The organism is Nitratiruptor sp. YY08-26 (genome assembly GCF_016593215.1).
In the GTDB taxonomy this organism is placed as follows: Bacteria; Campylobacterota; Campylobacteria; order Campylobacterales; family Nitratiruptoraceae; genus Nitratiruptor; species Nitratiruptor tergarcus.
The window spans coordinates 283302-1206047 of the sequence record NZ_AP023063.1; the positions used below are offsets into that span (position 1 = coordinate 283302).

The following is a 922746-nucleotide window of genomic DNA, read 5'->3' on the forward strand; positions in this document are numbered from 1 at the left end:
TTGAAGAGACTATTAAAGAAAAAGTTGTTGAAGTTGTAGAAGAGACCATTGTAGATGAAAAAACAGGAAAAGAGAAAAAGGTACAGAAAAAGATTACAAAAGAGGTTCCAAAAAAAGTAAAGAAAAAGATTGAGTATCAGGTGAGTAAACTCTATGAAATGATTGATGCACCTGAAGATCTTATGGAAAAACTTAAAAAAGTACTTGCTAAAAAGGAAAAGGCTGCGCTCATTCTTGGCGAGGATCTCTACACTCATCCGAGGGCAGAGAATATAGCGAAGCTGGCTGGGATAATAGAGAGATTTACAGATTTTCAAGTGATGCTTATACCACCAAAGACAAATAGCTTGGGAGTAGCTTTAATATGTGATCTTGATGATGAGGCAGGGGAGTATACAATAGGCTATAACATAAAAGGCGATTTTACATTGAGTGCTTTGGGAGATGGGGATCTTGATATGCCAGCACTCAATCAACAAGAGGGTACATTTACAAATATCGATAAGCGAGTAGTACCAATAAATGTTGCATTGCCATATGAGGGGTATGTACTTAATGATATAGCGCGAGCTTTGGGAGTGAGTGATAAAGAGTATACAATAGAGTTTACTCAGGAGCTTCCGCAAGAAAAAGGGTATCAAGAAGTAGCATTTGATGACTTGCCAAATGAGTTTTTGAATGATGGGACAGAGCAAAGAGGATATGTATTAAAGATACAAAAAGTGAATCTATCAAGAAAAAATGCAGAGTCAATAGAGGAGTTGCCAGAATTTAATGGCACAGTAATCTATAGATGTGAACCTGTTTTACAGTTTAGCCCTTTTACGAACAAAGCGCATCAGTTGCAAGAACACGGAAAGTTGTATGCAAGTGAAACATTTTTGGATGAATTTGACCTGAAAGAGGGTGATAAAGTTAATATTCAAAAAGATGATATTACCATAACAGTAGAAGTAGCATTGGATGATAAAATTGGATCTGGTGCATATATCGGGACTTTTGATAAGAGTATAGATATTGCGCCTTTATTTAAAGGCTATAGATTTACAGAAGTAAAACTGCAAAAGGTGTAAGATGGAAGGGGCATTTGTAATCGAGACAATAATCAAGATCTTGATTGTTTTAGGACTCTTTTCGGCATTAGCCGGTTTTGGTACCTATGTAGAGCGTAAGGTACTTGCATTTATGCAGCGAAGATTGGGACCTATGCATGTTGGTCCGTATGGTCTTTTGCAGGTATTGGCTGACGGTATCAAACTTTTTACTAAAGAGGACTTTATTCCACAGGGTGCTGTAAAACCGATTTTTATGATTGCACCTGTTATAACAGCTGCTACTGCGTTTATTGCTATGGCAGCAATACCTATGTTTCCAGAATTTACTGTTGGTGGTTATACAGTTAAACCAATTATTTCTGATATAAATGTAGGTTTGCTCTTTGTCTTGGGTGTAATGGCAACAGGCCTTTATGGTCCGCTACTAGCAGGTATGGCTTCTCAGAACAAATGGGGAATACTTGGTGCTGCAAGGACTGCTATTCAGTTTTTGAGTTATGAAGTTGTAACAGGTTTATCTGTCCTTGCACCAGTGATGATAGTTGGATCTCTTTCTTTGATTGATTTTAATAATTATCAAACAGGAGGAGTGAGCAATTGGCTTATCTGGAAGCAGCCAATAGCATTTATTCTCTTTTTGATTGCTGGATTTGCTGAGACCAACAGAACACCTTTTGACTTACTTGAGCATGAAGCAGAAGTGATTTCAGGTTATGCCACAGAGTATAGTGGAATGCGTTGGGGGATGTTTTTTATAGGTGAATATGCAAATATGTTCACGCTTGGATTTCTTGCTAGCCTTATATTCTTAGGAGGATTTAACGATCTTTGGTTTATCCCAGGCGCAATTGCGATTTTATTGAAAGTATTTTTTATATTCTTCTTTTTCTTATGGACGAGAGCTTCTTGGCCACATGTAAGACCAGATCAACTGATGTGGCTATGTTGGAAAGTATTGATGCCTTTGGCTGTTGTAAATGTGGTCATCACTGGTATAGTGATGATGTTTTAAGGGGGAAGTGATGAGTGGATTAGAGCAGTTTAAAGATAGAAATGTTTCGCAAAACTACTATAAAGTCAAAATTGAGCCATATCCAAAAACTGGTTGGGAAAAGTTCAAACGAGTAGTTAAAAGAAGTATAAAATTAGAGCTCTTTGTAGGTTTGAAAATCACATTAATGGAGATGTTGCGATTTAATATCCATACGATTCAATATCCCAAAGAAAAATTACCAATAGGTCCACGCTATAGAGCAGTCCATAAGCTATTGCGACTGCTTGAGAGTGGGACTGAGCGCTGTATTGGATGCGGATTGTGTGAGAAGATCTGTATTGCAAACTGTATTAGAATCGATACAAAAGTAGACGAATTTGGAAGAAAAATTCCTACTGAATATACAATCAATTTTGGACGTTGCATCTTTTGTGGGTATTGCGCAGAAGTGTGCCCAGAGCTTGCAATTGTCCATGGACAAGATTATGAAAATGCAAGTGAACAGCGTGCTCATTTTGCATTAAAAGAGGATATGCTTACACCTCTTGATAAACTTAAAGAACAAAAAGAGTACCCTGGATTTGGTGCGCCTACGCCGGCTGCAGATAAACTTATCAAAAAAACGCCATTAGCGTATTAAAAAGGTATAGAGATGGTTGAAGCAATTGCATTTTATCTTTTTGCAGCGTTGACAATAGTGATGTTTACAATTACTGTCATGACAAAAAATGCTCTCTATGCACTCAGCTCTTTGGCAGCAGGAATGATATTTATATCTGCTTTTTTCTTCTTGCTAGATGCTGATTTTCTTGGAGTTGTACAAATAATTGTTTATAGTGGTGCAGTAATGGCACTTTATGCCTTTGCAATGATGTTTTTTGATACCACGAAAGATGTTAAAGAGAAAAATCCATCTAAAAAGATTGTTTTCTTTCTCAGTGGTATGATTGCTCTATTGCTTGTTATTATTCTCTTAACTCCAATAATATCTGATAAAGTGCAAGCTTTACATCCTATAAGCGATGAGGTAGGCAACGCTGAAGCTGTTGGTATTGTGCTTTTTACAAAGTATCTTGTGCCATTTGAAGTTGCTGCAGTTATGCTCTTAGTTGCAATGATTGCAGGAATTATACTTGCGAGCAAAAGAATGGATGAGAGTATTACACTTAAAATAGATCAAGAGATTGAACAAGATGAAAAGGTTGCTCAATGATTACGCTCACTCACTATTTAGTATTAGCTGCTATACTGTTTTGTATAGCCCTAGTAGGTATATTGCGTAGAAAAAATCTCCTTATGCTTTTTTTTGCTACAGAGATTGCGCTCAATGCCGTAAACATTGCATTGGCTGCTTTTTCTAAATATTATGGGGATTTAACAGGACAGCTTTTTGCCTTTTTTATAATTGCTATTGCGGCAAGTGAAGTAGCAGTAGGACTTGGGCTTTTGATTATCTGGTATAAGCGAAGAAATACGCTTGATCTTGATAGCCTACAATCAATGCATGGATAGGGGACAGGTATGGAGAAATTAGTTTTAACAGCACTCTTTGCGCCGCTTGTTGGCTCTTTGTTTGCAGCAATTTTTGGTGCAAAACCAAAAAAACTTATAACAGGGATAGTGACATCTGGACTGCTTTTTGTCTCACTCATCAGTTCACTCATTCTTCTTGGCCATTTGAGTGAAACAGATGAAGTTATTCATGTAAAACTCTTTGACTGGATAACTGTAGGTTCTCTCAATATTCCTTTTGGTTTTGTAGCGGATCACGTATCGGTCATTATGATGGTGACTGTTACAACAGTATCTGCTCTTGTGCATGTATATTCAATCGGCTATATGGAGCACGACAAAGGTTTTAATCGTTTTTTTAGTTATCTCAGTGCTTTCGTTTTTTCTATGATGGTACTAGTTATGAGTGATAACTTTGCAGGCCTCTTTATTGGCTGGGAAGGTGTTGGACTTTGCTCATGGCTCCTTATCGGATTTTGGTATCACAAGAAAGATGAGTCACGTGATGTCAATCCTTCTATCAGTCCATCGTGGGCTGCGAATGAAGCGTTTATTATGAATAGGATTGCAGATCTTGGTATGCTTATTGGCCTTTTTCTCATTTATTGGAATGTTGGCTCATTGCAATATGATGTAGTATTTGCTCATGTTGATTTGTTTAATGTATCAGTAATTACTCTTATGGGTATCTTCCTCTTTATAGGTGCAATGGGAAAATCTGCCCAATTCCCACTTCATACATGGCTCGCTGATGCTATGGAAGGTCCTACACCAGTCTCTGCACTTATCCATGCTGCTACAATGGTTACAGCGGGTGTCTATCTTGTTGTCCGTGCATTTCCGATATATTCTCAGATACCAGATGTTGGTCTTTTTATCGCAAGTCTCGGCGCTTTTGTAGCAGTATTTGCCGCATCAATGGCATTGGTCAATACAGATCTTAAAAGAATTATTGCATACTCTACACTCTCACAACTTGGCTATATGTTTGTTGCAGCTGGTCTGGGCGCGTACTGGATAGCACTCTTTCACCTTATGACACATGCTTTTTTCAAAGCTTTGCTCTTTTTGGGTGCTGGTAATGTTATGCACGCAATGGATGATGAGCTTAATATCTTTAAAATGGGTGGTCTCCATAAAGTAATGAAATGGACTGCTATATTAATGATAATAGCTTCATTGGCATTAGCAGGTATCTATCCTTTTGCCGGATTCTTTTCAAAAGATAAAATTTTAGAGGTTGCTTTTGATTCACACCACTATATCTTATGGTTTATGCTGTGGTTGGGTGCTGGTATGACAGCATTTTATAGTTTCCGCCTCATTATGCTTGTGTTTTTTGGAGAAGAGCGCTATAAAAAATATGGCTTTCATCCACATGAAGCGCACTGGTATATGTTAGCAGCTATGACACCCCTTGCGATTTTAGCAGTAATTGCTGGCTTTTTTGAAGAGTCTTTTGAAGAGTTTGTTACTAAACTTTTGCCTGAGTACCACTTTCATGTTCATGGTATAGTTACAGTTGCACTCATTGGTGTGACAACTCTCATTGCATTAAGTGGTATTGCTTTTGCTATATATAAATATAGCCATGGTGGATTTAGTGAAAAATGGAAAGAAAATCCGCTATACAAGCTTCTTTATAATCAATACTATATTCCAATTATTTATGAAAAAGTTTTTACACAACCTTATAAAGAGCTCAGTCAAATAGCTTGGAAGCAGCTCGATTTACGTATAGTTGATGCAACAGTCGATTTTATTGCAGCAGTGATATATAAAACAGGTTTTGCAGGCCGTGTTATTCAAAGTGGTAATCTATCCAAAATGCTTCGTTGGATGGTAATAGGTCTGCTTGTGTTGTTGGTATTAGTAATTATTTATAGCCCGGTAAGGTAAGGAGAGAGTTTATGGATCATATTTTATCATTACTGATATTTTTCCCGGCTCTTGCAGGAATGCTGGGATTTGTAGTGAAAAGAGACAATATTAAAGTGTATGGGATTACTGTAGCAGCCATTGAGTTTCTCCTTTCACTTGTTTTATGGTTAAGTTTTGATTACTCTAATGGCGGCTTTCAATTTGCAGAGAGCATACCGCTTGTGCCAGATTATGGAATTAACTACCAATTAGGAGTTGATGGAATCTCACTATTTCTTATTGTTCTTTCAACTTTCATTACGTTGGTAGGGCTTATCTCACTTACAATTGAAAAGAACCTTAAAAATTTAATAATCTCCCTCCTCTTTCTTGAGATGACTATGGTGGGAGTATTTGTTGCACTTGATGCAGTTGTATTTTATGTTTTTTGGGAACTCTCTCTCGTACCAATGCTTTATATCATAGGTTATTGGGGAAGTGAACTGCGTGTGTATGCAGCTATTAAATTTTTCCTCTATACTTTCTTTGGTTCATTAATCATGCTTGTTGGTATGCTTTTTATGGCATATCTCTACTATCTGGCCACTGGCACTATTAGTTTTTCTATTCCAGAGTGGCATAGACTCATTTTGCCATACAATTATCAAATTTGGCTCTTCTTGGCATTTTTCCTTGGAATGGCTATCAAAGTGCCAATGTTTCCATTCCATACTTGGCTTCCATACGCCCATGGACAAGCTCCAACAATAGGTTCAGTAATTTTGGCAGCTGTGCTTTTGAAAATGGGTACTTATGGATTTGTACGATTTTCACTACCACTCTTTCCAGATGCCTCAGTTGCGCTAATTCCAGTGGTTGCATTTTTAGCGATTGTTATGGTTATTTATACAGCAATGGTTGCCTATGCTCAAGAAGATATGAAACAGGTTATTGCATATAGTTCGATTTCTCATATGGGTGTAATTGTTCTTGGTACATTTGCTATGAATGTTGAGGGTATTGCAGGTTCAATATTTCTCATGATCAGTCACGGAATAGTAAGTGGCGCTCTGTTTATGCTCGTAGGAAACATCTATGACAGACGGCATACAAAACTTCTTACTGAATTTGGAGGACTTGCTTCTGTTATGCCAAAATATGCAACTATTTTTGGAATTGTATTGATGGCATCTGTTGGCTTGCCACTTACAATTGGATTCGTTGGTGAATTTTTAAGTCTTATGGGTGTATATAAAATTTCTACTGCTTATGCTTTGCTGGGAGGTACAGGGATTATATTAGGTGCAGCATATATGTTGAGACTTTATAAAATGGCTTTTTTCGGCCCTCTTACAAATGAAAAAAATAGAAATCTCCCAGATCTGAACTGGAAGGAGTTGACATCGCTCGTATCATTAGTGGTTGTTATTGTATGGCTTGGGGTTAATCCAAATCCAGTGTTAAAGCCGATTAATAAAAGTGTAGAAAATATGCTACAACTCATGGAGAAGAAGGCCATAACAAAAGAGGCAAAAGATATTCTTTCTCACAATAAAGTTGAATTGGAGGCAAAATAATGGAGCCCATTACTGTAAGTTTGGAATCTCTCTATCTCCCATCGCTCTTTCCAATGCTTATTGCGATAGCTGGAGGATTGACGATACTCATAGTAGATCTTATCAAAGAAAATCTCCATAAATCGCTCTATGTCATGATAGCAGAGCTTTTTTTAGCACTTGATCTGGGAGCAGTAATAGGACTGCAAATAAATACAAGAGGTTTTTTTGATGTAATGTTTGTCGATGGAATAGCAATTCTATCACAAATAATTATAGTGGTAGCCTCTATGCTTTTTATTCCACTTGCTCTTACATCAAAACGTTTTCATGAGTTTAGTTTGCCTGAATTCTTTGCTCTCTTTTTATTTATGGTTTCAGGTTTTCAATTTATGGTTGCATCTGATAACTTGATTTTAATCTTTGTTGGTTTAGAGACTGCAAGTCTTTCACTCTATACTCTCATTGCATTGCATAACAGAGAAAAATCATTTGAAGCTGCAATTAAATATTTTACTATGGGTGCGTTAGCTGCAGGGTTTTATGCATTTGGAGCGGCCCTGTTTTATGGACTTACTGGGAGTGTTGAGATCTATAAAATTGCTGAGGTGCTGAGTACTAGAGGTTATGAGCCTATTTGGGTTGTTTTGACTGCAGTATCATTTATGATTGCGGCATTAGGTTTTAAGCTCTCTATGGTACCGTTTCATACATGGACGCCAGATGTCTATGAGGGAGCAAGTGCAGCACTTGCAGGGTATATGTCGGTAGTGCCAAAGATTGCCGGTTTTGTTGTTGCAATGAGACTTTTTGAGTTTCTTATCCATAGCGATGTAACATGGGTGAGAGATATTCTCTATCTTGCTGTTGTTGTTACTATGACTTTTGCAAATATTGTTGCACTTGTACAAAAAGATGTAAAACGTATGCTTGCTTATAGCTCAATTAGTCATGCTGGTTTTGTAATGGCTGCAATCATGATAGGTACAACGCAAGCAAACAGTGGTCTCTTTTTGTATTGGATTCTCTTTTTGTTTACAAACCTCGGTGCATTTACAATGCTTTGGATTTCTCGCCACAAGAAAAATATATGGGATACGAGATTTGATCATCCGTATGAAAAATTTTCTGGTCTTGTACAGATAATGCCAGTTGCAGCTACAATAATGGCAATTTTTATGTTAAGTCTTGCGGGTGTTCCACCTTTTAGCCTCTTTTGGGGTAAACTCTATATCATGGGTGCAGCAGTAAATGCAGGATACATAATTTTAGCAATTATTATGGCTATCAATAGTGCTATCAGTGCATACTACTATTTAAAACTTATTGTTTATATGTTTATGAGAGATCCTATTGACGGAAAGCAAGTTATTTACTTTAAAAATACTTCTCTTTCACTCAAAACTATTGTAGGTATCTCTGCGACATTTACTATACTCTCTTCATTTTTTATCTCGCCTATTCTTGGCTATATTACACAAATTGTAAGAGTTAGCGGCTTTTAAGCTAACTCTTCTTCTAACTTCTTTTTTAGATTATCCAGAGGAAGAGATAATTTATCCGCAAATTGTGTTTTATTGAATGTTTGTTGCCTCTTTGCTAGCTGACTTGTATGAACATTAATACTATGTACCAATTCTTCAATTGATTTAATTTTTCCATCGAGGTATGCAAGTGTCTCTTTGATCCCTATTGCTTTCATAGGATTTGGTGCTCTTGTGTATTTTTTTTCAAGATAACAAATTTCATCAATGAGTCCCAATCGAAGCATAGCTTCTGTTCGTGTAGCTATGCGTTTGCGTAAAATATCTCTTTGTATTATTATTTCATATATTTTTACATCTGCAATTTTTTGCGGGGGATGTTGTAAAAAATATTCAGTTGGTTTCATCCCTGTTGCAAAGTAAATTTGTAGTCCCTTGAGGATTCGATACCTATCTCTTTGTGTTATTTTCTTTGCATAAGCAGGATCAATATTTTGCAAAAACTGGTATGCATCTGCTATATCAGTAAGCATTTTTTCACATTTTTCTGTAGTTGCTTTATCGCATTCTGGCAATGGCGAAAGCCCAGTGATGAGTGTTTTGAGATAAAAACTACTTCCTCCAACTATAATGAGATTTTTGCTCTCTTTTTCACATGTTTGTTTAGCTTCCATGTAAATTCTTAAAAATTGCTCTACATTAAAATGCTTATCTACGCTGCATACATCAATCCCGAAATGCTTGATCTTCCTTAGTTCCTCTTTTGAAGGTTTTGCAGAAACAATATCTATTTCCTGATAAATAGAGAGACTATCTACTGAAAGTATATTTGCATTAAATTTGCTTGCTAGCTCTATTGCAAGTGAGCTTTTACCACTAGCGGTAGGTCCAATAATTGCTATCTCTTTCATAAAGAAATTATACTAGTTTTTGTATAATTGCAAAACTTTTACAAGAGGTAGTAAATGAACAAATTGCGTAAGATTCTTTCCGATTTTAATGAATTTGTTATGTTTAAGCACACAATATTTAGCCTTCCATTTATTTTTATTGCAATGATTGTGGCAGCTGATGGCTGGTTTGGTTGGAGACTCTTTTTCTTAGGCCTCTTAGCAGCAGTTTTTGCAAGAAATTTTGCAATGGGTGTGAATCGCTACCTCGATCGTGACATTGACAGACTCAATCCACGCACTGCAAATAGGCCAAGTGTTGATGGAAGAATACCAGAGAAGGTACAAATTCTTTTTATTGTGGCTAATGCAATAGGATTTATCATTACTGCTTTTTTTATCAATACACTTGCCTTCGTACTCTCTCCACTCTTTTTACTCATTTTAGGTGGATACAGCTACTTTAAGCGTTTTAGCGAGTTGGCACACTTAGTTTTAGGTGTAGCTCTTGGTCTTGCTCCAATTGCTGGTGTTATAGCTGTAAAAGGGGCAATTACGCTTTGGAGTATATTTTTATCACTTGGTGTTATCTTTTGGGTTGCTGGATTTGATCTTCTCTACTCTTTGCAAGATATGGAGTTTGACAAGCAAAAGGGACTCTATTCTATCCCATCACGCTATGGAGCTGCATGTACACTCTTTATTGCAAAAATTTTTCATGCCCTTACAATTCTCTTTTGGCTATTTTTTGTTATAGAAGCTCACCTTGGCTTTTTTGCATACAGTGCAGTAGTAGTAGCAGCTGGTATGCTCACTTATGAACATAAAATTGTAGATAAAGATTTTACAAAAATAGATAGAGCTTTTTTTACCGTCAATGGCTATTTAGGTATCATCTTTTTACTTTTTATTATTGTGGATGAAATTTTCTAAATCTTCTAAAATTGCAAGCACCTCTTCATCACTCACATCGTACCAGTTGCGATATGCATCTGCAACAGCATAAAATGGTGATGGAGTGTAGAGAGCAATTACTTCATCTGCAATCTCTTGCAAATACGATACAATTTGGGGAGAGGCTGTAGGTACAGCTACGACTATTTTTTTCGGTGAGAGCTTTTTAAGCATAGAAATAGCAGCAATCATAGTCGATCCCATAGCGATACCATCGTCAACCAAAATTACAATTTTATCTTTTATATTTTTGAGTTTTCTTCCACCGCGCAAAACTGTGATGCGGTGCTGAATCTCTCTTGCTTGACGTGCAATTTCTCTTTCTATATCCTTTTGCGTAACGCCATCAAGAGCATATTCGTTAATATAGACTGTCCCATCTTCACAAAGAGCTCCATAGCCACTCTCAGTGGTATAAGGATATTGCAGCTTTCTGCACATTATAAGATCAAAATCACTATGGAGATACTTTGCAACTTCAGCTCCCACTTCTACGCCACCTCTTGGAATTGCCAAGACAATCACATCGTCTCTGTTTTTATATTTTTCGAGTGTAAGGGCTAGCTTTCTACCGGCATCTTTTCTGTCATAAAACATACTCTTCTCCATTTGCATTTTTTTTATTATATGATATAATTCCACAAAATTTGCGCCCGTAGCTCAGCTGGATAGAGCATCAGATTGCGGTTCTGAAGGCCCCAGGTTCGAATCCTGGCGGGCGCGCCACTAATACCTCCTAAAAACTTGCACAAAATCCTCAAGCTCTGTATAATTGCCAAAAAAGAACGAGGAAAAGATGCAGCGCTATCCTACAAAAAAGATCTACGTTGGTGATGTAGCAGTTGGAGGAGATGCTCCAATTTCTGTACAATCAATGACCTTTAGTCGTACAGCTGATGTAGAAGCAACAGTAGAGCAGATAAAAAGACTGCACTTTGCAGGGGCTGATATTGTTCGTGTAGCGGTTCCAGAAGAAGAGGATGCAAAAGCCCTCAAAGAGATTAAGCGACGAATCTCCTTGCCTCTTGTAGCAGATATCCATTTTAACTATCGCCTTGCTCTCATTGCAGCAGAAGTAGTAGACTGCATTCGTATTAACCCCGGCAATATTGGAAGTAAAGAGCGCATTAAAGAGGTTGTAAAAGCCTGTAAAGAGAGAAATATTCCTATACGCATAGGAGTTAATGCAGGAAGCCTTGAAAAAGAGATAGAAGCAAAGTATGGTGCTACAAGTGAGGCTATGGTGCAAAGTGCTCTCTATCATATCAAACTTCTAGAAGATCTCGATTTTACAGATATTAAAGTAAGCATGAAAGCGAGTGATGTAGAGCGCACAGTCGAAGCATATAGAAAATTGCGCCCACTTGTGCCATACCCTTTTCATCTTGGTGTTACAGAGGCTGGAACAGTCTTTCATGCGACTATTAAATCAGCTATTGGGATAGGAGCCTTACTTCTTGATGGTATAGGTGATACTATACGCGTATCGATTACAGGAGAGCTAGAAAAAGAGATAGAGGTTGGTCGAGCTATCATAAAAGATGCAGGGAGATCAAAAGAGGGTATCAATATCATTAGCTGTCCTACATGCGGTCGCATAGAAGCAGATCTTGTTAAAGCAGTTGCAGAAGTAGAGAAACGCATTAAACATATCAAAAAGCCACTTAATGTATCAGTAATGGGGTGTGTGGTCAATGCTATTGGAGAGGCTAAGCATGCAGACGTTGCAATAGCCTATGGAAAAGGCAGCGGTCTTATTATGGTAAAGGGAGAGGTTGTGGCAAAACTTCCTGAAGAAAAACTGGTAGAGAGGTTTATTCAGGAAGTAGAAAAAGCAGCAAAAGAGTAATGAGAATTTAACTTTTTTGAAGTATAATGAAATAAAAAAGAGGTAGCATTGGAAGCACATCTATATAATCTCAATATAGAGCGAGCGGTTTTGAGCTCTATTCTCTTTGATCCAAGAATCTTTGAAGAGGTAGCATCAGTATTACAGCCGAAAGATTTTTATCACCCTTTTCATCAAAAGCTCTTTGAAGCGATGTTAGCTCTAGCAAATGAGGATCAACCCCTTGATGAAGAGTTTCTCAAAGAGAAGTTGGAGCTACAAAAGAGTTTTGATGAAGCTGCATTTTTAGATATTTTAGCTGCAAATCCCCTCTCAAACACCGCCTCTTATGTAAAAGAGATCAAAGAGAAAGCTTTAAAGCGAGAACTTGTACATCTCACTACTGACATAAAAAAAGTTACAGTTGAGCAAGATCTTCCTGTAGCTGATGTGATTGATGAAATACAGTCAAAACTTTATAAAATTACTACAGAAACAAGCTCACAAGATTTCAAAAGCTCCGATGAGGTAATGTATGATACTCTCCAACATCTTTTAAGAATGAAAGAGAAGGGTAACTCCATTCTCATTGGTCTTGATACAGGTTTTCATGATCTTAACATAAAGACAGCGGGATTTAATCCAGGGGATCTTATCATCATAGCAGCCCGTCCTTCGATGGGAAAAACTGCGTTTGCTCTCAATTTAGCCCAAGCTGTGCTGGATCAAAATAAAGGAGTGGTAATATTTTCGCTTGAGATGCCAGCAGAGCAGTTGATGCTGAGGATGCTCAGTGCTAAAGCTTCAATCCCACTGCAAAGACTGCGTGTTGCAAATCTCAACGATATTGAGTGGAATGAGATTAGTAGATTGAGTGATTACTATGAGAAAAAGAAGCTTTTTATAGATGATGAAGGTAATCTCAATGTACATCAATTAAGAGCAAAGCTGCGAAAACTCAAATCCCAACATCCTGAGATTGAGCTAGCAATTATTGACTATATGCAGCTCATGAGCGGAAGTGGAACTAAAGATAGGCATCTAGAAATTAGTGAAATTAGTAGAAGTCTCAAACTCCTTGCAAGAGAATTACAAATTCCAATTATTGCCCTTTCACAGCTGAATCGTTCTCTTGAGAGCCGCGTTGATAAACGGCCAATGTTGAGTGATTTAAGAGAGTCTGGTGCTATTGAGCAAGATGCAGATGTGATTTTGTTTGTGTATCGTGATGATGTGTATAAAATCAAAGAGGCAAAGCAGAAGATGAAAGAGGCGCAAGCAAGAGGTGAGCTATTAGATATTAAAATAGAAGAAAAAAGGGTAGAAGAGGCTGAAATCATTATAGGGAAGCAGCGAAATGGCCCTACAGGGGTAGTGAAACTATGGTTCCATAAAGATTACGTCAAATTTGCCGAGGAGGCTGCTGAGACAATTAGAGAGTATGACACAAGAGAAAGTACTATAGAAATTCCAGACAATATCGTTTGATGCTTGCATCTGCCCCTCTCTTTTCCAATATCTCTCAGCGTCTCATTGCCTTTTTCCTTATATTTTTACTTTTTTGCTTCAATCTTTTTTGGGAGTATCGCCAGTACAATGAGATTTTTTCCAAAAAACGCTATTTTACACCTGCTACTGTGAAAAACCAGTATACAAAAGGCAAAAAGCAGGTGCTCAAACTGCAAAGTTTGGATGGATTTACATTTTATACGACAAGTTATGAAAAGTTGTGCGATTTGCGCGATAGAAAAGTGAAAGTTCTACTTTTTCCCTCTAAAAAGCGTGTCTCATTTATACAGTTTCTTCACAATTTTTATATTCCAGCATATATTATGGCTGTTTTGCCAAAAGATACCTTTTTAAAGCTAAAAGATTTTATAGTTCAGCAGCATAGCTCAAAAATAGCAAAAGAGATTTTTGGAGCACTCTTTTTAGCTACAGCTCTTGATTACAATACTAGGCAAAAACTCTCCTCTTTTGGTATAAGTCATCTTGTAGCAATTAGCGGTTTTCATATTGGTTTTCTTGTTGCCATTATAGTGACAATTTTTCTCTTTTTATTTCGCAGTATATGGCAACGATTTTTGCCTCATCGCAATATCTACACTTTTGCTACACTCTTAGCGCTCTTTGTTGCTGGTGGCTACTTTTTGCTTCTAGGCAATCTTCCATCAGTAACTCGAGCATTAATTATGGCGATCGTGGGATTTATTCTTTTTGATAGGCATATAAAACTTCTTAGTTTTGAGACGCTGTTTTGGATTGTGCTCATTGTCCTAGCACTTTTTCCAAGGTTTCTTTTTAGCTACGGTTTTTGGCTCTCTGTGAGTGGAGTTTATATGATATATCTCTTTTTGTATCATGTGAAAATTCGTTCACCTTTACTACTTTTTATAGCACTCAATTTTTGGGTATTTTGGTTTATGTTGCCTCTAAGTTTAGCTATTTTTGGGCAGTTTTCTCCTTTGCAGCTCCTCTCGCCACTTCTTAGTATGGCTTTTGCAGTTTTCTATCCTTTGGCTCTATTGTTGCATATAATCGGTATTGGCGGAAGTTTGGATTGGATGCTATATTTTTTAGAGAGTGATGTTACATCTTTTAGAGTTGATGTACCATTATGGCAAACTGCACTCTTTCTTCTTTTGACACTACTATCAATTTATAGGCGTGCATTTATCTGGGGAGCTGCTTTGAGTGTGGGGCTGATTCTTGTTTATCAGATAGCATAGTTTGAGTCCATAGAGAAAAATAATCCAAGAGATATAGATCCACAAAAAGAAAAAGAGGATTGCACTAAAAGATCCATAAATTGTCGCGTATGTTTTATTGTGTATGACATAGTAGACAAAGAGATTTTTACTGATATCCCAGATAAGTGAAGCTATAAATGAAGATACAAAAGCTGCCTTAAAACTAATAAGAGCAGTAGATGAGATTTTATATGTAAGAAAGAAGATTATCCAGATAATAAGATAGGGAAAGATTGTTAAAAAATCGATCCAACTAGTATAGCTGGTACTATTAAGCAGCGCTTGGAGTTTGCTAGAGAGAAAAAATGAAAGGGCTAATCCAATAGGGGCTAATGTCATGAGTGTCCAGTAAATTGTCAAAGAGCTCCAAAAACCGCGTGGTTTGGATTTGAATATTTTATTTACAATATATTCGTAGTTTTGAAAAAACATAATTGAGGCAAAGAGAATAAAGACAAATCCTATAAAGCCTAGCTTTGAGCTGTTTTGCAAAAAAGTATCGATATGTTGGGTAATTGCTTCTTGCTGTGTTGGGATGAGGCTAGAGAAAATAAACTCTTTGATTTTTCCGTAGTGTTTTTCAAAACTAGGCAAACGTATAAAGATAGAAAATGAAACAAGCAGGAGTGGAATAATGGAAAAAATGGTATGGAAACTCAAAGAGGAGGCGTACATTGTGATATCAGGATCGTAAAGTGATTGAAAAAATTTTTTGCTTTTTTGAATCATGAAGTTCCCTTTTTACTGCGGGCAGAATGCTTTAATTGAGAGAGTGCTAGAAGCACTCTCATATTGGCTATAGTCCCATCTTACCAGGATTGAGAATATTGTTGGGATCAAATGCCTCTTTGATGCGGCGAAAGAGACCCAGCTCAGCTTCGCTAAAGGCCATCTTCATAAAAGGAGCTTTGCTCAGTCCTATACCGTGCTCTCCGCTTAAAGTACCTCCAATATCAATAGTCATTTGAAATATCTCTTCAATCGCTTTATAGCCAATCTCCACTTGCTTAGGATCGCTTCCATCAACCATGACATTAGTATGCACGTTACCATCACCAGTGTGACCAAAACATGGAATTTTTACATTATACTTTTTACTAATTTTTTCAACCTCTTCAAGATAGCGGGGAAGCTCGCTTCTTGGTACCGTTACATCTTCGTTTATTTTTTTACTTCCATAGATAGTGATACTTTGGCTCGCATTGCGCCTTGCAAACCAGATATCAGCTGCCTCTTTCTCATCTTTTGCTATGCGAAATTCAGTTGCGCCATTCTCTTTGAAAAATTTTTCAAGCAGTCCTATTTGGTAGTCGATCTCCTCTTCCACGTTTCCGTCGATATCACTGATAAGGATTGCTCCAGCTTCTACTGGCAAGCCTTTGTGAAACTTCTCTTCAACTGCACGGATTGTGAGATTATCCAAAAATTCCATAGCAACAGGGTTTGCGCCACCTGCTAAAGATTTATAGACGGCATTCATCGCTGCAGTAACTGTAGGAAAAACGCCCATGACAGTTTTAGTAAGTTTTGGTTTGGAAAGGAGTTTGAGGGTAATTTCGGTAATAACTGCCAATGTCCCTTCACTAGCAATGAGAATACCAGGAATGTTGTAGCCTGCTACATCTTTGATAGTTCTTTTACCAGCTCTTATAATATCCCCATTTGGCAAAACGGCACGCAGTGCCATAACATAATCTTTGGTGATACCGTATTTTGCTGCGCGCATACCTCCAGCGTTTTCAGCTACGTTGCCTCCAAGAGTTGAGTAGTCTTGGCTTGCAGGATCTGGTGGGTAGAAGAGTCCATGCTTTTCTACTTCCCGCTGGAGATCTTTATTGATGACGCCAGGTTGCACTACTGCTACCATATTTTTGGTATCAATCTCTAAAATTTTATTCATATACTTTTCAACTGCTAGCACAATACCACCACCTACAGGAAGAGCCCCGCCTGTAAAACCGCTGCCAGCGCCTCTTGGCACTACTGGAATCTTATGCTCATTACAGTAGCGCAAAATTTTACTTACATCTTCCTCATCTTTTGGGAAAACTACAACATCAGGCTCAAAATGCTCTCGCGTAGCATCATAGGAGTAGGCAAGTCTATGGGGTTTATCTGCTTTCACATTTTCTTGACCTATAAGATTTTGCAGTGCCTTGATATGTTTTTTCATCTCTTCTCCAACAGTTTTTTATAGTAGCTGTAGTAGTTGTCAATCTCTTTTGTTCCAAAAAAATCGAATATTGATGTCTCTATCTCCTTAATTCTTGAGTAAAAAGGGAGTTTGACTTTTTTACTACGGCTATATAGAGGTAATGCATCTATTTTTTCAAAGCTATAGCAATCAACTATTGCTACTTCATCTTTAAGAGCCAAATAAATTTTTGCGAGGGCATATTTATTGCAAAAATTTTTAAAATCTTCATAACTTGGTGCTGGATGTTTGGCTTTTGAGAGTTCTGTTGCAAAGAGATCTGGATGGAGAATCTCCTCCTGCACCTCTTTTGCTATTTGCTGGTAGGTAGTAAGATTAGGTGCGATAATAGTAGCTCTATCGTAGAGGTATCCTAGTATCACTTCATCACTAGAAGCTGGCAGTGTTTTTGGTTTAGGAAGAGCCTCTTGTGCTAGTGCATCAAAGACTTCAAAACGGATCTGATTACTCTTTTCAAGAATAGCGCGTGCAACTATACTTGCATGACTTTTATCATAGTGGTGAACAACAATCCCACTCGTGCCCGTTGGAAGTGCCACAGGCTCAATGATACCTCGATTTTTCTCTACTTTGACAAGTGTAGTGGTTTGTGCATATAAAACAAGAGCTGTAAAAGCAAAAAAAAGTATACGTATCAAAAGAGATCTCCTTTTATGAATTTGTATAATAATACCAAACTTTTATAAAATCTAGCTAGCAATTGCAACTAAAGTATCTCTATATTAAGCCTTTTTTAGATAAAATTAAACCCTTTTTACACCATCATAAGGGATTTTTTTGCGATGAGGATTTTGCTGGCATTGCTCATAGCATTGATACTGCAAGCAGATACTGTACAAGAGGCAATTTGGCAAAAGGGCGAGACTCTTTTGAGTTTTTTTGCCAAGCATGGGATCGATGCGAGCTTGTACTACAATCTTGATAGAGAAGATAAAGAGCTAGCAGATGAGATCCATGCTGGCGTAAAATATTTTGTAGTAAATGATACCAATAGCAGTGCCATTAAACATCTTCTCATTCCAATAAATGAAGAGTTGCAGATCCATATCTACAAAGATGATACCGGCTATAAGTTGGAGTTTTTGCCAATTTTCTATCAAAATTTTCGTGATAGATTCAGTCTTGCAATTCAGAGCAATCCCTATAGCGAGATCCTTAAAGCAACAAAAAATCTGCGTTTAGCGCACGAATTTGTTGCAGCTTTTAAAAATAGTCTCGATTTTACTCACTCGATTCGCAAAAATGATGCTCTGGCTATTATCTATGAGCAAAAAGTGCGATTAGGGGAGCTCTTTGGGATGCCTGTGATTAAGGCTGCTTTAGTAGAGACAAGAGGAAAGAAAAACTATGTTTTTAATTACAATGGAAGATATTATGACCAAAATGGTAAAGAGCTTGAGAGCTTTTTACTCAAGCGTCCTGTGCGCCATGCACGTATAACTTCACGTTTTACGCTTCGTAGATGGCATCCAATACTACATCGCTATAGAGCGCATCTTGGTGTGGATTTTGGAGCAAGGCGGGGAACTCCTGTGATGGCTGCTGGCAGTGGAAGAGTAGTATTTGCTGGGCGTAAGGGTGGATATGGCAATGTAATCATTATTGCCCATAGAGATGGGTATAAAACACTCTATGCTCATCTATCAAAATTTCGCAGGAATATTCGTGCTGGAAAATATGTAAAGCAAGGACAGATTATTGGATATGTGGGAAGTACGGGGCTGAGTACTGGACCACATCTGCACTTTGGGCTCTATAAAAATGGTAGAGCTATAAATCCTCTCAAAGTGGTACGTATCACCAAAAGTAGGCTAAGTGGCGAAGAGCTGAGGAAATTTAAAAAGATTGTCAATAGATATAAAGAGGAGCTCAATGAGCTTGTACAAAAAAGAGAGAAACCAAAAATTTTAGAAGTGCTTAAAAGTATAGAAGGAGGGGATAATGCAAAAGGATGAGGTACTAAAAATTCGACATATTTTAGAAACAGAGCTCAAAAGCGGTGAAATTACTCTCCACCCTTCTGAAATAGCAGCATTTCTCAAATATCTCTATAGTGAGAATAAAGAGGAGTTTTTTGCGATTTTACGCAAACTTCCAGAAGAGGTGCTTGGTGAAGTACTCTTAGAGCTTCCAGAATCGATTAAAGATGAAGCTATCGAGCAGCTTTCAGTCAAAAAGCTCGCAAAAGCGGTAGAAGAGCTTGATAGTGATGATGCGGTGGATTTAGTTAAAGATATTGAAGATATAGATAGTGATTTAGAGCAAAAAGTCTTACAAAATATCGATAAAGAGTATAAAGAAGAGATTGAGACTCTCAGCTCTTATGATGAATCTACCGCCGGTGCATATATGCAAACGGAGGTATTTAAAGCTTATGTAGATGAAAAGGTAAAAGATGCAATTGAGAGACTCAGAAAGCTTAAGGCTGAGGGTGAAGTGTCAAATATTCACCAAGTATATGTAGTTGACAAAGATGAGAAACTCAAAGCAATTATTCCTTTAGAAGATCTTATTCTTTACGATTTTAATGCCAAATTTGCAGACATTATTCATGAAAAAAAGTATGAACCTATTACTGTGCATGTAAATGAACCCGTGGCTGAATTTATTAAGAAGTTTGAAGATTATGACTTGGCTGTTGTGGCAGTAGTTGATGATGAAGGAAGATTGCTAGGGCGTATCACATCGGATGATGTTATAGATTTGATCGAAGAGCAAGCAACAGAGCAGATCTACAACCTTGCAGGTCTTGAAGAGGAAGCAGAAGAGGAAGAGGATATTAAAGAGGTAACAAAAAAGAGAGCTTGGTGGCTTCTAATAAACCTAGGTACTGCGATACTTGCCTCTTTTGTGATCGGGCTTTTTGATGAGACGATCCAAAAATATGTAGCTCTTGCAGTATTGATGCCAATAGTAGCTTCTATGGGAGGGAATGCTGGAACGCAAACACTCACAGTAGTTGTACGTAAACTTGCCCTTGGGGAGATTGACTGGCAAAACGCAAAAAAGGCGCTTATGAAGGAGACGTTAGTTTCATTGTTAAATGGACTCATTTTTGCTGTTATTATGGGAGCGATTGCATGGATATGGTTTGGTAATCATCTTTTAGGTGTTGTCATTGCTCTTGCAATGATTATCAATCTTTTGGCAGCTGGATTTTTTGGTGCAGTTATTCCGCTGTTTCTCAAAAAAGTTGGGCAAGATCCTGCAGTGGGGAGTAGTGTATTACTGACAACTGTCACAGATGTTGTGGGATTTTTTGCATTTTTGGGACTTGCAAAAGTTATGTTGGTACACTAAGATGATAAAAGAGATTAGAGTTTTAAAAGATCCAAAATATATAGAGCCAGTAGAAATTATTTATGAGCAAAATACAAAGACAAAGCGGTGGGAAGCAGTAAAAGCACATGATAGTGTAGCTGTATTGCTCTATCATCCACAAAAAGATGTATTTGTGCTTGTCAAGCAGTTTCGGCCGGCTCTTTATATGCAGCACGGCTTTGAGTTTAGTTATGAATTGTGTGCTGGTATAGTAGATAAAGAGAAAAGCTTGGAGCAGATAGCTATTGAAGAGGTAGAAGAAGAGACTGGCTACCAGGTAGAAAAAATTGAAAAAATTACTTCATTTTTTACTTCAGTAGGCTTTGCTGGATCGAAGCAGACTCTCTACTACGCAGAAGTGACTACACAGATAGCAGATGGTGGTGGTATAGATGATGAGGTGATAGAGGTAGTCTATCTTCCCGTAGCAAAAGCGCGAGAATTTATGTATGATGAGAGCAAGCCAAAGACGCCAGGTCTTCTTTTTGCTCTTTGTTGGTGGTTTGAACGAAACTCTCAATAGGCCTAGACATATTTATAGAGCTCACTGGAGCGATTTACCATAAGCTTGGAAAAGTTATCTACATAATCCCAAAATGCTTGCTTGAGTTCTTTTGGAATATCAAGCTCTTCAAGTGTCTCCATCATAGTTCCTAGCCATTCGATTCTGGCTTTTTCATCAATTGAAAAATTTTTGTGAAATTCGATCATGTATTCATTGAGGTCTTTGTCACTTGCACCTTCATAAAGCTTTGGCCCTCCACAAATAGCTATGAAAAAGAGTGTATTTTTCTCTTTGACTTTTGCAAACTCCTCCTCATCTTGTGGGAAAAAGTGGGCAATTTCACTCTCATAAATCTTATCATAGAAGCTATACATAAAATCTTTCATCCCATCTACTCCACCAACTGCTTCAAAAAACTCATAAGGTGGATTTTTATATGTTACTTTTTCATTTTCTCTTATTGGACTTATTTTCAATACTACTCCTTTGGCAAAATCTTTGTAATAGACACTCATAGGCTTCAATCCTACGATCGCGTAAAAATGGCCAGATATCACGTACCTCTTTTGTACGGTTAATATCAATTTCGCATATTAACGCTTGTTCACTTTTGTTATCTCCTCGTATGATAAACTCTCCTTGTGGACCACACACAAAGCTATTGCCCCAAAATCGAATGCCTTTGAGACATCCACTCAGATCCTCTTCAAATCCTACACGGTTGACACTAATAAGTGGCAATCCATTTGCAATAGCATGAGAGCGCTGAATAGTTATCCAAGCATCTAGTTGGCGATTTTTTTCATCTTCACTATCTTCATCGAACCATCCAATAGCTGTTGGGTAGATAAGGATCTCTGCACCTTTGAGTGCCATTATCCTTGCAGCCTCAGGATACCATTGATCCCAACAAACCAGTACCCCCAATCTTCCAACTGAAGTGTCAATTGGCTCAAATCCAAGATCTCCAGGAGTAAAATAAAATTTCTCATAAAATCCGGGATCATCTGGAATATGCATTTTGCGATATATCCCCGCTATTTTTCCTTTATCAAAAACCACTGCAGTATTATGGTAAAGTCCTGGAGCTCTCTTTTCAAAAAGACTTGTGACCAGTACAATACTTTTTTCTTCACTGACCCATCGCCAAAACTCTACATCGGCAGCAAACTCTTCTGCTAAAGCAAAGTTTTGTGTATCTTCACTTTGACAAAAATATGGTCCTTGATGAAGCTCTTGGAGCACGACAAGCTCTGCATCACTAGCTGTATCAATGAGTTCTAAACTTTTTTTGATAGTACCCTCTTTCGTTTTATGAAAACGTTGTTGTATCAAGGCCACTTTCACTGTTTTATCCTTATGAATGTTAGTATAAAAAGAACTCCAGCAATAATTATAATCGAGGCAGTTGCTGAAATATTGAGGGATGAGGCTACAAAGAGACCTATGCACATGATGATAAAGCTAATTATACCAGCTACAATCATCATAGATATAAAGTTTTTTGTATACTTTTCTGCAATATAGGGTGGAATACTAAACAGTGCTATTACTAGAATAAGCCCAATGGATCGTATACTCATCACAACTGTGAGGGCAATGAGTATGAGAGTGAGAGTGTGTATGAGTTTGACATTGAGTCCGCGTGTAAGTGCAAACTCTTTATCGTATGCAACTGCAAGGATATGGTGATAAAAAATACTCAAATATAGTAGTAACACTAGATCTACCCCAGCCATAAAAAAGAGATCGCTTTTTGGAATGAGGAGAATATTACCAAATAAAAAAGCAAGCAGATCTACATTGTAACCAGGAGTAAGATCAATAAAAATAATGCCTATACTCATTCCTACAGCCCATAAAACTCCAATTAAAATATCTGTGCGGCGGTTTTCTTTGTAGGTTATATAGGCAAGCAGCAGCGCCAAAGCAACTGCAAAGAGTGTCGCTCCCAGAACTACTCCAATACCAAGATAAATAGCCATACCGACGCCACCATAGCTACCATGAGCGATACTTGCGGCTAAGTAGTTGTAGCGGTTGATGAGCATAATGGAGCCTATTATTGCAATGGAGATTGCAAGAAGAGCAGCTGCAAGAAAAGAGTTTGCAAAGAAAGTAAGGGTCTCAATCATGTTCACACGCCTTTTTAAGCTCTTCAAAAAGCTCCATTTCACAAAAGTGGCCTTCTCTTTTTTGGATATTGAGCTTGAGATTATCATGGATATAGAGTGTGCGATTGATGTAGAGTACCCGGTCTACACCTTCGAGCAAAATATTGACATCATGGCTTACAACAAGTCTTGTAATGGATAGATTTCGCAAAATTTCATAAATCTCTTTTTGTGCTTCAATATCTACTGCTGCAGTTGGTTCATCGAGGATTAAAATTTTTGGTTTTGTAATAAGAGCGCGTGCAAGGAGCACCCGCTGTCTCTGTCCGCCTGAGAGGGTGCCTATCTTTTTATGAAGCAGATGGGCAATATTGAGTTTTTGAGCAATTTCATCCAATAGTGTAAGGTCATTTTTATCAAAACGAAACTTCTTTGCACTCAGTCTTCCTTGCAAGATGATTTCCTTTGCTTGCAAGGGCATATCGAGATTGAAGTTTGTCTGTTGTGGTAGATAGCCAATGAGGTTTTTTGCTTGAGATGGCTCCTTTCCATAAATGGAGATTTTGCCTTTTTGAGGTTGCAAGAGCCCTAGGAGGAGCTTGAGAAAAGTTGTCTTCCCACCACCATTTGGCCCAATAATTGCAATATAATCTTTATCATGGATTGTGAGGTTAATATTTTCTAAGACATACTCTTTGTCATAAGCAAAGTAGAGTCCATCTACCTCAATCGCCGGCAATTGCACGCGCTACCTTTAGTATATTGCTCTCCCAATCATATGCAAGGGGATCGATGACTTTTACCTGAGCGCCAATCTTTTGTGCTAGAAATTGGGCGCTTTTTTTTGGAAATTGTGGCTCGATAAAGATTGTCTTAATGCCAAGTGCTTTTGCCTTTTTGGCTAATTGTATGAGATCTTGCATTTTTGGCTCTTTTCCCTCTTTTTCGATTGCAAGTTGTTTTAAACCATAACTTCTAGCAAAGTAGCCAAAAGAGGGGTGATAGACTAAAAAAGCTTTTGATTTTTTTTGCAAAAGCAAAGAATAGATTTTGGAATCAATCTCTATAGTTTTTTGGGCAAATTTTTGATAGTTTGTGAGAAAGAATTCCTTTTTATTAGGCTCAAGTTTTAGAAGTTCATCAAGCATTGCTCTAGCAATAAGGGGTACGAGATTTGGTGCTAACCATATATGGGGATCGAGACTCTTTTCATGCTCATGGTGTTCATCATGTTCATGGTGGTGATGATGTGCTAGGGGATAGTGGCGGATATATTTGCCAGAGTCTATGAAACGAAGCTTGGGATTTGCAGCTTCTATGCGTTCTCTCCATGCCTTTTCAAAAGGAACACCAATTGTAAAATAGCATTTTACTTTTTTGATTTTTTTTATTTGAGAGGGCTTGAGAGAATATGTGGCAGGGCTTGCCCCTGGGGATATAAGTACTTCTATATCAAAACTATCCTTTGCAATCTGCTCTAAAAAATATTTTTGCGGTAAGATTGAGACAAGTATCGTATCTTTGGCAAAAAGAAGCGTAGTGAAAAAGATAAAAAGCAAAAAGCGCACATATACTCCTTTAAAATATATTCATACAGCTACAATGAATCGAGCCGTGCTGGCGAATAAGCACTGAGGCATCAAGCCCAATGATATCTCGTGATGGGAAAAGTTTTTGAAAAATTTTCAGAACCTCTTCGTCATTTGGATCATTATATGTTGGCACTATTACTGCACCATTTATTATAACAAAGTTGGCGTAGCTTGCTGGAAGTCTTTCATTTTCAAAATATTTAGCTGAGACGAATGGCAAAGGGACTAACTCAAATCCAAAGCTTTGCAGCTCTTTTTCCATCAATTTTAATTCTTTATAGTGAATATCATTTTTATCATCACAGGTGATACAGGCTATTTTATTGGGGGATACAAAGCGCGCTAGCATATCGATATGGCTATCTGTATCATCACCTTCCAAAAAACCGTGACCTAGCCACAAAATCTTTTTGAGTCCGAAGAAGTTTTTTAAGTTTGCTTCAACTTCATCTTTTGATAGATGAGGATTTCTATTGGCTTCGAGAAGACATCTTGAGGTAGTGAGTAAAACTCCCTCTCCGTTACTATCGATACTGCCACCTTCTAATACAAAACCAATCTTTTTGGTATGAAAAATTTTTCTGTTGAGCTGATTATCGTAGTTTGCTGGAAATTTCAGCCCCCAGCCGTTGAATGTAAAATCAAGAAGTTTTGGTGTGTTGTTGTCAAAAACAGTAATAGGTCCGTAGTCTCGTACCCATGTATCGTTTGTCTGGGCTTTGAGGATTTTAATATTATGCTTTGTTGGAGGAAGAGTGAGATCTTCCTGTGTGATTAAATAGACATCTTGATAGTGAGCTACAATAGAAATAAACTCGTTGTAAAACTCTCTTACTTCATCTAAATATGGCAGCCAATCACCCTTTTCGTGAGGATAAGCAAGCAAGAGCGCCTTTTGCTCTTCCCACTCTGCAGGCAGTCTCATAACACACCTTTTTAATATGTTATGGTAGCAAAGTTTTATGATATTAAAAATCGAGAGGAGATTTGATACTGTTTTGACTAAGATTTCTTACAATATGTGTATAAATCATAGTGGTAGATATATCTTTATGGCCTAAAAGTTCTTGAATTGTTCTTATATCAAATCCAGCTTGAAGCAAATGGGTAGCATAAGAGTGTCTAAAAGTGTGTGCTGATACTTTTTTTGGAATTTTAGCTCTGTTTACAGCAGATTTAATATTTCTTCCAAAAGTAGTAGGTAATATATGAAATCGTATCATTTTGCCGCTTCTTGGGTCTTTTGAGATTTTTTTCATAGGAAAAAGATATTGCCATTTAAACTCTTTGTGGGCATTTGGATATTTCCTCTCAAGCCCATGCGGAAGATTGACATATCCAAATCCTTTGCTTAAATCTTCTTGGTGAATTTTTTCTATCTGTTTTACTTGGATATATAAATCATCTTTTATTTTTTGAGGAAGTGGTAGAATCCTATCTTTTTGACTTTTACTATCCCAAATATAGACATTATCAAATCCAAAGTCTATATCTTTGATTCTAAGTCTCAAAAGCTCATTCATCCTAAGCCCACAGCCATACATCAGCTCTAACATTAGTTTATATATCCCAGTCATATTGAAAATGATTTGCCTAACTTCATCTTTAGTCAAAACTACCGGCATATGCTCTTTTCTTTTAGCTCTTAGTGCTTGAATATTCCAATCTTTTGTATCAATCCCTAAAACCTCTTTATACAAAAATAAAATTGCATTAAAAGCTTGATTTTGTGTAGTAGGTGAAACATTTTTATTAACCGCAAGATGAGTTAGAAATTCTTCTATTTCAATTTTTCCCATATCTTTTGGATGTTTTTTATTATGAAATAGAATATACTCTTTATTCCAATATATATAACTCTTTTCAGTAGCTCTACTATAACCTTTAAATATAATTTTCTCTTTTAGAATATCAAGTAATTTCTTTCTTTTTTGCAATTTATAACCTTCTATCTATATAATATATAAATATATTATTATCACAATTTTCATAGATAAATCTACTTAAAAAGATATAATATCATAAATATTGATAGTAAAAGTATAATTATAATCAAATCTGTGTACATTTAAGGTTTTTGGGGTACAATGGTGTTATTGAATAAATAGTTGGGCAGATATAAGGATAGTTTATGGGTTTATCAGAACATCTGAAAAAAATAAGAGATGGGCTTCGAGAAGGTAGGTTTAATTCTGAAGCAGCAGTTTCTCAAGGCATTCTGTTACCTACTTTATATGAATTAGGATGGCCTATCTTTGATACTTCAATTGTAATTCCAGAATATACAGTCGAAGGTCGTAGAGTCGATTATGCTCTTTGTCATCCGAGAAATAAGCCTTATGTTTTTATTGAAGTAAAAAAGATAGGATTATCTGATGGCGCCGATAAGCAGTTATTTGAATATGCATTCCATCTCGGTGTTCCGATTGCAATTCTTACTGATGGGCAAGAATGGAGTTTCTATCTTCCTGGAGAACAGGGGCGGTATGATGAACGGAGAGTCTATAAACTTGATATATTAGAGAGAGATATTGAAGAAGCTGAAAGACGATTACAATCCTATTTGAGTTATCAACATGTATGTTCTGGTAAAGCACTAGAATCAGCACGCTCTGACTATAAGAATGTTTCCCGAATTAGAACCATAGAATCTACTCTACCTAAAGCATGGGAAGCACTGCTGAAAGATCACGATTCATTATTGTTGGATCTTCTCGCGGAAAAAGTGGAAGATCTTTGTGGGTATAAGCCTGATTTAGATTTATGCGGCCAATTTATAAATAATCAAATTCAAAGTGGCGCTAATATTATCCAACCAGAATTTACTAAAAAACCTTCTAAACCTAAAGAACCAACGTATAAAGCTTCAAATCGAAAAGGTAAATTTTCTATTATATACCGTGGAAAAGAAATAGAAGCTCGATCTGCACGTGATGTAATGATCAAAATATTTGAAATTCTATACAAGGAAGATAGCAGTTTTCTTGAAAGATTTGCTTCTCGAAAACACGGCAAAAAAAGACGATACCTATCTCGTGACAAATACGAATTATATCCTGGTAGACCAGATTTAGCAGATGAGCATTCAGTTGAGATAGTTTCTGGATGGTGGCTTGGCACAAATTACAGTCGCAAAAACATTCAGGATATTATAAATCTTGCTTTAGAAGTTGCTGGTGCACAAAAAAGTATAAGAGTAAATGTATTGTAAGCATTTGCCCAACAATTGGCTCAACTTGACCGCAGGGGCTTTGGGTTTTTTCAAGTTTTGAAGTCCGCACCAAGTTTTATTGGTTAGTCAAAGTCAGTGCCCCGCAATCCTGCGGCAAGTTAGCCAAAACGTTGTCTCGGACGCTTCGCTTACCGAGACAACAAGCGGGAGGAGCAGACATCTATATTAGAAAACTTCTTTTCAAATCCAAATGCCGTTCGCCCGCAGGGACCGTCATAATTTTGTGTCACCGATAGTCAGGAATTATATCACAACTCTAGAGCCTTATCCAATCTACCTTCAAAGTAGATAGCCAATTGAGAGATGGTAAGGCTCCAATTCTGAATGGGCATTGTCCACTTTTTCTGGGCATTTTTTCGTTTCACTTCGTTTAACATCACTGCAAGCAGAAGAATTCTCATATAAAGCAATTTCAATAGACTGTTTTCATTGGGGAGAGAACCCTTTGTTTTAGTTAGTTTTCTGAACTGACGATGCACGGACTCAATAATATTGGTAGTATAGATGATGCGTCTGATCTCCTGGGGATACTTGAAATAGTAAGAGAGGTTTTCCCACTTGTTCCTCCAGGATTGAATGACAATAGGGTATTTGTCTCTCCATTTCTCCTCAAGCCGATCGAGTTCCAGTTCTGCAGCCTCTTGGGAGATCGCCTGATAGACCTGTTTAAGATCCTTCATGAATTCCTTCTGATTCTTGGAAGCTACATATTTGAGTGAATTTCTAATCTGATGTATGATACATAACTGTACTTCTGTTTGCGGGAAAGTGGTGTTTATGGCTTCAGGGAAGCCTTTTAAACCGTCAACTGAAGTAATCAGAATATCTTCCACCCCTCTGTTGCGCAGATCGGTAAGAACCTGCAGCCAGAAGTTTGCACCTTCATTCTCTGAAAGATATAATCCAAGTATCTCTTTTCTGCCATTAAGACTGACACCAATATCGTATAGATAGCTTTAGAGACATAACGACTGTTCTCTTTGATCTTATAGTGTATGGCATCGAGCTAGACAAAAGGATAGACGCTTTCATGAGGGCGCTGTTGCCACTCTTTCAGTAGCGGAATGACTTTATCTGTCACTGCGCTGATGGTAGCCTTGGAAAAATGTATTCCATAAAAATCTTCTATATGTTCAGATATCTGTGCATAACTATTCCCCAATGCGTACAGGGCGAGGATCTTTTGTTCTATCTGATGGCTCATATGGGTCTGGTGTTTTTTAACCAGTTGGGGTTCAAAGGTACCGTTACGGTCTCTGGGAACTTCAAGATCGAACTCACCTACAGAACTTTTCATACGTTTGGAGGATTTACCGTTCTTTCGATTGCGGATCTCTTTGGAAAGATGAGATTCCAGTTCTGCCTCAAGAGCAGCTTCTGTCAGTTGTTTGATAAGTGGAGCAAGTACTCCATCTTTGCCATCTATTTTTGCTCCAGCCTTGATGGCCTCAAGAGCTTCATTTAAGTCGAAGTTTTCCATATTGTGTCTCTCCTTTAGATTATTTAATTCTATCGGATTGACACAAAATTTCTAATGCTCCCCACCCGCGCCCCCGTTAAATGAGGATGAAATAAAAAAGGCATATATTGAAACAGCTTTTTTCATTAGAAAATTTTTTACTGATATATGACTATGAGAATAGAAGAGGGATATTTGTAATGACCCCTCCCTTTCTGCACACCTAAGCCACTAAATGAAACACTTCAGCAGGAGTTTTGTATTGCAGCGCTGAATGTTTTCGTTTTAGATTATAGAAATCTATCCATTCTCCAATAATTTTATTAGCCTCCTTGAGTGATTTAAAGTTGTAGTGCCAAATACACTCTTCCTTGATAGTGCGGAAAAATCTCTCAATCATATCGTTTATCCTCGGCTTCGCCTGCGGGGTTGTCGCTTCGCTCGGACGCTCTGGAGTATAAGGAGTGATGAACTCTTGGGTAAAATTGTAGTCTTTGACTGTCTTGGTAAAGGATTTGCTGGTAAAAACTAGGCCATTGTCGCTTCGTAATACAATGGGCTCTTTCAATCTTTGGAGTCTTCCAAAACGGTAGATTAGACCTTCTTGCAAAGCTGCCTCTGTTGTGTTTGCTTTACCACTTTTTGAGAGTTTCCATCCAACGATTTCACGGGTACAAGTATCAATCACGCAAGCTGAAGTACTCCAGCCATCATTCCCACTGTAGATACGGGTCATATCGATAGCCCATCTTTGATTGGGATAGTGTGAACGTGAAGGCATCATTTTGGCTCTTGGCCTATGCCCTTTGGAATGCTTTCTTACCTGCCAACTATTGAGTTGCAGAATGAGCTGCACTACTTTTTTTTTCATCCCAAGTAGCAAAGCTGTCAAGTGCAACCTAAAAATGTACCAAGATGCGAAGTGAAAATGTACCACTTTGAAACTAAAAATTGTTATCGAGTCCAGTAAGGACACCAGCTTTTCTTTTTTGCTTAAGCCTGTAGCTTTCACCTTGGATATTGAGTATATGGCTATGGTGAATAAGCCTATCAAGTATTGCTGTAGTTAACGCTTCATCATTGTTGAGCACCTCCTTGAATTTTGTAAAAGATAGATTGCTTGTAATGATAATTGATCCTATTTCATACCGTTTATTGATAACCTGGAAAAAGAGATTGGCCTGGTTTTCATTGAGCTTGATATAGCCAAATTCATCGATAATCAAGAGTTTTACCGTATTGATAACCTTTTTGAAATAGTGCTGCAACCTGTTGGTCTGCTGCGCAATCTCAAGTTGTAAAAGCAGATCTGCTGCAGTGATGAATTTTGTTTTTATTCTTGCTTGTGTAGCAAGATATCCCAAAGCTATGGCCATGTGGGTTTTCCCAACACCGCTTGGTCCAATAAGCAGGATATTTTCGGCATTCTCTATAAATCTTAAAGTAGAAAGTTCATTAATAATATTTCTATCTACCGCAGAAGATGAGAAATCAAACATCTCTATGGTCTTTACTTTTGGAAAGCCTGCCATTTTTAGTGTTGTTGCTTTTGAACGCTCTATCTTCTTTTGATGTTCATATCTAAAAAGCTCAAGCAAAAAGTGGCTGTATGAAAGATTCTTTTTAGCTGCTTCTTGCGCTATGGATGAAAAGCTCTCTTTAATGGCAGGAAGTTTAAAAAGCGCAGCATACTCTTGTATCTGTTCATTTATACTGTGTATCTCTTTATGCATGGCAAACTCCCAAAAGCGCATCATACTCCTCTAAAGAACTCTTAGCTGTATTATGTATGTTTATGCTGTTTTTATACTTTTTATTTGACAAGGAAAGCTTTTTATCTATGCAATTGTCATATTCTTTTTTGTTATGCAAGCTTTTTGGCTTGGCTGAAATTATTAGCGGCAGCAGAACTTTTTGCTCTTTTATAAAGAGCTCTTTTGGTTTTTGCTTCGTTGTTGCGTGCACTCTATTATGAACAATTTCAAGCCACTGAAATATCTGGCTGTTAAGAAGCTTTGTATCTATAACAAGCGAAGAGTTTTTGAGTCTTGCTTTCAAAGGAATATAGAAGTTTCCTTTCATATAGCCTATAACTCTCTCTACCTTCCCTTTTGTTTTTGCCCTGTAGGGTTTACAAAGTTTTGGAATAAATCCATACTCTTTGGAAAAATCCAAAAACCTCTCATTAAATCTGTGTTTTGCATTCCCGTAAGCGTTATGCTCTATCACCACGCTTTTGAGGTTGTCGTAAAGAATGGTTCTAGGCACTCCCCCAAAGAAGGCGAAAGCCTTTTTATGACAATCTATAAAACTATCAAAGCGCATATTGTCTGTAAAGCAGATAAATGCGTATCTGCTATAGCCCAAAATCATCGCAAAGGCATAAATGGGATTCTTCCCTCTTCGTATCACCGTCCAGTCAGCTTGCGCCTGCTCGCCCGGATCTGTCTCAAATCGCACTACCTCTTCCTCTTTTACGCTCATATGCTCTTTATAAAGCCCGCTCATAAACGCCTGCAATATTCTTATCTTCCCCTCATACCCTTTTGCTGTAATCTCCCGGTATATTACCGTTGAAGGAATTTTATCCGGCAACCCTTGAGTTATTCTCTTTTTTATATACTCTTTGTATGGATCGAGCTTCGATTTGTAAACTCTCGGTTTTCTTGGCAGAAGCTTATCCTCTTTGAGTCTTTTGGATACGGTTCTTCTATCAAGTCCCGTCATCCTTGCAATAGCTCTTATGCTGTATCCTTGTCTGTAAAGTGTATGTACCATCACAAACTCCTCGTATGTAATCACTATTGCCTCCAAATATTTTTGGAAGCGATTATATTCTCTTATATTTCCTCATCTCATGGATGGTACATTTTCATCTTGCGTCTGTGGTGTATTTTAACATTGCAGGTGACACAAAGCTAAACGACGATAGCCATACGTTGGAAACTTCTCTATTTTCTCTTTGACTTTTTGGACACGCTCTTCGTCTAGTTTCCGTTTTCTCTTAGTGGATTTATAATACTCCTGCGAGGAATATTAAATACCTTACAGAGTTTTGTGATGCTGATTGGGTGGCCTTCATTTCTCATTTCACTGTGTACTTGCATCACTTCTTCTCTTTTCCTACAGAAGCGTCGTACTTTTTTAATGTAATATTCTCTAATGTCAGCTCTTCAATAACCGCCTTCATATCTTTTATCTTCTCTTCATATATGGCAGCTATATCTTTGGATCTGGCTCTTAGCTGATTCTTCATGCCTCTTCTGGCATCTTCCATCCACTCCTCTATTGCTCCAGGCGCTAAATCATACTTTCTCACAACTTCAGATACTGTAGTTTTCCCTTGAAAAACATCCATCACAATGGAAGTTTTCTTTTTTGCTGTAAATCTTTTTATCTCTTCTTGGTTTTTATTTAATTTCTCCATTTTTGGCCTTTTATTCTTTCCTTATTTAATATTTTGTGTAGTTGGGCTGGTGGGGGTCGGTATAATTTCCATTTATCCAAACAATGAGAGCAAAAAGCAAGTTTAATTTAGTATTTGAATAATTTCATGGAAATGAGTTGTTCACGGTTAATTAAGTACTGTGTAAACGACTAAAAACTTTTTAGAAAACTAAACTTGGTATCATCCATTTTTTGGCTATTACGAAAGAGGAGTTTTTTGTCATAATAGCTTATAATAGATATTATATGTAGCATGCAATACGTATGTTATAATACATAAAAACTTGTATATATGGAGAGAATATGACTGTGAGGAAAAATTTTTTATTAGATGAAATCATAGCGAAACATTTGGAAGAGATTGCAAAAAAAGAAAAAACGACGCAATCGGAAGTAATTAGAAAACTTATAAAAGAAAAATATCAAGAATATCTAAAAGAGGAAAAACTAAAAGCTTTTCAATCTATTATGCAAGTTGAACCTGGAAGTTTAGTTGGAAAAACTATTCAATCTGTAAAAGAGGAGATGGGTAATAATATATGAAAATATTTTTAGACGCTAATATTATTTTAGATATTTTGGATATTAAAAGAGAATTTCATGAATATAGTGTAAAAACGTATGAATATTTAATTTTAAATCATCAAATTTTTACATCTTGTGATTTAATTACTACAATATATTATATTAATGCAAAAATTGATAAAGAAAAGGCAATATTGAACATTCAAAAAATTATAAAAACACTAACATTGATTGAATTTTCAAATGAAGATGTAGAAAAGGCGTGTGATTTGATGTTAAGAAATAAGGATTTTAAAGATTTAGAAGATACACTTCAATATATAATGGCAAAAAAACAAAATTGTAATATGATCATATCAAATGATGAAAATTTTGTTAGTAAAGATATAGAGATTTTAAATAGTAAAGAATTTTTTAATAGATTTATCAAAGAGTAGATATGGCATACATAAAACTCAATAAAAACGCCTTTTTTCACAATTTAGACCTTATTACCAAAAAAGCGGGTGGTAATGAAAAGGTCGCCATTGTTTTAAAGGACAATGCCTATGGGCATGGGCTTTTGGAGATTGCCAAATTAGCAAGTGAGTATGGTATCAAAAGAGCGGTGGTGAGAAATATCGCCGAAGCTAAAGAAATAGAAAATCTTTTTGACTACATTCTCATTTTGGCTGATACTCCACAGCAAAAAGAGAAATTTTATTATACTATCAATAGCATAGAAGATCTCAAAAGATTTCCCACTGGCTCCAATATTGAGTTCAAAGTCGATACAGGAATGCATAGAAACGGCATTATGCCAGATGAATTGGAAGAGGCTTTTAAAATTATTATAAAAAGATCTCTCAATCTCAAGGGGATTTTTACTCACTTTCGCAGTGCAGATGAGTTAAGTAGCGAGCTTTTTTGGCAAGAGAGAAATTTTGATGAGGTAAAAAAGAGAAGTTTAGAGCTTGTTGAAAGGTATGGATTACCAAAGCCGCTTTTTCACTCTTGTAACTCCGCAGCACTTTTTCGAAAGCAAAGAATAGAGGATGATTTTGCTAGAGTTGGAATAGCTGCGTATGGCTATTTGGAAACTGATGAGATTTTTAAATCTCCTCCATTAAAACCGGTTTTGTCTCTTTGGGCAAAGAGGCTCTCTTCAAGAGTGCTCAAAAAAGGGCAAAGAGTAGGGTATGGAGGAGTATTTGAGGCTGATCGGGATATGGTGGTTTCCACTTACGATATTGGCTATGGAGATGGGATCTTTCGGTCTCAAAAGAGTATCGTAGATGGTAAGATTTTAGGGCGTGTGAGTATGGATAATATCATCGTAGAGGGCAAGCAAGATGAGATCTGTGTTTTTGATGATGTAAAAAGAGTAGCTCAAGAGATTGGTACAATCAGCTACGAAGTCCTCGTAAAACTCTCTGCTGCTTTGCCAAGAGTTTTTGCAAATTAATTTTTTGTTATCTACTTAACACCCACTTAATAAACAATCGTTATAGTAGCAGTATGAAAAGAAGAATACTGCTTCTTGAAGATGATCAGCTGCTACGAGAGACGATTGTAGATTTTTTAGAAGATCGCTATACTATTATAGCTGTAGCAAATGGTCTTGAAGCTTTAGAAGCACATTTCAATGAAACCTTTGACCTCTACCTCATTGATATTAATGTTCCCCAGCTCAATGGGATCGATTTTTTGCAATATCTTCGCGAAAAAGAGGATAGAGTGCCTGCAATATTTATCTCTTCATATAACGATTTAGAAACTATCAAAAAAAGTTTTCGAGTTGGAGCAGATGATTATCTCAAAAAGCCTTTTGCAATTGAAGAGCTTGATTGCCGCATAGAAGCGGTGTTACGGCGCTATTATGCAAAGTCTCATACTGTAGAGATAGGCAATAGATGTCAATACGATCTCTTTCAAAGAGTTCTTCTTTGTAATGGAGAAGCAATCTACCTTCCTTCCAAAGTAATGCGGCTCCTTGAACTTCTTATTCGCAATGCCAATCGGTGTACTACAAATGAAGAGATAATTGAAGCTCTTTGGCACCCTAGCGAGGAGTATAGCATTGGGAGTATACGTATTTATCTCAATACCCTCAGAAAATATCTTGGAAAAGAGAGTATCAAAAATGTCAAAGGAGAGGGTTATATTCTCATACTTAATAGATAATTAATTCATAGATTTTATCATTTTCCAACATTCAAATATAAGGAGTATAGCATGGAATGTTGGAAAAAGGTCATAGTTATGAGTATAAGTGCATTTACGTTATTGAATGCGCAGCCGTTGGATATAGATGCGTATAAAAATGCCTTATATAACTATTTGCAGTCACATCAGCTCAAGATAAACGGCAAATTTTACAAGTATGATTTTGAACATGATGGCAAAATCGATGCCAACGATTGGCTCTATGTTGCTTCCAACGAAGAGTCCTATCGACTTATGGGTAATACTCCTTCTTCTAAAGATCCCTTTGGTTGGCAAAAAGTTACTATAAATCCACAAGGAGCTCCTGATGGCTATTTTATCTATCTTAAAGATTTTTCACTAGATAAAGAAGAGCAAGGAACGGATGCATTTTCTTGGGTATATGTAAGCAATAACAAAGTCTATAAGCTTATGGGGGCTACACAAGATCACCAATTTCGCTATCTTGATCTAAATGGTGATGGTAGTGCGGATCCTTTAGATATTACTTACACGATTGAAGAAGATGTGATAACATTTTCAAGTAAGTCGCAAAATACAAAAGAGCTACTCTTTTATGGCTTAACCAATCATAGAGTACTTGCAGGACTGAAGAGTGTTACACTCTTTGATCCTAAAAACCCTTCACAAGCAATCTATACCAACGCAGATACTACAGATGTAAGACGACCTGAAGTAACTACCAAAATGGATAATTTTAATCCAGCAACATTGAAATATGAAGGGTTGCATCGCAAATATGTGCATTTTGTATCTGGTGGATATGCATATAGAGCCGATCTTCAAACTGGCGTGGTGGTTAAGCAGGCTCCTTTTGCTTTAGATACATCTCGTCAATTGCGTTATACAAAGATTTCCTATCTTGGCACAAATGTATTTTTGATAGCAAAAGATGCAAACAAAACTCACCAATATCTAATAGCTCCTTGGAGTGATAAAGAGCACTTGCCTGCTATTTTTGATGGTAAGAGACTCGTTGATGTAACTTATCCATCTTATGGTGCAGCGATAGATGGTTATATGGTAACGGCTGGAAAATCTTTGCAAAAATGTGATATAGAACTAAAGCAGTGTCAAGAGATTCTTACCTTTACAAAATCTGCTAGCCTACTTGGCAATATATTAAGTACTACAAAAGCTGTTTTTAATGTTGATAATCAAGCGGTTATTGTGGATAAAGCCAAAGGAAATGTTGAGGATTTGCAATTGCAGCTTCCTTCTCGCATTGGGCATACAACACCATATGCTTATAATGACAACCATATCTATTTTCTTCAAGATGGTAAGCTGTACGATTTTGATTTAGCTATGCGTAAGCAAAATATACTTTCTGATGGCATAGAGAGTGGGAGTTTTCGTGCATTTACAGATAAAATGGTTATTGTTGCAGATGATGATAATATGTATGCAGTGGCAAAAGATGGATCAACGCCTCAAGCCCTTCATCTTTCTCAAATAGCTAAAACTAAAGGGCATAAATACGACTTTTCAATTGCCACAAAAGATCATTATCTTTACAACCTCTTTTGGGTAGAACCAGAGACAGGACGTATACATTTTCGTGCATGTGTGCTTGATGATGCTATGCACAATAGCTGTAAAGAGGATAGCTTTTGGGCATCTACCATTGTAGCAAATCCAAATGGAGTATTGACCTCTTCAAGTAACTATCCTTATACTGCATTAAAATTTATTCGTATTGACAATGCAGATAATTATGGTGGTGGAGATGTAAAAGCGATTGATCAAGCCTCTCCTCTTGGTGATGGTATTCTTCTAGGAAAAGTAGCTGATTATAATTTTCAAACATTTATAAACTCTGGCTATAAAAATGAAAATATTCCAAGTGGTGGTTATATTGTGCTCAATGCAAAAAATGATGCTAACTACAAAGGAGAGAGCTTTTTAGTCAATATTAATGAGGCTAACTCTTTGCAGAATATCACCCACGAACCAGAGCCGCTTGATAGTGAGATTAACCGTGGCCGCAGCCACTGCCATGGACGCTACTGCTCTATTTGTCACAGTTTTGCAGGAGGAAAGATTTATGCAGATTGGAACACTTCGGCTCATAAGCCAGTAGATCTTACACCAACAACAGTTGGTAAATATACGATACGTTTTATGTTTGATAATGGTCAGACATTAAGAGCAGTAATTAAAAAAGGAATGGGAGAGAATTTCAATACAAAGTTGCAAAACCTTGCTGGCAAAAATTTTACCGCTCAAGTAGTTGATCTTAATGGCACCGTGCACAACAGTTCTGGTGAATATACACACCAAGGAGCGGCATATTTTAACTGTAACTACTGTCACTCTCGCCATGGAGGACGAAACGGTGCACCAGGACCGATCACTATAAAACCTATTGGAGAGTAGTATGCAAAAGGGGTTTTTGATATTGCTCTTTTCTTTGATACTTTTTGCTCGGGAGATTCCTCAAGATCTCCTGCAAAAGCTGCATTTGCAAGGTGCAAAAATTGGTGTAGTAGACTTTTTTGCCTCCTGGTGCCACTCCTGTAGGTTTGAGATACCTCGTATTATGGATGTTGCTCATAAAAATAAAGATGTAAAATTCGTTGGCGTAGCTATAGATGATAATCCATCAGATGCAAAAAGATTTGTAAATAGGCTTGGTATCGATATGCCAGTGGTATATGATAAGGAGCATACTATCGTTAGTTGGTTTAATCCGGTAGGCGTACCGGCACTCTATATCCTTAAAGATGGCAAGATAGTTGGAAATATTATAGGTGCACATGAAGACATTGGTGAGCTTTTAACTCAAAAAATAGAGAGCTTGCGATGAGGTGGATAGTTTTGGCTGCACTGCTTTTTTTGCAAGGTTGCAGTGTAAAAGAGGTGAAACCTTGGCAAAAAGGAACACTGGCAAAAGAGTCAATGCAACAGGGAGCTTGTGCGAAACGATTTAGCAAATTTTTGCACCATATCTACTTTTCAAAAGAGGCAAGTAAAGGTGGCGGAGGTATTGGGGGAGGAGGTTGTGGATGCAACTAAGAGTTTCACTCGTCTTATCTCTTTTGCTAAGTGCTGCTGTGGCAGAGGATAGTGTAAGCATTCACTATCTTTACTATGATGAAGATAGTGGGCGCACCACAGTAAAAACTCCATCATTGCAAATAAGCAAAGATTTTGGGCTTGATTATAGTGTGGATTTTTCATACTCATACGATACCCTCTCAGGGGCAAGTCCTACCTTTTATGATGCAGCAAGCGGAGCATCTGCGAAAGCTCCTGAAGGAGTTGTTTATAGTGATGCGGTGCGTTATGATAATGTGCCTTATAGCGATAATAGAAGAGCCTATGGATTACAACTGACAAGAAGGATGCCTCAAAGCAGAGATGAGCTAAATATTGGATTAAACTATTCAAAAGAGCGAGACTATATTGCAAAAGAGGTAACAATTAGTTTTATGCATTACTTGGATAGCTATAAAAATAGCTCTCTTACCTATGGTTTTGCTTATCAGCACAATACACCAAAGGTTGCTTGCTCTTTCAATCCAAAAGAGTGTGACAGTGTAAGTGGTGCAAGTGGAGTTGTTAATAAGCGTATGGAGTCATATCAAATTTCTTTTGGATATTCGCAGATTATAGATAGTAAAAGTGAATATAAACTATCTCTCTTTGGTATATTTGAAAATGGGTATCTCTCAAACCCCTATATGAAGGTGGTGCGTGACAATAACGGTTTTTCAGCGCAAATTGTCCCGGAAAATAAACCTCCTACGCGTAATGCTATAGGAGTAGATGTGGAGTATAAAAAGGCGTGGCAAAATGATATGTTTACAAAGCTCTATTACCGGTTTTATCATGATGATTGGGATATAGATTCACATACAGTTAATATAGAAATGACAAAAGATATGCAAAAGTTTTCTTATGGAGGAGGGGTGCGCTGGTATCGGCAGTCTAGAGCCTTTTTTTATAGTGGAACAAAAGACTATTTTACTAATCAAATCTATGCATCAAGTGATCGCAGAATGGACTCTTTTGCAAGTAGCGGATTTTATTTGTGTCTGCGCTACAGGCAAAATGATAAGATAGAGTGGAGTGTTGATGGAGGATGGTATAATCAGCCAAAGTTCTACCATAGTAGCTATTTTGGTATAGGAGTGAAGTATCGCTACTAAGCAGATTTTTCGCTTTGCGGCTATGAATACGCCCTGTGAATTGATTTTGTATGCTCCAGCAAATGTGGCACAGCAGGTAGCACAAGAGATATTTTCGCAAACAAAAAAGCTTGAAAAGAGGTATAACTTCTTTGATCCAAACTCTTGGCTTTTTGCTGTTAATGCGAGAAAAGTGCAAACAGTCGATGAGGAGAGTTACCAAATTTTAGAGCAGGCAAAGAGATTTTATGAAAAAACAGGCGGTATTTTTGATGTAAGTACAGGAGCTTTGAAAGAGTGTTTGCAATATAAAAGTTTGGCGCAAATAGAGGAGTGTATAGCCAAAAGAAAATCTTTTTGTGGTTGGGAACATATTCAATTACAAAAGAGAAAAATCACTTTTGATAACCCTTATACCAAGATTGATCTTGGTGGTTTTGTCAAAGAGTATGCGGTAGATAGCGCAAAAAGAGTTTTAAAGCGCCACAAAGTAAATGGTATTATAAATTTCGGAGGCGATATTTTTGCAGTTGGTACAAAGCCGGATGGATCTGCTTTTCGTATTGGAATCAAGAATCCCAAAGATCCATCAAAATTTGCTATATTTGTAGAGTTGCAAGATATGGCAATAGCCACATCTGGAAATTATGAGCGCTTTGTTGAAAAAGAGGGGTGTAAAATTTCACATATTGTTGGTGCAAAGGAAAAAGTAGCCTCAGTAAGCGTAGTAGCTCCTACTTGCCTTGAGAGTGGAGTATATGCTACGGCATTGCATATCAAAAGTTGTTTAGAGCAGCCTTATAAAACAATTTTTATCTATAATTAGTGCATAAAATTCCATCAATTCCCGCTTTTATGACCTCTTCTATTAAGCGGCAATCTGTTTTTGCAATTACTTTAGTATCAAAAAGATAATTTTCTGCTACTTTTTGCACCTCTTTTGCCAAAGGGAGGTTACAAAGTAAAAATTTTGCTTCCAGAGCATTTGCATAGACTGCTTCAGTGGTAGAAGAGATCCACACTGCACAAGTGATGTTGTTGTCTTGGCAGTAGTGCAAAAGATCGAAATCAAACGCAAAAGCTACAATTGCATTGGCTGGAATTTGTGCGATCTCTTCTTTGCTTTTGATTGTGATAATCGGTGGACTAGGTATTTTGGGATGACCAAAGATTATCACTCTTTTACTCCTGCGCATTTTTTGGAGCAGTAGTATTTACCATCTTTGATTATTGCCTCTTTGCTACTAAAATATGTACCACACTTATCACACTCGACCATCACATCTGTCTCTTTATCTGGCAGTGGCTTTTTTTTGATAAAGAAGTAGTAGACTCCTCCAATAATAGCTGCTAAAAGTAAAATTTTAAATAACATCTTTTCCCTTTAAAAAAAGATAGCGGCGTTTGCCATTTTGTTTAATCTGATAATTTTTCAAATCATCTAACTCTTTGAAAACCTCTTCGCCTTTATAAAAGAGTATCGTTGTCTCTTTATTGATAAAATCTTTTGCCAATTGTAGCAGATCTTTTGTTGGCATCACAGCTCGTGATGTAATGAGATCTACTTTTGTTGGCGCAATCTCTTCTATGCGAGAGGGTATAACTGTGACATTGTCTAGCTTTAATGCTGTTTTGATGTAGTGCAAAAAGGATGCACGTTTTTTTCGCGGCTCAACCAAGATCCAATGAGTCTGTGGCATGGCAATTGCAAGCACAAGTCCAGGAAATCCTGCCCCTGTGCCAATATCGAGAGCTTTTTGGGGTGTGGAGTCTAAGAACTGCAAAGGATAGAGGGAGTCGTCAATATTTTTTTGTACCTCTTGTGGAGTTTTTGCTCCCGTGAGATTATGAATGGTATTCCACTCAAGCAATTTTTGTGAAAAGAGCTCCAACTTATCTTGCAAATTGTTCCTTTATACAAGCTTTTTATAATTATAGCGTGCAATGTACCGGCCGTTGCCAAGCTTTTAGCGAAATTATAGGAGATGCCCCATCTTCTCTTTTTTAATCTGAAGATATTTTTCATTGTGAGGGTTGGGTGTTACTTTGATAGGTATGCGCTCAATAATTTCCACATCTTTAAGGCTTTCGATCTTTTTTGGATTGTTGGTAAGGAGCTTTATCTTTTTGATGCCGTAAAAGTCGAGAATGAACTCTACCATCTCATAGGTGCGCTCATCTGCACTAAAACCTAACTGATGGTTTGCTTCAATTGTATCATAGCCTCTATCTTGGAGCGCATAGGCGTTTACTTTATTGAGAAGCCCGATATTGCGCCCCTCTTGGCGAAGATATATCACCATACCACCATGCTTTGCGATGTAGTTGAGGGCAAACTCTAACTGCTCGCCGCAATCGCACTTTTTACTGCCGAGGGTATCTCCTGTAAGACACTCTGAATGTACCCGCACTACCGGTACATCGCCGAGAGGCTCTTTCATAATCACAAGATGCTCTTTGCACCCTTGGGCAAAACACTGTATTGTGAAATCACCATATTTTGTTGGGAGACTGGCTTTTTCGCTTACCTTTATATCCATTTAGCCTACTTTTGGTAAAATGTAATGAAATTATATCAAAAGAACTTATATACAAAGGAAATGCAAATGTTTAAAAGATTTAGAAGGCTTCGCATCAATCCAGTATTGCGCGATCTTGTGCAAGAGATAAGGCTCGATATCAACGATTTTATCTATCCTCTTTTTGTAAGAAACGGTGAGGGCGTAAAAAATGAGATAGCTTCTATGCCAGGAGTCTATCAGATGAGTATTGATGAGATCCTCAAAGAGTGTGAAGAGCTCAAATCTTTGGGGCTTAGAGCAATTATTCTCTTTGGTATCCCAGATACAAAAGATAGTGTAGGGAGTGAAGCGCTCTGTGAGCATGGTATTATAGCAAGAGCTGTAAGAGCAATTAAGAAAACACATCCTGATATGTTTGTGGTGACAGATCTCTGTTTTTGTGAATATACCGATCATGGGCACTGTGGTGTGCTCGATCCAAAGTTGCAAACGGTAGATAATGATGCAACGCTCACTCTTTTAGCTGAGCAGGCAATTGTCCATGCAAAAGCGGGAGCCGATATGATAGCTCCAAGTGGTATGATGGATGGGATGATTACAGCTATTCGTGCTGGACTTGATGAAGCTGGTTTTAGCCATATTCCTATTATGAGTTATTCTACAAAGTTTGCCAGCTCATACTATGGGCCGTTTCGCGATGTGGCTGAGTCTGCTCCTAGCTTTGGAGATAGAAGAAGTTATCAAATGAATCCTGCAAATAGACGAGAAGCGATTTTAGAAAGTATCGAAGATGAAACAGAAGGAGCAGATATTTTGATGGTAAAGCCAGCTCTTGCCTATCTTGATATTGTGCGTGATATTAGAGAAGCGAGTATGCTTCCTTTAGCGGTTTATAATGTTAGTGGCGAGTACTCGATGCTCAAAATGGCAGCGCGTGCTGGTGTGATCGATTATGAACGGGTGATGATGGAGACGCTTCTGGGCTTTAAGAGGGCTGGTGCAGATATCATTATTACCTATCATGCCAAAGAGGCAGCAAAACTGCTATAATAACTGTTTCTATTTTGCTAAAAGGATGGCCTTTGAGACACTTTTTGACACTCAAAGATTTTACGAAAGAAGAGATTTTAGAAATTATTACATTAGCCGAGCAGATAAAAACAGAGACAAAACGCAAAGAGTTTGTGCCATATCTTGAAAACCAGACTCTTGCAATGATTTTTGAAAAGAGCTCTACACGTACGCGAGTAAGTTTTGAGGTGGGGATCTATCAGCTTGGAGGTATTGGTCTTTTTTTGAGTAAAAACGATTTGCAGCTAGGGCGTGGCGAGCCTATGAAAGATACCGCGCGGGTAGTGAGCCGTATGTGTGATATGGTGATGATCCGCACCTTCGAGCAAGCAAAACTTGAAGAGTTTGCGGCCTATAGCAAAGTGCCTGTTATTAATGGTCTCACAAATGAGTACCATCCTGTGCAACTCATGGCTGACTATTTGACTATGAGAGAGTTTGGAAAAGCCGAAAATCCCGTAGTTGCATACGTGGGCGATGGGAACAATATGGCGCACTCATGGCTGATGCTTGCAAGTAAACTTGGATTTACACTCCGTATCGCAACGCCAAAAGGGTATGAACCAGCAAAAAATGTGGTAGAAGATGCATTGCGTTTTGCCAAAGAGAGTGGAGCGAAGATAGAATTTACAAACGATCCCAAAGAGGCTGTTGTAAATGCTGATGTTGTAACCACTGATACTTGGATTAGTATGGGGCAAGAGGATGAGAAAGAAAAGAGACTCAAAGATTTTCAAGGATATATGGTAGACAAGCAGATGATGGCATTAGCAAAATCTGATGCAATCTTTTTGCACTGTCTCCCTGCATATAGGGGTTATGAAGTGAGTGAAGAGATTTTTGAAGCACATGCTGAAGAGATTTTTACAGAGGCGGAAAACAGGCTCCATGCCCAAAAGGGTGTTATGGTATGGCTTGATCGCAAAAGGAGAGGATAAATGGATCCGGTAAAAATAACGGGTGAAAATCTGCTGAGTCAGATAAATAAGATGGCAGGACAACTTGGTATTGAAAATCCTGCAAACGTAACAGTAGTTAAACTTGAAGATACAGAAGACCCTAACAAAAAAACACTTGAGTTGATACAAGGAAGTTGGGAGAACAATGCACCATGGTTTGTTATTGGCAAAGAGAATAAAGTCTTTGTACTCTCAAGTCTTGAAGCGATGCTGCATCTTATAAAATCCCTCAACGAAGCAAAGTATGAAAATTTCAATCTTAAACTAGAAAAAGCGATCTTAGAAAATCTACCAATAGATTTTAATGATGTGTGGGTGGTAGCAATGAATGAGATCCAAAAGCGTCTCGCTGAGTCAAAAAACAAAAATCTCCTTGATATCGATATCAAAAAGCTTGTACAAGATATCAAGAAAAACCATCCAAATCTCTTTATGCGACTTAAAGATTTCCAATTTCCACCAATGCAAGGATAATAATGATAGATTTTGAGAAATTCGTCAAATACTCTCGTCCAGGTCCCCGCTATACAAGCTATCCCACTGCTGTGGAGTTTAGTGAAGATTTTACTTATGAAGAGTATATACAAAGCCTAGAAAATCAAGACTCACAAAAACCTCTTTCACTCTATTTTCACCTGCCATTTTGCCGCAGTGCTTGCTACTTTTGTGGTTGCAATGTGGTGTTTACATCAAAAGAGGAGAAAAAAGATCGCTATATAGAGTATCTCAAAAAAGAGCTACAAATATTGCAGCGTCATCTCGATACATCAAGAGAGGTTATTCAGCTCCATTTTGGAGGGGGAACGCCTACCTTTTTTTCACCACAGCAACTCCAAATCATTATCGAAGAGATAAAAAAGGTATTCCCTCGCTGGAGCAAAGAGGCTGAGGTAAGCTGCGAAATAGATCCGAGATTCCTCAGCGAAGAGCATATGCGAACCCTTGCAGAAGGGGGATTTAATAGAGTCAGCTTTGGTGTGCAAGATTTTAATGAAAAAGTACAGCAAGCAGTACATAGAATGCAAAGTTTTGAGGTAACAAAAAACGCAGTAGATCTTGCTCGAAAATATGGTATGCAAAGCGTCAATATCGATCTCATCTATGGGCTTCCTTATCAAACTCTTGAGAGTTTCAAAGAGACACTTGCAAAGACTTTGCAACTTGATCCCGATAGACTTGCGGTTTTTAACTATGCACATGTACCCTGGCTCAAAAAGACAATGCGCAAAATTGATGAGACCACACTCCCAACTCCTGAAGTAAAGCTTGCCATCCTCAAATATACAATCGACTTTTTTACAACGCATGGGTATAAGATGATTGGGATGGATCACTTTGCAAAACCTGAAGATGAGCTCTTTCAAGCAATTGAAAAAGGAGAGCTTCATCGAAACTTCCAAGGTTACACCACAAAAGGGGGAGCAGATTTAATAGGAATAGGGCTTACTAGTATTGGTGAGGGTGAAGACTACTATGCACAAAATTATAAAGAGATGCAGCTCTATGAAGAAGCGGTTGATAGTGGAAAGCTTCCTTACCATAGAGGGGTGAAACTCACATTTGATGATAGAGTACGCAAAGCTGTTATTATGGAGCTCATGGCAAACTTCAAGCTTGATATTCCTCGCATAGAAAAAGAGTTTAATATCGATTTTCAAGAGTACTTTGCTGATGCTTTGCAAGAGCTTAAAGAGTTTGAAGAGCAAGAGCTTGTAAAAGTGAGTGACAAAGCAATTGAAGTAAGTCCAACGGGAACGCTACTCATACGCAATATCGTTATGCCTTTTGATGCTTATATGAAAAAGCATGGCGAAGGCAAGAAGGTTTTTAGCAAGACAGTATGAAACTTCTCGTCTTTACTACCCAAAGGGAGCTGCGTCAATATGCTGCTAAGCATCCGCAGCGCCTTTTGCCAAAGCTGCTGACAATCGGTGATTTCCTTGATAGAGCGATACTGAGTGAGTATGTATTTGTTCAAGAGGAGCTACGCAGTTACTATTTTTACCAGGCATGTAAGGATGTTGAATTAGAAAAACTGGGTATTGAGAAGAGTTTTGAGAAGTTTTTGCATGAAGGGGATCTGCTTTACGCTTTTTTAAAAGAGATGTTTTTAGAAAGAGTTGATTTTGATTCGCTTCAAAGCAGTGATACCTATGCAGAATATAGTGAGCATCTTGAGATCCTCCAAGAGATCCGCAGTAACTATAAAAATATTTTGCACTCACAGGGGCTAACAGATATTATTGTGCTTGATGAATACCGGATAAATAATGATTATTTCAATGAGTTTGAAGAGATAGAGATACATCTTAGTGGCTATCTCACCCGTTTTGATAGAGAGGTTTTAGCAAAAATTACAACTCCTTGGCGTATTGAGTTCTTGGTAAGTCCATTTAATCTTCCTTTGGCTAAAAAGATGTTTGCTATTCAAAAGCCAGGAAGATACACTATTACAAAAGAGAGTGTAATACACTCTTCGAAAGAGCTTCCAAAGTTAGCAAAGATCGAATACTCTGCATTTAGTGAGCGCATTGAGCAGTGTAACTATGTTTTTGCAAAGATTGAAGAGTTTGTACGCAGTGGTATCAAGCCAGAAAATATTGTTGTCATTTTACCACAGGCTGATTTTAAGGAGTTTTTAGAGAGTTTTGATAGATTGAAAAACCTCAATTTCAGTATGGGAGAGAGCTTCATCTACTCTCCACTCTATCGAAAGCTTGAAGCACTCTATCGATATATCTATCTTTATGAAGAGGAGTATGGTGCAAAACTTACGGATGAAGATATTGAGGAGTTTAAAAAGATAAGCTCCTGGAGCGAACTGCAAAGCTATCTTTTTGCAAAAGCTAGTGATAAAGAGAAACGAATCATTGAAGAGGATCTCTTCCGTTTTGATAGATTTATGCAAAAGATCGATATCTCTTTGGAGTTTGTTGTAAAGCTGCTGCTCCAAAGACTACAAACTTTGAGCTTTGATGATATACGAGGGGGAAAAGTTACTGTTATGGAGGTATTGGAGAGCAGAGGAACGCAGTTTGATGGAGTAATTATCGTTGATTTCAATGAAGAGTTTGTCCCGCAAATTTCCCAAGAGGATCTTTTTCTCAACACAGCTACACGAAAACATGCCAAACTGCCTACAACTGCAGAGAAAAAGTCGTTGCAAAAGCACTACTACTATAGATTGCTTATGGGTGCAAAGAGAGCTGCGGTAAGTTTTGTCAAAAGTGATGTGAGTGATGCAAGCAGATTTTTATGGGAGCTGCCTTTTATAAAAGAGGAAGAGCCTCCTTTGCGCTTTGCACATGTGCTTTACCGCCAAACAAGACAGCCCTCAGTATTTGAAATAGTAGAGGATTTTGCACCACCAACCAAGCTCTCTCCCACAATGCTAGAAATTCTTTTAAAATGTCCCTTGCGCTACTATCTTCACTATCATAAAAATATAAAAGCTCCACAAGTGGGGTATCGAGGCATATCTATTCACAGTGCAATAGAAGAAGCTATCAAACGATCTCCAAAAAATGCAGAGGAGTATTTTGCATTCATTTGGCAAGAGCTTGTACGAGGAGTCTCGCAGTACGAGAGATATAGGCTCACTACCGAGTGGTATAAACCTCTCCAAAAATTTGCCCAAGAGGATTTTATTCACTTGCAAGGTGAAGTGGAGACAGAGGTGCAAAAAAGTAGAGTATTGGAGGGCGTAGAGCTTTTTGCTAGAGCAGATCGGGTTGTAAAAAAGGATGATGGAGTCTATATATTTGATTATAAAACAAACAAAACCTCAAACTATCTCAATGATTACAATAAAGATGCTGCAAAGCTTCAAGCGGAGTTTTATGCCTATATTTGGCAAACAGAGAGAGTCTACTTTTGGGATCTGCGCAATACGAAACTTCAACGCTTTGATACTGCGCACAGCGAAGAGAAACTCAAAAATGCTCTTGAAAAGATCTGCACCCAAACAGTAAAGAGCCAAGAGAGAGATGTATGCCGCTACTGTCCCTATAAATTTGGCTGCAAGGGTGAAGTATGAGAGAGTTATTGGCACTAAAAGCTAGTGCAGGAACAGGGAAGACCTATGCCTTGGCTTTGCGCTATCTCGCACGGCTTTTTCAGGGATCTTCACCCTATGATGTGCTAGCAATTACATTTACTAATAAAGCAGCCAACGAGATGCGAGAGCGTGTGGCAGAGTTTTTAAAAAACATGGATGAAGAGCTTCTTTGTAATCTCTCCAAAGTAGCTGGCATTACGCAAGAGGAGCTACTAAAAAGAAGAGAAAAAGTTTTGCAAAAGTTTATGCATGAAGATCTTTTGATCATGACGATTGATGCTTTTGTGCAAAAGATTTTACGCAAATTTGCCTACTATGGAGGAGTTGCGACCAATTTTGAAATAACAGAAAAGATTGATCTTTTTGAAGAGTTTATTGAATCGATGGATGAGAATGAATTAAAAGAGTTCATCTCTTTTACTCTATGGTATGGCGGTAAACTGGAGCAGTTTTTTTCATTACTTTATGAAAAAGATAAAGAGTTACCATTACAAGCTCCTAAGCCTTTGCAGGACAATACACAAAAAGTACTGCAGCTTTACCACAAAATAGCTGCGCATGTGCAAGAGTTTGGAAGTGATGCAAAAAAGAGGCTTTTTAAGCAGGTAGAGAGTATCGATGAATTTGTAAAAACCTCTAACGGTATTCGTTCGTGGCTCAAAGAAGATAGTTGCAAGATTCCAGGAGTAAAAAAGTGTGAAGAGATTGAAACAGTTTTTCAAGATCTCAAAAGGGAGCTCAGAGACTATTTTGCCTATAAAGAGTCTCAATTCCTCGCGCAACTCTTTCATTTTTATTGGCGTTTTCGCGTTATGCGCTTATCATTTATCAAAAAAGAGAACATCCTCTCTTTTACCGATATTAAGCATATTACTTATGATCTTTTGCAGCATTCATTGCAAAAAGATTTTCTCTATTTTCGTCTTGATAGCCGTTTAGCACATATTATGATTGATGAATTTCAAGATACTTCTGTGGAGGATTGGGAAATATTTGAACCTCTTGTAGATGAGATAGCTGCGGGAGAGGGAGCTAAAGATTTTCGCAGTTTTTTCTATGTGGGAGATACGAAACAGTCTATTTATGGATTTCGTGGTGGGATGCCAGAGCTTTTTGATTATGTAGCGCAGCGCTACAGTATGGATATAGAAGAGCTTGATGTCAATTATCGCTCAAAAAAAGAGATTGTAGCCTATGTAAATGAGGAGTTCGGACTTCATCAAAAATGGAAAAAAGATGGTGGCTATGTAGAGGTGTGTGAAAGTGAAGATATACTCCAAGCACTCAAAGAAAAACTTCAGATGCTTTTTGATGCAGGAGTTGCGAGTAAAGATATTGCCATCTTGGTGCCTACAAATAAGGATATTTTAAAAGTAGCAGATTTTATAGAAGAAACCTTTGGGATACGTCCTCTTACAAGCACATCGAAACTCATTATTCACCAACCATTTGCAAGAGCGGTTATTGAAGCTATCAAGTACCTTGCTAATAATGAAAACACTCTTGCTCACTTTCATTTTTGCGCAGTAGCTGGAGTGAGTGATATTGAGCAGATGGAGCTTGATAAGCCAGTACATCTTATTCGCAAAATCTGTGATCGCTACGGGTTATGGGATGCATCGACTGTAGCATTGATGCAAGAGGCTTTGGTGTATAAAGATATTGAAGAGTTTTTGCTTGGTATTGAAGACTCAACCACACAGATGCCAAATAGCAGTAGTGGGATGGAGGTTTTGACAATCCATAAATCAAAAGGGCTCGATTTTGCCCACACTATTGTGCTTGATGTCATAGGTATAGATAGACCAAGAAGCGAGAGTGTTATATTTGAGTATGATGGGGTGAAGTTGCAAGGACTGCGGTTACGCCAACAAGGAAGAGAGTATTTTGATGAGGAGTATGCAAAAGTTTTAGAAAAGGTGCAAGAAAAAGAGAAAGCAGAGCTGCGCAATGTGGCCTATGTTGCGCTTACGCGGGCAGTCAATTCACTCATTGTACTAAAAAAACCAAAAAGCAGACGTTTTGGATTTTTGCATACTACTAAAAGAGGTACAATCGAGGTAGCATCATCTTCGCAAGACCCTTTAGAAGTAGAGCCTTTTGCATATCCACTCCAGTTTTTTGGCAAGCAGGAGTTTTTAGAAGAGCAAGAGTATAAGCCAAACGACTATGAAGCAATATACAAAGGAGAGGCTTATCATAAAAGTTTTGAGATCGGGTGTGACTATGTCAAGAGTAGGTATGCACTTTTTCATGAGCTAGATGATTTGGAAAAGCGAGTAAAAGAAGCAAGAGAGAAGATTGAAAAATTGTTTAAAGGAGATTTTTACAAAGAGATCCCCTTTGTGCATGGAGAGAGGCTTGGTATAATTGATCTCTTGATTGAAGATGAAGATAGCTTTATTATTATCGATTATAAAAGCACTAAACCAGCAGATGAGAGCGCCTATATAAAGCAGGTTACATTTTATAAAGATGCGGTAGCTGCGATTACTAGTAAAAAGGTGCAAGGATTTCTCTACTATATCGATGAAAATATTCTCAAAAAGGTATAAAGTGTTTGAGTTTACTAAAGTAAGTCAGGATTGTATCAAGTGCGGAAAGTGTATTCCTACGTGTACCATCCACCAAGTAAATCCAGATGAAGTAACAAGTCCCAGGGGCTTTATTGAGCTTTTGGGCGATTATGAAAAAGGGCAGCTAGAGCTTGATAAGACCGCAAAAGATATCTTTGAGAGCTGCTTTTTGTGTACAAACTGTGTCGATGTATGCCCTAACTCTTTGCCAACAGATATGGTAATAGAAGAGGTGCGCGCTGATATCGCTAAAAAATATGGAATTGCATGGTATAAAAGAGCCTTTTTTTGGCTATTGCGCCACCGCACGATGATGGATATTTTTAGTAAACTTGGATTTGTCTTTAAAAGCTGTGCTTTAGCTCCTGATCCAAAAGGACGGGGGCTTTTGGCGAAATTTAATCTTCCGATGCTTAAAAAAGGGCGCTTATTGCCTTCAATGAAGAGTGTGAGTTTTCTTAATAAGTATCCAGAGCATCTCAATGAAGGGGAGAAGAAAAAAGTAGCAATATTCATTGGGTGCTTAGCAAACTATAACTATACTGAAATTGGAGATAGCCTTGTTGATATTCTCAAAGCTTTAGATTATGAGATCTTTATCCCCAAAAAGCAGCTTTGCTGTGGTGCTCCAGCATATTTTACTGGAGATTTTGATACAGTACGGTATCTTACAAAAAACAATATTGAGTATTTTGAGAGTTTTATAGATGAAGTGGAAGCAATAATAGTTCCAGAAGCTACTTGTAGTGCAATGATCAAACACGATTGGGAGGTTTACTTTCGCAATAGAGGTGAAGAGGAGTGGGCTAAGAGGGCAGCAAAACTTAATGAAAAAATCTTTCTTGCTACGCAATGGCTCTATGAGCAAACGCCACTTTTGCAAATTTTACAAGAGCGTGGGAAGAAGCTGCCAACAAGTGTGACATATCACGATCCATGCCATGCGCGCAAAGTGCAAGGTATCTGGAAGGAACCAAGAGCACTTTTGGCACAAAACTTTACTATCAAAGAGATGGAAGATCCTAACCGCTGCTGCGGCTTTGGAGGTGTGACTATACAGTCTGAGAAGTATCACTTAGCCGAGGCTGCAGGAAAGCCAAAAGCTGTTATGATAGAGCAAAGTGGAGCAGATGTTGTAGCTGCAGAGTGTAGTGCCTGTCGCGTACAACTAAGTAATGCATTAGTACAAGCTAGAAGTGATGTGATTTTTAAAAATCCAATTGAGCTCATAGCCGAAGCTTTAAAAGAGGATTAAATTACAACTATATATAATTATTGCTGTAAAAAACAAAAAGGAAGTGATAATGAAAAAAGTGTTTGTCATAGCAGGAATTTTAACGGGACTGCTCTTTGCAGGAGTAAGTGGTGAAGGGCATCATGCAGAACATAAGCATTGGGGATATAGTGGAAGCGAAGGACCAAAGCACTGGGGTGAAATAGATCCCAAATTTCGTATGTGTAAATTTGGTGTTAATCAATCACCAGTAGATATGACAAGATTTATTGAAGCTAAGCTTCCAAAGCTTCAAATTATCTATGCAGGCATTAGCCAAAATGTAGTGAACAATGGGCATACTATAAAAGTGACAACACAAGGGAAAAATGAAGTAGTGGTAGATGGAATACCTTTTGTACTTTTGCAGTACCATTTCCATACTCCAAGTGAAAATATGATAAATGGAAAGCATTTTCCAATGGAGGCGCATTTTGTACACAAAAGTAAAGAGGGGGAGTATCTTGTTATTGCTTTGATGTTTAAAGAAGGGGAGAAAAATAGAGCTTTAGAAAAAGTCTTAACTTATCTTGATCCAAAAGTAGGACATAAGCAGCCGCTTAAAGAGATGTTCAATCCTGGTGATTTTTTTCCAAAAAAGCTTGATTACTACCGCTATGATGGATCTTTTACTACCCCTCCATGTACAGAAGGTGTACGCTGGATAGTACTCAAAAATTCAGTTGAAGCATCAAAAGAGCAGATTGCGAAAATGCACAAAATCATGGGAAGCAATAATCGTCCTACGCAGCCACTTCATGCTAGAGTCATTCTCAAATAGTTTTCATAATTTATCTTAAATTTTTGTCCAACCTTTTCGATAATGGTAAAAAACGAAAAAGGTTGGACAATGAAACAGATATCCTCATTACAGAAGATCCAATATGCAAATATAATATCTATTGTTCTGTTTTCTATTTCGTTGGGTTTTGAAGTTTACAAAAATGGATTTAATGCCATTTTTGCACTCAATATTGTCAATTTTATCTGTGCAATTATCATATTTTTAAGTGTGATGAATATTCGTAAATCCCTCGATACCATATCCTTGGTTTTACAAAAAGCCAAAGGAGGGATATTCAAATATGATGTGAGCATCAATGATACAGGAACACTCAAAAATATGTTTGAAAATCTTATGGGATTTATGCATCAGGTGGAAGGCTTCTTGACAGATGTTAATGGTGTATTGAAAAGCTTAGAGCAGAAGCATTTTACGAAACTTGATGAAAAAAAATATCAAGGAATATTCAAAAGTATTGCTAAATCAATTAATACCTCTGTAGATAATATGATGGTAAAAGAGAAATTTGTCGAAAAGGAGAAGCTCAATTCCAAAGTTGGGCAGCTTGGAGGAGGAGTTGCTGGAGGTTTAGCGATTATTAAACAAGATCTTTTGGGGTCAATCGATAAGGTGAAAGATATTGTGGAAAACAGTAACGAGATATCAAGTAATTCAAAAGAGGTTTCATATGCACTTGATGAGATTGTAACAAAGCTTAACAATCTCATTGATATGGTAAAAGAGTCACATACTGTTATAGAAAAGCTCAATCAAAAGACGGAAAATGTTAATAATATTATTAAACTCATTGATGATATTGCAGATCAGACCAATCTCCTTGCACTCAATGCTGCTATAGAAGCAGCCCGCGCTGGAGAAATGGGTAAAGGTTTTACGGTCGTTGCTGAAGAGGTACGCAAATTAGCAGAAAAGACCCAGCAATCTACTGATGAGGTGCGAGGTGTACTTAGTGAGTTGCAAGTAGAGAGTCAAAATAGTATGAATAATTCTGCAAAAATGGAGCGTATTGCTAATGAGTCTGCTGTTGTGCTTGGAAAATTTCGTACATCCATTGATGAGTTTACCGAAAATGCTCTCAAAACAACCACGCTGGCGAATTTAATACAAAATATCCTGACAATTACGAAGTTCAAGCTAGATCACATCATTTATAAAAATAAAGTAGTATATCGCAACTTCTTTAGTGCACAAATTGAGACTCCATATACAGATGAGCATCATTGCGATTTTGGTAAATGGTATTATGGTGAGGGTAAAAAACTCTATGGTATTTTAGACGTCTATAAACAGATAGAAAAACCGCATAAGACTATTCATGACTACTCAAAACGTATTATAGATCTTGTGCAAAAACCAGATTTTGAAGAGTATCTTATTGAGCATCAAGATCAGATTTATAAAGAGTTTCAAGAGCTTGAAACTACTTCAGAGACACTTTTCAAACTGCTCGATAAATTGTTGGAGAGTTATGAGCAAAGAGTGATGAGCGAAGAAGAGATACAGCAAGCTGCTGCCTAAATATTTTTCGCTATAATTCCTTGAATTTTCATTCAAGGTAGTAGATGGAGTTTTGGCAGCATATTTACGAGCACTTCGATCCTGTAGCATTTCATATTTTTGGTTTTCCTGTTCATTGGTACGGGATCATGTATGTGCTTGCACTCCTCACAGCACTTTTCTTTGCTGAGTGGCTTGTAAAGCATGATCGTCTCTCTTTTTCCAAAAAAGGGCTTGATATCTATTTTATCTGGGTTGAAGTGGGAGTGATTTTAGGTGCAAGACTTGGCTTTATTCTCTTTTACGATCCTCATACATCGTACTACCTTACACATCCCTGGCAAATTTTCAATCCATTTCTCAACGGTCATTTTGTAGGAATTAGAGGATTTAGCTACCATGGGGCAATAATAGGGTTTTTACTAGGAACATATTTCTATGCAAAAAAGTATCACAAAAACTTTTGGCAACTTCTTGACTTGGCTGCAGTTTCTGTTCCTGTAGGATATATTTTTGGCAGAATTGGCAACTTTTTAAACCAAGAGCTTGTAGGACGTGCAACTGATGTGCCTTGGGGTATCTATATAGGAGATGTTTTGCGGCACCCTTCACAGCTCTATGAAGCGTTTTTTGAAGGTTTTGTACTTTTTGTTATTCTTTTTTGGTATAGAAAATATAAACACTTCGATGGAGAGCTGATAGCGCTGTATGGATTTTTCTATGGACTCTTTCGATTTTTAATAGAGTTTTTCAGGGAGCCCGATATGCAGCTTGGATTTATCTGTTGTGGCTGGATGACAATGGGACAACTGCTGTGCCTTGCGATGATGGGTGCAGCCATAATTCTTTATATCTATTTGAGGAGGAGAGGTGAAGTTACTCAAACAAGTTTCTAGTTATGCTATGGTGGGAGGATTGGGTGCTCTGCTGGTTTTGGGACTTACGGGGTGTGAAGAGAAGCAGCAGCATAAAGAGACTAACGCTTTTAGCGAAGCTGCAAAGAAGCAGGGGGCTTTTGTTGTTATTGAAGAGACAGCTCCTGGGCAATACAAGATAGCTGAAGAGTATCCAAGCAGTACAACGCGAGTGATATTGCGTGAACTCAATGGCAAAGAGCGAATCTTAAGTAAAGAGGAGCTTGATAAGCTCATTGCTGCTGAAGCAAAAAAAATTGAAGCAAACCAAAGTCCTCTTGTTAATCCAGAGATTCATAGTGGGATGAGCTTAGGAGAGGTGATATTGGCAAGTGCTGCAGGAGCTATTATTGGAAGCTGGCTTGGAAACAAACTTTTTAACAATCCCACTTATCAGCAAAGAAGACATCAGACTTTTAAAAATCCAAGTGCCTACCAAAGAAGCGTGAAAAGTTTTCAAAAGGCGCAGACACCTAAAAAGAGTTCTAATGTAAAAAGTGGCTTTTTTAAAAAGTCTGCTCCATCTACAAAACGATCATTTTTTGGATTTGGAGGTTAAGAAGATGAATGATACACATATGATAGGTCTTTATGCTACATTTCTTTTCATGATCATTCTTGCTCTTATGCCCTATGTTGTTATTAAATATATGAAAAAGCGTGGTAGAGATAGTGAAGTTAAAAAAGATTAAGCCTCTTGATAAAGGGTATCTAGAAAGCATTGGTTTTGTCTGGCATACTGATAGTGACGGGAGTGATTATGTAGCTGATGAGGTGCTTGTAATCACCGAGGAAGAGGCAAAGCAGTATGCCGATGCGGCAAATGAGCTTTATGATATGTTTGTTGAAGCTGGGGAATATGTAATAAAAAACAATCTTTTTTTTGAGCTTGGTATTCCTTTTAATCTCGTTGATATTATTAAACAGAGCTGGGAAGAAGATGCTCACTGGCATCTGTATGGAAGGTTTGATTTTGCAGGTGGTATAGATGGTAAACCTATTAAGCTCCTTGAATTTAACGCAGATACACCGACATCTTTGTTTGAGACTGCAATCTTGCAATGGGCAATGCTTAAATATAACCAACTTGAAGAAGCAAAGCAGTTTAATTTTATCTATGAGGCTTTGCGTGACAATTTTAAACGACTTGTAACACTGCAAGAGGATGTAGGCCAGTTTGAAGAGCTCTATCAGGGTTGGAAGATTCTTTTTAGCTCTATTCGAGGAAGTTTAGAGGATGAAAACACTACAAGACTTCTTGAAGTTATTGCAGCTGAAGCAGGATTTGCTACGTACTTTTGCTATGCAGATGAGGTCGGCTTTTCAGAGGATGGGATTTTTTGTCAAGACAACAGGTATGAATATTGGTTTAAGCTTATTCCTTGGGAAAATATCGCTATTGAAGAGCCAGAATTAGCGCTTCTCCTTACACAAATCCTCAAGCACCACAAAGCAATCATTCTTAATCCTGCCTATACGCTTCTTTTTCAAAGCAAAGGAATGCTTAAAATCCTTTGGGATCTCTTTCCCAATCACCCTTTACTGCTTGAGACATCTTTTGAGCCTTTACAAGATCGTTCCTATGTAGAGAAAAAATGTTTTGGAAGAGAGGGAGCAAACACTACAATTTATGATGCCAATGGAAATATAGTGGCCAAACGAGATGGAGAGTATGAAAGCTTCCCACCTATCTATCAAGAGTATGTAGAACTTCCTGAAGATAAGCTTGGAAGAAAGTATCAGGCAGGTGTATTTTTTGCTTATGAAGCTTGTGGTTTGGGCTTTCGAAGAGGTGGTAAAATTATCGATAATATGAGTAAATTTGTAGCTCATATGGTAGAAAATTGATGCATATTATAATTTGATAATTCTTCCATAATTAATAAGTTTGATAAAAATTTATAAAATTATAAGCTTTATAAATTTACAATTAATTTATATATTATATATTAATTGGTTATGAAAGGAAATGATATGAGTAGATGGCTAATTGTAGGATTACTGTTTGTTGCTCAAATAGTCATGGCTGGTAGCTGGGCAAACTTTTATGGGAAAAAAGGTGTAAGCGAATATGCTGCATTCATCTATCCTCGTAACAACGGTGAAATTTTGATAGGGCATGAAAATGTCATATTGAATGTGGATGCACATGGCCAAATACTCCTGCAAAAAAGACTGCGTGTGGAAAATCATGATTTGGACGTTAGAAGCATAGTGGAAGATAGTGATGGAAATTTTGTTTTGGGGGGTAAAAGAGGAGGTTATCTTGTGCTTGTAAAATATGATTCAAATGGAAACGAGATATGGAAAACAGGTTATCAGAGTGGAGATACATATCCTAACAAAATTATTCAAGATAGCGATGGTAATTATGTAGTAGTAGGTGGGACACAGGATGGAGCTACAGAGTTATTGGTATTGAAGGTAGACAAAGATGGAAATAAGTTGTGGTCTAAAAGGGAACAGTATCAACGTTATGTCACTGTTGGAACAGACATAGTGGAAAGTGACAATGGAGAATATGTGGTATGTGGGTATTATGAAGATAATCAAGGTAAATACAAAGGTATGATAGTTCGTTTTACAAAAGATGGCAACATAGATAAAAAATTCTTCATAGATTTTGGAAACGATTGTGATGTATTTTGCAGAGCGATAACGAAACTCCATGACGGTTCTTTAGCGATAGTTGGATCGGTATCTGTTAATTGTATAGATGATATATTTTTCTTGAAACTTCAAGGGGATTCACTGCAAATAGCAAATGCAAAGATTTATGGCAAAGATAATAGTGATAGTGGATTAGCGATATTTGCGGCAGACGATTATATTCTCATTGGTGGGACAACGAACGAATATTGTAATGGTTGTGATGATGATCAAATCTGGTTGGCAAAACTCTCCAGCGATGGCTCTATCCTATCACAAAAATATGTTTTTATCGAAAAGGGTTCACATCTCACTGGGATAGGGCAAGGTAGCAATGGTGAAATCATCGTTGGAGGTGGAGGATACAACGAAACAGATAATGATATTTTATTGATGAAACTCACCAGCGATTTGGAGATAGATGATCCAAATTGTGATATCATCCGCGATATCGATCTCACTGAGCGAATAGAAAATCCAACTTTGAATAATGTTGATTTCAATGAATATACTACATTGCCTCAAATTACCATTGGAAAAATTGAGCTTTTCAACAGTGACGATGAGGTTTTTCACATTTGTAAAGAGACGATTGCCCCCCGTGTAACAGTGCCCTTGAGTCCTTTTAGTAAATTAATTTTGATAGTTGGTATACTCTTTTTTGTGATGAAATTTTTTAAAGAAGAGCAAAAAGTATAGGCTCAATCTTTTTTGGCAAGTTTTGGATAGAGGTTAAGTACACTTATCATAAGTGTAATAACTGCAGGTCCTATAATCATGCCCCAAAAGCCATAGCTAGAGAGCCCTGCAATAATTGAGAAGAATATAAGAAGCTCATTGACGCGTGTGTGCTCCTCTTCACTCATGATATCATCAATATATTTGATAATGATAGGTTTTATAAATGTATCTGCAATGATAGATATAACTATGATGGAGTAGAGTGCCAACACTATAGCTCCAGAGGTATTGCCACTAAAATAGAGATCTATACTCACAGGTAGCCACATCAGCATCCCACCAACTACCGGTATCAAAGATGAAAACCCATAGAGGATCCCAAAAAGAAGACCATTGTATCCATAAATATAGGCAATAATTCCAAAAAGTGCTCCTTCAAAAATAGCAGTAGCAATGATTGAATTGAATACGACCCCCATTACGCCCGTAAGGTTTTCAAAGATGGTAATGCTGTCTTCAGAACGCAATGGGATAATGCGTTGAAAATATTGGAGCAGATCTTTTCCATAGAGATTTGCAAAAAAGTAAAAAATCAGTATCAAAAGCGTATCTTTTATAAAATTTGCACTTTTTGCTCCCAAAAATGTAGCAGTAGAGATGAGCCAATTGATAATTTTATTGACATCAAGTTGTGCTGTATACTCATGCATATTAATAGAGGAGAGCCAGTTTTGGGAGGCAATAGTTGACTCTATCATTTTTTTCATTTCTGCAACTGTTTGTTTGAGGTGAGTAAAGTCGATTTGTGCTACAAAAGTAGCAGCATTTGTAATGATGTAGATAAGTGGTGCAAAAAAGAGCACACCAAGTATTATAGTGCTTAAAAGTGCTGGTAAGATTCTCCCTGGAAATTTTAACAGCAAATAGCGATGTATTTTGTACGTAGCGAGCGCAAGAAGAGTGGCTATGGTAATATTGCCAATAAAGGGTGAGAAGACTTTAAAAAGATAGTAGCCTATGACAACAATTAAAATTCCAAGAAAATGGATAGGTTTCATATATTCCACCTAAAAAAGTGTTGATTGGATATTTGGTGAGAGCTTAAGTAGCTCATAGGTTTTGAGAGTTGCTACTCTTCCTCTTGCAGTACGCTCGATAAAACCATTGGCTAGCAAAAATGGTTCAATCACATCTTCAATAGTGCCTTCATCTTCGCTCAAAGCTGCTGCAATAGTACTAAGACCCAAAGGTTTGCCTTTTGCTTCTGCAAGCAGCTTAAGAAGGCGCAGATCCAATTCATCAAATCCACGCTCATCTACTCCCAAAGCTTCCAGTGCTTCAAGTGTACGGTTATGGAGGATTTTCTCTTCATCGGCTACATCTGCAAAATCTCTTACACGTTTGAGGAGGCGCAGGGCTATTCGAGGGGTACCCCGGCTACGTTTTGCTATCTCAACTGCAGCATGCTCTTCGATACTTTTGCCAAGTTTTTTTGCAGCATTATCAATGATACGAGAGAGCTCTTCGGGAGTATAAAACTCTAAGCGAAAATGCATCCCAAAACGATCGCGCAAAGGAGAGCTAAGCATTCCTGCACGTGTTGTTGCACCTATGAGAGTAAAACGAGGTAGATCGATTTTGATAGTCTGTGCTGCAGGTCCACTTCCAATAATAATGTCGAGTCTAAAATCTTCCATAGCTGGATAGAGGATCTCTTCAATTGCTGGCGAGAGTCTATGAATTTCATCAATAAAGAGGATATCTCCCTCTTCAAGATTGGTAAGGATTGCTGCCAAGTCACCACTCTTTTCAATCATTGGGGCAGCTGTGATTTTAATATTGCTTTGCATCTGGCTTGCTATGATATTAGCAAGTGTGGTTTTACCGAGTCCAGGCGGACCAAAAAAGAGGATATGATCGAGGCTTTCACCTCTTTTCTTTGCTGCTTCAATAAAAACTTTGAGATTTTTTTTGATCTTTTCTTGACCAATATATTCATTCCACGTAGCGGGTCGCAGTCTGTTTTCAAAGCTTGATTCTTCACTAAATTTTTCTACTTCTATTATACGTTCCATCAGTAGCTATAATCCTTTGTAGGAAACCTACCGTTTTTGACCTCTTGCGCATACGCCGCTACAGCCTCTTTGACAAGTTTTGCCCCATCGAGGTAGCGCTTGACAAATTTTGGCTTGAAATCTTCAAAAAATCCTAACATATCACTCCATACAAGTACTTGTCCATCTACATCTTTTCCAGCTCCTATACCAATGACAGGAACTTCTACACTCGCAGTGATATCTTTGGCAATGTCAGCTTTAACGCCCTCTAAAATAATGGCAAATACTCCTGCATCTTCGAGTGCTTTTGCATCTTCTATGAGTTTATCTTTATTGTTTGCTACTTTGTATCCGCCTGCTCCTCGCACATGCTGTGGCAAGAGACCGATATGTCCCATAACTGCAATACCATTTTTGGTAAGATGGGAGATGATATGGCACTTTTCTTTACCGCCTTCAAGTTTTACTGCATCTGCACAGCTCTCTTGATAGACTCTTATAGCATTTTTGAGCGCATCTTTTTTGTTCGTATAGCTGCCATAAGGCATATCAAATACAATAAAACTTTCAAGCGCGCCTGCACATACAGCATTAGTATGGTAAAGCATCTGCTCCATTGAAGCAGAGAGGGTATCTGGTTTGGCAGCGAAAGTCATATTGAGACTATCGCCTACTAAGATCATATCTACTAGAGGTGAAAAAAGCTTTGCAAAAAGAGCATCGTATGCAGTAATCATGACGAGTTTTTCACTATTTTTAGCGGCTTTGATAGTATCAATTGTGTGCTTTTTTGCCATATCCTCCCCTTTATAAACTAAGTTCATTTTATCAAAAAAAGTGTATAATTACAATCAAAAAGCAAAGGATTGCAGTGAAGAGACTCGTAGGCTACATAACAAGTGGATATCCCGATAAGAATTTTACTATCGATCTCATTTTGGCCATGAAAGAAAAAGGGCTTGATAGTGTGGAACTGGGTATTCCTTTTAGCGACCCTGTCGCCGATGGTCCTGTGATCGAAGAGGCAAATATGAGGGCATTGCAAAAGGGGTTTAAATTTGCTGATGTACTTGATATTACACGCGCTGTAGCCGACGAGGTGGATACATTGTGGATGGGCTATTTCAATCCTTTTTACCATAGAGGTGTGCAAAAGAGTATAGATGAAGCAAAAGAGTTGGGAACAAGTGGTTTTATTATTCCAGATCTTCCTTATGAAGAGGCGATTGCATATAAACCACTCTTTGATGAAAAGGGTATTGCACTTATTGACTTTGTTGCACCAACAGATACGAAAGAGCGTATTGAACTTATCTGCAAAGATGCGAGGAAATTTATCTATCTTGTTGCATATGCTGGGATAACTGGCGCGCAAAAGAGTGAAGATCTCTCTCAAATAATTGCATGGATCCGAGAGACTACCAAAACTCCAGTTTATATAGGGTTTGGCGTGAATGAAAAGACAGCAAAAGAGAAAGCAAAAGATGTAGATGGGGTTATTGTTGGAAGTGCTTTTGTAAAAATTTTACTAGATGAAGCCTTGACAAACAGCCAAAAAATTGCTAAAATAGCCGAGCTTTCAGGAAAGATTAAGGAATTAATCAACTCCTAGGCTGGTTGCCCCATAGTATGGGGGTGACATGGCTTCGACGGGAGCAGTCGGTCATAGGCTGCGTGCCGGCTTGAGGAACGCCGTAAAAACTCCTCAAAAAAATAGACGCAAACAATACAGATTACAGACCGGCTTACGCAGTAGCAGCGTAAGTTAAGAAACTTACGGTCCCTCGCACCTATCCCTGCCCTCTGGGATAGGATTTTGCGGGGTCACCCACTAGAGGGCTTGGATAAGCGGTTGCCTAGCCGCTTATCGACACTTTGAGGCTGGACTACTGCAGGTTTCGGGCGCTGAGCCTGTAATAGTCGAGATCAATCAGCGCTGCTACGCACGTAGAGGCTTATGGTCGGTTGTTTCCGGACTCGGGTTCGATTCCCGACACCTCCACCAGAATGTATCGAATCTACACATACTATCCAAATCTCCCTTCATTAACATACTTTTAACAAAATTTTTGCTATTATTTACTTCAAGGAAGTGTAACTCTTTTGAGTCGCTACTTCTGTAATGGTGCTGCAGATTTTGGTGTTGGGTTGCTTCCCAATGCCAAATCTCACTATTTGTCTCTCTTATAACTCTCCACTAACAGTTATATAGTTATAATCTTGTATACCCTACCAAAGAAGGATCTTCCATGAGACATTTATGGTTACTGTTTGTGCTGGTTTTTTCGCTTTTTGCTGAATTTCATCCTTCAAGTTTACAAGATAGAAGTTTTAATCTTTCTGGGAAATTCAAATATTTTGCTTTTTATCCAGAAACTTCTCAAAATAGTGCCTATAACTGGGTTTATGAGACACCCAGAGGAAACTGCTATAGATTGCATGGTGTAACGCCAAGCCAAACTAATGTTTTTGGCTGGAAAAAGATAAATCTCTCTTGCGATACCCCATCAGTGTGGTTTTTTTACTATACTGGAGATCTAGATAATGATGGGGATACGCGGTTTGATTTTATAATGATATCTGCAAATCCACAAAATAGAAGAGTCTATAAGTTGCTGCCGGTAGAGCCAGGAGAGTTTTTTCGCTATGAAGATTTAGGATTTTTTAATTACACGCTTTTGTCTAATTCAATATATTTCTCTCAAGGCTTTATAAAATACCTAGAGTTAAAACGCAATCACGAATATAGAAATCTTCCAAAGTTTCAGGTATTTACTCACTACCAAGAGGCAAAAGATGCAGGGTTTGATTATCCTATCGATTTTACAAGTTACAAGCTGCTTTTGTATAAAATAGTGCAAATAAGCGGTTCAAATCGCATTATTTTTGAGGATCCACAATTTTTTGGTGGTGTGATAAAGATCCCAGTAAAAATTATACAACCCGAGATTGGCACTGCCGACATGGCATACTACATAGCTGCTTTTGCAGTGAGTAAAGATACACAAAAAGTGGTCTTTGATTATGGCAACAGAGAAGATGTAGCTTTGATGCAGCAAATAACTTCTTGTGATGATGAACCGCAAGCACCAGTATGTGGACTTAAACAGATTGAATGCATTACAGCACCTTGTGAACCGCTACAACAGACATATCCCAACTACTGTGCACTCAAAGCAGATTCACAAGCTCGTTTTTTGCATAGTGGATCATGTGAAAATATCAAAGAGACAAACAGAACAAAACTTGCAACATCTATCTATCAATTTGGCATGCATCTAACACAAAAGCTTTACGATGGGCAAAATCTTTTTATCTCTCCCTTTAGTATTATAGGGGTGTTGGATATGCTCTATTATGGAGTTCGTGATGAGAGTCGCATGCAAATAAGAAAAGCTTTAGGCTATCCATCAAATCTTGCCATTGGCGCTTCGTATGAAAAGCTGCAAAAGCAGTTGCAGGTTCGTGATGCTACATTGGCTATTGCAAATGCTGCATGGGTAGAGCAAAAATTTCATCTTTATAAAAGTTATCGCTATTTGATAGAGGATCTCTTTGATACTTCCATCTATAGTGCAAACTTTTTAGAAAAAAGCGAAGAGATACGCCAAGAGATAAACCAGTGGGTGGAAGAGAATACGCATGAGAAGATCAAAGACCTCTTACCGCAAGGCTCAGTACAACAAGATACAAGAATGGTGCTTGTTAATGCCCTTTATTTCTATGGCAAATGGCAAAAGGAGTTCAATAAAACAAAAACAGCAAAGGAGCCTTTTTATGTGGCTCCTGGTGAAAGCATTCAGGTTAATATGATGAATATGAAGGGTGATTTTAATGTTAGTGAAATGGATGGATTTCGTGCGCTAGAGTTGCCCTATAAAAATGCAGAGCTGAGCATGTGGCTCTTTTTACCACATGAAGATTTTAATATCCAAGGTCTTTTAGATAATCTTGCAAATACATCTTTACAGCAGATTAATAGTACAAAAAGAGAGATGTTTGATGTACTGTTTAAAATGCCAAAATTTAAACTCACTTGGGGGACAAAAAATATTGTTGAAGAGTTGCAAGCATTGGGTATTGTAGATATTTTTGATCCTGTACGTGCTGACCTCTCTTTGCTTGGCAAGCCTATCAATCCAAATGCAAATCTTTTTGTAAGCGGCATCTTTCACAAAACTTTCATTGAAGTAACAGAAGAGGGAAGTGAAGCCGCAGCAGCCACAGCCGCTACTATAGTAGAGACCTCAGCGCAGATTCCACCTGTTTATACTTTCTATTGCGACAGCCCTTTTGTCTTTATGATAGTGCACAATAAAACCCTTACACCTCTTTTTATGGGTGTAGTGAGCAGGCCTTAGGCCTGTTTCCATATAAGCTGCAGATTAATTCTGATTTCGCTCTTGCGTGGTTTGATGTAGAACTCTTTGAGTGAATAGTTTTGCAGCGTATATTTTTCTTCAAGCTTATCTAATTCTTTTTCAAGTTCTTCTTGAAGCGTTCCTATCTCCTCTTCTAGATCTTTTATACGCTCTTCTACTATCTTTATGTCATCATACTCACTGTATGCCCGTTTTGCTTTAGAGAGTGTTGAGCCAGCTTTAGAGATGGTTGAGCTTTTTACTCTTTTGCGCCCAAAGAGAGAATCAAGCAGTGTCATACCAAGGGATATGATAGTATCTGTTGTTTTATTTTTTGCCTCCTCTTTCTCTTTTTGCAGCTTTTCATAGAGGCGATCAAGCTTTTGATGGAGGCGTTTGAGTTTACTATCGTAGCGTTTTTGGATCTTTTCTCTCTCTTGTTCTTGTAAATCGCGTAAAAGTGCTCTTGCTCTTGTTTGGAAATCTTCAAGGGATTCATTCAGATGCGATTCGATACCGAGTTTGGGTATTTTGTAAAGAGTAAGGCGTTTTTTGAGATAGAGCTCATCGCGCAATCTTTTTTTAAGAGCTGTCCACCCATTTTTTCGTAAAAGATCAGATGGAAGATCAGCATACATGGCATTTGATGGTGCCTGCATGCTCAACTCTTTTGCATTACATGGCTCTGCATCTGCAAGACTGATATTTTCTGCCTCAAACTCATAGCAAAGCTCTTGCGTTATATCGATACCTCTTGGAGCATTGTAGTAGTGGAGTGTTGCTTGTGTACGTATAAAGGGTAAAAAGTTAAAAGATGCTACACCTGGATTATAGATCTCAAAGAGTTGTGTAACTCCTTGAGGTACCAAGGGTTTGGGAGACGACAGAGAAGGGGTATGAGTGATTTTTTGTTTTTGCTGTTGCGTGGTTCTGTCTGTTTGCTTTTTTTTAGGAGCCATTAGTTTTGCTACGTCCTCTTTGCTCAGTGGCCCTTTGAGGTAGCTGAGCACCCATCTAGTTTTAAATATCTCAAGATTTTCTTTGTGAATACTGCGTAGCAAAAACGTACGTTTTGGGAGATTGACTAAAATATTTTCAATTGTGCGTTTATCAAGAGCTTTGGGCCTGTTTTTTAAAAGTCCATCAATGACGCGGGCAATATCCTGTTTTGTTTGCAATCTTCCCAAAAACCATGTACCGATATTTGCCAAACCCTTATAGTCGATATCTACTGGGTTTTGAGTAGAGAGAACTGCTCCTATACCAAAAGCACGTGCCTGTTTGAGAAGAAGCAGCATCGGCTCTTTTGATGGAGGATTGGCGTTTGGTGGAAAGTAGCCAAAAATCTCATCCATATAGAGAAGCGCTCGAAGAACAGATGTTCCACTTTGCGTACGCATCCAGGATATGAGTTTATTGAGCAAGAAAGTGACAAAAAACATACGCTCATTATCATTTAAGTGCGCAATGTACATAATGCTAAGCCGCGGTTTTCCCTCATTAGTGTAGAGGAGTTTTGCAATATCAAGGGGCTCACCAACTATCCAGTTGCTAAAGGAGGGGCTACAGATGAGGTTGTTGAGATCCAAAGCAAGTTGTGTGCGCTCCCGTACTGGATAAAATCCCTCGAGAGGTAAGACTCCTATCTTTTTAAAAGGAGGATTGATGATATTGGCGATAAGCTCTTCAAGAGTTATGCTTTTGCCTTTTTTCCAGTAAAAATCGAGAATATTGCATAGAAGTATAAATTCATTTGAAGCTTTTTCTTGATTTTTGCCAAGGAGTGCGAGGAGTGAGCTGGCACTTGATGAGAGGAGATAGCTATAGCTATCAATATCATCACGTATCTCTTTGCTTGGTGCATCAAAAGAGGAGAGAATTGAGAGTTGTACACCTGCGTTACTGCCTGGCGTATATATTGTAAAGTCAGCAGCGTTTTTCAATCGCTTTATGCGCGATATGTCTTGGTAAAAGCTCTCTATCCCCTCTTTCCACATTGAAGAAATTTTTGCAGCATATTCTTCAATGCCTAAGCCCTGCTTTTGTGCCTCAAGTGGGTCTACCCATGGCGCAAACTCTTCAGCAGAGAGGTTTTCAAAAGTTAAGAGCAGATTGCCCATATCACCTTTTGGATCTATTATGAGAGCCGGGATCTTATCGATAGCAGCCTCTTCAAGCAAACCGATACCAAGGCCGGTTTTGCCGCTGCCTGTCATTCCGATGATAGCGGCATGGGTAGTTAAGTCTTTGCTTTTTATTAGCTCTAATAGTCCTGTCTCTTCCCCTTTTTGATCTACTTGCTTACCAAGGTAAAAAAGACTTAGTTTTTCAAAAAGCTCTTGCATTAGATATAGAGGGACTCTTTATTAAATTTTTTAACAAGAAAATAGTAAAAAAGTGCACGATACTTATTGCGATTAGAGCTTCCCATCTTTTTGCAAACCTCTTTGATGGCTTTATCAAGCTCTTCATCGTTTTTATCAAGACCTAGTTTCATTTTTAGAAAATTTTTGCGTACCCGTTCAAGCTCACTCTCACTTGAGCAAGAGACTGTTTCAGAATCTTTTTTATAGATTGAAGGGCCAAGACTTCTTGTGATCTTTTCAAGAAGCTCTTCATCAAAATTTGGCTCAATCTCTTTCATCTTCTCTTTATAAAGAGCTATCTTTTCTTCAAGCTTATTCATCTGCGCTCCTTTCGCTATTTTTATTAATTATACTTGCACGAATCTTTCCTCAAGCTTAAGTTATGCTAAAATTGTAAAATGAATAACTTAAAAGATCTCACTATCTGTCCTCGATGTCAAACGCTCCATAAGAAGCTGCCATTAAGCAAAAAAGAAGAGGCACACTGTGCAAACTGCAATGCAAGACTTTATAAAAATTATACAGATCTTCCCCAAAGAGCTTTAGCATTGAGCTTAGCTGCACTTATTTTTTTTGCTATAGCCACTACTTTTCCTATTATCCAGATCGATTTTGCAGGGAGTTTTTCTTCTGTTAATCTTTTAGATGCAATTTGGCAACTGCTCCATGAAGGATACATTTTTATGGCACTTTTTGCTTTTTTAGTGCTTTTTCTCTTTCCTTTGCTGCTTATGGGAACTCTATTTATATTTTCATTATTATTAGTGATGAAAAAAAGAGTTTTTGCTAAATGGGTTTTGCAGTTTATGACGCTATTGAGCCGTTGGAGTATGCTTGATATCTTCTTTGTCTCTATTCTCGTTGCTATGGTAAAAATCTATGAGTATGCACATATCCATTTTGGACTGGCTTTTTGGGCAATGGCGCTTTTTGTACTGCTTGAGATTTATCTCACACGCTATATTACAATAGAGCAGTACTGGGATAAGTGGGAAGAGGTATGAAATATATTCGTTGCCCTTTTTGTGGTGCTGTGAATGAAGATGTGCCAAAATGTAGAAGGTGTGATCAAACTATTTTTTTACAGCGCAAAGCTTCACTCCATAAAGCTTTAGCACTGCTCATTGCAGCAATTGCATTTTACATTCCAGCCAATATCTATCCAATTTTGCAGACAAGTAAGTTTTCCAATACCTATGGGAGCACTATTATTGAAGGTGTGATACAGATGTTTCAAGCAGGAGACTATCCTGTAGCGCTCATTATTCTTATAGCATCAGTCATTATTCCTCTTACAAAATTTGTTGTGCTTTTGTATATTATCTATGCACTTTGGAAGGTTGATTGCAAAAGTGTACGCCAAAAGATTTTTCTCTATCATCTCATTGAAATTACAGGGCCTTGGTCATTGATAGATGTGTTTGTGGTTATTATTTTGGTTGCTTTGATACATTTTAAGAATATAGCTATAATACCAGGAGTTGGAGCTACATCTTTTGCGATAATGGTGGTGTTAACGATACTCAGTGCCTCATCAATTGATGAGAGGCTTATTGGAGAGGAATGTGAAAAAAGATGAAATTGTTGAAGTAAAAATTAAAAAAAGTGAAATCAATTTTGTTGTATGGATCATTCCTGTCATAGCTCTCCTTATTGGTGGGTGGATGATCTATCGCTACTATGCTAAGCTTGGTCCTGAGGTCGTAATATATTTTAAAAATAGTGGGGGGTTGGAACCAAAGCAGTCTTTTGTGAAGTTTCGCGATGTAAAAGTGGGAGTAGTTGAGAGGATAGAGATTCTCAAACAAAAAGAGGGAGTGGCAGTATATGCCCGTATGAATAAAGATGTTACTCCTTTTTTAAATGAGAAGGCGCGATTTTGGATAGTAAAACCAGAGATTGCTATTGGAAAAGTACGGGGACTGGATGCTTTAGTGAGTGGCTCTTACATCCAGATGGCGAGTGAGGTTGGAGGAAAAAAGAAGGTGGAATTTCAAGGTTTGGATGAAGCTCCTTTAGATATTGTCTTGCAAGAAGGACGTAACTTTTGGCTCAAATCCTCATCTTCATATACATTGACTCCTGGACTTCCTGTCTATTTTAAAGATCTTGAAGTAGGAAGTATTAAAAAAGTAGAGCTTGATAAGAGTGGAGAGTTTGTCAATATCTATATTTTTGTTAAAAAGCCGTATGATAGCTTTATCAACTCCTCTACAAAATTTTGGAATATCAGAGGTGTCGATATCAATCTTGCTGCTAATGGTATTAATCTTAATATTGGTACTCTATCACAACTGCTCATTGGAGGGGTGGAGTTTTTTACTCCTGTTGCCAAGCTGCGTGAAAAGATAGATTTGCACCATCCTTTATGGCTCTATCCAAGTAAAGAGAGCGCACTCCATAAGAAGTTAGGAGTCTCTCAAACTGATTATCGCAATTTTCTTCTACGTTTTAACAAAGGGATAGGTTATTTGCAAAAAGGTGCTCCTGTAAAATTTAGGGGCTTTGAAATAGGGAGCGTCAAAGATATAAAAGCCTCTGTGAAGGGAGGAGAGATAGATTCAGAAGTCATAGCCTCTATCGATGTAGCAGCATTTAAGAAGACTTCCAAAGAGGGCATTGAACCTTTTGAAGAGGCTGTCAAAAATGGTCTTAAAGCAAGACTGGAACAATCAAACATTTTAACAAAAACGCTCTTTGTTAATCTCGTATTCGATAAAAAGCCAGGTGCTTTGCATCAGATAGACACAAATCTCTATCTCTTACCAACTCTGCCTGTAGAGCAAAATAGTCTCATAGTGCAGATTCAATCTCTACTTACAAAACTTGAAAAACTCCCAATAGAGCGTAGTATAAATGCATTTTCAAATCTTTTAGAAAAAAATAGTGAGCCTCTTCGTCAGACTCTTCTCTCTTTGCATAGGAGTTCTGACGCAGTGACAAAACTGTTAGATGCAAATGAAACCAAAGCGTTGCCAAAAGAGCTTCACATACTTCTTAAAGATTTACAACATACACTTAAATCGTATGAAACCCTAGCAAAAAGCTACTCCAATAACTCCTTATTTAAAAAGCAGCTTACAAAAACTCTTGAAGATATTGATAGAGCTAGTAAGGCGCTGCGAAAAGTACTGCTGAAATTAGATAAAAAGCCAAATGCTTTGATTTTTGGAGATTAGATGCGTTTTGTATGGCTTATTGCACTTTTAATGATGGGATGTGCGCAAAAAGTCTACCATCAGCCATATATTGAAACAACTGCACATTACCATACTAAAATTTTTATTGGCGTAGCAGATGTGGAACTGCCAGATTATCTGCTTATTGATAAAATTCTAGTGCAGGAAGAGAGTGAGAGATTTATTGATTTTGCCTTAGCTGGCGAGCCAGATGAACTTTTGACAAAGAGACTCATTGCATATTTGCGCAGTTACTTAGGGAATGAAAATGTATTGCACTACCCTTGGGAAGGGGATAAGGTACCACGTTGTATTGTCAAACTACATGTAGATGCGATTTATATACATGCAGATCAGCTCGTCATTGAGGGATACTATTTCGATAAAAAATTTGTAGTAAAAAAAGATCTTCAAGAAAATATCCAGCAGACTTTTGATAGCGCATTGCAAAACCTCTATGCGATGGTAGCAAAAGATGTTGCAAAGCGATGTCTACATAAAAAAATAGATGCAAATTAGAGTGGTAAATAGATTTTGTCAAGTAGCTCTTTATATTCAGCTTCTACATCGCTATCAATGGTAATACCTCCACCACTTTTATAAAGAAGTCCTTTTGGGCTCTTTTCAATAAAACGTATCATAACTGCGCTATCGAGACTCTTCCCATCAAAATAGCCAAAAACTCCTGTATAAAATCCTCTTGCATATTGCTCTGCTTTTTCAATGATATGGCATGTAGAGATTTTAGGAGTACCTGTGATACTTCCAGCTGGAAGGATAGCATCAAAGATCTCTCCTAAGTGTTTTTGCCAGTGGGGCTCAAGTTTTCCTTCAATTTCGCTCGATACTTGTAAAAGCTCTTTGTCTCCTGCACGGATTTTATCTACATAGCGAAAGCGTTTTACACGCACCTCTTTGGCAATCCTATTAAGATCGTTGCGTAAAAGATCTACTACCATTGTATGCTCTGCCATCTCTTTTATATTTGATAGAATTTTTTGCTTGGCATTTGGCAAATTTGCATCAATTGTGCCTTTCATTGGATAGGTGCTTATGCAATTATCCTCGATTTTCACAAAGCGTTCAGGGGAGAAGCAGATGAAGCTATCTTGGAAGTAGAGTTTGAATTTAGCCTTTGTGGCATAGAAAATCTCTAGTAGTGTGCTATCAGTAGCGATTTTAGTAGGGAAGGTGAGGTTGAGGAGGTAGGTGTTTCCCTTTTTTATCTCCTCTTGCACATAGGTAAATGCTTTGTGATACTTTGCAAAAGAGATGGGCTCTTTTTTTAAGATTTTAGGATAGCGCTTAGGGGGAAGTGTGTAGTTGCAAAAGCTGGGGACTTTAAAATAGATATTTTGCAACTCTGCTAGGGGCTTGGCAAAAACATTTTCCTTTTTATAGTCAATAACAAACAAAAAAGGGATATTTTTGCTCGCATAATAGGAGAGTCTATCCATGTATCAGTTTTACCAAAATCGCCATCCTCACTACTACTCCATTTCTTACCTGCTCAAGTACTTTGCATCGAGGATCTGCAAGAACTTCGTCGCTTATATCAATATTTCTGTGAACTGGTCCTGGATGGAGGATAAGAATATCGCGATCGCCAATGAGATCTTTTGTGATACAAAAATCGCTCCCATAATCACGCAGTGAAGCATAGATTGGATACTTATGTCGCTCTGTTTGTGTACGCAGGCTCATAATAGCATCTACTTCATCTATGACCTCTTGGAGACTACTTGAAGTGCGAAGAGATGTAGGAGGTAAAAAGTGTGGAGGCGCAACCAATATCACCTCCATACCAAAACGAGTAAGCAGCTCTATATTGGAGTTGGCTACACGGGAGTTTTTAATATCTCCCACAATTGCTATCTTTTTCCCTTGCACATTGCCTAGATGTTGTTTGAGTGTGAAAAGATCGAGAAGGGCTTGTGTGGGATGGGCGTGTGCCCCATCTCCTCCATTGATGAGTGAGCAGCTTACATGGCGAGCAAGGAGAGCGGGAGCTCCTGCATGCTTATGGCGTACTACTATAGCATTTGGCCCCATAGCATCAAGATTTGCTGCAGTATCAAAGAGAGTTTCTCCCTTTTTTGTGCTGCTACGAGTCACATCAAGATTGACAACTTGTGCTCCAAGATTTTTAGCAGCTACTTCAAAACTGCTTCTTGTACGGGTAGAGTTTTCAAAAAATATGGTTATAATGAGTTTATCTTGCAAGAGTTTTTCATAAGGGGGTTGTAAAAATTGTGTAGCAAGATTGAAAATATCTTCAATCTCTTCTTTCTTGAGATCTTTGGTAGTAATTAGATGTTTGCTCATTTCACAATCGCCTCACATTTATTTGATATATTATACAAAAAGTTATCTAAAGGAGCGAGCATGAAAAAAATAGCGCTACTACTAAGCATGGCTCTTGTAGGAGCTTTGTATGCTGAAGTGATAACCTTTACAAAAAGAGTACCAGTATATAAAAGCGTAGAGGTAAGCCGTCATGTGACACGCAGAGTTCCTTATGAGGAGTGTTGGGAAGAGGAAGTTCCCGTATATGAAAATAGTGATGATGAGACTGTAGGAGCGATTATTGGTGGAGCTGCTGGGGGTGTCCTTGGCCATCAAATAGGTGGGGGAAGTGGAAAAACAGCAGCCACTGTAGGAGGAGCTATTATAGGTACATTAATTGGTAAAAATCTTGCAAATAAAGGTTCGCATCGCGACTATAGAATAGTAAGAAGGTGTCGTACTCGCTATAAAGAGACCGGTGAGCGCATTATAGAGTATAAAAACTATGCTAAGGTGATGGGACATCAAATTGTACGCTATAGCGATAAACCGCTACACCATATACGAGTGCGTGTAACGGTGGAGTATTGATTGCAGATCAAGAGGTACTTCATCGAAGTAGTCTTTATAAAAAGGATATGTTACTTCATAAAAACTCTCTTTGTCTTCAAAGAGATTTATAAACCATTGATGAGGTATGGCTCTTTTGCGCAGTGCCTCTAGACTTAAAAGTGTCTGATTGATGCAGCCAAGCTTAGAGGGTGTGACAAGTAAAGCGGGGATATGTAACTTTTGAATGAGGTCAATCATAAAAAAATTTTTTTCAATAGGTACCATCAATCCCCCTGCACCCTCAATGAAAAGAATATCACAATGTGCATAGATTTTTTCTATTTTCTCTTCAATGAGATCTAAATCTATGCGCTCTCCTTTTTTAGCTACATAGGGGGCTGCAGGTAGTTTAAATCTGTATGGCACAATATCATCTATGGTTAAATTCTTTAAGTTTGGATTTATTTCTTGACTTTTTCTTAAAAGTTTGCTACCATCTTCAGGACTGCGCGTAACCCCCGTTTCTATAGGTTTGAAAGCTGCGGCTCTAAAACCGAACTCTTTTGATAATTGTAAGAGTTTGAGAAGAGTATAGGTTTTGCCTACACCTGTATCGGTAGCGGTGATAAAAATTTTCATCCAGCTCCTTTTGATGCTTTTGCTTTTAAGAAAATTATACTAAAATAAAAGTAGTCGAGAAATAGAAGAAAAGAGGGGATGGTGGCCACAAAGGTTGAATCGCAAGAGAGTACGGCTCTGCAAGAGCCAAAACTGTATAAAGTATTCTTATTAAATGATGATTATACAACTATGGATTTTGTTGTGGATGTACTTTGTGAAGTTTTTCATAAAAGCTATGAAGAAGCAGTCAATATTATGCTAAAAATACATAAAGAGGGCAAAGGCCTGTGCGGTGTCTATACATACGAAATAGCCGAGACAAAGGTAGATCAAGTGCACCGCCTGGCACGCGCCCATGAGTTTCCGCTTAAAGCGGTTATGGAGGAAGAATAATGATAAGTAATCAACTCAATACAATTTTTAAAGAAGCAGTGCGATTTGCTAAGAGGCATCGACATGAATATCTTACTGTTGAGCATGTTTTTTTAGCACTCCTCAATAGTCGCGAAGGTGAAGCGATTCTCAAAGAGGCTGGTGCAGATGTTATTACACTCAAGAAAAAACTCATCCAGCATCTTGAAAATACGCTGAAACCTTTACCAGAAAATGTGGTACGTGAGCCTTTTGAGACTGTAGCACTTTCGCGTGTCATAGAAAATATGATACGCCATATTCAGAGTGCTGAGAAAAAAGAGGCTACTGTAGGAGATCTCTTAGCAGCTCTTTTTGATGAAGAGCATAGCTATAGTGTCTATCTTCTCAAAGAGCAGGGTATTAGTAAACTCGATATTTTAGAGATCATCTCTCATCATCCAGAGATTTCTGAACCGAAAAAAGAGACTAAAAAAGATGAAGATTCATATTTAGCGAAGTTTACGCTTGATCTCATAGAAGAGGCCAAAGAGGGTAAAATCGATCCTGTCATTGGGCGTGAAAAAGAGATTGAGCGCGTTATGCAGATCCTTTGCCGTCGCAAGAAAAATAATCCTTTGCTTGTAGGTGAGCCAGGAGTTGGTAAAACCGCTATTGCCGAGGGGCTTGCTCTAAAGATTGCAGAGGATAGCGTGCCAGATATTCTCCAAGGCTCAAAACTCTATTCGCTTGATATGGGAGCACTGCTTGCAGGGACAAAATATCGAGGAGATTTTGAAAAAAGGCTCAAAGGAGTGGTAGAGGAGCTTAAAGCTATTCCTAAAGCTATTCTTTTTATTGATGAGATCCATACTATTGTAGGAGCTGGTGCGACACAAGGTGGTAGCATGGATGCATCGAATATGCTTAAACCTGCCCTTGCAAGTGGTGCAATTCGATGTATCGGTGCTACAACCTATAGTGAGTTTCGCAACTTTTTAGAAAAAGATAGAGCATTGAGCCGCCGTTTTGCCAAAGTGGATGTGAAAGAACCAGATCTTGAAACAACCTTTAAGATCCTCAAAGGGCTTAAAGATAAATATGAAAAACATCATAAAGTCAAATACCATATCAATGCTTTGCGCAGCGCAGTGGAGCTGAGCGATAAATATATTAATGATAGGCAGCTTCCGGATAAAGCTATCGATTTAATTGATGAGGTAGGTGCAAGTTTTCATCTCCGCAAAAAAAGAAGAAGCGTTGTGACAGTCAACGATATTGAAGATACGATAGCCAAAATGATGGGACTGCCGCCACAAAGAGTTACAAGCGATGATCTAGAGATTTTGAAAAATCTTGAAGAGAGGCTCAAAGCGCGTGTTCTTGGACAAGAAGAGGCGGTTGATTCAGTGGCAATGGCAATTAAGAGAAGTCGTGCTGGGCTCAATCCTCCAAATAAACCAATAGGATCTTTTCTTTTTGTAGGACCTACAGGGGTAGGAAAAACAGAGCTTGCAAAAGAGCTTGCCCGCACACTTGGAGTGCATTTTGAGCGATTTGATATGAGTGAATATATGGAAAAACATGCTGTATCACGCCTTATTGGTGCACCTCCAGGCTATGTAGGATATGAAGAGGGAGGTCTCTTAACTGAAGCGATTCGTAAGCATCCTTATACAGTGTTGCTACTTGATGAGATAGAAAAAGCACATCCAGATCTCATCAATATTTTGCTGCAGGTTATGGATAATGCGACTTTGACAGATAATAATGGAAACATTGCTGATTTTAAACATGTAATACTTATTATGACATCAAATGTAGGTGCTACTGAAGCAAATATTATGGGATTTAAAAAAGAGTCGGTGAGTAAATTTGATGAAGCGTTGAAACAGTACTTTACACCAGAGTTTCGTAACCGCCTCGATGCAATTATTCGCTTTAAACCACTTAGTATTGAAATTGTGGAAGGAATTGTAGATAAGTTTATAGATGAACTCAATATGCAGCTTGATAACAAAGGTATTTTGCTTACACTCACAAAGAGTGCGCGTCAGTATCTCGCTAAAAAAGGATATAGTGAGGAGCTCGGTGCAAGGCCTCTTGCAAGAGTAATAGCACAAGAGATAAAAACGCCACTTACAAATGAGATTCTCTTTGGAAAACTCAGACATGGTGGTAAGGTAAAAGTTGATGCGAAAAAAGAGCAGATAGTTTTTGATATTCGATGAGTGGCATCTTTATTCCAAGACTAAGTCTTTATAGTTATAATTTTCCAGATCCTCGTTATGCAAGCCGCGAAGGGATTGTCGCCTATGGCGGCGATCTCAACCCCAATAGATTGCTTAACGCATATAAACGGGGAATCTTTCCATGGTATAACGAAGGAGATCCTATTCTTTGGTGGTCACCAGATCCAAGACTCCTTCTCTATCCAACTGATATAAAAATCTCCCGATCGTTGCGCAAAAGTCTAAAAAAATTCACTGTCAAAATCGATACTGATTTCAAAGCAGTAATTGAGAGTTGCAAAGAACTGCGCCAAGAGAAGGGTACTTGGATTTTACCGGAAGTAGTTGAGGCCTTTTGTGAGTTGCACGAGATGGGTTTTGCTCACTCTATAGAAGTGTACCAAGAACAAACACTTGTAGGTGGGCTCTATGGACTAAGTATGGGTGCTGCTTTTTTTGGTGAGAGCATGTTTAGTAAAGTGAGCGATGCAAGTAAAGTGGCTCTTGTGCATCTTTGCAAATTAGCTGAGGAGTTTAAATTTGATTTCATCGATTGTCAGGTGCCTAGCGATCATCTCAAACGCCTTGGTGCTGTTGAAATCGCTAGAGATCAGTTTTTAGATGAATTAGAAAGAGCAATGCAAAAGAGTAGTAAAGTTGGAAAATGGACAAGGGAGGAGCATGTACTTACCTGAAATAGAGTTCTCATTGTGGGCAGATTTTATTGAAAGATCTTTTTTGGAGCAAGAGTTTCCAAAACTCCTTCATGAAGAGATTGTTAATGGTGCTACGAGTAATCCTGCAATTTTCAAAGAGGCAATTTTAAAATCTCCTGCATATAAAGAGCAACTATCTGAGCTTACTGGGCTTTCACCAAAAGAGAAGTATGAGGCCCTAGCTATAGCAGATATCCAAAAGGCTGCTGATATTTTAAAGCCTCTGTATGAAAAGGGTGATGATGGTTTTGTAAGTATAGAGGTAGATCCTAGACTTGCAAATGATGCGAAAGGAACTGTTGAAGAGGCGTTGCGACTACTGCAAAGAATTGATCGCAAAAATGTAATGATAAAAGTGCCTGTAACACCAGCTGGATGTGCGGCTATTGAAGAGCTTGTTGGAGAGGGTGTCAATGTGAATGCTACGCTCATCTTTTCACCCAATCAAGCTGATGAGTGCCTTGATGCTATGGAAGCAGGTTTTAAAAAGAACCAATCAAGCCATACGGTGCTTAGCATCTTTGTGAGCCGCTTTGATCGCAAACTCGATCCTCTCATGCAGGCTAAAGGATTGCCTACTGGCAAAGTTGGCATTATGAATGCAGCAAAGATTTACAATATGATAAAAAAACGCAACCTCCCAAATACAAAAGCTCTTTTTGCAAGTACAGGCGTTAAAGGAGGAGAGTATCCTCCACACTACTATATCAGTGAGCTTGTAGCTCCAAAAGCTGTAAATACTGCTCCAATCCATACAATTGAAGCTTTTGTACGTGATGGAGATAAGAGTGTTAAACTTCCACTTCCACAAGATGAGATTGATAAATTTTTTGCACTTTTAAAAGCTAATGAGATTGATATGAAGAAAGTCTATCATGAACTGCTCCAAGAGGGGTTGCAGGCTTTTGTTGATGCCTTTGAAGAGATTTTAAAAGAGTTGCAATGTTAGGTTTTGATCCGGTAACGCATGATTATCGGATGATTGCAAAATTGAAACAATATTTGCAAACACTTATTCAGTATGGCGGGAGCGATTTGCATATTAAAGCAAATGCTCCTGTGTATGCACGCATAGAGGGTGATATTATACCTATGACTAAAGAATCAATGAGTGCAGAAGATGTTAAGCTTTTGGCAAAAGAGCTTTTGCGCACTCGCTATGAAGAGTTGATTAAAAATAAAGATGTAGATCTCATATTTAGTTTGAATGAAGAGTATCGCTTTAGAGCGAATATATTTTTTCAAATAGATGGGGTTTCTGCAGTCTTTCGTGTTATTCCTACACAGATCAAATCGATTGATGAGCTTGGACTTCCAGAATCTGTGAAGAAAATAACGGAACTCAAACGAGGTTTAGTACTTGTTACAGGTATTACAGGAAGCGGGAAATCGACCACTATGGCAGCGATTCTTGATGCCATTAACAATATAAGAGCAGAACATATTGTAACTATTGAAGACCCTGTAGAGTTTGTGCATAAAAATAAAAACTGTATTATTAATCAAAGAAGTCTTGGCCAAGATACCCCTTCATATGCACGAGCACTACGTGCAGCACTTAGGGAAGATCCTGATATTATTGTAGTTGGTGAAATGCGAGACCTTGAGACAATAGAGATGGCACTCCACGCTGCAGAGACAGGACATCTTGTGCTCTCTACTCTCCATACACTCGATGCGAAAGATACTATTAATAGAATTGTGAGTGTATTTCCTGTTGAAGAGCAAAACCGTATTCGTCTCATCCTCTCTTCAGTTTTAGAAGCTATTCTTTCGCAAAGACTTGTCAAAACAGTAGATGGGAAAAGAACAGCAGCTTTAGAGATTTTATTTAAAACAGAGCGCATAGCCTCTATGATTGCAGAAGAGCAAGACATGGATATTCGTGATGCTATAGAAGAGGGAAAAATATACGGTATGCAGTCATTTAATCAAGCCCTTGCAAATCTCTATGCAAGAGGTATTATAAGTAAAGAAGAGGCTCTCCTTCACGCTTCATCAAAATCGAATCTCAATCTTATAATAGATCATATTGATAAGTCTCAAGATGAGTTCGTTGGTAGAGATAGTGATATAATAGATCTCAAAATTAAGTAAATAAAAAACTTTTTTCGCTATAATTAGCTCCCATTAAATTTTAAGTAAGGAAGTGCAATGTTAGAAGGCATTATTAGAGAGAGTACCGGGAAAAAAGCTACTAAAGCTTTACGACGGGATGGTTATCTAATTGCCAATATATATGGAAAAGATTTTCCAAATATTCATGCGGCATTTAAAAAAGGTGATTTCATCCGTACTGTTCGCCATAAAGAGACTTTGGCTTTTCCAGTAAAAGTTGGTGATAAAGAGTTGCACGTAGTTGTGCAAGACTATCAAAAAGATCCAGTAACATACGATCTTTTACATGTTGACTTGATGGTTGCACAACCTGGCGTTGTGACATACTATATGGTACCTATCAAAACCGTAGGAACTCCAATAGGACTCAAAAACAAAGGTGTTTTGGTTACTTCAAAAAGACGTATCAAAGTAAAAGGTGCTATAGAAAACATTCCTGATAGCATTACTCTTGATGTCAGTAATCTTGATGTAGGTGATGCAATTTTGATTCGCGATATTGAGCTTCCTGAAGGTGTAACACATATGACACCAGATAGAGTTGCTGTAGTTGGAGTTGTTAAAGCCAAGTAATGCACCTCATCGTAGGTCTGGGTAATCCTGGAAGTGAGTATGCACGCACCAGGCATAATGTAGGTTTTATGGTGGTGGATGAGCTTATCCACCGCCTTGAACCAGTGAAAATTAATAAAGCCTCTTTCAAAGGCGAACTTTTCCGCCATAAAGATATTTTTCTCCTCAAACCTCTTACATTTATGAATCGCAGTGGTGAAAGTGTAGCTGCAGTGAAAAATTTTTACAAAATAGCATTAGATAATATCATAGTGATTCATGATGATCTTGATTTAGGACTTGGAGCTTTACGTTTTAAAAAGGGTGGCAGTAGCGGTGGCCATAATGGCTTGAAGTCTCTTGATAGCTCTATCGGACAGGATTATCTTCGCATCCGATTTGGAATTGGAAGACCCTCTTCTAAAGAGGAAGTTATAAAATATGTATTGAGTAATTTTACTTCAAAAGAGTTAGAGTGCATACGTCCATCTTTGCAAAAAGCTGCCGATGCTGCATTGGCATTAACAAAAGAGGATTTAGACTCTGTTCGCAGCCGCTATAGCCAAAAACCTCTCAAGTGCGACTAAACTTTTTTTGCTACAATCTCAATAAACGGTAACAAAGAGGTTTGATGGCCAAGAGATATCTTGTTTTTTTATATAGTAAATACTTTTTTTTGATCCTCTTTTCTTTGACACTCTTCTTTGTAGGACTCGACTTTTTACAAGTATTTAAAAAACTTCCAAATTCTGCCAATTTACAAGTGCTCTATCTTACCTATAAGGCTATGAATGGCATCGATATTCTCTTTCCCATTTCATTAGTATTTGCAATGATAAGCCTCAAGATTTCACTGATTCGCTCCAATGAGCTTGTTGCTTTCTATGCTCTTGGCATTGGCAAAAAAGCAATAATTTTCCCTCTATTTATTACAGCAGTTGCATTGACTATGGTTTATCTTATTTTACATCTTACATCCTTTACCTATGCAGATGAATATGCTAATAACATCAAAAAATATAACTCTGTTATGAATACAACGAAAAACCTCTTTTTTAAATACAATAACTCCTATGTCTATTTTAAAAGACTTCTACCTTTAGATCGCAGCGCAGAAGGTGTACGAGTTTTTGAAGTAAACGGTACAAATATCAAAAAAATTGTATTAGCAGATCATGCAGATTTCAAACAAAACTATTGGCATATCACAAAGGCATCGGTGATAGAGAGGCTAAAAGAGAGGATTAGCATTAAAGAGACCTCCCTCGATACCCTTGTGGGGTATAAACCAAAAATACTTGATTCTGTGTATGAGGGTAAGACCAATATATCGCTGTTGGATGCAATCTATGCTTTAAAGCTTTTTCAAAGTCAAAAAATTGATATTAGTAAACTCAAAGCTGTAATACTTTTTCATCTTTTTTATCCTTTCTTTGCTCCATTACTCATGATAGTGATATTCTACTTTGTTCCGGTGAGTGCTCGCATTGCCAATCTCAATCTCTTTAGTTTTGGTGCAATTTTATCGACACTTGTGGTATGGGGAGTGTTATATAGTTTTGTTAAACTAGCCTTTGCAGGATCTTTACAGCCAGAAATCGCTATAGTAGCACCAATACTTATACTCGCTCTTATTGCTTTCTATTTTTATAAGAAATTCTAAAAAATTTTGCTAATATTGGGGCAAAAAAGGATCTGGATGGATTATAAGGCGCTTGCCCAAAAGTATGGTACACCTCTGTATGTATACGATTTTGATGAGGTTTCCCGCAACTATAACAAGATAAAAACTGCTTTCAAAGCAAGAAAATCGATTATTGCATACGCGGTTAAGGCAAACTCCAATTTAAGTCTTTTAAAGCATTTAGCAAATCTTGGCAGTGGTGCTGATTGTGTAAGCATTGGTGAAATTAAAAGAGCACTTCTTGCTGGTATACCAAACTATAAGATCATCTTTAGTGGTGTTGGAAAACGTGATGATGAGATAGCCGAGGCTCTAGAAAAAGATATACTTTTTATAAATATAGAAAGTGAAGCAGAGCTGTTTAGAGTAGAAGAGATTGCTGCAAAACTTGGTAAACAGGCACGCATTAGTGTGAGGGTAAATCCTAATATTGATCCGCTCACTCACCCTTATATCTCTACAGGTTTGAGTGAAAATAAATTCGGTGTTGCAATAGATACTGCTAAAAAACTCTATCTCAAAGCTAAAAACTCTCCCTATCTCAATCCTGTAGGTATCCATTTTCATATTGGAAGCCAATTGACTGAACTAGCACCTATTAAAGAAGCTAGTGCGATTGTAGCTGATCTTACAAGAGCGCTGCAAAAAATAGATATTGATATAAAGTTTTTTGATGTTGGTGGAGGTCTTGGGATACGCTACAAAGATGAAAAGACCATTGAGCCTTATGACTATGCGCAAGCAATACTTGCTACTTTAAGTGGCACAGATATGACGATTATTTGTGAGCCTGGGAGATTTATAGTAGGAAATGCGGGAGTCTTTTTGACAAGTGTGCTCTATGAGAAAGAGACTGGCTCTAAGCGCTTTATTATTGTAGATGGTGGAATGAATGATCTTTTACGTCCTAGTCTTTATAACGCTTACCATGAGGTAGAAGTTGTAGGAAAGAGTGAAAATGCGAGTTTGGCTGATGTTGTGGGGCCAGTGTGTGAAAGTGGAGATTTTTTTGCAAAAGATCGCTTACTCCCAAAAACTGAGCATGGAGATATTGTAGTAGTTAAGAGTGCGGGAGCCTATGGATTTGTTATGAGCAGCAACTACAACACGCGCCCTCGTCCAGCTGAAGTGGCTATTGAAGGGGAAGAGGATAGACTCATACGTGAGCGAGAGAGTTTTGAGTACTTAATAGAGAAAGAAGTAAGGTTTATGGTGTGAAGCTCTTTATCGATGTACAGGGCACGTTGATTGATGATGAAAAGAAACTCCCTATCAAGGGAGCGATAGACTTTATTGATTTGCTCAATAAAAAGGAGATTCCTTATATTATTATTACTAACAATACAAAAAGAGGTGATTTTCTAGAGTATCTTCGCTCCCTTGGCTTTGCAATTAAAAAAGATGCATATATAGATCCTTTGATGGTGCTCCAAGAGGTTTTGCAAGCAAAAAAAGTTGCTGCCTATGGAGTAGAGGGATTTTTGGATGTATTGAAGGCAAAAGGATATATTTTAGAATATGAAGCACCAGAAGCTGTAGTTTTGAGTGTCAAAGATAATTATACATTTGATGAGTTTGCGCAAATAGATGAGTTTTTGCTGCGCGGTGCAGCACTGTATGGAATGCATCAAACATCGATCTATGCAAAAGGAAATAAGCGCTACCCAGGTGTAGGAGCACTTTTAGAAATGTTTCACTTTGCCACGGGAGCCAAGTATAGTGTAGTTGGAAAACCGAGCAAACTCTTTTTTCAAAAAGCGCTCCAAAGAATTGGTGCAAAAGATTTTTCAGAGATTACAATTATTAGTGATGATGTACAAGGAGATCTCCTAGGAGCCCACCAGCTTGGAATGCGTACTGTTTTTGTATTGAGTGGGAAATTTAAAAATGCTGAGGAGATTTTGCCAAAACTCGATTTCAAGCCAGATTTTATTTGCAAAGATATTGGCGAGGCAGCACTATGTTTAGGAGTGGATCATGGATGAGAAATTACAAAAACTGCGCGAAGAGATCGATAGCATAGATGATGCGATTTTAGAGCTTTTAAATAAACGTATGGAAGTAGTCAAGAAAGTAGGAGAGCTAAAAAACAGAACAAACGCTCCTATATATCGGCCAGAGAGGGAGATTGCTATCCTCAATAGACTCAAAGAAAAAAACAGAGGTCCTCTCAATGATAAAGCAATTGAAGCGATCTTTTTGGAGATATTTGCTGTTTCACGCAATTTGGAGCGCCCTGAGCGTGTAGCCTATCTGGGACCTGAGGGAAGTTTTACCCACCAGGCTGCAGAGTCTCGCTTTGGTGCTATGAGTGAATATTTGCCGACCCACTCTATTGCTGCAGTCTTTAAATCTGTCGAAGCGCAGAGGGCTAAATATGGAGTAGTGCCGATAGAAAACTCTATCGATGGTGTTGTAGGAGAGACGCTCGATCTCCTTGGCAAAAGTGATTTAAAAATCGTAGCAGAAGTCTATATGCCCATTCATCACTCTTTTGCTTCACTCGAAGAGGATCTCAAAAAAATTAAAAAGATCTACTCCAAAGATATTGCCTTTGGCCAATGTAGAAACTTTTTGCAAGAGCACTTTTTAGAAGATGTAGAGCAGATTCCTGTGGAATCTACTGCAAAAGCTGCCATGCTTGCAGCAAAAGAGCCAGGGAGTGCAGCAATATGCTCCAATATTGCTGCAAAGCTTTATAATTTACCTATTCTTTTTGAAAATATTGAAGATGTGCATACAAATATGACACGCTTTATTGTGCTCAGTAATTTTAAAAATCAAAGAAGTGGGTTTGACAAGACTTCAATTTTGGCAAAACTCCATGATAAGCCTGGAGCACTGGTGAGATTTTTGGAAGATTTTGATGCAGCAAAAATCAATCTGACAAAAATCGAGTCACGTCCTGCTGAAGATAAAGATTTTAACTACTGGTTCTATATTGATTTTGATGGCCATGTTGATGATGAGAATGTGCAAGAGGTCTTTGCAAAACACAAAAAAGAGATTAAATGGCTGGGCAGCTATGCAAAAGGAGAGCCCAAATGAGATTTAATGAAAATTTACAAAGACTCAAAACCTATGAAGCGGGGAAACCAATAGAGCTCGTAGTACGAGAGTATGGAATAGATGAAAAGGATATTATTAAGCTGGCATCAAATGAAAATCCCTACGGAACCAGTCCAAAAGTAGTTAAAAAGGTGCAAGAGAATGCGCATAAAATGTATCTCTATCCTGATGATAGTATGTTTGAGCTCAAAGCCACTTTGGCTAAGCGATTTGGTGCGAGCGAAGAGGAGATTATCATTGGAGCTGGTAGCGATCAGGTATTAGAGTTTTGCGCAAGGGCGGTACTCAATGAACATACGAGTGTACTTATGAGTAAAATTACTTTTGCAATGTATGAGATATATGCATTGCAGCAAGGATCAAAGATTATTCGTAGCTCCTGCTACCGCCATGATTTGGATGAGTTTTACGATTTATACCAAAAACATAATCCATCAATCGTGCATATATGCACTCCCAACAATCCTACAGGAGATGCAATTGATAGAGAGTATCTTTACTCCTTTTTAGAAAAGGTAAAAGATCCTTTAGTAGTTGTAGATGGGGCATATATGGAGTATGCCGCCTATAAAGATCCTAAAAAGCTTATATCCCCACGTGAGCTAATAGCAAAGTATCCCAATGCTATCTATCTTGGTACATTTTCCAAAGCCTATGGACTTGGAGGTATGCGTGTAGGATATGGGATTGCGCAAAAAGAGATTATCCAGCAGCTTTATAAACTGCGCCCACCTTTTAATATTACTACGCTCTCCCTCCTAGCAGCGACCGAGGCACTTAAAGATGAGGAATTTGTGCAAAGGGCAATTGAGAAAAACTTTTCTCAAATGGATCGTTTTATCCATTTTGCGATGCAAAATGAACTTGAATTTATTGATAGCTATACAAACTTTATTACATATCTCTTACCCCAAAGTATCAATGCTAAAGATTTAGCCAATGCCTTGTTGCGTCGCGGTATTATTGTAAGAGATCTCAGTAGCTATGGTATGAATGCACTGCGCATCACCATAGGGACACCAGAGCAAAACAGTATCTTTTTTGAAAAATGTAAAGAGGTATTTGATGAATATAAAAGATAAAAGCATCGAAGAACTCGAAGAGGTAGCATCTTCCATTCGCAAGCGTATCTTAGAGGTAGTAAGCAAAAATGGGGGGCATCTGAGCTCCACATTGGGTGCAGTGGAGCTTATTATTGCGATGCACTATGTTTTTGATGTAAATAAAGATCCCTTCATTTTTGATGTGAGCCATCAAGCTTATGCTCATAAACTTCTTACTGATAGATGGGAGAGGTTTGATACACTCCGCCAGTTTGGAGGAATTAGTGGATATACAAAACCAAGCGAGAGCCCTTATGATTACTATGTAGCAGGGCACAGCTCCACATCTATCTCTTTGGCTGTAGGTGCAGCAAAAGCGATTGCGCTCAAAGGAGAAGATCGAATTCCTGTAGTGCTCATTGGTGATGGAGCAATGAGTGCAGGAATGGTTTACGAAGCGCTTAACGAGTTAGGAGATCGTAAATATCCAGTAGTTATTATTCTCAATGATAATGAGATGAGTATTGCCAAGCCTATAGGTGCTATCAGTAAATATCTAAGTCGCAAGATGGCAAGCCCTTTTTATCAGCATATGAAGAAACGTACAGAGCAGCTCTTACAGCATCTGCCAGAGTCAGCAACATATATTGCAAAGCGGTTTGAAGAGTCGTTAAAACTTATAACTCCAGGAATTTTGTTTGAAGAGTTGGGGCTTGATTATATAGGTCCAATCGATGGACACGATCTTAAACTTCTTATAGAAACTCTCACCATTGCCAAAGAGATGCAAAAACCGGTTATTATTCATGCCCAAACAGTAAAGGGAAAAGGGTATAAAATTGCAGAAGGGTACTTTGAGCATTGGCATGGTGTAGGGCCTTTTGATCTTGAAACTGGAGAGTCTCTTAAAAGGAGCATCAAGCCAAGCGCCACTTCGATCTTTAGTAAAAAACTTTTAGAACTGGCACGCCAAGATGAAAAAATCGTAGGTGTGACTGCTGCAATGCCAAGCGGAACAGGGCTGAAACCTTTGCTTGAAGAGTTTCCAGATCGCTTTTGGGATGTAGGGATTGCAGAGCAGCATGCAGTCACATCTATGGGTCCTTTAGCAAAAGAGGGTTTTAAGCCCTTTGTAGCTATCTACTCAACCTTTTTACAGCGAGGATATGATCAAGTAATTCACGATATTGCCTTGATGGATCTGCCTGTAGCTTTTGCAATCGATAGAGCCGGAATAGTTGGAGAAGATGGAGAGACGCATCAAGGAGCTTTTGATATAAGCTACTTACGACCTATACCAAATCTCCATCTCTTTGCTCCACGGGATGCTAAGACACTTGAATATGCTATAGAATTTGCCAGGGATTTTCAAAGACCCTGCGCTTTTCGCTATCCACGAGGTAGTTTTATTCTTGATTGTGATACCTTTGAGGCTACATCTTTTGTTCTTGGCAAAGGTGAACTTTTGATTGAAAAAGAGAGTGATATTCTCTTGGTAGGGTATGGCAATGGTGTAGGAAGAGCCTATGAGACATTAAAACTGCTCGATTTTGATGCATCTTTGCTCGATTTACGCTTTGTCAAGCCTTTAGATGAAGAGCTTTTAATGAATTTGGCACAGCGCTATAAAAAATGGTTTGTTTTTAGTGATGGTGCAAAACTTGGTGGAGTAGCTAGTGCAATTTTAGAACTTTTTGCGCAAAAAAATATAGAAGATGTAGTAGTAGTCTCATTTGAGTTTGAGGATAAGTTTATTCCTCATGGAAAAGTAGGTGATGTTGAAGAGGCTTTGGGACTTACGCCAAAACATTTGGCGCAAAAGATTAAGCAGAAAACGGGCTAAAAAGCCCGTGAAGTGTTAGAGTTCGTCTGCGTGTTTTGCAAGATACTCTGCAACACCTTCAGGAGTTGGTTTCATCGCTTCTTTACCTTTTTCCCACTCTGCTGGACATACTTCGCCATGCTCGTTTGCAAACTCCATAGCATCTACCATGCGAATCATCTCATCGATGTTTCTTCCAAGTGGAAGGTCATTGATAACGCAGTGGCGGATAGTACCATCTTTATCGATTAAGAAGCTTCCTCTTAGAGCAACTCCTGCTTCTTCAAGCAATACATCATAATCTTTTGCGATCTGCTTTGTAAGATCTGCAACAAGTGGATAGCGGATATTACCAATACCACCTTTTTCAACAGGAGTATTTTTCCATGCAAGGTGTGTATAGTGGCTATCTACTGAGCATCCAATTACATTGATGCCTCTTTTTTTGAATTCATCGAGTCTGTGATCGAAAGCAATAATTTCACTCGGACATACGAATGTAAAATCGAGTGGATAGAAAAAGAGTACCGCTCCCTTTTCACCAATATTTTCATAGAGGTTAAAGTTTTCATTGATAGTGTTATCAGGCATAACTGCTGGTGCAGTAAAATCTGGTGCTTTTTTTGTTACAAGCATCTTTTCTCCTTTTGGATAATTTTTTTCTTTTGAAAAACATTGTAATGATAGCAACTTTTAGCTAAATATTTATTAAAAAAAAAGTGTTGCAATAAAAATTTAGTTGCACTCTTTAATGTAAAAAAATTGCTTCCCATAGTGATAGATGCAACATTTCCAATTTTGGATATAATTTGCAAAAAATAAAAAGGGATGCTATGGCAAGAGATTACTTATTTACTTCTGAATCGGTAACGGAAGGACATCCAGATAAAATGGCCGATCAGATAAGTGATGCCATCTTAGACTATATTATCCAAAGAGATCCACATGCACGTGTTGCTTGTGAGACGCTTCTAAGTAATGGGTTTGCAATCATTGCAGGCGAGCTCAAAACTCATACGTATGCACCTATGCAAGATATAGTAAGAGAAGTGATTCGTGAAATTGGTTATACAGATGCACTCTATGGATTTGATTATAGGAGTGCTGGAGTGCTCAATGCAGTGGGAGAGCAGTCTCCAGATATCAATCAAGGTGTTGATAAAGCAAGTGGGGAAATAGGCGCAGGTGATCAAGGACTTATGTTTGGATATGCTTGTACAGAGACTGATGTATTGATGCCACTGCCAATCACAATGGCACATAGACTTACCTATGAATTAGCACGCGCAAGAAAAGATGGTGTTTTGCCATTTTTACGTCCGGATGGCAAAGCACAGGTAACAGTACGCTATGAAAATGGTAAGCCAAAAGAGATCAAAACCATTGTTATCTCTACACAACACGATCCAGATGTAAGTTACAACAGGCTCAAAGATGCAGTTATAGAGGAAATAGTCTACAAGGTAATACCAAAAGAGCTCATCGCGGATGACATTGTCTATCATATCAATCCAACAGGAAGGTTTGTTATAGGTGGTCCGCAAGGGGATGCAGGTCTTACTGGCCGCAAAATCATTGTTGATACCTATGGGGGAAGCTGTCCACATGGAGGTGGAGCGTTTAGTGGTAAAGATCCTACAAAAGTGGATCGCAGTGGTGCCTATGCTGCAAGGTATGTTGCAAAGAATCTTGTAGCAAGTGGAGTATGCGAGAGAGTTACGATCCAGATTGCTTATGCAATAGGTGTAGTAGAACCTGTTTCTATAATGGTTGATACACACGGCACAGGTAAAATTGCGGATGAAAAAATTGAAGAGTGTGTTAAAGAGCTGTTTGACCTTACACCAAAAGGGATTATAGAGACGTTAGATCTTCTTCGACCAATTTATAGAAAAACTGCAGCATATGGTCATTTTGGCAGGGAGTTACCGGAATTTACATGGGAAATGACAAATAAGGCTGAAGAGATAGCAGAGTTTTTGAGAATAAGCAAAGTTTAAATTTGTTTTGTTATAGTTTGATTGACATTAAACCCAAAGAAGGAGCAAAACATGGCGGTTAAAATTACTGATATCTGCATCAACTGTGGAGCATGTATTGATGAATGTCCAGTTGAAGCAATTGTTGATGATGAAGATAATCCAACAGGAGAAGAGATCTATTATGTATATCCAGATAAATGTGTTGAGTGTGTAGGATATCATGATACTCCTGCATGTGCAGAAGCTTGCCCTACTGAGGGATGTATCGTTTGGGATGTATGCCTTGAAGGCGCAACATGTAGAGATGATGTGCCAGCTGAAGCGAGAGAAAATCATCAGCCTGTAATAGAATAACTTTTTTGGGGCTCTTGCCCCAATTAAGCCTCCTTTTTAATATTTTCTTATGCTTTCTTTGCTATAATCACCCTCTAAAATTCTGAAAACTCTGTAGGAGCACAAATGGAAAGAACACTTTCTATTATCAAACCGGATGCTGTAGCAAAAAATGTTGTTGGCAAGATAATCGATAGATTTGAAACAAATGGACTAAGAATAGCTGCAATGAAAAAAATTAAACTTACAAAAGAGGATGCAGCTAAATTTTATGAAGTACACAAAGAGCGCCCTTTTTTCAATGATCTTGTTGAGTATATGACAAGTGGCCCTGTTGTAGTAATGGTACTAGAGGGTGAAAATGCTGTTGCAAAAAACAGAGAGCTTATGGGTGCTACTAATCCGAAAGAGGCTGCTCCTGGAACAATTCGTGCCGATTTTGCTGAGAGCATTGAAGCAAATGCTGTTCATGGAAGTGACAGTTTGGAAAATGCCCAAAAAGAGATTGCATTTTTCTTTGCACAGAGGGAGATCCTTTAATTGAGAATTGCCTTTAAAAAAATCGGATTCTCAAAAAAAGATGTAGAGGTTACGAAAGACACTCTTACACTCCGTGGAAAATTAGAAAAGAAGAAAGAACTCGTTGATTTCCTTGGTGTCTTGCAAGGAAAGCAAGAGGTAGAGTGTAGTAGATGTGGAGAGAATTTTTTTGTTACAATAGACGAAGAGATTTTTCTTAAATTTAGTGATGGTATCTATGAGGGCTTCGATGAAGAAGCCGATGTAATTGAATTTTATGATGGTTCAATTGATCTTGACGAAGTCATAAATGCAGAAAGCGAGTCGATAAAACTCGACTATCATATCTGTAAAAAGTGTATACAACAAACCGAAGGAGAAGAAAATGGCAGTACCTAAGAGACGTGTAAGCAAAACAAGAGCAGCGAAAAGAAGAACACACTATAAAATTAAACTAGTAAGACCAGTAAAAGATAAAGATGGCACATGGAAAATGCCACACCATGTAAATCCTACAACAGGCGAATATAAAAGCTAAGCATGATTAAGATTGCTGTCGATGCTATGGGAGGGGATTTCGGTCCTTATCCTATAGTAGAGGGAACGCTGTTGGCTCTCAAAGAGCATAAAGATTTCAAAGCCATACTTGTTGGTAAAAAAGAGAAAATTCTTCCACATATCCCCAAAAAATATTCCAATAGAGTAGAGATTGTAGAAGCCAGTGATGTAATTGGTATGGATGAGCCAGCTACTGAAGCGCTTAAACGTAAAGAGAGCTCTATATATAAAGCTATTGAGTTAGTCCGAACACAGCAAGCAGATGGAGTTGTATCGGCAGGCCACAGTGGAGCGACCATGAGTTTAGCGACACTCCGTATAGGGAGATTGAAAAACATTAGCCGTCCAGCTATTGCAACACTTATGCCTACATATAAAAATAAAAAAACGCTTGTTTTGGATGTTGGTGCCAATGTTGATTGTAAGCCGGAACATCTTTTTGAGTTTGGGGTCATGGGAGAAGCGTATGCAAGAGCTGTTCTAAAAAATAGCGAACCAAAAGTTGGTCTCCTTTCTAATGGTGAAGAAGATACCAAAGGTAATGAACTTACAAAAGCAGCATTTTCACTACTCCGTTCTCTACCTACTTTTACAGGCAATGTAGAAGGCAATAATATTTTTGATGGCAGTGTTGATGTTGTTGTTTGTGACGGATTTACTGGGAATATTTTGCTCAAAACCAGTGAGGGTGTTGCAGACGCAATAAGTAAGCTTATAAAAAAAAATATAAAAAAGAGTCCAGTGAGCATGGCTGGGGCACTAATGATGAAAAAAGTTTTTCGTATGCTCAAAAAAGAGATTGATTATAGTGAGTATGGTGGCGCACCTTTGATTGGCGTAAAAGGGTGTGCAATAATAAGTCATGGAAAGAGTACACCTAAAGCTATCAAAAACGCTATCAATCAAGCTATTAATTATATTCGATCTGATATTAATAGTTATATAGAAAAACGGCTCGAAGAGGTAAAATAAAGGATAGAAATTGTATGCAGCACTGCGCTCTATCGGGGCTTACATTCCAAAAAATGTTTTGACTAACCATGATTTAGAAAAAATGGTTGATACAAGTGATGAATGGATTACAAAGCGTACAGGCATCAAAACGCGTTATATTGCTGATAAAGATGAATCTACAAGCGATCTTGGTGTAAATGCAGCTCGTAATGCTTTAGAACGTGCTGGCATGCAAGCTACTGATGTAGATATGATTGTTTGTGCAACAATTTCTCCAGACTACTTTTGTATGCCTTCTACCGCTTGCATGATTGCAAAAAAACTAGAAATTGCTAATATTCCGGCTTTTGATATCAGCGCAGCTTGCAGTGGATTTATATATGCATTAGCCACTGCAAAAGCTTTTATAGAAAGTGGTATGGCAAAAAATGTTTTAATTATTGGCGCAGAGAAATTGAGTGCTATAGTTGATTATACAGATCGTACAACATGTATCCTTTTTGGAGATGGTGCAGGTGCTGCTATTGTAAGTGCTACAGAAAACAAAGATGAAGCAATCAAAGACATTAATATTGCAGCTGATGGGAAATATTATGACTATCTTATAACGCCAGGGTGTGGTACAAATAGGCCTTGTAGCGAAGAGGTTTTGAAAGAAAGAGAGTGCTACATCAAAATGAAAGGCAACGAAACTTTTAAAGTTGCTGTGAAAACTCTCACTAATGATGTTGTAGATATTTTGAAAAAAAATGGTATTAAAAGCGAAGAGATCGATTTTTTTGTCCCACATCAAGCAAATTATCGTATTCTCAATGCAGTTGCTAATGCTTTGGGACTTTCTCAAGAACAGATAGTTATGACTGTAAGTAAATATGGGAATACCTCTTCAGCTTCTATTCCAATGGCGATAAATGAAATATATGAACAAGGGCTTTTAAAAAGTGGAGATTTGATGCTGCTTGATGCATTTGGTGGCGGTTTTACATGGGGTAGTGCCCTTGTACCTTTTGCAGGCAACTAACTTCTCTTGACAAGCACCACAAGATTAAAATATAATTCCGGCTCCGAACGCGAGAGAGGTCTTTGGGAAGAGCAGAGCGAGAGGGGGAAGTTGAGGGGCTCTTGACAAAGAGTTGAAAGTTTGGCATAATTTCAGTCCTCAAAAAAGAGGGGGTTGAGAGAAATCTTAAGAGAGATTTCGAAGAGCTCTTGACAAAAATCAAGAGATTGAGTAAAATAACGCCCCTTGAAAAAGAGTTCGAATCACTTATCTTGAGTGAAGATGAGTGAGAGAGTTCTTGTGAATTTAAGATCTTTGACAACTAGACAGAGACGAGTCCTTTGAGTTTTAAAAGAGGATTTTAAAACTTCATAAATAGATATTTATGGAGAGTTTGATCCTGGCTCAGAGTGAACGCTGGCGGCGTGCTTAACACATGCAAGTCGAGCGAGAACGGCTCTATCCTTCGGGATAGAGTGTCAGCTAAGCGGCGCACGGGTGAGTAACACGTAGCTAACCTGCCCCATAGTGGGGGATAACAGCCCGAAAGGGCTGCTAATACCCTATACTCCTTCCATGCGAAAGTATGGTTGTGGAAAGCGTTAGCGCTATGGGATGGGGCTGCGGCCTATCAGCTAGTTGGTAGGGTAAAGGCCTACCAAGGCAATGACGGGTAGCTGGTCTGAGAGGATGGTCAGCCACACTGGAACTGAGACACGGTCCAGACTCCTACGGGAGGCAGCAGTGGGGAATATTGCACAATGGGGGAAACCCTGATGCAGCAACGCCGCGTGGAGGATGACGCCCTTCGGGGTGTAAACTCCTTTTGACAGGGAAGAAGATGACGGTACCTGTCGAATAAGCACCGGCTAACTCCGTGCCAGCAGCCGCGGTAATACGGAGGGTGCAAGCGTTACTCGGAATCACTGGGCGTAAAGGGCGCGTAGGCGGTCTGCTAAGTTGGATGTGAAAGCCCACAGCTTAACTGTGGAACTGCGTCCAAAACTGGTAGACTAGAGTCCGGAAGAGGCAGGTGGAATTGGTGGTGTAGGGGTAAAATCCGTAGAGATCACCAGGAATACCCATTGCGAAGGCGACCTGCTGGGACGGTACTGACGCTGAGGCGCGAAAGCGTGGGGAGCAAACAGGATTAGATACCCTGGTAGTCCACGCCCTAAACGATGGATGCTAGTCGTTGGGGTGCTAGTCACCTCAGTGATGCAGCTAACGCAATAAGCATCCCGCCTGGGGAGTACGGCCGCAAGGCTAAAACTCAAAGGAATAGACGGGGACCCGCACAAGCGGTGGAGCATGTGGTTTAATTCGAAGATACGCGAAGAACCTTACCTGGGCTTGACATCCCGAGAACCCTCTAGAGATAGAGGGGTGCCCCCTTTTGGGGGAGCTCGGTGACAGGTGCTGCACGGCTGTCGTCAGCTCGTGTCGTGAGATGTTGGGTTAAGTCCCGCAACGAGCGCAACCCTCGTCCTTAGTTGCCAGCACTTCGGGTGGGCACTCTAAGGAGACTGCCCGGGTAACCGGGAGGAAGGTGAGGATGACGTCAAGTCATCATGGCCCTTATGCCCAGGGCGACACACGTGCTACAATGGCGCGTACAGAGAGAGGCAATACCGCGAGGTGGAGCAAATCTCTAAAGCGCGTCCCAGTTCGGATTGCAGTCTGCAACTCGACTGCATGAAGTCGGAATCGCTAGTAATCGCGGATCAGCCATGCCGCGGTGAATACGTTCCCGGGTCTTGTACTCACCGCCCGTCACACCATGGGAGTTGAGCTCACCCGAAGCCGGGGGACCGACCCGTAAGGGGGGACCCCTGTCGACGGTGGGCTCAGCGACTGGGGTGAAGTCGTAACAAGGTAACCGTAGGAGAACCTGCGGTTGGATCACCTCCTTTCTAGAGTGATGATCCAAAGATTCGTTTCTTTGGATGGAAGAGTCAATAAGTACTCACACTTATTGGCTCAGGGGGCTCGTTCTCTGTCTAGTTGTGAGAGATCAAAGATGTTCTTTGAAAAAAAGGAAAAGTGGAGTCAGTAAGAGCTAAGAGGAGCCCTTATCAGGGGCGGAGCTTTAATAATGGGCCTGTAGCTCAGGTGGTTAGAGCGCACCCCTGATAAGGGTGAGGTCAGAGGTTCAAGTCCTCTCAGGCCCACCATGTTGAGAGAGTCTTGCATAAACTCTTTCACTCACGTACTACAAGGTACGCTACGTAAAAGAGTATGCACAATTCACTACTCAACAATGATATGGGGTCTTAGCTCAGCTGGGAGAGCGCCTGCCTTGCACGCAGGAGGTCACCGGTTCGATCCCGGTAGACTCCACCAAGATGGAAATTGGACATGAGACATTTGACATTGGAAATGAGAGTAAAGAAAAAGTATCTTATCTCCAATGTCCAATTACCAATGTCCAATGTCAAAGTCTAAATAAAATCTTCGGTGGAAGATTTTATTTAGACTTTAGGTCTATGTTATTTGACAACTCATTGTTCGTAGTAAAAGAGGTAAAAACAATAGGCAAGCTGTTTTACTTGACTAAGGTAGTTGAGTAAGGCGGCGGTGCGTCTTAGAAGTAGGTGTAAGCTACAAAGGGCGTACGGTGGATGCCTAGGGTGATGGAGGCGATGAAGGACGTGCTAGGCTGCGAAAAGCCTCGGGGAGCTGCCAAGAAGCGTTGATCCGGGGATTTCCGAATGGGGCAACCCGGCCAGTAGTAATACTGGTCACCTGACTATGTCAGGGGCGAACCCGGGGAAGTGAAACATCTCAGTACCCGGAGGAAAAGAAATCAACCGAGATTCTCCTAGTAGCGGCGAGCGAACGGGGAGTAGCCCGTCTCTGTGTAGCCTACATTATAGTCGAATTACCTGGAAAGGTAAGCCATAGAAGGTGATAGCCCTGTAGACGAAATAGTGTAGGTGGGACTAGGCAGAGACCTTGCGAGTAGGTCGGGACACGTGTTATCCTGACTGAAGATGGGGGGACCACCCTCCAAGGCTAAATACTACCATCACACCGATAGTGCACAAGTACCGTGAGGGAAAGGTGAAAAGAACCCCAGTGAGGGGAGTGAAATAGAACCTGAAACCGTATGCCTACAATCATTCGGAGCCCTATGAGCTTCGGCTCAGGGTGACGGACTGCCTTTTGCATAATGAGCCTGCGAGTTGTGGTCAGTGGCGAGGTTAAGCACACGCGAAGCCGTAGCGAAAGCGAGTCTGAATAGGGCGATTGAGTCACTGGTTGCAGACCCGAAGCCGGGTGATCTATCCATGGCCAGGCTGAAGTGGGGGTAAGACCCCATGGAGGGCCGAACCAGTGGAGGTTGAAAACTCCTTGGATGAGCTGTGGATAGGGGTGAAAGGCCAAACAAACTCGGTGATAGCTGGTTCTCTGCGAAATATATTTAGGTATAGCCTCAGGAAGTAGCTACAGGGGGTAGAGCACTGATAGGGCTAGGGCTGCTCACCGCGGTACCAAACCCTGTCAAACTCCGAATACCTGTAGTGGAATCCTGGGAGTCAGGCGTAGGGTGATAAAATCCTATGTCGAGAGGGGAACAACCCAGACTGCCGACTAAGGTCCCGAAGTTGTGACTAAGTGGAAAACGATGTGGGGCTGCTTAGACAACCAGGAGGTTGGCTTAGAAGCAGCCATCCTTTAAAGAAAGCGTAACAGCTCACTGGTCTAGCGGCCCTGCGCGGAAAATATAACGGGGCTAAGTCACACACCGAAGTCGCAGGTGCATACTGGTGTATGCGCGGTAGCAGAGCGTTCCAGTCAGCGTTGAAGCTGTACCGGTAAGGAGCAGTGGAGCGGCTGGAAGTGAGCATGCAGGCATGAGTAGCGATAAAAGTGGTGAGAATCCACTTCGCCGAAAACCCAAGGTTTCCTACGCGATGCTCGTCAACGTAGGGTTAGTCGGGTCCTAAGCCGAGTCCGAGAGGGGTAGGCGATGGGAAATCGGTTAATATTCCGATACCTACTTACTACAAGGCGATGGAGGGACGCTTAGGGCTAGCCGGGGTCCGTGATGGAATACGGGCTCGAAGGGTGTAGGCTGCTAGGTAGGCAAATCCGCCTAGCGTGAGGCCGAGACCTGACAGGCCCCCAAAGCCCTTCGGGGCGGCGGGGGAACCGGTAATGCCGTCGAGCCGAGAAAAGCTTCTAAGCCGTTTAAGTAGTAAGTAGCCCGTACCGTAAACCGACACAGGTGGGTGAGATGAGTATTCTAAGGCGCGCGGAAGAACCCTGGTCAAGGAACTCTGCAAACTGGCACCGTATCTTCGGTATAAGGTGTGCCCGTAGTAGGTGAAGGCCCATGCGGCTGGAGCCGAGGCGGGTCGCAGCGAAGCGCTCCATCCGACTGTTTATCAAAAACACAGCACTATGCTAACTCGTAAGAGGATGTATATGGTGTGACGCCTGCCCGGTGCCGGAAGGTTAAGGGGATCGCTTAGCCCTTTTGGGCGAAGGCGTGAACCGAAGCCCCGGTAAACGGCGGCCGTAACTATAACGGTCCTAAGGTAGCGAAATTCCTTGTCGGTTAAATACCGACCTGCATGAATGGCGTAACGAGATGGGGGCTGTCTCGACCAGGGATCCGGTGAAATTGTAGTGGAGGTGAAAATTCCTCCTACCCGCGGAAAGACGGAAAGACCCCGTGGACCTTTACTACAGCTTGGTACTGCCATCGGGATGAGGATGTGCAGGATAGGTGGGAGGCTGAGAAGCCAGGGCGCCAGCTCTGGTGGAGCCGTCCTTGAGATACCACCCTTCCTCATTCTGGTGGCTAACTCGCCACAGTTATCCTGTGGGAGGACAATGCCTGGCGGGTAGTTTGACTGGGGCGGTCGCCTCCTAAAGAGTAACGGAGGCTTACAAAGGTTGGCTCAAAGCGGTTGGAAATCGCTTGGAGAGTATAAAGGCATAAGCCAGCCTGACTGTGAGAGAGACAACTCGAGCAGAGACGAAAGTCGGTCTTAGTGATCCGGTGGTTCTGAGTGGAAGGGCCATCGCTCAAAGGATAAAAGGTACCCCGGGGATAACAGGCTGATCTCCCCCAAGAGCTCACATCGACGGGGAGGTTTGGCACCTCGATGTCGGCTCATCGCATCCTGGGGCTGGAGCAGGTCCCAAGGGTATGGCTGTTCGCCATTTAAAGCGGTACGCGAGCTGGGTTCAGAACGTCGTGAGACAGTTCGGTCCCTATCTTCCGTGGGCGTAGGAAGGCTGAGGAGAGCTGACCCTAGTACGAGAGGACCGGGTTGGACGTGCCACTGGTGTACCAGTTGTCCTGCCAAGGGCACCGCTGGGTAGCTATGCACGGAACGGATAACCGCTGAAGGCATCTAAGCGGGAAGCCGACTCCAAGATGAGCCTTCCCTGAAGGACGGTGGAAGACTACCACCTTGATAGGCTGGGTGTGTAAGCGCAGCAATGCGTTTAGCTGACCAGTACTAATAGTCCGTTTGGCTTACACATTTAATTATGCACCGCCGCCTTACTGAGCTACCACTCTTTTGCTACGAACAATGAGTGATCTTTCAAACAAAACTTGTCAAAAGACAAGAGAAGAGAGTCTTTTAACTCTAAAAGCCTCTCTTCTCTTGTCCTGGTGCCTATAGAGCGGAGGAAACGCCCAGTCCCATTTCGAACCTGGAAGCTAAGCTCCGCATCGCTGATGATACTGCAGCCTTCGGCTGTGGAAAAGTAGGTCGGCGCCAGGCCAAGATTTTTTCCTTCGATTACTTCTTCAATTAATACCTCACATAGTTACAAAATCTAAGAAATTAACTCTTCTATAATACATTTTTAAATTCTTTATAATTATAATTGTTTACCATATTATCTACCTTTTTGGAGTACAATGTTGCAGATAAAAATTTTTCCACCAAGAAAAGTATTTTCTCCACTCTATTCTAAAAAAAGCATAACAAAATCTGCTCTACATAATTTCGATGACATATTGAAAAGATATCTTGATAATCTTTACGAGCAGATGAAAATGCAGCAAACAGAGCCTGTTATGGTTTCATCTGTTTTGAAGCTTTTTTTTGACTCAATGCATTACGATGCGCAAAGTTTTTCTCAAAAAGGACAAAGTGGTATAGATTTTGCCTTAATGCATGATGGTAAGCCTGCAGTAATTATAGAAGCTAAAAGACCGGACTCTTCCGCCAACATATCACAAAGTGATCCAAATAAAAAAGCTCTCCATGAAGCAATACTCTATTTTATGCGTGAACGTGACCAAGATAATTATAATCTTTATCACATTATTATTACAAATTTTTACCAATGGTATATATTTGATGCTAAAGAGTTTGATAAACTCTTTTGGCAAAACAAAGAGATAAGAAAAATCTATGAAAATATAAAAAATCCTTCCACATTGATTGATAAGACCAAAGAGTTTTACAAACTGCTGCAAAATGAGCTTTCCAAGCAAGATATAACAATAGAAGCAGCTTATGTAGATTTGCAAAAACCGATGAGTGAAAGCCAAAAGGCTGCACTTTATAAGCTTTTCTCAAAAGAGTATCTTTTTAAAACATTTAATCCCAATGATGCGAATAAACTTGATAGAGGTTTTTATAATGAGTTGCTCTACATTTTGGGACTAGAAGAGAAAAAAGTAGGCGGTAAAAAGATCATTGATAGAGCCACAACTCCTCATATGGCTTCTTTGTATGAGAATATTGCAAGGAATTTGGAATATACAGGATATAGGGCAGATTTTGAAATTGTATTGCAACTCTTAATTATCTGGATGAATCGTATTTTATTTATGAAGCTTTTTGAGGCGCAGCTGCTTCAATGGAATAGTGGTGAAGAACGTTATAAGTTTTTACATATTCAGACTATAAAAGATTTTGATGTATTGAAGATATTCTTTTTTGATATTCTTGCAAGACCACAGCACAAAAGAGTTCACAAAGAGTATGAGCATATTCCTTATCTCAATTCCTCACTTTTTGAGATATCACCAGTTGAGAAGGAATTTATAGATATTTCAAATCTTGAAGATAACTGCGAGCTACCCTATTACTCCAAAACGGTTTTGCGTGATGAGAATGGGAAACGGCGCAAAGGCAGTTGCAATGTGCTGCAGTATCTCTTCGAGTTTCTCGATGCTTATGATTTTTCCAGTGAAGGTAAGGAAGAGATTACTAAAGATAATAAGACTCTCATAAATGCTGCAGTATTAGGACTTATTTTTGAAAAACTCAATGGATATAAAGAGGGAAGCTACTATACACCAAGTTTTGTGACAATGTATATGGCAAGAGAGACGATTGAAAGAGCAATTATAAAAAAGTTCAATACGCTCAAAGGGTGGAAGTGTAAAACTCTTGCCGATCTTGATGAAAAGATTGAAGATAAAAAAGAAGCAAATGAGATTATAAATTCACTTACAATTTGTGATCCAGCAGTTGGAAGCGGACACTTTCTCGTTTCTGCACTCAATACCATCCTTGCAATAAAAAGCGAACTTCGCCTTTTATATGATGTGCAGGGCAAACGCATCAAGGACTATACTTTGGAAGTGGAAAATGATGAATTAATTATTAGAGATGATGAAGGCGAGATATTTGAGTATCGACGTGGTTCTCAAGAGGGATATCGAATACAAAGAGCAATATTTGAAGAGAAAAAGAGAATTATTGAAAACTCTCTTTTTGGCGCCGATATCAATCCCAATGCAGCACATATTGCAAGACTTCGACTTTGGATCGAGCTGCTTAAACATAGCTACTATGATGAAAATGGACAGCTTGTAACGATGCCAAACATAGATATCAATATAAAAGTTGGCAACTCTTTGGTGAGCAGATATGGGCTCCATGATGAGATAACAATACCCAATATCCAGTATGAGATCGAGAAGTACAAAAAGCTTATACGTGAATATAAAGATGGGATATTTGAGGGGACAAAAGAGCAGATGCAAGAGTCCATTGAGAGGCTCAAAGAGATGTTTGGCCAGACACTCCAAGAGCAATGGAAACAAAAACAGACGTACAAAAAGAAGCTCAAAGAGTATGTGCAAGATTATGGTTTTGATGGGTTACGTGATGAGATGATGCTTGATGCCATTCAGTTTGGTTATGGAAGGCAGGGAATATTATTTATGAAAGAAAATGATGATGCCAAAAAGCAAAAGAGACTTTTGCAAGAGATAGAAGAGAACTATCAACAGATAGAAGAGATTCGCTCGGGACGTGTATATGAAAATGCTTTTGAATGGCGCTTTGAGTTTCCAGAAGTACTGGATGAAGAGGGGAATTTTGTAGGATTTGATGTAATTCTTGCCAATCCACCATATATTTTAGAAGATGAAAATAAAGAAGCCTTTAATGGTCTACATTTTACAGAGTGTTATCAAGGAAAAACAGATATTTGGCATATTTTTACATGTCGTGCTATTGATATAACAAAAGATAATGGCTATATTAGTTTTATTGCAAAAAACCAATGGCTTGAGAGTAGCGCAGCATCGAAAATGCGAAGAAAAATATATGATAAAACTGAAATAGTATCTCTTATAGATTTTGGACCTAATATGATTTTTGAAGAAGCTAGTCAGCAAACAATGATCTTTTTACTACAAAAACATACTGTACCAAAACATTCAATTCATTTTATAAAATTTACAAAAAAATTACCTTTAGAAAAAATTTCCTCAATACTATTGGCAGGTTTGCAAAAGAGTGTGGAAGAAGGTGTGATAGTAGGAGAAAAAGAGATACCAAGCTCTATGAGTGAGCGGGAGAATTTGAAATTTTCTTCACAAAAGAATGAAGAGATTCTTAAGAAAATAGAAAGGCGTGCAAATTTTCGTTTTAATCCTAAAAAGGAGATAATTCAAGGAATCATTGGAGGGCCTGATGAGGCATTTATCGTAGATACGGAGATGTTAGAGAGATTTACGGATGATGAGAAAAAATATTTGCGCAATTTTCATACAAATACACAAAGGTATTATACACCACCGAGTAAAAAATATATTATTTATCTTAGTGCAAAAAATTTTAAAGGAACAATCGATAACTATCCTAACATAAAAGCTTTTTTTGAAAAGAACAAAGAACTATTAAGGAAAAAGAAGCAAAAATATAAAACTCCTCACAAACCATATTTTTTCTTGCATAGAGAGAGATGAATCTTTTTTTATAAAAGGTCCTAAAATTGTGTTTGCAGCTCATACCCGAGGAAGGAGTTTTTCTTATGCTGAAGAGCCTTTTTATGGTTCAAGAAATCTCTTTTTTATAAAATCAAACCGAGTTGATCTTAAATTTCTCACTGCTTTGCTCAATTCTAAACTTTTCTATTTTTATATGCATGAGAGGCTTAAGCATAATGGAGATCTCCTTCAGATAGATAAAAACCAATTTATGAAGATACCTCTTTATGTGCCAAAAAATACGAGTGAATTTGATGCGATTGTGGATGCCATTATCCACAAGAAAAAAGCAGGAGAAGATACAAAAGAGCTTGAAGATAAAATCGATGCAATGATTTATGATCTTTATAATCTTACGCAAGAGGAAAAAGAGCTTATAGAAAAAAGTGTAATACAGTGAGAGCAATTCTCCTCTGTCGCTAACTTTTTTATACTACAATTGCAAAAAAATTTCTGGGGACGGGTATGCGAACTATTATAGAAAATATCAAAAATGAAGTTAAAAAGGTTGTTGTCGGGCAAGAGGGGATGATCGATGGGCTGCTTATTGGCCTCATGTGTGATGGGCATATCCTGCTCGAAGGTGTGCCAGGACTTGCAAAGACAACCACCGTCAATGCCCTTGCAAAAACACTTGGATTACAGTTTAAAAGGGTGCAGTTTACTCCAGATTTACTGCCAAGCGATATTATAGGTACAGAAATTTATGATCCTGCAAAAAATGAGTTTAAAATCAAGCATGGTCCAGTCTTTACCAATCTTTTGCTGGCAGACGAGATCAACAGAGCACCAGCTAAAGTGCAATCAGCCTTGCTTGAAGTGATGCAAGAGCGTCAAGTGACAATTGGGGATGAGACATTTATGATAGATAGACCATTTTTAGTTATGGCTACGCAAAACCCTGTAGAGCAAGAAGGTGCTTATAACCTGCCTGAAGCACAGCTCGATCGCTTTATGATGAAGCTTATTGTTGGTTACAACACAAAAGAAGAGGAACTTGAGATTGCAAGACGCGTAGCAAACAATGCATTTGGCAAAATTGAGACAGTTGCAACAAAAGAGGATCTTGAAAAACTTAAAGAAGAGGTGAGAGAAGTTCACATCGATGAAGAGGTGGAAGAGTATATAATCGATCTCATCTTTGCTACAAGAGAGCCTAAAAATTACGGTTTGGCTGAAATTGCAAAATACATTGCTTTTGGAGCAAGTCCACGTGCTAGTATCGATATGTTTAAAGCCACAAAGGCGCTTGCATATATGCGCGGAAAAGATCATGTAACGCCACTTGAGATTGCATATTTAGCAAAAGATGTTTTGCGCCACAGAATTATTCTGAGCTATGAGGCTGAAGCAGAAGATATCAAAGCAGATTTTATCATTAATAAAGTCTTAGAGGCAGTGCCCATTCCATGACGCAAAAAAATATCAAAAAGCTTCTTATAAAAGCAAAAAAGCAGGTTTTTAGTGAAATTCCTGGCAATAATCCCTCACTCTTTAAAGGGGAGGGGTTTGATTTTGTAGAGCTTAGAGAGTATCAGCCAGGAGATGATGTTAAAAAAATAGATTGGCTTGTTACTGCAAAACTGCAAAAGCCTTATATAAAGCTCTATCGTGAAGAGCGAGAGCTTAATGTAGTAGTAGCTTTTATGCTAAACGGAAGTATGTTTTTTGGAACAAAGAGATTTAAACAAGAGCTTGCTGCCGAAATTGGTGCGATACTCGGGTTTGCTGCAATTAAAAACCAAGATAATTTCTCCTATATTCTCTTTGCAGATAAAGAGTATGGCAGTATACGTCCTACAAAACATATTAATGCAGTGCAAAAGTGTGCAGAATCTGTGGCGAAGTTTGTGACACTTGGAAAGAGTGCTAATTTTTCTCAGCTTACACAGAGGCTTTTTAAAATAAGAAGAAAATCTATTGTTTTTATAGTAAGCGATTTTTTTGGAGAGTATGATTTTAAGGTTTTGGCTAAAAAACATGAAGTAGTCGCAATTGTAGTACGCGATCGTTTTGAAGAGGATCCGACACCTATTGGCTTTATGAATCTTATAGATCCTGAGACAAAAAAGAGTTTTATTGTAGACTTTGAAGGATCTACATTGAAAAACTATAAAAAAGAGATCAAAAAAGCTGATAGCAAGATGTATGAACATTTTAAGCAAAGTGGTGTACGTTTTACAAAAATTTACACTCACGAAGAGCCATTTATCAAACTTTTAAAACTGTTTGGACAAAAGTAATGGAGCAGCTAAGAGATATAAAACCGCTTGTAGCAATTCCTGATTATAGTTTCTATTTGTATATTGGGTTTATTGTGTTTGTTACTACATTAGCAGCGGTGCTGGTCTATTTTATTATAAAACTTTTAAGTAGAAAGAAAATTGATAAGCGCAAAGAGATTTTGGAGCGATTACGCAGCCTTGATTTGAATGATCCTAAAAGAGTGGCTTATGAAATTACAAAGTATGGAAAATATATTATTCGCGATGAGTCAAATATGCGGCTCTATGAGGATTTAGTGAGAAAACTTACAAAGTATAAATATAAAAAAGAGGTTCCTCCATTGAGTAGTGATATAAAAAAAGAGATAAAACTATTTTTGCGAGTGCATGATGAGTGAGTTTGCGTTTGAGCGGCCATGGGTTTTGTGGCTCATTATATTAGTCATACTATGTTTTATAAAGTGTAGAGCAAAAGAGAGTGCCCTACTTTTTCCACATTTATCAATTTTAAAAAAAGCGGCTGACAAGAAGAGCTTTTTACCAGAATTTCTCAAAGCGGTGGCTATTTTTGGTCTCATTTTCTCTCTAGCAGGTCCGATGGCGATTGATAAAAGTGTAGAGCTCAAAAAAAAGGGATATGATATTGTCTTGGCACTCGATGCGAGCGGCTCGATGCGCGAAAAGGGGTTTGATGAGAATAATCCTTTTAAAACAAAGTTTGAAGTAGTTAAAGAGCTTGTAAAAGATTTCATAAAAAAAAGAGTGAATGACAATATCGGAGTAGTAATATTTGGATCTTTTAGCTATATCGCTTCACCACTTTCGTTCAATAAGGATGTTGTCAACAAGATTCTTGATTATCTTGATATTGGCATAGCTGGTCAAAAAACAGCTATTAGTGATGCGCTTATTGAGAGTATTTCGATGCTTAAAGACTCTAAAGCAAAATCAAAAGTTATTATTTTACTTACTGATGGTATAGATACTGCAAGTAAAACTCCTATAAGTGTGGCTATGAAAATGGCAAAGAAGTATCATATTAAGATCTATACTATCGGAATTGGCCAAAGACGAGGAATTGATGAGAGGCTGCTTTCATGGATAGCTGAGGAGAGCGGTGGGGAGTACTTCTTTGCACGCACAGCAAAAGATTTGCATAAGGTCTATGCTACTATAGATAAACTTGAAAAGAGTGAGATTAGAGGTAAAGAGTTTGTTAAAAAAGCAGAACTCTATCCCTATGTGCTCTTTGTAGCTATTTTAGCTCTTCTTGGGTATATCTATATCTATAGCAAGCGAGGATTTTGATGAAGTTTTTGGATTTTGCTTTCATTCCCTATATGCTTGTGCCATCATTGATACTTCTCTATCTTGTTTTGACCAATAAGAGTTTGATTGATAGGATCTTTGATAATGAAGTTTTAGCAAAGCTAAAAATTGAGCAGGGATTATCAAAACAACTACGAACTATACTCCTGTTTGGAGCACTTTTTCTCATGATTTTGGCGATGGCTCGCCCTGTGTATCAAAAAGGAATTGTTGAAGTGGAGAGCTATCGAGGAGATGTAGTTATTGCGCTTGATATCTCTCGTTCAATGAAAGCTAAAGACTACTATCCCGATAGACTTACCTTTGCAAAGAAAAAGATTGAAGAGTTTATAGATAAAGCGCAAAATTTAGCAATTGGAATTTTAGCTTTTGCGAGCAACGCTTACATTGTCTCTCCTATTACTGATGATAAGCATTCACTTAAATATCTTCTCAAAAAATTAGATACAGATCTTCTCTCCCTGCGCGGCACCAATATCCTCTCAGCTTTAATGAGCGCAAATCTTCTTTATGGAAACAAAGAGCCAAAGCAGTTGATACTTGTAACAGATGGAGGAGATAAAAAGGATTTTACTGAAGAGATAAAGTATGCAAAAGATCATGGATTTAAGATAATCGTTCTTGCAGTAGCAACAAAAAAAGGTGCGCCCATTGAAGAGAAGGGAGAGTATCTCAAAGATAGAGAGGGTAATATTGTAATAACCAAGCTTAATCCCGATATTGCTAAGTTGGCAAATGAGACGGATGGTCTTTTTATACAAGCAAGACTCGATCAAAAAGATATTGAGCAAATTTTAGCAAATCTTGGTGGTATCAAAAAGGAAAAAGAGGTAGAAAAGGTGGTAGATCAAGTGGAGTTTTATCCCTATTTTCTAACTGTTGCCTTTATCTTTTTGTTTTTGGCATTTTTTGATCTTCCTTCAACAAAGGCACTTTATCTTTTACCGTTGCTGCTGGTTTTTGATGCACATGCGGGTTTGACTGATTTTAAAATTATCAAAGAGGCTAAAGAAGCGTATAGTAGGGGGAACTATGAGAGTGCAGTAGAAGAGTTTCGTAAAATTACTGCTATCAAAAAGAGCCCTCAAAGCTACTATGATTTGGCAAATGCACTCTATAAAAGCGGAAAATATAAAGAGGCTATACGTTATTACAACAAAGTTCAAACTGATGATAAGGAATTAGAGTTTCGCAAACTCCATAATCTAGGCAATAGCTACTTTAAGCTGCAAAATTATAAAAAAGCGATAGAGATGTATGAGAAGGCATTGAAGATAAAAGAGGATAAAGATACACAATTTAATCTAGAACTAGCTAAAAAGATGCTCAAGAAACAGCAGCAAAAGCAAAAAAACAATCAGAAGCAAAAAAATAACGAAAAGCAGCAAAAGAAGCAGAACCAAAAAGGGCAAAAGAGCAATAAGCAAAATAAAAAGCAGCAAAAAAAGCAGAAGCAAAACCAGCAACAAAGTGGAGAAAAAGGGGAGCAAAAGGAGCAGCAAAATCAGCCTATAAGCAACAGAGAGGAGAAAAAATGGCTCAAAATGATACAAAAAAACAGTACTCCAACACTCTTGTACAAAGCTCCGATAAAAATCAAAAAAGAGGCAGGCAATGAGAATCCTTGGTAGTTTAGTACTTGTAGTAGCTACTCTTTTGGCAGGAAGTTTTAAAGTCTATTTAGAGCAAAATCCAATTTACCAGGGCGAACCTGCTAAGCTTGTCATGGAAGCAAGTGGAGATGAGATTGAGCTGCCAAAAATTGAGAAGATAGGTCCCTATCCAGTGAGTGGTGTGAGTAAAAGTGAGAGCGTTGTTAATGTAAATGGAAATTTAACAGTTAAAAAATCGCAGATAGTTGTCTTTTATCCAGATACTAATGTAACGATTCCCTCATTTACAGCAAAAGTAGATGGGGAGGAGATTAAAAGCGATCCTCTTGAACTTGTTGTAAAAAAGGCGAAAAAAAATAGTAACATCTTTTTTACGCTCAAACTCAACAAAAAAGAGGCGTATGTAGGTGAGCCAATTATTGCTGAATTGGAGCTCAAAATCCGGCGAACACTTAATATTATCGATTATCAATTTCAGATGCCAAAATTTGATAACTTTTGGGTAAAAGAGCTCAAATCCAGCAATAAATATCTTGAAGAGCATGGTGAGTATCTCATTAAACGTATCAAGTTTTTACTCCTTCCGCAAAGGAGTGGTGTGCTCCATATTGCTCCTGGAGTATTTAAATATGCAATTCCTGACAATAATGCCAATATGTTTGGTTTTGTTGTAACTGCACCGCGCTGGTACAGTACAGTTTCCAATGGCGCGAGTGTGATTGTCAAGCCTTTGCCACAAAATGTGGATTTGGTAGGCGATTTTACTATGCAAGTGCAAGTAGATAAGAAAAGAGTAAAGCCTAATGAACCGGTAAATTTGTATGTGAAGATTGAAGGTATTGGTAATTTAGAAAATTTTGATGGGATAGATCTCAATATTAGTGATGTAACAATATATGCAGACAAGCCAAAAATCAAGGAGCGCTATACCGAGCAGGGATTGCAAAGTAGCTTTGAGCAAAAATTCTCTATCATTGCCGATCATAGCTATACAATCCCTGCAATACGTCTGCGCTATTTTAGTCTTAAGCAAAAGAGTATACAAACTCTCCAAAGTGATCCTATTAATATTGAAGTAGTAGGAGGGCGTCAAGTCGCAGCAAACTTACTGCAGCAATCACCAACGCAGCCACAGCAGCAAACAAAACAGCTACTAACTCAATCAACAGCTGCTAAAAAAAGTGGCTTTGATTGGATAAGTTTTATTTATGGAGTTATTGCTGGCATTGTGGTGATGCTTGGGATCTATTTTGCAATGCGCTTGAAAAAGCAACAAGATATTTGGAAGTTTGAAAAGAGTGATAAAAGAGAGCTTCTTAAAAAGCTATTACCATATGTAGCCCAAAGTAAAGAGGCAGCGAGTCTTGCGCAAGCACTCTATGAAGAGATTTATGAGGGCAAAAAACATCGTATAACAAGAAAAGAGGTGGAGAAGGTCTTAAAAGATCTGGTGTAGCGTTGTGGCGTTTTGCATCCACTTTTTGAGTTCTTCCCACTCCTCATTTTCTATGAGCTCTTTTGCATAGCGTAGCTCTTTTTTAAAATCTTCCAAAGAGGTGAGAAGATTTTCTTTGTTCTGTTTAAAGATATCACTCCACATTGTAGGGCTACTTTTTGCAAGGCGGCTCATGTCGCGAAATCCTCCTGCCGCTAGAATAAGGATACTTTTTGGATCTTCTTGTTTTAAAACTGAATTAGCAAGTGCATAGCTAATAGCGTGTGGCAGGTGGCTGATATAGGCTGCATGGAGATCGTGCTCTTTAGCATCCATATAGACTATCTGCATTCCAATGGCAACAAAGATATTTTCTGCGCGCTCTTTATGGAGAGGATCATTTTGCTCAGTATTGCAAAGAACTACGATTTTATCGTAATAGAGTCCCTCTACTGCTGCCATGGGTCCAGAGTATTCGGTTCCTGTCATAGGATGGGCTGCAATGAAGTTTTTGCGTATTGTAGTAGGGCAGGATTTGACAATTTTCTCTTTTGTGCTACCTAGATCAATAATAGTAGTTGCTGGAGGAATATCTTGGAGATTGTGCAAAGCATCAATAATCCCTTCTACCGGGATTGCCAAAAATATTATGTCACACTCTTTGAGTTTGTCAAACTCTACAATCTCATCAACAAGTCCAAGTTCCAAAGCCTCTTTCTTGTGACGAGGATTGCGATCATAGCCTACTATCTTACTTGCAAGATTTTGTTTTCTCAAGTCGAGTGCCAAAGACCCTCCCATGAGACCCAGGCCGACTATTCCCACCTTCATACAGTTCCTTGTTTTGAAGTTTTATATTATAGCAAGGGGGGCTTTTAATGAATATTAATCAAAATATTGGTAAACTTAATACCAAATACTTTAACTAGGGCGTAATATGAAAAAAAGGTATCTGGCTCTATTGCTGCTAGCCTCATTTGCAAAGGCAAAAACTATAAAAGAGATAAAATTTGATGGGCTTTTGCATCTTTCGCCAACCATTGCAAAAGAGATGGTGGGACTCCATCCTGGCGAGCAGCTTGATATGCAAAAAATAGATGAAGCTATAAAGAAATTTTATGCCCAGGGATATTTTAAAGATATCTGGGTGGAAGAGGAAAATGGCAAAGTAATCTTTCATTTTGTAGAGAAGCCCCTCATAGCTGCGATAGAGGTTTTAGGGTATCTTGAGAATAAAAAAGAGGAACTTGATGATATTTTGGGACTTAAAAAAGGTGATATCTATGATGATGCAGCAATAGAAAAGGCCAAAGAGCATATTAAACAAAAAGCACGCTCACAAGGCTTTTTTGATACGGTTGTAGAAGTAGATACTGAAAAAGTAGGTGAACATAGTGTCAAAGTGACTTTCATTGTTAATAAAGGTGAAAAAATCACTATTGAAGATCTTACGCTTTGTGGAGCGAAAACGTTTGATAAAGATGATATCGAAGATGTAGTTGCCAATAGAGAGCGCAATAAATACCTTGGATGGATGATAGGATTTAATAGTGGTGAACTTAAACTCGATCAACTTGAACTTGATGCAGCACGTATCAAAAATCTTTACCTTACAAAAGGGTATCTCGATGCCCAAGTAAGTGATCCATTTTTGCGCGTTGATTTTGATAACTATAAAGCGAAGCTACGCTACCATGTCCAAGAGGGGAAAAAATATAGTGTAGCCAGCGTGGATATAAAACTTCTAGAGCCTATTATCAAAAAAGAGCAGCTTTTGGAGGATTTGCGTTTAGCACATGGAAAAGTTTTTAACATTGAAAAAATGCGTAAAGATATTGAAACCATTAAAAGAAAAATTGCTGATTTAGGATACGCATTTGTACGCATTGCCCCAGATTTTCAAAAAGATGAGAAAAACCATACAGTCAAAATCCGCTATATTATTAACCCAGGAGAAAAGGTTTATATTAAAGATGTGATTATTTCTGGCAATCAAAGAACGCTTGATAGAGTTATTAGACGTGAGGTCTATTTAGCACCGGGAGATGTATATAACTATACTGATTTAATCGAGTCTAAAAATGCACTGCGCAGAACCGGCTTTTTTTCTGATGTAAAGATCGAAGAGAGACGTGTTGGACCAAATGAGATGAATCTTCTTGTACGTGTCAAGGAGATGCCTACCGGTAATATCATGGTTGGTGGTGGATATAGTTCCTATGAGGGATTTTTGATTAATGCCAGTATCAATGATAAAAACATATTTGGTAGTGGAATTGATGGAAACTTTCAAATTGACTACTCATCAAAATCCCTCCGCTTCAATCTTGGTATAACAAATCCACGGGTTTTTGATAGTGACTACAGTCTAGGGCTCAATCTCTATAATACAAAATTTGAATACTATGACTATACGCAAGAGAGGAAAGGCGGAAGCCTCAGTGTTGGAAAACGTTTTACAAGACATTTGTCAGGATCTCTTACCTATGCATATGAAAAAAACAAATTGAGTGATGTGCAGTTTGATAACATCTACTTCCAAGAGGGTACTTATACTAAAAGTGCTTTTATTCCGCGCGTAGTTTTTGATAATACCGATGATTACTATTTACCACGCTCAGGCATGAATATCTCAGGCTCTATTGAGTATGCGGGTGTTGGTGGAGATGAAAAATATACGAAATTTTTCTTGCATGGTGGATACTACTATGGGCTTGAAGAACTCATAGATTATGATCTCATTTTACGTGCTAAAGGGCGTGTTGGATATATTGTAGATAATGGTAATTTGCCAGTTTTTGAAAAATTCTATCTTGGTGGAATAAGGACTTTACGCGGATACGAGACAGCTTCTCTATCTCCAAAAGATAGTCAAGGAAGGCTTATTGGCGGTAAAGAGATGTTCTCTGCATCATTGGAAGCAAGTATTCCTATGATTAAAAACTCAAATATGCGTTTAACATTCTTTGTCGATTATGGTGGAATTGGTGAAGATAGTTTTAGTGAAATTACAAGAGCAGGAGCTGGTGCGGCAATTGAGTGGTTTTCGCCAATGGGACCAATTCAATTGGTATTTGTCCATGCGCTTAACGATAAAGAGGGTGATAGAGTTTCTAACTTTGAATTTAGCGTAGGAACACGTTTTTAAGAGCTTACAAATTTTAGTGCAAAACTTTGCGGTTTTTGCAAAGATTTTGCCTCTTCACGCGCGAGATAGAGTGGCTTGCTGCTTGTAATAGTGAGTACATTATTGGCAAATGAGGCTTCAAAATCTGGACAACTATGATCCTTATTGAGTGATTCAGCAAGTGAGAGAATGAAACTCATCCAGGCTAGTATAGAAGATTTTGGCATAAGTTGTGCAAAAGGTTTTATCACATCTTTATTTGGGAGTTTCTTCTTATGAAATCTCACTAGCATTGCGATTGTTACAATCTCTTGGTGAGTGAGATCGTACTCTAAATCGTTAAGGCAGATGTAGCTGCTATGTTTATGATGCTCATAAAAATCTATTTTAATGCCGATATTGAGAAGTTTTGCAGCATAGAGGAGAATTTTTTCGTGCTCTCTTTTGGGATCAAATTGCTCGTAAAGCATATTGTATAACTTCTTAGTAAATTTATAGTGGCATTTTGCTGCTTTTTCATCGATGCAAAACCTATCAAGAAGACTTCGAAGACTTGGTTGGAAGTTTGCAGGGAATTTATAGTTGCTATTGCGTAAAAGATCGTATAAAAATAACCCTTCGCGTACGCCAACGCCACTTGTAATTATCTTTTTTGCTCCAATATGATTGACGATCTCACGAAAAATAAGACTGCCCTCTTTGATGGTATCATAGCGATCTTTCTTGATAGAGAATTTTTTTAGTTTCAAAACAGGAGTTTCGATTATTTTATCTATAAATTTTTTCTCTTGAGAGTATTCATAGGTAAATCCGTGGAGTTTATCGAGGGGATAAGCAGTTTTTTTCATGATAGCTTGTGAAAGAGCACGAATCGTTCCACCAATGCCAATAGCGCAATTATTTTTGAAATCTTGTGGAATTTTTTGCATCTCTTCATGGATGTAGACAAGAGCCTCTTTTATATTTTTTTCTTTATCAAAAAAAAGCTCTTTGAGGCGAACAGTGCCAAGATTGAGGGATACACTTTGTATGACCTCTTTATTGCGGATGAGTGCTAGCTCAGTAGATCCTCCACCAATATCGATAGTAATACCATCACGTATCGGCAATAGATTTGCTGCAGCGATGGCTCCTAGTTTTGCTTCGGTATCTCCGTCGATAATCTTGATGTTGATGCCTGTCTCTTTTTTGACAAGATTTTTGAACTCTTTGCCGTTTGGAGCATCCCGAACAGCGGAAGTAGCTACGCAAAGGATCTTTTTGGCTTTGAAAGCAAGTGCTATGTTTTTGAACTCTTTTAATGCATGAAGAGCCCTTTGCATAGGCACTTCTTGGAGCCATCCCTCGTGCTCATATGCACCTTCACTGATACGAACGCGACTTTTTGTTTCATTGAGAAGGAAAAAGCCAAAACGGCTTGTACGCTCGATGAGAATCATGCGAGCGGAGTTGGAGCCAATATCGATGATGGCGGTACGTTTTGCCATCAATCCTCTTCGTTAACTATCTGATCGTATTTATATTTGAGTTCAGCAATTGTCTCTACATTGTCTGGATCAGGTACTATGCAATCTACTGGGCATACCGCAATACATGCAGGCTCATCATAAAATCCAACACACTCTGTACATCTATCAGGATCAATGATATAAATTGGATCTCCCTCTTCAATAGCACCTGTTGGACACTCTTCTCTACATGCATCACATGCGATGCACTCTTCAGTTATCATCAAAGACATTCGTCCCCCTCTTTCAGTAATTTAGAGAGATTTATACAGAAGAAATGCTTAAAATAACTTTAAACTAACAGAGCGGACATGCCAGCTGTTTGGGGATAAAGAGAGTTGCGATAGCGCCCTTTTTATCTTTCCTATTGGTGATGGTGATAGTTGCTCCCATTGCATCTGCAGCACTTTTGGCTAAAAAGAGTCCTAATCCTACACCGCCCTGTTTTCCTTTACGTTTGAATGGTGCAAAGAGATCAATTGATGTATCTATCCCCGGTCCTTCATCGATAACTTCTATTTTTATACCTTTGGCTGTAGGGTAGCTTCTCAATGTTATGGTGCCATTTTCTTTTGTAAATTTAATAGCATTTTGCACAAAGTTTTGAATGATATGATTGAGAAGGGTTGGTTGAATTGTTGTGATATAAGTTTGGGGTTTGAGCTCTACTACAAACTTTTTCCCTTCGCTCTCTGCCAAAAGAGCATAGTTTTTACTCTTTTCTTTGAGATACTCAATGAGATCAAGTTTGACAGGAGGTTCGAACTGATCCCCTTCTTGACGACCTATTTTTAGTATGCTCTCAATCATTTTATTCATCTCATTTATTGTTTTTATGTTGAGTTTAATTGTCTCAATATACTCTTCGGGGGTTCTCTTTTTAATCAGTGTCACTTCATTTTTGAGTTTCATAACTGCTAAAGGGGTTTTGAGCTCATGTGCAATCCCTATAAAAAGCTCTTTTTGATACTTTATAAATGTCTGTATGCGATTGATGAGCATATTGATTGCCTGACCCAAAGGTTGAAACTCTTCTGGGAGATCTTTAATTTTTATAGGTTTGAGCATATGCTCATTCATTGTTGAGAGCTTTTTATTGAGATTGGTGATATATGTTGTAAGATAGCTAGCAAGAATTGCAGCATAGAGTATAATAAATGCAAAGGCTAAGGCATTGGTAAAAAGAATGATTTTATATATTTTATGTAGCATAGTATGAATGTTTGTTATATCTTTTTCTACTTTTAAAAAAGTCTGTTCTTTGAAGTTGTAGGGATAGAAAAGTACAAGAAAATATTTTCCATTTGTGTTAAATTCTTGAAATGTACTATCATTGATGAATTGCGGTTTTGGAATAACTGTAACAGATATATTGAGAGTCTTTTTGAGATAGAAATTATCTATCTTCTCTCCAATATGATAGTTTGTAACAGTCGTAGCTATGAATTGCGCTTGACGAAGGAGTTGCTCTTGTACCTCTTCATAGAGTGATTGCTTGATGAAGCTATATAAAAATGTTGAAAAGAGGGCGATGAGAATGGCCGAAGCCACTACTAATCGCCATAGAAGCTTGACCCTTAAGCTTTTCGTGGATAGCAAAAGCGGTAGCCTCTACGTCTAACAGTCTCGATTGTTTGGATGCCTAGAGGTTTGTCAAGCTTTTGTCGGATCTGATTGATTGCAACTTCAATGACATTTGGTGTGACAAGCTCTGGCTCTTCCCAGATTGCATCGAGTAACTGCTCTTTGGAGACAATTTGGTCTTTATGGCGTGCTAAGTGTGTCAGTACCTCAAAAGGTTTACCTTTGAGCTCAATCTCTTTATCTTTATAGAGGATTTTCTCCTCCTCAGGATTGATAATGAGCTCTTTGATTTCAATAATACTGCTACCGCCAAAGCGAAGGCGTGCTTCTATTCTAGCAACTAAAACATCAAAATCAAATGGCTTGCGTATATAGTCGTCTGCACCTGCACGCAAAGCCTCTATTTCGCTCTCTTTATCGTCGCGAGCACTCAGCACTATGACGATAGTTTTTGGATTGTCCTGTTTTACTTGTGAGACAAGTTCTAGTCCACTGCCATCAGGTAGCATCCAGTCAACAAGTATGAGATCGTAGTTTCTAATATCGAGATAGTATTGTGCATCTTTGAGACTTTCACTAATATCGCTTTGATAACCGAACTCTTTGAGTCCTTCTGCAAGCGTTTTATTGAGGGTTACCTCATCTTCTACTATCAAAATTCTCATTCACCGCCCCTTAGTCTATTTTAAGAATCCGGCAAAATTATAACACAATTTCAACTAGATTTAAACAAATTTTTAGCTTTTTTTAAAAAAATTTTTATTCAAATTTAAGAAAAAGCGATACGCTGGGAGTTGCGTTATGCAGAATTTGCGGTTTTTTTATGGCGATTGAGAGGTTTTTTATCTGGGGAAAAGACTCTTTTAGAAGATTTGCACATGAAATGAGTGCATCTTCAAGAAGCTCGAATTGCTCTTTTTGCATATGCTTTTTAATAAGATCTGCTACCTTTGCATAATCAACAAAACCTTGTGCATATTCATAGGTAAGCCAAAGATCGACGATGATCTTTTGCTGCATTTCACGCTCTTGTGGCAAGATACCTATAATTGCATAGAATTCAAGATCGCGCAAATCGATGCGAAACTCCATCAAGTTGCCACCTTGCCCTCTTTGCCTTGGATGAGACGTACGATATTGGGAAGATGCTTATAGACTATGATAAATGCCAAAAGGAGTAAAGGTGCATGGGATTTAACATAGGGAAGCTCGGGGTGGATAATAAAACTTGCAATTATCACTGCAATAAGTCCGCTCAGTGAAGCTAAAGAGGATATCTTTGTTGTTTTAGCTACAACTGCCCAGACTACAATGCCAATGAGCGTCTCTATAGGCAACAATACCAGCAAAACACCCATGCCAGTAGCAACGCCTTTGCCCCCTTCAAAGCGCAAAAAGATGCTATAGCAGTGACCAAGCACTGTCATAATCCCAACCATCCACCAAACTGCAGGAGGAAAACCTAAAAATTTTGCAATGAGAACTAATACAGTACCTTTGAGTGCATCAAAAACTACAGTAGCGATTGCCAGTTTTTTAGCAAGTTTTTCATCTTTTTGCTTGACTACACGCAATACATTTGTAGCCCCAATACTATGCGAACCACTCTTTTTGATATCTACTTTAGCAAAAATCTTTGCTAATATATAGCCAAAAGGTATGCCTCCAATCAAATATGCAGCAATATAAAAAAGCACATTTGGATTCGTTAAAAAATCCATTCACTCCCTTTGTGACAAAAATTTTTAATCAATTTTAGCTAAAATTACATAACGTTAGCCTAAAGGAGTCTTATTGAGTAGTATCGAAGCGTTGAAAAAGAGTATTGAAGAGCTAAAGAACGAACTCTCTGTCACAATTGTGGCGCACTACTATCAAAAAGATGAGGTATATGAGATTGCAGATATTACTGGTGATAGTTTAGAACTTGCAAAGAGGGCAAAAGAGAGCGATAGCGAGTGGGTCCTCTTTTGTGGTGTAGGATTTATGGGGCAAAGTGTCAAGATATTGGCTCCTCAAAAAAGAGTTGCAATGCCAAAAATTGCATGTTGTGCAATGGCACGAATGATAGATAGTACCTACTTTGATGAGTCGGTAGAGGCAATGGTAGAAGCTGGCATACCAAAAGAGGATATTTTACCTATAACATATATTAATAGTGGTGCTGAGGTAAAAGCAAAAGTAGGACAGATGGGCGGTGCTGTGTGTACGAGCAGTAGTGCTGTGAGCATTATCCAAAAGGCTATGGAGAGCAAAAAGAAGATTTTATTTGTACCTGATCGCTGCTTAGGGCAAAATGTTGCGCGAAAAATGGGGCTTAAAAGTGCTGTCATAGGGATTGATAAGCCGCAAGAGATAGCCCAAGCCGATATTATCTGCTATAACGGTTTTTGCTCAGTGCATCAGCTCTTTACCCTCAAAGATGTCGAGTTTTTTAGAAAAAAGTATCCTGGTATTAAAATAGCGGTGCATCCAGAGTGCGATCCAAGTGTGTGTGAAGTAGCCGATTTTGTTGGATCTACAAGCCAGATTATCAAATATGTACAATCTTTGCCTCTTGAGCAAAAAGTTGCAGTAGGCACGGAGTATAATCTTGTGCATAGACTGAGGTCAAAAAATACCTATGTCCTCTCATCTACAAAGCCAGAGTGTCCTACAATGAATGAGACGACTCTCGAAGATGTTTATAATACTCTTCTTGAGATCCAAAAAGGCAATCCTATAAATGAGATCCATGTAGATGAAGAGACAATTCATTGGGCAAAAGTGGCTCTTGAGAGAATGTTTGCGTATCTGGAGGCGTAATGGGAATAGAGGAGTTTGCAAAAGTTGTACTTGCTGAAGATATAGGAAGAGGCGATCTCTTTGAAAGAGTAGGGGAGTCACGACAGGCTGCTGCAAAAATTGTCGCAAAGAGTGAGGGTGTTTTAGCTGGGCAGCCTTATGCCGATGCAATTGCCACACAGCTTGGACTCAAGGTTTCATGGCAAAAAAATGATGGCGATGCATTTAGAGAGGGTGACATAATCGCTTATGTGTATGGAGAATCGATTGCTCTGTTAAAAGCTGAGCGTAGTCTTCTCAATACTATTTTGCATGCCTCTGGTATTGCAATAAAAGCGAGAGAGTTTGTGAGGCTCAGTGGTGGAAAAATCAAGGTTTTGGATACGAGAAAGACAAGGCCTGGGCTAAGGGTATTTGAAAAGTATGCAGCAAGAATAGGTGGAGTAATAAATCATAGAATGGGTCTAGATGACTGTTTGATGCTTAAAGATACCCACTTAGCTACAATAGAAGATCTTGGCTCCTTTGTGCAAAAAGCGCGCAAAGCGATTCCATTTACAGCAAAAATTGAGATAGAGTGTGAAAGTTTTGCAAGAGCAAAAGAGGCTATGGAAGCGGGAGCCGATATTATCATGTGTGATAATATGGAAATTGAAGAGATCAAAAAAGTTGTGGAGCTGCGTAACGAGCATTTTTCTCATGTTTTGATTGAAGCAAGTGGCAACATCACTCCTGCAAATATCAAAGAATATATCGATACTGGTATAGATGCTATAAGTAGTGGGAGTATTGTCCATCAAGCAGTATGGCCAGATATCTCTATGAAGATTGAGTTATGAAAGAGGCGTGGAAGAGAATAGAAGAAGCAACATATATCACTCTTCTTACCCATGTCAATCCAGATGCTGATACACTCGGTAGCGCTCTTGGGATGTATCATATCTTGCGTAAAATGGGAAAAAAACCGACAGTTGTGAATGTCACACCACTTCCTTACAATCTTGATTTTTTACCAGGATTTAAGGGTATAAAAAAGAGTTTACCACCTAAATCTGAGCTTCTTATAAGTTTTGATTGTGGGAGTTTTGATAGGCTGGGCATATCCAAAATGGAACTGCCTCTTATTAATTTCGATCATCACCGTACAAACACGCTGTATGGAGATTTTAATATTATCGATCCTAAAGCTGCTGCAACCTCTCAAGTGGTATATAAGTTTTTACAAGAGTGCGGTGTACAAATTTCGCAAGAGAGTGCACTTTGTTTTTATACTGCTTTAGTGGATGATACTGGCTTTTTCAAGTACGATAGTGTCAATGCAGATGTTTTTGCTTTTGCAAAAGAGCTCTGTGACATGGGGGTAGTTCCAGAGTTTGTAGCAAATCAGCTTACTATGCGAGAGCCTCTAGCGAAGCTTCGTTTACTTCCTCTTGTACTAGAAACGTTAACGTTAAGACTTAATGCAAAAGTTGCGATTTTATATCTTACCCAACAGATGCTCAAAACCACAGGAGCAACAAAAGAGATGGCTGATGATGCTTTGAATATGGCTAGAAGCCTTGTAACAGTTGAAGTGGCGATGCTTTTGCGCGAAGAGGAAAATGGTAATATCAAGGTATCGCTACGATCGAAAAATTTTATTGATGTTGGAAAAATTGCCCTCGTTTTTGGAGGGGGTGGCCACAAACGGGCTGCGGGGTTTACATCACCTTTAAACGATTTTAAAAAAGTAGAAGAAAAGATTTTAGACATATTAGTAAAGGAGTTAGATATTGAGAAGAAGTAAAAAGGGTTTATATCTTTTTATAGCAGTAGTGGCAATTATGGGGGGAGTGGCATATTTTATTTCTACATCAAAAGCATTTGAGAGAGAAAAACCAACGATTGCAATTTCCGATAAGATCTATTGGAACCTTAAAAAACCTATTCAAATAAAGCTTACAGATAATGAAGCTATTAAAGAGTATACAGTTGTCATAAGTAATGGAGAGCAAAAGAAAACACTTGAAAAGCAGATCCTTAACACTCCTAAAAAAGAGGTAGAACTCCAGCTTAAAGCACCTGCAGACATGGAGTTTCCTTCCAAAAAGGCTGAGCTTGAGATAGAGGTACGTGATAGAAGTTATTGGAACTATTTTTTGGGTAATAGTGCTAAGAAGAGTGTTAAAATTTATATTGATACAAAAAGACCTGAACTTACTCTCATTTCCAACTCCTATGCTATTTTAAAAGGTGGAAGTGCGCTTGTAGTTTTTGGATGTAAAGATGAAAATCTTAAAGAGTTTTATATTCAAACCAATTTTGGCAAAAAATTTTATGCTGAGCCTTTTTATAAAAAAGGTTACTACGCTGCACTCATTGCCTGGCCTTTATGGAAAAAGAGTTTTCGTGCTGATATTGTGGCATACGATAAAGCTGGCAATAGAGCAAAGATACATATACCCCTTTATTTAAAAAATAGGCGATACAAAAAGAGTATCATTCATCTTAAAAAGAGCTTTTTGGAAGGAAAAGTCTCAATTTTAGCAGAAGATTATCCGCAAACAGAAGGTATGGATCTCATAGAGAAATTTAAATTTGTCAATGAAACACTACGTGAGCAAAATGAGAAACTTATTCATACTCTCACATCTAAAGTGCCGCAAAAATTGTTGCAAAAATTTGTTTTAAAGCCATTCTACCCATTGAAAAATGCAGCACCAGTGGCTAGTTTTGGTACACATAGATACTACTATTATCATGGAAAGTTGGTCAGTGAGTCTTACCATCTTGGGCTTGATCTAGCAAGTATAAAAAGAGCTTCCATTAAGGCGAGTAATGCTGGAGATGTGGTTTTTGCAGACTATAACGGCATATATGGCAATATGCCAATCATATCTCATGGATTAGGGCTTTATACCCTTTATGGACACTGCTCAAGCATTTTAGTAAAAAAAGGCGAGCATGTACCAAGAGGCAAAACGATAGCTAAAACAGGAAATACTGGTCTGGCTTTAGGAGATCATCTCCACTTTGGTGTCTTGGTGCAAGGTATAGAGGTGCATCCTTCAGAATGGATGGATAAAAAATGGATTAAAGTTAACATTTCTGATATATTGCGTGATGCCAAAAAGATAATAGACACCACCAGATAATTTTGCTAAAATGGTAGTAAGATAAAGGATGGAGATGCAAGAGACTACAATCAAAAAAGCGGTAGAATTAGTCGGTATCGGGCTACATAGAGGAGTTCCTGTCAAAATGCGCTTAGAGCCTCTTGGCGCAGGAGAAGGAATTATATTTTATAGAAAAGATAAAAATCTCTATATTTCTCTCCATCCAGATAGCGTTGTCGATACAAAAATGGCTACTGTAATTGGAAAGAGGGATGTGAGTATCTCTACTATTGAGCATCTCATGAGTGCAGTATATAGCTATGGGATCGACAATCTCCTCATTATTTTGGATAATGATGAGGTTCCTATAATGGATGGAAGCGCAATGAGCTACTGCATGCTGCTTGATGAGGCTGGAATTGCTACACTCAACGCTTCTAAAAAAGTTTTAAAAATTACAAAAGAGATTGAGGTGAGAGAAGAAAATAAGTATGTGAAACTCAAACCTTCAAACTCTATGATTTTTGATTTTACCATCGATTTTTCTCATCCTGTAATTGGTAAAGAGTATTTACGATTTGAATTTAGCAAAAAAGCGTATCTTCAAGAGATTGCAAAAGCAAGAACATTTGGGTTTTTAAAAGAGGTGCAGTATCTGCGTAGTATTGGATTGGCACGAGGCGGAAGCTTGGAAAATGCTATTGTGCTTGATGAAAACAGAGTACTCAATCCAGAAGGTCTGCGCTATCCAGATGAGTTTGTAAGACATAAAGTTTTAGATGCAATAGGTGATCTCTCTTTGCTTGGTTGTCCGATTATGGGCGAGTATGAGGCGTATGCAGGAAGTCATGCACTCAACCACGCTTTGACAAAACAACTTCTTGCAAATCCTGATGCTTATGAAATAGTTGAAGCAAAAGGTACAAACGAAGAAGGATTTGTACTTGGGGCTGCCTACGCAAAAGAGTAATGTAGATATTGTCGTAGTTGGCCTCTCTTCACCACTCCTCGTTGGAGTTTATCAAGATGGTAAGCTCACAGAAACTATAGTCAAAGAGGAAAAAACTAGCGATATTTTGCCGCAAATTTTTAAAGATCTCTTGCAACGCTATACCATCAAGAGTGTCTACTTTGCAAGAGGCCCTGGAAGTTTTATGGCTATTAAACTTGTTTATATTTTCTTAAAGACTCTCCAAATTGCTCGCAATATTAGACTCTTTGGTTGTAGTGGATTTGCATTTAACAATCACCAGCCAATAAAAGCTGTAGGAAACCTCTATTTTGTAGAAGAAAATGGTAAAATTGTGACAAAAAAAATAGAGGGTGAAGTGGAAAGCAGTTTTCAATTGCCGCAAAATTTGCAAGATTTAGCGTGTAGTGAAGAAGAGACAAGTCCACTTTATGTTATCCCTGCGGTAAAGGCGTAGTATTGTTTATAAGTGTACCAGCAACAAGTGCAAATTTAGGGCCGGGATTTGATACACTGGGTGTAGCATTGGATTTGCGTAATGAAGTGAGTATAAAAAGAAGTAGATTTTTTAGTATCTCTATAAAGGGGGAGGGTTCAAAGAGTTTTCGCCTCAAAGGTAATAATATTTTTATCTCTATTTTTAATGAGCACTACCGTAATCTAGTAGATAAAAAAGAGAAATTTCGCTTTACTTTTTATAATAAAATACCTCTTTCACGGGGGCTTGGAAGTAGCTCAGCAGTTATTGTAAGTGCAATAGCTGCAGCTTATGCAATGGCTGGTATTCCTCTATCTTCTCAAAGATTGTTGAGTTTGGCTTTGAGCTATGAGCCACATCCCGATAATATAACTCCTGCTGTTATGGGAGGCTTCAATGCTGCTGTTGTTGAAAACAGTAGAGTGTATAGTATAAAAAAAGAGATGCCTCAAGATCTCAAAGCTGTTATTGTTATACCAAATAGGCCTATTTCCACTTCCCATTCACGCACCAAATTGCCCCGTAAGCTCTCTTTGAGTGATGCAGTTTTTAATATCTCTCATAGCTCTCTTCTTACTGCGGCTATATTTAATGAGGAGTGGGATCTGCTACGTATCGCCTCCAAAGACAAACTCCACCAAGATATCCGTATGCGTGCAATGCCAGAACTCTTTGAAGTACAAAAGCTAGCGTTGCAAAATGGGGCTTTGATGAGTACGCTCTCAGGCAGTGGTTCTACATTTTTCAATATGGTATATGCAGAAGATGCAAAACCTCTTGCATACAAATTGCAAAATAGATTTTCCAAATTTGCTATTAAAATTTTGGATTTTGACAATCAAGGGATCATAATAGAGGAGTGAGAATACTCCATCTATTTCTTTACGCATATTTTTTTGATATAATTAGTCCCAATGTCAAAGCCGATAAGAATGTGCATCAATTGTAGACAACGATTTTATCAAGACGAGCTCAGCAGACTTCGCTGTGAGGAGAAGAAGATATATGCCTATGGCGGAGTTGGCAGAAGCTTTTATATATGCAAATCCTGCCTAGAGGATAAAAACCTCTCTAAAAATCTCGCTCGAATCTGTAAAACAGATCCTGCCTCGGCTTTGAAAATGTTAAAGGAGATTATTGATAATGGATAAAGTGCGAATCCATGAGATAGCCAGTGAATTAGGCCTCAAAAGTAAAGATGTTTTAGATAAAGCCAAAGAGATGGGGCTTAAGGTACGCGGAGTACAAAGTACTGTAACCTTTGAGGAGGCTGAAAAACTTACTGAATATATTATGAGTGGTGCTCCAGTACAATCTGAAGAAAAAGCCCCTGTAACACCACAAAAAGAGCAACCAAAGCCAAAGCCCCAACCACAAGAGGAAAAAGCAAAAGTATCAAAAGAAGAGAAACCTCAAGAGGTTGCAGCTCCAGAGGCCAAGGAAGAAGAGAGTAAACCTAAAAAGCAAAAAGAAGAAACAGAAGAGAAAAAAGAGTCTCTTACTCCCCCTTCATTGAAAAAACGTCGGGGATTGGTAATTGTCAAGAAAAAACGAAAACCAGAGCCTGAAGTAAAAGAGGAGCAAAAAGAGCAAAAAAAAGAGCAGCCACAAGAGAGTGAAGGTCTTGAGCTAAAAAGAAAAGCGAAAAAAGCGAAAAAAGCTCCTGCTCCTGCAAAAAAACAGGAAGGCAAGAAAATAGAAATACTCGAAGATAGAGATTTGAGCGATGTGAGTTTGGAGTTGGAAGAAGAAGTTGTTGTACTGCCAGATTTTAGTGAAGAGCTCAACAAGGTAGAAGAGGAGCAAAAACAGACTAAAAAAACGCCGAGTAAGCAGGTAAAAGTCGCACGCAAAAGTTTTAATGTTGAGCAGACGGGAATAAGTAGATCTAAAAAGAAAAAGCGTAAGAAAAAAGAGACAAAGAGCGAGGGAGAAGTTAAAGTCGTTGAAATTCCAGAAGAGGTAAGAGTATACGAATTTGCTGAAAAGGCTGGCAAAAGTGTAGCAGATGTTATAAAAGTTCTTTTTAATCTTGGTATGATGGCTACAAAAAATGACTTTTTAGATAAAGAGACAATAGAGATCTTAGCAGAAGAGTTTGGGCTTGAAATTAAAGTCAAAGATGTACTTGAAGAACTCGATTATGTAAGTGCGTATGATGCGATTGAAGATAACTATTTAGAAGAGAGACCTCCTGTTATTACTATCATGGGACACGTGGATCACGGGAAGACCTCTTTGCTCGATTTTATCAGGCATTCGAAGATTGCTGAACGTGAGGCTGGCGGTATTACCCAGCATATTGGTGCATATATGATCCAAAAAGATGGCAAAAAGATTACATTTATAGATACACCTGGGCACGAAGCTTTTACCGAGATGCGTGCACGGGGAGCACAGGCTACAGACATTGCTATTATCGTTGTAGCTGCAGATGATGGCGTTAAACCTCAAACAGTAGAGGCTGTCAATCATGCTAAAAATGCAGATATCCCAATGATTGTAGCAGTCAATAAGATTGACAAACCAGATGCAAATCCTGATCTTGTAAAATCACAAATGGCAGAGCTTGGCATTACTCCTAGTGAGTGGGGTGGAGAGTATGAGTTTGTGAATGTCAGTGCAAAAACTGGTGAAGGTGTAGATGAACTCCTTGATACTATATTACTCCAAGCTGAGCTCATGGAGCTCAAGGCTAATCCAAAGCGTGAAGCAAAAGCTATTGTCATTGAGAGCTCTTTGGAAAAAGGGCGTGGACCGGTAGCGACAGTTATTGTGAAAAATGGAACATTGAAAGTTGGCGATCATGTGGTATGCGGTGTGGCATATGGGCGTGTAAGAGCGATTATTGATGATTTAGGGAAAATGGTAAAAATGAGAACCCCAAGTGAGCCAGGTATGGTGGTAGGACTTGATAAAGTACCGCCTGCAGGGGAAATTATGATAGCTGTCAAAGATGCTGAGACAGCAAGAATGTATGCAGAGCGCAGAGCAGAGTATGAAAGACAAAAAGAGCTCTCCAAAACTACAAAAGTAACACTTGAAGAGCTTAGCCAACTTGTCAAAGAGGGACAGCTCAAAAAGCTACCTGTTATTATTAAAGCTGATACGCAAGGAAGTTTGGAGGCTATTAAAGGAAGTCTTGATAAACTCAAAAACGAAGAGGTAAAAGTCGATGTTATTCACTCAGGAGTAGGGGCTATTAGTGAGAGTGATGTAACGTTAGCAGATGCGAGTGAAAATGCTGTGATACTTGGCTTTAATGTAAGACCTACTGGAAGTGTAAAAGAGAAAGCAAAGCAGCTTGGTGTCACTATTAAAACATATTCCATTATTTACGATCTACTTGATGATGTCAAAGCATTACTAAGCGGTATGCTCTCACCTGTGATTCGCGAAGAGTCTATTGGACAAGCAGAAGTAAGAGAGACTTTTAATGTACCAAAAGTAGGTACAGTTGCAGGATGTTTGGTCACAGATGGAATAATTGAGAGAAATGCAAAAGCGCGAGTAATTCGAGATGGCGTTGTTATTTATGATAGTAAGATTAGTTCACTCAAACGTTTTAAAGAGGATGTAAAAGAGGTGAGCAAAGGGTATGAGTGCGGTATGATGATAGAGAATTTCAATGATATCAAGCCAGGCGATGTTATTGAAGCCTATAAAGAGATCGAGGAAGCAGCAACGCTGTAGGAGTAAATGTGAAACCAAGTGAAATAAAAAGAAAGCGCCAAGCATCGCTACTGCGAGAGCTTATTAGTGAAGCAGTTGGGCAGTTAGATGATGAGCGGTTGCATGGTATTACTGTGACAGAAGTTGATGTAAAAAAGGGTGGATACGATGCAGATGTCTATATAGATAAATCATTTTATTCACCTGAGGAGCAAAAAGAGATTCTCAAAGCCCTTAAAAAAGCAGCACCTCTTTTGCAAAGTTACTGCTTAGAGATGAGTGGTTGGTTTAAATGCCCAAAATTCCATTTTAAATTTGATGAGCTTCTAGAACAGCAGAAGAAAATCGAAGATCTCTTTGCAAAGATAAAGGAAGAGAAGTGAGTCTTGAGCAAGATATAAAAAATATCGTAGAATCATGTGGAGCAAAACTCTATGATATTGAGACAGTAAGCGAGAGGGGCAAGACGATTTACCGGGTAACAATTACAGATAAAGAGGGTGTGAGCCTTGATAAATGTGTCCAGATCTCGCAACTCATTTCTCCACTGCTCGATGTTCATCCTCCAGTACAGGGTGATTACAATCTTGAGGTAAGCTCTCCGGGAATTGAGAGAAAACTCAAAAAGCTTTCTCATTTTGAAAATTCTATTGGAGAGAAGGTACGTATCACTACAATTGATGGAGAAGTTTACGAAGGAGAACTTGTAGGGGTAGAAGACAAAAAGATTATGCTACAAACCTCTCAAGGCAAAATAAGTATTGATTTTGATAATATCTCCAGTGCAAAGACCTATTTTGAATGGTAAATTTCGATAACTTCTACATGCAGGCAGCACTCGATGAAGCCTGGAAATTTCAAGGATTAACATACCCTAATCCTGCCGTGGGTGCAGTAGTTGTCAAAGATGGGAGGCTTCTTAGCATTGCAGCACACCAACAAGCAGGTGCTCCCCATGCTGAAGTGTTGGCTATCAAAGATGCCTACTACGCTTTGACAAAAGATGAGGAGATACTTCCTATAAATGAGTCTTTGCATCTCCACAACTACTTATTAAAAAATGCAGGCGAGCTCTTTAGAGACGCTACGATGTATGTAACGCTAGAGCCCTGCTTTCACTATGGAAAAACTCCTCCTTGCTCACTATTGATTAAAAATCTTGGATTTAAAAGAATTGTTATTGCAATTTTAGATCCAAACAAAAAGGCTACAGGTGGTGCACGCTATCTCAAAGAGAGTGGTTTGGAGGTAGTGGTAGGTGTTAAAGAGCAAGAAGCAAAAGATCTTCTTGAGCCTTTTATTCGCTGGAGTAAAAGTAGATTCATCTTTTTTAAATTTGCCCAAACAATCAATGGAAATTTAACAGCTGGAACTATTAGTAATATTCAATCACGTGAGATAGTGCACCAGTTGCGTAATAAAATAGACCTCCTTGTGATAGGGGGAAATACCGTGAGAAAAGATAGGCCTATTTTGGATAGCCGCCTTGTTCAAGGACGTGCTCCTGATGTTCTTATCTACTCTAAAAAAACAGAGTTTGATGCAAAGATTCCTCTTTTTAAAGTTCCAAAGAGAGAAGTATTTATAGAAGATAGTTTGGAAAGAGTAAAAGAGTATAAATTCATTATGGTAGAAGGGGGCGAAGGGATGCTTAAAGCCACAAGAGCGCTAGTAGATTGGTATATGATCTTCATTGCTCCCAAATCTTTGGAAAAACCAAATTATGCTTTTAATAAGAAGTTACGTTTTTTACATACACAAAACATAGGGGATGATCTCCTTATATGGAGTAAGAATGGATAAGCAGAAAAAAATAGTTTCAATGTTTGACGATATTGCAAAAAGTTATGATATTGCAAATAGGATTCTTAGTTTTGGCAGTGATATTGTATGGCGCAAGAGAGCCTGCAAGAGGGCATTTGAGATCTATAATAATGATAGCATAGAGCGTATTGTAGATGTGGCGTGTGGGACTGGCGATATGCTTGGGTTTTGGGAGCAGACGGCTCGCAAAAAAGGGATTGGTGTAGATGATTTTGTTGGAGTAGATCCTTCTGAGGGAATGCTTGAAGTAGCAAAAGAGAAGTTTCCACACTTTTCCTACGTAGTTGCATTTGCACAAGAACTTCCTCTCCCAAATGAGGCAGCGGAATTTGTCAGTATCACCTATGGTATTAGAAATGTGGTAGAGCGCAAAGAGGCAATTGATGAGTTTTATCGCATTTTAAAGCCGGGGGGAGTGCTTGTTATCTTAGAATTTACCAAACGGCGCAAGCAAAATCTCATGGATAACATTGTCGAGTTTTATATGAAAAATATCTTACCAAGGGTAGGAGGCATGGTATCAGGAAACAAAGATGCCTATGAGTATCTTCCAAACTCCATTGATAGCTTTTTGACTACAGAACAGCTTATTGAAGAGCTGGAAGCTGCAGGGTTTGCTATGGAGTATGTGAAAGCCTTCTCTTTTGGGATCTCTACACTCTTTATTGCTAAAAAAGTATAAGCTCCATGCAGGTTTTAACTGTTTCCCAGCTTAATGAGCAGATAAAATCGCTTTTAGAGTCTCACTTTCTTGAAGTGTATGTAGAAGGAGAAGTGAGCAGACCTACATACCATACCAGCGGACACCTCTACTTTAGTCTCAAAGATGAAAAAAGCGTCATTCGTTGTGTTATGTTTCGTAGTGATCTGCGCAGTGTACCTTTTAGGGTAGAGGAGGGGCAAAAGCTCATCCTCAAAGGCCGCATCGGAATCTACACACCAAGAGGAGAGTATCAACTCTATGCAAAAGAGCTACATCCAGCAGGTGTAGGGTCGTTACAGATAGCTTTCGAGCAACTCAAAAAAAAGCTTGAAGCAAAGGACTATTTTGCAAAGCAACGCCCAATTCCAGATTTTGTAAAAACTATTGCAATCGTTACCTCTGCTACTGGTGCAGCGTTGCAAGATATGCTCCGCATTATTGATAAACGCTGGCCTTTAGTGAAGGTATATATCGTAAATTCCTTGGTACAGGGGAAAGAGGCAGCACAAGATCTTGCTCACTCCATCGAGATAGCAGACTCTCTTGGGGCCGATGTTATGATAGTAGGACGGGGTGGGGGAAGTATTGAAGATCTGTGGTGCTTCAATGAAGAGATAGTTGCTGAAGCAATTTACAAAGCAAAAACTCCCGTTGTCTCTGCAGTAGGGCATGAGATCGATTATGTTATTAGTGATTTTGTTGCAGATCTGCGTGCTCCAACGCCTAGTGCAGCCATTGAGAGGATTTTGCCAGACAAAGAGGAGATTCTACTCTATCTTGATACACTTATAGATAGGATGCACAAACGTATGCAAAGCATTGTAGGACTCAAAGAGCAAGAACTTCGCCATATACAGCAGTCCATGGCACAACTCTCTCCTCATAGAAGACTAGAGCTTTATAGGCAACAAATTGTAAATCTTAGCCAGGGTTTTTCACAGGCTCTGCGCATAAGTTTACAAACCAAAGAGCAAGAGATCCCTAGACTCTTGCAAGCATTGCACAATAGTTTAGCAATGCAATTGCAGGCAAAAACAAATGAGTTAATACTGTTACAGCAAAAGATGGAGATGGCATATAGAGCAAAGGAGCTACCAAAAGGGAGTGCACAAGTAGTAAAGAATGGCAAACCTGTTATGCTATCTGATCTTAAGATAGGTGATGAGGTGCAGCTTCAAGATCTTCACTATCGCGTAGGTGTAAAAGTTGAGAGCAAGGATGCGCTATAAACTCTTTGTTTATGGTACACTCAAAAAAGGACTATGCAATCATTTCTATTTACATGGAGCAACCTTTTTGGGCGAGGCAACAACATTGCAAGCTTATCCCCTCATTGCTCCAAAGAGATGGTATCCTTATCTAATTGATAAGCCAGGTAAGGGAAAGCGCATTAGAGGAGAGCTCTATCTCTTAGAGCTAGCAACACTCAAGCAGATTGATAGACTCGAGGAGCATCCACGCTACTATAAAAGAAAAGTTATCAAAATTTTAGTAAATGGAAAGAGGCAAGAGGCTTTTACTTACTTCTATGCCTCTTTTATACCCTATTGGGAGTTTACTTTTTTAGAAGAGTTTCCCTCCAAAGAGGAGTGAGAGAAGTTTGCTACTTGTCTCACTTGTGACGCGTTTGAGCATTTTTTCAAATTCGCTTGGCTTTTTCCATACAGCTTTTTTTACATTTGCTAATTTTTCTACTGCTTTTTTCGCTTCATACTGTGTGCCAACTGCATCAATGAGGCCAACCTCTTTAGCTCCATAGGCGGTAAATATATGTGCATCCGCCCACTCAGAAGTTTTATTGAGATCAAGCCCTCTTGCTTTTGCTACATCTGTAGTGAACATCTTGTATGTATTAGAAATTACCTTTTTTAACTCCTCCTTTTCAAGCTCACTCCATTTGCGAAAAGGTGTGCCTACCTCTTTATATTTTCCAGCTTTCACAACTTGAGGCTCTATACCGATTTTATCAAGAAGCTTTTGCAGATTAGGTGCTTCAAAAATAACACCAATAGATCCGATAGTGCTTCCAGGATTTGCTATGATTTTATTTGCCCAGATGCTTGCATAGTAGCTTCCACTTGCCATTGTACCTACTGCATAGGCTACTACAGGTTTTTTTTCTCGTAGTCTCTTAATTGCATAACTAATTTCAACTGATGGTGCAACTGCACCTCCTGGAGAGTTGACTACAAAAAGCACACCTTTAATATTCTCATCTTGTGCCTCTTCAATCTGTTCTAAGACTGTTTTTGCATCTAAAATTGCACCATCAAGTGAGATCTCCATGAGATTTGGTTGAGAGATCTGCTCTTTTTGCATCACTCCAAAAAGCAGCAGTACAATGAGCAAAAAGATGATTGCTTTGAAATACTTTTGAATGAAATCAAGTGTAGCCGTAATAGGTAAAAAGAGTATTTTTAGAGGGTTTGTTTTGTTGTTAGAGTTCTGTTCCATCTATGAATACCTTTCGAGGAAGTTGTGTATGCAAAATAATATGCAAATATATCTCTTCACGAGCTCGTAAATCATCTGGAATATCGACAATTTGAAAATTTGCTGGTAGGCCTGGAGCGATTTTACCACCAGGAAATCCAAGAACTTCATGGCTAAAATCAGTAGATTTTACTATAAGATCTTTTGCAAAAGTGACTGCATTCTTATGGGAATGCATAAAAAGAGCTGCACGCATCTCCTCATACATATTGAGTGAATAATTAGAACTTAGCCCATCTGTAGCGAGAGTATAAGGATTGTGCAGCGTATCGATATCGAGTACTCCATTGCCAAGGAGTCTGTTAGAGATAGGGCAGTGGATAATAGTAGCATCAAAATCTTTAATGAGTTCGCGCTCTTTGTCTGTTGTATGGATCATATGCACAAAAAGTGTGCGCAAATTTTGGAAAAGCTGTAAAAATCGCATTGGCTCATTTGCTGGTGTGCTTTGGCCTAAAAGCTCTTTGAAAAATTTTTTGAATGGACCAGTAGCATGATCAAGCCACTCTCTCTCAGCACGGCTTTCAGCGTAGTGTACACTGACAAATGCATTGTCACGTCTTGCTATTTCCAAAGCTTTTTTTGCCAAGATATAGTGCACAGAGTAGGGAGAGTGAATAGCGATGCCCGCTTTGAATGTAGGTGATTCAAGTTTTTTGCTCCGCGTGTAGCGCTCAATAAATGAGGTATACATTACATCTGCAGCTGCTGGATTGGAGCCTATTATTTCATTAAAAAAGTGTACTCTAAGTGGTGAGGTGGCACACAGTTCCATCTCTTCACCATAGCTGCTAATTTCGCCTATTGTGCTTGTACCGGAGTGCAAAATCTGTTTTATTGCTTCTTCTAAACAATTTTCCTCGCAGCGAGGAAGAAGATCTTCTCTATGCTCAATGACGCTATAGAGCCAAACGAGAAAATCCCCATAACTCAGCGTTGCTCTATTTGCACTAAACTCCAAATGCACATGGGGATTGGCAAAAGTAGGGAGGAGTGCGGCATTTCCGTAGTCATGAATCTCTGCATTGGGAAACTGTACGCGCAGTTTTTCTAAAGGAGCAATCGCTATAATCTCTTTATCATAGGCAATAGCCATATCTTGCTCTATAGTATGTGGAGTGAGGAGATATTTCGCATAAGCTATTTGCAATAAAAACTCCTTTAGCTAAAAGTTGTTATAATCATAACCAAAATTTTAACAAAAGGATATTTGTATGAAAGTAATGGTGATCCAAGGTCCAAATCTTAATATGTTGGGTATTAGAGAGCAGCAGATTTATGGTCCAATGAAACTTGAAGAGATCCATACGCAGATGAAGGCTTTTGCTGATGCAAATGGTATGGATATTGAGTTTTTCCAATCAAATCTTGAAGGTGAAATTGTTGATAAAATTCAAGAGTGTTTAGGTGATGCAGATGGTATCATTATCAATGCAGGAGCATATACTCACACCTCTATTGCTATTCGTGATGCAATTGCAGCAGTACAGCTTCCTACAATCGAAGTACATCTTAGCAATGTCTATCGAAGAGAAGAGTTTCGTCAAAAGAGTATGATAGCTCCTGTTTGTGCTGGAGTGATTACCGGTTTTGGTCCATTTAGTTACCACCTTGCTATGGTAGCAATGAATCAAATTTTTCAAGAGATTAAAGCGATAAAAGCGCAACAGCAAGCACAGCAACAAGCACAACAGCAGTCCTAAGGAGGAGATCCTTTTGGACTGTATATATAAAGATGAAAATGCTGTCTACTATGAGGTAGGTTTTAGTTGTGATAATGAGCTGCTTTTGTGTCTTGGAAGTGAAAAGTTTTTTATCACAGATGCACGCTATATGATCGAAGCACAAGAGCATATTAAAAATGCTGCCGTTATAGAAGCGCGCGATCTCTACAAAGCTGCCCGGGAAATTCTTCGCAAAAGTGCATGCAAAAAACTCTTTTATGATCCCAATGAGTTTAACTGTGCACAACTGGAGAGTTTGCGCAAACTCCCCCTCCACCTTACTCCCAAGCCCAATCTCTCTTGGCAAAAGCGTATTATAAAAAGTGAAGAGGAGATAGCTCTTATCCAAAAATCTGCACAGCTCAATGCTTTGGCATTTGATGCATTTGCAAAGACTCTACAAAAAAGTGAAGGTAAAAAAGAGAAGTTCCTCCACTGGGAAGCCAAGACAGTTTTAACTTATCATGGAGAATATGATCTAAGTTTCGATCCTATTGTTGCAATTAATGAGAATGCTGCCAAACCCCATGCTTTACCAAGTGACAAGGTACTGCACAGAGGGGATTTGATTCTTTTTGATGCTGGTATCAAATATAAGCGCTACTGCTCTGATCGTACACGTACAAGTTATTATGAAGAGAATATAACTTTTGAAAAAGTTCAGAAGTTTTCTAACCCTAAAATCCAAAAAGCTTACGATATAGTAAGAAAAGCGCAAGAAAAAGCGATAAGTGCCGCTAGAAGCGGAATGAGAGCAAAAGATCTTGATAAAATTGCTAGAGAAATTATCGATAGAAGTGAATTTAAGGGATATTTTGTTCACTCATTGGGGCATGGAGTAGGATTAGATATTCATGAGATGCCTTTTATCAATGCGCGTAATGAGCAGATTTTAGAAGATGGTATGGTCTTTACTATAGAGCCAGGTATCTATATTCCAGGGGAGTTTGGTATACGTATTGAAGATATGGTGGTACTGCGCAATGGACGAGCAGAGGTTTTATAGTTGAGAAAGAGTATCAGTGAAGATTTGCAGCTCTTTTTTACCGGAGGATTTCCTGCTGTATTACAGACAAAATGCTATAATAATTTTGCTATTTTAGGTATTGGTGGTAATATTGGCAATGTGAAAAGAAGATTCAAAAAGCTTCTGCTTTTTCTCCAATCTAATCCTAAAATCAGACCAATTGCAACAGCTCCAATTCTTAAAAATCCACCTTTTGGGTATATTGAACAAGCCGATTTTTATAACTCTATCATTGCAGTAGATACTACATTTTCTCCACAAGAGCTCCTTCGTTATGCTTTATATATTGAAAAACGTTTTAAAAGGGAGCGTACTTTTAAAAATGCTCCCCGTACACTTGATGTAGATATTATCTTTTTTGAAGACAAAATAGTAAACAAAAAAGATCTCTTCATTCCTCATCCCTTTTGGAGCGAGCGTGAATCGGTTATAATTCCTCTAAAATTTTTGTTGGAGTTTGGATGAGGTTTGTAACGATTACCAGTGGCAAAGGGGGTGTTGGTAAAAGTACTTTGGCTGCTAATATATCCTATCTTTTATCGATTTATGGATATAAAACAGCAATTTTTGATGCAGATGTGGGTTTAGCCAACCAAGATATAATATTCAATGTAAAACCGCAAAATACAATTTTAGATGTTTTAAAAGGTGATGCAAATTTTGAAGATATAGTTGTGCAGCTCAATAACAACCTCTATCTTATACCAGGTGAGAATGGGGAGGAGATCTTTCAGTACAAAAATAGTGATATTTTGGAGAAGTTTTTTGCTGGAGTAGAGAAATTTAACGATTTTGATTTTTTAATAATTGATACTGGAGCTGGGATAGGAGAGTATGTACAAAGCTTTATTAAAGCAGCTACAGATACGATAGTTGTGACCATTCCAGATCCTTCAGCTATAATGGATGCTTATTCTATGATAAAATATACTCTCAAAGTAAAAAGTGAAATTTATCTTGTTGTTAATCGTACTAAAAGTGCAAAAGAGGCGCATGAGATTTTTGTAAAGTTAGAGAGTGTGGCAAAAAAGCACATCGATCCCAATGCACACATAGAGTTTTTGGGATATGTGGAAAAGAGCAACTTAATCGAAGAGGCATCAAAAAGACGCGAGATTGTTGTGCAATCTTATGCTTCATCGATTCCAGCAATTGAAATTGCCAATATAGTCAAAAAACTGACAAACTCTTTGACAAAAGATGGAGAACATATCAAAGAGACACCAAATATTGCTATATTTTTTAAAAGGCTTTTGCAACAAATTTGAGGAGAAAGGGTGAAAAAGGTACTACTAGCTATGAGTGGGGGAGTGGATAGCTCCTTTACTGCTACTTTGCTACAAAAAGAGGGTTATGAGGTTGTTGGGGTATATTTTAAGTTTCATCCCCATGAAGAGTATCATGAAAAAAATATTCAAAATATAAAGCAGGTAGCTAAACTGCTAGAGATTGAATACTATATAGAAGATCGTATGCAGGAGTTTCAAGAGCGCGTATATAAGCCCTTCGTTGATGGCTATATTGCAGGACTTACGCCAAATCCTTGTGCACTGTGCAATCGCGTTATGAAATTTACTGAGCTCATTGCTTTTGCAGATAAGCTGGGAATAGAGCATGTAGCTACAGGACACTATGCAATTACCGATGGAAAATTTATCTATGAAGGAGTAGATAAAACAAAAGATCAGAGCTATTTTCTTTTTAATCTCAAAAGAGAGTTTTTACCACGTATCCTCTTTCCTTTGGGTAAACGCCTCAAAGAGGATGTGAAAAAAGAGGCTCTGCAAATCCCACTTTTGCGTTCTATTGCAGAGCAAAAAGAGAGTAGCGAGATCTGCTTTGTACAAAACAGCTACATAGATGTACTCAAAGAGCATACGCAAGTAGATATGCCAGGTGTAGTAGTTAATAAGCGCGGTAAAGTGATAGGTGAGCATAAAGGGTATATGCACTATACTATAGGAAAGCGTAAAGGATTTCGCATCCATGGTGCCCACGAGCCACACTATGTAGTAGATATGATTCCCCAAAAAAATATTATAGTTGTTGGTAAAAAAGAGGATCTTGCCAAGAAACGCATTGTTTTGCGTGGGCTCAATATGTTTATAGATAAAAAAGAGTTTGATTGTTTTATAAAAGTGCGATACCGCACCCATAAAGTTCCCTGTCATGTCAAAATAGATGAGAATGTAGCTTTAGTAGAATTAGAAGAGCCTGTCTATGGAGTAGCAAAAGGGCAGGCCGGGGTCTTTTATGAGGGAGAAAAAGTCATAGGTGGCGGATGGATAGTTTAGCTATAATTACAACAAAAAGTTATGGGAGAGATAATGCGAGGTTATAAAGTCTTTTCTGGTACTGCACATCCGGAATTTGCTGCACAAATGGTGCAATATTTAGGCGTTCCCCTTTCACAGGCGACTGTGAGTAGATTTAGTGATGGTGAGATCAATGTACAGATAAAAGAGTCTGTACGTGGACGTGATGTATTTATCGTGCAACCTACTGGAGCGCCAGCAAATGATAATTTGATGGAACTACTTATAATGACTGACGCCCTGCGCAGATCGAGTGCAGCTTCTATCACTGCTGTTGTGCCATATTTTGGTTATGCAAGACAGGATAGAAAAGCAGCGCCGAGAGTTCCCATCACAGCAAAGCTTATTGCAAATATGATGGAAAAAGCTGGTATTACACGCGTTATTACAATGGATCTCCATGCAGGGCAGATTCAAGGTTTTTTTGATATTCCTGTGGACAACCTCTATGGTTCTATTATTTTCAAAGAGTATGTCAGAAGTAAAAATCTCAATAGTCCTGTAGTTGCGAGTCCAGATATTGGCGGTGTTGCAAGAGCTAGATATTTTGCCGAGAAGCTTGGATATGATATGGTCATTGTTGATAAAAGACGTGAAAAAGCAAATGAGTCTGAAGTTATGAATATCATAGGCAATGTGGAAGGAAAAGATGTAATTATTGTTGATGATATGATTGATACTGCAGGCACAATAGTCAAAGCAGCAAAAGCGCTTAAAGAAAAAGGAGCTACTTCTGTTATGGCCTGCTGTACACACCCTGTGCTCAGTGGCCCAGCATATGAGAGAATTGAAGAGGGAGAGCTTGATGAGTTGGTAGTGACAAATACTCTTCCTCTTAAAAGAGAGTCTAGCAAAATTAAGGTGCTCTCAGTGGCAAATCTCTTTGGTGAAGTTATTAGAAGAGTTTACTATAATGAGAGCGTAAATAGTCTCTTTCATTAAAAAAGGTTACTATGGAAAATATTAGAAACTTCTCCATCATTGCACATATCGATCACGGAAAAAGTACACTTGCCGATAGGCTTATCCAGACCTGTGGAGCGATTGAAGATCGCAAGATGAGTGAGCAGGTGATGGATACGATGGATATAGAAAAAGAGCGGGGTATTACTATTAAAGCCCAAAGTGTGCGGCTTCGTTACAAGGCAAAAGATGGCAAAGAGTATATTCTCAATCTCATCGATACGCCTGGACACGTGGATTTTAGCTACGAAGTGAGTAGATCTTTGGCTTCAAGTGAGGGAGCACTCCTTGTAGTGGATGCAAGCCAGGGAGTAGAAGCACAAACAATTGCCAATGTCTATATCGCTTTGGAAAACGATCTTGAGCTTATTCCTGTCATTAATAAAATTGACCTGCCAGCGGCGGAGCCTGATAGAGTCAAAGAGGATATTGAAAATACTATTGGTCTTGATTGTACAGATGCAATTGAAGTGAGTGCAAAGACAGGGATTGGCATAGAAGAGCTTCTTGAAGCTATTGTAGAGCGTATTCCAGCTCCAAAGGGAGATCCAAAAGCACCCATAAAAGCGCTCATCTATGATAGTTGGTTTGATAGTTATTTGGGAGCTCTTGCACTGGTGCGCGTCTTTGATGGGGAGATTAAAAAAGGACAAGAGGTGCTTGTCATGGGTACAGGCAAGCAACATGAGGTATTAGATCTCATGTATCCTCATCCCCTCTCTCCCCAAAAAACAGATGCTATAAAAACCGGTGAGATTGGCATTGTTGTTATGGGACTTAAAAACATCGGTGATGTGCAGGTTGGAGATACTATTACAGATGCTAAAAACCCTACAGCTGAGCCTATTGAAGGGTTTGAAGAGGCAAAACCCTTTGTCTTTGCTGGACTATACCCAATCGATACCGATAGATTTGAAGATTTGCGTGAAGCGCTTGATAAACTCAAACTCAATGATGCAGCCATTACCTATGAGCCGGAGACTTCAGCAGCTCTTGGATTTGGCTTTCGCGTAGGATTTTTGGGGCTGCTTCATATGGAGGTAGTCAAAGAGCGATTAGAGCGAGAGTTTGGTTTAGAACTCATTGCAACTGCTCCTACTGTTACATATAGAGTCAAAAAGACAGATGGTACAGAAATCGCTATTCAAAACCCCAGTGAGCTTCCACCTCCCCAAGAGATCGATACAATCTATGAGCCCTATGTGAAAGCGACCATCATTACTCCAACAGAGTTTTTGGGTAATGTGCTTAACCTCCTCAGTGAGAAGCGAGGTGTGCAGCAAAAGATGGATTATATCACTGAAGATCGTGTGATGCTTGAGTATGAGATCCCGATGAATGAGATTGTTATGGATTTTTATGATAAGCTCAAAACTGTTACGAAAGGGTATGCGAGTTTTGATTATGAACCAAGTGGCTACAAGGAGGGGGATCTTGTAAAACTTGATATTCGCGTATCAGGCGAAGTAGTAGATGCTCTATCTATTATTGTTCCAAGGGATAAAGCACAATACAAAGGACGAGAGCTTGTCAAAAAGATGAAAGAACTCGTGCCAAGGCAGCTCTTTGAAGTAGCTATTCAAGCAAGTATTGGTAATAAGATAATTGCGAGAGAGACTGTGAGCGCAATGCGCAAAAATGTTACTGCAAAATGTTATGGTGGTGATATTACACGTAAACGAAAGCTTCTTGAAAAGCAAAAAGCTGGGAAGAAACGTATGAAAGCAATAGGTAAAGTGCAACTTCCACAAGAAGCCTTTTTGAGTGTCTTGAAGATTGATTAATGCGCCTCTTCGCTTTTGTAGCACTGCTCCTCCTTGGATGTAGTTACAAAAGCGTGGAGCTCTCCCCGCAAGTGACTCCTGTTTCCAATACATCTTTGCACATTGTAATTGAAGAGCAGATTACTCCTCTACTTGGGTATATTGTCGATAAAAACAAAAAAATACCTATCAAAATCGATAAAAGTATTGGAGCGCTTCTTAAAGCAAAACTTTCTCAAACAAAAAACAAAAAGCTTGCGACATACGCTATTCATTTGAAAATTCAAAAAGTGCGTATTGTATATTTTCCTCAAAAAAGTGGAAATAATCTTTTTGGTAAACTGCTGCTTGAAGTAAAACTATCTCAAAAAAATAGACTGTTTATTAAAAAAATTGCTATTAATAGGGCGCTCCATATTATGCCAATAGATTATGAGAAAAAAATTGAGCAACTCTTATATTCTATGATAGAAGAGGCTGCAGAACTCATTGAGGAGATAGTGTGAGATGTTTAGTGTGTGAGAGATTCTCGCTTTTACATATTTGTAAAAAGTGCCAAAAAGAGCTGTTGCAACCAATTCTGAGAAAAAGAGAGCTAATTGACAACTTTTTTGTGTATAGCTTTTACGATTATTCTGAGATAGAAGAGCTCTTATATACAAAATATCACTATATTGGAAGTTATATTTATAAGATCTTAGCTAACAACTCTTTACGTAAATTTGCTATAGAGTTTCATTTGGATGCAGGAATTGTTGCAATCGATGATAAAATCTCTCAGCATGGCTATTCCCATACAGCAATTTTAGCTCACAGTATGAAGAGCAAAAATCTTCAACTATGTCGTAATACCTTATGGGCAAGTAACAGTGTAAGCTATGCAGGTAAATCTCTTGCATTTCGCCTCAGTAATCCTAGAAATTTTATTTACAAGGGCAAAAAAGAAGATATTATTTTAGTTGATGATGTAGTTACAACTGGTACTACTCTCAAAGAAGCTTACAGTGTAGTAAAAAGAGCAGGTGCAAACCCGCTCTTTGCTTTAGTTTTAGCTGATGCGAAGAGATGATTATTTTTCTACGCCCAAAATATAGTAGGTCTCTTTGTTTTCAACTTTTTGAAGCTTAACATTATATTTGTCTGCCCATTTGGATATCTCGTTTTTTGCTACTTCGATTGCTGAAGGCTCAGTGGCTTCAATTTTTATTTTGAAGTAGGGATGGGAGTTTGACATTGCAACAAAACCACCATAGTTTTTGAGATGATCATTGAGTGCAACAATATGCTTTTGTATCTGCTCAAAACCAGGAGTAGCTTTTTGAATAGCTTCTAGTTGGCGAATGTTGCTATCATCTGGGTGATAGCCAAGTTGTGTCAAAAGACCTTCAGTGGATAACTGCATAAAAACTCCTTTCATGATTATATGGGATATCTTAGTTAAAAAAAGCTTAGAAGAGAATAGATTTTTTTCTATTGGGAGAAATTCGTATAAGTAATACACTCATATATTTTCACAAAAAATAAAAAATCAAATCTGTACTATGTCCAATAATAAATGATTCCCGAGGTTACCATGTTGATTTTTTATTAGAGTGTTTGACCAACAACAAAAGAAATATTTGTGTCATATAAGTTTGTAAAAATTTTTTACTTTGAATTCATACAGCTTATAACATAGTAAAAGTATTTTTATTTCTGGAAATAGAACAATTCATAGAACAGTTTATTTTAAAATTCTTACTTTCAAGCCTTTCTTATCATCTATCAATTATAATTTGATAAATTTATATTAATATTAGATAGAGAATTATGAAAAATTTGTATGCTATTCAAAGCTATATTGAATCTGTCGCAAAACGTTATGCTACTGGTATTTCTACCGAACATAGTTACAGAGTGGATTTACAAAATCTTATTGCTCATTTCTGTCCCGATCTCACAATCACAAACGAACCTAAGCGTCAAGCTTGTGGGGCTCCCGATTTTATCGTTACAAAAAAGAGTATCCCAGTTGGATACATAGAAGCCAAGGATATTGGCAAAGATCTTGACGATAAAAGTTTGCAGGAGCAATTTGATCGATATCGCCAATCTTTGGATAATCTTATAATCACAGACTATTTACAATTTCGCTTTTATCGACTTGGAGAGGAGAAGGCTCGCGTCAATATAGGAGATATTGAAAACAAAAAAATAGTACCTATTAAAGAAAACTTAGAAAAATTTGCTACTTTGATACGAAACTTTTGCATATATCGGGGCCAAACGATAAAATCCTCTAAAAAGCTCTCTGAAATGATGGCGATCAAAGCGAGGCTTCTTGCTAATGTGATTGCCAGTGCACTTCAAAGCGATGAAAAAACCGAAGCCAACTCCACACTCAAAGAGCAGCTTGAAGCTTTTCGTAAAATACTCATCCACGATATCGGACCAAAAGAGTTCGCTGATATCTATGCCCAGACAATCGCTTATGGAATGTTTGCCGCCAGACTTCACGATCCTACTTTGGAGGATTTTAGCCGTCAAGAAGCCGCCGAGCTCATTCCAAAATCGAACCCCTTTTTGCGCTCCCTTTTTGGATATATTGCTGGTCCCGATATAGATGACCGTATTCGCTGGATTGTAGATGATCTAGCTGATATTTTCAGAGCAACTGATGTAAAATCACTTCTTAAAGGATTTGGAACAGCAACGGCGCAGACCGATCCGATGCTGCACTTCTATGAAACTTTTCTCGGCCATTATGACAAGAAGCTTAAAAAGAGTAGAGGTGTCTGGTACACTCCTGAGCCTGTGGTAGGCTTTATCGTTCGATCGGTAGATCATCTGCTCAAGAGCAAATTCAATCTCTCCGATGGCCTTGTCGACACTAGTAAAATCACAATCAAAATCAAATCCTCTCAGGGTGGAGACAGACGTTATGCTGATGGGTACAAACGGATAGAAAAGGAGATACATAAAGTACAGATACTCGATCCGGCAGCCGGAACAGGTACCTTTCTTGCAGATATCCTCAAGCAAATTTATCGAAATTTTGAAGGGATGCAGGGTATTTGGAGCGAATATGTAAAAGATCATCTCATTCCCCGTCTCAATGGCTTTGAGATACTGATGGCCTCTTATGCGATGGCACATTTAAAGATGGAGCTTTTGTTAAGTGAAACGGGCTATAATGCCGAAAGCTACCAGCGATTGCGTATTTTTTTGACCAACTCTCTCGAAGCCTACCATCCAGATACTGGAACGCTTTTTGCCACTTGGCTGGCAAGAGAAGCTGAGGAAGCCAACAAGGTTAAGCGGGATACACCTGTAATGGTAGTATTAGGCAATCCTCCCTATTCAGGGCATTCGGCCAATAAAGGCGAATGGATCGCTAAACTGCTCGAAGATTACAAGCAAGAGCCTGGAGGTGGCAGACTACGAGAGAAAAATCCTAAATGGCTCAATGATGACTATGTAAAATTTATCCGTTATGGTCAGTACTACATTGAGCGTAACGGAGAAGGGATCTTAGCATACATTAATCCTCATGGCTATCTTGACAATCCAACCTTTCGTGGGATGCGCTACAATCTATTGCAAACCTTCGATGAGATCTATGTCCTCGATCTCCATGGGAATGCTAATAAGAAAGAGCGGGCTCCCGACGGCGGAAAAGATGAAAACGTCTTTGACATCAAACAGGGCGTAAGTATCAATATCTTCGTTAAAATGGGCAAAAAGCCCAAAGGAAAATTGGCGAAAGTCTATCACCACGAACTCTATGGGCTTCGCAAAAGCAAATACGACTATCTCGACTCCCATAGCGTCGCCTCGGTAGATTATACGGAGCTAAAACCAAAAGCTCCTCAGTATTACTTCATGCCCAAAGATGAAGAGGCGATGGCGAAGTATCAGCTGGGATTTGCACTCAATGAACTGTTTCCAGTCAATTCTGTGGGCATTGTTACATCAAGAGATAGCCTTGTAATAGCAGAGAACAAAAAAGAGCTTATTGAGAAAATAAAAACCTTTTTCGAGCATGATGAAAACTATCTGAAGAATATATTGAAGCTAAAAGAGAATAAAAGCTGGAAAATTGCTGAAGTGAAAAAACGAGCGTCTTTCAATGAAAAGTTTATTTACCCTATATCTTATCGGCCATTTGATGATAGATATATCTACTATGATACAGAAAATTTCATTGAACGAGGTCGTGAAAAAGTAATGCGCCATATGCTGGTCGGAGAGAATATAGGGCTTCTTATTAGCAGACAAGGAGAAGAGGCAAATCGAGAGTTTTATGATACTGTAAGTGTTACTTCAAAAATTGTTGATTTGAATTATTTTAGAAGAGGGGGAGTAATATTGTTACCAATTTATAGATATCCTGAAGAATCCTCCTTAAGCAAACAACGCTCACCAAACCTCAACAAGGAAATTCTCTCAAACATAGAAAAAAGCCTCGGACTTCATTTTGTACCCGAAAAGAGTGAAGAGCCAAACACCTTCGCCCCAATCGATTTGCTTGACTACATATACGCTGTGCTTCATAGCCCCAGCTATCGCCAAAAATACGCAGAATTTCTTAAATCCGATTTTCCAAGAGTGCCATATCCAGACAATAAAAAACTATTTTGGAGACTAGTAGAGCTTGGCAGCAGATTGCGACAAATACATCTGCTCGAATCCAAAGAGCTCTCTCCTCCTATTATTACATATCCTATCGATGGAAACTGTCAAGTGCAACCTAAAAATGTACCAAGATGCGAAGTGAAAATGTACCACTTTGAAACTAAAAATTGTTATCGAGTCCAGTAATAAGGACACCAGCTTTTCTTTTTTGCTTAAGCCTGTAGCTTTCACCTTGGATATTGAGTATATGGCTATGGTGAATAAGCCTATCAAGTATTGCTGTAGTTAACGCTTCATCATTGTTGAGCACCTCCTTGAATTTTGTAAAAGATAGATTGCTTGTAATGATAATTGATCCTATTTCATACCGTTTATTGATAACCTGGAAAAAGAGATTGGCCTGGTTTTCATTGAGCTTGATATAGCCAAATTCATCGATAATCAAGAGTTTTACCGTATTGATAACCTTTTTGAAATAGTGCTGCAACCTGTTGGTCTGCTGCGCAATCTCAAGTTGTAAAAGCAGATCTGCTGCAGTGATGAATTTTGTTTTTATTCTTGCTTGTGTAGCAAGATATCCCAAAGCTATGGCCATGTGGGTTTTCCCAACACCGCTTGGTCCAATAAGCAGGATATTTTCGGCATTCTCTATAAATCTTAAAGTAGAAAGTTCATTAATAATATTTCTATCTACCGCAGAAGATGAGAAATCAAACATCTCTATGGTCTTTACTTTTGGAAAGCCTGCCATTTTCAGTGTTGTTGCTTTTGAACGCTCTATCTTCTTTTGATGTTCATATCTAAAAAGCTCAAGCAAAAAGTGGCTGTATGAAAGATTCTTTTTAGCTGCTTCTTGCGCTATGGATGAAAAGCTCTCTTTAATGGCAGGAAGTTTAAAAAGCGCAGCATACTCTTGTATCTGTTCATTTATACTGTGTATCTCTTTATGCATGGCAAACTCCCAAAAGCGCATCATACTCCTCTAAAGAACTCTTAGCTGTATTATGTATGTTTATGCTGTTTTTATACTTTTTATTTGACAAGGAAAGCTTTTTATCTATGCAATTGTCATATTCTTTTTTGTTATGCAAGCTTTTTGGCTTGGCTAAAATTATTAGCGGCAGCAGAACTTTTTGCTCTTTTATAAAGAGCTCTTTTGGTTTTTGCTTCGTTGTTGCGTGCACTCTATTATGAACAATTTCAAGCCACTGAAATATCTGGCTGTTAAGAAGCTTTGTATCTATAACAAGCGAAGAGTTTTTGAGTCTTGCTTTCAAAGGAATATAGAAGTTTCCTTTCATATAGCCTATAACTCTCTCTACCTTCCCTTTTGTTTTTGCCCTGTAGGGTTTACAAAGTTTTGGAATAAATCCATACTCTTTGGAAAAATCCAAAAACCTCTCATTAAATCTGTGTTTTGCATTCCCGTAAGCGTTATGCTCTATCACCACGCTTTTGAGGTTGTCGTAAAGAATGGTTCTAGGCACTCCCCCAAAGAAGGCGAAAGCCTTTTTATGACAATCTATAAAACTATCAAAGCGCATATTGTCTGTAAAGCAGATAAATGCGTATCTGCTATAGCCCAAAATCATCGCAAAGGCATAAATGGGATTCTTCCCTCTTCTCTTCGTATCACCGTCCAGTCAGCTTGCGCCTGCTCGCCCGGATCTGTCTCAAATCGCACTACCTCTTCCTCTTTTACGCTCATATGCTCTTTATAAAGCCCGCTCATAAACGCCTGCAATATTCTTATCTTCCCCTCATACCCTTTTGCTGTAATCTCCCGGTATATTACCGTTGAAGGAATTTTATCCGGCAACCCTTGAGCTATTCTCTTTTTTATATACTCTTTGTATGGATCGAGCTTCGATTTGTAAACTCTCGGTTTTCTTGGCAGAAGCTTATCCTCTTTGAGTCTTTTGGATACGGTTCTTCTATCAAGTCCCGTCATCCTTGCAATAGCTCTTATGCTGTATCCTTGTCTGTAAAGTGTATGTACCATCACAAACTCCTCGTATGTAATCACTATTGCCTCCAAATATTTTTGGAAGCGATTATATTCTCTTATATTTCCTCATCTCATGGATGGTACATTTTCATCTTGCGTCTGTGGTGTATTTTAACATTGCAGGTGACAGAAACAACACCATCACTAGAAAAATTGTTAAAAAGGATTTCGAGATCACAGACAAAGAGAAAGGCATCGGGCGTATCTGGATAAATGACACTCAATACTTTGGTCAAATACCCCTTAAAGCCTGGGAGTTTTATATCGGAGGCTATCAGCCTGCCCAGAAGTGGCTCAAAGACCGCCATGGTAGAACGCTTCGGTTTGAAGATATCCGCCACTATCAAAAGATCGTCAAAGCCCTTATACTAACCGATGAAATAATGCAAGAGATCGATGCTACTGAGTTTGCAAAATTATTATAAATTTTATTTTTTCATTTGAGATAAAATCAAATAGAATGATTTTTGAATAGAAATATATAAGATACAGAGTATAACAATTAATTTTGTGACGGATGTTTATAAAAATGGAGATTAATAAGAAATAAGTGGCTCCGGATGCAGGATTCGAACCTGCGACCAACCGGTTAACAGCCGGTTGCTCTACCGCTGAGCTAATCCGGAATATCGAAGTTTAGAAGCTTCGCGTTTGATTTGTGAGTAGAATTATAAGCAAAAAATTTTTGCTTGTCAAGAGTTTGTATAAGTCCAATACATATGGCACTCATTATAATTTTCAAGGAGGTATTGTACCGGAGATTTAAAATTAAGAGAAGAGTGTGGTATTTTGGTATTGTAATATCGATAAGCCACTGGGCTTTAGTTGTTTGCATAATTTTTCTGATATGTTCAAATGTACCTTATCAACTATCGATAATACAACGTTACGAACGGTCTCATAAAACTTATTTTTATTGTATATTTGCCAAATTAACAACAAAAATCAAAAGTATTTCAATAACTAAACATTTCAACTAAAGTATCTGCAATCTCTTTTGCTTTTGTTTGGTCAACTTTCCCAACTTTTTTCACAAGTCTACTTTTATCAACTGTTCTTATTTGATCTAATAACACTAACCCTTCTTTATTTTGGAATTTTATTTTTGGCCGGAAAATGAATTCAAATCCTTTGCTAGTTAGGGGAGCTATTATAACGGTTCTTAAAACATTTATTTCATCTGGCGAAACTATAATACAAGGTCTTGTTTTTTGAATTTCAAAACCAACGGTTGGATCAAGTTTTACAAGATAAATCTCAAATCTTGAGACTTTCATTACCATTCCCAATCTTCAAATGTTTCATTTAAAAACTCTTCTACAATACCTTTATCTTTTTTATCTTTGTTTTTGGCTAAAACCTCTTCAATATTCTCTTTCCAGTTTAATCTATTTTTTTGTTTAATAGGTTTTAATAGCAGTCCCTCTTTTGTTACTACAAATTCTATTTCTGCATTTTCTAGATTTGCTTGTTTAATAATTGGTTGGGGTATTCTAATTCCTTTTGAATTACCTATTTTGATCAATGTAGCCATATTTTTCTCCTTATTCTGAATATAATCATATCAGCAGCTATTTGGTAATTATATTGTAATTACTTATTTCTGTCAATCTTTTGTATAAGTCCAATTCATTTGGCACTCATTATGATTTATTTTCAAGAAGATATTGTATCGGAGATTTAAGATTAAGTGAATGACAGGGTATTTTATATAATAATCGATAAAGTGTCCATGAATAGTCCTATCGAATCACTCATTGTGTGCATTCATCTCAGGTTTTTTATCTACTTCTTCTAAAGCTCTCTTTCATCAAAAAAATTGGTCTTCTCTTGAATAGATATTTTTAAAAGAACTTTTGAATTTATCCCGGCAGTCCGTCTGCTCGTGGAGTAATTAACCATTTAAAATATCGTATCATATAAATAACAAAAGGCAGTGTCCAAATAACTGCAGAGAGTTCGTAGAGTATTTGAGAATGCTCGGGGTAAAAGGCAACAGCTGTCCTAAGCAGTGCCGCGATAACGATAGAGATTGTTCCCAAACAGATAAAATTGTCTCTTGTTTTAGCAATATCTCTTCCAGTATGAACAATCGTAACAACAATCATAACCACATAAAACGAAAGTGTCCAAGCGCCGGTTGTAAGCATATGCAGAAGATCTCCGTTAAAAAGTTTCATTCCACTTAGGTAGTTATAGCCAATAAGTCCGTAACCAACTGCAATCAAAACTGGAACGAGCTCTAATGAGAAAATGAGCTTTTTAAATAAAATATTTGTCTCTTCATAATTGATAAAATCATTCAAAATTGCCAAAGCTGCACTTGCTGTGCCTAAAGCCACCCAGCCTAATGCTCTGTTTTGCGGAAAGAAAAATTCAAGTGCGCTAAAAAGAGCAATCATAAAAATTGTTAAGTTATATGCCGGAGGTCTTGCAAAAAAGATCTCTTCATATCCTTCATGCTCTAAAATCTCATTGACAGCTTCTGTGTTTACTCTGCGAATCGCAAGAATAATAAGAATTAAAAATAGGCCAAGGCTGAGCTTTAAAACATCTAAAGGATCTGTTTTTACAACTCCTGCAACACTTAAAAAAAACCAAATTTGTGCAACTTGCACAGCTATAAAGGTATAGGCGATGCTGACGTGGCGTTTAGCAGGGTCTTTGAAGATTGGCTTGATAACCAAAAGGGTAAGCCAGGCAAAGAGGATTATGTTAATAATCGCTGCCGGATATACTCCAAGAACTCCCATCAGCCAAAAGGCAATTCTACCTACTATCCAAAATCCAAAAAGAGCGGCTAACTCTTTTCCAACAATTGGAACGGTTCCTGGAAAAAGTTCAGGTGCTCCTGTTAAAATAAAGGCAGCCATTCCTAAAAATCCTACTCCAAAAAGCATCTCGTAGATATGCCAGCTCATGCCATCACCAATAAATGGTAAAGCAATATAACCATTGTAATAAAGCACCCAAAGAAGAATTGAAAGAATCATATAAGGAGGCATCAGCAAAAAGGCTGGGCGAAAACCGTAGGCAAGATAGGTAGGAAAAGCTCCTTTGGGATAGGATTCATAATGTTTTGTAGCTGCCATATTTACTCCAGTTCAAACGTTTCTATAATATAAGGATCTTGTAACAGCTTTGCAGTTTCGCTGTAAACATAGCTATCGTCTCTTTTGCTTTGTGGAATATCAATTGAGAAAGTTTTAACGATTCTGCCGGGATCTGGCTCAAGTACAAAAATCTTATCGCTCAGTTTCACTGCTTCCATTAAGTCGTGTGTTATGAAAAAAATAGTAATTGCTTTTTTGTCAATTAATTCAATCAAATGGTTTTGTAGCTCTCTTTTGAGACCAATATCCAAAGCAGAAAAGGGCTCATCTAAAAAAAGAAGCTCTGGCTTTGTGACAAGGGCTCTAGCGAATGAGACTCTTTGACTCATTCCACCACTTAGCTCTTTTGGAAACTTTTCAAAATCATCCTCTTCTAAATCAAATTTCAAAGCAATCTCTTTTGCTCTTTTGATACGCTCTTTTTTAGAAACTCCTTGAGCTTTGAGACCAAAAGCGATATTATCAAGTACATTTTTCCATGGAAGCAGTCTTGCATCTTGAAAGGCGATTGCCTGGGTTTTAAAGCTATTTTCAATCGTTCCTTCCTGTCTATCCAGTAGACCCGCACATAGCCTAAGAAGCGTTGTTTTTCCTCCACCACTTGGCCCTACAACTGAGACAACTTCTCCTTCATCTATTTCAAAACTGATATCCTCAAGGATTGTTTTATATCCAAAAGAGAATGTTAGATGCTCTACCTTCAATCGCGCCATTTTTCTACTTCTTTTTTAATAGGTTCTAAAAAGATATACTCCACAATCATTAAAAGAGCAATCATAATGACAACAAGTGCAAGAGCTGTTTTGGTATCAAGCTGACTTCTAGCCATCGCCAAAGCCGCGCCGATTCCATCGCTTGTAGCCAAAAGCTCTGCCATTACAACGATCTTCCAAGCCATTCCAAGAGCGCTTACCCAAGCTGGAAAGATGTAAGAGAAGATGTGGGGCAGATAAATATCGGTAAATTTCATCAACTTTGGCACTTTAAAAGTATCTGCCATCTCTTCAAATTTATCTTCTAAGGTTCTTGTTCCTTGCAAAGCTCCGATAAAGACTATTGGCATGGATGCTACAAATACAGTAAATTCAACCGTCATATCTCCCATACCAAACCAAATCATCGCCAAAACGATCCAGGCAATCGGAGGCATTCCCATCAAAATGGTAATAATTGGACGGCTTGCAACGGAGGCTGTAATAAAAAAACCGGCAATTAAGCCAAGGAGCGTTCCAATTGAAAGAGAGAGTCCAAATCCAACAATGACTCTATTAATCGTAATAGAAAGATTGTCTAAAAACTCTTTGTCTTGAAACAGCTCTAAAACACTTTGAAAGCTTTGCAAAGGGGAGGGCAAAATCATATCCCCATAAATTTGATTGCCCACATCCCAGGCTGCAATAAAGAGAAAAATAGCAGCTATGGAGCCCCAGCCGCTCCATAAAAATTTGGGAAAATCTTTGATAATTTTTTTAAGAGCATCCATCAGTAGTAAAACTCCTCATCAGGAAGTTTTCCGCCTATGATTTTTGGACTTTGCTCTTTTAGTTTTTCAAAGAAAAATTCAATATCTTTTTTTGCTTCTTTTGCTTTAACAACTTCCATTTTTACATGGCTAATGGAGTCTGCCACAGCCTCTGGTGTAAACATTTTTACATATTTTACAACAAGTTTTCCTGCCTCTTTTGGATGGCTTTTATACCACTGCATAGCTTCAATGTATGCTTTTTCAAAAGCTTCAACGATTTTTTTGTTTTCTCTCATTTTTCCTACAACTGCCATACCGGCTTGTGGGATTTTAGGTTTTGTATGAAAAGCTTTTGCCCACTCTTGTTGCAAATCAATCCCTCTATAAAGCTCTGGAGCAACGATACTTATAGGAAAAGAGTGTGTTTTTCTAAGTACCATCGATGTTGCAGGCTCTGGCAGGAGGGCATTGTCTTGTCGTCTCATGATAAGCTGGCTAGCTGCATCCATTGGATTGGATACATAGATAAGATGAATATCTTTAGAGCTTAATTTCTTCTGTTTCATAATGGCTCTAAGAACAATATCCGGCATATCGCCTCTCCAAGGAACAAGAAGCGATTTTCCCTTTAGCTTTTCAAGGGTATTTATATTTTTATCTCTAACTAAAATATGCAAAATCCCCCAAATGGAAACATTTAAGAGCTGAATTGGTTGCTTTTTGTTATACAAAATTGAGGCCACGTTCGTTGGCACTGCTACAAAATCTACCTCTTTATTGATAATCATCGCTCTTAGCTGATCAGGGTTTTTCCAAAGGCGAAACTCGATCTTTTTTGCATACTTTTTCAATGCGCCGCTTTCAATTATATGAAAGATTGGATGTGAGACATTTGCAGATGGTCCTGCTATGACGATTTTTTCAAGTTTCTCTGATGCTATTGAAAATGTCAAGAACATCAAAAGCAGCAGTAATAGTTTTTTCATGCCAATCCTTTAGATTATGATTATGATAATAGATTTCAAAATTATATATAATTAAGTTGATTATAACCTTAAAATATTTTGCTAAAAATTTACTCTTAAGCCTGCATAGATATAAGTTCCAACAGTTGAGCCTAGAACATCATCTACATCTTCATCAAAAAGATTGTTTACTCCACCAAAAAGTTCATAATTTTGAGCAAATTTATAAGATGCCGTAAGATCTACCAATGTATAAGGATTAGTTGTCAATTCAACTTTTCCTTTTGGTGTCATTTTTGTATAGTGCTGTTCTCCTGTATAGGTTGCTATTATGTTCATATTAAAGTTTTTAGAAAAAATGTAATCAAACTTTAAAGCAACAACTCTATCTGGATTAAATTCCAAATCTTTCCCAGTTCTTTTGTCTTTTGTTCTTAATTCATTCCAAGTAAGTTCAGAATTTAATCCATTTCCAAAATTGTAATCAAGAGTTAGTTCTAACCCTTTTGTTTCAGCATCACTTATATTAACAAAAGTGTAAGTGCCAGGTTTGCTCCCTGCAACTTTTTGTATGCGATCATCAATTTTATTAAGGAAAAAAGCTATTTCATAACTAAAGCGCTCTTTTGCCCCACTTGCACTAATCTCATAAGAGTTGGTAAATTCTGGCTTTAGATTGTATCCGACAACTTCTGCTCCTTGAATGAGTCCCATTGGGGTTTGTTTGTTGATATAGAGCTCTCTGATATCAGGAGTTCTGTAGCCTTGTGCGAAATTTACTCTTAGGTTAAATAGTTTTGAAAAATTTTTTACTGCTCCTAATCTAAAGGTAGCTTTATTGTCTGCGTTGCTTATAGCATCATATCTTGCTCCAGCAATTACATTAAGAGTATCGCTAACTTCCCACTCATCTTGTAAATAGATGGCTTTATAATCAACCTCTTTTTTCCCCATATTTGGAGTAGAATCAAAAACGGTTGCCTCTCTTTCTTCGTCTCTATATTCAGTTCCAAAAGTTAAAAGATGTGCATCATTTAGAGCATAATTGCCCAAAAGCTCATAAGAAGTAATGTCAACATTAGCATTCATTCCGTTTGCAGCAGATTCAGCCTCGCTGTTATAACCAAAATCTTTCCAATGCTTCATAGTTGTAGTATTTCTTTTCTCATAGTAGTTATTGTAAATCTTTAATTTTAGAGAAAGATCATCACTTGCACTCCACTTTAAATACCCAGAAATATTTCTTCTTGTATTATGATCTTTTGAATTTACTGGTACATTGAATGCTGGAATTGGTTTTCCTTGATTATTTTTATATCCTGATGGATGAAAATATCCGATATATGTTCCCCATCTTTTTTCATCCATATATGAAAAAGCCAAACCTGTGTTTAATGTATCCGAAATTTCATATCCAAATTTAGTTCCTATGTTAAAAACATCAGCTTTTTCACGATAAGTTACATCTGTAGCGTAAGTGTCTTTAGCTTTACCAGCAAATTTAGGATGTTGAGAGGGTGGAACTTTTTCATTTGGATTTCCAGGTTTAGGAACTAAAACATGAGCTATTTCTCTTTGAGTATAAGGTGTTGAGTGGGAAGCATCTACATAAAAACTATATTTTAATTTATCCTTTTTTCCTCTCATATTAAAATAGGCATTACTGTTTCTTCCCTTGCCTTTTGTATTTGAACCGCTTTGAATACCCATAGAGCCTTGGAATTTATCTTTTGGCTGTTTGGTGATAATATTGATAACCCCTCCAACAGCATCTGCGCCATACAGAGTGCTCATTGGTCCTTTTACAATCTCAATTCGCTCAATAATTGAAGCTGGAATTCGATCAAGATCGTAAGGATTTTTAACTTCTCCTGCTATTCTTTGGCCATCTATTAAAAAAAGTGTTCCAGTTGCGCCCATTCCTCTAATTGAAATAGAGGATTTTGATTTGCTTGAAGCCGAAGGAAACGTTCCATACTGTCTTATTAGTCCAGGAGTTTTTGATATAACATCACCTAATGTAGAAGCACCCATTTTTTCTATTGTCTTTTCGTCAATTACAATAACTGAAGCGCTTACACCTTCTATATTTTTTTCTGTTTTGGTTGCTGTTGTGACAGTCACTTCACCCAAATTTATATCTTCAGCCTGTAAAAGCATTGTTGCTAGAGCTACAGAGAATCCGATGTTCTTAATTTTCATTTTCATATCTTCCTCCCAATCTTTAAAATATGTATGCAAACCATTGATTTAAAGCCCTCATTATATTTTTCTCATCAAGAGAAAATATGAGATAGCTATAAACTATTATTGTTGTAAATAGTAATAGCAGCAAATTTATTATCTTTTCAGGTAAATAGCTGCCATGTGTTTGCATTTCATCTTTCTTGTGCATCATTTTTTTCTCCTTGTAAAATAATTGCATTTTGTCTATCGCAAAATTTACATATTGCATAAATCACTATTCCATTAGGTTTATTTTCAGATGAACACTCAGGTTTGTTTTTTAGTTCTTCAAAATGTATAATTTCTCCACATATATAGCAAACTTCATATTTATACATTTTTATTGTAAAAACTTTTCTATTTTCGATAGTGACACTTTTTATAATTTGACACTCCATTAAAACTCTTAAGGAACGGTAGATAGTATTGAGTGTAGGTTTTCTTATAGGAAACTCTTCAATACGTGCAAGAATCTCTTCGGCTGTTAAAGGTTGTGAAGAGTTATTTAATATTTCAATAATTGCTTCTTTAATCTTTTTCCCTTTTAATCCTCTCTTTTTAAGACAGGTATCTATGTCCATCGCCTTCCTTTATGATAACGACTATCAAAATCGTATATAAATAGATGTTAAAGAGAACTTAAAACGATAATCGTTATCATTTTAAGTTGTAACTAAGGATACCTTGTGTAAACTTTTTTGAAAATAAATTTCATTATCGAGTTGTAATTTGAAAAAGAAGGAGTGGTTAATGAAATTTCTATTGCAAATATTTAAAAAGTTAAATAGATGGATACATATGCATTCAAAAATTCACAGTATCTATTTTATTACTGAATATAAAAAACGATTTTCGTAAAATTAGGTAGATATTGGAAGTCTCCAAGAATATAAAATTTATAATATTTATCGTAGTATTACTCATTCATGGGGTTTTTCTATTTTCCAAAACTACGCTTTTATCAAAAAAGGAGAAAAAAACAGAGATTCAACAACTAAAGCTATATAAAATTACTATCCAAAAGCCAAGGTATAAATCTATAAGAAATATTCAATATAAACAAAGTACTCAATTATCTCCCAAACCAAAAATCAAACCAAAACCAAAGCTAAAACCTAAACCTAAATCTAAGCCAAGACCAAAGCTAAGCCATAAATATAAACATACACCAAAACCTAAGTCCCAAAAAAAGCTTATACGAAAGCAAAAAATTAAGCCTAAACCTCAATCAAACTCTAAGCCTCAACTATCTAAAAAGCGAAAATCTAACGAACATCAAAAAATGATAAAAAACATTCAAAAGAATGAAAATAGAGTACCAAAAACAGAACCAAAACGAGATAATACCATTTTGAAAAATAGAGTAAAAGCAAACTATATGAGTTTAGTAAAAGCTAAAATTGAAGCAAAAAAATATTATCCTAAAATTGCAAAAAGGCTAAAACAGCAAGGCGTAGTGGTTGTAAGTTTTACAATATTAGCAGATGGGAGGATAACCAATGTAAATATCCTCAAACCATCAAAATATAAAAGACTAAATAATGGAGCAATCAAGACATTGCAAAAAATTGGAAAGTTTAAGCCTATACCAAAAGAGCTCGGCGTAGATCATTTAGATATCGTTGTTCCTATTAAATATGTAATAAAATGAAAGGAAGAGTATGCATTTGATGGATTATATAGAAAAAGGTGGCGTGATAGTATATATTTTAATCGCCCTCAATATCATAGGATACACAATTATGTTTCTAAAGTTTATCCAGATTCTTATAGCAAAACGGAAAAAATCCGTGATTTTGCAAGAAGTTATTGATTACATTCAAGCTAAAAAAATCCCGCTTCATGATGAGCATATCGTGATGGAGCTTATCAAAGATGAGATTGCCAAAAGGCTTTACTATCTTGAAAGAGGATTAGGAACAATTAAAATAATTGCCTCTATTGCACCTTTGCTTGGACTGCTTGGAACGGTTATCGGGGTCTTGCTTGCTTTTGAAGCAATATCTAAAAGTGGATTGGGCGATCCATCAACATTTGCCGGTGGTATATCTATGGCTCTTATAACCACAGTAGCTGGACTTATTGTAGCCATTCCCCATGTTGTGGGATATAACTATCTTGTTAGCATGCTTGATGGATTGGAAGTTGCTATTACAAGTGATATCTTGCCATCTCTTTATAAAAAAGAGTTGCTATGAAGCGAAGAGAGCAGATAACTCCCGATATGACGCCGCTTATTGATGTAGTTTTTTTGTTATTGGTATTTTTTCTAGTTAGCACCGTTTTTAAAAAAGATGAGTTGGCACTACTGCTTAATTTGCCAAGTAGTAAATCATCAGCTAAAACAATAGAAAAAGAGAAAATCACAATTGAGCTATCTTCAACTGAGCTTGCATTAGGAGGTAAAAAAGTCTCTTTTAAAGAGCTGGATGGGTCTCTTGCAAGGGTAGCAGATAAAAAACAGCCGGTTTTTGTGAGAATTGATAAAGATGTCCGTTATGAGAGGATTGTGAAATTATTAGATATTTTAAAAAAGTATGAACTCAACAATATTGCTCTTGTCAATGAAGCAAAATAAAATGCTATACCATCGTTCTTAAGTATAAAAGAACTATTCATAAATTGATAATCATTATCATATTAAGTCTGGGTTAAGCATTTTTTTCTTAAACTTTTAATGAAAATGAATCTCATTATTAAAACATAGAGAGGAACACTATGGGAGTATTAGTAATAGGTGCAGATAAAGTTCAACAAATAAAATCTACTCTTTTTGAAGTTGGTGCAACGAAAGTGATTCATTTTGACTGTAGAAAGAAAAATTTTTATAAAAGAAAAATTCCAAGTAATATTGATATGGTTGTTTTTATAACAGATTATCTCTCGCACAACAAAATGGAAGTTTTTAAAAAAGAGGCACAAAAGAGAAAAATTCCTACAGTATATAGTAAACATAGTAAAAATGATTTAAAAAGCAAAATAGAAAAATTTAGTAAAATCTTAAAATGATATCAATTATCATTTTAAGAATTAATCAAGATTATGTGAATTAAAATTTCAGATATAAAATTTTTGAAAGGAAGGAAGATGAAAAAAATTGTACTTAGTGCAACCACTATAATGATGTTAGGTGTTACGATATATGCAGATGAAGGGAGCTCTTTAAAAAATGAATTTATAAAAACTGTTAACGGATATATCAGACTTGGATATCAATATGACGATGACTCAAATAGTGATATGTCTTTAGGTGGAAAACTTCATGTTGAAACAAACTCTTTTAAAGGAGTAAGTGCGGGAGCTAGTTTTTATACAACAAATGTTGTTGGGCATATCAATGATGGGGCTGAAGGATTTGGCTTTTTTGATGCAGACAATAAATCCTACTCAATTTTGGGAGAAGCCTATATTTTAGGGGAGTTTGGTAATACTACATTAAAAGTTGGACGACAAGAGATTGATACGCCGTTTGCCGATACGGATGATATTGGAATGGTTCCAAATACCTTTGAAGCGGCTCTTTTAATCAATAAAGATCTGCCTGATACTACAATTATTATAGGGCAGGTGCAACGATGGGCTGGTGTTGATGCGCCCAATCCTTCAAGCTTTGAAGATTTAAATGGTGATGATGGAGTACAGGTTGCAAGTATTACGTATGAAGGAATTGAAGGATTGGCTCTTTCAGCGTGGTATTACTACCTAAACAACTTTACGATTGACAAGATTTTCTATGCTGATGCAAATTATGAGGGTGAAGCAAACGGGGTTTCATATGCAATAGGATTGCAGTATGCGTATCAAAACTACAAAAGTGCAGACTCAGCTTCTATTTATGGTGTAAGTGCTAGTGCAGGATATAAAGGCTTTACATTGGGAGTTGCTTACAATAAAAGCAATGACAATGCAGCGGATAATGGTTTTGGTGGAGGTCCATTTTTTACTTCAGCCGAAGTATTGACTCTAGCTGAGGGGGGAGTAGATGCAGATGCTTGGTATGTAAATGCTGAACTTGATTTAGGCTCTTTTGGAGTGGATGGACTAACTTTTGGTGCAGGGTATTTAAATTTAACAGATAAAAACAATGTTGATTCAACGGAGTTTGATGGCTATATCAGCTATGCGTTCAATGATAATTTAAGTTTAGATCTCATTTATAGTGATGTTGATGATGATATTAATAAAGATAATTTTACCAATACAAGGATTTTTGTCAATTACTCTTTCTAAGGCATCTTTTAGATGCCTTAGGCAGCCCTCAAGTGCCAGTTTCATTCTTACTCCTTTTTTGAGGGCTACTTAAGGCATTTTTGCCAAAACAATCAAAAGGATAGACATGTTAAAAAAAGAGCTTTATGAGAGACTCAATGAGCAGATGATGCTGGAGTTTGAATCGGCAAATATCTACAAAGCGATGAGCGCTTGGTGCAAGGCAAAAGGGTTTGAAGGGTCAGCTCGATTTTTAAATCAACATGCAGCTGAAGAGATGGAGCATATGGAAAGACTCTTTCAATATATCAACGAAACAGGCGCGCAAGCCATTATAACCGATATGAAAGCGCCTGAAAATGAGTTTTCTTCATTGCAAGAAGTTTTTGAAAAAACATATAAGCATGAGCAGTTTATCACACAAAAAATCTTTGATTTAGTAGATTTTACTTTACAGTTAAAAGATTATTCTACATTTAACTTTTTACAGTGGTATACCGCAGAGCAACATGAAGAAGAGGCTCTCTTTAAAGGAATTTTAGATAAGTTTGAGATTATTGGCACAGAAGGTAGAGGTCTTTTTATGATTGATAAAGAGATAGGCAATATTGCAAATAGTAGAGATTAATCTAAAAAGGAGAGAAGATGAAAAAAATAGCAATGGGAATAGTTGTAAGCTTAGCTCTTGCAGGGAATCTTTTTGCAAATGCTGAAATAGATAAAGTAAAAGAGTTTGAGCTTGAGCATGCTACAAAGCTGTATAATGAGGCAAAAAAGCTTAAAGATATTGCGGATGACTATTATGAAGATATAAAGACTTTTCATTTCAATTATGACAAAGCCTGGAAGCAAAACAAAAAAGATCTTACAAAAGATATAGAACAGATGAAAAGGGCGTGGCTTGAAGCATCAAGCAACTATGAGATTATTGAAGGACTTGTTGCTGGTATGCCACAAACTGCAAAATATGACCTTATTTTAGATGCTGGAATTCCTGCAAGCGAAGGCAATGAAGATGTAGCGCCTTTTGATTTGAAGTGCCCATATAAATGCAAATTCAACACAAAAAGACCTGGAAACTTTTTTCACTATCTGCTTGAGCCAACCCTTTGGGGAACGCATGAAGGCTATGTCGCTAAAAAAGTGGATCTAAATGGTGATGGACAAATTACAAAAGGAGAAGCTCTTCCAAATGCAAAATGGCTTAAATGCGTAGCGGATAATTTTGAAAAGTATACAAAAGAGTTAAAAGACAAAGTAAAGAATCTTAAAATGAATCTCACCGATGTATTTACGGCTGAGCTTACAATGATTCCGACAATGGGCGATTATTTTGAGGATTGGAAAAACAGTAGAATCCTTGGTAAATCTGAAGCCTTTGTGGCACTTTCAAGAATTTTTGATATTAAAGGAATCAGTGGCGGGCTTAAAGTTGCATATGAAGCAGCAATTCATCCAAAACTTAAAAAAGTCGATCCAAAACTAGATAGTCAAATTAGACTTGCTTTTTATGATTTGGTCTCATTTGTAGATGACATTTATATGAAAGAGCAATCCGGGCATATTTTTAAACCAGAAGATGCTGATGCTTATGCATCCCAGGCTCAAGATATGGCAGATAGATTAAGCGCACTTATGGCAAAAGCGGCTAAGAAATTGCATATCAAGCCAAATGTGTAATGAAAAACTATGCTTTATATACCATTGCCATTGCGGTGGTAATGCTTGTAAGCGGATTTGTCTACTACTTTGCGGCACCACTTAATTGGAGTGCCGCAGAGACTATTTTAAATATTCATTTGTGGCTGGGTGTGCTTTTTGTTTTCTATCTGCTCTATACTCTTCCAAAACATATCAAAACCTCAAAATTGCGGGCTAACAGTTCAAGTTTTATAAAGCTTTCATATTTTATGCTGGCACTTTTAATAGTTCTTTTTGTGAGCGGTTTAGCCCATTTTATTCCGTATCTAAGCTATTTTTTCAAACCACTCTATTACCGCTTTGAAACCTATGATTTTATATCCAATATTCACTTGATTATAGCAGTTTTTTTTACTCTGCTTTTTGTTTTGCATCTATCTTTTAAACACAAGGACAATAGATGAAAAAATATAAAAAGATTATTCTTTTTTCTTTTATCTTTTCTCTTTTAGGTGTAGGTATAATCTACATACTTACACCTAAAAAAGAGTATAAAGGAGTAGATGTTAAAGATATTCTTTTTTACTCAACTCCTTGGGGAACAGATCAGCCATTTTTTCCGGGGCATTTGGCAACTGCCGATGGAAAGATGGGAAATCCAAAAGCAATTCCAAGCTCTTCAGCCTGCGTGAAATGTCACAAAAAAGAGTTTGAGGAGTGGGTACCATCTTTGCATAGTATCAGTGGTAGAGATTTGATTTATGATAACTCCATTGAGGCAAATGTGCAAATTAAAAAAAGGCATCACGGAAGAGAACTTTCACGATTTTGTGATAGTTGTCACAATCCTATGGAAGTTGCAATGGGGCGCAATAACCCAATAATAAGTGTAGAGCCAAGCGATGTGCAAACAGAAGGTTTGGCGTGTGTCTTTTGCCATACAGCTACCAAGGCAGATCCACAAACTGGTAATGGAGCAGTTACATTTGATCTAAATAAAGCGTATGATAATTTAAGTGGCTCAGCCATCCTAGCAAGTCCAAGAGACCATGCAAGGGCTTTTGGAAGTGCAAAAACAAATGAGCTTTTAAGAAGTTCAGCGTTTTGCGGAGCATGCCATAATGAACGATATTATCCTCCAGTAACTCCTTCAACAAAAGTGCTAAAAGCACAAAGCACCTATGATGAGTGGAAAAACAGCTGGTATGCAAAAAATAATATTACATGCCAAGATTGCCATATGAATTATAAACCGGTTGAGTTTATTTCCAATTTGCAAAAAGGAATCATAAAAAAACCAAAAAAATATTCACACAATTTTTGGGGAGGAAATCATGTATTACAAGATACGAGTTTAAAAGAGAAGCTTTTATTTATAAGAGGTGGAGTATTGCCAGGAGTGAGTGTAAAAAAATATTTTGAATTAATGGATAAACAGCGACCAACAACAGAAAAGTTTTTAAAAGCAGCAGCAAAAGTAGAGATTATCTCTCAAAAACAGATTGGCAATGAGCTTGAAGTCAAAGTAAAGGTAAGTAATGTAGGAGCTGGGCATAACCTGCCAACAGGAGTAATAGATCAAAAACATATCTGGTTGCAGTTAAAAGCTATTGATGACAATAACAGCACAATTTTTAATAGTGGTGAGAGTGATAGAGAAAAAGATGTTGTCATTTGGGCAGAGAGATTTTTGGATAAAAAAGGCAATATTATAATGGATCACCTAACTTTTAAAACAGCCGATATTATTCTTACACGACCACCAATTCCACCAAAAAGTTCACAGACAATTACCTATAAAATTCCATTGAATGGAAAAAAAATAAAAAAACTTGAGGCAAAACTTTGGTATAAGATTGCCTATGAGGAGCTGGTTATAAAATCGCTTCATAGAAACATTCCTATACCAAAATTTTTAATGGCGCAAGATAGCAAGGAGATATAGATGAAAAGAGTTTTTCTCCTTGCTTTATGTATTCAGATTCTTTTTGGTATGGAGCTTTGGAAGCAACGATACTATTTAGATAAAGAGCTGTTTCACAAACAGATGGCAATTTTACAGCATCAAAATTTTTTGGATGAAAAGTTTGATTTTTTTCAAAGTACAGCACAAAAACTTAATCTTTTAAGAGAATTGAAAGCTATAAAGAGTGCCAAAAGTTTAGAAGCATTTTTAAAAGCAAAAGCAAAGCTCATTGTAAAACTTGAATCAAGAGCTTATGATAAAAAGATGTTCGATCTAATTGATATGCTTGATTTTGATGAAGATGTAAAGAAAGAGATTTTATTTGCTAAAAAGATCAAAAAGCTTTTTATCGCACTTGAAAAATCGGATTTGAAAGTAAACCAAAAACCACTTGAAAAACTTTTTTTCATAAAAGAGTATTTTACTGTGCTTGATAAAAATATCGATATAAACAAGCTTGAAAAGGCGATAAAAGAGAAAAACAAAGAGGCTTTTAAAAAGGCACTTGTCTCCTTGCAAAAAGAGATTTTGCTTCTTAAATCAAAAAAGCTCTCACCTAAAGAGTTTCAAGCAAATGTAAAGTCATTCATTAGATACAATAAACTGACAGCATTTGATTACTCAAATGGCATAGATGATGAAGGCAATATAAAAAATAATTTAGAATATACTGAAGCTGTTATTTTTAGTGCAAGAGCAAAAGAAAAAATTTTGACTCTATCTTCTAATATAAATCCAGAAGATTTTCAAAAACTGCTTGCAATTTATGAAAAAATTATTTCTAATATTGAAAAAAAGAAGAATAAAAAAGAGGTTAAAACGCTAACAAAAGAGGCTAAAAAAATTGTGCTCACTGCCACAGGACTTAAAGATATAAAAGAGACTCCAAAAGAGATAGTCTCTCACATAAACAGTAGTTTAAATGCAATGCTAAAAATGGCAAAAGAGAATAATTTTAAACAGGCTGATTTTTTTAGACTTGAAGCATACAGCTTTTTTGATCCAGATATTGAGGTGCGATTAAAACCAAGAGATCCGGCTTTGGCTACTGAAATTGAAGGGCTTTTTTGGGATGGCTTTGGTGGTATAAAAGGATTGGGATATGAGCTTGCGCATAAAGATATAAAGAATTTGCCAAAAACTATAGCAATATTGAAAGAAAAGTTACAACAAGCTCAAATTGAGCTAGAATCAAAACTTTCCTATGCCAATTCTATGCTTCAATCGATGATGATTATTATTCGAGAAGGTCTTGAGGCTGTTTTAGTTTTGGCAGTTTTACTTGTGCTTTTTAATAGTAAAAAAGATAAAATCTTTCTTTTTGGTGGCGTAACTTTAGGAGTTTTTGCTTCAATTGCAACCTATTACATAGCAAAAGAGATTATTAGTATTTCAACTTCAAATCGTGAACTTATAGAAGGCGGTAGTGCTTTGCTTGCGGCAATTATGCTTATATTTGTGACTGCTTGGATATTTCATAATACCTATGTAAAAGGGTGGGTTGCTTATGCAAAAGAACTGAGCGAAAAATCTATAAAAATAGGAAGTGTTGTTACTCTGCTTTTTATAGGATTTTTGGTAGTGTATCGTGAAGGTTTTGAAACGGTGCTTTTTTATGAAGCTTTAGCACAAGACTCTTATCCTCAGGCGGTATGGATAGGATTTGTAATTGGTTTGGCAGTTATTATTGTTGTAGCTGTATTACTAATAAAGGGTATAAAAAAACTGCCGATTAATCTCTTTTTTAAAGTAACTGGATTTTTGTTATCTATCCTTTCAGTCATTTTTGTAGGTGCAGGGATAAGAGGATTGCAAACGGCAAATATTATAAGTGCTACTCCATCAATCTTTTTGCCAAACTGGCAGTTTTTAAGGGATTATTTTGGATACTCTCCAACAATTGAGACAGCGACCGCTCAAATTGGCGTAGCTTTACTTTTATTGGGATTATATCTGCTAAATCGATATAAAAAGCCAAGCCGTTTATGAGACGGCTTTGGCTCTTTTAAAAAAAGAGAATGAATATGGCACAATGCGTAAAATCTCACAATTTTGGTGGTAGATAGATTTGTAGCGGTAAAAGTAGTTTTGTTTTGGAAGAACGATATAGTGCTCTACATTTTTCTCCATTATTTGTATCTCTTTTTCTATAGTAGTTTTATTAAAATTGGATTTCCATAGAGGATGGATTCTTACTTTTCTTTTGCCATTATCAATATAGATAAATGGAGGTTGTATTGAGACAAATTTTTTAGGATTTTTCTTTAAAATTCTTTTATAGACAATGTATAAAAATACTTTATCTAAATTTATTAAAAATTGAAAATTTGTTTGCATTAAAAATAGCAATGCAGTTTCCCAAAAGGGTAGAAGTGAGACAATTTTTTGCATAAAAATTTGAGCTATGTTTTGGTTTGTAAAATCATACTCTTGTAAATTAAAGCGAAAACTTTTTGGCATTGTAAAATTGATTATTTCAAAAAAGAGCCTTCTTCTTTCACTTATACTTTCAAAGTAACAGGTCTTAGGGAGAATCTCATAAATTCTCCCATTTTTTATGATAAATCCAGCTAGTCGCATTGCAACTCCTACTTTATATAGGGCTTAATTTCTTCAAGCCATCTATCGACTCTTTGTTCGGTAAGATCATCTTGATTATCTTCATCCAAAACTAATCCACAAAAAACTCCTGGCTCAATCTCAGCTTTACTTTCATCATACTCATACCCATCGGTTGAGGTAAAACCTACGATATTGGCTCCTTTGTTTTTAAGTTTTTCATACAAAATTCCCAAAGCATTGACAAAATATTCTCCATACTCCTCTTGATCTCCCAAGCCAAAAAGAGCGATATTTTTATTTTTTAAGTCCAAAGATTCAATAAGTGGCATAGCTCCTTCAAGCTCATCAGGCAATTCTCCCTCGCCCCAAGTAGAAGTTCCCATAATCAAAAAATCAGCCTCTTCAAAATCATCTTTTGTTGCGTTTGCAATATCGACAACATCTACATTTTCACCAATTTTTTGGGCAATTTGGTTTGCTATATTTTCTGTATTTCCCGTTTGTGTTGCATAGATAATTTTTGTCATAATCGGATCCTTTATATAGTTAATTTTGCTTCATAAGGTAAAAGATTGTAATACCAATCCATACCTATATACTCTTCTATCTTTCTTTCATCAAGATAGATTTTTAATCCCTCATCTGCAATATATTCAACATCTTCAAGAAACTCATCAGGAATTTCCAAAATATCCAATGCATACTCAAACCCTAATTCATGAAACAAAAAATCCTCTTCTACATACCCGTCAGTAAATTCTGTAATAATAAACTCACTAGGATAGTTCATAGCATCTCCTCCTTATGAAAAAATATATTTATCATTTAAAAAAAGCAAAATATAGTCATAGCATTTTTTATTTCTTAATGATCTTGCAAAATCTAATGCGTGATATTGTGGTTCTACCCAAAGAGAGATTTTGTTTTTAAGCAGAAATTTGCAGTTTTCCAAGTTGTTAAAATAGATAGCATAAAAAAGAGCATTTCTCTGTTTATAATCTCTATTGTTAAGTGTGGTTATATCGAAATTGTATTGGCATATCATTTCATTCATAGAAGCTAACTCTAATATTGAACTTATATCCGGCTTTAAAACTTTTTCAAAAAAAGCTGTTGGTACTGTCATGATTTTCTCCTTATTTTTATTTTTGAGTATTTAGCTTTTAAAAATATAATGCAAGCATCAGTGAGAATTTTTTTTGCCTGTTTGCTTTTGATTCCTGTGGTCATGATGGCCCCTTTTTATTGAATATGAAAATCATTATTAAAATAATAAGGTGCTTTACCTTATATAATTCTTATAATGATAATAACTATCATTTTAAATTGCTTGGAAGTTGAAAAAATTGTTTAAAAAGGCATGAAAGTAATAGAAATTGGATCTAGATTACAATTTCCAAAAATGTTACATTCCCAACCTTTTTTTCTTGAAGTTGGTGAATTTGTAGGAGTTTATCTACTAAATCTTTTGTAGCTTTATCAAAAAGCGTATCAACATCTTCTTTTGTAAGGGGTCTATGAGCAAGAAGATCGATAAGTTCTTGTTTGTTTAGATGAAGATTGTAACTGTGCTCTTTTTTCCTTGAAACGATAGTAACTGGAAGATTTTTAATCTTTTTTGATAGTTCAAAAAGTTTTTCATAGCTTACTGGCTCTACTTTATATGCTGGTGGGCGGTCGATTGTGCCAATATCGATGCGATCGGGATTTATTTGTTGGAGTACTTTATTGAGTGCTTCAAACTCTTGTGGTTTATCATTGATGCCTTGGACCACTAAAACCTCAATAACAAAAAAGCTTTTATAGATTTTTCGAAACTCAATCATTCCTTTGATAATATTTTCTATTTCAATACCCTTTAAAGGACGATCGAGACGTTTGAATGTGCGTTGATTGGCACTATCTAAAGAGAGTTTGACAATATCAAACTTTGTAAGTGTCTGCTGGATAGATGACTCATTGATACGGCTTGCATTGGAGAGGATAAGAAGCTTTTTATTCTTTTTGATTTTATTGAGCTTATCGACAAGTGTATCGAGGTAGGGATAGAGAGTTGGCTCACCGTTTGCTGTTACAGTAATTACATCAACATTGCTAAACTCTTGCAAAGCTTCTTGTGTCTCTTTGATAACTTCTTCCACACGAGGTGGATTGAGAGTAGTATCTATAGGCTTAGCAGGTTTAAGTTCACAATAGAGGCAATCAAAATTGCAAGATTTTTGCAATGGCGATAAATCAATTCCAAGAGAGAGTCCAAATCTCCTGGAATTTATAGGACCAAAAATAATGCTCATCTGCGTGTTAAATCGTGAACGAGTTCTACGAGATATTTGGCATTCTCTACGGGAAGATCTGGCAACATTCCATGGCCAAGGTTGAAGATATGACCAGGTTTTGCTCCCATTACTTCAATAATCTTTTCTACTCCCTCTTTGGTAGCTTCTTTGGAGTAGAGTCTAGTTGGCTCCATGTTGCCTTGTAAGACATATTTATCACCAAGTTTTTCTTTTGCAAGCTCTATCGGCGTTCCCCAGTCAACGCCAAAAACATCAAATCTGCCATAAATCTTATCTAAATAGCCTGCAATGCCTTTTGGAAAGAGAATCACAGGGATATGTGGATAGCGCTCTTTGAGAAATTCTGCAATATCAACCATATAGTCCCAGCCAAACTCAAAATATTTCTCTTTTTCCAGTGCACTTGCCCAGCTATCAAAGATCTGCACTGCATTCACGCCGGCTTCAATCTGCTTTACAAGATATGCTTTGACAGCTTCAGTAATTTTAATCATCAGTGCATGCATAAATTCTGGATCTGTATAGATAAGCTTTTTGATGGTTGCATAGGTTTTTGAGCCGCTTCCTTCTACCATGTATGTCGCTAATGTCCAAGGAGCACCGCTAAAACCGATGAGAGCTTTATCTTTTGGGAGTTTTTCTCTTACGATTTTAATCGTATCATACACGTAGGTAAGTCTCTCTTCTGGATAGTCGTAGAGACGTTCAAGATCTTCCATTGTACGTACAGGATCGCTAAAAACAGGTCCTTCACCTTTTTCAAAGCGAAGATCCATTCCCATCTCAAGGGGGATTACTAAAATATCACTAAATAAAATTGCCGCATCCACATCCAAAATCTCAACCGGTTGCAAAGTTACTTCAGCAGCCATTGCTGGATTTTTACAAAGTGTCAAAAAATCTCCAGCTTTGTTGCGTACCTCCATATATTCTGGCAGATAGCGCCCTGCTTGGCGCATCATCCAGATGGGAGTGTAGGGGGTTTTTTTACGAAAACATGCATCAATGAAAACCATGAATAATCCTTAATGTTGTTCTGCACCTTTATGCATAAAGTAAAGAGCTAATCCTAATGCAAGAATAGAGAGAGCAAAATAGAGCATCTCCAATGCTCCATGATACTCCATATTGATAACTCGCTTGAAAAAGCTTACAATGAGAACCATAACTATTACTTTTGCAAGCTTATCTTTGAGTTGATCGAGGCTTTTTATCTTTAATATTCCGCTTGATTCACTACTTTCAGCAGGATCAATTTTTGAGATAAAAAGCTCATACAACCCAAAACTAAAAAGAAGCATCACTACTGCAATGAGATAGAGATCAACTGCACCAATAATTTCACCCACTATCTTTTCATGAAAATTTGGCGGGTGGTGTGCACTGCTCAGTGCGTCATAAGTATAATGAGCAACATGATAAATATCAATGCTTGCCACTACAAAGAGTATAAGCGCTCCAAGCATTCCAAATATGACAGCGAGGAGGATAAAGAGTCTACCCTCCCACAAAAGCCATTCAAATGCGTTTTCTAAATACTTCATGCACTCTCCATCTCTATCCACTTCAAAGCAATTCTCACTGCATTTGTTGCTGCACCGACTCTGAGGTTATCAGCTACTACCCACATATGCAATACATTATCACGATAGACATCTTTGCGAATACGTCCAACGTATGTTTCATTTTTGTCTACGACAGTTATTGGCATAGGATAGATACTCTTTTGCGGCTCATCCATAACTACAATGTTTTTGCCATTGTAGAGGGCTTCGCGGGCAGCTTCAGGTGTGATATCTTTTTCACACCATACAGTTACAGCTTCGCTATGACCACGCAGCACTGGCACACGCACACATGTAGCGCTCACTTCAATGTTTTTATGCATAATTTTCTTGGTCTCGTTGACCATTTTCATCTCTTCTTTTGTATAGCCGTTATCGAGAAATTTATCTATTTGCGGGATAACATTAAGTGCTATTTGGTGAGGAAATTTTTTCTTCTCGCTCTCATCAAGTTTGAAATTGAAAAAATCTTTCATCTGATTGACCATTTCATCCATTGCACTTTTACCAGCTCCACTCGTTGCTTGGTATGTTGCCACATCCACTCTTGTAATTCCAAAAGCATCATCCAAAGGTTTAAGTGCTTGTACCATCTGAATGGTTGAGCAGTTTGGATTTGCAATGATACCTTTTGTTTTCCATGCTGCGATGTCTTCGGGGTTTACTTCAGGAACCACTAAAGGTACTTCTGGATCCATACGAAAATGGCTTGTATTATCTATGACCACTGCACCAGCTTCAGCTGCATGGGGAGCGTAATGTGCAGAGACGCTGCCACCCGCACTAAAGAGTGCAATTTCCACATCCTCTTTTTCAAAAATATCTTCTGTAAGCTCTTGTACCGTGTATTCTTTGCCTTTGTACTCTATACTACTCCCAGCACTACGCTTGCTAGCTAGAGGTACAAGCTTTGCTACTGGAAAATCAACCTCTTCCATGACGCGCAGCATCTCTTCGCCCACTGCACCTGTGACACCTACTACTGCAACATTAAATTTCCTCAATTTCTTCCTCCTCTTCCTCTTTTGGACATTTTGCAATGCTAATCACTTTATCGCCTTTTTCGAGGCGTACAATCATCACACCACTGGTATTGCGGCCAGCCTTTCTAATGCTCTCCATATCGATACGAATCATCTTGCCACTTGAGGTGAGTACCATGAGATCCTTATTTGCTTCTACTGTGACTACACCTACAACATCACCTGTTTTTGGTGTAAGCTTCATAGCAATCACACCCTTGCCACCACGGCTCTGTTCACGATATTCACTCGCCTCGGTTCTCTTTCCAATACCTCTTTCACTCACAGTCAAGAGTTCTTGCTCTTCACTGCGAATAGTTTCTGCTCCAACGACACAATCGCCTTCATACTTGAAGCGAATACTTGTGACACCTCTTGCACTTCGTCCCATTTCACGTACATCATTTACTGGAAAGCGGATGCACATCCCTTTTTTGGTAATAATAAAGAGCCATTTTGTCTCGGGCTTGACAATTTTTGCGGTAACAAGCTCATCATCGTCATCAAGAGTAATAGCTCGTACACCTTTGCTTCTAATATTGCTAAATTCAGCTAAGTTTGTTCGCTTGACAATACCGTTTTTGGTAAAAAATGCTAGTGATTTATCCTGGCTAAAATCTGTTGTTGGGATAATTGCCATGATTTTCTCATCAGGCTCAAGTTGTAAGAGGTTTACAACCGCTTTGCCTTTAGCTGTACGACCAGCTTCTGGGATCTTGTAGACTTTAAGCCAGTAGAGTTGCCCACGATCAGTAACAAACATGAGTGTATCGTGAGTATTGGAGATGAAAAAGTCTTCAATAAAATCATCTTCATAGGTTGTTATAGCTGTTTTTCCTTTGCCACCTCGCTTTTGTTTCTCATACTGCTTTAGTGGTACGCGTTTGATATAGCCGCGATGTGTAATAGTTACGACCATTGGCTCATTAGGAATTAAATCTTCGATGTCAATTTCATTGTAGTCTTCGACAATTTCTGTAAGGCGAGGCGTAGAGAATTTCTCTTTGACTTCAATGAGTTCTTCTTTGATAATCTCATTGAGCTTCTCTTCACTGCGCAAAATGCTTTGCAAATATGCTATGCGCTCCATAAGCTCTTTGTATTCATTTTCAAGCTTTTCTCGCTCAAGCCCTGTGAGGCGTTGGAGTTTCATATCTAAAATAGCATTTGCTTGGATCTCGGTGAGATCGAATTTCTCTACCAAATTTATACGTGCTGTTGGCGTATCTTCACTGGCTTTAATCGTTGCGATTACTTCATCGATATTATCGAGAGCTTTGAGAAGGCCTTCGAGGATATGGGCTCTAGCTTTTGCTTTTTCAAGCTCATAAATAGTGCGGCGAATAACAATAGTGCGACGGTGATTGAGGAAAAGGTGTAAAAGCTCCAAAAGTGTGAAAACTTTTGGCTCTTTATTGACAATTGCAAGTAAAATGATCCCAAATGTCACTTCCATCTGTGTGGATTTGAAAAGGTTATTGAGTACAATTTCACTCATTACATCTTTTTTAAGCTCAATCACTACGCGAATGCCCTCTCTATCACTCTCATCGCGTATTTCACTGATACCTTCAATCTGTTTTTCTTTTACAAGTTGAGCGATTTGCTCTATGAGGCGTGCTTTGTTGACTTGATAAGGAAGCTCATCAATAACAATTACTTCGCGAGATTTGAGTTTTTCGATATGTGTCTTTGCACGCACTTTAATGCGGCCACGACCAGTTTTGTAGGAGTTGAGAATTCCTTGCTTTCCAAAAATGATGCCGCCAGTTGGGAAGTCTGGACCTTGGAGTACCTCCATAATTTCTGCGAGCTCTGCTTGGGGATTATCTAAAATGACCAAAAGGGCATCGACAAGCTCATCGAGCCTATGGGGAGGGATGTTTGTTGCCATACCCACTGCAATACCGCTTGAGCCGTTGAGCAAAAGATTTGGCACGCGAGTAGGAAGCACGTCAGGCTCAGAGAGTGTATCATCATAGTTTGGTACAAAATCGACTGTATCTTTGTCAATATCGCGTAAGAGCTCTTCAGCAAGGCTTGTCATGCGCGCTTCTGTATAACGCATCGCTGCGGGGCTATCACCATCGATGGAACCAAAGTTTCCCTGACCATCAACAAGTGGCAGTCGCATAGAAAAAGGCTGTGCCATTCGTACAAGTGCTTCATAGACTGCGCTATCGCCATGAGGATGGTATTTACCTATTACATCTCCCACGATCCTTGCACTCTTTTTGTATGCTGCGCGGCTTGTGAGACCAAGTTCATTCATAGCATAGAGGATACGTCTATGAACCGGTTTGAGGCCATCTCTTGCATCAGGTAGAGCACGGCCTATGATGACGCTCATAGAGTAGTCAAGGTAGCTACTCTTGACCGATTCTTCTATATCGATCTCTTGAATGTCTTGATTATTTTCGAACAGATCCGCCATATTTTCCTCTATAAAAAATTTTGGATATTATAGCTTTTTTACAATAATAAAGGAATTAAAATGGATATTAATAAAAAAGTATTGCTTCTTGCACTTGCTAAGAAAAAAGAGGATGAGAGTTTCAAAGATATTCTTTTGATGTTAGAAAATTCACATCTTTTTACACTCAAAGAGGGTAAAAGACTTTTAAAGGAGTTGAAGCAAGAGCAGTATGTAAATGATGAGAGTTTAACTTTCAAAGGTTTTGCTTTGGCAAAAGATATTGAGGAGAAGTTTAAGTTGTAGGATATGCTATTTTTAGAGAGATTGAAAATCTTTTAAAAATTTTGAATAAGCTTTTTTAATTTTTATATGTAAGTTCACAGGTTAACAAATTTAAATTTGTTCTGCTTGGTTTTTATCATAAAGTAAACTTATATTATATATTTTCGCTTCGATACAGAAAGTAAACAGCTGCCTTATATTAAGTTTTCGATTTATCTTTATGCTCGGCTTTTTTAGGCTCGCATGGCGAAGCGTTTATGTTTTATGTGAGTGAAGCGAGCATTGTCACATCTTGTTGCCCAAAAATCCCCTTAAAATTGGCTCTAATAGGCAAATAACCCATAAAATGAGACTTTTTAAAAACTTTTCTTTTTAAAACAACAGAGTTTTCAAATATCCAAAAAAGTTCTAACATCATTTTTAAGTGTAGTTAGGAAAAAAGCTTTGTTTGTAATTACTATTCTTATGATTATTAAAGACTAATTTTTTTACAATAAAAAAAACAAAAAGAGGAGTTTTTTATGAAAAAGATTGAGGCAATAATTAAGCCTTTTAAACTAGAAGATGTGAAAGAGGCATTAACAGAGATTGGAATTACCGGAATGACTATTACAGAGGTCAAGGGATATGGTCGTCAGCAAGGGCATACTGAGCTTTATAGAGGGGCAGAGTATGTAGTGGATTTTTTGCCAAAAGTAAAAATAGAAGTTGTAGTTCCAGCTAGTAATGTAGAGCAAGTTATTAAAGCTATTGTAGAGAGTGCAAGAACTGGAAAAATTGGAGATGGAAAAGTTTTTGTAAGCGATATAGAAAAAGTAATTCGTATTAGAACTGGTGAAGAAGACGAAGAGGCTATTTAAAGATGGAAAAAATAGTAGTCGCAGATAATGTTTGGATATTGGTTTCTACTGCATTAGTACTTCTTATGAGTGTTCCAGCGTTAGCGCTCTTTTATGGTGGACTTACCAAAGTTAAAAGTATACTCAATACCATTATGATGGTGATGGTGGCATTTGGGATAGTGAGTTTGGTATGGATTGTATATGGCTATTCATTGGTTTTTGCACCAGATATTGGTGGTTTTATTGGGAATTTACAATATTTTTTCCTCAACTCTATCAAACCTAGTGATGCAGCACCTGCAGCACCAAATCTCTACCATTACCTTTTTGTCTTTTTTCAGATGACGTTTGCAGCAATTGCAACGGCACTTATGGCTGGAGCATTTGTGGAGAGAATGAAATTTGGTGCGTGGATGCTCATTTCTCTTCTTTGGTCAACTATTGTCTATTTTCCAGTAGCTCACTGGATCTGGGGTGGTGGATGGCTAAGTAAAATAGGTGTACTTGATTTTGCAGGAGGAATAGTACTGCATGAGACAAGTGGACTTGCCGCATTAGTAGGAGCGATCCTTCTTGGTAAGCGTAAAGAGCCATTTATGCTTCCTTCATCTTTACCTCTTGTGGCTATTGGTACAGGACTTCTTTGGTTTGGTTGGTTTGGATTTAACGGTGGAAGCGCGTTAGCGATGAATGCACAAGCAGTGAGTGCAGCATTTGTGACAACTCTTGCAGCAATTGTTGGAGGAATAGTTTGGATGGTGCTAGAGTGGATCAAGTTTAAAAAGCCTACAAGCCTTGGTCTTTTTACTGGGATAATCGCAGGACTTGCTACAATAACTCCAGCTTCTGGTTTTGTTGATGTTTTTGGTGGGATAGTTATTGGTGTTGCTGCAGCGGTTATCTGTTTTTGGGCAGTAGTATATCTCAAAAATAGATTCAAATATGACGATAGTCTTGATGTTTTTGGTGTGCATGGTGTAGGTGGAATGCTAGGTGCTATCTTGCTTGGAATCTTTGCTAAAGAAGATATTAGTGGTGCAAGTGGACTAATGTATGGCGGTGGAGCTGGACTTTTGGGCAAAGAGTTACTAGCGCTGTTAGTTGTTGGTATCTATACTATAATTTTGAGTTATGTAATATTCAAAATTGTTGATAAAACAGTTGGACTTCGTGTAAGCCGTGATGATGAGATAGAGGGACTCGATGAAGCAATTCATGGAGAAAAAGCCTATATCAAAGAGCATTGATAAGAGGTTTTGCCTCTTATCGTTGTAGTGCAACTTTTTCAAAGTTTTTAAGTCCACTGAGTAGATAGATATAAGCTTTTTGATTGAAAATCTCTGCCTTTATAGCTGCTTTTTTCGCTTTTGCTGCTGCAAGATCTGCGATGGAACGACTCAGCTCATCTGCACTTGTAAGCTGATTATCAAATCTTCCCTGGGTTAGTTTGTAGTACTCTTTTTGTGCTTTGACCTGAGCCTGTGCACTTTTGAGTTTTTGCTGGAGCACAGCAAGTTTAACAAAAGCATTGTTAATATTTGTAGCGATTTTCTTTTTATATTCAGCTATTTGCAAGGCGGTTGCTGCTTTTTTAATTTTGGCAGCTTCTACCGTTCGCGTATCACTTAGTCCTGAGAACAGATTCCACTGAAAAACTGCTCCTGCATAGCTTTGATCTGCATTTGTAAATCCATCGCCATTGAGGGCTATACTATCTCCATGCTTTTTGAGTGCTGCAATGAGCGCAATTTTAGGATAATAGGAGCTTTTAGCTAGAATAATATCCTCTTCATTGATTCTTAAACTCTTTTGCAAAGCTTTTAGATCTTCTCTTTGTTGCATAGCAGTTTGAAGAATATGTGCTTTTTGCGGCTCTGGAAACGATACAAGACCATCGATGGTAGAGATTTTTGTATTGAGTATATGGGAAATATCATTATAAAGTGCAGTGATTTGTCCCTTCGTTTGTGTTATATCTGCTGCAATTCCATACTTTTTGGCTTCGAGATTATAAAGTTCACTTGGAGCTAGCAGCCCTTTATCATGGAAACCTTTCGCTTTTTTATAAGCCAGTTCTATCGCTTCATGTGCTTTTTGCAAAGCTTGCAGTTTTTGCTTTAATGCAAAGATTGAACTATAAAGCATAGTTATTTGCATATAGAGATTTCTTTTGAGATCATCTTTTTTGAGCTTTGCTTTTTGATACTCTAGTTTGGCTTTGTGGATAGCAGCTGTAATTGCAAAACCGCTAAAGAGTGGATAAGTGAGTCGCAGTTCTCCTTGCCACTGCTCTTTTTTGCCCATAGGAAGACCCGTTACAGGCATTTGAGGCATATGCAAATACATCGTTGGAGTCTCTTGGAGATGAATAGCTTGTAAAGATGCATCAAGTGATGGTAGATTTTTACCTTGAGCCGCCTCAGCTATTTTCTTTGAAGCAATAGTTAGCTTTTGTGCCTGCTGGAAAAGCAATGAATTATCTATTTTTTGCAACATCTGTGTATAGTTTTGTGCAAAAAGGGGTAAGAGAAGAGACAAGAGGGCTAAGATTTTTTTCATTGGTTCTCCTTTGGTTTTATCAAAAAGAGTAAAAGTACAAAAATCGTACCAAAAACTCCCCAGTAGCCTGCATGCATGAATGTATTGTAAAAGCCATAATTAAAGCTCATAAACTCTTCAAAACTACCAAATATGATCTTTATTTGCTCCCAGCTTATACCGAGAAGATTTTGTAGTTTATGAAGAAAATAGTTAAGATATTCATAATTTTGTAGTTCATTCATACGCAAAAAATGCATATTTTTAAAATATTCCATATTGTTTGTTGCAAGAGCTGTACCAAAACTGCCTCCCACGAAACGAAAGTAGTCCATAAGTACAATGGCAAGTTCACCTTTATGTGGTGGCGCGCTTTGCATTACCATAACAGTCACAGGAGCGAAGAAGAGTCCCATGCCAATACCAAAAGGGATGGTTAAAAGCATTGCCTGGTGCATTGGGGTATAGTAGTTGAGTTTTGGTAGCAAAAGTACAGAAGTGGCGACATAGACAAATGCTGCCAGTGCAACCGTTTTTTTTGCTCCAATTTTATCTGCAAGCATACCTGCAAGTGGAGAGAAGATTCCTATGAAAACTGCAAATGCAAAAACGGCAATACCAGCATTGAGAGTTGGAAGCATTTTAATTCGCTCATAATAGACAGGTAGCAGATAAAAATATTGATACATAGAAAAGCCGAGGATGAAAAAGTAAATCATCATGCCGTTAAAAAAGTCGGGATTTTTAAACAAAGAGAAATCTATAAGCCTATATTTAGAGTTAAACTCCACAAGAGCGTAGAGCAAAAAGCCAATAATGGTGCAAAAAAGAAGCACTCCTATAAAAGAGCTGTTAAACCATCCAAACTGCTGTCCCTTAGAGAGCATGACAAGTAGTGAGACTGTTGCAAAGCTAAGAAGTATGAAGCTAATAAAATTAAATCGCAGTTTTTCAAAGAGGCGCTCTTTTGGTAAGAAGATGATACCGGAGATAAGAAGTAAAATACCTACTGGGACATTGATGAAAAACACCATACGCCAGTTATAAAATTCAGTCAAATATCCTCCCACTGTCGGGCCAAGGGCTGGAGCAAAACTGACTCCTAATGCAAAGATCCCCATAGCCAAACCCTTTTGATGGGGTGGAAAGTAGCTAAAAATCATGATATGACTTGTGACCATGATAAAAGCTTCGCCTACACCTTGGATAATACGAAAAATGATCATCTCTTCAAGAGTGTTTGCAATACCACATGCGAGGGAGGCTGCACCAAAAAGAGCTACACCTGATAAAAAAATGGCTTTTGAGCCGTATGTTTTAATGAGCCATTCGGTAATAAGCAGGCCAATAGCCGCCGCTATCATATAGCTTGTAATAATCCACTGTACCCCATACATATCTGTGGCGAGGGGACCTGTGAGTTTTGGGACGATGACATCTACAACAGTAGTATCTAAAATTGCCATAAATGCCCCTACCATCACAATGATAGAGAAGATTGCACGCTCTGTGGGGGTTATATCCCAAGGATTGTTGTCATTGGACATTGGATATTGGACATTAGGCATTGGAATTTCCTGTTTTTGAGATAAAACTGTTTAATTTTTTACCCAATATTTCCAATTCCTTAATAAACCACTCATACTCTTTCTTTTTAATAAGACTTCTTTGATATAAAAGATATATCCAATGCTTGCTCTCCCACAGACTCCCTCTTGCATTATAAAAAAATTTTATTTTATTTTTATAATGAAATCCACCAAATCCCTCAGATATATTTGCACCAATTGAATCTATTGAAGCTAAAACCTGTTTCCCTATAGAAAATTTTAAATCAAGTGGCAATCTGGTATAAATTTCCCAAATTTCTTTACTTAAACGGATAGATTTTTTATAAATATCTAAATTCTTAAGCTTTTGTTCCATAAATTTTTCCAATGTCCAATGTCTAATGTCCAATGTCTAATGTCCAATGTCTCTTCTTATTGCCACAGAGGCACCCATACCTGCTCTAAGCCCTTCAATACTATCAAGTTTTATTCTCACTTTAAATCTTTGGTCAAGCTTGGTAAATTCCCCACTTGCTATATCCCTGGGCACCAAGCTAAAAGTGGAGGCAGATGTAGGAGCAATTGACTCTACTATCCCATGGTATGTTTTGTTTGGAACTGCATCGACATTTATTGTAACACGATTTCCAGACTTTACTCCGTGCATCTTCTTTTCTGAAAGCAGTACTTCGCAATAGAGCTTTTTAGGATCAGTAACAGCATAGACAGGGCTTCCTTTTTTAACTATTTCTGGAGTATCGAAGAATTTCTTAGCAATGATTCCATCAAAAGGAGCATAGAGCTTTGTATAGGATAGTTTGAGGTTGAGCTCGCCGATTGCACTTTTTAATGCAGCTTTCTCTTTTTCCAGTGACTCAATCTCTTTGGAGAGCTCTAAGATAGACTTTTCTTGGTTTTTTGCTATTTTGGCTCTATCTTGTAATTCTTTTTGTTTGATAAGGAGTGCAGCTATTGCTTTTTGCATCGCTTTTAGCTCTTTTTGCATCGCTATTGTTTGCGTGTGGATATTTTCATACTTCTCTTTTGCGATGAGTCGCTTTTGAAGAAGATTTTTAAAGCGTTTTTCATCTTTTTGGAGTTTAATAAGTTTAACTCTATTTGCTTCCAACAGAGATTTTTTTGCCTCGATCTCTTTTTGCAAAGCTTTGATCTTCTGGTTTGCTATTTCACTTTGCAAAATAAGATTTTTTTTGAGTCTCTCTCGTTTTAGCTGTAAAGCCTCTATTTTTTTTATCAAAGCCTCCTTTTTATGCTCTAATTTCTCTTTTGCTTTGCGAAAGTCTGTATCATCTACTATAGCCAAGAGTTCACCTTTTTTTATAGGCTGGTGCTCTGTTTTGGTCATTTTTGTTACTTTGCCGCCTACTTTAAAACTAAGCATCACAAGTTCATCACTTTTGATAAAGGCTGCGTCGCTTACAGCATTGACTTTTCTATAGTGGAGATAGTCAAATCCAAGATATCCAAATAAAATAATAAGGAGAATAATAACTACTGAGCCTATTTTTTTGCTCATATCTACCCCTGTGAATGAGATTCACAAAAATGATATATAATTTTTCATTAAGAGTAGCTGAGTTATAATGGTTGCAAAGAAGAGGTAATGATGAAAGAGACTATCAAGCAAAAGATCATAGAGACAAAAAAAGAGATTTTACTTGAAGCGATCTCCAATCTTTTTGAGGAACAAGGGTTCGCAGATCTTAAAATGCAAGATATAGCTAAACATTTAGGTATATCTGTAGGGGCGATCTATAAGATTTTTACCTCGAAAGATGATCTTATTTTGGCCTATATTCAGTTTCAAATAGAAAAATTTTATACAATGTTACAAGAAAAAACAAATAATATAGATGATTCGCTTCAATGTTTGCAACTCTACGTTAATCTCAAGTTTGAGGTGTTCAAGCAAAAAAGAAAAGCATTAGAAGATCCATTATTAGGAGATCCTCTTTTCTTTTTAAAGATGGGCAAAAAGCAATATACACTTATTGAGCCGATTCATATGCTATTGGCTTCATGGTTTCAAAAACTTCACTCGCAAAGACCTCTTCAAGAACAGGACTTTTTGAAATTAGCATATCTTTTTAACTCTTATACAAACGGATATGTTGAATACTGGATCGTTCATGATAAAGATCTGAACCCTTCACAAGTAGTGGAGCTCTTTTTGCAAGGCGTGGGAAAATGAAAAAGAAGAAGATCTCTTTAGTTCTTGGAAGTGGAGGTGCAAGAGGATATGCTCATATTGGAGCTATAGAGGAGATTGAAAAGCATTTTGAAATAATAGCAATTAGTGGTGCATCCATGGGAGCTCTTATCGGTGGGCTCTATGCGGCTGGGAAACTGGATGAATATAAAGAGTGGGTTTTGGGACTTGATGCTTTTGATGTAATGAAGTTACTTGATTTCTCTTTTGATAAAAGAGGGCTTGTTGGCGGAGAGCGCGTCAAAAGAAAACTTCGCCAAATTTTGGGAAATGTCAATATAGAGGATCTCCCTTATAGCTATACTGCTGTTGCTACAGATCTCAAAAAACATAGAGAAGTATGGTTTCAAAAAGGAGATCTACTTGAAGCCATAAGAGCTTCTATTGCTATTCCATCTTTTTTTACCCCCGTCGAAAAGGATGGAATGCTTTTGGTAGATGGAGGTGTTTTGAACCCTTTGCCAGTTGCTCCTACTATGTCAAGCCCTAGTGATTTGACAATAGCTGTGTCGTTGCTTGGAGAGGGTGAGTCTTTATCTGTTCGGATACCTGATGAAATTATTCAAAGAGAGTCAAGGCTTGAGACTATAGCAAAAGATGTGATGGAAAAAACTAGGAAAATATTTGAAGATAAACAAGATGAGTATCATCTCTTTGATATTGTAGATATGGCTATTGAGACAATGCAAAAAACCCTCTCAAATTATAGGCTGGGTGGATATCCTCCTGATATTCTTATAGAGATTCCTCAAAGCATTGCTGGAACACTCGATTTTCATAAAGCGTACGAAATTATAGAGATAGGAAGAGAAGAGACCAAAAAAATGTTAAGAAAAATAAAAAAATCTTAAAAGGAGAGAAAAATGGAAAAATTTGGACCAATGGATCTTGTAAAGTTTGGTATTGGAAGTATGTTGTTAGCAAAAGAGCAAGCAGAAAAGTTTATTGATGAAGCTGTAAAAAAAGGGGAAATGAGTAAGGAAGAGGCGAAAAAGAGAATGGAAGAGTTAAAAAAGGAGGCTGAGAAAAATCAAAAGGCTTTTGAGAAAATGATAAAAGATGAAGTACATAAGGCTCTCAAAGAGTTTGGTATCGCTACAAAAGAGGATATAAGAGAACTGAAAAAAGAGATTGATGAACTTAAAGCACTCTTGCAAAAAGAGAGTTGATGTTTGATAGTATCAAACAGCTTGAGAGACTTAAAACCATAGCACTCATTTTGACTAAAAATGGTTTTGATGATCTTGTAAGTGCTATGGGATTGCAAAGGTATATCTCTTCTTATAAACAAAGAAGGGTGATCCATCTTAGCCGTAGTGAACGTATAAGAAAGACGGTAGAGGAACTAGGTCCTACATTTATAAAAATGGCGCAGATTCTCTCTACCCGTCCAGATCTTATTCCCCTTGAACTTGCCAACGAGTTTTCCAAGCTTCAAGATCGCGTTGAGGCTATGCCTTTTGACAAAATAGAGCCGGTATTTATAGAGGAGTTTGGAAAAAGTGTTGACCAGATTTTTGTTGGAGAACTTACACTTCTTGCTTCTGCCTCTTTGGGTCAGGTTTATAGAGGAAGACTCCATAGTGGGGAAGAGGTAGCTATAAAAGTTTTAAAGCCAGGAATTGAGGATATTATTGCTGCTGATATTGCCATTATGAAAAAAATTGCTACTTTGATAGAGGATAAACTATATAAATATGGTATAGATTCGCCTTTGGCAATTATTGAAGAGTTTGAAAAAAGCATTAAAAAGGAGCTAGATTTTACAAAAGAGGCTCTCAATCTCAAGAGATTTGCCAAAAATTTTGCAAATGATGAGCGAATCATCGTTCCGAAGTTGTATGGAGAGTTTTCGACAAAAAAAGTTTTAACGATGGATTATATTGAGGGCATCAAGGTATCTGAAATTGAAAAATTAAAAAATGCAGGCATAGATCCAAAAATTGTTGCTAAAAATGGTTTTGAGCTTTTATGTAAGCAGATATTTGTATACCGTTTTTTTCATGCAGATCCTCATCCTGGTAATATTTTTGTACTAGAAGATGGAAGAATCGCTTTTATTGATTTTGGGATGATGGGGAGTATCGGACAAAAAGATAGGCGCTATTTTGTAGATATGATCTATTATGTTGTAAAAGAGGAGGAGGAAAAAGCTGCCTTAGCCATATTGAAACTTGCAAAAGTTAAAAATGAGCATCTCGATGAAGATGCTTTTGCTAAAGAGATGGGTGATGTTATCCGCACATATTTTTATGGCTCTTTAAAAGATATCGATATCCGATCGCTTTTAAATGATGTGGTAACTCTCATGAGTCGATACAGAGTCTATTTTAGAGAAAACAACTACCTTCTTGTCAAAGCGCTTATTACTATTGAAGGAGTTGGAAAAGCTTTAGATCCTGAATTCAATGCTGCGCAAGAGATAAAACCTTTTATTATGAGTTTTTATAAAGAGTATTTTTCCCTTAATGCCTTTTTGTCAAAAGCCTCTGAAATGCCAAAAGAGGTGGGAGACTTTTTCAAAGAGTTTCCTGATGACATAAAAGCAATTATAGATAAAATGAAAAATGGACAATTAAAAATAGAGTTTGAACATGTTGGGCTTGAAAAGATGGAAGAGAGTATTGAAAAATCTGCTAATCGCCTCTCTTTGGCAATTGTGGTCTCTTCTATCCTGATAGGTTCGGCTTTATTACTCGTGGCCAATACTCCTCCACTCATTTATGGGATTCCTATTTTTGGACTTGCTGGTTTTCTTATAGCAGTAGTTATGGGAGGAGTTTTAATCTATTCGATATACAAAAAAGGGAGATTATGAAAATAGTTCAAAAATATTGGGTAGGCTTTTTTGCGCTTGCACTTTTCATTTTGGCTGCTGTGCTTATCTATATAAAACTCCATCCAAAAAAGCTGCCACCAAACTTAATCGAAGGAGTAGGGAGATTTGATGGCGATCTTGTCAATCTTAATACAAAATATCCTGGAAGAGTTGCAAAGATCTTTTTCAATGATGGAGATGCGATCAAAAAAGATGATGTGGTTGCTGTTTTAGAAAGCAAGGAGTTTACAAAGCAAAAAGAGGCAATCCAAAAGCAGATAGAAGCTAAACAAGAAGAGCTCAAAGCTAAAGAGATAGAACTTAACATAAATGAGACAAAAATCCCACAAATTCTTGCAAAAGCGACCTCTGCTCTCAAAGCCAAGCAAAAGCAGCTTCAAGAGATTCAAAGCGCTATAGCCTCTCAAGAAGATGTTGTAGCACAAGATAGAAAAGACTATCTGCGTATCAAAGATCTCTATAAAAAAAGGCTCATTCAAAAACATAAATTAGAAGAGATTACACTCAAATACAAAACAGATAGAAATAAGCTTCAAGCACTCAAAGCCAAAAAAGCACAACTCCTCCAAGCCATAGCTATCGCTAGGAGCGATGTAGCAGATGCCAAGGCTGCACAAAAGGGTCTTGATGCTTTGCGTGAGGGTGTAGCAGCACTCAAAAAAGGGATAGAAGCACTCAAAGCAAAAAAAGGACAGATTGAAGCAGTCATCGCAGAGCTTACTCTCAAAAGTCCACTCAATGGATATGTAGTGGAAAAGATTGCAAATAGTGGGGAGGTTCTAGGTGCTGGTATGCCAGTAGCAACCCTTATCGATCCAAAAACACTCTATCTCAAAATATATGTCGATACATTATCCAATGGTAAAATCAAACTGCACAATAAGGCAGTGATATTTTTGGATGCATATCCTAATAAGCCAATTGCGGCTGAGGTAGTACGCATAGCACAAAAAGCAGAGTTTACTCCCAAAGAGGTGGCTGTAAGAAGCGATAGGATCCAAAGAGTTTATGCGGTACATCTCAAACCTCTCAAACCAGATCCTTTGCTCAAACTAGGCCTCCCAGCTACTGGCGTCATATCTATTGATGGTAAGGGACTTCCAAAAAGTCTTCATGAGATACTACAGATTTAGGCATTGGATATTAGATATTGGACATTGGAGGAGAAAATTGTGAAAAATAAATTTGATGATTTAGAAGAATCAAAAACCTCAAATGTCGAATGTCAAATGTCCAATATCCACAAAATAGACAGAAATGTTGTGGTTCTTGGCTGGGTGAGTTTTTTTACCGATATGGCCACAGCTATGATAAATCCAATTTTGCCAATCTTTGTTGTCGTTATTCTTCATGAAGGAGTAGATAAGCTTGGAATCATTGTAGCAGTTGCTACCTTTGTCTCATATGCCTTGCGTCTACTCTCTGGCTTCATTAGCGATCGCTATGGAATTGTCAAGCCTTTGGTTGTGAGTGGATATGCGCTCTCAGCTTTGAGTAAACCTCTCATAGGTCTTTCTCATAGTTACAAAAGTGTAGCAGCTTTACGGGGATTGGAACGTTTAGGTAAAGCGCTACGTAGTGCGCCAAAAGATGTTTTGATAGCTAGTTTCAGCAAAAAAAAGAGTACAGGTAAAACCTTTGGTTTTCATAAGACGCTTGATATCGCAGGAGAACTTACAGGAACGCTTCTTGCCTTTTTCCTTCTGTGGAAGCTTGGAGAGAGTGAGGAGGTTTTTCGCTCCATTTTTTTCTTTACCATAATTCCTGGATTCATAGGTCTCATCTTAGTAATATTTTTTGTCAAAGATGTACCTAAAAAGCCTGGGTCTAAAAACTTTCGCCTCACTGTAAAAGATAAGAGAGTCATTGAGATGCTTTTTTTTTATTTTCTCTTTGTCTTTTTCATGTGGAGTGATGCATTTTTGACGATGCAAGCAAAGAGTGTCGGCATTGCAGTGATGGTTATTCCTCTTCTTTTTGCTATATCTACAGGCACCCAGACACTTACTAGCTATCTTTTAGGAGTTTTTATTGACCGTATTGGAGCACTCAAAATTATGGCTTTTGGATTTTTGAGTGGAATTATTTCACTCTTGCTACTCTTTTTGCAAAAGCCTCTCTTTACTTGGATAGCTTTTGCATTTTTTGGACTCTTTACCGTAGCAACTCTCAATGCTACAAGAGTCTATATCGCTATGCAAAGTGATAATAAAGGTTCAGTCTATGGGGTGTTCTATGCAGGAGTCGCTCTCTTTGGAGCGCTTGGTGCTTATGTGTGTGGACTGCTTTGGGAGCACTTTGGTATGTATACAGCTCTTGTTTTTTCACTTATTGGAACTACTGCACTGTTAATGCTATTTGCAGGAAAAAATTATGGCGCTTTTAGAGGTTAGGGATGTCACAGTCCACTACAAAAAGCGCATAGGTATCGCACATGCAAGCCTTGAAGCTCAAAGAGGAGAGATTGTAGGATTTATCGGAGCAGACGGGGCTGGCAAGAGTTCGCTCATGCATGCTATTGCTGGAGTGATACCTTTCGAAGGGGAAGTAAGCTTTGGTGGTATTACTTACCACTCACCCAAAGAGGCTGAAAGAATCAAAAAAGATATAGGACTCATGCCACAAGGCCTAGGACTCGTGCTCTATGATACACTGAGTGTTGGTGAGCATCTCGATTTTTTTGCTGATATTAGAGCCTTAAAAAAAGATGATAAATTTTACGCCTATCGCCAAAGACTCCTTGAAATGGCGGGTCTTGCAGAGTTTACTGATAGGCTTGCTGGGAATTTAAGTGGTGGTATGCGCCAAAAGCTCTCACTTATTTGCACCCTTTTGCATCGCCCAAAGCTACTACTGCTTGATGAGCCTACAACTGGAGTCGATCCCTTAAGCCGTCTTGAGCTTTGGGAGATTCTCGATGATATCCGCAAAGAGGAAGGAACTGTCGCTCTAGTAAGCACAGCCTATATGCAAGAGGCGCAAAAAATGGATAAGGTACTGCTCTTTGAAGAGGGTAGCATCATTGCAGGTGGCAAGGCAGAAGAGTTGGTGGATTCAATTAAAGAGTATGTCTGTGAGCCAACGGAGTGTCAAGAGTGCTTTACAATTCATGGAAAAACCTATTCGCTTCAACTCTTGCCAGCAAAGCACAAAGAAGCAACTTTAGAAGATATATTCTTTGTAAGCGGCTTGCAGCACAATAAAATCCCTCCAAAGATAGAGATAACTGAGCGTAAAGTGGCAATTGATCTTCCAGAAATAGTGATGGAGGCACGAGGTCTGACGAAGCGATTTGGTGATTTTGTAGCAGATGATCATATCGATATGGTGCTCAGGCGTGGTGAGATTTTGGGACTGCTTGGAGCAAATGGCGCTGGCAAGACAACATTTATCAAGATGCTCTTGGGACTTTACCCAATTGATGAAGGAGAGCTTTATCTCTTAGGAAAACCCATTAAAAGCGGACAGGATAGACAAGATCTCAAGGCAAAAATCGGCTATGTATCACAGCGCTTTGCCCTGTATAATGATCTTACAGTGCGCGAAAACCTTATCTACTTTGCCAATATGCACCAAATACCTCCTCTTGAAGCGCTTGAACGCATAGAGCGCTATGCCCATGAACTGGGATTTGAGGAGTATATGGATGATTTTCCAACCTCTTTGCCTCTTGGAGTCAACCAGCGCTTTTCGGTAGCAGCTGCACTTTTGCATGAGCCTGTGGTGCTTTTTTTGGATGAGCCAACAAGTGGAGTAGATGCCATTGCAAGAGCGCAGTTTTGGGAGCTTTTGAAGCAGCTAAAACAAAAGTGGGGCATTTCGATTCTCATTACCACACACTATATGAGTGAAGCGGAGTTTTGTGATAGAGTCGTAGTGCTTAAGCGTGGGAAAAAGATCGTTGATGATACTATTGATAATCTATACAAAAAGCATCCTGAAGCTAAAAGCTTTGAGGATATTTTCCTTTACTACTACAAGGTAAACAGATGAAAATTAGGACTGTGCAAGCCTATATCAAAAAAGAGTTTATTGAACTTGTCAGAACAAAGCTCATCTTTTTAGTCTATCTTATTCCAACGATGATTTTGATTCTTTTTGGCTATGGCATTCGCCTAGAAGTCACCCATGCAAGAGTACTTCTTATCGATAATGATGCGAACAAGCTCTCAGCTGAACTGATAGGAAAATTTGAGCACTCCAAATATTTCACACCTACACTCTCTCATATGAGTGAGCAAAAGGCACTGCGCCTCATGAAGCAGGCAAAAATTGATGCGATTGTGATCATCCCAAGCTCTTTTGAAAAACGCTTGCTTCATGGTCAAAGAAGTGAGATGGGAATTTTTGTAGATGGCTCTTTTCCTATGCGAGCGCTAACCATTCAAAGCTATATAGAAGGAACTATCCTCAAAGCTGCTCAAGATATTGGAGCAAAGATGGGGCTAAAGCCAAAAATTGCGATCAATCAGCGCACTCTTTTTAACCAGGCAATGCGCGATGAGGATGCCATCGTTCCAGGTCTCATAGGACTTGTGCTCTTAGTAGCTCCAGCGCTTCTCTCAGCCCTTTTAATTGTCAAAGAGAAAGAAAAAGGTACCATCTTTAACTTCTACGCTTCACCTCTTTCAAAGTCAGAATTTTTGGCAGCAAAACTGATACCAGTTTTTTTGCTCCACTCTATCAATATCTTTATTCTTTTCATTTTGGCACTCTATATATTTGAAGTTCCCTTTAGAGGAAGTTTCTTTCTTTATTGGGTAGCAAGTGAACTCTATGTGTTCATAAGCCTCTCAATAGGACTTCTCATCTCCATCATTACAAAGCGTCAGATTGTAGCTGTGGTGCTTACTGTTATTGTGACAGTGATTCCTGGATTTTTATATTCAGGGATCTTAATGCCAATATCATCGATGAAAGGGGAATCTTATATCGAAGCGCATCTCTTTCCAGTAATGTATTACAATCATATCGTTTATGATGCATTTCTCATAGGACAAGGATTCGCATCGCAAAAAAATATCCTCTATCTTGCTATATTAGTAGGTTTTTTCCTTCTCTATTTTCTAATAGGTACACTGCTACTAAAAAAGGAGATGCGATGATACGCTCCTTTATCGTTACTTTTCTCAAAGAGATACTTACCTTTTTGCGCCTTCCCCTCTTGGTTTTGGCCGTGCTCTATTTCTATACTCTTGATGTTTATATTGCAGGGGCTGGTATAGCAGTGAAGCCAAGAAATGTGACAATCGGATATGTAGACTATACTGGAGGTGGAGTGAGTCAAAAGATCCTTTCACACTTTCATGCCCCAGAGTTTAAAAAACCAAAAGCCTTTTTGGATGAGCAAAGCCTTCGCAAAGCGATCTTCAATAAAGACATCATGGTTGGTATCATTTTTGATAGAGAATTTGCCACAAATTACGCTCAAGGTAAAAAAGCAACTATCAATGTACTTTTAGACTCCACTGCAGCTGCACAAAGCTTTATTACACTTAGTTACTTGCAAAATATTATCTTAGATTTTCAAAAACTTCGTCTGCCTGTTGAGCTCAAAACCCATAAACTTTTTAATCAAAATGCAGATACACATATGTTTATCTCTTTAGCTGAACTGCTCTCTGTGATAACACTTCTGAGTGTTATTCTCACAGCGATGGTTTTTGTGAAAGAGAAAGAGGATGGCACATGGGATCTCATGCTCTTGATGCCAGTGGATGCAAAGGTGATAATACTTGCAAAAAGTCTCTCACAGGTATTTATCAATCTTTTAGGGACGATCATTTCTGTTGGGTTTGTGATCCTTTGGGCATTTGACACTCCAATAAACGGCTCTTTCTGGGCTTTTGTACTGCTTAGTTTTTTCTATATTCTCAGTAGCGCTGGAATCGGGCTCTTCATAGCTGCCGTAGCAAGAGATATCATGCAAGTAGCACAGCTCTCAATACTTATAATGATGCCAATTATATTTTTAAGTGGTGCCTGGACACCCATTTATGCGATGCATCCAATCTTACAAAAGCTCTCACTCTTTTCACCTCTTCGCTACTATATAGAAGGAACGGAGAGTATATTCTTCCGTGGCACACCATTTGTAGATCTGTGGCCATATTTTGCTGGAGTTACACTCTTGGGCATTATGCTTTACTATTATGGATTTAAAAAAATAGGTAAACTCTTTTAGTACTACTTTGTTATAATTGGGTAAAAAGTAGGAGTAAAATGGCAAAGAGCATTTTTCGTGAATATGATATTCGAGGAATATTTGAAAAAGAGCTCAATGAAGCAACGACAAAGAAAATTGGCTACTTTTTGGCGCAAAAAGTGCCAGGTGAGTATATTGCAGTAGGGTATGATGCACGCATACACTCGCCAACACTCTTTCAATGGCTTACAAGTAGCATTAATGCAGCAGGCAAACATGTACTTGGCATGGGCATGGTACCAACGGGAGTTAACTACTTTAGTAATTTTCAAACATTTGAGATAGATGGCATAAAGGTAACTCCTAGTGCTTCAGTGATGATTACAGGATCGCATAATCCCCCTGAGTATAACGGCTTTAAGATTACAGTTGATAAAAAGCCCTTCTTTGGAGCAGATATCTATGCACTTGGAGAGGAGGTACTAGCGAGTGATATAGTAATAGCAGATGATGAGAAATACTATCCAATTGATGCAAAAGGGCGCTATATTGCATATATGCTAGAAAATTTTTCACATTTGAGAGATTTTGAGCAAACGATAGCGATAGATTGTGGTAATGGCGTAGCTGGCATTGTTGCTGAGCCGATTCTCAAAGGGCTTGATATCTCTTACGAAGGCCTCTATTGCAGACCAGACGGAACATTTCCAAATCACCATCCAGATCCAAGTGAAGAGGAAAATCTCAAAGATTTGCAAAAAACAATGAAAGAGAAAGCTATAGATTTGGGCTTTGCTTTTGATGGGGATGCAGATCGCATTGCAGTACTAACACAACAGCACAATTTCAAAGGAGATGAACTTGCGATCATCTTTGCTAAACAACTTGATAATCCTACAGTCATTGGTGAAGTAAAGTGCTCACAGGTGATGTATGATGAGATAAATAAAATTGGCAAAGCGATAATGTATAAAACTGGCCATAGCAATCTTAAAGTCAAAATTGCCCAAACTAATGCTGATTTTGCAGCGGAGGTGAGTGGGCATCTCTTTTTTAATGATCGCTATTTTGGATATGATGATGCAATATATGCGATGCTAAGAGTAATAGAACTTGTAGCCAATGGCATAGATCTTGATAAAGAGGTAGCTGCACTTCCAAAGGTCTGTAACACACCAGAAATTAAGATCAATACCAGCGAAGAGGCAAAGTTTGCCATTATAGAGAGACTCAAAGAGGCTTTTGCTACGCTACCAGATGATTTTCCTCATATTAAAGAGATAATTGATGTAGATGGTGTGCGCATTGTGTTTGATGAAGGATGGGCGCTGGTACGAGCTTCCAATACTACGCCTGTACTTGTGACGCGCTTTGAAGCAAAAAGTCCTGGACTTGCTAAGCTTTATCAACAAAAAACAATAGAACTTCTTAGAAAGGTAGCACATGCAATTGACGCTCCACTCTCCACTTGATATGCATCTACATCTGCGTGATGGACAGATGCTCCAAACTGTTGCACCCTTGAGTGCCAAAAGCTTTGCAGGTGCTCTAGTGATGCCAAATCTCGTACCACCTGTAACAACTAAAGAGATGGTACAAAGCTACAAAAAACGTATCAAAGAGGCAATAGGTGATGAGGTTTTTGAGCCATATATGACACTTTTTTTTAGACAAGAGTATGATTATGCCTTTTTAGCTGATGTAAAAGATTTAATTTTAGCTATCAAGCTCTATCCAGCAGGAATTACTACAAATAGCGAAGGGGGAGTTGATAATTTTAGTGTTGAGGCTCTAGCTCCTACGCTTGAAGCTATGAGTGAGCTTAAAATCCCACTTTGTGTGCATGGTGAGACAAATGGCTTTGTGATGGATAGAGAAGCAGAGTTTATTCCCATTTATGAGCGCATAGCTAAAAGATTTCCAGATCTTACAATTATTATGGAGCATATTACTACAAAAAATGCAGTGGAAGCTTTGATGAAGTATGAAAACCTCTATGCCACTATCACGCTTCATCACCTCTATATTACTCTTGATGATGTAGCAGGCGGACTTTTGCGGCCTCATCTATTTTGTAAACCAATTGCTAAAAGACCAGAAGATCGCATGGCCTTGCGCAAAGTAGCACTTATGGCACATGAGAAGGTGATGTTTGGAAGTGACAGCGCTCCCCATCCAAGAGATAAAAAGGAAGCCCCCGGATGTGCTGCCGGAGTCTTTACTGCTCCAGTTGCGCTGCCAGCTCTAGCCCAGCTCTTTGAAGCAGCAGAAGTGCTGGAGAACTTGCAAAAATTTGTGAGTGATAATGCGCGCGCTATTTACGGTATAGAGCCACCAAAAAAAGAGGTAGAGCTGGTTAAAGAGCCATTTGAAGTTCCACAAAGCTACAATGATGTAGTGCCGATGTTTACAGGAGAGAGTCTAGCGTGGAGGATAGCGGGTGGCATATAGAGTTTTGCTGCTTGAAGATGATGAACTCTTTGGGGAGACAGTAGAGGAGTTTTTACAAGAGGAGGGGTATAGGGTTGATTGGGCAGTGAATGCAAAAGAGGCTTTAGAATTTTGCTATCACACCAAATATGATCTCTATCTTTTTGATGTGAAACTCGAAGGAATGGATGGCTTTACTCTTTTAGAAGAGCTGCGCAAGAGTGATGATGAGACGCCAGCTATTTTTATTACAAGTAAAAATCAAAAAGAGGACATCAAAGAGGGGTTTTTGCGTGGGGCTGATGACTATATAACAAAGCCTATAGACTTGGATGAGCTCTCTCTTCGCATAAAGGCTTTGCTGCGCAGAAGCTATGGTGCAGAAAAAATTGCAATAGATCAATATATTTTTGATATCAAACAGATGGTACTTAAAAAAGGAGAAAAGGTTATTGAGCTCAATCCAAAAGAGATGAAGCTTTTGGAGCTTTTTGTAAAAAATCGCAAAAAAATTGTTACAAAAGAGCGTATTTATGAGTATCTTTGGAAACCAGATGAAGTGGTAAGTGATGGGGCTTTGCGTGTCTATGTGAATACACTCAAGAAGATTTTTGGCAAAGATGCTATTACAAATGTAAGAGGCGTGGGATATAAGTTTGAAAAGTAAAGATATTTTTGCTTTTACACTTTTGTATGGAGTCTCTATTTTTCTGCTTCTTTTCGTAGGATATTTATGGATCGATAATATTGGTTGGAACTATTTATGGATTTTAGGTGTAATAATAACGCTTTTGGTTATTTTATTAGGATATCTCTTTGCAAAATATGCTTTTTCTCCATTGGTAGAGCAAAATAGTGAGCTTGATAATCTGCTCAAAGATACTTTGCATGAGCTTAACATTCCAGTAGCTACCATTAAAGCCAATGTAGCGATGCTCAAAAAATCCTGTCCCCATGAAAAATCGCAAAAGAGGCTTGAGCGCATAGCAAAAGCGAGTGATCAGCTCTTAGCACTCTATAAAGAGGTAGATTTTTTTATAAAAAAAGAGATAGACAAAGATACAAGAGAGCGCTTTGATGTAGCTGAAGTTGTAAAAGATCGTGTAGAATTTTTTAAAGAGTTGTTACAAAAAAAAAGAATCTACACAGATTTGCAGCCTTTGCAGGTCAATCTTCCAAAAATTGGATTTATAAAAAGCTTTGATAATATTTTATCTAATGCGATAAAGTATACGCCAAAAGATGGATTGATTAAAATCATTGTCAAAGATGCAAAACTTGTGATAGAAGATAATGGCATTGGCATGAGCGATGCAGATCTCTTGAGAGTTTTTGATAGATACTATCGCGCAACAGACAAAAACGAAGGATATGGGATAGGGCTCAATATTGTGAAAAGATTTTGTGATGAAGAGAATATCAGAATTTCAATTGATGCAAAAAAAGGGGAGGGGACGAAAGTAACCCTTGATCTCGCAAAGGTAAAAGTATGAACCATTTAAAAGAGTTTATTGACTATGGGATAATTGGCTTTTTGCTCTTTATGAGTTTTTTGAGTGTTTGGTTTTTTATTGAAAGACTACTCTATTATAGAAGCGTGAAACCTGAAAAATTTAGTAATAAAGAGGAGTTGGAAGTTAAACTTACCGATTATCTTTCTTTAATTGCTACCATTGCTTCCTCAGCTCCCTATATTGGCCTCCTTGGGACGGTGCTTGGAATTATGCTTACTTTCTATACAATGGGACAGCATGGCATTGTCAATACAAAAGAGATTATGATTGGACTTGCTCTTGCTCTCAAAGCTACTGCAATGGGCTTAGTAGTAGCAATTCCCGCAACGATGATGTATAACTTTTTGATAAGACGTGTTGAGGTCTTGCTTGCACGATGGGATATAGTTCATGCAGCTGAAAAAATTTGACCAGATAAATGTTATCCCCTTTATCGATATTATGTTGGTGCTATTGGTGATAGTACTAACAACTGCTACGTTTATTGCCAAAGGTGCTATTCCTCTTGATCTTCCAAAGGCAGGTTCAGCAAAGAGTCTGCCAGTAAAAAAAATAGAGCTCTCCATTACAAAAGATGGCAGGATCTTTTACTTTAAAGAACCTGTAACTTTAGCAATACTTAAGAATAAACTCCTCTCTCTTAATAAAAAGAGCAACATCCTCATTCGTACTGATAAAAATGCAAAGTTTGAAGTCTTTATTGAGGTTTTGGATCTTTTAAAAACACAAGGTTTTACAAATATTGCGGTAGAAACGGTTAAATGAAGCGATCTTTTTTTATAACACTGGCTCTCTACGTGGCTCTTTTTGCTCTTATTTCTCAATTTAATTTCTCTATGCCAAAAGAGTCGCCAAAAAGAGTGGTTATAAGTGATATAAAGATAAAAAAAAACTGTACCTGCAAAAAATGCACCTGTAAAAATTGTAAGATGCAAAAAGCAATAAAGAAGCCTCCTAAAAAGAAAGCGCAATTTCCCAAAAAAGAGGTTCTCAAGCAAAAACCAAATATAAAGCCAAAAAATAAGCCACGTAAAACGATAAAAAAGCCACTAAAAAAACCAAAAAAGCTATCAAAACCTAAAAAAACTATAAAAAAACCTCAAAAAATAACAAAAAAACATAGTAAGCCAAAACAGAAACCTTTGCCAAAAAAAGTGGTTGTAAAAAAGATTCCAAAAAAGAGTGTAAAAATGATTGAGAAAAAGGTGGTAAATACAACTTCTGTGCAAAAAACACTACCACAAAACAGAAAAAAGAGTAGCACCCAAAAGCCTCACTCTCAGCCTTCTGGTAAACCCTCTTATGCACAGCAGTTTACCACTCGTTTTGCAAGTAAGATCCGCTTGGCTATCCAAAAACATAAATACTATCCAAGAGTAGCAAGACGAACAAAAAAAGAGGGCGTTGTACGTGTATGTTTTGAGCTTACTCCCCAAAAAGAGATAGAAAATATTGCGATTTTGCAATCGAGTGGTCATAAAATTTTAGATAAAGCTGCTATAAAAACCATAAAAAAAGCTCGCCGTGACTTTCCTATGCCAAAACAGCGCGTCAAAATTGTAGTTCCCATTGAATATAAATTAAGATAAATTTAACACTTCTGCTCTATAATCAAAACAAAGGGGGATATATGAGAAAACTACTGCTTCCAATGTTTTTTGTTCTTGCACTCTTTGCTTTTGATAAGTCGATGCCACATCCAGAACTTCATCAAAAATGGTGCAGTGTGTGTGGTATGAATCTTGCAAAATTTTATAAAACAAATCACCTCGTTGTACTTAAAGATGGCAAGCAGATGCAGCTATGCTCTATGCACTGCTTAGCGCAAATCTATCCACATATAAAAGATAAGATTGCAAAAATAATGGTAGTCGATGCAAAAAGTGGTAAGTTTATACCAGTGCAAAATGCTTACTATGTAGTAGGCAGCAGTGTACCTGGGACGATGAGCATGCAAAGTAAAATTGCCTTTAGCTCTATAGATAATGCTAAAGCATTTCAAAAAAAATATGGCGGAAAAATCATGCGCTTTGATGAGGCTTTTGCTCTACAGCGAAAAATGTTTGCAAAAGAGCAAACAAGAATTGCTCATAAGCAGCGTAAAATGGCAATGATGGGTAAAATTCTTTATAAAAAGCACTGCAAAGAAGTTAATGGGGAGTTTGCTTCGTTAGCCAAACTTAAAGAGCATATTGTAAAAAACCATCTTTGTAATCTCCAAGGTAAAAAACTGCAAGCAGTGGCGCTCTATCTGTGGCAAAAACAGCATAAAAAACATATTCATGTACCAAAAGATGCAAAATGTCCTGTATGTGGAATGTTTGTAGCAAAACATCCTCGGTGGGCTACGATGATTGTTGATGAAGAGGGGAGAAAGCTCTACTTTGATGGTGTCAAAGATATGATGAAATATCTCCAAAATCATAAGTTTAAGCGAGCCTATGTGAGTGACTACTACAGTGGAGAAGCGGTAGATGCTACAAAAGCTTACTATGTTTTAGGCAGTGATGTGTATGGACCTATGGGTAAAGAGTTGATTCCATTTAAATCTTTGCAAGATGCAAAGAGCTTTTTGCATGATCATAAAGGAAAGAAAATTTTACGGTTCTCACAAATAGATAAAGAGGTGTTACAAGAACTTGAATAGATATCTCTATCTTTTTGCTTTTTTTATTCTTTTTGTTTTACTCTGGGGAGGGGGGACTGCTTGGATGATTCACAAGCAGTATGGCAATGTACAGCAAAAAAGAGCAGTAGTGCACCTCTTGCAGCTTCCAGATCTTGCAATGAGTACTGAAGCGCACTGCATTCGCCACAGATCTCTTACAAATCTTTTTGAGGTTTTTGGATATGGACCTTCGCTTTTGCCCTATTTTCCAAGCACTTTTATCTATGCGCCTCCACCCTATCTCAATGCAAAGGATCAAATTCAATGAAAATGCTCGCCTTTGCGCTAGCATCATTGCGCCGAAGAGTATGGAAAAATGTGAGTCTTTTTATAATTTTTAGTCTGCTCATTTTTACCGTTATGAGTGTTTTTTTGATTGCGGCTTCACTCAAAAAGGAGCTCTTTATTACTCTTGATGCATTACCTGATATTTATGTACAAAAGGTAGCAGCCGGAAGACTTGTGCCAATAGCAATGCAAAGAGTTGAAGAAATTGAAAACATCAGTGGTATAGCCTGGGCAATGCCACGTGTGTGGGGGTATTACTACTACGCACCTGCTGGAGTCAATTTTAGCGTAGTGGGGATCGATTTTGATGATGTAAGCTATAAAGAGAGTTTCAATGAAGCTATTGCTAACACAGAAGCAGAGGGTAATTTTATGGTAGTAGGAGAGGGGGTAAAGAGAGTTTTGCAAAGCCACTACTATAAAAATTTTTTCAACTTTATCACTCCTCAAGGCGATTTTATCAAGGTTAAACTTGCAGGCACTTTTCCGGCACAAAGTGCACTTGAGGCGAGTGATACGATTTTACTACCGATGCAGCTAGCAAGAAAAATCTTTGCACTTTCAAAAAATGAGGCTACAGATATTGTTGTAAAACTCCAAAATCCAAAGGAGATGCGCACCATTGCTGCAAAACTGCGCACCCTGTATCCCGATACCCGTGTTATTACAAAAGAGGATCTGCGAACAAGCTATCAAAATCTCTTTGATTATAAGAGTGGACTCTTTTTAGCCCTCTTTATAGGAGCACTTTTTGCCTTTTTTATTTTAGTTTTTGAAAAAGCTAGCAGTGTAGGAAAAGAGCAGATTAAAGAGATCGGCATTCTCAAAGCCTTAGGGTGGCGTATAGAGGATGTTTTGTTTTTGAAGTTATTAGAGAGTTTGATTGTTATTGGCAGCTCCTATTTGGTAGGAGTGATTGGGAGCTACTTCTTTGTTTTTGCTTTGCAAGCGCCTCTTTTGCGCAATCTCTTTAACGGCTTTTCAGCTCTCAAACCCCAAGCAGATCTCATGGTGGTGTATGAGCCCTCCATTGCAGTGAGCATTTTTTTGATTCTTGTGCCTCTCTATTTAGCTGCAACGATTGTTCCAAGCTGGCGCGCTGCGGTAATTGATCCAGAAGAGGCGATACGATGAGTGCTATTATTTCTTTGGAAAAAGTGAGTAAAATCTACAATCTCGGTACTGCAAAAGAGGTTGTGGCTTTAAAAGATGTGAGTTTGCAAATAAAAAGGAGCTCTCTTGTGCTTCTTATGGGGCCAAGTGGGAGTGGCAAAAGTACGCTCCTTTCACTCATTGCAGCACTCACAAGACCAACAAGTGGAAAAGTGGTAGTAGATGGGCAAACTATCTCAAAACTTCCAGATAGATTTGCAGCTGCATACAGAAGAGAAAAAATAGGTTTTATTTTCCAAAAATTTAATCTCTTAGAGGATCTTACTGTTTTTGAAAATGTAATAGTCCCATTAATTCCTACTCCAACTCCGCTAAAAGAGCTTGAACAGATGGCTCATGCAGTGATGGAGCGTTTTGCAATTGCGCATAAAAAGGATATGGTAGTAAGGAAGCTAAGCGGAGGTGAGCAGCAGCGTTGTGCCATTGCAAGAGCACTCATAGACAATCCTCCCATCATTTTAGCAGATGAACCCACAGCAAATCTCGATAGTGCTCTTACTGAGCAGTTTTTGCAGATTTTAGGTCAGTTAAAGCAAGAGGGCAAGACGATAGTAATTGCCACACACGATCCCAGATTTGCCGATTTAGAAATTGTAGATGAGATTTATGAAGTGAGAGAGGGCAATGTTTTTCTCTCCTGAGGTTTTTATCAATCTCTTCTTAGATTCGTTGCTTTTTTTCTTTTTGAGTATTGCGTGGATAGTTAGTATAAAGATCTCTTTGTGGTTTGATTATAATGCCGATACGCCAAGACAGTATGCACTGCTGCGTCAAAGTTATTTGGCCGCTACGATTATTAAGTTTGCTCTCTTTTTTAAAATCATTCTTCTCTTTTATTTCATATACACTCTTGATAAACTCTCCAATATTATCCCTGGCGCAATGTGCGCTGCTGGTGTGATTACAGCAAACTCTTATGGTGTGTGGCTCTTTGCAGTGAAAATTTTCAATATCTACCTCTTTGGTATCTGGCTTGTTATCAACGCACTTGATATGAAAACCATCGATTACGCATATACAAAGCTCAAATTTCGCTTATTTGTGCTGCTCTATCTTTTTATTGTAGCTGAACTATTGCTTGAATATGCCTATTTTCATGCCCTTGATGTGAATAAGATCGTAAGTTGCTGTGGAGTGCTCTTTAATCCAGTAGGGCAGAGTGCATTAGGGATTTTGTCACATATTCCGCTAAAACTGCTTCTATGGCTCTTTTATGGTAATCTTGTTCTGTTAGTAGTTTTTTATAAGAGGATCTATGTTTTTGCATTTTTGAGTGTAACATTTATTTTCATTGCTATTTTGGCGATTATCTTCTTTTTCTCCCCTTACATCTATGAATTACCTACGCATCACTGTCCCTTTTGTATTTTGCAAAAGGAGTACTTTTATATAGGTTATATCCTTTATACATTGCTCTTTTTAGGGACATTTTTAGGTATCGCAGCAGGGGTCAAGAAGGCATTAGGAGTTGTCTCTTCAGTAAAATTAGCGCTTCTTTTTGATATAGTTTTTACATTGATACTTACATACTATGTCATAAGTTACTATCTCAAAAATGGAGTGTGGCTCTTGTAGGAGGAGAGATGAAGAGAGTTTTTTTATTACTATTACTTCTTTTTTTTGTGGGATGTGAGAAGATTGAAGTCTATAAAAAAAGCGAAGATGGCAAGCCAGTAACCTTTAAACCAGGTGAAGTGCAGTGTGTAGAGTGTACCATGCAGCTTGAAACGAAACTCCATAGCGCCCAAGCTATTATGCCAAATGGTAGAGTCTATTTTTTTGATGATCCAGGATGCTTGGCAAAGTGGTATCTCAAGCAAAAAGAGAAAAACAGAATTAAACTTTGGATATATACCGACGATACCCACCGCTATATCGATGCACGCAAAGCGTGGTATAAGCTAGGAGATAAGACTCCTATGAATTACGGTTTTGGTGCTTATGAGAAAAAGGTAGCTGGTGCAGTGGGATTTGAAGAGTTTTTGGCAATGATGGCAAGAGGAGAGAATATGACAAATCCTGCTATTAGAAAACGATTTTTGGAGCAAAAATGAAAAAGATAATATTACTTTTTACATTGGTTATCTTTGGCTTTGGTATTGAGATAGGAAGTGTGGTGCCACAAGTGGTGCTTAGTAAAAAAGATGGGGGACTAGTGAGTGGTGGTGCATTTGATCTCTCATCCCTTCGGGGTAAAGTCTACCTCCTTGTGTATAGCGATCCTGACAAGAGAGATCTCAATGAAGAGTTTTTTGAAAAAGTCAAAGCAAAAAATTTTGATAGAAGTAAGTATGGTTCAGTTGCAATTATCAATATGGCAGCTACTTGGATGCCAAACTTTTTGCTCAATGCAATTTTAAAAAAGAAGCAAAAGAAGTTTCCACAAACTATTTATGTAAAAGATAATAGAAAAGTTTTAGTGAAAAAGTGGGGATTAGCAGATCAAAATCAAGATATTGTGATAATTGATAAAGAGGGGAGAGTGGTTTTTTATAAAGCTGGAAAGCTCTCTCCAAAAGAGCAAGAGAGAGCTCTTGAAATTCTTACAGAAAAGATCCAAAATGATTGAAAAGGCGCTCAACCAAAAGCCTTTTGGTGTTATAGCGCATAGAGGTGGAGGATTAGAAGTTCCTGAAAATACTATTAAAGGCATAAAACATGCTATTCGTATCAAAGCTGATATTGTAGAGGTAGATATTCGCAGCACGAAAGATGGTGAGCTGATACTCTTGCATGATAGTGATTTTGAGAGGGTGGCTGGTGTGGCAAAAGAGGCTAAAGAGCTAGAATTTGCATATATCAAAGAAAACATCCTCATTGAAGATAGTGAACCAGTAGCCACTTTGGCTGAAGCGCTTGAGAGTGCAAAAGGCAAAATTGCTATGTTTTTGGAGATTAAAGAGCCAGATACCTGTCAAAAGGTAGTAGAGCTTGTACAAGAGTATCAGGTGCAGCAAGATGTATGTATTATAAGCTTTTATGAAGAGGTAGTAAGTGAAGTAAAACGTCTTGATAGCACTATTACTACGGGTCTTGTATATAACTATCCTCCAGGCAAAATTCCAGATGCAAAGCAGCTTGGATGTACTCTTGTCTTGCCTCACTATCGCATAGCTACAGCTAAAGCCAACAGATTTGCACATAATATTCATCTCAAAGTAGGGGTGTGGACAGTCAATGAAGAGGATCTCGCCATTGCCATGTATGAAAGAGGTGCAGATCTTATAGCAAGCGATTATCCAAAAATGCTATTGAAACTACGCAAAAGGCTCCTCGAGGGTGGTGTTATAGAAAAAGAGAAAATAGCATTTCTCATTGAAGAGGTAGATGATATTTTACTTCGCAAAGTAGTGCTTGGAAGAGGACACTTTCTCATTGAAAGAGATCCACGAAAAGACAATACCTATCATACTCTCAAAGAGAAATACAACAATAATTTTTACATATTTGATGAGTATAAAGAAGAAAAGCTAACAAATGAAGTGGTTTTGGTGCAAAAAGTTAAAAGATCGAAAGTAGATGAGATAATAAAAAAGTTTGGGTGAGGGGAGGGATTAGAATCCCATTCCTCCCATACCACCCATTCCTCCCATGTCAGGAGCTGGAGCTGCTGGTTTTTCCTCTTTGATTTCACTAACAGTTGCTTCAGTTGTAAGGAGCAAGCTTGCAACTGATACAGCATTTTGCAATGCTACACGCTCAACTTTTGCTGGGTCAACGATACCAGCTTCAAACATATCTACATATTCACCAGTTGCAGCGTTGAAACCGATATTTTCATTTTCATTATTTTCAACATTGTTTGCTACAACGCCTGGATCAAATCCTGCGTTTTCAGCAATTTGTTTAAGTGGTGCTTTGATGGCTCTAAGAATTATTTCAGCCCCTATTTTCTCATCGCCTTCAAGCTCAAGACTTACTTTGTTTGCTGCTCTAACAAGTGCTGTACCACCACCAATAACAATACCTTCTTCTACAGCAGCTTTAGTTGCGCTAAGAGCGTCATCAACTCTATCTTTTTTCTCTTTCATTTCAGTTTCAGTTGCAGCACCTACTTTAATAACTGCTACACCACCAGCAAGTTTTGCAAGACGCTCTTGAAGTTTTTCTTTATCATATTCGCTTGTTGTTACTTCAATTTGCGCTTTGATCTCTTTAATGCGCGCTTCAACTGCAGCTTTGTCACCTTTACCATCTACGATAGTAGTGTTTTCTTTATCTACTACAACTCTTGAAGCGCGTCCAAGATCTTCAAGTGTTGCACTCTCTAACGTACGTCCAAGCTCTTCGCTAATGACTTGGCCACCAGTGAGGATTGCGATATCTTGCAACATCGCTTTTCTTCTATCACCAAATCCAGGAGCTTTTACAGCACATACATTGAGTGTGCCTCTGAGTTTATTTACTACAAGTGTTGCAAGTGCTTCACCCTCTACATCTTCAGCGATGATGAGAAGTGGTTTGTTTCCTGTTTGTACAATTTTTTCCAAAATTGGAAGAAGATCTTTCATATTGCTGATTTTCTTATCATAAAGGAGGATATATGGATCTTCAAGTACAGCTTCCATCTTTTCAGTATCTGTTACAAAGTATGGGCTAAGGTATCCTCTATCAAACTGCATACCTTCAACTACTTCAAGCTCATCTTGGAGTGATTTACCCTCTTCAACAGTTATAACACCATCTTTACCAACTTTATCCATAGCTTCAGCGATGAGTTCACCAATTTTTGGATCGTTGTTAGCTGAAATTGTTGCAACTTGTGCGATCTCTTTTTTATCTTTTACTTCGCGAGAGATTTTTTTGAGCTCAGCCACAATCGCTTCAGCTGCTTTATCCATACCTCTTTTTACTTCGATTGGATTTGCACCGGCTGTGATGTTTCTCAAACCTTCTTTAAAGATATTGTATGCAAGAACTGTTGCAGTAGTTGTACCGTCACCAGCCTCATCAGCAGTTTTGCTTGCAACTTCTTTTACAAGCTGCGCACCCATATTTTCAACAGTGTTAGGAAGCTCAATCTCTTTTGCAACACTTACACCATCTTTTGTAATACTTGGGCTTCCAAAAGATTTTTGAATAAGTACATTGCGACCGCGAGGTCCCATTGTTACTTTAACAGCATCTGCTAATTTTTTAACACCTTCGAAAAGTTCTCCTCGAGCAATATCACTAAAATGAATCTCTTTTGCTGCCATCTATCACCTCCTTCTTATTCCAAAATTCCAAGAATATCGTCAGTTTGTAAAATGAGATACTCTTTTCCTTCTAGTGTTATATCTGTTCCGCTATATTTAGCAAAAACAACTCTATCTCCGACTTTAATATGTCCCTCTTCTTCTACTTCTGGACCAATTGCTAAAACGTTTCCTTCAAGAGGTTTCTCTTTTGCATTATCTGGGATAATGATTCCTGATGGAGTTTTTTCAGGCTCTTCTACTCTTTCTACTAATACTCTGTTTCCAAGTGGTTTGAAATTCATCGCACCCTCCTTTTTCTTTGTCAGTCTGTCATTTTCAGTGCCAAAATTTTATAGCAATAAAACTTAAAATAAGCTTAAATTAAACTATGAATATCATTAAATTTGAGTATGTAGCACTTAAAAAATCTTCTAACACAATATTTTTGATACAATAAACCTCTCTTTGCTTTATTGAGCAATAATTAATGTATAATAGTTGTATATCGAAGAAGGGGCGAGCAATGAAAAAGCTACTACTGTTTATAATATTCATCATATCGATACTCCTAGGAGCAACTTATTGGGTACTCTTTACAGCAAGCGGTAACAATTTTTTGCGTCCAATTGTAGAAACAAATCTCAATAAAAAACTTCCTGTCAAAGCTTCACTCAAAAAATTTCGTATCTTTCCACTGGATATTGAGTTGCAAGTGGGGAAAAGTACTCTTATCAAAGCTGCGGGCAAACTTGATCCGTTTGCGCAAAGTTTTGCTATCCATTATGATGTACATATTGCAAAACTTGAAGATCTCCAAGCCCTTACAGGGCAAAAACTACGTGGTCCCCTTGTTACAAGCGGAGAAGTAAAAGGTGATAAAAAGAGGACTGATATTACTGGGAAAACTCGCGTAGTAGGTTCTGCTACGCAGTACCATGTTGTATTAGAAGAATTTGAGCCTGCTTTAGTAGATGCAAAGATTCGTCAAGCAAAGTTAGAAAAGATTCTCTATATGCTCTATCAGCCTCACTATGCAGATGCTTTGATAGATGCAGATATTCATCTCACAAATCTTGAACCAGAGCATTTAGCAGGTAATATTGTTTCTCAGATCAAATCTGGAAAGACAGATGCGAAAGTGTTGCAACAAAATTTTGGGATTGAGCAAGCCCGCATTACCTTCAATGCTTCGCATAAAAGTAGTATCAAAAATGGCATAGTCCTTAGTGATGTAGATCTCTTTACAAATATTGGAGATGTTCATACAAAAGGAGCAAAATTTGTTATTAAGAGTGGCACAGTTGATGCAGATTATGTTGTAAAAGTTCCAGATCTTGGCAAACTCTACTTTTTGACAAAGCAAAAAATGCGAGGAAAAATAACGCTCAATGGAAAAATTAAAAAGGATAAAAATCTCTTAGTAACCCTTCATAGCAATACCCTTGGCGGAAAAATAGATGGCAAACTTTTAAATAATAAAGTAGAAGCATTTTTAAAAGGTATCCAAGTAGTGAAACTTACCCATATGCTCTACTATCCTAAAATCTTTGACTCTTCAATGGATGCGAATATGCATTATAACCTTGTAACCAAAAAAGGAAAACTCCACGCCCAGGCACATGATGGCAGGATTTTGCCAAATAAGATGAGTTTTATGCTCAAACAGATGGCAAACTTCGATATAACTAGAGAGATATATAAACTTACAGAAATCAATAGTACTATTAATGATAAGGTAGTTATTGCAAATCTTGATATGCAAAGTAGACTGACACATATCAGTGCTCAAAATGCAAAAATTGATCTTGATAAGCAAAAAGTAGATGCAAAACTGCGTATTGAGATTCAAAAGAGACCTGTATATGTAAAACTGCAAGGAGATCTGCAAAATCCTGATATCAAAATCGATGTAAAAGAGTTTATAAAAGGCAGAGTAAAAAAAGAGCTAAAAAAGAGACTGCAGGATAAACTGTTGAAAAAGAACCTTCCACCAGCAGCAAAAGGATTATTGAATCTTTTTTGATTTGTAATGAAAGAATGTAATTATTGACATAAAAGCGAAATTGAAGTATAATTTCACTCGCTTTGGCTGGGTAGCTCAGCTGGTGAGAGCGCTGGTCTCATAAGCCGGAGGTCGGGAGTTCAAGTCTCCCCCCAGCTACCATAACTCTTCAAATACTCCTTTTCCGATCTCTATCTGCATTCGTATTAAATATTGAATTATTAATTCATTTTATTTTACTATTTGTCTCTCATTTTTTTACATAATAATTTACATTAATCTCATAGTTGTACTTCAAAATGTTATACAATAATAAAAAGTGTGGGAGAAAATCATGATAGCCAAAGCTGCTAATATCATAAAAGATGCAGAGTATCTCCTCATCACAGCTGGAGCTGGAATGGGAGTTGATAGTGGGCTTCCTGATTTTAGAGGAGTTGAAGGGTTTTGGAGAGCCTATCCAGTAGCAAAAAGGCTTGGACTGCGGTTTGAAGAGCTGGCAAATCCTAGATGGTTTGAAGAAGAACCTCATCTTGCATGGGCTTTTTATGGGCATAGACTCCATCTCTATCGTGACACCACTCCTCATAGTGGATTTGCGAAACTTCTAGCAATTGCTAAAAGCAAAAAAGACTATTTTGTTCTTACTTCCAATGTAGATGGGCAGTTTCAAAAAGCCGGATTTGATGAAGAAAAGATCGATGAGGTACATGGAAGTATTCACTATATGCAGTGTAGTGTTCCTTGCAATCAGGTTATTTGGAGTGCTGAAAATGTAGAGATAGTTATCGATGAAGAGCGTTTTTTAGCCAAAGATCCATTACCAAGATGTTCACAATGCCAAGCTATAGCAAGACCAAATATTTTGATGTTTGGCGATTGGAAGTGGATAGAGTCTCGTGAGCAGGAACAGCGCAAACGGTTTGAAGCTTTTTTGCAAAAAATAGATGGAAAGCTTGCTATTTTAGAATTTGGTGCAGGTGCTGCTGTACCAACAATTCGGATAATGGGAGAGCAGATTGCAAGAAGCTTTCATGCTCCTCTCATACGTATCAATCCAAGAGAGAGTGAGGGGGCAGATATCTCTTTGGCGATGGGAGCAAAAGAAGCAATGGAAAAGATAGAGCAGTATCTATGACAACAGATTCAAAACTCTTAGCAACTATTATTTCAAATAATATTGCCAGCAGTGACATTGCACTTGATGAAGTTGAGCATATAGTCTTGCATTATATTCGGCTTTACAATAGGCTCTATCAAAAGAGTATAGATGAAAAGAAGTTTTGCAAAGAGGTAATGGAGACTTTAAGACAAAAAATATTATCATAAAACAAAAAAGGATTTGATATGCAGCGTCCATATCTTGAGAGAGTGCCAGATAAAAAGGGATATTTTGGAAAATATGGTGGAGCTTTCATTCCTCCTGAGCTTGAAAAGGCTTTTGAAGAGATAAATGATGCGTATGAAAAACTTTCTAAAAGTTTTGAGTATCTCGATGAGCTAAGAAGAATCAGAAAGCATTTTCAGGGGCGACCAACTCCAGTCTATTACTGCCATAGATTAAGCGAATATATTGGCGGCGGGCAGATTTACCTCAAAAGAGAGGATCTCAATCATACAGGAGCACATAAACTGAACCACTGTATGGCTGAAGCGTTGCTTGCAAAATATCTTGGCAAAAAGAAGATTATGGCAGAAACTGGTGCAGGACAGCATGGTGTAGCATTGGCTACAGCAGCTGCATATTTTGGGCTTGAATGTGAGATTCATATGGGTGAAGTTGATATGGAAAAAGAGCGGCCAAATGTTGTGCGTATGCAAATTTTAGGAGCCAAAGTAGTTCCTGTAAAACATGGTCTTAGAACACTCAAAGAGGCAGTCGATAGCTGCTTTGAGAGCTACCTCAAACAAGCTGATATTGCTATGTACGCAATTGGTTCTGTTGTTGGGCCTCACCCTTTTCCAAAAATGGTACGCGATTTTCAATCTGTTGTGGGATTTGAGGCAAAAGAGCAGTTTTATGAGATGACGGGGAGACTCCCAGATGCTTGCGCTGCTGTGGTAGGTGGTGGAAGTAATGCCATGGGGCTTTTTAGTGCATTTATTGAAGATCCTGTTGAGCTTTATGCGGTAGAGCCTTTGGGAAAAGGGGAGAAACTTGGTGAACATGCGGCCTCTTTGACGTATGGGGAAGAGGGGATTTTACATGGGTTTAACTCTATTATGCTCAAAGACGAAAAAGGTAACCCCGCACCTGTGCACTCCATTGGAAGTGGAGTCGATTATCCATCTGTAGGACCAGAGCATGCTTATCTCAAAGAGATTGGAAGAACGAAAGTAAAAACTATTAGCGATGATGAAGCAATTGATGCTTTTTATAAACTCTCAAGACTTGAAGGAATTATTCCTGCTCTTGAATCTGCCCATGCTGTAGCCTATGCGATGAAGCATGCAAAAGAGCATAAAGATGAAGCAATTTTAGTGAATTTAAGTGGACGTGGGGATAAAGATATCGATTTTGTCGTTGAAAACTATCCCATTCCAGATGCTATCTAATGTGTAACGTGTTTAGCTAAAAATTTACTCAGAGCATTTGCAAAGGCCTGTTTATCTTTTGGACCAAAAGATGCAGGCCCTTTCGTTTTTTCTCCAGTATCTCGTATCGTTTGCATGAGATTGCGCAGAGCAAGATAGTGTTTGATATTCTCAGGATCGTAGAGTATTCCTCTGTGATCTAATGCCCAAGCCCCTTTTGCAACTACTTTATCAGCTAGAGGAATATCTGCTGTAATGACGAGATCTTCTGGCTCTATCTGCTCAATGATCCATAGATCTGCTTTATCAATACCTTGGTCTACAATAATTGACTGGATAAAGGGTGAAGATCCGATAGATACAGGCTTATTAGAAACAATATATGTGGGAATTTTGTATCTTGTTATTGCTTTGAGTAAAAGAGGTTTGAGCATATTAGGGAGTGCATCAGCATCGATAAAGAGTCGCATTCTAAGTCTTTTTGTATAATTATAGTAAAAAAGTAGCAATAGGAAAAACCTGAAAAACTAGCAGTCCTCATCGATGCAGACAATGCACAGCCTTCTATTATCGATGCGTTTTTGGCAGAGATCGCAAAATATGGTACATCCTATGTGAAAAGAATATATGGTGATTGGACAAGTCCAAAACTCAAAGTCTGGAAGGAGGTACTGCTTACCTACTCTATTTTGCCTATACAACAGTTTGGTTATACTACAGGCAAAAATGCTACAGATAGTACCATGATTATTGATGCTATGGATCTTCTCTATTCAGGAAATTTTGATGGTTTTTGTATCGTAAGTAGTGATAGTGACTTTACAAAGCTCGCATCAAGAATCAGAGAGTCTGGTTTGATAGTATATGGATTTGGGGAAAAGAAGACTCCACTACCGTTTGTCTCAGCCTATGACAAGTTTATCTATACAGAGATTTTAAGAGCCGACGAGCAGAGTGAAGAGAACCAAAAGAGATGGAGTACGCAAGAGCTCAGGCGTGATAAAAAACTAATACGTCTTTTGCAAGAGGCTACTGATGCGACAAGTGATGAGAGTGGTTGGGTACATCTAGGGGCATTGGGAAACTATATTGCTAAGCAGTCTCCTCAGTTTGATCCAAGAAATTATAGATATAAAAAACTTAGTGAATTGGTCAAAGCTACAGGACTTTTTGAAATAGATGAGCGTAAAAGCTTCAACGGACCAAAAGCAATTTATGTAAGAAATAAGAAAAAATAGCTATGGCAAAAAGATTGCCGTTCTTTTGCAAAAAGAGTCGAGTATTAGGTATTTTGCTTATAATAGCTGCTCATTGCTGTCAAGTGCAACCTAAAAATGTACCAAGATGCGAAGTGAAAATGTACCACTTTGAAACTAAAAATTGTTATCGAGTCCAGTAAGGACACCAGCTTTTCTTTTTTGCTTAAGCCTGTAGCTTTCACCTTGGATATTGAGTATATGGCTATGGTGAATAAGCCTATCAAGTATTGCTGTAGTTAACGCTTCATCATTGTTGAGCACCTCCTTGAATTTTGTAAAAGATAGATTGCTTGTAATGATAATTGATCCTATTTCATACCGTTTATTGATAACCTGGAAAAAGAGATTGGCCTGGTTTTCATTGAGCTTGATATAGCCAAATTCATCGATAATCAAGAGTTTTACCGTATTGATAACCTTTTTGAAATAGTGCTGCAACCTGTTGGTCTGCTGCGCAATCTCAAGTTGTAAAAGCAGATCTGCTGCAGTGATGAATTTTGTTTTTATTCTTGCTTGTGTAGCAAGATATCCCAAAGCTATGGCCATGTGGGTTTTCCCAACACCGCTTGGTCCAATAAGCAGGATATTTTCGGCATTCTCTATAAATCTTAAAGTAGAAAGTTCATTAATAATATTTCTATCTACCGCAGAAGATGAGAAATCAAACATCTCTATGGTCTTTACTTTTGGAAAGCCTGCCATTTTTAGTGTTGTTGCTTTTGAACGCTCTATCTTCTTTTGATGTTCATATCTAAAAAGCTCAAGCAAAAAGTGGCTGTATGAAAGATTCTTTTTAGCTGCTTCTTGCGCTATGGATGAAAAGCTCTCTTTAATGGCAGGAAGTTTAAAAAGCGCAGCATACTCTTGTATCTGTTCATTTATACTGTGTATCTCTTTATGCATGGCAAACTCCCAAAAGCGCATCATACTCCTCTAAAGAACTCTTAGCTGTATTATGTATGTTTATGCTGTTTTTATACTTTTTATTTGACAAGGAAAGCTTTTTATCTATGCAATTGTCATATTCTTTTTTGTTATGCAAGCTTTTTGGCTTGGCTGAAATTATTAGCGGCAGCAGAACTTTTTGCTCTTTTATAAAGAGCTCTTTTGGTTTTTGCTTCGTTGTTGCGTGCACTCTATTATGAACAATTTCAAGCCACTGAAATATCTGGCTGTTAAGAAGCTTTGTATCTATAACAAGCGAAGAGTTTTTGAGTCTTGCTTTCAAAGGAATATAGAAGTTTCCTTTCATATAGCCTATAACTCTCTCTACCTTCCCTTTTGTTTTTGCCCTGTAGGGTTTACAAAGTTTTGGAATAAATCCATACTCTTTGGAAAAATCCAAAAACCTCTCATTAAATCTGTGTTTTGCATTCCCGTAAGCGTTATGCTCTATCACCACGCTTTTGAGGTTGTCGTAAAGAATGGTTCTAGGCACTCCCCCAAAGAAGGCGAAAGCCTTTTTATGACAATCTATAAAACTATCAAAGCGCATATTGTCTGTAAAGCAGATAAATGCGTATCTGCTATAGCCTAAAATCATCGCAAAGGCATAAATGGGATTCTTCCCTCTTCGTATCACCGTCCAGTCAGCTTGCGCCTGCTCGCCCGGATCTGTCTCAAATCGCACTACCTCTTCCTCTTTTACGCTCATATGCTCTTTATAAAGCCCGCTCATAAACGCCTGCAATATTCTTATCTTCCCCTCATACCCTTTTGCTGTAATCTCCCGGTATATTACCGTTGAAGGAATTTTATCCGGCAACCCTTGAGTTATTCTCTTTTTTATATACTCTTTGTATGGATCGAGCTTCGATTTGTAAACTCTCGGTTTTCTTGGCAGAAGCTTATCCTCTTTGAGTCTTTTGGATACGGTTCTTCTATCAAGTCCCGTCATCCTTGCAATAGCTCTTATGCTGTATCCTTGTCTGTAAAGTGTATGTACCATCACAAACTCCTCGTATGTAATCACTATTGCCTCCAAATATTTTTGGAAGCGATTATATTCTCTTATATTTCCTCATCTCATGGATGGTACATTTTCATCTTGCGTCTGTGGTGTATTTTAACATTGCAGGTGACACATTGCTTTCTTTGATGGCAAATATCAAATTATATTTATAGTTATGTTTGCTCTTTTAGAAGCGTTTCTCATTTCTTTTGCCTCTAAACAATAAGATTTTAGGCAATGACTAGTGTAATGGTTACTATAGCTTAAAATATTTGGAGTTTTTTAGTAAATTAGCCGCTACTGATATTTTATTTACTCTGCCAACAAACTTGATAAAAAAGCCTTTTTTTATACATTGTATTGATAATGTCAAGTATTGTTCGCAATTTTCTTCCCAGTGAAAAAAATATTTTATTGCATATCAAGCAGCTTTTTGTAGCTGTACCTCGTAAATTTCCATTACCTGCTGAAGCTTGTCAGGTTGTATATAGCTTCTTTCAATTTCCCAGTCCTCAGTATATTCCATCAGATATGTGGCAATGAGTCTAAGATAGGATTCTCTTGATGGAAATATGGAGACAACTTTAGATCTTCTTCTGATTTCCTTGTTTATCCTCTCAAGTACATTGGTCGAACTAATTCTCCTTTTATCAATTTGTGGAAAGTGATAAAATTGCAGTGAATCCTCCAGACCATTTTGAAGTGTTTCAATTGCTTCAGGAAACTTTTTACCAAATTCCTCAATAATCATCTGTGCAATTACCTGTGCATCTTTTTTATTCTCTTGCAGCCAAACAGTTTTTAGTTTTGCTGCAAATTTCTCTTTTGCCCTATGGGGAACATATGCCAGAATATTTCTCATGAAATGCACTTTGCATCTTTGCCAGGATGCACTAAGAAATGTTTCTTTAAAAGCTTTTTGAATGCCTAAATGCGCATCACTGATAAGCAATGCTATTTTTTGCAAACCTCTTGCTTGAAGCTTGTTAAAAAAGTTTTTCCAACTTTCTACGCTTTCATTGATAAAAGGCTCTATTGCCAATATTTCTCTTTTTCCTTCTAAATTTACACCATAAGCTATCATAATAGCAGTAGAAACAACTTTACCTTCATAATCTCTTACTTTCTCATACAAAGCATCAACCCATACGAATGGATACTCCTTTTGCAGCGGACGATTACGAAACTCTTTAACTTGCTCATCTAGCCCTTTATTGATTTGTGAAACCTGCGAAGCACTGATATTCTCAATTCCTAACTCTTTTGCCAACCGCTCTATCTTTCTTGTCGAGACTCCATTGACATAGGCTTCTTTTACCATTGCAATTAATGCCTGCTCACTTCTTTTTCTCTCTGTGATGAAAAAAGGAATATAGCCTCCTTTTCTGATCTTTGGAACCATCTTCTGCTTGCAGTGATGTGAACGTAGTGAAACGAAAATATACAGTGCCAAGTCTTGTATCAAACCTCCTTGGACGATATCCACTGAAATAGCTTTTCCTATCACTATTATGTTCCCCCTTTTAGCTCCAACTTTCATCTCGGACTCTATTTGCATCAGCTGCTCCATCATCCATTTCAGCATTGCAAGCAGTGGATCCTCTTCAAGCACAAATTGTGTCATTATCTCTTTAAATATTTTTAGCTCTTTTTTGCTATTATTGCTCTTAGATTGGTTTCCTCCTGTTTGTTTGATTCTCACTGGGAAGTCTATCCAACTCTCTTCTCTCTTTTCAATTCTCGAAATCTTGAAAAGCCCCCTAAAAAGTCTTCAAGCTAAATTGCGAACGTTAGTGTACACTATCTTGTATTGCAGCTTTGGTGTAAAGATAGATGACTCCGCTTTTTGATCTTTGGAATCATTAGTGTCATTATTGCTCTTGTTTTTTTCATATTTTTTGATCAGCCAACAGGATATGCGATTATCTTATGTGAAGTGATTGGGGCTTTTGGAGTTGTATTAGTAGCATCAGCGACAGGGAAAATATCTTAGATTTTAATTATTTATGTTTTATATAAAAGAGCGGGTAAAACCCCCGCTTTTATCTTGATTTTCTATATCCAAAGAAGCCTAGTAAAGTTATTAAAACAAGATAACCAAAAGGTCCAAAAAGAGGTACAGCTACAGTGGAAACAGATTTACATATTGTATATATATTTATATCTGGATCACTAATTGTTGCATCTGAATCAGACACATGGTTTACATCTAAATCTACGGAATCTTGAACTATATTGTTAGTTTGTGCAGTTGTTGGATATTTTTCTGCATGAGAAGTTTGTATAATTTCGCAATCATTTACATTTCCATCTTGATCAAGATTTAGTACGAATCCATCAGGTCTTCCTTCTTCTGACATTGCGGGACCTGTTCTTCCAGCAGCACCATATCCATTATCTGTTTTTATGATAGAGTTGATCTCATCTTCATTATCTCCACCATATCTTTTTTGCCAAATTATGTCTCCTTCTTCATTCAGCTTCATTATCCATGCATCTCCACCTTCTATCATTGTAGAGTTTATTTTTCCTGCTGCAAGATATCCATCATCTGTTTTTATAATAGAATTGATTCTATCCTTCTTGTCCCCACCATATCTATATTGCCAAACTATATTTCCATTTTCATCCAATTTTATTATCCATGCATCATAGTCTTCTCCTGCTCCAAAGGACTCAGTATATCCAGCAGCAACATATCCATCATCAGTTTTTGTGATAGAAGTGATCCAATCATCCTCATCTCCACCATATCTTTTTTGCCAAGCTATAGTTCCATTTTCATTTAATTTTATTATCCATGCATCAGCACTGTTAGCTCCAAAAGACCTTGTATAACCAGCAGCAACATATCCATTATTCGTTTTTATAATAGAATAGATCCCATCATAATTACCCCCACCATATCTTTTTTGCCAAGCTATAGTTCCATTTTCATTTATCTTTATTATCCATCCGTCGTCATTGCCGGATGTACTTCCAGCAGCAACATATCCATCAACTGTTTTTATGATAGATTTGATAGAGTGACCATCCGTATATATTTTTTGCCAAACAATATCTCCATATTCATCTATCTTTATTATCCATCCATCAGGCTCATCTACTGCAAAGTGTATCATCCCAGCAGCAACATATCCATCATCTGTTTTTATGATAGAATTGAACCCAAAACCGGGATTTGGAGTTCCACTATAACTTTTTTGCCAATCTATGCTTCCTTCTTCGTTTAGCTTCATTATCCATGCATTATTTCCTGCCCTTCCAGCAGTAATATATCCGTTATCTATTTTTATGATAGAATTGAACTCATCATAACTATCCAGACCATATGCTTTTATCCAATGATCTGCTTTTGCAGGTTTTGCTATAAAAAATAGAGATGCCACTAAACTAAAAAAGATCATTTTCATAAGATCTCTTTTCATTTCCTCTCCTTTTTCATTCATTTTCTATAAATATTATCAAATAACGACTTGATTAAATATTAATCAAGTTTTATTAGAAATGTATCTATGTCAATTAATTCTGTGTGATATTTTCGATACCTAACTAAGTTATCTAAAAAGAGTAGTAGAGAACTCTTTTTCTGCATATTTAAGGTACTAAGAAACATTTCAAGTTATATTTCATAGCAAGGTAACCAAAGTACTTGGTGTTACATCTTCTTTTTGTCTTTTCTGACGTAACGACTATTATTTTTTCTCTTTATAAGGATATATTATTTTAAATTTTCCTGTTTTTTTATCAAGTGGAATATCTTCTACTTTTTGTGCTGTAACTTTAACAATATTTTCCAATGATAAAAATTTAAGAATATTTTTTAATTCTTTGATAACATGCTCTTTTACTCTATTTTCATTAGACCCTTTTTCAACAGTAAAAAGCATATGTAAATGAAAAGGTTCAATTTGATGAAGTTGTATCTTTTCTATTCTTGGAACAAAAAACTCTTCTATTTCTACACCATGGAGCTTTTAGATTGTGTATTTTTAGCAAATACAGGGAATACTAAAAATTTGAATTCCACCTTTTAAAAAGCGGGAAAAACCCCCACTTTTATCTTGATTTTCTATATCCAAAGAAACCTAGTAAAGTTATTAAGACAAGATAACCAAAAGGTCCAAAAAGAGGTACAGCTACAGTGGCAACAGATTTACATATTGTATATATACTTATATTAGTTTCATGAGGTGTTACAAGTGTATCAACTGGATTTGCATCTGTATCAACTGGAACAATTGCTGTATCTACAGGTTGTACAGTTGTGTCTTCTATCTCTGCATAAGAAGTTTTTATGATTTCACAATTATTTACATATCCATCTTGATCAAGATTAAGAACAAATCCATCACCACTTCCTGCTCCAAAAGATGTACTTCCAGCGGCGATATATCCATTATCTGTTTTTATAATAGAATTGATGCAATCAGAACTATCCCCACCATAACTTTTTTGCCAAATTATATTTCCATTGTCATCCAATTTCATTATCCATGCATCTTGATTTCCTGTTCCAAAAGAATATGTAATTCCAGCAGCGATATATCCATTATCTATTTTTACGATGGAATTGATCCAATAACCATTACTTCCACCATAACTTTTTTGCCAGGCAATAGTTCCATCTTCATTTATCTTCATTATCCATCCATCACCACTACTATCTCCAGCAGCAATATATCCATTATCTATTTTTACGATGGAATTGATCCTATCATTATTACTTCCACCATAACTTTTTTGCCAAGCAATAGTTCCATCTTCATTTATCTTCATTATCCATCCATCACTACTACTATCTCCAGCAGCAATATATCCATCATCTATTTTTACGATGGAATGGATAAAATCATCCTTCCCTTCTCCATAACTTTTTTGCCAAGCAATAGTTCCATCTTCATTTATCTTCATTATCCATGCATCAGCATATCCTGCCTCAAAAGAAAAAGAATATGTATATCCAGCAGCGATATATCCATTATCTGTTTTTATGATAGAATTGATGCAATCAGAACTATCCCCACCATAACTTTTTTGCCAAATTATATTTCCATTTTCATCAAATTTCACTATCCATGCATTATCTCTTTTCCTTCCAGCAGCGATATATCCGTTATCTGTTTTTATGATAGAGTTGAACTCATCAGAATCATCCTCACCATAACTTTTTTGCCAAATTATATTTCCATTGTCATCCAATTTCATTATCCATGCATTACCTCCTACCCTTCCAGCAGCAATATATCCGTTATCTGTTTTTATGATAGAGTTGAACTCATCAGAACTATCCAGACCATATGCTTTTATCCAATGATCTGCTTTTGCAGGTTTTGCTATAAAAAATAGAGATGCCACTAAACCAAAAAAGATCATTTTCATAAGATCTCTTTTCATGATATTTTCCTTTTTCATGATTATAAATTTCTATATTTAAATAATATTGAATAAAAACTTAATAATGATTTAACTTAGTTGAAAATAAGGAATTATTGATGAAAAAATAGAATATATTTTTATTCTTGTTTCATTATTGAATTTATTCAAATTTTTGCTACTTTTGCATTAAGAAGTATAAAAATTCTCTAAGTTGATTATCCAAGATCTCATAGATGGTTTTAAAAGAAGGATTATCTAAAAAGGATCATTGAGAACGGTTTTATTTCTGGTGTGTGCTCATTTTTGAAATATTTAGCTGGTTAAGCAAAGTGTTAGGATAGATAAATATGAGGGAATAGCGAAGAGTGTATAAAAATTATCCTTACATTAAAGTTTAGTAGAATTATAACAATAGCTCTGCAAAAGTAACTGATACTTTTTAATTTGAGTCGTTGAAAAGCCAGATTTACGGGGTTTTTTGAAGTCGTGGCGGACAGGGAGGGAGTGTACGACTATCTTGATATTACGGTATCTCCTGCACTGCTGTCAGCCAAATTGCAAGCAAACGGGTCAAAATTTCTATCTATTTTCAGGTGCTCTTGAGGCATATATTTTGCATAGGTTCGTATTGTTTCATCTATGCTTTTATGCCCAACTGTTTGGCTTATATCAAGGATCGGTACTCCAGCTCGAATCATTTGCGTCACAAACGTGTGGCGAGTGTTATAGAATCTCCTATACTCAAATCCGCACTTCTCAAGTAGTGGCTTCCAAAATTGTGCAAGCTTCTTTGTGTCCAAAAATGGTCTATTTGTATGCGGATTGAAAAATACACTCATGCTCTTTGCTTCCTGACACAACTGAAACTGGTCTTGCAGATAGGGTAGGAGTGGCTTTAGGATCGGCACCTTACGAATGGAGCTTTTTGTTTTTGGCGTGTCTACTTTGCCTTTTTTGATACGCTTGTTTATATTTATGGTAAGATTATGGAAATCTATATCGCTCCATTGCAAGGCTATTATCTCTCCATGCCTTGCACCAGTATAGAAAGCCACCGCAAGATAGTTTTTGAACCAGCCGTCTGCATTATTCAACAACGTTTCAACTTCCTCTTTGCTAAACGGCATCATCTCTATCGGCGTATGTCTTGGCAGTTTGATCGCAACTGCTGGATTTGTGGATATATGCTCATAGTCAATTGCTATATCAAAAATCGCTTTGATGCAGTTGATCAAAGTTCGCACCCGCTTTGGTGATACGACTTGCAGTTTTTTATCCACAAATTCTTTGATCTCTCCTCTTGAGATCGCATCAATCTTTTTCTTTCCAAATACTGGCAGCAACTGGTGTAGATAGATATTGTGCCATTCCATGTAGCTTTTGAGGTTCTCTTTTGAGCGCAGCCATATATCGCCATAGTACTCAAACGGCTTTGCTTTTGGCTTGTTGTATTCGCCAGTGACAAGCTTTGCCTCAAAAGCAGGAATAACCTCTTTTTTGAGCAGTTTTCTATTGGCTGGAGTGTCTGTCAGTCCAGTGGATTTTTGCCTCTTTTTGCCATCGACAATGAATTGTAAATAGAGCTTGTTTCCTCTTTTAAAAATGGAAACCATAGTGGCTATCCTTTCTTGTCAGCCACTCTGAGGGTGGCTACATTATGCCAAAATTTTGTTAAGGATTTCTTGAGCGGTTGTGGAGATGTTTTTACATGTGATCCATTCAGTCATTTTTTGTACGTCCCAGCGATAGCTTTTTGTGCCTGGCGGTTTAAAGAAGTGCTCGCCTTCAAAAAAGAGTATGCCTATATTTTTACGCAAATAGTCTGGGTGATAGCCAAGATATTCTGCCATCTTTTTTGTAGACATGAAGCGTTGCATTGGTTATCCTTTCTTGTAGTGTTAAAGGTATCGATTTCGAAGCGTTTAGTGTCTACCCTTATTATGTACGGAATAAGGGTAGAGTTATAATGCCGATTTTATAGGGATTTTAGATGTGTATCACAACTGTGTATATAGTTACATACACCTAAAAGTGATTTTTATGGTAGCGGGGAAAATCCCGCCATGGTTTAAGCGTGCTTAATTGTGTGGTTGTGGGTGGATGGTTTTTAGGTTGTTGAAATCTTCAAGGATTTCTAAATACTGTTCAGCAAGTTCTTCAATACAATCTCTTATATAAAAGAGTCTTTTGTCCTGAAAATCGCAAAAATCGTCCAATGCCATAGCCAAAATTTGCAGTTTTGCATTAATAAGCTCGAATTTTATGCTATAATACTTCCAGCTTTCGTATGTGATGGAGCCGTTCATGAGGCGACTCCTTCACGCTCTTTGAAGTCTTCCACTATCTTTTCACCGAGTTTGATTTGTCCTTTGCCAGTGATATAGGTAGTGAAGACTTCTTTTGTGCCTTTTGTGGTTGCTATGGTTCGTGCTACTCTTTCAAAATATCCTGCATCGATCCATTTTTGATATGGCTCATTGTTTTTCATCAGATAGCCATTTTCTCTTAACCAGTTAAAGGCTCTCTTTTCTCCAATAGTTACATTATTTTCTTTGCTTAGTGCTTTAACCCATTCTCTTATAAGAATAGAATTTACGCTTTGCTCAACGCTTTTTGCAAAAGATACATAAGGTTTATTGGCTTCAAGCTCTTTTTGTGCTTTTAATCTTGCTTCTCTTTCTTTTTTGAGGCTTTGCAATGCTTCGATGAATAGATCGGGATTGTTGAGCAACTCATCTTTTGCATATACTCCATGTTTTCTAATTGATGGTAACACATCATGAGTTACCCATCGTTTGAATTTTTTGGCTTCTGGCTTTTGTGACCATAGAATTGCAGAGTATAAACCACTTTCGGTTAGCAATACTGCATCATATCTAACCCCTTCAATTTTTGGTAAGACTTGATTTTTCCCCATCCTACTCTTTAATAAATCTTTAAGCTTTACCTTCTCATCGTCATCTAATCTCTCAATCATTGCATGAGTATTGGCATAACCAAGTAAAGTGCTAATATCATTAGCAACAAAATATGGCTCACCATTAATAAGCCCACCACGTATCTCAAAATCTGCATTTTTAAAAATTTGCAAATCCATAATTGCCTCCTTTGAGTTTTTCAAGCATTAAATCCTAATAATTTGGAATTATCTGCTTGATTGATGTAATATTATCGTAAATATTTAGATTGTGTCAAGAGAATTTGAAGTAAAAATCCGAATCATTCAGATTTTAGAGATTTTGCAATGCGGATTATTTCATCAAGTTTTTTATCTTGATCTTTTAATTTTGATTCTAATTTCATAAGCCTAAAAAGTTCCAAAGCCCATTTTGGTGTTTTTGTTTTACCTTTTGCCCAATTACTAATAGTGTCAGCAGATACTCCTATCCTCTCCGCCAGCTCCTTTTGAGTAATCCCTAATTCTTTGCATGCTCTTTTCACTGGATTAGCATATTCCTCTATAATTTTGCTTATATGAAATACTGCTGTCATATATTCAGGTTCTTTTTGATATTTTTTATAAACAGTTTCTAAATCTTCATGTGATTTTATGTTATGCATAGTTCTTGTTATTGTATGAAATGGCGTAATGTCAACGAAAGATAGCAATACATTAATAGACTCTTGATCAAAAGGAATGCCCCACTTATCTTCAACTCTATGTAAAGCTATTGCAGTAAGAGCCTTTAATGTTGAATCCTCAAGGTATGTATTGGATTCTTTAATCTTATTGTATATCTGTCTAATTCTTTCTATATCCATATTATCCCTTTTAATTTGTATTGTTTCTAATAAATTTCCTATTCTGCTAAACTATTTACCTTTATTCTACCCCAACCACACTATAAACACACTTAGTTTTTATTCCACTTCTTCAGCCTCTCCAAATGCTTCCTCTTCCTCTCAAGTTTTTCTTTCACAACTCTAATCAGCTCATCCGTGTGGCTGTTTTGCACTTCGTGCCATACAAGATGATGGAGGCGCATTTTGAGTAGCACCATATCTGTTTTTGTTTTTTGTATCAACTGGTCTGGAGTGGTTCCTTGGATTCGGCAGTACTCATCCAAGCCGATGCCGTAGATTTCATCAAGAGAAACCATCACATCACCCCTGCTACATCATATGCCATTTTCGTCATCCTTTCCCATGCTTCGACTGGTATTTCAGTCTTTTCAAGCAAATCATAGATATAGTCTATGTTTGCCTCTCTCGTCCATTGCAAGGACTCATGGAGCGGTTTGTTTCGCTCTTTGAATCTCGCATGCCAAAGCGTGATGGCGAGACTTTCGAGATTGACTTTTTCAAAAGATGCCATCTCAAACTTTCTTAGCAATTCATATTTGTAGTATTCAATCTTCTCTTTTGCGGAGTATGGCAATTTGTCATATTCTGTTTTTGTGCGCTCTATGAGCCTTTTGAAGTTGCGCTTGATTCTTTTATCAAGCTTGTAGTCATCTGTAGCCTTATATGCGCCATCGTCCATGAATGTTGACGGATCGTTCGTAATTTCAAATAAAGCCACACAAAGCGTCAGATACGCCCAGTCTCGCAGGGCTCCCTTTGGAAGCTTAGGCTGTGGCTTGCTCTGCTTTAGCAATGGCTTCGGCTGGACTCTTGCCAAAATACTCATGCCATCTCTCCTTCAAAATTGAAGCTTTGTTTCCATCGTCATCGATGATGTGTACATATTTCCCATCCACACTGTGGACTAGCACTTGTTTACATCCTTCGCTTGCGTATTTCTTTCTGAACCAGATTTCACCTTTTTTAGGCATGTTATGCTCCTTTTGCTTCTTCTTGACTAAATGCAAATAGCCCCTGTTCAAAACGATCGCTTGCAGGTTTGAGGTATTCAAGCAAAACTGGAATTTTCTTTCCATCATCAAATACTGCCTCTCCATAATTACTTATATGTGGGCTGATGTAGACCAATTTGCACTTCTTATTGTGATATTTTTTGTACAGGTAGCTATTCAAAAAGTTTGAAGTGTTGTATTTGTAGTAGCCTCCAACATTCAGATCCATGATACTCTCCCCATTACGCTCCTTCTTTCAATTTCGGTATGTACTCGCCAAGAACATCATCAAGCGTGATTGTCTCACTTTCAAGCTCTTTCAAAGCCTCCGCTCTTCCTTGCTGATATGCAGCCTTTAGTGCTGCCTCAAAGGTATCAAGATCAATAAGCTTCATTCCTTTTCTGTGTGGTTTGACTTGCTCGACTTGCTTCATCGCTTCTTCAAAAGTCTCTGTTTCTTTGGGTTGATTCTTTTCTTTGAGTGCCTTCAAGTTTTCATCTCTTTTTTGTTTATACTCTTCAACGCTCTCATCTACCACATTCCCATTCCCATCACTTTTGAGTCTGCCTTGTGACAAGTATGTAGTCACAGTTGCTACGCTTACTCCAAGCTCTTTTGCTGCCTCTTGTTTTGTCATGTCATCTCCTTCTATTGATGGCGTTACATCCATTGGTGTGAAACTGCCTCGCTTCATTTGTGTCGCAGGTACACCTCTTTCTTTGCAGGCTTTGACATAGCTTTGATACCAAGTAGGGCAGGTATCGCATTCTTTGCGCAGTACGCAATGGTCGTATACTTCGCACTCCATCATCTCGCCTTTTTTGATATTCTTGCGGTGACAATATTTCGCTTGAGTGGTATTTCCTTCATCCTGCCCGTTGCAAAATCAAACACTTTTACTTTCTCGCCTTTTCGTTTTCTCACGCGAAAGCTTGCAAAACCTATGATTCGTATATCTTTTCCATTCTGGAGATGTTCGCTGATTTTGTCCAGGATGGAAGTCGCTATATCTTTGATAGCCTTTTTGGTCATTCCTTTGTATTCTTGTGATAGTTCGTTAGCTATTTCATTGAGTAGTTGGGTTTTGGTTATCATTGCTTCGCTCCTTGAAGTCTTTGCAGCTATCATCTGCATATTTACTTACATCGCGCAACCTGCAGATATAGATATTATTCTTCTCACTTATCTCCATAATATGTTTGCAGTTTTTGCATATTTTTTCCGATTCTTGCTCAAATGGATAGTCTATATCTGGCGGAAGTCCATTGCTGTTGTTCATCATTTACCTCCTCTCTTATATTTTTCATAATATTTTTTCAATACTTCTTCAGTTTCATCCTTTAGCTTATATTTCCTACTAAATTTCTTGAATTCATCATAAAAAAGGAATGGAGATTTCACATTTTTTTTCAAAAACGATATGAACTCATCTACTTTTTCAGTTAAAAAGTTATCTGTTATATCGCTTACATACTCTTTAAGCCCATATTCTTCTACTAATCTTCTACTTTTGGTTAAATCTCCATTCACTAATCCTTGAAAAGCTGCAAAAGCTTTCATATACTCCTCGTCAAGGGTGGATAAGTCCACATTTAACACTAATGTATTTTGAGCTATTTGGGTTAAGTTATACAGAAATGTAAATATGTTTTTAATTCCATGCGGTGAGACACTTAAAGCAAGCGAACATGCAAAATTGTGATACATTTCACATGCTGGTCTATCTTTTTCATCAGCTATATGCTCTGCTATAAAACAATTTAATGCAGCGATATAAAGTATTGAAGTTTTGAATTGAGCATATGATATTTTTTTTGTATTCATTGCTCCATTTCCTTATAACATCTCTCGAATGTCTCTTTTGATAAAAACATCGTATCTTTGGTATGTAATCCTATGAGCTTGATATATTTATTATCAACGCTTACGACTTTGACTTCCTTGTCAAAGCCGTAGATGTTGTCTTTCAGTCGGTAGGTTTTCCCTTTTTTGACAGTCATTATTGTTCCTTCACAAATACACCATCTTTGCTCATATAGCCTTTGCGGTCTTTGATTTCCTCATACGCAGCCTTGACGCACTCCTCCAGCTCCAATCCAAGCTGTGCTGCCATGATTGTAAGCACTACAACTGTATCTCCAAATGCGTCAATCGTGTCCGCTTTCTTGCCTTTTTGAATAGCGACTGACAACTCTCCAAGCTCCTCGATGAGTTTCATCATTTGGGCTTGTGGTGTTGAATTATCTATAAGTCCTCTATCGTCCGCCCAGCTTCTAATGAGTTTGAATGTCATGTCGGTGTTCATTTTTCTGGTCTCCCTTTCTATCAATTTTTCCAAATAGTGCTGCATCTTTTTGAGATCCTCAATACCATTTTTGTCTTTGTATCTGAGCAGATACTTGAGGATGTTGCCCTCGTAGAAGTCGAGGTTGTATTCATCCACTATGTGCCATACCTGGATTTTATGCTTGATGTAGTGGTTGCCGCCGATTTGTTTTTGTTTCATTTGTTGCCTTATCAGAATGGAATTTCATCATCGTCTATACCCACCTCTGGTATATTTGCTTGACTGTTGCTTGATTTTTGGTCATCTTTTTGGCTCTCAACCTCGTTTTTGTGGGATTTATTTGCTTGACCGTTGCTTGATCCAAGCATCTGCATGCTCTCTACTTGCACGGAATGTTTGGATCTTTTCTGTCCGTTTTTATCTGTCCACTGCTCTTGCACTAATCGACCCTCGATTAGGACTTGTTTGCCTTTGCCAAGATATTGATTGGCAACTTCGGCGGATCGTCCAAAGAAGGTGATGTCTATGAAGCAGACTTCCTCTTTTTGCTCGCCTGATTGTGTTTTGTAGCGTCTGTTGGTAGCGATAGCGGTTTTTGCTACTGCCGTGCCTGATGGTGTGTAGCGCAGTTCTATCTCTCGGACGATGTTGCCGAGGAGGATGATTTTGTTGAAGCTCATATTGCTTCCTCGGCTTCAACGCTCAAGATAAGCTCTTGAAATTTGCCTTCATCCTGCAGATACTCTTGAGGATTTTCTATACCATCTGCAAGTTTCAATGCTTTGCTTCGTGCGATTTTTTTATCTATTAACTTTTTGACAAGCTCTTTTTTGTAGTCGGGTTCTTGAGGCTTTGCTTCAATAGGCTCTTTTTGTTTAGGCAGTTCTATTTTTTTATCAAGCGGGCTATCGTTTTGTTTTGTTTCTACAGCTTCAACATCGATTGGAGGCTCCTTGAATACTTCATCTTCTTTGACTGCCATATCCATAATTTGCTCTTGGATAGGTAGCCTTGTAATCACATATTTAAGAGCTTTTGCCTTGTACATCTCTTCTGCCCATTCAAGCCAAATATATTGGAGCTGCCCCTCTTTTTGGTTTTGGCTCTTTAGTCGCAGTTTTTCAAGCTTTTTAAATGGCACAAATTCACTAAATTCATTTCCTTCTTTGTCTTGCGCATATACAATAACGCCTTGTAAATGCTTGTATACCCATGTGCCATCCTCTTCGTTTCTGTTTTCATAATCTGGCTCAAATTCGATAATGTCGTGCAGCCCTGCAAATTTCATGTTGAAATAATCCACGTCATAAACCGCTACCGCTCTAAATTTCCATCCATTACGATAGCCAAGGCTGATCCATCCTTTGTAGCCTATTTGAAGCTGTGCTTTTGTACCATATTTGGTTTTAAATGGGACGACATAGGCTTGACCAAAGAGTGGATTTGGATTGAGTCCTGCTTGCACGATCTCAAACGCTGTTTTTAGCACGCTTTCTACATCCACATCTTTTAGATTTGGATTAAGTGCAAGTTGTTTTAGGGTGGTTGCGTAGGCGCTTACTTTACTTTTGTCGTTTTGTAGTAGAGTTTTTAACTGAGGCATAAAACTTTTTACAAGTTGTGCTGCCTGTTGTTCTCTTGGTTGGATTTGTGTTGCCATGTTTTCTCCTTTAATTGTATTTAAGGATAGAGTTATCCCATTTGATTTGCTTCTCTTTGTCTTTTTGACTTTTAGTAGCTATATCTTTTGCAGTTGGTAGAAGTTTGTAGATACGTTCAAGGAAAATGTCTACATTTTTTATCCTTTCATCAAATTCACTTGCTATAAATCTCAAAGTTTCGGCTCTTCCTTTAAGTTCCGCTTTTAATCTTCCAAATGATCCTGCAAGGTCGAGTATCTCATTGTGAAGTGCTGGGTTAAGTTTTTGTTCTTCTTTGCATAGAGCAAGCTGCCAGCGTAATCTTTCAATCTCTTTGTTTTTGCGGGCAATTATGCCTTTATAGCCACTTATCCTTGTGGACATATTGTCTGAAGCTGGGCAGTTGGTGGGCGGTGCAACTGATACTTGCACATTGCCTTTCTTAATTTCAGTCAAAAGCTTTGCTGTGAATTTCCTAAACTCTTTGGCTCTTTCGGATTTGATGAAAAAGCCAAGCATGTGAACGCCTTCGAGTGTCCACATAAGCTTTTTTGTTCCTTTTTCACTTTTCATGATGATGTAATGTATATTTTCAACTAACTCATCATTATGTAACTGCAAGTGCCTTCTAATAGTTGCATCACTCACACCATATCCTAATGCCACATAATGAGTAGACAATAGACTATTGTCTTCTACTTGAATGGTGACATCTTGAAATTTGATAATTTTCATAATTACCCCTTTAAAATATGATTGAAAATCAAACAATCAATAAAATTATATGATTTATAATCATAGATGTCAAGGGGCAATATGATTGTGGATTATTTTTTAGATATTTATATATGATTGATGGTCACATTATGCCGTTCAAAAATTGAACGGCTATTTTTTTGCTTCATCGATAAGTTTAAATGCAGTTTGAAATTTTTGAAGTTTATCTTCACAGGCTTTTTTTTCTAATAAGCATTCCATAAACTTTTTAGCCCATTCTGGTATATTTCCTTTGCTACTCCACTGTGCTGGAGTCCCTTCATTTACTCCTATCCTCTCCGCCAACTCTTTTTGCGTAATTCCAAGCTCTTTACATACCTTCTTGACTATGTTTTCTTCACCCATCTCTATGCCTTTTAATTTTTATTAATTTTCACCTAATTTTACAATTTTTTAATAAAATCGCTCCTTGTATCTATCAATATTGTGGTAGCTGTATCGGCTTGAAAAGTGAGCCAAGATCGAGTCCGTGAAGTAGGATCGAGTTATATCTGTCGAGTATATTGTTTGCCTCGATCCTTCCGATCTCGATATCTTCGTGATTGAGGCGAATACCTCGTACCCATAGGTCGTCCGTATTCGCAAAAACGATCAATACCTCTTTGATTTCGATCCTTTTGAGCTCCAACACCATCTTGTAGAAGCCAAGCTGTCTATGATATTTTCTATCTTTGATAGCTTTGGCCAAAAGGTAGTCGTTGTTAAGATTGATGTTTGAGATGGTTTTAAGATCAATCAAAAGCCCGTCATTCGTTAAAAAATCAGGACGACATTTGACTTTGATGTGTTCGTTCCAGTTTGTAAAGTGGCTTTCTTCAGCAACTCCATCGAATGGCTCTATCAGCTTTCTTGCCCGATCAGCTATCTCTTTTGCTTTTTCAAAGTCATCTTTTGATACAATTTTTCTATTGCCTACATTTTGGAGCCACTCCGCCTTGGCCTCCTTGTAGGCTTTTGTGTTCTTGTTCAGATGGCATCCCTCGAAGTCCTCCACCGCATACTCTTCGTCAAACTTTTCAGGTTCGAGAGTGAGCGAGTGGACGAGGGTGCCAAACTCCATTGCCTTGCTTTTCTTTTGCGGTCTGATGCCAAGACTGAATAGATACGGGTTCGTATCGAGATAGTCGAGATCAGAGCTGCTGATAGCATCTACCGCTCTGTATTCTTCGTTTGTCATCTCTCCACCTTTCTATATTTCCCATAGCCGTATGGCTCGTAGATATCCACATCTTTGCTCTTTTTCGAGCGAGCGAAAAACTCAGCTATATAGATAGTTACGCCTGCCACAATCAAAAACAAGGTTGCGAACAAAGTGCTCAAGATAAGTGCAGTTGTTGTATCCATGACATATCCTTTCACCAATTTCCTAAGATTTTCTTCGTTTTAGAGTCGATCCAAAATACACCGAAGAGATAGCAAATTGCGTATTTACGTTTCCTTTTGATTTTGAGTGCCATTAATTCCCCTTTATCTCCAATTAAGGTGTATCGCTTTATAATTGAAATAGCCCTTTGGGCTAAGTTCGAAAATGAACGAGCCAGCTTGTGTATGGAATGCGCCCAAGTTCCATGCGTCCGTTAAGCCTCGTAGGAGTTTCTCCTGCGGGGCTTTTTTTTTGGCGTGTTACTTGTGTAGCGGGAATGGGTGGGAACCCTGCAAAAAGGAGGACGCATGGAACACATAAGTTGGCTCGCAACTTTTGCCTATCTTATGTTGGCTGTGGGCTATATACTGCTTGCGGTTACGCATTAGATAGGAAACGGTGGCGGAGATTGGGCGCTCCGCTGCCCTCCTTACCATTCCATCCAAAAATTTCTTGAAGTAAACGAATGCTCAAAGAATGTGTGCTTCACTTCCCTTGCTTCACTTATCCTGTTTTGTTTTTCAAGCCTCACCATCTCTTCTCTAAGAAGAGCGTCAAAATCTTTCGCCTTTTTGCCTTCCTTAGCGCCTCGTTTGAGAGCTGCTCGTTGGGCTTTGGATAGTCGTATTTTCCATGATTTATCCTTTCATATAGTTTTAACCCCTCCCCAGCCCCCGCAAAAACTTACATGTAAAAAAGCTCGAGCATATTGGTATTGCATGCGGGGGCAGGGCAGAGGTTATCCGCTGTCGTGGCTCGGCTACCAGCGGTTATAAAGCCCCTTCCAGCAATCTCTGCTGGTGCTCTCCTGCCAAAGGGGCTGAGTTGTGATAGGACTCAGAGCTTTGGTGTTGCTCTGTTAGAATTGTAAGATATACTTACTTATCTAAAGCTTAATTATGTAAGTATATCTTACATATTACATAAAATATGGTAAAATTCATAAGTCTTGTAAAAAGGAGAACATAATGTTTGAGCATTTGCCGACGCAAAACCCAGCAGGATATGTTAAAAAAGAGAAGGCATGGATATATTTATGTAAAACCCCAAAAGGATATAAAATAGGTAAGACATTGTATTTAAAGGAGCGAATGAAAGGCTTGCAAAAAGAACACGGAGATATAGATGTTTTGCATTATATTGAAGTAAAAAGAAATATTTCTGAAGATATAGAATATGCTTGTCATAGATATTTTTTAGAAAAACAGAATGGATATAAATACGAATATTTTGATTTGAGTGAATCTGATATTGAAGAGTTTAAAAAGCCAGATTTTCTATATAGGATGCAGAAAAAAATAGAAGAGATGAAAATAAATCAAATCAAATTCGAAATTAGAAAGCTAAGAAAACAGAAACGAAGGATAGATGCTGCAAAAGAAAAATTAGCAGAAATGGAAAACAAATACAACGAAGAAAAAGAACGAATTCTTGAAAAAATAAAAAGTATCGACGAGTTTTACTCATTGATTATAGATTTAAAATTATAAAAAATGAATGTAATTATATTTTGGATAAACTGTATACATCATTAAAAAGGAATGAAAATGATCGAAAAAGAGATTTTGGAGAAACTCAAAGAAGCTGGATCGGATTTTGAAAGAATAATGATTGAGTTATTGGGGTAATGATTTGATTAGACTATCTATAATTCTTATCCTATTGTCATCCCTTCACGCCAAACACCTCCACAAAGAGAAATATTATCAAAGAGTATTCTGTACCAAAGTCCACGGTCAGATGGAATACCGCCTGCCTGACCGCTCTCGTGTGGATTGTTTAACATCAAACTATGCTTTTGAGGTGGACTTTGGAAGAAAAGCTTTTGAAAGCGTGGGACAAGCATTGTATTATGCGATGATGACGGGCAAAAAACCTGGAATTGTCTTGATCCAGGAAACGAGGCGGGATAATAGATATATAGGCAAGATAAAGAGGTTAGCTAAAAAATATGGAATTGCGGTGTTTGTGATAAACAGGAAGTTTGAGGTGAGGAAAATTAAATAATTCACCCCCTCAATATCCTTAAAACCACTTTCCCAAGAATCGCAAAAAATACTTGATTATCATCCATATCAAGTTCAATAGGCGGGTAGGTTGGATTGATAGATACTATTCTGATTTTTGAACCTCCCACAAACTGGATCTGTTTGACCATCAGTTGATTATCGTAATTAATCACATATATATCATCAATTTTTTCTAATGGTTCATCCCAATTAAATCGATACATGATCACAATATCGCCATTTTTTACATATGGCTCCATAGAATTGCCTCTAACTTTTAGGCCTTTGAGTCTTTCTGGTGGATATTCTGGTAATAGTTTCTCTTTGTCTATGAGTAATGTATCAATCACTTCTGTTTCAAACGGTTCAATCCCATGTCCAGCCGATACTTCGTGGTTAAGCAGTGGCACTTCAATAGTTTCTGATATTGCAGGGTATTGGGATTTGAGAAACGAGAGTGCATCAGGGTCTTTGTCTTGAATGGCTTTTTTGATGATGTCTAGTGTTTTGGATTTGTCGAAGAGAAATTGTTCTGGTATGTCGAGTATCTCCGATAATTTTTTAACATTTTCATAGGTGGGGGGATTTTTTTCTAATTCATAATTTGTGATAGCTACCCTGCTTACTCCAAGTATTTTTGCTAATTCTTCTTGGCTTAATCCTTTTTTTTCTCTGGCTCTTCTAATTATCTCTCCGTATCCCATTTCAATACCTTTAAAATTTAAGTAATACTAACAAAAGTATAGAAAGATATACTTACATAATTAAGAGAAATATAAGTAAGTATATCTTACAATCAAACCATGAATACTTTTCAACTTGAATACGGAACCATTACTAATATTGCAAAAAAATGTCATGTAACTCATTCTGCTGTAAGCCAATGGTTTAACGGAGACTCTAGACCATCTCTGAAAAACATCATTATTCTTAGAGATGAGTTTGGAATCCCAGTCGAAGCCTGGCTCGATATTAAGTCCTACTTAAATCATAACAGCTCAAGCGATACAACCTCAAGAATAAACGAGGCAAAAAATCAACCAAAGGTCACATCATGATTGACGATATTTTTGGATATGACGAACTCCCCAACATCAAAATCTACAAAACTGCTCAGGCTGTTATCAAAGACTACATGGATAGAGAACGCAAAAAGATCGAGTGGGTAGCAGAGAAACTGGGAACTACAAAAGGCTACCTCTATGCTCAGCTTGAGCCAAATAGAACAGATAAGCCATTAAGTGTTGATCGTGTGATGGCTATTACAGAGCTGACAGGCGATACTCGTATCATCGAAGCGATGGCCAAAGAGTTTGGCTACACCCTTTGCAAGCCAGAAACAAATCCTCAAAAATCAGATGATCCAGTTATTGCAGTCACACTACAGGCATTTAGCCTTGAGGAAGCGCAAGGCAGCCTTGCGAAAACTATCAAAGAGGCAATAGCTGATGGCATATTGGATGAGGCAGAAAAAAGCCAAATCAATGATATCGCCCATCAGCTCAGAAAGTTGGCGGCCGAATTACAGGAGAGCTTGAAATGACACTACCAACCCCACAACAAGACAGGCTCATAGACATCAAAGAGGTTTCATATTTGATAGGAATGGCAAAACCGACCATCTATAGATATATTCGTGATGGCAAATTCCCAAAACCTATAAAGATAGGGATTAGAGCTTCACGTTGGAGTTATCAAGCAGTCATGAACTGGATAGAGCAGCAAAAGGATAATCAATGAGAAATAGTTTTGTTTTACAAAATGACCCTCCCGAAGGGGGTCAAGAAGGGGGTTATGATACCCCTTGCCAAGGGGGTGAAAAATGAGACAAGCATTTAATTTTTATGCCCACTATGATGAGATTTTGCAAGGATTGACGGATATTGAACTTGCAAAGATTATACGGGCTATCCTTGATGTGCAGTTTTTTAGAAAGCACATAGACTCGATCACCTTCGAGGACAGACTCCTCAATATCGCATGGATTGGTATTAAACATTCAATCAAATCACAACTTGAAGGGTATTGCGCAAAACATAACATCGACTATGATGCACTTTTTAATAAAGACTCCGAAAAAACGGGTATTTCCACCCCTCCCAAAGGGGGTAGGCAAGGGGCTACCGAAGGGGGTGAAAACAATTGTAAACACCCCCTCCCTAAGGGGGGTAAAAATTTTTCAAACCCCCCTTGCCAACAAGAACAAGAGCAAGAGAAAGAACAAGGGAAAGAGAAAGAGCAAGAGAAAGGGGGAGAGTGTGAGAGGGGGAAAACATCGCAGGATGAACCTGCGACGCTCGACGCAGAAGTTGTCCCTCAAAAATCTTCGCCCTATAAGCAGGATGCAACAGAAGTGGCAAATTATCTTGCCAAAAGAATCGTTGCATACAACCCAAAAGCAAAACCAAAGCCTAAAGGCTGGATAAAGGATATCGAACTGGCCATGCGGGTAGATGGCCGCAGCAAGGATGAATTGCTGCGGTGTATCGACTGGATCTACGAGACAAAAGAGGGAAATTTTTGGATTCCAAATATCCTAAGCGGAAAGAAACTACGGGAGAAATTCGACACGATGCAGTTGCAAGCCAAAAGAAGCGCGAAAAAAGAGCCAATTGCCGTACTCAACGAACTACAAGCGGAAGGATGGATGTGATGCTACAAGATGGAGACAAAAAAATATTTGCAGCTACGATGATTGCTATGGGTAAAAGTTTTGGAGTCGATATCGACAAGGATGTGATCAAGCTCTACTGGGAGGTTTTGCAAGACGAGTTTGAAGATATGGGCGAGTTTAAAAAAGCAGCAGCAAAGCTCCTCAAATCCTGGAGCTACTCCTACATGCCAAAGCCAGCGCATTTTATCCAAGCTTTGCAGAATGAAACCGACTTGGAGCTCATCGCAAACAAAGCGTATACGACCGCAAAAGCTGCAGCTATTCAAATCGGCGTGTACGAAAATATTGAGTTTAATGACCATTTCATTGCTGAGACCATTATCACACTTTTTGGTAGCTGGAAAGAGTTTCATGATAGTGTTGCCTATTTTGACTCAGACGATACCTGGATCAAAAAAGACTTCATCACTACATACAAGCGTATCGCAAAAGCTGGAAATGTGAGAGGCACAAAGCTTGTAGGCTATCTCAAGAGTGACTTCAAAGAACCAAAGCTGATCCATTGCGATTATATCCCGCCAAGAGTGAGGCAGGAGCAGCAAAAACAGATCGCATCAAGCGTGCTCAAAAAAATCCCAAACAAGAGAGTAGTGAATGGCTAAGGCGAAGCGAGAAAAGAAGCACGTGTTTAGCGACAAGCGATATTTTGCCGATTGTACAGGATGTGGGATGCGGTATGAGAATGAGAAGAGAGAGAATACGCTCAGACGATGTTGCGCTTGCGGTACCTATCTGACGTGGAATGATGCGAAAGAGCTACGAACGATTGAGGGAGTGAGATGAACAAAGTTAAAAAAGATTTGAAAGCTTTTTTAGATGAAAATTTTGAAATTAGTGCGTTTGCGGATGGAGACAGGCTTGCACGGGCAGTTGCTGTAATTGATTTCTTGATGAATAAAAGAATTGTGCATTGTACAGATATTTTTTACCATTTGTTAGGCAGAGTAGGATTGTTTACAAAAAGGGAAAAGATATCTGCTTGCTGGATGCGGCGCAAATATCTTGAATTAGAGCAAGAATATGCAGGTTTTTATATTGCTAAATATAGCGGTATTATTGAAGGCATAGTTTGCCCATATTTTAATAAAAAATACTCACAAAAAAAGTTTGATTGTAAAAATTTTAGAGAGTTTTACAAAGAATATATTCAATTTGCCATAGAAATAAGAGAAATTGCTATTGATAGAATTAGAGAATTTAAATACACAAAAAAGCTTTCTAACAAAGCATATGAAATACAACTAGATCCATTTCGTGACCACTTAGATGAGTACTGTATCAAAGAAGGCATAAGTATGTATGGAGTATCAAGATGAACAAGATTCTTGGCAAAATCAAAAGAAGCTACAAACCAAACGAACATGATGAGCAGTCAAAAGTAGTTGAATTTTGCAGGTGGAACAACATCCCGATATTTGCTATTCCAAACGGTGCGTGGATTCCAATCAAAAACCACGTCATGCGATCAAAGTACATCAACAAGCTTAAACGAGAAGGAATGAGTCCTGGTGTACCGGATCTATGTATCCCTGTGCCAAACGGCGAGTTTCACGGGCTCTACATCGAGATGAAGGTGAAGGGTGGTTTTTTGAGAGAGGAGCAGAAAAAGTGGATCAAGGAGTTGAACAGGCAAGGATACAAAGCAATTGTTTGTTATTCGGCTGATGAGGCGATGCAGATAATAGAAGATTACATGAAAGACATGTAATGCACTATGAGGAAGATGTTGTTAATTTTAAGATTTTCACTGAAAATATCAAAAAATTTTTTGGGGTTGATTTGGCGAGTGCTGTAAACATAGCACTTGAATATATGCCATTCAATAGATCATTAGATGATGATGAAATAGCCTACATACTTAACATAAGCAAGTATAGCGTACGTAGTATAGCAGCCAGAGCAATGAATAAAATAGAGAAGGAGCTAAATGACGTTTATGGATTTTTTGGAGAGTCTCTTTGACAAAAATATACCAAAAGAAGATAAGGTAAAAATGCTATGTGAACGATATGGAGGCACGAAGCAAACGATACCACAATCCGTTCCAAGCAGGATGAGGAGAAAGCAGGTATATAGAGACTATATGAAAATTAATCCGCAAACTGGCAACATCCAAAATACGTATGCATATCTTGCAAAAAAATATGGTGTCTCTTTTACAACGATAAGAGATGATATCGCGAAAGAGAGGAAGAGACATGCAGGAAATGAAGATACTTGTTGATAGAAATAAAATCTATATAAACACAAAAACATTTGCAATCTTGAAAGGTATTACACAACGGACGGTACAAAGATACATAAAAAGTGGTGAGATAGATTCGATTGAACTAAAGGGCGGAAATTGGATAGAGCTCAAAAAAGCGTGCGAATGGGAAAAGCATAAAATAGAGCAGGATGGTGAAGAAGAACTAGACATAAAACTTGAGGATGCGAAACTTAAAAAAGCAAGGCGTGAAAAAATTGAAAAAGAACTTGCGATACTAAATAAACAGCATAGACCAATAGATGAGCTTGATGAAGCACAGGCGAATTTCATAAAAACATTCATATCAATAATTGATGCAAAAACTTATGATCTTGATGAGAATAATAGATTGAAGGTGCAGCGCTGGATAGCGTCTGCAATAGACAAAGCGAGGGAAGTGTTTGAGCAGTATGCCTAAATTAATAATTGGGCAACGAACGCTAAATGCCCTGTATTACAAAGCCAAAATACCTATGGATGAATGGGCTGAAGAGTTTTATACATTAGAGAGTAAATCAGCTATCGGTGGTGGAAAATTCAGCTTTGAATATGCACCGCATTTGAAAAAACCATTGGAAATTTTCAGTAGAGATGTTGTCAAAAACATGACTCTTTGGTTTGGATCGCAAGGTGGCAAAACAACTGTTACATTTATTTTTGTAAATTGGATTATAGATAGAGCGCCAAATGATATAGGGTTTTACCTTCCAAATGATAATTTGGTGAAATCGACAGCTGATGACAGGATAAGACCGTCTATCGAAAGAACTGTTAATAAAGACTCATTAATATTAAGAAAAGAAGAGAAAAAAGCAAAAGACAATATGACGCGCATCCCTTTTCTTGGTGGCACACTGTATGTTTTGGGGGCTGCATCTACTACTAACAGGAAATCAAGACCGTTCAAATATATCATTATGGATGAGATAGCGGATTTTAAGCATGAATGGGTTGAAGAGATTGAAGAGCGTGCGAAAACTTTTGAGCAATTTGGAGCGAAAATACTCAAAACATCTACTTCGAACCATGCAAATGACGCAATTGCAACAGCCTATAAATTATCTGATGCAAAATATGAATATTTTGTGAAGTGCCCATATTGCAAAGAAGAACATATTGACGATTTTATTCAAAATATCGTTTATCCGAAACCAGACGAGATTATTTATACTTCAAACGATGAAGAGCACAGGTTGGCGGAATATTTATCAAAAGCCTCGAAAGATGCAAGATATCAATGCCCACATTGTAAAAAATTATGGAATAATGATGATAAAAATAAGGCAATAGACAATGGTGGATTTAAGCTTGTCTCAGGCGTTGAAAATGCAAGCAGAGTAGGATTTAGGGTATCGAGTTTTATTAGCAAATTGGTTACAATCGAGCAAATGGCTTTTCGATATCTGAAAGTCAAAGATAACGAGGAATTGCTTAAAAAATTTTATTCTGGATGGCTTGCAAAAAATTACATTCCAAAAGAAAAAGGCACAAGCAAAGATAAAATATGGGAACTCAAATGCGATTTGGGAGAGTTTGAATTACCGAAAGATACTGTTGCTTTATATATGGGCGTGGATGTGCAAAAAGATTGGTATGCTTATGTGATTATGGCGTTTGATAAAGACCTAAATGGATATATTATAGGTTATGGAAGGGCTGAAGATGAATATACAATTGAGCAACTTATAAGACATGAATACAACGGCATATTTCTTGATGCTGTAGGAATAGACGACGGTTATCAAACAACTGAAGTCCATGAATTTTGCTATTTACAGAATATGGAACTTGGAGAGAATTTTGTATGTGCCACGAGAGGTAGCGCAAGACCGCTTTCAAAATTATTTGTCGTAACTACAGTTGATGTTGATATGGATGGTAGAAGGCTTGCAGGAGGCGTTAAAAGATACACAATCAATACCACGCAAATAAAAGATGACTTGCAGGCAATGATAGATAGGGGCTTAAACAATGAGCCAAAAAGGCTTTACATTCATAAAGACATGGATGATGTCATTGCAGATTCATTAACCAGTGAGTATAAGCCAGAAGGTGAGAATAAATGGATACCAAAGACTTCGCACCCAAATAACCACTGGTGGGATGCTGCAAATATCTGCTTGTTCCTCGCAAGAAGAGATAAAATCAATCTACTCAAAACGCAATCGAGAAGCGATGGGCGAATAAAATCAACGCCAACAAAACGAAGGAATCAGGCTGATTGGTTGGATCGATATTAGATTTGCCAAGCCATACTAACACTTTTCGGCTAAACAGTGCAATCTGCTTTTTAAAAATAAAATTTGTTCGACGATACTAACACTTTCTCGCATTTGTAGTGTCTGCAAATATTTTTAACGTTTCTTAAGCTTAGTTAAGATAATTAGTAAAAAAAATCAATTACAATTTATTTAACTTTTTTATGCCTTCAAAAGTGCCATAAAATCGAACTCTTGGCTACATAATAAAAAACTTAATTGAAAGTTTCTTTGGTTTCAGGCTTCGAGTTTCTTTTTTGTTTTATAATTGCAGAGTAAACAAAAAATATAGGAGGTGAAAAATGAAAAAGTTTCAAATAAATAAAATTTGGGGACATAAACTTGAGTCCCCAATAATTGTATACCAAGATTTGGAAAACTGGTGTGTGGATACGCCATTTAATGGCGTGGAATGCGGGATGGATTATGAAGTAATAGATGCAAAAATCCATTCCCAACTTTCTAAAGAGAGTTGGGAATGGATCATGTGTCTACTTGGGATGGGAGTTTATGCCGCTGACGTTCAGGATTACGACGTTAGCGGCGATGTTCTTATTCCACTTAATTACAGATGGGGCACTATTGCCTCATTTGTAATTAAAAATGCTATAGGTGGAGACCTATGGTCGCGGTTGAAAGAAAGACCGCGACCGTGTGTTGAGCCTAGCACTTTTGTTAGGTATTACGTAATAGAGGATTGGAGTATCGAAAAGAATTTTAGTAGCTGGGAACTACCCCAGAGAGAAAGGCTGAAGCTCATAAAAAAAGAGATAAAGTCACGCTTATTTGCGTGACCCTTTTTTTTGTTTAAAAAAGGAGACATTATGAAAGTTCTTTTTCTATACAAAACAGCAGAGATCGAAGGGGAATTTTGGTGGGATGAGGAAAACGATGTATTGGATGGTTATTTTCTCCACCCAATGACTGGCAACCATTGCCAAGAAATAGAACAGTGTTTCTATGGATGGAGTGAACAAAACCAAGAATATCAAAAAGACTGGGACGCGCTTGTAGATCGATATTACAATAGTGGGCTTGATTGGAGTGAGTGGGTAGACAATGAAAATGACAGAGTTCTCGTTGTCGATTTTGAAAAAAATGAAATATATTACAAAAAGGAAGAAGGATGACTCATCTTATTTTATTATTATTTGTTTTGTGGTTTTTAGGTGTGATATAGGCGGGGCAATTATGCCCCTTGTAATATTCTTTGCTTTTGTGCTTCAAATTCTTCTTTACTCAAAATTCCATCTTTATACATTTTGGCCAATTTTTCAAGTGCGTTAGCAATTTTTATTGCATCCTCTTTTTCCTTTTCTGGGTTCATTGTCAAAAGTTTGTGTATTTTGTTAGCCAGGGCAGGCATATTTGTAGAGATGATTAGTTTTTTAGGTGTGGTAGTTACGTTTATTTTTGATGTGTTGTTGCTTGCTTTTATGGTGTATTCATCCTCTTGAATTTGTAGCCCGTTGTCTTTTGCATAGTGTCTTACAGCATCTTTTATCATCTCAAACTTATCAGGGTCTGTTACGTCTATTTGTATGTTCTCGTCTGTTTGTTGTATTTCTATATTATTGTTATTACTTTCTTCATTATTATCTTTGATGATGATGATCGCATCTGGCTTAGCTTTGCCAGCAATTAGCAGCATTAGCATTCCAACAATTGGAGAAAAAAGAAAAGATATGAGAAAGTACACAAAAAAAGATCGTCCGTTACCTTTTGCCCAAAATCCCACCAAAATAGCCAAAATCAAATAGGCTGCTATTACTTCAATGCCCATTTTATCCCCCTTTTCTTCTTATTGTAGCTATTTTTTTACAAATTCCAAAATTTCCAATTTAAGATTAAGCGATTTGTAAGCGTTTTGTAACTTAACCGTGAAAAGTCCCGATTTTGCGGAGTTTCGAGCAATAGGTTCTTTCTGTGAAAAGCGGGCATAGGGGGTCGGCGTCGCCCCAACCTCTCTCGATTATTCAATTTTTTTTATCAATGTCGCTATTTTGTTCATATTTTCTACATTATTTCTACAAAAAGTGACAACTTGCGACAAAAAATGGTGCTAATCTCGTCATTTTAACAGCTAAACTTAAAAAAACTAAGCGTAAAAGGTCAATTTTGGCTCTTAAAACTATCAGGGAAGAAATCGAATCGACTAAAGCTGCAATCGAGAAGATAAAAAATTCGCAAGAATATCAAGTGGGCAGCCAAAGGGTTAGATACGCAATGCTCAAAGAGTATGTCGACGAACTTGAAAGGTTGAAAGGACTTATAAGAACCGAAAGCGATCTTGACCTTGATGAAATCACGCTTGAATTGAAACACAGAAGGGGTGGTAATCGTGCTCAAGTCACTTTCCGCTAATTTTTACGAAGGTGGAAGATATACTCTTGCAAACAATGACTTCCAAAATGCTTCCAATGCTCCTTTTGAAGAATTGGCTACTACTGATCGCGATACTATGCGTGCAAGAGCAAGATGGCTTTTTGCAAACAACCCAATTATTGCAAATATTGATAAGTCTATTATTAACAACACAATTGGACAAGGCATTTCTGTTCAACCTGCAACAAGTAATGAAGATTTCAATAAAGAGGTTGAAGATAAGTGGCTTGAATGGTGTGAAAAAGAGAATTGCGATATTACAAACAGATTTAATTTTAACACTATGCAACGAATGATATTGGGGCAACGAATGACTGATGGAGAGATCGGCATTCAGTTAGTGATCAGAAGTAAGAGAGAATTTCCTTTAACCCTTCAATTTATTGAAGCTGACTATTTTGATAAGACATTCATCATAGGAAGCGATACGGTAGTTGAAGGGGTAGAGCTTGATAAATATGGTATGCCTATACGCTATCACTTTAGGGATCGTGTTGGCAAGCCTTTCAGTATTAAAGCTAAAAATTTTATCAACTATTTCTTACCAGAAAATAGATTCACTCAATATAGAGGCATCAGTGAATATAAGCAGACAATAATTGATCTGAAAAACTTTGCAGCATTCAATGAAGCGACTATCAAGTCTGCAAGGGCAAGAGCCAATATTGCATATGTAATTGAGACTGAAAATGGGTTGCCAAAGAAGATGTCATCAGGCGACCAACAACTGGAAGAGATCAACGGAGTGTTCGTCGAGTATTTGAAGAGTGGTGAACGATTAAAAGTGATTGATCCTACATCATCAGGCACCGGGTATAAAGACTTCGTTGAACATACGATAAGGCTCATAGCTGCTGCAAGAAATGTAAGCTACGAACTTGCGTTTAGAGATTTTACCAATACAAACTTTTCAAGCGCCCGTGCTTCTTTATTGCAGGATCAAAAAGTATTTAAAGAGAATCAAGAATCGATTATCGATTATGTCATAAAACCAATATATAGATTGTTTATAAAGACAACGGCCATGAGCAGTAGATTTGAACGATTAGATGCTACAGATTTTTGGAAATCTCCATCGAAATATTACAAGGCGAATTTTATTGTGCCTGAAGTTGTCTATGTAGATCCATTGAAGGAGATCAATGCAAAAGCAAAAGAAGTAGAACTTGGAGTGACAACATTGACTGAAATTGCAAAATCAAAAGGAAAAGATTTTGCGGATATCGTAAGACAAAGAGTTGAGGAACAAAGATTGATGAAGGAAGCTGGGATTGATAATGAAAGCGAATAGAGTTTTTAAATATTTGACAACGAACGAATTTGCAATTTTGAAAGACAAATATGAACTAATGCTGAGCATCGCATCGGATGGCGCGCAAATATCACAAGAAGAAATTGATAGATTCTCTAGCTCGAACAATACAGTGAGGATTGAAGATGGCGTAGGGATTGTAACCATTGAAGGACCTTTGGTAAAAAAAGGGAATATGTTTACAAAAGTAAGCGGACTTACTTCATATCAACAACTTGCAAATGACTTTAAGCAACTTGAAGAAACCAAAGAAGTCCATACCATTGTGGCGCATATTACGTCTCCTGGCGGTGAGGTAGCTGGAGTATCTGCACTTGGAGATGTTATCGCTTCAATTGATAAAAAGACTGTTGCTTACATCGATGATTTAGGGGCGAGTGCTGCATACTGGCTTGCGTCTCAATTTGATGAGATTTATGCAAATGAAACTGCTCTTATTGGGTCAATAGGGGTAATAGCAGCATACTCGAAAGATGATTCAACAGTAAAAGTAGTTAGTTCAAATGCTCCATACAAATATGTCGATCCAGAAACAGATGAAGGCTATAAAAAGATACAGGAACGTCTTACAAGCATTGAGAGCATTTTTATAGACAAGGTAGCCAAAGGTCGTGGAGTCGACAGAGATATCGTGTTGTCTAATTTTGGGCAAGGCGATGTACTGATTGCGTCAAAAGCCCTTGAAGTAGGAATGATTGATGGAATTAAGCCTTTTGGCGAATTAATCCAAAACATAAAAGGAGAAAAAATGAAAAATATCAAACAGTTGGCGCAAGACCCTAATGCGAATGCAGAGGCTCTTGCAAAATTCTTTTCCGAAAATGGCATTCCAAATCCATATGAATTGAGTGCAAAGCTTAATGAGGTTGAGAAAACTCTTTCAGAAAGTAAAGAGAAAATTGAGGAATTGACTGCCGAAAACAAGAAACTAAAAGCAAATAGCGATAAAGCTCTTATTGCTGCATTTTGTGGGGCAAATAGAGAGTATGTGACTTTCGCAGAGGAGAAAAGATTTCTTGAGGAAGGAAAAACTTTTGCAGAAGTTCAAGCATACGCAATGAAAAAAGCAGAACAGGAAAGCACACCTCATGATACACATACTGGCAAAGAAGGCGATGGTGATGCTGTAACTGCGGCATTTGAAGAAGCAATCAAAAAAATTAATGCAAGGAGATAATAAATGGCTGAAACATTTACTTATGACAACTTGATAGTTGGCGGAGATGTTGTAACTGATGGTGCCGTGCTTGAAGCAGGGCAGAATCTTAAACGAGGTGCAGTTCTTGGGAAAGTGGATGCCACTGGCGAACTCAAGCTCTCAGATGATGCAGCAACAGATGGTAGCCAAAGTGTCTATGCAATCTTAAATGAAGATTGTGATGCAAGTGGGGGTGCAAAAAGATGCGCGATTATTATAGCTGGAGAGGTGAATGCTAATAGTCTCATTTTTGGTGGAAATCATACCGCTGCGAGCACAAAAGACGCATTCAGGGATCTTGGAATCTATCTTAAAGAAGGAGAATAACAATGTCAGTTAGTCTATTTGATACACGGACATTAACACAGACAGTTAATGAGATCAAACCTGCACATACGTTTATTACAGATACTTTCTTTGGAAGCAGGATAGTAAGTGATAGTGAATATCTCGATGTTGAAATTTATAAAGGGAAAAGAAAGGCTGCCCCATTCGTTTCCCCAAGAGTTGAGGGCAAGCTTATTCAAAGTGAAGGCAAGACTGTTAGTACATACAAGCCTGCATATATAAAACAAAAATACGTAACCGAAGCAGATGCTGCATTCAAAAGCAATGGAGTTTTTTATGCTGATAACAGAAGTCCAATGCAAAGAGTAGCAGAAAAGATCGCATTGGAGCTTGCAGAAGGTCGAAGCTATATCGACAGAAGAATCGAAATGATGGCGATTGAAGCAATAACAACAGGTAGGGTTATAGTGCAAGGTGATGGAATTGACGAAGTTGTCGATTTTGGCATGAAGCCAACCCATTTAAAAACCCTATCCGGAACAGATTTATGGACAGATTCAGGAAAAGACGGTGCAGCGATTCTCAAAGATTTAAGAAATTGGAAGCGAGAAATTGTTAAAGATTCTGGGGTGAATCCAACTCATATTATTCTTGGAGAAAGCGTTATTGATGTTTTCATGGACAAAGTTGGAACATATCTTGATACGAGAAAGATTGATCTTGGGATTATCGCCCCATCTCAATTACCTAATGGCGTTGTCTATTATGGGACATTAAAAGAAGTTGGGATTGATGTGTACGGGTATGAAGAGTGGCACTTCGATGGAACTGATGAAACACCATTGATGCCAGTTGATAAAGTTTTACTTGGTTCATCTAGTGCGAAAACAAGACTTGCATTTGGTGCAATTAGAGACTTGGGTGCGCTTATGGCCACTGAGATATTTGTCAAATCTTGGGAACAGCAAGATCCAAGTGTGCGATTTGTACTGATGCAATCAGCGCCTTTGCCTATTCCTACTCAAATCGATGCGTTTATGTGCAACAAGGTGATCTGATGAGAATCAGGTTCAAAGCTGTAGTCGTTCACAATGGCAAAGAATACCATGGTGGCAATACAGCTGATTTGGATACAAAGTCAGCAAAGCGATTGATTGAGCTTGGAGTAGCTGAGCAAGCAAAAGCTACGAAAGTGAGAAATGAGCTTAAAAACGCAAATAAAGAATGATTTCGAGTCGATCTATTCAAATAATGACGAGTTCTCATCGGTAGTCACGTATCGCAAGCCCGATGGGAGCGTCATTAGTATTAATGCGGTAGTGGAGATGCCAAGCTATGGCGAAACCAATATCACATCAAGGGTGGAAACTGATTCAACAATTGTCTATGCGTTTTTGGATTTTGAGCCAGATAAAGATGACACTGTCGAGATAGATGGCAAATTGTATCGAATATCTGCATTTTCAAAAACCTTGGCTGGATATCAGCTTAAATTATCTGATAATAGGCCAAATTACCATCATACACAAGGACGTTTCAGATGATAATGCATGATGCGAGTGTACTGTTGCAACAGCTTGGCAAAAAATCTCCAATAGCTGCAAAGTATGCGCTGCAAAAAGCTGCCGCAAAGCTGCAGAAAAGCATCAAGCAAGAGATAACGTCATACCAATCAAAAAGTCATGATTGGGGCTTCAAAAGAAAAAATGGGCATTTGAGATTGACAAAGGGAAGCGAATCAAAACCTTTTTATTCGAGACGTTCAAAAAACAGTGGCAAAGAGCTGCACGGCTTGGATAGATTCGTTTATTTCAGACTTTATCCAATGACAAACAAAGCCCTAGTTGGCTTCATGAATACACCAAGTTTCACTGCTTACGACTTTAAAAATGGACAGATGCGATCAATAGGACGGGTCAAGGGAACGAAAACAAAAGAGATTGGACAAAGGATGGAGTATGGAGATGAAATAACTCCAAGCAAAAAACAAAGATGGCTATTTTTGTTTAGCGGATTACATGCTCCAAAAATGATCAAAAGAAAAGCGCACCCTGTTATCAGGCCGGCATACAGAAAGAACAGAAATGAAGTGATGTCAACCATTGAGAAAGTGTTTATTGAGGAGATCGGGGCAGCAAAATGATAAGCAATAAAGAAATTACCGAATTTATTGCAAACGAGATAGATGCTAATCAGGGATATTTTATTGATAAATATAATAGACCGTTATTGATCATGATAGGTGTAGATGTAAATAATCCACCAGAAGAAGCGGATATGCCTTTGATGATCATTGAACCGACTATAAAGAATATAGGTGACAATGCAAGTGATTTTGACTATGAAATCGTACTGCATTATGCGATTGAAGGCGACAACAACCCAATAAAAAACGGAAACATTGTTGTGTATAGCGGAATATACGATATAGAGGACGATGGCAATTATCTAGTTGAACTTCTTAGGGGTAGTTTTCAGTGTAAAACTAACCTTGAGATGTTTGACATCGACTTTTACCACAATGAGATAAACGCTTTTCCAGTTTACTCTGGGACGATAGTTGTGGGGTTTTCAGTGCCAAATATCATAGGCGATCAAAAAATTACATTTCAATAAGGAGTGAATTATGGCTAATCCGTTAATAGAGAAGGTTGTGATTGATTGGGAATCTGTACCAGGGGAAGATCCGACATCACCGAAGCCGATATATCTAAATACTGTAGAATCAGGCTTGGTTGTTAACAGACAAAACAAAACAGATAATGTAATCAGTGGCGACATTGACGGTGGCGGCGAGTTGTATGGAACCATCAACGAGGTGTCTGGAGGGCTTACAGCGCCAATGTATTTTGAGCAGATTGGAGTATTGTTGAAAGCGATACTTGGCAATCCTACAACAGCCGAATATGGGGCTCCATGGACCGCTGGCATGTCGATAAATAGTGGTGATTATGCGATAGTAAGCACATCAAGCACCCTAATGATCAAGTATATATCAGATGGAACAACAGACAGCACAAATGAGCCAGATCTTTCTTCCGCAAATGTAGGCGATACAGGCACAGACGGAACTGCTACATATGTGGTTGTTGAAAAATTATATAGCCACATTTTTGGATCAACTGTATGTACTCCATCGTTTTGTGTGCAAAACACATTAAAAGACGATTGCGGTAGTGGTTCAAAGATTATTGAAAGATACAATGGCTGTAAAGCAAAATCTGCAAATCTCTCTATTGCGCCAGATGGTGATTTTAACATCAGTATTGATATTGTTGGTATGAAGTTTAGAGATTCTATTACTGATGGGATAACCGAACTTGACGAAACAAACAAGATTCAATTACCAGCAACCAGAATCAAAAATGCCTTTGCTTCGCTTAATATCGATGGAAGCACATACAAGCTTGCGAAAGATTTCTCTTTGACCATTGACAGGGGAACAGAGGCTGAATATACATTGGGGACTGGTGCAAATGCAGGGCTTGTGTCTGACAAACAAGTAATTGTAAATGGAAGTATGTCGAGCCTATTTGATACCAGCGTGTATACAAAAGCAAAAAATGAAAGTACCGTATCATTTGACATCACAATCACAGATGGTGACAACTCTCTTACATTCACAGTGGCGGAGGCGAAATTTAGTTTTAAAACTGAATCTAAAAAAGTAGGAGAAAAATATCCATTAAATCTTGACTGGAGTGCATTTAAACAATCTGCTGCTGAAAAAATCAAAGTTGAATTAATCAATACTGTATCAAATTATTAAAAAGGAGTGTAAATGAACGAAATACTTATTAAACAATCTGGCGGATTAACTTTTAAAGAAAAAAATGAATTAAAAAAGTCAGGGATTGATTTTAAATCCCTTACCGATATCGATGTGCAAGATGATGCTATTGCTGTCCTTCTTGAACTTAGAGGAATAGGGGTTGATGAAGTAGAGGAACTTCCATATGGAGAGCTCCTTCAGTGGCTCAATGAAATATTTAAAAATACTTTTGAGATTAAAAGCGAGTCTAAAAAAAAGTAAGAAAATATCTTGAATGGCAGTTTGACAAAGATATTCAAAGCTACATAAAAATAGCTCAGGAAATAGGCGAAACGCTACCCGAGGAGGTTCTGCCTCCAAAACTGCCAGAATCAGTTCAAGAAATTGTAGATTTTTTCCATAAAATCAATACACAATGGCGAATAGCACCTATGGGTGGTGTCATTGGACTTGATTATATGGCAGTGATTGAAATTGCAAGGATATACGAATTTGAATTGACAACTTTTGCGATGGATGTGATCAGAGAGATGGAGCGATTCTACATAGAAAGGCAAAATAATGGCAGTCGGTAGCGTTATTGTAAAACTTGAAGCAAAAGACAATTTAACTCCAGACCTCAAAAAAGCCCTCCAATCTGTAAAAGAACTTGAAAACGAAGCTGCAAAACTTGAATCCAAAATAAAAGAGCTCCAAGTAAATAAAAAGGGTTTTGCAAAAGGTGCAATAGAGAGTGACATTGCAGAAGTCAAAAAGCTTCAAAATGAACTCAAAAAACTTCAAGAACTATATGCAAAACAAAAGGGCAAAGACGCCCAATTAACAAAATCGGAGATACGAAGAAAAGAGCTCCAAATTGAATCGCTTATCACAAAAGAGATAGAAAAACAAAAGCGACTGTTGAGCGAGAAAGCAAGAGAGGCACAAATTGCAGCAAACAAGCTATGGATTGAATACAGAAAAAGGCAGCAAGGTACAGAAATTATCAAAAAAGAGACAAAGGCCATTAAAGAAGGCAATGCATCAAGAAAAAAGGAAGATGCAATAAGGAGGTCTTTGTCGACATCAATCGTACGGCACATCAGGCAGGTGGAATCCATGATTGTTGGATATTACCTGGTTACAAAAGCTATTAGAAGCACGATAGGTGTTGGCATTGAATTAAATAAAACGATTCAGGATTCAACGATAGGTATTGCAGCGCTTATAGCCTCTAATACTGAGGGGGTAGATGTATTCAAAAAATTCTCTGCTGCAACAGCTATGGCTGAATCTACAGTGTTAAAACTAAAAAAAGCATCAGTCGAGACAGCTGCGACTTTTCCACAATTGACAGAGATTTATCAACAGGCCATCGGTGGGGCGCTCTCCGCTGGAAAAGCTATGGGCGAAACTGTAGAGGAAGTTTCAGACCATACTATTGAGTTAGCAAAGAGAATGAGCAATTTCGCTGCTGCTATCGGTATGCCTATGAATCAAGTTAATGAGGAGATACGATCAATAATTGAAGGAACAATTGATCAAAATTCTCGTATTGCGAAAATGCTCCACATTACGAATAAAGAAATAAACAAAGCGAAACAGTCGGTCGGCGGGTTGTATAAATTTTTAATGGATAAATTTAAAGCTGTAAAAGCTATGGAAGGCGTCCATACCTTTACGAAAGGAATGGCAAGATTAAAAGACGCCATAGATACAGTCCGCATTGAAGCAACAAAACCAATATTCGATGATTTGGTTGATGCGATATACAGTGTGTCAGAAGAGGTAACAAGCAAAGCCGAAGAATGGGGAAGAGATTTTAGAGATCTTTATTTTACGCTTAAAGCAGCATTTGTCTATATAAAAAATGAATTGCCAGATATATCAAAAAACCTCAATGAGTTAATAAAAAATATCAAAAGTTTTCATGAATGGATTATAGGCGCAATTGTAAAAACTGGCGAATTTTTAAATGAGATATTTGGTGTAGAAAACAAAGTCACTCAGCGCGTAATGAACAAAAGTATCAGCGAATTGAAAAAGCAAATCGAAAAAGAGAAGGAGATTATAGCCGAGATAAAAGAAGGAGGTTTTTGGAGTGGCTTTAAATATGGTGATGGTGCATTAAAAATTCACGAAATGAATTTAAAGAGGCTTGAAAGACAGTTGAAAAGACTGTCTGCAACAGCTTCTGATACGGACAAGAACATTACAACAGTTAGTAGATCAATTCAGAGCATGGCCGAAGCATATAAGACTGTCTATGCTCTTGGTACTGCAAAGTTTGACAACATGCAGCAAATCAATAAGGTATTCGATACATATAAGAAAATTTATAAGAATTTCCCAGAAATCATCAAATTACTTGATGAAATGAAGAAAAAAGCAATTGAATCATTAAAAGCTGGAAGCAATGGACTGAGGCTCATCAAAAAAGATCAATCTGAAATAATAAAACAATTAAAAGAATTGCTAAATTCAAGAAGCAGCAATCCTTATAAAAAACTAAAAGCCCAATATGACAAGCTGATAAAGCAATATGGCAGTTTTGCGGGGGCTAAAAAATTAATAGATGAATGGTACGCAAAAGAGAAGGAAAAAATAGACAAGCAGATTTTTGCCAAAGAGAGCGAAGCACAATTAAAAGCTCTTAATGAGAGGCAAGGCGCGTATCTTTCATATTTAGAAGCAATAGGTAAAAATGAAGAGGCATTTTGGTTGAAAGAGGGTGAAAAGATAAATGAATTGATAAAGAAAGGATTGGACCAATCAAGAGCCTTAGAAGTTTTGAATGCTGACTACAAAAAATTCCTTGAAAGTGCAAAGAAAGAGACCAAAAAAACCGCACAATATATTGAAACCACCTTCGACAAAGTCTCAACAAATATATATGATAGCTTCAATAACAACTTCTTTGACGCTATCACTGGCAAATTTCATGATTTCAAAGATTTTCTCAAAAATCTCTTCAACGATATTTTGAACTCAATCATCAATCCTTTTGCAAAAGCCTTGAGCGCCTCATTTGCGGGGATGTTCACCAACGCGTTTGCTGGTGCGTTTGGTCTGCCACAAGTCTCTATGAATGGCGTATCTCTTGCAAAAGAACTTACAGCAGCTGGCTGGAAAGCGCTAGGAGATGGCGTCTATCAGAACGCAGCGGGGCAAAAGATTGTGACAACTGGCGGGCAGCTGCAAGCGTTTGATGCGAGTGGATCTCCTATATCGCTTGCAAGTGTTGCTTCGCTTCCTTCCACAATCAAAACTGGTGCGATGATGATGAGTGGCAGCCTCGCATATCCCTTCTACTCGGCTGGTAGCAGTCTCTATGCAGCAGGCTATCAAAATCTCGGAATGGCCTCAATTGGTGCTGGCAACTGGATTACAGGAGCTGGTACAAGCGGGCTTTCGACTGCTGGGCAGATAGGCTATTATGGCGGTGGCGCTGCGATTGGTGGTCTTGGCGGATATGCTCTTGGCAAACTTCTTGATATGCTTTTTGGAGCAGACACAAAAGCGGGCAGCTACGGCGCAATTGGCGGTGTAATTGGAAGTATCGCAGGTCCTATTGGTGCAGCTATCGGCGCAGCTCTTGGCTCTGCAATCGGTGGTATGTTTGGAAGCTGGAAAGTCAAAGAGACAGGGCTTGGCATCACTTCACCAGTGAGCGCTGTGGATTGGAGCGGTCTACGTGCGTATACGATGAATGAGAAAAAGAGCTGGTTTCATGCAAAAAAGAATGCAATATTCGATGAGCTTGATTCCTATACAAAATTTGCTATTGGCCAAAAGATAGCGGAGCTTGAGAGCATCATAGATGAATCAGTAGGAGATATCACAAAAAGCGATCTTGTGCTTGGAATAGGCAAGTTTGAAAACACAAAAGATCGCAATGAGTTTGACGAGTATCTATCAAAAAAATTCCTTGCAAAGATGCTTGGCATTTCTGAGAGCATAGACAAGATAGCCAAGGGAGCAGCTAAAGAGGGGCTCAAAGTCAATCTCATGAGCACCAATCAAAGCTGGAGCAATGATGTCTTACTCTTGGTAAAGCACTATGCAAAGAGCCGTCAAGGTTTCATCGACAAAGCCCTCAAAGACGGTCTCATATCGGCTACAGACAAAGCAAACTATGAGCACCTACAAGAGGTTTATGAAGCGTGGAAGAGCTACGCAGAATCGCAAGAAAAAGATGTATCAAACGCAATCGTTGAGGCGTACTCACAAGTATTGAAAAATAAGCGCTCTCATTCTGTATGGCTTGCTGAGTTTCTTGGAGACACTATCAAAGCTGCAAAACTGAAATTGGAATATGCAGAAAAAGACTTGCAACGCATCAAAGAAATTACAGGTGTTGCCGAACTTGACTACAAAAACTTCAACGAGTATTACGAGCAGGTGCTTGCATCTAGCCCAACGCCAGAGACGCTCGAAGCATGGAATCAAGCAAAAGAGGTGGTGGAGCAGGCAGCTGAGGCGCAAAGAGACTATACAGCTGCTATTCAAAAAACAAATCAAAATATTGCTGATTTCATCCGCGATGCTGGACAAATTTCAGGTATCAATGTTGACTATGCGAACACATATGAAGGGACTCCAGCCACTCTTGCCGGACAATCCTTGGCAGCACTTGGAAAAGAATATGGGATTGATTTCAGCGCCAGCGATATCGCCGAAAAAATACAAAAAGATTTTGGTGGCAGTGTGGCGAAGTATGTAGCTCAAATATTCGATCCAAGCAGCAAGTTCATTTATAAAGATGAGGACGGCAAATACTATATCGATTGGAATGGCAAAAAAGTACCATTAGCAGCAGTAGAGAATGCGCTCAATCCAGCACTTAATCTTGAAAAGAAAAATAATAAGTTGTCTTCTGAAACTGACAACAATGATTCAACTCTTGCAGGGCTATTCCCGTCAGGTGGGGGATTGTCTTCATATGCAGTTTCATCGCAATCATATGTTGGTTACGTCTCACCCGGATATGATTCAGATACCGGCAAAAAGATCTCATTCGATGCAGATGCATATGCAAAAAAATTTGAATTGCAAGCAAAACAGTATCTCCAAACACCGCTTGAATACGCAAAAACAAAAGTTGATTTTTGGAATAGCAAAATAGACGAAATACAAGAAAAACTTGGCGTATCTGGTGTAACGCTTGAGAATTATGCTGAAAAACTTTCAAAAGCAAATATCACAACACAAGAGCAAGCGGATTTGTGGAAAGAGCTTGGAAATAGCCTAATAAATGCAAAAGAAGCTACAAAACAATTTGAAAAAGCAAATAAAGAGTACATTGACTCAATAAATAAAGCGATGCTGGAACTAGAAAAGCAAAAACATACATACTGGCAAAGTGTTGAAAATGCATTAAACAGTTTTGATGGATTGAAACAAAAGGCCTTGAAGCAGCAGGCCGATTTTTCTCGCAAATTCATATCTGCAAACAATACAACCTACAAAACTGTTACGAAAAATACAAAAGAGTATCTCAACTCTCTCAAGAGCGCTTCAAACTCTCTTGGCAGCATGATAGATCGCTTGCAAAAAGATTTAGGTGGAGCTACATACACCGAGGGGCAATTTTTTGAGACTCTTGCAAAAGCCAAAGATGCCTTTGCCAAAAAGCAGTATGGAGAGTATGCGAAATATGTGCAAAGTTTGAGCAGGTATGTAGACTTCTTGGACAAAAAGCAATATGCGAGCGCAGCTGAGAAGAGATATGAAAAGGCTGTGGTGCTCAACGAGCTACGAAGCCTCAAATCTCCTACAGACCTCATGCTTGAGCAGCTATCGCAAATCAATTCCAATACCGCATCATCTGCTTCAAATACAAACGCTATGCAAGAGAAGCTCTACAAACTCACTGAGGTGCAACTTGGAGGGCTCAAGTTTGAAGAGATTGTTGCCAATGGTATCGTGCAAGGTATCAAGACAGACAATCTCGCTATGGTGATTGGCCAAAATTCCGAGCAAGTGACAGCTCAGCTTGAGGGAATGAACGCATATTGGCAAAAGGTACCGCTCAAAAATGGCAAATGGGAGATCCTTGCAGACTTCGATCAAGATGGTATATACGATCTTGCTGCAGGCATTGATGCCAGCGGACGCATCACCAGCATCGATACAGATATGGCAAATACATATAAGACTATCGAGCAAAGTTTTGGCGATGTAAAGCTGAGTGAAGTATTCAGCCAAGACACACTCACGTCTCTATACGGAGACAATTGGCACATTGCGCTTGGCGATACGCTCAAGAGTACAAAGAATATCATTGAGCAGCTTGGAGGCAAGATAGAAAAACTGAGCGACAAAGATTTTCTTGTGGATATAGATCAAGATGGTGTATGGGACTTCAATCTCGTATTCGACAAAACAGGCCATCTACAAAAAATTGATGAAAATACCGCAAATATTGGTAAAAACCTTGCCCAAGAGCTCAAAAGAGCAATTGCGAAAGTCAATCCCAAATGGGCAGAAAAGATCGATCCATCTAGCGATTGGTACGCAAAACACCCTTTGGCAACAAAAATAAGTACTCAAATGTATCAAGCGATAGGAGACTATATCACCTATATAACCAGTGCGAAAGGTAACAATCTTCACAACAAAAACTGGTGGAAAAGTGCATATCAAAAAGCAAAAGCCGCAAAAGAGGCGGCAAGAAAATTGGTTGAGTTGGGGTATGGGAACTATGGGACTGGATTGAAGGGAGAAAAATATCACAATACCGAATCTCTTGCAAATAGCGATATCCTCGAAATAATAAAGAGAAAGGCGAAAAAGTATGGCATAGAGCTCTATGCTACAGGCGGATATACGGGAGATGGTGGCAAATACGATTTTGCGGGGCTTGTGCATAGAGGAGAGTATGTATTGCCACAAGAGATGGAGAGCATTTTTCCTCTCATGGAGACAATGCGTACGGGAGGAAGAGTGGAGCTTCATATCGGCTTGAATGAAGTGGTGCGAGAACTACGAGCATTGCGGGCTGAAAATGAAAAGCTGCGCGAGGAGTTGACGCAAGTGCGACGGCATACGAGAGACACGGCTGAGAATACGAAACCGCTCGCAAAAGACGATATCTGGGAAAGTAGAGGTATAGCCTGATGTACTATGTTGTCCCACAGACGAAGGAAATATCCACTACATACAACGGCAAAACCTACAAGAGGCTCGTTTACAAGCCATTTAAAAGCGCCAGTGGCATCATAGATGAAAATTATCCTGAGTGGGATAGCACCACTACCTACAATCAGGGCGAGTACGTGATCTACTGGAATAGGATCTATCGCAGTGCAGCTGACGGCAATCAAGGGAACTTTCCTTTGGAGCATCCCGATATGTGGGTGGACTACGGCTTTGTCAACAGCTATCGGATGTTTAGCATTGATGAAGGAATTGGAGCGGTGACAAAGGGGAGCGATGTGGTGCTGGAGTTCGATTTTGTCACGGCAGATACTATTGCTCTCATTGGCGCAAAATGGAATAAGGTGATCATCGAGCAGGTAGACAATGATGAAGCCCCTATCACTGGAGAATCTCTTGGGCAGGGAGATGGTGCGACAACCAAATTTGCGACACAAAAAAAGCCCGTCTATATGTATAGTGAAACCGTCTATATTGATGGGACGCAGCAGATGAGAGACCAAGATTACGCGATAGACTATTTTAGCGGGGAGATTACCTTTGCAAATGCGCCTGCATCTGGAGCAAACATCACTATCGACTACACCCCAACGCTCAAAACAATGGAGATCACTGGTAGAGATTATGGTGCAACGAGTTTCTACGAGTACTTCTACAGCGCATGGGCGGACAAGACGCGCCTCATCATCAACGATTTCACCCGTTTGATTGTGGACGGCCTGGTATGGACACCTAACTCTACACTGCGCCTCACTTTCACGGGCGATGTGGAGATAGGGGCTTTTGTCATGGGATTGCAAGAGGATCTTGGAGCGACGCTCTACGGCTCATCTATGCAGATTCAAGACAAAAGCAAAGTGATGATAGACGAGTTCACAGGAGCCAGAAAAATCGTGCGCTACGGCAAGGTACGCGTCCTCAAAGCGCTTGTGTACAACGATATGGGGGATTTTTCAGAGGTTGCCCGCAAAATCAACGCGATTACGGGCAAAAATGTGCTCTGGATACCAAGCGAGGAGGATCGCTTTGCCGAAATGAGCAACATCGCCTATATTTCAGATGCCGATTTGCCAATAGACAATCCAAAAGCTTTGAAAGCGAGCATGAACCTCATAGGAGTAATCGAATGATAAATCTGCCGACTTTGACAAGATTTAGTGGCGCCGTTCCTGATAGAGCGAATATGAATAGAGAAGAGTTCGCGATGGCGACCTACTACTATCTGCGCTATATCAATGATGAATTTGTCCCCGATGCGCGAAATCTTGTAAGCGAGATGAACAGCCAGCTCAATAGCTTTGCAAGCCAGATGAATAACATCAAAAGCGATACGCAAGCACTCAAGGACGATACTGCAGCAATCAAGCAGCAAACCGCTGCGCTAAGAGATGATACGCAGACGCTGCATGACCAGACACAAGAGTATCGCAACGATGCGCAAAATTTCAAAACGCAAGCCGGCCAATACAAAGAGTTGGCGAAAAACTATGCCAATGCAGATAGTGATGTAGAAGTAGAGCCAGGCTACTACAGCGCAAAACACTGGGCGCTCAAGGCGCAAAATCTTGCAAACGATACCGCTGCGATCTTGCCAGATGGCGCTATCAACGATAGTGCAATCTCCTCAAACGCCACATGGAGCAGCCAGAAGATAGATAGCGTTTTGGCCAAAATAGATCTCTCCAATGTGGCTGCAAGCGCGCTTCTTGGAAAAATACTCGATGTGGATGGCGATGGGAGCGGATTAGATGCGGATATGCTCGATGGCATGCAGCCATCATCTGCAAACAGTGCCAATACAATCGTGCAACGTGATGCAAATGGAAACTTCAGCGCTGGCACCATCACAGCTTCGCTCAATGGCAACGCCTCAACTGCGACAAAACTCAAAACCACTCGTACCATTGCCTTGAGTGGGGATGTGAGCGGATCTGCAAGTTTCGATGGGAGTGGCAACGTAACCATCTCTACCACTGTGATAAGCAACGCATCCCACAACCATGATGATAGATACTATACAAAATCGCAAAGTGATGACAGATATTTAGGAAAAAGTGCAAAGGCAGTAGATAGCGATAAGCTTGATGGTAAAGATTCCTCACATTTTTACAGAGTAGTTTCAACTGCATCTGCAAATGTTGGAGTTGATGGTGAGAGCCATTGGATAACTGTTGCTGAAGCTCCAGATTCAAGAAGGCATGGTATTGTGATTGTATCTGACCAAGATAGTAGTGACCACTCATTTATTGAAATAGATTGGATGCGAAGTTATGCTGATACAAATTTTACCGTACTGAATGTTGGCGGACATGGAAATAGGATTTTAGGTGTTAGGGTGCTTTACGACACGAGTGATAACACCTATAAGAAAAAATATCTTCAAATTAAAGTTAATAGACAATCAACTTATTATGTAGCAGTTATGGCTCATTACAATAATAGCGGTTGGAACACCATCAATGCGGTAACACCAGTTGTAGAAGATAGTAAAAGTGGGTATGCAGTCTGGGGAAATGTAATAGAAAATCTTGATATAGCATCTATTGGTACACAACAAGGGATTGTCTGTGGTGGCACACTAAAAACAGGTGGTGGTGCTTATATAGGAAGTGAAGTTGTAGCAAATAGGATTGAATGTGGATATGACCACAATGTAAGCAATTCAATAGGTTGCTCTAATTGGTTCAGAAGCTCTGGTAGCACTGGTTGGTATAACGCCACTTATGGCGGTGGGATTTATATGACAGATTCCACTTGGGTTCGTACATATAATAATAAATCTTTTTATAGTGCAAATGTTATTCGTGCTGATGGTGGATTTCAAGTAGATGGAAAGTGGATTGCTTCAAGTGATGGGAATACTTTATATGAAAACAATACGCCAATCCGTGATAAGTATCATCACAAAATAGTTGCTCAAGTTGTAACCTCAAATATTACTGCAAGCTCATTTCATAGATATTTGGTAGATACAAGTGGTGGTACAAAGACAATTACTTTACCATCATCTCCAGCTAATTATGATGAGATATATTTTGTTGATTTGAAAGGGACATTTGACAGTACTCATTTAACGATTGCAAGAAATGGAAAAAATATCATGGGATTAGCTGAAGATTTGATAGCTGATACTAAAAATGTTTCATTTGGGTTGATTTATTACAACGGAGATTGGAGATTAATATGACGAAAAAGGAGTATAAATGAGCACATTGTCAAGTTTTGGTGGAACAGATATTAATAAAATTTTAAGCACAAAATGGATGTTAGAAAAAAATTTTACATCAAGTGGAACATTTACTGTCACTAAAACAGGAATATATTTAATAATTTTACAGGGTGCTGGAGGTAGTGGAGCTGGGTACAATGATGGTGCAACTTGTCAAGGGGGTGGTGCAGGAGGAACTGTAATTAAAAGTATGAAACTTATTGAAGGTGATTCTTATAATATTACTATTGGTGCTGGAGGGAATAGATCTAAAGGTGTAGGAAATTCTGGCGGAAATTCAAGTTTCGGTGACATATTAATTGCTTATGGTGGCGGAGGAGGGGGTATAAATAATACAGTAGGTATTGGTGGTTCAGGTGATGGAGGATATGTAATAAAAGGCGCAGATGGCGGAGAATCGAATTCTAAAGGAGAATCAATGAAAATGGCATTGCCCATTAATGTTTATACAGACTATATTAAACCTTCTATTATAAGACAAGGAGGTACAGGTAATGGTGGCGGAGGAGGAGGTGCGAGTATGTTTGCAGATGGTGGTATAGGAGATTATCAAAAAAGTGAAACTTATAAAAAAGGGTCATTAGGTTCAGGAGGTGGTGGCGAACGTAGTAGTAGTTATTATAGTGGCTATGGGGGAAATGGTATTTGTGTAATTTTACGAGGAGTTGAATTATGATAGAAAGATATAAAAATACAAAAACAAAAAATGTGATAATAGCTACTGCTGATTTTATAGAAAATTTACCTGACGCAGATGACTGGGAAAAAGATATTATTACTCCTGCCACAAAAACTTTTGACGAAATAAAACAAGAAAAATTAAAAGAAATCAAAAATAAGTTTCAACAATTTATTAATTCAATTAAATCACAATATGCTCCTTATGAGATTGAGTCATTTCAAGACCAACGTGAAGAATGGAGAGAATGGGTAAAAGACAATTCAACACCAACTCCTATCGTTGATGCACTTGCTCAAGCGAGAGGAATTGATAGAGTTGAATTATTAAACAGAATCGGGCAAAAAGTAGTACAGATAATTTCCATACAAGGTTTACAAAACAAACTTGAAGATCAAGTCAATGCTGCTCAAACCATCGATGAAGTTGAAGCGATTGATGTTGATGCAGTTTTGGGAGGGCTGCAAGAATGATCCGCCAAATATTCCTTCTCTCAATAGCCCTCATCGGTGTAGCAACGCTCTCACCTTTTGCGTTTTTGGCAAATCTTCTACGCAAGAGCTATTTTGGTCAAAGCATTGCCGACTATCTCCACACGATAGCCGTGGGGCTCGATCAGCTTGGCGGGAGTATCATCTACTCGCAAGAGGACTACACTATTAGTTCCTATACGCATCTGCTTTGTATGCGTGGCAATTGCTATGCATGCAGGTTTGAGCGATTTATCGACCTTCTTTTTGGCAAAGGTCATTGCAAGAGAAGCTATGAACGAGAAAAAAGAGAATTTCAAAACTATATCAAGGAGACACTATGAGGCTGCTACTGCGAGGTATTGGCATAGGTATATTGGTGTTGGGGCTTGCGTACAAAAGTCTCTTTGGATCGATTGAGCCGAGTCTCAACGAAAATGCCACGATTGATGCCATCAAAAACAGAGTCTGGACTGTGGATGGCTACTTTGTACACTACGATAAAGGTGCGTTTGATTGGTTCTATCTCTCAGCCAAAACAAAAAGAATCTACAAGCTCGAAGGGATGGACGAAGAGGGATATTTCGTTTGGAGCGATGTGAACACGTCGAATTGCCACATCATCAAAGCCACAGACTACAACACATATATTCTCATCGATTGTCCTACAAAGGTATATCTCAAATGAATGAACATATCGGGTTAGTCAAAGCGATTCTTTTTGCGATATATATGGCGATAGGTTCTGCGCTCTCCTACCTCGGACTCAATCATGAGATGATAGGGCTTTTTGTAGCTCTTTTGGTTGTGGACTATATCACAGGTCTTGCAAAAGCCCGCAGACTCAATATCTCTATCACCTCACAACGGATGAAGTACGGAATAGTGAGCAAGTTTGTATTGCTTCTCATCCCCATAGCAGTAGCAATTGCAGCAAAGATAGTTGGTGTGGACTATGACAAGATTCTCTATATCGGCATCAATATTTTGGCGCTCTCGGAACTCTACTCAATCCTTGGCAATATCTACTCTATACGCACACGCCAGGAACTGCCCGAGTATGATGCAGTAGCAGCGATAGGTCACAGGGTGAGAAAGTTTCTTTTGAAGTTGGAGGGCGATGATGTGGAGTAGCCTTTTGCGATGGTTCTTGAGCAGAGTTAATATCAAGCTCACATTTGGCGCGGTCATTGCGATTGCGTTGGTAGGTTTCGTCTACGTTTGGCACTATCGCCCTTTGACTGCTCAAAAAAACGAGATAGCAAAACAAAGAGAAGAATTGCTGCAAAAAAAGAAGATACTCGAAGATCTCATCAAAAAACTTGAAGCGCTCAAGGATGAGCAGGCTGCAAAGATATTTGAAGAGAAATACAAAGCACTCAAAAAGGAGCTCAATGCCACACAATATGACAAGAGTGATATCGATCTCTCTCCTGGCGCTCATACTCTTGTTCTGCCTTGATGGTTGTAGCTGCAAAGAGCGCGTGAGAACCGTCTATATCAAGCCTACATGCCCAAAATTGCAGACAAAAGAGGTGAATGTGAGCAAGAGAAAGCCATTGATATTGCGATATGAGGTGATAGATGGAGATTGAAAAAATCAAAAAACAGGCAATGCGTGGCAAAAAGGTAGTGCTCAAGACAAGTGATTTTGAAAAGATAGTGAGAGAGCTTGAGAAGTGCAGGAGCGAGAAAGATGCGCTCAAAGAGGCGCTGGACTACCTCAATGCGCAAATAGAAGAGTACAATGAAAAATTTGCAAAGGAAGATGATGGCTGATTTCAATCATGCATTTGAAGTACTGCAGCATCTAGAGTGGTCAAATTGTGAGGATGCCTTGCGCTGGAATGATGGCGAGAATGGCTGGACGTTCATGGGGATATACCAGGTAGCACATCCAAAAAGTCAAATATGGAAAGAGTTAGCAAAGTATCAAGAGATAGAAAAAGATCCAAAAAAGCTCTCGCAATTGCTATGCCACAACGCTCAAGCTTTGCAAGAGGTGAAGAATATCTACAGACAAAAATATTGGAATAGGGCGAAGCTGTATGATGTGAAGAACCAAAAAATAGCTGAGGAGATTTTTGTATTTGGAGTCAATACAGGGATTGAGAGAGCTATCAAAAAGGCTCAAGAGCTGATTGGGGTCAAAGTAGATGGAATTGTGGGACCAAAAACTTTGGAAGCGTTGAATAGTTTTGATGTGGATCTTTTTGATGTGGGGTATGACTTTGAGGAACTCAAGTATTACAAGGAGCTTGTGAGGTCAAATCCAAAAAGATTTGCGAAGTATGAAGACGGATGGGTGAATCGGGCAAAGGCGGTTTAGCCCTTATATGCCCATTTGTATCCGCCAGCAGTTTTTCTTATCCCTCTGCATACTCTTGAAATACTTGAATTTGAAATACCTGTTTTCTCTTCTGCTTCATATGTGCTATCATACTCATGTATGACTTTTCCATCTGGTGATATTTGTAATACTCTTTTGCGTTTCTTTTTGAAATATTTCTTTTTATTGTTTTTCAGATCTTTGAAAAAATTTTCTCTATTCTCCTTCCATGTGACAAGCTGTATGTTATCAAACGAATACCCTTTCTCGTTGTTTATTCTATCAATCGATGGTCTGAGATCACTAACAAAACCAGACTGCACCCAGTCATGATAAAGTTTATAAAATTTAGCTTGATTAAATATCCACTCTTTAAGTTCATTTCTTGAGTAAGATGGCATTGGGTGACCTCGTACTTTTGATTTTCTTCTTTGTTGATAGTATATATCTGAAATAAGGCCATGAGAAGTACATTTAAAAGGTAATTTGATTGGTTTCTTCATGATGAATCCTTTGAAAGCAATAAGATTGTGAACGAGATTCACAAAGAAAGAATTGAATTTCAAAATTGCAAGCTGAAATGCAAGTCAAAACCCTCAAAAGTGGCTGACAATTTTTATTTTGAGTCGTTAGAAAGCCCGATTTTACGGGGGTTTTAGGGGTCATGGCGGACAGGGAGGGATTCGAACCCTCGGTACCCGCAATGGGTACGCCTCCTTAGCAGGGAGGTGGTTTCAGCCAGCTCACCCACCTGTCCTTGTGGAGTTGGCATTATAGAAAAAATTCACAATTTTGTCAATATTTTTTGGACAACCTCTTTTGGATTTTTAGCTTTATAGATAGGACGACCAACTACAATGATGTCACTATGGTTTTTTTTTGCCATAGTGATGTCTGCAACTCGCTTTTGATCTCCTGCATCTTCGCCAAAGGGACGAATGCCAGGAGTGAGAGTAATAAAATTATGAGCAGTAATCTGCTTTATTTTTTTGCTCTCATATACACTGCAAACTACACCATCTAATCCTGCTTCAAAAGCATCTTTTGCAAATTGCGTTGCCTTTCCATCGATAGAAGCATTATAGATAGTGCGAAACTGCTCTTCATTAAAAGATGTAAGCACTGTGACTGCAAGCACAAGAGGCCTCTTTGAAAACTGTTCCAATCGTTGCATAACTGTTTGCATAGCTTCTTTGCCAGCGCTTGCATGAATATTAAACATTTCAACGCCAATTTTTGCAAGTTCTTCGGCTGCATCTGCCATTGTATTGGGGATATCGTAGAGTTTGAGATCAGCAAAGATTTTAAACTCAGGATTTATTGCTTTGAGTTCTTGGATGAACTCTTTGCCATCACGGATATAGCTGCGCAGTCCTACTTTTAGCCAGATAGGGAACTCTTTGATTTCTTTTGCAAGGGTGAGATTTTGCTCACGCAAGGGGAGATCGAGTGCTACACAAAGCTCCATTATGTGCCTTTTTTGCTAAAATTATACAAAAAAAGGGTGTAGTTGGAAAAAGACCTCGCAAGACTCCATGAGATCCTCAACGACAAAAAGCGACTCTTAACCGAGATCTATTTTGAGCTGCAACGCTTCTTTGAGCAAAAGTATGGAAGCAACACTGTTGTTTTGATGGAGATAGGATCATTTTTTGAAGTGTATGAGGTCAATAATGATGAGCTAAAAATCGGTAAAGCCAAAGAGATTGCAGAGTTTCTCAATATCCAGCTCACGCGCAAAAACAAATCAATCATCGAAAACTCTATAGCCAATCCTTTAATGGCAGGAGTGCCAAACTTTGCGCTTGATCGCTATCTTAGCCGTCTTGTACAGAGTAAAAAATATACAATCGTTCTTGTGCGCCAAAAGGGTGCACCCCCAAATGTTAAGCGCTATATTGCCAATATTATCTCTCCCGGTACCAATTTTGACTATCAGGCTGAGCCAAATGAGAACTTCATTGTCTCACTCATTATTGGTCAAAATAGAGGAAGTTACTATGCTGGTTATGCAGCTGTAGATGTCACTACCGGTAAATGCTATGTCAACCAACTCTACTCCACAAAAGATGATAAAACTTTTGCACTTGATGAGATTTTTACACTTTTGCAAACCTATCAAACAAATGAAATCGTTATTACTTATGATGGGAATGTAGATCAAGAATTTGTGCAAAACTATCTTGAAATTGAGCACTACACCTACAATATCAATCGCTTGCGACTCAAAATTGATTATCAAAACTCTCTCTTTGCTTCGATTTTTTCGATCAACTCCATTCTCTCACCTATAGAGTATCTCGATCTTGAGCGCTATCCCTACAGCAGTGAAGCATTGGCAATTTTAATAGATTTCATCATTGAGCATGATCCTGCTTTAGTGCAAAAGCTCATGCGTCCAATATTTTTGGGCAATAAACGCTATGTCTATCTTGGCAATAATGCTTTAGAGCAGCTCAATATCATTTCACGCGATCCTGAAGAGATGACACTACTCAAACTCATAGATCAAACCTCCACACCAATTGGAAAGAGGCTACTTAAAGAGCGTCTGCTCAATCCTATTCAAGATGCAAATGAGCTGCAAAGACGCTATGATCTCATAGGAACATTTCTAGAGCGGTATGAAAAGTTTGAAAAACTTCTCAAACAAGTTTATGATATAGAACGCATTTTGCGCCGTATAAAGCTAAAAAAGCTCCATCCTTTTGAGATAAACTATCTGCACGCTTCGCTCTATGCAATAGAAAAAATATACAAAGATCTTGAAGAGACCCTCCAAGATCTTGCGCAGTTTGATTTTACGGAGTTGCATAGCTTTCGCACAGAGTTAGAGCATATTTTCAATCTTGAAGAGACTGCAAAGTTTCGCCGCGACCAAATTGAAGCAAATATTTTCAATGAAGGTATCAATGTTTTTATCGATCGCATTGAAGAGCAGATTGCGCATATTTTTGCAAAGCTTGAGCACTTCACGCAGCATGTAAAAAGTTTTTTTGATAAAGATGAATCTTTTGTAACGCTAGGCTGGTTAGAGAGTGAAGGGTTTTTTATTAACCTTACAAAAAATCGCTATAAGCTTATTGAAGAAAAACTCCTTAATAGTTTTGTCTCAGTAGATGGGAAGCACTACTTTTTTAAAGATTTTCATATTAAGCGATTGAAAAATAGCGTTAAACTTACAAATAGCTATATTGATAACCTCTCGCAAGAGTATATTGCACTACAAGCAAAGCTTATTGCTCTTGTTAAAAAGAGTTATGAAGAGGCTCTTGAAGAGATAGAGCTGCGCTACAGTGCACTGCTTGAGCGCCTCATTAGCTATATAGGAGAGCTTGACTTTGCAATTAGTGGGGCAAAGGTTGCAAAACTCTATAACTATGCAAGACCAACGATTACCGAAGAGCAAAAGCTAGAGTTCATCGCCTTGCGCCATCCAATCATAGAATCACGGGAAGAAAATGGTATCTATGTTCCAAATGATCTTTTGCTAGGCGAGCCTTCAAGTGAGCACGAGCATATCACCACCTTGGCAAGTGGTGGCAAAGAGGTAAAAGGCTTGCTTCTTTATGGAATAAACTCAAGTGGCAAGAGCTCTCTTATGAAGAGTGTTGGGATTGCAGTTGTGATGGCACAGGCTGGCTTTTTTGTACCAGCAGCTGCTATGCGCTTTAGTTTGGTAGATAAGATTTTCACAAGAATAGTCTCAAAAGATAATCTCTACAAAGGTCTTTCTACTTTTGCTATAGAGATGTTGGAACTCAAAAACATTTTCAACCGCGCAACTGCAAACTCTTTAGTACTTGGTGATGAGATAAGCCATGGAACAGAGACCTACTCAGCACTCTCCATAGTAAGTGCAGCGATTAAGCGGCTTAGTGAAATTGGAAGCTACTTTATCTTTGCTACACATCTGCACCAACTCACCTCCATAAAAGCTATTGCAGAGCTTTCAAATATTGTCTTTTTGCACCTTGGTGTGTACTATGATGAGGAGAAAGATAGGCTTGTGTATGATAGGAAGCTACAAATTGGAAGTGGAAGCACTATGTATGGGCTAGAGTTTGCAAAAGCGCTTCATGTGGATAGGAAATTTTTAGAGTATGCATATAGTATTCGCAAAAATCTCACAGGCGAAAAAAGTGAAGCAGAGCTTTTGAAGCAAAAAAGGAAGAGCCGCTATAATAAGAAGGTATACTTAACAAAGTGTGCTATTTGCAATGCACCGGTAGAGGAAGTACACCACATTGCCCCAAAGGCAAAAGCAAAAGCCGGTTTTATCGATCATTTCAAAGCAAATCACAAATATAATCTCATCCCCCTTTGTGCAAAACACCATAAAATGGTGCATGAAGGTAAAATTATAATTAGCGGATTTGTGATGACACAAGAGGGGTTGAAACTCCATTTTCATGAGATAGAAGGAGGGTAGATGTTACAAAAAGCAGTAGCACTTTTTGAAGCTGATAAATTTGATGAAGCGTTGCCACTTTTTAAAGAGTTGGCTAAAAATGGTGATGGTGAAGCGATGTACTATCTTGGAATGATGTACTATGAAGGGTGGGGAGTAGAAAAAGATCAAAACAAGGCGGTTGAGTGGTGGAAAAAAGCAAATCGTAGAGGAAATCTTGATGCAAAATATATGCTCCAAACTATCTGCTCTACTTCTAGTGTCTTTGCAAGAGAGTAACTATGTATATGTTTATAGTTGTGACAATTTTGATAGCTTTGAGTGTGCTAGCTTATTACCTCTATATCAAACATAAAGGGGAGCATCTCTCAAAGCTGCAGCAAGGCATCTGCCCAGAGTGTGAAGAGCCTGCAATTTATGTAAAAAACTCCAAAAAGGGAGGATGTAGCGGCACTTCCAATGTAATTTATAAATGTGATGCGTGCGGGTATGAAGAGGATTTTAATCTTGGTGGTGGGAGTTGCAGCAGTGGGAGTTGTGGATTGTAAGGATAAGAGAGATCTCTTATCCTTGAACAATTTGAATAATTTTTTCTACAACGCTTGGATCTTCAAGAGTAGAAGTATCTTGCTTGATCTCTTCGCCTTTGGCAATGCTTCTGAGGATTCTTCGCATGATCTTACCGCTTCTTGTTTTCGGAAGTCCCGGAACGAACGCTATCTCGTCACATTTTGCCAAAGGTCCGATATCCTTGGTGATTACTTCATTGATCTCTTTGATAAGCTCCATCTCGTCAGCAATACCTTCATCATCTTTGAGTACCACAAATGCAAAAACACTTTCGCCTTTTACCTCATGTGGCTTTCCAACCACTGCACACTCTGCCACTCGCGGATGGTGACCAATGGCTGCTTCGATTTCAGCAGTTCCTAAGCGGTGACCACTGACGTTGATAACATCATCCATACGTCCTGTGATCCAGATATATCCCTCTTCATCATAGATTGCTCCATCGCCACTAAAATAGACTGGCTTTCCATCTTTTTTACATGTACCAAAGTAACTTTTGACAAATCTATCTGGATCTCCCCAGATAGTTCGAATCATACTAGGCCAAGGTTTTGTGATACAGAGATACCCTTTTTCGTTTGGCTCTTTTTTGTTGCCATCAGTATCGATAATTTCAGCAAAGATTCCTGGAAGAGGGAATGTTGCAGATCCCGGTTTGATGGGAGTAGCTCCAGGAAGGGGACTAATCATGTGACCGCCAGTTTCAGTCTGCCACCATGTATCAACGATTGGGCACTGGCTGCGTCCTACTTTTTCAAAATACCACATCCAAGCATCTGGATTGATAGGCTCTCCCACAGTTCCTAAAATGTAGAGGCTGCTTAGATCATACTTGTCCGGTTCATCTGCACCAAGTTTGTGAAGGAGTCTAATGGCCGTTGGAGCGGTGTAGAACTGATTGACCTGATACTCTTCGATCATTCTCCACCATCTACCAGCATCCGGATAGACTGGAACCCCTTCATACATCATAGTAGTTGCTCCAGCTGCCAAAGGTCCATAGACGATGTAGGTGTGTCCTGTAATCCAGCCAACATCTGCTGTACACCAGTAGGTATCTGTATCTTTGATATCAAATACCCACTCCATAGTGAGCTGAGCCCAAAGGATATATCCGGCTTGTGAGTGTTGTACCCCTTTTGGTTTGCCAGTACTTCCTGAAGTATAGAGCAAAAAGAGTGGATCTTCGCTATCCATGATTTCTGGTTCGCAGCGTGCTGGCATATCTTTAATAAGCTCATTATAGTCATAGTCTCTATGGTCATGCCATTTGATCTCTTCGTTGTTTCTTCTAACAACCAAAACTGCTTCTACGCTTTCGCAATCCTTTGCCAGCGCTACATCCACAACGGGTTTGAGCATATAAGGCTTACCACGTCTATAAGCACCATCAGCAGTGATGACAAGTTTTGCCTGAGCATCTTGGATTCTATCTCTTAAAGCTTCAGCACTAAATCCACCAAAAACCACTGAATGAATTGCCCCAATACGTGCACATGCAAGCATTGCAAAAGCAGCTTCCGGGATCATTGGCATATAGATAACGACTCTATCACCTTTTTTAATCCCAAATTTGCTTTTCAGTAGATTTGCAAAGCGGTTGACTTCATAGTAGAGATCAAGATAGGTGATAACTCTTTTATCTCCTGGCTCACCTTCCCAAATGATTGCAGCTTTGTTCTTTTTCGTTTCTAAGTGTCTATCGATACACTGCTCAGTAACATTGAGTTTTCCGCCAATAAACCATTTATAAAATGGTGCTTCACTCTCATCGAGCACTTTTGTATAAGGCTCACGCCAGTTAATCTTCTCTTTTGCCAGTCTATCCCAAAACCTTTCATAGTCACTCTCAGCCTCTTTTACCATCTGCCAATACTGATCCATTGAGTTGATTCTAGCTCGCTCCTTAATCCTTGGTGTGGGGTCAAAAACGGGTGTTTGTTCCATGTTTACTCCTTTTTGTAAGTTTAAGATAAATCATTGCACTCATTATAGTGTCACTCAAAGCGTTGTGTGCTTTGAATTTAGGTAAATTTAAACTTTTAAGTATTGTATCAAACTTCAAATCGATAAACCCTTGTGGGATCGCTTTTTGTTTATAGTCGTAGTAGAGTCCTGAAACCTCTATCTGTTTATTGGGAAGACAAAATCCAAAAAACTTTTTTGTATATTTGCTGATCATCTTTACATCAAACTCCACATAATACCCAGCTAAAGGGCGATTTTTGATGAAGTATAAAACCCTCTCAATCGCCTCTTTTGGATCCATTGCGTTTTGTAGATCGCAGGCTCTCAAGTGGTGAATTTTAATACTTTGGGCACTTATATCTTGTTTTGGTTTAAGTTCAAGATAGAGTGCACGGGATAATAAAATTTTATTCTTTTTCACAGGTAAACAGGCGATAGATAAAATCTCATCCTTTTTTGGATCAAGTCCCGTTGTTTCACAGTCAATAAATACTACTTCATCGCCATTGTATGGCTCAAAAAGAAACCTAAACTCACCTCTATATAGCCACTTTTGCCAAAACATCAGCTCACCATTGATAGTTTATAGTGGTATGATAAAAACTCTTTAAATTTTTCTATTGTTTTAAAGCTCTCTTTCAATATATCTCGCTCTAGTTTATTGAGTGTTGTAACATCGATGCTATTGGTAGCATCTAATCCTTTTTGTATATTATGCAGTGAAGCTCTGAGTCTAAAGGAGTTGAGTGTCTCATAGCTTTCAATGAGATTGGTAACAAAGCTCTTTTCCAAAATGCCAAGATTGCTGATCTCTTTTAGTCGCTCAACTGTATTTGTATTGTGGATATGGTATTGCAGTGCTAAGATTCTAGCTCCATGAACTACTGCAAAAATACCACCCTTTTTGAGATCAATTGTATGTGCTTTGCGAAAAAAACCAAACATATTGAGTGGATTTTCAAACTGCATAACAGGTCGCGCCATTTGCGCTAAAAATCCTGCATTGTCGCTTACTTGATTAAAAATTATCTTTTTGAGATTTTCAAGTAGCTCATGGTTTCCATAGACTGCTTTAGCATCGAGAAAAATGCTCATATACATCAAATGGGTCTCATTTGGATCTTCGATCCAGTTAAGTATAGTCTCTTCCCACTCTTTGAAAGTTTTATTCCATAGCGGAGTATTGAGCATAATATTGCCTTTGCAGCGTGGATAGCCAAGAAGCTCCAAAGCCGCTATAAACTCTTTGGCTTTCTTGAGTGTAATTTCTTTGTCTGCCGGATCATTTACTATAAAAGCGTTGTCTTGATCAGTTCGAAGAAGCTGCTCACCTCTTCCTTGGCTGCCAAGAAGCAAAAATGTACCATCTATGCCAAATGAAAGATCATAGACCTTTTTATACACTTTTTCATTAAGTTCGCTTACAAGTTTTGCTAAATAGCGTGTTTTAATGCCTTTGTGGTACAAAATATCTACCATTTGGATAAACTTATTTGTAACATTTTTGAGATCTTCGATAGAGTCTGCCTGTTCGATTTTACGTGCCAAAAGATAGGATTGGTTGGAAAAGAAGCTTAAAAGATCTCCAATTTCAATACTTCCTATTGTGAGATTTTCTTTTTTGACAATGAGGTGTTTGATATTTTTACTCGTCATGAGCAAAAGGGCGTTGAATAAAAAATCGTTATACTCTATGGTGACAGCAGGAAAAGTTGCAATTGATTCTATTGGTGCGTTAAAATCGATTGCATTAAGAATCACTTTTTTAAGATCACTTGAAGTGACAACTCCTTCGAGATTCCCTTTTTGCACAAGCAGAAGGTGTTGCATATTTTTCACTGCATCTTTAATGGGAGTGGAAGCGTCCACTTTGCAAAGAGGTGTAAGAGGAATATCTTCTAGTTTGGCTGAGAGGAGTTCACCTACTTGTGAAAGACTTCTTTGCTCTTTGAGTTTATCAATTTTTTGAGAAATTGTTTGAAAAAAATATTGTTTGAATGTACTGTTTTTGTGAAAAACTTCTAAAAAGCTCTCTTTATCGATCTCATACAAAAGCGTCTCTTCCAATGCCACAAAGTGTGCATCTTTTTTCCCAAGTAGCGCTTGAATATCAAAAAAATCTTTTTCATGATAGATTTCGACTCTATCATCTTGGATCTCTTGAACACTTCCTTTGAAAATAATAAAAAATCTATTGAGTACAATCTCCTTGCCCTTTTGATAGTAGCCAATATCGGTATGTGCTACCAACTGGTCAATTTCTTCAGGAGTAAGAATGTCAAAAGGGCAAATTGTGCTCAAAAAATTTTTTATTTCATCCATTGCTATCCTTTTTGCAGCCGCAAAAAGCGGCTGAAATTAATGAGATGACGCACCTTCTGCACCAATACCTGTTTGTGCTCTAATAAATTGCGCTTCAAATTTTTCTCTCTCTTCTTGTGCTTCTGGGGAGTTGTCGATTTTACTGAAAAACCAGATACCAATAAATGCTATTGTCACACTAAAAAGAGCTGGATATTTATATGGAAAGATTGGCTCAGGGTTGCCAAGAACACTAACCCACACAGTAGGTCCTAAAATCACTAATACAATAGCAGTAACAAGTCCAAGAAGACCTCCTCGAAATGCTCCTTTTGTTGTAAGACCTTTCCAATACATTGATAAGAAAAGAACTGGAAAGTTGGCACTTGCCGCAATTGCAAATGCAAGACCCACCATGAAAGCGATGTTTTGTTTTTCAAATGCAATTCCTAGCAAAATTGCCAAAATTCCTATAGCAAGTGTAGCGATTTTGGAGACTTTCATCTCTGTAATCTCATCTACCTGTCCTTTTTTAAAAACACTAGCATAGAGGTCGTGACTAATAGCTGAAGCTCCTGCAAGTGTCAGACCTGATACAACTGCCAAAATAGTAGCAAAAGCAACTGCAGAGATAAATCCTAAGAAGAAGTTGCCGCCGACTGCATGTGCTAGATGAATAGCCGCCATGTTGTTGCCACCAAAGATTTTGCCATTTGGACCCAAATATTCTGGATTTGTCATGACAAAGACAATCGCACCAAAACCGATAATGAATGTGAGCATATAGAAGTATCCAATAAATCCGGTTGCATAAAAAACCGATTTGCGTGCCTCTTTTGCATCGGCAACAGTGAAGAAACGCATTAAAATATGTGGCAGACCAGCAAGTCCAAACATCAAAGCCATACCAAGTGAGATTGCAGAGATTGGATCTTTGACTAATCCCCCCGGAGACATGATTTTTAAGCCATCAGGATGGGTAGCAACCGCTTTTTTGAAAAGCTCTTCCAAACTAAATCCAAAATGTGCCATAACTGCCAATGCCATAAAAGTAGCACCAGCTAACAAAAGCACTGCTTTAATGATTTGTACCCAAGTAGTTGCTAACATTCCACCAAATGTAACATATAATATCATCAAAACTCCAACAATAATGACAGCAAAAGCGTAGTCAAGTCCAAAAAGCACTTGGATCAGTTTTCCTGATCCAACCATCTGTGCAATGAGGTATAAAAGCACTGTTGCAATAGATCCAAAGGCTGCCAATGTTCTTGTAGGACCTGGTTTTAGGCGAAAAGAGACAACATCTGCAAATGTGTATTTACCAAGGTTTCTAAGTTTTTCTGCTATCAAAAATAGCACAATAGGCCAGCCAACCAAAAATCCAATAGAGTAGATTAGTCCATCATATCCTTTGAGATACACAAGCCCCGAAATCCCCAAAAAGGAGGCAGCACTCATATAATCTCCTGCCATCGCAAGACCGTTTTGAAAACCGGTAATACCCCCGCCTGCAGTATAGAAATCTTTAGCTGTGCGTGTTCTCTTAGCTGCCCAGTAGGTGATAAAGAGTGTCAACGCTACAAAGAGTAAAAACATAACCACAGCAGAGACGTTGAAATCTCTTTTACCGCTTACCTCTGCTGCACCTGCTGCAAATGCCGAGAGAGAAAATATAAATGGAAGTAGCCACTTTTTCATAACAGCTCCTTAATTGACTCTTTAAGTTCTTTTGTGATAGTGTCAAACTCTTTGTTTGCTTTATTGACGTAAATTCCTGTTAGGATAAACGCAAAAACAATAATTCCTATCCCGATAGGAATACCGATTGTAGTGATGCTTCCTTCACTGAGAGGTTTTCCTAGGAGTGAAGGATCAAAAGCAATGGTGAGAATAAAAGCGTAGTAGACTATGAGCATAACAATTGCCATAGTCCAAGAAAACTTCTCACGTTTTTCTACAAGCTCCCAAAGTCTGGGATTGGATTTGAGTTTTTCTAAAACTTCTGTTTTCATACCTGCTCCTTAAAAGTTGTAATTGATGATGAAACGAAATTCGTTCCAGCCAAGATCATTGCCATCACTCTTTTCAAGAAATTTTCTTGGGAAATTGCCTCGAAATCGAAGTTGAAGGTTTTTTACAGCTTTGGGATAGTAGATAAAATCAAATCCAGCTTCTGTTGCAGTCCAGCTGTGCGCATAAGCTGTTGAATCAGTTGCCAAAGAGTTGTTTTTACCTACATCAAATGAGGTGTAGTAAAAGGCAGTTTTGAGATTGACTCCGTAATTATTCCACTTATATGCAGCTGCAACTTTCCAAGCATCGGTATCGGCAAAGAATTGATGTCTTGTCACCATACCTTGTGTAAATGCTGGCATTCCTCCCCAAGGAGTAATAATTCCACCATTGAGTGCTGCATTGGTGCTATCATCTGTGGTAGAGTAGGCTGCATATGCACTGAGTGCACCATATACTAAACCAGCCTTGATTGCAAAGTAGTTGCTATCTACTTTACCAGCAAGCTCATCGCCAACTTCCTGTTCATTGATATATTGTGCTGCGATAAAAGGTTTAATGCTACCTTGAAGTGGTATTTTATAGTCAGCTTGGATATAGAGTGCATTGAGAATGTCATGTGCATAGTAGTCCCAGACTTGAAGGCTAAGGTTTTGTATTCCTTTATAAATAATTGCTGCTGCAGTGACTCCATCTGTATCTTGTCCAATTGCGTAGCGACCCATATCCAAAAAGTGTCCTACTACACCTGTTTGCGTAGGATTGAGATATCCTGCCCCATATCCTGCTGTAAGAGCCAAAGCAGGTAGTGTTGGGATACGATACTGATTGTAAAATGTTCCAGGCGCTTCTTTTGTCACATGCGCTGCTACAAGCGTAGTGTCTGGTAAATCGGTATTTGTTAATACATAGGCTTCAAAGAGGCTTGGAATCATTCTTGCATCATCAGCTGCTGCAAGAGGAGTATTGAGTTTTTGCCTTCCTGCTTTGAATGTGGTTTTGCCAATTTTGTATTTGAGATAAGCCTCTCCTACAAAAGCGTATCCCTCACCCTTATCGCCAAGAATGGAAGTATTGAGTTTGCCACTTGAAAATGAGTGATTGAGTCCAAAGTCACTGTCACTGTAGAGCCCGACTCCTAAACTCATTCCCTTAAAAGAAGCAGTTTCATATTGAAGATCAAGACCTGTTGCAAAAGCGCTAATATCTTTTTTGGAAATGCTTCCTTGCCAGTGTCTATCTATATAGAAGAGACGTATATGGCCTTTGAAGTTGCCATTTGTGAAGGCTTCTTGTAGTGTTGTAGCCTCACTAGCATAGCTAAGAGTAAGCAGTGAGCTTGCAACAAATGAGAGTGCAATTTTTTTCATATCTGCTCCTTGAGAAGTAGTTCAAACTATATTGTAAGGAGCAAACGTAGCATAAGCGTAGCAAAATTTACGAGATAATGATAGGTTGGGATTTTAAATTTCTAATATTATAATAGAAATAGGACTTCACAAAGTAAGAAATAAAATTTGCGTAAGGAGGTATCACTTTGAACCAGAAATATTGTTTACACTTAAAGACTAATTTAACGATATGAAAATTCATTTTGCAGAAAAACAACTTGAAATAAAAAAAGAAGAAATTGAAATAAAAGATAAATTAAATTTCTTGCAACAAAAAGAGCAGATTAAAATCTATAGAAATTTTATAACTTTTAAAAATTTCACAGGGATTTTTGAAGTAAATGGTGAAAAATATCTTATTATCCCAGAAAAATTAATTGAGCATTTTGGATTAATAGATGAGACTAAAGAACCTGTACCTAATTTCGAAGATAAATATTATAAACAGTTTGAAAAATTCTTGAAATACATCCTAAAAGAGCTTTCTAAAGAAAACTTATTTTATACATTAAGCTTATCTCATTTTTCAGTAGAAGAAAGTCATCCGAATGAAAGCAAAATTTTCAAACTGCTTTTACTTTTGGAAAAGAAAGAAGAGTTAATTAGTTCTTTACATTTGATTTTGTCGAATCCACACAGAAAATTATTTGAATATGAAACTTATAAAAATCTAAATGAAGTAAGCTGTATAGATCCGGATGTAATTGTCAATATAGCTCAAAGTCCAGAAAGATTATACGAAACTGAAAACGGAATAATTGAATATGAAAGCAGAAATTATTCTCCAACTACGGTTTTACAATATGAAACAGAAGAAACTTTTGACACAATAGAAAATAGATTTATTAAACACTTTTTAAAAGAATTAGAGTTTGTGTTATCCACAGATTTAAAGGAGTTTATGTTTTTATCAGAACTACGAGAACTAAAAAACGACATAGAATATGCACTTCTATCAGATATATTTTCAGATGTTGGAGAGCTGAACTATTTTCCTTCAAATTCACAGGTGTTAATGAAAAGATCAGGATACAGAGAAGTTTTCCAGATTTATAGATTATTGCATTTATCATTTGTTTCAAAAATCTTTGAAGATTTAGACATGGCATTTTCTTTAAAAGATATGGCAACTTTATGGGAGTATTATGTTTTAACTACGATCTTAAAAGAATTTAAAGACAATTTTGGAGGTTATGAAGTTGAAATCAATTTTGAAGAAAAGATAGAACAAGGAACTATTTATGAGTATGCAAAATTTAAGTTTAATAATGGATTAATTTTGCAATATCAACCAACCAAATGGAGTTATTCGAATCTTAAATTTAGACCGGATATCTATATAGAGTATAAAGAACATAGATGTATTTTTGATGCTAAATTTAGATTTTTTAAAGATAATAAAAAAGATATTTTACAAAATATGCATTATTATAAAGATGGAATAAAAGCACAGTTTGCTATTGCTGTTTGTTTAGGAAAAAAGAACAAAGAAGGAAAATTTTGGAAAGTAAACAAAGATAAAAAACTAATAAATTCTTTTTTTGAATTTATAAAAGAAAATAAAGAAAAATTAGAAGGTATTGGGTATTTAGATTTAAAGTTAGAGATGAAATAATAAGCTGAAGGATAGAATATGAGCAGAATTGCATTAGGTGGAGCTGTTGAAAAAGAACTATCCATTAATGAAATGATAAAAGAAATCGATGAATTTTTAAATAAAAATAAAAAAATATCTCTTTGGTGGAGTTATCCAATAAAACATTGTAAAGAGGATTATGAGAAAGAAAAGCCTTTTTGGTTTTATTTATATCAAGATAAAAGTTTAAAAGCAAGATATAGAGTTATAGATTTTAAAACAAAAGAAGGTGATGAAGGAATAGAATGTCCACAAGAATGGGAGAAATATTTATTAAATAAAACGTGGGCAAAGAAAAAAAGATTATCTGGAAAAAGAAGTGAAATCTTTAAAACTTGGTTCTTAATTGATAAAATCGAAAAATTAGAAAATGAAATATCAATAGATGATTTAATAAGTTTTTGTAACCAACCTGTTAGTACAAATAGATTAGTAGGTAGTTTTTTATATATTTATGAACCTCTCTTTTCAAAAAATAATATGAAACAATTAATAAAAAAATTTATAAAAGAATCTATTGAAAAAAATATTTTAGGAACCAAAAATTATAAAACCTATTATGAAGGATTAGAAACTAAAGTTAGTTTTGGACAAGGACAACAAGCTGATATATCTTGGATGGCATTCTTAAGATTTAATCAGACAGTATCGAAAGGAATATATCCCGTAATTTTATTTAATAGAAAAGATTGCTTAGTTTTAGCTTATGGCGTATCTGAAACAGAAAATTCAGAAATAAAGTGGCCAGATGAAATAATTAATAATTATAAACAAATCAAAGAAACAACTTGTGAATGCAATTTATCAAAAATAAAAGAAAAATATCCTAATTCTTATTTGAAAAAATGTTATAAATTAGAAGATGGTAAATTAAAAGAAGAACAATTAGAAGATGTGTTGAATAATTTAGATGAAATAATAAAATCATACATTGCTACGTTTTCATCAAAACCACCTTCACCAACAAATGAAATAAATTGCTTTGAAAATTCAAATCTAAAGCTTGACCCTTATATTAAAAACTCTTTTTATAACTCTTTGAAAACAAAAGGTTTTGTAATACTTGCAGGGCTTTCTGGAACAGGAAAAACAAAAATATTCGAAGAGTTTGTGAACTGTTTTCCAAATGCAGAAAATAATTTATTCTTCCCCATTCGCCCTGATTTTAAAGATACAAAATCACTACTCGGATTTTATAACCCACTAAAAAATCAATACCATTCTACGCATTTATTAGATTTTATTGTAGAAGCTTCGAAGAATTATTTAGAAAAAGGTAAAAATGCAGACCCTTTTTTTGTATTATTTGATGAGATGAATTTGGCAAGAGTTGAGTATTATTTTGCAGACTTTTTGTCAGTATTAGAAGTTAAAAGATTTGATAATGAAGATGAAACGCAGAGAAATCATAGTTTTCAAAAATTTTTAGTTACTTTGGGAAAAAATACTTCCTCTTTAAATGAAGAAAACTATAACTTTACATCTCAAAGTATAAAGCTTCATAATGAAGATATAAATGACACTCCAAAAGAGTTGTTTTTACCACCAAACCTTTATTTCGTTGGAACTGTAAATATTGATGAAACTACCCACATGTTTTCTCCAAAAGTTTTAGATAGAGCATTTACAATAGAGTTTGACGTTGGAAGTTTTGAGGATTATTTAGAATTTTTAAAAGAAAATTTTGATAATAAAAACTCAGTTACAATCGGAAATCTCAAAGAAGATTTTATAAATAATGGCGAATTTGCTGTTGTTGACAAGCAAAAGATAAGAGAGTTTTTGGAAAGAGAAGAAAATAAAAAATATTTAGAAATTCTAGAAAAAATTAATTATACTTTGGGGAAATATAACCTTCACTTTGGATATCGTGTCTTTGATGAAATTATAATGTTTTTATATAACTCTCAAAATTCACAATTTAAATTTGATAACCCAGAGGAAGCTTTTGATTTAGCTGTAAAAATGAAAGTGCTGCCAAAATTCCATGGAACTAGGCAAAAGTTAGAAAAACCAATTATTAGTTTATTAAAACAATTCGAAATCGAGAGTCCTGAAGAAAAAATCAAAGAAGGAATCCCGCAAATAAAAGAAATTCGTTATAAACATACAGTCCAAAAATTATTAGAAATGCTTTATAAATTGAAAACACAAGGATTTGCAAGTTTTATGTAATTTGTTAATGGAGTATAAGAAATCGTTCATAAGCTTTTGTCATTGAATATCTAATATCTCAAACTATTTATCTATTTTGTATCCAAGTCCTCGTACATTAATAATAAAATCTTCCTTGAGCTGTTTTTTGAGTCTACTGATTTCTGCTCTAATTGTGGGATTATCCACAAACTCCTCTGTATATACATATTCGCGAAACATATCGTAATTGACCACGATGCCTCTATTTTTTGCTAAGAGTTCGATGATTTGCTGCTGTCTTTTGGTAAGGGTTACAGGGGTATTATTGAAAAAGAGCGTTTTTTGCTCAAAAGAGTAGCTGTAGCTTTTTGAAAGAACGACATGGGATTTATCTTGGATGGCAAGCTTTTCTATGCGAAGCTCCAACTCTTTGAGATGAAAGGGCTTTTTGATGTAGTCCTTGCATCCAAGTTCAAAACCTTTTGTAATATCTTCAATATCTGTGAGAGAAGAGATGAAAATAACTGGAGTATAGCGCTTATGTTCTTTCAAAAGCTCCATCAATGTAAATCCATCGATATTGGGAACGTTGATATCAAGAATGAGTAGATCAAAGGAGTTTTGTTGTATGAGCTCGAATGCCTTCTCTCCATCATATGCAGTTGTGACCTGGTGGCCGATCTTTTCAAGGTAGCGCTCTATCGAATCGCACAAAATTATCTCATCTTCCATCAAAAGTATTTTCATTGTCTCTTCCAAATATAGCGAAATATATTGTATTTTCCATCATTATCTACTTCATCTACTTCGATGGTGCAACCGTTTTTATCGCAGATCTCTTTAACAAGCGCTAAGCCTAGTCCAAATCCACCTTTGGCTCTATCTTCTCTGTAAAACTGCTTAAAGATAGCCTCTTTATCTTCTATTTTTTTTGACTTAGTCCAAAACTCGAGTACTATTGTATCTTTTTTATAGAGTTTAATAGTAATAGCTGTATTGATATGGGAGTATTTGATAGCATTGGAGAGATTATTGTCTATGATGCGTTGCAATTCTATCTCATTGATAAAAAGAGTGATATTTGGCTCTATTTCGGTAATCAGACGCAAATGGTTACCTTTGGCAACTTCAGTAAAAAACTCCACTCGTTGCTCTAAAAATGATGAGACATCAATGAAGCCCTTTTTATATTCGACTCTATCTTTTTTCAGTAGATATGCCAGATCATTATAGATATTGTGGATGATTTTGATACCAGATTCAATATTGGTAAGCTCTTGGTTTTTGATGTTTTCCATTTTTAAAAGATCGATATTTGTAAGAATGATGCTTAAAGGTGTATTGATCTCATGAATGGCAGTTTTTAAGAAACGATCTTGATCGTGAAGGAGCTTTTCTGTAAACTCTTTACTTCTTTTAAGCTCTTCGTTTTGCTGGTTGAGTTTTTGTGTCTTTTGTAAGACTTTGAGTTCAAGTGTTCTATTGAGCTCTTGCAGCTTTTTTGTTCTATCTTTGATGATTTTTATCATTTTATTGGTATAGCCTGCTATCTCTTTAAATTCATTAAATAAAAGATCTTGGGCATAGATATAGGTTCCATGGTTAGCGGCATCCTGTGTTCGTATCTTGATCTTTTGCAGAGAGCGCTCAATGAGATTGGAGGTGTAGCGTAAAATTACGAATGTAGCAAAAAAGAGCATAAAAGTGAGTGTGAGAATGTTGATGATGTACTTTACCATTTTGTCTCGGTAGGCTAGCTTTTTTTGGCGAATCATCTTTTCAATTTCATCAAGATATACACCGGAACCTACCATCCAATTAAATGGTTTATATGCTTTTGCATAGCTTATCTTTGGAGCAAGAGTATTTGTGGTTGGTTTGTTCCAGTAGTACTGAACAAATCCCCCATCAGGCTTTTTTGAGACTTCAATAAGCTCTTTTATCACTTTTTTCCCAGTAGGATCAGTAAAGTTGATGAGATTTTTACCTTTATTTTGTTTTAAAATTGGATCTGCAACATTTATTCCGTCAAATGTATAGATAAATATATATCCTGTGCCATCTCTTTCGTTTCTCATATACTCTATAGCATCGATTATCTCCTTTTGGAGTTGTGCGAGGGGTTTGTTTGGAGCTTCATGATGTTTGTAAGATATATAGCGAAGGGCGCGAAGCGTCTCTTTTTTGACGAGCTCTTTTTGCTTTTTGATGAAATTTTTTTCAAAAAGAGCAATCTCCTTTTTAAATTCATTGTACTCTTCATATACAATCAATGCAGTAAAAAGTGTAACAAAAAGAATAAAAAGACCAAGTGTAAAGAGCTTTATACTTTTAAAACTGATCCTCTTAATCATTTATGCAAAGTTCGCTCAATATCTTTTAAATCACTCCAAAAATCCTCTTTGGACCAGTAGCCAATGATACGTTTAATAACCTTTTCTTTTTGAATGACGTAAATTGTTGGTACATATCTTGGATAGAGTTCATCAGGATAGTCGCTAGTGTCGCGATCAAGTTTGACAGCTATGAAATATTTCTTGATAAAATCGATGATTTTTGGATCTTTAAGTGTTGTAGTTTTCATTTTATGACACCACTGACAGGGGGGATTGAGTCGTTCAATAAAGACAAAAAGAGGTTTGTTGGTTGCAAGTGATTCTTGGTATGCTTTATTGAAATCTGTATACCAATTGATAGAGGCAAAAAGTGTAAGAGATGCTAATATAAGTATCAATATTTTTCTCATTTTTTTCCTTTGTAGCTAAGATTGTAATTAGGGTTCATGTTACAATAAAAAGTGTAATAGATATTACTTAAAAAGATATTAAAAAGAAAAAATGTTATATTTAATTTTTAAAAACTTTTTGCTCCCTATGGAGAAAGTAAAAGCGAAGAAATTGTTGAAAAGAGGAGTTTGGATGATTTATGAAAATGAGTATATCACTATTGAAAGCGAGCCTAGTGAAGTGCTATGGCTTAAAATCTTTGCAAAGCAAAAGTGCAAAGAGATGAGCGAGTGTAATGAGAAGACCAAAGAGGCAATCTACAAAGCTTTGGAGATTATAGAAAAAGAGATGATAGATTATTTCAAACCAGATAAGATTAACATTGCCTCTTTTGGCAACTATGTGCCGCAAGTCCACTGGCACATACAGGCAAGATTTGAAAATGACAGCTTCTTTCCAGAGCCTCTTTGGGGCAAGAAGCAGCGAGAAGGTAATGTGCAGTTGCCTTCGACGGCAGAGTTTGTCAAAAGAGTAAGAGCAAAACTTGATGCAATCTAAAGTTGGAAAGTGTCCAAAGTGCGGTAAGGCTGTTGTAGATAGAGGAAGCTTTTATGGGTGCGCTGGATTTGTAAAAGGGTGTGACTTTAGCATCGGCAAAAGCTCCCTGTCTCATCTTGGACACCCAACTATCACTCCCAAAAAGATGCGAGCACTATTGAAGGGTTCAGCCCAACTCTCTTTTAGAATGAGTAGTGGCATTGAGCGTCTCTTTTGGGTGGAGCTTATACAAAAGGATGGGAAGTATTTAGCGCAAGTTGACTTTGAAGCAGGAGTTGCAGTAGAATCACTTGGGAGTTGCCCAGTGTGCGGGGCAGATGTAGTGGAGTATCCTCTAAGTTACGGATGTAGCAGATGGGAAGAGGGATGTGAATTTGCTATTTTCAAAGATGCTATTAAGCGATTTGGCGGAAAAGCTTTAACCAAAAAGCAGGCAAAAGAGCTACTGCAAAAAGGGCAAATCGAGGTCAAAATCCGAGGATTTGATAAAAAGATGAAAAAAGTGAATCTCTTGCTTGATAGTGAGTATAGATGCAAAGTAGATTTTGAATAAAAAAAAACAACCTCCAATAAGCCTAAAGGCTTATTGGTTGGGACATGTACCCCATACTGGCTGGAGATCATCTCTTCCTTCAAATGCTGCACCTGTATCAAAATTGGCTGGTTTTTGCTTTATTCTTCTCACGCACCAGTTGTGGATGTTTTGATTGAAGCTTATGGCATTATCAAACATGCGTCTCATCTCTGTTACATTAGATGTATTCCAGTTCCCAATTGGCTGATTGAAGCTAGTGGCATTACCAAACATATCATACATATCCGTTACATTGGATGTGTCCCAACCACCGATTGGTTGGTTGAAGCTTGTGGCATATTCAAACATATAACTCATATTCGTCACATTGGATGTATTCCAATTGCCAATTGGCTGATTAAATTTCACAGCATTATAAAACATACTACCCATGCTCGTCACATTTGACGTATCCCATTTTCCAATTGGCTGATTGAAGTTTGTAGCACTTGCAAACATCCCATACATATTTGTCACATTAGAAGTATCCCAATACCTAATAGGCTGATTGAAACTTTCAGCATAAAAAAACATCAATCTCATATTTCTTACATTGGATGTATTCCAGTCTCCTATGGGCTGATCGAAACTTGTAGCATGGTAAAACATCTTGCCCATATTCATCACATTTGATGTGTCCCATTTTCCTATAGGCTGATTAAAGCTTCTTGCATTATAAAATAGATTATACATATTCGTCACATTGGATGTGCAAATATGCTCATAATCGTCATTCTTTGGATCCAAATTTCTTAGCATTGTATTGTCTACAACTTTATAGGTAACACCATTGATTTTAAATGTATCACCGGCAGAGAGGGCATCACATTTTATTGTCTTGATATTTGCAAGATTGACAGAAATTTCCTGATTTGGTGCACTAATATGCAAAATAGTATTAGTTTGTATATTAGATTGTGGACGTGTTGAATCAAGATGGAGTGTATTGTTGCTGATGGATGCTCTGAAATATGGAGAAAGATTTAACCATTTGAAGTTACCATTTTGATCGAGCCCTTCTAATTTGAAAACGCTATCGGATCCTCTTGGATTGTATATCCAGTCATATGGCCCTTGACCGTAATGGATGAAGTATCCATCTATTGGGTAGTTAGTTTTTTTGTTTATTTGATTAACTATATTTTCTATATCACCAAAGAGAGTGGAAGCCAGAAGAAGTGATGTTAGGAATGTGAATTTTTTCATCGGAAATCCTTTTGAAGTTACCATTTTGATCGAGCCCTTCTAATTTGAAAACGCTATCGGATCCTCTTGGATTGTATATCCAGTCATATGGCCCTTGACCGTAATGGATGAAGTATCCATCTATTGGGTAGTTAGTTTTTTTGTTTATTTGATTAACTATATTTTCTATATCACCAAAGAGAGTGGAAGCCAGAAGAAGTGATGTTAGGAATGTGAATTTTTTCATCGGAAATCCTTATTTTAATTAATAATGACAAATTATAATAAAATTTAAACTTTAAAACAAATAAAATAGGCTCTAAATTTAAAAATAAATATAAATTTCTTAGGAGAAATTTCGATACAATGAAAGAAAAATTTTCAAGGAGGCTTAATGCCTAAATTCCCAGAGTTTACAGTTACAGAAGAAAATCTTGAAGAGCAAAAAGAGCTTGTGTTAAAAACAATTGAAGAAAATAGAGAAAAACTTGCAAATCTTTTGACAATTCCAAAAAAGAGCTATGAAAACTTTGTAAGACCTTTGCAGCTTATGGAGGAGAAACTTGGATTTTATTTTAGTCCTATTAGTCATCTGAACTACGTCAAAAATTCGCCAAAAACACAAAAGATCTATGATGAGCTTCTGCCAGAGCTTAGCCGTTATCATACAGAACTTGGGCAAAATGGTGCGGTGTATGATGCTCTCAAAGAGATTTTTGAGTTGCAAGATCTCAGTAATGAGCAAAAAAAAGTGGTAACAGATATGCTCATAGAGTTTGAGCTGAGTGGTGTAGCATTGCCTCAAAAAGAGCAAGAGGAGCTTAAAGAGATTAATATAAAATTGAGTGAACTCTCAAGCAGTTTTGCCCAAAACCTCCTCAAAGCTACGGATGAGTATGAGATGGTTATTACTGATCCTAAAGAGATTGAAGGAATGCCGCAAAGTGAGCTAGAAGCAGCGAAAGTGGAGAACGGATGGCGCTTTACTCTCAAGCAGCCAAGCTATATTGCTTATATGACTTATGGTCCAAGCCGCGAGCGGAGGGAGGAACTCTACAAAGCCTATGTAACGAGAGCGCCAGAAAATGAAAAACTTATTAATGCTATTTTGGAATTGCGCCATAAAAAAGCAAAGCTACTAGGGTTTAAAAATTATGCCGAGCTAAGTTTAAAGACAAAGATGGCACAAAATCCAGAAGAGGTAGTGAGCTTTTTAGAAGATCTTGCCCAAAAGAGCAAACCTCAGGCACAAAAAGAGTTTGAAGAGCTGCAACAGTTTGCAAAAGAAAATGGCGCTACATATGCATTACAGCCCTATGATATTGCTTACTGGAGCGAAAAACTCAAAATTGCGAAATTGGATGTAGATGATGAAAAGTATAAACCCTATTTTGAAAAAGATGCAACTGTTAGTGGACTTTTTACTTTTTTAAATAGACTTTTCAAACTCCAATTTCAAGAGATTGATACGCCTGTTTGGCATGAGAGTGTGAAGTGCTATGAGATCTCTTTGCCACATAGGCTTGTTGGAAGACTTTATGTGGATTTGGAAGCTAGAGAAGGTAAGCGAAGCGGAGCATGGATGGATGAGTGGGTAACGCATCATAGAGATGAAAAGGGAGAGATTGTCTATCCTGTTGCCTATATTGTGGCAAATTTTGCTCCTAGTAGTGATACTGCTCCAAGTCTTCTAAGACCAGATGATGTTGTAACGCTTTTTCATGAGATGGGACATGCACTGCACCATCTCTTAAGTGAAGTAAAAGAGCCAGCTGTCAGTGGTATAGCAGGAGTTGAGTGGGATGCTGTGGAGTTTCCAAGCCAATTTTTAGAAAATTTTGCCTATGAAGAGGATGTGCTAAGTCTTTTTGCAAAGCATTATCAAACTGGTGAGCCTCTTTCAAAAGAGATGATTCAACGCCTCAAAGATGCAAAAAATTTCCAAAGCGCTATGGCAATGGTACGTCAGCTTGAATTTGGTCTTTTTGATATGAAAGTACACATGCGGTGGCCAGTGGATGTACAGCAAATACTAGATGGAGTTCGCAAAGAGGTAAGTGTAGTACCAGCGCCTTCATATAATAAATTTCAATGGGGTTTTGGTCATATTTTTGCTGGAGGATATGCAGCAGGATATTATAGCTATAAATGGGCAGAAGTTTTGAGTGCTGATGCATTTTTTATGTTTGTGGATAATGGCATTTATAATGATGAGATTGCCGAAAGTTATCTCCAAGAGATACTTTGCAAAGGAGGAAGTCGCCCAGCGTTTGAGAGTTTCAAGGCATTTGCAGGGAGAGAACCTCAAAGTGAGGCGCTTCTTAAACTTTGCGGAATAGAGGGGTAATGTCTAAAGAGGTGGTTTTTGCGAGGCAACCAATTTTAGATAGAGAAGAGAGACTGTTTGGCTTTGAACTACTTTTTCGTGGCGAAAAAAAACAATTAACAGATAGAGGTGCTACAAGTCTGGTTTTGGCAGGTTTTTTGTCCAGTAATTTTATGCCAGTGCTGCATGGAAAGCTAGGATTTATCAATATGGATGAGACACTTTTAGTAAGTGGTACAATAGAGTTTCTTCCCAAAGAATATTTTGTTATAGAGGTATTAGAAAAGGTTGAAATTTCTCGTGTGGTACAGATTTTAGAAAAACATAAAAAAGCCGGATTTCAGATTGCACTTGATGATTTTGTGGCAAACTGGAATGAATTTGATAAATACAAGAGCTTTTTTTCACTTTTTGATATTGTCAAATTCGATGCTCTTCATAAAGATTTAGATGAAAATGCTTTAGAGACGATTGCAATGAGGCTAAAGAAAAATGGTATTAAACTTTTGGCAGAAAAAATAGAGACAAAAGAGCAATATGATAGATTCAAGGAGCTAGGCTTTGACTTTTTTCAGGGTTACTATTTTATGAGGCCACAAATTGCTCGGCAAAAAATAGTGATGCCATCAAAAAATGAGATATTAGAGATATGGTCAATGAGTGAGGATGAGTTTGAAGAAATTGTTGAAAAACTTAAAATGAGTCCAGAACTCTCATTTAATATTTTAAAACTCATAAATTCATCTTATTTTAATCTACAAAAAGAAGTTGCTTCTATTGGTCAGGCGATTGCCTACCTCGGTATCAAAAATCTTAAAAAGTGGCTTTTACTCATGCTTTTTGCACATGAAGGAGGTGATTTTGATACCAATCCTTGGGTAGCTGTGGCAGTAAGTCGTGCTACATTTTTGCATAAGATGGCTTCAATATTAGAACTTGATAGCGATAAAGCATACCTTATAGGGATGTTATCAGTTTTGATGGAAGTGCTTGGAGACAATAGGGAAGAGATTTTAGCAGAGTTTCCATCCCTTGATGAAGAGATACGCAAAGCGATTGTGGCTCATGAGACACCTTATGGGTTGCTGTTACGCATAGTGCAACAACTGGAGCGAGGAGAGTTTGAAAAGATAAACAATCTTGTAGAGGATCTTGAGGTAAAGCCAGAAGAGATAGCAAAGAGCTATTCATCCTCTTTGTTCTAAGAGTCTATTATGAATCTGTGTAAAAAGTGGTGACTTTTGTGCAAGATATCCAATGAGATTATCAACTTCACTAGAGGTTCCTTTTTCAAAATCGAGTTGCATTGAAGTTTTTGCTTCAGCTGGAGATTTTTGTAAAAGCGTTATTGAACGCTCAATATCTTCTTCACTAAGAGGAATCCCTTCTTTGTTTGCTATATCTTTTATCTCTTTTAAAAGCCTTGTAAATTCGTCAAGATGGTTTTTTGCAATTTCACCAAACGTTGCATTATAAAGAGTCGTTAAAGCTGCAGTTGCTGCAATGAAAAGGTACTTTTGCCAGATAGCTCTGTCGATATCTTGAGGCATTTTAAATTTAATTCCAGCAGTTTGAAAGATGTGTGCAAGAGTCTCATTTTGCTCAGTAACTACAAGTGCTCCTTTACCTTTGAGTTCTATTGTATCTGGTGCTGCTTTGTTTGCGATAATATAGATTGCTCCTTTAAGAACTTTAGCAGTAGGAAAGAGCTGTTTTAACTGGTGATATGGCTCGATCCCATTGAGAAGGGGTACAATGATGGTATGAGTGTGGATATGTTTTTGTAGCTCCTTAGCTCTTTGTGGAAGTACAGTGCTTTTTGTAGCAAAAAAGATAATATCATATATCCCTTTTGGTTTATCGAGAATATGGGGATGATAGGTATGTCGTTTGCCATTTTCAATGAGATGGAGTTGCTGCATCGATTTTGAAAGAAGATCCACTTGAAAATGTTCACTCAGTTTTGCGGCAATATAGCCGCCAACACCTCCACCCCCAACAACCGCTATTTTCATTGTGAGAGCCTTTCTTTGAGTACCCGTTTGAGCACTTTACCCGTTGCGTTTTTTGGAAGTTCATCGACAATAAATATAGATTTTGGGATCTTATAGTTGGCAAGATGTTCACGCAAATATTTTTTTATCTCGCTCTCACTAATCTGCTCACCATCTTCGCTCTCAATATAGGCTACTGGTACTTCACCACTCTTTTCATCTTTGATTCCAATAACAGCTGCAGCTTTGACGAGTGGATGTGAAGTGAGCACCTCTTCGATCTCTCTTGGATAGATATTGATGCCTTTGGAGATAATGAGATCTTTTTTACGATCTACTATGAAGATAAAGCCATCTTCATCCATATATCCCAGATCCCCAGTTCTTAGCCATCCGTTGACAATAGTTTCAGCTGTCGCTTCTGGCCTTTTCCAGTAGCCTTGCATCACATTATCACCTTTGACGATGATTTCACCAATCTCTCCAAGCGGAAGTTCTACCATATCTTCGTCGACTATCTTCACAGTAACACCGGGAATTGCTGGGCCTACTGATTTTGGTTTTTGCTTATTAGGAAGATTCACTGCAACAACGGGGCTTGCTTCACTAAGGCCATACCCTTCAAGCAAAACACCTTTTTTAAAGCGCTTGCGAAAACGTTTGAGCGTATCTTCTGGCAGCGCTGCTGCTCCACTTACATAATATTTCACACTATTAAACCAGTGAAAATACCATGGAAGTTTTGCTTTGGATAGAGCATTGTATACATCAGGGACGCCAACAAAGACTGAGACACGCTTGAGTAAAACCTGCTTGATGATATTAGAAAAAGGCATGATAGATCTAATAATAACCACAGGGGATCCAAAATAAAGAGGCATAAGTATAGTAACGGTAAGAGTAAAAGAGTGAAACATAGGTAGATAAACGATAAACCGCTCTTTTGGTTTGATATGCAAAAGCTGCTCGATGCCTAAAATATTAGAAAAGATATTGCGGTAACTAAGCATTGCACCTTTTGGTTTGCCAGTTGTGCCAGATGTATAGATAATAACAGCAATATCGTCGATATCAACACTTTGTGTAATCTTTTCATGAGATTCAAGATTGGATAAGATTTCATTAAAAGAGATATTATTCTCATCTAATCCATTGTATTCACCTTCCCATATAATTTTTTGTACTCCGGTACGGCTAAAAATATTTTGCAGCTCTTTTGAAAAATCTGCGCTGGCAACGAGTATTTTAGCTTCGGAATCATTAAGTATAAATACAACCTCTTCTTCTTTTAAAAAATTATTCACTGGTACGGGAATGGCTCCTAGTTTTTGCGCAGCAAGGAGTGCGACAATAAATTCAATAGAGTTTGCCAAATAGAGCGCTACCTTATCGCCTCTATGAACGCCAATTAACTCTAGAAATCTTGCAAACGTGTCTACTTTGAGCAGCATACGCTCAAAGCTAATTTTTCGATCCCCTACATAGTATGCAGTAGCTTTGGGGCTTTTTTTGGCATGCTCTTTGAGAACTTCGTAAAAGCTGTTGTATTTGTAATCAAACATCTATCAATACCTATAGCAAAGAGATAGATTGAGTAGATGTGCACGCACATCACTAAATTTTCCAGCTATGCCGTTATTATTACGATCAAGTGGCGAAATAGAGCGCTCTACCTTATAGTCATAGAGATAGCTAATACCAAAAGAGAGATTTTGTGTATAGTTATAGAGTGCACCAAGAGAGAGAATGATGGCATCTGCATCTGGAAGTTCAAATCCTACACGATTTGTTGGCACTGGTGTTTCATCGTATGCAAGACCATACATAGTTGTGAGTTTTGGACTGTTTTTGTGAGTAATACCCACTCTAAAAGTATTTGTATCTTTCCAATTTTTTGCTTTTGGTTGTCCAAGTACCGCTTCTGCAAATTGATTATCGTAAAAGTTAAAATCGAGGTTTTTATATTTGCTCCAGTATGTGCGCTCATACGTAAACTCTACTCTTGTATTTTCACTCATCCAAAGTGCTGCTGCTAGAGTGAGTGTTGCTGGAAGCGGCACTGCAACATTAGCTTTGGTGAAGTAGGGAATAAGCGTTGTAAGATCTTGTGGATTTTTAGAAAGAAGATATTTGCCTAGATATCCTTTTGCAGATCCAACCTCTTGCAAGCTAATTTTTGATCGGTATGTTGCTGCAAGGGTAAATGTGGGATCAATGCGATAGGCAAGTGCTAAATTGTATCCCCATTTAAAATCGGTATCTCCATCGAGATCTTCTTTGTAAAGGTGTGGAAAATGGACACGTACTTTTCCATCACTATAAAGAGCCCTTACTCCTGCAGCTATTGCAACTTTATCTGTAATTTTATATGAAACTGAAGGGTTGATTTCTGCTATGCGGAGTGTAAACTCCTCTGCACTCCAGATTTGAGGCTGTGTTGTCCATCTTTTTGAAAGTCCTCCAGGAGTAACGATACTCAAACCAAAGCGTAGGCCCTTGTACTCTTTTCCTACCCAATGTAGATGTGGTACTAAAAATCCCTCTTTTTTACTTCTGGCATTTGCAGGCTCAAACTGTTTAGTTTGCGGAGAGTAGACCTGGCCAGTAAAAGTGATTTTTGGCAAGTAGATGCCAGTAAGACTAAATTCAAAAAAGCTATCATTTGGCATAAAACTCATATTAGCTGGGTTAAAATATGCTGCATCTGCATGATCTGCTCCAGCAACATACGCACCAGAAAGGGCTACACTTCTAGCCGACTGTTCAGGGAGTTTGTATGCTGCGCCAAAAGAGAGTACTGAAGCTGCTGCTGTGATTGCTAAAACCTTTTTCATAGCTAATCCTTAAAAAAGAAATTTATAAAATTGTAACAAAGATTAAGATAAAATCTATTTAATGTACAAAAGAGACAAAAAATTATAAAAGGTTTGCGAAGATGTTAAACATATTTGGAAAAAAGCTCAAAGAGTATGATTTAAGTAATGTAGATACGTACCAGTGGGCTCATATAAAAGTAAAAGATAAAGGAGATATCTGGATAAAACTCTTTCCTGAAGAGGTACCAAATACAGTAGCCAACTTTGCCCATTTAGCCAATAGTGGTTTTTATGATGGACTCAAATTTCACCGTGTTATTAAAGGATTTATGGCACAAGGTGGATGTCCCGAAGGAACTGGCAGAGGAGGACCAGGTTGGGCGATAAAGTGTGAATGTGACAAAAATGTACATAAACATAAAAGGGGAGCAATCTCTATGGCACATGCTGGCAAAGATACAGGAGGAAGCCAGTTTTTTATCTGTTTTGTAGATTGTCCTCATATTGATGGAGTGCATACGGTTTTTGGACAGATCCCTGAAGATGATGCCGAATCTTTTATGACTCTTGATATGATTGATCAAAACGACATTATAGAAAAGATTGAAGTAAAAGAAAAAAGATGAGTTTTTACCGCGTTGCTGCAGTGAGTCCAAAGCTCTCTCTTGGCGACATAGCTGCAAATGTTGCTACCATCAAAGAGCTCATGCATGCATACAAAGATGCTGCAGTAATAGTTTTTCCTGAGCTCTGTATTACTGGCTATACAATGGGGGATCTTTTTTTGCAGCAAGAGGTTGAAAAAGAGGTTTTGGCAGCTATTGAGGAGCTTAGAGCTGCAGCGATGAATTCAATTGTAATTGTGGGAGCACCCCTTTGGTTTCGCCAAAGGCTCTATAACTGCGCAGTTGTTTTGCAAAATGGAGAAATAAGAGGTATTGTGCCAAAGAGCTATTTACCAAACTATCGCGAATTTTATGAGATGCGCTGGTTTGTAAGTGGTAAAGATATACATGGAGAGACACTTCTTGGTGCTCCTTTTGGTATCGATCTTCTCTTTCAAAGTGGTGAACTTGTAGTAGGAGTAGAGATTTGTGAGGATTTGTGGAGCGTAATTCCCCCCTCACTCTATCAAACTGCCGCGGGGGCAAATCTCATCTGCAATCTCTCTGCAAGTGATGAGGTGGTGGGAAAATCAGCCTATCGTACAGAGCTTGTGCGCACACAGAGTGCCAGAGGAGTATGCGCCTATGTGTATGCAAGTAGTGGTGTGGGGGAGAGTAGCGCAGATGTGTGTTATAGCGGAGCTACACTCATAGCAGAAAATGGAGCGCTCTTAGCACAAGGAGAGCGGTTTTCTTTTGCTTCGCAAGGATGTACTGCCGATATTGATGTAGCAAAACTAAAATATTTGCGCGGCACTGAAACCAGTTATGCACAGAGCGAGAGAAGATCTTTTCGCATTGTTGCATGCGCAGATGTTCCTATCCAAAAAACTCCAAAACGCTATTACGATCCTCACCCTTTTGTTCCTGGTAAAAAGGCCGATAGAGATGAGCGATGTAAAGAGATCTTTTCGATTCAATCGAGTGCTCTTGCTAGGCGCATACGGCAAATTGGAGATCCTAAACTTATTATTGGCATAAGTGGAGGACTCGATTCTACATTAGCGCTTCTTGTATGTGTTGAAGCGTGTGAGAAGCTTGGAAAATCATGTAAAGATATTGTAGCAGTCTCTATGCCGGGATTTGGAACAACAGAGGGTACAAGAAAGAGTGCTAAAAAGCTAGCAACTGCACTTGGTGTTATTTTTCAAGAGATCGATATTGTAGATGCAGTGAAAAAACATTTTGCAGATATTGGTCATGATGAGAGTGTGCATGATGTAACTTTTGAAAATGCCCAAGCGCGCTATCGTACTATGGTGCTTATGGATCTTGCAAATAAGTTGGGTGGTATCGTTGTAGGAACTGGAGATTTGAGTGAGATTGCACTAGGATTTAACACATACAATGGTGATCATATGGCTATGTATAATGTAAATGCAGGTGTGCCAAAAACATTGGTCAAGTATGTGATAGCTTGGGTAGCAAGTGTGAAAAAGGATCTGAGTGAAACTCTTACTCAGATCATTGAGCGTCCTGTTTCTCCTGAGCTTTTACCAGCACAAGGGGAGAAGATAGTACAAAAAACTGAAGAGATTATAGGTCCTTATGAGTTACATGACTTTTTCTTGTATCATTTTGTCAAATATGGAGCAGAGCCAAAAAAACTTCTCATGATTGCAAAACTCGCTTTTGGTAAAAAGTACTCTGAAGAGACTATCAAAAAGTGGCTCAAAGTATTTATTAAGCGCTTCTTTGCAAACCAGTTTAAACGTGATGCTATGCCAGATGGTGTAAAAGTTGGGACAATTGCACTAAGCCCTCGTGGTGATTGGCGTATGCCAAGTGATGTAAATGTTGCTCTGTGGTTAAAGGAGTTGGAAGAGTAATGCTAGTACATATATGTTGCAGTGTGGATAGTCATTTTTTTCTTGAAAAGCTCAAAGAAAAATATCCTCAAGAGAGACTTATAGGCTTTTTTTATGATCCAAATATTCATCCTTATAGTGAGTATAAACTGCGCCTGCTAGATGTGCAAAGAAGCTGTAAAAGGTTGGGCATAGAGCTTATTGAAGGGGAGTATGATTACGAAAATTGGCTGCAGGCTGTGCGAGGTTTAGAAAATGAGCCAGAAAAGGGGGAGCGTTGTAGAGTTTGTTTTGATAGACGGCTGCATGTCAGTGCTAAGAAAGCAAAAGAGTTGGGAATTAAACGCTATACCACAACACTTCTTGTAAGTCCTCTCAAATCGCAAGAGCAGCTTAAGCAGAGCGCTATCGAGGTAGATAGTAAGCTTGGTACGGAGTTTGTTTTTGAAGATTTCCGATCCTTTGGAGGGACGCAGCTACAAAGCAGAGTAACAAAAAAGCAAAAACTCTATCGTCAAGACTATTGCGGCTGTCTCTTTGGGCTTTCACAGCAGCGTGCGCAGCAAGAGGTGATTATGGATGAGATGATTTCACCCCTTATGCGTCAGATTCTACCAGCTTCAATTGAAGAGCGCCTTGCACTCTATCAAAAACGCATAGAATTAGAAGAGCAAAATATCTCTTACACAATTGTAAGAAAAAGATTTTTGAATTATAGACTTTTGAGAGGATTCGTTCGAATAAATAAAGAGGTTGTTCCAAGCTATATTTTGAGCTATTCACATCTGCGCCGCAACTATGCAAGAGCAAGAGTTGAAGAGATTATTGAAGGTGTAGGGTATGCAAATAGAGATGAGATTCGCATTATAGATCTTAAGTATTTACGTAATTATATGAATGTGCAAAGCATGAAGGAGCTTTATTACCGAGGAATTCCTTGGGAGCTTGAGCAAAAGATAAGAGCCGATATAGATGGAGAATGGAGTTTGTCACCAATTGTAGTTTTAGATAAAATTCCAGATAAGTTTGAGATTGCTATAGATGCTGTAAGTTATAAAGATGTAAAAGAGAAATTAATAATAAAGGATAAGAATGCTTGATGTTGTAGCTATACAAAATATTTTACCTCATAGATTTCCTTTTTTACTCGTTGATAGAGTAACAGATATCCAAGAGGGAAAGAGTATTATAGCTTATAAAAATGTCAGTATATCTGAGCCAGTCTTCCAAGGGCATTTTCCAGGCCATCCTATATACCCGGGTGTTATGATAGTTGAGGGAATGGCACAGGCTGGTGGGGTGCTTGCATTTAAGAGCGCAAGCGAGTCTGAACAGGAGGCTGCAAAAGATAAAGTGGTCTATTTTATGAGTATTGATAAGTGTAAGTTTCGCAATCCCGTACGTCCAGGAGATAGATTAGAGTATCGTCTTGAAGTTCTTAAACATAGAGGAAATATCTGGGTACTTGAAGGAAAAGCTTACGTAGATGATAATCTTGTAGCTGAAGCTGAGCTTAAAGCTATGATAGTGGATAAGTGATGATACATCCAACTGCAATTGTAGAACAAGGTGCTCAGATTGGGAATAATGTGACCATTGGTCCTTATGCCTATATCTCGAAAAATGCCATTATTGAAGATAACGCAACTATTATGCAAGGAGCCATCATAGATGGTAAAACAAGAATTGGTGAAGGTACAAAGGTCTTTTATAACGCTGTAGTAGGCTCTATTCCACAAGATCTTAAATTCAAAGGCGAAGAGGTAGAGCTCATAATTGGCAAAAATAATATAATAAGAGAGTTTTGTTTTATAAATCCCGGTACTGAAGGGGGAGGGGGAAAAACGATTATAGGAGATAATAATCTTCTTATGGCATACGTGCACGTGGCACATGACTGTATAATCGGAAATAACTGTATTTTAGCAAATGCTGCTACGCTTGCTGGGCATGTGGAATTGGGAGATTTTGTTGTCATTGGAGGGATGACACCAATACACCAGTTTGTGCATATTGGTGATTATGCTATGATTGCAGGAGCTAGTGCAGTAAGCCAAGATATTCCGCCTTACTGTCTTGCTGAAGGTAATCGTGCAAAGCTGCGAGGGTTGAATCTTACAGGAATTAGACGCAGACTAGGCAGCGATGTTGTTAATGCATTAAAACAAGCATATAAAGAGCTTTTTTTGAGTGGTAGACCTTTGCAAGATGTGGCAAAAGAGCTGCTTGAAGAGTCTCACAATGAACATGTAAAAAATTTGGCACAGTTTGTGCTTACAACAAAAAGAGGGATACCATATAGAGGTGAATGATGTTAAAAAAGTGTAGTTTTTGTGGAAGTTTTGAGAGTCGTGACAATCCTTTAATAGCTGGACAAGAGAAGAGTGATGTCTATATTTGTAAAAACTGTATAGTCTCAGCATATAAAATTCTTTTTGGAGATATTAAAGAGCAGAATGAAGAGGATATCAAGCTTGATTATCTTCCCACACCAAAAGAGCTTAAAGCTATTTTAGATGAGTATGTGATAGGACAAGAGAAAGCAAAAAAAGTTTTTAGTGTTGCAGTATACAACCATTACAAACGAATTTTCAAACAAAATGAGATTGAAGAGGATGATACAGAGATTGCAAAATCAAATGTTCTTTTTATCGGTCCTACAGGGAGTGGGAAAACTCTCATGGCGCAAACAATGGCGAAGGTACTCGATGTTCCTTTAGCAATTGCAGATGCTACGAGTCTTACTGAAGCCGGATATGTGGGAGAGGATGTAGAAAATATCCTCACACGCCTCTACCATGCTGCAGATGAAGATGTGAAAAAGGCAGAAAAGGGTATTGTTTTTATTGATGAAATAGATAAAATTGCAAGACTTAGCGAAAATCGAAGCATCACACGAGATGTAAGTGGTGAAGGAGTACAGCAAGCGCTATTGAAAATTATTGAGGGGAGTGTAGTCAATATCAGTGCGAAAGGTGGCAGAAAACATCCAAATCAAGAGTTTGTTCAGATAGATACTTCAAATATTCTCTTTATTTGTGGCGGTGCATTTGATGGTTTAACTGATATTATTAAACGAAGACTTGGTGGTAATGTCCTTGGATTTGGACAAGAAAAACGTAGCAAAAGAGATGAGAGCGATCTCCTTAACTATGTAGAGCCAGATGATCTTGTCCATTATGGACTTATTCCAGAGCTCATAGGGCGTTTGCATATGATAGCTACACTCAATGAACTGAGCCGAGATGATATGGTACGCATTTTGACTGAGCCAAAAAATGCTCTTGTGAAGCAGTATAAAAAGCTTTTTGCTCTTGATGAAGTGGAGCTTACTTTTGAAAAAGAGGCTTTGGAGGCAATTGCTGATCTTGCTATCAAAAGAAAAACAGGAGCTAGAGGTCTTCGTAGTATTATGGAAGAGATTATGGTGGATATTATGTATGATCTGCCTGAATATAAAGGGTATGAGGTTATCATTACACAAGACGTGATTACCAAAAAAGCAGCACCACTGCTTGTAAAAAAACAGAAAAAGAGTGCATAAGGGCGGAGTATGATTTTTGATAAAGTTATAGGTTTTTTTTCCAATGATATGGGAATCGATCTTGGTACGGCAAATACTTTAGTGCTGAGTCGTGGCGAAGGGATCATCATCAATGAGCCCTCTGTTGTAGCAATCAAAAAAGATAAATTAGGTAGGCAGCGCATCCTTGCAGTAGGACATGAAGCAAAAGAGATGGTAGGAAAAACTCCAGGCGATATTACAGCCATTCGTCCTATGAAAGATGGTGTTATCGCAGACTTTGATATTACTGAAAAGATGATTCGTTACTTCATTGAAAAGGCTCATAAACGCAAAGCTTTCATCCGCCCGCGTATTATTATTTGTGTTCCCTATGGTTTGACACAAGTAGAGCGTAAAGCTGTCAAAGAGTCAGCCCTCAGTGCTGGAGCAAGAGAGGTTTATCTCATAGAAGAGCCTATGGCAGCGGCAATTGGTGCAGGACTTCCTGTTAAAGAGCCTCAAGGAAGTTTAGTGGTGGATATTGGAGGGGGGACAACCGAGATTGGTGTGATCTCTTTAGGTGGTCTTGTTGTGAGTAAATCTATTCGTGTAGCTGGGGATAAAATTGATAATGCTATTATAGATTATATAAAGAAAAAGTATAACCTTATTATTGGAGATAGGGTTGCTGAAGAGGTAAAAATAGAGATAGGTACTGCTATGCCTCTTGATGAGCCTCTCAAGATGACTGTAACAGGAAGGGATCAGGTTGGAGGCCTTTTAAATAGTATAACTATTACAAGTGAAGATATTTATGAAGCAATGCGAGAGCCAATTAAGGCTATTGCAGAAGCGCTCAAAGATGTTTTAGAGCAGACCCCGCCAGAACTTGCTGGTGATATCATAGAAAATGGTATCGTACTTACAGGCGGTGGTGCTCATATTCGTAATCTCGATACTTACCTTTCACAAGCAGTAAAAATCCCTGTTTATATTGCAGAAGAGCCACTTCTTGCTGTTGCAAAAGGTACTGGAAAAGTTCTTGAAGAGATAGAGATCCTCGAACAACTTGCTAATGATTAAAAGAGTAGGTTTTGTCATAGCAGCATTGCTACTGGCGCTGCTCTTTTTTGAGATTGATACACATCTGCGCAATGCAATACTTACTTCTACCAATTTTATTAAATCAACTGTAGTAAAAACTTTAGATAATATTGATGCTTTTTTTTATAAATATCTCAATCAAGCAGATAAAATAGCACAATTACAGCGAGAAAATAGAGAACTACAAAAATCGCAACTTCTTGTCGCAGATCTCCATCAACATCTCCAATCACTTATGTATGATTGTAATATTTCTCTTCCATATAAAGTAGATTTGCAGTATGTACGTGCCTTAGCATATGAAAAATTTGGAGATTTTACTGCATTATGGCTAGATACAAAACTGCAATCCCAAAATATTGCTGGGCTACTTAAAGGAGAGTATGTTGCAGGTATAGCCATTGAAAAGAATGGCAAAACACTTGCACTGCTCAATGGTAATACAAAATGTAGCTATGGAGTTATTATTGGAGAGAAAGCACAAGGTGTTGCGACTGGAAGTGGTGATAATAGATTCGTCATTGTCAAATATATTCCAAATTATGAGAACTTTCACGTAGGACAACAGGTTGTAACAAGTGGGCTTGATAAGATTTTTGTCTATGGACTGAAAGTGGGAGTTATAACCAAAATTTGGCAAGAAGGAAGCTATAAAGTAGCTAAAGTACGTACTTTTGCTAATCTATCCCATCCAAGATTTTTTTGGCTAATGAAGTTATAAAGAACTTTTCGATAAAATCAAAAACTAAAATCACAAGGGTAACAATGCCAAAAAGAGACGATATCCACACGATTCTCCTCATAGGCTCAGGTCCCATCGTTATAGGCCAAGCATGTGAATTTGACTACTCAGGAACCCAAGCAGTAAAAACTCTCAAATCTTTAGGTTATCGCGTAGTTCTAGTAAACTCCAATCCAGCAACTATTATGACTGATCCAGGCTTTGCAGATCGCACATATATCGAACCAATTACAGAAGATATTATTTATAAGATTATTCAACAAGAAAAAGTTGATGCGATCTTGCCTACAATGGGTGGGCAGACTGCTCTCAATGTTGCAATGAGTATGTATGAAAAGGGGATGTTAGAGGGAGTAAAATTTCTTGGAGCAAATCCAGAGGCTATTAAAAAGGGTGAAGATAGGCAGGCTTTCAAGGAGGCGATGCTACGGCTTGGTATGGATCTTCCAAAAAGCCGCTATGCTTATAGCCTTGAAGAGGCGATGGAAGCAGCCCGTGAAATTGGCTTTCCTCTTATTATCCGCGCTTCTTATACACTAGCTGGTGGTGGAAGTGGTGTAGCATACAATATCGATGAATTTAAAACTCTTGCAGCCAAAGGCTTAGAGGCAAGTCCTATTAGTGAGATTCTCATTGAAGAGTCGCTTCTTGGCTGGAAAGAGTATGAGATGGAGGTAATCAGAGATCGCGAAGATAACTGTATTATTGTCTGCTCCATCGAAAACCTCGATCCTATGGGCGTACATACAGGAGACTCTATTACTATAGCCCCAGCTCTCACTCTCACGGACAAAGAGTATCAACGCATGCGTGATGCCTCTTTTGCAATTTTGCGAGAGATTGGTGTGGATACTGGCGGGAGTAATGTGCAGTTCGCAGTCAATCCAAAAACTGGGCGCATGATTGTTATCGAGATGAATCCCAGAGTGAGCCGCTCAAGTGCACTTGCGAGTAAAGCTACAGGTTACCCTATAGCAAAAGTAGCGACTCTTCTAGCTGTTGGCTATACCCTTGATGAGATCGAAAATGATATTACAGGTACTGCTGCAAGTTTTGAGCCAACGATTGACTATATTGTAACAAAAATTCCACGCTTTACTTTTGAAAAGTTCCCACAAGCTGACTCTACACTTACTACATCTATGAAAAGTGTTGGCGAAGTGATGGCAATAGGACGCACTTTTAAGGAGTCAGTCCAAAAGGGGCTTTGCTCCTTAGAAACGGGACTTGCTGGATTTGAGAAGATTGAAGCAGATATCGAGACTATCAAGCATGAAATCCGCCGTCCAAATGAGAAACGCCTCCTCTATATTGCGCAAGGTTTTTGTGAAGGATTGAGTGTAGAAGAGATCCATGAACTCTCACAAATCGATCCATGGTTTTTGTATCAAATAGAAGAGATTGTACAGTTTGAAGAAAAAATAGATCTTGATATTTTGCAAAATGAAGAGATGCTGCGCAGAGCCAAAACATATGGCTTTAGCGATAAGATGATTGCAAAGCTTATCAATGAAAAAGAGCATACAGAGCTTACAGAAAATGATGTGTACAGCGCCAGAGTCTCTTTAGGAATTGAACTTGAATACAACGAAGTAGATACTTGTGCAGCAGAGTTTCCAGCCCTTACTCCTTATCTTTATAGCTCTACAAATATTACAAAACTTCCAAAGGTGCAAAAAGAGTCAAATGAAGAGAAGGTGCTCATCATCGGTGGGGGACCAAACCGCATCGGGCAGGGGATTGAGTTTGACTACTGCTGTGTGCACGCTGCTTTTGCCCTCAAAGATATGGGGATTAAATCAATTATGTACAACTGCAACCCTGAAACGGTCTCTACTGATTATGATACAAGTGATATTCTCTACTTTGAGCCTATCGATTTTGAGCATGTGCGTAGTGTCATCAAAGAAGAGAATCCAAGTGGTGTGATAGTGCACTTTGGGGGGCAGACTCCCCTCAAACTTGCCAAGCCTCTCACAGCTATTGGAGCAAAAATTGTAGGAACGAGTGCAAAAGTGATAGATTTAGCTGAAGATAGAGAGAAATTTAGTGAATTTATAGCCAAAAATGGACTCAAACAGCCTCCAAATGGAACAGCTTTTACCAAAGAAGATGCTTTGAAAATTGCAGAAGAGATTGGATATCCTGTGCTTGTGCGACCAAGCTACGTGCTAGGTGGGCGAGCAATGCGCATCGTCTATAATGAAAGTGAGCTTAAAGAGTATATGGATGAGGCAGTGAGTGTCAGCCATGAATCTCCCGTTTTAATTGATAAATTTCTTGATCACGCAATTGAACTTGATGTAGATGCTATAAGTGATGGAAAGCGTGTATATATTGGCGGAATTATGCAGCATATCGAAGAGGCTGGGATCCACTCTGGTGATAGTGCTTGCTCTTTGCCAACAGTGACGATTGACGAGAAGATTTTACTTGAAGTTGAAGAGCAGACTGCAAAAATTGCCCTTGGACTTGGCGTGAAGGGATTACTCAATATTCAATATGCAATCTATAAAGATGAGGTCTATTTGATTGAAGTAAACCCAAGAGCATCACGCACCGTGCCATTTGTGAGTAAGGCTACAGGTGTTCCGATGGCAAAAGTAGCAACGCGTGTGATGATCAAAGGTGATCTTGTAGAGGCGCTTCAATATTATGATGAATATGGAGTAGTAGATTTTAGCCAAGAAATTCTCAAACCAAAACTCAAAAATCATATAGCCGTAAAAGAGGCAGTCTTTCCATTCAACAAACTTCCTGGAGCCGATTTATTATTAGGGCCTGAGATGAAGAGTACTGGAGAGGTAATGGGGATAAGTGAAAGTTTTGGAGAGAGCTTTGCTAAATCACAGTTTGCAGCAGGTAACCGCCTGGCAACTGCTGGAAAGCTCTTTTTATCGCTGACTGACTATGATAAGCCATATGCCCCAGAAATTGCGAGACTTTATAAAGATTTAGGATTTGAGATCGTTGCTACGCGAGGAACGCATAAAATCTTAGAAGATGCTGGAATTGAGAGTACGTTGGTGCTTAAAATTAGCGAAGGGCGTCCAAATATTGAGGATATGATTAAAAATGGTGAGATTGCAATGGCAATCAATACAAGTGACAATAAAGCAAGTAAGAGTGATGCAAGAAAGATACGCGAGCAGGTGCTGCGCCATCAGATCCCTTACTTTACTACTATTTCAGCAGCAAAAGTAGCAGCTGAAGCGATTAAGAGCCTGAGAGCCAAAGAACTTACTCCAAAAGCGCTGCAAGATTACCTCAGCGAATAATGGAACCCACAAAAGTTTACCTTGCTCAAACCGACACAACTGTCGGTTTTTTGAGCCAAGATAGTGAAAAACTAGCACAAATTAAAAAACGTCCTCCCTCCAAACCATTTCTCATAGCAGTATCTTCATTGAAAAATTTACAAAAGTTTGTAAGAGTTCCCAAAAAGCACAAAAACCTCGTGAGGCGAGCGAAAAAAACTACTTTTATCTACCCGAATGGTAAAGCGGTACGTGTGATAAACAGCGGGGAGCACTATAAGTTTTTACAAAAGTTTGGTTGGTTCTATTCTACAAGTGCCAATGAGAGTGGAAAGAGATTTGAGAGAGAGTGGGCTATAAAGCGAGCCGATATCGTTGTAGAAGATTGGCGAGGGCTCTATGAGAGTGCGCCATCAAAGATTTTTAAATTGTCAAAAAAAAGAGTTGTGAAAGTTCGCTAAATACCATAATCAACTATTTTGCCTTCTAATGTGTGGAAAAATGCTTCTATAGCATCAATTTGGTTCTCATTTAACTCTAAGTCTCTTTGATATTTCCCCATAATACGAATGGCTTCTTTGAGATCTTTTACAGCTCCATTGTGAAAGTAGGGGGCAGTTTTTGTAATATTCCGTAAGATTGGAACTTTAAAATATCTTGCACTATTTTTGCCATAGTAGTGGCCAAAATTAGGAAATGGATAGGGTTCATAAGAAATATTTGTATCGAAACGTAATTCTTTGAAGTAGTATTTGCCCTCATGAAAACCAAAAACCGGATAAATTGGAGTATGGCGCTCAATGATAGGGAATTTTTGTATAATTTTCCCACCAATACTACGTCCCATATGGCATGCTTTACAACCGATGCTAATGAAAAGTTTCAAACCTTTTTGCTCTTTTGGATTCAATGCACTCAGATTACCATCGAGAAAATCATCAAACCGCCCTCGTGTGAGGAGTGTTCGTTCATAGGCTCCTATCGCTTTGGTAACACGATCAATTGTAATAGTCTCATCGCCAAAAACCTCTTTAAACATCTTGCGGTAAGATGGATTTTGTCGTACCCGTTCTACCACCTCTTTTGGCGTCATTGCCATTTCAAAAGGTGCTTGTAATGGCCCTTTGGCTTGTTCTTCGACACTTTTAGCTCTTCCATCCCAAAATTGAAACTTTTGAAGCGCTGCATTAAGTACAGTTGGAGAATTGAGATGATGAGGATTTTTTCGATTCTTATAACCGATTGCTGTTGGCCTGTTATCATCTCCACCACTATCGAGATTATGGCAGCTTGCACAGCTAATCGTTCCATCTCTAGATAGGCTTGGATCAAAAAAGAGCATTTTTCCAAGAAGAATTTTTTCTTTTGTGAGTCGATTGGATGGTGTATCAAGGAGTTTCATAAGATCATTAAAATTTTTGGGATTGGATCGAAATCCAGCTGCAATCGCTTGTTTGCGTAGCTGCTGAGAGGAAATCTCTTGACTAGAAGTTTTGAGGATAATATATGTACTCATTTTTCCGACAATATAGGGAGTTGAAAAAATAAAAAGAGGTAATACAATAAAAATTAAGACTTTTTTCATTTTTTTATTTATCTCCTTTTAGTTCTTGTTTCTATTGTAAACTTTTTTTATTCTCTTTATATTGATTCTTATCAATTCTTTAAAGGATTCTCATCCCGGTGTGGTTTCCAGCACTCATTGAAGAATTTTTGCTCATTTTCTAAGAGCGCTTTATCACATGAATCTATTATATTTTTTGCCCACTCTTCAATTTTTTTGCCAGCTTCTTCGCCAAATTTCATAAAGACTGCTCTATTGTAATCTTCACTAGTATATGTCTTTTCTCCGACGAAAGGAAATCCATTGAGTGCTTGGAGTTTAAATAGAGCAAATGTCTCTTCATCGAGATTTTCTGGGGCTTTTTTAAGCTTTTTAGTGACATATTCTCGCTCTTTTTCCCTGCGCTTTCTGTAAGAGAGGTTTTTAAATATTGCATACTTTGTAGCTTCCGCGATGCCAATTGCTTCGGCTATCTTTTCATTAAATCCTAAAGCAATTGCGCGAAACTTTTGGAGTGCTGCCATTTTGGGAAAGCGGTTGATAAACATTGCAAACTCCTTTTAAATATAATAGTATAATGGCAAAAAAATTTAAAGAGGTGCAGATTGATTAAAGAGCTGCTAAAAAAGCGGATTTTAGTCATCGATGGCGCGATGGGTACACAGCTTCAAGCAAAAGCAAAAGAGATACCGCCTGAAGCATGGCAAGGCAAAGAGGGATGCAATGAGCTTTTGAATAGGACGGCACCTGAGGTTATCAGGTCAATCCATGAAGCATATGCCAAAGTAGGTGCCGACATCATTAAAACGAACACTTTTGGCTCAATGCCCTGGGTTCTGGAAGAGTATGATTTAGCTGCTGAAGCGTATGATCTGACAAGGCGAGGGTGTGAGCTAGTCAAAGAGGTTTGCGAAGCTTATAGTACACCGGAAAAACCGCGTTTCGTAGCCTGCTCTTTGGGTCCCGGAACAAAACTGCCAAGTCTTGGGCATATCGATTATGATGCAATGTATGCAGGATACTCAGAAGCGGCACGTGGAGCTAAAGATGGAGGTGCAGATCTATTCTTACTTGAGACCTGTCAAGATCCTTTGCAGATCAAAGCGGCAATCCATGCTTGTCAAGATACAGCTCCCCAAATTCCCATTATGGTAAGTGTTACCATTGAGCAAAACGGTACGATGCTTATCGGTACCGATGCGGCAACGATTGCGACTATTTTAGAGCCATTTGACATTATCTCTTTGGGATTTAACTGCGGAACCGGTCCGGATATGGTTGAAAAGCATGTAAAAATCTTAAGTGAAGTATGGGATCGGCCAATCAGTGTGCATGCCAATGCAGGGCTTCCTCAAAACAGAGGAGGTTATACCTACTATCCTATGGGACCAAAAGAGTTTACAGAACTTGAAGCAAAATTTACTGCCATACCGGGCGTGGCTTTGCTTGGTGGATGTTGCGGAACCACACCGCAACATATCAAAGCTTTGGTAGATGCGGTTGAAGGCAAAAAGCCCCTTCCTCCAAAAGGAAGGCAGCCAAGAAGTATTGCAAGCCTCTTTGAATCAAGAACACTTCATCAAGATCCTCCTCCTTTTTTAATGGGTGAGCGAAGCAATGCAACAGGAAGCAAAGCTTTTAGAGAACTTCTTTTAAAAAGCGATTATGAAGGGACTTTGAGTGTCGCTCAGCAGCAGGTTCGAAGCGGAGCACATGGTATTGATGTAAGTGTCGGATTTGCAGGGCGCGATGAGACGAAAGATATGAAAGAAGTCATCAAGCTCTACAATGAAAAGATCCCGATTCCTCTCATGCCGGACTCCACGCAAGTTCCAGCTATAGAAATAGCTCTCAAGCATATTGGCGGACGTCCGATTATCAACTCAGCTAACCTCGAAGATGGGATAGAGAAGTTTGACAAGATCTGTTCATTGGCAAAGCGCTATGGTGCGGCATTGGTACTGTTGGCAATTGATGAAGAGGGGATGGCAAAGACAAAAGAGAAAAAATTGGCGGTTGCTGAGCGGATGTATGAAAGAGCTGTAAATCTACATGGTCTCAATCCCGGTGATCTTGTTTTTGATCTTTTAACCTTTACTGTTGGAAGTGGGGATGAGGAGTATCAAACAGCAGCTATTGAGACCATTGAAGCGATCAGGGAGCTTAGAAAGCGCCATCCGGAAGTGGGAGCCGTTTTAGGAGTATCCAATATCAGCTTTGGTCTTGAAAAGCATGCTAGAGAATACCTCAACAGCGTCTTTTTGCACCATTGTGTCCAAGCCGGTCTTACGATGGCGATTGTCAATGTCAAAAATCTCATCCCCTATCATAAGATTAGCGAAGAGGATCGCAAAGTTTGTGAGGATCTGCTCTTTAACAGGCGTGAAAATGGCGATCCACTCTTTGCCTTCATCGAACACTTCAGTAAAGCAGAAAAAAAAGAGACTGCAAGTGATGATGAACTGAGCAAACTCCCACTTGAAGAACAGATTCATAAGCTTCTCATTGACGGGGACAAAGAGCGGATGATGCCGCTGCTTGAAAAAGCAAAAGATGTGATAGATCCAGAAAAGATTATCAATGAGATATTAATTGGAGCTATGAAAGAGGTGGGAGATCTTTTTGGAAGCGGGCAGATGCAGCTGCCATTTGTGCTGCAAAGTGCAGAGGTGATGAAAGCAGCAGTAGATTATCTTAATCAGTTTTTGCCAAAAAAAGAAAAACAATCGCAAACCACTCTTATTTTAGGAACAGTGAAGGGGGATGTGCATGATGTTGGCAAAAACCTAGTGGATATTTTGCTTACCAACAATGGCTTTAAAGTCGTCAATCTTGGTATTAAAGTGGAGCTTGAAGAGTTTATCAAAGCCTATGAAGAGCATAATGCCCAAGCGATTGGAATGAGTGGACTGCTGGTTAAATCCACGCAAGTGATGTTGGAAAATCTTAAAGAGATGAAGCAAAAAGGAATTGATGCGCCTGTGCTTTTGGGTGGGGCTGCGCTGACAAAGAAGTTTGTGGATGAGTTTTGTCGTCCAGCCTATGATGGACCTATCTTTTATTGCCGTGATGCTTTTGATGGGATTGTGGCGATGAGCAGAATCGAAAAAGGAAACTTTGATACAAAGCTTGGAAGTGACAAGGATGAAGAGGAGATTGTTGAGGTTAAACCAAAAGAAGAGATAAAGATCGATCCGGCAAATATCATTTTGCCAAAACCAGCCCCTGTACCTATCCCACCATTTTGGGGTAGAAAGAGACTTGAGATTGACCCCGATATCGCCTATGAGTGGATCAACAAAAGGCTTTTATTTAAACAGCGCTGGGGATATAAATCAAAGGGTCAGAGCAAAGAGGAGTATCAAAAGCAGCTGGATGAAAAGGTGCTTCCAGCTTTCAATAGACTAAGAAAAGAGTTGAAAGATATTTTTGAGCCAACAATTCTCTATGGATATTGGCCTGCGAGAGCTGTGGATAATGAGCTCTATGTTTTTGGAGAGGAGTTTGGTTGGCAAAGAGATGAGGATGCCAATCGTGAACCGATAGAAAATATCATCGGTGATGCGATCGAGATTTTCACCTTTCCAAGGCAGTCTAAACCGCCCCACAGATGCATTGCAGACTATTTTCATCGTGATCGAATGGATGTGAGTGCTTTTACTTGTGTGAGTGCTGGAAGCAAGTTTAGTGAGTATGAGGGAGAGCTTTTTAAAGCAGGAAAATATCATGAGTATCATTTGGTGCATGGTTTAAGTGTTGAACTTGCCGAAGCGCTGGCTGAGATTGCCCATAAGCAGATACGCATAGAGCTTGGGATTTTACGCAACGAAAAGCCAGATCTACGCGATGTAAAAATGGTAGGCTATCAAGGAGCCAGATATTCACCGGGTTATCCTGCTTGTCCCGATCTTGAGCTCAACCGCCATATCTTCAATCTCTTAAAACCAGAGGAATTTGGAATTGAGCTGAGTGAAACATTTCAAATCCATCCTGAGCAGTCAACTTGTGCGATAGTGGTACATCATCCAGAGGCGAAGTATTTTAACGTTTAGAGATGATAAGTACAAAGAATTTGAAGTAATATTATAGCTATCATAATAATTGTTTATAAAAAATTTTTAGTATTAAACAAACCTACAAATCTATCTTAATCTTTCCGGTTGCGAAATTATGTACAAGTGCTTGGATGAGGTTTTGATAACTGATACCAAGCTCTTTAGCTTTAGCCTTTACTGCTGCTAAATCTGTTATGCTAAAGCGGATAGTAACAGGCTTTTTTTTGCGTAAAGATTTTGTATATTTTGCAAATTTTGCATATTTTTCTCTATCCTCTTTTTTCAATATACTTTTTGCATTTTCTATATTTTCCAAGATTTCCATCTCTTCTAAATTGTAAAAAAAGTCATTTTTTCCCATTTTCATACTCCTTTTTAAGTTTTCGACTTGGTATTATTGTTTTTAAAAAGATCTCCTTTTCATTTTCTACAAATGGAACATAACATAAATAATCATTGAGTCTTAAAATAAATATCTTTTGATTTGGATATTTATCTTTGTTCGGATGTTCTTTGATATCAATAATTTCTTTATTTTCTAAAGCATCTAAAACCATTTCAAATGAAAAACCTCGCGTAAGTTGTAAAATCTGATTTTTCTCTTCGTTCCATTTAATCTCTTTCATGTGAACTATAATAACAAAATGTACATATATAGTCAATACAAAAGTTTTAAGATATAATAATTTTTCAGTATAACGAAATAATAAAATCCAATGGAAAAAACTCTCATGCTTCTAAAATGGTTTAAGCAACATGGGCGCCACGATCTTCCCTGGCGCCAAACAGATAATCCTTACCATATCTATGTGAGCGAAATAATGCTCCAGCAGACACAAGTGGAGCGGGTGCTGCAAAAGTATAAGCCGTTTTTGCAAAAGTTTCCTACACTTCGAAGTCTGCGCAGGGCAAGTGATGAAGAGCTTTTGGCTCAGTGGAGCGGACTGGGGTATTACCGCAGAGTATTGGCTATGAAAAGAGTTGCGGAGCTTGTAGATACATTACCGAAAAATATTCAAGAATTACAAAAACTGCCAGGTATTGGCAAATATACCGCTCACGCAATTGCTTCATTTGCATATAATCAGCCTGTTCCTATGGTGGATGTGAATATCGAGAGAGTTTTGCGGCGCTTCTTTGCACTTACTGGCTCGCAAAAAGAGGTATGGCAAAAAGCTAGCGAATTTTTAGATAAAACCTCTCCCAAAGAGCACAATCTTGCACTTATGGATCTTGGAAGTCTTGTATGTGTACAGAATCCAAGGTGTGAAATTTGCCCATTGCAAAAAAGTTGCAAAGGACAAAATGAGCCACAAACCTACTGGAGCAAAGGAAAAAAAGCGTATGAAAAGCTCGATCTTCACTATGCTCTTTTTGTCAAAGATAAAAAAATTGCACTCACGTATTCCAAAGGCTCTATGTACAAAGGGATGCTCCTTTTACCTGAAGCAAAGAGAAGAGAGAAGCTCCTTGGAACTTTCAAACACAACTATACAAAATATGCAATTACCATTTACTGCTACGCTGAAGAGGTTGAGGGAGATTTTATATGGATGGATTTAGAAAAAGCGCGTAATGCCCATTTACCAACATTGGTGAAAAAGGCTCTCAAGTTTTGTGACGACTTTTCCAAGTTTTTTTGATATTCCAAACCATTAAAGCACCAAAGAGCAGTGCAATGCTTGCATAAAGAGCAGCAGCTGTAAAGTCTTTTTGCATGAGCGCCCAGAAAGTGAGTACAAGAAAAAGAGTTGTTACTATTAAACACATACTATTTCCTCAAAATTTATAATAAACCAGCTACAAGGTATAATACCAAAAAAAGGAGAGTTGCATGAAAAGAGTTGTATTTGTAGCTTTATTAGCAAGTTTTTTGTTTGGAAAGTGTGATCATTTTCAAAAAGTTGTCAAGATGGATTTTGTAAATGTGCAAAAAGGAGAGCTCCCTTTTGGCTGGATTGTGAGCTGTAGCGGTAAATCTTTTCCAGGTATTTGGGAGGTAGATGAGAAGAAAAGACTCTTTATAAAATATCCGCGAGGCAATAGAGTAGATGAGAAAAATATCTTTTTTACAAAAGATGAGTATTTTACAAATGGAGTTTGCCAAGCAAAAATTCTTAGCAAAAAAAATGCTGGAATACTTTTTCGAGCAAGAGATCGTAAAAACTACTATGCGGTAAGTATCGATTTTGAAAACAATAAACTTATTGTAGAGGAGGTTGAAAACAAAAAACCAAAACTACTTCTTGAAAAAAAGCTCTCTTTGAGCAGTAAGCCTAAAGTACTAAAAGTTGCCTATTGCGGAGATAGTGCGACTATTTTTATAGATGATAAAGAGATTGCAAAACTCACAAATCTCAAAAAAAGAGCTGGTGGAGTAGGAGTTGTAGCCTCTGGTAGCTCGCAAGCAGTTTTTGATGATATTGTCATCAAGGTAGCGCAGTGATACAGATCTACACTGGTGATGGTAAAGGTAAAACTACAGCTGCAGTTGGTTTAGCAATACGTGCAGTAGGAGCTAGAAAACGTGTGCTTTTTATGCAGTTTATGAAAGGAATGCATTCAAGTGAAATTGTGGTAATGCAAAGCTTAGGAATAGAAGTAGATAGAGAGTGGGATGGGAAATTTATCATTGATGCTCCATCTCATGAGCAAAAAGCAATGGTGCAGAGGCAGTATATACGAGCAAAGGAGGCGCTGCAAAAGAGTTACGATTTAATTGTGCTAGATGAAATCATAGTAGCAATGCATTTTAAACTGCTGCACGAAGAAGAGATAATAGAACTTATGAAAATAGCGCAGTGTGAACTAGTTCTTACTGGAAGAGGTGCTACAAAAAAGTTGATAGAGACTGCAGATCTTGTAACTGAGATGAAGAAAATCAAACACTATTTTGATGCAGGAGTAGCAGCGCGAGAAGGTTTTGAGTTTTAGTATAATTTCCTTCTATTTCAATGAAGGAGCAAAAATGGCAAAAGGGTTTAAAAGGAAGTACTTCTCTCTTGCTGCAATTGCCGCAACTGTTTCGACGGTAGTTTTGCAAGCTGAGGCTTCACAAATAGCACAGATCCAAAAAGTGATTGTAAGTGCAGATAAATCGAGTGAAGCGATAGAGGATGTGAGTGATGATATCGAAGTCATTGATGCCCAAGAGATTGAAGAGCTAGGTATAGAAAGTTTAAAAGATCTTTTGCAATACGCAGTAGGAGTGACGCAAAGTAGCAATGGTGGTCTAGGTAAAGCAAATGCAATCTATTTGCGCGGTTTAGCTAACGATAAAGTGCTTATTCTCATTGATGGAGTAAGATTTAACGATCCTTCCAATATCAGTGGTCCTTCTTCTGAGCATCTTCTTTTGCAAAATATCGAAAGGGTTGAGATTATCAAAGGTGCCCAAAGCGGGATTTGGGGTGCTGATGCTGCTGCAGGTGTTATTAATATTATTACGAAAACAAAAGCCCAAAAGAGTATTGATATAATGGGAGGTAGCTTTCGCACTACAAAAGCAGCATTCTATTTGGCAGACGCTTTGACAAATAAACTCTCCTATTCACTTGATATGAACTACTATAAAACTGATGGATTTTCTGCAATTACACCTTATCGTAAAAATCCAAAAGATTATGAGAGTGATGGTTATATCAATAGAAATGTGCGCTTTAAAGTAGAGTATAATGATGAGAGTTTTTCGCTAGATACTGGTGGCTTTTACATCAATGCGTATAACGAAGCTGATGGGTACAATCCAAAAAGCTTCGCTCCAGATCCAAACTCTCGCAATAATGATAAATTCAAATACTATGCAATTTTTCTCAATGGATCAAAAGATCTACAAAAACACCATTTTTCATTCCATTTAGATTCTACAACAACACAACGCTACTTTTTAGATACAAGTTGGGGTGTGAACTATTTTGAGGGAAAAACAAGTACAGTGGAGGTGCGAGATACTTTTCGTTACGATAATGGAAAGTTGCAGCTAGGAGGAGGAACACAAAGATATAAGAGCGATTACAGCGATACTGGAGCAAAAAGTGGAAGTATCGATTATGATGATAGCTATGTCTACTTTACAAACTTTAACCGTTTTGGATCTTTGATACTCCAAGAAAATGTTCGCTACGATGCTTATGATAAGTTTGATAACCAAGTAACAGGAAAGATTGGCGCAAAATATGCATTAGGAGGTGTGAGTCTCTTTGCCAATATTGCCAAAGCATACAATATTCCAAACCAAATCAAAATGATAAATCCATGGGGAAAAGCCAATTTTAATCTTCAGCCAGAAAAGAGTAGAAGTTACGATATTGGAATTGAAGCGTATGGAGCAAAACTGGTCTATTTTGTAGAGCATGTAAAGAATCTTATCAGCTGGTTTGATCCAGACTATAATAGTTATGGAGATGAATACTACAAAAATTTTTCTGGTACAAGTAAGTTTAAAGGTGTTGAAGCTAGCTATCGCCAAGCAGTTGGAGAAGATATTTTTGCTCAAATTGGCTTTACCTACCTCCAACCAAAAGATTCACAAGGCAACTATCTTCCTCGCAGGGCTAAAACACGCTATAGCTATGCATTGAGCTGGTATCCTACTGCAAAACATACTATCAATATCAATGGTTACTATGTAGGCAAACGCTATGATGATGCTACAAAAAGTAAGAAAACTGGTAATTACAATGTGACAAACCTCTCGCTTTCTCATCAGTTTGCAAAAAACTACAGAGGGTATGTACGAGTACAAAATATTTTCAACAGACGCTATCAAGAGGTTTATGGATATGCTGCGCAGCCACGCAGTTTTTATATAGGAATTGAGGGCAGCTTTTGAGACTGCGTCTAAAAAACTATATCTTTTATAAATATTTTAATTCATTTTTTACTGGGCTCTCAGTAGGGAGTATTTTTGTGATTTATACTCCCTTGCAGCCCTCAATATTCTCTTTTGGTGGAATTGTGCTTGCAGTTGGAATGCTTCTCATTGCAAAATTTTATGATGTGCTTCTCAATATCAGACGCTACTTTCAAATAGGCCTTTTTGTAGAACTTGTAATGCTTGGACTCATTATCATTTTTTTGCTGCACCCCTATACTTACATGACAGCACTTTTAGTATATAGTGGCTATCAGCTTACATTTATGTTTGGTGCTTATTTGGTGCGTGCCGAGACTCTTATAGTCAAAAAAGCAGTTGCATTGACGAAGGTAGATATAAGCAAACAGGTAGGTTACTTAGTAGGAATGGTTGGAAGTTTTATCTTCTATCAGATTGTTGATGCAACAAAGCAGCAGCAGGTCTATATGCTCCATTATCTGCTCTTAGTAGTGGAAGTTGTTATAATTATGCTATTTATAAAATCTTTTGAAAGGCACAAATGATTAAAAAATGTCTCTTTCCAGCAGCAGGTTATGGTACAAGATTTTTGCCAGCAACAAAAGCGATTCCAAAAGAGATGCTTCCGATTGTCAATAAACCTCTCATTCAGTATGGTGTAGAAGAGGCGATTGAAGCTGGTATGGATACGATGGCTATTGTTACGGGGCGAGGCAAGAGAGCCATTGAAGATCATTTTGATATAAGTTATGAGCTTGAGCATCAAATCAAAGGTACATCGAAAGAGTATCTTCTAAAAGATATTCGTAATTTGGTGGAAAACTACACTTTTGCCTATACAAGACAAAAAGAGATGAAAGGGCTAGGGCATGCTGTACTCGTAGGCCAGACACTTATAGGAAATGAGCCCTTTGGTGTAGTATTGGCAGATGATTTGTGTGAAGGAGAGGAAAAAGGTGTTTTATCGCAAATGGTAGATCTCTATGCAAAATATCGCACATCTATTGTAGCTGTTATGGAGGTTGAGAAGGAGCATATCAGTAAATATGGCGTTATTAGCGGTAAAGAGATTGAAGATGGAGTTTTTATGGTAAGTGATATGGTAGAAAAGCCATCTATTGATGAAGCCCCAAGCAATCTTGCTGTTATTGGCCGTTATATCTTGACACCAGATATTTTTGCAATTTTACAAGATATAAAACCAGGAGCTGGCGGAGAGATTCAACTCACAGATGCTCTAAGAGTTCAAGCAAAAAATAATATGGTGATTGCCTATAAATTTAGAGGAAAACGCTTTGATTGTGGAAGTGTGGAAGGATATGTTGCAGCTACCAACTACTTTTATCAAAAATTTACTCAAAAATAGCTACAATAAAAGAAAAAAAGGATAAAAATGAAAGTTGGAGATTTAGTAATCGTATCAAACCTTGGAGAGATGAAAGTCTACAAAGCAAATCCAAGAGATCTTGAGGCTGAAGCAGGACTCAAGCCAGAAAATATTAAGCTTGATCTTGTCAACGCTGTTGATTATGTCGAAGCTCACTGGAAACTTCAAGATATTGTTACAGATGAAGCAGGAAGATTTAAAGCTGATGCTGGCAAAATGGGAGGAAATGCAGGAGAGCGCCATGAACTTGAGAAGAAGATGGAAGAGGATGTAATAAAGGCTATTGCAGAAGATATTGCAAAAATGGTAGAACAATATAATCCTCCAAAATATTTTCTAGCACTTCCTGAGAATATCTTTTCAAGAGTTTGGCAAAGAGTGCAAGATCTACAGGCAAAATACCCAAATGTCGTGAATAAACTCTTTCGCTATGTTGAAGAGGATCTCATAAAAACAGATAAAAATGAGCTTCCTAAAATTTTTAAAGAAAAAGGCAAACACTTCTAACGAATGTTTGCCCTTCCTATGCGCGTACTAGAGATATTTCGCAAAATCGTAACGATTCCTCACTGCTCTGGCAATACTGCCAAGCTGCGCATTTTCATTGCAAATTTTGCAAGAGATTGTGGATATTGTGTGCAATCTGATAGAGCTGGTAATATTTTATGCTACAAAAATAGACGTGATATATGCCTTCAAGCACATTACGATATGGTGTGTGTTGGCAAAGCACCTGCTATAGAGCTCATCGAAAAGGATGGATATCTCTATGCACAAAACTCTTCACTAGGTGCTGATAACGGTATTGGTGTAGCAATGATGCTAGCACTTATGGAAGAGGGAAAAGAGGCAGAATTTCTCTTTACGAATGATGAAGAAATTGGACTTATCGGAGCTAAAAATCTTGAGATAGATTTACATGCAACGAAGATGATAAATCTTGATAGTGAAGAGTTTGGCAAGATTTATGTAGGCTGTGCAGGTGGAGTTGATCTTATTGCGAAAAAAGATATAAAATATATTCCTGCTACACAGCAAAATTTTTATAAAGTAACTTCCAAAAACTTTCCTGGCGGTCATAGTGGTGTGGATATTGATAAAGATATTCCTAATGCAATTAAAGAGTTTGCATTTTTTGTAGAAGATGCTGCAATTGGTGCTATAGAAGCGGGCGAGCGACGCAACTCTATTCCTGTACATTTGCAAGCTCTAATTGCTACAGATAAAAAATTAAAGAGCAATGATTTTTTCACAGTTGAGACAGTCCAAGCTTTTGAAGTAATTGATTATCTTTTAGTGCAGACTCTTTGCGCTTTTGCAAATGGAGTAAGATCGTGGGAGAAAAATTTTAATATTCCTCAAGAGAGTGTAAATCTAGCAAAAATCTCCCTGCAAGGCAGTGAGCTTACTATTGAAGTAAGCCTAAGAGCAAACTCTCAAGAAAAACTCCAGCGTCTCAAAAGTGAATATGGATGCTTTTTTCAAGATTGGAATTGCCAATGGGAAAGTGAGTATCCAGCTTGGAAACCACAAATTACACCTTTAGCAAAAGAGATAAGAGAAAAATATCTAAAGTTTAGTAAAAGTGTCGATTTTGCAGCAATTCATGCAGGGCTTGAGTGTGCTATATTTGCTCAAAAATATCCTGATATGCAGATAGTTTCTATTGGCCCAGAGATAGAAAATCCCCACTCTGTAAGAGAGCGTATAAAGATAGCAACGATAGAACCTCTTTATAAAATGTTACAAGAGCTATTATGAAAAGACTATTTTTTCTTCTTCTCATATTTGTGCTAACTGGATGTGGAAGCAGAGAATTGTCGCGTGTGTATGTGGCTGATGAGGTAGTAAACTATTTTATGCCCTACTCATCTATAGATATTTTGGTGCCACAAAGTGTAGAAGTTGTAAAGATTGAAAAAGTAGATGAAAAAAGAGCCATTGCGAAGGTTTGCTATCAATTTCGCTTCTTAACAAGCTATGAGAGTCTGGTCAACTATATCAAAAAACATCCAAACTCCCATTTTGCTAAATTTGATTTTGGTCTCGTAGCACTCTTAGGGAAAAAATTTGATAACTTTCAAAAAAATGATATTAAAAAACGTTGCGATGATGTAGTATTTGAAAAAAGATATGGTAAATGGGTCCTTACAAAGATCTAATTTGCGCTATTTTTTGATTTCTCTCTTATCTTCACTTTCACAAAGATCATACAAAAAACACTGATCGCATTTTGGATTTTTAGCTGTACAGATATAGCGCCCAAAAAGTACCATAGCTTGATGGATTGCATTGAGATCTGTTTTGAAAGCCTCTACAAGATCTTTTTCTGTAGCTTGTGGCGTTTTTGCATCACTGAGACCAAGTCTATGGGCTACGCGAAATACGTGAGTATCAACTGCCATGAGATTTTTTTTGAAGTATTCAATCATAACCACATGCGCAGTTTTTTGTCCTACACCTGGAAGTTTCACAAGCTCTTTTTCATCTTCAGGAATTTTGCCGCCATATTTTTCTTCTACCATTTGTGCCATTTTGATGAGATTTTTTGCTTTGTTGTTAAAAAATGAGCAGCTTTTAATAATCTCTTTAATTTCATCGATATCTGCATGAGCGAGTGTATGAATATCAGGATATCTCGCAAAAAGCGTAGGTGTAATCATATTGACGCGTTTATCTGTACACTGTGCAGAGAGCATAACTGCAACGAGAAGTTGGTAGAGATTTTTATATTTGAGCTCGGTATGGGCTTGGGGATAGTGCTCTAAAAGTCTTTTTTTTATCTCTTCTATCTCTTTTGGCTTTCGCAGTACCATAAGTGAGCCTTTCGTTTTTGATATAATTTTACCTAAATTTTTCTATGAGGAGATTTTATGGCCGGTCATAATAAATGGTCGAAAGTCAAACACATCAAAGCAAAAGAGGATGCAAAAAAGGGAAAAGTCTTTACCAAAGCAGTGCGTGATATCATGACTGCTGTGCGTGATGGAGGACCGAATCCCGAAACAAATGCAGCACTGCGCCTTGCAATTGAGCGAGCAAAAGCGGTCTCAATGCCTCAAGATAATATAAAAAGAGCAATCGATAAAGCGAGTGGTAACCTCCCAGGTGTAAAATATGAAGAGATTACTTATGAGGGATATGGGCCTGGTGGTGTAGCTATCATGGTAGAGTGCCTTACAGACAACAAAAATAGAACTGTAGCGGCAGTACGCCATGCATTTAGTAAGAGTGGTGGAAGTTTGGGCACAAGCGGAAGCGTTTCATGGATGTTTGAGAAAAAAGGTGTCATTACGGTCGAACGAGATGAGAATGAAGATGCAATTATGGAGGCGGCATTAGAATCGGGAGCAAATGATATTTTAGAGTTTGATGAAGTGCTTGTGATCGAGACAGATCCGGCAGATTTCAATCATGTCCTTGAAGCGGTAGAGAAAGCTGGTGCGAAAATTTTAGAAAGCAGTGTCGGACTTGTAGCTTCAAATGAAATCGATGTAGATGATGCAACAGCAGAGAAAGTAGAAAAGCTCATTGATGTGCTAGAAGAGAATGACGATGTGCAAAACGTTTACCATAATATGAAATAATTGCAGGGTAAATTATATATTACAACAAAAGGAAAGTGATGAAGAAATATTTCGTTGGTGGTTTGGTGGCATTAAGCCTTGTAGCAAGTAGTGCAGTAGCAGGCAAAGTTTTGGCCGTTGTGAATGGTAAAAAGATTACAACTGAAGATGCAGCTCCAATGCTTGCACAAAGTGGTATGAAATTTGAGCAACTCCCTCCACAAATCCAACAAAAAGTTGTGGATCAACTAGTTGAAAGAGAACTTCTCAAAGAAAAGGCTCTCAAAAGCGGTGTAGAAAAAACAAAAGAGTACAAAGAAGCTCTCAATAAACTTAAAGCCGATTTGGCTCTTGAAATCTGGATGAGAAAGCAGTTTAACTCTATAAAAGTTTCTGATAAAGAAGCGGAGGATTTTTATAAAAAAAATATCGATAAATTTAAACAGCCTGAGAGAGTACATGCAAGACACATTCTTGTAAAAAGCGAGAAAGAGGCGAAAGATATTATCAATGAGCTCAAAAAAACTCCAAAAGATAAACTCAAAGAGAAGTTTATTGAGTTAGCAAAAACCAAATCTGTTGGTCCAAGTGGTAAAAGAGGGGGCGATTTAGGATACTTCAAACAGGGACAGATGGTAAAACCTTTTAGTGATGCAGCATTTTCACTTAAGCCTGGAGAGTTTACTACACAACCTGTAAAAACACAATTTGGATACCATATTATCTATGTAGAAGATAAAAAACCAGCTTCAACAGTTCCTTTTGCACAAGTAAAAGAGAAGATTAAATCTCAGCTTAAAATGCAAAAATTTCAAAAAGTAATAAAAAGTGAGGCTGAAAAGCTTAAAAAAAGTGCGAAAATAAAGAAAAACGTCTGATAAAGGATAAGAAATGGGAGTGAGAGAGTTTCTCAAGCCTGGTGTAGTGTGGGGTGAGGATCTTTTGCGACTGTATGAGTATGCTAAAGAGCACTCTTTCGCTCTGCTAGCAATCAATGTTGTAGGTACCAACTCTATTAATGCTGTTATGGAGGCTGCACGAGAAGCAAACTCTCCAGTTATTATACAGCTGAGCAATGGGGGCGCACACTTTTGGGCAGGCAAAGGCCTTGATAATGAGGGGCAAAAAGCAGCGATTCTTGGAGCAGTTGCTGCTGCAAAACATGTTCATATCTTAGCAGAAGCTTATGGTGTGAGTGTGGTACTCCATACAGATCACGCTGCAAGAAAACTGCTTCCTTGGATTGATGGACTCTTAGCAGCAGGCGAAGAGTATTTTAAATTGCATGGTCGCCCACTTTTTAGTTCCCACATGCTAGATTTAAGTGAAGAGCCTCTTGAAGAGAATCTTGCTACGTGTGAAGAGTATCTCAAGCGTATGGCACCTCTTGGTATGCATCTTGAAATTGAGCTTGGTGTAACTGGTGGTGAGGAGGATGGAGTGGACAATACCGGTATCGAAAATGCCAAGCTCTATACCCAACCTGAAGAGGTAGCTGAAGCGTATAAGCGCCTGAGTGCAATTAGTCCATATTTTACAATTGCAGCAAGTTTTGGGAATGTGCATGGCGTCTATAAGCCTGGGCATGTGAGATTAGAGCCAATTATTTTGAAAAACTCACAAGAGTATATAAAGAAGCATTTTGGTATCAATAAAGATAAACCTGTGAGCTTTGTATTTCATGGTGGGAGTGGAAGTGAGCTTTCCAAAATCCATGAAGCAATTGACTATGGTGTTGTAAAAATGAATATTGATACTGATACGCAGTGGGCATTTTGGAGTGGTGTGAAGGGATATATCGAAAAATATCATGACTATCTTCAAAGCCAAATTGGTAACCCAGAAGGGGAAGATAAACCAAATAAGAAGTATTACGATCCAAGAAAGTGGCTCAGAGAGGGTGAAAAGAGCATGAAAGCAAGAGTCCTAAAAGCCTATGAGGATCTTCGTAGCCTCAATGTCAATTAATCAAAGGGCTTTTGCTCTTTGAAGCTTCAATCTTCTCCCATACAAAAAGTGCAGTTTGAAGGGTACTCTTTTTATCTCAAACGTGACGATCTCTTGCATCCAGATTTTAGCGGTAATAAGGCAAGAAAACTCTACTACTTTTTCAAAACTCCTTTAAAAATAAAAAAGATTATCTCCTATGGCTCTATGCAATCAAATGCTATGTACTCTTTATCAGTTTTAGCAAAAATGAAGGGTTGGCAGTTTAGCTACTATACCCGTATCAATGAAGAACTTTTGCAAAATCCTTTTGGAAATCTCAAAGCAGCTCTTGAAAATGGGATGAAAATTATAGACATTGGACATTTGACATTGGATACTGGGGAGAAGAATTTATTAAGTGAATGTAAAATTATAAATGACACTTTAATAGTACCAGAGGGGGTACGATGTAAAGAGGCTGAATATGGAGTGAAACTATTAGCTAAAGAGATAATAGAATGGGCAAACGAGAAAAATATAGAAAAACTCAATATCTTTTTACCATCAGGAACAGGTACTACAGCTTTGTATCTTCAAAAAACACTTTCTAGTGTCCGGTGTCCAATCTCCAATGTCTATACTGTTCCTTGTGTAGGAGATACAGCATATCTAAAAAAACAGTTTTTTGCTCTTGAAGCAGATGAGAAGTTTCATCCAATTATTCTTGAGCCGCCAAAGAGATACCGTTTTGGAAAACTTTACAAAGAGCTTTTTGAGATATGGTTAGAATTAGGGAAACAAACAGAAGTGGAATTTGATCTCTTGTATGATCCAATAGCCTTTAGCACAATTTTACCCAATCCCCAATGTCTCATGTCCAATGCCTTTTTATATATCCATCAAGGAGGTGTACTTGGCAATATTACAATGGAAGAGAGATACAAGAAAAAGTTTGCTACAATCTCATAATAAATTAGTAGGAGAAGGAATCTTTTATGCGAATACTCCACACAGATGATAGCAGTTTTCAAAGGCAATTTACAGCAATTTTAGAGCGTTCCGATATGGATATAGAGCAGGTTACTCCAATTGTGATGCAAATTATTGATGAGATTAAAAAAGAGGGTGATGATGCACTCTATCGTCATATAGCAAAGTTTGATGGATGGGAACCAAAGAGCAGTGAAGATTTGCGCATTGATGCAGCTTTAATGCAAAAGGCTTATGAAAATCTTGATGAGAAGCTACGTGCGGCTTTGCATTTGGCGTATGAGAGGATCAAGGCATATCATGAAAAGCAGATGCCAAAGTCTTGGATCGATTTTGAAGAGAATGGCACTATTTTAGGGCAAAAAGTCACACCAGTTGAAAGAGCTGGTCTCTATATTCCTGGAGGAAAGGCTGCGTATCCAAGTAGTCTACTTATGAATGCTATTCCAGCAATAGTAGCTGGTGTAAAAGATATAGTTGTGACTACTCCTACTCCCAACAATGAGCCAAATGAGCTCTTACTTGCTGCATGCCATCTTTGTGGAATTGAAAAAGTTTATAAAGTAGGAGGAGCGAGTGCAGTTGCAGCTCTCGCCTATGGTACGCAAACGATAGAAAAGGTAGATGTTATTACTGGCCCAGGCAATATCTTTGTAGCCACTGCAAAAAAACTTGTCTATGGTGAAGTCAATATCGATATGATTGCAGGTCCAAGTGAGATTGGAATTATTGCAGATGAGAACGCAAATCCGCAGTATGTTGCAATAGATCTTCTTAGTCAAGCAGAGCATGATGAGATGGCGAGCTCTATTCTAATAACAACTTCTGGTACTTTGGCAAAAGAAGTAAGCAGCGAAGTAGAGAAGTTTTTGCAAAATCTACAAAGAAGAGAAATTGCCCAAAAGTCTATTGATGAGAGGGGGGCTATAATAGTTACGCAATGTATGGAAGAGGCAATTGATTTGATGAACCAAATAGCTCCTGAGCATTTAGAGATTATGACGCAAAATCCTTTTACACTCTTACCAAAAATTAAAAACGCTGGAGCTATATTTTTAGGGGATAATACGCCAGAACCTATAGGAGATTATATTGCTGGGCCTAACCATACTCTGCCAACAGGCGGAACTGCACGCTTTTACTCACCACTGAGTGTTGAGCACTTTTTGAAAAAGAGCTCGATTATCAGTTTTTCTTGTCAAGCAATGCAAGATATTGGTGAAGCAGCAGCAATTTTGGCACATACTGAAGGGCTAGAAGCTCATGCAAAATCTATTGAAATACGACTAAAAAAATAGACTCTTCATCTCAAAAAAGCATAGCAAGGAGATATTTTGGAACTCAAACATATACCAGAAGTCAAAAGAGCAAGGAAATTTGAAGCTTCAGATGCTGGGAGAATTATTATAGCGCTTCTCTTTATAATTGGTGTTATGTGGTATGCATCTATGCACGCAAGCGGCATTGAGCATAGAACACTGCTTATAGTTGCAGCAATTTTTGGTGGATATATGGCAATGAATATTGGTGCCAATGATGTGGCTAATAATGTTGGTCCTGCAGTGGGAAGTGGGGCGCTCTCTTTGATGGGCGCAATTATTATAGCTGCGATTTTTGAAGCTGCAGGTGCACTTATCGCAGGAGCTGATGTTGTGGGTACAATCAGAAAAGGCATTATCGATCCTAATCTGATAGCCAATACGCAGATGTTTATTTGGATTATGCTTGCTGCACTCCTTGCTGGTGCAATATGGCTCAATCTTGCTACTGCTATGGGAGCACCAGTCTCTACCACTCACTCTATTGTAGGTGGCGTTATGGGAGGCGGAATAGCAGCAGCAGGTTTTGGAATGGTTAATTGGGTGACTATGGGTAAAATTGCCGCTTCATGGGTGATTTCTCCCGTATTGGGCGGACTCATTGCAGCTGGATTTTTGTATATTATTAAGAAAAATGTTATTTTTCAAGAAGATAAAATTGCAGCGGCAAAAAAATGGGTTCCACTCTATATTGCTACAATGAGTTGGGCGTTTGCAAGCTATTTAATCGTTAAAGGGTTCAAACATATAGTAAAAGTTCCTCTCCCCCTTGCTGTCGTAATAGGCTTTTTTATAGCTGTACCAATCTTTATGTTTGTGCGATCATATATTACAAAAAAGGCGCAAACGCTTCCCAATGAGCGAGAATCTATTAATCAACTATTTACAATTCCGCTTATTTTTAGTGCAGCACTTTTGAGCTTTGCGCATGGAGCAAATGACGTTGCAAATGCAGTGGGTCCTCTTGCAGGTATCAATGATGCTATTATGAGTGGAGAATTTGGAAAAAAGGCGCCAATCCCCCTTTGGGTTATGATGGTGGGAGCTCTTGGAATCTCCATAGGGCTAGCACTGTATGGTCCAAAACTTATTAAAAAAGTTGGAAGCGAAATTACTGAGCTTGATCAAATTAGAGCTTTTTGTATAGCTCTAGCTGCTGCTATTACTGTTATTGTAGCGTCTGCTTTGGGACTTCCTGTAAGCTCTACACATATTGCTGTTGGGGGCGTATTTGGTGTTGGATTTTTGCGTGAATATTTGATGCGATTAGAAGATCGTGCCAAAAAAGAGGAAAAAGTGTTGGAAAAAGAGTTTCAAGAGGCAAGGCTTGAGGAGGAGAGGAAAAAATTAGAAGAGTATGAAAGAGCATTGGAGGCTTTGGGGGATCCTAAAAAAGCTGATCCTTTTATCGTAAAAGCGCTCATTGAAAAAATTAATAGAGAAAAAGAGGTTATAGCTAGTCTAGAGCATGGAGAGATAAAATTAACAAAAATTGAGAAAAAGGCTATAAAGGCACTTAAAAAGTATGAGCTTGTGCAACGAAGTGCTTTAAAAATGATTGTAGCAGCATGGATTATTACTGTACCAGCTGCGGGAGTGTTGGCAGCGATGTTTTATTTTATGATTCGAGGAATTATGCTGCCAGGATGAAAATATATGATTTTGAAAAAAAAGTAGCACATACCCACTATTTCTCTCTTCCCGAAAAGCAAAGAGAGTTTATACGTAATCTAGCCTACAAGTATAGACTCTCTCATGCTGAGCTCAAGCAGATTTGTGATATAGCAGTGGATCTCTATATGTGGGCAGAGGCGAGTATTGAAGAGCTCTGGGAAGAGAGAAAAAATAAAAAAGAGGCGCTCGAGCATTTATATGAACACTATGAAACTTACAAAAAGAGTCTCAAAAACTATGAGAATTTCTCTATAGACAAAGAAAAAACGCATAAAATTCGCTTTGCGCAAATCGATAAGAAGCTTGGTTTTGGTATGTGTCCTGTGGCTAGTCCAAAGACGCGCTGCTGCAATCTTTGGACACTCGATATGGTAGAGTCTTGCGGGTATGATTGTAGCTACTGCTCGATTCAGAGCTTTTACAATGAAGATACAATTACTTTCAATACAAATCTCAAAGAAAAACTCTTAAATATAGAGCTTGATCCCAATGAGATTTACCATATTGGTACAGGGCAAAGTAGCGATAGTCTCATGTGGGGTAATCGTGGAGGGGTGCTTGATGCCCTCTTTGCTTTTGCAAAAAAAAATCCTCATGCGATACTAGAGCTCAAAACAAAAAGCGATAATGTACGCTACTTAGTAGAAAATGAGTATCCTCCAAATATCATAACCACATGGAGTCTCAATCCCCAAACAATTATCGAAAAAGAGGAGCGCCTCACTGCTTCGCTTGATGAGCGATTAGATGCTGCAAAAAAGGTGCACGATAAAGGAAGATTGGTTGGTTTTCATTTTCATCCCATGATCTACTATAAAGGGTGGCAAGAGGAGTATGGAGAGATTTTTGCAAGGCTTATAAAAGAGTTTGACCCTAATAGAGTTGCATTGGTGAGTTTAGGAACATTAACTTTTATCAAACCTGTGATTAAAAAACTGCGCCAAAGGGCAATGAAGAGTAAAATTTTGCAGATGCCACTTGTAGATGCTGCTGGTAAACTCTCCTATCCTCTCTCAATTAAAAGAGAGCTTTTTCGTTTTGCTTATGAGTCTTTAAAGCCATGGCATGGAAAAGTATTTTTTTATATGTGTATGGAGGATCACTCTTTGTGGAAAGATGTATTTGGCTATGAATATCCTACAAATGAGAGTTTTGAATTGGATATGAAATATAGCTATTTAGCAAAAATTAAGAGTTTGCAAGAGTAGCTATGGAGTGGTGGGAAAAAGAGATAGATGAGATAGCGAATGATTCTCTCCATGGAGCTACATATCTAACGAAAAAGAGCATAGAACTTGTAAAAAAAGCCTCTTTCAATGAACTTCCACTAATCCTTCCAAAACTAAAAAATGCCCAGCCATTTATGGCTTCAATATATAATTTTGCTTCTTTTATTGAAAAAAATCTAGAAAACTTTTCTTCAACTCTTTGTGATAAATGGTGGATAGAGTTTGAAAAAGCAAACGAGCTCATAGTGCAAAAAGCTGCACCACTGTTAAGAGGTAAGAGAATTTTAACACACTCTCATAGCTCTCTTGTTCATAAAGCGCTATTGGAAGCAAAAGATGTGCAAGTATTGTGTACAGAATCGAGGCCAAAAAATGAAGGCAGAGTTTTAGCACAGCAACTTTTGCAAAATGGCATCGATGTAACTCTCATTATTGATGCAGCTGCTGCAACGCTAATTAAAGAGGTGGATGCAGTAGTTTTTGGGGCTGATGGTATAGGCAGTTTTGGTTTAGTACATAAAGTGGGTAGTTTTCCCATAGCTTTGGCAGCATATGAAATGCAAGTACCTTTGATGAGCTTATGTCCAAAGCAAAAAATATGGCCATCAGACTACGCTCTTCCCAAAGAAGAGCGCAATCCACAAGAGCTCCATTTTCCAAAAGCAATCAACATCTACTTTGATATTACACCATCCAAATACATCACAAAAATCATAAATTAAATTCAAAATAAATTGAAAAATAAATCAATATAACTGAATTTAAAAAATTGTAAAGAGAAATTCTCTCTATTTGTTTCATTTTTTCAACTTATTTATTGCAAAAATCTTTCAATTTTACAATTTTTTAGTCAAAGTTAAGCAAAGAGTGTTAGACTATTAATAGCTATGAAATAGCGCATTTTCGGTATTTAGCTTGGCTTATAGTTATTAAAAGTCAAGCTTATAACACTGGTGCTTATCAGTTGAAAGGAGAAAGTATGAAGCTAGGCTTTTTGGTCGACCTTGACCTATGTATGGGGTGTAAGGGCTGCGAAGTTGCTTGTAAAGTGGAAAATAAGGTTCCACTGCATAGCTGGAGACTTCGTGTAAAGTATGTGGATGTAGGTGTATATCCTGAAACAAAAAGAACATATACGCCACTCCGCTGTAACCATTGTGAAGATGCACCATGTGAGCGTATCTGTCCAGTGAGTGCTTTGCACTATCTTGAAAACGGTATTGTCAATATCGACAAAGAGAGATGTATCGGCTGTGCAGGATGTATGATGGCATGTCCATATGGTGCGATTTATATGGATCCAGTCACAAATACTGCAGATAAATGTACATACTGTGCACATAGAATTGCAAGTGAGATGATGCCAGCATGTGTTGTAGCATGTCCGGTTGAAGCAAATATCTTTGGAGATCTTGACGATCCAACGAGTCATATTAGCCAATATATTATGCAGCATCAAAAAGATGGTGGCGTACAAGTAAGAAAACCAGAGAAAAACACTCATCCGAAACATTTTTATGTAGGTGGTGGTCAAGTACAGCTCAATCCATTGGCAGCGAAGAGAGAAGAGGGATACAATCTTTTCAATAAAATCACGCATTTAGACCATATAGGAGGTCACTAATGGTAGAACATACAGTAGCAGCAACAAATGCAATTGTAACGCTTGATGTCCCAATTCCAGAGGTGATTTGGGGATGGATGATTACACTCAATATGTGGGCAAAAAGTATTGGTACAGGTGTTGTTTTTATTGGTGCATATCTTTTAGCACGCTATAACGACAAAGTTGGAGAAGAGGTTAAGTTTTGGATGCCTCTTATTTCATTTGTCTTTTTAAATATCTTTTTGCTCTTTACACTCTTAGATCTCCATCAGCCGCTAAGAATGTGGCATATATTTGTGTATCCGCACTTTACTAGCGCTATTACAGTTGGTGCTTGGATGGCAACACTGTTTACAGGTATCATTTTTATCATGATGCTTATAGCTCTCAAAAATTTTGCTAAAAAACATGAAGACAAAATGCCAAGATTTGTACGTGAGCTTACTAAAAAGTGTGAAGTTTTGAGCGATTCACTCTATTCTCCTCTTTTAAAAGCTGCTGTAGTCCTAGCAGTACCAGTTACTATGTACACAGCTACTATCATGGGCGAAGCAACTGCAAGAGAGCTTTGGCAAACTCCAACAGAACTTGTGCAGATGATGTTAGCAGCTCTTTTAACTGGTAGTGCAGTATTTCTTATTATTGGTGGAAAATGGGGCTATGAGATAAAACGTGATTTGGCAATTATTCTTGGTGTGAGTGCATTTTTAAGTTTTACGATTTATATGGGTGAATACTATTTTGGACATATGAAAGCTGAAGAGGTTGCAGCAATTTTAGCGTATGTAAAAGAGCATGGCGCATATCATGCAATGTTCTGGGCTGGACAGTGGCTTGCATTTATTATCCCAATGATTTTAGTCTATTTTAGCCTTAAAAGCAGAAGTGCGTCACTGCTTTATTTGGCTAGCGTTTCAGCGATTGTGGGTTTGTATATCACAAAACATGTATGGCTTATTATCCCACAATTACTACCACTCAGTTAAGGAGTCGATATGAGTTTTTTAGAAAGTAGAAGAAATTTTCTCAAAGGCACAGCAGCTGCTGCAGTAGCAGGAATAGCTGTGAGCAAAGGTGTATTTGAAACTATTGCTGAAGCAAAAAGTGAAGAAGTAGGAAAATTTACCAATACACCAAAAACTATCTCTTTTTATCCTCCACTTGAAGAGTGGGATGATTTTAAAGAGCTTGATGGTGACGATTGGAAAAGAGGTGGTATAGATCGCAAAGGTGTACAAAGCGAAGATAACCCAGATGGTATCTATGTAAATGATTTTGTCATTGTCCCAACAGTATGTAGTAACTGTGAAGCTGGATGTGGTTTGACTGCGTGGGTTGATAAAAAGAGCTTAACAGTTAAAAAATATATGGGTAACCCTCTCCATACGGGAAGCCGCGGTCGCAACTGTGCAAAAGGATATGCAGTTTGGTCACAGATGTATGATCCAGATAGAGTCCCATTCCCACTTAAGCGTGCACCTGGAAGTAAAAGAGGTGAAGGAAAGTGGGTTCGCGTAACCTGGGATGATGCTATGAAAGAGATCGGCAAAAAAGTAGCCGAACTTTTAGAAAAAGGTGATGAAGTTAGTAGAAAAATGTTCATCTACCATGTCGGTCGACCAAATGAGAATGGATTTAGTGGAAAAGTGCCTCACACACTTGGTTTTGACGGATTTGACTCACATACTAACATCTGTAGTGCAGGTGCAAGACAAGGTTCAATCCAGTGGGCAAATGATGATAGGAACTCACCAGACTGGGCAAACAGCCGACTTATTTTCTTACAATCTTCTCACGCTGCAGATGCCGGACACTATTTCCAGCAAAGTGCTGGACTTATTGCGGATGCAAGAAAAAAAGGTGCAAAACTCGTTGTAATCGATCCAAGACTTTCAAACAGCGCCGGTATGGCAGATTTGTGGCTTCCAGTTTGGCCTGGAACAGAAGCTGCGTTGTATCTTTACCTAGCAAATAGAGTGCTTCATGAGAAGAAGAAAAATGGTGAAGATATGGTTGACCATGAATTTGTGAAAAACTGGGTCAACTGGAAGAAACTGATGAAAGATAAAGAATACCTAAACTTTATCAAAGAAAAAGGATACATCAGTAGGCTTCCAAAAGATGAGAGCTATGAGAGTTTCATTGAACTGCTTAAAGATATGTATAAGCCATACGATCTTGACTTTGTTGTAAAAGAGTGTAAGCTCGAGGGGCAAGAGTATAAGTTAGAGCAGCTTTGGGAAATGATCCAAGATGCTGGAGATAAAATATCAACTTATTTATGGCGAGCTGGGACTATTGGTCACCGCGGTGGTTGGATGAATACAAGAAGTGGCTTCTTGCTCCTAGCACTCACTGGTGCACTCAAAGGTGATATTGGTGGAGTAAGTTGGCACCATTGGCATGAAGTAAGTGTCAACGGTAAATTTTTCAAAGCGACAGTAGCTGGAAAAGCGCCAGAGCGTGTCGATACATGGAATGATTACTCATGGCCACCAGAGTATCCACTCTCTACATATGAGATGAGTTTCTTGCTTCCTCACCTTATTATGGATGATGAGTGGAGAGAAAAATGGAATAAACGAGGATTTAAAGTAGCGGAAAAAATAGCTGTATGGGTACCACGTATGTATAACCCAGTTTGGATCAATCCAGATGGTTTCAGATGGATAGAAGCACTGAAGCGAGAAGACAAGTTTGAATTAACATTCAACCTTTCACCAACCTGGAGTGAGACAAACTGGTATTGTGATTATGTATTGCCAACAGGGCTTTCTGGCGAAAGACATGACCAGCAATCTGCTCCTACAAAACCAGAGCAGTGGACAGCATTTAGACAACCAGCTTTAAGAGTTGCATTAGAAAAAATGGGATGGAAGCCAAAAGATCCAACGAGAGCGACTCTTGAAGCACATATTAAAGCTGGTCTTGGGGAAATTTGGGAAGAGAATGAGTTTTGGGCAAATCTCTTTGTACATTATGTTGATCCAGATGGAAAATATGGTGTAAAACAGTATTGGGCAAGTAAAGAGGATCCAAATAGAGCTATTACTATAGCAGAGCTCTATGATGCAGCATTTGCTAATTTGCCAAAACTCAAAAAAGCGGCAATTGCTGCATATCCAAACAGTAAATATCCATGCTATGAGTTTATGAGAGATAGAGGTGCATGGACAGAAGAGACTGATGTATATAAACCACAAGAAGAAGAGATTCCTTTTGATGGTGAGTATTACACTATTCATGGGAAGAAAGTACATAAAGACCATGTAGAAAAAGATGAGTATGATGTACTCTATCATGATGGAAAGCCATTTGGAATAGAAATTGATGGAAAAGTCTATCATGGGTTCCATACCCCAGATAAGAGACTCGATTTTTATGTAGATTGGCTTGCAAAAGAGTATCAGTGGCCTGAATATGCAATTCCTATCTACCCACGAGATAGGAGAGAGCGTAAAGAGATGGTGCATCTTGTAACACAAGTTCACCACGATTACATTAAAGACAAAAATCAATTTGCGCTCAATACAATTTATAGATTGCCGTACAACATCCATACACGAAGTGTTAACTCTAAACATTTGATGGAGATTAGCCAAAACCATAACCCTGTATGGATCCATACAAGTGATGCGAAGAGACTAGGAATTAAAAAAGGTGATAAAATTCGAGTACGAATCGTGGATACAGTAAGTGGGCTTGAAAGTGGATATTTTGTTGCAATGGCAATTCCAACTGAAGCTACAAGACCAGGAGTTTTAGCAAATAGTCACCACGCAGGACGATGGAAACTTAAAAATGCGGTAGAGATTCCTGGATTTGAGCATAAGCTTGGTGTCATGGGAGTTGGAGCACCTCTATATAAAATGGAGATGGATGGAAAAATTGGTAAGATGCGCGCAAAAGAGGGACTAGATAAGGGACTCAAAAAACGTGAAGATAGCTGGCAATTTAAAGAGATCAATAAAGATCTCGATAACATCTGGTGGGATGGTTTAACTGGTGCATGGCAAAATGCAGTAGCTCCAGTGCATCCAGATCCAATTGCAGGTAACCATGCGTGGCATCAGATGGTTTATATCGAAAAAGCAAAACCAGGCGATAAGTTTGGTGATGTCTATGTGAACTATGAAAACAACTTTAAAACATATCAAGCTTGGAGGGATAAACTGACTCGTCCAGTAAGTGAGAAGATGAAGTTTAGACGTCCACCTTGGATCAAACGACCTGCAACACCTCTTACATTAAGAGCATATAAAAACCCTATGTATAAAGGGTAATGTACACACAAGCCTTTTGGCTTGTGTAATATATAAATGAATAAATTTTAGCTCCCGCTACTTGTTCCTAGCTCATAATCTTGAAAATAGCGCTCTTCATCAAACAGTTTCTTCTTACCAAGAGAGTGAATATACTGGGCAATTGCCTTTATCTCATTCTCATTTAATGCTTTAGCAAAAGGTGTCATCATATCGGCTCTATTGGAATGGATAGTTCCATTTTTATATCCATGAAGTCGTTTAATTATATAAGACTCACTTTTTCCAGCGAGTTTTGGAAAACTGTTTGCACCTTCAGCTTTACTGCCGTGACATCCATAACATCCATTTTTTGTATAGAGCTGCTCACCTTGTGTTACATTACTATCCTGTGCTAATAGATAAATTGCAGTGATACTTAAAAGAAGGGCTTTTTTCATATACTCTCCTTAGTTTGAAGATCCCATAAAGTGCTTAAGGCAAAAATAAATGACACACTGTATAATAATAAACAAAATTGATAAAATCAACTTTGAAGCTAAGATAATTTTATATAAAAGGATAGTTTTTGACACATAGTAGAAATGCAATGTATGGACTTATTTCAAGAATTTTTGTTGGCGAGATGGATGATTTAACGCTTGCTACCATTGAAAAATTACCAAATTTTAAAGAACTTTTTCCTCATTACTATGAATGGAGAGAGCGTCAAAATAAGAGCCGCTATAAACTTATCAATGAAGTTCTCAACGTAGATTTCACTGACATTGCAGTACTTCATCTCATACCGTATGAGACTTTTTATACGCGTGAAGACGGAATGATAGAGAGCGGTGGAGCAAATCCTGTATTGCAGGTATATAACGATTTGGGATTCCGTGTGGATTATGAGAGGGCGCGCGTAGTGAGCCCCGATCATATTGGAGTGGAGCTAGAGTTTATGAAGCTACTTACTGAAGCGCAGCAAAAGGCTGAAGAAGAGAACGACGAAGAGGCTGTGCAATCGATAAAAGCAGAGCAAAAGAAGTTTTTGGAAAATCATCTTTTACAATTTGCTCCAATGTATTTTATCAATGTTGTAGAGCAAGCTCGTACACCATTTTATAAAGATGCTGCAAAACTTGCTTTAGAGTTTTTGCTTGAAGATTACGAGTATTTGAGTGAGGAGATTGCTTGATAAGGCTTGATGCGGCTAAGTGTGTCCGCTACTACTCAAAACTAAGTGAGTGCAATAGTTGTGAGCAGATCTGTCCTGCTGATGTAATTGAGACGCAGGAAGGGTCGCTTGCATTAAAGCAAGATGGCTGTATCGATTGTGGCGCATGTGTTGGGGTGTGTCCTACTGAAGCATTGCAACTGAGTGATTTTAATGTTACAGAGTTCTTTTTTGATTTTGTAAAATCTGATGAAAAAGTTATTTCATGTAAAAGCAACTTTGTCTGCCTTGCAGCATTAGGAGTAGAGTATCTCATAGCCCTTGGATCCGTTAAAGAGATTGTGCTTGATATTGGACACTGTGAGACATGTGAAATCAAAAAGAAGTGTTTTCCGCAAATAGAGCACAATATTGCAGAAGCCAACTATGTACTTGAGGCTATTGAGCAAAGAAGAGTGCAAGGCAAAAAACTTGGAGTGCAAAAAGAGAATATTCCAGATAGGAGAGAGTTTTTTAATATCTTTTCACTCAAAAATGTTGCTAAAACAAAAGCAAAGATTGATGAACAGCTTGAAGCTTTAGAAGATCCAACAGTTGGCCTTAATACAGAGCAGATTCGAGCCATTAGAGAAAAGAGTATTCCAAATAAGCGAAAACTCCTCTTTACTCTTCTTAAAAAAATTGAAAAACCAGCAAACTATAAGTACCTTGAAAATGAGCATTTGAGCTTTACATTAGAAAAAGAGATTGATGAGAGCTGCGATAACTGCTCTATTTGTTATCGTATATGCCCAACAGAGGCACTCAGTACCACGAGTAAAGCGTCTGCAATTTTGTTTGATCCTTTGCTTTGTGTGCGATGTCATCTTTGTCATGATGTATGTGAAAAAGGAAGCATCAAGCTAGCTGAATATTTTGATACAAAGCAGTTTTTCGAGCCAGAGGCCGAAATTTTAGCAAAATTTACAATAGCAAGATGTGAAGATTGTGGAGCATTTTTTACCTATTTTGGTGGAGAGAAAATTTGTCAAAGATGTAAAATCGAAGAGGAAGAGGCAAAACAGTTGTGGGGGATAGAATGAGACCTGAAGATATTCATGGAAAAAAACTCATAGCAGTAGCTGGGCATGATGCATTTGGCAAAGCTTTTATAAGTGTCGTAAACAAAGAGGTTGCTAACGATGGTTTAATGCTTATAGGTATTAATATCAATGAAGAGGATTTTGGATTTTTTATCCATAATCTTGCAGACTCAAAACTTGAAGTTACTATATTTATGCCAGAGTTTCAACAAAAATCTGCCCAGTTTTTCGAAATTGATGGGTATTTGCTTATGAGCAAAAAGGGCAAAAATGGATTAGAGTTTCTCACAGCACAAGAGGAGACGCTCATTGATGATAGAAAACTATTGGATTTAGTAAAAAAGATATAAAGGAAAAGAATGGATATCAATTTTGATGATATTAAAAAAGAGTTTGATGCACTCAAAGCTGTAAAAGATATAAAAGAGGAAGCGTGTGAAATCGGGTGTGAAACGGCCGAGGATGAAGAGAGTGGGTTTATAGAGACAATTCAAAAGTATATGCTAGCACCTGTACGTTGTGGAATCTATTTTAGTCGATTAGATATCAAAGTGATAGGCCTTATGATTGATGAAGATGTACAGGTACGAGAGCGTAAAAGAATGCTCAGAGACATTCTTCGTTCTATTACCTCCAAGGAAGGGTTTGCTGCTTTTATTGATGCAGTTGATGCTACAGCAAAACAAAAGATTGCTGTCTATGATGAATTGGCACAAAACTTTCCTCATAGTGCGAAAATTTTTGAAGGCAAAAAAGAGGCTTATGAGAAGTTTAGAAAAGTGTTAGATAAAATCTTGCAAGATTTTGAAGAAGTAGAGCAGGCGTAAGCCCGCTTTTACATTGTTGGAAATGGCAATACCATAGGTGTACAGCTATGCGCCTCTTTAAGTGGTATTGTAGGTTTTGCACCACTTCCAAAATCTTCAAGTTTCATAACTGTCTTTCCATTCTCTTTTGCAAGTACAATACCAAAAGGAACTTGAGAGCTTACCCAAACTTCACTGTTTTTATTTTTAAATATAGCAACTTTTATCTTTTTTCCATTTGGTAGTGTGTAAGTTGTAAATTTAATATGCGGTTTATTGGGGTTATACTCTTTAGGTGTTGTTGTATGGTATCCAGCATTTTTATCTGCATTCATCATTCCTATCATCTCTTCACTCATACACATGATACCTTGAGGTGTTTTTGTTATAAGCTTTTGGATAGCTCTATCATTTCCTACTGCACTCCAGTATTGCGTAACCATACCGTTACTCTCTATTTCTACAATATTGACTTTGAGTCCCTTATACTCGGTGGTACCGAGAAATTTGGTAGTCATTGAAAATGTACCTTCATCGGTATAGATTGTATATTTAGCCCAATCACCCTTTTTGAGCTTCATAAACCCTGTATATGGACTTGCAAAAAGTGCTAGTGCAGTAAATAGCAATATGAGCAGTTTTTTCATAATTTACTCCTCTAATGTGATTTTGTCTTACTATCGTGTGTCAATGTATCATAAATGGCGTAAGCTATACCTACTAACGCAAACAAAGCAGCAAAAATCACAATAGTATTCGTCATAGCTCCTCCAACTCGTCTATTTTATGCAAGATTTTTTTATTAACTATTACAATGCCTATCGTTGTTACAATTATAGCAATAACTGATAAAATAATTTAAATTTGATTTAAATGCTCTTGATTTTTAAAAAGCCAAGCAATAATTGATATGTCAATCGCCACTAATATTCCCAAAATAACTTTTAAGTAGCCAATAAACTCTTTAATCTTGTCAATTCTTGCCATTTTTACCTTTTAATGGTCACTTTCATTCTCATATTTTACCAGCCTATGATTCAGGAAAGAGATAACAACTCTTAAATGAACGAAACACATATGCTTTATAACTACTCTTTTTTTCCATTATAACAGATTGTGTGTAAAAACAACGTATACTAAACCTGTAGATAGTCCTGCAAGAACTCCTGCTAAAAGATCATCTGCCATAACACCAATGCCAGCGGGGAGTTTTTCAAGTTTTCCTATATATGAAGGCTTTTTGATATCAAAAAATCTAAAAAAGAGTACACTCAATAGAAGCCAAGGTAGTGTGGTACTAGGTAGGATTGAGATTGCTAACCAAATACCAGCAATCTCATCAATAACTATTGAAGGATCATCGTGTGTTTTTGTTGCTTCTTCATATTTGTTAATCTCTTTTATAGCAATAATAGTTATGAGAACAACAAGCAAAAAGAGTGTTGATTGAGGCATAAAAAGTAAAATAATCCATGCTAAAACTGCTCCAAAGATCGTTCCCCAGGTGCCGGGAGCTTTTGGAAGGAGTCCAGTATAGCATCCTGTAAGAAAACATTTTTGCATGGTTTTTCCTATGTCAAAGAAGTAGTTTGATAGAGTTTCATGAGTTCTTTATAGAAATCTTCTTCATTATGTTTGACTATGAGGCCTGGGTTTGGTATAAGGTCGGCAAAGAGTTTTTCAAGATTTTTAAATCTATTTGGAAAGAGCTCACTCAAAATTATAGCACTTATCTCTTTGCGCACTAAAACTGCAGGCGGCAAAATACCAAGCTCTAGAAGTTCTAAAATAGAGTCTGCGTGGTAGGAGATATGGTGATGTGTACCGTGAGGACAGGTGTTGGTGCTCACTAATGTTTTACACTCATTGCAGTATACAAACTCACTTACTGTTTCAATTTCAATAGTAATGCCTTTGATATTATCAAAAACACTTTTTACGCTATTTTTATCGTAATAAAGTCCTAGACCAGCGTGGTTTTTTCCTACAACCAGTTTTGTGCAACCAAAGTTTTGTGCTACGATTGCATCGAGAATCAATTCATTAAATCCAGCAAAGATATAGGTGTTTTCTAATGGTGCAATAATGACACGATTTTTTGGAAGGTAGTTACTCACAAAATACTCAAGACACTTTTTACGCAGCTCATAGGAAAATCTATCTTCAGTGTAGGGTTTGAGTAAAAAGAGTACTACAAGGTCGCTATTTTCCATAGTAAGCCGAATGAGTCTTTCATGGGCTCTATGGAGAGGTTTTGCTGCAAGCATGATAGCTGCCACATTTTTTGCTTTAAGCTCTTTTTTCTTTTTTGCGATAAGCTCTTTTGTTCTTTTCAAATCATCAAAAATAACATGAAATTTACCGCTAACAGCATATTTTCCAAGTCTTTGAAGATTCTTTTTAATACCTGGATGAGAGATATCATCTGTACCATATATATTTTTGATACGTTGTAGTGGATCAATTGTAAAAACCTCTTCGACTTCAATCTCACCTACATCTTTATCATTTTCAACAAGTGCGACTTTATCACCTTTTTTTAAAGCTTTAATAACCTCTTGATTCTTTTTTCCACTGGGTGCGAGAATGAAAGAGAAAGGAAAAGTTCTATTTTTATACTCTTTAGTGCGATCTACCTCTTGCGTCTCTTTTTCATTCATAAGTTTATCGACTGGAAAGAGAAGTCCCTCTTGCACGAGAGCTAGTGAAGCAAGCGCCTCTTTATCGATATAGATTTTATTTTTTCTTAAAGATTTCATATTTTTTCCTTTTTTCCCAAAGGCTTTTGCGAGAAATCCCCAATTTTTTTGAGAGCATAGTATCGGGAAATTTGTTTTGATAATTTATAATTATATATTTGACATACTCATCTATAGTGAGAATATCATTCCTATCAAATATTTTGTTATCGCTTTTAAGAAAGATTGTCTTAAAAGGTATCTCCTCTTCTGCAGATTCAGTAGTGGAGACAATTGCTCTTTTGTCTTTTATAATATCGAAAAACTGCTGCTTTTCGCTTTTTTTAAGTGTCTGAAAATCACTAATATAGAGGAGTTGTGTATCTTTTTCATTTTTGATTTTATTGAAGATCCCTTTTTCAGTAAGTGAGTAGAATTTAAAGGGCTCTTGTAAGAGATTAGCAAATGAGAATGCATATGCATCGGCATATTTTTGATAATTTGTTTTTATAAAGAGGGGGAGGGGTTCTTTGATGGAGATATTGTCTATTTGTAATCCTTTAAAAGAGTGAGCAATATATGCTTTGTATGCAAGATTTTCTTTTTTAAGATGTTCATGCTCTATGAGGTGATTTATTTTGCGAATAAGTTCATCCATAATAAATGGTTTAATAATGTAATCATTGGCTCCCTTTTGCAGCGGTTCAGCTACAGTATCGTGAGTAAGATGTGTAACAAGTAAAATGACGATTTTATCTTTAAAAGCGTTGAGTACAGGATAAAAATCTTGACCATTAATGTTGGTAGAGAGTAGTATGACATCATAGTTTTTATCACTCAAAGCATCTTTGATTCCAGCAGCTAGTTCACACTGAAAACCGATTTCACTCAGTTTTGCAGAGATGCTTTGAGCTAAATATATCTCATTTTCGACAATTAATACTCTCATATTTTTCTCCAATCAAAATATTTCAATGTAGCAATTGCTTGTGCAGCTATTCCCTCTTTGCGTCCTACAAATCCTAACTTCTCCGTAGTTGTGGCTTTTATATTAAGGTTATGCTGGGGCAGCTCAAGCAGTGATGCAATGGTTTGTTGCATTGCAGGTTTAAAATCGAGAAGTTTTGGTGCTTGTGCCATAATAGTAAGATCAATCTGCACGATTGTAAATCCACATTGGCGCAGAAGTATAGCAGTTTTTTGTAGCAAAACTTTTGAGTCAATATCTTTATATTCCATATTGCTATCAGGAAAAAGTTCTCCAATATCGCCAAATCCCGCAGCCCCCATAAGTGCATCAATAATAGCATGGATTGCTACATCTGCATCAGAATGCCCAGCAAGACCTTTGGTGTAGGGAACTTCTACTCCACAAAGCATCAGAGGCCTATTTTTACAAAATGCATGTACATCAAATCCCATTCCAACACGCTGCGTATTTACTGGGGGTTGTAGGCAATCAAGATAGTGAAGATCTTCTTTGTATGTAAGTTTACGCTGTTTCTCGCTTCCTAATACATACACCACATCTTTTCCAAAAGCTTTAATGGCTGAGCTCTCATCTGTAAACTCTCTCTCTTGCAAAAGAGCTTCTTGCAATGTTTTTGTGCGAGAGAGCTGTGGAGTCTGGATAAGTTTTACTTCACTTCTATCAATTGTTTCATTTTTATACACAACAGTATCTACTGCCGGTACATAGGGAGCAATGCAATCTGCTTTGCCTTTTTGTTCAAGGATTCTTTCTATCACCTCTTTTTGCACACAGACTCTTGCTATATCGCTAATAAGGACATATTCGCTTCTTACCTGCTCAAGAGCATTGCGTATTGATTCTTGTCTTGTATTTCCACCTGGTATGACCAAAGCATTACTATACTTTTCAAAAAGTGGTTTTTCTTGAGGATGGGCTGTAAGTATGATATTGTTAAATTGTGCAAAAGATGTAAATCTGTGTAACACATAGAGCCATAGAGGCTCATCGCCTATCCATAACCACTGTTTCTTTACTGGCAGTGTAAAGCGCGAAGAGGCACCAGCTCCTAGTAACATAAGTGTGATATCGGACAATATTTATCCTTTTTCCCTGAATGTTACAAAATTATACATAATAAAAGCTTTTTTTTATCTTTTTTGAGTAATATTTTGAAAAGCCAGCCTTAGCTTTAAGCTTTGAAGGAGAAAAATATGAGAAGAGAATGGGTTGAAAAGAGAAAAAATGATACTGTTAAAACACAGATGTACTATGCTAAACAGGGCATTATCACTGAAGAGATGCAATATGTAGCACAAGTTGAAGGGCTGGAGCCTGAGACAGTGCGAAAAGAGGTAGCACGTGGACGCATGATAATTCCTGCTAATGTTAATCATATCCATCAAAAACCGATGGCAATAGGAATTGCAGCAAAGTGTAAAATCAATGCAAATATTGGAAGTAGTGCATTAGCAAGCGATATCGAGGGCGAAGTTGAAAAGGTGAAAGTGTGCCAAAAATATGGTGCTGATACTATTATGGATCTCTCGACTGGTGGAGATCTTGATGCAATCAGACAAGAAGTTATCAAAAATGCAGAAGTGCCTATTGGTACAGTACCAATCTATCAAATCCTCCATGACTGCAATAATAAAATAGAAGATCTTACTATTGATAAGATGCTTGAAGTCATAGAGCGCCAGGCGCAGCAGGGTGTAAGCTACTTTACAATACATGCTGGATTTTTACTCCGCTTCATGCCACTTGTAGCAAAGAGAAAAATGGGAATAGTCTCAAGAGGTGGTAGTTTGATGGCGGCGTGGATGATGCATTACCATAAAGAAAATCCATTCTATACAGCCTTTGATGATATTTTAGATATTTGTCGCAAATATGATGTAAGCCTCTCTCTTGGAGATAGCTTGCGACCGGGATGCCTTGCTGATGCAAGCGATGATGCGCAGCTTGAAGAGCTCAAAGTTTTAGGTGAGCTCACACTCAAAGCATGGGATAAAGATGTCCAAGTGATGATCGAAGGGCCAGGGCATGTTCCAATGAATCAGATCGAGCGTAATATTAAAATAGAGCGTGACTACTGTCATGAAGCACCTTTTTATGTATTAGGCCCGCTTGTTACCGATATCGCTGCAGGATATGATCATCTTGCAAGTGCAATTGGCGCTGCAATGGCAGGCTGGTATGGAGCGAGTATGCTTTGCTATGTGACACCTAAAGAGCACCTTGGCCTTCCAAATGCCCAAGATGTGCGCGAAGGTATTGTAGCGTATAAAATAGCTGCCCATGCAGCAGATATTGCAAGAGGAAGAAAAGGTGCAAGAGACGTAGATGATGCTATGAGTGATGCGAGGTATCATTTTGATTGGAATAAGCAGTTTGAACTAGCACTCGATCCCGATCGTGCACGTGAATATCACGATGAAACACTTCCACAAGATGTTTTTAAAGAGGCTGAATTTTGCTCTATGTGTGGACCTAAATTTTGTAGTTATAAAATCACACAAACTATCCTCGAAGAGCACGGAGCATAAGCTCCGCTGCACTATATTCTGCATTTACCTCAAAAATTAATCTCTATTAAAGTTAAATAGGATAAAATTTATCCGAATTAAAAATAAAGGAGCAGTGTAATGCTAAATGAAGCAAAAGTAAAAGAGATCTTAAGCACTGTTGCGTATCCTGGTTTTACCAAAGATATCGTGACATTTGGTTTTGTCAAAGCTGTAGAAGTAAGTGGAGACAGAGTTTTTGTGGAGCTCGATATCACTTCAAGTGCTCCGGAAGTAGCACAGCAACTACGTGATGAAATCACAAAAAAGCTGCAGCTTGAAGGGGCAAAAGAGGTTGTTGTCAATATTCATCAGCCAAAAATGCCTAGAGAGACATCAAGTAGAGGAAAAAATCTCGCTCCTCAAGTAAAAAATTTTGTGATGATAAGCAGTGGTAAAGGGGGAGTTGGTAAATCGACTACTACAGTCAACCTCGCAATCGCAACTGCAATGCAAGGCAAAAAAGTAGGAATCCTTGATGCAGATATTTATGGCCCAAATATTCCTCGTATGATGGGAATTCTCGGAGCACAGCCAGAAGTTGTTGGCAATAAAGTTAAGCCTATTGAGACAAAATATGGTGTAGAAGTAATGAGTATGGGTGTGCTTATGGAAGAAGGGCAGTCACTTATCTGGCGCGGTGCAATGATTATGAAAGCGATTGAGCAGTTTTTACGCGATATTTTATGGAGTGATTTGGATGTGCTCTTTATCGATATGCCTCCAGGAACTGGTGATGCGCAGCTGACTTTAGCACAAAGTGTACCAGTGACTGCTGGAGTAACAGTTACAACGCCACAGATGGTGAGTCTTGACGATAGTAGAAGAAGTCTTGATATGTTCAAAAAACTCCATATCCCAATTGCTGGTATTGTAGAAAACATGAGTGGTTTTATCTGTCCAAATTGTAGCACTGAGAGTGATATTTTTGGCAAAGGTACAGCGCATGATGTAGCTCTTGAGTATGGTACGAGTGTATTGGGAGAGATTCCAATTGAGCCAGCAATTAGGGAAGGGGGAGATGAGGGAAAACCTGTAGTATTCTATCATCCTGAAAGTGAAACGGCAAAGCGTTATCATCAAGCTGCAAACAGACTCTGGCACTTTATCGAAAAAGTGAATGAAGAGGGAGGGGCGAGCAACGAGATGATCCAACCAACAACACCTCCAGGTGTGAGTGCATGCTCTACTGGTGGTAATACACAAAGTGGCGGCCATCAAGGTGGTGGATGCGGATGTAATCACTAAGCGAGGGAAACCTCGCTTTTGGTATAATTACCTCAAAGATGTAATAAGAGGTAATAATGCAAAAATTTTATAAAATTGCTGTGATCAACACCAAAGGAGGTGTTGGAAAAAGTACGATCAGCATGCAATTAGTGGCTCCCTTTCTCTACCAAAAATCGCAAAACCCAGTATCATTTTTTGAGCTTGATGATGAAAATGAAGATAGTATCTCTTTTGAAAAGAGCCGTTTGGTATGGCTAGAGCGTATAGGTGTTGCAGGGCAAGATCTTCGTGAAGAGTTGCGTGATATCTTGCTTCTTGAAAATAATATTGTTATGGATGTAGGTGCAAATAAGACAGCTGTATATGTTCTTGATGCACTTATAGATAGTGGTATGGTATACGCTTTGGATGCAGTTGTTATTCCGTTAATGGATGGGGAGCTTGATGCGACAAGTGCCATTCACATCTACCAAAAACTTAAAAATGCCAATAGTGAGCTTAAGACTGTTTTTGCTCTCAATCGATGGAATGAGATGCGTGAAATAGAGTCGCAATTTGATATTTTTTTAGGTGATAAGTACGGTTTTTTTGATACAAAAGGTGTTATAAACTATATCGATGAAGAGGATCGTAACTACCTTGTATTAGCAGATAGTGATGCTATTAAATACTCTCGTGCTTTTGGTATTACCCTTTGGGAGCTTGCTAATATGGAGCTTGATATAGATGAAGAGCTCAAAAGAGCGATTGATGAGGGTGCAAGCAAAGAGGAGATAAAGAGGCTTAGTTTTAAAAAATCTCTCAAAAGTGATTGTGAAAGATATAATGAGCGCATTTTACAAAAAGCATTTAAAAAGTTAGAAAAGATCTTAGACTAGATATAAGAGTTCAAAACTGTACCATACTCCTTTTGTAACTTCATTATCTTTCTTTGAGCAATTTGCGTAATAAGATTGACGTTTTGATTCTCTTCTGAAGCACTAGAAATACTTGTTTCTAAGTTGATTATCTCACTCTTTGCAGCCTCTATGAGCTTGAGCATCTGTGAAAATATAATAGTAAATCCTCCACCTTCCTCTTTGGTATGAGCAGACTCAATAAGACCATTGATGTGGATAAAGTCGAGCCTGTTAATGAGAACATTGAGCTCTTGAATGTTGTAATACATTGAACGTAGTTGACTTTTTGATTTATCCACATTTATTGCTAAGTGTTTTGCATATATTCGCAAAAGCTCAAAGAGTTCATTGATGTTATTTATTACCTCTTGCTGCTTTTCATGGCTGAGTGAGGCTTGTGAGAGGTTTTGAATCATCTCTTTGATAAAGAAGGTAATCATCTCAATAATGAGTTTAGAGGAGAGGATATTAAAGCCTATATCTTCGATATCTTTTTTTGTATTTTCTATGATTTTACTAAGTTGCAAAATCTTTCGTTCGCTTAGTTCTGCGTTTTTTCGCATTTCATGTGAGAGGGTGGAAAAAGAGACACCATCTTTTTTTATTTTATAGCTCTCTATTGAAGCATTGAGTGAAAGGAGACGGATATCTTCTGCAAGTTCATAAATAAACTTGCTTTTTTGGTTGAGTTCTTCATTGAGATTTAAAAAGAGATTTACTTTTCCAAAAATTTCATTAAAGTAGCGATTGAGACGGAAAAAGATTGTTTGAAGATTACATAAAAGATCTATAAACTCTATATTTTTTTCTTTAACTTGAGTTAAATCTGTTTGACATGAGACGTTATTTTGATTATCAAGAAGTTTCTCTCTACTTTGAATCTCTTCAAAAAATGCTTTTTTAGAAAAATTTTCATATGTTTCAAATCCTAGTTTATGTAGTTTTTCTCTCATAAAAGAGAGTGCGCTCTCCATATCGTTTTTGAGTTCAACTTCTAAAATCTCTTTGTAAAGATTAGGGATAAGATCAAATATCTTGGAAGAAGGTTTAAGGCGAATGGAGATATATTTCTCTATTTTTCCTTCCTCATTTACAACAGGATAAATTACAGCCAAGACCCAGTAGTAGCTCCCATCTTTTGCCATATTTTTTACATATCCTACAAAAGGTTTTCCCGCTTTGATAGTATCCCACACAGCTTTAAAGATAGCTCGTGGCATATCGGGATGGCGTATAATATTATGGGGTTTGCCAATAAGTTCATCTCTGTCAAACTTTGAAACTTCTTGAAAAACATCGTTTCCTGTAAGGATGATTCCTTTAGGATCTGTAATAGAAAAAAAAAGTTCATCAAGAGCAAAAGGGGATTCAATATTTTTGGGCTCAATCCCTCTTTTATTATATTTATATGTCATTTTACAGCCTTTATTCAAGCTCTTTTGCAGAGATGATTGCTACTATTTTTGTTAGTTCTCTTATTATTGCATTAGCTGTGTCTGCAAGCTCTTCAAATTTTTCAAAAACTTCATTTTTTTTGTCTTCTTTTTGGAGCCTTATTAATTCAAAAGCAATATTATGTACTTTTTTATGAAGGTCTTCGGTACCTTCAAGAAGCGCAATTGCCTCATCACCGTACGGCTTTAATGCTTTAAACGCCTCTCCAGAATAGAACCATCTACCAAAATCGCAAGATGTAAAATCTTGAAGAGAGATATTTTCATAACCTTCAAGAACTTTTGCAACATTCATAATATAGACTGAATGTGTTTTAATTGCATCAAAAAGTTTTGTGATCACCTCATCTTTTTCATTTACTTCACACTTCTCAATTCCTTCATTAATGAAATCGATTGTTGAAAAGATACGGAGTCCAGTTATATGAGCTAAATCTTGAGCCTGCTTAAGATCTTCATTAAGTTTTAAAATTTCGTCATTAAAGGTATAGATATGCTCTTTTTGTTGGTTGGTATATTGGATTTGGCGTTGAATAAGATGGGTTACACTATTACTTGTCTCTTTAATTTTACGGAAGGTTTTTAGTACATTACTTGCACCTTCTGCACTATCTTCTACAATTGTTTTTGCGTTTCCAACTACTTTTGATGTATTATCCATCTCATCCATAACTGAAATTGTTACTTCACGTATCTCACTTGCACTTTTGCTTGTTTTTTCAGCTAGTTTTCTGACCTCATCAGCTACAACTGCAAATCCACGTCCCACTTCTCCAGCTCGGGCTGCTTCGATTGCTGCGTTGAGTGCAAGGAGGTTTGTCTGCTCAGTGATTTCTAAAATGACATTGAGCACATGGTCGATACCACTGATTTTTCTTTTGAGTTCTTCTGTGGTTTTTGTAAGATTGTCCATAGCTTTAACAGACTCTAAGATATCTTGGTTTGTTTTATTTAAGATATTTTCGCCATTTTCAATTTCAGTGGTTGTATCTTTCTGTGCCTGCTCTATCTCAGAAATACTATGCATAATAGTATCAGTGATTTTGAGACTCTCTTCGCTTGTACTTGTGATTTTGTGGAACGTATCGTTAAACTTTGAAAAACGGTTTTTAAAATTATAGATTCCAGTTGCAACTAAACTTGCATTAAAAATACCTTCACTTAAATTGATACCACTTCTTATCCATTGCCTTTTTCCATTTTTCAAAATCGTCTCTTTTTCTCTTATACAAGTTTCGAGATCTTCTCTGCATTCATCTACATTTTCTAGTTTTAGCTCTTTTTTGCTCATTTTGTGCTCCTGTTACTTTTTTTTGGCCGAAAAGATTGCCTCGATTTTAGCTTTGACATTTTCTGGAGTGAAAGGTTTGACGATATAGTTATTTACACCACTTTTGAGGGCTAGTATAATATTTTCTTTTTTTGCTTCTGCTGTAACCATCATTATTGGTAAAGATTTGAGATTGGGATCTTTTCTAATCTCTTGAACAAGCTCAATGCCAGTGAGATTTGGCATATTCCAATCAGTAATAACAAAATCATATTTTTGGTTGCGAAGTTTTTGGAGTGCTACCATACCATCTTCTGCTTCATCGATATTGCTAAATCCCATCTCTTTGAGAAGGTTTTTGAGAATTCTTCGAATCATAGGTGCATCATCTACTACTAAAATTCTAATGTTTTTATCTGGTAATGCCATTTATCCTCCCTATTTTTTTATTGCATATTCATGAACTATATGTAAGAGATCTTTTGTATCAAATTTTACAAGATGTGCATCTGCATTGACAAATCTTGTTTTATCGACTGTTGCTTTATCAGATAGTGATGTATTAATAACTACAGGAATTTTTGACAATACTGGGTCTTCTTTTACTTTTTTTGTAAATGTCAGCCCATCCATTCCTGGCATCTCAATATCACTAATTATGAGTTGTATTTTGTCTGTTATATCTTTTCCCTCTTTTTGAGCTTCCTCTTTGAGTGATTCTAGGTATTTGAGTCCATCAATTCCGCTTTCTACTTCATAAACATTATGTCCATCTTGTGTAAGAATTTTACGAATAATTTTTCTTGCAACTGGACTGTCATCGAGAATCAGTATATTGTAAGATGTTTCGCTCTTTCCATATTCATCTTTATCTTCTACATTGAAAACTTTTATCATACCAAGTTCATCCAAAATACCTTCAAAATCTAATAAAAGAAGGAGTTGGTTATCTTCTATTTCTATTACCCCTACAACTTTTCCTCCCAGTTTTTCATCTACGCTAGCCGGGGGTTTTTTAATATCTGTCCACTTGATGCGGCGAATTCTTTTAGCTTCATGTACTAAAATACCTATAATCTCACGTAAAAACTCCATAACTATAGCATATTTGCTCTCTTTGTCAGCAGGAGCTTTTATTTTCATCCACTTTTCCAGATTTACGATTGGTATGACATCTTCACGGATTTTTGCTAATCCCTCTACTTCAGGCGGCATACCGGGGGAGCGAAATATATTGGTGGGGCGCTGGATTACCTCTTTGACTTTGGCGACATTGACACCTAAAACCCACTCATAAACACTCCCATCTTCGAGTTCTTCAAACATACGAAAATCTATAACTTCAAGTTCATTTGCTCCCGTCTCCAAAATTTTAGGTAGATACTCTTTTTTTCTCATGGCAGCCTCTTATTCTTCGTTTTCTTGGTCAGATTTATGAAAAAGTTTTTCAATATCAAGAAGTATGAGAAGGTTTTTATCACCTACCTCTTCATCAGTAACGACCACTCCAGTGATATATTTAGCATCAATCCCGATAGAGTTGATAGGAGCTGGGAGTATCTCTTCATCATCTATTGTTATAGCGCCTACAACTTGATCAATCATAAGTCCGATATTGCCAATAGCTGAATCGATAATAAGGATAAATTCTTGTTCCTCTTTTTTGTCGTGAGGAAGCCCCAGCATCTGCTTTACATTGACTACTGGTACAATATTGCCACGCAGATTCATCACTCCTAATATATGCTCTGGTGTTTTAGGTACTGGAGTGATATCAAGACGCTTTGTAATTTTGATAATGTTTTTGATATCAATGCCAATAAGTTCCTTATTAAGTAAAAAAGCAATAACTCGCTGCTCTTCTTTAAGATCTTCTTCTATTGTTTCACTAAGACCTAATACTTCAATGTCGTTCATTAGATGACTCCTATGAGATCGTTACGTTTATCATTGATAAGAGATTTAATGTCAAGTATCAGTACCACTTTTCCATCACCTGTAATAGTTGCTCCTGCAATACCTTCTACATCTTTAAGCATCTCTCCAAGAGGTTTAATAACAATCTCTTCTTCTCCATAGAGATTATCTACTGCAATAGCGATATTTTTTTCTCCAATGTTGATGATAATGACAAATTTGTTTTCACTGCTACTTTCTATATCAAAAAGCTCATTGAGATGAAAAAAGAGATAGACTTCGTCTCTAAGCATGAGTGATTTATAAATACCAACATCTTTGATATCTTCTGGACGGTATTTAATAATCTCAACAACGCTAAAAAGCGGTATAGCAAATATACGATTATTAACGCCCACCATAAGAGTACGTATGATAGCAACTGTAAGTGGGAGTTTCATAGTGATTTTAGTTCCCTCATCTTTTTCACTCTCTACTTCTATTGCTCCGCGCAAAGAGTGAATCACATTTGCTACCACATCCATTCCTACACCACGTCCACTCAAATCGCTTACCTTTTCCACTGTAGAAAATCCAGGCATAAAAATGAGCTCAAACGCTTCTTTATCACTCATCTGTTCTGCTTGCTCAGGTCTAATAAGCCCTTTTTCTATAGCTTTTTGTTTGATTTTATCTGGATCGATTCCACGTCCATCATCCTCAATCGATACGATGATACGATCTCCCTCTTGAAGTGCCGAGAGCAAAATAGTGCCATATTCTGGTTTACCTTTTGCGATGCGCTCTTCAGGTGGCTCAATTCCATGATCGATAGAGTTACGTACCAAGTGAATGAGCGGATCTTCAAGCTGATTGAGAATACTTCTATCGATTTCTGTATCTTCACCTTCAAGTTCAAGATTGATTTTTTTGCCAACTTTTTTTGCCAAATCTCTTACTATGCGAGGAAATTTACTAAAAATGCGTTTTACTGGCTGCATGCGCAGTTTCATTACGACTTCTTGGAGATCTGAAACACTTCTACTCATACCAGCTATTGCTTCACTAAGTTCTTCGATAACTTCTGTATCATCTTGTGTAGTGTTAAGTCTGGATGTAAGTTTGACAATACGGTTGCGATCTAAAACAAGTTCTCCCACCAGATTCATGAGTGTAGAGACTCTCTCTATATCGATCCGTATCGTCTCTCCTTCCTCTTTTTTTGCCTTTTTGACTGGTGCTTTGGGAGATGGTGCTGGAGCTTTTTGCTTCTTTTCTTCTTGAGGTGCTTCTACAACCTCGCACTTTTCTTCAATTGTTTTTTCTTCAAGCTCTTTTTTTTCTTTTACAATTTTTTGTGCAATGAGATCCTCTACATCTTTGCCTTGCTGAATGAGTTCATCAAGTTTTGCGATGAGATCCATATCTCGCTCTTCTGGTGGAAGCAGTATGAGTTCATCGAGGATCTCTATCATAGATTTATCTGGATATTGCAAGATGAGTTTTTGGATATCTGGATCTACATCTTCATGAAATACAATTTCAATCTCTTTATCTATCTGTGCTACGGATGCTTCTTGGTCTTCATTATGTGATTGAGTTGTTTCTTCTTGCGTTTGAGGTGCTGCATCTTTTACAGTCTTTTCTTGTGTTGATGTTATTTCTTTTCCTTTAAGAATATCATTAAGTTTATCCAGTATGCTTTGAATATCTTGTGTGTCTGGAATCTCATTTTGTGTTTTGAGTGTTTCGATAGAGTTTTTGATAATATCGATACCTTCCAAAATGGTATCCATCATATCTGAATTGAGCTGGAGTTCATCATTGCGAAGTTTGTCGAAAATACTTTCGATGATGTGGGCAAGATTGATGATGCTTTCTAAGCCTAAAAAACCTGCCCCACCTTTGAGGGTATGCATACCCCGAAAAATCTGGTTGAGTAACTCTTTGTTTGTAGGATCATTTTCCAACTCTATGAGCTCTTGGTCGAGATTTTCTAGGATCTCTTCAGCTTCTTGTATAAACTCATCCAGAATCTCTTGCATATCTTCTGTTATTTGTATATGCATAGATTATCCTTTTCTTTCATTGAACATTGCATCTATATCGTTTTGATCCACTTCATTTTCCCACGCAAACTCTTCAAGATATGCATTGTCTTGAGGAAGAGAAATTACAGTATCGATACGCTGCATAAAATCTTCTAGTTTTGTTAACCTTTGTGTGACAATATCTTGTATTTGCAATGTAGCGATTGCTTTGATAATGTTCTCTTTCATCTCATGATTATCGCACTGCTTTTCTAACATCTCCAGTGTCGCATAAAGAGTATTTGCACATTCTGTAATCTCGTCTTTTGCTAAATTGATATGATTTATTGCTATTGCTATTTGCTCATTATTCAATCCTGACATGCGTATCCCTTTGCAGGTGATTTTTGTGATTATCGGTAATTTCATAGGATTTTTAATAAAAAAATATTAAAATGATCCAAAAGCAAAAAAGGTTTAATTTGGCGGCTGATGACAAAAAAAGTGTAAATGGATTACAAAAAGCTGCAATACTGATTTCATCACTACCTGAAGAGGTGACGGTACATATTTTCAAAAGGCTTAAAGAGCATGAGATTGAAAAACTCATTAAAACTATATTATCTTTGGAAACCCCCTCTAAAGAGGTGCTCAAATCTGTTCTTGAAGAGGCATACGAGCATCTAAAAAATATATCGCCTGTTAAAATTGCTCCAGATCATCTCAAAAAAATCTTACAAGAGGCATTACCGCCTGAACTTTTAGAAAAACTCCTCAGCGAAACATTTGATGAGCAAGAGGGAAAAGCGATTTTTAAAGAGTTGGAAAAACTTGATGCCAAAATGGTTGCAAATCTTATCAAAGATGAGCATCCTCAAGTAATTGCACTGATATTATCACAGCTTAAACCCTCCAAAGCTGCGGAGATTTTGCAATATATTCCTAAACGCGTTGGTGTGACTAATGTACAAGAAGAGGTTATTAAACGTATTGCCTCTATAGAAAAAATCTCTTCACAAACTCTCAAAGTTGTAGCTAACACTCTTGAAGAGGAGCTTCTCACAATTGGTGCTGGTAATGAAGAGACTCTTAGTGGTATTGATGTTGCAGCAGAAATTGTGAATGCATTGCCAAAAGATCTCCAAGTAGAACTCCTTGAAGATGTACGTAAAGAGGATGAACTTTTAGCTGATAATATCGAAGAGAGAATGTTTAAATTTGAAGATATTATCAAACTTGACAACAAAGCTATTATTGAGATACTCAAAAACATTGATAAAAACGATCTCATGCTTGCACTCAAGGGTGCACCAGAAGATATACTCAATAAATTTCTTTCTAATATGTCAAAAAGAGCTGCAGAGATGTTCTTGGAGGATATGGAAGTCTTGGGACCAGTGAAAAAGAGTGATGTAGAAAAAGCGCAAAAGAAAGTTATTGAAGAGATCAAAAATCTTATCAATAAAGGTGTTATTGAATTTGGCGCCGGTGAAGAGTATGTATGATTTTATGGAAAATGTAGCTCTATTTTTGCATTTTTTAAGAATTACCAATAAATAGTTTGTAAAAATTGACGATAATCAAATATAATGTGGATATATATCAATAGAATAAGAAAATATGGTTTTATGAGGTAATTTATGAAGGTTAAGGATGTCTGAACAAGAATTTCTCTCCCAAGAGGAGATTGATGCGCTACTTGGTGGCGATGATGTAGCAGAAGAGCCACAAGAGCAATCAGATATCCGACCTTTTGATTTTAGTGAACTTGAAAGTATTAAAAAAGGTGGACTTCCTGGCTTAGAGCTCATTTATGAGCGATGGGCTAAGAGCTTTCGTGATGATATTCGTAAACTTCTTCCAAAAATAAATATGGTCTCCAAAGAGAGTATATATATTACACGCTTCAATACATTTATGTTTAAAATTCCTATGCCCTCAAGTTATACAACCTTTACAATGAAACCTTTGAAAGAGACAGCTCTTTTAGTTGTAGATTCAAGACTCGTTTTTACAATAATCAGTGTGATGTTTGGCGGACCTGCTAAACCTTTTAAAGTAGAAGGAAGAGAGTTTACAAAACTTGAGACCTATGTGATTAAAGATTTTATAGATTTGGCTCTCAAAAAACTGCAAGAAACCTTTTCTTTAGTATATAATATTGAAGTAGAGAAGAGATCAACTGAGCTCAATCCGGCTCTTGCAAAAATAACTTCAGGAAATGAGAAGGTTATTATCGCAGAGTGTCTTGTTGATATTGATGGGTATGAGGCTCCTATATATTTTTGCTATCCACAAGGAATGTTCTTGCCTATTAAAGATGTGATATATAGTGAATTCTCAGGAGAGGTAGATACTGCATGGAAAGAGAAGCTCAATGAACTTTTATTGCAAACAGATGTAGAGGTAACGTTGGAGTTAGCAAAAAAAGAGTATTTTTTGCGAGAAATCATAGGATGGGAAGTAGGTACTGAGCTAATGCTAGATGTAAGTAAAGAAGATCTAGTAAAACTCCGCATTGCAGATAAAGAGAAATTTGTATGTAGACTGGGTAAAGTTGGAGATCGTTACGCAGCACTTCTAAAAGAGGAAGTAAGTAAGGAAGAAGAGAATGAGTGAAGAGAATAAAGAACTGAGTCCAGATGAGCTCATGGCACAACAGTTTGCAGATATGGGTGATGAACAGATAGAGGAACCGGAAGCCCAAGAGAGTACGCAAGAAGGGAATGCTAATGAAAAGAGTGAAGAGTTAAGTCCAGACGAGCTTATGGCACAGCAGTTTGCTCAAATGAGTTATAATGATGAAGAGAATACAAAATCACTGGATGAGTTTGGTGAGTATGAAAAGAGTGTTGATTCGAAGCTCTCACTTTTACTGGATATTCCACTTGAAATTACTGTGGAGATTGGATCAACACAGATGCCTTTAGAGGATGTACTCAAACTCAATCCAAACAGTGTTATAGAGCTTGATAGGTATGTCAATGAGCCAATAGATCTCAAAGTAAATGGAAGAGTCATTGCAAAAGGAGAGCTCTATACAGTAAAAAATAACTTTGGTATCAAAATAACCCACATTATAAAACCAGAAGATAGACTAAAGATTTTAGAGAGGTAAAAAATGGCCCTTGATATGCAATCGATTTATATACTAGCAAGTGGTGGCTCACGTGCGATGGAGCAGCTCGACACTACCACTAACAATATTGCCAATGCTAATACGGATGGGTTTAAAAAACTCCTTATAAAAGAGATGAGTCAAAGGCTTGATGAAAATGGAGGGGATGCAAATCACCTTTTTGTTTTCCCACGGTTTCAAGAGACTCTTATTGATATGAAACAGGGTCCATTGAGGCAAACAGGGAATCCTCTTGATTTTGCTATTGAAGGAAATGGGTATTTTCTTGTGCAAAAAGGGGGAGAAAAGATACTTACACGCAGCGGCCACTTTTTCCTCAATGAAGAGGGGTATCTAGTGGATAAAAATGGCAATTTCTTGCTTGATGATAGAGATAAACCTATAAAGCTTGATTCACGCAAAAGACTAGATCTTGGTGAAGATGGGACAATCTATCAACAGGGAGAAGCAATAGCAAAACTGCAAATTAAAGGTTTTGCAAAAATTGAACCTATGGGCGATACCTATTATCTTGCAAAGGGGAGTGAGCGGCCTGCTACATATAAACTTAAACAGGGATTTTTGGAAGGAAGCAATCTCAATCCTATTGTAGAGATGACTTCACTTATTACTGCGCAAAAAAGATTTGAGATGTATAGTAACATGATAAAGAGTCTCGAGCAACTCAATCAAAAAACAAATGAAATCGGTAAAGCTTAAAAGGAGAGAAGATGATACGGGCACTATGGACATCAGCTTCGGGAATGGCTGCGCAGCAGACAAACTTGGATGTTGTTTCTCACAATATTGCAAATGTCAATACAGTTGGATTTAAACAGAGTAGAGCAAACTTTGAAGATCTTATCTATCAAAATATCAAAGATCCCGGCGTAGTAAGTGCTGATGGCAATAGAGTACCATCAGGAATCCAAGTCGGCTTGGGAGTAAAAGTCTCTGACGTGAGTAAGATCTTTTCTCAAGGAAGCCTCAAGCACACTGAAAGAGATCTCGATGTAGCGATAGAGGGGAGAGGTTTTTTTAAAATTGAGCTTCCCAATGGGGGTGAAGCATATACAAGAGCAGGCAATTTTCAAATCGACAATGAGGGATATATTGTAACAAGCGAAGGGTATAAGCTCATGCCAAATATTCAGGTAAACTCACCTGAGACTCTTGTAAGTATCTCTATTAGCCCTAATGGAAAAGTCAATGCTGTACGCAATGAGGGAGGCACACAAACTGTAGAAGAGTTAGGAGATATCAAGCTCTATCGTTTTGTGAATCCTGCAGGACTTAAAGCAATAGGACAAAACCTCTTTTTAGCTACTGAAGCTTCATCTGAAGCTGTTGAAGGAGATCCTAACACAGATGGTTTTGGAAAACTCTCTCAAGGATTTTTAGAAAGTTCCAATGTCAATATCGTTGAGGAGATGGTAAATCTTATCGTTGCTCAAAGGGCATACGAGATGAACTCAAAAGGTGTGACAACTTCAGATGAGATGCTGCGAACTGTTGCGAATCTTAAGTCGTAATCTTCTTCTCTTTTTGGGCTTAGCCCTCTTTGCTGCTGCGCAAAATCTCATAGTACTAAAAACCAGCGTTTTAGATAAATCGCCTTTAAAGCTAGCCGATATTGTTACTATTGAAGCACCATCAAATATAAAAAATCTCATTGCCTCATTGCAGATCCCTTCTCGATATCGTAGCGATGGAGTTATTACTCAAGCAGAAATAACCAAAATATTGGCAAATAGTTTGATTGATACGAAAAAAGTCAAAATAGTTGGTCAAAAAGTAGTTCTGTTTAAAAAAGCAACTCTTCTTACAAAACAGGATCTGCAAAAGCAGATAGAAGAATTTATACAAGCAAACTATCCTCATATTAGTATTAAAAGCATTGATTTGCCAAAAGTAGCAATAAAAATACCTTCTGAGGGGTATCATATTGCAATAAAGTCCACCACAGTCAGTTTCGCTCATATCTATCTACGGATAAAAATCTTTTCACAACGAAAAGTATTAAAGAGTCTGCGCGCAAGTGTAGCCATTGAGCGATTTATCAAAGCTGCAGTAGCCACCAAAAAAATTCCAAAAGGAACCGTTATTACAGATAGAGATATTACTACCAAAAAAGTGCGCCTAAAAAATTCTGCACAAAAATTTGTGTCTGCTGGTGAAGTATTAGGAGCTGTGGCAAAGAGAGATATCGGAGCAAATGTGATTATCAAAGAGTATATGATAGAGCCAAACTACGCCGTCAAAAGAAAAAGAAGTGTGAAAATCATCTATCAAAGAGATGGCATACATATTGAGCTTCTTGGTCTTGCTCTTGAGAATGGAAATGTAGGTGATATAATACGAGTCAAGAATCTCTCTTCAAATAAGGTACTACGATGCAAAGTTTTGTCCAACGGTGTAGTTGGTTTTGTCTATTAATACTCCTAAGTGGATGTGCCCAAAAGGAGCTTGTCCAAAAAGAGCCGCCAAAAATACCAGTTATGAGTGAAGTTGCTCCTAAGCCCACATATAAAGCACCAGGATCTCTTTATACAGGGTATGATAATTTCTTTAGTGATGCAAAAGCACATAATGTAGGTGATATTGTTACGATATTGGTCAATGAAAATCTCCAAGGTACTGGAACAACAGATACAAAGAGCCAAAGGAGTAACAATCTCAACCTCTCTTTTCCATCTGTGACGGTACTAGATAAAAAGCTTCCTCACAACAAATCGACTATATTTGGAATTAATCAAAAATCAACCAATGCATTTCAAGGGAAAGGCGGTACCAACAGAAGTGCTAAACTTATAGCGAAAATAACAGCACGAGTGGTAAAAGTCTATCCCAACGGTAACCTCTTTATTGTAGGTACAAAATATGTCAAAATCAATAATGATACACAATATCTCAAAATATCTGGCATAGTAAAACCTCAAGATATCAATCCTGACAACAGTATTGACTCATCAAAAATTGCAGATATGTATGTTGAATACAATGGAAAAGGATTTTTGAATACTACACAGCGTCCTGGCTGGCTTGCAAATTTCATTATGAAAATATGGCCATTTTAGTTATAATAAATTATATTAACTAGCAGGATAGAAAATTGCTCCGTTTCGTAATAGGTGTTTTACTTCTCCTTATAAATTTATCGGCAGTTGAGGTACGCATAGGGGATGAGGTAAATATTCAAGGCGTACGAGAAAACTATCTTACAGGATACGGTATTGTCGTTGGCCTTCATGGCACAGGAGATGGAACTACTACAAAATTTACACTTTTAAGCATTGCTAATATGCTCAAAAAAATGGGAATCAATATTGATCCTAAAGATGTGAAAACAAAAAATGCTGCTGCAGTGATTGTAACTGCCAAACTCCCACCTTTTGCAAAAAGCGGTATGATGGCTGATGTTACAGTATCCTCCATGGGTGATGCAAAAGATATTGGCAATGGTGTACTCATTCGTACACCTCTTTTTGGTCCAGATAAAAAAATATATGCTTTTGCTCAAGGACCAGTGTCTACAGGTGGGGGGTATAGTGAATCTAATAAAGGTGGTAAAGTAAGTAAAAATTTTACAACTACCGGAATTATTCCCAACGGCGCAATTATCGAAAAAGATCTTCCCTATAGTTTCGATTCCCAGCGATTTGTCACTTTGACACTCAAACATCCCAATTTTAAACTAGCGAAAAATATTGTTGAAGCTATCAATAACCATTTCAAGCAGACCTTAGCTTATGCTATGGATGCAGCTACTATTAGAGTATTTTTCCCTTCACCAACGATGCCAGATAAAGTCAAGTTTGTTTCTCAGATACTCGCTATGCCTGTTGAAACATCAAATGAGCCAAAAATCATTATTTATGAAAGAACAGGCACAGTTATTATGAGTGGTGATATTAAGATTGACACTCCTGTCTACATATCGCATGGCATTATTTATGTCACTGTGCAAAAAGAGCCCCTTATTTCTCAACCAAATCCACTTTCCCCTGGAAAAACGGTAAAAAGCGAGTCTGTTACAACTTCAATTAAAGAAGAAAATGGTAGAATTTTCGCAATTCGATCGCCGTCTCTCAAAGACCTTGTCAAGGCGCTTAACGATCTTGGAATTTCACCTAGAGATCTCATTGCTATAATTGAAGCAATAAAAAAAGCGGGCAAGCTTCATGCAAAAATTATAATAATGTAGGATAGAAAAATGAAAGTAGAAGCATACTGGGACATTGCGAAACTTTCACAAATAAAGAGCTCTCAAATGGCTACAAAAGCCTTTGAAGAGGAGTTTGTACATATGTTTCTCAAAGAGGTGCGCAAAACTCTCCCTCAAGGTATGCTATTAGGAAATTCATTTTCTTCAAAAATGTATCTTGATATGGTAGATATGCAATTAGCCAAGGCGATAAGTGATAGTGATGCTTTAGGTATCAAAGAGTATATAGAAGCTGCTCTAAAAGCGTATGAAAAGAATAGTAAATGATAGCTAATTTTGAGCTTTTTTTTACCAAAGTCAATGAGCACTCAGATGCTATTGTTATTGTACTTATTTTAGCCATTTTAGGCTCTATGGTACTTCCTGTACCTCCTTTTTTGCTCGATATTTTGCTCACCACAAGTATTACACTCTCACTCGTGATGCTCATGTCTGCAGTGTATGTGACAAATCCACTGCAAATTTCAGCTTTTCCATCCCTTTTACTTATTGCAACACTTTTTCGTCTTTCCCTCAACGTAGCAACGACAAGAAGAATACTTTTACATGGTCACGAAGGGCCAAGTGCAGCGGGAAAGCTTATTGAGAGCTTTGGTCAGTATGTAGTGGGTGGTAACTATGTTGTAGGAATTATTGTTTTTATTGTACTTGTTACTATTAACTTCATTGTAATTACCAAAGGTACAGAGAGAATCAGTGAAGTTGGTGCGCGCTTTACACTTGATGCAATGCCAGGAAAACAGATGGCAATTGATGCAGATCTCAATGCTGGTTTAATTGATGAAGAGGAGGCAAAAAAGAGGCGAGAAGAGATAGCTAAGGAGGCAGATTTTTATGGTGCAATGGATGGTGCGAGTAAATTTATTCGCGGTGATGCAATTGCTGGCATAATTATTACACTAATAAATATTATAGGCGGTATAGCTATTGGGATGTTGCAGCATGGTATGGATATCGCAACTGCAACGGCAAACTTTACCATTTTAACAGTTGGTGATGGACTTGTTGGACAAATTCCCTCACTTATTACTTCTACAGCAGCAGGCCTTATGGTGACACGAGCAGTATCGCAAGAAAATCTTGGTAAAGAGATCTTTTCACAGCTTACAGGCTATCCGAAAGCTTTGTATATGACTGCTGGCGCTCTTGTTGTCATGGGAGTAGTGCCTGGTATGCCATTTATTCCTTTTATGACACTGGCATCTTTGCTTGCTATTACAGCCTATATGATGCAGCTAGATCTCAAAAGAAGAGAGATGGAACAGGCCCAGCAGCAAGCAAAAGAGATTATCAAGCAAACTGAAGAAGAGACAGAAGAAGAACTTCTCGTACAGCCAGAGAGTATATCTTTTGAGATCGGTTATACACTTATCCCAATGGTGGATGAAAAGCAAGGTGGTGAGCTTGTCAAGCGTATAAAATCATTGCGAAAGCAGCTGAGTAAAGAGCTCGGTATTATTATCCCTTTAATACATATCAAAGATAATCTTGAGCTGCAATCAGGCGAATATCGTATTTTGATTCGGGGGATAGAGGTAGCTCGCGGTGAGGTCTATCCAGAAAAATATCTAGCAATCGATACTGGTAGTACGAAAGGGGAGATTGAAGGGATTGAGACGAGAGAGCCAACATTTAACCTCAAAGCCTACTGGATTGATATAAGCCAAAAAGATAGAGCCAAAATATTAGGGTATACCGTAGTAGATGTGGCAACAGTTATTATTACTCATCTCTCAGAAGTAATTAAAAACCATTCGTATGAGATCTTGGGACGCAGTGAGACAAAAGATCTTGTCGAAGCACTTGCAAAGCGTTATCCGATAGTTAAAGAGATTATTCCTGAGCAGGTCTCTTACTCTGTACTACATAGAGTGTTGCAAAATCTGCTAAGAGAAAATATTCCCATCAAAGATCTACTTACTATCATAGAGTCTCTTGCAGATAATATTACAAAAACAGCAGACACAGATATATTGACTGAACTTGTACGTGAATCATTATCGCGCCTTATTACTTCTATCTATGCCAAAGATGGTGTTTTGTATGCAATGACGTTGGGGAGTTCCAGTGAAGAGTATCTTTTTGAAAAAATCAAAGAGTATGAGGGTAATTTGCCACCTCTAGATCCTCTTATGCTTCAAAACTTTATCACACAGATAAATGCAAATTTAGAAAAGTTTATTATCAATCAGCGTACCCCTGTTTTACTCACTTCATCATCTGTAAGGCGATATGTGAGAAAGATTTTAGAGCCCTATTTGGCAAATGTAGCGGTGCTTGCATACAATGAGATTGAGCCAAAAACAAAACTCAATGTCGTAGCTAAGGTTGAATTACATGGAAATAGTTAAGTATGAAGGTTACAACCTTGATGAGCTGATACAGCAAGCAAAAAAAGAGTACGGCGATGAGGTGAAAATAATAAGCTACGAAGTGAGTGAGAAGGGATTGATTCCTTTTTTGAAAAAGAAAAAATATTCACTTTTTGTTCAAGTTCCAACACCAGAAGAGGGTTTTTTTGATATTTTGGCAAAAGAGGAGAAAAATCAAGAGGTAGATCGCTTTTTAGAGCGTATAGAGAAGATGATTGATAAAAAGATTGAACCTTTGAAAAAAGCGATAGTAAAAGGTGAAGTGAATTTTGGAGAGGTGCCTCCACATGCCAATGTTGCAGCTCCACTCAATTTTGCAGAAGAGTTCAAAGAGTTTACAGGAGATGCTTTAGAGCTTATTAAGCTTCTTATCAAAAAAGATGTAGATCCAAAAATTGCAAAACTTCTTGTTAAAGAGTCCTGTGGATTTGATATTGATGCAAATAAGTTTGATCTTAACACCTCTTTTTTTAAAGAGGCTCTTGTCAAAGCCATAGAAAAAAAGATTAAATTCAAAGGCCCCCTCAAAATCCAAAAAGGTGCCTTTAAGGTTTTTGCTTTTGTAGGTCCAACTGGTGTTGGAAAAACAACAAATCTTTTTAAAATAGCTTCTGAGCTTGTTATCAACCAAAAACTCAAAATTGCAGTTATAAGTATTGATACATTTAAAGTAGGAGCTATTCAGCAAGCACGTTCATTTTCTAATATTCTCAATATCCCTTTTTATGCAATAACTGATTCAAAAAACCTCAAAAAGACGTTGCAAAATCTTAATGGAGTCGATGTAGTGCTCATTGATACAGTGGGGCGTAGTCACTATGATTATTGGCGACTTGGTGAGATGAAAGAGATTTTAGGAAGTGGAAGCGACTTTATGGAGATATCATTAGTTATTAGCTGTAACTATAAAAACTCTGAAGCGATGGAGATTGTCAACCGCTATCGAACTTTTTTCCCTATAAGCGAGATCTTTTTTACAAAAATTGATGAGACATATAAGCCTGGAATTTTACTCAATCTTCCTATCAAAAGTAACATTCCGGTCTCATTTATTAGTACTGGGCAAAAGGTTCCAGAAGATATTCGAGTACTTAATCCTGAGAGGATTGCCAACTATATATTAGGTGAGAGTGTATGATTGATCAAGCGAGTGGTCTAAGAGAACTTGTATCCAAAAGTGATACAAAAAATAGCAAATTTATTACCATTGCTAGTGGAAAAGGGGGCGTAGGTAAGACCAATTTTGCTGTCAATTTTTCTTATATATTGGCAAATGAGTTTAAAAAGAGGGTGCTCCTTATTGATGCAGATATAGGTATGGCGAACGTGCATCTCTTTTTAGGCTTGGATAAAGGCAAGAATATTAAGCATCTTTTTACAGGTGAGAAAATAGAAAATATTATCCAACATGCTGTCGGATTTGATGTGTTGGTAGGCTTTTCGGGTATTGATGATTTTTTTGAAATGGAAGATGTCTCGATACAGACTGTGATTAATCAGCTTGAACTCGTGTCACAAAAGTATGACTATATTATTATAGACACAGGAGCTGGAATAGATGAAAAGGTTGCATCCTTTTTGCGAGCGTCGCATAAATCGTATGTGATTACTACTCCAGAACCAACTGCACTCATGGATGCGTATGCACTTATAAAGACGCTTTATAATCTCTATAAATATGACAACTTCAAAATAGTTGTCAATATGTGTAAAAACAAAGAGGAGGGGGAGCAGACATTCAATAAACTTAAAATTTCTACAAATAAATTTCTCGGAATAGATATAGAGCTGCTAGGGGTTCTTCCCTTTACAAACAATCTTCGTCAAGCAGTAAAGAGAAAAGAGCTTGTTGCAGTACTCTATCCAAAGGATGGATACACTAATAGTATAAGAAGAATATGCAAAGAGGAGCTCAAAGTCGAATCTGTAACTCATGATAAATTTTGGCAAAAACTCTTTGATTTTATGGGAAAGAATTAACGTATGAAAGTTACTGTGGAGCGAAAACAGCAGATCATACTCGATAATACCCCCTTAGTAAAAAAAGTGGCGTCAAAAATCTTTTTTAAACTGCCACGTGATGCGGGTATAGAGTTTGATGAGCTGGTAAACACAGGCATTATAGGTCTCATAAAAGCAATTGACAAATTTGATGAGAGCAAAGCCCAATTTTCCACGTATGCGTATATAAAAATCAGAGGAGAAATTTTAGATTATTTGCGCAGCCTTCACATAATGCCTCGTAGTATGCGTGAAAAGATAAAAAAAGAGAAAGAGGAGGGCAAAGATATTCCTCTTTCAAATTTAGCTATAATGATAAGTATGGATAAGGCTATTGGATCTGGCGATGATTCGATGCGCCTTATAGATGTGATGATAAGTGATGATATAGGGCCCGAAGATCAGGCGATCTCTTCCCAAGTTGGAGACTTGATTACTATGGCTATGGAGCAGCTGAGCGAGAAGGAGAAGAGAACATTGCAGATGTTCTTCTTTGAAGAGCGGGAGCCAAAAGAGATTGCGCAAACGTTGGGGATTTCCCAGTCGCGTGTATCACAGATAAAGACGCAGGCTATTAAAAAACTTAAAACTATTTTAAAAGATCTGGAGCAGACATGAACATTTTTGATCTCTTGCTCAAACAGGGTTTTGTCTCTTCACAGCAGGGTGTAGTAGTAAAAGGTGCTGCTATATCTCAAAAAGAGAGTTTTACCCAAATCCTTGGAAAAATCCTGCAACTACCCAAAAATAGGCAAGAGAGCATAAAAGCACTGCATGAAAAAAGTCCCGTTTTACGTAATATTTTTATATTATCCAATCAAAAATTTCCAACTACTCAAAATAATTTAAGTTCTCCCAACAAAATACAACTATATAATGTATTAAAAAAGTACAATGAGATTGTAAGTAATCAGCAATATGATAATGAAAAGTTCTTGCAAAGTTTTGAAAAAGAGCAAAAGCCACGCATTGTGCAAAGAGATGAGAAACGGGCTTTTATCCGTGAGGATAGTGTTGCACAAAAAATAACCCCACATACAGATGCCAATCTATTAAACAATAAAGATTTACAGCAAGATGCTTTAAAAAGATTACAGCAGTCAAATAAAGATAAGTTTTATGAAACTGGCCATGAAACTGTTGTTGTAAAAGATAAAAAGCAGTTTGAGAGTACATTTACAAATCATGCTTCTCCAACTATAGAGGTAAAATCTTATAAAAAACATATAATAAAAAGAGAAGCTGCGCTTTCTAATTCCTATAGTGAGCCTGCAGCAAAACAAACGAAAAAGCAGACTTCTGCAAAGAATCAGGAAAAGTCAAAAAAAGATCTACCTTTGCAAAATATAGAAAATCTTCAAAACTCTTTCCCAGGCAATATAATCCAAGAACAACAAAAGCCCGTTAAAGCAAAAGTAGTTGCCGAGCAAAAAAAGAGTAAAAGCCAGACTGTATCAAAGGTATTTGCAAAACAAAAAACCATCCAGTCTTCAGCAACAAATTGGAAAAGAGAAACATCTGCTAATGATGAGATGCAGTTAAATGAAATAAAAAATATACAAAAGAGTGCAGGTAATATCCAAAGCTCTATCAAAACCAATAACCTTCATGCTCTACAACTTTCTCAAAGTCAGTCAATGTTTATGGATAATAAGCGTAATTTTAGAAAAGATAAAGATCAATTGCATAATATATCGCAAAGAAACGAAAATATTCTCGAAGCATCTTATGATTTGCCCTCTATGAAAACAGCAATAAAAAGAGATTTTGATAAGAAAATATCCCTTATGTCGTCATCAAAAATAAAGATAAATAAGCTGCATACAATACATAAAGAAAAAATAGCAAATAGAATAAAGGAATCTACTATACAGCTACAGACAAGCACTGATATTGATAGAGATTTGGCAGAAGTCATCCTCCATTTAAAGCATAATAACCATGATGGAACGCAACAAACAATAAATAGAGATCTTCCAAACCATAGTGAAAAGAGAGGCGTAGAGCAGGCTATGCTACAGCAAAACTCTTCAGGAAGTTACGATAGTCAAAGTCATGATATGTTTCATGATGATAATGGTCATTTGGCGCAAGAGTTTATGCAAACTGAAGGCGAGCATGAGTTTTTTGAGCAGAGTCTGCAACAAAGAGCTGTACGTATAAAAATAGAAAACACCTATATCAATATATCTATGGCACAAAATTGTCTCAATCTTCATTTTGTATCCCAATCTCCGCTCCAGTTACAACCAGATTTGCAAGAATATGTTGAAAGTGTAATGAAAGATAGCGGATATGAAAAGTATAGAGTAAGAATAAAAGATAGAGAAAAACAGACAGAGTTCTTTTCTGAGGACAGTAGTGAACAAACAAAGAGTGCAAATGGCTCAGTGAATGTTAAGGTTTAGTCTTTTTCTTCTACTTTTTCCTCTTTTTGTAACTGCTGAAGTTAACACTGCTCAAGAAACTCTCTCTTTTTCACAAGAAGGTAATGCTACACAACAAATTTCGAAAATTTATAAAAAGGAAAAAAGAGTTTTTGAAAACGCCATGCGAGACTTTCGCTATGGATCCTATTATAGAGCATTGGATGAATTTACCTATTTGACAAAATTTCCTCAATCTCCTTATTATCTGCAATCTCTTTTTATGGTTGCTCATACCTATCTCTATATTGGAAAAAGAATCGGAGATAAGAAGTATCTCTGGTCTGCAATAAACTATCTGAATACGTACTTAGCAAAAGGTGGTAAAAAAGATAGCGAGTACTACTATCTCAAAGGAAATATTTACGAAAATCTTGGATTTTATGAAAGAGCATTTTCAAATTATAAAATAGCTTTTAAACAAGCTACTACGAAAAAAGAGAAGCTCAATATCCTCATGGGGCTCTTGCGTACAGCTGTATGGCTCAAAAGAATGGATTTAGCAACAAAATATATGCTTATTCTTACAATTGAAAATTTAGAGAAAAAGCAAAAAAAGGAGTTTGCTTTTTTGCAAGGAATGTACTACTTTGCAAAAGGCGAGTATGGAAAGGCTTTGGAGTTTTTCAAAAAAACCTATAGAGATTTTGAGAGCTATCTTATTGACAATCCCTCTTATTACTACTATGTTGCAGAAAATGCATACAGATATGGAGATCTGAAATTTGCTGAATTGCTATTTCGTAGGATCTTGAATTATGTGAAAAATAAAGAGGTATTGCAAAAAGCCCTTTTGCGCTTGGGTGATATTAAGTTTTTGCAAAAAGATTACAAAAGTAGCATCAACTACTATATTCGTCTCATAAAAAGCTTTCCGCAAACCTCTATGGCTACAGTAGCAAGACTAAAACTTCTCTATATTATCCAGCAAGATAAAAAGAGTGCTTATTACATTAAAAAATATTTTCCTGATGAGGAATTTTTACAAGACCCCTTAAGATTTATAGTAAAAACACTGGTCAAATATCGCAACAGCTATATAGGACTCTTTGCACTTGCCAACTTTGGACTTGAAGCTTTTTCTCTTGATAGTCAAAAACTCTATAAGCGATTAAGCTGGGAGCTATCTTTGGTCTCTGCAAAGCAGTTGAAGTATGAGCACAAAGAGTATTTTGCGCGGCTTTGGCAAGAGTATATCGATACAAAGCACTCTCATGCTCTATGTATGCTTTATAGTGCTAATCCGGAGTTTTTTAAGGCTATTTTTAATCTGCAAACACTTTTACGTATTGCCTCTTTTTTGCATGGATGTAAGAAAGAGTCTTTGCGCATAGCTCTTTTAGAGTATCTGTCTAAACGCTACAACACACAAGAGGTATTTTACGCATATCTTGAAGCACTCTATCAAAATAGAATGTTTGATAAAGCTTTGGAGGTTTTACAAAAAAGTAAGGTACATAGCTATAAATTTTACAAACTCTATGCAAAAATCTGCTTTATTGCACAAAAAGAGTGTCCAGGGGTCTATGAAAAAACTGTAGCTCTGTGTCCTAAAAGCGATCTTTATAGAAATATTTTTGCCAAAATAGTTTTGCTGCGCACAAACAAAGTAGATACCACATTTTTACATGATCAAAGTCTTTTGTTAGCTAAAAATTATGAACATGATGAGGTAGTGCAAAAATTTGTACAACTCTTTGCTAAAAAGCTTCTTGATAAAGAGCAGTATGAAAAGCTTATTGATCTTTTGGGACCATTAGCAAAACAGATTCAAAAAGACTGCTTCTTAAATGGCGTATTATCTCTCTCTTATGTTAGAATTGGTAAAATAGAGTATGCTAAGAAGTTGGTAGAGTCCGCAAAAGATTGCAATACAACATGGAATATATTGGCAAAACTCGCGATAGAAGATATGCTGCTGCAAGCTGCTGTGAAGGAATAGATATGTGGGATAAAATTGATAAAATTTCTCAAACTGCCTCATTTTACCTTGAAAGAACAAAAGTTATCCAATCAAATATTGCCAATGCTGATACACCAGGATATGTGCCTAAAGAACTGGTTTTTGCAAAAGAGTTAGAGCGTAGTATGGAGCTGAAAAAAGATAATCCAAAACATATTGAACCTACAAGTAATGGGAAAAAATTTAAAGAGATAGAGCTTTCAAAAATACGGGGATATGATGATAACCGTGTTGATATACAAGAAGAGCTTGCAAAGCTTGCTGAGAGTTCGATTATGTATAAATCTTTAGCAGAAAATCTCAAAAAAGAGTTTGCAAAACTTAAACTTGTCATTAGTGGGAGATAACGATGATTTTCAAAGGGCTTGAAGTTTCACAAACTGGTCTTTCTGTACAAAAATATAGAATGGACATCATTTCGAGCAACATGGCAAATAGCAATGCAGTTGATGACAAAGGCAATCCATACAGACGAAAAATCCCAGTATTTGAAGAGGTTCTTGATGCCCAAAATGGTGTGCCTCTTTCAAAAGTTGCTATTAAGGAGGTGATGGAGGATCAAACACCATATAAACTCAAATACGATCCACAGAACCCTTTAGCTGATGAGAGAGGATATGTGAAACTGCCAAATATAGATCCTATGCGAGAAATGGTTGATATGATTTCTGCAATGAGGACTTATGAAGCAAATCTTACAGCATTTAATACACAAAAAGATATGCTTCTTAAAAGCTTAGAAATTATAAAAGTGTAAGGAATAAAAAATGAAAATAGATGGTGTATCAAGTGCACTTTCTGCAAATATTGCGCAAATCCAAACATCTCAAAAGAGTGATTTTGCAGATCTTGTAGAAAAATTTGTTGCAGATATCAATGGTGATCTTCAAGCTGCTAGTAATGCACAAGCAAAACTTATACAAGGCGATGTAGATAATATGATTGAGCTTATGAGCACCATAGAAAAAGCTGATATTTCTCTCCGCCTTGCTACTGAAATTCGCAACAAGGCTATTGAAGCTTATCAAGAGATTATGCGTATGCAGGTATGAGGTGAGTAATTGGCACTAGATTTTACTACACTTCAAACAAAAGCAAAAGAGCTTTTTGAAAACCAGAATTTCCTTAAAACACTTTTTTTAGCTCTTAGTGTTATAGCTATTATTATCCTTCTCTCAGCCCTTCTCTTTCGTGATATTTCAAAAGAGCGCTACGGAGTACTCTATACCAACCTAAGTCCTGATGATGCAGGAAAAATTCTCTCTGAACTGCAGCAAGAAAATATTCCTTATGAAGTCAAAGGTGATGGATCTATTATTCTTGTACCAAAAGATAAAATTTATGATGTTCGCCTCAAGCTTGCTGCAAAAGGTATTCCCTCATCGCATGATGTAGGATTTGAGATCTTTAATGAGCCTAAAATGGGAGCTACCCATTTTCAAGAAAACATTAATTATATTCGTGCAATTGAAGGTGAATTAGCCCGTACTATCAAAAAGATTGATGCAATCAAGGAAGCAAAAGTCAACATTGCATTGCCACAAGATTCTATATTTGCGAGAGAAGAGGATGAAGCAAAAGCATCTGTTATTGTTTCACTATGGCCTGGTAAAGATTTGAGTAAAGAGCAGGTTAAAGCAATTATATTTCTCGTTTCTCATGCAGTTGCCAAACTCAAACCACAAAATATAACTGTAGTTGACAATCAAGGGCGAGTGCTCTCAGATCTCGTTGCCAATGAAAAACAAGATGAGCCTAGCGATATTGTCAATATCAAAAGAAAAATCAAACGAGAGATTGAAAAGAGCATTCAATCGATGCTAGCACGAGCTCTTGGAGCACAAAAAGTCGTAGTACGAGCAAGTGTAGATGTAGAGACCTCTAAAGTTGATAAAAAAGATGAGATATATGATCCAGATAAAGTAGCTGTTGTTAGTGAGAGAAAGATTCAAGAAAAAACAAAAGGATTTGAGAAGCAAAAAGCAGGTGCTCCAGGAACGCCGACAAATGTTCCAGCCACTATTAATCGAAAAAACAACAATCTCCTTCTAGATAAAAATAAAAAAGATGTTACTACCAATTATGATGTGACAAAATCGTACATAGTTACTAAGAAGAATGTTTTTAAAGTAAAAAAGATAAGTGTTGGGGTACTTGTAGATGGCAAATACATTAAAAAAATCGATAAAAACGGCACCGTTACAGTAGAGTATGTACCAAGAAGCAAAGAGGAGCTTGCTGCTTATGAGCGTCTTATAAAGAGTGCAATTGGGTTTGATGAGCAGCGAGGGGATAAAGTTACTGTAGTTAGTGTACCTTTTGAGACTACAAAACCGGCTGAGAGTGTAGCTGCTCCTCAAGAAAAAACTATGCAAATGTATCTTCTTATAGCAGCTATAGCATTACTGGTATTGATACTTTTTGGACTTGTTGCTACACTCTTGATGAAAAGAAGAAGAGCGAAGTTACAAGAGCTAGAAGTTAAACAAGAAGAAGCGTTGCAAGGCGCCGGGGCACAAGCAGCAGAAGCCGCAGCAGCGCTCCATGCGAAAGAAGAAGATATTTTTAATTTTGAGAAAGAGCCCCTTTATACAAGAATTTTGGAAGTTGCAGAAGAAAATCCCGATATACTTGCAGATATGATTAGCAAATGGATAAAAGAAGAGAGCAAATGAAATTAGAACTTGACGATTTTACAGCTTTTGAGCAGATGCAAGAGGCGAGTAAAGAGATCAAAGAAAAAGTTGATACATCAAATTTTGATGAAAAAATAAAGGAGATAGAGCGCTTCTATCAGCAAAAAATAGAAGAGATGGAGAAAGAGTATAAAGAGCTCATAGCCAAAGTGTCAAAGGAGAGTTATGAGCAGGGATTTAGTGATGCGGAGCAGAAATTTAATAAGATTCTTGAGGTTAAAATCCAAGAACTAAAATCTCATTTTTTACAAGAAAAAGAGCAAGAGATTGCACATCTGCAGACTAAATACCTCGATTTTGAGAAAGAGTTTGCACAAAAATACAATCTTTTTCTCCACCGTTTCACGGATATTGTACTGGATAATGTCAATGAAATACTAGAGTTTCTTTTTATTGACAAAAAAAATATGCAAACTGTTACCGAAGCCATAGAGAAACTACTGGAGGACTTTAGCAACTATATGCCACTTGATATTATTGTTTCGCCAAATATGTATGAAGATATAAAAAAGCGTTTTGAAACAGTACAAGTAAAAAAGAGTGAGGAACTAAAAGAAAACGAATTTATTATAGAGTTTCACGATTTTAAAATAGAAAATAAAATAGAAGAAAAGTTGAATGTTATAAAAGATGAAATTAAAAGAGAGACTAAAAAGCTTACCTAAGTTTATTGTCAAAGGACGTATCATAGGGGTAAGCGGCCCTATTATAGAGGCCTATTTGCCTAATGTTTCCATTGGGGATTCATGCTATTTGGAAAATGGACTAGAAGCAGAAGTAGTTGGTTTTAAAGAGGGCAAAACTTTGCTCATGGCTTATGATGATACAAGAGGTATTAAAGTTGGGAGTTTTGTTGAAGCTTCACTAGAGAGAGTGAATGTAGGTGTAGGAGAAGATCTGTTAGGCTGTGTAATAGATCCATTTGGAAATCCTCTTAATAAAGATTTTGTTCGCTATGAGAATAAATATTACCTCAAAAATGATCCGCTCAATCCCTTACTTCGTGACCGCATCAAAGAGCCTCTTGATATTGGCATACGTAGCATCAATGGATTATTAACGATTGGAAAAGGGCAAAGAGTAGGTATTTTTGCAAGTGCTGGTGTTGGAAAAAGTACCCTACTTGGTATGATTTCTCGCTATACTGAAGCGGATGTCAACGTAATTGCACTCATAGGAGAGCGAGGGAGAGAGGTAAGAGAGTTTATTGAAGATAATTTAACCGACAAAGCATTGCAAAAATCTGTAGTGGTTGCTGCAACATCCGATCAAACACCTTTGGCAAAAGTAAGAGCAGTCTATGTTGCAATTGCTATTGCTAACTATTTTTCTAATCGCAATAAAAATGTCCTTTTTCTTGTAGATTCTCTCACAAGACTTGCGATGGCGCAGCGTGAAATTGGTCTTGCCATAGGCGAGCCGCCCACCTCCAAAGGGTACACCCCTTCAGTCTTTTCACTTTTACCAAAAATCATAGAACAAGCCGGAACATTTAGTGGAAAAGGATCAATTACTGGTATTTATACTGTTCTTGTAGAGGGAGACGAGATAGCAAGTGACCCTGTAGCTGATGCAGCGGTAGGATTTTTAGACGGTCATATAGTGCTATCAAAAGAGATGGCACAAAAAAGAATCTTTCCAGCAGTGGATCCTCTAAAAAGTATTAGTCGTCTTGCTCCTCAACTTGTAAGTGATGAAGTAGCACAGATGCAGTCTACATTTATTAATCTTCTTGCAACATACAAAGATGCTGAAGATATGATCAATATGGGGCTTTATAAAAAGGGATCTTCACCAAAAATAGATTTGGCAATCAAAAATTATGACAAGCTTGAAGCATTTCTTAAGCAATCAGTCGATACTAAAAAAAATCTGCAAGAGAGCTTTTTAGAACTGCAAAAATTGATAAATTCTATTGAATCTACCTAAAATTCGTTAATTTTAAAGTTTAATTAATTTTGTTTGGGTTACAATCTTTTTTAACTAGCATTATAAAGGTGATTTATGGCGACTAGCGCTATCGACACACTTCAAGGTCTTAGTGGCAAAGAGATCAAAGTCTATGATGCAAATTATGACAACTCTCAAATAGACCAAGAAGGTTTTTTGAAAGTACTGCTTACATCATTCCAGTATCAAGATCCTTTTGAAGCGCAAGATATTACAAAATTCATAGATAATACTGTGAAGCTTCGCGAGTTAGAAGTGATGAAAAATTTTGAAGATTCTGTGAATGCTCTTAATAATAATAATACACTTTTTATGAATGCTACTAATCTAATAGGAAAAAAAGTTTTATATAAGGGTGATAACACGTATGTACTAAATGGCAAGAGTGAAGTACAATTTTCTTTGAAAAAAGATGCTAACTATGCTGTAGTATATCTGAGTAATAAAGAGGGAGAGATTGTAGCCAAAAAAGAGTATAGTGATCTTAAAGCAAATGAGAAATATGTTTTCGAGGTGAATGATGAAACGATTGAAGATGGATATTATAAAGTAAGTGTGGTTGCCCAAGAGGGTGAAGAGAGGGTGGATGCGAAAGTAAAAGCTACTGCGCTTGTTATAGGAATAGAAAAAGATGGTGCAAATATCGTAGCAATTTATGATAAAGGTACCATCGATATAGCAAATATTGAGAAAATAGGAGGCTAAAATGCTCCAGTCATTTTATACAGGAAATACGGGGTTAGGGGCAAACAGGGATTGGTTATCTGTGATTTCAGATAATATTGCCAATGTAAATACGAACGGTTACAAGCAAGAGGTTGTCAATTTTAATGATTTGGTTTCAAGCTCTCTGACAACATTTTCAGCAGGTGGAGCACCAAAAAATAGAGAGATAGGTGGTGGATCTTTTGTTGGATCAACTACAAAAGATTTTAGTCAAGGGGCATTTAAAAACACCAATCAACCACTCTCGCTTGCTCTTGATGGAGAAGGTTTTTTTATGGTACGCAGTCCCAGTGCCAAAGATCTGCAATATTATACAAGAGATGGAAATTTTAGAGTAGATGCCAACGGAGATATTATCAACCAGTCTGGATATAAATTGCAAGGATGGAAACTCGATAATAATGGAAATATGGCTGGAGCTTTAGGGGATGTGAATATTCCAAACTCTTTAGCACCTCATATGACATCTCAAGTAAGTTTTGAAGAACCAACAAATCTTGATTCAAGTGTACCTGTCCCTGCCAATGCTACTTTTAAGCCTAGCGATTCTTCTAGTTATAACTATGTTAATACTATACCAGCTTACGATAGTTTAGGTAATCAGCATATTCTCTATTTCTATTTTGTCAAAAGTGGTAGTGCAAATAATACATGGGATGTTTATTCATTCCTGGATATTCCTGATGATAACAATATTCCCCCTAAACATACTTTAACATTTGATACAAATGGAAAACTAAGTGGTGGGGCAAATGAGCAACTTTCATTTACTTTGACTAATGGAGCAACATCACCTTTGACAATAGATGTTTCTTATCAAAATATAAAGCAAGTTGCCTCCGATTTTATTTTTTACTCGCAACAAGATGGTTATGGCAAGGGTGATTTGATGAACATCTCTGTTTCAGAAGATGGTGTTGTCAAAGGTTCTTATACCAATGGCCAGGTAAAAGATATTGCAAGACTAGGTGTTGCTACATTCAAAGATAAAGAGATTCTCATAAGAAAAGGAGACAACCTCTACCTCCCTAACCAAAAAACATTTACGCCGATAATAGTACCAGGAGGAGTGATTAGTAAAATACGAAGTGGTATGCTTGAGATGAGCAATGTAGATATCTCAAAAGAGTTTATCAATCTCATTACTGCGCAACGGGCATACCAAGCCAATGCAAAAACAATCACAACAAGCGATCAGATCCTCCAAACAACAATGGATATAAAACGCTAAAATAAAGGTATTTGATGGCTGAAGAGACAAAGGAGCAGCAAGAGGAGAAGAAAGGCGGTAAAAAAAAGCTCATTCTTATCCTCCTTATACTGCTTATACTCTTAGGAGGTGGAGGAGCAGCTGCTTATAAATTTTTGGTGCTTGATAAGAAAAAAGAGGAGCAAAAAGAGAAAAAGGCCGAAAAAGTTGTTGAAGAGATTAAAAATGTAGAAGACCTTGGTGTACAGTTTGATGTAGGTACATTTATTGTAAATCTCCAAGATAAAGATGCTGACAGATACCTTAAAATTAGCATTGTACTCGATGTACAAGATGAAAAAATCAAAGCAGAGCTTGATAAGAGACTTCCACAGGTAAAAGATGCAATTACGACACTGCTTTTTACAAAAAGTTCAAGTGAACTAAGAACCGCAGAAGGAATAGAGGAGCTTAAAGAGGAGATTTTAAAGCGAGTTAATGCCATTTTACCTATTGGTGGTGTGAAAAATGTCTATTTTACTGACTTTGTCATTCAAACAGCATAATGGGTTATAATCATGGAAAATCCACAAAATCCAGGATTAGAGTTTTTACAAGATATCAATCTCAAGCTTAGTATAAATGTGGGTAGTGTAGAGAAGCTGCTCGTAGAGATACTTGCTCTCAAAGAGGGTGATGTGATAGAGCTTGATAAGAGTGTAGAAGAGTATGTGACAGTCACTCTCAACGATGCCCCCTTTGCTATTGGGGAGATTGTTATTGCAAATGAAAAATATGGCGTGAGGATAGTTGATCTTGCAGGATAGCTATGCGATAATCAAATTTCTTGCTACTTTTTCTCTTATAATAGTTTTTCTCTATGCGCTCTACTACTATTTTAATAATAACTTTCCAAAACTCTCCAGGCAAAACAGAGAGATCAAAATCAAAGAGACCAAAATTCTTGGAAGAAACAGATATATCTATTTAGTAGAGATTAAAGATGATATTATATTGCTTGCCTCTGATGAAAATGGCATAAGAGTATTGAAAGAGTGGAAGAAAGAGAGGGAAAGTGTATAGACTATTTGGAATATTTGCTTTTTTAACATTACCTCTCTTTGCTGCAGGTGTTGTGGAAGAAACTGTTGCACAGCTTAAAAATCTTGACATTTCTCTTAAGATCCTCTTTCTTATAACTATCCTCAGTCTCGCACCAGCAATTTTGATTACTGTTACCTCTTTTACACGTATTGTTATTGTACTCTCTTTGCTTCGTCATGCACTAGGTATCCCCCAGTCTCCGCCAAATCAAGTAATTATTGCATTGGCTCTCTTTTTGACATTTTTTATTATGAAACCTGTATTTATCGATATCAATACACAAGCAATTGAACCTTATATGCAAAAAAAAATTGATGATAAAACTGCACTAGATCTGGCAATTAAACCAGTAAAAAAATTTCTGCTGCAAAACACCCAAAAAAAAGATATTCAACTCTTTTTAAATATTACAAAAGAGCGGGTAACAAAGCCAGAAGATATTTCGCTTACTACCCTTATTCCTGCATTTTTAGTCAGTGAGATAAAAATCGCTTTTGAGGTTGCTTTTGTAATATTTTTACCATTTTTGGTAATAGATCTCTTGGTAGCAAGTATCTTGATGTCTATGGGGATGATGATGATACCTCCTATGATGATATCACTCCCTTTTAAGTTAATTTTGTTTATACTCTCTGATGGATGGGAACTTTTGATTAAAGCTTTAATAGAGAGTTACAAATGAATCTAGATCAAGTAATAACACTCATTGAGCAGATGCTCAAAACCTCTTTAATTGTTGGGGGACCTGTTCTTCTTACAGCATTTGGGGTGGGGATGTTGGTAAGTATTTTTCAAGCAGCCACACAGATCCAAGAGATGACACTTACATTCATTCCAAAAATTGTAGCAACTGTTATTGCTTTAATAGTGTTTGGTTCATGGATGTTTGTAGAGCTTACCGACTATTTTCGATCTATTTTTGAATCAATCCACACACTGATACAATGACACCTCTTGTCACTGTACATGATGCCATTGCGATATCACTTGTTTTTACGCGTGTTATAGCCATATTTTTGAGTTTTCCATTTTTCAATACTACAATGATCCCAACAAATGTCAAAATTTTATTAGTGGTGAGTCTTTCATTTTTTATAGTCAAAAATATCTCATTTACGTTCTCTTTGGAAGATATCACACTCTACAAAATCTTACTCATGATTCTTTTAGAGCTGCTCATAGGATTTGGTATAGGACTTTTAGTCAATTTTTTTGTATCGGCATTTTCCTATGCAGCAGAAATAATAAGCTATTTTATGGGACTAACAGTTGTTAATATGTTTGATCCAACTTATGGGCAAATTTCAGTATTGAGTAAACTCTTTTTGATGCTTTTTTATATAATTTTTTTTGCTTCTGGTGCTTATGGGTATTTTGTTTCGGCGCTTTTTATGAGTTTTTCATATATTCCATTGGGCATGATGCATATCCAGGGAGGATTTTGGCAATTTATCATACAAAATAGTTTTACAATTTTTGTTTTGGCTTTTAAACTAGCTTTTCCTTTTGCACTTATCCTCTATCTCGTTAATCTTGCTTTAGCTCTTGTGAATCGTCTCATACCCCAAATCAATGTTTTTATTGTGGGATTGCCTTTGCAGATATTTATAGGTCTTGCAGCTTTGGCGTTAGGAGCTTCTGTGATTGTCTTTACTGGAGAGCAGTATCTCAAAGATCTCATTCACAATATAATATATCTTATAAAAAGTTCAGGAAAATAGATGGCCAAAGATCCAGATAAAACCGAAAAGGCCACCCCCCGGAGGCGTGAGAAGGCGCGCGAAGAGGGGCAGGTGGCCAAGAGTATGGATATTGCTATTAGCGCCTCTTTAATAACAGTTTTTTTGACACTGCTTTTTTATATACCTTTTGCCTTTGAGAGACTCTATAAAATTTTTATCCATTTTTTCTCTGATCCATTGCACAATATCCCAGAATATAATTACGCTATTATTTATGAGATAGTAAAAGATCTTGCTATTTTACTTCTCCCTATTTTTGGTTTGCTTCTTATTATAGGCATATTTTCCAATATTGCGCAGTTTGGTTTTTTGTTTACTTTCAAACCTCTCATTCCAAAATTAGAAAAAATTGACCCTATCTCTGGCCTTAAAAGGATCTTCTCTCTCAAGACACTTTTTGAACTGTTTAAAAATCTCTTAAAACTCATAGTGGCTACAGTTGTTTCATACTACTTAGTAAGTTACTTACTTGAAGGGGTATTGCGGTTAGCTGCAACAGGAATCTATGATGATGCATATTTGATGATGAAATATACACTTATAATGATTTTGGGATTTGCGCTTCTTTCAATTCCTGTGAGTGTTATTGACTTTTTCTTTCGTAAGTACGAGTTTGAAGAGAATATTAAAATGAGTAAACAAGAGATAAAAGAGGAGCAAAAACTCTATGAAGGAAATCCACAAATAAAATCTGCCATTAGAAAGAAAATGCGTGAGATGAGCCTAACACGAATGATGGCTGAAGTTGCAAAAGCAGATGTAGTCATTACCAACCCAGAGCACTATGCCGTTGCCTTGAAATATGAAAGAGGCAAAATGCAAGCACCCAAAGTAGTGGCAAAGGGTGTAGATAGAATTGCCCTGCGCATAAAAGAAGAGGCAAGGCTTCACAATGTACCAATTGAAGAGAATCCTCCTTTAGCAAGAGCTCTTTATCAAGCGTGTGATATAGGAGATTTTGTACCAGAGAGTCTCTATCAAGCGATTGCTAAAATATTTGCTAAAATCTATAAAAAGCAGGGACTACACAGCTAGAGTAACTCTATTGCGCCCCTCTTTTTTGGATAGATACAAGGCATTATCAGCCCGTTTAATCGCTGCATCAATATTATCTTCATTTTCAGGATCAAATTGCGTCACACCCAGACTAATCGTCACTTTGCCAACTTCTTCAAATGAATGATTTTCTACAAGTTTACGAATCTTTTCTGCAAGTTTCATAGCATTTTTTATATCTGTCTCTGGAGCTAATATAATAAACTCCTCTCCACCCCAGCGAAAAGCGTAATCGTATCTTCGAATATTTTTGCGAATAATTTGTGAGATCTCTTTGAGTACCAGATCACCTATATCATGTCCATATGTATCGTTGATAAGTTTAAATTTGTCTATATCAAACATTATAATTGCAAAAGGCCTTTTGTGCCTTTTTGCTCTTTGGATCTCTTGCTCTGCAATAGAATAGAATTTGTAACGATTATAAAGCTTGGTAAGCTTATCTGTCACAGCCATCATCTCAAAGCGAGTTCTCGTCTCAAGTACGTAGTAAATGAATAGGAGTACTATTGCTATAATGATATTGCTGAGGATGACATTTTGCCAAAAGATCGTCTCGAAAATTGCTGCATTGGAGTCTGGTTTATATGATATGAGATATCCTATATGCTCTTTTCCTTTTATGGCAAGAAATGAGACTGTGTAATATGTGTCATCTATTTTTGTCAAAATAGCAAAATTTTTTCTTTTGGCTAAAGAGGAAGCGATTTTCTCTTTTATTGTACTATTAATGCGATGGATGAGCTCTTTTTGCCTACTATTTTGTAGCGACTTAGAGCTTTGTTCATAGTAAAAATCTTTGTGAAGATCGCTTTGGACAAAGAGGTAGTTGCCGTAGCTAAAGACCTTTTTATTGATAAGTGTACCATTTATGATATATTCATAATAACCTTTGAAAAGTTTTGCAAGTCTATTTTTGAATACATTGTAACTGATAGCTGCTTTATAGATTCCTACCATATTGCGTTGAAAATAGAATGGTTTTTTAAATTCAATGACCAGCTCATTTGTTGTCTCTTTTTTTTCGAAAAGTTTACTCTTTTTTCTCTTTATTGGTGCTATTTTATGCATACTCGCTACAATATTGCCAGAAGGATCATAGATAGTGAGATAGTTTATCTCATATTTTTGCAATAATCTAAATTTTTGACTCAAGACCTTTTCTATCTCTTTTCCTACTTTTGAATCTTTTTGCCACGACACAAGGAGCTGGAGAAATTTTGTATTGTGACTCAACTCATCATAAAAGAAGTTTGCAAGCATACGATAAGCATACTTAGTAGCTTGGTATTCAGAGTAGAGTTTTTCTATCTGTTGTGCAAGGTAGAGTTTTGTGCGTTCTCTTTTGTCAATACTAAAATAGTAGGTGGCAATGGCACTGAGTGTAACATACACTATAAGAAAAAAGAGGATACGTATGAAGCTATTTTTTTTCATGTTTCTTGAGTTGGGTGAGGATTTTGACTATTTTACTTAGTGACTCTGGAGCTACATAATTGAGTGCTTCGCCTGCTTTTCTTGAGTTCATATTATAAAGAATATATGCTGCAATTTTTGGATCTTCTATTTTTGAGAGTTTCTCTCCAGCATATTCTGGATCCATACCTTCAAAATCTTTTGCAAGCTTTTTGAACCTTTGAGACTCTATCTGGGCAATCTGCTTTTCTATAGTAGCATTGAGATCTTGGAGTGCCTTCTTTTGCGCTTTTATCTCTTGGAGCAGTTTTTTATTTTTGGCAATCTTTGCTTCTACAACAGTTTTAAGCTCTTGGAGCTTTTTGAGTTCTTTGGATATCTCTTTGCATTCATTAGCAAACAGCAAGCTGCTGATACTAACTATGAAAAAGAGTTTTACGTAAATGGCTCTCATCTGCTAACCTGTTTTCCTCTTGCATTTTTTTATGTTGTGCTTTGATGCGCTGTTTTTGTAGCATCTTTTCTAAAGCCTTTTTTTGGCTAAAAATCTCTTTAAGTTCTATTTTTATCTCTTCAATCTCTTCTTCTAATGCTCTCTTTTGCTGGTTAAGTTGTGTGATCTCTTTTTTGAGCTCTTTTTGTAAAGCTTTTGCATTATGTAAAGAAAAGAGAGATTCATACTCTTGTGAGTCTAGTAAATCTATCTTACTCTTTTTTTGATCTATTTTTTCTTGGAGATCTTCTATCTTTTTTTGCAGATTTGCTATTACAAATCTTTTCTTATCGATAAGAATGCTTTTTTGTTTTATAAAAAACTTGAAGCTCTTCTCTTTCATTGGCGTTTTCTTTTGAGTTGGGCATGTTTGAGCTGCTCTTTGAGCACAAATTCTAAAATCTGCTCTTTTATCTCTTTGTCAACATTATCGAAGAGGGTACGAAAGCAGATACTTTTCGGTCTTCTATCGATTTCGAGCACTTTGGAGCTTAGGTTATATGTATGTTTGTCGAGATTAAAAATAAGCTCTATATTATCACCAAACTTTACCTTTTTTAATATATCATTATCATTTTTTGCACAAAACTTTGCCCCTCCCGCACTAATATCGACAAACCTCCCTTCAAAAACGTTTTGTTCATCATTGGTATAGATAATGAAATTGAGAGGAATATCTATTTTTATGCGAGGAGTTTCCCGACGTTGCGTTCTACTTAGTTCAAATGTATGAGGAATCTTAATAATTGTTTTACCAGACTCTTTGAGGATTTCCGCTATTGGTTGCTCAAAACTATAAATCCCATCATCTTGACGGATAAAGACTATTTTAACATACTCTCCCGGGTGTGTAGAGAGCGGAAGGTCGCCATCGATTACGAGCCAATACATATATTTTTCATCTTTATCGTAGAGTGCGACATCGAGGGCTTTATTGTTTGATAGAATCATACGCCCATTTTGAAATACTTCAATATCTTTTGTTGTGATAAGAGGAATATAGGGGCTTACTACTTCAAAATCGAGTTTTTTTCTCAGACTCCTAACAAGCTCCTCATCTGGATGGGGATCTGTTTTTATATAGAGATCCATTACCTTTTCAAAAGGCGCTTTAAATTCCAATACAAGCATGGGATCGCGCTCCATCTTATGGGCATATTTCCAAAGAGTCTCTTTTTCGCGCTCATTTAGTTCACGTTCTTTGGCATATATATCAAAATAGTGCTGGATGTTTTTCTCTTTGAGTCTCTTTTGCAAAATTGTACCAATGATAAAAAAGAGAACTATTGCCAAAAAAAAGAGCACCACTATAAGTATTGTAGTAGTCTCATCTCCATGCCAATACTGCGTAGCAAGCTTGAGCGTATCAAAACGCGAGAGATTTTCTTGCACAAAGAACCTTTTTGTTTTTTTTAATTATAGTCAAAATGGAATAAATTTGTCCAAAAACTAAAAAAATCCATTTTCATGCCAATAATATGAGAGTAAAAAAAACCAAGGAGACAAAAATGGCACTCAGAGTAAACTACAACTACCAGGCGGACTTCGGACATGTAAATATGCTCAAAAATGAGCAAAAGCTCAATACGTCATTAGAGAGACTCGAGTCTGGCCTTCGCATCAACAGTGCAAAAGATGATGCAGCAGGTCTTTTTATCGCAGATCAGCTCAACCTCGTAGCAAAAGCATTAGAACAAGGCTCAAGAAATGCCAATGACGGTATCAGTGCAGCGCAGATTGCTGAATCGACTCTTGGTCAGATTTATGATAAATTGACTACAATGTATACCAAAGCTTCTCAGGCAGCCAACGATACCAATGATGCAAATGCGAGAAATGCGTTGCAACAGGATATCCTTAAGCTTGCAGATGCAATTCAAAAAATCTCTGAGACTACAGAATTCAACGGTCAAAAGCTTTTGACAGGATCTTTTGTAGGCAAAACAATCCATTTTGGACCAAGAGCAGAGCAGACTCTGTCAATGTCTATCCAAAGTTCACAAACAAGACATATTGGTGGACTTGCAGAAGTACAGGGTACATTTATAACAGGTGATGCAAATGCATTTTCTAATAGCGCACCTGGTACTGTAGGATCTGGAGATTCCATTGAGATAAATGGTACGGATATCATGTCCTGGTATAGAACCGAATATGGTACAGAAGCAGATGCATATAATTTCGCACAAGTTGTTAATAAATATATCGATGGTGTAGAAGCTGTTGCTACCAATAAAATTACTGGATCTGCATTTAATGGAACCAATTTTTTTGAAGGAACTGGACTTAGTGGTACAACTTCCGGAACTGTAGAGGAAAGTGTAGACGTAACTCTTGATTTGGCGATTACAGGATCAAAAGGTTCTCAAACTGTCTCTATTTCTAAAACTCTTACGGATGAAGATCCAAATGCAGATTTAACGATCGACGAAGTGATCAATGCAATCAATACTGCTACAGAAAAGACCGGAGTTGTAGCGAAAAATGATAATGGAAAAATTGTTTTAGAAGATATCAATGGTGGAAATATCAAAATTAAAGCAAGTGGTAAGTTACAAAATACAGCTGGGTACACTAATAGTGGCGACGAATCTGCCAAAATACATATAGAGCAGCTTGGACTTGGCATAAAAAAAGATACAAGTAACAATGAATTGACTGTCGATGCTTCTACAACAGATGAAAGTATTGATTGGCATCATGGAGGTATTGTTCAACTTCTTGCAGATGATGCCTTTACTTTTAAAGGAAGCAGTTCATCTATTTTGACTGCGTTTGGCTTAGATAGTGCATATACAACTGAGACTACAATCAATCCTGATACTACAAAATATAATCTTGATAAAATAGATGTCACCACACAAAAAGGTGCAGAAACTGCAATGAAAATTTTAAATTCTGCAATCAAAACGGTCGATAAACTTCGATCTTCACTTGGTTCAATTCAACAAAACTTGCAAACCATCATCGATAACAATGACTTTTCTGCAACGCAAACAAGAGAAGCAGAAAGCCGCATCCGCAATGTTGACTTTGCTAAAGAGATGGCAGAGTTTACAAAACAGCAAACTCTCATGCAGTCTGGCATCTCTATGCTTGCACAGGCAAAACAGCTGCCACAAATGGTATTGCAACTGCTTCGATAAGGGAACATCCCTTATCGATTCTTTAACTAAGCCTGGAGGTTTAGTTAAGGAATCAAGGAGTTAGTCATGGATGTAAAAGCGATTCAATCTACACAGGCTGCAATAGATATGCATACTGCAAATACTTATAATAAAAATAACACTATTTCTGAAAACGAGCAAAAAAAACAAGATGAGATCTTCCAAAAACTCAGCCCTTCTGCTCAACATGCTATAATACAAAAGAGTATAGATGCATTCAATGAAAAGATGAAGATGATGGACTCACAGCTGCGCATAGAGTTTGATAAAGATACAGGCATCAAGGTAGTCAAGATAGTAGACGAAAAAACAAAAGAGGTGATTCGTCAAATCCCTGACGAGGCGATGCTCAAAATTGCCAAGTATATCGATGAGTTGACGGGGCTTTTGTTTGAAAAACATATATAAAGGAACACAATGGCCGGTGAGATAAATTTTTCAGGGCTGAGTAACACCGGATTTGACTATGATGCTTATCTTAGCAAATTAGCTGAGCTTAAATCTATCAGTATACAAAATATCCAGGCACAACAAACAAAAATAGTTAGTAAGCAAACAAGTATAGTAAGTATCAAAAGTGCATTGAGCTCCCTTTCTTCTCCTTTGCAAAAATTGCAACAAGATGATACGTACCAAAATCTTGAAGCAAGTCTCAGTAATAGTAAAATTGCCAGTGTAAGTGTGGATGCAAGTAGCGCACAAACTGGCGAATATGAACTTGAGGTAGTGCAAAAAGCTAGAGCGAACTCTTATGTCGTCTCTTGGTCGCAAGATATCGATGATGCGAGTAAGACGCTTGGTGCTAATGGTCAGCTTAGCATCGAATACAAAAAAGATGGGCAAGATCAGAGCCTCACTATCGATTATAGCGACAAATCTCTCAATGACATCGTTGCACAAATCAACCAAAGCGAGGATCTTAAAGCCACAATAGTCAATACCGGCTCAAATACCAATCCTTCTTATAAACTTCTAATAACTGCGAAAAACACAGGGCTCGATAACGCAATCACAGGAGTGAGCGATAGTGATGGAGATGATACTGTAGGGTTTGATACGAGAAGCTCAGTTACCTATGAGACGCTTCAGGCACAAGATGCGCAAATCAAACTCAATGGAATGCTTTTTACTAGTGTTACGGATAGATTTGAAAATATTTTGAGTGGGGTAACGATTGAGGCAAAGGAAGCTGGAGAGAGCTCGCTCACAATCAAGAAAAACTACAATGATATAGAGAGCTCTTTGAAAAAGATCCTTGATACTTACAACACCTTAAAAGATACAATTACCAAAGAGACTGGTAAGTCTGGGGCTTTAAAGGGTGAGACGAGTCTTTTTAGTATCACAAGAGGGTTCTTTGGGCAAATATCCGAGCTTGCACGATATGGGTTTATCCAAAGTCCTGGTGATGGCGAGACAGCCAAAGGAAAACTGGAGCTTGACAGAGAAAAACTTGAAGATTTTTTGCAAAACAATGCAAATGCAGCCAAAATCATCAAAGATTTTGCCCGTAACACAGAAAACTTTGTTAGCACTTATACTGACAACCTTACCGATATGAATAACCGATACACCCAGCAAGTAGATAGATTGCAAAAAGAGATGGAGATAAAATCAAATAGGATCCATGAAGAGCTGAGTGCAATGCGCAAGAGGTTTATTAAAGTTAATGCTTACCTTTCTCAGCTCAAGTCTCTCCAGACTTCCATTGAAAACTTTGCAAAATCTTTCACACAAAATAACCAATAGAAGGAATACTCCATGCAAAACCCCTATGAAGTCTACTTGAAAAATCAAGATACAGTCAACTCCCAAGAGGAGTTGCTTCTTAAAACCTTTGAAAATATCTTAGCTAAACTCGACTTTGTCAAGATGGCAATTGAAGAGCAGCAGATTGAAGTAAAAGCGAGGGAAATTGGCAAACTTATTGATGTTTTAGAAATTATGAGAAATTCTCTCGATTTTGAACATGGCAGGGAAGTTGCAAAGAATCTCGATGCTATTTACGCTTTTTGTATCGATGAGCTGATAAAAGCAAACGCTACAAATGATCATGCATATATACAAAATGTCAAAGAGATCCTTTTACCAATAAAAGAGGGGTTTGAGCAGGTAGCAAAATGAGCGATAAACTCCTACGTACACTCAAAAAACATAAAAAAGATTTGCAAGAGGGTGCTTCTATTGATGGACTGATAGAAGAGATTGCACTTTTGCAAAAAGAAATCGAAAAATGTTCTGACAATGAACTTCAAAGTGTTAGAGAGTTAATTGAAGAGATAGTCAAACTTGTTGAGCAAGAAAAAAAAGAGATACTGCAATATATAGAAATAGAAGAGAAAAAAGAGAAAACTCTTGCAAGTTATGCGAAGAGTTTTCGTTGTTAATTACGCTGCAAAATATTTAAGCAAAGAGAGATCTTTGTTTTGATTAAAGACTGCAGTGGAGGCTTCGTAGGCAACTTTTGATTGCTCAAGTTTTGTTATTACTTCTGCTATATCTGTATCTTCAAGTGATGATATCATCTCATTGTATGAAGTTTTGAAGGTATTGTACTGCTCTTCAAATTTATCCATTGTTTTGAGCTGGTTTCCAATTTTTGCTCTTGTGCTATCGATTTTTTTCATCTCTTCATCAAAATCGTTTAGGATAGATTCATCTATCTGTGTGAGATCACCATTTTGTATAGCAGAATGAATATCATCTATAAGTTTTACAATTTTTAGCTGCTTGAGTTGATTCCCGTTACTATCAACGATAGGATTATTGTTCTCATCCACAAGAGGAACTAGTGTGCCTAACGCTTCAGCACCGTTGAATGTAGCATCTACCTCATAACCATCTCCGTACCCTTTGGATATAGGTACTTTTTGCACCTCTTCATTCCCTCCATAGATGCCATCATAGGTTTTACCATTTGTAGCTTGGACGCTTTCAAAAGCTTTGCTATCGCTCTTGGTACCTGCAAAGAGGTGTACATCACCATACTGGGTATTTGCCTGTTCAATGATATACTTTTTGAGCCCTTGGAGATAGTCATCGACAATTTGCGCATCTTCGAAATCAAGCACACCATGATTGAGGAGTCTTACGATCTCTACTCTTGCATCTTGCGCTGTTTCATAGATATTGCTAATAGCATTTTCTGCAGTCTCTTGTCTATTGCGCACATCAGTGATATTGTTTAAGAAATTATCAATCTCCTTATTTGTTTGGCGCATCTTCAAAGATTTTGCAATAGCGACCATATCTTCAGATGGTGAGAGAATGCGTTTGCCTGAAGTGAGCTGATCGGTATATTTTGCTATCTCTTTTTGTTTCGTTTTAATCTGTTGGAGAAATGTATTGTATGATTGTATATTGCTGATTCTCATCTCATCCTCTCTTTATAGCTTCTTTTGCCATTATCGGATCATTATAATATAATTTTAGCGTACAATATCCATTAGTACATCTAATAATTTATCTGTTACGTTAAGCACTCTCGCAGCGGCCTCGTATGATCGTTGCAGTTGTGTAAGATTAACAAGCTCTTCATCGAGGTTTACACCACTGATATCTTGGATCTTCTTATCTATTGCATCAATCATATTTTTGCTATCTTGTGCAAGATATTTATGAAAGTTTCTCTTGTTTGCAATATCGCTTACGATATCTTTATAATAATCATGAAATGTCTTGTTATCAAGATCGGTAATCTTCTTATACTGGAGTGCATAAAGAGATTTCATATTTTCATTGTTTGATACACTCCCGTCACTTGAGGCAGCAATATCTTTTTGCTGAAGTGCTTCATTAAAAGAGATATTAGCAATATTGATTGTAGTATTGTTGTCGGGTAAAAAAAGAGCACTACCATCTATTCCGTCAAGTGTTTTTCCCGCTTTATGTTGTGCATTGTTCTCTTTTGCAAAGCTGATAACAAAATTGTTGAGTTTTTCTATAGCTTTATCAAGAGTTTTATCGACTTCGAGTTTTGCTGCTAGTTTTCCTTTTTTAAATTCATCAGTAAGCTCCACTCCATCAATCGAAAGAACACTTTTTTGGAGAGTGAGACTATTTTGCAGTGTTGTTTGAGTGCTTGAAAAAGAGACATTAAAACTTGTATCAAACACTACTAAAGCATGCCCTTTGGCGCTGAAAATGTCTGCTGTACCGTTGCTGTTGTAACGGACTTTGATATCTATATATTGACTCAAATCTTTAATAATTTTATCCCGTTGATTGAGCAGGGTGTTTCTCTTTTCTTGGCTAGGTATCAAAGCAGAAGATGATTCCCCTAAAGCTATGTTGATTTTTGTAAGAGAATTGGTAAGGTTATTGATCTGCTCTATATCTTTTTGCATTGCTATTTGCATGTTTTGTTTTTCATCTGCAAGCATTCTGTAAGATGAAGTAAATTTTGAAACAAGGACTTTAGCACTGTTGATAAAAGACTCTCTTGCTGCCATATTGGTTGGCTCAGCTACGATATCGTTTATAGCAGAAAAGTAATCATCAAGCTCTTGTGAAAAACCGGCTCCTTGAATATCATTGAAAATCTGTTCAATATTTGCCAAGGAAGAGTTTATCTCTTCATGAAAATTGTAATTTTGATTTTCATGGATATATCTATCAAAGTAGCGCTGATCAAATATTCTATGTGCTTCGGCAAGCGTTACGCCATAATTTGAAAGCTCTGTAAATACTGCACGCTCTCTTGCATAATCTTTGTTATTGACATTGTTGATATTTTTATTGACAAGATCAATACCTTTTTGGAAGCTGTTTAATGACTGGCCATTGATGTTGAGCAGGTTAAAAAGAGCCATATCTACACCTTTTTATTGAAAAAACCCTCTTTGGATGTAGATATATTACCATCTTTTGTATATTTTGTGGGAGCATTTGCAGCGTAAATTGCATCAAAAATGTCATTGATAAATTCTATGTTGTTGACTGCAAGACTTCTATTGCGCTCTGTCCACTCATCTATGAGACGCAATTCTTGCGTAAACTGTTCCACATCCTCTTTTTCCAATGCTAAAATATCATGCAAGAGCTTCTCTTTTTGCTCTACCACTTTCATTAATTTACTTGATACATCTTTATCTTTAACACTGTTTATGAGTAGTTCATTCTCTTCTTTGAGAAGTTCGATAAAATCTTTGAGTAGCTCTTGCACATTCATGATTATTCCACCGTTACTGATTTGGCCAAGTTTCTTGGCATATCTACGTCATTGCCGAGCCTAATGGCAATTTCCATAGCCAAAAGCTGCAATACTACAGCCATCTCATAGTATTCGAGCATATAGTGATCCCATGTCTGTATACGGACAAAATCATCCGCAAGTTCAAACTCTTGTGAGCTGATTGCACAAATTGTAGAATCTCTTGCACTAAGCTCTTCTACATTGCTTTTGATTTTGTCATAGAGGAGGTTCTTTGGCATAAGTGCAATAGTAAAGAGCTCAGGGTCCGCAAGGGCTATAGGCCCATGTTTCATCTCTCCAGCTGGGTAGCCTTCTGCGTGGAGATAACTAATCTCTTTGAGCTTCAATGCTCCCTCAAGTGCTAAAGGAAAGAATATATCGCGTCCAATGAAAAAAAATCCATGACCATGGAGGTAGCGTTTTGACAGACGCCGAATACGCTCATGGAGATTCTCATCAACTTTTAGCGCATGTGGTGTATGCAGCAGCGCTTCTATCTCTTTTGCACGTGAGTTTTCATCGAGTCTATTTGTATATTGAGAGAGATAGAGAGCTAGCATCCATAGTACAATCACTTGCGTTGTAAATGCTTTGGTACTTGCAACCCCTTTTTCTATACCTGCTCGAGTAAGAATAGTGCGATCTGCAAGTCGTACAATCGATGAGTTATCTACATTGCATATAGCTAAAGTTTTAAGGCCTGCACTTTTAGCCATCTTGAGAGCTTCAAGAGTATCAGCTGTCTCACCACTTTGGCTAATAACAATAAAGAGCGTATCTGTATGTAAAACAGGATCTTTATAGCGAAACTCACTAGCTATCTCGCAAGATACAGGAAAGCGAGCAAGTTTTTCTATAAGATAGGCGCCGCTGAGTCCTGCATGGTAGCTGGTACCGCATGCACATATTTTAATTGCATTGATGTTTTGTAAAAATTCACTCTCAATCTCTTCAAACTCTATATGTGAGTTAACCACTCTTCCCATCATCGTCTCAGTAATCACATCGCTTTGCTCATAGATCTCTTTTTCCATAAAAAAGCGATATCCGCCTTTTTGTGCAAGTTCTTTGTTGATTGTGAGTGGTTGAAAATCGGGCTCGATGTGCTCTTCATTTTTAAAGAGTGTAACTTTGCCATACGCAGCTACTCCCCACTCTCCATCTTCAAGATAGTGCACCTCTTTTGCGTGTGCTATAAGGGGAGCATCACTAGAAGCAAAATAGATCTCTTTTTCATTTTTGCCAACTATAAGAGGGGAACCTTCTTTTGCAAAGAAGATCTTATCTGGTGCAGCTTTTGTTATAAGTAAAATTGCATAAGCGCCTTTGAGTGCATCGATAGTTGCTTTAAAAGCTTTGAGAGGATCATTTAACTCTTTTAAATTTTTTTCAAAAAGGTGTACGATTACTTCTGTATCAGTTTGACTGACAAATTTTGCATCGATACTTTCTTTAAGCTCTTTATAGTTTTCTATGATTCCATTATGGACAACATAACTAAACTCTCCTAAATGGGGATGTGCATTGAGTTCTGTTGGTTTGCCATGAGTTGCCCATCTTGTATGAGCGATGCCGACACCAAAGCCCTCTACTTTCATATCAGCACATTTACGGCGGAGATTTTCGAGTTTTCCTACAGCTTTGCAAATTTTAAGCTCGCTCTTTTGCAGTATTGCTAATCCTGCACTATCATATCCTCTATATTCGAGCTCTCTTAAGCCATCAAGCAAAAACTCTTTGATATTATTTTGTCCAATGTAACCAACAATTCCGCACACCAGCTACTCTCCTAGCAATTTTTTCAAGATTTCCTCAGTTCTTGTACAAAAGTTTCCATTCTTTTCTATCAAAAAGAGATCCTTCGCTCTTTTTTTTATAGTGTGTATTTTTGCTGTGGCTATATCGATACCAAATTCATCAAAAACTTTTGCTATAAAAGCGAGCAAACCTTTTTGATTGGGTGCTTCTATACCCATCATTGCATAAGTTTTTGAGTGATTACAATCGATTTTTATACCACTTTTTTCGATTATCGGACGTTTGAGGTGAATTTTTTTGCTCATATCAAAAGAATCTTCGATTACTTGTGTAATAAAGTCGATATTCTCTTCATCTTTTTCCATAAATTCTATGCGAAAAAATTTTTTATTATCAAAGAGCTTAAAAACCTCCATAGAGACTATATCGAGGTAGGAGAGTTTTCCAAGAAGATATCCCAAATTTATAGGTGTGGTTCTAATGATCTCGATACGCAAAAAGTCATCATTTTTTATTTTGTATGTATATTCATTGGTTTCATAGGCTATTTTTGATATTTCGATGATCTCTTCGGTTTTATGCTTTATAAAAAAGAGATTCGATTCTATAGATAAAATACGTTTTTGCAGCATCCTTGGCAGAGCAAGAAATGCTGCATTTTTCTTCAGTGCATTCTCTTTTTTGAGCCTTTTACTCACTTCATCTAGTATTTCGCTTCTTTGCAAAGATTCAAGTGCAAGTGTATAAAGCTCTTTGAGAAGTTTTGCATTGTATGAAGTATAGACATTGTTTCCTACACCATTAACATCAGCATATGTGAGAAGATAGAGCATATCGAGCCTCTTTTTGTTTTTGAGAGGTGCTACGAAAGAGAGAAGCACTTTTTCATTATGAAAATCTTTATTGTATGCGTTATCTGTCATATCTGTGTGGTGTTTGATAAGAATTGCGCCCGTTTCAATTAGGTCTGAAGAAAATCCCAACTTTTGTGCATAAGTCTTAAAAAGTTTAGCACCAACCTCGTGGTGCCTTTGTCGTCTGCCCTTACCACTATCATGGAGGAGTAAAACAAGTTTGAGAAGAGCTTTTTCTTCATCATTTAAATTATTCCAGAGATTTTGTAAGTGCGGATCATCCATCTCCTCCAATGCTTTGATACACATGAGCGAATGAATATCAACGGGGTATTTGTGGTATCCATCAAATTGCGGCATAAACATTACTTTTTTAAGAGGAGGTACTACATTTGCGAGGAGATTGCTTTTATGTAAAAGGCATAAGACGGGGTAGAGACTGTTTTTATAGTAGAGTTTTTTGATGGTTTTAGCAGTCGTTTTTGCTAATTGCTTGGGAGATTTTACTTTTTTTGCAAAGTGCACAAGGCTTGGATCATATTTTTTAAATTCATTCTGTACAAGAAAATCAAGAAACGATTTAAGTGCATTTTCTTGTATAAAATAGGATGCAAATCCCGTCTCTTCACATATGAAGAGTTTCTCTTTTACTCTACCACTATGGAGATTTGGAATATTTTGTGCATTAAACAGATATTTTCTTATCATCTTTTTTGTATAGATTTGAGAAAAAGTATCAATTGTATGCATAGCTTGGAGGGTTTTTGTGACGAGATTTTGCTGCTTTTTCTGTGGTGTTGTACCTTTGACATCAAGCTTTGTTGCTACATCAGGTATATATTGTAGTAAAAGTCTATCCTCTTTTTTCTTAGCTACAAGATGAAGAGCTGCACGGATACGAAAGAGCCATTCAAGTGCGACACGATACTCTTTATACTCTTCTTCATTGAAAAGTGTGCCAATGAGATTTTTTAAAGAAGTTATGCCATATATTACGTTTGCAATCCAGTAAACCAGATTTGCATCGCGCAGGCTTCCAACTCCCTCTTTTATATGTGGCTCCATCGCAAAAGGGTATTTGTGTCTGCGTTTTTTTGCCTCTTCTATTTTTGCCAAAATATACTCTTTTTGATTATATTGGCGCACCTTTGCAAGCTCATTTTCATATTTAAACCATAAATATTTGCTTCCTATCAAAAAACGCGATTCTAAGAGAGCAGTTTTGATAGTATTATCACTTTTTGCTATCTTTTGGATCTCTTTTAACTCATGAACCCTATGGCCGAGTTTGAGTTTCGTATCCCAGATAATATAGAGAATCTTTTCTATGAGAGCTTTGATATGGTACCCTTCAGTCTCTTCATATAAAATCAAAAGATCTATATCTGAATAGGGAGCGAGCTGTTCTCTTCCATAACTTCCAAGAGCAATAACTGTTATGGGAATGGCATTTGAAAGGGGAGTGTAGATTCCAAACATCTTTCGTACTGCCACTTTGTATATAGCAGTAATAATAGAGTCAATATACCTTGTATGTTTGACAAGAAAATCTTTTCCTTGAGTTTTATCGAATAGTTGATCTAATTTTTTGAAATATTCATTTATTGAGTTGCGAAGTGCTTTGGAGATAGTGAGATCGTCTGCATTTTCATTGAGAAGATCCTCAATAACATATTTTATATCCAAGTCTGCCCTTTTTTTGTATAATATTATACAAAACTTAGAAGAGGGGTAGATGGATATTCTCCAAAAACTAGAAAACGGTGAGCGGCTCGGTATTGATGAAGGTGTACAGCTCTATGATTTAGATCTTTTTACATTAGCAAAATATGCTGATAAAAAGCGAAAAGATTTGTACGGTAAGAAAAGTTTTTTTAATATCAATCGTCATATAAATCCAACAAATATCTGTAAAGACATCTGTAAGTTCTGCGCTTTTAGTGCCAACCGCAAAAATCCAAATCCTTATACTATGAGCCATGATGAAGTTTTGGCAATAGTCGAAGATGCAAGTAAGCGAGGTATCAAAGAGGTGCATATCGTCTCAGCGCATAATGACAAAGCTGGACTTGATTGGTATTTGGGGATGTTTCGCAAAATTAAAGAGCAATTTCCTCATATTCATATAAAAGCCCTCACTGCAGCTGAGGTGAATTTTTTGGCAAAAGAGTATGGTCTTGAGTTTGAAGAGATGATCGATTTGATGATTGAAAATGGTGTAGATAGTATGCCAGGAGGTGGCGCGGAAATATTTGATGAAGAGGTAAGAGAATATATCTGCAAAGGAAAAGTTACAAGCCAAGAGTGGTTGTACATTCATAGACTTTGGCACAAAAGAGGGCGTAAAAGTAATGCCACAATGCTTTTTGGCCATGTAGAAAAGAGGGAGCATCGTATAGATCATATGCTGCGACTGCGCAATCTTCAAGATGAGACGGGGGGCTTTAACTGTTTTATTCCTCTTATTTATCAAAAAGAGAACAACTACCTCAAAGTCCAAAATTTTGTAACAGGCCAGGAGTATCTCAAAACTATAGCAATTGCAAGGATCTTGCTTGATAACATTCCTCATATCAAAGCCTATTGGGCTACCTCTACGCTCAATCTTGCACTTGTTGCGCAGGAGTTTGGTGCAGATGATTTAGATGGTACAATTGAGCGCGAAGCTATTCAAAGTGCTGCAGGTGCCAAAAGCCGGAATGGTGTGCCACTAGAAGAATTTGTAGCACTTATTAAAGATAGCGGTTTTATTCCTGTCGAACGTGACAGCCTCTACAAAGAAATAAAAGTTTGGTAATGCGTTATTACAGCTACGAAGAATTTATAAGAGATCTCAAAACTCTTACAAAAAAAATAGATTTTAAGTTTGATGCAATAGTTGCAATAAGTAGAGGTGGTTTAACGATTGCCCATTTTTTGGGAGAGTATTACAATATTCGTAGTGTTTATGCAATTAGTGCAATTGGCTATGAGGATCAAAAGAAATTACCATGTGTTACTATAGGCAATATTCCAGACCTTAGTTGCCATGAACGCATTTTAATTGTAGATGAGATCGTTGATTCTGGTGAGACATTGGAGCGTGTGATTGCACAGGTAAAGGAGAAATTTCCTCATCTTACTTGCAAGTCTGCAGTGCTGTTTTATAAATCGAGTGCAAAGTTTCAGCCAGATTTTTTTGTACAATATGCCGATGAATGGATAGATTTTTTTTGGACAAGGGATTTACATGATACTTATGATAGATAATTACGATAGCTTTACATATAACATTGTGCAGTACTGCTTAGAGCTTGGAGCAAATCTCAAAGTTATTCGCAATGACGAAATGAGTGTAGAAGAGATAGAAAAACTCAATCCTGAAAAAATTATTATTTCACCAGGCCCTGCTACGCCAAATGAGGCTGGAATAAGTCTTGATGTTGTCAAAAAGTTTGCTGAGAGAAAACCTATTCTTGGGATTTGCCTTGGACATCAAACTATTGCGCAAGCTTTTGGGGGAGAGATTATTCAAGCAAAAAATATGATGCATGGAAAAACTTCGCAAATTGTAGTCAGTGACAATACAAAAATTTTTAACAAACTCCCTAAAGAGTTTCGTGCTACACGTTACCATTCTCTTGTTGTCAATCAAAACAACCTTCCATCTATTATCAAGCCAACTGCTTATAGCAAAGATGATAAAGAGATTATGGCATTGGAAGTGGCAGGAAGACCGATATATGGTGTACAATTTCATCCGGAATCAATTATGAGTGAATACGGATACGAAATACTGGATAATTTCTTGCATATATGATCTTTTATTATATTCTTTTTTACTCTTTTATTCTTCTTTATGGAACATTAAAACTTGGCATAGGTCCAGATGAGGCAAAAATTGTGTTTGCCTCATCTGGATGGCTTCATACTCTTGCAAACACTCTGTATAAAATATACCCGCATGAGCTCTTTGTGCGGTTACCAGTATTACTTATCTCTATAGCAAATGTCTATCTCATATATCTTTTGGCAAAACGTTATGTAAAAAAAGAGCAAGATGCACTGCTGGCAGCAGTTATCTACTCTCTTCTTCCAGCAGTTTTAGCAACCGGTGTAATTCTCAACAAAGCCCCTTTTTTAATCTTTTTAACAGCACTTTTACTGCTTCTTTCCCCCTTTCGTATTGGTGGGATGATTCTTGCTCTCGTTCTACTCTTTTTGGATAAGGCGTTTGCAATTTTGTTTTTAGCTATTGCTTTCTATGCACTCTATAAAAAAAGATGGAGATATGCATTTTTTTATTTTATTCTCTTTTGTGCATCTTGGCTTCTTTTTGGTTTTTCTGTAGGAGGGAAGCCCAAAAGCTATTTTCTCGATACTTTTGGAGTTTTTAGTGCAATATTTTCCCCCCTTCTTTTTCTCTATTTTTTTTATGTCATCTATAGAGTTATGATAAAAGAGTATAAAGATGTTTTATGGTTTGTGAGTGCAGTAGCATTTTTGTTTGCACTATTTCTCTCTTTCAGACAAAAAATAAACCTTTTAGATTTTGCTCCTTTTGCAGTGTTTGGAGTGATTTTGATGGTACGCACTTTTTTGCATAGTGTGCGTTCACGTCTTCCAAAATATCGCAAAAAGTTTTATTTTGCTTTTGTTATTGTTATCTCTTTTATGATTCTCAATGATGCTGCTCTTTTTTTCAATGAACTTCTTTTTGGTCATCTCAAACGCCATTTTGCAAAGCAGTATTATATAGGGAAACTCCTTGCAAAAGAGCTACATCAAAGAGGTATCTCCTGTATTACTACTTCTGATACTTCACTGTCACTGCAACTGCAGTTTTATGGTATTGGCCTTTGTAGTAATTTTAAACTTTCAAAAACTTCAGGGGAAAAAATTAATATACGCTATAACAATAGGATCCTGGCGAATTATTATGTTTCTAAAAGTAACGAATAAATAGAGATAAAATATAATTTGTAACAAAAATAAACATAAAAAGAGTGAATAAACTCTTTTGAAAAAAAATAAATGAGTATATTTTAAATTAAATGTTACAATAGCACAAATCAATAATTTTTAAGGAGAACAGATGGCTCAAAGAGCGATACGTGAATACGACGGCAAGAAGCTTTTTGCACAAAATTGGGACAAATATTTTGCTCCTCTTAAATATCCTTTCGAGTCGGTACTTGTTACAAGTGGAGAGGAACTTAAAAAGAAAGCCGAGGAGCAAGGATATGAGTGGCTCAAAAACAAACCTCTTGTTGCAAAACCAGATATGCTTTTTGGAAAAAGAGGAAAAAACAATCTTGTACTTTTTAAGGTAAATAAGCCAGGTGACGTAACACTTGAAGATGCCGCAAAATGGATCGATGAAAAAAGAAATCAAGAAACTACACTTCTTAGCGGACAAAAAGGTGTTTTGACCCATTTTATTGTTGAGCCATTTACACCGCACACAGAAGATGAAGAGTACTATATTGCAGCTACTACTCTTGATGAAAACTATGATGTGCTCTATATGAGTGCTCACGGTGGTATGGAAGTAGAAGAGAATTGGGATAAAGTGGTTGAAGTGAAAATTCCAATTAATGCAAGTGATGAAGAGATTGAAAAAATTATTAAAGAGAACATTCCAGCTGATATTCCAGAAGATAAAAAAGAGACCTATGCAAATTTTGCTGTAAATTTCTATAAATTTTTTAGAGATCTCAATTTCGCATACCTTGAAATCAACCCTGTAGTTATTGTTGGCGATAATGTCTATCTTCTTGATCTTGTTGCACGACTTGATGATACTGCAGGATTCTTGATGCGAGATAAGTGGGGCGATATTGAGTTCCCAACACCTTTTGGAATGCCAGAAAAGAGTCCAGAAGAAAAAGCGATTGCAGAAGCAGACGCAAAAAGTGGTGCTTCTTTGAAACTGACTGTACTTAATCCAGAAGGAAGAATTTGGACGCTTGTGGCAGGTGGTGGTGCTTCAGTTGTCTATGCGGATACCATTGCTGACTTGGCCGGTGGTGTAGAAGATCTTGCAAACTATGGAGAATACTCTGGCGGGCCAACTACAGATGAGACACGATTTTATACTGAGACTGTGCTTGATTTAATGACCCGAAAAAAAGACCCGCAAGGAAGAGACAAAATCTTAATTATTGGTGGTGCGATAGCGAACTTTACAGATGTTGCAAAAACATTTACAGGAATCATTCAAGCTTTTGAAAAATATGCAGATAAGATGAAAGATGTAGGTGTAAGAATCTATGTAAGACGTGGCGGTCCAAATTATGAAAAAGGTTTGAAAGATATTAAAGAGGCAGCTGAGAGATTGGGACTTCCAATCAAAGTTTTTGGACCAGAAACGCATATTACAGATATCGTTCGTATGGCAATCGAAGAAGACAAAGCAAAAGCATAAGGAGAGAATGAATGGGACTTTTTACAAGAGATACACAAGCAATTTTTTGGAATAACAACAGAAGCGCTATTCAGCGTATGCTCGATTACGATTATGTAATTAAAAGAGAAAAGCCATCTGTTGCTGCTATTGTTGCACCAACGAGCTCAAATAAATTTGATAAATTTTTCTTTGGAACTGATGAAGTAATGATTCCAATCTATAGAAGCACTGAAGAGGCAGCTGCAGCACATCCAAATGCTGATGTTTTACTAAACTTTGCTTCTTTTAGAACAGCTTACGATGTGACAATGGATGCACTTCGATTCCCTCAGTTTAAAACAATTATGATTACAGCAGAAGGTATTCCTGAGCGACTTGCACGAATTATGAATAAAACTGCAAGAGATAAAGGTGTCTTAATTATTGGTCCGGCAACTGTTGGTGCAATCACTCCGGGAGCATTTAAAGTTGCAAATATCGGTGGTACAATTGAAAACATTGTAAAAAGCAAGCTTCATAGACCGGGAAGCTGTGGTCTTGTGACTCGAAGTGGTGGTCTATTTAACGAGCTTTGTAACATTATCGCTCTTAATGCAGATGGTGTTGCAGATGGTGTTGCAATTGGTGGGGATAGATTTGTTGGATCTGTCTTTATCGATCATCTTCTTCGCATGGAGAAAGATCCAAATGTAAAATATATGCTTTTGCTTGGTGAAGTTGGGGGACGGGAAGAGTATAAAGTAATCGAAGCAGTTAAAAGCGGTAAGATCACTAAGCCTGTAATTGGATGGTGTATTGGAACAATTGCGCAGCACTTTAGCAGCGGTGTTCAGTTTGGTCACGCAGGAGCTAGTGCAAATGCAGATGAAGAGACTGCAGTTGCAAAAAACCAAGCTATGAGAGAAGCTGGTATCCATGTACCTGATAGTTTTAACGATCTTCCACATGTGATCAAAGGTGTTTATGAAGAGCTTAAAGGTAAAGGTATTATTAAAGATATAGAAGAGCCTGAAGTTCCACCAATTCCTGAAGATTACGCTAAGGCTTTGGCACAAGGAAAAATCAGAAAACCGAAAAACTTTGTTTGTACTATCAGTGATGATAGAGGAGAAGAGGCAACATATGCTGGTTATCCAATTAGTAGCGTAGCAACTCCAGATACTGGTAAAACAATTGGTGATGTTGTTAGTCTTCTATGGTTTAAAAAGGTATATCCACGATGGGCAGTTGATTTTATCGAAACAGTTATCAAAACAGTTGCAGACCATGGACCAGCGGTAAGTGGTGCGCATAATGCAAAAGTTACAGCACGTGCTGGAAAATCTGTCGTAGAGAGTCTTGTAACAGGTCTTCTTACCATTGGGCCAAGATTTGGTGGAGCGATAGACGGAGCAGCTAAATATTTTAAATATGCACACGATAATAACATGAGTCCAGCAGAATTTTTGAACTATATGAAAAAACAAGGTATTCCAATTCCTGGTATTGGACACAGAATTAAGTCTGTAAGAAATCCAGATAAGAGGGTTGAAGGACTTAAAAAATTTGCAGCTGAAAACTTTCCAGCAACGCCACTGCTTGAGTACGCTTTGGAAGTAGAGAAACTTACTACTAGTAAAAAAGACAATTTGATTCTCAATGTTGATGGAACTATTGGGATTTTGATGGTAGATATGTGGCGAGCTTTGGGATACACTGAAGAGGAGATTGATGAATTTATCGAAAGTGGTACGCTCAATTCTTTCTTTATTCTTGGTAGAACGATCGGTTTCATTGGTCACATCCTTGATGAAAAACGCCTTGGTATGCCAATGTACCGCCATCCATTTGATGATATTTTGTACGATGTACAAAAGGCTGAAGAAATTAAATAAATCTATAAAAGATCGGCAACTTTTTGCCGATCCTCTCCTTTTTTCTCCTTCATTTACTCTTATTGAAGTAATTTTTGTCATTATAGTGATTGGGATTTTAGCAGCTATGGTGCTTCCAAGATTTCAAAAAAATGATGTAGTAGATGCTGCGCATCAAATTCTCTCACATATTCGCTATACCCAACATTTAGCAATAATCGATGATAAATTTAATCCTACCAAAAGTGATTGGTACAAAGAGCTATGGCAGATACGATTTTTTAAAAAGAAAAAAGCAAGTAGTGATGGAAGTACAGCTAAATGGGGATACGCAGTATTTTCAGATAAAAACAGTGGAAGCGGTTATGATGGTAATCCCAATGCAACAACTGGCGAGGTTGCAAAAGATCCATTAACCGGAAAGCTTATTAGTGGTGGATTCACAATAAACTATACTGATAAAAGAACGTTGAAACAAGCAGCAATTGAAGAGACATACAAAATCGTTGATGTACGTTTTTCTCCAAGTTGTTCTTATAGAGGTAGTAAACGAATAGTTTTTGATAATCAAGGACGTCCGCTTATAGGAGATCCACAGAGCTATATATCTGCATATACCCAATCAAAAATATTACAGCAGCAATGCGAAATTACTTTTTGTTTTTATGATAACAGTTGCAAAGCAAATTTTAAAATTGCGATTGAACCAGAGACCGGTTTTTCATATATCTCTTCAATGTCTTTTTAAAAATTGTTACAACCACTTGACAAAACCACTAGATTAAAATATAATTGCGGCTCCAAACGCGAGCGAGGTCTTTGGGGAGACCAGAGCGAGAGGGGAAAGTTGAGTGGCTCTTGACAAAGAGCTGAAAGTTTGGCATAATTTCAGTCCTCAAAAAAGAGGGGGGGGTTGAGAGAAATCTTAAGAGAGATTTCGAAGAGCTCTTGACAAAAATCAAGAGATTGAGTAAAATAACGCCCCTTGAAAAAGAGTTCGAATCACTTATCTTGAGTGAAGATGAGTGAGAGAGTTCTTGTGAATTTAAGATCTTTGACAACTAGACAGAGACGAGTCCTTTGAGTTTTAAAAGAGGATTTTAAAACTTCATAAATAGATATTTATGGAGAGTTTGATCCTGGCTCAGAGTGAACGCTGGCGGCGTGCTTAACACATGCAAGTCGAGCGAGAACGGCTCTATCCTTCGGGATAGAGTGTCAGCTAAGCGGCGCACGGGTGAGTAACACGTAGCTAACCTGCCCCATAGTGGGGGATAACAGCCCGAAAGGGCTGCTAATACCCTATACTCCTTCCATGCGAAAGTATGGTTGTGGAAAGCGTTAGCGCTATGGGATGGGGCTGCGGCCTATCAGCTAGTTGGTAGGGTAAAGGCCTACCAAGGCAATGACGGGTAGCTGGTCTGAGAGGATGGTCAGCCACACTGGAACTGAGACACGGTCCAGACTCCTACGGGAGGCAGCAGTGGGGAATATTGCACAATGGGGGAAACCCTGATGCAGCAACGCCGCGTGGAGGATGACGCCCTTCGGGGTGTAAACTCCTTTTGACAGGGAAGAAGATGACGGTACCTGTCGAATAAGCACCGGCTAACTCCGTGCCAGCAGCCGCGGTAATACGGAGGGTGCAAGCGTTACTCGGAATCACTGGGCGTAAAGGGCGCGTAGGCGGTCTGCTAAGTTGGATGTGAAAGCCCACAGCTTAACTGTGGAACTGCGTCCAAAACTGGTAGACTAGAGTCCGGAAGAGGCAGGTGGAATTGGTGGTGTAGGGGTAAAATCCGTAGAGATCACCAGGAATACCCATTGCGAAGGCGACCTGCTGGGACGGTACTGACGCTGAGGCGCGAAAGCGTGGGGAGCAAACAGGATTAGATACCCTGGTAGTCCACGCCCTAAACGATGGATGCTAGTCGTTGGGGTGCTAGTCACCTCAGTGATGCAGCTAACGCAATAAGCATCCCGCCTGGGGAGTACGGCCGCAAGGCTAAAACTCAAAGGAATAGACGGGGACCCGCACAAGCGGTGGAGCATGTGGTTTAATTCGAAGATACGCGAAGAACCTTACCTGGGCTTGACATCCCGAGAACCCTCTAGAGATAGAGGGGTGCCCCCTTTTGGGGGAGCTCGGTGACAGGTGCTGCACGGCTGTCGTCAGCTCGTGTCGTGAGATGTTGGGTTAAGTCCCGCAACGAGCGCAACCCTCGTCCTTAGTTGCCAGCACTTCGGGTGGGCACTCTAAGGAGACTGCCCGGGTAACCGGGAGGAAGGTGAGGATGACGTCAAGTCATCATGGCCCTTATGCCCAGGGCGACACACGTGCTACAATGGCGCGTACAGAGAGAGGCAATACCGCGAGGTGGAGCAAATCTCTAAAGCGCGTCCCAGTTCGGATTGCAGTCTGCAACTCGACTGCATGAAGTCGGAATCGCTAGTAATCGCGGATCAGCCATGCCGCGGTGAATACGTTCCCGGGTCTTGTACTCACCGCCCGTCACACCATGGGAGTTGAGCTCACCCGAAGCCGGGGGACCGACCCGTAAGGGGGGACCCCTGTCGACGGTGGGCTCAGCGACTGGGGTGAAGTCGTAACAAGGTAACCGTAGGAGAACCTGCGGTTGGATCACCTCCTTTCTAGAGTGATGATCCAAAGATTCGTTTCTTTGGATGGAAGAGTCAATAAGTACTCACACTTATTGGCTCAGGGGGCTCGTTCTCTGTCTAGTTGTGAGAGATCAAAGATGTTCTTTGAAAAAAAGGAAAAGTGGAGTCAGTAAGAGCTAAGAGGAGCCCTTATCAGGGGCGGAGCTTTAATAATGGGCCTGTAGCTCAGGTGGTTAGAGCGCACCCCTGATAAGGGTGAGGTCAGAGGTTCAAGTCCTCTCAGGCCCACCATGTTGAGAGAGTCTTGCATAAACTCTTTCACTCACGTACTACAAGGTACGCTACGTAAAAGAGTATGCACAATTCACTACTCAACAATGATATGGGGTCTTAGCTCAGCTGGGAGAGCGCCTGCCTTGCACGCAGGAGGTCACCGGTTCGATCCCGGTAGACTCCACCAAGATGGAAATTGGACATGAGACATTTGACATTGGAAATGAGAGTAAAGAAAAAGTATCTTATCTCCAATGTCCAATTACCAATGTCCAATGTCAAAGTCTAAATAAAATCTTCGGTGGAAGATTTTATTTAGACTTTAGGTCTATGTTATTTGACAACTCATTGTTCGTAGTAAAAGAGGTAAAAACAATAGGCAAGCTGTTTTACTTGACTAAGGTAGTTGAGTAAGGCGGCGGTGCGTCTTAGAAGTAGGTGTAAGCTACAAAGGGCGTACGGTGGATGCCTAGGGTGATGGAGGCGATGAAGGACGTGCTAGGCTGCGAAAAGCCTCGGGGAGCTGCCAAGAAGCGTTGATCCGGGGATTTCCGAATGGGGCAACCCGGCCAGTAGTAATACTGGTCACCTGACTATGTCAGGGGCGAACCCGGGGAAGTGAAACATCTCAGTACCCGGAGGAAAAGAAATCAACCGAGATTCTCCTAGTAGCGGCGAGCGAACGGGGAGTAGCCCGTCTCTGTGTAGCCTACATTATAGTCGAATTACCTGGAAAGGTAAGCCATAGAAGGTGATAGCCCTGTAGACGAAATAGTGTAGGTGGGACTAGGCAGAGACCTTGCGAGTAGGTCGGGACACGTGTTATCCTGACTGAAGATGGGGGGACCACCCTCCAAGGCTAAATACTACCATCACACCGATAGTGCACAAGTACCGTGAGGGAAAGGTGAAAAGAACCCCAGTGAGGGGAGTGAAATAGAACCTGAAACCGTATGCCTACAATCATTCGGAGCCCTATGAGCTTCGGCTCAGGGTGACGGACTGCCTTTTGCATAATGAGCCTGCGAGTTGTGGTCAGTGGCGAGGTTAAGCACACGCGAAGCCGTAGCGAAAGCGAGTCTGAATAGGGCGATTGAGTCACTGGTTGCAGACCCGAAGCCGGGTGATCTATCCATGGCCAGGCTGAAGTGGGGGTAAGACCCCATGGAGGGCCGAACCAGTGGAGGTTGAAAACTCCTTGGATGAGCTGTGGATAGGGGTGAAAGGCCAAACAAACTCGGTGATAGCTGGTTCTCTGCGAAATATATTTAGGTATAGCCTCAGGAAGTAGCTACAGGGGGTAGAGCACTGATAGGGCTAGGGCTGCTCACCGCGGTACCAAACCCTGTCAAACTCCGAATACCTGTAGTGGAATCCTGGGAGTCAGGCGTAGGGTGATAAAATCCTATGTCGAGAGGGGAACAACCCAGACTGCCGACTAAGGTCCCGAAGTTGTGACTAAGTGGAAAACGATGTGGGGCTGCTTAGACAACCAGGAGGTTGGCTTAGAAGCAGCCATCCTTTAAAGAAAGCGTAACAGCTCACTGGTCTAGCGGCCCTGCGCGGAAAATATAACGGGGCTAAGTCACACACCGAAGTCGCAGGTGCATACTGGTGTATGCGCGGTAGCAGAGCGTTCCAGTCAGCGTTGAAGCTGTACCGGTAAGGAGCAGTGGAGCGGCTGGAAGTGAGCATGCAGGCATGAGTAGCGATAAAAGTGGTGAGAATCCACTTCGCCGAAAACCCAAGGTTTCCTACGCGATGCTCGTCAACGTAGGGTTAGTCGGGTCCTAAGCCGAGTCCGAGAGGGGTAGGCGATGGGAAATCGGTTAATATTCCGATACCTACTTACTACAAGGCGATGGAGGGACGCTTAGGGCTAGCCGGGGTCCGTGATGGAATACGGGCTCGAAGGGTGTAGGCTGCTAGGTAGGCAAATCCGCCTAGCGTGAGGCCGAGACCTGACAGGCCCCCAAAGCCCTTCGGGGCGGCGGGGGAACCGGTAATGCCGTCGAGCCGAGAAAAGCTTCTAAGCCGTTTAAGTAGTAAGTAGCCCGTACCGTAAACCGACACAGGTGGGTGAGATGAGTATTCTAAGGCGCGCGGAAGAACCCTGGTCAAGGAACTCTGCAAACTGGCACCGTATCTTCGGTATAAGGTGTGCCCGTAGTAGGTGAAGGCCCATGCGGCTGGAGCCGAGGCGGGTCGCAGCGAAGCGCTCCATCCGACTGTTTATCAAAAACACAGCACTATGCTAACTCGTAAGAGGATGTATATGGTGTGACGCCTGCCCGGTGCCGGAAGGTTAAGGGGATCGCTTAGCCCTTTTGGGCGAAGGCGTGAACCGAAGCCCCGGTAAACGGCGGCCGTAACTATAACGGTCCTAAGGTAGCGAAATTCCTTGTCGGTTAAATACCGACCTGCATGAATGGCGTAACGAGATGGGGGCTGTCTCGACCAGGGATCCGGTGAAATTGTAGTGGAGGTGAAAATTCCTCCTACCCGCGGAAAGACGGAAAGACCCCGTGGACCTTTACTACAGCTTGGTACTGCCATCGGGATGAGGATGTGCAGGATAGGTGGGAGGCTGAGAAGCCAGGGCGCCAGCTCTGGTGGAGCCGTCCTTGAGATACCACCCTTCCTCATTCTGGTGGCTAACTCGCCACAGTTATCCTGTGGGAGGACAATGCCTGGCGGGTAGTTTGACTGGGGCGGTCGCCTCCTAAAGAGTAACGGAGGCTTACAAAGGTTGGCTCAAAGCGGTTGGAAATCGCTTGGAGAGTATAAAGGCATAAGCCAGCCTGACTGTGAGAGAGACAACTCGAGCAGAGACGAAAGTCGGTCTTAGTGATCCGGTGGTTCTGAGTGGAAGGGCCATCGCTCAAAGGATAAAAGGTACCCCGGGGATAACAGGCTGATCTCCCCCAAGAGCTCACATCGACGGGGAGGTTTGGCACCTCGATGTCGGCTCATCGCATCCTGGGGCTGGAGCAGGTCCCAAGGGTATGGCTGTTCGCCATTTAAAGCGGTACGCGAGCTGGGTTCAGAACGTCGTGAGACAGTTCGGTCCCTATCTTCCGTGGGCGTAGGAAGGCTGAGGAGAGCTGACCCTAGTACGAGAGGACCGGGTTGGACGTGCCACTGGTGTACCAGTTGTCCTGCCAAGGGCACCGCTGGGTAGCTATGCACGGAACGGATAACCGCTGAAGGCATCTAAGCGGGAAGCCGACTCCAAGATGAGCCTTCCCTGAAGGACGGTGGAAGACTACCACCTTGATAGGCTGGGTGTGTAAGCGCAGCAATGCGTTTAGCTGACCAGTACTAATAGTCCGTTTGGCTTACACATTTAATTATGCACCGCCGCCTTACTGAGCTACCACTCTTTTGCTACGAACAATGAGTGATCTTTCAAACAAAACTTGTCAAAAGACAAGAGAAGAGAGTCTTTTAACTCTAAAAGCCTCTCTTCTCTTGTCCTGGTGCCTATAGAGCGGAGGAAACGCCCAGTCCCATTTCGAACCTGGAAGCTAAGCTCCGCATCGCTGATGATACTGCAGCCTTCGGCTGTGGAAAAGTAGGTCGGCGCCAGGCCAAGATTTTTTCCTTCGATTACTTCTTCAATTAATATCTCACATAATTACAAAATCTAAGAAATTAACTCTTTATAGTGCATTTCTACAGTCTACTTTACAAAATTTGTATGTTACAATTGCAAGAAAAAAAGGTGTATAATGGCAAAGCTTTGGTCAGGCCGCTTTGAAAAGAGTGCAAGTAAACTTCTTGATGAATTTAATGCAAGTCTTCCATTTGATAAAGAGCTTTATGAACAAGATATTCAAGGATCTATCGCTCATGCTAAGATGTTAGCTAAACAGGGTGTTTTGAGTGAAGAAGAGAAAGAGGCAATCATTAATGGCTTGCAAAAGATTAAAGAAGAGATAGAATCAGGTAAGTTTGTATGGGATATAGCTGATGAAGATATTCATATGGCAATTGAGAAGAGACTCACACAACTTATTGGTGATGCTGGAAAAAAGCTTCACACTGCACGTAGCCGCAATGATCAAGTTGCTCTTGATTTTAGACTTTATGTACAAAAACAAAATCAAGAATTTATAGAACTCCTTAAAGACCTTATCACTACATTTGTAAATATTGCAAAGAAAACTGATGATGTTGTGTTACCTGGTATGACCCATTTACAACATGCACAACCAATAAGTTTTGCATATCACATGTTAGCATACGCATCGATGTTTAAACGAGATATAGAGCGCTTTAAAAGCTCTTATGAGCGCAATAATTACTCTCCATTAGGATGTGCGGCACTTGCAGGAACACCTCATGATATAGATAGAGAGTATACTGCAAAAGAGTTAGGTTTTAAAGCACCTACAGTCAACTGTCTTGATACTGTTAGTGATAGAGATTTTGCACTTGAAATACTCTTTAATATTGCTACAATGATGATGCATATATCAAGACTTGCTGAAGAACTAATTTTATGGAGTAGCTATGAATTTAAATTTATTATTATTAGTGATGAATATGCTACTGGAAGTTCAATCATGCCACAAAAGAAAAACCCGGATGTTCCTGAGCTCTTACGGGGAAAAACAGGAAGAAGTTATGGAAATCTTGTAAATCTTTTGACAGTGATGAAAGGTTTGCCACTAGCATATAATAAAGATATGCAAGAAGATAAAGAGGGGGTTTTTGATAGCGTAAAACATGCAAAAATCTCTGTGGTTATTCTCAATGAAGTTTTAAAAACTATGAAGATCAACAAAGAAAATATGCTCAAAGCGGCAAAAACTGGCCATCTTACAGCAACGGATTTAGCCGATTACTTAGTTGAAAAAGTTGGTATCCCTTTTCGTGAAGCACATTTTATAACGGGCAAGGCGGTAGCACTAGCTGAACATAAAGGCAAAGATATCTCTGAACTTACCTACGAAGAGCTTAATAGTATTGATGAGAGAATTGGAAAAGATGTTTTAGAGTACCTTAATCTTATCAATTCTATGAATGCACGTAACTCCTATGGAGCAACTTCAAAAGAGCAAGTGGGAAAACAGATAGCGTACTTTGAAGAGTTTTTACGTAAAGCCTAGAGGGCTTTACATGTATTTTTTGGCCTCTTCTTCAATAGCAAGATATGGCCAACTCAGTTTTGCACCTCCAAGCATGTGAAAATGCAAATGCATCACTTCCTGTCCCCCATCTTCGCCATTATTGACTATAAGCCTGTAACCTGTTTTATCAAGTTCTAACTTTTTGGCTACCTCCTGAATAAAAGGTGTCATTTTTGCCATAAGTTCAGGTGGAGTACTTTGGAAATTTTCTACATGATGTTTTGGTATGATGAGAATATGGATAGGTGCTTTAGGATTAATATCGTGAAAAGCCAAAAACTCCTCATTTTCCATCACTTTATTCGCTGGAATTTCACCAGCAACTATTTTACAAAAGATACACATAAATTTGCCTCCCTTATCTTTTTATAATCATTATTGTATTATTATACTTCAAAAAAATTTAAAGAGGTGCTATTTGCAAGATTGGCAAACAATCATAGCGCAATGTCAGTCGCTAGATGAATTAGAAAAAATCAGGATAGAGCTTTTTGGTAAAAAGGGCTATTTTGCTAAAGAGTTTGAAAAACTTAAACATATGCCAAATGAAGAAAAACCACAAGTAGCAAAGGATCTGAATAAAGCAAAAAACTCTCTTTATTCACTTTTGCAAGCAAAGAAAGATGATCTATTGCAAAAAGCGATACAGCAAAAACTTCAGGAAGATTATGTAGATGTATCGCTCTATTCTCCTCGTAGCCTCAAAGGTGCAATGCATCCAGTAAATTATACAATGGATAAGATTATAGACTATTTTATTGCCCTCAATTATGCAATAGAAACAGGTCCATTGGTGGAAGATGATTTTCACAATTTTGAAGCACTTAATCTTCCAAAATATCATCCAGCAAGAGATATGCAAGATACATTCTATTTTAAAGATGGAAAATTGCTACGTACGCACACTTCTCCTGTGCAGATACGGACAATGCAAAATCAAAAACCACCTATTCGTATGATTAGTCCTGGAGCAGTTTTTCGCAGAGATTTTGATCTTACACATACTCCGATGTTTCATCAGGTAGAGGGATTAGTAGTCGATGAAAAGGGAGCAGTGAGCTTTGCTAATTTAAAATTTCTATTGCAAGATTTTTTGCATTATATGTTTGGTGATGTTGATGTACGCTTTCGCCCAAGTTTTTTTCCTTTTACTGAACCTAGTGCAGAAGTGGATATTAGTTGTATATTTTGTCAAGGTGAGGGGTGCCGAGTTTGTTCTCAAACTGGATGGTTAGAAGTACTAGGATGTGGGATGGTAGATCCGCATGTCTTTGAGGCTGTAGGATATGAAGATGTCAGTGGCTATGCATTTGGTTTAGGTGTAGAGAGATTTGCTATGCTTATTCATAGAATTGGTGATTTGCGTAGCCTTTTTGAAGGAGATTTGCGTCTATTGGAGCAGTTTAGATGATAGTAACAAAAAGATGGTTAAATGAATGGATAGATATTGAAGATATCTCTGTTGAAGAACTTGTAAAAACTCTTAATCGTATTGGACTAGAGGTAGCAGAAGTCAAAAATATTAATATACCTGCCAATGTAGTGGTAGGAAAGGTCTTGTCATGTCAAAAACATCCCAATGCAGATAAGCTCAATCTGTGCCAAGTCGATGTAGGAGATGAAGAGCTTCAAATTGTTTGTGGCGCAAAAAATGTAGTTGATGCTGAATATGTAGCTGTTGCTAAAGTGGGAGCTATACTACCAGGAGATTTTGCAATAAAGCCAGCAAAACTTCGTGGGGTAGAGAGTTTTGGAATGATCTGCTCGTCAAGTGAACTAGGGCTTCCAAAGATGGAAGATGGTATTATGGTGCTTGATGAGAGTATAGGTGAACTTAAACTCGGTAAAGAGTTGCAAAGCTACCCATTTTTTCAAGATACTATTATCGATATAGAACTCACTGCTAATCGAGGTGATTGTCTCAGTGTTTTAGGTATTGCAAGAGAGTTGGCTGCAGCATTGAAAAGAAGCGTAAAAGAGCCCTCTTTGGAAGAGGTACAAAATCTCCAAATGGGGATTGGAAGATTACTCAATTTTGAGCCAGCAAAAGAGATTCAATCAAATCTATTATATAAAGCTTTTGAAAAAGAGAGTTTTCATAACCCTTTTATAGTTCGTTTTCGTGTGGCTCTGTGCGGTGAATCTTTTACAAATGCGGCTGAAGAGTTTGGATATTTTGTAACTCATGCTACGGGAGTGATTACGAGACTATATGGATATAGTATTTTTAAGGATGAAGAGCCTAAAATTGTAGTCAAAGAGGATGAAAAAGGGTATGAGTGTGTTTATGGTATACAAAAGGCGAGTATTATAGGAGTATACCAGTTTGACAAATCAAAACCTACAGAAGATGAGAAAACAATTGTTTTAGAAATGAGCTATATCGATCCAGAAACTATTGCAAAAAAAATGTATGAAACCCCAATTAAAAATGATTGGAGCTATTATCGCAGTAGTAGAGGAAGTGATCCGCAACTAGAAATTGGTGCTACATATGCGAAAATGGTTTTACAAAAGTACTATAAAGATTTGAGATTTTATACCGGATCCCATGAGATTCATAAAGAATTAGAAAGGCCTGGTATCAAAATAGAGTTTCCAGCTCTCACAGCTTTGATAGGCGATGAGATAGAAAGAACAGAAATTGTAGAGATACTCAAAGCTTTGGGATTTACAATAGTAAATTTTAGTGAAGATCTCATGGTTGTAAAAGCTCCTGTTTACAGACATGATATTTTTAATCTCCAAGATGTTGCTGAAGAGATTGTAAGAATTTACGGAATTGATAATATTCATGCTAAGCCTTTAAAAGTAGAAGAAAAAAACAGAATTAATGCTGCTTATCAACGCTATCAGGAAGGTAAACAGTTACGTACACTGCTTGTTGGTGCGGGATATTTTGAAACTATAAGTTATCTCTTTACTGATAGTAAACTTTTGGAAAAACTTGGTCTGCCACGAGTCAAAGAGGAGCTTGATATTATTAATCCTATTACGAGCGAACTCAATACACTGCGCACATCACTTGTTCCAAACCTCTTAATGCAAGTGGCAAATAACTTTAAAAATGGAAGTAAGAGAGTGAAGCTTTTTGAGATAGGTTCAATATTTGATAAAGAACGCAACGAAAAGCCTGCTTTAGCTCTTATTTTTAGTGGTGCTAAAGAGCCAGATACTCTTCAAAATAGTGGCAAACCTTTAAGTGTGGATTTTGGTACATTTGCCGATGATCTTGGACATATTTTTGGCGATGTAGAGCTACATCAATGTGAGGCAACTACAAGTCTTATACATCCATATCAGTGTGCAGCTATTATAAAAAATGATCAAGAGATTGGGATTGCATATAAGCTGCATCTATCCATTCAAGAAGAGATGGAGCTGCCACCTACATATATTGCAGAAATCGATATGCAAAAACTCTCTCTTACATATCCAAAAGCAAAAGAGTTTTCTATCTACCAGATGGCTTTTCGTGATATGAGTATATTGATTGATAAGAATTTAACATTTGCACAGATTAAAGAAGTGTTGCAAGAGTCTTTACCACATGAGATCAAAAGATTCTATCCTATCGCTACATATCAGGATGAGAAGTTGGGAGACAAACTCTCTTTAACACTCCGGTTTGTGGTGCAATCAAATGAAAAAACTTTAAGCGAAGAGGAAATTGCTGCTATTATGGAAAATATATTGCAAACTCTTCAAAAGAGTTTTAATGTGGAATTGCGATGAGCAGATTGAAAATAGCGCCAAAGAAAGATAGTTTCAATATTGAAATAGCAGAAATTGCACCAGATAAGTCTATCTCCCATAGAGCAGCGATGTTTTCGCTTTTGAGTAATAAGCCTTCAAAAATTAGAAATTTTTTGAAGGCTGAAGATACCCTCAATACGCTGCAAATTGTCAAAAAGCTTGGAGCAAAGGTTGAAGAGGGTGATATTATTAAGATAGAGCCTCCAAAAAATATTGTAGAGCCTGATGATGTATTAGATTGTGGAAATAGCGGTACAGGCATGCGGCTTTACTGCGGATTTTTGGCAGGTATTGAGGGTTTTTTTGTCCTCAGCGGAGATAAGTATCTCCGTAATCGTCCAATGGCTAGGGTTGCAAAACCTTTGCGCTCAATTGGTGCGAAAATTGATGGGAGAGAAGAGGGGAATAAAGCTCCTTTAGCAATCCGAGGTAATGCTCATTTAGAATCATTTTTTTATGAGAGTCCCATAGCTTCTGCGCAAGTCAAAAGCGCTTTGATTTTAGCAGGATTGCGAGCTAAGGAAGCAAGCAGCTATTCTGAGCCAGAACTCAGCCGCGACCATACAGAAAGAATGCTGCGGGGTATGGGAGCAAATATAAAAAGTGAATATCGACATGGAAAATATTTTGTAGAGATTGAACCTTTAAAGGCTCCACTAGAACCTCTTGACATAACCATTCCATCTGATCCATCTAGTGCCTTTTTCTTTGCTGTTGCTGCTGCAATTATGCCAGGTAGCTGTGTACTACTTAAAAATATTACTCTCAATCCTACACGCATTGAAGCATTCAAAGTTTTACAAAAAATGGGTGCAAAAGTAGAGTATATGCAAAAAGAGAATATCTACGAGCCTATTGGGGACATTAGAGTATGTGGAGAAAAACTTCAAGGGGTAGAAGTAAGTGAGCATATCTCATGGCTTATTGATGAATTGCCAGCTCTTGCAATTGCGATGGCTGTAGCTGAGGGAGTAAGCAGAGTTAAAAATGCTAAAGAGCTGCGGGTAAAAGAGAGTGATCGTATAAAAAGTGTTGTAGAGAATTTGCGCAAATGTGGTATAAGCGTGGAAGAGTATGAAGATGGATATGAGATAAGAGGTGGCAAGTTACAAAAAGCTGTTATTGACAGCTATGGAGATCATCGTATTGCTATGAGTTTTGCTATTGCTGGATTATTAGTGGGAATGGAGATAGAGGATATAGAGTGTATTGCTACATCTTTTCCAAATTTTGTGGAACTGTTACAAAAAATTACCGAGGTAGAACGTGGAGATTAAATTAGCACAAAATTACGGTTTTTGTTTTGGTGTCAAAAGAGCTATTAAAATTGCTGAAGAGAGTCCCGATAGCGTAACATTTGGACCTTTGATTCATAATAAAAATGAGATAGAAAGACTCAAAAAAAATTTCAATGTAGGGCTTGTAGAAGATATAGATGAAGTAGAAGAAAATAGCAAAGTCATTGTCCGCACACACGGCATCCCCAAAGATAAACTTCAGATATTAAAAGAGAAAAATGTTGAAGTGGTCAATGCTACATGCCCTTTTGTAACAAAACCGCAAGAGATAGTAGAAAAGATGAGTGAAGAGGGGTATAGCATTGTTATTTTTGGAGATCGCAATCATCCAGAGATTAAAGGTGTTATGAGTTATGCAAAAGATCCTGTTGTTGTTTTAGATGTTGAAGAGCTTGAACCTCAATTATCAAAACTCAAAGAGAAAGTAGCAACAGTTGCGCAGACTACGAGAAAATTTGAAGAGTATGCAAAAATAGTAAATTTCTTGATGCAACACAAAAAAGAGGTGAGAGTTTTTAATACTATTTGCAATGCGACATTTGAAAACCAAAGCGCTGCAAGAGAGTTGAGTAAAGAGGCTGATGTGATGATAGTTATAGGAGGGAAAAACTCTTCTAATACCAAGCAGCTTTTTAGAATTTGTAAAGAGAATTGTCTAGATAGTTATCTCATTGAAAATAAAGAGGAGATTCAACCATCATGGTTTGAGGGGAAAAAACTTTGTGGTATAACTGCTGGTGCATCTACTCCAAACTGGATTATTGAAGAAGTTATAGAAAAGATAAAGAAAATTAAAGTATAATTAGCAAAATTTTATCAAGGGAAAAGCAAATTATGGAAAAAGAGGTAAACATGGGTATGGAAAATACAGGCGAAGACTTTGCAAAAATGCTTGAAGAGCATGAGAATAAACGTAGTGAATCAAGAGTTATAGATGGTGTAATTGTAGAGATACAAGATAATGAGAGAGTTCTGGTTGATGTTGGTGAGAAGCAAGAGGGTATTTTGAATATCAAAGAGATTCAAGATAGTGAGGGAAATCTTCTCTACCAACCTGGGGACACAATTAAGGTTATGGTGTCTGGATATAGAAATGAGCGTCCAATAATCTCACACAAAAAAGCTATTACAAAAGAGAAAGTAAAGAGTTTTATTGAAGCAAATAGAGACAATTTAGAAAATATGGTCATTGAGGGACGAATTGTTGGGAAAAATAGAGGTGGATACATCGTAGAAAACGATGAAGGCGTACAATTTTTCTTGCCAAACTCCCAAAGTTTTTTCAAAAACAAACCAGATATTGGAAGAAGAGTAAGTGCAAAAATACTCAAAATCGGCGAGAATAATGACTCGATAGTTATTTCACGCAAAAAATTTATTCAAGAGCTTGCACAAAAGAGAAAAGAGATTATTGATGAATTGATGCAAGAGGATAAGGTTGTCGAAGGTACTGTGAAAAAAATTACAAATTATGGTATGTTTGTAGAAGTTGCTCCAGGTGTAGAGGGTTTAGTACACTATAATGAAATAAGCTACAAAGGCCCTGTGAATCCTGCAAAGTATTTTAACGAAGGCGATAAAGTTAATGTAAAAGCTATCAATTATGAGAGCGATAAAAATAGACTTTCTCTCTCTATTAAAGCTACACAACCAGATCCTTGGGAAGAGATCAAAGGGGAGCTTGAACTGGGCGATGTTATCAATGTCACTATAAGTAATATTGAGCCTTACGGAGCTTTTGTTGATCTTGGCAATGATATTGAAGGACTTTTACATATTAGTGAAATGACGTGGGAGAAAAAACCTAAACATCCAAGTGAGTATGTAAAAGAGGGTGAACAGATTGATGTTGAAGTAACAGAGATTGATATAGAAAATAGAAAACTGCGAGTATCTCTTAAAAATCTCTTGCCAAAACCTTTTGAAGAGTTTTTGCAAAACTATAAAGAGGGCGATGTAGTCGAGGGAGAAATTACTTCATTAACAGATTTTGGTGCTTTCGTTAAGATTGGGGCAATTGAAGGTCTTCTTCATAATCAAGATCTTGGCTGGGAAAAAGGCTTGAAGGCAAAAGATCTTTTTAATGTGGGCGATACGACACAAGTAAAAATTGTGCGTATAGACAGAGAGAAAGAGCGCGTTTCACTTGATAGAAAATCCTTGCAAGAGAGCCCTCTAGAAAAATTTGCAAAAACACATAAAGTGGGCGACATAGTAAAAGGGACTGTTCGTGATATTAAAGATTTTGGTGTGTTCATACAGCTTGAAGATGGAGTAGATGCTCTTGTGCGTAATGAAGATCTTGCTCCATTAAAAAAAGAGGAACTCAATAAAGGTGATGAAATTGAGGGAGTAATCTCTTATCTTGATACGCAGAATAATCGTCTTCGTGTTTCAGTTAGAAGACTCCAAAAGATGAAAGAGAAAGAGGCTCTTCGAGAAATTAATCAAGAAGAGAGTACAACTCTTGGTGATATTATCAAAGAGAAACTTGATAAACAGGGATGAGAATGCACAAACGAAAGATAGTTGTATGTGATCATTTGCATAAAAAGGCTGAAGAGATTCTTGCAAAAGAGCAAGATATAGAATATGTCAACGCAGCAGATGTACCAAAAGGTGGTCCTCTTTATGAGAAGATAAAAGATGCTGATGTCATCATTACACGAAGCTCTACCCCGGTCGATAAAGAGCTTTTGGAGCATGCAAAAAATCTTAAAGCGATAGTTCGAGCAGGAGTCGGGGTAGATAATGTAGATATGGAAGAGTGTAGCAGACGCGGGATCATTGTCATGAATGTTCCTACTGCGAACACAATAGCTGCAGTAGAGCTTACTTTTGCACATATGCTCAGCTGTATGCGAGCTTTTCCTTATGCCCATAATCAATTAAAACTTGAGCGCATCTGGAAGAGAGAAGCTTGGATAGGGAATGAGCTCAAAGGTAAAAAATTAGGAATTATAGGTTTTGGTAATATTGGGAGTAGAGTGGGAAAACGCGCTTTAGCTTTTGAGATGGAAGTTATCACGTACGATCCTTATATTTCCCCAGAAAAAGCGACAAACCTCGGTGTAAAATATACAACAGATTTCAATGATATTTTAGCATGTGATATTATTACTATACACACACCAAAAACAAAAGAGACGATCAATATGATTGATCGTGAAGAGATCGCAAAGATGAAGGATGGTGTGGTGCTAATAAATTGTGCGAGAGGTGGTCTTTATAACGAAGATGCCTTGTATGAAGGGCTTAAGAGCGGAAAAATAAAATTTGCGGGAATTGATGTTTTTGCGAAAGAGCCTGCAACTGACAATAAACTTTTAGAGCTTGATAATGTTACAGTTACACCACATCTTGGTGCAAATACAGAAGAGTCACAAGAAAAGATTGCTATTGGAGCTGCAACGCAAGCACTTGAAGCAGCCAGAGGTATCAGCTATCCAAATGCTTTAAATCTTCCAATTAAAGAAGATGAGATGCCTCCTTTTGTAAAGCCATATCTGGAATTAACGCAAAAGATGGGTTTTTTGGCTGCACAAGTAAATAAGGGTGCATATAAATCTATTAAAGTCATTGCTGAAGGTGAAATTGGAGAGTATATAAAATCTCTTATTACTTTTGCGGTAGTTGGTGTACTCAAAGAGTCTTTAGGGGAGACAATCAATTATGTCAATGCAGAATTTGTGGCTAAAGAGCGAGGGATTGAGATACTTAGCAAGAAAAATCCTGAAACAAGTGGGTATAAAAATAAAGTTACAGTAAAACTCACTACTGATAGAGACATCATAGAAATAAGTGGAACGATTTTTGAAGAGAATGTGCAAAGAATCGTTGATATTAATAATTTTGCCATTGATGTAGAGCCGAAAGGGAAAATGATCCTTTTTAAAAATACCGATGTGCCAGGTGTTATTGGAGAAGTCGGTATGATTTTAGCTAAACACAATATTAATATTGCAGATTTCCGGCTAGGACGTGATAATCATGGATTGGCTTTGGCGGTGATAATTGTTGATGATGATGTAAGCAAAGATGTCCTTAAAGAACTTGCAAACCTCAAAGCTTGCCTCTCTGTCTCCTATGCAATACTATAAGCAGGGACTCCTGCTTATGTGAGTTAATATTTCACTAAGTTATAAATTTATATAATCATGTCAATAATTTTTTTCAATCTCTGGAGGGATTATGAAAAAGCTTTTGCTACTTACATTAGCCATAGGACTGCTTTTTGCTAAAGTCGAAAACCTTAAATTAGATGAAGCAATTGAAATACTCAAAAAAAACAACAGTAATATCAAAATTGCTCAATTTGAGGAAAAAATAGCAAAATTTAATACAAAAATTGCTCAAAGCTATAATTACGGATCTCTAAACCTTATTTTCAATGCATTGCGCAGTAATGACGCAGGAAATGTCTTTGGATTTAAACTCCAATCAAGAGAAGCCACTTTTAGAGATTTTGGATTTAAAGACTTTTTAGGTGGTGTCTCCCAAGCACTTAGCATGGCAAATGGTAATTTTGCTGCATTTTCACAGATGATGGCAAATCCTCAAATGCAAAATATGCTCTTAGATACTGCACCAAATGATCTCAACAACCCTGATGCAAGGAACCATTTTCAAACAAAACTACAGTATATGATACCTCTTTATACTGGAATGAAACTGACAATGTATAAAAAGATATCCAAAGAGATGGAGAGAATGAAACATCTCGAAGCTAAAAAAATTGTCAATGAGATGGTTTTTGCAACGAAGAAAACTTTTTATGATATTACTCTTGTTGAAAATTACATTAAAAATCTTGAAATACTGAAATCGAATATGGATAAACTAGAAAATATTATTAAAAATTTTAAACAAGAGGGATATGCGAAAAAGACAGATGTATTAGAAGTTCAAGCAAAAAAAGCAGAAGTTCTTAGTTATCTCAATCAAGCAAAACTCAATAGAGATCTTGCATATCAGTATTTGAGTTTTCTCATCGGTGAAGATGTTGCAAGTATTACGCATGTAAGTGAACTTGCACCTCTGCCACAAGAAGATACTCGTAATCTCGTACAAAAAGCAATTGACTATAAAAGAGCAAAGCTTGGAAAAAAGATGATGGGAATGAATGTAAGATTGCAAGAGAGTGGTTATTATCCGATGATTGGTGCATTTGGTGAGTATGGAAGCAGTGATGATAAACCTTTTAATGACTTTTTTGATAAAGATTTTTACACTGTAGGTGCGCAGCTCAAATGGAATCTCTTTAGTGGTGGAAAAACAAAAGCAGAAGTAGAGCAGGCTAAAATTAAATACCTCAAAGTCAATGAGCAGTTGAGTTTGGCAAAGAGGGGACTCGCTCTTAAAATTAATCAAATAAAAACTGCTGTTAAAAGTAAAGATTACGATATCAAAGCACAAAGCAAACAGTATGCATTGGCAAAAGAGATCTATAGAATGTATGTGGAAAAATATAAAGAGGGTTTGAGTAAAATAAGTGATGTACTCATTAAGCACTCTGAAGAGATTCAAGTACTGCTCAAACTTCTCAAAACAAAAACTGAGCGCAACGAAAAAGTTTTTGAACTAGAGAGTCTTTTGGATAAAGGAGAATAGATGAAAAAAATTGTATTTGCGATACTTTTTGCATTATCACTCTATGCAGAAGGATTGAGTCTTTCAGGAACTGTGATAAGTGATGATACCAAAATGCTTGGTACTCGCTATATGGGGTTTGTAAAAAAGGTTAATAAGCATGAGGGTGACTGGGTAAAAAAGGGTGAGGTGCTCTATGTAATTGATTCAAAAGAGATTGATTTAGCGAAATCACAAGTTGAACTTATGATTTCTCAAGCAAGACTTGCTATTGCAATGAATAACAATATGTATATGTTTGCAAAAACAAATTACGAGCGCCATAAGAGACTCTTTGCAAAAGGTATGGTCTCAAAATTTGAACTAGAACGCATGGAGCTGATGTATAAGAATACAAAAGATATGGTACAGATTGCAAAAAAACAGCTCCAAATGGCTAAAGCGAAACTTGCAGAAGTGTTGCATCAATATGAATATCTCAAAATAAAAGCGCCTAATGATGGTGTAATTATTCAAAATAATGTAAAAGAGGGACAACTTACTATTCCTGGATATCCTGGAATGATACTTACAACACTCGATAATCTTAAAGTAATGGCTGAGATTAGCGAAAGTAATCTCAAAAATATAAAGATTGGACAAAAAGTAGCTGTGTATATTCCATCTTTGGCATTTGAAGCTGAAGGGAGAGTGACATCTATCATTCCTGCAGCAAATCCTATGACGCATAAATTTAAAATAAAAGTCTCATTCAAAAATCCTAACAAAGCTACTATCATTCCTGGAATGTATGCAAAGCTAGATTTTAAATAGGGGTAGGCTATGAGTAATGAGATAAAATGCCACTATGAACCAAAAGATATTGCAGGAAAACTTGCAAAAACCTTTTTACATAACCCCTTGACTGCCCTCCTTGCTGTTTTTGTATTGGCAGTAGGATACCTATCGCTTGAGATAATGCCTCGAGAAGAGGACCCACAAATAGCAATTAGTGGCGGTACAGTTATTGTACCTATGCCTGGCGCTACACCTAAAGAGATTGAAAATGTTATCGTAAAACCTTTAGAAGAGAAGATTCGAGAGATCAGTGGAGTTGAATATATCTATGGAATAGCAAAAGAGAACGTAGGAATTGTGAATGTACAGTACTACATCGGGCAAAATAGAGAGATATCTAATCTCAAGCTTTATGACAAAGTAATGCAAAATATGAATTTACTTCCAAAAAATGCGATGCAGCCACTTGTAAAACCTTTTGATATTGATATCGATATACCTATTTTGACTTTTGCTTTTTATAAACGTGATAAAGCCTTGAGTGATGCAGAATTTTTTAAAGTCATAAAAGATATCCAGTATAAAATTAACCGCATAAAAAATGTCTCAAAAACAAATCTCAAAGGTGCGCATAAAAGGCAGTTTAATATTTTAGTTGATCTCAATAAACTAACAGGCTTTCATCTCTCTTTAGGGCAGATTATGCAAGCAGTAAGCTCTGTTGCGAAAGAGGTACCAGAGGTAAAAAATAGGACCAAAGATAAAAAAATTGTCATTTTTGGAGTACCTAATGCAATAGAGAGTATAGAAGATGTAAAAAACATCATGGTCGCTAACTATATGGGATCGCCTATATATGTAAAAGATATTGCAAAAGTAGAAGATGGTATAGATATTCAAAACTTCAAGGAAGCTGGAATCTGGACAAAAAAATTGGGTACAAAGCCTCAATATACATTAGAAGTAAGCAAACTCAAGGGAACAAATGCAGTTTTTGTTGCTAATGATGTTTTAGCACTCATGAAAGATCTCAAGCCATATCTTGAGCATAAAGGCATTGGATATGTCTTGACAAGGGATTATGGAAAACGTGCAAATGATGCGGTAAATGAGCTTGTTGACCATCTTCTTATTACCATTGCTATTATTGCTGTGATGTTAGTGTTTTTCCTTGGTTGGAAAGAGGCACTTATCGTTACCTTTACTGTACCTGCTATTTTAGCAATCACTCTTTTTATAGCCTATATCACTGGGCAGACAATTAACAGAATTACACTCTTTGCATTTTTACTCTCATTGGGACTATTGGTCGATGCTGCAATTATTGTTATAGAAAATATTCATAGACATTTACATGAGCATGATGCAGTGGATAAGGATATGGACACTATTTTAGTAGAAGCGACAGATGAGATAGGTGCACCTACAAATGTGGCAACTATTGCGATTATTATGACTATGATTCCTATGGCTTTTGTAGGTGGTATGATGGGTGAATTTATGAAGCCAATTCCACTTAATGTTCCTGTTGCACTTTTGGCTTCACTTCTCATTGCTTATATTTTTACGCCATATCTTTCCAAAAAGATGCTCAAAAAACCACACATGCATCATCACCATCACCATTTTCAAAAAGAAGAGAAACTTCCAAAAGAGTGTGATATAGATGGAGGCAAGCAGTGAAAAAGTTTGAAAAGTTCATTTACAATATATTAGAGCATAAATCGAAGAAATTCTTAGTCATCCTCCTTGTTTTGGTTGCTCTTGCTGGCTCAATTGCTATGATTCCTACAAAAATCGTGTGGGTAAAAATGTTGCCAGGAAAAAGTGCAAATACCTTTAGTGTCTATATTGATCTTCCTACAGGATCTTCAAAAGAGCAGACAAAAGAGGTAACAAAATGTGTTATAGATATTTTAAAAGATGAAAAAGAGGTAACAGATATAGAGAGCTTCATTGGTATGGGTGCACCTCTTGATTATGCTGGGCTCGTAAAGGGGAGCGCGTTTAAAAATAGTGAAAACGTTGCTGAAATTGTAGTTAATCTTACTGATAAACATGAACGTGAAGAGCGCAGCTACAATATGGTACACCGTTTGCGACCAATTATCCAAAAAAAGTGTGAGCCGCTTGTAAAGCAAACCTCCATTAAACTTATTGAGCAGCCAGCTGGCCCCCCAACTTTAGCATCAATTGTTGCAGAGATTTATACACCAAATGAGAAAACGAGAAGAGTTTTTGCCCAAAAAGTTGCAAATATTTTCAAAAACACTCCAGGACTTGTTGATGTGGATATTATGGAAGATGAGCTTTACAAAAAGTTTCATCTCAAACCAAATATCGACAAGATTCAAAAGAGCGGTCTTGCAGTAGAGCAGGTGCAAAAGATACTCTATTTGGCTTTTGAAGGAATGGGCGTTGGCGTAAAAAATAGTGAAAACTATCCTTCTCAAATAGAACTCTTTTTGCGTTTAAGTGATAGTACAAGAAGATTTGATGACAAATCTTTAGAAGCAGTGAAGAAAAAGCTTGCTTCCTTTGAGCTCATGAATCAAAAAGGGATGATGGTACCACTTACTGAAATAGTTGATATTGTTGAAGCGACAAATGAGCCTACTATTATGCATAAAAACCTCAGACGCTATACAAATGTAATTGCTGAAACAGATCTTGTCTCGCAAGTCTATCCTCTTTTGGAAGCGAGAGAGACAATAATGAAAGAGTTTGCGAAAGATTATGAGATTCAAAAGACTGATTATCTCTTTAACCTTCGCTTTATCGATAAAAAAACAGGTGAGGTAATAGATCTCAAGTGGGATGGAGAGATGAAAGTTACCCTCGATACTTTTAGAGATTTGGGGCTTGCTTTTATCGCTGCTCTCATTCTCATTTATCTGCTTATAGTTGTTTATTATAAGAGCTATACTCTCTCCAATATTGTTATGGCTGGAAGTTTCCTCTCCATTATTGGTGTGATTGTTGGACACTGGGTTGCTGATCTTGTAACACGAGATACCTTTTTCCTCACTGCAACTTCTCTTATTGGATTTATCGCTCTTATGGGGATTAGTTCACGTAACTCTATACTACTTATCGATTTTGCAAAAGCATTGATGATAGAAAAACATATTCCTAAAAGAAGAGCAATTGCTATAGCAACAGCAACGCGTGCTAGGCCCATAATGCTTACTGCAATAGCTATTATTTTAGGTTCGGCACTTTTAGCTAGCGATCCTATTTTTGGTGGACTTGGTGTTGCGCTCATTGGCGGTACAGTTGCTGCTGTTGTAGTTTCACTTCTTTTTATTCCGGTGCTTATGGATAATGCAAAAGCGATGGATTTCACTGATGAGCAGACAAGAAGTGAAGAGGAATTTAAATAGTGGATTTTGGTAAGGTCTTAATATTTATAGGAATAACCCTTATCGTTGTAGGTCTCTTTATACAATTTATCGGGCGCCTGCCCGATGATATCTATATCAAGAAAGATAATTTTACTTTCTATTTTCCTATTACTACCTCGATAGTACTGAGCATTGTTCTATCACTGCTTTTATATCTCTTTTCAAGATTTTTTCGATAAAATTGCAAAAAATTTGAGGAGTAAATATGGCATACAGTATGAATGATCTAAAAAAAGGACTACGCATAGAGCTTGGTGGAGTACCTTACAGAATTGTAGAGTATCAGCATGTGAAGCCTGGTAAAGGCGCTGCGTATGTGCGCACTAAAATTAAGTCGTTAATAGATGGAAGAGTTTTAGAAAAGACTTTTCATGCAGGTGATAAGGCTGAAAAGCCGGATTTAGAAGAAAAAGAGATGCAATATCTCTATGATGATGGTGAAAACATGCACTTTATGGACACTACTACGTATGAGCAGATTGCTCTATCTCATGATCAAGTAGGAGATGACAATATCAAATATATGAAAGATGGAATGAATGTGAAGATTCTCTTTCATAATGGTAAAGCTATCTCAGTAGAGATTCCCCAAGTAGTTGAGCTTGAAGTGACTGAAACGGCTCCAGCTTTTAAAGGTGATACTGCTACAGGTGGTCGCAAACCTGCAACACTTGAGACTGGTGCAGTAGTGCAAGTTCCTTTTCATATCCTTACTGGAGATGTTATTAAAGTTGATACGATTGAAGGGAAATATCTAGAAAAAGTAAAGTAATCCAAACATCTGTTTGGATTACTGCTGCTTCTTCTTTCTTCTAAACATTTACATTTTCAAACATTTTTCTTTTTATGTAGAAAATAGTCGTTTGCATTAGTATAAAACTTTACATTCGCAGCTTGCAGTTTTATTTCTCTTCGTATCAATATCATTGAAGTTTATCTATATTTCCCTCTTTTAAGTAGCTTCTAACGAATCAAAAAGTATAATAATCTACTTATATACAAAAAATAAGTTTAAAGTTTGTTGAAATTACTTCTAAACCGAAAGGGTTGATATGGATCTTCTAACAAGTTACAAAGATAATTGTGGATTTGGGTTACTAGCAAGCATCGACAATAAACCTTCTCATCAAAATGTCAACGATGCAATCAAATCTCTTGAGCGCATGATGCACCGTGGTGCAATTGCAGCAGATGGCAAGAGTGGAGACGGAAGTGGTCTTCTCTTTTCTATGCCACACAAATTTTTTAGAAAAATAGCCGAAAAAGAGGATTTTGTCCTTCCGCAAACCTATGCTGTTGCTATGGTGTTTTATAAAAACGAAGAAAATTTAGAAGTTTTTAAAGAGTTTTGTCTTAAAAATGATTTACGTATCTTATATATACGCAATGTACCAATTAATACCGATGCACTCGGGGAACTAGCTAAACAGACACTCCCTAATATTGTACAGATTTTTGTAGCACCAAACTCACTCATAGCTACAAAAAGATTTGATGCGCTTTTGTATCTTACACGAAGAGAAATAGAAAAGGCACTAGTTGAAGATGAAGATTTTTATATTCCAAGTTTTTCACGTACGACGATAGCCTACAAAGGCCTCGTTATGCCTACATATATTAAGACTTTCTATCCAGATTTGCAAGATGAGGATTTTGAGGCAAGTTTTGCACTTTTTCACCAAAGATTTTCAACCAACACATTACCAAAATGGAAGCTTGCACAGCCTTTTCGTATGATTGCCCATAACGGTGAGATTAATTCTGTTACTGCCAATAGATATAATGTATATGCAAAGTGTGAATCGCTAAAGAGTGAAATATTTAGTGATGAAGAGTTGCAAAAGATTCTTCCACCACTAGAACCTGAAGCGAGTGATAGTAAGAGCCTTGATAACTTTTTTGAGTTTTTAATCGTTAATGGTGTAGAATTTTTCAAAGCTGCCAGAGCCCTCATTCCTGCTCCATGGCAAAATGCTCCTCACATGGATGCAGAGCTACGAGCATTTTATGAGTATACAAGTACATGTTTTGAAGCGTGGGATGGTCCTGCAGCTGTGAGTCTTACAGATGGGCGCTACATTGGATGTGTGCTCGATCGAAATGGATTGCGTCCAGCAAAATATATTATCACAAAAGACAAACGCCTCATAATCGCAAGCGAATATGGAATTTTGGGAGTACCTGAAGAGAATATTGTAGAGCGTGGAAGATTACAAAGTGGTGAGATGATTGCGCTCGACCTTAAATATGGAGTTATTCTCAAAAATGAAGATATTAATGACTATCTCAAAAACTCTAATCCATACAGCGAATGGCTCAATGAAAATATGGTCTATTTGCAAGAGCATATCGAAACACCATTTAGCAATATTGATGAGTATAAAATTGATGATATTATCCATAAACAGCGCTACTACCATATTACGCATGAATTGATAGAGCAAGTAATTGAGCCAATGATAAAAGAGGGTAAAGAGGCCGTAGGAAGCATGGGTGATGATACACCTATGGCAGCTTTTAGCTCAAAACAGCGTAACTTTACTGACTTTTTTAAGCAAAAATTTGCTCAAGTAACCAATCCACCAATAGATCCTATTCGTGAAAAGATAGTGATGAGTCTCAATACAGGTTTTGGAGAGATTCACAATATTTTAGATGAAGATCCTGATCATGCAATAAGACTCAAAGCTGTCTCTCCAATTCTTATTAAAGAGAAAATGGATGTGTTGCTCTCTTATGGGGATCCGAAACATCCACGCTACAAAGAGTGTTTTAAAAATAGATTTTTCTCTACTGCTTTTGAAAAAGATCTCAAAGCGTCATTAGAGAATTTAACAGATGAAGTTATTAGAAGCGTAAAAGAAGAGGGTGTGCGTATTATTGTGCTTGATGATAGAGAGCTTAGCCCTCATAAGAAGACAATACCCATGGCGATGCTTATAGGGCGCTTAAATAAAAAACTCCTTGATGCAGGTGTACGCCATCTTGTTTCAATTGTTGCAATTACAGGTGAAGTACATGATTCCCATTCAGCTGCTGTAATGATTGCATATGGCGCAAGTGCTGTCTATCCTTATCTTCTCTTTGCAACTGTCTATGAAAGACTCAAAAAACAGGATTTAAGTGCCTTTGAACTAAGAAATAGATTTAAGAACGTAGTTAATGCACTTAACGGGGGATTTTTGAAAATTATGTCTAAAATGGGGATCTCTACTATTGCATCATACAGAAACTCTGCCCTCTTTGATGTTTTAGGACTAAGTGAAGAGATGGTGCAAGAGTGCTTTGCTGGAAGCCATTGCCTTGTACCTGGTCTTGATTATGAAGATATTGAAAAGAGATTGGATGATTATCATAAAAATGCGTATGAGATTGATCTTGAAAAACATATCTTTCCACTCGATTTAGGAGGATATTATAAGTATATTGATGGGAGTGAGTATCACGATTTTAATCCAAATGTAGTCAATAAGATTCATGAAGTCTCTATCACAGGTAACTGGGATGATTATAAAGAGCTAAAAAATATGATAGAGGGAAGAGAATTTAAATTCATTCGCGATTTTTTTGAGTTTCAGAGTGATAGAAAACCTGTTTCCCTTGATGAAGTAGAACCAGTTGAAAATATTTTTAAACGCTTTGATTCTGCTGCAATGAGTCTTGGCTCTATCAGTCCTGAAGCGCATGAGTGTATAGCTGAAGCAATGAACAGAATCGGCGCAAAAAGTAACTCCGGTGAGGGCGGCGAAGATGAGAGCCGTTTTGGAACAATTAAAAATTCAAAAATTAAGCAAGTAGCAAGCGGACGCTTTGGTGTTACTCCAGCCTATTTACGCAGTGCTGAAGAGATTCAGATAAAAATAGCACAAGGTGCAAAACCTGGTGAGGGTGGACAGCTTCCAGGCCATAAAGTAACAGCTCTTATTGCTAAACTTCGCCATACTATGCCGGGAGTCACACTTATTTCACCACCACCACACCACGATATCTACTCTATTGAAGATCTTGCACAGCTTATTTTTGATCTCAAGCAGGTCAATCCTGATGCAAAAGTAGCAGTAAAACTTGTCTCAACTGCTGGAGTGGGAACGATTGCAACAGGTGTTGCAAAAGCGTACGCTGATAAAATAATTATTAGTGGTGGAGATGGAGGTACAGGTGCTGCACCTCTTACATCAATCAAATTTGCAGGAAACCCATGGGAGCTTGGGCTTACAGAGGCGCACAATGCTCTTAAAGCTAATCATTTGCGAGAGTTTGTAGAGCTCCAAACTGATGGCGGGCTCAAAACTGGGCTTGATATTGTAAAAGCTGCAATAATGGGAGCAGAGAGCTACGCATTTGGTACAGGAGTGCTTACTATTATTGGATGTAAGATTTTGCGTGTGTGCCATCTCAATAGATGTACTGTGGGAATTGCAACACAAAATGAGTTTTTACGTGAACACTATGTAGGAACTGTTGAGAGACTTATTAACTATTTTACACTCATTGCTGAAGATGTACGCAAAATTTTGGCTGAGCTTGGCTATACAAAACTTGAAGATGTAATAGGGCGAACAGATTTATTGAAAGTGGTTGATAATGAGTTTGCTAAGAAGTTTGATTTTAGCTCTGTATTGATGCGTCTTGATGGAGTTGATACGTGCCAAGTGCCATCAAACGAGCCTTTTGATAGTAATGAGTTTGAAAAAGAGATCCTCAAAGAGGTCTATCCAGCTATTGAAAATCCAAAACAGAGCATTATTGTTAATAAAAAAATCTGCAATGTGAATAGAAGTTTTGGCGCACGCATTAGCGGAGAGATTGCAAAATATTATGGAGATGCAGGGCTCAAAGAGGATGCTATTCGCATTAATCTTGAAGGAGTTGCTGGACAGAGTCTTGGTGCATTTCTCATCAATGGTGTTACTATTAATGTGACAGGAGCTGCGAACGACTATGTGGGCAAAGGAATGCATGGAGGTAAAATCATAATTACCTCTAAATTTCCGCAACAACGATTTAGTCTTGCTGGAAATACCTGCCTCTATGGAGCTACAGGAGGAACGCTCTTTGTAGCTGGCGAAGTGGGTGAGAGATTTGCAGTACGTAACTCCGGTGCTCTTGCAGTAGTAGAGGGTACAGGAGATCACGCTTGTGAATATATGACAGGTGGTATTGTGGTAATACTTGGAAAAACTGGAATAAACTTTGGTGCAGGTATGACAGGGGGACTAGCATTTGTTTACGATGAAGATCATACATTTATTGAAAAAATCAACCAAGAGTTGATTGAAGCAAGACGTATAGACATAGATGAGTTTGACGAAGCGCGTCACTATCTTAAAAAACTCTTGCAATCATACTATGATGAAACAGGTAGCCAAAAAGCAAAAGAGATTTTGGATAATTTTAGAATGGAGATCAGAGATTTTTGGATGGTGCGACCGAAGGAATTAAGAAAAGTTCCTTTGAACCTAGAGGAAGGGGAATAATATGCAAAATTTTATTTTTAACGAGAGAATCGAGCCAAAAAAGAGAGCTGTTAATGAGCGTATAAAAGATTTTAGAGAGATTTATGAGATATATAATCCCAATGAGGCAGCAACACAAGCAGATCGTTGTGTGCAGTGTGGGGATCCTTATTGCCATAATGCTTGTCCACTGCACAACTTTATTCCTCATTGGCTTAAAACTGTTGCAGAAAAGGATCTAGAGCTAGCATTTAAAATTAGCAATGAATCATCACCTTTTCCAGAAATTATGGGGAGAGTATGTCCGCAAGATAGACTTTGTGAGGGTGCGTGTACCCTCAATGAGGGGTATGGTGCGATTACGATTGGTGCTATTGAGACTTTTATCAGTGAAGAGGGATTTAAGAAGGGGATGCGTCCCGATTTTTGTAGTAAAAAGACAGATAAAAAGGTAGCGATTATAGGAAGTGGCCCTGCTGGGCTTAGTTGTGCTACCTATCTTTTAAGAGCTGGGATTGAGCCACACGTTTTTGAAAGAGCTGATAGAGCTGGAGGACTTTTGACATACGGTATTCCAAACTTTAAACTCGATAAAAAGGTAATTCAGCGCCGTATTGATTGGCTCATAGAAGCTGGAATGAAACTCAATCTCAATGTAGAAGTGGGAAAAAGTTTGGAGTTTGAAGAGCTTTTAGAAAACTATGATGCGATCTTTATTGGAATAGGAGCGACGAAACCAAGACGTGCTGGTATAGAGGGAGAAAATGCTATAGGCGCTATGATGGCGATGGATTTTCTCACAAATATTCAAAGAAAAATATTTGGTGATAGTTATGATAAAGATAAAGAGGTTAAAGATAAAAGAGTTGTTGTCATAGGTGGTGGCGATACTGCAATGGATTGTGTGCGCACAAGCATTAGAGAGGGAGCTGCTAAAGCAATCTGTGCATATAGACGAGATGCAGCAAGTATGCCAGGAAGCCGCAAAGAGGTGAAAAATGCACAAGAAGAGGGTGCAGAGTTTATCTATAATGTTGCTCCAACAAAAATTCTTACAGATGAAGAGAATAAGGTAATTGGCGTAGAGTTTGTAAAAACTATCTCTACTACAAAAGATGGTAAGCGCAAGTTAGAGGTAATTAAAAATAGCGAATTTACTATCGATGCAGATGTGGTGATATTTGCTCTTGGTTTTGAAAATACCCCACTAGAGTTTTTAGCAAAACATGGTATTGAGACAAATGATTGGGGAGCAATCAAAATCAATGAAAATTATGAAACAACAAAACCTGGTGTTTATGCCGGTGGAGACTGCTATAGAGGAGCACATCTTGTAGTGACAGCGTCGTATGATGGAAGAGAAGCTGCAAAAGCAATTGCGAGAAAACTACTTGACTAAGATGGAAACACTTTTTGAAGATGTCAAAAAGGCATGCCAAGAAGTTTACCAGGCTGTACGCTTTGGTATGGATGAAAATTTCTATCACTATGCCGGTCGTGGTGCAGGAGGAGATCTCTCAAGTAATATAGATCTCTTTGCAGAAAAGATTTTTATAAAATATCTGGCTAAATATGGGAAAATTATTTCAGAAGAAGCCGGTGAGATAGGAGAAGGGGAATTTACTCTCATTATAGACCCTATTGATGGGAGTGATAATCTTCTTTCTCGTTTTCCCTACTTTGGATCTTCTATTGCTCTTATGAAAGATGGAAAAACGCTTTTTTCTTTTATTGTTAATTATGCATCAGGTGAGTTTTTTGTAAGAGATGGTAGTTTTTATAAAAAAGGCTCACTTCTTTATGAAAAATTAAAAGATGTACAGCCAAACTACCATGCAAGAGTAGGACTTTTTGAAAAAGCTTACGCTAATCCTAATATTGTACAAGGACTTAAATTTGCAGGACTTAAATTTCGTAGCCCTGGTGCTGTTGCACTCTCTTTGGCTTATGCCCGGTATGTCAAATTTGTAATTTTTATAGGAGAGATTCGCCCTTATGATGTGGTAGCGGGTTTGCATCAGTGTGAAGGCCTCTACACATATAAAAATGATACAATAATAGTAGTGAGCAAAGAGCAAGAGATTTTTGACAAAATTTATGAAATTGTCATAAAGGACTAGTATGGGTCTGAGTGATCTATTTAAAATTCGTAAATCACAGCCAAGTAAGGCTGAGCAGCCTAGCCACTGGATAAAATGCCCTAAATGTAACGCTTTGATGTATTATAAAGAGGTGCAAAACCGTTACAATGTCTGTCCAAAATGTGGCTACCATTTTCGTATCGGTGCAAAAGAGCGTATAGAGATACTTTGCGATGAGGGGACATTTGTAGAGTATGATGCCAATTTGGAGCCTGTGGATCCACTTAAATTTGTAGATAAAAAGAGTTATAAAAAGCGCATCGAAGAGGGAAAAAAGAAGACGGGACATCCAAGTTCAGTAATAAGTGGTGAATGTTTGATAGAGGGAGTTCCTACCCAAATTGCTGTTTTTGATTTTGCTTTTATGGGTGGGAGTTTAGGCTCAGTTGAAGGTGAAAAGATCGTTCGTGCTGTTAATAGAGCTATCCAAAAGCGTCAGCCTGTTGTAATTGTGAGTGCCAGTGGTGGTGCAAGAATGCAAGAAAGCACTTTTAGTCTTATGCAGATGAGTAAAACCTGTGCCGCGCTAGCAAAATTAGCCGAAGAAGGATTGCCCTACATATCGGTTCTTACAGATCCTACCATGGGAGGAGTGAGTGCCTCTTTTGCAATGATAGGAGATATTATTATGGCAGAGCCTGGAGCATTGATAGGATTTGCAGGACAGCGCGTCATTAAGCAGACAATTGGTGCAGATTTGCCAGAAGGATTTCAAAGAAGTGAGTTTTTGCTTGAACATGGACTTATCGATATGATTGTAGAGCGTCCACAGATGAAAAAGACAATTGCGGATCTCTTGCGCCTTTTGTGGCAAGAGGAGCAACAAAATGTAGAATCTCTCATAGAGCAAAGCGATGAAGAGTGATATTTATGCCCTTTGTGATGTGGCACTGCTGGATCAATTTGGTGTAGGTTTAGAGCAGTATGCCTCATTAGCTGCGATGTATGGATGTGAAATCATGCAGTATCGTGATAAAGAGGGATCTTTTGAAACTAAACATGAAAATCTCAAGCGACTACGAAAAGCGTGGGATGGTATACTCCTTATCAATGATGAAATCGCATTGGCAAGGCTTTGTGATGGAGTACATATTGGTCAAGAGGATCTTGCAAAGATAGTAGAGAATTTTGGTGCAAAAACTTTTGCAGAAGCTATTACAATTCTTCGCAAATTTATAGGTGCAAAGATTGTAGGTCTCTCTACGCACAATGAAGAAGAGATAGCAGTTGCTAATGATTTAGATCTTGATTATATAGGTCTTGGGGCATATAGAGCAAGTAATACAAAAGATGTGAGCAGTGTACTTGGCCTCAAGCTCTCTTCTTTAGCAAAACTTTCATGCCATAAAGTTGTAGCAATCGGAGGTATATATCTTTATGAGCCGATACAAGACATTTGGAAAAGAGCAGTCGGAAGAGATTTTCTTATCAAAGCTTTAAGTTATGCATAAAATAGCTCTTTACTCCATCGGAAAAAAAGATGCAAAATATTATGAGATGATCTATGAAGATCTTATAAAAAATGCCAAAAAATATGCTACTATAAAAATGGAAAATATTTTTAATAAAAAAATTAATCAAGCGCAAAAACAGCAAGCACGCCAAATTTATACACAAGTTTTAATGCCCTATTTGCAAGACTATACCATTGCACTCGATCCAAAAGGAGAGGAGCTTGATAGTTTTGCATTTGCAAAAGTTTTTGAAAAGTATGATAAACTTTCCTTTTTTATAGGTGGTGCATATGGATTTGAAGAGGATTTTTTGCATAAATGTGATAAAGTAGTGAGTCTTAGTAAATTGACGATGAGTCATAAAGTGGCAAAGATTGTGCTTTTAGAGCAGATATTTCGGGCTTTAAGTATTATACATAAACATCCATACCATAAATAGGAGCTTAAATGCGAATCAAACGCTATATCTTTTTTAGTATTATACTTATGCTAATAGTTGCTGGTATTGTCTACTCCCAAGTGGATAAAGTATATACTTTTGATGTTTTTGGTGTACCTGTTACTCTTCCTGTTGCTGTTTGGATTATCGTACCTATGTTTATTCTCTTTTTGGCATCTTTTTTTCACATGTCATACTACTCTTTTATCAACTTTATGGTGCTTAAGCGTTACCGTAAAGATTACGATACTCTCATCGATTCATTTGCAGATGCGATTATGCAAGAGCCAAAATCACATCAATATAAAACAACAGAAGCAAAAAATCTTGGTAACGTAACTGACAAATCGCATATACTCCCTGTTGATTTTAAAATAGATACAAAGGATGAACGTCTCAAAAAGCCTTTGGATTATGTAAAAGATATTACTAATGGTATCTATGTTGATATAGAGGGTTTCAAACTCTCACCTAAAAATGCACTTTTAGTGAAAAACTATGAAAATAGACTCAAAAGTGAGCCGATTTTTAGTGGAGTAATTTTGAAAAATTGCAGTGAATATCCTCAGGAGTTGTGTCAAAAAGCACTGCAAGCATATATTACTTTTAATGATATATCAAAAATCAAAGATTATGCTAAACTCTTTACTTTCGAGACACTTATGGAGCTTATTGAGCAATATGCAACTAAAGAAAAAGAGATGCTTCATGAGCAAGATATAGAGTATATTTTACAAGAGTCACAAATGCAACTAAATGAAGAAGAGTATATGCAATTGGCTAAAAAAATAAAAGATGTACTCTCTCCAGATGAGAGGCTTAAATTTTTTGGAAAACTTAAAGAAAAAGATGAAAAAAGCGAAGCAGCATACCTTTATACACTTTTGGATTTAGAGATGATAGAAAAAGCAAAAAAGTTTTTAGAAACTACAGCAGAAAATGAGTTGCTCAATTTCAAAGCCTATCTGGAACTAAAAGAGTGTGGCAAAAACTATCCATTGGAGATGTTTGCATAGATGAAACTCAATTTTACAAAACCGCTTTATGTTTTAGCGCCATTGGCAGGATATACAGATCTACCATTTAGAAGTGTAGTAAAAAAATTTGGAGCAGATCTTACTATTAGTGAAATGATTAGCTCTAATGCTTTGGTGTATGAGAGTAAAAAGACTATGAAAATGCTCCAAAAATCCCCTTTAGAAGATCCCTATTTTGTGCAGATTGCAGGCGCTGAAGAGGAGATAGTGAAAAAAGCAGTAGAAAAACTCAATGCAATTGAAGGCATTGATGGTATTGATCTCAATAGTGGATGTCCTGTGCCAAAAGTTGTTAAACAAGGTGCGGGAAGTGGGCTTTTGAAAGATCTTGACCGATTTAAGAGAATTGTTGAAACTATTAAAAAATATTCCAATAAGTCCTATACATCTGTCAAGGTGAGACTTGGATTTAGCGAAAATATAGTAGAACAGATTGCAGTTGCTGCACAAGAAGCTGGGGCAGATTTTATCACAATTCATGGGCGTACACGTAGTGGTGGATTTAAAGCTCCTGTGGATTATGCAGCTATCAAAAGAGCAAAGGAGTCTGTAAAGATCCCAGTTATTGCAAATGGTGATATTACTGACTATCAAAAAGCCCAAGAGGTATTGCATCTGACAAAAGCAGATGGGGTGATGATAGGAAGAGGTGCGATTGGAAACCCGTGGATTTTCTATCAACTTAAACAGGGTGAAGCTTTTGTTAATGAGCAGGTAAAAAAAGAGATTATTTTCGAGCATTTTAGACAGATGCTGCATTTTTATGGAGATTATGGAGTGGTACTCTTTCGCAAGCATCTTCATACCTATTCTAAAGGATATCCCGGAGCCTCACAATTTCGAGAGATAATAAATAGAGTTACAGATAAAGATGAAATGGAGGAGTTGATAGAGAGATTTTTTAGATCAGACGCTGCAGCTGCTTAGATTTCGCCACTTGCTTTTCTCTTATACTCCTCTATTGTTATAAATATATCATCCTCCTCTTTTGGTTGTATGGCAGCAGTAAGATTTTGCGATGCTATCGCTTTTTCAAAATCCTCGTGACTCTCTATTTCGCCCTCTTTATATTTTCCAAGTAACACATTTGTACTGCCAATTATGACAAGATAGTTGATACCTTTAAAAGAGATGAGTGCAATTTTGTTGTGTGCATCTAGTGGCTTTTCAAATTTTATTGCAAACTCTTCATTGTCACTATTTTGGACTACGATACGTTTAGTTTTTCGTGTTCTATTTTGATTCAGAAGTTTTAGCACTATAAATATAAGAATTACTCCAAATAGACCAATTCCAACCCATAAGCCTATTTTTGCAAAATTTATGTTACTAAAAAAACCTTTAGAAAGCTGCGCGCTTGATGAGGTTCCAGGGCGTTTGAATTTAAGCATAAGGCTAAAACCATCTTTTGATTTAGAGGCATATATTTTTATTTTTTCCACAGTATATATGAAAATTTGTGTTCCACTTTTTGCGGGCACTACGTCTATTTGATAGATAAAAGGATTGTTAAGTTTTTTACTCCAGTGAGCCAATATCTTTACATTTTTAAGAAAAAGGATTATTTTGTCACTCTCTCTTTTTTGCGCTATTTTCCCCTCATACGGTACATCGAAGTTTATCAAGAGTTCGACGCTATTCTTTTGCTCTTTGACATTGAGGTTGAGTATCATTGTTGCAAAGAGGTGTACTGCTAGTAATAAAATGGCAACTATTCTCAAAAACTCTCCTCTTCATTTAAGGTTTATAAGTTAATTAATTATATTGAATAATAGATAAATTCGTCATAAATTTGCTTAAATGTAGTATAATCCCTTCCAAAAAAGGTCGTTGATGGAATTGATAGCGGTCGGAATTATTGTCGGTTTTCTCTCCGGTTTTTTTGGTATAGGTGGCGGGACAATTTTAGTGCCAATACTGATGTATCTTGGGTTTGATATTAAAGAGGCTGTTGGAATTTCTGTTACACAGATGGTCTTTAGCTCTCTGTTTGGATCATACCTCAATTTCAAAAAAAATATTTTTAAAATCCATGAAGGTTTGGCGTTAGGTATTGGAGGATTTTTAGGAGCTCTTGGCAGTGGATATTTTGTAAGTATTGTTTCGAGCAAAGTACTTGAGTGGATGTTTTTAGGATTTGTAAGTTATGCGATGTATCGTTTTTTTCGATCTCCTGTGACACACGATGGAGCAAAAGATATTCCTCCAGTTTTGATCTTTTTTGTAGGAGTATTTATTGGGCTTTTTGCTATTAGCATCGGTGTTGGAGGAAGTATATTAGTAACGCCTATTTTAGTCGGTTTTTTTCATCTTGATGTGAAAAAAGCTGCATCTATGGGCCTCTTTTTTGTGATTTTCTCTTCAATAAGTGGTTTTGTGAGCTTGAGCCTCTTTGGCCATATAGATTATGTGCATGGATTTTTAGTGGGTGCTAGTTCACTTCTGGGTGTCTTTTTTGGTATAAAGGCAGCACATGCAATAGAGAGAAAAAAATTCAAAAAAGCACTTATTGGAATATATACAGTGATTTTGGTGCTTGTTGTAAAAAAGATATTTTTTTGAGGAGTTAAATGAATAAGATAAAGATATTTGGTGCAAAGCAGCACAATCTTAAAAATATTAATCTTGAGATACCAAAAAATGCATTGATTGTTTTTACTGGACTTTCAGGAAGTGGGAAAAGTACGCTCGCTTTTGATACACTCTATGCTGAAGGGCAGCGGCGCTACATAGAGTCGCTCTCAAGTTATGCACGCCAATTTTTGGATAAATTAGATAAACCAGAAGTAGATAAGATTGAGGGGCTTACTCCAGCAATTGCCATTGAGCAAAAAACAACAAGTAAAAACCCAAGAAGTACAGTTGGTACAGTCACTGAGATTTACGATTATCTTCGTTTGCTCTATGCAAGAGTCGGTATCCAGCACTGCCATCTGTGCGGCAAACCGATCTCTCACATGACACCAACAGACATTATTAATGAGGTATTAAAACTTCCTCATGGAAGCAAACTTGTTATAACTGCTCCATTAATTAAAGAGAAAAAAGGTACTTTTACCGATCTCATAGAGTCCCTTCGTCAAAAGGGGTATGTGCGCGCCATGATAGATGGGGTCATGGTGCGCTTAGATGAGGAGATAGAACTAGCAAAAACGAAAAAGCATACAATCAAAGCCGTTATCGATAGGGTTGTGCGCAAAGAGGAGAGTGCAACAAGAATTGCTGATGATATCGAAAAAGCATTAAAGTTAAGTTATGGAGAAGTGGAAGTTGAGGTACTCAATGCTGAAGAAGTTGGAACACAAAAGCATTACCACTTTAGTGAGCATCTAGCATGTTTTGATTGTAAAGTGAGTTTTGAGCCCCTTGAGCCTCTTACATTTTCTTTCAACTCTCCTAAAGGAGCTTGTCCAGAGTGCGATGGATTAGGGATTCGCTATACATTAGATTTGCAAAAGATTATAGATGAGCACAAATCTATTGCCAAGGGGGCAATTAAAATACTCTATGGATATAACAAGAGCTACTACTTTAATTTTCTCAAGGCTTTTTGTGAGAGTGAAGGTATCGATGTCAATACTCCTTATGAAAATTTAGCAGAGCATGAAAAAAAAGCGATCCTCTATGGCTCAGCACAAGCAGTAAGTTTTCGCTGGAAATCACACAATCTCACCCGTATTTGGCCAGGAGTAGTGAAGATCGCTTATGATATGTTTAAAGATGAAAAAGAGCTGGGTGAATATATGAGTGAAAAGGTGTGTGACAAGTGTGGCGGTCACAGACTCAAGCCCCAAAGTCTTGCAGTAAAAGTTGCTGGTAAAGGTATTGGGGAGATCCTTGATATGCCAATAGAAGATGCGTATGCTTTTTTTAATGAAGAATCAAATTTTACTTATCTATCTTCCCAAAAGCAAACCATTGCTGCACCTATTCTTAAAGAAATAAGAGAGCGGCTCTACTTTTTAGTAGATGTGGGACTTGGCTATCTTACTCTTGGCAGAGACGCCCGCACTATAAGCGGAGGAGAGTCTCAACGTATTAGAATTGCAAGTCAAATAGGCAGTGGTTTAACAGGAGTGATGTATGTGCTCGATGAGCCAAGTATAGGTTTGCATGAAAGAGATACCTTAAAACTCATACGTACACTTAAAAATCTGCAAAAAAAAGGCAATACTGTTATAGTGGTTGAGCATGATAAAGAGACAATAGAAGCAGCAGATTTTATCGTTGATATTGGCCCTGGTGCTGGAAAATTTGGGGGAGAGGTGGTCTTTGCTGGAAGTGTGAGTGAACTCAAAAAGAGTGATACACTTACTGCAAAGTATCTTAGTGGCGAGAAAAAAATAGAGTATTTCTACCGCAGACCCCAAGAGGATTGGCTTGCTATAAAAAACGTTACAATCAATAATATAAAAAATCTTGAGGTAGAGTTTCCTTTAAAAAATCTGGTAGCTGTAACAGGTGTGAGTGGAAGTGGGAAGAGCTCATTGGTTTTGCAAACGCTTCTGCCAGTTGCAAAAGAGGCACTCAATAGAGCTAAAAAGGTCAAAAAGATTGCTGGAGTGGAGATCGAGGGATTAGAGAAACTCGATAAAGTGATATATCTTGATCAAAGCCCTATTGGAAGGACTCCTCGTAGCAATCCTGCAACCTATACAGGTGTAATGGATGAAATACGCGCTCTCTTTGCAAAAACTAAAGAGGCGCAACTACGAGGATATGGACCGGGGCGGTTTAGTTTTAATGTACCTGGTGGAAGATGTGAGAAGTGTAAAGGCGAGGGTGAGCTAAAAATTGAGATGCACTTTTTGCCTGATATTATGATCAAATGTGATGCTTGTAAAGGCAGACGCTACAATGAACAAACCCTTGAAGTAACATATAAGGGTAAAAATATTGCAGATGTACTTGCTATGAGTGTAGATGAAGCACTAGAGTTTTTCAAAGCGATTCCAAAAATTCAAAGAAAACTCCAAACACTACAAGATGTAGGTCTTGGCTATATTACGCTTGGGCAAAATGCTGTAACACTCAGCGGTGGTGAAGCGCAACGGATTAAGCTAGCAAAGGAGCTAAGCAAAAAAGATACTGGTAATACTCTTTACATACTTGATGAGCCAACGACAGGCTTACACTTTGCAGATGTGGATAGGCTTGTGAAAGTACTCCATTCTCTTGTAGAGCTTGGAAATAGTGTAATAGTGATCGAGCATAATCTTGATGTCATTAAAAATGCAGATTATATTATCGATATGGGACCAGAAGGAGGAAGCAAAGGGGGAAAAGTTATAGCCCAAGGTACACCTGAAGAGGTTGCGCGTAACGCTAAAGAGAGTAGTAGCTATACAGGTGAGTTTTTGGCTAAAGAGCTTAAAATTGAGTGAGACAGCGCTTCGCTTCCATCTCGCTCAAAGCTCTTCCGATACAGAGTTTTTGCTTTTCTAATAGTTTTATATCTCGTTGGAGTTTACTTGCATAGAAGGCTTGAGGGAAGCTCATTGCAAAAGTTTTAGCAAGTGCGTCACTTTTTGGATCGAGTGGATATTTTTGGATACAAAAATGTGCCTCCTCTTTTTGCAGGCAAGATTGGCGGTTTTGATACGTTTGGATGATTTTATCAATAGCTAAAATTTGTGCTGTTTTCCAATCAGCAAATGCAAAAGTTATGCAACAAAAAATAAGTAGATATCTCATTATACTCCTTTAATTGGTAATTTTATCAAAAATTAGCTATTTTCAAAGTTTTACCATAAAAATTTTGACTCTTGATGGGGCTATTTAATCCGTGATTAAAAAAGTATTGTGCTATAATCTCGCCAAAAAGGTTGTGGATGAAGACACTTACAATCATCGATACCTTCGGTTTTTTCTTTCGTAGCTTCTATGCATTGCCACCATTAAAAAGTAAACAGGGATTTCCCACTGGTCTTTTGACAGGTTTTATCAACTTTATCAATAACTTAGTAGCAGAAGAAAAAAGTGATTACATAGTTTTTGCTTTAGATAGTGAGGGTCCAAGTTTTCGCGCCGCAATTGATCCAAACTACAAAGCTCAGCGCCCTACGCCTCCAGAAGATCTGCAAAAGCAGCTTCCTATTGCAATTGACTGGATAGAGAAAATGGGTTTTAAAACATTACAAAAAGAGGGTTTTGAAGCTGATGATATTATTGCTTCACTGGTAAAATGTGCAAAGCAGATGGGTATAAAAGTCAAAATTGTCTCACACGATAAAGATCTCTACCAGCTTATAGATGATGAAAAAGTGGTACTCTATGATCCTATAAAAAAAGAGGAGATCGATGAAAAGAGGGCTGAGCAAAAATTTGGCGTTCCAGTAAAACTCATCGGGGATTATCTTGCGCTTGTGGGAGATAGTGCAGATAATATTCCAGGAGTCAAAGGTATTGGGCCAAAAACTGCTGCAAAACTTCTCAATACTTACGGATCTCTTGATGCAATTTATGCACACATTGATGAGGTGACACCGCCGCGCGTGAGGACGCTGCTAGAGCAAGGCAAAGAGAGTGCATATTTGAGTAGAAAGCTTGTTGCCCTTCGCGATGATGTGTTTGAGAGCTGCTCATTAGAAGAGTACCATTTACCTCAAATTAATCCGATTATAAAAATTGCTGATGAGCTTATGGATTATGATATTACAGCGATTTTGCGCAAACTCAAAGCTACACCGCTCATAAAAAAGCAGGGAGCAAAAATAGAGTTTGAGGCAATTTGTCTTGATAGCGAAGAGGAGCTCTTTAAAGTAATAGATGCTATACCAAAAGAAGCAATAGTAGCTTTTGATACTGAAACCGATTCTTTAAATACAAAAGTAGCCAATCTTGTAGGATTTAGCTTTGCTTTTAATGAAGAGAGGGCGTACTATGTACCAATTGGACACAACTATCTTGGAGTAGGACAGCAAGTAAGTTTAGATAGCGCTCTTAAAGCTATCAAGAGGCTATTTGAACATAAAATAGTAGGGCATAATCTCAAATTTGATCTCTCTTTAATCTATCGGTATGACATAGAAGAGATTACAGATTTCGCAGATACAATGATTCTTGCATGGCTAAGTGATCCAGGAAGCAGTGTAGGGCTAGATAGTGTGGCAAAGAGAGTGCTTGATCATGATATGATAGCCTATAAAGATACAGTAAAGAAGGGTGAAGATTTTAGCAACGTTGCAATAGATACAGCCTGTCGCTATGCCAGTGAGGATGCATTGATAACTTATAAAATCTATTTTAAATTACTCGATACTCTCCGCTCACAAAATGCAGCCCATCTTATTGATGAGGCAAAGGAGGTAGAGTTTCCTTTTGTCAATACTCTTATAGCGATGGAGAGAGCTGGAATCAAACTTGATATTGCTTTTTTTGAAAAACTACGCAAAGAGAGTGAAGAGCGCCTCAAGGAGCTTACACAAAAGATTTATGAGCTTGCAGGAGGGGAGTTTAATATCAATTCAACTAAACAGTTAGCAAGCGTGCTTTTTGAAAAACTGAAACTTTCGCCTTTGAAGAAAACAAAGTCTGGCTATAGTACGGATGAGACTACGCTACAGGCACTGAAGGACAAACATCCAATAATAGCCTATATTTTAGAATACCGTGAGCTCTTTAAACTCAAAAGCACCTATATTGATCCACTTCTAAAATATGCTAAAAAAGATACAAATCATCGTATTTACACAAGTTTTGTGCAAACTGGTACCGCTACAGGAAGACTTGCAAGCAAAAATCCCAATTTGCAAAATATTCCAGTTAAAACAGAAGTCGGACGCCAAATTAGGTACGGATTTATTGCAAAGGATGGGTATAAACTCCTCGGCATCGACTATTCTCAAATAGAGCTGAGGCTTTTAGCACACTTTTCACAAGATCCTGCCCTAGTACAAGCTTTTCAAGAAGATAGAGATATCCATTTAGAGACTGCAATAAAGCTTTTTGGTCCAGATGAAGCACATGCAAAGAGAAATATCGCAAAGAGCATTAACTTTGGTCTCATCTATGGTATGGGAAGCAGAAAACTTGCACAAACTCTAGGAATCAGCACAAAAGAGGCAAAAGAGATCATTGAGAGCTATTTTAGTGCATTTCCTACTGTCAAAAACTACTTAGCAAGTATTGAAAATTTTGCAAAAAAGTATGGATATGTTGAAACGTTACTACGACGTAGGCGCTACTTTGATTTTGCTGCAGCTAATGGAGCACAGCTTGCTGCATATTTGCGAGAAGCTACAAATACAGTTTTTCAAGGAAGCGCAGCAGATCTTATAAAAATGAGCATGAATGCTATTGATAAAATTATCAAAAATGAAGCATTACCTGCCAAAATGCTACTGCAAATCCATGATGAGCTTATATTTGAAGTTAAAGAGGATGTGGTCGAAGATCTTGCACAAAGATTTGCTTCAATTATGGAGCATATTTATCCGCTGCGGGTACCTATCAAATGCTCTATAGGTATTGCCCACAGATGGGGAGATTTGAAATAGTTTAAGAAATGACTCTAAATCAAAAAGATATTACTATTTTTGATTGAAGTTCACTACAATTGTATTCTCGATAGACGTATAAAACTATTTTGAGAATACTCCAAAGGAAATAGATGCTCAAATCTTTGCAAAAAAGCTTCTTCTCCATAAAATCAGCTGTCATAATGATGTTTATTTTTGCTGTAAGTATTGGAATTGCTACGTTTATTGAAAATGACTATGGCTCACAGACTGCATGGGCTTTGGTCTATACAGCAAAATGGTTTGAGATTTTATTGGTGCTTTTAAGTCTTAATCTCCTTTACAATATTTTCAGATTTCGGCTTTTTCGCAAAGACAAATTTTTCACTGGGCTATTTCATTTAGCATTTATTGTAATAATAATTGGTGCTGCAGTAACGCGCTATTTTGGCTATGAGGGCACAATGCATATACGAGAAGGCTCTCAAAGCAATACAATCCTTAGTGCTCGTACCTATTTGCAAATAGAAGCTAAAAAAGGAAAAAATTTTTATTCTTATGCAGAACCAATCTATCTCTCAAAAATTGGCAGTAACACTTATAAAAGAAAAATAGCAATAGGCGATGAAAAAATAGAGGTAGAGCTTTTACGCTATATACCAAATGCCACATATACTATAGTTGCAGATAAAAATGGTAAAGCCACAGTAAAACTTGTGCTTTCTGCTCATAGTGGTGGAAGAGTAGAGAAGATCCTCCAAAAAGGACAATCTCTTGATATAGGAGATGCAGTAATTACTTTCGATAAAGAGGTACAAACCAGCAAGCCTGTTATAGTAATTACACAAAAGGAGGGAAAGCTTTTTATTAGAGCCCCTTTTCATATCAAGCGAATGGCAATGGGCTCGATGCAAGAAGAAAATTTTGCACCTAACGAGGATGTTCCATTTGAAAAAGGGCATCTCTACGCAATTGCAGGGCTTAATATTGTTCTCAAAAACTTCCAACCCCATGCAAAAGTGGAGTTGCAAAGCAAAAATCCACTGGCAAAAAACTCTCCTCATGATGATGCACTAATTTTACGTGTAAAAAGTAGTAAAGGTGAAAAGATTGTAACACTCTTTGGCAAAAGTGGACGAGAAGGTGAGCCTGTACATGTGAAGTTAGGAGATTTGGATTTAACATTGAATTATGGGGCAAGACGCATACAACTCCCTTTTGCGCTGAAACTGCGCGATTTTCAGCTCGAGCGCTATCCAGGCTCCATGAGTCCAAGCTCCTATGCGAGTGAAGTGACAGTAGTAGATGGAAACAAGAGTTTTGATTATAGGATCTATATGAACCATGTGCTTGATTACAAAGGATATAGATTTTTTCAAAGTTCTTACGATATGGATGAAAAAGGCACCATTCTCTCTGTCAATCACGATCCTGGTACACTTATTACCTATATTGGCTATTTTCTCCTTGCTTTAGGAATGTTACTGCACTTTTTTATGCCGCAAAGCCGCTTTCAGAAGTTAGCACGTTTGACAAAAAGAGTACAAGAACAGCGTGAAAGTATGTTACTGAAAAATTTTGCTCTCATTGCTTTTTTGATGCTTGGCATGTCTGGATATGCAGCTGATAATCCTCTCGAAGTAGCAAAAAAGATAAGCAAAGCTCATGCTGACAAATTTGGAGAAAAGATTTTAGTGCAAGATAATAGCGGAAGAATTGAGCCGATAGATACACTTTCTCGCAAAGTACTTGCCAAAATTGCTCGCAAAGAGGAGCTTTATGGCCTTGATGCAAATCAGTTCTTTTTAGGAATGACTGTAGAGCCAGAGATTTTTCAAAAAATTAAAATGATCTATGTGCATCATCCAGCTCTTAAAAAAATTCTTGGACTCAATCCAAATGAGAAGTATGCCTCCTTTAACGATTTTTTCGATATGAGCAAAGATGGGGCATATAAGTTGCTGCAATATGTGCAAAAAGCGACTGCCAAGAAACCGGGTGCAAGAGATCAATTTGATAAAGATGTGATTAAAGTAGATGAGAGAGTCAATGTGGCTTATATGGTCTATACTGGAGCACTTTTGCGTATCATTCCAAATAATAAAGATAAAAATCGTAAATGGGTAACTCCAATTGAAGCAATGAAGAGCTTTGCTCCGAAAGAAGCTGAGCTGGTACGACTTATAATGGCAAGCTATTTTCAAAATGTAGAAAATGGTATTAAAACTGGTGATTGGAGTAAAGCAGACAAATCTTTGGATGTTATAGCCGATTATCAAAAATATTATGGCTCAGATCTTATTCCGCCAAAAAGTAAAATAAAAGCAGAGCTTCTTTACAACAAACTCGATATTTTCAACAGGCTCGTGCCATACTATATGCTTATAGGTTTTATTCTGCTTATTCTCATACTCATCAATCTCATCAATCCTCGGTTTAATATCAAATGGATTGTACGAGTTGGCGTTGTGCTTATCTTTTTGGGTTTTATGGCTCAGACTTTTGGAATGGCACTGCGCTGGTATGTTGCAGGGCATGCACCTTGGAGTAACGGATATGAATCGATGGTCTATATCTCATGGGCTACGATTTTTGCAGGATTTTTCTTTGCAAAAAAGAGTCCGATAGCATTTGCCGCTACGTCACTTTTAGGTGGCTTGATTCTCTTTGTAGCACATCTTAACTGGCTTGATCCACAAATCACCAACCTTGTTCCAGTACTTAAATCCTACTGGCTGATGATACATGTCTCAGTCATTACTGCTAGCTATGGCTTTTTAGGTCTCAGTGCTCTTCTTGCTTTTGTGGTTTTGATACTCTTTATTTTTGTCAATGAGAGTAATAAAGATTTGATGGCACTTACATTCAAAGAGCTTACATATATTAATGAAATGAGTCTTATTATAGGACTTGTTCTTGTGACTATTGGAAACTTTCTTGGAGGTGTCTGGGCAAATGAGAGTTGGGGAAGGTACTGGGGATGGGATCCCAAAGAGACTTGGGCTGCTGTAACCATCTTAGTATATGCCTGTATAGAGCATGTACGCTTGATACCAAAGATGAATAAGTTATTTTTGTACAATGTATTGGCGCTCCTTGGATATTCAAGTGTTATCATGACCTATTTTGGAGTAAATTTTTACTTAAGTGGATTGCACTCGTACGCTCAAGGAGATCCTGTGCCAATTCCACAGTGGGTTTATTGGGCAATTGGAATAATCTTTGCAATAATCGCTGCAGCCTACTATAAAAAACAAAAATACAATATAGATATAAGAATATAAAAGCTGGTTACTTTGTAAACCAGCTTTTAACTTTTTCAAAAATTGATGAGAATTTCTCTTCGTGAGGTTTACTCTCTACGCCGAATGAATCTTGGAGCTTATGGAGAAGCTCTTTTTGCTCATCTGTGAGCTTTTTTGGAAAAATAAGTTTTACCTGTGCAATGAGATTGCCTTTGCGACCGGTATGGATATTTTTGAAACCTTCGCCTTTGAAAATAAACTGCTCCTTATCTTTTGTACCTACATGAAGTTGCAGTTCTCGCTCTCCACGAGGAGTAGGAATAGTGATGGTTTCTCCTAATGCCGCTTGGGTAAAAAAGACAGGTACTTCCATATATATATCATCATTGTAGCGTACAAAATGCTCATCCTCTTTTACATAGACATTGATGTAGAGATCTCCTCGCAGACCTGAAGGAGAGAGATTTCCTTTTACTTGTACACGAATACGATTTTCGTTATCTATTCCTTCTGGAATTTCAATTGTTATTGTCTCTTCATTTATGGCATATCCTCTGCCGGCGCATTTTGGACACTTCTCTTGTGCGCTTTCTCCAGTTCCATGGCAGCGAGGGCAAGTTTGTGAAAATGTCATAAATCCTTGACGATAATAGATCTGTCCTCTACCATGACACTCAGGACAGGTTGTGAGAATTCCGCCTTTTGCTCCGGTACCTTTACACTCTTCGCATGGTACTTTATAGCGGTATGAGATCTCTTTTTTTGTTCCAAAGAGGGCTTCTTCAAATGAGATTTCTACTTCAATAGCTAGATCTAAAGGATACTTCTCTTCTTGCTTTCTTCTTTGTCCAAAACCACCACCAAAAGTTTGACCAAATACTGATTCAAAAAAGTCCATAATATCTTCGTAGCTGGTATTATCAAACCCTTGAAAGCCTTGATTTTCTAGGCCACTTTTACCATACCTATCATAGAGGGCTCTTTTTTCTTCATCGCTTAACACTTGATAGGCTTCATTAATAAGTTTAAACTTCTCTTCTGCCTCTTTGTTATCTGGATTGCGATCGGGGTGGTATTTGAGAGCAAGTTTGCGATACGCTTTTTTTATCTCATCAAATGTGGCGTTTCTGTCAACTTCTAAAATTTCGTAATAATCGATATCTACCAAGAGGGCATCCTTTGTTTAAGTTTTGTTTAAGTTGTGTAAGTGTAGCAAAAAATTTTTTATAAAGAGTTAAATTTTTGATATAATTGCGCAAAAATTCGGGGGCGGATTGAAAAGAGGAATTAAGAAGTTCTATAAACTTGTAGCGGCACTTGAAACCTTGCCAAGTATCGGCAAAAAGAGTGCTACAAAACTAGCTTTCCATCTTGTACTTCAAAATCCTATGGATGCTATGAAACTTGCCCACGCAATCGAAGATGCCGTAAGCTCGATTCATAAATGTTCGCAATGTGGCGGTATTAGTGAAGATGAGCTCTGTTATATCTGTAGTGATGATTTGCGCGATCAGCAGACTCTATGTATAGTAGAGAGTGCAAAAGATATCTATATCATCGAGGAGAGTGGTGAATATAATGGTCTCTACTTTGTCTTTGAAGGACTTAACCAGACAAATCTTGATAAACTTAAAAATCTCGTTGCAATGAAAGAAATACAAGAGATTATTTTTGCTTTTACACCTTCGATTCAAAATGATGCACTTATACTCTATATCGAGGATCAGCTCCAAGAGTATGCCATAAAATTTTCAAAAATCGCTCAAGGTGTTCCAACCGGTGTAAATCTTGAAAATGTAGATACTCTCTCACTTTCCAAAGCTATTGCTGAGCGCGTAGAAATTTAGATAAAAGTTTTGCAAAAGAGAAGAAACTTTTTGGTATAATGGCGCAATTTCAACAAAGGGTAGAACTATGAGCTGGAGTCCGAGTAGTTGGAGAGACTTTCCTATAAAACAACAACCAACTTATAAAGATTTAGATAAGCTTCACAGTATTGAAGCAGAGATTAAAACATTTCCACCCCTCATCTTTGCAGGTGAAGCCAGAGAACTTAAAAAAGATCTTGCAAAGGTTGCAAAAGGGGAGGCGATTTTGTTGCAAGGTGGTGACTGTGCAGAGAGTTTTGCTAACTTCAATGCAGCTAACATTCGCGATCTTTTCAAAGTGCTTTTGCAGATGAATATGGTTTTGATGTATGCAACAGGAAAGCCTGTTGTAAAAATCGGGCGTATTGCAGGGCAGTATGCAAAACCTCGCAGTAGCGATTATGAAGAGATAGGGGGAGTAAAACTTCCTAGCTACCGCGGTGATATAGTCAATGATATTGCTTTTAGCGAAGAAGCGAGAGAGCCAAAGCCAGAAAAGCTTCTTGAAGCGTACTATAAATCTGCAGCTACGCTCAATCTCATACGTGCCTATGCGCGTGGAGGGTTTGCGGATCTACGTGCAGTACATAAATGGAATCTCGAGTTTCTACAAGGGAATGAACTTGAGAGTCGTTTTGAGGAGTTGGCTGATAAAATTACTGAAGCGCTCCGTTTCATGGAAGCGTGTGGAGTAAATCCAGATAATACGCCACAACTCAAGCAAACCACACTCTATACTTCTCATGAAGCATTGCTTCTCAATTATGAAGAGGCACTCACACGAAAAGATACTTTTACTGGTGATTGGTATGATTGTAGTGCACATTTTCTATGGATTGGGGATCGCACAAGAGATCCTAATGGGGCGCATGTAGAGTTTTTTAGAGGTATTAAAAATCCAATTGGTGTCAAAGTGGGCCCTTCTATGAAACCACATGAGCTTTTAGAACTCATTGATAAACTTAATCCTGAAAATGAGCCAGGAAGATTGACTCTCATCGTGAGAATGGGAGCAGAGAAGATAGGAGAACTCTTTCCTCCACTTCTTCGCACTGTCAAAGAAGCGGGTAAAGAGGTAGTTTGGAGTATCGATCCGATGCATGGAAATACATATAAAACAGGTGGTGGACTCAAAACGAGAGATTTTGAAAAGATCTTATCTGAAGTAAAACAGTTTATTCAGATACATAAAGCTGAAGGAACAATACCTGGAGGAATGCATCTTGAGATGACGGGAAGTGATGTTACTGAATGTACAGGAAGTATTAGCGCTTCTATTACAGAAGATGCACTCAATAGCCGTTACCACACGCAATGCGATCCTCGCCTCAATGCTAATCAAGCGCTTGAGCTTGCATTTATGGTAGCTGAAACATTTAAGGATCTTTAATGCGAATATTCTTATTTTTGTGCGCAATGATTGCAAGCTCTTTTGCCTTTGAAAATGTAAATGCTAAAGAGTTTGCAAATCTCATGCGCCAAAAAGATATTGTGCTTTTTGATGTGCGTACTCCTCAGGAGTTTCAAGAAGAGCACATTTTGGGAGCCAATCTTGTTCCCGTACAAGTTTTTCAGTATCTCAAACTTGGTGGTTTGGGAATAAAGGACAAAACAGTACTCGTCTACTGTCGTAGTGGCAATAGAAGTGTGACTGCGAGTAGATGGTTTGAGAGCTGGGGAGCAAAAAAAGTTTACAATTTAAGAGGTGGTATATTGGAGTGGAAAGCAGCAGGCTTCCCTCTTCAAAAGTAGATTCTCTATCCTTTATAAGAGACGTATTTTACGTTTCTTATTCTTTATAAATGACAATTACAGTTGAAGCGATCTTCTCATAAGTTTTATAATCTCTTCTTTTTCATAAATAAAATCGGTAAAAATCTCAAATGCTAAAACCCCTTGATACAGTAGCATATCTGTACCATCTTTATAAGTGAGTCCTAGATCTTTTGCAAGGGCTAAAAAAGGTGTGAGTTTATTGTAAATAACATCTACTGCGTATTTTGCCTGCTGCATAAGAGGAAGTAAGATATCTTGAGGAGCAGGCAAGCTATTATCAGTTAGTCCTGCAGAAGTGGTATTGATAATAAGATCATACTTTTGTACAGAAAACTCATCCCACGTATAACAGCTAAAGCCTCTTTCTTTGAAAAAAGAAAGTCTTTTTTCACTTCTATTAAGTATTTGCGGATCGTAGCCTTGCTCCTTGAGATAGAGGGCTATCGCTTTTGCGGTACCTCCAGCTCCTAAGATGAGAATATTAGAAAACTCATACTCCTTTATGCTTTCATAAAATCCAGGAGCATCAGTATTGTACGCATAAATTTTTCCATCTTTGCTATACCAGGTATTAACAGCTTCTACCTCTTTTGCAATGCCAAAAACTTCATCAGCAAGTTTATAAGCCCACTCTTTATGAGGAACAGTGATGTTGAGACCTCGGAGTTGTAGTGCAAAAAACCTCTCTTTGAGCTTACTACCATCCTCTACGAAGATTTTGGTGTAGCAACCAGGAAATTTAAGATGCATAAAGGCATAGTTATGTATTGTTGGAGAGATGGAATGAGCTACAGGGTTGCCAAAAATTGCATAAAGTTTCATTGGGCTAGTTCCTCTAAAGCTTTTTTGAGTGCACCAAGTTTATTATTAACTTCGAGATACTCAAGCTCAGGTTTACTGTCTGCTACTATTCCAGCACCTGCTTGGAAAATAACTTCATTCTCTTTCAAGAGTGCGGTGCGTATAGTTATGGCGCTATCCATATCTCCATTGAAGCCAAAATAGCCGATACTCCCGCTGTAATATCCTCTTTTTAGTCCCTCAAACTCTGCAATAAGCTCCATCGCTCTAATTTTTGGCGCTCCTGTCATTGTGCCAGCAGTAAAAGTAGCCATAAAAAGATCAAACATGTCATATTTCTCATCCAAAATACCTACTACATCACTTACCATGTGCATTACATGGCTGTAGCGCTCTATGCGCATTATTTCTGGCACCTTGACAGTTCCAGCTTTTGCTACTCTTCCCACATCGTTACGCCCAAGGTCTATGAGCATGACATGTTCGGCCACCTCTTTTGGGTCGTTGAGCATCTCGATTTCAAGCTCTTTGTCCCTCTTAGCCGTATTACCGCGTTTACGAGTACCAGCAATTGGACGCAAGAGGATCTCTCTATCTGTAAGGCGTACCATGACCTCTGGACTACTTCCTGCAATCGCAAAATCTTCAAATTCCAATAAAAAGAGATATGGAGAAGGGTTGAGGGATCTGAGTTTGCGATAAAAGCTGAAGCGATCCACAACCGCTTTTTGCTTGAGACGATTGGAGATAACTATCTGAAAAACATCGCCACTGCGAATCATCTGTTTGCTCTTTTCAACCATAGCAAAAAATTTCTCTTTGCTATGAGCAAATGTGGCTTCTCCTAAAAGCTTTGCTTTTTTAAGAGGTGTATATTGGTAGCTATCTTTTATGGCACTTTCTATAGGAGGAAAAATCTGTTCTTCTATCTCTTTTGTTGATGTAATCAGTGTTAGTGTGGAGTTTTTGTGGCTATAAGCGATGATGAGTTTTGGACGAAGCATATAAAAATCTGGAGTATGCAGTTCGTCTTTAAGATTTTGCATATATTTTTTGAGTACCGGTTCAAACTCTTGTACCATATCATATCCGATATAGCCAATAAAACCGTCTATAAAACCTACACTAAGCTCTTTTGAAATCTTTTTATATTGTGCAAAATCGATATTTTTGTAATACCTTTTCATAAAGAGGAGTGGATTACTCTCTACCTCTTCAATATCTCCTTCACTGTTTTTATAGAAGCTTTTGCCATTTTCACTCCAAATAGCCTCTTTTTCTCCACATATTATGTAGCTAAAGTTGCCATCGCTTGTATTGACGACGCTCTCAAAAAGGTAGCTCTTTTCATTTTTGAAAAAATCTTTAGCTTTTTCATACAGAGCAATGGGAGTAAACTCATCGAGCATAAACTGCCGGTAAAAAATCATCTATCGTATCCTTGTAATGAATGCATTTTTACTAATTTTAGAACGTACCTTCCCGAGGTATTTACTCGCTTCTTTACGACTTTGAAATGGTCCTATATAGACGCGTCTAATCTTTTTTCCATTGCTTATGACCTCTTTGATAATATAGTTAAAACCAGCTTTTTTGATTTTTTTCAAAAAGGCCTTATCAGGATAATATTTTAAAAAAGCGCCTACCTGGATATAGTATGAGCCAGTTTTTACTACTTGTTGTGTTTTTTTGGTATGTTTTGGAGGAGTTTTTGTAAGGGCTTTTTTTGTCTCTTTTGCTACTTTTTTAGGTTTTACGACAGGCTTAGTTTGCACTTTTTTTTCAACAGGGTGGGATGGGATAATCTTACGTTGAGGAGGCTCATTTTGATTTGTAGCTGCAATCTCTTTCTCTTTTTTCATAACTTCATTAATGACCTGCGATATTTCGCTCTCTTCTTTTTTTATAGTATCTTCTTCGATAATGGGGACTTCTTGCATATTAGAAGGCTCAGACAATTGCTCTTGTTGAGTGGGAACCTCTTGAGTTTCTACCAAACTCTCTTGTGGTGCAGAAGAGGAGTCTGAAATCATTTTGACGATGCTAAGGACAATTAAAAAGATAAGAAGGAGTGAACCGCTAATGAGAAGATACCTTTTGATTTTATTCTTTTTTTCATATTTTTCTAAGACTATATCATCAAGTTCATTGGTATGAAGCTCTTCAAGATCTTCAAAATTATCCATTTGCTCATTAGCCATAGTAAATCCTTTAGGCAAGTTAGAAGATATTATAATATATTTTACTAAAAGAGAGCTTCATAAGGGAAAGATCCCTTAGAAGGTAGGACGATCGTAGATAATGAATTTGCGAGCAAGTGCTACCATCTCTTTTTTGATCTTTTCTTGGAGATTGACATCTTCGATATTGTCAAGGACATCAGCGATGCGGGTTGCTATAAGCTCAAATTCACCCTCTTTCATGCCTCGAGCTGTAAGTGCTGGGCTTCCGATACGGATACCGCTTGTAACAAACGGACTTCTTGTCTCTCCCGGGACAGTATTTTTATTGACTGTAATTCCAGCACGTCCGAGTGCTTCATCTGCATCTTTCCCGCTAAAATCTTTGTCAAGAAAGCTTACAAGTACAAGGTGGTTGTCAGTACCGCCACTTACTACATTGTAGCCTCTGTTCATGAGTACAGTTGCCAAAGTTGAAGCATTTTTGCGCACCTGTTTTGCATACTCTTTCCATGCAGGCTTCAAGTTTTCGCCAAATCCTACTGCTTTTGCAGCAATGACATGCACAAGAGGCCCACCTTGGATTCCAGGAAAGATAGCACTATTGATCTTTTTGGCGATATCAGCATCATTGGTCATAATCATACCGCCTCTTGGGCCTCGAAGAGTTTTGTGTGTAGTAGTTGTTACCACATCGCAGTAAGGAAAAGGACTTGGATGTTCACCGGCTGCTACAAGTCCTGCAATATGGGCAATATCTGCCATTAATAGTGCACCCACTTCATCAGCAATTTCGCGAAACTTTTTAAAGTCAATTACTCTTGGGTATGCACTTGCGCCGCAGACAATAAGTTTTGGTCTCACTATTTTTGCTATATCTAATACCCTGTCATAATCGATCCACCCCTCATCATTGACACCATAGAAAAAGCTTTGATAGATTTTCCCACTTGCATTGACTTTAGCACCATGTGTGAGGTGACCCCCATGGCTTAAATCCATTCCCAATATTTTGTCGTATGGTTTTAAAAGTGCTAAATAGACCCCCTGGTTGGCTTGACTACCAGAGTGGGGTTGTACATTGACATATTCACATCCAAAGAGTTTTTTGGCTCTTTCAATTGCAAGTTCTTCTACAGCATCAGCATATTCACAGCCACCATAATAGCGTTTGCCAGGATAGCCCTCGGCATATTTGTTTGTAAAAATACTTCCCATTGCTTCCATAACGGCTGGAGAGGTGAAGTTTTCACTTGCAATCATTTCAAGATGATCTGTTTGCCTTTGTAGCTCATTTTCTAATATGTTAAAAACTTCTGGGTCTGCATTTTTTAAAAAATCCATTATTCTTTTTCTCCTTTTTCTTCTTTTGGTAATGGTCGCATTGCAGGAAAGAGTATTACATCTCTAATAGAGTGTTGATTTGTAAGGAGCATTACTAATCTATCGATTCCTATACCTTCTCCAGCAGTTGGAGGCATTCCATGTCCTAAGGCTCTTACAAAATCCTCATCCATATGCATCGCTTCATCATCTACATCTTTACTCGCAACTTGTGTTTTGAAACGTTCATATTGATCTAATGGATCGTTAAGCTCATTAAATCCGTTGGCTATCTCTTTGCCTGCTATAAAGAGCTCAAAACGCTCTGCAATTTCCGGATTGTCATCACTTCTTCTTGCAAGTGGGCTGATATCGATTGGAAAATGGGTGATAAAAGTTGGATTGATGAGTTTTTCTTCGACAAAGTTGTCAAAAAGTTCTGCTTGCAATGCACCTAAGCTCATTTTATGTGGAAACTCAAGCTCTATACCTCTCTCTTTAAGATAAGAAATGATCTTCTCTTTATCCTCTACAACCTCTTGAGGAACATCACCTATTTCAACTATTGCATCTTTGTATTTAATTTTATCAAACGGTGTAGAAAAATCGATTGTATGCTCACCATAGGGAAGTTTTTTAGGAAGTCCAAGTTTTTCAAAGAGATAATCAAAAAGATCTTCAGTGAGTTTCATTAAATCTTCATAGGTATGGTATGCCCAGTAAAACTCTATCATTGTAAATTCTGGATTATGGGTAGCATCCATACCTTCGTTGCGGAAGTTTCTATTAATCTCAAATACCGCTTCAAAACCTCCCACAATGAGCCGTTTGAGATAAAGTTCTGGTGCAATGCGAAGATATCTATCAACTCCTAAAGCATTATGATGGGTAATGAAAGGCCTTGCATTTGCTCCACCAGGGATTGGGTGCATCATAGGAGTCTCTACCTCTAAAAAGCCATGATTTTCAAAAAAATCACGAATAAGGCTTACAATACGACTTCTTAATACGAAAACTTTTTTGACATCTGGATTCATAATAAGATCAAGATAGCGTTGGCGATAACGTAACTCTTTATCTTGCAATCCGTGGTATTTTTCAGGGAGTGGTACAATTGCTTTTGTCACGAGATTGAGTTCATTTGCATGGAGGGTCAGCTCCCCTGTTTTTGTTACAAATGGATACCCGATGGCTTCAATAATATCTCCAACTTCGATAAGTTTTTTTACCTTTTTGAACCACTCTTTCCCTAATGAGTCTTGATTAAAATATATCTGGACTATACCACTTTCATCTTCTATTTTGGCAAATGCTGCTTTGCCCATATGACGCAAAAATTTGATGCGTCCATTGAGTTTTACACATACTGATTCATCTTTTTTCTCTTCACGCTCTTTGACATATGCATATTTTTCTAAAAATTGCTTATTTGTTATCTCTTTACAAAAGCCGTGTCCATAAGGATTAATACCCTCTTTGCGAAGTTCTTCGGCTTTTTGTATACGCTGTTGTTCATATTGATTATCAAATATCAATGCTTCTCCTTCGATATATTTTGCTCTATTGCTTTGATAGCCCTGTTTTTAACCGTTTCTACTGCACTCTCTTGCACATCATTTGAGACCTTTTTCGTAAACTCTTTTCCCTGTTTTTGTACATTTGGAGAAACGAAATCTTCTGGTTTAAGTTTGATTATATAGCTTCCTGTTTGTACAAGAAGAGGATAGAGAATAGAGTTTTTAGTATATTTTTCTAGCACTTTTTTTGTTATTTCAATGCTAGAAATTGCATATATGATGACAGAGAAGATGAGAAAAATTTTTGCCCAACCAAATAGAAGGCCAAGAAGTTTGTTAAAAAATCCCATTCCACTTGCATGTGTCAATTTGGTTATAAGATTTCCTAGTATTACCATCCCGATCCAGATTGCAAAGAGTGCAGCAAGAAACCCTACGAAAGTGAGTGCTGCTTCATTTTTTATGTGATAGAGGTTATCACTAATCCAATTCCCTACACTCTCTGCATAGCGTGAACCATAGTATATACCACCTATAATTCCTGCTAATCCAAAAAACTCTTTTATAAAACCGTCTATGATACCTTTGAGTCCTAAAAAGATAATGAGTGCGCCAATGATGAGATCGAAATAGTCAAACGTCATCTATTTCCTTTAAAGATTTTTTATAAAGTTCATTAACTCTTCTGGTCTATTAGAGAATTTTATTGCAGTCTCTTTGTCTATTACTTTTTGTAAGAGGAGTTTTTGTAAAACTTTTGTTTGTGTTTGCATACCTGTTTGTTGCCGCCCTAACTGCATTTGTGAATAGATCTGGTGTATTTTGTTTTCTCGAATAAGGTTTGCGATAGCTGGATTGTTGACGAGGATTTCATAAACAGCTACTCTTCCACCTTCAATTTTTGGCAAAAGTGCTTGGGATATAACAGCCACAAGACTTGTGGAGAGTTGTGCTCTTATTTGTGGTTGCTCATCACCACCAAAAACATCTATAATTCTATTGATAGTTTGAGGTGCAGAGTTGGTATGGAGGGTCCCAAATACCAAGTGACCAGTTTCAGCTGCAGTGAGGGCTGCTTTGATTGTTTCACGATCTCGCATCTCTCCAATCAATATGACATCGGGATCTTCACGCAAGGCATATTTGAGCGCGACTGCAAAACTTTTTGTATCAAATCCTAACTCGCGGTGGGAAAAGAGGGATTTTTTATTTTTATGTATAAACTCAACAGGATCTTCTATAGTAATTATATGCTTATGCTCGACATTGTTAATTTCATTAAGCATTGCAGCGAGAGTAGTTGATTTACCACTTCCAGTAGGACCAGTGACAAGTATGAGTCCCTTTTCTCGTTTAATAATATCTTTAAATATAGGAGGCTGTCCCAAATCATCAATACTTGGAATTTCTTGTGGAATAATACGAAATGCAGCTGCAACTTCTCCTAAAGTTTTGTAATAGTTTGCACGGAAACGTCCAACATTGGGGATACTGAAGGCAAAATCAAGCTCATAATTTTCTTCAAACTCTTTCTTTTGTTTATCAGTTAAGAGAGAGTAGCACAATGTTTGTATCTCTTTGCCAGTTAAGACAGGAAGATTGAGTGGGATAAGTCTTCCATCGATTCTTACTTGCGGTTCACTCCCAAAAACCAAATGGAGATCTGAAGCTTTATGTGCCACAACAGTTTTGAGTAAAGAGTTGATATCTACCATAAATGTCCTATTCGATTATTTTAGGGACAATAAAAAAGTCATCTTCACTTTTTGGTGCATTGCGTAAGATTTTTTGTCCGATATCACTCTGGTTTTGCGGAATATCTTTGCGAAGAGGAGCACTTGCTTCTATTGGACTGTACGTAGCTGCATATGAAGATATATCAAGCTCATCTAAAACATCTACAAATTCTAAGAATTTATTGAGATCTTCGAGAATGCGATCTCTGTTTTCATCTTTTATCTGAATCATACTAAGAGTTTGCAGCCTTTGGAGCAGATTTTCATCAATCTTTTTCATCCCAAACCTTCGTAAAATTTTTCGTATTTTACCATAAAATAATGTTTTGTTTGATAATATTAGGTGAATTTATTGAAGGAGTGACATTGAGTACAAAAGATAATATTGAATATATAAAAAAAGAGTTGGATAGTGAGGAGAAGTTTTTAGAATCGGTAATAAAAGCAGAAAAGTTTTATAAAAAACATAAAAAAAAGATAACAGCTCTAGTGGTTCTTGTAGTTATAGGATTTTTAGGGTATGTTGGCTACGATATGATGAAAACACACAACCTCGAAGTAAGTAATGCTGCTTACAATTCTCTATTGCAAAATCCTCAGGATAAAGAAGCTTTACAAACTCTTAAAAACAAAAATCCCAAACTCTATGCACTCTATATCTATCAAAAAGCTATAGAGAAAAGTGATATAGAAGCACTCCAAAAGATTGCAAATGGAGATGATAGAGTACTTGGAGATCTTGCAAAATACCATATTGCAGTTATCAAAAAAGATAATAAAGCACTTGAACGATATGCAAATAATTCTGATGCAATTTTACGTGATTTTGCATATTTAGATAGTGCTTATATGGATTTCATGAAAGATGCAATAGCTGTAGGACGTAAGAAAATCGAAAATATTGATAAATCTTCTGCTGCATATCCTTATGCTCTGCTTCTTGGACACTACGGTGCAAAGGTAAAAAAATGAGAAAGTTGATACTTTTTGCTCTTTTGTTGCTTCTTTTTGTAGGATGTAGCAGCAAAAGATATTTTGAGCCAAAAGAGATAGCGGGGTATGTGGATTTTGATGGAAAATTGCCAGCACCTATAGTGGATGTTTTACGTGATGGAGCAACTCTTGAAGATGGAGAGTTTATTTCCAAAGATGGTTTAGAAAATTATAGATTACCAAAAGGGTATCTTTTTATAAATAAGAGTAATGGCTACTATATAGCTGCAAATAAGTGTGGTGATCTACTTGTCATTGATAGCAAATCTCATAAAAAGGTATTGCAAAAACACTTTACAATGCGATCACCTATTGCAGCAAATATTACAAAAGATAAAAGAGTTGCACTTGTATTTGATGATAACTCTTTGATGCTTTACGATATTGTAGACAAACATGTTATTTATGCAACAGAGCAAGGCAAGAGCATAGCTGTAGATACAAAAATAGCTAATCCTTTTTTTCTTGGACAACTTACAGTTTTTCCAACACTTGATGGAAAACTTGTTGTTGTAGATCCTACAGGCAAAGAGCTTCGCACTCTCATAGTTGGTACAAAAAAACATTTTAATAATGTGATTTTTCTCGATGTAATAGATGAAAAGCTTATTGCAGCCACACCCAATAAAATTATTTCGGTAAGCCCAACATTTTCAAATACATTGGATTTGTCTCTTAGTGATGTACTTTATGCAAAAGGAAGAGTATATCTTCTCACAAAAGATGGAGAGATAATTCTCACTGATCCCCAACTCAGTATCATGAAGAGAAGAAAATATCCTTTTGCACATTTTACAGGTGCAGTATATGGAGAGTATATCTATGTAGTAGAGAAAGAGGGCTATATCATTGCTGTTGATAAAGATCTGCGTGTTTCTAATATCTTTGGATTTCCAAGTGGCATAGAGGAGTATATCTTTACATCCAAAGATAAAATTTTCTATGACAATAACTATTTCGAACTCAAAAAACTATGAGAGAATTGGTAGATTTTTTTCGTAAAAAGGGTATTGTTTTTGAAAAATTTACAAAACTTGATTTAAAAAAACTTGGCATTAAAAAGCGTTTAGAAATATATATAGGTTTAGATACTCATAAAAAGTACTATGTAATAGTATATGTAGATCGTAAAAGCAGAATTTTGCTTAAAGATGCAAAAAGTTATGAGGAGTTAGTGCAAAGCCTTCCTGTTAAGCATGGATTTCGCTACAAATACCTCCTCTATCATGCTCCCCTTTGCTCCAAAGCAAAAGAGTATTTGCAAGAGGTTGGTTGGAGAGTAGATGCTATTGTGTGATATAGGCAATAGTTTTGCAAAATTTTATGATGGAAAAGAACTTAAGCGCATACCTATTACGCAGATTAAGCAGTATAGGAGGCAAAAAGTTTGCTTTATCAATGTCAATCCCAAAGTAGAAAAGCTTTTAGAAGAGTTTGAAAACTGGATTAACTTGGAGCAATATATTACTCTTGATACATCTTATAAAGGTTTAGGTGTTGACCGTAAAGCTTTGTGTTGGGGAGTTGAAGAGGGAGTGATTGTAGATGCTGGAAGTGCAATAACAGTAGATGTGATGGAAAAAGGTAGACATAAAGGTGGTTTTATAATACCGGGAATTCGTTTTTTGCAAAGAGATTTTGCAGAGATTTCAAGTAGACTTGCGATTGATACATTACAAGAAGTAGATTTAACACATTTACCGCAAAATACACTTTCAGCTATAAGTTATGGAATTATAAAGCCAATTGTTCTTGCAATAAAGCAGTTTGATATGAGGATCTATATAACAGGTGGTGATGGGGAGTTGCTCCATCATTATATTCCTGAAGCGCTATATGATCCATTACTACTTTTTAAACATTTAGAAAAACTGGTACAAAGGAAAGGTTTATGTTAACGATCGCACTGCCTAAGGGGCGTATTGGTGATGACTCATTGGCTCTTTTTGAAAAAATATTTGCAAAAGAGTTTCGATTTGGAGAGAGAAAACTTATTTTAGAGATAGATGATTTTCGTTTTTTACGTGTACGCAATCAAGATGTTCCAATCTATGTTTATCATCAAGCAGCCGACCTTGGTGTTGTGGGACTTGATGTGCTTGAAGAAAAAGGGCTCGATCTCGTAAGACTTCTGGATCTTGGTTTTGGTGCTTGCAGTGTAAGTATTGGTATTAAAGAAGATGAAGAGCTTACATTTAATAAGCCAAGTTACAGAGTTGCTACGAAGATGGAGAACATTACAAGGGAGTTTTTTAGCAAAAAAGCAATTCCAGTGGAGATTATTAAACTCTACGGCTCTATTGAGCTTGCCCCTTTGGTGGGACTAGCTGATATGATTGTAGATATTGTCGAAACTGGTGAGACAATGAAACAAAATGGTCTTAAACCAGCTTTAACTATAATGCAAAGTAGTGCCTATTTTATTGCTAATAAAAATAGTTTCTATGATAAGAAAGAGAAAATTTTAGCGCTACGTCAGCAGTTACAGGAGGCTTTGGGTGGGGCTTGATCTCTATGGGAAAATTGAGCCACTTTTAGGATTTGAAGAGGAAAAACAAAAACTCTATGAGGCCTTTTTAGATAAGCTTTCAGAGCTTGGTATAAAAAATTTTCTTGATATTGGGTGTGGGAGCGGGGCATTTATGCAATTGGCAAAAAATGCAGGTTTTGAGCCTGAAGGCATCGATATTAGTAGAGTAATGGTAGAGCGTGCAAGGAAAGCAGAATTACAGGTATATCATGGTGATATATGCCAGTTGGATAGAAAATATGAAGCAGCCACAGCAGTATTTGATGTTATCAATTATCTTGATAAAGAGGAGCTTGCAAAATTTTTCGCTTGTGTGAAGAATCTTTTGAAAAAGGGTGGTTATTTTATATGTGATATGAATACCCTCTATGGATTTGAAGAGATTGCACAAGGATCGTTAATTTTAGATAATGATGAACAATTTGTTGCGATAGATGCTGAATTTGCCGATAATAGATTGACAACCAAAATCTATCTTTTTGAAAAAAGAGATGGCTGCTACAATAAAGAGGCAGAAGAAATTGTACAGTATTATCATGAGATAGGTTTTTTGAAGAAGTTGGGATTGGAACTTATAGATATAGACTTTATATCTTTATATGGTGAAGAAGCGGATAAAGTTTTGATGACATGGAGGGTAACATAGTATGGCGCTATTTGGTTTTGGAAAAAAGAAAGAAGAAAAAAAAGAAGTCGAGGTTACTGAAGAAAAAGTACTTAATCAAAGAGGAGAAGAGAGGTATATAGTCCAAAATCTATCCACGCAGTATGGAGAAATAACAGATATATCTAAAAAAAGTGTTGGGGTTTATGTAAAAGATGCAAATTTGGGATATGGAGATTTTGTCGATCTTAAGTTTGCTGAACTTACATGTGATGCTGAAGTTTGTGCTCCTCAAAGTAAAAAAATTGGTTTTTGTCTGCAATGTGATGTATCTCAAGAATTGATTCAAAACCATCTTTTTATGCCAAAAACTAGTGAATTTGTATCAAAAATAACTTTTGATAAAGAGCTCGTCGTTAGAGACAAAGATATTGAAACAAACAAGGCTGTTATTTCATTAATGTTTGATCTTGATGATCCTAATGCGACTATTGAGAAATTTCAGCGCCATATTGCATCGATCCCTAAACTCCAAGAGATGATTCTCAAACGTGCTAATTCTATTGAGCGAGCACGCGCTGCACAGGTAAGTGATGTAAAAGTAGCAATAGCTCGCTTAGGTTTTGAAGAGGTTAAAGAGCTTGTGTATGAATATGTACACTATGATATTAATCTTACAAATAAATACCTTATTAATTTTGCTGATTTTGAAATATATAATATTTTGCTCAGTAATATTTTCAAAAGACTGGCTCCTCTTCTTCCTTTTAATGATATTAAAGGAGAGGGTGAATCGCTCCTAGCAATGTCCTATATAGGTGCAGTATTGATGGCGAAAATGGATAGTGATTTAGGAGCTAGCTATACAAGTGCAAAAGAGCTTTTTGAGTTTGAAATGAGAATATTAGAGCGGAGTCGGGTGGCTACAGATATATTGGAAGTATGCAAGCTCTATTTTGTAGATACACTTGAATTATTCCAATATATTTATGATGGATTTGTTTTTGCAAATCTCATGCTCTATCCACAGCTAGAAATCAACTTTCCTGTGACACTAAGTGAGAGAAAACTTAAATTTGCATATGTAGCATATTTGGCTATCCTTGCACAAAAGTTTATACTTGCAAAAGATCAATCTAGCGGCTATATTCTTTTAAGTCGTTTACGACGTTTTGGCTTTAATCTCAAAGAGGCAAAAGAGTTTCTCGATGGTATTGTAGATAGTGTAAATAGTAAGCTCCACAAAATGGGTTCTCAAAAACAGATTAAACATTGTGAGTATCCAACATTAGCTTATACAATAGAACACTTTTTAGGCAAAAATATATATGCTGAATATTTTACTCGTTCACTGAATATTTTTGACAAAGAGGCTCAACGTTTAGCAGTACGATATGAAGATGCCTATTATACGCATCTGGTTTTGGAACGATTTTTAAATAGTGATGAGTACTCCTTTCGCACTTTACCTTTTTGTGTGGTTCCATGTGAAAATTTAGCAGATGAAGATATGAGTCTCAGCCAATTTGGCATTTTTGATATTGTGGTTTTCAAAAATATTGATAAGCTTCCTGCAGAGCTTTTTGAAGATTTTAGGAAAATATGGGAAGATTTTGAAGGTAAAATTATTGTAACATATAGTAAAGAGAGTATGATCGATTTTACAAACGAAAAACTTTATCAGATTATACAAAAAAGCATTGTAGATTTTCCAAGTTATTCCCAGTCTCCCACTTTACATATGAAGATGCTCTCATATACTACAAATAGTATAAATCGTTTTTTTGGTAAAGAGTATTGCGATGTAGCTGATTTTAAAGAAGATATTGGAGATCAGAAATTTGTCTATGTGAAATGCATGCAAAATATTTAAAGGGGCGATAAGCCCCTGAAGCTTATTTGTAGATTGGCTGCAGTTCTTCCCAAGGGTTAGGTACAACTCTTTTTCTATCTACAATGTATGGGACAAGTGCAGCATGTCTTGCTCTCTTGATTGCCTCTTCTACCATCTCTTGGTGTTTTTTACAGTTTCCAGTGAGACGTCTTGGCATGATTTTATAACGCTCGCTGAGAGTATGTTTGATGAGTTCTATATCTTTATAGTCAATATATTCAACTTTTTGTTCACAGTATTTACATGTTCTTTTTTTGAATCTTCTTTTTTCTGCCACTTTTTAGTCCTTTCTAAAATGGAATTTCATCTTCATCGATATCGATTTCTGGTATTTCAGGCTCTTTTGCAGGAGCCTCTTTGGCTTGTGCTGGCTGAGCGTATGAGGCTGGCTTTTCATAAGAGGTGCTTGATGAGCGATCTTCACTTCGCCCTAGCATCTGCATATTATCAACAGCTACAGAGTGTTTGGATCTCTTGTTGCCGCTTTGATCAGTCCATTGCTCAAAAATCAGCCTTCCCTCTACTAAAACCTTGCTTCCTTTGCTCAAATATTGATTGGCAATCTCTGCAGCTCTTCCAAAAAGAGTTATGTCTATGAAACAGACCTCTTCTTTTTGCTCTCCTGCTTGTGTTTTGAATCTTCTATTTGTGGCAATTGCTGTTTTTGCAATAGCCATTCCGGTGCCCGTATATTTGAGTTCTATGTCTCTTGTGAGATTGCCTACCAATATAACTTTGTTGTACATTTTATGCCTCTGCTTTTTCTTCGCTCGCTTTACCGCTCAATTTTTTTGCTCTTTCAACCATTTTTTCCCAAGCTCTGATATCTTTGTTTGTTTCATATTTTATAGTGAGGAATCTAATAACATCTTCTGTAATTCTATAGATTCTCTCAAGCTCTCTTACAGTCTCTGATGGAGCTTTGAAGTAGATGATATAGTAGTGACCACGTTCAAACTTTTGGATTGGATATGCAAGTTTTCTTACTCCTACATCTTCTGTGGCTACTATTTCACCACCATTGTTTTCTATGACCTCTTTGATGAAGTCAAACTTCGCTTTCTTTTCTTCATCTGTAAGCGTTGGTTTGAGCACGAACAGTGTCTCGTAATGTCTCATTTTTTCTCCTTTTGGCTATATATCCGAGAACTTCTCGGCAAGGCTTTTATTTTGTGTATAAAAAGCGCAGCTATATTATCAAAACAATCCTTGGATTTTTATTAAATAAGAAAGTAATAGGGCGCTTTTGTCGATGTTTGTTTTTGTTTTGAGCTCCAACTCACAGGTTTGCATTGCTAAAAATATTTTTGGGTAGTTTTTAATCCTCATTGCAAGTGCTGCACGCTGCTCTTCAATATGGCGTGGAAGTCTGTATCCAAGTATTTGAGAAGAATCAAGGTTTCCATGGAGGCGAATATAGCTGTAAAATAAAAAGAGCTGCTGCATAAAATTCTCAAAACCGAGCAGTATTTTCATTTCATTCTGTTCCTCTTCTATTATTTGAGCAAAGAGTTCCTCTATAGGCTCTTTTTTGATGATAGCGATATAGAGTTTTTCGAGGTTGAGAGGAGTAATCGGATAGACGAGGTTATCAATATCTTTTGTTTCGATTGCTCTTTCATTGATACTTAGTTTGAGTAGTTCGCTCTTTGCAAGTTCAATGTTGTTTTCCAGCATGATAAGTAGATGCTCTAATGCATATGTATCTATCTCTATATTTTTTTGTTGACAAAACTCTTGTAACTCTTTTTTTGCTTCATGTAAAGCTGCTTTAAAAAAGCGCACATTCACAGCGTTATGCTTCTTATCAAAGAGTGAAGCTATTTTTTTGCCATCAGTAGAGAAAAGCGCGTAGATAAAAAAACTATTAGCATTTTTATTACAAATTGCTATGAGTTGTGATAGTTCCTTTTTAGGTAGTGCCTTATCATGTTTGATAATAAGGAGGTTTACATCACCAAAGAGTGAAGATTGGGAGAGGTAGTTTTTGGCAATCTCAAAATCATATTCATCAAAATAGAGTTGCATTGCATTCTCTTTGCCTATCCTTTGCGCCATCTCTTGTGTATACTTTTCTATAAAGTATGGCTCCTCTCCCCAAAAGAGATATGCATCAAAATTTTTTGGTGTTTTCTCGAACTCAGCTTTGTACATCTATTTTCTCTACCACTTTAGCATAGATTTTTGTTGTAGCTATATTTACATCGATAATCTCTACAACGACTCTGTCAAAAAGCTCCACTTCAGCTCTTGGTAAAAATATCCTGGCACCTTTGATCTCATCATCAAGTTGCGCTATAGGGGTAGATTCAGGATCTGTGACGATTGCCTTGAAACGCTTCCCTATATTTTTTGCTGCCCATCTTGCAAACTTTCTATCCATAAAATCCCATTCTACTTTTGCTGCCTCTCGCTCAAGTTCACTGATGCGCACAGCAAGAGGCTCTATATTTTTTAAAATGAAATCCAGCTGCTTTTTATTGTTTTTGATAATAGCTTTGAGAAGGCGATGCAATGTAAGATCGCTATATCTCCTAATAGGGCTTGTAAAGTGTGTATATTTTTCAAATCCTAGTCCAAAATGCCCGATATTTTCCGCAGTATAGCCAGCCTGTTTTTGCGTGCGGATGAGAAGTTTGTCCACATGCTCTTTGATTCCAAGTTTTTCAGCCTCATTTTGAATATGTAAAAAGAGCTCATGCAATGTGTTGTACTCTTTTGTAAAGATGCCTACATTTGCTAGCTCGTTGAGGAGCTCTTCAATCTTTTCTTCGGCTGGCTCTTCATGTGTTCTAAAAATTCCGTAATCAAACATCTTTGCTGTAGCTTTATTAGCAAGAAGCATACAATCTTCAATGAGAGCGTGGCTCGGCGTTTCTCTCTCAATCTCTGTTTTAACAAGTTCTCCATTTTTATCTAGGACAAGCCTAATTTCTGGGTTGGAAAACTCAAATCCCTTTTGGAGTCGCTCTTTACGCAGTTTTTTTGTTATTTCATATAAAGGCAGCATCCACTCAAGAAGCTCCTTGTCAGTATCATCAATATTTTCAAATCTGCCAGCCAAAAACTCATCTACCCGATCATAACTATACTTTCTTCGACTCTTAATAATTCCTTCAATAAGCTCCTCTTTGAGAGGCTGGAGGTTTTTATCAAGAGTAATTTTGCTCACAAAAGCGAGTCTTTCTACATTTTCTTTTAAAGAGCAAATTCCTTCACTCAGTTTTCTTGGTAGCATCGGAATTGATTTATGGGGCAAATAGATACTAAATCCTCTCTCTTTTGCCTCTTTATCTATTGGGCCCATCGGAGGGACATATTCACTTACATCAGCAATGGCTACATAGAGAGTGTTGCTCTCTTTATCAAAATATATTGCATCATCGTGATCTTTTGCAGTGACAGGATCAATGGTGCAAAATGGCAGATGTGTTAAATCAACTCTTTGAGGATAGAGGTCTACATAAATCTCATCTGGATATGCACTTGCTTCAAGCTCAGCCTCTTTGCCAAACTCTTCATGTTTATTGTAAAGAGCTAATGAGATCTTTTCATCTACGCTCGGATCATCAAGTATACCAAGTACTTCAACAATGATTTGCGCCTCATTATCCACTTTTACTACCGTACCACCTGGTAAATCGCGCAAAGATTTTTTACTCGCCTTGACTGCAAGTGGCATCTCATTTTTGATATTAAAAAAGATGCCATTGTCTTTATCAAAATAGGCAACACTAAAACGAAAAGCTTTTTCTAAAATATAGACAACTTTTGCTTTTGGACGTCCTCCACCTTTAAAAATCCGTTTAGCTACTACGAGATCTCCTCTTGTGGCACCATTGAGATGCTCGGGCTCTATGAGAAGATCTTTTGCTTTGATTCCAAAAACTTCTAAAAAGCCCGTACCATTTCTTGCAATATCAATTTTTCCTACACGATATTTTGAGCTAATTTTATAGATTTTTCCATCTATTTTAATAATCTTGTGGCGTAAAAGATCATCAACAAGAGCCAAATACTCTCTTGGGATATCTTTTTTTTCGATACCACGAAGTAGTTTTAAGATAAACTCTTTCAAAATATATTTCCTTAAATTTTTTTAAGAAATTATAACATACAAAACTGACTCTATTGCGTGATAAATTTATCCAAAACTAAAGAAGTTTTAAGTAAAATTAGCCAAAATTTTCCAAAGGACGTAGTATGGCATTACCAATCTATTATGACAAAGATTGTGATATAAATTTGATTAAAAGCAAAAAAGTAGCGATTATCGGTTTTGGTAGTCAAGGACATGCGCACGCTGAAAACTTAAGAGATAGCGGTGTTGAGGTAAAAATTGGTTTATATCCAGGTGGGAGAAGTTGGAAGAAGGCTGAAGCGAAGGGATTTGACGTTTTAGAGGTAGCTGATGCTGCTGAGTGGGCAGATGTAGTAATGATATTGATTCCTGATGAGATTCAAAGTGATGTTTACTACAGAGATATTGAACCAAATCTTAATGCTGGTGATACAATTGCTTTTGGACATGGATTTAATATCCATTATGGACGTATTAAACCAAGAGCTGATATTAACGTTATGATGGTAGCGCCTAAAGCACCTGGTCATACTGTGAGAAGTGAATTTGTAAAAGGTGGTGGTATTCCAGATTTGATTGCAGTAGATCAAGATCCAAGTGGCAACACATTAGAACTTGCGAAAAGCTATGCAAGTGCAATTGGTGGAGGGCGTACAGGAATTATTCATACTACTTTTAAAGATGAGACTGAAACGGATCTTTTTGGTGAGCAAGCAGTCCTTTGTGGTGGTGTGAGTGCGCTTATTCAAGCGGGATTTGAGACACTCACTGAGGCTGGATACCCGGAAGAGATGGCATATTTTGAGTGTTTGCATGAATTGAAACTTATCGTTGATCTTATCTATGAAGGCGGTCTTGCTAATATGCGATACTCTATCAGCAATACGGCAGAGTATGGTGATTACGTAAGTGGTCCAAGAGTAATTAATGAGGCTTCGAGAAAAGCTATGAAAGAGATCTTAAAAGAGATTCAAAATGGAAAATTTGCAAAAGATTTTATCCTTGAAGGAATGACGGGATATCCAAGAATGACAGCTGAGCGAAGAAACTGTGAAGCACATCCAATAGAGCAGGTAGGTAAACGACTCCGTGCGATGATGCCTTGGATCACTGCAAATAAAATCGTCGATCAAGAGAAAAACTAAGCATAGGGCTCTCCTATGCTTTGGCTATTAAATGGCACGCAAAAGACGAAAAAGAACAAAAAAAGACAGCTTCTTTTCATCTAAAAAATATCTTATTCTCTCTCTTCTTATTTTTATAATTTTACTTATCTTAGGGGTTTTGGGAGTATATCTCTATAAACTGGGGTTTTCAACCGGATACAATGAAGCATTGCATAAAAGCCAAAGTAGTATTGCTGCTATTAAGAAAAAAGAGAAGGATGCTCTAAAACATCTCACTGATATTAGATTTTCTGAAATAGAAGATTTCGAAAAAAATGCTCATAAAACAGCTGCAAGTGCAGCTTCATCAATGAGTGAATCGAGTAGCAGTGCAAGTAGTAGCGCAAAAAGAGTTTTAAAACATAAAGAGCATAAAAAAAGAAAACATGCTACATACCTTCTCCATAAAGGCCAAAGGCCTAAGCTTGTACTTATTTTAGATGATGTGGCTTATCGTTATCAGGTAAATGCTATTAAGAGACTAGGACTCAAAATCACTCCATCTTTTTTTCCACCTACACCAAGACATCCAAATACATGGAAATATGCAAAAGAGTTTAGGCATTATATGATCCATTTACCTATGGAAGCGACCAATTTTCCTCACGAAGAGTATAATACACTGCATACTAATTCATCAAAAGAGTTTATTGAAAGGGTTGTTGCTTCTTTACGTGAACGTTTTCCTCATGCCAAATTTATTAATAACCATACTGGAAGTAAATTTACTGCAGATGCTGCAGCAATGAATCGCCTAATACCCCTGTTAAGTAAATATGGATTTATATTTGTAGATAGTCGTACAACGCCAAATACTGTAGTGAAAAGTGTTGTAGAACAATATGGTTATCCCTATATTGCGCGAAATATATTTTTAGACAATGAGCAAAATGTCTCTTATATTCGTAATCAACTCAAAAAGGCCGTTCATATAGCAAAACGTAAAGGCTATGCTATAGCTATTGGTCATCCTCATCAAAAAACTCTCCAAGCTCTAGCTCGTTCTAAAGATATTTTAAAAGATGTTCAATTAATATATATAGATGATCTCTATACAAAGGCAAAGTGATGCAAAAACTCTCTATTGGAGTGGGTTTGGGTCTATTAAGTTTTGCTCTCAGCTCTTATGCTATGGATATGGTGCAAGCAAAACTTATAGGAGCTGTAGTTTTTTTGGTCTATTTATGGAGTAGTGAAGCTTTGCCTTTGGGAGTAACTTCCTTGCTCCCTTTGATACTTTTCCCTCTATTAGGTATAATAGATTTAAAAACTACTGCACCCAATTATTCTAAAGACATTATTTTTCTTTTTATAGGTGGATTTTTACTTGCTATTGCAATGCAAAAAACAAGACTCCATGAGATTACTGCTGCAAAGCTGCTCTCTTTTTTCCCAAAGAGTGCAAAAGGGATTATTTATGCTTTAGCTATTACTTCTGCAACTCTCAGTGCATTTTTATCCAATACGACTGTAACAATAATGCTTATGCCAATTGCTATGTTTATGACAAGCAACATAAGGCTTCGTGTACGCTACCTCATTGCTACAGCTTATGGAGCAAGTATTGGAGGAATTTTTACACCAATCGGGACTCCTCCCAATTTAATTCTTTTAGGCTTTTTAGATGATATCAATATTGCTGCCCCAACCTTTTTAGAGTGGATGTTTTTGACAGCACCTGTGGTGCTTACCATGATAGTGATTGTTCCTTGGTTACTCTCTTTGGGGTTACAAGATGAGCCATTGGCTTGTAAAAGTAGTGAGATACAAACCTTAACTTATGAACAGCATCTCCTTGCAAAGATTTTGGGGCTTTTAGTTTTTTTACTTTTGCTCAATGCACTTATTAAACCCCTCTTTCCTTCATTTGCTCTCAATGAAAAGCTTTTGCTCTTAGGGTTTGGTCTTTTGCTCTTTTTGCCAAATGTACAGATTTTGCAATGGGAAGATACCAAAGATATGCCTTATGAAATTGTTTTTCTCTTTGGAGCAGGGTTTGCGATAGCCAAAGCTTTTATTGCAACTGGACTAGCAAGTATCCTTGCAGGATATTTTACAAATTTTGCCTCTTTACCGCTTTTTTTACTTCTCTTTTTAGTAGCATTTTTTGTCTCTTTTGCTACAGAAATTACGAGCAATACCGCTCTTACATCAATATCTTTACCTGTCTTTTATGAATTCGCGCATCGCAATAATCTCCCAGTAGAGATTATTCTCTTTACTGCTACAATTGCTGCAAGTTATGCATTTATGCTTCCAATTGCCACTCCTCCAAATGCTATTATTATGAGTAGCCGTGTCATTAAAATCAAAGAAATGGCTAAAATAGGATTTTTTATCAATCTTATAGGTGTTTTTATAGTAAGTGCTACAGCAATACTATTTTGGAGATATTTTATTGGTTGAAATTGGAGGAAAGCAGTTTCATTTTCAAGGTAACCTTACCTTGCTGGATCGACCCAAAGTATCTATTGTGGGTACAAGAAGGCCTAATACCTACACCAAGACAGTTACACTTAGACTTGCTACTGCACTTGCAAAAAGTGGCAAAGTGGTTGTAAGTGGTGGAGCTATGGGCGTAGATGCTTTGGCGCACCGCGGGGCTGGAGCAGCAAACACAATTGCAGTGCTTGGAAGTGGAATAGATGTACTCTATCCAGCCATAAATCGAGAATTATTGCAAACAATTGCAAAAGAGGGACTCCTACTTAGTCAATTTGAACCAGATTTTCGCCCAACAAAATGGAGCTTTGTTGTGCGTAATAAAAGTGTTGTGGCATTAGGAGAGTATCTCATCATCACACAAGCCGATAGAAAGAGTGGCAGTATGCGTAGCGCTGAGATTGCGCTAAAAATGGGTAAGAAAATCTATGTTTTGCCTCATAGAATGGGAGAGAGCGAGGGAACAAATGATCTTGTGAAGCAGGGACTTGCAGAAGTGATTTGGGATATAGATGCATTTTGTGGTGTAAAAAAAAGCGATCCATTTATTGAATATCTCAAAACTTCTCCAAGCTACGAAGAGGCATTACAAAAATGGGGAGAGCGTATTTACGAAGCGGAAATAGATGGATTGATTGCGATAGAAAATTTCAAAATAGTATATAAGGGGGAGTAATGAAGCGTATTCCTCTTGGAAAATATGCCAGAATGAAAAAAATGAGCCGTGCGCAGGTGATTCAGATGATAACACGCGGCCAACTCCAAGCAGAAGAGGTTATAGAAAATGGCAAAAAAGTACGCTATATCATCGAAGAGAGTGATGTAGTTGTGCCAAGTGATACGCAAAAGAGGCTTTTACCTTCACCATTAGAGGCTCTTGTGAGTCGTGTTGCAGATATTTCACAGATGCAAAAATGTTTTGAGGGAAGTAATGCTTTTTATTTAGTATTTGAAGAGACTCTTTTAATAGTAGATAAGCAGAGCGGTATAATTACAACAGTAAATATATGTAAAGGTATGCAGTGAGAAGATCGCTATTAACTGGAATAATAACTGGTTTAGTTCTGTTTTTACTATGGCAGATGTTTCCATTTTTTGAAGTGCTTATCTCTTCTAAGCCAAAGCCTATCACACCTCGTGGGGATTTGATGGCTCTTGAAAAGAGCAATATAAAAATTTTTGAGCAAGCAAAGCCGAGTGTTGTATATATATCTACACTACAAAAAGTGATTGATTACTGGAATATGAGTGTGCTCGATGTTCCAAGAGGGACGGGAAGTGGCTTTGTGTGGGATGAATTTGGCCATATTGTCACTAATTATCATGTGATTGAAGGTGCAAGTGAAGCTGTTGTGACGCTGAGTAATGGGTTAGGATATAAAGCTATATTAGTAGGAGCAGATCCTTCACACGATTTGGCAGTTTTAAAAATTAAACCAATTCCTGGTGTGATGGAACCTGTTGCAATCGGTGATAGCGATAAGCTGCATGTAGGGCAGATAGTCTATGCAATAGGTAATCCTTTTGGTCTTGACTGGACAATGACAATGGGGATCATTTCAGCTTTAGGGCGTGTGATTAATGAAGATAGTGGTGCTAAAATTAAAGGTGCAATTCAAACAGATGCAGCAATTAATCCAGGCAATTCGGGAGGACCACTCCTTGATAGTGCAGGGCGTGTTATTGGTGTCAATACAGCAATCTATAGCCCAAGTGGAGCAAATGCTGGGATAGGTTTTGCAATACCTATCAATCTCGTCAATAGAGTTGTAAGCTCTTTGATAGCCTATGGAAAATATGTTCCACCTCGTATTGGAATAGAGAGCGATGATCGCATCAATCATCTTTTGCATAGGCGTTTTGGTATTGATGGTGTAGCTGTTTTAGCAGTCGATCCCCACTCCCCAGCTGCTACGGCAGGATTAAAACCGACTATTATCTATCCCGATGGGAGAATTATTTTTGGGGATATCATTGTAGCAGTAGATGGAAAACGAATACGTAGTTTTAAAGAGTTACAAGAGATCTTGCAAGAGTATAATCATGGTGATGAAGTTACATTAACACTTTTGCGCGATAATAGAGAGATAAATATAAAAATTACTTTAGAATAATTAAAAAGGAGAAAAAATGCTAAAAGATCTTGTGTATCTTGGTATCGGGAGTGCACTTTTAGCAAAAGAGAAAGTTGAAGAGGAATTGCAAAAGCTAGTAGATAAAGGCAAAGTCTCAAAAGATGAGGTGAAAAAAATTGTTGAGGCCGCAAAACAAAAAGGTGAAGAGGAAGAGAAACGCGTTATGAGAGAATTGAAAAAAATTATAAAAGAGGCAATACGAGAAAGCGGTATTGCTACAAAAAAGGATATTGAAGAGCTAAAGAAACTTCTTGAAAAATAACTATTCCCTGCTGCGTATCTATAAGATCTTTATTCTCCTACTATCCTTTTTTTTGCTTATTAAAAAGAAGCCCTCATTTTTATGGTTTCGTCCATTGCCTCCCAAAGAGATGCGAAAGAGTATTATTGCATTGGGTGCGAGTTTTATAAAACTTGCACAAGTTTTAGCAACAAGGGCAGATTTTTTTAATGAAGAGTATCTCGAAGAGCTTAAAAGACTTCATGATGAGTTACCTCCCATGGAGGAAAAAGAGTTTGAAGCTGTTTTCGCACAAGCGTTTAAGAAAAATCCTTTTGCCTATTTTGATAAAACTCCAATCGCAAGTGCCTCAATTGGGCAAGTGCATAGAGCAGTATTGAAAAATGGAAAAGAGGTAGCTGTAAAGCTGCGCCGTTTTGGCATAGAAAAACGCATTAGAAGTGATATTAAAATTCTTCGCTCCATTAATTTTATTTTTCGACCACTTTTTAGCGAATATACCAAAAACTCTATAGAAGCTGTTATCAATGAGTTTGCAGATATGATTGTCCAAGAAGTAGATCTCTCACGAGAGCTTTATAATTTAAAAAAATTTTCAAAAACATACGCTCATTGTAATATTCTTTTTCCAACACCTTATGAAGAGTATTGTAGCGAAGATGCTTTAGTTATGAGCTATATGGATGGAGTACGCTTTGATGATAAAAAAGCGATCAAAGAACTTGGTATCGATTTTCATTCTGTTTTGGAGCGTCTTATTAATTTTTATGCAGAGCAGATGCTCGTTGTTGGTCTCTTTCATGCTGATCCTCATCCTGGCAATCTCCTTGTTGATAAAAAAGGGAATCTTATCTTGCTCGATTTTGGTATGGTCAAGCGCATAGATAATGAGACGCGTATAGCCATTATTGAGATGATAAAATCAGCCTATGAAAAAAATTATGATCTCTATATTACGAGTGCTAAGAGGCTAGGGGTTATTGCTTATGAGGCTCCAAAAGCTGCAATGGCTGAGCTTGTTGAGAATATGTTTGAGATTTTTAGTGATGAGCATTTGAGTGCAATTAATATGCAGCGTCTAGCCTTTGAGCTTTTAGAATCGATGCGAGATCTTCCGTTTAAGTTGCCTCAAGAGGCTATTTATATTTTACGTGCTAGCGCAATTATAGAAGGACTTGGTACTACTTATATTGAGAACTTCAATGGTGTAAAAGATATCTTACCTATTTTGCAAAAAAATATTCCAAGAGCTCTTGGATATAAAGATTCACTCTTAGAGATGGTAATCGAAGAGATTAAAGAGAGTCCCTATGTGGCGAGGGATTTTAAAACTACTATCAAGAAGGCTAGTGAAGGAAATTTACAAGTTGAAATGTCGCCGTTGCAGATTGAGTGGCTCAAAAAAGAGACAAAAGAGTATCTGCGCCCTATAGTGCTAAGTTTTGCAATGATGCTGTTGGCGATTATGCTGGTGGAACTAGGAGGAGTGTGGCAAGGCGTAGGCGTTGTTTTGTTTGCCGCCGCCTTTTTAAAACTCCTTTTTATATCATAGAGTTGATACTAAATTTTAATACTATACAGCTCCAAGTTTTTCTAGATATTTGTCAAAACATGGGCTTTTTTACTACTCCCATAAATATTTTGTCAAAAGTGTATCACTCTCATTTGCCCACTCTTTCATACTTGCATCATAGAGTCTGGCTTTTTTGAAGTTAAGGAGACGATGAAGTATATACCAGTTCATACTTGTTTCCAATCCGCCAGTGCAATAGGTTATTACATCTTTATTTGGTTTTAATCCCAATCCATCAATGAGCATTGCTTTTAAAGTATCTTTATCTTTAATCTTTTCATTGTGAAAGCTAAAGATCCAAAAATAGTTAGTTGCTTTTGGTATATGACCAGCGCGTTTGAGTACCTTTTGTTTTTCTGCCCCAAAATAGAAGATTGGATTTCTCGCATCAATCATTCTCGTTTTGCCAATATGAGTGAGGACAATCGATTTATCGACTATGAATTGCGGATGAAAAGTGGCTTTAAAATGTGAAGTGGGATGGCTGGGAATCTCTTTAGTAAGAGAGTCGATTTTTCTATACTCTTCTATGGTCCCATCGAGGATAGAGCTGTTTGAAAATCCCATCACCTCCATTGCAAAAGCGATATAGCTGGTTTTAAGTTTGTCTTTGCCAAATCTATGGCTATACAAAACCACATGGCTATCTGGTTTGATACCAAGAGAACGCATTACTTTTTCGAGTTCTAGAGGATTTTTTAAAAGCGCATAGTGTTCTACTTTTTTTCGCCACAGTTCAATAGGAGCATTGATGGCACCTGGAATGTGCTCTTTTTTATAGAGGCTTGGCTTTGAGACGTCGAGAATAATAAGATTTTTGTCATTTAAATGCTCCTTGAGCCATTTAGCCGAGACGAATGGCTCGGCCGCGAAAAGGGCGATGGCAAAACTAAAAAGAAGGAACTTTTTCATTGGATATTTCCTTTGATTTGATCGATGAATTCCTGGATATCTTCATACAGACCTTGCAGATCCTCTTCATGTTCTACTTCATCTGCCAAAATTTGGCTTACTATGTCGTATGTAACTATATCTTTTCCTTGTGTGATTTCAGCTAAGCGACTGTATACATCTATAGCGCACTGTTCACCTTTGATAGCTTGCTCAAGTACTTTGAGCACATCTGGATTTGATGGAGCTTCGTAGGCACAATTTGCATAACTAAACCAATCTTTTGGATGCAAGAGTGGTTCACCGCCTAGCTGTAAAATTCTGTCCGCCACCATTGTGGCATGTCTCAACTCATCTGCTGCATGTTGCTCAAGCTCTGCTACAACGCCATCTTTCATAATCCCTTTGACAACTTTTGCTTCGATAAAGTATTGGTAGTATGCAAGCCACTCATCAGCGTATGCTTTATTTAAAAGTGCTATGACCTCATCAGCTCCTATCCCTTTGAGAATGCTTATACCTTTTCGTGCCATAATTTCTCCTTTTAGAAAATTTTTTTCTTTTGATATATTGTATCAGTTTCAACTTTATACTAGCTTAATGATATTAAAGTGGAACGAAACTATAAAGTGTTATGAGGGATAAAATTGATAATTGCAATGTAAATCATCAAGTTTGCTTGAAATAAACTTAAACTGATAACTATTTTCAAAATAGTTTGACAATTTTTTAGTTATGGTGTATAAATGCAACAGATAAAAAGGGGGAAAAATTGGAAAAGAGATATGTAGAGTATACAAATATGCTCAAAGAAAAAGAGCTTAAATCAACACCGCAGCGTGTAGCGATGCTTGGTATTTTGGAGCAAAAAGGCCATGCGGATATTGAGGATATCTATAGTGAGATAAAAAAAGAGTTTGTCTCTATATCACTAGCTACTGTCTATAAAAATATCAATACACTTCTTGAAGCCGGTATTATTCAAGAGATTAAAGTACCGCATAAAAAGAGTAAATTTGAATTAAAAAAACATAAGCACAGCCACTTTGTTTGTGAAAAGTGTGGTAACGTGTATGATGTTGAGCAGCCAAAATCTATTGATATTGAGCTTCCTGAAGGTTTTAAGCCTAAAGAGGCCTCTTTGATGCTTAGTGGCATCTGTCCAAAGTGTCATTAATCTGCAAAAACTGCTACAACAGGCGCATGATCGCTTGGAGTAGGGCTTCTTCGCCTTCTCGGCCACATATCTACTTCTATTGATTCACATTTATCTTTAACTGGATCTGAAGTTAATATATAATCGATACGCATGCCCTCGTCTCTCCAAACAGCTGCATTCTTATAATCCCACCAGGTAAACTGCTTAGTATCTGGATGGCATGCCCTAAAAAGATCAATGAGTCCTATATGCAAAAAATCCTCAAAAGCTTTTCGCTCATCATCCATAAATCCAATTGTGCCGCGAAGTAGCTCAGCATCCCATACATCAATATCCTCTCTTGCAACATTCATATCACCTACTACTATGATCTCCTCTTTTTTTAGATCAAACTGCTGTAGATACTCTTTGAGATTTTTGAAAAACTGCAGTTTATAGATATGCTTTTCACCATCAAAATCCCCATGGGGTGCATAGACATTGCAAATGTGAATACCTTTAATTTTTGCTCGTATAAAGCGTTTTTGCTCATCCCAAAAAGGATCTCCAAAACCTTTTTGTATCTCTTCAAAATCAAATTTGGAGCATATTGCAACGCCATTGTAGGCTTTTTGGCCAAATACAGCACACTGATATCCTAGCTCTTCAAAATCTTTGAAAGGAAATCTATTCTCTTCACATTTTATCTCTTGAAAACATAAAATATCTATAGGGTTTTTTTCTGTAAGCCAGCGTTTTATAAGCTCAAGTCTAGCATTGATAGAATTGACATTAAATGTTGCTATTTTCATTTTTTTCAAGCTCCTCTAAAATCTCTTTGTTTATTCTTTTTTGATCGACTTCAAATTTATCTTCACTCTCTTTTGGTTTGCGAAACTCCAAATAGGTACCAACCAGGCCTACAAGCAGAATAAAAGCAAAAATCAAAATCTTACTCAGATCTCCCGCTTTGAGTTCCATTAGTGCAACTTTTTCAACATTTTTGGATATATGAGACCAGTAAGAGTATAAGATTCCTCTCCTACAAGTTCTGTAACACTCGCCTTTTTAATATGTATTTGCATCAAATCACATCCACTAAAGTGTGACACTGCATATGAAATATCAGGCTCATGCCCTACAAGGGCAATATTCTCATAGCAATGAAACTTCTCAATTACCTCTTCATAACGCAAGGGTGATGCTCCTGGATTGAGTCTTGCAGTTTCAAAATATTTACTATTTGGATAGAACTCTTGGAGAAGTTTGGCAGTCTGCATGGCGCGCGTTGCTTTTGAAGTTATAATTACTTCTATTGGATAGATTTTGGGGAGCTTTGCAAAAAATTCTCTTGCTTTTTTGATTCCATCTTCACTTAATGGGCGTAATATATCATCTTCATCCCACTCTTCACGGCTCAATGCTTTTGCATGACGGATAAGGAGAATACGCATAAGTAATCCTTTTAATACTTTTTTCTATTATCGAAAATTTCAAGAAATTTATCAAGTTAGATAATGAGCATTGCATCGCCATAGCTAAAAAAGCGGTACTTCTCTTTTATTGCAATTTCGTAGAGTTCTAGTGTTTTTTCCAGTCCAATAAAAGATGCTACAAGCATGATGAGCGTCGATTTTGGCAAATGAAAATTGGTCAGGAGATGATTAACGCGAATGGGGGGATTTTTTGGATGTAAAAAGAGATCACACTCCCCAAAACATCTCTTTGTGCGAGCATAATACTCTATTGTGCGGGTTACTGTAGTGCCAACTGCTAAAATAGGCTGTTTGGAGTCGAGCATTGCACAAGTAGCAGAGGGGATCTCATAATATTCACTATGCATACTATGCTCTGTAATTTTTTCACTCTCAACGGGTTTAAAAGTTCCAGCTCCTACATGTAGAGTAACAGAAAAGAAGGGGTGTTCTTTTTGAAGCTTTGCTAAAAGCTCTTTTGTAAAGTGGAGTGATGCAGTTGGTGCAGCGACGGCTCCAGGCTTTTGAGCAAAGAGGGGTTGATAGAAAATTTCATCCTCTTTTGTATCTGCTCGATCAATATATGGAGGGAGAGGAATATGCCCAATATTTTCCAAAATAGGGAGCAACTCTTCAAAGGTAAGTTCTTTGCTATCTTTATAAAATGCTACTACTCTTGATCCATCTGGTAAGAGCTCTATTACCTCACCTTTAAGTCCTTCATCAAAAAACAGCTTTGTACCCTTTTTGACGCGTCCTTTGATAAAGACACTAAATCTTTTATCTGCTACTGGACGATTGAGAAGGAGTTCTATTTTTCCGCCACTCTCTTTTTTTCCAAAAATTCTGGCTTTAATCACTTTTGTATCGTTAAAAACAAGGGCTACATCTTTTGGCAAAAATTGTGGAAGATCGTGAAAAATAGCATGAGTTATTTTTTGCGTTTCTCTCTCATATACTAAAAGTTTTGCACTATCTGGTGGATTGGCTGGATATTTGGCAATGGCTGATGAAGGAAGCTCGTAATCATAACTGCTTACGAGCGTAGGATCAAGCTTCCTCTTCATCTGCCTCTTCTATCTCTTCTTCATTTTTTGATGCAGGATTTATGATACGAGCAATAATGATTGAAACGCCATAGAGTATAACAAGCGGTCCTGCCATGAGAAGCTGGCTCAAGACATCAGGTGGTGTGAGCAGTGCAGCAACTGCAAAAATGATAATGATGGCATATTTAAAAAAGCTTTTGAGACTCTCATCTGTAACAAGCCCCAAAGATGCAAGGAAAAAAGTGATAACTGGAAGCTCAAATGCTAATCCAAATCCAAACATCAATTTTGTAAAAAATCCTACATATTCGCCAATACTTGGAAGAGCTGTAAAGAGTTGTGAGCCAAAATTGATGAGGTAGCTAAAACCAAATGGAAATACTACATAGTAAGCAAAGAGTGCTCCAAGTACGAACATAGTAGTAGCAGATATTACAAATGGAAGTACAAATTTTTTCTCATGCTCATAGAGCCCTGGAGCAATAAAGAGCCAAAGTTGCCAAAAGATGACTGGCAGACTAAATATGAGTGCAGCAAAGAAAGAGACTTTGAGCGCAGTAAAGAAGGCTTCTCCTACTTTGGTGAAAATTACATTGCTGCCAGGGGGCAGTGCCTCTTTAAGAGGCATGATCATCCAATCAAGTATATGCTCCCAAAAACCAAAACTGATTACAAACATCACAAATATGGTAGCTATACTGATAAGGAGCCTTTTGCGAAGCTCTGCTAAATGTGGTTTAAGCTCTTCAAACATCTACTTTATCCTTATCTTCATCTATCTTTTTTTTAAACTTGACTACTTCTCTTTTTGGTTGCTCTTTCATCGCACTTTTAATCTCTTCTACTTCTGCTAATGGATCTTCTTCAAGCTCAGCAGTAATTGTTCCCATCTCTTCAGCAACTGATTTAAATTTCTTCTTGTACTCATCTGCCTCTTCTTTCAACTCAGTAATTTTTACCTCTTGCTCTAATTGTACTTTGGCATCATTGACTGCACGTTTGATACTTTTAAAAAATTTGGCAATATCTATGAGAAACTGAGGAAGTTTTTCTGGTCCTAAAAAGATGATAGCAACAACAGCAATCATTAAAATTTCGGTAAAACCCATTCCAAACATTAAGAGTCCCTTATTGGAAATTTGAAAAATTGTACATCAAAAGATATTATATTTTGATAAAGTAGTATATCCGAAAGATTTTAAAAGGAATAAAATGCGATTTATACTTATTTTCCTACCTCTACTACTCTTTGCACAGATGAAAGAGATAGAAGGAAAATATACATATTTAGAGGCTTTAAAGGTGTGTAAACAAAAGCTTGGAAAAGAGTGGCGTATTACTGAAATCTGGGAGCTTTTTCCTTTACGAGGGCAAACGGATCGATTTGGAAAAGATAAGCTCTATTGGAGCGGTAATACTTTGGGAGAGGCAAGAATTGAGAAAAATATTCGCCATGAGAGTGAGATATTTGTATTAAATAAAGATATACCAGCATTTGCCTTTTATTTGCAAGATGGAGATATTACGCCAACTCCTAAAAATATCAAAGCGCATGTAATATGTACCAATAATCCAAAATTACATCAACTTGATAAACATTTCAAAAAACTCTCTAACGGCCTAGTAGCAGATTATAAAAATAGCATCTATTGGGAGCCTTTTAAGAAGCGGCGCGATAAAAAGAAGCTCACATACGAAGAAGCACAGCGCTATTGTGAAAATCTTAAACTTTTTGGTAGAGAGTGGAGACTCCCAAGTCTTGAAGAGCTCTATGCTATTGTAAATTACAACTATGTAAAACCTGCTGTAAATAAAAAAATATTTAGTCACATGCACCATAAATACTATATTAGTGATGATGAGTTTGGGGAAAATGAAGTCTATGTAGTAGGATTTGCTGTAGGAAGCGTTGCTACTGCGCCTAAAAGTGAACATTTCTATTTTCGCTGTGTAAGTGATATGGAGGAAAATTTTTTTAAATGAATTTGCTTTAAGGACTCAAATCTTTTATTACAACCAATGCCAAAATGTTATACATACTAAACTAATAGTGACAATGAGTGCAAAAATAGCAAAAAGATTTCCCCAACGGCTAGGAAGATACTCGCCGCCCATAATACGTTTGTCATTAGCTATGAACAGCGTAATTGCTATAAGTATAGGAATAAGCATACCATCAAGCACTTGTGAGTAATAGAGTGCATCGACTGCAGAAATATCTGGCATCATATCTATAAGATCTCCTATTACCAAAGCGCCGACAAAAACAAAATAGAATCCCTTTGCGTCACTTACTTTATTATCCATCCCTTCTCTCCAACCAAAGGTATCGGCGACTGCATATGCAGTTGAGCCTGCGAGTACGGGGATAGCTAAAAAGCCTGAGACAATAACACCAATGGCAAAAAGAGCAAAGGCAAAATCTCCTGCTGCAGGTTTGAGGGCAACAGCTAATGTACCTATATCCTCAATTGCTTCACTCTGTCCATAGAGCATTACAGCTCCTGTAATAATCATTGTATAAGAAAGGAGATTAGACCATATCATTCCCACCAATGTATCAAAGCTTACTTCATCTGCTTGTACCACACTTTTTTTCTCCTCTTTCTCTTCTGAGGCCTGCCAAAAAAGCAGATAGGGAGAGATTGTAGTGCCAAGAAGGCCAAGAGCGGCTACGATCCAGGATGTGGAAGTCTGAATATGAGGAATAAAAGTATTTTTCAACACTTCCAAAAGAGGCGGTTTAGCCATTATTGCTGAGACTATATAGATACCTAAAATAACTGTAAGAGTTACTAATACATGTTTTATCGTCTTATATCGCCCAAAAGTGATGAGGTAGGCGATGAGGGAAGTTACAGGTATGAGAAAATATATTGTGGGATATCCAGTTACAATGTGTAATATTGCAGCAATGGCATTAAGATCAGCACCAATAGTGAGAATGTTTGCTATAGCAAGTACCATGATCATAAAAATAGTCAGTTTTTTAGAATAAAAGGCTGTTGTGATCTCGGGCAGGCTTTTACCTGTAACTATTGCAATACGTGCTACCATATTTTGAATGGATATCATCATAGGAGTACTTAATAGTAAAAGCCAAAGTTGACTAAATCCAGTCGTAGCTCCTACTAACGTATATGTAACAATTCCTGCTGGATCATCGCCAGCTCCGCCGGTAATGATTCCTGGGCCAAGCTCCTTTATACGCTCGCGATTCTTTTCGATATCTTTGCGTATGCGCTCTTTAAGTGATAGTTTTGCTGAGGGTTTGGTATTTAGCATATTATCTCCATTTTCGATCCTTTGTTTTCGAGGGCAAAAATCTCATCATATAGCCCTCTTTTGAAAAGGACTTCTTTATAAGGGCGAAATTTGGATCCTTTTTGCTCATCTAACTCTTTTTAAAAAGTCTTTTGGAGAATTTAAGTATTTTGCTCGCTAATAATTTTTCATTTGCATAGAATCCCTGTGTGTTCTCTTGTACTTTGCTATAAAAGAAGCAATAATTGTCACCTGCAATGTTAAAATACACCACAGACGCAAGATGAAAATGTACCATCCATGAGATGAGGAAATATAAGAGAATATAATCGCTTCCAAAAATATTTGGAGGCAATAGTGATTACATACGAGGAGTTTGTGATGGTACATACACTTTACAGACAAGGATACAGCATAAGAGCTATTGCAAGGATGACGGGACTTGATAGAAGAACCGTATCCAAAAGACTCAAAGAGGATAAGCTTCTGCCAAGAAAACCGAGAGTTTACAAATCGAAGCTCGATCCATACAAAGAGTATATAAAAAAGAGAATAGCTCAAGGGTTGCCGGATAAAATTCCTTCAACGGTAATATACCGGGAGATTACAGCAAAAGGGTATGAGGGGAAGATAAGAATATTGCAGGCGTTTATGAGCGGGCTTTATAAAGAGCATATGAGCGTAAAAGAGGAAGAGGTAGTGCGATTTGAGACAGATCCGGGCGAGCAGGCGCAAGCTGACTGGACGGTGATACGAAGAGAAGAGGGAAGAATCCCATTTATGCCTTTGCGATGATTTTGGGCTATAGCAGATACGCATTTATCTGCTTTACAGACAATATGCGCTTTGATAGTTTTATAGATTGTCATAAAAAGGCTTTCGCCTTCTTTGGGGGAGTGCCTAGAACCATTCTTTACGACAACCTCAAAAGCGTGGTGATAGAGCATAACGCTTACGGGAATGCAAAACACAGATTTAATGAGAGGTTTTTGGATTTTTCCAAAGAGTATGGATTTATTCCAAAACTTTGTAAACCCTACAGGGCAAAAACAAAAGGGAAGGTAGAGAGAGTTATAGGCTATATGAAAGGAAACTTCTATATTCCTTTGAAAGCAAGACTCAAAAACTCTTCGCTTGTTATAGATACAAAGCTTCTTAACAGCCAGATATTTCAGTGGCTTGAAATTGTTCATAATAGAGTGCACGCAACAACGAAGCAAAAACCAAAAGAGCTCTTTATAAAAGAGCAAAAAGTTCTGCTGCCGCTAATAATTTCAGCCAAGCCAAAAAGCTTGCATAACAAAAAAGAATATGACAATTGCATAGATAAAAAGCTTTCCTTGTCAAATAAAAAGTATAAAAACAGCATAAACATACATAATACAGCTAAGAGTTCTTTAGAGGAGTATGATGCGCTTTTGGGAGTTTGCCATGCATAAAGAGATACACAGTATAAATGAACAGATACAAGAGTATGCTGCGCTTTTTAAACTTCCTGCCATTAAAGAGAGCTTTTCATCCATAGCGCAAGAAGCAGCTAAAAAGAATCTTTCATACAGCCACTTTTTGCTTGAGCTTTTTAGATATGAACATCAAAAGAAGATAGAGCGTTCAAAAGCAACAACACTGAAAATGGCAGGCTTTCCAAAAGTAAAGACCATAGAGATGTTTGATTTCTCATCTTCTGCGGTAGATAGAAATATTATTAATGAACTTTCTACTTTAAGATTTATAGAGAATGCCGAAAATATCCTGCTTATTGGACCAAGCGGTGTTGGGAAAACCCACATGGCCATAGCTTTGGGATATCTTGCTACACAAGCAAGAATAAAAACAAAATTCATCACTGCAGCAGATCTGCTTTTACAACTTGAGATTGCGCAGCAGACCAACAGGTTGCAGCACTATTTCAAAAAGGTTATCAATACGGTAAAACTCTTGATTATCGATGAATTTGGCTATATCAAGCTCAATGAAAACCAGGCCAATCTCTTTTTCCAGGTTATCAATAAACGGTATGAAATAGGATCAATTATCATTACAAGCAATCTATCTTTTACAAAATTCAAGGAGGTGCTCAACAATGATGAAGCGTTAACTACAGCAATACTTGATAGGCTTATTCACCATAGCCATATACTCAATATCCAAGGTGAAAGCTACAGGCTTAAGCAAAAAAGAAAAGCTGGTGTCCTTACTGGACTCGATAACAATTTTTAGTTTCAAAGTGGTACATTTTCACTTCGCATCTTGGTACATTTTTAGGTTGCACTTGACAATAATATAGGGGATGAGAATTACACTTTCATATTTTACAAAATACTCCTTATATTATTAAGAAAAATTATTCTTTTTGCAATTTAAAAATCCATAGAACAAACAAGATAAAAACGAGTAGAGCTAGTAATTTTTTTTGTAGCAATACAACTATTTGGATTGCAGTATCGCCTAAATAGAAACCTATTGAGGTAAATGTTACTGCCCAAAGAAAGACACCGATAATTTCGTAGATATAAAATTTTACGTAGCTATATCCTGACATTCCTAATGTTAACATAACAGGAATATGCGTTCCATAGATAAAGCGCTCAAAAATGATAACAAATGAACCATAGTTTTTTATAAGTTTCTGCGCGATATCCTTTTTTTGAGGATGTGTATTAAGCCAAGCTAAAGCTCTCTTTCTAAAAAATCTTCCAACACTAAAAGTGAAAGTATCTCCTATAAGAGCTCCAATGGAAGCAATGATAATAATTTTTTCAAAAGTAAAAACTTTCCCTTGATGTGCAAGCCATCCTGCAAGCATAAGTCCGATTTCACCTTCTAAAATACTCCAGATAAAAAGTGCAATATAGCCGTGAGCTAGAAGGAGGCTGATAGGGTAAGAAAAAAACTTTAAAATCAAATTATCTCCAATAAAATTGCATTATATTATATTTGTTTATAATAAAGTTTGAAGTATGGCAGATTTATTATGAAAACTATTTTTATGAAACAGTTACAACCTTGTTTCTACCACTGTTTTTGGCTTGATATAGGGCCTCATCTACTCTTTTTAAAAGCTCTTGCCTTGTGTCATCTTCTTTTAACTGCGTTACTCCAAGACTTATTGTTATTTTTTTTACTTTTTCAAAATCTGTAGTTTCCACTCTTTTTCTAATTTTTTCAGCAACTATTTTTGTATTTTGCAGATCCATTTCAGGTAAAACTATCAGAAATTCTTCCCCACCAAATCTTGCTAGAGTATCTGTTTGCCTTAAATGATTTCGAATAACACTAACAAGTTTTCGTAAAACAAAATCTCCAACATCATGTCCATATGTGTCATTTATCTTTTTAAAATGGTCAATGTCAAAAAATATAACAGATAATGGTCTTTTATATCTTTTAGCTTTTTCTATTTCTGCAATTAACATTTCATTCATTGCTCTTCTATTAAAAACACCAGTAAGAGGGTCGATAGAGGATTCTTTTTCTAAAATTAAAGTGAGTTCTCGTATGTAAAGAAGATTATAGAGTCGCATATGCAGCTCTATAGAGATAATAGGAACGATAATAACATCGTTTACTAATTGAAAAATCTCATTTTTGTTAAAATGGATATCTTTTTTAGTGGTTACAAGAAGTATAGGTAAAAAGACAGGTTTTTCTTCTTCTTTTAATTTTTCAATCTGATATTGATATTTTTTGAGGCACACACCATCTATGATAATAAGATCAATTTTTTCATCCTGATTTAGTTTTGCATCAAAAAGAATTTCATATTTATCACTAAGATATTTATATAATAGTTTTTCATTATTTTTATTATGGAAAAAAATAGCAATTTTCTCTTTTTTCATATCCTATTCCAGCATAGTGTTGGCTATAAGAACAATATCGATAGTGCTTGTCTCATTATATATGTTCAAGGTATTGTGATTGCAGGCTTGATATGACTCAAAGTTATATTTATGTAAAAAAGATAACAACAGTTTTATATTCTCTCGTTTTTTATCAGATAGTAAAATTGTACTCATTCTATTAGTCCTTTTCAGATACTAGTTTAGGTACACCTGTTAAGATATTTTCCAAATTATATAACGGTGTTCCTACTTTAATGCCATACTTTGTAATTTCAAATTCTCTTAAAGTTTTTTCAAAATTACTCAATCTTTTCTTTAAAATACCAATGGCTCTTCTTAATTGGCCTTTTATTTCTAAATATCTTAAAAATATAATATTATCAGCTATATAGCTTATATCATAGTTGGATACTAAAAAATCCCCTGTTATATTTTTTACCTCAGTTGGAAGTAAAACGGTGATTTTATGTAAAGAGAGATATTTACAAAGATTAAATAGATAAGTTAAATTATTTTTACCAATCATTGCTTCAATATATCCAGAAGTAGAGTCAATCATTACTATTTTGGTTCCCTTTTCTTCTATATCTTTTTTTACTATTTCAGCAAAAGCATCGTTAGTGTATATATTAGGTGGAATATATTTAATTTTCAAAGTTCCTTGTTCAATCATTGCTTTTACAGGAATATTTATTTTTTCACACCTTTCAATGATCTTTTCGGGTTGCTCTTCAAAAGAGTAAACAATACTTCGCTCTCCTCTTCCAGCACACTCTTTTAAAAATTGCATACTTAATGTTGTTTTGCCAGTTCCACTAGGCCCTGCTATTACAGATATAGTTGATTGTTCTATTCCTCCAAAAAGAAGTTCATCAATTTCTGGAACACCGAAAGAGAATTGTTTAAAATGTTCTATATTTGATTTTATCCCTTTAAAAGAGAGGCGTGGATAGACAGTGATTCCTTTGTTATTTTTGATCTCATAAGTGTGTGTGCCAGATATAAATTCTGAGCCTCTGAATTTTTTTACCATGAGGTATCTATACTCTTCTGTAACAAAGAGATCAATAACACCATCACTTAAAAACCTTAAATCATCATCAGGAGTTTCATGACTCGATTCAGAGGTGAATAGAGTTGTAGCTCCATTTTCTGAGAGATAATTTAATAAAGAGAGAACCTCTTTTCTAAATTGGAAGATATCAGTAGATAAGTAACGAAACTGCGTTAAAGAATCGATCACAACTCTTGTAGGTTTATATTTCTCAACTGCCTCTTTGATTGCGGTAGTGATTGGCTCTTTCTCAACCTCTGCTGGAGAAAATATATCATAACTTTCTGTGTTGATAAAATAGTCTGACGAAGGAGAGAGATCTAAAAAAACAGGTGTTGTAAATTAAGACCTAGATTTTTTGCGCTTTCTCGTATTTGATTCTCTTTTTCTCCTAAACTTATAAAGAGAGAATTTTCACCTTTTTTCCCGCCTTCTTCTAGAAAATGGAGACAAAATGTGGTTTTTCCAGCTCCTGGACCTCCAGATATTAAGTAGAATCTTTGTTTATAAAGCCCCCCAAATAAAACCTTATCTAGTCCTTTGATTCCCGTTGATAACTTCTCCATATTTCCTCCATGCAGGTTATCATGTAGGTAAATGCTATTTTAATTCTTGATATTAAGTTATAATAATATTGCTATACTTATAATAAACTAAAAATCATGTAAAAACAGGGCTATCTCATCTGATAAAAAGAAATTTTTATTATACATTTTACTATTTTTTACTTCCACTTTTCCCTCATTTTCTAAAATGGCAACTTTTTCTTTATCCACCAGTGTCAAATGAACTCCGACGATACTTCTTAGACCTAAAAATATCTTTTCAAAACGAATATCCTCTTTGCTTAGATGTTCTATATTGTATGTAAGAGGATTTTTGATATAGGATGCAAGATCAGTTTTTGGGTAATATCTTCTATTTTGTACAAATCCGACAGCTCCGCATCCTATACCAATATACTCTTTAAGTTGCCAGTATCCAAGATTGTGTTTAGAACGGTATTTACCATAATTAGAGACTTCATACTGCTCAAAAGGTATGAGTTCTTTTATAAAATATCCTTGGTTCTCATCTTTAGCTTTTACATCGGTTTTATTTTCAAAAGGTGTGTTTGGTTCTAAAATCAAAGCATAAGCTGAAATATGATCGATGGGGAGTTTAAGGGCTTGAGTAATCTCATGTTCTAAAAGTGTTTTGCTATCAAGCGTTGTTTCATAAATGAGATCGATACTTATATGCTCAAAACCAACTTTAAAAGCTCTCTCTACTGCTGCAATGGCTTCTTGAGGGGAGTGGGCTCTTCCAAGGAGTTTAAGTTTTTTATCATCGAAGCTTTGTGCGCCAAAACTTATGCGTGTTGCTCCAAGAGATTTCATACCCTTAAGCCACGATAGTGTTGCGCTATTTGGGTTGGCCTCTACAGTGATCTCGGCATCTATTTCAATCAATGAAAGAATTTTTTCAAAAAGAGGCTCATAAAGCTGAGGTTTTATAGTTGAAGGTGTTCCACCACCTATATAGACACTTTGGAGTTTTTTGACATTAAAGGTGTTTAAATCATGTTCAAGTTGCCGTAAAGCGGTTTGCATATACTCCGATTTTAAGTGATGATTAGTTGTAAATGAGTTGAAAGCGCAGTAGTTGCATTTGCTGTCGCAAAATGGTATATGGAGATACAACAGCAATTTTTATCCTTTTTTAAATAGTAAGTCAGTATTATATCAAGTAAAAAAGTGTGACCTAAAATGAAATAGTTTCGTTTTAGGTCTGGCTTTTTGAAAAGAGGGTAGATGACAAACAAGAGATATAGACCTAATGTAGCAGCGATTGTGCTTTCAAGTGAATATCCACGCAAGGTAGAGTTTTTCATTGCTGCAAGGAGCGATTATGAAGACTCTTGGCAATTTCCTCAAGGAGGAATAGACAAAGGAGAGAGCCCTAAAGAAGCACTTTTGCGAGAGCTTAAAGAGGAAATCGGAACAGATAAAATTGAAATTATTGCTGAATATCCTGAGTGGGTGAGTTACGATTTTCCCAAGAGAATTGCAAAGAAGATGTATCCTTTTGATGGGCAAAGACAAAAATATTTTTTAGTCAAACTCAAGCCTGGTGCAAAAATTGACCTTGATACAAAGGAGCCAGAATTTAGCAAATATAAATTTGTTTCTTATGAGGATCTTTTTAATTATGTCACTTTTTTTAAAAGACCGGTTTATAAACAGGTATTAGAATATTTTAAAAAAGAGGGGTATTTTTGATGCTGATTGTGCAAAAATATGGGGGAACTAGTGTTGGGAGCCTCGAGAGGATAGAAAATGTTGCAAAACGTGTTGCTAAAACAAAAGAGGCTGGAAATGATGTAGTAGTTGTTGTCTCAGCAATGAGTGGAGAAACAAATAAGCTCATTGATTATGCAAAACATTTCAGTCCAACGCCAAGTAGAAGAGATATGGATCTGCTTTTAAGCAGTGGTGAGAGGGTTACAGCAGCACTTCTTTCTATTGCACTCAACGAGATGGGCTTTCCTACCGTAGCTATGACTGGACGTCAAGCTGGGATTGTAACTGATAAATCCCACACTGTTGCTCGCATTGAAAAGATTAATCCTGAGCCTATGCAAAATGCTTTGAAAGAGGGAAAAATTATTGTTGTTGCTGGATTTCAAGGAATTACAGAAGATGGCCAAGTAACGACGCTTGGACGTGGAGGAAGCGATTTGACAGCTGTTGCTATTGCAGGTGCCCTTGGTGCAGATAAGTGTGAGATCTATTCTGATGTTGATGGAGTTTATACAACCGATCCAAGAATTGAGCCAAAAGCAAAGAAACTGGATAAGATCAGCTACGATGAGATGCTTGAACTTGCAAGTCTTGGTGCGAAAGTACTGCAAAATCGCAGTGTAGAGCTTGCCAAAAAACTTGGCGTAGTAATTGAAGCTAGAAGCAGTTTTAATGATAATCCTGGAACAATCATCACAAAGGAAGAGAATATTATGGAAAAGCCACTTGTTAGCGGTATAGCGTTGGATAAAAATCAAGCGAGAGTAAGTCTGCGCGGAGTCAAAGATAGACCGGGAATAGCAGCAGAAATTTTCAAAGCATTAGCGAATGAAAATATCAATGTAGATATGATAGTTCAAACAATTGGTGAAGATGGTAAAACAAATCTTGATTTTACTGTTCCACAAAATGAGCTTGAACTTGTTAAAAAAGTGATGGAGCAGTTCAAAGATGAGTATGAGAAGGTAGAATATGATCCAGATGTAGCAAAAGTAAGTATTGTTGGTGTCGGTATGAAATCGCATAGCGGTGTAGCGAGCAAGGCTTTTGAGACAATGGCTAAAGAGAATATCAATATTGAGATGATTAGTACAAGTGAGATTAAAATCTCTATGATTATTGATGAAAAATATGGAGAGTTGGCGGTGCGTGCTTTGCATGCTGCGTATGAGTTGGATAAATGAGTAAGAGTTTTGATCAGTGGACACTGCAGACTATTCGCTATGATAAAAGTATGATGAATTGGCTAGAGGAGCGCCGCTATGAGTGGATTCCTCTAGCAGCTGATGCACTGCAGCGAATTGTTAATGGTTATACTGTTTTGCTTCTTACAGATGATGAAAGAGATTGGTATGCACACTATATTGTTACTTCTTTGAATAAATCTACAAAAAATCGCCCCTTTATTCCTCTCTATAATCTTAAAACTCTCATTCCTGCTACAAAAAAAAATATGGGTAAAGAAGAACTTGATATGCTTTTTGATATGCTTGATATCTCTTTTGAAAGCTATTTTATTTGGTATATAGGAAGATCGAGTGCTTCTCATTATGTCAATATCGCTAAATATCGCGATGACAGTTTTTTATGGATTATGGATACAGATATCCAAAACAATTTTACACTCAAATCTTATGATGAACTTCTTGATATTAAGCTATTGCAACTCTACAGACTTTTTGAAAAGAGTCTTGATGCAGCAATTTTTGGAGATGTGGAATTTACCTGATGTTTGAATTAAAGAGTCAGATTGTAGTAGCACAGGAGTGGGAAGAAGTAAAAGCAGAGTTCGCACTCTCTTTGAGTGAAGAGTATCTTCACTCTTATTTTAGGGAGGAGTTTAAAGTTGAAGATGCCAAAGAGGTGATTGCAAAAGCCCATGTTGCATCCAAAGAGCCAAAAGTGATGCTCCTTGCAGCAGAGCGTTACAATATTTATGCACAAAATGCACTCCTTAAAATTCTTGAAGAGCCGCCACACAATACTGTTTTTGTCATAGTTGTACGCTCAAAAACGCTTCTTCTACCTACTATCTTATCACGGCTCCCTGTGGTGCAGATGCAAAAGAGCGAGGAAAATATAGAGATTTTTTGTACATTTGATCTTGAAACATTGGTTTCACTCGCTACAAAGTACAAAAGAGCTACTAAAAATGAGACAAAAGCAATTATCAAAAATATGCTCCAATTTGCTCTAAAATCAAGTTTTGCTCTTTCAAAGAGGGAATTAGCCTATTTTGGAGATGCTATGAAGCTCATAGATCTCAACACAAATCCAACAAATGTCATTATCACAGCAGGACTTATATTATTAACACACAAAAAGAAGAAACGATGAAAATAAAGAAGATTTCATCTAAGGCCAATGTACGTTCCATCATGCAAAATCTGGGAGTTGATCGTCCTGGAATAGAGATTATGGCTCGCAAAGCTGAGGTGATGCTTTTTTATCTACGAGATCTTCATGTGGGTGCAGCAAATATTTTAAAGCAAGATGCTTTAAGTATTGGTGCAGATCTTGCTGTGCCAAATGGCACTATTACTTGTCACTTTAAAAGGGTTGATGCACTTTTAATAGGTACAAAAAAGCATATAGCACTCTTGGCGAAAAAGGAGATGGCACAACCTTATGGACTCAAAGAGCTTGCCAAAGAGCTGCGTAAATATCTCTCTTTCAAAGAGTATCCTACGAAAATAATGGGTATTATTAATGCAACAGATGATAGCTTCTATCCAGGAAGTAGATTTCAAGGTGCAAAAGCAGTTGAAGCGATAAAAGAGATGATAGCACAGGGAGCAGATATTATAGATATTGGTGGCATGAGCACACGGCCTGGGAGTGAAGAGATAAGTGAAGAAGAGGAGCTTGCACGTATTAAGCCTTTAGTGGATGCATTGCAAAAAGAAAATCTTAAGGTGGAACTGAGTATAGATACCTATAGGCCAAAAGTTGCACGTTATGCTTTAGAGCGAGGCTTTTCGATACTCAATGATATAACTGCACTTGAAAATGAGGAGAATGCAAAAATTGCAGCAGAGTTTGGAGCTACAGTTGTATTAATGCATAAAAAGGGTAATCCAAAAACTATGCAACAGAGCCCATACTATGAAGATGTAGTGGTAGAAGTGAGTGATTTTTTTGCTAAAAGAATCGAAAGAGCACAGCATTATGGAATCAATGCTATAATACTTGATCCGGGAATTGGTTTTGGCAAACGTTTAAAAGACAATATTGCTTTAATTGAGAATTTAAGCGAGTTTCGCAAATTTGGTTATGAAGTATTGATTGGAGCAAGTAGAAAATCTATGATAGATAAGATAATTCCAACCCCAGTCGAAGAGAGATTGCCTGGGACATTGGTTTTGCATTTACGTGCATTGCAAGAGGGAGCAAATATTGTGCGATGTCATGATGTAAAAGAACATAAGCAGGCAATTAAAGTATTACAAGCATTGAAGAGGTAGATATGAAAAGATGTATTATCAATAAAAAGGCAGCAAAAAAGGTTCATGAATTTTTCCCATGGGTCTATAAGAGTGATATCATAAGTCCGTTAGAGGAGTATGAAGCTGGGGAACTCGTAAAAATATTTGATGAAAATGAACAATTTTTGGCAGTAGGATATATTAATCCTGCGAGCACTATTACAATTCGTATACTTACATTAAAAGATGAGCTAATCAATCATCGTTTTTTTAAATCACGTATATTGCGTGCAGCAGCAAAGAGAGTAAAGCTTTTTGATAATGCTTGTAGGGTTATACACTCTGAAGGAGATTACCTCCCTGGTCTTATAGTAGATAGGTATGGAGATTATCTTAGTGTTCAGTTTCTCACAGCAGGGATTTTGCACTTTAAAGAGGAGATACTAGATATTCTCCTTAATCTCTATGAACCAAAAGGAGTATATATTGAAGGAGAAAAAAACTCTTTGCGTAAAGAGAAGGTTGAGCCTTTTAATGAGATAATAGGTGAGATACCAGAGCGTGTCTTTTTTGTAGAAAATGATATAAAATTTCAGGTTAATCTCATAGATGCGCAAAAGACAGGTTTCTATCTTGATCAAAGACGCAATCGTCAAATTGTCTCTCGCTACATTAAACAAAAAGATAAGATTCTTGACTGTTTTTGCCATGCTGGTGGATTTGGTCTCTATGCAAAAGTAAAAAAAGATGCAGATGTACGATTAGTAGATATCTCAGAAGATGCGATTGCTCTGGCAAAAGAGAATTTTATTTTGAATGATGTTAAAGGAAAATTTGTAGTAGCAAATGTGTTCGATTATTTGCGAGAGCTGCGCAAGCAGAAGGAGAAATTTGATGTTATTATCCTTGATCCTCCATCATTTGCCAAAAGCAGATCAAAAAAGAGTTCTGCATTAAAAGGCTTTAAAGATATCACTGTAAATGCAATGAAATTAATCCGCAATGAGGGTTATATTGCACTCTTTTCTTGTTCGCACCATGTGGGGCTTAAAGATCTAGAGCAAGTTATCATGCAAAGTAGCATCGATAATAAAAAAGTTGTAGAGATTGTTGAGTATCTTTTCCAAGATGTAGATCACCCCTATATACTCAATAATGAATTTTCGCTCTATCTTACAGGGATACTTTTTAAAGTTTTAGATGTTTAAGGATAGAGAAATGATTACAAACTATGAAGAGTACAAAAAAGCAGTTGAGCAGCTAAAACGTTGGGCGTATGCCTATTATGTTTTAGATAACCCTGAAGTTCCTGATGAGGTGTATGATAAGCTCTACAGAGAAGTAGAGGAGTATGAAAAAGCGCATCCTGAGCAAATCGATCCTACCTCTCCTACGCAACGCATTGGTGCTGAGCCAGCAAAAGAGTTTAAAAAGGTGCGCCATCTTACCAAAATGTGGTCGATGGAGGATGTGTTTAGTGAGAGTGAGCTTAAAGAGTGGATCCAAAGAGTCTATAAAAATAGTGGAAGAGAGGATATTAATTTTTACATAGAGCCAAAATTTGATGGTGCAAGTCTTAATATCATTTATGAAAATGGTATTTTAAAGAGTGCTGCTACAAGAGGTGATGGTGAGGTTGGAGAGGATGTAACAGCAAATGCAAAGACTATACCTTCCATTCCCCTTGGCATAGAATATAAAGGTCTCATAGAGATTCGTGGAGAGGTGGTTATTCGCAAAGATGATTTTGAAAAGCTCAATGAAGAGCGAAGTATGCGCGGTGAGCCCACTTTTGCAAATCCTCGCAATGCAGCAGCTGGAAGCTTGCGTCAGCTTGATCCAAAAGTAACAGCACAAAGAAAACTCTACTTCTATCCTTGGGATATCGGCTACAATACACTCAATTGTCGCTACCAGCATGAAAAGATGGATTTTGTGTATGAACAAGGCTTCATTAAACCTTTTAAGCGTGCAATTTGTGAAAATGAGGCTGAAATACAAAAGCTCTACGAAGATTTTTCAAAAGAGCGTGACTCTCTTCCTGTTATGCTTGATGGGATGGTTATAAAAGTAGATGAAATTGCACTACATGAGGTTTTAGGCTATACCGTCAAGTATCCTCGCTGGATGGTTGCATATAAATTCCCAGCAGTGGAGAAGATGACAAGAATTATCGATATTGTGCCACAAGTAGGGCGTACTGGCATTATTACGCCTGTAGCGATTTTGGAGCCAGTAGAGATTGAAGGTGTAGTAGTGGAGCGAGCTACACTGCATAACTATGCAGAGATTGAGCGCAAAGATATACGCATTGGTGATATGGTTATAGTTATCCGCAGTGGTGATGTAATTCCAGAGGTAACAAAGGTTCTTACGCAGTATCGTACCGGAAAAGAGAAAAAGGTAGAGCGTCCAACAAAATGTCCTGTATGTGGACAACCAGTATTAGATGAAGGACTTTTGATTAAGTGTCAAAATCTCAGCTGTCCAGCAAGAGTTGTCAATTCTATCATCTACTTTGCTTCCAAACAGTGCTTAGATATTCCAGGTCTTGGGGAAGCGACGGTAAAGCTTTTGTATGAAAAAGGATTAGTAAAAGATGTAGTGGATCTCTTTAAGCTAAAAAAAGAGGATCTATTGAAACTTCCAGGCTTTGCAGAAAAAAAGGCGCAAAATCTCATAGATGCAATTCAAGGTGTAAGAGGAGTAGAGTGCTGGAGATTTGTCAATGCCCTTGGCATAGAGCATATTGGTGAAGTTGCAAGTAAGAAAATATGTGAGAAGTTTGGACTTAATTGGTACAAAGTAGATCCTGAAAAGTTTTATGAGATTGAAGGGTTTGGGCCGGAGATGGTGAAATCTATCAAAGAGTTTGTAGAGGTTAATAAAGATAAAATTGAGCAGCTTATTGAATATATTCAGCCAACTGAGCCACAAAAAGAGGAAGAGGTAGAGCATTCACCACTTGCACATAAAACTGTAGTGCTCACAGGTGAAATGCGATTACCGCGCAGTAAAATAAAAGAGCTTCTTGAGCGTGCGGGAGCGCATGTGACAAATAGTGTTTCACATCATACAGATTATGTTTTTTATGGTGAGCACCCTGGTAGCAAATATGAAAAGGCGCAAAAACTGGGCGTACCACTCTTGCCGGAAGAGAAGATGTGGGAACTTCTTAAAGAGGCAGGTCTTGAGGCTTGATAGCTATTTAGTGAAACAAAACTTAGTTGATTCAAGAAATAAAGCAGCAGAGCTTATTCGATCAAATAAGGTTTTACTCAATGGCAAGGTAGCTACAAAGCCGGCTATGCAGGTAGCTGGGGATGAGAATATTACGCTTTTGCAAGATCCCTATGTGAGTAGAGCTGCATATAAGCTCAAAGCTTTTTTACAAAGTAGTAGTTTTAGCCCTACAGGAATGGAAGTTTTAGATGTTGGGGCCTCTACTGGGGGATTTACCCAGGTGCTGCTGGAGTTTGGTGCCAAAAGAGTAGTGGCGCTCGATGTTGGCAAAGATCAGCTCCATCCTATTCTTCAAAGAAATAAGAGAGTTATAGATAAAAGTCAAACAGATATCCGCTCATTTACTGCCGAGCCTTTTGATCTTATAGCTTGCGATGTGAGTTTTATTAGTTTGCACCATATTCTTAAAGATTTAGATCGTCTAGCAAAAAGATATATTATAACCCTTTTTAAACCGCAGTTTGAAGTAGGTAAAGATGTAAAACGTGATAAAAGAGGTGTAGTAAAAGATGAAAAAGCGGTGCAAAGGGCTATAGAGAAGTTTGAAGAGGCTGTTAAGAAGCTAGGATGGAGAGAGCTTCGTAAAGAGCAGGCGAAAATTGCAGGAAAAGAGGGAAATATTGAGTGGGTCTATCTCTTTGAAAAGTGCTGAGGCGATTGCCATAGGGGCATTTGATGGTATGCATAGAGCACACCAAGAGCTTTTTAAAAGGCTAGGAGATAAAGGTGCTATTGTAGTGATAGACAAAGAGGATGCAACCCTTACTCCTGGAGAGTTTCGCTGCAAATATACTCACTATCCTTGCCTCTTTTTGAAACTGCAGCAGATTCGCCATCTCGATGCAGCAGGTTTTATTGCTCTACTTAAAAAACATTTTCCTCATCTCAAAAAGATAGTTGTTGGATACGATTTTGCCTTTGGAAAAGATAGAAAATATAAAGCACAAGATCTTCATAACTATTTTGATGGGGATGTGGAGATTGTAAATGAGGTGAAAATTGATGGAGTTTCAGTGCATTCTCGCATTATCAAAGAGTATATTAAAAAAGGTAAAATTTCGCAAGCAAACAGGCTTTTAGGTAGGTGCTATGAGATTGTTGGGAAAAAGGTTGCAGGGCAAGGAGTAGGTAGCAAGGAGTTGGTACCTACCATCAATCTTGCAGTAAAGCAGTTTCTTTTACCGCAAGAGGGAGTCTATGCTACATATACAAGAATAGCTCAAAAAAAATATAGAAGTATTACATTTATCGGGCATCGCTTTGTGACTGATGGGAGTTTTGCAGTGGAGACACATATTTTAGAAGAATTTGAAGAAGAGAGTGAGAAGATAGCTATTTTGTTTGCTACTTTTATACGCCAAAATAAAAAATTTGACTCTTTACATAAGCTTAAAAAGCAGATCGAAGATGATATAAAAAAAGCGCAAGAGATTTTAAAGGATATACAATGTTAAAAAAGTTTTTAGGCATCATTTTTACTACACTTTTTCTTTTTGGTGCAAACTATACTAATGCCCTCATTCATGAAGAGTCTCCCTATTTGCGTCAGCATGCCCACAATCCTGTCAACTGGTATCCCTGGGGAGAGGAGGCCTTTTTAAAAGCAAAAAAAGAGCATAAGCCGATATTTCTCTCTATTGGTTATAGTACTTGCCACTGGTGCCATGTGATGGAGAAAGAGTCTTTTGAAAATGAGGAGATTGCAAAACTTATTAATGAAAATTTTGTTCCTATTAAAGTAGATAAAGAGGAGCGTCCCGATCTTGATAAGTTTTATCAAACAGTTTTCCAAGTAATGCATCGAAGAAGTGGTGGGTGGCCTCTTACAATCATTATGAGTGAAGATAAAAAGCCCTTTTTTAGTGCAACGTATATTCCACCAGAAGATGGATATGGTGTCAAAGGACTCAAAACAATTCTTCCAATTTTAGCACAAGGCTACAAAGAAAAAAGAGAGTATCTGCAAAAAAGGGGTGAGGCAGTTTTAAAACTTGTTAATGAGGTACTGCATGCGAGGTACGTTCCGGTACAGTTAGATCTCTCGCTAGCAAACAAAGCGCTCAAGCAAATAGAAAAGAGTTACGACAAAATTTATGGAGGCTTTTCTCAAAGAGTAAAATTTCCTCAAGCAAGTACCATTGCTCTGCTTTTGGATATTTATTTGATAACTCATGAAGAAAAAGCGTGGCAAATGGCAAAAAAAAGCCTTGAATCTATGGCAAAGGGTGGCATATATGACCAAATTGAAGGGGGATTTTTTCGCTATACCACAGATAGAAAGTGGCAAATTCCCCATTTTGAAAAGATGCTCTATTCCAATGCAGAGCTCATTGGAGTGTATACCAAGGCGTACACTATTGAAAAAGAGCCTCTTTTTGCACGCATAGTTCAAGAGACGATCCAAGAGATTGACAGGCGTTTTGGATATAAGGGACTCTATTTTAGCGCCAGTGATGCAGATAGTGAAGGTAAAGAGGGTGGCTATTTTCTCTATGATTATGATGAGACACTGCGCTTTTTACAAAAAGAGGGGATAGCAAAGAGACATGCGCAAAAGGCATTGAGCAGTCTTGGCATTGAAGAGGATGGGAATTTTGATTCTGTACTCTCAAATCCAAGATTAGTTGGCAAAAGAGATGAAAAAATTGTGCAACTTTTGCGAAAAATGCGAAAAAAACGAAAATATCCTTTTATTGATAAAAAGATAATTACTGCTTGGAATGCGATGTATATAGATGCAAAAATGCATGCATTTATATTTGATGAGAAATATAAAAAAGAAGCCCTTGCTTCTTTAGATAGACTTTTGCAAGAAACGTATATTCATGGCAATCTCTACCATCAAAAATTGTCTTCTAATCCTCCTACAAAAGAGGCTTTACTTGAAGATTATGCGTATCTCATAAAAGCTTTGAATGATGCATATATGCTCAGTGGCAAAAAGAGGTATTTAGAAACTGCAAAAGATCTCCTCAAAAAAGCAAAAGAGAAGTTTTTCAAAAAAGGGATTTGGTATTTTAGTCAAGAAGATATAGAATTGCCTGCAGATTTGAGCGATAGCTACTACTCGAGTGCTTTGGCAATGCTCTATCATGCGATGCTTGATATTGCAATGCTTGGTGAAGATCTTAAACTCTATCAATTTGCAAAAAAGAGTATGTATGAAAAATCTGCACTTATCTATCACGATACTGGTTACTACCCAACAGCCACAAGGGCATTTTTACGTATCTTAATAGGTGATGTAGTAATAAAGTCACAAAAAATTCGAAACTATCTCAAAGAGATCGCATTTATACGCTATCCTTATATCTTAACAAAGAAAAGTAAGGATAAAGAATTTTTAGCTTGCAAAATAGATACATGTTTTGCTGAAAGTGATAATTTTGCTGTTATTAAAGAGAAGATTGAAAAACTTCTCCAGCAAAAAAGTAGTAGAAAATGGAGTAAAAAGGCTCTAAAGTGAAAGATGAGATTTTTAAAAAACCAATTTCCAAGCAGTTTGAGTTTGATGAAGAGGTTGCAACTGTATTTGATGATATGATCGGACGCTCAGTCCCTTTTTACAAAGAGAATTTATCCTTAGTGCGAGATCTTGTTATTGCAAATCTTCAAGAAAATGCAATAGTTTATGATCTTGGATGCTCAACAGGAACACTTCTCATAGAGATTGCAAAAAAGAGCGATAGAAGTCTCCACCTTAAAGGTATCGATAACTCTGCTGCAATGCTACAAAGAGCAAAGAATAAGGCAAAAGCTTTTGGAGTTGATATTGAATTTATTCATGCTGATATATTGGAGTATGATTTTTCACTAGCCAACTGCTTTATAGCCAACTATACATTGCAATTTATTCGACCGCTTAAAAGAGAAAAATTTGTAAAAAAAATCTATGAGAAATTGAAAGATGAAGGCGTATTTATTTTTAGTGAAAAAATTATTACTGAAGATAAGAGACTCAACAAGCAGCTCATAGATATTTACTACGATTTTAAAAGAGAGCAAGGTTATAGTGATTATGAGATAGCACAAAAGAGAGAAGCACTAGAAAATGTACTTATTCCTTATACTCTCAAAGAGAACGAAGAGATGCTTTTACAAACTGGATTTCGTTTTGTAGAGCCCATATTTCGCTGGGCAAACTTTGCTACATTTTTTGCAAGGAAATAACTATTTTCTAAAAAGCTCTGGTCTTGTTTTTTTAAGATGTTCTATTACTTTAATGACCTCTTCATAGCCCATCTCTCCCTCTAAATCATCACCAAAGACTTCATCAATTCCATTGAGATAGGCTTCTACTGCTTGGGCCATTTTACTATCAGGAACTCCTGCATAGTGGAGTGCTGCTCCAAGCATATCTGCTAATTGCATGGCAAGCTCTTCTATTTCAAACTCCGCCTCGTCGAGTTTTTCTTTGTCGCTTTTCATTCTTTATCCTTCAAAAGGGCTTCTACAAAAGATTTTAGCTCATCGTAGATAAAGAACTCTTTAAACTCTTTAAGCTTACCGCCACTAGCATTTGGATGCCCACCACCGCCTGCAATGAGCTCTGCCATTTTTGACACGTCCATTTTATTATCTGCTCTGAGGCTAAAAGTTCCTCGTGGACTTACATTCATAAAGAAGTGGTAATCTGGATTGAGGCGTAAAAAGCCATTCCCTACAATAGAACTGTTTTGAATTCCATAAGTAAGGATGCCCTTATTGCCTTGGAAATATATTGTCATCTCCTCTTTTTTTGCTTCAATGAGATCAAGAATGTAATTGGTTACGAGATTATCCAATGTATCGTTGTTTGATTTTATGAAAAAACTCTTCTTAATTTTGCATATATCATCATCTAATAGAATGTAGTTGTTTTCTTTTTCAATATAGGGAAGTGCTTTTGAGAGCATTGTATGTTTATAACGGATATGCGCAGAATTAAAAGTAAATCTATTGATCTCTTTTGCTTCATCTACAAGGCGCATGAGTACTTTTCCAAACTCAAAGAGTGGATCCTCTTGCAACCATATATCTACTGCATTAACTGCATCTATAAACTTTTCAAGATGGGAGATGTTATTACCATTATTGAAATAATCATATGTGATTTTTGAAGCAGATTTTGTAACATCGAGATGATACCATTCAAATTTTTCTGCTGTTTCTATACCACTTGCATGGTGATCGAGAAGCAGTAGTTTGATATTTTTATCTTTAAATCTTTTTATTTCATTATCAAGATAAGCTGCTTCATCTTCACTTAGATTAAGATCTGTGATAAGAAAGAAGACATTCTCTTTCATAGAGCGTTCTATTCTATGAAGTATCTCATCTATACGTACAGTTACCTCTTCTCCATAATTAGCATTAACAAAAAATCCTTCATGATAAATATGTTTTGTAATATATTGGCATGTGTAGCCATCAAGATCTGTGTGTGAGAGATGATAAAAATCCATTAAGGCTCCATTATATCTTTAAGAGTTAGATTATCTAAAAAAGTATCTACTTTTATTTGAAGTTTGTTGAGAAATGGCCAGAGGGTACAAAAATCTCCTTGATTGCTTGGACAAAGCTCTTGAGCACTTGAACAATCAAATATATTAATTCTTCTGCCTTCTGCTGCTTGGCTAATCTCTTTGATAGAGAGTTTTTCAGCAGGTTTTGCGAGCATAAATCCTCCTGTTGCCCCTTTGTAAGATTTTAAAATATCTTTTTTAGCAAGAGCTTGTAGTATTTTTGCTAAAAAGCTTCTTGATATATTGAGTCTTTTCGAGAGATAATCGGTTCCTAATGGCTTGTTTTCTCGTGCAATTATCACCAATGCCAAAAGAGCATATTCTGTCGCCCTTGTAAACAGCATAATCTACCTTCTTCCATACTTTTAATTGATTAATTATACTAAATTTCTCCTAATTAAAATTGGGATAAAAACTTAATTTTTTTAAAGAGGATTAGTACAAGATTTTATATTTGCAGTTTGAGTGCATACTATGGCGGTATAGGTTTATATAAAAAATTTGCAAATCTTATAAATTTAGCTATAATGTCACTCCACAAAAATTTAGACCAATCAGGAGGCTACAATGGCTTTGGATTCGGCGAAAAAACAAGAGATTATCTCTAAATTCGCAGAGCATGAAGGTGACACCGGAAGTCCGGCAGTTCAAATAGCACTTTTAAGTGAAAGAATCAGCTATCTAACAGATCACTTGAAAGAACATAAAAAAGATCACTCTTCCAGACTTGGACTTTTGAAGTTAGTTGGACAGAGAAAAAGACTTCTTCGTTATCTCAAAAGAAAAGATTACGAAAAGTACACAAAACTCATTGGTGAGCTAGGAATCAGAGGATAACTCCTCTTCCTGCTTACAACCCTAAATCTACATTTATTATACTCTCTTTGTTATTTAATTCATTAATTTCTACTTCCGTAAACTATCAACTATTATATTATTAATTAATATTGTCATTTTGATTTGCCAGCATCTTTATATAAATATATAATCTCAATAAACTTGACAATACTCCACTCAATATGATATGATTTGCTCAGCAAATTTAGATATAGAGTGCTAAAAATGAACAAGAGTCAATATGTTTTAGAAGGATTGATTGAGGAGTATATAGATAATCCTGTTCCAATTAGTTCAAAATATCTTCATGAGCATTGTATTCCAGAGCTCTCTAGTGCTACTATTCGTTACTATTTTAAAAAACTTACTGAAAAAGGGTATCTACTAAAACAGCATGTGAGTAGTGGCCGAATACCAAGCGAAATGGCACTCAAAATGTATTGGATTAAAAAGTTGCAAAAGAAAAGTGTTAAAGTGGATGATGCACAAAGATTACAAAAAATTGATGAGTGTGAAGAGATATTTTATGAATATGGAATCTATAACAATCCATTATTAAAAAGTATTGATAACTATAAAAATAAATATATTATAGCCCTTTTTGAAAACAGTGAGTTTCTTTTGCCGTATAATAAAAAAGTAGAGCAACAATTACAAAAAATGATTGGCTTGGGAGCTTTTGATATTACTAATTTTTTTACTAATATAGGTTATGTTTCAGTGGGAAAGAGGCTCAAGGAGTTTATCCAAGAAGATTTTAAAATCTATAATGATAGTGAAATCATTGCAATGGCTCAACAGGATAGTTCTTGGGCTAAAGCTAATCTCTATGCTATCTATAGTGGGCAAAAGTTGTTGCAAGAAGATGTAGGATTGCGTTTTTCTCATATGTTTTTGAGCTATAAATTTTATATAGACCTTCCAAAAAATCTCAAGGGAGAAATGCTTTTAATGGGGAGGCTCTATAGAAATTACCACAAATGTATAAAAAATCTTATGAAGGAGTAAAAGATGAGTGAAAAAGAGAAAAAGAATCAAGAAGCTCAACAAAAGATGCAAGAGCAACAAGAAAACAAAGAATCACAAAATGATTGTAAAGAGTTAGAAGAGAAATTGCAAGAGTGTGAAGAGAAATATCTACGTGTCCATGCAGACTTTGAAAATACGAAAAAGCGTTTGGAGAGAGAAAAAATTCAAGCAATTGAGTATTCACTAGAAAAATTTGCACAAGATCTTCTCCCAGCACTCGATAGTCTTGATATGGCTTTGGCAGCAGTGAGCAGAGACAATCTTGATGCAGCCCAAGCAGTAGAGGAGCTTAAAAAGGGAATTGAGCTTACAATAGATCAATTTATCAAAGCTTTTAATAAACATGGAATAGAAGTAATTGAGATTGAAGAGGGGGGAGAGTTTAACCCACATCTGCATGAAGCTTTGTTGCAGGTAGAAGATGCTGAGAAAAAAGCAGGAGAAATTGTACAGGTAATTCAAAAGGGTTACAAATATAAAGAGAGAATACTTCGCCCTGCAAAAGTAAGTGTGGCAAAAGGGCAAGAAGAATAAGTGCTACAAAAGTAGCAGAAAAATTTAGTCCAATAAAGTAAAATTTCGAAAAATGTATATAAAGGAGTGAAAATGGGTAAAGTATTAGGAATAGATTTAGGTACAACAAACTCATGTATGGCAATTTATGAAGGAAAAGAAGCAAAAGTTATTCCAAATAAAGAGGGAAAAAATACTACACCATCAGTTGTAGCTTTTACAGATAAAGGTGAAATACTCGTGGGGGATCCTGCTAAGCGCCAAATGATTACAAACCCAAAAAGAACAATTTATTCGGTTAAAAGAATTATGGGTATGATGTGTAATGAAGAGAAAGCGCAAGAGGCTAAAAAACGACTACCTTATGAGATTGTTGATAGAAATGGTGCTTGTGCAGTAGAAGTTGATGGTAAAGTATATACTCCGCAAGAGATAAGTGCAAAAATCTTGATGAAACTTAAAGAAGATGCGGAAAGCTACCTCGGTCAAGAGATCACTGAAGCTGTTATTACAGTACCAGCATATTTCAATGATGCACAGAGAAAAGCTACAAAAGAGGCAGGTACTATTGCGGGTCTGAATGTATTAAGAATTATCAATGAACCAACAGCAGCAGCCCTTGCTTATGGACTTGATAAAAAAGAGGCTGAAAAGATTGTTGTATATGACCTTGGTGGTGGTACATTTGACGTAACAATCCTCGAGACTGGTGATAATGTTGTAGAGGTTCTTGCAACTGGCGGTGATGCATTCTTAGGTGGTGATGATTTTGACAACAGAATCATTGACTGGCTCGTAGATGAATTCAAAAAAGAGACTGGAATTGATCTCAAATCTGATATTATGGCATTGCAACGACTCAAAGAAGCAGCAGAAAATGCGAAAAAAGAACTAAGCTCTGCAATGGAGACTGAGATCAACTTACCATTTATCACAGCAGATCAGACTGGGCCAAAACACCTTGTGAAAAAACTCACACGTGCAAAATTTGAAAGTCTCATTGAAGATCTTGTAGATAAAACTATTCAAATTGCTGAGAATGTGCTTAAAGACTCAGGACTAAGCAAAAGTGAAGTAAACGAAGTGGTTCTTGTTGGTGGTTCAACAAGGATTCCTTTAGTACAGAAAAAAGTACAAGAGTTCTTTGGTAAAGAGCCAAATAAATCAGTTAATCCAGATGAAGTTGTAGCTGTTGGTGCAGCAATTCAAGGAGCAGTTCTTAAAGGTGATGTAAAAGATGTATTGCTCTTGGATGTTACACCACTAAGCCTTGGAATTGAGACTCTTGGTGGTGTAATGACAAAAATCATCGAAAAAGGTACAACAATTCCTGTGAAGAAAACTCAAATCTTCAGTACAGCTGAAGATAATCAACCTGCAGTAACAATCCATGTATTGCAGGGTGAACGTGAAATGGCAAAAGATAACAAATCTCTTGGTCAATTTACACTCGAAGGTATTCCACCAGCTCCAAGAGGAGTGCCACAAATTGAGGTAACTTTTGATATCGACGCAAACGGTATCTTGACAGTAAGCGCAAAAGATAAAGCAACAGGTAAAGAGCAACAAATTAAAATCACTGGTTCAAGTGGGCTCAGCGAAGAAGAGATCCAAAAAATGATCCAAGAAGCTGAAGCTCATAAAGAAGAGGATAGAAAACGAAGAGAGCTTATTGAAACTCGTAACCAAGCAGATGCTTTGGCATATCAAACAGAAAAGAGCCTCAAAGAGGCAGGCGATGCAATAAGTGCTGATGAAAGAGCTCAAATTGAAGCAGCTCTCAATGATCTCAAAGCTGTTCTTAAAGATGAAAATGCTACAAAAGAGCAAATTGAAGCAAAAGTTCAAGCGCTTACCCAAGTAAGCCACAAACTTGCTGAGGCTATGTATAAAAAAGAGCAAGGCCAAGCAGGTGGTACTGAACAGGGTGGTGCTGAACAGAAAAAAAGCGGCGGAGATGATGATGTCATCGACGCAGAAGTAGAGTAAACGAGCTAAGCTCGTTTACTCACCATTTTAGTCTACTAATGCTACAACATCCCTTTGAACCTATCATAGATAAAAATTCTAAAGTACTTATATTAGGATCATTCCCGAGCATTAAATCTTTTGAAAACTCTTTTTATTATGGTCATCCACAAAATCAGTTTTGGAAAATTTTAGCTACGCTCTTTGATGGAAAAACTCCACAGACTATTGAAGAGAAAATATCTTTTCTTAAAAAGCACCATATTGCAGTGTGGGATATGGTTCATAGTTGTAAAAGAGAAAACTCTCTTGATACATCTTTAAAAGATATTGAAGTTAATGATATTGAAAAACTTTTACACCAATATCCCAATATCAAGGCAATTTTTTTTACTGGGAAAAAGGCACAAAAACTTTTTTCGAAATATTTTTCACATCTTTCAATCCCTACTTTTTACCTTCCTTCTCCATCCCCTGCATATCGTAAAATGACATTACAGCAAAAGGTTCAAGCTTGGTTAATTTTAAAAGAGTTTTTACGATAATTAGGCTATAATCTTTAAGAAATCGAAAGAGGAGAACTCTATGATTCATAATATTCTCACATCTTTAACACTTTTTTTTTCATCATTAATTTATCCAGTAGATGATACGGCTGCAATAGCAAAACCTCAAGTATATCAAATGCAAACGCAGAAGAGCTTTTTTGAATATAGCGATCAAAGAACAATTCAAGGAGTATTATATTTTGAGAAGCACACAGGAATTAAAACAGATAATGTAGAAAAAAAATATTTTTTTGAAAATGTAGAAATTGAAGCACAAAACTGTATTGTGAAAGATTTTACTCCTCAATCTCCTATTGATATTACTGATAAAAATAACATTACATTTACTATAAATTTTGCAAATGATTGTTTGACAAATTACATTACTTTTAAAGCAGATTTGGTACAGCAAAATAAAATTTCATTGAATGGAAAAGTATATAGCGCAAAGAAGAAAAGCCAATTTGGGCCACTTGTGGTGCCAAACAAAGAGAGAATAAGTGTCACTTCATATAATATATTATTGCAGCCAGCTGATAATAATAAAGAAATGGTAACAGATGCTATAAAACAAATAAAATATAAGATAGTTGATGCACAAGGAAATCAAGTTGCAAGCAAAAATCTTAAATCTCTATATATTAGAAGCTTAGATGGGGAAAAACTTAAAATAAAACAGAATAATGAATATGTAGATGATTTATTATTAGAAAATAATATATCGAGTTATGGTGAAATTGAAGTGAAAAGTTTTAGTAAACCTGGTGATATATCTATTAACTTCAATGTTTCACTTCAAGTAGGAAAAATAGTTTTAACTAAAGAAGCATCATTGACTTTGCATATAAAAGAGTTACCGGATCTATATTATACTGCTAAGCTTCAAACGGAAAAAAATTATTTTGTTAAGGGAAATAATGGATATATCAATTATTCTATAGTGAGCAAAACATATAATAAACTAATTGATCCTCAAAAAATTGAGAGGATTATTGTTTCGTCAAAATCAGCAAGTATTAAACTATTTTCTCCAACAGGCGAGAAAGTAGATAGTTTTATATTAACGGGAAGAGATATTAAAAATAGTGGACTTATAATAGTAAGTGGAGAGGAAGAGGGTTTAGCTAAATTAGAATTTAAAGTTGAATTTAAACCTGATTCTTTGCAAAAGGAAATAGTTATTAGTAAGACATACCCTGTTTTACATAAAGCTCCTATTAATTTTGCTTTAGAGTATGTTGGAACAGAATATAATGAAACATCGGGCTTTTTTGAAGATGCATATACTATTAAAGTTGATAGTGATAATTTGGAGGGTAAAAATGTCAAAATAGTTGCTATTACTCCAAAACTTCTTTATCCTGAAGTATATTATGATAAATTTATAAAAGGAGAGCTTGATAATATTAATAACCCCTATTTTCATAATATATTTTATCGAGATATATATAGTGAAAATGGAGCAAAAATTATAAAAAATGGAGGAACAATATTTTCTATCTTAGCTGAGCCGATAAATATACGTCCTAACTTGAGTGAAGTAGATCCGATTCAAGATAAATTGATAATACTTCCGAACAAATATAGAAATGCAACTTCTTATTTGGGAGCGTGGAGTATACAAAGTGTAATTGATAGTTCTACTTTGCTTCTAGGAGAGGAAGCAGATGGTGAGATTGATAGTCTTGGTTATGTTATTGGAGATCCAACAAGATATAATCCATCGCAAGATACAATTGCAGCAATTATGCTAAATAAACAAGATGGGCAATATCCTGTTAAAAATGGATTAGTGCAATTTAAGCTTGCATATCCTACTTTTTTTGCAGGAAAAGATATTTTCTTTTCGGTTGTGTATGGTGAAGGTAAAGAGCGTATAGGTAATAGTTATAAAAGAACATTGACAGGAACTGCACTCACAGCTAGACAACCATCAGACTGCGTGGATAGGGTGTGTGCTGAAAGAGTAAAAATCTTTTTTAAAGATAATAATAAACCATTGCAATATGCTAGATTTGGCGCGGTTTGTAAAGAAGCTTTTACTGATAGAGGAAAAGGTTGGGATTATTTATATTTTACTGATTTAGAGAATGGTTGTGTTCAAAATCCTTACTATGGCTTTAAGATTAATCAAAAAACAGATGGTAATGGAGAAGTTTTAATGTGTATTTATCCAAAACTCAATTATGTTGAGAAAACTGATCCAGATACAAATCAAACATATCAGGTAGCAGAAGGTTATAGAAGAACTCAACCAGAATGTGAATACCAAGTCGCTGAGGAGTTTCCTTATTAAGAGTGGCTTACAAAATATCCAAGAAGAAAAAATATTATAATGGAAATAAGTGGGGAGAAAATGAGGAAGGTTTTCTTTTCCTTTCCGTAAAGATATGCAATATATGCTCCCCAACTTGTAAGTAAAAGTATGATATGCACTACCAAGAGGAGTAAATATACCCTAATGTATTTACTAAAACCTGTTGCAAAGAGAAGAAAGAACAGAAGTCCCAAATCTAGGATGAACTTTTTCTTATTGCCCTCATAGTCACTATAAATTTTATAAAAAACTATTAAGAACAAAGCTGCAAGAAAGAGCGCTAGTTTCATCATTTGTGATACTCTTTGAAAAATTTTTTAAATTTTTCCAATTTTGGAGCGATGACTACTTGGCAATACCCTTGAGAGGGATGGGTATTGTAGTAATTTTGATGATACTCCTCAGCTTCGTAAAACTCTCCATGTTCAATTGTTGTTACGATATTGTTATTAAATTGGGGATTAAGTTTTTCAATAATCTCCTCTGCGGTTGCTTCTTGCTCGGAGGTTTGGGGAAAGATGACGCTTCTATATTGTGTTCCTACATCGGCGCCTTGGCGATTGAGCTGTGTTGGATCATGTACAGCAAAGAAAATATGAAGAAGCTTCTCATAGCTGATTTTTTTGGGATCAAATTCGACTTTCACTACCTCTGCACATTTGGTAGTTCCCGTACATACCTGTTCATATGTAGGATTTTTTCGCCTACAACCAGCATAGCCACTAATGACTTTTTCTACGCCGAGTACTCTTTGAAATACCGCTTCCATACACCAAAAGCATCCACCACCAAAAATAGCTATTTCACGCATTCAAAGCCTTTATAATCTCTTGACACTCATTCGTATGTAAAAAACAAGCATTACGATTACAGAGCATGTACCCTTCAATCTCTTCACTTTTTAAAAGAGTAAAAGGGTATTTAGCAAAATCAATTTCGTTGCATGCAGTGAGGTTCTGCGCATCTGCTTTTATGATTTTATCTTGATAGATAAAACGCAAAACATCTTCAATAAATTTTGCACTCCATGTAGCGTACTTGTAGATCTTTTCACTATAAAATTCAATTGTATCAAAACTAAATTTAATATATTTCTCATCAAGAAGGCTACCTAATGTAAGCATTGCTTCTACCATTACTGCTGCGCTACTTGGATAAGATGTATCAGTATGTTCTGCTTCAGTCCATATTCCACCTTTACTAAAATACCATCTTCCATTATCAAAAAACTCTGTAAGAGCATCATTGACAAACAGATTTGCCCGTGCAAGGTACTCTTCATTCAGTGTAGTTTTATAGGCTTCTAAAAGGGCTGTAGCCAGATATGCATAATCTTCTAAAAATGCTTTGATAGTAGGTTTTTTATCAATTAATGCAGCATGGTAGAGATGCTCATCTATATACATTTTTTGCAAAAGCTGTTGGAGTGACTCCTCTGCTATTTCAAAATATCTACTTTCGATGCGAGCTGCTATGTAGAGTGATTTAATCATCATTGCATTCCAGCTAGTAATTATTTTTTTATCGATAAATGGATAGCATCTGCTTTTTCGCAGATCTTTGAGGGATTTGAGGGCTTTTTTACTTGTTTCACAGAGCTGAAGATCATCAACGCGAACGATATTTTTCCCCTCAAAATTACCAGCTTTTGTGATACCAAGTTTTTGCAAAACTATTTGGATCTCTTCTGGGCTAAAGCCATCTTTTTCAAGCTTTTTGACTACTTCATCATAATTGTAAACGAAATATTTCCCTTCTTCTCCTTCGCTGTCTGCATCGCTAGCACTATAAAAGAGCCCTTTTTGGCTCATATATTCACTAATAAAATCAGCTATTTCAAAGGCAATATCTTTGTAGAGTTCATTTTTTGTAGTAGTGTAAGCTTTGAGATAACTCTCCATCAAAAGTGCATTATCGTAAGCCATCTTTTCAAAGTGGGGTACTAGCCATTTTTCATCTACGCTATATCTGCAAAATCCCCCATCTACAAGATCTCGTAAGCCTCCCTTTGCCATATTTTGCAGTGTCACTTCAGCCATCTGCAAAGCATCTTTATTTCCGTTGAGGCGATAGATATCAAGCAGTGTATTAATAGTAGAGGTGTGAGGAAATTTTGGTTTATGTCCAAAACCTCCATGCTGAGGATCAAAAAACTTTTTTGTTGCCTCTACAAAAATATCAGCTATTTTTTCATCGAATTTCACAGCTTTTGTAGGATTTTGTGGTTTGAGATAGCTGAGAAGTTCGCGTCCCTGTTTTTTTATCTCTTGGGGATCTTTTTGCAAAGTGGCGACAATATTTTTGAGAAGCTGGATAAAACCTGGCATTCCATATTTTGGCTCCAATGGAATATAGGTAGCTGCAAAAATTGGCTCTTTGTCTGGTGTCATAAAGATACTCAGAGGCCAACCTCCAGGACGTTGATTAAGCAGTTGATGTACCTCTTGATAATATTTATCTATATCTGGACGCTCCTCTCTATCAACTTTGATACTCACAAAATGCTCATTGAGATACTGAGCAGCCTCTTCATTTTCAAAAACCTCTTTTTCCATCACATGACACCAGTGACAGCTGCTATAACCAATTGAGAGAAATATCGGTTTATTCTCCTCTTTTGCTTTTTTAAAAGCCTCCTCTCCCCATGGATACCAATCTACAGGATTGTCTTTGTGCTGTTGGAGATAGGGTGATTGCTCTTTTTCTAATCTATTTGCCATCTGTTTGCCTTTTTTGCTTTTGCACAAATAATAAACACTTTTTCGTTAAAATATGGCAAGTTTTATCAATTAGTTTGGAGGTTATGGTATGCGTTGGATAATAGCAATTTTACTTATATGTTTCAATCTGTTTGGATTTGGTTTTGTGCAACAAGGTTCCGTAGATATAGTTCCTGTAGAAAAGGCTTATAAACCTTCTGTTGCATTTCACAATGGTATACTTGAAGTAAATATTACAATGGCTCCAAAAACGTATCTCTATAAAAAAGAGATAAAGCTTTTTATTAATGGTAAAAAAGTAGATCTTAAACTCCCTCCTGCACAAAAGCTCCATGGTGAAGAGGTCTATCAAAAGCAGCTGAACTTTACAGTAGATGTCCCTAAAAGTGGGAAGCAAAAAGTAGTTTTGGAGTATCAAGGGTGTAATGAGGTAGGAATCTGCTATCCTCCTCAAAAAAAGGTGTATGAATTCGTTCAAAAGAGTGAAAAAGTACAAAGAACCTCCAAACCCAAGCTCTCTGAAGAGGAGTCAATTGCTGCTACACTTAAACACGAATCACTAGGAATCGTTCTTTTAACCTTTTTTGGATTTGGACTTCTTTTGGCGTTGACTCCATGCGTCTTTCCTATGATTCCTATTCTCTCTTCTTTAATTGTTGGCGCGAAAAATATGAATGCCAAAAAAGCCTTTTTCTATTCTTTAGTCTATGTTCTTGCGATGAGTATGACTTATACAGTTGCAGGAGTTTTGGCAGGACTCTTTGGTGCAAATTTACAAAGTACACTGCAAAATCCTGTGGTCATCACACTCTTTGCACTTATATTTGTAGCACTAGCTATGAGTATGTTTGGTTTTTATGAGATAGGCCTGCCAGCTTCATGGCAGACAAAACTTACTAAAACGAGCGATGAGGCTGGAAGTAAAGGAGGAATTATTGGTGTAGCAATTATGGGATTTTTGTCTGCTCTCATCGTAGGGCCTTGCGTTGCACCACCACTTGCTGGAGCGCTTATATATATAGGCCAGACGGGGGATGCTGTTCTTGGTGGATTGGCGCTCTTTGCTATGAGCCTTGGGATGGGGATGCCTCTACTTTTGATTGGAACAGGTGCAGGGAAATTTATGCCAAAGCCTGGTGGCTGGATGGAAGCTGTCTCAAAAGTCTTTGGTGTTGTTATGCTCGGGGTTGCTATATGGATGCTTGATCGCATTCTCCCTGCACAAGTAACGATGCTACTTTGGGCGGCGCTTTTTATTGGAAGTGCTGTCTATTTGCGTGCGTTAGAAGGAATTGAGCCAGGCGCTCACTGGTTTATCTATTTCAAAAAGAGTGTTGGTATAATTATTTTTATTTATGGTGTTATACTCATGATTGGAGCTTTTAGCGGGGCAACATCATTAATAAAGCCCCTTGCTAACTTAAGTAGTAGTAAACCTTTACAAAATATTGAAAAAAAAGAGCTCTTTCAAGAGGTAAAAGAATATCAAGAGTTTGAAAAGATTGTAAAAAGTACAAAAAAACCTGTGCTTTTAGATATAACGGCTAAGTGGTGTGCCAGCTGTAAAGAGCTTGAGCACAATACTTTTTCCGATCCAAAAGTACAGCAAAAAATGGAGCAGTTTTTGACATTGCGCCTCGATGTGACCGATAACTCTCCAAGTGATAAAGAGTTTTTGAAAAAATTTGGACTCTATGGACCTCCAGCAATACTCTTTTTTGATAGCAATGGAAAAGAGAAAAGAGGTTTGCGTATAATTGGATATAAGAGTCCAGAGGAGTTTTTGCAGATTTTAGATCAAGCTTTGAAGGATGATAGATGAAAAAGATTGTTCTGTTTATATCTTTTGTGTTCTTAGCAGTAGCAGCAGATTTTGATTGGGTTACTTATAATAAAGCCCTTGCAATGGCTAAAAAGCTCAATAAACCTATTATGATTATGATAAGCCAAAAGGGATGTCCAACCTGTGAATATATGGATGATGTAGCATTTGAAAATGATGGACTTGTGGATTTTGTAGAGTACAATTTTATTCCAGTAAAAATTGATCTGAGTGAAGCGAAAAAACTTGGATTTAAAGCTTATGGGACTCCCACTTTTTATTTCTTACGTCCTAATGGTAAACCATTTGAGCCACCTCTTGTAGGGGGAGCAACAGCAAAAGTCTTTTTAGACAAACTCAAAGAGATAAAGGCAGATTATGGTCATTAAGAATGCAAAAATTGTAAATTTTGATAATATCTTTATGGCTGATGTATTGGTGGAAGATGAACTTATTACCCGCATTGACACTGAAATTGCAGGGCATGAAATTTTGGATATTGAGGGAAAGTATCTTTTACCAGGATTAGTCGATTTAAATATACGTACTCTTGATGATAAAATTAATAGTGATAATTTTGTAAGGCTTTCTTGCAATGCAAAAAAAGGAGGTGTAACAACAATTGCCCTCATAGCGGATCTCCAGCCTCCTATTAGTGATGAGATAACACTAGAGTTTGTAAAATCTCAAGATGTTCAAGTGACTATCTACCCTCTTGTCATGGCACTGCGGGATGAGAATAGTTTGAGTGAATTGGCGATTCTGCTCAAAAAGGGGGCATTATCAATTTTTACTCCTTCTGATATTAATGAGTACCTTCTCGCAAGAGTTTTTGAATATGCAAAGATGCGAGGTGTCGTTTTACATATAGAGCCGAAAAATAGTGTATTTCGCGATGTTGGTGTGATGAATGAATCTGAAGTCTCATTTCGCCTAGGACTTGGAGGAATAAGTGAGCTTGAAGAGATAAGTGAAATTGCTAAAGTTTTGGAATTTGCCAACTTTTACAAAGTGCCGGTACTTTTTAAAAGTGTTTCAACTCCAAGAGGATTAGAACTTATAGCAAAAAGTAGATATGCGTATGCAGAGGTTGCTATTCATCATCTTCTTTTTAGTGATGAAGCTTGTGAAGAATATAACACTTTTGCAAAATTATCACCACCTCTTCGGAATGAAGAGCAAAGACAACAACTCATTCAAGCACTGCAAGAGGGCAAAATTGATCTCCTGACCTCTTTACATTCGCCAAAATCATTTGTAAATAAAGATGTGAGTTTCAATGAGGCGAGCTTTGGTATAGATGCATTAGGCTATTATCTTCCTCTTCTTTATGATAGATTGGTGAAGCAAAATATAATCTCTTTTTCAAAACTTGTAGAACTTACAGCTACAAATCCTGGATGTTTTGTGGATGAGAAAGTAGGGAAAATAGAAGAGGGTTATAGCGCAGATTTTATTATTTTTGATCCTGAAGCTACAACAAAAGTAACAGTCCCATCTTTATATACTGACAAAATACTACAAGGAAGTGTTGTCAATGTGATAAAGAATGGAGAGGTCATTTATGGTTAATTTTATAAAAAAATTTTTAGGCTTTTTCTTTTTGCTCTTTAGTGCCGGATTTGTAAGCTGGTATCCACTCATTTACCTGCTAAAGAGATAGTATGCCTTTGGCAAAACGCTATAGCGCAAAACTTGTCAAAAATACAAAAACTATAGGTTTCTTACTCTACCTTTTTGTCATTCCTCCTCTTATAGCAATTGTTGCTGCTGTTGTTATGGTAGATATGAAGAAATTTATCTTTAATCTTCTCTCTTTTTTGCTCTTTTTTGCAGCTTTGTATTTGAGTAAGAGAGGATTTGCACAAGAGTTTGCATACAATCAAGCTACATTTGCCCAAGCCCCAAAGGTACCTTATAAACTTCTTGGAGCCCTCAGTTTAGCAGTTGCTGTTTTTTATACCTCATTTGTAATATCCAATCGAACATTTTTGCACTCACTCTTTTTAGCACTTATTGCATTTGCTGGATATGTGCTCTGGTATGGGCTCGATCCAAGAATCGATAAGATTCCAGATACCAAAGATGTGGGTTACAAAGTGGCACTACAAACAATTAATGAAGCAAAAGAGCAACTAGCTGCTGTAGAAGAACAAGCAGCAAAAATTAAAAATGGAGATCTCAGAAAGAGGGTCTATGCAACTGTCAAAAAAGCAAGAAAGATAATAGCGGAAGTTGAGAAGAAGCCCTATTTTGTAAGAGAGCTACGAAAATTTCTCGTTGTTTATATCAACGGGCTTTTTGAAGTTACAGAGTCTTACATTAAAGTCCAAGAGTCTTTAACGCAAGAGAAAAAACAAGAGCTCTATCAACTTCTTGAAGATGTGCAAAAGCGCTTTGATAAAGAGCTAAGAAAAATTGAGAAAAAAGGGACTACAGAGCTTGATATCAAGATGGATACACTAAATCTGCAGATAAACGAATAAAGGATAGGAGATGCAAAAAGATATCAAAGAAAAAATTGAGCATGAAATTGTAAAGCAAGATTCTTCAATCTTACCACCTTTAGAAGAGAGTGAGCAAAAGACGATTGAAGAGCTTAAAAAGAGTCTTGATTTTACTAACCGCAATGCGGTGATTACATTTGGTGTAGAAGCGCAGGAGAAACTTGATGAAATTTCAAGTGCTATGATTGAAGGTGTGAAAAATAAAGATCTTGAAGAGGCTGGTGAGACTCTTAATAAGATGGTGCTGACTCTTCGTGGTTTTAATATAGAAAATCTCAAAGACAAGGAGCTTCCATGGTGGAAGAAGCTTATTGGCTTTACGTCACCAATTGCAGAGACGTTACAGCAGTATGAGGAGGTAAAAGACCAAATAGAGCTTATTACAAATGATCTTGAAAAGCATAAAGCCAAGCTCATGCAAGATATGGTAGCGCTCGAGAAGCTTTATGAAGCAAATTTAGACTATTTTAGAAAGCTTGAGCTCTATATCAAAGCTGGTGAAGAGAAGATCAAAGAGCTTGATGAAAAAATCATACCAAAGTTTGAGCAAAAGGCCAAAGAGGGTGAACTTCTCGATGCACAAAATCTGCGTGAAATGAAAGAGTTTCGAGATGAGTTAGAAAGAAGAGTGCACGATCTCAAACTCTCTCGCCAGGTTGCTATGCAAGCACTTCCAAGTATCAGACTCATTCAAGAAAACGATAAAGCCCTTATCAATAAGATTACTTCGACTCTTGTGAATACCATTCCACTATGGCGCAATCAGCTTGCACAAGTTGTCACAGTCTATCGCAGTAGAGGAGCTGCAAAATCTCTCAAAGCATCAGCAGACCTTACCAACGAACTCTTAGAAAAAAATGCCGAAGCACTGAAGATGGCAAACAAAGAGGTCAAAGAGCAGGTAGAGAGAGGTGTCTTTGATATTGAAAGTATCAAAAAGGCAAATCAAACTCTTATAGAGACGCTCCATGAATCGATGCAGATTGCAGATAAGGGCAAAAAGCAGCGTGAGCTTGCTGCAAAAGAGCTACAAAAGTTAGAGAGCGAACTCAAAAGTGCGCTTATAGAGATGAAAAAGAAAAAAGAGGCGGATAATGGGACTTTTTGATTGGCTTCGTGGGCAGTTTATCGATGTTATAGAGTGGCTTGATGATAGTGGCGATACAATAGTCTATCGCTTTCCAAGACATGAAAATGAGATTAAATATGGAGCAAAGCTTATTGTCAGACCCGGGCAAAAAGCGATTTTTGTTAATGAGGGGCAAATTGCAGATGTATTAGGACCTGGAACGTGGGAGCTTGAGACTAAAAACTTGCCAATTTTGACAGATTTGCAGCACTGGGATCATGGGTTTACATCTCCTTTTAAAGCCGAGGTCTACTTTGTAAGTACTAAGCGCTTTGGGGATCTCAAGTTTGGTACTAAAACCCCTATTATAGTAGAAGATCCTAAGCTAGGACCTGTGCATCTTAAAGCCTTTGGAACCTATGAGATTCGCATCAAAGACCCCGCTAGACTTTTGCGAGAACTCTCGAGTACCGATGGGAATTTTACAACTGATGAGATAGAGAAGTTTTTAGGAAATCTCATCATTGCAAAACTTCCAATAGTTCTTGCAAAAAGTAATATTTCAGTTTTTGATCTTGCAAAGCACTATGATGCCCTTGGAGAGAAGATAAAAGAGCTTTTGCAGCCATATTTTGATGAGTATGGAGTATCATTAGAAAAAATTCTTTTACAAAGTGTATCGCTTCCAAAAGATCTGCAAGAGGCGCTTGATGTTAAGGGGGCGCAAACAATTCTTGGTGATATGAATGAGTATCTTAAGTATACGAGTGCTCAAGGATTAGAAAAGGGTGGAAGCGCTGCAGATATGGTGGGACTAGGTGCAGGATTCTATGCAGCAAAAGAGATGTTTGAGGATAAAAAAATAACTCCTCCACCATTGCCACAAGAGTACTATTACGTTGCTATTGAGAATAAGCCTATTGGCCCTTTGAGCAAAGATGCACTGCAAAAGATGATAGTGCAGGGTGAAGTAAAACCAGATACACTGCTGTGGCAAGAGGGCATGGAGCAGTGGCAAAAGGCAGGTGAAGCAGTAAAAGATCTATTCAAAAAGACTCCTCCACCATTAAATGAAAATTGAAGTTAAAAAGTTAGATTGTCCCTCCTGCGGGGCAGATTTGAGATGTGAGTGTGAAAAATTATCTTGTGCATATTGTGGCTATGCAGAGAAGGTTTCTTTGCAACCCGCTATGCCGCGCTTTGTTCCAGTCTATCAAGTAGAGCCAAAGAGTGAAGCAAAGGAGTATCAGTGTGTAAGTTGTGGAGCTGTCTTTTCTACTGATAGTGTAGCCACGCTTTGTCCCTATTGCGAGACTGCACTTATTGGAGAGTTTATCAACGCACTCCAACCCTATACTCTCATTCCTTTTACAATGTGTAAAAAAGAGGCAAAGAAGCGAATAAAAAAACATATTCGCTCTTTATGGTTTGCCCCAGATGATTTTATAAAAGATTATCGCAAGCATAAAGAGATTCGACCTTACTACTATCCTCTTTGGCTTTTTAATATGGATGTGAGCGTAGAGTATGAAGGTAGACGTGGAAAGTACTACTATATTACGAAGACGCGCTATATCAATGGAAAACCTGCGCAGGTGCAAGAGCGTAGAACCAGGTGGTATCCAGCAAGTGGAGTTGTCAATCTACAATTTTATAATATATCAGTTGGTGGATATAAATTTGCTAGCAGTATGCTAAGAGAACTGCGATTTGAACTGACTTCTTGTAGTGGCGTAGATAAAAAATGTCTTAGTGGTATAGAAACTAAAGAGTTTGATATAGGCAGTAAAGAGGCTACTATACTAGCACACACTTCACTTCATAGTGCCATTCGCAGAGCTATCAGGCAAGATATCGGAGGCGATACACAGCAGATTATTTCCTATACTCCATACTTTTATAATGAAGAGATGAGCTACATTCTTGTACCAATTTACCACTTTAGCGTTAAATTTAAAGGCAAAGAGTACAACTACTTTGTCAATGGGCAAAGTGGTGATGTAGTAGGGGAGAGACCCTATAGCTGGATAAAGATATTTTTCTTTGTACTGTTTGTACTTTCTCTTATGGGTGGTATACTGTATATTTTGGAGAGGTTAGGGTGCCTTTCTTAGTGGTTTATGGATAAAGAGTATGCCAATTGCACTGGAGATAAGTGTAATGAGAAAGAAGAGAAAGCTCATAGCAATCCCTGTTGAGGGCTCTTTGCCTATAATTTTGAGCCCATAGAGAAATGTAAACTCCCTCGCTCCCACCCCACCAATAGTGAGAGGCAAAACTGCTACAATGCTTGAGATCAAAAAGAGTGTCAAGTAATCTACCATTTCGCTCTCTACATGAAGCGCTTTAAGAATTGTGTAAGCACTTGCAACTTGCAAGAGCTGCACAAGTAATCCTAAAAGAGTAGTAGCAACGATATATGTCATAAATTTTGCAAAGAGCTTTTTATGAAGAATGAGAAAAACGGGATAGGCTAAGAGTGCTGTTGCAATTGCTAAGAGGTTAAGTAGTTCAGAAAACTTTGCAAAACTGCTTCCAAGCCAAAGGAGTGCAGCCAAAAAAAGAAGTGCCACAAGACCGCTGAGGCGATCGAGGAGTGTGGCTGCTACAAGATTTTTGTATCCGCATTTGTGATGAGTTTGTAAAAGATATATCTTATACCCATCGCCTCCTATGCCTCCTGGCAAGAAGAGATTGTAAAACATTCCCACATAGTAGAGTCGTAGAGCCTCAAGTTGGCTAAGATTTACACTAATATCTTTAAAGTAGTAGTTGAGGCGCACTGAGCTGATGATCTTTGAAAGGTTAAAGAGCACAAAAGCTGCAACGAGCCAGAGAGAATCGCTTCTTTGAATGATCTGGAGCAGCTTTTTTGTATCGATTTGTGAAAAGACAAAGAGTAATAGCGCGAGAGAGAGCGCTATCTTAATGAAGGTTTTGAGTTTTTTCACTTATGCCCTTGGTAGATCTCTTTAATAACATAGGGCTTTTTATTTTGTGATTCATAGTAGGTACGCATCATAATTTCAGCAAGAAATCCAGTGGTAATAAGCTGAATACCTACAAGGGTGAGCATGACTCCAAGGATAAGGAGGGGTCTTCCTCCAATATCTTTGCCAAAGAGCTTGAGAATAAAAAGGTAGAGATCTATAAGTGCTCCAATTCCAAAAGAGATAAATCCCAGTGTCCCAAAAAGGTGCATCGGTTTTGTACCATACTTTTGGAAAAAGAGCATGAGAAGAAGATCGCTTATTACCTTGAAGGTTCTGCCAATGCCATATTTGCTCTGCCCATGAATGCGCGGATGGTGGCGCACATTCATCTCTGTCATTTTGGCACCATAGAGTTTTGCGAGTACCGGTATAAAGCGGTGAAGCTCTCCGTAGAGTCCAAGATTTTTTGCCACATCTTTTTTAAAGAGCTTCAACGTGCAGCCATAGTCTTGCAGATATACTCCTGTACTTTTGCGGATGATCCAATTAGCAATTTTGCTTGGGATTTTACGCAAAACCAAGCCATCTTGACGATTTGCTCGCACACCTGCAACCACATCCCACCCCTCTTTTTCCATCTTTTCAAGCATCAACGGAATATCTCTTGGATCGTTTTGTAAATCACCATCAATTGTAGCTATTACATCTCCTGTTGCTGCGTCAATCCCAGCAGCCATAGCAAGACTTTGGCCAAAGTTACGGCTAAAAACCAGGAGCTTGGTACGCTCATCTGCAAGTTCTTTGATTCTTTGCACCGTATTATCAGTCGATCCATCATCTACGAAAATGATCTCATAATCAAGTCCCTCTAACGCTTCGCGTAAAGCCTTAAAAAGTGGTTCAATATTATCCTCTTCATTCATTACTGGTATTACTACCGATAGCTTCATCATTTTTCCTTTCAAACATTAAAATATATACAATATATGAGACTCCAAAGACTACAACAGCGCTGCATACAATGTCACTTAAGAAATGACCTCCCTGTATTATTCTAACAAATCCTACAATACTTCCCCATAGCAGTGCCAAAAGAGCAACCAAATAGCGTTTTTTTGAGCGAAAGAGTGGAACAAGAGCTAAAAAGTAAAAAGCTGCAGCAGCGTGTCCACTAGTAAAAGAGCAGTTTTTCTTGCACTCATCTGCTATAACTCCAGCTGGTGTGAATTTTTTTGAACCGCCAAAATAGTGAATTTGTGAAGGTCTTGCTCTGCCAAAATGGTTCTTGAAAACAACATTGACTAAAAGGCCAGGACCAAGGAGTAGTGAAAGAAGTAGATAAATAAGAATTTTCTTTTTGATAATCTCTTTTTTTGTCACTATTTCAAATAGAAGAAGTCCAAGAGTGCCTATTCCAAAAATTGCTGTAATGATGATTGTCAGTTTATAGATAGTTTTTGCAAAAACTGTATCTTTGAGATAGAACCCGTTATGATAAAAAAAACTACTTACTGTCAAATCGATTTGTGGATAGAGATAAAAGAAAAAACAAATAGCTAAAGCAGTTAAGAAGATAAACAGGACTCTCACTAGTAGCCTTTAAAATTCTCTAAATAGTAAACATTGTAGTGGCGGCTATAATCTTTATAGAGAGGTATGGTAATAGTTGCTATTTTTGTAACTTTTGTAAAATATTTTGCTGCTTCAGTGGCGTCTTTTTTTGTGATATAAAGAAAGTTTTGAGAAAGATGATTATTGAGATCTGTAGTTAGATGATATTGGCTTCCAATAGTTTGTTGGGGGTTGAACATGACTGCATCAAAGGGATGAGGTTTGAGATAGTAGATCATCTCTGCCATGGTGGTACGATCATCAAAAAGAAGTTTTATACCGGGATATTTTGCGATGATAGGTTGCAGTTTTTTGGCCAGTTCTTTATATCCAAGGACTCTTTTATAAGGATCTGTTTTGGATGTTAGTTCAATATGGAGCGCTTTTGTAATATCATGGTAATGATATAAGATGAAAGCGAGTAAGAGATTGATGACAATACCTGTATAAAGTACTCTTCTATGGTGTATGAGATATGCTGTTACCAAGATAGTGGCAGCTACATAGGTAGGAGCAGCCCAATTCGCCAGTGCTTTAGAAAGAAAAGCTTGTAGAGTGATAATGAAAATGAAGGGCAAAGAGAAACAAAAAAGGAGGGTATAGCGCTTTTTTGTTATAAATTTGAGCATATATAAGAATGTTGCGAAAAATACCGGGCCAAAGACGAGAAACTGAGCTGCGAGAAACTCAAAAACTTTTTGAAAGTGGAAGTGGGAGTTTTTTTCTATTCCACTGAGATTTTTTGTATGTACAAAAGTGATATATTGATGCTCCATATTCCATATAAGATTTGGAAAATAAAGAAGTGCCGCACCAATGATAGTGAGATAGAGTTTTGGATTGAAAAGATGCTTTTTATAGCGGGGATCGAGAAAGAGGTATAAAAAGACGCTTAAAACAAAGAGGATCATTGTATATTTGCTAAGAAGTCCCGCTCCGGCACTTATGGCAGCAAGAATCCAGTAGAGAGTTTTATCGGTATTAATGGCTTTAATAAAAAAGTAAAGAGTCATACTCCAAAAGAGAAGCAAGACCACATCAGTAGAGATAATGAGAGAGCTCATAGAGACTGCTGGGAGAGTAATAAAAACAATACCACTCCAAAAGGCAACTTTTTTATCAAAAAGCTCTTTTGCAATGAGGTAGACAAAAATAGATGTTACAGGATAAAGCAGAAGTGCAGGGAGTTTGATACAAAATTGGCTATCTCCGCACAGATGTGTAAAGAGTGCAATGACCCATGCTATCATAGGAGGTTTGGAGTAGTATCCAAAAGCGAGTTCTTTACTCCATCCCCAATAGTAAGCCTCATCTACATAGAGATCGAGATTTGAATGTAACAAAATAAAAGCTCTATAAAATGTTATAATCAATATTATAAAGAGAAAGTTTTTAAGATTCATCTATACCTTTCGCAAATATAGATGCAATTATACACAATTGGAGGTAAATAATGAAAAGAGAGGCAAGTATTGCTGGAGCTTTCTATCCAGCAGAGTGCGGACAGATAGAAGCGATGATTGCACAGTTTAATTCTATTTTAGATAGGGCTTTGAGAGATTCGGATATTTTTTCATTGCGTCCTCGAGCGATAGTTGCTCCTCATGCTGGATATGTATATAGTGGTTTTACAGCAAATGTAGCTCACAGACTTTTGCCCAATGCCAATCCAAAAAGAGTTGTTGTTATCGGGCCAAGTCATAGAATCTATTTTGATGGAATGAGTGGAGCACTCTATGATACGTATGAGACACCTTGTGGAGAATTGCAAATAGATAAAGCTTACACTCAGCATCTCATAGAGCTCTTTGATTTAAGCTTCGTACCTCAGGCACATGCAGAGCACAGTACAGAAACACAGATGCCATTTATTCAACACTATATGCCAGATGTGAAAGTAGTAGAGTTTGTCTATGCTGATATGGATCCACAAGTTTTGGTTAAAGTTTGTGAAGCAGTTTTAAGCGATCCAGATAATGTCATTGTAATAAGCACAGATTTGAGTCACTACTATCCTTTGAAGCAAGCAGAAGTACTTGATATGCACTGCCTCAAAGCAGTACACGATCTTGATGTGCAAGAGCTTCATAATGGTTGTGAAGCTTGTGGTAAGATAGGGCTTGAAGCAATTATTTTGGCTGCAAAAAATATGCAGCTTTCTTCACGCATCCTCGACTATCGCACTAGTGCTGATGCGAGTGGCGATGAGAGTGCTGTTGTGGGGTATATGAGTGCAGTTTTCTTTTAATAAATGACTCTGCACAGATAGAGGCCAGATGGAGGAGCGAGGGAGGTACTGAAACGCTCCTTTGCCTCTAATTGTATTTTAAGCTGCCAAAGAGAGAGGAGTTCCTGGTCGATTTTGAGTAAAAAATCGACCATCATGCGAATTTGCGCACGTAAAAAGCCGTTAGCTTCAATATAAAAGACCATATCATCTTTATGTTCATAGAGGGTAGCTTTATAAATAGTGCGGATACTACTTTTTGTATCACTGCCTGATTTCATAAAAAAGCGAAAATCGTGCTCTCCTTCGAAGAGTTTGAGCACTTCTATGAGGATAGATGTATGAGATATCTGATGATAATGCTTGTATGCTGCAGTAAATGGAGTGAGAGGCTTTTGTGAGAGTATATAGCGATAAGCTCTTCTTTTAGCACTATAGCGTGCATGAAAATTTTGATCTACTTGTTGCAAAGTGCGTATCTTTATGTAAGGAGCAAGGTGTCTGTTGAGGTATGTTTGGAGTTTTGTAAGATTGTTCCAGTAAGAGGGTATGTCAAAATGGATCACCTGTCCAGTTGCATGGACACCTCTATCTGTTCGACCACTTCCAACTACTTTACTCTCAATGCCAACTTTTTTGAGGGCATGGTAGAGATGTGAGGATATTGTGTTGGTGGTATGTTTTTGGCACTGATATCCCATAAATCTACTGCCATCATATGCTACAACAGCTTTGATACGCATTAATACCTCTTTGCTACGAGTTTATGAAAAAGGAGTGCTCCTATACCAAGCCAGAGAGGCAAAAAAAGTAGAGCATAAAAAGTAAATGCTTTAGCTAAAGCAAATGCTATACCAAAAAAGAGCGCCATAATTCCAAGTGTAGCTATGAATACTCCTTTACGCTCAAAGCGGGGATTGCCAATTCCAAGAATCCCTGCATAAAAGAGCGAAAAGAGTGGAAAGAGGCTAAAGAGTACAAAAAGTGTAAAATCAAAAGCTCTTTTTTTACTTTTTAAAGATATAAGCCAATAGTCAAGAGGGTTAGTGTAGTGAAAAATTTTTCCTGTGCCCGTATCGTATATTTTCATCTTTTCAAAATGGATCTCTTTAAGCTCATTTTTTTCATAGCTATAAGCGTTTCCGTTGTGAAGAAGTAGAGCAAGGCCATCCTTTTCGTTAAAAAGACGTGCATTTTGAGCTAGAATGAAATTTTCCCTTCCTTCAAAGTTGTGATTATAAAGAGTAACATTGTGATATATCTCTTTTTCTTTGTTGCCAATAAAAAGATACCAATCTCCAAACTTATGTCCAAATTCACTTGGTTTAATATTGAGTTTTGCTTGTGCCCGTTTATAAACGATGAAGCCTTTGAAGAGCTGCTTGGCTTGTGGCATCAAAATAAGAGAAAAGATAAGCATAAAGAGTGATAAAATAGCTGCAAGTTTGCCTAAATGCTTAATAATTTGATAAGGACTTATGGCTAGGGAAAAGAGCGCTACCATCTCATATTCAAAACTGAGTCTATGCATCATCGCTATACTGGCTGCAAAAAAGACTACAGGGAGTGTAAAAAAGAGAATTTGGGGAAATGTAAATATATAGAGCTTAATGAGCTCAAAAAATGAGAGTTGTAAAAGAGCAGTGATAGATACAAGTTTGATAAAAAATATCAAAGAAGCTATACCAAAAAGTGGTACAAAAAATGCAATAGTGGAAGAGAAAAATTGGTCGTTTATATATCTAGAGAGTATACGCATCCAGCCACTCCGAAATCTCTTGGCTAAAGAGATATGTCAAGAAGAGTCCAATAGCCAGAAAAGGTATAAATGGTAACTCTTTGTGATTTTTACTTACGCGTGAGTAGATAGATGCAGGAAGAGCAATAAGCGCTGCAATGAAAAGTGTAACAAGTGAGAGCTTTAATCCCACCATTGCACCTATAGTGAATCCTACAATAATATCCCCTTCTCCCATTGCCTCTATCATGATATATTTGGGATAGAACTCTTGCAGCCATGGAGTTTGTTGGAATCTTTTTTGAAGGTGAATCTCCTCTTTTTTACTTACATAGTAACTCACAACAAAGCGGAGCATACTTAGTCCACCAGCGACTAAAAGAGCATTTTGAAGATTATCTAAAATCTCAGGAGAGCTCCATAGCGCTAAGAGGGCAGCTAGGAGATTAATGCTATCAGGGACAGCTTTATAGCGCAAATCTATTGTTGAAAGTGCTAAAAGTAGCGCAAAAACAAAAGCTGCTACAACACTATAAATGCTTAAACCTTTGAAGGCTAAAACTAATGCAAATATACCACCTGTTAGCAGCTCAATGAGAGGATACTGGAGACTTATAGGTTCTTTGCAGTAGTAGCATTTTCCTCCTAAAAGGAGCCATGAAATAAGGGGAATATTATGCCACCATTTAAGATTTTTTTTACATTTAGGACAATGGCTTGCAGGAAAGATGATACTTTCTCCTTGAGGGAGGCGTAAAATAACGACATTAAGAAAGGAACCTATTAATAAACCAAAAATGAAGCCGCCAATGATAATAAAAGTTTGTTCCACTAAATTCCTCCAAAGCGGCGGTTGCGTTGTTTGAACTTCGCTATGAGTAGATCGAGCTCTTGAGGTGTAAAATCTGGCCAATATGTATCAGTGAAAAAGAGTTCAGCATAGGCTATACGCCAAAGCAAAAAGTTCGATATCCGCTTTTCTCCTCCGGTACGAATAAGCATATCTACATCGCCAAGTTTTGCATCGAAAAACTCTTCAAAATTCTTCTCATCTATCTCTTTACCACTTGCGCATGCTTTTTTACAAGCGCGTATTATCTCATCACGCCCGCCATAATTTAGAGCCAAAACTTGTATAAGTTTTGTATTGTTCTTTGTAAGCTCTTTTGTATATGCGATGCGCTCTTGGAGTTTGGGAGAAAATTTACTGATATCACCTATTACTTCAAAGCGGACGTTTTCCTTTTGGTATGTTGGTAGCTCCTTTTGCAGCCAGTTATCTAGGAGTTTCATCAAAAACTCCACCTCTATCTTTGGTCGTTTCCAGTTTTCAGTGCTGAAGGCATAGAGTGTAAGAATCTCAATTTCTGGGTTGTTGGCGCAATATGTGGTAATTTCACGTACAACCTCTGCACCCTTTTCATGTCCTTTGATACGTTTGAGCCCTCTATTTTGTGCCCAGCGCCCATTTCCATCCATAATAATGGCAATATGGCGTGCTCTATTCATCAAGATCCTTTACAATCTCAGTGATATCGAGAGCTAGTTCTAACTTCTCTTTGAGAGGACTTTTAATTGTTTTCTCTTTGGTGATATAGATAATCTGATTTTTATCGCTTCCGAACTTTGTAGCACCTTTGACGAGATTGAGACAGACTGCATCGATATTTTTTGACTCTAGCATAGCTTGGGCATTTTCTAAAGCACTCTCTTCATTCATTTCTGCTTTAAAGCCAACTGTTTTAATACCCTCTTTGTCAATTGAAGAGAGGATATCGATATTTTTAACTAGCTCCAGGCACCACTCCTCTCCAATCTGCTCTTTTTTGAGTTTGCCTCTTTGAGGATATTTTGGCCGATAGTCGCTCACTGCTGCAGCCATGAAGAGGTAAGGGGTCTTTTGGATGAGTTCTGGTTGTGTGAGATCATTGATGAGATCTGGTTTTTTGACGATGCCTCGCTTTGCTACTTTGATGCGCTCTTGTAAAAACTCATACATCTCTTGAGCGCTTTCAACTTCATAAAGCTCTATACCTTTAGGAAGATTCTCACATGGCTTTGTAGTGATAAGCTCTACATGAGCTCCTTTGAGATAGAGAGCAGTTGCGAGTGCGCAAGCCTGCTTGCCACTAGAAAAGTTGGAGATGAAGCGCACATCATCGATACGCTCAATTGTACCACCGCCTGTAACGATTGCGTAGCGATCTTGCCAAAAACTATTAGCGAGCAGCTCTCTTGCAGTTGCATAAAATATATCTTCAATAGGAGCCAATGCACCAAGTCCCGTTGTACCACAGGCAAGCTCTTTGGATACAGGCTCTACAATCTTATAGCCATTGAGACGCAAGAGCTTGAAGCTAGCCTCAGTAAAGCGGTTTTTGTACATATTAGTATTCATGGCAGGTGCCAAAATTTTTATTTTATCAAAAGCGAGTGCAGTCTGCGTAAGAAGATTGTCTGCAATGCCGTTAGAAAGTTTGTTGATAGTATTGGCAGTAGCTGGTGCAATGACAAATATATCATAATCTTGTGCTACATGGATATGATTGTTGCGGTTTGTCCAATCTTCACTTTCTTCACACAAAACCTTCTGGCTCCCTGCTGCTTCAAATGTAAGAGGAGAGACAAACTTTTTGGCACTTGGGGTCATCACTACCTTCACTTCTGCTCCTGCTTTAATAAAGAGGCGCAAAAGCTCAACTGCTTTGTATATCGATATAGAGCCTGTTACTCCTAGGAGGATCTTTTTGTTACTGAGCATCTTTTTCCCCAAAAAATTTGTAATAAAAATCTTTTACGATTTTAAGTGGTGTACGGCTGATGGCAAGGCTTCCTTTTGTCACATTTTTTGTCACAGTCGTACCGGCTGCAATGATGACATCATCCTCTAACACTACAGGAGCTATAAGCTGTGTATCACTCCCTATAAAAACATTTTTGCCAATTTTTGTTTTGTATTTTGCTTTACCATCATAGTTGCAGGTAATTGTCCCAGCTCCTATATTTGTGCCTTCTTCAATCTCGCTATCGCCAAGGTAGCTCAAATGTCCAGCTTTGACACCTTTGAGGTGGCTCTTTTTGACTTCTACGAAGTTGCCGATATGTGTATCTTCGATAACGCTTCCAGGGCGAATACGCGCAAGTGGTCCGATGGTACTGTAACTTATCTGGCTCTCTTCTATTATAGAATGTGCCTTGATATGCGACTCTTTGATAAGGGTTTTTCCACGCAAAACGCAGCCATTTTCTACCTCACACTCACCCATAAATTCCACATCGACTTCTACATATGAGGTTTGAGGCAGACGAAATATTACTCCCTCTTGCATCCAACGCTTTTTGATGCGATTTTGCATAATCTCTTCTGCGCTAGTAAGGTCTACTTTGGAGTTCACTCCTTTGAAGTTCTCTTCATTGACAAAGAGGGGTTCAATTGTGAGATTGTCTGCTCTAGCTAATGCAATAATATCTGTGAGGTAGTACTCTTGTTGTGCATTATCATTGGAGAGTTTTGGAAGGTACTTTTCTAAGATCTCTTTTTTAAAAAGATAGACCCCAGCATTGACAGTACAGATAGCGAGCTCCTCTTCGTTTGCATCCTTTTGCTCTATGATCTCTTGCACGCTTCCATCACAGATTTTTACTCGTCCATAGCCACTTGGGTCAGTTAGCTCAATCACACTCATCACTATATCAGCATCACTTTGCGTGAATTTTTCCAATTCACTTGCTTGTACAAGAGGCATATCACCATTGAGCACGAGGATTTTGTCACCTTTAAAGCTAATGTCTCGCAATGCTCCACCAGTACCTGGATAGTTCTTGTGATCTTGCAAGACGAAGTGCAGATTTTCAAACTCTTTTTCTAAATACTCTTGAATAATATCGGCTTTATGGTATAAAACAACAGTAATATCATTACTTATCTTTTTTGCTTCTTTGACAATATGCCATATCATTGGACGGCCGCTGATTTTATGTAAGACTTTGGGAAGATTACTCTTCATTCTCGTACCTTGACCAGCGGCAAGGATAACGATACTGAGCGACATGAAAACCCTTTAAGATATAATTTTGTTTATATTATCGCAAAAAGGCTAATAAATCGATGAAATGTGACTATTTTAGTATATGCGGAAGTTGTAAAATCTACCCAGATTATGAAGAGCAACTGCAACGAAAAAAAGAGCAGTTTATCGAGCTCTTTGGAAAAGAGCCAAGAGTTTTTACTTCACCTTCTGAGCATTTTCGAGCACGTGCAGAGTTTCGCATCGTTGATGGTAGCTATGCTATGCATAAACTAGATGGTAATGGACTTGTTAAAATCGATAGCTGTCCAATAGTTTTAGAGCCTATCTACACCCTTATGCCAAAGATTCTTGAATTTATCAAGCAAAGTCCATTGCTTATTCAGAGGCTCTATCGCATCGACTTTTTAAGTGGACTTAGCGGTGAAATGCTCATTACTCTTGTCTATCACAAAAAAATTGATGAAGAGTGGGAGGAAGAGGCTAGGAAAATCGCCCAAGTGTTTGGGATAAATATAGTCGGACGAAGTAGGGGAATCAAGCGTGTAATTGGCAATGAATTTATTACTGAAGAGCTAGAGATAGAGGGCAAAAAATATCTCTATTATCACTATGAAGGGAGTTTTACCCAGCCAAATCCCTATGTAAATCAAAAGATGATTGCGTGGGTGATGCAGATAGCTGGAGAAAATAGAAGAGATCTACTGGAGCTCTACTGTGGAGCAGGAAACTTTACTATTCCTCTCTCGTACTGTTTTCGCAAAGTATTAGCTACAGAAGTAAGCAAGACAAGTATCAAAGCAGCAAAAGAGAATTGTGTACTCAATAGTATAGAAAATATCGAATTTGTAAGACTCTCTAGCGAGGAGGTAGCACAAGCTATGAAAGGAGTCAGAGAGTTTCGTAGGCTTGCTCATCTAGATCTAGCAAGTTATGATTTTCAAACGGTCTTTGTTGATCCTCCACGCTGTGGCCTCGATAGTGCTACAAGAGAGCTCGTGAGAGAGTTTGAGCAGATTTTATATATCTCTTGTAATCCCCAAACACTGCATAGAGATTTGCAAGAGTTGCAAACAAGCCATGAAGTAGAGCAGATGGCTCTATTTGATCAATTCCCCTACACATCCCATATGGAGTGTGGGGTAAAGCTTGTTAGACGTTAAAGCGAAAGTGCATGACATCGCCATCTTGGACGATGTAGTCTTTTCCTTCTAGGCGCATTTTACCAGCCTCTTTGGCTCCTTGCTCGCCACCATATTGAATAAAATCTTCATAGCTAATGACTTCTGCGCGGATGAAGCCTTTTTCAAAATCACCATGAATCACACCTGCAGCTTGAGGAGCAGTCCAACCCTTTTTGATAGTCCAGCTTCGCACCTCTTTGACACCAGCGGTAAAGTAGCTAATAAGCCCTAAGCGATTAAAGGCTGTACGTATGATCTTATCAAGACCGCTTTCTTGCACACCCATCTCATTTAAAAGCTCTTTAGCCTCTTCATCGCTGAGTCCTACAAGTTCCTCTTCAAGTTTTGCGCAAAGTTTGATAACATCAGCACCAGTTTTCTCTGCATACTCTTTTACTTGTTTGACATATTCATTATCTTCAAGCATACTCTCTTCATCCACATTCGCACCAAAAATTACCGGTTTTGCGCTGAGGAATCGCAGCTCTTTATTGAGCGTTTCAAATGCTTCATTTTTACTTGCAAATGTACGCACAGGTTGTAGCTCTTCAAGATGCTTTTGCAGCTCTTTTGCAATATCTAAAAGTGGAGCAATTTTTTTATCTGCTTTTGCCTGCTTTTGGAGTCTTTCGATCTTTTTCTCTAACTGCTGGAGATCTGCAAAAATGAGCTCAGTCTCAATTATTTCAATATCTCTAATTGGATTGACATCACCTTCTACATGCGTAATGTTGCCATCTTCAAAGCAGCGTACCATGTGGAGAATCATATCAGTTTCGCGGATATTGCTCAAAAATTGATTGCCAAGACCTTCACCTTTACTAGCACCTTTAACAAGTCCTGCAATATCTACAAAGTCGATTGTAGAGTGTTGAATACGCTGTGGATTAACAATTTTTGCCAATTCCTCAAGTCTTGGATCTGGTACAGGAACGACAGCTTTGTTTGGTTCTATTGTACAAAAAGGATAGTTTTGTGCTTCAGCATTTTGTGCTTTTGTCAAAGCATTAAAAGTAGTCGATTTTCCAACATTTGGCAGACCTACAAGTCCGACACTTAGTCCCATTCTTTTCCTTCAAAAATTTTTTGCGATTATAGCATACTCTCGAAAATTATTGAGCGGTAGAAGTTTTGTGATACTGACTAAATAGAGCGAAACAATTGTAAATTTTAGCAAAGAAAAAGCGTTAAAAAGTGCACTTAACCCGTAGGGCAGCGAAGCTGTTTGTACTTTTTAGCTTTTTTGTAGCGTTAAAAAATTTACACTCTTGTTAAATCTATTTAGTCAGTATCAGTTTTGCTAGCACTCAAAAGAGAGCTAGCAAAATGTTATGGGTGTTTTTTATTATAAACAAACTCTTTTTGCAGCCATTTTATAACCATACGTACACCTGCTCCACTTGCTCCATAAGGATTGTATCCCCACTCTTTTTCTACAAAGGCTGGACCTGCAATATCAAGATGGAGCCACTTATCTCTTTTGTTGTCTTCGATAAATTCACGTAAGAAAAGTGCTGCTGTAATAGCTCCACCATAGCGAGAAGAGCTTATATTGCAAATATCAGCGATATTTGATTTAAGAAGTTTTGGCAAATAGCGATTAAATGGAAGCTCTCCTGCTAGCTCACCACTTGCTTTTGCAGCTTCGAGCATGCTTCTTTTAAGTTCATCACTCTCACCCATTATTCCAGTGGTATATTCGCCAAGAGCAACTACACAAGCTCCGGTAAGTGTGGCCATATCGATGATATAATCAGGCGCAACTTTTTCTTGTGCGTAGCAGAGGCAGTCTGCTAATACCAAGCGTCCCTCTGCATCAGTATTGCGTACTTCGATAGTTTTGCCATTTTTAGCAGTGAGTACATCATCAGGTTTATAGGCATTGCCGCCTATCATATTTTCAGCAAGCCCCAAAATTGCATGGAGTTCTACTGGAAGCCCAAGTTTTTTTGCTGCTAAGATAATTCCTAAAGCTGCACTTGCTCCACTTTTGTCCGCTTTCATGGTAACCATATAGTCGCTTGGTTTGAGGCTTAGACCACCACTATCGTAGGTGAGACCTTTACCTACCACTGCAATTTTTGCTTTTGCATCTTTTGGTTTGTAAGTAATATGTACAAGTCTTGGAGGATTGGCACTTGCACGTGCTACAGCCAAGAAGGCGCCCATTTTTTCATCTTCGAGATCTTTTTCATCCAAAATTTGTATATCAAGATCTTCATCTTTTGCGAGTTCTTTTGCTAACTTTGCAAAAGTTTTTGGATAAATCTCATTTGGAGGTGTATTGACAATATCTCGTACGAGGTTGGTACTATGGGCTACGATGGTAGCCTCTTCGATACTTTTCTTTGCATTTTCTAGAGTAAATGACTTGTCTGCATACTCTTCATTTGCTAGAATGATCTCTTTGAGCCCTTTTTCTTCTTTTTTACTTTTGTACTTATCAAAGCTGTAATTACCTAAAATTGCACCCTCTACAAAAGCTTTGATATTAGTAATTGGGCAGTTTTGGATATAGACTCCAGCTTTTGCTTTTTTGAACTCTTTGCCTTTGAGTGCTTTGACAGCTTTACTTGCAGCTATGCGAATCTCATCATGATCAAGCTTTGCACCTATATAGAGTCTCCCTTTTTCAGGAAGAAATGCCATCTCTTCTACTTCGCCTTTAAACCCTAATTTTTTAAGTTCCTCTTTATCTTTTACCCATTTATGATCGAGATTTTCGTCTATTACAAATATTATTTCAATATCCGCTTGTATTTCATGTAGTTTTTTATCTTCTATTTTTATTTTCATTTACTCCCCCTTATGAGTTTTTTCTCTGTTACCGTATGGAGATAGTAGTAGATACTACCTGCAATTATAATAGCCAGCGGCAATGCATAGTACCAGTGGTGTTTTGCCCAGTGCACAATTGCTAAGATCTCTTCGCCAAAAATATATGCTGGAATGATTGTCATAGCTGCCCATACCATAGCACTAATAAAGTTAATAAGTGCAAACTGTTTTGCACTGTAGCGTGTAAGACCGATTGCCATTGGTATGATTGTGCGCATACCATAGAGGTAGCGTTGTATGAAAATAACAGGCCATCCATATTTTTTGAGTAGCAAGTGTGCAAGTGCAAATTTTCTGCGCTGCTTTTTCATGAGACTATGGATATAGTGTTTATTAAATCTTCCAATATAAAAGTAGATCTGATCTCCTACAAAACCACCTAGGCCAGCAACAAATATGGAGAGCCAGAGGTTCATATCACCTGTATGGCTTAGTACTCCAGCCATCACAAGGCCAGTTTCACCCTCCATGATGCTCCAGACAAAAAGTATAATATATCCATACTCTTTGAGAAGAAAGATAAACTTCTCTTCAAGATTAGCGCCTGGAGCATGGTAGAGTTGATAACCAAGATAAGCAATAAAAAGAAAAACACCTGCCAAAAGGAGCTGTATGAGCCAATCTTTATTTTTATCAAAAAACTTTCGCATTCTCTTCCTTAGTCAAAATGGAGCAGTGATTTTGCTTGCACCATATCTTTATCACCCCTACCACTGAGGTTGACAATAATGAGCTTATTTTTAATATCTTTCATCTTTTTAAGATATGCAATAGCGTGGGAGCTCTCAAATGCTGGAATGATACCCTCTTTTTGGCTGAGCCATACAAATGCATCAAGCGCCTCCTGGTCGGTGATTGCATCATACTGCACAACTCCTTCATCTTTAAGAAAACTATGCTCTGGTCCAATTCCAGGATAATCAAGACCTGCACTGATTGAGTGAGCCTCTTGGATCTGCCCCTCTTCATCTTGCAAAACATAACTCATCTGTCCATGGAGCACTCCAGGACTTCCTTTAGCTAAACTTGCTCCATGCTTGTTGGTATCAAGCCCTAAACCTCCAGCTTCTATTCCTATGCACTGTGTCTCTTCATCATCTAAAAAGGCATTAAATATTCCCATAGCGTTGCTTCCGCCACCAATACAAGCGACAACGTAATCAGGAAGGCGGTTTTCGCTCGCTAATATTTGCGCTTTTGCTTCGTACCCTATAATCCCTTGGAAATCTCGTACCATCATAGGGTAGGGATGAGGGCCTGCTACTGTACCGATGACATAAAAGGTATCTCTTGCATGTGTCACCCAGTGACGAATTGCTTCATTCATTGCATCTTTGAGTGTACGTGAGCCATTTTTGACTGCATGTACTTTTGCTCCTAAGAGTTTCATACGAAAGACATTGAGTTCTTGACGTTTTACATCTTTTTCACCCATAAATATCTCACACTCAAGTCCAAAAAGAGCTGCCATTGTAGCGGTGGCAACACCATGCTGTCCTGCACCTGTTTCAGCAATCACTTTCTTTTTACCCAGGCGTTTGGCAAGGAGACCTTGTAAAATGGTATTGTTAATTTTGTGCGCACCTGTGTGGTTGAGATCTTCACGTTTGAGATAGATTGTGGCTCCAAGCTCCTTGGAGAGGTTTTGTGCATAGTAGAGTGGACTAGGCCGTCCTACATAATTTTCAAGATAGTAGCGTGCTTCTTTCCAAAACTCCTCATCTTGGCGAATCTGTTTGTAAGCTTCTTCAAGCTCCAAAAGAATTGGCATGAGAGTTTCTGGTACGTATCGTCCTCCATGGATGCCGAAGTGACCAAACTCGTCCGGATCAAATCTGCTTGGTTTTGGTATGTACATTATGCTATCTCCAATACACTATAGAAATTTGTATGCTGTTTTATCTTCTCTTCTCCATGGAGAAATGCAAGGTTAATAATAAAACAGGCCTCTAGGAGGTTTGCTCCAACTTTTTTAATAAGTTTTGCAGCTGCTTCTGCTGTGCCTCCGGTAGCTATAAGGTCATCTATGAGGAGTACGCGTGCATCTTTTTTGTCTCTAAAAGCATCGATATGTATCTCTATCTCATCTACTCCATACTCTAAAGCATACTTTTCGTCTACTGTGGTATAGGGGAGTTTACCCTTTTTCCTTACTGGTACAAAGCCAATACCCAGTCTTGTAGCGAGAGCAGCACCAAAGATAAAGCCACGGCTCTCAATTCCAGCTATAAAGTCAAGATTATACTCTTTGTAGCGATTTTCTAAATGCTCCATGAGCATTGTAAAAGCTTGTGCATTATTAAGAAGTGTTGTAATATCTTTAAAAACTATTCCTGGCTTTGGAAAATCTGGAATATCACGAATGGTGGAGAGAAGATACTCTTTATCAATCATTTTTTCCTCCAAATAAAATAATCTTTATACCTATCAAAATAACCATTAAAAGTGTAAAAAAGATATATCCTACTGTCTCTATACCCATTACTCTTCCAATGCCATGATTTTTTTGACTCTGTTTTCGTGGCGTCCACCTTCAAACTCTGTAGTACACCACGCTTCTATAATTGATTCCACAACACCAGGACCAACAACTCGCTCTCCAAAGCATAGCACATTAGCATCATTGTGTGCTCTTGCCATTTGAGCTGTATAGTAGTCATGTACCTCTGCTGCGCGGATTCCTTTAATTTTATTTGCAGCTATACTCATGCCTATACCAGTTCCACAAATGAGTACTCCTTGGCTACCAGGATCGGCTGCTACTGCGCGTGCTACTTTTGCTGCATAGTCTGGATAATCTACACGATCGCTGCTATATGTACCAAGATCTTCAACGCTGTAACCTCTCTTTTCAAAAAGTTCTTTTACAAGCCCTTTAATAGCAAATCCTGCATGATCGCTTCCTATATAGATTTTTTTCATATTAGATCCTTTCGAGTTGGTTGATGAGATTGATAAAATCGATACCAGTAAGCATGGAAAGCAACACCAAAAGAAAATAGACAGGTAAAAAGAAGAATTGGCTAGCCGGCGTCATTAATATTAAAATAAGTATTACCATTCCATAGGGAAAGATATACTCATATACTCTCACAATAAAATCGAGACGTAACCATCTTGCAAGATACATAAGTGCATTTGCTCCATCAAGAGGTGGAATCGGCCAGAGATTGAAAACTCCAAGAACTACATTGATAAGGACACTTTGTGCTAAAAAAAGAAATACAAAAAGAGAAACAATACTTTCTGGTTTACCTATAAAACTCAACAAAAGTGCACTCAAGATTGCCAAGGTAAAATTATATGCGATACCTGCAAGGGAGACTACAATGGCTCCAAACTCTTTGCCATTGCGCAGTACTATACTCATATTGACTGGAACGGGCTTTGCCCAACCAAAAAGAAATCCAGCATTGGTAATAAAGAGAATAGCCGGAACGAGAATTGTTCCAACAGGATCAATATGTTTAAGAGGGTTGATACTGAGGCGTCCTGCTAGTTTTGCAGTGGGATCTCCATAGCGATAAGCAGCGAGTCCATGCATGATCTCATGTCCTACAACTGCTATGACAAGAGCAGATACTAAAGCAATAATATTAAGTATTTTAATTGTTTCCACTATGAGCCTTCTTCATCTCCTCTTCTATTTGACTGACGGTTTTGCCTACACGATCCCATCTTGGTACATAGTTCTTATCCCAGCTCCAGTAGATAAACCACGGTTTTCCTACTATAAGTTTGTATGGTACAGTACCCCAAAAGCGACTATCATTGCTATGATCGCGGTTATCTCCCATCATAAAATACTGTCCTTTAGGCACTTCAATAGGTGGGAAATTGAATATCTCTTGAGGATATCTTCCATCATTGACGATATGTGGGTCGTGATGGATGCCGGGATGATCTTTCATATAAGGATTTCGTACCCAAAGCAGTCCCTCTATCTCTATAATACTCTCTTTGGGATAGTGTTTTTTAATATATTCATTGCCTTCATGGGGGTGAATATAGAGATCTTTGTTATGCACAAAGAGGTAATCTCCCCCCACAGCTACGCATCGCTTGACATAGTGGATTTTGGGATTGACAGGATAGCGGAAAATAACGATATCTCCTCTTTTGGGGCCTTCTCCGCGGATGAGATGACCATCTCCGTCACTATCTGGAAGTACAGGGATTTCAAGCCATGGGATATGGGGAGTTGGGATTCCATAAGCGAACTTTTTTACAAAGAGGTGATCTCCTATAAGGAGAGTATTTTTCATACTCCCACTAGGAATTACAAAGGCTTGTGCTATGAAAAAAATTACAAGAAGTACTATGACAATAGTACCAGTCCATGTATTTGACCAGTGATAGAATTTGATGAGTCTCTCTTTCAAGATTGGATCCTTTTTTTAGCAGCCTTGAGTGTATTTTGTAAAAGCATGGCTATCGTCATAGGACCAACACCGCCTGGAACTGGCGTAATGTAGGATGCTTTTTTGCTTACTTCCTCAAAATCAACATCTCCAACGATTTTTCCATCAACCTTATTAATACCAATATCTATAACAATAGCTCCATCTTTTACCATATCAGCAGTAATGAGTCCAGCTTTTCCTACACCAACGACAACCATATCTGCTCTTTTTGTGTGAGATTGTAGATCCTTTGTGTAAATATGGCAAATGTCTACCGTTGCAAAAGCGTTGAGCAGAAGTGCAGCCATAGGTTTGCCTACAATATTACTTGCACCTACCACACAAACATCAAGCCCTTTGGGATCGATGTTATATTCATGAAGCAGTTCTATTACTCCTAATGGAGTGCAGGGGGCGAATGTATCAAGTCCTTGCATAAGGCGACCAAAATTGTACGGATGAAATCCATCTACATCTTTTGCAGGTTCAATAAGTTCAAGTATCCTCGTAGCATCGATATGGATGGGAAGGGGAAGTTGTACTAAGATACCATCAATATTGGGATTTTGGTTCATAAGCTTAATTGTCTCTTCTATCTTTTCTTGTGTGATGGACTCTGGCATCTCATGAACTATTGAATAAAATCCCACCTCTTTACATGCTTTTGCTTTCATTTTCACATAAGTATGACTAGCAGGATCGTCTCCTACAAGGATAACAGCTAGGCCTGGTGTGATTGCATACTTCTCTTTAAGCTCTGCGACTTCAGATTTTATCTGCTCTTTAATTTTTTGTGAGAGTTTCTTGCCGTCAAGTATCTGCATAGTGCCTCTTTTAGGGATTTTCTAAAAAATATTGGATATGATATCAAAAAGATTTTTTGATTTGGTTTAAGGGAGAATATGCGTCAAATTTTTTTCTTATTTCTATGTTTAACAGTGATGTTTGCAGATGATTTTATAACAAAAGAGGAGTACGCTAAAATGCTCTATCATAATCCTCGAGGAATAGGCTGTGATAGATGTCATGGTGAGGATGGAAGAGGGCTGGAGCTTGGCAGATATAAAGATGGTAATCGTACTGTTATCATAAAAGCCCCGGATATAACAAAACTTCCTTTTAAAAAGTTTCGCAAAGCTCTCATAACTAAAGATCATAGACTGATGCCTCAATATTTTCTTACAAATAAAGAGATAAAAACACTCTATTACTATCTTACAAAAAAGAAGAGAAAATGATATTTGAACCTGCATTCGTAGCTAAAATACAAACAGCAATTGAGAGCAAAGATGAGGATTTTTTCCTGCAAAGATTGCAACCGCGTAAGCAGCCTATTAAAGATATCTCTTTTGCTTCAGCGCTTATGGTATCAGCTCACAGGGTTAAACATCTCAATAAACTCGATGAGTTGCAGTGTGATGTAGCAATTCTCAATCTTGAAGATGGAGTGGCTAAAGAGTATAAAAAAATGGCTCTTTTAGCTACCGCTCTTATATTACAGCAACCAAGAAAAAATCTCCCCATGCTAGTGGTACGGGTAAATGCACTTGATGAAGGAGGCATGGAAGAGATTGCCTTTTTAAACGATTTTTATCCTGATGCAATTCGTATTCCAAAAATACGATCAAAAAAAGATGTGCAAAAAAGCTGCGAACTTGTTGCAGAGCCTATAAAACTCCATTTTTCTGTTGAAACAAAAGAAGCTTTTGCAAATTTGCAAGATCTTGCTATCTCTCCTCGTATTAAAGCTTTCTATTTGGGAATACTTGATCTTTTTGCAGATTTAAAAATTGGACAAAATTTACTAAAAATTTCCAACCCTACTGTCGATTATATACTTGCAAAATTCCTTGTAGATTGTGCAAGTGTAGGAGTGAAAGCAGTCTCTTTTGTCTATCAAGACTATCAAAATCTTGAAGAGTTTGAAGAGTGGTGCAGGTATGAAAAAGAGATGGGTTTTGAAGCAAAGGGGTGTATATCACCGCAGCAAGTAGCGATAGTTAATAGAATTTTGAAAAGTTTTGATAAGCAAAAGGCTCTTTATATTAAACAACGTTTTGAAGAGATGGCAAAGCAAGGAATTACAGGCTTTGTGGATGAAAAATATGGTTTTATAGATGAGCCTATCTACAAAGATGCACTCAATATTTTAAAAAAATAGGGTTAAGGCTTAATGTTTTATTTTTTCGAAGTAGATGATGAAAATATTATGGAGAAAATTTATCGATTTCGCTATGAAATATTATGTGAGGAGTTAGAGTTCTTTCCTAAAAATAGCAAAAGAATAGAATTTGATAAATATGATCCTTACGCAAAACATCTTGTAGCAATGAATGATAATTGCGAAATAGTAGCAACAGCAAGACTTATACACCACTCCCCCATAGGTTATCCTACACAAGAACATTTAGAAATCAATCCAGATGTGAAAAATCTACTCATGACATATAAACGTGAAAAATTGGGGGAGGTATCCCGCATACTATTGCATAAAAATTATCGCAATATGCACGATACTAAATATATACTAGAACATTTTGTAAAGGAGAAGATCTACTTTATGGCTAAAGAGATGGGAATGGAATACGCTTTTACAGCTATGGAAAAGAGCTTTATAAGGCTTATGAAAATGGTCAAAGTACATTTGCAAATTATTGGACCAAAACAGAATGGTTATGGATCTCCACGCTATCCATGCTTGATCTCTACAAGCCTCATTGAAAGGGAGAATCCTATGTTACTACAACGATATAAAAAGAGGCATAAATGAGAGTAGCTGCAATCCTCTTTATAACAATACTATCTCTTTATGCCACAAATATCAATATACTTGTCCAAGAGCTTTCACAAATAGACAAAGTTGTAGAGGTTACTAAAACCAATAGATTCTATCAACCGCATATTGTCTCAGTCTATTTGGGAAAAGAGCTGGAAAAAGCCGGAGTTTCAAATCTTGAAGAAGCGCTGAGTCTTGTACCAGGTGTAGATATTTATGGTGATAATTTAGGTATAAAGACACCAATTTTCCGCGGTTCAAATCCTCTAGCTTATGGACAAAGTAAGCTTTTTATTGATGGGGTATTGGTTAATGATGGAATGATAGATCAATATTCGCACTATTTAGCGATGCCAATAGAACTCATTAAAAGAATTGAGGTAATAAGAGGGCCTGGTAGTAAAAGCGAGGGAGTAAATATTTATGCAGGATCTATATACGTTACTACCTACGCAGAAAATTTTGGTATTAATGAATCTGCACGAATTTTTGGGAAATATGGTAGTTACAACTATAAAAGTTTTGGTTTTTATAAAAATTTCTCTTTTGATAATCTGCATATCTATACAGAATTTTATTTACAAAAAGATGACAAACAAATAAGTAGTGGGCCAGATATTTTTGCTACCGGTGCAATGGGAGAAATAAATAAAAGACTCACTACTACTGCACCAGCGCAATTATGGCTTAATAATTACTCTTTTGCCTTGCATTTTGATTATAAAGATCTCTATTTCAAATATAGGAATAACTATTACAAGAGTGGTAATGCTTTTGGTATAAGTTTTATTCATCCACATAAAAATGATTATCTCCGACTTCCTAGTACAATTTATGAAGCTGGTATGAAAAAGCAGTTATCTGATGATTTACAATTCTTTTTCAAAGCAGGAATCAAAAAAGACTCCTTTACAAGCTCATCGCATGTTGCTCCGCCGGGACTTGTCTATCCTGATCCTTTTCATCCTGGAAAATATGTTATCTATGCTGCAGGAGTAAAGGGCTATTACAAAAACAAAAATGAGAGTGATTATATAGATCTAAAAATCCACTACAAAGGATTTGAAAAACATAGCATCACTACTGGTTATCGCAATACCTTAGAAAGAACACTAGAAGTAAAGACAATTACAACAGATAGAACAGGTATGAGTGATGCGATGGTGGATTACTCGACGATCTTCCCTTTTGCGGAGCCTAATGCAAAAAGACGATCGCATATTTTCTATATAGATGATACTTTTGCTGTAAGTGATGCTCTTACTCTCTATTTTGGCATGAATTATGAAAGAATTCTTCATAAATATCATAAACTCAACCCGCGATTTAGTGCAGTGTGGGCATTGGACAATGAGGATGTTTTTAAGTTGAAATATAGCAGATCCCATCGTAATCCATCATGGCAGGAGATGTTTACTATTAATAATACTACACGTGTTGGAAATCCTGATCTTCGCCCTGAAGAGGTAAACGCATATGAAGCAAGTTATATCAAAAAATATTCATTAGATGAATATATGCAATTAACTCTCTTTTATCTCAAAAACAGTAAGGTTATTAACAATATTAATGAAGAGAGAGAGTTTCGCAATGTCTCTATGAATAGACTCTATGGTTTGGAGTTTGAGTGGAAAAAGATGTTGAGTAATACATTGAAATTTTATGGTAATTACTCCTATGTCTATGGAGAATGTGGGTGTCACAAAGAGTTACCAAATATTGCAAATCATCTTTTTAAATTCTATTTTCTCAAACAATTCACCCCAAATTTTTCTACAACAATGCTTTTTTGCTATATAGGAAAGAAAAAGCGTTTCGATTTTGATTCGAGAGATTCTTTGAAAAGTTTTTCATTTTTAGATCTCTCGTTCCAATATGAAACTGCAAAAGATACTTCAATTATGTTGGCACTGAAAAATATCTTTAATACCAAAGGGAGATATCCAGCCCCACCAAATACATATGTAGATGACTATCCTTATACGAAGGGGCGAACGATAATGTTTACAATCAAAAAGGGTTTTTGATGCGATTATTGGTGCTTATATTTATTTTTACTTCACAAATATTTGCTTATCAATACAACGCCTTGCTGCTCAAAACTCAAGTAGCTCTCTATCCAAAAATAATAGTGTTAGATAAAAATATTGAAAAAAATATACAAGATCATAAAATAGATTTTGCTGTTATCTATGAAGATGTGGATGAATTAGTAGCACAAAAGTTACAGGAGAGTATCTATAAAAAATTTTCAACAGGAATTGAAAATTTTTCATTAGAAGTGAAAACCCTCAATATATCTGATTGTCTCTCCGATAATAGTTGTGTAGAAAAAACTGATGCAATTTATGTTCTCAAAATTGCGCCACAGAGATTGAAAAGAGTTGCACAAATGATAAGAGGTAAAAACATCTACTCTTTTACGTATGATAAAAAAGATCTGGAAGAAGGTTTTTTAATAAATGTTTCCATAGAAAAAAGAGTACAAATATATATAAATAAAAAGGTACTTTTGGAAAACAGTTTCCAATTTGCAAATACATTCTATAATATAGCAAGGATTATAGAATAGATGCTGCTTAATATTAATAAATCACTCAGTCGAAGAATTCTTACATATTTTTTTATTGTATCTATTTCTTTAATACTACTCATTTTTTATACATTTGAAGCGGTAGGGAAAGAGGCGTTTAAAAGTTTGGAAAAATCAAAAGCGGAAGTGGTTATTGATACTATTATCCCTACAGTATCTATGGATCTCTATCTTGGCATGGATGATCAAGCAAAACAGCTTATAGAAAATATTCTCAAAGCAAATAAAAATATTTTAGGTATCACGTTAATACATAATAAGAAAGTAGTAGCTACATATATGAAACAAAATATTCGTAACAAAGACTATTTTGTATTTACGAAACCGATTACTAAACCAAATTCAAAAGAGAAAATTGGCAATATATATGTAGTCTATTCCTATGAGCATTATGAGGAAATCATTAATAAATACAAAAAAATTCTTCTCATGTTTTTAGGAGGGATTGCACTTTTATTGTTGCTTTTTAGTGTTTATCTTGAGCAGCTGCTCTCTCCTTTTAAGGCTATTGTTGCCGCTCTTGTAGACTATAGTCCAAAAAAAGATCTTCATTTTCCGGATTTCATCCATAGAGAAGACGAAATAGGTTCAATTGCAAGAGTATTAGAGTCGATGCAAAATCGCATCAAGAAGTATGCCCTCAAACAGGAAAATATGAATAAAATTCTTGAAGAGAAGGTGCAAGAAAAGACAAAGGAACTCAGGAATCGACTCTATATCGACTCATTAACTGGTCTTGCAAATAGATTAAAACTCCAAGAGGATTTGAGCCAACTTCCTCATGCAAGTATAGTGATTATTAATATCGATAGTTTCAAAGAGATTAACGATCTCTTTGGACATAAAATCGGTGATAAGATACTCAAAGATTTTGCGGTAAAGTTAAAAAATCTTATTAATACAAATAATCCAAAGCTCTACCGGCTGGGAGGTGATGAGTTTGCACTTCTCTTTCATAGTAAAATGAGTAGAGATGATATTAAACTCTTCCTTGATAATCTTACTAAGAATATAGAGAAAATGGTTTTTGTTCATGGAGATAAGGAACTCTCTTTGCATGTAAGTATGGGTGCAGCAGCAGGAGAAAAGGGAATATTAGAAAAAGCTGATATAGCTTTGAAAAAAGCAAAAAAAGCGCGAAGAGTTTATGCAATTTATGAGTATGATGATGCAAAAGTTGAAAAAGAGTATGAGAAAAATATTGAGTGGATTAAAAAACTCAAACGATCCATTGAACTTGATAGAGTAGTACCCTTTTTTCAACCTATAGTCAATACACAAACACGTAAACCAAAGGGATACGAGTGTCTCATACGTATCATTGATGATGATGGAAGCGTTGTCTCTCCTGGTGTTTTTTTAGAGATTGCCAAAAAGAGTAGATATTACAACAGATTAACAGGTATTATGATAGAGAAGAGTTGTCAATATTTTAGTCAAAGCACCTGTAGTTTTTCAATCAATCTCTCTATTCTTGATATTTTAGATCCAAATATCGTAGCTCATCTCAAAGAGAGTATTCAAAAATATGAGGTAGAGAACAAAATTATACTAGAGATTGTAGAATCTGAGGGAATTGAAAACTATGAACTTGTCTATAATTTTTTTACCGAAATGAAAGAGATAGGATGTCAAATAGCAATTGATGATTTTGGTACAGGCTATTCAAATTTTGAACATATACTTAAGCTTCCTATAGATTACATTAAAATTGATGGTTCACTCATAGAAAATATTTGTGAAAATGAAGATTCTGAACTTATTGTTTCAACTATAGTAGATTTTGCTCATAAAAAGGGTATAAAGACTGTATCTGAATATGTAAGTAGTAAAGAGATATTTGAAAAAATCCGATCTTTAGGTGTAGATTATGCTCAAGGTTTCTATTTTGATAAGCCAAAGCGGTATGTAGGAAAGGATTGTGATATTTAGTAGATTATACTATAACGTACATAGATTTTTATCTTTGTTGTTTGGGTTGGGAGAGGATAGTCTTTGTAAGCTGTTTTGATTGTTTCAAGAGAGTTTTTATCCAGTGCTTCGTAACCACTCGATTTTATGATATGTAAATTGGTAATGTCTCCATTGGGATGGAGATAAAACTCTACAATATTGACCCCTTCTTGCTTCGTTTTTACTGCTATATAGGGATAGCCCCTGAGATAGAGGTACTTTTGCGTGATAGAACCAATTTTTGTTAGGTTGTTTTGAATAAACTTTTTTTGCTCTTTCGTAAAACTCTCAAACTCATCTTTATAGAGCTTTCGTAGCTTGGGAGGAAGATTATTTGAGCTTTTTTTGGGGATCCTTTTTTTTGCAAATAGCTGTGTGAGAGAGGGTGTGGCTTGTGTTGTTTGATTGTGATCTTTTGTTTTTTTATGAGCAGAAGAGGTTTTAACAATTTTTTTTACCGCTTGTCTCTTTTTTAAAAGTTTCATACTTTTATCTTTCTTTTTACTCCTATGTAGCTTTTTTTTCTGTTTTTGTTGCTCTTTTTTTGCTCTCTTTTTTTCTACTTTTGGACTTTTGGGTTTTGGTCGTATGTGCGATTTTTGTAAAGGTTTTTGTTTGATAAGACGCAAGTCACTTATATTAAATCGATGTTTTGACTCTGTCGTTATCGGTGGTTTTTGCAGATCAATGCGCACTATCAAAAAGAGCAGTACATAGAGAAATAGTGTGATGAAAAACGAAAGAACAAGCCGATTCATAAAGGGATTATAATCAAATTTGCGATAAAATCAAAACAAAAAAAGGATGAAAATGCTCGAAAAGAGTATGCAAGCTTACAAAGAGGCGCTACAGGTGATTCCTGGTGGAGTGGATTCGCCAGTGAGAGCATTTAAGAGTGTTGGTGGAGTGCCTCCCTTTATAGACAGAGGCGAGGGGGCTTTTATCTACGATATCGATGGTAATAGCTATATCGATTATGTTCAAAGCTGGGGACCTCTTATTTTTGGTCATGCTGACAAAGAGACACTTGATGCAGTCTGTAATCAAGCACAAAAGGGGCTGAGCTTTGGTGCCCCAACATTACTTGAGACTGCTTTAGCAAAAGAGATCGTAGAACTCTTTGATAACATTGATAAAATCCGCTTTGTGAGCAGTGGTACTGAAGCTGTAATGAGTGCTATTCGCTTGGCAAGAGGTTTTACAGGGCGTGATGATATAGTTAAATTTGAAGGTTGCTACCATGGCCATAGCGATAGTTTGCTTGTTAGTGCTGGAAGTGGTGCAGCAACTTTTGGTAATCCTAGTAGTCCTGGCGTTCCTGCTGACTTTACAAAGCACACATTGCTTGCTCGCTATAACGATTTAGAGAGTGTAGAAAAATGTTTTAAAGCCAGCGACAACATTGCATGCGTCATTATTGAGCCAATAGCAGGCAATATGGGATTGGTACCAGCTGAAGAGGAATTTTTAGTGGGATTGCGTCAGCTATGTGATGAGCATGGAGCGCTTCTTATTTTTGATGAGGTAATGAGTGGTTTTAGAGCGCATCTCAAAGGTGCTCAAGGATATACTTCAGTGGTGCCAGACATGGTAACTTTTGGTAAAGTCATTGGTGGTGGAATGCCAGTAGGAGCTTTTGGTGCGAGAGCTGAGATTATGGCGCATCTTAGCCCAGAAGGCCCGGTCTATCAAGCAGGAACACTTAGCGGCAATCCAGTTGCTATGGCTGCTGGTCTCTCTGTGATACGTCGCCTCAAAGCAAATCCAGAGCTTTATAATGTATTAGAAGCAAGAGCAAAAGGGCTTGTAGGAGGTTTTCAAAAGCTTGCACAAGCTCATGGTGTGCCACTGCAAGTAGATGTGCGTGGAAGTATGTTTGGATTTTTCTTCAATGAAAATCCTGTTAAAAACTTTGATGATGCGAAAAAAAGTGATTTAGAGCTCTTTGCAAAATTTCATCAAGAGATGATTAAACGTGGAGTCTATTTTGCGTGCAGCCAGTTTGAAGCTGGTTTTATTTGTGAGCCTCTTGATGAAAAACTCATAGATATGACACTAGAAAAAATTGAAGAAGCTTTGAAGAAGATAGTATGAAGCAGCCAAAATATCGTAAGATAATTGAAGGAGCTGAGGCTCTCTCTTTAGGTATTAGTATCGTGGTAGCGATACTCATAGGTGTGGGACTTGGGCTTTGGATGCAGTCACTCTTTCATCAAAGATGGCTGCTGTGGCTGGGAGTTTTTTGGGGAGTGGCAGCAGCCATTCTCAATATCTATAAAGCCTATAAAAAACAAAAAAGTGAGCTTGATGAGCTTGCAAAAGATCCCCGCTATAAAAACTACTACGATAAAGATGAAGATGAAGATCTCCAAGAGTTTGAGAAATGAATAACTTTTTCATCATCGCATTTTTCCTTGATACTCTTGTAATAATTTTTTCTTTTTTCTCTTCAAAATATTTTTTGCTCAACTCTCAACTAGCTTTCATTGCTTCACTCCTCATCGTTCTTGGATCCTATGAGGGATATAAAAATGTAGTGCAAAAAAAATCATCACTGCATAATAGGGATATTATCGATGATATTGAAGATAGATTCGATCTCTACAGCGAAGATGAGGAAGGAGGTGAAAAAAGTGCTAAAGAGATCTTTGAAGAAGAAAAAGCCAAATTAAAAAGCAAGCGAGCAGCACTCAGCAATTTTTTTAAAACATCAGGTGCATTTTTTTCACCGCTGCGTTTAGCTGGATATGCTTTTTTGACTATTGTGATATTGGTATTAATACGAAAAGATCTTTTTGATATAGCAGGATTTTTAATAGGACTTGCAGTGGTGCCGCTCAGTGCGGCACTCTTTACATTGTTGCAAGGGTTAAAACGTTAATCTTCAATGTAGTTTTTGATTTTTCGACCAACTTTTGGATGTTTGAGTTTTTTAATAGCACTTGATTCGATTTGGCGTACTCTCTCTCGTGTAACGTTGAGCTCTCTTCCAATCTCTTCAAGAGTCCTGTCACTCTCATCAGGCATAAGACCAAAGCGCATGCGCACTACCGCTTTTTCGCGCTCATTGAGATGCTCTAAAATCTCATCGATTTTACTCTTCATATCCTCACGCATAATAACTTCTAAAGGATTTGGAGCACTTTTATCTTCGATAAAATCTCCAAATTTACCATCCTCTTCATTACCTATCGGTGCTTCAAGGCTCACTGGCTCTTTTGTGATTTTAATAACATTTTTTACTTTATCGACTGGCAGTCCTACCTCTTTTGCAATAGTCTCTACATCAGGCTCTTTTCCAGTCTCTTGCAGATGCTTACGAACGATTTTATTGATACGGTTTATTGTCTCAATCATATGGATTGGGATCCTAATAGTACGTGCTTGATCTGCAATTGCACGACTAATTGCTTGGCGTATCCACCATGTAGCGTATGTAGAAAATTTGTATCCTTTTTTGTATTCAAACTTATCTACTGCTTTCATGAGACCGATATTGCCCTCTTGAATGAGATCCAAAAATGGCAAGCCCCTATTGGTATAGCGTTTCGCAATAGACACAACAAGGCGGAGGTTGCTCTTTGCCATACGCGTTTTTGCCTCTTCGCTTATCTTTTTCCCGCGTTTAATCTGCTCTAAAATCTCTGCTAACTTTTCTGGTTCAAGATTGAACCCTTTTTTACTTGCCTCTTTTGCCAAAAAGAGCTTTTTAATATCCATATAGGTACTTACCATTGTAGCTTCGGGAACGCGTGCAGCAATCTCCTCTTTGCTCAGATGTGTAATATCTTCAAGGAGTTTTCTATGATTTTCTCGTAGCTGCTCGTTAAAAAGTGGCAAGCGATATTCAAGTTTTTTGAGCTCTTTTTCAAATCCCTCATCACTCTTTAAAGCTGTCTCCATCGATTTAACAAGCTCATTGATAAGTTTACTTGTAGGTCCAAGATCTAGTAAACGCTCTTTGAGCTGCTTTTTCTTAAAAGCTACTACAAGTTCATGATGAAATTTCTCTTCTGGTGTTGCATCTTCTGGAAGCTCTTTATCACGTACTTTGAGCCACTCTTTTTTTGCTTTTTCTAAAGCTTTGAAAAGCTCGATAATCTTTTTTTCACGTTTAGAGTATTTAGCTTTCTTTTTAGCCTCTTTATCAAGATTCTCTTCTTCTTCCTCGTCAGCTTCATCTTCGAAACTTTTAAAAAGCTCTTTTACTCTTCTCTCACGATTAATAAGAGGCTCTTTGTAATCAAGAATAAAGTCGATGAGGTAAGGAACAGAGCAGATAGCATCAAGAATGATATTTTCTCCAAGCTCTATCTTTTTCGAAAGCTCTATCTCTTCTTCTTTTGTTAGAAGTGGAATCTGCCCCATCTCACGCAGGTACATCCTCACTGGGCTATCACTTCTACTCCACTCTAAGAGTTCTTTGTCTTTTGTGAGGTCAAACTCCTCAGCAAGCTCCTCTTCAGTGAGCTTTTTTCTCTCTTCCTCTTTTTTCGCTTTCTCTTCGATATTGAGTTTTTTTGCAGCTTCACCGCTGGTTATTATTTCAACATTATATTTTTTTTGTAGTGCCAAGATCTTTTTTGCTTGTGCAAGTGTGGGTTGTCTGTCAAAAAGTTCTACAAGTTGCTCATATGTAACATATTTATCTTTGTGTTCAGCGAAAAACTCTTCTAATTTTTTATTGAGATCTTTTGCAGCCATTAAAGTAGCTCCTTATGAAGATAAAGGTAGGTTAAAATGCGCCCAATTATACCATAAGTTTTGTAAATGTCAAATCATCCGAAATAGCGGAACTTTTTAGCAGTTTTTATGAGGAGTTTTTGTCATTTGCTGTTGCTATTTTATCTAACTTTTTGCCTTTTGGTTGCTTTTTTGCTAAAATCACCAAAAATTTAGAGGAGATTTGATGAACGTAATCACCGGGAAAGTATGGAAATTTGGGGATAATATAGATACAGATCTCATTATCGCTGCACGCTATCTTAATACCTCAGATCCCCATGAGCTTGCAAAACATGTGATGGAAGATGCGGATCCCGAATTTGTAAAAAAACTGCAGCCTGGTGATATTATAGTAGCAGGGGAGAATTTTGGATGTGGGAGTAGCCGCGAGCATGCTCCTATTGCACTCAAAGCAGCAGGTGTTGCAGCAGTGGTGGCTAAAAGTTTCGCACGCATTTTCTATCGCAACGCATTTAATATGGGATTACCTATTTTTGAGCTTAAAGAGACAGATAAAATAAATGAAGGTGATCTAATATCTATAGATATGGAAAAGGGCGTTATAAAAGATCTCAATAAGCACAATGAATATACCTTTACCCCTATTCCTCCATTTATGCAAGAGCTTCTTTCGTGCGGTGGACTTATGAATTATGCCAAAGCGAAAATTTTGGAGGAGAATAGATGAAACGCTATACAGTAGCCCTCATAAAAGGTGATGGTATCGGGCCTGAGATTATTGATGAAGCTGTCAAGGTGCTCGATGCAGTAAGTGTCAAAGAGGGTTTTGAAATAACTTACAAAGAAGCGCTCCTAGGTGGTGCTGCTATTGATGTAACGGGAGAGCCTATTCCTGAGGAGACAATAGAGATTGCAAAAAGTGCAGATGCCGTGCTTTTTGGTGCGATTGGCGGACCGCAGTGGGATGATTTGCCACGGGATAAACGTCCTGAAACGGGTCTTTTAAAATTACGCAAAGCTCTTGAAGTGTTTGCAAATCTTCGTCCAGTAACAGTCTATGATGAGCTTGTTAATGCTTCAACTCTCAAACCTGAAGTAATTCAGGGTACAGATCTCATGGTGGTGCGAGAGCTTATTGGTGGGATCTATTTTGGTCAGCCAAGAGCGTATGAGGGTGATAGAGCCTATAATACAATGGTCTATACAAAACAAGAGGTGCGCCGTATAGCAAAAGTTGGTTTTGAAATTGCTATGAAACGCAATAAAAAGCTCGTTTCAGTGGATAAAGCAAACGTTTTGGAAGTGAGCCAACTATGGCGAGATACTGTCAATGAAGTAGCAAAAGAGTATCCTGGAGTAAGTGTAGAGCACATGTATGTAGATAATGCAGCTATGCAGCTTGTACGCGATCCAAAGCAGTTTGATGTGATTCTCACTGGCAATATTTTTGGGGATATTCTTAGCGATGAAGCAAGTATGCTTAGTGGCTCAATTGGTTTGCTGCCAAGTGCGAGCATCGGCGAAAAATATGGTTTGTACGAGCCAATTCATGGAAGCGCACCAGATATTGCAGGACAAGGAATCGCCAATCCTATAGCAACAATTGCTAGTGCAGCGATGATGCTACGCTATCAGTTTGGCGAAGAGAGTGCTGCAAAAAGAATAGAAGATGCTATCAAGCGAGTGCTCAAAGAGGGATACCGCACAAAAGATCTCAGCAGTTTTGATGCAAAAGAGGTGGTAACAACGAGCGAGATGGGAAGTCTCATCGCCCAGTATGCAAGCGAAATATAGACATGGGGGATACTATCCCGAGCTTCTCGCTCTGCTTCCAGTAAATCTTCAAGAAGAGCTTCTCTATCTCAAAAACTTCTTTGCTCCTTATACAAGACGTGTTTACATGGTAGGAGGGAGTGTAAGAGATCTCTTACGTAACCAAATTTTCCATCAAAATAATGCTATTGTTGATCTCGATCTCGAAGTGTATGGTATAGATGAAGATGAGTTTGCAAAACTCATGCAAAAGCTTGGTGCCAAAGGAGTTGGTAAGAGCTTTTTTGTCTACAAATATAAGCAGCATATTGATATCTCACTTCCGCGCATAGAAAGCAAAGTAGCAAAAGGACACAGAGGTTTTGCAGTGCAGCTTGCAAAAGATGAAAAAGAGGCCTCAATGCGCAGAGACTTTCGTATGAATGCATTGATGCTCAACATCTTTGATGGAAAACTGCTTGATTTTTGGGGTGGGATAGAGGATATTATGGCTAAATGCATCGCTATCATTGATGAAGAGAAGTTTAAAGAGGATAGCTTGCGGGTGCTACGGGCGATGCAGTTTAGTGCAAGATTTGGGTATAAAATAGAGCAAAAAAGTTGCCAGATTATGCGAGAGATGGATCTAGGAGATCTAAGTCAAGAGCGTATCTTTTGGGAGTTTGAGAAGATGTTTTTAGCTAAATGGCTTCACTATGGGCTCTATTATCTTTTGTACCTTTGCATTTGTCAAAAGATTTTTGGCGTGAAGCTTGATAGAGTCTTTTTCTTTACTACTGCGCGTGAATTAGTAAAATCGCAAAAAAACTTTGAAGAGCATCTCTATAAATTTTACTTTTTATACATTTTCACAAAAAATCAGCACAGGTCGTTTCAGCAATTTTTAGATATTTTACATACGCCCAATGAGTACTATAGAGCCTTTAAAAGACAAAAATATCTGCCAAGAGTACGTACCAATAGATTTCTTGCAGGCCTTGCAACCAATTATCCTTTGCAAAACTACCTTGGAAACTATAAAGAAGATGTTAAAATACGTGCAAAGCAGTTTGGTTTTTGGAAAGAGAAGTTCGCACCAATCAAACCTGCTGCACTTTTAGCACAAGGCTATAGTGGCAAAGAGTTGGGCCAAGAGCTACGCCGTAGAACACTACAAATCATTAGAGAGAGGTTTTGATGAAAACATATAGAGTGCTTATTGACTGTCAGGATGAGAAAGGGCTTGTCTATAAGATCTCCAAAGTCTTTTTTGAAAATGAGTTTAATATTGAGAAAAATGATGAATTTGTAGATAGTGAAAACAATAAATTTTTTATGCGCAGTGTGGTAAAGGGAAAGTTAGAAAAAGAGGAGCTACAAAAAAAACTCCAAGAGGTTTTGCCAAAAGATGCAAATATCAAAGTCATAGTACCGCAAAAAAAGAAGATCGTTATCATGGCTACAAAAGAGAGCCATGTCTTAGGAGATATTCTTATACGCCATTTTGATGGTGAGTTGGCAGCTGAGATTGTTGCTGTTATATCCAATTATGATATTTTGCGTCCATTGGTGGAGAAGTTTGGGATTGACTACTTTCACATTCCACACACTGATCTTGGAAGAAGTGAGCATGAAGAGAAAATCTTAGCACTTTTAGAGATATTTGAGCATATTGACTATATTGTACTGGCCAAATATATGCGCATCCTCACGCCAAACTTTGTGCAAAAATATGAAAATAAAATCATCAATATACACCACTCCTTTTTGCCAGCCTTTATAGGAGCAAATCCTTATAAACAGGCTTATGATAGAGGCGTGAAAATCATTGGTGCTACAGCACACTTTGTTAATAATAATCTTGATGAGGGGCCAATCATCGCACAAGATGTAATTCCAGTGGATCACTCCTTTTCATGGCAGCAGATGCGCAAAGCTGGCCGTGATGTGGAAAAGGTGGTGCTTGCAAGGGCTTTGAATTTAGCGATCGAAGATAGAATATTTGTCTATGCAAATAAAACGGTGATATTTTGATGTTTAATGTGGTTTTGGTGCATCCCCAGATCCCTCCAAATACTGGTAATATTGGAAGACTTTGTGTCAATACTGGTGCAAGACTCCATTTGATAAAGCCTCTTGGATTTGATATAAGTGAAAAATCGCTTAAAAGAGCAGGGCTTGACTATTGGCATAAACTTGACCTCACAGTTTGGGAGAGTCTGGATGCTTTTTTAGAAAAAACCCCTTTGCAGCGATGCTACTTTGCTACCACAAAAGCTTCAAAACCATATTTTGAGGCACAATTTAAACCGGGCGATTATCTGCTTTTTGGAAGCGAGACAAAAGGGCTTCCAATGGGTTTCATGCAGCGTAATTGGCAAAATGCCATAACTATTCCGATGACTAAAGAGGGGCGTAGTCTCAACTTGGCTGTGAGTGTTGGTGTAGTGCTCTACGAAGCGATACGGCAAAACTTTGAGGAGTTTGGATGAAGGAGATAGTAGATTTTATTGTCTTGACACTTTTTGTACTCTTTATGATATGGCTTATTGTGGGGTATCATCGCCAAAAAGAGCATCATAAACGCGGGGAAGATAAATAAGTGTTTAAAAAGCCAATTATAGGTACAATTGTATAAAATCTATTTGGAAAGAAGGGTGTTGATGCAAACAACGTTGTTGATTGAAATAGGTGTTGAGGAGCTTCCTGCAATACCTTTTTTGAAAGAGCTGCCAAATATTGAGAAAAAATGGGAAAAAGTTTTAGAAGAGTTTGGTTTAAAAAGTGGCTTTTCTTTTTACTACACACCAAGAAGGTTGGTATTGTGGCATCGTGAATTTCCGATAGAGCAGCCTACTACGTATGAGGAGTTTTTTGGTGCACCTCTTGAAATCGCTTTTAAAGATGGAGAACCGACAAAAGCAGCTATCGGTTTTGCAAAAAAGTGTGGCGTAGATGTGAAAGATCTCTCTACTATCAAAAGAGGGAATAAAGAGGTTTTATACTATAAAAAAGAGATTCCAGGACGCCAAGCAAAAGAGATACTCCTCCAAATGGTGCTGCAGTGGCTTGCAAGTCTTGATTTTGGCAAAAAGATGCGGTGGGGAGATGTGAAGGCAGAATTTATCCGCCCTGTACGCTGGGCAGTTATCAATTTAGGAAGCGAGTTTATCGAAGCAGAACTTTTTGGCATCACTGCTAGCAATTTTACCTATGTGCACCGCAGTGTCTCTCTTGAACCTGTTACAATAGAAAATCCAAAAGAGTATTTTGCAGTGCTCAAAGAAGGAGGAGTCATCCTCTCTCCCGATGCGAGGTATGAAAAGATTGAAAATGAGTTTGCAAATATTCAAAAAAGCGGTATCGCAATTGATAAGGATGAAGATCTTTTAGCTGAAGTTGTCACAATAACCGAATTCCCAACTGCACTAGAGGGTGGTTTTGATGAGAAGTTTTTGCAATTGCCTCCAGAGGTAATTGTAACGAGCATGAAAGAGCATCAGCGCTATTTTCCAGTCTACAAAGATGGCAAGCTTCAAAATCTTTTCGTTGTTGTAAGCAATGCCTATACGCAAGATTTCGATGTAGTAGTAAAGGGAAATGAGCGAGTACTTAAAGCTAGACTCTCCGATGCGCTCTTTTTTTGGGAGAATGATCTTAAAAAAGGGCTCGATTTTGAGGGGCTTAAAGACGTAGTTTTTATGAATGGCTTGGGAACGCTGTTTGATAAAACTCTGCGTGAGCTTAAAATCGTTCAAGCTCTCTATACGCAGTATGAAAATATCTTCCAAGAGCCAGGCCAAACAAAAGCGCTTTTAGAGCGAGCAGTGATGCTTAGCTATGCAGATTTACTTACTGAAATGGTTTATGAGTTTACAGAGCTCCAAGGAATTATGGGCTACTACTACGCTCTTGCGCAAGGTGAAGATGAACAGGTTGCTCTTGCAATCAAAGAGCAGTATTTGCCCCAAGGTGAAGAGAGTGAACTACCAAGTAGTCTCTTTAGTGCACTTGTAGCCTTATCAAAAAAGCTTGACACTCTTATGGCACTCTTTAGCGTTGGAAAGATCCCAACGGGTTCACGAGATCCTTTTGGTTTGCGCAGAGCAGCGCTAGGAGTTATACGCATTGTTTTGGCATACAATCTGCATTTTGATTTAGAAAAGGTTTTTACAGAATTAGCGAGTGAGTATAAAGAGTTTGATACTAAAAAACTTGTAGAGTTTTTCTTAGAGCGTCTCTATCAGTTTTATGATGTCAATCCATCAGTGGTGAGTGCAGTTATTGCTACACAAGAAAGAGACTTGCTAGAAATCGACAAACGCATTAAAGCTCTTGCAAATATTGTCCAAAGCAGCGATTTTAAAGAGATTTTTACTACATTCAAGCGTGTTGCAAATATTGTCAAAGATATAAATGTAGAGCAAGATCTTCGTGTAGATGAGAGCCTCTTTACGAGCGAGTATGAAAAGGATCTCTATGAAGAGTTTAAAAAGCGAGCAAGTGCCGATTATCCAGATATTGAGACAAGACTCACAGCACTTTTTGATCTCAAACACAAAATCGATCTTTTTTTTGATAATGTTTTAGTTAATGCTGAGGATGAAAAGCTGCGTACAAATAGAAAAAATCTTATAGCTTCAATCTATAAAGAGTTTAGAAAAATTGCAGATATCAAAGAGATTTCAGTGTGATATACGATTTTGTAGTGATTGGGGGTGGGAGTGCTGGAGTACATACCGCCCACTTTTTACTTGAAGGTGGTGCAAAAGTAGCTCTCATTGAGCAAAGCGAAATAGGAGCGGGTGGAAGCGGGGCTGCTGGAGCTTTTATCTCTCCGCGTATAGGCAAGGGGAGTGATTTACAGCGTACCACAAACGAAGCTTTCAAATTTGCAGTAGATTTTTACAAAAACTCTCCCTTTTTTTATCAAACAGGTCTGCTAAGACTTCCAAAAGATAATCAAGATTTTACTGGACTTGAAAAATTCCTTGATATACCATTTTCTTGTAAGGAGGGGGGGTTTTTCTTTCCTGAAGCTGGCATTCTCAAAGCAAAAGAGCATCTACAATCTCTAGCTTACAAAATACCTCTCTATAAAAAGTATGCATCCATTGAGCAAAGAAGCGACTATTTTGATGTAGGTGGCGTAAGAACAAAAAAGGTGATTTTAGCTACGGGCTCTTATGATGAGCTGATAGACGAGCCCTATATAAAAATAGGTAAGCTTGGTGGTGTGAGGTTTGATGTGAAAACTACACTGAGTCTTCCATACTGCATCCATAAGCGCATATCAATTTCAACAAATATTAATGGCATTGTGAGCATCGGAGCTACACACAACCGTGAAGGAGCCACATCACAACCACCATCCATGCTTTTTGAAGAGGCGCGTAAAATGGTAGGAACATTTAGCTATGAGATAGCGCAGATGTATTGTGGAGTACGTAGCAGTGTCAGCGATCACTTTCCCATTATTGGAGAGCTTATTGATACAAAAAATGTACCTCGCATAACCAATTTTAAAAAACTCGATCTCGATTCACTCCCTAGGAAAAATATTTATATAATAAATGGATTGGGAGGGAGAGGGTTTGTCTTTGGGCCATATGTAGCTAAAATATTTGCAGAGCATCTGCTCAAAAACAAAACCATTCCAAAAGAGCTAAGTCTTGATCGCTATTTCATAAGATATCTTAAAAAAGGCAGAGTATGAATGCAATAGTACTGCTCAATATGGGAGGGCCGAACAATCTTGAAGAGGTTGAACTATTTTTACGTAATATGTTTAATGACGAAAACATTCTTCCTATCAAAAATAGACTTTTACGAAAATTTATTGCCTTTATGATAACGCAGGGGCGAAAGAAAGAGGCAAGAAGCAATTATGAAAAGTTAGGGGGAGCTAGTCCTCTTAATTTCTACACAGATAAGCTCATTGGCAAACTCCGCACTCACATTCCAGATGTCTATATAACAAAAGCGATGCGCTATACACCTCCTTTTGCAAAAGATGCTATAAAAGAGCTTGTAGCCCATGGAATAAAAGAGGTCTATCTCATTCCTCTCTATCCACACTACTCTACAACTACTACCAAATCGAGTCTCGAAGATTTTTACAATACCGCCAAAGGGCTTGGATACCATGCAAGATTTCACGATATTGCAAACTTTTATGAAAATAGGCTCTTTAATGAAGCTATTATCCAAAGAATAGAGGAAGCCCTAGCTGGAGAGAGCACTAGTGAATTTGAGCTTATCTTTAGTGCCCACTCACTTCCACAAAAAATTATTGCAAAAGGAGATCCCTATCTCTATGAAGTAACAGAGCATACAGAGATTTTAAAAAATATGCTTAAAAACAGATTTGCTGGCTATCATCTTGCATTTCAATCAAAGTTAGGACCAGTTAAATGGCTCGAGCCCAGTCTTGAAGAAAAGCTTAAAGAGCTCAGTGGCAAAAAAGTGCTTATCTATCCAATATCATTTATTCTTGATAATAGCGAAACAGAGTTTGAACTTCATATAGAATATAAAGAGATAGCAAAAGAGCGTGGCATCAAAGAGTATAGAGTTGCCAAGTGTGTCAATGATAGCGATCTCTTTGTAGAGGCTTTAGTAGATATTTATAAAAGGATGTGAGATGGTAGGCTACGTCTACGATCCTATATTTACTGAACATGGGAGTGATGAGCATATCGAGCGGCCAGCACGCGTAGAAGTAATTGATGAAGTAGCGCGTAATTTTCCTTTGAAACATTTTCCTATAAAAAAAGCCAGCAAAGAGGATCTCAAAACGATTCATGAAGCGCACTATGTGGAGTGGGTGGAGAGAGCCTATGAAGAAGGGTACCGTTTTATTTTAAATGAAGATACGCTTTTAACTCCAAGAAGTTTTGAAGTTGCAAGCTATGCAGCAGGATCAACTATGCCTATTATCGATGCTTTTACAAGTGGTGAAATCAATAGAGCATTTCTCAATCTTCGTCCCCCTGGCCACCATGCTGAAAGAAAAACGGGGCAGGGGTTTTGCATCTTTAACAATGTTGCATTTATGGCGAGGTATGCGCAAAGCAAGGAATTTAAAAAGGTGATGATTATTGATTTTGATGTGCATCATGGAAACGGAACGCAAGATATCTTCTATCGCGATGATACCGTATGCTACTTTAGCACGCATGAGCGTAACAACTACCCCTATTTTACTGGAAGTGAAGAGGAAAGAGGAGAGGGAAGAGGCGAGGGATTTAATATCAATAGGCCTTATGGGGATTATTGCAGTGATGAAGAGCTTTTGAAGCTTTATGAAGATCTTCCAAAATGGTTTGATTTTGATATAGTGCTTGTAAGTGCTGGGTATGATTTGATGAAGGATGAGGCGATATCTACTGCACAAATTACCTTTGAAGGTCTGCGTGCAATAGTGCAAAAGATTTTGCGGTTTGCAGGTGATAAGCCAGTAGCATTTTTATTAGAGGGTGGTTATAACCTTGATTCTTTAGCTACAAGTATAACTATTACGTTAGAAGAACTTACAAAGGATGAGCTATGAGAAATTTAATTTTTTTAGGTTTTGCCGTATGGGCTTATGCTAATATCTTTGCAGGAAGTGCTACGAAGCACTCAATGGAGATTAAAGGAGACTATGCCAAAACGCATCAATGTATTCGCTGCCATCTGGATATCTATGAAGAGTATAAAACATCTTCCCATTATAACTCTACTATCTATCGTGATCCTGTACATAAAAAAGTCTTTGAATTACACGCAAAAGCAAGTAAAGCAAAAGAGTATGTATGTGCCAAATGTCATACGCCTACACTCAAAGATAAAAAAATTACTTCAATGGATCCAAAAAAGTTTGGTTATGAGCAGGCGATTTCTTGTGCCTATTGTCATAGAATCAAATCTATTGAAAAGCATGCCAAAGCAAATAAAAACGTGATACTGCCAAAAAAAGGGGCTTACTATGGAACTCGCCATCCAAAAATAAGAAGTGAATACCATAAAATCATCAATACAAACCCCATCCATAAAAATGGTGAAACTTGCATGGGATGTCACTCTCATAAACAAAATGAGTCGGGATTTGTTGTATGTCGAACTGAGAGTAACAATACTCTCAAGCAAAACTGCATTACTTGTCACATGCCACAAATTGAGGGGAGTCTTAGCGATCGCGTTGAAACGCCAACACACGCTTTTCATGGATTTGCAGGAGTAAGTGTAAAGCCAGAATTTTTAGCACAATATCTCCACATAGAATTATTTAAAAAAGATCCTCTTCAAATTCGCCTCATCAACGACGCGCCGCATGCGTTTTTACTCCATCCATTGCGTGTGGCAAAACTTATCGTAAAACATAAGCGAGGAGACAAACTTTTAAAAGAGCAAGAGGTTACATTTGTACGAGTTATTGGAAAAGATGGTAAACCAACTCCTCCTTGGATAGCTACGCAAGTGGTAAAAGATACGATACTAAAAGCGGGTGAAAAAAGAGTAGTAACTTTTGATATGCATCCTAAAAAAGGAGATACCATAGAGATAATATTTGGCTTTTATAAAGTTAATCCAAAAATGGCTAAAAAGTTTGGACTCCCCACAAAATTTATAGTCTTTAAGAAAAAAGAGTTGCATGTATAGTTGGAAAAAGATTTTTAAAAGTGTTCTAGCACATAAAAAACTTTTTATTACAGCACAAATTTTAGCACTCTTAGCAGTACTTGCGAGTGTTCCAGCACCTCTTTTAATGCCACTTCTTGTAGATGAGGTGCTGTTGCACAAACCTGGAAAACTTTTAGCTTTTATTCAAGAACTCTTTGGTAACGGTTCGCCTTTTTTTTACACACTTATTGTCCTAGCAATGACACTACTTTTGCGTGGAATTTATATTAGCTTAGGAATTTTGCAAAGTAAGATTTTTCACACAATCTCAAAAAACATCACTGCACAAATCCGTCAAGATGTTTTAACGCATCTAAAAAAAGTCTCAATGAGCGAATATGAGATGCTAGGAAGCGGGAAAGTTGCTTCAAGACTTGTGAGTGATATAAATACTATAGATCTTTTCTTAAGTAGCAGTATAAGTAAACTACTTGTATCGGTTTTGACACTAGTGGGTGTGAGTATTGTCTTGCTTCTTATCCATTGGCAGCTAGCTTTATTTATTCTTATTCTCAATCCTTTTGTGGTTCTTTTTTCAAGCAGGTTGGCTAAAAAAGTTTCAAAACTCAAAAAAGAGGAAAATAGAGCAATTGAGATCTTTCAAAATAGTTTAGTAGAAACATTAGAGCTATTTGAGCAAATTAGAGCAGCAAATAAAGAGGAGTACTTTTTTGGACGCCTCATGCAGCTTATTAAAGATCTCAAAAATCGCTCCATTGCATTTAGCTACAAAAATGATGCTGGAGTGAGACTAAGCTTTTTGGTATTTCTTTCAGGTTTTGAGCTTTTTAGGGCTGCTGGAATTATTACTGTTGCCTATAGCGATCTCAGTATCGGACTAATGATGGCGATATTTGGCTATTTGTGGGTGATGATGACGCCAATTCAAGATATTATCAATATTCAGTATGCCAAAAGAAGTGCCGATATGGCACTAAAACGTATTAATGAGCTTTTTACACTGCAAAAAGAGCCAGAGTTTCCGGCGCTGAAAGATCCGTTTGCTGTGTCAGAGAACGTTTCAATCACTTTAGAGCATGTCTGGTTTAGCTATGGAGAGAAAAAACCGGTGCTCAAAGATATTACTGCTACAATTGCTGCTGGAAAGATAACAGCTCTTGTAGGTGCAAGTGGTAGTGGCAAAACTACTCTTAGTCGCTTACTTGTTGGACTCTATGTGCCAACAAAAGGGGATATTTTCTATAATGGTGTGAGTATGCAAGAGATTGGCCTCAAAACTATTCGCCAACATGTAGCACTTGTCTTGCAAACGCCGATACTTTTTAATGATACTGTGCTATTTAATCTCACTCTAGGAAAAGAGTATCCAGAAGATAAAATCAAAGAGGCGTTGCAGATGGCACAAATCTATAAAGTGATTGAAGCGCTTCCTCAAGGGCTTGATACAGTTGTGGGAAAAGGTGGAGCTAGGCTAAGTGGTGGAGAAAAGCAGCGCATTGCAATAGCTAGAATGATTTTGCAAGATCCAAAAGTAGTTATTTTGGATGAGTCAACATCAGCTATTGATATGGAGACAGAGAAGCTTCTCTTTTGTGCTTTGAAGGATTTCTTGCGTAAACGCACTACTATTCTCATAGCACATCGTCCAAGTACCATAGAAGAGGCTGATATTTTACTCTTTTTAAAAGATGGAGAGATAGTAAAGAAAAGCAGATTTGAAGAATATAAGAGAAATTTTTGTATACTATAAAAAAACAAAGGAGCATTACAATGCAAATCCCAAAAAATATGGCTGAACTCAAAGAGTATGTAGCTGAAAACTTCGCCAAACTTAGTAATGAAGCACAACTTGAAGTGTTAAAAACACTCCATAAGTTTATTAAGAATGAAGATATTGTCAAAAAAGAGTTAGAGCTTGAGCAAAAACTTCTTGATGAAGAGAAGGCTACAAAAATCTGTGCAATAGATGATGAAGAGGCTACTATCCAAGAGGAGATCCTTGAAGAGATTCGCAGACACAACCATGTAGATGTTCATCAGTTCAAAGATGCAAGTAGTGATCCACGCGATGAAGATGCAAAATATGTAGATAAAACTCTCGATAAACCTGTCAAAGATCCAAATGATCCACTGGCTGATTATATTGACGAGCTTGAAGATAAAGAGAATAGCGGAAGTTAGTGGCGACCCCAGGGGGACTCGAACCCCCGTCACCGCCGTGAAAGGGCGGTGTCCTAACCGCTAGACGATGGGGCCAGGCATTTAAGTGACGGATGAAATTATAATCAATAAAAACTTAAATTAAAATTAGGAAGTGGATGAGTAAAGTCATTTTTCTCTTGCTGTTTTGTTTGTCACTTTTTGCCAATATTGAAACAAGAGCTTTGATAGGAGATGAAAATAGTAGCTCCTTTTTTTGGATCCATGAATTTATCAAAAAAATAAAAAAAGATGAGACTCTTTTATGTAAAGAGAGAATAGATCTGCAAAGATTGGAAAATCTTCTTGTTGGATATGAGTATACTTTCGATCCAAAACTCAAAGAGCTTTTGATGGATGAAGTAGAAAAAACAGTACAGTTATATAATTATTTTAAAAGCAATGGCTGCTATGATCCAAAAGAGTTTTTGGAAGAAAACTTTTTATCTACCAATAAAAGCGATACGAAAGTTATCGATAATCCCATTTTGCACCGCCTCTATAAGGCTTTTGCAAAATATAAAAAAATTAAGCAAGAGGGTGGATGGGAACCTATAGTAGTGCAAGATGTTTTTTATCTTAACAAAGGGCAAGAGTATGATGTCGTTCCCCAGATTTGTAAACGTCTCAAGATAGAGGGATACATAGAAGAGTGCAATGGCTCAAAGCTTTTTGATAGCTCTTTGGAAAATGCAGTCAAAGAGTTTCAGCGTCGTCACTCTCTTAAAATAGATGGCATTATAGGCCCAATGACCGTTACAGCTATGAATGAATCAGTAGATATGAGACTTAAAGAGATTCTTATCAATATTGAGCGAGTAAGATGGTTTGTAAAAAATGACAATTTTTTTGTGTTTGTGGATATACCAGGATTTTTTCTTCAAGTTTTTAAAGATGGGGAGCCCATCTTTTACTCCAAAGTTATTGTAGGGAGAAAAAGCAGACCAACACCTCAGATGCGTAATGTCATCTCTTATGCCATTCTCAATCCCTACTGGAGAGCACCAAAGACTATTATCAAAGAGGATATTTTGCCTCATATAAGAAAAGGGGAATTTGAAGAGCTTTACAAAGAGGGGATCCTTGCATCTCAAGATTACTATGGCAAAAATTTAATAGCGTATGAGGATGTTAATTGGAGCGAGTATAATGAAACAAATTTGCCTTTTACATTTTTACAGCTACCAGGAGATCAAAACTTCTTAGGACGTGTTAAGTTGATGTTTCCTAATAGATTTGATGTCTATTTGCATGATACAAATGAGAGATGGCTTTTTGATTATGACTATAGGGCATTGAGTTCTGGATGTGTGAGAGTACAAAAGCCATTAGAGCTTTTTGATGTTTTATTACAAGAAACGTGTCAAACGTATATATCTTTGGAGGATGTTCAAGCACTTTTGGCTGATAATGAGACGAAAAAGATCTACATCCGTCCTAATATCCCTGTATATTTGCTCTATTTGACGGTATATATGGATGAAGTGGGACTTGTCAGTTTTTTTGACGATATCTATGGCATTGATAAAAAGATGCTCTCTATAGAAGAACTACAAAAATTAGATACAATAGCAGTCAATAAAAGAAAGGAATAGCTATGCAAAGAAGAGACTTTATCAAAAAAAGTTTACTTTTTACCGCTTCTATTATTGTTCCTTCTCGATCTTTTGCATCACTCAATGAAAAGAGCTTTACACTTTACAACATCCATACAGGTGAGAAATATAGAGCCATTTACTGGGCAAATGGGAAATATATCTATGACGAAATAGCAAATCTTGAATATATCTTACGCGATTACCGTAACAATGAAATACATAAAATAGATGTGAAACTTTTTGATTATCTCTATGATCTTCACTCTTTAGTTGAGTCGAATAAAGAGATTTTAGTTATTTCTGGCTATAGATCTCCTGCTACAAACACTTTGTTGCGTAGGCATCATAGAGGAGTTGCCAAAAAAAGCTACCACACAAAAGGTATGGCGGTAGATATCCGTATACCTGATGTGAGTCTATCTATGCTCCGCTATGCAGCACTTTCATTGAAAAGGGGAGGGATAGGCTACTATCCAAGATCCAATTTCTTACATATAGATACTGCAAATCCTCGCTATTGGAGATATCCAAAACGATGATGAATCTTGTTCTTTATATCCATCTTCTAGCAGCTACAGTATGGATTGGAGGGAGTGTTTTTCTCTTTGCTCTTGGCATATTTTTGCGTGACAAAGATGCGCAAAAAAAGGTCTATTTTTATGTGGGGCCAATCTATGGCTATGTAGAGAGCGTATGGCTTACAATTTTAATCATAACTGGACTTTGGATGTTTTTTCATATGGGGCTTGAAAATGTGATACATGGAGAAAATCTCATTGCTCCAATCTTACAAAAAAAGCTCTTTTTAGTAGTTCTTATCACCATTGCAACGATTATCCATATGTATATTGCTTTTAAAACAAATGGTCTTGAGCGCACGCCTTTGCAAAAACTCCTCTCTCGTGCTAGCAGTATGGCTATTTTTGTGCTCAATCTCATTATCTTGTGGTATGCGATGGAGTTGAGGACGCTTCTTTAACCTTTTTATACACATAATATCCTCCAATTGCGGCCACACTCTCTGCTATTATCGTAGCATAGAGTGCCCCTTGAAGTCTAAAATACGGAATTAAGAAAAAGTTGAGCAAAATATTCAAAGTAGCTGAAGCAAATGCTATCCAAAACCACTCTTTACTTTTTTCTAAAATTGTGAGGAGAGAGGTATAAACATAGCTCCAGGCAAGTACTATTATGCTTAAAGCAAAAAGAGGCATCAAAGATATGGTAGGGGCGAATTTTTCTGAATAAAGAAGCGTGATAATGAAATCTTTGCCAAAATAAAAGACTGCAGCAATGAAAAAAGAGAGAATCACAATACTCCATTTATATGATCTCATTGCATCTATACTCTTTGTCACTTTTGGTGCATAGACTGTCCATACAGTGCTAAAGATTACCGGTACAAGTGCATAGAGTTTGTATCCAGCTTCATAGTAACCATTGTACTTGATGCCAAGCATATGGGCTATCATGATTTTGTCTGTATTAGTATAGATCTGATTGAGAAAGAGTGCGCCTCCTAGATAGATGGAGACTTTGATGATTTTGCGCCAATGATGAGGCTTGATAGAAGAAAAGCTAAGTTCTTTAAAAATATTTTTCCCAAAAATAACTGCACTGAGCAAATTCGCGCCTATGTAAGCTACTGCCAACGTGACGATATTTTCAAACCACCATAGCAAAAGAAGAACCAAGAAAAAATAGCTCACAGCTTGTGTGATTTTAATATGAGAAATGGTTCTAAACTTTTCAGCAGCTTGGTAGTACCATACTGGTGTGATGGCAGATAGCAAATCTGCACACAAAAGCATAGTGATAAGTAGCAAAACTTTTAGCTCCATATAGCTATGCAAGCTCCACAAGACTCCTAAAGCTCCAAAGGCAAGCAGCGCTTTTATGGTGATAGTGTTGATATAGAGTGAAGATCTTTTTCTAAGATCTTTCGTGGCTTCTACCATTGCATAGACATCAAGTCCTAGATTGGTAGCGATGATCAAAAAAGCATTGATTGCAAGTGCATAAGACCAATATCCTAGTTCTGTAGCTCCAAGTACTCTTGAAACATAGATGATGATAAAAAAGCTAAGAGCCCTTGACAAGGCTTCAGCAATAAAAAGAGAAGAGAGTGTTCTTTTCATATGTTTTTTTCTATGAGTTTTGCTAGATTTTGCGTTGCTTTTTGCCAGCTAAAGGCTTTTGCTCTTTTTAGCCCTTTTGTAGCTAAACTCTTGCGCAATTTTTCATCTTCATCTATGCGTTGTAAGGCCTTACATATTTGCTGCACGTCATAAGGATCTATGAGAATGCCAGCATCACCTACTACTTCTGGGATTGAAGAGCTGTTTGAGGCAATAACTGGAGTACCACACGCCATCGCTTCAAGAGGAGGCAGACCAAATCCCTCATAAAAAGATGGAAAAACAAAAGCTTTTGCTCCACCATAGAGCGCAATGAGATCCTCTTCACTTACATACCCAAGTCTTTTAACATACCCACTATTTAAAGCTTTTTGCAGCAAATCATCAAAATGCTCACTACGCCATCCAACTCCACCAGCTAGTACCAAAGGAGTGGGGTGATTAGTGGTTTTTAGATATTGCAAATAAGCAGCAAGAAGATTTTTAAGATTTTTGCGAGGCTCAAGAGTCCCAACAAAGAGGAAGTAGTTTTGATATTGTAGATTATACCTTTTTGTTATAGAGATGAATTCATTATACGATGTAGGGCGGAATTTGGGATCAACTCCATTATAGATGACTTCTATTTTCTCTTTATCACAAAGACTAAGATCTATAAGTTCATGTTTTGTAAACTCTGATATAGTGACGATTTTAGTACTTTTTTCGATACTTTTTGGCAAATATTTTTCAAAATACTCCACACGCTCTTTTGGATGATACTCTTTGTAGCGGATATGAGAGAGATCATGAATGAAAGTAATAGTTGGAATATCAAAAAATGTAGGAAAAGATATATAGTTTGGCTGGATGAATACATCTGGTTTTTCTTTGAGAAGTGTATAATTAAAAATTGCTGTTTTGGCACTATGCGTGAGTATATAGGGACGGGGGAGATACTTTTTGGCTAGATTTACCGCTTTTTCATAATTTCCCAGCGCTCTTTGGCGAAGCTCTTTGCTATAAAACCATGCATAGTAGTAGAGCGTATTGGGATATATCTTTTGCAACTCTTTTGCATACTGGTATGTGACATAGCCCACACCACTTAGATCTTTAAGCAAAGGTGTTGTATCGATAAGAATCTTGGGGTGTTTCATGAATTTTTTACTTTATTTAGTTTTTGAAATTGTATCATAGCGATTGATTTTTGGCTTTACATCATTCTGAAGCGTAGTGAAAGAATCTAATTTACAGATTAACGAAGATGTTTCGTTTCACTCAATATAACATCTATTCGTCATCCTGAGCCAACGGTGAAGGGTTTAACCTAACTTCATTTAAAAATTTTCTCTATCAAAGCTACAAAGTTAGGATTAAAAATAGTCAAAGCAAATATACTTATGCCGATCAATATTTTTAAAAAAAGTGCATTTTGACGTATTTCTGCTCTAAGTTCGTTGATCTCTACTTTTACTTCATTAATTTCTGCTCTGACTTCATTGATCTCTGCTCTAACAAACTCTTTTGTTGCAAGTTCGTTTCTTAATTCATTATACAATGTAGCTATGATGTTTTCCTTTTTGTTTTCAATCTCTTTGAGAGATTCTTGCTGTATAATATCCAAAAAAGACTCTATTGCTTAGCAAATTTCTCTGCACTATCTTTTCCTAATTTGCTTGACAAGTTCATCAAAAAGATCACGAGGAAGTACATAGTGCATAAAAATCCTTTGCATTTTTTATTTTATTTGAATTTATACAATATTGTAAAGATTCCTGTCATCCTGAGGCCTTAGCCGAAGGAACCACAATATGCTACAATATCAAAAAACCCACAAGAAATAAATATGAGCAAAATAGACATAGAATGGGAAATATAAAAGATCAATATTTACAAGAAAATCATAAAGTAGGGTAGAATGATTTATTTTTACAGATTTTTTCCAAACTTTTCCAAAAAAGAAAAAGTTTTACAGAGGAACTTTTGCAAAATATTTACCAAATTTTAGATATTGGTGAAAGTGAATTGATAAAATATATATTTTGATTCTTTTATGATGATATAATTAATAAAAAAGGATACTTTATGATTATGGTGACCAATAATAATGCAAAAATTTTTGAAGTGGATCCAGAACTTTTTAATGATGTTATTATTTTTCTCAAAAAACTCGCAAAAAAGAAGAAAAAATCGTTTACATACATCGATGATTTAGGTGACATTGTAGTGGTAGAAGGAGATAAAGAGTTTATCATCCCTACAAAAGAAGATATAAAAGCTCTCATACAGAAGCAGGAATATTATGATGAGAATGAAGTCAAAAAATTGTTATGTATAAAATAAAATATAGCAAACAGGTCATAAAATTTTTGCAAAAGCAGAAGAAGGAAATAGTTCAAAAAATTATTTCAATATTTGATGAATTGAAGCATGAAACAGATTTTGATAGATTTGATATTAGAGAGTTAAAAAGTTTTCAAAATGTTTATAGATTACGCATTGGTAAATATAGAATAATATTTAGAGTGCTAAAAGAAGAGCTTATTATAGAAGTTATCAAAGCTGGAAGTAGAGGTGATATTTATAAGTAATTATAAAGTTTTTGATCTTTCGCATCGTTCAAGATGATGAGATCTTCACATTCGTTTAGGATGACTCACTCCCTGTCATCCTGAGGCTTTAGCCGAAGGATCTATTCAATATGCTACAATAATAAAAAACCACCAGAGCGAAATATGAGCAAAATAGATATTGAAAAACTCAAAAATGAGATTGTTGAGCGACTCAAACCACTCGATCCAGATAAAATTATCCTCTTTGGTTCCTATGCCTATGGTGAACCAAACGAAGAGAGTGATATCGATCTCTATATTGTGACGAAGGATGAGTATATACCCAGAAATTTCAAAGAAAAGAATGAACTCTATTTAAAAATAGCTCGATTATTGAGAGATTTGAGAAAGGATATTCCTATGGATATCATAGTACATACCAAAAAAATGTATGAAGAATTTGTGAAACAAAATAGTAGTTTTTATAAATATGAGATTCGACGAGGAATACGCTTGTGAAACAGCCACTCTATTATGAATGGATTAAAGCTTCCTATGACGATCTTAAAGTTATTTCAAAAATCATAGATTCACCAGATTTAACACACATGATTGCATTTCACGCGCAACAATCTATAGAAAAATCCTTCAAAGCTTTAATGGAATACAAAAATATAAGAGTACCCAAACAACATGACTTGATAAAATTAAAAGAAGCTGTTTCTAACGATATTTTTGCAGATGATGATTTACTTGATACTTTAAATCAACTCTATATAGATTCAAGATATCCTGGGGATATGGGACTTTTACCTTATGGTAAACCAACACTCGAAGATGCAAAAGAGTTTTATAAATTTGCAAATGATATATTTGAGCAAGCTATCCGAATTATTGGGATTGAGAAAAATGAGTTGTTATAGATCTCTCGCTTCACTCAAGATGACCGATAAATCCCTGCACTTTACTTATATTCGTTTTTAAAATATAATATTTCAAAAACGAAAGTTTAATATGTTTGTAGATAGAGAAAAAGAATTAAAGATTTTGGAAAAAGAGTATAACCATAAAAATTTTCGCTTTTGCATCATTTATGGACGCCGTAGAGTTGGAAAAACAGCGCTTATCCAGAAGTTTCTTTCCAAAAAAAAAGGTATTTACTTCTTGGCAACACTCGAAAATGAGCATTTGCTGCTTGAAAAATTCAAAAATATAGTAGCAGACTATTTTGCAGACGAATTTTTGCGAAAAGTTACAATTGGTAGTTTTGAAGAGCTTTTTCTCTATATTGTTCAAAAAAACCAAAAAGTTACAATCGTGATAGATGAGTTTCAATATCTTGCAAAAGTAAATCCGGCGATTGCATCAATTTTCCAAACTATTTGTGACAATTATCTTAAATCAAGTAATATTTTTCTTATTCTTTGTGGTTCTATTATATCATTGATGTATAGGGAAACTTTGGCATATTCGTCACCCCTGTATGGTCGAAGAACTTCCAATATTAAACTCTCTCCCTTGCAGTTTATCTATATCGACAAATTTTTTCCAAAAAAGACAAAGCGAGAACTCATAGAAATTTACAGCATCCTTGGTGGCATACCGAAGTATTTGGAGATTTTCGTGGATTTTGGAGATATATTTGCCGCGATTGAATCCAATATACTCGATCGCAATGCCTTTTTGTATAATGAACCCTATTTTCTCCTGCAAGATGAGATTAATGAACCTACGACATATTTTTCTATTTTGGAAGTGATTGCCGCTGGAGAGCATAAAATTGGGAATATAGCAAAAAGATTGCAAAAGCCCGTACACAATTTCACGACTTCTTTGCAAAAACTGATAGATCTTGAAATAATAGTCAAAGAGGTTCCAATTACCGAGACAAATCCACAAAAAAGCAAAAAAGGACTCTATTTTATTAAAGATCAATTTTTGCGGTTTTGGTTTGCATTTGTATTTCCCTTTAAATCCTATTTGGAGATGGGAAACAAAGAGTATGTTATAAAAAAAATCAAAGAGAGTTTCGACCAGTTTGTATCCAAAACATACGAAGAGTTGGCGATAGATTTTGTTAAAGAGCATTTTTCATTGATAAGATGTGGCAGATGGTGGAGTAAAAATGAAGAGATTGATCTTGTTGGAATAGGGGATGATTACTATCTCTTTGGTGAATGCAAATGGCAAAAGAGAAAAGTCTGTATGGATGTATACCAAAAGCTGGTACATAAATCAGCATTGATAGAATATCCTCAAAAAAAATATATTCTCTTCTCCAAAAGCGGCTTTACTCAAGAGCTGATTGATTTTGCACGAAATAATCCGGAAAGATTATTTCTTGTGGAAATTCTTGATTTTATTCGTTTTTGAAATATAATTTTTTAAAAATGCAATAAATACTATAAAATTTCTCTGTCATTTTAAAGTTTCTCCGATTCCGTCACACACATTCTGCGTCTCTATTCCCGTCATCCTGAGACTTTAGCCGAAGGATCTATACCAATATGTTACAATAATAATAATAAAATTGATCAAAGAATCAAAATGAATAAAGAAATCTTACAAAAACTCAAACAACTCAAGCCTGTATTGAAAGAAAGATATGGTATCGAAGAGTTTGCTCTTTTTGGTTCACAAGCTAGAGAGGATTATACATCCTATAGCGATGTAGATATCGTAATACTCAAAGTTACCCAAAAAAATTACTTCAAAAGAGTCAAAGCAAAATATTTTTTGGAAAAGGAGCTACAAAAAAGCGTTGATATTGGTTATTTTGATTCAATGCGAGAGCCAATAAAAAAATTTATAAAGCAAGATATCATATATGTCTAAACGTAATAGTGGACTTTTGCTTTTTGATATTTATGTTGCAATTTTAAAAATACAAAAACATGCTAACAAATTTTCCAAACCCCAAGAATTACTTCATTCATATGTCGATTGGGATGTGGTGATTAGAGAATTTGAAATTATTGGTGAAGCAACCAATGCTCTCATAAAGTACTCTTATTTTGATGAATCAAAAAGAGTAATTGTGGATTTTAGAAATGTTTTAATCCACGAATATTTTGGCATTGATTGTGTTGAAGTCTGGGATATAATTACAAATTATTTACCTTCTTTTAAACAAGAGATTGAAGAAAAGATTCTACAACTATCCCATGAATCATTTCACGGACTATTAGAAAATATAATACAAGAAAATAGTCATATTTCTTATATAGTCAAAAATCTACAAAATCTAAAAGAGAAGTATATTTTTATTTAGTTTAATTATCTGTCATTTTCCAATTTTCATCTCCGTCATCCTGAAGGAGCGTAGCGACTGAAGGATCTATCTTGTCTATCAGCCAATATAGATGTTTCGTTTCACTCAACATGACGTTACTACTATAACACATAACCAAAATTTAACATTCCATTTGCTACAATATCATCAAAAATTTAAGAGCCAAAATATATGACAAATATAATCCTCAGTGGTGGAAGCGGTACGAGACTTTGGCCTTTGAGTCGCAAACTCATGCCAAAGCAGTTTTTACAGCTTTTCGATAATAAATCGCTTTTTCAAAAGACACTACAAAGAAATGCACCTTTAAGTGATAAAATTCTTATCATCTCCAACGAGGAGCAGTATTTTTTGGCTAACGATCAAGTCGATGAGATAGGAATAGATCCAGATGGCTATATCCTCGAACCTTTTGGCAGAAATACCGCAGCGGCTATTGCTTTTGGTGCGATGAGTGTGGATGAAGATGAGCTACTTTTTATCACTCCAAGCGATCATTTAATCGAAAATGAAGAAAAATATCATGAAGCAATCCAAAAAGCAAAAGATTTGGCCAAAAATGGTGGGCTTGTAACATTTGGTATCAAGCCTACTGAGCCACATAGTGGCTATGGATATATCGAAGCAGATGGCGAGAATGTGGTAAAGTTTCATGAAAAGCCTAACAAGCAAAAAGTCAAAGAGTATCTTTCCAAAGGCAACTACTTTTGGAATAGTGGGATGTTTTTATTCAAAGCTGGTATCTACCTCGAAGAGCTGCAAAAATATGCATTAGAACTTTATGAAAATGCGAAGATGGCCTATGAAAAAAGCAAGATTGATGGGAAAATTCACCGTATAACTCCAGAGTTTATGGAAAAGATCCCAGATATCAGCATAGACTATGCCATAATGGAAAAGAGCGATAAAATCAAAATGGTGCCAAGTGAATTTCGATGGAGTGATGTGGGAAGTTTCGATAGCCTTACTAAACATATCGATACTAAGACTAATAACATAGAGATAGAGAGTGAAAATAACTTTTATTATAGTGACAATGACAAAAAACTCATAGCTACCATTGGCATGGAAGATCTTATCATTATTGATACTAATGACGCTCTGCTCATTGCCAAAAAAGGAGAGACACAAAAAGTCAAAGAGCTTGTAGATAAAATCCAAACTTCTCATCCAGAACTTCTCAACGCACATACCAAAGTCCATCGCCCATGGGGGACGTATGAAGTTCTCGTAGAAGACAGTGGCTACAAGATCAAACGTATTGAAGTCAAACCTGGCAAGAGACTCTCACTCCAAAAGCACTTCCACCGCAATGAGCACTGGATAGTAGTGAGCGGTACAGCAGAAGTACAAGTAGGAGATGAGCACTATCTGGTGCGAGCGAACGAATCGACCTATATCAAGATGGGAGAGATCCACCGTCTCTCAAATCCTGGTAAAATTCCTGTCGTACTCATCGAAGCACAAGTAGGCGAATATACTGGTGAAGATGATATTGTGAGAATTGAAGATGATTATGCTAAGAATTGTTTAAAATGAAAAAGATCCTCATAGTTTTTGGTACACGCCCAGAGGCTATAAAAATGGCACCGGTGGTAAAAGCTTTGCAAAGCCAAAAGAGTTTTACTACAAAAGTTTGCGTCACGGCACAGCACCGTCAAATGCTTGATCAAGTACTAAAACTCTTTGAAATAGCACCAGAGTATGATCTTAATATTATGAAGAGTGGACAAGATCTCTATGATGTTACTTCAAATGTGCTTTTGGGTGTAAAAGAGATACTTGATGACTTTCAACCAGATATTGTTCTAGTACATGGAGATACAACAACAACATTTGCAGCGAGCCTTGCAGCATTTTATCAAAAAATAAGAGTTGGGCATGTAGAAGCAGGTCTGAGGACATATAATCTCTACGCTCCCTGGCCAGAAGAGGCAAATAGAGAGCTCACAGGAGTACTGGCTACCTATCACTTCGCACCAACAAAGAGTGCTAAAGAAAATCTTATAAAAGAAAATAGAGATCCAAAAAATATTATAGTAACTGGTAATACTGTGATTGATGCACTATTTTTGGCACTCAAAAAAATAGAAAATGATAAAAATCTTCAAAATAAAATCATCAATGCTATCAATCGACAATATAAACTACAAGATAATAAAAAGATCATTCTTGTTACAGGACATAGAAGAGAAAATTTTGGAGAGGGATTTAAAAATATTTGTGAAGCTTTAAAAACTATTGCTCTGCAAAATCCACATATCGATATAGTCTATCCCGTACACCTCAATCCAAATGTACAAAAACCAGTAAAAGAGATACTCTCTCATATTGCAAATATCCATCTCATTGAGCCACTATCCTATGAAGAGTTTGTCTATCTTATGGATAGATCATACTTTATCATTACAGATAGTGGAGGGATACAAGAAGAGGCTCCATCTCTTGGAAAACCAGTACTTGTTATGCGTGAGACGACAGAGAGACCAGAAGCAGTAAAGGCCGGAACCGTGAAACTAGTCGGAACTGATAAAGAAAAGATAGTCAAAGAGGCGCAAAAGCTCATAGACGATGAGCAAGCATATGAGAAAATGGCAAAGGCTCACAATCCTTATGGAGATGGAAGGGCAAGTGAGAGAATCAAGGAGTTTTTAAAAGGAGTGAAAATTTAATGACTGATAAAAAAATTTGTATTTTAGGATTAGGATATATAGGACTTCCGACTTCAGCATTATTGGCAAGCAAAGGATATGAAGTTCATGGAGTAGATATTAATCAAAATGTAGTTGATACGATAAATAAAGGAAATATCCATATAGTAGAACCAGAACTTGATACCTTTGTAAAAGCAGCTATTAATAGTGGTAAATTAAAAGCGGATACTAAACCAACTTATGCAGACGTATTTATGATAGCAGTTCCTACACCTTTTTATAAAAATAGTTATTCTCCAAATATTGATTATGTAATTTCGGCTACTAGATCAATTGCCTCTTATATAAAAGAAGGAAATATAGTTATTCTTGAATCAACTTCTCCTGTAGGAACTACCGAAGAAGTAGAAGAAGTTTTAAGAAATGAAGGAATAGATACTTCAAAAGTCTATATTGCTCATTGCCCAGAAAGGGTATTGCCAGGTCAGATAATGAGAGAATTAGTAGAAAATGACAGAATAGTTGGAGGATTAACGCCAGAAGCTACTAAAAAAGTGGCAGATTTTTATAGAAAATTTGTTCAAGGTGAAGTACTTGAAACTGATGCAAAAACAGCTGAATTGTGTAAGCTAACAGAAAATAGTTTTAGAGATGTAAATATAGCTTTCGCAAATGAACTTAGTATGCTTTGTGACAAATTTAGAATAAATGTGTGGGAACTGATTGAATTAGCAAATCGTCATCCAAGGGTAAATATATTAAAACCTGGAGTAGGTGTTGGAGGACATTGTATCGCGGTTGATCCTTGGTTTATTGTTCATAGTGGAGGGGATAGAGCAAAACTTATAAAAACGGCAAGAGAAGTAAACAATTATAAAACGGAGTGGGTAATAGAAAAAATAAAAAATGAAGTTTTAAAATTTGAAAAAGAAAATGGTAAATTGCCAAAAATTGCATGTATGGGTTTGACTTTTAAACCAGACATAGATGATTTAAGAGAATCACCGGCTTTATATATTGCAAGAAGATTGAAAGCTGAAAATTTCAATATTATTGTAGTTGAGCCAAATATTGAAGAGTGTAAAGAATTTGAATTAGTGAATTATCAAGATGCTATAAAAGAAGCTGAAATTATAGTGTTTTTAGTTGCTCATAAAGAGTTTAAAGATTTAGATATTCCTAACGAGAAAAAATTTTTAAATTTTTGTGGAATACAATAGGAGTTTATAAATGATGAAAAAAGTATATGTAGGAATGATAGCAGATCTGTTACATGCTGGTCATATAAGAGTATTAAAAGAAGCTGCAAAGTATGGAGAAGTAATTGTAGGACTTTATACATTAAAAGCGTGTGGGGAGATAAATGATATTCCTTATTTAGATTATGAAAAAAGAAAAGAAGTTTTGGAAAATTTATCATTGGTAAAAAAAGTAATTCCGCAAAATAGCGCAAGTTATAAGGAAAATTTATTAAATTTAAAACCAGATTATGTAGTTCATGGAGATGACTGGATATACAATCATCAGAAAAAATATCGAAAAGAAGTTATAGAAATACTAGAAAAATGGGGAGGAAAGCTTATTGAAATCCCTTATAGCTCAGATATTAATGATATACAAATTAAAGAACAAATGAGAAAACTTGGTATTACTACTACTGCCAGATTAGGGAGATTAAAAAAATTACTTGAAGCTAAACCCTTATTAAAAATAATGGAAGTTCATAATGCTTTAAGCGGATTAATAGTAGAGAATATAAAAGAAATTTCGGAAGATGGAGAAATGCTAATATATGATGGCATGTGGTCTAGTTCTTTAACAGATTCAACATCAAGAGGAAAGCCTGATATTGAAGCAGTAGACACAACGGCAAGACTTACTACCATTAATGAAATATTTGAAGTAACAACAAAACCACTTATATATGATGCTGATACGGGGGGCAAACCTGAACATTTTAAATTTACAGTAAAAAATCTTGAACGAATTGGAGTAAGTGCTGTTATCATAGAAGACAAAACGGGATTGAAAAAAAATTCTTTATTTGGCACAGAAGTCCCCCAAACACAAGATAGTATAGAAAATTTTTGTTATAAAATTCAAGTGGGGAAAGAGTCTCAAATTACAAAAGATTTTATGATAATTGCACGCATAGAATCTCTTATTTTAGGTAAGGGTTTGAATGATGCTTTAAAAAGAGCTTTTGCGTATATAGATGCAGGAGCAGATGGAATAATGATTCATTCAAGGAATAAAGAGCCATCCGAAATTATAGAGTTTGTAAAACAATTTCGGAAAAAAGATTTGTATACTCCAATTGTTGTTGTTCCAACTTCTTTTAATTCCGTAACAACTGATGAGTTTGAAAAAATGGGTGTCAATATTGTTATTTATGCAAATCATATGTTAAGGGCTGCATATCCTTGTATGGTAAAAGTAGCAAAATCTATTTTGAAACATAAAAGAAGTTTAGAAGCAGAGCCATATTGTATGCCAATAAAAGAGATACTAAATCTTATACCAGGAACAAAATAATGCTAAATACAAAAAATTTTGTGAAAAAATTAATAGAAAAAGGATATACACATTTTTGTGTAGTTCCTTGTAGTTTTTCAAAATATATTATTAATGAGGCTATTAATAATCCAGATATTGAATATGTGCCTTGTGCAAGTGAGGCAGTAGCTTGTTCAGTAGCAGCTGGATTAAAAATGGCAGGAAAGAAACCTATAGTTTTAATTCAATCAAGTGGACTTACGAATATGGGAAGTTGTATTACAAGTTTGCTTAAACCATATGGTATAACTTTTCCAATTTTGACAAGTTGGAGAACATATAAAGAGGGAGATAGTGAAATTCAGCATCAGCATTTAGCGACAGAACTTCCAAAATTAATTGAAGCATATGGATATGAGTATTTAATTTTAGATAATGAAAATTTAGAAAACGCCTTAAATCAAATTGATATTTTTGATCATACATATACAATAGGAGTTATAAAAAAAGATAGTTTTTCAAAAGTTGAATTAGAAGACGAACATAAATTAGATTTATCTTCTTATCCTTTAAGAAGTGAGTATTTATTAAGTTTAAATGATAAATTTAAAAATACTGATACTCTTTTTATAGGAACAACTGGAAATACTGCAAGAGAGATGTATCATTTTATGAAGGATACAAATAATTTTTATATGGTAGGAAATATGGGAGGAGCGTTAAGTTTAGGACTTGGGGCTGCAAAAGCAGGTAAAAAAGTAATAGTGTGCGGAGGAGATGCAGAATTTGTTATGCATATGGGAGGTCTTACTACTGCTGGAAGATATAAAGATGAGATTGATTTAACTTACATATTGTTTGATAATGAGTCAAATAAATCTACAGGAGGACAAAATAGTTATCAACAACATGTGGATTATATTGGGCTTGCTAAATCTTCAGGGTTTGATGTATATGAAAATGTTATAAATTCTATTGAAGAATTTAACAGAGTAATAAAAGGCTATTCAAATAAAAAAGGAACAAAATTTTTACACGTAAAATGTGGATATGATGATGTAGTCCCAAGACCACCTGTTGAAGCAATAAGAGTTAATAAATTTAAAGGTAATTAGATGATAAAAACAGCAGTAATTTTAGCGGCGGGGCTTGGTAGTAGATTAAAAGATAAAACAAAAACAAAACCAAAAGGTTTTTTAGAGATAGAAGGTATATCTCTTATAAAAAGGTGTATTCATAATTTATTAGAGTGTGGAATTGAGAAAATTTATATAGGGACAGGGTATTTAAGTGAATTTTATGATGAGTTAGCTAAAGGATATTCTCAAATTGAAACTATAAAAAGTGATAAATATAAAACAACAAGCAGTATGTATACTCTTTATAATATGAAAGATAAAATAAAAGAAGATTTTTTACTTTTAGAATCTGATTTATTGTATGAAAAAAGAGCTTTAACTAGTTTAATAAATGATGATAGAAAAGATATTGTTTTAGCAAGTGGTAACACAAATTCAAATGATGAAGTATATATAGAAGTTGATGAGAATTGTAATTTAATAAATATGTCTAAAAATAAAGAGGATTTAAATTTTATATATGGAGAATTAGTAGGAATATCAAAAATATCTATTAATAGATATAAAGATATATGTAGAATATTTGATTCTTGTGATAATCAAAAAATAGATTATGAATATATTTTGGTTGAAAGTTCAAAAGAAAAACCTATTTTTGTAAAAAAAATTGATGATTTGATTTGGTGCGAAATAGATGATGAAAATCATTTAAAAAGAGCTATTAATAAAATCTATCCTAAAATAAAAGCAAAAAGTTTATCTATAAAAAGAAATATTCTTTTAAATCCAGGACCTGCAACTACAACAGATACGGTAAAAGTATCTCAAGTAGTTCCAGATATATGTCCAAGAGAAGAAGAATTTGGTCAAGTTATGGAAGAAATTTCCAATGAATTAACTTCAATTGTTGCAGATACTGATAATTATACAACAGTTTTATTTGGAGGAAGTGGAACAGCGGCGGTAGAGGCAATACTTACTTCTATAATTGCGGATGATAAAAGTGTGCTTATAGTTAATAATGGAGCTTATGGTAAAAGAATGTGTCAAATTGCTGATAGATATAATTTGAATTATATAGAGTTTAAAAGTTCCCCAATAGAACCTATAAATTTAAATTTATTAGAGAAAGAAATAAAAAAATGTGATAATTTATCGCATTTAGCGGTAGTACACAATGAAACGACTACAGGTCTTTTAAATAATATTGATGAAATAGGAAGATTGGCTAAAAAATATAATCTTGAATTAATAGTAGATGCAATGAGTTCTTTTGCAGCAATTCCAATAAATATGGAAAAACAAAATATTTCTTATTTAGCTGCAAGTAGTAATAAAAATATTCAAGGAATAGCTGGAATTGGATTTGTTATAGCAAAAAAATCTTCTCTTGAAAAATTAAAAAATGTAACTCCTAAAACGTTTTATTTAAGTCTATATGAACAATATGAATATTTTAGAAAAACAAAACAGATGCGTTTTACTCCACCAGTGCAAACTTTATATGCATTAAGACAAGCAATTATAGAAGCAAAAGAAGAAGGAATAGAAAATAGATATAAAAGATATTCAAAATCTTGGGAAACTTTAATAGAAGGATTAAAAAAATTAGGTTTAAAATATTTAGTAGAAGATAAATATCAATCTAAAATCATTACTTCTATTTTTATTCCAGATGGAGTTGATTTTAATGATATGCATGATTATTTTTATGAAAGAGGTTTTACTATTTATCCTGGAAAAGTAAGTGAATTTAATACTTTTAGAATTGCTAATATTGGAGATATTGATTATAGAGATATTGAAAATTTCTTAATATTATTACGAGTATATCTGAATAAAAATGTTAAATAAAATTAAAAAGATTGTAATAGGTTTAGTATCATCTATCTATTTAAATATGAATTTATTCTATTATAAATTTTTTAAAAATAAAAAAATAGTTATTTTTAGAGTAGATTCTTATGCTCAAATTACCCATATAGAAAGTGTATTTAATAATTTGAAAAAAGATAAAAATTTTAGATTGTTTTTATTAATTAATCCCCTTTTTTTAAATGAAGCAAGAGAAAAATTTTATAAATATAGTTTTAATAGTTATGCTACAAATTTGATTTTATTTTATGATATTTTTATAGGAGTAAGTCCTGTTATGAGAACACCTTTAATTGGAAAAAAAAAGAGAATTTGTTCATTTTATTGTCAACCTAGTAAAGGTATAGAATATAAAGATATGAATTTTAAAGGTTATGATATCCTATTTTTTTATGGTCAATACATGTATGACTTTTATTTAGAAGAAAAAGAGAGAATTTCTAAATTAAGAGAAAAAAATTACAAAATATTTTTTACTGGGCAACCTAAGACTGATAGTTTTTTTAAACTTACAAAAGAAAAAGATAAAAGTTTTTTTGTTGAAGAATTGAATTTAAATCCGAGAAAAAAAACTATTTTATATGCACCCTCTTATGAATATTGTTCTTCTATAGAAACAAATGGAGAGGAAATTATAGAAGCATTAATAAATACACAATTAAATATAATAGTTAAACCGCATCCCATGATTTTTGATTCTAATTCTGACCATCATAAAAATTGGTATAATAAACTTATTAAATTAGAAAATCAATATGAAAATTTCTTATTTTATAAAGATAAAAATATTGATGATGCTCTTTTAGCTTGTGATATTTTTTTGACAGACTATTCTTCTGTGACTTTTGATGCAGTAGCAATTGATAAAAAAATTATCCACTGGTATTGTCCAAAATTTTATTATGAATATTTATCAAAAAGATATGGGATCGATGGAAATTTGGCTAATAAAAAGTTATGGGGAAATGTAGGAAGAGGGATAATTAGTTATGAGGTAAAAAATATAGATGAATTAAAAAATGCTATTAATAGTTATCTTATTGGAAAAGATCCATATAAAGAACAAAGGAAAGAGCTGGATAAATATTTATTTGCCAATAAAGGATATGCAACTGAAAAAATGGTAGAAAAAATTTATGAGTTATTGAATGAATAGAAAAGAATATAAGATTTTTAAAAAAAACATTTTTTATAGTGCAATAAGTTTTTTTTTAAGAATATTCGTAAATGTTATTATTTTTCTCTTTATAGCAAAAGCTGATTTTGTAAAAGTTAGTGATTTTGGGCTTTTGAATTATGCTATTGGATTAGGTATTATTTTCACTTTATTATCTGATTATGGAATAGAAACATATGCTATTAGAGATATTGCAGCTGGAAAAATAAAAATAAATGAATATTCTTATATTTTTTCTTTTAGAGTATTTTTGTCCATAATTAGTTTTTTATTATTTTTAATTTATTGTTTAATCTTTAAAGTAGAAGGCTTTATTTTTGTTTTATTAATAGTAATATCTTTTTATTTTAATTTTTTAACTAGAACTGTGCAATTATTTTTTCAGGCAGTAGAAAAATTTTATTTTGAAACAAAGAGCAGAATTTTAGAGAATTTAATTTTAATTTTTTTTATCTTCCTTAATATTTTTTATTTTAAAAATTTTATATTATTTGGATGGTTATTTTTTATATCAAGGCTGTTAGGGTTTTTATATACTTATAATTTATTTAAAAAAGAATTCGGATTTTATTTAAAGATAAAGTTTAATAAATTTAAAGTAAAAAAATTTTTTTTTAAATCATTTTCTTTTGCTCTTTTAACAATATTACCTACTTTTATGGTAAGTTTAGATGTAGTTTTAATTAAAAATCTTATTAAAAATACTATTAATTTTATTAATACACAAATAGCTTATTATAGTGCTTCTGTAAAACTATTTGTAATTTTTACTTTCATAGCAGGTGTTTTTCAAAAAGCCCTTTTGCCCCAATTATCAAGATTAAAAAGGAATAAAGAATTGTTTTTTAAAAGCATTCATTTATTAAATAATACATTATTAAATTTTAATTTAATAAGTGCAATATTCATTTTTATATATGCAAAAGATATAATTACACTTTTATATTCTCAAAAATATATTGAAGCAGTGATATTTGTTAAATTGGTTGCAATAATCATTGTTTTAAGAACAAGCGCTGCTTATTGTTTATATTTTACTATTTTAGATTTTTTACGAATAAGAATATACAGTTCTTTAATTTTATTAATATTGTTTTTATCATTTAGTTTTTATTTTATTCCAAAATACAATGGAATAGGGGCATTATTTGCCATGATAATAGGTTATATTGGTAACTGGATTTATATTTTTTATCAAATTTATAAAAGAAAAGAAGACCTTTTTTTGGGTTTAAATAAATTGTTTACAATTTTAAATTGTTTGTTTTTCTATTTTTTATTAAAATTTTTATCTTTTAGTTTTTTGAATGCCATAATATTAAGTATTTTATATTTAGTAGTTATTTATTACATATTATTAATAAGAAAAGGAGTTCGAAATTTTTAATTCAAAAAATAATATTTTATTTAATAATTTGAACAAATTTATTATTGTTTTACCAATTTTATTATTATTTTGTGGAGGAATCATTTCTAATTATAACGAAAATCTATCGGTAAATATCAAATTATTAGCATTGGTTTTAATGATATTCAATATTTTTGTAGTTAATAAATATAATTTAAAAATATTTTATCTTTTTGTTGTTTTTTTAAGTATTTTATTTATTAATATACCAATTTCTTTTAATATTCTAGCAGCTATGGAATCATTTTTGAGATTTTTATTTGTTCCTATATTTTTATTATATGGATATGTTTTTAGAAAAAGGATTGATTTATTTATAAAAATCATTATTTTTATTGCATTGATTTCAGATATATATCAGATATTAATTTATATAGATCATTTTATTGGCTCAAATTTTTTTTGTATAAGAATGAAAGATGGTGGATATATAATAAATAGTGGACTCTTTGGTATATCTAATGCGATTATTAATTTATCAGCATTAGTCTTAACAATAAATTTTAATTTTAGTAGGTATAGAATATTTTTGATTTTTTATTTTTTTATATTTACTTTTCTTACGTTTTCTTATAAAACAATACCTTTTTTATTTTTATCTATATTTATTTTTATGAGAAAAAATTATTTGATGAAATTATTTATTATATTTGGTATAATATTTTCAACATTTGTTATGTATAATTATATTGCAGATATGACTGAAATTTTAATAAGAAAAATAAATGTTTATATTTTGGTTGGTAATTCTGCAAGATTTGAGTCATATAGGGTAATGTTTGAATTTTTATCAAAGTTTGATTTTCTAGGAGAAGGATTAGGCTCTTTTGGAGGGGCTGCATCAAAGAAATATAATTCGCCAATTTATGAGAAATATGATTTTAATTGGTATTATACTCCTGATTTAAAAACTACAGATACATATTATCCTCATTTATTTGTTGAGTTAAGTTGGATTGGAGGAATAGTTTATCTTTTAATGTTATTGTTACCGATTATTCAAACTAAAAATAAAAAAGCTAGAAAACTTAACACATTTTTATTATTTTCTTTATTATTTGATTCTTTGTTTTCATTTGGGTTAAATAATATGGTAATGTTATCATGCACAATTTTATTATTTTATGGAGTTAATTATAAATACGAAAGGAGTATTTATTAAAAAAATTTTGCTTATCAATAACGGTTTTCCATCTAGATTAAATCCCCAATATTCTACATACATCAAATGTATATACAAATGTTTGATAGAAAGTGGATTTAATGTAAGTTTGTTGGTTTTAGATACAAGTTTCAAAAATCATAAAGAGAAGTATTTGAAATATATAAATTATTATTATAATCTTCTCTTTTTTAATTATTCCAATTATGATCATATTTATATTCATAATTATCCATATTCTTTTTTACCATTAATAAATAAGTTTAAAGAAATGAAAAAAATAACTATTCATTGGCACGGAACTGATATATTTTCCCCAACGAAAAAAGGTTTAGTTTTAAACCATATTTCTTATAAATTTATTCCTAAAACTTGCCAACATATTGTACCATCAAATTATTTTGCTGATAAAGTTAGTGAAAAATTAGGTATTAAAAGGGATAGAATATTTGTTTCTCCAAGTGGAGGAGTAGATACTAATATTTTTAAACCTAAAAAAAAGAAAAGAGAAGAAAAAGAAATTATTTTAGGTTTTGCTTCTAGTATGAGAACAGATAAAGGGATAGATTTGGTATTGAAATTAGTTCAAGATAGTAAAATGATACAAAAAAAATTGGATAAAAAAATAAAATTTATTTGTATTAAATATGGATTAGAAAAAGAACTTTATTCTAAGGAATTATCTAAATATAATAACGTGGAGATAATCTCGCCTTTGCCAAAAGATAAAATGATTAATTTTTATCACCAAATAGATTTGTTGCTATTACCGACAAAAATGCCTGAGAGCTTAGCATTAGTAGGTTTAGAAGCAATGAGTTGTAATATCCCTGTGATTGGTACTGATGATTTCGCTTTAAAAGAATATATTATTAATGATGTGAGCGGTGAAAGATTCGAAAAAGATAATTTCGAATCTTTTAAAAATGCAGTTATAAAAGCTATTCAAAATATCAAAAAATATTCTCCAAGAAAAATAGTTTTAAGTAACTACAGCAAAAAATATGTTATTAATCAATATAAAAAATATTTTGGAGAAATATAATGGAAAGACATAAAAATGTATCATTTGTATCACAAGATTTTATGTGTACTGGATGTGGAACCTGTGTAGCCGTATGTCCGCATAATGTTATTAGTATGGAATTAGATGAAAAAAAAGGAGTTTATCAATCATATGTAGATTTACAAAATTGTACTAATTGCACTATATGTCTAAAAAGCTGTCCACCAATTACTTGGACAAATGAAAAAAAAAATAATAATTCTAATGAGATAATTGGAAATTTTTTAGCCTCGTATGCAACTTATAGTAATAATAAAAAAATTAGAGAAGATTCTGCTTCAGGCGGTTTTATTACAAGTTTATTGATTTTCTTATTAGAAAATAGACTTATAGATGGTGCAGTAGTAGTTAAAAGAGATAAAAAAAATCCTCTGATTAGTAAACCTTTTATAGCAACAAATGTACAAGATTTAAAAGATGCAAAAGGTTCTAAATACTCTCCAGTAAAATTTGATGAGATAATAAAAGAGATTTTAAATAGTTCATATTCAAAGTTGGCTGTAGTAGGGCTTCCTTGTCACATTGAAGGAATTGCAAAAGCATCGAAAAATAATAAAAAACTAAAAAATGCTATAAAATATAAAATTAGTATTGTATGTGGACAAAATCCTAGTTTTTTAAGTTATGAATATATTGCAAAAAAATTTAATATAAGTTTAAATGATATAAAAGAATTAAAAAATAGAGGTGATGGCTGGCCTGGTTTTATGCAAATAAAAACTAAAGACCGCGATATTAAAATTCCCTATGGAAGTAAGTATTCTATGGGAATGGTATTATCTTCACCTCTTTTTACTCCTCTATCTTGTCAAATGTGCGTTGATCCTATTGGCTTTGAAGCAGATGTAAGCGTAGGCGATGCTTGGCTTAATAAATATATGAAAGAGAAAAATGATGGGGTAAATTTAATATTAGTGAAAAATAATGGAATAAACAATGTATTGCAACGAATGAAACAAGAAGGTGTTATTACTCTATTGGAAGAAACAGTAGATAGTTTTATTAAAGCAAATGAAAGTATGATATATAATAAAGTTATATTGAACAAATATAAGATAAGGTTATTTGCAAAAAATTACAATCTCTTTTCGCAAAACTTTAAAATTAGTAAAAATTTGACATTTTCAGAAAAAATGAGATCATTAATATTCGTATTACACTTAAAAGTAATTAAAAAATTAAATTTAAAAAAAATTATTCCATATATAAATGATATTGTGTTATTTTATTTAAAAATTATAAATTTATTAAAAAACATGAAGGATTAAATTATGAAAAAATTATTAATTATTCAAAATTATAATGCGAATAAAGGTGATTCTTCAGTAGTTCATACAATGAAAAAAATAATTTTAGATAAAAATCCAAATATTGATATAGCTTTGACGTCGTATGATCCTTCTTTTGCAAAAGAAGAGTATAAATTGAATTCTGCTGAATGGTTAATAAATTTTAGAAATATAAAATTAGCTGAGTCAAAAATAAGAAAAATATATTTTTTTTTAAAGGAATTTTTATGGATCATCTATTCAGTAGTATGGATTGTATTCTATAAAGTAAAAATAAAATTACCAATACCAAAATTTAAAAGAGATACAATAGAACTATATATCGATAGTGAAGTTGTTGTTTTACCAGGAGGGCATTTTTTTACAAACTTAAACTCTTTTCCTGTTGTATTTTCTCATTTTTATGGATTGTTATTTGCAAAGTTAATGGGAAAAAAGACAATGATTTTTTCTCAAACGATAGGTCCCTTTTTTGGTAAATTTAGAAAGTTAACTGAACTAATGACAAATTTTATAATAAAAAAAACGGATATAGTAACTTTGAGAGAAGAAGACTCATTGCAATATTGCAAAAAATATAAAAATGTATTTGTAACAGCAGAAACAGTTTTTGCATTACCTACCAATAGAAAGTTAGCTGAAAAGATTCATCAATTAAAAAACTTGAAAGTTGATGAAAGAATGATAATTGGAGTTACAATTCATCATATATATTTTAAACATTTTTTTAGCAAAGATGAGTATTTAAAAATTATGTCTAATATTTTCGATAGAGTCATTGAAAGATCAAATTGTAATATACTAATTATACCTATGGAAGCAAGTTACCATAAAGGTGGAGATAGACCTATAGCAAAAGAGATTAGAAACTTATGCAAAGAAGAAAAATATGTTCATATTCTTGATGGTGATTTAGATCCCATTATAACTTCTTCAGTAATAGCAAATATGGATATTTTTATAGGTACTAAAACTCATTCTATTGTATATGGATTAAAATCATTTGTTCCTACTATATCTATTTCATATCAGCAAAAATCAACTGAATTTATGAAAATGTTTGGGGTTGAGGAAAATGCTATTAACTTAAAAGATTTAAATATTGAAAAATTTATGACCATATTTAATAGAATATATGAAAATAAAGAAAAATATTCAAAAATTCAAAAAATAAATTACGAAAAAGTAAAAAATAGATCTTTACAAAATTTTAAATATTTATTATCTCTCTTTAATAAAGGTAGGTAATGAGGAATATAAATATAGAAGAAATTTTACAAAAATTACAAAAATTTATTGAAAAAGAAGATTATAAAGGTTGGGATCCGTATGATGCACTAAATAGTAAATTAATAAATAAAATTACTTCTTTTCATCCTTTTGCACAAAGGGTAGCAATTCACCTTTTAAAAAATTCACCAATTAATTTAAGAGATTTTTTTAAAATAGAAAAAGATTATAATCCAACAGCACTTTCATTATTTATAGATGGATATGTGAATATGTATCATATTTATGAAGATAAGCAATATTTATATAAAGCAGAAATTTTAAAAAATAAATTATATTCTTTAGCTTGTATAAATAACGAAACTGAAATAGGCTGGGGAAGGAATTTTAAATTTATCACGACAAAAGAAACACATGAATTAAATAAACCTTTAACATTTTTGAATGCCAAGTTAACACTTAGTTTATTAAATTTATATGAGATTACTAAAGATAACTTGATAATTGAAAATACAAAAAAAGCAATATTTTCAATAATAAAAAATGGAAAAGTTTTTAAAACAAAAAGGGGAATATTTATTGGCTATTCATCAGATAACAATCCTAGATTTATTTACAATGCTTCAATTTTAACTTCTGAATTAATTATAAAATATCTTTTTATTACAAAAAAAGAGGATGAAAAAATTTGTGATTTTAGTATTAAAAATTTAGCATATGAATTAATAAATACAATTTTAAAAAATCAAGACATTGATGGAAAATGGTATTATGGGTTTACCAATGATTTTAAAATCTTAAAAAATATTGATTTTCATCAAGGGTTTATAATAGATTCTTTATTGGAAATTAGTAAATATACAAATTATAGAAAAAATGATATATTAAAAGCTTATAAAAATGGAATAAATTTTATGATCAAAGAACAAATTACTGATAATGGAATATTCAAATGGAGATTACCTAAAATATATCCTATTGATATACATAATCAAGCACAAGGTATTATATCTTTATCTAAAGCTATCAGTAAAATTGATTGTCAGAAATTAAATAAAATTTTAGAATATACTATAGATAATTTTTATAATAAAAACGAGGGATATTTTTATTATCAAAAGCATAAATTCTATAAAATAAAAATTCCTTATATTAGATGGGGAGAAGGATGGATGTTTTTTGCTTTAAGTGAATATGTAAAAAATAAAAAACAATTGGAAAAAAAATGTGCGGAATAGTTGGAAGTGTAAATAAACCTTTTGGAGATGAAATACTTAATTTAATTGATCATAGAGGCCCTAATGATAGAGGAATTGAAAAGATAATAATTGAACAAGCTAATAGTAAAAAAACAAAGATTTATTTTGGGCATACTAGACTTTCTATTCAAGATTTATCACTAGCCGGACATCAACCAATGTATAGCCATTGTGGAAATTATTTAATAATTTTTAATGGAGAAATTTATAATCATTTAGAACTTAGAAAAAAATTACCAAATATAAATTGGAGAGGACATTCAGACACTGAAACTATTATTAATTATATTGCAGAATATGGTATAGAATCAGTACAAGACTTGAATGGGATTTTTGCTTTTGCTGTTTTGGACATTTTACAAAGAAAACTTTACCTTGTTAGGGATAGATATGGGGTTAAGCCTTTATATTATAATAATAATGATAATAATAATAAATTTGTTTTTAGCTCAGAAATTAAACCTTTAAGAAAATTGATTCCATCCAAAATAGATTTAGAAAATTTAGCAACTTTGTTAAAACTTCGTTATAATCCAGCTCCAACAACATTGTATAATAATATAAGGAAATTACGACCAGGTCATATTATAGAATATGACATCCAAACTTGTAATTTTAAAATATATCCATTTATATCACCTGTATATGAAAATAAAAATATAACATTTAAAAAAGCTTTGCAAAATTATGAAGAATTATTTGAACAAGCAGTTAAAAGACAACTTCTTGCAGATGTAGAAATTGGCGTACTATTAAGTGGAGGAATTGATTCAGCTTTAATAGCTTATTATGCTCAAAAATATAGTGATAAACCTATTAAAACTTTTACAATAGGTTTTAATGAAAATGATGACAGTGATGAAATTTTAGATGCTAGGAAAACAGCACAAATTTTAGGAACTGAACATAATGAAGTTAGAATAAATGATGAACAATTCGAAAATATTTTTCAACAATGTATAGATATAGTTGAAGAACCTTTAGGTACAACTTCAATTATACCTATGTATTATCTAAATAAATTAGTTGCTGATCATGGGATAAAAGTTGTGCTGACTGGTCAAGGTGCGGATGAACCTCTTGGTGGATATTCTCGTTATTTAGGTGAGATGATGTATGGTAAAATTCCACCATTTTTAATAAGACTATTTAAACCATTTAGTAAATTTGTAAAAAATGAATCTATTTATAGAGCTATAAATTCTCTTGGAGAAAAAGATACAATAAAAAGATGGGAATTTATTTATTCACTTTTTAGTGATAAAGAGATTAATAATCTTATAAGTATAGAAGATAAAAAAAGTTATGAATTAATAAAATATTTTTATGAATTGCTTGATGGTAAAAATAAAGATAATGTAAATGCTATGATGTCTAATGATATAAGAATGAATCTTTGTGATGATTTGCTGTTGTATACAGATAAAATTTCAATGCATTTTTCTATCGAAGCACGCGTTCCTATGCTGGATAATGATTTGGTGGACTTTATTGAATCGTTACCTTTAAAGTATAAAATTAAAGGGAAAGAACGGAAATATATTCATAAAAAATTTGCGGAAAAAGTATTACCAAAAGAAATAATATATAGGAAGAAAAAAGGATTTAAATCTCCTACTGAAAAATGGTTTAAAGAAGAAAGAGGTTTAAAATATAAAAATTTATTGAAAAATAAAAATGGTTTATTTAGCAAATATTTTAATACGGAGGAAGTTGCCAAAATATTTGATTTACATATGAGAGGTACTCGTAATATGGAAAAGCAGTTATTTACTTTAATTTCAATTTTTTATTGGATGGAAAAAAAATGCAGAGTAAGTACGTGAATGGTTATAAAATATATGCTTTTAAAAATAAAAATGAAATATTAAATTTTATAAATAATAAAAAAGCATTGCTTATTGCAATGAATGCTGAAAAAATACTAAAAAATGATATAAAATTAAAAAGAATTGTCAACAAACATATTGGCTATTCAGATGGAATTGGTGCAGTGTTAGCATTGAAGCAAAAAGGTTTAACAGCAAAAAAAATAGCTGGTAGTGAGTTATGGTTGAATATAATCAGTAAATACCATAAAAACAAGACATTTTACTTAATAGGTTCTACAGATGAAGTTATTGAAAGAACTGTTATTAAATTGAAAAAAAATTATCCAAATATCAAAATATTAGGTTATAGAAATGGTTATTTGAAAGATGGAGATAAAGATAAACTTATAAAGACCTTACAATATTCGAAACCAGATATAATATTTGTTGCCCAGGGGAGTCCCAAGCAAGAATATTTAATGGATGAACTTTTTAAAATATATCCAGCTTTATATATGGGACTTGGCGGGAGTTTTGATGTTTACTCTGGTTTAAAAAAAAGAGCTCCAAAAATTTTTTTGAATGCACATTTAGAGTGGTTATATAGGTTAATTAAAGAACCCACAAGAATTAAAAGACAAGTTAAGCTAATTAAATTCATTATATTTTTATTATTTAAGAAAATGTAATTTAAGTTTGCGATATTTTATTAAATACCAACTACAAAAACATAAAATTACTATAATTTGCACTAAATCACTCCAATAAAAGATTATCGCAAATAACATAGATATCGAAACTCTTTTAAGAATATAAAGAGATGTTTGTGGATTGTTTTGAGTAAGATTTTTAAAAATGAGTTGATGGAGATGATTATTATCGTGGAGTGTTGCTTCTCTTTTTTCTAAAAATTTCCTACGATAGATGCTAAAAGTTACTTCAAATGCTGGATAGATAAGAATTCCAAGTGGATACCATTGTGAGACTTGTTCAGGATAGTGTTGATGAAGCACAAGGGCAATAGTAGCAAGAGTAAAACCCAAAAAATATGCTCCACCATCTCCCAAAAAGATTTTGCCTTTTGGAAAGTTGAGAGCGAGAAATCCTATGAGAGCAGCGATATTGATGATGATAAGCTCTAGTAGCACCATATCATCTACTTTGAAAGCTACATATCCTAGTGATAAAAATGCAAGAAGAGAGAAGCCTCCAGCCAAACCATTGAATCCATCGATGATATTGATGGCGTTGATCACACCGGTGATAGCTATAATGCTAAGCACTGCTCCGATCCAATATGGGATCTGAATGTCAAAGCCGATGCTATCTATTACAGCACCAAGCAAAAATACCGCTAAACTTGCTGAAATGACTTGAAAGACAAGTCTCACCTTTGGAGAGATGGAGCTGAAATCATCCATAAGCCCAGCAAAAAATGCCGGAAAGCTCGCCAATAAAAATTTCCAGCCTATGGGGTTGAATATAGCAAGGAGATTGGTTAGGTATATGCCTATACCTCCGGCTCTTGGAGTTGGAGTTTCGTGAAATAGCTGAGGCTTGTCGGTAAGCTCATCCACAAGAAATCCTTGACTTAGGCTTTGTCTAATGACATGTCTATGCATGAGAAAAGATATGAGCACTCCCAGAGCACTCAGCCAAATGGCTGTGGAAATAATAAGAGAGGAGTGCTGTTGAAGAGTAGGGAAAATTTGCGTAAATTTTGCTATGACGAAATTTTTGATAAAAGAGATATTTGCGATATGAAAAGGAAGGAGTAAAAGCATTAAAATAATAGTGTAGCGTAAGATTTGTGCAAATTTTATCTGGATTGCTTGAGTGAAGCTGTAGCTATGCGTGAGCTCAGCTGCCATGAAGACCATAAGCCAAAAGATAATGGCCACTGGCTGTGTATATGTAATGACTTGGACATTACCATAGATAAAAGCTGCTAAAAGTGAAGCAAAGATGATAAGTCCTATGATGGAGACTTCAAGTTGCGGCTGGGTGAGCTCCTTTTTTATGAGTTTATAAAAAAGTGAGAAGAATAGGGTTATGAGAAATATAAGCCCAAATATCCCTTTGCCCACTAATGTCTCAAGATAGATATTATGGGCTGTACCAAATGCTCTTAAAGGAAGAGTGTTTGTCTTATCATTGTGCCATTTGGCATCTTTTTGGTAGTAGTAAACTTTGTACTGCCAGCCAAAGCTATCCCCTCCAGCTCCAAAGAGAGGATTTTCACTATAGAGCTTGAATGCTGGAGGCCAATGCTTGAGTCTGTCGTTTGCCTGAGTGATCTGTTTGGCTTTTCCTGTGGCTTCGATGACACTTTGAGCAAAATTTTGCTGATTGATATGTTTGATCCCATAGACGATAAGAACCGAGAGTGAGACTGTGAGAGGAATGGTGATAAAGACTTTGAGCCAATATTTACGCAAAAATGTCTTAAGCTCTATGAAAGAATCTTTGGTTTTTGCAAATATATAGTAGACCATTACCCAAATAATAAAAAGAATAGGTGGATAGGTGATCCACGCACCTCTCTCCATTGCCAATATAAGCCCAACTTCTCCAATGATGAGTAAAAGGACAAGGATTGCGATCGCATACCAGGTTTTGCGAAAAAAGAGCAGTATGACTGCCAGAAGCGGCATCATAAGTGAGAGATACTGAGCTGTCCATGTGGAGTTTGGGAAAAAGGAGACAAATCTCAGTCTGGATACAGGATCAGTTTTTCTAAAATTATCGAGTTCAAAAATACCAAAAAAATCTAGATATCCAAAAATGATAACCAAGAACCATCCAGCTATGAGTGAGAGCAAGATATTTTTAAAGATTTGAAGTTGATTAGAAGGCTTGGTGATGCCGTAGATATAGAGACCTATAAGTATTGCTTGAAATAAAAAGATTTGCGAAGAGATGGAGTAAAAAAGTGTTGTTTCCCCCACTGGTAAAAGCTGTTTGATGACATAGAGGGGATCTTCTGTAATGCTATGCTTGATGGCTCCCAGGATTGGAAGTCCTATGAGGCTGAGCAGCGATACAACCGCAAAAAGAGCTACAAAAAGGGTAATCGCATTTGGCTCTATAACTTTAGCCCAAAACCTTTTGCAAAGTTTTTCGTTTTTGTAAAGATTGCTGTAGAGCCCTATGATGATAGTGGCTGCTAAAAAATAGAGAAAATGAGCCTGCGTATCGGGAGGCCTCGAGCCAAATATGGGCATAACTGCGAGGAAAAAGTAAAGAACTTGCAAAGGATAGAGATATGCCAAAAATCCTATATACGAAGCTATTATGACCCACCAAAAGGGGAGATTGAAAAGACCACTGAGAATAATCCACCCTTGTGTAAAAAGGATGAAATAGAAAAAATATTTGATAAATTTTTGCATTAGAGTTCTTTAGATTTTTATGAAATTATAGCCAAGCTGTAATATAAAAATGCTTACATTATTAAAGATTTATGTTATACTGATATCAGATATCTGATGAAGGAGAAAAAATGAGAATGCCAAAGATAGGAGTAAGGGAATTTACCAAAAGCTTCAATAAACTACAGAATATGGAAATAGTAGAAATAGTTGATAAAAAGACTAATGAATTAAAAGGAATCTATCTATCAAAACAACAAGCAATCGAGTTTTTAAAATATTTAAGAGAAAAAAAGCAAAAAGAAAAAAAAGAGAAATTACATAAAATTATGCAATATGCTGGTGCCATAAAAACAGATGAGAAATTTGAAAATTTATCTTCTAAAGAATTGAAAACTGAGATAGCAAAAGCAAAAGCAGGGATAAACGGTGATAACTAATATCTTTTTAGATACTAATATCATTATAGATTTTTTGGATGAATCGAGGTCTTCTCATCATTTGGTGGTAAGATTAATAGCTGCATTGATAGAACAAGAGTGTGAAATCTTTATCACTGAAGATATGTTAAGCACAATCTATTATCTTGTAAAAGATAAACAAAAAGTTTTACATTTTTTTAAAGATATTATAGATGATTGGAATATTATATATTTTGATAAAGATGTAATAAAAAATGCCATCGAATTTGCATTGAGGAGTAATGTAGATTTTGAGGATGCCTTGCAATGTTTTGCAGCTAAAAAACACAAATGCATTTTCATTACTCATGATAAGAAATTTGTTGATTGTGGTATAGAAATCTTTGATTGTAAGGGATTTTTAGAGCATTATAATTTTGAAAAAGATATTTGAGCAGAGCATTTCAGGATGCAAAGTGGATTCTTCGGCTAAAGCCTCAGGATGACGGGAAGCGGGTCATCCTGAACGCATGTGAAAGATCTCGTCATCTTGAACGCAGCGAAAGATCTGTGGTGAATGGTAAATAAAATAGATCATTCGCTTGGCTCAGGGTGACGGAAATAGTGGGCATAACATGATAAAATATAATTTTGCAATGCAACCAAAAATATAAAAATAAATGATATAATCGTTGAAGAGGGTATTAATGAAAAAAGAGGCTCTAAAAGAATTAGGATAAGTTATTTTATGACTTTAGGTAAGATAACCTTTGCAATCGCCGTTGTGACACCGATTGTCAAAGGTAAATTTGGCGATATAGGTTAGGAATTTTTTGTCGGTATGTTGGTGGCTTTTTGGATAGGTACGGAATTGATAAATTTAGGAGCTGAAAAATGAGTGCAGGAACATATGTATTATTGACAATCGGCATTCTTGGTGCTTATGCATTATATCTTATTTTCAAGGAAAAACACAAAATGCAGCATTGATGATTTACATCTTTGATTTATTTGGTTATAACATATAGAAGTGATAAATCCTTTATTTCACATTAGATGAATAGATTCGTCATCTTGAGCGAAACTAAAGATCTTTAGTAGGCTACATCAAATCGTAAATATCTTTCCTATGTCCGATCTTTATAATTTCTATTTCTATATTTGATTCATGAATACTATAAATTATATGATATTTTTCCACACGATATCTATAAAAATCAGAAAGACTACCGGCTAATTTTTTCCCAGAATAGGGATTGATGGCGAGCCTATTTTCGATAGTATCGATAATTTTAATCTGATCTTTTTTATTTATTTTTTTTTAAATCCTTCAATACTCTTTTATCTAAAAGAATTTTATACATTCAGTTCTCTTTTGAGCTCATCTAAAGTAATGAGTTCTTTTGCTGGATCGTTTACTCTTTCTTTAGCGTCTAAGATATCCTCAATATCTTCGAGATATTGGCGAAGTGCTTCTTTGACAAAAAAACTTTTTGGCCGCTTGGTCAAAATGGCTAATTTTTCTAACTTTTGTTCAAGTTCTTTATCGAGTCGAACGGTAAGCATATAATACCTCCTTTCATAATGTATTACAAGTATAACAAATCTGTAGTGAACATGCAAATAACAAGTAATCGAGTTTTGAGATTTTTGCTATTAAAGTAGATCCTTCGCATTTGGCTCAGGATGATTACTGCTTGTCATCTTGAGCGTAGTGAAAGATCCAAGTTTATAAGTGATACGCTATAATATTCCTATGATACCACTACCTGTAAAAAATATCGATATAGTAGCATTAAAAGAGATATTTGCAAGATTTTCTCACATAGATTTGGCAGTTTTGTTTGGATCACGAGTAGGTAATGATGCACATCCCTTCAGCGACTATGATTTTGCAATAGTCTATAGAGGGGATGTGAGCGATTTTGCGAGGTTGTGGGTGGAGATAGCCCATGCAATGGATATAGATATTGAAGATATTGATCTGGTGGATTTTTTGCGAGCTGGAGAGAGTATCAAAAGAGAGATAGCATATCGGCATATATTGATAAAAGGAAGTAAAAATGAGCTTGCACGACTACTTGGAACAGATAAAGAAGCGAGCGATCCAAGAGAAGAGGGTTCTTGATATTCTTGCGAGCAAAGAGAAACTCGATGAGATCGAGCTGCGTGCGGCCAAAAATAGTCTGCAAGTGATGATTGAGATGCTCATAGGAAAATCGAAAAAGATTCTAAAATTTTACAATTGTCCGGTCGTGCCCACGAGGAGTAAAGATGCCGTGTATATTCTCCATGAAGTGGGAGCCATAGAGGATGAAGAGTATAGAGAATTCAATGCTGCAATCGGTTTTCGCAATGTCTTGATTCATGACTATTTAGAATTTGATGAGGATATATTGTATAAATTGTTGAAAAGTAGACAATATGAGAAGCTATACGATTTTTTGCAAAAAGATATAGATTTTTTCGATGTAGTCATAAAAAGAATAGAGAGATTTGCTTTGTGATTTTGAAGGTAGATCCTTCGCCTACGGCTCAGGATGACCGGGATGTAAAGCATCAGGATGATTACTACTCGTCATCTTGAGCAAAGCGAAAGATCTATGATACAATAAGTATATACAAAGTATATAAGGATAAAAAAATGACAGTCAAAATTAATAAATGGGGTAATAGCTATGGCATTAGACTTTCTAAACAGATATTGAAGAGTCTCAATCTTCAAGAAAATAGCGAAATCGATATCGAAATTAGGGACGGGAAAATAATCCTCACTCCCAAAAAATCTTTGCAATCGCTCTTATCACAAATAACTCCACAAAATGTTCATCATGAAGTAGATTTTGGTGATATGCAAGGAAAAGAGATGTTATGAGTTATATTCCTAAGCGTGGTGATATCGTTTGGGTCGAGCTCAATCCTCAAAAAGGGCATGAACAAGCCGGACATAGGCCTGCATTGATTCTCTCACCATATGAGTACAATAAGAAAGTTGGTCTATGTATCGCCTCTCCTATTACATCCAAAAGTAAAGGGTATCCTTTTGAGGTAGCTATAGCTGGAAAGATTCAAGGAGTTGTGCTCTCTGATCAAGTAAGGACTCTTGATTATCGTGCAAGGAATATCGCTTTTGTAGAAAATGTCGATGAGGAAGTATTAGAAAAAGTACTGGAAAAACTGAAATTGTTATTGTTTGATATGGGATAAGGAAGTGGATCCTTCGCCTTGGGCTCAGGATGACAAAAGTCTGTCATCTTGAGCGAAGCGAAAGATCTATGATGGTAATTGACTAAAAAGTAGACCCTTCGCTTTGTTCAGGGTGGCCGGGAAATCAATGTAGATCCTTCGGCTAAAGCCTCAGGATGACTGCTTTTTTACTTAAAATCCATAATAGTTTGATAAAATAAAAAGAGACAAGAGTAAGGATTATACGATGCGGCTCAACGAAAAAGAGATAAAGGTTTTAAAAGAAAAGCTTCATTCTATCTCTCCTGATGCGAAGATTTACCTCTTTGGAAGTAGGACAGATGATAGCAAAAGAGGAGGGGATATAGATCTTTTGATAGTAGGAGAGAATATCACAAGAAAAGATTTAAGGGCTTTGCGGGTGGAGTTTTATAAACATTTTGGAGAGCAAAAAATCGATATTGTTCTTGATAATAAAAGAAATAAAAATGCTTTTATCGAACTGATACGTAAGCAAGCAGTCGAGTTATGATGTATGAAAAGCTTTTAGAAGACAAAAGACTCCTTGAAAAACAGCTCTTTTGGATACGCTATTCTGTCAATGAATGCAAAAATATTGAGACTAAAAATTGTTACACTCCAGAAGAATTTGGTAAATTTGAGACTTTGTGTGCCAGATATAGCAGAGGAATCGATTTTCTTATCAGAAAGATATTTCGCTCCATAGATATTTATGAATTTGAAAATCCCGGAACACTCATTGATGTTGTGAACAATGCTCATAAACGCGGGTTTTTTGAAGATATCGATGAGTTAAGAATAATGAAAGATTTGCGTAATGATATAGTGCATGAGTATATTGAAGAAAATCTTATCGAGATATTCGATGAAGTTTTGATGTATAGTGAAAAATTGATCGAGATTATGGAAAATACATTGCGATATCTGCAAGAGATAAAAAATAGATAATTATAGATCTTTCGCCTTTGGCTCAGGATAACGGGAAATACTTCAGTTACGGTGCTTCCTTATGATGATGGAGTCTTGTGACAATGGGATTGATATTGCTATTTATCCTTGTATAAGAGGACAAAATATAGTAAAACTATCCCTTTAGAAAGGGATAATATGAAAGAACTCTTCAAAAGACTCATTGTTGATTTTCAAGAAAAAGAGATTGAAATCATACCTAGAGCATATACACTTCCAATAGAAACTTCGAAAATTGTCTCTTTAATAGGTGTGCGAAGATCAGGTAAGACCTATTTACTTTACGAAATGTATAGAAGCCTATTTTGAACTCTATCCACATAAGCGAGACGAGAAGATTTACCTCTTTTTCGATGAGATTCAAGAAATTGCATATTGGGAGAAATTTGTCAGGCGTATTCATGATACTTTGAATGCAAATATTGTCATAACTGGCTCATCCTCAAAACTTTTGTCAAAAGAGATTGCTACATCACTTCGGGGAAGGACGATAAGTTATGAAGTTTTTCCACTTAGTTTTCAAGAATACCTTCGCTTCAGGCAGATCGATATCAATCTCCATTCCTCTAAAAGTCTCTCTCATATAAAAAATGCATTGCAAATTTATGTTGTTAAAAGAGGATTTCCTGAAATTGTATTGGAAGAGGATGAAGATATCCAATCGAGAATTTTGCGTGATTATGTGGATTTGATAGTGTATAGGGATATCATAGAGCGCTACAAAGTCAAAAATCTCGCACTTTTGAAGCTTCTCATAAAATATCTTTTTTCCAATCCAGCGACACTTGTGAGTTTTACCAAACTCTATAACGACTTCAAATCAATGGGATACAGACTCTCCAAAGACACGCTTTTCGAATATTTTGCTTATTTAAACGATGCGTATACCTGTTTTACTACATCTGTTTTCAAAAGTTCTGTCAAAGAAGAGCAGAGGAATCCCAAAAAGGTGTTTATCGTAGATAATGGATTCAACTATATTTACGATACTACCTTTTCGCCAGATTATTCTAAATTGTATGAGAATGTAGTTTTTTTGCATTTACGAAGAAGATTTTCACAAATTTACTACTATAAAAGCAAAAGAGAGGTGGATTTTTATATCCCTAATCGTAAAATGCTTGTTAATGTCAGTTATGATGTGAAAGATAAGAAAATTTTGGAAAGGGAAGTGCAATCATTGATTGAAGGAATGCGATATATAGGTAGTGAAAGTGGATATCTGATCACAAAAGATGAAGATAAAGTCATCGAATCACAAGGCTACAAGATATTTCTCAAACCTTTATGGAGATGGCTTTTGGAGAGTGAAGAGAAGTGAATAATGTCTCGTTATCATGAGCGTAGCGAAAGATCTATGATAAATATCTAAAAGAATCTATCAAATATCTCTCATTATAACGAGTAATTATAGTATAATAATACTCATCATAACGAAAGAATAAGAAATGGAAAAAGAAAAAATCATAGAAATTCTCAATGAATGGAACTATTGGAATAGACCATTGCCTTTTACTTATTCAAGAGAAAAGTATGAGAGTGAAATAGATAAGAAATATAAAACGGGAGAGATTATTTTTTTAAAAGGTGTAAGAAGAAGTGGTAAATCTACAATTTTGATAAATCACATAAAAAATCTTTTGAATGAAGGTGTCGCAAAAGAAAATATACTTTTTGTAAATCTTGAAGATCCTAGATTTGCTCCCTATTTAAATCTAGAACTGTTAGAAGAGATAAAAAATGCATATATTTACTATTTAAATCCACGAAGCAAACCTCATATTTTTTTGGATGAAATCCAAAATATCGATGAATTTGAAAAGTGGTTATTAAAAGAGTATGAACTAAAAAGCAGTTTTTTATATGCAACCGGTTCAAATTCAAAACTATTGAGCAAGGAAATAGGCTCTTCTTTAAGTGGCAGATATTTAGATATTTTGGTCTATCCTTTGAGTTTCAAAGAGTTTCTCTCTTTTAAAGGTAAAAGAGTTGCAAATGAATTTGAATATATCACTAATAAACTTGAAATAGAGCGACTTTTTGAAGAGTTTATGAATTATGGTGGGTTCCCAAAAATAGTTTTGACAGAAGATAGCGAAACCAAAAAAGCGGAGCTTAGAAGCTATTTTGACTCTATTTTGTTGAGAGATATCGTTGCAAGATATAAGCTGGACAACTTTTTGAAATTGGAACAGTTAGCTATATTATTGCTCTCAAATATCTCAAATCTCGTATCAAACAACAAGTTAAAAAATATTTTACAAGTGTCTTATGAAACGATAGAGAAATATTTTGAATATTTACAAAATGCTTTTTTGATTTTTACTGTCAAAAAGTTTGACTGGTCTTTGAAAAAGCAGATGGCCAACGCCAAAAAAGTCTATTCCATAGATACAGGGCTATCGAAAAGAGTTTCATTTGAAGTTGGTAAAAGAAGGGGGGATCTGCTCGAAAATATCGTATTTTTAGAATTAAAAAGAAGATATGAGGAGATTTTTTATTATAAGACAAAAGAACACTATGAAGTTGATTTTCTCATTAAAGAAAATGAACTTTTGACTCATCTTATCCAAGTAAGCGTAACGTTGAGTGACGAAAAAACTCTCAAAAGAGAGATAAGATCCTTGATAAAAGCAAAACAAGAGCTACGTTGTGATGCAAAACTGATGATTTTGACCATGGCTGAAAGTAGAAAAATGAATATCGAAAATGAAGAAGTTGAGATTGTAAATATTATTCAATGGCTTTTGTTTTCGTAATCTATGCCGTTTGATATGCGATATAAGATAGACATCCTTTGGCTAAAGCCTCAGGATGACGGGAATACAAAGTCTCAGGATGACAGAGAAACATAGCAATAGATCTACAATATGTCATCATACAAATCACGCCACTTGGGATTCTGCTTCTCTATCAATGCAATTTTGAAATCTCTTTTCTTGCCTTTGAGATATTTCTCTCGCTTGATGGCCTCATCGATATTTTCAAAAATTTCAAAATAGACAAGTTTTGTGCAATGATATCTTTTAGTAAATCCGTCACACAAGCCATTTTTGTGTTCGTAGATTCTTTTTAGCAAGTTGCTGGTTACTCCAATATAAACAGCACGATGATTCATGCTCGTCATGATATAGACATAGCTTTGTTTTATGTTTGCTCTTTTTTGAAGATAGTGTACACTTTAGTTCGCAATTTAGCTTGAAGACTTTTTAGGGGGCTTTTCAAGATTTCGAGAATTGAAAAGAGAGAAGAGAGTTGGATAGACTTCCCAGTGAGAATCAAACAAACAGGAGGAAACCAATTTAAGAGCAATAATAGCAAAAAAGAGCTAAAAATATTTAAAGAGATAATGACACAATTTGTGCTTGAAGAGGATCCACTGCTTGCAATGCTGAAATGGATGATGGAGCAGCTGATGCAAATAGAGTCCGAGATGAAAGTTGGAGCTAAAAGGGGGAACATAATAGTGATAGGAAAAGCTATTTCAGTGGATATCGTCCAAGGAGGTTTGATACAAGACTTGGCACTGTATATTTTCGTTTCACTACGTTCACATCACTGCAAGCAGAAGATGGTTCCAAAGATCAGAAAAGGAGGCTATATTCCTTTTTTCATCACAGAGAGAAAAAGAAGTGAGCAGGCATTAATTGCAATGGTAAAAGAAGCCTATGTCAATGGAGTCTCGACAAGAAAGATAGAGCGGTTGGCAAAAGAGTTAGGAATTGAGAATATCAGTGCTTCGCAGGTTTCACAAATCAATAAAGGGCTAGATGAGCAAGTTAAAGAGTTTCGTAATCGTCCGCTGCAAAAGGAGTATCCATTCGTATGGGTTGATGCTTTGTATGAGAAAGTAAGAGATTATGAAGGTAAAGTTGTTTCTACTGCTATTATGATAGCTTATGGTGTAAATTTAGAAGGAAAAAGAGAAATATTGGCAATAGAGCCTTTTATCAATGAAAGCGTAGAAAGTTGGAAAAACTTTTTTAACAAGCTTCAAGCAAGAGGTTTGCAAAAAATAGCATTGCTTATCAGTGATGCGCATTTAGGCATTCAAAAAGCTTTTAAAGAAACATTTCTTAGTGCATCCTGGCAAAGATGCAAAGTGCATTTCATGAGAAATATTCTGGCATATGTTCCCCATAGGGCAAAAGAGAAATTTGCAGCAAAACTAAAAACTGTTTGGCTGCAAGAGAATAAAAAAGATGCACAGGTAATTGCACAGATGATTATTGAGGAATTTGGTAAAAAGTTTCCTGAAGCAATTGAAACACTTCAAAATGGTCTGGAGGATTCACTGCAATTTTATCACTTTCCACAAATTGATAAAAGGAGAATTAGTTCGACCAATGTACTTGAGAGGATAAACAAGGAAATCAGAAGAAGATCTAAAGTTGTCTCCATATTTCCATCAAGAGAATCCTATCTTAGACTCATTGCCACATATCTGATGGAATATACTGAGGACTGGGAAATTGAAAGAAGCTATATACAACCTGACAAGCTTCAGCAGGTAATGGAAATTTACGAGGTACAGCTACAAAAAGCTGCTTGATATGCAATAAAATATTTTTTTCACTGGGAAGAAAATTGCGAACAATACTTGACATTATCTTTTCGGATGTGGTTATCAATAGACTTGAAAGATTTTTGTTGTAATAATTGGCTTTTTTAATTATTGTTACGATATTAATAACTCTTTTTAGCGTAACCTGCATAAGTTCATTCAGATCTGGCACTCTCCAAAGGAGAGTGTCAAGTGCAACCTAAAAATGTACCAAGATGCGAAGTGAAAATGTACCACTTTGAAACTAAAAATTGTTATCGAGTCCAGTAATAAGGACACCAGCTTTTCTTTTTTGCTTAAGCCTGTAGCTTTCACCTTGGATATTGAGTATATGGCTATGGTGAATAAGCCTATCAAGTATTGCTGTAGTTAACGCTTCATCATTGTTGAGCACCTCCTTGAATTTTGTAAAAGATAGATTGCTTGTAATGATAATTGATCCTATTTCATACCGTTTATTGATAACCTGGAAAAAGAGATTGGCCTGGTTTTCATTGAGCTTGATATAGCCAAATTCATCGATAATCAAGAGTTTTACCGTATTGATAACCTTTTTGAAATAGTGCTGCAACCTGTTGGTCTGCTGCGCAATCTCAAGTTGTAAAAGCAGATCTGCTGCAGTGATGAATTTTGTTTTTATTCTTGCTTGTGTAGCAAGATATCCCAAAGCTATGGCCATGTGGGTTTTCCCAACACCGCTTGGTCCAATAAGCAGGATATTTTCGGCATTCTCTATAAATCTTAAAGTAGAAAGTTCATTAATAATATTTCTATCTACCGCAGAAGATGAGAAATCAAACATCTCTATGGTCTTTACTTTTGGAAAGCCTGCCATTTTCAGTGTTGTTGCTTTTGAACGCTCTATCTTCTTTTGATGTTCATATCTAAAAAGCTCAAGCAAAAAGTGGCTGTATGAAAGATTCTTTTTAGCTGCTTCTTGCGCTATGGATGAAAAGCTCTCTTTAATGGCAGGAAGTTTAAAAAGCGCAGCATACTCTTGTATCTGTTCATTTATACTGTGTATCTCTTTATGCATGGCAAACTCCCAAAAGCGCATCATACTCCTCTAAAGAACTCTTAGCTGTATTATGTATGTTTATGCTGTTTTTATACTTTTTATTTGACAAGGAAAGCTTTTTATCTATGCAATTGTCATATTCTTTTTTGTTATGCAAGCTTTTTGGCTTGGCTGAAATTATTAGCGGCAGCAGAACTTTTTGCTCTTTTATAAAGAGCTCTTTTGGTTTTTGCTTCGTTGTTGCGTGCACTCTATTATGAACAATTTCAAGCCACTGAAATATCTGGCTGTTAAGAAGCTTTGTATCTATAACAAGCGAAGAGTTTTTGAGTCTTGCTTTCAAAGGAATATAGAAGTTTCCTTTCATATAGCCTATAACTCTCTCTACCTTCCCTTTTGTTTTTGCCCTGTAGGGTTTACAAAGTTTTGGAATAAATCCATACTCTTTGGAAAAATCCAAAAACCTCTCATTAAATCTGTGTTTTGCATTCCCGTAAGCGTTATGCTCTATCACCACGCTTTTGAGGTTGTCGTAAAGAATGGTTCTAGGCACTCCCCCAAAGAAGGCGAAAGCCTTTTTATGACAATCTATAAAACTATCAAAGCGCATATTGTCTGTAAAGCAGATAAATGCGTATCTGCTATAGCCCAAAATCATCGCAAAGGCATAAATGGGATTCTTCCCTCTTCGTATCACCGTCCAGTCAGCTTGCGCCTGCTCGCCCGGATCTGTCTCAAATCGCACTACCTCTTCCTCTTTTACGCTCATATGCTCTTTATAAAGCCCGCTCATAAACGCCTGCAATATTCTTATCTTCCCCTCATACCCTTTTGCTGTAATCTCCCGGTATATTACCGTTGAAGGAATTTTATCCGGCAACCCTTGAGCTATTCTCTTTTTTATATACTCTTTGTATGGATCGAGCTTCGATTTGTAAACTCTCGGTTTTCTTGGCAGAAGCTTATCCTCTTTGAGTCTTTTGGATACGGTTCTTCTATCAAGTCCCGTCATCCTTGCAATAGCTCTTATGCTGTATCCTTGTCTGTAAAGTGTATGTACCATCACAAACTCCTCGTATGTAATCACTATTGCCTCCAAATATTTTTGGAAGCGATTATATTCTCTTATATTTCCTCATCTCATGGATGGTACATTTTCATCTTGCGTCTGTGGTGTATTTTAACATTGCAGGTGACAGATAGTGAGGAGTGCAAATCAAATACACATTGCCAGGGCTCGAAGGATATAAAAGATTAGAGAGGATATACTACAATTCGCTTATGATAAGCGAAGAGGCAAGAAGAAAAAAGATACTCGACTTTTGGAAAAAATATGGATTGGAAGCAACAAAAGAGGCTTTTGGAGTAAGTAGAAGAACGCTTTTTCGATGGAAAAAGAGTTTCAATGATGCAAATGGTGATATAAAAGCCTTAAATCCAAAATCACGCAAACCAAAAAGAGTAAGAGAGTCAAACGTTCCACTAGAAGTTATTAAAGAGATAAAACGATTAAGAAAAGTATATCCTAACATCGGTAAAGCAAAACTCTATCACCTTTTAAAACCCTTTTGTGAAGCAAAAGGAGTTAAAACTCCATCAGAGTCCACTATAGGAAGAATTATCGCAAAAGCACCAGATAAAATGAGAATATTTCCCTATCGCATTGATACAAAAGGAAGAGTCAAACCAAAAAAGAAAAAACAAAAAAATAGAAAACCAAAAAACCTCAAATCCAAACCCTTTGAACTCTGGGCAGTAGATACTATCCAAATAGTCTCAAACGGTATAAAACGATATATCCTTACTATGATAGATCCACTCACACGCATTGCATTCGCAGTAGCAATTCCATCTAAAAGAGCAAAACATACCGCATACGCCTTTGAAGCTCTCATCGATGGAATAACCTCTATCAAGCAAAAACGTAAACTTGCAATTCTTTCTGACAATGGCAGTGAGTTCAAAAAAGAGTTTGACGCTCTGCTTGAACAAAAAGGCTTTACACACTACTGGACCTATCCAAAGGGTCCTCAAATGAATGCACACAATGAGAGATTTAATATAACTATTCAAGAACAGTTTATTCAATACTATGAAGATGTACTCTTTACAGATTTACAAGAATTCAATAAAAAATTAGCAAAATGGCTCATCGATTACAATACCAAAATACCCCACTATTCACTTAATCTAATCTTGGGTACAATACCTCCTTGAAAATCATAAAGAGTGCCATATGTATTGGACTTATACACTCTATTTCTCTATCGTAAAATTTCATAGTAATAACCTATGTTGTAATAACTCATGTGATTATAGCATAGTAAACAAAAATTATGCACAACATCTCACGATAAATCGTGTCATCTTGAATTGAAGCTATTTGACCCCGATTTGATGATATTCAAATCCCATCTTTTGGAGTTTTTCTTTGTTGTACTGGTTACGGCCATCGAAAATAATTGGATTTTTAAGCCGTTTTTGCATTTCATAATAGTCTGGACTACGGAATTCTTTCCATTCAGTAACGAGTATCATTGCATCTGCATCGTTAAGGGCATCATATTTGTTATCAAAATACTCTATATTTTTTATATTTTTAAGCCAAAAGTTTTTTGCTTCTTCTATTGCTTTTGGATCATAAGCTTTTATCTTGGCGCTTCTATCGGTAAGAGCTTTAATAATGGTGATAGATGGAGCTTCTCTCATATCATCGGTTTCGGGCTTGAAACTTAATCCCCAGATTGCAAATGTTTTTCCTTGTAGATTTTGGCCAAAACGATTGAGGATTTTATTGAGAAAATATTCTCTTTGGGTTCTATTTACCTCTTCAACAGCTTTGACAATTTTTGGTTCCACTCCAGCATCAAGTGCAATCTTTTCGAGTGCTTTTACATCTTTTGGGAAGCAGCTGCCACCATAGCCTACCCCAGGATAGATAAAACTATATCCAATACGTCTGTCGCTTCCAATCCCTACACGTACTTTATTAATATCAGCCCCTACAGCTTCAGCTATACGAGCCATTTCATTCATAAAGCTGATTTTTGTTGCAAGCATTGCGTTAGCTGCGTATTTGGTAAGCTCAGCACTTCTAATATCCATCCCAATAAATCGCTCATGAGAGTGGGTAAATGGAGCGTATAGCTCTTTGAGTTTTTCCATGCTTTTTGGATTGTCTGCTCCAATGACTACGCGATCTGGTTTCATAAAGTCATTGACTGCGTCTCCCTCTTTGAGAAACTCTGGGTTACTCACTACATCAAATTCCATAAGCTCATTAAACTTTTCTTGAGAAATGTCACTGCTATCTAGTCTTTTTTTTAGCTCTTGCTTAATTGTTGCACGTACTTTATCGGCAGTGCCAACGGGAACGGTGGATTTGTCAACTACAATAAGAGGATGAGTCATATAGCTGCCTATATCTTTTGCCACGGCGAGTACATATTGTAAATCTGCACTGCCATCTTCTCCTTGAGGAGTACCTACTGCAATAAAGACTATTTTACTTTTATCAAGTGCTTCTTTGATATTAGTTGTAAAATGGAGAGTACCAATTTTGAAATTTTCTTTGACAATCTCCTCTAAACCCGGCTCGTAAATAGGTATTATTCCCTTTTTAAGTTTTTCGATCTTTTTCTCATCAATGTCTACACATATAACATTATTACCCATTTGTGCCATACATGCACCTGTAACAAGCCCAACATAGCCTGTACCTACAATTGCTAGATTCATTCAGTTTCCTTTTTTGGTTCACTTTTTAAAAACTCAAGAAAAAAGACTAAAAATACTCCAAGTATCAAACCTGTAACTAAAGCAACTACCAAGATAAGTTTTTTCTTCGGTTTTGTAGGTTTGTCAAACGTTTGAATATCTCCTACAAATTTACTAGGAGATATATAGGCTTCAGTGAGTTTGTAGCGAAGCGACTCGATGTTATCTTGAAGTTTTGGGATTTCAATTTTGAGAATTTTTTCTTTTTGTCTTTGAAGATTTGGAATTGTTTCTTTGAGAATTTTTTCTTTTTGTCTTTGAAGATTTGGAATTGTTTCTTTGAGAATTTTCTCTTTTTGTCTTTGAAGATTTGGAATTGTTTCTTTTAAAATTTTTTCTTTTTGTAGTTGAAGGTCATTAATTTTTAGTTGTCTTGAGTAGATCATATTTTGATAATTTGATATTTGTACGAGAGTAAGGGCTACAAAGGCTTTATCTTGTGCACTTTTGATACTGTCCTGTAAATTTTGAATATTTTTTTCAAATTTTTCTATCTGTTTTTGAGCTATTGCAATTTTTTTTTCTATGTTAGGAATTACCTCTTTTTGATAGAGAGTAATTTTATCATCAATCTGTGCTAAATTTTGCAATTTTATAAGTTCTATTTTCTCATCAATTTTTTTAATATCTTGTGTTTTTAAAAGATTTATTTGATCATCTATTTTTTTAATATCAACAATTTTGAGTTTATCAATATCTCTTTGCGTTTTATCTATTTGGGCTTGGATATCTTTTTTAAAATGCTCGATTTTAAGTCTTTCATCTTTTCTGACATACTCTAAAACTTCATTGATTTTATTCACTGCTTTTTCATTAGAGATGCCATAAGCTGTGATGTCTATGAGTTTATCTACTTTTTTTACAGGATTGACACTTTCTATGAAAGCTTCTTTATCTATTTTTTTTTGCAAAGGAGAGTCTACATAGAAGACTGTTTTTATCTTTTGTGCAACGATATTTGCTTTTTCAATCGGTTTATCACCAATATAGCCTATTTGCATAACTGTTTTTGCTTGATAAAGTGGAGTTTTTATGAAGATGTAAATAAGAGCAAGGAGAAAAACTGCTGCAGTTACTTTAAAAATTGTTTTTCTATTTTTTTTGATTGTTTCCCATAATTGCCAAAGATCTATCTCATCCTCTTCAGTAGGACAGTTTTGTACAATAAGCTGTACTGGCTGTTTCTCTTCCATTAAAATCCCTTGAAATTTTTTGAAGCTATAATAGCTAAATGAAAATTAAAGTGAGGTTAGATAAATAAAAGAATAAACTTGATATCAATGAAGATTTGAGAAATTAGAAGGCTCGGATATCTAAGCCTTCTAATGAAGTTATTTTGCCTTTGGGCTTTGAGTTTTTTTTCTATTTTGCTTCTTTGTTTTTTTCATTTTTTTTGTTCTTTTGACCAGTGGATATTTCTTCTCACACTCTTTAATCTCTTTGCGAGTTTTTGCATCCTTGATGCAGCTAATTCTCTTTTCTATTATCTCTTTTTTTGCTTCGAGCTTTTCGATTTTTGCCGCTTTGACTTTGCTGATGTCACTTTTTTTCCCGTTATTTTGCTTTGCAACCAAGCTAGTTCCAAGAAGACCCAATGTAATTATTATCGTCAATACTCTTTTCATGCTACCTCCTAAAATTAGATGCCAATAGGCAAAAGAGATTATACATAAAATTTTTTAAAAAATATTACTTTGTAGAATATAACAAAGCTAAATATAGAACTGTAGAAGAATTTTCTATCCGCTATAGAATATGAGCTTTAGTTTATGGTACTTGGTAGGGCTTGAAGTTGGAGCCAACAGATTTTTTCAGAATGCTTGGTGGGCTCGGCAGGACTCGAACCTGCGACCAACCGGTTATGAGCCGGTTGCTCTAACCAACTGAGCTACGAGCCCATTTTGTAAAGAGAGGTTTTGTAAGCTATGCTCACACCCTCAAACATGTGTGGAATTATACAGAAATCTATAGCGAAATGCAAGCAGGTGCTCAAGTAGTCCAAAGAGTATCATGAAGTTAACAAAACTGCTTCCACCATAGCTAAAAAGGGGCAGGGGTACACCAACTACAGGAGCAAGACCTATAGTCATAGCAATATTCACACTCATATACGTAAAAATCAAAAAAGATATGCTAAGTGCTACTACTTGAGTGAAAAAGTCACCTTTGAGTTTGAAATAGATAGAAAAAAGATGGAGTATAAGAAGAGCATAAAGCAAAACAAGAGCGACAGCTCCAAAAAATCCGAAGCGCTCTACATAGTATGCGAAGATAAAATCACTCGTGGCAATTGGCAAAAAGCGTAGTTTGGTTTGCGTTGCCTCTTGGGTAGGTTTTCCAGTAAGACCTCCTGAGCCAATTGCAATGATAGATTGTTGGACATGATAGCTTGGCTTTTCACTCAAAAAGTCTTGAATCCGCCGCTTTTGGTAATCGTGGAGAAGGTATTTGTATGATAGGGGAGCAAGAAGGGAGGTAAGGACTGCTAAAGTAGCCCATATTTTCCAATTGACTCCTACTACAAAAAGTACTCCATAGCCAATAATTAGCAGTATCATTGCGGTACCGAGATCTGGCTCTTTTGCAATGAGTATAAATGGTAAGAGAATATAGAAAGATATTTTTAAAAAATCTCTCCAGCCATATCCCTCTTTCGGAGGTGGATTGTTTTGAATGATGTAGGCTAGCATAAGAATGAAAGCGGGTTTGAAAATCTCTGATGGTTGGATGGTAAAGTGAGTAAAAGGTATTGCAAGCCATCTTTTTGCACCAAGTTTGCTCACTCCAAAAATATCTACGCTCAAAAGAAGCAAGATATTAAACCAGTAAATAGCCGGGATAAGCCATCGATATTCTCGTAAAGGAAGCAAAAATGCCACAAAAAAGGCGATAAATCCAACAATATAGTAGACAATCTGCTTTTTAGCAAGAAGTGTATTGACATCCGCTATAAGATAATTAGAGAGAAGCATAAGTGGAAGAATCAAAAAGAGTAGAACAAAATCAAAATGTGTTAATATTCTTCTATCAATCCAAAACATAGCTTTTTTGCTAAATTATACACTGAAGAGGTTTAATATTGGATGAATTGCATTTTGAGGCGCAGCAAAAAGAGAGACTTGACAAGTTTTTGACACAAGAACTACAAAAGAGCCGTAATCAGATTGAGCAGCTTATAAAAGGCGGTTTTGTTACTGTAGACAATCAAAAGATCACAAAAACTGGATACAGACTCAAAGAGGGTGATGAGATAGTTGTCAATCTACCAAAGCCACGACAAAGTCAAAGGTGTGATGTAGATTTTGAAGTAGATATTGTATATGAAGATGAAGATATTTTAGTAGTAAACAAGCCTAGTGGCATTGTTGTGCATCCTGCACCAAGTGTTAAAGAGGCTACACTTGTAGACTGGCTCAAATCAAAAGGTATAAGTCTTTCTACCCTTAGTGGAGAAGAGCGTCACGGTATAGTACACAGAATCGATAAAGAGACGAGTGGATTACTTGTAGTTGCCAAAAACGACCAGGTCCATCTGGCATTATCGCAGCAGCTGCAAGACAAATCGATGGGACGATATTATCTTGCTATTATTGAGCCTCCGCTTAAAGAGAATATCATAGTTGACAAACCAATTGGGAGAAGCCCAAAAAATCGTCTCAAAATGACGATAATAAATAGTGGAAGAGTCGCTCGGTCTGCATTTGTAAAAATATTGCAGAGCAAAAACGGTGTTTATGAGCTTATAGGCGCGAAGCTTTTTACTGGACGCACGCATCAGATACGCGTGCATCTGGCTTCGCTGCAAAGACATATATTAGGGGATAGTTTATACGGCTTTAAGAGCAAAAAAGCTACTATTCCAAGAGTATTTTTACATGCGTATGTTCTGTATTTACGCCATCCTAAAAGCAATAAAGAGATGCGTTTTGTAGCTCCTTTGCCAGATGATATGCAGCAGTTTTTGCAAAAAAATTTTGAAATGGAGAATGTATATGAAAAGATTATTCCAGAAACTTTTGATAAGCTCTTTGATTTTTCTAGCGGGTTGTGGATTACAGCCAAAACCAGCTAAACCAAAGGTAGATTTCTCTTTACCTACTGTGCAGACTATTCGTACTATTAGTGATATTACGAGTGTGGCATTGGAGTGGACTCCTCTTTATAGTGAAAAAGTAGAAGGATACTACCTCTATCGTGCTCAAGAGGGGAAAAAACTGCAACGTATAGCTACAATTGAGGATAGATATAGCTCTCACTATATCGATAAAGATCTTCAACCAGATACGTTATACGTTTATGCTATGAGCATTTTTACAAAAAATGGTGTAGAATCGCGTCCAAGTAAACCCGTACGTGTACGCACACTCCCAATTCCAGAATCAGTTCCATTTATTGATGCCATTGATCACTTACCAAGAGAGATAAAAATCATTTGGCGTCCACACCCTTATCAAAGAGTTGAGTGGTATATTATTGAAAGAAGTGAGCCTAGAAGTGATAAATGGAAAGAGATTGCTACTATCAAAGGAAGACTCAAAGCTGAATATATCGATAAAGGGCTAAAAGATAATAAAACCTACTATTATCGTATCAAAGTTAAAACATGTGATGGTATCGTTTCTAAGCCAAGTAAAGTCGTACAAGCTTCAACGAAACCAAGACCTAAAATCGTACAAGGCTTGCAAGCTTCACAAAATCTCCCTAGAAAAATCGTTCTCCACTGGCAGCCAAACAGTGAACCAGATATCGATCATTACAATATATATAGGAGTTTTTTTGAGTTAGGTCCTTATCTGAAAATTGCCAAAGCCAAAAAAACTGAATATACCGATCTCATCAAGAAAGATGGAGCAAAATATTACTATAAAGTTACTGCCGTAGATAAAGATGGACTAGAAAGTTTTAAACAAGATGTTCCTGTTGTTGGAAAGACTTTAAGCAAACCTCTTCCTCCAGTCATTTTAAATTACAAAGTTGAAGGTAAAACATTTTTTGTAACATGGCAATCACCAGATAAGAGGGCTGAGAGTTTTATTATCAAAAAAGTAGAAAAGTTAGGCTTTATGAATAGTAATGAGTATGTTTTTAAAAATATAAAAAGTACAAGTTTCAGTGATGCTGGCCTGAAGCCTGGAGCAAAATATAAGTATGAGGTCATAGCAGTAGACAAATATGGAATAGTTTCTGAACCAAGCAAAACTATAGAGTTTACAATAGAGAAGTAATGCCACATATAGTTGTAAAGAGTTACAAAGAGTTCGCTACACCAGTAAAATCGGATGGATATGAGTTTTTATGGTTTGCAAGAGGATATGCGAATACGAAAGATACTCTTGTAGCTGTACGATTTGAAGAGCATCAATTTTTTTTGACAATTAAGCCAAAGGATGTGCATTATATTATCAAAGGCGATAAGATTACACGTATTGCTCCTACATATATCCTCAAAGGAGCATTGAAATATTTTTGCAAATTGGCAAATTGTGATGTAGTACATGACAATCTCTCTTCAATAAAGCCTGTTCATATAGATAAAGCGAAAAGTTTTTTAAAAGATATAGACTACTTTATCGAACATTTTCCAACCAAAAAAGAGGTATGGATTGAGATTGGATTTGGAAGTGGGCGGCATCTACTCTATCAAGCCAAGAATAACCCCGATATTCAGTTTATTGGTATAGAAATTCACAAGCCATCTATTGAGCAGCTTCTTAAACAAATTGCTTTGCAAGATATTCATAATCTTTTGGTTATCGATTATGATGCAAGGCTTTTTTTGGAGTTTGTACCATCAAATATAGTAGGAAAAATTTTTGTTCATTTTCCTATTCCTTGGGACAAAAAGCCTCATAGACGTGTAATATCTAAAAAATTTATTCAAGAGGCAGAGCGTACTTTAAAACCTGGCGGCGTTTTGGAACTACGCACTGATAGCAGAGCTTACTTTGACTATGCATTAGAGCTCTTTTTAGAAAGAGAAAAATCCAAACTGGAAGTAACAAAAAATATTGAGCCACCAGTAAGTAGTAAATACGAAGATAGATGGGTAAGACTTGGCAAAGATATTTACGATATTCGTATGTATGCATTACAAGAATCACCTCAGATAGATCTTCATTTTGATTTTACTTTTTCAAAAATCTCTTCATATAAACACTTTGTTGAAAATTTTGATACAAAACCAAAAGTATATAATGATTATTTTATCCATTTTGAAAAACTCTATAAAATAGAAGAAAATAGATTTTTAGCTGAAGTTTCCTTTGGAAGTTTTGATAGACCAACACATCTATACCTGCTTTTAAGTGAAGGTTCGGCACAATATTATCCAAAAAAGCCTATTGCTTCACAGGCAAATATTAAAGCACATAAAAAAATAGAAGAGTTTCTCAATGTCTAAAAATGTTATTGTCGCTAAAGATCTCTATCTTGAATATAAAAAAGATACTCCCATTATAAAAGATTCAACATTTTCTATCAAAAGTGGTAGTTTTGTATTTATTACAGGTCCAAGTGGAAGTGGGAAGAGTACACTTCTTAAATCTTTTTATGGTGAACTTAAGCCAAAGCAAGGAATATTACAAATCGGTGGAGTCTCTCTCAATGACATAAGCAGTTCAAAGCTTGCTTTTTTGCGCAAATATCTTGGGATTATTTTTCAAGACTATAAGCTGATTAAAGAGTGGACAGTGAAAAAAAATGTTATGCTGCCTCTTTTGATTGCCGGATATAGTAAAAATGTATGTGAAGCCCAGACTGCGAGACTTTTAAGACATGTGCATCTTACTGGTAAAGAGAACTACTATCCATTGGAGCTAAGTGGTGGAGAGCAGCAAAGAGTTGCGATGGCAAGAGCTTTAGCACACAATCCCGTGATTATCTTAGCAGATGAGCCCACAGGTAATCTTGATGAGTACTCTTCTCGTGTGATATGGGGGCTTTTGGAGAGTGCCAATGAACAACTTGGTACAACAGTGGTAGTGGTGACACACTCCATTCCGACTAGTTTGAAAGTGCCTTTTAAACATTTTTATATAGAAGATGGAAAAGTCTATGAGATCTCTTAGAAACCATATATCCCTTATAATTCCACTCTTTGCAATACTTTTTGCAGTAGAGTTCTATTTCATTATAGATAAAATCATTATCAATTATGAAAACAATCTCAATAAAGACTACTCCATTGTGGTGGTTGCAAAGAAGAAGTTGACACTGCAAGAGATTCGTGTACATATTCCAGATATTCAAAAAATCCAGCCAATAGATAGTACGCTGTTTCTCAAACGACTGCAAACAAATGGGATAGAGATAGATATCAAAGAACTCAAAAATTTCTTGCCAAATTTTTACAAAATTTATCTCTCATCATTTCCTTCAACACAAAAACTTCGTGAAATCAAAAAGAGATTGCTACAAATTGATGGGATTACACGAGTAGAGACCTTTACAAAGGTACACGAGAAGATCTATAAATTCTTGATTTTTTTAAAAAACATCTCGAAACTCTTTTTAGGAATTATATTTATAACTAGTATTATGCTCGTATTTAAACAGATTGAGATCTGGAATCTGGAGCATAGTGAGAGAATGTATATTATGGCGCTTTTTGGTGCTCCGCTTTGGATGCGTAATGCTATTCTTATTAAACTCTCTTTTATTGATACATTGATAAGTACACTGCTTGTTTTTGGTATCTACTACTATTTTCTCTCTACAAATTATCTTGAAGAACTACTGGGTGTGGAGAATATTTCCATTGGTATTAATGATCTTGTGCAAGATATGGCTTGGCTCTTTGGACTGGGCATAATTATATCGATATTTAATATTCTCATTGTATCTGCAAGGAAGCAAAAGCTCACATGAGAATAGTAATTACCCTCATAATAGCCATAGTTTTTAGTTTTGGTGCCACAATTGATACAAAGATTAAGAGTTCCCGTCAAGCATTGCAAAAAACTACTTTGCAGATAAAAGGGTTGAATGTTCGTTTAGCAAAGCTTGCAAAGAGTATTACGAGATTGCAAAAGGATTTATCCAGCATCGACAAAAAGCTTCTTAAAATTGAGACCCTTTTAAAAGATGCTCAGAAGCAATATAGCCAAAAACTGACTGAGTACAATCTCACGAAAAATGATATTGAAAAACTTACCCTCAAAGAAAAAACACTCAAGCAGCAACTTGTGCTATTGATCACACAATCATTTTCTAAATCTTTGCTCCTCACTTCCTTGCAAAATCCAACGGAAGAGGATGTTATAAAAGAAGAGATCCTCAAAGCGATACAAAAAAGTGCAGATATGCACCTCAAGCAAGTGAGTCAAGCTTATCAAGATACAAAAAGCAAACTGACACAAAACCAAACAAAACTTGTGAAATTGGAAAAAGAGATAGCGGAGTTATTGCGCAACAAAGAGGAACTCAAACGTTTAAAAAGTGAAAAATCGAAAAAACTTGCAAAGCTAGATGAGCAAAAGAGACGGTATAATGAAGAGATCAAAAAATTGATAGAGCAGCGAAAATCTCTTCAAAAAACACTGAGAAAACTTAGTATTCTAAAAGAATCTGCGAAAAAATCAACAGCTTCTGCTAAAGTCAAAGTCAAAAAATATGGAGAGAAGAGTTACAAAAAAATTCGTACAGTGCGCTATCGTGGACCAAAAACAATACCTCCTTTGGAAAAATTTATTATTATAAAGCGCTATGGTGTGTATCGAGATCCTATCTACAATATCGATATACCTAATGAAAATGTAGAACTCAAACCTATCATGCCAAATGCAAAAGTGCGCAACGTTCTTAATGGTCGTGTTATACTCGCTAAATGGACGCCGCATCTTAAAAATGTAGTCATTGTTAAGCATAAAAATGGTCTCTATACTATCTATGCATATCTTGACAAACTTGCACCTTATGTTAAAAAGGGGCGCAAGATTAAACGTGGCTATACAATAGGGCGTGTGAACAATAAACTTATCTTCGAAGTAACTAAAAACAATGCCCACATCAATCCTCTTGATCTTATAAGAATTAATTGAGAGTTTTAGGGCTTTATTATCTATTTTTAGATAAAATTGGCAAACTTTCATAAAGAGGATTAGAATGGCAAAAAGAGTTCTTATCAAATTTTCTGGTGAAGCTTTGGCAAATGAAAATGGGCATGGAATAGATAGCAAAACGCTCAAATATATAGCTTCTGAAATAAAGCCTCTTGTGGATAATGGAGTAGAAGTAGGTCTCGTTGTTGGGGGAGGTAATATTATTCGTGGCGTTAACGCATCGAAAGAGGGGATAATTAAACGATCTTCTGGTGATTATATGGGAATGCTGGCCACTGTAATCAATGCTGTTGCTATCCAAGAAGCATTAGAGTATTTTGGTCTCAAGACGCGAGTACAGAGTGCTATTGATATGAAAGAGATTTGTGAGCCATTTATTGTAAGACGAGCAATTAGACACCTTGAAAAGGGGCGTATAGTTATATTCGCTGCTGGAACTGGTAATCCTTTTTTTACTACCGATACAGCAGCGACACTCAGAGCCGTAGAGATTGGTGCAGAGATGATCATAAAAGCTACAAAAGTTGATGGAATATTTGATAAGGATCCTCAAAAATTTAGTGATGCAAAAAAACTTCCTCGCCTCACTTATGATGAAGCTCTACAAGATAATATTAAGGTAATGGATGATACATCTATCGCTTTGGCGAAAGATAACAGCCTTCCTATCATTGTATGCAATATGTTTGAAGAGGGAAATCTCTACGACATTATTGTCAATGAAAATTTTGAAAAATGCTCAATAGTTACAGATAAAAAAGGAGAATAACTGATGAGACTTGAACAGATAGCTGCAAAAGCATTGGAAAATGTTGGATTTGATAGATACCTCCTCTCCCTTGCAGTAGCCAAAAGAGCTAAAGAGCTTGCTTTAGGGAACCCTCCAATGGTAGATGTAGATCCAAAAAAATTTAAATATACTGATATAGCTATTATGGAAATAGCAGAGGGTAAAATTAGTATCGAGGTCAAAAAATCCTCGTAAATGAAAGAGCTTATCGATAAGATTAAAAATATAAAGAGTGTTGAAGAAGCACAAAAGCTTCTCTTTGGCCTCTATCCACCTACGAAAAAAGTTCAAAAAGCTCTCCAGTTTGCAAAAGATGCTCATGAGGGGCAGTACCGTAAAAGTGGAGAGCCTTATATTATTCATCCAATTTTAGTAGCTGCTATAACCGCTTTTATCACCAATGATGAGACGATGATTATAAGTGCGCTTTTACATGATGTAGTAGAAGATACGCCTCATAGCATAGAAGAGATTGAAGATCTTTTTGGCAAAGATGTGGCAAGCCTTGTGGAGGGGCTTACAAAAATCGTTGCAATTCGTAGTGAAGAGCTTATCCCTTCTCATTCCAATGAAAAACTCATCACCTCAGCACTCTCTTTTCGTAAAATGCTCATAGCCTCTATTGAAGATGTGCGAGTTCTTATTGTAAAACTTTGTGATAGACTCCACAATATGCTTACTCTCGATGCTCTTCCAGAAGCAAAACAAAAAAGAATTGCTGAGGAGACTCTTGTAGTTTATGCCCCGATAGCTCATAGGCTTGGTATTGCATCCATTAAAAACTATCTTGAAGATCTCAGCTTTTATTACCTTTTTCCACAAGAGTATGAAAGGATTGATCAATTTATTCGTTCTCATAAGCTAGAGCTGCAGATGAAACTCAATGAGTTTATTGATGTTGTCAAAAAGAAAATGGTGCAAAACGGCTTTCGCATTGACGATTTTGAGATACTTTCGCGTATCAAGCACTACTACTCAATTTATCTCAAAATGCAGCGCAAAGGTATCTCTATCGAAGAGGTACTTGATCTACTTGCTATTCGTATTCTAGTAAAAGAGAAGCTTGCTTGCTATAAAGTTCTTGGTGTTATTCATACAAACTTTAAGCCTTTAGTAATGCGTTTTAAAGATTATATAGCAGTACCAAAAGAGAATGGCTACCAGACTATTCATACCACTGTTTTTGACAACTCTTCTATATTTGAAGTACAAATTCGTACCTTTAAAATGCACCATACTGCAGAGTTTGGGGTAGCAGCGCATTGGAAATATAAAATTGGTGATGTTGGTGTCAATCTTGCTTGGCTTGAGAACCTCCAATATCAAAATGAAAATATCGAAGAGTTTTATGAGCTTGTAAAAAATGATCTCTTTAGTGAAGATATCTCAGTCTTCTCCCCAAAAGGCGATGTTTTTACCCTCCCACGAGGTGCAGTTGCTCTTGATTTTGCCTATGCTGTGCATACGGATATTGGAAACAGAGCAAAAGCTGCTTATATCAATAAGCAGCGTAGTACGCTGCTCAGTGAACTTAAAAATGGAGATATTGTTAGAATCGAAACGGTAAAAGAGCCAATACTGCGCTGTAGCTGGATAGATGCAGTAAAAACTTCCAAAGCAAAAGAGCAAATGCGCATTCTATGCCGTCAAAAATTCAAAGAGATAAATGCTAAAGCTGCTATTAATATTCTGGCAAGCGAACTAAGAACAGATCCCGAGCAGATAAAAGAGTGGATAGAAGAGCATGAACTTACTTCTCAGCTGCACCGCATTGCAACTGAGATTAATTACCTTAAAGAGATAAAAAATAGATACCTCAGTGAATATAGAAAGAAAAAAGGTATGCTCTATCTCCTTGCTCCAAAGCATGTGAAACTGGAGCCAAAAGAGCTTGAAAATTTTGTGATATATACAAGCTATTCTATAAATAGTGTGGAGTTTGACTACTGCTGCCATCCAAAAAGGGGTGATGAGATAGTTGCTTTTAAAGAGGGAAGCAAAGCTATTGTACATCACAAAATGTGCCACAAAGCTCAAAAACTCATAGATGAGGGAGTCTCAATGCTCTATATTGAGTGGAAAGAGGACTCATTGCCTCACTATAAGCTTATAGCCCTTCTTCCTGATCGCAAAGGTGCACTTGCGCAGTTCTTGCAATATTTATCAAAAATAGATATAAATATTATCTCCATAGAGCTGGGTAAAAATGTAGAGCAGACCAACATGTGTGAGATGGAGTTTGAATCAAATATTAGTGATAGCGAGGTTTTAAGGAAAAAAATAGCTTCAAAAGTTAAAATAATAGAATTTATAAAATCGAGTGATGCATATAATAGATAGGAGTATAGATGATTCAAGAAGCGCTGGCTGAAATCAAAAGAGGTACAGCAGAAATTATTGATGAAGAAAAAATTGTAGAGCTTCTCAAAGAGTATTTTAATTCTGGAAAAGAGTATTATGTTAAAGCGGGTTTTGATCCTACTGCACCAGATCTCCATTTAGGCCATACAGTACTTTTGCAAAAATTAGCAACCTTTCAAAAATATGGCGGTATAGTGCAGTTTATCATAGGCGATTTTACAGCGATGATAGGTGATCCTACAGGAAAGAGTGAAACAAGAAAAAAACTTGATCGCGAAACTGTGCTCAAAAATGCAACGAGCTACAAAGAGCAGGTATTTAAAGTGCTCGATCCGGCAAAGACGCAGGTCGTTTTTAATTCTAAATGGCTTGATGCTTTGGGAGCGAGCGGGTTAGTAGAACTGACTACACTTTTTAGTGTTGCAAGAATGCTAGAGCGAGATGATTTTGAAAAACGCTTTAAATCTAATAAACCTATTGCAATTAGTGAATTTATCTATCCTCTCTTGCAAGGGTATGATAGTGTACATCTCAAAAGTGATATAGAAATTGGTGGAACAGATCAGAAATTTAACCTTCTCATGGGACGTCACCTGCAAAGAAGTTATGGCTTAGGAAAAGAGCAAGCAGTCTTAATGATGCCTATTTTAGAAGGTCTTGATGGTGTACAAAAGATGAGTAAATCTCTTGGTAACTATATAGGTGTCACTGAAGATCCAAATACCATGTTTGCAAAGCTTCTTAGTATTTCAGATGAGTTGATGTGGCGCTACTATGAGCTTTTGAGTAGTAAGAGCCTTGAAGAGATAAAAGCACTCAAAGAGGGAGTATCTACTGGCCAGATCCATCCAAAAGCAGCAAAAGAGCTTTTAGCGATGGAGATTGTTGCTCGCTACCATAACAGCGAAGCTGCCAAGGCTGCAAAAGCTGAATTTGATAAAATACATAAACAAAAAGATATACCTTCAGATCTTAAAGAAGTTGAATTACAAGGACCTATTTGGATAGCTAAGGCACTTGTAGAAGCTGGATTGGAGCCATCTACTTCGCAAGCACGCCGTGATATCCAAGCTGGTGCAGTGCGTTTAGATAAGGAAAAAGTGCAAGATAAAGATTTGCAACTACAAAGTGGAGAGTATATTGCACAAGTAGGAAAACGTAAATTTGCGAAATTGAAGGTGCTATAATGGGCTTGCCATCATTAAAAATTGGAAAATACACCATAAAATATCCTATCATCCAGGGTGGAATGGGTGTAGGAATAAGCTGGGACAAGCTTGCAGGCAATGTGAGTAAAGAGGGTGGATTGGGAGTTATAAGCTCTGTAGGTACAGGCTACTATCAAAATAAAAAATATATTGAAAAAGAGGTGGCTGGACGGCCTTTGGAGACAGCAAATTTCTACTCCAAAAAGGCGCTTTTTAAAATATTTGAAAATGCAAGAAAAATTTGTGGCGATGCACCACTGGGTGCAAATGTCCTCTACGCTATCAATGATTATGGACGTGTAGTGAGAGACTCTTGCGAAGCTGGCGCTAACATTATCATAACTGGTGCTGGACTTCCCACTAATATGCCTGAGTTTACGAGAGACTTTCCAGATGTTGCTCTTGTGCCTATAGTATCTAGTGCAAAAGCATTGAAGATCATTTGTAAACGATGGACTACAAGATACAATAAAATTCCTGATGCAGTCATAGTCGAGGGGCCTTTAAGTGGAGGACATCAAGGCTTTACCTATGAGCAGTGTTTTATGGAAGAGTTTCAGCTTGAAAATATTGTTCCTCAAGTCATTGAAGAAGCGAGAAAATGGGGAGAGATACCAGTTATAGCTGCAGGTGGCGTATGGGATCATAACGATATTAAAAAGTATCTTGATATGGGAGCTGCTGGAGTACAAATAGGTACACGTTTTATTGGTACATATGAGTGTGATGCCAGTGACACATTTAAGAAAATTCTTTTGCAATCAAAAAAAGAGGATATTATCTTGCTCAAATCCCCTGTAGGATATCCGGCAAGAGGTGTGCGTACAAAACTCATTGAGCTTGTTGAAAAGTGTGAAGGCCCTGCTATTAAATGCATAAGTAACTGCGTTGCACCATGTCACAGAGGTGTGGAAGCAAAAGAGGTAGGGTACTGTATAGCTGATAGACTCAGTGATGCATATAGAGGTGATGAGGAGTTAGGTCTCTATTTTAGTGGTGCAAATGGGTATCGGCTGAATGAACTACTCAGTGTCAAAGAGTTGATGCAACGGCTTGTAGAGGGAGAGTGATTATTAGATTTTTTCTTTTTGTACTATTTTTAACTACCTTCCTTCATGCTTCTGTTGTAAATAATATCAAAGAAGCTGACTACTACTGCTCTTTAAATAATAAAGACAAAAATCTCAAAGGCTTGAATAGATTCAAGTCTTTGTACATAAAGTCTATGATAGATAATGATAACAATCTACGCATCAAAGCGCTTCAGGGGCTTATAAAGTGTTCTAAAAAACTAGGCCTTGCACATAATGAATATGATAACGAACTCTATACTCTCATTGGCGATAAAAAAAGTAGTTCCAAAGCACATAAAAAAAAGAAGAATGCAAAGAAAAGTGTTAAACTCCTTAAGAGTAGATTGGTAAAAGTTGTATTGGGAAGAGGATATATAGATTTCTTTTTCGATTCTCCCATAAAAAGTTCTTGGATATCAACCTCTACATTGAAGAGAAAGAATTCCTATAAAATTATTTATGATATAGAAGGAAAACTAGGATTTAAGAGTAAAACATATAGACTCAAAAGTGTTAAATATCTTAAAATTGCCCAATTTACTCCAAATAAAATCCGCATTGTTTTCGAACATTCCCGCCCTTTTGGGACTAATTACAAAATCAAAGGAAATAGACTCTCCATTTATCTTGGCAAAAAGAGTACATCAAAGCAAGTGGCACGTAAAAAAGAGCTACCAAAAGCTGTACCACAAAGTGTAGAAAATTCTAAAAAGGTTATTGTTATTGATCCAGGACATGGGGGAAAAGATAGCGGAGCTATTGGGTACAAACGCAAAAAAGAGAAAGATATTGTTCTTGCAATTGCGAAGCGTGTCTATAAAAAACTCAAAAATGCTGGATTTAAGGTCTATATGACAAGAAGAGGGGATTACTTTGTCACGCTGCGTAATCGTACGAAATTTGCCAATAGGGTGAAAGCACACCTCTTTATTTCCATTCACGCCAATGCTGCGCCAAAAAGAAGTAAATATCTGAGTATGAAAGGGCTTGAGACTTTCTATCTCTCGCCAGCTAGAAGTGAGCGAGCAAAGCGTATTGCGGCATTGGAGAATAGAGCTGATATGGAAAATCTTAGTTACTATAGTAAAAACGTTTTTTTGGATTTTATCAACAGAGCAAAAACAATCGAATCAAACAAACTCGCTATTGATATACAGCGCAACATCCTTTATAAAGTACGCTCTCGCTACAAAGTGGTTGATGGGGGAGTGCGTCCTGGACCATTTTGGGTGCTTGTTGGAGCACAAATGCCTGCAATATTAATAGAAGTTGGTTATATTACAAATCCCACTGAAGCGATGCGTTTAATGAGCCCTTATTATCAAAATCTTATTGCTGAAGGTGTTGTAGCAGGTATTGAGAGCTATTTTAGAAACAGTAAACGCTAAGAGAGAAACTCCCTTAGCCTTTATAGTTTTGTATTGCTTCTTCAAGAATTTTTGTAGCTTCATCTTTTCCTTTATACTCTTTGACTTTTACCCATTTATTTGGTTCAAGTATTTTATATGTTTCAAAAAAGTTTTTAATTTTATCAAGAGTATGTTGTGGAAGGTCATGAATATCGTTGATATCTGCATAGGTTGGATCTACTTTTGTAACAGGAACTGCAAGGAGCTTTTCATCCATACCACTTTCATCTTCCATCACCAAAACGCCAATAAGGCGGCTTTTTATAACACTACCAGGAATCAAAGGGTAGTCTGTAAGTACTAAGATATCTGCTGGATCGCCATCAGCAGCAAGCGTATTTGGTACAAAGCCGTAATTTGCTGGATAGTACATAGCGCTATACATAATGCGATCTACAAATATTGCACCACTCTCTTTGTCAACTTCGTACTTGATATTGGAACCGTAAGGGATCTCAATGAGTGCATGTACTTTATCAGGATTTTCGCCACAGCCAATTCTACTTAGATCCATTTATCTCTCCTCTTTTCAAATTTGCAAACTATTATAGTAAAAGAAAGATTTAGAAAAGTTTATAGCGTTTTTTTCTTCTTTTGACATCATCGAGATAGGAGAGAAAATATGTGACATTGACATAACCAAGTATAGGTCTTATAATCTGTTTTTGGGTTGGAGTTATAAAAAATGTTGTTGGTGTGTATTTAGCACGAAAAGATGCTGGATAGTCATTACGCTCTTTCCAAATTTTTACAGCTATAACCTCATTGTTGATACGACTACTTACCTTTTTGTTGTGTAGTGTTTCGTGTAGCATTTTTTTACACCAGTGGCAATTTTTACTCTCATAAAAAATCATAAGTGGTTTATTGCTTTTCTTGGCTATTGCAAGTGCAGTAGAAAAATCCTTTTGCCATTGAATCTGTGCTGCAAGCAAAAGAGGCACAGAAAGTATAATAAATTTAAGCATACTATCTCCTATCCGCAGTTGAGACCATCACAGCTACGTACTACTCCAAAATCTCTACCATTGTTATGTAAAAATTTATGGAGATATTTACCCCTTCTTTTGAAATATGATGAGTTGAGCTTTTTTAGAGCCTTTGGAAACTCTTTATGTAAGGTACGGAGTTTTTTTGCACCATTGGCAAACATTGCATCCCATTCATCGCTATTGAGCATGGCCGCACCTTTGAATGCAGGACCATGGCAGAGGCTACAAAGTTTTTTATATGCGTTCATGCCTTTGCTTGAATATCCAAATGCACAAACTGATAAAAGAAATATCCCAGTAATTATATATCGCATCTCTTATCCTTTTCCAAGTCCAAAGACATTGGATAGTGTATTGATATAGTTAAAATAGCCAGTTATTGCTACTGCTTCAAGGATCTCTTCATCACTCCATCCATACGATTTGATTGCATCGATATCTTCTTGTGTCATTTTATAGTTATCCTTTTTTGATGCACGGATGCAAAACTCCAAAAGTCTCTTTGTTTTTTCATCAGTATGCATAGCATCTATCCCTTGCAAAATCTCATCGATCTGCTCCTGGGTGAGTCCGAGCATTTTTGCAATATTTTTATGCACATCCACACACATTTTGCAACTATTCTCTTTTGAAATTAAAAGTGCAATTGCTTCTTTAATATAGTAGGGCAGATGTGTCTGTTTTATAAGATAATTTTGTACCATTGTATCGGTGGCGTTGTAGATATTTTCATCAACTGCGAGTAGTTTGAATATTTCACCAAGTGTTCCTGTTTTTTCTAGAATAGGGCGAGCTTTTTCCTGGATTGCTGGGCTCATCTGTTCAAATTCAGGTAATTTTATGTATGCCATTTAAACTCCTTTGCATTGTTGTAGATTAGTGATTGCTTTTTGTGTAAGATAGGGCTGGAGAATTTTTTCAATCTCTTGGGTGATACGTAAAGCTGCTGCTTCATTCTCTTTTTCTCCCATAATAGTAAGAAATGGTGTCCAAAACTGACTATAAAGCATGATAGTTTGGGCAATAAACTGATGCATTTGCATCGCTTTTTTCTCGATACAACCATTGGTGATAAGATGCTTTATAAGTTCTAGCAGTTTTTCATATTGTGCTTTGTTATCTTTTATGACAGCCTGTTGTAACAAAGGATCACGGCGCATGAGAAAAAGCAGCTCTTTGCGCAAAAACCTATATTCCCACCAAACATTTGCTACATAGCGGCAATATGTATTCATTTCGCACAACGATGCAGGCAAAGGAGCAGAGAGAAAGCCTATTTTTTGCATCATTTGCTTGTAGAGCTCATAAATTATCTCCTCTTTGTTTTTATAGTGATAGTAGAGATTACCAGGACTTACACCTGCCTCTTTGGCGATGTGATTTGTTGTGATTGTTTTTGTATCATAGTTATTGAAAAGCGCCAAAGCAGTTTGTAAAATTATCTCTTTTTTATCCATTACAAGCCTTTAGAGTAATTACTCTAATAAGATAGTATAAAAAAACAAGAAGTAAGTCAAATAATATAACATTATTTTATAGATAAGTATAAAGTATATTTTGAGGAACTGCGTAGTATTTTATACGCTGTCCAGGGCGGGACTCGAACCCGCAACAGATTGCTCCACTAGATCCTAAATCTAGCGCGTCTATCAGTTTCGCCGCATGGACGCGAAGCTGCTATAGTAAATATTTTACAAAATTTCGTAAGAAATTGTATATTCAATATCACTCATATAGTTATCAAGAAAATTACGTACTTTTTCAATTTTTTTATGGGCTTCATTTTCATTTTTTGCAAAAAAAAGAAGAGCCAAACTGGCTTCTTTTGCATATTCTCCACTCACATCGGCAATGGCCATATTTTGGTGTTTAAGTTTCTCTTTGAGAGAGTTGAGAATTTTGCGTCTTCCTTTGAGAGATGTGATATAGGGAAGATCCAGTGTGATGAGAAGATGTACTATGAGCATCGTTCCGTTTTTTTATATTTAAAGCCTCGTTTTTCTACTTCGTTGATGAAAAACTGCATCCAATGTTTTGCTTCATTTTCATCTGTAGAAGCAATAGAGATTACATCAAGATATCGATTATCTTCAATAGCTGGCAAAGAAGAAAACTCAATATCTTCTGGTATCTTTTTCATGATATCTAAAAGATCGTTTTCACTCGCTTCTACGCATATTGTGAGTCTATAAAGTTTGGGAGCTTTGGGGTAGAAGAGATCGAGTGCTTGCTCTACCATTGGGTGAGCCATTTGTGGAAAACCTGGAACAAAGAAAAATCTCTTTTGGAGATAAAATCCAGGGACATTATTAATGGGATTATCCAAAAGTTTTGCATCTTTTGGCAGCATTGCCATATTGATACGGTGGGGATAAGCATCTTTTCCAAATCTATCAATGATACGCCTCTTTGCCTCTTCATGCAGATAGAGTTTTCCATCACCAAAGACTTTTGCAGCTATTGCTCTTGTATAATCATCTGGAGTTGCTCCAATACCACCGAAACTAAACATTACACTTTTGGGATCATCTTTTATGAGGGTGAAAATCTTTTCTATAAGAGGTGGATCATCTTCAATAACAAAAGAGGCTTTGAGTTTCCAGCCCCTTTGAAGGAGTCTGTCACGAAGAAAGGCAAAATGCCTATCTTCACGTCTTCCGTTGAGAATTTCGGTGCCGATTATTACTGCATAAAAATTAGGAGTTTGCTTTTTCAAGGATAAACTTCTCTAGCTCTTCTACAATCTCTTCTATAGTTCTCTCACCATCGATTTTTTTAAGTAGTCCCTTGCTTTCATAAAATTTCTCTATCTCTGGTAAAGGCTCTAAATAGACTTTCATACGATTATTAAAGACCTCTACATTATCATCTGCGCCTCTAGCTCTTCCTAGCACGCGCTCTCTTGCTGTCTCTTCGCTTACAACTATCTCTATGACAGCTTTGAGTGTAATATCAGGGCTTTGTGCAAGCATTGCATCAAGTGCTTCCATCTGCTCTACGCTTCGAGGAAATCCATCAATAATGATAATATCTTTATCACTATTTAAAATCGCATTTTTAATAGTATCCATAACAATTTCAAGAGGTACTAGCTTACCGTTATCAACATAGCTAGCAATAGTAGCGCCAAGTGGTGTTCCTTTGGCAATCTCTGCGCGCAAGAGTTCACCTGTAGAGTAGTGAACAATTTTATTACTGTTTCTTTTTGCTACTAACTCTGCATCTGTAGTTTTCCCACTTCCTGGGGCTCCAATTATTAAAAATAGTTTTTTCACTTCTACTCCTTTATTTTTTCTACTTCAATTTTTTTTGCTTGTCCTCGACAAAGTGCAATTTTGGTACCATTAGCTTCCACTTGAATGGGACCAAAAAAACTTTTTTGCAATACTTTAACAATATCTCCTCGCCGAAAGCCCATAGCTTCAAGCTTGCATTGCATCTCATTACACTCATTTTCAAAGCTAACAACTCGTACTATGTCACCGCTTTTTGTATCACTTAGTTTCATACCTTTTTCGGCTCTCTAATCCTTATATGGAGTTCTTTAAGCTGCTCTGGGTCTACTGGACTTGGAGCATGGGTGAGTAGACATTGCGCTTTTTGCGTTTTTGGAAATGCAATAACATCTCTAATATTGTCGCGTTTTGTTAGTAGCATTACAAGTCTATCAAATCCGAGCGCAAAACCTCCATGAGGGGGTGCACCATATTGGAGTGCATCAAGTAAAAAGCCAAATTTCTCACGTGCCTCTTCATCACTAATTCCAAGGATCTCAAATATTTTCTTTTGAATTTGCGGTTTATGGATCCTGATACTTCCACCACCAAGCTCAACACCATTGAGAACAATATCATAAGCTTCACTGGTCATCGCTTCGATATCTTCACTATCTACATTCTTCGGCATTGTAAAAGGGTGGTGGAGTGCTTTGATTTTGACCTCTCCCTCTTCAATTTCAAACATCGGAAAATCAACAATCCATACAAACTCATATCTATCTTTATCTATGAGTCCAAGTTTTTTTGCTACTTCTGCTCGGAGTCTCCCCATATAATCAAGCACAGTTTTTTTAGCACCAGCACCAAAGAATATGAGATCTCCTGCTCCTACGCCACAACGCTCTATAAGTCTATTTTTTTCATCTTCACTCAAAAACTTCACAATAGGACCTTGTAGATCTCCATCCTCTTTGACTTTGACCCATGCAAGACCTTTTGCACCAAACTTCGCTACGAAATTGGTGAGTTCATCGATATCTTTTCTCGTCAATGCATCAGCACCTTTTTTGACTGGAAGAGCTTTGATACGGTTAAGTTTTTTGTATTGTGCAATATCGCGAAAGACTTTGAGCTCAGTATCTTCAAAAATATCAATGACATCGACAAGTTCAAGATCGTAGCGAAGATCTGGTTTGTCGCTACCGTAATTCTCCATTGCTTCATGGTATGGCATGCGGCGAAAAGGGGTTTGAACCTCTATACCGCTAGCTGTAAAAATCGCTTTGATGAGCCCTTCAGCAATTGCAATCACTTCATCTTCAGTGCAAAAGCTCATCTCCACATCGATTTGGGTGAATTCAGGCTGTCTGTCAGCTCTTAAGTCCTCGTCACGAAAACATTTAGCTATTTGAAAATAACGATCAAATCCTGCTACCATCAAGAGTTGCTTAAAAAGCTGTGGTGATTGTGGCAGAGCGTAGAATTCTCCAGGATAGAGCCTGCTTGGTACGAGATAATCTCTTGCACCTTCTGGAGTAGATTTTGTGAGAACTGGAGTTTCAACCTCCAAAAAGCCATTTTCATCAAGAAAGTTTCTTGCAGCAATTGCTACCTTGCTGCGAAGTTCAAAAGTCTCATATGCATCTTTTGTACGAAGATCTAAATAGCGATATTTAAGACGAATCTCCTCATTAACGTTTGTATCACCTATTATAAAAGGGAGTGGTGCACTTTCGTTTTCAATGGTAAGTTCATCCACAACTACTTCAATTTTACCAGTTTTTAGGCGTGGATTTTCAAGTCCCTCACCGCGCAAGCGCACCTTTCCTTTAGCAATAAGTACATACTCATCTCGTACTCTTGTAGCGATTTTATGTGCCTCTTGGCTATCAGCTGGATCACATACAAGCTGTATAAGTCCAGTTTTATCACGCAAATCTATAAATATGACTCCTCCATGATCGCGGTAGCTATTTGCCCATCCACAGAGCACTACCTCTTTGCCTACGTCGTTTTCATTTAGTTGAGCGCAGTAGTGTGTTCGCAAACTCTCTTCCTTTAAATTTTTGGCTCAATTATACAAAAACTAATCTTTAAAAAGTATGATATGTTAAAATATGACAAAAAAAGAGTGTTCCATGGATATCAAGTGTGCAGGAATTATCATAAAACCGGGTGGGGAAAAGCTTAAAGATACGTATAAGCGTATCAAAAAAGCTTTTGAAAAAGAGGATATTGCTATCAAAATTGATAGATCGAGTGCACAGATAATTGGTGAGAAAGATGGTTTGAGTTTTGATGAGTTGTGTCAGGCATGCGATATTCTTGTCTCTTTAGGAGGAGATGGAACACTTATTAGTGTAGCAAGACGGAGTTATGAATATCATAAACCTGTACTTGGTATCAATGTAGGGACTCTTGGTTTTTTGACAGATATAAAACCAGAAGATATTGAGAGTTTTGTAAAGAAAATAAAAAAGAATGATTTTCGCATAGATACGCGCATGATGATAGAGATTGCTATACTTGGAAAAAAAGAGCGCATCCTCTCATTTAATGATGTAGTTATCACAAGACCAGCAGTCTCAAAAATGATATATATTGATGTGTTCATAGAAGATAGCCTCATGAATAGCTACTATGGGGATGGACTTATCATTTCAACACCGACAGGATCTACTGCATACAATCTCTCTGCTGGTGGACCTGTAGTCTATCCTTTTTCAAACGATTTCATCTTCACACCTATTTGTCCTCACTCTTTGACGCAGCGTCCATTGGTACTTCCTGCAGAGTTTGAGTTCAAAATTACTACGAAAAGCAAATCGGCTCTCATTGTCATTGATGGACAAGATATGTATGAATTTACACCAAAAGATATTGTAATAGTGAAAAAAGCACCAATTGGTGCCAAACTTATTCATCGCAAAGAGCGCAACTACTTCAATGTGCTTCGCGAAAAACTTGGATGGGGAATATAGCTTTGGTTGAGCGGCTTTATCTCAAAGGACATTTTGGATTTGAAGAGGTAGTGCTTAGTTTTCGTAACTCTCTTATTGTTTTTACCGGGCCAAGTGGAGCAGGAAAGAGTGTTCTTATAAATGCGCTGCTGGCTCTTTTTGGCATGAAAAATCCAGAAGCGAAAGTGAGTGAGATTGTTGTACAAGCAAATGTGGATCTTGAAAAGTTTGGTATAGAGAGTGAAGAAAATATTGTAATTATACGCTCTATGAAAAAAGAGAAGAGCCGCTATTTTATCAATGAGCAGAGCATCTCGAAAAAGTCTTTACAAGAGCTTTTTTCTACAATGGTTTCTTATCTCAATCAAAAAGATCAGAGTTTTTTCGCTAGCACCAATATTTTAAATATTGTAGATGATTTTGTAGAGAGTGATGAGTTTGTAAAAAATAAGCTTCTTTTGCAAGAGCTGTATCAGCGCTACATAAAGACAAAAAAACATTTAGAAGAGATTGAGCAAAAAGAGCAAAAATCACAAGAGTTGCGAGAGTTTTTGGAGTTTGAGATTGCAAAAATCGATCGCATCAATCCTCAAGTAGGCGAGTATGAAGAGTTGATGCAGGTAAAAAAAGAACTCTCTAAAAAAGAAAAAATTGCACAAGCTTTGCAGCGAGCAGAAAATATTTTTGAATATGAGAGTGCAGTGCAAGAGGCACTAGAACTCATAGGCAAAAGCAGTGATTTTTTCACTGCAACTATGAATGAATTGCACGATATTTTCTATGCAGAAACTTCACGTCTAGAAGAGCTAGAAGAGGTAGATATTGAAACAGTTTTAAGCAGAATCGAAGAGCTCTCATCATTAAAAAGAAGATATGGAAGTATTGAAGAGGCAATAGAGCAGCATAAAAAGAAAAAAGAGGAGCTTGAAGCATTAGAAAATATCAGTTTTGAAAAAGAGCATTTACAAAAAGAGCTCGATTCTTTACAGCAGCAGTTGCAAGATATTGCTGCATCTATTACAAAGACACGAAAAGAGGCAGCAAAAAGAGTGCAAGAGAGAGTCAATGAGTACCTCCATCAACTCAAACTCCCTGCAGCAACTATAGCAATAGAGAATAAAAAACTTGATGCAAGTGGAGCAGATGAAGCAGAAGTATTACTTAATGGTATAAGTTTTAAAAATATAAGCTCTGGAGAGTATAATAGATTAAGACTTGCTTTTATGGCTGCCTGGAGCGATGTGGGAGGGAAAAAGGGAATTTTAGTACTCGATGAGATAGATGCAAATATCAGCGGTGAAGAGTCTATGGCAGTAGCAAAGATCCTCAAAAAACTCTCTTCTAATTATCAAATTTTTGCTATTTCACATCAAGCACAACTTGCAAGTCTAGCTGATCAACACTTTTTAGTAACAAAAGAAAATGGTAAAAGCAGTGTTAAAGAGATTGAAGAGGAACAAAGAGTTGAAGAGATTGCAAGAATCATAAGTGGAGAAAAAATTACGCAAGAAGCAAAAGACTTTGCCAAAAAACTACTTAAGGAGAGTATTTGATAATAGATACACATACCCATCTTGATCATAAAATGTTTTATGAAGATGTTGATGAGGTAATTGCACGAGCAAAAGAGGCTGGTGTAGTAAAAATGGTGATACCTGGAGCTGATCCAGCTGATTTACCTCGAGCAGTGGAACTGAGTGAAAAGTATGAAGAGATCTTTTTTGCAGTAGGAGTGCACCCTTATGATATGGATAATTACGATAGAGAATATCTTAAAAAATTTATTTCCCATCCAAAGTGTGTAGCTGTTGGAGAGTGTGGGCTCGATTACTATAGATTGCCCGAAGATCCCACAGCAAAAGAAGAGAATAAAAAGAAGCAGAAAGAGGTTTTTATCGATCAAATAACGCTAGCAAAAGAGTTTGATTTACCCCTTATTGTACACATCAGAGAGGCAAGTCAAGACGCGCATGATTTATTGCACGCACATGCAGGAAAAAAAGGGGGAGTGTTGCATTGTTATAATGCTAGTCCGCTGCTATTGGATCTCAAGGAGCGGTTTTATTATGGTATTGGAGGAGTGTTAACATTTAAAAATGCTAAAAAACTTGTTGAAATTATTCCAAAGATTCCATTTGATAGAATTGTTTTAGAAACTGATGCACCATACCTTACGCCTCATCCTTTTAGAGGCAAGCGTAATGAGCCAGCATATACCAAATTTGTAGCACAGAAATTAGCTGAGATTCTTGGAAAAAGTTATGAAGAGATTTGTGATATCACAACGAAAAATGCTATGAGGCTTTTTGATTTTGCAGGCAAAGGGTGAAAATGAGAATTGTATTAATCTTATTAATATCTATTCATTTTGCATTAGCTTCTTATGATGCGAAGGGTAAGAATAGTATAGGACACTATATTACGAAAAGTTTAGATCTGCCTACATCATTTTTATATAGTAAAAAATTCCAAAAAATAAAAAAAGAGTATGCACGTTACAAAAATCACCACTTTTTTGATGTGCAAAAAGTAGAGACATATTTCGTTCCAGAGCTTGTAAAAATAATTAATGCATACAATATCCCCGATGTTTTTCTGTTTATGGCTTTGGCTGAATCTAATTTTGCTGTAAAAGCAAAATCACATAAAAAGGCTGTAGGAATTTGGCAGTTCATGCCTGCAACTGCAAAGAAGTATGGTTTACGAATAGATGAATTTGTGGATGAGAGAAGAGATCCATACAGATCTACTAATGCTGCTATCAAATATCTCAAAAGACTCCATAAAATGTTTGGGAAGTGGTATTTAGCTGCTTTGGCATATAATGCTGGAGAGGGTGCTGTGAAGCGAGCTATAAAAAGGGCTGGTACAGATGATGTAAGAGTGTTACTAGATGAGAAAAAGAGATATCTTCCTAAAGAGAGTAGACGCTATTTGTATAAAATAGTGATGTTGGCACTCATGGCAAATGATGATGAATATATGCTTAATAGCGATCTTGCATATATTCTCACAAGAGGGGAAGAGTTTGATATTATGCCTGTAGAAATTAAAGGTGCAGAGCTGCTTGATTATGTAGCAAACAAAATAAAATTGCGTCTCAATTACCTCCAAGAACTCAATCCCCATATTAAAAGGGGCTTTACACCTCCTGATGTTAAAAAATACTCCATCTATATTCCAAAACTTAAATTTAATGAATTTAAAAAACTTTATAAACCCTCTAATAGTGTAAGAGGATTTTTGGTCTATAGAGTTAAAAGAGGAGATAGTCTCTATAAAATTGCCCATCGCTATGGAATCAAAATAGCTCTTATAAAAAAGTTCAACCATCTCTCTTCCAATCTATTACGACCAAATCAAAAACTCATTCTCCCAATTGCCAAACGCTCACGTCGTATATATAAAGTAAAAAAAGGAGATACAATTCTCAAAATTGCCCATAAATTTGGTGTTGATGCTAAAAAACTAAAAATTTGGAACGATAAAAAAGATAACTTTTTAAGAATTGGAGAGAAGCTTGTTGTCCTCTATTAAAAATAATGTTGTTTTGATTGGTATAATAAGCCTCTTTTTTTGGGGATGCGGCTCTAAACAAGAGATTAGCTATTTTGCTCCATCAAAGCCGACTTTTGGCAAACCTATAAGTTCAAACGCAGTACACCGAGCCACTATGCGCCCCTATACAGTCAATGGAATTACTTACTATCCAACAGTTGTTGAGGTAGGCACAAAATATAGAGGGATTGCTAGCTGGTATGGACCAAACTTTCATGGGAAAAAAACAAGTAACGGTGAGATTTATAATATGCATGATTTTACTGCAGCACACAAAACGCTTCCTATGAACACAATGCTAAAAGTTACAAATTTACGTAACCATAAAAGTGTAGTGGTAAGAGTTAATGATAGAGGCCCCTTTGTAGGAAATAGAATTATTGATCTCAGCTATGCAGCTGCTAAACAAATAGGCATGATAGGTACTGGTACAGCACCTGTGGAATTGGAGGTATTGGATTTTGATAAAAATATTGCTTCGCTTCCAAACATGCCGCATAAATCGATAGTTCTTACAAATTTCGCAGTGCAGATAGGATCCTTTAGACGCTATCAAGGAGCTTCTATTACACGTGAACGTAATACTTTAGTAGATGGACGCTACCGTGCAGTTGTCAAAAAATTTATACTTGATGGAGCACCTCTTTATAGAGTTTGGCTAACTGGTTTTCAAAGTGAAGATGAAGCAAGAGATTTCATACGAAGTGGTAGATATCCTGGAGCATTTATTATAAGGAATTAAAATGGTAAAAGTTGAGCGAAAAACAAAAGAGACCGATATACAAGTAGCCCTTGATATTGATGGAACTGGTGAAAGTCAAATTGATACTGGTATTGGCTTTTTTGATCATATGTTAGAAGCCTTGGCCAAACATGCGAGATTAAATCTTGAAGTCTATTGTAAAGGAGATATTCATATCGATTTTCACCATAGTGTAGAAGATGTGGGTATTGTACTGGGTGAAGCATTTTATAAAGCAGTTTTTCCTGTAGAAAATAGAGAGCGTTTTGGTGATAGTGTAGTTGTAATGGATGAGGCTGCAGTAAGCTGTGCACTCGATCTCTCTAATCGTCCCTACCTGGTCTATGAAACATCTTTAGATGGAAAAGTAGGGGAGTTTGATTGTGAACTCTTTGAAGAGTTTTTTAAAGCTTTTGTTTTTAATGCACGAATCACTTGCCACATTGTTGAGCTTCGTGGGAGAAATAAACACCATATTGCTGAAGCCTCTTTTAAAGCTTTAGCAGTTGCACTGCGCAGAGCTTTAAGAATTGATACACGAGCGGGGCTACCCAGTACCAAGGGAGTTTTATGATAGAACTCATTGTACTTGATGTTGATGGATGTATGACTGATGGTAGTATTATTTATACAAATGAAGGTGATGAACTTAAAGCATTTAACGTCAAAGATGGTTTTGCAATAGTGCAGTGGATACGTCTTGGTAAAAAGGCTGCGATAATTACAGGTAGGGAGTCGAAAATTGTTGAACGTAGAGCCAAAGAGCTTGGAATAGAGTATCTCTATCAATGTGTCAAGAGAAAAGATGAAGCGATTGAGGAACTAGCGCAAAAGCTTCATATACCTTTGGAAAGTGTTGCTGCAATTGGAGATGATCTTAATGATTATCGTTTGCTCAAAGCTGTAGGAATCTCTTTTGCTCCTGCAGATGCAGTGACATATATCAAAGAGCGTGTAGATATAGTGTTAAAGAATGATGGTGGAAAAGGTGCTGTAAGAGAGATGATTGAATACCTCTTACAAAAAGAGCATCTCTATGAAGAATATCTCGATTATTGGGTAAAGAAGTGAAAATATATATTTTTTATCTTTCACTTTTTGGATTTATTCTTTTTTGGTTGATTTTTTTTAAACCTTTTGAGGTAGAGATAGCTAATCAGCCACGAGCAAATGTTGAGTTGGGTAAGTTTGTCTTTTCTATTTTTAATACACAAGGTATGAAACTACATCTTGAAGGCGATGAAGCGATCCAAAAAGCTACTACAATGGTGATAAAGTACCCACGCATACAAACAGATGATAAAAAGCTCTTTGCAAAAAAAGGTGTTTATGAAGGAAAAAAGATACTAAAACTACAAGGTTCGATTCATTACATGAGTGAGGAATTGGAATTTTTTACTCAAAGTGCTCAATATTTCATTGAGAAGAAAATCCTTTATGTACCAACACCTTTTAGAGTTGTATCTGCGAAAATGGAACTCAATGGGAGTAAGATGCAATATTATCTTGATTTAGATAAAATAGTAGCTTATGATATTAAAGCTATAGTAAAGAGTGCAATATGAAAAAGATATTCTTCATACTTTGTTTATGCTTTTTTTCGCTATATGCAGCACAAATAGAGATAACATCAAAGAAGTTTGAAGCAGATCAAAAAAAACTATTTTCTAAGTTCATTGGTAATGTAATATTTAAAAAAGGCAGTGATATTATTAAAGCTGATGAAGTTTATATATATTTCAACAAAGAAAAAAAGCCGCAGAAAATTGATGCAAAAGGGCATGTAACGTTTGTTTTACATGACCAACAGGGCAAGAAATATAAAGGTAAAGCCAAAGAGGTTATTTACTACCCTAGTAAAAAGGAGTATTATCTTCGTGGTAGTGTGGAAATAGTGCAGTTTCCACAAAAAAAGAGGATTTATGCGCAAAACATCTATCTCAATCTCCAGCAGAGTAAAATATCTGTAAAAGGAACACAAGATACTCCTGTAAAGATGATTTTTACAATAGAGGAAAAATGATAAAAGTAAGCAAAGCAACATTTATCACATCTGCACCTACTATAAAAGAAGCGCCACCAGCAAGTATGAGTGAGGTGGCCTTTTTAGGTCGTAGTAATGTAGGAAAAAGCTCACTACTCAATGCATTAACGCAAAGAAAAAATCTTGCAAAGAGCTCTGCAACACCAGGAAAAACAAAGCTCATAAATTTTTTTGATGTTGTTTACAAAGTTGATGAGAATATCTATCCTCTTCGTTTTGTAGATCTTCCAGGTTATGGGTATGCAAAAACGAGTAAATCTCTTAAAAACGCTTGGCAAAAGAGTCTAACAGAGTTTTTGCAAAAAAGAGAATCAATTAGAGTATTTGTACACCTTATAGACGCAAGACATCCAGAAATGGAGTTAGATGCGCAAACACGACTATTTTTACAACGTATCCAAAGAGGTGATCAAAAGGTAATAGAGGTTTTTACAAAAGCAGATAAACTAAAACAAAAAGAGAGAGCCAAAATAAAGCGACTCTATCCTGATGCCCTTTTGATTTCAAGCATGAACAAAGAGGGGATAGAAAAACTTCAAGAAAAGATACTCGAACATGTCTTTGGTAACATACAAAAAACCGATTCTCACTGATATTCCAGCTATGCAAAGTCTGGTGGCGCAATATGTTAAAGATGGTATAATCCTGCCAAGAAGTGATGACGAAGTGGCAACAAATATACGATCATATATTGTTGCTTCAATAGAGGAGAGCATAATCGGATATGTTGCACTCCATATTCATAGTATACGTTTAGCCGAGATACGCAGCCTCATAGTTAAAGAGGAGTTTCAAGGAAAGGGAATAGGAAAAGAGCTTGTAACACGGGCTCTTGAAGAGGGCAAATCTTTAGCTGTCCAAGAGATATTAGCACTTACGTACAACAGGGAGTTTTTTGAAAAACTGGGATTTCATGAGATACCAAAAGAGCAGATACCAGAACAAAAAATCTGGCAAGATTGTATAAAATGCAAGCATTTTCCTATATGCAACGAAGTGGCGATGTTAAAAAGAGTCAATTAAGAATCTTTATCTATCTTATCTTACTTTTTGTATATGAACCTTTAACAACTATTTTTATCTATCTCCCCCCTCTCTTGGGGGTAGTTGTATGGCTGCTTTTTCAAAAACGGGATGTAATTACTTGGCTTTTTGGTATTGCATATATTTATTTATACGAAATTGATCACGATTTTGTAAGATATACACTCTTTTTCAATCTTTTTATTACACTCTCTTTATTGCAAATTTTATATAAATATTTTGTTTGGAATGTGATGTTGAAAATTGCTAGCAGCGCCTTTTTCTATATAGGAATAATCCTCATCCATATAGTTTTGGGATATATTTTACAAACAATTTATCCATTAGATTTTTGGATAGTTGGCTACTATATGCTTTTAGATATCTTGGTATTGGTGATATATGAGAAGTAGATTTATACTCATTCTCTTTTTTATTGTTTGGGGTATTTTACTCTCTCGTATATATTTTCTCTCTATTAAGTCCAATAGCTACTATGAAGCTTTAGCAAAACAGAATATGATAAAAAAGGAGTGGATTGTTCCTGTTCGTGGAGAGATTCTTGATAGATACGGAAAACCTCTAGCAGTGAATAATATTGGATTTAAGATAAAAATTGTACCTCATCTAAAAAAAAGAGAAAAACTACTTGGCTCAATTGAGAAAATAACTGCAAAGTTTAGTGATCTCAATACTTCAAAACTCATAAAACGCTACAGAAAACATGATTCACCTTATAATCACGATCCTATTGAAGTTGTACCATTTATTTCATATGAGCGTATGATGCCCTATTATACAAATCTTTTACTCGATCCTCTTATAAAAATAGAGCCAGCTTTTAAACGCTTTTATCCACAAAAAGAGATAGCATCACATGTAATAGGATATGTCTCCAAAGCAAATACAAAAGATGCACAAAGAGATAAAGTTGCCAAAATTACTGGAATTATAGGCAAATCTGGTATAGAAAAATATTACAATGATTATCTAGAAGGAGAGTTGGGATATAAAAAACTTAAAGTCACTGCTTTTAATAGAGTTATCGATATCGTAGAAGAAAAGGAGCCAATACAAAATAGAGATCTCTACTTGACTCTTGATTTGAGACTGCAAGAGTTTATCCATAAACTTTTTCAAAATAAAGCAGGTGTAGCAATTGTAATGAAAACAAACGGAGAAATTTTAGCAGCTGGAAGTTTTCCTGAATTTGATCCTAATCTCTTTGTCTCTGGAATTAGCCGTAAAAAGTGGAAAGAACTTATAAGTGATCTCAATCACCCTTTTACAAATAAACTTATAAATGGTCTTTACCCTCCAGGATCAACTATCAAAATGGGAGTTGCACTCTCATTTTTAGATTCACGTAAAATATCTCCCTATACACCTTTTTATTGCAATGGAGCTATAGAGTTGGGAAAGCGCAAATTTCGGTGTTGGAAACATACAGGTCATGAAGAGGTGAGACTTATTAAAGCTATTAGAGAGAGTTGTGATGTCTATTTTTATGAAGGGAGCTTGCGTGTTGGTATAAACAAAATTGCTTTTGATCTTCGTAAAATGGGCTTTGGTAAAAAGAGTGGTGTAGATCTTCCAAATGAATTTATTGGTGTTGTTCCTGATAAAGAGTGGAAAAAGAGAAAATATGGATTGAATTGGTATCAAGGGGAAACTGTAGTATCTTCTATAGGACAAGGGTATGATCTTGTCACACCTATGCAAATTGCTCGTTATACCGCTTTACTTGCTACGGGAAAACTTCCAACTCCCCATTTTGCAAGGAGTTTTACTTATAAAAACTATATTCCAAAAGAAGAAGATGTTTTAACTCCATTGCAAAAACGCAATCTTAAATTTATACGAAGAGGAATGTATGAGGTGTGTAATCATCCAAAAGGTACAGCCACAAGACATATCTCTTTGCCAATAAAAATAGCAGGAAAAACAGGTACTGCACAAATAGTAGGTATACCACAAGATGAAAAAGAGAGAATGAAAGAGGAAGAATTGGCATATTACTCCCGTTCACACGCTTGGCTTACTACATATGCTCCCTTTAAACAACCTCGCTATATAGTAACAGTACTTGTGGAGCATGGTGGACATGGTGGTGCAGCTGCAGGACCAATTGTAAATGCTATATATACAAAAATGATTGAGCTTGGTTATTTTAGGGCACGTGATTAAGTACAAAAACCCCCAGTGTTACTAGGAGCACAATTCCTGCTGATTTATTATAGAGTCTATTAGCAGCGATAAAAACAAGCATGAGTGATGCTATGAATGCTGTAGCAATATCAAAAGCGTATGTTTGAATATTTACAAGCAAAGGATTGACAACTGCTGCAGAACCAAGAACTACACTAAAATTTGCTACATTTGAGCCTATTATGTTACCTATACTCATATCAGCTTTTTTATTGATAGCTGCTACGACACTTACAATGAGTTCTGGAAGACTAGTACCAAATGATACAAGAAAAAGTCCAATTATCCACTCACTTACTCCAAGATGGCGTGCTATATTACTAGCACTTTGCACTGCATAATCTGCTCCATAGATGACCATTATAAATCCGATAAGCAAAAACACTAAAGTGGGTGGCCAATTAAACTTTTCTTGCAAAATCTCTTCATCTATCTCTTCTGCAACAATTGATGGTTCTTGCGAGAGAAAGAGAAGATATCCCCCCATCAATAAGAGAAAGAGCCCCCCTTCTAAGCGTGTTATAGTACCATCAAAAGCAACAAGGAAAAAAATAAATATTGGAAAAAGAGCCCATGAACTATCTTTTCCAAATATATCACGTGAAGGCGAAAGCTTTTTTGCAAGTAAAAAAACAATTCCCAAAACTAAGGTAATATTGAGTGTAACACTTCCTATAACATTAGATACAGCAAGATCACTTTTATGTTTAAAACTAGCAGCTATGCTTGCAGCCATTTCTGGAAGACTTGTACCTAATGCTATGAGTGTAGCACCAATAACAAATTCGCTTATGCCAAAATGGAGTGCAATTTTTTCAGACTCTTTTATAATGAGATCGGCACCTTTAATAAGTGCTGCCATGGAAATAATAAAAATAATATAATCCATTACTCTTCTGTCCTTACTATAAGACTTTTTGGAAGATTGAAATGCTCAATAATCTCTTGCTCTTTTTTGCGCATTTGTCCACTATCTGTTTCGTGATCATATCCTAGAAGATGTAATAAACCGTGAGTAAAAAGCAGAGCAATCTCTTCATCAAGAGTATGACCAAATTTTTTGGCTGCTTCTTGTGCTTTTTCAATGGAGATGACGATACTACCAAGTGGTGTCATAGGTGCATTTTGCAGGGGAAAACTTAAAACATCTGTAGGTTTATCAATGCTGCGATAGAGTTTGTTGAGTTTGCGAATCTCTTCATTATCGACTATGAGTAATTCAATATCTTTATCTGTCAAAAGATCGGCAATTTTTTCGATAATAGTAATATCAAACGAAATTTTTGTTCGATTGTCTAGTTCGATCATTACAATCCATTTTTTGATGATATTGTACCAAAAAGGATAGGGGATATGGTAAAAACAATAAAAGGGAAAATGTTTTTTCTCGTACTTATATTTTTGGTGTATGCAGGTGTTGTTGGTGTAAGAGATCTCATGAGAGATTACAAAGAGTATCAAGCAGCACAGCAACGAAAATATGATGTTTTATTGAGTATTAAAATTTCCAATCTTGTACATGAGTTACAAAAAGAGCGTGGTAGAAGTGCAGGGTATCTTGGAAGTGGTGGAAAAAAATTTGTAAAAAAAATAAGAATACAATATCAATTAACTAATAAACGTCTCAAAGAGTTAACAACTTTTTTATCTTATGAACAAAATCAAAAAAGAAAAAGTTCTATACATTCACGAATAAATAAGATTCTTACATCATTGCGCCAATTAAATACGATAAGAAACAAGGTACTTGCATTAAATATTGATACGAAAAAGGCCATAGGATTTTATACAAGCATTAATGGAGCTTTTTTGCTTGCTATTGGTGAAATAGCTAAAAAATGTGATGATGCTCTTATAGCTAAAGAGCTAATAGCTTATGATGATTTTCTACTTTCAAAAGAGCGAGCTGGAATAGAAAGAGCAGTACTTTCAGCAACTTTTGCTAAAGATGCTTTTATGCCGGGTTTTTTTGCAAAATTTATTAGGCTTATGAGTGAGCAAAAAGCCTTTTTAGATGCATTTGTAATTGCGGCTCCCGCAAAACTTTTACATATCTACAAAAATACTTTGAAGGGTCGAGCCATTGAAGAGGTAAAAAGAATGGAGCAGATTGCACTGAAGCGTCAAGCCACTGGCGGATTTGGAATAGATCCAGACTATTGGTTTGATACTATTACGAAAAAGATTAATCTTTTGAAAAATATTGAAGATAAAATAGCTCATATAATCATTCAAGACAATCAAAAAATCATAAAGCAGAATAAGCAAGAACTTTTTGTTACTCTTTTCATAACATTATTGGGGGTCTCTCTCGTACTATTTATAGGTTATTTGATTATTGAAAGAACAATCAATACCTATATCCAAACCATCAATACTAATCTTGAAGAGATTGTAAAAACAAAAGATTTCTCTAAACAGATCCCAATAACTTCACAAGATGAGTTGAGTAAAATAGTTTATCACATCAATACGTTGATAAATTTTGCAAAGGATGCAATTTCCCATGCCAAAAATGGAGTACAAAACGATTCAAAGGTAGCCCAAGAGCTTGCACAAACGGCTATGGATATTGGTAACAATATGGAGCAGGAGGCATATTTTGTGTCACAAAGTGCACAAAATGCTCAAAAAATCAAAAGTCCACTCCTTAATTCTGTGGAAAGTCTTGATAATGCGCAGACAGATATGCAACAAGCAAATAATCTTCTACAATTTTCCAAAGAGAATATTTTAAAACTTGTCAAAGAAGTAAAGCAGAGTGCAAATAAAGAGGAGTTTATCGCTAATGAACTAAATAAATTAGTCAATTTAACAAATGAAACTACAAATGTATTAACACTTATTGAAGAGATAGCAAATCAAACGAACCTTTTAGCTCTCAATGCTGCCATAGAAGCAGCACGTGCAGGAGAGCATGGTAAAGGTTTTGCTGTTGTGGCTGAAGAGGTAAGAGGATTAGCTGAAAAATCGAGACATCATGTTGAGAAAATCAATACTACTATTACACAACTTCTTACACAAATCAATAGCATTAGCAAAGAGATAGCTAAAAATGCAAAAAATATTATAAATCTTTCAAATTCTGTTGATAATATAGAAGCAGATGTGGATTCGATATCGAGTGTAATGGATGAAACAGTAAAAAATTCGCTTCACTCTTCACAACAGATTAAAAATATTCTCAAAAATATTGAAGATATAATAGCTGATATTGATAAGATAAATGAGCTCTCTTCACTCAATGCAAGAAATGTAGAAGAGATTGCTACTTCAACAGAGTATCTCTATAAACAAATTGAACTTTTACGCAATAAATTACAAGAGTATAAAACATGAAACTTGTTTTTATAGGAGCATCAGCAGGGAGTATTTGTAGTCTTGATAAGATTGTAAAAAGCTTCAAAAATATTGATGGAGCTATAGTTATGGCGGTACATCTCCAAGAAAACTATATAGATGGATTCGTAGAAATTTTACGAGAAAATAGCTCTGTACCAATTAAAAAAGTTGATAAAAAAGCTATTTTAGAAAAAAATCAAATCTATATATGTGATTCAAAAAATGTGACAATATATGATAGTGCTAATGATAAAGAGATATTGCATGATACACAAATAGAGTCTCTTTATAAACCAGATATTAATCAACTTCTTTTATCTGTTGTGCAGAATAAAAAGGATCTTTCAGAAGTTATAGCAATTTTACTCTCAGGTATTGGAGATGATGGCATTGAAGGTCTCAAAAAACTTCATGAAAATGGAGCAAAGAGTGTTGTGGCTTCTAAAGAGAGTGTAGCGGTATATGGTATGCCAAAAAGAGCAGTGCAACAAAATGCATGCAGTGAAATACTCAGTTTTGAAGAAATAGTAACAATGATAAAGCAGTTCTTGCAAGATGCATAATTGTCTCAAAAAGATAGAGCGTCTCTTTTATGAAAAAACAGGAATAACGTTTGCTAATAAAGAAGCGATTTTCTATATAAAAATTACAGAAATTATGAAAAATGCTTCTATTTTTTCTTGCGAGGAGTTATTACAATCACTGCAAAGCAATGAGAACCTTTTTAAAACTTTTATAGAGGAGTTGACTGTATCACAGAGCTTCTTTTTTAGAGAAAGTTCACACTTTGATATTCTTGTTGAACTTATCCACAAAGAGCATATCATTGCTCCATCTATCCTCTCTCTTCCTTGTGCTAATGGGGAAGAGCCTTATAGTATTGCTATTGTCCTCTTGCAAAATGGTATAGAGAGTTTTTCTATTGATGCGATTGATATTAATCCTAAAGCTATTGAGAAAGCTTTGAATGGCAAATACGAAAAAAGAGCATTAATAAATCTTGATGAAAACATTAAAAAGAGATTTTTCAATTGCAAAGATAGATACTGTGATGTTAAAAGTTTTTTAAAACAATTTGTTAACTTTTATACTCTAAATCTCTTTGATGATGCTATTCTTACATTTGGGCAGTATGACTTTATATTTTGTCGTAATCTTTTTATCTATCTTGATGCAGTAAAAAAAGAAGAAGCACTTCATATATTTCACAAGGTACTCAAGCCTGAAGGGTATCTTTTTGTGAGCTTTTCAGACTATTTTAAAAAGCATGCAGGTTTTGATAAAATTATCTGCGATAATAAAATTTTTTATAAGAAGTTACCAGAATGAAAAAAGCGGTTTGTATACTCAGTGGAGGGATGGATAGTACTCTTGCGAGCTTTATAGCAAAAAATGAGGGCTATTTTATTATAGCAATACATTTTAATTATGGACAGCGAACACAGACAAAAGAGCTTGAAGCATTTCGTACTATTGCCAAAGAGCTTGGAGCAAAAACATACGAAATAGATCTTCCTTTTTTCAAACAGATTGGTGCATCTGCTTTAGTAGATGAGAATATAGCTGTACCAGTTGATGGAATAAAACCAGGAGTTCCAGTTACTTATGTACCATTTCGTAATGGTATATTTTTAAGTATAGCTGCTGCAATAGCTGAAAAAGAGGGAGCAGAAGCTATTTTTATTGGTGTTGTAGAAGAGGATAGCAGTGGATATCCTGATTGTAGGGAAAGTTTTATTGAAGCAATGGAAAAAGCGATAAATCTTGGTACAAAGGATGAAACAAATATCGCCATCAAAGCTCCTCTTATTCATCTCAAAAAAGAAGATATTGTAAGCAAGGCTTATAGCCTTGGAGTTCCTTTGGAATTGACGTGGAGCTGTTACCAAAACGAAGATGAAGCTTGCGGCGTATGTGATAGCTGTCGCCTTCGCCTCAAAGGGTTTGAAAAAGCAGGATTAAAGGACAAAATTCCATATAAAGCGACTTAAATTTTTAGCTATCACGCATTTCAAGATAGTTTTTAAGACCTAGTGCACTCCATGATCTATTTTGTTGCCAAAATGGCTCAATCTTACTCCAAACCTCTTTGAAATCTTGTGATTTACTACTTTGCTCTTCTATAACTTGAAAAAGAGCTTTTTTGGCAGCTTCTACTATCTCTTCTGGCCAATTTTTCAAGGTAACGCCCAATTTTCTAAGCTCTTGGAGAGCTTGTGCATTTTTTGCTTGAAAGTTATATACCATCTTTGCATTAAGCTCATTTGCGCAGCTTTGCAGAAGCGATTGAATATCATGCGGAAGCGTTTGCCAAAATTTTTTGTTGAAAGTAAGTTCAAGTACGCTTCCTGGCTCATGAAAACCGCTATAGTAAAATTTTGCAACTTTATAAAATCCCATTTTTATATCAAGTGCTGGTCCAACCCATTCGGTAGCATCAATAGTACCTCTATCAAGAGCAGTATATATTTCTCCAGCAGGCAAAAGTATAGGATTGACACCCAACTTTGCCATAACTTCTCCTCCAAGTCCTGGAATACGCATCTTTAAACCTTTAAGATCCCCAAGGCTCTTTATCTCTTTGCGAAACCAGCCACCCATCTGTACATCTGTATTTCCTCCTAAAAGGGGATAGAGATTGTATTTACTATAAAGTTTCCTCCAGATTTCAAGTCCTCCGCCATAGAGCATCCAGGCATTCATTTCATTGGATGTAAAACCAAAAGGAAAGCCACCAAAGAGGCTAAAAGCTGGATTTTTACCTTTCCAGTAATATGGCCCTGAGTGAAAAGCTTCGATTTGACCAGCACTACAAGCATCAAAAACCCCTAATGCAGGTACTAAAAGATTTTTTGCAAATACTTTGACTACTACTTCTCCTCCACTGGCATTGTGCACCTGTTTGGCAAATTCATTGACACCTTCACCCATAATAGGAAAATTAGCAGGCCAGCTTGTTGCAAGTTTTACTGTTATTTTTCTTTTTTTGGAGATGTACACCTTTTTTGATTCTTCTCTTTTACAACCTCCGAGCAAAAGTGCTGTTGCTGCTGCAGTAACTCCAAGAAAACCTCTTCTTTTCATGATAATCCTTTAATACATTGCTGCAATGACAGCGAAGCATGCAAAAAACATGAGATGTGATGCACCTTCGATATAGTTTGTTTCACCATTATCAGTTGTTTTCCAAGCGAGTATGACAGTTAAAAGGAGTGCACCTATTTGCAGTGCATTGAAATCCAATGTAAAGGGAATATGATTGAAATAGGCTAGTGCCATGAGGACCGGAACTGTCACAAGAATCGAGACTGTACTTGCCCCCATAGCTATATTAACAACGCGTTGGATCTGATCATTTTTAGCTGCTTTGACGGCAGTAATGAGTTCTGGAGAGACACTAATAATAGCAATGATAAGACCTGCAAGGCCTGAAGAGATCCCAAATGATTGGAAAAGAGTGTGAGAGTCATGTGCAAAGATTTCAGCCATGATGCCAGTGAGAAAAATGAGTAAAAAGATTACAATCAGATTTGCCCAGATAGGCAGTTTTTCAAAAATATATGTATCTTCATGCTCTTCATCTTCAAGTATTTTCTTGCGTTTTTTAAGGCGCAAAATTCTACTTCTAGCGGTTGATTTGAAAAAGTGTGAGTGTGTTTTTGTTTGAAAAACATAGATAATAATATAGTAGGTAAATAACATGATAGATATGATAATACTTGCTTTGAGCAGTTTTGAAGAGCCATCAGGAGTATAGACTAAGAGACTAGGAACCAAAAGGGCAATGGAAGAGATAAAAAGAATAGTGGTATATGTGCTTGAGGTATCTTCATTATGTTCTTGCTCTGCAAACGCCAATCCTCCAATAAAAACGGCAAGTCCGAGTAAAACATTCATATCTACAATCACTGCAGAGATAATACCACTTTTGACAATTTCAAGGTTTTCTTGTTGCGCATCTCCTCTTGTTGTAAGTATCATGAAGAGTAAAATAATTTCAACTGCTACTGCACTAAATGTAAGAACAAAACTGCCATATGGCTCTCCAAGTCTTTCAGCTAAAATTTCGGCAACTTCACTTACAGTAACTGAGAGTGCTACTATAGAAAGAGCAGCGATAAATGTGGCTGTATGTCCATGATGTGTTGAGTGAAAATAAAATGCTGCTAATGCGGCTAATAAACCTACGGCAATATCCCAATAGTCTTCAACTAAATCTCGAAAAACGGGCGAACTGTCACTTTGCAACTACTTCCTCCTTAAAATAGTGTTTTTTGTTGCTGCTGTTTTGCAAGAGTTTTGATATCAAACTCTTCACATAATGCATAATTGAACCTGCGATTATATAAAAAATTCTTGACTCCATCAATTTTGATTGTATCAAAAGTTTTAAGATTGCAAGAGAAACAGAAAAAGAGTAGTTGTGCCCATGGGGCTTTTTCTTGCAAAAAAATGGATTCTCTTGGCAAGAGTGTGATGTCTGGCTCAGTAATGATAACGCGATCACTTGTACCAAATTCACACTCGGTAAAGTCTCTTTCTAAAAAATGTGGATGAAAATGAGGAAAATCTTTGAGATGGGAAAAATCGAAGAAAAAATTATACATATCAATGAGTCCTAGAACCTCTTGAAACTCTTGCAAAAAGAGTGGCGAAATTCTCTGCCTTGCATAGAATTTACCTCTATAGATAAAAGTTGTCTCAAAAAGTCTTTCTTGTATCACTTTTATAGTAGCTATAGGGGATTTTGTGTTATCTAAAGCTAATTGTAATGCAAACTCTTTTGGAGCTGCAACAAACTCTTGAGTGTGATACTGCTCCAAAAAATCAAAATAGCTATTTTGAAAGAAGGCTATCTTTTCATCTTGAATTACAATTTGCGCAAGTTCTAATCCAAGAGGTGAAAGAGTAATAATATGGGCTTGATTTTTTATAAGTAAAAACCGTATAAGTTTTTGTACAGCTTCAAGCAAAGAGTTAACTTTAATCCAGGCAATCTCTTCATCGCTTCTTTGGATCCATCCTTCATAAACGATTGCATAGGCTCCATTAGCAATGGCATCAGAGACTTGAGATTTATCTTTTGCAAAGAAAAGAGATCCTCTTTTTACTGATGCAGGATGAGATGTAAACCCTGTGATTGTAGATATAGCAGGGGAGTTTTTCAGTTCTCCTCCTATTAAGGAGACGAGACTAAGAAGTCTCATTTCACTGGTGTTCCCTCTTTTTTGCGTGTTTTAGGACCGATGAGCGTTAATCCCTCTTCATCACGTGCAGCAAGTACCATTCCTTCACTTAAATATCCCATCAATTTTGCTGGCTTGAGATTAGCAACTACGCACACCTGCTCCCCAATGAGATCTTGTGGAGTATAGAACTCCTTGATACCTGCAATTATTTGCCTTGGTTTCTCTTCGTCTAGATCTACCAAGAGTTTAAGAAGTTTTTTGCTTTTTGGTACCTCTTCAGCCTCTTTAATGGTTCCTACTTTTATTGAGACTTTAAAAAAGTCATCTATTGTAATGACTCCATCCTCTTGAGTATTTTGTGGTTTTTGCGGTTTAGTCTCTTTTTTTACTTCTTGCATGAGAGGTGTTTCAATTTTAGGAAAGAGTGGTGGGATTTTTTGAATTGTAAATTTTCCTAATAAATTCTCTTTTTCGATGTAGTCTACAAAACTCTCTTGCGTAATAGAAAATCCAAGTGTTTGTGCAATTTTTTGTGTAGTTTTTGGCATTACAGGATGCAAAAGGATGGCAGTTTTAGCTAAAATATTTGCAACTAAAGCAATGAGCGCCATCGCTTCATCCTCTTTACCCTCTTTCATTTTAACCCAAGGAGTGTACTGATCGATTGCTTTATTTGCGATTGTAAGAATCTTCCAGAGCTCTTCCAAAAAGCGGTGCCATTTCATATCTTCTATTAACGGAGGAAGCGTTTCGATAATTGTTTTTGTCTCTTCAAGCTCTTTTCCATGAAATTTTTTTACATCTTTGCTATCAATAGTATAGTCAAAATATTTTCCACTCATACCAATGATGCGATTGAGGAGATTTCCAAGATCGTTCCCAAGATCATTGTTGATACGATCTATGAGTGCTTTTTGACTAAAATCTCCATCTTGTCCAAAAGGAACTTCACGAAGAAGAAAATAGCGAAAATTTTCCAATCCATAGGCATCTGCTACGACTTTTGGATCGATGACATTTCCTTTAGATTTACTCATCTTTTCACCATTTCTCGTCCACCAACCATGTGTTGCTATATGTTTTGGCATTGGCAATTCTAGGCTCATCAAAAATGCTGGCCAATAAACAGCATGAAAGCGTAAAATATCTTTGCCAACAAGATGGTAATCAGCAGGCCAATAGTGCATCAGGGCTTCATCAGTTCCATATCCAAGAGCTGTTACGTAATTAAGCAGTGCATCAAGCCATACATACATCACATGCTTTGGATCGTTTATTGATTTTGGTAAAGGAATGCCCCAGCTAAAACTCGTACGCGTAATAGAGAGATCTTGCAGACCTCCTTGCACAAAGCGAATTACTTCATTCTTTTTTGATTTTGGTAATACAAATTTCTCTTCATTTGCATAAAGCTCTAAAAGTTTATCTTGGTATTTGGAAAGTCTAAAAAAGTAGCTCTCTTCCTTTACTATAGATGTCTGTTTACCGCAATCGGGACAAAACTCATTATCAATGAGTTGAGATTCTGGAAAAAACGATTCGCAGCTTATGCAGTAGTGTCCTTCATATGTCCCTTTATAAATGTCGCCTTTGTTATACATTATTTCAAAAGCTTTTTGTACACCTTTGATATGATCAGGATCTGTAGTGCGTATGAATTTATCGTAGCTTATTTCAAACTCATCCCATAAATTGCGAAATTTTGCGCTGATTTCATCTGCATACTCTTGAGGACTTTTACCTCTTTTTTTTGCAGCCTCTTCTATCTTTTGTCCATGCTCATCAGTTCCTGTGAGAAAAAATGTATCAAACCCTCTTAGTCTAAAATAGCGTGCTGCAGCATCTGCTATGATGGTAGTGTAGGCGTGTCCAATATGCGGAACATCGTTGACATAGTATATTGGTGTGGTGATATATTTTTTCATCGACTCTCCTTAAAATTCAAATCCTCCCCCTTGCCCTTTATTCATGCTCTTATACACTGCGTCAACATACTCATTGCGAATGCGGCAGCCTATAATTTTTTTACACTTGAGGCAGGAGTTGAGATTGTGCTTTTGTTGGCACTCTTTGAGCTCTTTTGTTGCTATAGTTAAGCGCTCTTCATATCTATCAAGCTTTTTTTGCATAGTACTCTTTTACTTTTGTTATTTCATAGTGCGAACCAAAAAAACATGGTGTTGTTTCATGGAGGGAGTTGCAATCAAGTTCAAGTAGTCTTCTCCCTGTTGCATCGATTGCTTCTCCTCCAGCTTTTTCATATATATTTGCAAATGGAAACACTTCAAAAAGTTTGCGTAGCTTTCCTTGCGGTTTGTCTTCTGTCCCAGGATAGCTAAAAAGTCCTCCACCTTTGACAAGAATTTGATGGAGATCTGGAACCATCCCTCCAGAGTAGCGGAGACGATATCCTTCTTGAAAGAGAGATTCCACGAGGGCTTTATGGTGAGGATACCAAAATTTTTGTGTTGCACCTGGAGCATTGAGTTTTCCTTTTTGTTCTAGTTGCAACTCTTGCATAAATTCAAACTCACCATTGCGCAAAATAAAGCGCTCAGCCTTTACTGTTGCAACAACAAGTTCTACACGAGGACCATAGACTATATATGCTGAAGCTACAAGGTTTTTTCCACTCCACGTATTTTCATAAATGCCAAAAATTGAGCCTACACTCAAATTTACATCCACAAGACTACTTCCATCGAGAGGATCATATGCTACAAGGTATTTTCCATCTTCGTGAAACTGGGTCTCTTCACTCTTCTCTTCACTTGCGATCTTTTTGATAGATGAAGCTTTAAAGAGCTCCTCTTCTATGATTTTGTCACTGAGAACATCGAGTTTGAGTTGTTCTTCTCCGCAGGTATTTACACTGCCTTCGTATCCAAACTCCTCTTCTACAATAGCTTTGCTAATGCGCAATGCACTTCTTTTTATAGCTTCAATTATCTCTGTCATCTCACACCTCTTGCGCGTTGTTCATTATCCACTCTATTATTTGATCAGTATCGTTGAGATCGAGTGTTTCTATATGTTTTGGGATACTGCTTTTATCTATCGTTGTATCGATGGCTACCGCTTTTATGTAGTCAAAATAGCTCTCATCTACCTTTTGGCGAAAGACACCTATGCGAGGCAGAGGGAGATATTTTAACCCTTCAACAAGCAAAATATCAAAATCATCTATCATTTTAATAATATCTTCTAACTCTTTTTTTCTATGAGAAAAGTAAGTAGTCCGCGTAGGGGAGGTGACAACCACTTCAGCTCCAGTTTGGAAGAATTTATAACTATCCTTACCCTCTATATCAAATTGTGCTTTATCTTTGGGATCATTTTTGATTATTGCTATCTTATACTTGCCCACCAATTTTTTAGCGACTTTTTCTATGATAGTGGTTTTACCACTATTGGATGGGCCTGTAAACGCTACAGCTTTTCGCACATGTACCTCTTTTTTAAGAAGTATTTTATCCTATAAAAAGTTAAGCTAAGCTATAATTGCGAAAAATAAGAAAAGGTAGGTATGAAACGTCTTGTAATAATTATTTTTTCAATAGCAATTTTAACAGGATGTGCAGTTAAAGAGGAAATCAATATTTTTGCTAAAGATAAACCTTACGTAGAGGCATTACGCTATACTAAAAAAGGTGACATAGTTCTCTCTTTGGAAAATAAAGCAATGATTATTGCTACCTACCTAAACCCTTTGCAAAAGAGAAATGATAAAGAGTATTTTTTTATGAGAGTCTATATTGATAATGATTTTGAAGATCCAAAAAAATCGGGACTTTTTAATCCAGATTATACTTTAACACTCAATGGGCACAAACCTTTAACCATTAAAGAGGTTGAGAGTGATAGTAAGTTAGCTAAAACCATGCCATTTGTACAAAAATGGTACAGACTCTATCTTGTAACTTTTCCAAAATCAAAGGGAAAGAAACTCCAACTCATTTTCAAAAACCGCAACTATCCTCCGGCCGTTGTAACATTTGAACGATATGAGGTAGATTGAGGTTTTTTCCAAAAATTTTCATATAGATTATGTAATTTGCTAAGACGTTTTTTCCATACTCTCTATTCTCATTAGAAGGTATCATCTCCATTGCCATCAATGGCTCATATTTATGAAAAATCTTTATAACAGAACGTTTTGTATATCCAATCCCTCCATTGTAAGCGTAGGCAACAAGCAAAGGATGGTAAAGATATGATTGGAGATAGTGAAGATGATGCTTTGCAAAAGTGAGGGCTATTTTTTCATCAAACATCATATCAAGATCAAAGTTTTTTATCTTTTGCTTTTTAGCAATGTGTTTGGCTAAAAAGGGGAGAAACTGCATCGCCCCTAGTGCATAGGATGATGAAATTGCACTAGGGATAAATCTGCTCTCTTGCTTTGCAATAGCGTATATGAGAGCCTTTTGAGAAGTGTTTTGGTCTTGAAGATACTTTTCATACGGCAAAATAAAGGGGTGCCTTGTATAAGAAGAGAGTTTTTCATCTATAATTGCATATACATTTTGTGTATTGCGATAAGAAAACTCCTTTTTTAGCTTTGTAAGATCTTCGCTACTTATTCTTTTTTTTATAGCAAGCCATACAAAAGGATCTTTGAGCTTAATTTTCTTTTTTCCCTTGAGTTGGGGAGTGTAAAAATTTGTGTACTCATTACCTGTAATATATGAAGCTAAGAGAGTATAGATATTGAGGTCTTTTGATTTGAGAAGTTTGTCTAAAAAGATCTGTTTTTTTGTGATTTTGTAGAGCCAAAAGAGGGCTTTGTCTCTATCTTTTTTGAAATATGCTTTTGCAAGACTTCTTTGTAAAAATGATTGTGCTATGTGTGGATAGCCTCTTTTAAAAGCAGCCAATCCTATATAAAAAGCACTTTTAGCATTGAAATATTGTGGTGATAAACGGATAAGTGAGAAGACTATTTTGTTGTGCTCTTCAAAAATGGCTGTAGTTGCAAAAGCATTAAATGCAGGATATTGAGAGAGTTTTTTGAGAAACTCTTTGGAATAGGCTCTATTGAAATACTTTTTTCGATATTTTGAAGAAGATCCAAGAAAGATTTCCAAAAATTTTTGTGGATTATTGTGCAGTACACCGAAAGGATTGTTTGTTAGCATAAATTTTATATCTTGTTGAATGGAAAATCCAGTAAGCCTTTTAAAAAGTGCAATACGCTTTTTTGTTTGTAGCAGAGAAGCTTTTGCTATATTCATCCCTGCTGCAAGACAAGCGTTATCTTCTTTGATGAGTTGTGAAAGAGGTTTGTAGAGGCATAATACTGCTCTTTTTGTTGCGTTATCGTCTATCTTTTGTGCATAGTGAAGAAGAATTTTTTTGTTTACTCTCTTTGCCAGAGTCAATGCATGCTGTGCCTGGGCAGGGGTGATGTTTTGATCTAAATAGCGCCAGATATAGTAGTCTCTTGCAGTTGAGCGAGGTTTGCTTTTGAGAAACTCTAACGTTATCTCTTTTGCAAAAAGAGTGAGAGGAAGTATGAGCCACAGGAGCTTAATCAAGCTCCCAGCCTCATCGCAAATTGCATAAGAAGTCGCACAAAAAACATATCTATAAATTGCAACCCAATAATAATGATGAGTGGCGCAAGATCTATGCCGCCAATAACAGTAGGAATATAGCGTCGTACAAGGGCATATACTGGCTCAGTGAGACGAAAGAGTGTCTGTACAATTGGATTGTAAGGATCAGGACGTACCCAAGTAATAAGAGCAGCTATGATAACAACCCAAATATAGATATTAATAACCATGTGTAAAATCTGTGCGAGTGCTTGTAAAAATGTAGCTATAACAATCATTATATCACCTCTTTGATATGGGGTTTAAGATATTTATAAAGCAGAGAAATCTCTGGTCCGTGCTCTGCGCCAGTGAGCAAAAGACGCAACGGTTTAAAAAACCGCTTTCCTTTCAGACCACTTTGTTGCATGAGCTCTTGTTTGAAAGTATTGAAATCTTCAGGTAGTTGCATATTCTCGATAATATTTTTTAGGATAGCTGCTTCTTGTGCGAACTCTTTGAAATCTTTTTGTTTTGAAAATATTGTATCAAGTTTTTCTTTAAGCTCTTTGAGTGTACTTGCCTCTTCTAAGTAAAGTTTTGCAAGCTCTCCTAAACTTGGGTGGATTTGAAGAAGTTTTGCAAGCTCTTGGGGATCTTTTTGCATTAAATGTGTGCGGTTGATAAAGCGCAGTTTTTCCATATCAAATCGTGCAGGAGCTTTGGAGATATTTTTGAGATCAAACCATGTAATTGCTTCATCTAGGGTAAAAATCTCTTTAGGCGTTTTATTACCAAGAAGTATGAGATAGTTTGTAATGGCCTCTGGTAAAAAACCTTCATCTAAAAGCCATTTTACAGAAGATGCATCGTCTCTTTTGCTCATTTTTTTGCCCATTTCATTGAGAATAATTGGCAAATGGGCATATTCAATCTCTTTGTCATATCCTAGTAAATTTCTTATATGAATCTGTTTGGGAGTATTAGAGAGATGATCCTCTCCACGGATAATGAGAGAGATATCATAGAGCATATCATCTATTGCACAGGCAAAATTATATGTGGGAGTGCCATCAATACGTAAAATGATAAAGCTATCAACTTCATTTGGCTCAAAGCATAAATTGCCTTTGATAATATCTTGAAATGCTATTGCTCGTTCAGGTTTTTTTACTCTAACTACAAATGGCTCACCTCTTTTTTGTGCCTCTTCTAAAGTGATGCTCTCACATCTTCCACTGTAGCGATAGGCTCGTTTTTGTTCTGCTGCTTCTTTTCGCTCTTTTTCAAGATCTTCAGGTGTACAAAAACATGCAAAGGCTTTTTTTTCTTCTAAGAGTTTATATGCAAAATTGTGATGAAAAGAGAAATTGGCACTTTGATAGACAACATCATCGTACTTTAGTCCAAAAGTATCTAAAATTGCAAGAATCTCTCTATCTTTTCCCACGATATTGCGCTCTTTATCTGTATCTTCTATACGAATAATGAATCTTTCTTTGCGCTGTTTTGCTACAATAAAGTTAAAAATTGCGACGCGCAAGTTGCCAATATGCATATCACCTGTTGGACTTGGTGCAAATCTAAGCATCTTTATCCTTTTTTGGTTTGTGCAATTGTAATATAAATTTCGTTAAAAGGAAAAGATTGAAAAAGAGGGTACTGTCAAATATAGTTTCCCGTGGATTTGGAAAATTTGCTAGCCATAGATTTCATCCACTTTTACAAAGATTTATTAATTCTTCCTATGTAAAGCTCCTCAAACTCGACATGGATGAGTTTAAAGATCCAAATGAGTATGAGAGTCTCAATGCACTTTTTACAAGAGCACTGCAGAAAAGAAGAGATATAGAAGATGGTGTTATAGCCCCAACAGACTCTTTGATTACCCAAGTAGGTATGTTGCAGCACAACATTGCACTACAAATAAAGGGTATGCAGTACAGTATTGATAATCTTTTAAGAGAGTGTGATGCTTCACGTATATATAATGGAGAGTATATTAATTGCTATCTCTCTCCTCGTGATTACCATCGCTACCATATGCCATATACTCTACGTATTAAAAGGGTTGTTCATATTCCAGGAAAACTCTATCCTGTAAATTTACGGTACCTCCGTAAAAAATTTAATCTTTTTATAGAAAATGAGAGAGTTATTCTTGAATGTGAGTCTCAAGAGGGAAAGACTATTTTTATCGTTTTAGTAGGTGCTTTAAATGTTGGACAGATGACATTGGTATTTGAGAGTCGCATAGAGACAAATAGAGCAAAAGAGATTGCAATATATGAGTATAAAGATCTTTGGTTACAAAAGGGAGAACTTTTAGGATATTTTAAAATGGGATCGACGGTATTGCTCTTTTTTGAGAAAGATTTTTGTAAGCTTGTGGTACAATCAAATACTACAGTAAAATTTGGACAACAAATAGCAAAGGTCAAATATGGAGAGTGAAAACAATATTCCAAAAGAGGACATATTAATAGTTGAGGCTGAAATCGTACCTAACGGACTTGGTGGTTGGATGATTCGCTGTGTCAATACAGAAACTGGGGAAGAGCGCTATTGTAAAACGATAGAGGAGTATAGTGCCTTTTTGAATGAGTGTGTCTATACAACGTCAAAAGAGAATTTCCAAGCAGTATGGCTCGAATCTCCTCAAGCAACGCCTCAAATGATAGCTGATGTGCGCGCTAAGTTAATGGCATATTACAATCAAATAGAACAAACATAGCAAACTGCTTCCACAAAACATCATTTTTACTTCGTACAAATATAAAATTTCTGTGTTTTTAATTTTGAAGAAACTAATCGAAAAAAGTGGATATGAAATGAAATAGTAAAACTACCAATAACGATAACGATTATCATGATTAAGTTACCTATAAGCAATATTTTTCTATTATTTCGTACATGAAGAAAAGAGAAAAAGGACTGAAATGAAAAGAGTAGTAACTTTTAGCATAATGTGTGTCATGGCAATGGCACAAGAGTCTTTGCGTGAGCAACTTGGTACATCTGATGAAGAGCGACATATGCAAGGTGAATTGCGAGCGGGATATATAGATGGTGACAAAAGTGCAGCTGCGATTGGTGGACATATACATTTTGATACACCATCATTTAATGGACTACAAATTGGTGCTGTGATTTATGCTATTGCTCCAATACAAGGGAGTAATAGCGATTTCTTTGGCTCATACGATGGAGGTTTTGCTTTTTTAGGAGAATCTTATATCAAATATAGTGATACAACTAATATGTTACAAGTAGGGCGTATGAGTATAGATACCCCACATGCTGATAGTGATGATATTAGAATGGTTCCAAACTATTTTGAAGGAGTACATTATCAAAAGAGTTGGGATAATGTAAATATTGAAGCTGGATATGTTACAAAAATGGCAGGATGGGAGAATGGAGGTGATATAAAAAAATTTGTTCGTCTCAATGAAGTATTTGGTATAAATAAAAAAATTGATGGAATGTTTTTTACCGGTATAGGGTATGAAGATGAGAATAACGGAGCTTTCCTTTGGTATTATCATATTGATCAGATAGCCAATGTTTTGTATGGGGAGTTGTCGCATACTTTTATCTGGAACAAATTTTCACTTCTTGCATCACTACAGTTTGATAGAGCAACTGATACAGGTGATGGTTTAATAGGAAATTTAGATTCCAAGACTTTTGGTATCTTTTTAGAAACAACGTATCAAAATATATCATTGCAATTGGCAGCAAATAAAGAATTTGGTAATACACCTAGTATGTCAAGTTTTGGAGGAGGAGCATTTTTTACTTCCATGGAAGATCTCACTATTGATGCTGTAGATGCTAAAAAAGCACGAAGTTTTGTACTAGGTGCTTCATATAGTTATAATGAGAGTATCGATTTTGGTATAACGTATGGAAATTTTCGAGCAAAAGAGAAATCGCAATTTGATACAGATGAAATTGATCTCTATGCAACTATGCAAATTTTTGGAGTAGAGAGTGAAATTGTCTATGCTTCTATTAATGATAAATTACCAAATGGGGAAGACAGAGATATATTTCGCATAATAATAAAAAAAAGTTTTTAGGAGTGTCGTATGAAATTAACTGATATGAAAATAGGCGATGAAGCAATCATTAAAAAAATAAAAGCTGATGATGTTATTAAAGCAAGGTTAGTATCTATGGGAATTGCAAAAGGCAATAGAATAAAACTTCTTGATCACACCTTACAAAAACAGACATGGGAAGTTGATGTGGAAGGTACACGTGTAGCACTGCGTAAAGAAGAAGCACAAGCTATTGAGGTGGAGCGATGAAGCAGATAAAAGTTGCAATGGTAGGGCAGCCCAATGTAGGAAAATCCTCCATTATAAATGCTATGAGCAATGCAAGATTACATGTAGGGAATTTTACTGGAGTAACAGTAGAAAAGAAAGAGGTGAGGCTCCAAAAAGGGGAGTATGATATAAACATAGTGGATCTTCCAGGAATCTATTCACTTAATGCTTATACTCCTGAAGAGCAGGTAACAAAAAACTATCTATTATATGAAGATTACGATCTTATTATTAATGTAGTTGATGCGAATGTATTGCAAAGAAATCTTATACTCACTTTGCAACTTCTTGATATGAATCCGAAGATGATACTTGTTGTTAATATGATTGATGAAGTTGAGAAGCAAGGTGGCATGATTGATGCAGTAAAACTTTCTGAATTAATTGGTCGCCCTGTAGTTTTGGCTTCTGCAAAAGAGAAAAGGGGAGTAGATGATATTATAGATTTGGTTATTGATGAATATAATACTCCAAAAGAGCGAAGAAAAATCTTCTATAATGAAAAAATAGAAGATGAGATCACATCATTGCAAAAAATTCTACTGAAATCTCCCCATTTTACAGATGAAGATCGCGCGAGATTTTATGTTATTCGCCTTTTTGAAAAAGATGAAGATGTCTATAAAGAGGTACATGATCTACCAATATTTTTAGAGTTTCATGAAGCACTCGGCAAAAGTATGCATCGTTTGCAACTGGAATTTGATGAGGAGAGTGTAGCTGACATCATAGCAAATGAGAGGAACTCTATTGCAAAATCTATAGTAATGCAGGTCATGCAAGCGCCTCGTAAAGAGTCTCTTACAGATAAAATCGATAAAATTTTGATACACCCTATATTTGGTTTGCCTCTTTTTCTCTTTTTTATGTGGGCACTCTTTCAAATCACTTTTGAAGTGGGATCAATACCAGTTGATTATATTGATCAAACTTTTACGAATTTTGCTGATTGGCTCAAAGGGATTTTACCTCCAGGCGATTTTAATTCTGTGATAACTGATGGTGTTATACCAGCAGTGGGATCAGTGATTATGTTTTTACCTAATATTTTGATTCTCTTTTTAGGTATCAATCTTTTAGAACAAACTGGATATATGGCACGTGCAGCATTTTTACTTGATGGATTTTTGAAAAAGTTTGGATTACAAGGAAAAGCCTTTATACCACTTGTAAGTGGCTTTGGTTGTACTGTTCCAGCCTATATGGCAGCAAGAACCCTTAAAAACCCAAAAGATCGACTTATTACTATGCTCGTACTTGGATTTATGAACTGTAGTGCACGATTGCCTGTGTATGTACTTTTGATAGCTGCCTTTTTTCCGACACATAGCGCAGGAAATGTACTCTTTGCTATTTATATAGGCGGAGCTATTTTAGGTCTTATTGTTGCAAAAATTCTCCGCATTGTCCTTTTTAAAGGTGAACCTGAACCATTTGTCATGGAGATGCCACCATATCGTTTTCCATCAATGAAGGCACTGGCAATGGAGCTTTGGATAAAAGCAAAACTCTTTTTGAAAAAAGCTGGGACTTTCATTGCAGGAGCTGCTATGATTATCTGGTTTTTAAGCTCCTATCCAAAATCACCAGATCTCGTTAAACAGTATGAGGCTAAAATTTCTGCAGCCTCAACACAGGAGCAAAAAATTGCATTACAAAACGAATTAGCTGCAAAAGAGCTTGAAACTAGCTATCTTGGTAAATTTGGAAAAACAATTGAGCCAATATTTGCTCCACTAGGTTTTGATTGGAGAATGAGTGTGGCCGTTATAAGTGGGCTTGCTGCTAAAGAGGTAGTTGTATCTACGCTTGCAACACTCTACGCAGTTGGTGAGGCAGATGAGAAGAGTTCTACACTCATTACAAAACTTCGTCAAAATGTGGATTTCAAAGCAGCTATTGCCCTTATAGTTATTATCATGATCTATAGTCCTTGTGTCGCTGCTATGAGTACATTTTATGCAGAGATACCACAATGGGCATGGCGAACTTTTTATACTATCTATCCAAACGTTTTAGCTTGGTTCATGGCATTTGGAGTCTATAGAGTTTTAGCACTCCTTGGGTATTAACATATAGTATAATTGCAGAAAATCCTCAAAGGATTTTCTGTGAAAAAATTTTTTGCACTTATTACAGCACTTCTTTTATTTGTAGCTTGCACTAAAAACCCTTATACACATAGATCACAACTCATTCTCATATCTCCCCAGCAAGAGATCCAGATGGGTCTGAGTGCTAAGCAGCAGATACTTCAAAGAGCAAAAGTATCTCACAACCCCTATTACAATCGTCTTGTCAAAGAGGTTGCAACGCGTATTGCTAGAGTTGCAGATGAGGAATTCCATCCAGGATATAGATGGGAGTTTTATGTATTAGAGTCTCCACAAGTAAATGCTTTTTGTCTTCCGGGTGGGAAGATATTTGTTTATACTGGACTTTTAAAGCTTATTGATAATCCAGATCAACTAGCAGCTGTTATAGGCCATGAAGTAGCACATGCAATACTGCGTCATGGCAGTGAGAGAGTATCTATGGCTATGATTGGTGAAGTTGGAAAGAAACTCTTAGCACAAGGCTTGAATATTAATGAGAGAGGATGGGGGCCACTTTTTGATCTTGCCTATGGTGTAACAGCACAGTATGGTGTTCTCTACCCATACAGCAGAAAATTTGAATATGAAGCTGATCAACTTGGACTCTATCTTATGTATAAGGCTTGCTATAATCCCTATGAAGCAGTAAAGTTTTGGTATAAAATGATGCGGCAAAGCAGGAAAAAAGTTCCAGAGTTTCTCTCTACCCATCCATCTGACGAACACCGGATAGGAGCTTTACGTAAATATATAAAAGAGCTTGTTACCATCAAACGGGATTGCTCAAGGAGATTTTAGTTATTATTTGTTAAAATCGCATCAATTTATAAAGGAGTACTATGGAGTGCGAATTTCCTACAATTAACGCAAATATGGATGAAATAAAGGCTATTTTTGAAAAGACTCAAACAATTGCTGTAGTAGGTCTCTCTCCAAATCCTACCAAAGATAGTCATAGAGTAGCTGCCTATTTACAAAATGTTGGCTTTAAAATAGTTCCCATCTATCCCAAAGAAGAGGAGATTTTGGGAGAAAAAGTCTACAGATCTCTTGCAGAAATTCCTTTCAAGATAGATATGATCGATATATTTCGTAAACCAGCTGCTGTAATGCCCATTGTAGAGGCCGCTATCCAAAGAGGAGATATCGATACAGTGTGGCTGCAAAAAGGCATCGTGAACAATGAAGCTGCCAAAAAGGCGCAAGAAGCTGGTATGAAAGTAGTGCAAAATCGCTGCACAATGGTAGATCATAAAATGCTCTTTGGTGCGCAATGATAACACTACAAGATATCCAACAAGCTGCTAAGCGTATTGAGTCAGTAGCGAGTAAAACTCCCTATGCGTATGCACCGATTTTAAGTAAAAAATGTGGATACAAGATCTTTTTAAAAAAAGAGAATCTGCAAGTAACCGGTGCTTTTAAACTGCGAGGTGCTTTTAATAAAATTGCAAAAATCTCTCAAGAAGAAAAAAAGAGAGGCGTTGTAGCAGCAAGTGCCGGCAATCATGCTCAAGGAGTTGCTTTTAGCTCCAACTACTTTCAAATTCCAGCTACAATTGTCATGCCAGAAAACACACCTTTGACAAAAGTCAATGGTGTGAAATCTTATGGTGCTAGTGTCATCCTTCATGGCAGCAATTATGATGAAGCCTATGCTTATGCAGTGCAGTATGCAAAAGATCATAATAAAACCTTTGTCCACCCATTTGCTGATTATGATGTGATGGCAGGACAGGGAACAATAGCCTTAGAGATTTTAGATCAAGCAAAAGATCTCGATGCTATTTTAGTGCCAATAGGTGGTGGTGGATTGATTGCAGGAATAGCAAGTGCTATTAAGCAGATAAATCCAAAAATTCAAATCATCGGTGTGACGGCTGCAGGAGCACCTGCGATGCGTGAATCTTTCCAGCTTGGACGTCCAGTTGATTCTACACAAGTACGCACTATTGCAGATGGTATTGCGGTACGTGATACCTCTCCAGTTACTCTAAAAATAATCTTAGACACAGTAGATGATATAGTAGAAGTTGATGATGAAGAGATTGCAGATGCAATTTTGTTTTTACTTGAAAATCAAAAGCTTGTTGTAGAAGGTGCTGGAGCTGTTGGTGTTGCAGCGCTTTTGTATGAAAAACTGAATCTTCCTGAAAATGCAAATATTGCAGTGGTACTTAGTGGAGGTAATATTGATGTTACAATGCTCAGTGTCATTATTGAAAAAGGTCTTATCAAATCCTATCGTAAGATGAAACTTATTGTAACACTCGTAGATAAACCTGGAAGCCTCATGAAGCTTACAGAGATTTTAGCAAGTGTAAGTGCCAATATTGTACAGATCGGATATGATAGAACTTCAGCAAATCTTGCCTATGGAGATGCCAATGTCTCTATTGGGCTTGAAACAAAAGGTAAGGAGCATCAAGAGCAGATCCGCGAACTTCTCACTCGTCATGGATTTAGATTCTATGAGGAGAAGTGATGGCAATTGGTATTGATATCGGTTCAAATTCCCTTCGCGTGGTCAAAATCGATTGTGAAACACTAAAAAAAGTTGCAGAGTATGAAAAGGTAGTGCGAACTGCTGAAGAACTTGCAAGTACAAAAAAAATTTCTGAAGCTGCAACGAAACGTATTATTGATGCCTTACAAGAAGCAAAAGAGAAAATTAGATTTGATGAACCGTTTAAAGCGGTTGCAACAGCTGCTTTTCGCAAAGCTAACAATGCAAAAGAGACAGTGGAAAAAATTAGACAAGCAACTGGCATCAATGTAGAGATCATAGATGAGGAGCAAGAGTGTTTTTACAGTGTTCAGGGTGTAAGCTTTGGTCTTCGAAATGCCGGTAAAGATACAGAGAAATTTTTGATGGCTGATATTGGAGGTGGATCTACAGAAATAATTCTTAAACATAGAAGCAGATTACTCTTTCATAGTTTCCCCTTGGGAATTTTAACTACAATATCTCTGTATAAAAGTCGAGAAGAGATTGTTTTAGGAATTAAAAAGCAAATCGGAGCTATAAGGGAGTTTTTGCAAGATAGTTTTGAGTTTTTTGGAAAACCAAAAATTTTTGTAGGTACTGGTGGTACACCTGCAACAGTAGCAGCTTTGAAGCTTGGTATGGAGTATGCTACCTATGATGCTACAAAAGTTAGCGGCTCAATAATAAATATTGATGATATAAAAGAGGCTTATCATAAGCTTATACGCCTCGATCCTCGCAAAAGAGCAAAACTTGTGGGAACAGGAAGAGAAGATGCAATAGTAGCAGGTCTTGTTATACTTGAAGAGCTTTGTAAAGTAGCTGGATACAGTGAAATGGTAGTGATTGATGAGGGTGTGCGTGAAGGTGTTGCCCTGGAAATGTGTAAAATAGGAGAAAATTAGTTTGATTTTTTTTGCAAATTGGATAAAATTAAAAAAAGTTAATTTGGAGTAGGAGAATATATGGCACAGATGAGCGGTGCACAGATGGTAGTTGAAGCCATGAGAGAAGAGGGGGTAGAAGTAGTTTTTGGATACCCCGGTGGTGCAATCATGAATGTATATGATGAGATTTATAAACATCGCTATTTTGAACATATCCTTACACGTCATGAGCAAGCAGCTGTCCATGCAGCAGATGGCTATGCAAGAGCAACAGGAAAAGTTGGTGTAGCATTTGTCACAAGTGGGCCTGGATTTACCAATGCAGTAACAGGTCTTGCAACTGCATATATGGATTCTATTCCTTTAGTAGTTGTGAGTGGACAGGTGCCCCTTTCTATGATCGGGACAGATGCATTCCAGGAGATAGATGCTGTAGGTATCAGTAGACCATGTACGAAGCATAACTATTTAGTCAAAAGTGCTGAAGAGCTACCACATATTTTGGCTGAAGCGTTCTATATTGCAAGATCAGGAAGACCTGGTCCAGTACATGTGGATATTCCAAAAGATGTGACTGCACAGATAGCCGAGTTTAACTATCCAAAAGAGATAAAGCTAGAAACCTACAAGCCAACCATCAAAGGAAATGCACGTCAGATAAAAAAGGCAATTGAGGCGATTGCACAAGCTAAAAAACCGGTATTCTATCTTGGTGGTGGTATTATTCACTCAAATAGTGCAGATTTAGTGCGTGAACTTGTCCAAGCCACACAGATCCCAGCTGTTGAAACTCTCATGGCTCGAGGAACTCTGCGCTATGATGATGAATTGCTTCTTGGTATGGTTGGTATGCATGGAACATATGCAGCAAATATGGCGATGAGTGAAGCAGATCTTTTGATAGCATTAGGGCCGCGCTTTGATGATAGAGTTACAGGAAAGCTTTCAGAATTTGCGAAATATGCACAAATCATCCATGTAGATATTGATCCAAGCAGTATTGGAAAGCTTGTACATGTAGACTATCCAATTGTTGGGGATCTCAAAAAAGTCCTTGAAGAGATGGTGCCTCAAGCAAAAGAGAAGGTGGATCCAAGCAGATATGAGCCATGGAGAGATATACTGAGACGCTATAACGAGCTCCATCCTTTAACGTATGAAGATAGTGATGAAGTGCTAAAACCTGAATGGGTAATCCAAAGAGTTGGAGAAAAGCTCAAAGGAAAAGCGCGAATCTCTACTGATGTGGGACAGCATCAGATGTGGACAGCGCAGTACTATCCATTTACTCGTCCAAGAGAGTTTATCACTAGTGGTGGACTTGGTACAATGGGATTTGGTTTTCCAGCAGCTATGGGGGTAAAAAAGGGTATACCTGATGAAATAAGTGTCAATATCAGCGGAGATGGTTCAATTTTAATGAATATTCAAGAGCTTATGACAGCAGTAGAGCATAGACTGCCAGTTATTAATATTATTTTAAATAATAACTATCTGGGCATGGTTCGTCAGTGGCAAACATTTTTCTACGATAAACGCTATGCTGAAACTGATCTCTCTATGCAGCCAGATTTTGTGAAGGTGGCTGAGAGTTTTGGCGGTGTTGGTTATCGTGTCAAAACAAAAGATGAGTTTGATAAGGCACTAGATGATGCAATAAGCAAAGGCGTTGTAGCACTTATTGATGTTGTGATCGATAGGTATGAAAATGTATTACCTATGGTTCCTGCTGGGGGAAGTCTGTATAATATGCTTTTAGAGTATAAGGATTGATAATGAGTGAAAGAAGAGTAATTTCGGTAATCGTATTGAACGAACATGGCGTACTTACGCGTATTACCGGGCTTTTTGCAGCAAGGGGATACAATATTGAAACGTTGACTGTTGCACCTATTCCAAATAGCAAGTATTCACGATTGACAATAGTAACGAGTGGGAGTCCTCGTGTCATAGAGCAGATTATAAAGCAATTGCACAAACTTATACCGGTATATAAAGTAATAGAGCATAGCGATTTAATTGAAAAAGAGATGGTTATGGCAAAAATCCCTCTAGAAGAGAGGCTTTCAGATGTTGAAGCTTTATGTCGTGCATACAATGGTAATATTGTAAATATAGGACAAGATAGCGCAATTATTATGGCCGCCGATGAGCCAAGAAGGATTGCAAACTTTATTAGTGCGTTAAAACGTTTCAATCCTAAAGAGATAGTTAGAAGCGGTGTTGTGGCGATAGAGCGATGAGATTAAGTGATATAGCAAAACAGTATGATCTTGAACTTGTAGGAGAGGATAAAGAGATCCACTCTCTTGCAGCCTTGCAAGATGCAAAAGAAGATCAACTCTCCTTTTTGGAAAATAAAAAGTACCTCAATGCACTTAAAAAAACACAAGCTGGTGCAGTTATTGTAAAAAAAGAGTTTTTATCCCTTTTGCCAAAAGGGGTAAGTGCTCTTATTAGTGAGGAGCCCTATCTCACCTTAGCCTATATCTCCAAACTTTTTGCAAAAGAGCCTATGAGTAAAAGCGGCAAAGAGCCTCAAATAGGCAATAACTGCACTATAGCTCAAAATGTCTCCATCGGTTTTAATACTGTTATTGGTGATAATGTTACATTGATGCCAGGAGTCGTCGTAGGAGAGAATGTTACTATTGGTGATAATACACTTATTTATCCTAATGTTACAATCTATCGTGACTGTCACATAGGAAAAAACTGCATTATTCATGCAGGAACTGTTATTGGGAGTGATGGATATGGATTTGCTCATACAAAGAATGGTCGACATATTAAAATATATCAAAATGGCAATGTAATAATTGAGGATGATGTAGAGATTGGAGCAAACTGTGCTATTGATAGGGCAGTTTTTGGATCTACCATAATAAAAAAAGGTACAAAAATTGACAATCTCATACAAATTGGACATAACTGTATTGTAGGTGAAAATGTTCTCATGGCTGGACAGTCCGGGCTTTCTGGATCTACTATTGTTGGCAAAAATGTTACTATTGGGGGACAGGCCGCAACTGCGGGACATCTTACAATTGGAGATTATGCTGTGATAGCAGCACGAGGTGGAGTAACAAAATCTATTCCTGGCGGAAAAGTCTATTCCGGTTTTCCTCTCATGGAGCATAAACAGTGGCTCAAACTCCAAGCCCTTCTCGTTCGACTTCTTAAAAGAGGTAACTGCTAGAAAAGTATCACTGAGAAGTAGAAGTTTTTGTTATAATCCTTGTAAACAATAAAGGAGGGCGATATGGCAAAAACGCATAGTGAAATTAAACTATTCCATCTTCATGGAACAAAAGATGGAGTTGTAAGTGTAGCACACATTACTGAGCCCTATGGAGAGGGGAGTGAGCCAGTTGTGAGCATAGGGATCTCTTTGAAAGGTAATGCGCTTGAACCAGAATGGAAAGTACATATTCCCTATGAAAACATTGATGATCTCATAGAGGCATTGCAACTTGCAAAAAAAGAGTTTGGCAAAGATTATGTTCCAACCGAGCATGCTACGCCACTTGATAATGAGGAAGGAATTGGGGGAGATTAAGAGAGGCTGCAGCTTTTAGGGCTGCAGTACTCATTTGATGCTGCTCTGTGATGACGTAGCTCATTCCAAGGTATTTTTGGAAGCTTTTTTACTCTCTTTTTATACTCATCATGTGATATCTCTTCAAAGGGTGGTTGAGGATAGAATCTATTTTCTTTTGGCATAAATGTTGTTGATTTGAGCATAGGCAAAAACATTTTCAGAATTTTTGCAAGATCTTTTGGTTGATACTTCTTTGGATCAAATTCAATAGTATTAGAGACCATATTATCTGCCCACTCTCTTTGAAGCGTTGTAAGTACCATCATCTGTTCCCAAACAGTTACATTTTGCAAAGATCTAGGATTGTCATAGTGGAGAGGAAATGCAAAAATAACAGTTTGTGGATCGTGAATATCCTCTTCATACTCCATTCCGTTTTGCATGAGAAGTTGTGCTAAAGGTGTATGAAACCCTACTCTTATGCGGCGTAAAGAATAAGGAGCAAGAGGGTAGTGCATTCCAGGACTTGTGCCTGCTAAAAGACTAATAGTACCCGATGGTTTTACTGCTGTAACTTTTAAAGAAGAAGGAATTCCAGCTTCAAGTGCCAAGGAAGTGTTGATACTACGCACTTTTTCGTAGCCTTTACGAAGCCATCTAACAAGAGTATCAAAACCGATTTTTTCTATTGCATCTGCTACTCCTGAGACACTTACACCTGTTCTTCTATTTCTTGCTACTATCGCATTGGTCTCTTCTCTATGTGTAGGAAGAAGATTAACGGTAGATGCATAAAATGTAGCATACTCAACCATCTCTAAAAACTCATTTAAATTATTACACTTTGAGATAAAAATTTCTGCAAGATTACACAGCTCGTAGCTTTCGAGTGCTATTTCGCCACAAGGATTACTGAGCCATGCTTTATCTTCTATGATTTGTCCAAATCTTCCATACTTTTGCATATTTTCTAAATGTAAAATACCTGGCTCACCATTTTGGTAAATATGTTCTGTGAGATTATCAATATGATGAAAATCGTTGATATTTTCTAATATCACTGAATTATTAGAGATCCATCCATACGCTCTTCTCTCAGGATAGCGCTCATAATTTTTGAGATTGATAAATGTTTCATCATCTGGATCTCCTATTGCTATTTGAGCAGATCTGCGAATATTTCCAGAGACTACGCATACACCAATATGGTTAAAAATATCAACTACTGTGCGAGTTTTGTCTATTTTTCCATCAAGATAATCATCAAGAGTTTTTTCTAGTGTCTTATGAAGTTTTTTGAGAGGTTCAGGCCCTGCTGCTACACCACCAAAGGTTTTTAAAGGAGTACCTACAGGTCTTATTTTTGAATAATCGAAACGATAAAAAGGTTTTTTCTTTGTATAACTTTCTAAAAGAAGCCTAACCGATTTTACCCATCCCTCTTTGCTATCTTCTATTTCATAGATTCTATAATTTTTTTTGTTAGGCCGATATGCTTTTCCATCCCATGCAGTATTAAACCCTACTCCTGCACCGACCATGAGCATATCCATTGCCCAGTCAGCTGCGAGAGAAAGATCAGAACTATCTACTGCAGCGCAATTATACAAAGCTGCGCTTCCTCTTTCATACATATATTCCGCTCCCATAATCCAAAGGCCTCGGCCAGGAGGAAGCCATTTAAGTTGATGCATTGCAATTGCAAATTTTTTGGCAAAGTTTTGCCAATATTCTTCATCCCAGTGGAGATGGTGTTTTATATAGTAATCCTTACGTATAGAAAAGACGCCTTCTGTTACACGGACAACTACATCTTTCCAATTTTCATTAGAACCATCTGGTTTTATTCGACTGTAGCTACGATAAAACACTACTTCGCTAAAAAGTCCAAATCCAAAATTTACCGGAAGCTTTTTTAGCTCTTCTTTAGTTTCCTGAGCTAAAATAAACCTAGAAGTTACATACATGAAAACTCCTTTAAGAAATTATAGCGAAGATGGAAAAATGAGAGAGAATAATAAAACTAAAAGTGTTATATTTTTAATTTCATTAGCATATCTTTTTGCACTTTTTTTCCGCTTTTTTCTCTATTTTCTAGCAAAAAAACATCCAGAATTTCAGTTTGGTGGCCATATCATTTCAATTTGGACTGCAGACGCAGGGCTCCATGCGAGCATTGCTAAAAATCTTCTCACTCATTCTAGCAATATTCCACACTATATTACAGATAGAATGCTTGGTGAAATTATCTATGTTTTAACGAAGTATCTACATATTCCTCTTGATGTAAGCATTTTCATGTTACCAGCTTTCTTTGCATCTTTGATTGTCATACCTCTTGTTTTAATATTTTATGAATTTGGGTTGTTGCGCGTCGGTTTTTGGAGTGCATTGGCTGCAAGCATAGGTATGAACTACTATTTTAGGACACATTTAGGATATACTGATACAGATATACTAAATTTCCCTCTCTTTTTTATGATTGCTTATACTATGATAGCGATGTTAAAGAGAAAAAATCTCCTCTTTAGTGGATTAGGCGCAATTTTCATGCTCTTTTTTCATTTTTACTACCACTCAGCTAAGCCCCTTACATTTGGACTTGTAATCTTTTTTGCCTTGTATATTTTGCTCTTTGCAAGAAAAGAGCAGCTTTATTATTATGCTTTAGTTATCTATCTTTTACCAATTGTACCGATTTCTCCATTATTTATAGTAATTACTATTTTGTTTATTACATCATTTTTAATATTTGTAAATAAAAAAGTACATATCTCATCACAATGGTTACTGGTATTTGCTCTTGTACTTTTTGTAAGTGCCGGATTTGTAGCATATCAAAAAGGATATCTGCAAAGAGCAGCCACATATTTACAAAAGCAAGAAAAAACTTTTAAAGATAAGAGTGGTAAAACAATAGCTCTTCAATCAACACTCAAAACCGTCGCTGAAGCAAAAGGGATAACATGGAGGCAGCTTGTTACTTATAGTAGCGGATCACTTTTTATTTTTTTACTTGGCTCTCTTGGTCTTTTTCTTTTGGTTTGGAACCACAGAGAGGTTTTTATATTGCTCTTGCCCTATATCATTGGACTAATCTCTTTAAAAGCAGGGGTTCGCTTTACAACTTTTGCTGTACCAGTAATTGTTGCTGGATTTATCTATATATTTTTTCTCTTATATAGAAAAGTAGAAAAAAGAAAATTTGCAGATGTGATCTTTTATGGAGCAGCTGCTTTTATAGTAGCTTTTTATCTTCATATAATGGATGCCTATAATCATCTTCTCTCACCCTTTTTTAATGCAGGTCAAGTAAAAGCTATTACAACACATCTCAATACTAAAGAGAAAGGTTATATTCTTACATGGTGGGATTATGGTTGGCCTCTTTGGTACTACTCTAATAAAAGAACTGTTATAGATAATGGAAAACATCACTATGATAATTATATAGTAGCAAAAACTCTTTTTTCCAGCGATCAAGAATTTATTGCTAATTTCAATCGATTTTTTATAGAGAAATTTGACAAAATTTTTCCTTGGTCTGTTTTTCCATATGTAGCCAAAAATTATGAATTAAACAAAATTTTAAACAATTTACACAAGACAAATCCTCAACTGCCTCCAAAAAAGAATGAGATTTATTACTACTTTGATGACAAGATAATCACAAAACTCCCTGTGATTGAAAATTTTGCATATTTTGAAAATGAGAAAAAAGAAGGGTTTGTTTGGATAGATAAGTTGCACTTATTTAATACACAAAAAGGTATTGTACAAGGAGAAAAAATCCAAATAGATCTCCAAAGAGGTATTTTATATTTGGGGAAAAAGAAAGATTTTATTGGTAAAATTTATTTCAGCGATGGAGTGGCAATTCGCAATACTCTTTTTTATCGGCCAAATAACTATGCAATAATTGTCTATAAAAATAGATTTATTATTGGAGCATACCGATATATAAATAGCTTTTTCTTTCAGGCTTTTTTCTTTAATAATCTTGATAAAAAACTCTTTAAAACACTAAGTTTTACGCAAGATGCAAAAATCTTTCAATTGATAGGTCGATAGCAATGAAAAGAGAAGTCATTGGCTTTATTATTTTTATAATAGGTGGGATCGTAGCCTTATTGAGTGAAGCATTTACAACTGCTCTCTATAGTGCTGCAGCAATTTTTATTTTTTATATTATAGTAGAGAACTTTACTAACAAAACTTTATCAAAAAAGGAAACAAGAGAAAAACAAAAGAAAAAAGACTCTACAACACCATCTTCTAAATCGCAGGAGAGTAACTGGACTACAGGACTTTTTACACACTACCATCAACGGTAGTGTGTTACAAATTTCTTTATTCTCTCTATTCCTTCTTCAATACTTGCCATATCTGTAGCAAAGCTAAAACGAAAATATCCTTCGCTACCAAAACCGATACCAGGAACCACGGCGACACCCTCTTGCTCGAGAAGTTTTTTTGCAAAGAGCATGGAATCTTTTTCGATTTGTGAATGATTGACAAAGAGATAAAAGGCTCCATCTGGACTAAGAACTGAAATGCCATCAATTGCATTGAGAAGTGCTACGGCTCTGTCACGCCTTTTTTCAAACTCTTTGCGCATCATCTCGATATCATTTTCTATGGTTCCATCAAGTCCTGGAATAGCAGCCTTTTGAGTTATGGAATTGATATTGGATGTGCTTTGGCTTTGCAATTTTTTCATAGCTTTCACAAGTTCTGTTTGAGATGAAGCGAGATAGCCAAACCGCCAGCCAGTCATTGCTGCAGATTTACTGAGACCATTAATTGTGATTGTGCGTTCAAACATATCTTCATTAATACTTGCTGCACTTGTAAATTTTGCTCCACCGTATACTAACTTTTCATACATCTCATCACTAGCTACAAAAATTTTCGTTCCAGCTAGTACTTTTGCTAGTGCTTCAAGCTCCTCTTTTGTATATACTGCGCCTGTGGGATTGGAAGGGGTAGTAAGAATAAGTAGCTTTGTTTTTGGTGTTATGGCATCTTCAAGCTGTTTTGGAATTATTTTAAATCCACTTGACTCATTAGTAGGAATGATAACAGGTTTGCCTCCAGCATATTTGACAAGTTCAGGATAGGTTACCCAATAGGGAGATGGAATTATAACTTCATCACCTTCATCAATAAGCACTTGTGTGAGGTTAAAGAGACTCTGTTTAGCCCCATTGCTTACTATTATATGTTCTGGTTTATAACTCAGATCATTGTCTCTTTGAAGTTTTCCAATTATTGCTTCTTTGAGCTCAGGAATACCATCTACAGCTGTATATTTTGTAAATCCTTCATTTATCGCTTTAATAGCTGCATCTATGATAGCCTGCGGTGTATCAAAATCTGGCTCTCCAGCTGAAAAGCTTAGAACATCCTTACCGTTTGCTTTGAGTTCCCTGGCTAATGAAGTTATAGCCATAGTAAGAGATTCACTCAATTGATCTATTCTGCGTGCAAGCATGTATTAATCCTTTAATTTCATAGATTTTAAAAACTCTTGATATATTTTATCAAGTTCTTCCTCTTTTTTAAGAAGATCTTTATCTCCAGACATATAAGCGTGTTCAAGGAGCGCAAAACGTTTCAAAAGATATTCAAACAACTCTTTATCTATATCAGGAAGTTTGTTGTGAGAGAGTTTTCCGCGATCAAACCCTTTACTCACCACACGTGCTGGAATACCTACAGCTGTAGACTCATCTGGAACGTCTTTAACTACTACAGAGTTTGCTCCAATTTTAGCATTTTTACCAATTGTAATATTACCAAGCACTTTCGCTCCTGCACCAATAACCACACCATCTTTAATAGTTGGATGCCGTTTGCCGTGAGAAAGACTGACTCCCCCTAATGTTACTTGTTGATATATAAGAACATCATTTCCTATTTCTGTTGTCTCTCCTATGACAACACCAATACCATGATCGATAAAAACTCTTCGACCAATTTTTGCAGCAGGATGAATGTCAATTCCGGTAAAGATTTGATTTATGCCCATGAGTATACGTGCTGGAAGTTTGAGTCCCCATGAATAGAGTTTATGAGCAATACGGTACCAAAAGATACTCCATACTCCTGGATAGTTTGTAAGAAGTTCAAATTTAGAATGAATTGCTGGATCTCTCTCCCACACAATGGAAAAATCCTCTTTTATTAATTGAAAAAAGGAGATCCCTTTCATACGCAAACCCTTTTGGGAGAGATTTTAAGATAGTTATTTTCATGAAGGAGTAGATGGAGATTTTCTAAGATTTTTTCTTTATTTTTGCAACCACTTTTTGCAATATACTGCTTCAGTCTACTTTGAATTTCATTGATGTCATAATCCATATCATAGAGAATATCTAAAATTGTCTGAGATTCTACAATATTTTCAAGTTTATAGCCCTGCTCATCAAAAACAACTGTCACTTCTGTTGGATGTGTGAAGAGATTATGTTTCATTCCTAATATTTCTTGATAAGCACCAACGAGGAAAAAAGCCAAAAAGTACTCCTCTTTACTTAAGTCTACATCATGTAAAAAGAGAGGATAATCTATATTAAAATCAATCTCTCCATCACTATCGCAGGTAATATCCCATAATGATGCACTTCTTGTTGGATTTTGATCGAGTTTATTGAGAGGCATAACAGGAAAGCGCTGTTTAAGACCCCAGAAATCTGGCAAACTTTGAAAGAGAGAAAAATTAAGAAGGTAGCGCTCTTGGACTCTATCTTGGATCCGCTTAAGTTCATAGCGATCTTTATCTTTTGTAAGCTCAATTGCTTTTTTGATAATGAGATGCACAAGTATTTCTGTATTGCTACGATCTTGCAAATCAATATAACCAAGATCAAAAAGGGTCAAAAGTGATTCCATATGATCGAGGCTATCGTGAAAATATTCAATAGCATTAGAGGGATTGATACTTTTATAGAGGTCGTAAAGCTCTTGAACTAAAGGAGGATTCTTTTTTTTAAGCTTGAGTCCTTTTTCTGTATACTCTTGACTAAAAAGCTCTAGTACCGGTGCAATAAGTACGGCATGGCTAGCGGCGATAAATCGTCCAGATTCAGTGAATATATTGGGCTCTTCTACGTTTTTTTGGACTGCAATCTCTTTAAGCAAAAAGACTACATCGTTTGTAAATTCAGTAAGAGTATAATTGCGATTATGTATATTTTCATGTTGAGAATACTCTACAGCTAGTCCACCTCCAAGGTTGATATTATTGAGATTTTTTGCGCCCATCTTTTTTAGTTCAGCATAGATATTTCCAGCTTCGCGTAGAGCCTTTTTGACAGGATTTATCTCTCCTATTTGACTTCCAATATGAAAGTGGATCATAGTAAATTTATCAAGGAGACTATTTTTGCGTAAAAGCTCTACAGCTTCAAGAAGTTCCGTAGATGTAAGACCAAATTTAGAATTGATACCACCACTTTTTGCCCAGATACCTATACCGGAGCTATGTAGACGTATACGAAGGCCAATATTGGGAATAGGATCTTTGTACTCTTTAGCAGCTTCTATAATATTTTCTAGTTCATTGAGACCCTCTATTGTCAATGTGGTATCAAAACCCATCTTTCTTGCAATAAACCCTAGGCTAATCATGCTTTTGTCTTTAAAGCCATTAACAGTGATGGGAGCATTTTTATTATTAAATGCCATCGCAATGATGAGTTCAGCTTTGCTCCCTGCCTCTAATCCATAGTTATACTGTTTTCCAATATCGACAAGGCTTGTAACGAAATTGGGAAACTGATTGACTTTAAGAGGAAAGACTGCTTGAAATTTTCCTTTGTAGTTGAAAGTTTTAATTGCCCTATTAAATTCACTAAAAAGAGAATCGATCTGTTTTCTAATCAGATGGGGAAAGCGCAGCAGTATTGGACCTCTAATTCCTGTGTCTCGAATTTTTTGTGTAATTTCGTAGAGTGAGGGTTTAGATTTATAGTTTATTTTTACAAATCCCTCCTCAATGAAAAAATCCCCATTTGACCATAAATGGATTCCGTAATTTGTCATTGGATCCCCATAAACTCTTCGAAAGTAACAACTTTTTCACTTTTTTGCTCTAAATCTTTTATCCACACAGTGCCATTTTGGTACTCCTCTTCGCCTATTATACAAGCATAGCGAGCTTTTTGTTTGTCTGCTGCTTTGAGATGGGCTTTGAGGCTTTTAGGTTTAGGTTCAAAATAGACTTTTTCTTGTTTACGTTTTTTAATAGTGAGAGAAAATGCACTCTCAATTGCTTCAGCTATCATTACACCAAAATAGAAACCTTCACGTTTATTCTCATCAAGTTGAATAAGCTCCAAGACTCTTTCAATTCCTATAGCAAATCCGACTGCTGGAGTAGGGCGCCCACCTAAAAATTCCACTAAATTATCATACCTTCCTCCACCAGCAACTGCATTTTGCGCACCAAGATCGCTACTTACAAACTCAAACGCTGTTTTTGTGTAATAGTCAAGGCCTCGCACCAAGTTTTCATCTATTGTAAATGCTACTCCTTCACTTTGTAAAATCTCTTGCAGTTGGGAGAAATCTCTGTTACAGTCATCACATAAATGTTCTAAAAGTTTTGGGGCATTCACATAAATCTCTTGACAATATGCATTTTTACAATCAAGTACTCTAATAGGATTGGTCTCTCTTCTTCTCTTACAATCTTCACAGATATCCTCTTTACTAGAAAGAAAATCAATGAGTTTTTTACGATAGGAAGGCAAGCACTGAGGGCAGCCAAGAGAGTTTATTTTAAGTTCATAGCCAATGTGAAAACTATCTAGTATCTCTTTTGCTAGGAGAATAATTGATGCATCCTCATACACACTTGCTTCACCAAAACTCTCTACACCAAATTGGTGAAACTCGCGGAGTCTTCCTTTTTGTGGTCTTTCATAGCGAAACATAGGACCATAGTAGTAAAACCTATGGACACCTCCTTGACGATCGAGTTTATGCTCAATGAAGCTGCGTACTACACCAGCAGTCCCTTCGGGACGCAAACAGACATCATTACCACCCTTGTCGATAAATTGATACATCTCTTTACCTACAATATCACTACTTTCACCTACGCTACGACGAAAAAGTACTGTTTCTTCTAATAAAGGAGGCTCAATATACTCATGAGAGTAATTTTGTGCAATGTGTGACGCTTTTTGAATAAATGCGATATATTTTTTGCTTATTGGTGGTAAAATATCTTTCATACCCCGTAACGCTTTGATAGCCATTAGTTTTCCTTGATAAATTGAACTATTTTTTCAAATATTTTCTCTTTAGATGCAGTCGCATCAAGAATGAGGTATGCAATTTTACTATGAATTACCAAATTTTTCATTATTTCTTGCACTTCCAAAAGATATTCAATACCTCTTTGCTCTATATTATCAAGTGGTTGGGTGCTCAAGCGCCTCTCTAGTTCTTGGGGTGAAATCTCTAAAAATACAATTTTATCAGGATAGGTGTTTTGCAAAGCAATAGCGTTTAATTTTTGAAGTTTTTCAATGCTCATAGATGTTTTTGTTTTAGCATAGGCAATACCTGAAATAAATCCTCGATCACTAATTATCAGCTTATCTTTATTAGGAATAATAATTTTTTGTATATGCTCGGCGCGATCAGCTAAAAATAAGAAAAGTTCTGCGATTGTAGAAGGATTTTGAGTATGAAGAATGAGCTCACGAATTTTTTTGCCTAATGGTGTACCACCTGGCTCTTTGGTAAAGATAGCATGAGGGAAGGCTTTTTGTAAAAGTGCTATTTGTGTACTTTTGCCAACTCTATCTATACCTTCAAAGAGGATATACATCTATCTACTCTCTAAAAGAGGGATAATAGCTTGTGGTACAAGATGTGATACATCACCTTTGAATTTTAAAATAGCACGTACAACTGATGAGCTAATAAAAGCATTTTGTAAACTTGGCATGAGATAGAGGGTTTCAAGCTCTTTATCGAGGGATTGATTAGCGTATCCAATTTGCAGTTCATACTCAAAATCACTTACTGCTCTAAGTCCTCTTATAATGATTTTTGCTTGCTCTCTTTGACAAAAGTTGACAAGTAGTGTGTCAAAATCTTTAATGCGAACATTTGGTATATGCTGCGTAGCAAGTTTTGCCATTTTGACTCGTGTTGCAATATCAAACATTGGCTTTTTTTCTTGGGAAAGGGCAACTGCTACAATAACTTCATCAAAAATTCTTGCAGCACGGCTAATAATATCAAGGTGCCCATTTGTGATAGGATCAAACGTTCCTGGATAGATAACTTTTTTTAACATTCCCATCTCTTATATAGATTATGTTCTATACCAAGTAGATCAAACCATTTGCCAATAAAAAATTCTTCCATTTCTTTGAGACTCTTTTGCTTAGAATAGTAAGCCATGATTGGTGGGGCAATTATAACATTTATTTTGGAGAGTTTAAGCATATTTTCAAGGGCTATAGGGCTTAAAGGCATTTCTCGTGGAGCAAGAAGTAATTTTTTTTGCTCTTTTATCATAACACTTGCAGCACGAGTTACAAGATTATCTGCGATACCAACAGCAATTTTCGCCAATGTATTCATTGAACAGGGTACAATCATGAGTGCGTCAAGACCAAAGCTCCCGCTAGCCGGCCCTGCCCAAATCTCATCATTGTAAAAAAGATTACTCTCTTTTTCCAGTACTATTTTTGCGTTTTTTGAAATTATGAGATATTTTTCAATAGATGTAGGGAGACATTTATATGCTTTTAGACCTAGTTGTGCACCACTTGCACCTGAGATTGCGACAGCGACTTTCAATAATAAACCTTCAGGAGAAAAACGTGGAGCGGGAGACGGGATTCGAACCCGCGACCCCCTCCTTGGCAAGGAGGTGCTCTAGCCTCTGAGCTACTCCCGCAGTGGTACCGGGGGAGGGACTCGAACCCTCACGGGCAAAAGCCCACGAGATTTTGAGTCTCGCGTGTCTGCCAGTTTCACCACCCCGGCTTCGGGAACGAAATAGTAACAAAAAAAAGATTAAAAAAAATTTAATCCTAAGAGCCGAAGCTCCAGGATTATTTCGCTACTTCTTCTTTAAGTTTTTTTCCTACTTTAAATTTTACAACTCTTGTTGCTGGTACAGTAACAACTTTGTCTGTTCCAGGAACTTTTGCTTTTCTTTCTGCTCTCATTGAAGTCGTAAAAGTACCAAATCCAATAAATGCTACATCTTCACCTTTTTTGAGTGCCTCTGTAATTGTCTCTAGAGCAGCTTCAATGACCTTTTGTGTATCTTTCTTTGAAAGTCCAGCTTTTTCTGCAACCGCTTGGATGAATTCACTCTTTTTCATTGTGATTCCTTTTGATAAAATTGGATTACAATTCAATTCTACAAATATTTTTTAAAAAATTCAAGGAATTTATGCCATTTTTTTCAAAAAAAGTGTCAAAAATAGGGTGATTTGCTCTTTAAGTTACAAATTTTTGTATAATTTTGAAAAAATAAAAGGCTTGCTTTGAAAAAAATCTCCTCTCTTTTTATTTTCATGCTGCTTATTTACTTAGGTATCTCAACAATTTTTATGGATTTTCATTTTGTTGGAAAATTTGGAGCAATTCTAGGAAAATATAATAGAGAGATTTTTGGATATTTTTCATATATCTACCCCTTTTTGCTTTTACTGCCGCTTTGGTTTGCTTACAAAAAAAATTTAACTGCAAAAGAGTTGGGTAACTTTTTTCTTGCAATACTTTTAATTTTTTTAGCACTACTCATTTTACAAGCTCTTCTTTTTACTCCTCCTCATAATGGAAAATTGGCAAATAGTTTTATTAATATGCTCTCACCTTATATAGGTATTGCAGGAGTATGGCTCTTTTGGTTCATGCTCGTTGGAGTGATTTATCTTCTCTTTGCAAACAGACTCAAAGCTTTATTAAACGCAAACGTTAAGAAAGAAAAACTAATTATAGACGAAAATAATAATGCTGTCATTATCAAAGAGAAGATAGAGCAAGAAATTCAAGAAACCTCAGAAACAGTAGCTGAAAAAAATGAAAAAAAATCCCACAAAGAAGAGAAGAAACCTTCAATAAAACTTGTCAAAAATCCACTAGAAACTTTGCAACAGAAAGATATGTCTTCAAAACCCACAAAAAAACAGAATAGAAATATAAATATTACTAAAAAAGAGAAAGAATCACTATCAACTTTAATAAAATCTACCCAAAAAGATAATGAACAAAAACCTCTTCAAGATAAAAATATAAAAAAAGAGAATAAAAAAATACAGGAAGTCAAAATTGTTAAAACATTAGAAGAGAATGAAAAGTTTCTTGCATCAATTGAAAAAGGTGCAATTGACAAACCAGAAAATTTTCAACTCCCTCCAATTGAGTATTTGCAAAACCCTCCAAAAGAGAAACAAGAGATTAATGAAGCTGAAATAGATAGTAAGGTTACAGAGCTCATAAGTAAGCTCAAGCAATTTAAAATCGAAGGGGATGTAGTTCGCACTTATTCTGGACCACTTGTTACAACATTTGAGTTCAAACCTGCACCGCATATTAAGGTATCAAAAATTTTGAATCTGGCTGATGACTTAGCTATGGCTCTTCGTGCACAGACGATCAGGATCCAAGCACCTGTGCCAGGAAAAGATGTTGTTGGCATAGAGATTCCAAATAGTAAATTTGAAACAATTTATTTAAGAGAAATCATCGATAGTGATATCTTTAAAAAAGCTGCATCGCCTCTTACACTTGCTTTAGGAAAAGATATAGTTGGTAAACCTTTTATAACAGATCTGAAAAAACTTCCTCACCTTCTCATTGCAGGAACAACAGGAAGTGGTAAAAGTGTAGGTATTAACTCTATGCTTATCAGCCTTTTGTATAGAAACTCTCCAGATCGCTTAAAGCTTCTTATGATAGATCCAAAGATGTTAGAGTTTAGTATCTACAACGATATCCCACATCTTCTTACTCCTGTGATTACTTCATCCAAACAGGCTGTTGTAGCTTTGAGTAATATGGTTGCAGAGATGGAGCGGCGCTATCAGCTTATGAGCCAATTAAAGACAAAAAATATTGAAGGATATAACAAAAAAGCCAGTAAAGTGGGTTTGCCAGAGCTTCCATATATTGTTGTTATAATTGATGAATTGGCTGATTTAATGATGACAAGTGGAAAAGATGTAGAATACTCTATTGCACGCCTTGCTCAAATGGCACGAGCAAGTGGTATTCATCTCATCGTTGCTACACAAAGACCAAGTGTTGATGTTGTAACAGGACTGATTAAAGCAAATTTGCCAGCCCGCATTAGCTTTCGTGTTGGACAAAAAATAGATAGTAAAGTTATTTTAGATAGCATTGGGGCTGAGTCACTTCTTGGAAGAGGAGATATGCTGTTCACTCCTCCTGGAGCTGCAGGGATTATTCGATTGCATGCACCATGGGTGAGCGAGCAAGAGATTGAGCAGATAGTAGAATTTCTCAAAGCTCAAAGAGAACCAGAGTATGAAGAGAGGTTTTTGGCTGAAACGCTCGAAAGCGGTTCTACAAGTACTACAAATGCATCGGGCGAAGAGCTCGATGAGCTTTATGAAGAGGCAAAAGAGATTATACTCAGCGAGAGGAAAACTTCAATCAGCTATCTTCAAAGACGCTTGCAAATAGGTTACAATAGAGCTGCAAGAATTATAGAACAGCTTGAAAATATGGGAGTTCTCTCTGCTCCAAATGCAAAAGGTAGCAGAGAAATTCTTCTATAGTGTTACCTTTCTTTACACTCTTTTTTTGCACTGATACTATTAGTAACATTTTCACTGTTCATTATTGGATGTTTGTTAGAATATCATTACAATTACAAGGAGGAGATATGGAAGAGTTTCTCAAAAAAATGCAGCAAAAAATCGAGCATTTCGAAAAGCTTGTTGAAAAAGATAAAGAGGAGATTGCCCAACTTGAGTCTAAGCTTACTCAAGTAAAAGAGCAGTTGGCTTCTTTAGAGTCTGAGATTTTGCAAATCTCGCGTGAATTACGAGAGCATGAGCATAGATTTCATGATATTCTCAATCATCTGAAACGAATCCAACAAGCCACACTCAAAGCACAAACTGAGCGTGAAATTGAGATGCTTGAAAGAGACAGAGCACGACTTATAAAAGAGCTTGATGAGCATAAAAAAATTATAGAGGAACTCAAAGAGCGTTACGAGGAGATGACCTCGCAAGAGATGAAACTTCTTGATGAAGAGATGAAACTTGAAGAAGAGAAATCTCACCTTCTTCATGAAAAAGAGGTTCATCTCAAACGACTTGAGCATATTTTGCAACAATTTCAAAAGAGAATTGATCAATTTCGACACAACTATAATTTACAATAAGGAGTAGGTATGGGATTTATTGAAGAATACAAAAAAGCGGCTGCTGAACGTGAAGCAATGGGGATTCCGCCAAAACCATTGACTGCTGAACAGGTAAATGAAGTCATTAAGCTTTTGAAACAAGTACCAATAGTGGAAGAAGAGTTCTTGATGGATCTTCTCCTCAACCGTGTTCCTCCTGGCGTTGATGAAGCAGCGTATGTAAAAGCAGCATTTTTGCGTGATATTGTACAAGGTCATGCGCAAACTGCAGCTATTAGTCCAAAGCATGCAGTTGAAATCCTTGGCACAATGCTTGGTGGATACAATGTGGGACCTCTTGTAGAGGCACTCGATCATGAAGATCCAGAAGTTGCACAGGCAGCTGCAGATGCACTGAAAAAGACGCTTCTTGTATACAATGCATTCAATGATGTGGTTGAAAAAGCAAAAACAAATAAATATGCAAAAGAGGTTCTTGAGTCTTGGGCAAATGCAGAGTGGTTTTTTAGCAGAGATCCTCTTCCAGAATCAATCAAAGCAGTGGTTTTTAAAGTACCAGGCGAAACTAATACAGACGATTTAAGTCCGGCAAGCGAAGCATGGAGTAGAAGTGATATTCCTTTGCATGCGCTCTCAATGCTCAAAGCAAAGATGCCAGATGCACAAGAGACTATTAAAAAACTGAAAGAAAAAGGGCTTCCTGTAGCATTCGTTGGTGATGTTGTAGGAACAGGTTCCAGCAGAAAATCTGGTATCAACTCAGTGCAGTGGTGGATCGGAGAAGATATCCCACACGTTCCTAATAAGAGAACAGGTGGTATCATTATAGGTGGTATCATTGCTCCAATTTTCTTTAACACCGCAGAAGATTCTGGTGCACTTCCTATTGAAGCTCCAGTAGATAATCTTGAAACAGGTGATGTTATTGAAATTCGACCATATGAAGGAAAAATCCTCAAAAACGGTGAAGTTGTTAGTGAGTTTAAACTAAAACCTAATACATTGCCTGATGAGTATAGAGCAGGTGGACGAATTCCGATGATTATTGGTCGGGGCTTAACACGAAAAGCAAGAGCTGCGCTTGGTATGCCAGAAGAGAATTTCTTCACTAGACCTGAGCAACCAGAAGGAAAAGAAGGTGTTGGATATACACTTGCTCAAAAGATGGTAGGACGTGCATGTGGCATGGAAGGTGTACGCCCTGGAATGTATGTAGAGCCTGAGACTTTAACAGTTGGTAGCCAGGATACCACTGGTGCAATGACCAGAGATGAGATTAAAGAGCTTGCGGCTCTTAGCTTTGGAGCAGATTTTGTATTGCAAAGTTTTTGTCATACAGCCGCCTATCCAAAACCAGCAGATATCGAGTTGCAGCATACTCTTCCTGAATTCATTACAAGTAGAGGTGGTGTGAGCTTGAAGCCTGGAGATGGTGTTATTCACTCTTGGCTTAACAGAATGGTGCTTCCGGATACTGTTGGTACAGGTGGTGATTCACATACAAGATTTCCTATAGGTATCAGTTTTCCAGCTGGATCTGGTCTTGTAGCATTTGCTGCTGTTACTGGCACGATGCCACTCAATATGCCTGAATCTGTACTTGTGAGATTTAGCGGTGAGTTACAGCCTGGTATCACGCTTCGTGACCTTGTAAATGCGATCCCTTATTTTGCTATCAAACAGGGACTCTTGACAGTAGAGAAAAAGGGTAAGAAAAATATCTTTGCTGGACGAATCCTTGAGATCCAAGGACTTCCATTCCTCAAAGTTGAGCAGGCTTTTGAGCTTAGCGATGCTAGTGCTGAGCGAAGTGCAGCTGCTTGTACAGTTGAGCTTGATGAAGAGCCTGTAGTTGAGTATATTAAATCAAATATCAAGCTTATTGAGAAAATGATTGATGCTGGGTATCAAGATGCTAAAACGCTTGAGAGACGTAAGAAGAAAATGGAAGAGTGGCTTAAAAATCCAACACTTATGAAAGCGGACAAAAATGCAGAGTATGCTGCAGTTATTGAGATTGACTTAAATGAAATTACTGAGCCAATTGTTGCATGTCCAAACGATCCAGATGATGTTGCAACTTTGAGTGAAGTACTTGCTAATCCAAATAGACCACATAAAATAGATGAAGTATTTGTTGGAAGCTGTATGACAAATATTGGTCACTATAGAGCTCTTGGTGAAGTACTCAAAGGTGAAGGACAAGTTCCTGTAAGACTTTGGATAGCTCCTCCTACTAAAATGGATGAAGAAGAACTCATTGAAGAGGGATATTATTCTATTTATGCTGCAGCAGGTGCAAGAACAGAGCTTCCTGGATGTAGTTTATGTATGGGTAACCAGGCAAGAGTTAGAGATGGAGCAACTGTTTTTAGTACAAGTACAAGAAACTTTGACAATAGAATGGGTAAAGATGCTAAAGTCTATCTTGGAAGTGCAGAGCTTGCAGCAGTTACAGCGATTTTAGGAAGAATCCCTACGAAAGAGGAGTATCTTGAAATCGTTCCGAAAAAACTTGCTGGTAAAGAGGATAAAGTCTATACATATCTTAACTTTGATCAGATTGATGAAGCATTATTAGAAGAGATGATTCATAAATATGTATAAAAAGCAGCGCCTGTTGGCGCTGTTACTCTTGAATCACATCCCATTCAGGGTTTATTTTATATCCAAACTGTTTTGTTTCTAATTCAATATTTTGCTCCGGATCCAAAAAAAGTATCTCGTTAAGATTTCCTAGATCATCTTGATAGCTAATCTTTTTTAATTTTCCATTATGAAAATAGATATCAAAATTCTTCTTTTCAATAGCTGCTTTATAGTGATCGTTTTCAATCTTTTTAGCATTCTCTAAAATTTTTAAAAGATTTAAATCTTTTTGTAAATGATTGATTGTAACTTGTTCTAGTTCAGGCTCAATAACTACTACTTTATTGGCAATTATATGGATCTCTTTATAAAGAGGTTTTTTATAAATCCATTTGACTAAAAGAGGTTTTTTAAACCAGACTTCTCCTTCATATCGAAGAGTCTTATTTTGCTCATTTGTAATTGTTTGCAAAAATTTGCTATGAAATGTATTGATATTGATTTTCGCAAAAGAATATGCTATAACTACTATAAATATTAGTAATAATTTCTTCATGGAATCCTCCTTGATGAAAAAAGATTATATACCAAATTGTGTTAAAATGGCAAAACGAATTTGAAAGGATAGGGAATAATGCTAAAGAGTGTTGTCCATAAAATTATAGGAACAAAAAACGATAGAGAACTTAAACGTTATCAAAAACGTGTAAAAAAAATAAATGCTCTTGAACCTAAATATGAAAAATTGAGTGATGAAGAACTGAAAAAAGCCTTTGATGAACTACGTCAAAAAGTAAAAAACGGCGAAGCTACTATGGATGAAGTACTTGAAGACTCCTTTGCAATTACAAGGGAAGCAAGTAAGCGTGTTCTTGGAATGCGCCATTTTGATGTACAGCTCATCGGTGGTATGGTACTGCATGAAGGAAAAATTGCAGAAATGAAAACAGGGGAGGGAAAAACCCTCGTTGCAACTCTTGCAGTAGCCCTCAACGCAATGACTGGAGAAGGTGTCCATGTAGTTACTGTTAATGATTACTTGGCAAAGCGTGATGCTACTGAAATGGGTAAACTCTATGAATTTTTAGGTTATAGCACAGGATGTATTACCAGTGAAATTCAGGATGATTTGGAACGAAAAAAACAGTACCAATGCGATATTACTTATGGTACAAATAATGAATTTGGATTCGATTACCTACGAGATAATATGAAATACTCACTTGAGGAGATAGTACAAAGAGGACATAACTATGCAATAGTTGATGAAGTGGACTCCATTTTGATTGATGAAGCAAGAACTCCGCTTATTATTTCTGGTCCAACCAATAGAAAACTCGATACCTACATAAAAGCTGATAAAATTGCTAAGCAGCTTGAGCGTGATAAGCATTTTACTGTTGATGAAAAAGATAGAGTTATTCTTCTTACTCAAGAGGGTATTGCAAAAGCAGAAGAGCTCTTTGGTGTAGACAACCTCTATAGCATGGAAAACGCAATTTTAGCTCACCACCTTGATCAGGCCCTCAAAGCTAATCATCTTTTTCAAAAAGATGTAGATTATGTTGTGAAAAATGGTGAAGTAGTAATTGTAGATGAGTTTACAGGAAGACTGAGTGAAGGGCGACGATTTAGCGAAGGTTTGCACCAAGCTTTAGAAGCTAAAGAGGGGGTACAGATCCAAGAGGAGAGTCAAACGCTCGCTGATATTACATTCCAAAACTACTTTAGGCTCTATAAAAAACTTGCAGGTATGACCGGTACTGCACAGACTGAGGCGACTGAGTTTGCAGAGATTTATGGTCTTGAAGTTATCTCAATTCCAACTAATAGACCTGTCATTAGAAAAGATTTAGATGATCTCATTTTCAAGACAGAAAAAGAGAAGTTTGATGCAGTAGTCAAAAAAATTAAAGAGCTCCATAAAAAGGGTCAACCTGTACTTGTAGGGACTACGTCAATAGAAAAAAATGAATTGCTTCATAAGCTTTTAACAAAAGAGAAGATTCCTCATACGATACTCAATGCCAAACATCACGAAAAAGAGGCAGAAATCATCGCACAAGCTGGTAAGAAAGGTGCCGTAACAGTTGCAACAAACATGGCAGGACGTGGTGTTGATATAAAAATCGATGATGAAGTAAGAGAGTTAGGAGGCCTCTTTATTCTTGGTACAGAGCGTCATGAGAGTAGACGGATTGATAACCAGCTTCGAGGACGTGCTGGACGTCAAGGGGATCCAGGTGCGAGCCAATTTTTCTTGAGCCTTGAAGATAACTTACTACGTATTTTTGGTGGAGATAGAATCAAAAACATTATGAACCGCCTGGGAATTGAAGAGGGCGAGCATATCGAATCAAAAATGGTAACACGCGCTGTTGAAAAAGCGCAAAAAAAAGTAGAAAATCTCCATTTTGAATCACGTAAACATATTCTTGAATATGATGATGTTGCTAATGAGCAGAGAAAGACAATTTATAAATTTCGTCAAGAACTTCTCAATCCAGAGTATGACATAGATAGCAAAATCAAAGAAAATAGAGCAGAGATTGTTGAAGATATCTTGCATGAGTGTGAAATTTTTCCAGAAATGCCAAAAGAGGATTTCAATCTTGAAAAATTGGTAAAAAAGATTCAAGAAGACTTCAATACTACATTTTCACAAGAAGAGTTGCAAAATAGAGATTATGAAGATCTCAAAGAGTATATTCTCCAAAAATTAGAAAATGAGTATGAAGAGAAGATGAGCCGTTTAGATGATGCTCAAAGACGCGAAATTGAGAGGATCTTGTATCTACAAGTCCTTGATAATGCTTGGAGAGAACATCTCTATCAGATGGATATTTTGAAAACTGGTATAGGTTTGCGTGGATATAATCAAAAAGATCCTCTCGTTGAGTATAAAAAAGAGTCTTACAATCTTTTTATAGAGCTTATTCACCGTATAAAATCTGAAGCAATTAAGACACTTCATATGATACAGCTGCGTGATGAAGCTGAAGAGGAAGAGCTGCGTCGTTTAGAAGCAGAGCTTGCTAAAATGGAAGAGGAGGTCAAACAAGCTGCTGTATTGCAACATGGCCAAGAGGTGCAGCAAGAAGAATCATCTCATAAAACCTTGGTAGGCACAAAAAAGCCAGCGCGTAACGAACCATGTCCATGTGGGAGTGGCAAGAAATATAAGCATTGCTGCGGCAAGAGTGGGCCTAAGAAAGGTGTCTTAGCAGCTGCAGCCAATGGATAAAAAACTTGTCAATTATATAGTTCGAAGATATCTTCGTTTTGATAAAGAGCAGCCATTTATTTTCTTATCTGCTCTCCTTGCCTTTTTAGGCATTATGGTTGGTGTAATGGTACTCATTATCGCAATGGCGATAATGAATGGTTTTGATAAAGAGTTTGAAAAAAAACTTTTTACTATGAATTATCCTCTTACAGTGTTTCCAAAATACTCTCCTTATCTTTATGAAGATATTTTAAAGACTTTGCAAAAAGAGTTTCCCTCTTTGCGCTATAGTCCCTATATCTCATCACAAGTTATTTATAAAAAGGGTGATAAGCTCGAAGGGGGGATTGTTTTTGGTGTAGATTTTGCAAAAGAGCGAGAAATCAATGACGTATTGGCATCCTCTTTAAAAAAAGTGCCGCAAAAATTTGAGATTATCGTAGGAAAGCAGCTCTTTGATGAACTCTATCTCGTTCCTGGAGAGAAGATCTTCTTACTATTTACCAAAAGTGAGCCCAGTGGATTTTCTATTACACCAATTTTTAAAAGATTTAAAGTAGTAGGGACATTCTCTTCTGGTCTCATTGCATATGACAAAGCTTACTCTTATACTATATTGGAGAGTCTGCGCAAAGTACTCCGTTTTCCTCTCCACACTTTTTCTGGCATTCATATCTATTCACCAAATCCTCAAAAAGATTTGCAAAAGATAAAAGAGGTATTACCAAATAGTATAGGAATAGTTGGTTGGTGGCAGCAAAATGGAAATTTTTTTGCAGCACTTGCAATGGAAAAACGAGCTCTGTTTATAGTTTTGATGCTTATAATTCTCATAGCTTCACTCAATATCGTTAGCTCTTTATTGATGACTGTAATGAATAGACGCAAAGAGATAGCGCTGTTGCTCAGTTTGGGTGCCACTCCAAAAGAGATTCGGTCAATTTTTTTCAAACTCGGCTCAATTATAGGTGGAGTAGGAATTCTTTTTGGCGTAGCATTTGGATTTTTAGGCCTCTTTATATTGCAAAACTTCGATATTATTCAACTCCCAGCAGATGTTTATGGTACAGCCAAGCTTCCTGTGGATTTGAGCTTACAAGATCTTACTCTTATTATTTTTGGTGCAATCGCAATCATTCTTCTTTCTGCTACTTATCCTGCAAGAAAAGCTACAAAGATCAATGTTATTGAAGTGTTACGTAACGAATAAGCATTATTGAAAAATCTTGAATGGCATTTGTAAAGTTCTTTTAATAATATTCAAAGGCGCTTGGAGAGTATCTTTTGTGAGCTGCGTATTTACTAGGGGATCTTTAAGAGAGCCACTTAAAGAGAGAGTAGTAGCAATTGAGCCATCTTTTCCAAATAAGAGATATCCTGCCACTGGTATTTTATTGAGAATATTTGTTACAGATTTTAAAGTGATAAGTTTTATTTGCATAGTAATAGTATCTTTTGGTAAATCGACAATACCATATCCATCAAAAGTAAGGGAGTTTGAAACTAAAAAGAGTTTTTTAACAAATATTTTGCCATTTACATATGCAAAATCTATATGCCCGTTTTTTACAAAAAGTCCTTGTGTACTAAATCCGGGATCATTGAATGTGACGAGTGCTGGGACAGTATTTAAAAAAGCAAATATATTATTAAGGGCTTTAAGATTTTTAATATAGGTTTGCGAAAGAGTAACTTTTCCACGAAAATTGTCTCTATCTCCATGTGCTATAAGAGAAAATGTTCCTCCACTAAAAAACTGTTTTTGTAAAAATGTATTTATAAAATCGTCAGAAAGCCCAGTAGCACGAAGCGAAAAGCTGTTGCCTCTTTGTTTAAAACCTATCTCTCCTTCCTTGTATTTTCCATTGAAAGTTATATTGTGGTTATTTATTACAGCTTTGGCGGTATCGAGTTTGAGTGGTCTATTTTTAATATAAAGTGTTGTATGCAAAAGTGATAGTCTTATTTTTTTGTTGAGAGTATCACTCTTTTTTCCTGACGTAAGATTTATGTCTACATTTTTTATAGCAATAGCGATCTCTTTATCGATAACTGCATCTAAAAAATTATTAAGAGAAATATGTACATTTTTTTTGATAGTTCCCCTCACATAAAAATTTTCTATATATTTTCCATTTTCACTAAAAAATCTATTTGGCTTGAGAAAGAAACTCTCAAAATCAATTCCATCTTCTTTAATAAAAATGTTCGCTTTTCCCTGTTTTGGCGAAAGCTGATGCAAAAGTGGAGAGTATTTTTCTAAAGCAGGAAGATCATAAATAATAATCTCTTTATCCTTGTCAAATTTTATATCAATATTAACATTTTTCAAATGGATCCACTGTTTTTGAAGATTGCAAAGCACTATATCTTTTATATTTTTGGCATCAATAATAGTGCTATATCCTTTTTGGAGAAAAGCTTGTTTGATATGAAGAAAAAATTTACATTGATCTTTTGCAAAATCTATAAAGCCTTTTGCATTTGTATCTAAAATTTCAGCTATTTTTACATTGCCATTTTTAAGATAGAGGGTATCATTATGGAGTTTGAAAAGTGTGTCAAAAAAATGAAATTTAACTCCTTCTAAATATATTAATGCATTTTTAGTAAAAAAGTCTCCTGAAATATCAAGTTTGTTACCTTTAAAAAAGAGAAGAATGGAGAGCTTAGCATCTATAGCTCCTTTATAATGTTCAATCGGAATATCTATATTATATGCATGAAGTACCTGTTTAATTGTATTATCAAGTCTACTTTTTGTTTGCAAATGTATCAAAATACGAGATTTTGCAAAATGGGATAAATCCGAAATTTTTACATATGAGCCTTGAAGATCTTTATTTTTATAGCGAGGTTCAAAAAGCTTAAACTCTAAAGTATCTTTACTATAATGTAATTGAACTTTTTTTACAAAAGCTGGCGAGAGTTTTGGATGAAATTTTACTACTACACCTTTCGCTTCCGCTAAAGCTTCAAAAGAATTTGGAGTAAAAGGTTTTTTGAGGTTGTGATGTAGTCTGAAAGAGAGAAGTTTATACTCTTTTGCTTTGATATACTCATAACTCCATTTTTTTATATCATTATGTAATGAGAAATGACGAAATATTAAACGAAGATTTTTATTGGTAAAAGGTTTACTGTTGGCAAGACAAAAGAGTTGCGTTCCCTCTTTCCTTACTTGTAATGAGCCTTCTACTCCTTCAAAATTATAGAATCCATGAAATTCTAAATAATTATTTTGTATTCCAAGATCACCATTGAGACGGAGATTGTAAGGAGTGAAATAAAATTTCTCTACTTTTGCTCTTATCACATTTTTAGTTGGATAGAGACGGAAAAGTGTTTGAAAATTGTCGCTTTTTGCTAGAAAAATATCTTTTTTATATATGATAGTTGCTTTTTTATTATTAAAATGGATATCGCGTAATGTTATTTGTTGAAAAATTTTTGGTAAATACTCTAATAGTTTGCTGATAGTGCTAATATCAGTTTTTTTTGATTGCGAAGCAGGAAGATATATATCATTTCCTTCAACTATTAGTTTTTTATCTAACTTGAGATACAATTTTCCAATTTGGAAAAGAGGAAGTCGAAGATGTTCTATTGTTATTCCCTCTTGGAGAAGAAAATAAAAAAGTGAGGCAAGTAAAATTGTGGCAAGAAAAATAGTTAAAGCGATTTTTTTTATTGTAGAAATTGTTTTAATTATCATTGTTTCACTACTCTTTTACTTTGCAGAACCAATTCATTTACAAAGCTCTCAAATCTATATACCTCGAGGGACAATAAGCAAGATTATATCATACCTGGATAAAAGAGGAATAGATAGTTTTTTTATAGATAGATTTACACTTCGCTTCATTGGTTATCCGCAAAGTGGATGGATAGATTTGCATCACAGAAGACTAAGAAGGCTAGATTTTCTCTACTTATTAACAAAATCGAAAGCTGCTCTTATAAAAATCACACTGATACCAGGTGAAACAACTTATACTATTATTGATGAACTAGCAAAGAGATATCATGTGTCACAAAAAGTGTTACAAAATGAGTATAATAGAGTGGCGCCATACCCTGAAGGTGTATTTTTTCCAGAAACCTATGCGATCCCAAAAAATATGGAACCCAAAAGAGTTATACAGCTTTTGGTTCATCTTTCACTGGCACGACATAAAAAGCTCTCGTCCAAATTTTATGGCACATATAATCAAAAACTTTGGTTTGAAAAAATTGTAACTATTGCTTCCATCATCCAAAAAGAGGCTGCAAATAGAGAAGAGATGCCACTTATCGCCTCTGTTATTTATAACCGACTTAAAAAAGGTATGCCTCTACAAATGGATGGTACACTTAACTATGGACAATATTCTCATGTCAAGGTATCTCCAAAACGTATTCAAGAAGATAGCAGCAGATTTAACACATATAAATTCTTCGGACTTCCACCCTATCCAGTATGTATAGTCAGCAAAGAAGCAATCGCAGCTGCCGTATTTCCTGCAAAAACCTCCTATCTCTACTTTGTCCGTATCTCAAAAGGACGACATAAATTTAGCAAAACTTATAAAAATCATTTGCAAAATATCAAACGTGTGCAAAAATGAAACAAAAACTTTGTGAGATTTTCTTTCATAGTCTCTCTTGAGAAAAGTTAAATTATTTAATTGTTACTATATGAATGTAATAAATTTTGAACAAGAGGAGAAAAAATGGCAAAAGCGAAAGTGGTTTGGACGAAGATAGATGAAGCACCAGCTTTAGCAACATATTCGTTGCTTCCAATTGTAGAATCTTTTACAAAAGATAGCGGCGTAGATATTGAGCTCAGGGACATTTCACTTGCTGGCAGAGTTATCGCTGAATTTAGTGATAGACTCCCTGAAGATAAAAAACAAGCAGATGAACTTGCATATCTTGGTGAACTAGTACTTAAACCAGAAGCAAACATTATTAAACTTCCTAATATTTCTGCTTCTATTCCACAGCTTGTAGCAACTATTAAAGAGTTACAGTCTCAAGGATACGATATTCCAGATTTCCCAGAAGAGCCAAAAACTGCTGAAGAGGTTGAGCTGAGAAATCGATTTGCAAAACTTCTTGGATCTGCGGTAAACCCTGTGCTTCGACAAGGAAACTCTGATAGACGCCTTAGTAAAGCAGTAAAAGAGTATGCGAAAAAATTCCCACATAAAATGAGACCAGTGAGTCCTGATAGTAAGAGCTATGTTGCACATATGGACAAAAATGACTTTTATCAAAATGAGCAATCTTTCATTAGCGATAAAGATCAAACAGTAAAACTTGTTTTTGAAGGACAAGATGGAAAGACAGAAGTACTTAAAGAAGTTGATGTTAAAAAAGGTGAAGTTTTTAGTGCGGCTTCACTTAATAGAAAAACGCTTCGAGAATTTTATGAGTGTGTTATCAATGACGCGAAAGAGAAAGATATTCTCTTTTCACTTCACGTAAAAGCTACTATGATGAAAATTTCTGATCCTGTAATGTTTGGTGATGCGATTCGAGTCTATTTCAAAGAACTATTTGATGAGTATGGTAAAGAGCTTGAAGAGATTGGATTTGATCCAAATAACGGTTTAGTAGATTTGGAAAATAAACTCTCTAAACTTCCTGATGGCGTGCAACAAGATATTAAAAATAAAATTCAAGAGATTCTACAAAAAAATGCTCGCATGTATATGGTGGATAGTGATGCAGGTATCACAAATCTCCATGCACCAAATGATGTTATTATTGATGCTTCTATTCCTGCAGTTATCAAAAATGGACTTCAAGGATGGGGACCAGATGGAAATACAGCTGATACAGTAATTACTGTTCCAGATAGAACTTATGCAAGAATGTATAAAGAAATTGTATCTGACATTGTTAAAAATGGACAATTTGATCCTGCAAAAGTTGGAACTGTACAAAATGTTGGTTTGATGGCAAAAAAAGCGGAAGAGTATGGAAGTCATGACAAAACTTTCTTCCCACCAGAAGATGGATATATTAAAACAATCGATGAGGATGGTAACACTTTGATGTGCCATGAAGTAGAAGAAGGCGATATCTGGAGAGCATACAGTGCAAAAGATGAAGCAGTAGTAGACTGGGCAAAACTCGCAGTAAGAAGAGCAAAAGAGAGCGGATATCCAATTGTTTTTTGGCTTGATAGCAACAGAGCACACGATGCTAACCTTATCAAAAAAGTAGTTGATGTTCTTAGAGGTGAAGATCTTAGTGGTGTTGAGTACCACATTATGGCTCCTGAAAAAGCGATGCGCTATACGCTTAGAAGATTTAGAGCAGGTGAGGGAACTATCAGTGTAACTGGTAACGTGTTAAGAGATTATCTCACAGACCTTTTCCCAATTATCGAAGTTGGTACAAGTGCGAGAACACTTTCAATTGTTCCACTTTTAGCAGGTGGTGGTGTATTTGAAACTGGAGCCGGCGGTAGTGCACCAAAACACGTAGAGCAGTTTTTAAAAGAAGGGCACCTACGATGGGACAGTCTTGGTGAATTTATGGCGCTTGTTGAATCACTCAAACTTGCAGTAAAACAAGGTGCAAGTGAAAAAACAACTATCATCGCAGATGCTCTTGATAGAGCTGTTGGTAAATATCTTAACAATGATAAAACTCCAAAAAGAAAAGTTGGTGAGCTTGATAACAGAGGAAGCCACTACTATCTTGCTACATACTGGGCTGAAGAGCTTGCAAGCTGCGGAGATAGCGAACTTGAAGCCAAATTTGTTCCAGTTGCACAAAAACTCAAAGAGAATGAGGAAAAAATCTTAGAAGAGATAAGAGCTGCTGAAGGTAAACCTACCGATATTGGCGGATACTATCATCCAGATGATGAAAAAGCCTCTGCAGCAATGAGACCAAGCAAAACATTTAACGAAATTATTGATAATATTTAAAAAACTTGAGGGCTTTTGCCCTCAAAGAAAGGAATGTCAATGCCAAAAGGTTCAAAAGTATCAATTGTAGGTGCAGGTGGAAATGTTGGAAGTATTGTTGCATACTCTATTGCAATGCAAGGACTTGCACATGAAGTTATTTTAGTAGATCGTGATAAGGATAGAGCAAGAGGGAAAGCGCTTGATATGAACCAAGCTGCAGCAGCTCTTAGAACACACTCAGTTGTGAAAGCAGCGGAGAGTTATGAAGATATAGCCGATTCAAAAGTTGTTGTTATTACTGCTGGCTTTCCTAGAAAACCTGGAATGAGTAGAGATGATCTCTTATTTGCAAATGCTGATATAGTGAGTGAGGTAACAGAGAATGTTGTCAAGCATGCTCCAGACTCCATTATCATCGTTGTAACAAATCCCCTTGATACAATGACGTATGTTGCTTTGAAAAAGAGTGGATTTCCAAAAAATAGAGTTATTGGAATGGCTGGGATACTTGATGGTGCAAGAATGACCCACTTTATTTATGAAAAACTTGGATTTGGTGCTGGTCAAATACGTGCTACTGTTATAGGTGGCCATGGAGATTATATGGTACCCCTTCCCCGCTACTCTACAGTCGCAGGCATTCCAATAACTGACCTGTTAACTCCTGGAGAACTTGCAGAAGTAGTTGAAGCAACAAAAAAAGGTGGTGCACAAATTGTCAAGCTTATGGGAACAAGTGCATATTTCGCTCCTGGTAAAGCTACAGCAATTATGGTAGAAGCGATTTTGAAAGACTCTAAAAAGATCTATCCATGTTCAACACTTTTAGAGGGAGAATATGGCGTACATGGTATTCCAAATGGTGTACCTGTAACTCTTGGAGCTGATGGGGTTGAAGAGATAATTGAGTTGCAACTTACACCTAAAGAGCGTGAGGAGTTTGATAGGAGTGTGGCATCAGTTAAAGAACTCATTGATATCTTAGAGAGCCAAGACTACTTTGGAGAAAAAAAATGAGAATCGTGCAATATGGCGATATAGTCAAGGCAATTCGCGATACCATCATCTACTCTACCACACATTTAAGTGAAGATATGCATAAAGCTTTACAAGAGGCTTTAGAAAAAGAGGAGAGTTTAGTTAGTAAAGCAGTCTTAGAACAACTGTTAGAAAATGCAGAAATTGCAGCAAACGAAAATAAGCCACTTTGTCAAGACACAGGACTTGCAATCTTTTTTGTCAAAATGGGAGAAGATGTAAAAGTAGAAGGTGGAAGTCTTAAAGAAGCAATTTTTGAAGGAACAAAAAAAGGATATGAAGAAGGATATCTCAGAGCTTCTACATGTGACTGTTTTACCAGAGCAAATCTTAAAGATAGTGTGGGTTACAACCTCCCTCCGGTTATCTATTTTGATATTGTTCCAGGCGATAAAATAGAGATAGAGTTTGCAGCAAAAGGTGGTGGGAGTGAGAATGGTAGCCGCGCAAGAGTTTTAGCTCCAGCTCAAGGTAAGGAAGGTATTAAAGAGTTTGTAAAACAAGTTGTGAGTGATGCTGGACCAAATGTGTGTCCTCCTATTGTAGTTGGAGTTGGCATTGGCGGAAGTTTTGATTATGCCGCGGTAATGAGTAAGCATGCACTCTTTCGTAATATTGGTACTCCAAACCCTGATCCAGAACTTGATGCTTTTGAGAAAGAGATCTTAGAAGAGCTCAATAAATTGGGAATTGGTGCAATGGGAATGGGTGGCACGCAGACCGCACTTGCAGTTCATATTGAAACATATCAACCAGGCAGAATGTGTCATATCGCATCACTTCCAGTAGCAGTTAACATTCAGTGTCACAGTTCTCGACATGCACATATAACCATTTAAGGATTTAAAATGGCTGAGTATAAACTAAAGACACCATTGAGTGATGAAGATGTTGAAAAACTAAAAGCTGGAGATATTGTATATCTTACAGGAACCATTTATACTGCAAGAGATGCAGCGCATAAAAGACTTGTTGATCTGATTTTTGAGGGAAAAGAGCTTCCTTTTGATTTGCATGGAGCAGTTATCTACTATGTAGGGCCAACTCCTCCAAAACCGGGAGAAGTAATTGGAAGTGCTGGACCTACAACAAGTTATAGAATGGATAGCTACGCTCCAATTTTGATTGAGCATGGCCTCAAAGGTATGATAGGCAAGGGAAAAAGAAACGATGCAGTTAAAGAAGCATGTAAAAAATATAAAGCTGTCTACTTTGGTGCAGTAGGGGGCGCAGGTGCACTTTTAGCAAAACGCATAAAAGATGCTGAAGTAATAGCATATCCGGAGCTTGGCCCTGAAGCGGTTCGCAGAATTGTAGTAGAAGATTTTCCGGTTGTTGTGGTCAATGATACCTATGGTAATGATCTCTATGAAGAGGGTCGAAAACAGTGGGCAAAAGTATAAGAAAGGAGTAATGAATGAATATACATGAATATCAAGCTAAAGAGATCTTTCGTGCGTATGGCGTACCTGTTCCAAGAGGAGAGGTAGCTTTTACTGGACCAGAAGCAAGAGAAGCAGCACAAAAACTTGGTGGCAACCTCTGGGTTGTAAAAGCACAAATCCATGCCGGTGGTCGTGGTAAAGCTGGCGGTGTAAAACTCGCAAGAAGTCTTGATGAAGTAGAAAAAATTGCTGAAGAGATGATAGGCATGACCCTCGTAACACATCAAACAGGTCCTGAAGGGAAAAAAGTAGAGAAAGTTTACATCGAAGAGGGCGCAGATATCCAAAAAGAGTACTATCTTGGAATGGTGCTTGATAGAAGCTCTGAAATGCCAGTAATGATGGCTTCTACTGAAGGTGGTATGGAGATTGAAGAGGTTGCTGCGAAGACTCCAGAAAAGATCATCAAAGTAGTAATCGATCCTACAATCGGTTTTCAAGGATTTCATGGAAGAAAACTAGCGTTTGGTTTGGGATTAGCAAAAGAGGAGATAAGACCATTTATCCAGTTTGCAGAAGCTCTCTATAAAGTCTATATGGATAAAGATGCAAACCTCATAGAAATCAACCCACTTATTAAAACAGGTGATGGCAAATTTTTGGCACTAGACGCAAAAATGGGCTTTGATGATAATGCTCTTTATAAACATCCTGATATTCATGAGATGAGAGATTTGAGCGAAGAGGATCCAGTAGAGCTTGAAGCTGCTAAATATGGCCTTAGTTATGTAAACTTGGATGGAAATGTTGGATGTATGGTAAATGGTGCAGGTCTTGCAATGGCAACTATGGATATTATTAAACATGAAGGTGGAGAGCCAGCAAACTTTTTAGATGTCGGTGGTGGTGCAAATCCTGATACTGTTGCAAAAGGGTTTGAACTTATTTTGAGTGATAAAAATGTTAAGAGCATTTTTGTCAACATCTTTGGTGGAATTGTTCGCTGTGACCGCATTGCAAATGGTATCTTACAAGCTACGCAGCAAGTAGAAGTCAATGTGCCAGTTATTGTCAGACTAGATGGAACAAATGCCCAGGAAGCGGCAGAAATCTTGAAAAATGCAAACATCAAAAACATCATTCCTGCTACTGATTTGGCTGATGGTGCAAGAAAGGCTGTTGCAGCTGCGAAAGGAGAGCTATAATGAGTATTTTGGTTAATAAAGATACAAAAGTTATTGTCCAAGGTTTTACTGGAAAAGAGGGAACGTTTCATAGTGAGCAGTGTATTGAGTATGGTACACAAATAGTTGGTGGTGTTACTCCTGGTAAAGGTGGACAGACACATCTTGATAGACCAGTATTTAATACTGTAAAAGAGGCAGTAGATGCTACTGGGGCAACTGTAAGTATGATCTTCGTTCCACCCGCCTTTACAGCAGATGCTGTGATGGAAGCAGCAGAAGCTGGGATTGAACTTGCTGTAATTATTACTGAGGGAGCTCCAGTTAAAGATATGATGTATGCAAAGATGTATGCTACAAAAAATGGAATGAAAACTATTGGACCAAACTGTCCTGGAATCATTACTGCTGAAGAGTGTAAAATCGGAATTATGCCAGGATTTATCTTTAAAAAAGGGCCAGTAGGACTCATTTCCAAGTCAGGTACACTGACTTATGAGGCGAGTAACCAGGTTGTAAAAGAGGGTCTTGGAATTACAACTGCTGTTGGAATTGGAGGAGATCCAATTATTGGTTTAAGTTACAAACAACTCCTCCCTATGTTTGAAGCGGACCCTGAAACTGAAGCAATTGTTATGATTGGTGAGATTGGTGGAACGTTAGAAATAGAGGCCGCTGAATTTATCAAAGAAAATATTACAAAGCCTGTTGTAGCGTTCATTGCTGGCCAGACTGCTCCAAAAGGTAAACGTATGGGACATGCTGGTGCGATAATCAGTGGTGGTCAGGGAACTGCACAGGAAAAAATGGATGCGCTTGCCGCAGCTGGAGTGCATGTTGTCAAATCTCCTGCTGATATTGGAAAAACAGTAGCAAAGGCGCTTGGCAAATAATGAAGAAAAGTTTTGCAGTTGCAAATATTCGATGTGAGGGGTGCGCAAATAGTATCAAAAAAGCGCTCTCTCCCTATTTTGGATATGTTGAAGTGGATCTTGCAAAAGAGCCTCGAATAGTAACAGTCGAAATAAAAAATAAGATTGATAAAGAGAAATTAAAAGAGATATTAATAGGTCTAGGTTATCCTTTATATGAACAAAAATTATCCACAATGGATAAATTAGGCCTCAAAACAAAAAGTTTTGTGAGCTGTGCTGTCGGCAAATTTACTTTAGATAAAGGAGAATGATATGGGATTGATAAAAGCCCCTGAAAACACACCTGTATGGGTAGAAGAGAAGAACTGTAAAGCGTGTGACCTTTGTGTTGCTTATTGCCCGGCAGGTGTTTTGGCAATGGTTCCTGAACCAAAAACGATTCTTGGTGCAATGGTAAAGGTTGTTTACCCTGATAGTTGTATAGGATGCAATGATTGTGAACTTGAGTGTCCAGACTTTGCAATTATGGTGGCTGATAGAAAAGAGTATAAATTTGCAAAACTCAGTAAAGAAGCAAAAGAGCGAGCTGAAGCTATTAAGAAAAACCACTATATGGCTCGTGAAGAAGATATTAAAGCACTTTGTGCGTAAGGAGAGGTAATGGCAAGAGAAGTAATATCTAGCGGTAATGAACTGGCTGCAAAAGCAGCGATTGATGCAGGATGTAAATTTTTTGGGGGATATCCTATTACACCTTCGAGTGAAATTGCACATGAAATGAGTGTATTACTTCCAAGAGTTGGTGGAAAATTTATCCAGATGGAAGATGAGATTGGTGGAATTGCAGTTGCACTTGGTGCTAGTATGAGTGGTGTAAAGTCTATGACAAACACTTCAGGCCCTGGTATCAGTCTTAAAGCTGAGCAGATTGGTTTAGGATTTATGACCGAGACTCCACTTGTAATCACAAACGTTATGCGTGGTGGTCCATCAACTGGTCTTCCAACACGTGTACAACAAGGAGATATTAACCAGGCAAAAGCACCAACTCATGGTGACTATAAATCGATTTCTTTTTGTCCTGGAAGCCTTGAAGAGTGCTACACTGAAGTTGTGCGAGCTTTTAATGTGGCAGAAGAACTCATGACTCCAGTATTTGTACTTTTGGATGAGACTCTTGGCCATATGCATGGAAAAGCAGTGCTTCCAGATTTAGAAGAGGTACAAGCTTCGATTGTGGATCGTGCAAAACCAGATCCATCTATTCCTAAAGAGGAATTCAAACCATTTGATGTGCCTCAGGATAAACCAGCAGTTATCCCACCAATGTTCCAAGGATATAGATTTCATTTAACAGGTCTTCATCATGGACCTACAGGATTCCCAACAGAAGATGCCGAAATTTGTCAAAACTTGATTGAAAGACTTCATAGAAAAATAGATTCTAGAAGAAAAGATCTCCTTGATAGCTATGAAGAGTATATGCTTGATGATGCTGAGTGGCTCATTGTTGCATATGGTAGTGTGAGTAGAAGTGCAAGAGAAGCGATTAACCGCCTAAGAGAGCAAGGCGTAAAAATTGGTATGTTTCGACCAATTACACTCTGGCCAAGTCCAGAAGATAAGATGAAAGAGATTGGTGAGAGATTTCCAGCAGAGAAAATTTTGATGCCAGAACTCAATATGGGACAATACATCGATGAAGTAGAACGAGTTATGAAAAAACGACCTGTAGCACTTAACAAGGCAAACGGTCGTCCAATCAGCCCGGCTGAAATCATAGAAAAACTCCAAGAGATGGGTATATAAGGGGGAGAAGATGGCTTTTAATTACAACGAATATTTACGAACGGACAAGATGCCAACGCTTTGGTGTTGGGGATGTGGTGATGGAATTATTCTCAAAGCAGTGATTCGAGCAATTGACAGTCTTGGTTGGAATATGGATGATGTATGTGTGGTCTCAGGGATTGGATGTAGTGGCCGATTTAGCTCATATCTCAATTGTAACACTGTTCACACTACACACGGACGAACTGTTGCCTATGCAACTGGGATCAAGCTCGCAAATCCAGATAAGCACGTAATTGTCGTAGCAGGTGATGGTGACGGGCTCGCAATCGGTGGGAACCATACAATACATGGATGTAGAAGAAATATTGACCTTAACTTCATATTAATTAATAACTTCATCTATGGCCTTACAAACTCACAAGTAAGCCCTACAACACCAAAAGGAATGTGGGCAGTTACTACTCAATATGGCAACGTTGATCCAACCTTTGATGCATGTGAGCTTGCAAAAGGTGCGGGGGCTACTTTTATTGCACGTGAAACTGTTACAGATCCGAAAAAATTGGAAAAGATGTTCATTAATGGTTTCCAACATAGAGGATTTAGTTTCTTTGATGTATTTAGTAACTGTCACGTGAATTTGGGACGAAAAAATAAAATGGGTGAAGCAATACTAAATCAAAACTGGATTGATAGCATTACAATGTCAAAAGCAAAATATGACAAACTTCCAGAAGAGGAAAAAATCAACTATTTCCCAACTGGAATCTTGCATCAGGTAGAAGATCAGATGGAATACTGCGATGCGTATGATTTAGTTATCGAAGCGGCACAGAACAAGAAAAAAGTAGATATTCCTATTCAGGTTAAATCTCGCTAATTTGGGGTTTTTACCCCTTTGAATTGCTACACTCATAGTAGTTATTCACTAGAATACAAAAACAAACTCAAAGGAAGTTGACTATGAGACATCAATTACGATTTACAGGAGTTGGCGGTCAAGGTGTTTTGCTCGCAGGTGAGATTTTGGCTGCTGCAAAGATTAAAGCAGGTGGATATGGTGTAAAAGCTGCAACCTATACCTCACAAGTCCGAGGCGGCCCTACTAAAGTGGATATAATCTTGGATGATGAGGAGATTTTGTATCCTTATGCAAATGAAGGTGAGATAGAGTATATGCTTTCAACTGCGCAAGTAAGTTACAATCAGTTTAAAAGCGGTGTAAAAGATGGTGGTATCATTGTATTTGAGCCAAATCTCGTAACACCAACACAAGAAGACCTTGATCGATGGGAGATGTACGCAATTCCAATTATTACTATTGCAAAAGAGGAAGTTGGAAACGTTGTTACCCAGTCTGTTGTTGCTCTTGGTGTGACAATTGAGATGACAAAGGTTCTTCCTGAAGAGCTTGTATATGAGACAATGATCTCCAAAGTTCCACCTAAATTTGTTGAACTTAATAAAACTGCATACAATCTTGGTGTAAAATATGCAAGAGAAGCAAAAGAGAAGGGCAGAATCAAAACTGTAGCAGAAGCAGAAGCACTGAAAGCAAAAGATATTTGTGCAGTATAAGCTCTAGCCTTTTGGCTAGGCTTTTTCTTCTATTCTATAAAGTTTACTACCTTCTCTTAAATAGCAAAATTTGTCTTTGGTTAGCTTATGGAATAAAATATACTGCTCACACACTAAAATTTTATTTGCTGTGCCTTTTTTCTCATTTGTATGGTATGCCTCATAAAGAATTTGAAATTTTTTTCCACTCTGAGCATCATAAACAATATTGTTTTTAACAGTAATATTGTTCGATATATATTGTTGATGCTTCATGGTAGCTAGGACACCACCATATCCAAATATTGCCAGAACTATTGCTAAAGCCAGTTCTTTAAAGTTTGTAATAATAAAATATGCCATTAAAAGTAAAGAACCTAATATTATCCAAGCACTTCTTGTATAGTAAGTTAAATAAATCTGCAACGCTAAAAAGCCTAGAGTTGCAAGAGTAATTACTATTTTTTTCATTTTACTCCTCCTATAATACATTTACCAAACCCATCATTAAAAGAAAAGAGTTTGGGGATAGATTGCGTTAACATTACAAAGTGTTGACGCGTTTTTTACAATTCACAGCCAATAGCACCGATGAAGAATATCTGTTCCTCCTTGTCATTCAATGACCCAACAAAGCCTATTTGGATTCGGGCTAGCCTGAATACACCTATGAAACGCTATTGGAGATAGTTGTATCTACCATTCCATAAATTCAGGAGGCTGTGTAAGGTCTGAATCAAAGATGAAGGAGTCAAGAGCGTATTTTATGTTGGTATCGATATTGCCAAACGGAACCATGTTGCTTGTGTTATTGATGAAAAAAACCAATTGGTTATCAAACCTTTTATGTTTGCAAACAACCAAGAGGGTTTTTGTAAACTCCTAACAAAACTTCAATCCCTTGCATGCAGTATTGAAGAAGTGCTTATTGGAATGGAAGCAACAGGGATGATGTTTGAAAACCTTTATCGCTATCTTCACTCACTCTCATACTCTGTGGTATTATTAAATCCATACCAGATAGCCAAGTTTAGAGAGTTAGATACGATGAAACGAGTAAAAAGTGACAATATCGATACAAAGATGATAGCGGCTCTTTTAAAGAGTGGACGCTATGCCCAGGGATATGTGAATGAAGATATGCTTCAATCCCTACGCACTCTTTATCGCCACAAAGCCTCTTTGGAAGATCAACTTAAAGCCAACAAGCATCAAACATTGACACTGCTTAATGTGGTTTTTCCTGAATTTGAACATATTATCAAAGACCCTTTTAGTGTCACAGGGATGGCTCTACTTTCGAAGTATCCTACAGCCAAACATTATGAGTATGCCGGTGTGGATAGAATTTTAAAAACCTTTCGAGGTATTAAAGGCAACAATATGAACACAAAAGTTTTTAGATGCTGCCAAAACAACTGTGTACAGTGGTGACGGCAAAGATGGGCGTGCCTTTACCATAAAGGCAAATATCGAAATGATTCACTTTCTTCAATCCTCTATAGAAGAAACCAACCGAGCTATGATGGCTCTGTTTGATACTGCCAAAGAGATTTCAAAGGAGGATGAAGCGCAAATCAGTGACATTATTGACAATCTTCGCACCATCCCTGGTGTAAGTGACAAAACCATTTTAGCCCTCTTAGCTGAATATGGCCCTTTGGATAGATTCTATAGTGTAAAAGCTCTTGTTGGCTATCTTGGTCTTTATCTTTCGCAAGAGCAATCAGGTGAAAGTATCAAAGGTGGCCACCTTGCTAAAAGAGGAGCAAGATTAGCCAAAAGAGCTATCTATCTTGCCGCTATTGCAGCCGTGCGGCACAATGATGAACTCAGACAAATCTATCTCGATTATCGCTCCAAAAGACGGGCAAAGAAAGAATGTCTCATTATTGTTGCACGAAAACTTCTTGCCATTATCTATGCCATTTATAAGCATAATGTCCCTTATGAGCCAAAAAGAGTCTTTGTGGCAAATCCTATAAACTGACTTTTTCATCTTTTTTATGTGCCATTGACAGTGAATTGTTAAAGAACGTATCAACCAATCCTATATCGGCTCATACAAATTTACTTTGATGAAACAGTAGTTTCATCTTCAAAGTGTTTCATTCCGTTCATACAGATTGAAACACTTTAAGGATAAAACCTATACTCATGCTCTCTTTTAAAATCCCTGCCGTTTAGGTTATTTCTTATAAAACGGCTTTTTGTAATTATAGCACTATCGAAGCAAATGATAAAAAACATGCAATATTTTCTTACATTAAACTGTCACCAGTTTAAAAATAATATGAACTAACCACAACTTAATCTGACAGAAGAGAAAAAAAGAGTATACTTTCTCCCAGAAGAAGGGAGAGAATGATGAATCTACAAACACAAGATAAGATTGTCACCTGCAATGTTAAAATACACCACAGACGCAAGATGAAAATGTACCATCCATGAGATGAGGAAATATAAGAGAATATAATCGCTTCCAAAAATATTTGGAGGCAATAGTGATTACATACGAGGAGTTTGTGATGGTACATACACTTTACAGACAAGGATACAGCATAAGAGCTATTGCAAGGATGACGGGACTTGATAGAAGAACCGTATCCAAAAGACTCAAAGAGGATAAGCTTCTGCCAAGAAAACCGAGAGTTTACAAATCGAAGCTCGATCCATACAAAGAGTATATAAAAAAGAGAATAGCTCAAGGGTTGCCGGATAAAATTCCTTCAACGGTAATATACCGGGAGATTACAGCAAAAGGGTATGAGGGGAAGATAAGAATATTGCAGGCGTTTATGAGCGGGCTTTATAAAGAGCATATGAGCGTAAAAGAGGAAGAGGTAGTGCGATTTGAGACAGATCCGGGCGAGCAGGCGCAAGCTGACTGGACGGTGATACGAAGAGGGAAGAATCCCATTTATGCCTTTGCGATGATTTTGGGCTATAGCAGATACGCATTTATCTGCTTTACAGACAATATGCGCTTTGATAGTTTTATAGATTGTCATAAAAAGGCTTTCGCCTTCTTTGGGGGAGTGCCTAGAACCATTCTTTACGACAACCTCAAAAGCGTGGTGATAGAGCATAACGCTTACGGGAATGCAAAACACAGATTTAATGAGAGGTTTTTGGATTTTTCCAAAGAGTATGGATTTATTCCAAAACTTTGTAAACCCTACAGGGCAAAAACAAAAGGGAAGGTAGAGAGAGTTATAGGCTATATGAAAGGAAACTTCTATATTCCTTTGAAAGCAAGACTCAAAAACTCTTCGCTTGTTATAGATACAAAGCTTCTTAACAGCCAGATATTTCAGTGGCTTGAAATTGTTCATAATAGAGTGCACGCAACAACGAAGCAAAAACCAAAAGAGCTCTTTATAAAAGAGCAAAAAGTTCTGCTGCCGCTAATAATTTCAGCCAAGCCAAAAAGCTTGCATAACAAAAAAGAATATGACAATTGCATAGATAAAAAGCTTTCCTTGTCAAATAAAAAGTATAAAAACAGCATAAACATACATAATACAGCTAAGAGTTCTTTAGAGGAGTATGATGCGCTTTTGGGAGTTTGCCATGCATAAAGAGATACACAGTATAAATGAACAGATACAAGAGTATGCTGCGCTTTTTAAACTTCCTGCCATTAAAGAGAGCTTTTCATCCATAGCGCAAGAAGCAGCTAAAAAGAATCTTTCATACAGCCACTTTTTGCTTGAGCTTTTTAGATATGAACATCAAAAGAAGATAGAGCGTTCAAAAGCAACAACACTAAAAATGGCAGGCTTTCCAAAAGTAAAGACCATAGAGATGTTTGATTTCTCATCTTCTGCGGTAGATAGAAATATTATTAATGAACTTTCTACTTTAAGATTTATAGAGAATGCCGAAAATATCCTGCTTATTGGACCAAGCGGTGTTGGGAAAACCCACATGGCCATAGCTTTGGGATATCTTGCTACACAAGCAAGAATAAAAACAAAATTCATCACTGCAGCAGATCTGCTTTTACAACTTGAGATTGCGCAGCAGACCAACAGGTTGCAGCACTATTTCAAAAAGGTTATCAATACGGTAAAACTCTTGATTATCGATGAATTTGGCTATATCAAGCTCAATGAAAACCAGGCCAATCTCTTTTTCCAGGTTATCAATAAACGGTATGAAATAGGATCAATTATCATTACAAGCAATCTATCTTTTACAAAATTCAAGGAGGTGCTCAACAATGATGAAGCGTTAACTACAGCAATACTTGATAGGCTTATTCACCATAGCCATATACTCAATATCCAAGGTGAAAGCTACAGGCTTAAGCAAAAAAGAAAAGCTGGTGTCCTTACTGGACTCGATAACAATTTTTAGTTTCAAAGTGGTACATTTTCACTTCGCATCTTGGTACATTTTTAGGTTGCACTTGACATAAGATAATCAAAAATAAATTGGGACTGTTAAATTTGGCAAAAGAGTTAGGAAACGTCTCAAGAGCATGTAAAGTATTTGGATATAGTCGAGATAGTTTCTATCGATTCAAAAGAGTGTATGAGGAATATAAAGAAGAGGGATTACAAGAGATAAGCAGAAAAAAGCCAAACTTGAAAAACAGAGTGGCAAAAGAGATAGAGGAAGCTGTAGTTGCTTATGCTATAGAGCAACCTGCCCATGGACAGATACGAGCGAGTAACGAATTGAAAAAAAGAGGAATTTTACTCTGTAGGAGGAGTAAGAAACGTATGGCTCAGGTACAATCTTCAGACAATGAAGCTAAGACTCAAAGCTTTAGAAGAAAAGAGTGCCAAAGAAGCTCTTGTGCTTACTGAGGCACAAGTACAAGCTCTTGAGAAAGCAAAAGAGGAAAAAGTTGCACAAGGAGAGATAGAAACACTCTTTCCAGGTTATCTTGGAACACAAGATACTTACTATGTTGGTAATATCAAAGGAGTTGGAAGAATCTATCAGCAAACGTTTATCGATACATACTCTAAAATAGTCTTTTGCAAACTCTATGATAGAAAAAATGCTTTAGTGGCTGCAGATTTGCTCAATAACAAGGTTTTACCTTTTTATAAAGAGCAAGGGGTAAAACTTCTTCGCATTCTTACCGATAGAGAAACAAAATTCAAAAGAAGTCGTGAACATCATGAATATGAGCTATATTTGGCTATAGAAGAAATAGAACATTCCTATACAAAAACAAGATCTCCGCAAACAAATGGAATTTGTGAAAGATTCCATAGAACTGTCCAAGAAGAATTTTATGCTATTGCCTTTAGGAAAAAGATATACAAATCTATCCAGGAAGTACAAAATGACTTAGACCAATGGCTTGAATATTATAACAACAAAAGAACACATCAAGGTAAAAACTGTAATGGTTTAACACCTATAGAGTGTTTTATGAAGCATAAACATCTAGCTCAAATAAAAATGATAGGTTATAATTCAATTAAACAAAATGAAACAAACCTATCTGACACTAATAATTTGAACTGACAAAAATTTATGGGGAGATAGTATGAGTGTCAGATGATGTTGTGAGTATTACACATCAACTCGTGGAGAAATAAATGGGAAAATCTCTCTTATTATTTCAAATACCCTGAAGATATCCGTCGTATCGTCTATACTACAAATATCATAGAATCAGTCCATCGACAGTTTCGAAAATTAACTAAGACCAAAGGAGCGTTTCCCAATGAAAACAGCCTTTTAAAGCTGCTCTATCTCGGTATTCAGAATGCTCAGAAAAAGTGGACAATGCCAATTAGGAACTGGAGTCTTACTCTCTCTCAATTGGCTATATTTTTTGAAGGAAGACTCGAGAAAGCTCTCGAGCTATGATATAATCCTATGAACTATCGGTGACACAAAATTATGAACGGTCCCATATTATAGGAAAATTAAAATATTTTTTAGTTAATATCTAAACCATTGCTAATGCATCTTTTTTGTTTTCTTGCAACAAAATTTATTTGAGGTTTGCTGCAAATCTTTCTTTGGATTTGTGGAGGTATATTAGCTAAAATGTTTCTCATAAAGTGCACTTTGTACCATGCCAAAATGCACCAATATAAACCTCTTTGAAAGCTTATTGTAATCCCTAATGTGCATGACTGATAAGCAATGCCATTTTTGGTAAATCTCTTTATTTGAGCTTTTCTATAAAGTTTTTTTAAGTCTCATAAGACTCGTTGACGAATGACTCTATAGCCAATACTACTTTTTCCCTTCAAGCGTTAAGCTATCGGCTATCATCAAAGCTATAGATATCACTCTTCCTTTATAATTTCTACTTTTTCATATAATGCATCCAATACACACAAATGGATACTCTTTTTGAAGTGAAAGACAGCAATTTGTCCTCGTGCCCTTTATTAATTTGTGATAACTGTGTAATGTGAAAATATTCTCAATTCCTAACTCTTTAGCCAAACGCTCTATTTTTCGTATTGAGACTCCATTGACATACGAATCTTTTACCATTGCAATTAAGGCATGCTCACTTCTTATTTTTTCTATGATAATAAAGGAACATAACCTCCTTTTCTGATATTTGAACCATAGAATATATAGTGCCTAATCTCATATCGAACCTTCTTTGACAATATCCACTGAAACAGCTTTTTCTCTCACTGTTGCGTTTCCTTTTTTGGCTCTAACTTTCGCTTATGACTCTATTCCATCAACTGCACCATCTTTTCATCGTTACAAGCAGTAGCTCACCCTCTCCTTACAAACTGTGTCATTATCTCTTTGAATATTTTTGTTTCATCTATTTTTAGGTACAACTGCTCATAGATAGGCTTCCTTCGTTAAGCATTATTTCTCACTAGGAAGTCTATCCAACTATTTCAGGGATATCAATAAAATTGCAAATAAAAGTGTCACAATCTACACTCTCTGTGAGAAAATGGGATTAAAAGTCTTTAAAAAGATAAATTAAATTTACAATTAAAAGAGTGTGAGTTCAAATTAAAGAATTGTTATGCTGACCTATTTAAAATAATTCTTAGAAAAGAATCTAAAATAATCCTCTCAACTACGATTGAGCATTAAAAAATAAAAAAATAGAATATCTTCATCGAACCCACTCCAAAGAACTCTCAGCATTATGCATTCCATCCCATTTTAAGCTAATACTAATATACCTGCCGGTAGAAACATCTTCAAAAATATATTTGGCAATAAAGTAACTGTAACTAATCGACTGTATCAAAGAATAGCTCAAAGAATAGCTTTCAAAAGGAACAAGTGTTTTATCAATATTGGCTTTATTGGCAATCAATATTCGTCTGTAATTATCAATTACATATAATTTAAATTCTTTAATCCTTATTGTCCGTACTGAATCGTTTTTCAATTTAAAGCCCAATATACTCCCGCTTCCTAATATATTCCTACACACACCATTTATACAGCTTGAACTTCTTGATTTGATTGGACCAACTTCATCGATAGAAATATTATTGAAATCTCCTAAAGATATATTTTCAATACTTGAAGAAAAACTGGAAGATTCAGAACTAGAAAAAGAAAAGCTACTATCACTTGAAAAATCACTATAATTAGATGAATTGTCAATACTTGAAAAATTTTGAGAGGAAGATTGTTGCGAACTTTGAATTTGACTACTCACAGAACTGCTCGAAGGCGTTGTGAAGAGCACTTTATCATCTTGTATATCTGCCTGTATGTAATGTATATTATTATGGCGAGATTTCAGATATATCCATTTGAGATGAACACCATCTTCTGCGAGGCCTTCCAGTTTGGCTATAAGACTTTTTGAACGACTTATATATATCCACTTGAACGGATCGTAGTTTTCTACATCTCCATAATAGATATAGTAGCCCTTGATATCGTACGCATGACCTCGGAGCTCTCTAACTATACCCTTCACATACTCGTAACCTTTACTCGAACTTTGAATTTGACTACTCATTGAACTGCTCGAAGGCATTGTAAAGAGCACTTTATCATCTTGTATATCTGCCTGTATGTAATGTATATTATTATGGCGAGATTTCAGATATATCCATTTGAGATGAACACCATCTTCTGCAAGGCCTTCCAGTTTGGCTATAAGACTTTTTGAACGACTTATATATATCCACTTGAACGGATCGTAGTTTTCTACATCTCCATAATAGATATAGTAGCCCTTGATATCGTACGCATGACCTCGGAGCTCTCTAACTATACCCTTCACATACTCATAACCCTTACTCGAATTGCTCGAACTGCTTAAACTGCTTGAAGATTCCAAACATACTCCATCCGTCCATATACCACCACGTCTTTCACACATATCCATTTCATCATGAAAAGAAGAACTAGAAAAACTTTCATCTGATGAAGAATGAAAAGTCAAAGAAGATACACTTGAATTGTGACTATATTGAGATGAAGAGGAACTGCTATCCCCATTATAGGATACTAAACAAGTGCCATCTATCCATATACCTCCATGTGTTTCGCAATATAGTTGCTCTTGAGAATTTCGACTACTCGAACTAGATATAATAGAAGATCTTGATTGTTGTATACATACTGTATCCAACCACTTGCCACCACTTTCTTCACACAACTCTTTTTGGATATTTTCATTATGAGATTCCATTGAGGAAGAAGATATACTATTGCTACTTGAGCTGGATAATAATTCTACAAATATATCAAATTCTCCGCCGTAAGTATCGAGTAAATGCACGATGTAAGTTCCCGCTTCGAGCTCCAATGACTCGCTTTGGAGATTGTAGAAAGTTTTGATTTTTCGAAGATCTTCGTCATAGACGATGACTTTGTCAATAGTATTGTAATTTGCATCTTTTCCTATTATCCATACATGGCCTTTTTGTGACATCGTGAGCTTGTAATAGCTACTCATCGGATCTCTTGAAAATGCAATCTTCTCTCCATCTGAGATGTCTTGTATATCTTCGAATTTTTCATATCCTTTAACGGCAGAGGAATATATTTTAAATTCTCCGCCATAGATATCGAGTAGATGAACGATGTAAGTTCCCGCTTCGAGCTCCAATGACTCGCTTTGGAGATTGTAGAAAGTTTTGATTTTTTGAAGGTCTTCGTCGTAGATGATGACTTTGTCGATAGTATTGTAATTTGCATCTTTTCCTATTATCCATACATGGCCTTTTTGTGACATCGTGAGTTTGTAGTAGCTACTCATGGGATCTTTTGAGAATGCAATCTTCTCTCCATCTAAGATTTTATTGCTAGAACTAGATGTACTACTATTTAAAGAGGAATTTTCACTACTCGAAACACTCGAACTGCTGGAACTGCTGGAACTGCTCGAACTGCTCGAACTGCTTGAAATGCTGGAACTGCTCGAACTGCTGGAACTGTTGGAACTGCTCGAACTGCTGGAACTGTTGGAACTGCTCGAACTGCTTGAAATGCTGGAACTGCTGGAACTGCTCGAACTGCTGGAAATGCTGGAAATGCTGGAACTGCTCGAACTGCTTGAATTGCTTGAAATGTTGGAACTGCTCGAACTGCTTGAACTGTTGGAACTGCTTGAACTGCTGGAACTGCTGGAACTGTTGGAACTGCTCGAACTGCTTGAAATGCTGGAACTGCTGGAACTGCTCGAACTGCTAGAAATGCTGGAACTGCTCGAACTGCTAGAAATGCTGGAACTGCTCGAACTGCTGGAAACCAGTTCATCCGAGTATACCTTGAAATTCCCTCCTTGGGTATCCTGGACATTGACGATATAGGTGCCGGCATCCAGTGTCAAGCTTTCGCTCTTGAAATTGTTCAGCACCACCACTTGACGAAAGGAAGAGTCGTAGATGACCGCCTTCTCGATGTCAAAGCCGTATGTATCAGAACCGCTCATCAACACGTTGCCACGGTTTTGGAGCGTGAATTTGTAGTCGCTTTTCGTCGCATCTTTATCGAACTCCACAGAGGTATTGTTAGAGAGCTGCGAAATGGAGGCCAGATCATCGAATCCCTCCATGACTGGAGAGTATACCTTGAAATTCCCTCCTTGGGTATCCTGGACATTGACGATATAGGTGCCGGCATCCAGTGTCAAGCTTTCGCTCTTGAAATTGTTCAGCACCACCACTTGACGAAAGGAAGAGTCGTAGATGACCGCCTTCTCGATGTCAAAGCCGTATGTATCAGAACCGCTCATCAACACGTTGCCACGGTTTTGGAGCGTGAATTTGTAGTCGCTTTTCGTCGCATCTTTATCGAACTCCACAGAGGTATTGTTAGAGAGCTGCGAAATGGAGGCCAGATCATCGAATCCCTCCATGACTGGAGAGTATACCTTGAAATTCCCTCCTTGGGTATCCTGGACATTGACGATATAGGTGCCGGCATCCAGTGTCAAGCTTTCGCTCTTGAAATTGTTCAGCACCACCACTTGACGAAAGGAAGAGTCGTAGATGACCGCCTTCTCGATGTCAAAGCCGTATGTATCAGAACCGCTCATCAACACGTTGCCACGGTTTTGGAGCGTGAATTTGTAGTAACTCTTCGTTATGTCACCTACGAAAGATATTGTTTCATTATTGTTGATAAGTTCAGGATCTTCTCTTGTTCCGCCTAACAATGCGGTTAAGAACAATCCAATAAGCAACAATAATTTCAGATAATTATGAGTTTTTATGTTCATTATAGATCCTAATAGCAACTATTATGGATCAATATTATCCTAAATTATTTTAATTAATCATTAATAACCAAAAATTTAAGGATTAAAACTAGTTTAGCTCAAAAAAATGCTAAAATTAGGTAGATATGAAGGGCAAAAATAGAGACATCAGAAAAACTCATATAACAGAGAAAATTCAAAGAGATTATACAGTGCTTTTGTTTGGATTTGACAGCCAGACTGACATCAGAAATCACAAAAGTCAATTATGAAAATAACGAATTTGCAAAATGCAAGAATCACATTAATGTAATAGAATCTTTTTGGAGTTATGCTCTTATGCTTCACTCTTCGTGAGAAAATGGGGTTATGAGAATATAGGAAACTATCAAAGGATAAATTCAATTTACACTTCAAAGAGTGTGAGTTCGAATTCAATAATTGTTATGATAATTTATTTAAAATTCTCATAAAAGAATTTGAAAACAATCCTCTAAACTATTCTTAAACCTATTATATAAATATCAGAATTAATAATCTAAAATCTCCGATACCTTCTTGAAAATTACAATGAGTGCCAATATATTGGACTTATACACTATCTTTACATTAAAGTTAAATTTAAGGTATAATTTCACTGGCGCAGCGGATAGCTACTTGGAAATCCAAGAGGAAAGTCCGAGCTGCAGTGAGGCAGGGTTCCACCTAACGGGTGGCCGGCGAAAGCCGAGGGAAAGTGCAACAGAAAGTAAACCGCCGATGGCCTATTGGCACAGGCAAGGGTGAAAGGGTGAGGTAAGAGCTCACCGCTTCTGTGGTAACACAGAAGGCAGTGTAAACCCAACCCGCAGCAAGTCGCACCTGGTTGAAGCCTCACGTTACGAGTGCGACGCTTGAGCTTTATGGTGACATAAAGCCTAGATAAATTGCTATCCAAGACAGAACTCGGCTTACAGCTGCGCCTCTATAAATCTTCATACCTTGTAGCAAGTTCTTCTTTGAGTTTTGTATATGTAATATCAGGATTTGCAGCTAAAATTTCTTGCATAACTACATTATCCTCTTTTCCATCCCAAATTTTTTTATATGTTCCCTCTTTGTATCCATGTTCTTGGCGAAACTGATTGAGTGCATTTTTGCCAATATAGAGGCTATAGAGTTCATCAAATCCCAAATTTACACTATCACACGCTTTAAAAAAGGTCTCCAAAAGAGACTCTTGCAATGCTTCGCTATCATTTTTCACTAAAGCTAGTGCCATAAGCTCTTCAAAAATATCAAGATACTCATTAACCTTTGCATTATCCCATACTTTGATCTTTATATCACTCATACTATCTTTAGAATTATTTATAAGCTTTGCAGCCTGCGTTAAGTCGTTGTACTGTAAAAGATAGCTCATAATAAAGTGCCAGATATCAACGAGCTCTATTTTGATATTTGCAAAATCTGGTTGTGCATCAATACTTTTCCAGTGCTTCCATGGGAATGAGTCGATGAGTTCGGCGCTCTCCATATAGATACAACGCTTCCAGTTAATTACTTTTCCATTTTTTGTCATACCTTCCCGCCACTGCAAGCCATTTGTATCATTGTTGAGCTCATTTTGTAGCTGTAACATCTCATAAATCTTTTCCATTTTTTCTCCTTAATAATCTATTGCTACCCGATAATTTGGATCGTCCTCTTCCCATGTACAGTATGGACCAGCTTCAGTGAGAAGCTCCTTGCATTCATTACTTAAATGACGTAGCACAATACTTTTACCGGCCTCTTTATACTTTTTTGTAATTTTATCAATAGCTTCTACACCACTTTGATCCAACACGCGAGCATTTTTGAAATCTATAACTACCTCAAATGGATCATTTTTTGGGTCGAACTTTTCTAAAAAGGAGTGTACGGAGCCAAAAAAGAGGGGACCTTCAAGCTCATAGATTTTACGCTCACCTTCCATGTGAGTTCTTGCATAGATCTTTGCATGCTTCCAGGCAAAGACAAGTGCAGAAATAATAACTCCAGCAATAACTGCAATTGCCAAATCTGCAAAAATAGTAATTATTGTTACTGCAATCATCACAAACAGATCCTCTTTTGGCATTCTTTTGAAATGTCCTAAACTGCTCCAGCTAAAAGTAGCAATGGCAACAACAAACATAATACCAACAAGTGCTGCAAGAGGTATAAGAGCAATATATTTACTCAGTACCACAACAAAGAGAATAAGTAAAATAGCAGCAGTCAGAGCTGAGAGCCGTCCTTTTCCGCCACTGGTGAAGTTGATCATCGATTGTCCAATCATTGCACATCCTGGCATTGCCCCAAAAAGACCACAAGTCATATTGCCTACACCTTGTGCTATACACTCTTGATTGCCACTTCCTCGCTCACCACTCATCTCATCAAGCACTGAGAGCGTCAAGAGTGACTCAATCAAACCTACCAAAGCAATAATGATGGAGTAAGGGAGAATAATTTTGAGTGTTTCAAAATTTAGAGGTGCAGCTGGTAAATGAAAAGTTGGAAATGAACCGCTAATATCTGCAAGATCTTTAATTTGCTTTGTATCAATATTAAATGTAAGTACAAGAGCAGTTATCGCAATAAGTGCGCCAAGACTTGCAGGAAGTGCTTTGGTAAAACGTGGCAAAATGTAGATAATTGCCATAGTAAGTAGCACTAAAAAGATAGTCATGAGGTTACTATCTTTAATGAGTGGAATTTGGCTTGTAGCAATCACGATAGCAAGACCATTGACAAAGCCGTAAATTGCAGGCTGTGGAACAAGCCGTATAAATTTTCCAAGACGAAAAAGGCCTATAAGGATCTGAATGATTCCAGCAAGAACCGCTGCCCAAAACATATACTCGATGCCATGTTTTAAAACAAGATCTACCAAGACTACTGCCACTGCTCCCGTAGCACCACTAATCATTCCAGGCTTTCCGCCAATAAGCGCAGTAATAAGTCCTAAAATAAATGCAGTATAGAGACCTATTTGCGGACTCAAACCTGCAATAAGTGCAAATGCGATCGCTTCAGGTATGAGAGCGACTGCTACGACAGTCCCACTTAATATGTCATTTTTTGGATTTGTTGTGAAGTTATAATGTTTTTGTAAAGACAAATATGAACCTTTAGAGTTGATATGTAGTAGAAGAGGTTAGGAGAGACGTCCTAACTCCTCTTCGATTTTAGATAGTTTTTCTTGGGCTTCTTGAAGCGCTTTTTGGTTTTGCTCGACTACTTGTGTTGGTGCATTTTTGATAAAGTTTTCATTGCTTAACATTTTAGAGAGCTTTTCGATCTCTTTTTGCACTTTCTCTTTTTGCTTTGTCAGACGATTGATAATAGGTGAGAGATCAATTCCCTCAAGAGGAATAAAGACTTCTACCTCATCACCAATATCTGCTACTGCATTTGCTATTGCTTCTTGTGTGAAAAGAACTTCTTCAACTTTTGCAAGCTTTTGGATATATTTTTTGGCCTCATCGCTCATTTGGCCTTTGATATAGGCTTTTGGAATAGTTTTGTTTGCCATATCGATAAGCGCTTTTGCGCGGCGAATTGTCACAATCGCATCGATAATCTTTGCAAACTCAGCTTCTATTGCTTCATCACGCTCCCCAGCTACAGGATACTCCATAATCATAATCGATTCATTTGATTCAAGATCTGTTCCACTGAGCATCTGGTAGAGGTATTCAGTAATAAAAGGCATAAATGGATGGAGAAGCTTCATAGACTCTTTGAAAATTGCACCAAGCTCAGGGATACTACTCTTATCAGCTTTGCTTAGCTCAATTCCCCAGTCACAAAACTCACCCCACAAAAATCGATAGAGCGTGGTAGCTGCGTCATTGAAGCGGTAGCTATCGAGATTTTCTCTTACTTCTTTAACAGCATTATTGAATCTACTCAATATATAGCGTCCTAGCTCTGTTTGGATCTGAGTATTTTGCAAGTCATCGAACTTCTCTTGATTCATCTGCAAAAATCTTGCTGCATTGTAGAGTTTATTGGTGAAGTTGCGATAGAGCTCGAGACGATCTTTGCTCAGACGTATATCGCGTCCTTGCACAGCAAGGATTGCAAGAGTAAAGCGCATCGCATCGGCACTGTATTCTTTGATTGTATCGATTGGATCGATAACATTTCCTTTGGATTTGCTCATCTTCTGGCCATGCTCATCGCGTACAAGTGCATGGAGGTAGACATCTTTGAAAGGGAGTTTATGCAAGAAGTGCTCGCCCATCATCATCATACGAGCAACCCAGAAAAAGAGAATATCAAATCCTGTAATTAAGAGATCATTTGGATAAAACTCCTCAAGATCTGTCTCATTCCATTTTATACCTTTTCCCCAATCACCATTACCCCATCCTAGGGTAGAGAAAGGCCAAAGAGCAGAACTAAACCAAGTATCTAGCACATCTGGATCTTGATAGATATGAGTCGATCCACATTTTGGACATTTTTCTTCATGCTCTTTTTTGCTTGCCCACTCATTGCCACAATCTTTGCAATACCAAACTGGGATCCTATGCCCCCACCATAGTTGGCGGCTTATACACCAGTCTCTAAGCTCTCGCATCCAGGCATTAAAATTGTTAAGCCACTGAGGAGGGTAGAATTTGGTCTCTCCCTCATTTGCCTTGCGCACAGCATCTTTGGCAATTTCAGCCTTTACAAACCACTGAGGGGAGATGTAAGGCTCAACTACATTTCCACAGCGATAGCAGTGTCCTACCTGGTGGCGGTGCGGCTCAATCTTTTCTATAAATCCCTCTTCTTGAAGTTTTTGCACAATTCTATCTCTTGCTTCTAGACGCTCAAGCCCTGCAAATTCTCCTGCATGCTCGTTGAGAATACCTTTTTCATCAAAGATAGTGATAAATTCTAGATTGTGGCGTTTACCTACCTCATAGTCGTTTGGATCGTGCGCTGGGGTAACTTTCACAACACCTGTTCCAAACTCCATATCTACATGCTCATCTGCAATAATAGGAATCTCTCGATTGATTAGAGGCAAACGCACATGCTTTCCAATTAAGTGCTTGTAGCGCTCATCATTGGGATTGACCATCACTGCGGTATCGCCGAAGAATGTCTCAGGTCTTGTGGTAGCAACGACCACATACCCATCCTCTTCAACAAGCGGATAGCGAATATGATAGAGTGCTCCCTCTTTCTCCTCATACTCCACTTCAATATCACTTAAAGCCCCATCGTGTGTACACCAGTTGACAAGGTAGTTGCCTTTGACGATAAGCCCTTCGTTGTATAGTCTGACAAAAGCTTCTCGCACAGCATTTTTGAGCCCCTCGTCCATGGTAAAGCGCTCTCTGCTCCACGCTGGACTCACTCCAAGAAGTCTTAGCTGTGTTACAATAGCATTACCAGACTCCTCTTTCCATTTCCACACATACTCCAAAAACTTCTCTCTACCGATATCCTCTTTTTTTATTCCCTTGGCTAGTAGTTGCTTTTCAACTACATTTTGCGTAGCAATTCCAGCATGGTCAGTCCCTGGTTGCCACAAAGTTTTGTAGCCATCCATCCGCTTATAGCGCACCATAATATCTTGGAGCGTAAATGTGAGGGCATGCCCGATATGGAGCCTCCCTGTAACATTTGGAGGAGGCATCATAATACAAAAATTTTTACCTTTTTGGATCTTTTTATTTCCATCTATCTCAAAATAGCCTCTTTGCTCCCAGATTTGGTAAAATTGCTTCTCTATTTCTTGAGGGTTGTATCTGCTCATTTAAGTGACCTTTAAGCTATAAAAATTTAGGGCAATTTTACCAAAATTTAACTTTAAGGAATATGATGTTAAATCCTGAACAGCTTGCAGCCGTTAATGCCCCTTATGGGTACAATCTTGTCATTGCAAGCGCTGGAACAGGAAAAACCTCCACAATAGTAGCACGCATTGCAAGACTACTTGAAGAGGGAGTTGAGCCTCAAGATATTTTACTGCTTACCTTCACAAATAAAGCAGCAGCAGAGATGATAAAACGGCTTGAGCAAAAGTTTGGCAAAAAGGCTAAGGATATTGAAGCTGGAACTTTTCATGCTGTTAGCTATCGCTGGCTTAAAAATATCGATTCACGTCTTGTACTCAAACAACCAAAAGAGCTTAAAACACTCTTTAAAAGTATATATGAGCGCAGAGATTTTTCTCAAGTTACAGAGATCAAACCATATGCAGCAAGTTCTCTTTATGATTACTACTCTTTGTATCAAAATAGTGAATTTATAAAAAGCTTTGGTGAATGGATAGCCTTAAAGAATCAGGAGCATAAAGAACTTGCGCCAATATATGAAGATATTATTTTGGAGTATGAAGAACTTAAAAATAGATATGGGTTTTTAAGTTTCAATGATCTGCTTTTGAAGATAATAGAAAATAAAAATGCAATAAAAAAATTTAAAGAAGTTCTTGTTGATGAGTATCAGGATACAAACAATCTTCAAGGAAAATTCATTGATGCTCTTCAATTTGATTCGCTTTTTTGCGTAGGAGATTATGATCAAAGTATATATGCTTTTAATGGCGCAAATATAGATATCATAGCAACATTTAAAGATCGCTACCATCCAGTAAATGTATTTAATCTAAGCAAAAACTATCGATCCACCAAATATATTCTAGATCTTGCCAATCGAGTAATAATAAACAATGAGCGTATTTATCCAAAAAATCTTGAAGTAATGAATAGAAAAAATGCTATCTTACCGAAACTTTTGGCTTTTGAAGATCTCTATGCACAATATGAAGGTGTGGCCGCGAGAATTCGAGCTTCTTTGACTCCCCGCAATGAAATAGCTGTTATTTATCGCAATAATGCAAGCGCAGATGGAATTGAGGCTGCATTACGAGAGCAGGGAATAGGATGCAAAAGAAAAGGAGGGACCAATCTTTTTGATCTCAAAGAGATTAAAGCAATTTTTGATCTTTTAGCTATTCTTATCAACCCAAAAGATCTGTTAGCTTTTATTCATATATTAGAGTACGCCAAAGGTATTGGAGCAAATATCGCTAAAGATCTCTATGAAGCACTGGTACTGTGTGGAGAGGGAGATCTTAAAAAAGGCCTTCTCAATCCAAAAGATCTAAAAGATCCCTTTACAAAAAGAGCGAGAAATTATCAGCTGGGCCTCTTTGATGATTTGGGACAATTAGGAAGTAAATCAAGATTTCAAGGGTTAAGTATTTTAGATAATCCAGTTCTCAAACATCCAAAACTCTCCCAAGATGGAGCGTTGTATCTCGATGAACTTGCAAAACTTTTGCGGCTGCGACTCAAAAGACCACAAAGTTTTATTGAGCACATTGCAGATTCATTCATATTTAACAATATCAAAGAGCAACTTGCACAGCAAAGAGCAAAAAGAAAAGATGGGAGTATCGATTCTACTTTGTATAATGAAGCGATACTAAAAATAGAGAGGCGTGCAGCATTAATTGTACATCTTGCAAAAAACCATAACGATATATATAAATTTTATAATGCAATGGTTCTTGGTAGTAGTGAAATGGTACAAGGAGAAGGGGTCAATCTTTTAACTATTCATGCAAGTAAAGGGCTGGAATTTAAAGAGGTGTATGTGCTCGATCTCATGGAAGGACGATTTCCCAATCTCAAATTAGTTAGCAAAGGCGGATCTATCGAAGAGGAGCGCAGACTTTTTTATGTAGCAGTAACACGAGCAAAAGAGATGCTCTATCTAAGTTATGCAAAATATGACAGGGTAAAAAAGCAAGAGTTTTTACCCTCAAGATTTTTGCAAGAAGCAGGTCTTGTAGATTAGCCTCGTCCTTGTACAACTTGCGCCATATCCCACATTGGCAAGAAAATTCCAAGAGCCAAGAGAAGTACCATAGCCGCAATTATAACAAGCATAATAGGCTCAATATAACTTGAAAGATTATCGAGGATGTAATCGAATTTCATACCATAATATTCTGTAATTTTTTGTAGCATATTATCCAATTGACCACTCGCTTCACCCGCTGCAATCATTTGCAAAATCATATTTTCAAAAAGTCCTGTTTGTGCAAAAGCCTCTTCAATAGAAGATCCCTTTTCAACCATAGTTTTTACTATCTCAAGCTTCTCTTGTAAGTAACTATTATCTACCAGGCTTATCGAATTTTCCAATGCATCAATAACAGGAATACCAGCTTTTACAAGTTCAGAGAAGACGAGCATGAAACGGTTGAGCTGCGCATAATAGATAATATCTTTAAGCAGATAGAGCTTCAAAAGAAAAGTATCAATACTTTTTTTAAATTGGGGGTTTGTCCTATATAAAAATATCACAAAAATAGTAGATGCAATTAAAAACAGTAGAATATAAAGACCATAATGTGTAAAAATATATTCGATATTAAGCAAAATTCTTGTTGGGAGGGGTAGTTTGGCATGAAATCTTTCAAAGATTTCTTTGAATTTTGGAACTACATAAACAATTAAAATAGTAAAAGCGATAGCCATTGCCCCTAAAGTTATAAGAGGGTAGCGAATCGCTTTTTTGAATTTGCGTACATTCTCATCAATTTTTTCCAAAATGTTAGTTAAAGTAAAGAGTGCTGAGGCCATATCGCCCGTTTGCTCTCCAAGTTTAATCATCATTATTGTAAGATTGCCTAGTTCATCTTTATATTTTTCCATAGACTGGGAGAGACCTATACCAGCATTTATGCTCTCTGCAATATCTTTCAAAATTATCTGTAGTTGTTTGTCATTTGTGGAGTTTGCTATTTCATTCAAAGCATCATGGAGAGGAATACCAGCATTTGCCATAACAGCTAACTGTCTCATAGTAGCAATAAGATTGGTACGTTTAATTTTAATTTTTCTAAATGAGAGGAGATAGTTTTTAAACTCTTCAACTTTTTCTTCTAATGGCTGAGATGTTTCTTCTATTTTTAGAACTACTCCATTAGTTTTGAGTTTAGCTTTTTCAATTGCCTCTTTTTTTGAATCTGATCGAATGAGAAAGCTATTTTTCTTTCCCTTACTCAAAACTAATACATTAAAATATTTCACCCTACAACCTTGTAACTCTCAAAACTTCATCTATAGTAGTAGAGCCCTCTATCGCTTTATTGATCCCATCTTCCAGCATAGTTTTAAACCCTTTTTCTAAAGCCGTCTGCGTAATTTTTTCTTTACTCTCTTCTTTTGCGATCATTCTTGCAATATCTTCATCAACACGCAAAACTTCACTTATCATTTCTCTTCCACTATATCCAGTATAATCGCAATGTCTACAACCTTTACCTTTATAAAATCTATAGTTTTCTGGTAAATAAGGTTTGATGTCATTATACGCTGTGGGTTCTAGTTCTATTTCAGTTTTACAATATGGGCATATTCTTCTGACTAATCTTTGTGCTTCTATTGCAATAAGAGCTCCACTAACAAGATAGGCCTCTATACCCATATCTATAATTCTGTTAATTGCACTGATTGCATCATTGGTATGTAGAGTTGAAAGAACGAGATGGCCTGTCAAAGCAGCTTGCACAGCTATGCGCATAGTTTCTTGATCACGAATCTCACCTATCATTATAATATCTGGATCTTGACGCAAAATAGAGCGCAAAGCAGAGGCAAAAGTAAAACCAATTTTTGGGTTTACTTGTGATTGTTGTACATGATTAATTTGATATTCGACAGGATCTTCAACAGTTATTATCTTTTTCTCCACACTTCTTAACATATTAAGCGCACCATAGAGGGTGGTAGATTTACCACTTCCGGTTGGACCTGTGACAAGAATAATACCATATGGAACTTTGAGTGCTTTAGTAAAAACTGTGAAGTTATAATTACTCATACCAGCTTCTTCCAAAGGAATCAAAGCCTTTGATTTATCAAGAATCCTCATAACTATTGACTCTCCAGAGATAATTGGAAGAGTAGATATCCTAAAATCGAACTCTTTATTCATAATAGTTTCAGAAAAACGACCATCTTGAGGTTTTCTCTTTTCTGCTATATCAAGATTGGCCATGAGCTTAAGTCGAGAAGAAAGAGGAGGGTAAATATCTCTATCAAATATAAATTTTTCATTCAAAATTCCATCGACTCTCGTGCGTATAATACAACTATTTTCTGTAGGCTCTATATGAATGTCACTTGCCCGCGAAAGTATTGCAGTTTTGAGGATGGCTTCAATAAGTTTTAAAACAGCGCTTGATTCTTCAATTCCTCCTTTTTTTTCTATACCTTTGAGCAAATCTTGACGAATCTCATTAATATACTCTTTAATATTTTCATTGAGCTCTACTTTGTAGAGAAAGTTTTCGATCTGTTTTTTGGAAGCGAGTACAAATTTTACAGGTTTTTTGGGAAACATCCTTTGTACAGCTTCTTGCGCAGCGATATCTATTGGATCACTTATTGCTACTAAGATATTTATTTCGCTCTCTTTTAAAGGTACAACTTTGAATTTTTTTAGTTGATTAAGTGGAATACGAGATAGTAGTCGCATATTTATATCAAATGTATCAAGATCCACATACTCAATATTGAGAATTTTTGCATATTTCTTGAGGACTTTTTCGGTTAGTTCCATTGGCAAATCATCAAGATCGTCTATAGAAAGCTTTCCTTCCCGCAATCTCTTTGCTAAAAGTTCTATAAGTTCCTCTTCTTTAACAAATTCACGATTGACAAGAAAATAGATAACATTTTTTATATTTGTAAGATTTTCTTTAATATTTTTTATATCAAGCTCATCAAGAGTTAAACTTGAAAGGATAATATTGAGTAGTCTTTCATTCATAGCTCACCTATATATATGGATTTTTTTGCTTTTATTTTGAATCTCTTCAATAACAAGAAAAGGTCGAGATTTCTTATACTGTATATAAACCCTGTATATACAGTTTTTATTATTTTTATCAAAAAATTCATAGATATTATCGATCTTTTTATATTTTTTTTGAAAATAGAGATTGAAGACTTTTGAAATTATATGGTCGCTTGTTGGCACATGCAAATTGGTATATTTTTCTCCATCTGTCAATGCAGAGATGAGTATATTTTTTTGTGCTAAAATAAGTGAGAAGTAAGCTCTATTTTTACGTGACTCTTTTGTTTTTCCAAGTATTAAAAGAGGAACTGCAAGGCGATCAATATAATCACTTCGTAGGCAGGAAAATGCATACATAGAGAGAAGATCTTCATCCTTTTCCAATATTCTAAAATTCTTATATCCTTCAAGACACACATATTTGTAATGTCCTCGTTGATAGTTATTAATAAGTTTTTTCACAGAAATTTCACCACTAAAGAGAATGAAAGGCATGAGAAGCACTATTTTTTTCATATCTTTTGACCCCGAGATATTTTTCTTAATAAGCGTTTCGCCTCCTTCGAATTATTTTTTCTTATGATTATTTGTAATGCTTTAATAGCTCGCTTTTTATCACCTATTCTATAAGCACTTTTAGCAAAAAGTATCCAACTTTCTTCTAAATTTTTATCCAACTCATTCGATTTTATACTCCACTCAAGTGCATGCTTATACTCCCCTTGAGCAAAATATTTTTTTGCTATAAGTAAAGCGAGTGGTGCACTTGGCCTTCTTTTAAAATTACGTATCATCTCTTTGAGACTCAATGTTTGTGTCTCTATTTTGAAGGTGTCGTTTTTGGAACTATTTTTTATATTAGGTTTATTTTTTGTTGCCTTCTTATCTGTTACCTTTTTTTTGTTATTACTTTGTTTTCTATTACTTTTTTTCTGATTTTTATTTGTTATTTTTTTATATAGCAGTCTCTTTTCAAAATCCAAAGCAGGAGCTAAAAAGTTTTTATTATGAGATACATTGTTGATAGTTTTTTGTTTTGAAGATATATTTTTTGGTTTTAATAAAGAAGAGCTTTTCATTTTTAGGATATAAAAGGCTCCTCCAATCAATAAAAAAAGAATAGATAGTAAAAAAAATGATTTGAAAACTTTTTTAAAATTATATACTTTCCATCGCCGTTCCAATCTTTCATACTCATGCATTAATCAATCCTAAATGAATTGCACTCATCTCTATAAATTTTTTCTCTATTTTGCCATTTTTGATTTTAGATGGATAGTTTTTGCTAAAATATGCCATTATATCAAAAAGCACATAGAGAAACTTGTCACTTTGACGGAAGTTACCTTGTGTAAATTTATAGATTTGCTTAGCCGTTGAGAGTTGCATGGCAATAGCTAGTTCATTACACCCTTTTTGGAAAAGTTTTTTTTGTAAATAACTATGAAATTCACGTAGTGTAGGGGGTGTAAGGGCAATATCTTTATATATTCTTGTACTAAAATGTTCTTTTGCAAGAATGGCATCATGTTTTTGTGTATGAAGAGCAAGAATAAAGCGAATCTTTTTGGTATCTGCAAGTATTCTAAAAATTTCAAGCATATTCTCATCGTACATTTGTGCTTCATCAATTAAAATTGTATAAGTTTTGTTAGGTATTTGTGAAATAGATTGAATGAAATTTCCTACCTTTTTTGAAAACAGATCCATAGATAGACGATAAAAAAGCTCTTTTCTACTTAGAAATGGTGCCGGATAAAAAAAGAGGTTCTCGCTCTGTTGTTCATAATAAAATCTACGCAAAAGCATAGACTTACCAATACCAGGAGGACCATAGAGTAAAATGAATTTAAAAGATTCTTCCATGCAATAATGGAGTGTTTCGAGGTGAACAATGTTAGATTCAATCTTTACAAAATCTTTTGGATCATTACTCTCTTCAAAAATTCTTTTTGCTTTTTCATAAATATTATCATTTTTCATATGTTAATTTTCGATATCCTAAATCTTTCAAAGAAATATCCATATCATTTTTACTTTTAATAATTTTAGGTTTCAAAACAAAAATGAGTTCAAATCTTTGGTTCTCTTTTTTCTTACTCTTAAATAGATTACCAAATAGAGGTATATCTTTAATAAGAGGAACACCATTTATCATGAAATTTTTTGTATTTGATATGAGCCCCCCAAGTATCAGAGTAGAGCCATCTCTTACTTTGACTACCGATGATATTTTTTTCTCTTTTGTATCAGGAGCAATTTCTCTAAAAGAACTTGTGCCTTTAAGTGTTAAATCATCAGGATTTCTCAGCTCCGAAATAGATGGATTGATGCGCAAAATTATCTCATTATCATCAGTTATTTCAGGAGTAATATTTAGTAAAATTCCTACAAAGATAGAAGAGGGAGTATACGCTTTTTCTCCAAGATCACCTTGTGTGCCAATGGTAATAGATGTTGGAACATTATAGTTTATATTATCACCTATTGTAATAATAGCAGGTTGATTGTTAAGAGTTAGAATTTTTGGATTTGAAAGAGTAACAACTTTTCCATCTTTTTGTAAAAAATCTATAAGTCCAGTAAGATTTAATGAAGAGTTGATGATTGCTGTTGCAGTACTTGCATAATCTATATTTTTAAAATTTGTACCAACCCCCACACTTTGATAAGTAGCAAGTGGATTTGTTGGAGAAAAATTACCGTTTGCATCATACTCCCCATTGAGTGTAAGACTAAAGCGGCTCCAATCTATTCCTGTTGTAATATTTTTATTGAGAAATACAGCTAAAATAGACACATCTATAAGCACCTCTTTATGCATACGATCTTCTAATTCATCAATATATGTTGCTACTCTCTCAATCTGCTTTCTTGTTCCTGTTACTGTAACTAGTCCTGCGTTTGCATTAACGATAGGTTTAGGTGCATTATACTCATCAGAAGGTCTGTTGAGAATATCGTAAATCTCTTGTTGAATATTTTTCCAAAAATCAAATTCATCTTTTGATGAAATTATATTCACATCTCTTGTTTTTGTAGAGGTTCCTGCTGATACTCCACCTCCATCAGCCTGAGAAACACTTCCAATATCAACAGATGCATCTGTCACTGCTTGTCCAACTCTTTTTGTTGTTACATAATCTATTTTAAAAGTTTTTGTTATAAGATAATTAATAGAGAGTATATTATCCACAAGAGTATAATCTAAATTATGTTCTAGCAATATTACATTTAAGAGGGTATCAAGTGTAACTTTTTTTAAAGATAATTTACCCAGTCTCTCCTTCATTTTCTTCTTTGCGAATTTATCTTTCAATAAAACAGTGTAATCACACTCATCACTAATATTATTAATAATTTCACCTATCGAAATACCTGGTTTGCTTTCAAGGGTAAAAAATCTCGTTTCACAATTATTTTGTGCAAATAATAGTGTAATAAAAACAGATAAAGTAGCTATGATTTTTTTCATAATAAATTCTCCATTACATTTTCAAGAGTTTAAATTTTCTCTTCTTAATATTGTTCAAATATAAAACAAGCATACGCTTTTTTTTGAACAGTATCACTCTTTTTTTACCCTTATCAATTTTAACTAGTCTATAACCATATATTGTATTACCAATTGTATACCATTTTCCATTGATTTTTGCTCTATTATTGAAAATCGAATAGAGTTTTAGATGAATCCTTCTTTTTGGCTTTTTTTTAGCAACTTTCTGTTTTTTTATTATTTTTTGCAGTTTTTTTTCATTAATAAAAGGATTTTGCAACTTTTCTATCTCTTTTTTAGATAAACCAACTCTTTTTGTTTTTACTTGCTCGATCAATCTATCAATATCTGGATATTGCGTGTTAGCTAAAATGAAGCTAGAGAAAAATGTTACAAAAATTAATAATTTATACCCCATACCGAAACCTTAAAGATTGATTCTAGTGGCGATTTACCGCTTATATGCAGTGCATATACATCTACAACAAGATCGCTTTGCTCTATATCGTTAATATACGCTACAATATTTTTGAAGTCCCCTTTACATGAAATTTCAACTTCTAAAACATGCCCAAAAGTTTTTGTTGCGTCGAGAAAATTATTGAGAATATAATTGATCTCAATCCCATTACGTGTGGCTATTTGCGTTAGACTATCGAAAAATTCTGCCCACTTTTTTTTGTTGTATAAGAGATAGGAGAGTTCTTTGATTTTATAGTCAATATATCGTTTTTTATCAATTACTTGTTTATATTTTTCTTTTAGATTTTGAAGATCTTTGTCATATTTTTTTATATAGAAATTCTCATCACCATTGACAGTCACAGCTTGAATATAAGCTCTATCAAGATTTATCTTTGTCTCAATTACCTTTTTTTGCTCTGCTGCATTTTTATACATTTTTTCGCTCATAGGAAAAAAATATTGATACGAAAATGCAAAGATAGCTATTGCGATGGTAAAATAAATGAGTATCTTCTCGCTACTTTTTCTATTTTGAAAAAAATTATCAATCTGTTTTAGCATACTCATTTGATTTTTACCTTTATATTACTCACATACACAGTGCTATTAATATCTGTTTTATTGATCTCTTTTGTAGAAACTTCATATCTATCGCTTTTATTATCGGCAATATATTTGATAAATCGCGTGATGTTTTTATTGTCTACTGCTGTGACATTGAAATCAAAAGAGGTAGCATTATTATCAATATTTATAAGATTGATTTTGTGATGTACCATATCCTGAGAAAGCTCAGCAATTGTTGAAGCTTTCATAACATAATGAACTTTTTTGTTGTATATTTGCAATAGAATATTTTTTATTCTTTGCAACTCTTGTTGCTCTTGAACTATTTTGTTCTGTATATCTTTAATTTGCTTCTTAAGTTCATTGATGCGTGTCTCTAATGCAACTCTCTTTGCATGAATTAAAGGATATTTGTTATGCAGTAACGTTGTTTCATAACGTAATTTGTAAGTGAGAAAAAAGTTATATGCTGGATAAGCTAAGGCTAAAAGCATTGTAACAAGAGTAATTGCAAGTAGATGGCCACTAGGCCTTTTCCATAAAGGTGGAGGACGGTGGAAAATAGTAAGATTTGGTAATCTTTCCAAACGCTCAACAATATTTTTTGCACTTAATGCCAAAAGAAAGTGTAAATCCTCTATATATGGCTCATTAGAGGTTATTGGATAATCAAAATTGAAATCAAATGCATCTTGGGCTAAATATGTACGTGAATACTCTTCAATTCCCTTGATATATCCTATATCTGAGCTTATAAAAATTTTATCTACAATTTCAATGTTATGTACACGTTTTGCATAAATCAATATATCATTGATATGCATAAAAATTTCACTAAAAACTTGCATATAGTATTGGATTTCATCTGGATCTGCAATTTTCACTCCGTTTTTTGCAAGGGTTTGCATAATAGTTTGCACATCTATATTTTCACCTTTGAGCTCACTAATCCTTTCGGCAATATCAGAAAAAGAGTACTTGAGTGATTTTGCATATATCAGTGATCCTTCACTATACAAAGTTACAAAAGCATCATCTTTTTGAAAATAGATAAAAAGGTGTATCTCGGTATTATCAAGAATCTCTTCATCATAGAGAGATTTAAAAAGAACTGGTGCAGGCAAAATATAATCAATATATTCAATTTTTTTATTAATCTCTCTAAACACATCACGGATTATTTGTATTTCAGTGATATATAACTGAAATTTTCTATTTTTTTCATGGAGCGGGGTAGGGATTTCAATAAATTCTATTTTATATTCATTAACTTCATCAAGATCCAGTTCCTCATATGCTTTAATCTCAATAACATCCCTCAAATCTTCTGGAGGAATGTTTCTACTGATTTCAAGTGTAGTAATAATTGTATCTTTTACTTGGAGATAAGAGATATAAAAGTTTTTATTATTAAATTTGAGAGATTTATAACTTTTGAGGACATTATTTTCTAATATATAAGAGGTATGATTGTAGGGATCGATAGTAACAAATCTTTTATATGCCTCAATTTTCATTTTACCTCATTTTATGAAGTTTTAAAAATTCTAACACAGGCAAACTGAATGTTACTTTAATATAGGCTAATTACGGGGGTTCTTAGAAGATATAACCAATTTTTTCAAGCTCTTTTTTGTTCTTTGTCCAACCTTTTTTTACAACAACTATGAGATTAAGAAAAATCTTTTTTTGACTAAACTGCTCAAGGAGTTTTCTAGCATCTCTTCCAATCCTTTTGATTGCTTCACCTTTTTTGCCTATAACAATTCCTTTTTGGGAGGGTTTTTCAACAATAATCATTGCATAGACTCTGTCAAGAGTAGGCGTCTCTTCAATTTTTTCAATAACAACATCACTCTCATACGGTATTTCATCGCTTATATTTTCAAAAATAGCTTCTCGTATGAGCTCTTTGTAGATATCTCGAATATTTTCTGTGGTCAAAAGTTCTGGATCATAGTAGTAGGGATGGTGGGGAAGATATTTTACTATTGCATCAAGAAGCTCTTCTTTTCCTATATTTTTTTTCACTGATATAGGAACAAGTTCTAAAAAACGATCTTGATATTTTTGATACTCAGCTATTTTAGCCAACAGTTTTGCATTATCCACCATATCAATTTTTGTAAGTACTAAGATATGGAGTTTACCTTTTGAGAGCTCTAAAAATCTTTCATAGTATTTAATATCATCGGTAGCAGGAGCTAAAAAAAGAATCAAATCGCAATCGCCTATTGCTTTGAGGGCCTCTTCAAGCATAAATTTATTTAATAGCCTCTCTTTTTCGTGGAGTCCTGGAGTATCGATAAAAATAATTTGCGCATCTTTATGCATAACAATTGCATAGAGCCGTTTTCTTGTAGCTTGTGCTTTATGGCTAACCATGGCGATTTTTTCGCCAAGGAGCCAGTTAAGGAGGGTGCTTTTTCCAGCATTTGGTCTTCCAACCAAAGCTACATATCCAGATTTTGTATTATTCATTATTGACCTTAAAGTATATATTTAGCCAGATCTTCATTTTCTACAATTTCACCTAGTTTCTCATCAACAAACTCTTTATCAATAGTAATTTTTTCACCTTTATGCTCATCAGCCTCAAAACTAAGATCTTCAAGGAGATTTTCTACAACAGTATGGAGGCGTCTTGCTCCAATATCTTCCAGTTTTTGATTGGCCGTATAGGCATACTTTGCAATAGCTTGAAGTGCCTCATCTTTAAATTCAAGCTCCACACCTTCCACCTTAAAGAGTGCTTGATACTGCTTGATTAATGAATTTTTAGTTTGTGTGAGGATCTTATAGAGAATCTCTTCATCTAAAGAATTAAGCTCTACGCGCAGAGGAAAACGTCCCTGGAGTTCAGGAATAAGATCACTTGGCTTACTGAGATGAAATGCTCCAGCAGCAATAAAAAGGACATGATCAGTTTTTACAGGACCCCATTTAGTATTAACTGTACTTCCTTCTACTATTGGTAAAAGATCGCGCTGCACACCCTCTTTAGAAGGATCTTGCCTTCCACTTGTCTTGCTGCTTACTGCAATTTTATCGATTTCATCGATAAAAATAATTCCCTCTTCTTGCGCTTTTTGCAAAGCTTCAAGTTTTATCTGCTCCATATCGAGCAGTTTTTCGCTCGCTTCATTTTTCAATAGCTCTTTTGCCTCTTTTACGCTCACCTCTTTTTTTATCTGTTCTTTATTTACGCCAATAGTAAAAATCTTCGCAATAGACTCCTGTGCTTTTGCAATTTCTGGCGGAAGATTTGAATCATCTAAAGAGATAGAGCTTTTTGGTATCTCTATTTCAATTTTAAGATTATCAAGCTCTCCATTAATGAGACGCTCTCGCATCTTCTCATAAGTTTTTTGATACTCGCTCTTTTTCTCTTCACTAGCCATTTTTGGAAGAGGAGGCAAAAGCTTTTCTAATATTTTCTTTATTACATACTCTTCAATCGCTTCTCTGTTTTTCTCTTTGTGAATCTCTTTAACAAGAACAATTGCGTTTGCTACCAGATCTCGCACCATCGATTCTACATCGCGACCTACAAATCCCACTTCAGTATATTTACTCGCTTCTACTTTTACAAAAGGAAGATCCAAAGTCTTGGCAAGACGTCTAGCAATCTCTGTTTTTCCAACCCCTGTGCTTCCTATCATGAGAATATTTTTAGGAGTGATCTCATCTTGCAAATCTTTAGGGAGTTTCATACGTCTATAACGATTGCGCAGTGCGATTGCTATAACTTTTTTTGCATCTTTTTGTCCAATTATATATTCATCGAGATACTTCACAATCTCTTTTGGTGTAAGATCCATCAATCCTCCAACGTGAGTAGTTTAATATTTGTATTTGTATAGATGCACAGTTCCCCTGCAATTTTTAAGGACTCCTCTACCAAACTCTTTGCATCCAAAGAGGCGTGTTTGTCGAGTGCTCTTGCAGCTGAAAGAGCAAAATTACCGCCGCTTCCAATTGCTGCTATTTTGCCATCTTCTGGCTCAACTACGTCGCCTGTTCCACTAAGAATAAAAATATTTTTTGTATTAAGCACTATCATCATTGCTTCAAGACGCCGTAGATATCTATCTTTTCTCCACTCTTTACTAAATTCGATAACACTTTTTAAAAGATCCCCTTTTTTATTCTCTAAAATATTTTCAAACATATCAAAGAGATTAAATGCATCTGCTGTACTTCCTGCAAATCCGGCAAGTACCTTGCCATTATAGAGTGTTCTAATCTTGGTAGCATTACCTTTTAAGACAGTATTGCCAAAAGTGACTTGGCCATCGCCGCCAATAACAGCGATTCCATCACCTCTATACCCAAGTATCGTTGTAGCTTCGAACATTACTCAGCCTCTACTACCAAATCGAGTGTTGCATGAATACCATGTCCAAGCTTCACATCAATATTATACTCACCAGCCTGTTTAATAGGTGGATGAATATCGATATGTTTTTTGTCTATTTCGATCCCTTTTTCTTTTAACGCTTGTGCTACCTCTTTATTTGTAATTGCTCCAAAAAGTGCACCGTTTGCACCAGCTTTATGCTTAATAACAAGTTTCATATTCTCAATTTTTTCTTTAAGGGCTTGAAGCTCTTTAATCTCCTGAGCCTCTTTTTGGGCTTTTTGCGCTTGCTCTTTTTCCCATGCTTCAATAACTTCTGGAGTAGCTAATTTTGCATAACCGCGTGCTATGAGAAAGTTTTTCCCATAACCATCTTTTACTTCTTTGACTTCTCCTGCTTTTCCAAGATTTTTTACATCTTTTATCAATAATACTTTCATTTTTTTCTCCTTACATGACCTTCAATAATAAATCGTAGCGCATTGAGTTTAATAAAACCTTCTGCATCTTTTTGATTGTAAACTTGATCCTCTTCAAAAGTACTAAACTCTGGTGCAAAGAGTGAATTTGGTGATTTGCGTCCCACGACAAATACATTTCCTTTAAAAAGCTTCAAGCGTACTGTACCATTAACATTTTCTTGCGTCTTATCGATTGCAGCTTGCATCATTTCCCGCTCTGGACTAAACCAAAAGCCATTGTAGATAAGCTCAGCATATTTTGGCATTAGTTTATCCTTTTCATGAGCCTCTTCGCGATCAAGCGTAATGCTTTCAATTGCTCTATGAGCTTTGAGTAGTATGGTACCACCTGGAGTCTCATAACAGCCTCGTGACTTCATCCCGACAAAGCGGTTTTCTACAATATCGATTCTTCCTATACCATGGCGTTTGCCATACTCATTGAGAGTTTCAAGCAATTTTGCAGGTGAGAGAGGCTCGCCATTGATAGCTACTGGATCTCCTTTTTCAAAGTCGATCGTTATATACTCTGGCTCATTTGGTGCTTCTTCGATTGAATTTGTCCAGCGCCACATATCCTCTTCTGGCTCATTCCAAGGATCTTCAAGTATTCCCCCTTCATAGGAGATATGGAGAAGATTAGCATCCATAGAGTAGGGGCTTTTTTTGCCGTGCTTTTCTATAGGAATTCCATGACTTTCAGCAAACTTAAGAAGTTTCTCACGAGAGTTGAGATCCCATTCTCTCCATGGTGCGATTACTGTAATATCTGGATTGAGTGCAAGATAAGCAATTTCAAAACGTACTTGGTCATTTCCTTTACCAGTCGCACCATGCGCAACACCGTCTGCTCCCACTTTTTGGGCTATTTCAATCTGTCGCTTTGCAATGAGTGGTCTTGCAATAGATGTACCAAGGAGATACTCTCCTTCATAAATGGCATTTGCGCGAAACATTGAAAATACATAGTCGCGTACAAACTCTTCTTTAAGATCTTCTATGAAGATATTTTCAGGCTTTATTCCAAGTTGTAGTGCTTTTTGTCGCGCAGGCTCTACCTCTTCACCTTGACCAATATCAGCAGTAAAAGTTACCACTTCGCACTGGTAAGTTTCTTGGAGCCATTTAAGTATTACTGATGTATCCAAACCACCACTATAAGCCAAAACTACCTTATTGACCTTTTTGCCCATCTAGTTCCTTTTTAAAAAATTTTTTATAATTCTATCCAAAATTTGTTTATGTTAAAATTTCCTAAAGGGGCAGCATGAAAAAAGAGCTAAGTACGCGTGTAATTGGTGGAAAATATAAGGGCAAAAAGATACTTTTGCCACAAAAGAGTGTTACGAGAAGTTCAAAAAATATGTTAAGAGAAGCACTTTTTAATATTTTACAATTTGATATAGTTGACAAAAACTTTGTAGAAGTTTTTGGTGGGAGCGGAAGTGTTGGGCTTGAAGCGCTAAGCCGTGGAGCAAAAGAGGTCTATTTTATAGAAAAAAATCGCAACTCTTACAATGTGTTGAAAAAAAATATCGCTTCTATTGATGAAAAATCTTGTAGACTGCGATTTGGTGATGCTTTTGAAGCGATTTGGGATGTAATAGAAGATCTCAGGCGAAAAAAAGAGAAAGCTTACTTTTATTTTGATCCTCCCTTTAGCATTAGAGAAGGGTATGAAGATATTTATGAGCAGGTGAGTGAACTTATTAAAAAAATTCCAAAAGAAGTTGTTGAAGCAATTATTATAGAGCATATGAGCAGTCACGATTTTGATGAGCAACTTGGAAACTATCAACTTGTAAAAAAACGCAAATATGGTAAAAGCACGCTAAGTTTTTTTCAATGAAAAAGCCACTTTTAAGTATTATTGTACTGAGTATTGTTTTGCTCGTTACTTTTTTTGGTCAGTTCATCTATACAGTGTCACCTTACCAACTAAATCCAAATGCAATTTTGTTGCCACCATCACTAGAACACCCTTTAGGAACGGATAGACTTGGCAGAGATCTTCTTGCTCGCATTATTGAAGGGGGGAAAAACTCTATTATCATTGGAGTAGGCAGTGCAGTAATAGCTTCTTTGATTGGGCTTATTGCTGGTGTGAGCGCGGGCTTTTTTCGCGGAGTTGTGGATAAATTTTTTGTAATAGTTGTGGATCTTTTTTTAACATTTCCAACATTTTTCTTGCTCTTAGCATTGGTGAGTTATATTCCAGCTTCTTCATTGGTACTCATTATAGTTATTTCAATAACTGGGTGGATGGGCAATGCAAGGATGATTCGCAGTGAGAGTTTTGCTATTGCTAAAAAGCCGTTTATTAAAATTTTACAAATTGCACATACTCCTTCATATAAAATAATATTAAAATATTTTACGCCTCTCATCGCACCAATATTTTTTATTGGATTTACGTTTGGAGTAGGGGGAGCGATACTAGCAGAATCGGGGCTTAGCTTTTTGGGACTTGGTGTATTACCACCACAGATGAGCTGGGGTTCGATTCTCAGTGAAGGCAAAGAGGTTATAGATATTGCCTGGTGGGTTAGTTTTTTCCCAGGCCTCATGATATTTCTAGTTACCTTTAGTCTCATCAATATCAGTGACTATTTGCAAAAAATCACCAATAAAAAAGAGAAGATGGTATGAAATTTCTGGATAAATTCGCTTTGACAGAAAAGCTTAGAGAAAAGATCAAAAAAGCAATTGAAAAGAGGGTGGAGCTTCGTGTGCAAGCACGCTTAGCGCAGCATCATCTCAAAAAAGAAGAGTTTACTCCTGAAGAACTAGATATAATCTACCAAGATGAGAGGCTTAAACTCTATGATGAGCTTAAATCAAAAGGACTCATAGCACTCCTTGCAGCATTGGGACTGAGTCTTTTTTAGGAATAAGTTATGTTTAGACAGCTTAAATTTGCAATCATTTGGACATATGTTTACCGCTATAGATCCCTTTTAATTAAAACTGTTGTTATTTTGTTACTTTTAATTCTCATAGAATTTATATACCGTGATATAGTCCAATATCTCCAGATGGCAAAGAAAATAGCGTATATGCCCTATATTCTTTTTGGAAAGTGGAGTCTCTTTTTTGGGGCACTGCTTTATCTTATTATGAGTACAAAAAAGAGCTTGAAAAAGCCAGAAAAAATGCAAAAAAGCGATGAAAATAAAAAGCATGAATCCAAACAGCAAAAACTTACAAAAAAAGAGATCGCTGCGTTAGCACAGGATCTCATAGAAAAGAAGAAAAAGAGGATTTAGATTTTCTGAAGATCTTTAGGTGTATCAATCCCAATACTTTGTGACTTGACCTCTTTGATAGCTATTTTATAACCATGATAGAGTGCCCGTAACTGCTCGAGTTTTTCAATCTCTTCTAATGGGGCTTGCTGTAATGCACAAAAACGCTCAAGCATCTTTTTTGTATAGCCATAAAGACCAAGATGGATTTTGATATTTTTTAAAGAGGAGCGCGGATACGGTATTTGAGAGCGGGAAAAATAGAGTGCATATCCAGCTCCATCGACTACAACTTTAACTCTATTTGGATCCTCTTTTGCTTGATAAGGCTCACTTTTATAGAGTGTACACATCATAACATTTTCAAAGTCACGATGTTTTTGCGTCAATTCTTGTAGTGTCTTAATAACTTCTGGCTCTATAAAAGGCTCATCTGCTTGTACATTGAGAATAATTTCATTTTGATCCACGCCTAAAATTGTAGCTGCCTCATTAATTCTATCGGTTCCACTTGCATGTGTTGCACTTGTCAAAACAGCATCAAAACCGTGATTTTTTGCAACTGCTATAACCTCTTGTGAATCTGTTGCTATTACTACATCATCAACCTCTTTAGCTTGCAATGCGGTACGTATCACCATAGGTAAGCCATCTATCTCATACAAAACTTTGCGAGGAAACCTTGTAGATGCAATACGTGCTGGAATAATTATCACAGTGGCCCTTTTTTGGATAAAATTATAGCAAATAAAGGAGTTGAATGATTATATATCAACCCCCTCACGGATATTGCTACAATAGTGATACTATTTTTTTATACGATTTTATTACAAATTTTAAAATATCTGGAGAGGTGCTCGATATTGGAACAGGATCTGGGATTTTGGCACTTTTGGTAGCAAGAGATTATGATGCGAAAGTGAATGCCATAGAGATTCAAGAGGAGTTTGTCAAATATGCCAAAATAAACGCACAAGCAAATAAAAAGGATATAACTATCTATTTTGGAAATTTTTTGCATATGGTCTTTGAAAAAAAATTTGACTTTTTGATAAGCAATCCACCATTTTACCATCATAATGTATTACGAAGCCATAATAAGATGATAGACTTTGCAAGGTATTCTGGACACTTACCTTTTGAAAAATTTTTGCAAAAAGCAAACAGCATACTCAAACCAAAAGGAGGACTTATTTTTTGCTATGATGCCAAACAGGTCCAAGAGCTAATGAGTAAACTTTCACTATATAAATTTCAAATAGAAGCTATGAAATTTGTCCATCCACATGCGACAAAACCAGCATCACTTGTTATGATTTATGCCAAAAAAAGTTCGAAGAGTTTATGTAAAATCTTCCCACCTCTGGTAGTATTTAACGAAAAAGGTGAGTATGCCAAACATACGCATGAGATATTTAAAAAAGTAGGAGTACATAGTATAAAATGCAGCTTGTAATAAAAAAAGAGGGATTTTCTTTTGCATTTGATCCTAATGCGTGTGCTTCCTGTAATGGAGCATGCTGTAGAGGTGAGAGTGGATATATATGGGTGAGCAAACAAGAGATTGAAGCAATAGCGCAATTTTTACAACTATCTACTCAAGATTTTATATCCAATTATCTCAAAAAAGAGGGATATAGATACTCTATCAAAGAGATAAAATCAAAAGGGGAGCATTTTTGCATCTTTTTTGAAGAGGGAAGAGGATGTAGCATCTATCCCGTACGTCCAAAACAGTGTAGAGACTATCCTTTTTGGAAGAGATACAAAGATAAAAAAAATATAAGTGAGGTATGCCAAGAATGCAAAGGTATATTGTTGCACTACTCTTGATAATGATTGTAAGTGGATGTGCTTTGAAACAGCAAAGTACAATACCCAATCATCAAATTGATAGTTTATTAGTTGAGGCTCTGCTTTTGGAGTCTCAAGGACTGTATATTAATGCAAATGCAATATATGAAAAAGCATACAAAATTACACATGATCCTATTCTTTTACAAAAAATAATTAATAACTATTACCGCGCAAAAAACTATGAAAAAGCAATTGCCACCGCCAAACAAGCTCTCAAAGAGTTCCCAAAAAATAGAATCTTTTATGAGCAACTTGCAGCAATATATTTTGCAACTTCTGATTATGATAGAGCAATCGATTATATAAAAAAAGCGATATCAATCAAAAAAACTTCTCAAAATTTAACTTTTTTAGGCTCAATTCTCTTAGCAAAGAAGGAGTATGAAGCCGCTCTTAAATATTACAAAGGCGCGTATGCACTCGACCCATCACCAAAAACAATCAACACCATCGCATATATACTCTTTTTTTATCTCGACAAAAAAACAGAGGCGATAGCCTATTTAGAAACACATACAAGGCTCTATGGTTGCAGCAAAGAGGTGTGTGGAACGCTCATATCTTTTTACAGTCTCAATAATAATATTGATGGACTCATATCAGTATATAAAAGACTCTATCAAAAATATAACGATATCGTCTACGCAAAAAAAATTGCAGAACTCTATATCTACAACAAAGAGTTCAACAAAGCAATAAAGTGGGCAAAAAGAATAAATGATACTGAGCTACTTTTTTCTTTGTATAAAACAACAAAAAAATTTAAAAAAGCTTATGAACTTGCTATGCAGTTCTATAATCAAACCAAAGATCCAAAATATCTTGCTCAAGCAGCTATTTTCGAATATGAAGCGCATTCAAAAAAAGATCGCAAACTCCTCGAAGATGTAGCACAAAAATTAGAAAAAGCTATCAAAAAAAATCGCGATCCTATCTTTTTAAATTATCTAGGATATCTCTATATTGATCATGAACTTGATATCAAAAGAGGGATTGCACTTGTTAAAGAGGCTTTACAAGCAGATCCTCTCTCTCCCTACTATCTCGATTCTCTTGCGTGGGGATACTATAAAATAGGCAAATGCAAAGAAGCCCTTAAACTTATAAAGAAAGTATATTACGATTTGCAATTCAAAGATGATGAGATAAAATTACATCTTGAAAAGATCAAAAAGTGTGTAAAGGAAAAGCATTGATACTTGATGAAATAATAAAAAAGACAAAAGAGGATTTAGAAAAGAGAAAAAAAGAGTATCCCCTGGAATGGTTAGGTAGAAGTCTAGCATACAACCCTTTTGTTCCGCGCCCTGTTGAAGATGTTTTAAGAAGCAGTGATGAAGATCCATATAAAATAATTGCAGAAGTAAAAAAGGCAAGTCCAAGTAAAGGTACTATTAGAGAAGATTTTGATCCTGTTGCTATTGCAAAAGAGTATGAAAAGGGTGGAGCAAACGCAGTTTCAGTTCTTACTGAACCCCATTTTTTCAAAGGTGATATTGAATATCTCACACAAATACGACGCTATGTGCCAATGCCACTTTTGAGAAAAGATTTCATAATAGATAAATACCAACTTGTAGAAGCTTTGGTATATGGTGCAGACTTCGTACTGCTTATAGCAAAGGCTCTTAGCCGCAAAGAGCTCAAAGAGCTTTTAGAGTATACTTGGCATTTAGGAATGGAAGCATTGGTTGAGATTCATGATAAAAAGGATCTTATCAAGGCAATTTTTGCAGGAGCCAATATTATTGGCATCAATCATAGAAACCTTGAGACTTTTGAAATAGATTTGAGCTTAAGTGAAAAACTTGTTCCTTTAATACCAAAAGGAAAAATCATTGTAGCAGAAAGTGGCATACACTCTCATGAGCAGGTAAAAAATCTCCATGAAATTGGAGTAGATGCCTTTTTAATTGGTGAGCATTTCATGCGCCAAGACGATATCGCCCTGGCAGTACAAGATATCAAAAGAAGAGCTTAAGAACCTAATAGCTTTTTTACGGTTTGGTTGATGCGTTTGCCATCAGCCACTCCGGCAAGTTTTTTCGTTGCAACTCCCATAACTTTTCCCATATCTTTGAGCGAAGATGCGCCAACTTCTTCAATAATCTTTTTAAGCTCCTCTTCTAGCTCTTCATCACTGAGTTGTTTTGGTAAATAGCGCTTGAGAATCTCGGCTTCTTGCATCTCTTTTTCATAGAGATCCTCTCTGCCTCCCTCTTTATATTGATTGGCTGCTTCTTCTCTTTGTTTGACACTTTTTTGAATGATTTTTATAATATCAGCATCACTGAGCTCTTTTCTTGTATCAACCTCTACTTGCTTAATTGCACTCATAAGAAAGCGTATTGTATCTCTTGTGAAAGTATCCTTCTCTTTCATTGCTTTTTTAAGATCATTTTGCAACTGCTCTTTAAGACTCATTTGCTCTCCTTTAAATTTTTCGAAATTATAGCGAAATTAAGAAAAAATTATATCAATATTAATAATTCCAAAAGCTTTTTATGCTAAAATTCCCAAAAATTTTATTAAGGTTGAGGCAGCATGGAAATAAAATATTTTGAAAAACTCCTTTTAGAAAGAAAAGAGCAGATTTTAAAAAACCTCGATACTTCAAAAATGGAAATTCAAGATCTCAAAAATGTTGAAGTTAATGATGATGGAGACTATGCTTCTGTTTGTGCAGATAATATGATAGAACATGCAATACAAGACCAGCAGCTCAAAGAGCTTGAAGAGATAGAGTATGCTCTCAAAAAGATTAAAAATGGAGACTATGGAATTTGTGAAATGTGTGGAGAGCCAATAAAGACCCTGCGACTCAAAATCAAACCATACGCTAAATATTGTATCATCTGTAGAGAAATTATCGAAAAAGAGCCCAACCGATAAATGTATGAAAATCTCATAAACATCTATCCTAGTGTACTCGTCAAACATGGTGAGACACAGACTACTATATCTTTAGAGTGGTATGAGCAAAATAAAGAGGATGTGGCATTAATAAGTTTTGCCCTCATTCTCCTTTATAAAAATGGCACAAAAAAAGAGGTATATTTCGATAGTTATGACAAAATGATGGAACATCTTACAAAACTCTACAACGATCTCAAAAAATAACCCCTTTTACCGATAATCTTGCAAACATAGATCTCTTCTTATTAGGATAGCCATGGATTTAGGTACACTCATAGGGATTGGCGGCGCTTGGCTACTTATTATCATTTCTGTAGTTTTAGGGGGAAGCCCAGGTGCTTTCATAAATGGTCCATCTATTCTTATCGTTATAGGGGGAGGGTTTGCAGCTTCTTTAGCGGCATTTCCCCTCAAAGACTTCATAACTGGTGTTAAAGCAATAGGTAAAGTTTTTAAGCCTACACTGCCAGATCCCCTTGAACTTATCGATTTTTTGGTAGATGCTACGAAAAAAGCAAGAAAAGAGGGTATCTTGGCACTGGAGGCTGATATCGACAGCTTCTATGAAAAAGATAAAATTCTTGGCAATCTCATGCGCATGCTGATCGATGGTCAAAGTATTGAAGAGATTGAGAGCAATTTTGAAAATGCCATCGCACAAGAGGATCAAAAACTTGATACTGAAGTGAAAGTTTGGGATTCGCTAGGCGAGCTCTTCCCAGCATTGGGAATGATTGGAACCCTCATTGGACTTATTCAGATGCTCCAAAACTTATCAGATCCTGCAGCATTGGGTCCTGGAATGGCTGTTGCAATGATTACAACACTCTATGGTGCAGTACTAGCCAATGTACTTTGTATACCAGTATCAAAAAAGCTCAAATACTATAAAGACCTTTTGCTTCTTTATAAAGAATCATACATTATCACTATAAAAAGCATCGAAAAAGGTGTAAATCCTAACTCATTGCAACAACAGCTCTCTGCACTTTTTGGAGTAGAGGTAACAGGATAAAAAAATGGCTAGGAAAAAGAAGGAGGAGTGCGCCAGTATACCTGGATGGCTTGTAAGCTTTGGCGACCTTATGTCCCTTCTTCTTACATTTTTTATTCTTCTCTATTCAATGAGTACCGTCTCTTTAGAAAAGTTCTATCAATCTATAAGAGGACTTACTGAAGCTTTTGGTGGAAGAAAAATGACCCAGGATGCCAGGACTCTCATCAAAAATAACCTCGAACTGCAATTTAAAAATATGTACCCAAGGATCAAAAAGAAAAAAAAAGTCCTTAAAGAGCTCAATGCAATAAAAGAGGCACTACAACATGCAAATATTGCAGCAGAAGTGGTTGATCATGGCAGTAAAGTAGTTTTACGCATTTTCAGCGATAATATATTTCTTCCTGGCAGCGCTTTTCCTACAAGAGAAGCAATGGCACATTTTCTTACACTCTGTAAAAGATTTCAATCTTCGGGGTTTCATGTCAATATCATAGGATATACAGACAATACTCCCATACGTTCGAAAAAATTCAAAAACAATTGGGAACTATCTGCATATAGAGCAATCAATATCTTGCGCCTTTTCATTAAATGCGGATACGATAAGAGATTGCTCTCAGCAGAAGGAAGGGGAGAATATGACCCGATAGCACCCAATAATTCTCCACAAAATAGAGCTAAAAATAGACGTGTAGAGTTTGTAATAGATATTCCAGGAGTAGGGTAATGGCGAGAGAGAAAAAAGAAGAGTGCCCCAGTATACCTGGATGGCTTGTAAGCTTTGGCGACCTTATGTCCCTTCTTCTTACATTTTTTATACTGCTATATGCGATGAGTACAGTAGATATTACAAAAGCTTTGAAGTTTCTTTCATATTTTCAGGGCGAACCAAAATATAAGCCTCTGCAAATAAATGTCGTCCCACCAATAGTCCCCTTTACGACTGATGTAGTAAAAAAGATAAAAAAACGCATTAAAAAGCTTCTTCCTACACACGCTTTTCAATTGAGTGTTACTACGAAATATGCAATGATTAGACTATTTAATGATGTATTTTTCGAGCCAAACAACTATACACTATTACCAAAAGCAAAAGAGGCTCTCGATGCTATGGCAGAGGTGCTTAAAGAGCTACAAAAAAAAGATAAAAACTTTAAAATCAAAGTCCAAGGACATGCATTTTTAACTGATGATCCAATTCCGGCTGATATAAAAGATAGTTGGGATCTCTCTATCAAAAGAGCAGAGCAGGTTGCTTTCTACCTTATGCAAAAGGGTGTCGAACCATCACGCTTTTTCATAACTGGATATGGCGATACCAAACCGCTCTATACATGGAATAATCCACTTTTAAAGCGTAGAAACAATAGAGTAGAGATTCTTATCGAAGTTGACAAGCCTCAGTAGGCCCCTCCATTTTTAAACTCCTCAATCTCCATCTCCACCATTTTATCTATGAGAATTTTAAATATATCTGCTACAAGATTTGGCGAAATTCCAAGAGTCGCAGCAAGATGGCGCACATGATTGAGCACATCATTAATTCGTTCATCACTCTTAATCTCTTCTACGCTCTCTTTAAATTTTGCGGCCTGCTTGACATACTTACTTCGTAGAGCAATAAGTTTTACAATCTCTTCATCAATTTTATCAATAGCATCACGTACCTCTTCTAAACTATTGCAGTTTTTCACTTCCATCTTTTCTCCTTCATATTATTCAATATCATCTAGTATGCTTGCAGCTTTATAGAGCCTCTCTTTATCAAAATGGGTATATATGCGAGAGGTATCAAGGCTCGCATGCCCCAAACTCTCTTGCACAAGAACCAGATCTTTACTTTTATTATAGAGCAGGGTAGCAAAAGTGTGACGCAACATATGCGCGCCATTTTTCTCTTTTTTTATACCACAACTCAAAAGTATCTGCTTTACAATTCTGCTTATATATGCTTGTGTAAGTGGTTTCCCTCTACTATTACACAATAATAACCCATCTTCACATCTTCTCTTTTGCATCCACTCATCAAGATCGTTTTTAATTTTATCCGATTTTATCATAACAACTCTTATTTTATTCCCTTTACCTACTATTTTGAGCATATATACATTATCTTGCGGAATAATATCTTTTACCTTTAAATTGATAGCTTCACTAACACGAATTCCAGTATAAAGTATAATTTTTATTACCAGGCGGTTTCTCGCAGCTACATCACTTCTAAAAGGGTAGGTTTGCAATGCATGGAGAAATCGTGCAATCTCTTCTTTAGTCATATATACTGGAAGCTTTTGACCAGCCTTACCTTTTAGTCCTCCCCAGTTTTTTAATTCAATAGCATAGATATAGCTATCTTCATTGTTCTTATCAATATAAGCAAAAAAATTAATCATCGCGATACGGTAGTTTTTCTTTGTAGCATCGCTTAAACCTCCAGTAGTAGAGGTCAAAAAGTCTATTATCATCTCTTCATCAATCTCTTTCATAGAGGCTAAACCAAGATTATTGAGATAGTAGTAGAGCTTTTCTAATGGCTTAAAATAGGTATTCACTCCAATAAGTCCAGCGTTTCTTGCAGTTTTGGCAAGTTTTGCAAGTTCATCCATATCTTTTGTACCAAGTGTGAGTGCACGTATGACTTGAGAGAGTTTTTCTTGATCTTTTACTTGTCTATTGGACAAAGAAGTAAGCTTAAATCGTATATATCTCTCAATCCAGAAGCGTAGAGTATTGGCAAAATCATCTTTAAAATCGAGAGCATATTTCATGAAGATTCCTCTCTATAATATTTTGTATTGAAAACTATAATTTTCAAACTTTTATTTCTGTTCTCACTATTATTATATAACAACTATTCTCTATTTTCTCATTAAGTGAACTTATGTTAATATACAAATTAACAATCGTTAATATATTAATTAACGATTGTTCATAGAATCATTAACAAGTGTTCATTTATTTAAAGGAAGGCCATGGATGCGCAAATAGAAACAACTAAAAAGGGGTCCACAAAAGAAAAAATACTTGATGCCGCCCTAGAGCTTATTGCACAAATGGGATATCAAAAAGCCTCCATGAGAAAGATAGCAAAAAAGGTTGGTCTAAGAGAGAGTGCCATCTATAATCACTATAAAAACAAAGAGGAGATATTCTTTTCAATACTACAAAAAATTTTTGTAACAGATTTTGACAATTTTTTCCTCAAAAAACCTCCTCAAGAGCATGCACATAGAGGTAAACGCTATCTATATGAATATGTTGCTACTATCAAGCTCATTAGCTTTGATTCAAAGCATGAAAAACTCTTTCGCATTGTACTGTGGGAACTTATGGAAAATAGCGAAATACGTAAAATGTTTTTAGAACACTTTTTTGATAAAAATATCAAAAATCTTGCAGAAGCTTTTTTTCTCATGATGCAAAAAGGGCTTATCAGAAGTGGAGATCCTATGCTCACTGCCCAAGAGTTTTTTGCTCCCCTCTTCTATTTTCGCATCCAAATACTTCTATTTAAAATGGAAAACAGATCTACTACACACCTATCAACAATATTTGAAAAACATGTAGATTTTTTCTGGGAAGGGGTATGTATCAACTCTTTCGAGCCAACATAAAAACTCTTTTTTCATCATCAAATAGTTCATAATACAAAACCTCTAAGTCACTAAATTGTTGCAAAAGCTCATTTTTCTCCACACAAAAGAGAGGATTCATATCTGACTTTTGTGTAAAACTTTGAAAAAAAAGTAGACCACCCTTTTGCAATGAGATAATTATATCTTGAAAGATACTACGATCTAAAAAATTGAGATTTAAAATAACAGTGTAAAGGTTTTTTGGAAATGCAAACTTTTGTATATCAGTTACATAGCAGTGGATATTCTCTATGCCTTGTATATTTTGTAATCCTATTGCTGAAATATCAACTGCATCTACCTCAAAACCATGCTCAGCTAAAAACAGAGCATTCTGCCCCATTCCAGCAGCTATATCAAGTGCTACTCCTTTTTTAGCTTTATGGAAAAATCTTTTGAGAAAATCATTTATCTGTGGCATTGTAGTTGCGTTTTTATATCGTGCATCCCATTTACTTTTCAAATTTTACTCCTAAAAGATCTTTATAGTGATCTACACTCATAAAACTCTTTTCCAATCTCCAACGAAGCACAAACTCTACTATTTTATCTTTGAGTATCTCTTCAATAAATTCCGCTCTACCAAAATAGCGAAGATTTATATTTTTTGTTCCTTTCTCGCTCTTTTTAATTCCAATGATCTGTACATAACGCTTCGGCTGAACCTCTCCAAGGGTCTCTTTTTGTAAAGAAATTCCCATAAGATTTATTGCAACAAAACTGAAAAGTTCATCACAATCCACTACCTTTTCGTGAAGTCCCAACTCTTCAAAAAGCTCACACACTCTCTTTTTGTTTTTTATTCTTATACTATCTGTCGTCTTTAAAGAGCTCAAAAGCTCCTCTACTCTTTTGATACGTTCCATTCTTTCTCCATAATATTAAATAATATCAAATGGTATTGTAGTATAATTCCTTTAAAAAAGGGGCTCTATGGATTATTTAAGGGTTGAAGGTGGTAAAAAACTGCAAGGAAGTGTAGCAATTTCTGGAGCAAAAAATGCCGCACTACCTCTTATAGCAGCTACAATTTTAGCAAAAAAAAGCGTCAAAATATATAATCTTCCAGATGTACGTGATATTCGTACACTCCTTAAACTCTTAGATAATCTTGGAGCCGAGTATATATATAATACCAACAGTGCACTCATTGATACTACATCCATTAACTCCACTACAGCCACTTACGATATTGTACGCACTATGCGTGCTTCTATTCTCGTATTGGGACCTCTACTTGCTCGTTTTGGCCATTGTGAAGTAAGTTTGCCTGGAGGATGCGCTATAGGCCAAAGACCTATCGATCTTCACCTTAAGGCTCTTGAGCAGATGGGAGCTTCAATTTCAATTAAAGGTGGATATGTTCACGCTCTAGCTCCAAAAGGACTCAGAGGTACTCATATAGTATTTGATAAGATCACCGTCACTGGTACAGAAAATATCCTTATGGCAGCTGCCTTAGCAAAAGGAAAAACTACAATTATCAATGCAGCAAAAGAGCCAGAGGTAGTACAACTATGTGAAGTTTTACAAAAAAGTGGTGTAGAGATTGAAGGTATAGGAACTGATGAGCTGCAGATTACTGGAACTGATGGTGCACTGCTTGAAATAGATGCAATTCATGTGATCCCTGATCGCATAGAAGCTGGAACATATCTGTGTGCTGGTGCGATTACAAACTCTCCTATTACACTCCACAACGTTTTGCCCGAGCATCTGGAAAGCATTACAATCAAACTCCAACAGATGGGCTTTGGAATAGAGATTCAAGATACAAATATGACAATTCTTCCAGCCTCCAAAGTCAATCCAATTGAAATTGTTACAAGTGAATATCCTGGCTTTCCAACCGATATGCAAGCGCAGTTTATGGCTCTTGCTCTTTTGGCGCAAGGTACATCTATCATTGAAGAGCGTCTTTTTGAAAATCGCTTCATGCATGTGAGTGAGCTGAGACGCTTTGGAGCAAATATCCAACTCAAAGGCAATATTGCTACTGTTATAGGCCCTACTGAGCTTTATGGTGCTGATGTTATGGCAACAGATCTGCGAGCAAGTAGCGCCCTTGTTTTAGCAGCTCTTGCAGCACAAGGTACGAGCAATATCCACCGTATCTACCATCTTGATCGCGGATACGAAAAATTAGAATCTAAGCTCAACAGGCTTGGGGCAGATATTGAAAGGCTCAAAGAGTAAATCTTACTCTTTCTCCTCAAAAATAATTATTTCTGTATTATAATTTTTCTTTACTACTGCCCTATTTTTGGGAACTGCCATGCCCTCTTCATATTTTTGCAGCTCACTTCGCAGATACTCTATCTCTTTTTCCATCTCTTGCATCTGCTCTTTAAGACGCAAAATGATATCTACTCCAGCTAAATTAACCCCAAGCTCTCTTGTAAGGCGTAAGATTGTTTTGATTCTATCGATATCTTTTTGTGAATAGAGTCTTGTTTTACCCTCAGTTCTTGATGGGGATATCAGCCCTTCTCTTTCATACTGCCTGAGGGTTTGTGGATGAATATTGAGTACTTTGGCCACAACACTTATAAGATAGACCGGTTCATCATACGGATGCATTTTCACCTCCTGGAAGTTTCTCCTCCATCATTTTTGCAAGCTCAGGATCGAGCTCTTCTACTTTTGGTAATACAATATTGGCTTCTAAATAGAGATCCCCTTTTGTTTTTGTCTTCCTATCCATTGCTCCAAGGCCTTTTACACGAAATTTTTGGCCACATTTAGTGTTCTTTGGAACTTTAAGGGTAATCTCTTTTTCAAGTGTATCAACTTTTACTTTCCCTCCAAACATAGCAGTTTTAAGAGGAATATCTATACGCTTGTAGAGATCGTTACCTACGCGCTCATACTCAGGATCTTTTGCAACTTCTACTTTGAGCAAAAGATCGCCTCTTTTACCGTTGTAACTTTTACCTTTTCCACGAATGCGCAATGTATCCCCATTTTTCACGCCCGGAGGAATTCTCACATCAAAGGTCTCGCCATTTATACTTATTGAGTGTGTACCCCCCAAAATTGCCGTTCGGAAAGGAATAGTGATTTTTGCATGAATATCAAGGTCGGGATGTACAAACTCTTCAAAACCACCAAAACCACCAGATCTTCCAAAGCCTCCAGAGGAGAATCCGCCAAATCCACCTCCTCCAAAAATAGATCGCAAAATCTCATCGAGATCTACTCCACCTTGAAAATTTTGCTGCGCAAAATCGTGGAAGTTTTGACCACCAAACATTGCATCACCATACTGATCATACTGCTTACGTTTTTCAGGATCACTTAAAATTTCATAAGCAGCGTTAATCTCTTTAAATTTCTCTTCACACTCTGCTTCTTTACAGATATCCGGGTGATATTTTCGTGCTAATTTTCGATAAGCTTTTTTTATTTCATCTGCAGAGGCATTTGGAGAGACACCCAATGTCTCATATAAACTTTTACTCAATGGTATCCTCCTCATAATTTTTTTATTGTGATTATAACATAAAATTTTAGTCCAAATCAATCAAATTTGGTAATATCTATAAAGTAAAGTTGGCTAACTTTTTTTATGTTGTGCGAGACATTGCATGATACATGCAAGGATTTGTAGTCTCTCGTGTACTGGACTCTCGCGAAAGTATCGCAGTAAAACTCTCTCTTCATCACTCAATGTTTCATAGGTATCTTGCGTGCTCCCATTTTCTGAAGAGGAAACATCTTTCATAAACATCTCTCCCCTCCCCTCTAAAAGCCAATGGGGATTGAGTGAAAAAAAGGATATGAGTTTTTTTTCTATTTGCGGATTGAAACTTTTTTGTTTGCCTCTTTCAACATCACTTACCATCTGTTTATGAATACCAAGCTTTTGTGCTAGTTCACTTTGTGATAGTCCTAATTCCTGCCGTATCTTTTTTATACGATCTCCATAAAATTCCATATTGCAAACCTCTTTTTTCTTCATTATAACATAAGAAGTAGCAAGTAAATCTTATAAGAAAGAAAGGCGCGAGGCCTTAAAGGGATTGTGAGATAAGTGTATTGAGAGCTTTTGCAGTTTTTGCAGGATCTTCTACTTCCATACCCTCTAATATTCTTGCTTCGTTATAGAGTAGTAGTGCAATATTTTCCACACTCTTCATATCATTTTTCAAAAGAAGCTTTGTAAATATTTCATGTTGAGGATTTATCTCTAAAATCGGCTGCGGTTTCACTGCATACTCACCCATTTGTTGCAAGAGCATTGCAGTTTGATATTCTGGATCATTTTTATCATACACAAGACATACAGGATAATCAGTTAATCTTGCTGAGAGTTTTACATCTTTTACTTTTTCTTTGAGACCCTCTTTCAATGCTCTTAGCAAATCACTATATTTCGCTTCATCCAAAGATACCTCTTCAAAATCCTCATCTGCTTCTGTACTCGCAATAGATTTGAGTCTTTTTTCTTTATAACTCTCTAGTGCAGGTACTATAAGAGAATCTATATCATCACTGAAAAATATTACTTCAAAATCCTCTTTTTTGAATCTATCAAGGAGTGGAGAATCTTTTTGCTCACTACCAATTAAATAGTAGATTGATTTTTGATGCTCTTTCATATTTTTTACATACGTTGCAAAATCTATATAAGAATCGCTCTTACTTGTTTTAAAGAGGATGAGTTCTTTGATGAGATCTCTATTTTCAAAATCGCTCAAAATACCCTCTTTTATCACTTTTCCAAAAAGATCCCAAAACTTAATATATTTCTCTTTGTTGTTCTCTTTGAGTTTTTTAAGTTCAGTAAGAATTTTTCTGATAGAAGCTTTTTTGATTTTACTCAAAACTGCATTGTACTGTAAAGTCTCTCTCGATATGTTTAATGGCAAATCTTCAGCATCAATAATCCCTTTTACAAAACGAAGATATACTGGAAGTAGCTCTCTATCTTGCATAATGAAAACATTTTTGACATAGAGTTTTACTCCAGGCTCATAATCAGCTCTAAAAAGATCGAATGGTCTTACACTTGGAATATAAAAGAGTGTAGTATATTCTAATGTCCCTTCAGCTTTTGTATGTATCCAAAAAAGTGGATCTTGCATATCGTGAGAAAGCGTTTTATAAAACTCTTTATACTCCTCTTCTTTTATCTCACTCTTGTTAAGTTTCCAAAGAGCTTTTGCACTATTAATCTGCTCCTCTTTGTCACCTTTTTTGAGATAGATTTTATATGGGATATGATCGCTATATTTTTTGACTATCTCTTTAATACGCCACTCATCCAAAAACTCTTTAGCATCTTCGCGTAGATAAAGGATTACATCGGTTCCGTGAGTTTCTCGCTTTGCTTCATCAACTTCAAACTCGCCACTTGCCTCACTCACCCATATCCAGGCCTTCTCATCCCCTGCTTTTCTTGAAACTACCTCTACTCTCTTTGCAACCATAAAAGCGCTGTAGAACCCTACTCCAAATTGGCCGATAAGATTTTCTTTCTGCTTATTCTCTTCTAACTCTTCCAAAAATTTCTTTGTCCCACTCTTTGCAATGGTGCCGAGGTTTTCAATCAAATCTACATCATCCATTCCTATACCATTGTCACCCACAATAAGTCTCTTTTCAATCTCATCTAAAGTGATTGTAATTTTTGGCTCAGCAACAAACTCTTTATATTTCTCTTCAATTAGACTCAATAGATGCAGTTTATCGATCGCATCAGAAGCGTTTGAGATGAGTTCTCGCAAAAATATCTCTTTATTAGTATAGAGTGAGTGAATAACAATATGTAAAAGTTTACTTACTTCTGCCTCAAAATGGTGTTTTGCCATATACACCTCCTCAAAATTTTTTGAAGATTTTATCATATTTAGTCATTTTGTATCAAGTTATCTTCATAAAACTACTAAATTGCATCGGATTTGGCGTTTTGCTATACTTAAAATAAAAAAAGGTAGTGTATGACTCCAAAAGAGCGGTATAAAAAACTCAAAGAGCATTTAGCAGAAGAAAATCCTCTTCTTGTTGAAGTTATTGATAAATATAGAGAGCTAGATATTGTTGCTAGAAATATTGGCTTTTTAGATAAAAATGAAACATATACTGCATCAATATCTTGGTGGCCTCTTATTGCAATACTCGGTACATTTAGTGCAGGAAAGTCAAGTTTTATAAATGAATACCTTGGTAAAAAGGTGCAAAACACCGGAAATCAAGCAGTAGATGATAAATTTACTGTTATTTGCTATTCTAAAAACGAGGAGATAACGACCCTTCCTGGAGTAGCCCTAGATGCGGATCCCCGTTTTCCTTTTTATAATATCTCGACGCAGATAGAAAAGCTTGATCCAAATGATAAAAATATTAATCGCTACCTCCAACTGAAAGCCGTAAAGAGTGACAAAATCAAAGGAAAAATCCTCATAGATTCTCCTGGATTTGATGCAGATGTGCAAAGAGATGCAATCCTCCGTATTACAAGTCATATAATAGATCTCTCCGATTTAGTGCTTGTCTTTTTTGATGCTCGTCATCCAGAGCCTGGTGCTATGCGTGATACTCTCAATCATCTTGTACAAACAGCTATTACCCATACTGATGCAGATAAAGTTCTCTATATACTCAATCAGATTGATACCTGTGCAAAAGAGGATAATCTTGAAGAGATTATAGGTGCTTGGCAAAGAGCACTGAGTCAAAAAGGAATTGTAAGCGGAAAGTTTTATGCAATCTACAATGAGTCATTAGCACATATAGAAGATCCAGAACTTGCCCAACGGCTTAAAAAGAAAAAGGATAAAGATCTCAGCGCAATAACTGAAAAAATGGAAAAGGTTGTTATCGATAGAGCTTATCGGATAGCAAAAAATATTGAAACACGAGCAAAAGAGATCATTGAGCAGATTGAACCTTTAAAAGAAAAACTCTCGACTTTTAAAATTACAATGCTTGTTGTTGATATAGTTCTTGTAGTAATAGTTGGCGGAATTTCTTATTATCTTGCAAACATAATCGATTTTTCTTACAGTAATTACTTTTTTATTTTCCTATTCTTTCTTATATTTCTTGCAATACATTTCAAATTAAAATCTGCAATATCTTCTTATATGAGTAAGAAAATAGAAAATAGTACAATAAAAAAGGCTTTTATAAAACATACACGCTGGGTAAAACCCTATTTACTTGCAGGTAGCTTTCTCAATAGAAAAAAGATTGAAGAAAAGCTCTCTTCTCTTATTAATGCTTCAAAACACTTCATCCAAAAACTCAATGATCAATACATAAACTTAAAAAAAGAAGAGCATATTACGGAAGCTTGAAAGCTTCTTGCTCTAATAGTTTAATAGTCTCATAGTCATGAAATTCACACAACGTAACATCCTTATGTAAGAATTTTTGGAGATAATAGTAAGCTATCGCAGCTTCACTAAATTTATTAAGTCTCTCTTTGGAAAACTGCTCAAAATCATCATATCTACTTTGCAAAAAATCTTCTATTATTATTCTCAACATAGTTCCAAGATTGCGCAATGGAACAGCCCAAAATATCAATCTTGCAGCCTTTTTTCCTGTAGTATATTCTCCACCTAGATAGAGTCTTACACCTCTTTCAATCTCCCCAAAAAGATTTGTGCGTATGCCCACAAGTCCAATATCAGCCAAAATATGTCTTCCACATCCTTTTAAGCATCCACTATATCCTACTTTAATATTATATTTTTCTAAAAGATCTAACGGTAAATCAGCAGCTTTACTCTTTGTATCAAAAAGCGAGTATATACAATAGCGCTCCCCAGCACAAACCAAAACTGTACTATTTTGTGAGCGATGAGAAAGGAGTTTCTCTTTTTGCGTAAGATGCAAGAAATAGATATTTTGATCTATGCCTATTCTTACTTCATACTTTTGTGCTAAGGTTAGTACTTTTTCAAACTCTTCCCAAGAGATCTCACCAAATTTTGTTTTCCATCGAAAGGCAAACGTATTATCTTTAAGTTGAAAGAAATCTTCAGTATTCTTATATTTTCTTACTAAAGCCTCACCTCTTGTAAGAAAATTATTCTTATAAAACTCTTTTATCTTACTCTTGAAATCTTCTATACCTATTTCTTGTAAGAGATGGTACAACCTCGCTTTAGTACGCGAGCTTCGTAAACCAAACTTTTTGAATGCTTGGATTATTGCACCAAAAATACCCGCTACCTCATGAGGAGGTACGAAAATGTCTGCATCTTGTGCTAATTCACTGTTTTTTCCTCCTAAATAGAGATTGAATCCATACACACCATCTTTTAATGCTAATGCAAAATAGCAATCATTTCCAAAAAATGGTTGAGGAGAGGAAAGATTTCCACTTATCGCTGTATTGAATTTTCTTGGAATCATACCTATAAATTCCTCTTTCTTCAAAAAGAGATCTTGCATCTTTAGAATAAGCGGATAGGCTTCAATAATACTATCCTCCCCTGCTCCATCAAGAGGATGTGTGATGATATTGCGAAAATTATCAGTGAGCGTTTGAAAAGAGGTTACACCTCTTTTTTCTAACTCTTTATGGATTGCGAGGAGTTGAAAAAAATCTAAATCATGGAGCTCTATTTGGGAGCGTGCAGTAAGTAAAATTTTTGGTTTAAACTCTTTTGCACTCTCAAATATTGCATCCAGTTGCGCTTTTGTAATACGCCCTCCTGGTATACGTAGGCGCAGCATAAATTTATCTGGACGCAGTTTAGTATTGTAGATCCCAAAATTTTTTAAATAAAATCTATCTGCTTCAGTGAGGTTTGTTGGATCTAACTTCTCTATTTTTTGATAAAACTCTGCCGGCTTGAGTGAGAGTTTTAGTTTTTCAATTTTATTAAGCTTCATGAATCAACTCTTGTAATTATAATGTATTTTAATTGCTACTCCACATGTAGTACTATCGAATATATTATATAAATTATAATGTAAATTATATAATAAAACTCAATGAGCAATTTATCAATCTAAAAAAAGAAGATTAATTAAATTTATTATAAATTTTTTATTATACAATGTATTAATTTAAAATTTTCAAGGGAGACGGTATGAAAATAGCAAGATTTTTGGTTTTTGCCATTTTCTTTATTTTTACATCCTCAGCTATGGCTGCTACATGGTATGTAAAAACAGATGGAAGTGATACAAACAGTGGAACTTCATGGACTGATGCATTTGCTACTATCCAAAAAGCAATAGACTCTGCCTCAGATGGAGATGAGATATGGGTAGCAAAAGGAACATATACCCTATCCAATACTATAAATGTCAATAAGGCTGTTGGTATTTATGGAGGTTTTAATGGTACAGAAAGCCAAAGAGATCAAAGAGACTGGCAGGCTCACAAAACAATAGTTGATGGAAATAACAGTGCCGTATGTTTTAATATAACTGCTGATGCAACATTGGATGGATTTGATATAACAAAGGGAAAAAACTTTGATGGCGGCGGGATACTTAACAATCATTCCAATCCCACCATCACAAACTGTAACATATATGAGAACACAGCTTATGGTGGAAGTGGCGGCGGGATATATAACAATTATTCCAACCCTACCATCACAAACTGCAATATATATAAGAATACAGCGTATAATTATGGTGGCGGAATATATAATGGTGGTTCCAATCCTACCATTACAAACTGCAACATATATAAGAACACTACTTACAGTGACGGAGGCGGAGGTATATATAATATTTTATCCAGCCCAACCATCACAAACAACAATATATATGACAACACAGCTAGTGGTCAAAGTGGATATGGTGGGGGAATATATAATTATAATTCCAGCCCAACCATCACAAATAACAACATATATAACAACACAGCTGAAGGTAGAGGTGGATATGGTGGGGGGATATACAATCATAATTCCAGTCCTATTATCACAAACTGTATTATTTGGACAAACAACTATGATCAGATATATAATTATGATAATTCAAGCCCAACAATCACCTATTCCGATATCGAGGGAGGCTATACAGGTACAGGAAATATAAACGAAGATCCAAAATTTGTAGATCCAATAAATGGAGATTTTCATCTTCAACCAGATTCTCCTTGTATAAATAAAGGAGATAACAACGCTCCTGCACTTCCTCCAACAGATTTTGAAGGTGATCCAAGAATAATAGGAGGAATTGTTGATATAGGAGCAGATGAGTTTAAAAGTTTGGTTGCTTCTGTTTCTGTACCAGCTATGAATGTATATGGTCTAATCTTGTTTATTATTTTTACAGCGAGCTCATCTTTGTTTTACATAAGAAGAAGATTGAGTTTATAAAATCAAAATACATATATGGCGGATATAAATCATATCCGCCAAAATTTTATATTAGATCTAACAATTTTTTCAATTCTAAAGCATTTTTGATTGCTGCACCGCTTGCGGTATTATCAAAAACAACTACTATATCTGTTACTTTCAATGCCTTCACTCTATCTGCTAAATTTTGTAAAAACCCTTTTGTATATTCACTATAGTAGATCTTTGGAGATCCATGCAATCGAAAATATGCAAACTCATCATATCCACCCGGTTCACTATCGATTACAAATCTTGGAGGATCAGCCGCAACCCTTGCAATTTGTAATTCTTTTAAAAGTTTGTCACTCTTTTTCCAACTCTCATGCCTAGCCTCTAATGCGATATATCCTCCAAACATTTCTCGTAACTTTTCAAAAAAACTCTTTGCAACATTCTCATTAAACTCCAAAGATGGAGGCAGTTGTACTAAGATTGCAAAAAATTTTGATCCCAAATTTTTCAATGTCTTAATATGCTCTTCAAGCCCTTGAGTAGATTGGAGTTTATGAAAATGTGTAAAACTTCTATGGAGCTTAGCGCTAAATTTGAAACTAGGAGGTGTTTGCTCACTCCATTTTTGCAAAGTGGAAGCACGAGGAAGTCTATAAAAAGTCTGGTTTATCTCTGTAATAGTAAATTTTTTTGCATAACGCTCTAAATGTGTCCCCTCACCAGAAAAAAGATGGGCATACACCTTTGGTATGCTCCATCCAGCAGTACCTATGTAAATCATCAGTGTAAAAAGTGTCTCACACCTGTAAAGTAAAGAGCAATTCCATGCTCGTTGGCAGCTTCTATTACCTCATCATCTCTGATACTTCCACCAGGCTCTACAATCGCTTTGATTCCGGCTTTTGCCGCCTCATCCACGCTGTCTCTAAATGGAAAAAAGGCTTCGCTCGCCATTGCTGCACCTTTTACATCAATGCCAAGTTCTTCCACTTTTTTGAGAGCGCATTTTGCCGCATCCACTCTGCTCGTCATACCCATACCAATCGCTACTAATGCTCCATCTTTAACGTATGCTACGCAGTTTGATTTGGTAAGAGCTGCGATTTTGTATGCCATCAAAAGATCTTTTTTATCTTCTACCCCTACTTTGCTCACCTGTTTTGCCTCTAACACCTCATCATCTTTGACAAAGTCGGCTGTTTGATAGACAAAACCACCTTCAATATGTTTGAAATCGTACATATCACCGCTGATTTCAAGTTCTGCTTGTCCAAGATCAAAAAGCTTGATGCGTTTTTTGTTTGCAAATACCTCTTGCGCCTCTTGGGTTATCTTTCCAGCAATCAATACTTCTACGAAAATTTTATTGATCTCTTCAGCTAGCTCTTTTGTCACCACATCATTGACTGCCACTACCCCGCCAAAAGCACTCACTGGATCTGCTTCAAGCGCTTTTTGCCATGAAGTTACGAGATCCTCTTTGAGAGCCGCTCCGCAAGGATTGCCATGTTTGACGATAACTACGCTTCCTTTTCCAAGGCTTACAGCGATCTTGGTTGCTGCATTGATATCTGTGAGGTTATTAAAGCTTGCTTCACCTTTTAGGATATTAAGATTATTGTAAAAGTCTTCAAACTCATATAAAGCTCCCTTTTGATGCGGGTTTTCTCCATAGCGGGTATTGAAAACTCTTTTACCTACGATAAATTGTTTATCTCCAAAACCCTCATGAAACCGCTCATTCATATAGTTTGCTATAGTAGCGTCGTACTGGGCAGTATGTTCATACGCCTTAATCATGAGCTCTCTTCGAAATTCAAGCGTGTTTTTATTCTCCTTCAAAGCCATTAAAACTTTGTCATAATCGTTAGGATCCGTTACGATGATAACGCTTTCAAAATTTTTTGCTGCACTTCGTACCATCGTTGGTCCGCCAATATCGATATTTTCTATAATCTCTTCAAAATTATCTGTACGCTCTATTGTTTCTTTGAATGGGTAGAGATTAACACATACAAGATCTATTGGCTCAATGCCCAGTTTCTTTGCTTCCTCTACATGGTCAGGTTTGTTTCTTCTATAAAGTATTCCTCCATGCACATATGGATTGAGAGTTTTCACTCTTCCTTCAAAACACTCTGGGAAATTTGTAATTTCACTGATTTCTATTACTTCAAGTCCTGCATCTTTTAAAACTCTCCAAGTACCTCCAGTACTGACGATCTCAAATCCAAGATCAATCAATCCTTTTGCAAAATCAACAATCCCCGTTTTATCACTAACACTTAGTAATGCTCGCATGCATACGCCTTTTTTATTTTTATTATAACGATTTCTATCTTACACTACCCTATGAGAGGAGCTTTTAATCAAAATGTAATCTTGACTGAGTATAATTTATTTCATGACGGGTATAAGGCTGCAGTAATGAACGATCCATCTCTCTCTATTCAAATTCCTTATCTTCCAGATGAGCTTGCAGGCCTTCAAGAAATTGCCCTCAATCTTTGGTGGAGTTGGAATGCTAGAGCAAGACATCTTTTTCGTACAATTGATCCCTATTTATGGAAAGAGACTGTTCATAATCCCATTAAACTTCTTCGCCAGCTTACGCAAAAAGATTATGAAAGACTTTTGAAAAATGAGGATTTTTTAAAAGAGTATCACTATGTGTATGCTCTATTCAAACAATATATGCAAGTCTCTGCTCCTCCAATAGGAGAGACTATTGCCTACTTTTGTGCTGAGTATGGGCTCCATCGTTCACTTCCCATCTACTCTGGGGGTCTTGGCTTTTTAGCTGGTGATATTTTAAAAGAAGCAAGCGACATGAATCTGTCAATGGTAGGCATCGGCTTTATGTATCCAGGGGGATATGTGCACCAAGTTATTGGAAGTGATGGATGGCAAAAGGGGGAGAATGAAAGGATAGAAAAAGAGATAGCACCAATAGAAAAGGTTATAGATAAAGATGGCAACCAGCTCATCATCCAAGTTCCGCATATCACACCTGCAGTTTATGTGGCAGTTTGGAAAGTAAATGTTGGAAGAATAAGTTTGTATCTATTAGATACCGATATTGAGCAAAATGATCCATGGGATCGTATGATTAGTTATCGCCTCTACACTTCCGATATGCATCAAAGACTCCGACAGCAGATTGTTTTAGGTGTTGGAGGTCATGCAGTATTGGAAAATCTTGGGATTGATTTTTCTATTTTGCATCTCAATGAAGGGCATCCAGCATTTGCCCTCTTTGAGAGACTGCGTTTTTTTATGGAAAACCAGAATCTCAGTTTTCAAGAATCTGTGCAAAAAGTGAAGCAAACTTCCATATTTACAACGCATACTCCATTGATGGCTGCTACTGACGTGTATCAATTCGATATGGTAGGAAGCTACTTTTTGGCTTTTGCACAAAAACTTGATATCGAACTGCACGATTTACTCTCTTTTGGCATAGATCCAGCCAATCCTACAAATGGATTTAATATGACTGTACTGGCGCTTAAACTTTGTGAATATAAAAATGGGGTGAGTAAAAAACATCAAAAGGTTGCATCACAAATCTGGCAAAAGATTTTAGAAGAAGAAAAATCCAAAATCGAAGCAATTACTAATGGAGTGCATCTGAGTACGTGGCTGGATGGAGATTTAGAAAAAGAGCTTGATAAAACGCTTGGAAGTGAATGGTGTGAATTTCAAGATGATCCTGATATATGGTTTAAGGTAGGTGATATTGATGAACTATTTTTATGGCAGATGCATATGCAAAACAAATATGATATGCTCAATTTCATTAAAGAAAAATGCCGCAAAAAATGGGCTGGAGGCACTATTGATCCTATGGTGCTTTTAGCTGAAGGTATTTTACTCGATCCTGAGGTGCTCACTATAGGTTTTGCAAGAAGAATGACAGAGTATAAACGGCCTGATCTTATTTTATATGATCTTAATAGATTAGAGCAAATTGTCAATAACTCTTCTCGCCCTATTCAAATTATCTTTGCTGGTAAAGCGCATCCAGCAGATATCCCTGGAAAGCAGATTATTCAAAAAATTTTTAGCGTAGCAAAAGATCCGAAATTTCAAGGAAGGATTGCCTTTGTGGAAGATTATGGTGAAGAGCTTGCAAAGTATATGGTCAAAGGGTGTGATGTATGGCTTAACAATCCAAAACTACCTTTGGAAGCATGTGGAACCAGTGGCATGAAAGCCTCTATAAATGGCGTATTGCACTGCTCTACCCGTGATGGTTGGTGGCCAGAGGGGTACAACGGCAAGAACGGCTGGGTGTTTGGAACAGATCCGAGTGATGATGCAAAAGATGCTAACGAGCTATATGACTTACTAGAAAATGAGATAGTTCCACTTTATTATGTTCAAAATGAAAAAGGAATCCCAAAAGGATGGACGAAAATGATGAAAGAGGCTATCAAAAGCGTAGCTCCCTATTTTAGTGCTAGGCGTATGATGAAAGAGTACAAAAACAAATTTTATGAGAGGATAGCCAAAGGATGAAAAGATTAATCCCTGGAAAAAAAGCCCCAAAGGATATTTTGATAGATACAGCAAAATTGGTGAGCGAATATTTTTATATCAAAAAAGATCTTGTCCCAGTAAAATTTGGTACAAGTGGTCACAGGGGGAGCGCCCACAGAAGAAGTTTCAATGAAGAGCATATTTTTGCTATATCTCAGGCAATCTGCAACTACAAAAAAAGAAGCGGTACGCAAGAGATCATCATTGGAATCGACACCCATGCCCTCTCAACTCCTGCGCAAATGAGTGCTTTGCGTGTATTTGCTGCAAATGGCATAGAAGTGATCCATACAGACAAGTTCACCCCTACTCCATTAGTCTCTTTTACAATATTAGAGAAGAACAAAAAAGGTAAAAAATGTGATGGAATTGTCTTGACTCCTTCACACAATCCACCAGAAGATGGAGGATACAAATATAACCCTCCAAACGGAGGACCAGCAGATACAGATGTAACGGCTGTCATAGAAAAAGATGCAAATGCGATCTTGCAAAATGGCTCTTTCAATGCAATCGAGTATGAAGAGGCTTTGGAAAAGGAGCATATTAAAAAAGAGGACTTCATTACTCCTTATGTAGAGTCTTTGGGTGAGATAGTCGATATGGAAGCGATCCAAAAAAGTGGACTTAAGCTCTGTGCCGATGCACTGGGCGGATCGACAATACAAGTATATGAAAAAATTAAAGAGTACTATAATCTCGATATGGATCTTCGTCACAATTACGTAGATTATCGCTTCTCTTTTATGAGTCTTGATCATGATGGCAAGATACGTATGGACTGTTCAAGCCCTTATGCTATGGCCTCTTTGTTAGAGATAAAAGATAGGTATGATGTAGCCTTTGCAAATGACACGGACGGTGATAGACATGGAATCGTTACACCTCTTGGTGGCTTAATGAATCCAAACCACTTTTTAAGCGTTGCTATATGGTATCTTTTTACACACCGCAACTGGCCAAAAGATCTCAAAGTTGGAAAAACGTTTGTCTCAAGCTCCATGATTGACCGCGTGGCAAAATCATTGGGAGTAGAAGTGTATGAGACACCTGTTGGATTTAAATGGTTCGCCAAGGGTCTGTATGAAGGATGGCTTGGATTTGCTGGAGAAGAGAGCGCAGGTGCAAGTTTTTTACGAAAAGATGGGAGTGTTTGGACAACTGATAAAGATGGCATCATCATGGCGCTTTTGGCAGCAGAAATCAAAGCAAAAAGCAAAGATCCAGCCCTCCTCTATCAAGATCTTGAAGAAAAGTTTGGCAAAAGTCACTATGAAAGAATAGATATTCCAGCAGATGAAGAGATCCGATTAAAGATAAAATCGATTGAGCCTCAAAAGCTTGGTCTTAAAGTCTTGGCGGGAGAGAGTATTAAAGATATTTTTACCCAAATTAACGGCATGAGTGTTGGTGGCATAAAAATCGTTACAGAAAATGGATGGATTGCCCTACGGCCATCTGGCACAGAAGATATCTATAAAATCTATGCAGAGAGTTTTCTCTCTCCCAAACATCTTAAACTCCTCCAAGAAGAAGCACAAAATATAGTAAGGAAATTGATATGAATAGTTACCATCTCGACTATCCACTCGAAGTTGATAGTGATATTAAAAACCTCATGGCAAACGCATTTGGTGCATTAGTGCATGAAAAAGAGCAAGGAGTTACAGGTTATTACAACCTCCCTGAAGAGTCTAGGCTCATAGTAGAAGAGATCAAAAAACGAGAGCTTGATCAAAAATTTGACAGAGTAGTAGTCATTGGTATAGGGGGCTCCTCTTTGGGAACTAAGGCAGTCGATCACTTTTTGCGATACAAAAAAGTTCATAGGCCAATCTATTTTTTAGAAAATCCAGATCCAGTAGCAATTCGCCATCAATTTGAGCAGATTCCAAAAGAAAACACTCTCTTTGTCATCGTATCAAAATCAGGTACAACCATTGAGACTATCTCCATCTTTAAAGCGGCTCTTGCTCATTACAAAATCGATCTTGCTAAAGATAATGAGCAGCTAATGGTAATTACAGATATAGACTCACCTCTGCATCTTTTTGCCCAGGAGTATGGAATTGAGAGTTTTGCTATTCCTAAAAATGTAGGTGGGCGTTTTTCTGTTATGAGTGCTGTTGGCATCGTCCCTTTGAGCATTGCTGGATATGATACTCTAGGCTTTTTGGAAGGTGCAAAAGGGATGTTTGAGCGCTTCTTCATGCTTCATGAAGAGCATATATTACAAAAAGCTGCTTTTATCTACAAAAATTGGCAGCAATACAGTATGAATGTACTCTTTTCCTATGCCGATGAGTTGGAAAACTTTAATAAATGGTATGTACAGCTTTGGGGTGAGTCTCTTGGTAAAAAAGATCAAAATGGCAACCCTGTAGGCACTACTCCCATTGCACATATTGGTTCAGTTGATCAACACTCCTTTTTGCAACTTGTGATGGAAGGTCCAAAAGATAAAACCCTTACATTTATCTGCATTGATAATTTCGAAGAAGAGATTGCTATTCCCGATATATCACTACCACACCTTGCAAAAACAGATTTTGTTAATGGTGCTCTATTTAATCGCTTACTCAATGAAGAGTGCAAAGCGACGATGGAAAGTGTCAAGGCACAAGGAGTCCCTACCGATAAAATAGTGCTTCCTTTTATCAATGAAGAAAGTATTGGAGAACTTATGGCTTATTATGAGCTTTTGACCTCCTTGGTTGGTACAATGTTTGGAATCAATACATACAATCAGCCAGGAGTTGAACTTGGCAAACAGATTTTAAAAACAAGGTTTATGCAAAAATGAAACTTCATCACTATCAAATCGATCCACAATATAAAACAAGTATTGCTTATTTTTCTATGGAGTTTGCTATTGATCAAGCATTCAAAACCTATAGCGGGGGGCTTGGTTTTTTGGCAGGTTCACACATGCGAAGTGCCGCAGAACTTCGCCAAAATATTGTTGGTATTGGGATGCTTTGGAGCTATGGGTATTATGATCAAAGTAGATATGAAGATAATACTTTAAAAGTTGAATTTCGCAGGAAGTTTTACTACTTTTTGCAAGAGACAAATATTATTGTTGATGTAATGATTAATGGCAAACCTGTGAAGGTCAAAGCCTATCTGCTACCAGGAGATGTCTTTGGAACAGCTCCAGTCATACTGCTCACTACCGATATTTTTGAAAATGATTATTTAAGTCAAACAATATCCCATAAGCTCTATGATATCAATGAAGAGACAAGAATTGCCCAAGAGATTGTATTGGGAATTGGTGGATTAAAAGTTTTAGAAAAACTGGGATGTAATATTGATATATATCATATGAACGAAGGACACTCACTGCCTTTAGCCTTTGCTCTTTACCAAAGATATAAAAGTATCGATGAAGTTAAAAAGCGTCTAGTTTTCACCACTCATACTCCAGAGATGGCGGGAAATGAGGAGCACAATATTGATTTACTAGCAAGAATGGGATTTTTTGACGGCATGAGTGCTACAGAAGTGCAAAATCTACTTGCTATGCATGATACAAACTTCTCTTTAACTGTAGGAGCTTTGAAACTCTCCAAACGATCTAATGCTGTGTCTAAAATTCATGAAAAAGTCTCCAATCAGATGTGGGCACATGTAAAGGGAAGAAATGAAATTATCAGTATCACTAATGCGCAAGATATGAACTACTGGGCAGACAAGCAACTGCTAAGCTGGATGCAAGAGCATGAAGAGTATCAGCTCATAGGACGTAAAAAGCATCTCAAGCATAAACTCTTTGAAGAGGTAGCAGACCAAACAGGTAAACTCTTTGATCCAGATGTTTGTACACTTGTATGGGCTAGGCGATTTGCTGAGTACAAACGTCCAAAACTACTTGTTCACGATATTGAACGATTTCGAAAGCTTGTACAAAACAGTGAGTACCCTATTCAGATTATATGGGCAGGCAAACCCTATCCATTCGATACCAATGCAATTGAAGCTTTCAATGAACTTGTACTTTTAAGCAAAGAGTTTAAAAATGTAGCTGTTCTCATAGGCTATGAGCTACGACTCTCCAAACTTTTAAAACAAGGAAGTGATCTCTGGCTCAACACTCCAAGATGGGGAAGAGAGGCAAGTGGCACAAGTGGTATGAGTGCCGGTGTCAATGCAAGCATCAATTTCTCTATCGATGATGGATGGATAGCGGAGTTTGCACAAGATGGACAAAACGCTTTTGTCATTCCTCATGCAGAACCAAATCTACCAATAGAGCAGATAGATAGCCAAGACTACGAAACTATGATGAATAAACTCGAATCGACTATCTTACCAATGTATTACAACAATCAAAAAAAGTGGATAGAAATTGCCCAAAATGGCATGAGAGACATTTTGCACAAATTCGATAGCACTAGAATGGCAGATGAGTATTATAAGAAAATGTATACCTACTAAGGAGCTGCAATGATCAAAATACATCCAAAAAGCATCACTTTTATCTTACAAACAGAGGCCAATGAAGTTAAAATCAAAGGGAATTGGAACGGCTGGAAAGCTGAGCCCATGATGCAAAAAGATGGAGTGTTTACAAAGACAAAACGCCTTAAACCCGGGACCTATGAATTCGGATATGAAGTTGATGGTCGGTGGCTCGCCGATGAAACTCTTCCTACAACGCCATCTCCTTATGGAAGTTTGAATTCAGTTTTGAAGGTTGAGCCATGAAAAAGGTCAAAGCGGTCATAATGGCTGGAGGGTTTGGCACAAGAATCCAGCCACTCACCCACTCTATCCCAAAACCAATGCTCCCAGTAGTCAATGTACCTATGATGGAAAATGTCCTCAAACAACTTGTAAAAGTTGGAATCGATGAGGTTGTAATACTCCTCTATTACAAACCAGAAATTATAAAAAACCACTTCAAAGATGGAAGTGATTGGGGCGTCAAAATCCACTATGTTCTGCCCGATGCTGACTATGGAACTGCGGGTGCAGTAGGAATGGCCAGAGAGTATCTTGATACCACATTTATGATTGTAAGTGGTGATTTGGTTACCGATTTTGATTTTCAAAAGATCTTGCACTACCACGAGAAAAGAGAGTCGAAGCTCACTATTACATTAACTTCAGTCGATAATCCCTTACAATTTGGGGTGGTTATCGTCAATGAAGAGGGGAAAATTGAGAAGTTTTTGGAAAAACCAAGCTGGGGAGAGGTCTTTAGCGACACAATAAATACGGGAATTTATGTTATTGAGCCTGAGATTTTAAAATATATCCCAAAAGGGGAGCCTTTTGACTTTGCAAAAGATCTCTTTCCACTTCTCATGCAAGAAGGAATTGACCTTTTAGGCTATACTGCTCATGGATATTGGAGAGATGTTGGCAATCCAGAAAGCTACAGAGAAGTACATCGAGATCTCTTTTTAGAAAAAGTGCATTTTGATATTCCAGGTAAAGTAATTGAGTATCCCGAAGGAACCCTCTATCTCCAAGGCAACAGTGAAATTGATAAAAGCGTTGAGATCATCGATACCGTTGTCATTGGTGATAATGTAAAAATTGGTAAAAACAGTAGACTCCACAATGTAACAATTGGAGATAATGTCACCATTGGTGAAGAGTGTAAACTGAGAAACTCCATCCTTTGGCACGATATCACTATAGGGAAAAAGTGTGTCTTTGATAATGCAGTCATTTGTAATGATAACATCATTGAAGATATGGTTACAGCAAAAGCGGGCGTAATACTCGCTGAAGGGTGCCATGTTGGCAAGTTTGTTACCTTTGATCAAGATGTGACTGTGTGGCCAAATAAAGAGATTGAGCCGGCAGCCATCGTTACGAACAATGTTGTCTGGGGTACGAAATATAAAAACGCTATTTTCCAAGAAGGTATTATTCGAGGTAAAGCAAATATTGAGATCGATTGTGAAATGTCATGTAAAATCGCAGAAGCTTTTGCATCTTTGCTGCCAGAAGGAAGCACAATTGCTATAGGTCGAGATTTTGAAGACTCTTCAAGAATGCTAAAGCGCTCCTTTGATGGAGGTGTTCTAGCAACAGGTGTAAACATTGAAGATCTGCAAGTAATTCCAGCTTCAGTTCTTAGACACTACATACAAAAAAATGATAATATTAATGCTGGTGCATATTTTCGCAAGAGTATTCAAGATCCTACAAGTGTAGAGATACTTCTGTATACCAGCGAAGGGCATAGACTCAATACCGAAACAGCCAAAAAAGTTGAGAAAAACTACTTCAAGCAAGATTTTCGCAAAGTTGATTATAAAGAGATGGGAAGCCTCAATGATGAAGCATCATTGCACAAAAATGCATGTGGACACTATTTGGAAAAGATCAAAGAGCTTATCGATCACAAAATAATTCGAGGCAGTAATTTTCAAGTAGTAATAGATCTAATGTACGGTATTACAAAGGAGATATTTCCTCGAATTCTTTCAGAGCTGCAAATTGAAAATATTTTACTCAACGCCTATTATGATAGATTGAAGTTAGAAAATATTACTCATTACATAAAAGAGTCGCAACATGAAGTTGCCAAGATAGTAACTGCTCTTGAATTTCAATTAGGTGTGCTCATCTATCCTCATGGGCAAAGATTGACACTTATTAGTGATGATGGAGAGATTTTAGACCGAGTTGATGCACTCATAGCAGTACTAAGGCTTATGGATATCGATGCAGCATCAAATGGAAAGAAATATAGAGTATTCTTACCATCATGGGCGCCAGATATGATGGACAGTGATTTTAAATATCTAGAAATTGATAGAGGGAAATATCTCAATTTCAAACGAGAAGATTTTAAACAATATGACTTGATAGCCACTGTAGATGGAAACTTTGCTTTTACAGAGTTTGCATACCATAGAGATGGAATCTATGCAACCCTTAAAATAATGGAACTTCTTAGCCGTCACAACATTTTACTCTCACAAATAGAAAAAGAAGTAAAACACTTTTTCTATAAACGGTGTAAAATCCCTTGCCCTCAACATAAAAAGGGCAAAATGATGAGAAAGTTTATTGAATATGCACACGACAAACCCCATTCAACGCTTGAGGGGGTGAAAATTTGGGAGAACGATACAGACTGGGTTTTGATGATTCCTGATCAATACACTGAAGATCTCAATCTCTTCATTCAAGCAAACAACGAAGAGCAAGGTAAAAAACTGCACGACAGTTATGCAAATCTCATACAAGAGTGGTTGAACGAGTGAATATAGCACTTCTATGGCATATGCACCAACCAGATTATAGGAACGAAAAAGGAGAATTTATTCTCCCTTGGGTCTTTTTGCATGCAATAAAAGACTACTACGATATGCCATATATTGCTTCACAATATAATGTGAAGGTAAGTTTTAATCTCACTCCAATCCTCATTGAGCAATTACAAGAATACATAAATAGAGGGCCTAGCTGCGATAGAATGCTACAACTTCTCCTCAAAAAAACAGAGCAAGTGAGTCAAGAGGAGAGAGAAGCTATCCAAAAATTGTGCCACACACTCCATCCAAAAACGATGGCTTACGGTTTACATGAGCGCTTCTTTTCATTATTTGAAAAAGAGAAGCTGAATAACAAAGAGCTCAATGATCTGGAGGTCTTTTTTCTTTTAAGCTGGTGTGGCAATTATTTAAGAAACAGTGATCCTTTTATCCAGTCACTCCTACAAAAAGATTCATTTTCACAAATTGAAAAAGAACGTCTCTTGCAGACTCTCTTTGCTTTTCTACCTTCTATACTGCCTCTTTATAAATCGTTGCAAGATGCAGGAAAAATCTCTGTTGCAACTACCCCCTACTCCCATCCAATCTTACCACTGCTTCTTGATGTCAATGTAGCAAAAGAGGCAAATCCATCTATTACACTACCGCAAAAGCCACTAAGCCTAAAAGAGGATGCCCTCCTTCATATCCAAAAAGCAAAAGAGATTTATAAAGATATTTTTGGTAAAAACTCCAAAGGTTTTTGGCCGGCTGAAGGTGCAGTAGATGAAAAAAGCGTAGCACTCTATAAACAAGAAGGGATTGAGTGGATAGCAACCGATGAAATGATTTTGCAAAAAAGCGGCGGCAGTGACAAATACTCCCCCTACTCTTTTAATGGAATCAAAATCTTCTTTCGTGACCATGAGCTCAGCGATCTCATAGGATTTGTTTACAAAAACTTTCCAGCCCAAGAGGCAGTCAAAGATTTTGCACAAAGGCTACCTGAAAAAGGAACAATCTTTGTCATTTTAGATGGGGAAAATGCCTGGGAACACTATCCCAAAAACGGCTGGGAGTTTCTCAATGCCTTTTATGAAATGCTTGAGAGCAAAAGCACAATCACTTTCGATGAAGCTACCTCTTTAACATCTAAAACGCTTGATAGACTCTCACCCGGCTCATGGATCTATGGCAATTTTGATACTTGGATCGGAGATGAAGAGAAAAATAGAGCTTGGGAGCTTCTTTTTCAAACAAAAAGAGACACTCTCCATCACTCGCAAGATCCATTTATTCAGCAGCACTTTTTGCTTGCAGAAGCCTCTGACTGGTTTTGGTGGTATGGATATGGCCACTATACAGAGTTTGCACTAGAGTTTGATGCAATATATAGAAATCATCTCATAGCGATCTACAAGCATCTCGGTATTGTACCTCCAACTGATATTACGACACCTATTGTAGGATCGCATGCGATACAAGCTTTCCTCAATGAGCCAAAAGGATATATCTATCCAATTATTGATGGCAAAGTAACATCATTTTTTGAATGGCTTGGAAGTGGATATCTCGATGAGAGAGTCTCTTCGACTATGCAAAGTAGCTTTACGGTTCAAAAGCTCTTTTGGGGTGAAAATGAGAAATCTCTCTTTTTTAGAATAGATGCCGAAGATATAAAGAGTTTAGATTTTCGCATCTTTTTTGATGAGGATGAAGTAGCTATAAAAAGAAGGGCAACAGATTCTATTGCAGAGATTGAAATAGACAAAAGCAGTTGCAACAAAAAATATTTTGAAGTACGTATAGAAGTTTATAAAGATACGAGGCTGCTACAGATTATTCCATCAACGACAAGACTATTTATAAGGATTGATAATGACTACTCTAAAAACTGGTTTGTGTAAGGTACTTACATGAGTCGGCTCTATTTTGGTCTACATATGCACCAGCCAGTAGATAATCTCCATGAGGCTGTAGAGAATGCGGTGAAGCAATGTTATAGGCCTCTTTTTCAAACATTAAAAAAATATCCCCAATTTCGCTTCGCTCTACACTGCAGTGGTTGGCTCTTTGAGCAGCTACGCACAAAATACAGTGATGTCTTTGAAGATATTTGCTATCTAAACGAGCAGGGAAGTATCGAGTTTTTCACTGGTGGCTTTTATGAACCAGTACTTGCAAGTATTCCAAGAGAGGATCGTATAGCACAAATCCAAAAACTCAGTAGCTATATTGAGCACTATTTTGATAAAAAACCAAAGGGACTATGGCTAACCGAGCGAGTATGGGAGAGCTCAATTGCCTTGGATTTCCAAGAGTGTGGAATTGAGTATGTGACGGTGGATGATTATCACTTTCTTGCCAGTGGATTTGATCATGAGGAGCTTGATGGATTTTTTTTGAGTGAAGAGAGCGGAAATAGCTTTGCCCTCTTTCCTATCGCAAAAAAACTACGCTATGCAATTCCATTTTATCTGGTAGATGATGCATTGCAAGTGATAAGCTCTTATGAAAATGCTATTATTTTCGATGATGCTGAGAAGTTTGGTCTTTGGCCAAATACCTATGAGTGGGTTTATGAAAAAGGCTGGCTCGAATCTTTCATCGAAAGGGTCATAGAGAGTGAAATTGCGACGAAACATTTTGCACAAGCGCAAAATCCAAAAGGGCTCGCATATCTCGCAAATGTCTCCTACTACGAGATGGGTGAGTGGAGCCTCAAGGCAAAAGATACTCTCGAGCTTGAAAAACTCAAAAACAGAGTTGGCAAAGAGTATTTTGAAAATATTGGCATCAAGTTTATTCGTGGAGGCATCTGGAGAAACTTTTTTGTCAAATATGAAGAGTCCAATAGGCTCCATAAACGTATGCTTGATCTTGCAAAAAAACAAAAAAGCGAAGCCCTCTATAAACTCCAGACAAATGATGTCTACTGGCATGGCATATTTGGAGGGCTCTATCTGCCAAACTTAAGAGACAATGCCTACCGCTTTGTATCTCAGTGTGAGCAAAATATAGAGGATAGAATAGAAATAGCAGATAAAGATTTTGACGGATACAAAGAGGCTGAAATTAAAAAAGATAATCTTGTCTGGAGACTCTATGAAAAACAGGGAGGGCAAATTATTGAGATTTTAGATCTGAACTCTTGCTTCAATTTCCAAAATACCCTCACAAGAAGATTTGAAGCCTATCATGAAAAGATTTTCCATCCACTTGAGCAAAAAGATGAAAAAGGGATCACTACAATCCATGAAATGGCTCCAAAGATAAGTGAAGAGGTCAAGAAAAATCTCTTTTTTGATTGGTATACCAAAAACTCCGCAATTGATCATTTTAGTGACGCATCTTTTAATATCCAAACATTTTTCCAAAACAGTTTCAAAGAGTATGGTGATTTTGCCAATCAACCATTTAAACTGCAAAAGCCTCTCACGTTTGAGCGCCAGGGCGGTCTCTACCTTGATCAAAAATATCCAGCAACGATGCAAAAGAACTATACCATCGATAAAAATTCTCTCGAACTTTCTATAGATTTCCAATCAACATACGAAAATGAACTTTTGTATGTCAATGAATGGAATCTCCATTTTGCCCACTATGAGAGTCTGCTTATTAATGCAAAATATTGCTGTGACAAAATGGAGTTTTTTGCAAAAAAGCTTGAGATTATCGACCCATTTACGAAAAAAACGTTCTTTTTTTTATCAAATCAGGAGACAAAAATATTTGTCGTTCCTCTATCAACAGTATCACAAAATGAGGAAGGGTTTGAACTAACGCAACAAGGGATAAGTATCGCTTTTGCTTTACCTTTTACAAAATCTTTTACGTGGGATCTCAAACTATGTCTGAAATAAGATATGATCTTTTGCATAATGAATATATAATCATTGCTCCAGAGCGCCTCCACAGACCTATCCCACAGCAAAGTGCAGATACATTTTCTATACAAAAATGCCCCTTTTGTCCTGGCAACGAAGAGTTAACTCCTAAAGAGATCTTTTCAATCAAAAACAACGGCACATGGCAAACGAGAGTGATTCCAAATCTCTATAAAGCGGTGCAGATAGAAACTCCCTTCATCTCAAATAGAGATGGTCTTAATGAGATGTGGGGCGGATATGGGGCACATGAGATAGTTATTGATACACCCAAACATGCAGTAAAAATGCAGAATATGAGCCAAGAAGAGATCTTTTGGTGGCTCAATACACTCCAGCAACGCTATCGTGACCTTCGTAATGATAAAAAGCTCATCTCTTTACAAATATTTAAAAACCATGGACGCAATGCTGGTGCTACACAACCCCACCCTCATACGCAAATTATTGCTCTTCCTCTAATGACAAAAGAGCAACTCTATTTATTTGAGCATTGTCAACGCTATTTCCACAATCATGGCAGATCCTTGCATGAAGATATTGTACATTTTGAATCAAATTCTCAAAGAAGCCTCTTTGAGAGTAAACACTTTTTTACCTATACTCCGTATGCCTCCTCTTTTGCTTTTGAAACAGCAATCATCGCAAAAAATGTAGGATTTGGGGAGTGTTCAAACACGCAGCTGCAAGAGTTGGCAGAGCATATTCGCTTACTTTTTTTTGCTTTATCAAAAGAGCTTGGCGATTTTCCCTTTAATCTACTTTTTTACTTACCACCACTCAATGAAAACTTTGAAAACAGCTCCTTTTTTCATGAAGTAAACAATATTTTTCGTTTCTATATTCGCATAACACCCAGAATTTACACGATCGCCGGATTCGAGTTGGCAACTGGATCGATGATCAATCCAGGAGTTCCGGAGATGGCGGCACAACTTCTTAGGAGATGGTATGAAACTGGCTCTTGATATAGGGGGTACATACATCAGATGGGAAATAATAGATAAAGAAAAAGGCAAAGAGCAGCTGCATAATATTGATTTGCAAAGATTTATCGAAGACCTGATCAATAAAAAAAGAATTACAGCAGTTGGTATCTCCTATGCGGGACAGGTTTGTAACAATGAAATCCTCTCTGCACCCAATATTCATGCCACAATTGAGCCCCGAAAATTCGGAATCCCTTACATTATTGAAAATGACCTCAAGTGTGCTGTCTTAGCTGAAGCGAAATTTTTCAATGCATCTTCTATCACAGCCCTCTACTCTGGTACAGGTCTTGGAAGTGCTACAGTTGATGAAAATAGACTTATTCGAGGCTATAAAAACCTAGCGGGCGAAATCGGTCATATTCCCTACAAAAAGGCTCCCTTTCAGTGTGGATGCGGTAAAGATAATTGCATCGAGCTCTATGCCTCAGGCAGCGGCTTGCAAAAATGGGCAAACTATCTAAAAACAGAGGCAACGCTAAAAAACAAAGTGCTCTATGCGCTCTATACCGAAGCACTTTTGTATGCAACTGCAACTGTTTTGACACTTTTTAATCCTTCTGTTTTGGTCTTAGGAGGAGGTGTCATAAAAAACAGTCCTGATATAATCGATGTAATACAAGAAAAGATTGAGAGTTTTGCTCCTCCTTTTTCTTTGAAAGAGGTGCAAATCAGACTCACGCAACTAGAAGACGCCTCACTAGAGGGGGTAAAAATTCTACTTGAAAGGCTGCCATGAAACGAAATATACTCTTTTGCGCTTCAGAGATGACACCATTTGCTAAAACCGGTGGTTTGGCCGATGTGGCTGCGGCTTTGCCAAAACATCTAAAAAAACTTGGACACAACGTTAAAGTTGTCCTTCCTAGATACTACACGATTAATAAAAACGATTTGGAGTTTGTCATAGGCAATATCGGTGTGGATATGGGACCACTTGGGACACTGTGGTGCGGTGCATATAAGAGTACCTATGAAGGAGTAGAAGTCTATTTTATCGATTATGAGATCTTTTTTGGTAGAGATAATCTGTATACAGACTATAACGGGTACTCCTATCCGGACAACGATGCGCGTTTTATCTTCTTTTCCAAAGCGGCACTGGAGCTTGCAAGAGTTTTGGATTTTAAACCAGACATTGTCCATGCGAATGACTGGCACACCGCAGCCCAACCGATACTGCTCAATACCCTTTTGCGAAATGACCCCTTCTTTCAAAAAACCGCTTCCGTTTTTACAATACACAATCTCCAGCATCAAGGCGTTTTTGCTAAAAGTGCTTTTGAATATCTGGGAATTGGCTGGGAGCACTTCAATATGTACGAAATGGAGGCTTTAGGAGCACTTAATCTCATGAAAGGCGCAATCTATCATGCAGACAAAATCACAACAGTAAGCCCCAAGTATGCCCAAGAGATTCAGACGCCCCAGTTTGGTTTTGGTCTGCAAGAGCATATCAAAGCCCATGCATATAAGCTTTTTGGAATATTAAACGGGGTAGATTATGATGAGTGGAATCCAAAAACTGATCCCTTTATAGCCAAAAACTACGATATCGACGATCTTAGCGGTAAAAAAGTGTGTAAGATAGATTTGCAAAAAAGCTTTAATCTTGCCCAAAAAGATGATATTCCACTTATTGGTTTCGTGGGACGATTTGCACAGCAAAAAGGAATAGAGCTGATAGCCGCAGCCATGCATGAATTGGTACATCTGCCTTTGCAGATGGTCTTTTTAGGCAGCGGAGAAAAATGGGCGGAGGGTTTTTTCCAAGATATTGCAAATCGATATGAAAATGTTGGCTGCTATGTGGGATACTCCAATGAGCTTGCACACAAGATTGAAGCAGGAAGCGATCTTTTCTTGATGCCAAGCCTCTTTGAGCCATGTGGACTCAATCAGATCTACTCTCTTCGCTATGGAACGCTTCCAATTGTGCGTGCTGTTGGTGGACTTGATGATACGATCCAAAACTATGAACCCCACACAAAAACAGGAGACGGATTTAAATTTTATGATGCGACCAAAGAGGCTCTCATTGGAACTGTTCGCTGGGCGGTAGATACATGGCTGCATGACAAAGAGGGAATCGATACAATGATCCAAACAGCCATGAGCAAGCGGTTTGATTGGCAAAGAAGCGCTAAAGAGTATGAAAGAGTCTATGAACTGGCAATGGAGACAAAAAAATGATTTGCCATGATGTAACGCGTTTCAGTGAATTTGATATCTACCTCTTCAAAGAGGGAACCCATACGAAACTGTATGAAAAATTTGGTGCTCATATTATGCAATATCAAGGCAAAACTGGGGTCTATTTTGCCGTATGGGCGCCTCATGCAAAATATGTAAGCGTTGTGGGGGATTTTAACGGTTACAACGCAACCGCTCATCCTCTTAAAAAAAGAGAAGACGGAAGCGGAATATGGGAAGGATTTACGATTGAAGCAAAGATTGGTCAAACCTACAAATATCATATCATCACTCCTTATGATACCACTTTGCTCAAAGCAGATCCTTATGCATTCTATGCAGAAAAGCCTCCAAAGTCGGCTTCAAGAATCTGGTCTTTAAAGGGATATGGCTGGAAAGATAGCCAATGGATGCAAAAAAGAGCCAAAACAAACATCCACGAATCACCAATGAATATCTATGAAGTGCATTTAGGCTCTTGGAGAAGAAAAGATGATGGAAGTTATCTGAACTACACGGAAGCTGCAAAAGAACTAGCCCAGTATCTAGTAAAGTTGGGATATACCCATGTGGAGCTATTACCCATTACCGAATATCCTTTCAAGGGATCTTGGGGCTATCAGGTAAGCGGTTACTATGCACCAACTGCAAGATATGGAACACCGCAAGAGTTTATGGAGTTTGTGGATATTATGCACTCTTATGGAATTGGTGTCATACTGGATTGGGTTCCCTCGCACTTTGTTACAGATGGGCATGGACTCATCGCTTTTGATGGAACGGCTCTGTATGAGTATGAAGATCCAAAAAAGGGATACCATCCTGAGTGGAAGAGCGCTGTGTTTGATTATGGCAAAAATGAAGTTAGAGCCTTCTTGATTTCATCTGCTCACTTTTGGCTTGAAAAGTATCATATCGATGGGATCCGTGTGGATGCCGTAGCAAGTATGCTCTATCTTGATTATGGAAGAAAAGAGGGAGAGTGGGAGCCAAACATCTATGGAGGCAATGAAAATTTAGAAGCGATCTCGTTTTTAAAGCAACTTAACGAGAGTTGTTACGGCACATTTGAAGGCATTACAATGATTGCAGAAGAATCCACTGCATTTCCTGGTGTTACAAAACCAGTCTTTGCAGGAGGACTTGGCTTTGGATACAAGTGGAATATGGGCTGGATGCATGATACTTTGAAATACTTCAAAACCGATCCCCTCTTTCGCAAATATCACCACAACCAGATCACTTTTTCCATGTGGTACGCCTATGATGAAAACTTTATTTTGCCTCTGAGCCATGATGAAGTAGTCCATATGAAAGGCTCTTTGATCAATAAAATGCCAGGAGACATTAATCAAAAACTAGCAAACTTAAAAGCTCTTTTTGGATATATGATGGCACATCCTGGGAAAAAACTTCTCTTTATGGGAGGAGAGTTTGCCCAGTTCAAGGAGTGGGATTTTGATGGAGAGCTTCAGTGGGAGCTTTTGCAAGATCCTAAACATAAAGCTTTGCAAAGGATGTTACAAGATCTCAACACCCTTTACAAAACCACTCCGGCTCTGTATCAATGGGATGAAAAAAGAGAGGGGTTTATCTGGCTCAATGAAAAGGATTGGGAACGAAGTGTATTGAGTTTTGCAAGAGTGGCAAAAGATGAGACCATCGTTGTTGTGTGCAATTTTGCCGATACCCAGTATGAAAACTACATTTTGCCTGTACCAAAGAGCGGAAAATATAAAGAAATTTTTAATTCGCAACATCCAAAATATCTGGGATGGGATCATTATCCAGATAGAGTGTTGCAAAGCGAGCCAATGAAATGCTGTGGCTTTGAAAACTCCATCTTTATAACTCTTCCTGCCCTAAGTGTGATTTATTTACAATTAATTTCATAGGAGTATAATAGAACTAAAGCGCAAAAAGGAGGCAATTATGGGCAAAATGGCACAAAAACTACAAGAGATCAAAAGACTCATAGGTAAACTGCAACAGCAGCAACCTGAGAGTATCAAAAATTTTCTGGGTTTCATGACAAGCGTAGAAAAAGAGGGAGCTTTAACAACAAAGCAAAAAGAGCTTATCAATGTAGGACTTGGGGTAGCTGCACAGTGCGAATGGTGTATAGCGCTCCATGTCAAGGGAGCTTTGGATAGTGGAGCCAGTAAAGAAGAGATTTTGGAAGCTGCCATGCAGGCAGTTTTAATGCATGGAGGACCGGCTCTTATGTATATGACCCCAGTAGAAGAAGCGTTGGAGGAGTTTAGCCATGAATAGCGCAAGAGTCAAAACCTTTTATTATCTGATGAAACTTGGTCGCGAATTTGAGGTCGCGGCCAAGCAGGAGTATATGAAAGGCAACATTGCAGGCTTTTTGCATCTTGATATCGGGCAGGAAGCCTGCAGTGTTGGAAGTATGCAAGCCTTTGACAAAGGCGATGTCTTTACGCACTATAGAGAGCATGTTTTAGCGATTGCTAGAGGCATGGATCCAAAAGTAGTCATGGCAGAGCTTTTTGGAAAGGCAACGGGAGTGAGCAGAGGCAAAGGCGGCTCGATGCACCTTTTTGATCCGGCACTTAGTTTCTACGGAGGTGATGCAATTGTAGCGGGACACTTGCCGATTGCCGTGGGGTGTGCATATGCAAGAAAAGTGCAAGGAGAAAAAGCTGGCGTCTTTGCCATCTTTGGTGATGGTGCTACCAATGCGGGAGCCTTTTTTGAAAGCATCAACATAGCAGCTGCCTGGAAACTGCCACTCATCTTTTTTTGTGAAAACAACTATTACGCAATAGGTACGCGTATCGGATGGGTGAGTCCTTTTGAAGAGCTTTTTAACAAGGCAAAAAACTATATGCCTGCTAAAAGAATCGATGGCATGGATGTATGTGAAGTCTACAAGGCGGTAACGGAAGCCAAAGAGTATCTTGAAAATGGTTTGGGGCCTTATTTCATTGAAGCTGAAACTTACCGCTATGAGGGACACTCAATGAGTGACAGTGGAAAATATCGCAGTGAAGAGGAGATGGAGATTTTCAAATCTCGAGATCCGATAGAAAAACTCAAAAGTGAAGCCATTGCTTTAGGAATTGTAGAAGAAAGCTATTTTGATGAGACCGATAAAAAGATTGAGCAAGAGATTAATGAGGCAATAGAGTTTGCTGCAAACTCCCCTGAGCCAGAACTAAATGAACTCTATGAAGATGTATACTGCAAGGAGTGCACAAATGTTGTATCGTGAAGCGCTAAACAGGGCCATTGATGAAGCGATGGCAGCAGATGAAAGTGTCGTCATTTTAGGTGAGGATGTTGGACGCTATGGTGGAAGTTATCGTGTCAGTGAAGGACTCTTTGCAAAGTATGGAGCAAAAAGGGTAATTGATACGCCAATTGCAGAGCTTAGTATCGTTGGAAATGCCATAGGAATGGCGATTGGGGGACTCAGACCAATAGCTGAAATTATGACAGTCAACTTTTCACTCCTTGCTTTAGATCAAATTGTCAATCATGCTGCCAAATTTCGCTATATGAGCGGTGGGAAGATGACGATTCCACTAACTGTTAGAATGCCAGGAGGTGTTTCACGCCAGCTCGCAGCGCAGCACAGCGAAAGCTATGAGACGCTCTATGCTTCTATTCCTGGTCTCATAGTCTTAGCAGCAAGCAATGCAACCTATGCTTACCATGCCCTCAAACATGCGATTTTTCTCAATGATCCAGTCATCTTTTTGGAACATGAACTGCTCTATCCTATGGAGATGGAGTTTGAAGAAAAAGCAAATTTCGATCCATTCAAAGCCGAAGTTGTCAAAAAAGGAGATGATTTAACAATCCTTACATATTTAAAAATGCGATACGATGTGCTTGAAGCTGTTCCTACAATCGAAAAAGAGTTAGGAGTTTCAGTAGAAGTTATTGATCTTAATTCCCTCAGACCTCTTGATATGAAAACGATTGCAGAATCTATCAAAAAAACAAAAAGAGTTGTATTAGTAGAAGAAGATCATAAAACCGGAGGCTATGGTGCTGAAGTGATAGCAAGAATCACAGAAGAACTCTTTTATGAGCTAGACGCTCCACCTCTTAGAATTGCAGGAGAAGACGTGCCAATTCCTTATAATAGAACTCTTGAACTTGCCTCTATCCCAACTCCAGATAAAATTGCAGCACAAATCAAACTTTGGGGACAAAACCATGGACTATAAAATTGTTATGCCGGTTCTATCAGATACGATGGATAAAGGAAAACTCATTAAATGGCACGTTCATGAAGGAGACATAGTTCATAAAGGCGATGTAATAGCAGAAGTGGAGAGCGATAAGGCGATTATGGAAGTACAAACCTTTAAAGATGGAGTGGTAAAAAAACTGCTTGTCAAAGAAGGAGATGAGGTTCCGGTTAAAGAGCCTATAGCAATACTTGATACACAAGAGACTGCAGTAGAACCACAAACTCCTACAAAAAAAGAGCAGCCAAAAGAAGAGTCATCCAAACAAAAAAAGGAGTCCAAAGTTTCTCAAAAAAGCGAAGTTCCCTCAATTCTTCAAGAATTGATGCCTACTTCGACACCCCCTGTAGAAGGATACGCTTCACCAGCGGCAAAAAAAGCGGCAGCAAAAGCAAATATCGATATAGAGACTTTACAAAAAGAGGGAGCTTTACCAAAGCCTGCGCATCTAAAAGATATTAACGAAGAGCTTTTGAGGCGATACTTTACACCAAAAGCGTTGCATTTGTTGAAGGAATTTAGGATCGATGTAAATAGCTTTTCATTGGATCATAAAATAGATGAAGATGAAGTACTTAAGTATATAAAGACACACAATATTCCACAAGTGGTTGCCCTCTCTTCCAATCGCCTTGCAATTAAGAAAAATGTAGAAGCTTCAGCTAAAAAACCTATCTATCACATATATGAGACTTTTACCCTTAATCTCCCTGCCAATATAAAAACGACAGCCTATCTTCTCAAAATTATAGGCGACACGATGCAAAACCACCCACTCACACGCGCTATACTTGATGGTGAGAGCTACAAAATTTACCCAACATCGAATATCAGTGTAGCAGTAGCAAAAAAAGATGCACTCTATATGGCTGTGTGTAAAAATATTGAATCAAAAAGTCTTGAAGAGATAGATCAGTGGGTGAGAAACATCAAAACAAGAGATTATACGCCTGATGATTTACAAGGTTCTACATTTGGTCTTAGTAATTTGGGGATGTTTGGAGTAAAAGCATTTGATGCAATGATTAACAAAAAAGATTCTGGAATAGCTGCTTTTGGAAAAGTGGAAGAAAACAGAGTCGAAGTAGTATTTACTTTCGATCATAGAATCCTCAATGGAGTAGATGCTGCAAAATTTGTGAGTGAACTCAAAAACAACTTCGCAAAGGGTATCGATGTATGATATTATCTTCATAGGTGGCGGTCTCAACTATGCTGGCGCAGTAGTTGCAGCAAAAAAAGGGCTCAAAGTAGCTCTTATAGAGCAAGACATGGAGCATATTGGAGGAACTTGTCTCAATAATGGCTGTATTCCGTCAAAGCATTTCCTCCATCTAGCCGAAACAGAAGTAAAACTCAAAAACCCAGCCTTTATTAGACACAAAGATAGACTTAAACTAGAAGTAGCAGTAAAAGAAAAAGATGAAGTAATCCACAAAGCTCACCGCTCAATAGAAGCGCAATGTCTCAATGCTGGTGTAGAGCTCATTGAGGGAAAAGGCTATATCTTTGATAATAAAAAAATTGAAGTCAATGGTAAAAAGTTAGAAGCACAATATGTTGTCCTTGGAACTGGCTCATCACCTTTTATCCCCCAAGGTATAGCATATAATAAATCAAGTATCATAACAAGCGATGAAGTACTCAATCTCACAAATTTCCCAGAAAATATTGCAATATATGGAAGTGGTGCCATTGGACTCGAGATGGCGAGCTTCTTTGCGGCTTGTGGCGTCCAAACTACCCTCATTTTTCGTCATGAACATATCTCCAACAAAATCCACCCTACTCTTTTAACTTCACTAGAAAAAGAGCTTCAAAAGCTTGGCATACAATTTTTAAAAAATACAACTATAATTGAAGCAACTGAGCACAATAAAAAAGCAAAAATCACCACAAATGAAGGTGTTTTAGAATTTGATAAACTCCTTGTAGCAACGGGAAGAAAACCAAACACAGATGTAGTAAAAACTGACTATATTAAAGTATCTCGAGCAATTGAGACTGATGAGTATTTTGCAACAACTATGCAAGGTGTTTATGCAATAGGTGATTGCAATGGAAAATTGCAGCTTGCACATGCAGCAAGAGCTATGGTACTCAATGTAGTTAATACTATTATGGGCAAAAAAAAGAGACTCAATCTCAACAACATTCCAAAATTTTTCTATACTCTTCCTTTACAATATGCTGCAGTAGGAGTTACAAAAACTACTCTTGACAAATCAGATATACACTATAAAGAGGAGTATTTCCCACTCTCAGCACTTGCACTTTCACATCTTACCGATGCTGCAAATGGAGGAGTAGTACTTTATACTGATGAAGAAAATTTTATTTTAGGAGCTGAACTCCTCACACCTCATGCTGAAGAACTCATAGGTATTATAACTGCAGCTCTTGCAGGTGAAATGAACAAAGATGCACTTCTTAAAGCTGTCTTTGCACATCCAACTTTTAGTGAGAGTATTGATAGAGTCTTGAGGAGAGTTAAATGAAAGAAACAAAGTACTATGAGAAGCTCCCTTGGGTGCAGGTAGCTGCTGAGCTCGATACCAATGTAGAAAAAGGGCTTAGTAGCGAAGAGGTGCAAAAGAGGTTACAAAAATATGGCCCAAATGAAATTCCAGAGAGAGAAGAGCCTCTATGGCATAGAATTTTTCGCAGATTTTGGGGGCCAATTCCTTGGATGATAGAAGTAGCAGCAATTTTAGCTGCTCTTGTTAAACACTGGGAGGAGTTTTATATCATCCTCATTATGCTTTTTGTCAATGCCTTTTTAGATTTTTATCAAGAATCAAAGGCACTCAATGCAATTAAAGTACTCAAACAAAAACTTGCTCGAAAAGCTACTGTATTGCGAGATGGAGAGTGGCAAGAGATTGCAGCAAAGGAGATAGTTCCTGGCGATATTGTAAAGGTAAAAATCGGTGATATTATACCAGCAGATATAAAAATAGCTCAAGTAACCGACTATGCTCTTGTTGATCAATCTGCTCTTACTGGGGAATCTTTACCGGTACACAAAAAAGAGAATGATGTAGCATTTTCAAATACCATCGTCAAACAGGGGGAGATGATAGGTATTGTTGTCAATACTGGTCTTAATACCTATTTTGGTAAAACTGTAGGTCTTGTAGCAAAAGCACAAAGAGAGCAGCGTAGCCATTTCCAAAAAATGGTTATACGTGTAGGAGATTTTCTCATTCTTATAACAATTGTAATGATAGCAATCATTATTTTTTACGGATTAAAGCGGCACGAAAACCCTTATGAACTTCTAGTCTTTTCTCTCGTTCTTACGATTTCCGCTATCCCTGTGGCTCTCCCTACGGTTTTAACTGTTACAATGGCGGTTGGTGCTCTCAATTTAGCACGCAAACAAGCAATTGTGAGTCGTCTAGCGGCCATTGAGGAGTTAGCTGGTATGGATGTATTGTGCTCAGATAAAACTGGTACACTTACAAAAAACCAGATGACAATAGCCGAACCTTATATTATTAATGACTATAAAAGTGCAGATCTCTTTTTATATGCTATTCTTGCAAGCCGCAGAGAAAATAATGATCCTATCGAAAAGCCAATTTTTTCTTATGCAGATGAGCATAGTATTAGTAAACTCGCTAACCATTTTACAGTAAAAAATTTCATCCCTTTCGATCCAGTAAAAAAACGTACCGAAGCAGTAGTGTTAAATGATAAGCAAGAGTGCTTTGTAGTAACCAAAGGGGCACCACAAGTTATCGTCTCTCTTTGCGATACTAGCGAATTTAACGAAGAGCAAATCTATCTCAAAATAGAAGATTTTGCAGAAAACGGCTTTCGTACGCTTGGTGTAGCATATAAGCATTGCAATGAAGAAAAATTTCATTTTGTAGGGCTTATCCCTCTTTATGATCCTCCTAGAGAAGACTCAAAAGAGGCAATAATTGAGGCTAAAGCAAGAGGTGTTGAAGTTAAGATGGTTACTGGCGACAATATCGCTGTAGCTCGATATATCGCAAAAATATTAGGTATTGGTGAAAATATTCTCGATATAAAAGAGTTGCGCGGTCAAAGCACACGAGAATATGAAATACTTGCAGAAGTTGTCTCTAAAGCACTTTTAAAAGTAACGCAACCAGACATGAGTGAAGACAAGCTCCAACTTATTACAAAACAGATAGTAAAAGAGGTACGTAAAGAGTTAGAAAATAAAGCGCTGCTTCCAGGAACAGTAAAAAAACATGAGAGTGAAATTATTGCTCTTATTGAGCAGGCAAACGGATTTGCACAGGTATTTCCTGAAGATAAATACTTTATCGTTGATGAGCTCCAAAAAGCAGATCATATTGTGGGAATGACAGGAGATGGTGTCAATGATGCTCCAGCATTGAAAAAAGCAGATACAGGTATTGCTGTAAGTGGTGCAACAGATGCTGCACGTGCTGCAGCTGATATTGTTCTTTTAGCTCCTGGACTTCGCGTTATTGTAGATGCTATAAAAGAGGCTCGTATTACTTTTGAGCGCATGAAAAGCTATACAATTTTTCGGATAGCTGAGACTATGAGAATAATAGTTTTTATGACACTCGCAATTGTTGTTTTTCAATTCTATCCTCTCACTGCTATTATGATTATTGTTTTAGCACTACTCAATGATATTCCAATCCTTGCTATTGCTTATGATAACACGAAGGTGAGAAAAAAACCGGTACGGTGGGATATGCATGAAATGCTAGTGCTTTCAAGTTGGCTTGGTGTAGCTGGTGTTGCGAGTTCATTTTTGATTTTTTATATCGTTATGGTCTATCTCAAGACACATCCAGAAAGTGCTTGGTTTTTACCTCATGTACCACTGTGGGTTGATATGCACGATGAAAAGCAATGGCTTGCTTTTGTACAGTCAATATTCTTTGCAAAAATGGTGATAGCAGGTCATGGAACCATCTACAATACACGTATAGATGACTGGTTTTTTAAAAGACCTTGGCCATCATGGATTTTGTTTGGCGCTACATTTTCTACTAGGGTGATTGGTACAATTATTGCTGTATATGGCTTTGGTCTCATGATGCCAATTGGATGGGATTGGGGACTTTTCATGTGGGCATATGCACTCACATGGTTTGTATTTAATGATGCAGTCAAAATGGCAGTTTTAAGATATTATCGAAGAATCAAAGGGATAGAGGTTATTTAATGCACTTTATCCCTTTAGAACTTCTCCATTTTCTCTATGTTGTAGCGCTCTCATTTTTGGTAGGACTAGAGCTTAAAGCCTACCGTCTCATGCACACAAGCGATAAGCCCCATTTAGGTTCTACGCGGACATTTACTTTTATTGGAATTATGGGGTATATTTTTTTTAAAATCAATCTCTACTACTTTCTTTTAGGTTTTTTAGCGCTAGTTGCGATATATTTGAGCTACTATTTTTATAAACTCCATCACGATCGTACAGCAATCATCTCATTTTTACTTATCGCACTTGTATATTCATTTGGTGCAATGATGGAAGAGTTTAGTATTTGGATGCCAACTCTTGTCTATGTGCTTATAGTCTTTATACTCAATGCAAATAGGAGTCTCTCCTATATTTTAGAGCAGCTCAATATGCATGAGTTTGAAATCCTTGGGAAATTTCTGCTTTTAAGCGCAGTCATACTCCCCATCTTACCAGATGCACCCCTACCTTACCTTGCAATTTCTCCTTTTAAAATATGGCTTGTTATCGTCATAATATCAGCTATATCGTATGGTAGTTATATTGCACAAAAGTATATATTTAAAAATAGAGGTTATCTCATTACCGGTATACTTGGAGGACTCTACTCCTCTACTGCTACGACAGTAGTATTGGCAAAAAAAAGCCTCTATATTGAAAATATACGTCTAATAGATGCATCCATTATTATCGCTACAGCAATGATGTATATAAGACTCTTAGTAATTACTTTTATTTTCAATTTTCATGTAGCGATCAAAATAGCATTTCCATTAATATCTTTGTCATTAATAGGAATTATCATTGCACTGGCACTTTTTAAAAAAGAAGAAAATAATCCTATTGCTCCTATTGATGATAGAAACCCTTTAGAGCTTGGTACAGCTTTTTTATTCGGCTTGCTTTTTGTTGCAACGATGGCATTAACAAAATTTGTCACAGCTCATTACGGTGATTTTGGTCTCAAGATTCTCGCTTTTCTCATCGGTTTTACAGATATAGATCCCTTTATCCTCTCTTTATTAACAGGAAAATTTAGTATAAGTATTGAGCAAATTGCTACGGCAATCCTCATTGCAAGTGGATCCAATAATATTCTCAAAGCAATCTATGCCATCTTATTTGGTGCGAATAAGCCAAAAATAGCAGCTTTATGGTTGGTTTTACTTGGTCTCGCTACAATATTTTTACCATTTATTATTTATAAAGGATAGCTATGCGATGGCATTATAAAGATATTAATTACACAAATATCAATGCAGAAGCTTTAAAAGATAAAACATTCCTCTTTTACCTCATTACAAGTGCTTCTTTTATTGAAATTACCAGCGACGTATACGAAAAAAATCTTGTTCAATTTTATAGTGACAATATGAAGATTATCTCATGGTTAGAAAAGGTATGGGAGCCTGAAGAGATTCAACATGGAAAAGCTTTGAAAAAGTTTGTCAATACAGTTTGGCCAGAGTTTGATTGGGAAAAGGCTTATGAGAGATTTAAAGAGTACTATCTTCCTCATTGTACATTGGATGAATTTCAACCTACAAAAGCAAAAGAGATGCTAGCCCGCATGGTTGTAGAGACTGGGACAAGTACCTTTTATAAGGCTTTAGAAAATTATTCCACAGATCTTAATACACCCATTCTAGGGGAAATTGCTCATAATATTTCTAAAGATGAGGTATATCATTACGATAAGTTTGAAAATGGATTTCGTTACTACAATCAAAATGAAAAGCTGCGAAGAGATGATATTATCAAAGTGATTTATGATAGGCTTAAAGAGGTAGATGGAGAGGATGGAAGACTTGCCTTTAGAGCAATTTGGGAAGTGAGAGAAAATGAGCCATTTAAAGATAAACATTATGAAGAACATAAAAAATTGGTTGGCAAATTTGCAAAAAAGTATTATCCCTACAATATGGCTATAAAAATGCTTTTGCGTCCTCTTGATCTCAATAAAACAGTAGAAAAAGTTACTGTGCCTATGGTAAGAGGAGCACTCAAAATATTGGGAATTTAGGAGAGAAAATGAAAAAAAAGCGAACTTTTCCATGGCAACACCCCAAACCACCATTTGAAGATCCAAAAGCACAAGAATTAATAGAGAGGATTTTTCATTCACCTTCATATAAATTGGCTATCGAAGATGAAGAGTTTTTGCTTTCAGACCAGACGCGAGGAGTAAGACTTCAGCTTGACTACCTCAAACCAGAACTCATTATGCAAAAGTATGGTATCAAACGCACTATAGTGGTCTTTGGAAGTGCAAGAATCAAAGAGCCCGCATCGGCAATGAAAGAGCTAGAAAAAATAAAAAATCTACTCAAGAAAAAACCTGATTCTAAAACACTTCTGCGAGAACTTCGCACTGCTGAAAAGATGGTAGAAAAGAGTATTTATTATGAAGAGGCAAGAAAATTTGGACAACTTGTAGGAAAAGCTGGTAAAGGTCCAAAAGACAATACTCTCACTCTCATGACAGGGGGTGGCCCAGGAATCATGGAAGCAGCCAATAGAGGAGCATACGATGTCGGTGCTAAGAGTATTGGTCTCAATATTCAGCTTCCACATGAGCAGTTTCCAAACCCTTATATTGCTCCCGAACTCTGTTTTCAATTTCATTACTTTGCCATTCGTAAACTCCACTTTTTACATCGAGCTATTGCTCTTGTTGTTTTTCCAGGAGGTTTTGGCACCCTTGATGAGCTCTTTGAGACTCTCACTCTCATTCAAACTGGTAAGAATAAGCCTATCCCTGTAGTTTTAGTTGGTAAAGAGTATTGGCAGCGTCTCATTAATTTTAAGTTCTTGGTTGAAGAAGGAACAATAGACGCAGAAGATCTCCATATATTTACTTTCAAAGAAAATGCCAAGGAAGCATGGGAGTATATTTTACACTGGTATGCAAAAGCCGGCATCGATATTTTTAATCACAATAAAAAGGATTAACCATGCTTACTCATCTCATACCTGCTGATGTTCCTCCACAAATGAGAGGAAAATTTTTAGAAATCCTTCATACTACTACCAATAGTACGGGAAGATTGATGCTCTTTGCAGGAGATCAAAAGGTTGAGCATCTCAATAATGATTTTTATGGACCAGGTATTCCTCCAGATGATAACGATCCTGAGCATCTTTTTAAAATTGCATCTCATGCGAAGATTGGTGTTTTTGCAACGCAATTTGGTCTCATTAGTCGCTATGCACCAGATTATAAAGATATTCCTTATCTTGTCAAACTCAACTCAAAAACGAATATCATCCCATATGATGCAAAAGATCCCTATTCCCAGCAATGGATCGAGGTAGAAGATGTATTAGAATTTGCACGCTATAGTGGTATTAATCTCAAAGGTTTTGGCAATACAGTCTATCTTGGAAGTGAGCATGAGCACAGTATGCTACGTGAAGCAGCTAATATTGTGCATAAAGCGCATAAAGCTGGACTTTTAGCAGTGCTTTGGATCTATCCAAAAGGAAAATTTATTAAAGATGAGCACGATCCCCATCTTATAGCTGGTGCAGCAGGCGTAGCAGCATGTCTTGGAGCAGATTTTGTAAAAGTCAAAGTCCCTTATAAAAACGCTCAACCTGATGCAAAACTGCTACGTGAAGCTACGCAGGCAGCTGGAAATTGTGGAGTATTATGTGAAGGTGGCAAAAAAATTGATGAAAAACTCTTTTTACAAAAGCTCTATGAGCAGATTCACATAGGTGGCACACGTGGAAATGGTACGGGGCGCAATATCCATCAAAGACCCCTTGCAGAGGCAATTAAAATGGCAAATGCAATTTATGCGATTACCTGTGAAGATAGAAGTGTAGAAGAAGCAGTAAAAATTTTGCAGCAATGAAAATAGTTGATCTTGGTAAAGTCATATATATTAATATTAACGATATTTTAGAAGACTATATGCTTTTAGCAAAAAATGGAGAAGATTATTTACTTTTATGCACACATGATCCGGTCTATACAATTGGATGTGAAAAATATCGTTGTAATCTCCCGTTCATTCAAACAGATCGCGGAGGTTCAATAACCTACTTTGATGAAGGAACACTTATGCTCTACTTTGCTTGCAAAGTTTTTACTCCAGCCAAATTCTACGCAAAAGCATTGCAAGCAGTAGAAAGATTTTTTTCAAATTTTCCTTTAGAAATTTATTACGATAAAAAGCGTCCCGGATTTTATATCCAAAATCGCAAAATCGCTTCACTAGGATTTCGCTATAAAAACGGTGTAAGCAAACATGGAGTCTCCCTCCATATCTCCCCAAATCTTGAAAATTTCAACAAAATTGCTCCCTGCGGCTTAGAAGGTATAGTGGCAACATCTTTGCAAAATGAAGGTATAGAACTCTCAATCGATAAAGCAAAAGAGTTAGCAATAAAGGCAGTTTGTAATGTATTTGAAGCCTAAAGTTAAAGCCCCCGCCCCAGAACTCATTGATACTACATTGAAGATACTCCAAAAAAACAGAGTCAATACAATCTGCCTTGAATCACACTGTCCCAATATTACAGAGTGTTTTCATAGAAAAACCGCAACTTTCTTGATTCTTGGCGATATCTGTACGCGCGCATGTAAATTTTGCTCTGTCAAACATGCAAAACCTCAGCCACTTGATCCAACTGAACCACAAAGAGTCGCACAAGCAGTGAAAGAGTTAAAACTATCCTATGTAGTTATCACTTCAGTAGATAGAGACGATTTACTAGATTATGGAGTATCAGAATTTGTGGCAGTTACACAAGCTATAAAAGAGCAAACAGATGCAAAGATTGAACTTCTCACGCCAGACTTTAAGGCAAAAAGCGAACTTCTTGCACAAATAATTGCTGCAAAACCTTACAAACTTGCTCACAATATCGAAACAGTTGAGCGTCTCAGTAAAAATATAATGCCAGGATGTAGCTATAAAAAAAGTCTCAAAGTACTTGAGACGTATGCCAAAAGTGGCATTATTACCAAATCTTCTCTTATGGTTGGTTTAGGTGAAACAGAGCAAGAGATCTATGCAACCTTGCAAGATTTACGTAGTGTTGGAGTACAACAGCTGACGATTGGGCAATATCTTCAGCCAACCCCCTATCAACTCCCTGTACAAAAATATTATAGCACTGAAGAGTTTGAGCAACTGCGTCAGCAAGCTCTAGCTTTAGGATTTTTAGCAGTGGAATCTGGTGCTTTGGTAAGAAGCAGTTACTATGCAGATAAATTATAAGGATAGTTATGAAAGAGTTTGAAGTCTATCAAATCCTTGATAAATATGGAATAAAAACACCAAAATATGAGATTTTTGATATTGATAAGCCACTCTACTTCGATTCATTTCCAGCAGTAATTAAAATTGCTTCAGATAAGGTCATTCATAAAAGCGATGTTGGAGGTGTTATTATAGGCGTTGATTCTCAAGATGAACTGGAAAACGCTCGTAATAAAATTACACAAAATTTGCAAAATCATGGAATTTTTTTGGATATGCATGACAAATTTATTGTTGAAGAGATGGTAAGAGGTGAAGAATTTTATATCGGAGGTATTTATGATGTCACTTTTGAAGAGGTTCTGCTCTTTGGAAAAGGCGGTACACTCCTAGAAGTGGAGAAAGATATCTGCTATATCGATACTTACGCAGATAATGATGAGATTATTCGCAGTTTCAAAACTACAAAAATCTCTAAAATATTTCCACAATTTCGTGGAAAAGAGTATAAAATCGAGTATGTTATAGATACGATACGAAAGTTTCAAAATCTTTTCTTGAGTGAAAATATAGTAGAGTTTGATGTCAATCCTCTTATTTATACTGAAGATGGTTTTATTGCAGTTGATGCAAGAATTAAACAGGGAAAAAAAGAAAAACGAGAAAATCGACATAGGAGCCTTGATCTTTTTTATAACAATATAATAGCTATTTTTGGAGCAACAGATAAAGAGGAGAAAGTTGGTTATGCAATTGCCAAAAATGCTCTTTCTTCCAAATCAAAAGTCTATTTTGTCAATCCTCATCTTGATGAACTTTTTGGTAAAAAAGTCTATAAAAATATTGATGAGCTTCCACCTATTGATACCGCCGTTATTGCCATTCCCGCAAAATATGTAGTGAATCTTATTGAAGAGCTTGCACAAAAGGGAGTGAAAAACTTCATAGTTATCTCAGCTGGATTCAAAGAGAGTGGAAATGTTCAAGATGAAGAGCGCCTTTCTGAGCTTGCAAAAAGATTTAATATTAATATCATTGGTCCAAACTGTCTTGGGATATATAATGCTTCCAAAAGGCTTAATCTCACCTTTGCAAAAACCGATATTTTGCCTGGAGACATCGCTCTCGTTTCTCAATCAGGAGCAGTTTTGGCTGCTCTTATCGATAAAGCCACCTCTCACTCTATCGGTTTTTCTCATATTATTTCTCTGGGCAATATGGCCGATTTTGATTTTGCAGATGCGATAGAAGAGCTCAATACCAAAGAGGAGTGTCGTTTTATTAACATTTACGCTGAAGGACTAAAGGACGGCAAAAGCTACCTTCAAGCCATCCGAGCATCAAAAAAGCCTGTCTTTGTTTATAAAGCCGGCAAAACGAAAGAGGCAAAAAAAGCAGCATTTTCCCATACCGGCAACATCAGCGGAAACTATGAGATGTTGGTCGGGCTTAGTTATGCAGCAGGTGCTGTCATTAAAAAAGATATCGATGAACTGATCTTTGCTTCACAATTTGAGCAGTTTACAGAAGTGCTCATTATAACCAATGCTGGAGGTCCCGGGACCATTTTGACCGACATCGTGGTACAGCAAGGCAAAAAAATGTATGAGCTCTCAAATAAAGAGATAAAGCGGCTGGATACCGTTTTACCGCCTACTTGGTCCCATAACAACCCTGTGGACATTATAGGCGATGCCACAGCAAAGCGTTACAAAGCGGCACTTGATATTTTGTATAAGCCCAATATTCTTATCTTCATCCTCGCAACACCACAACTGATGACAGATGGATTGGCGATTGCGAAGGCTATTGGCAAAAAAGCAAATATTGTTCCCGTATTTTTTGGTGAAGACTCTTTTCAAGAGGCTTTTGAGTATTTTAAGCATGAAAAAATCCTCTATTTTAATGATTTAGAAAACGTAGCAAATATATTATAAGGAGTTGGTATGAGCGAATATATCAAATGGTTTAGTGAGATTGGTGTAAAAGATGTTGCTGAAGTTGGAGGGAAAAACGCAAGTTTGGGAGAGATGTACAATCATCTCACTCCACTAGGAGTAAAGGTGCCTAACGGATTTGCAGTGACTGCAACTGCTTACAAACACTATCTTGATGCAAATAATTTATGGGAGCCTTTACAAAAACTCTTTGAGGATTTCGACCCAGATGATATCGATCAGCTGAAAAAGGTTGGCAAGACAGCCCGTGAGATGATTATGAAAGGAGAAGTCCCACAAGATCTAAAAGAGGAGATTCTCAAAGGGTATGAAGAGCTAAAAAATGAGTATGGAGAAGATGTCAGTTTGGCTGTAAGAAGCTCAGCAACGGCCGAAGACTCCCCTACCGCCTCCTTTGCAGGACAAAATGAAACCTATCTCAATATCAAAGGCGATAAAAATCTTTTATGGGCGTACAAAATGTGTCTTGCATCCAATTTTACCGATAGATCTATCAACTATAAGTATGTCCACCATTTTGATCCAATGAAAGTCTATCTTTCTGTTGTAATTATGAAGATGGTGCGAAGCGATCTTGGAAGCAGTGGCGTAATGTTTAGCATCGATACAGAAACCGGATTTCGCGATGTGGTTTTCATCAATGCTGCCTGGGGGCTTGGAGAAAATGTGGTACAAGGAACTATCGATCCGGATGCTTTCTATGTACACAAACCTACCTTTAAAAAGGGCTATAGGACAGTTCTTAAACGAAAAAGAGGCTCTAAAGAGAAGATGATGGTCTTTAGTGAAACACTTGAGAGAGCAAACCTAGCTGAGCAGTTTACGAAAAATATCCCTACTCCAATTGAAAAAAGAATGAAATTTGCAATAACGGATGATGAAATTTTAAAGCTGGCAGACTGGGCGATGAAGATTGAGGAGCACTACAGCGAAGTAAACAATCGGTATACCCCTATGGATATGGAGTGGGCAAAAGATGGCATTGATGGAGAGCTTTATATGGTGCAAGCTAGACCCGAAACAGTCCACTCCCAAGAGAAAGTCACCCAGTTCGAAATTTACAGACTCAAAGAAAAAGGCAAAGTTCTTCTAACTGGCAATGCCGTAGGTGAAAAAATAGGAGCTGGCAAAGTAAAAATAATGTTTTCGATGGCTGAAGCGGATAAGTTTGAAGAGGGTGATGTTCTTGTAGCACCAACTACAAGCCCGGATTGGGAACCTGTCATGAAAAAGGCAAGTGCCATCATCACTGAGACGGGAGGCAGAACTTGTCATGCAGCGATTGTAAGCCGAGAGCTTGGAAAGCCGGCAGTGGTTGGAGCAAAGAATGCTACAAAAGTACTCCATGACAATCAGCCAGTAACTGTCAGTTGCGCAGAAGGTGAAATTGGAAAAATTTATGAAGGAATACTTCCCTTTGAAGTAGAAAAAGTGGATATTTCCAAACTGCCTCGACCAAAAACAAAAATCATGATGAATTTAGGCAATCCCGAACTTGCCTTTAGCTTAGCGAAACTGCCAGTAGATGGTATAGGTCTAGCACGAATGGAATTTATCATAAACAACTACATCAAAGCACACCCAATGGCAATAAAACATCCAGAGATGCTTAGTGATACAGAACGAGCTCTCATAGATGAACTTGCATTTCCTTTTGAAGGCGATGCAGAGGACTTTTTCATAAAGACTCTCAGTGAAGGAGTGGCGACAATCGCAAGCTGCGTATATCCAAAAAAATGTATTGTCAGAATGAGTGATTTTAAATCCAATGAATATGCAAATCTTCTTGGAGGCCGCCATTTTGAGCCGATTGAAGATAACCCGATGCTAGGATTCAGGGGTGCTGCACGCTATACTCATCCAAATTATGCTGAGGGGTTTGAGTTAGAGTGCAAAGCGATGAAACGGGCCACCCAGGAAATGGGATTTGACAATATTGTCTTGATGATACCATTTTGCCGAAGGGTTGATGAAGCAAAACGGGTTAAAAAGGCAATGGTTGAGCATGGCTTAGGCAATGTTGAAATCTATATGATGTGCGAGATTCCAAACAACGTTATACAGATTGATGCGTTTTTGCAAATATACGATGGGATAAGTATTGGAACCAATGACCTGACACAGCTCACACTCGGAGTCGATAGGGACAGTGAAATAGTTTCATTTGATTATGATGAAAGAGATGAAGGTGTCAAAAAGATGGTACAAATGGCAGTCGAAGGAGCAAAAAGAAATGGTAAATACTCCGGGCTTTGCGGACAGGCTCCTTCAGACTATCCGGAGTTTGCTGAGTTTTTAGTAAAAATTGGAATTGAGTCTATGAGTCTCAATCCTGACAGCGTCCTTAAAATCATAAAAGATGTGGCGGAGATGGAAAATGACAATTGAGATTAGTTATGGTGCAGCCGAAGTAGTAACGGGTTCATGCCATTTTGTCAAATTTGATGATGGCACGAAAGTTTTAGTTGATTGTGGAATGTTCCAAGGACTTGATGAGTGGAAAAACTATGAACCTTTAGGTTTTGATCCAAAAGAGATCGATTATCTTCTTGTCACACATGGGCATCTTGATCATGTAGGACGTATCCCACTACTCTATAAAGGTGGTTTTAGAGGAAAAATCATTGCAACTCCGGCCACATTTGAACTCATGAAGATCGTCCTTTTAGATACTGCCCATCTTATGAGCGAAGATTATGCAACAGCTTTTAAAAAGGCGCAACGCCGTGGTGAAGAAGAGAGTGTAAAAAAACCCCTCTACACCAAAGAAGATGTAAAAGCTACCTTGCGGCTTCCTCGCCGCAATATCAACTATGGGCAAACTATCAAACTTGGATCAAATATTCATGTACGATATAAAGATGCAGGGCATATTATAGGGGCTGCTTTTATCGAGATAACATATAGGGATGGCAATATTCAAAAACATGTAGTTTTCAGTGGAGATATTGGCAATCAGCAAGTCAAACTCAATCCTCCACCTCAAACACCTTTTGCCTCTCCAAATGTTTTTGTGGAAAGTACTTATGGAGATAGACTCCACAAAGACTATGCATCAAGTGTTGCAGAGTTTAAAGAGGCTGTTCTTAAAACGCTTAAACACAATGGTTCAGTACTTATTCCCTCTTTTGCTATTGAGCGGACTCAGCAGCTGCTCTGTATTCTTGGACAAATGTCACGCAAAGGTGAGCTTCCACATCACACTGAAGTCTTTCTTGATTCACCAATGGCTATCAAAACAACAAAAGTATATGAAAAATACAAATATCTTCTCTCAGATTATTGCAAAAACCTTCATGAACCTTTTTCTTTTCCAAATCTCCGCTTTGCAACTACAACAAATGCATCAAAACGTATTAACGGTAAAAAAGGCCCTATGATTATCATAGCTGGAAGTGGAATGTGCAACGGTGGACGCATTTTACACCATTTTAAACACCGCATTTGGGACAAGCGTAATACTGTAATTTTTGTAGGATATCAAGCTGAAGGAACACTTGGAAGAGAGATCATTGAAGGAGCACAATTCATAGAGATTTATGGCGAACGTATTAAAGTCAATGCGCAAATTTATACAATCAATGGATTTTCAGCACATGCAGATCAAAAAGAACTGACAAATTGGCTCAGCGCGATAGATGGTCTTAAAAAGATTTTTCTCATTCATGGAGAAGAAGATAAACAGCATATTTTCAAAAAACATCTTATACAGACACTTCACAAAAAGGTGCATATAGTTAAACAGGGTGAAATTATTCATCTTTAATTTAAAAATAGATACTATAAATAAATAAAAATTTGAGGAGAACATATGAAAAAAGTAGCAATAAATGGTCTTGGTAGAATCGGCAAACTGGTACTTTGGCACTACATTGTTAATAAGCCAAAAAATGTAGAAATTTGTGTGGCTAATGGAGGCAGCGGAACTGCTGAAGATTTAGCATATATGCTCAAATTTGATACAGTACATGGGAAATTCCCAGCTCCAATAGAATATGGCGAAGACTACCTTAAAGTTGGAGATCAAGAGATTAAACTTGTAACAGGCAGAGATCCCGAAAAGTTACCTTGGAATGAGCTTGGAGTTGATATAGTATTGGAGTGTACAGGCCATTTCACCAAAAGAGATGATGCAGCAAAACACTTAAAAGCTGGAGCTAAAAAAGTAATCATCTCAGCACCAAGCAAAGATGCAGAGCTTACAATCGTAATGGGAGTCAATCAAGACTGGTACGATCCAGCTAAACATGATGTAATTTCAAATGCAAGCTGTACTACTAACTCTTTAGCCCCTGCAATTAAAGTCCTTAATGACAATTTTGGAATTGAGAGTGCACTTGTAACAACTGTCCATGCGTACACCTCTTCTCAAGCAACAGTTGATAGAAAAAATCCTGGAAAACACAGACGTGGAAGAGCAGCTGCTGCAAACATCATCCCTACAACTACTGGAGCTGCTATTGCAACAACAAAAGTTATTCCTGAACTGCAAGGCAAAATGAATGCATTGGCCCTCAGAGTGCCTGTTCCCGATGTTGCAATCACTGACATCAGTGCAACACTCAAAAAAGAGGTAAGCACTGAAGATGTAAACAAAGCTTTTGAAGAGGCGATGAATGGTAACCTCAAAGGAATTTTGGAAATTACTTATGATGAAGTAGTTTCAAGTGATATTGTCAATAATCCACACTCCTCTATTATTGATGGACTATCCACACTAGTAGTCGATGGCAACAAGGTAAAAGTATTTGCATGGTATGACAATGAATATGGATACTCTGGACGCCTTCTTGAACTTGCTGATTTTGTTGCAGAAAGGATGTAAATGAAACTAGTTTTAATTAGACATGGTCAAAGCGAATGGAATGCAAAGAATCTTTTTACTGGTTGGATTGATGTAGAACTGAGTGAAAAGGGAAAAGAGGAAGCAAAAAAGGCTGGAAAACTTCTTAAAGAAGCAGAAATTTTTCCAAATATCTGCTATACATCATATCTCAAACGTGCTATTCATACTGCTCAAATTGCTCTGGGTGAGCTTGGATGGGAGCATATTGATGTACTCCGCAGCTGGAAGCTTAATGAGCGCCACTATGGAGATTGGCAAGGGAAAAATAAAAATGAAGTCAAAGAGAAGTATGGAGAAGAACTCTTTATGGCAGTGCGTCGTGGTTATGATACTCCTCCACCTCCGATTGAAGAGAGTGAACCCGATTTTGAAGAACGCTATCCTGTAGATCTAAAATATGCAAATATCGGCTATCACCCAAAAAGTGAATCTTTGAAAGATACAAGAGAACGAGTGATAGAGTATTTTTATGAAGAGATTGTTCCATCACTATTGGTTTATGGTGATGTAATGATTGCTGCACATGGTAACTCTCTACGTGCACTCATTATGTATTTAGAAAATATTGCTCCAGAAGATATTCATAAAATTGAGATCCCTACTGGCACTCCAATTGTTTACGATCTAACAAAAGAGCTCAAAATCAAAAATAAAACCATTTACAACCACTAAGAGGGTTCTTCCCTCTTTTGTTATAATACGCTCTAAAAAAGGAGCATTTATATTGGAATATAGAGCATACAACGCCAAAAGTTTTAAAAAAATCCCTCAAATACAGCAATTTTTGTCTTCCGAAGATATTGAAAATATTGAAATTGCAGCACTTGTTTTTCCATTTAAAATTAATAATTATCTTATTGATAAACTCATCGATTGGAAAAACTATCAAAACGATCCCATTTTTCGCCTCGTTTTTCCTCACAAAGATATGCTCTTTACTCAAGACTTTGAAAGACTTAAAACTTTATATAAAAAAGGTAACATAGAGGCTTTAAACAAAGCTATTTATGATATACGTATGCGGATGAATCCTCATCCAGCTGATCAAAAAAGCAATGTCCCCACCATCAATGGCAAAGAGCTTACAGGCTCACAGCATAAATATAAAGAGACTATTCTTTTTTTTCCAAAACAGGGACAAACGTGCCATGCATACTGTAGTTTCTGTTTCAGATGGCCTCAATTCACGGGGATGAACGAGCTTAAATTTGCCATGAAAGAAGTAGATCTATTAATAGAATACATTAAAGCTCATTCTACTATTACGGATCTCATATTTACCGGTGGCGATCCGCTCATTATGAGCACAAAACTGCTTCGCAGCTATATTGAGCCTATCTTAAAAGCAAACATCCCGCATTTACAAAATATCCGTTTTGGTACAAAAACACTAGGTTTTTGGCCATACAGATTTTTAACTGATAGTGATGCGGATGATTTACTCAAACTATTTGAAGAGATTGTAGAACATGGATACCATTTAGCCTTTATGGCTCACTTCAACCATTACCGAGAACTTGAAACGGATGAAGTAAAAGAAGCAGTAAAACGTATCCAGCAAACAGGAGCCATTATCCGAACCCAAGCTCCTATCTTACGCCATATCAATGATAGTAGCCAAGTATGGGAAAAAATGTGGAAAAAACAGGTGCACATGGGAATGGTTCCATACTATACGTTTATAGCTAGAGATACAGGAGCACAACACTACTTTGGCATTCCTTTGGTAGAAGCTTGGAAGATTTTTAAAGATGCCCTTTCAAATGTCAGCGGATTAGCTAGAACAGTCCGAGGGCCAAGTATGAGTGCAGCTCCTGGAAAAATTGCTGTTAGTGGTGTAAGTGAAATCAACGGAGAAAAAGTAATTGTGCTGAATATGCTTCAAGCTAAAAATCCTAATCTTGTAGATATTCCATTTTTTGCGAAGTATGATGAAAATGCTCAATGGATTGATGAATTAAAACCTGCCTTTAGTGAGAAGTTTTTGTTTGAGAAGTAGGCAGAGGCCTACTTCTTGTAAAAGAGATAGTATAGACTCGGTAAGACAAGAAGCGTCACAAGGGTTGAAGTAACAATACCACCTACAACAACCACAGCCAGTGGATACTCGATCTCACTTCCAACGCCCGTTGCATACAGAAGCGGTAAAATACCAAAAAGCGTCGTCATTGCTGTCATCAAAACGGGTCTAAGTCTAAGAAGCGTTGCATCCTTGACTAAAATTTGCATCTTCACATCAGGAAAACGTTTTTTAAGCTCTTCTATGAAACTTACTAGCACGATACCATTGAGTACCGCAATGGCAATGATGACGATAAAGCCGATAATTGCAGCAATGGAGAGGTAAATATCGGTAATCAACACTGCAATAATTGAACCTATAATGCCAAGAGGAACGCCAAGCAAGATGATTGTTGCTTTCTTGAAGCTATTAAAAGCTGTGTAGAGTAAAAGGAGTATCAACAGCAACACTACAGGAATAATAACAGCCAGTTTTTTTGTCGCTTCTTGCATGTTTTTAAAGTCACCTACCCACTGGATATAGTATCCTGCTGGAAAATGCAGATTTTTATGAATCTTTTCATTGGCTTCTTTCACAAAAGAAGCGATATCGCGCCCTTCCACATCAAAGGATATAAGCATATAGCGTGAGAGATTTTCTCGTTTTATAAAGGATGGTCCTTGAATGATTTGGATATCTGCTACTTCTTTGAGACGAGCCACTTTGCCGTCTGGGGCTCTTAACAAAATATTTTGCAAACTTTCAATATCACGCTCTCCTTTTGGCTTGATAACAATAGGGAACCTCTTAATCCCTTCAAATTTATCGGTTATCGCATCTTCACCCAAAAGGTACCGCACCACATCCATAATATCTTCAGCAGTCAATGAGAATCTCGCCATCGCTAAGTAGTTTGGTTTGATCACAATTTGAGCTTGCCCAAGTTGCGATTCGATCTCAATCGATTTTAGCCCATCGATGTGCGAAAGAATATCTTTGATTTTTGATGCAAGAGTTGCTAGTACTTTTTGATCCTCTCCAAAGATTTTTACAGCAAGCTCTGCTTTGACCCCCTCTAGCAGCTCTTCTATACGCATAGCAATTGGCTGCGTTGGAACAAACTGTACAAAGTCATAGCGCTTCTCAAGCTCTTCGCTCATTTTTGCCTCTAACGCTTTGATATCAAACTCTTTTTTCTTAAGTCCCACCAAAATTTCCATATAGTTTGGACCGGCAGTTTCGCCCTTTTCGCTTCTTCCAATCATCGCCAAAACAAAATCCACATACTCTGGATACTCTTTTTTTATGAAGTTTTCTATATCTTTACTCAGTCCCACCGTTTGAGACAGAGCCGTTCCAGGGATGGCGATAACACGATACATGATAGACTCTTCATTGAGTTTTGGCATAAATTCGCGCCCTTGCTGCGTAAGCAGATATGCTAATATTCCAAAAAGGATAAACGAAATTGCTACTACACTCTTTGCATATTTCAAAGCTCCCACAAGCAGTGGTGTATAAAGCTTTTTGATCCAAACCACAAGTGGCGATTCGCTAAATTTTACCGGCTTTAAAAGATAGTAGTTCAAAACGGGAACCAAAATAAGAGCCACAACAATGGAAGCGAGCATCACAAATACGATATTAATAGCCATAGGTGCATAGAGCTTTCCTGTAAGACCTCCGAGACTCAAAAGCGGAACAAAGGTTGCGGCGATAATGAAAATGGCAAAAATAACCGGTTTTGTTACCTGCGCTGCAGCCTCTGCTATGAGCTTCAGTTTGGATTCCTTTGGATGCTCTTGAATAAGCCTAAAAGAGTTTTCTACGACAACTATCGTACCATCAACGATCATGCCAATTGCAATCGCTAGACCACTGAGACTCATAAGATTTGCGCTCATACCAAAATAGTCCATCATCAAAAAAGCGATAAGCAAGGAGATAGGAAGTGATAATACAACTATAAAAGCGCTTCTGACTTCAAACAAAAACAAGAACAAAATAACACTCACAAGCACCGCACCCATAATTAAAGAAGAGGTCATTGTATGGACTGCTTTTTTGGTAATTTCACTTCTATCATAAATTGTCTGGACTCTTACATTTTTTGGAAGTGCAGCGTTGATCTCTTTGACTTTCTCTTTGAGTCTATCTACTACTTTGGCTGCATTGGTACCGGTTCTTTGCAGTACCATTCCAAACATCGTCTCTTTTCCATTGAGAGTCACCGCACCAAAACGCATTCTTTTGCCCTCTTTAACAACTGCCACATCTTCAATTTTGATAGCCTTGATACCCGAAGATTTGATGACACTCTTGCGTATTTGATCAAGATTTTCATAAAAGCCGCTGCCTCGTATGATATACTGCTCTTTGTTAAATTCTAAATACTGTCCCCCTGCACTTTTGTTTGTTCTTTGCAGTGCATCAATCACATCTTCATACGTCACTTTCAAAGCTTGCAGTTTTTTAGGATCAATCACAACTTCAATCTGCTTTTCAAATCCGCCCCATCCGATAACCTCTTCTACTCCATCAACAGTTTTGAACATAGGGCGTACTAAAAAGTCTTGCAACTCTCTAAGCTTCGTTAATGAAACACCATCACCTTTGAGCTGATACCAAAACACCTGACCCAGTCCAGTGGTGTTTGGTCCTGTAACAGGCTTTCCAAAACCTTTTGGTATATCGACGGTTGCGAGTCTTTCGCTCACAAGCTGACGTAAAAAGTAGATATCGTATTTGTCTTCAAAAAAGATGCTTACATAACTGAGACCAAAAATGGAATTAGACATTATCAGTTTTACTCCAGGAAGTCCAGCCATAGCCGATTCAATCGGATAGGTGATGAGTCTTTCGATGATTTCAGGGCTGTTGCCCGGGCTTTCAGTATAGATAATCACCTGTTTGGGAGTGATATCCGGAAATGCATCTACCGGAATCTCTTTGTACGCCCTGTACCCCAATACCCCTACAAGGATAAAAAAAGCCAATACTAAAAAGCGATATTTGATAAAGGTTTCAAAAAATTTCATACTCTCTCCTTAATCCTCATCGCCGATGCTTTCTTTCAAAAGCCGTGATTTATAGAGATAAATATCTTTATCGATATACTCTTGATTTGGCTTTAATCCATCAATTACCGCATACTTCCCTACAAAATCGATGAGTTTCACGACATGGGGTTCAGGCTCTTTGGATGGAAGAAACACGACCCAGTCGCCATTTAACATAGTCAAAGCGCTTCTTTTAACGGCAAGCACTTTTTTATATGGAGCTGACTCTATCTGAATATCTCCAAACGCACCGATGAGAAGCTCTTTATTGGTTTTTGGAAGTTCAAACAGAAGTTTCGCTTGTACCGTCTCTTCATCAACTCTTGGTAATATTTTTATAAAACTTGCTTTGAAACTGTAGGGTCCGAGATGAAAAATCGCCCGTATATCTTTTAGACGCAGTGCATCTTCAACACTTAAGAATGCTACAAGATAGTAGCGAGACTGACTGAGAATCTCTACCAATGGTATTGTGCTTTTGACATTGGTATGCACCGGAACCAAAATCTTTTGCACTGTTCCATCAGCATGAGAGGTGATTGTGTAGTACTCCACCGGTTTTGTAACCTTTGTGATACCGAGTATTTTAAGTTGGAGTTTAAGAGAAGTGAGATCATTTTCTTTGTCTTTGAGGGTAGTTTTGAGTTTTGCCAGATCGTTATAACTCATGATCCCTTTTTTATACAGAGCCTTTGCATTCTCGTATCGTTTTTTCAAAACCGCCACTTCATTTTGAAGAGTCAAATAGCGTGATGTCATTTCGCTCAAGACGAAAGATTTGATACGTGCTATTTTTTGCCCTTTTTTGACACTGTCACCCTCTTTGACAAAATAGTTTTCAATATGCCCAGGAATTTGTGTAACGATATTTTGCGTAAGATTTTTAAGTGTCACAACCTGGGCACTAGTGTTATAGAGTTTGCCAAGCTCGATATACTGCACTTTTGCATTGGCAAAGAGTGAAATTGTTGTAATGAGAAATAGTATAAGCTTAATCATTGTATCGTCCTTTTATGTAATTTATCTGGATTTGATTGAGATTGAGCATGAAGAGTTTTTTTACGATCTCTTTTTCGATAGAAATATACGCTTTTTGAGCATCTAAAATATCAAGGAGTGTACTTTGATCAATTTTGTAGCTTTCAATATAAAGATCCAAAAGCTCTTTTTGCTTCTTTTTTGTTTTTTGAAGCAAATCCAAACTCTTTTGAATCATTTGGGCCTGCTTTTGAAGCCCCTGTAGTTCTACTTCAAAGCGTTTTTTTAAAAGTTCTAAATCTAAAGCAGCACTGTTTGCTTGCATTTTTGCGATTGCAACCTCTTGTTTGGGTTTGTTGATTGGAAGAGGAATGGATATGCCGGCGCGAAGGATCCCTGAGTTTGGCTCTTTTTCATAATTGACTGTAAAATTTATCCTTTTTATAGTATGGCCTTGTTCTTTTGCTAAATATAAAAAGCGATTTTTATTTTTTTCATACCAGACCAGTTCTGCAGGATTGATCTGACCCGAAAAGTCAAAGTGCTCATACAAAAAGCCATTTGGCTCAATATTACCCGAAAATCCGGCATACCTTTGCAATTGCATCTTTGCTTCGATCACACTATTTTGCGTATCAATAAATTTTTTTTGGAGTGTCAACAATTTTGTTTGCAGTTTGAGCACATCTATTTTTTTGCCATATCCTTTGGCATATTTCTCTTCTGCTATAGAAAGTAGTCGTTTATAGATAGCTATCTGAGAATGAATAGGCTTCAGTAATTTGTTTTGATACACATAGCGCGTATAGAGAAGCTCAAGATTTTTTAGAAATCTGGCTTTCAAAACGAACTCGTACGCTTTTTGCACCTCTACTTCACTCACTGCCCTTTTTTTGAGATCTTTCAGATAATCTGGCAGCCTGTAGGGTATCTGCAACGTTGTCTCAAATCCGCTGCCATCTTCGTACCTGCTTCCCAAGAGTTCCAATTGGGGGTTGAAGGGGCGTAAAAGTTTTGCTTGGCTCTCTTTTGCAATCGTAATTTTGCCTTTTTGTTGCAAAAGTTTTGGAAATTGTTCCAAAGCTTCTTGTTTGAAAGTCTGAAAATTGGCTCCAAAAACAAAGCAGACAGTGATACTTGTGAGCAAAATCGCTCTTCTCATCGTTTCTCCTTTTTGAGTACTTTTCCAGTTTGTGCATCGATCCAAAGGTAATAATGCTTCGTCCATACTTCAAAATAGATGGTATTGATTTGATGTTTTAGACGCTTGTATTCTATTTTTTCACTAGTTATCTGTTTTGTTATTTTTTCTGGATCGATTTTTACATATTGTTTCAATAGCTTTTGTTGTTTTATCCGAATGGATGGCTTTTGGTTATATTTATGGATCTCGTAGTGCTCCACTTTTCCAAAAGAAACTATCGCTAATAGAAAACTAATAAGTATTATTTTCATAATAAACTCCTTGTTGAATATGTTTTTTTAAATAATAAAAATAAAAATTTATGATTTATAAATAATTAGGAGTTTTTTGGAGGTTTGAGTAAAGAGAAGGAGTGTTGTTGAAAATAGTAAGAAAGAAGTAGATCTATTTTTGCATTCTGTTTTGGAAAATCTATTGTAATCTTTGTTGAAATAAATAGAGGCATATGAAAAACAAAATGATTATCGCAAATATCTCCTTTCTGGACTGGGTGGTCCATTTCATAAACAAACTCTTGGACATAATGATTATCATCACAATTAAAAAAGAATGCATGAGCGCTATTAAATACTAAAGAAAAGAGTAAAAGAAAATGTATAAATCTCTTTAACATCTTGCACACTTTTTGATATTTGGTATTTCAACTTTTCGTAATTCTTCCAAAAAAGGCTGGATAAGATAATTATCAGCTATAGAAAAAATACTCCATTTTCCTACTTTTTTACTTCTTAAAATTCCTGCTTCTCTAAGCTGCTTGAGATATTTAGAAGTAAGAGGCTGCGAAAAGCCAAGTGTATCACTTACTTCACATACACACACCTCTTTATAGCGATCGATAAACGCAAGAACTTTAAGTCTATTTATATCGCTTAAACCTTTTGCTACTATTGCTAACTTTTCTAAACGATCCATTTAACCTTCTTTAAAGCTTATTTATATCACACTTTCATTATATAACGTTTTTGTTATACAAGTCAAGGAGGAGTCATGAAAAAGATAATAGCAACATTTACGGTGTTTATTGGATTACTCAATGCATCAAGTGGAAAAGCAGTTTATCAAAAATATTGTGCAAGCTGTCATAACATTACGATGGAATGGGCAAATATGACAACAATGAAAGCACCACCTTTTTTAGAAGTTGCTCATAGAGTTAAAGCACACTATCCACGAAAAAAAGAGTTCATACGATTTGTAGTTGATTATATCCAAAACCCATCACGCGATAAAGGTCTTTGTATGCCTATGGCATTCAAACGATTTGGAGTGATGCCGCCAATTGGAAAAAGTATGAACGCTAAAGAGAGGAAAGCAGTTGCTGAGTATCTTTACTCTTTAAGTAAAAAGAGAGGCTTTTGCCCAGCACATGGAGGTTAATAATGGCATTTGTACAATCACTTTGGGAACTTACCAACGCCATGGCTATCTATATTCTCTTTGGTCTATTGATAGCAGGCATATTACATGAACTGGTCCCTGAAGAGTTCATTAAAAAACATCTTGGTAAAGACAATATTGCTTCAGTTATAAAAGCGACGCTGTTTGGTATTCCCATTCCAGTCTGCTCTTGCGGCGTCATACCTTTGGCACAAGCACTGCAAAAAAGTGGTGCGAGTAAAGGAAGTGTGCTAAGTTTTTTAATCTCTACTCCAATTACTGGAATTGATTCAATCTTGGCTACTTTTGGAATGTTTGGGTGGGTTTTTACCATCTATCGCATCGTTACATCATTTTTGATAGCCATAGCTGCAGGAATATTTGTTAACTTTTTTGACACTCAAAACAAAACACAAAACAGACCAAAATTCAGCATGCAGACTCAAAACCAAATGAAACCAATAACCTTTGCAATAAAGCAAGAGGAAAGTTGTGGCTGCAGTGATTGTGGATGCAGTGAAACGAAAAAAAAGAGTTTTTCTCTTAAACGTGCTCTGAGTTATGGATTTGTAACCTTACTTGGAGATATCGCAAAGCCTCTCTTTTGGGGTCTTATTATCGGAGCGGCTATCAGTGTAGCGATACCAGCAAATTTAGCCAACATTTTGGCTGAGTATACTTGGCTCTCCTACCTTTTAGCTGTTCTTATCGCTGTACCTATGTATGTTTGTGCCACTGCCTCCCTGCCAATAGCAGCAGCCTTGATGCTGGGTGGAGTGAGTGCTGGGGCTGCATTTGTATTCCTCAGTGCAGGCCCTGCTACAAATACCGTTACAATAGGTGTAGTCAAAAAAATGCTGGGAATGAAGTCGGTCGTTATTTATCTTACAACCATTGCCGTAGGCTCCATTCTTTTTGGCGTAGGACTAGATTTCATTTTTAGTGGAGTGGATGTGAGAAGCATTGTTCGTATAGAAAAAGAGGCTTCCATCTTTGCTGTTGCATCCTCAATCATTTTATGGAGTTTTATTCTCTACTTCTTGATAAAAGAGAAACTTGTTAAAAAAAGCTGCTGCACTGCTTAATTAAATCACCCTTAATTTATGCTGTAGGGTTTCCTACGGCACTCCACACTTTTTCCACATTTTTTTCTTTATGATTATCCAATATCAACACAAAGGATGGAAACATGAAACGACGAGATTTTCTTAAACTGAGTGGATTTGCTCCTATAGGTTTTATGGGATATGGCTGGATGGGCCATGGTTGGATGGGTAGAAGAGATTCTACAAATAGTAATACTTTGAATCTAAAACCAAAAAAGAGTCCTTTACCAATACCAAAACTACTTGATCCAATAATTGAAAATGGGACCAAAAAATTTCATCTAAACATTCAAGAGTCCCATCATACTTTCTTTGAAAATATCAATACAAAAACTTATGGCATAGAGAGTACATACTTGGGACCGACACTGCTTCTAAGACGAGGAGAAAGTGTAGAAATTGAGTATAAAAACAACTTACCAGAAGCTACCACAATGCATGGCCACGGTATGCATGTACCTGCGATAATGGATGGAGGTGTACATCAAGTTATCAATCCAAATCAAAAATGGAGTGCAAAGTATACTGTTAATCAACCAGCTAGTACTTGCTGGTATCATCCACATTTGATGGGAAAAACGGCTGAACAGGTCTATATGGGGCTAGCTGGAATGATAATTGTAGAAGATGAAGAGAGCAAAAATCTTAATATTCCACAAACCTATGGAGTCGATGATATTCCAGTTGTTTTACAGGATAAAAAGTTTGATAGCAGTGGTCAAATCGATTATTCACCAAATCGTATGGAAATAAGAAGAGGCTATAAAGCAGATACATTCTTGGTCAATGGTGCGATAGAGCCATACTTTAATGCTAAAACTGGATGGCTGAGACTAAGAGTTTTAAATGGTGCAAATGCAAGAGTTTTTAAAATCAGCTTTGGTCCTTTTAAAAGATTTTATCAAATTGCTACAGATAATAGCTTTTTAGAGCAACCAATAGAACTAAACTCTTTGGTTTTAAGTCCTGGTGAGCGTGCTGAAATTGTTGTCTATGTAGATAGAGATCTTGTATTACAAGATCGTAATACTTCTAAATCCCTTTTATATATATTCAAAGATGAGAGTATAGGATTGGTTGATTCGCTTCCAACACAGCTTACCAATTTAGAAAGATTAAATATCCATGATGCAAAAAGAGTGAGAAGATTTGTTTTGAATATGCGAAGAGGACATATGGCAATAAACTCAAAAATTATGGATAAAAACAGAATAGATGAAAAAGTACCGGTTGATGAAATCGAAATTTGGGAGATTATTAATCCAATGCATATGGTGCACAATTTCCATATCCATGCAACTCATTTTGAAATAATCGAGAGAAATGGAAGCGCAAGAAATGTATTGCCAAGTGAAAGAGGATTCAAAGATACTATTTATATGCCACCACATTCAACCGCAAAAGTGCTTGTAAAGATGAAACACTATGTAGATGAAGTACATCCATATATGTACCATTGTCATATATTAGAGCATGAAGATGATGGCATGATGGGACAGTTTACTGTCGTTTCAAACTTTTAAAAGGATGAAACATGAAAAAAATCGCAATAGTAACGCTCAGTGCAATGCTTCTTTTTGCAGTTGGCTTTCAAAAGCATGTCAAATACAGAGGTTTCAAGATTGACATAGTCTCTCATAAACCTTTGAGTGTTGGAGCAAACTCTTTTTTGCTTCATATCAACAAAAAAAATATTAAAGATGTAAAAGTTAAATTTTTCATGCCAGCAATGCCCAGTATGCCGTATATGGAAAGCTGGGCTAAAATTGAAAAAAAATGATCAAGGTTACAAAGCCAACGTAAAGTTGCCTATGTTAGGAACATGGCAGGTACATATTTTTATTACAACAAACAGTGGTAAAAAGTACCGCATTAAAACTTCGGTAAACATCTAAAATGAAACGATATTTCATAACAGCAGCGATTTTTGGTTCGCTGCTGCAAGCTCAAAATATCGATACAATTGTTCAGAGGGCTTTACAAAAAAAACAACTCTTTACACTCCATTCAAATACTTCTAAGAAAAATGGATATAGAGTATAAAAAAGCAAAAAATTGGGAAAATCCAACTTTACAATTTGCAGTAAACGATCTTCGTTTGGATGCACCGTTTTTGCGAGATCTTGAACCTATGCAGACCCAACAGATTAGCATCACGCAAAAAATTCCAACATTGGGAAAAAAGAGTTCGATGCAAAACTGGTCAAACAAAAAAAGCAAGTCATTTTTAAAGATCTTGAGGTTGCAAAAAATAGGCTTGCATTTGAGATTTTTAAAAATGCACTTTTTTATCAAAAAGCAGTCCAAAAGCAAAAAATAGTAAATAACTATATTCAACTTGTTAAACAAAGTATTGATCTTTATAGCAAAATGCTGGTTGTGGATAGCAGCTACCATTTGGCTTTGATGCAGAGCAAAATATTCTTATCTGATCTAAAAACCACGCAAGAAGAGCTTGTTTTTTTACAAACAAAAGCCCTGCACACACTCTCGTATCTTGCTTCACAAAAAATTACTCGTATCGATCCAATTCAAGATATCGAAATAGATAAAAAAATTTTTCCACAGATTGAAAAACTCCAGGAAAAAAAGCGCTATCAACAGCTTTTAGCAAAAAGGTATCTTTTAGATGAAAAGAGCGATATAAACCTCAATGTAGGCTACTTTCAAAGAGCAAACTTTGATGATTATATCTCCATCGGTATTTCCATCTCTTTGCCACTATACGGAACGGAAAAACTGCGATCTCAAGAAGCAAAAATTGAAGCGATGTCGATTGAATCCAAAAAACAAGATGTGCAAATCTATGTGCAAGAGGAAATTGTCTCACTATATGAACAACTAAAAACCCTCCAAACACAAATTACACTTTTGCAACATAGATCTCTCAAAGAGGTAGACCACTCTTTGGATCTCGTTCGATCTCGCATAAGCTCGGGAGATATGCTTTACAAATATCTTGATACGCTCAAAAGCAAATTCGCGATTGAACTAAAACTTATCGATTTTAAAATCTAAAAACTTCTAACGAAAGCAAAGATCAATTATTTAAATGGAGCTTATAAATGAGACTATTACTTATGTTTCTTTTGCCTTTTTTGTTGTATGCAGAAAGGCTGAGCATAGAGCAGCTTTTCAATGTCAAAACGACAAAAGTTGCACAAAAAGATCTTTTTGTGCAAAAAACATACCCTGCCATAGTGAAACTCGATAGAAGCAAAATCGTCGATATTGCTCCACGATTTTCTGGATATGTAGAAAAATTGTATGCGAAAGAGCCGTTGCAACATATCAAAAGAGGCGATGTTTTAGCCCTTATCTATAGCCTTGAAGTCTATAACGCAAAAGAGGAGTACAAAAACTCTTTAAAATTTGGTCTTGACAAGAGAATGACAGCAGCTTCTTATCTAAAACTAAAACTTTTGGGGCTTCCAAAAGATGAACTCAAAAATCCTACAAAAACTTTAACTATTACAAAAATAGTAGCACCTATTGATGGATTTTTGCTCAAAAAAGATGTTTACCCAGGAAGTTTCTTTCAAAAAGGAAAAACAATTTTTCGCCTCGCATCAAATACTCATTTTTGGATAGAGGCTCAAATTCCAAGTAAAGATATCGATTTTTATAAACAATCTGTCTCGATAATAGCCCAAGTACAAAATGAAAAGTTACAAGTAAAAAAACATAAACTACTTCCTCTTTTGGATACAAACAGTGCTCTTGCAATAGTGCGTCTTTTTGTTGAGGCAAAAGGTATTCTTGCAGGAGAATATGCCAAAGTTACCATAATAGAGCATAAAAAATCGATTCTTGTTATACCAAAAACAGCAGTTATTCGCAAAAATGGCAAATGGTACGCCTTTAGAGTTGGCGAATATGAAGGAGAATATGAACCGGTTGTCGTTCAAATAAAGCCACTTAATAACAGATACTATCAACTCATCTCTGGGCTTAAAGAAGGTGAAACGATTGCCGATAGTGCAATGTTCTTGCTTGATAGCGATGCCCAGATAAATGGACTCTACAATGATTGAAAAAATTATAGAATTGAGCGCAAAAAATAGATTCTTGATTCTTTTATTTGCCCTCATTTTTGCAGGAGCATCCTATTGGGCCATAAAGAAAACGCCTCTTGATGCGATACCTGATCTCACCCTACCTCAAGTCATCATACAGGTCAAATTTCCTGGACAAAGCCCAAAAATCATAGAAGATCAAGTCACCTACCCCCTTACAAGCTCTTTTTTGGCAATATCTGATATCGATACGGTTCGAGGCTTCTCAACTTACGAAAATGCGCTGATTTACATCATCTTTAAATATGGAACCAATCTTTATGATGCAAGAACGAGGGTGTTGGAGGAACTGAGCAAAGTTGCACCTACCCTTCAAAAATGCAGAGGTAAGCCTTGGACCAGATGCAAGCGGTGTTGGATGGGTGTATGAGTATGCGCTGGTTAGCAATACAAAAGATTTGGCCCAGCTTCGCACATACCAAGACTACACTCTTAAATATGCACTCTTAGGCATTGATGGTGTAAGTGAAGTTGCAAGCGTTGGCGGATTTATTCCAAATTATCAAGTGACAATCGATAATCACAAACTCATAGAACATGGTCTTTCAGTCAAAGATATAGTTAAAACGCTAGAACTCAACAACAACGATGTTGGCGGCGGCATAACGATACAAAATGGGTATGAATGGATGATTCAAGCACGTGGCTACATCAAATCCCTTCAAGAAATTGAAGAGCTACCCATTAAAACAACACAAAAGATTCCACTGAAAATCAAAGATATAGCAAGAGTCGAATGGACTGCCCTGCCAAGACGAGGTCTAGCAGATCTCAATGGTCAAGGAGAAGTGGTTGGAGGAATTGTTATTGCAAAATATGGTGCAGATGTCTATGCAACAATCAAAAAAGTAAAAGAAAAACTCTCACAACTTCAAACCAAAGATATCAAAATTATCCCTACATACGATCGAAGCAGACTCATAGAAGATGCTGTAAGCACACTCAAAGATACACTCATTGAAGAGAGCATCATCGTCCTTGTAGTGATCGGTTTTTTTCTTTTTCATTTTAGAAGCACATTGATCGTATTGATCGTTTTGCCACTGACTATCGGTCTAACATTTTTGCTTATGAAAATTTTTGGTGTAGGCTCCAATATCATGAGCCTTGGAGGTATCGCTATCGCTATTGGGGCTATGGTGGATGCGAGTATTGTCATGATAGAGAATGCCCACAAAAAACTGGAGAGCATCAAAAATAAAAATACATTAACGCCAAGCAAGAGAGTTTCGCTCATCATCGAATCGTGTCAACAGGTCGGTCGTCCAATCTTTTTCGCCTTAGCTCTTGTCATCGTCTCTTTCCTACCAATTTTTGCTATGCAAGGGCAAGAGGGAAAGCTTTTTACGCCACTTGCCTTTACAAAAACCTTTGCTATGAGTGTGGGAGCGATCTTGGCTATTACGATAGTACCGGCTCTTATGATCTGGTTTATAAAAGATGTTCCAGATGAAAAGAAAAATCCAGTCAATAGATTTTTTATTTGGCTCTATCATCCATTTATCGTCATAGGATTGAAACTGCGCTACATTCTTATCCCCCTTTCGGTAGTTTTGCTTCTTTTTTCCTATCCACTTTATAAAAAGCTCAAATGGGAGTTTATGCCACCCCTCAATGAAGGTGTTTTGATGTATATGCCGGTTACTCCCTATGGCATTAGCATCGATCAAGCAAAGATACTTACACAAATGACAGACAAAGTAATCACTAGTTTTGATGAAGTGGAGACTGTCTTTGGAAAAGCGGGACGTGCCGATACTGCAACTGATCCGGCTCCACTTTCCATGATAGAGACAATCATAACGCTCAAGAATGAAAAAATAGATATGAAAAAGCTGTTGCAAGATTTGGATGAGGCGGTGCAAGTTCCGGGACTAGTCAACTCTTGGACATACCCTATTCGGGGCCGCATCGACATGCTGCTTAGCGGTATCAGAACACCCCTTGGCATCAAACTCTATGGTGATGATATAAAAAAGCTGCAAATATTAGCCAAAAAAATTGAAACGAAACTTGCCGCTTTAGCCCAAACAGAATCGGTTTTTGCCGATAGAAGCGATACGGGATACTATATCGATATCGATACAGATCCCAAAAAACTTGCTTTGTATGGATTAAAAAGGTCTGATATATTGGATTTTGTAAGCTTCGCAATAGGTGGGAAAAGAGTTACAGTGAAACTCAAAAACATTGAGCGCTATCCCATTTCGATTCGATTGGAAGAGGAGCAAAGAAACAGCCTTGAAGCGATCAAAGAGCTTCGTATCAAAACAAAATATGGCTATATTCCTCTAAAAGAGATAGCCAATGTCCATTATGAACAAAGCGCTTCAGTTCTCAAAAGTGAAAAAGCAAAACTGGTCACCTACATCTATATCACTCCAATGCAAGGAGTGGGTGCATCAGAATATAAAAAAGTTGCACAAAACGCCTTGCAAAGCCTAACCCTACCAAAAGGATACTTCTATGAGTGGGCTGGTAGCAGTGAGTATCTACAAAGTGCCATGAATACGTTCAAGTGGATCGTTCCATCGGTGCTTCTCATCATTTTGATACTCATCTATTTTGCTCTTGGTGAAATTGTACCAACGCTCTTTGTTTTTTTGTCTTTACCTTTTGCTTTTTTGGGAGGACTGCTTTATATCGATTATTTGAGTTTTAATATGAGTGTTGCAGTGGTTGTCGGATTTTTGGCACTGCTCGAAATTGCAGCTGAGACTGCAATCGTTATGATTATCTATCTCAAAGAGAGCGTGGAAAAATATGAAAGGCTGGATAAAAAACTACTCGTTGAAGCGATATATGAAGGTGCTGTTCAAAGAGTTCGTCCTAAACTGATGACCGTTTTTGCAATTTTAGCTGGTCTACTTCCCATTATGTACACCAATAAAACAGGCAGTGAAGTGATGCAACGAATTGCTGCACCCATGATCGGTGGAGTTGCTACATCTGCAATTCTTAGTCTAATCATTATCCCGCTTTTATATATGATCTACATCCAAATTTCCAAAAAAATCCGCTAAGGGGTTCTCCCCTTGCTTTACACAATTTTTCCACACCCTTTTGCCTACAATAAGAAAAAAAGGAGTCAATATGCATTGGATGCAAGGTCATTTCATGGGATTTGGATGGATTTATATATTAATACTCTTTGCTATCGTTTTGTACTTTGTCACAAGAAACTCTGACAAGAAAGACCCAAAGTCGATTCTTGATGAGCGGTTTGCAAAAGGAGAAATCAGCAAAGATGAGTATGAAGAGGCACTGAAAACTTTAAAGGATCATTAGTATAATAAGTAATAAAAGAGTCTCATAAAGGGTAAAACTGATGAAAATACTGCTTTTGGAAGATGATACTCTACTTAGAGAATTAATGGTCGAACATTTGAATGAAAAATATGAGACAGTCACTTTTGACAATGGTGAAGATGCTTTGGAGTATCTTTATGAAAATAGAGTAGACCTAGCTCTGCTTGATATCAATGTCCCTGGACTTAAAGGCGATGAACTACTCAAAATTTTACGAAAGGAGCGTAATACGACTCCGGTCATTTTCATCACCTCAAACGACAGCTCATCCGATGTCAAAAAAGGTTTTGATATAGGGTGTGATGATTACATCAAAAAGCCTTTTGAATTTGAAGAACTCGATGCTAGAATCGAGCATGTAAAACGTATCTATGGACTGCAAGAAAAGATAAAGATCGGTGATTTTCTCTTCGATCCTGTAAGACATATACTTATTAAAGATGATGAAACGATTCAACTCACCCCAAAAGCAAGTGAAATCCTACACTACCTCTATACCCACAAAGTAGTCACAAAAGAGGATCTCATTGCAAATATATGGAGTTATGATGAAGTTCCCAGTGAAGCAACAATTAGAAGCTACATTAAAACGTTGCGCAAAATTTTTCCAAATATAAAAACGATTCGAGGAAGCGGCTATGAGTTTGAGCCGCTCTGAAAAAAGAGCTCTTTTTCGATTTTTTTCACCTATATTATTGCTGTCGGTATAGTTATTGTCTCTTTTGCTTATTTCCAATATAGTATAAAAAAAGAGTCCTTAAAAGATAAAATAGTCGCAAAACTCCAAAGAGAAGCTTTTGACATAGCTTCTAGTGCTATCGATGCACAAATGGAAGGAAAGAAATTTGTCATTCCTCAAGGAATTAATTTTTTACTGTTAGATAAAAAACAAAAGTTTATAAAAGGAAATTTTCATGAAAAGATATCACTTGATAAATCTTTATCTTTTAAAAATGATTGCATCTATTATGTAGATAAAAGTGCAAAAGGACATCTTGGCATAGAGTATATTGTTGTCAAAGAGTGCGGTATCAATACAAAATACCGAAAAATACTGAAAAATATTGTACTATTGAGTTTGCTCTATTTCCTCTTTCTCCTTGGTATCGGATGGTATCTTGGCAAACTCTTTCTTCAACCTATGCGAGAAAGCCTTGAGAGTCTTGATAGATTCATCAAAGATAGCACCCATGAACTCAATACTCCCGTTACAACACTGCTACTAGCTACCCAAAAATACAAAAAACAAAGAATCCTAAATATCTTGATATTATCATCATGAGTGCAAGACTCTTAAGCAGTATTCATCAAGATCTTACCTATGCAACACTTGCAAAAAAAAGAAAAAATTATCTACAACAGGTCGATATAGTATCCATAATTGAAGATATTCTTCGATTTTTTGACGTTTTGATCGATCAAAAAGGTTTGACTATCTCAAAAGAGCTACACGCTTGCACCATAGAAGCAGATCCTGATGAGATAAGACTACTCATAAAAAATCTTATAGATAATGCTATTAAATATGCGTTTAAAAACTCTGAAATTAGAATCACTCTGCAAAATTGCAAGTTGAGTATCTCTAATAGGTCCAAACCAATACCACATAAAAAACTCAAAACAATTTTTGAGCGATATCAAAGAGCCGATAACGACCAGGGAGGCTATGGGATAGGTTTACATATAGTTCAGCGTATTAGTAAAAAGTACAAATTCTTAATCACTGTCGAATCAAACGAGGAAAGAACTACGTTTACTGTTACTTTCAATCAATCCATAAAGTGAAGCATTGAAAGAATTTGAGGATCAATTGTGTAAGGTTTGAGGGCATCTTTTAAGCTTTCAACTCCAAATTCTCCATCTTTATATACAACTATTTTGCTCGCTTCTTTAGCATTCAAAGCCTCAAGAGCTTTAAGTGCAAAACCAAAACCTAACATCCTATCTTTGACCGTAGGATTACCCCCACGCTGGATATGCCCCAGCACTGTCACTCTTGTCTCCATACCGATATCATCTTCAAGCCACTTTGCAATCTCTGCAGTTCTTTTCGTTCCTTCAGCAACTATGGCTAAAATATATCGTCTCCCTTCCTCTATCTCTTTTCTTAAAATTTTTGTAGCAAGAGGCTTGTTGAAATCCACTTCTGGTATCACGCACACCTCTGCTCCACTTGTAATAGCACTTACTGCAGCTAGATAACCACATTCTCTCCCCATCGTCTCAATAACGAAAGCCCTGGCAAAAGTTGAAGCGGTATCTCTAATCTTATCAACCGCGTCTCGAATAACATTTAAAGCCGTATCTACGCCAAGACACAAATCCGTTCCATATATATCATTATCTATGGTCGTTGGGATACCTACAAAATTAATAGAAAACTCTTTATTAAAAAGATCTAATGCTCTAAAACTCCCATCTCCTCCCATAACAACTATTGCATCGATATCGTGTGCTTTGAGATTTTCATATGCTTTTTTTCTATACTCTTTCTCATACCATCTCTTTGATCGGGATGAGCCAATAATTGCTCCGCCTCTGTGGATGATCCCAGCAACATCTTTATATATTGCTTTTGCAATCCTCCCATCAATAAGCCCTTCAAGACCATCGAATATAAAGTATGGTTCATGTCCCATTTCATAGGCAACTTCTACAAATCGTTTGATTGCGGGATTCATTCCTGGTGCATCACCACCACTTCCCATAATTGCTATTTTCATTTAAAAGCCTTTTTTAATATAATTTACTAAAAAGTAGTTATATGCATTGCTATTTATTGTACGATAAAAATATTAAACATGAGATTATAAGAGAGTACTCGCTTCTCATATATGAGCATCTCCATAAGCATCCTATAAAAAAAGAGTTCCATGATAGAATAGTTGATTTCCCTCCATCATCAATTATCTTCTTGCTTGCTGGTGATAAAGAGATCAAAGCATGGCTGCATTATGCAAAAGCGAAAAATTTTACTATCTATATCATTCCCTATGCTTCCAATCCTTTAACACAGAAATATTTTAATCTCCCCCCATCTCTTGAAGAGCTTTTTTCACTTACCACGAAACAGCACTATTTTACATACTGCAACGAAAAACTCCTCTTTTCATCAGCAGTGATAGGTGATAAAAGGTGGATAACAAATCAAAATATTTTTCTCTCATTTTTAAAAAATTTCTATAATATTCGCCTTTTTAAAACAAATATAGAGCTTAAATCTCAAAAATTTATCACTGCATCACTATTAATAGAAGCCGGAGATGCAAGATATATCAAAGAAAAAAGAGAAGCCTTTTTAACAGATACCCAAACTGGATGCAAAAAAGTAGCTGCTGTTATCTATGCACCAACAAGTATAATAGAAGCTCTTAAACTGCGCTATTTCCTTGTAAAAAAAGATCAAAAATTTCTTCCTAAGGGCATAGGGACTTTAGTAACAGATAGCATCAAACTCAATGCAGAAAAAGAACTTACACTTATTTGTGATAATGAAGCACCAATAACCTCAAAAAATGTAATACTCAAAAATGTCCCGACAAATCTCCAAATAGTATCAGGAACAAAGCCATGTCCTAAAGAGGAAAAAGAGACCATAAGGGTCGATCGCCTTCCAAGAGATGAGGAGTTTATCAATTTTTATACTAAAAGAACTTTGCCATTTTTACCCATAGCTCCAGAAGAGGCCTTTGCAGATCTTTTTAAAAAAATAAAAGATAATGCAAAAATAAGCATAGAGTATACAGTTTTACTTCTTATTAGTGTTTTAATGGCAACTTTCGGCCTTTTTCAAAACTCCTCACCTACCATTATTGGCGCTATGATTTTAGCTCCGCTTATGGCTCCGGTCATATCGCTTGCAATGGGAATCATTCGCTTTGATGAAACTCTTGTCAAAAATAGTTTCAAAACGGTATTTATTTCCACACTTCTAGCTCTTTTGCTAGCCCTCGGGTTTACAAATCTATTCCCAATAGAGCATATGACACAGCAGATGGCAATACGCACCAATCCTACACTTCTTGATCTTGGTGTAGCAATCCTCGCAGGACTTGCCGCTGCATATGGATATGCAAACTCAAAGGTTGGAGAGAGTTTAGCTGGCGTTGCAATTGCAGTGGCACTTGTACCACCTCTTTGTGTTGCAGGCATTGGTCTTGGATGGGGGAATCTTGATGTATTTTATAAAGCATTTTTGCTCTTTCTTGCAAACATTATAGGAATTGTTTTTGCAGCAGGGATAATGTTTTATCTTCTTGGCTACGCATCCAAAAGATACGCCTCAGCTGCACTTGCTATCAAACTCATGCTTTTGGTATCAATCTTTTTCCCGCTCTATATCGCCACGCAGACAGTCCTTAAAGAAGAGCGAATTTATATGCAGATCAAATATTTAAAATTCAAAGATGTAACACTGCAACTTGATAATATCCAATATCATAAAGGAGGAGCAACTCTTTTTATATCGGTTTTGAGCAGTAAAGAATTGAATATTAAAGCTAAAGAAACGATTTTACAGAAAATCAAGAAAAAATTTCCCCATGAAAAACTCATCATTTCATTCAAACAAGTTTTATGAAGTCTTGCCGGCTTGGCCGGCAAATATTTTTTATAGATCCTTTTCAATCTCTTTTTTGAATGTATCAAAATAGATATTTTTAAGTTTCTCCATATCTATATCAATATCACAAAGCTGAAATCTATTGCCACCAATTGTTCCAAGTGGTATCGCATGGATACCAATCTCATTTGCCAGCTCTTCAAGTGCATGCATATTTTTTGGGTCAATCTCTACAAGTGCCCTGCTAAATGTTTCACTGAAAATTTCTCTGCTATCTTCAAAGCAAAAATTGCCCAAAAATCCTTTGTCTCCCAATGCTGCCATCTTGGCTAACGCGATAGCGATGCCCCCTACCCCTACATCCTTGGCAGCTTTAAGCAGTCCTCGATTATTTGCTTCTATGACAAAGTCCCAAAGTTTGAGCTCTTTTTCATAGTCAATTTTTGGTAGTTCCCCTGCTACTTTTCCAAAAAGCTCTTTGAGATAGAGACTTCCTCCAAACTCTTTTTCTGTATCTCCTATGATATAAACTACATCATTTTCTGCTTGAAAATAAGATGGCAAAACTTTGTTGGCATCATCATTCAGACCTACCATGGCAATAGTCGGCGTTGGATAAACACTTACACCATTTGTTTCGTTATAGAGAGATACATTTCCGCTAACAACTGGAGTATTAAGCGCTCTACACGCCTCTTTGATTCCTTCCGTTCCTTGGGCGAACTGCCACATCACTTCCGGGTTTTCAGGATTCCCGTAGTTGAGACAGTCCGTGATAGCCAATGGTCTTGCCCCACTCATCGCTACATTGCGTCCTGCTGCCATCACTGCAGCTGCAGCTCCGCCTTTGGGGTCGATATAGCAGTATCTTGGATTACATTTGCTGCTCATAGCAATAGCTTTGCCATTCTCTTTGACGCGAATTACACTTGCATCGAGAGTTCCTGGGTGCTTAACGGTATTGGTTTGTACCATCGAATCATACTGCTCATATACCCAAGCTTTATTAACCACTTCAAGGCTACTCCAAAGCTTCTCAAATGCCTCTTGATCATCCACATGAGGAACTGTATCGATACTTGTCTCTTTGATATAGTCAAGATACTCTGGCCTTTTTGTTGGACGATCTAGCTCAGGGGCTTCTTCACTCACAGGTGCAACAGGAACTTCTGCTACCTTTTCACCATGCCAATAGAGCTCCATCACTCCTGTATCTGTTACTTCACCAATGATCTCTGCATCAAGATCCCACTTTCTAAAAATCTCAAGGACTTTTTCTTCTGTACCTTTTTTCGCGCATATTAGCATTCTCTCTTGAGACTCACTTAGCATCAACTCATACGGCGTCATCCCCTCTTCCCGCATTGGGACTTTGTCAAGATACATCTTCATCCCACTTCCAGCACGTCCAGCCATCTCAAAGCTACTTGAAGTAAGCCCCGCGGCACCCATATCCTGGATTCCAACGACATAATCCGTTTTGAAAAGTTCTAAACAAGCTTCAAGTAATAGTTTTTCCGTAAAAGGATCGCCGACTTGTACAGTCGGACGAAGCTTTTTTGTCTCTTCTGTAAAACTATCGCTACTCATAACAGCTCCGCCAAGACCGTCACGTCCCGTTTTGCTTCCAACATAGATAACAGGGTTTCCAACACCTTCGGCTCTTCCGTAAAAAATCTCATCTTTTTTACAAATTCCAAGACTAAAGGCATTGACTAAAATGTTGCCGTTGTAACACTCATCAAAACTTACTTCTCCACCGACTGTTGGAACACCCACACAGTTGCCATAACCACCAATTCCAGCAACTACACCTCGCACCAAATAGCGCTGGTGTGCACCAACTTCATCATCTCTTTTCACATCTCCAAAACGAAGAGCATTAAGGTTTGCTACTGGACGGGCACCCATAGTAAAAACATCGCGTAAAATTCCACCAACTCCCGTTGCAGCCCCCTGATAAGGCTCAATGAAACTTGGGTGATTGTGGCTCTCCATCTTAAATACAGCTGCCATCCCATCACCTATGTCAATAACACCTGCATTTTCTCCAGGTCCTTGAATCACCCAAGGCGCTTCGGTAGGGAAACCTTTGAGATATTTTTTAGAGGATTTATAGGAGCAGTGTTCACTCCACATGGCACTAAATATACCAATCTCGACAAGGTTAGGCTCACGTCCTAAAATCTTTTTGATATGCTCGTAATCTTCCATAGAAAGTTTATGTGCTTTTAAAACCTCTTGCAGATTTTCCATATGTAACCCTTGACTTGTATTAATTAGATTAATTTTACAAAAAGATAGATTAAAAATAGCCAAACAATCGAGGAAAAAGGTTATAGGAAATTAATATTAATAAATATCAATCAATTTTTGGAAGCAGTATAGCCTCTTTTACATTACCTCTAAACTCTACTTCTTCTGGCATAAAAACAAATTGCCAAGCTATGAGCCATGCTACAAAGGCATCAAGTTCATTATCATTTTGAATTGCTGGCATGGATACTGTCAAGTGCAACCTAAAAATGTACCAAGATGCGAAGTGAAAATGTACCACTTTGAAACTAAAAATTGTTATCGAGTCCAGTAAGGACACCAGCTTTTCTTTTTTGCTTAAGCCTGTAGCTTTCACCTTGGATATTGAGTATATGGCTATGGTGAATAAGCCTATCAAGTATTGCTGTAGTTAACGCTTCATCATTGTTGAGCACCTCCTTGAATTTTGTAAAAGATAGATTGCTTGTAATGATAATTGATCCTATTTCATACCGTTTATTGATAACCTGGAAAAAGAGATTGGCCTGGTTTTCATTGAGCTTGATATAGCCAAATTCATCGATAATCAAGAGTTTTACCGTATTGATAACCTTTTTGAAATAGTGCTGCAACCTGTTGGTCTGCTGCGCAATCTCAAGTTGTAAAAGCAGATCTGCTGCAGTGATGAATTTTGTTTTTATTCTTGCTTGTGTAGCAAGATATCCCAAAGCTATGGCCATGTGGGTTTTCCCAACACCGCTTGGTCCAATAAGCAGGATATTTTCGGCATTCTCTATAAATCTTAAAGTAGAAAGTTCATTAATAATATTTCTATCTACCGCAGAAGATGAGAAATCAAACATCTCTATGGTCTTTACTTTTGGAAAGCCTGCCATTTTTAGTGTTGTTGCTTTTGAACGCTCTATCTTCTTTTGATGTTCATATCTAAAAAGCTCAAGCAAAAAGTGGCTGTATGAAAGATTCTTTTTAGCTGCTTCTTGCGCTATGGATGAAAAGCTCTCTTTAATGGCAGGAAGTTTAAAAAGCGCAGCATACTCTTGTATCTGTTCATTTATACTGTGTATCTCTTTATGCATGGCAAACTCCCAAAAGCGCATCATACTCCTCTAAAGAACTCTTAGCTGTATTATGTATGTTTATGCTGTTTTTATACTTTTTATTTGACAAGGAAAGCTTTTTATCTATGCAATTGTCATATTCTTTTTTGTTATGCAAGCTTTTTGGCTTGGCTGAAATTATTAGCGGCAGCAGAACTTTTTGCTCTTTTATAAAGAGCTCTTTTGGTTTTTGCTTCGTTGTTGCGTGCACTCTATTATGAACAATTTCAAGCCACTGAAATATCTGGCTGTTAAGAAGCTTTGTATCTATAACAAGCGAAGAGTTTTTGAGTCTTGCTTTCAAAGGAATATAGAAGTTTCCTTTCATATAGCCTATAACTCTCTCTACCTTCCCTTTTGTTTTTGCCCTGTAGGGTTTACAAAGTTTTGGAATAAATCCATACTCTTTGGAAAAATCCAAAAACCTCTCATTAAATCTGTGTTTTGCATTCCCGTAAGCGTTATGCTCTATCACCACGCTTTTGAGGTTGTCGTAAAGAATGGTTCTAGGCACTCCCCCAAAGAAGGCGAAAGCCTTTTTATGACAATCTATAAAACTATCAAAGCGCATATTGTCTGTAAAGCAGATAAATGCGTATCTGCTATAGCCCAAAATCATCGCAAAGGCATAAATGGGATTCTTCCCTCTTCGTATCACCGTCCAGTCAGCTTGCGCCTGCTCGCCCGGATCTGTCTCAAATCGCACTACCTCTTCCTCTTTTACGCTCATATGCTCTTTATAAAGCCCGCTCATAAACGCCTGCAATATTCTTATCTTCCCCTCATACCCTTTTGCTGTAATCTCCCGGTATATTACCGTTGAAGGAATTTTATCCGGCAACCCTTGAGCTATTCTCTTTTTTATATACTCTTTGTATGGATCGAGCTTCGATTTGTAAACTCTCGGTTTTCTTGGCAGAAGCTTATCCTCTTTGAGTCTTTTGGATACGGTTCTTCTATCAAGTCCCGTCATCCTTGCAATAGCTCTTATGCTGTATCCTTGTCTGTAAAGTGTATGTACCATCACAAACTCCTCGTATGTAATCACTATTGCCTCCAAATATTTTTGGAAGCGATTATATTCTCTTATATTTCCTCATCTCATGGATGGTACATTTTCATCTTGCGTCTGTGGTGTATTTTAACATTGCAGGTGACATGGATACATCCCATACTTTAACTTTTTCTTCAAGTTTTTGCTTGATAGTCAAAAAACTCTTCAAATCACTCTTTATGCCTTTATAACGCCAATTAAACATGCAGGGAAGTTCATCTTTAAGCCATAACCACATTGAAAGAGCAGGATGTACCTCTAAGAGATTTATCTCTTCTATATGTTGCTCAAAAGAGGTAATGAGTGTAGCAAAGGGTTTGTGTTCAGGGTGAATGGAAGGCAAACCAAAAAGAAACTGAGAAATTGTCCAGTGCGGACAATTTGCAAAGGGTAAAATCGATATACCTCGTGGAGGTTTGAGCTCTTTTCTTAATTCCCTTTCAATTTGTTTAATCGTTAATGAATACTCCACATCTACACCAAGAGGCGCATCCCATGCAATCAAAAGAGGCTGTTTAAAGCTAAAAATATATCTTTTTAACTTTTGATAACCCAAAGCCTGGAAAGAATTGCCATCATATATGAGACTTTTCTTCCCAGGTGCTGGGTCAATACCCAGGATTTTAAGGTTCATAATGTAAAATCACAGGCTCGCTATAATTTGGAACATTATCATAGGTAAAAACTGCATAATATTTTGCAATTTTTGTATTACCAAAATTGTCATAGGTGTAGTTGTCTTTCCCCGCATAGAGCTTCACACCATCTTGAGGATTACGTGGAGGATGGAATCGGTTGCGTACCACATAGGCACCGACAAAATCTGGGTCTGTAGGATTTTCCCATGTAAGTTTTACCATCCCTTTTTCTATTTTTGCCGAGAGATCTTTTACAGGCGCGACGGGATATTTTCTTCTTTTAATATATTTAAGATCGAGTTTGACTTCATTTTGGCTTCTTTTGTCATACCAGTCTATGATGTGATTTTTTGTCTGTGATGCTTTGGTAGGTCGAATTATAAAGCCAACTTTTTTGTCTTGTGCATGGGCGTTTTCTAGCTCAATTTTGCTAGAAGTATCAAACAAAAATAGATGCTCATCTTTTTTTGCAAGCTCAGTTTCACTCACCTCATAATCAATAAATCCAAGAGATTCTCGATGCTCGAGCTTCTCATAATCCAACTTATCCAAATCGACAAGCTCAATAAGATAGCGAATATCTTCTCCACTTGGTTTGATCGGTTTGTTATGGATTCTTATGAAAGCATTTGTAATCACTGTCGTATCAGCTTCTGGCAAGCTTGAGAGATCAAACTCCATAAAGCCATACACCACATCTCCATCACTATCAAATCCACAGCTCAAGGTATCCAGTGTAACACCATCCTTTGTAACTGTAGCCAATCGGCTTGGCTCAATCTCAAGTTTAGTGGAAGGCAAAGTATATTTGATATCAAGATGCGGGCGATAGTGAATCCCCCCACCAAAAGGACCATAGCCCAAATCAAACATCATCATCTGTGAATCACTTCCCAAAGGAAGCTTTGTAGGTCCTTGTATGCGAAAGAGCACCTCTCCCTTTTTAATAGCCTCTTGCAAAAGCTCTCTTTCATAGCTATTGAAGTTCCATGTTTTCCAAATCCCTTGCGTTAGCTGCTGCGATGGAATAGTCTGCCCCAATGTCTGAATCACTTTAGCATTATGAATCTGCTCAAAATCTGTAATATCCTCAACATTTTCGATTATTGAGATAGACCACTCTCCATACTTCTCAATCTTAACATTGACTCTGTTGAGAGGATAGAGACTTATTTTAGCCTCTTTGATAAGTGCTTGAGTGGCAATGGAGTCGAGTTTGAATCGAATGACGCCATAGCTTATGCCCAATGTCTCGTTGACTCCAACAAAAAGTGAATTTTTTCCAAAATGCTCAGGATTTTTGTTCGATTTTTGCGCCACATATCCTATATCTTTTGGTGCCGGAAAGAGGTTTCTAAAAAACTCATCCCGCTCAAGTGTCGTCATTACTTTGACTTGTGGTGCAAAAGGGCCTTTTTGGCGAGAAAGCAGATTAACGGGACGAATATAGTAAAAGTAGAGCTTTCCACTCTCTCTATCTGTATCGATAAACTCTAATCTTGTTGTAGTGCCTATGAGTGATGGCTCCCTACACGCTTCCTTGTGTTGATCATTTCGATATATTTCAAAATAGACTCCAGTGTTAGCTTCCAAATCATACTCCCACTGGAGTGTCACTGCATTGCTATTAGACTCTTTGATAGTAAAGTACTCAACTCTTGGTGGATGTGAAGGCGCATAGTTGGAAGCCTCTTTGAGGGCATACAAAAGGGCTGGAATATTTTCATGGATCGATTCGCTCATATTTTGCAAATAGTCCGGAATATTTCTTGTTCCAACCTCAACAACAGATGCCAAAATTCCTTTTGAGTAGTAATACTCCCTTCCGCTTCCGCTGATAAGCTTTGTAGGTGGTTTTCCTCTGTGGATACCATACTTTCTACCCGTTACTTTAAATATCTCATAGTTCATATTGGCACAAAGCACATTGAGATCTGTCCCATCAATTTCAGCTTCATGGTTGAATTTATGGGCTGGAAAGAAGACATTGCCTTGGGAGTGGTAATCAAGAGCGATGGTAATATTTGGATGACTGTCTACAAACTCTTTTATGGCTCTTGTTTCAGGCTCACTGAATGGCGCTGGCCCTCCATAGACATTGGATGAGTAGTTGGTACTTTTTACCCAGCCCACACTAAAGTTTCTATTTAAGTCTACTCCATAACTGCCATCAGGATTTTTCCGTCTATTTTTTCGCCAAAAAGAGTAGTGGGTTCGAGAGTACTCAAAGCCGTCAGGATTGAGTACCGGAACGATATAGAGCGTACTTTTGGATAATGCTTCCATTACTCTTGGATCTGTTGTAGAGTGCGTTAATAGATAACGGATAAATGCAACAGCAAGCTCGTTACCTATCCACTCTCTTGCATGGATAGTCCCTGTATAAAGTAGAGCTGGTTTGAGATGGGCAAACTCTACATTTTGAGTGATTGTAGCTAAAACAATTGGTCGATTTTCCCATGTTGAGCCAATCGTTTGCATCTGTATAAGGTGAGGATATTCTTTGACCATATCCTCTAAAAACTCTATTGTATCTTGATAAGAGAGATAATTATGCTTCAACCGATTCCTTTTTAAATGCTTCCCAGGCTATGAGAAGTTTGTGCAGAGTTTTATCTTTTATTCCTTTAAGCTCCAATAAACTCTCTGGATTATTATCCAGTGCATAAGCGATATTAAATGCATCCATCTGATCCAAAACTTTTTTTGCTCTCTTTTTGCCCAGCGTTTCTTCTAAAAAGTTAATAATCTGCTCTTCTGTTAGAGTCACCGGTTCTGCATCTTGTGGCTCTTCAAAGATATGCTCTTCGTTTGATTCTTGTTTCTCTTTAGGGCTTTTACCTTTCCAAAAACCTTTACATTTACCTGTAAAATCCCACTTTTCACTTGGCCACTCCTCATAGTCTCTATCCTCAGTATTTAGCATTGGATACTGCTCATCAAGTTCCCAAAGCGCTTTTACACTACCATCCTCTGCCATCTTTTGGCGATTAAGAAAATATGCTCCATCAAAACTTGGTGTATAGCGACCAAATGTAATATAGCGCATGGTTCTAAGAAGTGAGCTGTCGATTTTGCCAAGCTCCTCCCAGTTGTATACAGGTATATTTGGCTTAGGAAATCTACCATTACTTAGTTTCCACATGAGATACTGCCCTATCCAATCTCTGATGTATGGAAACGCGGCAAAGGCGGTAGCACACTCTAAAATTCTATATTTACCATCCTCTTTTCCTACTGCAATATCACACGCCCAATACTCTGCATTTGCAGCTTTACTTACTTTCACAGCTAAATCCAATACACCCTTTGGAACATCCATATAATCCATGCTTCCGCCCTGACTTGTGTTTGTTAGCCAGTGTCCCTCAGGTGGCCTTCTCCAAAAAGCACATACAGGTTTATGGCCAATAAGCATTACACGAATATCAGCACTCATTGGTACAAAATCTTGCACATAGATTGGACAATATTTTTTAGTTTCAAGCAGCTTTTTTGCTTCTTCGAAGCTGTCAACTTTATGAACATAGTATCCACCATAATTGCTTGGACCATAACTGCGTTTAATAATTTTTGGATAGGTAGCGTTTTTTAAAAACTCCATTCCCTCTTCTTTATCATAAAAAATATAAGTTTTTGGAATAGGGATGTCATATTTCCAGCAAAATCTCGTAACATTTTCTTTGCTTTTATTGGCAAATTGAGCATCAAGACTTGGAATAAAACGTACATGTGGTAATTCTCTTGCAATCTTTCTAAATGTCTCATAAGCAGTTGCTGGGATATTTCCAATGAGGACGTCAATCTTTTTCTTTTTTACCTCTTTAATAAACCGCTCCTCATCACCTTTCCAGTGATACACTACTGTCTCAATTTTATCTGGCCAGCCTCTAAAATTACTCCTATCAAAAAATCGAAGTACATAATCTAAATACAAAAGTCCTATTTTTGGAAGTTTTTTAGCCATTGTTTATCCTTTTATCTATTAGTTCTATAATTTTTTCTATCTTTTTATCATTAAAGTCAAGTCCCATTTTCTCTTGCTCAGGTGTTGCAAATGCTGGAATCCCATTTACCTCAAGCACCACATACTCTTCATTTGCCCTATCATAGATGATATCCACGCCGGCTATCTCGATATCAAGTGCCTTTGCTGCCTTTTTGGCAAGCTCTATCACCTCTTCATCACAATCTCTAATAATTACACTGCCGCCACTTGTCACATTTGTTCTCCAATCCCCCTCTTTTGCCTTTCTACCATAACATGCAATAAACTCCCCATCAACTATATCAATGCGATAATCACTTCCGTCATAATCGATAAATTTTTCTATATAGAAAAAGCGTAGATCTGTTTGATTTAAAAATGGCAAAATCATATCTAGCTTATCTTTACTATCTACAAGTGCCATTCCCATACCGCCCCAGCCATCAACTGTTTTAAAGACCGCTTTGCCCCATTCCAAGACTTTATTGCGAATCGTCTCGACATCTTCTCTGTGGCATAAAAAGTAGTCAGCCGTGCGAATACTATGCGATCTTAATGTATCATTTGTTTTAAACTTATCTTCACTAATAGCAAAAGCTTTAAAATTATTAATACAAGGAACATGTCTATCAAGCGCCTCATAAAGATAGACTTGATATTTTGTCTGCTCACCTGCGTTGTAGCTAAAAAAACAGTCAAGCTCATACAAATTCATACCATCAAGCAACATTTTCCCATTTTCTGCAATAGCATGGCGAAGGTTGAGACCTGTAGTTACTTTATGGCCTCTTTCTTGCAGTTTTCGCACCATCTTTTGCTCAATGACATCACCACCCCCATTTTGGTACATCCATATCCCGACATGCCCCATGAGAATCCCTTAAGAAATTTTTTTTTATAATACATAAAAGTTGATTAAAAGGTTTTAAAATGGAGTATAATTTTAGTGAATTAGAAGAGCTTATCAATATTAATTCCTATACCAAAAATAAAGCTGGTGTGGACAAGAATGGTGAAATAGTACGCCAAAAATTAGAGTCTTTGGGATTTACAACTACAGTTTTTGAAAGGGAGCATATAGGTAATCACTTATGGTTCAAGTCACCAAAAAAAGAGGGAGAAAAAATACTGCTTCTAGGACACCTCGATACAGTATTTCCACCTGGAACATTTGAATATTTCAGGGAAGATGAAGAGTGGATCTATGGTCCTGGGGTTTGTGATATGAAAGGTGGGATTATGGTCATGATAGAGGCTTTGCGCCGTCAAAAAGAGATTTTTAATATAGATATTTTTTTAGTGAGCGACGAAGAGACTGGCAGCGATGACTCTTCAGAACTTACATTTAATATAGCCAAAGAGTATGACTACTGCCTTGTATTTGAAGCTGCTGGCAAAAATGGTGAAGTTGTAACCCAAAGAAAGGGGATAGGAACATTTGAGATAGAGATAAAAGGAAAAGCTGCTCATGCAGGAAACTGCTTTAAAGATGGAATTGATGCGAACCAAGAAGCTGCTCATAAAATTCTGGCACTTTCACACTTAAGCGATCCCGATAATGGAACAACGGTAAATGTAGGCAAGATTGAAGGAGGAATTGGCGCAAATACGATTAGTCCAATGGCTACGCTTCTTTTTGAAACCCGTTTTACTACTGCAAGTGAAAGAGACAGAGTTCTTGCAAGTATGACTGAAATTACCAATACCTCTTTTATTCCTGGAACAACTGCTACACTAGGTGGAAGACTGCAGCGCGATGTAATGGAGGAGCGTCCAGAGCAACTCGCATTTTTGGAGCGTATAAAACAATGGACAGGAATCAAGCTTCCAGTCGAGCATCGTGGTGGTGGAAGCGATGCAAATATTGCTGCATCTGCAGGTACTGTTACATTAGATGGATTCGGTCCTTATGGAGATGGAGATCATACTGTACATGAAAGAGCGAGTAAAAAAAGCTTTATACAAAGAATTGAACTTGCTACGTCACTATTAAAAGGATTTATGCAAGAAAGCAAAAAAAGGCTTGAGCCTCTTTAAAATGAGTATCCAATTCCTAAATACATATAACTACTTCTAAACTCTATATCGCCAAACTCTAAAGGAAGAGAGAAAGAGAACGCTCTTACATAAAAGCTATCTACATCCCATTTTTGATAGTGATATCCCAATACACCATATAATCTTGGTTTGACAGTTATGAACTTTGCTCGATAGTTTTTATGAAGAAGATCCGCTCTCAATCCTATATCAAATCCGTATGTATGTCCATCAACTTTTACTTTAGAATCAATAATGCTAGATTTAAATCTGAAGCTTTGAAAAGAGTAATTTGCTGCACCATAAAGACTCAGCATATTGGTAAATGCATAAGAAAATGTAACATGAGGTCCAATTTTGTATGTAGTTACATCGACTTTAAAGAGTTTTTTTGTTCTCATCAAATCACCAATATCGATATAATTAACAGCTTTAATCATACAGTCAGCATACGGCATAGAAACACCTGTATCTAGTCCTATACCTAAATAGTCATGCTCACTTTTGTGATATAAGTCTTTACCCAAACCAATACTAATATCTAAACCCTTAGGCTCAAATGCAAATGTAGCTATATGCAAAGGAGATACCATTGTATTCATATATTTATACATAGCTGTAACTTGATCAGCTGCCATCCATGTAATATTGAAGCGATAGTAGTAATCAGAACTAAAAATATTTTTATGTTCTTCAACAAATGAGTATGTTGAGATATCTGTATCTACTGAAAAATTTTGATTGAAAAGAGAATATTTCATTTGAAAATTTCCATGCCCATACTCAATGCTACTTGCAAAAAGCGAAGTAATAGCTAGAATAAAGAGTATCAATCTTTTCATAAAATACCTTTTAATGCATATTACTATTAACTATTCCACTTTTTCCGTAACTCCTCTTGGCGCTCCAAATAGCGTTTTATAAGAGAGCCTTTATCAAATCCCAATTTTTCTCTCATTTCAGCCAAATCTAGTCCTGCTCCCTTGACTGCTCGCTCCATAACTTCTTCACTCTCTAAAATCAATTTAGGATCTATTTTATGTTTGGTCAAATAATTGAAGAGTCTCTTCATATCATCTTTTGCAATATTACGCTCACCGATCAAAAAAGTAAAATGTTTGAACTCCGCTTTTTTTTGAAGATAATTATAGTAAAGCATAATAGCGACAAAAAGAATGATAAGTACTACAAGAATACCTAGAGAAATTAGAAGTGTTTCATTATCTTTTGAAAATTTAAAATTCCTTGCAATCTCTTCAAACATTATAAGCCTTCAAGGGGTATCATAAATGATACCCCATCTCTTGTGCCACCTCTTTTATATGTGCTAAACGTTTTTCAATTGGTGGATGTGAAGCAAAGAGATCCATAAATCCCACGATACCAAAAGCTTTCATATCACTAGGCAGAGCCACTTGCTCTTTTGGAATCTGACCAAGTTTGGCTAAAGCATAATAGATACCTCTTGGCCCATCGAGACGTACCGCACCCTCGTCTGCTTTAAATTCACGGTATCTACTAAACCACATAGCAAGCATTGTTGCAAAAATTGTTAAAGCAATCTCTAGCGCAAAACTTATAGCCATATAGGCCATTGGACTAGGATTACCCTCCTCATCTTTTGGTGCAATGATATTTGCAATAAGACGAGAGAAGAAGAAAACAAAGGTATTGAGAACACCTTGCAAGAGTGTCATAGTAATCATATCGCCATGTTTGATGTGGCTTATCTCATGAGCTAAAACTCCCTCAATCTCTTCTGGACTCATAAGTTCTAGTAAAGACGTAGAGACTGCTACAAGAGCATCATTACGGTTCCATCCTGTAGCAAAAGCGTTAGGAGGACCATTGAAAATTCCAACTTCTGGTCTGCCTATACCGGCTTCATCTGCAAGCTTGTAAACAGTCTTTACAAGCCACTCTTCAGTTGCATTGCTTGGATGCTCTATTACTTGCACTCCCATATGCATTTTTGCCATCCATTTAGACAAAAAGAGAGAAATAAGCGCACCGCTAAAACCAACAATAAAAGAGAGAATCAAAAGTCCGCTAATTGTGCCTTGATCGAGCCTTACACCAAAAAATGCTTCAATGATAAATATAGTCAAATATATCGAAGCCATTACGGCTAAGTTCATAAGTATAAAGAGTATTATTCCCATTACCCCTCCTCTTTTTTTTTGCTCTATTTTAACGAAAAAAAATTACAGTTTACATGCTAAAGCATATTTTTCTTTGCTAAACAAAAAGCTATTTTCTTTTCGTAATAGGCTGCTTCATTGACAAAAACAGGATAGGATGGCTCTCCTTCATAATAAATCTCTTCTTCATCAAATCGTAAAAATATTGGATCGCCATGATGAAGCAGTTGATAATCTCTTCCAAGAAATTCAGGATGAATCATGCCTGCAAGCTCTTCGCCCTCTCTTGGAAAATCCCTAGAGTCATAAATATCGTAACAGACCACCTTCTCATCCATCTTTTCATCTTTTCGCAAAATATCTAAGGCTCTTTTGAGTACTTTCAGTGTATTAAAAAAGATCGATGCATCCAATACCCCTTGACAGACAGGACCAACTTCAATTGTAATGGAACTTTTCACACAGCTATTGATAAAGTTGCCCTCCTCAGTGCCAAACCAGCGAAGGATCTTGACATTTTCATACTCTCTTGCCAATATTTTGGCTACATTTGCGCTCAGAGGATCATCTTTGCTAAGTACTATTGTGATACCCATATTTGCAGTAGTAGTATGCAAATCTATGAGAAAATCTGTATCTTCTAATCTCTTTTTGAGCACTTTAGCTCGTTCATATTCATAAATATGAGAGTCTTCGCTGAGTGCTTCTTGAGAAAAAGAGCGATTGAGATCGTAGTCTATATAGCGTCTGCACTCTTTTATAGCTTTTGGATTTGCTAGTAAGTAATCTATTGCAATATCTTTGAGCCAAAAATTTTCTCGCATCAGTTTTTTTACAATATAAATGCCTATAAGTTCATTTCCATGCACGCCGCCTGCAATTGTAACATTCATTTATCGTCCTTTCAAAAGGGCGATTTGCCCTTTTGAAATTATAGCTTAACAATACGTTTTCTAATCTCTTTTGTTGCTTCCACCATGTTTGTTAGAGCCGGAATCACCTCCTCCCATTTTCTTGTCTTAAGCCCGCAGTCCGGATTAATCCAAAGTTTATTGGCTGGGAAAACCTGCATTCTTTGTTCAATCTCCTTGATAAGTTCCTCTTTATTCGGAATTCTTGGAGAGTGAATATCGTAAACGCCCGCACCAACCTCTTTTTGGTAGTTGTAGTTTTTAAAAGCCTCCAAGAGTCTGTTTCCGTTTCGTGCCGTCTCAATTGAAATCACATCTGCATCCATCGCATCAATTGTTGGCATAATATCGTTAAAATCGCTGTAACACATATGGGTGTGGATTTGTGTTTCGGGTTTAGCCACGGCAGTTGCGATTTTAAAACTCTCAACAGCGACTCGTTCATACTCGTTTTTGTTTTCATCGTGCAAAGGATACCCCTCTTTGAAAGCCGCTTCATCTACTTGGATAATCTTAATACCAGCTTCTTGCAAATCTTTCACTTCATCGGCAATCGCCAACGCCATCTGCTTATAGACCAACTCCCTTTTAAGATCATCTCGTACAAAACTCCAGTTGAGCATCGTCACTGGACCGGTTAGCATCCCTTTCATCGGTTTGTCCGTGAGACTTTGTGCATAGGTAATCCACTCTACCGTTATCGATTTTGGTCTGCTGACATCCCCGAAAATGATAGGAGGTTTGACGCATCTGCTTCCATAGCTTTGCACCCACCCATTTTGGCTGAATGTCACCCCTTCAAGAAACTCGCCGAAATACTCAACCATATCGTTTCTCTCAAACTCACCATGCACCAAAACATCAAGACCGATATCTTCTTGCACTTTGACGCAGTGTGCAATCTGCTCTTTGATCTTCTCTTTGTACTTCTCTTCACTCAACGAACCATCTTTGTAAGCTTTCCTGATAGCTCTGACCTCTTTCGTTTGTGGAAAACTTCCAATTGTCGTAGTCGGCAAGATCGGATATCCGAGGATCTCATGCTGAAGCTGGAGTCTCTTTGTTGCCGGCATAGATCGCTCACACTGTTCCTTGTTGAGGTTTGCAAGTCTGCTTTGAACATCTTTGTTGTGAATCTGTGTAGAGCTCTTTCTTGTTTCGTTTGCTTTTTTATTTGCTTCCAAAAGTGCTTGATCATCATCTCCAAGCTCTTTTGATCTATAGAGTTTGTCAATGAGACGAAGTTCACCTAGCTTCTCTTTTGCAAAAGCGAGCCATGTCTTTATGTTGCTGTCCAGTTTTTCTTCATATTCCAAAGTATATGGAACGTGCAAAAGTGAGCAGCTTGTTGAGACGACGAGCTGGTCCTTGTCTATCGGGAGTGCGTTTAAAAATTCCACTTTCTTCTCTATATCACTCACCCAGATGTTTCTACCATCAACTACGCCGGCGATAAGTTTTTTTCCACTTTTTGCGATTCTTTCAACAGATTCGATATTTTTAGGACCATGTACAAAATCGAGACCAATTCCATCAATGGAGGTATCAACGAGTATTTGGACAGCTTCATTTGCATGCTCAAAATAGGTCACAACAAAAAGTTCGAGATCATTTGCCATTAAGGTCTCATACGATTTTTGTAATGCCTCAAGCATTTTTTCATCAGGATCTCTCACCAATACCGGCTCATCGAGCTGAATGGTCTTTACGCCAATGTTTTCCAGTATATTTAACGCTTCTTGATAGATTGGCAGAAGTCTATCTAGAAGATCGAGTGGATTTGAGCCATCACTCGTTCTTGAAAGAGCCAAGAATGTCACCGGTCCTATGAGGTTAACCTTTGTCTCTATCCCCAATGCTTTAGCCTCTTGATATTCGCTTATTGCTTTATCTAAATTAAGAGAAAATGTTTGATCTTTATGAAGAATCGGTACGAAATAGTGATAATTTGTATTGAACCATTTCGTCATTGCAAGTGCTTTATGCGTTTTATCACCTCGAGCCATCGCGAAATAGCGATCCAACCCATCTAAATCTTTGTACTCCTCAGGTACAGCTCCTACCATGACAATAGCGTCAATCATCTGATCATAAAAACTAAAATCGTTGGAACTGATAAACTCAATTCCCGCCTCTTTCTGATAATTCCAATGCCGCTTTCGAAGAGTTTTTGCAACTTCTTGCAGTTCATTTAACGTGATCTCTTTATTCCAATACTTTTCCAAAGCAAACTTTAACTCTCTTTTTTCACCAATTCTTGGAAATCCTGTTACATATGGCATATCTTCTCCTTCTTTTTTTATAGTTTGTAGTAATGCGTTAGTAGAACTAAAAAGAAGGAGGAGCGATACCGGTTTTGGTGTAGCGACATTTGCAAGGCGGAGGTTTTTTTATACGAGAGAGACGCAAAACTTTATGAGCCAAACATGCAAAGAAGAGATTGCAATAGCAAGGTTTCGAACCCTCTTCGCGCTCATTTTCGATAAATTGCTCTTCAATCGGCTCATCCGGTGGAGGCTCACTTTTTTTATCAAGTTTATGAAACATTACAAAATATCTGCAACGAACAGCCTCTTTTTGGAGTGTTACGGCATTGACAGTAGCTGTAATGGCAGTGAGCCGAAAATAGTTTTTTCCAAAACCTTTAGCGACCAAGCAGCCACCTCTCAAGGATTTTTTGTGCGGCAATAGAGTCTATTTTTCCGTCTTTTTTGTGTTTTATGACACCTTTTGTTGCTTCCTTCGCTTCATGGGAGGTAAACCCTTCATCCACAAATTCCACAACGCCATCAAAATCCAACAAAGAGACAAAATGGGCAATACGCCTTTGCATCTCCTCTTTTGAGCTGCCATCTGGTATGCCAACAATCAGCGTATCGATATTCCACTCTCGTAAAAAACTACTCACATCACAAGCAGCTTGATTTCTACTTTTTCGCAAAATTGGATTTTGAGGCAATACTATTTTGCCATCAAGACAGATTGCAGTACCTATTCGCTTCAGACCCACGTCAATTGCTGCAATCCTATTTGCCAAGGCAAAACTCCCCAAACATTTTATCAAGTAGTTCAGAGCTCTCCATCGGCCTTGTTATTGAGCCAATAGCGGTAATTGCTTCATTGATATGAAAAGCAAAAATCTCCAGCTCTCCCATCTCCAAAGGTATCTTTGCTGCATTAATTGCCTCAAGTGCCTTAGTTACAGTATCTATCTGTCGCCTTGAGACTAGCAAAATCTCTTCGGTATTTGCATAACTATCGAGAATTGTTTGGAGCTTTTTAATAAGCGGTGAAATATCTTGCTTGACACTTAGCTCTATTGGTTCAATATCTTCGATAGTTATCTCCTTACCAAGATCGATTTTATTCAAAATAACTATAATGTCTTTTTCATTTTTGTATCGTTGAATAAGATCAATAATTTTTTGATCTTCACTCTCAAGTGGCTTGCTTGCATCAAACATTGCTATGACAATATCACTCTCTTCAATTGCTTTGATACTACGCTCTACACCTATTCGCTCAATCGTATCTTGTGCCTCACGAATCCCAGCAGTATCTACAAAACGCACAAGATGCGAGCCAATTCTGACACTCTCTTCTATCGTGTCCCTTGTAGTGCCAGCAATATCACTCACAATAGCACGCTCATAATTCAAAAGGGCATTGAGCAAAGAGCTCTTGCCAGTATTTGGTTTGCCAATAATGGCAACTTTAAATCCTTCGATAAGCCCCTCTCGACGTTTACTTGATTCAAGTATTTTTGCAAGATTTTTGCTAATAGTTTCAAGTTGGTTTTGCATCTGCTCTTGCAAATCTACTGGTAGATCCTCTTCAGCATAATCGATATTGACTTCCACATAGGCAAGAATGCGTATGAGCTGCTCTCTCACCTCTTCTACGAAGCTAGCTAGCTCACCTTTAAGTTGACGTGCTAATATTTTTGCAGCATCTTCACTTTTAGCTTCAATAATTTTTGCAATCGCCTCAGCTTCGCTTAAATCTATTTTCCCATTTAAAAAGGCTCTTTTACTAAACTCTCCAGGCTCTGCAAGTCTTGCACCATGATGCAAAAGGGTTCTAAGAACCATATCGGCTACTATGATGCCACCATGACACTGAAACTCTACAATATCTTCGCCTGTGAAGCTATGAGGAGCTTTAAAATATATAACAATGGCTTGATCTATTATCTCATCTTGATAGTTATAAAGAGTACGCAGATGTGCAAAACGTGGTTTGAGTGCTTTTTTTGTTATTTTTTGTGCAATTGCGAGCGCCTCAGGACCACTGAGACGCACTATTGCAATGGATCCTACTCCATGAGCTGTTGCAATAGCAGCAATAGTATCAGTTTTTTCTAAATTCATTGACTATGATATATTTTTCACCATTTCTTTCACGAATTGCTACATATTTTTCAGGAAAAGCTTCACGAAGCTGACGCAAAGCTATCTGTATTAGCACACCATCGAGTGGTTTTGTCTGCCCTTTTCCCTCTTTTTTGATTCTTTCAATCACAGGTATGAGATAGTTGCGTATCATCTCTTCTTGCGTCTTTAAAAATTCAGCTATTTCTAACCGTATCTGCAAATTATATTTTGGATTTATCCAATTAAAAAGCATATAAGAAAGGGCTTTGTAGCGATATCCCTCTTTTCCTATAAGTAAAGCTGCATCTTCACCACTAAACTCGATGAGAAGTGTATCTTGACTATATGGCTTGACCTCTATTGGTTCTAGACCAAAACAGATATTTTTAAAAAGTTCATTGAGCTCAGATTGAACCTCTTGGGCTATTTGTTCAAGATCTTTTTTTTCTTTATAGAAATTATCAAAAATCTCTTCTTTTGGCTTTTCGATTTTTGGCAATACCTCTTCTACTTTTGGATGTTCAGACTCTGATTCACAACGAACGAGGATAATAGCATTTTTCTTTCCAATACCAAGAATCCCTTTTGAGGGATGCTGCAGTACTTTGATATCAAGATCGTTAATAGAGCAAGAGAGTTGCTCTGCTGCTTTCTTATATGCTTCTTCTAGTGTAGGTGCCTCAATTTTAATAGGATCTGACATATTTTATCCTTCTTTACTTACTTTGCTAAGCTTTTTAGCTTCAAAAATCTTATTTACAATGAGCTGCTGGATAATTGAGAGAATATTGTTTGTAAACCAGTAGAGCGTAAGTCCTGCTGGGAATGTCAAGAAAAAGAATGTAAAAACAATTGGTAAATAGGTAAAAAGTTTTTTCTGCATAGGATCAGTAATCGTAGTAGGTGTAAGTTTTTGATGAATAAACATTGTAATACCCATCAAAATTGGTAATACAAAATAGGGATCTTTTACACTCAAATCTGTAATCCATAAAATCCAAGGAGCACCTTTGAGCTCAATTGCATTAAGCAGTACTCTATAAATAGCAAAGAAAACTGGAATTTGCAATAGCATTGGCAAACATCCGCCCATAGGATTCGCCCCATGCTTTTTGTAAAGTTGCATCATATGGGCATTCATTTTTTGTGGATCACCTTTATATTTTTGCTGAATCTCTTTAATTTTTGGTGCAAGGTCTTTAAGCTTTTGCATAGAGAGCATTCCTTTGAGTGTCAAAGGAAAGAGAATAATACGAATAATGATAGTCAAAACAACAATCGCCCAACCCCAATTACCAACAAAATGATAGAGTGCAAGAAGTGCTTTAAACATCGGTTTTGCAATGAATGTAAAAAAGCCATACTCAATTACATCAGTAAGCTCTGGATTAATTGCCTTGAGTGTTTCGTACTCTTTTGGACCAAAATAACCATTTACTTGAAAATTACTTGAACCTTGAACAAAAAGAATAGGATTCTCTTCGCTATCTTTTGTTACAACAACATTGAGTCCGTTTTTCAAGTCATAGAAAAATGTTGTATAGTATCTATCAAAAGCTGCTGCAATTTTTGCTTTTTTAAAGACTTCAGTACCTTTTGCATCACCATCTTCTATGATAGTTATTGTATTGTCTGCTTCTTTTATTAAAGCTCCATGGAGTGTATACCCATCTACTCTCACATTTGGTCTGTATCCAGGTGAAATATAGTAGTCCTCATTTTTAGTTAAAGATATATTTGCGCTGTAGTGTCCGTCAGGATAGATAGTAATCTTTTTTATAACTTTCACTGTAGCAAGATCTTGCTTGAGTACAATTGTTGTTGGCTCTTTTAAAGAGATCTCTTTTGGCCCTTCATAGCTATATGGCGTTTTAAATGACTTTTCATTGAGTGATGCATCACTAAAACGTATCTCTAAAGGTTTTGGCAGCTTATTTTCATCGAAAAGTCTAATCTGTGCTCCAGATTCGTTTTTATATTTTTTCTCTTCCAGTATAACTTGAGAAACACGGCCTAAAGAGTCGATAAAGAGATCAAATTTTTGTGAAGTAATTTTTAGTAGCTGCTCATTCTTTGCGGTATGACCTTGAGAAGGAGCCTCCATTTTGTTGCTATCTGCTTGCACAGGTGCAGCAGTTTGAGATTTTGCAGGAGCTTCAATTTTTGTTGAAGTTTTATTGTTGTCAAGATTTTGCTTGAGATTTTGCGGCATAAAGAAATAATCGTATACGATAAACACTACTAAAGAGATAATTGTTGCAAGTAACACCCGTTGATTTGTACTCATATTCTCTAACATATACTACCTTTTAAAATTTTTTATGAGGAAATATTTAGAACCATTTTTTGGAACAAGCCAATATTTAACAGTGATTTTTTTATAAGAAGCATTGTTTATACTCTTTCGTACCGTGGGATAATCTATTCCACCAGAAAAGAGTTGATTACATCGAAGTATACGCAAAGTAGTATCAAAAAGAGCTTTAAAAATATTATCTTGCTCTATTTTCCATACTGCATATTCGGAGCATGTTGGATAGTATCTGCAGCTCCCATAGGAAAGGAGTGTAAATACCTTTTGGTACACTTTTAATAAGAAAAGAAGACTCTTTTTCACCATTTACGTCTCTTTATACGATTCAGGATATTTTGCATCACCTGATCTAGTCTTTTAAAATCTATTTCAAGTATCTTCTGCTTAGCAACAAAAACATATTCGCCAGTCGGAAACTGCTCAAAATTTTTTATAAAAAGAGCTTTGAGAACTCTTTTTGCTCTATTTCTTTTTACAGCTTTTCCTACTTTTTTGCTTGCAACAAATCCGACTTTTGTATTTTTATTGTGTAAATAAAAAAGAACAAAAAATGGAGTGTGAAAAACCACTCCTTTTTTATATACAACGTCAAACTCTCTTTTTGTTTTGAGAGTTTGCACTCCTTTTATACTGCCAATCTTTTTCTACCTTTTGCACGTCTTGCATTTATAACTTTTCTACCATTTTTACTTTTCATTCTCACTCTAAAACCGTGCGTTCTTTTTCTTCTCGTATTATGCGGTTGGTATGTTCTTTTCATTCGAATCCTTTAAGATAAAATTTTGGTGGTTAAGTTTACTAAAAAAGAGCTTAAATTCTTTTAAATGTCTTCCAATAAAACACCAATAATATCGCTCATTGTGATTATTCCATATAATTCATTATCATCTACAACTAAAACTCTTTTGATACTATGGCTTACCATCATTTTTGCAACATACCTCATCTCTAATTTTCTTGTCACACTAATAGCCGGAATTGTTGCTATATCGTAAACATTCAAAAGATCAATATCCCCCTCCTGAGCAACAATTGCTTGGAGAATATTTTTGAATGTCAAAAGTCCATAAGCACCATTAGGTGAATTTTTATCGACAATTACAGATTTAATATTATGCTTCTTCATTAGCTCAAGAGCTTTTCTCACCGAATCTAATTGATCTACAATTATTAGCTTTTCTTTTGGTGTCATAATCTCTTCGACTAACATTTGTTCTCCTTTTTAAAATCTAAAGAATCGTTTTAATTTCACTCTCAAACTTATGCAATTCTTCCTTATTAATTCCTACAACATGTTCTAAAGGAAGAGTAAAAATAATAGAACTATTTTCGGTATCTTCAACATTCAATTCATTTTTCAATGCTCGCAAAACTTTCAAAGAGAGTTTTCTTGGCAAAATAAAGAGTAAAATTGACATAGCTTCTTCCAGAGTGACTCCAAAAAAAATCTTTTTCTCTTTAAGCCCTATATTTTTGCCACTTATTATTGTCACAGCTCCAGCACCGGCATTTTTAGCAATCTCTACTCCCTTCTCTTCCATCTCATTTGGAATAATTGCAACAAGTGCTACAAATTTCATCAGTTTTCCTTTCTTTTAAATTCAGCATATATTCCATATCCCATAACGGTAATCATTGGAAAAAGCGAAGCAAATGCTATAAGCCCAAACCCATCAATTAAAGGATCTCTTCCTGGAATATTTTGTGCAAGACCTAAACCAAGAGCAGCTACCAATGGCACTGTAACAGTAGATGTTGTAACACCTCCGCTATCATACGCTATTGGAATAATATATTTTGGTGCAAAATATGTTAGGAGAATAACAACAATATATCCTACAATTATGTAGTAGTGTATCTCTCCACCTGTTACGATTCTATATGCTCCCAAAGCTATTCCAATTGCAACTCCTAAAGCTACAAAGACTCTTAGAAGTAAGGAGTTGATTCTATTTTCACTCACCTCTTGTGCTTTTATAGCTATAGCTAAGAGTGCAGGCTCAGCCATAGTTGTAGAAAAGCCGATTAAAAAAGCAAAGAGATATATCAAAAATATTTTTCCAGTAGAGGTAAGTTGAAATGCAAGTGTCTCACCTATTGGAAAAAGTCCAATCTCAAGTCCTAAGATAAAGGCATAGAGTCCAATGATAACTAAAAGTATCCCAAAAGATATTTTATACAAATGTGGTAGTGGTCTTTTAATAATTATGTATTGAAAAAAGAAAATTACACCTAAAATTGGCAAAATGTCTTTCACAACTGCGATTAAATCAAAGAATATCTTTTTTATATCAAAATGACTCTCTTCAACAACTTCTTGGGTTATAGCTTTTGCAATTGTGATTATCTCAGTATTTTGGGAGCCAAAGTGCGAAGCGATTATTCCATAAATTTGGACAAATATCATAGGCGTTAAAGAAGCAAAAGCGATAAGTCCAAATCCATCAATTACCGGATTTCTCCCTTTAATACTAGTAGCAAGTCCAATACCAAGAGCTGCAACTAGAGGGACGGTAACTGTAGAAGTTGTTACACCTCCACTATCGTATGCAAGCCCAACAATCTCTTTAGGCGCAAAAAAGGTAAGAAGTACGACCAATATATACCCTACAATAATATAGTATTGAATAGGATGACCAACAATAATTCTAAAAACTCCTAAAGCTATAGCAAAACCAACAGAAAGCGCCACTGTAAGCCTCAAAATAAATGCATCAATTTTTCCTTGACTAATAACTTCAGATTTTTGCGCTATAGCAATAAGGGCTGGCTCAGCAATCGTTGTTGAAAATCCAATCAAAAATGCAAAAAGCAAAAGCCAAAAGAGACTACCTTTTTTAGCAAACTCAATTGCAAGATTTTCACCGATAGGAAATATTCCAAGCTCCAAGCCTCGTATAAATACAGCTAGTCCAAAAGCAACTATGATAAGACCTATAACGATTGAGAGGGAGTTTTGAGGAACCTGTCCAATAATAAAAAATTGAAAAATTGCAACAACTACAACAATTGGCAAGAGATCTTGAAAAGAGTTTTTTAAATCTTGAAAAAATATACGAAGAATCTCCATACAAATTCCTCAGTTTATAAAAATAATATTATTTAGATTTTACATAGAAAGAGAGCTCTAAAGTGGAGTATTCAAGCTATAGAAGAGGTAAATTACTAAGATTGTTACAAATTAACAACCTACCAAAAGGTAGGCTGTTGTATTAGACTCTTTGTCCATTTACATAAACGACTACCTGATCGCCTTCGGCATCAAACTTGACACTATCGCCCTCTTGCACTTTATCTTCTAAGATAAGCTCAGCCAATGTATCTTCTACGATTTCATAAAGTGCTCGTTTGAGCGGTCTAGCACCATATACTGGATCAAACCCCGCTTTTGCTACAAGCTTTTTAGCACTCTCAGTTAGCTCGATCTTGATATCTCGCTCTTTAAGTTTTTCTTGAATTCTTGCAAACATGATATCTACAATTTTGACAATCTCTTGCTCACCAAGAGGATTGAATATCACGATATCATCAAGTCGGTTCAAGAATTCCGGTTTGAAATAGCGTTTCAATTCATCTTTGACCGCTTTTTCTCTATCTTCAGGATCTTTAAACTCCATAATCTTATCGCTAGCAATGTTACTTGTCATGATGATGATAGTGTTTCTAAAATCGACTGTCACACCTTTGTTATCAGTAAGGCGTCCATCATCAAGTACTTGCAACAAAATATTAAATACATCTGGATGCGCTTTTTCTATCTCGTCAAAAAGCACGACGCTATATGGTTTTCTACGTACCGCTTCAGTAAGCTGACCACCCTCTTCATATCCAACATATCCTGGAGGTGCACCAACAAGGCGGCTCACTGCATGTTTTTCCATATATTCACTCATGTCAATTCTAATAAGTGATTTTTCGGTATCAAACAAGAATCTTGCTAATGTTTTGGCAGTCTCTGTTTTACCAACCCCCGTTGGTCCTAAGAACATAAAGCTACCAATTGGTCTGTTGGTATCAGAAAGCCCTGCTTTGTTTCTTTTAATTGCTCTTGCCACCGCTTTAATGGCTGCATCTTGACCAACCACATATTTTTTAAGTTCATCTTCAACATGCAAGATTTTCTCTTTTTCGCTCTGGAGCATTTTAGTAACAGGAATACCTGTCCATTTGCTTACAATCTTGGCAATCATCTCTTCATCAACAGCGTTTTTTAGAAGCGTTCCAGCCTCTTGCATTCTATTCCACTGCTCATTGAGCTCTTCAAGCTTTTTCTGCAACTCTGGAATTTCGCCATACTCAATTTTTGCTGCTTTTTCAAAGTCACCTTCACGTTTCGCTTTTTCTGCATCTGCTTTTAAGCGCTCAATTTTTTCTTTGATTTCAGCTATCTCTTTGAATATTTTCTTTTCTGTTTCAAATTGCGCTTCAAGCTGTCGCTTTTTCTCTTCTAAGTCTGCTAGCTCTTTTTCAATTTCAGCAAGACGCTCTTCATTCTTCTTGCTCTCTTCCATCATGAGAGCCTCTTTTTCAACCAAAAGCTGCTGGATTTGGCGTTTAACTTTGCTAAGCTCAAACGGCTCAGATTCAATCTGCATTTTCAGTTCAGCCGCCGCTTCATCTATGAGGTCGATAGCCTTATCTGGCAAATATCTATCAGTTATATACCTGCTAGAAAGTTTTACTGCTGCCACAAGTGCACTATCAAGAATCTGTACATTGTGGTGCGCTTCAAGGCGTTCTCTAATACCACGTAAAATCTGCAACGCTTCATTGATGTTAGGCTCCTCGACTTTCACTGGTTGGAAACGTCTTTGAAGTGCTGCATCTTTTTCAAAATATTTTCTGTATTCTTTCAACGTAGTTGCACCGATTGTATGAAGCTCTCCTCGTGCAAGAGCTGGTTTGAGGATGTTTGCTGCATCCATACTTCCTTCACTGGCACCCGCTCCAACAATTGTATGGATCTCATCGATAAAAAGGATAATATTTCCAGCATTTTTTACCTCATCTACAACAGCTTTAAGTCTATCTTCAAACTCACCTCGATATTTTGCACCTGCTACAAGTGCAGTCATATCAAGAGCAATTACGCGTCTATTTTGTAGACTCAAAGGCACCTCTTTATTCACAATTCTTTGTGCTAATCCTTCAACGATAGCTGTCTTACCAACACCTGGCTCACCAAGCAAAATTGGGTTGTTTTTTGTTTTTCTAATCAAAATCTGCATAACTCTATGGATCTCTTCATCTCGACCAATAACTGGATCAAGTTCACCCTCTGCTGCTTTTTTTGTTAAATCTATCCCATATTTTTCAAGTGCTTCAAGTGTCTCTTCAGCAGTTTGTGATTCTATTTTTTTACCACCTCGCATAGCCTCAAGAGTCTTTTTAAGCTCAAAGAGATCTACATATTTTCCAAGTACCTTTTTAAATACTGGATTGTCCATATTTGCTTCGATCCATGTATCGACTGCAAGGTACTGATCGCCATTGCGAACCATCAAACCTTCTGCTTTTTGCAAACTCTCAGCGAGATTTCGTGAGATTTTTATATTCTCTTTTGTGATGGATGATACTTTTGGCAGTCTATCAGCAGCACTCTTTGCTTCAAGCTCAATAGCAGCTTTGTCAACTCCCATTTTATTGAGGGCTTGATTGAGAATTGAGCTTGTATCTGTTAAAAGCGCCCATAACATATGAGCTACATCTACTTCAGGATTTTTATTATGTAGCGCTAGACTGACTGCACTATCTAACGTCTCTGTCATTTTGTGCGTTAGCTTCTCAAAAATATTGCTCATATTTTCTCCTTTTTAGTTTGTTTATATTATAATATCTTAGTCATTGGTTGTCAAATTTATTGATTTAGTAACCAAAATATTTCTAAAAAGAATCTTATCATAATAGTATAAAATTCTTTGATACTTTAGTAGCACTACAAAATGGTAACACCATAAAAGGATACTATATTTAGCCAATTTTTAGTATTTATTCCATATAATAATTGCTCTAAATAAATTATAAGAATGCGGGAGCAATAAAACATGAAAAAATCCCAACCCTTCATTATAGGTGCAGCCGCTGCGCTTATGATATCGAGTTCTCTTATCTTTGCTCGCAGCGACTACGATGCAAATATAACAGCAAAACTTCAAGCAATTGCAAAATTTACTAAAGTAGTCAATACTGTTGAAAAGTATTATGTAGATCCACTTACAATTGAAAAGATTATTGAAAAATCGATTGCTGGCCTTTTAAGTAATCTTGACGCACATTCAGCCTATCTTGATAAAAAACATTTTAAAGAGTTGCAAATCCAGACATCTGGAGAGTTTGGAGGACTTGGTATAACAGTCGGAATGCGTGATGGTGCACTAACAGTTATAGCTCCTTTAGAAGGAACACCTGCAGATAAAGCAGGGCTCAAAGCAGGTGATATAATTCTCAAAATAAATGATAAGTCAACTCTTGATATGACTCTTGATGAAGCAGTCAACCTTATGCGAGGAAAGCCTGGTACTAAAATCAAACTCACTATTTTTCGTAAAGGTGAAGCAAAGCCTTTTGTTGTTGAAATCACCCGTGATATTATCAAAGTCAAGTCTGTCTATGCAAAACGTATCCTCAAACCTGAATATCTCTACATCCGTATAACCAACTTTGATAAAAAGGTTGTAAAAGATGTACAAAAGATACTCAAGCAAAATAAAAATAATAAAGGCATTGTTATAGATTTGCGTAATAATCCAGGAGGGCTTCTCGATCAGGCTGTAGGGTTATGCGATCTTTTTATCGATAAGGGAATAATCGTCTCCCAAAAAGGAAGAGTAAAAAGTGAAAACAGAGTTTATACTGCTCATAGCACAGGTACTATCAAAAACATACCTTTAGTAGTTCTTGTTAATGGTGGAAGTGCAAGTGCAAGTGAGATTGTAAGTGGTGCATTACAAGATCATCACAGAGCCGTAATAGTTGGTGAGAAAACATTCGGGAAAGGTAGTGTACAAGTCATTTTGCCAATAGATAAAGATGAAGCTATTAAACTTACAATTGCACGCTACTACTTGCCAAGTGGACGTACTATCCAGGCAAAGGGCATTACGCCTGACATTATTGCTTATCCAGGAAAAGTACAAAAAAAAGAGGATGAGTTTGCTATCAAAGAGGCTGAACTCAAAGCGCATCTCAAAAGTGAACTTGAAAAAATTGATGGGAAAAAGCCTAAGAGTAAAAAAGAGAATAAAAAAGATAAGAATATCATAGATGAAGAAAAACTCTATAATGACGCACAGCTCAAAGAGGCTTTCGATATTCTCAAAGCATTAATAATTGCAAAGGAGTCTAAGTGAAAAAACGTGAACTACTTTATGAAGGTAAAGCCAAAAAAATTTATAAAACCAATGATGAAAATCTCTTCATTGCAGAATTCAAAGACGATCTCACTGCCTTTGATGCCCAAAAAAGAAGCCAAGCACAAGGAAAAGGTGCACTTAATTGTCAAATAAGCGCACATCTTTTTAAGCTCCTAGAAAATCATGGTATTAAAACGCATTTTGTTGAATGTATCAGCGATCATGAAATGGTTATTAAAAAAGCAGATATGATTATGATTGAAGTTGTTGTAAGAAACATTGCAACTGGCTCTTTGACAAAACGGTTAGGCATACCTGACGGGACTGTGCTGCCTTTTGCACTGGTAGAATTTTATTATAAAAATGATGAACTCCACGATCCTTTAATTAACGATGAACATGCTTTGATTTTGGAGCTTGTAGATCATGAAAGCGAACTTGAAGAGCTCAAGCGTCTTGGACGAGAAATCAATGTAGTACTCAAAAGCTTTTTTGACAAAGCCAACCTCAATTTAGTAGACTTCAAAGTAGAATTTGGCAAAGATAGTGAAGGCAATATTATTCTTGCCGATGAAATTAGCCCTGATAGCTGTAGATTTTGGGATAAAACGAGTGGAGAGAAACTTGATAAAGATCTTTTTCGCCACGATTTAGGTGACGTAAAAGTAGCATACGAAGAAGTACTCAATAGAATTCAAAAGGTAATGTCATGAAGGCTATAGTCAATATTCATCTCAAAGAGGGTGTTCTCGATCCTCAGGGAAAAGCGGTCAAACATGCATTAGGATCTCTAGGATTTCAAGATGTAGAAGATGTAAGAGTTGGTAAGCAGATAATTCTTACTCTCAAAGATGGTCTTTCTGCAGACGAGGCAAAAAAAGAGGTAGAAGAGATGTGTGAAAAACTTCTTGCCAATACTGTTATAGAAGATTATACGATAGAGATAGTACAATGAAAGTAGCGATTATCAGATTTCCGGGAACAAACTGCGAATTTGATACAGAGTATGCGTTTAATATCATTGGAGCAAAAACAACAATAGTCTGGCATAAAGATCAAACACTTCCTAAAGATATAGATCTTGTAGTTCTTCCTGGTGGATTTAGCTATGGAGACTATCTCAGAAGTGGCGCAATAGCAAGGTTTAGTCCAATCATGCAAGCTGTACAAGAGTTTGCCAAAAAAGGTGGCTATGTATTGGGTATATGTAATGGCTTCCAAATTCTCTTAGAATCCCATCTGCTTCCTGGAGCCATGAAGCGTAATGAAAATCTTCACTTTGTCTCCAAGTTTCAATATATTAAAGTACTTTCTAACAATAATAAATTTCTCTCATTACTGGAAAATGGAGAGATTCTCAATATTCCTATCGCGCATGCGGAAGGAAACTATTATGTTCAAGAAGAGATACTTAAAAGTATGTATGATAACGATCAAGTGATTTTACAATATTGCGACAAAAATGGGGAGTATGATAATCCAAACGGAAGTGTTGATGCTATAGCTGGTATATGCAATAAAGAAAAAAATGTTTTTGGACTCATGCCTCATCCAGAGAGAGCCTGTGAGAAGATTCTTGGTAGTGAAGATGGAATAATGATGATTAAAGGATTTATGTATTAGAGTACTTGTCTATTTTCTCGTTATCTCTTCTACAACAATCATGTTATATGCTTCGGCTATTCTAGCCGAATGGCATAAAATCCCTCAGACAGTTTTTTTGCGCCAAATAGTCCCTGTAACTATCCGCTATCTTAATTCCGATGCAGAAAATAATGTTTCATTTACTTTTATAAATGAGCAAAATGTCTCTTTGCGCGCCATGCAAGAGTCTTTGATTCAAGATGAACTTTATCACTACAAAACACTCTATTTTAAAATTCTTGGTATGCACGCTAAACTTCCCGATATTATCCTTACAACACAAAACTATACTGCCACATTGCAAGGTCTGCCTTTACAAGTAAATAATCTTAACTATCCTCGCGATTTTTGCAATGTGCTGGCTAAAAATCTTCACATAACTCAACACAAAAGTGTGCAATTTAACCAACATGTTAATCTTGTTGTCATGAAACTTGAAGGCAATATGAGTAATTTGGAAGATTTTGCTATCCCTTATGCACAAAAAGGTGAAATTAAAGAGATCAATAAAAGCTTTCCTGTTGCACAAATCATATATTATGCATTTATACCTGCAGATATCAATGAGCTAAAAATGAGCTATTTCAATACAGACAAAAGAGAGTTTCAAAAGCTCTCTTTTCCTATCAAAGTAAAAGATGAAATTGTCAGTACACAATCAGACATTAATCCTGCTGAAGATAAGAACAAAACACTTAAAATAACTATTTTTGTTACACTGGGAGTAGTATTACTTTTGCTAGCTTTTTGGCTACGTTCGATTTTCAATGCTCTCTTAGCACTACTTGCATTTTTTTATGCTGGATATCTCTCTATGCCAATGCAAAGGGTCTGCTTAAAAGAAAATAGCAAAATCTATATACTCCCTACAAAAAATAGCACAATTTTTCGCATCAATCACCATCGACAAAAATATATCAAACTCAACGAAGTATCCGGCTATGTAAAAATAGAGTTAGAAAACAATAAAGTAGGATGGGTAAAATATGAAGATCTTTGCCAAAATTAGAGGTATTTATGCAGCACTTGTAATATTAATTATGGTAACTCTTAACATCTTGGCATTTTTACTTTTTCCCAAAAACCATTACAAAAAACTCAAAACACTCTTCACCCTTGCAATCTTACAACTCCTTGGTATCAAAGTAGTAACAGAAGGCAAACCAGATCCTACAGTAAAAATGATTATTATGAACCACTCAAGCCTCATTGATATTCCAGTAATCGAAGCAACATTTCCTTATGATATGGTATGGATTGCTAAAAAAGAGCTTTTTGATACTCCATTTTTTGGCCTTTTACTCAAACTTCCTGAAAATATTCGCCTTGATAGAGAAGATCGTAAATCTCTCGTTCATCTTCTCAAAGAATCAAAAACTAAAAGTCAAAATAAAATAATTGCTATCTTTCCTGAAGGTACACGTGCTAGAGGAGACAGGCTATTGTCATTCAAACCGGGAGCAAAGATCATTGCTGAAAAACTCCATCTCAAAGTGCAACCTGTCGTCATCGTTTGCGCAAGGGCAAGATTTGATAGCAAGAATCTTGAACTCAATCCTGGCATTATCAAAGTAAAATATTTACCAAGCTTCACACCGGATCCTCAAACTGACTGGCTGAGAGATCTGCGCAGCAAAATGCAAGAGATAATAGATAGTGAGCGTGCTACTCTTTGCCCAACGCAATAATACGATCACTACACCACTGAGCAAGCGCCAAATCGTGTGTAATGAGTAAAATCCCTACTCTATCAAGATAGCGCAGTAGCAGCTTCATCACTTTAAGACTTGTGATATTATCCAAGGCACTTGTAGGCTCATCTGCTAAGATGAGTTTTGGCTTCATCATCATAGCACGGAGTATTGAGCAGCGCTGCAGTTGCCCACCAGAGAGTTCATGAGGAAGCTTATATAAAAGCTTTGGATCGATATCCATTTGTAAAGATAGCTCTTCAATGCCACTGATATCACAAACATCAGAAATTTGATCTACTATTTTATACGTAGGATGAAAAGAGGTATAGGGATCTTGAAAAATTACACTAAAAGATTCCTTTTTAATCGTTCCACTCATTGGCTTTAAAAAACCTGCAATCAATTCAAAAAGTGTACTTTTTCCTATACCACTCGGTCCTACAATAGAGACTATCTCTCCCTTTTTCACCTCCAAAGAGAAATCTTGAAAGAGAAGTTTTTCTTGGGAATAACCAAAGGTGAGATGCTCTATTTTTAAAACACTCATGCTTTTTTTACAAATTCGCTTTTAAGCTTCATAGCTCCAAATCCGGGAACTTTACAATCAATATTATGATCTCCTTCACAAAGACGTATATTTTTGACTTTCGTTCCCCCTTTAATAGATCCACTTGCACCTTTGACTTTGAGATCTTTAATCACAATTACATCATCACCATCTTGTAAAATATTTCCGTGGGCATCTTTAACTATAAGTCCTTCTTCTTTTTTCTCAATATCCTCTTTTGTGAACTCATATCCACACTCTGGGCATATAAGCAGTTCTCCATCTTCATAGACATATTCACTACCACATTTTGGACATTTTGGTAAACTCATAATTCTCCTTTTTTGATGTAATTATACTTCAAAAGCAAAGAAAAATCTCTTTTTATTGCAAAGGTTTCAAAGAAAATCGAAAAACAGATCCTTTACCGTATTCGCTCACAATCTCCAGCTTTGTATGATGGAGCTGTAAAATATACTCCGTAATATAAAGCCCAAGTCCCATGGAGTTATCCCAACTTTGACGCACTCTGTAAAACTTTTTGGTAAGTTTCTTTATCTCCTTTTCCTTTATCCCAATTCCCCTGTCTATAACCTCCAAATAATCATCTTTGATACGCACCACAACCGCAAGCTCAGAATATTTCAAAGCGTTATCCAAAAGATTAAAAAGCACAGTTTCTATCATTTGCCTGTCTGCATAAACCATAAAAGGCTTGCATGCTATCTGAATTTCTCTATTTTTATAGCGCTGATGGATAAATTCAACCACCTTTTGCAAAGCTTCACACATATCAAAACGCTCTTTATGGGGCTGCAAAGAACCGCTTTCAAACTTCATAGCAAGAGCTAATCTATCAATCATATAGCTAATTTTCTGGCTTGCATTGTAGATCTTTTCAATAAATCTCTTTTGCAGTTTCTGCGGAACCTCCTCTTCCAAAAGAGTCTGAGCATATCCATCTATAACGGCAACGGGATTTTTAAACTCATGACTGATAGCGCTGATAAGTTCTGTTCGCTGTCTGGAGATCTGCTTGATTTTTTGCGTATAGCGCTCCTTTTTTGCTTCCCTTTTTTGAAGCCTCTTTGCAAGCTTTTGTAGATGCTTTGATAAAAGCTCAAACTCTTTGGCAAAAGAGACTTTTAAACTCTTTTCATACTCTTTGTGCCACAGAGCATCTACATAGTCTAAAATCTTTTGCACTTCAGCTTTAATTTTTTTGCTTAAAAAGAATGAAACCAACAAAGCTATAAATATAAAAAGGGCAAATATCGCCATAAAACGGATCCAAAGAGCTAAAAAATGCTCATTAATCTCTTGGAGCGGTTTAGCAAGACGCAAAAACTTTCCATTACCAAGCCTCTTGGCTACATACAAAAAGTCTTGGTGCAAAGTAGCTGAATACCTTACGCTCCTTCCCCACCCCTTTTTCATTGCCTCTTTGATTTCGGGGCGGTAAAGATGATTTTCCATACCCTGTGGATCAAAACGGCTCTCTGCAAGTACTTTGCCGCTGCTATCAATGAGAGTAACCCTTGCATGTACTTTTTTATCAATCTTTTTAACATCTATCTTTTCATCTAAAATTTTTAGAATAGTTTTAAGCTCATTTGTAAAGTTATCAATCTCTATCTGACAGATTCCATAGTAGCTAAAAAGACTTACCAAAATAAATAAAACGCCCAAAAGTGCCAAAAGATGGGAAAAAAAGATCTGATGAAGTCTTAGCATAGCTTATACCCAACTCCCCGTACCGCTTCGATGTAGTTTTTCTCTTTTTTTGGATCAATCTTTTCTTTAAGACGCTTGATTGCTACATTGACACTGCGCTCTTGTTTAATATCCCTCCAAACATGCTCCAAGAGATAATCTCTGCTGAGTACCTGACCTCTATTTTTTAAAAACACACTCAAAAGCTCAAATTCAAGTTTTGTCAGCTGCACCTCTTTGCCTTCAATAAAACATTTGTGCGAAGAAGGATGAAGCTCAATATCTCTATATTTCAAACTAGAAGCAAAGAGATCCGGACGGCTTCTACGAAGGACTGCTTGGATTCTTAGCAAAAGCTCATTAAAATTAAAAGGTTTTGTAATATAATCATCTCCTCCACGCATAAATCCCATCTCAATATCACTCTCACTATCTTTTGCCGTAAGGAAAATAACGGGGATGTCATATCCTTTATTGCGAAGATTTTTTACAAACTCGCTCCCCTCAACTCCCGGTAAATTTCTATCAACTAGCATCAAGGCTACATCTTCCTCTTCCAAAAAGTGCTCTACATTTTTTGTAGATAAAAACCCCTCTACTTCATATTCTTTAGAAAGACGAAACTCTAAAAGCTCTAGCAGATCTTCTTTGTCTTCAATAACGACAATTAAAGGTTTTGCCACTAAAAGCTCTCCAATTTTCCGCCCTTTTTGGCAAACAGCAGCAGTTTTGCAATTTCAACGGCTCTGTCTGCCGTGCGCTCAATTTTTCTTGCGGTAGATAGCACATTGAGATAATCTGCAATTTTCTTACTATCTTCACAAAGATCTGAGAGAAGCTCTTTTTCAAAAAGCTTAAATATTTCATCCGTTTTACTCTCTTCTACCATCGTTTTGCGATAAAGCTCCTCCCCATCTTCGCTTTCAATAATATCTAATGCAAACTCTATTGCCTTAATAGCAGTCTCATGCAGTTGAATAACATACTCATCGAGTTTTGAAAAATCGATTTTCTTTGCAATATGGCGCTTCATCGTTTTGGCATAAGTTTTGGCATAATCGCCAATTCGTACAATTTCATTAGTGAGTTTGATATAAGCAATTAGCTCTCTTAATTCACTCGCCTCCGGACCAAAAAGAGCAATGATTTTTACTACATCATTATCTATATCTCTTGCCTCTTCATCCATTGTTTTCACTAACTCAATAACTGCTTCAAACTCATCCAAATCTTTATTTTTAAAAGCACTGAGTGCTACTTTGTGGGCTGCTACAATCTTTTTTGTAGCATCTTGAACCACACTGTTGAGTCTTTTTACCCTTTGCTGATAGGTAGTAAGCATCCGTTTTACCCTCATTCTAATTTTTTAGGCATTATAATGCACAATTGTAACAAAACAGTTACACCTTGTAACCAATTTGTCATTTTTACTTTTTATACTTTCAATGTCAAAACCAAAAGGGAGAATGAATGAGAAGCATTGCAATAACAGCTCTTGCAGCAGCGGCAATCGCTACAAGCAGCTTTGCTGAACGTATTAACGGAGCAGGTGCCACGTTTCCAGCTCCACTTTACTATGCATGGGCATATAATTACTATAAGATAACTGGAAATCAAATAAATTATCAATCTATCGGAAGTGGAGGTGGCATTAAACAAATTAGTGCCAGAATTGTTGATTTTGGAGCTAGCGATAAGCCTCTCAAGCCAAAACAGCTTGATAAAAAAAGACTCTACCAATTTCCGGCTGTCATTGGAAGTATTGTAGTAGCTTATAATGTTCCAAATATTCCAGACAATCTTAAACTTGAAAACAAAGATGTCGCAAACATTTTTCTTGGCAAAATAAAATATTGGGATGATAAAGCAATTGCCGAAAATAATCCAGGTGTGAAACTTCCTCATAAAAAAATCGTTGTTATTCATAGAAGCGATGGCAGTGGAACAACATTTAACTTCACCTACTATCTAACGCATGTAAGCAAAGATTGGGCAAGCAATGCAGGAACAGGAAAAGCGGTTGATTGGCCTGTGGGACTTGGAGGCAAAGGAAATGAGGGAGTATCAAACCTTTTAAAACAAACCCCTTACAGTATCGGCTATATAGAGTATGCCTACAAAAAACAGAACAATTTCAAAGCTGCCACTTTGCAAACAGCAAGCGGCAAATGGGTAGCACCGACTGAAAAAAATTTCCAAGCAGCAGCTTCTCATGCAAAATGGAGTCCAAAAAACCACTTTTACCAAGTCTTGGCACTTCAGCCAGGTATTAACAGCTATCCAATAGTAGCTGGGACTTTCATTCTACTTCCACGGGAAAAAACTGCAACAAACAAAAAAGTAACAGCTTTCTTTGACTGGGCTTTTAGAAACGCAGATGAAGATGCAAAAAGATTGGGATATATTCCGCTTCCGGCATCCACAAAAGATATGGTCAGAAAATATTGGAAAATGCACAAAATTGCTCCCAAGAGCAAATAAAATATAAACTTGAATAAAAGGAAAAAATATGAAAAAAATAGCTTTGAGTTTATCGGCATTTGTAGCAACGTCTTTAATGGCTGGAACAATTACTCTTTATCAGGATAAAGACAGCGGTGCAATCTATACAAAACCTGGACCAAACAGAGTAAAGCTTGGCGATTTTATAAGTGTTCAAGATATGGCTAAGCAAAACCAAAAAATCCGCAATGAAATGACAAAAGAGATAAAGGGAACGAAAGTTTTTAGTAAGGTCCCAAAACTTAAAATTAACGGAGTCCATTACCTTGGATATCACTATACGGATTTCGATGATAAAAATAGAGCTGATAAGAGCACTTTTGAGACAAGAAGAAACTACTTGCAAGTAAAAGCCTACTGGAATAAGCACGCTTATGCAAGAATTACACTCGATACCCATCAACAAAATAATGGCGACTGGGTAGCAAGACTCAAATATGCATACCTCTATTTAAGCAACATTCTCCCCTTTACAGGCGTTGAATTTGGTCAGGTTCATAGACCTTGGATAGATTATGCTGAGCATCACGGATGGCTTTATAGAAGTATTTCCGAAACATTTGTCGAGACTCGCAATGCAGCACATGTAATTAATTCAGCTTCTCCTGGTATAAACTTTAAAACTAAAACAGACTACTTTACAAGCGAAATTGGACTATTCAATAACGGCGGATATCATAGCGTTAAAAGCGGAACTGGACAAAGCTTTGAGTGGCGCTTAACATATGAAGCTCTTGGAACTGGAAAAAAACACGTGCATGCAACAAGTGATGAGTGGCTCAATATCTCTTTTTTTGGACGCTATCTTACTGGGACAGATAACGGACAAAACAAAGATACCATTACAGGACTCCACGCTGTATATAATACTCCGATGTTTCTCATAGGTGGTTATTTGATGAAAGATGACAATAATGGCGGACCTCATGATGGAAAAGGTTGGAGCGTAAATGGAGAGTTTAGACCAATCCAAGATTGGAGCATTTTAGCCCGCTATGACCACTGGAAAGTAACTCCTGCAAGCAATATTGATTACACAAAGAAAAATATCATTGCGGGCGTGGCATATACTTATAATAAAAATGTGAAATTTATTGCAAATATTAATAAATATACTGATGATCAACCTAACAATAGCGACAAAATCGATTACCTCCTCACCGCTGAGGTACATTGGTAAGAGGCTTCCTCCTCTTACCATACTATTTTATTCTTGCTTTTCTTTACCTGCTTTGAATGTAACTGTTTTGTAATTTAGCTTTCTTATAATACATCCAAATTTTCAGCGGAGGCATCTGTGCAAAAAGCCATTGATTTAACATTTGAAAATTTAACAAAAATTGCGGCATTCTTTGTTCTTGTAGTCTTAGTAGCTATTTTTTGGATCCTCTTTCAAGAAGCCAAACCTGCTATTGAAGCTTTTGGCCTCAAATTTTTAGTCAACACTAAATGGGCTCCAAATCTCGAGATTTTTGGTGGAGTCCCTGCGATTTATGGCTCAGTAGTCTCTACTATTATCGCTATGGCTTTAGCAACACCTGTTGCTATCGGTGTGGCAATATTTCTTACTGAGATTGCTCCAAAATTCCTCAAAGCTCCTACAGGCATAGCTATAGAATTACTCGCAGCCATCCCATCTATAATTTACGGAATGTGGGGTCTTTTCTTTTTTGCTCCGATCATCCGCAATACTTTTGGAGGAAGCGGCTTGGGACTACTTACTGCCGGCATAGTGCTGGCGATTATGATTTTACCCTTTATGGCGGCAATTACAAGAGACAGTATGAATACAACATCAGATGTGCTTAAAGAGTCTGCATACGCTTTAGGAGCCACTAAGTGGGATGTAATCAAAGATGTAGTGTTGCCTTATGCAAAAGCGGGAGTTATTGGATCAATTATTTTAGCACTAGGACGAGCAATCGGTGAGACAATGGCGGTAACTTTTGTAATGGGAAACGTTCATAAAATCCCCAAAAGCCTTATTGAACCTGCAACATCTATTCCCGTAACTTTGGCCAATGAATTTACAGAAGCTGATGGAGATCTCTACTATGCAAGTCTTTTTTACTTAGCACTTATCCTCTTTGTTATCAGTTTTATTGTCATTGCGGTTGCAAAATTTTACTTTCTTAAAAGAGGTAACAGATGAAAAGGCGAAAAATTATAAATTTTATCATTATGACTCTCTCAACTCTGAGTGCTCTCCTTGGAATCTTTTTTCTCTTTTGGATCCTTTGGACACTTCTTTCCAAAGGAATTTCTGCTATGAGTCTAGATATCTTCACCCAAGATACACCTCCACCAATGAGCCCTGGTGGACTTCGTAATGCAATAGTAGGTCAACTTATTTTGGTAGGTGTTGCAAGTGCAATTGGAATACCCTTGGGACTGCTTGCAGGCACTTACCTCAGCGAATTTGGCAAAAAAAGCCGCTACGCTGAGTTTATCCGCGATATCAGTGATATTATGATGAGTGCGCCTTCCATTGTCATAGGAACGTTTGTATATGCTATCATAGTGGCTCCTATAGGACATTTTAGCGGATGGGCGGGAGCTGCTGCTTTGGCTATAATGATGATACCAATAGTACTACGCACTACTGATGATATGCTTGGCCTTGTTCCTGAGTCCCTACGTGAGGCTGCATACGCCTTAGGATCTCCAAAATATAAAGTAATTTTACAGATAGTCTATCGTGGAGCAAAGGTAGGAATAGTAACGGGGATTTTACTCTCAATTGCCCGTATTGCAGGTGAAACAGCACCACTTCTTTTTACATCTTTTAACAACAATTTCTATACAGCCAATCTCAACGATGCGATGCCAACTTTGACAGTTATGATGTTTAACTTTGCAACAAGCCCGTATGATACTTGGATAAGTCTTGGCTGGGCAGCTGCATTTTTACTCGGTATGTTTGTTTTGGCTATCAATCTCATAGGACGCTTTATAATTAGAAAAAGGAAAAAATAATGGCAACTATTTATGAGGTAAAAGAACCAAAAGAGTTAGAAGTTAAAAATTTCTCTTTCTATTATGCTGGCAGCGATAAGTCAGCTTTGAAAAATATCAATATGCCTATTGCAAAAAAAAGAGTCACTGCTCTCATAGGTCCTAGTGGTTGCGGTAAATCAACACTCCTTCGTTCATTCAACCGTATCCATGATCTCTATCCCGGTAACCGCTATGAGGGAGAGATCCTCTTTGAGGGGCGCAATATTTTAGATAAAAAGATAGATCTTATTCACTTACGCACCCAAATAGGAATGATTTTTCAAAAGCCAACCCCTTTTCCGATGAGTATTTTTGATAACGTTGCTTATGGGCTAAAACTACAGGGTATTAAAAACAAAAATGAGCTTACCGGACGTGTAGAAGAAGCACTGAAGGGCGCAGCACTCTGGAATGAAGTAAAAGATAGACTTAAAGAGGATGCTATGGCTTTAAGCGGCGGGCAGCAACAGCGTCTTTGCATCGCTCGAGCAGTAGCAGTCAAACCAAAAGTTTTGCTCTTTGATGAGCCAACTAGTGCACTCGATCCAATATCAACTCAGGCCATTGAAGAGCTGGTAATCGAACTTAAAGAGCAGGTAACCATCCTCATAGTTACGCACAATATGCAGCAAGCCGCTCGTATCAGTGACTATACTGCATTTATGTATCTTGGAGAGCTCATAGAGCTTGGAGTGACAGAAGAGTTCTTCATCAATCCAAAAGAGAAACTCTCCGAAGATTACATCACAGGAAAATTTGGCTAAGAGTCCTCCTCTTTTTTGAGGACTACTTCAATAGGAGCATCCCCTTTGCGAATATGAATATCTCGCTGAGGGAATGGTATTTCGATGCCATGCTCATATAGTGCATCATAGATTAATATTAAAAATCGTGAAGTAGTTCTTTTGGGATAGAGAATCTCCTCTCCTTTCACCCAAACTAAAAGCTCAAAATCAACACTGCTATTGCCCATTCCTGTCATAATAACACGGGTATGCCGTTTTGGTGTATTATAAATATCTGTAAAACCACTCTTCTCAACAGCTTTTTTCACTACTTTAATCACTTTATGCACATCTGTTCCATAGGCTACTCCAAAAGGAATACGAAAACGACGTATACGATCGTTCATTGTCCAGTTAATCACTTTATTTTGAATGAGATCTTGATTTGGAACAATAACATCTATATTATCATTTGTGGTAATTGTAGTAGAACGCATCCGTATATCGCTCACATGCCCTCGCAATTCACCATCAATCTCTAAATAGTCTCCTATTTTGATACTGCGTTCAAACATCAAAATAATACCTGAGACAAAATTGGAAACAATATTTTGTAGACCAAAACCGATGCCAACTGAAAGAGCACCTGCAACAATGGCTAAAGATGAGAGGTCAATACCTAAAGTATTGAGAGCCAAGAAAAACGCAATAATGACGAGGAGATAATAGCCAAGATTTGCTAAAAGCGTAGCAGTAGACTGTGTAAAATTTTTACTGCGATATGAGATATTTTTTACATAGCTTTTATACAAAGTACCAATAAAAATACCCATAATAAATATTAAAAGAGCCAAAAAGAGCTTAAAAGAGCTAATTGGAATACCATTGATAGTAAAAAGAGGCTCGTTTGCTTTTTTCCAAATTGTTTTGAGTAGAGTCTTTATCTCTTCAAAAGTAGCACCTTTAAGAGTCTGTGCTTTTCCTAAAATAGAAGTAGCTAATGTTGAAAGAAGCTCATTAATAGCATCTGTTAAATCAGATGAGTAGTACTTTTTAGTAAGATTTACTATCTTTTTTTTGAGGCTAAAAACATCCTTACTTCTATTAGTCTGCAAGGCAAAAAGAAACTCTTGAAAAAGTATCCCTAATTTTTTTTCAATACTTTGCCTCTCTTTTTTTTGTAAAAAATCTATCTGTTTTTGTAAATAACTTGTATCTTTCCCTAGTAAAACTCGTCTTTCTAATTCTATATTATATGCCTGTATCTTTTTTCGAATTTTTTGAAGATCATCATCTATCGCTGCCAAAGCCTTTGCACTATCACTTTTTTGCACAGGAATAGACTTAATACCACTAATGAGTAAATTCTTTATATTCTCTTGCACTTTAGCGAGCATATCGACTTTTTTTTTGTGCAAGTGCTTTCTCTTTTACATAAAAAGCATACTGCAGCTCTAAATCATTAAGATTAGTAGCATTATTTTCTAAACCTGCAATTTGTGAGCGTAAAACGTCAAGTTTATCATCTAATGTATCAATAGTTTGTATAAGTACCTGCTTTTGCTTTGCTACATCTATATAAGTATCAATAAGTTCTAAAAGATCTCCCTCTTTTTTTGGAGGTGAGAGTTTTGGTGGCTTTATTTTTGCAGAGCTCTTTTCGAGGTCTATAAGCTTTTTCAAAAGTGCTTTTTGCAAACTTGTATCTTCATTTGTCTGCTTTTGCTTTGAAATTTGATTAAGCAACTGCCGATAGAGTTTGCTATCTCCCTGAATCAACGTTTGATTGATATCTGCTGCAAAAAGCATAAAAGCAAAAAAGAGAAAAAAGAGTAATCTCATTCGCGAATCTGTCCTTCGCCATAAATTTTATATTTATATGTAGTAAGATCATTTATACCCATAGGTCCTCTTGCATGAAGTTTGTTTGTAGAGATCCCCACTTCTGCACCAAAACCAAAAATACCTCCATCAGTAAAACGGGTTGAGGCATTTACATAAGTGCATGCCGCATCAATAGCATTGAGAAATTTTTCTGCTGTTGTATAGTTTTCTGTTACAATTGCTTCACTGTGTCCGCTGCCATATTTTCGAATATGCTCTATCGCTTCATCTACACCATCAACTACTTTGATTGAGAGAATATTTTCTAGATATTCTGTATGAAAATCCTCCTCAGTAGCCTCTTGTACATCTATCACCTCTCTGGTAACAGCACATCCTTTAAGAAGCGTTTTATATGGCTTAAAGGCTTCATAGAGTTTTAGAAGCATCTCATCTTTAATAGCATAATCTACAAGTAGCGTCTCCATCGCATTGCATACACCAGGTCGCTGCACTTTTGCATTGACAGCAATTTTAACAGCCTTATCAAAATCTGCGTCCTTATCGATATAAGTATGACAAAGCCCTTTATCGTGTTTAACAACAGGAACAGTAGCATGCTCACTTACATAGCGAATAAGTCCCTCTCCCCCGCGAGGAATAATGAGATCTACATATTTGTCCATTTTAATAAGTTTATCTACACCTTCTCGACTATAATCTGGTAAGAGAGCTATAATCTCTTTTGGAAGACTGTTTTTGACTAAAACATCTTGTAAAATCTTTGCAATTGCTTCATTGGAGTTTTGCGCCTCTTTTCCTCCTTTGAGGATTACAACGTTACTTGATTTAAAACATAATGCTGCTGCATCACTGGTAACATTTGGACGAGATTCATAAATAATTCCTATAACTCCTATGGGTATTGACACCTTCTCAATTCTGAGGCCATTATCTATCTCCCAACCCTCAAGTACTCTTCCAACAGGTTCTTTGAGCATTGCTATTTCACGAATAGATTGTGCCATTGTACTTACACGTTTCTCATCAAGATAGAGTCTATCTTTAAGAGCCGAAGAGAGATTTGATTTTTCGGCATTTTCCATATCTTTTGCATTTGCTTCTAAAATCTTTTGACTCTTTTCTCTAATTGCATCTGCCATTTGCAGAAGAATCTCTTTTTTCTCTCCACTTTTGAGTTTCAGTAACTCGCTAGCACTCTGCTTTGCTTTTTGCAAAAACTCTTCCATCAAACCTCCTCTAAAGTTTTTAATATTGTAGCAATTTCGCCCTTTTTAAGCTATTAAAAGTTCTATTTATCTTTTTTTAAGAAACAAGGCTCCATAATAGTAAAAAATTATAAGGAATTCTAATGCAAAAAGTTTATGATATCGCAATCATAGGAGCCGGCCCTGCAGGTATTGGAACAGCAATAGAGAGTTTTGCATTTGGTATTAAAGATATACTTCTCATAGAAAAAGCCCAAAACCATAGTGCAACGATTCGCACATTTTATAAAGATAATAAACGTGTTGATAAAGATTGGATGGGACAGAAAGTTGAGTGTGAAGGAAACATAGTATTTATGGATGGAACGAAAGAGACGACACTCGATCTTTTCGATAGGCTTCTTGATAAGCATAAAATAGAGACAATGTTTAATACCGAAGTGGAAAAAGTTGAAAAGAAGCAAGATCTCTTTGAAATTTTCACAACAAATAATGAAAAATTTCTTGCTAAAAATGTAGTGATAGCAATTGGCAAGATGGGCAAACCAAATAAACCTTCATATAAAATCCCTCCTTCAATCAAACAATTTATCAATTTCAATCTTGATAAATGTGGTAAAGGAGAAAAAATACTTGTCGTTGGAGGAGGCAATTCAGCAGCAGAGTATGCATACTTTTTAGCTGATAGCAATGACGTCACTCTCAACTATAGAAGAGAAAAATTTACACGCCTCAATCCTGAAAATGAAAAAATTATCAATGAATATGTACAAAAAGACAAACTCAAACTAAAAATGGGTGTAGATATTGATCATTTAGAGAGTGAGCATGGAAAACCAAAAGTGGTTTTTACAGATGGCTCAAATGAAGTGTACGATCGTATTATATATGCAATAGGTGGTACTACACCTACGGAGTTTTTAAGAAAATGTGGCATAGAGCTTGAAGGAAAGAAAGTTGCAGTAGATGAAAACTATCAAACAAAAACACTAGGCCTTTATGCAGCAGGAGACATTGTCACTGAGACTGGAGGAAGTATTGCTATAGCTCTCAATCATGGCTATGCGATTGCCAAACACATCAAAGAGAATCAGAGATGAATCTTTGATGTCTCTTCATACTTTTCTCTGTTTTCTTCTAGGAGTTTGGCTTTAATATTTATGATATCTCTTGCTATAAAAATAGCTTTTTGATGAAGATTTTCCTGCTTTTTGAAATTTTTCATCAAATCAACCATATTTTTTTCAAAATTCCATTTATCAAATATATATGTAGTAATCTCTATTGTATCAAAACCAAACTGGCTCTTTTCAATTTCATCAAGTTCATTAAGAGAGATATTTTCATCAAATTGAAGCTCAATGTTCTCTTTTTTTGCATAATTAGCAATAATTATTTTGGCAATATCTGCTAAAAATGCAGTATTGCTCACGAGAAATTTATCTTTTTTATTCTCTATCAGTTGTGCTGCTATTACACTTTTTCGTTGAGATAAGCGCAAAAAATCCTCTGTAGATATATGATAGAGTTCGAGATCAAATGTCAAAAGCTCATTCATATAAGATGCAAGAGCAAACTCTATAATTTTATCTAAACCAAAAAGCACAATTGCTTGACGTATATCTACAATTTCTCTTGCAAATTCATAGATAGGGGAATTAGCGATTTTGAGGATATTAGCTACAAGAGCAGGATCTTTTTTTATTATGTTTTCAATATCGTGAGCATTGTAAGTATCCATATAGTATAAGTTTTGTAACTCATTTATCACATTCGGTACGGGGGGAAGATTTTCTACCGCATCAACAATTGCTGCTATCATTTTCATTCCTTTCGAGTAAATCAATGATGCTCTGTTTTGGATCTTTTCCTTGGAGAATACGATATACCTCATTGGCAATAGGGGTATAAATTGCATATTCTTTGGCTATCTCATATATCGCACGTGCTGTATATACTCCTTCTGCAACCTCTCCTAACTCATTTAAAATCTCTTCAACTTTTTTGCCCTGCGCTAGACCCAGACCAACTCTGTAGTTGCGCGAAAGCTTACTACTTGCAGTCAAAAAGAGATCCCCCGCACCACTTAGTCCCAAAAATGTCTCTTTCTTTGCTCCAAAGCGCTCAGCAAATCTATCCATCTCTACAAGTCCCCGTGCCAAAAGTGCAGCTCTAGCATTATTGCCGAGTTGAAGCCCATCACAAATCCCCCCAGCAATAGCAATAACATTTTTATACGCTCCAGCAATCTCCGCACCAACAATATCATCACTGATATATGCTTTCATAAAATCTGGAAAAGCTGCAGCATATTTTTTTGCAAGATTTTTGTTTGTTGAATTTACTACCACAGCCGTAGGCAGTCCTTTGCTCACTTCAGCAGCAAAAGAGGGGCCAGAAAGAAATGCTAAATGATTTAGGGGCAAATACTCTTCAAGTATTTGATTGAGAAATTTTTTTGTTTTTATATCTATTCCTTTACTTGCTAACATTACTTTATGATGAGGTGATAGCGGATGGGCTTGAAGCCACTCTCTGATAACTTGTGCTGGAAGTACGAGGATAAGATACTCTAGAGTTAAAATCTTTTCCAATGAGACAAAATTTGTAAGATTATGCTTATGCCTTGATGTGATATAGACTTCATTTTTTTGCGAGAGTGCAAAATGTAGGGCAGTTCCCCATTTTCCTGCTCCAATTATTCCTATTTTCATTGATCCACCTTTTTGAGCTCTTCCTCAAATTTTTCAATATCCCACTTTTTACCTATAACTACCAAAATATCGCCTGCATCAATTTTATGATTGATTCCCTTTGTAAGAAAAGTAAATTTTCTTCCTAGCTCTATATCTACAATACCTATTACAATAATACGAAAATCACGTGAAAAGTTGATCTCTTTTATATTTTTACCATCAAGAAAAGAACCTACAGGTACTTCAACCTCTTTAAAAATAAGAGATTTATCTTTATACAAAATATTATCTATTGCTTCTGCAACAGCAGGTTTTTCCAAAACAAAGTAGAGTCTATTAGCTGCAGCTACCATTGTATCAATAACCTTATTGGCACCAGCTAGCAAAAGTTTACGCTCACTCTCTTTTGATTCACACAGAGCTATAACTTCAATATTTCTAAAGAGTGCTTTCATTGTAATCGTAAGGTAGATATTTTTCTCTTCATCATCAAAGGCACAAAAGACACGCTCAAATCCATACTCCAATACCAAATCTGTAAGTTGTTGATCACTTTGAATATCAATCACAAAAAGATTTTCAAACCCATCATTTGAAGCAATTTTTAGCGCATCCTTACTCTCTTCAGCAATGAAGATTTCATATCCTTCCAATGCAAGATTTTTGGCTATTTGCTCACCATATCTTCCAAAACCGAGCAATAAAATCCTATTTTTTCTTTCTGACATGCTGTAAACTGCTTTCTATCACTTCAGATTTAAAATGTGCTACGCTTACACTATATCCCATAATAACTAGTACATCGCCAATTGTAAGTTGAAAATCTTCAGGCGGATTAAAATGAAATTTGTAGCGAAACTCTTCAAGTTTTGCATTTGGATCGATTTTTACAATTCCCAACAAAATGAGCCTATATTTTTCAAAATCGATATCTCCCACTTTTACTCCATCTAAGAAGGAGTCCTTCACTACCTCTACTTGATCGCAGAGCGCATTTTTTTTAGCTGTAAAAATATTGTTGATCGCTTCTACTGCAATAGGCTGCTCAATAATTTTCGTAGCAAAAAAACCTGCTGTTATATAGGGAGATATAAGATAATCTGCTCCTGCCAATCGCAATTTTTTATGCGAAGAAACATCGATTGTGCGAGAAACTAAAAATGTATCTTTACTAAAACTGCGAATATTGAGACAGATATAGATATTATGCATATCGCTATCAGTAAGAGCCATGACAGCTTTAACTTTTTCAAAATTTATTCTTCTAAAAGTATCTTTTTTCGTTGCATCCTCACAAATCGCCAAAAATCCCTCTGCAAGCGCTTCATCCACAACTTTTTTATCTAGATCAACTATGAGTAGTCCTCTTCCCTCTTTTTTGAGTCGCTTTGCAAAGAGTTTTGCCATGTGTGTATAGCCACAAATAATATAGAACTCATCGAGTCTTTTAATAGAGTTAATAATTCTGCTTTCTTTAATCTCTGTGAGCTTTTCACTAAAAGCTGAAACAATAATCGACGTAGCAAAAGAGATAAGTCCGACACCCACAAGAATAATAACAAGAGTAATACTGCGTCCCTCAGTCGTTTGTGGTGTAATATCACCATATCCAACAGTAGAAATTGTCACCAATGACCAATAAAAAGCATCAAAGAGTGTGGAGATAGCGGGATTTTTCTGCTCTTCAAATACATAGAGACTTATTCCCGATACCAAGACAACAAATGCCACCAAAAGTAAAAGGGTATAAAGCTCGATTTTCTTTGAAGAAAGAACTTGAAAAAAGTGAGTGATATTTTGAGAATAACGTAAAAGTTTAAAAACCCTAAAAAGTACGAAAATTCGTAGGATTCTCACTTCTCTATAGCTTGGTATGATGGCTAGAAGATCTATAATTGCCAAAGGAGAAAATATATATTCAAGTTTCTTTTTAATTATCTCTTTGCATACCTTTTTGAGATCAAAAGGTCTTGATAAAAAAACCGATTCTTCAAACTCTTCTATAATAATCTTGCGACTATCATTGTAAATCCACATGCGAAGAAGATATTCTATAATAAATACACCTGTTACAAAATAGACATCATAGTAGTAGAGCCATTTATTAATAGGTGTTTTAACTTCCTCAATAATGATTATTACACTACTGAGAATCAAAAAAATCATAAAATAGTCAAAATATTTTTTATATTTATAGTCATCATTTTCCAAGAGATTTTTGAAAAATCTCTTGATTTTATTGTACGTAATGGAGTTATCCAGAAGAAAAGCTAAATCTATAATGAGTTGTGCTATTTTCAAGAGAGCTTCTTCCTCAAAAGCTCATTGACGAGCTTTGGATCTGCTTTACCTTTACTCGCTTTCATTACTTGCCCTACAAAGAAACCAAACAGCTTCTCTTTTCCTGCCTTATATTCAGCTACCTTGTCTTCATTTTTTGCTAGTATCTCATCAATCATTGTTTCAATTGCACCTGTGTCAGTAATCTGTTTGAGTCCAAGCTTTTCAATTGCCTCATCTACATCAACACTATTTTCCATGAGATAATCAAGTACATCTTTTGCCGCTTTTCCACTGATAGTTTTATCTTCAATTCTTTGCACAAGTTTTGCAAGCTTTTGACTATCTACTGGAGATGAAGTGATATCAAGACCCTTTTCATTGAGACGTGCTGCAAGCTCAACTGTAAGCCATGTTACGGCATTTTTTGGCTCGATACCCGTTGCTACCATCTCTTCAAAAAAGTGTGCTCGCTCTTTTGATTCTGCTAGCAAAGCTGCATCATACGGCTTGATACCATACTCTTGGATAAAACGATCTCTTTTTTGATCAGGTAGTTCTGGAATATTTTTTGTCTCTTCAAAAAACTCTTCTGGAATCACAAGAGGCAAGAGATCTGGATCTGGAAAGTAGCGATAGTCCGCACTCTCCTCTTTTCCACGCATACTGCGTGTTACACCTTTATTCGTATCAAAAAGGCGTGTCTCTTGCACTACCTCTTCATCATACACCCCATCTTCCCATGCTTCTATATGGCGCTGCACTTCATAATCGATCGCTCTTTGAATGAAGCGAAAAGAGTTGAGGTTTTTAATCTCAACTCTTGTGTAGAGTTTTTCATCTCCTTTTGGTCTTATTGAAACATTTGCATCACAGCGAAAAGAACCCTCTTGCATATTGGCATCACTAATATCAAGATAGCGCACTATTGCATGAAGCTTTTTAAGATACTGCACTGCCTCTTCGCTACTTCTAATATCAGGATCACTCACAATTTCAAGCAAAGGTGTGCCTGCACGATTGAGATCTACTTTACTTATTTCTCCTTCATGAATATTTTTTCCCGCATCCTCTTCCAAATGGGCACGTGTAATACCAATTTTTCGTTTACTTCCATCCTCTTTGTCAATAAAGAGGTATCCTCTCTCTACAATAGGAATCTCAAACTGACTAATTTGGTACCCTTTTGGAAGATCTGGATAGAAGTAGTTTTTACGGTTAAAAATCGATTTTTTATTTATTGTAGCATCGATAGCCCAACCAAACATCATCGCTTTTTTTACAGCCTCTTCATTGATAACTGGCAAAGCTCCAGGAAGAGCCAAACATACAGGACATGTATTTTTATTTTGTCTTTGTGCAAAACTTGTGGGACATGAACAAAACATTTTTGTCTTTGTATTGAGCTGCACATGGACTTCTAGTCCAATGACTACTTCAAACTCCATAAAATTCCTTTTGATTTTTCTTTTTATTTTACTCAAAGCTTGATAAAAAGGGGATTAATCGCCATTTTGCTCCATATTTTTTCGTTACTTTTTTGTAATAGCAATTGCTATATAATTAAAAAAAAGGAGGTCATCATGCGTGTATTCATAATCTTTATCTTTTTTACACTCTCATTAGCTGCAGAAAGTAGCTATGTTGTAGATCTCATTAACTTTCTTCAACAAAAGAGTTTCAAAATCAATGGGCTGTTTTACCAATATGATTTTGAAAAAGATGGAAAACAAGATCGAAGCGACTGGCTCTATATCACAAACGATAAAAAAAGAAGACCATATCGCCTCATGGGTAAACCTCCAACTGATAAAGATGCTTTTGGATGGCTTTTGCTACCTCGTATCCCCCAAGATCTGCATCTAAACAAACCTAGCGGATACTTTGTCAAAATAGATTTTCCAAAAGATTATGAGCTCTATGGACAAAAACATGCCAGTGCTTTTTCATGGATATATATTACACAAAACAGAGTCTATAAACTCATGGGTGCAAAGCAAAATCACGATTTTGACTATCTTGATATTGATGGCGATGGTCATCCAGATCCATTACCAATAGAAGATGTTTTTATCGATGCACAATCTAGCACCGTTACATTTGCAAAAAATAAAAAACAGATACATGCAATAAGTGCAGGATGGTATCATACATGTGCTATTGTAGGAGAAGAACATGAAGCATACTGCTGGGGCAGTAATAAGTATGGGGAGATAGGAAATGGTAGTACTGCTGATGCACAACCACCACAAAAAGTAAAAAATCTCCGCAACATTACTACGATATCAGCAAGTAAAGAGTATACTTGTGCAACTCTTGCAGATGGTAGTGCGTGGTGCTGGGGAAGAAACCAATATGGAAAACTTGGTAATGGAAAAGTAGATAAAACTGAATTTACCTTCACAGGATTAGCTTCATATATTCCATTTGAGCAACAGCTCTACTCTTCTCTTCCTACTCGTGTTTTAACACAGCCTCAAAAGCCTTTACAAAATGTTAAAAGCATAGAAGCTGGCAGTTGGCATGGATGTGCTTTGCTAGAAAATACCCAGGTAATGTGTTGGGGAGAAAATATGTATGGGGCATTAGGCATTGGACTTCGTCCTGATGAGAAGAACTATGCACAGATTATTCAAGATGTTGTCTACAATCACAACAAAGATGTTTTTAAATATATCTTTTGGCCATACGCACTTGAGGTTATAGAACAGCCTCTTAATCCTATGATGAAAATGCCTACACGCCTTTTTAATAATGTAAAAATGGTAGCTGCTGGAAGTAGTGATCATACCTGTGCACTCCTTCAAAGTGGTAATGTCAAATGTTGGGGGTGGCATGGAGGAGATGAACTGGGATTTAAAAGTGATTTGGACTATGCACCAAATCCATTTTATAATGTAACAAATATTGATAATACACCACTTACCAATGTAAAAAAAATTGTTGCTGGTGGGGATCACACATGTGCACTACTCAACAATGGAACAGTAAAATGCTGGGGACACAACGATTTTGGACAGTTAGGAAATAATAGTACTGAGCCTTCAGATCATGCTGTGTATGTTCGCACTCACAGTGGCGAAATTTTTAATCATGTTGCAGATATCTTTTGCGAGCGCGGTTATCATACTTGTGCACTTACAGATACCCATGAACTCTATTGCTGGGGAGATAATAGATATGCTCAATTAGCACGAGATCCACAAACTCATTCTTATATTCCTTATCCAGTAAAGATAACTCTTCCAAGCTTAGTAAAACTCGCAGCTGCAGGAGGTGGTGGAACTTCACCTTTAGAAGGTAATATTTATGATGGTGGCCATACTTGTGCTGTGACAGTAGATAATCGCATCTATTGCTGGGGTAGCAATAAATATGGGCAGATAGATCCAAATCTACAAAAAGAGATCATCACAGAGCCAAAAGAGATTACACTCCCTTAAGCAACAGCTCTATTGCACAAAATAGCGTATAGAGGCAAAGCCTCTTGCGCCTTTCATGCGCACTTTATGAATTTGCCTCTGTGAAATAATTCCACCTAAAGCAATTACAGGTACTTGTACACTTTTAACTATCTTGCGTAAATTCCCAATCCCTTTTGGCTCTCCCTTGCCAGGAGAATAAAAGATAGGGCTAAAAGTAACAAAGTCGGCACCAAGCCTTTGTGCTAATGCTATCTCTTCAATATTATGAGTACTTGCTATTACTATAAGACCCGCTCTTTTGGCTCTTTTAATCATTTGAAGTTTTTTTGAAGGAAGGTGAACACCATTAAAACCTAATCTTTTGGCAAGTCTGTAGTCTCCATTGAGAAATACTTTTTCAATTTTCGCCAATCTTGCTGCATACAAAAAAGCTTTAGCACCTCTGTAAAGATTTTCACTCTTCTTGTCCCGAAAGCAGGCAAAATGAGGGGTGTGTTTATGTTTAATATGTAGTAGAGTTTTTTTTATTTGCCAACTCTTGTTTCCAAAATATTTGGGTTCTGAAATGAGATAGGAAATAAAGCTTTCTCTACTTTTCCAATCGATGCCGTATCTCCTGCAAAAGCCTGGTTTGCTTTTTCATCTCTTTGAGTTTTTCAATCTGAAGATTTGCCATTTCCAATACAACTATTATAAAAAGCCAAAAAGCTGCTATAAGGAGAGAAAGTGCAATTGCAAAAATGATGCTTGAGTGATACGTAGTAATAAAAACAAAAAATACAGATATCCCCATAAGCGTCCAAAGGACGCCAAGGAGAAAGCTAATAACATTTTCCAGCAGAGGGGTTCTCATATCCTATAAAGACTCTTCATGCAGTAATACTGCACCTGCAAGATAAACATATGTAAGAATCATAAAAATGAATGTTTGCAAAAATGCAGAAAAAAGCAATAAAGCAAAACCTGGAAGTGGCACAATCCAAGGAGCCAACATAAGGAGTACCCATAAAAAGAGATCGTCACCTTTAATGTTACCAAAGAGACGGAAAGAGAGTGAAATGATTCTTGAAATATGAGAAACAATTTCAATAGGAAACATCAAAGGAGCCAAGATCTTTACAGGACCAGCAAAGTGAGCAAAATAGTGAATGACTCCATTTTTTCTAATACCTTCAAAGTTATAATAGATAAACACAATGAGCGCAAGCGCTAATGTAAAGTTGATATTCCCTGATGGCGATTCAAATCCTGGAATAATTCCTATAATATTTGCCAAAAATATAAAAAGTCCTAAAGTTGCTATCAAAGGTAGATACTTTTTCGCATAACTCTCACCTATAACATCTCGACCCATAGCAATAACACCATCCAGATAGGCTTCCATCACATTTTGACACCCCGTAGGAACTACCTTAAGGCTTCTTGTTGCAAGTTTTGCCATAACGAGTGTAAGCAGTGCTGCTAAAAGCATGTGCGATACAAACAAAAAGGTGTGATTTTCCGATATAGCACCAAAAAAGGTAAAAATGCCCTCCATAAACGCTCCTCTTTCAAAATTTTGCTAATTTTACCTAAAAGTTAATTAAATAAATTTAAATCACACCTGTTTGTCCTAAACGATAGAGAGCAAAATCGTATTTTGCTGGATCATGAGGATCAAACTTTTTTAAATTATTTGTCAGCTCCACAGCAGCCGCAAGATCATACTGTTTTCTATGTAAAAGCCCCAGTTTTCTTGAAACATTGAAGGTATGTGTATCAAGAGGTATGATGAGATCACTTTTTTCGACACCACTCCACAGTCCCATATCCAAATCATCTTTGCGAACCATCCAGCGCAAAAACATATGCCAGCGCTTATATGCACTTACTCCTTTATATTTTAAAGGTGGGAGCTTACCAAGTAAAAAATCGTAACCAGGACTGCTAAACCTATTGATTTTCTTCAAAGCAGCAATAAGACTCCTTAGCCCTCCCATTACAGAACCATCTTTTTTGTACCCTTGTAAAAAATGCTCTTGTAAAGAATCGATTCTTTGAAGTGTAATAAATAGATTAGCTACGTCTTGAGAGTTTTGAAAACGATAATAGCTAGAGATCTTTTTAATTTCCTTTTCACTGCATGCTAAAAGAGAAAAATCGAGACTTTTTAAAAACTTTACAATCTGTTTAGCATTACCATACGCAAAAAGTGCACACACTAATGCAATCTTTTCATCTTTGTATTTGCGTGCTACAAAAAGTGGATCTGGATGATCTTGTGAATGTTTGGAACGATGCAAAAACTCTTTTCGTGCTAGTTCTAAAGAGGCTTTTAGATCATCAAAAACTAAAATGTTCTCCAAGATAGTGTTTCCGTACAGCTGAATTTTTTGCTACCTCTTCACTCTTACCACTAGCCAAAATCTGACCATCCTTGAGCACATATGCTCTATCACATACGCTCAGAGTCTCTCTTACATTATGATCTGTTATAAGAATGCCAATACCTGCATGTTTGAGCTCTTCTATAATTTTTTGAATATCTGTCACAGCAATAGGATCAACACCAGCAAAAGGCTCATCGAGGAGCAAAAATTTTGGACGAATCACAAGGGCTCTTGCTATTTCACAGCGCCTTCTCTCTCCCCCACTTAATGCTTTTCCTCGTCTATGGCGAATAGGCTCGATATTGAAAAGCTCCAAAAGCTCATCTACAACCTTTTCACGTTCCTCTTCATTTGCAATAGTAGCTTCTGCCGCTATATAGAGATTATCTTCAACTGTAAGATCTTTAAAAATGCTCGATTCTTGTGGAAGGTATCCTATGCCAATTTTTGCCTTTTTATGTAGAGGCTCTTTTGTTATATCTTTCTCATCCATCAAAACTGTTCCTTCACTAGGCTCCACAAGCCCACAAATCATATAAAATGTCGTTGTTTTCCCAGCTCCATTTGGCCCAAGAAGCCCTACAACTTCACCACTTTGCAATTGTAAATCTACACCTTTTACTATCTCTTTATCTTTGATGCGTTTTTTGAGATTCCGTGCTATGAGAGTATGCATTCGTAAACTCTTTTCTCTTTTTGTGGCGTAATGAGGATTTTCAAATAGGAAAATCCACTTTGTCGTAAAAACTCCTCCATATTTTCATCAGCCCATTCTATAAAATGGTATCCAGGCTTTTCTAACTCTTCAAAAAGTCCTAACTCTAAAAATTTCTCAAACCCTGCATTATAGAGATCATAATGGTATATCTCTCCTCCATATATCTGCTGTATAGAAAAAGTAGGAGATGTTACTGGCTCTTTTTTTGCAAAAACCTTCACTAATGTTGTCTTCCCGCTTCCAAGTGTCCCTTGCAAAAGAACTATTTTTTTCCCACTCTTCTTTATACATGCAACAACTTCATCAAGATTATGAAGATCTGCTTCTATTTTCATTTTACCTCTTGACTCACTTGTATAATCTTTTTAAGCTTTTCGCCCGCTTTTCCACTCTCAATTGCATCTTTTGCTAATGCAATACCCTCTTCAATCGCTCCTACTTTTCCATCCGCATAGAGCGCTGCTCCTGCATTGAGCAGTACCATATCTCTTTTTGCTCCATGGAGTTTGCCTTCTAAAATATCTCTTGTTATCTTGGCATTCTCTTTTGCATCGCCCCCTTTAATCGCTTCAAAACTAGCTCGCTTTATACCAAAATCTTCTGGAACTATTTCATAGTAGGTAATTTCATCATCAATAATCTCGGCAACATAGGTTTTACCACTAATACTTATCTCATCCATCCCCTCTTCACTCGAAACTACCAACGCTCTTTTTGCACCAAGCTCTTTGAGAGTCTCAGCCAACTTTGGAACAAACTCCCTATCAAAGACACCTAAAAGATACTTTTTTGCTCCAGCTGGATTGGTAAGAGGTCCTAAAATATTAAAAATAGTTCTATGAGGAATACTTTTTCTAATTGGCATAATATGCTTCATCACTGGGTGGTGATTTTTGGCAAATATAAAACAAAATCCACATTGTTCTAGCATCTGCACCTGCTGTTGGGGCATTAAGTCAAGCTCAATGCCAAGAGCTTCAAGCATATCTGCACTACCACTTTTACTTGTAACGCTTCTATTGCCATGTTTGGCAACATAACAGCCAAGGGCTGGCAAAAGCAGTGCAACTGTGCTTGAGACATTGAAACTACCACTCTTATCTCCACCTGTTCCAACTACATCGATAAGTTTTTCTTGAAGCGTCTTAGGGATTGGAAGTTTTATAGAGTGCTCTCGCATAATTTTTGCTGCTGTTGCAATATCTGCAGCACTCTCGCCCTTTTCATAAAGCTCTATTAAAAATTTTTTAGCCTCATCCTCACCCATTGCATTCTCAAAAAGTTTTGTAAATTTTTCATAACTCATATCTCACCTCTGTATAGATATTTTATAATAAATGGCGGTATGACAGTGGTAACCACTATCACCAAAACTAAAGCAGCGTACGTCATATTATCTAATATATTTGAAACTCTCCCCATTTCAGCAAAAATGAGTCCAACCTCACCTCTTGGTATCATAGAAACACCAACAATAAATCTCTTTTTGAGTGTGAGCGGTAAAAAAAGAGCTCCTAAAATTTTACCAATAACTGCTATTAAAAATATAGTTCCAAATAGATACCAAATCTGCGGCTCATCCCAAGCAATCTCTTTGAGATTCATAGATAGTCCCACTGCAACAAAGAAAAAAGGAGTAAAAAGATAGACCAGTGGCATAATTTCAGCTTCGAGTTTTTGCGAAAACTTCACATCGTAAGACAAAGCGACACCAAAAGGGAAAAAAAATCTACGAGAGAGTGCAAGACCTGCTGCAAATCCCCCTATTATCTCTGGACTTCCAATCTTTTTGGCAAACCAAGCAAAAAACAGCACAAGCATAAAAACAGAAGTTGGTAAAAGTCCAGGAATTTGATTCGTATCGTGATATTTTTTTATTAAAAATGCAATAATTTTTGCTGCTATTGGAGCAATTATAAAAAATCCCACTATAAATAAAAAAACTTTTGAAACATTTATAAAACTTACATTCCCAGTACTTGAAAACTCATATAAAATAGCAAGTAAAATTACACCCAGTAAATCGTCAAGAACTGCTGCACCTACAACTATTTCACCCTCAACTGAATCTCTTTTTTTCAAATCTTGTAAAACTCGTACCGTTATGCCGATACTTGTTGCTGTAATTGTACCGCCTATAAACATAGATACCACAATATCAAAACTAAAAAGATAGTATGAGAATGCTGTTCCAAATATAAAAGGCAAAGCAAAGCCTGCGACTGCAACAAATGCAGACATCCATCCTGTTTTTATTAATCGCTTGAGATCTGTTTCTAGTCCAACTTCAAAAAGCAGCAAAATAATTCCAATTTCAGCTAAAAGTTTGATAACTTCATTCAGTTCAACAATTCCAAACACTGAAGGACCAAGAAGAATACCAGCAAAAAGTTCGCCCAAAACAGGGGGCATAGATAGTTTTCTAAAAATTTCACCAAAAAGTCGAGCACTAAATAGAATTATGAGGATTATTAAGAAAAAGTCGTGTGGATGCATCTACATCTCTTTTACATATTCATGCATTCTTGCTTTAGGAACATTTTTTGTTGTAGGAATTGCCAAAACTTTATAGCTTTTATCCCCTTTGAGATACTTTATAGTAATAATATCACCTACTTTTACCTCTTTGCTTGCTTTTGCAATTACGCCATTGAGTAAAACAACCTCATTTTTGATCATATCTTGCGCAACGCTTCTACGTTTCACAATATTGACTGCATTCATAAATTTATCAATCCGCAACCTTCAAACTCCAATAACTTTTTTTTTATTTCAATGCCACCATTATAGCCACCTATTCCTTGTTTTGAAATAACTCTATGACAAGGAACAATGATTGCATAGGGATTGTGTTTCATTATCTGCCCTACAGCCTGAGCTGCTTTTTCATTTCCACTACGCATGGCTACTTCTTGATATGTCAAACAAGTACCAAATGGAATTTTTTGCACGATTTCTCTTACTCTTTGTGAAAAATCGCGTTTTGCTTTTACCAGTGGCACAGGAAAGGAGACTATTTTTTTCGAAAAATAGTTCCTAAGCCACTCTTTCGATTCAAGAATAAGTTCATTTATCTTTTCTTCATTTTGCTCATACACAAAATGAATATGTATAAGATTTTGTTCATTTGTAACAATTTCAATGATTCCTATTGGCGAAACATAATAACCGCTATACAATTCCATACTTTTTAATAAACTCATCATCTATATCTAAAATTTTTCTTTCTCTTAGACTCTTAATAACCTCTTTATCACACACAACATCCGGCGGCCATTCTCTATCAAAATCTTCAATTTTAGGATCTTTATTTGTCCCATCAACCATGATAAACGGTTCTAAAACAACATCCCTTTGTGCATCGATATTATTCACAACTCTCCACACGAGCATATAAGGGTTATCAAGATCATCACAATCATTTACAACAATCAATACTTTACAATGCTTTTGCAAAGCACCAAGTTTTTCAAAAAGAGTTTGAAGACTTTTTTCTTTTTTATACGCTGCAACGGCAAGCGAATTTTTGGTATCTCTCATATACTGTTTGACATTCAAAAAGTTGCTATCAATGCTTTGTAGTTTTTCAAGTAGTTCTTTATCGCTTATAAGCTCTTCCACTCCCTCTTTTACCTCTTCACCTGTTGCATCGATTCCAAGTTTTCCTCCCTCAAACTGTCTTGGGCTGGAGTGATCAAGATGATCAACCACCCCTTCGCTGATTAAAATACGATCAGGTGAAAGACGATTGCAGATATGGCGGGTAACTGCTTCATAGTCTGTCAAATCTGGAGCATCTTTATCCATAAATATTGCATGTTTTACAAAACTCATCTGCCCCACTCCCCAAAAGGCGTGCATAAACTGCTTTGCATGAGCTGGATAACGCACATCCATTTTAGCTAAAATTAAGTTATGAAACACCCCATTTTCTGGCATATGATAATCTATTAAGTCGCTTGCAGTTGTTTTGAGCAAAGGCAAGAAAATACGCTCTGTCCCCCATCCCATGTACTTATCTTCCAAAGGGGGTTTTCCAACAACAGTTGCTGTAAAGATTGGATTTTTTTTGGCTGTAATTTTTGTTACTTCCATGACAGGAAAAGCTTCTGGTAATGTATAGTAACCTGTGTGATCTCCAAAAGGTCCTTCTATTTCAAAACTATTTGGATCCACATACCCTTCTATCACAAAATCTACATCTCTTGGAATCCATATATCGTTGGTGAGCGATTTTACAAGCTCTGGGTTTTCATTGCGTATAAAACCATATAATAGAAGTTCAAATACCTTTGGAGGCATTGGGGCCTGTCCACACCAAATATAGAGTGGATCACCTCCAATAGCAACAGTTACTGGCATCTTTTTGCCAGCTTTTTTGTACTCATGAAAAAAATGCGCACCATCTTTATGAATCTGCCAATGCATCCCTAGGCGCATGTCATCATAGACTTGCAGTCGATACATCCCTACATTTTGTACCTTACTATGAAGATCTTTTGTATAGACCTGTCCAGTTGTAATAAATTTTTCCCCATCAAGAGGCCATGTTTTTAAAATTGGCAGCTCATGGAGTGAGTCAATTTCTATTTCTTGACACTCTCCCCGTTGACTAAGCCTTTTTGGAAAAACGTTTTTAAGTTTAAAAAGAGTTGATAGAAGATCTAACTTTTCTTTCCATGTTGATGGGGGTTTGAGATGCAAAAGCTCTTCAATCTCTTTTGCAATCATATCTGGATGCTTACCAAGAATCTTTGTAGTTACATCAAAATTTGCAAAAATATTCATCAAAACCGGATATGCATACTTTTTATCCAATTTTCTATCAACTGGGTTGGTAAAAAAAAGAGGTTTAGAATCAGCTTTTTTAACTTCTATATAGGCTATATGGGGAATTTCAAGATTGACATCGAGCTCATCTTCAATGATTTTGAGATTACCCTCTTTTTGTAAGAAGCTAATAACATCCATAAAAACGCCTTTTTTAGTAAAAATTATAACAAAAGTTAAATAGGACAAAATTACTCCTATTTTAATACTAGCAAATAAGAGAAATTTTATCTTATTTGTGTTACATTACTCATAGACAAACCAAAGGGGTAAACAATGGGAATGGAAAAAGTTGATAAAATCATCAACTCAGACTATGAACTTGGTTTTGAAGTTGATGTAGAAGAGGAAAAAGCTCCTCCTGGACTTACAGAGGAGACTATACACTTTATTTCAAAGAAAAAAAATGAGCCAGAATGGATGCTTGAACTTCGTCTCAAGGCATTCCATGCTTGGCAAAAGATGGAAGAGCCACACTGGGCAAAAGTCACCTACCCACCAATAGACTATCAAGCTATTAGCTACTGGGCTGCACCAAAAAAGGCACTAGAGAGCCTTGATGAGGTAGATCCAGAGATTTTGCGTGCATATGAAAAACTGGGAATCCCTCTTGAAGAGCAAAAGCAGCTAGCCGGTGTTGCAGTAGATGCCGTATTTGACTCAGTATCAGTTAAAACAACATTTGTTGAAGAGCTTGCAAAACTAGGAATCATATTTTGCTCAATTTCTGAAGCAATCCGCGATTATCCAGAGCTTGTAAAAAAATATATGTTTAGCGTGGTTCCTATGACAGACAACTACTTTGCAGCACTCAACTCAGCTGTCTTTAGTGATGGTACATTTGTTTATATCCCAAAAGGTGTGAGATGCCCTATGGAACTCTCAACCTATTTTAGAATCAATGCACAAAATACAGGACAGTTTGAAAGAACACTCATTATTGCTGATGAAGGAAGTTATGTGAGCTACAACGAAGGATGCTCGGCTCCAAGTCGCGATGAAAACCAACTTCACGCAGCAGTCGTTGAACTCATTGCTCACAAAGATGCCCACATCAACTACTCAACCATACAAAACTGGTATCCAGGTGATGCAGAAGGCAATGGGGGTATTTATAACTTTGTTACAAAAAGAGGCCTTTGTGAGGGAGAAAACTCTAAAATTACTTGGACACAAGTTGAGACGGGTTCAGTGATTACTTGGAAATATCCAAGCTGTATTCTCAAAGGAGACAACTCTGTTGGAGAGTTTTATTCTGTTGCCATTACACGTCTTGCTCAGCAAGCAGATACTGGTACAAAAATGATCCATATAGGAAAAAATACAAAAAGCGTCATTATCTCCAAAGGTATTAGTGCACAAAAGGGACAAAATAGCTATAGAGGTTTGGTAAAAATACATGAAAATGCACAAGGTGCAAAGAATTTTAGTGAGTGTGATTCACTCCTCATAGGTGATCGCTGTGGCGCGCACACTTTTCCATATCTTGAGAGCAAATGCGCACATGCACAAATAGAGCATGAGGCAACAACAAGTAAAATCAGTGAAGAGCAGCTTTTCTATCTTCGCCAAAGAGGAATAAGCGAAGAGGATGCAGTGAGCATGATAGTTCATGGATTCTGTAAAGATGTATTAAATAAACTCCCAATGGAGTTTGCAGTAGAAGCAAAAGCATTATTAGACTTAACATTGGAAGGAAGTGTAGGATGAGTAAGATGATGGAAATAAAAAATCTCCATGCAAAAATCGGGGAAAAAGAGATCCTCAAAGGAATAGATTTAGAGCTTTTTAAAGGTAAAGTACATGCTGTGATGGGACCAAATGGTGCTGGAAAATCAACTCTTTCTAAAACAATAGTCGGTCATCCAGATGTAGAGGTAACTGAAGGTGAGATAATTTACAAAGGCAAAAATATCGTTGATATGGAGCCAGAAGAGAGAGCGTTAGAGGGAATCTTTATGAGCTTTCAGCATCCTGTAGAGATTCCTGGTGTCAATAATGCCTATTTTCTTAGAACTGCTCTCAATGCAAAGAGAAAACACCAAGGGCTTAAACCTCTCAATGCAGCAGAATTTTTACGTCTTCTCAAAGAGAAGATAAAAGAACTTGGTATGAAAGAGGAGATGATCCATAGAAGCCTTAATGAGGGCTTTAGTGGTGGTGAGAAGAAACTCAATGAGATTTTGCAGATGGAGATATTAGAGCCGGATTTTATTATACTTGATGAAATTGACTCTGGTCTTGATATCGATGCGCTTAAAAAGGTAAGCGAAGCTATCAATCAAATGCGCTCACCGGAGAGAACTTTTATGATAATTACCCACTATCGTAAAATTCTCGATTATATCAAGCCAGATTACGTTCATGTACTTAAAAATGGCAAAGTCCTTAAAACTGGCGGTATTGAAATCGTTGATGCTCTTGAAAAAGAGGGATATAAAATATTTGGGGAAGAGTGATGAAAGTATTAGATATCAATCTCGAGCAGTTTGAAACCAAAAAAGCTCTCATACAAAAGCTCAAATCGATGGGGTTACCTACCCCAAAGACGGAACATTATCGCTATTTTGGTATTAAACCAATCTTTGATAGAGATTATGAGTTTATCAAACCAAAAGTTGCAAAACCTGCAATTGCAGACTATATTGAAATTGTAGATGGGACTGTCACAAAAGCTCCAAAAAATATCTATATTGAGATGCAAAAAAATCCAAAAATTGATGACAGCCACTACGACCAGGTATACTACATCAATCACCTTTTAAGCGATAATATAATTCATATAGAGTTTGAAGAGGAGTGTGAAGTCAAAATCGTACAAAAATTCACTCTCTCAAATGCATTCTCGCCCTATCGTATCAAACTCTCTCTAGCGCCAAATATAAAAGTTAAATTGGTTGAAGAGCATTTGGTATTAGCGAATGAGTCACTCTATTTCTATGGATATGATATAGATATAGCACAAGATGCGCATCTTACTTTCATTCAAGATCGCAATAGTAATTTTGATGAATTTGCACTTATTGCTCCACACAGCATACGATGTGCAAAGTCGAGTAGATTAGATCTCTTTACGATAGATTTTGGCACAGCTAAAACGTTGCACAACTACCATATAACACTTGATGAGTATGCCGAAGTAGATGCAAACCATGTGATATTTGCAAGCAAAGAGGCAAAACTTGGCAATACTTTTCACATAGAAAACAGAGGAAAAGAATCAAAAACATCGCAGCTATCGCGCAATATCCTTAAAGATAAAGCACGAGGAATCTTTGATGGGCTTTTAATAGTCAAAAACCCTGCAAAATATAGCTCAATATATCAAGACTCAAAAACTATTCTTCTCAATGATGGTGCTTACATGGTGAGCAAACCGCAAATGGAGATATATACCGAATATATTCTCGAAGCAACGCATGGTTCAACAACCGGACATATAGATGAAGAGGCGCTCTTTTACCTTAGACAGCGCGGTATTGCTGAACCTCTTGCAAAAGAGATGATAGTTTTGAGTTTCCTCAATGAAATCTTTGAAAAAATGCAAGATGATGAAATAAAACAGGAGTTTATAAAACTTTATGAGGAGGGGCAATGAGTGAAGAAAAAAAGGAGCTCTACACTATCCCCCTCGAAGAGCGAGAGATTGAAGTAGATGATGATGGAATCAAAAATATTGAAGAGCACAATAAAAAGTATGGAGATCCCGAAACGATTAAAAAAGAGATTATTAAATACCTCAAAACTATTTATGACCCAGAAATCCCTGTCAATATTTATGACCTTGGGCTTATTTATGATCTTAAACTCATCCGTAGAGAAGATGGATGGGGAGCTATCATCACTATGACACTTACAAGCGTTGTCTGTCCTGTTGGAGAGAGTATCGTAGAGCTTGTAAAAAATATCGCCAATAAAATTGATGGACTTGCTGAAGTAGAAGTAAATCTTGTCTTCGATCCACCTTGGGATAGAAGCAGAATCAGCGATGAAGCAAAACTTGTCCTTGGTATGATGTAGCCCTCGGGCTACTCCATCTCCAAACTCATTAGATACATTTCCTCTCCATCTACAATAGAGAGTTCAACAGAACCACAAGAGGAGCATTCAAAAAAGAGTGTCTCTTTTGGAAATTCAATTACTCTCTCACACTTTTTACAACGTGCAACGATAGGCTGTATTTGCATAGTAAGTTCTGCACTCTCGCAAATTGTCCCCTCTTTAAATGTATCAAAAGCAATCTTTAGTAGATGTGGTTCCACTCCACTCATGACACCAATTTTCACAACGACTCTTTCTACTTTCGTGGCGTTATGTTTTTTCGCGTTCTCTTCAATTAAATCCAGCATGCTTTGTACTATGGAATACTCATGCATTTTTTCTCCTATGTTTTGCAATTCTTAGAGGCGTTTTGGTTGGGCATGTTTTATAGACAAAATTGTGGCGCAGTTTGTGAAATTCGCTCTTTGGATCCCAAAACTGAGGATACATTTTCTCAAGTTCATTTTCTACGCACTCTTGAATATACTCTTCATCCTGCTCTAGCCGGTCTCTCTTTTGATCAAGTAGTTCATAAAATCTCTCTTCATCTTGTGCTAGTTGCAATGCATATGATTCAACCTCTTGAAAATCTTTGAAAACTTCATCAATAAGACCAATACTTTTGGCTTCTTGAGCATTGATAGGCAAGGCTTCATCCAAAAGCTTCTGTGCTGTCTCTTTCCCAACTCTTCGTGGTAGTGTATAAGTATGATATTCACTGCCGCTAAGGCCTATCGTTTTATAGTGGGGATTGAGTACGATGCCGCTTTTAGCAAAAACAAAGTCTCCCGCAAGCCCTAAAAATACGCCCCCTGCGCCTGCATTTGCCCTAAATGCCGTAATGGTTAGGATATCATCGCTAAAAAGAATTGTCTTAATGAGATTATTCATAGCGTTGATATTGCTCCAGCCATCTTCACCTTGTTTTTTGCTATCTTCCAAAATCGTCAAATGAATCCCATTGCTAAAAAACTGCTCGCCACCTATTAAAACAAGAACATCCACTTCATCCCTTAATGTTTCTATCGCATATTTCAGACGGATACACTGCTCGCTACTCATGGCACCATTATAGAAATCAAATGCCAAAAAGCCCACATTTTGCTTTTGATAAAAGGTAATCTCTTTAAATGTCGGCAAATCTGGATCCACATACAAAGAAATGCGCTCTTCTTTGATCCCTTTAAGACGATCTTTTAGGACATAGGTTGAGGGGAGTTTGATTTGTCGAATACCATTTTTAATCTCTGTCATTTGCTGGATCCAAACGGCACCATCGATCGTTTTAACCAACACTGCACCATCTCGTTTTGCCAAAATCTCTTTTGGTTTTGCCTCTTTTTTCTCAAGCCCGGTTTGCTCTTTTACTGCTCCAAAAAGATAAACTTCACAATCGAAAAATCGATCTTTGACACCTGGATAGTTATCGGATGCATTGAGTTTTTGTATGATCGTTTCGCTAGAGTCTTTGTTCCATTCAATCGCTCTTGAGCTTTGTGTCACTTTTGGATGCAAAGGTTTTTTCGGATTTGTTAAAGGTTTTTTTTCACATTTTAGTTTCTTAATCAGCTCATCAACTAGCTCGATAGCCAAATCGCTCACTACTGTTCGATAGAGATACCCTTTCGTTGCATGTTCGGGCAAAGAGAAGTTTCTGTGTCCCCATACGGCTCCTGCATCAAACTCCTCATCAGCTTCCAAAATAGATACGCCCCATTCTTTCATATTATTTAATATGGCATTATCGAGTGCATAGGCACCTCTATCTCCGAAGGGACCGGGATGGATAATAAAGGTCGGGTATTTGGTAAAGATTTCTTTTGGGATCTTTTTTGTAAGATAGGTGGCTAAAATGAGATCAGGAGCAAAAAGATCTGCACCTTCAATCATTGTCTCTTCATTGATAGCATACTCGACACTCACGTCAATTCCAAGCTCTTGAAGGTGACAAAATATTTTCTGCGTTAAGCTGTTAAATGTGTTGCATAATAGAAGCACTTTTAGCATATTCTAGGAAGAATCTCCCCAGTTGGCATATCCAAAAAACGTTTCGTACCCCACTCACTTTGTAAAGTTACACGACCCGGATAGGAATCACTCACCTCTCCGACGATCGCTGCATAGGGATTGTGTTTTTGTAAAATCTCTTGAGCCCTCTTTGCATCATTTTGATCAACCACTATCATAAAAGTCCCCTCATTTGCCAAGACAAATGGTTCAAATCCAAGTATCTCGCATATACCTTGTACCCCTTCATCAATACTAAATCTGCCCTCTTCTATCTCCATCGTTGTATTGGTTGCCATGGCCCACTCGTTCAAAACTGCTGCAACTCCTCCTCGTGTTGCATCTCGCATTGCTTTAATCTTGATACCTGCTTCAATAAGTTCTTCTACAATTGGCCACAACGATTTACAATCACTTTCAATATGGTTCGCAAGCTCAATTCCTTCACGACCTGCAAAAATGGCAGCTCCATGTCTTGCAATGTCACCACTTACTAAAAGTTTGTCTCCTATTGTAATATTTTCTTGTGAAGAGTGGATGACTCTTTCTCCAATGGCAGAGACGTTTATATAGACTCCATCGCAACTGCCTTTTGGAACCACCTTTGTATCACCCGTTACGATCCATGCACCGTTGATGGAAAGCTCTTTTTTCATACTTCGTACGATTTTTTCAAGATCGCGCAGCAAAAATCCCTCTTCTATGATAAAGGAAAGGCTTAGAAATTTTGGTTTTGCTCCCATCATAGCCAAGTCGTTACAAGCTCCGGCAATGGCTAATTTTCCGATATCTCCACCAGGGAAAAAGATCGGAGAAATGGTAAATGAATCTGTCGTAAAAACAGGATTTTCGAGTGGTGGTAAAGGTGTGGCATCTTCAGCTTTTGCAAGATATTCATTTTGCAAATGGCGCTGGATCGTTTTTTGGATAAGCTCCATATTTTCTACACCGCCATTTCCCATAGCAAGTGAAACAGTCTTTTTCATTGAACCTCCTGCAAAAGATTGCCATACTTATAGTATGCAGCACATGCTCCTTCGCTGCTTACCATACAACTACCCAGAGGTTTTTGCGGTGTACAGGCAGTGCCAAAGACTTGGCACTCTGTCGGTTTTGCCATTCCCCGCAAAATATCACCACAGATGCAGAGTTTATGATCCTCAATCTCCTCTTTGGGAAGGCTGTAAAGCTTTTCAGCATCCAAATGTTCATATTCTTTTTTAAGTTTCCAGGCACTTTTTGGAATATTTCCAAGCCCTCGCCACTTAAAGAGATCTCTCTTTTCAAAATATTTTTTTATTAAATTTTGAGCATTGATATTTCCATTGCGGTTAACGCTTCTTTTATACTGGATCTCTACTTCACAGCGATTTTCTAAAAACTGACGAATAATCATCAAAACAGCCTCCATCACATCCACCGGTTCAAACCCGGCTACAACCACAGGACGTTTGTATTTCGTTGGAAACTCTTCATAGATCTTGCTTCCCGTAATGACGCTTACATGACTTGGTCCCAAAAACGCGTCGATTTGGTTGTTGTAGCTGTCGATATGCTCATCACGGCTATCAATCAGTTCTCTCATCACTTCTGGTACCGTAACGTGATTAATGTGAGAGAGAATATTACTTATCTTTTGCTTCATGGCATTCTCAATGAGTGCTGCCGTCATCGGTGTGGTAGTCTCAAAACCGATAGCAAAAAAGATCACTTTTTTCGTAGGATTCTCTTTTGCAATCTTCAATACATCCAATGGGCTATATACAAATCGTACATCTGCTCCCTTGCTTCTTGCATCTTGCAAGCTTCCTTGGCTTCCAGGTACCTTTATCATATCTCCAAGAGTACATAATATAACATCTTCTTGCATAGCCAAAATATAGGCATGATCGATCCGCTCCTTTGGCATGATGCAGACCGGACATCCTGGACCATGGATGAAGCGGATATTTGAAGGTAAAAGCTGGAAGAGACCATACTTCATAATCGTGTGTGTATGTCCTCCACATACTTCCATGATATTAATTGGGCGCTGGAGCTTTTGCGCTTCTTGATTGATTGCTTTCGCAAGAGCTTTGATGGCTTTGGGATCACGGAATTTTTCATAAAAATCTTTAAGTTCCACTGCCATCTCCTGGACAGTTGTCACTCTCATTGATAAGTTGCTTCTTTTCAGCCTCTTCCATCTTCTCAATAATCTCTTGATACAAAGCTATGGACTCTTTTGCATACTCTTCATCGATGATATTCATAGCATAACCGATATGGATAAGTACGAAGTCACCCACTTTGACTTCATCTGCGATAAAATCTATTCCAACTTCTCTTTGCACACCCAATGTATCAACAATCGCCGTACACTTTTCTTGATCGATGCTTACAACTTTGCTTGGAATGGATAGACACATCAGCGCATCTCCTTTTTAAACATAATCCACTGAGCCACTCCTTTTATAGACTCTTCATCTTTTGTAGAGACTTCCAAAATATCAACATTTGGTTTGAGTCTCCTTGCTCTCTCTTTGGCTTTCTGCACGTCAAAATCAAAGTATGGCAAAAGATCAGTTTTTGTAATTAAAATCAGATCAGCTTGTCGAAACATCACCGGATACTTTTCTATCTTGTCATCTCCTTCGGGAACACTGACTAAAACGATATTGAGATGTGCCCCTACATCATAACTTGCAGGACAAACCAAATTGCCAACATTTTCGATAAAGCAGACATCAATATCACTTAAATCTATATGATGTAATCCATCATGTACCATAAAAGCATCCAGATGACATGCGCTTCCTGTAGTGATTTGGTAAGCTTGAATCCCTTTTGCTCTGATACGATCTGCATCCCTGTTTGTTTCCAAATCTCCTTCAATCACTGCAAATTTGAATCTATCTATTTCAGCTAACTTCTCTAAAAGCGAAGTCTTACCACTTCCAGGACTGCTCATAAGATTGATTGCCAAAACATTGGCTCTATCAAAATGAGCCCTGTTGTGGGCTGCTTCATGATCATTTTTATCCAAGATTTTTGTAATCACTTCAATCGTTTTTGTATCACTCAACTGGGGATTTGTATGAAGCTCATGTTTGTGGTCATGATGGTGATGGTGTTCAGTTATACTACATCCGCAATCTTTGCACATTTTGACTCCTTAGATAAACATATTTGTTCCAACTATCAACGAGATTACTCCCGCTGTAGCAAACGCTACCCGTACATTTTTTTGTGTTTTAAGTAGATTTTCATTGATTAAAGATATAAAATACCCAAACATTAAAAAGACCAGCATTACACCAATCGTAAAACTAGCGACCATCATCAAGTTCACTTCATGATGAGCGATAGCACTGAGCGTGACCAGCATACCCCGCACACCACCTATACCCATAAGTGTACCAACTGTCAAAGCGGATGTTACTTGTTTTTTCTCACTATGCTTATGTTTTTTGCCATACCATATATGAATATGCTTTTTGCCATCATGTTCGTGCCATCCCACATTGATACGACCGCTCAATGCCATAAAAAGCAAGAAAAGACCAATTGCAATGATGACACTTGAGCTTATATAATCACCCCAGGAAAGTATCTCTTCGCTTATATCGATATGCTGTAAAATTTTTGCAAAGATAAAAAGAGATACCCCATGTCCTACGGCAAAAGCGAGTGTGATTAGCATCGTTTTCTTTTTGCTTTTACCAATACTAAAATCGGTAATGGCTGTAAGATGATCTGGACCGAAAGCGTGTAATATTCCATACCAAAAGATTAATAGAAGCGGCAAAGAATCCATTATTCTATCCTTTATAAGTGAATAGTTATTCATCATTATATGATAGTTTGGTAAAATAAAAATAAAAATGGTATTATCTTCTATAAAAATGGGACCACATGCGATGTATCTATTGTAATGCACCCACTTATCTTCTTGGAAATGGTTATAGAAAGTGCAAAAAGTGTAAAAGAAAGTTTAGTCCAGCAAAAATAGCAAGAAAAGAGAAAATTGTTAAATGTTTTTGCGAAAATCTTTCTGTCAATGAATGTATGAGACGAAGCGGTTACAATTATGTTACTATTAAAAGTTATTATGATGCATTTCGAAAGAAAATTGCGGCTTTTATGGAAGAGGAGTACTTGAACCGTCAAGAGACAAGAGCATATGAAGAGTATATCTACTTGGAAAGTTCAAAAGATCCAAAAAAAGATATTTTTGATGGATACAATTTTTTGACATTCGATTATGGAGGAAGAATCTACAACCTTTTGATGCCCGATCTGTCAAGATTTAAACCCTATTTCAGTGAAGATGGACTCAATGAAGTTTACTACAAAGAATTTAAAAATTTTTTACGGATCTCAAAGTTACAAAAAAATAGTCAAAACAGGCTTATTTACGATTTTTGGAGCTATTTGGAAGATTTATTGCCAAAATATAGAGGGATAAAAAGGGAAAACTTTTTCTATTATCTCAAAGAGGCTGAGTTTAAGTTCAATTTTGATTGTGAAAAACTAAAGGAAATAGTATGAGAAAAGTGGTTGTCATAGGCGGTGGGTACGGAGGAATAAAGGCTTTGGAGGAGTTTGCAAGAAATGATCAAAATATTGAAGTAACACTTATTGATCAACACACCTATCACTATCTTCAAACGGAGAGTTACGATCTCGTTGCTTCGAAAATTCCAATTCAAGAGAGTTTTATCTATTTGCCAACACTAGTTGCTAGTTTTGGCGAAAATTTTCATTTTATCCACGATGAAGCGGTTGCTATCAAAGAAGATCAAGTTGTATGCAAAGAAGGGACTTATCCTTTTGATTATTGCGTTATTGCAACTGGAAGCGTGACAAAGTTTTTGCAAGGATTTGAGAAAAAAGGAAAACACTCTTTGGGTGTCAAAAGTCTGCGTGCGGCTCTTCATATAAAACAGTATTTTGAAGAGGAACTCTTTGCAAGACTTGAACCAAAAAGAGCGAAAAGAAGTTTTCGAGTCATTGTCATTGGTGGGGGTTTGAGTGGGGTAGAGATAGCAGCCGAAATGCGATGTTATTTCAACCAATATGTAAAAGAAAATGCTCTGAGTTGTGGAAATATCGAAATCCAACTTCTTTCGAAACATATTCTAAAAGGAGTTGATCAGAAAACACGCGATAAGGCTGTAAAAAGGTTGCGACAATTAGGTGTTTCTTTAGTTCCTCAATATGTCAATGAAATTACAGAACAAAAGGCGATACTTAGTGGTGGAGAAAGGATAGATTTTGATTTTGCCATATTTGCCGGAGGAATTGAGCCCTCACCTTTTATTCAAAATCTTGAATATACAAAAGATGCGAGAGGATTTTTGGTCGTTGATGAGTATTTGCGAGTAGAAAAAAATATCTTTGCTGTAGGTGATGTGGCAGTTTTAAAAGATAAAGAAGGAAATCTTATTCCTCCCACAGCACAAAGTGCTGAGCAAAGTGGAGTAATTGCCGCTAAAAATATCCTTCAGGCCATTTCCAACCAACCTTTGCAAAGAGCCGATATCAGACTGCGTGGACTAGCCATTGCTCTAGGTGGAAAATATGCGATAATCGTAACTCCTTTTGGTTTTCAAATCAGTGGGATTCTGGGTTGGATTGGCAAAAAAGCGATAGAAAAAGGGTATAAATGGCCTCTTAAATTGAAAGCCAAGCAGGGGTTTGAAAAATTAACGGCGTGTAAAGGAGAAAAATGAAGATTCTTTTTGCTCCAAGTGAAGCGAAACGATCAGGTGGTGATCATCAAAAGATGCAGTTTTGTTTTAATATCGATAGAGAAACGATTTTGCAAAAATATGATGAAATTGTAAAACATGGAAGCAAAGAGGCGGTATTGAAACTTTTCGGTACAAAAGAGTTGTTGGATGTTGATATTTTTCATACCCCTACCCTCAAAGCTGTTCGAAGATACACCGGTGTTGCGTATGAGTATCTTGATTACGACTCTCTCTATCCGCTCTATCAAGAATTCATTGATGAGCACCTTATTATTTTTTCAAATCTTTTTGGTCCACTATGTGCAAAGGATTTGATTCCCTTTTACAAATTAAAACAAGGCGAAGTAGTTGGGGATATAAAACCAGAGAAATTGTACGCCCCACTTTGCAAAAACTTGCTACAAGATGAAGAGATTTTAGATTTGAGGGCTGGATATTATGAAAAATTTTACAAACCAAACTTTTCTTTGAAGATGAAATTTATCAAAAATGGCAAAGTGGTGAGCCACTGGGCAAAGGCATACAGGGGGAAAATTCTTCGTCAAATTGCCGAAAATCAAATTGATAGCTTTAAAAAACTAAGAGATTTTTCTTTTGAAGGATTGCGGCTCAAAGAGATTATCAGCAAAAAAAGTGAAGAGATATGGGTGATGGAGATAGAGGAGCATTGATCGTTCATTTATAGTTTTCGAGAGCATACCAGAGTTGCCCTAGGCTGATTCCCCCATCATTTATAGGGATTTGTGTTGGAAAGAAGTATGGGATGCTGTTTTGTTGCAGTTTTTTGATCGTATTTTCCAGTAACGTTTTGTTTTGAAAGACGCCTCCGCTTAAAATAACCGGGAGTTTTTCTCTTTTTGCAATTTCTATAATAATTGCAGTGAGCGTATTTAAAAATTTCGTAGGAATATCCGCTTTTTTATCCTTGATGAGAGATAAAAAATCTATTGTAATGATTCCATCTTGGATATAAAACTCATATCGATCGTTTCTATCTTGGTATGCTTTTTCTACCAAAAGTCCACTATAGCCTTCATACTCTTGGTATTTGCATAGTCCAGCAAGAAAAGCAACCGCATCAAAAACTCTTCCAACAGAGCTTGTTTCAAAGCAGTTGATATTTTTTTCATAAGCAAGATGAAAGAGCTTGTCTTCTACTTCAAAGCCATATTTTTTTAATAAACTCCAAGCAATAAGCCTGATATCTTTAATAGCCTTTTCGCCACCAGCAATCTTTAGATAGTCAAAATGGTATTTTCTTTCATCACCTACAAATACCTCCCCTCCCCACACTTTTCCATCATCACCATATCCAGTTCCATCCCAACTAAAGCCCAAACAGAGATTTTGTGATAGAGGATGATGTGTAAGCTCCATCTCTGCCTTCGCAGCATAGATATGAGCCAAATGGTGTTGCACTTTGATAGTTGTAATATCCAAAGATTTTGCATATTGCGTTGTCTCATATCCGGGGTGTTTATCGCATATGACAACTTCTGGTGAAAAATCGTATATCGCTTTGAAATCTTCAATCACTTGTAAAAAATAGTCATAACTTTGGATATTTTTAATATCTCCAATATGAGGAGAAAGAATAATATTGTTTGCAAAGCTAAGAGCGATGGTGTTTTTCTGACGTGCACCCACAGCTAAGATGGAAGGAAGTTTCTTATCAACAAAAAAGCTTTTAGGAGCATATCCACGAGAGAGTCTGTAAAAAAGAGGTTTTTTATCTATACTGACTACCACACTATCATCACAGCTGCGAATGATCTCTCGATCGTAATATAAAACCTTTTGTGTAAATCTTTTAATATTCTCTTCCTCTTTAACAATTGGCTCATCCGAAATATTTGCACTTGTAACTACCAAAGGAGAATCGATGAAAGAAAAAAGAAGGTAATAAATTGGCGAATAAGGTAAAAAAACGCCAAGTCTATCGATATCAGGCGCTACATCTACAAAATTTTTTTTTGCTTTGACAATGACAATAGGGCGCTCTTTGGATAAAATGAGTTTCTCTTCATTTTCATCAATATCACAAATCTCTTTTATTTTATCTATCGATTTAAACATAAGTGCAAAGGGCTTTTTAGCTCTTCTTTTGATTTGTCGGAGTTTGTGAGCAGATTTTGGCAAACAGACAAGATGGTATCCCCCTACTCCTTTGATAGCAACAATATCGCCAGTTAGAATATCTTTTGCAACTGCTTCGATTGCTTCATATCCGCTCAATGATTCATAAAAGAGTTTAGGACCACAACTGTTACATCCAATTGGCTGTGCATGAAAAAAGCGGCTATTTGGATCATGGTATTCTCTTTGACACTCTTGGCACATAGGAAATTTGGCCATGGATGTGTTTTTGCGATCATAGGGAAGATCTTTTATGATAGTAAATCTTGGACCGCAGTTTGTGCAGTTGATAAGAGGATAATGGTAACGTCTGCTATTTGGATTAAAAAGATCTTGTAAACACGCATCACAAATAGAGATATCCGGGGATAAAAAAGTCTCTTTTTGTCCCTCTTGACTTTGTATAATAGTGAATTGTTGGAAATTTTGTATTGGAGTATTTTGGATTTGCAGTGAAAAGATTTTAGCAAGTGGTGGAAGTTTTGATTGAAGATACTCTAGAAAAAGCTCCTCATTCTTACCCTCTATAACAATCTCTACACCATCACTGCAGTTTCGGATGAATCCTGTGAGTCCAAGTTCATTGGCTAGTTTATAAACAAAGGGGCGAAAGCCCACTCCTTGAACGATCCCTTTGACAAATATTCTCATTGCACGCCCAAAAGAGCACTCTCGTTATCAATCGGATACTCGATATTTACCTTTGTCATAGGGGCATTTCTTGTAAACCTGCTAAAAAATGCACTATTTGCAATAAAGGCTCCACATAGCACAATATGGCTGGCTTTTGTTTCTCTATAGATTGAGACAGCTTGATTACTGAGAAAATCACCTAATGATTCAAAAATGGAGTAGGCTATGAGTTTAGAATCAGCATCAGCCAAAACGAAACTCATGATAGATGCATAAAAACTTGAGTAATCAAAACCATTTTCTTCTACCCTACAATCAATACTTACTCCTCCCTTTCCACCAAATGAGAGGCTTAGTTTATTGAATGCATCAAAATCACCATCAAATCCGATAACTCTTGCTGCTTTTAAAATGAAATCATTCTCTTTTTCAAATGCTTCGTAACGCTCGGGAAATCTCTTTTGGAACTGCTCGACTACTTTTCGTTTTGCTTCAAATTTTATCTCGCCAAAATCGAAGATCTCTTTTATAGTTTGCTTTTTATAGAAAAATTTGACTCTATCGGAAAAATAGACCCCAACAGTTGGCTCAGTTATCCCATGCTCTTTGAGAACGCTTTCAAAAACAGCTCTTGCCAAATCTTGCACTTTTATGGAAGAGTGTTCTATTGGCTCTTCTTGAAATACTGTGATAGAGTCTGTTTCTACTTCTTTAAAGTGCTCTACTTTATCGATGATACCATTATGAAGTAAAAAAGATCCTAAAAGAGCCGTTTTGGAGCTATCACAATATTTTGGAAATAAAGATTCGCTGCCAGGGCGAAAAAAGCAGAAGTGTTTATTGATAAAGTATTTTGGTGCTTCGTAAAACGTTATTGGAAGATCAAAATCAATAAAAAGATCCGCATCCTCTTTCTCATCAAAATAGCAGTAATCCGCATCTAGTGATGCCATAAGAAGAGTTGTAAAACCATCCCACACACCCACAGCTTCTACTATTTCGCCGCTACTTGTAGTAAGATACATTTGCGGTCTTTCAATGCTAAAAAGGGCTCTTTTTTCCATTGGTAAAACCAAAAACTCTTCATTTAGACGATTGATAAGCAGATAGCTTTTGTTGTCTTTTTCCAAATAGAATCGCTTATATCCTCTAAATGTTTTTATGCGAACCCTCTTCCCATCTTTGAGTGCATTTGCGGCAATATCAAAAATTTGTTTAAACTCCTCTTTTTCATTGGCAAATAAAACTTTTAAGCCTTTTTTATCGGTCAGCTTGATAGGGATATTGCACTCTATGCAGGTATTAAGCGGATAGTTTTTGCGAAAAGGATTAGTTTTAAGCTCTTCTTGGCACTCGTTGCAGGGTTTGAAAAAATTTAACAGCGTATTTGGTCTTTCAAATGGATAGTGGATAAGGAGGCTACTTTGATAGCCACAAGAGTTACAGCTGGTAAATGGATAGTAAAATCTTCTTGAAGAGGGATCTAACATCTCTTTGATGCAGTTTGGACAAAGAGCGATAGAGGATGGGATGTGTGCAATTGAGCCTTGTGATGAAGGGCTTTCTTCATAAATTTGGATATTTTTAAAAAAGATGGAATTATAAAGATACTGGTCCAAAGCTTTTGTAAACTCATCAACATTTTCATTAAAATCTACAAAAATATTAGGAAAATCGATAGAGTATGCAATTGGTGTAGCTGTTGCATCTGCAATTGATTGGATGCATTTTAAAAAGTATGTTGTATGGGAATGATACTCAAACCGTAAGGTCATTGCACTCTTTCATTGAGGGGTTTGCATACTCATAGATAATCGAGTCAACTGTTTTACTGGCTCTTTTTTGATATTGAATACCACTTCTTTCTAGCTCTTGTAAAAGCGTTTGTATGTAGTGATCGAAAGATTTTCGCATGGTATCGGTTAAACCAATACATACATTTTCGATATCTTTTGGCACAATGCCTATGATGTTTACTTGTGCAATAGATTCAAGCATGCTACAAATCTCAAGCATCTCTACAACTTCCACCTCATGCGCAGTTTTTCTATACTCTCCAAGCCCCAATAAAACCTCGCTTGGGAGATTGTATATGGAGCCTGGAGTATCCTCGATGGAGACTGTATCCATTATTACTACTTTATCATACTCTTGATAGTAGCGCATCAGTTTAAAACCCAGTGTCCCGCCATCGACGATTTCAACATCCTCATCAAAAACAAAATTTTCCTCGAGATATTTTGAAGCGTATACTCCAATACCCTCATCCATAAACAAAATATTGCCAATTCCTATAATTGCTGTCTTCAACTCAACCTCTTTTGAATTTGTATCCGCCAAATACTATGGCGATATCTCCCTCTCTCCAAAAGATCGTTCTCCATACCACATAGTAGATATGAAACATGATCCAAACCAAAATAAAATACATTGTCAAATGATGCACATACCGCACATCCATTTTCGTACCTCCACAGACAGGTACTGTCCAATCAGTGACCAAATGTAGCATCCATGGCCACCAGGATCCTATACTACTCATTCCAGATTCCAGACCATGCACATAGAGTTGAAGTCCCGTTAGGAGCATCCAGGCTAAAAGTAGATGAAAAATAGTGAAATAGACCACATGAAAACTATCTTCATGACTGCTGTCAAATCTTTTTACACGATTGAGCGTGACGAGATTGATAAAAACCTCCCAAAACTCTTTTATGTTTTGAGCGTTAGGAATGAGTTTTTTAACAGGTTTTTCAAATCTGCTGAAAAAATAGAGATATGCAATGACGATAGAGCTTACATCAAAGATGATTGCCGCATAAAAGTGAATCCACCTATTCCATGCCATTACAAACTTTTGTACTGCCGGTTCACTGATCAGTGTTTGATAATAGGGATGGCCGATATAAAGGCCAGTGATGACTGCCGCTACCATACACAGAGCCACTACCCAGTGATTGAGACGCATAAAGAGCGTCATTCTTTTAACTTTTTGATACTTTTGTTTTTTCATCGCTGCCCCCTTAAATTGAGCAAGAGGTGTTCACTTTGAATTCACCTAGGCTTTTCCCCTTTGTATCTACGATATGAACTGCACATGCAATACATGGATCAAAGCTGTGAATGGTTCTTAAAATCTCCAACGGCTCCTCAGGTTTTGCCACTTTTGTACCGATTAAGCTTGCTTCATAAGCTCCCATTCTATTTTTATAGTCTCTTGGCGCAGCATTCCAAGTGGATGGCACAACCGCTTGATAGTTTTCCACTTTTCCATCTTTGATTTTTACCCAGTGACCAAGTGCTCCTCGTGGAGCTTCTTCAAGACCATACCCTTTTGCATCTTTACTTACATAATCAAAATCAAACTCTGTCCATGTTGAAAGGTCTCCTGCTGCCACATTACTTGCTAACTCATCAACCCAATCAAACATAATATCTGCCATCATTTCAGTCTCAATCGCTCTTGCTGCAGTTCGACCAACGGTTGAGAAGAGCACTTTTGCAGGAAGATTTGCATTTTTTAAGAATTTATTGACATATTCGCTGATTCTTTCATCTCCTTTTACATATCCTACAACCATTCTTGCAAGCGGACCAACCTCCACCCTTGTATCATCATATATAGGTGATTTTATCCAAGAATATTTTCCTTTGGTATCAAGATAGGCAATTCCTTTTTCCTTTTTACCAAATCCTGTATAGTTTGGAATAGTTTGCCCATCAAATGGATGAAGCGGCTTATCGCCATTATACCAAGAGTGCGTCACATCTTCAGCCACTTTTTCTTGATCAAACTCTTGATATTTTCCATCAATCACAAGTCCACTTGGGAAAAGAAGCTCAGATTTATAAAATCCATTGTCTTGTAGTCTAAATCCTCCATAGACAAGATAGTTCTTAAGTCCTGCTCCTGTTCCATCGAGTGCTTCATCACCATACATCGTTCCAGCCATATAGATATCAGGAAGGTATGCGCCTTTGATAAATCGAGTGAAACCTTTAAGCAAGTCTTTATACAGAGCAATTCGCGCAGGATTTTGAATATCTTGTACACATGTTACCCCACCAACTACAATACTTTGTGGGTGTGGGTTTTTTCCACCAAAAATAGCCATCATCTTTGCAGCGTCTCTTTGCAAATCAAGAGCTTGCAGATAATGCGTAACTGCCAAGAGATTTTGCTCAGGAGTTAGTTTATAGTGGGGATTGCCCCAGTATCCTTTGGCAAAAAGACCTAGCCGACCCTGTTTGACAAATTTTTTGAGTCGATCTTGCACCTCCTTAAACTTTGCACTATCTGCAACATATGGTGTGGTTCCAGCAGCATTTGCCCATTTTTTTGCTTCATCTACTGTCTTGGTTGGATCAGCTTCCAAAGCTTTTGTGATATCGACCCAGTCAAGGGCATGAAGATGATAAAAGTGCACCACATGGTCATGTAGATAGAGTGCCCCTTGGATAAGGTTTCTTACAAGCCTCGCGTTTTTTGGAATGGTCACACCAAAAGCGTGCTCTACTGCCTCGATACTTCTTTGATAATGCGTTCCTGTACATACCCCGCATATTCGCATAGCAAGTAAACCACAGTCTCTTGGATCGCGCCCTTTTAAAATCTCTTCAATTCCTCGAAACATTGTTGAAGAGCTATAAGCGTCTACTATTGTATTATTCTCATCGATAACAGCTTCAATACGCAAGTGCCCTTCTATTCTTGTTATAGGATCAACGACAATATGTTTAGTACCCATTACTCTTCTCCTTCACTTTTCTTACCTGCAATTGCACTTGCTGCCGCATGAATTGCAATGCCCACACCAGCAGCAGTCAAAAGACCCAGTCCAAACTCATCCACACTCTTTTCAACTCCCCCGCCAGGAGCCATTTTTATATTTGCGTCCGCCATTGGTCGTTCGTATGCATATTTGTCCCAAAATCCAGGCTCGCTGCACCCTATACATCCATGTCCTGAACCAATTGGCCAGTTTACGGATTCGTTATAGCGAACAATCGAACAGTTGTTGAATGTCATAGGACCTTTACATCCCATTTTGTAAAGGCAGAAGTTGTTTTTCGCACCTTCATCGCCCCACTCTTCGACGAACTCTCCTGCATCAAAGTGCGCCCTTCTTTCACAGTTATCGTGGATTCTGTATCCAAAAGCAAATTTTGGTCGAAGCAGTGAATCGAGCTCTGGAATTTGACCAGTAAGTACATAGTGTAAGATTACTCCGACCATATTTGCAGGATTTGCTGGACATGCTGGAATATTGATGATTGGTTTGTCATTAACGATATCCATGACGCCCACTGCACCGGTTGGATTTGGAGCAGCTGCTGGAACACCACCAAAAGTTGCACATGTTCCAACTGCAACTATCGCTGCTGCATCTTTGGCTACTCTTTTTAGGTGCTCTTCAAAAGTTTCACCACTTGCCCCAATCGTACACCACTCCCTACCAGGACCTACCGGAATAGCGCCTTCAACAAAAAGAAGATATTTTCCTTCAAAATGTTCCATCGCATCTTCAAGCTGCGCTTCTGCTTGATGTCCAGCTGCAGCCATAAGTGTCTCTTGAAATTCTAGTGAGATAATTTCTAAAATAATATCGTCCACCTTAGGTCCATCACTTCGTATAAAAGCTTCCGAGTTACCGGCACAATCTTGCAGTTCTATCCAAATTACAGGTACTCTCGTCATAAGTTCAGCAGCTTCTGCTACAAGAGGGGTAAAAGAGCTAGGAAGCATTAGCATTGCAGTAGTTGCACTCGCCCATTTTAAAAAGTCTCTTCTAGAAACTCCTTCATCTTCCAAAATCTCTTTAATGGAGATTTGGCGTAAAGGCTTCATTTTTTTAAGCTCTTCAAGTCTTGCTTTGCATTGCTCATAGAGTCTTGCATAGTAGGCTTCACCTCTGTTTGTCTCAACCCGGGCACTCTTAGTTGTAAAGAGCGAGCGAAGGTGTTCTCTATTCATTATCACTCCTTGATTGAATACTCATTCATTAATTGTACAATTTTCAACTTATAAGATTTTTAAATAATTATCACTTTTTACTAATTCTTCTATATTTTTGGGACTAAATTAATGAGTAGTACAGACGCTACATATATCAAAGCTGCGGAAGATTAACTCTGCAGTTTTTGTATCTTTTAGGCCTTGAATAGCTTTTCTCGCAACGCCTGGATATTCTTTAGTACCTTGCAAAAGGTTCCATTGTGTAGGTGTAATAATTTGATATTTGGCAATAGTTCCATTTTTAACCCATATTCTGTGTATCAAAGATCCTCTTGCAGCTTCAACTACTCCCATTCCATGACCATCTTTTTGTTTGTTATCAATATAAGAAGACTCGCTTAGGAGAATTGAATCGAGAAGCTGCTCTAATTTTTTCATAATGACATCAATCTCTACTACACGTGCAGCTATTCTTGTTACCAGAGCATCTTTAAAGCGTCTATGCAACTGCATTATAAGTGGATAACGTAAAAGTAGCATGCGTGCAAGTGGCCCGGTCTCATAAAATCTTCCTCGATACGTAACCGAAACATCAGTTTCTTTAATAAATTTAACAGAAATAGGTTTTATACTCGTTTTTAATATTTTTGCAGGTTTTACTAAGCTATTCTCTCCTAATACCACAAACCTGTCATAACTCTGCCCAACCGTAGAGTAAGTAATTAGTTTTCTCAATATATTTCCAAAGTCACTCTTTTCTTTCGATATATCTTTTAAATCGGTATAATTTTTAAAAAGTTGCAACTTAATAGTATCTTTTGCTTGTGCTAAATAATTTTTTGCTTGAAAAATTTCAATAGCTGTTGGATCACATGTTACTCCACCTGGCAACATATATGAATTATGGGGATACTGTCCACCAAACAGTGCAATTATTTTATTGATATTTACAATTGCAGGCTGTATTGTAAAAAAGTTTACATTGTCCAATAAAAATGGAGCAATAACGAGATAGAACCATTTTAAATGATTTTGCAAAATTTCACAAAATGTTGTAATTTCCCTAACTGTTTTTGCCTTTTGTGTCGGTATGATTCCAAATGCATTTTCTAAAGCTTCTACTGTAGCTCGAAGATGGGCATGTCCACAAATACCACATATCCTAGGATTTATAACAAGTGCATCAAGTGGATCTTTGCCTAATAACATTTTTTCGATACCACGATAGTGCAAAAACTCTATTTCAACATCTTCAATAATTGTTTCATTCCACTTATAGTGAAGATATACTTCTCCTTCGACTTTTTGTAAAATTTCAATCTTCATCAATAACTCTTTTATGCAGTCTTGGTATGTGAAAGCTTTTTGCAATTCCTGTAAGTGTTAAATAGGCTCGTTTTGGTACGCCTAGAGGCATTTTTACAGGTATCCCCATATGCGTTTTGGTTTTAAAGAGATTATTGGATGGAAATGTTGGCTCAGTACACCCAAAACAAGGAGTTCCAATACGTGTTTTTGAACTTACACCATTCCACAAAATTTTATTACAACTACCATGAGTAAAAGGAGCTTGACATCCCTGCTCATAAAAAAGACACCCCTCTTGTGTACCAAAACTTTTTGCATCAACTTTCCACTCAAAATACTCATTACGTGTACAGCCACTATGAACTGTATATCCATAGATCTCTTTTGGTCTTTGGAAAGTATCTTTTTTTACATTTTCACCATTTTTTATTGCTAAAAGTGCAAATGCTATCCATTCAGGATGTGCAGGGCACCCAGGAATATTTATAAGTTCAATTGAATCAATTTGCTTCTCTTTTGCAAAATTAATTCCTCTTTCACCAAGTATTCCACCATATACTGCACAACTGCCAATTGCTACAACATGCTTGGCTTGTTTTCTTAGTCTATGAAAAAGTTCAACAAAATTGCAACCACCCCTATCTATTTTGCCGTATGCACCCTCCACAACTAATATGTCAAAGGGCTCCTCAAAGTAACACAATTGTGTGATATGTAAGGGGGAAGGAAGAAGAGGATGGTATAAAAAAGTAATTTCATCTAAAAGCTGGGATAGTTGCTCGTAGTGTAAAAAAGAGTGAGTGTTTCCATTACAAGTGATACCCTGGAGCCAAATAGCTCTAGCCACTTTTTAAAGCCCTATAGATATTCTCAGCAACATCTTGCTGATAGAATGACAACTCATTTGGAAGCATTCCTTCACCTTTCAAGTAAGCCATCCCACCAAGATAACCCATAAAAAGTCCAAAAGCACTAAAGAAGTCTTGATCTTTTAATTCACCAGAGCTCACACCCTCTTCAAAGAGTATCATTATCTCTGTTACAAAAGGACTGACACAAACCATCCCCTCACATCCATCTTTGAAGATCTCTTTGTGTGAGAGATAGATACGTAAGAAATATTCAATAAGTTCTGAGCGCTTTTCAACCATCTCGAAATAAAATGCAACTATCTTTTCTATCTTTTCTTTTACGCTTATTGGCTCAAGATTAATCTGTCTTATCTGATTACCCAAAATTTTGGAGATATAGAGCATAAGCTCTTTGGCTAGAGCATCTTTGGAAGAGAAGTAGTTATAGAGATTTCCCACACTCATACCCATCTCTTTAGCAATATCTGATATGGTAATTTCGTAGTATCCTTTTTTTGCAAAAAGAGCCAAAGCCGTATCCATTATAGCCTGTTTTTTCTCTTCTTTTCTCTTTCGCATTACTTATTGCACTCCACTTGTATACTATATCCTTTTTTTACATATTTTTTACTAAGGACTTTATACCCTTTAGGACCGCATTGATAATCAGCTTTTTCTAAACAGAGATCATAATTATTGCCACACTCTAGGCTATACACACCACTACGTGGTTTGAATAGTTTTTGATTGAGTCGTACATGATGAAAGCATCCTGCAAAAAATATTACAATGAAAAGAAGAGAAACAATTTTTCTCATCTCTTATGCTCCGCAAAGGCTATCTCTTCAGCCCTTTTCAAGATCTCTTGTGCACCATTTTCTATCATGGATTGTGCTAACTCTTTGCCAAGATCACTATAGTTTTCAACATTTCCGATAATTTTATCTTTGAGAAGCTCTGAACCATCAGGCATACCTATCACTGCTTTGGTAATAATATCGCCATTGTCAAGAAGTTGCGCTCTCACACCAATAGGCACCTGGCATCCACCTTGCAATGTATCAACAAATTCTCGCTCAATTTCTGTTTCAATTTGTGATTTTTTATCATTCAAGGTCTTTACAACCTCCAAAACCTCTGGAACACACTCAATCCCTAAAGCAGCCTGCCCCATTGCTGGAATCATCAAATTTTCATCAATTTGCTTAACAAAACGTACACTTTCTAAAAATCCTAATCTCTTCAAACCAGCATACGCCAAAATAATAGCATCAAACTCTCCATTTTTGAGCTTTTTAATTCTTGTATCTACATTACCACGCAAGTCTTTAATCTGTAGATCGGGTCTATAGTGGAGTAGCTGCATACGGCGGCGCAGACTAGTAGTTCCTATAACAGCATTTGGAGGGAGATCTTCTATACTCTCATACTTTTCACTTAAAAAAGCATCATTGACTATTTCTCGTTTTGTCACTGCTCCAAGTATAAGCCCTTGAGGGAGTTGTGTAGGCACATCTTTGAGGCTATGCACCGCTAGGTGTGCATCTCCTCTGAGCATTGCATCTTCTAGTTCTTTTGTAAAAAGTCCCTTACCCCCAATAAGTGCTAGAGGAGTATCGAGAATCTTATCCCCTTTGGTCTTAAAAATTTGTAGCTCTACTTCATACCCCATATCTTCAAGGAGCGATTTTATATGATTTGATTGCCACAATGCAAGTTTACTCCCACGTGTTGCAATAATAAGTCTCATTTTTTACTCTTTGTTTTTATATTTTCTTTTGGAAGAAACTTTTTGTACTCCTCTCTTTTTGGATCATACTTGCCATCTACAAAAAGCGTAGGCGTTCCATGAATCATGAGATATTGGGATTTTTTTCTATCTTCATTAAGCTCTTGCACTACCCAAGGTTGATTGATCTGCTCTTTTGTTAGTTTTACTCCCAACTTTTTATCAAGCTCTTGTAAAACTTTGCTCTCATCATGCTCTTCATAGTTAAATTCTGTTTTATAGATTTTTTCAATAATATCTTTTTTTCCTTGCTTTTTGAGATAGATAATTGCTTTAGCAAGGGGTACAGAAGCTGGATGGAGTGACTGTATAGGGAGATGATAGTAGTAGAGTGCAAAAATATCTGGATATTTTTTCGCAACTTCAAAAAGTTCTGGTACAACTTCACGACAGAAAGGGCAGAGAGGATCACTAAAAACCACAAGTTTATGTTTAGCATCTTTATTCCCAAAGATATGATGTTTTTCATCATAAAAGCTCTTATCCAAGCTCAATACTATACGCTCTTTGAGGCTTCTATTTGTCTTGATATCTACAAGATCTGGAGCAACAAATCGATCTTTTACGAAAATAGTATCCCTTTGTGAGAGATTTTGCTCACTATCACCTCTTTTTATACCTATATTAAACGCAATGATATATGCATCCCAGCCCTTGAGACGACGCATTGGCTGCTTTTCAATAATCTTTACATCATATACTTTAAGATCTGGATTCTGGCTAAGTCCTCTTTTTACAAATTTAATAACATCTTTATCTGTAGCTGCACTCAGGCTCAAGCTCAAAGCTACACTAATGCTCAATAATCTCCACATCAATGACATTATCATCCTCCCTTTTCTTCTTAGATTTCAACTTTAAGATTTTTTTAGCAATAAATGTAGAAAAAACACCAAATTGCAAAAGCATTCCTATTATATCAGTAAAAAAGCCCGGAATTATTAAAAGAATAGCCCCTACAAGCATCGAGAGATTCATACTCTCAAACTCTTCAACAGTTATCTCACCATTTGCTAATGCTTGCATTGTTGCCATCATTTGAATATGCATATTGCGAATAATCCAAAATCCATAGACAGCACTTGCAACAATCTCTACAAAAGTCCAAAAAGGGCCTATTACACTAGCAATCTGCACTGATACAAAAGTTTCTATAAAGAGATAGAGCAAAAAATAGAGCAACGCTTCTTCCTCATACTTTTTTGAGAGTATAATATTTTTTGATTAATAAAGATGCTTCATCAACTCTTCGATAGTCTCTTCTTTTGGAACATCGAGTTTTTGAAGAGTTTTCCTGTCTACTAGCTGAACTTTACCCTCTTTAAGAGCTTTCCCAACAATCAGAGCATAGGGATAGCCAATAAGTTCAAAATCTTTGATTTTGGTACCAAATCTATCTGTTCTATCATCGAGGACTACTTCTACCCCTTTATCCAAAAGTTTTTGGTAAAGCTCTTCACCAAACTCTCTTTGCTCACTATCTTTTATGTTTGAAACAATTATGCATACTTTATAAGGAGCGATCTCTTTGGGCCAGATACAGCCTCGCTCATCATGGTTTTGCTCAATAGCAGCAGCTACAAGGCGGCTCACACCTATACCGTATGTACCCATTACAAAAGGTTTTGCTTTGCCATCTCTATCTAAAAATGTTGCATTCATTGCAGCGCTATAGCGAGTACCCAATTGAAAGATATGACCTACTTCGATACCTTTTGTAAGCTTCATCACTGCACCACACTCTGGACAGAGATCACCCTCTTTGACCTGGACAATATCAGCAAAAAGAGCCTCATCAAAGTGGGAAAGATCGGCCCCTATAAGATGGTAGTCTTTGCGATTACCACCGCAAATAAGTCCTTTGGCACCTTTGAGATCTTCATCAAGCACTATGCGACACTGCTGCTCATAGGGAGCTATAAATCCTGGAACAATGCCAGCTTCTTGTAGCTCCTCCTCACTTACATCAACAAGTTCATTTGCACCGATAGCATTGGCAGCTTTGATCTCTTGGAGTTCATCGCTTCCTCGTAAAAAGAAGATAACTATCTCTTCACTCTCATCATATATAGCCTTTTTTGCAACCGCTTTTACAAAATAGTAAGGATGGACTTTGAAAAAATCGCTGAGCTCTTCAATAGATGTAAGTCCAGGAGTATAGAAAGGTTCAAAATTGCTAAATTCAGGGGCTTCTGTTGGAGGCTTAGGCTTTTTACGCTTAGCAGCTTCTACATTGGCAGCATATTCACATGCACTACAGACTGCAATCATATCTTCACCACTATTCGCAATTACCATAAACTCTTTACTTGCACTCCCACCAATTGCACCAACATCTGCCTCAACTGCTCTAAAGGTGAGTCCAAGCCTTGTAAAAATCTTTTTATATGTCTCTTCCATGAGAGCATACTCTCTTTGCATATCTTCGATACTTTCATGAAAAGAGTATCCATCTTTCATGATAAACTCTCTCCCACGCAGCAACCCAAAGCGCGGTCTTGCTTCATCACGAAATTTGAGATTTATCTGATAGAGATTGAGAGGTAGCTGTTTATAGCTTGTCACTCTTCCTCGCACCAATGCTACCATCATCTCTTCATGCGTAGGTCCTAATACAAAGCAATTCTCCTTACGATCTTTAAACCGCAGGAGCTCTTTTCCATATTTTGCAAATCTTCCACTCTCTTCCCAAAGTTCACAAGGAGTTACAAATCCAAGCTGTACCTCTTGGCAACCCGCTTTATCAAGCTCTTCTTTGATAATTGATCGTATTTTGTCTAAAACTCTTTTACCAAAGGGGAGAAAGTTATAAATACCGCTTGCTACTTGATTAATAAAACCTCCACGGACTAAATAGATATGGCTTGGAAGGACTGCATCTTTTGGTGCCTCTTTGGTAGTTGGAACAAAAGCCTTGCTTAATCTCACTCTAACTCCTTAAATTCATATAATATTCACACTTATAGCGATTAAGTCCCACTTCATCTTCGATTTCGAAAAAAAACTTTATCGCCTCAACAATTGTATCAGCACTTGGCTCATCTGCTATGGACTTGAGTCTCTTTGTAGGGTCATGCAAAAATCTATTGAAAGCGTTATGCAAAAGTTTCTCTATATTTTTTTGCTGCTCTTTTGGAATAAACCCTTTTTTTATAGCTTTTTGCAACTCTGCAAGAGCAGCATCTTTAGCTTGTGCACGGATCTCTTTTATAATTGGCTCAATTTCAAGTGTTTGAAGCCATTTAAAAAACTCTTTCACATAGTGCCCAACAATTTTATATGCTTTACGTGCCTGCTCTTCGCGAAAAGCCATATTCTTTTCTACAATCTCTTTAAGATCATCCACTGCATAGATAGCAATATTTTCGATATTCATCTCTTCAATATCGCGTGGGATTGCCATATCAAACCAAAGCCTTGCAAAATCCCTCTTTTCAACCATATTTTTGGTAATAATCGGATCAGAAGAAGATGTTGCAGTAAAAAGTAGTCTATAACTATTTATGAGGCGAGAGAGCTCTTGTGTTGTTGCTACTTGTATGTTTTTATCAATCTCATATGCTATTTTTTTAGTTTTTTCCTCACTGCGTCCAACTAAAATAACATTACAACCATGTGTCAAGAGATGCTTTGCTGCAAGGGTTCCCATCTCTCCCGTTCCTATCACAAGTGCTGTAAACCCTCCCAGATTTCCAAGCCTATCTTTTGCCAATGCCACTGCAGCGCTTGCGACAGAAACGGGATTTTTTGAAATATCAGTAGATGTACGCACCTCTTTTGCACATTTAAAAGCATAGTGCATAACACGTCCTAGTTTTTGCGCACACCACCCTTTCTCATAAGCCTCTTTATAAGCATCTTTGAGTTGCCCTACAATTTGCGTTTCACCAACTACAAGACTATCAAGCCCACTTGCAACACTAAAGATATGGTGTACTGCACCATTATCCTCATAGACATCGGCTCTACCCTCAAGCTCTTCTATATTTATTCCAGAAACTTTTGCAAGAATTTCCAAAACCGATTCAGTGGATCTAAAAGGATCTTTTGAGCTAGCTATTATCTCAACTCTATTGCAAGTTGATAGAATAATTACCTCATTGATACTATCTTTTGTTAAGATCTCATCTGCTACGAAATTGCGTCTTTCCTCTTCACTGAGTGCAAGTTTTTCTCGTGTAACAATATCGGAGTTTTTATGTGAAAAGCTAATAACAAGATAGTGCATTAATATGTCCTCTCAATCAAGGAGCTCATAATCTCATGAAGCCTCTCATCCTCTTCATCCAGTATCGCCATTGCCTCTTTGCCAAGAATTCTTGCTTCTTCTTTTGTTCTTTCTAATGCTCCAGTAGCAGTAAACTTTTCTTTGAGCCAATCTTTTTCCTCTTCACTCAGATCTTTTTTAAATAGTTTTAAAAGCTTCTCTTTTTCATCAGCAGATAAAGCGTGGTAGAGGTAGATATAAGGAAGCGTACTTTTTCCTTCTTTGAGATCATGTAAAGCAGGCTTACCAAGCGTCGATGCATCTTGTGTAATATCGAGAATATCATCAACTATCTGAAAAGCAAGTCCCAAGTTTTTGCCATAAAGCCCATATTTTTCGCTCTCTTTGCCTGCCAAAATCGCAGCTGCTTTAGCGCTCGCTTCAATTAAAGATGCAGTTTTTTTATAAATCATATCAAAGTATACATCTTTATTGGTATTAAAACTCTTAGCAAGTTCTACATCTAAAAGCTCACCAAGACTAAGAAGTGTTACAGCATTGGAAACAATTTGGGGTATAGGATGAGGTAGTTTTGTCAATTCAAAAAAGGCTTTTGAATAGAGGATATCTCCCATCATAATAGCTGGCTTATTCCCAAAAATCGCATTAATAGAAGCAACACCTCTTCGCATCATTGCATCATCAATAACATCATCGTGCAAAAGGCTCGCTGCATGAATCATCTCTATAACAGCAGCTAAAAACTCTCCCTCTTTGCTAGGAACTATCTGCAAAATAAGTTTACTACGCAACATCTTCCCTGCAGGAATTTTTGCAAAAAGCTCTTGGACATACGCATCATCAAGATCTGCAATAAATGCCTCTATTATCTCTTTAACCCTCTCCAACGATCTTCCTTATTCACTTTGGCTCAAAATTTTCCCCATATATTCAATATAAAGAGAGTTTAGTTTATTTTCTAGTTCCTTTTTTTTGCTCTCATCATAAAGAACCTGCTGTACCTCTTTTTCTACATCAAACCCACATTTTTGCTCTATAATAAGCTCTAATGCGGCCATCCACTCCATAATGTTTTCAAGTTCTCCTTCAACTACGTTGCGATTAGCATGAAAAACAATATCTAAAAATCTACTTTTTGGTGTCCCGCCTAAAACATCATCATCTTCAAAATACATTTCTCCCTCCTTTATGCAATGTGTAGTATAGCAAATTTTTACCTTATGCGTTTTACTAAAACAAAGAGCAATGGGACTATCAAAAGATTAATTATTGTAGCCCAACCAATACCAAATCCAAGTGTCACAGCCATAGGTTGGAGTATAAGACTTTGTCCACTTGCAAAAAACATGAGTGTGGCTAGTCCTAAAATAGTTGTGATGGAAGTTAGCAGTATCGGACGTACACGAAGAGTTGCTCTTTTAATAACACACTCCAAGTTTGTACATTTTCTAATAAAATCAATCATAATAAGCCCATCATTTACCACAACCCCAGCAAGTCCTACAAGACCAAGGAGTCCTGGCATTGTTAGATTGAGTCCTAAGATACTATTTCCAATTAATACTCCCAATAAAGAAAGAGGAATAACACTCAAAACAATAAGCGAATACAAAACCGAATTAAACATCCAGACAAGTGCAGCAAAAATCAAAAAGACAGCAATAATAAATGCACGAATAATCTCTCGCATCAACTTTTTATTCTCTTTTTGCTCCCCTTTAATTTTTACACCAATACCTAATTTTCGAATTTTCTCTAAAATTGGGACAATACGCTCATAAAACTCTGCAGAGGTCAGCTTCTTTTTATCTAAAGATGCATAGACTGTGCGAATCTTTTTACCATTTTCTTTAATAATGTCATAGAAGTGTTCGATTGTTATAAACTGTGCTATATCCTGTAAACGCACTTTTTGCATACTATTTGGAACATCTATGAGAAGATCTTTAAAAGCCGAAAAATCATCTTTGCTCATTGATTGCAGCTTCACATAGATAAGCTTATTGTACTTAAACATCTTTGCAACTTCTGCATTGAGATATAAAGCTTGAAGATACTTTGCAAGATACCCCTCTGTAATACCAAGTTTCGCTGCATAGTCGTTGAGTTTGAGCTTGAGCTCTTTTTCACCCTCTTTTGCATCATCTGTTATATTATAAACCCCATCAATTTTTTGCATAGCTTCTTCTAACAGTTTGATAGCTTGTAAAACATCTTTTGGATGCTCATACTCCAAGCTTATTTCTATGTCACTCTTTACTATTCCAGCTTGTGGAACAACTACAGCAATCTCTTCAATAGGAGGATGTTTAAACTTTTGCACTAGTTTTTGCAGATCTTGGGCTATCTCTTTTGCACTCCGAGAGCGGAGCATATCACTACTATCATATTCAACAGAAAAAATGGGAGTTATGAATTTATCAACAAAATTTTGGGGCTTGAGCTCATGGAGATTCACAAAAATATGAAAAAGATTTGCACCTGTTTGTGCATTATTTTTCGCATCAAGTTTCATCCCTACAATTGCAGTCACGGAACTGACTTCATCTTTTTTCACGCTTTGCAAAATGGCCTGTTCCAAAGGCTTTAAAATCTTTTCTGTATCTTCTACATCATTATTGACATTCACGCGCCCTGTAATGTAAATTTGCGTAGTATCAAAGCTAGGAAAGAGTTGAAATTTTGTCTGCTTGAGCATTATAACTGTTGCAATAACAATACTACCTACTAAAAAAATAAGACTGAGATATTTTTTTTGCAATAAAAACGCAAGTACTTTTGCGTAGAATGTATAAATCTTATGCCAAAAAGAGCCACTTTCTCTCTTTTTTGTCACACGTAAAAAATCTTTAGCATGGAGTGGCAAAAAATAGAATGCTTCAAATAAAGAACTTAAAAGTAAAATAGAGATAATCACAGGGAGTATCTTTATAAAAGCTCCCATTTCACCACTAATAATTAAAAGGGGCAAAAATGCAAAGATCGTTGTCGAAGTAGCAGTAAGGACTGCAGGAAACATCTCCAAAGCCCCATTAATGGCAGCAATTTTTGGATCGTCTCCATTTTCTAAATGCCTATAGATATTTTCAGCAACAACAATCGCTTCATCTACAAGCATTCCCAAAGCAATAAGAGCTCCAAAGAGTGAGAGCATATTGAGGCTATAACCAAGAAACTCTAAAGATATGAGCCCAATCATAAAGCTAACAGGAATTCCCATTCCTACAACAATGGCTATTCGCCAATCCACAGTTAATAGCAAGGCTGTAAAAACCAAAATGAGACCAAAGAAAAGATTGGATGTAACAGTATTGAGTCGATTGCGAATCCAGATAGAAGTATCAGTATAAACTTTAAACTCAAATCCCGGATACGCTTTTTCATATTTGTGCAATATCTGCTTAATCTTTTTTACAAGCTCTATTGCATTGCCATTTTTTGTTTTAGTTACATTGATAGAAATATTTGGCTTGCCATTAAAGTGTGAGAGCATTTGAGGATCACTCAAAGTAAACTCAACTTTTGCAATATCAGCAAGCCTCACATTTTTAGAGCCTATTTTTAAAATGAGATTTCGTAGCTCTTCTATCCTCTTTTTCCCGTTTTCTGTGGTGAGAAAGAAATGATCTCCTCTTTGCTGAATCGAGCCTATAGGAAAGATTGTAGCAATTTGCTGAATGAGTTCAGCAATTTGAGTGGTATTAAGATGCAAAGCATCTATTTTTTTCTTTAATAGTTTAATTTGTAGTTCATCTTCTCGCCATCCTCTAATATCTATATCGCTCAGCTCTTTAATTGAACTAAGCTCACTTTTAAGCTTATCTGCAACATCCAAAAGCTCTCGTGTATCCTCTTTTGTAGCAATTGCTATGAGTACTAGAGGAAAACTCTTTTTTAAAATTGTAGCTGTAGGCTCATCCATATCTGGAGGGAGATCTTTTTTTATTTTAGCAATCTTATCTTTTACATCATTGAGTACTATGAGATTATCTGCCCCCTCTTTGATATCTGATATGATAGTAAAACGCCCGTTTTTAACAATCGCATCAATATCACTGAGATTTTGTACATTTTTGAGTTCATCTTCAAGATTTTCTACAACCATTTTGTCAAGTGTCTGCGCACTTGCCCCGCTATATCCACCAGTAATGAAAATCTTATCCAAAGTAATGGGTGGAAAAATCTCTTTTGGAACATTTTGATATGCAAAAATAGAAAGAATAAATATCAATAATAAAAAAATATGATTAAGCGCAGCTTTTTCAATAGCAAACTCTAAAAATTTTCTCATCAATTTCCTTAAAACATCGTATCTAGAACTTGATTTTTGTAGCGTTCATATTCGAGTTGTTGGCGCAAAAGTCTATTTTCCTCTTTGAGAATTTCATAGTTATCAAGAAGTGTATTGATAGTGCGGCTTTTATAGTAGATCTGATTGCTTAAATAGATTTTTGGAAAAATAAGTGCTATGATGAGAACTACACTGAGTATAACAAGAATAAAAAAAGTGCCATCAAGCTCTTTTTTACTACTTATTTCATCAATGGAATCGAGAAGTTCTTTTTTTTCTACTTTTTCCATACTACTCCTTAAACTTAAATACACGCAGCTTTGCACTGCGACTACGAGGATTTTTCATTATCTCCTCTTTTGTTGCTGTTATCGGTTTTTTTGTCAATATTGTACCAAGTGCTCTATCACCTCCACACTCGCAACGTAAAGCCTCTGGAGGACATATACATTTTTGCGCCCATTTTTTAAATCTGTTTTTTACTATACGATCCTCCAGAGAGTGAAATGTAATAATAGCAACTTTTGCACCTTTTGGTTTTGCTTTTTCCAATGCATCTAAGAGACCTTCTAACTCCTCGAGCTCCTTGTTAACTTCGATGCGAATTGCTTGAAAGATTGTCGTAGCAGGATGAATCTTTTTTGTGCGTGGAACTAAATGCTCTATGAGCGTTTTAAGCTCTTTTGCACTTTTTATTGGTCTATGTTTTACAACCTCTCCCGCAATTTTCCACGCATTTTTTACCTCTCCATACTCTTGTAAAATCTTTGCTAGATCTTCTTTGCTATATTCATTGACCACTTCATACGCACTCAGTGCAGCGCTCTTATCCATACGCATATCAAGCACATCACTCTCTAGGCTAAAACCCCGCTCTTTTTTATCCAACTGCAATGAAGATACTCCAATATCAGCCAAAACCCCTTTAATTTCCATTGTTTGCAAAATCTCTTCAATTTTTTGTGAAAATGCACCTCGTACAATTTTTACTCTTTCTTTAAAAGGCTGCAGACGTTTCACAGAAAATGCAATTGCCTCTTCATCCCTGTCAATGCCAACAATTTCACTTTGAGGATTATTTTGTAAAATAGCATAGGAGTGGCCTGCATAGCCAAGCGTGGCATCTACAATCCAACCCTGCGTATCTTTAAAGACTTCAACTACTTCATCTAAAAGCACCGGAATATGTGGAGATTGCATCATAGACTCTTTACTATCTCATAAACACTATCTATCATCATATCAATCTCATCAAAAGTTATTACATAAGGAGGCATAAAATAAATCACATTGCCAAGTGGTCTGACAAAAACTCCTCTTTTAAGAGCTTCTTGATTAATGCGCAGCCCTATCCTCTCTTGTGGCTTATATCCTTGCAACTCTATGGCTGCTATCATACCCTGTTGGCGTACATCTTTCACACAGGATAGTTCTTGAAACGGAGCTATTTTTTGTGCAATGTAATCAATTTTTATACGGTTTTTAGTAATTACATCATCATTTTCAAAAATATCAAGCGTAGCATTAGCAGCTGCACATGCTAAAGCATTCCCTGTATAACTATGTGAATGTAAAAAGGCTTTATATTCATTGTAATCACAATAAAACATTTCATATACTCTATCGGAAGTTAGCACCACTGAGAGCGGTAGATATCCTCCTGTAAGGCCTTTTGACAGACACATAAAGTCTGGTTTGATACCGGCTTGCTCACAAGCAAAGAGTGTTCCAGTTCTTCCAAACCCCACTGCAATTTCATCGGCAATGAAAAATATATCATACTTTTCACACAACTCTTTGGCAAGTTTGAGAAATATTGGATGATACATATGCATATACCCAGCACACTGCACCAAAGGCTCTACAATAAAAGCACTAATCTCTTTGTGTCGCTGCTCAAAAAGCTTTTCTAACTCTTGAGCTGCTTGGATTGCTGCTTCTTCGGTTCTATCTTTTGGAACGGGGGTTTGCAAAGTATGTATCATAATCTCTTTGTAAGTCTCTTTATAGAGCTCCACATCTCCTACTGCTAGCGCACCTAACGTCTCACCATGGTAGCTATTAGTAAGTGAGACAAAATATGGTCTTGTCTCACCTCTGTTCTTAAAATAGTGAAAGCTCATCTTTAAAGCTACCTCAATTGCACTACTTCCATTATCTGCATAGAAACATTTCTCTAATCCACTCAGTAAACAGAGACGCTCAGAGAGCCTTACTATTTGCTCATGTGTAAATCCCGCAAAAATGACATGTTCAAGCTGTTGGAGCTGCTCATTGATTTTTGTATTAATATACTCATTACTATGACCAAAAAGATTGACCCACCAGCTACTGATGCTATCAATGTAGCGATTATCTTCAAAATCATAGAGATACACCCCTTTTGCTCGCTTGATGGGGATAATAGGAATTGCTTCATGATCTTTCATCTGTGTACATGGATGCCAAATATGCTTGAGATCTCTTTGCATAAGCTCCTGGTTGGTCATAAACGGCCTTTATTGTGAATTAATCACTTTTTAACTACAATATTTCCTCAAAATTATACAAAGGTTGGCTTATGATTAGCTGGATGCAAAAACATAAAAAATATCTTGTAATAACGATTTGGATAAGTACAATAGCATTCGTTGGAGCGGGATTTGTTGGATGGGGGGCATACAAGTATGGCTCTAGTGGTGATACTATGGTAGAAGTTGGTGATACAAAAGTGACTATCAAAGAGTTTCAAAACAGATACTCACAACTTTATAACTATTACAACCAACTTTTAGGCGGCAAGCTCGATCAACAAAAAGCAAAAGAGATGGGCATAGATAAAGCAGCTTTCGATGCACTTATCAAAGAAGCACTTCTCATCAATTACGCTAAGGATCATGGTCTTATGGTAACAGATGAAGAGGTAGCTAAAAAAATAGCATCAATGCAAGTATTTCAGCGTGATGGTCACTTTGACAAAGAGCTCTATATCAATGTCCTCAAGCAAAACCATATGCGCCCTAAAGATTTTGAGCAAAGTATAAAAAAAGATCTTCTTTTAGAAAAGATTAAAGCTGTATTCAAACCAAAACTTCTACCACTAGAGTTTGATACCGCAAGCGCAGCACTCTTTATGGGAGATAAAATTGCATACAAACCTCTTACAAGTAACGATATCAATATAAGTTATACACAAAAAGAGCTCAAAAACTACTACAATGAACATAAAGACAACTACCAAACACCTACACACTATAAACTTGCAGTAGTTGAAGTAACACCACAAGATGTCACAATAGATGAAGCAAAACTTCAAGAGTATTATCAAGCACATCGCATCCAATATAAAGATAGTAGTGGGAAGATTATGAAATTTGAAGATGCAAAACCGCTTGTTGAGCGTGACTATAGATTGAAACTTGCAAAAAAAGAGGCTCTTAAAAAATATATTGCTCTTAAAAAAGGAAAAATCAAACCGCAAAAAAGTATAGAAATTACAGATACAAATACTACACTACCCCCAACTTTTATGGAAAAACTTAAACTAGCTCAAAGTGGTAAAGTCTTCAAGCCAATTATTATAGGTGAAAAATATCTCATAATTAAATTAGATAACAAAAAATTACCACAGCCAATGAGCTTTGAAGAGGCAAAAGCGTTAGTACAAAAAGATTTTGAAAAAGAGTTGCGCTCCAAAAAGCTTATAGAAACAGCACAAAAACTCGCTAAAACTTTCAAAGGGATTGAAATAAATAGTTTCATTTGCAGAGACGATGTAAATAAGATTAAAGCTTTAGAGAGCACAGAAGCTGCTACATTTCTTAAAAAACTCTTCACACAAAAAGAGGGAGAAGGGTTTATTCAATTGAGTGATGAGAAAGTGGTCTTATATAGAATTTTAGATCAAAAACTGCACATGCCAAAAAAAATAGATAAAAACAGAGCCCTTATTACCGATAATACTATTAAGCTCAAAGAGCTTCTAGAGTCACAAAGAATTTTGAATATACTGCAAAAGCTTTATGAAATAAAAGTATATAAAGGAATATAGGGTGTCAAAAACCATTCTCGCCCTTGATATCGGATCATCAAAAGTCTGTGCAGCAATTGCAGAGCAAAAAGATGGTGAGCTTGTAATTACAGGCTCTGGAATTGCGCCTGCACAGGGTTTGAAAAAGGGAATTATTACCAATATCGATCTCGCATCTAAGTCCATTAAAAAAGCGTATGAAGATGCAGATCGCATTGCTGGTACATCCCCCTCAAAAGCTATCGTAGCACTCTCAGGCGCTTACGTAAAGAGCACTAATAGTAATGGAATCGTTAATATTCCAAACAAAGAGATATCACTCGATGAAATTAATAGAGTCATGCAAACGGCTCTTTATAATGCAAACATTCCTCATGAGTATGAAGTATTACATGTGCTTCCCTATAGATTTCGCGTGGATGATCAAGACTTTATAGAAGATCCATTGGGTATGAACGCTTCAAGACTCGAAGTAGATGCCCATATTATCACTGCTCCTAAATCGAGTATCTTCAATCTCAAAAAAGCTGTAAAACAAGCTGGCATCGATATAGAAAATATTGTACTAAGTGGTTATGCATCTGCAATAGCAGTACTCAATGAAGACGAAAAAGAGCTCGGAGCAGCTGTTATTGATCTTGGCGGAAGCACGTGTAATCTTGTCATATATAGTGGCAACTCTCTTGTGTATAATGATTTTTTGGCTGTTGGGTCTATGCATATAACAAACGACCTCTCAATGGCGCTGCACACCCCTTTATCAGTAGCTGAAGAGATCAAGATCTACTATGGGAATCTTAAAGAGCCTAAAAATGACTATATTGAGATTCCTGTTATTGGAGACGAAAACAATACGCATCAAGTATCACTTGAAATTGTCTTCAATGTTATCCATGCACGTGTAGAAGAGACACTTATGATCCTTGCAAACTCTCTTGAAAAGAGTGGCCTCAAAGAGCAATTAGGTGCTGGGGTTGTTCTCACAGGCGGTATGACACAACTCGAAGGTCTTCGTGAACTCGCTTCTGCAATTTTTGACCACCTTCCTGTACGTGTTGCAAAACCCCGTACACTACCTGCACTTCACGAAAGTCTTGATAATCCTAGCTTCTCTACGCTTATTGGTCTCATTTTGTATGGCAATGGAGAATATACTCTCTATGAAATTGATTCAAATAAGCGTCTAAGATATAAAAACGAACAGCTTTTTGCCGATACTGAAGAGAGCATCGAGTCATTACAAAAAGGTGAAGAGAGCGAAATTCTCGATGAACTTACTAATATGCAAAGTTTTGAAGAGAAAAATAGCTCCATTAAACAGAGTTTAGCCAAGTTCACAAGATGGCTAACGCAACTATTTTAAGAATTGCTTGAGGAAGGACGCGGTATGGACGCATTTAATATTGAAGAGAAAAAAAGAGTAACTGGAGCTAATATTAAAGCTGTAGGCGTTGGCGGCGGCGGCGGAAATATGATCGGACATATGGTAGAAGAAGGCATCGATGGAATTGAGCTTATTGTTGCCAATACTGACGCACAAGCCCTCAGTACATCTAAAGCGCATACTAAAATTCAACTTGGAGACAAGACTACCCGCGGACTTGGCGCAGGTATGAAACCTGAAATCGGACGAGAAGCAGCATTAGAAAGCTATGACCTTATAAAAGAAAAATTGGAAGGTGCAGATATTGTTTTCATATCTGCAGGAATGGGAGGCGGTACTGGGACTGGAGCAGCTCCTGTTATTGCACAAGCAGCACAAGAGATAGGCGCCCTCACAATATCAGTTGTCACAAAACCATTCAAGTTTGAAGGAAGAAGAAGAGCAAGACTTGCAGAAGAGGGAATACATGAACTAAAAAAAGAGAGCGACTCTATAGTTGTTATACCTAATGAGAAGCTTCTCTCTATTGTTGATAAAAAGCTAGGTATTAGAGACAGTTTCAAAATTGTAGATGATGTCTTATCCCGCGCTGTAGGTGGGATAAGCGGCGTAATTCTCTCTTATGGTGAAAATAATATCAACCTCGATTTTGCTGATGTACAGACTGTTATGAGTCACAGAGGCTTAGCACTTATGGGTGTTGGGGAAGCACAAGGTGAAAACTCTGCATATGAAGCTATAAAAAGTGCTGTAGAGTCACCACTTCTTGACAATGTATCCATAAATGGTGCCATGGGAGTTCTTGTACACTTTACAATCCATCCAGATTACCCTCTTGTCGATATTGGTGAAGCCATGGATGTGGTATATGAGAGTGCTGACGAAGATGCTCATGTTATTTTTGGAACTACTACAAATGAAAATATGGCTCCAGATCAAGTAAAAATCACTCTCATTGCTACTGGATTTGAAGAGGCAAATGCTACTGAGGACGAAGCAGTAAAAGTTGTCAGACCTTTACAAGATACCATGCAAGTCAAAAGAAAAGTAAGTGGTGGCTACGAAGAGAATGAAGATATTCTCGATATTCCTACTTTTTTACGCAATCAGATGGATTAAAATCTTTTTAACGCACTATTTTGATAGGCCCTTCGGCCTTACCATCTAAAAATTGCCTTACATAAGGGTTAGTAGAGTTTTGGAAATGCTCTTTATCTCCATACTCAATTATTTTTCCATTATAAAGAAAAGCAAAATAGTCTCCAGCTTTAAAACTCTCTTTGATATCATGACTGATAAGTACGGAAGTTACATTCAGTTCTAGCTGCGTATTGCGAATGAGCCTTGTAATAAGATCACTTGTAATTGGGTCCAGACCGCTCGTAGGCTCATCATATAATATAATTCCTGGATCTAAAACAATAGATCGCGCTAGACCAACCCTTTTGCGCATCCCACCACTGAGCTCATCAGGATAGAGTTCTAAAACATCATCTGGGTTGAGGCCAACTGTGCGTAGACGCTCTCGTACTTTCTTTTGAATTTGCTCCTCGCTCATATTTGTATGTTCATGCAGAGGAAAGGCTACATTTTCATACACATTCATACTATCAAAAAGGGCCCCACTTTGAAAAAGATACCCTATTTGTTTACGCATACGATACACTTCATCTTCATCAGCCCTCGCCATATCAATACCCTCTACCCAAACCTCTCCACTATCTGGTTTGAGTAGTCGTACAATATGCTTGATAATAGTCGATTTTCCACTTCCAGAGAGCCCAAGAATGACAGTAGTCTTTCCTCTTATAATATCAAGATCAACCCCTTTGAGTACCTCTTTTGTGCCAAAACTCTTTTTTAGTCCTCTAATACGGATTATCTCATCCACTTTTTATGAACCTTTACAATAAAGATAGAGTCTTCTTCCAAGAAGAAGTGTTAAAGAGAGTGCTAGTAATCCAAAATCGAGTTCACTCGCTTTATGAATATTTATAAATGTTTCACTCTGTGTTACTTGCTCTCCTAATGCCTGCAGAGCTACAATCTCTTTAGTATAGTACAATGTAAATAAAAATATCATCAAAACAGCTGTGGCAGCTGCAGGGATAATAATCTTATCTCTTTCAAAACTTTTATATCCATACCCTTCACGAAGTATGATGAGAGCAGCAATGAAATTTAAAACATAATTGCTTTTTAGAAAAATAGCTGTCATTAAAAGTCCCATTTGATAATGAGAAAGGAGCGAAGTTCCTAAATAGTCGTTCGCGTGAAAAATCACTGGTGCAACCAAGGCTCCTAAAGTCAAAACTAAACCTAAACCAATACCTAAAATCATCATATACACAATATCAATCCATCTTCTCATTCTTCTTCCTTTTGTAATACAAATCCTCTGTCTAATTTGGCCAAGTCTTTATAAAATTCACAGCTTCCTTGAAAGCCTTTTTGTTCAAGATAAGAACTAATCGCTTCTTTTTGATCATATCCCATCTCACAAGCAAGGATTTTAGCACTACTTTTTATAAATATATCAATTATTTGCCGTAGTAACTCATCACCTCTCTCTCCTCCAAAAAGAGCCTCTGCAGGCTCAAAGTAAAGGGGTTTTTCTAAAGGAAAACCTCTTTTAATATAAGGAGGATTAGAAATGATAATATCAAACTCCTCCTCTACGCCATCAAGTAAAGAGGTATGAACAAGTTTAATATCAACACTATACCTCTCAAAGTTTTTCTGTGCAACCACAAGAGCCTTTTTATTAATATCAGTCGCAACTATTTTTAAATTTGGAAACTTCATTTTTAGTATTGCACTAATAATACCGCTCCCTACTCCGATCTCTGCAACTCTCTCTTCACCTTGTATTCTTTTTGCAATTTCATCTATGAGTAGTTCTGTCTCTGGCCTTGGTATCAATACACCTGGCTCAATAAAAAATCTCTTTGAATAGAATGAAACCTCTTTGATAATATATTCAAGAGGCTCATGAGTAGCCCTTCTTTGTATTAGTGAAAAAAATCCCTCATCCACCTCCTCGTCGGGATGCGCATGAAGATAGATCCTCTCCTTTTGCAAGTAATGTGCCAATAGCAGTTCTGCTTCTAAGAGTGGACGCTGCGCTACAGTTCGCAGCATCTTTTGTGCCAGCTTTAAAGCTTCACTGATTTTCATGTGGAATATTGCACTCCTCTTTCAATGCCTCATCTGCTTCACTCTCTTCTTCAAATCCAAGTGCTTTGAGTCGCTCTAAGATTGGTGGATGCGAATAGTAAAAGAATATATATAAAGGATGAGAGAGAGGAAAATGACTATTTTCTTCCACAAGTTTTAAGAGTGCATTGCGCAAGTTGCCTCTACCTTCAAGGGAGCTTCCATATTTATCTGCTGCAAATTCGTTTTTACGACTGACAAAATTTATTAATGGCATAAAGAAAAAGAAAAATACTGGACTAAGTAACAAAAACATAGCAATGATGCTGTATGGTGCATCTGCTGGAATACCTGCTTGTTGATACAAGGATGTTGGTAAATTAGCAAATATATAAAAAAGAGCAAAGAACATTACACCCATCATGAGAATATTTTTGTAAATATCTTTATGCTTAAAATGACCAAGTTCATGACCCAGCACTGCCAGAAGTTCATTTTTAGAAAGTTTTTCTACTAAAGTGTCAAAGAGTACTACTCTTTTTGTTTTACCAAGTCCCCCAAAATAAGCATTGAGCCTTGTATCACGTTTACTTGAATCCACTACATACACTCCATTTGCTTTAAAACCGCTCTTTTGCATGAGTTTCTCAATATCTTTTTTGAGCTCTTCATCTTCCAAAGGCTTAAATTTATTAAACATTGGCGCTATGAGTGTTGGATAGAGGGCATTGACAAGAATAATAACACCAAAAATAAATAAAAATCCCCAGATCCACCAGTTTGTAACATTTGCTATTATCCAACTTACAATATAGATAATTAAAGATCCAAATATCAAAAAGAGAAGCGCTATTTTTAATTGATCTTTGATAAAAAGAGAAATAGTAGATTTATTAAATCCAAACTCCTCATCAAGTACAAATTTCTGATAAATATCAAATGGTAGTGTTGTAATGTAGTTGATTGCAAAAAAGAGATCAATAAATACAACACTTTTTATAAGTGGATCATCGATATCAATCATATTATCAAGCCATTGCAAACCAAACCCCATCCAAAAAATAAAAAGTATATATTCAACAAAACTCTCAACAATTACAATTTTTTCCTTTTTGAATGCATAACGTCCCGCTTTAAAAAATTTGCTCGGCATCATTAAAACAGGCTTACCATCTTTGGCTTTTGCAACAAATCCAGCCTGCATTACTGATACATAAATTTTTATTAAGATATAGATACCATAGAGAATACTCACTCCTAGCATTATTGTCCTTTTGTAAAATTTTGACTATTATACACAAAATGTTTTACCATTTCTTAAGTAAAATTTATTATCAAAATATCTTAAAAAGGTTATAAATGGCTCTTATCGATTTAATTGAAGTAAAAAAGAGTTTCGAAGCACAAAAAATTCTTTGCAATGCAGATTTTCATATCGACGAAAATGAACGCATAGCAATTGTAGGCAAAAATGGCAGTGGCAAATCGACACTCATGAAAATTATAGCAGGTACAATCCTTCCTGATGAAGGAGAGAGGATAGTACGGCAAAATATTACTATTAAAATGCTTGAGCAAGTTCCACACTTTGATCCTACACTTACTGTCAAGGATGCTATTTTACAGCAGCTCAAAGAGATAAACCAGGCAAAAAAAGAGTATGAAAATATCGCAGCACAAATTGCAGATGAACCAGAAAATGAAGAGTTATTGCAGCAACTCAATAAATTAGCCAACTTTTTAGATTATCATGGAGCATGGAATATTGAAGAAAAAATAGAGCGGGTACTTGTAGAATTCAATCTCAAAGAGTATGAAAAGAGACTAGTAACAACTTTAAGCGGAGGTGAACAGCGGAGAGTTGCTTTAGCAGGACTTCTTTTACAAAAACCAGATATTTTGCTACTTGATGAGCCTACAAACCATCTCGATGTACAGATGGTTGAATTTTTAGAAGAGATGATTCTCAAAGAGCGTTATACACTTATTTTTGTCAGTCATGATCGCTACTTCATAGATAACATCGCTACACGCGTTGTAGAGGTAGAAGATTGCGAACTACGCAGTTTCAAAGGAGGATATAGCGAATATTTACGGCAAAAAGAGGAGCTGCTCCAAAATATGCAAAAGCAGCATGAAAACCTTCTTCGTCTTCTCAAACAAGAAGAAGAATGGCTCAATAGAGGTGTAAAAGCTCGCGTTAAAAGAAATGAAGGACGCGTCAAAAGAGTCAAGGAGCTTAGAGAACAAGCGAAGAAAAATCCTGCACTTATTAAAAAAATCCAGATCCAACTCGAACGAGAAAAAAAGCATTTTAACCGCGAAGAGGGAATCAGTAAAAAAAAGGTGCTTTTTGAATTAAAAGATATTACAAAAAAAGTTGGTGAAAAACTTCTCATAGATAATTTTACAACAAGGATTTTACAAAAAGATACTATTGCAATTGTTGGAAAGAATGGGAGCGGAAAATCAACACTCCTCAAACTCCTCTTGGGTGAAATTGAACCAGATAGCGGCATAATTAAACGGGGGGACTTTCGCATAGGCTATTTTGATCAAAATAGAAGCATGCTTGATGATGAAAAAAATCTCATTGAAACTTTCTGCCCACATGGTGGCGACAGAGTAGAAGTCTGGGGCCGCAATATGCATGTGTATGGATATTTGAAAAATTTTCTCTTTCCAAAAGAGTTTTTGGATAAAAAGATAGGATCCTTAAGTGGTGGTGAAAAAAATCGCGTCGCACTTGCTCTTCTTTTTACAAAAAAAGTAGATTGCCTTATACTTGATGAACCTACAAACGATTTAGATATCCCTACAATAAATATTTTAGAAGAGTATTTACAAAAATTCCAAGGATCAGTTATCTTTGTAAGTCACGATCGCTACTTTGTAGATAAGATAGCAAAAAAGCTCTTCATTTTTAAAGGTAACGGCCAAATTGAAGAATCCTATCAAAGCTACAGCGAATATCTTGCTATTGAAAAAGAGATCCAAGAGCTTGAAAATATAGTAAAGAACAGTAAAACTCCTAAACAAAAAAGAGTAAAAATAAAAAAAGAGAAGCTCTCATATAAAGAGCAAAAGAGACTCGAAGAGTTGCCCGATCTCATTGAAAAACTCGAAGAAGAGATTGCTAAAATTAGTGAGTGTTTAAATAATCCAGAATGCTATGAAAAAGAGGGAATAGTTACAATGTCCCAAGAGTTGGCTGATAAAGAGTTACTCCATGAAAAACTTTTAGAGGAGTTTTTGGAGCTTGAAGAGAAACGAGAGAGAATTGAGCGGGAAGTTTAAAAAAGATTAATTTTTTTCTACATGTTCCCAAATGCGTATATGAGAAGTCGTATTTATATCAGTAATAGTATGTGAGGTAGTAACAGTGAAGTATGCTTTTTCCATACTTTCTAGATTTTTTTGAGGAACTTCACAATTACCACTAATAAAATCTGGATCCTCTGGGCCACCCTCACCCCAATTATTCAATAGTGCATCCAACTCTGTTGCAGATATTTCATTGAGTTTAGGAGCTTTATAATTTTGACTGCAAACTATATATCTACCATTATAAAGGCCTTCATATGAAACGGTTCCATTTTTAAAATCTTTATTTATCTGCATAATGAGGCGTTTACCATTAATAGTTCCATCAAAATGGATAGTAGTAGTAATATCCTCAAAAGTTTTACGTCCCTCGAAATCCAATTTGTTACTATCAAAGTGACAATCATAAGTTATTGCACCATCATTTTTTGAGAGTTTTGTAAATCTATAATTTTTGTATCTCAGCTTATCTTTGCAGCTATAAAATTGTGCTTTATTATTTTCTTTATTGAAGTAGAGATTGTGCAGAGGATCAGGAACCCCATCAAAATCACTATCATAATATTTGAAAATGCCGTTATCTGCTCCAACGAGCTTATATACATCACCTCTTTTTCGATCTATATAGAGCCATGAATAAGGTGCTAAGTAAGAGTTTTTCAAATCATAAGGAAAATCTATTTTGACAAAATAACCAGCTTCTTGTAACTCGTTGCTATTAAGACTAGATGCAAAATATTTCCATCCAAAAGGATTTTTTGATGTTGGCTCTTCACCTAGGAGAGTATAATAAGAAGTTACTTTTCCATCTTTATCAAAAGCCCCAAATATCCATCGATTTTTATAGAGAAAAAACTCCCCATTTATTATAAAGGTGCGGCTTAGAAGGTAATTTTTTAAATCCCCACTATAATCCGCACGCAAAAAAGCAGCAAATAATAAAGTTATCCAAATAGCTCGCTGTAATATTTTCATAATCTCATTATAGCATATTAAAGAAATTTCAGTATCTCTTCTTCAATTTTCTCTTTTGGCACAATAGTTGTATGGACAACTCTTTTATGAAAGAGCTCTGCTATTCTTTGTGGAATTGCCACACCAAGTTTTTCACTAATTATTTGTAAGGCCTCTAAATCACTTTTTTTCTCTCCTCCTTCAAGAGCTTCTAATACTGTAGGAGCAAACTTTGTCCATTCAGCTGTCGAGTAAGCAACATTTTTATCTGCTGCATATCTTTTAAAAAGTTTAATTGTCGTTGCTGTATGTGGATCCATGAGATAGTTTTTTTCTAATGCATACTCTTTGATAATTGCCTTTACTTCATCATCATTACTAAAGTCAGCAGCAAAATCCTCTTGTAATGCTGCAAGCTCATCTTCATTCAATTCATAGTAGCCTTTTTCATTCAAACTACCCATTAACTCCTTTGTGCGCTGCGCCCCAAATTTATCAAAAAGTACCCGCTCAACATTGGAAGACTTTAAAATATCCATTGCAGGTGAAGATGTTTTGATAAGATGCTTCTTGCGCAAATCATAACGCCCTTCATTTATGAGCTCACTTAGTATGTTATTTGCATTAGATGCAATAAGTATTTTTGCAATTGGCACGCCCATTTTTTTCGCATAGTATCCACCCAAAGCATTACCGAAATTTCCACTTGGAACAATCAAATTAATTGTATCTCCAAATGTAATCTCTTTTCTTCTTACTAGCTCTAAATAGCTATGAATGTGATATATAATTTGAAAAATTATGCGCCCAAAGTTGACTGAGTTAGCTGCACTGAGCTTAATCCCTTTTTCTTGTAAAAGTGCTTGAAATTTTTCTGATGCAAGGAGTGATTTTAAAGCACTCTGTGCATCATCAAAATCACCCTCAATTCCAATGACTTTGAGATTTTTCCCATCTTCTGTGACCATCTGCAGCCGCTGTACATCACTCGTACCGCCAGCTGGATAGATACATGCTACTTTTACGTTTTCTCTATTTTTAAAGGTCTCAAGAGTCGCTGGTCCGGTATCACCACTTGTTGCAGCCAAAATCAAATAGTTTTCACCCCTTGCTTTGGCAAGTGAAGAGAGTATATATCCAAAAGGTTGCAGTGCCATATCTTTAAATGCACGTGTAGGCCCGTGATAGAGCTCTGCTATGAAAAGATTCTCTTCAACTTTTACAACAGGGACAGGATTTGCAGGATCATCAAACTTGTCATAAAGATTAAGTGCTTCCTTGATGAGTTCTTCATCAATATCAATGGAAAAGAGGCGCAAAAGATTAAATGCAAGCTCTTTGTAATGAGAAGTGAGATGACGTTGTAAAAACTTTTCATCAATGTTTGGAAGTTTTTCAGGTACATACAATCCGCCATAACTTGCACTTGGATTGAGAATAGCTTCAGAAAATGTTACTTTTTTTGGTTTTTTTCCATCATTGCCCCGAGTCTCAATAAAATACATTATTCACCCTTAAATTTTTTTGGTTATTGTAGCAAAACTTGGCGCATCCATGATGCATACTCTTCGTTTGCTTCTTCTATTTTTACAGCTACAATTTCTGGCACTTCATAGGAGTGAAGCTCTTTAATCTTCTCTTCTACTGCTGCAAAGTCTATTGCCTTAATTATGAGGAGTACTTCATCTGCATTTTCTACTTTTCCTTCCCATTTATAGACTGAAGTTACTCTCTCAAGAATATTTACACATGCAGCAATTCTTTGCTCAACAAGCGTATGCGCAATTCTTTTTGCCTCTTGCATATCTGAAACAGTAGAATAGATCATATACATAATTAACCTCCCAATACTTGTGTACCAATCCCCTCACTAGTAAAGATTTCAAGAAGTAGCGAATGTTCTATTCGTCCATCTATAATGTGAGCTTTTTCTACTCCACTATGAATCGCTTCAAGACAAGCATCCACTTTTGGAATCATTCCTCCACTAATAGTGCCATCTTGTTTGAGTAATCCTATTTTTTCTTCTGTTAAAGTAGAAATAAGCTTTCCTTCTTTATCAAGAACTCCTGGAGTATCAGTGAGAAAAATGATCTTTTTTGCCTTCAAAGATCCAGCTACTTTGCTCGCACATAGATCTGCATTTATATTATAGCCAGGATGTCCTACCTTGTTGCTCGCAGCAATAGGGGCAATAACAGGTATAAACTGCTCCTCTAAAAGGTTATAAACCACAGCCGGATCGATTCTATCAATAACTCCTGTATACCCAAACTTCTCAAAATCTTTTGGCCGAGCGGTGATAAAATGTGCATCTTTGCCACTTATTCCTAGTGCCTTAGCACCGTGATTATTTAAAAGACTCACTATCTCTTTATTGATATCACCACTGAGCACCATCTCTACAATCTCCATAACCTCTTCAGTAGTAACACGTTGTCCATCAATAAACTCTGTATCTATTTGCAGGCGTGTAAGAATCTCTGTAATTCTTTTTCCTCCTCCATGGACAACTACCGGCTTAATTCCCACAGTATAGAGGAGGAGTATATCTTGAGCAAATTTTTCTTTGAGTTTTTGATCTGTTTGTGCACTTCCACCATATTTGATTACAAAGATCTCTTCTCGAAATTTTTTGATAAAAGGGAGTGAGTCAAGAAGTGTTTGAACAGTTTGAATCTTCTTTTGCATTTGATACCTTTTGAATGAAATTATCTATAGCCTCTCTTAGTTGTGATGCAACCTCTATATCTAACTCCAACAAAGAGAGAGGATAAGAAAACTGTTCTAATTTTACCAAGTCTTTGCTTGTGACTAAAAATGAATCTGGTTGCTCTTTTTGCCAAATCGCTTCAAGCTCTTCATTGGTAAAAAAGTGGTGATCTGGAAAGTAGTATTTTTTGATACCTTGAGGAAGGTAGGGTTCAAGACGCTGAGGATTGGCAATGGCTGTAAGCAGCACCATCTTTTTTGTAGGATTGACAATATGTACTTTGCGTGTGAAATCCCTTCCCTCCACTGCAATAAAATCGGCAAACTTTTCAAATAATTTTGGTAAACGAAAGGGACCAGATGGGAGGCAAAAAGGGTTTTTTGGTCTTCTTTGAATAAGGATGTCAAACTTTTGCAAACACGTATGAAATGCATCATCTAAAAATGTAACTTTTGCACCCTCTTTTTTTGCTAGTTCAATTGCTTTTTTTCTATCACTTGCTACCCAAACAGTTGCTTGAGGAAGAGATTTAGCAATAAGCATAGCCTCATCCCCACTTTGCTCCACATTTACAAGAATTTTTCCCTTTTTACTCACTTGCACAATACCTTGAGATTTGCGTTTATATCCACGAAGAACTACTGCAACACTATTATAATTTTTTGCTAAAGCTATTAAAAGCGGTGTCTTACCACTTCCTCCTACAGTAAGATTTCCAATACTAATGAGCGGAACTGTCTCCCGTGCAGGAAAACAAAAGATTTTTTTGATTGTAGCTATGAGACAATAAAGAGCAGAAAAGGGAAGCAATAAAATGGCAATGAGCCAGTGATACCAGGAAGGAGCATAAAAAAGCTCCTCAAAAAATGGTACTAGACTCTTGATTTAGCCACCTCTTTAATCTGCTCAACTACGTAATAAGCTTCCTCATCACTCATTCCTGCATGAATTGGAATAGAGAGGATCTGTTGAAAATTACGTAATGCTTTTGGAAAATCATTAACTCTGAGGCTATATTTTTGTTTATAGTAACTTAATAGATGGAGGGGAATATAATGTAACCCAACCTCTATCCCTCTTTTATAGAGTTCTCTTGCAAAGGAGTCACGGTTTTTATCTATTTTAATAATATAGAGTGAAAAGATATGATCTCTTTTTACTACCGGTAATTCAATATGGGGAGTATTTGCAAGTTCTTTATTGTAAATGGCTGCAATCTCTTTTCTACGCTCAATCTCTTTATCATTTTTAGCAAGCAATGAGAGATTGAATGCGGCATCAAATTTACTCATATCATACTCTAAGCCAATATCTACTACATCATATACATACCCAAGTCCCCCATCACTATCCCAACTGCTTTGTACTATAGCATTATTGCGAAGTAGTCTAGCACGCTCATTAAGCTCTTCATTGAATGTAGTAAGTATACCTCCATTACCTAATTTTTTCTGCTTATGGGGATTGAAACTAAAAGCACACATATCCACATTTGCAAAAGAGCCAATTCTTTTACCTTTATAGATAGCACCCAAAGCATTTGTAGCATCTTCAACTATCATAATTCCATAACTATTTGCTATCTCATAAAGCCTATCAAGATCGGTTGGTTGTCCAGCAACATGAGAAATAATAGCCCCTTTGAGCTTTTTACTCTTATTTTTTGAGAGCACTTTTTCAAGCTCATCAAGATCGATATTGTAATCATCCGGATCAATATCTATAAATATCGGCTCTGCATCAAAGTGGCGTACCACTTCTGGTACATTGGGATAAGCGTTCACACTACAAATAATCTTATCACCTCTTTTAAGATCAATTGCAGTCATAGCCAAGTGCAGTGCCGCTGTTTCATTACTTGTAGTTATCGAAAAATCGCTACTCACATACTCACAAAATTTTTCTTCTAATTCTGTAGGCGTGTCTTTATCTTGTAAAACATCCTGTAACTTCTGAGACTCCTCTTTATCAACTGTCACAGAAAAGAGTGGTATCTTTTTCATAATCTTCTCCTCACTTCAAGGAATTATTTAATTTTAATAAAAAATAGCTTAATTTGTCCTTTTATATTTAGTTTTTCTCATTAAAAGAGATAATTTTTCAAAATGGATAAAATTTATCCACACTCTATCTCTTTCTTTGCCAACAAACGAATCTCCTCACAGCTAAAGCCGGCATCTTTTCGTGCTTCAATATTTAAAAAATCTTTTGAGTGTAAAGTACCAGGATAAACACGCTCTACTCTTTGGAGATACTCACTCGCAATATCTTCAATTCCCTCCTGTGCACATACCCAGCGAAACCATCTATCGCCCTTTTTTACATGTTCTATCTCTTCACGTAAAATTATTTCAAGGACTTCTTGCATCTTCTTTGCAAAAGGATCTTTAAATATACCAAGCTTCGCAATGATTTTAGGATTTGCATCCAGTCCATTAGCTTCCAAGTAGCGTGGCACTACTGCCATTCTATCAATAAATTCTAATGAACGCATAGCAGCATCAAACAGTCCCTGATGCACAGGTAGATCTCCATAACTAAATCCAAGTTCATGCAGCAACTCTTCAATCATCAAAAAGTGCCTACACTCATCAGCTGCAACTTCTAGCCAATCATCATAAAAACCCTTTGGCATATACTTATATCTATATGCTGCATCTAAAGCCAAATCTATTGCACTATATTCGATATGTGCAATAGCATGCAAAAGGGTTGCTCTTCCTTCATCAGTGTGCAGTTTTGAACGTCTTGGGACATCTTTTGGATCGACAATTGTGCAAATTTTGGCAAAAGAGGGAGACTCCCACACTTTTGATTTTTGGGAGTGATTACTAGGCAAATTTGGATATTTGGCATAAAATTTGTTAAACTGCTCTATCTTTTGATGAGGATCACTTATACGCAATATATATTCGAGCCAAGAGAAAAATTCCATACAAATCCTTATAAAAGGGGTTCATGTGCAAATCAAATCGCGTCCAATGGGCGAATATCAAACAAACTGCTATATTGTAACAATTAACGATAAAGATTTTATAGTCGATCCTGGAATAGGAGCAACACAATGGGTAGTAGAAAATGTTAAAAATCCTGCAGCAATTTTCAATACCCATGGACATTTTGATCATGTCTGGAGCAATGCAGAGCTGCAACAAATACTTAATATCCCCATCATTATCCACGAAAAGGATGCTTTTTTACTCCAAGAAGAGCAGTTTGGCATATCAATGCCAAAAAGTAAGCCAGATATCATTGTAACCAATGAAGAGCCAATAAATATTGAAGGTGAAGCAGTTACATTTCTCCATTTCCCAGGGCACACCCCTGGATGTTGTGCGATAGATTTTGGTGAATTTTGGTGTAGTGGAGATTTTATCTTCAAAGGTAGCATTGGCCGAGTCGATTTTCCCTACTCAGATCCCAATGCTATGAAAGAGAGCTTACGCCGCTTCAAAACAATTCCCTATGATAAACCAGTCTATCCTGGACATGGAGAGCCAACTACCATTGCCCAAGAGCAAAAATATGTAGATTACTGGTTACGAGCGATCTAGTATATGGGTTGTGGGAGTATAAGTTTGCATTGTACCTTGAAATACGTCTTTGTCTCCCACAGAGCCGATTACTGCTACTTTAGTTTTCTTTCCCTCTTTTTGTACGATATGAGCTTCAAAAACAACCTCATCTCCAACAACTACAGGTGCAAGGAATTTCACCTCAGCTGCAACTAACACTACATTGGGATCATTTACTGCTACCTTTGCCGCAAAATCTGCTGCTCCAAAGGTAAAACCTCCATGCACCAAACCTCTTTCATCAGCTTGCATCTGCTTAGCGGTTTTAAGTACTACTTTGGCATATCCCTCTTCTAATTCAACTACATCCCCACACAAAGTTCTATCGATTGCTAAATGTGTTTTAAGATCCACAGAAAATCTCCTTATACTGCTCCTCATCAAATCCAACGACTACATCACCATTTTCTAGCTCAATCACAGGTCTTTTGATTAAGAGATTCTCTTTACAAAGCCACTCTTTTTTGCCTTTTTCATCTAAATTGAGATTTTTCAGCCCCAATTGGCGATATTTTGTACCACGTGTGTTAAAAAGTTTATCCATCGGCACATGTTGTAGCCACTCTTCTATCTTAACGCATCCTACTGGACTCTTTTTAAAATCTATAAATTCATACGTTACGCCACACTCCTCTAAAAACTTCAAAGCCTTTTTTACACTCCCACATGTTTTAATACCATACACTTTTATCATCCAATCTCCTTTAAAAGTTTTGGAAGCTCTGCAATAGAGTCAATTATAAAATCTGGCATCCCTTTTTGCAGATCCTCATTTCTAAATTTTCCTGTTTTTACCATAACAGCCCTTAATCCGCACTTTTGTGCACCAAGTATATCTGTCTCAATATCATCACCTACCATTATCACTTCTTCTGCGCTAAGTCCCATACTCTTTAGTACCAAATGAAAAAATGCACAGTTTGGTTTACCAAGAATTGTTGCTCTCTTTTGGCTTGCATACTCTAAACAGCGCACAAAGCCTCCTGCATCAAGGCTTAATTCCCCGTCACTATCTCTAAAATAGCGATTATCATTTGTAGCAAGCAACTCGCATCCTCTCTCAAGGTGGCGAAAAGCGGTATTGAGATTTTGGTAAGTAAAATTGGTATATGCATCGCATATTAAAACTACATCTATATCAGCACTGGATCCAAAATAGTCTCTCACCTCATCTGTCGCTACTACGTAGGCTCCTCTGCCCTCTATATAACTCTTAGCAGCACTTACAGCAGTAAAAAGCTCTTCCTCTCTTACATCAAATTCCATCTTGAGAAGTTTTTGTAAAAGTGTTTGAGGAGTGGTACGTGAGGTATTGGATAAAAATCGCAAGAGATACTTTTTTCTAAGCTGCATCAATGCATCTTGCGCACCATTTATGACATTTTCGCCATCATAAAACACACCCCCAATATCGAGTAAAATACCTTTGAACTTCATCTCTTCCTCATACGTATGTACACTCTACGAGGGGCTGGATATCCCTCAACAGTCATTGTAGGATCTTTTGCATCCAAAAAATCTTCTAAACTCTCTCCCAAAATCCACTCAGTTCTTCTTTGCTCTTCGAAAGTTGTGGGTTTCATTGCAAGTACTTCAAAATTTTCAAATCCAGCCTTTTCACACCATTTTTGCAATGCTGCAATAGTAGGTACAAAATGGATATTTGGAATTTTTGCATAGCTTTTACCAGGACACAAAGCAACTGGCTCATCACCTTCGATGTAAAATGTATCCAAAAAGACTTCGCCCCCTGCTTTTAGCCCCTGTTTGAGCCATTTGAGCATAGCAACAGGATCGCTTCTATGATACAAAATACCAAGACAAAAAATAACATCAAACTTTTTGCCATATAGTGGAAGATGCTCTACACCTAAAAGCTCATAGGTAATACCACTTTGTATAAAATGATCCAAAAAATCAAACTGCGTTTTAAACAGTGGCGAAGGATCAAATCCGACAATTGAACGCGGTTTATGCATAAGCATGCGTAGCATATAGTATCCATTATTACACCCTATATCAGCTACATCTTTACCTTGTATATCAAAATATGGCTCTAGAAGATTATACTTTATAAAACTTCTCCACTCACTATCAATAAATGTCCCTAATATTTTAAAAGGCCCTTTACGCCATGGGCGCATAGCAAGAGCAACTTCTTTTATCATTTCTTTCGTTTCTTCATCCACACTCCCCTCTATTGTTATCACATCTCCTAGTTTTACATCTACCTCAACCTGTGGTAATTTTTTTAGCATCTCTCTTAAAGGAGCAATATTTTTCCACTGCAACCATTTTTGCCGCTCTTGCTTGATAGTCTCAATATCCATTCACACTCCTGCTCTATGGTACAATCAACTATTATAATTATAATTGTAACAAAGGTTTACAATGCTCATAATCACAGCTACATATACTGAAGCTGCGCCCATCATTGAAGCACTGCAATTAGAAAAAGTTGCTACAAAACCCTTTCGCATCTATGCAGCATCTCATATACAACTACTCATTACAGGTATAGGTATGCTCAATGCAGCAATTGCTACAGCTTCACTCCTTACAAACGACCAAAAAAAAGCAGTTTTTAATATTGGGTATGCTGCAGCAGATAATGTGGGTATACTCTATAATATTACAAAAGTAATCGATGGTTGTAGTAAAAGTATTTATCACCTTTCCCAAAGCAACACACTTCCTAATGCTGCTTGCACCACTCTTTGTCATCCAGCCACCACTCCACACAAAACTCTTGTAGATATGGAAGCAAGTGCAATTGTACGGTGTGCTAGAGTATATAACATTCCCGTGAAAATTTTAAAAATCGGTTCAGAT

931 protein-coding genes, 13 tRNA genes, 6 rRNA genes, 2 other RNA genes and 8 pseudogenes (2 of these 960 running past the window's edge) are annotated in these 922746 nt (G+C 36.9%); 577 read left to right on the forward strand and 383 right to left on the reverse strand.

Annotated features, from left to right (window positions below; genetic code table 11):
* The 8 genes in view from JG738_RS01690 to nuoN are tightly spaced (at most 12 nt apart) and all read left to right on the forward strand, a layout consistent with a single transcriptional unit that may run on beyond the window.
* On the forward strand, window positions 1-1073 hold the 3' end of the coding sequence (locus tag JG738_RS01690; RefSeq protein WP_201338021.1) for an NADH-quinone oxidoreductase subunit G. The gene continues 1414 nt to the left of window position 1, outside the view; 1073 of the gene's 2487 nt are visible here — the last part of the coding sequence; its start codon lies off the left edge, out of view; its stop codon occupies window positions 1071-1073.
* Window position 1074: 1 nt separating this feature from the next.
* The gene (gene nuoH / locus JG738_RS01695) at window positions 1075-2067 is read left to right on the forward strand and encodes an NADH-quinone oxidoreductase subunit NuoH (protein ID WP_084275244.1); all 993 of its coding nucleotides are present in this window, start codon (window positions 1075-1077) and stop codon (window positions 2065-2067) included.
* Between the two features lie 10 nt (window positions 2068-2077).
* Window positions 2078-2689 (forward strand): NADH-quinone oxidoreductase subunit NuoI, encoded by a 612-nt coding sequence (nuoI, locus tag JG738_RS01700; protein ID WP_084275245.1) that lies wholly within the window; start codon window positions 2078-2080, stop codon window positions 2687-2689.
* Window positions 2690-2701: 12 nt separating this feature from the next.
* Window positions 2702-3262, forward strand: a complete 561-nt coding sequence (locus tag JG738_RS01705; RefSeq protein WP_201338022.1) for an NADH-quinone oxidoreductase subunit J — start codon at window positions 2702-2704, stop codon at window positions 3260-3262.
* The gene (gene nuoK, locus JG738_RS01710; protein WP_084275247.1) at window positions 3259-3561 is read left to right on the forward strand and encodes an NADH-quinone oxidoreductase subunit NuoK; all 303 of its coding nucleotides are present in this window, start codon (window positions 3259-3261) and stop codon (window positions 3559-3561) included. Before JG738_RS01705 ends, nuoK begins: the two co-directional genes overlap by 4 nt.
* A 9-nt stretch (window positions 3562-3570) precedes the next feature.
* On the forward strand, window positions 3571-5460 hold the full coding sequence (nuoL, locus tag JG738_RS01715) for an NADH-quinone oxidoreductase subunit L (RefSeq protein WP_201338023.1): 1890 nt from the start codon (window positions 3571-3573) through the stop codon (window positions 5458-5460).
* An 11-nt stretch (window positions 5461-5471) separates the two neighbouring features.
* Window positions 5472-6998, forward strand: coding sequence for an NADH-quinone oxidoreductase subunit M (locus JG738_RS01720; protein WP_084275249.1), 1527 nt, complete (start codon window positions 5472-5474; stop codon window positions 6996-6998).
* Window positions 6995-8482 (forward strand): NADH-quinone oxidoreductase subunit NuoN, encoded by a 1488-nt coding sequence (gene nuoN, locus JG738_RS01725; protein ID WP_370583669.1) that lies wholly within the window; start codon window positions 6995-6997, stop codon window positions 8480-8482. Before JG738_RS01720 ends, nuoN begins: the two co-directional genes overlap by 4 nt.
* Here the strand turns inward: nuoN and miaA are convergent.
* The gene (gene miaA, locus JG738_RS01730; protein WP_201338025.1) at window positions 8479-9372 is read right to left on the reverse strand and encodes a tRNA (adenosine(37)-N6)-dimethylallyltransferase MiaA; all 894 of its coding nucleotides are present in this window, start codon (window positions 9370-9372) and stop codon (window positions 8479-8481) included. The genes nuoN and miaA overlap by 4 nt on opposite strands.
* 54 nt (window positions 9373-9426) lie before the next feature.
* On the opposite strand from miaA, the gene mqnP reads away from it, so the two are divergent.
* Window positions 9427-10284, forward strand: coding sequence for a menaquinone biosynthesis prenyltransferase MqnP (gene mqnP, locus JG738_RS01735; RefSeq protein ID WP_201338026.1), 858 nt, complete (start codon window positions 9427-9429; stop codon window positions 10282-10284).
* On the opposite strand, the gene JG738_RS01740 is transcribed toward mqnP, so the two are convergent.
* Window positions 10252-10902: a phosphoribosyltransferase gene (locus JG738_RS01740; RefSeq protein ID WP_201338027.1), complete on the reverse strand. Its 651-nt coding sequence runs from the start codon at window positions 10900-10902 to the stop codon at window positions 10252-10254. The genes mqnP and JG738_RS01740 overlap by 33 nt on opposite strands.
* A 52-nt stretch (window positions 10903-10954) precedes the next feature.
* Between JG738_RS01740 and JG738_RS01745 the strand changes: the two genes are divergently transcribed.
* From JG738_RS01745 to JG738_RS01760, 4 genes are all read left to right on the forward strand, one after another.
* Window positions 10955-11031: transfer RNA gene (locus tag JG738_RS01745), tRNA-Arg, on the forward strand.
* Between the two features lie 46 nt (window positions 11032-11077).
* Window positions 11078-12154, forward strand: coding sequence for a flavodoxin-dependent (E)-4-hydroxy-3-methylbut-2-enyl-diphosphate synthase (gene ispG, locus JG738_RS01750; RefSeq protein ID WP_255536055.1), 1077 nt, complete (start codon window positions 11078-11080; stop codon window positions 12152-12154).
* A 48-nt stretch (window positions 12155-12202) separates the two neighbouring features.
* Complete coding sequence (locus JG738_RS01755) at window positions 12203-13621, forward strand: replicative DNA helicase (RefSeq protein WP_201338029.1); 1419 nt, start codon at window positions 12203-12205, stop codon at window positions 13619-13621.
* Window positions 13621-14862 carry a ComEC/Rec2 family competence protein gene (locus tag JG738_RS01760; RefSeq protein WP_201338030.1) on the forward strand — a complete coding sequence of 414 codons (1242 nt, stop codon included), beginning with the start codon at window positions 13621-13623 and terminating at the stop codon, window positions 14860-14862. The genes JG738_RS01755 and JG738_RS01760 overlap by 1 nt, the downstream gene beginning before the upstream one ends.
* On the opposite strand, the gene JG738_RS01765 is transcribed toward JG738_RS01760, so the two are convergent.
* The 3 genes from JG738_RS01765 to JG738_RS01775 form a co-directional block, all read right to left on the reverse strand.
* Window positions 14788-15612, reverse strand: coding sequence for a YihY family inner membrane protein (locus JG738_RS01765; RefSeq protein WP_236583176.1), 825 nt, complete (start codon window positions 15610-15612; stop codon window positions 14788-14790). The genes JG738_RS01760 and JG738_RS01765 overlap by 75 nt on opposite strands.
* Window positions 15613-15679: 67 nt before the next feature.
* On the reverse strand, window positions 15680-17056 hold the full coding sequence (locus JG738_RS01770; RefSeq protein WP_201338031.1) for an FAD-linked oxidase C-terminal domain-containing protein: 1377 nt from the start codon (window positions 17054-17056) through the stop codon (window positions 15680-15682).
* Entirely contained in the window at window positions 17053-17736 is a 684-nt protein-coding gene (locus tag JG738_RS01775) for a plasminogen-binding N-terminal domain-containing protein (RefSeq protein ID WP_201338032.1), read from the reverse strand. Before JG738_RS01775 ends, JG738_RS01770 begins: the two co-directional genes overlap by 4 nt.
* Window positions 17737-17880: 144 nt before the next feature.
* On the opposite strand from JG738_RS01775, the gene JG738_RS01780 reads away from it, so the two are divergent.
* From JG738_RS01780 to JG738_RS01790, 3 genes are read left to right on the forward strand one after another with little or no spacing between them, the layout of a single operon-like run.
* Window positions 17881-19053 carry a peptidoglycan DD-metalloendopeptidase family protein gene (locus JG738_RS01780; protein WP_201338033.1) on the forward strand — a complete coding sequence of 391 codons (1173 nt, stop codon included), beginning with the start codon at window positions 17881-17883 and terminating at the stop codon, window positions 19051-19053.
* Window positions 19040-20398, forward strand: coding sequence for a magnesium transporter (gene mgtE / locus JG738_RS01785; RefSeq protein WP_201338034.1), 1359 nt, complete (start codon window positions 19040-19042; stop codon window positions 20396-20398). The genes JG738_RS01780 and mgtE overlap by 14 nt, the downstream gene beginning before the upstream one ends.
* Before the next feature lies 1 nt (window position 20399).
* Window positions 20400-20942 (forward strand): NUDIX hydrolase, encoded by a 543-nt coding sequence (locus tag JG738_RS01790; RefSeq protein WP_201338035.1) that lies wholly within the window; start codon window positions 20400-20402, stop codon window positions 20940-20942.
* Window positions 20943-20944: 2 nt separating this feature from the next.
* Here JG738_RS01790 and JG738_RS01795 read toward each other — a convergent pair whose 3' ends face one another.
* Genes JG738_RS01795 through JG738_RS01825 form a run of 7 tightly spaced genes read right to left on the reverse strand, consistent with a single transcriptional unit; the run spans window position 20945 to window position 26567 of the window.
* Entirely contained in the window at window positions 20945-21400 is a 456-nt protein-coding gene (locus tag JG738_RS01795; protein ID WP_236583177.1) for a globin, read from the reverse strand.
* Window positions 21372-22271: a carbon-nitrogen hydrolase gene (locus JG738_RS01800; RefSeq protein WP_201338037.1), complete on the reverse strand. Its 900-nt coding sequence runs from the start codon at window positions 22269-22271 to the stop codon at window positions 21372-21374. Before JG738_RS01800 ends, JG738_RS01795 begins: the two co-directional genes overlap by 29 nt.
* Window positions 22268-23146, reverse strand: a complete 879-nt coding sequence (locus tag JG738_RS01805; RefSeq protein WP_371815592.1) for a metal ABC transporter permease — start codon at window positions 23144-23146, stop codon at window positions 22268-22270. Before JG738_RS01805 ends, JG738_RS01800 begins: the two co-directional genes overlap by 4 nt.
* Window positions 23052-23783, reverse strand: a complete 732-nt coding sequence (locus JG738_RS01810) for a metal ABC transporter ATP-binding protein (RefSeq protein ID WP_236583179.1) — start codon at window positions 23781-23783, stop codon at window positions 23052-23054. The genes JG738_RS01805 and JG738_RS01810 overlap by 95 nt, the downstream gene beginning before the upstream one ends.
* Entirely contained in the window at window positions 23764-24606 is an 843-nt protein-coding gene (locus JG738_RS01815) for a metal ABC transporter solute-binding protein, Zn/Mn family (RefSeq protein ID WP_201338039.1), read from the reverse strand. The genes JG738_RS01810 and JG738_RS01815 overlap by 20 nt, the downstream gene beginning before the upstream one ends.
* Window positions 24607-24616: 10 nt before the next feature.
* Window positions 24617-25555, reverse strand: coding sequence for an agmatine deiminase family protein (locus tag JG738_RS01820; RefSeq protein ID WP_201338040.1), 939 nt, complete (start codon window positions 25553-25555; stop codon window positions 24617-24619).
* Window positions 25556-25598: 43 nt separating this feature from the next.
* Window positions 25599-26567 (reverse strand): integron integrase, encoded by a 969-nt coding sequence (locus tag JG738_RS01825; RefSeq protein ID WP_201338041.1) that lies wholly within the window; start codon window positions 26565-26567, stop codon window positions 25599-25601.
* A gap of 194 nt (window positions 26568-26761) precedes the next feature.
* Here JG738_RS01825 and JG738_RS01830 point away from each other — a divergent pair, with 194 nt between their 5' ends.
* Entirely contained in the window at window positions 26762-27841 is a 1080-nt protein-coding gene (locus tag JG738_RS01830; protein WP_201338042.1) for a type I restriction enzyme HsdR N-terminal domain-containing protein, read from the forward strand.
* A gap of 269 nt (window positions 27842-28110) precedes the next feature.
* On the opposite strand, the pseudogene JG738_RS01835 reads toward JG738_RS01830, so the two are convergent.
* The 5 genes and pseudogenes from JG738_RS01835 to JG738_RS01855 all read right to left on the reverse strand — a co-directional run bounded on the left by JG738_RS01835 (window position 28111) and on the right by JG738_RS01855 (window position 32748).
* Window positions 28111-29342 (reverse strand): annotated as a pseudogene (locus JG738_RS01835) (IS256 family transposase).
* 202 nt (window positions 29343-29544) lie between these two features.
* Entirely contained in the window at window positions 29545-30192 is a 648-nt protein-coding gene (locus tag JG738_RS01840; protein ID WP_201338043.1) for a DDE-type integrase/transposase/recombinase, read from the reverse strand.
* Between the two features lie 73 nt (window positions 30193-30265).
* Window positions 30266-31075: an IS21-like element helper ATPase IstB gene (gene istB / locus JG738_RS01845; RefSeq protein ID WP_370583670.1), complete on the reverse strand. Its 810-nt coding sequence runs from the start codon at window positions 31073-31075 to the stop codon at window positions 30266-30268.
* Window positions 31047-32135 (reverse strand): IS21 family transposase, encoded by a 1089-nt coding sequence (istA, locus tag JG738_RS01850; RefSeq protein WP_201337008.1) that lies wholly within the window; start codon window positions 32133-32135, stop codon window positions 31047-31049. The genes istB (JG738_RS01845) and istA (JG738_RS01850) overlap by 29 nt, the downstream gene beginning before the upstream one ends.
* A 292-nt stretch (window positions 32136-32427) precedes the next feature.
* The gene (locus tag JG738_RS01855; RefSeq protein ID WP_201338044.1) at window positions 32428-32748 is read right to left on the reverse strand and encodes a transposase; all 321 of its coding nucleotides are present in this window, start codon (window positions 32746-32748) and stop codon (window positions 32428-32430) included.
* Window positions 32749-33071: 323 nt separating this feature from the next.
* Between JG738_RS01855 and JG738_RS01860 the strand changes: the two genes are divergently transcribed.
* Genes JG738_RS01860 through JG738_RS01900 form a run of 9 tightly spaced genes read left to right on the forward strand, consistent with a single transcriptional unit; the run spans window position 33072 to window position 40457 of the window.
* Window positions 33072-33311, forward strand: coding sequence for a ribbon-helix-helix protein, CopG family (locus JG738_RS01860; protein ID WP_201338045.1), 240 nt, complete (start codon window positions 33072-33074; stop codon window positions 33309-33311).
* The gene (locus JG738_RS01865; RefSeq protein WP_201338046.1) at window positions 33308-33730 is read left to right on the forward strand and encodes a type II toxin-antitoxin system VapC family toxin; all 423 of its coding nucleotides are present in this window, start codon (window positions 33308-33310) and stop codon (window positions 33728-33730) included. Before JG738_RS01860 ends, JG738_RS01865 begins: the two co-directional genes overlap by 4 nt.
* A 2-nt stretch (window positions 33731-33732) precedes the next feature.
* Window positions 33733-34737: an alanine racemase gene (locus JG738_RS01870; RefSeq protein WP_201338047.1), complete on the forward strand. Its 1005-nt coding sequence runs from the start codon at window positions 33733-33735 to the stop codon at window positions 34735-34737.
* A gap of 53 nt (window positions 34738-34790) precedes the next feature.
* Complete coding sequence (locus JG738_RS01875; RefSeq protein WP_201338048.1) at window positions 34791-35456, forward strand: response regulator transcription factor; 666 nt, start codon at window positions 34791-34793, stop codon at window positions 35454-35456.
* A gap of 51 nt (window positions 35457-35507) precedes the next feature.
* Window positions 35508-37877, forward strand: coding sequence for a hypothetical protein (locus tag JG738_RS01880; RefSeq protein ID WP_201338049.1), 2370 nt, complete (start codon window positions 35508-35510; stop codon window positions 37875-37877).
* A 1-nt stretch (window position 37878) separates the two neighbouring features.
* On the forward strand, window positions 37879-38307 hold the full coding sequence (locus tag JG738_RS01885; protein WP_201338050.1) for a TlpA disulfide reductase family protein: 429 nt from the start codon (window positions 37879-37881) through the stop codon (window positions 38305-38307).
* Complete coding sequence (locus JG738_RS01890; protein ID WP_201338051.1) at window positions 38304-38516, forward strand: DUF4266 domain-containing protein; 213 nt, start codon at window positions 38304-38306, stop codon at window positions 38514-38516. The genes JG738_RS01885 and JG738_RS01890 overlap by 4 nt, the downstream gene beginning before the upstream one ends.
* Entirely contained in the window at window positions 38507-39652 is a 1146-nt protein-coding gene (locus JG738_RS01895; protein ID WP_201338052.1) for a DUF3570 domain-containing protein, read from the forward strand. The genes JG738_RS01890 and JG738_RS01895 overlap by 10 nt, the downstream gene beginning before the upstream one ends.
* Window positions 39653-39674: 22 nt before the next feature.
* Entirely contained in the window at window positions 39675-40457 is a 783-nt protein-coding gene (locus JG738_RS01900) for an FAD:protein FMN transferase (protein WP_201338053.1), read from the forward strand.
* Here the strand turns inward: JG738_RS01900 and JG738_RS01905 are convergent.
* The 4 genes from JG738_RS01905 to ribA form a co-directional block, all read right to left on the reverse strand.
* Window positions 40444-40809 (reverse strand): hypothetical protein, encoded by a 366-nt coding sequence (locus JG738_RS01905; RefSeq protein ID WP_201338054.1) that lies wholly within the window; start codon window positions 40807-40809, stop codon window positions 40444-40446. The two genes, JG738_RS01900 and JG738_RS01905, sit on opposite strands and share 14 nt — an antisense overlap.
* Entirely contained in the window at window positions 40806-41006 is a 201-nt protein-coding gene (locus tag JG738_RS01910; RefSeq protein WP_084275275.1) for a PP0621 family protein, read from the reverse strand. Before JG738_RS01910 ends, JG738_RS01905 begins: the two co-directional genes overlap by 4 nt.
* Complete coding sequence (rsmG, locus tag JG738_RS01915) at window positions 40996-41535, reverse strand: 16S rRNA (guanine(527)-N(7))-methyltransferase RsmG (RefSeq protein ID WP_201338055.1); 540 nt, start codon at window positions 41533-41535, stop codon at window positions 40996-40998. The genes JG738_RS01910 and rsmG overlap by 11 nt, the downstream gene beginning before the upstream one ends.
* A gap of 72 nt (window positions 41536-41607) precedes the next feature.
* Complete coding sequence (gene ribA / locus JG738_RS01920; protein ID WP_201338056.1) at window positions 41608-42171, reverse strand: GTP cyclohydrolase II; 564 nt, start codon at window positions 42169-42171, stop codon at window positions 41608-41610.
* A 66-nt stretch (window positions 42172-42237) separates the two neighbouring features.
* Between ribA and hemB the strand changes: the two genes are divergently transcribed.
* From hemB to JG738_RS01985, 14 genes are all read left to right on the forward strand, one after another.
* The gene (hemB, locus tag JG738_RS01925; protein WP_201338057.1) at window positions 42238-43203 is read left to right on the forward strand and encodes a porphobilinogen synthase; all 966 of its coding nucleotides are present in this window, start codon (window positions 42238-42240) and stop codon (window positions 43201-43203) included.
* 32 nt (window positions 43204-43235) lie between these two features.
* A complete protein-coding gene (gene argF, locus JG738_RS01930; RefSeq protein ID WP_201338058.1) occupies window positions 43236-44162 on the forward strand; it encodes an ornithine carbamoyltransferase in 927 nt (308 codons plus the stop codon).
* Window positions 44163-44657 carry a DUF2603 domain-containing protein gene (locus JG738_RS01935; protein WP_084275280.1) on the forward strand — a complete coding sequence of 165 codons (495 nt, stop codon included), beginning with the start codon at window positions 44163-44165 and terminating at the stop codon, window positions 44655-44657.
* A gap of 2 nt (window positions 44658-44659) precedes the next feature.
* Window positions 44660-46027 carry an oxygen-independent coproporphyrinogen III oxidase gene (gene hemN / locus JG738_RS01940; protein ID WP_201338059.1) on the forward strand — a complete coding sequence of 456 codons (1368 nt, stop codon included), beginning with the start codon at window positions 44660-44662 and terminating at the stop codon, window positions 46025-46027.
* Complete coding sequence (locus JG738_RS01945) at window positions 46024-48219, forward strand: PD-(D/E)XK nuclease family protein (RefSeq protein WP_201338060.1); 2196 nt, start codon at window positions 46024-46026, stop codon at window positions 48217-48219. The genes hemN and JG738_RS01945 overlap by 4 nt, the downstream gene beginning before the upstream one ends.
* Window positions 48216-50795 (forward strand): RecB-like helicase, encoded by a 2580-nt coding sequence (locus tag JG738_RS01950; protein WP_201338061.1) that lies wholly within the window; start codon window positions 48216-48218, stop codon window positions 50793-50795. Before JG738_RS01945 ends, JG738_RS01950 begins: the two co-directional genes overlap by 4 nt.
* Window positions 50770-52071 carry a (Fe-S)-binding protein gene (locus tag JG738_RS01955; protein WP_370583658.1) on the forward strand — a complete coding sequence of 434 codons (1302 nt, stop codon included), beginning with the start codon at window positions 50770-50772 and terminating at the stop codon, window positions 52069-52071. The genes JG738_RS01950 and JG738_RS01955 overlap by 26 nt, the downstream gene beginning before the upstream one ends.
* Window positions 52072-52120: 49 nt before the next feature.
* Window positions 52121-52870 (forward strand): carbonic anhydrase, encoded by a 750-nt coding sequence (locus tag JG738_RS01960; protein ID WP_201338063.1) that lies wholly within the window; start codon window positions 52121-52123, stop codon window positions 52868-52870.
* A gap of 69 nt (window positions 52871-52939) precedes the next feature.
* Window positions 52940-54412 (forward strand): methyl-accepting chemotaxis protein, encoded by a 1473-nt coding sequence (locus tag JG738_RS10570; protein WP_305080200.1) that lies wholly within the window; start codon window positions 52940-52942, stop codon window positions 54410-54412.
* 44 nt (window positions 54413-54456) lie between these two features.
* Window positions 54457-55287, forward strand: coding sequence for a prolipoprotein diacylglyceryl transferase (gene lgt / locus JG738_RS01970; protein ID WP_201338065.1), 831 nt, complete (start codon window positions 54457-54459; stop codon window positions 55285-55287).
* Window positions 55262-55864: a UPF0323 family lipoprotein gene (locus JG738_RS01975; protein WP_201338066.1), complete on the forward strand. Its 603-nt coding sequence runs from the start codon at window positions 55262-55264 to the stop codon at window positions 55862-55864. Before lgt ends, JG738_RS01975 begins: the two co-directional genes overlap by 26 nt.
* Before the next feature lie 4 nt (window positions 55865-55868).
* Window positions 55869-55997, forward strand: a complete 129-nt coding sequence (locus JG738_RS10470; RefSeq protein WP_255536058.1) for a hypothetical protein — start codon at window positions 55869-55871, stop codon at window positions 55995-55997.
* Window positions 55975-57153, forward strand: a complete 1179-nt coding sequence (locus JG738_RS01980; RefSeq protein WP_370583671.1) for a glutathionylspermidine synthase family protein — start codon at window positions 55975-55977, stop codon at window positions 57151-57153. The genes JG738_RS10470 and JG738_RS01980 overlap by 23 nt, the downstream gene beginning before the upstream one ends.
* A 126-nt stretch (window positions 57154-57279) precedes the next feature.
* A complete protein-coding gene (locus tag JG738_RS01985; protein ID WP_201338068.1) occupies window positions 57280-58653 on the forward strand; it encodes a hypothetical protein in 1374 nt (457 codons plus the stop codon).
* Window positions 58654-58655: 2 nt separating this feature from the next.
* Here the strand turns inward: JG738_RS01985 and JG738_RS01990 are convergent, their stop codons facing one another.
* From JG738_RS01990 to panB, 3 genes are read right to left on the reverse strand one after another with little or no spacing between them, the layout of a single operon-like run.
* Window positions 58656-59693 (reverse strand): AI-2E family transporter, encoded by a 1038-nt coding sequence (locus JG738_RS01990; RefSeq protein ID WP_201338069.1) that lies wholly within the window; start codon window positions 59691-59693, stop codon window positions 58656-58658.
* 9 nt (window positions 59694-59702) lie between these two features.
* Window positions 59703-60710, reverse strand: coding sequence for a Holliday junction branch migration DNA helicase RuvB (gene ruvB / locus JG738_RS01995; protein ID WP_236583181.1), 1008 nt, complete (start codon window positions 60708-60710; stop codon window positions 59703-59705).
* Window positions 60710-61489, reverse strand: coding sequence for a 3-methyl-2-oxobutanoate hydroxymethyltransferase (panB, locus tag JG738_RS02000; RefSeq protein WP_201338070.1), 780 nt, complete (start codon window positions 61487-61489; stop codon window positions 60710-60712). Before panB ends, ruvB begins: the two co-directional genes overlap by 1 nt.
* Before the next feature lie 74 nt (window positions 61490-61563).
* On the opposite strand from panB, the gene trpA reads away from it, so the two are divergent.
* From trpA to JG738_RS02015, 3 genes are all read left to right on the forward strand, one after another.
* A complete protein-coding gene (gene trpA, locus JG738_RS02005; protein ID WP_201338071.1) occupies window positions 61564-62304 on the forward strand; it encodes a tryptophan synthase subunit alpha in 741 nt (246 codons plus the stop codon).
* A 19-nt stretch (window positions 62305-62323) separates the two neighbouring features.
* Window positions 62324-62697, forward strand: a transfer-messenger RNA (tmRNA) gene (ssrA, locus tag JG738_RS02010).
* Between the two features lie 244 nt (window positions 62698-62941).
* Window positions 62942-65053: a serpin family protein gene (locus tag JG738_RS02015; protein WP_201338072.1), complete on the forward strand. Its 2112-nt coding sequence runs from the start codon at window positions 62942-62944 to the stop codon at window positions 65051-65053.
* Here the strand turns inward: JG738_RS02015 and JG738_RS02020 are convergent.
* Together JG738_RS02020 and JG738_RS02025 are read right to left on the reverse strand one after the other, a co-directional pair.
* Window positions 65050-67398: an ATP-binding protein gene (locus JG738_RS02020; RefSeq protein WP_201338073.1), complete on the reverse strand. Its 2349-nt coding sequence runs from the start codon at window positions 67396-67398 to the stop codon at window positions 65050-65052. The genes JG738_RS02015 and JG738_RS02020 overlap by 4 nt on opposite strands.
* Window positions 67398-67739, reverse strand: a complete 342-nt coding sequence (locus JG738_RS02025) for a DUF2853 family protein (RefSeq protein ID WP_201338074.1) — start codon at window positions 67737-67739, stop codon at window positions 67398-67400. Before JG738_RS02025 ends, JG738_RS02020 begins: the two co-directional genes overlap by 1 nt.
* 78 nt (window positions 67740-67817) lie before the next feature.
* Here JG738_RS02025 and JG738_RS02030 point away from each other — a divergent pair, with 78 nt between their 5' ends.
* Genes JG738_RS02030 through JG738_RS02045 form a run of 4 tightly spaced genes read left to right on the forward strand, consistent with a single transcriptional unit; the run spans window position 67818 to window position 71117 of the window.
* A complete protein-coding gene (locus tag JG738_RS02030; protein ID WP_201338075.1) occupies window positions 67818-68423 on the forward strand; it encodes a paraquat-inducible protein A in 606 nt (201 codons plus the stop codon).
* Window positions 68420-68998: a paraquat-inducible protein A gene (locus tag JG738_RS02035; protein ID WP_201338076.1), complete on the forward strand. Its 579-nt coding sequence runs from the start codon at window positions 68420-68422 to the stop codon at window positions 68996-68998. Before JG738_RS02030 ends, JG738_RS02035 begins: the two co-directional genes overlap by 4 nt.
* Window positions 68985-70598 carry an intermembrane transport protein PqiB gene (locus JG738_RS02040; protein WP_201338077.1) on the forward strand — a complete coding sequence of 538 codons (1614 nt, stop codon included), beginning with the start codon at window positions 68985-68987 and terminating at the stop codon, window positions 70596-70598. Before JG738_RS02035 ends, JG738_RS02040 begins: the two co-directional genes overlap by 14 nt.
* Window positions 70599-71117, forward strand: a complete 519-nt coding sequence (locus tag JG738_RS02045) for an ABC-type transport auxiliary lipoprotein family protein (protein ID WP_201338078.1) — start codon at window positions 70599-70601, stop codon at window positions 71115-71117.
* Here JG738_RS02045 and JG738_RS02050 read toward each other — a convergent pair.
* On the reverse strand, window positions 71114-72055 hold the full coding sequence (locus JG738_RS02050) for an aminodeoxychorismate synthase component I (protein WP_201338079.1): 942 nt from the start codon (window positions 72053-72055) through the stop codon (window positions 71114-71116). The genes JG738_RS02045 and JG738_RS02050 overlap by 4 nt on opposite strands.
* Entirely contained in the window at window positions 72048-72923 is an 876-nt protein-coding gene (locus JG738_RS02055) for an aspartate carbamoyltransferase catalytic subunit (RefSeq protein ID WP_084275302.1), read from the reverse strand. Before JG738_RS02055 ends, JG738_RS02050 begins: the two co-directional genes overlap by 8 nt.
* A gap of 60 nt (window positions 72924-72983) precedes the next feature.
* On the opposite strand from JG738_RS02055, the gene JG738_RS02060 reads away from it, so the two are divergent.
* Window positions 72984-73475, forward strand: a complete 492-nt coding sequence (locus tag JG738_RS02060) for a glycine zipper 2TM domain-containing protein (protein WP_201338080.1) — start codon at window positions 72984-72986, stop codon at window positions 73473-73475.
* On the opposite strand, the gene bioD is transcribed toward JG738_RS02060, so the two are convergent.
* Window positions 73437-74075 (reverse strand): dethiobiotin synthase, encoded by a 639-nt coding sequence (gene bioD, locus JG738_RS02065; protein WP_201338081.1) that lies wholly within the window; start codon window positions 74073-74075, stop codon window positions 73437-73439. The two genes, JG738_RS02060 and bioD, sit on opposite strands and share 39 nt — an antisense overlap.
* Window positions 74076-74153: 78 nt before the next feature.
* On the opposite strand from bioD, the gene clpS reads away from it, so the two are divergent.
* The 13 genes from clpS to dxs are packed head-to-tail and all read left to right on the forward strand — an operon-like array spanning window position 74154 to window position 87664.
* On the forward strand, window positions 74154-74450 hold the full coding sequence (gene clpS / locus JG738_RS02070; protein WP_084275305.1) for an ATP-dependent Clp protease adapter ClpS: 297 nt from the start codon (window positions 74154-74156) through the stop codon (window positions 74448-74450).
* Window positions 74450-76639, forward strand: coding sequence for an ATP-dependent Clp protease ATP-binding subunit ClpA (clpA, locus tag JG738_RS02075; protein ID WP_201338082.1), 2190 nt, complete (start codon window positions 74450-74452; stop codon window positions 76637-76639). The genes clpS and clpA overlap by 1 nt, the downstream gene beginning before the upstream one ends.
* Window positions 76636-77334: a leucyl/phenylalanyl-tRNA--protein transferase gene (aat, locus tag JG738_RS02080; protein WP_201338083.1), complete on the forward strand. Its 699-nt coding sequence runs from the start codon at window positions 76636-76638 to the stop codon at window positions 77332-77334. Before clpA ends, aat begins: the two co-directional genes overlap by 4 nt.
* Window positions 77321-78304 (forward strand): transaldolase, encoded by a 984-nt coding sequence (locus JG738_RS02085; RefSeq protein WP_201338084.1) that lies wholly within the window; start codon window positions 77321-77323, stop codon window positions 78302-78304. Before aat ends, JG738_RS02085 begins: the two co-directional genes overlap by 14 nt.
* Window positions 78298-79452 (forward strand): type IV pilus twitching motility protein PilT, encoded by a 1155-nt coding sequence (locus tag JG738_RS02090; RefSeq protein WP_236583184.1) that lies wholly within the window; start codon window positions 78298-78300, stop codon window positions 79450-79452. The genes JG738_RS02085 and JG738_RS02090 overlap by 7 nt, the downstream gene beginning before the upstream one ends.
* A 57-nt stretch (window positions 79453-79509) precedes the next feature.
* Entirely contained in the window at window positions 79510-80046 is a 537-nt protein-coding gene (locus JG738_RS02095; protein ID WP_201338085.1) for a 50S ribosomal protein L25/general stress protein Ctc, read from the forward strand.
* A complete protein-coding gene (gene pth, locus JG738_RS02100) occupies window positions 80046-80612 on the forward strand; it encodes an aminoacyl-tRNA hydrolase (RefSeq protein WP_201338086.1) in 567 nt (188 codons plus the stop codon). Before JG738_RS02095 ends, pth begins: the two co-directional genes overlap by 1 nt.
* A gap of 44 nt (window positions 80613-80656) precedes the next feature.
* Entirely contained in the window at window positions 80657-81688 is a 1032-nt protein-coding gene (locus JG738_RS02105) for an LptF/LptG family permease (RefSeq protein ID WP_201338087.1), read from the forward strand.
* A gap of 36 nt (window positions 81689-81724) precedes the next feature.
* Entirely contained in the window at window positions 81725-82927 is a 1203-nt protein-coding gene (gene lysA, locus JG738_RS02110; RefSeq protein WP_201338088.1) for a diaminopimelate decarboxylase, read from the forward strand.
* The gene (locus tag JG738_RS02115; protein WP_201338089.1) at window positions 82924-83694 is read left to right on the forward strand and encodes an HAD-IIA family hydrolase; all 771 of its coding nucleotides are present in this window, start codon (window positions 82924-82926) and stop codon (window positions 83692-83694) included. Before lysA ends, JG738_RS02115 begins: the two co-directional genes overlap by 4 nt.
* Window positions 83687-84757 (forward strand): prephenate dehydratase, encoded by a 1071-nt coding sequence (pheA, locus tag JG738_RS02120; RefSeq protein WP_201338090.1) that lies wholly within the window; start codon window positions 83687-83689, stop codon window positions 84755-84757. The genes JG738_RS02115 and pheA overlap by 8 nt, the downstream gene beginning before the upstream one ends.
* Window positions 84754-85860: a histidinol-phosphate transaminase gene (gene hisC / locus JG738_RS02125; RefSeq protein WP_201338091.1), complete on the forward strand. Its 1107-nt coding sequence runs from the start codon at window positions 84754-84756 to the stop codon at window positions 85858-85860. The genes pheA and hisC overlap by 4 nt, the downstream gene beginning before the upstream one ends.
* Window positions 85844-87664: a 1-deoxy-D-xylulose-5-phosphate synthase gene (gene dxs / locus JG738_RS02130; protein ID WP_236583185.1), complete on the forward strand. Its 1821-nt coding sequence runs from the start codon at window positions 85844-85846 to the stop codon at window positions 87662-87664. The genes hisC and dxs overlap by 17 nt, the downstream gene beginning before the upstream one ends.
* Window positions 87665-87679: 15 nt before the next feature.
* On the opposite strand, the gene JG738_RS02135 is transcribed toward dxs, so the two are convergent.
* Entirely contained in the window at window positions 87680-88279 is a 600-nt protein-coding gene (locus tag JG738_RS02135; protein ID WP_012081769.1) for a peroxiredoxin, read from the reverse strand.
* A gap of 197 nt (window positions 88280-88476) precedes the next feature.
* Between JG738_RS02135 and metK the strand changes: the two genes are divergently transcribed.
* The 20 genes from metK to JG738_RS02235 all read left to right on the forward strand — a co-directional run bounded on the left by metK (window position 88477) and on the right by JG738_RS02235 (window position 108817).
* Window positions 88477-89643 carry a methionine adenosyltransferase gene (gene metK, locus JG738_RS02140; RefSeq protein WP_201338093.1) on the forward strand — a complete coding sequence of 389 codons (1167 nt, stop codon included), beginning with the start codon at window positions 88477-88479 and terminating at the stop codon, window positions 89641-89643.
* Window positions 89644-89694: 51 nt separating this feature from the next.
* Window positions 89695-89979: a 4Fe-4S dicluster domain-containing protein gene (locus JG738_RS02145; RefSeq protein ID WP_084275319.1), complete on the forward strand. Its 285-nt coding sequence runs from the start codon at window positions 89695-89697 to the stop codon at window positions 89977-89979.
* A gap of 105 nt (window positions 89980-90084) precedes the next feature.
* Window positions 90085-90498, forward strand: a complete 414-nt coding sequence (ndk, locus tag JG738_RS02150; protein WP_201338094.1) for a nucleoside-diphosphate kinase — start codon at window positions 90085-90087, stop codon at window positions 90496-90498.
* The gene (locus JG738_RS02155) at window positions 90499-90876 is read left to right on the forward strand and encodes a hypothetical protein (RefSeq protein WP_084275321.1); all 378 of its coding nucleotides are present in this window, start codon (window positions 90499-90501) and stop codon (window positions 90874-90876) included.
* Entirely contained in the window at window positions 90863-91015 is a 153-nt protein-coding gene (gene rpmF / locus JG738_RS02160) for a 50S ribosomal protein L32 (RefSeq protein ID WP_084275322.1), read from the forward strand. Before JG738_RS02155 ends, rpmF begins: the two co-directional genes overlap by 14 nt.
* Before the next feature lie 2 nt (window positions 91016-91017).
* Window positions 91018-92007 (forward strand): phosphate acyltransferase PlsX, encoded by a 990-nt coding sequence (gene plsX, locus JG738_RS02165; protein WP_201338095.1) that lies wholly within the window; start codon window positions 91018-91020, stop codon window positions 92005-92007.
* A 10-nt stretch (window positions 92008-92017) separates the two neighbouring features.
* Window positions 92018-93010, forward strand: a complete 993-nt coding sequence (locus tag JG738_RS02170; RefSeq protein ID WP_201338096.1) for a beta-ketoacyl-ACP synthase III — start codon at window positions 92018-92020, stop codon at window positions 93008-93010.
* Window positions 93011-93371: 361 nt separating this feature from the next.
* A 16S ribosomal RNA gene (locus JG738_RS02175) occupies window positions 93372-94902 on the forward strand.
* 184 nt (window positions 94903-95086) lie between these two features.
* A tRNA-Ile gene (locus tag JG738_RS02180) sits at window positions 95087-95163 on the forward strand.
* A 93-nt stretch (window positions 95164-95256) separates the two neighbouring features.
* Window positions 95257-95332 (forward strand) — tRNA-Ala (locus JG738_RS02185).
* Window positions 95333-95583: 251 nt separating this feature from the next.
* Window positions 95584-98491, forward strand: a 23S ribosomal RNA gene (locus tag JG738_RS02190).
* 129 nt (window positions 98492-98620) lie between these two features.
* A 5S ribosomal RNA gene (gene rrf, locus JG738_RS02195) occupies window positions 98621-98736 on the forward strand.
* The 16S, 23S and 5S rRNA genes sit together here with 2 tRNA genes alongside, the layout of an rRNA operon.
* 140 nt (window positions 98737-98876) lie before the next feature.
* Window positions 98877-102173, forward strand: a complete 3297-nt coding sequence (locus JG738_RS02200; RefSeq protein WP_201338097.1) for an Eco57I restriction-modification methylase domain-containing protein — start codon at window positions 98877-98879, stop codon at window positions 102171-102173.
* Window positions 102174-102201: 28 nt separating this feature from the next.
* On the forward strand, window positions 102202-102594 hold the full coding sequence (locus JG738_RS02205; protein WP_201338099.1) for a TaqI-like C-terminal specificity domain-containing protein: 393 nt from the start codon (window positions 102202-102204) through the stop codon (window positions 102592-102594).
* Between the two features lie 65 nt (window positions 102595-102659).
* Window positions 102660-103607: a MoxR family ATPase gene (locus JG738_RS02210; protein WP_201338101.1), complete on the forward strand. Its 948-nt coding sequence runs from the start codon at window positions 102660-102662 to the stop codon at window positions 103605-103607.
* Window positions 103604-104437, forward strand: a complete 834-nt coding sequence (locus tag JG738_RS02215) for a DUF58 domain-containing protein (protein WP_201338103.1) — start codon at window positions 103604-103606, stop codon at window positions 104435-104437. The genes JG738_RS02210 and JG738_RS02215 overlap by 4 nt, the downstream gene beginning before the upstream one ends.
* Window positions 104437-104817, forward strand: a complete 381-nt coding sequence (locus JG738_RS02220) for a hypothetical protein (RefSeq protein WP_201338105.1) — start codon at window positions 104437-104439, stop codon at window positions 104815-104817. The genes JG738_RS02215 and JG738_RS02220 overlap by 1 nt, the downstream gene beginning before the upstream one ends.
* A complete protein-coding gene (locus JG738_RS02225; protein WP_201338107.1) occupies window positions 104810-105727 on the forward strand; it encodes a VWA domain-containing protein in 918 nt (305 codons plus the stop codon). The genes JG738_RS02220 and JG738_RS02225 overlap by 8 nt, the downstream gene beginning before the upstream one ends.
* Window positions 105727-107379 carry a VWA domain-containing protein gene (locus JG738_RS02230; protein WP_201338109.1) on the forward strand — a complete coding sequence of 551 codons (1653 nt, stop codon included), beginning with the start codon at window positions 105727-105729 and terminating at the stop codon, window positions 107377-107379. Before JG738_RS02225 ends, JG738_RS02230 begins: the two co-directional genes overlap by 1 nt.
* A complete protein-coding gene (locus JG738_RS02235; protein ID WP_201338111.1) occupies window positions 107363-108817 on the forward strand; it encodes a BatD family protein in 1455 nt (484 codons plus the stop codon). The genes JG738_RS02230 and JG738_RS02235 overlap by 17 nt, the downstream gene beginning before the upstream one ends.
* Here JG738_RS02235 and JG738_RS02240 read toward each other — a convergent pair.
* Window positions 108800-109627 (reverse strand): prephenate dehydrogenase, encoded by an 828-nt coding sequence (locus JG738_RS02240; RefSeq protein ID WP_201338113.1) that lies wholly within the window; start codon window positions 109625-109627, stop codon window positions 108800-108802. The two genes, JG738_RS02235 and JG738_RS02240, sit on opposite strands and share 18 nt — an antisense overlap.
* A gap of 106 nt (window positions 109628-109733) precedes the next feature.
* Between JG738_RS02240 and bamA the strand changes: the two genes are divergently transcribed.
* Window positions 109734-111944 (forward strand): outer membrane protein assembly factor BamA, encoded by a 2211-nt coding sequence (bamA, locus tag JG738_RS02245; RefSeq protein WP_201338114.1) that lies wholly within the window; start codon window positions 109734-109736, stop codon window positions 111942-111944.
* On the opposite strand, the gene JG738_RS02250 is transcribed toward bamA, so the two are convergent.
* The 6 genes from JG738_RS02250 to plsY all read right to left on the reverse strand — a co-directional run bounded on the left by JG738_RS02250 (window position 111941) and on the right by plsY (window position 116736).
* Window positions 111941-113410 carry a Ppx/GppA phosphatase family protein gene (locus JG738_RS02250; RefSeq protein ID WP_201338115.1) on the reverse strand — a complete coding sequence of 490 codons (1470 nt, stop codon included), beginning with the start codon at window positions 113408-113410 and terminating at the stop codon, window positions 111941-111943. The genes bamA and JG738_RS02250 overlap by 4 nt on opposite strands.
* Window positions 113410-113664 carry a YfhL family 4Fe-4S dicluster ferredoxin gene (locus JG738_RS02255; RefSeq protein WP_084275335.1) on the reverse strand — a complete coding sequence of 85 codons (255 nt, stop codon included), beginning with the start codon at window positions 113662-113664 and terminating at the stop codon, window positions 113410-113412. Before JG738_RS02255 ends, JG738_RS02250 begins: the two co-directional genes overlap by 1 nt.
* A 64-nt stretch (window positions 113665-113728) precedes the next feature.
* The gene (locus JG738_RS02260) at window positions 113729-114982 is read right to left on the reverse strand and encodes a HAMP domain-containing sensor histidine kinase (RefSeq protein WP_236583187.1); all 1254 of its coding nucleotides are present in this window, start codon (window positions 114980-114982) and stop codon (window positions 113729-113731) included.
* Between the two features lie 26 nt (window positions 114983-115008).
* On the reverse strand, window positions 115009-115680 hold the full coding sequence (gene hsrA / locus JG738_RS02265) for a homeostatic response regulator transcription factor HsrA (protein ID WP_084275337.1): 672 nt from the start codon (window positions 115678-115680) through the stop codon (window positions 115009-115011).
* Between the two features lie 94 nt (window positions 115681-115774).
* Window positions 115775-116107: a dihydroneopterin aldolase gene (locus JG738_RS02270; RefSeq protein ID WP_201338117.1), complete on the reverse strand. Its 333-nt coding sequence runs from the start codon at window positions 116105-116107 to the stop codon at window positions 115775-115777.
* Window positions 116107-116736 carry a glycerol-3-phosphate 1-O-acyltransferase PlsY gene (gene plsY, locus JG738_RS02275; protein ID WP_201338118.1) on the reverse strand — a complete coding sequence of 210 codons (630 nt, stop codon included), beginning with the start codon at window positions 116734-116736 and terminating at the stop codon, window positions 116107-116109. Before plsY ends, JG738_RS02270 begins: the two co-directional genes overlap by 1 nt.
* A gap of 73 nt (window positions 116737-116809) precedes the next feature.
* Between plsY and nadA the strand changes: the two genes are divergently transcribed.
* From nadA to JG738_RS02350, 15 genes are all read left to right on the forward strand, one after another.
* On the forward strand, window positions 116810-117820 hold the full coding sequence (nadA, locus tag JG738_RS02280; protein WP_236583188.1) for a quinolinate synthase NadA: 1011 nt from the start codon (window positions 116810-116812) through the stop codon (window positions 117818-117820).
* A complete protein-coding gene (nadC, locus tag JG738_RS02285; protein WP_201338119.1) occupies window positions 117820-118638 on the forward strand; it encodes a carboxylating nicotinate-nucleotide diphosphorylase in 819 nt (272 codons plus the stop codon). The genes nadA and nadC overlap by 1 nt, the downstream gene beginning before the upstream one ends.
* Window positions 118635-119585, forward strand: a complete 951-nt coding sequence (locus JG738_RS02290) for a bifunctional oligoribonuclease/PAP phosphatase NrnA (protein ID WP_201338120.1) — start codon at window positions 118635-118637, stop codon at window positions 119583-119585. The genes nadC and JG738_RS02290 overlap by 4 nt, the downstream gene beginning before the upstream one ends.
* Complete coding sequence (locus JG738_RS02295; RefSeq protein ID WP_236583189.1) at window positions 119572-120933, forward strand: M23 family metallopeptidase; 1362 nt, start codon at window positions 119572-119574, stop codon at window positions 120931-120933. The genes JG738_RS02290 and JG738_RS02295 overlap by 14 nt, the downstream gene beginning before the upstream one ends.
* Window positions 120934-120967: 34 nt before the next feature.
* Window positions 120968-121864, forward strand: coding sequence for a UDP-3-O-acyl-N-acetylglucosamine deacetylase (gene lpxC, locus JG738_RS02300; protein ID WP_201338122.1), 897 nt, complete (start codon window positions 120968-120970; stop codon window positions 121862-121864).
* The gene (locus JG738_RS02305) at window positions 121839-122321 is read left to right on the forward strand and encodes a hypothetical protein (RefSeq protein ID WP_201338124.1); all 483 of its coding nucleotides are present in this window, start codon (window positions 121839-121841) and stop codon (window positions 122319-122321) included. The genes lpxC and JG738_RS02305 overlap by 26 nt, the downstream gene beginning before the upstream one ends.
* Window positions 122322-122323: 2 nt before the next feature.
* Window positions 122324-123205, forward strand: coding sequence for a homoserine kinase (thrB, locus tag JG738_RS02310; protein WP_201338126.1), 882 nt, complete (start codon window positions 122324-122326; stop codon window positions 123203-123205).
* Between the two features lie 69 nt (window positions 123206-123274).
* A complete protein-coding gene (locus JG738_RS10610; protein WP_197685297.1) occupies window positions 123275-123493 on the forward strand; it encodes a DUF448 domain-containing protein in 219 nt (72 codons plus the stop codon).
* A complete protein-coding gene (infB, locus tag JG738_RS02320) occupies window positions 123486-126035 on the forward strand; it encodes a translation initiation factor IF-2 (protein ID WP_201338128.1) in 2550 nt (849 codons plus the stop codon). Before JG738_RS10610 ends, infB begins: the two co-directional genes overlap by 8 nt.
* A gap of 8 nt (window positions 126036-126043) precedes the next feature.
* Window positions 126044-126397: a 30S ribosome-binding factor RbfA gene (gene rbfA, locus JG738_RS02325; RefSeq protein ID WP_236583190.1), complete on the forward strand. Its 354-nt coding sequence runs from the start codon at window positions 126044-126046 to the stop codon at window positions 126395-126397.
* Window positions 126394-126822: a ribosome maturation factor RimP gene (rimP, locus tag JG738_RS02330; RefSeq protein WP_201338130.1), complete on the forward strand. Its 429-nt coding sequence runs from the start codon at window positions 126394-126396 to the stop codon at window positions 126820-126822. Before rbfA ends, rimP begins: the two co-directional genes overlap by 4 nt.
* Window positions 126823-126839: 17 nt before the next feature.
* The gene (gene ribD / locus JG738_RS02335) at window positions 126840-127817 is read left to right on the forward strand and encodes a bifunctional diaminohydroxyphosphoribosylaminopyrimidine deaminase/5-amino-6-(5-phosphoribosylamino)uracil reductase RibD (RefSeq protein WP_236583191.1); all 978 of its coding nucleotides are present in this window, start codon (window positions 126840-126842) and stop codon (window positions 127815-127817) included.
* Complete coding sequence (ubiE, locus tag JG738_RS02340) at window positions 127810-128520, forward strand: bifunctional demethylmenaquinone methyltransferase/2-methoxy-6-polyprenyl-1,4-benzoquinol methylase UbiE (RefSeq protein ID WP_201338135.1); 711 nt, start codon at window positions 127810-127812, stop codon at window positions 128518-128520. Before ribD ends, ubiE begins: the two co-directional genes overlap by 8 nt.
* 5 nt (window positions 128521-128525) lie before the next feature.
* Window positions 128526-129770 carry an exodeoxyribonuclease VII large subunit gene (gene xseA, locus JG738_RS02345; protein ID WP_201338137.1) on the forward strand — a complete coding sequence of 415 codons (1245 nt, stop codon included), beginning with the start codon at window positions 128526-128528 and terminating at the stop codon, window positions 129768-129770.
* Window positions 129748-130134 (forward strand): gamma-glutamylcyclotransferase, encoded by a 387-nt coding sequence (locus JG738_RS02350; protein ID WP_236583192.1) that lies wholly within the window; start codon window positions 129748-129750, stop codon window positions 130132-130134. Before xseA ends, JG738_RS02350 begins: the two co-directional genes overlap by 23 nt.
* On the opposite strand, the gene sppA is transcribed toward JG738_RS02350, so the two are convergent.
* Window positions 130105-130995 (reverse strand): signal peptide peptidase SppA, encoded by an 891-nt coding sequence (gene sppA / locus JG738_RS02355; RefSeq protein ID WP_201338139.1) that lies wholly within the window; start codon window positions 130993-130995, stop codon window positions 130105-130107. The genes JG738_RS02350 and sppA overlap by 30 nt on opposite strands.
* Window positions 130979-132184, reverse strand: coding sequence for a metal-dependent hydrolase (locus JG738_RS02360; RefSeq protein ID WP_201338141.1), 1206 nt, complete (start codon window positions 132182-132184; stop codon window positions 130979-130981). The genes sppA and JG738_RS02360 overlap by 17 nt, the downstream gene beginning before the upstream one ends.
* Window positions 132185-132248: 64 nt before the next feature.
* Here JG738_RS02360 and aroQ point away from each other — a divergent pair, with 64 nt between their 5' ends.
* From aroQ to JG738_RS02405, 9 genes are read left to right on the forward strand one after another with little or no spacing between them, the layout of a single operon-like run.
* Window positions 132249-132737: a type II 3-dehydroquinate dehydratase gene (gene aroQ / locus JG738_RS02365; protein WP_201338143.1), complete on the forward strand. Its 489-nt coding sequence runs from the start codon at window positions 132249-132251 to the stop codon at window positions 132735-132737.
* Window positions 132738-132750: 13 nt separating this feature from the next.
* Window positions 132751-133764: a M24 family metallopeptidase gene (locus tag JG738_RS02370; protein WP_201338144.1), complete on the forward strand. Its 1014-nt coding sequence runs from the start codon at window positions 132751-132753 to the stop codon at window positions 133762-133764.
* Complete coding sequence (gene folK, locus JG738_RS02375; RefSeq protein WP_236583193.1) at window positions 133765-134250, forward strand: 2-amino-4-hydroxy-6-hydroxymethyldihydropteridine diphosphokinase; 486 nt, start codon at window positions 133765-133767, stop codon at window positions 134248-134250.
* Complete coding sequence (locus JG738_RS02380) at window positions 134247-135053, forward strand: P-loop NTPase (protein WP_201338146.1); 807 nt, start codon at window positions 134247-134249, stop codon at window positions 135051-135053. Before folK ends, JG738_RS02380 begins: the two co-directional genes overlap by 4 nt.
* Before the next feature lie 9 nt (window positions 135054-135062).
* Window positions 135063-136079, forward strand: coding sequence for a tRNA 2-thiouridine(34) synthase MnmA (mnmA, locus tag JG738_RS02385; protein ID WP_236583195.1), 1017 nt, complete (start codon window positions 135063-135065; stop codon window positions 136077-136079).
* A gap of 33 nt (window positions 136080-136112) precedes the next feature.
* A complete protein-coding gene (locus tag JG738_RS02390) occupies window positions 136113-137042 on the forward strand; it encodes a ribose-phosphate pyrophosphokinase (RefSeq protein ID WP_201338148.1) in 930 nt (309 codons plus the stop codon).
* Window positions 137043-137053: 11 nt separating this feature from the next.
* Window positions 137054-138847 carry a translation elongation factor 4 gene (gene lepA / locus JG738_RS02395; RefSeq protein ID WP_201338150.1) on the forward strand — a complete coding sequence of 598 codons (1794 nt, stop codon included), beginning with the start codon at window positions 137054-137056 and terminating at the stop codon, window positions 138845-138847.
* The gene (locus JG738_RS02400; protein WP_201338152.1) at window positions 138847-139332 is read left to right on the forward strand and encodes a hypothetical protein; all 486 of its coding nucleotides are present in this window, start codon (window positions 138847-138849) and stop codon (window positions 139330-139332) included. The genes lepA and JG738_RS02400 overlap by 1 nt, the downstream gene beginning before the upstream one ends.
* Window positions 139329-139895 carry a ComF family protein gene (locus tag JG738_RS02405; protein ID WP_201338154.1) on the forward strand — a complete coding sequence of 189 codons (567 nt, stop codon included), beginning with the start codon at window positions 139329-139331 and terminating at the stop codon, window positions 139893-139895. Before JG738_RS02400 ends, JG738_RS02405 begins: the two co-directional genes overlap by 4 nt.
* Here the strand turns inward: JG738_RS02405 and JG738_RS02410 are convergent, their stop codons facing one another.
* Complete coding sequence (locus JG738_RS02410; RefSeq protein ID WP_201338156.1) at window positions 139896-140228, reverse strand: hypothetical protein; 333 nt, start codon at window positions 140226-140228, stop codon at window positions 139896-139898.
* A gap of 407 nt (window positions 140229-140635) precedes the next feature.
* Here JG738_RS02410 and JG738_RS02415 point away from each other — a divergent pair, with 407 nt between their 5' ends.
* Window positions 140636-143626: a type ISP restriction/modification enzyme gene (locus tag JG738_RS02415; RefSeq protein ID WP_201338158.1), complete on the forward strand. Its 2991-nt coding sequence runs from the start codon at window positions 140636-140638 to the stop codon at window positions 143624-143626.
* Here the strand turns inward: JG738_RS02415 and istB (JG738_RS02420) are convergent.
* The 3 genes from istB (JG738_RS02420) to JG738_RS02430 are packed head-to-tail and all read right to left on the reverse strand — an operon-like array spanning window position 143601 to window position 145478.
* Window positions 143601-144413, reverse strand: coding sequence for an IS21-like element helper ATPase IstB (istB, locus tag JG738_RS02420; protein WP_370583672.1), 813 nt, complete (start codon window positions 144411-144413; stop codon window positions 143601-143603). The two genes, JG738_RS02415 and istB (JG738_RS02420), sit on opposite strands and share 26 nt — an antisense overlap.
* Window positions 144385-145032, reverse strand: coding sequence for an IS21 family transposase (istA, locus tag JG738_RS02425; protein WP_201340470.1), 648 nt, complete (start codon window positions 145030-145032; stop codon window positions 144385-144387). Before istA (JG738_RS02425) ends, istB (JG738_RS02420) begins: the two co-directional genes overlap by 29 nt.
* A complete protein-coding gene (locus tag JG738_RS02430) occupies window positions 145029-145478 on the reverse strand; it encodes a transposase (protein WP_201338505.1) in 450 nt (149 codons plus the stop codon). Before JG738_RS02430 ends, istA (JG738_RS02425) begins: the two co-directional genes overlap by 4 nt.
* A 74-nt stretch (window positions 145479-145552) precedes the next feature.
* Here JG738_RS02430 and JG738_RS02435 point away from each other — a divergent pair, with 74 nt between their 5' ends.
* Window positions 145553-145873, forward strand: coding sequence for a type ISP restriction/modification enzyme (locus JG738_RS02435; RefSeq protein ID WP_201338162.1), 321 nt, complete (start codon window positions 145553-145555; stop codon window positions 145871-145873).
* Between the two features lie 126 nt (window positions 145874-145999).
* Here JG738_RS02435 and JG738_RS02440 read toward each other — a convergent pair.
* From JG738_RS02440 to JG738_RS02480, 9 genes are all read right to left on the reverse strand, one after another.
* A tRNA-Asn gene (locus JG738_RS02440) sits at window positions 146000-146074 on the reverse strand.
* Window positions 146075-146404: 330 nt separating this feature from the next.
* The gene (locus tag JG738_RS02445; protein ID WP_370583663.1) at window positions 146405-146731 is read right to left on the reverse strand and encodes a type II toxin-antitoxin system PemK/MazF family toxin; all 327 of its coding nucleotides are present in this window, start codon (window positions 146729-146731) and stop codon (window positions 146405-146407) included.
* The gene (locus tag JG738_RS02450; RefSeq protein WP_201338165.1) at window positions 146725-146982 is read right to left on the reverse strand and encodes an AbrB/MazE/SpoVT family DNA-binding domain-containing protein; all 258 of its coding nucleotides are present in this window, start codon (window positions 146980-146982) and stop codon (window positions 146725-146727) included. Before JG738_RS02450 ends, JG738_RS02445 begins: the two co-directional genes overlap by 7 nt.
* Before the next feature lie 328 nt (window positions 146983-147310).
* Window positions 147311-148540, reverse strand: a complete 1230-nt coding sequence (locus tag JG738_RS02455) for an NnrS family protein (protein ID WP_201338167.1) — start codon at window positions 148538-148540, stop codon at window positions 147311-147313.
* A gap of 2 nt (window positions 148541-148542) precedes the next feature.
* Window positions 148543-149274, reverse strand: coding sequence for an ABC transporter ATP-binding protein (locus JG738_RS02460; RefSeq protein ID WP_201338168.1), 732 nt, complete (start codon window positions 149272-149274; stop codon window positions 148543-148545).
* A complete protein-coding gene (locus tag JG738_RS02465) occupies window positions 149262-150044 on the reverse strand; it encodes an ABC transporter permease (protein ID WP_199200619.1) in 783 nt (260 codons plus the stop codon). Before JG738_RS02465 ends, JG738_RS02460 begins: the two co-directional genes overlap by 13 nt.
* Entirely contained in the window at window positions 150044-151012 is a 969-nt protein-coding gene (locus JG738_RS02470; protein WP_201338170.1) for an ABC transporter substrate-binding protein, read from the reverse strand. The genes JG738_RS02465 and JG738_RS02470 overlap by 1 nt, the downstream gene beginning before the upstream one ends.
* An 81-nt stretch (window positions 151013-151093) precedes the next feature.
* Entirely contained in the window at window positions 151094-153199 is a 2106-nt protein-coding gene (locus JG738_RS02475; RefSeq protein ID WP_201338173.1) for a TonB-dependent siderophore receptor, read from the reverse strand.
* Between the two features lie 170 nt (window positions 153200-153369).
* Complete coding sequence (locus tag JG738_RS02480) at window positions 153370-153798, reverse strand: transcriptional repressor (RefSeq protein WP_201338175.1); 429 nt, start codon at window positions 153796-153798, stop codon at window positions 153370-153372.
* 701 nt (window positions 153799-154499) lie between these two features.
* Between JG738_RS02480 and JG738_RS02485 the strand changes: the two genes are divergently transcribed.
* The 10 genes from JG738_RS02485 (at window position 154500) to JG738_RS02530 (ending at window position 163022) form a co-directional block, all read left to right on the forward strand.
* A complete protein-coding gene (locus JG738_RS02485; protein ID WP_201338177.1) occupies window positions 154500-154868 on the forward strand; it encodes an energy transducer TonB in 369 nt (122 codons plus the stop codon).
* A 10-nt stretch (window positions 154869-154878) separates the two neighbouring features.
* Complete coding sequence (locus tag JG738_RS02490; RefSeq protein WP_201338179.1) at window positions 154879-155415, forward strand: MotA/TolQ/ExbB proton channel family protein; 537 nt, start codon at window positions 154879-154881, stop codon at window positions 155413-155415.
* A complete protein-coding gene (locus tag JG738_RS02495; RefSeq protein ID WP_201332794.1) occupies window positions 155412-155795 on the forward strand; it encodes a biopolymer transporter ExbD in 384 nt (127 codons plus the stop codon). The genes JG738_RS02490 and JG738_RS02495 overlap by 4 nt, the downstream gene beginning before the upstream one ends.
* Before the next feature lie 140 nt (window positions 155796-155935).
* The gene (locus JG738_RS02500) at window positions 155936-156226 is read left to right on the forward strand and encodes a DUF2325 domain-containing protein (RefSeq protein WP_201338181.1); all 291 of its coding nucleotides are present in this window, start codon (window positions 155936-155938) and stop codon (window positions 156224-156226) included.
* Window positions 156227-156304: 78 nt separating this feature from the next.
* Window positions 156305-157447: an OprD family outer membrane porin gene (locus JG738_RS02505; RefSeq protein WP_201338183.1), complete on the forward strand. Its 1143-nt coding sequence runs from the start codon at window positions 156305-156307 to the stop codon at window positions 157445-157447.
* A 106-nt stretch (window positions 157448-157553) separates the two neighbouring features.
* Window positions 157554-158054 (forward strand): non-heme ferritin, encoded by a 501-nt coding sequence (gene ftnA, locus JG738_RS02510; protein WP_199200596.1) that lies wholly within the window; start codon window positions 157554-157556, stop codon window positions 158052-158054.
* 17 nt (window positions 158055-158071) lie between these two features.
* On the forward strand, window positions 158072-159106 hold the full coding sequence (locus tag JG738_RS02515) for an imelysin family protein (protein ID WP_201338185.1): 1035 nt from the start codon (window positions 158072-158074) through the stop codon (window positions 159104-159106).
* Window positions 159106-159531, forward strand: a complete 426-nt coding sequence (locus JG738_RS02520) for a hypothetical protein (protein WP_201338187.1) — start codon at window positions 159106-159108, stop codon at window positions 159529-159531. The genes JG738_RS02515 and JG738_RS02520 overlap by 1 nt, the downstream gene beginning before the upstream one ends.
* The gene (locus JG738_RS02525; protein ID WP_201338189.1) at window positions 159528-161012 is read left to right on the forward strand and encodes a multiheme c-type cytochrome; all 1485 of its coding nucleotides are present in this window, start codon (window positions 159528-159530) and stop codon (window positions 161010-161012) included. Before JG738_RS02520 ends, JG738_RS02525 begins: the two co-directional genes overlap by 4 nt.
* Window positions 161013-163022 (forward strand): FTR1 family protein, encoded by a 2010-nt coding sequence (locus tag JG738_RS02530; protein WP_201338191.1) that lies wholly within the window; start codon window positions 161013-161015, stop codon window positions 163020-163022.
* Here JG738_RS02530 and JG738_RS02535 read toward each other — a convergent pair.
* The 9 genes from JG738_RS02535 to gyrA all read right to left on the reverse strand — a co-directional run bounded on the left by JG738_RS02535 (window position 163017) and on the right by gyrA (window position 170913).
* Window positions 163017-163613 (reverse strand): hypothetical protein, encoded by a 597-nt coding sequence (locus JG738_RS02535; protein ID WP_201338193.1) that lies wholly within the window; start codon window positions 163611-163613, stop codon window positions 163017-163019. The two genes, JG738_RS02530 and JG738_RS02535, sit on opposite strands and share 6 nt — an antisense overlap.
* A gap of 8 nt (window positions 163614-163621) precedes the next feature.
* The gene (locus JG738_RS02540; RefSeq protein ID WP_201338195.1) at window positions 163622-164122 is read right to left on the reverse strand and encodes a flavodoxin; all 501 of its coding nucleotides are present in this window, start codon (window positions 164120-164122) and stop codon (window positions 163622-163624) included.
* Between the two features lie 11 nt (window positions 164123-164133).
* Window positions 164134-164385, reverse strand: coding sequence for a hypothetical protein (locus JG738_RS02545; protein WP_201338197.1), 252 nt, complete (start codon window positions 164383-164385; stop codon window positions 164134-164136).
* 12 nt (window positions 164386-164397) lie between these two features.
* Window positions 164398-164721 carry a hypothetical protein gene (locus JG738_RS02550; RefSeq protein WP_201338199.1) on the reverse strand — a complete coding sequence of 108 codons (324 nt, stop codon included), beginning with the start codon at window positions 164719-164721 and terminating at the stop codon, window positions 164398-164400.
* A 256-nt stretch (window positions 164722-164977) separates the two neighbouring features.
* Entirely contained in the window at window positions 164978-165889 is a 912-nt protein-coding gene (locus JG738_RS02555; RefSeq protein WP_201338200.1) for a radical SAM protein, read from the reverse strand.
* Window positions 165886-166908, reverse strand: coding sequence for a uroporphyrinogen decarboxylase (gene hemE / locus JG738_RS02560; RefSeq protein ID WP_201338202.1), 1023 nt, complete (start codon window positions 166906-166908; stop codon window positions 165886-165888). Before hemE ends, JG738_RS02555 begins: the two co-directional genes overlap by 4 nt.
* A 9-nt stretch (window positions 166909-166917) precedes the next feature.
* Window positions 166918-167436, reverse strand: a complete 519-nt coding sequence (locus JG738_RS02565; protein WP_201338204.1) for a YqhA family protein — start codon at window positions 167434-167436, stop codon at window positions 166918-166920.
* Window positions 167433-168461 carry an aspartate-semialdehyde dehydrogenase gene (locus JG738_RS02570; protein WP_201338206.1) on the reverse strand — a complete coding sequence of 343 codons (1029 nt, stop codon included), beginning with the start codon at window positions 168459-168461 and terminating at the stop codon, window positions 167433-167435. Before JG738_RS02570 ends, JG738_RS02565 begins: the two co-directional genes overlap by 4 nt.
* Window positions 168448-170913, reverse strand: coding sequence for a DNA topoisomerase (ATP-hydrolyzing) subunit A (gene gyrA, locus JG738_RS02575; protein ID WP_201338208.1), 2466 nt, complete (start codon window positions 170911-170913; stop codon window positions 168448-168450). Before gyrA ends, JG738_RS02570 begins: the two co-directional genes overlap by 14 nt.
* A 60-nt stretch (window positions 170914-170973) precedes the next feature.
* On the opposite strand from gyrA, the gene JG738_RS02580 reads away from it, so the two are divergent.
* The 3 genes from JG738_RS02580 (at window position 170974) to JG738_RS02590 (ending at window position 173266) form a co-directional block, all read left to right on the forward strand.
* Entirely contained in the window at window positions 170974-171198 is a 225-nt protein-coding gene (locus tag JG738_RS02580; RefSeq protein WP_201338210.1) for a hypothetical protein, read from the forward strand.
* A gap of 500 nt (window positions 171199-171698) precedes the next feature.
* On the forward strand, window positions 171699-172037 hold the full coding sequence (locus JG738_RS02585) for a P-II family nitrogen regulator (RefSeq protein WP_201338212.1): 339 nt from the start codon (window positions 171699-171701) through the stop codon (window positions 172035-172037).
* Between the two features lie 2 nt (window positions 172038-172039).
* Window positions 172040-173266: an ammonium transporter gene (locus JG738_RS02590; RefSeq protein WP_201338214.1), complete on the forward strand. Its 1227-nt coding sequence runs from the start codon at window positions 172040-172042 to the stop codon at window positions 173264-173266.
* Window positions 173267-173282: 16 nt separating this feature from the next.
* Here the strand turns inward: JG738_RS02590 and JG738_RS02595 are convergent, their stop codons facing one another.
* The 4 genes from JG738_RS02595 to JG738_RS02610 are packed head-to-tail and all read right to left on the reverse strand — an operon-like array spanning window position 173283 to window position 177644.
* A complete protein-coding gene (locus tag JG738_RS02595; protein WP_201338216.1) occupies window positions 173283-174578 on the reverse strand; it encodes a TolC family protein in 1296 nt (431 codons plus the stop codon).
* Entirely contained in the window at window positions 174575-176125 is a 1551-nt protein-coding gene (locus tag JG738_RS02600; RefSeq protein ID WP_236583202.1) for a DHA2 family efflux MFS transporter permease subunit, read from the reverse strand. The genes JG738_RS02595 and JG738_RS02600 overlap by 4 nt, the downstream gene beginning before the upstream one ends.
* Window positions 176118-176483, reverse strand: coding sequence for a four helix bundle protein (locus tag JG738_RS02605; protein ID WP_201338217.1), 366 nt, complete (start codon window positions 176481-176483; stop codon window positions 176118-176120). The genes JG738_RS02600 and JG738_RS02605 overlap by 8 nt, the downstream gene beginning before the upstream one ends.
* Before the next feature lie 36 nt (window positions 176484-176519).
* On the reverse strand, window positions 176520-177644 hold the full coding sequence (locus JG738_RS02610; RefSeq protein ID WP_201338218.1) for an HlyD family secretion protein: 1125 nt from the start codon (window positions 177642-177644) through the stop codon (window positions 176520-176522).
* 87 nt (window positions 177645-177731) lie between these two features.
* Here JG738_RS02610 and JG738_RS02615 point away from each other — a divergent pair, with 87 nt between their 5' ends.
* The 24 genes from JG738_RS02615 to JG738_RS02730 are packed head-to-tail and all read left to right on the forward strand — an operon-like array spanning window position 177732 to window position 198939.
* Window positions 177732-178319 (forward strand): TetR/AcrR family transcriptional regulator, encoded by a 588-nt coding sequence (locus JG738_RS02615; RefSeq protein WP_201338220.1) that lies wholly within the window; start codon window positions 177732-177734, stop codon window positions 178317-178319.
* Window positions 178316-179188, forward strand: a complete 873-nt coding sequence (locus JG738_RS02620) for a patatin-like phospholipase family protein (RefSeq protein WP_201338222.1) — start codon at window positions 178316-178318, stop codon at window positions 179186-179188. Before JG738_RS02615 ends, JG738_RS02620 begins: the two co-directional genes overlap by 4 nt.
* 12 nt (window positions 179189-179200) lie before the next feature.
* Window positions 179201-179506 (forward strand): phasin family protein, encoded by a 306-nt coding sequence (locus JG738_RS02625; RefSeq protein ID WP_201338224.1) that lies wholly within the window; start codon window positions 179201-179203, stop codon window positions 179504-179506.
* On the forward strand, window positions 179506-181155 hold the full coding sequence (locus tag JG738_RS02630) for an AarF/ABC1/UbiB kinase family protein (protein WP_201338226.1): 1650 nt from the start codon (window positions 179506-179508) through the stop codon (window positions 181153-181155). The genes JG738_RS02625 and JG738_RS02630 overlap by 1 nt, the downstream gene beginning before the upstream one ends.
* Window positions 181152-182309 carry an HlyD family secretion protein gene (locus JG738_RS02635; protein WP_201338228.1) on the forward strand — a complete coding sequence of 386 codons (1158 nt, stop codon included), beginning with the start codon at window positions 181152-181154 and terminating at the stop codon, window positions 182307-182309. Before JG738_RS02630 ends, JG738_RS02635 begins: the two co-directional genes overlap by 4 nt.
* 39 nt (window positions 182310-182348) lie before the next feature.
* Window positions 182349-183569 carry an MFS transporter gene (locus tag JG738_RS02640; protein WP_236583204.1) on the forward strand — a complete coding sequence of 407 codons (1221 nt, stop codon included), beginning with the start codon at window positions 182349-182351 and terminating at the stop codon, window positions 183567-183569.
* Complete coding sequence (locus JG738_RS02645; RefSeq protein ID WP_201338230.1) at window positions 183550-185169, forward strand: ATP-binding cassette domain-containing protein; 1620 nt, start codon at window positions 183550-183552, stop codon at window positions 185167-185169. The genes JG738_RS02640 and JG738_RS02645 overlap by 20 nt, the downstream gene beginning before the upstream one ends.
* Window positions 185166-186281: an ABC transporter permease gene (locus JG738_RS02650; RefSeq protein WP_201338232.1), complete on the forward strand. Its 1116-nt coding sequence runs from the start codon at window positions 185166-185168 to the stop codon at window positions 186279-186281. Before JG738_RS02645 ends, JG738_RS02650 begins: the two co-directional genes overlap by 4 nt.
* Complete coding sequence (locus tag JG738_RS02655) at window positions 186278-187360, forward strand: ABC transporter permease (RefSeq protein ID WP_201338234.1); 1083 nt, start codon at window positions 186278-186280, stop codon at window positions 187358-187360. Before JG738_RS02650 ends, JG738_RS02655 begins: the two co-directional genes overlap by 4 nt.
* Window positions 187361-187398: 38 nt before the next feature.
* Window positions 187399-188793, forward strand: a complete 1395-nt coding sequence (locus tag JG738_RS02660; RefSeq protein ID WP_201338236.1) for a phosphomannomutase/phosphoglucomutase — start codon at window positions 187399-187401, stop codon at window positions 188791-188793.
* Window positions 188765-189772: a dihydroorotase gene (gene pyrC / locus JG738_RS02665; protein ID WP_201338237.1), complete on the forward strand. Its 1008-nt coding sequence runs from the start codon at window positions 188765-188767 to the stop codon at window positions 189770-189772. The genes JG738_RS02660 and pyrC overlap by 29 nt, the downstream gene beginning before the upstream one ends.
* A complete protein-coding gene (locus JG738_RS02670; RefSeq protein WP_201338239.1) occupies window positions 189762-190418 on the forward strand; it encodes a response regulator transcription factor in 657 nt (218 codons plus the stop codon). The genes pyrC and JG738_RS02670 overlap by 11 nt, the downstream gene beginning before the upstream one ends.
* Entirely contained in the window at window positions 190408-191244 is an 837-nt protein-coding gene (locus JG738_RS02675) for a HAMP domain-containing sensor histidine kinase (protein WP_201338241.1), read from the forward strand. Before JG738_RS02670 ends, JG738_RS02675 begins: the two co-directional genes overlap by 11 nt.
* Window positions 191241-191675 (forward strand): TonB-system energizer ExbB, encoded by a 435-nt coding sequence (gene exbB, locus JG738_RS02680; protein WP_201338243.1) that lies wholly within the window; start codon window positions 191241-191243, stop codon window positions 191673-191675. The genes JG738_RS02675 and exbB overlap by 4 nt, the downstream gene beginning before the upstream one ends.
* Window positions 191676-191721: 46 nt before the next feature.
* Window positions 191722-192030 carry a biopolymer transporter ExbD gene (locus JG738_RS02685; RefSeq protein ID WP_236593251.1) on the forward strand — a complete coding sequence of 103 codons (309 nt, stop codon included), beginning with the start codon at window positions 191722-191724 and terminating at the stop codon, window positions 192028-192030.
* Window positions 192027-192854 carry an energy transducer TonB gene (locus JG738_RS02690; RefSeq protein WP_201338247.1) on the forward strand — a complete coding sequence of 276 codons (828 nt, stop codon included), beginning with the start codon at window positions 192027-192029 and terminating at the stop codon, window positions 192852-192854. Before JG738_RS02685 ends, JG738_RS02690 begins: the two co-directional genes overlap by 4 nt.
* A 41-nt stretch (window positions 192855-192895) precedes the next feature.
* A complete protein-coding gene (locus JG738_RS02695) occupies window positions 192896-193912 on the forward strand; it encodes a nitrous oxide reductase accessory protein NosL (RefSeq protein ID WP_201338248.1) in 1017 nt (338 codons plus the stop codon).
* Window positions 193905-194201, forward strand: coding sequence for a hypothetical protein (locus JG738_RS02700; protein WP_201338249.1), 297 nt, complete (start codon window positions 193905-193907; stop codon window positions 194199-194201). Before JG738_RS02695 ends, JG738_RS02700 begins: the two co-directional genes overlap by 8 nt.
* Window positions 194198-195355, forward strand: a complete 1158-nt coding sequence (locus tag JG738_RS02705; protein ID WP_201338250.1) for an ABC transporter permease — start codon at window positions 194198-194200, stop codon at window positions 195353-195355. Before JG738_RS02700 ends, JG738_RS02705 begins: the two co-directional genes overlap by 4 nt.
* Window positions 195352-196035, forward strand: a complete 684-nt coding sequence (locus JG738_RS02710; RefSeq protein ID WP_201338251.1) for an ABC transporter ATP-binding protein — start codon at window positions 195352-195354, stop codon at window positions 196033-196035. The genes JG738_RS02705 and JG738_RS02710 overlap by 4 nt, the downstream gene beginning before the upstream one ends.
* A gap of 28 nt (window positions 196036-196063) precedes the next feature.
* A complete protein-coding gene (locus JG738_RS02715; protein ID WP_201338252.1) occupies window positions 196064-196969 on the forward strand; it encodes a hypothetical protein in 906 nt (301 codons plus the stop codon).
* An 8-nt stretch (window positions 196970-196977) separates the two neighbouring features.
* Window positions 196978-197448 carry a hypothetical protein gene (locus JG738_RS02720; RefSeq protein WP_201338253.1) on the forward strand — a complete coding sequence of 157 codons (471 nt, stop codon included), beginning with the start codon at window positions 196978-196980 and terminating at the stop codon, window positions 197446-197448.
* Window positions 197445-197963, forward strand: a complete 519-nt coding sequence (locus tag JG738_RS02725; protein WP_201338254.1) for a YtfJ family protein — start codon at window positions 197445-197447, stop codon at window positions 197961-197963. Before JG738_RS02720 ends, JG738_RS02725 begins: the two co-directional genes overlap by 4 nt.
* Window positions 197956-198939: a glycerophosphodiester phosphodiesterase gene (locus tag JG738_RS02730; protein ID WP_201338255.1), complete on the forward strand. Its 984-nt coding sequence runs from the start codon at window positions 197956-197958 to the stop codon at window positions 198937-198939. Before JG738_RS02725 ends, JG738_RS02730 begins: the two co-directional genes overlap by 8 nt.
* Before the next feature lie 9 nt (window positions 198940-198948).
* On the opposite strand, the gene groL is transcribed toward JG738_RS02730, so the two are convergent.
* Both groL and groES read right to left on the reverse strand, forming a co-directional pair.
* Window positions 198949-200592, reverse strand: coding sequence for a chaperonin GroEL (gene groL, locus JG738_RS02735; RefSeq protein WP_201338256.1), 1644 nt, complete (start codon window positions 200590-200592; stop codon window positions 198949-198951).
* 14 nt (window positions 200593-200606) lie between these two features.
* Window positions 200607-200876, reverse strand: coding sequence for a co-chaperone GroES (gene groES / locus JG738_RS02740; protein ID WP_084275405.1), 270 nt, complete (start codon window positions 200874-200876; stop codon window positions 200607-200609).
* 221 nt (window positions 200877-201097) lie between these two features.
* Between groES and JG738_RS02745 the strand changes: the two genes are divergently transcribed.
* The 5 genes from JG738_RS02745 to trpB (JG738_RS02765) all read left to right on the forward strand — a co-directional run bounded on the left by JG738_RS02745 (window position 201098) and on the right by trpB (JG738_RS02765) (window position 205132).
* The gene (locus tag JG738_RS02745; protein ID WP_201338257.1) at window positions 201098-202597 is read left to right on the forward strand and encodes a hypothetical protein; all 1500 of its coding nucleotides are present in this window, start codon (window positions 201098-201100) and stop codon (window positions 202595-202597) included.
* A gap of 64 nt (window positions 202598-202661) precedes the next feature.
* Window positions 202662-202738: transfer RNA gene (locus JG738_RS02750), tRNA-Met, on the forward strand.
* Window positions 202739-202910: 172 nt separating this feature from the next.
* Entirely contained in the window at window positions 202911-203714 is an 804-nt protein-coding gene (locus tag JG738_RS02755) for a Sir2 family NAD-dependent protein deacetylase (protein WP_201338258.1), read from the forward strand.
* Window positions 203711-203905: a hypothetical protein gene (locus tag JG738_RS02760; RefSeq protein ID WP_201338259.1), complete on the forward strand. Its 195-nt coding sequence runs from the start codon at window positions 203711-203713 to the stop codon at window positions 203903-203905. Before JG738_RS02755 ends, JG738_RS02760 begins: the two co-directional genes overlap by 4 nt.
* An 18-nt stretch (window positions 203906-203923) precedes the next feature.
* Window positions 203924-205132, forward strand: a complete 1209-nt coding sequence (gene trpB, locus JG738_RS02765; protein ID WP_201338260.1) for a tryptophan synthase subunit beta — start codon at window positions 203924-203926, stop codon at window positions 205130-205132.
* On the opposite strand, the gene JG738_RS02770 is transcribed toward trpB (JG738_RS02765), so the two are convergent.
* Window positions 205129-205581 (reverse strand): YaiI/YqxD family protein, encoded by a 453-nt coding sequence (locus tag JG738_RS02770; protein ID WP_201338261.1) that lies wholly within the window; start codon window positions 205579-205581, stop codon window positions 205129-205131. The genes trpB (JG738_RS02765) and JG738_RS02770 overlap by 4 nt on opposite strands.
* A 42-nt stretch (window positions 205582-205623) precedes the next feature.
* On the opposite strand from JG738_RS02770, the pseudogene JG738_RS10615 reads away from it, so the two are divergent.
* Window positions 205624-206349 (forward strand): annotated as a pseudogene (locus JG738_RS10615) (NYN domain-containing protein); the annotation flags it as partial.
* Between the two features lie 135 nt (window positions 206350-206484).
* Here JG738_RS10615 and istB (JG738_RS02780) read toward each other — a convergent pair.
* The 27 genes and pseudogenes from istB (JG738_RS02780) to JG738_RS02910 form a co-directional block, all read right to left on the reverse strand.
* Window positions 206485-207294 (reverse strand): IS21-like element helper ATPase IstB, encoded by an 810-nt coding sequence (gene istB / locus JG738_RS02780; RefSeq protein WP_370583670.1) that lies wholly within the window; start codon window positions 207292-207294, stop codon window positions 206485-206487.
* Complete coding sequence (gene istA, locus JG738_RS02785) at window positions 207266-208354, reverse strand: IS21 family transposase (protein ID WP_201337008.1); 1089 nt, start codon at window positions 208352-208354, stop codon at window positions 207266-207268. The genes istB (JG738_RS02780) and istA (JG738_RS02785) overlap by 29 nt, the downstream gene beginning before the upstream one ends.
* 388 nt (window positions 208355-208742) lie before the next feature.
* Window positions 208743-209945, reverse strand: a pseudogene (locus JG738_RS02790) (IS256 family transposase).
* Between the two features lie 418 nt (window positions 209946-210363).
* Entirely contained in the window at window positions 210364-211749 is a 1386-nt protein-coding gene (locus JG738_RS02795; RefSeq protein WP_201338262.1) for a hypothetical protein, read from the reverse strand.
* A gap of 267 nt (window positions 211750-212016) precedes the next feature.
* Window positions 212017-212211 carry a hypothetical protein gene (locus tag JG738_RS02800; protein WP_084275412.1) on the reverse strand — a complete coding sequence of 65 codons (195 nt, stop codon included), beginning with the start codon at window positions 212209-212211 and terminating at the stop codon, window positions 212017-212019.
* A gap of 169 nt (window positions 212212-212380) precedes the next feature.
* A complete protein-coding gene (locus JG738_RS02805) occupies window positions 212381-213718 on the reverse strand; it encodes a hypothetical protein (protein ID WP_201338263.1) in 1338 nt (445 codons plus the stop codon).
* A 494-nt stretch (window positions 213719-214212) separates the two neighbouring features.
* Window positions 214213-215313 (reverse strand): site-specific integrase, encoded by a 1101-nt coding sequence (locus JG738_RS02810; protein WP_201338264.1) that lies wholly within the window; start codon window positions 215311-215313, stop codon window positions 214213-214215.
* A gap of 42 nt (window positions 215314-215355) precedes the next feature.
* A complete protein-coding gene (locus JG738_RS02815) occupies window positions 215356-215577 on the reverse strand; it encodes a hypothetical protein (protein WP_201338265.1) in 222 nt (73 codons plus the stop codon).
* Window positions 215578-215778: 201 nt separating this feature from the next.
* Window positions 215779-216006, reverse strand: coding sequence for a hypothetical protein (locus JG738_RS02820; protein WP_201338266.1), 228 nt, complete (start codon window positions 216004-216006; stop codon window positions 215779-215781).
* Window positions 216003-216797, reverse strand: a complete 795-nt coding sequence (locus JG738_RS02825; protein ID WP_201338267.1) for a phage antirepressor KilAC domain-containing protein — start codon at window positions 216795-216797, stop codon at window positions 216003-216005. Before JG738_RS02825 ends, JG738_RS02820 begins: the two co-directional genes overlap by 4 nt.
* A gap of 122 nt (window positions 216798-216919) precedes the next feature.
* Entirely contained in the window at window positions 216920-217462 is a 543-nt protein-coding gene (locus JG738_RS02830; RefSeq protein WP_201338268.1) for a DNA-binding transcriptional regulator, read from the reverse strand.
* A gap of 92 nt (window positions 217463-217554) precedes the next feature.
* The gene (locus JG738_RS02835; protein ID WP_201338269.1) at window positions 217555-217800 is read right to left on the reverse strand and encodes a hypothetical protein; all 246 of its coding nucleotides are present in this window, start codon (window positions 217798-217800) and stop codon (window positions 217555-217557) included.
* On the reverse strand, window positions 217800-218222 hold the full coding sequence (locus tag JG738_RS02840; RefSeq protein WP_201338270.1) for a hypothetical protein: 423 nt from the start codon (window positions 218220-218222) through the stop codon (window positions 217800-217802). Before JG738_RS02840 ends, JG738_RS02835 begins: the two co-directional genes overlap by 1 nt.
* 46 nt (window positions 218223-218268) lie before the next feature.
* Window positions 218269-218415, reverse strand: coding sequence for a hypothetical protein (locus tag JG738_RS02845; protein WP_201338271.1), 147 nt, complete (start codon window positions 218413-218415; stop codon window positions 218269-218271).
* Between the two features lie 61 nt (window positions 218416-218476).
* Complete coding sequence (locus tag JG738_RS02850; RefSeq protein WP_201338272.1) at window positions 218477-218725, reverse strand: hypothetical protein; 249 nt, start codon at window positions 218723-218725, stop codon at window positions 218477-218479.
* A 13-nt stretch (window positions 218726-218738) separates the two neighbouring features.
* Window positions 218739-219305 (reverse strand): helix-turn-helix domain-containing protein, encoded by a 567-nt coding sequence (locus JG738_RS02855; protein WP_201338273.1) that lies wholly within the window; start codon window positions 219303-219305, stop codon window positions 218739-218741.
* Window positions 219305-219592 carry an HU family DNA-binding protein gene (locus JG738_RS02860; protein WP_201338274.1) on the reverse strand — a complete coding sequence of 96 codons (288 nt, stop codon included), beginning with the start codon at window positions 219590-219592 and terminating at the stop codon, window positions 219305-219307. The genes JG738_RS02855 and JG738_RS02860 overlap by 1 nt, the downstream gene beginning before the upstream one ends.
* On the reverse strand, window positions 219564-219779 hold the full coding sequence (locus tag JG738_RS02865) for a hypothetical protein (RefSeq protein ID WP_201338275.1): 216 nt from the start codon (window positions 219777-219779) through the stop codon (window positions 219564-219566). The genes JG738_RS02860 and JG738_RS02865 overlap by 29 nt, the downstream gene beginning before the upstream one ends.
* A complete protein-coding gene (locus JG738_RS02870; protein WP_201338276.1) occupies window positions 219776-220321 on the reverse strand; it encodes a hypothetical protein in 546 nt (181 codons plus the stop codon). The genes JG738_RS02865 and JG738_RS02870 overlap by 4 nt, the downstream gene beginning before the upstream one ends.
* Window positions 220318-220497 (reverse strand): hypothetical protein, encoded by a 180-nt coding sequence (locus JG738_RS02875; protein ID WP_201338277.1) that lies wholly within the window; start codon window positions 220495-220497, stop codon window positions 220318-220320. The genes JG738_RS02870 and JG738_RS02875 overlap by 4 nt, the downstream gene beginning before the upstream one ends.
* On the reverse strand, window positions 220497-221003 hold the full coding sequence (locus JG738_RS02880) for a DUF3310 domain-containing protein (protein ID WP_201338278.1): 507 nt from the start codon (window positions 221001-221003) through the stop codon (window positions 220497-220499). The genes JG738_RS02875 and JG738_RS02880 overlap by 1 nt, the downstream gene beginning before the upstream one ends.
* A gap of 11 nt (window positions 221004-221014) precedes the next feature.
* Window positions 221015-221464: a single-stranded DNA-binding protein gene (ssb, locus tag JG738_RS02885; protein WP_201338279.1), complete on the reverse strand. Its 450-nt coding sequence runs from the start codon at window positions 221462-221464 to the stop codon at window positions 221015-221017.
* On the reverse strand, window positions 221461-222444 hold the full coding sequence (locus JG738_RS02890; RefSeq protein WP_201338280.1) for a recombinase RecT: 984 nt from the start codon (window positions 222442-222444) through the stop codon (window positions 221461-221463). The genes ssb (JG738_RS02885) and JG738_RS02890 overlap by 4 nt, the downstream gene beginning before the upstream one ends.
* A 10-nt stretch (window positions 222445-222454) precedes the next feature.
* On the reverse strand, window positions 222455-223159 hold the full coding sequence (locus JG738_RS02895) for a hypothetical protein (RefSeq protein ID WP_201338281.1): 705 nt from the start codon (window positions 223157-223159) through the stop codon (window positions 222455-222457).
* Window positions 223160-223312: 153 nt separating this feature from the next.
* Complete coding sequence (locus tag JG738_RS02900; protein WP_201338282.1) at window positions 223313-223546, reverse strand: helix-turn-helix domain-containing protein; 234 nt, start codon at window positions 223544-223546, stop codon at window positions 223313-223315.
* A 73-nt stretch (window positions 223547-223619) separates the two neighbouring features.
* Window positions 223620-224378, reverse strand: a complete 759-nt coding sequence (locus tag JG738_RS02905; protein WP_201338283.1) for a PD-(D/E)XK nuclease-like domain-containing protein — start codon at window positions 224376-224378, stop codon at window positions 223620-223622.
* A complete protein-coding gene (locus JG738_RS02910; protein WP_201338284.1) occupies window positions 224375-224545 on the reverse strand; it encodes a hypothetical protein in 171 nt (56 codons plus the stop codon). The genes JG738_RS02905 and JG738_RS02910 overlap by 4 nt, the downstream gene beginning before the upstream one ends.
* Before the next feature lie 987 nt (window positions 224546-225532).
* Here JG738_RS02910 and JG738_RS02915 point away from each other — a divergent pair.
* Window positions 225533-226054: a GIY-YIG nuclease family protein gene (locus tag JG738_RS02915; protein WP_201338285.1), complete on the forward strand. Its 522-nt coding sequence runs from the start codon at window positions 225533-225535 to the stop codon at window positions 226052-226054.
* A gap of 121 nt (window positions 226055-226175) precedes the next feature.
* Window positions 226176-226571: a hypothetical protein gene (locus JG738_RS02920; RefSeq protein WP_201340471.1), complete on the forward strand. Its 396-nt coding sequence runs from the start codon at window positions 226176-226178 to the stop codon at window positions 226569-226571.
* A gap of 1 nt (window position 226572) precedes the next feature.
* Here JG738_RS02920 and JG738_RS02925 read toward each other — a convergent pair whose 3' ends face one another.
* A complete protein-coding gene (locus tag JG738_RS02925) occupies window positions 226573-227277 on the reverse strand; it encodes an XRE family transcriptional regulator (protein WP_201338287.1) in 705 nt (234 codons plus the stop codon).
* Window positions 227278-227376: 99 nt separating this feature from the next.
* Here JG738_RS02925 and JG738_RS10620 point away from each other — a divergent pair, with 99 nt between their 5' ends.
* The 14 genes from JG738_RS10620 to JG738_RS02995 all read left to right on the forward strand — a co-directional run bounded on the left by JG738_RS10620 (window position 227377) and on the right by JG738_RS02995 (window position 234883).
* A complete protein-coding gene (locus tag JG738_RS10620) occupies window positions 227377-227631 on the forward strand; it encodes a helix-turn-helix transcriptional regulator (RefSeq protein WP_201338288.1) in 255 nt (84 codons plus the stop codon).
* Window positions 227628-228116: a phage regulatory CII family protein gene (locus tag JG738_RS02935; protein ID WP_201338289.1), complete on the forward strand. Its 489-nt coding sequence runs from the start codon at window positions 227628-227630 to the stop codon at window positions 228114-228116. Before JG738_RS10620 ends, JG738_RS02935 begins: the two co-directional genes overlap by 4 nt.
* Window positions 228113-228313 carry an AlpA family transcriptional regulator gene (locus JG738_RS02940; protein ID WP_201338290.1) on the forward strand — a complete coding sequence of 67 codons (201 nt, stop codon included), beginning with the start codon at window positions 228113-228115 and terminating at the stop codon, window positions 228311-228313. The genes JG738_RS02935 and JG738_RS02940 overlap by 4 nt, the downstream gene beginning before the upstream one ends.
* An 82-nt stretch (window positions 228314-228395) precedes the next feature.
* Entirely contained in the window at window positions 228396-229226 is an 831-nt protein-coding gene (locus JG738_RS02945; RefSeq protein ID WP_201338291.1) for a hypothetical protein, read from the forward strand.
* Window positions 229223-229849 (forward strand): hypothetical protein, encoded by a 627-nt coding sequence (locus JG738_RS02950; protein WP_201338292.1) that lies wholly within the window; start codon window positions 229223-229225, stop codon window positions 229847-229849. Before JG738_RS02945 ends, JG738_RS02950 begins: the two co-directional genes overlap by 4 nt.
* Entirely contained in the window at window positions 229842-230030 is a 189-nt protein-coding gene (locus tag JG738_RS02955; protein ID WP_201338293.1) for a hypothetical protein, read from the forward strand. Before JG738_RS02950 ends, JG738_RS02955 begins: the two co-directional genes overlap by 8 nt.
* Window positions 230027-230563: a hypothetical protein gene (locus JG738_RS02960; protein ID WP_201338294.1), complete on the forward strand. Its 537-nt coding sequence runs from the start codon at window positions 230027-230029 to the stop codon at window positions 230561-230563. Before JG738_RS02955 ends, JG738_RS02960 begins: the two co-directional genes overlap by 4 nt.
* Window positions 230560-230955, forward strand: coding sequence for a VRR-NUC domain-containing protein (locus JG738_RS02965; RefSeq protein ID WP_201338295.1), 396 nt, complete (start codon window positions 230560-230562; stop codon window positions 230953-230955). The genes JG738_RS02960 and JG738_RS02965 overlap by 4 nt, the downstream gene beginning before the upstream one ends.
* Window positions 230955-231209 carry a hypothetical protein gene (locus tag JG738_RS02970; RefSeq protein ID WP_201338296.1) on the forward strand — a complete coding sequence of 85 codons (255 nt, stop codon included), beginning with the start codon at window positions 230955-230957 and terminating at the stop codon, window positions 231207-231209. The genes JG738_RS02965 and JG738_RS02970 overlap by 1 nt, the downstream gene beginning before the upstream one ends.
* The gene (locus tag JG738_RS02975) at window positions 231175-231471 is read left to right on the forward strand and encodes a Mor transcription activator family protein (protein WP_201338297.1); all 297 of its coding nucleotides are present in this window, start codon (window positions 231175-231177) and stop codon (window positions 231469-231471) included. Before JG738_RS02970 ends, JG738_RS02975 begins: the two co-directional genes overlap by 35 nt.
* Window positions 231455-231913 (forward strand): hypothetical protein, encoded by a 459-nt coding sequence (locus JG738_RS02980; RefSeq protein ID WP_201338298.1) that lies wholly within the window; start codon window positions 231455-231457, stop codon window positions 231911-231913. Before JG738_RS02975 ends, JG738_RS02980 begins: the two co-directional genes overlap by 17 nt.
* The gene (locus JG738_RS02985) at window positions 231906-233735 is read left to right on the forward strand and encodes a terminase gpA endonuclease subunit (protein ID WP_201340472.1); all 1830 of its coding nucleotides are present in this window, start codon (window positions 231906-231908) and stop codon (window positions 233733-233735) included. The genes JG738_RS02980 and JG738_RS02985 overlap by 8 nt, the downstream gene beginning before the upstream one ends.
* Before the next feature lie 320 nt (window positions 233736-234055).
* Entirely contained in the window at window positions 234056-234547 is a 492-nt protein-coding gene (locus JG738_RS02990) for a hypothetical protein (RefSeq protein WP_201338300.1), read from the forward strand.
* A 30-nt stretch (window positions 234548-234577) separates the two neighbouring features.
* Window positions 234578-234883: a hypothetical protein gene (locus JG738_RS02995; RefSeq protein WP_201338301.1), complete on the forward strand. Its 306-nt coding sequence runs from the start codon at window positions 234578-234580 to the stop codon at window positions 234881-234883.
* Between the two features lie 59 nt (window positions 234884-234942).
* Here the strand turns inward: JG738_RS02995 and JG738_RS03000 are convergent, their stop codons facing one another.
* On the reverse strand, window positions 234943-235536 hold the full coding sequence (locus JG738_RS03000; RefSeq protein WP_201338302.1) for an SHOCT domain-containing protein: 594 nt from the start codon (window positions 235534-235536) through the stop codon (window positions 234943-234945).
* 335 nt (window positions 235537-235871) lie between these two features.
* On the opposite strand from JG738_RS03000, the gene JG738_RS03005 reads away from it, so the two are divergent.
* The 23 genes from JG738_RS03005 to JG738_RS03115 all read left to right on the forward strand — a co-directional run bounded on the left by JG738_RS03005 (window position 235872) and on the right by JG738_RS03115 (window position 256552).
* The gene (locus JG738_RS03005; RefSeq protein ID WP_201338303.1) at window positions 235872-236117 is read left to right on the forward strand and encodes a hypothetical protein; all 246 of its coding nucleotides are present in this window, start codon (window positions 235872-235874) and stop codon (window positions 236115-236117) included.
* On the forward strand, window positions 236095-237429 hold the full coding sequence (locus tag JG738_RS03010) for a phage portal protein (protein ID WP_201338304.1): 1335 nt from the start codon (window positions 236095-236097) through the stop codon (window positions 237427-237429). Before JG738_RS03005 ends, JG738_RS03010 begins: the two co-directional genes overlap by 23 nt.
* Window positions 237416-238627 (forward strand): S49 family peptidase, encoded by a 1212-nt coding sequence (locus JG738_RS03015; protein WP_201338305.1) that lies wholly within the window; start codon window positions 237416-237418, stop codon window positions 238625-238627. Before JG738_RS03010 ends, JG738_RS03015 begins: the two co-directional genes overlap by 14 nt.
* Before the next feature lie 3 nt (window positions 238628-238630).
* Window positions 238631-238975 carry a head decoration protein gene (locus tag JG738_RS03020; RefSeq protein WP_201338306.1) on the forward strand — a complete coding sequence of 115 codons (345 nt, stop codon included), beginning with the start codon at window positions 238631-238633 and terminating at the stop codon, window positions 238973-238975.
* Between the two features lie 2 nt (window positions 238976-238977).
* Window positions 238978-239994: a major capsid protein gene (locus JG738_RS03025; protein ID WP_201338307.1), complete on the forward strand. Its 1017-nt coding sequence runs from the start codon at window positions 238978-238980 to the stop codon at window positions 239992-239994.
* The gene (locus tag JG738_RS03030; RefSeq protein WP_201338308.1) at window positions 239994-240164 is read left to right on the forward strand and encodes a hypothetical protein; all 171 of its coding nucleotides are present in this window, start codon (window positions 239994-239996) and stop codon (window positions 240162-240164) included. The genes JG738_RS03025 and JG738_RS03030 overlap by 1 nt, the downstream gene beginning before the upstream one ends.
* A 91-nt stretch (window positions 240165-240255) precedes the next feature.
* Window positions 240256-240480, forward strand: a complete 225-nt coding sequence (locus JG738_RS03035) for a hypothetical protein (RefSeq protein ID WP_201338309.1) — start codon at window positions 240256-240258, stop codon at window positions 240478-240480.
* Window positions 240477-241079 carry a hypothetical protein gene (locus tag JG738_RS03040; protein ID WP_201338310.1) on the forward strand — a complete coding sequence of 201 codons (603 nt, stop codon included), beginning with the start codon at window positions 240477-240479 and terminating at the stop codon, window positions 241077-241079. The genes JG738_RS03035 and JG738_RS03040 overlap by 4 nt, the downstream gene beginning before the upstream one ends.
* Window positions 241076-241552 carry a hypothetical protein gene (locus tag JG738_RS03045; protein ID WP_201338311.1) on the forward strand — a complete coding sequence of 159 codons (477 nt, stop codon included), beginning with the start codon at window positions 241076-241078 and terminating at the stop codon, window positions 241550-241552. The genes JG738_RS03040 and JG738_RS03045 overlap by 4 nt, the downstream gene beginning before the upstream one ends.
* A gap of 10 nt (window positions 241553-241562) precedes the next feature.
* Window positions 241563-242705 (forward strand): phage tail tube protein, encoded by a 1143-nt coding sequence (locus JG738_RS03050; RefSeq protein ID WP_201338312.1) that lies wholly within the window; start codon window positions 241563-241565, stop codon window positions 242703-242705.
* 12 nt (window positions 242706-242717) lie between these two features.
* Window positions 242718-242969, forward strand: coding sequence for a hypothetical protein (locus JG738_RS03055; protein WP_201338313.1), 252 nt, complete (start codon window positions 242718-242720; stop codon window positions 242967-242969).
* Window positions 242970-243070: 101 nt separating this feature from the next.
* Entirely contained in the window at window positions 243071-243283 is a 213-nt protein-coding gene (locus JG738_RS10625) for a DUF1799 domain-containing protein (RefSeq protein WP_371815598.1), read from the forward strand.
* Window positions 243270-249806 (forward strand): hypothetical protein, encoded by a 6537-nt coding sequence (locus tag JG738_RS03065; protein ID WP_201338314.1) that lies wholly within the window; start codon window positions 243270-243272, stop codon window positions 249804-249806. The genes JG738_RS10625 and JG738_RS03065 overlap by 14 nt, the downstream gene beginning before the upstream one ends.
* Entirely contained in the window at window positions 249806-250975 is a 1170-nt protein-coding gene (locus JG738_RS03070; protein WP_201338315.1) for a DUF2460 domain-containing protein, read from the forward strand. Before JG738_RS03065 ends, JG738_RS03070 begins: the two co-directional genes overlap by 1 nt.
* The gene (gene pilV / locus JG738_RS03075; RefSeq protein WP_201338316.1) at window positions 250972-253032 is read left to right on the forward strand and encodes a shufflon system plasmid conjugative transfer pilus tip adhesin PilV; all 2061 of its coding nucleotides are present in this window, start codon (window positions 250972-250974) and stop codon (window positions 253030-253032) included. The genes JG738_RS03070 and pilV overlap by 4 nt, the downstream gene beginning before the upstream one ends.
* A gap of 16 nt (window positions 253033-253048) precedes the next feature.
* Window positions 253049-253750 carry a glycine-rich domain-containing protein gene (locus JG738_RS03080; RefSeq protein WP_201338317.1) on the forward strand — a complete coding sequence of 234 codons (702 nt, stop codon included), beginning with the start codon at window positions 253049-253051 and terminating at the stop codon, window positions 253748-253750.
* Window positions 253747-254226, forward strand: coding sequence for a hypothetical protein (locus JG738_RS03085; protein WP_201338318.1), 480 nt, complete (start codon window positions 253747-253749; stop codon window positions 254224-254226). Before JG738_RS03080 ends, JG738_RS03085 begins: the two co-directional genes overlap by 4 nt.
* Window positions 254223-254567, forward strand: a complete 345-nt coding sequence (locus JG738_RS03090) for a hypothetical protein (protein ID WP_201338319.1) — start codon at window positions 254223-254225, stop codon at window positions 254565-254567. Before JG738_RS03085 ends, JG738_RS03090 begins: the two co-directional genes overlap by 4 nt.
* Window positions 254564-254911, forward strand: coding sequence for a hypothetical protein (locus tag JG738_RS03095; RefSeq protein ID WP_201338320.1), 348 nt, complete (start codon window positions 254564-254566; stop codon window positions 254909-254911). The genes JG738_RS03090 and JG738_RS03095 overlap by 4 nt, the downstream gene beginning before the upstream one ends.
* Window positions 254908-255357: a phage holin family protein gene (locus JG738_RS03100; RefSeq protein ID WP_201338321.1), complete on the forward strand. Its 450-nt coding sequence runs from the start codon at window positions 254908-254910 to the stop codon at window positions 255355-255357. Before JG738_RS03095 ends, JG738_RS03100 begins: the two co-directional genes overlap by 4 nt.
* Window positions 255344-255685, forward strand: a complete 342-nt coding sequence (locus JG738_RS03105) for a hypothetical protein (protein WP_201338322.1) — start codon at window positions 255344-255346, stop codon at window positions 255683-255685. The genes JG738_RS03100 and JG738_RS03105 overlap by 14 nt, the downstream gene beginning before the upstream one ends.
* A gap of 122 nt (window positions 255686-255807) precedes the next feature.
* A complete protein-coding gene (locus JG738_RS03110; protein WP_201338323.1) occupies window positions 255808-256002 on the forward strand; it encodes a hypothetical protein in 195 nt (64 codons plus the stop codon).
* Window positions 255971-256552, forward strand: a complete 582-nt coding sequence (locus tag JG738_RS03115; protein ID WP_201338324.1) for a glycoside hydrolase family 108 protein — start codon at window positions 255971-255973, stop codon at window positions 256550-256552. Before JG738_RS03110 ends, JG738_RS03115 begins: the two co-directional genes overlap by 32 nt.
* Here the strand turns inward: JG738_RS03115 and JG738_RS03120 are convergent.
* From JG738_RS03120 to pyrF, 3 genes are all read right to left on the reverse strand, one after another.
* The gene (locus tag JG738_RS03120) at window positions 256549-257055 is read right to left on the reverse strand and encodes a hypothetical protein (protein WP_201338325.1); all 507 of its coding nucleotides are present in this window, start codon (window positions 257053-257055) and stop codon (window positions 256549-256551) included. The genes JG738_RS03115 and JG738_RS03120 overlap by 4 nt on opposite strands.
* A 162-nt stretch (window positions 257056-257217) precedes the next feature.
* Window positions 257218-257309, reverse strand: a tRNA-Ser gene (locus tag JG738_RS03125).
* Window positions 257310-257336: 27 nt separating this feature from the next.
* A complete protein-coding gene (gene pyrF, locus JG738_RS03130; RefSeq protein WP_201338326.1) occupies window positions 257337-258020 on the reverse strand; it encodes an orotidine-5'-phosphate decarboxylase in 684 nt (227 codons plus the stop codon).
* A gap of 42 nt (window positions 258021-258062) precedes the next feature.
* Here pyrF and JG738_RS03135 point away from each other — a divergent pair, with 42 nt between their 5' ends.
* The 3 genes from JG738_RS03135 to JG738_RS03145 are packed head-to-tail and all read left to right on the forward strand — an operon-like array spanning window position 258063 to window position 261511.
* Complete coding sequence (locus JG738_RS03135) at window positions 258063-260984, forward strand: DNA mismatch repair protein (protein ID WP_201338327.1); 2922 nt, start codon at window positions 258063-258065, stop codon at window positions 260982-260984.
* Window positions 260985-261242: a tetratricopeptide repeat protein gene (locus JG738_RS03140; RefSeq protein WP_084275416.1), complete on the forward strand. Its 258-nt coding sequence runs from the start codon at window positions 260985-260987 to the stop codon at window positions 261240-261242.
* Window positions 261243-261244: 2 nt separating this feature from the next.
* Window positions 261245-261511 (forward strand): hypothetical protein, encoded by a 267-nt coding sequence (locus tag JG738_RS03145; protein ID WP_201338328.1) that lies wholly within the window; start codon window positions 261245-261247, stop codon window positions 261509-261511.
* Window positions 261512-261527: 16 nt separating this feature from the next.
* Here JG738_RS03145 and acs read toward each other — a convergent pair whose 3' ends face one another.
* The 6 genes from acs to JG738_RS03175 are packed head-to-tail and all read right to left on the reverse strand — an operon-like array spanning window position 261528 to window position 269188.
* Complete coding sequence (acs, locus tag JG738_RS03150) at window positions 261528-263480, reverse strand: acetate--CoA ligase (protein WP_201338329.1); 1953 nt, start codon at window positions 263478-263480, stop codon at window positions 261528-261530.
* Window positions 263458-264066, reverse strand: a complete 609-nt coding sequence (locus tag JG738_RS03155) for a 3'-5' exonuclease (protein ID WP_201338330.1) — start codon at window positions 264064-264066, stop codon at window positions 263458-263460. Before JG738_RS03155 ends, acs begins: the two co-directional genes overlap by 23 nt.
* The gene (locus JG738_RS03160) at window positions 264066-265823 is read right to left on the reverse strand and encodes a putative nucleotidyltransferase substrate binding domain-containing protein (protein WP_201338331.1); all 1758 of its coding nucleotides are present in this window, start codon (window positions 265821-265823) and stop codon (window positions 264066-264068) included. Before JG738_RS03160 ends, JG738_RS03155 begins: the two co-directional genes overlap by 1 nt.
* Before the next feature lie 36 nt (window positions 265824-265859).
* Window positions 265860-267503, reverse strand: coding sequence for a cation acetate symporter (locus JG738_RS03165; RefSeq protein WP_201338332.1), 1644 nt, complete (start codon window positions 267501-267503; stop codon window positions 265860-265862).
* Complete coding sequence (locus JG738_RS03170; RefSeq protein WP_201338333.1) at window positions 267500-267817, reverse strand: DUF485 domain-containing protein; 318 nt, start codon at window positions 267815-267817, stop codon at window positions 267500-267502. The genes JG738_RS03165 and JG738_RS03170 overlap by 4 nt, the downstream gene beginning before the upstream one ends.
* A gap of 9 nt (window positions 267818-267826) precedes the next feature.
* A complete protein-coding gene (locus JG738_RS03175; RefSeq protein WP_201338334.1) occupies window positions 267827-269188 on the reverse strand; it encodes an OprD family outer membrane porin in 1362 nt (453 codons plus the stop codon).
* Window positions 269189-269399: 211 nt separating this feature from the next.
* Here JG738_RS03175 and JG738_RS03180 point away from each other — a divergent pair, with 211 nt between their 5' ends.
* Both JG738_RS03180 and JG738_RS03185 read left to right on the forward strand, forming a co-directional pair.
* Complete coding sequence (locus JG738_RS03180; RefSeq protein ID WP_201338335.1) at window positions 269400-270824, forward strand: DUF2357 domain-containing protein; 1425 nt, start codon at window positions 269400-269402, stop codon at window positions 270822-270824.
* Window positions 270825-270842: 18 nt separating this feature from the next.
* Window positions 270843-273020 carry an MrcB family domain-containing protein gene (locus tag JG738_RS03185; RefSeq protein ID WP_201338336.1) on the forward strand — a complete coding sequence of 726 codons (2178 nt, stop codon included), beginning with the start codon at window positions 270843-270845 and terminating at the stop codon, window positions 273018-273020.
* A 63-nt stretch (window positions 273021-273083) separates the two neighbouring features.
* On the opposite strand, the gene JG738_RS03190 is transcribed toward JG738_RS03185, so the two are convergent.
* From JG738_RS03190 to JG738_RS03200, 3 genes are read right to left on the reverse strand one after another with little or no spacing between them, the layout of a single operon-like run.
* Complete coding sequence (locus JG738_RS03190) at window positions 273084-273728, reverse strand: response regulator transcription factor (protein ID WP_201338337.1); 645 nt, start codon at window positions 273726-273728, stop codon at window positions 273084-273086.
* Window positions 273725-275335, reverse strand: a complete 1611-nt coding sequence (locus JG738_RS03195) for a cache domain-containing protein (RefSeq protein ID WP_201338338.1) — start codon at window positions 275333-275335, stop codon at window positions 273725-273727. Before JG738_RS03195 ends, JG738_RS03190 begins: the two co-directional genes overlap by 4 nt.
* Window positions 275332-275727: a DUF255 domain-containing protein gene (locus JG738_RS03200; RefSeq protein ID WP_201338339.1), complete on the reverse strand. Its 396-nt coding sequence runs from the start codon at window positions 275725-275727 to the stop codon at window positions 275332-275334. Before JG738_RS03200 ends, JG738_RS03195 begins: the two co-directional genes overlap by 4 nt.
* A 172-nt stretch (window positions 275728-275899) precedes the next feature.
* Between JG738_RS03200 and JG738_RS03205 the strand changes: the two genes are divergently transcribed.
* Window positions 275900-276265 carry an HIT family protein gene (locus JG738_RS03205; protein ID WP_236593252.1) on the forward strand — a complete coding sequence of 122 codons (366 nt, stop codon included), beginning with the start codon at window positions 275900-275902 and terminating at the stop codon, window positions 276263-276265.
* Window positions 276255-276818 carry a hypothetical protein gene (locus tag JG738_RS03210; protein WP_201338340.1) on the forward strand — a complete coding sequence of 188 codons (564 nt, stop codon included), beginning with the start codon at window positions 276255-276257 and terminating at the stop codon, window positions 276816-276818. Before JG738_RS03205 ends, JG738_RS03210 begins: the two co-directional genes overlap by 11 nt.
* Before the next feature lie 30 nt (window positions 276819-276848).
* Here JG738_RS03210 and JG738_RS03215 read toward each other — a convergent pair whose 3' ends face one another.
* Both JG738_RS03215 and JG738_RS03220 read right to left on the reverse strand, forming a co-directional pair.
* Window positions 276849-278045: a BspA family leucine-rich repeat surface protein gene (locus JG738_RS03215; RefSeq protein WP_201338341.1), complete on the reverse strand. Its 1197-nt coding sequence runs from the start codon at window positions 278043-278045 to the stop codon at window positions 276849-276851.
* Window positions 277990-278271 carry a hypothetical protein gene (locus tag JG738_RS03220; protein ID WP_201338342.1) on the reverse strand — a complete coding sequence of 94 codons (282 nt, stop codon included), beginning with the start codon at window positions 278269-278271 and terminating at the stop codon, window positions 277990-277992. The genes JG738_RS03215 and JG738_RS03220 overlap by 56 nt, the downstream gene beginning before the upstream one ends.
* A 147-nt stretch (window positions 278272-278418) precedes the next feature.
* Between JG738_RS03220 and JG738_RS03225 the strand changes: the two genes are divergently transcribed.
* Both JG738_RS03225 and JG738_RS03230 read left to right on the forward strand, forming a co-directional pair.
* On the forward strand, window positions 278419-280371 hold the full coding sequence (locus tag JG738_RS03225; RefSeq protein WP_201338343.1) for a M3 family metallopeptidase: 1953 nt from the start codon (window positions 278419-278421) through the stop codon (window positions 280369-280371).
* The gene (locus JG738_RS03230) at window positions 280371-281555 is read left to right on the forward strand and encodes an EAL and HDOD domain-containing protein (protein WP_201338344.1); all 1185 of its coding nucleotides are present in this window, start codon (window positions 280371-280373) and stop codon (window positions 281553-281555) included. Before JG738_RS03225 ends, JG738_RS03230 begins: the two co-directional genes overlap by 1 nt.
* Here JG738_RS03230 and JG738_RS03235 read toward each other — a convergent pair.
* Genes JG738_RS03235 through JG738_RS03245 form a run of 3 tightly spaced genes read right to left on the reverse strand, consistent with a single transcriptional unit; the run spans window position 281538 to window position 285178 of the window.
* Window positions 281538-282365: a ketopantoate reductase family protein gene (locus JG738_RS03235; protein ID WP_201338345.1), complete on the reverse strand. Its 828-nt coding sequence runs from the start codon at window positions 282363-282365 to the stop codon at window positions 281538-281540. The genes JG738_RS03230 and JG738_RS03235 overlap by 18 nt on opposite strands.
* Window positions 282362-283906 (reverse strand): fatty acid--CoA ligase, encoded by a 1545-nt coding sequence (locus JG738_RS03240; protein ID WP_201338346.1) that lies wholly within the window; start codon window positions 283904-283906, stop codon window positions 282362-282364. The genes JG738_RS03235 and JG738_RS03240 overlap by 4 nt, the downstream gene beginning before the upstream one ends.
* Before the next feature lie 3 nt (window positions 283907-283909).
* Window positions 283910-285178: an OmpP1/FadL family transporter gene (locus JG738_RS03245; RefSeq protein ID WP_201338347.1), complete on the reverse strand. Its 1269-nt coding sequence runs from the start codon at window positions 285176-285178 to the stop codon at window positions 283910-283912.
* Between the two features lie 101 nt (window positions 285179-285279).
* Between JG738_RS03245 and JG738_RS03250 the strand changes: the two genes are divergently transcribed.
* From JG738_RS03250 to JG738_RS03295, 10 genes are read left to right on the forward strand one after another with little or no spacing between them, the layout of a single operon-like run.
* The gene (locus JG738_RS03250; protein WP_201338348.1) at window positions 285280-285786 is read left to right on the forward strand and encodes a peptidylprolyl isomerase; all 507 of its coding nucleotides are present in this window, start codon (window positions 285280-285282) and stop codon (window positions 285784-285786) included.
* Window positions 285783-287654, forward strand: coding sequence for an NAD(+) synthase (locus JG738_RS03255; protein WP_201338349.1), 1872 nt, complete (start codon window positions 285783-285785; stop codon window positions 287652-287654). The genes JG738_RS03250 and JG738_RS03255 overlap by 4 nt, the downstream gene beginning before the upstream one ends.
* Window positions 287654-288733: an epoxyqueuosine reductase QueH gene (locus JG738_RS03260; protein ID WP_201338350.1), complete on the forward strand. Its 1080-nt coding sequence runs from the start codon at window positions 287654-287656 to the stop codon at window positions 288731-288733. The genes JG738_RS03255 and JG738_RS03260 overlap by 1 nt, the downstream gene beginning before the upstream one ends.
* A complete protein-coding gene (gene fabZ, locus JG738_RS03265) occupies window positions 288726-289172 on the forward strand; it encodes a 3-hydroxyacyl-ACP dehydratase FabZ (RefSeq protein WP_201338351.1) in 447 nt (148 codons plus the stop codon). Before JG738_RS03260 ends, fabZ begins: the two co-directional genes overlap by 8 nt.
* A complete protein-coding gene (lpxA, locus tag JG738_RS03270) occupies window positions 289172-289945 on the forward strand; it encodes an acyl-ACP--UDP-N-acetylglucosamine O-acyltransferase (protein WP_201338352.1) in 774 nt (257 codons plus the stop codon). Before fabZ ends, lpxA begins: the two co-directional genes overlap by 1 nt.
* Window positions 289942-291177 (forward strand): ATP-dependent Clp protease ATP-binding subunit ClpX, encoded by a 1236-nt coding sequence (gene clpX, locus JG738_RS03275; protein ID WP_370583665.1) that lies wholly within the window; start codon window positions 289942-289944, stop codon window positions 291175-291177. The genes lpxA and clpX overlap by 4 nt, the downstream gene beginning before the upstream one ends.
* Before the next feature lie 9 nt (window positions 291178-291186).
* Window positions 291187-292221, forward strand: coding sequence for a rod shape-determining protein (locus JG738_RS03280; RefSeq protein ID WP_201338354.1), 1035 nt, complete (start codon window positions 291187-291189; stop codon window positions 292219-292221).
* Window positions 292214-292963, forward strand: a complete 750-nt coding sequence (mreC, locus tag JG738_RS03285; protein WP_201338355.1) for a rod shape-determining protein MreC — start codon at window positions 292214-292216, stop codon at window positions 292961-292963. The genes JG738_RS03280 and mreC overlap by 8 nt, the downstream gene beginning before the upstream one ends.
* A gap of 44 nt (window positions 292964-293007) precedes the next feature.
* Window positions 293008-296262 (forward strand): carbamoyl-phosphate synthase large subunit, encoded by a 3255-nt coding sequence (gene carB, locus JG738_RS03290; protein WP_201338356.1) that lies wholly within the window; start codon window positions 293008-293010, stop codon window positions 296260-296262.
* Entirely contained in the window at window positions 296262-296702 is a 441-nt protein-coding gene (locus tag JG738_RS03295; RefSeq protein WP_201338357.1) for a Sua5/YciO/YrdC/YwlC family protein, read from the forward strand. The genes carB and JG738_RS03295 overlap by 1 nt, the downstream gene beginning before the upstream one ends.
* Here JG738_RS03295 and JG738_RS03300 read toward each other — a convergent pair.
* Both JG738_RS03300 and JG738_RS03305 read right to left on the reverse strand, forming a co-directional pair.
* On the reverse strand, window positions 296699-297826 hold the full coding sequence (locus JG738_RS03300; protein WP_201338358.1) for a cytochrome-c peroxidase: 1128 nt from the start codon (window positions 297824-297826) through the stop codon (window positions 296699-296701). The genes JG738_RS03295 and JG738_RS03300 overlap by 4 nt on opposite strands.
* Before the next feature lie 71 nt (window positions 297827-297897).
* Window positions 297898-298353 (reverse strand): hypothetical protein, encoded by a 456-nt coding sequence (locus tag JG738_RS03305; RefSeq protein ID WP_201338359.1) that lies wholly within the window; start codon window positions 298351-298353, stop codon window positions 297898-297900.
* Between the two features lie 57 nt (window positions 298354-298410).
* On the opposite strand from JG738_RS03305, the gene metH reads away from it, so the two are divergent.
* Entirely contained in the window at window positions 298411-301857 is a 3447-nt protein-coding gene (gene metH / locus JG738_RS03310; RefSeq protein WP_201338360.1) for a methionine synthase, read from the forward strand.
* A gap of 82 nt (window positions 301858-301939) precedes the next feature.
* On the opposite strand, the gene JG738_RS03315 is transcribed toward metH, so the two are convergent.
* Both JG738_RS03315 and JG738_RS03320 read right to left on the reverse strand, forming a co-directional pair.
* Window positions 301940-302227, reverse strand: a complete 288-nt coding sequence (locus JG738_RS03315; protein WP_201340473.1) for a hypothetical protein — start codon at window positions 302225-302227, stop codon at window positions 301940-301942.
* On the reverse strand, window positions 302208-302486 hold the full coding sequence (locus JG738_RS03320; RefSeq protein WP_201338362.1) for a DUF4258 domain-containing protein: 279 nt from the start codon (window positions 302484-302486) through the stop codon (window positions 302208-302210). The genes JG738_RS03315 and JG738_RS03320 overlap by 20 nt, the downstream gene beginning before the upstream one ends.
* Before the next feature lie 90 nt (window positions 302487-302576).
* Here JG738_RS03320 and JG738_RS03325 point away from each other — a divergent pair, with 90 nt between their 5' ends.
* Window positions 302577-303503, forward strand: coding sequence for an A/G-specific adenine glycosylase (locus JG738_RS03325; RefSeq protein WP_201338363.1), 927 nt, complete (start codon window positions 302577-302579; stop codon window positions 303501-303503).
* Here the strand turns inward: JG738_RS03325 and JG738_RS03330 are convergent.
* Window positions 303469-303630 carry a hypothetical protein gene (locus JG738_RS03330; protein WP_159445316.1) on the reverse strand — a complete coding sequence of 54 codons (162 nt, stop codon included), beginning with the start codon at window positions 303628-303630 and terminating at the stop codon, window positions 303469-303471. The genes JG738_RS03325 and JG738_RS03330 overlap by 35 nt on opposite strands.
* Before the next feature lie 64 nt (window positions 303631-303694).
* Between JG738_RS03330 and JG738_RS03335 the strand changes: the two genes are divergently transcribed.
* The 8 genes from JG738_RS03335 to JG738_RS03370 all read left to right on the forward strand — a co-directional run bounded on the left by JG738_RS03335 (window position 303695) and on the right by JG738_RS03370 (window position 310243).
* The gene (locus JG738_RS03335; protein ID WP_201338364.1) at window positions 303695-304306 is read left to right on the forward strand and encodes a hypothetical protein; all 612 of its coding nucleotides are present in this window, start codon (window positions 303695-303697) and stop codon (window positions 304304-304306) included.
* The gene (locus JG738_RS03340) at window positions 304303-304794 is read left to right on the forward strand and encodes a cob(I)yrinic acid a,c-diamide adenosyltransferase (RefSeq protein ID WP_201338365.1); all 492 of its coding nucleotides are present in this window, start codon (window positions 304303-304305) and stop codon (window positions 304792-304794) included. The genes JG738_RS03335 and JG738_RS03340 overlap by 4 nt, the downstream gene beginning before the upstream one ends.
* A gap of 34 nt (window positions 304795-304828) precedes the next feature.
* Entirely contained in the window at window positions 304829-306691 is a 1863-nt protein-coding gene (locus JG738_RS03345) for a TonB-dependent siderophore receptor (RefSeq protein WP_201338366.1), read from the forward strand.
* 77 nt (window positions 306692-306768) lie between these two features.
* Window positions 306769-307239, forward strand: a complete 471-nt coding sequence (locus JG738_RS03350; protein WP_236593253.1) for a hypothetical protein — start codon at window positions 306769-306771, stop codon at window positions 307237-307239.
* Window positions 307236-308060, forward strand: coding sequence for a UTP--glucose-1-phosphate uridylyltransferase GalU (gene galU, locus JG738_RS03355; protein WP_201338368.1), 825 nt, complete (start codon window positions 307236-307238; stop codon window positions 308058-308060). The genes JG738_RS03350 and galU overlap by 4 nt, the downstream gene beginning before the upstream one ends.
* Window positions 308061-308087: 27 nt before the next feature.
* The gene (locus JG738_RS03360; RefSeq protein ID WP_201338369.1) at window positions 308088-308588 is read left to right on the forward strand and encodes a host attachment protein; all 501 of its coding nucleotides are present in this window, start codon (window positions 308088-308090) and stop codon (window positions 308586-308588) included.
* Window positions 308589-308606: 18 nt separating this feature from the next.
* The gene (locus tag JG738_RS03365; protein WP_201338370.1) at window positions 308607-309842 is read left to right on the forward strand and encodes a M20/M25/M40 family metallo-hydrolase; all 1236 of its coding nucleotides are present in this window, start codon (window positions 308607-308609) and stop codon (window positions 309840-309842) included.
* Window positions 309839-310243, forward strand: a complete 405-nt coding sequence (locus JG738_RS03370) for a hypothetical protein (protein ID WP_201338371.1) — start codon at window positions 309839-309841, stop codon at window positions 310241-310243. The genes JG738_RS03365 and JG738_RS03370 overlap by 4 nt, the downstream gene beginning before the upstream one ends.
* Before the next feature lie 6 nt (window positions 310244-310249).
* Here JG738_RS03370 and nth read toward each other — a convergent pair whose 3' ends face one another.
* Complete coding sequence (gene nth / locus JG738_RS03375; RefSeq protein ID WP_201338372.1) at window positions 310250-310897, reverse strand: endonuclease III; 648 nt, start codon at window positions 310895-310897, stop codon at window positions 310250-310252.
* A gap of 57 nt (window positions 310898-310954) precedes the next feature.
* On the opposite strand from nth, the gene JG738_RS03380 reads away from it, so the two are divergent.
* The 11 genes from JG738_RS03380 to JG738_RS03430 all read left to right on the forward strand — a co-directional run bounded on the left by JG738_RS03380 (window position 310955) and on the right by JG738_RS03430 (window position 324677).
* Window positions 310955-311668, forward strand: coding sequence for a YebC/PmpR family DNA-binding transcriptional regulator (locus tag JG738_RS03380; RefSeq protein ID WP_201338373.1), 714 nt, complete (start codon window positions 310955-310957; stop codon window positions 311666-311668).
* A 38-nt stretch (window positions 311669-311706) separates the two neighbouring features.
* Entirely contained in the window at window positions 311707-312525 is an 819-nt protein-coding gene (locus tag JG738_RS10630) for a peptidylprolyl isomerase (RefSeq protein ID WP_201338374.1), read from the forward strand.
* Window positions 312526-312538: 13 nt separating this feature from the next.
* Window positions 312539-313615 (forward strand): class II fructose-bisphosphate aldolase, encoded by a 1077-nt coding sequence (gene fbaA / locus JG738_RS03390; protein ID WP_201338375.1) that lies wholly within the window; start codon window positions 312539-312541, stop codon window positions 313613-313615.
* Between the two features lie 18 nt (window positions 313616-313633).
* Window positions 313634-314545: a 1-aminocyclopropane-1-carboxylate deaminase/D-cysteine desulfhydrase gene (locus tag JG738_RS03395; RefSeq protein ID WP_201338376.1), complete on the forward strand. Its 912-nt coding sequence runs from the start codon at window positions 313634-313636 to the stop codon at window positions 314543-314545.
* A gap of 26 nt (window positions 314546-314571) precedes the next feature.
* On the forward strand, window positions 314572-315864 hold the full coding sequence (gene hisD / locus JG738_RS03400; RefSeq protein ID WP_201338377.1) for a histidinol dehydrogenase: 1293 nt from the start codon (window positions 314572-314574) through the stop codon (window positions 315862-315864).
* Between the two features lie 36 nt (window positions 315865-315900).
* Window positions 315901-317535: an inorganic phosphate transporter gene (locus JG738_RS03405; RefSeq protein WP_201338378.1), complete on the forward strand. Its 1635-nt coding sequence runs from the start codon at window positions 315901-315903 to the stop codon at window positions 317533-317535.
* On the forward strand, window positions 317532-318767 hold the full coding sequence (locus JG738_RS03410; protein ID WP_236583210.1) for a spore photoproduct lyase family protein: 1236 nt from the start codon (window positions 317532-317534) through the stop codon (window positions 318765-318767). The genes JG738_RS03405 and JG738_RS03410 overlap by 4 nt, the downstream gene beginning before the upstream one ends.
* A gap of 2 nt (window positions 318768-318769) precedes the next feature.
* A complete protein-coding gene (locus tag JG738_RS03415; RefSeq protein WP_201338379.1) occupies window positions 318770-319510 on the forward strand; it encodes a translation initiation factor eIF-2B in 741 nt (246 codons plus the stop codon).
* A gap of 257 nt (window positions 319511-319767) precedes the next feature.
* Entirely contained in the window at window positions 319768-320412 is a 645-nt protein-coding gene (locus tag JG738_RS03420) for a 4Fe-4S dicluster domain-containing protein (protein WP_084275487.1), read from the forward strand.
* On the forward strand, window positions 320412-321380 hold the full coding sequence (nrfD, locus tag JG738_RS03425; protein WP_201338380.1) for an NrfD/PsrC family molybdoenzyme membrane anchor subunit: 969 nt from the start codon (window positions 320412-320414) through the stop codon (window positions 321378-321380). Before JG738_RS03420 ends, nrfD begins: the two co-directional genes overlap by 1 nt.
* A 9-nt stretch (window positions 321381-321389) precedes the next feature.
* Window positions 321390-324677: a molybdopterin-dependent oxidoreductase gene (locus JG738_RS03430; protein WP_201338381.1), complete on the forward strand. Its 3288-nt coding sequence runs from the start codon at window positions 321390-321392 to the stop codon at window positions 324675-324677.
* 47 nt (window positions 324678-324724) lie between these two features.
* Here the strand turns inward: JG738_RS03430 and JG738_RS03435 are convergent, their stop codons facing one another.
* Window positions 324725-325096 (reverse strand): c-type cytochrome, encoded by a 372-nt coding sequence (locus tag JG738_RS03435; RefSeq protein WP_201338382.1) that lies wholly within the window; start codon window positions 325094-325096, stop codon window positions 324725-324727.
* Window positions 325097-325224: 128 nt separating this feature from the next.
* Here JG738_RS03435 and JG738_RS03440 point away from each other — a divergent pair, with 128 nt between their 5' ends.
* The 4 genes from JG738_RS03440 to JG738_RS03455 are packed head-to-tail and all read left to right on the forward strand — an operon-like array spanning window position 325225 to window position 327721.
* The gene (locus JG738_RS03440) at window positions 325225-325833 is read left to right on the forward strand and encodes a molecular chaperone (protein WP_236583212.1); all 609 of its coding nucleotides are present in this window, start codon (window positions 325225-325227) and stop codon (window positions 325831-325833) included.
* The gene (locus JG738_RS03445; protein ID WP_201338383.1) at window positions 325830-326894 is read left to right on the forward strand and encodes a 4Fe-4S dicluster domain-containing protein; all 1065 of its coding nucleotides are present in this window, start codon (window positions 325830-325832) and stop codon (window positions 326892-326894) included. Before JG738_RS03440 ends, JG738_RS03445 begins: the two co-directional genes overlap by 4 nt.
* Window positions 326891-327244 (forward strand): hypothetical protein, encoded by a 354-nt coding sequence (locus JG738_RS03450; RefSeq protein ID WP_201338384.1) that lies wholly within the window; start codon window positions 326891-326893, stop codon window positions 327242-327244. The genes JG738_RS03445 and JG738_RS03450 overlap by 4 nt, the downstream gene beginning before the upstream one ends.
* 9 nt (window positions 327245-327253) lie before the next feature.
* The gene (locus tag JG738_RS03455; RefSeq protein WP_201338385.1) at window positions 327254-327721 is read left to right on the forward strand and encodes a hypothetical protein; all 468 of its coding nucleotides are present in this window, start codon (window positions 327254-327256) and stop codon (window positions 327719-327721) included.
* Window positions 327722-327729: 8 nt separating this feature from the next.
* On the opposite strand, the gene JG738_RS03460 is transcribed toward JG738_RS03455, so the two are convergent.
* From JG738_RS03460 to JG738_RS03480, 6 genes are all read right to left on the reverse strand, one after another.
* A complete protein-coding gene (locus JG738_RS03460; RefSeq protein ID WP_201338386.1) occupies window positions 327730-328347 on the reverse strand; it encodes a hypothetical protein in 618 nt (205 codons plus the stop codon).
* Window positions 328348-328558: 211 nt separating this feature from the next.
* Complete coding sequence (locus tag JG738_RS10485) at window positions 328559-328687, reverse strand: hypothetical protein (RefSeq protein ID WP_255536072.1); 129 nt, start codon at window positions 328685-328687, stop codon at window positions 328559-328561.
* A gap of 117 nt (window positions 328688-328804) precedes the next feature.
* Window positions 328805-329263: a phosphatidylglycerophosphatase A gene (locus JG738_RS03465; protein WP_201338387.1), complete on the reverse strand. Its 459-nt coding sequence runs from the start codon at window positions 329261-329263 to the stop codon at window positions 328805-328807.
* A gap of 8 nt (window positions 329264-329271) precedes the next feature.
* Window positions 329272-330459 (reverse strand): sulfate adenylyltransferase, encoded by a 1188-nt coding sequence (locus tag JG738_RS03470; protein WP_201338388.1) that lies wholly within the window; start codon window positions 330457-330459, stop codon window positions 329272-329274.
* Window positions 330437-331327, reverse strand: a complete 891-nt coding sequence (locus JG738_RS03475) for a response regulator (protein ID WP_084275497.1) — start codon at window positions 331325-331327, stop codon at window positions 330437-330439. The genes JG738_RS03470 and JG738_RS03475 overlap by 23 nt, the downstream gene beginning before the upstream one ends.
* The gene (locus JG738_RS03480) at window positions 331324-332445 is read right to left on the reverse strand and encodes a bifunctional 2-C-methyl-D-erythritol 4-phosphate cytidylyltransferase/2-C-methyl-D-erythritol 2,4-cyclodiphosphate synthase (RefSeq protein ID WP_255536075.1); all 1122 of its coding nucleotides are present in this window, start codon (window positions 332443-332445) and stop codon (window positions 331324-331326) included. The genes JG738_RS03475 and JG738_RS03480 overlap by 4 nt, the downstream gene beginning before the upstream one ends.
* A gap of 117 nt (window positions 332446-332562) precedes the next feature.
* Here JG738_RS03480 and thiC point away from each other — a divergent pair, with 117 nt between their 5' ends.
* From thiC to JG738_RS03495, 3 genes are all read left to right on the forward strand, one after another.
* A complete protein-coding gene (gene thiC / locus JG738_RS03485) occupies window positions 332563-333897 on the forward strand; it encodes a phosphomethylpyrimidine synthase ThiC (RefSeq protein ID WP_201338389.1) in 1335 nt (444 codons plus the stop codon).
* Window positions 333898-333996: 99 nt separating this feature from the next.
* Complete coding sequence (locus tag JG738_RS03490; protein WP_201338390.1) at window positions 333997-335163, forward strand: Mrp/NBP35 family ATP-binding protein; 1167 nt, start codon at window positions 333997-333999, stop codon at window positions 335161-335163.
* A gap of 56 nt (window positions 335164-335219) precedes the next feature.
* Window positions 335220-336023 carry a ParA family protein gene (locus JG738_RS03495; protein WP_201338391.1) on the forward strand — a complete coding sequence of 268 codons (804 nt, stop codon included), beginning with the start codon at window positions 335220-335222 and terminating at the stop codon, window positions 336021-336023.
* On the opposite strand, the gene JG738_RS03500 is transcribed toward JG738_RS03495, so the two are convergent.
* The 8 genes and pseudogenes from JG738_RS03500 to JG738_RS03530 form a co-directional block, all read right to left on the reverse strand.
* Window positions 336020-337459, reverse strand: coding sequence for a PAS domain-containing methyl-accepting chemotaxis protein (locus JG738_RS03500; protein WP_201338392.1), 1440 nt, complete (start codon window positions 337457-337459; stop codon window positions 336020-336022). The two genes, JG738_RS03495 and JG738_RS03500, sit on opposite strands and share 4 nt — an antisense overlap.
* 10 nt (window positions 337460-337469) lie before the next feature.
* The gene (locus JG738_RS10635) at window positions 337470-337841 is read right to left on the reverse strand and encodes a CZB domain-containing protein (protein WP_255536103.1); all 372 of its coding nucleotides are present in this window, start codon (window positions 337839-337841) and stop codon (window positions 337470-337472) included.
* 180 nt (window positions 337842-338021) lie between these two features.
* A pseudogene (locus tag JG738_RS10640) lies at window positions 338022-338789 on the reverse strand (methyl-accepting chemotaxis protein); the annotation flags it as partial.
* A 12-nt stretch (window positions 338790-338801) separates the two neighbouring features.
* Window positions 338802-339197, reverse strand: a complete 396-nt coding sequence (locus JG738_RS03510; RefSeq protein ID WP_201338394.1) for a chemotaxis response regulator CheY — start codon at window positions 339195-339197, stop codon at window positions 338802-338804.
* 9 nt (window positions 339198-339206) lie between these two features.
* The gene (locus JG738_RS03515; RefSeq protein ID WP_201338395.1) at window positions 339207-340166 is read right to left on the reverse strand and encodes a chemotaxis protein; all 960 of its coding nucleotides are present in this window, start codon (window positions 340164-340166) and stop codon (window positions 339207-339209) included.
* A gap of 9 nt (window positions 340167-340175) precedes the next feature.
* Window positions 340176-340685, reverse strand: coding sequence for a chemotaxis protein CheW (locus JG738_RS03520; RefSeq protein ID WP_084275506.1), 510 nt, complete (start codon window positions 340683-340685; stop codon window positions 340176-340178).
* Entirely contained in the window at window positions 340685-342733 is a 2049-nt protein-coding gene (locus JG738_RS03525; protein WP_201338396.1) for a chemotaxis protein CheA, read from the reverse strand. The genes JG738_RS03520 and JG738_RS03525 overlap by 1 nt, the downstream gene beginning before the upstream one ends.
* A gap of 3 nt (window positions 342734-342736) precedes the next feature.
* On the reverse strand, window positions 342737-343078 hold the full coding sequence (locus JG738_RS03530; RefSeq protein ID WP_201338397.1) for a hypothetical protein: 342 nt from the start codon (window positions 343076-343078) through the stop codon (window positions 342737-342739).
* A 71-nt stretch (window positions 343079-343149) separates the two neighbouring features.
* Here JG738_RS03530 and fliG point away from each other — a divergent pair, with 71 nt between their 5' ends.
* From fliG to flhB, 30 genes are all read left to right on the forward strand, one after another.
* The gene (fliG, locus tag JG738_RS03535; RefSeq protein ID WP_201338398.1) at window positions 343150-344199 is read left to right on the forward strand and encodes a flagellar motor switch protein FliG; all 1050 of its coding nucleotides are present in this window, start codon (window positions 343150-343152) and stop codon (window positions 344197-344199) included.
* 148 nt (window positions 344200-344347) lie between these two features.
* A complete protein-coding gene (locus JG738_RS03540; RefSeq protein ID WP_201338399.1) occupies window positions 344348-345313 on the forward strand; it encodes a flagellar motor switch protein FliM in 966 nt (321 codons plus the stop codon).
* On the forward strand, window positions 345306-345812 hold the full coding sequence (gene fliN, locus JG738_RS03545; RefSeq protein ID WP_236583214.1) for a flagellar motor switch protein FliN: 507 nt from the start codon (window positions 345306-345308) through the stop codon (window positions 345810-345812). The genes JG738_RS03540 and fliN overlap by 8 nt, the downstream gene beginning before the upstream one ends.
* Before the next feature lie 3 nt (window positions 345813-345815).
* Window positions 345816-346532, forward strand: a complete 717-nt coding sequence (locus tag JG738_RS03550) for a flagellar hook-basal body protein (RefSeq protein ID WP_201338400.1) — start codon at window positions 345816-345818, stop codon at window positions 346530-346532.
* Between the two features lie 11 nt (window positions 346533-346543).
* The gene (gene flgG / locus JG738_RS03555) at window positions 346544-347344 is read left to right on the forward strand and encodes a flagellar basal-body rod protein FlgG (protein ID WP_084275512.1); all 801 of its coding nucleotides are present in this window, start codon (window positions 346544-346546) and stop codon (window positions 347342-347344) included.
* Window positions 347325-348248, forward strand: a complete 924-nt coding sequence (gene flgA / locus JG738_RS03560; protein WP_201338401.1) for a flagellar basal body P-ring formation chaperone FlgA — start codon at window positions 347325-347327, stop codon at window positions 348246-348248. The genes flgG and flgA overlap by 20 nt, the downstream gene beginning before the upstream one ends.
* Window positions 348206-348889, forward strand: coding sequence for a flagellar basal body L-ring protein FlgH (locus JG738_RS03565; RefSeq protein ID WP_236583216.1), 684 nt, complete (start codon window positions 348206-348208; stop codon window positions 348887-348889). The genes flgA and JG738_RS03565 overlap by 43 nt, the downstream gene beginning before the upstream one ends.
* 35 nt (window positions 348890-348924) lie before the next feature.
* Complete coding sequence (locus JG738_RS03570) at window positions 348925-350016, forward strand: flagellar basal body P-ring protein FlgI (RefSeq protein WP_201338402.1); 1092 nt, start codon at window positions 348925-348927, stop codon at window positions 350014-350016.
* Between the two features lie 9 nt (window positions 350017-350025).
* A complete protein-coding gene (locus JG738_RS03575; RefSeq protein WP_201338403.1) occupies window positions 350026-350304 on the forward strand; it encodes a rod-binding protein in 279 nt (92 codons plus the stop codon).
* Entirely contained in the window at window positions 350301-352388 is a 2088-nt protein-coding gene (gene flhA, locus JG738_RS03580) for a flagellar biosynthesis protein FlhA (protein ID WP_201338404.1), read from the forward strand. Before JG738_RS03575 ends, flhA begins: the two co-directional genes overlap by 4 nt.
* Complete coding sequence (locus tag JG738_RS03585; protein ID WP_201338405.1) at window positions 352375-353547, forward strand: flagellar biosynthesis protein FlhF; 1173 nt, start codon at window positions 352375-352377, stop codon at window positions 353545-353547. Before flhA ends, JG738_RS03585 begins: the two co-directional genes overlap by 14 nt.
* The gene (locus JG738_RS03590; RefSeq protein WP_201338406.1) at window positions 353544-354389 is read left to right on the forward strand and encodes an AAA family ATPase; all 846 of its coding nucleotides are present in this window, start codon (window positions 353544-353546) and stop codon (window positions 354387-354389) included. Before JG738_RS03585 ends, JG738_RS03590 begins: the two co-directional genes overlap by 4 nt.
* A gap of 3 nt (window positions 354390-354392) precedes the next feature.
* Window positions 354393-355028, forward strand: a complete 636-nt coding sequence (locus JG738_RS03595; protein ID WP_201338407.1) for a sigma-70 family RNA polymerase sigma factor — start codon at window positions 354393-354395, stop codon at window positions 355026-355028.
* Window positions 355025-356818 carry a hypothetical protein gene (locus JG738_RS03600; RefSeq protein ID WP_201338408.1) on the forward strand — a complete coding sequence of 598 codons (1794 nt, stop codon included), beginning with the start codon at window positions 355025-355027 and terminating at the stop codon, window positions 356816-356818. The genes JG738_RS03595 and JG738_RS03600 overlap by 4 nt, the downstream gene beginning before the upstream one ends.
* Window positions 356805-358778 (forward strand): hypothetical protein, encoded by a 1974-nt coding sequence (locus JG738_RS03605; protein ID WP_201338409.1) that lies wholly within the window; start codon window positions 356805-356807, stop codon window positions 358776-358778. The genes JG738_RS03600 and JG738_RS03605 overlap by 14 nt, the downstream gene beginning before the upstream one ends.
* A 2-nt stretch (window positions 358779-358780) precedes the next feature.
* Complete coding sequence (gene flgB, locus JG738_RS03610) at window positions 358781-359146, forward strand: flagellar basal body rod protein FlgB (RefSeq protein ID WP_201338410.1); 366 nt, start codon at window positions 358781-358783, stop codon at window positions 359144-359146.
* Between the two features lie 2 nt (window positions 359147-359148).
* Complete coding sequence (gene flgC / locus JG738_RS03615) at window positions 359149-359556, forward strand: flagellar basal body rod protein FlgC (RefSeq protein ID WP_201338411.1); 408 nt, start codon at window positions 359149-359151, stop codon at window positions 359554-359556.
* A gap of 10 nt (window positions 359557-359566) precedes the next feature.
* Window positions 359567-359851, forward strand: coding sequence for a flagellar hook-basal body complex protein FliE (fliE, locus tag JG738_RS03620; protein ID WP_201338412.1), 285 nt, complete (start codon window positions 359567-359569; stop codon window positions 359849-359851).
* 9 nt (window positions 359852-359860) lie between these two features.
* Complete coding sequence (gene fliF, locus JG738_RS03625) at window positions 359861-361474, forward strand: flagellar basal-body MS-ring/collar protein FliF (RefSeq protein ID WP_201338413.1); 1614 nt, start codon at window positions 359861-359863, stop codon at window positions 361472-361474.
* Complete coding sequence (locus JG738_RS03630) at window positions 361471-362160, forward strand: hypothetical protein (RefSeq protein WP_201338414.1); 690 nt, start codon at window positions 361471-361473, stop codon at window positions 362158-362160. Before fliF ends, JG738_RS03630 begins: the two co-directional genes overlap by 4 nt.
* Window positions 362126-363424: a FliI/YscN family ATPase gene (locus JG738_RS03635; RefSeq protein ID WP_201338415.1), complete on the forward strand. Its 1299-nt coding sequence runs from the start codon at window positions 362126-362128 to the stop codon at window positions 363422-363424. Before JG738_RS03630 ends, JG738_RS03635 begins: the two co-directional genes overlap by 35 nt.
* Window positions 363425-363499: 75 nt before the next feature.
* Entirely contained in the window at window positions 363500-364150 is a 651-nt protein-coding gene (locus tag JG738_RS03640) for a flagellar hook assembly protein FlgD (RefSeq protein WP_201338416.1), read from the forward strand.
* 1 nt (window position 364151) lies between these two features.
* Complete coding sequence (locus JG738_RS03645; RefSeq protein WP_201338417.1) at window positions 364152-365402, forward strand: flagellar hook protein FlgE; 1251 nt, start codon at window positions 364152-364154, stop codon at window positions 365400-365402.
* Between the two features lie 14 nt (window positions 365403-365416).
* Window positions 365417-365926, forward strand: a complete 510-nt coding sequence (gene fliL / locus JG738_RS03650; RefSeq protein ID WP_201338418.1) for a flagellar basal body-associated protein FliL — start codon at window positions 365417-365419, stop codon at window positions 365924-365926.
* Window positions 365927-365938: 12 nt separating this feature from the next.
* Window positions 365939-366187, forward strand: coding sequence for a FliM/FliN family flagellar motor switch protein (locus JG738_RS03655; RefSeq protein ID WP_201338419.1), 249 nt, complete (start codon window positions 365939-365941; stop codon window positions 366185-366187).
* On the forward strand, window positions 366177-366443 hold the full coding sequence (locus JG738_RS03660) for a flagellar biosynthetic protein FliO (RefSeq protein WP_201338420.1): 267 nt from the start codon (window positions 366177-366179) through the stop codon (window positions 366441-366443). The genes JG738_RS03655 and JG738_RS03660 overlap by 11 nt, the downstream gene beginning before the upstream one ends.
* Complete coding sequence (fliP, locus tag JG738_RS03665; protein WP_201338421.1) at window positions 366436-367146, forward strand: flagellar type III secretion system pore protein FliP; 711 nt, start codon at window positions 366436-366438, stop codon at window positions 367144-367146. The genes JG738_RS03660 and fliP overlap by 8 nt, the downstream gene beginning before the upstream one ends.
* Window positions 367143-367412, forward strand: coding sequence for a flagellar biosynthesis protein FliQ (gene fliQ / locus JG738_RS03670; protein ID WP_084275534.1), 270 nt, complete (start codon window positions 367143-367145; stop codon window positions 367410-367412). Before fliP ends, fliQ begins: the two co-directional genes overlap by 4 nt.
* Complete coding sequence (locus tag JG738_RS03675; RefSeq protein ID WP_201338422.1) at window positions 367409-368185, forward strand: flagellar biosynthetic protein FliR; 777 nt, start codon at window positions 367409-367411, stop codon at window positions 368183-368185. The genes fliQ and JG738_RS03675 overlap by 4 nt, the downstream gene beginning before the upstream one ends.
* The gene (gene flhB, locus JG738_RS03680) at window positions 368186-369241 is read left to right on the forward strand and encodes a flagellar biosynthesis protein FlhB (RefSeq protein WP_201338423.1); all 1056 of its coding nucleotides are present in this window, start codon (window positions 368186-368188) and stop codon (window positions 369239-369241) included.
* Here the strand turns inward: flhB and JG738_RS03685 are convergent.
* From JG738_RS03685 to JG738_RS03700, 4 genes are read right to left on the reverse strand one after another with little or no spacing between them, the layout of a single operon-like run.
* On the reverse strand, window positions 369230-370699 hold the full coding sequence (locus tag JG738_RS03685) for a GGDEF domain-containing protein (protein WP_201338424.1): 1470 nt from the start codon (window positions 370697-370699) through the stop codon (window positions 369230-369232). The two genes, flhB and JG738_RS03685, sit on opposite strands and share 12 nt — an antisense overlap.
* Window positions 370686-371132, reverse strand: a complete 447-nt coding sequence (locus JG738_RS03690; RefSeq protein WP_201338425.1) for a hypothetical protein — start codon at window positions 371130-371132, stop codon at window positions 370686-370688. The genes JG738_RS03685 and JG738_RS03690 overlap by 14 nt, the downstream gene beginning before the upstream one ends.
* Window positions 371095-371514, reverse strand: coding sequence for a hypothetical protein (locus JG738_RS03695; protein ID WP_201338426.1), 420 nt, complete (start codon window positions 371512-371514; stop codon window positions 371095-371097). The genes JG738_RS03690 and JG738_RS03695 overlap by 38 nt, the downstream gene beginning before the upstream one ends.
* Window positions 371511-372563, reverse strand: coding sequence for a flagellar brake protein (locus JG738_RS03700; protein ID WP_201338427.1), 1053 nt, complete (start codon window positions 372561-372563; stop codon window positions 371511-371513). Before JG738_RS03700 ends, JG738_RS03695 begins: the two co-directional genes overlap by 4 nt.
* A 116-nt stretch (window positions 372564-372679) precedes the next feature.
* On the opposite strand from JG738_RS03700, the gene JG738_RS03705 reads away from it, so the two are divergent.
* The 5 genes from JG738_RS03705 (at window position 372680) to JG738_RS03725 (ending at window position 376725) form a co-directional block, all read left to right on the forward strand.
* Window positions 372680-374317 (forward strand): flagellin, encoded by a 1638-nt coding sequence (locus tag JG738_RS03705; protein ID WP_201338428.1) that lies wholly within the window; start codon window positions 372680-372682, stop codon window positions 374315-374317.
* Window positions 374318-374383: 66 nt separating this feature from the next.
* Window positions 374384-374746: a flagellar protein FlaG gene (locus JG738_RS03710; protein ID WP_201338429.1), complete on the forward strand. Its 363-nt coding sequence runs from the start codon at window positions 374384-374386 to the stop codon at window positions 374744-374746.
* Window positions 374747-374755: 9 nt separating this feature from the next.
* Window positions 374756-376087 (forward strand): flagellar filament capping protein FliD, encoded by a 1332-nt coding sequence (gene fliD / locus JG738_RS03715; protein WP_201338430.1) that lies wholly within the window; start codon window positions 374756-374758, stop codon window positions 376085-376087.
* 12 nt (window positions 376088-376099) lie between these two features.
* Window positions 376100-376462, forward strand: a complete 363-nt coding sequence (gene fliS, locus JG738_RS03720; RefSeq protein WP_201338431.1) for a flagellar export chaperone FliS — start codon at window positions 376100-376102, stop codon at window positions 376460-376462.
* Window positions 376459-376725 carry a hypothetical protein gene (locus JG738_RS03725; protein ID WP_201338432.1) on the forward strand — a complete coding sequence of 89 codons (267 nt, stop codon included), beginning with the start codon at window positions 376459-376461 and terminating at the stop codon, window positions 376723-376725. Before fliS ends, JG738_RS03725 begins: the two co-directional genes overlap by 4 nt.
* Here JG738_RS03725 and JG738_RS03730 read toward each other — a convergent pair whose 3' ends face one another.
* Genes JG738_RS03730 through JG738_RS03750 form a run of 5 tightly spaced genes read right to left on the reverse strand, consistent with a single transcriptional unit; the run spans window position 376726 to window position 383830 of the window.
* Window positions 376726-377712 carry a flagellin gene (locus JG738_RS03730; protein WP_201338433.1) on the reverse strand — a complete coding sequence of 329 codons (987 nt, stop codon included), beginning with the start codon at window positions 377710-377712 and terminating at the stop codon, window positions 376726-376728. It abuts the gene before it with no gap.
* Window positions 377713-377766: 54 nt separating this feature from the next.
* Window positions 377767-379149: a flagellar hook-associated protein FlgK gene (gene flgK / locus JG738_RS03735; RefSeq protein ID WP_201338434.1), complete on the reverse strand. Its 1383-nt coding sequence runs from the start codon at window positions 379147-379149 to the stop codon at window positions 377767-377769.
* A gap of 2 nt (window positions 379150-379151) precedes the next feature.
* Window positions 379152-379508 (reverse strand): hypothetical protein, encoded by a 357-nt coding sequence (locus tag JG738_RS03740; protein WP_201338435.1) that lies wholly within the window; start codon window positions 379506-379508, stop codon window positions 379152-379154.
* Window positions 379509-379510: 2 nt separating this feature from the next.
* On the reverse strand, window positions 379511-381310 hold the full coding sequence (glmS, locus tag JG738_RS03745; protein WP_201338436.1) for a glutamine--fructose-6-phosphate transaminase (isomerizing): 1800 nt from the start codon (window positions 381308-381310) through the stop codon (window positions 379511-379513).
* A gap of 3 nt (window positions 381311-381313) precedes the next feature.
* Window positions 381314-383830 carry a nucleotidyltransferase domain-containing protein gene (locus JG738_RS03750; RefSeq protein ID WP_201338437.1) on the reverse strand — a complete coding sequence of 839 codons (2517 nt, stop codon included), beginning with the start codon at window positions 383828-383830 and terminating at the stop codon, window positions 381314-381316.
* A gap of 49 nt (window positions 383831-383879) precedes the next feature.
* Here JG738_RS03750 and mqnE point away from each other — a divergent pair, with 49 nt between their 5' ends.
* The 13 genes from mqnE to argH all read left to right on the forward strand — a co-directional run bounded on the left by mqnE (window position 383880) and on the right by argH (window position 398394).
* A complete protein-coding gene (gene mqnE / locus JG738_RS03755; protein ID WP_201338438.1) occupies window positions 383880-384941 on the forward strand; it encodes an aminofutalosine synthase MqnE in 1062 nt (353 codons plus the stop codon).
* Complete coding sequence (locus JG738_RS03760) at window positions 384941-385393, forward strand: phosphoribosyltransferase (protein WP_201338439.1); 453 nt, start codon at window positions 384941-384943, stop codon at window positions 385391-385393. The genes mqnE and JG738_RS03760 overlap by 1 nt, the downstream gene beginning before the upstream one ends.
* Entirely contained in the window at window positions 385374-385943 is a 570-nt protein-coding gene (locus tag JG738_RS03765; protein ID WP_201338440.1) for an aminodeoxychorismate/anthranilate synthase component II, read from the forward strand. Before JG738_RS03760 ends, JG738_RS03765 begins: the two co-directional genes overlap by 20 nt.
* Window positions 385940-387085: a glycosyltransferase family 39 protein gene (locus JG738_RS03770; protein WP_201338441.1), complete on the forward strand. Its 1146-nt coding sequence runs from the start codon at window positions 385940-385942 to the stop codon at window positions 387083-387085. The genes JG738_RS03765 and JG738_RS03770 overlap by 4 nt, the downstream gene beginning before the upstream one ends.
* A gap of 133 nt (window positions 387086-387218) precedes the next feature.
* Window positions 387219-388550, forward strand: coding sequence for an ATP citrate lyase citrate-binding domain-containing protein (locus JG738_RS03775; protein ID WP_201338442.1), 1332 nt, complete (start codon window positions 387219-387221; stop codon window positions 388548-388550).
* Window positions 388551-388561: 11 nt separating this feature from the next.
* Window positions 388562-390406 carry a citrate/2-methylcitrate synthase gene (locus JG738_RS03780; protein WP_084275559.1) on the forward strand — a complete coding sequence of 615 codons (1845 nt, stop codon included), beginning with the start codon at window positions 388562-388564 and terminating at the stop codon, window positions 390404-390406.
* Window positions 390378-391133 (forward strand): hypothetical protein, encoded by a 756-nt coding sequence (locus tag JG738_RS03785; RefSeq protein ID WP_201338443.1) that lies wholly within the window; start codon window positions 390378-390380, stop codon window positions 391131-391133. Before JG738_RS03780 ends, JG738_RS03785 begins: the two co-directional genes overlap by 29 nt.
* Window positions 391134-391506: 373 nt before the next feature.
* A 16S ribosomal RNA gene (locus JG738_RS03790) occupies window positions 391507-393037 on the forward strand.
* Window positions 393038-393221: 184 nt separating this feature from the next.
* Window positions 393222-393298, forward strand: a tRNA-Ile gene (locus JG738_RS03795).
* Between the two features lie 93 nt (window positions 393299-393391).
* Window positions 393392-393467: transfer RNA gene (locus tag JG738_RS03800), tRNA-Ala, on the forward strand.
* Between the two features lie 251 nt (window positions 393468-393718).
* A 23S ribosomal RNA gene (locus JG738_RS03805) occupies window positions 393719-396626 on the forward strand.
* Window positions 396627-396755: 129 nt separating this feature from the next.
* Window positions 396756-396871, forward strand: a 5S ribosomal RNA gene (gene rrf, locus JG738_RS03810).
* Window positions 396872-397011: 140 nt separating this feature from the next.
* Complete coding sequence (argH, locus tag JG738_RS03815) at window positions 397012-398394, forward strand: argininosuccinate lyase (protein WP_201338444.1); 1383 nt, start codon at window positions 397012-397014, stop codon at window positions 398392-398394.
* A gap of 6 nt (window positions 398395-398400) precedes the next feature.
* On the opposite strand, the gene JG738_RS03820 is transcribed toward argH, so the two are convergent.
* Window positions 398401-398760, reverse strand: a complete 360-nt coding sequence (locus JG738_RS03820; RefSeq protein WP_084275562.1) for a histidine triad nucleotide-binding protein — start codon at window positions 398758-398760, stop codon at window positions 398401-398403.
* A gap of 73 nt (window positions 398761-398833) precedes the next feature.
* Here JG738_RS03820 and pheS point away from each other — a divergent pair, with 73 nt between their 5' ends.
* The 20 genes from pheS (at window position 398834) to JG738_RS03920 (ending at window position 424693) form a co-directional block, all read left to right on the forward strand.
* The gene (gene pheS, locus JG738_RS03825) at window positions 398834-399826 is read left to right on the forward strand and encodes a phenylalanine--tRNA ligase subunit alpha (protein ID WP_201338445.1); all 993 of its coding nucleotides are present in this window, start codon (window positions 398834-398836) and stop codon (window positions 399824-399826) included.
* The gene (gene pheT, locus JG738_RS03830; RefSeq protein WP_201338446.1) at window positions 399823-402150 is read left to right on the forward strand and encodes a phenylalanine--tRNA ligase subunit beta; all 2328 of its coding nucleotides are present in this window, start codon (window positions 399823-399825) and stop codon (window positions 402148-402150) included. Before pheS ends, pheT begins: the two co-directional genes overlap by 4 nt.
* The gene (gene aroA, locus JG738_RS03835) at window positions 402147-403448 is read left to right on the forward strand and encodes a 3-phosphoshikimate 1-carboxyvinyltransferase (RefSeq protein WP_201338447.1); all 1302 of its coding nucleotides are present in this window, start codon (window positions 402147-402149) and stop codon (window positions 403446-403448) included. The genes pheT and aroA overlap by 4 nt, the downstream gene beginning before the upstream one ends.
* On the forward strand, window positions 403438-404271 hold the full coding sequence (locus tag JG738_RS03840; protein ID WP_201338448.1) for a 4-hydroxy-3-methylbut-2-enyl diphosphate reductase: 834 nt from the start codon (window positions 403438-403440) through the stop codon (window positions 404269-404271). The genes aroA and JG738_RS03840 overlap by 11 nt, the downstream gene beginning before the upstream one ends.
* A 32-nt stretch (window positions 404272-404303) precedes the next feature.
* Window positions 404304-405977, forward strand: a complete 1674-nt coding sequence (locus JG738_RS03845) for a 30S ribosomal protein S1 (RefSeq protein ID WP_201338449.1) — start codon at window positions 404304-404306, stop codon at window positions 405975-405977.
* A gap of 2 nt (window positions 405978-405979) precedes the next feature.
* Window positions 405980-407569 (forward strand): phosphoglycerate dehydrogenase, encoded by a 1590-nt coding sequence (serA, locus tag JG738_RS03850; protein ID WP_201338450.1) that lies wholly within the window; start codon window positions 405980-405982, stop codon window positions 407567-407569.
* A 91-nt stretch (window positions 407570-407660) separates the two neighbouring features.
* Window positions 407661-409079, forward strand: a complete 1419-nt coding sequence (locus JG738_RS03855; RefSeq protein WP_201338451.1) for a TolC family protein — start codon at window positions 407661-407663, stop codon at window positions 409077-409079.
* Complete coding sequence (locus JG738_RS03860; RefSeq protein ID WP_201338452.1) at window positions 409080-409871, forward strand: efflux RND transporter periplasmic adaptor subunit; 792 nt, start codon at window positions 409080-409082, stop codon at window positions 409869-409871.
* Between the two features lie 9 nt (window positions 409872-409880).
* Window positions 409881-411518: an efflux RND transporter permease subunit gene (locus JG738_RS10490; RefSeq protein WP_084275569.1), complete on the forward strand. Its 1638-nt coding sequence runs from the start codon at window positions 409881-409883 to the stop codon at window positions 411516-411518.
* Complete coding sequence (locus tag JG738_RS10495) at window positions 411515-413218, forward strand: efflux RND transporter permease subunit (protein ID WP_201338453.1); 1704 nt, start codon at window positions 411515-411517, stop codon at window positions 413216-413218. Before JG738_RS10490 ends, JG738_RS10495 begins: the two co-directional genes overlap by 4 nt.
* Window positions 413215-413418 carry a DUF2905 domain-containing protein gene (locus tag JG738_RS03875; protein WP_201338719.1) on the forward strand — a complete coding sequence of 68 codons (204 nt, stop codon included), beginning with the start codon at window positions 413215-413217 and terminating at the stop codon, window positions 413416-413418. The genes JG738_RS10495 and JG738_RS03875 overlap by 4 nt, the downstream gene beginning before the upstream one ends.
* Before the next feature lie 26 nt (window positions 413419-413444).
* Window positions 413445-414011: an elongation factor P gene (gene efp, locus JG738_RS03880; protein ID WP_201338454.1), complete on the forward strand. Its 567-nt coding sequence runs from the start codon at window positions 413445-413447 to the stop codon at window positions 414009-414011.
* A gap of 280 nt (window positions 414012-414291) precedes the next feature.
* Window positions 414292-418716 carry a glutamate synthase large subunit gene (gltB, locus tag JG738_RS03885; RefSeq protein ID WP_201338455.1) on the forward strand — a complete coding sequence of 1475 codons (4425 nt, stop codon included), beginning with the start codon at window positions 414292-414294 and terminating at the stop codon, window positions 418714-418716.
* Between the two features lies 1 nt (window position 418717).
* The gene (locus JG738_RS03890; protein ID WP_201338456.1) at window positions 418718-420094 is read left to right on the forward strand and encodes a glutamate synthase subunit beta; all 1377 of its coding nucleotides are present in this window, start codon (window positions 418718-418720) and stop codon (window positions 420092-420094) included.
* Window position 420095: 1 nt separating this feature from the next.
* Window positions 420096-420815 (forward strand): inositol monophosphatase family protein, encoded by a 720-nt coding sequence (locus JG738_RS03895; protein ID WP_201338457.1) that lies wholly within the window; start codon window positions 420096-420098, stop codon window positions 420813-420815.
* Between the two features lies 1 nt (window position 420816).
* On the forward strand, window positions 420817-421701 hold the full coding sequence (gene accD / locus JG738_RS03900) for an acetyl-CoA carboxylase, carboxyltransferase subunit beta (RefSeq protein WP_201338458.1): 885 nt from the start codon (window positions 420817-420819) through the stop codon (window positions 421699-421701).
* Complete coding sequence (locus JG738_RS03905; RefSeq protein WP_201338459.1) at window positions 421691-422287, forward strand: thiamine phosphate synthase; 597 nt, start codon at window positions 421691-421693, stop codon at window positions 422285-422287. Before accD ends, JG738_RS03905 begins: the two co-directional genes overlap by 11 nt.
* Window positions 422280-422729, forward strand: a complete 450-nt coding sequence (locus JG738_RS03910; protein WP_084275578.1) for a 23S rRNA (pseudouridine(1915)-N(3))-methyltransferase RlmH — start codon at window positions 422280-422282, stop codon at window positions 422727-422729. The genes JG738_RS03905 and JG738_RS03910 overlap by 8 nt, the downstream gene beginning before the upstream one ends.
* 8 nt (window positions 422730-422737) lie before the next feature.
* Entirely contained in the window at window positions 422738-423745 is a 1008-nt protein-coding gene (locus JG738_RS03915; protein ID WP_201340474.1) for a hypothetical protein, read from the forward strand.
* Window positions 423746-424693 (forward strand): tRNA-dihydrouridine synthase, encoded by a 948-nt coding sequence (locus JG738_RS03920; protein ID WP_201338461.1) that lies wholly within the window; start codon window positions 423746-423748, stop codon window positions 424691-424693.
* On the opposite strand, the gene JG738_RS03925 is transcribed toward JG738_RS03920, so the two are convergent.
* Window positions 424690-425487, reverse strand: a complete 798-nt coding sequence (locus JG738_RS03925) for a hypothetical protein (protein ID WP_201338462.1) — start codon at window positions 425485-425487, stop codon at window positions 424690-424692. The genes JG738_RS03920 and JG738_RS03925 overlap by 4 nt on opposite strands.
* 112 nt (window positions 425488-425599) lie before the next feature.
* Here JG738_RS03925 and JG738_RS03930 point away from each other — a divergent pair, with 112 nt between their 5' ends.
* Window positions 425600-426328 (forward strand): sulfite exporter TauE/SafE family protein, encoded by a 729-nt coding sequence (locus JG738_RS03930; protein WP_201338463.1) that lies wholly within the window; start codon window positions 425600-425602, stop codon window positions 426326-426328.
* 8 nt (window positions 426329-426336) lie between these two features.
* Window positions 426337-429150 (forward strand): excinuclease ABC subunit UvrA, encoded by a 2814-nt coding sequence (gene uvrA / locus JG738_RS03935; RefSeq protein WP_201338464.1) that lies wholly within the window; start codon window positions 426337-426339, stop codon window positions 429148-429150.
* Here the strand turns inward: uvrA and JG738_RS03940 are convergent.
* A complete protein-coding gene (locus JG738_RS03940) occupies window positions 429137-429460 on the reverse strand; it encodes a hypothetical protein (protein WP_084275584.1) in 324 nt (107 codons plus the stop codon). The two genes, uvrA and JG738_RS03940, sit on opposite strands and share 14 nt — an antisense overlap.
* Before the next feature lie 137 nt (window positions 429461-429597).
* On the opposite strand from JG738_RS03940, the gene polA reads away from it, so the two are divergent.
* Together polA and ccsA are read left to right on the forward strand one after the other, a co-directional pair.
* Complete coding sequence (gene polA, locus JG738_RS03945) at window positions 429598-432264, forward strand: DNA polymerase I (RefSeq protein WP_201338465.1); 2667 nt, start codon at window positions 429598-429600, stop codon at window positions 432262-432264.
* A 113-nt stretch (window positions 432265-432377) separates the two neighbouring features.
* Window positions 432378-435509 carry a cytochrome c biogenesis protein gene (gene ccsA / locus JG738_RS03950; protein ID WP_201338466.1) on the forward strand — a complete coding sequence of 1044 codons (3132 nt, stop codon included), beginning with the start codon at window positions 432378-432380 and terminating at the stop codon, window positions 435507-435509.
* Between the two features lie 7 nt (window positions 435510-435516).
* Here ccsA and dnaJ read toward each other — a convergent pair whose 3' ends face one another.
* Complete coding sequence (gene dnaJ, locus JG738_RS03955; RefSeq protein WP_201338467.1) at window positions 435517-436638, reverse strand: molecular chaperone DnaJ; 1122 nt, start codon at window positions 436636-436638, stop codon at window positions 435517-435519.
* Window positions 436639-436744: 106 nt separating this feature from the next.
* Between dnaJ and recR the strand changes: the two genes are divergently transcribed.
* From recR to JG738_RS03970, 3 genes are all read left to right on the forward strand, one after another.
* Window positions 436745-437317 (forward strand): recombination mediator RecR, encoded by a 573-nt coding sequence (gene recR, locus JG738_RS03960; RefSeq protein WP_201338468.1) that lies wholly within the window; start codon window positions 436745-436747, stop codon window positions 437315-437317.
* A gap of 67 nt (window positions 437318-437384) precedes the next feature.
* Entirely contained in the window at window positions 437385-438728 is a 1344-nt protein-coding gene (locus JG738_RS03965) for a class II 3-deoxy-7-phosphoheptulonate synthase (RefSeq protein WP_201338469.1), read from the forward strand.
* Entirely contained in the window at window positions 438728-439090 is a 363-nt protein-coding gene (locus tag JG738_RS03970; RefSeq protein ID WP_201338470.1) for a rhodanese-like domain-containing protein, read from the forward strand. The genes JG738_RS03965 and JG738_RS03970 overlap by 1 nt, the downstream gene beginning before the upstream one ends.
* Before the next feature lie 57 nt (window positions 439091-439147).
* Here the strand turns inward: JG738_RS03970 and JG738_RS03975 are convergent, their stop codons facing one another.
* From JG738_RS03975 to gatC, 8 genes are all read right to left on the reverse strand, one after another.
* Entirely contained in the window at window positions 439148-439936 is a 789-nt protein-coding gene (locus tag JG738_RS03975; protein ID WP_201338471.1) for a shikimate dehydrogenase, read from the reverse strand.
* Window positions 439933-441345: an anthranilate synthase component I family protein gene (locus tag JG738_RS03980; protein ID WP_201338472.1), complete on the reverse strand. Its 1413-nt coding sequence runs from the start codon at window positions 441343-441345 to the stop codon at window positions 439933-439935. The genes JG738_RS03975 and JG738_RS03980 overlap by 4 nt, the downstream gene beginning before the upstream one ends.
* Window positions 441346-442116: an SPOR domain-containing protein gene (locus tag JG738_RS03985; RefSeq protein WP_201338473.1), complete on the reverse strand. Its 771-nt coding sequence runs from the start codon at window positions 442114-442116 to the stop codon at window positions 441346-441348.
* Window positions 442117-442191: 75 nt separating this feature from the next.
* The gene (locus tag JG738_RS03990) at window positions 442192-443439 is read right to left on the reverse strand and encodes a serine hydroxymethyltransferase (RefSeq protein WP_201338474.1); all 1248 of its coding nucleotides are present in this window, start codon (window positions 443437-443439) and stop codon (window positions 442192-442194) included.
* A complete protein-coding gene (gene lysS, locus JG738_RS03995) occupies window positions 443439-444950 on the reverse strand; it encodes a lysine--tRNA ligase (RefSeq protein ID WP_370583674.1) in 1512 nt (503 codons plus the stop codon). Before lysS ends, JG738_RS03990 begins: the two co-directional genes overlap by 1 nt.
* The gene (locus JG738_RS04000) at window positions 444950-445579 is read right to left on the reverse strand and encodes a CvpA family protein (RefSeq protein ID WP_201338476.1); all 630 of its coding nucleotides are present in this window, start codon (window positions 445577-445579) and stop codon (window positions 444950-444952) included. The genes lysS and JG738_RS04000 overlap by 1 nt, the downstream gene beginning before the upstream one ends.
* 9 nt (window positions 445580-445588) lie before the next feature.
* Window positions 445589-446650, reverse strand: a complete 1062-nt coding sequence (locus JG738_RS04005; RefSeq protein WP_201338477.1) for a type IV pilus twitching motility protein PilT — start codon at window positions 446648-446650, stop codon at window positions 445589-445591.
* A gap of 7 nt (window positions 446651-446657) precedes the next feature.
* Window positions 446658-446951 (reverse strand): Asp-tRNA(Asn)/Glu-tRNA(Gln) amidotransferase subunit GatC, encoded by a 294-nt coding sequence (gene gatC, locus JG738_RS04010; protein WP_201338478.1) that lies wholly within the window; start codon window positions 446949-446951, stop codon window positions 446658-446660.
* A gap of 86 nt (window positions 446952-447037) precedes the next feature.
* Here gatC and JG738_RS04015 point away from each other — a divergent pair, with 86 nt between their 5' ends.
* From JG738_RS04015 to JG738_RS04045, 7 genes are read left to right on the forward strand one after another with little or no spacing between them, the layout of a single operon-like run.
* Window positions 447038-447643 carry a tetratricopeptide repeat protein gene (locus JG738_RS04015; RefSeq protein ID WP_201338479.1) on the forward strand — a complete coding sequence of 202 codons (606 nt, stop codon included), beginning with the start codon at window positions 447038-447040 and terminating at the stop codon, window positions 447641-447643.
* Window positions 447640-448641: a hypothetical protein gene (locus tag JG738_RS04020; RefSeq protein WP_201338480.1), complete on the forward strand. Its 1002-nt coding sequence runs from the start codon at window positions 447640-447642 to the stop codon at window positions 448639-448641. Before JG738_RS04015 ends, JG738_RS04020 begins: the two co-directional genes overlap by 4 nt.
* The gene (locus JG738_RS04025; protein WP_201338481.1) at window positions 448638-448961 is read left to right on the forward strand and encodes a hypothetical protein; all 324 of its coding nucleotides are present in this window, start codon (window positions 448638-448640) and stop codon (window positions 448959-448961) included. Before JG738_RS04020 ends, JG738_RS04025 begins: the two co-directional genes overlap by 4 nt.
* A complete protein-coding gene (locus JG738_RS04030; protein ID WP_201338482.1) occupies window positions 448948-449562 on the forward strand; it encodes a type III pantothenate kinase in 615 nt (204 codons plus the stop codon). Before JG738_RS04025 ends, JG738_RS04030 begins: the two co-directional genes overlap by 14 nt.
* The gene (gene hisG, locus JG738_RS04035; protein ID WP_201338483.1) at window positions 449556-450173 is read left to right on the forward strand and encodes an ATP phosphoribosyltransferase; all 618 of its coding nucleotides are present in this window, start codon (window positions 449556-449558) and stop codon (window positions 450171-450173) included. Before JG738_RS04030 ends, hisG begins: the two co-directional genes overlap by 7 nt.
* Window positions 450163-450840, forward strand: coding sequence for a class I SAM-dependent methyltransferase (locus JG738_RS04040; protein WP_201338484.1), 678 nt, complete (start codon window positions 450163-450165; stop codon window positions 450838-450840). The genes hisG and JG738_RS04040 overlap by 11 nt, the downstream gene beginning before the upstream one ends.
* Window position 450841: 1 nt before the next feature.
* Window positions 450842-452671, forward strand: coding sequence for an HDOD domain-containing protein (locus JG738_RS04045; RefSeq protein WP_201338485.1), 1830 nt, complete (start codon window positions 450842-450844; stop codon window positions 452669-452671).
* A 22-nt stretch (window positions 452672-452693) separates the two neighbouring features.
* On the opposite strand, the gene rpsR is transcribed toward JG738_RS04045, so the two are convergent.
* The 5 genes from rpsR to JG738_RS04070 form a co-directional block, all read right to left on the reverse strand.
* Window positions 452694-452969 (reverse strand): 30S ribosomal protein S18, encoded by a 276-nt coding sequence (gene rpsR, locus JG738_RS04050; RefSeq protein WP_084275605.1) that lies wholly within the window; start codon window positions 452967-452969, stop codon window positions 452694-452696.
* 13 nt (window positions 452970-452982) lie between these two features.
* Window positions 452983-453438 (reverse strand): single-stranded DNA-binding protein, encoded by a 456-nt coding sequence (gene ssb, locus JG738_RS04055; protein WP_084275606.1) that lies wholly within the window; start codon window positions 453436-453438, stop codon window positions 452983-452985.
* Between the two features lies 1 nt (window position 453439).
* The gene (gene rpsF / locus JG738_RS04060) at window positions 453440-453811 is read right to left on the reverse strand and encodes a 30S ribosomal protein S6 (RefSeq protein WP_201338486.1); all 372 of its coding nucleotides are present in this window, start codon (window positions 453809-453811) and stop codon (window positions 453440-453442) included.
* A gap of 78 nt (window positions 453812-453889) precedes the next feature.
* Complete coding sequence (gene holA, locus JG738_RS04065) at window positions 453890-454846, reverse strand: DNA polymerase III subunit delta (RefSeq protein ID WP_201338487.1); 957 nt, start codon at window positions 454844-454846, stop codon at window positions 453890-453892.
* Entirely contained in the window at window positions 454833-456770 is a 1938-nt protein-coding gene (locus tag JG738_RS04070; RefSeq protein ID WP_201338488.1) for a ribonuclease R family protein, read from the reverse strand. The genes holA and JG738_RS04070 overlap by 14 nt, the downstream gene beginning before the upstream one ends.
* 125 nt (window positions 456771-456895) lie before the next feature.
* Between JG738_RS04070 and ilvC the strand changes: the two genes are divergently transcribed.
* The 8 genes from ilvC to JG738_RS04110 are packed head-to-tail and all read left to right on the forward strand — an operon-like array spanning window position 456896 to window position 464309.
* Window positions 456896-457918 (forward strand): ketol-acid reductoisomerase, encoded by a 1023-nt coding sequence (gene ilvC / locus JG738_RS04075; RefSeq protein WP_084275610.1) that lies wholly within the window; start codon window positions 456896-456898, stop codon window positions 457916-457918.
* Window positions 457919-457949: 31 nt separating this feature from the next.
* Window positions 457950-459008: a divergent polysaccharide deacetylase family protein gene (locus tag JG738_RS04080; protein ID WP_201338489.1), complete on the forward strand. Its 1059-nt coding sequence runs from the start codon at window positions 457950-457952 to the stop codon at window positions 459006-459008.
* Complete coding sequence (locus JG738_RS04085) at window positions 459008-460345, forward strand: SLC13 family permease (protein WP_201338490.1); 1338 nt, start codon at window positions 459008-459010, stop codon at window positions 460343-460345. Before JG738_RS04080 ends, JG738_RS04085 begins: the two co-directional genes overlap by 1 nt.
* On the forward strand, window positions 460338-461057 hold the full coding sequence (locus JG738_RS04090; RefSeq protein ID WP_201338491.1) for a DNA-processing protein DprA: 720 nt from the start codon (window positions 460338-460340) through the stop codon (window positions 461055-461057). The genes JG738_RS04085 and JG738_RS04090 overlap by 8 nt, the downstream gene beginning before the upstream one ends.
* On the forward strand, window positions 461057-461407 hold the full coding sequence (locus tag JG738_RS04095) for a hypothetical protein (protein WP_201338492.1): 351 nt from the start codon (window positions 461057-461059) through the stop codon (window positions 461405-461407). The genes JG738_RS04090 and JG738_RS04095 overlap by 1 nt, the downstream gene beginning before the upstream one ends.
* Window positions 461404-462495 carry a S1C family serine protease gene (locus JG738_RS04100; protein ID WP_201338493.1) on the forward strand — a complete coding sequence of 364 codons (1092 nt, stop codon included), beginning with the start codon at window positions 461404-461406 and terminating at the stop codon, window positions 462493-462495. The genes JG738_RS04095 and JG738_RS04100 overlap by 4 nt, the downstream gene beginning before the upstream one ends.
* 16 nt (window positions 462496-462511) lie before the next feature.
* Window positions 462512-462778, forward strand: a complete 267-nt coding sequence (locus JG738_RS04105; protein WP_201338494.1) for a hypothetical protein — start codon at window positions 462512-462514, stop codon at window positions 462776-462778.
* Window positions 462768-464309, forward strand: a complete 1542-nt coding sequence (locus JG738_RS04110; protein ID WP_201338495.1) for an AarF/ABC1/UbiB kinase family protein — start codon at window positions 462768-462770, stop codon at window positions 464307-464309. Before JG738_RS04105 ends, JG738_RS04110 begins: the two co-directional genes overlap by 11 nt.
* Window positions 464310-464381: 72 nt before the next feature.
* Here JG738_RS04110 and JG738_RS04115 read toward each other — a convergent pair whose 3' ends face one another.
* Entirely contained in the window at window positions 464382-465242 is an 861-nt protein-coding gene (locus JG738_RS04115; protein WP_201338496.1) for a sulfurtransferase, read from the reverse strand.
* Window positions 465239-465754, reverse strand: coding sequence for a ferritin-like domain-containing protein (locus JG738_RS04120; RefSeq protein ID WP_201338497.1), 516 nt, complete (start codon window positions 465752-465754; stop codon window positions 465239-465241). The genes JG738_RS04115 and JG738_RS04120 overlap by 4 nt, the downstream gene beginning before the upstream one ends.
* 239 nt (window positions 465755-465993) lie before the next feature.
* Here JG738_RS04120 and JG738_RS04125 point away from each other — a divergent pair, with 239 nt between their 5' ends.
* On the forward strand, window positions 465994-466398 hold the full coding sequence (locus JG738_RS04125) for a Fur family transcriptional regulator (protein ID WP_201338498.1): 405 nt from the start codon (window positions 465994-465996) through the stop codon (window positions 466396-466398).
* On the opposite strand, the gene xth is transcribed toward JG738_RS04125, so the two are convergent.
* Genes xth through tatB form a run of 6 tightly spaced genes read right to left on the reverse strand, consistent with a single transcriptional unit; the run spans window position 466395 to window position 470001 of the window.
* The gene (gene xth / locus JG738_RS04130; RefSeq protein ID WP_201338499.1) at window positions 466395-467171 is read right to left on the reverse strand and encodes an exodeoxyribonuclease III; all 777 of its coding nucleotides are present in this window, start codon (window positions 467169-467171) and stop codon (window positions 466395-466397) included. The two genes, JG738_RS04125 and xth, sit on opposite strands and share 4 nt — an antisense overlap.
* Window positions 467152-467340 (reverse strand): hypothetical protein, encoded by a 189-nt coding sequence (locus JG738_RS04135; RefSeq protein WP_084275621.1) that lies wholly within the window; start codon window positions 467338-467340, stop codon window positions 467152-467154. Before JG738_RS04135 ends, xth begins: the two co-directional genes overlap by 20 nt.
* Window positions 467340-467813 carry a histidine phosphatase family protein gene (locus JG738_RS04140; protein WP_201338500.1) on the reverse strand — a complete coding sequence of 158 codons (474 nt, stop codon included), beginning with the start codon at window positions 467811-467813 and terminating at the stop codon, window positions 467340-467342. The genes JG738_RS04135 and JG738_RS04140 overlap by 1 nt, the downstream gene beginning before the upstream one ends.
* A gap of 56 nt (window positions 467814-467869) precedes the next feature.
* Window positions 467870-468901, reverse strand: coding sequence for a tRNA preQ1(34) S-adenosylmethionine ribosyltransferase-isomerase QueA (queA, locus tag JG738_RS04145; RefSeq protein WP_201338501.1), 1032 nt, complete (start codon window positions 468899-468901; stop codon window positions 467870-467872).
* Window positions 468885-469637 (reverse strand): twin-arginine translocase subunit TatC, encoded by a 753-nt coding sequence (gene tatC / locus JG738_RS04150; protein ID WP_084275624.1) that lies wholly within the window; start codon window positions 469635-469637, stop codon window positions 468885-468887. Before tatC ends, queA begins: the two co-directional genes overlap by 17 nt.
* On the reverse strand, window positions 469630-470001 hold the full coding sequence (gene tatB / locus JG738_RS04155) for a Sec-independent protein translocase protein TatB (RefSeq protein WP_201338502.1): 372 nt from the start codon (window positions 469999-470001) through the stop codon (window positions 469630-469632). Before tatB ends, tatC begins: the two co-directional genes overlap by 8 nt.
* A gap of 94 nt (window positions 470002-470095) precedes the next feature.
* On the opposite strand from tatB, the gene JG738_RS04160 reads away from it, so the two are divergent.
* The gene (locus JG738_RS04160) at window positions 470096-470866 is read left to right on the forward strand and encodes a DUF1566 domain-containing protein (RefSeq protein WP_201338503.1); all 771 of its coding nucleotides are present in this window, start codon (window positions 470096-470098) and stop codon (window positions 470864-470866) included.
* A gap of 27 nt (window positions 470867-470893) precedes the next feature.
* Here the strand turns inward: JG738_RS04160 and JG738_RS04165 are convergent, their stop codons facing one another.
* Entirely contained in the window at window positions 470894-472168 is a 1275-nt protein-coding gene (locus JG738_RS04165; RefSeq protein WP_201338504.1) for an Nramp family divalent metal transporter, read from the reverse strand.
* A 324-nt stretch (window positions 472169-472492) separates the two neighbouring features.
* On the opposite strand from JG738_RS04165, the gene JG738_RS04170 reads away from it, so the two are divergent.
* From JG738_RS04170 to istB (JG738_RS04180), 3 genes are read left to right on the forward strand one after another with little or no spacing between them, the layout of a single operon-like run.
* Complete coding sequence (locus JG738_RS04170) at window positions 472493-472942, forward strand: transposase (protein WP_201338505.1); 450 nt, start codon at window positions 472493-472495, stop codon at window positions 472940-472942.
* A complete protein-coding gene (gene istA, locus JG738_RS04175) occupies window positions 472939-473586 on the forward strand; it encodes an IS21 family transposase (protein WP_201338506.1) in 648 nt (215 codons plus the stop codon). Before JG738_RS04170 ends, istA (JG738_RS04175) begins: the two co-directional genes overlap by 4 nt.
* Entirely contained in the window at window positions 473558-474367 is an 810-nt protein-coding gene (gene istB, locus JG738_RS04180; protein WP_370583670.1) for an IS21-like element helper ATPase IstB, read from the forward strand. Before istA (JG738_RS04175) ends, istB (JG738_RS04180) begins: the two co-directional genes overlap by 29 nt.
* Before the next feature lie 124 nt (window positions 474368-474491).
* Here istB (JG738_RS04180) and JG738_RS04185 read toward each other — a convergent pair whose 3' ends face one another.
* The 5 genes from JG738_RS04185 to hemW form a co-directional block, all read right to left on the reverse strand.
* Complete coding sequence (locus JG738_RS04185; protein ID WP_201338507.1) at window positions 474492-475052, reverse strand: DedA family protein; 561 nt, start codon at window positions 475050-475052, stop codon at window positions 474492-474494.
* An 82-nt stretch (window positions 475053-475134) separates the two neighbouring features.
* Window positions 475135-475989: a GGDEF domain-containing protein gene (locus JG738_RS04190; protein ID WP_201338508.1), complete on the reverse strand. Its 855-nt coding sequence runs from the start codon at window positions 475987-475989 to the stop codon at window positions 475135-475137.
* A 181-nt stretch (window positions 475990-476170) separates the two neighbouring features.
* Window positions 476171-477340, reverse strand: coding sequence for an ATPase domain-containing protein (locus JG738_RS04195; RefSeq protein ID WP_370583675.1), 1170 nt, complete (start codon window positions 477338-477340; stop codon window positions 476171-476173).
* A 26-nt stretch (window positions 477341-477366) separates the two neighbouring features.
* Window positions 477367-477612, reverse strand: a complete 246-nt coding sequence (locus JG738_RS10500; RefSeq protein ID WP_201338510.1) for an ATPase domain-containing protein — start codon at window positions 477610-477612, stop codon at window positions 477367-477369.
* A gap of 87 nt (window positions 477613-477699) precedes the next feature.
* Window positions 477700-478734 (reverse strand): radical SAM family heme chaperone HemW, encoded by a 1035-nt coding sequence (gene hemW, locus JG738_RS04205; RefSeq protein WP_201338511.1) that lies wholly within the window; start codon window positions 478732-478734, stop codon window positions 477700-477702.
* Window positions 478735-478839: 105 nt separating this feature from the next.
* Between hemW and JG738_RS04210 the strand changes: the two genes are divergently transcribed.
* The 11 genes from JG738_RS04210 to cmoA are packed head-to-tail and all read left to right on the forward strand — an operon-like array spanning window position 478840 to window position 490166.
* Complete coding sequence (locus JG738_RS04210; RefSeq protein ID WP_084275632.1) at window positions 478840-479307, forward strand: RNA pyrophosphohydrolase; 468 nt, start codon at window positions 478840-478842, stop codon at window positions 479305-479307.
* Window positions 479307-480512, forward strand: a complete 1206-nt coding sequence (locus JG738_RS04215) for an aspartate kinase (RefSeq protein ID WP_201338720.1) — start codon at window positions 479307-479309, stop codon at window positions 480510-480512. Before JG738_RS04210 ends, JG738_RS04215 begins: the two co-directional genes overlap by 1 nt.
* Window positions 480509-481057, forward strand: coding sequence for a HobA family DNA replication regulator (locus JG738_RS04220; protein WP_084275633.1), 549 nt, complete (start codon window positions 480509-480511; stop codon window positions 481055-481057). The genes JG738_RS04215 and JG738_RS04220 overlap by 4 nt, the downstream gene beginning before the upstream one ends.
* The gene (locus JG738_RS04225; protein ID WP_201338512.1) at window positions 481057-481665 is read left to right on the forward strand and encodes a DNA polymerase III subunit delta'; all 609 of its coding nucleotides are present in this window, start codon (window positions 481057-481059) and stop codon (window positions 481663-481665) included. Before JG738_RS04220 ends, JG738_RS04225 begins: the two co-directional genes overlap by 1 nt.
* On the forward strand, window positions 481662-482792 hold the full coding sequence (folP, locus tag JG738_RS04230; RefSeq protein WP_201338513.1) for a dihydropteroate synthase: 1131 nt from the start codon (window positions 481662-481664) through the stop codon (window positions 482790-482792). The genes JG738_RS04225 and folP overlap by 4 nt, the downstream gene beginning before the upstream one ends.
* A 2-nt stretch (window positions 482793-482794) precedes the next feature.
* The gene (locus tag JG738_RS04235) at window positions 482795-483961 is read left to right on the forward strand and encodes a class I SAM-dependent rRNA methyltransferase (protein ID WP_201338514.1); all 1167 of its coding nucleotides are present in this window, start codon (window positions 482795-482797) and stop codon (window positions 483959-483961) included.
* Window positions 483962-483971: 10 nt separating this feature from the next.
* On the forward strand, window positions 483972-485954 hold the full coding sequence (gene ligA / locus JG738_RS04240) for an NAD-dependent DNA ligase LigA (RefSeq protein WP_201338515.1): 1983 nt from the start codon (window positions 483972-483974) through the stop codon (window positions 485952-485954).
* A gap of 10 nt (window positions 485955-485964) precedes the next feature.
* Window positions 485965-486648 (forward strand): TlyA family RNA methyltransferase, encoded by a 684-nt coding sequence (locus JG738_RS04245; protein WP_236583220.1) that lies wholly within the window; start codon window positions 485965-485967, stop codon window positions 486646-486648.
* Entirely contained in the window at window positions 486635-487450 is an 816-nt protein-coding gene (locus JG738_RS04250; RefSeq protein WP_236583221.1) for a bifunctional riboflavin kinase/FAD synthetase, read from the forward strand. The genes JG738_RS04245 and JG738_RS04250 overlap by 14 nt, the downstream gene beginning before the upstream one ends.
* Window positions 487444-489462: a thioredoxin domain-containing protein gene (locus JG738_RS04255; protein WP_201338517.1), complete on the forward strand. Its 2019-nt coding sequence runs from the start codon at window positions 487444-487446 to the stop codon at window positions 489460-489462. The genes JG738_RS04250 and JG738_RS04255 overlap by 7 nt, the downstream gene beginning before the upstream one ends.
* Window positions 489459-490166: a carboxy-S-adenosyl-L-methionine synthase CmoA gene (gene cmoA, locus JG738_RS04260; protein WP_201338518.1), complete on the forward strand. Its 708-nt coding sequence runs from the start codon at window positions 489459-489461 to the stop codon at window positions 490164-490166. Before JG738_RS04255 ends, cmoA begins: the two co-directional genes overlap by 4 nt.
* Here cmoA and JG738_RS04265 read toward each other — a convergent pair whose 3' ends face one another.
* The 3 genes from JG738_RS04265 to JG738_RS04275 are packed head-to-tail and all read right to left on the reverse strand — an operon-like array spanning window position 490167 to window position 491844.
* Window positions 490167-490424 (reverse strand): hypothetical protein, encoded by a 258-nt coding sequence (locus tag JG738_RS04265; protein ID WP_084275641.1) that lies wholly within the window; start codon window positions 490422-490424, stop codon window positions 490167-490169.
* Entirely contained in the window at window positions 490421-491440 is a 1020-nt protein-coding gene (locus tag JG738_RS04270) for a DHH family phosphoesterase (RefSeq protein WP_201338519.1), read from the reverse strand. Before JG738_RS04270 ends, JG738_RS04265 begins: the two co-directional genes overlap by 4 nt.
* Window positions 491440-491844 carry an Rrf2 family transcriptional regulator gene (locus JG738_RS04275; RefSeq protein ID WP_084275643.1) on the reverse strand — a complete coding sequence of 135 codons (405 nt, stop codon included), beginning with the start codon at window positions 491842-491844 and terminating at the stop codon, window positions 491440-491442. The genes JG738_RS04270 and JG738_RS04275 overlap by 1 nt, the downstream gene beginning before the upstream one ends.
* Window positions 491845-492067: 223 nt before the next feature.
* Here JG738_RS04275 and rpsO point away from each other — a divergent pair, with 223 nt between their 5' ends.
* From rpsO to JG738_RS04305, 6 genes are all read left to right on the forward strand, one after another.
* A complete protein-coding gene (rpsO, locus tag JG738_RS04280; protein WP_084275644.1) occupies window positions 492068-492337 on the forward strand; it encodes a 30S ribosomal protein S15 in 270 nt (89 codons plus the stop codon).
* A gap of 225 nt (window positions 492338-492562) precedes the next feature.
* Window positions 492563-493345: a hypothetical protein gene (locus JG738_RS04285; protein WP_201338520.1), complete on the forward strand. Its 783-nt coding sequence runs from the start codon at window positions 492563-492565 to the stop codon at window positions 493343-493345.
* Window positions 493346-493348: 3 nt separating this feature from the next.
* Window positions 493349-493900 carry a nucleotide exchange factor GrpE gene (grpE, locus tag JG738_RS04290; RefSeq protein WP_201338521.1) on the forward strand — a complete coding sequence of 184 codons (552 nt, stop codon included), beginning with the start codon at window positions 493349-493351 and terminating at the stop codon, window positions 493898-493900.
* 72 nt (window positions 493901-493972) lie between these two features.
* Window positions 493973-495868 (forward strand): molecular chaperone DnaK, encoded by a 1896-nt coding sequence (gene dnaK / locus JG738_RS04295; protein ID WP_201338522.1) that lies wholly within the window; start codon window positions 493973-493975, stop codon window positions 495866-495868.
* A 38-nt stretch (window positions 495869-495906) separates the two neighbouring features.
* Window positions 495907-496392, forward strand: coding sequence for a DNA-deoxyinosine glycosylase (locus JG738_RS04300; RefSeq protein ID WP_201338523.1), 486 nt, complete (start codon window positions 495907-495909; stop codon window positions 496390-496392).
* A 40-nt stretch (window positions 496393-496432) separates the two neighbouring features.
* Entirely contained in the window at window positions 496433-498691 is a 2259-nt protein-coding gene (locus tag JG738_RS04305) for a hypothetical protein (protein WP_201338524.1), read from the forward strand.
* Between the two features lie 310 nt (window positions 498692-499001).
* Here the strand turns inward: JG738_RS04305 and msrA are convergent, their stop codons facing one another.
* Both msrA and JG738_RS04315 read right to left on the reverse strand, forming a co-directional pair.
* Complete coding sequence (gene msrA, locus JG738_RS04310; RefSeq protein ID WP_201338525.1) at window positions 499002-499523, reverse strand: peptide-methionine (S)-S-oxide reductase MsrA; 522 nt, start codon at window positions 499521-499523, stop codon at window positions 499002-499004.
* Window positions 499516-501432: a thioredoxin domain-containing protein gene (locus JG738_RS04315; RefSeq protein ID WP_201338526.1), complete on the reverse strand. Its 1917-nt coding sequence runs from the start codon at window positions 501430-501432 to the stop codon at window positions 499516-499518. Before JG738_RS04315 ends, msrA begins: the two co-directional genes overlap by 8 nt.
* 88 nt (window positions 501433-501520) lie before the next feature.
* Here JG738_RS04315 and dsbD point away from each other — a divergent pair, with 88 nt between their 5' ends.
* The 7 genes from dsbD to JG738_RS04350 all read left to right on the forward strand — a co-directional run bounded on the left by dsbD (window position 501521) and on the right by JG738_RS04350 (window position 508944).
* Window positions 501521-503254 carry a protein-disulfide reductase DsbD gene (dsbD, locus tag JG738_RS04320; protein ID WP_201338527.1) on the forward strand — a complete coding sequence of 578 codons (1734 nt, stop codon included), beginning with the start codon at window positions 501521-501523 and terminating at the stop codon, window positions 503252-503254.
* On the forward strand, window positions 503251-503643 hold the full coding sequence (locus JG738_RS04325) for a thioredoxin family protein (protein ID WP_201338528.1): 393 nt from the start codon (window positions 503251-503253) through the stop codon (window positions 503641-503643). Before dsbD ends, JG738_RS04325 begins: the two co-directional genes overlap by 4 nt.
* The gene (locus tag JG738_RS04330) at window positions 503633-504826 is read left to right on the forward strand and encodes an amidohydrolase family protein (protein WP_201338529.1); all 1194 of its coding nucleotides are present in this window, start codon (window positions 503633-503635) and stop codon (window positions 504824-504826) included. The genes JG738_RS04325 and JG738_RS04330 overlap by 11 nt, the downstream gene beginning before the upstream one ends.
* A 92-nt stretch (window positions 504827-504918) precedes the next feature.
* Window positions 504919-505740 carry a 5-bromo-4-chloroindolyl phosphate hydrolysis family protein gene (locus tag JG738_RS04335; protein WP_201338530.1) on the forward strand — a complete coding sequence of 274 codons (822 nt, stop codon included), beginning with the start codon at window positions 504919-504921 and terminating at the stop codon, window positions 505738-505740.
* Window positions 505741-505750: 10 nt separating this feature from the next.
* Window positions 505751-506869, forward strand: coding sequence for a toxic anion resistance protein (locus tag JG738_RS04340; protein ID WP_201338531.1), 1119 nt, complete (start codon window positions 505751-505753; stop codon window positions 506867-506869).
* Entirely contained in the window at window positions 506856-507911 is a 1056-nt protein-coding gene (locus tag JG738_RS04345; RefSeq protein WP_201338532.1) for an SPFH domain-containing protein, read from the forward strand. Before JG738_RS04340 ends, JG738_RS04345 begins: the two co-directional genes overlap by 14 nt.
* Window positions 507912-508020: 109 nt before the next feature.
* Window positions 508021-508944 (forward strand): hypothetical protein, encoded by a 924-nt coding sequence (locus JG738_RS04350; RefSeq protein WP_201338533.1) that lies wholly within the window; start codon window positions 508021-508023, stop codon window positions 508942-508944.
* On the opposite strand, the gene JG738_RS04355 is transcribed toward JG738_RS04350, so the two are convergent.
* The 4 genes from JG738_RS04355 to JG738_RS04370 are packed head-to-tail and all read right to left on the reverse strand — an operon-like array spanning window position 508927 to window position 512777.
* The gene (locus tag JG738_RS04355) at window positions 508927-509781 is read right to left on the reverse strand and encodes a lysylphosphatidylglycerol synthase transmembrane domain-containing protein (protein WP_201338534.1); all 855 of its coding nucleotides are present in this window, start codon (window positions 509779-509781) and stop codon (window positions 508927-508929) included. The genes JG738_RS04350 and JG738_RS04355 overlap by 18 nt on opposite strands.
* Window positions 509778-510713, reverse strand: a complete 936-nt coding sequence (locus JG738_RS04360; RefSeq protein ID WP_201338535.1) for a glycosyltransferase family 2 protein — start codon at window positions 510711-510713, stop codon at window positions 509778-509780. Before JG738_RS04360 ends, JG738_RS04355 begins: the two co-directional genes overlap by 4 nt.
* Window positions 510679-511353: a phosphatase PAP2 family protein gene (locus tag JG738_RS04365; protein WP_201338536.1), complete on the reverse strand. Its 675-nt coding sequence runs from the start codon at window positions 511351-511353 to the stop codon at window positions 510679-510681. The genes JG738_RS04360 and JG738_RS04365 overlap by 35 nt, the downstream gene beginning before the upstream one ends.
* Window positions 511353-512777: a glycosyltransferase family 39 protein gene (locus JG738_RS04370; RefSeq protein ID WP_201338537.1), complete on the reverse strand. Its 1425-nt coding sequence runs from the start codon at window positions 512775-512777 to the stop codon at window positions 511353-511355. The genes JG738_RS04365 and JG738_RS04370 overlap by 1 nt, the downstream gene beginning before the upstream one ends.
* 50 nt (window positions 512778-512827) lie before the next feature.
* Here JG738_RS04370 and amrB point away from each other — a divergent pair, with 50 nt between their 5' ends.
* Window positions 512828-513622 (forward strand): AmmeMemoRadiSam system protein B, encoded by a 795-nt coding sequence (gene amrB / locus JG738_RS04375; protein WP_201338538.1) that lies wholly within the window; start codon window positions 512828-512830, stop codon window positions 513620-513622.
* On the opposite strand, the gene truA is transcribed toward amrB, so the two are convergent.
* Genes truA through glmU form a run of 6 tightly spaced genes read right to left on the reverse strand, consistent with a single transcriptional unit; the run spans window position 513619 to window position 519391 of the window.
* A complete protein-coding gene (gene truA, locus JG738_RS04380; RefSeq protein ID WP_201338539.1) occupies window positions 513619-514344 on the reverse strand; it encodes a tRNA pseudouridine(38-40) synthase TruA in 726 nt (241 codons plus the stop codon). The two genes, amrB and truA, sit on opposite strands and share 4 nt — an antisense overlap.
* Window positions 514344-515360 (reverse strand): LptF/LptG family permease, encoded by a 1017-nt coding sequence (locus JG738_RS04385; RefSeq protein ID WP_201338540.1) that lies wholly within the window; start codon window positions 515358-515360, stop codon window positions 514344-514346. Before JG738_RS04385 ends, truA begins: the two co-directional genes overlap by 1 nt.
* Window positions 515344-516171 carry an A24 family peptidase gene (locus JG738_RS04390; protein WP_201338541.1) on the reverse strand — a complete coding sequence of 276 codons (828 nt, stop codon included), beginning with the start codon at window positions 516169-516171 and terminating at the stop codon, window positions 515344-515346. The genes JG738_RS04385 and JG738_RS04390 overlap by 17 nt, the downstream gene beginning before the upstream one ends.
* Complete coding sequence (gene uppS / locus JG738_RS04395; RefSeq protein ID WP_201338542.1) at window positions 516171-516848, reverse strand: polyprenyl diphosphate synthase; 678 nt, start codon at window positions 516846-516848, stop codon at window positions 516171-516173. The genes JG738_RS04390 and uppS overlap by 1 nt, the downstream gene beginning before the upstream one ends.
* Window positions 516841-518100 carry a bifunctional phosphopantothenoylcysteine decarboxylase/phosphopantothenate--cysteine ligase CoaBC gene (gene coaBC / locus JG738_RS04400; protein WP_201338543.1) on the reverse strand — a complete coding sequence of 420 codons (1260 nt, stop codon included), beginning with the start codon at window positions 518098-518100 and terminating at the stop codon, window positions 516841-516843. The genes uppS and coaBC overlap by 8 nt, the downstream gene beginning before the upstream one ends.
* Window positions 518090-519391 (reverse strand): bifunctional UDP-N-acetylglucosamine diphosphorylase/glucosamine-1-phosphate N-acetyltransferase GlmU, encoded by a 1302-nt coding sequence (gene glmU, locus JG738_RS04405; protein ID WP_201338544.1) that lies wholly within the window; start codon window positions 519389-519391, stop codon window positions 518090-518092. The genes coaBC and glmU overlap by 11 nt, the downstream gene beginning before the upstream one ends.
* Before the next feature lie 56 nt (window positions 519392-519447).
* Between glmU and trmA the strand changes: the two genes are divergently transcribed.
* Window positions 519448-520530 (forward strand): tRNA (uridine(54)-C5)-methyltransferase TrmA, encoded by a 1083-nt coding sequence (gene trmA / locus JG738_RS04410; protein WP_201338545.1) that lies wholly within the window; start codon window positions 519448-519450, stop codon window positions 520528-520530.
* On the opposite strand, the gene ychF is transcribed toward trmA, so the two are convergent.
* The 9 genes from ychF to folD form a co-directional block, all read right to left on the reverse strand.
* Entirely contained in the window at window positions 520520-521617 is a 1098-nt protein-coding gene (gene ychF, locus JG738_RS04415; protein WP_201338546.1) for a redox-regulated ATPase YchF, read from the reverse strand. The two genes, trmA and ychF, sit on opposite strands and share 11 nt — an antisense overlap.
* Window positions 521618-521880: 263 nt before the next feature.
* Complete coding sequence (locus JG738_RS04420; RefSeq protein ID WP_201338547.1) at window positions 521881-523347, reverse strand: leucyl aminopeptidase; 1467 nt, start codon at window positions 523345-523347, stop codon at window positions 521881-521883.
* A complete protein-coding gene (locus JG738_RS04425; RefSeq protein ID WP_201338548.1) occupies window positions 523344-524039 on the reverse strand; it encodes a DedA family protein in 696 nt (231 codons plus the stop codon). The genes JG738_RS04420 and JG738_RS04425 overlap by 4 nt, the downstream gene beginning before the upstream one ends.
* 8 nt (window positions 524040-524047) lie before the next feature.
* Window positions 524048-525247 carry a tryptophan synthase subunit beta gene (gene trpB, locus JG738_RS04430; protein ID WP_201338549.1) on the reverse strand — a complete coding sequence of 400 codons (1200 nt, stop codon included), beginning with the start codon at window positions 525245-525247 and terminating at the stop codon, window positions 524048-524050.
* Window positions 525247-525783, reverse strand: coding sequence for an adenine phosphoribosyltransferase (locus JG738_RS04435; protein WP_201338550.1), 537 nt, complete (start codon window positions 525781-525783; stop codon window positions 525247-525249). The genes trpB (JG738_RS04430) and JG738_RS04435 overlap by 1 nt, the downstream gene beginning before the upstream one ends.
* A gap of 87 nt (window positions 525784-525870) precedes the next feature.
* Complete coding sequence (gene rpiB / locus JG738_RS04440) at window positions 525871-526311, reverse strand: ribose 5-phosphate isomerase B (RefSeq protein ID WP_084275676.1); 441 nt, start codon at window positions 526309-526311, stop codon at window positions 525871-525873.
* A gap of 1 nt (window position 526312) precedes the next feature.
* Window positions 526313-527008 (reverse strand): site-2 protease family protein, encoded by a 696-nt coding sequence (locus JG738_RS04445; protein ID WP_201338551.1) that lies wholly within the window; start codon window positions 527006-527008, stop codon window positions 526313-526315.
* Window positions 526995-527771: a signal peptidase I gene (gene lepB, locus JG738_RS04450; RefSeq protein ID WP_201338552.1), complete on the reverse strand. Its 777-nt coding sequence runs from the start codon at window positions 527769-527771 to the stop codon at window positions 526995-526997. The genes JG738_RS04445 and lepB overlap by 14 nt, the downstream gene beginning before the upstream one ends.
* Window positions 527768-528616, reverse strand: coding sequence for a bifunctional methylenetetrahydrofolate dehydrogenase/methenyltetrahydrofolate cyclohydrolase FolD (folD, locus tag JG738_RS04455; RefSeq protein ID WP_201338553.1), 849 nt, complete (start codon window positions 528614-528616; stop codon window positions 527768-527770). Before folD ends, lepB begins: the two co-directional genes overlap by 4 nt.
* Window positions 528617-528694: 78 nt before the next feature.
* Here folD and JG738_RS04460 point away from each other — a divergent pair, with 78 nt between their 5' ends.
* The 6 genes from JG738_RS04460 to JG738_RS04485 are packed head-to-tail and all read left to right on the forward strand — an operon-like array spanning window position 528695 to window position 535093.
* Window positions 528695-529030: a cytochrome c gene (locus JG738_RS04460; protein ID WP_201338554.1), complete on the forward strand. Its 336-nt coding sequence runs from the start codon at window positions 528695-528697 to the stop codon at window positions 529028-529030.
* Window positions 529027-529953: a CoA ester lyase gene (locus JG738_RS04465; protein WP_201338555.1), complete on the forward strand. Its 927-nt coding sequence runs from the start codon at window positions 529027-529029 to the stop codon at window positions 529951-529953. Before JG738_RS04460 ends, JG738_RS04465 begins: the two co-directional genes overlap by 4 nt.
* 12 nt (window positions 529954-529965) lie before the next feature.
* Entirely contained in the window at window positions 529966-530562 is a 597-nt protein-coding gene (locus tag JG738_RS04470; protein ID WP_201338556.1) for a GNAT family N-acyltransferase, read from the forward strand.
* Entirely contained in the window at window positions 530559-532595 is a 2037-nt protein-coding gene (locus tag JG738_RS04475) for a TonB-dependent siderophore receptor (protein WP_201338557.1), read from the forward strand. The genes JG738_RS04470 and JG738_RS04475 overlap by 4 nt, the downstream gene beginning before the upstream one ends.
* Window positions 532595-533140, forward strand: a complete 546-nt coding sequence (locus JG738_RS04480; protein ID WP_201338558.1) for a hypothetical protein — start codon at window positions 532595-532597, stop codon at window positions 533138-533140. Before JG738_RS04475 ends, JG738_RS04480 begins: the two co-directional genes overlap by 1 nt.
* Window positions 533141-535093 (forward strand): EAL domain-containing protein, encoded by a 1953-nt coding sequence (locus JG738_RS04485; RefSeq protein WP_201338559.1) that lies wholly within the window; start codon window positions 533141-533143, stop codon window positions 535091-535093.
* Here JG738_RS04485 and JG738_RS04490 read toward each other — a convergent pair.
* A complete protein-coding gene (locus JG738_RS04490) occupies window positions 535090-535872 on the reverse strand; it encodes an energy transducer TonB (RefSeq protein WP_201338560.1) in 783 nt (260 codons plus the stop codon). The two genes, JG738_RS04485 and JG738_RS04490, sit on opposite strands and share 4 nt — an antisense overlap.
* A 52-nt stretch (window positions 535873-535924) precedes the next feature.
* Between JG738_RS04490 and hemL the strand changes: the two genes are divergently transcribed.
* From hemL to JG738_RS04505, 3 genes are read left to right on the forward strand one after another with little or no spacing between them, the layout of a single operon-like run.
* Window positions 535925-537208 (forward strand): glutamate-1-semialdehyde 2,1-aminomutase, encoded by a 1284-nt coding sequence (hemL, locus tag JG738_RS04495; protein ID WP_201338561.1) that lies wholly within the window; start codon window positions 535925-535927, stop codon window positions 537206-537208.
* Entirely contained in the window at window positions 537205-537501 is a 297-nt protein-coding gene (locus JG738_RS04500; protein WP_201338562.1) for an AtpZ/AtpI family protein, read from the forward strand. The genes hemL and JG738_RS04500 overlap by 4 nt, the downstream gene beginning before the upstream one ends.
* A complete protein-coding gene (locus tag JG738_RS04505) occupies window positions 537498-537995 on the forward strand; it encodes a hypothetical protein (protein WP_201338563.1) in 498 nt (165 codons plus the stop codon). The genes JG738_RS04500 and JG738_RS04505 overlap by 4 nt, the downstream gene beginning before the upstream one ends.
* Here JG738_RS04505 and rpoD read toward each other — a convergent pair.
* Window positions 537992-539818 (reverse strand): RNA polymerase sigma factor RpoD, encoded by a 1827-nt coding sequence (rpoD, locus tag JG738_RS04510; protein ID WP_201338564.1) that lies wholly within the window; start codon window positions 539816-539818, stop codon window positions 537992-537994. The two genes, JG738_RS04505 and rpoD, sit on opposite strands and share 4 nt — an antisense overlap.
* 205 nt (window positions 539819-540023) lie before the next feature.
* On the opposite strand from rpoD, the gene leuD reads away from it, so the two are divergent.
* The 12 genes from leuD (at window position 540024) to JG738_RS04570 (ending at window position 552358) form a co-directional block, all read left to right on the forward strand.
* The gene (gene leuD / locus JG738_RS04515) at window positions 540024-540527 is read left to right on the forward strand and encodes a 3-isopropylmalate dehydratase small subunit (protein ID WP_201338565.1); all 504 of its coding nucleotides are present in this window, start codon (window positions 540024-540026) and stop codon (window positions 540525-540527) included.
* Complete coding sequence (gene leuB, locus JG738_RS04520) at window positions 540524-541594, forward strand: 3-isopropylmalate dehydrogenase (protein ID WP_201338566.1); 1071 nt, start codon at window positions 540524-540526, stop codon at window positions 541592-541594. The genes leuD and leuB overlap by 4 nt, the downstream gene beginning before the upstream one ends.
* A complete protein-coding gene (locus tag JG738_RS04525; RefSeq protein WP_201338567.1) occupies window positions 541578-542750 on the forward strand; it encodes a CCA tRNA nucleotidyltransferase in 1173 nt (390 codons plus the stop codon). The genes leuB and JG738_RS04525 overlap by 17 nt, the downstream gene beginning before the upstream one ends.
* Window positions 542750-543586, forward strand: coding sequence for a formyltetrahydrofolate deformylase (purU, locus tag JG738_RS04530; RefSeq protein WP_201338568.1), 837 nt, complete (start codon window positions 542750-542752; stop codon window positions 543584-543586). Before JG738_RS04525 ends, purU begins: the two co-directional genes overlap by 1 nt.
* Complete coding sequence (locus JG738_RS04535; RefSeq protein WP_201338569.1) at window positions 543586-544044, forward strand: tRNA (cytidine(34)-2'-O)-methyltransferase; 459 nt, start codon at window positions 543586-543588, stop codon at window positions 544042-544044. Before purU ends, JG738_RS04535 begins: the two co-directional genes overlap by 1 nt.
* Before the next feature lie 171 nt (window positions 544045-544215).
* The gene (gene glyS, locus JG738_RS04540) at window positions 544216-546246 is read left to right on the forward strand and encodes a glycine--tRNA ligase subunit beta (protein WP_201338570.1); all 2031 of its coding nucleotides are present in this window, start codon (window positions 544216-544218) and stop codon (window positions 546244-546246) included.
* The gene (locus tag JG738_RS04545; protein ID WP_201338571.1) at window positions 546243-547268 is read left to right on the forward strand and encodes an FAD-binding oxidoreductase; all 1026 of its coding nucleotides are present in this window, start codon (window positions 546243-546245) and stop codon (window positions 547266-547268) included. Before glyS ends, JG738_RS04545 begins: the two co-directional genes overlap by 4 nt.
* Window positions 547265-548194: a ferrochelatase gene (gene hemH / locus JG738_RS04550; protein ID WP_201338572.1), complete on the forward strand. Its 930-nt coding sequence runs from the start codon at window positions 547265-547267 to the stop codon at window positions 548192-548194. The genes JG738_RS04545 and hemH overlap by 4 nt, the downstream gene beginning before the upstream one ends.
* 1 nt (window position 548195) lies before the next feature.
* Window positions 548196-549104, forward strand: coding sequence for a histone deacetylase (locus JG738_RS04555; RefSeq protein WP_201338573.1), 909 nt, complete (start codon window positions 548196-548198; stop codon window positions 549102-549104).
* The gene (locus tag JG738_RS04560; protein ID WP_201338574.1) at window positions 549101-550195 is read left to right on the forward strand and encodes a multiheme c-type cytochrome; all 1095 of its coding nucleotides are present in this window, start codon (window positions 549101-549103) and stop codon (window positions 550193-550195) included. The genes JG738_RS04555 and JG738_RS04560 overlap by 4 nt, the downstream gene beginning before the upstream one ends.
* On the forward strand, window positions 550188-551927 hold the full coding sequence (locus JG738_RS04565; RefSeq protein ID WP_201338575.1) for an ABC transporter ATP-binding protein: 1740 nt from the start codon (window positions 550188-550190) through the stop codon (window positions 551925-551927). Before JG738_RS04560 ends, JG738_RS04565 begins: the two co-directional genes overlap by 8 nt.
* 20 nt (window positions 551928-551947) lie before the next feature.
* The gene (locus JG738_RS04570; protein WP_084275702.1) at window positions 551948-552358 is read left to right on the forward strand and encodes a hypothetical protein; all 411 of its coding nucleotides are present in this window, start codon (window positions 551948-551950) and stop codon (window positions 552356-552358) included.
* On the opposite strand, the gene JG738_RS04575 is transcribed toward JG738_RS04570, so the two are convergent.
* A tRNA-Glu gene (locus tag JG738_RS04575) sits at window positions 552359-552433 on the reverse strand.
* 62 nt (window positions 552434-552495) lie between these two features.
* On the opposite strand from JG738_RS04575, the gene JG738_RS04580 reads away from it, so the two are divergent.
* The 3 genes from JG738_RS04580 to JG738_RS04590 are packed head-to-tail and all read left to right on the forward strand — an operon-like array spanning window position 552496 to window position 554953.
* Complete coding sequence (locus tag JG738_RS04580) at window positions 552496-553971, forward strand: murein L,D-transpeptidase (protein WP_201338576.1); 1476 nt, start codon at window positions 552496-552498, stop codon at window positions 553969-553971.
* A gap of 2 nt (window positions 553972-553973) precedes the next feature.
* Window positions 553974-554513, forward strand: a complete 540-nt coding sequence (locus JG738_RS04585; protein ID WP_201338577.1) for a DUF882 domain-containing protein — start codon at window positions 553974-553976, stop codon at window positions 554511-554513.
* Window positions 554492-554953 carry a hypothetical protein gene (locus tag JG738_RS04590; RefSeq protein ID WP_236583223.1) on the forward strand — a complete coding sequence of 154 codons (462 nt, stop codon included), beginning with the start codon at window positions 554492-554494 and terminating at the stop codon, window positions 554951-554953. The genes JG738_RS04585 and JG738_RS04590 overlap by 22 nt, the downstream gene beginning before the upstream one ends.
* Here JG738_RS04590 and JG738_RS04595 read toward each other — a convergent pair.
* The 3 genes from JG738_RS04595 to JG738_RS04605 form a co-directional block, all read right to left on the reverse strand.
* Complete coding sequence (locus tag JG738_RS04595) at window positions 554913-556112, reverse strand: flippase (RefSeq protein ID WP_201338578.1); 1200 nt, start codon at window positions 556110-556112, stop codon at window positions 554913-554915. The genes JG738_RS04590 and JG738_RS04595 overlap by 41 nt on opposite strands.
* Window positions 556109-557251: a glycosyltransferase family 1 protein gene (locus JG738_RS04600; protein WP_201338579.1), complete on the reverse strand. Its 1143-nt coding sequence runs from the start codon at window positions 557249-557251 to the stop codon at window positions 556109-556111. The genes JG738_RS04595 and JG738_RS04600 overlap by 4 nt, the downstream gene beginning before the upstream one ends.
* 176 nt (window positions 557252-557427) lie before the next feature.
* Window positions 557428-557718 carry a hypothetical protein gene (locus tag JG738_RS04605; RefSeq protein WP_201338580.1) on the reverse strand — a complete coding sequence of 97 codons (291 nt, stop codon included), beginning with the start codon at window positions 557716-557718 and terminating at the stop codon, window positions 557428-557430.
* A gap of 461 nt (window positions 557719-558179) precedes the next feature.
* Here JG738_RS04605 and JG738_RS04610 point away from each other — a divergent pair, with 461 nt between their 5' ends.
* From JG738_RS04610 to JG738_RS04715, 22 genes are all read left to right on the forward strand, one after another.
* Window positions 558180-558437, forward strand: coding sequence for a hypothetical protein (locus tag JG738_RS04610; RefSeq protein WP_201338581.1), 258 nt, complete (start codon window positions 558180-558182; stop codon window positions 558435-558437).
* Window positions 558425-558685, forward strand: a complete 261-nt coding sequence (locus tag JG738_RS04615) for a type II toxin-antitoxin system RelE/ParE family toxin (RefSeq protein WP_201338582.1) — start codon at window positions 558425-558427, stop codon at window positions 558683-558685. Before JG738_RS04610 ends, JG738_RS04615 begins: the two co-directional genes overlap by 13 nt.
* 144 nt (window positions 558686-558829) lie before the next feature.
* A complete protein-coding gene (locus JG738_RS04620) occupies window positions 558830-559165 on the forward strand; it encodes a nucleotidyltransferase domain-containing protein (protein WP_201338583.1) in 336 nt (111 codons plus the stop codon).
* On the forward strand, window positions 559162-559569 hold the full coding sequence (locus JG738_RS04625; protein WP_201338584.1) for a HEPN domain-containing protein: 408 nt from the start codon (window positions 559162-559164) through the stop codon (window positions 559567-559569). The genes JG738_RS04620 and JG738_RS04625 overlap by 4 nt, the downstream gene beginning before the upstream one ends.
* Window positions 559570-559660: 91 nt before the next feature.
* A complete protein-coding gene (locus JG738_RS04630; protein WP_201338585.1) occupies window positions 559661-561019 on the forward strand; it encodes an ATP-binding protein in 1359 nt (452 codons plus the stop codon).
* 174 nt (window positions 561020-561193) lie between these two features.
* A complete protein-coding gene (locus JG738_RS04635; RefSeq protein ID WP_201338586.1) occupies window positions 561194-561481 on the forward strand; it encodes a nucleotidyltransferase family protein in 288 nt (95 codons plus the stop codon).
* On the forward strand, window positions 561474-561917 hold the full coding sequence (locus JG738_RS04640; protein WP_201338587.1) for a DUF86 domain-containing protein: 444 nt from the start codon (window positions 561474-561476) through the stop codon (window positions 561915-561917). Before JG738_RS04635 ends, JG738_RS04640 begins: the two co-directional genes overlap by 8 nt.
* 192 nt (window positions 561918-562109) lie before the next feature.
* The gene (locus JG738_RS04645; RefSeq protein ID WP_201338588.1) at window positions 562110-563477 is read left to right on the forward strand and encodes a mannose-1-phosphate guanylyltransferase/mannose-6-phosphate isomerase; all 1368 of its coding nucleotides are present in this window, start codon (window positions 562110-562112) and stop codon (window positions 563475-563477) included.
* The gene (gene wecB / locus JG738_RS04650; RefSeq protein ID WP_201338589.1) at window positions 563474-564610 is read left to right on the forward strand and encodes a non-hydrolyzing UDP-N-acetylglucosamine 2-epimerase; all 1137 of its coding nucleotides are present in this window, start codon (window positions 563474-563476) and stop codon (window positions 564608-564610) included. Before JG738_RS04645 ends, wecB begins: the two co-directional genes overlap by 4 nt.
* Window positions 564610-565812 (forward strand): UDP-N-acetyl-D-mannosamine dehydrogenase, encoded by a 1203-nt coding sequence (wecC, locus tag JG738_RS04655; RefSeq protein WP_201338590.1) that lies wholly within the window; start codon window positions 564610-564612, stop codon window positions 565810-565812. Before wecB ends, wecC begins: the two co-directional genes overlap by 1 nt.
* 10 nt (window positions 565813-565822) lie before the next feature.
* Entirely contained in the window at window positions 565823-567127 is a 1305-nt protein-coding gene (gene aepX, locus JG738_RS04660) for a phosphoenolpyruvate mutase (protein WP_201338591.1), read from the forward strand.
* The gene (locus JG738_RS04665) at window positions 567127-568203 is read left to right on the forward strand and encodes a thiamine pyrophosphate-dependent enzyme (RefSeq protein ID WP_201338592.1); all 1077 of its coding nucleotides are present in this window, start codon (window positions 567127-567129) and stop codon (window positions 568201-568203) included. Before aepX ends, JG738_RS04665 begins: the two co-directional genes overlap by 1 nt.
* A complete protein-coding gene (locus tag JG738_RS04670) occupies window positions 568204-570021 on the forward strand; it encodes a 2-aminoethylphosphonate aminotransferase (RefSeq protein WP_201338593.1) in 1818 nt (605 codons plus the stop codon).
* Window positions 570011-571198 carry a CDP-glycerol glycerophosphotransferase family protein gene (locus JG738_RS04675; RefSeq protein WP_201338594.1) on the forward strand — a complete coding sequence of 396 codons (1188 nt, stop codon included), beginning with the start codon at window positions 570011-570013 and terminating at the stop codon, window positions 571196-571198. The genes JG738_RS04670 and JG738_RS04675 overlap by 11 nt, the downstream gene beginning before the upstream one ends.
* On the forward strand, window positions 571191-572606 hold the full coding sequence (locus tag JG738_RS04680) for an oligosaccharide flippase family protein (RefSeq protein WP_201338595.1): 1416 nt from the start codon (window positions 571191-571193) through the stop codon (window positions 572604-572606). Before JG738_RS04675 ends, JG738_RS04680 begins: the two co-directional genes overlap by 8 nt.
* Window positions 572607-572634: 28 nt before the next feature.
* Window positions 572635-573789 carry a hypothetical protein gene (locus JG738_RS04685; RefSeq protein WP_201338596.1) on the forward strand — a complete coding sequence of 385 codons (1155 nt, stop codon included), beginning with the start codon at window positions 572635-572637 and terminating at the stop codon, window positions 573787-573789.
* Between the two features lie 82 nt (window positions 573790-573871).
* Complete coding sequence (locus JG738_RS04690) at window positions 573872-574834, forward strand: glycosyltransferase family 4 protein (RefSeq protein ID WP_201338597.1); 963 nt, start codon at window positions 573872-573874, stop codon at window positions 574832-574834.
* Window positions 574834-576123 (forward strand): Coenzyme F420 hydrogenase/dehydrogenase, beta subunit C-terminal domain, encoded by a 1290-nt coding sequence (locus JG738_RS04695; protein WP_201338598.1) that lies wholly within the window; start codon window positions 574834-574836, stop codon window positions 576121-576123. Before JG738_RS04690 ends, JG738_RS04695 begins: the two co-directional genes overlap by 1 nt.
* A gap of 3 nt (window positions 576124-576126) precedes the next feature.
* On the forward strand, window positions 576127-577392 hold the full coding sequence (locus JG738_RS04700; protein ID WP_201338599.1) for a polysaccharide pyruvyl transferase family protein: 1266 nt from the start codon (window positions 576127-576129) through the stop codon (window positions 577390-577392).
* On the forward strand, window positions 577392-578612 hold the full coding sequence (locus JG738_RS04705) for a hypothetical protein (protein WP_201338600.1): 1221 nt from the start codon (window positions 577392-577394) through the stop codon (window positions 578610-578612). Before JG738_RS04700 ends, JG738_RS04705 begins: the two co-directional genes overlap by 1 nt.
* Window positions 578600-580459, forward strand: a complete 1860-nt coding sequence (asnB, locus tag JG738_RS04710) for an asparagine synthase (glutamine-hydrolyzing) (RefSeq protein WP_201338601.1) — start codon at window positions 578600-578602, stop codon at window positions 580457-580459. Before JG738_RS04705 ends, asnB begins: the two co-directional genes overlap by 13 nt.
* Window positions 580441-581133 carry a WecB/TagA/CpsF family glycosyltransferase gene (locus tag JG738_RS04715; protein WP_201338602.1) on the forward strand — a complete coding sequence of 231 codons (693 nt, stop codon included), beginning with the start codon at window positions 580441-580443 and terminating at the stop codon, window positions 581131-581133. The genes asnB and JG738_RS04715 overlap by 19 nt, the downstream gene beginning before the upstream one ends.
* Here JG738_RS04715 and JG738_RS04720 read toward each other — a convergent pair.
* Entirely contained in the window at window positions 581116-583836 is a 2721-nt protein-coding gene (locus JG738_RS04720; protein WP_201338603.1) for an O-antigen ligase family protein, read from the reverse strand. The two genes, JG738_RS04715 and JG738_RS04720, sit on opposite strands and share 18 nt — an antisense overlap.
* 110 nt (window positions 583837-583946) lie before the next feature.
* Between JG738_RS04720 and JG738_RS04725 the strand changes: the two genes are divergently transcribed.
* Window positions 583947-584255, forward strand: a complete 309-nt coding sequence (locus JG738_RS04725; protein WP_201338604.1) for a hypothetical protein — start codon at window positions 583947-583949, stop codon at window positions 584253-584255.
* Window positions 584245-584670: a PIN domain-containing protein gene (locus JG738_RS04730; protein WP_201338605.1), complete on the forward strand. Its 426-nt coding sequence runs from the start codon at window positions 584245-584247 to the stop codon at window positions 584668-584670. The genes JG738_RS04725 and JG738_RS04730 overlap by 11 nt, the downstream gene beginning before the upstream one ends.
* A 648-nt stretch (window positions 584671-585318) precedes the next feature.
* Here JG738_RS04730 and JG738_RS10645 read toward each other — a convergent pair.
* Both JG738_RS10645 and JG738_RS04740 read right to left on the reverse strand, forming a co-directional pair.
* On the reverse strand, window positions 585319-585531 hold the full coding sequence (locus JG738_RS10645) for a type II toxin-antitoxin system RelE/ParE family toxin (protein ID WP_201338723.1): 213 nt from the start codon (window positions 585529-585531) through the stop codon (window positions 585319-585321).
* A gap of 41 nt (window positions 585532-585572) precedes the next feature.
* A complete protein-coding gene (locus tag JG738_RS04740; RefSeq protein WP_201338606.1) occupies window positions 585573-585782 on the reverse strand; it encodes a ribbon-helix-helix protein, CopG family in 210 nt (69 codons plus the stop codon).
* 190 nt (window positions 585783-585972) lie between these two features.
* Between JG738_RS04740 and JG738_RS04745 the strand changes: the two genes are divergently transcribed.
* The 9 genes from JG738_RS04745 to JG738_RS04785 all read left to right on the forward strand — a co-directional run bounded on the left by JG738_RS04745 (window position 585973) and on the right by JG738_RS04785 (window position 591151).
* Window positions 585973-586344: a nucleotidyltransferase domain-containing protein gene (locus JG738_RS04745; protein WP_201340475.1), complete on the forward strand. Its 372-nt coding sequence runs from the start codon at window positions 585973-585975 to the stop codon at window positions 586342-586344.
* Window positions 586298-586723, forward strand: a complete 426-nt coding sequence (locus JG738_RS04750) for a DUF86 domain-containing protein (RefSeq protein WP_201338608.1) — start codon at window positions 586298-586300, stop codon at window positions 586721-586723. The genes JG738_RS04745 and JG738_RS04750 overlap by 47 nt, the downstream gene beginning before the upstream one ends.
* A gap of 137 nt (window positions 586724-586860) precedes the next feature.
* Window positions 586861-587091 (forward strand): AbrB/MazE/SpoVT family DNA-binding domain-containing protein, encoded by a 231-nt coding sequence (locus JG738_RS04755; protein ID WP_201338609.1) that lies wholly within the window; start codon window positions 586861-586863, stop codon window positions 587089-587091.
* Window positions 587088-587423, forward strand: coding sequence for an endoribonuclease MazF (mazF, locus tag JG738_RS04760; protein WP_201338610.1), 336 nt, complete (start codon window positions 587088-587090; stop codon window positions 587421-587423). Before JG738_RS04755 ends, mazF begins: the two co-directional genes overlap by 4 nt.
* Window positions 587424-587649: 226 nt before the next feature.
* Window positions 587650-587934 (forward strand): nucleotidyltransferase domain-containing protein, encoded by a 285-nt coding sequence (locus JG738_RS04765; RefSeq protein WP_201338611.1) that lies wholly within the window; start codon window positions 587650-587652, stop codon window positions 587932-587934.
* On the forward strand, window positions 587931-588371 hold the full coding sequence (locus JG738_RS04770) for a hypothetical protein (protein WP_201338612.1): 441 nt from the start codon (window positions 587931-587933) through the stop codon (window positions 588369-588371). The genes JG738_RS04765 and JG738_RS04770 overlap by 4 nt, the downstream gene beginning before the upstream one ends.
* 159 nt (window positions 588372-588530) lie before the next feature.
* Entirely contained in the window at window positions 588531-588701 is a 171-nt protein-coding gene (locus tag JG738_RS04775; RefSeq protein WP_201338613.1) for a hypothetical protein, read from the forward strand.
* The gene (locus JG738_RS04780; RefSeq protein WP_201338614.1) at window positions 588643-589713 is read left to right on the forward strand and encodes an ATP-binding protein; all 1071 of its coding nucleotides are present in this window, start codon (window positions 588643-588645) and stop codon (window positions 589711-589713) included. Before JG738_RS04775 ends, JG738_RS04780 begins: the two co-directional genes overlap by 59 nt.
* 127 nt (window positions 589714-589840) lie before the next feature.
* Window positions 589841-591151, forward strand: coding sequence for an ATP-binding protein (locus tag JG738_RS04785; protein WP_201338615.1), 1311 nt, complete (start codon window positions 589841-589843; stop codon window positions 591149-591151).
* A gap of 104 nt (window positions 591152-591255) precedes the next feature.
* Here the strand turns inward: JG738_RS04785 and JG738_RS04790 are convergent, their stop codons facing one another.
* A complete protein-coding gene (locus JG738_RS04790) occupies window positions 591256-591543 on the reverse strand; it encodes a GIY-YIG nuclease family protein (RefSeq protein ID WP_255536105.1) in 288 nt (95 codons plus the stop codon).
* 198 nt (window positions 591544-591741) lie between these two features.
* Here JG738_RS04790 and JG738_RS04795 point away from each other — a divergent pair.
* Window positions 591742-592944 (forward strand): annotated as a pseudogene (locus JG738_RS04795) (IS256 family transposase).
* Window positions 592945-593200: 256 nt separating this feature from the next.
* Here JG738_RS04795 and istB (JG738_RS04800) read toward each other — a convergent pair.
* Both istB (JG738_RS04800) and istA (JG738_RS04805) read right to left on the reverse strand, forming a co-directional pair.
* Window positions 593201-594013, reverse strand: a complete 813-nt coding sequence (gene istB, locus JG738_RS04800; protein WP_370583672.1) for an IS21-like element helper ATPase IstB — start codon at window positions 594011-594013, stop codon at window positions 593201-593203.
* Complete coding sequence (gene istA / locus JG738_RS04805; protein WP_201336910.1) at window positions 593985-595073, reverse strand: IS21 family transposase; 1089 nt, start codon at window positions 595071-595073, stop codon at window positions 593985-593987. The genes istB (JG738_RS04800) and istA (JG738_RS04805) overlap by 29 nt, the downstream gene beginning before the upstream one ends.
* Window positions 595074-595255: 182 nt before the next feature.
* On the opposite strand from istA (JG738_RS04805), the gene JG738_RS04810 reads away from it, so the two are divergent.
* Entirely contained in the window at window positions 595256-596191 is a 936-nt protein-coding gene (locus JG738_RS04810) for a DDE-type integrase/transposase/recombinase (protein ID WP_236583226.1), read from the forward strand.
* A 162-nt stretch (window positions 596192-596353) separates the two neighbouring features.
* Here the strand turns inward: JG738_RS04810 and JG738_RS04815 are convergent, their stop codons facing one another.
* From JG738_RS04815 to JG738_RS04835, 5 genes are all read right to left on the reverse strand, one after another.
* Window positions 596354-597712 carry a UDP-glucose/GDP-mannose dehydrogenase family protein gene (locus tag JG738_RS04815; protein ID WP_201338617.1) on the reverse strand — a complete coding sequence of 453 codons (1359 nt, stop codon included), beginning with the start codon at window positions 597710-597712 and terminating at the stop codon, window positions 596354-596356.
* A complete protein-coding gene (locus tag JG738_RS04820) occupies window positions 597709-598944 on the reverse strand; it encodes a Wzz/FepE/Etk N-terminal domain-containing protein (protein WP_201338618.1) in 1236 nt (411 codons plus the stop codon). Before JG738_RS04820 ends, JG738_RS04815 begins: the two co-directional genes overlap by 4 nt.
* Before the next feature lie 138 nt (window positions 598945-599082).
* Window positions 599083-599376: a hypothetical protein gene (locus tag JG738_RS04825; RefSeq protein WP_201338619.1), complete on the reverse strand. Its 294-nt coding sequence runs from the start codon at window positions 599374-599376 to the stop codon at window positions 599083-599085.
* Between the two features lie 196 nt (window positions 599377-599572).
* Window positions 599573-599649, reverse strand: a tRNA-Ile gene (locus JG738_RS04830).
* Window positions 599650-599688: 39 nt separating this feature from the next.
* Window positions 599689-600792, reverse strand: coding sequence for an FtsW/RodA/SpoVE family cell cycle protein (locus tag JG738_RS04835; protein ID WP_201338620.1), 1104 nt, complete (start codon window positions 600790-600792; stop codon window positions 599689-599691).
* Window positions 600793-600830: 38 nt separating this feature from the next.
* Between JG738_RS04835 and JG738_RS04840 the strand changes: the two genes are divergently transcribed.
* The 12 genes from JG738_RS04840 to JG738_RS04895 all read left to right on the forward strand — a co-directional run bounded on the left by JG738_RS04840 (window position 600831) and on the right by JG738_RS04895 (window position 613630).
* Window positions 600831-601823, forward strand: coding sequence for an RluA family pseudouridine synthase (locus JG738_RS04840; protein WP_201338621.1), 993 nt, complete (start codon window positions 600831-600833; stop codon window positions 601821-601823).
* Window positions 601744-602976: a fibronectin type III domain-containing protein gene (locus JG738_RS04845; protein WP_201338622.1), complete on the forward strand. Its 1233-nt coding sequence runs from the start codon at window positions 601744-601746 to the stop codon at window positions 602974-602976. Before JG738_RS04840 ends, JG738_RS04845 begins: the two co-directional genes overlap by 80 nt.
* Window positions 602976-604151: a tRNA (guanosine(46)-N7)-methyltransferase TrmB gene (gene trmB, locus JG738_RS04850; RefSeq protein ID WP_201338623.1), complete on the forward strand. Its 1176-nt coding sequence runs from the start codon at window positions 602976-602978 to the stop codon at window positions 604149-604151. Before JG738_RS04845 ends, trmB begins: the two co-directional genes overlap by 1 nt.
* On the forward strand, window positions 604144-604818 hold the full coding sequence (locus tag JG738_RS04855) for a cell division ATP-binding protein FtsE (RefSeq protein WP_201338624.1): 675 nt from the start codon (window positions 604144-604146) through the stop codon (window positions 604816-604818). Before trmB ends, JG738_RS04855 begins: the two co-directional genes overlap by 8 nt.
* Window positions 604805-605617 (forward strand): hypothetical protein, encoded by an 813-nt coding sequence (locus JG738_RS04860; RefSeq protein WP_201338625.1) that lies wholly within the window; start codon window positions 604805-604807, stop codon window positions 605615-605617. The genes JG738_RS04855 and JG738_RS04860 overlap by 14 nt, the downstream gene beginning before the upstream one ends.
* Window positions 605614-606789 (forward strand): murein hydrolase activator EnvC, encoded by a 1176-nt coding sequence (locus JG738_RS04865; RefSeq protein WP_201338626.1) that lies wholly within the window; start codon window positions 605614-605616, stop codon window positions 606787-606789. Before JG738_RS04860 ends, JG738_RS04865 begins: the two co-directional genes overlap by 4 nt.
* 64 nt (window positions 606790-606853) lie before the next feature.
* Window positions 606854-607579 (forward strand): UMP kinase, encoded by a 726-nt coding sequence (gene pyrH / locus JG738_RS04870; RefSeq protein ID WP_201338627.1) that lies wholly within the window; start codon window positions 606854-606856, stop codon window positions 607577-607579.
* Between the two features lie 3 nt (window positions 607580-607582).
* Window positions 607583-607795 carry a DNA-directed RNA polymerase subunit omega gene (locus JG738_RS04875; RefSeq protein WP_084275756.1) on the forward strand — a complete coding sequence of 71 codons (213 nt, stop codon included), beginning with the start codon at window positions 607583-607585 and terminating at the stop codon, window positions 607793-607795.
* Window positions 607796-609940: a bifunctional (p)ppGpp synthetase/guanosine-3',5'-bis(diphosphate) 3'-pyrophosphohydrolase gene (locus tag JG738_RS04880; protein ID WP_201338628.1), complete on the forward strand. Its 2145-nt coding sequence runs from the start codon at window positions 607796-607798 to the stop codon at window positions 609938-609940.
* 8 nt (window positions 609941-609948) lie between these two features.
* Window positions 609949-611148 carry a tyrosine--tRNA ligase gene (tyrS, locus tag JG738_RS04885; protein WP_201338629.1) on the forward strand — a complete coding sequence of 400 codons (1200 nt, stop codon included), beginning with the start codon at window positions 609949-609951 and terminating at the stop codon, window positions 611146-611148.
* A complete protein-coding gene (locus JG738_RS04890) occupies window positions 611148-612239 on the forward strand; it encodes a nitronate monooxygenase (protein ID WP_201338630.1) in 1092 nt (363 codons plus the stop codon). Before tyrS ends, JG738_RS04890 begins: the two co-directional genes overlap by 1 nt.
* Window positions 612236-613630: an N-acetylmuramoyl-L-alanine amidase gene (locus JG738_RS04895; protein WP_201338631.1), complete on the forward strand. Its 1395-nt coding sequence runs from the start codon at window positions 612236-612238 to the stop codon at window positions 613628-613630. The genes JG738_RS04890 and JG738_RS04895 overlap by 4 nt, the downstream gene beginning before the upstream one ends.
* A 13-nt stretch (window positions 613631-613643) precedes the next feature.
* On the opposite strand, the gene ppa is transcribed toward JG738_RS04895, so the two are convergent.
* The 11 genes from ppa to aspS form a co-directional block, all read right to left on the reverse strand.
* Complete coding sequence (gene ppa, locus JG738_RS04900) at window positions 613644-614165, reverse strand: inorganic diphosphatase (RefSeq protein WP_201338632.1); 522 nt, start codon at window positions 614163-614165, stop codon at window positions 613644-613646.
* Between the two features lie 49 nt (window positions 614166-614214).
* Window positions 614215-614619: a DUF255 domain-containing protein gene (locus JG738_RS04905; protein WP_201338633.1), complete on the reverse strand. Its 405-nt coding sequence runs from the start codon at window positions 614617-614619 to the stop codon at window positions 614215-614217.
* An 8-nt stretch (window positions 614620-614627) separates the two neighbouring features.
* A complete protein-coding gene (locus JG738_RS04910) occupies window positions 614628-614957 on the reverse strand; it encodes a hypothetical protein (protein WP_201338634.1) in 330 nt (109 codons plus the stop codon).
* Window positions 614958-614960: 3 nt separating this feature from the next.
* Window positions 614961-615494: a carboxymuconolactone decarboxylase family protein gene (locus JG738_RS04915; RefSeq protein WP_201338635.1), complete on the reverse strand. Its 534-nt coding sequence runs from the start codon at window positions 615492-615494 to the stop codon at window positions 614961-614963.
* Window positions 615495-616100: a TetR/AcrR family transcriptional regulator gene (locus JG738_RS04920; protein ID WP_201338636.1), complete on the reverse strand. Its 606-nt coding sequence runs from the start codon at window positions 616098-616100 to the stop codon at window positions 615495-615497.
* A 128-nt stretch (window positions 616101-616228) separates the two neighbouring features.
* Window positions 616229-616311, reverse strand: a tRNA-Leu gene (locus tag JG738_RS04925).
* A gap of 23 nt (window positions 616312-616334) precedes the next feature.
* Complete coding sequence (locus JG738_RS04930) at window positions 616335-616610, reverse strand: DUF503 family protein (RefSeq protein WP_201338637.1); 276 nt, start codon at window positions 616608-616610, stop codon at window positions 616335-616337.
* Window positions 616601-617359: a molybdopterin-binding protein gene (locus tag JG738_RS04935; RefSeq protein ID WP_201338638.1), complete on the reverse strand. Its 759-nt coding sequence runs from the start codon at window positions 617357-617359 to the stop codon at window positions 616601-616603. Before JG738_RS04935 ends, JG738_RS04930 begins: the two co-directional genes overlap by 10 nt.
* The gene (locus JG738_RS04940) at window positions 617340-617918 is read right to left on the reverse strand and encodes an adenylate kinase (RefSeq protein ID WP_201338639.1); all 579 of its coding nucleotides are present in this window, start codon (window positions 617916-617918) and stop codon (window positions 617340-617342) included. Before JG738_RS04940 ends, JG738_RS04935 begins: the two co-directional genes overlap by 20 nt.
* Before the next feature lie 2 nt (window positions 617919-617920).
* Window positions 617921-618151 (reverse strand): FeoA family protein, encoded by a 231-nt coding sequence (locus JG738_RS04945; RefSeq protein ID WP_201338640.1) that lies wholly within the window; start codon window positions 618149-618151, stop codon window positions 617921-617923.
* Window positions 618148-619908, reverse strand: a complete 1761-nt coding sequence (aspS, locus tag JG738_RS04950; protein ID WP_201338641.1) for an aspartate--tRNA ligase — start codon at window positions 619906-619908, stop codon at window positions 618148-618150. Before aspS ends, JG738_RS04945 begins: the two co-directional genes overlap by 4 nt.
* 91 nt (window positions 619909-619999) lie before the next feature.
* On the opposite strand from aspS, the gene JG738_RS04955 reads away from it, so the two are divergent.
* The 13 genes from JG738_RS04955 to mrdA are packed head-to-tail and all read left to right on the forward strand — an operon-like array spanning window position 620000 to window position 630375.
* Complete coding sequence (locus JG738_RS04955; RefSeq protein ID WP_201338642.1) at window positions 620000-620842, forward strand: NAD(+)/NADH kinase; 843 nt, start codon at window positions 620000-620002, stop codon at window positions 620840-620842.
* Window positions 620830-622374, forward strand: coding sequence for an AAA family ATPase (locus tag JG738_RS04960; RefSeq protein ID WP_201338643.1), 1545 nt, complete (start codon window positions 620830-620832; stop codon window positions 622372-622374). The genes JG738_RS04955 and JG738_RS04960 overlap by 13 nt, the downstream gene beginning before the upstream one ends.
* A complete protein-coding gene (locus tag JG738_RS04965) occupies window positions 622371-623150 on the forward strand; it encodes a TatD family hydrolase (protein WP_201338644.1) in 780 nt (259 codons plus the stop codon). The genes JG738_RS04960 and JG738_RS04965 overlap by 4 nt, the downstream gene beginning before the upstream one ends.
* 2 nt (window positions 623151-623152) lie before the next feature.
* Window positions 623153-624358, forward strand: coding sequence for a lytic transglycosylase domain-containing protein (locus tag JG738_RS04970; RefSeq protein WP_201338645.1), 1206 nt, complete (start codon window positions 623153-623155; stop codon window positions 624356-624358).
* Window positions 624342-625121 carry a septal ring lytic transglycosylase RlpA family protein gene (locus JG738_RS10580; RefSeq protein WP_370583676.1) on the forward strand — a complete coding sequence of 260 codons (780 nt, stop codon included), beginning with the start codon at window positions 624342-624344 and terminating at the stop codon, window positions 625119-625121. The genes JG738_RS04970 and JG738_RS10580 overlap by 17 nt, the downstream gene beginning before the upstream one ends.
* A 1-nt stretch (window position 625122) precedes the next feature.
* A complete protein-coding gene (hisB, locus tag JG738_RS04980) occupies window positions 625123-625695 on the forward strand; it encodes an imidazoleglycerol-phosphate dehydratase HisB (RefSeq protein WP_201338646.1) in 573 nt (190 codons plus the stop codon).
* Window positions 625692-626192 (forward strand): HAD family hydrolase, encoded by a 501-nt coding sequence (locus JG738_RS04985; RefSeq protein ID WP_201338647.1) that lies wholly within the window; start codon window positions 625692-625694, stop codon window positions 626190-626192. Before hisB ends, JG738_RS04985 begins: the two co-directional genes overlap by 4 nt.
* Window positions 626189-626686, forward strand: a complete 498-nt coding sequence (lptC, locus tag JG738_RS04990) for an LPS export ABC transporter periplasmic protein LptC (protein ID WP_201338648.1) — start codon at window positions 626189-626191, stop codon at window positions 626684-626686. Before JG738_RS04985 ends, lptC begins: the two co-directional genes overlap by 4 nt.
* On the forward strand, window positions 626683-627144 hold the full coding sequence (gene lptA, locus JG738_RS04995; protein ID WP_201338649.1) for a lipopolysaccharide transport periplasmic protein LptA: 462 nt from the start codon (window positions 626683-626685) through the stop codon (window positions 627142-627144). Before lptC ends, lptA begins: the two co-directional genes overlap by 4 nt.
* Complete coding sequence (yihA, locus tag JG738_RS05000; protein ID WP_201338650.1) at window positions 627141-627758, forward strand: ribosome biogenesis GTP-binding protein YihA/YsxC; 618 nt, start codon at window positions 627141-627143, stop codon at window positions 627756-627758. Before lptA ends, yihA begins: the two co-directional genes overlap by 4 nt.
* On the forward strand, window positions 627727-628188 hold the full coding sequence (locus JG738_RS05005) for an N-acetyltransferase (RefSeq protein ID WP_370583677.1): 462 nt from the start codon (window positions 627727-627729) through the stop codon (window positions 628186-628188). The genes yihA and JG738_RS05005 overlap by 32 nt, the downstream gene beginning before the upstream one ends.
* Entirely contained in the window at window positions 628152-628601 is a 450-nt protein-coding gene (locus tag JG738_RS05010) for a hypothetical protein (protein ID WP_201338652.1), read from the forward strand. The genes JG738_RS05005 and JG738_RS05010 overlap by 37 nt, the downstream gene beginning before the upstream one ends.
* Complete coding sequence (gene mrdA, locus JG738_RS05015) at window positions 628591-630375, forward strand: penicillin-binding protein 2 (protein WP_201338653.1); 1785 nt, start codon at window positions 628591-628593, stop codon at window positions 630373-630375. The genes JG738_RS05010 and mrdA overlap by 11 nt, the downstream gene beginning before the upstream one ends.
* On the opposite strand, the gene JG738_RS05020 is transcribed toward mrdA, so the two are convergent.
* Window positions 630359-631285 (reverse strand): calcium/sodium antiporter, encoded by a 927-nt coding sequence (locus tag JG738_RS05020; RefSeq protein WP_201338654.1) that lies wholly within the window; start codon window positions 631283-631285, stop codon window positions 630359-630361. The two genes, mrdA and JG738_RS05020, sit on opposite strands and share 17 nt — an antisense overlap.
* On the reverse strand, window positions 631285-631704 hold the full coding sequence (gene ybeY / locus JG738_RS05025; protein WP_201338655.1) for an rRNA maturation RNase YbeY: 420 nt from the start codon (window positions 631702-631704) through the stop codon (window positions 631285-631287). The genes JG738_RS05020 and ybeY overlap by 1 nt, the downstream gene beginning before the upstream one ends.
* Window positions 631705-631749: 45 nt before the next feature.
* Between ybeY and JG738_RS05030 the strand changes: the two genes are divergently transcribed.
* Genes JG738_RS05030 through queC form a run of 4 tightly spaced genes read left to right on the forward strand, consistent with a single transcriptional unit; the run spans window position 631750 to window position 635729 of the window.
* The gene (locus JG738_RS05030) at window positions 631750-633735 is read left to right on the forward strand and encodes a methyl-accepting chemotaxis protein (RefSeq protein ID WP_201338656.1); all 1986 of its coding nucleotides are present in this window, start codon (window positions 631750-631752) and stop codon (window positions 633733-633735) included.
* The gene (locus JG738_RS05035) at window positions 633732-634301 is read left to right on the forward strand and encodes a chemotaxis protein CheB (protein ID WP_201338657.1); all 570 of its coding nucleotides are present in this window, start codon (window positions 633732-633734) and stop codon (window positions 634299-634301) included. The genes JG738_RS05030 and JG738_RS05035 overlap by 4 nt, the downstream gene beginning before the upstream one ends.
* Window positions 634294-635067 (forward strand): protein-glutamate O-methyltransferase CheR, encoded by a 774-nt coding sequence (locus JG738_RS05040; protein WP_201338658.1) that lies wholly within the window; start codon window positions 634294-634296, stop codon window positions 635065-635067. Before JG738_RS05035 ends, JG738_RS05040 begins: the two co-directional genes overlap by 8 nt.
* On the forward strand, window positions 635064-635729 hold the full coding sequence (gene queC / locus JG738_RS05045; RefSeq protein WP_201338659.1) for a 7-cyano-7-deazaguanine synthase QueC: 666 nt from the start codon (window positions 635064-635066) through the stop codon (window positions 635727-635729). Before JG738_RS05040 ends, queC begins: the two co-directional genes overlap by 4 nt.
* Before the next feature lie 4 nt (window positions 635730-635733).
* On the opposite strand, the gene JG738_RS05050 is transcribed toward queC, so the two are convergent.
* Genes JG738_RS05050 through mobB form a run of 7 tightly spaced genes read right to left on the reverse strand, consistent with a single transcriptional unit; the run spans window position 635734 to window position 642372 of the window.
* On the reverse strand, window positions 635734-636822 hold the full coding sequence (locus JG738_RS05050; RefSeq protein ID WP_201338660.1) for a TRAP transporter substrate-binding protein: 1089 nt from the start codon (window positions 636820-636822) through the stop codon (window positions 635734-635736).
* Between the two features lie 9 nt (window positions 636823-636831).
* Window positions 636832-637986: a calcium:proton antiporter gene (locus JG738_RS05055; RefSeq protein WP_201338661.1), complete on the reverse strand. Its 1155-nt coding sequence runs from the start codon at window positions 637984-637986 to the stop codon at window positions 636832-636834.
* Window positions 637987-637997: 11 nt separating this feature from the next.
* Window positions 637998-638945, reverse strand: coding sequence for a hypothetical protein (locus JG738_RS05060; RefSeq protein ID WP_201338662.1), 948 nt, complete (start codon window positions 638943-638945; stop codon window positions 637998-638000).
* A complete protein-coding gene (gene metG / locus JG738_RS05065; RefSeq protein ID WP_201338663.1) occupies window positions 638942-640852 on the reverse strand; it encodes a methionine--tRNA ligase in 1911 nt (636 codons plus the stop codon). Before metG ends, JG738_RS05060 begins: the two co-directional genes overlap by 4 nt.
* A gap of 9 nt (window positions 640853-640861) precedes the next feature.
* Window positions 640862-641056 (reverse strand): hypothetical protein, encoded by a 195-nt coding sequence (locus JG738_RS05070; RefSeq protein ID WP_201338664.1) that lies wholly within the window; start codon window positions 641054-641056, stop codon window positions 640862-640864.
* Window positions 641040-641885 carry a class 1 fructose-bisphosphatase gene (locus JG738_RS05075; RefSeq protein WP_201338665.1) on the reverse strand — a complete coding sequence of 282 codons (846 nt, stop codon included), beginning with the start codon at window positions 641883-641885 and terminating at the stop codon, window positions 641040-641042. Before JG738_RS05075 ends, JG738_RS05070 begins: the two co-directional genes overlap by 17 nt.
* 1 nt (window position 641886) lies before the next feature.
* On the reverse strand, window positions 641887-642372 hold the full coding sequence (gene mobB, locus JG738_RS05080; protein WP_201338666.1) for a molybdopterin-guanine dinucleotide biosynthesis protein B: 486 nt from the start codon (window positions 642370-642372) through the stop codon (window positions 641887-641889).
* Window positions 642373-642453: 81 nt separating this feature from the next.
* Here mobB and JG738_RS05085 point away from each other — a divergent pair, with 81 nt between their 5' ends.
* Window positions 642454-642945, forward strand: a complete 492-nt coding sequence (locus JG738_RS05085) for a hypothetical protein (protein ID WP_201338667.1) — start codon at window positions 642454-642456, stop codon at window positions 642943-642945.
* Here JG738_RS05085 and JG738_RS05090 read toward each other — a convergent pair.
* The 3 genes from JG738_RS05090 to gltX are packed head-to-tail and all read right to left on the reverse strand — an operon-like array spanning window position 642887 to window position 646055.
* Window positions 642887-644464: a lytic transglycosylase domain-containing protein gene (locus tag JG738_RS05090; RefSeq protein ID WP_201338668.1), complete on the reverse strand. Its 1578-nt coding sequence runs from the start codon at window positions 644462-644464 to the stop codon at window positions 642887-642889. The two genes, JG738_RS05085 and JG738_RS05090, sit on opposite strands and share 59 nt — an antisense overlap.
* Window positions 644461-644763: a YggT family protein gene (locus tag JG738_RS05095; protein ID WP_201338669.1), complete on the reverse strand. Its 303-nt coding sequence runs from the start codon at window positions 644761-644763 to the stop codon at window positions 644461-644463. Before JG738_RS05095 ends, JG738_RS05090 begins: the two co-directional genes overlap by 4 nt.
* On the reverse strand, window positions 644763-646055 hold the full coding sequence (gene gltX / locus JG738_RS05100; RefSeq protein WP_201338670.1) for a glutamate--tRNA ligase: 1293 nt from the start codon (window positions 646053-646055) through the stop codon (window positions 644763-644765). Before gltX ends, JG738_RS05095 begins: the two co-directional genes overlap by 1 nt.
* A 56-nt stretch (window positions 646056-646111) precedes the next feature.
* Here gltX and JG738_RS05105 point away from each other — a divergent pair, with 56 nt between their 5' ends.
* The 13 genes from JG738_RS05105 to JG738_RS05165 all read left to right on the forward strand — a co-directional run bounded on the left by JG738_RS05105 (window position 646112) and on the right by JG738_RS05165 (window position 657831).
* On the forward strand, window positions 646112-646918 hold the full coding sequence (locus tag JG738_RS05105) for a phosphatidylserine decarboxylase (RefSeq protein ID WP_201340476.1): 807 nt from the start codon (window positions 646112-646114) through the stop codon (window positions 646916-646918).
* Entirely contained in the window at window positions 646908-647198 is a 291-nt protein-coding gene (locus JG738_RS05110; protein WP_201338672.1) for a hypothetical protein, read from the forward strand. The genes JG738_RS05105 and JG738_RS05110 overlap by 11 nt, the downstream gene beginning before the upstream one ends.
* A 205-nt stretch (window positions 647199-647403) precedes the next feature.
* Window positions 647404-648549, forward strand: a complete 1146-nt coding sequence (locus JG738_RS05115; RefSeq protein WP_201338673.1) for an OprD family outer membrane porin — start codon at window positions 647404-647406, stop codon at window positions 648547-648549.
* 9 nt (window positions 648550-648558) lie between these two features.
* On the forward strand, window positions 648559-648780 hold the full coding sequence (locus JG738_RS05120; RefSeq protein ID WP_201338674.1) for a FeoA family protein: 222 nt from the start codon (window positions 648559-648561) through the stop codon (window positions 648778-648780).
* On the forward strand, window positions 648777-650873 hold the full coding sequence (gene feoB, locus JG738_RS05125; RefSeq protein ID WP_201338675.1) for a ferrous iron transport protein B: 2097 nt from the start codon (window positions 648777-648779) through the stop codon (window positions 650871-650873). Before JG738_RS05120 ends, feoB begins: the two co-directional genes overlap by 4 nt.
* Before the next feature lie 39 nt (window positions 650874-650912).
* Window positions 650913-651695, forward strand: a complete 783-nt coding sequence (locus JG738_RS05130; protein WP_201338676.1) for a M48 family metallopeptidase — start codon at window positions 650913-650915, stop codon at window positions 651693-651695.
* Window positions 651696-651736: 41 nt separating this feature from the next.
* Complete coding sequence (locus tag JG738_RS05135; protein ID WP_201338677.1) at window positions 651737-652174, forward strand: CoA-binding protein; 438 nt, start codon at window positions 651737-651739, stop codon at window positions 652172-652174.
* Window positions 652171-653382 (forward strand): threonine ammonia-lyase, encoded by a 1212-nt coding sequence (gene ilvA, locus JG738_RS05140; RefSeq protein ID WP_201338678.1) that lies wholly within the window; start codon window positions 652171-652173, stop codon window positions 653380-653382. Before JG738_RS05135 ends, ilvA begins: the two co-directional genes overlap by 4 nt.
* On the forward strand, window positions 653382-654290 hold the full coding sequence (locus JG738_RS05145) for a phosphatase (RefSeq protein ID WP_201338679.1): 909 nt from the start codon (window positions 653382-653384) through the stop codon (window positions 654288-654290). Before ilvA ends, JG738_RS05145 begins: the two co-directional genes overlap by 1 nt.
* 60 nt (window positions 654291-654350) lie before the next feature.
* Window positions 654351-656045 (forward strand): acetolactate synthase large subunit, encoded by a 1695-nt coding sequence (locus tag JG738_RS05150; RefSeq protein WP_201338680.1) that lies wholly within the window; start codon window positions 654351-654353, stop codon window positions 656043-656045.
* A 2-nt stretch (window positions 656046-656047) separates the two neighbouring features.
* Window positions 656048-656515, forward strand: a complete 468-nt coding sequence (gene ilvN, locus JG738_RS05155) for an acetolactate synthase small subunit (RefSeq protein WP_201338681.1) — start codon at window positions 656048-656050, stop codon at window positions 656513-656515.
* On the forward strand, window positions 656512-657471 hold the full coding sequence (gene lpxD, locus JG738_RS05160; RefSeq protein ID WP_201338682.1) for a UDP-3-O-(3-hydroxymyristoyl)glucosamine N-acyltransferase: 960 nt from the start codon (window positions 656512-656514) through the stop codon (window positions 657469-657471). Before ilvN ends, lpxD begins: the two co-directional genes overlap by 4 nt.
* Window positions 657472-657534: 63 nt before the next feature.
* Window positions 657535-657831 (forward strand): hypothetical protein, encoded by a 297-nt coding sequence (locus tag JG738_RS05165; RefSeq protein ID WP_201338683.1) that lies wholly within the window; start codon window positions 657535-657537, stop codon window positions 657829-657831.
* On the opposite strand, the gene JG738_RS05170 is transcribed toward JG738_RS05165, so the two are convergent.
* Window positions 657828-659780, reverse strand: coding sequence for a fused protease/ribonucleoside-triphosphate reductase (locus tag JG738_RS05170; RefSeq protein WP_201338684.1), 1953 nt, complete (start codon window positions 659778-659780; stop codon window positions 657828-657830). The two genes, JG738_RS05165 and JG738_RS05170, sit on opposite strands and share 4 nt — an antisense overlap.
* A gap of 37 nt (window positions 659781-659817) precedes the next feature.
* Between JG738_RS05170 and JG738_RS05175 the strand changes: the two genes are divergently transcribed.
* Together JG738_RS05175 and JG738_RS05180 are read left to right on the forward strand one after the other, a co-directional pair.
* The gene (locus JG738_RS05175) at window positions 659818-661884 is read left to right on the forward strand and encodes an STT3 domain-containing protein (protein WP_201340477.1); all 2067 of its coding nucleotides are present in this window, start codon (window positions 659818-659820) and stop codon (window positions 661882-661884) included.
* A 2-nt stretch (window positions 661885-661886) separates the two neighbouring features.
* On the forward strand, window positions 661887-662147 hold the full coding sequence (locus JG738_RS05180; RefSeq protein ID WP_201338686.1) for a hypothetical protein: 261 nt from the start codon (window positions 661887-661889) through the stop codon (window positions 662145-662147).
* On the opposite strand, the gene JG738_RS05185 is transcribed toward JG738_RS05180, so the two are convergent.
* The 10 genes from JG738_RS05185 to JG738_RS05230 form a co-directional block, all read right to left on the reverse strand.
* The gene (locus tag JG738_RS05185; RefSeq protein WP_201338687.1) at window positions 662138-663307 is read right to left on the reverse strand and encodes a pyridoxal phosphate-dependent aminotransferase; all 1170 of its coding nucleotides are present in this window, start codon (window positions 663305-663307) and stop codon (window positions 662138-662140) included. The genes JG738_RS05180 and JG738_RS05185 overlap by 10 nt on opposite strands.
* A 3-nt stretch (window positions 663308-663310) precedes the next feature.
* Window positions 663311-664018 (reverse strand): serine O-acetyltransferase, encoded by a 708-nt coding sequence (gene cysE, locus JG738_RS05190; protein WP_197685371.1) that lies wholly within the window; start codon window positions 664016-664018, stop codon window positions 663311-663313.
* A 5-nt stretch (window positions 664019-664023) separates the two neighbouring features.
* A complete protein-coding gene (speA, locus tag JG738_RS05195) occupies window positions 664024-665859 on the reverse strand; it encodes a biosynthetic arginine decarboxylase (protein WP_201336886.1) in 1836 nt (611 codons plus the stop codon).
* A complete protein-coding gene (hisS, locus tag JG738_RS05200; RefSeq protein ID WP_201336887.1) occupies window positions 665856-667079 on the reverse strand; it encodes a histidine--tRNA ligase in 1224 nt (407 codons plus the stop codon). The genes speA and hisS overlap by 4 nt, the downstream gene beginning before the upstream one ends.
* Complete coding sequence (tmk, locus tag JG738_RS05205) at window positions 667079-667657, reverse strand: dTMP kinase (protein WP_201336888.1); 579 nt, start codon at window positions 667655-667657, stop codon at window positions 667079-667081. Before tmk ends, hisS begins: the two co-directional genes overlap by 1 nt.
* Window positions 667658-668131, reverse strand: a complete 474-nt coding sequence (gene coaD / locus JG738_RS05210) for a pantetheine-phosphate adenylyltransferase (protein WP_201336889.1) — start codon at window positions 668129-668131, stop codon at window positions 667658-667660.
* Window positions 668125-668640 (reverse strand): UbiX family flavin prenyltransferase, encoded by a 516-nt coding sequence (locus tag JG738_RS05215; protein WP_201336890.1) that lies wholly within the window; start codon window positions 668638-668640, stop codon window positions 668125-668127. The genes coaD and JG738_RS05215 overlap by 7 nt, the downstream gene beginning before the upstream one ends.
* A 24-nt stretch (window positions 668641-668664) precedes the next feature.
* Window positions 668665-668740 (reverse strand) — tRNA-Gly (locus JG738_RS05220).
* 2 nt (window positions 668741-668742) lie between these two features.
* Window positions 668743-668829 (reverse strand) — tRNA-Leu (locus JG738_RS05225).
* A 68-nt stretch (window positions 668830-668897) separates the two neighbouring features.
* Window positions 668898-669173: an HU family DNA-binding protein gene (locus tag JG738_RS05230; RefSeq protein ID WP_084275819.1), complete on the reverse strand. Its 276-nt coding sequence runs from the start codon at window positions 669171-669173 to the stop codon at window positions 668898-668900.
* Between the two features lie 195 nt (window positions 669174-669368).
* On the opposite strand from JG738_RS05230, the gene JG738_RS05235 reads away from it, so the two are divergent.
* From JG738_RS05235 to acnB, 3 genes are all read left to right on the forward strand, one after another.
* Entirely contained in the window at window positions 669369-671597 is a 2229-nt protein-coding gene (locus JG738_RS05235; protein WP_370583678.1) for a DNA translocase FtsK, read from the forward strand.
* A gap of 107 nt (window positions 671598-671704) precedes the next feature.
* Complete coding sequence (locus JG738_RS05240) at window positions 671705-672211, forward strand: hypothetical protein (protein ID WP_201336891.1); 507 nt, start codon at window positions 671705-671707, stop codon at window positions 672209-672211.
* A gap of 9 nt (window positions 672212-672220) precedes the next feature.
* Window positions 672221-674800: a bifunctional aconitate hydratase 2/2-methylisocitrate dehydratase gene (acnB, locus tag JG738_RS05245; RefSeq protein ID WP_201336892.1), complete on the forward strand. Its 2580-nt coding sequence runs from the start codon at window positions 672221-672223 to the stop codon at window positions 674798-674800.
* Between the two features lie 22 nt (window positions 674801-674822).
* Here acnB and lolA read toward each other — a convergent pair whose 3' ends face one another.
* On the reverse strand, window positions 674823-675338 hold the full coding sequence (gene lolA / locus JG738_RS05250) for a LolA-like outer membrane lipoprotein chaperone (protein WP_201336893.1): 516 nt from the start codon (window positions 675336-675338) through the stop codon (window positions 674823-674825).
* A gap of 78 nt (window positions 675339-675416) precedes the next feature.
* Between lolA and secA the strand changes: the two genes are divergently transcribed.
* Both secA and JG738_RS05260 read left to right on the forward strand, forming a co-directional pair.
* Window positions 675417-678026: a preprotein translocase subunit SecA gene (gene secA / locus JG738_RS05255; protein WP_201336894.1), complete on the forward strand. Its 2610-nt coding sequence runs from the start codon at window positions 675417-675419 to the stop codon at window positions 678024-678026.
* Window positions 678019-679218 carry an ABC transporter permease gene (locus JG738_RS05260; RefSeq protein ID WP_201336895.1) on the forward strand — a complete coding sequence of 400 codons (1200 nt, stop codon included), beginning with the start codon at window positions 678019-678021 and terminating at the stop codon, window positions 679216-679218. Before secA ends, JG738_RS05260 begins: the two co-directional genes overlap by 8 nt.
* A 3-nt stretch (window positions 679219-679221) precedes the next feature.
* Here JG738_RS05260 and JG738_RS05265 read toward each other — a convergent pair whose 3' ends face one another.
* Window positions 679222-681723, reverse strand: coding sequence for an AsmA-like C-terminal domain-containing protein (locus JG738_RS05265; RefSeq protein WP_201336896.1), 2502 nt, complete (start codon window positions 681721-681723; stop codon window positions 679222-679224).
* Between JG738_RS05265 and mltG the strand changes: the two genes are divergently transcribed.
* The 12 genes from mltG (at window position 681665) to JG738_RS05325 (ending at window position 692773) form a co-directional block, all read left to right on the forward strand.
* Window positions 681665-682615: an endolytic transglycosylase MltG gene (gene mltG / locus JG738_RS05270; protein ID WP_201336897.1), complete on the forward strand. Its 951-nt coding sequence runs from the start codon at window positions 681665-681667 to the stop codon at window positions 682613-682615. The genes JG738_RS05265 and mltG overlap by 59 nt on opposite strands.
* 105 nt (window positions 682616-682720) lie before the next feature.
* Entirely contained in the window at window positions 682721-684937 is a 2217-nt protein-coding gene (locus tag JG738_RS05275; RefSeq protein ID WP_201336898.1) for an NADP-dependent isocitrate dehydrogenase, read from the forward strand.
* A 39-nt stretch (window positions 684938-684976) separates the two neighbouring features.
* A complete protein-coding gene (gene mdh, locus JG738_RS05280; protein ID WP_084275828.1) occupies window positions 684977-685936 on the forward strand; it encodes a malate dehydrogenase in 960 nt (319 codons plus the stop codon).
* A complete protein-coding gene (locus JG738_RS05285; protein WP_201336899.1) occupies window positions 685933-686796 on the forward strand; it encodes a fumarate hydratase in 864 nt (287 codons plus the stop codon). The genes mdh and JG738_RS05285 overlap by 4 nt, the downstream gene beginning before the upstream one ends.
* A gap of 9 nt (window positions 686797-686805) precedes the next feature.
* Window positions 686806-687360 carry a Fe-S-containing hydro-lyase gene (locus JG738_RS05290; protein WP_201336900.1) on the forward strand — a complete coding sequence of 185 codons (555 nt, stop codon included), beginning with the start codon at window positions 686806-686808 and terminating at the stop codon, window positions 687358-687360.
* A gap of 14 nt (window positions 687361-687374) precedes the next feature.
* Window positions 687375-688547, forward strand: a complete 1173-nt coding sequence (gene sucC, locus JG738_RS05295) for an ADP-forming succinate--CoA ligase subunit beta (RefSeq protein WP_201336901.1) — start codon at window positions 687375-687377, stop codon at window positions 688545-688547.
* Window positions 688547-689419, forward strand: a complete 873-nt coding sequence (sucD, locus tag JG738_RS05300; RefSeq protein ID WP_201336902.1) for a succinate--CoA ligase subunit alpha — start codon at window positions 688547-688549, stop codon at window positions 689417-689419. The genes sucC and sucD overlap by 1 nt, the downstream gene beginning before the upstream one ends.
* Window positions 689419-689712 carry a heavy-metal-associated domain-containing protein gene (locus JG738_RS05305; RefSeq protein WP_201336903.1) on the forward strand — a complete coding sequence of 98 codons (294 nt, stop codon included), beginning with the start codon at window positions 689419-689421 and terminating at the stop codon, window positions 689710-689712. The genes sucD and JG738_RS05305 overlap by 1 nt, the downstream gene beginning before the upstream one ends.
* A 1-nt stretch (window position 689713) precedes the next feature.
* Complete coding sequence (locus JG738_RS05310) at window positions 689714-690052, forward strand: 4Fe-4S dicluster domain-containing protein (protein ID WP_201336904.1); 339 nt, start codon at window positions 689714-689716, stop codon at window positions 690050-690052.
* Window positions 690053-690061: 9 nt separating this feature from the next.
* Complete coding sequence (locus JG738_RS05315; protein WP_201336905.1) at window positions 690062-691210, forward strand: 2-oxoglutarate synthase subunit alpha; 1149 nt, start codon at window positions 690062-690064, stop codon at window positions 691208-691210.
* Between the two features lie 10 nt (window positions 691211-691220).
* Window positions 691221-692075 (forward strand): 2-oxoglutarate ferredoxin oxidoreductase subunit beta, encoded by an 855-nt coding sequence (locus tag JG738_RS05320; RefSeq protein ID WP_201336906.1) that lies wholly within the window; start codon window positions 691221-691223, stop codon window positions 692073-692075.
* A gap of 83 nt (window positions 692076-692158) precedes the next feature.
* Window positions 692159-692773 (forward strand): 2-oxoacid:acceptor oxidoreductase family protein, encoded by a 615-nt coding sequence (locus JG738_RS05325; protein ID WP_201336907.1) that lies wholly within the window; start codon window positions 692159-692161, stop codon window positions 692771-692773.
* Between the two features lie 15 nt (window positions 692774-692788).
* Here JG738_RS05325 and JG738_RS05330 read toward each other — a convergent pair whose 3' ends face one another.
* A complete protein-coding gene (locus JG738_RS05330) occupies window positions 692789-693223 on the reverse strand; it encodes a hypothetical protein (RefSeq protein WP_201336908.1) in 435 nt (144 codons plus the stop codon).
* A gap of 309 nt (window positions 693224-693532) precedes the next feature.
* Between JG738_RS05330 and JG738_RS05335 the strand changes: the two genes are divergently transcribed.
* The 6 genes and pseudogenes from JG738_RS05335 to JG738_RS05360 form a co-directional block, all read left to right on the forward strand.
* Window positions 693533-694186 (forward strand): IS110 family transposase, encoded by a 654-nt coding sequence (locus tag JG738_RS05335; protein ID WP_255536106.1) that lies wholly within the window; start codon window positions 693533-693535, stop codon window positions 694184-694186.
* The gene (locus tag JG738_RS05340) at window positions 694173-694742 is read left to right on the forward strand and encodes a transposase (protein WP_201336909.1); all 570 of its coding nucleotides are present in this window, start codon (window positions 694173-694175) and stop codon (window positions 694740-694742) included. The genes JG738_RS05335 and JG738_RS05340 overlap by 14 nt, the downstream gene beginning before the upstream one ends.
* A 502-nt stretch (window positions 694743-695244) precedes the next feature.
* Window positions 695245-696333 (forward strand): IS21 family transposase, encoded by a 1089-nt coding sequence (istA, locus tag JG738_RS05345; protein WP_201336910.1) that lies wholly within the window; start codon window positions 695245-695247, stop codon window positions 696331-696333.
* Window positions 696305-697114, forward strand: coding sequence for an IS21-like element helper ATPase IstB (istB, locus tag JG738_RS05350; RefSeq protein ID WP_370583670.1), 810 nt, complete (start codon window positions 696305-696307; stop codon window positions 697112-697114). The genes istA (JG738_RS05345) and istB (JG738_RS05350) overlap by 29 nt, the downstream gene beginning before the upstream one ends.
* A 62-nt stretch (window positions 697115-697176) precedes the next feature.
* Window positions 697177-698242 (forward strand): annotated as a pseudogene (locus JG738_RS05355) (IS481 family transposase).
* Window positions 698243-698296: 54 nt separating this feature from the next.
* Window positions 698297-698590, forward strand: a pseudogene (locus JG738_RS05360) (transposase); the annotation flags it as partial.
* 1237 nt (window positions 698591-699827) lie between these two features.
* Here the strand turns inward: JG738_RS05360 and JG738_RS05365 are convergent.
* Window positions 699828-701942, reverse strand: coding sequence for a hypothetical protein (locus JG738_RS05365; protein ID WP_201336911.1), 2115 nt, complete (start codon window positions 701940-701942; stop codon window positions 699828-699830).
* Between JG738_RS05365 and JG738_RS05370 the strand changes: the two genes are divergently transcribed.
* The 3 genes from JG738_RS05370 to rnpB all read left to right on the forward strand — a co-directional run bounded on the left by JG738_RS05370 (window position 701941) and on the right by rnpB (window position 704354).
* Entirely contained in the window at window positions 701941-702495 is a 555-nt protein-coding gene (locus tag JG738_RS05370; RefSeq protein WP_201336912.1) for a hypothetical protein, read from the forward strand. The genes JG738_RS05365 and JG738_RS05370 overlap by 2 nt on opposite strands.
* Window positions 702468-703340: a hypothetical protein gene (locus tag JG738_RS05375; protein WP_201336913.1), complete on the forward strand. Its 873-nt coding sequence runs from the start codon at window positions 702468-702470 to the stop codon at window positions 703338-703340. The genes JG738_RS05370 and JG738_RS05375 overlap by 28 nt, the downstream gene beginning before the upstream one ends.
* A 682-nt stretch (window positions 703341-704022) precedes the next feature.
* Window positions 704023-704354, forward strand: an RNA gene (gene rnpB, locus JG738_RS05380) — RNase P RNA component class A.
* On the opposite strand, the gene JG738_RS05385 is transcribed toward rnpB, so the two are convergent.
* Genes JG738_RS05385 through JG738_RS05395 form a run of 3 tightly spaced genes read right to left on the reverse strand, consistent with a single transcriptional unit; the run spans window position 704350 to window position 709152 of the window.
* Window positions 704350-705024: a dUTP diphosphatase gene (locus JG738_RS05385; protein ID WP_201336914.1), complete on the reverse strand. Its 675-nt coding sequence runs from the start codon at window positions 705022-705024 to the stop codon at window positions 704350-704352. The genes rnpB and JG738_RS05385 overlap by 5 nt on opposite strands.
* A gap of 9 nt (window positions 705025-705033) precedes the next feature.
* Complete coding sequence (locus JG738_RS05390; protein WP_201336915.1) at window positions 705034-706512, reverse strand: SulP family inorganic anion transporter; 1479 nt, start codon at window positions 706510-706512, stop codon at window positions 705034-705036.
* Window positions 706513-706548: 36 nt separating this feature from the next.
* Window positions 706549-709152, reverse strand: coding sequence for a valine--tRNA ligase (locus JG738_RS05395; RefSeq protein WP_201336916.1), 2604 nt, complete (start codon window positions 709150-709152; stop codon window positions 706549-706551).
* Between the two features lie 65 nt (window positions 709153-709217).
* Here JG738_RS05395 and JG738_RS05400 point away from each other — a divergent pair, with 65 nt between their 5' ends.
* Window positions 709218-711203, forward strand: a complete 1986-nt coding sequence (locus JG738_RS05400; RefSeq protein WP_236583108.1) for an ATP-dependent helicase — start codon at window positions 709218-709220, stop codon at window positions 711201-711203.
* On the opposite strand, the gene JG738_RS05405 is transcribed toward JG738_RS05400, so the two are convergent.
* The 14 genes from JG738_RS05405 to JG738_RS05470 form a co-directional block, all read right to left on the reverse strand.
* Complete coding sequence (locus JG738_RS05405; RefSeq protein ID WP_201336918.1) at window positions 711200-712444, reverse strand: type II secretion system F family protein; 1245 nt, start codon at window positions 712442-712444, stop codon at window positions 711200-711202. The two genes, JG738_RS05400 and JG738_RS05405, sit on opposite strands and share 4 nt — an antisense overlap.
* A 1-nt stretch (window position 712445) precedes the next feature.
* Window positions 712446-714188, reverse strand: coding sequence for a GspE/PulE family protein (locus tag JG738_RS05410; protein WP_201336919.1), 1743 nt, complete (start codon window positions 714186-714188; stop codon window positions 712446-712448).
* Between the two features lie 3 nt (window positions 714189-714191).
* Window positions 714192-714734, reverse strand: a complete 543-nt coding sequence (locus tag JG738_RS05415; RefSeq protein ID WP_201336920.1) for a hypothetical protein — start codon at window positions 714732-714734, stop codon at window positions 714192-714194.
* Window positions 714731-715297, reverse strand: a complete 567-nt coding sequence (locus tag JG738_RS05420; protein WP_201336921.1) for a lipopolysaccharide assembly protein LapB — start codon at window positions 715295-715297, stop codon at window positions 714731-714733. The genes JG738_RS05415 and JG738_RS05420 overlap by 4 nt, the downstream gene beginning before the upstream one ends.
* Before the next feature lie 115 nt (window positions 715298-715412).
* Complete coding sequence (locus JG738_RS05425; protein ID WP_201336922.1) at window positions 715413-716201, reverse strand: ATP-binding protein; 789 nt, start codon at window positions 716199-716201, stop codon at window positions 715413-715415.
* Window positions 716191-717693: a pilus (MSHA type) biogenesis protein MshL gene (gene mshL / locus JG738_RS05430; RefSeq protein WP_201336923.1), complete on the reverse strand. Its 1503-nt coding sequence runs from the start codon at window positions 717691-717693 to the stop codon at window positions 716191-716193. Before mshL ends, JG738_RS05425 begins: the two co-directional genes overlap by 11 nt.
* Window positions 717694-717706: 13 nt before the next feature.
* The gene (locus JG738_RS05435; RefSeq protein ID WP_201336924.1) at window positions 717707-718132 is read right to left on the reverse strand and encodes a hypothetical protein; all 426 of its coding nucleotides are present in this window, start codon (window positions 718130-718132) and stop codon (window positions 717707-717709) included.
* Complete coding sequence (locus JG738_RS05440; protein WP_201336925.1) at window positions 718114-718746, reverse strand: hypothetical protein; 633 nt, start codon at window positions 718744-718746, stop codon at window positions 718114-718116. Before JG738_RS05440 ends, JG738_RS05435 begins: the two co-directional genes overlap by 19 nt.
* Window positions 718743-720263, reverse strand: coding sequence for a hypothetical protein (locus JG738_RS05445; RefSeq protein ID WP_201336926.1), 1521 nt, complete (start codon window positions 720261-720263; stop codon window positions 718743-718745). The genes JG738_RS05440 and JG738_RS05445 overlap by 4 nt, the downstream gene beginning before the upstream one ends.
* A gap of 82 nt (window positions 720264-720345) precedes the next feature.
* The gene (gene era, locus JG738_RS05450) at window positions 720346-721227 is read right to left on the reverse strand and encodes a GTPase Era (RefSeq protein WP_201336927.1); all 882 of its coding nucleotides are present in this window, start codon (window positions 721225-721227) and stop codon (window positions 720346-720348) included.
* 8 nt (window positions 721228-721235) lie between these two features.
* On the reverse strand, window positions 721236-722567 hold the full coding sequence (hslU, locus tag JG738_RS05455) for an HslU--HslV peptidase ATPase subunit (protein WP_201336928.1): 1332 nt from the start codon (window positions 722565-722567) through the stop codon (window positions 721236-721238).
* Window positions 722567-723103: an ATP-dependent protease subunit HslV gene (hslV, locus tag JG738_RS05460; RefSeq protein ID WP_201336929.1), complete on the reverse strand. Its 537-nt coding sequence runs from the start codon at window positions 723101-723103 to the stop codon at window positions 722567-722569. Before hslV ends, hslU begins: the two co-directional genes overlap by 1 nt.
* On the reverse strand, window positions 723103-723546 hold the full coding sequence (rplI, locus tag JG738_RS05465; RefSeq protein WP_201336930.1) for a 50S ribosomal protein L9: 444 nt from the start codon (window positions 723544-723546) through the stop codon (window positions 723103-723105). The genes hslV and rplI overlap by 1 nt, the downstream gene beginning before the upstream one ends.
* On the reverse strand, window positions 723543-724760 hold the full coding sequence (locus tag JG738_RS05470; protein WP_201336931.1) for an argininosuccinate synthase: 1218 nt from the start codon (window positions 724758-724760) through the stop codon (window positions 723543-723545). Before JG738_RS05470 ends, rplI begins: the two co-directional genes overlap by 4 nt.
* 74 nt (window positions 724761-724834) lie before the next feature.
* Between JG738_RS05470 and rsmD the strand changes: the two genes are divergently transcribed.
* The 4 genes from rsmD to JG738_RS05490 are packed head-to-tail and all read left to right on the forward strand — an operon-like array spanning window position 724835 to window position 726833.
* On the forward strand, window positions 724835-725416 hold the full coding sequence (gene rsmD, locus JG738_RS05475) for a 16S rRNA (guanine(966)-N(2))-methyltransferase RsmD (protein ID WP_201336932.1): 582 nt from the start codon (window positions 724835-724837) through the stop codon (window positions 725414-725416).
* The gene (locus JG738_RS05480) at window positions 725413-726216 is read left to right on the forward strand and encodes an ABC transporter permease (protein WP_201336933.1); all 804 of its coding nucleotides are present in this window, start codon (window positions 725413-725415) and stop codon (window positions 726214-726216) included. The genes rsmD and JG738_RS05480 overlap by 4 nt, the downstream gene beginning before the upstream one ends.
* Window positions 726213-726455, forward strand: a complete 243-nt coding sequence (locus tag JG738_RS05485; protein WP_201336934.1) for a hypothetical protein — start codon at window positions 726213-726215, stop codon at window positions 726453-726455. Before JG738_RS05480 ends, JG738_RS05485 begins: the two co-directional genes overlap by 4 nt.
* A gap of 9 nt (window positions 726456-726464) precedes the next feature.
* Window positions 726465-726833 carry a hypothetical protein gene (locus JG738_RS05490; protein ID WP_201336935.1) on the forward strand — a complete coding sequence of 123 codons (369 nt, stop codon included), beginning with the start codon at window positions 726465-726467 and terminating at the stop codon, window positions 726831-726833.
* Here the strand turns inward: JG738_RS05490 and kdsB are convergent.
* Window positions 726830-727528: a 3-deoxy-manno-octulosonate cytidylyltransferase gene (gene kdsB, locus JG738_RS05495; protein ID WP_201336936.1), complete on the reverse strand. Its 699-nt coding sequence runs from the start codon at window positions 727526-727528 to the stop codon at window positions 726830-726832. The genes JG738_RS05490 and kdsB overlap by 4 nt on opposite strands.
* Window positions 727529-727572: 44 nt before the next feature.
* Between kdsB and JG738_RS05500 the strand changes: the two genes are divergently transcribed.
* Genes JG738_RS05500 through trpC form a run of 4 tightly spaced genes read left to right on the forward strand, consistent with a single transcriptional unit; the run spans window position 727573 to window position 730650 of the window.
* A complete protein-coding gene (locus tag JG738_RS05500) occupies window positions 727573-728268 on the forward strand; it encodes a tRNA1(Val) (adenine(37)-N6)-methyltransferase (protein WP_084275862.1) in 696 nt (231 codons plus the stop codon).
* Window positions 728256-728645 (forward strand): YkgJ family cysteine cluster protein, encoded by a 390-nt coding sequence (locus tag JG738_RS05505; protein ID WP_201336937.1) that lies wholly within the window; start codon window positions 728256-728258, stop codon window positions 728643-728645. The genes JG738_RS05500 and JG738_RS05505 overlap by 13 nt, the downstream gene beginning before the upstream one ends.
* The gene (locus JG738_RS05510) at window positions 728615-729865 is read left to right on the forward strand and encodes a tetratricopeptide repeat protein (RefSeq protein WP_201336938.1); all 1251 of its coding nucleotides are present in this window, start codon (window positions 728615-728617) and stop codon (window positions 729863-729865) included. Before JG738_RS05505 ends, JG738_RS05510 begins: the two co-directional genes overlap by 31 nt.
* Window positions 729862-730650 carry an indole-3-glycerol phosphate synthase TrpC gene (trpC, locus tag JG738_RS05515; protein ID WP_201336939.1) on the forward strand — a complete coding sequence of 263 codons (789 nt, stop codon included), beginning with the start codon at window positions 729862-729864 and terminating at the stop codon, window positions 730648-730650. Before JG738_RS05510 ends, trpC begins: the two co-directional genes overlap by 4 nt.
* Here trpC and JG738_RS05520 read toward each other — a convergent pair.
* Window positions 730647-731093: a GatB/YqeY domain-containing protein gene (locus tag JG738_RS05520; RefSeq protein WP_084275866.1), complete on the reverse strand. Its 447-nt coding sequence runs from the start codon at window positions 731091-731093 to the stop codon at window positions 730647-730649. The genes trpC and JG738_RS05520 overlap by 4 nt on opposite strands.
* Window positions 731094-731213: 120 nt before the next feature.
* Between JG738_RS05520 and dksA the strand changes: the two genes are divergently transcribed.
* The 5 genes from dksA to JG738_RS05545 are packed head-to-tail and all read left to right on the forward strand — an operon-like array spanning window position 731214 to window position 733992.
* Window positions 731214-731561 carry an RNA polymerase-binding protein DksA gene (gene dksA, locus JG738_RS05525; protein WP_201336940.1) on the forward strand — a complete coding sequence of 116 codons (348 nt, stop codon included), beginning with the start codon at window positions 731214-731216 and terminating at the stop codon, window positions 731559-731561.
* A complete protein-coding gene (locus JG738_RS05530; RefSeq protein ID WP_201336941.1) occupies window positions 731562-731789 on the forward strand; it encodes a hypothetical protein in 228 nt (75 codons plus the stop codon).
* 52 nt (window positions 731790-731841) lie between these two features.
* On the forward strand, window positions 731842-732600 hold the full coding sequence (locus JG738_RS05535) for a motility protein A (RefSeq protein ID WP_084275869.1): 759 nt from the start codon (window positions 731842-731844) through the stop codon (window positions 732598-732600).
* A 4-nt stretch (window positions 732601-732604) separates the two neighbouring features.
* Window positions 732605-733312 (forward strand): flagellar motor protein MotB, encoded by a 708-nt coding sequence (locus tag JG738_RS05540; RefSeq protein WP_201336942.1) that lies wholly within the window; start codon window positions 732605-732607, stop codon window positions 733310-733312.
* A complete protein-coding gene (locus tag JG738_RS05545; RefSeq protein ID WP_201336943.1) occupies window positions 733312-733992 on the forward strand; it encodes a flagellar motor protein MotB in 681 nt (226 codons plus the stop codon). Before JG738_RS05540 ends, JG738_RS05545 begins: the two co-directional genes overlap by 1 nt.
* Here the strand turns inward: JG738_RS05545 and JG738_RS05550 are convergent.
* Entirely contained in the window at window positions 733986-734285 is a 300-nt protein-coding gene (locus JG738_RS05550; RefSeq protein WP_084275871.1) for a chorismate mutase, read from the reverse strand. The genes JG738_RS05545 and JG738_RS05550 overlap by 7 nt on opposite strands.
* 15 nt (window positions 734286-734300) lie before the next feature.
* A complete protein-coding gene (locus JG738_RS05555; protein WP_201336944.1) occupies window positions 734301-735353 on the reverse strand; it encodes a tyrosine-type recombinase/integrase in 1053 nt (350 codons plus the stop codon).
* 204 nt (window positions 735354-735557) lie between these two features.
* Here JG738_RS05555 and JG738_RS05560 point away from each other — a divergent pair, with 204 nt between their 5' ends.
* A complete protein-coding gene (locus tag JG738_RS05560; protein ID WP_201336945.1) occupies window positions 735558-736199 on the forward strand; it encodes a TetR/AcrR family transcriptional regulator in 642 nt (213 codons plus the stop codon).
* Here JG738_RS05560 and JG738_RS05565 read toward each other — a convergent pair.
* Both JG738_RS05565 and JG738_RS05570 read right to left on the reverse strand, forming a co-directional pair.
* Entirely contained in the window at window positions 736177-736683 is a 507-nt protein-coding gene (locus JG738_RS05565) for a bifunctional 2-polyprenyl-6-hydroxyphenol methylase/3-demethylubiquinol 3-O-methyltransferase UbiG (RefSeq protein ID WP_201336946.1), read from the reverse strand. The genes JG738_RS05560 and JG738_RS05565 overlap by 23 nt on opposite strands.
* Window positions 736673-737086, reverse strand: a complete 414-nt coding sequence (locus JG738_RS05570) for a hypothetical protein (RefSeq protein WP_201336947.1) — start codon at window positions 737084-737086, stop codon at window positions 736673-736675. Before JG738_RS05570 ends, JG738_RS05565 begins: the two co-directional genes overlap by 11 nt.
* A 67-nt stretch (window positions 737087-737153) precedes the next feature.
* On the opposite strand from JG738_RS05570, the gene murA reads away from it, so the two are divergent.
* Complete coding sequence (murA, locus tag JG738_RS05575) at window positions 737154-738416, forward strand: UDP-N-acetylglucosamine 1-carboxyvinyltransferase (RefSeq protein ID WP_201336948.1); 1263 nt, start codon at window positions 737154-737156, stop codon at window positions 738414-738416.
* A 3-nt stretch (window positions 738417-738419) separates the two neighbouring features.
* Here the strand turns inward: murA and JG738_RS05580 are convergent, their stop codons facing one another.
* From JG738_RS05580 to htpG, 4 genes are all read right to left on the reverse strand, one after another.
* Window positions 738420-738800 carry a heat shock protein transcriptional repressor HspR gene (locus tag JG738_RS05580; RefSeq protein ID WP_084275877.1) on the reverse strand — a complete coding sequence of 127 codons (381 nt, stop codon included), beginning with the start codon at window positions 738798-738800 and terminating at the stop codon, window positions 738420-738422.
* Window positions 738787-739683, reverse strand: a complete 897-nt coding sequence (locus tag JG738_RS05585; RefSeq protein ID WP_201336949.1) for a DnaJ C-terminal domain-containing protein — start codon at window positions 739681-739683, stop codon at window positions 738787-738789. The genes JG738_RS05580 and JG738_RS05585 overlap by 14 nt, the downstream gene beginning before the upstream one ends.
* A gap of 93 nt (window positions 739684-739776) precedes the next feature.
* Window positions 739777-740181, reverse strand: a complete 405-nt coding sequence (locus tag JG738_RS05590) for a helix-turn-helix domain-containing protein (RefSeq protein WP_201336950.1) — start codon at window positions 740179-740181, stop codon at window positions 739777-739779.
* Window positions 740182-740233: 52 nt separating this feature from the next.
* The gene (gene htpG, locus JG738_RS05595; RefSeq protein WP_201336951.1) at window positions 740234-742033 is read right to left on the reverse strand and encodes a molecular chaperone HtpG; all 1800 of its coding nucleotides are present in this window, start codon (window positions 742031-742033) and stop codon (window positions 740234-740236) included.
* 129 nt (window positions 742034-742162) lie between these two features.
* Between htpG and JG738_RS05600 the strand changes: the two genes are divergently transcribed.
* Window positions 742163-743521: a dynamin family protein gene (locus JG738_RS05600; protein ID WP_201336952.1), complete on the forward strand. Its 1359-nt coding sequence runs from the start codon at window positions 742163-742165 to the stop codon at window positions 743519-743521.
* Here the strand turns inward: JG738_RS05600 and JG738_RS05605 are convergent.
* A complete protein-coding gene (locus JG738_RS05605) occupies window positions 743508-745070 on the reverse strand; it encodes a hypothetical protein (protein WP_201336953.1) in 1563 nt (520 codons plus the stop codon). The genes JG738_RS05600 and JG738_RS05605 overlap by 14 nt on opposite strands.
* Window positions 745071-745270: 200 nt before the next feature.
* Between JG738_RS05605 and JG738_RS05610 the strand changes: the two genes are divergently transcribed.
* Entirely contained in the window at window positions 745271-746518 is a 1248-nt protein-coding gene (locus JG738_RS05610; protein ID WP_201336954.1) for a right-handed parallel beta-helix repeat-containing protein, read from the forward strand.
* A 46-nt stretch (window positions 746519-746564) separates the two neighbouring features.
* Here JG738_RS05610 and JG738_RS05615 read toward each other — a convergent pair whose 3' ends face one another.
* Complete coding sequence (locus JG738_RS05615) at window positions 746565-747275, reverse strand: DUF72 domain-containing protein (protein WP_201336955.1); 711 nt, start codon at window positions 747273-747275, stop codon at window positions 746565-746567.
* Window positions 747275-748795: a bifunctional phosphoribosylaminoimidazolecarboxamide formyltransferase/IMP cyclohydrolase gene (gene purH / locus JG738_RS05620; RefSeq protein ID WP_201336956.1), complete on the reverse strand. Its 1521-nt coding sequence runs from the start codon at window positions 748793-748795 to the stop codon at window positions 747275-747277. Before purH ends, JG738_RS05615 begins: the two co-directional genes overlap by 1 nt.
* Window positions 748796-748846: 51 nt before the next feature.
* Here purH and glgP (JG738_RS05625) point away from each other — a divergent pair, with 51 nt between their 5' ends.
* From glgP (JG738_RS05625) to JG738_RS05770, 30 genes are read left to right on the forward strand one after another with little or no spacing between them, the layout of a single operon-like run.
* Entirely contained in the window at window positions 748847-751015 is a 2169-nt protein-coding gene (glgP, locus tag JG738_RS05625) for an alpha-glucan family phosphorylase (RefSeq protein WP_236583109.1), read from the forward strand.
* On the forward strand, window positions 751012-752601 hold the full coding sequence (locus JG738_RS05630; protein ID WP_201336957.1) for a phosphoglucomutase: 1590 nt from the start codon (window positions 751012-751014) through the stop codon (window positions 752599-752601). The genes glgP (JG738_RS05625) and JG738_RS05630 overlap by 4 nt, the downstream gene beginning before the upstream one ends.
* Window positions 752598-753839, forward strand: coding sequence for a glucose-6-phosphate isomerase (locus JG738_RS05635; protein WP_201336958.1), 1242 nt, complete (start codon window positions 752598-752600; stop codon window positions 753837-753839). Before JG738_RS05630 ends, JG738_RS05635 begins: the two co-directional genes overlap by 4 nt.
* A complete protein-coding gene (glgP, locus tag JG738_RS05640) occupies window positions 753836-755476 on the forward strand; it encodes an alpha-glucan family phosphorylase (protein WP_201336959.1) in 1641 nt (546 codons plus the stop codon). The genes JG738_RS05635 and glgP (JG738_RS05640) overlap by 4 nt, the downstream gene beginning before the upstream one ends.
* 9 nt (window positions 755477-755485) lie before the next feature.
* On the forward strand, window positions 755486-755746 hold the full coding sequence (locus JG738_RS05645) for a glycogen-binding domain-containing protein (protein WP_201336960.1): 261 nt from the start codon (window positions 755486-755488) through the stop codon (window positions 755744-755746).
* On the forward strand, window positions 755743-758268 hold the full coding sequence (locus JG738_RS05650) for a sugar phosphate nucleotidyltransferase (RefSeq protein ID WP_201336961.1): 2526 nt from the start codon (window positions 755743-755745) through the stop codon (window positions 758266-758268). The genes JG738_RS05645 and JG738_RS05650 overlap by 4 nt, the downstream gene beginning before the upstream one ends.
* Window positions 758265-760166, forward strand: coding sequence for a glycoside hydrolase family 57 protein (locus tag JG738_RS05655; protein ID WP_201336962.1), 1902 nt, complete (start codon window positions 758265-758267; stop codon window positions 760164-760166). The genes JG738_RS05650 and JG738_RS05655 overlap by 4 nt, the downstream gene beginning before the upstream one ends.
* 9 nt (window positions 760167-760175) lie before the next feature.
* Window positions 760176-762122, forward strand: coding sequence for an alpha-amylase/4-alpha-glucanotransferase domain-containing protein (locus JG738_RS05660; RefSeq protein ID WP_201336963.1), 1947 nt, complete (start codon window positions 760176-760178; stop codon window positions 762120-762122).
* Window positions 762110-763114 (forward strand): DUF4931 domain-containing protein, encoded by a 1005-nt coding sequence (locus JG738_RS05665; RefSeq protein ID WP_201336964.1) that lies wholly within the window; start codon window positions 762110-762112, stop codon window positions 763112-763114. The genes JG738_RS05660 and JG738_RS05665 overlap by 13 nt, the downstream gene beginning before the upstream one ends.
* The gene (locus JG738_RS05670) at window positions 763098-763874 is read left to right on the forward strand and encodes an ROK family protein (RefSeq protein WP_201336965.1); all 777 of its coding nucleotides are present in this window, start codon (window positions 763098-763100) and stop codon (window positions 763872-763874) included. Before JG738_RS05665 ends, JG738_RS05670 begins: the two co-directional genes overlap by 17 nt.
* Entirely contained in the window at window positions 763871-765328 is a 1458-nt protein-coding gene (glgA, locus tag JG738_RS05675) for a glycogen synthase GlgA (protein ID WP_201336966.1), read from the forward strand. The genes JG738_RS05670 and glgA overlap by 4 nt, the downstream gene beginning before the upstream one ends.
* A complete protein-coding gene (glgB, locus tag JG738_RS05680; protein ID WP_201336967.1) occupies window positions 765325-767223 on the forward strand; it encodes a 1,4-alpha-glucan branching protein GlgB in 1899 nt (632 codons plus the stop codon). The genes glgA and glgB overlap by 4 nt, the downstream gene beginning before the upstream one ends.
* A 37-nt stretch (window positions 767224-767260) precedes the next feature.
* Window positions 767261-767602 (forward strand): carboxymuconolactone decarboxylase family protein, encoded by a 342-nt coding sequence (locus JG738_RS05685; RefSeq protein WP_201336968.1) that lies wholly within the window; start codon window positions 767261-767263, stop codon window positions 767600-767602.
* Window positions 767595-768566 (forward strand): thiamine pyrophosphate-dependent dehydrogenase E1 component subunit alpha, encoded by a 972-nt coding sequence (locus JG738_RS05690; RefSeq protein WP_201336969.1) that lies wholly within the window; start codon window positions 767595-767597, stop codon window positions 768564-768566. The genes JG738_RS05685 and JG738_RS05690 overlap by 8 nt, the downstream gene beginning before the upstream one ends.
* On the forward strand, window positions 768553-769530 hold the full coding sequence (locus JG738_RS05695) for an alpha-ketoacid dehydrogenase subunit beta (protein WP_201336970.1): 978 nt from the start codon (window positions 768553-768555) through the stop codon (window positions 769528-769530). The genes JG738_RS05690 and JG738_RS05695 overlap by 14 nt, the downstream gene beginning before the upstream one ends.
* Window positions 769520-770737: a 2-oxo acid dehydrogenase subunit E2 gene (locus tag JG738_RS05700; protein ID WP_201336971.1), complete on the forward strand. Its 1218-nt coding sequence runs from the start codon at window positions 769520-769522 to the stop codon at window positions 770735-770737. Before JG738_RS05695 ends, JG738_RS05700 begins: the two co-directional genes overlap by 11 nt.
* A complete protein-coding gene (locus JG738_RS05705) occupies window positions 770730-772052 on the forward strand; it encodes an NAD(P)/FAD-dependent oxidoreductase (RefSeq protein WP_201336972.1) in 1323 nt (440 codons plus the stop codon). Before JG738_RS05700 ends, JG738_RS05705 begins: the two co-directional genes overlap by 8 nt.
* Complete coding sequence (locus JG738_RS05710) at window positions 772049-774736, forward strand: plasma-membrane proton-efflux P-type ATPase (RefSeq protein WP_201336973.1); 2688 nt, start codon at window positions 772049-772051, stop codon at window positions 774734-774736. The genes JG738_RS05705 and JG738_RS05710 overlap by 4 nt, the downstream gene beginning before the upstream one ends.
* Window positions 774736-775974, forward strand: a complete 1239-nt coding sequence (locus tag JG738_RS05715; RefSeq protein ID WP_201336974.1) for a DUF4010 domain-containing protein — start codon at window positions 774736-774738, stop codon at window positions 775972-775974. Before JG738_RS05710 ends, JG738_RS05715 begins: the two co-directional genes overlap by 1 nt.
* 2 nt (window positions 775975-775976) lie before the next feature.
* Window positions 775977-776783: a ferritin-like domain-containing protein gene (locus tag JG738_RS05720; RefSeq protein ID WP_201336975.1), complete on the forward strand. Its 807-nt coding sequence runs from the start codon at window positions 775977-775979 to the stop codon at window positions 776781-776783.
* A gap of 8 nt (window positions 776784-776791) precedes the next feature.
* Complete coding sequence (locus JG738_RS05725; protein ID WP_201336976.1) at window positions 776792-777712, forward strand: TIGR00730 family Rossman fold protein; 921 nt, start codon at window positions 776792-776794, stop codon at window positions 777710-777712.
* 2 nt (window positions 777713-777714) lie between these two features.
* Entirely contained in the window at window positions 777715-778620 is a 906-nt protein-coding gene (locus JG738_RS05730; RefSeq protein ID WP_201336977.1) for an aldolase, read from the forward strand.
* Complete coding sequence (locus JG738_RS05735) at window positions 778617-779186, forward strand: hypothetical protein (protein ID WP_201336978.1); 570 nt, start codon at window positions 778617-778619, stop codon at window positions 779184-779186. The genes JG738_RS05730 and JG738_RS05735 overlap by 4 nt, the downstream gene beginning before the upstream one ends.
* Complete coding sequence (lipA, locus tag JG738_RS05740) at window positions 779170-779991, forward strand: lipoyl synthase (protein ID WP_201336979.1); 822 nt, start codon at window positions 779170-779172, stop codon at window positions 779989-779991. The genes JG738_RS05735 and lipA overlap by 17 nt, the downstream gene beginning before the upstream one ends.
* Window positions 779992-779999: 8 nt before the next feature.
* The gene (locus JG738_RS05745; protein ID WP_201336980.1) at window positions 780000-781910 is read left to right on the forward strand and encodes an acetate--CoA ligase family protein; all 1911 of its coding nucleotides are present in this window, start codon (window positions 780000-780002) and stop codon (window positions 781908-781910) included.
* A 9-nt stretch (window positions 781911-781919) separates the two neighbouring features.
* On the forward strand, window positions 781920-784319 hold the full coding sequence (gene ppsA, locus JG738_RS05750; protein ID WP_201336981.1) for a phosphoenolpyruvate synthase: 2400 nt from the start codon (window positions 781920-781922) through the stop codon (window positions 784317-784319).
* Complete coding sequence (locus JG738_RS05755; protein ID WP_201336982.1) at window positions 784309-785697, forward strand: MBL fold metallo-hydrolase RNA specificity domain-containing protein; 1389 nt, start codon at window positions 784309-784311, stop codon at window positions 785695-785697. Before ppsA ends, JG738_RS05755 begins: the two co-directional genes overlap by 11 nt.
* Window positions 785698-785742: 45 nt before the next feature.
* Window positions 785743-786756, forward strand: a complete 1014-nt coding sequence (gene gap, locus JG738_RS05760; RefSeq protein ID WP_201336983.1) for a type I glyceraldehyde-3-phosphate dehydrogenase — start codon at window positions 785743-785745, stop codon at window positions 786754-786756.
* Window positions 786757-787449 (forward strand): 2,3-diphosphoglycerate-dependent phosphoglycerate mutase, encoded by a 693-nt coding sequence (locus JG738_RS05765; RefSeq protein WP_201336984.1) that lies wholly within the window; start codon window positions 786757-786759, stop codon window positions 787447-787449. It abuts the gene before it with no gap.
* Between the two features lie 52 nt (window positions 787450-787501).
* A complete protein-coding gene (locus tag JG738_RS05770; RefSeq protein ID WP_201336985.1) occupies window positions 787502-788776 on the forward strand; it encodes a KamA family radical SAM protein in 1275 nt (424 codons plus the stop codon).
* A gap of 8 nt (window positions 788777-788784) precedes the next feature.
* On the opposite strand, the gene JG738_RS05775 is transcribed toward JG738_RS05770, so the two are convergent.
* The 6 genes from JG738_RS05775 to JG738_RS05800 form a co-directional block, all read right to left on the reverse strand.
* Entirely contained in the window at window positions 788785-791817 is a 3033-nt protein-coding gene (locus tag JG738_RS05775) for an efflux RND transporter permease subunit (RefSeq protein ID WP_201336986.1), read from the reverse strand.
* A 9-nt stretch (window positions 791818-791826) separates the two neighbouring features.
* Window positions 791827-792837 (reverse strand): efflux RND transporter periplasmic adaptor subunit, encoded by a 1011-nt coding sequence (locus JG738_RS05780; RefSeq protein ID WP_201336987.1) that lies wholly within the window; start codon window positions 792835-792837, stop codon window positions 791827-791829.
* Window positions 792830-793978, reverse strand: coding sequence for a TolC family protein (locus tag JG738_RS05785; protein WP_201336988.1), 1149 nt, complete (start codon window positions 793976-793978; stop codon window positions 792830-792832). The genes JG738_RS05780 and JG738_RS05785 overlap by 8 nt, the downstream gene beginning before the upstream one ends.
* Window positions 793975-794271: a hypothetical protein gene (locus tag JG738_RS05790; RefSeq protein WP_201336989.1), complete on the reverse strand. Its 297-nt coding sequence runs from the start codon at window positions 794269-794271 to the stop codon at window positions 793975-793977. Before JG738_RS05790 ends, JG738_RS05785 begins: the two co-directional genes overlap by 4 nt.
* A 65-nt stretch (window positions 794272-794336) precedes the next feature.
* A complete protein-coding gene (locus JG738_RS05795; RefSeq protein ID WP_201336990.1) occupies window positions 794337-794633 on the reverse strand; it encodes a hypothetical protein in 297 nt (98 codons plus the stop codon).
* A complete protein-coding gene (locus tag JG738_RS05800) occupies window positions 794627-794932 on the reverse strand; it encodes a helix-turn-helix transcriptional regulator (protein WP_201336991.1) in 306 nt (101 codons plus the stop codon). The genes JG738_RS05795 and JG738_RS05800 overlap by 7 nt, the downstream gene beginning before the upstream one ends.
* A 75-nt stretch (window positions 794933-795007) precedes the next feature.
* On the opposite strand from JG738_RS05800, the gene JG738_RS05805 reads away from it, so the two are divergent.
* The 13 genes and pseudogenes from JG738_RS05805 (at window position 795008) to JG738_RS05865 (ending at window position 805673) form a co-directional block, all read left to right on the forward strand.
* Window positions 795008-795397: a cytochrome c gene (locus JG738_RS05805; RefSeq protein ID WP_201336992.1), complete on the forward strand. Its 390-nt coding sequence runs from the start codon at window positions 795008-795010 to the stop codon at window positions 795395-795397.
* Between the two features lie 2 nt (window positions 795398-795399).
* Window positions 795400-796482 carry an SO_0444 family Cu/Zn efflux transporter gene (locus JG738_RS05810; protein WP_201336993.1) on the forward strand — a complete coding sequence of 361 codons (1083 nt, stop codon included), beginning with the start codon at window positions 795400-795402 and terminating at the stop codon, window positions 796480-796482.
* A 104-nt stretch (window positions 796483-796586) separates the two neighbouring features.
* Window positions 796587-798026 carry a multicopper oxidase family protein gene (locus JG738_RS05815; protein ID WP_201336994.1) on the forward strand — a complete coding sequence of 480 codons (1440 nt, stop codon included), beginning with the start codon at window positions 796587-796589 and terminating at the stop codon, window positions 798024-798026.
* Window positions 798027-798037: 11 nt separating this feature from the next.
* The gene (locus JG738_RS05820; RefSeq protein WP_201336995.1) at window positions 798038-798283 is read left to right on the forward strand and encodes a FixH family protein; all 246 of its coding nucleotides are present in this window, start codon (window positions 798038-798040) and stop codon (window positions 798281-798283) included.
* Window positions 798284-798399: 116 nt separating this feature from the next.
* Complete coding sequence (locus JG738_RS05825; RefSeq protein WP_201336996.1) at window positions 798400-798546, forward strand: hypothetical protein; 147 nt, start codon at window positions 798400-798402, stop codon at window positions 798544-798546.
* Window positions 798530-798823, forward strand: coding sequence for a hypothetical protein (locus JG738_RS05830; protein WP_201336997.1), 294 nt, complete (start codon window positions 798530-798532; stop codon window positions 798821-798823). Before JG738_RS05825 ends, JG738_RS05830 begins: the two co-directional genes overlap by 17 nt.
* A 59-nt stretch (window positions 798824-798882) precedes the next feature.
* Window positions 798883-799521, forward strand: a complete 639-nt coding sequence (locus tag JG738_RS05835) for a TolC family protein (protein WP_236593244.1) — start codon at window positions 798883-798885, stop codon at window positions 799519-799521.
* Between the two features lie 47 nt (window positions 799522-799568).
* Entirely contained in the window at window positions 799569-800537 is a 969-nt protein-coding gene (locus JG738_RS05840) for an efflux RND transporter periplasmic adaptor subunit (RefSeq protein WP_201336999.1), read from the forward strand.
* A pseudogene (locus JG738_RS05845) lies at window positions 800530-803602 on the forward strand (efflux RND transporter permease subunit). The gene JG738_RS05840 and the pseudogene JG738_RS05845 overlap by 8 nt, the downstream one beginning before the upstream one ends.
* A gap of 70 nt (window positions 803603-803672) precedes the next feature.
* Window positions 803673-803867, forward strand: a complete 195-nt coding sequence (locus JG738_RS05850) for an SHOCT domain-containing protein (protein WP_201337000.1) — start codon at window positions 803673-803675, stop codon at window positions 803865-803867.
* 40 nt (window positions 803868-803907) lie between these two features.
* Window positions 803908-804546, forward strand: a complete 639-nt coding sequence (locus tag JG738_RS05855) for a response regulator transcription factor (RefSeq protein ID WP_201337001.1) — start codon at window positions 803908-803910, stop codon at window positions 804544-804546.
* 171 nt (window positions 804547-804717) lie between these two features.
* The gene (locus JG738_RS05860; RefSeq protein ID WP_201337002.1) at window positions 804718-805170 is read left to right on the forward strand and encodes a hypothetical protein; all 453 of its coding nucleotides are present in this window, start codon (window positions 804718-804720) and stop codon (window positions 805168-805170) included.
* Complete coding sequence (locus JG738_RS05865; RefSeq protein WP_201337003.1) at window positions 805167-805673, forward strand: HAMP domain-containing sensor histidine kinase; 507 nt, start codon at window positions 805167-805169, stop codon at window positions 805671-805673. Before JG738_RS05860 ends, JG738_RS05865 begins: the two co-directional genes overlap by 4 nt.
* Here the strand turns inward: JG738_RS05865 and JG738_RS05870 are convergent.
* Window positions 805658-806611: a 6-phosphofructokinase gene (locus JG738_RS05870; protein WP_201337004.1), complete on the reverse strand. Its 954-nt coding sequence runs from the start codon at window positions 806609-806611 to the stop codon at window positions 805658-805660. The genes JG738_RS05865 and JG738_RS05870 overlap by 16 nt on opposite strands.
* 41 nt (window positions 806612-806652) lie before the next feature.
* Between JG738_RS05870 and JG738_RS05875 the strand changes: the two genes are divergently transcribed.
* Window positions 806653-808467: a TIGR00341 family protein gene (locus JG738_RS05875; protein ID WP_201337005.1), complete on the forward strand. Its 1815-nt coding sequence runs from the start codon at window positions 806653-806655 to the stop codon at window positions 808465-808467.
* 30 nt (window positions 808468-808497) lie between these two features.
* Here JG738_RS05875 and purL read toward each other — a convergent pair whose 3' ends face one another.
* The 8 genes from purL to JG738_RS05915 all read right to left on the reverse strand — a co-directional run bounded on the left by purL (window position 808498) and on the right by JG738_RS05915 (window position 818374).
* The gene (purL, locus tag JG738_RS05880; protein ID WP_201337006.1) at window positions 808498-810705 is read right to left on the reverse strand and encodes a phosphoribosylformylglycinamidine synthase subunit PurL; all 2208 of its coding nucleotides are present in this window, start codon (window positions 810703-810705) and stop codon (window positions 808498-808500) included.
* Window positions 810706-810811: 106 nt separating this feature from the next.
* Window positions 810812-810949 (reverse strand): hypothetical protein, encoded by a 138-nt coding sequence (locus JG738_RS05885; protein ID WP_201337007.1) that lies wholly within the window; start codon window positions 810947-810949, stop codon window positions 810812-810814.
* A gap of 64 nt (window positions 810950-811013) precedes the next feature.
* Window positions 811014-811823, reverse strand: coding sequence for an IS21-like element helper ATPase IstB (gene istB, locus JG738_RS05890; protein ID WP_370583670.1), 810 nt, complete (start codon window positions 811821-811823; stop codon window positions 811014-811016).
* Complete coding sequence (istA, locus tag JG738_RS05895; RefSeq protein ID WP_201336910.1) at window positions 811795-812883, reverse strand: IS21 family transposase; 1089 nt, start codon at window positions 812881-812883, stop codon at window positions 811795-811797. The genes istB (JG738_RS05890) and istA (JG738_RS05895) overlap by 29 nt, the downstream gene beginning before the upstream one ends.
* A 58-nt stretch (window positions 812884-812941) precedes the next feature.
* Entirely contained in the window at window positions 812942-813511 is a 570-nt protein-coding gene (locus JG738_RS05900) for a hypothetical protein (RefSeq protein WP_201337009.1), read from the reverse strand.
* Window positions 813501-816077 carry a M14 family metallopeptidase gene (locus JG738_RS05905; RefSeq protein ID WP_201337010.1) on the reverse strand — a complete coding sequence of 859 codons (2577 nt, stop codon included), beginning with the start codon at window positions 816075-816077 and terminating at the stop codon, window positions 813501-813503. The genes JG738_RS05900 and JG738_RS05905 overlap by 11 nt, the downstream gene beginning before the upstream one ends.
* Window positions 816067-817482 carry a RimK family alpha-L-glutamate ligase gene (locus tag JG738_RS05910; protein ID WP_201337011.1) on the reverse strand — a complete coding sequence of 472 codons (1416 nt, stop codon included), beginning with the start codon at window positions 817480-817482 and terminating at the stop codon, window positions 816067-816069. Before JG738_RS05910 ends, JG738_RS05905 begins: the two co-directional genes overlap by 11 nt.
* Entirely contained in the window at window positions 817475-818374 is a 900-nt protein-coding gene (locus JG738_RS05915; protein ID WP_201337012.1) for a RimK family alpha-L-glutamate ligase, read from the reverse strand. The genes JG738_RS05910 and JG738_RS05915 overlap by 8 nt, the downstream gene beginning before the upstream one ends.
* Before the next feature lie 59 nt (window positions 818375-818433).
* On the opposite strand from JG738_RS05915, the gene JG738_RS05920 reads away from it, so the two are divergent.
* Window positions 818434-819540: a M20 family metallopeptidase gene (locus tag JG738_RS05920; RefSeq protein WP_201337013.1), complete on the forward strand. Its 1107-nt coding sequence runs from the start codon at window positions 818434-818436 to the stop codon at window positions 819538-819540.
* Here the strand turns inward: JG738_RS05920 and JG738_RS05925 are convergent.
* The 17 genes from JG738_RS05925 to JG738_RS10585 all read right to left on the reverse strand — a co-directional run bounded on the left by JG738_RS05925 (window position 819537) and on the right by JG738_RS10585 (window position 835080).
* The gene (locus JG738_RS05925) at window positions 819537-820382 is read right to left on the reverse strand and encodes a hypothetical protein (RefSeq protein WP_201337014.1); all 846 of its coding nucleotides are present in this window, start codon (window positions 820380-820382) and stop codon (window positions 819537-819539) included. The genes JG738_RS05920 and JG738_RS05925 overlap by 4 nt on opposite strands.
* Window positions 820383-820408: 26 nt before the next feature.
* Window positions 820409-820804 (reverse strand): hypothetical protein, encoded by a 396-nt coding sequence (locus tag JG738_RS05930; RefSeq protein WP_201337015.1) that lies wholly within the window; start codon window positions 820802-820804, stop codon window positions 820409-820411.
* Window positions 820805-820823: 19 nt separating this feature from the next.
* On the reverse strand, window positions 820824-821702 hold the full coding sequence (gene htpX / locus JG738_RS05935) for a protease HtpX (protein ID WP_201337016.1): 879 nt from the start codon (window positions 821700-821702) through the stop codon (window positions 820824-820826).
* 56 nt (window positions 821703-821758) lie between these two features.
* Window positions 821759-822574, reverse strand: coding sequence for an aspartoacylase (locus tag JG738_RS05940; protein WP_201337017.1), 816 nt, complete (start codon window positions 822572-822574; stop codon window positions 821759-821761).
* A 38-nt stretch (window positions 822575-822612) separates the two neighbouring features.
* Window positions 822613-824874 carry a 5-methyltetrahydropteroyltriglutamate--homocysteine S-methyltransferase gene (gene metE, locus JG738_RS05945; RefSeq protein WP_201337018.1) on the reverse strand — a complete coding sequence of 754 codons (2262 nt, stop codon included), beginning with the start codon at window positions 824872-824874 and terminating at the stop codon, window positions 822613-822615.
* 46 nt (window positions 824875-824920) lie between these two features.
* Window positions 824921-825247, reverse strand: a complete 327-nt coding sequence (locus JG738_RS05950; protein WP_201337019.1) for a hypothetical protein — start codon at window positions 825245-825247, stop codon at window positions 824921-824923.
* A complete protein-coding gene (gene ruvX / locus JG738_RS05955) occupies window positions 825237-825629 on the reverse strand; it encodes a Holliday junction resolvase RuvX (RefSeq protein ID WP_201337020.1) in 393 nt (130 codons plus the stop codon). Before ruvX ends, JG738_RS05950 begins: the two co-directional genes overlap by 11 nt.
* Window positions 825619-826962: a tRNA uridine-5-carboxymethylaminomethyl(34) synthesis GTPase MnmE gene (mnmE, locus tag JG738_RS05960; RefSeq protein ID WP_201337021.1), complete on the reverse strand. Its 1344-nt coding sequence runs from the start codon at window positions 826960-826962 to the stop codon at window positions 825619-825621. The genes ruvX and mnmE overlap by 11 nt, the downstream gene beginning before the upstream one ends.
* On the reverse strand, window positions 826943-827668 hold the full coding sequence (locus JG738_RS05965; protein ID WP_201337022.1) for a Jag N-terminal domain-containing protein: 726 nt from the start codon (window positions 827666-827668) through the stop codon (window positions 826943-826945). Before JG738_RS05965 ends, mnmE begins: the two co-directional genes overlap by 20 nt.
* Before the next feature lie 3 nt (window positions 827669-827671).
* A complete protein-coding gene (gene yidC / locus JG738_RS05970; RefSeq protein ID WP_201337023.1) occupies window positions 827672-829264 on the reverse strand; it encodes a membrane protein insertase YidC in 1593 nt (530 codons plus the stop codon).
* A 3-nt stretch (window positions 829265-829267) separates the two neighbouring features.
* Complete coding sequence (yidD, locus tag JG738_RS05975) at window positions 829268-829582, reverse strand: membrane protein insertion efficiency factor YidD (RefSeq protein ID WP_370583679.1); 315 nt, start codon at window positions 829580-829582, stop codon at window positions 829268-829270.
* Window positions 829579-829899 carry a ribonuclease P protein component gene (gene rnpA, locus JG738_RS05980; RefSeq protein WP_201337025.1) on the reverse strand — a complete coding sequence of 107 codons (321 nt, stop codon included), beginning with the start codon at window positions 829897-829899 and terminating at the stop codon, window positions 829579-829581. The genes yidD and rnpA overlap by 4 nt, the downstream gene beginning before the upstream one ends.
* A gap of 5 nt (window positions 829900-829904) precedes the next feature.
* On the reverse strand, window positions 829905-830039 hold the full coding sequence (gene rpmH, locus JG738_RS05985; RefSeq protein ID WP_187648509.1) for a 50S ribosomal protein L34: 135 nt from the start codon (window positions 830037-830039) through the stop codon (window positions 829905-829907).
* 60 nt (window positions 830040-830099) lie between these two features.
* Window positions 830100-830489 carry a CBS domain-containing protein gene (locus tag JG738_RS05990; RefSeq protein ID WP_084275953.1) on the reverse strand — a complete coding sequence of 130 codons (390 nt, stop codon included), beginning with the start codon at window positions 830487-830489 and terminating at the stop codon, window positions 830100-830102.
* A 19-nt stretch (window positions 830490-830508) separates the two neighbouring features.
* The gene (locus JG738_RS05995; RefSeq protein WP_084275954.1) at window positions 830509-830859 is read right to left on the reverse strand and encodes a transcriptional regulator; all 351 of its coding nucleotides are present in this window, start codon (window positions 830857-830859) and stop codon (window positions 830509-830511) included.
* Window positions 830859-832349: a DUF1538 domain-containing protein gene (locus tag JG738_RS06000; RefSeq protein WP_201337026.1), complete on the reverse strand. Its 1491-nt coding sequence runs from the start codon at window positions 832347-832349 to the stop codon at window positions 830859-830861. Before JG738_RS06000 ends, JG738_RS05995 begins: the two co-directional genes overlap by 1 nt.
* A 142-nt stretch (window positions 832350-832491) precedes the next feature.
* Complete coding sequence (locus tag JG738_RS10585; protein WP_201337027.1) at window positions 832492-835080, reverse strand: ATP-dependent Clp protease ATP-binding subunit; 2589 nt, start codon at window positions 835078-835080, stop codon at window positions 832492-832494.
* A gap of 243 nt (window positions 835081-835323) precedes the next feature.
* On the opposite strand from JG738_RS10585, the gene JG738_RS06010 reads away from it, so the two are divergent.
* The 6 genes from JG738_RS06010 to JG738_RS06035 are packed head-to-tail and all read left to right on the forward strand — an operon-like array spanning window position 835324 to window position 839963.
* Window positions 835324-836628 carry a S41 family peptidase gene (locus JG738_RS06010; RefSeq protein ID WP_201337028.1) on the forward strand — a complete coding sequence of 435 codons (1305 nt, stop codon included), beginning with the start codon at window positions 835324-835326 and terminating at the stop codon, window positions 836626-836628.
* Window positions 836625-837344: a phosphoribosylaminoimidazolesuccinocarboxamide synthase gene (purC, locus tag JG738_RS06015; RefSeq protein ID WP_201337029.1), complete on the forward strand. Its 720-nt coding sequence runs from the start codon at window positions 836625-836627 to the stop codon at window positions 837342-837344. The genes JG738_RS06010 and purC overlap by 4 nt, the downstream gene beginning before the upstream one ends.
* Window positions 837341-837586 carry a phosphoribosylformylglycinamidine synthase subunit PurS gene (gene purS / locus JG738_RS06020; RefSeq protein ID WP_201337030.1) on the forward strand — a complete coding sequence of 82 codons (246 nt, stop codon included), beginning with the start codon at window positions 837341-837343 and terminating at the stop codon, window positions 837584-837586. The genes purC and purS overlap by 4 nt, the downstream gene beginning before the upstream one ends.
* Window positions 837583-838254 (forward strand): phosphoribosylformylglycinamidine synthase I, encoded by a 672-nt coding sequence (gene purQ, locus JG738_RS06025; protein ID WP_201337031.1) that lies wholly within the window; start codon window positions 837583-837585, stop codon window positions 838252-838254. The genes purS and purQ overlap by 4 nt, the downstream gene beginning before the upstream one ends.
* 40 nt (window positions 838255-838294) lie before the next feature.
* A complete protein-coding gene (locus tag JG738_RS06030) occupies window positions 838295-839284 on the forward strand; it encodes a hypothetical protein (protein ID WP_201337032.1) in 990 nt (329 codons plus the stop codon).
* Window positions 839262-839963, forward strand: a complete 702-nt coding sequence (locus tag JG738_RS06035; protein ID WP_201337033.1) for a 1-acyl-sn-glycerol-3-phosphate acyltransferase — start codon at window positions 839262-839264, stop codon at window positions 839961-839963. Before JG738_RS06030 ends, JG738_RS06035 begins: the two co-directional genes overlap by 23 nt.
* Here the strand turns inward: JG738_RS06035 and JG738_RS06040 are convergent.
* The 5 genes from JG738_RS06040 to JG738_RS06060 are packed head-to-tail and all read right to left on the reverse strand — an operon-like array spanning window position 839941 to window position 843571.
* On the reverse strand, window positions 839941-840516 hold the full coding sequence (locus JG738_RS06040; protein WP_201337034.1) for an ABC transporter ATP-binding protein: 576 nt from the start codon (window positions 840514-840516) through the stop codon (window positions 839941-839943). The two genes, JG738_RS06035 and JG738_RS06040, sit on opposite strands and share 23 nt — an antisense overlap.
* Window positions 840513-840848, reverse strand: coding sequence for a zinc ribbon domain-containing protein YjdM (locus JG738_RS06045; protein ID WP_236583113.1), 336 nt, complete (start codon window positions 840846-840848; stop codon window positions 840513-840515). Before JG738_RS06045 ends, JG738_RS06040 begins: the two co-directional genes overlap by 4 nt.
* A gap of 52 nt (window positions 840849-840900) precedes the next feature.
* Window positions 840901-842250, reverse strand: coding sequence for an ATP-binding protein (locus tag JG738_RS06050; RefSeq protein ID WP_201337035.1), 1350 nt, complete (start codon window positions 842248-842250; stop codon window positions 840901-840903).
* Complete coding sequence (locus JG738_RS06055) at window positions 842244-842912, reverse strand: response regulator transcription factor (RefSeq protein ID WP_201337036.1); 669 nt, start codon at window positions 842910-842912, stop codon at window positions 842244-842246. Before JG738_RS06055 ends, JG738_RS06050 begins: the two co-directional genes overlap by 7 nt.
* Window positions 842912-843571 carry a PhoU domain-containing protein gene (locus tag JG738_RS06060; protein ID WP_201337037.1) on the reverse strand — a complete coding sequence of 220 codons (660 nt, stop codon included), beginning with the start codon at window positions 843569-843571 and terminating at the stop codon, window positions 842912-842914. Before JG738_RS06060 ends, JG738_RS06055 begins: the two co-directional genes overlap by 1 nt.
* A 128-nt stretch (window positions 843572-843699) precedes the next feature.
* Between JG738_RS06060 and pstS the strand changes: the two genes are divergently transcribed.
* The 5 genes from pstS to pstB all read left to right on the forward strand — a co-directional run bounded on the left by pstS (window position 843700) and on the right by pstB (window position 848492).
* A complete protein-coding gene (gene pstS / locus JG738_RS06065; RefSeq protein ID WP_201337038.1) occupies window positions 843700-844710 on the forward strand; it encodes a phosphate ABC transporter substrate-binding protein PstS in 1011 nt (336 codons plus the stop codon).
* 28 nt (window positions 844711-844738) lie between these two features.
* Window positions 844739-845911: a hypothetical protein gene (locus JG738_RS06070; RefSeq protein ID WP_201337039.1), complete on the forward strand. Its 1173-nt coding sequence runs from the start codon at window positions 844739-844741 to the stop codon at window positions 845909-845911.
* A 117-nt stretch (window positions 845912-846028) separates the two neighbouring features.
* Window positions 846029-846883, forward strand: a complete 855-nt coding sequence (gene pstC / locus JG738_RS06075; protein ID WP_201337040.1) for a phosphate ABC transporter permease subunit PstC — start codon at window positions 846029-846031, stop codon at window positions 846881-846883.
* Window positions 846880-847707: a phosphate ABC transporter permease PstA gene (pstA, locus tag JG738_RS06080; RefSeq protein WP_201337041.1), complete on the forward strand. Its 828-nt coding sequence runs from the start codon at window positions 846880-846882 to the stop codon at window positions 847705-847707. The genes pstC and pstA overlap by 4 nt, the downstream gene beginning before the upstream one ends.
* Entirely contained in the window at window positions 847707-848492 is a 786-nt protein-coding gene (pstB, locus tag JG738_RS06085) for a phosphate ABC transporter ATP-binding protein PstB (protein ID WP_201337042.1), read from the forward strand. The genes pstA and pstB overlap by 1 nt, the downstream gene beginning before the upstream one ends.
* Here pstB and JG738_RS06090 read toward each other — a convergent pair.
* The 3 genes from JG738_RS06090 to JG738_RS06100 are packed head-to-tail and all read right to left on the reverse strand — an operon-like array spanning window position 848489 to window position 851527.
* Window positions 848489-849871 (reverse strand): mechanosensitive ion channel family protein, encoded by a 1383-nt coding sequence (locus JG738_RS06090; RefSeq protein ID WP_201337043.1) that lies wholly within the window; start codon window positions 849869-849871, stop codon window positions 848489-848491. The two genes, pstB and JG738_RS06090, sit on opposite strands and share 4 nt — an antisense overlap.
* A complete protein-coding gene (locus JG738_RS06095) occupies window positions 849840-850295 on the reverse strand; it encodes a hypothetical protein (RefSeq protein ID WP_201337044.1) in 456 nt (151 codons plus the stop codon). Before JG738_RS06095 ends, JG738_RS06090 begins: the two co-directional genes overlap by 32 nt.
* Complete coding sequence (locus JG738_RS06100; RefSeq protein ID WP_201337045.1) at window positions 850292-851527, reverse strand: glutamate-5-semialdehyde dehydrogenase; 1236 nt, start codon at window positions 851525-851527, stop codon at window positions 850292-850294. Before JG738_RS06100 ends, JG738_RS06095 begins: the two co-directional genes overlap by 4 nt.
* Before the next feature lie 122 nt (window positions 851528-851649).
* On the opposite strand from JG738_RS06100, the gene JG738_RS06105 reads away from it, so the two are divergent.
* Entirely contained in the window at window positions 851650-852606 is a 957-nt protein-coding gene (locus tag JG738_RS06105; RefSeq protein WP_201337046.1) for an NAD(P)-binding domain-containing protein, read from the forward strand.
* Here the strand turns inward: JG738_RS06105 and JG738_RS06110 are convergent.
* From JG738_RS06110 to gatB, 5 genes are read right to left on the reverse strand one after another with little or no spacing between them, the layout of a single operon-like run.
* Window positions 852597-853328, reverse strand: coding sequence for an HDOD domain-containing protein (locus JG738_RS06110; RefSeq protein WP_201337047.1), 732 nt, complete (start codon window positions 853326-853328; stop codon window positions 852597-852599). The two genes, JG738_RS06105 and JG738_RS06110, sit on opposite strands and share 10 nt — an antisense overlap.
* A complete protein-coding gene (locus JG738_RS06115; RefSeq protein WP_201337048.1) occupies window positions 853309-854220 on the reverse strand; it encodes an NAD(P)H-dependent glycerol-3-phosphate dehydrogenase in 912 nt (303 codons plus the stop codon). Before JG738_RS06115 ends, JG738_RS06110 begins: the two co-directional genes overlap by 20 nt.
* Complete coding sequence (locus JG738_RS06120) at window positions 854217-854903, reverse strand: TrkA family potassium uptake protein (RefSeq protein ID WP_201337049.1); 687 nt, start codon at window positions 854901-854903, stop codon at window positions 854217-854219. Before JG738_RS06120 ends, JG738_RS06115 begins: the two co-directional genes overlap by 4 nt.
* Before the next feature lie 7 nt (window positions 854904-854910).
* On the reverse strand, window positions 854911-856503 hold the full coding sequence (locus JG738_RS06125) for an ion transporter (RefSeq protein ID WP_201337050.1): 1593 nt from the start codon (window positions 856501-856503) through the stop codon (window positions 854911-854913).
* On the reverse strand, window positions 856500-857930 hold the full coding sequence (gatB, locus tag JG738_RS06130) for an Asp-tRNA(Asn)/Glu-tRNA(Gln) amidotransferase subunit GatB (RefSeq protein ID WP_201337051.1): 1431 nt from the start codon (window positions 857928-857930) through the stop codon (window positions 856500-856502). The genes JG738_RS06125 and gatB overlap by 4 nt, the downstream gene beginning before the upstream one ends.
* Window positions 857931-858065: 135 nt before the next feature.
* Here gatB and JG738_RS06135 point away from each other — a divergent pair, with 135 nt between their 5' ends.
* Window positions 858066-859925, forward strand: a complete 1860-nt coding sequence (locus tag JG738_RS06135) for a hypothetical protein (protein WP_201337052.1) — start codon at window positions 858066-858068, stop codon at window positions 859923-859925.
* 9 nt (window positions 859926-859934) lie between these two features.
* Here the strand turns inward: JG738_RS06135 and JG738_RS06140 are convergent, their stop codons facing one another.
* The 11 genes from JG738_RS06140 to JG738_RS06190 are packed head-to-tail and all read right to left on the reverse strand — an operon-like array spanning window position 859935 to window position 867965.
* Window positions 859935-860513 carry a thiamine phosphate synthase gene (locus tag JG738_RS06140; protein ID WP_201338729.1) on the reverse strand — a complete coding sequence of 193 codons (579 nt, stop codon included), beginning with the start codon at window positions 860511-860513 and terminating at the stop codon, window positions 859935-859937.
* Complete coding sequence (locus JG738_RS06145; protein ID WP_201337053.1) at window positions 860497-860760, reverse strand: hypothetical protein; 264 nt, start codon at window positions 860758-860760, stop codon at window positions 860497-860499. The genes JG738_RS06140 and JG738_RS06145 overlap by 17 nt, the downstream gene beginning before the upstream one ends.
* A gap of 3 nt (window positions 860761-860763) precedes the next feature.
* Window positions 860764-861444 carry a F0F1 ATP synthase subunit A gene (locus JG738_RS06150; RefSeq protein ID WP_201337054.1) on the reverse strand — a complete coding sequence of 227 codons (681 nt, stop codon included), beginning with the start codon at window positions 861442-861444 and terminating at the stop codon, window positions 860764-860766.
* Between the two features lie 55 nt (window positions 861445-861499).
* Entirely contained in the window at window positions 861500-862252 is a 753-nt protein-coding gene (locus JG738_RS06155; RefSeq protein WP_236583117.1) for a TIGR02757 family protein, read from the reverse strand.
* The gene (gene lptB / locus JG738_RS06160) at window positions 862230-862952 is read right to left on the reverse strand and encodes an LPS export ABC transporter ATP-binding protein (protein WP_201337055.1); all 723 of its coding nucleotides are present in this window, start codon (window positions 862950-862952) and stop codon (window positions 862230-862232) included. The genes JG738_RS06155 and lptB overlap by 23 nt, the downstream gene beginning before the upstream one ends.
* Complete coding sequence (tsaE, locus tag JG738_RS06165; RefSeq protein ID WP_201337056.1) at window positions 862937-863329, reverse strand: tRNA (adenosine(37)-N6)-threonylcarbamoyltransferase complex ATPase subunit type 1 TsaE; 393 nt, start codon at window positions 863327-863329, stop codon at window positions 862937-862939. The genes lptB and tsaE overlap by 16 nt, the downstream gene beginning before the upstream one ends.
* Window positions 863326-864300: an anthranilate phosphoribosyltransferase gene (gene trpD, locus JG738_RS06170; RefSeq protein ID WP_201337057.1), complete on the reverse strand. Its 975-nt coding sequence runs from the start codon at window positions 864298-864300 to the stop codon at window positions 863326-863328. The genes tsaE and trpD overlap by 4 nt, the downstream gene beginning before the upstream one ends.
* A complete protein-coding gene (locus JG738_RS06175; RefSeq protein WP_201337058.1) occupies window positions 864297-865490 on the reverse strand; it encodes a cation:proton antiporter in 1194 nt (397 codons plus the stop codon). Before JG738_RS06175 ends, trpD begins: the two co-directional genes overlap by 4 nt.
* On the reverse strand, window positions 865491-865736 hold the full coding sequence (locus JG738_RS06180) for an RNA-binding S4 domain-containing protein (RefSeq protein ID WP_084276007.1): 246 nt from the start codon (window positions 865734-865736) through the stop codon (window positions 865491-865493).
* Window positions 865715-866179: a methylated-DNA--[protein]-cysteine S-methyltransferase gene (locus JG738_RS06185; protein ID WP_201337059.1), complete on the reverse strand. Its 465-nt coding sequence runs from the start codon at window positions 866177-866179 to the stop codon at window positions 865715-865717. The genes JG738_RS06180 and JG738_RS06185 overlap by 22 nt, the downstream gene beginning before the upstream one ends.
* Entirely contained in the window at window positions 866166-867965 is a 1800-nt protein-coding gene (locus JG738_RS06190) for a menaquinone biosynthesis decarboxylase (protein ID WP_201337060.1), read from the reverse strand. The genes JG738_RS06185 and JG738_RS06190 overlap by 14 nt, the downstream gene beginning before the upstream one ends.
* 135 nt (window positions 867966-868100) lie before the next feature.
* On the opposite strand from JG738_RS06190, the gene sufB reads away from it, so the two are divergent.
* Genes sufB through JG738_RS06210 form a run of 4 tightly spaced genes read left to right on the forward strand, consistent with a single transcriptional unit; the run spans window position 868101 to window position 871844 of the window.
* A complete protein-coding gene (gene sufB, locus JG738_RS06195; RefSeq protein WP_084276013.1) occupies window positions 868101-869534 on the forward strand; it encodes a Fe-S cluster assembly protein SufB in 1434 nt (477 codons plus the stop codon).
* A gap of 5 nt (window positions 869535-869539) precedes the next feature.
* Complete coding sequence (sufC, locus tag JG738_RS06200; protein ID WP_345741524.1) at window positions 869540-870283, forward strand: Fe-S cluster assembly ATPase SufC; 744 nt, start codon at window positions 869540-869542, stop codon at window positions 870281-870283.
* A complete protein-coding gene (locus tag JG738_RS06205; protein ID WP_201337062.1) occupies window positions 870283-871422 on the forward strand; it encodes a SufD family Fe-S cluster assembly protein in 1140 nt (379 codons plus the stop codon). The genes sufC and JG738_RS06205 overlap by 1 nt, the downstream gene beginning before the upstream one ends.
* Entirely contained in the window at window positions 871419-871844 is a 426-nt protein-coding gene (locus JG738_RS06210) for an iron-sulfur cluster assembly protein (RefSeq protein ID WP_236583119.1), read from the forward strand. The genes JG738_RS06205 and JG738_RS06210 overlap by 4 nt, the downstream gene beginning before the upstream one ends.
* A gap of 8 nt (window positions 871845-871852) precedes the next feature.
* On the opposite strand, the gene hypA is transcribed toward JG738_RS06210, so the two are convergent.
* Genes hypA through JG738_RS06245 form a run of 7 tightly spaced genes read right to left on the reverse strand, consistent with a single transcriptional unit; the run spans window position 871853 to window position 877668 of the window.
* Window positions 871853-872200 carry a hydrogenase/urease nickel incorporation protein HypA gene (gene hypA, locus JG738_RS06215; RefSeq protein WP_201337063.1) on the reverse strand — a complete coding sequence of 116 codons (348 nt, stop codon included), beginning with the start codon at window positions 872198-872200 and terminating at the stop codon, window positions 871853-871855.
* Window positions 872193-873872: a hydrogenase maturation protein gene (locus JG738_RS06220; RefSeq protein ID WP_201337064.1), complete on the reverse strand. Its 1680-nt coding sequence runs from the start codon at window positions 873870-873872 to the stop codon at window positions 872193-872195. The genes hypA and JG738_RS06220 overlap by 8 nt, the downstream gene beginning before the upstream one ends.
* Window positions 873866-874858, reverse strand: a complete 993-nt coding sequence (gene hypE, locus JG738_RS06225; RefSeq protein WP_201337065.1) for a hydrogenase expression/formation protein HypE — start codon at window positions 874856-874858, stop codon at window positions 873866-873868. The genes JG738_RS06220 and hypE overlap by 7 nt, the downstream gene beginning before the upstream one ends.
* Window positions 874855-876003 (reverse strand): hydrogenase formation protein HypD, encoded by a 1149-nt coding sequence (gene hypD / locus JG738_RS06230; protein WP_201338732.1) that lies wholly within the window; start codon window positions 876001-876003, stop codon window positions 874855-874857. The genes hypE and hypD overlap by 4 nt, the downstream gene beginning before the upstream one ends.
* On the reverse strand, window positions 875987-876280 hold the full coding sequence (locus JG738_RS06235; RefSeq protein WP_201332222.1) for a HypC/HybG/HupF family hydrogenase formation chaperone: 294 nt from the start codon (window positions 876278-876280) through the stop codon (window positions 875987-875989). The genes hypD and JG738_RS06235 overlap by 17 nt, the downstream gene beginning before the upstream one ends.
* Window positions 876280-877017, reverse strand: coding sequence for a hydrogenase nickel incorporation protein HypB (gene hypB, locus JG738_RS06240; RefSeq protein WP_201337066.1), 738 nt, complete (start codon window positions 877015-877017; stop codon window positions 876280-876282). Before hypB ends, JG738_RS06235 begins: the two co-directional genes overlap by 1 nt.
* 9 nt (window positions 877018-877026) lie before the next feature.
* Window positions 877027-877668: a hypothetical protein gene (locus JG738_RS06245; RefSeq protein WP_201337067.1), complete on the reverse strand. Its 642-nt coding sequence runs from the start codon at window positions 877666-877668 to the stop codon at window positions 877027-877029.
* Window positions 877669-877766: 98 nt separating this feature from the next.
* Here JG738_RS06245 and JG738_RS06250 point away from each other — a divergent pair, with 98 nt between their 5' ends.
* Genes JG738_RS06250 through JG738_RS06260 form a run of 3 tightly spaced genes read left to right on the forward strand, consistent with a single transcriptional unit; the run spans window position 877767 to window position 880278 of the window.
* A complete protein-coding gene (locus JG738_RS06250; protein WP_201337068.1) occupies window positions 877767-878402 on the forward strand; it encodes a hypothetical protein in 636 nt (211 codons plus the stop codon).
* A complete protein-coding gene (locus tag JG738_RS06255; protein WP_201337069.1) occupies window positions 878399-879586 on the forward strand; it encodes an NAD(P)/FAD-dependent oxidoreductase in 1188 nt (395 codons plus the stop codon). Before JG738_RS06250 ends, JG738_RS06255 begins: the two co-directional genes overlap by 4 nt.
* Window positions 879583-880278: a YaaA family protein gene (locus JG738_RS06260; RefSeq protein ID WP_201337070.1), complete on the forward strand. Its 696-nt coding sequence runs from the start codon at window positions 879583-879585 to the stop codon at window positions 880276-880278. Before JG738_RS06255 ends, JG738_RS06260 begins: the two co-directional genes overlap by 4 nt.
* 4 nt (window positions 880279-880282) lie before the next feature.
* On the opposite strand, the gene hypF is transcribed toward JG738_RS06260, so the two are convergent.
* From hypF to JG738_RS06365, 21 genes are all read right to left on the reverse strand, one after another.
* Complete coding sequence (gene hypF / locus JG738_RS06265) at window positions 880283-882394, reverse strand: carbamoyltransferase HypF (protein WP_201337071.1); 2112 nt, start codon at window positions 882392-882394, stop codon at window positions 880283-880285.
* The gene (locus tag JG738_RS06270; protein ID WP_201337072.1) at window positions 882391-884151 is read right to left on the reverse strand and encodes a hypothetical protein; all 1761 of its coding nucleotides are present in this window, start codon (window positions 884149-884151) and stop codon (window positions 882391-882393) included. The genes hypF and JG738_RS06270 overlap by 4 nt, the downstream gene beginning before the upstream one ends.
* Window positions 884135-884686 (reverse strand): HyaD/HybD family hydrogenase maturation endopeptidase, encoded by a 552-nt coding sequence (locus JG738_RS06275; protein WP_201337073.1) that lies wholly within the window; start codon window positions 884684-884686, stop codon window positions 884135-884137. The genes JG738_RS06270 and JG738_RS06275 overlap by 17 nt, the downstream gene beginning before the upstream one ends.
* Before the next feature lies 1 nt (window position 884687).
* On the reverse strand, window positions 884688-885389 hold the full coding sequence (locus JG738_RS06280) for a cytochrome b/b6 domain-containing protein (protein WP_201337074.1): 702 nt from the start codon (window positions 885387-885389) through the stop codon (window positions 884688-884690).
* A 10-nt stretch (window positions 885390-885399) separates the two neighbouring features.
* A complete protein-coding gene (locus JG738_RS06285) occupies window positions 885400-887124 on the reverse strand; it encodes a nickel-dependent hydrogenase large subunit (protein WP_201337075.1) in 1725 nt (574 codons plus the stop codon).
* Window positions 887124-888350 (reverse strand): hydrogenase small subunit, encoded by a 1227-nt coding sequence (locus tag JG738_RS06290; RefSeq protein WP_201337076.1) that lies wholly within the window; start codon window positions 888348-888350, stop codon window positions 887124-887126. The genes JG738_RS06285 and JG738_RS06290 overlap by 1 nt, the downstream gene beginning before the upstream one ends.
* Window positions 888351-888458: 108 nt before the next feature.
* On the reverse strand, window positions 888459-889658 hold the full coding sequence (locus JG738_RS06295; RefSeq protein ID WP_201337077.1) for a nickel-dependent hydrogenase large subunit: 1200 nt from the start codon (window positions 889656-889658) through the stop codon (window positions 888459-888461).
* A complete protein-coding gene (locus JG738_RS06300; RefSeq protein WP_201337078.1) occupies window positions 889648-890487 on the reverse strand; it encodes a hydrogenase in 840 nt (279 codons plus the stop codon). Before JG738_RS06300 ends, JG738_RS06295 begins: the two co-directional genes overlap by 11 nt.
* The gene (locus JG738_RS06305) at window positions 890480-891070 is read right to left on the reverse strand and encodes a TetR/AcrR family transcriptional regulator (protein WP_084276049.1); all 591 of its coding nucleotides are present in this window, start codon (window positions 891068-891070) and stop codon (window positions 890480-890482) included. Before JG738_RS06305 ends, JG738_RS06300 begins: the two co-directional genes overlap by 8 nt.
* Window positions 891070-891309: a hypothetical protein gene (locus JG738_RS06310; RefSeq protein ID WP_201337079.1), complete on the reverse strand. Its 240-nt coding sequence runs from the start codon at window positions 891307-891309 to the stop codon at window positions 891070-891072. Before JG738_RS06310 ends, JG738_RS06305 begins: the two co-directional genes overlap by 1 nt.
* Complete coding sequence (gene hemC / locus JG738_RS06315) at window positions 891306-892241, reverse strand: hydroxymethylbilane synthase (RefSeq protein ID WP_201337080.1); 936 nt, start codon at window positions 892239-892241, stop codon at window positions 891306-891308. Before hemC ends, JG738_RS06310 begins: the two co-directional genes overlap by 4 nt.
* On the reverse strand, window positions 892238-893083 hold the full coding sequence (locus JG738_RS06320; RefSeq protein ID WP_201340463.1) for a thioredoxin domain-containing protein: 846 nt from the start codon (window positions 893081-893083) through the stop codon (window positions 892238-892240). Before JG738_RS06320 ends, hemC begins: the two co-directional genes overlap by 4 nt.
* Window positions 893073-893462 carry an FxsA family protein gene (locus tag JG738_RS06325; protein WP_201337082.1) on the reverse strand — a complete coding sequence of 130 codons (390 nt, stop codon included), beginning with the start codon at window positions 893460-893462 and terminating at the stop codon, window positions 893073-893075. The genes JG738_RS06320 and JG738_RS06325 overlap by 11 nt, the downstream gene beginning before the upstream one ends.
* 42 nt (window positions 893463-893504) lie before the next feature.
* On the reverse strand, window positions 893505-895208 hold the full coding sequence (locus tag JG738_RS06330) for a proline--tRNA ligase (RefSeq protein ID WP_201337083.1): 1704 nt from the start codon (window positions 895206-895208) through the stop codon (window positions 893505-893507).
* Window position 895209: 1 nt separating this feature from the next.
* Entirely contained in the window at window positions 895210-896508 is a 1299-nt protein-coding gene (hemA, locus tag JG738_RS06335) for a glutamyl-tRNA reductase (protein WP_201337084.1), read from the reverse strand.
* A complete protein-coding gene (locus JG738_RS06340) occupies window positions 896508-897395 on the reverse strand; it encodes a polyprenyl synthetase family protein (RefSeq protein WP_201337085.1) in 888 nt (295 codons plus the stop codon). Before JG738_RS06340 ends, hemA begins: the two co-directional genes overlap by 1 nt.
* Before the next feature lie 9 nt (window positions 897396-897404).
* Window positions 897405-897683, reverse strand: a complete 279-nt coding sequence (locus tag JG738_RS06345) for a DUF2018 family protein (RefSeq protein WP_201337086.1) — start codon at window positions 897681-897683, stop codon at window positions 897405-897407.
* Window positions 897684-897721: 38 nt separating this feature from the next.
* On the reverse strand, window positions 897722-900799 hold the full coding sequence (locus tag JG738_RS06350) for an efflux RND transporter permease subunit (protein ID WP_201337087.1): 3078 nt from the start codon (window positions 900797-900799) through the stop codon (window positions 897722-897724).
* 8 nt (window positions 900800-900807) lie between these two features.
* Window positions 900808-901089: a hypothetical protein gene (locus JG738_RS06355; RefSeq protein ID WP_201337088.1), complete on the reverse strand. Its 282-nt coding sequence runs from the start codon at window positions 901087-901089 to the stop codon at window positions 900808-900810.
* A 1-nt stretch (window position 901090) separates the two neighbouring features.
* The gene (rsmH, locus tag JG738_RS06360; protein WP_201337089.1) at window positions 901091-901999 is read right to left on the reverse strand and encodes a 16S rRNA (cytosine(1402)-N(4))-methyltransferase RsmH; all 909 of its coding nucleotides are present in this window, start codon (window positions 901997-901999) and stop codon (window positions 901091-901093) included.
* Entirely contained in the window at window positions 901999-903288 is a 1290-nt protein-coding gene (locus JG738_RS06365) for an adenosylmethionine--8-amino-7-oxononanoate transaminase (RefSeq protein ID WP_201337090.1), read from the reverse strand. Before JG738_RS06365 ends, rsmH begins: the two co-directional genes overlap by 1 nt.
* Window positions 903289-903359: 71 nt before the next feature.
* On the opposite strand from JG738_RS06365, the gene JG738_RS06370 reads away from it, so the two are divergent.
* From JG738_RS06370 to ftsZ, 3 genes are read left to right on the forward strand one after another with little or no spacing between them, the layout of a single operon-like run.
* Window positions 903360-904829, forward strand: coding sequence for a peptidylprolyl isomerase (locus JG738_RS06370; protein ID WP_201337091.1), 1470 nt, complete (start codon window positions 903360-903362; stop codon window positions 904827-904829).
* Between the two features lies 1 nt (window position 904830).
* Window positions 904831-906171 carry a cell division protein FtsA gene (gene ftsA, locus JG738_RS06375; RefSeq protein ID WP_201337092.1) on the forward strand — a complete coding sequence of 447 codons (1341 nt, stop codon included), beginning with the start codon at window positions 904831-904833 and terminating at the stop codon, window positions 906169-906171.
* Between the two features lie 24 nt (window positions 906172-906195).
* Complete coding sequence (gene ftsZ / locus JG738_RS06380; RefSeq protein WP_201337093.1) at window positions 906196-907311, forward strand: cell division protein FtsZ; 1116 nt, start codon at window positions 906196-906198, stop codon at window positions 907309-907311.
* 7 nt (window positions 907312-907318) lie between these two features.
* Here ftsZ and JG738_RS06385 read toward each other — a convergent pair whose 3' ends face one another.
* The 4 genes from JG738_RS06385 to JG738_RS06400 are packed head-to-tail and all read right to left on the reverse strand — an operon-like array spanning window position 907319 to window position 910612.
* Window positions 907319-908074 carry an ABC transporter ATP-binding protein gene (locus JG738_RS06385; protein WP_370583680.1) on the reverse strand — a complete coding sequence of 252 codons (756 nt, stop codon included), beginning with the start codon at window positions 908072-908074 and terminating at the stop codon, window positions 907319-907321.
* Between the two features lie 12 nt (window positions 908075-908086).
* The gene (locus tag JG738_RS06390; protein ID WP_201337095.1) at window positions 908087-908563 is read right to left on the reverse strand and encodes a DUF4149 domain-containing protein; all 477 of its coding nucleotides are present in this window, start codon (window positions 908561-908563) and stop codon (window positions 908087-908089) included.
* Window positions 908560-909369: a peptide chain release factor N(5)-glutamine methyltransferase gene (gene prmC, locus JG738_RS06395; RefSeq protein ID WP_201337096.1), complete on the reverse strand. Its 810-nt coding sequence runs from the start codon at window positions 909367-909369 to the stop codon at window positions 908560-908562. The genes JG738_RS06390 and prmC overlap by 4 nt, the downstream gene beginning before the upstream one ends.
* Window positions 909356-910612: a M48 family metallopeptidase gene (locus JG738_RS06400; RefSeq protein ID WP_201337097.1), complete on the reverse strand. Its 1257-nt coding sequence runs from the start codon at window positions 910610-910612 to the stop codon at window positions 909356-909358. The genes prmC and JG738_RS06400 overlap by 14 nt, the downstream gene beginning before the upstream one ends.
* Window positions 910613-910707: 95 nt before the next feature.
* On the opposite strand from JG738_RS06400, the gene abc-f reads away from it, so the two are divergent.
* A complete protein-coding gene (gene abc-f / locus JG738_RS06405; protein WP_201337098.1) occupies window positions 910708-912645 on the forward strand; it encodes a ribosomal protection-like ABC-F family protein in 1938 nt (645 codons plus the stop codon).
* Window positions 912646-912651: 6 nt separating this feature from the next.
* Here abc-f and JG738_RS06410 read toward each other — a convergent pair whose 3' ends face one another.
* The 7 genes from JG738_RS06410 to JG738_RS06440 form a co-directional block, all read right to left on the reverse strand.
* Window positions 912652-913647 carry a hypothetical protein gene (locus JG738_RS06410; RefSeq protein WP_201337099.1) on the reverse strand — a complete coding sequence of 332 codons (996 nt, stop codon included), beginning with the start codon at window positions 913645-913647 and terminating at the stop codon, window positions 912652-912654.
* 17 nt (window positions 913648-913664) lie between these two features.
* The gene (gene thrC, locus JG738_RS06415; RefSeq protein ID WP_201337100.1) at window positions 913665-915131 is read right to left on the reverse strand and encodes a threonine synthase; all 1467 of its coding nucleotides are present in this window, start codon (window positions 915129-915131) and stop codon (window positions 913665-913667) included.
* A gap of 23 nt (window positions 915132-915154) precedes the next feature.
* A complete protein-coding gene (cutA, locus tag JG738_RS06420; protein ID WP_201337101.1) occupies window positions 915155-915460 on the reverse strand; it encodes a divalent-cation tolerance protein CutA in 306 nt (101 codons plus the stop codon).
* Window positions 915461-915462: 2 nt separating this feature from the next.
* Window positions 915463-916317 (reverse strand): acetylglutamate kinase, encoded by an 855-nt coding sequence (gene argB / locus JG738_RS06425; RefSeq protein WP_084276093.1) that lies wholly within the window; start codon window positions 916315-916317, stop codon window positions 915463-915465.
* Entirely contained in the window at window positions 916280-917224 is a 945-nt protein-coding gene (locus JG738_RS06430; RefSeq protein ID WP_201338733.1) for a tetraacyldisaccharide 4'-kinase, read from the reverse strand. Before JG738_RS06430 ends, argB begins: the two co-directional genes overlap by 38 nt.
* Window positions 917212-918342 carry a DegT/DnrJ/EryC1/StrS aminotransferase family protein gene (locus tag JG738_RS06435; protein WP_201337102.1) on the reverse strand — a complete coding sequence of 377 codons (1131 nt, stop codon included), beginning with the start codon at window positions 918340-918342 and terminating at the stop codon, window positions 917212-917214. Before JG738_RS06435 ends, JG738_RS06430 begins: the two co-directional genes overlap by 13 nt.
* 113 nt (window positions 918343-918455) lie before the next feature.
* Entirely contained in the window at window positions 918456-919274 is an 819-nt protein-coding gene (locus JG738_RS06440; RefSeq protein ID WP_201337103.1) for a ferritin-like domain-containing protein, read from the reverse strand.
* Between the two features lie 25 nt (window positions 919275-919299).
* Between JG738_RS06440 and JG738_RS06445 the strand changes: the two genes are divergently transcribed.
* Window positions 919300-919893 (forward strand): MBL fold metallo-hydrolase, encoded by a 594-nt coding sequence (locus tag JG738_RS06445; RefSeq protein WP_201337104.1) that lies wholly within the window; start codon window positions 919300-919302, stop codon window positions 919891-919893.
* On the opposite strand, the gene JG738_RS06450 is transcribed toward JG738_RS06445, so the two are convergent.
* The 4 genes from JG738_RS06450 to cmoB are packed head-to-tail and all read right to left on the reverse strand — an operon-like array spanning window position 919879 to window position 922244.
* Window positions 919879-920268, reverse strand: a complete 390-nt coding sequence (locus JG738_RS06450; protein WP_201337105.1) for a hotdog domain-containing protein — start codon at window positions 920266-920268, stop codon at window positions 919879-919881. The two genes, JG738_RS06445 and JG738_RS06450, sit on opposite strands and share 15 nt — an antisense overlap.
* Window positions 920258-920608, reverse strand: coding sequence for an arsenate reductase family protein (locus JG738_RS06455; RefSeq protein ID WP_236583122.1), 351 nt, complete (start codon window positions 920606-920608; stop codon window positions 920258-920260). The genes JG738_RS06450 and JG738_RS06455 overlap by 11 nt, the downstream gene beginning before the upstream one ends.
* Window positions 920605-921351, reverse strand: coding sequence for a TIGR01458 family HAD-type hydrolase (locus tag JG738_RS06460; RefSeq protein ID WP_201337106.1), 747 nt, complete (start codon window positions 921349-921351; stop codon window positions 920605-920607). The genes JG738_RS06455 and JG738_RS06460 overlap by 4 nt, the downstream gene beginning before the upstream one ends.
* Entirely contained in the window at window positions 921348-922244 is an 897-nt protein-coding gene (gene cmoB / locus JG738_RS06465) for a tRNA 5-methoxyuridine(34)/uridine 5-oxyacetic acid(34) synthase CmoB (protein ID WP_201337107.1), read from the reverse strand. Before cmoB ends, JG738_RS06460 begins: the two co-directional genes overlap by 4 nt.
* A 61-nt stretch (window positions 922245-922305) precedes the next feature.
* Here cmoB and JG738_RS06470 point away from each other — a divergent pair, with 61 nt between their 5' ends.
* On the forward strand, window positions 922306-922746 hold the 5' portion of the coding sequence (locus tag JG738_RS06470) for a hypothetical protein (RefSeq protein ID WP_201337108.1). 114 nt of this gene lie beyond the right edge of the window; 441 of the gene's 555 nt are visible here — the first part of the coding sequence; its start codon is at window positions 922306-922308; the stop codon falls past the right edge of the window.

Excerpts from the sequence above, each read along its gene's own strand:
- JG738_RS06220 (WP_201337064.1), bottom strand. The coding sequence starts at position 873,872 with ATGCTAAAAGTGCTTCTATTATGCAACACATTTAACAGCTTAACGCAG.
- JG738_RS02500 (WP_201338181.1), top strand. The coding sequence starts at position 155,936 with ATGGGAGTATTAGTAATAGGTGCAGATAAAGTTCAACAAATAAAATCT.
- JG738_RS06210 (WP_236583119.1), top strand. The coding sequence starts at position 871,419 with ATGAGTGAAGAAAAAAAGGAGCTCTACACTATCCCCCTCGAAGAGCGA.
- purH (WP_201336956.1), bottom strand. The coding sequence starts at position 748,795 with ATGCGAGCATTACTAAGTGTTAGTGATAAAACGGGGATTGTTGATTTT.
- hisB (WP_201338646.1), top strand. The coding sequence starts at position 625,123 with ATGGTAAAAGTTGAGCGAAAAACAAAAGAGACCGATATACAAGTAGCC.
- JG738_RS06115 (WP_201337048.1), bottom strand. The coding sequence starts at position 854,220 with ATGAAAATAGGAATAATTGGAGCAGGAAAATGGGGAACTGCCCTACAT.
- JG738_RS05070 (WP_201338664.1), bottom strand. The coding sequence starts at position 641,056 with ATGCAAAAAAAGCTTGATAGATATGAAGAGCGCTTAACTATAGCAACA.
- JG738_RS03180 (WP_201338335.1), top strand. The coding sequence starts at position 269,400 with ATGAAAATTCATTTTGCAGAAAAACAACTTGAAATAAAAAAAGAAGAA.
- JG738_RS02755 (WP_201338258.1), top strand. The coding sequence starts at position 202,911 with ATGATAGCCAAAGCTGCTAATATCATAAAAGATGCAGAGTATCTCCTC.
- metE (WP_201337018.1), bottom strand. The coding sequence starts at position 824,874 with ATGCCATATGTAACAGGATTTCCAAGAATTGGTGAAAAAAGAGAGTTA.
- JG738_RS04345 (WP_201338532.1), top strand. The coding sequence starts at position 506,856 with ATGGGACTTTTTGATTGGCTTCGTGGGCAGTTTATCGATGTTATAGAG.
- JG738_RS06095 (WP_201337044.1), bottom strand. The coding sequence starts at position 850,295 with ATGAGATTACTCTTTTTTCTCTTTTTTGCTTTTATGCTTTTTGCAGCA.
- ccsA (WP_201338466.1), top strand. The coding sequence starts at position 432,378 with ATGCTCAAATCTTTGCAAAAAAGCTTCTTCTCCATAAAATCAGCTGTC.
- glgP (WP_236583109.1), top strand. The coding sequence starts at position 748,847 with ATGAGAGGAGCTTTTAATCAAAATGTAATCTTGACTGAGTATAATTTA.
- JG738_RS03100 (WP_201338321.1), top strand. The coding sequence starts at position 254,908 with ATGAATGAACATATCGGGTTAGTCAAAGCGATTCTTTTTGCGATATAT.
- JG738_RS04880 (WP_201338628.1), top strand. The coding sequence starts at position 607,796 with ATGAAAGAGCTTATCGATAAGATTAAAAATATAAAGAGTGTTGAAGAA.
- JG738_RS01865 (WP_201338046.1), top strand. The coding sequence starts at position 33,308 with ATGAAAATATTTTTAGACGCTAATATTATTTTAGATATTTTGGATATT.
- clpX (WP_370583665.1), top strand. The coding sequence starts at position 289,942 with ATGATGTTAAAAAAGTGTAGTTTTTGTGGAAGTTTTGAGAGTCGTGAC.
- lepA (WP_201338150.1), top strand. The coding sequence starts at position 137,054 with ATGGAAAATATTAGAAACTTCTCCATCATTGCACATATCGATCACGGA.
- lpxC (WP_201338122.1), top strand. The coding sequence starts at position 120,968 with ATGCAAGAGACTACAATCAAAAAAGCGGTAGAATTAGTCGGTATCGGG.
- JG738_RS02145 (WP_084275319.1), top strand. The coding sequence starts at position 89,695 with ATGGCGGTTAAAATTACTGATATCTGCATCAACTGTGGAGCATGTATT.
- JG738_RS02940 (WP_201338290.1), top strand. The coding sequence starts at position 228,113 with ATGACACTACCAACCCCACAACAAGACAGGCTCATAGACATCAAAGAG.
- JG738_RS06250 (WP_201337068.1), top strand. The coding sequence starts at position 877,767 with ATGCGATGTATCTATTGTAATGCACCCACTTATCTTCTTGGAAATGGT.
- JG738_RS06245 (WP_201337067.1), bottom strand. The coding sequence starts at position 877,668 with ATGGATTCTTTGCCGCTTCTATTAATCTTTTGGTATGGAATATTACAC.
- JG738_RS02480 (WP_201338175.1), bottom strand. The coding sequence starts at position 153,798 with ATGGACATAGATACCTGTCTTAAAAAGAGAGGATTAAAAGGGAAAAAG.
- JG738_RS06185 (WP_201337059.1), bottom strand. The coding sequence starts at position 866,179 with ATGGAATTGTATAGCGGTTATTATGTTTCGCCAATAGGAATCATTGAA.
- dxs (WP_236583185.1), top strand. The coding sequence starts at position 85,844 with ATGAATATAAAAGATAAAAGCATCGAAGAACTCGAAGAGGTAGCATCT.
- istB (WP_370583672.1), bottom strand. The coding sequence starts at position 144,413 with ATGCGCTTTTGGGAGTTTGCCATGCATAAAGAGATACACAGTATAAAT.
- hslV (WP_201336929.1), bottom strand. The coding sequence starts at position 723,103 with ATGTTCGAAGCTACAACGATACTTGGGTATAGAGGTGATGGAATCGCT.
- JG738_RS03605 (WP_201338409.1), top strand. The coding sequence starts at position 356,805 with ATGTTAAGGTTTAGTCTTTTTCTTCTACTTTTTCCTCTTTTTGTAACT.
- yihA (WP_201338650.1), top strand. The coding sequence starts at position 627,141 with ATGATAAAAGTAAGCAAAGCAACATTTATCACATCTGCACCTACTATA.
- JG738_RS04610 (WP_201338581.1), top strand. The coding sequence starts at position 558,180 with ATGATTATGGTGACCAATAATAATGCAAAAATTTTTGAAGTGGATCCA.
- JG738_RS05095 (WP_201338669.1), bottom strand. The coding sequence starts at position 644,763 with ATGATTGTTATAGCTACATTTTTACAAGCACTCGCACAGATTTTACAC.
- JG738_RS05785 (WP_201336988.1), bottom strand. The coding sequence starts at position 793,978 with ATGAGAAGAGCGATTTTGCTCACAAGTATCACTGTCTGCTTTGTTTTT.
- JG738_RS04775 (WP_201338613.1), top strand. The coding sequence starts at position 588,531 with ATGAAAGAACTCTTCAAAAGACTCATTGTTGATTTTCAAGAAAAAGAG.
- flgG (WP_084275512.1), top strand. The coding sequence starts at position 346,544 with ATGATACGGGCACTATGGACATCAGCTTCGGGAATGGCTGCGCAGCAG.
- msrA (WP_201338525.1), bottom strand. The coding sequence starts at position 499,523 with ATGCGTGAAATAGCTATTTTTGGTGGTGGATGCTTTTGGTGTATGGAA.
- bioD (WP_201338081.1), bottom strand. The coding sequence starts at position 74,075 with ATGAAAATTTTTATCACCGCTACCGATACAGGTGTAGGCAAAACCTAT.
- acs (WP_201338329.1), bottom strand. The coding sequence starts at position 263,480 with ATGGAACAAACACCCGTTTTTGACCCCACACCAAGGATTAAGGAGCGA.
- JG738_RS04630 (WP_201338585.1), top strand. The coding sequence starts at position 559,661 with ATGTTTGTAGATAGAGAAAAAGAATTAAAGATTTTGGAAAAAGAGTAT.
- JG738_RS04435 (WP_201338550.1), bottom strand. The coding sequence starts at position 525,783 with ATGATTGATAAAGAGTATCTTCTCTCCACCATTCGTGATATTCCAGAT.
- JG738_RS06350 (WP_201337087.1), bottom strand. The coding sequence starts at position 900,799 with ATGAGAAAATTTTTAGAGTTTGCTATTGAAAAAGCTGCGCTTAATCAT.
- JG738_RS02660 (WP_201338236.1), top strand. The coding sequence starts at position 187,399 with ATGGCAAAGAGCATTTTTCGTGAATATGATATTCGAGGAATATTTGAA.
- JG738_RS02595 (WP_201338216.1), bottom strand. The coding sequence starts at position 174,578 with ATGAAAAAAATCTTAGCCCTCTTGTCTCTTCTCTTACCCCTTTTTGCA.
- JG738_RS03845 (WP_201338449.1), top strand. The coding sequence starts at position 404,304 with ATGGAAAAAGAGGTAAACATGGGTATGGAAAATACAGGCGAAGACTTT.
- JG738_RS03540 (WP_201338399.1), top strand. The coding sequence starts at position 344,348 with ATGTCTGAACAAGAATTTCTCTCCCAAGAGGAGATTGATGCGCTACTT.
- JG738_RS01950 (WP_201338061.1), top strand. The coding sequence starts at position 48,216 with ATGAGAGAGTTATTGGCACTAAAAGCTAGTGCAGGAACAGGGAAGACC.
- JG738_RS05570 (WP_201336947.1), bottom strand. The coding sequence starts at position 737,086 with ATGGAACGTATCAAAAGAGTAGAGGAGCTTTTGAGCTCTTTAAAGACG.
- JG738_RS04490 (WP_201338560.1), bottom strand. The coding sequence starts at position 535,872 with ATGAATCGGCTTGTTCTTTCGTTTTTCATCACACTATTTCTCTATGTA.
- JG738_RS06285 (WP_201337075.1), bottom strand. The coding sequence starts at position 887,124 with ATGGGTACTAAACATATTGTCGTTGATCCTATAACAAGAATAGAAGGG.
- JG738_RS04555 (WP_201338573.1), top strand. The coding sequence starts at position 548,196 with ATGGTAGGCTACGTCTACGATCCTATATTTACTGAACATGGGAGTGAT.
- JG738_RS02830 (WP_201338268.1), bottom strand. The coding sequence starts at position 217,462 with ATGGATATAGAAAGAATTAGACAGATATACAATAAGATTAAAGAATCC.
- JG738_RS04080 (WP_201338489.1), top strand. The coding sequence starts at position 457,950 with ATGGCACGCAAAAGACGAAAAAGAACAAAAAAAGACAGCTTCTTTTCA.
- coaBC (WP_201338543.1), bottom strand. The coding sequence starts at position 518,100 with ATGCTCAGTAACAAAAAGATCCTCCTAGGAGTAACAGGCTCTATATCG.
- JG738_RS02710 (WP_201338251.1), top strand. The coding sequence starts at position 195,352 with ATGAGTGCTATTATTTCTTTGGAAAAAGTGAGTAAAATCTACAATCTC.
- JG738_RS06355 (WP_201337088.1), bottom strand. The coding sequence starts at position 901,089 with ATGGAAAAAGTAGAAAAAAAAGAACTTCTCGATTCCATTGATGAAATA.
- JG738_RS04420 (WP_201338547.1), bottom strand. The coding sequence starts at position 523,347 with ATGAAAATAAAAATAGAAGATAAAAAACTACATGAAATACAAGCGGAT.
- JG738_RS03965 (WP_201338469.1), top strand. The coding sequence starts at position 437,385 with ATGAGCTGGAGTCCGAGTAGTTGGAGAGACTTTCCTATAAAACAACAA.
- JG738_RS03675 (WP_201338422.1), top strand. The coding sequence starts at position 367,409 with ATGACACCTCTTGTCACTGTACATGATGCCATTGCGATATCACTTGTT.
- JG738_RS02745 (WP_201338257.1), top strand. The coding sequence starts at position 201,098 with ATGAAAAAGCTACTACTGTTTATAATATTCATCATATCGATACTCCTA.
- JG738_RS05710 (WP_201336973.1), top strand. The coding sequence starts at position 772,049 with ATGAAAGAAACAAAGTACTATGAGAAGCTCCCTTGGGTGCAGGTAGCT.
- JG738_RS02530 (WP_201338191.1), top strand. The coding sequence starts at position 161,013 with ATGAAAAGAGTTTTTCTCCTTGCTTTATGTATTCAGATTCTTTTTGGT.
- lolA (WP_201336893.1), bottom strand. The coding sequence starts at position 675,338 with ATGAAGAAATTATTACTAATATTTATAGTAGTTATAGCATATTCTTTT.
- JG738_RS02470 (WP_201338170.1), bottom strand. The coding sequence starts at position 151,012 with ATGAAAAAACTATTACTGCTGCTTTTGATGTTCTTGACATTTTCAATA.
- JG738_RS05705 (WP_201336972.1), top strand. The coding sequence starts at position 770,730 with ATGTATGATATTATCTTCATAGGTGGCGGTCTCAACTATGCTGGCGCA.
- JG738_RS05685 (WP_201336968.1), top strand. The coding sequence starts at position 767,261 with ATGGGCAAAATGGCACAAAAACTACAAGAGATCAAAAGACTCATAGGT.
- JG738_RS04640 (WP_201338587.1), top strand. The coding sequence starts at position 561,474 with ATGTCTAAACGTAATAGTGGACTTTTGCTTTTTGATATTTATGTTGCA.
- JG738_RS03155 (WP_201338330.1), bottom strand. The coding sequence starts at position 264,066 with ATGTTTTGGCAAAAGTGGCTATATAGAGGTGAGTTTAGGTTTCTTTTT.
- JG738_RS02980 (WP_201338298.1), top strand. The coding sequence starts at position 231,455 with ATGAAGATACTTGTTGATAGAAATAAAATCTATATAAACACAAAAACA.
- JG738_RS03420 (WP_084275487.1), top strand. The coding sequence starts at position 319,768 with ATGAAGCTAGGCTTTTTGGTCGACCTTGACCTATGTATGGGGTGTAAG.
- rsmD (WP_201336932.1), top strand. The coding sequence starts at position 724,835 with ATGAAAAAAGAGCTAAGTACGCGTGTAATTGGTGGAAAATATAAGGGC.
- sucC (WP_201336901.1), top strand. The coding sequence starts at position 687,375 with ATGAATATACATGAATATCAAGCTAAAGAGATCTTTCGTGCGTATGGC.
- nuoI (WP_084275245.1), top strand. The coding sequence starts at position 2,078 with ATGAGTGGATTAGAGCAGTTTAAAGATAGAAATGTTTCGCAAAACTAC.
- JG738_RS01885 (WP_201338050.1), top strand. The coding sequence starts at position 37,879 with ATGCAAAAGGGGTTTTTGATATTGCTCTTTTCTTTGATACTTTTTGCT.
- JG738_RS05310 (WP_201336904.1), top strand. The coding sequence starts at position 689,714 with ATGGGATTGATAAAAGCCCCTGAAAACACACCTGTATGGGTAGAAGAG.
- JG738_RS05305 (WP_201336903.1), top strand. The coding sequence starts at position 689,419 with ATGAAGAAAAGTTTTGCAGTTGCAAATATTCGATGTGAGGGGTGCGCA.
- JG738_RS02220 (WP_201338105.1), top strand. The coding sequence starts at position 104,437 with ATGGAGCAGCTAAGAGATATAAAACCGCTTGTAGCAATTCCTGATTAT.
- JG738_RS03590 (WP_201338406.1), top strand. The coding sequence starts at position 353,544 with ATGATTGATCAAGCGAGTGGTCTAAGAGAACTTGTATCCAAAAGTGAT.
- JG738_RS03360 (WP_201338369.1), top strand. The coding sequence starts at position 308,088 with ATGAAAGTTGGAGATTTAGTAATCGTATCAAACCTTGGAGAGATGAAA.
- JG738_RS02215 (WP_201338103.1), top strand. The coding sequence starts at position 103,604 with ATGACGCAAAAAAATATCAAAAAGCTTCTTATAAAAGCAAAAAAGCAG.
- JG738_RS04465 (WP_201338555.1), top strand. The coding sequence starts at position 529,027 with ATGATATTTGAACCTGCATTCGTAGCTAAAATACAAACAGCAATTGAG.
- JG738_RS05175 (WP_201340477.1), top strand. The coding sequence starts at position 659,818 with ATGAGAGAGAATAATAAAACTAAAAGTGTTATATTTTTAATTTCATTA.
- JG738_RS02055 (WP_084275302.1), bottom strand. The coding sequence starts at position 72,923 with ATGAGCAAACATCTAATTACTACCAAAGATCTCAAGAAAGAAGAGATT.
- lptA (WP_201338649.1), top strand. The coding sequence starts at position 626,683 with ATGAAAAAGATATTCTTCATACTTTGTTTATGCTTTTTTTCGCTATAT.
- JG738_RS02760 (WP_201338259.1), top strand. The coding sequence starts at position 203,711 with ATGACAACAGATTCAAAACTCTTAGCAACTATTATTTCAAATAATATT.
- JG738_RS02390 (WP_201338148.1), top strand. The coding sequence starts at position 136,113 with ATGCGAGGTTATAAAGTCTTTTCTGGTACTGCACATCCGGAATTTGCT.
- JG738_RS05035 (WP_201338657.1), top strand. The coding sequence starts at position 633,732 with ATGAAACTTGTTTTTATAGGAGCATCAGCAGGGAGTATTTGTAGTCTT.
- JG738_RS06050 (WP_201337035.1), bottom strand. The coding sequence starts at position 842,250 with ATGCTAAGACTTCATCAGATCTTTTTTTCCCATCTTTTGGCACTTTTG.
- pstB (WP_201337042.1), top strand. The coding sequence starts at position 847,707 with ATGGCAACTATTTATGAGGTAAAAGAACCAAAAGAGTTAGAAGTTAAA.
- istB (WP_370583670.1), top strand. The coding sequence starts at position 696,305 with ATGCGCTTTTGGGAGTTTGCCATGCATAAAGAGATACACAGTATAAAT.
- pheA (WP_201338090.1), top strand. The coding sequence starts at position 83,687 with ATGGATGAGAAATTACAAAAACTGCGCGAAGAGATCGATAGCATAGAT.
- JG738_RS02865 (WP_201338275.1), bottom strand. The coding sequence starts at position 219,779 with ATGATGAACAACAGCAATGGACTTCCGCCAGATATAGACTATCCATTT.
- JG738_RS01770 (WP_201338031.1), bottom strand. The coding sequence starts at position 17,056 with ATGAAAAAACATATCAAGGCACTGCAAAATCTTATAGGTCAAGAAAAT.
- JG738_RS04985 (WP_201338647.1), top strand. The coding sequence starts at position 625,692 with ATGATAGAACTCATTGTACTTGATGTTGATGGATGTATGACTGATGGT.
- JG738_RS05040 (WP_201338658.1), top strand. The coding sequence starts at position 634,294 with ATGCATAATTGTCTCAAAAAGATAGAGCGTCTCTTTTATGAAAAAACA.
- JG738_RS04705 (WP_201338600.1), top strand. The coding sequence starts at position 577,392 with ATGAGGAATATAAATATAGAAGAAATTTTACAAAAATTACAAAAATTT.
- JG738_RS03575 (WP_201338403.1), top strand. The coding sequence starts at position 350,026 with ATGAAAGTAGAAGCATACTGGGACATTGCGAAACTTTCACAAATAAAG.
- ftnA (WP_199200596.1), top strand. The coding sequence starts at position 157,554 with ATGTTAAAAAAAGAGCTTTATGAGAGACTCAATGAGCAGATGATGCTG.
- sppA (WP_201338139.1), bottom strand. The coding sequence starts at position 130,995 with ATGGAACAGAACTCTAACAACAAAACAAACCCTCTAAAAATACTCTTT.
- ruvB (WP_236583181.1), bottom strand. The coding sequence starts at position 60,710 with ATGGAACGTATAATAGAAGTAGAAAAATTTAGTGAAGAATCAAGCTTT.
- JG738_RS03050 (WP_201338312.1), top strand. The coding sequence starts at position 241,563 with ATGGCTAATCCGTTAATAGAGAAGGTTGTGATTGATTGGGAATCTGTA.
- JG738_RS02025 (WP_201338074.1), bottom strand. The coding sequence starts at position 67,739 with ATGAATAAGCTTGAAGAAAAGATAGCTCTTTATAAAGAGAAGATGAAA.
- glgA (WP_201336966.1), top strand. The coding sequence starts at position 763,871 with ATGAAACGAAATATACTCTTTTGCGCTTCAGAGATGACACCATTTGCT.
- JG738_RS04300 (WP_201338523.1), top strand. The coding sequence starts at position 495,907 with ATGCTACAACATCCCTTTGAACCTATCATAGATAAAAATTCTAAAGTA.
- gatC (WP_201338478.1), bottom strand. The coding sequence starts at position 446,951 with ATGAAAAAGATTGATGAAAATCTGCTCCAAAGGCTGCAAACTCTTAGT.
- JG738_RS01760 (WP_201338030.1), top strand. The coding sequence starts at position 13,621 with ATGCTTGCATCTGCCCCTCTCTTTTCCAATATCTCTCAGCGTCTCATT.
- JG738_RS02850 (WP_201338272.1), bottom strand. The coding sequence starts at position 218,725 with ATGGATCTGAATGTTGGAGGCTACTACAAATACAACACTTCAAACTTT.
- JG738_RS05690 (WP_201336969.1), top strand. The coding sequence starts at position 767,595 with ATGAATAGCGCAAGAGTCAAAACCTTTTATTATCTGATGAAACTTGGT.
- JG738_RS06400 (WP_201337097.1), bottom strand. The coding sequence starts at position 910,612 with ATGCTAGGAGTGAGTATTCTCTATGGTATCTATATCTTAATAAAAATT.
- leuB (WP_201338566.1), top strand. The coding sequence starts at position 540,524 with ATGAAACGCTATACAGTAGCCCTCATAAAAGGTGATGGTATCGGGCCT.
- JG738_RS04890 (WP_201338630.1), top strand. The coding sequence starts at position 611,148 with ATGGGCTTGCCATCATTAAAAATTGGAAAATACACCATAAAATATCCT.
- JG738_RS03980 (WP_201338472.1), bottom strand. The coding sequence starts at position 441,345 with ATGATTTTTTACCGGCAGTTTATGCTCGATGAGTTTACTCCCATTGCT.
- JG738_RS03975 (WP_201338471.1), bottom strand. The coding sequence starts at position 439,936 with ATGAAACTTTATGCAATTTTTGGCAACCCTGTAGCTCATTCCATCTCT.
- JG738_RS03080 (WP_201338317.1), top strand. The coding sequence starts at position 253,049 with ATGAGCACATTGTCAAGTTTTGGTGGAACAGATATTAATAAAATTTTA.
- JG738_RS03600 (WP_201338408.1), top strand. The coding sequence starts at position 355,025 with ATGAACATTTTTGATCTCTTGCTCAAACAGGGTTTTGTCTCTTCACAG.
- JG738_RS02855 (WP_201338273.1), bottom strand. The coding sequence starts at position 219,305 with ATGGAGTGCGAAGTATACGACCATTGCGTACTGCGCAAAGAATGCGAT.
- JG738_RS05885 (WP_201337007.1), bottom strand. The coding sequence starts at position 810,949 with ATGCCAGCAATTCAAAATGATAATGAACTTGATGCCTTTGTAGCATGG.
- nuoL (WP_201338023.1), top strand. The coding sequence starts at position 3,571 with ATGGAGAAATTAGTTTTAACAGCACTCTTTGCGCCGCTTGTTGGCTCT.
- JG738_RS04560 (WP_201338574.1), top strand. The coding sequence starts at position 549,101 with ATGAGAAATTTAATTTTTTTAGGTTTTGCCGTATGGGCTTATGCTAAT.
- JG738_RS10485 (WP_255536072.1), bottom strand. The coding sequence starts at position 328,687 with ATGGCAAGAATTGACAAGATTAAAGAGTTTATTGGCTACTTAAAAGTT.
- JG738_RS03045 (WP_201338311.1), top strand. The coding sequence starts at position 241,076 with ATGATAAGCAATAAAGAAATTACCGAATTTATTGCAAACGAGATAGAT.
- JG738_RS05330 (WP_201336908.1), bottom strand. The coding sequence starts at position 693,223 with ATGAAAAAAATAGTAATTACTCTTGCAACTCTAGGCTTTTTAGCGTTG.
- JG738_RS05085 (WP_201338667.1), top strand. The coding sequence starts at position 642,454 with ATGAAACGTCTTGTAATAATTATTTTTTCAATAGCAATTTTAACAGGA.
- JG738_RS02270 (WP_201338117.1), bottom strand. The coding sequence starts at position 116,107 with ATGGAGTTTCGCATCGATTTGCGCGATCTTGAATTCTATGCAATTATA.
- groL (WP_201338256.1), bottom strand. The coding sequence starts at position 200,592 with ATGGCAGCAAAAGAGATTCATTTTAGTGATATTGCTCGAGGAGAACTT.
- JG738_RS03070 (WP_201338315.1), top strand. The coding sequence starts at position 249,806 with ATGTACTATGTTGTCCCACAGACGAAGGAAATATCCACTACATACAAC.
- JG738_RS03410 (WP_236583210.1), top strand. The coding sequence starts at position 317,532 with ATGAAAATATATGATTTTGAAAAAAAAGTAGCACATACCCACTATTTC.
- JG738_RS05590 (WP_201336950.1), bottom strand. The coding sequence starts at position 740,181 with ATGAAGAAAAAAGAGGTTTGCAATATGGAATTTTATGGAGATCGTATA.
- JG738_RS04265 (WP_084275641.1), bottom strand. The coding sequence starts at position 490,424 with ATGAAAAGCGACAAAGAAAAACTCGACGAGGCGGAGTTTGAAATAGAA.
- JG738_RS03725 (WP_201338432.1), top strand. The coding sequence starts at position 376,459 with ATGAGCGATAAACTCCTACGTACACTCAAAAAACATAAAAAAGATTTG.
- JG738_RS04570 (WP_084275702.1), top strand. The coding sequence starts at position 551,948 with ATGCAAATCCCAAAAAATATGGCTGAACTCAAAGAGTATGTAGCTGAA.
- gyrA (WP_201338208.1), bottom strand. The coding sequence starts at position 170,913 with ATGGCGGATCTGTTCGAAAATAATCAAGACATTCAAGAGATCGATATA.
- JG738_RS04500 (WP_201338562.1), top strand. The coding sequence starts at position 537,205 with ATGAAGCAGCCAAAATATCGTAAGATAATTGAAGGAGCTGAGGCTCTC.
- JG738_RS03920 (WP_201338461.1), top strand. The coding sequence starts at position 423,746 with ATGAAACTCAATTTTACAAAACCGCTTTATGTTTTAGCGCCATTGGCA.
- JG738_RS05010 (WP_201338652.1), top strand. The coding sequence starts at position 628,152 with ATGCAACGAAGTGGCGATGTTAAAAAGAGTCAATTAAGAATCTTTATC.
- rpmF (WP_084275322.1), top strand. The coding sequence starts at position 90,863 with ATGGCAGTACCTAAGAGACGTGTAAGCAAAACAAGAGCAGCGAAAAGA.
- JG738_RS03495 (WP_201338391.1), top strand. The coding sequence starts at position 335,220 with ATGCAAAAATTTTATAAAATTGCTGTGATCAACACCAAAGGAGGTGTT.
- carB (WP_201338356.1), top strand. The coding sequence starts at position 293,008 with ATGCCAAAAAGAGACGATATCCACACGATTCTCCTCATAGGCTCAGGT.
- aroQ (WP_201338143.1), top strand. The coding sequence starts at position 132,249 with ATGAAAGTAATGGTGATCCAAGGTCCAAATCTTAATATGTTGGGTATT.
- plsX (WP_201338095.1), top strand. The coding sequence starts at position 91,018 with ATGATTAAGATTGCTGTCGATGCTATGGGAGGGGATTTCGGTCCTTAT.
- JG738_RS04115 (WP_201338496.1), bottom strand. The coding sequence starts at position 465,242 with ATGAAAAAGTTCCTTCTTTTTAGTTTTGCCATCGCCCTTTTCGCGGCC.
- JG738_RS02900 (WP_201338282.1), bottom strand. The coding sequence starts at position 223,546 with ATGGGTGAAGAAAACATAGTCAAGAAGGTATGTAAAGAGCTTGGAATT.
- JG738_RS02925 (WP_201338287.1), bottom strand. The coding sequence starts at position 227,277 with ATGGGATACGGAGAGATAATTAGAAGAGCCAGAGAAAAAAAAGGATTA.
- JG738_RS04835 (WP_201338620.1), bottom strand. The coding sequence starts at position 600,792 with ATGTTTTGGATTGATAGAAGAATATTAACACATTTTGATTTTGTTCTA.
- lpxD (WP_201338682.1), top strand. The coding sequence starts at position 656,512 with ATGAGATTAAGTGATATAGCAAAACAGTATGATCTTGAACTTGTAGGA.
- JG738_RS02630 (WP_201338226.1), top strand. The coding sequence starts at position 179,506 with ATGTTTGATAGTATCAAACAGCTTGAGAGACTTAAAACCATAGCACTC.
- JG738_RS04785 (WP_201338615.1), top strand. The coding sequence starts at position 589,841 with ATGGAAAAAGAAAAAATCATAGAAATTCTCAATGAATGGAACTATTGG.
- JG738_RS03000 (WP_201338302.1), bottom strand. The coding sequence starts at position 235,536 with ATGGGCATTGAAGTAATAGCAGCCTATTTGATTTTGGCTATTTTGGTG.
- JG738_RS04340 (WP_201338531.1), top strand. The coding sequence starts at position 505,751 with ATGCAAAAAGATATCAAAGAAAAAATTGAGCATGAAATTGTAAAGCAA.
- JG738_RS03525 (WP_201338396.1), bottom strand. The coding sequence starts at position 342,733 with ATGCATATACAAATAACAGAAGATATGCAAGAGATTCTGGATGAGTTT.
- JG738_RS03030 (WP_201338308.1), top strand. The coding sequence starts at position 239,994 with ATGAGAATCAGGTTCAAAGCTGTAGTCGTTCACAATGGCAAAGAATAC.
- JG738_RS02475 (WP_201338173.1), bottom strand. The coding sequence starts at position 153,199 with ATGAAAATGAAAATTAAGAACATCGGATTCTCTGTAGCTCTAGCAACA.
- JG738_RS06455 (WP_236583122.1), bottom strand. The coding sequence starts at position 920,608 with ATGATAAAAGTGTATGGTATTAAAACATGTGGGAGTGTAAAAAAGGCT.
- pyrF (WP_201338326.1), bottom strand. The coding sequence starts at position 258,020 with ATGGAGCTTTGTGTAGCACTCGATCTCCCCTTGCGTGAGCAAAATCTC.
- JG738_RS10585 (WP_201337027.1), bottom strand. The coding sequence starts at position 835,080 with ATGAGCAATATTTTTGAGAAGCTAACGCACAAAATGACAGAGACGTTA.
- JG738_RS02590 (WP_201338214.1), top strand. The coding sequence starts at position 172,040 with ATGGAAAAAATAGTAGTCGCAGATAATGTTTGGATATTGGTTTCTACT.
- JG738_RS04255 (WP_201338517.1), top strand. The coding sequence starts at position 487,444 with ATGTTAAAAAAGTTTTTAGGCATCATTTTTACTACACTTTTTCTTTTT.
- ilvA (WP_201338678.1), top strand. The coding sequence starts at position 652,171 with ATGATAACACTACAAGATATCCAACAAGCTGCTAAGCGTATTGAGTCA.
- JG738_RS03905 (WP_201338459.1), top strand. The coding sequence starts at position 421,691 with ATGAAGAGTGATATTTATGCCCTTTGTGATGTGGCACTGCTGGATCAA.
- tatB (WP_201338502.1), bottom strand. The coding sequence starts at position 470,001 with ATGTTTGGAATGGGTTTTACCGAAATTTTAATGATTGCTGTTGTTGCT.
- fliL (WP_201338418.1), top strand. The coding sequence starts at position 365,417 with ATGGCTGAAGAGACAAAGGAGCAGCAAGAGGAGAAGAAAGGCGGTAAA.
- JG738_RS05145 (WP_201338679.1), top strand. The coding sequence starts at position 653,382 with ATGGCAATTGGTATTGATATCGGTTCAAATTCCCTTCGCGTGGTCAAA.
- JG738_RS02730 (WP_201338255.1), top strand. The coding sequence starts at position 197,956 with ATGATTGAAAAGGCGCTCAACCAAAAGCCTTTTGGTGTTATAGCGCAT.
- rpmH (WP_187648509.1), bottom strand. The coding sequence starts at position 830,039 with ATGAAAAGAACATACCAACCGCATAATACGAGAAGAAAAAGAACGCAC.
- speA (WP_201336886.1), bottom strand. The coding sequence starts at position 665,859 with ATGACAAATTACGGAATCCATTTATGGTCAAATGGGGATTTTTTCATT.
- JG738_RS03940 (WP_084275584.1), bottom strand. The coding sequence starts at position 429,460 with ATGAGATATCTACTTATTTTTTGTTGCATAACTTTTGCATTTGCTGAT.
- JG738_RS05800 (WP_201336991.1), bottom strand. The coding sequence starts at position 794,932 with ATGGATCGTTTAGAAAAGTTAGCAATAGTAGCAAAAGGTTTAAGCGAT.
- JG738_RS02540 (WP_201338195.1), bottom strand. The coding sequence starts at position 164,122 with ATGACAAAAATTATCTATGCAACACAAACGGGAAATACAGAAAATATA.
- hisC (WP_201338091.1), top strand. The coding sequence starts at position 84,754 with ATGAGATTTAATGAAAATTTACAAAGACTCAAAACCTATGAAGCGGGG.
- JG738_RS02960 (WP_201338294.1), top strand. The coding sequence starts at position 230,027 with ATGAACAAAGTTAAAAAAGATTTGAAAGCTTTTTTAGATGAAAATTTT.
- JG738_RS03185 (WP_201338336.1), top strand. The coding sequence starts at position 270,843 with ATGAGCAGAATTGCATTAGGTGGAGCTGTTGAAAAAGAACTATCCATT.
- JG738_RS03260 (WP_201338350.1), top strand. The coding sequence starts at position 287,654 with ATGCTAGTACATATATGTTGCAGTGTGGATAGTCATTTTTTTCTTGAA.
- JG738_RS06370 (WP_201337091.1), top strand. The coding sequence starts at position 903,360 with ATGATTAGCTGGATGCAAAAACATAAAAAATATCTTGTAATAACGATT.
- hypE (WP_201337065.1), bottom strand. The coding sequence starts at position 874,858 with ATGAAAAAGACTGTTTCACTTGCTATGGGAAATGGCGGTGTAGAAAAT.
- JG738_RS01900 (WP_201338053.1), top strand. The coding sequence starts at position 39,675 with ATGAATACGCCCTGTGAATTGATTTTGTATGCTCCAGCAAATGTGGCA.
- JG738_RS03280 (WP_201338354.1), top strand. The coding sequence starts at position 291,187 with ATGATTTTTGATAAAGTTATAGGTTTTTTTTCCAATGATATGGGAATC.
- JG738_RS03020 (WP_201338306.1), top strand. The coding sequence starts at position 238,631 with ATGGCTGAAACATTTACTTATGACAACTTGATAGTTGGCGGAGATGTT.
- JG738_RS02955 (WP_201338293.1), top strand. The coding sequence starts at position 229,842 with ATGGCTAAGGCGAAGCGAGAAAAGAAGCACGTGTTTAGCGACAAGCGA.
- abc-f (WP_201337098.1), top strand. The coding sequence starts at position 910,708 with ATGGCTCTTATCGATTTAATTGAAGTAAAAAAGAGTTTCGAAGCACAA.
- JG738_RS04845 (WP_201338622.1), top strand. The coding sequence starts at position 601,744 with ATGAAAAGATTATTCCAGAAACTTTTGATAAGCTCTTTGATTTTTCTA.
- JG738_RS03515 (WP_201338395.1), bottom strand. The coding sequence starts at position 340,166 with ATGAGAAAAAAAGAGTATCTACCTAAAATTTTGGAGACGGGAGCAAAT.
- JG738_RS06295 (WP_201337077.1), bottom strand. The coding sequence starts at position 889,658 with ATGAAGATTGAAATTTTACAAAAAGTCGAAGGAGAAGTATATCTTCAC.
- JG738_RS05135 (WP_201338677.1), top strand. The coding sequence starts at position 651,737 with ATGGAGTGCGAATTTCCTACAATTAACGCAAATATGGATGAAATAAAG.
- htpG (WP_201336951.1), bottom strand. The coding sequence starts at position 742,033 with ATGGCAAAACACCATTTTGAGGCAGAAGTAAGTAAACTTTTACATATT.
- dnaK (WP_201338522.1), top strand. The coding sequence starts at position 493,973 with ATGGGTAAAGTATTAGGAATAGATTTAGGTACAACAAACTCATGTATG.
- JG738_RS03595 (WP_201338407.1), top strand. The coding sequence starts at position 354,393 with ATGAAAGTTACTGTGGAGCGAAAACAGCAGATCATACTCGATAATACC.
- JG738_RS03785 (WP_201338443.1), top strand. The coding sequence starts at position 390,378 with ATGTACAAAAGGCTGAAGAAATTAAATAAATCTATAAAAGATCGGCAA.
- galU (WP_201338368.1), top strand. The coding sequence starts at position 307,236 with ATGATTAAAAAATGTCTCTTTCCAGCAGCAGGTTATGGTACAAGATTT.
- JG738_RS04505 (WP_201338563.1), top strand. The coding sequence starts at position 537,498 with ATGAATAACTTTTTCATCATCGCATTTTTCCTTGATACTCTTGTAATA.
- JG738_RS01935 (WP_084275280.1), top strand. The coding sequence starts at position 44,163 with ATGGATCCGGTAAAAATAACGGGTGAAAATCTGCTGAGTCAGATAAAT.
- folP (WP_201338513.1), top strand. The coding sequence starts at position 481,662 with ATGAAAATAAAGAAGATTTCATCTAAGGCCAATGTACGTTCCATCATG.
- JG738_RS05605 (WP_201336953.1), bottom strand. The coding sequence starts at position 745,070 with ATGAAGCTTAATAAAATTGAAAAACTAAAACTCTCACTCAAGCCGGCA.
- JG738_RS02655 (WP_201338234.1), top strand. The coding sequence starts at position 186,278 with ATGATACGCTCCTTTATCGTTACTTTTCTCAAAGAGATACTTACCTTT.
- JG738_RS03245 (WP_201338347.1), bottom strand. The coding sequence starts at position 285,178 with ATGAAAAAGGTTTTAGCAATCACAGCAGCAGCTTCAGTACTCTCTTTT.
- purL (WP_201337006.1), bottom strand. The coding sequence starts at position 810,705 with ATGGAAAATCTGCAAGAGGTTTTAAAAGCACATAAACTTTCTATGGAA.
- JG738_RS05060 (WP_201338662.1), bottom strand. The coding sequence starts at position 638,945 with ATGAGACTTCTTAGTCTCGTCTCCTTAATAGGAGGAGAACTGAAAAAC.
- JG738_RS02230 (WP_201338109.1), top strand. The coding sequence starts at position 105,727 with ATGAAGTTTTTGGATTTTGCTTTCATTCCCTATATGCTTGTGCCATCA.
- JG738_RS05545 (WP_201336943.1), top strand. The coding sequence starts at position 733,312 with ATGGCGAGAGAGAAAAAAGAAGAGTGCCCCAGTATACCTGGATGGCTT.
- cutA (WP_201337101.1), bottom strand. The coding sequence starts at position 915,460 with ATGTATATGATCTATTCTACTGTTTCAGATATGCAAGAGGCAAAAAGA.
- rpsF (WP_201338486.1), bottom strand. The coding sequence starts at position 453,811 with ATGAGACATTACGAGACACTGTTCGTGCTCAAACCAACGCTTACAGAT.
- JG738_RS04620 (WP_201338583.1), top strand. The coding sequence starts at position 558,830 with ATGAGCAAAATAGATATTGAAAAACTCAAAAATGAGATTGTTGAGCGA.
- JG738_RS02615 (WP_201338220.1), top strand. The coding sequence starts at position 177,732 with ATGATGAAAGAGACTATCAAGCAAAAGATCATAGAGACAAAAAAAGAG.
- JG738_RS03300 (WP_201338358.1), bottom strand. The coding sequence starts at position 297,826 with ATGAAAAAAGTCTTAATTTTTATTGTATTACCTCTTTTTATTTTTTCA.
- purQ (WP_201337031.1), top strand. The coding sequence starts at position 837,583 with ATGAAAGTAGCGATTATCAGATTTCCGGGAACAAACTGCGAATTTGAT.
- JG738_RS04945 (WP_201338640.1), bottom strand. The coding sequence starts at position 618,151 with ATGAAACTAAGTGATACAAAAAGCGGTGACATAGTACGAGTTGTTAGC.
- JG738_RS03195 (WP_201338338.1), bottom strand. The coding sequence starts at position 275,335 with ATGATTAAGAGGATCAGTTTTAAAAGTATAAAGCTCTTTACACTTGGT.
- JG738_RS03685 (WP_201338424.1), bottom strand. The coding sequence starts at position 370,699 with ATGAAAAAAAATAGCTTCATACGTATCCTCTTTTTTCTTATAGTGTAT.
- JG738_RS06030 (WP_201337032.1), top strand. The coding sequence starts at position 838,295 with ATGTTATATGCTTCGGCTATTCTAGCCGAATGGCATAAAATCCCTCAG.
- metG (WP_201338663.1), bottom strand. The coding sequence starts at position 640,852 with ATGAAAAAATATATCACCACACCAATATACTATGTCAACGATGTTCCG.
- JG738_RS02090 (WP_236583184.1), top strand. The coding sequence starts at position 78,298 with ATGTTAGGTTTTGATCCGGTAACGCATGATTATCGGATGATTGCAAAA.
- JG738_RS02975 (WP_201338297.1), top strand. The coding sequence starts at position 231,175 with ATGACGTTTATGGATTTTTTGGAGAGTCTCTTTGACAAAAATATACCA.
- trpB (WP_201338260.1), top strand. The coding sequence starts at position 203,924 with ATGCAGCGTCCATATCTTGAGAGAGTGCCAGATAAAAAGGGATATTTT.
- JG738_RS02035 (WP_201338076.1), top strand. The coding sequence starts at position 68,420 with ATGAAATATATTCGTTGCCCTTTTTGTGGTGCTGTGAATGAAGATGTG.
- JG738_RS05580 (WP_084275877.1), bottom strand. The coding sequence starts at position 738,800 with ATGCATCCGTATGATGAACCGGTCTATCTTATAAGTGTTGTGGCCAAA.
- aepX (WP_201338591.1), top strand. The coding sequence starts at position 565,823 with ATGATGAAAAAAGTATATGTAGGAATGATAGCAGATCTGTTACATGCT.
- JG738_RS02240 (WP_201338113.1), bottom strand. The coding sequence starts at position 109,627 with ATGAAGGTGGGAATAGTCGGCCTGGGTCTCATGGGAGGGTCTTTGGCA.
- pth (WP_201338086.1), top strand. The coding sequence starts at position 80,046 with ATGCACCTCATCGTAGGTCTGGGTAATCCTGGAAGTGAGTATGCACGC.
- JG738_RS02085 (WP_201338084.1), top strand. The coding sequence starts at position 77,321 with ATGTACTTACCTGAAATAGAGTTCTCATTGTGGGCAGATTTTATTGAA.
- JG738_RS02890 (WP_201338280.1), bottom strand. The coding sequence starts at position 222,444 with ATGGCAACACAAATCCAACCAAGAGAACAACAGGCAGCACAACTTGTA.
- JG738_RS03345 (WP_201338366.1), top strand. The coding sequence starts at position 304,829 with ATGGCAAAAGGGTTTAAAAGGAAGTACTTCTCTCTTGCTGCAATTGCC.
- lpxA (WP_201338352.1), top strand. The coding sequence starts at position 289,172 with ATGATACATCCAACTGCAATTGTAGAACAAGGTGCTCAGATTGGGAAT.
- glgP (WP_201336959.1), top strand. The coding sequence starts at position 753,836 with ATGAAACTTCATCACTATCAAATCGATCCACAATATAAAACAAGTATT.
- rplI (WP_201336930.1), bottom strand. The coding sequence starts at position 723,546 with ATGAAAGTATTATTGATAAAAGATGTAAAAAATCTTGGAAAAGCAGGA.
- JG738_RS03695 (WP_201338426.1), bottom strand. The coding sequence starts at position 371,514 with ATGAAAGAGAAGAGCTTCAAGTTTTTTATAAAACAAAAAAGCATTCTT.
- JG738_RS05290 (WP_201336900.1), top strand. The coding sequence starts at position 686,806 with ATGGCTGAGTATAAACTAAAGACACCATTGAGTGATGAAGATGTTGAA.
- JG738_RS04915 (WP_201338635.1), bottom strand. The coding sequence starts at position 615,494 with ATGGCATACATAAAATTACCTGAATTTGAACAGATGAGCCCAGCAATC.
- JG738_RS04315 (WP_201338526.1), bottom strand. The coding sequence starts at position 501,432 with ATGGCAAATAGATTAGAAAAAGAGCAATCACCCTATCTCCAACAGCAC.
- JG738_RS05500 (WP_084275862.1), top strand. The coding sequence starts at position 727,573 with ATGATTATATATCAACCCCCTCACGGATATTGCTACAATAGTGATACT.
- JG738_RS05050 (WP_201338660.1), bottom strand. The coding sequence starts at position 636,822 with ATGAAAAGAAGAGGTTTTCTTGGAGTTACTGCAGCAGCAACAGCACTT.
- JG738_RS02465 (WP_199200619.1), bottom strand. The coding sequence starts at position 150,044 with ATGGATGCTCTTAAAAAAATTATCAAAGATTTTCCCAAATTTTTATGG.
- gap (WP_201336983.1), top strand. The coding sequence starts at position 785,743 with ATGAAAAAAGTAGCAATAAATGGTCTTGGTAGAATCGGCAAACTGGTA.
- mshL (WP_201336923.1), bottom strand. The coding sequence starts at position 717,693 with ATGAAAAAAATCATAGCTACTTTATCTGTTTTTATTACACTATTATTT.
- JG738_RS02620 (WP_201338222.1), top strand. The coding sequence starts at position 178,316 with ATGAAAAAGAAGAAGATCTCTTTAGTTCTTGGAAGTGGAGGTGCAAGA.
- JG738_RS05325 (WP_201336907.1), top strand. The coding sequence starts at position 692,159 with ATGAGACATCAATTACGATTTACAGGAGTTGGCGGTCAAGGTGTTTTG.
- JG738_RS02875 (WP_201338277.1), bottom strand. The coding sequence starts at position 220,497 with ATGACTGTCAAAAAAGGGAAAACCTACCGACTGAAAGACAACATCTAC.
- istB (WP_370583670.1), bottom strand. The coding sequence starts at position 31,075 with ATGCGCTTTTGGGAGTTTGCCATGCATAAAGAGATACACAGTATAAAT.
- JG738_RS04825 (WP_201338619.1), bottom strand. The coding sequence starts at position 599,376 with ATGAAAAGAGTATTGACGATAATAATTACATTGGGTCTTCTTGGAACT.
- JG738_RS05940 (WP_201337017.1), bottom strand. The coding sequence starts at position 822,574 with ATGAATGTTACAATTGCAGGCGGCGTGCATGGAAATGAACTTATAGGC.
- JG738_RS04715 (WP_201338602.1), top strand. The coding sequence starts at position 580,441 with ATGCAGAGTAAGTACGTGAATGGTTATAAAATATATGCTTTTAAAAAT.
- JG738_RS03635 (WP_201338415.1), top strand. The coding sequence starts at position 362,126 with ATGAAATTAAAAGAGAGACTAAAAAGCTTACCTAAGTTTATTGTCAAA.
- ribA (WP_201338056.1), bottom strand. The coding sequence starts at position 42,171 with ATGGATATAAAGGTAAGCGAAAAAGCCAGTCTCCCAACAAAATATGGT.
- JG738_RS05920 (WP_201337013.1), top strand. The coding sequence starts at position 818,434 with ATGGAGTATAATTTTAGTGAATTAGAAGAGCTTATCAATATTAATTCC.
- metK (WP_201338093.1), top strand. The coding sequence starts at position 88,477 with ATGGCAAGAGATTACTTATTTACTTCTGAATCGGTAACGGAAGGACAT.
- JG738_RS03430 (WP_201338381.1), top strand. The coding sequence starts at position 321,390 with ATGAGTTTTTTAGAAAGTAGAAGAAATTTTCTCAAAGGCACAGCAGCT.
- glmU (WP_201338544.1), bottom strand. The coding sequence starts at position 519,391 with ATGTCGCTCAGTATCGTTATCCTTGCCGCTGGTCAAGGTACGAGAATG.
- leuD (WP_201338565.1), top strand. The coding sequence starts at position 540,024 with ATGAACGTAATCACCGGGAAAGTATGGAAATTTGGGGATAATATAGAT.
- JG738_RS03710 (WP_201338429.1), top strand. The coding sequence starts at position 374,384 with ATGGATGTAAAAGCGATTCAATCTACACAGGCTGCAATAGATATGCAT.
- JG738_RS03760 (WP_201338439.1), top strand. The coding sequence starts at position 384,941 with ATGCGTTATTACAGCTACGAAGAATTTATAAGAGATCTCAAAACTCTT.
- JG738_RS03085 (WP_201338318.1), top strand. The coding sequence starts at position 253,747 with ATGATAGAAAGATATAAAAATACAAAAACAAAAAATGTGATAATAGCT.
- thrC (WP_201337100.1), bottom strand. The coding sequence starts at position 915,131 with ATGTATTTTATTGAGACTCGGGGCAATGATGGAAAAAAACCAAAAAAA.
- JG738_RS05285 (WP_201336899.1), top strand. The coding sequence starts at position 685,933 with ATGAGAATCGTGCAATATGGCGATATAGTCAAGGCAATTCGCGATACC.
- JG738_RS03740 (WP_201338435.1), bottom strand. The coding sequence starts at position 379,508 with ATGAATGTGCAAGAGCTACTCAAAGATTTTATCGAACTTCTCAAAGAA.
- JG738_RS05410 (WP_201336919.1), bottom strand. The coding sequence starts at position 714,188 with ATGAATGAAAGACTACTCAATATTATCCTTTCAAGTTTAACTCTTGAT.
- nrfD (WP_201338380.1), top strand. The coding sequence starts at position 320,412 with ATGGTAGAACATACAGTAGCAGCAACAAATGCAATTGTAACGCTTGAT.
- asnB (WP_201338601.1), top strand. The coding sequence starts at position 578,600 with ATGTGCGGAATAGTTGGAAGTGTAAATAAACCTTTTGGAGATGAAATA.
- JG738_RS03015 (WP_201338305.1), top strand. The coding sequence starts at position 237,416 with ATGAAAGCGAATAGAGTTTTTAAATATTTGACAACGAACGAATTTGCA.
- JG738_RS04765 (WP_201338611.1), top strand. The coding sequence starts at position 587,650 with ATGCGGCTCAACGAAAAAGAGATAAAGGTTTTAAAAGAAAAGCTTCAT.
- fliD (WP_201338430.1), top strand. The coding sequence starts at position 374,756 with ATGGCCGGTGAGATAAATTTTTCAGGGCTGAGTAACACCGGATTTGAC.
- JG738_RS02555 (WP_201338200.1), bottom strand. The coding sequence starts at position 165,889 with ATGAGCATTATTTTTGGTCCTATAAATTCCAGGAGATTTGGACTCTCT.
- trpB (WP_201338549.1), bottom strand. The coding sequence starts at position 525,247 with ATGTACATACCAAAACCAAGCAGATTTGATCCGGACGAGTTTGGTCAC.
- JG738_RS06100 (WP_201337045.1), bottom strand. The coding sequence starts at position 851,527 with ATGGAAGAGTTTTTGCAAAAAGCAAAGCAGAGTGCTAGCGAGTTACTG.
- queA (WP_201338501.1), bottom strand. The coding sequence starts at position 468,901 with ATGAAGAGGAAGCTTGATCCTACGCTCGTAAGCAGTTATGATTACGAG.
- JG738_RS02250 (WP_201338115.1), bottom strand. The coding sequence starts at position 113,410 with ATGGCAAAACGTACCGCCATCATCGATATTGGCTCCAACTCCGCTCGC.
- mnmE (WP_201337021.1), bottom strand. The coding sequence starts at position 826,962 with ATGAATTTAGAAAAAACTGATACTATTGCTGCTATTGCAACAGCTCAT.
- mrdA (WP_201338653.1), top strand. The coding sequence starts at position 628,591 with ATGAGAAGTAGATTTATACTCATTCTCTTTTTTATTGTTTGGGGTATT.
- JG738_RS04770 (WP_201338612.1), top strand. The coding sequence starts at position 587,931 with ATGATGTATGAAAAGCTTTTAGAAGACAAAAGACTCCTTGAAAAACAG.
- ssb (WP_084275606.1), bottom strand. The coding sequence starts at position 453,438 with ATGTACAACAAAGTTATATTGGTAGGCAATCTCACAAGAGACATAGAA.
- JG738_RS01945 (WP_201338060.1), top strand. The coding sequence starts at position 46,024 with ATGAAACTTCTCGTCTTTACTACCCAAAGGGAGCTGCGTCAATATGCT.
- lgt (WP_201338065.1), top strand. The coding sequence starts at position 54,457 with ATGGAGTTTTGGCAGCATATTTACGAGCACTTCGATCCTGTAGCATTT.
- JG738_RS02135 (WP_012081769.1), bottom strand. The coding sequence starts at position 88,279 with ATGCTTGTAACAAAAAAAGCACCAGATTTTACTGCACCAGCAGTTATG.
- JG738_RS01855 (WP_201338044.1), bottom strand. The coding sequence starts at position 32,748 with ATGGAGAAATTAAATAAAAACCAAGAAGAGATAAAAAGATTTACAGCA.
- JG738_RS05665 (WP_201336964.1), top strand. The coding sequence starts at position 762,110 with ATGTCTGAAATAAGATATGATCTTTTGCATAATGAATATATAATCATT.
- flgC (WP_201338411.1), top strand. The coding sequence starts at position 359,149 with ATGATTTTCAAAGGGCTTGAAGTTTCACAAACTGGTCTTTCTGTACAA.
- JG738_RS04480 (WP_201338558.1), top strand. The coding sequence starts at position 532,595 with ATGCGATTATTGGTGCTTATATTTATTTTTACTTCACAAATATTTGCT.
- xseA (WP_201338137.1), top strand. The coding sequence starts at position 128,526 with ATGCAGGTTTTAACTGTTTCCCAGCTTAATGAGCAGATAAAATCGCTT.
- JG738_RS04330 (WP_201338529.1), top strand. The coding sequence starts at position 503,633 with ATGGTCATTAAGAATGCAAAAATTGTAAATTTTGATAATATCTTTATG.
- JG738_RS05510 (WP_201336938.1), top strand. The coding sequence starts at position 728,615 with ATGCAAAGGTATATTGTTGCACTACTCTTGATAATGATTGTAAGTGGA.
- JG738_RS03910 (WP_084275578.1), top strand. The coding sequence starts at position 422,280 with ATGCATAAAATAGCTCTTTACTCCATCGGAAAAAAAGATGCAAAATAT.
- JG738_RS03120 (WP_201338325.1), bottom strand. The coding sequence starts at position 257,055 with ATGAAGAAACCAATCAAATTACCTTTTAAATGTACTTCTCATGGCCTT.
- folD (WP_201338553.1), bottom strand. The coding sequence starts at position 528,616 with ATGCAGATACTTGACGGCAAGAAACTCTCACAAAAAATTAAAGAGCAG.
- JG738_RS02945 (WP_201338291.1), top strand. The coding sequence starts at position 228,396 with ATGAGACAAGCATTTAATTTTTATGCCCACTATGATGAGATTTTGCAA.
- JG738_RS02505 (WP_201338183.1), top strand. The coding sequence starts at position 156,305 with ATGAAAAAAATTGTACTTAGTGCAACCACTATAATGATGTTAGGTGTT.
- JG738_RS05865 (WP_201337003.1), top strand. The coding sequence starts at position 805,167 with ATGAGTGCAAGACTCTTAAGCAGTATTCATCAAGATCTTACCTATGCA.
- JG738_RS03235 (WP_201338345.1), bottom strand. The coding sequence starts at position 282,365 with ATGAAAATAGCGGTTGTTGGGGGTGGAGGTGTTGGCGGCTATATTGCC.
- JG738_RS03915 (WP_201340474.1), top strand. The coding sequence starts at position 422,738 with ATGCGAATCAAACGCTATATCTTTTTTAGTATTATACTTATGCTAATA.
- JG738_RS03985 (WP_201338473.1), bottom strand. The coding sequence starts at position 442,116 with ATGGCTAATGAGCAAATGGATAATTTTGAAGATCTTGAAGAGCTTCAT.
- hemH (WP_201338572.1), top strand. The coding sequence starts at position 547,265 with ATGAATGCAATAGTACTGCTCAATATGGGAGGGCCGAACAATCTTGAA.
- JG738_RS04425 (WP_201338548.1), bottom strand. The coding sequence starts at position 524,039 with ATGCGAAAGTTTTTTGATAAAAATAAAGATTGGCTCATACAGCTCCTT.
- truA (WP_201338539.1), bottom strand. The coding sequence starts at position 514,344 with ATGCGTATCAAAGCTGTTGTAGCATATGATGGCAGTAGATTTATGGGA.
- JG738_RS06010 (WP_201337028.1), top strand. The coding sequence starts at position 835,324 with ATGAAAAAATCCCAACCCTTCATTATAGGTGCAGCCGCTGCGCTTATG.
- JG738_RS05815 (WP_201336994.1), top strand. The coding sequence starts at position 796,587 with ATGAAACGACGAGATTTTCTTAAACTGAGTGGATTTGCTCCTATAGGT.
- JG738_RS01740 (WP_201338027.1), bottom strand. The coding sequence starts at position 10,902 with ATGTTTTATGACAGAAAAGATGCCGGTAGAAAGCTAGCCCTTACACTC.
- istA (WP_201340470.1), bottom strand. The coding sequence starts at position 145,032 with ATGATTTTGGGCTATAGCAGATACGCATTTATCTGCTTTACAGACAAT.
- JG738_RS05850 (WP_201337000.1), top strand. The coding sequence starts at position 803,673 with ATGCATTGGATGCAAGGTCATTTCATGGGATTTGGATGGATTTATATA.
- hslU (WP_201336928.1), bottom strand. The coding sequence starts at position 722,567 with ATGGATCTTACACCAAAAGAGATTGTGAAGTATCTCGATGAATATATA.
- JG738_RS04665 (WP_201338592.1), top strand. The coding sequence starts at position 567,127 with ATGCTAAATACAAAAAATTTTGTGAAAAAATTAATAGAAAAAGGATAT.
- hisD (WP_201338377.1), top strand. The coding sequence starts at position 314,572 with ATGCGAATACTCCACACAGATGATAGCAGTTTTCAAAGGCAATTTACA.
- JG738_RS03110 (WP_201338323.1), top strand. The coding sequence starts at position 255,808 with ATGGAGATTGAAAAAATCAAAAAACAGGCAATGCGTGGCAAAAAGGTA.
- JG738_RS04905 (WP_201338633.1), bottom strand. The coding sequence starts at position 614,619 with ATGCTTAAATTTATTATACTTTCTGTGCCTCTTTTGCTTGCAGCACAG.
- JG738_RS05240 (WP_201336891.1), top strand. The coding sequence starts at position 671,705 with ATGGAAGAGTTTCTCAAAAAAATGCAGCAAAAAATCGAGCATTTCGAA.
- JG738_RS05995 (WP_084275954.1), bottom strand. The coding sequence starts at position 830,859 with ATGAAATTTGTAGCACTTGTTGCAATTATTCCAAATGAGATGGAAGAG.
- ssb (WP_201338279.1), bottom strand. The coding sequence starts at position 221,464 with ATGAGCTTCAACAAAATCATCCTCCTCGGCAACATCGTCCGAGAGATA.
- JG738_RS05505 (WP_201336937.1), top strand. The coding sequence starts at position 728,256 with ATGCAGCTTGTAATAAAAAAAGAGGGATTTTCTTTTGCATTTGATCCT.
- JG738_RS04485 (WP_201338559.1), top strand. The coding sequence starts at position 533,141 with ATGCTGCTTAATATTAATAAATCACTCAGTCGAAGAATTCTTACATAT.
- rpiB (WP_084275676.1), bottom strand. The coding sequence starts at position 526,311 with ATGAAAAAAATCTATATAGGAAGCGATCATGCAGGATTTGCTATTAAA.
- JG738_RS03335 (WP_201338364.1), top strand. The coding sequence starts at position 303,695 with ATGAAAAGAGTTGTATTTGTAGCTTTATTAGCAAGTTTTTTGTTTGGA.
- JG738_RS04350 (WP_201338533.1), top strand. The coding sequence starts at position 508,021 with ATGCCGCGCTTTGTTCCAGTCTATCAAGTAGAGCCAAAGAGTGAAGCA.
- JG738_RS03315 (WP_201340473.1), bottom strand. The coding sequence starts at position 302,227 with ATGAAAATGGGAAAAAATGACTTTTTTTACAATTTAGAAGAGATGGAA.
- pheT (WP_201338446.1), top strand. The coding sequence starts at position 399,823 with ATGATAGTAACAAAAAGATGGTTAAATGAATGGATAGATATTGAAGAT.
- JG738_RS05425 (WP_201336922.1), bottom strand. The coding sequence starts at position 716,201 with ATGAAAAATGATAATATTTATGAAAAAGCAAAAAGAATTTTTGAAGAG.
- JG738_RS04720 (WP_201338603.1), bottom strand. The coding sequence starts at position 583,836 with ATGCAAAAATTTATCAAATATTTTTTCTATTTCATCCTTTTTACACAA.
- JG738_RS02810 (WP_201338264.1), bottom strand. The coding sequence starts at position 215,313 with ATGGTTTCCATTTTTAAAAGAGGAAACAAGCTCTATTTACAATTCATT.
- JG738_RS04220 (WP_084275633.1), top strand. The coding sequence starts at position 480,509 with ATGAGTAAGAGTTTTGATCAGTGGACACTGCAGACTATTCGCTATGAT.
- JG738_RS04740 (WP_201338606.1), bottom strand. The coding sequence starts at position 585,782 with ATGCTTACCGTTCGACTCGATAAAGAACTTGAACAAAAGTTAGAAAAA.
- JG738_RS05150 (WP_201338680.1), top strand. The coding sequence starts at position 654,351 with ATGGCACAGATGAGCGGTGCACAGATGGTAGTTGAAGCCATGAGAGAA.
- JG738_RS05695 (WP_201336970.1), top strand. The coding sequence starts at position 768,553 with ATGTTGTATCGTGAAGCGCTAAACAGGGCCATTGATGAAGCGATGGCA.
- panB (WP_201338070.1), bottom strand. The coding sequence starts at position 61,489 with ATGGCAAAAAAGCACACAATTGATACTATCAAAGCCGCTAAAAATAGT.
- JG738_RS02060 (WP_201338080.1), top strand. The coding sequence starts at position 72,984 with ATGAAAAAAATAGCGCTACTACTAAGCATGGCTCTTGTAGGAGCTTTG.
- mgtE (WP_201338034.1), top strand. The coding sequence starts at position 19,040 with ATGCAAAAGGATGAGGTACTAAAAATTCGACATATTTTAGAAACAGAG.
- lysA (WP_201338088.1), top strand. The coding sequence starts at position 81,725 with ATGGATTATAAGGCGCTTGCCCAAAAGTATGGTACACCTCTGTATGTA.
- thiC (WP_201338389.1), top strand. The coding sequence starts at position 332,563 with ATGAGAAGAGAATGGGTTGAAAAGAGAAAAAATGATACTGTTAAAACA.
- sufC (WP_345741524.1), top strand. The coding sequence starts at position 869,540 with ATGATGGAAATAAAAAATCTCCATGCAAAAATCGGGGAAAAAGAGATC.
- JG738_RS06310 (WP_201337079.1), bottom strand. The coding sequence starts at position 891,309 with ATGAGAAAAATTGTTTCTCTTCTTTTCATTGTAATATTTTTTGCAGGA.
- JG738_RS04475 (WP_201338557.1), top strand. The coding sequence starts at position 530,559 with ATGAGAGTAGCTGCAATCCTCTTTATAACAATACTATCTCTTTATGCC.
- JG738_RS03520 (WP_084275506.1), bottom strand. The coding sequence starts at position 340,685 with ATGAACGACATTGAAGTATTAGGTCTTAGTGAAACAATAGAAGAAGAT.
- JG738_RS05115 (WP_201338673.1), top strand. The coding sequence starts at position 647,404 with ATGAAAAGAGTAGTAACTTTTAGCATAATGTGTGTCATGGCAATGGCA.
- JG738_RS02910 (WP_201338284.1), bottom strand. The coding sequence starts at position 224,545 with ATGGATACAACAACTGCACTTATCTTGAGCACTTTGTTCGCAACCTTG.
- JG738_RS05165 (WP_201338683.1), top strand. The coding sequence starts at position 657,535 with ATGGCAAAAACGCATAGTGAAATTAAACTATTCCATCTTCATGGAACA.
- JG738_RS02970 (WP_201338296.1), top strand. The coding sequence starts at position 230,955 with ATGCACTATGAGGAAGATGTTGTTAATTTTAAGATTTTCACTGAAAAT.
- JG738_RS03690 (WP_201338425.1), bottom strand. The coding sequence starts at position 371,132 with ATGAGAGCCATTTACGTAAAACTCTTTTTCATAGTTAGTATCAGCAGC.
- JG738_RS04755 (WP_201338609.1), top strand. The coding sequence starts at position 586,861 with ATGACAGTCAAAATTAATAAATGGGGTAATAGCTATGGCATTAGACTT.
- JG738_RS02460 (WP_201338168.1), bottom strand. The coding sequence starts at position 149,274 with ATGGCGCGATTGAAGGTAGAGCATCTAACATTCTCTTTTGGATATAAA.
- JG738_RS05910 (WP_201337011.1), bottom strand. The coding sequence starts at position 817,482 with ATGGCTAAAAAACTTCCAAAAATAGGACTTTTGTATTTAGATTATGTA.
- tyrS (WP_201338629.1), top strand. The coding sequence starts at position 609,949 with ATGATTCAAGAAGCGCTGGCTGAAATCAAAAGAGGTACAGCAGAAATT.
- JG738_RS05075 (WP_201338665.1), bottom strand. The coding sequence starts at position 641,885 with ATGACAGAGATAATTGAAGCTATAAAAAGAAGTGCATTGCGCATTAGC.
- JG738_RS03630 (WP_201338414.1), top strand. The coding sequence starts at position 361,471 with ATGAAATTAGAACTTGACGATTTTACAGCTTTTGAGCAGATGCAAGAG.
- JG738_RS03330 (WP_159445316.1), bottom strand. The coding sequence starts at position 303,630 with ATGTGTTTAATAGTAACAACTCTTTTTCTTGTACTCACTTTCTGGGCG.
- hypB (WP_201337066.1), bottom strand. The coding sequence starts at position 877,017 with ATGTGCAAAGATTGCGGATGTAGTATAACTGAACACCATCACCATCAT.
- plsY (WP_201338118.1), bottom strand. The coding sequence starts at position 116,736 with ATGGATTTTTTAACGAATCCAAATGTGCTTTTTTATATTGCTGCATAT.
- JG738_RS05810 (WP_201336993.1), top strand. The coding sequence starts at position 795,400 with ATGGCATTTGTACAATCACTTTGGGAACTTACCAACGCCATGGCTATC.
- JG738_RS05535 (WP_084275869.1), top strand. The coding sequence starts at position 731,842 with ATGGATTTAGGTACACTCATAGGGATTGGCGGCGCTTGGCTACTTATT.
- clpS (WP_084275305.1), top strand. The coding sequence starts at position 74,154 with ATGGTGGCCACAAAGGTTGAATCGCAAGAGAGTACGGCTCTGCAAGAG.
- mdh (WP_084275828.1), top strand. The coding sequence starts at position 684,977 with ATGCCAAAAGGTTCAAAAGTATCAATTGTAGGTGCAGGTGGAAATGTT.
- JG738_RS04120 (WP_201338497.1), bottom strand. The coding sequence starts at position 465,754 with ATGGCACGAAAAGGTATAAGCATTCTCAAAGGGATAGGAGCTGATGAG.
- JG738_RS05630 (WP_201336957.1), top strand. The coding sequence starts at position 751,012 with ATGAAAAGATTAATCCCTGGAAAAAAAGCCCCAAAGGATATTTTGATA.
- JG738_RS05120 (WP_201338674.1), top strand. The coding sequence starts at position 648,559 with ATGAAATTAACTGATATGAAAATAGGCGATGAAGCAATCATTAAAAAA.
- JG738_RS01780 (WP_201338033.1), top strand. The coding sequence starts at position 17,881 with ATGAGGATTTTGCTGGCATTGCTCATAGCATTGATACTGCAAGCAGAT.
- JG738_RS03380 (WP_201338373.1), top strand. The coding sequence starts at position 310,955 with ATGGCCGGTCATAATAAATGGTCGAAAGTCAAACACATCAAAGCAAAA.
- JG738_RS04020 (WP_201338480.1), top strand. The coding sequence starts at position 447,640 with ATGAGAAAGTTGATACTTTTTGCTCTTTTGTTGCTTCTTTTTGTAGGA.
- JG738_RS05185 (WP_201338687.1), bottom strand. The coding sequence starts at position 663,307 with ATGCTTGCACGCAGAATAGATCAATTGAGTGAATCTCTTACTATGGCT.
- JG738_RS02535 (WP_201338193.1), bottom strand. The coding sequence starts at position 163,613 with ATGCGACTAGCTGGATTTATCATAAAAAATGGGAGAATTTATGAGATT.
- JG738_RS04225 (WP_201338512.1), top strand. The coding sequence starts at position 481,057 with ATGTTTGAATTAAAGAGTCAGATTGTAGTAGCACAGGAGTGGGAAGAA.
- JG738_RS03190 (WP_201338337.1), bottom strand. The coding sequence starts at position 273,728 with ATGAAAATACTTTTGATGGAAGATGAGATAATTTTGTGCGATTCGATA.
- flgK (WP_201338434.1), bottom strand. The coding sequence starts at position 379,149 with ATGGCTCTTTTTAACCTGCTCAACATCAATGGCCAGTCATTAAACAGC.
- pstS (WP_201337038.1), top strand. The coding sequence starts at position 843,700 with ATGAGAAGCATTGCAATAACAGCTCTTGCAGCAGCGGCAATCGCTACA.
- JG738_RS03770 (WP_201338441.1), top strand. The coding sequence starts at position 385,940 with ATGATCTTTTATTATATTCTTTTTTACTCTTTTATTCTTCTTTATGGA.
- acnB (WP_201336892.1), top strand. The coding sequence starts at position 672,221 with ATGGGATTTATTGAAGAATACAAAAAAGCGGCTGCTGAACGTGAAGCA.
- JG738_RS03640 (WP_201338416.1), top strand. The coding sequence starts at position 363,500 with ATGGCGACTAGCGCTATCGACACACTTCAAGGTCTTAGTGGCAAAGAG.
- JG738_RS05755 (WP_201336982.1), top strand. The coding sequence starts at position 784,309 with ATGACAATTGAGATTAGTTATGGTGCAGCCGAAGTAGTAACGGGTTCA.
- hisG (WP_201338483.1), top strand. The coding sequence starts at position 449,556 with ATGTTAACGATCGCACTGCCTAAGGGGCGTATTGGTGATGACTCATTG.
- ppsA (WP_201336981.1), top strand. The coding sequence starts at position 781,920 with ATGAGCGAATATATCAAATGGTTTAGTGAGATTGGTGTAAAAGATGTT.
- JG738_RS03465 (WP_201338387.1), bottom strand. The coding sequence starts at position 329,263 with ATGCAAAAATGTTTTCTTACAGGATGCTATACTGGACTCCTTCCAAAA.
- JG738_RS05860 (WP_201337002.1), top strand. The coding sequence starts at position 804,718 with ATGGAAGGAAAGAAATTTGTCATTCCTCAAGGAATTAATTTTTTACTG.
- JG738_RS06460 (WP_201337106.1), bottom strand. The coding sequence starts at position 921,351 with ATGAAGTTCAAAGGTATTTTACTCGATATTGGGGGTGTGTTTTATGAT.
- JG738_RS04810 (WP_236583226.1), top strand. The coding sequence starts at position 595,256 with ATGATAAGCGAAGAGGCAAGAAGAAAAAAGATACTCGACTTTTGGAAA.
- JG738_RS01840 (WP_201338043.1), bottom strand. The coding sequence starts at position 30,192 with ATGAAAAAAAAAGTAGTGCAGCTCATTCTGCAACTCAATAGTTGGCAG.
- JG738_RS02805 (WP_201338263.1), bottom strand. The coding sequence starts at position 213,718 with ATGAAAAGAGATCTTATGAAAATGATCTTTTTTGGTTTAGTGGCATCT.
- JG738_RS03460 (WP_201338386.1), bottom strand. The coding sequence starts at position 328,347 with ATGAAAAAACTGCTCATATTGCTATTTACTGCACTAGCACTTTTTGCA.
- JG738_RS01870 (WP_201338047.1), top strand. The coding sequence starts at position 33,733 with ATGGCATACATAAAACTCAATAAAAACGCCTTTTTTCACAATTTAGAC.
- JG738_RS04565 (WP_201338575.1), top strand. The coding sequence starts at position 550,188 with ATGTATAGTTGGAAAAAGATTTTTAAAAGTGTTCTAGCACATAAAAAA.
- JG738_RS05715 (WP_201336974.1), top strand. The coding sequence starts at position 774,736 with ATGCACTTTATCCCTTTAGAACTTCTCCATTTTCTCTATGTTGTAGCG.
- JG738_RS05020 (WP_201338654.1), bottom strand. The coding sequence starts at position 631,285 with ATGGATTATATTATTTTTATTATTTCCATGGCAGCACTTATTAAAGGT.
- JG738_RS04210 (WP_084275632.1), top strand. The coding sequence starts at position 478,840 with ATGACAAACAAGAGATATAGACCTAATGTAGCAGCGATTGTGCTTTCA.
- JG738_RS05180 (WP_201338686.1), top strand. The coding sequence starts at position 661,887 with ATGAAAAGAGAAGTCATTGGCTTTATTATTTTTATAATAGGTGGGATC.
- JG738_RS03200 (WP_201338339.1), bottom strand. The coding sequence starts at position 275,727 with ATGAGAAAAATATTGATACTTATATTAGCATCTCTTACACTTTTTGCC.
- JG738_RS04860 (WP_201338625.1), top strand. The coding sequence starts at position 604,805 with ATGAGATCTCTTAGAAACCATATATCCCTTATAATTCCACTCTTTGCA.
- JG738_RS04325 (WP_201338528.1), top strand. The coding sequence starts at position 503,251 with ATGAAAAAGATTGTTCTGTTTATATCTTTTGTGTTCTTAGCAGTAGCA.
- coaD (WP_201336889.1), bottom strand. The coding sequence starts at position 668,131 with ATGTTAAAAAAAGTTATCTATCCAGGAACGTTTGATCCTATCACAAAT.
- JG738_RS02820 (WP_201338266.1), bottom strand. The coding sequence starts at position 216,006 with ATGAACGGCTCCATCACATACGAAAGCTGGAAGTATTATAGCATAAAA.
- JG738_RS03645 (WP_201338417.1), top strand. The coding sequence starts at position 364,152 with ATGCTCCAGTCATTTTATACAGGAAATACGGGGTTAGGGGCAAACAGG.
- JG738_RS03415 (WP_201338379.1), top strand. The coding sequence starts at position 318,770 with ATGGAGTGGTGGGAAAAAGAGATAGATGAGATAGCGAATGATTCTCTC.
- JG738_RS01910 (WP_084275275.1), bottom strand. The coding sequence starts at position 41,006 with ATGTTATTTAAAATTTTACTTTTAGCAGCTATTATTGGAGGAGTCTAC.
- JG738_RS04095 (WP_201338492.1), top strand. The coding sequence starts at position 461,057 with ATGAAGCGTATTCCTCTTGGAAAATATGCCAGAATGAAAAAAATGAGC.
- ybeY (WP_201338655.1), bottom strand. The coding sequence starts at position 631,704 with ATGATCGAACTAGACAATCGAACAAAAATTTCGTTTGATATTACTATT.
- JG738_RS03565 (WP_236583216.1), top strand. The coding sequence starts at position 348,206 with ATGCAAAGTTTTGTCCAACGGTGTAGTTGGTTTTGTCTATTAATACTC.
- JG738_RS04645 (WP_201338588.1), top strand. The coding sequence starts at position 562,110 with ATGACAAATATAATCCTCAGTGGTGGAAGCGGTACGAGACTTTGGCCT.
- JG738_RS06060 (WP_201337037.1), bottom strand. The coding sequence starts at position 843,571 with ATGCTTACTACCTATCAGCAAAGGGTAAAAAGACTCAACAGTGTGGTT.
- JG738_RS02020 (WP_201338073.1), bottom strand. The coding sequence starts at position 67,398 with ATGCAAGAGCTTTTTGAAAAACTAAGTCTTTTTTACCTTGGTAAGCAA.
- pstA (WP_201337041.1), top strand. The coding sequence starts at position 846,880 with ATGAAAAGGCGAAAAATTATAAATTTTATCATTATGACTCTCTCAACT.
- JG738_RS04140 (WP_201338500.1), bottom strand. The coding sequence starts at position 467,813 with ATGCGTATTCTCCTTATCCGTCATGCAAAAGCATTGAGCCGTGAAGAG.
- JG738_RS05830 (WP_201336997.1), top strand. The coding sequence starts at position 798,530 with ATGGATATAGAGTATAAAAAAGCAAAAAATTGGGAAAATCCAACTTTA.
- JG738_RS05520 (WP_084275866.1), bottom strand. The coding sequence starts at position 731,093 with ATGAGTCTTAAAGAGCAGTTGCAAAATGATCTTAAAAAAGCAATGAAA.
- mqnE (WP_201338438.1), top strand. The coding sequence starts at position 383,880 with ATGGATATTCTCCAAAAACTAGAAAACGGTGAGCGGCTCGGTATTGAT.
- JG738_RS03370 (WP_201338371.1), top strand. The coding sequence starts at position 309,839 with ATGAAAAGACTATTTTTTCTTCTTCTCATATTTGTGCTAACTGGATGT.
- JG738_RS05440 (WP_201336925.1), bottom strand. The coding sequence starts at position 718,746 with ATGAGTATGCTAAAACAGATTGATAATTTTTTTCAAAATAGAAAAAGT.
- JG738_RS05030 (WP_201338656.1), top strand. The coding sequence starts at position 631,750 with ATGGTAAAAACAATAAAAGGGAAAATGTTTTTTCTCGTACTTATATTT.
- JG738_RS02045 (WP_201338078.1), top strand. The coding sequence starts at position 70,599 with ATGCGTTTTGTATGGCTTATTGCACTTTTAATGATGGGATGTGCGCAA.
- JG738_RS03115 (WP_201338324.1), top strand. The coding sequence starts at position 255,971 with ATGAAAAATTTGCAAAGGAAGATGATGGCTGATTTCAATCATGCATTT.
- lptB (WP_201337055.1), bottom strand. The coding sequence starts at position 862,952 with ATGCATACTCTCATAGCACGGAATCTCAAAAAACGCATCAAAGATAAA.
- JG738_RS03930 (WP_201338463.1), top strand. The coding sequence starts at position 425,600 with ATGGAATTGATAGCGGTCGGAATTATTGTCGGTTTTCTCTCCGGTTTT.
- JG738_RS02705 (WP_201338250.1), top strand. The coding sequence starts at position 194,198 with ATGAAAATGCTCGCCTTTGCGCTAGCATCATTGCGCCGAAGAGTATGG.
- gatB (WP_201337051.1), bottom strand. The coding sequence starts at position 857,930 with ATGGAGTTTGAAGTAGTCATTGGACTAGAAGTCCATGTGCAGCTCAAT.
- JG738_RS05730 (WP_201336977.1), top strand. The coding sequence starts at position 777,715 with ATGCTTACTCATCTCATACCTGCTGATGTTCCTCCACAAATGAGAGGA.
- JG738_RS03065 (WP_201338314.1), top strand. The coding sequence starts at position 243,270 with ATGGCAGTCGGTAGCGTTATTGTAAAACTTGAAGCAAAAGACAATTTA.
- nadC (WP_201338119.1), top strand. The coding sequence starts at position 117,820 with ATGGGAATAGAGGAGTTTGCAAAAGTTGTACTTGCTGAAGATATAGGA.
- JG738_RS03780 (WP_084275559.1), top strand. The coding sequence starts at position 388,562 with ATGGGACTTTTTACAAGAGATACACAAGCAATTTTTTGGAATAACAAC.
- JG738_RS05230 (WP_084275819.1), bottom strand. The coding sequence starts at position 669,173 with ATGAAAAAGAGTGAATTCATCCAAGCGGTTGCAGAAAAAGCTGGACTT.
- JG738_RS03490 (WP_201338390.1), top strand. The coding sequence starts at position 333,997 with ATGCTAAATGAAGCAAAAGTAAAAGAGATCTTAAGCACTGTTGCGTAT.
- JG738_RS02225 (WP_201338107.1), top strand. The coding sequence starts at position 104,810 with ATGAGTGAGTTTGCGTTTGAGCGGCCATGGGTTTTGTGGCTCATTATA.
- JG738_RS03025 (WP_201338307.1), top strand. The coding sequence starts at position 238,978 with ATGTCAGTTAGTCTATTTGATACACGGACATTAACACAGACAGTTAAT.
- JG738_RS05550 (WP_084275871.1), bottom strand. The coding sequence starts at position 734,285 with ATGGAAGTGAAAAACTGCAATAGTTTAGAAGAGGTACGTGATGCTATT.
- secA (WP_201336894.1), top strand. The coding sequence starts at position 675,417 with ATGCTAAAGAGTGTTGTCCATAAAATTATAGGAACAAAAAACGATAGA.
- JG738_RS03220 (WP_201338342.1), bottom strand. The coding sequence starts at position 278,271 with ATGAAAAAATTCACATTCCTAACATCACTTCTTCTGGCTTCCACTCTC.
- JG738_RS01895 (WP_201338052.1), top strand. The coding sequence starts at position 38,507 with ATGCAACTAAGAGTTTCACTCGTCTTATCTCTTTTGCTAAGTGCTGCT.
- JG738_RS03140 (WP_084275416.1), top strand. The coding sequence starts at position 260,985 with ATGTTACAAAAAGCAGTAGCACTTTTTGAAGCTGATAAATTTGATGAA.
- polA (WP_201338465.1), top strand. The coding sequence starts at position 429,598 with ATGAAGACACTTACAATCATCGATACCTTCGGTTTTTTCTTTCGTAGC.
- fliN (WP_236583214.1), top strand. The coding sequence starts at position 345,306 with ATGAGTGAAGAGAATAAAGAACTGAGTCCAGATGAGCTCATGGCACAA.
- JG738_RS04585 (WP_201338577.1), top strand. The coding sequence starts at position 553,974 with ATGCAAAGAAGAGACTTTATCAAAAAAAGTTTACTTTTTACCGCTTCT.
- JG738_RS03095 (WP_201338320.1), top strand. The coding sequence starts at position 254,564 with ATGAGGCTGCTACTGCGAGGTATTGGCATAGGTATATTGGTGTTGGGG.
- JG738_RS04955 (WP_201338642.1), top strand. The coding sequence starts at position 620,000 with ATGGATATCAAGTGTGCAGGAATTATCATAAAACCGGGTGGGGAAAAG.
- JG738_RS01955 (WP_370583658.1), top strand. The coding sequence starts at position 50,770 with ATGAAAATATTCTCAAAAAGGTATAAAGTGTTTGAGTTTACTAAAGTA.
- JG738_RS02935 (WP_201338289.1), top strand. The coding sequence starts at position 227,628 with ATGATTGACGATATTTTTGGATATGACGAACTCCCCAACATCAAAATC.
- JG738_RS05870 (WP_201337004.1), bottom strand. The coding sequence starts at position 806,611 with ATGAAAATAGCAATTATGGGAAGTGGTGGTGATGCACCAGGAATGAAT.
- wecB (WP_201338589.1), top strand. The coding sequence starts at position 563,474 with ATGAAAAAGATCCTCATAGTTTTTGGTACACGCCCAGAGGCTATAAAA.
- JG738_RS02200 (WP_201338097.1), top strand. The coding sequence starts at position 98,877 with ATGTTGCAGATAAAAATTTTTCCACCAAGAAAAGTATTTTCTCCACTC.
- JG738_RS02030 (WP_201338075.1), top strand. The coding sequence starts at position 67,818 with ATGAATAACTTAAAAGATCTCACTATCTGTCCTCGATGTCAAACGCTC.
- JG738_RS02600 (WP_236583202.1), bottom strand. The coding sequence starts at position 176,125 with ATGCCTAATGTCCAATATCCAATGTCCAATGACAACAATCCTTGGGAT.
- JG738_RS06305 (WP_084276049.1), bottom strand. The coding sequence starts at position 891,070 with ATGCGAAAGAGAAAAGAAGAGAAAAAACAGGCTATAATGGATACGGCT.
- JG738_RS10570 (WP_305080200.1), top strand. The coding sequence starts at position 52,940 with ATGAAACAGATATCCTCATTACAGAAGATCCAATATGCAAATATAATA.
- JG738_RS05670 (WP_201336965.1), top strand. The coding sequence starts at position 763,098 with ATGAAACTGGCTCTTGATATAGGGGGTACATACATCAGATGGGAAATA.
- JG738_RS04030 (WP_201338482.1), top strand. The coding sequence starts at position 448,948 with ATGCTATTGTGTGATATAGGCAATAGTTTTGCAAAATTTTATGATGGA.
- JG738_RS02105 (WP_201338087.1), top strand. The coding sequence starts at position 80,657 with ATGGCCAAGAGATATCTTGTTTTTTTATATAGTAAATACTTTTTTTTG.
- fliE (WP_201338412.1), top strand. The coding sequence starts at position 359,567 with ATGAAAATAGATGGTGTATCAAGTGCACTTTCTGCAAATATTGCGCAA.
- JG738_RS06270 (WP_201337072.1), bottom strand. The coding sequence starts at position 884,151 with ATGACCTTACGGTTTGAGTATCATTCCCATACAACATACTTTTTAAAA.
- JG738_RS02870 (WP_201338276.1), bottom strand. The coding sequence starts at position 220,321 with ATGAATACAAAAAAAATATCATATGCTCAATTCAAAACTTCAATACTT.
- JG738_RS05530 (WP_201336941.1), top strand. The coding sequence starts at position 731,562 with ATGTATGAAAATCTCATAAACATCTATCCTAGTGTACTCGTCAAACAT.
- ubiE (WP_201338135.1), top strand. The coding sequence starts at position 127,810 with ATGGATAAGCAGAAAAAAATAGTTTCAATGTTTGACGATATTGCAAAA.
- istB (WP_370583670.1), bottom strand. The coding sequence starts at position 811,823 with ATGCGCTTTTGGGAGTTTGCCATGCATAAAGAGATACACAGTATAAAT.
- JG738_RS05915 (WP_201337012.1), bottom strand. The coding sequence starts at position 818,374 with ATGGGGCATGTCGGGATATGGATGTACCAAAATGGGGGTGGTGATGTC.
- ppa (WP_201338632.1), bottom strand. The coding sequence starts at position 614,165 with ATGGATCTAAGTAGAATTGGCTGTGGCGAAAATCCTGATAAAGTACAT.
- JG738_RS05110 (WP_201338672.1), top strand. The coding sequence starts at position 646,908 with ATGGAGAGTGAAAACAATATTCCAAAAGAGGACATATTAATAGTTGAG.
- JG738_RS06070 (WP_201337039.1), top strand. The coding sequence starts at position 844,739 with ATGAAAAAAATAGCTTTGAGTTTATCGGCATTTGTAGCAACGTCTTTA.
- JG738_RS02725 (WP_201338254.1), top strand. The coding sequence starts at position 197,445 with ATGAAAAAGATAATATTACTTTTTACATTGGTTATCTTTGGCTTTGGT.
- JG738_RS04600 (WP_201338579.1), bottom strand. The coding sequence starts at position 557,251 with ATGAAACACCCCAAGATTCTTATCGATACAACACCTTTGCTTAAAGAT.
- JG738_RS04285 (WP_201338520.1), top strand. The coding sequence starts at position 492,563 with ATGAACAAGAGTCAATATGTTTTAGAAGGATTGATTGAGGAGTATATA.
- clpA (WP_201338082.1), top strand. The coding sequence starts at position 74,450 with ATGATAAGTAATCAACTCAATACAATTTTTAAAGAAGCAGTGCGATTT.
- hypD (WP_201338732.1), bottom strand. The coding sequence starts at position 876,003 with ATGGCAGTGGAACTTAAAGATTTTTATGAAAAATTCCGTGATCCCAAA.
- JG738_RS04385 (WP_201338540.1), bottom strand. The coding sequence starts at position 515,360 with ATGCGTATACTCTCTAGATATATAAACGACCAATTTTTCTCTTCCACT.
- JG738_RS05420 (WP_201336921.1), bottom strand. The coding sequence starts at position 715,297 with ATGAAAAGCTCTTCTTTATTAAAACCAAAAAATATATCTTCAAAACAA.
- JG738_RS04725 (WP_201338604.1), top strand. The coding sequence starts at position 583,947 with ATGAGAATGCCAAAGATAGGAGTAAGGGAATTTACCAAAAGCTTCAAT.
- mazF (WP_201338610.1), top strand. The coding sequence starts at position 587,088 with ATGAGTTATATTCCTAAGCGTGGTGATATCGTTTGGGTCGAGCTCAAT.
- JG738_RS01875 (WP_201338048.1), top strand. The coding sequence starts at position 34,791 with ATGAAAAGAAGAATACTGCTTCTTGAAGATGATCAGCTGCTACGAGAG.
- JG738_RS04335 (WP_201338530.1), top strand. The coding sequence starts at position 504,919 with ATGCCTTTGGCAAAACGCTATAGCGCAAAACTTGTCAAAAATACAAAA.
- JG738_RS05720 (WP_201336975.1), top strand. The coding sequence starts at position 775,977 with ATGCGATGGCATTATAAAGATATTAATTACACAAATATCAATGCAGAA.
- uvrA (WP_201338464.1), top strand. The coding sequence starts at position 426,337 with ATGAATAAGATAAAGATATTTGGTGCAAAGCAGCACAATCTTAAAAAT.
- JG738_RS05965 (WP_201337022.1), bottom strand. The coding sequence starts at position 827,668 with ATGTCAGATCCTATTAAAATTGAGGCACCTACACTAGAAGAAGCATAT.
- JG738_RS04000 (WP_201338476.1), bottom strand. The coding sequence starts at position 445,579 with ATGACGTTTGACTATTTCGATCTCATCATTGGCGCACTCATTATCTTT.
- JG738_RS05265 (WP_201336896.1), bottom strand. The coding sequence starts at position 681,723 with ATGATAATTAAAACAATTTCTACAATAAAAAAAATCGCTTTAACTATT.
- JG738_RS01820 (WP_201338040.1), bottom strand. The coding sequence starts at position 25,555 with ATGAGACTGCCTGCAGAGTGGGAAGAGCAAAAGGCGCTCTTGCTTGCT.
- JG738_RS04700 (WP_201338599.1), top strand. The coding sequence starts at position 576,127 with ATGAAAAAATTATTAATTATTCAAAATTATAATGCGAATAAAGGTGAT.
- JG738_RS03450 (WP_201338384.1), top strand. The coding sequence starts at position 326,891 with ATGAGACCTGAAGATATTCATGGAAAAAAACTCATAGCAGTAGCTGGG.
- JG738_RS05170 (WP_201338684.1), bottom strand. The coding sequence starts at position 659,780 with ATGTATGTAACTTCTAGGTTTATTTTAGCTCAGGAAACTAAAGAAGAG.
- JG738_RS06040 (WP_201337034.1), bottom strand. The coding sequence starts at position 840,516 with ATGAGTGTTTTAAAAATAGAGCATCTCACCTTTGGTTATTCCCAAGAA.
- JG738_RS02860 (WP_201338274.1), bottom strand. The coding sequence starts at position 219,592 with ATGATAACCAAAACCCAACTACTCAATGAAATAGCTAACGAACTATCA.
- JG738_RS05925 (WP_201337014.1), bottom strand. The coding sequence starts at position 820,382 with ATGAAAAGATTGATACTCTTTATTCTAGCTATTACTTCGCTTTTTGCA.
- flhB (WP_201338423.1), top strand. The coding sequence starts at position 368,186 with ATGGCCAAAGATCCAGATAAAACCGAAAAGGCCACCCCCCGGAGGCGT.
- trpD (WP_201337057.1), bottom strand. The coding sequence starts at position 864,300 with ATGAGTTATGAAAAATTTACAAAACTTTTTGAGAATGCAATGGGTGAG.
- JG738_RS02880 (WP_201338278.1), bottom strand. The coding sequence starts at position 221,003 with ATGAAACAAAAACAAATCGGCGGCAACCACTACATCAAGCATAAAATC.
- JG738_RS03455 (WP_201338385.1), top strand. The coding sequence starts at position 327,254 with ATGGATATCAATTTTGATGATATTAAAAAAGAGTTTGATGCACTCAAA.
- JG738_RS04930 (WP_201338637.1), bottom strand. The coding sequence starts at position 616,610 with ATGCTCATAGTACATCTTCTCATCACACTGGATCTTCCCTATATCACA.
- JG738_RS03230 (WP_201338344.1), top strand. The coding sequence starts at position 280,371 with ATGTCTAAAGAGGTGGTTTTTGCGAGGCAACCAATTTTAGATAGAGAA.
- JG738_RS02580 (WP_201338210.1), top strand. The coding sequence starts at position 170,974 with ATGGATATTAATAAAAAAGTATTGCTTCTTGCACTTGCTAAGAAAAAA.
- JG738_RS04360 (WP_201338535.1), bottom strand. The coding sequence starts at position 510,713 with ATGAAGCTATCGGTAGTAATACCAGTAATGAATGAAGAGGATAATATT.
- JG738_RS03205 (WP_236593252.1), top strand. The coding sequence starts at position 275,900 with ATGATTTATGAAAATGAGTATATCACTATTGAAAGCGAGCCTAGTGAA.
- sufB (WP_084276013.1), top strand. The coding sequence starts at position 868,101 with ATGGGAATGGAAAAAGTTGATAAAATCATCAACTCAGACTATGAACTT.
- JG738_RS04920 (WP_201338636.1), bottom strand. The coding sequence starts at position 616,100 with ATGGATAAAAAAGAGATAATTTTACAAACTGCTTTGGCGCTTTTCAAT.
- aat (WP_201338083.1), top strand. The coding sequence starts at position 76,636 with ATGAGTGGCATCTTTATTCCAAGACTAAGTCTTTATAGTTATAATTTT.
- JG738_RS02985 (WP_201340472.1), top strand. The coding sequence starts at position 231,906 with ATGCCTAAATTAATAATTGGGCAACGAACGCTAAATGCCCTGTATTAC.
- infB (WP_201338128.1), top strand. The coding sequence starts at position 123,486 with ATGGATAAAGTGCGAATCCATGAGATAGCCAGTGAATTAGGCCTCAAA.
- purU (WP_201338568.1), top strand. The coding sequence starts at position 542,750 with ATGAAAACATATAGAGTGCTTATTGACTGTCAGGATGAGAAAGGGCTT.
- JG738_RS03990 (WP_201338474.1), bottom strand. The coding sequence starts at position 443,439 with ATGGATTTTTTAAAAAATGCAGACCCAGAAGTTTTTAACATATTAGAA.
- JG738_RS02965 (WP_201338295.1), top strand. The coding sequence starts at position 230,560 with ATGAACAAGATTCTTGGCAAAATCAAAAGAAGCTACAAACCAAACGAA.
- JG738_RS06205 (WP_201337062.1), top strand. The coding sequence starts at position 870,283 with ATGAAAGTATTAGATATCAATCTCGAGCAGTTTGAAACCAAAAAAGCT.
- JG738_RS02495 (WP_201332794.1), top strand. The coding sequence starts at position 155,412 with ATGAAGCGAAGAGAGCAGATAACTCCCGATATGACGCCGCTTATTGAT.
- JG738_RS03585 (WP_201338405.1), top strand. The coding sequence starts at position 352,375 with ATGGAAATAGTTAAGTATGAAGGTTACAACCTTGATGAGCTGATACAG.
- prmC (WP_201337096.1), bottom strand. The coding sequence starts at position 909,369 with ATGAAAATCAGTGAAGCTTTAAAGCTGGCACAAAAGATGCTGCGAACT.
- JG738_RS06045 (WP_236583113.1), bottom strand. The coding sequence starts at position 840,848 with ATGAGTTTACCAAAATGTCCAAAATGTGGTAGTGAATATGTCTATGAA.
- dsbD (WP_201338527.1), top strand. The coding sequence starts at position 501,521 with ATGCGTTGGATAATAGCAATTTTACTTATATGTTTCAATCTGTTTGGA.
- pyrH (WP_201338627.1), top strand. The coding sequence starts at position 606,854 with ATGGCAAAAAGAGTTCTTATCAAATTTTCTGGTGAAGCTTTGGCAAAT.
- hsrA (WP_084275337.1), bottom strand. The coding sequence starts at position 115,680 with ATGAGAATTTTGATAGTAGAAGATGAGGTAACCCTCAATAAAACGCTT.
- exbB (WP_201338243.1), top strand. The coding sequence starts at position 191,241 with ATGAACCATTTAAAAGAGTTTATTGACTATGGGATAATTGGCTTTTTG.
- JG738_RS04680 (WP_201338595.1), top strand. The coding sequence starts at position 571,191 with ATGAATAGAAAAGAATATAAGATTTTTAAAAAAAACATTTTTTATAGT.
- JG738_RS02695 (WP_201338248.1), top strand. The coding sequence starts at position 192,896 with ATGAGAAAACTACTGCTTCCAATGTTTTTTGTTCTTGCACTCTTTGCT.
- JG738_RS03365 (WP_201338370.1), top strand. The coding sequence starts at position 308,607 with ATGCGCGTACTAGAGATATTTCGCAAAATCGTAACGATTCCTCACTGC.
- nuoH (WP_084275244.1), top strand. The coding sequence starts at position 1,075 with ATGGAAGGGGCATTTGTAATCGAGACAATAATCAAGATCTTGATTGTT.
- JG738_RS05735 (WP_201336978.1), top strand. The coding sequence starts at position 778,617 with ATGAAAATAGTTGATCTTGGTAAAGTCATATATATTAATATTAACGAT.
- JG738_RS01985 (WP_201338068.1), top strand. The coding sequence starts at position 57,280 with ATGAGTAGATGGCTAATTGTAGGATTACTGTTTGTTGCTCAAATAGTC.
- hemB (WP_201338057.1), top strand. The coding sequence starts at position 42,238 with ATGTTTAAAAGATTTAGAAGGCTTCGCATCAATCCAGTATTGCGCGAT.
- JG738_RS03730 (WP_201338433.1), bottom strand. The coding sequence starts at position 377,712 with ATGAGAATCAGCAATATACAATCATACAATACATTTCTCCAACAGATT.
- JG738_RS05645 (WP_201336960.1), top strand. The coding sequence starts at position 755,486 with ATGATCAAAATACATCCAAAAAGCATCACTTTTATCTTACAAACAGAG.
- JG738_RS04910 (WP_201338634.1), bottom strand. The coding sequence starts at position 614,957 with ATGCGATATATAATTACTGGGATATTTCTTTTATCAGTTTGTGCATTT.
- JG738_RS05775 (WP_201336986.1), bottom strand. The coding sequence starts at position 791,817 with ATGAAATTTTTTGAAACCTTTATCAAATATCGCTTTTTAGTATTGGCT.
- JG738_RS01860 (WP_201338045.1), top strand. The coding sequence starts at position 33,072 with ATGACTGTGAGGAAAAATTTTTTATTAGATGAAATCATAGCGAAACAT.
- dksA (WP_201336940.1), top strand. The coding sequence starts at position 731,214 with ATGGAAATAAAATATTTTGAAAAACTCCTTTTAGAAAGAAAAGAGCAG.
- JG738_RS05470 (WP_201336931.1), bottom strand. The coding sequence starts at position 724,760 with ATGGGCAAAAAGGTCAATAAGGTAGTTTTGGCTTATAGTGGTGGTTTG.
- JG738_RS02690 (WP_201338247.1), top strand. The coding sequence starts at position 192,027 with ATGAAGCGATCTTTTTTTATAACACTGGCTCTCTACGTGGCTCTTTTT.
- tmk (WP_201336888.1), bottom strand. The coding sequence starts at position 667,657 with ATGTATATCCTCTTTGAAGGTATAGATAGAGTTGGCAAAAGTACACAA.
- JG738_RS06435 (WP_201337102.1), bottom strand. The coding sequence starts at position 918,342 with ATGAAAAAGATACCACTCTTTTCTGTGACAGTTGATAAAGAGGAGTCT.
- JG738_RS05700 (WP_201336971.1), top strand. The coding sequence starts at position 769,520 with ATGGACTATAAAATTGTTATGCCGGTTCTATCAGATACGATGGATAAA.
- JG738_RS03530 (WP_201338397.1), bottom strand. The coding sequence starts at position 343,078 with ATGTCAGGATTGAATAATGAGCAAATAGCAATAGCAATAAATCATATC.
- JG738_RS02445 (WP_370583663.1), bottom strand. The coding sequence starts at position 146,731 with ATGGTAATGAAAGTCTCAAGATTTGAGATTTATCTTGTAAAACTTGAT.
- JG738_RS03775 (WP_201338442.1), top strand. The coding sequence starts at position 387,219 with ATGGCTCAAAGAGCGATACGTGAATACGACGGCAAGAAGCTTTTTGCA.
- JG738_RS04580 (WP_201338576.1), top strand. The coding sequence starts at position 552,496 with ATGAGTAAAGTCATTTTTCTCTTGCTGTTTTGTTTGTCACTTTTTGCC.
- hypA (WP_201337063.1), bottom strand. The coding sequence starts at position 872,200 with ATGCATGAGTATTCCATAGTACAAAGCATGCTGGATTTAATTGAAGAG.
- JG738_RS02800 (WP_084275412.1), bottom strand. The coding sequence starts at position 212,211 with ATGCTTTTTACTGTTGAAAAAGGGTCTAATGAAAATAGAGTAAAAGAG.
- JG738_RS06235 (WP_201332222.1), bottom strand. The coding sequence starts at position 876,280 with ATGTGTCTATCCATTCCAAGCAAAGTTGTAAGCATCGATCAAGAAAAG.
- glyS (WP_201338570.1), top strand. The coding sequence starts at position 544,216 with ATGCAAACAACGTTGTTGATTGAAATAGGTGTTGAGGAGCTTCCTGCA.
- JG738_RS04160 (WP_201338503.1), top strand. The coding sequence starts at position 470,096 with ATGCGATTTATACTTATTTTCCTACCTCTACTACTCTTTGCACAGATG.
- JG738_RS05480 (WP_201336933.1), top strand. The coding sequence starts at position 725,413 with ATGAAAAAGCCACTTTTAAGTATTATTGTACTGAGTATTGTTTTGCTC.
- purS (WP_201337030.1), top strand. The coding sequence starts at position 837,341 with ATGAAGGCTATAGTCAATATTCATCTCAAAGAGGGTGTTCTCGATCCT.
- JG738_RS03170 (WP_201338333.1), bottom strand. The coding sequence starts at position 267,817 with ATGAAAACAGAAGTTTTAGAAAAACTCAAATCCAATCCCAGACTTTGG.
- JG738_RS02050 (WP_201338079.1), bottom strand. The coding sequence starts at position 72,055 with ATGGATAGACTCTCCTATTATGCGAGCAAAAATATCCCTTTTTTGTTT.
- holA (WP_201338487.1), bottom strand. The coding sequence starts at position 454,846 with ATGTACAAAGCTGAGTTCGAGAAAACACCAAAAAATTTTGATGCATAT.
- JG738_RS01765 (WP_236583176.1), bottom strand. The coding sequence starts at position 15,612 with ATGATTCAAAAAAGCAAAAAATTTTTTCAATCACTTTACGATCCTGAT.
- JG738_RS05600 (WP_201336952.1), top strand. The coding sequence starts at position 742,163 with ATGACTCCAAAAGAGCGGTATAAAAAACTCAAAGAGCATTTAGCAGAA.
- rsmH (WP_201337089.1), bottom strand. The coding sequence starts at position 901,999 with ATGCAATCTCCACATATTCCGGTGCTTTTAGATGAAGTAGTTGAAGTC.
- JG738_RS02625 (WP_201338224.1), top strand. The coding sequence starts at position 179,201 with ATGGAAAAATTTGGACCAATGGATCTTGTAAAGTTTGGTATTGGAAGT.
- JG738_RS02835 (WP_201338269.1), bottom strand. The coding sequence starts at position 217,800 with ATGGTTTCTCTTGATGAAATCTACGGCATCGGCTTGGATGAGTACTGC.
- JG738_RS05445 (WP_201336926.1), bottom strand. The coding sequence starts at position 720,263 with ATGAAAATTGAGGCATATAAAAGATTTGTTACTATCGATCCCTACAAT.
- JG738_RS02770 (WP_201338261.1), bottom strand. The coding sequence starts at position 205,581 with ATGCGACTCTTTATCGATGCTGATGCACTCCCTAATATGCTCAAACCT.
- JG738_RS03240 (WP_201338346.1), bottom strand. The coding sequence starts at position 283,906 with ATGTTTGATTACAAATACAACAGCTTTTACGAAGTTCTCAAAGAGCAT.
- JG738_RS02905 (WP_201338283.1), bottom strand. The coding sequence starts at position 224,378 with ATGACAAACGAAGAATACAGAGCGGTAGATGCTATCAGCAGCTCTGAT.
- JG738_RS01990 (WP_201338069.1), bottom strand. The coding sequence starts at position 59,693 with ATGAAACCTATCCATTTTCTTGGAATTTTAATTGTTGTCATAGGCTAC.
- JG738_RS06440 (WP_201337103.1), bottom strand. The coding sequence starts at position 919,274 with ATGGAATTTTTCTCTTGGCTCGAATATATATTGCGTATAAGTGATCCT.
- JG738_RS03860 (WP_201338452.1), top strand. The coding sequence starts at position 409,080 with ATGAAAAAAATTGTATTTGCGATACTTTTTGCATTATCACTCTATGCA.
- JG738_RS02410 (WP_201338156.1), bottom strand. The coding sequence starts at position 140,228 with ATGCAGTTATCCACTGAAGGTCTTTTGACACAACTTGGCTATCACCCA.
- argH (WP_201338444.1), top strand. The coding sequence starts at position 397,012 with ATGGCAAAGCTTTGGTCAGGCCGCTTTGAAAAGAGTGCAAGTAAACTT.
- JG738_RS04865 (WP_201338626.1), top strand. The coding sequence starts at position 605,614 with ATGAGAATAGTAATTACCCTCATAATAGCCATAGTTTTTAGTTTTGGT.
- JG738_RS06145 (WP_201337053.1), bottom strand. The coding sequence starts at position 860,760 with ATGAGAACCCCTCTGCTGGAAAATGTTATTAGCTTTCTCCTTGGCGTC.
- JG738_RS03055 (WP_201338313.1), top strand. The coding sequence starts at position 242,718 with ATGAACGAAATACTTATTAAACAATCTGGCGGATTAACTTTTAAAGAA.
- JG738_RS04190 (WP_201338508.1), bottom strand. The coding sequence starts at position 475,989 with ATGAAAAAAGAGAAAATTGCTATTTTTTTCCATAATAAAAATAATGAA.
- JG738_RS02255 (WP_084275335.1), bottom strand. The coding sequence starts at position 113,664 with ATGTCTTTGATGATAACTGAAGAGTGCATCGCATGTGATGCATGTAGA.
- JG738_RS05615 (WP_201336955.1), bottom strand. The coding sequence starts at position 747,275 with ATGATTTACATAGGTACTGCTGGATGGAGCATACCAAAGGTGTATGCC.
- JG738_RS05900 (WP_201337009.1), bottom strand. The coding sequence starts at position 813,511 with ATGAACCTTAAAATCCTGGGTATTGACCCAGCACCTGGGAAGAAAAGT.
- JG738_RS05395 (WP_201336916.1), bottom strand. The coding sequence starts at position 709,152 with ATGAGCAGATACAACCCTCAAGAAATAGAGAAGCAATTTTACCAAATC.
- JG738_RS02235 (WP_201338111.1), top strand. The coding sequence starts at position 107,363 with ATGAGAATCCTTGGTAGTTTAGTACTTGTAGTAGCTACTCTTTTGGCA.
- trmB (WP_201338623.1), top strand. The coding sequence starts at position 602,976 with ATGCCACATATAGTTGTAAAGAGTTACAAAGAGTTCGCTACACCAGTA.
- JG738_RS03145 (WP_201338328.1), top strand. The coding sequence starts at position 261,245 with ATGTATATGTTTATAGTTGTGACAATTTTGATAGCTTTGAGTGTGCTA.
- JG738_RS01830 (WP_201338042.1), top strand. The coding sequence starts at position 26,762 with ATGGGTTTATCAGAACATCTGAAAAAAATAAGAGATGGGCTTCGAGAA.
- JG738_RS05365 (WP_201336911.1), bottom strand. The coding sequence starts at position 701,942 with ATGAGTAGCTACTACAAACTCACGATGTCACAAAAAGGCCATGTATGG.
- groES (WP_084275405.1), bottom strand. The coding sequence starts at position 200,876 with ATGAATTTCAAACCACTTGGAAACAGAGTATTAGTAGAAAGAGTAGAA.
- JG738_RS02550 (WP_201338199.1), bottom strand. The coding sequence starts at position 164,721 with ATGACAGTACCAACAGCTTTTTTTGAAAAAGTTTTAAAGCCGGATATA.
- JG738_RS05435 (WP_201336924.1), bottom strand. The coding sequence starts at position 718,132 with ATGGGGTATAAATTATTAATTTTTGTAACATTTTTCTCTAGCTTCATT.
- gltX (WP_201338670.1), bottom strand. The coding sequence starts at position 646,055 with ATGCTTAGATTTGCACCAAGTCCAACAGGTGATATGCATATTGGCAAC.
- JG738_RS02545 (WP_201338197.1), bottom strand. The coding sequence starts at position 164,385 with ATGAACTATCCTAGTGAGTTTATTATTACAGAATTTACTGACGGGTAT.
- wecC (WP_201338590.1), top strand. The coding sequence starts at position 564,610 with ATGACTGATAAAAAAATTTGTATTTTAGGATTAGGATATATAGGACTT.
- JG738_RS04165 (WP_201338504.1), bottom strand. The coding sequence starts at position 472,168 with ATGCTAAATACCAAACCCTCAGCAAAACTATCACTTAAAGAGCGCATA.
- rpsO (WP_084275644.1), top strand. The coding sequence starts at position 492,068 with ATGGCTTTGGATTCGGCGAAAAAACAAGAGATTATCTCTAAATTCGCA.
- JG738_RS05315 (WP_201336905.1), top strand. The coding sequence starts at position 690,062 with ATGGCAAGAGAAGTAATATCTAGCGGTAATGAACTGGCTGCAAAAGCA.
- hypF (WP_201337071.1), bottom strand. The coding sequence starts at position 882,394 with ATGAGAATATTTGTCAAAGGGATCGTTCAAGGAGTGGGCTTTCGCCCC.
- JG738_RS05485 (WP_201336934.1), top strand. The coding sequence starts at position 726,213 with ATGAAATTTCTGGATAAATTCGCTTTGACAGAAAAGCTTAGAGAAAAG.
- JG738_RS04855 (WP_201338624.1), top strand. The coding sequence starts at position 604,144 with ATGTCTAAAAATGTTATTGTCGCTAAAGATCTCTATCTTGAATATAAA.
- JG738_RS04045 (WP_201338485.1), top strand. The coding sequence starts at position 450,842 with ATGGCGCTATTTGGTTTTGGAAAAAAGAAAGAAGAAAAAAAAGAAGTC.
- JG738_RS05320 (WP_201336906.1), top strand. The coding sequence starts at position 691,221 with ATGGCTTTTAATTACAACGAATATTTACGAACGGACAAGATGCCAACG.
- JG738_RS01720 (WP_084275249.1), top strand. The coding sequence starts at position 5,472 with ATGGATCATATTTTATCATTACTGATATTTTTCCCGGCTCTTGCAGGA.
- uppS (WP_201338542.1), bottom strand. The coding sequence starts at position 516,848 with ATGAATAGAGCACGCCATATTGCCATTATTATGGATGGAAATGGGCGC.
- JG738_RS04270 (WP_201338519.1), bottom strand. The coding sequence starts at position 491,440 with ATGGATTTTTATCATCTCTCACACACAGATCTTGATGGCTACACATGC.
- hisS (WP_201336887.1), bottom strand. The coding sequence starts at position 667,079 with ATGGCTATCAAAGCGTTACGGGGTATGAAAGATATTTTACCACCAATA.
- mreC (WP_201338355.1), top strand. The coding sequence starts at position 292,214 with ATGATTAAAAGAGTAGGTTTTGTCATAGCAGCATTGCTACTGGCGCTG.
- JG738_RS03090 (WP_201338319.1), top strand. The coding sequence starts at position 254,223 with ATGATCCGCCAAATATTCCTTCTCTCAATAGCCCTCATCGGTGTAGCA.
- JG738_RS06280 (WP_201337074.1), bottom strand. The coding sequence starts at position 885,389 with ATGAAAAAACAAAAGTATCAAAAAGTTAAAAGAATGACGCTCTTTATG.
- trmA (WP_201338545.1), top strand. The coding sequence starts at position 519,448 with ATGAAATGTGACTATTTTAGTATATGCGGAAGTTGTAAAATCTACCCA.
- JG738_RS06260 (WP_201337070.1), top strand. The coding sequence starts at position 879,583 with ATGAAGATTCTTTTTGCTCCAAGTGAAGCGAAACGATCAGGTGGTGAT.
- JG738_RS03475 (WP_084275497.1), bottom strand. The coding sequence starts at position 331,327 with ATGAGAGTATTAATTGTCGAAAATGAGATATATTTAGCTCAAAGCATC.
- ribD (WP_236583191.1), top strand. The coding sequence starts at position 126,840 with ATGCAGGCAGCACTCGATGAAGCCTGGAAATTTCAAGGATTAACATAC.
- JG738_RS05825 (WP_201336996.1), top strand. The coding sequence starts at position 798,400 with ATGAAACGATATTTCATAACAGCAGCGATTTTTGGTTCGCTGCTGCAA.
- efp (WP_201338454.1), top strand. The coding sequence starts at position 413,445 with ATGGCATACAGTATGAATGATCTAAAAAAAGGACTACGCATAGAGCTT.
- hemC (WP_201337080.1), bottom strand. The coding sequence starts at position 892,241 with ATGAGACTTATTATTGCAACACGTGGGAGTAAACTTGCATTGTGGCAA.
- JG738_RS06190 (WP_201337060.1), bottom strand. The coding sequence starts at position 867,965 with ATGGATGTTATTAGCTTCTTACAAAAAGAGGGTAATCTCAAAATCATT.
- JG738_RS02610 (WP_201338218.1), bottom strand. The coding sequence starts at position 177,644 with ATGAGCAAAAAAATAGGCTCAGTAGTTATTATTCTCCTTATTATTTTA.
- JG738_RS06135 (WP_201337052.1), top strand. The coding sequence starts at position 858,066 with ATGCGTGTATTCATAATCTTTATCTTTTTTACACTCTCATTAGCTGCA.
- yidC (WP_201337023.1), bottom strand. The coding sequence starts at position 829,264 with ATGTTAGAGAATATGAGTACAAATCAACGGGTGTTACTTGCAACAATT.
- ftsZ (WP_201337093.1), top strand. The coding sequence starts at position 906,196 with ATGGACGCATTTAATATTGAAGAGAAAAAAAGAGTAACTGGAGCTAAT.
- JG738_RS05660 (WP_201336963.1), top strand. The coding sequence starts at position 760,176 with ATGAGTCGGCTCTATTTTGGTCTACATATGCACCAGCCAGTAGATAAT.
- hemL (WP_201338561.1), top strand. The coding sequence starts at position 535,925 with ATGCTCGAAAAGAGTATGCAAGCTTACAAAGAGGCGCTACAGGTGATT.
- JG738_RS04525 (WP_201338567.1), top strand. The coding sequence starts at position 541,578 with ATGCAAGCGAAATATAGACATGGGGGATACTATCCCGAGCTTCTCGCT.
- JG738_RS02895 (WP_201338281.1), bottom strand. The coding sequence starts at position 223,159 with ATGAAAATTATCAAATTTCAAGATGTCACCATTCAAGTAGAAGACAAT.
- JG738_RS05635 (WP_201336958.1), top strand. The coding sequence starts at position 752,598 with ATGAATAGTTACCATCTCGACTATCCACTCGAAGTTGATAGTGATATT.
- cmoB (WP_201337107.1), bottom strand. The coding sequence starts at position 922,244 with ATGGATATTGAGACTATCAAGCAAGAGCGGCAAAAATGGTTGCAGTGG.
- JG738_RS03470 (WP_201338388.1), bottom strand. The coding sequence starts at position 330,459 with ATGAAATCTTTAAGAAAAAATAAAATCTATATCGATAAAGAGGCGCTT.
- fbaA (WP_201338375.1), top strand. The coding sequence starts at position 312,539 with ATGGGAGTGAGAGAGTTTCTCAAGCCTGGTGTAGTGTGGGGTGAGGAT.
- JG738_RS05930 (WP_201337015.1), bottom strand. The coding sequence starts at position 820,804 with ATGTTTGAAGAGATTGCAAGGAATTTTAAATTTTCAAAAGATAATGAA.
- JG738_RS04085 (WP_201338490.1), top strand. The coding sequence starts at position 459,008 with ATGCAAAAACTCTCTATTGGAGTGGGTTTGGGTCTATTAAGTTTTGCT.
- JG738_RS10470 (WP_255536058.1), top strand. The coding sequence starts at position 55,869 with ATGAATGATACACATATGATAGGTCTTTATGCTACATTTCTTTTCATG.
- JG738_RS03895 (WP_201338457.1), top strand. The coding sequence starts at position 420,096 with ATGGAAACACTTTTTGAAGATGTCAAAAAGGCATGCCAAGAAGTTTAC.
- JG738_RS03550 (WP_201338400.1), top strand. The coding sequence starts at position 345,816 with ATGGCCCTTGATATGCAATCGATTTATATACTAGCAAGTGGTGGCTCA.
- miaA (WP_201338025.1), bottom strand. The coding sequence starts at position 9,372 with ATGAAAGAGATAGCAATTATTGGACCTACCGCTAGTGGTAAAAGCTCA.
- istB (WP_370583670.1), top strand. The coding sequence starts at position 473,558 with ATGCGCTTTTGGGAGTTTGCCATGCATAAAGAGATACACAGTATAAAT.
- JG738_RS06390 (WP_201337095.1), bottom strand. The coding sequence starts at position 908,563 with ATGAGAAGATGGATTGATATTGTGTATATGATGATTTTAGGTATTGGT.
- JG738_RS02210 (WP_201338101.1), top strand. The coding sequence starts at position 102,660 with ATGCGAACTATTATAGAAAATATCAAAAATGAAGTTAAAAAGGTTGTT.
- JG738_RS02450 (WP_201338165.1), bottom strand. The coding sequence starts at position 146,982 with ATGGCTACATTGATCAAAATAGGTAATTCAAAAGGAATTAGAATACCC.
- hemA (WP_201337084.1), bottom strand. The coding sequence starts at position 896,508 with ATGCACTATCTTGTTATTAGCTTTTCACATAAAAACTCCGATATTGTT.
- aroA (WP_201338447.1), top strand. The coding sequence starts at position 402,147 with ATGAGCAGATTGAAAATAGCGCCAAAGAAAGATAGTTTCAATATTGAA.
- JG738_RS04815 (WP_201338617.1), bottom strand. The coding sequence starts at position 597,712 with ATGAATCTAGCAATTGTAGGTACAGGCTATGTTGGGCTTGTTACAGGT.
- ychF (WP_201338546.1), bottom strand. The coding sequence starts at position 521,617 with ATGGGACTAAGTGTCGGACTTGTAGGTCTGCCAAATGTTGGAAAATCG.
- JG738_RS02635 (WP_201338228.1), top strand. The coding sequence starts at position 181,152 with ATGAAAATAGTTCAAAAATATTGGGTAGGCTTTTTTGCGCTTGCACTT.
- tsaE (WP_201337056.1), bottom strand. The coding sequence starts at position 863,329 with ATGAAAATAGAAGCAGATCTTCATAATCTTGATGAAGTTGTTGCATGT.
- JG738_RS04370 (WP_201338537.1), bottom strand. The coding sequence starts at position 512,777 with ATGAATCTTAAAAACTTTCTCTTTATAATATTGATTATAACATTTTAT.
- JG738_RS02095 (WP_201338085.1), top strand. The coding sequence starts at position 79,510 with ATGTTAGAAGGCATTATTAGAGAGAGTACCGGGAAAAAAGCTACTAAA.
- serA (WP_201338450.1), top strand. The coding sequence starts at position 405,980 with ATGCACAAACGAAAGATAGTTGTATGTGATCATTTGCATAAAAAGGCT.
- JG738_RS04470 (WP_201338556.1), top strand. The coding sequence starts at position 529,966 with ATGTTTTATTTTTTCGAAGTAGATGATGAAAATATTATGGAGAAAATT.
- JG738_RS03105 (WP_201338322.1), top strand. The coding sequence starts at position 255,344 with ATGATGTGGAGTAGCCTTTTGCGATGGTTCTTGAGCAGAGTTAATATC.
- feoB (WP_201338675.1), top strand. The coding sequence starts at position 648,777 with ATGAAGCAGATAAAAGTTGCAATGGTAGGGCAGCCCAATGTAGGAAAA.
- JG738_RS05560 (WP_201336945.1), top strand. The coding sequence starts at position 735,558 with ATGGATGCGCAAATAGAAACAACTAAAAAGGGGTCCACAAAAGAAAAA.
- JG738_RS03040 (WP_201338310.1), top strand. The coding sequence starts at position 240,477 with ATGATAATGCATGATGCGAGTGTACTGTTGCAACAGCTTGGCAAAAAA.
- amrB (WP_201338538.1), top strand. The coding sequence starts at position 512,828 with ATGAAAAGAGAGGCAAGTATTGCTGGAGCTTTCTATCCAGCAGAGTGC.
- JG738_RS05820 (WP_201336995.1), top strand. The coding sequence starts at position 798,038 with ATGAAAAAAATCGCAATAGTAACGCTCAGTGCAATGCTTCTTTTTGCA.
- murA (WP_201336948.1), top strand. The coding sequence starts at position 737,154 with ATGGATTATTTAAGGGTTGAAGGTGGTAAAAAACTGCAAGGAAGTGTA.
- JG738_RS05745 (WP_201336980.1), top strand. The coding sequence starts at position 780,000 with ATGAAAGAGTTTGAAGTCTATCAAATCCTTGATAAATATGGAATAAAA.
- JG738_RS04635 (WP_201338586.1), top strand. The coding sequence starts at position 561,194 with ATGAATAAAGAAATCTTACAAAAACTCAAACAACTCAAGCCTGTATTG.
- JG738_RS02515 (WP_201338185.1), top strand. The coding sequence starts at position 158,072 with ATGAAAAAAATAGCAATGGGAATAGTTGTAAGCTTAGCTCTTGCAGGG.
- JG738_RS02290 (WP_201338120.1), top strand. The coding sequence starts at position 118,635 with ATGAAAGAGGCGTGGAAGAGAATAGAAGAAGCAACATATATCACTCTT.
- htpX (WP_201337016.1), bottom strand. The coding sequence starts at position 821,702 with ATGGGAATAATACTCTTTATACTTATGAACTTAGCCGTAATGGCTTCG.
- JG738_RS03890 (WP_201338456.1), top strand. The coding sequence starts at position 418,718 with ATGCAAAATTTTATTTTTAACGAGAGAATCGAGCCAAAAAAGAGAGCT.
- JG738_RS02645 (WP_201338230.1), top strand. The coding sequence starts at position 183,550 with ATGGCGCTTTTAGAGGTTAGGGATGTCACAGTCCACTACAAAAAGCGC.
- fliQ (WP_084275534.1), top strand. The coding sequence starts at position 367,143 with ATGAATCTAGATCAAGTAATAACACTCATTGAGCAGATGCTCAAAACC.
- JG738_RS03500 (WP_201338392.1), bottom strand. The coding sequence starts at position 337,459 with ATGACATATAAATATAATAAAAGAGGGATTGAGCCCAAAAATATTGAA.
- rpoD (WP_201338564.1), bottom strand. The coding sequence starts at position 539,818 with ATGGCTGCAAAAGATCTCAATAAAAAATTAGAAGAGTTTTTCGCTGAA.
- JG738_RS04695 (WP_201338598.1), top strand. The coding sequence starts at position 574,834 with ATGGAAAGACATAAAAATGTATCATTTGTATCACAAGATTTTATGTGT.
- JG738_RS04875 (WP_084275756.1), top strand. The coding sequence starts at position 607,583 with ATGAGACTTGAACAGATAGCTGCAAAAGCATTGGAAAATGTTGGATTT.
- JG738_RS04960 (WP_201338643.1), top strand. The coding sequence starts at position 620,830 with ATGGGGAATATAGCTTTGGTTGAGCGGCTTTATCTCAAAGGACATTTT.
- JG738_RS02490 (WP_201338179.1), top strand. The coding sequence starts at position 154,879 with ATGCATTTGATGGATTATATAGAAAAAGGTGGCGTGATAGTATATATT.
- JG738_RS05840 (WP_201336999.1), top strand. The coding sequence starts at position 799,569 with ATGAGACTATTACTTATGTTTCTTTTGCCTTTTTTGTTGTATGCAGAA.
- JG738_RS03820 (WP_084275562.1), bottom strand. The coding sequence starts at position 398,760 with ATGTGTATCTTTTGTAAAATAGTTGCTGGTGAAATTCCAGCGAATAAA.
- JG738_RS05370 (WP_201336912.1), top strand. The coding sequence starts at position 701,941 with ATGGGATCTTTTGAGAATGCAATCTTCTCTCCATCTAAGATTTTATTG.
- JG738_RS04820 (WP_201338618.1), bottom strand. The coding sequence starts at position 598,944 with ATGGAAGAGAAACAGCCAGTACAGCTTATTGTACAAAACTGTCCTACT.
- JG738_RS02525 (WP_201338189.1), top strand. The coding sequence starts at position 159,528 with ATGAAAAAATATAAAAAGATTATTCTTTTTTCTTTTATCTTTTCTCTT.
- istB (WP_370583672.1), bottom strand. The coding sequence starts at position 594,013 with ATGCGCTTTTGGGAGTTTGCCATGCATAAAGAGATACACAGTATAAAT.
- istA (WP_201338506.1), top strand. The coding sequence starts at position 472,939 with ATGATTTTGGGCTATAGCAGATACGCATTTATCTGCTTTACAGACAAT.
- JG738_RS02795 (WP_201338262.1), bottom strand. The coding sequence starts at position 211,749 with ATGAAAAGAGATCTTATGAAAATGATCTTTTTTAGTTTAGTGGCATCT.
- argB (WP_084276093.1), bottom strand. The coding sequence starts at position 916,317 with ATGCAAAAGAAGATTCAAACTGTTCAAACACTTCTTGACTCACTCCCT.
- JG738_RS02815 (WP_201338265.1), bottom strand. The coding sequence starts at position 215,577 with ATGCAACGCTTCATGTCTACAAAAAAGATGGCAGAATATCTTGGCTAT.
- JG738_RS03855 (WP_201338451.1), top strand. The coding sequence starts at position 407,661 with ATGAAAAAGCTTTTGCTACTTACATTAGCCATAGGACTGCTTTTTGCT.
- JG738_RS01880 (WP_201338049.1), top strand. The coding sequence starts at position 35,508 with ATGGAATGTTGGAAAAAGGTCATAGTTATGAGTATAAGTGCATTTACG.
- JG738_RS06150 (WP_201337054.1), bottom strand. The coding sequence starts at position 861,444 with ATGGAGGGCATTTTTACCTTTTTTGGTGCTATATCGGAAAATCACACC.
- JG738_RS05790 (WP_201336989.1), bottom strand. The coding sequence starts at position 794,271 with ATGAAAATAATACTTATTAGTTTTCTATTAGCGATAGTTTCTTTTGGA.
- JG738_RS10500 (WP_201338510.1), bottom strand. The coding sequence starts at position 477,612 with ATGGAGAAGTTATCAACGGGAATCAAAGGACTAGATAAGGTTTTATTT.
- JG738_RS04215 (WP_201338720.1), top strand. The coding sequence starts at position 479,307 with ATGCTGATTGTGCAAAAATATGGGGGAACTAGTGTTGGGAGCCTCGAG.
- JG738_RS03210 (WP_201338340.1), top strand. The coding sequence starts at position 276,255 with ATGCAATCTAAAGTTGGAAAGTGTCCAAAGTGCGGTAAGGCTGTTGTA.
- JG738_RS02015 (WP_201338072.1), top strand. The coding sequence starts at position 62,942 with ATGAGACATTTATGGTTACTGTTTGTGCTGGTTTTTTCGCTTTTTGCT.
- gltB (WP_201338455.1), top strand. The coding sequence starts at position 414,292 with ATGGATCTTCTAACAAGTTACAAAGATAATTGTGGATTTGGGTTACTA.
- JG738_RS06110 (WP_201337047.1), bottom strand. The coding sequence starts at position 853,328 with ATGATAGCAGCAATTGTTGATGCGGTAGAAAATCTTCCCCCCGTACCG.
- JG738_RS03160 (WP_201338331.1), bottom strand. The coding sequence starts at position 265,823 with ATGGATGAAATAAAAAATTTTTTGAGCACAATTTGCCCTTTTGACATT.
- fabZ (WP_201338351.1), top strand. The coding sequence starts at position 288,726 with ATGCTTGATGTTGTAGCTATACAAAATATTTTACCTCATAGATTTCCT.
- ilvN (WP_201338681.1), top strand. The coding sequence starts at position 656,048 with ATGAGTGAAAGAAGAGTAATTTCGGTAATCGTATTGAACGAACATGGC.
- accD (WP_201338458.1), top strand. The coding sequence starts at position 420,817 with ATGGGTCTGAGTGATCTATTTAAAATTCGTAAATCACAGCCAAGTAAG.
- JG738_RS03510 (WP_201338394.1), bottom strand. The coding sequence starts at position 339,197 with ATGGCATTACCAGATAAAAACATTAGAATTTTAGTAGTAGATGATGCA.
- JG738_RS02585 (WP_201338212.1), top strand. The coding sequence starts at position 171,699 with ATGAAAAAGATTGAGGCAATAATTAAGCCTTTTAAACTAGAAGATGTG.
- tatC (WP_084275624.1), bottom strand. The coding sequence starts at position 469,637 with ATGTTTGAAGAGCTTAAACCACATTTAGCAGAGCTTCGCAAAAGGCTC.
- JG738_RS05385 (WP_201336914.1), bottom strand. The coding sequence starts at position 705,024 with ATGGAAAAGATTTATGAGATGTTACAGCTACAAAATGAGCTCAACAAT.
- JG738_RS02990 (WP_201338300.1), top strand. The coding sequence starts at position 234,056 with ATGAAAAAGTTTCAAATAAATAAAATTTGGGGACATAAACTTGAGTCC.
- flgB (WP_201338410.1), top strand. The coding sequence starts at position 358,781 with ATGTGGGATAAAATTGATAAAATTTCTCAAACTGCCTCATTTTACCTT.
- JG738_RS05275 (WP_201336898.1), top strand. The coding sequence starts at position 682,721 with ATGGCAAAAGCGAAAGTGGTTTGGACGAAGATAGATGAAGCACCAGCT.
- nuoK (WP_084275247.1), top strand. The coding sequence starts at position 3,259 with ATGATTACGCTCACTCACTATTTAGTATTAGCTGCTATACTGTTTTGT.
- JG738_RS05855 (WP_201337001.1), top strand. The coding sequence starts at position 803,908 with ATGAAAATACTGCTTTTGGAAGATGATACTCTACTTAGAGAATTAATG.
- JG738_RS02605 (WP_201338217.1), bottom strand. The coding sequence starts at position 176,483 with ATGGAACAAAAGCTTAAGAATTTAGATATTTATAAAAAATCTATCCGT.
- JG738_RS02995 (WP_201338301.1), top strand. The coding sequence starts at position 234,578 with ATGAAAGTTCTTTTTCTATACAAAACAGCAGAGATCGAAGGGGAATTT.
- JG738_RS06290 (WP_201337076.1), bottom strand. The coding sequence starts at position 888,350 with ATGAATAGAGAACACCTTCGCTCGCTCTTTACAACTAAGAGTGCCCGG.
- JG738_RS03295 (WP_201338357.1), top strand. The coding sequence starts at position 296,262 with ATGGAACCCACAAAAGTTTACCTTGCTCAAACCGACACAACTGTCGGT.
- JG738_RS06175 (WP_201337058.1), bottom strand. The coding sequence starts at position 865,490 with ATGCATCCACACGACTTTTTCTTAATAATCCTCATAATTCTATTTAGT.
- JG738_RS05400 (WP_236583108.1), top strand. The coding sequence starts at position 709,218 with ATGTTAAATCCTGAACAGCTTGCAGCCGTTAATGCCCCTTATGGGTAC.
- JG738_RS05990 (WP_084275953.1), bottom strand. The coding sequence starts at position 830,489 with ATGTTAGTCGAAGAGATTATGACACCAAAAGAAAAGCTAATAATTGTA.
- JG738_RS05765 (WP_201336984.1), top strand. The coding sequence starts at position 786,757 with ATGAAACTAGTTTTAATTAGACATGGTCAAAGCGAATGGAATGCAAAG.
- JG738_RS01960 (WP_201338063.1), top strand. The coding sequence starts at position 52,121 with ATGAAAAAAGTGTTTGTCATAGCAGGAATTTTAACGGGACTGCTCTTT.
- JG738_RS04135 (WP_084275621.1), bottom strand. The coding sequence starts at position 467,340 with ATGGAACTCAAAGCGGGAGATCTGAGTAAGATTTTGATTTTTGCTTTT.
- JG738_RS03765 (WP_201338440.1), top strand. The coding sequence starts at position 385,374 with ATGATACTTATGATAGATAATTACGATAGCTTTACATATAACATTGTG.
- JG738_RS04460 (WP_201338554.1), top strand. The coding sequence starts at position 528,695 with ATGCGTCAAATTTTTTTCTTATTTCTATGTTTAACAGTGATGTTTGCA.
- JG738_RS04025 (WP_201338481.1), top strand. The coding sequence starts at position 448,638 with ATGAGAGAATTGGTAGATTTTTTTCGTAAAAAGGGTATTGTTTTTGAA.
- JG738_RS01705 (WP_201338022.1), top strand. The coding sequence starts at position 2,702 with ATGGTTGAAGCAATTGCATTTTATCTTTTTGCAGCGTTGACAATAGTG.
- istB (WP_370583670.1), bottom strand. The coding sequence starts at position 207,294 with ATGCGCTTTTGGGAGTTTGCCATGCATAAAGAGATACACAGTATAAAT.
- JG738_RS03705 (WP_201338428.1), top strand. The coding sequence starts at position 372,680 with ATGGCACTCAGAGTAAACTACAACTACCAGGCGGACTTCGGACATGTA.
- mqnP (WP_201338026.1), top strand. The coding sequence starts at position 9,427 with ATGAACAAATTGCGTAAGATTCTTTCCGATTTTAATGAATTTGTTATG.
- JG738_RS06410 (WP_201337099.1), bottom strand. The coding sequence starts at position 913,647 with ATGAAAATATTACAGCGAGCTATTTGGATAACTTTATTATTTGCTGCT.
- JG738_RS03215 (WP_201338341.1), bottom strand. The coding sequence starts at position 278,045 with ATGAAAAAATTCACATTCCTAACATCACTTCTTCTGGCTTCCACTCTC.
- hemE (WP_201338202.1), bottom strand. The coding sequence starts at position 166,908 with ATGGTTTTCATTGATGCATGTTTTCGTAAAAAAACCCCCTACACTCCC.
- JG738_RS04005 (WP_201338477.1), bottom strand. The coding sequence starts at position 446,650 with ATGGTAGATATCAACTCTTTACTCAAAACTGTTGTGGCACATAAAGCT.
- JG738_RS03435 (WP_201338382.1), bottom strand. The coding sequence starts at position 325,096 with ATGAAAAAAGCCCTTCTTTTAAGTATCACTGCAATTTATCTATTAGCA.
- JG738_RS04105 (WP_201338494.1), top strand. The coding sequence starts at position 462,512 with ATGCTAAAAGATCTTGTGTATCTTGGTATCGGGAGTGCACTTTTAGCA.
- JG738_RS06345 (WP_201337086.1), bottom strand. The coding sequence starts at position 897,683 with ATGTATTTTGAAGATGATGATGTTTTAGGCGGGACACCAAAAAGTAGA.
- ilvC (WP_084275610.1), top strand. The coding sequence starts at position 456,896 with ATGGCATTACCAATCTATTATGACAAAGATTGTGATATAAATTTGATT.
- fliS (WP_201338431.1), top strand. The coding sequence starts at position 376,100 with ATGCAAAACCCCTATGAAGTCTACTTGAAAAATCAAGATACAGTCAAC.
- JG738_RS05795 (WP_201336990.1), bottom strand. The coding sequence starts at position 794,633 with ATGTTAAAGAGATTTATACATTTTCTTTTACTCTTTTCTTTAGTATTT.
- JG738_RS05260 (WP_201336895.1), top strand. The coding sequence starts at position 678,019 with ATGGATAAAAAACTTGTCAATTATATAGTTCGAAGATATCTTCGTTTT.
- JG738_RS05555 (WP_201336944.1), bottom strand. The coding sequence starts at position 735,353 with ATGAAATATGCTCTCGATTTTAAAGATGATTTTGCCAATACTCTACGC.
- bamA (WP_201338114.1), top strand. The coding sequence starts at position 109,734 with ATGAAAAAAAGGTATCTGGCTCTATTGCTGCTAGCCTCATTTGCAAAG.
- JG738_RS02415 (WP_201338158.1), top strand. The coding sequence starts at position 140,636 with ATGAAAAATTTGTATGCTATTCAAAGCTATATTGAATCTGTCGCAAAA.
- ndk (WP_201338094.1), top strand. The coding sequence starts at position 90,085 with ATGGAAAGAACACTTTCTATTATCAAACCGGATGCTGTAGCAAAAAAT.
- JG738_RS05780 (WP_201336987.1), bottom strand. The coding sequence starts at position 792,837 with ATGATTAAGCTTATACTATTTCTCATTACAACAATTTCACTCTTTGCC.
- JG738_RS02915 (WP_201338285.1), top strand. The coding sequence starts at position 225,533 with ATGTTTGAGCATTTGCCGACGCAAAACCCAGCAGGATATGTTAAAAAA.
- JG738_RS04745 (WP_201340475.1), top strand. The coding sequence starts at position 585,973 with ATGATACCACTACCTGTAAAAAATATCGATATAGTAGCATTAAAAGAG.
- JG738_RS06365 (WP_201337090.1), bottom strand. The coding sequence starts at position 903,288 with ATGACCAACCAGGAGCTTATGCAAAGAGATCTCAAGCATATTTGGCAT.
- JG738_RS03250 (WP_201338348.1), top strand. The coding sequence starts at position 285,280 with ATGTTAAACATATTTGGAAAAAAGCTCAAAGAGTATGATTTAAGTAAT.
- JG738_RS02720 (WP_201338253.1), top strand. The coding sequence starts at position 196,978 with ATGAAGAGAGTTTTTTTATTACTATTACTTCTTTTTTTTGTGGGATGT.
- JG738_RS05875 (WP_201337005.1), top strand. The coding sequence starts at position 806,653 with ATGCATTGCTATTTATTGTACGATAAAAATATTAAACATGAGATTATA.
- JG738_RS04305 (WP_201338524.1), top strand. The coding sequence starts at position 496,433 with ATGATTCATAATATTCTCACATCTTTAACACTTTTTTTTTCATCATTA.
- JG738_RS01890 (WP_201338051.1), top strand. The coding sequence starts at position 38,304 with ATGAGGTGGATAGTTTTGGCTGCACTGCTTTTTTTGCAAGGTTGCAGT.
- era (WP_201336927.1), bottom strand. The coding sequence starts at position 721,227 with ATGAATAATACAAAATCTGGATATGTAGCTTTGGTTGGAAGACCAAAT.
- glgB (WP_201336967.1), top strand. The coding sequence starts at position 765,325 with ATGATTTGCCATGATGTAACGCGTTTCAGTGAATTTGATATCTACCTC.
- JG738_RS02565 (WP_201338204.1), bottom strand. The coding sequence starts at position 167,436 with ATGAAGTATTTAGAAAACGCATTTGAATGGCTTTTGTGGGAGGGTAGA.
- JG738_RS04275 (WP_084275643.1), bottom strand. The coding sequence starts at position 491,844 with ATGCTGTTTACAAGGGCGACAGAATATGCTCTTTTGGCATTGGTGATA.
- JG738_RS01805 (WP_371815592.1), bottom strand. The coding sequence starts at position 23,146 with ATGATAATCTCAAGCTCAATATCCAAAAAAGAGAAGGCCACTTTTGTG.
- JG738_RS03225 (WP_201338343.1), top strand. The coding sequence starts at position 278,419 with ATGCCTAAATTCCCAGAGTTTACAGTTACAGAAGAAAATCTTGAAGAG.
- JG738_RS02520 (WP_201338187.1), top strand. The coding sequence starts at position 159,106 with ATGAAAAACTATGCTTTATATACCATTGCCATTGCGGTGGTAATGCTT.
- JG738_RS02455 (WP_201338167.1), bottom strand. The coding sequence starts at position 148,540 with ATGGCAGCTACAAAACATTATGAATCCTATCCCAAAGGAGCTTTTCCT.
- JG738_RS03175 (WP_201338334.1), bottom strand. The coding sequence starts at position 269,188 with ATGAAAAAAATTGCACTCTCATTTGTTGCAAGCTCACTGCTTACTCTT.
- xth (WP_201338499.1), bottom strand. The coding sequence starts at position 467,171 with ATGAAAATAGCAACATTTAATGTCAATTCTATCAATGCTAGACTTGAG.
- fliG (WP_201338398.1), top strand. The coding sequence starts at position 343,150 with ATGATCCAAAAGCAAAAAAGGTTTAATTTGGCGGCTGATGACAAAAAA.
- queC (WP_201338659.1), top strand. The coding sequence starts at position 635,064 with ATGAAAAAAGCGGTTTGTATACTCAGTGGAGGGATGGATAGTACTCTT.
- JG738_RS03655 (WP_201338419.1), top strand. The coding sequence starts at position 365,939 with ATGGAAAATCCACAAAATCCAGGATTAGAGTTTTTACAAGATATCAAT.
- JG738_RS05610 (WP_201336954.1), top strand. The coding sequence starts at position 745,271 with ATGAAAATAGCAAGATTTTTGGTTTTTGCCATTTTCTTTATTTTTACA.
- hemN (WP_201338059.1), top strand. The coding sequence starts at position 44,660 with ATGATAGATTTTGAGAAATTCGTCAAATACTCTCGTCCAGGTCCCCGC.
- JG738_RS02400 (WP_201338152.1), top strand. The coding sequence starts at position 138,847 with ATGCGCCTCTTCGCTTTTGTAGCACTGCTCCTCCTTGGATGTAGTTAC.
- JG738_RS04595 (WP_201338578.1), bottom strand. The coding sequence starts at position 556,112 with ATGAAAAGAACACTCTCTTCTCTTTTTATTGCTGAAGCCTTGTCAAGG.
- grpE (WP_201338521.1), top strand. The coding sequence starts at position 493,349 with ATGAGTGAAAAAGAGAAAAAGAATCAAGAAGCTCAACAAAAGATGCAA.
- JG738_RS10610 (WP_197685297.1), top strand. The coding sequence starts at position 123,275 with ATGTGCATCAATTGTAGACAACGATTTTATCAAGACGAGCTCAGCAGA.
- JG738_RS01790 (WP_201338035.1), top strand. The coding sequence starts at position 20,400 with ATGATAAAAGAGATTAGAGTTTTAAAAGATCCAAAATATATAGAGCCA.
- JG738_RS05805 (WP_201336992.1), top strand. The coding sequence starts at position 795,008 with ATGAAAAAGATAATAGCAACATTTACGGTGTTTATTGGATTACTCAAT.
- JG738_RS04615 (WP_201338582.1), top strand. The coding sequence starts at position 558,425 with ATGTATAAAATAAAATATAGCAAACAGGTCATAAAATTTTTGCAAAAG.
- JG738_RS06000 (WP_201337026.1), bottom strand. The coding sequence starts at position 832,349 with ATGGAGATTCTTCGTATATTTTTTCAAGATTTAAAAAACTCTTTTCAA.
- JG738_RS02485 (WP_201338177.1), top strand. The coding sequence starts at position 154,500 with ATGATAAAAAACATTCAAAAGAATGAAAATAGAGTACCAAAAACAGAA.
- JG738_RS05235 (WP_370583678.1), top strand. The coding sequence starts at position 669,369 with ATGCTGCTTATTTACTTAGGTATCTCAACAATTTTTATGGATTTTCAT.
- pyrC (WP_201338237.1), top strand. The coding sequence starts at position 188,765 with ATGCAATTGACGCTCCACTCTCCACTTGATATGCATCTACATCTGCGT.
- JG738_RS10620 (WP_201338288.1), top strand. The coding sequence starts at position 227,377 with ATGAATACTTTTCAACTTGAATACGGAACCATTACTAATATTGCAAAA.
- JG738_RS03165 (WP_201338332.1), bottom strand. The coding sequence starts at position 267,503 with ATGAAAAAGTGGCTACTTCCATTTATATTTTCTCTCTCGGCATTTGCA.
- JG738_RS05650 (WP_201336961.1), top strand. The coding sequence starts at position 755,743 with ATGAAAAAGGTCAAAGCGGTCATAATGGCTGGAGGGTTTGGCACAAGA.
- lipA (WP_201336979.1), top strand. The coding sequence starts at position 779,170 with ATGTATTTGAAGCCTAAAGTTAAAGCCCCCGCCCCAGAACTCATTGAT.
- JG738_RS05415 (WP_201336920.1), bottom strand. The coding sequence starts at position 714,734 with ATGAAAAAAATAGTGCTTCTCATGCCTTTCATTCTCTTTAGTGGTGAA.
- JG738_RS04235 (WP_201338514.1), top strand. The coding sequence starts at position 482,795 with ATGAAAAGATGTATTATCAATAAAAAGGCAGCAAAAAAGGTTCATGAA.
- pilV (WP_201338316.1), top strand. The coding sequence starts at position 250,972 with ATGATAAATCTGCCGACTTTGACAAGATTTAGTGGCGCCGTTCCTGAT.
- JG738_RS10630 (WP_201338374.1), top strand. The coding sequence starts at position 311,707 with ATGAAGAAATATTTCGTTGGTGGTTTGGTGGCATTAAGCCTTGTAGCA.
- JG738_RS05490 (WP_201336935.1), top strand. The coding sequence starts at position 726,465 with ATGTTTAGACAGCTTAAATTTGCAATCATTTGGACATATGTTTACCGC.
- JG738_RS05540 (WP_201336942.1), top strand. The coding sequence starts at position 732,605 with ATGGCTAGGAAAAAGAAGGAGGAGTGCGCCAGTATACCTGGATGGCTT.
- JG738_RS04535 (WP_201338569.1), top strand. The coding sequence starts at position 543,586 with ATGTTTAATGTGGTTTTGGTGCATCCCCAGATCCCTCCAAATACTGGT.
- JG738_RS06035 (WP_201337033.1), top strand. The coding sequence starts at position 839,262 with ATGAAGATCTTTGCCAAAATTAGAGGTATTTATGCAGCACTTGTAATA.
- JG738_RS10490 (WP_084275569.1), top strand. The coding sequence starts at position 409,881 with ATGAGTAATGAGATAAAATGCCACTATGAACCAAAAGATATTGCAGGA.
- flhA (WP_201338404.1), top strand. The coding sequence starts at position 350,301 with ATGATAGCTAATTTTGAGCTTTTTTTTACCAAAGTCAATGAGCACTCA.
- JG738_RS02825 (WP_201338267.1), bottom strand. The coding sequence starts at position 216,797 with ATGGATTTGCAAATTTTTAAAAATGCAGATTTTGAGATACGTGGTGGG.
- JG738_RS06105 (WP_201337046.1), top strand. The coding sequence starts at position 851,650 with ATGCAAAAAGTTTATGATATCGCAATCATAGGAGCCGGCCCTGCAGGT.
- JG738_RS05725 (WP_201336976.1), top strand. The coding sequence starts at position 776,792 with ATGAAAAAAAAGCGAACTTTTCCATGGCAACACCCCAAACCACCATTT.
- JG738_RS02650 (WP_201338232.1), top strand. The coding sequence starts at position 185,166 with ATGAAAATTAGGACTGTGCAAGCCTATATCAAAAAAGAGTTTATTGAA.
- JG738_RS04970 (WP_201338645.1), top strand. The coding sequence starts at position 623,153 with ATGAGAATTGTATTAATCTTATTAATATCTATTCATTTTGCATTAGCT.
- nth (WP_201338372.1), bottom strand. The coding sequence starts at position 310,897 with ATGGTACTGCGAAAGCCAAAAGAGATAGAAGAGATAAAAAAAAGACTT.
- sucD (WP_201336902.1), top strand. The coding sequence starts at position 688,547 with ATGAGTATTTTGGTTAATAAAGATACAAAAGTTATTGTCCAAGGTTTT.
- JG738_RS03320 (WP_201338362.1), bottom strand. The coding sequence starts at position 302,486 with ATGAAAGAGATTAAATGGAACGAAGAGAAAAATCAGATTTTACAACTT.
- JG738_RS02380 (WP_201338146.1), top strand. The coding sequence starts at position 134,247 with ATGAGGTTTGTAACGATTACCAGTGGCAAAGGGGGTGTTGGTAAAAGT.
- JG738_RS03325 (WP_201338363.1), top strand. The coding sequence starts at position 302,577 with ATGGAAAAAACTCTCATGCTTCTAAAATGGTTTAAGCAACATGGGCGC.
- JG738_RS06255 (WP_201337069.1), top strand. The coding sequence starts at position 878,399 with ATGAGAAAAGTGGTTGTCATAGGCGGTGGGTACGGAGGAATAAAGGCT.
- JG738_RS03255 (WP_201338349.1), top strand. The coding sequence starts at position 285,783 with ATGAGTTTTTACCGCGTTGCTGCAGTGAGTCCAAAGCTCTCTCTTGGC.
- JG738_RS04675 (WP_201338594.1), top strand. The coding sequence starts at position 570,011 with ATGTTAAATAAAATTAAAAAGATTGTAATAGGTTTAGTATCATCTATC.
- JG738_RS04670 (WP_201338593.1), top strand. The coding sequence starts at position 568,204 with ATGATAAAAACAGCAGTAATTTTAGCGGCGGGGCTTGGTAGTAGATTA.
- JG738_RS03305 (WP_201338359.1), bottom strand. The coding sequence starts at position 298,353 with ATGTTTATCAACCGCTTTCCCAAAATGGCAGCACTCCAAAAGTTTCGC.
- ligA (WP_201338515.1), top strand. The coding sequence starts at position 483,972 with ATGATTACAAACTATGAAGAGTACAAAAAAGCAGTTGAGCAGCTAAAA.
- JG738_RS03970 (WP_201338470.1), top strand. The coding sequence starts at position 438,728 with ATGCGAATATTCTTATTTTTGTGCGCAATGATTGCAAGCTCTTTTGCC.